This is a genomic window from Pseudomonas sp. L5B5, assembly GCF_020520285.1.
Lineage (GTDB): Bacteria > Pseudomonadota > Gammaproteobacteria > Pseudomonadales > Pseudomonadaceae > Aquipseudomonas.
Genome location: NZ_CP084742.1, coordinates 115,343 through 1,021,897, shown reverse-complemented (window position 1 = coordinate 1,021,897; position 906,555 = coordinate 115,343). Strand labels below are relative to the sequence as shown.

At 63.7% G+C, this 906,555-nt stretch carries 821 protein-coding genes, 3 tRNA genes, 19 pseudogenes and 1 riboswitch (2 of these 844 only partly in view); of the genes and pseudogenes, 408 read left to right on the top strand and 435 right to left on the bottom strand.

All coding sequences use genetic code 11. The features are described from left to right. The 6 genes in view from LGQ10_RS04595 to LGQ10_RS04570 are tightly spaced (at most 17 nt apart) and all read right to left on the bottom strand, a layout consistent with a single transcriptional unit that may run on beyond the window. On the bottom strand, window positions 1-574 hold the 5' portion of the coding sequence (locus tag LGQ10_RS04595; RefSeq protein WP_174395428.1) for a TIGR03749 family integrating conjugative element protein. 239 nt of this gene lie to the left of the window's left edge; the window shows 574 of its 813 coding nt (coding positions 1-574); it begins with the start codon at window positions 572-574; the stop codon falls past the left edge of the window. Continuing rightward, entirely contained in the window at window positions 571-1,212 is a 642-nt protein-coding gene (locus LGQ10_RS04590; RefSeq protein WP_174395429.1) for a PFL_4703 family integrating conjugative element protein, read from the bottom strand. The genes LGQ10_RS04595 and LGQ10_RS04590 overlap by 4 nt, the downstream gene beginning before the upstream one ends. After that, entirely contained in the window at window positions 1,209-1,622 is a 414-nt protein-coding gene (locus LGQ10_RS04585; protein WP_174395430.1) for a TIGR03750 family conjugal transfer protein, read from the bottom strand. Before LGQ10_RS04585 ends, LGQ10_RS04590 begins: the two co-directional genes overlap by 4 nt. A 7-nt stretch (window positions 1,623-1,629) precedes the next feature. Next, the gene (locus LGQ10_RS04580) at window positions 1,630-2,001 is read right to left on the bottom strand and encodes a TIGR03745 family integrating conjugative element membrane protein (RefSeq protein WP_174395431.1); all 372 of its coding nucleotides are present in this window, start codon (window positions 1,999-2,001) and stop codon (window positions 1,630-1,632) included. 17 nt (window positions 2,002-2,018) lie between these two features. Then, window positions 2,019-2,258 carry a TIGR03758 family integrating conjugative element protein gene (locus LGQ10_RS04575; protein ID WP_174395432.1) on the bottom strand — a complete coding sequence of 80 codons (240 nt, stop codon included), beginning with the start codon at window positions 2,256-2,258 and terminating at the stop codon, window positions 2,019-2,021. Continuing rightward, window positions 2,255-2,590: an RAQPRD family integrative conjugative element protein gene (locus LGQ10_RS04570; RefSeq protein ID WP_174395433.1), complete on the bottom strand. Its 336-nt coding sequence runs from the start codon at window positions 2,588-2,590 to the stop codon at window positions 2,255-2,257. The genes LGQ10_RS04575 and LGQ10_RS04570 overlap by 4 nt, the downstream gene beginning before the upstream one ends. A 302-nt stretch (window positions 2,591-2,892) precedes the next feature. On the opposite strand from LGQ10_RS04570, the gene LGQ10_RS04565 reads away from it, so the two are divergent. Beyond that, the gene (locus LGQ10_RS04565; protein WP_174395434.1) at window positions 2,893-3,264 is read left to right on the top strand and encodes a histone-like nucleoid-structuring protein, MvaT/MvaU family; all 372 of its coding nucleotides are present in this window, start codon (window positions 2,893-2,895) and stop codon (window positions 3,262-3,264) included. Window positions 3,265-3,540: 276 nt separating this feature from the next. Here LGQ10_RS04565 and LGQ10_RS04560 read toward each other — a convergent pair whose 3' ends face one another. From LGQ10_RS04560 to LGQ10_RS04495, 14 genes and pseudogenes are all read right to left on the bottom strand, one after another. Then, on the bottom strand, window positions 3,541-4,272 hold the full coding sequence (locus LGQ10_RS04560; RefSeq protein WP_174395435.1) for a TIGR03747 family integrating conjugative element membrane protein: 732 nt from the start codon (window positions 4,270-4,272) through the stop codon (window positions 3,541-3,543). A 90-nt stretch (window positions 4,273-4,362) separates the two neighbouring features. Next, window positions 4,363-6,468 (bottom strand): type IV conjugative transfer system coupling protein TraD, encoded by a 2,106-nt coding sequence (gene traD / locus LGQ10_RS04555; protein ID WP_174395436.1) that lies wholly within the window; start codon window positions 6,466-6,468, stop codon window positions 4,363-4,365. Between the two features lie 9 nt (window positions 6,469-6,477). After that, window positions 6,478-6,993 carry an integrating conjugative element protein gene (locus LGQ10_RS04550; RefSeq protein WP_174395437.1) on the bottom strand — a complete coding sequence of 172 codons (516 nt, stop codon included), beginning with the start codon at window positions 6,991-6,993 and terminating at the stop codon, window positions 6,478-6,480. Next, window positions 6,990-7,538 carry a lytic transglycosylase gene (locus tag LGQ10_RS04545; RefSeq protein ID WP_174395438.1) on the bottom strand — a complete coding sequence of 183 codons (549 nt, stop codon included), beginning with the start codon at window positions 7,536-7,538 and terminating at the stop codon, window positions 6,990-6,992. Before LGQ10_RS04545 ends, LGQ10_RS04550 begins: the two co-directional genes overlap by 4 nt. Further along, window positions 7,520-8,233, bottom strand: coding sequence for a TIGR03759 family integrating conjugative element protein (locus tag LGQ10_RS04540; protein ID WP_174395439.1), 714 nt, complete (start codon window positions 8,231-8,233; stop codon window positions 7,520-7,522). Before LGQ10_RS04540 ends, LGQ10_RS04545 begins: the two co-directional genes overlap by 19 nt. Window positions 8,234-8,242: 9 nt before the next feature. Next, window positions 8,243-8,920, bottom strand: coding sequence for a chemotaxis protein (locus LGQ10_RS04535; RefSeq protein WP_174395440.1), 678 nt, complete (start codon window positions 8,918-8,920; stop codon window positions 8,243-8,245). Continuing rightward, window positions 8,917-9,459 (bottom strand): PilL N-terminal domain-containing protein, encoded by a 543-nt coding sequence (locus LGQ10_RS04530; protein WP_174395441.1) that lies wholly within the window; start codon window positions 9,457-9,459, stop codon window positions 8,917-8,919. The genes LGQ10_RS04535 and LGQ10_RS04530 overlap by 4 nt, the downstream gene beginning before the upstream one ends. Before the next feature lie 106 nt (window positions 9,460-9,565). Further along, window positions 9,566-9,715: pseudogene (locus LGQ10_RS04525) on the bottom strand (ABC transporter substrate-binding protein); the annotation flags it as partial. Window positions 9,716-9,732: 17 nt separating this feature from the next. Further along, the gene (locus LGQ10_RS04520; protein ID WP_174395442.1) at window positions 9,733-10,674 is read right to left on the bottom strand and encodes an IS110 family transposase; all 942 of its coding nucleotides are present in this window, start codon (window positions 10,672-10,674) and stop codon (window positions 9,733-9,735) included. 96 nt (window positions 10,675-10,770) lie between these two features. After that, a complete protein-coding gene (locus LGQ10_RS04515; RefSeq protein ID WP_226524832.1) occupies window positions 10,771-11,424 on the bottom strand; it encodes an ABC transporter substrate-binding protein in 654 nt (217 codons plus the stop codon). Between the two features lie 52 nt (window positions 11,425-11,476). Continuing rightward, window positions 11,477-11,971: a RadC family protein gene (gene radC, locus LGQ10_RS04510; RefSeq protein ID WP_174395443.1), complete on the bottom strand. Its 495-nt coding sequence runs from the start codon at window positions 11,969-11,971 to the stop codon at window positions 11,477-11,479. Window positions 11,972-12,072: 101 nt separating this feature from the next. Further along, window positions 12,073-12,330 (bottom strand): hypothetical protein, encoded by a 258-nt coding sequence (locus LGQ10_RS04505; RefSeq protein WP_174395444.1) that lies wholly within the window; start codon window positions 12,328-12,330, stop codon window positions 12,073-12,075. Between the two features lie 69 nt (window positions 12,331-12,399). Beyond that, window positions 12,400-12,981, bottom strand: a complete 582-nt coding sequence (locus LGQ10_RS04500) for an STY4534 family ICE replication protein (protein ID WP_174395445.1) — start codon at window positions 12,979-12,981, stop codon at window positions 12,400-12,402. An 899-nt stretch (window positions 12,982-13,880) separates the two neighbouring features. Further along, a complete protein-coding gene (locus tag LGQ10_RS04495) occupies window positions 13,881-14,222 on the bottom strand; it encodes a helix-turn-helix domain-containing protein (protein WP_174395446.1) in 342 nt (113 codons plus the stop codon). A gap of 209 nt (window positions 14,223-14,431) precedes the next feature. On the opposite strand from LGQ10_RS04495, the gene LGQ10_RS04490 reads away from it, so the two are divergent. Next, window positions 14,432-14,689 carry a hypothetical protein gene (locus tag LGQ10_RS04490; RefSeq protein WP_174395447.1) on the top strand — a complete coding sequence of 86 codons (258 nt, stop codon included), beginning with the start codon at window positions 14,432-14,434 and terminating at the stop codon, window positions 14,687-14,689. A 266-nt stretch (window positions 14,690-14,955) separates the two neighbouring features. Here the strand turns inward: LGQ10_RS04490 and LGQ10_RS04485 are convergent, their stop codons facing one another. The 10 genes from LGQ10_RS04485 to LGQ10_RS04440 all read right to left on the bottom strand — a co-directional run bounded on the left by LGQ10_RS04485 (window position 14,956) and on the right by LGQ10_RS04440 (window position 22,410). Next, window positions 14,956-15,369 carry a single-stranded DNA-binding protein gene (locus LGQ10_RS04485; RefSeq protein ID WP_174395448.1) on the bottom strand — a complete coding sequence of 138 codons (414 nt, stop codon included), beginning with the start codon at window positions 15,367-15,369 and terminating at the stop codon, window positions 14,956-14,958. Window positions 15,370-15,371: 2 nt separating this feature from the next. Next, window positions 15,372-15,884 (bottom strand): DUF3158 family protein, encoded by a 513-nt coding sequence (locus LGQ10_RS04480; protein WP_174395449.1) that lies wholly within the window; start codon window positions 15,882-15,884, stop codon window positions 15,372-15,374. Continuing rightward, window positions 15,881-16,636: a PFL_4669 family integrating conjugative element protein gene (locus tag LGQ10_RS04475; RefSeq protein WP_174395450.1), complete on the bottom strand. Its 756-nt coding sequence runs from the start codon at window positions 16,634-16,636 to the stop codon at window positions 15,881-15,883. The genes LGQ10_RS04480 and LGQ10_RS04475 overlap by 4 nt, the downstream gene beginning before the upstream one ends. A 222-nt stretch (window positions 16,637-16,858) precedes the next feature. Then, window positions 16,859-18,049: an STY4528 family pathogenicity island replication protein gene (locus LGQ10_RS04470; protein WP_174395451.1), complete on the bottom strand. Its 1,191-nt coding sequence runs from the start codon at window positions 18,047-18,049 to the stop codon at window positions 16,859-16,861. Then, window positions 18,046-18,594, bottom strand: a complete 549-nt coding sequence (locus tag LGQ10_RS04465; RefSeq protein WP_174395452.1) for a DUF2857 domain-containing protein — start codon at window positions 18,592-18,594, stop codon at window positions 18,046-18,048. The genes LGQ10_RS04470 and LGQ10_RS04465 overlap by 4 nt, the downstream gene beginning before the upstream one ends. Next, complete coding sequence (locus tag LGQ10_RS04460) at window positions 18,591-20,159, bottom strand: ParB family protein (protein ID WP_174395453.1); 1,569 nt, start codon at window positions 20,157-20,159, stop codon at window positions 18,591-18,593. Before LGQ10_RS04460 ends, LGQ10_RS04465 begins: the two co-directional genes overlap by 4 nt. 14 nt (window positions 20,160-20,173) lie before the next feature. Beyond that, a complete protein-coding gene (locus tag LGQ10_RS04455) occupies window positions 20,174-20,383 on the bottom strand; it encodes a hypothetical protein (RefSeq protein ID WP_183000264.1) in 210 nt (69 codons plus the stop codon). 99 nt (window positions 20,384-20,482) lie between these two features. Beyond that, complete coding sequence (locus LGQ10_RS04450) at window positions 20,483-21,310, bottom strand: ParA family protein (protein ID WP_174395454.1); 828 nt, start codon at window positions 21,308-21,310, stop codon at window positions 20,483-20,485. A 4-nt stretch (window positions 21,311-21,314) separates the two neighbouring features. Beyond that, window positions 21,315-21,545 (bottom strand): AlpA family transcriptional regulator, encoded by a 231-nt coding sequence (locus LGQ10_RS04445; protein ID WP_174395455.1) that lies wholly within the window; start codon window positions 21,543-21,545, stop codon window positions 21,315-21,317. 115 nt (window positions 21,546-21,660) lie between these two features. Continuing rightward, the gene (locus LGQ10_RS04440) at window positions 21,661-22,410 is read right to left on the bottom strand and encodes a hypothetical protein (RefSeq protein ID WP_174395456.1); all 750 of its coding nucleotides are present in this window, start codon (window positions 22,408-22,410) and stop codon (window positions 21,661-21,663) included. Window positions 22,411-22,753: 343 nt separating this feature from the next. On the opposite strand from LGQ10_RS04440, the gene LGQ10_RS04435 reads away from it, so the two are divergent. Continuing rightward, window positions 22,754-23,086 carry a helix-turn-helix transcriptional regulator gene (locus LGQ10_RS04435; RefSeq protein WP_174395471.1) on the top strand — a complete coding sequence of 111 codons (333 nt, stop codon included), beginning with the start codon at window positions 22,754-22,756 and terminating at the stop codon, window positions 23,084-23,086. A gap of 33 nt (window positions 23,087-23,119) precedes the next feature. Here LGQ10_RS04435 and LGQ10_RS04430 read toward each other — a convergent pair whose 3' ends face one another. From LGQ10_RS04430 to LGQ10_RS04415, 4 genes are all read right to left on the bottom strand, one after another. Continuing rightward, entirely contained in the window at window positions 23,120-24,190 is a 1,071-nt protein-coding gene (locus LGQ10_RS04430; RefSeq protein WP_226524831.1) for an alkene reductase, read from the bottom strand. 70 nt (window positions 24,191-24,260) lie between these two features. Continuing rightward, on the bottom strand, window positions 24,261-25,100 hold the full coding sequence (locus tag LGQ10_RS04425) for a pirin family protein (protein WP_174395458.1): 840 nt from the start codon (window positions 25,098-25,100) through the stop codon (window positions 24,261-24,263). Beyond that, window positions 25,097-25,702, bottom strand: coding sequence for an NADPH-dependent FMN reductase (locus LGQ10_RS04420; protein WP_217438411.1), 606 nt, complete (start codon window positions 25,700-25,702; stop codon window positions 25,097-25,099). The genes LGQ10_RS04425 and LGQ10_RS04420 overlap by 4 nt, the downstream gene beginning before the upstream one ends. A 15-nt stretch (window positions 25,703-25,717) precedes the next feature. Then, window positions 25,718-26,101 carry a DoxX family protein gene (locus LGQ10_RS04415; RefSeq protein WP_174395459.1) on the bottom strand — a complete coding sequence of 128 codons (384 nt, stop codon included), beginning with the start codon at window positions 26,099-26,101 and terminating at the stop codon, window positions 25,718-25,720. A gap of 137 nt (window positions 26,102-26,238) precedes the next feature. On the opposite strand from LGQ10_RS04415, the gene LGQ10_RS04410 reads away from it, so the two are divergent. Further along, a complete protein-coding gene (locus tag LGQ10_RS04410) occupies window positions 26,239-27,150 on the top strand; it encodes a LysR family transcriptional regulator (protein ID WP_226524830.1) in 912 nt (303 codons plus the stop codon). Window positions 27,151-27,287: 137 nt separating this feature from the next. On the opposite strand, the gene LGQ10_RS04405 is transcribed toward LGQ10_RS04410, so the two are convergent. The 3 genes from LGQ10_RS04405 to LGQ10_RS04395 form a co-directional block, all read right to left on the bottom strand. Continuing rightward, on the bottom strand, window positions 27,288-27,491 hold the full coding sequence (locus LGQ10_RS04405; protein ID WP_217438412.1) for a hypothetical protein: 204 nt from the start codon (window positions 27,489-27,491) through the stop codon (window positions 27,288-27,290). Between the two features lie 434 nt (window positions 27,492-27,925). Next, window positions 27,926-29,194, bottom strand: coding sequence for a tyrosine-type recombinase/integrase (locus LGQ10_RS04400; RefSeq protein WP_174395461.1), 1,269 nt, complete (start codon window positions 29,192-29,194; stop codon window positions 27,926-27,928). Window positions 29,195-29,347: 153 nt separating this feature from the next. After that, on the bottom strand, window positions 29,348-30,262 hold the full coding sequence (locus tag LGQ10_RS04395; RefSeq protein WP_058438653.1) for a LysR family transcriptional regulator: 915 nt from the start codon (window positions 30,260-30,262) through the stop codon (window positions 29,348-29,350). Between the two features lie 258 nt (window positions 30,263-30,520). Between LGQ10_RS04395 and LGQ10_RS04390 the strand changes: the two genes are divergently transcribed. Beyond that, complete coding sequence (locus LGQ10_RS04390; protein ID WP_226524829.1) at window positions 30,521-31,543, top strand: zinc-dependent alcohol dehydrogenase family protein; 1,023 nt, start codon at window positions 30,521-30,523, stop codon at window positions 31,541-31,543. A 218-nt stretch (window positions 31,544-31,761) separates the two neighbouring features. Then, window positions 31,762-33,408, top strand: coding sequence for a phosphoglucomutase (alpha-D-glucose-1,6-bisphosphate-dependent) (gene pgm, locus LGQ10_RS04385; RefSeq protein ID WP_058438649.1), 1,647 nt, complete (start codon window positions 31,762-31,764; stop codon window positions 33,406-33,408). Between the two features lie 77 nt (window positions 33,409-33,485). On the opposite strand, the gene LGQ10_RS04380 is transcribed toward pgm, so the two are convergent. Continuing rightward, window positions 33,486-34,181: a pirin family protein gene (locus LGQ10_RS04380; protein ID WP_226524828.1), complete on the bottom strand. Its 696-nt coding sequence runs from the start codon at window positions 34,179-34,181 to the stop codon at window positions 33,486-33,488. 273 nt (window positions 34,182-34,454) lie between these two features. Here LGQ10_RS04380 and LGQ10_RS04375 point away from each other — a divergent pair, with 273 nt between their 5' ends. Further along, window positions 34,455-36,920 carry a UvrD-helicase domain-containing protein gene (locus tag LGQ10_RS04375; protein ID WP_226524827.1) on the top strand — a complete coding sequence of 822 codons (2,466 nt, stop codon included), beginning with the start codon at window positions 34,455-34,457 and terminating at the stop codon, window positions 36,918-36,920. A 38-nt stretch (window positions 36,921-36,958) separates the two neighbouring features. On the opposite strand, the gene LGQ10_RS04370 is transcribed toward LGQ10_RS04375, so the two are convergent. Then, window positions 36,959-37,228: a DUF1652 domain-containing protein gene (locus LGQ10_RS04370; RefSeq protein ID WP_058436561.1), complete on the bottom strand. Its 270-nt coding sequence runs from the start codon at window positions 37,226-37,228 to the stop codon at window positions 36,959-36,961. A 346-nt stretch (window positions 37,229-37,574) separates the two neighbouring features. Here LGQ10_RS04370 and LGQ10_RS04365 point away from each other — a divergent pair, with 346 nt between their 5' ends. Next, entirely contained in the window at window positions 37,575-38,981 is a 1,407-nt protein-coding gene (locus LGQ10_RS04365) for an NAD(P)/FAD-dependent oxidoreductase (protein WP_226524826.1), read from the top strand. A gap of 60 nt (window positions 38,982-39,041) precedes the next feature. On the opposite strand, the gene LGQ10_RS04360 is transcribed toward LGQ10_RS04365, so the two are convergent. From LGQ10_RS04360 to LGQ10_RS04340, 5 genes are all read right to left on the bottom strand, one after another. Further along, on the bottom strand, window positions 39,042-39,803 hold the full coding sequence (locus LGQ10_RS04360) for an SDR family oxidoreductase (protein WP_226524825.1): 762 nt from the start codon (window positions 39,801-39,803) through the stop codon (window positions 39,042-39,044). Beyond that, window positions 39,800-41,182, bottom strand: a complete 1,383-nt coding sequence (locus LGQ10_RS04355) for an aspartate aminotransferase family protein (RefSeq protein WP_226524824.1) — start codon at window positions 41,180-41,182, stop codon at window positions 39,800-39,802. Before LGQ10_RS04355 ends, LGQ10_RS04360 begins: the two co-directional genes overlap by 4 nt. A gap of 36 nt (window positions 41,183-41,218) precedes the next feature. Further along, a complete protein-coding gene (locus tag LGQ10_RS04350) occupies window positions 41,219-42,034 on the bottom strand; it encodes a molybdenum cofactor biosynthesis F family protein (RefSeq protein ID WP_226524823.1) in 816 nt (271 codons plus the stop codon). An 88-nt stretch (window positions 42,035-42,122) separates the two neighbouring features. Then, window positions 42,123-42,797, bottom strand: coding sequence for a helix-turn-helix transcriptional regulator (locus tag LGQ10_RS04345; protein ID WP_058435909.1), 675 nt, complete (start codon window positions 42,795-42,797; stop codon window positions 42,123-42,125). A gap of 146 nt (window positions 42,798-42,943) precedes the next feature. Next, complete coding sequence (locus tag LGQ10_RS04340) at window positions 42,944-44,278, bottom strand: aspartate aminotransferase family protein (RefSeq protein ID WP_058435910.1); 1,335 nt, start codon at window positions 44,276-44,278, stop codon at window positions 42,944-42,946. 225 nt (window positions 44,279-44,503) lie between these two features. Here LGQ10_RS04340 and LGQ10_RS04335 point away from each other — a divergent pair, with 225 nt between their 5' ends. The 4 genes from LGQ10_RS04335 to feaR all read left to right on the top strand — a co-directional run bounded on the left by LGQ10_RS04335 (window position 44,504) and on the right by feaR (window position 49,287). Further along, window positions 44,504-45,991 (top strand): aldehyde dehydrogenase family protein, encoded by a 1,488-nt coding sequence (locus LGQ10_RS04335; protein WP_226524822.1) that lies wholly within the window; start codon window positions 44,504-44,506, stop codon window positions 45,989-45,991. 141 nt (window positions 45,992-46,132) lie between these two features. Then, entirely contained in the window at window positions 46,133-47,653 is a 1,521-nt protein-coding gene (locus LGQ10_RS04330) for an APC family permease (protein WP_226524821.1), read from the top strand. Continuing rightward, on the top strand, window positions 47,619-48,212 hold the full coding sequence (locus LGQ10_RS04325) for a DUF3156 family protein (protein WP_226524820.1): 594 nt from the start codon (window positions 47,619-47,621) through the stop codon (window positions 48,210-48,212). The genes LGQ10_RS04330 and LGQ10_RS04325 overlap by 35 nt, the downstream gene beginning before the upstream one ends. 139 nt (window positions 48,213-48,351) lie before the next feature. Then, window positions 48,352-49,287 carry a transcriptional regulator FeaR gene (gene feaR / locus LGQ10_RS04320; RefSeq protein WP_226524819.1) on the top strand — a complete coding sequence of 312 codons (936 nt, stop codon included), beginning with the start codon at window positions 48,352-48,354 and terminating at the stop codon, window positions 49,285-49,287. A gap of 279 nt (window positions 49,288-49,566) precedes the next feature. On the opposite strand, the gene LGQ10_RS04315 is transcribed toward feaR, so the two are convergent. Beyond that, entirely contained in the window at window positions 49,567-50,370 is an 804-nt protein-coding gene (locus LGQ10_RS04315) for a helix-turn-helix transcriptional regulator (protein WP_226524818.1), read from the bottom strand. 206 nt (window positions 50,371-50,576) lie between these two features. Here LGQ10_RS04315 and LGQ10_RS04310 point away from each other — a divergent pair, with 206 nt between their 5' ends. From LGQ10_RS04310 to LGQ10_RS04255, 12 genes are all read left to right on the top strand, one after another. Further along, window positions 50,577-51,941, top strand: coding sequence for an APC family permease (locus tag LGQ10_RS04310; protein WP_058435915.1), 1,365 nt, complete (start codon window positions 50,577-50,579; stop codon window positions 51,939-51,941). Between the two features lie 9 nt (window positions 51,942-51,950). After that, entirely contained in the window at window positions 51,951-53,051 is a 1,101-nt protein-coding gene (locus LGQ10_RS04305; protein WP_226524817.1) for a P1 family peptidase, read from the top strand. A gap of 300 nt (window positions 53,052-53,351) precedes the next feature. Next, on the top strand, window positions 53,352-54,800 hold the full coding sequence (locus tag LGQ10_RS04300) for a serralysin family metalloprotease (RefSeq protein ID WP_226524816.1): 1,449 nt from the start codon (window positions 53,352-53,354) through the stop codon (window positions 54,798-54,800). Between the two features lie 93 nt (window positions 54,801-54,893). Further along, window positions 54,894-55,280, top strand: a complete 387-nt coding sequence (locus tag LGQ10_RS04295) for an AprI/Inh family metalloprotease inhibitor (protein ID WP_058433993.1) — start codon at window positions 54,894-54,896, stop codon at window positions 55,278-55,280. A gap of 209 nt (window positions 55,281-55,489) precedes the next feature. Beyond that, a complete protein-coding gene (locus LGQ10_RS04290; protein ID WP_226524815.1) occupies window positions 55,490-57,277 on the top strand; it encodes a type I secretion system permease/ATPase in 1,788 nt (595 codons plus the stop codon). 14 nt (window positions 57,278-57,291) lie between these two features. Then, window positions 57,292-58,608: an HlyD family type I secretion periplasmic adaptor subunit gene (locus LGQ10_RS04285; protein WP_413247584.1), complete on the top strand. Its 1,317-nt coding sequence runs from the start codon at window positions 57,292-57,294 to the stop codon at window positions 58,606-58,608. A gap of 2 nt (window positions 58,609-58,610) precedes the next feature. Beyond that, window positions 58,611-59,972 (top strand): TolC family outer membrane protein, encoded by a 1,362-nt coding sequence (locus tag LGQ10_RS04280; protein WP_058433996.1) that lies wholly within the window; start codon window positions 58,611-58,613, stop codon window positions 59,970-59,972. Window positions 59,973-60,019: 47 nt separating this feature from the next. Beyond that, window positions 60,020-61,705 (top strand): polyurethanase, encoded by a 1,686-nt coding sequence (locus LGQ10_RS04275; RefSeq protein ID WP_058433997.1) that lies wholly within the window; start codon window positions 60,020-60,022, stop codon window positions 61,703-61,705. Window positions 61,706-61,844: 139 nt separating this feature from the next. After that, window positions 61,845-64,844: an autotransporter serine protease gene (locus LGQ10_RS04270; protein WP_226524814.1), complete on the top strand. Its 3,000-nt coding sequence runs from the start codon at window positions 61,845-61,847 to the stop codon at window positions 64,842-64,844. Window positions 64,845-65,034: 190 nt separating this feature from the next. Next, a complete protein-coding gene (locus LGQ10_RS04265; protein ID WP_226526086.1) occupies window positions 65,035-68,034 on the top strand; it encodes an autotransporter domain-containing protein in 3,000 nt (999 codons plus the stop codon). Between the two features lie 108 nt (window positions 68,035-68,142). After that, window positions 68,143-69,996 carry a polyurethanase gene (locus LGQ10_RS04260; protein ID WP_058434408.1) on the top strand — a complete coding sequence of 618 codons (1,854 nt, stop codon included), beginning with the start codon at window positions 68,143-68,145 and terminating at the stop codon, window positions 69,994-69,996. Window positions 69,997-70,166: 170 nt separating this feature from the next. Further along, window positions 70,167-70,547 (top strand): hypothetical protein, encoded by a 381-nt coding sequence (locus tag LGQ10_RS04255; RefSeq protein WP_226524813.1) that lies wholly within the window; start codon window positions 70,167-70,169, stop codon window positions 70,545-70,547. A gap of 10 nt (window positions 70,548-70,557) precedes the next feature. On the opposite strand, the gene LGQ10_RS04250 is transcribed toward LGQ10_RS04255, so the two are convergent. Next, entirely contained in the window at window positions 70,558-70,782 is a 225-nt protein-coding gene (locus LGQ10_RS04250; protein ID WP_058434406.1) for a YgdI/YgdR family lipoprotein, read from the bottom strand. Between the two features lie 203 nt (window positions 70,783-70,985). On the opposite strand from LGQ10_RS04250, the gene LGQ10_RS04245 reads away from it, so the two are divergent. Together LGQ10_RS04245 and LGQ10_RS04240 are read left to right on the top strand one after the other, a co-directional pair. Beyond that, window positions 70,986-72,638, top strand: coding sequence for a VRR-NUC domain-containing protein (locus LGQ10_RS04245; protein ID WP_226524812.1), 1,653 nt, complete (start codon window positions 70,986-70,988; stop codon window positions 72,636-72,638). After that, the gene (locus LGQ10_RS04240) at window positions 72,635-74,920 is read left to right on the top strand and encodes an ATP-dependent DNA helicase (protein WP_226524811.1); all 2,286 of its coding nucleotides are present in this window, start codon (window positions 72,635-72,637) and stop codon (window positions 74,918-74,920) included. Before LGQ10_RS04245 ends, LGQ10_RS04240 begins: the two co-directional genes overlap by 4 nt. A 49-nt stretch (window positions 74,921-74,969) precedes the next feature. On the opposite strand, the gene LGQ10_RS04235 is transcribed toward LGQ10_RS04240, so the two are convergent. The 5 genes from LGQ10_RS04235 to LGQ10_RS04215 all read right to left on the bottom strand — a co-directional run bounded on the left by LGQ10_RS04235 (window position 74,970) and on the right by LGQ10_RS04215 (window position 83,366). Then, window positions 74,970-75,380, bottom strand: coding sequence for a TIGR03067 domain-containing protein (locus LGQ10_RS04235; RefSeq protein WP_226524810.1), 411 nt, complete (start codon window positions 75,378-75,380; stop codon window positions 74,970-74,972). 29 nt (window positions 75,381-75,409) lie between these two features. Beyond that, window positions 75,410-76,057 (bottom strand): response regulator, encoded by a 648-nt coding sequence (locus LGQ10_RS04230; RefSeq protein WP_226524809.1) that lies wholly within the window; start codon window positions 76,055-76,057, stop codon window positions 75,410-75,412. Window positions 76,058-76,134: 77 nt separating this feature from the next. Then, the gene (locus LGQ10_RS04225; protein WP_226524808.1) at window positions 76,135-79,338 is read right to left on the bottom strand and encodes a hybrid sensor histidine kinase/response regulator; all 3,204 of its coding nucleotides are present in this window, start codon (window positions 79,336-79,338) and stop codon (window positions 76,135-76,137) included. A gap of 156 nt (window positions 79,339-79,494) precedes the next feature. Further along, on the bottom strand, window positions 79,495-82,389 hold the full coding sequence (locus tag LGQ10_RS04220) for an ATP-binding protein (RefSeq protein WP_226524807.1): 2,895 nt from the start codon (window positions 82,387-82,389) through the stop codon (window positions 79,495-79,497). Window positions 82,390-82,544: 155 nt separating this feature from the next. Beyond that, on the bottom strand, window positions 82,545-83,366 hold the full coding sequence (locus LGQ10_RS04215; protein ID WP_226524806.1) for an aldo/keto reductase: 822 nt from the start codon (window positions 83,364-83,366) through the stop codon (window positions 82,545-82,547). Window positions 83,367-83,596: 230 nt separating this feature from the next. Here LGQ10_RS04215 and LGQ10_RS04210 point away from each other — a divergent pair, with 230 nt between their 5' ends. Beyond that, window positions 83,597-83,812, top strand: a complete 216-nt coding sequence (locus LGQ10_RS04210) for a TOBE domain-containing protein (protein WP_058436001.1) — start codon at window positions 83,597-83,599, stop codon at window positions 83,810-83,812. A 138-nt stretch (window positions 83,813-83,950) separates the two neighbouring features. Here the strand turns inward: LGQ10_RS04210 and LGQ10_RS04205 are convergent, their stop codons facing one another. Beyond that, window positions 83,951-84,865, bottom strand: a complete 915-nt coding sequence (locus tag LGQ10_RS04205) for a LysR family transcriptional regulator (RefSeq protein WP_226524805.1) — start codon at window positions 84,863-84,865, stop codon at window positions 83,951-83,953. 87 nt (window positions 84,866-84,952) lie between these two features. Between LGQ10_RS04205 and LGQ10_RS04200 the strand changes: the two genes are divergently transcribed. Next, window positions 84,953-86,479 carry an MFS transporter gene (locus LGQ10_RS04200; protein WP_226524804.1) on the top strand — a complete coding sequence of 509 codons (1,527 nt, stop codon included), beginning with the start codon at window positions 84,953-84,955 and terminating at the stop codon, window positions 86,477-86,479. Between the two features lie 8 nt (window positions 86,480-86,487). On the opposite strand, the gene LGQ10_RS04195 is transcribed toward LGQ10_RS04200, so the two are convergent. Next, the gene (locus LGQ10_RS04195; RefSeq protein ID WP_226524803.1) at window positions 86,488-87,399 is read right to left on the bottom strand and encodes an AraC family transcriptional regulator; all 912 of its coding nucleotides are present in this window, start codon (window positions 87,397-87,399) and stop codon (window positions 86,488-86,490) included. 104 nt (window positions 87,400-87,503) lie between these two features. Between LGQ10_RS04195 and LGQ10_RS04190 the strand changes: the two genes are divergently transcribed. The 8 genes from LGQ10_RS04190 (at window position 87,504) to LGQ10_RS04155 (ending at window position 94,906) form a co-directional block, all read left to right on the top strand. Continuing rightward, window positions 87,504-88,064: a carboxymuconolactone decarboxylase family protein gene (locus tag LGQ10_RS04190; RefSeq protein ID WP_226524802.1), complete on the top strand. Its 561-nt coding sequence runs from the start codon at window positions 87,504-87,506 to the stop codon at window positions 88,062-88,064. 49 nt (window positions 88,065-88,113) lie between these two features. After that, a complete protein-coding gene (locus tag LGQ10_RS04185; protein WP_226524801.1) occupies window positions 88,114-89,181 on the top strand; it encodes an acyl-CoA dehydrogenase family protein in 1,068 nt (355 codons plus the stop codon). After that, window positions 89,178-89,996, top strand: a complete 819-nt coding sequence (locus LGQ10_RS04180) for an ABC transporter ATP-binding protein (RefSeq protein ID WP_226524800.1) — start codon at window positions 89,178-89,180, stop codon at window positions 89,994-89,996. Before LGQ10_RS04185 ends, LGQ10_RS04180 begins: the two co-directional genes overlap by 4 nt. Beyond that, window positions 89,983-91,182, top strand: a complete 1,200-nt coding sequence (locus LGQ10_RS04175) for an ABC transporter substrate-binding protein (protein ID WP_226524799.1) — start codon at window positions 89,983-89,985, stop codon at window positions 91,180-91,182. The genes LGQ10_RS04180 and LGQ10_RS04175 overlap by 14 nt, the downstream gene beginning before the upstream one ends. Then, on the top strand, window positions 91,182-91,943 hold the full coding sequence (locus LGQ10_RS04170) for an ABC transporter permease (RefSeq protein ID WP_226524798.1): 762 nt from the start codon (window positions 91,182-91,184) through the stop codon (window positions 91,941-91,943). The genes LGQ10_RS04175 and LGQ10_RS04170 overlap by 1 nt, the downstream gene beginning before the upstream one ends. Window positions 91,944-92,043: 100 nt before the next feature. Further along, entirely contained in the window at window positions 92,044-92,628 is a 585-nt protein-coding gene (locus LGQ10_RS04165; RefSeq protein WP_226524797.1) for a TetR/AcrR family transcriptional regulator, read from the top strand. Window positions 92,629-92,758: 130 nt separating this feature from the next. Next, a complete protein-coding gene (locus tag LGQ10_RS04160; RefSeq protein ID WP_226524796.1) occupies window positions 92,759-93,619 on the top strand; it encodes an NAD(P)-dependent oxidoreductase in 861 nt (286 codons plus the stop codon). 84 nt (window positions 93,620-93,703) lie between these two features. After that, window positions 93,704-94,906, top strand: coding sequence for an MFS transporter (locus LGQ10_RS04155; protein WP_058435105.1), 1,203 nt, complete (start codon window positions 93,704-93,706; stop codon window positions 94,904-94,906). On the opposite strand, the gene LGQ10_RS04150 is transcribed toward LGQ10_RS04155, so the two are convergent. From LGQ10_RS04150 to LGQ10_RS04135, 4 genes are all read right to left on the bottom strand, one after another. Then, window positions 94,882-95,667 carry a type 1 glutamine amidotransferase domain-containing protein gene (locus tag LGQ10_RS04150; protein ID WP_226524795.1) on the bottom strand — a complete coding sequence of 262 codons (786 nt, stop codon included), beginning with the start codon at window positions 95,665-95,667 and terminating at the stop codon, window positions 94,882-94,884. The genes LGQ10_RS04155 and LGQ10_RS04150 overlap by 25 nt on opposite strands. A gap of 199 nt (window positions 95,668-95,866) precedes the next feature. Then, a complete protein-coding gene (locus LGQ10_RS04145) occupies window positions 95,867-96,706 on the bottom strand; it encodes a metal-dependent hydrolase (RefSeq protein ID WP_226524794.1) in 840 nt (279 codons plus the stop codon). 34 nt (window positions 96,707-96,740) lie between these two features. After that, window positions 96,741-97,640 (bottom strand): SDR family NAD(P)-dependent oxidoreductase, encoded by a 900-nt coding sequence (locus tag LGQ10_RS04140; RefSeq protein ID WP_226524793.1) that lies wholly within the window; start codon window positions 97,638-97,640, stop codon window positions 96,741-96,743. Continuing rightward, complete coding sequence (locus tag LGQ10_RS04135; RefSeq protein ID WP_226524792.1) at window positions 97,621-99,189, bottom strand: flavin-containing monooxygenase; 1,569 nt, start codon at window positions 99,187-99,189, stop codon at window positions 97,621-97,623. The genes LGQ10_RS04140 and LGQ10_RS04135 overlap by 20 nt, the downstream gene beginning before the upstream one ends. 260 nt (window positions 99,190-99,449) lie before the next feature. On the opposite strand from LGQ10_RS04135, the gene LGQ10_RS04130 reads away from it, so the two are divergent. From LGQ10_RS04130 to LGQ10_RS04085, 10 genes are all read left to right on the top strand, one after another. Further along, window positions 99,450-100,445 (top strand): alpha/beta fold hydrolase, encoded by a 996-nt coding sequence (locus tag LGQ10_RS04130; RefSeq protein WP_226524791.1) that lies wholly within the window; start codon window positions 99,450-99,452, stop codon window positions 100,443-100,445. 294 nt (window positions 100,446-100,739) lie between these two features. Continuing rightward, window positions 100,740-102,017 (top strand): alkane 1-monooxygenase, encoded by a 1,278-nt coding sequence (locus tag LGQ10_RS04125; RefSeq protein WP_226524790.1) that lies wholly within the window; start codon window positions 100,740-100,742, stop codon window positions 102,015-102,017. A gap of 156 nt (window positions 102,018-102,173) precedes the next feature. Next, window positions 102,174-102,665 carry an alkane oxidation protein activator PraA gene (gene praA, locus LGQ10_RS04120; protein WP_058434931.1) on the top strand — a complete coding sequence of 164 codons (492 nt, stop codon included), beginning with the start codon at window positions 102,174-102,176 and terminating at the stop codon, window positions 102,663-102,665. 134 nt (window positions 102,666-102,799) lie between these two features. Further along, complete coding sequence (gene praB / locus LGQ10_RS04115) at window positions 102,800-103,306, top strand: alkane oxidation protein activator PraB (protein WP_226524789.1); 507 nt, start codon at window positions 102,800-102,802, stop codon at window positions 103,304-103,306. A gap of 122 nt (window positions 103,307-103,428) precedes the next feature. Then, window positions 103,429-104,871, top strand: a complete 1,443-nt coding sequence (locus LGQ10_RS04110; RefSeq protein WP_226524788.1) for an outer membrane protein transport protein — start codon at window positions 103,429-103,431, stop codon at window positions 104,869-104,871. 268 nt (window positions 104,872-105,139) lie between these two features. Then, entirely contained in the window at window positions 105,140-107,689 is a 2,550-nt protein-coding gene (locus LGQ10_RS04105; protein ID WP_226524787.1) for an acyl-CoA dehydrogenase, read from the top strand. Window positions 107,690-107,719: 30 nt separating this feature from the next. After that, window positions 107,720-109,072, top strand: coding sequence for a 3-oxoacyl-ACP reductase (locus LGQ10_RS04100; RefSeq protein ID WP_226524786.1), 1,353 nt, complete (start codon window positions 107,720-107,722; stop codon window positions 109,070-109,072). 3 nt (window positions 109,073-109,075) lie between these two features. Next, window positions 109,076-109,969, top strand: coding sequence for a MaoC family dehydratase (locus tag LGQ10_RS04095; RefSeq protein WP_226524785.1), 894 nt, complete (start codon window positions 109,076-109,078; stop codon window positions 109,967-109,969). Continuing rightward, complete coding sequence (locus tag LGQ10_RS04090) at window positions 109,966-111,264, top strand: acetyl-CoA C-acetyltransferase (RefSeq protein WP_058437208.1); 1,299 nt, start codon at window positions 109,966-109,968, stop codon at window positions 111,262-111,264. Before LGQ10_RS04095 ends, LGQ10_RS04090 begins: the two co-directional genes overlap by 4 nt. A gap of 19 nt (window positions 111,265-111,283) precedes the next feature. Next, a complete protein-coding gene (locus tag LGQ10_RS04085) occupies window positions 111,284-112,987 on the top strand; it encodes an AMP-binding protein (protein WP_058437207.1) in 1,704 nt (567 codons plus the stop codon). 169 nt (window positions 112,988-113,156) lie between these two features. Here LGQ10_RS04085 and LGQ10_RS04080 read toward each other — a convergent pair whose 3' ends face one another. From LGQ10_RS04080 to LGQ10_RS04065, 4 genes are read right to left on the bottom strand one after another with little or no spacing between them, the layout of a single operon-like run. Next, window positions 113,157-114,449 carry an efflux RND transporter periplasmic adaptor subunit gene (locus LGQ10_RS04080; RefSeq protein WP_226524784.1) on the bottom strand — a complete coding sequence of 431 codons (1,293 nt, stop codon included), beginning with the start codon at window positions 114,447-114,449 and terminating at the stop codon, window positions 113,157-113,159. Further along, window positions 114,439-115,926: a TolC family protein gene (locus tag LGQ10_RS04075; RefSeq protein ID WP_058437205.1), complete on the bottom strand. Its 1,488-nt coding sequence runs from the start codon at window positions 115,924-115,926 to the stop codon at window positions 114,439-114,441. Before LGQ10_RS04075 ends, LGQ10_RS04080 begins: the two co-directional genes overlap by 11 nt. Further along, a complete protein-coding gene (locus tag LGQ10_RS04070) occupies window positions 115,919-117,118 on the bottom strand; it encodes an ABC transporter permease (RefSeq protein ID WP_226524783.1) in 1,200 nt (399 codons plus the stop codon). Before LGQ10_RS04070 ends, LGQ10_RS04075 begins: the two co-directional genes overlap by 8 nt. Then, window positions 117,115-117,792, bottom strand: a complete 678-nt coding sequence (locus LGQ10_RS04065; protein ID WP_226526085.1) for an ABC transporter ATP-binding protein — start codon at window positions 117,790-117,792, stop codon at window positions 117,115-117,117. The genes LGQ10_RS04070 and LGQ10_RS04065 overlap by 4 nt, the downstream gene beginning before the upstream one ends. Window positions 117,793-118,172: 380 nt before the next feature. On the opposite strand from LGQ10_RS04065, the gene LGQ10_RS04060 reads away from it, so the two are divergent. Together LGQ10_RS04060 and LGQ10_RS04055 are read left to right on the top strand one after the other, a co-directional pair. Further along, window positions 118,173-118,928 (top strand): TetR/AcrR family transcriptional regulator, encoded by a 756-nt coding sequence (locus tag LGQ10_RS04060; protein WP_226524782.1) that lies wholly within the window; start codon window positions 118,173-118,175, stop codon window positions 118,926-118,928. A gap of 255 nt (window positions 118,929-119,183) precedes the next feature. Then, window positions 119,184-120,131 (top strand): alpha/beta fold hydrolase, encoded by a 948-nt coding sequence (locus LGQ10_RS04055; protein ID WP_226524781.1) that lies wholly within the window; start codon window positions 119,184-119,186, stop codon window positions 120,129-120,131. A 44-nt stretch (window positions 120,132-120,175) separates the two neighbouring features. Here the strand turns inward: LGQ10_RS04055 and LGQ10_RS04050 are convergent, their stop codons facing one another. From LGQ10_RS04050 to LGQ10_RS04040, 3 genes are read right to left on the bottom strand one after another with little or no spacing between them, the layout of a single operon-like run. Next, window positions 120,176-121,489: an NAD(P)/FAD-dependent oxidoreductase gene (locus LGQ10_RS04050; protein ID WP_226524780.1), complete on the bottom strand. Its 1,314-nt coding sequence runs from the start codon at window positions 121,487-121,489 to the stop codon at window positions 120,176-120,178. Continuing rightward, complete coding sequence (locus tag LGQ10_RS04045; RefSeq protein WP_226524779.1) at window positions 121,486-122,574, bottom strand: polyamine ABC transporter substrate-binding protein; 1,089 nt, start codon at window positions 122,572-122,574, stop codon at window positions 121,486-121,488. The genes LGQ10_RS04050 and LGQ10_RS04045 overlap by 4 nt, the downstream gene beginning before the upstream one ends. 48 nt (window positions 122,575-122,622) lie before the next feature. Next, window positions 122,623-123,981, bottom strand: a complete 1,359-nt coding sequence (locus LGQ10_RS04040) for a glutamine synthetase family protein (protein WP_058436610.1) — start codon at window positions 123,979-123,981, stop codon at window positions 122,623-122,625. A 163-nt stretch (window positions 123,982-124,144) separates the two neighbouring features. Between LGQ10_RS04040 and LGQ10_RS04035 the strand changes: the two genes are divergently transcribed. Further along, window positions 124,145-125,077 (top strand): helix-turn-helix domain-containing protein, encoded by a 933-nt coding sequence (locus LGQ10_RS04035; RefSeq protein ID WP_226524778.1) that lies wholly within the window; start codon window positions 124,145-124,147, stop codon window positions 125,075-125,077. Here LGQ10_RS04035 and LGQ10_RS04030 read toward each other — a convergent pair. Further along, window positions 125,041-125,544, bottom strand: coding sequence for a hypothetical protein (locus LGQ10_RS04030; RefSeq protein ID WP_226524777.1), 504 nt, complete (start codon window positions 125,542-125,544; stop codon window positions 125,041-125,043). The genes LGQ10_RS04035 and LGQ10_RS04030 overlap by 37 nt on opposite strands. A gap of 327 nt (window positions 125,545-125,871) precedes the next feature. On the opposite strand from LGQ10_RS04030, the gene LGQ10_RS04025 reads away from it, so the two are divergent. Continuing rightward, window positions 125,872-127,065 (top strand): MFS transporter, encoded by a 1,194-nt coding sequence (locus tag LGQ10_RS04025; RefSeq protein WP_226524776.1) that lies wholly within the window; start codon window positions 125,872-125,874, stop codon window positions 127,063-127,065. Window positions 127,066-127,120: 55 nt separating this feature from the next. On the opposite strand, the gene LGQ10_RS04020 is transcribed toward LGQ10_RS04025, so the two are convergent. Further along, entirely contained in the window at window positions 127,121-127,810 is a 690-nt protein-coding gene (locus LGQ10_RS04020) for a peptidoglycan DD-metalloendopeptidase family protein (RefSeq protein ID WP_058436613.1), read from the bottom strand. A gap of 358 nt (window positions 127,811-128,168) precedes the next feature. On the opposite strand from LGQ10_RS04020, the gene LGQ10_RS04015 reads away from it, so the two are divergent. Together LGQ10_RS04015 and LGQ10_RS04010 are read left to right on the top strand one after the other, a co-directional pair. Next, a complete protein-coding gene (locus LGQ10_RS04015; RefSeq protein WP_226524775.1) occupies window positions 128,169-128,387 on the top strand; it encodes a PLDc N-terminal domain-containing protein in 219 nt (72 codons plus the stop codon). Window positions 128,388-128,424: 37 nt separating this feature from the next. Continuing rightward, window positions 128,425-128,961, top strand: a complete 537-nt coding sequence (locus LGQ10_RS04010) for a hypothetical protein (RefSeq protein ID WP_058436615.1) — start codon at window positions 128,425-128,427, stop codon at window positions 128,959-128,961. Window positions 128,962-129,081: 120 nt separating this feature from the next. Here LGQ10_RS04010 and LGQ10_RS04005 read toward each other — a convergent pair whose 3' ends face one another. The 3 genes from LGQ10_RS04005 to LGQ10_RS03995 all read right to left on the bottom strand — a co-directional run bounded on the left by LGQ10_RS04005 (window position 129,082) and on the right by LGQ10_RS03995 (window position 132,617). Next, complete coding sequence (locus LGQ10_RS04005) at window positions 129,082-131,082, bottom strand: peptidase U32 family protein (RefSeq protein WP_226524774.1); 2,001 nt, start codon at window positions 131,080-131,082, stop codon at window positions 129,082-129,084. A 111-nt stretch (window positions 131,083-131,193) separates the two neighbouring features. Continuing rightward, window positions 131,194-131,574 carry a RidA family protein gene (locus tag LGQ10_RS04000; RefSeq protein WP_058436617.1) on the bottom strand — a complete coding sequence of 127 codons (381 nt, stop codon included), beginning with the start codon at window positions 131,572-131,574 and terminating at the stop codon, window positions 131,194-131,196. A 92-nt stretch (window positions 131,575-131,666) separates the two neighbouring features. Further along, window positions 131,667-132,617 carry a LysR family transcriptional regulator gene (locus LGQ10_RS03995; protein WP_226524773.1) on the bottom strand — a complete coding sequence of 317 codons (951 nt, stop codon included), beginning with the start codon at window positions 132,615-132,617 and terminating at the stop codon, window positions 131,667-131,669. 144 nt (window positions 132,618-132,761) lie between these two features. Between LGQ10_RS03995 and LGQ10_RS03990 the strand changes: the two genes are divergently transcribed. Together LGQ10_RS03990 and LGQ10_RS03985 are read left to right on the top strand one after the other, a co-directional pair. Next, the gene (locus LGQ10_RS03990; RefSeq protein ID WP_226524772.1) at window positions 132,762-133,937 is read left to right on the top strand and encodes a M20 aminoacylase family protein; all 1,176 of its coding nucleotides are present in this window, start codon (window positions 132,762-132,764) and stop codon (window positions 133,935-133,937) included. Window positions 133,938-133,980: 43 nt separating this feature from the next. Then, window positions 133,981-135,285, top strand: coding sequence for an MFS transporter (locus LGQ10_RS03985; RefSeq protein ID WP_226524771.1), 1,305 nt, complete (start codon window positions 133,981-133,983; stop codon window positions 135,283-135,285). A 337-nt stretch (window positions 135,286-135,622) separates the two neighbouring features. Here the strand turns inward: LGQ10_RS03985 and LGQ10_RS03980 are convergent, their stop codons facing one another. Next, a complete protein-coding gene (locus LGQ10_RS03980) occupies window positions 135,623-136,189 on the bottom strand; it encodes a transcriptional regulator (protein ID WP_226524770.1) in 567 nt (188 codons plus the stop codon). Between the two features lie 127 nt (window positions 136,190-136,316). Continuing rightward, window positions 136,317-136,940: a TetR/AcrR family transcriptional regulator gene (locus tag LGQ10_RS03975; protein WP_058435949.1), complete on the bottom strand. Its 624-nt coding sequence runs from the start codon at window positions 136,938-136,940 to the stop codon at window positions 136,317-136,319. Window positions 136,941-137,065: 125 nt separating this feature from the next. Between LGQ10_RS03975 and LGQ10_RS03970 the strand changes: the two genes are divergently transcribed. Together LGQ10_RS03970 and LGQ10_RS03965 are read left to right on the top strand one after the other, a co-directional pair. Further along, window positions 137,066-137,785: an SGNH/GDSL hydrolase family protein gene (locus LGQ10_RS03970; RefSeq protein WP_226524769.1), complete on the top strand. Its 720-nt coding sequence runs from the start codon at window positions 137,066-137,068 to the stop codon at window positions 137,783-137,785. 74 nt (window positions 137,786-137,859) lie between these two features. Continuing rightward, window positions 137,860-138,294 (top strand): nuclear transport factor 2 family protein, encoded by a 435-nt coding sequence (locus LGQ10_RS03965; RefSeq protein WP_226524768.1) that lies wholly within the window; start codon window positions 137,860-137,862, stop codon window positions 138,292-138,294. 60 nt (window positions 138,295-138,354) lie between these two features. On the opposite strand, the gene LGQ10_RS03960 is transcribed toward LGQ10_RS03965, so the two are convergent. Further along, window positions 138,355-138,591: a hypothetical protein gene (locus LGQ10_RS03960; RefSeq protein WP_058435946.1), complete on the bottom strand. Its 237-nt coding sequence runs from the start codon at window positions 138,589-138,591 to the stop codon at window positions 138,355-138,357. Window positions 138,592-138,840: 249 nt separating this feature from the next. Between LGQ10_RS03960 and LGQ10_RS03955 the strand changes: the two genes are divergently transcribed. Beyond that, complete coding sequence (locus LGQ10_RS03955; protein WP_226524767.1) at window positions 138,841-139,182, top strand: hypothetical protein; 342 nt, start codon at window positions 138,841-138,843, stop codon at window positions 139,180-139,182. Between the two features lie 10 nt (window positions 139,183-139,192). On the opposite strand, the gene LGQ10_RS03950 is transcribed toward LGQ10_RS03955, so the two are convergent. Then, the gene (locus LGQ10_RS03950) at window positions 139,193-139,501 is read right to left on the bottom strand and encodes a hypothetical protein (protein WP_226524766.1); all 309 of its coding nucleotides are present in this window, start codon (window positions 139,499-139,501) and stop codon (window positions 139,193-139,195) included. Further along, on the bottom strand, window positions 139,498-139,698 hold the full coding sequence (locus LGQ10_RS31490; protein ID WP_413247605.1) for a transporter suffix domain-containing protein: 201 nt from the start codon (window positions 139,696-139,698) through the stop codon (window positions 139,498-139,500). The genes LGQ10_RS03950 and LGQ10_RS31490 overlap by 4 nt, the downstream gene beginning before the upstream one ends. 484 nt (window positions 139,699-140,182) lie before the next feature. Between LGQ10_RS31490 and LGQ10_RS03940 the strand changes: the two genes are divergently transcribed. Then, the gene (locus LGQ10_RS03940) at window positions 140,183-141,358 is read left to right on the top strand and encodes an efflux RND transporter periplasmic adaptor subunit (RefSeq protein ID WP_226524764.1); all 1,176 of its coding nucleotides are present in this window, start codon (window positions 140,183-140,185) and stop codon (window positions 141,356-141,358) included. Between the two features lie 11 nt (window positions 141,359-141,369). Beyond that, window positions 141,370-144,555 carry an efflux RND transporter permease subunit gene (locus tag LGQ10_RS03935; RefSeq protein ID WP_226524763.1) on the top strand — a complete coding sequence of 1,062 codons (3,186 nt, stop codon included), beginning with the start codon at window positions 141,370-141,372 and terminating at the stop codon, window positions 144,553-144,555. 107 nt (window positions 144,556-144,662) lie between these two features. Here LGQ10_RS03935 and LGQ10_RS03930 read toward each other — a convergent pair whose 3' ends face one another. The 3 genes from LGQ10_RS03930 to dkgB form a co-directional block, all read right to left on the bottom strand. After that, the gene (locus LGQ10_RS03930; RefSeq protein WP_226524762.1) at window positions 144,663-145,550 is read right to left on the bottom strand and encodes an AraC family transcriptional regulator; all 888 of its coding nucleotides are present in this window, start codon (window positions 145,548-145,550) and stop codon (window positions 144,663-144,665) included. 197 nt (window positions 145,551-145,747) lie between these two features. Next, window positions 145,748-146,917, bottom strand: a complete 1,170-nt coding sequence (locus tag LGQ10_RS03925; RefSeq protein ID WP_226524761.1) for an MFS transporter — start codon at window positions 146,915-146,917, stop codon at window positions 145,748-145,750. 99 nt (window positions 146,918-147,016) lie between these two features. After that, the gene (gene dkgB / locus LGQ10_RS03920) at window positions 147,017-147,820 is read right to left on the bottom strand and encodes a 2,5-didehydrogluconate reductase DkgB (protein ID WP_226524760.1); all 804 of its coding nucleotides are present in this window, start codon (window positions 147,818-147,820) and stop codon (window positions 147,017-147,019) included. Window positions 147,821-148,093: 273 nt separating this feature from the next. On the opposite strand from dkgB, the gene LGQ10_RS03915 reads away from it, so the two are divergent. Next, window positions 148,094-148,990: a LysR substrate-binding domain-containing protein gene (locus tag LGQ10_RS03915; protein ID WP_058435140.1), complete on the top strand. Its 897-nt coding sequence runs from the start codon at window positions 148,094-148,096 to the stop codon at window positions 148,988-148,990. Here the strand turns inward: LGQ10_RS03915 and LGQ10_RS03910 are convergent. Further along, a pseudogene (locus tag LGQ10_RS03910) lies at window positions 148,987-150,403 on the bottom strand (amino acid permease). The gene LGQ10_RS03915 and the pseudogene LGQ10_RS03910 overlap by 4 nt on opposite strands. Window positions 150,404-150,632: 229 nt before the next feature. Here LGQ10_RS03910 and LGQ10_RS03905 point away from each other — a divergent pair. The 4 genes from LGQ10_RS03905 (at window position 150,633) to LGQ10_RS03890 (ending at window position 156,668) form a co-directional block, all read left to right on the top strand. Further along, the gene (locus LGQ10_RS03905; protein ID WP_226524759.1) at window positions 150,633-151,436 is read left to right on the top strand and encodes a phytanoyl-CoA dioxygenase family protein; all 804 of its coding nucleotides are present in this window, start codon (window positions 150,633-150,635) and stop codon (window positions 151,434-151,436) included. Window positions 151,437-151,906: 470 nt separating this feature from the next. Then, window positions 151,907-152,737, top strand: a complete 831-nt coding sequence (locus tag LGQ10_RS03900; RefSeq protein ID WP_226524758.1) for a Ku protein — start codon at window positions 151,907-151,909, stop codon at window positions 152,735-152,737. Window positions 152,738-152,874: 137 nt separating this feature from the next. After that, window positions 152,875-155,367, top strand: coding sequence for a DNA ligase D (gene ligD / locus LGQ10_RS03895; protein ID WP_226524757.1), 2,493 nt, complete (start codon window positions 152,875-152,877; stop codon window positions 155,365-155,367). Between the two features lie 188 nt (window positions 155,368-155,555). Beyond that, on the top strand, window positions 155,556-156,668 hold the full coding sequence (locus LGQ10_RS03890) for a sensor histidine kinase (protein WP_226524756.1): 1,113 nt from the start codon (window positions 155,556-155,558) through the stop codon (window positions 156,666-156,668). 53 nt (window positions 156,669-156,721) lie between these two features. Here the strand turns inward: LGQ10_RS03890 and LGQ10_RS03885 are convergent, their stop codons facing one another. After that, entirely contained in the window at window positions 156,722-156,901 is a 180-nt protein-coding gene (locus tag LGQ10_RS03885) for a general stress protein (RefSeq protein ID WP_058433385.1), read from the bottom strand. Between the two features lie 325 nt (window positions 156,902-157,226). On the opposite strand from LGQ10_RS03885, the gene LGQ10_RS03880 reads away from it, so the two are divergent. The 3 genes from LGQ10_RS03880 to LGQ10_RS03870 are packed head-to-tail and all read left to right on the top strand — an operon-like array spanning window position 157,227 to window position 159,271. Then, the gene (locus tag LGQ10_RS03880; RefSeq protein WP_226524755.1) at window positions 157,227-157,376 is read left to right on the top strand and encodes a hypothetical protein; all 150 of its coding nucleotides are present in this window, start codon (window positions 157,227-157,229) and stop codon (window positions 157,374-157,376) included. Between the two features lie 52 nt (window positions 157,377-157,428). Next, the gene (locus LGQ10_RS03875; protein WP_226524754.1) at window positions 157,429-158,526 is read left to right on the top strand and encodes a DUF3182 family protein; all 1,098 of its coding nucleotides are present in this window, start codon (window positions 157,429-157,431) and stop codon (window positions 158,524-158,526) included. Then, a complete protein-coding gene (locus LGQ10_RS03870; protein WP_058433384.1) occupies window positions 158,516-159,271 on the top strand; it encodes an alpha/beta hydrolase family protein in 756 nt (251 codons plus the stop codon). The genes LGQ10_RS03875 and LGQ10_RS03870 overlap by 11 nt, the downstream gene beginning before the upstream one ends. Before the next feature lie 56 nt (window positions 159,272-159,327). On the opposite strand, the gene LGQ10_RS03865 is transcribed toward LGQ10_RS03870, so the two are convergent. The 19 genes from LGQ10_RS03865 to LGQ10_RS03775 all read right to left on the bottom strand — a co-directional run bounded on the left by LGQ10_RS03865 (window position 159,328) and on the right by LGQ10_RS03775 (window position 174,284). Beyond that, the gene (locus LGQ10_RS03865) at window positions 159,328-159,585 is read right to left on the bottom strand and encodes a DUF6555 family protein (RefSeq protein ID WP_226524753.1); all 258 of its coding nucleotides are present in this window, start codon (window positions 159,583-159,585) and stop codon (window positions 159,328-159,330) included. 271 nt (window positions 159,586-159,856) lie between these two features. Further along, on the bottom strand, window positions 159,857-160,816 hold the full coding sequence (locus LGQ10_RS03860; protein WP_226524752.1) for a lysylphosphatidylglycerol synthase domain-containing protein: 960 nt from the start codon (window positions 160,814-160,816) through the stop codon (window positions 159,857-159,859). Beyond that, window positions 160,813-162,024, bottom strand: coding sequence for a cardiolipin synthase ClsB (clsB, locus tag LGQ10_RS03855; protein WP_058433378.1), 1,212 nt, complete (start codon window positions 162,022-162,024; stop codon window positions 160,813-160,815). The genes LGQ10_RS03860 and clsB overlap by 4 nt, the downstream gene beginning before the upstream one ends. Beyond that, window positions 162,021-162,797, bottom strand: coding sequence for an endonuclease/exonuclease/phosphatase family protein (locus LGQ10_RS03850; RefSeq protein WP_226524751.1), 777 nt, complete (start codon window positions 162,795-162,797; stop codon window positions 162,021-162,023). The genes clsB and LGQ10_RS03850 overlap by 4 nt, the downstream gene beginning before the upstream one ends. Beyond that, window positions 162,794-163,726, bottom strand: coding sequence for a DUF72 domain-containing protein (locus LGQ10_RS03845; protein ID WP_226524750.1), 933 nt, complete (start codon window positions 163,724-163,726; stop codon window positions 162,794-162,796). The genes LGQ10_RS03850 and LGQ10_RS03845 overlap by 4 nt, the downstream gene beginning before the upstream one ends. Before the next feature lie 69 nt (window positions 163,727-163,795). Then, window positions 163,796-164,518, bottom strand: coding sequence for a glycosyltransferase (locus tag LGQ10_RS03840; protein ID WP_226524749.1), 723 nt, complete (start codon window positions 164,516-164,518; stop codon window positions 163,796-163,798). Continuing rightward, complete coding sequence (locus LGQ10_RS03835; protein ID WP_058433376.1) at window positions 164,515-165,114, bottom strand: class I SAM-dependent DNA methyltransferase; 600 nt, start codon at window positions 165,112-165,114, stop codon at window positions 164,515-164,517. The genes LGQ10_RS03840 and LGQ10_RS03835 overlap by 4 nt, the downstream gene beginning before the upstream one ends. Next, entirely contained in the window at window positions 165,111-165,869 is a 759-nt protein-coding gene (locus LGQ10_RS03830) for a PIG-L deacetylase family protein (protein WP_226524748.1), read from the bottom strand. Before LGQ10_RS03830 ends, LGQ10_RS03835 begins: the two co-directional genes overlap by 4 nt. Next, window positions 165,866-166,915, bottom strand: coding sequence for an acyl-CoA dehydrogenase (locus tag LGQ10_RS03825; protein ID WP_226524747.1), 1,050 nt, complete (start codon window positions 166,913-166,915; stop codon window positions 165,866-165,868). Before LGQ10_RS03825 ends, LGQ10_RS03830 begins: the two co-directional genes overlap by 4 nt. A gap of 162 nt (window positions 166,916-167,077) precedes the next feature. Beyond that, the gene (locus tag LGQ10_RS03820) at window positions 167,078-168,415 is read right to left on the bottom strand and encodes a cation:proton antiporter (RefSeq protein WP_058433374.1); all 1,338 of its coding nucleotides are present in this window, start codon (window positions 168,413-168,415) and stop codon (window positions 167,078-167,080) included. Window positions 168,416-168,425: 10 nt separating this feature from the next. Further along, window positions 168,426-168,599, bottom strand: coding sequence for a hypothetical protein (locus LGQ10_RS03815; protein ID WP_226524746.1), 174 nt, complete (start codon window positions 168,597-168,599; stop codon window positions 168,426-168,428). 103 nt (window positions 168,600-168,702) lie between these two features. Beyond that, window positions 168,703-169,260 (bottom strand): ATP-dependent Clp protease proteolytic subunit, encoded by a 558-nt coding sequence (locus LGQ10_RS03810; RefSeq protein WP_058433373.1) that lies wholly within the window; start codon window positions 169,258-169,260, stop codon window positions 168,703-168,705. 98 nt (window positions 169,261-169,358) lie between these two features. Beyond that, the gene (locus LGQ10_RS03805; protein ID WP_058433372.1) at window positions 169,359-169,691 is read right to left on the bottom strand and encodes a hypothetical protein; all 333 of its coding nucleotides are present in this window, start codon (window positions 169,689-169,691) and stop codon (window positions 169,359-169,361) included. A gap of 321 nt (window positions 169,692-170,012) precedes the next feature. Beyond that, window positions 170,013-170,516 (bottom strand): DUF4142 domain-containing protein, encoded by a 504-nt coding sequence (locus LGQ10_RS03800; RefSeq protein ID WP_058433371.1) that lies wholly within the window; start codon window positions 170,514-170,516, stop codon window positions 170,013-170,015. Between the two features lie 322 nt (window positions 170,517-170,838). Next, a complete protein-coding gene (locus tag LGQ10_RS03795) occupies window positions 170,839-171,696 on the bottom strand; it encodes an SDR family oxidoreductase (RefSeq protein WP_058433370.1) in 858 nt (285 codons plus the stop codon). Between the two features lie 60 nt (window positions 171,697-171,756). Next, on the bottom strand, window positions 171,757-171,912 hold the full coding sequence (locus tag LGQ10_RS03790) for a general stress protein (protein WP_226524745.1): 156 nt from the start codon (window positions 171,910-171,912) through the stop codon (window positions 171,757-171,759). A 353-nt stretch (window positions 171,913-172,265) separates the two neighbouring features. Next, window positions 172,266-172,511, bottom strand: a complete 246-nt coding sequence (locus LGQ10_RS03785; RefSeq protein WP_226524744.1) for a hypothetical protein — start codon at window positions 172,509-172,511, stop codon at window positions 172,266-172,268. A 103-nt stretch (window positions 172,512-172,614) separates the two neighbouring features. Then, window positions 172,615-173,643: an LLM class oxidoreductase gene (locus tag LGQ10_RS03780; RefSeq protein WP_226524743.1), complete on the bottom strand. Its 1,029-nt coding sequence runs from the start codon at window positions 173,641-173,643 to the stop codon at window positions 172,615-172,617. Between the two features lie 17 nt (window positions 173,644-173,660). Continuing rightward, window positions 173,661-174,284: a glutathione S-transferase family protein gene (locus LGQ10_RS03775; RefSeq protein WP_226524742.1), complete on the bottom strand. Its 624-nt coding sequence runs from the start codon at window positions 174,282-174,284 to the stop codon at window positions 173,661-173,663. Window positions 174,285-174,411: 127 nt separating this feature from the next. Here LGQ10_RS03775 and gcvA point away from each other — a divergent pair, with 127 nt between their 5' ends. After that, window positions 174,412-175,302 carry a transcriptional regulator GcvA gene (gcvA, locus tag LGQ10_RS03770; RefSeq protein ID WP_058433367.1) on the top strand — a complete coding sequence of 297 codons (891 nt, stop codon included), beginning with the start codon at window positions 174,412-174,414 and terminating at the stop codon, window positions 175,300-175,302. Window positions 175,303-175,543: 241 nt separating this feature from the next. Here the strand turns inward: gcvA and LGQ10_RS03765 are convergent, their stop codons facing one another. Then, window positions 175,544-176,113 carry a TetR/AcrR family transcriptional regulator gene (locus LGQ10_RS03765; protein WP_226524741.1) on the bottom strand — a complete coding sequence of 190 codons (570 nt, stop codon included), beginning with the start codon at window positions 176,111-176,113 and terminating at the stop codon, window positions 175,544-175,546. A gap of 160 nt (window positions 176,114-176,273) precedes the next feature. On the opposite strand from LGQ10_RS03765, the gene LGQ10_RS03760 reads away from it, so the two are divergent. From LGQ10_RS03760 to LGQ10_RS03750, 3 genes are read left to right on the top strand one after another with little or no spacing between them, the layout of a single operon-like run. Then, complete coding sequence (locus LGQ10_RS03760; protein WP_226524740.1) at window positions 176,274-177,419, top strand: MexC family multidrug efflux RND transporter periplasmic adaptor subunit; 1,146 nt, start codon at window positions 176,274-176,276, stop codon at window positions 177,417-177,419. A 27-nt stretch (window positions 177,420-177,446) separates the two neighbouring features. After that, window positions 177,447-180,578: an efflux RND transporter permease subunit gene (locus LGQ10_RS03755; RefSeq protein WP_226524739.1), complete on the top strand. Its 3,132-nt coding sequence runs from the start codon at window positions 177,447-177,449 to the stop codon at window positions 180,576-180,578. A gap of 5 nt (window positions 180,579-180,583) precedes the next feature. Further along, window positions 180,584-182,017, top strand: a complete 1,434-nt coding sequence (locus LGQ10_RS03750) for an efflux transporter outer membrane subunit (protein WP_226524738.1) — start codon at window positions 180,584-180,586, stop codon at window positions 182,015-182,017. Between the two features lie 265 nt (window positions 182,018-182,282). Here the strand turns inward: LGQ10_RS03750 and LGQ10_RS03745 are convergent, their stop codons facing one another. Further along, window positions 182,283-183,215 (bottom strand): MBL fold metallo-hydrolase, encoded by a 933-nt coding sequence (locus tag LGQ10_RS03745; RefSeq protein ID WP_226524737.1) that lies wholly within the window; start codon window positions 183,213-183,215, stop codon window positions 182,283-182,285. A gap of 517 nt (window positions 183,216-183,732) precedes the next feature. Here LGQ10_RS03745 and LGQ10_RS03740 point away from each other — a divergent pair. Both LGQ10_RS03740 and LGQ10_RS03735 read left to right on the top strand, forming a co-directional pair. Then, window positions 183,733-184,872, top strand: a complete 1,140-nt coding sequence (locus LGQ10_RS03740; protein ID WP_058436874.1) for a calcium:proton antiporter — start codon at window positions 183,733-183,735, stop codon at window positions 184,870-184,872. Window positions 184,873-184,984: 112 nt separating this feature from the next. Continuing rightward, window positions 184,985-186,064 carry a saccharopine dehydrogenase family protein gene (locus LGQ10_RS03735; protein WP_226524736.1) on the top strand — a complete coding sequence of 360 codons (1,080 nt, stop codon included), beginning with the start codon at window positions 184,985-184,987 and terminating at the stop codon, window positions 186,062-186,064. Between the two features lie 61 nt (window positions 186,065-186,125). Here the strand turns inward: LGQ10_RS03735 and LGQ10_RS03730 are convergent, their stop codons facing one another. Both LGQ10_RS03730 and LGQ10_RS03725 read right to left on the bottom strand, forming a co-directional pair. Next, a complete protein-coding gene (locus tag LGQ10_RS03730; RefSeq protein ID WP_413247604.1) occupies window positions 186,126-187,100 on the bottom strand; it encodes an acetoacetate decarboxylase (ADC) in 975 nt (324 codons plus the stop codon). 233 nt (window positions 187,101-187,333) lie between these two features. After that, window positions 187,334-188,185 (bottom strand): isocitrate lyase/PEP mutase family protein, encoded by an 852-nt coding sequence (locus tag LGQ10_RS03725; RefSeq protein WP_226524734.1) that lies wholly within the window; start codon window positions 188,183-188,185, stop codon window positions 187,334-187,336. Between the two features lie 110 nt (window positions 188,186-188,295). On the opposite strand from LGQ10_RS03725, the gene LGQ10_RS03720 reads away from it, so the two are divergent. The 4 genes from LGQ10_RS03720 to LGQ10_RS03705 all read left to right on the top strand — a co-directional run bounded on the left by LGQ10_RS03720 (window position 188,296) and on the right by LGQ10_RS03705 (window position 191,381). Then, window positions 188,296-189,189, top strand: a complete 894-nt coding sequence (locus LGQ10_RS03720; protein WP_226524733.1) for a LysR family transcriptional regulator — start codon at window positions 188,296-188,298, stop codon at window positions 189,187-189,189. A 134-nt stretch (window positions 189,190-189,323) separates the two neighbouring features. After that, on the top strand, window positions 189,324-189,986 hold the full coding sequence (locus LGQ10_RS03715; protein WP_226524732.1) for a LysE family translocator: 663 nt from the start codon (window positions 189,324-189,326) through the stop codon (window positions 189,984-189,986). Next, on the top strand, window positions 189,983-190,615 hold the full coding sequence (locus tag LGQ10_RS03710) for a hypothetical protein (protein WP_058435097.1): 633 nt from the start codon (window positions 189,983-189,985) through the stop codon (window positions 190,613-190,615). Before LGQ10_RS03715 ends, LGQ10_RS03710 begins: the two co-directional genes overlap by 4 nt. A 169-nt stretch (window positions 190,616-190,784) precedes the next feature. Beyond that, complete coding sequence (locus LGQ10_RS03705; protein WP_058435098.1) at window positions 190,785-191,381, top strand: hypothetical protein; 597 nt, start codon at window positions 190,785-190,787, stop codon at window positions 191,379-191,381. Window positions 191,382-191,480: 99 nt separating this feature from the next. Here the strand turns inward: LGQ10_RS03705 and LGQ10_RS03700 are convergent, their stop codons facing one another. The 15 genes from LGQ10_RS03700 to LGQ10_RS03630 form a co-directional block, all read right to left on the bottom strand. Continuing rightward, complete coding sequence (locus tag LGQ10_RS03700; protein ID WP_226524731.1) at window positions 191,481-192,752, bottom strand: TIGR02270 family protein; 1,272 nt, start codon at window positions 192,750-192,752, stop codon at window positions 191,481-191,483. Between the two features lie 6 nt (window positions 192,753-192,758). Further along, complete coding sequence (locus tag LGQ10_RS03695; RefSeq protein ID WP_226524730.1) at window positions 192,759-193,625, bottom strand: hypothetical protein; 867 nt, start codon at window positions 193,623-193,625, stop codon at window positions 192,759-192,761. Window positions 193,626-193,627: 2 nt separating this feature from the next. Next, window positions 193,628-194,539, bottom strand: coding sequence for a DUF4150 domain-containing protein (locus tag LGQ10_RS31395; RefSeq protein WP_319003942.1), 912 nt, complete (start codon window positions 194,537-194,539; stop codon window positions 193,628-193,630). Beyond that, on the bottom strand, window positions 194,536-195,591 hold the full coding sequence (locus LGQ10_RS03685; RefSeq protein ID WP_226524729.1) for a beta-ketoacyl synthase N-terminal-like domain-containing protein: 1,056 nt from the start codon (window positions 195,589-195,591) through the stop codon (window positions 194,536-194,538). The genes LGQ10_RS31395 and LGQ10_RS03685 overlap by 4 nt, the downstream gene beginning before the upstream one ends. Before the next feature lie 5 nt (window positions 195,592-195,596). After that, window positions 195,597-196,739, bottom strand: a complete 1,143-nt coding sequence (locus LGQ10_RS03680) for a DUF2169 domain-containing protein (RefSeq protein WP_226524728.1) — start codon at window positions 196,737-196,739, stop codon at window positions 195,597-195,599. Window positions 196,740-196,751: 12 nt separating this feature from the next. Beyond that, on the bottom strand, window positions 196,752-197,204 hold the full coding sequence (locus tag LGQ10_RS03675) for a DUF6484 domain-containing protein (protein WP_058433393.1): 453 nt from the start codon (window positions 197,202-197,204) through the stop codon (window positions 196,752-196,754). Between the two features lie 16 nt (window positions 197,205-197,220). Then, a complete protein-coding gene (locus LGQ10_RS03670) occupies window positions 197,221-199,398 on the bottom strand; it encodes a type VI secretion system Vgr family protein (protein WP_226524727.1) in 2,178 nt (725 codons plus the stop codon). A 461-nt stretch (window positions 199,399-199,859) separates the two neighbouring features. After that, window positions 199,860-201,692 (bottom strand): asparagine synthase (glutamine-hydrolyzing), encoded by a 1,833-nt coding sequence (gene asnB, locus LGQ10_RS03665; protein WP_058435878.1) that lies wholly within the window; start codon window positions 201,690-201,692, stop codon window positions 199,860-199,862. A 140-nt stretch (window positions 201,693-201,832) separates the two neighbouring features. Next, window positions 201,833-202,501, bottom strand: a complete 669-nt coding sequence (gene phzG, locus LGQ10_RS03660) for a phenazine biosynthesis FMN-dependent oxidase PhzG (RefSeq protein WP_226524726.1) — start codon at window positions 202,499-202,501, stop codon at window positions 201,833-201,835. After that, a complete protein-coding gene (locus LGQ10_RS03655) occupies window positions 202,498-203,334 on the bottom strand; it encodes a PhzF family phenazine biosynthesis protein (protein WP_226524725.1) in 837 nt (278 codons plus the stop codon). Before LGQ10_RS03655 ends, phzG begins: the two co-directional genes overlap by 4 nt. 3 nt (window positions 203,335-203,337) lie before the next feature. Next, on the bottom strand, window positions 203,338-205,251 hold the full coding sequence (locus LGQ10_RS03650) for an anthranilate synthase family protein (protein WP_226524724.1): 1,914 nt from the start codon (window positions 205,249-205,251) through the stop codon (window positions 203,338-203,340). Continuing rightward, window positions 205,248-205,871: an isochorismatase family protein gene (locus LGQ10_RS03645; RefSeq protein WP_058434343.1), complete on the bottom strand. Its 624-nt coding sequence runs from the start codon at window positions 205,869-205,871 to the stop codon at window positions 205,248-205,250. The genes LGQ10_RS03650 and LGQ10_RS03645 overlap by 4 nt, the downstream gene beginning before the upstream one ends. Window positions 205,872-205,885: 14 nt before the next feature. Continuing rightward, window positions 205,886-207,082, bottom strand: coding sequence for a 3-deoxy-7-phosphoheptulonate synthase (locus LGQ10_RS03640; protein ID WP_058434342.1), 1,197 nt, complete (start codon window positions 207,080-207,082; stop codon window positions 205,886-205,888). 24 nt (window positions 207,083-207,106) lie between these two features. Continuing rightward, on the bottom strand, window positions 207,107-207,598 hold the full coding sequence (locus LGQ10_RS03635; RefSeq protein ID WP_058434341.1) for a PhzA/PhzB family protein: 492 nt from the start codon (window positions 207,596-207,598) through the stop codon (window positions 207,107-207,109). Window positions 207,599-207,627: 29 nt separating this feature from the next. Beyond that, the gene (locus LGQ10_RS03630; protein ID WP_058434340.1) at window positions 207,628-208,119 is read right to left on the bottom strand and encodes a PhzA/PhzB family protein; all 492 of its coding nucleotides are present in this window, start codon (window positions 208,117-208,119) and stop codon (window positions 207,628-207,630) included. Between the two features lie 428 nt (window positions 208,120-208,547). Between LGQ10_RS03630 and LGQ10_RS03625 the strand changes: the two genes are divergently transcribed. Then, window positions 208,548-209,273: an autoinducer binding domain-containing protein gene (locus tag LGQ10_RS03625; protein WP_058434339.1), complete on the top strand. Its 726-nt coding sequence runs from the start codon at window positions 208,548-208,550 to the stop codon at window positions 209,271-209,273. Between the two features lie 42 nt (window positions 209,274-209,315). Here LGQ10_RS03625 and LGQ10_RS03620 read toward each other — a convergent pair whose 3' ends face one another. Both LGQ10_RS03620 and LGQ10_RS03615 read right to left on the bottom strand, forming a co-directional pair. Next, entirely contained in the window at window positions 209,316-209,906 is a 591-nt protein-coding gene (locus LGQ10_RS03620) for an acyl-homoserine-lactone synthase (RefSeq protein WP_226524723.1), read from the bottom strand. A 206-nt stretch (window positions 209,907-210,112) separates the two neighbouring features. Continuing rightward, window positions 210,113-211,489: a hypothetical protein gene (locus LGQ10_RS03615; protein WP_226524722.1), complete on the bottom strand. Its 1,377-nt coding sequence runs from the start codon at window positions 211,487-211,489 to the stop codon at window positions 210,113-210,115. Between the two features lie 446 nt (window positions 211,490-211,935). Between LGQ10_RS03615 and LGQ10_RS03610 the strand changes: the two genes are divergently transcribed. After that, window positions 211,936-213,651 carry a SulP family inorganic anion transporter gene (locus tag LGQ10_RS03610; RefSeq protein WP_226524721.1) on the top strand — a complete coding sequence of 572 codons (1,716 nt, stop codon included), beginning with the start codon at window positions 211,936-211,938 and terminating at the stop codon, window positions 213,649-213,651. A 102-nt stretch (window positions 213,652-213,753) separates the two neighbouring features. Here the strand turns inward: LGQ10_RS03610 and LGQ10_RS03605 are convergent, their stop codons facing one another. Continuing rightward, complete coding sequence (locus LGQ10_RS03605; protein ID WP_226524720.1) at window positions 213,754-214,413, bottom strand: hypothetical protein; 660 nt, start codon at window positions 214,411-214,413, stop codon at window positions 213,754-213,756. Window positions 214,414-214,705: 292 nt separating this feature from the next. Between LGQ10_RS03605 and LGQ10_RS03600 the strand changes: the two genes are divergently transcribed. From LGQ10_RS03600 to LGQ10_RS03590, 3 genes are all read left to right on the top strand, one after another. Then, complete coding sequence (locus tag LGQ10_RS03600; protein WP_058435887.1) at window positions 214,706-215,083, top strand: c-type cytochrome; 378 nt, start codon at window positions 214,706-214,708, stop codon at window positions 215,081-215,083. A gap of 371 nt (window positions 215,084-215,454) precedes the next feature. Then, window positions 215,455-216,315 (top strand): RNA ligase family protein, encoded by an 861-nt coding sequence (locus LGQ10_RS03595; RefSeq protein ID WP_058435888.1) that lies wholly within the window; start codon window positions 215,455-215,457, stop codon window positions 216,313-216,315. A gap of 14 nt (window positions 216,316-216,329) precedes the next feature. Next, a complete protein-coding gene (locus LGQ10_RS03590; protein ID WP_226524719.1) occupies window positions 216,330-217,472 on the top strand; it encodes an AAA family ATPase in 1,143 nt (380 codons plus the stop codon). 96 nt (window positions 217,473-217,568) lie between these two features. Here LGQ10_RS03590 and LGQ10_RS03585 read toward each other — a convergent pair whose 3' ends face one another. Then, window positions 217,569-218,195, bottom strand: coding sequence for a LysE family translocator (locus tag LGQ10_RS03585; protein WP_226524718.1), 627 nt, complete (start codon window positions 218,193-218,195; stop codon window positions 217,569-217,571). Between the two features lie 311 nt (window positions 218,196-218,506). On the opposite strand from LGQ10_RS03585, the gene LGQ10_RS03580 reads away from it, so the two are divergent. Beyond that, on the top strand, window positions 218,507-218,971 hold the full coding sequence (locus tag LGQ10_RS03580) for an SDR family oxidoreductase (protein WP_226524717.1): 465 nt from the start codon (window positions 218,507-218,509) through the stop codon (window positions 218,969-218,971). Here LGQ10_RS03580 and LGQ10_RS03575 read toward each other — a convergent pair. From LGQ10_RS03575 to LGQ10_RS03555, 5 genes are all read right to left on the bottom strand, one after another. Continuing rightward, window positions 218,968-219,891: an AraC family transcriptional regulator gene (locus tag LGQ10_RS03575; RefSeq protein ID WP_226524716.1), complete on the bottom strand. Its 924-nt coding sequence runs from the start codon at window positions 219,889-219,891 to the stop codon at window positions 218,968-218,970. The genes LGQ10_RS03580 and LGQ10_RS03575 overlap by 4 nt on opposite strands. 179 nt (window positions 219,892-220,070) lie before the next feature. Next, window positions 220,071-221,513, bottom strand: a complete 1,443-nt coding sequence (locus LGQ10_RS03570) for an efflux transporter outer membrane subunit (RefSeq protein ID WP_226524715.1) — start codon at window positions 221,511-221,513, stop codon at window positions 220,071-220,073. A 10-nt stretch (window positions 221,514-221,523) separates the two neighbouring features. Beyond that, window positions 221,524-224,625 (bottom strand): efflux RND transporter permease subunit, encoded by a 3,102-nt coding sequence (locus LGQ10_RS03565; protein WP_226524714.1) that lies wholly within the window; start codon window positions 224,623-224,625, stop codon window positions 221,524-221,526. Between the two features lie 15 nt (window positions 224,626-224,640). Next, window positions 224,641-225,765 carry an efflux RND transporter periplasmic adaptor subunit gene (locus LGQ10_RS03560; RefSeq protein WP_226524713.1) on the bottom strand — a complete coding sequence of 375 codons (1,125 nt, stop codon included), beginning with the start codon at window positions 225,763-225,765 and terminating at the stop codon, window positions 224,641-224,643. A gap of 73 nt (window positions 225,766-225,838) precedes the next feature. Then, window positions 225,839-227,056 (bottom strand): MFS transporter, encoded by a 1,218-nt coding sequence (locus LGQ10_RS03555; RefSeq protein WP_226524712.1) that lies wholly within the window; start codon window positions 227,054-227,056, stop codon window positions 225,839-225,841. Window positions 227,057-227,503: 447 nt separating this feature from the next. Here LGQ10_RS03555 and LGQ10_RS03550 point away from each other — a divergent pair, with 447 nt between their 5' ends. Together LGQ10_RS03550 and LGQ10_RS03545 are read left to right on the top strand one after the other, a co-directional pair. Continuing rightward, entirely contained in the window at window positions 227,504-228,466 is a 963-nt protein-coding gene (locus LGQ10_RS03550) for a bifunctional GNAT family N-acetyltransferase/nucleoside diphosphate kinase regulator (protein ID WP_226524711.1), read from the top strand. 412 nt (window positions 228,467-228,878) lie between these two features. Then, window positions 228,879-230,324 carry a tetratricopeptide repeat protein gene (locus LGQ10_RS03545; RefSeq protein ID WP_226524710.1) on the top strand — a complete coding sequence of 482 codons (1,446 nt, stop codon included), beginning with the start codon at window positions 228,879-228,881 and terminating at the stop codon, window positions 230,322-230,324. 64 nt (window positions 230,325-230,388) lie between these two features. Here LGQ10_RS03545 and LGQ10_RS03540 read toward each other — a convergent pair whose 3' ends face one another. The 20 genes and pseudogenes from LGQ10_RS03540 to LGQ10_RS03445 all read right to left on the bottom strand — a co-directional run. Further along, window positions 230,389-231,159, bottom strand: coding sequence for a hypothetical protein (locus tag LGQ10_RS03540; RefSeq protein WP_226524709.1), 771 nt, complete (start codon window positions 231,157-231,159; stop codon window positions 230,389-230,391). A gap of 43 nt (window positions 231,160-231,202) precedes the next feature. Next, entirely contained in the window at window positions 231,203-232,522 is a 1,320-nt protein-coding gene (locus LGQ10_RS03535; RefSeq protein WP_226524708.1) for a hypothetical protein, read from the bottom strand. Between the two features lie 15 nt (window positions 232,523-232,537). Continuing rightward, complete coding sequence (locus LGQ10_RS03530; protein ID WP_226524707.1) at window positions 232,538-236,749, bottom strand: hypothetical protein; 4,212 nt, start codon at window positions 236,747-236,749, stop codon at window positions 232,538-232,540. Between the two features lie 81 nt (window positions 236,750-236,830). Then, a complete protein-coding gene (locus tag LGQ10_RS03525; protein ID WP_058434648.1) occupies window positions 236,831-237,154 on the bottom strand; it encodes a hypothetical protein in 324 nt (107 codons plus the stop codon). Window positions 237,155-237,519: 365 nt separating this feature from the next. Beyond that, a complete protein-coding gene (gene gspD, locus LGQ10_RS03520; protein ID WP_413247583.1) occupies window positions 237,520-239,760 on the bottom strand; it encodes a type II secretion system secretin GspD in 2,241 nt (746 codons plus the stop codon). Beyond that, complete coding sequence (locus tag LGQ10_RS03515) at window positions 239,757-240,293, bottom strand: general secretion pathway protein GspN (protein ID WP_226524706.1); 537 nt, start codon at window positions 240,291-240,293, stop codon at window positions 239,757-239,759. The genes gspD and LGQ10_RS03515 overlap by 4 nt, the downstream gene beginning before the upstream one ends. After that, the gene (gene gspM / locus LGQ10_RS03510; protein WP_058434651.1) at window positions 240,290-240,889 is read right to left on the bottom strand and encodes a type II secretion system protein GspM; all 600 of its coding nucleotides are present in this window, start codon (window positions 240,887-240,889) and stop codon (window positions 240,290-240,292) included. The genes LGQ10_RS03515 and gspM overlap by 4 nt, the downstream gene beginning before the upstream one ends. Continuing rightward, window positions 240,864-241,961 (bottom strand): PilN domain-containing protein, encoded by a 1,098-nt coding sequence (locus tag LGQ10_RS03505; protein ID WP_226524705.1) that lies wholly within the window; start codon window positions 241,959-241,961, stop codon window positions 240,864-240,866. The genes gspM and LGQ10_RS03505 overlap by 26 nt, the downstream gene beginning before the upstream one ends. Next, on the bottom strand, window positions 241,958-242,671 hold the full coding sequence (locus LGQ10_RS03500) for a type II secretion system protein GspK (protein WP_226524704.1): 714 nt from the start codon (window positions 242,669-242,671) through the stop codon (window positions 241,958-241,960). Before LGQ10_RS03500 ends, LGQ10_RS03505 begins: the two co-directional genes overlap by 4 nt. After that, window positions 242,668-243,279, bottom strand: coding sequence for a prepilin-type N-terminal cleavage/methylation domain-containing protein (locus LGQ10_RS03495; protein ID WP_226524703.1), 612 nt, complete (start codon window positions 243,277-243,279; stop codon window positions 242,668-242,670). The genes LGQ10_RS03500 and LGQ10_RS03495 overlap by 4 nt, the downstream gene beginning before the upstream one ends. Continuing rightward, window positions 243,276-243,656 (bottom strand): type II secretion system protein, encoded by a 381-nt coding sequence (locus tag LGQ10_RS03490; protein WP_226524702.1) that lies wholly within the window; start codon window positions 243,654-243,656, stop codon window positions 243,276-243,278. Before LGQ10_RS03490 ends, LGQ10_RS03495 begins: the two co-directional genes overlap by 4 nt. Next, on the bottom strand, window positions 243,653-244,117 hold the full coding sequence (locus LGQ10_RS03485; protein WP_226524701.1) for a GspH/FimT family protein: 465 nt from the start codon (window positions 244,115-244,117) through the stop codon (window positions 243,653-243,655). The genes LGQ10_RS03490 and LGQ10_RS03485 overlap by 4 nt, the downstream gene beginning before the upstream one ends. A 2-nt stretch (window positions 244,118-244,119) precedes the next feature. Beyond that, window positions 244,120-244,542 carry a type II secretion system major pseudopilin GspG gene (gspG, locus tag LGQ10_RS03480; RefSeq protein ID WP_226524700.1) on the bottom strand — a complete coding sequence of 141 codons (423 nt, stop codon included), beginning with the start codon at window positions 244,540-244,542 and terminating at the stop codon, window positions 244,120-244,122. A 12-nt stretch (window positions 244,543-244,554) separates the two neighbouring features. After that, window positions 244,555-245,766, bottom strand: coding sequence for a type II secretion system inner membrane protein GspF (gene gspF / locus LGQ10_RS03475; RefSeq protein ID WP_226524699.1), 1,212 nt, complete (start codon window positions 245,764-245,766; stop codon window positions 244,555-244,557). A 2-nt stretch (window positions 245,767-245,768) separates the two neighbouring features. Beyond that, on the bottom strand, window positions 245,769-247,469 hold the full coding sequence (gene gspE, locus LGQ10_RS03470; RefSeq protein WP_226524698.1) for a type II secretion system ATPase GspE: 1,701 nt from the start codon (window positions 247,467-247,469) through the stop codon (window positions 245,769-245,771). 70 nt (window positions 247,470-247,539) lie between these two features. Beyond that, window positions 247,540-248,136: a phospholipase C accessory protein PlcR gene (gene plcR, locus LGQ10_RS03465; protein ID WP_226524697.1), complete on the bottom strand. Its 597-nt coding sequence runs from the start codon at window positions 248,134-248,136 to the stop codon at window positions 247,540-247,542. 17 nt (window positions 248,137-248,153) lie between these two features. Then, window positions 248,154-250,343, bottom strand: coding sequence for a phosphocholine-specific phospholipase C (locus tag LGQ10_RS03460; protein WP_226524696.1), 2,190 nt, complete (start codon window positions 250,341-250,343; stop codon window positions 248,154-248,156). A gap of 416 nt (window positions 250,344-250,759) precedes the next feature. Then, complete coding sequence (gene plcR, locus LGQ10_RS03455) at window positions 250,760-251,203, bottom strand: phospholipase C accessory protein PlcR (RefSeq protein WP_226524695.1); 444 nt, start codon at window positions 251,201-251,203, stop codon at window positions 250,760-250,762. Window positions 251,204-251,578: 375 nt separating this feature from the next. After that, the gene (locus LGQ10_RS03450) at window positions 251,579-253,585 is read right to left on the bottom strand and encodes a neutral/alkaline ceramidase (RefSeq protein ID WP_226524694.1); all 2,007 of its coding nucleotides are present in this window, start codon (window positions 253,583-253,585) and stop codon (window positions 251,579-251,581) included. A 225-nt stretch (window positions 253,586-253,810) separates the two neighbouring features. After that, a pseudogene (locus tag LGQ10_RS03445) lies at window positions 253,811-254,148 on the bottom strand (transposase); the annotation flags it as partial. Between the two features lie 38 nt (window positions 254,149-254,186). On the opposite strand from LGQ10_RS03445, the gene LGQ10_RS03440 reads away from it, so the two are divergent. Both LGQ10_RS03440 and LGQ10_RS03435 read left to right on the top strand, forming a co-directional pair. Next, entirely contained in the window at window positions 254,187-254,378 is a 192-nt protein-coding gene (locus LGQ10_RS03440) for a DUF4209 domain-containing protein (protein ID WP_226524693.1), read from the top strand. A 222-nt stretch (window positions 254,379-254,600) separates the two neighbouring features. After that, on the top strand, window positions 254,601-255,239 hold the full coding sequence (locus LGQ10_RS03435) for a hypothetical protein (protein ID WP_226524692.1): 639 nt from the start codon (window positions 254,601-254,603) through the stop codon (window positions 255,237-255,239). A 309-nt stretch (window positions 255,240-255,548) separates the two neighbouring features. On the opposite strand, the gene LGQ10_RS03430 is transcribed toward LGQ10_RS03435, so the two are convergent. From LGQ10_RS03430 to LGQ10_RS03415, 4 genes are all read right to left on the bottom strand, one after another. After that, window positions 255,549-256,478 carry a hypothetical protein gene (locus LGQ10_RS03430; protein WP_226524691.1) on the bottom strand — a complete coding sequence of 310 codons (930 nt, stop codon included), beginning with the start codon at window positions 256,476-256,478 and terminating at the stop codon, window positions 255,549-255,551. 277 nt (window positions 256,479-256,755) lie between these two features. Next, a protein-coding gene (locus tag LGQ10_RS03425; protein ID WP_226524690.1) for an IS3 family transposase occupies window positions 256,756-257,906 on the bottom strand; the annotation gives its coding sequence in 2 pieces (ribosomal slippage) (window positions 256,756-257,663 and window positions 257,663-257,906; 1,152 coding nt in all). Between the two features lie 583 nt (window positions 257,907-258,489). Continuing rightward, entirely contained in the window at window positions 258,490-258,744 is a 255-nt protein-coding gene (locus tag LGQ10_RS03420) for a bacteriocin immunity protein (protein WP_226524689.1), read from the bottom strand. 207 nt (window positions 258,745-258,951) lie between these two features. Continuing rightward, a complete protein-coding gene (locus LGQ10_RS03415) occupies window positions 258,952-259,533 on the bottom strand; it encodes a hypothetical protein (protein WP_226524688.1) in 582 nt (193 codons plus the stop codon). 316 nt (window positions 259,534-259,849) lie between these two features. Here LGQ10_RS03415 and LGQ10_RS03410 point away from each other — a divergent pair, with 316 nt between their 5' ends. The 5 genes from LGQ10_RS03410 (at window position 259,850) to LGQ10_RS03395 (ending at window position 263,338) form a co-directional block, all read left to right on the top strand. Further along, complete coding sequence (locus LGQ10_RS03410; protein ID WP_226524687.1) at window positions 259,850-260,119, top strand: hypothetical protein; 270 nt, start codon at window positions 259,850-259,852, stop codon at window positions 260,117-260,119. Between the two features lie 387 nt (window positions 260,120-260,506). Next, window positions 260,507-260,629 carry a hypothetical protein gene (locus tag LGQ10_RS31340; protein WP_264194089.1) on the top strand — a complete coding sequence of 41 codons (123 nt, stop codon included), beginning with the start codon at window positions 260,507-260,509 and terminating at the stop codon, window positions 260,627-260,629. A 93-nt stretch (window positions 260,630-260,722) separates the two neighbouring features. Then, window positions 260,723-261,802 carry a GNAT family N-acetyltransferase gene (locus LGQ10_RS03405; RefSeq protein WP_226524686.1) on the top strand — a complete coding sequence of 360 codons (1,080 nt, stop codon included), beginning with the start codon at window positions 260,723-260,725 and terminating at the stop codon, window positions 261,800-261,802. A 119-nt stretch (window positions 261,803-261,921) separates the two neighbouring features. Next, entirely contained in the window at window positions 261,922-262,836 is a 915-nt protein-coding gene (locus LGQ10_RS03400) for a fatty acid desaturase family protein (protein ID WP_226524685.1), read from the top strand. Window positions 262,837-262,891: 55 nt separating this feature from the next. Next, entirely contained in the window at window positions 262,892-263,338 is a 447-nt protein-coding gene (locus LGQ10_RS03395) for a GNAT family N-acetyltransferase (protein WP_226524684.1), read from the top strand. Between the two features lie 54 nt (window positions 263,339-263,392). On the opposite strand, the gene LGQ10_RS03390 is transcribed toward LGQ10_RS03395, so the two are convergent. The 7 genes from LGQ10_RS03390 to LGQ10_RS03360 form a co-directional block, all read right to left on the bottom strand. Continuing rightward, window positions 263,393-263,878: a MaoC/PaaZ C-terminal domain-containing protein gene (locus tag LGQ10_RS03390; RefSeq protein WP_226524683.1), complete on the bottom strand. Its 486-nt coding sequence runs from the start codon at window positions 263,876-263,878 to the stop codon at window positions 263,393-263,395. Then, the gene (locus LGQ10_RS03385; RefSeq protein WP_226524682.1) at window positions 263,860-264,690 is read right to left on the bottom strand and encodes a class I SAM-dependent methyltransferase; all 831 of its coding nucleotides are present in this window, start codon (window positions 264,688-264,690) and stop codon (window positions 263,860-263,862) included. The genes LGQ10_RS03390 and LGQ10_RS03385 overlap by 19 nt, the downstream gene beginning before the upstream one ends. 94 nt (window positions 264,691-264,784) lie before the next feature. After that, window positions 264,785-266,500, bottom strand: a complete 1,716-nt coding sequence (gene cmlS, locus LGQ10_RS03380; RefSeq protein ID WP_058435601.1) for a chloramphenicol-biosynthetic FADH2-dependent halogenase CmlS — start codon at window positions 266,498-266,500, stop codon at window positions 264,785-264,787. A gap of 23 nt (window positions 266,501-266,523) precedes the next feature. Next, a complete protein-coding gene (locus LGQ10_RS03375) occupies window positions 266,524-267,876 on the bottom strand; it encodes an ANL family adenylate-forming protein (RefSeq protein ID WP_226524681.1) in 1,353 nt (450 codons plus the stop codon). After that, the gene (locus LGQ10_RS03370) at window positions 267,876-268,574 is read right to left on the bottom strand and encodes an SDR family NAD(P)-dependent oxidoreductase (RefSeq protein ID WP_058435598.1); all 699 of its coding nucleotides are present in this window, start codon (window positions 268,572-268,574) and stop codon (window positions 267,876-267,878) included. The genes LGQ10_RS03375 and LGQ10_RS03370 overlap by 1 nt, the downstream gene beginning before the upstream one ends. Window positions 268,575-268,583: 9 nt before the next feature. Further along, window positions 268,584-268,892, bottom strand: a complete 309-nt coding sequence (locus LGQ10_RS03365; protein ID WP_226524680.1) for a hypothetical protein — start codon at window positions 268,890-268,892, stop codon at window positions 268,584-268,586. 109 nt (window positions 268,893-269,001) lie between these two features. Then, window positions 269,002-269,487, bottom strand: coding sequence for a MaoC family dehydratase (locus LGQ10_RS03360; protein WP_058435596.1), 486 nt, complete (start codon window positions 269,485-269,487; stop codon window positions 269,002-269,004). 610 nt (window positions 269,488-270,097) lie between these two features. Between LGQ10_RS03360 and LGQ10_RS03355 the strand changes: the two genes are divergently transcribed. The 8 genes from LGQ10_RS03355 to LGQ10_RS03320 all read left to right on the top strand — a co-directional run bounded on the left by LGQ10_RS03355 (window position 270,098) and on the right by LGQ10_RS03320 (window position 276,931). Then, window positions 270,098-270,553, top strand: a complete 456-nt coding sequence (locus LGQ10_RS03355) for a GNAT family N-acetyltransferase (RefSeq protein WP_226524679.1) — start codon at window positions 270,098-270,100, stop codon at window positions 270,551-270,553. 109 nt (window positions 270,554-270,662) lie between these two features. Further along, the gene (locus LGQ10_RS03350) at window positions 270,663-271,472 is read left to right on the top strand and encodes an AraC family transcriptional regulator (RefSeq protein ID WP_226524678.1); all 810 of its coding nucleotides are present in this window, start codon (window positions 270,663-270,665) and stop codon (window positions 271,470-271,472) included. An 82-nt stretch (window positions 271,473-271,554) separates the two neighbouring features. Then, window positions 271,555-272,178 (top strand): LysE family translocator, encoded by a 624-nt coding sequence (locus tag LGQ10_RS03345; RefSeq protein WP_226526083.1) that lies wholly within the window; start codon window positions 271,555-271,557, stop codon window positions 272,176-272,178. Between the two features lie 132 nt (window positions 272,179-272,310). After that, on the top strand, window positions 272,311-272,727 hold the full coding sequence (locus tag LGQ10_RS03340; RefSeq protein WP_226524677.1) for an NUDIX hydrolase: 417 nt from the start codon (window positions 272,311-272,313) through the stop codon (window positions 272,725-272,727). A gap of 284 nt (window positions 272,728-273,011) precedes the next feature. Beyond that, on the top strand, window positions 273,012-273,617 hold the full coding sequence (locus LGQ10_RS03335) for an SCO family protein (protein ID WP_058433444.1): 606 nt from the start codon (window positions 273,012-273,014) through the stop codon (window positions 273,615-273,617). Next, window positions 273,617-274,141, top strand: a complete 525-nt coding sequence (locus LGQ10_RS03330) for a copper chaperone PCu(A)C (protein WP_226524676.1) — start codon at window positions 273,617-273,619, stop codon at window positions 274,139-274,141. Before LGQ10_RS03335 ends, LGQ10_RS03330 begins: the two co-directional genes overlap by 1 nt. Before the next feature lie 218 nt (window positions 274,142-274,359). Further along, complete coding sequence (locus tag LGQ10_RS03325; RefSeq protein WP_226524675.1) at window positions 274,360-275,985, top strand: ATP-binding protein; 1,626 nt, start codon at window positions 274,360-274,362, stop codon at window positions 275,983-275,985. After that, window positions 275,972-276,931, top strand: a complete 960-nt coding sequence (locus tag LGQ10_RS03320) for a hypothetical protein (RefSeq protein WP_058433438.1) — start codon at window positions 275,972-275,974, stop codon at window positions 276,929-276,931. The genes LGQ10_RS03325 and LGQ10_RS03320 overlap by 14 nt, the downstream gene beginning before the upstream one ends. 3 nt (window positions 276,932-276,934) lie before the next feature. Here LGQ10_RS03320 and LGQ10_RS03315 read toward each other — a convergent pair whose 3' ends face one another. Continuing rightward, entirely contained in the window at window positions 276,935-277,555 is a 621-nt protein-coding gene (locus LGQ10_RS03315) for a class I SAM-dependent methyltransferase (protein ID WP_226524674.1), read from the bottom strand. Window positions 277,556-277,677: 122 nt separating this feature from the next. After that, window positions 277,678-279,087, bottom strand: coding sequence for an MFS transporter (locus tag LGQ10_RS03310; RefSeq protein ID WP_226524673.1), 1,410 nt, complete (start codon window positions 279,085-279,087; stop codon window positions 277,678-277,680). Window positions 279,088-279,310: 223 nt separating this feature from the next. On the opposite strand from LGQ10_RS03310, the gene LGQ10_RS03305 reads away from it, so the two are divergent. From LGQ10_RS03305 to LGQ10_RS03290, 4 genes are all read left to right on the top strand, one after another. After that, complete coding sequence (locus LGQ10_RS03305; protein WP_058433441.1) at window positions 279,311-279,973, top strand: helix-turn-helix transcriptional regulator; 663 nt, start codon at window positions 279,311-279,313, stop codon at window positions 279,971-279,973. Continuing rightward, on the top strand, window positions 279,970-281,415 hold the full coding sequence (locus LGQ10_RS03300) for an alpha/beta hydrolase (protein ID WP_226524672.1): 1,446 nt from the start codon (window positions 279,970-279,972) through the stop codon (window positions 281,413-281,415). Before LGQ10_RS03305 ends, LGQ10_RS03300 begins: the two co-directional genes overlap by 4 nt. A gap of 74 nt (window positions 281,416-281,489) precedes the next feature. Further along, a complete protein-coding gene (locus tag LGQ10_RS03295; RefSeq protein WP_226524671.1) occupies window positions 281,490-282,290 on the top strand; it encodes an AraC family transcriptional regulator in 801 nt (266 codons plus the stop codon). 136 nt (window positions 282,291-282,426) lie between these two features. Then, window positions 282,427-283,890, top strand: coding sequence for an aldehyde dehydrogenase family protein (locus LGQ10_RS03290; protein ID WP_226524670.1), 1,464 nt, complete (start codon window positions 282,427-282,429; stop codon window positions 283,888-283,890). Between the two features lie 117 nt (window positions 283,891-284,007). Here LGQ10_RS03290 and LGQ10_RS03285 read toward each other — a convergent pair whose 3' ends face one another. Continuing rightward, window positions 284,008-284,478: a hypothetical protein gene (locus tag LGQ10_RS03285; protein ID WP_226524669.1), complete on the bottom strand. Its 471-nt coding sequence runs from the start codon at window positions 284,476-284,478 to the stop codon at window positions 284,008-284,010. Continuing rightward, complete coding sequence (locus LGQ10_RS03280; protein WP_058437112.1) at window positions 284,472-284,927, bottom strand: glucosaminidase domain-containing protein; 456 nt, start codon at window positions 284,925-284,927, stop codon at window positions 284,472-284,474. The genes LGQ10_RS03285 and LGQ10_RS03280 overlap by 7 nt, the downstream gene beginning before the upstream one ends. A 359-nt stretch (window positions 284,928-285,286) precedes the next feature. Here LGQ10_RS03280 and LGQ10_RS03275 point away from each other — a divergent pair, with 359 nt between their 5' ends. The 11 genes from LGQ10_RS03275 to LGQ10_RS03225 all read left to right on the top strand — a co-directional run bounded on the left by LGQ10_RS03275 (window position 285,287) and on the right by LGQ10_RS03225 (window position 297,025). After that, window positions 285,287-285,499, top strand: coding sequence for a FecR/PupR family sigma factor regulator (locus tag LGQ10_RS03275; protein WP_058437111.1), 213 nt, complete (start codon window positions 285,287-285,289; stop codon window positions 285,497-285,499). A 533-nt stretch (window positions 285,500-286,032) separates the two neighbouring features. Continuing rightward, entirely contained in the window at window positions 286,033-287,172 is a 1,140-nt protein-coding gene (gene arnB / locus LGQ10_RS03270; RefSeq protein ID WP_226524668.1) for a UDP-4-amino-4-deoxy-L-arabinose aminotransferase, read from the top strand. Between the two features lie 4 nt (window positions 287,173-287,176). Beyond that, on the top strand, window positions 287,177-288,196 hold the full coding sequence (gene arnC / locus LGQ10_RS03265; protein WP_058434724.1) for an undecaprenyl-phosphate 4-deoxy-4-formamido-L-arabinose transferase: 1,020 nt from the start codon (window positions 287,177-287,179) through the stop codon (window positions 288,194-288,196). Beyond that, window positions 288,193-290,199 (top strand): bifunctional UDP-4-amino-4-deoxy-L-arabinose formyltransferase/UDP-glucuronic acid oxidase ArnA, encoded by a 2,007-nt coding sequence (gene arnA / locus LGQ10_RS03260; protein WP_226524667.1) that lies wholly within the window; start codon window positions 288,193-288,195, stop codon window positions 290,197-290,199. Before arnC ends, arnA begins: the two co-directional genes overlap by 4 nt. After that, entirely contained in the window at window positions 290,199-291,083 is an 885-nt protein-coding gene (gene arnD, locus LGQ10_RS03255) for a 4-deoxy-4-formamido-L-arabinose-phosphoundecaprenol deformylase (RefSeq protein ID WP_058434726.1), read from the top strand. Before arnA ends, arnD begins: the two co-directional genes overlap by 1 nt. Further along, the gene (arnT, locus tag LGQ10_RS03250) at window positions 291,080-292,729 is read left to right on the top strand and encodes a lipid IV(A) 4-amino-4-deoxy-L-arabinosyltransferase (RefSeq protein WP_226524666.1); all 1,650 of its coding nucleotides are present in this window, start codon (window positions 291,080-291,082) and stop codon (window positions 292,727-292,729) included. The genes arnD and arnT overlap by 4 nt, the downstream gene beginning before the upstream one ends. Then, on the top strand, window positions 292,726-293,070 hold the full coding sequence (gene arnE / locus LGQ10_RS03245) for a 4-amino-4-deoxy-L-arabinose-phosphoundecaprenol flippase subunit ArnE (RefSeq protein ID WP_226524665.1): 345 nt from the start codon (window positions 292,726-292,728) through the stop codon (window positions 293,068-293,070). The genes arnT and arnE overlap by 4 nt, the downstream gene beginning before the upstream one ends. Further along, window positions 293,067-293,480 carry a 4-amino-4-deoxy-L-arabinose-phosphoundecaprenol flippase subunit ArnF gene (arnF, locus tag LGQ10_RS03240; RefSeq protein ID WP_058434730.1) on the top strand — a complete coding sequence of 138 codons (414 nt, stop codon included), beginning with the start codon at window positions 293,067-293,069 and terminating at the stop codon, window positions 293,478-293,480. The genes arnE and arnF overlap by 4 nt, the downstream gene beginning before the upstream one ends. Next, window positions 293,477-294,841, top strand: coding sequence for a UDP-glucose dehydrogenase family protein (locus LGQ10_RS03235; protein ID WP_058434731.1), 1,365 nt, complete (start codon window positions 293,477-293,479; stop codon window positions 294,839-294,841). The genes arnF and LGQ10_RS03235 overlap by 4 nt, the downstream gene beginning before the upstream one ends. Then, the gene (locus tag LGQ10_RS03230) at window positions 294,842-296,467 is read left to right on the top strand and encodes an ArnT family glycosyltransferase (protein WP_226524664.1); all 1,626 of its coding nucleotides are present in this window, start codon (window positions 294,842-294,844) and stop codon (window positions 296,465-296,467) included. A gap of 42 nt (window positions 296,468-296,509) precedes the next feature. Beyond that, a complete protein-coding gene (locus LGQ10_RS03225; protein ID WP_058434733.1) occupies window positions 296,510-297,025 on the top strand; it encodes a GNAT family N-acetyltransferase in 516 nt (171 codons plus the stop codon). 69 nt (window positions 297,026-297,094) lie between these two features. Here the strand turns inward: LGQ10_RS03225 and LGQ10_RS03220 are convergent, their stop codons facing one another. Genes LGQ10_RS03220 through LGQ10_RS03210 form a run of 3 tightly spaced genes read right to left on the bottom strand, consistent with a single transcriptional unit; the run spans window position 297,095 to window position 300,512 of the window. Then, the gene (locus LGQ10_RS03220; RefSeq protein ID WP_226524663.1) at window positions 297,095-298,288 is read right to left on the bottom strand and encodes an MFS transporter; all 1,194 of its coding nucleotides are present in this window, start codon (window positions 298,286-298,288) and stop codon (window positions 297,095-297,097) included. A gap of 18 nt (window positions 298,289-298,306) precedes the next feature. After that, entirely contained in the window at window positions 298,307-299,719 is a 1,413-nt protein-coding gene (locus LGQ10_RS03215; protein ID WP_226524662.1) for a saccharopine dehydrogenase C-terminal domain-containing protein, read from the bottom strand. 1 nt (window position 299,720) lies between these two features. Then, on the bottom strand, window positions 299,721-300,512 hold the full coding sequence (locus LGQ10_RS03210; protein WP_058434736.1) for a hypothetical protein: 792 nt from the start codon (window positions 300,510-300,512) through the stop codon (window positions 299,721-299,723). A gap of 718 nt (window positions 300,513-301,230) precedes the next feature. On the opposite strand from LGQ10_RS03210, the gene LGQ10_RS03205 reads away from it, so the two are divergent. Then, window positions 301,231-301,947, top strand: a complete 717-nt coding sequence (locus LGQ10_RS03205) for an HPP family protein (protein ID WP_058434737.1) — start codon at window positions 301,231-301,233, stop codon at window positions 301,945-301,947. Window positions 301,948-301,980: 33 nt separating this feature from the next. On the opposite strand, the gene LGQ10_RS03200 is transcribed toward LGQ10_RS03205, so the two are convergent. Continuing rightward, complete coding sequence (locus LGQ10_RS03200; protein ID WP_058434738.1) at window positions 301,981-302,844, bottom strand: LysR family transcriptional regulator; 864 nt, start codon at window positions 302,842-302,844, stop codon at window positions 301,981-301,983. Window positions 302,845-303,173: 329 nt separating this feature from the next. Here LGQ10_RS03200 and LGQ10_RS03195 point away from each other — a divergent pair, with 329 nt between their 5' ends. The 3 genes from LGQ10_RS03195 to LGQ10_RS03185 are packed head-to-tail and all read left to right on the top strand — an operon-like array spanning window position 303,174 to window position 306,014. Next, entirely contained in the window at window positions 303,174-303,587 is a 414-nt protein-coding gene (locus LGQ10_RS03195; protein ID WP_226524661.1) for a GtrA family protein, read from the top strand. Then, entirely contained in the window at window positions 303,574-304,566 is a 993-nt protein-coding gene (locus tag LGQ10_RS03190) for a glycosyltransferase family 2 protein (RefSeq protein ID WP_226524660.1), read from the top strand. Before LGQ10_RS03195 ends, LGQ10_RS03190 begins: the two co-directional genes overlap by 14 nt. Beyond that, a complete protein-coding gene (locus tag LGQ10_RS03185; RefSeq protein WP_226524659.1) occupies window positions 304,563-306,014 on the top strand; it encodes an ArnT family glycosyltransferase in 1,452 nt (483 codons plus the stop codon). The genes LGQ10_RS03190 and LGQ10_RS03185 overlap by 4 nt, the downstream gene beginning before the upstream one ends. Here LGQ10_RS03185 and astA read toward each other — a convergent pair. Then, the gene (gene astA / locus LGQ10_RS03180; protein ID WP_058434855.1) at window positions 305,974-307,008 is read right to left on the bottom strand and encodes an arginine N-succinyltransferase; all 1,035 of its coding nucleotides are present in this window, start codon (window positions 307,006-307,008) and stop codon (window positions 305,974-305,976) included. The genes LGQ10_RS03185 and astA overlap by 41 nt on opposite strands. Window positions 307,009-307,355: 347 nt before the next feature. Here astA and LGQ10_RS03175 point away from each other — a divergent pair, with 347 nt between their 5' ends. Both LGQ10_RS03175 and LGQ10_RS03170 read left to right on the top strand, forming a co-directional pair. Then, entirely contained in the window at window positions 307,356-308,462 is a 1,107-nt protein-coding gene (locus tag LGQ10_RS03175) for an enoyl-CoA hydratase/isomerase family protein (protein ID WP_058434856.1), read from the top strand. Between the two features lie 4 nt (window positions 308,463-308,466). Next, window positions 308,467-309,618 (top strand): acyl-CoA dehydrogenase family protein, encoded by a 1,152-nt coding sequence (locus LGQ10_RS03170; RefSeq protein ID WP_226524658.1) that lies wholly within the window; start codon window positions 308,467-308,469, stop codon window positions 309,616-309,618. A gap of 142 nt (window positions 309,619-309,760) precedes the next feature. Here the strand turns inward: LGQ10_RS03170 and LGQ10_RS03165 are convergent, their stop codons facing one another. From LGQ10_RS03165 to LGQ10_RS03140, 6 genes are all read right to left on the bottom strand, one after another. Further along, window positions 309,761-310,534 carry an enoyl-CoA hydratase gene (locus tag LGQ10_RS03165; RefSeq protein ID WP_058434858.1) on the bottom strand — a complete coding sequence of 258 codons (774 nt, stop codon included), beginning with the start codon at window positions 310,532-310,534 and terminating at the stop codon, window positions 309,761-309,763. Window positions 310,535-310,554: 20 nt separating this feature from the next. Then, complete coding sequence (locus tag LGQ10_RS03160) at window positions 310,555-311,682, bottom strand: acyl-CoA dehydrogenase (RefSeq protein WP_226524657.1); 1,128 nt, start codon at window positions 311,680-311,682, stop codon at window positions 310,555-310,557. Between the two features lie 12 nt (window positions 311,683-311,694). Beyond that, window positions 311,695-312,885, bottom strand: coding sequence for an acetyl-CoA C-acyltransferase (locus tag LGQ10_RS03155; protein WP_226524656.1), 1,191 nt, complete (start codon window positions 312,883-312,885; stop codon window positions 311,695-311,697). 12 nt (window positions 312,886-312,897) lie between these two features. Then, the gene (locus tag LGQ10_RS03150) at window positions 312,898-313,659 is read right to left on the bottom strand and encodes an SDR family NAD(P)-dependent oxidoreductase (RefSeq protein WP_226524655.1); all 762 of its coding nucleotides are present in this window, start codon (window positions 313,657-313,659) and stop codon (window positions 312,898-312,900) included. 14 nt (window positions 313,660-313,673) lie between these two features. Then, on the bottom strand, window positions 313,674-315,338 hold the full coding sequence (locus LGQ10_RS03145) for an AMP-binding protein (protein ID WP_058433283.1): 1,665 nt from the start codon (window positions 315,336-315,338) through the stop codon (window positions 313,674-313,676). A 123-nt stretch (window positions 315,339-315,461) separates the two neighbouring features. After that, window positions 315,462-316,475, bottom strand: a complete 1,014-nt coding sequence (locus LGQ10_RS03140) for an AraC family transcriptional regulator (RefSeq protein WP_226524654.1) — start codon at window positions 316,473-316,475, stop codon at window positions 315,462-315,464. Between the two features lie 348 nt (window positions 316,476-316,823). On the opposite strand from LGQ10_RS03140, the gene LGQ10_RS03135 reads away from it, so the two are divergent. The 7 genes from LGQ10_RS03135 to LGQ10_RS03105 all read left to right on the top strand — a co-directional run bounded on the left by LGQ10_RS03135 (window position 316,824) and on the right by LGQ10_RS03105 (window position 325,350). Continuing rightward, window positions 316,824-318,134 carry an ABC transporter substrate-binding protein gene (locus LGQ10_RS03135; protein WP_413247582.1) on the top strand — a complete coding sequence of 437 codons (1,311 nt, stop codon included), beginning with the start codon at window positions 316,824-316,826 and terminating at the stop codon, window positions 318,132-318,134. A 128-nt stretch (window positions 318,135-318,262) separates the two neighbouring features. After that, a complete protein-coding gene (locus tag LGQ10_RS03130; protein WP_226524653.1) occupies window positions 318,263-319,189 on the top strand; it encodes a carbohydrate ABC transporter permease in 927 nt (308 codons plus the stop codon). Window positions 319,190-319,199: 10 nt separating this feature from the next. Next, entirely contained in the window at window positions 319,200-320,030 is an 831-nt protein-coding gene (locus LGQ10_RS03125) for a carbohydrate ABC transporter permease (RefSeq protein ID WP_058433287.1), read from the top strand. A gap of 23 nt (window positions 320,031-320,053) precedes the next feature. Beyond that, complete coding sequence (locus tag LGQ10_RS03120; protein WP_226524652.1) at window positions 320,054-321,157, top strand: ABC transporter ATP-binding protein; 1,104 nt, start codon at window positions 320,054-320,056, stop codon at window positions 321,155-321,157. 17 nt (window positions 321,158-321,174) lie between these two features. Further along, on the top strand, window positions 321,175-322,662 hold the full coding sequence (locus tag LGQ10_RS03115) for a mannitol dehydrogenase family protein (protein WP_226524651.1): 1,488 nt from the start codon (window positions 321,175-321,177) through the stop codon (window positions 322,660-322,662). Between the two features lie 239 nt (window positions 322,663-322,901). Beyond that, complete coding sequence (xylB, locus tag LGQ10_RS03110; protein ID WP_226524650.1) at window positions 322,902-324,398, top strand: xylulokinase; 1,497 nt, start codon at window positions 322,902-322,904, stop codon at window positions 324,396-324,398. Window positions 324,399-324,411: 13 nt separating this feature from the next. Continuing rightward, on the top strand, window positions 324,412-325,350 hold the full coding sequence (locus LGQ10_RS03105) for a carbohydrate kinase family protein (RefSeq protein ID WP_226526081.1): 939 nt from the start codon (window positions 324,412-324,414) through the stop codon (window positions 325,348-325,350). Between the two features lie 112 nt (window positions 325,351-325,462). Here the strand turns inward: LGQ10_RS03105 and LGQ10_RS03100 are convergent, their stop codons facing one another. Next, on the bottom strand, window positions 325,463-326,764 hold the full coding sequence (locus tag LGQ10_RS03100) for an OprD family porin (RefSeq protein ID WP_226524649.1): 1,302 nt from the start codon (window positions 326,762-326,764) through the stop codon (window positions 325,463-325,465). Window positions 326,765-327,417: 653 nt separating this feature from the next. Here LGQ10_RS03100 and LGQ10_RS03095 point away from each other — a divergent pair. The 16 genes from LGQ10_RS03095 to LGQ10_RS03020 all read left to right on the top strand — a co-directional run bounded on the left by LGQ10_RS03095 (window position 327,418) and on the right by LGQ10_RS03020 (window position 345,371). Then, a complete protein-coding gene (locus LGQ10_RS03095) occupies window positions 327,418-328,770 on the top strand; it encodes a UDP-glucose dehydrogenase family protein (protein ID WP_058436100.1) in 1,353 nt (450 codons plus the stop codon). After that, the gene (locus LGQ10_RS03090) at window positions 328,767-329,786 is read left to right on the top strand and encodes an NAD-dependent epimerase (protein ID WP_226524648.1); all 1,020 of its coding nucleotides are present in this window, start codon (window positions 328,767-328,769) and stop codon (window positions 329,784-329,786) included. Before LGQ10_RS03095 ends, LGQ10_RS03090 begins: the two co-directional genes overlap by 4 nt. A gap of 57 nt (window positions 329,787-329,843) precedes the next feature. Next, entirely contained in the window at window positions 329,844-330,590 is a 747-nt protein-coding gene (locus tag LGQ10_RS03085) for a sugar transferase (RefSeq protein WP_058436093.1), read from the top strand. A gap of 1 nt (window position 330,591) precedes the next feature. Next, window positions 330,592-331,236, top strand: coding sequence for a CpsD/CapB family tyrosine-protein kinase (locus LGQ10_RS03080; RefSeq protein WP_058436092.1), 645 nt, complete (start codon window positions 330,592-330,594; stop codon window positions 331,234-331,236). 22 nt (window positions 331,237-331,258) lie between these two features. Then, window positions 331,259-332,278 carry a polysaccharide biosynthesis/export family protein gene (locus LGQ10_RS03075; RefSeq protein ID WP_058436091.1) on the top strand — a complete coding sequence of 340 codons (1,020 nt, stop codon included), beginning with the start codon at window positions 331,259-331,261 and terminating at the stop codon, window positions 332,276-332,278. 10 nt (window positions 332,279-332,288) lie between these two features. Beyond that, window positions 332,289-333,881, top strand: a complete 1,593-nt coding sequence (locus LGQ10_RS03070) for a GumC family protein (protein WP_226524647.1) — start codon at window positions 332,289-332,291, stop codon at window positions 333,879-333,881. After that, window positions 333,878-334,993 (top strand): glycosyltransferase family 4 protein, encoded by a 1,116-nt coding sequence (locus tag LGQ10_RS03065; RefSeq protein ID WP_226524646.1) that lies wholly within the window; start codon window positions 333,878-333,880, stop codon window positions 334,991-334,993. The genes LGQ10_RS03070 and LGQ10_RS03065 overlap by 4 nt, the downstream gene beginning before the upstream one ends. Next, the gene (locus LGQ10_RS03060) at window positions 334,990-336,336 is read left to right on the top strand and encodes an O-antigen ligase family protein (RefSeq protein WP_226524645.1); all 1,347 of its coding nucleotides are present in this window, start codon (window positions 334,990-334,992) and stop codon (window positions 336,334-336,336) included. Before LGQ10_RS03065 ends, LGQ10_RS03060 begins: the two co-directional genes overlap by 4 nt. Window positions 336,337-336,455: 119 nt before the next feature. Next, entirely contained in the window at window positions 336,456-337,421 is a 966-nt protein-coding gene (locus LGQ10_RS03055; RefSeq protein WP_226526080.1) for a glycosyltransferase, read from the top strand. Further along, window positions 337,414-338,550 carry a glycosyltransferase family 2 protein gene (locus tag LGQ10_RS03050; protein ID WP_226524644.1) on the top strand — a complete coding sequence of 379 codons (1,137 nt, stop codon included), beginning with the start codon at window positions 337,414-337,416 and terminating at the stop codon, window positions 338,548-338,550. The genes LGQ10_RS03055 and LGQ10_RS03050 overlap by 8 nt, the downstream gene beginning before the upstream one ends. A gap of 1 nt (window position 338,551) precedes the next feature. Further along, complete coding sequence (locus LGQ10_RS03045) at window positions 338,552-339,550, top strand: polysaccharide deacetylase family protein (RefSeq protein WP_058438957.1); 999 nt, start codon at window positions 338,552-338,554, stop codon at window positions 339,548-339,550. Further along, window positions 339,547-340,854, top strand: coding sequence for an oligosaccharide flippase family protein (locus tag LGQ10_RS03040; protein ID WP_226524643.1), 1,308 nt, complete (start codon window positions 339,547-339,549; stop codon window positions 340,852-340,854). The genes LGQ10_RS03045 and LGQ10_RS03040 overlap by 4 nt, the downstream gene beginning before the upstream one ends. Then, window positions 340,854-342,779, top strand: coding sequence for a hypothetical protein (locus LGQ10_RS03035; protein ID WP_058434629.1), 1,926 nt, complete (start codon window positions 340,854-340,856; stop codon window positions 342,777-342,779). Before LGQ10_RS03040 ends, LGQ10_RS03035 begins: the two co-directional genes overlap by 1 nt. Further along, window positions 342,776-343,477 carry an N-acetyltransferase gene (locus LGQ10_RS03030; protein WP_058434630.1) on the top strand — a complete coding sequence of 234 codons (702 nt, stop codon included), beginning with the start codon at window positions 342,776-342,778 and terminating at the stop codon, window positions 343,475-343,477. The genes LGQ10_RS03035 and LGQ10_RS03030 overlap by 4 nt, the downstream gene beginning before the upstream one ends. Next, entirely contained in the window at window positions 343,474-344,601 is a 1,128-nt protein-coding gene (locus tag LGQ10_RS03025) for a GNAT family N-acetyltransferase (RefSeq protein WP_226524642.1), read from the top strand. The genes LGQ10_RS03030 and LGQ10_RS03025 overlap by 4 nt, the downstream gene beginning before the upstream one ends. Then, window positions 344,598-345,371: a carbohydrate deacetylase gene (locus LGQ10_RS03020; RefSeq protein ID WP_058434632.1), complete on the top strand. Its 774-nt coding sequence runs from the start codon at window positions 344,598-344,600 to the stop codon at window positions 345,369-345,371. Before LGQ10_RS03025 ends, LGQ10_RS03020 begins: the two co-directional genes overlap by 4 nt. Window positions 345,372-345,524: 153 nt before the next feature. Here LGQ10_RS03020 and LGQ10_RS03015 read toward each other — a convergent pair whose 3' ends face one another. Further along, window positions 345,525-345,791, bottom strand: coding sequence for a DUF1652 domain-containing protein (locus tag LGQ10_RS03015; protein WP_058434633.1), 267 nt, complete (start codon window positions 345,789-345,791; stop codon window positions 345,525-345,527). A 347-nt stretch (window positions 345,792-346,138) separates the two neighbouring features. On the opposite strand from LGQ10_RS03015, the gene LGQ10_RS03010 reads away from it, so the two are divergent. Further along, entirely contained in the window at window positions 346,139-346,444 is a 306-nt protein-coding gene (locus LGQ10_RS03010) for an NIPSNAP family protein (protein ID WP_058434634.1), read from the top strand. Between the two features lie 43 nt (window positions 346,445-346,487). On the opposite strand, the pseudogene ilvA reads toward LGQ10_RS03010, so the two are convergent. Continuing rightward, a pseudogene (gene ilvA, locus LGQ10_RS03005) lies at window positions 346,488-347,495 on the bottom strand (threonine ammonia-lyase, biosynthetic); the annotation flags it as partial. Window positions 347,496-347,771: 276 nt separating this feature from the next. On the opposite strand from ilvA, the gene LGQ10_RS03000 reads away from it, so the two are divergent. Then, window positions 347,772-347,972: a ParD-like family protein gene (locus tag LGQ10_RS03000; RefSeq protein ID WP_058434217.1), complete on the top strand. Its 201-nt coding sequence runs from the start codon at window positions 347,772-347,774 to the stop codon at window positions 347,970-347,972. Beyond that, window positions 347,969-348,733 carry a type I methionyl aminopeptidase gene (gene map / locus LGQ10_RS02995; RefSeq protein ID WP_226524641.1) on the top strand — a complete coding sequence of 255 codons (765 nt, stop codon included), beginning with the start codon at window positions 347,969-347,971 and terminating at the stop codon, window positions 348,731-348,733. The genes LGQ10_RS03000 and map overlap by 4 nt, the downstream gene beginning before the upstream one ends. A 172-nt stretch (window positions 348,734-348,905) precedes the next feature. Here map and LGQ10_RS02990 read toward each other — a convergent pair whose 3' ends face one another. After that, window positions 348,906-350,492 (bottom strand): RimK family protein, encoded by a 1,587-nt coding sequence (locus LGQ10_RS02990; RefSeq protein ID WP_226524640.1) that lies wholly within the window; start codon window positions 350,490-350,492, stop codon window positions 348,906-348,908. Between the two features lie 94 nt (window positions 350,493-350,586). On the opposite strand from LGQ10_RS02990, the gene LGQ10_RS02985 reads away from it, so the two are divergent. Continuing rightward, entirely contained in the window at window positions 350,587-351,690 is a 1,104-nt protein-coding gene (locus LGQ10_RS02985; protein WP_226524639.1) for a GNAT family N-acetyltransferase/peptidase C39 family protein, read from the top strand. Between the two features lie 13 nt (window positions 351,691-351,703). Here LGQ10_RS02985 and LGQ10_RS02980 read toward each other — a convergent pair whose 3' ends face one another. From LGQ10_RS02980 to lpxO, 3 genes are all read right to left on the bottom strand, one after another. After that, the gene (locus tag LGQ10_RS02980) at window positions 351,704-352,855 is read right to left on the bottom strand and encodes a PQQ-dependent sugar dehydrogenase (RefSeq protein WP_226524638.1); all 1,152 of its coding nucleotides are present in this window, start codon (window positions 352,853-352,855) and stop codon (window positions 351,704-351,706) included. Between the two features lie 76 nt (window positions 352,856-352,931). After that, a complete protein-coding gene (locus tag LGQ10_RS02975; protein ID WP_226524637.1) occupies window positions 352,932-353,306 on the bottom strand; it encodes a hypothetical protein in 375 nt (124 codons plus the stop codon). A gap of 189 nt (window positions 353,307-353,495) precedes the next feature. After that, a complete protein-coding gene (gene lpxO / locus LGQ10_RS02970; protein ID WP_058438709.1) occupies window positions 353,496-354,395 on the bottom strand; it encodes a lipid A hydroxylase LpxO in 900 nt (299 codons plus the stop codon). Between the two features lie 363 nt (window positions 354,396-354,758). Here lpxO and LGQ10_RS02965 point away from each other — a divergent pair, with 363 nt between their 5' ends. Next, window positions 354,759-355,478 carry an alpha/beta fold hydrolase gene (locus LGQ10_RS02965; protein WP_058438696.1) on the top strand — a complete coding sequence of 240 codons (720 nt, stop codon included), beginning with the start codon at window positions 354,759-354,761 and terminating at the stop codon, window positions 355,476-355,478. A gap of 16 nt (window positions 355,479-355,494) precedes the next feature. On the opposite strand, the gene LGQ10_RS02960 is transcribed toward LGQ10_RS02965, so the two are convergent. Further along, a complete protein-coding gene (locus LGQ10_RS02960; RefSeq protein ID WP_226524636.1) occupies window positions 355,495-356,682 on the bottom strand; it encodes an MFS transporter in 1,188 nt (395 codons plus the stop codon). Window positions 356,683-356,778: 96 nt separating this feature from the next. Here LGQ10_RS02960 and LGQ10_RS02955 point away from each other — a divergent pair, with 96 nt between their 5' ends. Then, a complete protein-coding gene (locus LGQ10_RS02955; RefSeq protein ID WP_058438698.1) occupies window positions 356,779-357,570 on the top strand; it encodes an AraC family transcriptional regulator in 792 nt (263 codons plus the stop codon). Window positions 357,571-357,738: 168 nt separating this feature from the next. Here the strand turns inward: LGQ10_RS02955 and LGQ10_RS02950 are convergent, their stop codons facing one another. After that, window positions 357,739-358,617 carry a helix-turn-helix domain-containing protein gene (locus LGQ10_RS02950; protein WP_226524635.1) on the bottom strand — a complete coding sequence of 293 codons (879 nt, stop codon included), beginning with the start codon at window positions 358,615-358,617 and terminating at the stop codon, window positions 357,739-357,741. Between the two features lie 73 nt (window positions 358,618-358,690). Between LGQ10_RS02950 and LGQ10_RS02945 the strand changes: the two genes are divergently transcribed. The 4 genes from LGQ10_RS02945 (at window position 358,691) to LGQ10_RS02930 (ending at window position 360,855) form a co-directional block, all read left to right on the top strand. Beyond that, window positions 358,691-359,239 carry a GNAT family N-acetyltransferase gene (locus tag LGQ10_RS02945; RefSeq protein ID WP_226524634.1) on the top strand — a complete coding sequence of 183 codons (549 nt, stop codon included), beginning with the start codon at window positions 358,691-358,693 and terminating at the stop codon, window positions 359,237-359,239. A 179-nt stretch (window positions 359,240-359,418) separates the two neighbouring features. Beyond that, complete coding sequence (locus tag LGQ10_RS02940; RefSeq protein WP_226524633.1) at window positions 359,419-359,730, top strand: hypothetical protein; 312 nt, start codon at window positions 359,419-359,421, stop codon at window positions 359,728-359,730. 92 nt (window positions 359,731-359,822) lie between these two features. Then, window positions 359,823-360,377 carry a GNAT family N-acetyltransferase gene (locus LGQ10_RS02935; RefSeq protein WP_226524632.1) on the top strand — a complete coding sequence of 185 codons (555 nt, stop codon included), beginning with the start codon at window positions 359,823-359,825 and terminating at the stop codon, window positions 360,375-360,377. Window positions 360,378-360,510: 133 nt separating this feature from the next. After that, complete coding sequence (locus LGQ10_RS02930) at window positions 360,511-360,855, top strand: hypothetical protein (RefSeq protein WP_226524631.1); 345 nt, start codon at window positions 360,511-360,513, stop codon at window positions 360,853-360,855. A 59-nt stretch (window positions 360,856-360,914) separates the two neighbouring features. Here LGQ10_RS02930 and LGQ10_RS02925 read toward each other — a convergent pair whose 3' ends face one another. From LGQ10_RS02925 to LGQ10_RS02915, 3 genes are all read right to left on the bottom strand, one after another. Then, window positions 360,915-361,121: a hypothetical protein gene (locus LGQ10_RS02925; RefSeq protein ID WP_226524630.1), complete on the bottom strand. Its 207-nt coding sequence runs from the start codon at window positions 361,119-361,121 to the stop codon at window positions 360,915-360,917. Window positions 361,122-361,556: 435 nt separating this feature from the next. Then, on the bottom strand, window positions 361,557-361,946 hold the full coding sequence (locus tag LGQ10_RS02920; RefSeq protein WP_226524629.1) for a hypothetical protein: 390 nt from the start codon (window positions 361,944-361,946) through the stop codon (window positions 361,557-361,559). Then, window positions 361,943-362,437 (bottom strand): hypothetical protein, encoded by a 495-nt coding sequence (locus LGQ10_RS02915; RefSeq protein WP_226524628.1) that lies wholly within the window; start codon window positions 362,435-362,437, stop codon window positions 361,943-361,945. The genes LGQ10_RS02920 and LGQ10_RS02915 overlap by 4 nt, the downstream gene beginning before the upstream one ends. Window positions 362,438-362,674: 237 nt before the next feature. Here LGQ10_RS02915 and LGQ10_RS31390 point away from each other — a divergent pair. From LGQ10_RS31390 to LGQ10_RS02905, 3 genes and pseudogenes are all read left to right on the top strand, one after another. After that, a pseudogene (locus tag LGQ10_RS31390) lies at window positions 362,675-363,026 on the top strand (integrase). Between the two features lie 32 nt (window positions 363,027-363,058). Next, window positions 363,059-364,645 (top strand): ABC-F family ATPase, encoded by a 1,587-nt coding sequence (locus LGQ10_RS02910; RefSeq protein ID WP_226524627.1) that lies wholly within the window; start codon window positions 363,059-363,061, stop codon window positions 364,643-364,645. Between the two features lie 145 nt (window positions 364,646-364,790). Beyond that, window positions 364,791-365,978 (top strand): MFS transporter, encoded by a 1,188-nt coding sequence (locus tag LGQ10_RS02905; RefSeq protein ID WP_226524626.1) that lies wholly within the window; start codon window positions 364,791-364,793, stop codon window positions 365,976-365,978. Between the two features lies 1 nt (window position 365,979). On the opposite strand, the gene LGQ10_RS02900 is transcribed toward LGQ10_RS02905, so the two are convergent. Together LGQ10_RS02900 and LGQ10_RS02895 are read right to left on the bottom strand one after the other, a co-directional pair. Further along, window positions 365,980-367,017 carry an alpha/beta hydrolase family protein gene (locus tag LGQ10_RS02900; RefSeq protein WP_226524625.1) on the bottom strand — a complete coding sequence of 346 codons (1,038 nt, stop codon included), beginning with the start codon at window positions 367,015-367,017 and terminating at the stop codon, window positions 365,980-365,982. Window positions 367,018-367,271: 254 nt separating this feature from the next. Then, window positions 367,272-367,883, bottom strand: coding sequence for an FMN-dependent NADH-azoreductase (locus LGQ10_RS02895; protein ID WP_058437063.1), 612 nt, complete (start codon window positions 367,881-367,883; stop codon window positions 367,272-367,274). A 129-nt stretch (window positions 367,884-368,012) separates the two neighbouring features. On the opposite strand from LGQ10_RS02895, the gene LGQ10_RS02890 reads away from it, so the two are divergent. Together LGQ10_RS02890 and LGQ10_RS02885 are read left to right on the top strand one after the other, a co-directional pair. Next, window positions 368,013-368,921, top strand: a complete 909-nt coding sequence (locus LGQ10_RS02890; RefSeq protein WP_226524624.1) for a LysR substrate-binding domain-containing protein — start codon at window positions 368,013-368,015, stop codon at window positions 368,919-368,921. Between the two features lie 14 nt (window positions 368,922-368,935). Further along, a complete protein-coding gene (locus tag LGQ10_RS02885; protein ID WP_226526079.1) occupies window positions 368,936-369,280 on the top strand; it encodes an MmcQ/YjbR family DNA-binding protein in 345 nt (114 codons plus the stop codon). Here the strand turns inward: LGQ10_RS02885 and LGQ10_RS02880 are convergent. Then, window positions 369,277-369,699, bottom strand: a complete 423-nt coding sequence (locus LGQ10_RS02880; protein ID WP_226524623.1) for a DUF1294 domain-containing protein — start codon at window positions 369,697-369,699, stop codon at window positions 369,277-369,279. The genes LGQ10_RS02885 and LGQ10_RS02880 overlap by 4 nt on opposite strands. Next, window positions 369,696-370,526: an undecaprenyl-diphosphate phosphatase gene (locus tag LGQ10_RS02875; protein ID WP_058438912.1), complete on the bottom strand. Its 831-nt coding sequence runs from the start codon at window positions 370,524-370,526 to the stop codon at window positions 369,696-369,698. The genes LGQ10_RS02880 and LGQ10_RS02875 overlap by 4 nt, the downstream gene beginning before the upstream one ends. 293 nt (window positions 370,527-370,819) lie before the next feature. Between LGQ10_RS02875 and LGQ10_RS02870 the strand changes: the two genes are divergently transcribed. From LGQ10_RS02870 to LGQ10_RS02830, 9 genes are all read left to right on the top strand, one after another. Beyond that, a complete protein-coding gene (locus tag LGQ10_RS02870) occupies window positions 370,820-372,454 on the top strand; it encodes a methyl-accepting chemotaxis protein (protein ID WP_226524622.1) in 1,635 nt (544 codons plus the stop codon). Between the two features lie 122 nt (window positions 372,455-372,576). Beyond that, a complete protein-coding gene (pnuC, locus tag LGQ10_RS02865) occupies window positions 372,577-373,140 on the top strand; it encodes a nicotinamide riboside transporter PnuC (protein WP_058436222.1) in 564 nt (187 codons plus the stop codon). Next, a complete protein-coding gene (locus LGQ10_RS02860) occupies window positions 373,137-373,661 on the top strand; it encodes an AAA family ATPase (protein WP_058436223.1) in 525 nt (174 codons plus the stop codon). Before pnuC ends, LGQ10_RS02860 begins: the two co-directional genes overlap by 4 nt. A gap of 320 nt (window positions 373,662-373,981) precedes the next feature. Then, complete coding sequence (locus LGQ10_RS02855) at window positions 373,982-374,425, top strand: hypothetical protein (RefSeq protein WP_058436224.1); 444 nt, start codon at window positions 373,982-373,984, stop codon at window positions 374,423-374,425. A gap of 1 nt (window position 374,426) precedes the next feature. Further along, window positions 374,427-375,005, top strand: coding sequence for an adhesin (locus LGQ10_RS02850; RefSeq protein ID WP_226524621.1), 579 nt, complete (start codon window positions 374,427-374,429; stop codon window positions 375,003-375,005). A gap of 63 nt (window positions 375,006-375,068) precedes the next feature. Further along, entirely contained in the window at window positions 375,069-376,040 is a 972-nt protein-coding gene (locus LGQ10_RS02845; RefSeq protein ID WP_226524620.1) for a heme utilization protein, read from the top strand. A gap of 63 nt (window positions 376,041-376,103) precedes the next feature. Beyond that, window positions 376,104-376,784: a C39 family peptidase gene (locus tag LGQ10_RS02840; RefSeq protein ID WP_226524619.1), complete on the top strand. Its 681-nt coding sequence runs from the start codon at window positions 376,104-376,106 to the stop codon at window positions 376,782-376,784. Window positions 376,785-376,830: 46 nt separating this feature from the next. After that, window positions 376,831-377,571: a hypothetical protein gene (locus tag LGQ10_RS02835; protein ID WP_226524618.1), complete on the top strand. Its 741-nt coding sequence runs from the start codon at window positions 376,831-376,833 to the stop codon at window positions 377,569-377,571. A gap of 47 nt (window positions 377,572-377,618) precedes the next feature. Beyond that, a complete protein-coding gene (locus tag LGQ10_RS02830) occupies window positions 377,619-378,914 on the top strand; it encodes a hypothetical protein (protein ID WP_226524617.1) in 1,296 nt (431 codons plus the stop codon). A 69-nt stretch (window positions 378,915-378,983) separates the two neighbouring features. On the opposite strand, the gene LGQ10_RS02825 is transcribed toward LGQ10_RS02830, so the two are convergent. Then, window positions 378,984-380,309, bottom strand: a complete 1,326-nt coding sequence (locus tag LGQ10_RS02825) for a sigma-54 dependent transcriptional regulator (RefSeq protein WP_058436138.1) — start codon at window positions 380,307-380,309, stop codon at window positions 378,984-378,986. 352 nt (window positions 380,310-380,661) lie between these two features. Here LGQ10_RS02825 and LGQ10_RS02820 point away from each other — a divergent pair, with 352 nt between their 5' ends. Beyond that, window positions 380,662-380,928, top strand: a complete 267-nt coding sequence (locus LGQ10_RS02820) for a hypothetical protein (protein WP_058436139.1) — start codon at window positions 380,662-380,664, stop codon at window positions 380,926-380,928. Window positions 380,929-381,135: 207 nt separating this feature from the next. Here LGQ10_RS02820 and LGQ10_RS02815 read toward each other — a convergent pair whose 3' ends face one another. Beyond that, window positions 381,136-383,283, bottom strand: coding sequence for a phosphocholine-specific phospholipase C (locus LGQ10_RS02815; protein WP_226524616.1), 2,148 nt, complete (start codon window positions 383,281-383,283; stop codon window positions 381,136-381,138). 328 nt (window positions 383,284-383,611) lie between these two features. Continuing rightward, window positions 383,612-384,622: an adenylate cyclase gene (locus tag LGQ10_RS02810; RefSeq protein WP_413247581.1), complete on the bottom strand. Its 1,011-nt coding sequence runs from the start codon at window positions 384,620-384,622 to the stop codon at window positions 383,612-383,614. Between the two features lie 317 nt (window positions 384,623-384,939). Between LGQ10_RS02810 and nhaB the strand changes: the two genes are divergently transcribed. Beyond that, window positions 384,940-386,442: a sodium/proton antiporter NhaB gene (gene nhaB, locus LGQ10_RS02805; RefSeq protein WP_226524615.1), complete on the top strand. Its 1,503-nt coding sequence runs from the start codon at window positions 384,940-384,942 to the stop codon at window positions 386,440-386,442. Window positions 386,443-386,497: 55 nt separating this feature from the next. Here the strand turns inward: nhaB and LGQ10_RS02800 are convergent, their stop codons facing one another. The 3 genes from LGQ10_RS02800 to gnd are packed head-to-tail and all read right to left on the bottom strand — an operon-like array spanning window position 386,498 to window position 389,810. After that, window positions 386,498-387,319, bottom strand: coding sequence for a Cof-type HAD-IIB family hydrolase (locus LGQ10_RS02800; RefSeq protein WP_058433519.1), 822 nt, complete (start codon window positions 387,317-387,319; stop codon window positions 386,498-386,500). Beyond that, complete coding sequence (gene zwf, locus LGQ10_RS02795) at window positions 387,316-388,833, bottom strand: glucose-6-phosphate dehydrogenase (protein ID WP_226524614.1); 1,518 nt, start codon at window positions 388,831-388,833, stop codon at window positions 387,316-387,318. The genes LGQ10_RS02800 and zwf overlap by 4 nt, the downstream gene beginning before the upstream one ends. Continuing rightward, entirely contained in the window at window positions 388,830-389,810 is a 981-nt protein-coding gene (gnd, locus tag LGQ10_RS02790) for a phosphogluconate dehydrogenase (NAD(+)-dependent, decarboxylating) (RefSeq protein ID WP_058433521.1), read from the bottom strand. Before gnd ends, zwf begins: the two co-directional genes overlap by 4 nt. Window positions 389,811-390,243: 433 nt before the next feature. On the opposite strand from gnd, the gene LGQ10_RS02785 reads away from it, so the two are divergent. From LGQ10_RS02785 to LGQ10_RS02765, 5 genes are all read left to right on the top strand, one after another. Continuing rightward, complete coding sequence (locus LGQ10_RS02785; protein ID WP_226524613.1) at window positions 390,244-390,426, top strand: DUF6026 family protein; 183 nt, start codon at window positions 390,244-390,246, stop codon at window positions 390,424-390,426. Window positions 390,427-390,673: 247 nt separating this feature from the next. Continuing rightward, window positions 390,674-392,416: a phosphoethanolamine transferase CptA gene (locus tag LGQ10_RS02780; RefSeq protein ID WP_058433523.1), complete on the top strand. Its 1,743-nt coding sequence runs from the start codon at window positions 390,674-390,676 to the stop codon at window positions 392,414-392,416. A gap of 262 nt (window positions 392,417-392,678) precedes the next feature. After that, window positions 392,679-392,918, top strand: coding sequence for a hypothetical protein (locus LGQ10_RS02775; RefSeq protein ID WP_226524612.1), 240 nt, complete (start codon window positions 392,679-392,681; stop codon window positions 392,916-392,918). 428 nt (window positions 392,919-393,346) lie between these two features. Continuing rightward, complete coding sequence (locus LGQ10_RS02770; protein WP_058436003.1) at window positions 393,347-394,021, top strand: heavy metal response regulator transcription factor; 675 nt, start codon at window positions 393,347-393,349, stop codon at window positions 394,019-394,021. Further along, window positions 394,018-395,436 carry a heavy metal sensor histidine kinase gene (locus LGQ10_RS02765; protein ID WP_226524611.1) on the top strand — a complete coding sequence of 473 codons (1,419 nt, stop codon included), beginning with the start codon at window positions 394,018-394,020 and terminating at the stop codon, window positions 395,434-395,436. The genes LGQ10_RS02770 and LGQ10_RS02765 overlap by 4 nt, the downstream gene beginning before the upstream one ends. Window positions 395,437-395,439: 3 nt before the next feature. Here LGQ10_RS02765 and chrA read toward each other — a convergent pair whose 3' ends face one another. From chrA to LGQ10_RS02725, 8 genes are all read right to left on the bottom strand, one after another. Beyond that, on the bottom strand, window positions 395,440-396,630 hold the full coding sequence (gene chrA / locus LGQ10_RS02760) for a chromate efflux transporter (protein WP_226524610.1): 1,191 nt from the start codon (window positions 396,628-396,630) through the stop codon (window positions 395,440-395,442). Further along, on the bottom strand, window positions 396,630-397,121 hold the full coding sequence (locus LGQ10_RS02755) for a GNAT family N-acetyltransferase (RefSeq protein ID WP_058436006.1): 492 nt from the start codon (window positions 397,119-397,121) through the stop codon (window positions 396,630-396,632). Before LGQ10_RS02755 ends, chrA begins: the two co-directional genes overlap by 1 nt. A 156-nt stretch (window positions 397,122-397,277) precedes the next feature. After that, the gene (zapE, locus tag LGQ10_RS02750; protein ID WP_226524609.1) at window positions 397,278-398,396 is read right to left on the bottom strand and encodes a cell division protein ZapE; all 1,119 of its coding nucleotides are present in this window, start codon (window positions 398,394-398,396) and stop codon (window positions 397,278-397,280) included. A 100-nt stretch (window positions 398,397-398,496) separates the two neighbouring features. Beyond that, window positions 398,497-398,871, bottom strand: coding sequence for a nuclear transport factor 2 family protein (locus LGQ10_RS02745; RefSeq protein ID WP_058436582.1), 375 nt, complete (start codon window positions 398,869-398,871; stop codon window positions 398,497-398,499). A 52-nt stretch (window positions 398,872-398,923) separates the two neighbouring features. After that, a complete protein-coding gene (locus LGQ10_RS02740; protein WP_226524608.1) occupies window positions 398,924-399,640 on the bottom strand; it encodes a helix-turn-helix transcriptional regulator in 717 nt (238 codons plus the stop codon). A gap of 177 nt (window positions 399,641-399,817) precedes the next feature. Further along, the gene (locus LGQ10_RS02735; protein WP_226526077.1) at window positions 399,818-402,259 is read right to left on the bottom strand and encodes a TonB-dependent siderophore receptor; all 2,442 of its coding nucleotides are present in this window, start codon (window positions 402,257-402,259) and stop codon (window positions 399,818-399,820) included. A 118-nt stretch (window positions 402,260-402,377) separates the two neighbouring features. Further along, window positions 402,378-403,340: a FecR family protein gene (locus LGQ10_RS02730; RefSeq protein WP_226524607.1), complete on the bottom strand. Its 963-nt coding sequence runs from the start codon at window positions 403,338-403,340 to the stop codon at window positions 402,378-402,380. Continuing rightward, window positions 403,333-403,845, bottom strand: a complete 513-nt coding sequence (locus tag LGQ10_RS02725; protein WP_226524606.1) for an RNA polymerase sigma factor — start codon at window positions 403,843-403,845, stop codon at window positions 403,333-403,335. Before LGQ10_RS02725 ends, LGQ10_RS02730 begins: the two co-directional genes overlap by 8 nt. Before the next feature lie 256 nt (window positions 403,846-404,101). On the opposite strand from LGQ10_RS02725, the gene LGQ10_RS02720 reads away from it, so the two are divergent. Beyond that, complete coding sequence (locus LGQ10_RS02720) at window positions 404,102-405,541, top strand: nucleobase:cation symporter-2 family protein (protein ID WP_226524605.1); 1,440 nt, start codon at window positions 404,102-404,104, stop codon at window positions 405,539-405,541. Between the two features lie 155 nt (window positions 405,542-405,696). Beyond that, window positions 405,697-406,161, top strand: coding sequence for an LEA type 2 family protein (locus tag LGQ10_RS02715; RefSeq protein WP_058435692.1), 465 nt, complete (start codon window positions 405,697-405,699; stop codon window positions 406,159-406,161). Between the two features lie 6 nt (window positions 406,162-406,167). On the opposite strand, the gene glsB is transcribed toward LGQ10_RS02715, so the two are convergent. Continuing rightward, complete coding sequence (glsB, locus tag LGQ10_RS02710; RefSeq protein WP_058435691.1) at window positions 406,168-407,076, bottom strand: glutaminase B; 909 nt, start codon at window positions 407,074-407,076, stop codon at window positions 406,168-406,170. Between the two features lie 330 nt (window positions 407,077-407,406). Between glsB and LGQ10_RS02705 the strand changes: the two genes are divergently transcribed. The 3 genes from LGQ10_RS02705 to LGQ10_RS02695 all read left to right on the top strand — a co-directional run bounded on the left by LGQ10_RS02705 (window position 407,407) and on the right by LGQ10_RS02695 (window position 411,935). Beyond that, entirely contained in the window at window positions 407,407-408,660 is a 1,254-nt protein-coding gene (locus LGQ10_RS02705) for a ferric reductase-like transmembrane domain-containing protein (protein ID WP_226524604.1), read from the top strand. 497 nt (window positions 408,661-409,157) lie between these two features. Continuing rightward, the gene (locus LGQ10_RS02700; RefSeq protein ID WP_226524603.1) at window positions 409,158-410,639 is read left to right on the top strand and encodes an APC family permease; all 1,482 of its coding nucleotides are present in this window, start codon (window positions 409,158-409,160) and stop codon (window positions 410,637-410,639) included. A gap of 99 nt (window positions 410,640-410,738) precedes the next feature. Continuing rightward, window positions 410,739-411,935: an iron-containing alcohol dehydrogenase gene (locus LGQ10_RS02695; RefSeq protein WP_058434646.1), complete on the top strand. Its 1,197-nt coding sequence runs from the start codon at window positions 410,739-410,741 to the stop codon at window positions 411,933-411,935. Window positions 411,936-412,099: 164 nt separating this feature from the next. Here the strand turns inward: LGQ10_RS02695 and LGQ10_RS02690 are convergent, their stop codons facing one another. Further along, complete coding sequence (locus LGQ10_RS02690; protein ID WP_058434645.1) at window positions 412,100-412,996, bottom strand: LysR family transcriptional regulator; 897 nt, start codon at window positions 412,994-412,996, stop codon at window positions 412,100-412,102. Between the two features lie 143 nt (window positions 412,997-413,139). Between LGQ10_RS02690 and LGQ10_RS02685 the strand changes: the two genes are divergently transcribed. Next, window positions 413,140-413,709 (top strand): GNAT family N-acetyltransferase, encoded by a 570-nt coding sequence (locus LGQ10_RS02685; RefSeq protein WP_058434647.1) that lies wholly within the window; start codon window positions 413,140-413,142, stop codon window positions 413,707-413,709. Here the strand turns inward: LGQ10_RS02685 and LGQ10_RS02680 are convergent. Then, window positions 413,702-414,622, bottom strand: a complete 921-nt coding sequence (locus LGQ10_RS02680; RefSeq protein WP_226524602.1) for a carbon-nitrogen hydrolase family protein — start codon at window positions 414,620-414,622, stop codon at window positions 413,702-413,704. The genes LGQ10_RS02685 and LGQ10_RS02680 overlap by 8 nt on opposite strands. An 84-nt stretch (window positions 414,623-414,706) precedes the next feature. On the opposite strand from LGQ10_RS02680, the gene LGQ10_RS02675 reads away from it, so the two are divergent. Continuing rightward, a complete protein-coding gene (locus LGQ10_RS02675) occupies window positions 414,707-415,642 on the top strand; it encodes a LysR family transcriptional regulator (RefSeq protein WP_058434643.1) in 936 nt (311 codons plus the stop codon). On the opposite strand, the gene LGQ10_RS02670 is transcribed toward LGQ10_RS02675, so the two are convergent. Then, window positions 415,614-415,868, bottom strand: a complete 255-nt coding sequence (locus LGQ10_RS02670) for a hypothetical protein (protein ID WP_226524601.1) — start codon at window positions 415,866-415,868, stop codon at window positions 415,614-415,616. The genes LGQ10_RS02675 and LGQ10_RS02670 overlap by 29 nt on opposite strands. Window positions 415,869-416,109: 241 nt before the next feature. Here LGQ10_RS02670 and LGQ10_RS02665 point away from each other — a divergent pair, with 241 nt between their 5' ends. Then, complete coding sequence (locus tag LGQ10_RS02665) at window positions 416,110-416,430, top strand: DUF883 family protein (protein ID WP_058434642.1); 321 nt, start codon at window positions 416,110-416,112, stop codon at window positions 416,428-416,430. 57 nt (window positions 416,431-416,487) lie between these two features. Here the strand turns inward: LGQ10_RS02665 and LGQ10_RS02660 are convergent, their stop codons facing one another. Together LGQ10_RS02660 and LGQ10_RS02655 are read right to left on the bottom strand one after the other, a co-directional pair. Then, a complete protein-coding gene (locus tag LGQ10_RS02660; protein WP_058434641.1) occupies window positions 416,488-417,522 on the bottom strand; it encodes an Ldh family oxidoreductase in 1,035 nt (344 codons plus the stop codon). Window positions 417,523-417,779: 257 nt separating this feature from the next. Then, window positions 417,780-418,049, bottom strand: coding sequence for a PepSY domain-containing protein (locus tag LGQ10_RS02655; RefSeq protein ID WP_022644282.1), 270 nt, complete (start codon window positions 418,047-418,049; stop codon window positions 417,780-417,782). A 151-nt stretch (window positions 418,050-418,200) separates the two neighbouring features. Here LGQ10_RS02655 and LGQ10_RS02650 point away from each other — a divergent pair, with 151 nt between their 5' ends. Beyond that, window positions 418,201-419,202, top strand: coding sequence for a FecR family protein (locus LGQ10_RS02650; RefSeq protein ID WP_226524600.1), 1,002 nt, complete (start codon window positions 418,201-418,203; stop codon window positions 419,200-419,202). A gap of 49 nt (window positions 419,203-419,251) precedes the next feature. Here LGQ10_RS02650 and LGQ10_RS02645 read toward each other — a convergent pair whose 3' ends face one another. Then, the gene (locus LGQ10_RS02645; protein WP_226524599.1) at window positions 419,252-421,585 is read right to left on the bottom strand and encodes an acylase; all 2,334 of its coding nucleotides are present in this window, start codon (window positions 421,583-421,585) and stop codon (window positions 419,252-419,254) included. A gap of 298 nt (window positions 421,586-421,883) precedes the next feature. Between LGQ10_RS02645 and LGQ10_RS02640 the strand changes: the two genes are divergently transcribed. Continuing rightward, window positions 421,884-422,264: a hypothetical protein gene (locus tag LGQ10_RS02640; protein ID WP_058437174.1), complete on the top strand. Its 381-nt coding sequence runs from the start codon at window positions 421,884-421,886 to the stop codon at window positions 422,262-422,264. A 13-nt stretch (window positions 422,265-422,277) separates the two neighbouring features. On the opposite strand, the gene LGQ10_RS02635 is transcribed toward LGQ10_RS02640, so the two are convergent. After that, window positions 422,278-422,466 carry a hypothetical protein gene (locus tag LGQ10_RS02635; protein ID WP_058437175.1) on the bottom strand — a complete coding sequence of 63 codons (189 nt, stop codon included), beginning with the start codon at window positions 422,464-422,466 and terminating at the stop codon, window positions 422,278-422,280. Between the two features lie 171 nt (window positions 422,467-422,637). On the opposite strand from LGQ10_RS02635, the gene LGQ10_RS31335 reads away from it, so the two are divergent. Further along, window positions 422,638-422,769: a hypothetical protein gene (locus LGQ10_RS31335; RefSeq protein WP_264194088.1), complete on the top strand. Its 132-nt coding sequence runs from the start codon at window positions 422,638-422,640 to the stop codon at window positions 422,767-422,769. 101 nt (window positions 422,770-422,870) lie between these two features. Here LGQ10_RS31335 and LGQ10_RS02630 read toward each other — a convergent pair whose 3' ends face one another. Continuing rightward, entirely contained in the window at window positions 422,871-423,785 is a 915-nt protein-coding gene (locus LGQ10_RS02630; RefSeq protein ID WP_226524598.1) for a LysR family transcriptional regulator, read from the bottom strand. A gap of 111 nt (window positions 423,786-423,896) precedes the next feature. Between LGQ10_RS02630 and LGQ10_RS02625 the strand changes: the two genes are divergently transcribed. Next, window positions 423,897-424,892, top strand: a complete 996-nt coding sequence (locus tag LGQ10_RS02625) for an aldo/keto reductase (RefSeq protein WP_226524597.1) — start codon at window positions 423,897-423,899, stop codon at window positions 424,890-424,892. A gap of 220 nt (window positions 424,893-425,112) precedes the next feature. Here LGQ10_RS02625 and LGQ10_RS02620 read toward each other — a convergent pair whose 3' ends face one another. Continuing rightward, window positions 425,113-425,646: a hypothetical protein gene (locus tag LGQ10_RS02620; protein ID WP_058437244.1), complete on the bottom strand. Its 534-nt coding sequence runs from the start codon at window positions 425,644-425,646 to the stop codon at window positions 425,113-425,115. Window positions 425,647-426,090: 444 nt separating this feature from the next. On the opposite strand from LGQ10_RS02620, the pseudogene LGQ10_RS31485 reads away from it, so the two are divergent. The 17 genes and pseudogenes from LGQ10_RS31485 to LGQ10_RS02540 all read left to right on the top strand — a co-directional run. Next, window positions 426,091-427,221, top strand: a pseudogene (locus tag LGQ10_RS31485) (cache domain-containing protein); the annotation flags it as partial. A 333-nt stretch (window positions 427,222-427,554) separates the two neighbouring features. Then, window positions 427,555-428,085, top strand: a pseudogene (locus tag LGQ10_RS31480) (methyl-accepting chemotaxis protein); the annotation flags it as partial. Window positions 428,086-428,162: 77 nt separating this feature from the next. Beyond that, the gene (locus LGQ10_RS02610; protein WP_058436651.1) at window positions 428,163-428,618 is read left to right on the top strand and encodes an SRPBCC family protein; all 456 of its coding nucleotides are present in this window, start codon (window positions 428,163-428,165) and stop codon (window positions 428,616-428,618) included. Between the two features lie 120 nt (window positions 428,619-428,738). Further along, a complete protein-coding gene (locus tag LGQ10_RS02605; RefSeq protein ID WP_058436650.1) occupies window positions 428,739-430,520 on the top strand; it encodes a copper resistance system multicopper oxidase in 1,782 nt (593 codons plus the stop codon). Further along, window positions 430,517-431,413 carry a copper resistance protein B gene (locus tag LGQ10_RS02600; protein ID WP_226524595.1) on the top strand — a complete coding sequence of 299 codons (897 nt, stop codon included), beginning with the start codon at window positions 430,517-430,519 and terminating at the stop codon, window positions 431,411-431,413. The genes LGQ10_RS02605 and LGQ10_RS02600 overlap by 4 nt, the downstream gene beginning before the upstream one ends. Window positions 431,414-431,472: 59 nt before the next feature. After that, window positions 431,473-431,856 carry a copper homeostasis periplasmic binding protein CopC gene (copC, locus tag LGQ10_RS02595; RefSeq protein WP_226524594.1) on the top strand — a complete coding sequence of 128 codons (384 nt, stop codon included), beginning with the start codon at window positions 431,473-431,475 and terminating at the stop codon, window positions 431,854-431,856. A 3-nt stretch (window positions 431,857-431,859) separates the two neighbouring features. After that, on the top strand, window positions 431,860-432,783 hold the full coding sequence (copD, locus tag LGQ10_RS02590) for a copper homeostasis membrane protein CopD (protein ID WP_226524593.1): 924 nt from the start codon (window positions 431,860-431,862) through the stop codon (window positions 432,781-432,783). A 114-nt stretch (window positions 432,784-432,897) separates the two neighbouring features. Continuing rightward, entirely contained in the window at window positions 432,898-433,347 is a 450-nt protein-coding gene (locus LGQ10_RS02585; RefSeq protein WP_226524592.1) for a DUF411 domain-containing protein, read from the top strand. Continuing rightward, window positions 433,344-433,778: a YqaA family protein gene (locus tag LGQ10_RS02580; RefSeq protein ID WP_058433892.1), complete on the top strand. Its 435-nt coding sequence runs from the start codon at window positions 433,344-433,346 to the stop codon at window positions 433,776-433,778. The genes LGQ10_RS02585 and LGQ10_RS02580 overlap by 4 nt, the downstream gene beginning before the upstream one ends. A 627-nt stretch (window positions 433,779-434,405) precedes the next feature. Further along, window positions 434,406-435,971: a glycogen synthase GlgA gene (gene glgA, locus LGQ10_RS02575; protein WP_226524591.1), complete on the top strand. Its 1,566-nt coding sequence runs from the start codon at window positions 434,406-434,408 to the stop codon at window positions 435,969-435,971. Between the two features lie 14 nt (window positions 435,972-435,985). Beyond that, window positions 435,986-437,773 (top strand): malto-oligosyltrehalose trehalohydrolase, encoded by a 1,788-nt coding sequence (treZ, locus tag LGQ10_RS02570; RefSeq protein WP_226524590.1) that lies wholly within the window; start codon window positions 435,986-435,988, stop codon window positions 437,771-437,773. After that, window positions 437,770-439,851, top strand: a complete 2,082-nt coding sequence (gene malQ, locus LGQ10_RS02565) for a 4-alpha-glucanotransferase (RefSeq protein ID WP_226524589.1) — start codon at window positions 437,770-437,772, stop codon at window positions 439,849-439,851. Before treZ ends, malQ begins: the two co-directional genes overlap by 4 nt. Further along, a complete protein-coding gene (locus LGQ10_RS02560) occupies window positions 439,848-442,634 on the top strand; it encodes a malto-oligosyltrehalose synthase (protein ID WP_226524588.1) in 2,787 nt (928 codons plus the stop codon). Before malQ ends, LGQ10_RS02560 begins: the two co-directional genes overlap by 4 nt. A gap of 21 nt (window positions 442,635-442,655) precedes the next feature. Beyond that, complete coding sequence (locus LGQ10_RS02555) at window positions 442,656-442,952, top strand: DUF2934 domain-containing protein (RefSeq protein ID WP_058437275.1); 297 nt, start codon at window positions 442,656-442,658, stop codon at window positions 442,950-442,952. A 98-nt stretch (window positions 442,953-443,050) separates the two neighbouring features. Beyond that, complete coding sequence (gene glgX / locus LGQ10_RS02550) at window positions 443,051-445,213, top strand: glycogen debranching protein GlgX (RefSeq protein ID WP_226524587.1); 2,163 nt, start codon at window positions 443,051-443,053, stop codon at window positions 445,211-445,213. 358 nt (window positions 445,214-445,571) lie between these two features. Further along, window positions 445,572-446,330: a PIG-L deacetylase family protein gene (locus LGQ10_RS02545; protein ID WP_058437281.1), complete on the top strand. Its 759-nt coding sequence runs from the start codon at window positions 445,572-445,574 to the stop codon at window positions 446,328-446,330. A gap of 175 nt (window positions 446,331-446,505) precedes the next feature. Continuing rightward, window positions 446,506-447,195 (top strand): alpha/beta hydrolase, encoded by a 690-nt coding sequence (locus LGQ10_RS02540; protein ID WP_058437277.1) that lies wholly within the window; start codon window positions 446,506-446,508, stop codon window positions 447,193-447,195. Window positions 447,196-447,365: 170 nt separating this feature from the next. Here the strand turns inward: LGQ10_RS02540 and glgB are convergent, their stop codons facing one another. The 3 genes from glgB to LGQ10_RS02525 all read right to left on the bottom strand — a co-directional run bounded on the left by glgB (window position 447,366) and on the right by LGQ10_RS02525 (window position 455,021). Beyond that, window positions 447,366-449,597, bottom strand: coding sequence for a 1,4-alpha-glucan branching protein GlgB (gene glgB, locus LGQ10_RS02535; RefSeq protein ID WP_226524586.1), 2,232 nt, complete (start codon window positions 449,595-449,597; stop codon window positions 447,366-447,368). After that, entirely contained in the window at window positions 449,594-452,938 is a 3,345-nt protein-coding gene (gene treS / locus LGQ10_RS02530; RefSeq protein WP_226524585.1) for a maltose alpha-D-glucosyltransferase, read from the bottom strand. Before treS ends, glgB begins: the two co-directional genes overlap by 4 nt. A gap of 88 nt (window positions 452,939-453,026) precedes the next feature. Further along, a complete protein-coding gene (locus tag LGQ10_RS02525) occupies window positions 453,027-455,021 on the bottom strand; it encodes an alpha-1,4-glucan--maltose-1-phosphate maltosyltransferase (RefSeq protein WP_226524584.1) in 1,995 nt (664 codons plus the stop codon). Between the two features lie 211 nt (window positions 455,022-455,232). On the opposite strand from LGQ10_RS02525, the gene LGQ10_RS02520 reads away from it, so the two are divergent. After that, window positions 455,233-455,397: a hypothetical protein gene (locus LGQ10_RS02520; protein WP_226524583.1), complete on the top strand. Its 165-nt coding sequence runs from the start codon at window positions 455,233-455,235 to the stop codon at window positions 455,395-455,397. Between the two features lie 48 nt (window positions 455,398-455,445). Here LGQ10_RS02520 and LGQ10_RS02515 read toward each other — a convergent pair whose 3' ends face one another. Next, a complete protein-coding gene (locus tag LGQ10_RS02515) occupies window positions 455,446-455,940 on the bottom strand; it encodes an MgtC/SapB family protein (RefSeq protein ID WP_226524582.1) in 495 nt (164 codons plus the stop codon). Window positions 455,941-456,134: 194 nt separating this feature from the next. Here LGQ10_RS02515 and LGQ10_RS02510 point away from each other — a divergent pair, with 194 nt between their 5' ends. The 6 genes from LGQ10_RS02510 (at window position 456,135) to LGQ10_RS02485 (ending at window position 462,231) form a co-directional block, all read left to right on the top strand. Further along, window positions 456,135-456,368 (top strand): DUF3203 family protein, encoded by a 234-nt coding sequence (locus LGQ10_RS02510; RefSeq protein WP_226524581.1) that lies wholly within the window; start codon window positions 456,135-456,137, stop codon window positions 456,366-456,368. 207 nt (window positions 456,369-456,575) lie between these two features. Continuing rightward, window positions 456,576-457,991 (top strand): cytochrome c oxidase accessory protein CcoG, encoded by a 1,416-nt coding sequence (ccoG, locus tag LGQ10_RS02505; RefSeq protein WP_226524580.1) that lies wholly within the window; start codon window positions 456,576-456,578, stop codon window positions 457,989-457,991. Between the two features lie 152 nt (window positions 457,992-458,143). Further along, a complete protein-coding gene (gene mapR / locus LGQ10_RS02500) occupies window positions 458,144-459,553 on the top strand; it encodes a GntR family transcriptional regulator MpaR (protein WP_226526076.1) in 1,410 nt (469 codons plus the stop codon). A 212-nt stretch (window positions 459,554-459,765) separates the two neighbouring features. Next, window positions 459,766-460,821, top strand: coding sequence for a hypothetical protein (locus tag LGQ10_RS02495; RefSeq protein WP_226524579.1), 1,056 nt, complete (start codon window positions 459,766-459,768; stop codon window positions 460,819-460,821). Between the two features lie 14 nt (window positions 460,822-460,835). After that, window positions 460,836-461,633 (top strand): PoNe immunity protein domain-containing protein, encoded by a 798-nt coding sequence (locus LGQ10_RS02490; protein ID WP_226524578.1) that lies wholly within the window; start codon window positions 460,836-460,838, stop codon window positions 461,631-461,633. A 43-nt stretch (window positions 461,634-461,676) separates the two neighbouring features. Beyond that, a complete protein-coding gene (locus LGQ10_RS02485) occupies window positions 461,677-462,231 on the top strand; it encodes a hypothetical protein (RefSeq protein WP_226524577.1) in 555 nt (184 codons plus the stop codon). 198 nt (window positions 462,232-462,429) lie between these two features. On the opposite strand, the gene LGQ10_RS02480 is transcribed toward LGQ10_RS02485, so the two are convergent. From LGQ10_RS02480 to tpx, 7 genes are all read right to left on the bottom strand, one after another. Next, window positions 462,430-463,176, bottom strand: coding sequence for an SDR family oxidoreductase (locus LGQ10_RS02480; protein ID WP_058436655.1), 747 nt, complete (start codon window positions 463,174-463,176; stop codon window positions 462,430-462,432). Between the two features lie 185 nt (window positions 463,177-463,361). Beyond that, window positions 463,362-465,428 carry a putative bifunctional diguanylate cyclase/phosphodiesterase gene (locus LGQ10_RS02475; RefSeq protein ID WP_226524576.1) on the bottom strand — a complete coding sequence of 689 codons (2,067 nt, stop codon included), beginning with the start codon at window positions 465,426-465,428 and terminating at the stop codon, window positions 463,362-463,364. A 316-nt stretch (window positions 465,429-465,744) separates the two neighbouring features. Further along, window positions 465,745-467,238: an efflux transporter outer membrane subunit gene (locus tag LGQ10_RS02470; protein WP_319003941.1), complete on the bottom strand. Its 1,494-nt coding sequence runs from the start codon at window positions 467,236-467,238 to the stop codon at window positions 465,745-465,747. Next, a complete protein-coding gene (locus LGQ10_RS02465) occupies window positions 467,235-470,342 on the bottom strand; it encodes an efflux RND transporter permease subunit (protein ID WP_058434461.1) in 3,108 nt (1,035 codons plus the stop codon). Before LGQ10_RS02465 ends, LGQ10_RS02470 begins: the two co-directional genes overlap by 4 nt. 109 nt (window positions 470,343-470,451) lie before the next feature. Next, entirely contained in the window at window positions 470,452-473,544 is a 3,093-nt protein-coding gene (locus tag LGQ10_RS02460; protein ID WP_226524575.1) for an MdtB/MuxB family multidrug efflux RND transporter permease subunit, read from the bottom strand. Continuing rightward, on the bottom strand, window positions 473,541-474,869 hold the full coding sequence (locus LGQ10_RS02455; RefSeq protein ID WP_226524574.1) for an MdtA/MuxA family multidrug efflux RND transporter periplasmic adaptor subunit: 1,329 nt from the start codon (window positions 474,867-474,869) through the stop codon (window positions 473,541-473,543). The genes LGQ10_RS02460 and LGQ10_RS02455 overlap by 4 nt, the downstream gene beginning before the upstream one ends. A 177-nt stretch (window positions 474,870-475,046) precedes the next feature. Continuing rightward, window positions 475,047-475,547: a thiol peroxidase gene (gene tpx / locus LGQ10_RS02450; protein WP_226524573.1), complete on the bottom strand. Its 501-nt coding sequence runs from the start codon at window positions 475,545-475,547 to the stop codon at window positions 475,047-475,049. A 530-nt stretch (window positions 475,548-476,077) separates the two neighbouring features. Here tpx and LGQ10_RS02445 point away from each other — a divergent pair. Continuing rightward, window positions 476,078-477,718 (top strand): J domain-containing protein, encoded by a 1,641-nt coding sequence (locus LGQ10_RS02445; RefSeq protein ID WP_226524572.1) that lies wholly within the window; start codon window positions 476,078-476,080, stop codon window positions 477,716-477,718. After that, window positions 477,715-478,692, top strand: coding sequence for a DUF3829 domain-containing protein (locus LGQ10_RS02440; protein ID WP_226524571.1), 978 nt, complete (start codon window positions 477,715-477,717; stop codon window positions 478,690-478,692). The genes LGQ10_RS02445 and LGQ10_RS02440 overlap by 4 nt, the downstream gene beginning before the upstream one ends. Window positions 478,693-478,729: 37 nt before the next feature. Here the strand turns inward: LGQ10_RS02440 and LGQ10_RS02435 are convergent, their stop codons facing one another. The 3 genes from LGQ10_RS02435 to LGQ10_RS02425 form a co-directional block, all read right to left on the bottom strand. Next, complete coding sequence (locus LGQ10_RS02435; RefSeq protein ID WP_226524570.1) at window positions 478,730-479,401, bottom strand: DUF3313 domain-containing protein; 672 nt, start codon at window positions 479,399-479,401, stop codon at window positions 478,730-478,732. A 111-nt stretch (window positions 479,402-479,512) separates the two neighbouring features. Beyond that, window positions 479,513-480,007: a DUF934 domain-containing protein gene (locus tag LGQ10_RS02430; protein ID WP_058434459.1), complete on the bottom strand. Its 495-nt coding sequence runs from the start codon at window positions 480,005-480,007 to the stop codon at window positions 479,513-479,515. After that, window positions 480,004-481,677 carry a nitrite/sulfite reductase gene (locus LGQ10_RS02425; protein ID WP_226524569.1) on the bottom strand — a complete coding sequence of 558 codons (1,674 nt, stop codon included), beginning with the start codon at window positions 481,675-481,677 and terminating at the stop codon, window positions 480,004-480,006. Before LGQ10_RS02425 ends, LGQ10_RS02430 begins: the two co-directional genes overlap by 4 nt. Before the next feature lie 439 nt (window positions 481,678-482,116). On the opposite strand from LGQ10_RS02425, the gene ccoN reads away from it, so the two are divergent. After that, window positions 482,117-483,544 carry a cytochrome-c oxidase, cbb3-type subunit I gene (ccoN, locus tag LGQ10_RS02420; protein ID WP_226524568.1) on the top strand — a complete coding sequence of 476 codons (1,428 nt, stop codon included), beginning with the start codon at window positions 482,117-482,119 and terminating at the stop codon, window positions 483,542-483,544. A gap of 57 nt (window positions 483,545-483,601) precedes the next feature. Continuing rightward, on the top strand, window positions 483,602-483,820 hold the full coding sequence (locus tag LGQ10_RS02415) for a cbb3-type cytochrome c oxidase subunit 3 (RefSeq protein ID WP_226524567.1): 219 nt from the start codon (window positions 483,602-483,604) through the stop codon (window positions 483,818-483,820). Between the two features lie 3 nt (window positions 483,821-483,823). Here the strand turns inward: LGQ10_RS02415 and LGQ10_RS02410 are convergent, their stop codons facing one another. After that, window positions 483,824-484,597, bottom strand: a complete 774-nt coding sequence (locus LGQ10_RS02410; RefSeq protein WP_226524566.1) for a helix-turn-helix domain-containing protein — start codon at window positions 484,595-484,597, stop codon at window positions 483,824-483,826. A gap of 75 nt (window positions 484,598-484,672) precedes the next feature. On the opposite strand from LGQ10_RS02410, the gene LGQ10_RS02405 reads away from it, so the two are divergent. Further along, on the top strand, window positions 484,673-485,362 hold the full coding sequence (locus LGQ10_RS02405) for an aspartate/glutamate racemase family protein (RefSeq protein ID WP_226524565.1): 690 nt from the start codon (window positions 484,673-484,675) through the stop codon (window positions 485,360-485,362). Window positions 485,363-485,587: 225 nt separating this feature from the next. Here the strand turns inward: LGQ10_RS02405 and LGQ10_RS31330 are convergent, their stop codons facing one another. The 12 genes from LGQ10_RS31330 to LGQ10_RS02350 form a co-directional block, all read right to left on the bottom strand. Beyond that, complete coding sequence (locus tag LGQ10_RS31330) at window positions 485,588-485,713, bottom strand: hypothetical protein (RefSeq protein WP_264194087.1); 126 nt, start codon at window positions 485,711-485,713, stop codon at window positions 485,588-485,590. A gap of 177 nt (window positions 485,714-485,890) precedes the next feature. After that, entirely contained in the window at window positions 485,891-486,070 is a 180-nt protein-coding gene (locus tag LGQ10_RS02400) for a hypothetical protein (RefSeq protein ID WP_058437262.1), read from the bottom strand. Window positions 486,071-486,225: 155 nt separating this feature from the next. Further along, window positions 486,226-487,401 (bottom strand): lactonase family protein, encoded by a 1,176-nt coding sequence (locus LGQ10_RS02395; RefSeq protein ID WP_226524564.1) that lies wholly within the window; start codon window positions 487,399-487,401, stop codon window positions 486,226-486,228. Next, window positions 487,388-487,681, bottom strand: coding sequence for a DUF5629 family protein (locus LGQ10_RS02390; protein ID WP_226524563.1), 294 nt, complete (start codon window positions 487,679-487,681; stop codon window positions 487,388-487,390). The genes LGQ10_RS02395 and LGQ10_RS02390 overlap by 14 nt, the downstream gene beginning before the upstream one ends. 146 nt (window positions 487,682-487,827) lie before the next feature. Next, window positions 487,828-490,203: an efflux RND transporter permease subunit gene (locus tag LGQ10_RS02385; protein WP_226524562.1), complete on the bottom strand. Its 2,376-nt coding sequence runs from the start codon at window positions 490,201-490,203 to the stop codon at window positions 487,828-487,830. Between the two features lie 32 nt (window positions 490,204-490,235). Continuing rightward, a complete protein-coding gene (locus tag LGQ10_RS02380) occupies window positions 490,236-491,291 on the bottom strand; it encodes a WD40/YVTN/BNR-like repeat-containing protein (RefSeq protein ID WP_058438861.1) in 1,056 nt (351 codons plus the stop codon). Window positions 491,292-491,687: 396 nt separating this feature from the next. Then, complete coding sequence (pepN, locus tag LGQ10_RS02375; RefSeq protein ID WP_226524561.1) at window positions 491,688-494,345, bottom strand: aminopeptidase N; 2,658 nt, start codon at window positions 494,343-494,345, stop codon at window positions 491,688-491,690. Window positions 494,346-494,357: 12 nt separating this feature from the next. Further along, entirely contained in the window at window positions 494,358-495,188 is an 831-nt protein-coding gene (locus tag LGQ10_RS02370) for a DUF2797 domain-containing protein (RefSeq protein WP_058434378.1), read from the bottom strand. After that, entirely contained in the window at window positions 495,185-495,445 is a 261-nt protein-coding gene (locus LGQ10_RS02365) for a YeaC family protein (protein ID WP_058434379.1), read from the bottom strand. The genes LGQ10_RS02370 and LGQ10_RS02365 overlap by 4 nt, the downstream gene beginning before the upstream one ends. 15 nt (window positions 495,446-495,460) lie before the next feature. Further along, window positions 495,461-496,327 carry a rhomboid family intramembrane serine protease gene (locus LGQ10_RS02360; protein WP_226524560.1) on the bottom strand — a complete coding sequence of 289 codons (867 nt, stop codon included), beginning with the start codon at window positions 496,325-496,327 and terminating at the stop codon, window positions 495,461-495,463. After that, window positions 496,324-497,298: a metallophosphoesterase gene (locus LGQ10_RS02355; protein ID WP_226526074.1), complete on the bottom strand. Its 975-nt coding sequence runs from the start codon at window positions 497,296-497,298 to the stop codon at window positions 496,324-496,326. Before LGQ10_RS02355 ends, LGQ10_RS02360 begins: the two co-directional genes overlap by 4 nt. After that, a complete protein-coding gene (locus LGQ10_RS02350; RefSeq protein WP_058434382.1) occupies window positions 497,295-498,185 on the bottom strand; it encodes an NAD(+) kinase in 891 nt (296 codons plus the stop codon). The genes LGQ10_RS02355 and LGQ10_RS02350 overlap by 4 nt, the downstream gene beginning before the upstream one ends. 151 nt (window positions 498,186-498,336) lie before the next feature. Here LGQ10_RS02350 and LGQ10_RS02345 point away from each other — a divergent pair, with 151 nt between their 5' ends. Next, window positions 498,337-499,293 (top strand): DUF1853 family protein, encoded by a 957-nt coding sequence (locus tag LGQ10_RS02345; RefSeq protein ID WP_226524559.1) that lies wholly within the window; start codon window positions 498,337-498,339, stop codon window positions 499,291-499,293. Window positions 499,294-499,312: 19 nt separating this feature from the next. Here LGQ10_RS02345 and LGQ10_RS02340 read toward each other — a convergent pair whose 3' ends face one another. Beyond that, window positions 499,313-500,596: an arsenic transporter gene (locus tag LGQ10_RS02340; protein ID WP_226524558.1), complete on the bottom strand. Its 1,284-nt coding sequence runs from the start codon at window positions 500,594-500,596 to the stop codon at window positions 499,313-499,315. 98 nt (window positions 500,597-500,694) lie between these two features. Next, window positions 500,695-501,252: an NADPH-dependent FMN reductase gene (locus tag LGQ10_RS02335; protein ID WP_226524557.1), complete on the bottom strand. Its 558-nt coding sequence runs from the start codon at window positions 501,250-501,252 to the stop codon at window positions 500,695-500,697. Window positions 501,253-501,426: 174 nt separating this feature from the next. On the opposite strand from LGQ10_RS02335, the gene LGQ10_RS02330 reads away from it, so the two are divergent. Both LGQ10_RS02330 and LGQ10_RS02325 read left to right on the top strand, forming a co-directional pair. Beyond that, the gene (locus LGQ10_RS02330; RefSeq protein WP_226524556.1) at window positions 501,427-501,663 is read left to right on the top strand and encodes a hypothetical protein; all 237 of its coding nucleotides are present in this window, start codon (window positions 501,427-501,429) and stop codon (window positions 501,661-501,663) included. A gap of 134 nt (window positions 501,664-501,797) precedes the next feature. Beyond that, on the top strand, window positions 501,798-502,691 hold the full coding sequence (locus LGQ10_RS02325) for a LysR family transcriptional regulator (protein ID WP_226524555.1): 894 nt from the start codon (window positions 501,798-501,800) through the stop codon (window positions 502,689-502,691). Here LGQ10_RS02325 and LGQ10_RS02320 read toward each other — a convergent pair. The 5 genes from LGQ10_RS02320 to LGQ10_RS02300 all read right to left on the bottom strand — a co-directional run bounded on the left by LGQ10_RS02320 (window position 502,688) and on the right by LGQ10_RS02300 (window position 507,984). Beyond that, window positions 502,688-503,275: a GNAT family N-acetyltransferase gene (locus LGQ10_RS02320; RefSeq protein WP_226524554.1), complete on the bottom strand. Its 588-nt coding sequence runs from the start codon at window positions 503,273-503,275 to the stop codon at window positions 502,688-502,690. The genes LGQ10_RS02325 and LGQ10_RS02320 overlap by 4 nt on opposite strands. A gap of 14 nt (window positions 503,276-503,289) precedes the next feature. Continuing rightward, window positions 503,290-505,545 carry an arginine/lysine/ornithine decarboxylase gene (locus LGQ10_RS02315; RefSeq protein ID WP_226524553.1) on the bottom strand — a complete coding sequence of 752 codons (2,256 nt, stop codon included), beginning with the start codon at window positions 505,543-505,545 and terminating at the stop codon, window positions 503,290-503,292. Between the two features lie 270 nt (window positions 505,546-505,815). Continuing rightward, window positions 505,816-506,565 (bottom strand): DNA polymerase III subunit epsilon, encoded by a 750-nt coding sequence (gene dnaQ / locus LGQ10_RS02310; RefSeq protein WP_058434863.1) that lies wholly within the window; start codon window positions 506,563-506,565, stop codon window positions 505,816-505,818. A 104-nt stretch (window positions 506,566-506,669) separates the two neighbouring features. After that, window positions 506,670-507,119 (bottom strand): ribonuclease HI, encoded by a 450-nt coding sequence (gene rnhA / locus LGQ10_RS02305; protein WP_058434862.1) that lies wholly within the window; start codon window positions 507,117-507,119, stop codon window positions 506,670-506,672. 106 nt (window positions 507,120-507,225) lie between these two features. After that, window positions 507,226-507,984 (bottom strand): methyltransferase domain-containing protein, encoded by a 759-nt coding sequence (locus tag LGQ10_RS02300; RefSeq protein ID WP_226524552.1) that lies wholly within the window; start codon window positions 507,982-507,984, stop codon window positions 507,226-507,228. A 65-nt stretch (window positions 507,985-508,049) separates the two neighbouring features. Here LGQ10_RS02300 and gloB point away from each other — a divergent pair, with 65 nt between their 5' ends. The 9 genes and pseudogenes from gloB to LGQ10_RS02255 all read left to right on the top strand — a co-directional run bounded on the left by gloB (window position 508,050) and on the right by LGQ10_RS02255 (window position 519,179). Next, window positions 508,050-508,817 carry a hydroxyacylglutathione hydrolase gene (gene gloB / locus LGQ10_RS02295; RefSeq protein ID WP_058434865.1) on the top strand — a complete coding sequence of 256 codons (768 nt, stop codon included), beginning with the start codon at window positions 508,050-508,052 and terminating at the stop codon, window positions 508,815-508,817. A 99-nt stretch (window positions 508,818-508,916) separates the two neighbouring features. Further along, window positions 508,917-510,344, top strand: coding sequence for a transglycosylase SLT domain-containing protein (locus tag LGQ10_RS02290; RefSeq protein ID WP_226524551.1), 1,428 nt, complete (start codon window positions 508,917-508,919; stop codon window positions 510,342-510,344). A gap of 204 nt (window positions 510,345-510,548) precedes the next feature. Further along, window positions 510,549-512,378 carry an extracellular solute-binding protein gene (locus LGQ10_RS02285; RefSeq protein ID WP_226524550.1) on the top strand — a complete coding sequence of 610 codons (1,830 nt, stop codon included), beginning with the start codon at window positions 510,549-510,551 and terminating at the stop codon, window positions 512,376-512,378. Next, window positions 512,375-514,225 (top strand): extracellular solute-binding protein, encoded by a 1,851-nt coding sequence (locus LGQ10_RS02280; RefSeq protein WP_226524549.1) that lies wholly within the window; start codon window positions 512,375-512,377, stop codon window positions 514,223-514,225. Before LGQ10_RS02285 ends, LGQ10_RS02280 begins: the two co-directional genes overlap by 4 nt. Before the next feature lies 1 nt (window position 514,226). Beyond that, complete coding sequence (locus LGQ10_RS02275) at window positions 514,227-515,300, top strand: microcin C ABC transporter permease YejB (RefSeq protein WP_226524548.1); 1,074 nt, start codon at window positions 514,227-514,229, stop codon at window positions 515,298-515,300. A gap of 1 nt (window position 515,301) precedes the next feature. Next, a complete protein-coding gene (locus LGQ10_RS02270; RefSeq protein ID WP_226524547.1) occupies window positions 515,302-516,321 on the top strand; it encodes an ABC transporter permease in 1,020 nt (339 codons plus the stop codon). 1 nt (window position 516,322) lies between these two features. Further along, window positions 516,323-517,933: an ABC transporter ATP-binding protein gene (locus LGQ10_RS02265; protein WP_226524546.1), complete on the top strand. Its 1,611-nt coding sequence runs from the start codon at window positions 516,323-516,325 to the stop codon at window positions 517,931-517,933. A gap of 130 nt (window positions 517,934-518,063) precedes the next feature. Further along, window positions 518,064-518,195, top strand: a pseudogene (locus LGQ10_RS02260) (SDR family oxidoreductase); the annotation flags it as partial. Window positions 518,196-518,291: 96 nt separating this feature from the next. Beyond that, on the top strand, window positions 518,292-519,179 hold the full coding sequence (locus LGQ10_RS02255) for a hypothetical protein (protein ID WP_226524545.1): 888 nt from the start codon (window positions 518,292-518,294) through the stop codon (window positions 519,177-519,179). A 35-nt stretch (window positions 519,180-519,214) separates the two neighbouring features. Here the strand turns inward: LGQ10_RS02255 and LGQ10_RS02250 are convergent, their stop codons facing one another. Then, complete coding sequence (locus LGQ10_RS02250) at window positions 519,215-520,183, bottom strand: sensor domain-containing diguanylate cyclase (RefSeq protein WP_226524544.1); 969 nt, start codon at window positions 520,181-520,183, stop codon at window positions 519,215-519,217. A 127-nt stretch (window positions 520,184-520,310) separates the two neighbouring features. Continuing rightward, window positions 520,311-522,398 carry an EAL domain-containing protein gene (locus LGQ10_RS02245; RefSeq protein ID WP_226524543.1) on the bottom strand — a complete coding sequence of 696 codons (2,088 nt, stop codon included), beginning with the start codon at window positions 522,396-522,398 and terminating at the stop codon, window positions 520,311-520,313. A 325-nt stretch (window positions 522,399-522,723) separates the two neighbouring features. Between LGQ10_RS02245 and LGQ10_RS02240 the strand changes: the two genes are divergently transcribed. The 5 genes from LGQ10_RS02240 (at window position 522,724) to LGQ10_RS02220 (ending at window position 528,293) form a co-directional block, all read left to right on the top strand. Beyond that, on the top strand, window positions 522,724-523,257 hold the full coding sequence (locus LGQ10_RS02240) for a sigma-70 family RNA polymerase sigma factor (protein ID WP_226524542.1): 534 nt from the start codon (window positions 522,724-522,726) through the stop codon (window positions 523,255-523,257). Between the two features lie 3 nt (window positions 523,258-523,260). After that, a complete protein-coding gene (locus tag LGQ10_RS02235) occupies window positions 523,261-524,238 on the top strand; it encodes a FecR domain-containing protein (protein WP_226524541.1) in 978 nt (325 codons plus the stop codon). A 98-nt stretch (window positions 524,239-524,336) separates the two neighbouring features. Then, complete coding sequence (locus LGQ10_RS02230) at window positions 524,337-526,805, top strand: TonB-dependent siderophore receptor (RefSeq protein WP_226524540.1); 2,469 nt, start codon at window positions 524,337-524,339, stop codon at window positions 526,803-526,805. 84 nt (window positions 526,806-526,889) lie between these two features. Next, complete coding sequence (locus LGQ10_RS02225; RefSeq protein ID WP_226524539.1) at window positions 526,890-527,393, top strand: VOC family protein; 504 nt, start codon at window positions 526,890-526,892, stop codon at window positions 527,391-527,393. A 48-nt stretch (window positions 527,394-527,441) separates the two neighbouring features. Beyond that, window positions 527,442-528,293, top strand: coding sequence for an AraC family transcriptional regulator (locus LGQ10_RS02220; RefSeq protein ID WP_226524538.1), 852 nt, complete (start codon window positions 527,442-527,444; stop codon window positions 528,291-528,293). On the opposite strand, the gene LGQ10_RS02215 is transcribed toward LGQ10_RS02220, so the two are convergent. From LGQ10_RS02215 to LGQ10_RS31475, 3 genes and pseudogenes are all read right to left on the bottom strand, one after another. Beyond that, window positions 528,268-528,852 (bottom strand): LysE family translocator, encoded by a 585-nt coding sequence (locus tag LGQ10_RS02215; RefSeq protein WP_058434594.1) that lies wholly within the window; start codon window positions 528,850-528,852, stop codon window positions 528,268-528,270. The two genes, LGQ10_RS02220 and LGQ10_RS02215, sit on opposite strands and share 26 nt — an antisense overlap. A gap of 94 nt (window positions 528,853-528,946) precedes the next feature. Then, on the bottom strand, window positions 528,947-530,044 hold the full coding sequence (locus tag LGQ10_RS02210) for a methyl-accepting chemotaxis protein (RefSeq protein ID WP_413247603.1): 1,098 nt from the start codon (window positions 530,042-530,044) through the stop codon (window positions 528,947-528,949). 147 nt (window positions 530,045-530,191) lie between these two features. After that, a pseudogene (locus LGQ10_RS31475) lies at window positions 530,192-530,551 on the bottom strand (PAS domain-containing protein); the annotation flags it as partial. Window positions 530,552-531,112: 561 nt separating this feature from the next. On the opposite strand from LGQ10_RS31475, the gene dapA reads away from it, so the two are divergent. Beyond that, the gene (gene dapA, locus LGQ10_RS02205; RefSeq protein WP_226524537.1) at window positions 531,113-531,973 is read left to right on the top strand and encodes a 4-hydroxy-tetrahydrodipicolinate synthase; all 861 of its coding nucleotides are present in this window, start codon (window positions 531,113-531,115) and stop codon (window positions 531,971-531,973) included. Between the two features lie 53 nt (window positions 531,974-532,026). On the opposite strand, the gene LGQ10_RS02200 is transcribed toward dapA, so the two are convergent. Continuing rightward, window positions 532,027-532,683 (bottom strand): ribonuclease T2, encoded by a 657-nt coding sequence (locus tag LGQ10_RS02200; protein WP_226524536.1) that lies wholly within the window; start codon window positions 532,681-532,683, stop codon window positions 532,027-532,029. 215 nt (window positions 532,684-532,898) lie between these two features. Further along, window positions 532,899-534,260: an HD domain-containing phosphohydrolase gene (locus LGQ10_RS02195; protein ID WP_226524535.1), complete on the bottom strand. Its 1,362-nt coding sequence runs from the start codon at window positions 534,258-534,260 to the stop codon at window positions 532,899-532,901. Window positions 534,261-534,507: 247 nt separating this feature from the next. Here LGQ10_RS02195 and LGQ10_RS02190 point away from each other — a divergent pair, with 247 nt between their 5' ends. Genes LGQ10_RS02190 through LGQ10_RS02170 form a run of 5 tightly spaced genes read left to right on the top strand, consistent with a single transcriptional unit; the run spans window position 534,508 to window position 542,842 of the window. After that, window positions 534,508-536,772 (top strand): EAL domain-containing protein, encoded by a 2,265-nt coding sequence (locus LGQ10_RS02190; protein ID WP_226524534.1) that lies wholly within the window; start codon window positions 534,508-534,510, stop codon window positions 536,770-536,772. Further along, the gene (locus LGQ10_RS02185; protein WP_058436331.1) at window positions 536,769-538,649 is read left to right on the top strand and encodes a putative bifunctional diguanylate cyclase/phosphodiesterase; all 1,881 of its coding nucleotides are present in this window, start codon (window positions 536,769-536,771) and stop codon (window positions 538,647-538,649) included. The genes LGQ10_RS02190 and LGQ10_RS02185 overlap by 4 nt, the downstream gene beginning before the upstream one ends. After that, window positions 538,639-539,625 carry a cytochrome-c peroxidase gene (locus LGQ10_RS02180; protein ID WP_226524533.1) on the top strand — a complete coding sequence of 329 codons (987 nt, stop codon included), beginning with the start codon at window positions 538,639-538,641 and terminating at the stop codon, window positions 539,623-539,625. Before LGQ10_RS02185 ends, LGQ10_RS02180 begins: the two co-directional genes overlap by 11 nt. After that, on the top strand, window positions 539,622-541,427 hold the full coding sequence (locus tag LGQ10_RS02175) for a DAHL domain-containing protein (protein WP_226524532.1): 1,806 nt from the start codon (window positions 539,622-539,624) through the stop codon (window positions 541,425-541,427). The genes LGQ10_RS02180 and LGQ10_RS02175 overlap by 4 nt, the downstream gene beginning before the upstream one ends. Then, window positions 541,427-542,842, top strand: coding sequence for an ATP-binding protein (locus LGQ10_RS02170; protein ID WP_226524531.1), 1,416 nt, complete (start codon window positions 541,427-541,429; stop codon window positions 542,840-542,842). Before LGQ10_RS02175 ends, LGQ10_RS02170 begins: the two co-directional genes overlap by 1 nt. Before the next feature lie 28 nt (window positions 542,843-542,870). On the opposite strand, the gene LGQ10_RS02165 is transcribed toward LGQ10_RS02170, so the two are convergent. The 6 genes from LGQ10_RS02165 to LGQ10_RS02140 form a co-directional block, all read right to left on the bottom strand. Next, window positions 542,871-545,441 carry an EAL domain-containing protein gene (locus LGQ10_RS02165; RefSeq protein WP_226524530.1) on the bottom strand — a complete coding sequence of 857 codons (2,571 nt, stop codon included), beginning with the start codon at window positions 545,439-545,441 and terminating at the stop codon, window positions 542,871-542,873. A 220-nt stretch (window positions 545,442-545,661) separates the two neighbouring features. Next, window positions 545,662-546,615 carry a GDP-mannose pyrophosphatase NudK gene (gene nudK / locus LGQ10_RS02160; RefSeq protein ID WP_226524529.1) on the bottom strand — a complete coding sequence of 318 codons (954 nt, stop codon included), beginning with the start codon at window positions 546,613-546,615 and terminating at the stop codon, window positions 545,662-545,664. Beyond that, the gene (locus LGQ10_RS02155; protein ID WP_226524528.1) at window positions 546,612-547,583 is read right to left on the bottom strand and encodes an SMI1/KNR4 family protein; all 972 of its coding nucleotides are present in this window, start codon (window positions 547,581-547,583) and stop codon (window positions 546,612-546,614) included. Before LGQ10_RS02155 ends, nudK begins: the two co-directional genes overlap by 4 nt. A 67-nt stretch (window positions 547,584-547,650) precedes the next feature. After that, window positions 547,651-547,962, bottom strand: coding sequence for an AzlD domain-containing protein (locus LGQ10_RS02150; RefSeq protein ID WP_226526073.1), 312 nt, complete (start codon window positions 547,960-547,962; stop codon window positions 547,651-547,653). After that, entirely contained in the window at window positions 547,962-548,660 is a 699-nt protein-coding gene (locus LGQ10_RS02145; protein WP_226524527.1) for an AzlC family ABC transporter permease, read from the bottom strand. The genes LGQ10_RS02150 and LGQ10_RS02145 overlap by 1 nt, the downstream gene beginning before the upstream one ends. Before the next feature lie 87 nt (window positions 548,661-548,747). After that, the gene (locus LGQ10_RS02140; RefSeq protein ID WP_058433645.1) at window positions 548,748-549,365 is read right to left on the bottom strand and encodes a TetR/AcrR family transcriptional regulator; all 618 of its coding nucleotides are present in this window, start codon (window positions 549,363-549,365) and stop codon (window positions 548,748-548,750) included. Window positions 549,366-549,567: 202 nt separating this feature from the next. Here LGQ10_RS02140 and LGQ10_RS02135 point away from each other — a divergent pair, with 202 nt between their 5' ends. Continuing rightward, window positions 549,568-550,008: a hotdog fold domain-containing protein gene (locus tag LGQ10_RS02135; RefSeq protein ID WP_226524526.1), complete on the top strand. Its 441-nt coding sequence runs from the start codon at window positions 549,568-549,570 to the stop codon at window positions 550,006-550,008. Window positions 550,009-550,066: 58 nt separating this feature from the next. Here LGQ10_RS02135 and fabV read toward each other — a convergent pair whose 3' ends face one another. Together fabV and LGQ10_RS02125 are read right to left on the bottom strand one after the other, a co-directional pair. Further along, window positions 550,067-551,263, bottom strand: coding sequence for an enoyl-ACP reductase FabV (gene fabV / locus LGQ10_RS02130; RefSeq protein ID WP_058433643.1), 1,197 nt, complete (start codon window positions 551,261-551,263; stop codon window positions 550,067-550,069). A 208-nt stretch (window positions 551,264-551,471) separates the two neighbouring features. Then, a complete protein-coding gene (locus LGQ10_RS02125) occupies window positions 551,472-552,503 on the bottom strand; it encodes a lysozyme inhibitor LprI family protein (RefSeq protein WP_226524525.1) in 1,032 nt (343 codons plus the stop codon). A gap of 184 nt (window positions 552,504-552,687) precedes the next feature. Between LGQ10_RS02125 and LGQ10_RS02120 the strand changes: the two genes are divergently transcribed. Together LGQ10_RS02120 and LGQ10_RS02115 are read left to right on the top strand one after the other, a co-directional pair. Beyond that, window positions 552,688-553,425: a substrate-binding periplasmic protein gene (locus LGQ10_RS02120; RefSeq protein ID WP_058433549.1), complete on the top strand. Its 738-nt coding sequence runs from the start codon at window positions 552,688-552,690 to the stop codon at window positions 553,423-553,425. Between the two features lie 7 nt (window positions 553,426-553,432). Then, window positions 553,433-554,026 carry a hypothetical protein gene (locus tag LGQ10_RS02115; RefSeq protein ID WP_226524524.1) on the top strand — a complete coding sequence of 198 codons (594 nt, stop codon included), beginning with the start codon at window positions 553,433-553,435 and terminating at the stop codon, window positions 554,024-554,026. A gap of 54 nt (window positions 554,027-554,080) precedes the next feature. Here the strand turns inward: LGQ10_RS02115 and otnI are convergent, their stop codons facing one another. Then, entirely contained in the window at window positions 554,081-554,863 is a 783-nt protein-coding gene (gene otnI, locus LGQ10_RS02110) for a 2-oxo-tetronate isomerase (RefSeq protein WP_226524523.1), read from the bottom strand. A 348-nt stretch (window positions 554,864-555,211) separates the two neighbouring features. On the opposite strand from otnI, the gene LGQ10_RS02105 reads away from it, so the two are divergent. From LGQ10_RS02105 to LGQ10_RS02075, 7 genes are all read left to right on the top strand, one after another. Then, window positions 555,212-555,562 (top strand): hypothetical protein, encoded by a 351-nt coding sequence (locus tag LGQ10_RS02105; RefSeq protein ID WP_058433552.1) that lies wholly within the window; start codon window positions 555,212-555,214, stop codon window positions 555,560-555,562. A gap of 409 nt (window positions 555,563-555,971) precedes the next feature. Then, on the top strand, window positions 555,972-556,256 hold the full coding sequence (locus tag LGQ10_RS02100; protein ID WP_226524522.1) for a hypothetical protein: 285 nt from the start codon (window positions 555,972-555,974) through the stop codon (window positions 556,254-556,256). A 291-nt stretch (window positions 556,257-556,547) separates the two neighbouring features. Next, window positions 556,548-559,259 carry a magnesium-translocating P-type ATPase gene (gene mgtA / locus LGQ10_RS02095; protein ID WP_226524521.1) on the top strand — a complete coding sequence of 904 codons (2,712 nt, stop codon included), beginning with the start codon at window positions 556,548-556,550 and terminating at the stop codon, window positions 559,257-559,259. 122 nt (window positions 559,260-559,381) lie between these two features. Then, window positions 559,382-559,582, top strand: coding sequence for a hypothetical protein (locus tag LGQ10_RS02090; RefSeq protein ID WP_058433555.1), 201 nt, complete (start codon window positions 559,382-559,384; stop codon window positions 559,580-559,582). Window positions 559,583-559,609: 27 nt separating this feature from the next. After that, entirely contained in the window at window positions 559,610-561,307 is a 1,698-nt protein-coding gene (locus LGQ10_RS02085) for a Na/Pi cotransporter family protein (protein ID WP_226524520.1), read from the top strand. Next, entirely contained in the window at window positions 561,295-561,660 is a 366-nt protein-coding gene (locus LGQ10_RS02080) for a DUF2493 domain-containing protein (RefSeq protein ID WP_226524519.1), read from the top strand. The genes LGQ10_RS02085 and LGQ10_RS02080 overlap by 13 nt, the downstream gene beginning before the upstream one ends. A 56-nt stretch (window positions 561,661-561,716) precedes the next feature. Beyond that, window positions 561,717-562,502 (top strand): hypothetical protein, encoded by a 786-nt coding sequence (locus tag LGQ10_RS02075; protein WP_226524518.1) that lies wholly within the window; start codon window positions 561,717-561,719, stop codon window positions 562,500-562,502. A 137-nt stretch (window positions 562,503-562,639) separates the two neighbouring features. On the opposite strand, the gene LGQ10_RS02070 is transcribed toward LGQ10_RS02075, so the two are convergent. After that, window positions 562,640-563,344, bottom strand: a complete 705-nt coding sequence (locus tag LGQ10_RS02070) for an NAD(P)H-dependent oxidoreductase (protein WP_226524517.1) — start codon at window positions 563,342-563,344, stop codon at window positions 562,640-562,642. Window positions 563,345-563,475: 131 nt separating this feature from the next. Between LGQ10_RS02070 and LGQ10_RS02065 the strand changes: the two genes are divergently transcribed. Beyond that, window positions 563,476-563,913 carry an RrF2 family transcriptional regulator gene (locus LGQ10_RS02065; protein ID WP_226524516.1) on the top strand — a complete coding sequence of 146 codons (438 nt, stop codon included), beginning with the start codon at window positions 563,476-563,478 and terminating at the stop codon, window positions 563,911-563,913. Window positions 563,914-564,059: 146 nt separating this feature from the next. On the opposite strand, the gene LGQ10_RS02060 is transcribed toward LGQ10_RS02065, so the two are convergent. From LGQ10_RS02060 to LGQ10_RS02005, 12 genes are all read right to left on the bottom strand, one after another. Next, the gene (locus tag LGQ10_RS02060) at window positions 564,060-565,235 is read right to left on the bottom strand and encodes a pyridoxal phosphate-dependent aminotransferase (RefSeq protein WP_226524515.1); all 1,176 of its coding nucleotides are present in this window, start codon (window positions 565,233-565,235) and stop codon (window positions 564,060-564,062) included. 28 nt (window positions 565,236-565,263) lie between these two features. Further along, complete coding sequence (locus LGQ10_RS02055) at window positions 565,264-566,874, bottom strand: 5-guanidino-2-oxopentanoate decarboxylase (protein ID WP_226524514.1); 1,611 nt, start codon at window positions 566,872-566,874, stop codon at window positions 565,264-565,266. A 10-nt stretch (window positions 566,875-566,884) separates the two neighbouring features. Beyond that, the gene (locus tag LGQ10_RS02050) at window positions 566,885-568,984 is read right to left on the bottom strand and encodes an acetate--CoA ligase family protein (RefSeq protein ID WP_226524513.1); all 2,100 of its coding nucleotides are present in this window, start codon (window positions 568,982-568,984) and stop codon (window positions 566,885-566,887) included. Between the two features lie 20 nt (window positions 568,985-569,004). Then, entirely contained in the window at window positions 569,005-570,165 is a 1,161-nt protein-coding gene (locus LGQ10_RS02045; protein ID WP_226524512.1) for an acyl-CoA dehydrogenase family protein, read from the bottom strand. Between the two features lie 52 nt (window positions 570,166-570,217). Continuing rightward, window positions 570,218-571,009 (bottom strand): enoyl-CoA hydratase/isomerase family protein, encoded by a 792-nt coding sequence (locus tag LGQ10_RS02040; protein ID WP_226524511.1) that lies wholly within the window; start codon window positions 571,007-571,009, stop codon window positions 570,218-570,220. Window positions 571,010-571,407: 398 nt separating this feature from the next. Next, entirely contained in the window at window positions 571,408-572,814 is a 1,407-nt protein-coding gene (locus LGQ10_RS02035; protein ID WP_226524510.1) for an amino acid permease, read from the bottom strand. Window positions 572,815-573,022: 208 nt separating this feature from the next. Continuing rightward, window positions 573,023-575,293 carry an ATP-binding protein gene (locus tag LGQ10_RS02030; protein ID WP_226524509.1) on the bottom strand — a complete coding sequence of 757 codons (2,271 nt, stop codon included), beginning with the start codon at window positions 575,291-575,293 and terminating at the stop codon, window positions 573,023-573,025. Further along, entirely contained in the window at window positions 575,290-576,045 is a 756-nt protein-coding gene (locus LGQ10_RS02025) for a substrate-binding periplasmic protein (protein WP_226526072.1), read from the bottom strand. The genes LGQ10_RS02030 and LGQ10_RS02025 overlap by 4 nt, the downstream gene beginning before the upstream one ends. A 31-nt stretch (window positions 576,046-576,076) precedes the next feature. Continuing rightward, a complete protein-coding gene (locus tag LGQ10_RS02020) occupies window positions 576,077-576,793 on the bottom strand; it encodes a response regulator (protein WP_058435965.1) in 717 nt (238 codons plus the stop codon). Window positions 576,794-576,867: 74 nt separating this feature from the next. Further along, a complete protein-coding gene (locus LGQ10_RS02015; protein ID WP_226524508.1) occupies window positions 576,868-577,515 on the bottom strand; it encodes a TetR family transcriptional regulator C-terminal domain-containing protein in 648 nt (215 codons plus the stop codon). A gap of 225 nt (window positions 577,516-577,740) precedes the next feature. Further along, a complete protein-coding gene (locus LGQ10_RS02010; RefSeq protein ID WP_226524507.1) occupies window positions 577,741-578,535 on the bottom strand; it encodes a class II aldolase/adducin family protein in 795 nt (264 codons plus the stop codon). A gap of 73 nt (window positions 578,536-578,608) precedes the next feature. Continuing rightward, window positions 578,609-579,664, bottom strand: a complete 1,056-nt coding sequence (locus tag LGQ10_RS02005) for an ABC transporter substrate-binding protein (protein WP_226524506.1) — start codon at window positions 579,662-579,664, stop codon at window positions 578,609-578,611. A 214-nt stretch (window positions 579,665-579,878) separates the two neighbouring features. Between LGQ10_RS02005 and LGQ10_RS02000 the strand changes: the two genes are divergently transcribed. Further along, on the top strand, window positions 579,879-581,831 hold the full coding sequence (locus LGQ10_RS02000; protein ID WP_226524505.1) for an FAD-dependent oxidoreductase: 1,953 nt from the start codon (window positions 579,879-579,881) through the stop codon (window positions 581,829-581,831). Between the two features lie 70 nt (window positions 581,832-581,901). After that, window positions 581,902-582,519, top strand: a complete 618-nt coding sequence (locus tag LGQ10_RS01995; RefSeq protein ID WP_226524504.1) for a cupin domain-containing protein — start codon at window positions 581,902-581,904, stop codon at window positions 582,517-582,519. A gap of 84 nt (window positions 582,520-582,603) precedes the next feature. Here the strand turns inward: LGQ10_RS01995 and LGQ10_RS01990 are convergent, their stop codons facing one another. From LGQ10_RS01990 to LGQ10_RS01980, 3 genes are all read right to left on the bottom strand, one after another. Further along, the gene (locus LGQ10_RS01990; protein WP_226524503.1) at window positions 582,604-582,873 is read right to left on the bottom strand and encodes a hypothetical protein; all 270 of its coding nucleotides are present in this window, start codon (window positions 582,871-582,873) and stop codon (window positions 582,604-582,606) included. A 403-nt stretch (window positions 582,874-583,276) separates the two neighbouring features. Continuing rightward, complete coding sequence (locus tag LGQ10_RS01985) at window positions 583,277-583,570, bottom strand: DUF3077 domain-containing protein (RefSeq protein ID WP_226524502.1); 294 nt, start codon at window positions 583,568-583,570, stop codon at window positions 583,277-583,279. 310 nt (window positions 583,571-583,880) lie between these two features. Further along, a complete protein-coding gene (locus LGQ10_RS01980) occupies window positions 583,881-584,144 on the bottom strand; it encodes a hypothetical protein (RefSeq protein ID WP_226524501.1) in 264 nt (87 codons plus the stop codon). Between the two features lie 341 nt (window positions 584,145-584,485). Here LGQ10_RS01980 and LGQ10_RS01975 point away from each other — a divergent pair, with 341 nt between their 5' ends. Further along, a complete protein-coding gene (locus LGQ10_RS01975) occupies window positions 584,486-584,914 on the top strand; it encodes a hypothetical protein (protein ID WP_226524500.1) in 429 nt (142 codons plus the stop codon). Window positions 584,915-585,115: 201 nt separating this feature from the next. Here LGQ10_RS01975 and LGQ10_RS01970 read toward each other — a convergent pair whose 3' ends face one another. Continuing rightward, window positions 585,116-586,123, bottom strand: a complete 1,008-nt coding sequence (locus LGQ10_RS01970; protein ID WP_226524499.1) for an NAD(P)-dependent oxidoreductase — start codon at window positions 586,121-586,123, stop codon at window positions 585,116-585,118. 107 nt (window positions 586,124-586,230) lie between these two features. Between LGQ10_RS01970 and LGQ10_RS01965 the strand changes: the two genes are divergently transcribed. From LGQ10_RS01965 to LGQ10_RS01955, 3 genes are all read left to right on the top strand, one after another. Beyond that, window positions 586,231-586,887: a TetR/AcrR family transcriptional regulator gene (locus LGQ10_RS01965; protein WP_226524498.1), complete on the top strand. Its 657-nt coding sequence runs from the start codon at window positions 586,231-586,233 to the stop codon at window positions 586,885-586,887. A 227-nt stretch (window positions 586,888-587,114) separates the two neighbouring features. Further along, the gene (locus LGQ10_RS01960) at window positions 587,115-587,414 is read left to right on the top strand and encodes a DUF2388 domain-containing protein (RefSeq protein WP_226524497.1); all 300 of its coding nucleotides are present in this window, start codon (window positions 587,115-587,117) and stop codon (window positions 587,412-587,414) included. An 11-nt stretch (window positions 587,415-587,425) separates the two neighbouring features. After that, window positions 587,426-588,091, top strand: coding sequence for a TIGR02466 family protein (locus tag LGQ10_RS01955; RefSeq protein WP_226524496.1), 666 nt, complete (start codon window positions 587,426-587,428; stop codon window positions 588,089-588,091). A gap of 46 nt (window positions 588,092-588,137) precedes the next feature. On the opposite strand, the gene LGQ10_RS01950 is transcribed toward LGQ10_RS01955, so the two are convergent. Further along, the gene (locus LGQ10_RS01950) at window positions 588,138-588,584 is read right to left on the bottom strand and encodes a hypothetical protein (RefSeq protein WP_226524495.1); all 447 of its coding nucleotides are present in this window, start codon (window positions 588,582-588,584) and stop codon (window positions 588,138-588,140) included. Window positions 588,585-588,817: 233 nt separating this feature from the next. Between LGQ10_RS01950 and LGQ10_RS01945 the strand changes: the two genes are divergently transcribed. Both LGQ10_RS01945 and LGQ10_RS01940 read left to right on the top strand, forming a co-directional pair. Beyond that, entirely contained in the window at window positions 588,818-590,881 is a 2,064-nt protein-coding gene (locus tag LGQ10_RS01945; protein WP_226524494.1) for a hypothetical protein, read from the top strand. A gap of 13 nt (window positions 590,882-590,894) precedes the next feature. Further along, window positions 590,895-591,494 carry a hypothetical protein gene (locus LGQ10_RS01940; RefSeq protein ID WP_226524493.1) on the top strand — a complete coding sequence of 200 codons (600 nt, stop codon included), beginning with the start codon at window positions 590,895-590,897 and terminating at the stop codon, window positions 591,492-591,494. A 78-nt stretch (window positions 591,495-591,572) separates the two neighbouring features. On the opposite strand, the gene LGQ10_RS01935 is transcribed toward LGQ10_RS01940, so the two are convergent. Beyond that, window positions 591,573-592,484: a LysR family transcriptional regulator gene (locus LGQ10_RS01935; RefSeq protein ID WP_226524492.1), complete on the bottom strand. Its 912-nt coding sequence runs from the start codon at window positions 592,482-592,484 to the stop codon at window positions 591,573-591,575. A 192-nt stretch (window positions 592,485-592,676) separates the two neighbouring features. Here LGQ10_RS01935 and LGQ10_RS01930 point away from each other — a divergent pair, with 192 nt between their 5' ends. The 4 genes from LGQ10_RS01930 to LGQ10_RS01915 all read left to right on the top strand — a co-directional run bounded on the left by LGQ10_RS01930 (window position 592,677) and on the right by LGQ10_RS01915 (window position 599,285). After that, window positions 592,677-593,045, top strand: a complete 369-nt coding sequence (locus LGQ10_RS01930) for a peptidoglycan-binding domain-containing protein (protein ID WP_226524491.1) — start codon at window positions 592,677-592,679, stop codon at window positions 593,043-593,045. Window positions 593,046-593,124: 79 nt separating this feature from the next. Next, complete coding sequence (locus LGQ10_RS01925; protein WP_226524490.1) at window positions 593,125-594,816, top strand: peptidoglycan D,D-transpeptidase FtsI family protein; 1,692 nt, start codon at window positions 593,125-593,127, stop codon at window positions 594,814-594,816. 156 nt (window positions 594,817-594,972) lie between these two features. Further along, on the top strand, window positions 594,973-596,895 hold the full coding sequence (gene mrdA / locus LGQ10_RS01920; RefSeq protein WP_226524489.1) for a penicillin-binding protein 2: 1,923 nt from the start codon (window positions 594,973-594,975) through the stop codon (window positions 596,893-596,895). 41 nt (window positions 596,896-596,936) lie between these two features. Continuing rightward, window positions 596,937-599,285 (top strand): penicillin-binding protein 1A, encoded by a 2,349-nt coding sequence (locus LGQ10_RS01915; protein ID WP_226524488.1) that lies wholly within the window; start codon window positions 596,937-596,939, stop codon window positions 599,283-599,285. Window positions 599,286-599,304: 19 nt separating this feature from the next. Here LGQ10_RS01915 and LGQ10_RS01910 read toward each other — a convergent pair whose 3' ends face one another. From LGQ10_RS01910 to LGQ10_RS01900, 3 genes are all read right to left on the bottom strand, one after another. After that, the gene (locus LGQ10_RS01910) at window positions 599,305-599,811 is read right to left on the bottom strand and encodes a GNAT family N-acetyltransferase (protein ID WP_058433905.1); all 507 of its coding nucleotides are present in this window, start codon (window positions 599,809-599,811) and stop codon (window positions 599,305-599,307) included. A 30-nt stretch (window positions 599,812-599,841) separates the two neighbouring features. Next, the gene (locus LGQ10_RS01905) at window positions 599,842-600,414 is read right to left on the bottom strand and encodes an HD domain-containing protein (RefSeq protein ID WP_058433904.1); all 573 of its coding nucleotides are present in this window, start codon (window positions 600,412-600,414) and stop codon (window positions 599,842-599,844) included. A gap of 114 nt (window positions 600,415-600,528) precedes the next feature. Next, the gene (locus LGQ10_RS01900; RefSeq protein ID WP_226524487.1) at window positions 600,529-601,074 is read right to left on the bottom strand and encodes a helix-turn-helix domain-containing protein; all 546 of its coding nucleotides are present in this window, start codon (window positions 601,072-601,074) and stop codon (window positions 600,529-600,531) included. A gap of 197 nt (window positions 601,075-601,271) precedes the next feature. Here LGQ10_RS01900 and LGQ10_RS01895 point away from each other — a divergent pair, with 197 nt between their 5' ends. After that, window positions 601,272-601,601: a low molecular weight protein tyrosine phosphatase family protein gene (locus tag LGQ10_RS01895; protein ID WP_058433902.1), complete on the top strand. Its 330-nt coding sequence runs from the start codon at window positions 601,272-601,274 to the stop codon at window positions 601,599-601,601. Between the two features lie 122 nt (window positions 601,602-601,723). Here LGQ10_RS01895 and LGQ10_RS01890 read toward each other — a convergent pair whose 3' ends face one another. Then, complete coding sequence (locus tag LGQ10_RS01890) at window positions 601,724-602,902, bottom strand: PrpF domain-containing protein (protein WP_226524486.1); 1,179 nt, start codon at window positions 602,900-602,902, stop codon at window positions 601,724-601,726. Between the two features lie 378 nt (window positions 602,903-603,280). Here LGQ10_RS01890 and LGQ10_RS01885 point away from each other — a divergent pair, with 378 nt between their 5' ends. Then, window positions 603,281-603,895, top strand: coding sequence for an AidA/PixA family protein (locus LGQ10_RS01885; RefSeq protein ID WP_226524485.1), 615 nt, complete (start codon window positions 603,281-603,283; stop codon window positions 603,893-603,895). Window positions 603,896-603,942: 47 nt separating this feature from the next. On the opposite strand, the gene LGQ10_RS01880 is transcribed toward LGQ10_RS01885, so the two are convergent. The 4 genes from LGQ10_RS01880 to LGQ10_RS01865 form a co-directional block, all read right to left on the bottom strand. Then, the gene (locus LGQ10_RS01880) at window positions 603,943-604,563 is read right to left on the bottom strand and encodes a LysE family translocator (protein ID WP_058433898.1); all 621 of its coding nucleotides are present in this window, start codon (window positions 604,561-604,563) and stop codon (window positions 603,943-603,945) included. A gap of 68 nt (window positions 604,564-604,631) precedes the next feature. Next, window positions 604,632-605,549, bottom strand: coding sequence for an alpha/beta fold hydrolase (locus LGQ10_RS01875; RefSeq protein ID WP_226524484.1), 918 nt, complete (start codon window positions 605,547-605,549; stop codon window positions 604,632-604,634). Continuing rightward, complete coding sequence (locus LGQ10_RS01870; RefSeq protein WP_058435951.1) at window positions 605,549-606,193, bottom strand: DUF2239 family protein; 645 nt, start codon at window positions 606,191-606,193, stop codon at window positions 605,549-605,551. Before LGQ10_RS01870 ends, LGQ10_RS01875 begins: the two co-directional genes overlap by 1 nt. A gap of 106 nt (window positions 606,194-606,299) precedes the next feature. Next, window positions 606,300-606,518, bottom strand: coding sequence for a DUF3079 domain-containing protein (locus LGQ10_RS01865; RefSeq protein ID WP_058435952.1), 219 nt, complete (start codon window positions 606,516-606,518; stop codon window positions 606,300-606,302). Window positions 606,519-606,889: 371 nt separating this feature from the next. On the opposite strand from LGQ10_RS01865, the gene LGQ10_RS01860 reads away from it, so the two are divergent. From LGQ10_RS01860 to LGQ10_RS01850, 3 genes are all read left to right on the top strand, one after another. After that, window positions 606,890-607,291 carry a hypothetical protein gene (locus LGQ10_RS01860; RefSeq protein ID WP_058435953.1) on the top strand — a complete coding sequence of 134 codons (402 nt, stop codon included), beginning with the start codon at window positions 606,890-606,892 and terminating at the stop codon, window positions 607,289-607,291. 71 nt (window positions 607,292-607,362) lie between these two features. Then, window positions 607,363-607,917, top strand: a complete 555-nt coding sequence (locus tag LGQ10_RS01855; protein ID WP_226524483.1) for a UPF0149 family protein — start codon at window positions 607,363-607,365, stop codon at window positions 607,915-607,917. Between the two features lie 76 nt (window positions 607,918-607,993). Continuing rightward, on the top strand, window positions 607,994-608,689 hold the full coding sequence (locus tag LGQ10_RS01850; RefSeq protein WP_226524482.1) for a hypothetical protein: 696 nt from the start codon (window positions 607,994-607,996) through the stop codon (window positions 608,687-608,689). A 36-nt stretch (window positions 608,690-608,725) separates the two neighbouring features. Here LGQ10_RS01850 and LGQ10_RS01845 read toward each other — a convergent pair whose 3' ends face one another. The 7 genes from LGQ10_RS01845 to LGQ10_RS01815 form a co-directional block, all read right to left on the bottom strand. Beyond that, window positions 608,726-610,333 carry an alpha/beta hydrolase gene (locus LGQ10_RS01845; RefSeq protein ID WP_058435955.1) on the bottom strand — a complete coding sequence of 536 codons (1,608 nt, stop codon included), beginning with the start codon at window positions 610,331-610,333 and terminating at the stop codon, window positions 608,726-608,728. A 324-nt stretch (window positions 610,334-610,657) separates the two neighbouring features. Then, window positions 610,658-611,002 (bottom strand): hypothetical protein, encoded by a 345-nt coding sequence (locus LGQ10_RS01840; RefSeq protein WP_058435957.1) that lies wholly within the window; start codon window positions 611,000-611,002, stop codon window positions 610,658-610,660. A 36-nt stretch (window positions 611,003-611,038) separates the two neighbouring features. Next, complete coding sequence (locus LGQ10_RS01835; RefSeq protein WP_022644035.1) at window positions 611,039-611,347, bottom strand: hypothetical protein; 309 nt, start codon at window positions 611,345-611,347, stop codon at window positions 611,039-611,041. A 10-nt stretch (window positions 611,348-611,357) separates the two neighbouring features. Continuing rightward, entirely contained in the window at window positions 611,358-611,837 is a 480-nt protein-coding gene (locus tag LGQ10_RS01830) for a surface-adhesin E family protein (protein WP_058433514.1), read from the bottom strand. Then, the gene (locus tag LGQ10_RS01825) at window positions 611,834-612,478 is read right to left on the bottom strand and encodes a hypothetical protein (protein ID WP_226524481.1); all 645 of its coding nucleotides are present in this window, start codon (window positions 612,476-612,478) and stop codon (window positions 611,834-611,836) included. The genes LGQ10_RS01830 and LGQ10_RS01825 overlap by 4 nt, the downstream gene beginning before the upstream one ends. A 98-nt stretch (window positions 612,479-612,576) precedes the next feature. Beyond that, window positions 612,577-613,362 carry a PhzF family phenazine biosynthesis protein gene (locus LGQ10_RS01820; RefSeq protein WP_058436152.1) on the bottom strand — a complete coding sequence of 262 codons (786 nt, stop codon included), beginning with the start codon at window positions 613,360-613,362 and terminating at the stop codon, window positions 612,577-612,579. Between the two features lie 5 nt (window positions 613,363-613,367). Then, complete coding sequence (locus LGQ10_RS01815) at window positions 613,368-614,063, bottom strand: transcriptional regulator (protein ID WP_226524480.1); 696 nt, start codon at window positions 614,061-614,063, stop codon at window positions 613,368-613,370. 210 nt (window positions 614,064-614,273) lie between these two features. Between LGQ10_RS01815 and LGQ10_RS01810 the strand changes: the two genes are divergently transcribed. The 10 genes from LGQ10_RS01810 to LGQ10_RS01765 all read left to right on the top strand — a co-directional run bounded on the left by LGQ10_RS01810 (window position 614,274) and on the right by LGQ10_RS01765 (window position 625,117). After that, entirely contained in the window at window positions 614,274-614,966 is a 693-nt protein-coding gene (locus LGQ10_RS01810) for a response regulator transcription factor (RefSeq protein WP_058436150.1), read from the top strand. Further along, entirely contained in the window at window positions 614,966-616,303 is a 1,338-nt protein-coding gene (locus LGQ10_RS01805; RefSeq protein ID WP_226524479.1) for a sensor histidine kinase, read from the top strand. The genes LGQ10_RS01810 and LGQ10_RS01805 overlap by 1 nt, the downstream gene beginning before the upstream one ends. Window positions 616,304-616,445: 142 nt before the next feature. Beyond that, window positions 616,446-618,683 (top strand): TonB-dependent siderophore receptor, encoded by a 2,238-nt coding sequence (locus LGQ10_RS01800; protein WP_413247602.1) that lies wholly within the window; start codon window positions 616,446-616,448, stop codon window positions 618,681-618,683. A 179-nt stretch (window positions 618,684-618,862) separates the two neighbouring features. Then, window positions 618,863-619,786 carry an alpha/beta hydrolase gene (locus tag LGQ10_RS01795; RefSeq protein ID WP_226524477.1) on the top strand — a complete coding sequence of 308 codons (924 nt, stop codon included), beginning with the start codon at window positions 618,863-618,865 and terminating at the stop codon, window positions 619,784-619,786. Window positions 619,787-619,873: 87 nt separating this feature from the next. Further along, on the top strand, window positions 619,874-620,491 hold the full coding sequence (locus LGQ10_RS01790; protein ID WP_226524476.1) for a DNA-3-methyladenine glycosylase family protein: 618 nt from the start codon (window positions 619,874-619,876) through the stop codon (window positions 620,489-620,491). Beyond that, the gene (locus tag LGQ10_RS01785; RefSeq protein ID WP_226524475.1) at window positions 620,488-620,763 is read left to right on the top strand and encodes an Ada metal-binding domain-containing protein; all 276 of its coding nucleotides are present in this window, start codon (window positions 620,488-620,490) and stop codon (window positions 620,761-620,763) included. The genes LGQ10_RS01790 and LGQ10_RS01785 overlap by 4 nt, the downstream gene beginning before the upstream one ends. A gap of 141 nt (window positions 620,764-620,904) precedes the next feature. After that, window positions 620,905-621,939, top strand: a complete 1,035-nt coding sequence (locus tag LGQ10_RS01780) for an AraC family transcriptional regulator (protein WP_058436219.1) — start codon at window positions 620,905-620,907, stop codon at window positions 621,937-621,939. 105 nt (window positions 621,940-622,044) lie between these two features. Then, the gene (locus LGQ10_RS01775; RefSeq protein ID WP_226524474.1) at window positions 622,045-623,154 is read left to right on the top strand and encodes a polyamine ABC transporter substrate-binding protein; all 1,110 of its coding nucleotides are present in this window, start codon (window positions 622,045-622,047) and stop codon (window positions 623,152-623,154) included. 105 nt (window positions 623,155-623,259) lie between these two features. Further along, on the top strand, window positions 623,260-624,723 hold the full coding sequence (locus tag LGQ10_RS01770) for an amidase (RefSeq protein WP_226524473.1): 1,464 nt from the start codon (window positions 623,260-623,262) through the stop codon (window positions 624,721-624,723). Window positions 624,724-624,787: 64 nt separating this feature from the next. Then, window positions 624,788-625,117 (top strand): hypothetical protein, encoded by a 330-nt coding sequence (locus LGQ10_RS01765; RefSeq protein ID WP_058434509.1) that lies wholly within the window; start codon window positions 624,788-624,790, stop codon window positions 625,115-625,117. 12 nt (window positions 625,118-625,129) lie between these two features. On the opposite strand, the gene LGQ10_RS01760 is transcribed toward LGQ10_RS01765, so the two are convergent. Further along, window positions 625,130-625,480, bottom strand: a complete 351-nt coding sequence (locus tag LGQ10_RS01760; protein WP_058433170.1) for a hypothetical protein — start codon at window positions 625,478-625,480, stop codon at window positions 625,130-625,132. 2 nt (window positions 625,481-625,482) lie between these two features. Next, entirely contained in the window at window positions 625,483-627,171 is a 1,689-nt protein-coding gene (locus LGQ10_RS01755) for a hypothetical protein (RefSeq protein ID WP_226524472.1), read from the bottom strand. Window positions 627,172-627,426: 255 nt separating this feature from the next. Between LGQ10_RS01755 and LGQ10_RS01750 the strand changes: the two genes are divergently transcribed. Continuing rightward, the gene (locus LGQ10_RS01750) at window positions 627,427-627,993 is read left to right on the top strand and encodes a GNAT family N-acetyltransferase (RefSeq protein WP_058433232.1); all 567 of its coding nucleotides are present in this window, start codon (window positions 627,427-627,429) and stop codon (window positions 627,991-627,993) included. A 16-nt stretch (window positions 627,994-628,009) separates the two neighbouring features. On the opposite strand, the gene LGQ10_RS01745 is transcribed toward LGQ10_RS01750, so the two are convergent. Both LGQ10_RS01745 and LGQ10_RS01740 read right to left on the bottom strand, forming a co-directional pair. Next, window positions 628,010-628,243: a double zinc ribbon domain-containing protein gene (locus LGQ10_RS01745; protein ID WP_226526071.1), complete on the bottom strand. Its 234-nt coding sequence runs from the start codon at window positions 628,241-628,243 to the stop codon at window positions 628,010-628,012. A gap of 80 nt (window positions 628,244-628,323) precedes the next feature. Further along, window positions 628,324-628,896 (bottom strand): manganese efflux pump MntP family protein, encoded by a 573-nt coding sequence (locus LGQ10_RS01740; protein WP_058433233.1) that lies wholly within the window; start codon window positions 628,894-628,896, stop codon window positions 628,324-628,326. Between the two features lie 5 nt (window positions 628,897-628,901). Then, a riboswitch (yybP-ykoY riboswitch) is annotated at window positions 628,902-629,067 on the bottom strand. Window positions 629,068-629,232: 165 nt separating this feature from the next. On the opposite strand from LGQ10_RS01740, the gene LGQ10_RS01735 reads away from it, so the two are divergent. Together LGQ10_RS01735 and LGQ10_RS01730 are read left to right on the top strand one after the other, a co-directional pair. Continuing rightward, window positions 629,233-631,056, top strand: a complete 1,824-nt coding sequence (locus LGQ10_RS01735) for a serine hydrolase domain-containing protein (RefSeq protein WP_226524471.1) — start codon at window positions 629,233-629,235, stop codon at window positions 631,054-631,056. A gap of 6 nt (window positions 631,057-631,062) precedes the next feature. After that, window positions 631,063-631,863 carry a MipA/OmpV family protein gene (locus LGQ10_RS01730; protein ID WP_058436896.1) on the top strand — a complete coding sequence of 267 codons (801 nt, stop codon included), beginning with the start codon at window positions 631,063-631,065 and terminating at the stop codon, window positions 631,861-631,863. Between the two features lie 64 nt (window positions 631,864-631,927). Here the strand turns inward: LGQ10_RS01730 and LGQ10_RS01725 are convergent, their stop codons facing one another. The 3 genes from LGQ10_RS01725 to LGQ10_RS01715 all read right to left on the bottom strand — a co-directional run bounded on the left by LGQ10_RS01725 (window position 631,928) and on the right by LGQ10_RS01715 (window position 634,703). After that, complete coding sequence (locus tag LGQ10_RS01725) at window positions 631,928-633,217, bottom strand: ATP-binding protein (protein WP_058436897.1); 1,290 nt, start codon at window positions 633,215-633,217, stop codon at window positions 631,928-631,930. Further along, window positions 633,218-633,928: a winged helix-turn-helix domain-containing protein gene (locus tag LGQ10_RS01720; RefSeq protein WP_058436898.1), complete on the bottom strand. Its 711-nt coding sequence runs from the start codon at window positions 633,926-633,928 to the stop codon at window positions 633,218-633,220. It lies immediately after the preceding gene. A gap of 169 nt (window positions 633,929-634,097) precedes the next feature. After that, complete coding sequence (locus tag LGQ10_RS01715) at window positions 634,098-634,703, bottom strand: tRNA-(ms[2]io[6]A)-hydroxylase (RefSeq protein ID WP_226524470.1); 606 nt, start codon at window positions 634,701-634,703, stop codon at window positions 634,098-634,100. A 232-nt stretch (window positions 634,704-634,935) separates the two neighbouring features. Between LGQ10_RS01715 and LGQ10_RS01710 the strand changes: the two genes are divergently transcribed. Then, the gene (locus LGQ10_RS01710; RefSeq protein ID WP_058436900.1) at window positions 634,936-635,799 is read left to right on the top strand and encodes a universal stress protein; all 864 of its coding nucleotides are present in this window, start codon (window positions 634,936-634,938) and stop codon (window positions 635,797-635,799) included. Between the two features lie 46 nt (window positions 635,800-635,845). Here the strand turns inward: LGQ10_RS01710 and LGQ10_RS01705 are convergent, their stop codons facing one another. After that, window positions 635,846-636,316: a DUF1289 domain-containing protein gene (locus tag LGQ10_RS01705; protein ID WP_022644007.1), complete on the bottom strand. Its 471-nt coding sequence runs from the start codon at window positions 636,314-636,316 to the stop codon at window positions 635,846-635,848. Window positions 636,317-636,724: 408 nt separating this feature from the next. Between LGQ10_RS01705 and acnB the strand changes: the two genes are divergently transcribed. Further along, window positions 636,725-639,334 carry a bifunctional aconitate hydratase 2/2-methylisocitrate dehydratase gene (gene acnB, locus LGQ10_RS01700; protein ID WP_058436901.1) on the top strand — a complete coding sequence of 870 codons (2,610 nt, stop codon included), beginning with the start codon at window positions 636,725-636,727 and terminating at the stop codon, window positions 639,332-639,334. An 86-nt stretch (window positions 639,335-639,420) separates the two neighbouring features. On the opposite strand, the gene LGQ10_RS01695 is transcribed toward acnB, so the two are convergent. Next, window positions 639,421-640,419, bottom strand: coding sequence for an AraC family transcriptional regulator (locus LGQ10_RS01695; RefSeq protein WP_226524469.1), 999 nt, complete (start codon window positions 640,417-640,419; stop codon window positions 639,421-639,423). 399 nt (window positions 640,420-640,818) lie between these two features. On the opposite strand from LGQ10_RS01695, the gene LGQ10_RS01690 reads away from it, so the two are divergent. Next, complete coding sequence (locus tag LGQ10_RS01690; protein ID WP_226524468.1) at window positions 640,819-641,958, top strand: tyramine oxidase subunit B; 1,140 nt, start codon at window positions 640,819-640,821, stop codon at window positions 641,956-641,958. 37 nt (window positions 641,959-641,995) lie between these two features. Then, the gene (locus LGQ10_RS01685) at window positions 641,996-643,288 is read left to right on the top strand and encodes an NAD(P)/FAD-dependent oxidoreductase (protein ID WP_226524467.1); all 1,293 of its coding nucleotides are present in this window, start codon (window positions 641,996-641,998) and stop codon (window positions 643,286-643,288) included. A gap of 120 nt (window positions 643,289-643,408) precedes the next feature. Here LGQ10_RS01685 and LGQ10_RS01680 read toward each other — a convergent pair whose 3' ends face one another. Further along, window positions 643,409-644,689, bottom strand: coding sequence for a serine/threonine transporter (locus LGQ10_RS01680; RefSeq protein ID WP_226524466.1), 1,281 nt, complete (start codon window positions 644,687-644,689; stop codon window positions 643,409-643,411). Between the two features lie 512 nt (window positions 644,690-645,201). Between LGQ10_RS01680 and LGQ10_RS01675 the strand changes: the two genes are divergently transcribed. The 6 genes from LGQ10_RS01675 to LGQ10_RS01650 all read left to right on the top strand — a co-directional run bounded on the left by LGQ10_RS01675 (window position 645,202) and on the right by LGQ10_RS01650 (window position 650,648). Then, the gene (locus LGQ10_RS01675; protein ID WP_226524465.1) at window positions 645,202-645,741 is read left to right on the top strand and encodes a cysteine hydrolase family protein; all 540 of its coding nucleotides are present in this window, start codon (window positions 645,202-645,204) and stop codon (window positions 645,739-645,741) included. Between the two features lie 130 nt (window positions 645,742-645,871). After that, window positions 645,872-646,258 (top strand): VOC family protein, encoded by a 387-nt coding sequence (locus LGQ10_RS01670; protein WP_226524464.1) that lies wholly within the window; start codon window positions 645,872-645,874, stop codon window positions 646,256-646,258. Between the two features lie 16 nt (window positions 646,259-646,274). After that, entirely contained in the window at window positions 646,275-647,231 is a 957-nt protein-coding gene (locus tag LGQ10_RS01665; protein WP_226524463.1) for an NAD(P)-dependent oxidoreductase, read from the top strand. A gap of 170 nt (window positions 647,232-647,401) precedes the next feature. Continuing rightward, window positions 647,402-648,469 (top strand): phosphotransferase family protein, encoded by a 1,068-nt coding sequence (locus LGQ10_RS01660; RefSeq protein ID WP_226524462.1) that lies wholly within the window; start codon window positions 647,402-647,404, stop codon window positions 648,467-648,469. A gap of 38 nt (window positions 648,470-648,507) precedes the next feature. Beyond that, window positions 648,508-649,275 carry an SDR family oxidoreductase gene (locus LGQ10_RS01655; RefSeq protein WP_226524461.1) on the top strand — a complete coding sequence of 256 codons (768 nt, stop codon included), beginning with the start codon at window positions 648,508-648,510 and terminating at the stop codon, window positions 649,273-649,275. A 266-nt stretch (window positions 649,276-649,541) separates the two neighbouring features. After that, window positions 649,542-650,648, top strand: a complete 1,107-nt coding sequence (locus LGQ10_RS01650; RefSeq protein ID WP_226524460.1) for a Gfo/Idh/MocA family protein — start codon at window positions 649,542-649,544, stop codon at window positions 650,646-650,648. Window positions 650,649-650,763: 115 nt separating this feature from the next. Here LGQ10_RS01650 and LGQ10_RS01645 read toward each other — a convergent pair whose 3' ends face one another. The 6 genes from LGQ10_RS01645 to LGQ10_RS01620 form a co-directional block, all read right to left on the bottom strand. Further along, the gene (locus LGQ10_RS01645) at window positions 650,764-652,200 is read right to left on the bottom strand and encodes an FAD/NAD(P)-binding protein (protein WP_226524459.1); all 1,437 of its coding nucleotides are present in this window, start codon (window positions 652,198-652,200) and stop codon (window positions 650,764-650,766) included. Between the two features lie 193 nt (window positions 652,201-652,393). Continuing rightward, the gene (locus tag LGQ10_RS01640; protein WP_226524458.1) at window positions 652,394-653,305 is read right to left on the bottom strand and encodes an AMP-binding protein; all 912 of its coding nucleotides are present in this window, start codon (window positions 653,303-653,305) and stop codon (window positions 652,394-652,396) included. A gap of 73 nt (window positions 653,306-653,378) precedes the next feature. Next, entirely contained in the window at window positions 653,379-654,809 is a 1,431-nt protein-coding gene (locus tag LGQ10_RS01635; RefSeq protein WP_226524457.1) for an LLM class flavin-dependent oxidoreductase, read from the bottom strand. After that, entirely contained in the window at window positions 654,809-655,273 is a 465-nt protein-coding gene (locus tag LGQ10_RS01630) for an acyl-CoA dehydrogenase (protein ID WP_226524456.1), read from the bottom strand. Before LGQ10_RS01630 ends, LGQ10_RS01635 begins: the two co-directional genes overlap by 1 nt. A gap of 11 nt (window positions 655,274-655,284) precedes the next feature. Beyond that, window positions 655,285-656,487, bottom strand: coding sequence for an SfnB family sulfur acquisition oxidoreductase (locus LGQ10_RS01625; protein ID WP_226524455.1), 1,203 nt, complete (start codon window positions 656,485-656,487; stop codon window positions 655,285-655,287). A 201-nt stretch (window positions 656,488-656,688) separates the two neighbouring features. After that, window positions 656,689-657,252, bottom strand: coding sequence for a helix-turn-helix domain-containing protein (locus tag LGQ10_RS01620; RefSeq protein ID WP_058434139.1), 564 nt, complete (start codon window positions 657,250-657,252; stop codon window positions 656,689-656,691). Between the two features lie 83 nt (window positions 657,253-657,335). Here LGQ10_RS01620 and LGQ10_RS01615 point away from each other — a divergent pair, with 83 nt between their 5' ends. Beyond that, a complete protein-coding gene (locus tag LGQ10_RS01615; RefSeq protein WP_226524454.1) occupies window positions 657,336-658,268 on the top strand; it encodes a DMT family transporter in 933 nt (310 codons plus the stop codon). 10 nt (window positions 658,269-658,278) lie between these two features. Here the strand turns inward: LGQ10_RS01615 and LGQ10_RS01610 are convergent, their stop codons facing one another. Continuing rightward, complete coding sequence (locus tag LGQ10_RS01610; RefSeq protein ID WP_226524453.1) at window positions 658,279-658,653, bottom strand: hypothetical protein; 375 nt, start codon at window positions 658,651-658,653, stop codon at window positions 658,279-658,281. Window positions 658,654-658,852: 199 nt separating this feature from the next. On the opposite strand from LGQ10_RS01610, the gene LGQ10_RS01605 reads away from it, so the two are divergent. Genes LGQ10_RS01605 through LGQ10_RS01580 form a run of 6 tightly spaced genes read left to right on the top strand, consistent with a single transcriptional unit; the run spans window position 658,853 to window position 664,922 of the window. Then, complete coding sequence (locus LGQ10_RS01605; protein WP_058434142.1) at window positions 658,853-661,771, top strand: monovalent cation/H+ antiporter subunit A; 2,919 nt, start codon at window positions 658,853-658,855, stop codon at window positions 661,769-661,771. Next, window positions 661,771-662,115 carry a Na+/H+ antiporter subunit C gene (locus LGQ10_RS01600; protein WP_011060906.1) on the top strand — a complete coding sequence of 115 codons (345 nt, stop codon included), beginning with the start codon at window positions 661,771-661,773 and terminating at the stop codon, window positions 662,113-662,115. Before LGQ10_RS01605 ends, LGQ10_RS01600 begins: the two co-directional genes overlap by 1 nt. Then, window positions 662,112-663,797 (top strand): monovalent cation/H+ antiporter subunit D, encoded by a 1,686-nt coding sequence (locus tag LGQ10_RS01595; protein ID WP_226524452.1) that lies wholly within the window; start codon window positions 662,112-662,114, stop codon window positions 663,795-663,797. The genes LGQ10_RS01600 and LGQ10_RS01595 overlap by 4 nt, the downstream gene beginning before the upstream one ends. Continuing rightward, window positions 663,794-664,282: a Na+/H+ antiporter subunit E gene (locus LGQ10_RS01590; protein WP_058434144.1), complete on the top strand. Its 489-nt coding sequence runs from the start codon at window positions 663,794-663,796 to the stop codon at window positions 664,280-664,282. The genes LGQ10_RS01595 and LGQ10_RS01590 overlap by 4 nt, the downstream gene beginning before the upstream one ends. Then, a complete protein-coding gene (locus tag LGQ10_RS01585) occupies window positions 664,279-664,557 on the top strand; it encodes a K+/H+ antiporter subunit F (protein ID WP_058434145.1) in 279 nt (92 codons plus the stop codon). The genes LGQ10_RS01590 and LGQ10_RS01585 overlap by 4 nt, the downstream gene beginning before the upstream one ends. Beyond that, on the top strand, window positions 664,554-664,922 hold the full coding sequence (locus LGQ10_RS01580; protein WP_058434146.1) for a Na+/H+ antiporter subunit G: 369 nt from the start codon (window positions 664,554-664,556) through the stop codon (window positions 664,920-664,922). The genes LGQ10_RS01585 and LGQ10_RS01580 overlap by 4 nt, the downstream gene beginning before the upstream one ends. Before the next feature lie 36 nt (window positions 664,923-664,958). Here the strand turns inward: LGQ10_RS01580 and LGQ10_RS01575 are convergent, their stop codons facing one another. Further along, a complete protein-coding gene (locus LGQ10_RS01575; protein ID WP_058434147.1) occupies window positions 664,959-665,396 on the bottom strand; it encodes a DUF3995 domain-containing protein in 438 nt (145 codons plus the stop codon). Window positions 665,397-665,489: 93 nt separating this feature from the next. Here LGQ10_RS01575 and LGQ10_RS01570 point away from each other — a divergent pair, with 93 nt between their 5' ends. Further along, window positions 665,490-665,876 (top strand): DUF2946 domain-containing protein, encoded by a 387-nt coding sequence (locus tag LGQ10_RS01570; RefSeq protein WP_226524451.1) that lies wholly within the window; start codon window positions 665,490-665,492, stop codon window positions 665,874-665,876. A gap of 87 nt (window positions 665,877-665,963) precedes the next feature. After that, window positions 665,964-668,099 carry a TonB-dependent receptor gene (locus tag LGQ10_RS01565; protein WP_226524450.1) on the top strand — a complete coding sequence of 712 codons (2,136 nt, stop codon included), beginning with the start codon at window positions 665,964-665,966 and terminating at the stop codon, window positions 668,097-668,099. Window positions 668,100-668,145: 46 nt separating this feature from the next. On the opposite strand, the gene LGQ10_RS01560 is transcribed toward LGQ10_RS01565, so the two are convergent. The 3 genes from LGQ10_RS01560 to LGQ10_RS01550 all read right to left on the bottom strand — a co-directional run bounded on the left by LGQ10_RS01560 (window position 668,146) and on the right by LGQ10_RS01550 (window position 669,949). Beyond that, window positions 668,146-669,159 carry an ABC transporter substrate-binding protein gene (locus tag LGQ10_RS01560; protein WP_226524449.1) on the bottom strand — a complete coding sequence of 338 codons (1,014 nt, stop codon included), beginning with the start codon at window positions 669,157-669,159 and terminating at the stop codon, window positions 668,146-668,148. A 116-nt stretch (window positions 669,160-669,275) separates the two neighbouring features. Beyond that, a complete protein-coding gene (locus LGQ10_RS01555) occupies window positions 669,276-669,479 on the bottom strand; it encodes a hypothetical protein (protein WP_058436683.1) in 204 nt (67 codons plus the stop codon). Continuing rightward, a complete protein-coding gene (locus LGQ10_RS01550) occupies window positions 669,479-669,949 on the bottom strand; it encodes a hypothetical protein (RefSeq protein WP_226524448.1) in 471 nt (156 codons plus the stop codon). Before LGQ10_RS01550 ends, LGQ10_RS01555 begins: the two co-directional genes overlap by 1 nt. 633 nt (window positions 669,950-670,582) lie before the next feature. On the opposite strand from LGQ10_RS01550, the gene LGQ10_RS01545 reads away from it, so the two are divergent. Next, complete coding sequence (locus tag LGQ10_RS01545; protein WP_226524447.1) at window positions 670,583-670,813, top strand: hypothetical protein; 231 nt, start codon at window positions 670,583-670,585, stop codon at window positions 670,811-670,813. Window positions 670,814-670,837: 24 nt separating this feature from the next. Here the strand turns inward: LGQ10_RS01545 and LGQ10_RS01540 are convergent, their stop codons facing one another. From LGQ10_RS01540 to LGQ10_RS01485, 12 genes and pseudogenes are all read right to left on the bottom strand, one after another. After that, entirely contained in the window at window positions 670,838-671,056 is a 219-nt protein-coding gene (locus LGQ10_RS01540) for a hypothetical protein (RefSeq protein WP_226524446.1), read from the bottom strand. 122 nt (window positions 671,057-671,178) lie between these two features. Beyond that, entirely contained in the window at window positions 671,179-672,414 is a 1,236-nt protein-coding gene (locus tag LGQ10_RS01535; protein WP_413247601.1) for a methyl-accepting chemotaxis protein, read from the bottom strand. Window positions 672,415-673,125: 711 nt separating this feature from the next. Further along, the gene (locus LGQ10_RS01530) at window positions 673,126-673,530 is read right to left on the bottom strand and encodes a TraR/DksA family transcriptional regulator (protein ID WP_058437925.1); all 405 of its coding nucleotides are present in this window, start codon (window positions 673,528-673,530) and stop codon (window positions 673,126-673,128) included. Between the two features lie 354 nt (window positions 673,531-673,884). Next, a complete protein-coding gene (locus LGQ10_RS01525) occupies window positions 673,885-674,907 on the bottom strand; it encodes an ABC transporter permease (RefSeq protein ID WP_226524445.1) in 1,023 nt (340 codons plus the stop codon). A gap of 68 nt (window positions 674,908-674,975) precedes the next feature. After that, window positions 674,976-676,523, bottom strand: a pseudogene (locus LGQ10_RS01520) (sugar ABC transporter ATP-binding protein); the annotation flags it as partial. A 68-nt stretch (window positions 676,524-676,591) separates the two neighbouring features. Beyond that, entirely contained in the window at window positions 676,592-677,530 is a 939-nt protein-coding gene (locus LGQ10_RS01515) for a sugar ABC transporter substrate-binding protein (RefSeq protein ID WP_226524444.1), read from the bottom strand. 50 nt (window positions 677,531-677,580) lie between these two features. Then, the gene (locus tag LGQ10_RS01510; protein WP_226524443.1) at window positions 677,581-677,763 is read right to left on the bottom strand and encodes a hypothetical protein; all 183 of its coding nucleotides are present in this window, start codon (window positions 677,761-677,763) and stop codon (window positions 677,581-677,583) included. Between the two features lie 188 nt (window positions 677,764-677,951). Beyond that, window positions 677,952-678,962: a Gfo/Idh/MocA family protein gene (locus LGQ10_RS01505; protein WP_058437929.1), complete on the bottom strand. Its 1,011-nt coding sequence runs from the start codon at window positions 678,960-678,962 to the stop codon at window positions 677,952-677,954. 34 nt (window positions 678,963-678,996) lie between these two features. Further along, complete coding sequence (gene iolD, locus LGQ10_RS01500; protein WP_226524442.1) at window positions 678,997-680,934, bottom strand: 3D-(3,5/4)-trihydroxycyclohexane-1,2-dione acylhydrolase (decyclizing); 1,938 nt, start codon at window positions 680,932-680,934, stop codon at window positions 678,997-678,999. Window positions 680,935-681,003: 69 nt separating this feature from the next. Next, the gene (gene iolB / locus LGQ10_RS01495; protein ID WP_226524441.1) at window positions 681,004-681,813 is read right to left on the bottom strand and encodes a 5-deoxy-glucuronate isomerase; all 810 of its coding nucleotides are present in this window, start codon (window positions 681,811-681,813) and stop codon (window positions 681,004-681,006) included. Further along, window positions 681,810-682,715: a myo-inosose-2 dehydratase gene (gene iolE / locus LGQ10_RS01490; RefSeq protein WP_226524440.1), complete on the bottom strand. Its 906-nt coding sequence runs from the start codon at window positions 682,713-682,715 to the stop codon at window positions 681,810-681,812. The genes iolB and iolE overlap by 4 nt, the downstream gene beginning before the upstream one ends. A 68-nt stretch (window positions 682,716-682,783) precedes the next feature. After that, on the bottom strand, window positions 682,784-684,721 hold the full coding sequence (locus LGQ10_RS01485; RefSeq protein WP_226524439.1) for a bifunctional 5-dehydro-2-deoxygluconokinase/5-dehydro-2-deoxyphosphogluconate aldolase: 1,938 nt from the start codon (window positions 684,719-684,721) through the stop codon (window positions 682,784-682,786). A 311-nt stretch (window positions 684,722-685,032) separates the two neighbouring features. On the opposite strand from LGQ10_RS01485, the gene LGQ10_RS01480 reads away from it, so the two are divergent. After that, entirely contained in the window at window positions 685,033-685,953 is a 921-nt protein-coding gene (locus LGQ10_RS01480) for a MurR/RpiR family transcriptional regulator (protein WP_058437939.1), read from the top strand. A gap of 16 nt (window positions 685,954-685,969) precedes the next feature. Here LGQ10_RS01480 and LGQ10_RS01475 read toward each other — a convergent pair whose 3' ends face one another. From LGQ10_RS01475 to LGQ10_RS01465, 3 genes are all read right to left on the bottom strand, one after another. After that, window positions 685,970-686,212 (bottom strand): hypothetical protein, encoded by a 243-nt coding sequence (locus LGQ10_RS01475; protein ID WP_058437941.1) that lies wholly within the window; start codon window positions 686,210-686,212, stop codon window positions 685,970-685,972. A 2-nt stretch (window positions 686,213-686,214) separates the two neighbouring features. Then, window positions 686,215-687,147 (bottom strand): DHH family phosphoesterase, encoded by a 933-nt coding sequence (locus LGQ10_RS01470; RefSeq protein WP_226524438.1) that lies wholly within the window; start codon window positions 687,145-687,147, stop codon window positions 686,215-686,217. 76 nt (window positions 687,148-687,223) lie between these two features. Next, the gene (locus tag LGQ10_RS01465; RefSeq protein ID WP_226524437.1) at window positions 687,224-688,693 is read right to left on the bottom strand and encodes a PLP-dependent aminotransferase family protein; all 1,470 of its coding nucleotides are present in this window, start codon (window positions 688,691-688,693) and stop codon (window positions 687,224-687,226) included. Between the two features lie 90 nt (window positions 688,694-688,783). On the opposite strand from LGQ10_RS01465, the gene LGQ10_RS01460 reads away from it, so the two are divergent. Next, window positions 688,784-690,004: a multidrug effflux MFS transporter gene (locus LGQ10_RS01460; RefSeq protein ID WP_226524436.1), complete on the top strand. Its 1,221-nt coding sequence runs from the start codon at window positions 688,784-688,786 to the stop codon at window positions 690,002-690,004. A gap of 19 nt (window positions 690,005-690,023) precedes the next feature. Here LGQ10_RS01460 and LGQ10_RS01455 read toward each other — a convergent pair whose 3' ends face one another. The 3 genes and pseudogenes from LGQ10_RS01455 to LGQ10_RS31465 form a co-directional block, all read right to left on the bottom strand. Then, window positions 690,024-691,223, bottom strand: a complete 1,200-nt coding sequence (locus LGQ10_RS01455; RefSeq protein WP_226524435.1) for a pyridoxal phosphate-dependent aminotransferase — start codon at window positions 691,221-691,223, stop codon at window positions 690,024-690,026. An 84-nt stretch (window positions 691,224-691,307) separates the two neighbouring features. Continuing rightward, entirely contained in the window at window positions 691,308-692,012 is a 705-nt protein-coding gene (locus tag LGQ10_RS31470) for a methyl-accepting chemotaxis protein (protein WP_413247600.1), read from the bottom strand. 201 nt (window positions 692,013-692,213) lie between these two features. Beyond that, window positions 692,214-692,933, bottom strand: a pseudogene (locus LGQ10_RS31465) (MCP four helix bundle domain-containing protein); the annotation flags it as partial. Window positions 692,934-693,283: 350 nt separating this feature from the next. Between LGQ10_RS31465 and hpaB the strand changes: the two are divergent. From hpaB to LGQ10_RS01420, 6 genes are all read left to right on the top strand, one after another. Beyond that, the gene (gene hpaB / locus LGQ10_RS01445; RefSeq protein WP_226524433.1) at window positions 693,284-694,846 is read left to right on the top strand and encodes a 4-hydroxyphenylacetate 3-monooxygenase, oxygenase component; all 1,563 of its coding nucleotides are present in this window, start codon (window positions 693,284-693,286) and stop codon (window positions 694,844-694,846) included. 57 nt (window positions 694,847-694,903) lie between these two features. Continuing rightward, window positions 694,904-695,416, top strand: a complete 513-nt coding sequence (hpaC, locus tag LGQ10_RS01440; protein ID WP_226524432.1) for a 4-hydroxyphenylacetate 3-monooxygenase, reductase component — start codon at window positions 694,904-694,906, stop codon at window positions 695,414-695,416. Window positions 695,417-695,586: 170 nt separating this feature from the next. Next, window positions 695,587-696,564, top strand: coding sequence for a helix-turn-helix transcriptional regulator (locus LGQ10_RS01435; protein WP_058436367.1), 978 nt, complete (start codon window positions 695,587-695,589; stop codon window positions 696,562-696,564). Window positions 696,565-696,701: 137 nt separating this feature from the next. Further along, the gene (locus LGQ10_RS01430) at window positions 696,702-697,574 is read left to right on the top strand and encodes a transporter (RefSeq protein ID WP_226524431.1); all 873 of its coding nucleotides are present in this window, start codon (window positions 696,702-696,704) and stop codon (window positions 697,572-697,574) included. Between the two features lie 25 nt (window positions 697,575-697,599). After that, a complete protein-coding gene (locus LGQ10_RS01425) occupies window positions 697,600-698,766 on the top strand; it encodes an MFS transporter (protein ID WP_226524430.1) in 1,167 nt (388 codons plus the stop codon). Window positions 698,767-698,793: 27 nt separating this feature from the next. Beyond that, window positions 698,794-699,915, top strand: coding sequence for a class II histone deacetylase (locus LGQ10_RS01420; RefSeq protein WP_226524429.1), 1,122 nt, complete (start codon window positions 698,794-698,796; stop codon window positions 699,913-699,915). A gap of 21 nt (window positions 699,916-699,936) precedes the next feature. Here LGQ10_RS01420 and LGQ10_RS01415 read toward each other — a convergent pair whose 3' ends face one another. Then, the gene (locus LGQ10_RS01415; protein ID WP_226524428.1) at window positions 699,937-700,911 is read right to left on the bottom strand and encodes a helix-turn-helix domain-containing protein; all 975 of its coding nucleotides are present in this window, start codon (window positions 700,909-700,911) and stop codon (window positions 699,937-699,939) included. Window positions 700,912-701,198: 287 nt separating this feature from the next. Between LGQ10_RS01415 and LGQ10_RS01410 the strand changes: the two genes are divergently transcribed. From LGQ10_RS01410 to LGQ10_RS01390, 5 genes are read left to right on the top strand one after another with little or no spacing between them, the layout of a single operon-like run. Beyond that, window positions 701,199-701,732, top strand: coding sequence for a 2,4'-dihydroxyacetophenone dioxygenase family protein (locus tag LGQ10_RS01410; protein ID WP_058438863.1), 534 nt, complete (start codon window positions 701,199-701,201; stop codon window positions 701,730-701,732). A 32-nt stretch (window positions 701,733-701,764) separates the two neighbouring features. Further along, on the top strand, window positions 701,765-703,030 hold the full coding sequence (locus LGQ10_RS01405) for an MFS transporter (protein WP_226524427.1): 1,266 nt from the start codon (window positions 701,765-701,767) through the stop codon (window positions 703,028-703,030). Continuing rightward, window positions 703,027-704,091 carry a 2,3-butanediol dehydrogenase gene (locus tag LGQ10_RS01400; protein WP_226524426.1) on the top strand — a complete coding sequence of 355 codons (1,065 nt, stop codon included), beginning with the start codon at window positions 703,027-703,029 and terminating at the stop codon, window positions 704,089-704,091. Before LGQ10_RS01405 ends, LGQ10_RS01400 begins: the two co-directional genes overlap by 4 nt. 53 nt (window positions 704,092-704,144) lie before the next feature. Beyond that, window positions 704,145-705,446 (top strand): carbohydrate porin, encoded by a 1,302-nt coding sequence (locus LGQ10_RS01395; RefSeq protein WP_226524425.1) that lies wholly within the window; start codon window positions 704,145-704,147, stop codon window positions 705,444-705,446. 35 nt (window positions 705,447-705,481) lie between these two features. Beyond that, window positions 705,482-707,143 carry a GMC family oxidoreductase gene (locus tag LGQ10_RS01390; RefSeq protein WP_226524424.1) on the top strand — a complete coding sequence of 554 codons (1,662 nt, stop codon included), beginning with the start codon at window positions 705,482-705,484 and terminating at the stop codon, window positions 707,141-707,143. 8 nt (window positions 707,144-707,151) lie between these two features. On the opposite strand, the gene LGQ10_RS01385 is transcribed toward LGQ10_RS01390, so the two are convergent. Further along, window positions 707,152-708,243, bottom strand: a complete 1,092-nt coding sequence (locus LGQ10_RS01385; RefSeq protein ID WP_226524423.1) for a DUF1176 domain-containing protein — start codon at window positions 708,241-708,243, stop codon at window positions 707,152-707,154. A 126-nt stretch (window positions 708,244-708,369) separates the two neighbouring features. Then, window positions 708,370-709,299, bottom strand: coding sequence for a 4-hydroxyphenylacetate catabolism regulatory protein HpaA (gene hpaA / locus LGQ10_RS01380; protein ID WP_058434449.1), 930 nt, complete (start codon window positions 709,297-709,299; stop codon window positions 708,370-708,372). Window positions 709,300-709,504: 205 nt separating this feature from the next. Between hpaA and LGQ10_RS01375 the strand changes: the two genes are divergently transcribed. From LGQ10_RS01375 to hpaI, 8 genes are all read left to right on the top strand, one after another. Continuing rightward, window positions 709,505-710,176 (top strand): fumarylacetoacetate hydrolase family protein, encoded by a 672-nt coding sequence (locus LGQ10_RS01375; RefSeq protein ID WP_226524422.1) that lies wholly within the window; start codon window positions 709,505-709,507, stop codon window positions 710,174-710,176. Then, window positions 710,173-710,952 (top strand): fumarylacetoacetate hydrolase family protein, encoded by a 780-nt coding sequence (locus tag LGQ10_RS01370; protein ID WP_058434451.1) that lies wholly within the window; start codon window positions 710,173-710,175, stop codon window positions 710,950-710,952. The genes LGQ10_RS01375 and LGQ10_RS01370 overlap by 4 nt, the downstream gene beginning before the upstream one ends. Beyond that, complete coding sequence (gene hpaE, locus LGQ10_RS01365) at window positions 710,949-712,409, top strand: 5-carboxymethyl-2-hydroxymuconate semialdehyde dehydrogenase (protein WP_226524421.1); 1,461 nt, start codon at window positions 710,949-710,951, stop codon at window positions 712,407-712,409. The genes LGQ10_RS01370 and hpaE overlap by 4 nt, the downstream gene beginning before the upstream one ends. Window positions 712,410-712,488: 79 nt before the next feature. Then, window positions 712,489-713,346, top strand: coding sequence for a 3,4-dihydroxyphenylacetate 2,3-dioxygenase (gene hpaD, locus LGQ10_RS01360; protein WP_226524420.1), 858 nt, complete (start codon window positions 712,489-712,491; stop codon window positions 713,344-713,346). A 133-nt stretch (window positions 713,347-713,479) separates the two neighbouring features. Next, window positions 713,480-713,866, top strand: a complete 387-nt coding sequence (locus LGQ10_RS01355) for a 5-carboxymethyl-2-hydroxymuconate Delta-isomerase (protein WP_068588180.1) — start codon at window positions 713,480-713,482, stop codon at window positions 713,864-713,866. A 54-nt stretch (window positions 713,867-713,920) separates the two neighbouring features. After that, complete coding sequence (locus LGQ10_RS01350) at window positions 713,921-715,228, top strand: MFS transporter (RefSeq protein WP_226524419.1); 1,308 nt, start codon at window positions 713,921-713,923, stop codon at window positions 715,226-715,228. A gap of 2 nt (window positions 715,229-715,230) precedes the next feature. Next, a complete protein-coding gene (hpaH, locus tag LGQ10_RS01345) occupies window positions 715,231-716,034 on the top strand; it encodes a 2-oxo-hept-4-ene-1,7-dioate hydratase (RefSeq protein ID WP_226524418.1) in 804 nt (267 codons plus the stop codon). Between the two features lie 10 nt (window positions 716,035-716,044). Beyond that, a complete protein-coding gene (gene hpaI / locus LGQ10_RS01340) occupies window positions 716,045-716,845 on the top strand; it encodes a 4-hydroxy-2-oxoheptanedioate aldolase (RefSeq protein ID WP_058433747.1) in 801 nt (266 codons plus the stop codon). On the opposite strand, the gene LGQ10_RS01335 is transcribed toward hpaI, so the two are convergent. Together LGQ10_RS01335 and LGQ10_RS01330 are read right to left on the bottom strand one after the other, a co-directional pair. Further along, entirely contained in the window at window positions 716,839-718,014 is a 1,176-nt protein-coding gene (locus LGQ10_RS01335) for a glycerate kinase (protein WP_226524417.1), read from the bottom strand. The genes hpaI and LGQ10_RS01335 overlap by 7 nt on opposite strands. A 290-nt stretch (window positions 718,015-718,304) precedes the next feature. Then, on the bottom strand, window positions 718,305-719,411 hold the full coding sequence (locus LGQ10_RS01330; protein ID WP_226524416.1) for a sugar diacid recognition domain-containing protein: 1,107 nt from the start codon (window positions 719,409-719,411) through the stop codon (window positions 718,305-718,307). 191 nt (window positions 719,412-719,602) lie between these two features. Here LGQ10_RS01330 and LGQ10_RS01325 point away from each other — a divergent pair, with 191 nt between their 5' ends. Then, window positions 719,603-720,913, top strand: a complete 1,311-nt coding sequence (locus tag LGQ10_RS01325; RefSeq protein WP_058433743.1) for an MFS transporter — start codon at window positions 719,603-719,605, stop codon at window positions 720,911-720,913. Window positions 720,914-720,976: 63 nt separating this feature from the next. Here the strand turns inward: LGQ10_RS01325 and LGQ10_RS01320 are convergent, their stop codons facing one another. Both LGQ10_RS01320 and LGQ10_RS01315 read right to left on the bottom strand, forming a co-directional pair. Beyond that, a complete protein-coding gene (locus LGQ10_RS01320) occupies window positions 720,977-721,387 on the bottom strand; it encodes a hypothetical protein (protein ID WP_058433742.1) in 411 nt (136 codons plus the stop codon). Then, window positions 721,384-722,115, bottom strand: a complete 732-nt coding sequence (locus LGQ10_RS01315) for an SDR family oxidoreductase (protein ID WP_058433741.1) — start codon at window positions 722,113-722,115, stop codon at window positions 721,384-721,386. Before LGQ10_RS01315 ends, LGQ10_RS01320 begins: the two co-directional genes overlap by 4 nt. A 100-nt stretch (window positions 722,116-722,215) precedes the next feature. On the opposite strand from LGQ10_RS01315, the gene LGQ10_RS01310 reads away from it, so the two are divergent. From LGQ10_RS01310 to rarD, 3 genes are all read left to right on the top strand, one after another. Beyond that, a complete protein-coding gene (locus LGQ10_RS01310; RefSeq protein WP_058433740.1) occupies window positions 722,216-723,115 on the top strand; it encodes a LysR family transcriptional regulator in 900 nt (299 codons plus the stop codon). A gap of 91 nt (window positions 723,116-723,206) precedes the next feature. Further along, window positions 723,207-724,220: an aldo/keto reductase gene (locus LGQ10_RS01305; protein WP_226524415.1), complete on the top strand. Its 1,014-nt coding sequence runs from the start codon at window positions 723,207-723,209 to the stop codon at window positions 724,218-724,220. Between the two features lie 187 nt (window positions 724,221-724,407). Continuing rightward, window positions 724,408-725,289 carry an EamA family transporter RarD gene (gene rarD, locus LGQ10_RS01300; RefSeq protein WP_226524414.1) on the top strand — a complete coding sequence of 294 codons (882 nt, stop codon included), beginning with the start codon at window positions 724,408-724,410 and terminating at the stop codon, window positions 725,287-725,289. An 84-nt stretch (window positions 725,290-725,373) separates the two neighbouring features. Here the strand turns inward: rarD and hpaR are convergent, their stop codons facing one another. The 3 genes from hpaR to LGQ10_RS01285 all read right to left on the bottom strand — a co-directional run bounded on the left by hpaR (window position 725,374) and on the right by LGQ10_RS01285 (window position 728,205). Then, entirely contained in the window at window positions 725,374-725,796 is a 423-nt protein-coding gene (gene hpaR / locus LGQ10_RS01295) for a homoprotocatechuate degradation operon regulator HpaR (protein WP_226524413.1), read from the bottom strand. A 128-nt stretch (window positions 725,797-725,924) separates the two neighbouring features. Beyond that, window positions 725,925-727,001, bottom strand: coding sequence for a 4-hydroxyphenylpyruvate dioxygenase (gene hppD / locus LGQ10_RS01290; RefSeq protein WP_058435995.1), 1,077 nt, complete (start codon window positions 726,999-727,001; stop codon window positions 725,925-725,927). A 247-nt stretch (window positions 727,002-727,248) separates the two neighbouring features. Next, window positions 727,249-728,205 carry a DMT family transporter gene (locus LGQ10_RS01285; protein WP_058435996.1) on the bottom strand — a complete coding sequence of 319 codons (957 nt, stop codon included), beginning with the start codon at window positions 728,203-728,205 and terminating at the stop codon, window positions 727,249-727,251. A gap of 86 nt (window positions 728,206-728,291) precedes the next feature. Between LGQ10_RS01285 and LGQ10_RS01280 the strand changes: the two genes are divergently transcribed. From LGQ10_RS01280 to LGQ10_RS01270, 3 genes are all read left to right on the top strand, one after another. Further along, window positions 728,292-729,185: a LysR family transcriptional regulator gene (locus tag LGQ10_RS01280; RefSeq protein WP_226524412.1), complete on the top strand. Its 894-nt coding sequence runs from the start codon at window positions 728,292-728,294 to the stop codon at window positions 729,183-729,185. A 59-nt stretch (window positions 729,186-729,244) separates the two neighbouring features. After that, window positions 729,245-730,783 carry an EAL domain-containing protein gene (locus tag LGQ10_RS01275; RefSeq protein WP_226524411.1) on the top strand — a complete coding sequence of 513 codons (1,539 nt, stop codon included), beginning with the start codon at window positions 729,245-729,247 and terminating at the stop codon, window positions 730,781-730,783. A gap of 243 nt (window positions 730,784-731,026) precedes the next feature. Continuing rightward, the gene (locus LGQ10_RS01270) at window positions 731,027-731,392 is read left to right on the top strand and encodes a histone-like nucleoid-structuring protein, MvaT/MvaU family (RefSeq protein ID WP_226524410.1); all 366 of its coding nucleotides are present in this window, start codon (window positions 731,027-731,029) and stop codon (window positions 731,390-731,392) included. Between the two features lie 248 nt (window positions 731,393-731,640). On the opposite strand, the gene LGQ10_RS01265 is transcribed toward LGQ10_RS01270, so the two are convergent. Continuing rightward, entirely contained in the window at window positions 731,641-732,168 is a 528-nt protein-coding gene (locus LGQ10_RS01265) for a DUF4946 domain-containing protein (RefSeq protein ID WP_226524409.1), read from the bottom strand. A 197-nt stretch (window positions 732,169-732,365) separates the two neighbouring features. Between LGQ10_RS01265 and gloA the strand changes: the two genes are divergently transcribed. Continuing rightward, the gene (gene gloA / locus LGQ10_RS01260) at window positions 732,366-732,887 is read left to right on the top strand and encodes a lactoylglutathione lyase (protein ID WP_226524408.1); all 522 of its coding nucleotides are present in this window, start codon (window positions 732,366-732,368) and stop codon (window positions 732,885-732,887) included. 86 nt (window positions 732,888-732,973) lie between these two features. Here the strand turns inward: gloA and ahpF are convergent, their stop codons facing one another. From ahpF to LGQ10_RS01245, 3 genes are all read right to left on the bottom strand, one after another. Continuing rightward, entirely contained in the window at window positions 732,974-734,539 is a 1,566-nt protein-coding gene (ahpF, locus tag LGQ10_RS01255; RefSeq protein ID WP_226524407.1) for an alkyl hydroperoxide reductase subunit F, read from the bottom strand. A 119-nt stretch (window positions 734,540-734,658) separates the two neighbouring features. Then, window positions 734,659-735,222: an alkyl hydroperoxide reductase subunit C gene (ahpC, locus tag LGQ10_RS01250; protein ID WP_226524406.1), complete on the bottom strand. Its 564-nt coding sequence runs from the start codon at window positions 735,220-735,222 to the stop codon at window positions 734,659-734,661. A gap of 151 nt (window positions 735,223-735,373) precedes the next feature. Beyond that, window positions 735,374-736,312: a site-specific integrase gene (locus LGQ10_RS01245; protein ID WP_226524405.1), complete on the bottom strand. Its 939-nt coding sequence runs from the start codon at window positions 736,310-736,312 to the stop codon at window positions 735,374-735,376. A gap of 180 nt (window positions 736,313-736,492) precedes the next feature. Here LGQ10_RS01245 and LGQ10_RS01240 point away from each other — a divergent pair, with 180 nt between their 5' ends. Next, the gene (locus LGQ10_RS01240; RefSeq protein WP_226524404.1) at window positions 736,493-737,497 is read left to right on the top strand and encodes a DNA-binding protein; all 1,005 of its coding nucleotides are present in this window, start codon (window positions 736,493-736,495) and stop codon (window positions 737,495-737,497) included. On the opposite strand, the gene gorA is transcribed toward LGQ10_RS01240, so the two are convergent. After that, the gene (gorA, locus tag LGQ10_RS01235) at window positions 737,498-738,856 is read right to left on the bottom strand and encodes a glutathione-disulfide reductase (protein WP_226524403.1); all 1,359 of its coding nucleotides are present in this window, start codon (window positions 738,854-738,856) and stop codon (window positions 737,498-737,500) included. A 131-nt stretch (window positions 738,857-738,987) separates the two neighbouring features. Further along, window positions 738,988-739,827 carry a UTP--glucose-1-phosphate uridylyltransferase GalU gene (galU, locus tag LGQ10_RS01230; RefSeq protein ID WP_011061681.1) on the bottom strand — a complete coding sequence of 280 codons (840 nt, stop codon included), beginning with the start codon at window positions 739,825-739,827 and terminating at the stop codon, window positions 738,988-738,990. Between the two features lie 440 nt (window positions 739,828-740,267). Between galU and LGQ10_RS01225 the strand changes: the two genes are divergently transcribed. Further along, complete coding sequence (locus LGQ10_RS01225; RefSeq protein ID WP_058434299.1) at window positions 740,268-740,549, top strand: hypothetical protein; 282 nt, start codon at window positions 740,268-740,270, stop codon at window positions 740,547-740,549. Between the two features lie 11 nt (window positions 740,550-740,560). Here LGQ10_RS01225 and LGQ10_RS01220 read toward each other — a convergent pair whose 3' ends face one another. From LGQ10_RS01220 to LGQ10_RS01205, 4 genes are all read right to left on the bottom strand, one after another. Further along, window positions 740,561-740,791 (bottom strand): hypothetical protein, encoded by a 231-nt coding sequence (locus LGQ10_RS01220; RefSeq protein ID WP_058434300.1) that lies wholly within the window; start codon window positions 740,789-740,791, stop codon window positions 740,561-740,563. Window positions 740,792-740,861: 70 nt separating this feature from the next. After that, window positions 740,862-741,713 (bottom strand): c-type cytochrome, encoded by an 852-nt coding sequence (locus LGQ10_RS01215; protein ID WP_226526070.1) that lies wholly within the window; start codon window positions 741,711-741,713, stop codon window positions 740,862-740,864. A gap of 65 nt (window positions 741,714-741,778) precedes the next feature. Then, complete coding sequence (locus LGQ10_RS01210) at window positions 741,779-742,429, bottom strand: c-type cytochrome (protein WP_226524402.1); 651 nt, start codon at window positions 742,427-742,429, stop codon at window positions 741,779-741,781. A 386-nt stretch (window positions 742,430-742,815) separates the two neighbouring features. Next, a complete protein-coding gene (locus tag LGQ10_RS01205; protein WP_058434303.1) occupies window positions 742,816-743,169 on the bottom strand; it encodes a hypothetical protein in 354 nt (117 codons plus the stop codon). A 208-nt stretch (window positions 743,170-743,377) separates the two neighbouring features. Here LGQ10_RS01205 and LGQ10_RS01200 point away from each other — a divergent pair, with 208 nt between their 5' ends. The 5 genes from LGQ10_RS01200 (at window position 743,378) to ada (ending at window position 746,523) form a co-directional block, all read left to right on the top strand. Further along, window positions 743,378-743,680: a DUF1883 domain-containing protein gene (locus tag LGQ10_RS01200; RefSeq protein WP_058434304.1), complete on the top strand. Its 303-nt coding sequence runs from the start codon at window positions 743,378-743,380 to the stop codon at window positions 743,678-743,680. A gap of 40 nt (window positions 743,681-743,720) precedes the next feature. Beyond that, window positions 743,721-743,888, top strand: coding sequence for a hypothetical protein (locus LGQ10_RS01195; RefSeq protein ID WP_226524401.1), 168 nt, complete (start codon window positions 743,721-743,723; stop codon window positions 743,886-743,888). A gap of 89 nt (window positions 743,889-743,977) precedes the next feature. Continuing rightward, complete coding sequence (locus LGQ10_RS01190) at window positions 743,978-744,694, top strand: 2OG-Fe(II) oxygenase (protein ID WP_226524400.1); 717 nt, start codon at window positions 743,978-743,980, stop codon at window positions 744,692-744,694. Next, window positions 744,684-745,418, top strand: a complete 735-nt coding sequence (alkB, locus tag LGQ10_RS01185) for a DNA oxidative demethylase AlkB (RefSeq protein ID WP_058437303.1) — start codon at window positions 744,684-744,686, stop codon at window positions 745,416-745,418. The genes LGQ10_RS01190 and alkB overlap by 11 nt, the downstream gene beginning before the upstream one ends. A 31-nt stretch (window positions 745,419-745,449) precedes the next feature. Then, entirely contained in the window at window positions 745,450-746,523 is a 1,074-nt protein-coding gene (ada, locus tag LGQ10_RS01180; protein ID WP_058437302.1) for a bifunctional DNA-binding transcriptional regulator/O6-methylguanine-DNA methyltransferase Ada, read from the top strand. Here the strand turns inward: ada and LGQ10_RS01175 are convergent. After that, complete coding sequence (locus LGQ10_RS01175; RefSeq protein ID WP_058437301.1) at window positions 746,487-746,975, bottom strand: GyrI-like domain-containing protein; 489 nt, start codon at window positions 746,973-746,975, stop codon at window positions 746,487-746,489. The genes ada and LGQ10_RS01175 overlap by 37 nt on opposite strands. 199 nt (window positions 746,976-747,174) lie before the next feature. Between LGQ10_RS01175 and LGQ10_RS01170 the strand changes: the two genes are divergently transcribed. The 7 genes from LGQ10_RS01170 to LGQ10_RS01140 all read left to right on the top strand — a co-directional run bounded on the left by LGQ10_RS01170 (window position 747,175) and on the right by LGQ10_RS01140 (window position 754,364). Further along, the gene (locus LGQ10_RS01170; protein ID WP_226524399.1) at window positions 747,175-748,239 is read left to right on the top strand and encodes an NAD(P)H-dependent flavin oxidoreductase; all 1,065 of its coding nucleotides are present in this window, start codon (window positions 747,175-747,177) and stop codon (window positions 748,237-748,239) included. A 178-nt stretch (window positions 748,240-748,417) separates the two neighbouring features. After that, complete coding sequence (gene modA / locus LGQ10_RS01165) at window positions 748,418-749,185, top strand: molybdate ABC transporter substrate-binding protein (protein WP_058433655.1); 768 nt, start codon at window positions 748,418-748,420, stop codon at window positions 749,183-749,185. Then, window positions 749,186-749,866, top strand: a complete 681-nt coding sequence (gene modB / locus LGQ10_RS01160) for a molybdate ABC transporter permease subunit (protein ID WP_226524398.1) — start codon at window positions 749,186-749,188, stop codon at window positions 749,864-749,866. Window positions 749,867-749,870: 4 nt separating this feature from the next. After that, window positions 749,871-750,953: a molybdenum ABC transporter ATP-binding protein gene (gene modC, locus LGQ10_RS01155; protein ID WP_058433229.1), complete on the top strand. Its 1,083-nt coding sequence runs from the start codon at window positions 749,871-749,873 to the stop codon at window positions 750,951-750,953. An 80-nt stretch (window positions 750,954-751,033) separates the two neighbouring features. Then, window positions 751,034-752,059, top strand: a complete 1,026-nt coding sequence (locus LGQ10_RS01150) for a DNA topoisomerase IB (protein ID WP_226524397.1) — start codon at window positions 751,034-751,036, stop codon at window positions 752,057-752,059. A gap of 187 nt (window positions 752,060-752,246) precedes the next feature. Next, window positions 752,247-753,887 (top strand): ABC-F family ATP-binding cassette domain-containing protein, encoded by a 1,641-nt coding sequence (locus tag LGQ10_RS01145; RefSeq protein ID WP_226524396.1) that lies wholly within the window; start codon window positions 752,247-752,249, stop codon window positions 753,885-753,887. Between the two features lie 84 nt (window positions 753,888-753,971). Continuing rightward, window positions 753,972-754,364 (top strand): VOC family protein, encoded by a 393-nt coding sequence (locus LGQ10_RS01140; RefSeq protein ID WP_226524395.1) that lies wholly within the window; start codon window positions 753,972-753,974, stop codon window positions 754,362-754,364. Window positions 754,365-754,374: 10 nt separating this feature from the next. Here LGQ10_RS01140 and LGQ10_RS01135 read toward each other — a convergent pair whose 3' ends face one another. From LGQ10_RS01135 to LGQ10_RS01115, 5 genes are all read right to left on the bottom strand, one after another. Continuing rightward, window positions 754,375-754,695 carry a YbjQ family protein gene (locus LGQ10_RS01135; RefSeq protein ID WP_058434762.1) on the bottom strand — a complete coding sequence of 107 codons (321 nt, stop codon included), beginning with the start codon at window positions 754,693-754,695 and terminating at the stop codon, window positions 754,375-754,377. Window positions 754,696-754,994: 299 nt separating this feature from the next. Next, entirely contained in the window at window positions 754,995-755,153 is a 159-nt protein-coding gene (locus LGQ10_RS01130) for a hypothetical protein (protein WP_226524394.1), read from the bottom strand. A gap of 225 nt (window positions 755,154-755,378) precedes the next feature. After that, on the bottom strand, window positions 755,379-755,771 hold the full coding sequence (locus LGQ10_RS01125; RefSeq protein WP_226524393.1) for an MliC family protein: 393 nt from the start codon (window positions 755,769-755,771) through the stop codon (window positions 755,379-755,381). An 80-nt stretch (window positions 755,772-755,851) separates the two neighbouring features. Next, window positions 755,852-756,646: an APH(3') family aminoglycoside O-phosphotransferase gene (locus tag LGQ10_RS01120; RefSeq protein WP_226524392.1), complete on the bottom strand. Its 795-nt coding sequence runs from the start codon at window positions 756,644-756,646 to the stop codon at window positions 755,852-755,854. Next, window positions 756,639-757,262, bottom strand: a complete 624-nt coding sequence (locus LGQ10_RS01115) for a GNAT family N-acetyltransferase (protein WP_226524391.1) — start codon at window positions 757,260-757,262, stop codon at window positions 756,639-756,641. The genes LGQ10_RS01120 and LGQ10_RS01115 overlap by 8 nt, the downstream gene beginning before the upstream one ends. Before the next feature lie 189 nt (window positions 757,263-757,451). On the opposite strand from LGQ10_RS01115, the gene LGQ10_RS01110 reads away from it, so the two are divergent. The 4 genes from LGQ10_RS01110 (at window position 757,452) to LGQ10_RS01095 (ending at window position 759,913) form a co-directional block, all read left to right on the top strand. After that, a complete protein-coding gene (locus LGQ10_RS01110; RefSeq protein WP_226524390.1) occupies window positions 757,452-758,387 on the top strand; it encodes a hypothetical protein in 936 nt (311 codons plus the stop codon). A gap of 195 nt (window positions 758,388-758,582) precedes the next feature. After that, window positions 758,583-758,669 (top strand) — tRNA-Leu (locus LGQ10_RS01105). 274 nt (window positions 758,670-758,943) lie between these two features. Beyond that, a complete protein-coding gene (locus LGQ10_RS01100) occupies window positions 758,944-759,270 on the top strand; it encodes a DUF2388 domain-containing protein (protein WP_226524389.1) in 327 nt (108 codons plus the stop codon). A 229-nt stretch (window positions 759,271-759,499) separates the two neighbouring features. Beyond that, window positions 759,500-759,913: a hypothetical protein gene (locus LGQ10_RS01095; protein WP_226524388.1), complete on the top strand. Its 414-nt coding sequence runs from the start codon at window positions 759,500-759,502 to the stop codon at window positions 759,911-759,913. Window positions 759,914-760,112: 199 nt separating this feature from the next. Here LGQ10_RS01095 and LGQ10_RS01090 read toward each other — a convergent pair. Continuing rightward, window positions 760,113-760,238: pseudogene (locus LGQ10_RS01090) on the bottom strand (asparagine synthase-related protein); the annotation flags it as partial. 162 nt (window positions 760,239-760,400) lie between these two features. Then, window positions 760,401-760,664, bottom strand: coding sequence for a DUF1652 domain-containing protein (locus LGQ10_RS01085; RefSeq protein ID WP_058434769.1), 264 nt, complete (start codon window positions 760,662-760,664; stop codon window positions 760,401-760,403). Window positions 760,665-761,021: 357 nt separating this feature from the next. Here LGQ10_RS01085 and LGQ10_RS01080 point away from each other — a divergent pair, with 357 nt between their 5' ends. From LGQ10_RS01080 to LGQ10_RS01070, 3 genes are all read left to right on the top strand, one after another. Continuing rightward, complete coding sequence (locus tag LGQ10_RS01080) at window positions 761,022-761,510, top strand: AAA family ATPase (protein WP_058434770.1); 489 nt, start codon at window positions 761,022-761,024, stop codon at window positions 761,508-761,510. A gap of 1,000 nt (window positions 761,511-762,510) precedes the next feature. Continuing rightward, entirely contained in the window at window positions 762,511-763,251 is a 741-nt protein-coding gene (locus LGQ10_RS01075; RefSeq protein WP_226524387.1) for an HAD family hydrolase, read from the top strand. 177 nt (window positions 763,252-763,428) lie between these two features. Continuing rightward, window positions 763,429-764,250, top strand: coding sequence for a hypothetical protein (locus LGQ10_RS01070; RefSeq protein WP_226524386.1), 822 nt, complete (start codon window positions 763,429-763,431; stop codon window positions 764,248-764,250). Between the two features lie 6 nt (window positions 764,251-764,256). Here the strand turns inward: LGQ10_RS01070 and LGQ10_RS01065 are convergent, their stop codons facing one another. Then, complete coding sequence (locus LGQ10_RS01065; RefSeq protein WP_226524385.1) at window positions 764,257-764,742, bottom strand: winged helix-turn-helix transcriptional regulator; 486 nt, start codon at window positions 764,740-764,742, stop codon at window positions 764,257-764,259. A gap of 116 nt (window positions 764,743-764,858) precedes the next feature. On the opposite strand from LGQ10_RS01065, the gene fabF reads away from it, so the two are divergent. Beyond that, window positions 764,859-766,127 (top strand): beta-ketoacyl-ACP synthase II, encoded by a 1,269-nt coding sequence (gene fabF, locus LGQ10_RS01060; RefSeq protein ID WP_226524384.1) that lies wholly within the window; start codon window positions 764,859-764,861, stop codon window positions 766,125-766,127. 51 nt (window positions 766,128-766,178) lie between these two features. Here the strand turns inward: fabF and LGQ10_RS01055 are convergent, their stop codons facing one another. Beyond that, window positions 766,179-766,700, bottom strand: coding sequence for a hypothetical protein (locus LGQ10_RS01055; RefSeq protein ID WP_226524383.1), 522 nt, complete (start codon window positions 766,698-766,700; stop codon window positions 766,179-766,181). Window positions 766,701-766,883: 183 nt separating this feature from the next. On the opposite strand from LGQ10_RS01055, the gene LGQ10_RS01050 reads away from it, so the two are divergent. Further along, entirely contained in the window at window positions 766,884-767,129 is a 246-nt protein-coding gene (locus LGQ10_RS01050; protein WP_058437656.1) for a hypothetical protein, read from the top strand. Between the two features lie 30 nt (window positions 767,130-767,159). Here LGQ10_RS01050 and LGQ10_RS01045 read toward each other — a convergent pair whose 3' ends face one another. After that, window positions 767,160-767,624, bottom strand: a complete 465-nt coding sequence (locus tag LGQ10_RS01045) for a MerR family transcriptional regulator (RefSeq protein ID WP_058437654.1) — start codon at window positions 767,622-767,624, stop codon at window positions 767,160-767,162. 109 nt (window positions 767,625-767,733) lie between these two features. Between LGQ10_RS01045 and LGQ10_RS01040 the strand changes: the two genes are divergently transcribed. Together LGQ10_RS01040 and LGQ10_RS01035 are read left to right on the top strand one after the other, a co-directional pair. Further along, window positions 767,734-768,990, top strand: coding sequence for an NADH:flavin oxidoreductase/NADH oxidase family protein (locus tag LGQ10_RS01040; RefSeq protein WP_226524382.1), 1,257 nt, complete (start codon window positions 767,734-767,736; stop codon window positions 768,988-768,990). Between the two features lie 579 nt (window positions 768,991-769,569). After that, window positions 769,570-771,210 carry a hypothetical protein gene (locus tag LGQ10_RS01035; RefSeq protein ID WP_226524381.1) on the top strand — a complete coding sequence of 547 codons (1,641 nt, stop codon included), beginning with the start codon at window positions 769,570-769,572 and terminating at the stop codon, window positions 771,208-771,210. 154 nt (window positions 771,211-771,364) lie between these two features. Here the strand turns inward: LGQ10_RS01035 and LGQ10_RS01030 are convergent, their stop codons facing one another. Further along, window positions 771,365-772,390, bottom strand: a complete 1,026-nt coding sequence (locus LGQ10_RS01030) for a sensor histidine kinase (RefSeq protein ID WP_226524380.1) — start codon at window positions 772,388-772,390, stop codon at window positions 771,365-771,367. A 213-nt stretch (window positions 772,391-772,603) separates the two neighbouring features. Between LGQ10_RS01030 and LGQ10_RS01025 the strand changes: the two genes are divergently transcribed. The 3 genes from LGQ10_RS01025 (at window position 772,604) to LGQ10_RS01015 (ending at window position 776,096) form a co-directional block, all read left to right on the top strand. After that, window positions 772,604-773,620: an AraC family transcriptional regulator gene (locus LGQ10_RS01025; RefSeq protein WP_226524379.1), complete on the top strand. Its 1,017-nt coding sequence runs from the start codon at window positions 772,604-772,606 to the stop codon at window positions 773,618-773,620. 195 nt (window positions 773,621-773,815) lie between these two features. Then, the gene (locus tag LGQ10_RS01020; RefSeq protein WP_226524378.1) at window positions 773,816-775,177 is read left to right on the top strand and encodes an APC family permease; all 1,362 of its coding nucleotides are present in this window, start codon (window positions 773,816-773,818) and stop codon (window positions 775,175-775,177) included. A gap of 49 nt (window positions 775,178-775,226) precedes the next feature. Next, window positions 775,227-776,096, top strand: coding sequence for a proline iminopeptidase-family hydrolase (locus tag LGQ10_RS01015; protein WP_226524377.1), 870 nt, complete (start codon window positions 775,227-775,229; stop codon window positions 776,094-776,096). 15 nt (window positions 776,097-776,111) lie between these two features. Here the strand turns inward: LGQ10_RS01015 and LGQ10_RS01010 are convergent, their stop codons facing one another. Then, a complete protein-coding gene (locus tag LGQ10_RS01010) occupies window positions 776,112-776,588 on the bottom strand; it encodes an anti-virulence regulator CigR family protein (RefSeq protein WP_226524376.1) in 477 nt (158 codons plus the stop codon). 169 nt (window positions 776,589-776,757) lie between these two features. Between LGQ10_RS01010 and LGQ10_RS01005 the strand changes: the two genes are divergently transcribed. Further along, window positions 776,758-777,141: a hypothetical protein gene (locus tag LGQ10_RS01005; protein ID WP_058437291.1), complete on the top strand. Its 384-nt coding sequence runs from the start codon at window positions 776,758-776,760 to the stop codon at window positions 777,139-777,141. 273 nt (window positions 777,142-777,414) lie between these two features. On the opposite strand, the gene LGQ10_RS01000 is transcribed toward LGQ10_RS01005, so the two are convergent. Then, window positions 777,415-777,849, bottom strand: a complete 435-nt coding sequence (locus tag LGQ10_RS01000) for a hypothetical protein (RefSeq protein WP_226524375.1) — start codon at window positions 777,847-777,849, stop codon at window positions 777,415-777,417. Window positions 777,850-778,405: 556 nt separating this feature from the next. Further along, window positions 778,406-778,783, bottom strand: coding sequence for a hypothetical protein (locus LGQ10_RS00995; RefSeq protein WP_226524374.1), 378 nt, complete (start codon window positions 778,781-778,783; stop codon window positions 778,406-778,408). 166 nt (window positions 778,784-778,949) lie between these two features. Between LGQ10_RS00995 and LGQ10_RS00990 the strand changes: the two genes are divergently transcribed. The 5 genes from LGQ10_RS00990 (at window position 778,950) to LGQ10_RS31455 (ending at window position 781,233) form a co-directional block, all read left to right on the top strand. After that, window positions 778,950-779,252 (top strand): DUF4156 domain-containing protein, encoded by a 303-nt coding sequence (locus LGQ10_RS00990; protein WP_226524373.1) that lies wholly within the window; start codon window positions 778,950-778,952, stop codon window positions 779,250-779,252. Window positions 779,253-779,339: 87 nt separating this feature from the next. Next, window positions 779,340-779,549, top strand: a complete 210-nt coding sequence (locus LGQ10_RS00985; RefSeq protein WP_058434171.1) for a hypothetical protein — start codon at window positions 779,340-779,342, stop codon at window positions 779,547-779,549. A 149-nt stretch (window positions 779,550-779,698) separates the two neighbouring features. After that, the gene (locus tag LGQ10_RS00980) at window positions 779,699-780,259 is read left to right on the top strand and encodes a hypothetical protein (protein WP_226524372.1); all 561 of its coding nucleotides are present in this window, start codon (window positions 779,699-779,701) and stop codon (window positions 780,257-780,259) included. 400 nt (window positions 780,260-780,659) lie between these two features. Further along, window positions 780,660-781,094 carry a DUF4156 domain-containing protein gene (locus LGQ10_RS31460; RefSeq protein WP_413247580.1) on the top strand — a complete coding sequence of 145 codons (435 nt, stop codon included), beginning with the start codon at window positions 780,660-780,662 and terminating at the stop codon, window positions 781,092-781,094. Between the two features lie 4 nt (window positions 781,095-781,098). Then, entirely contained in the window at window positions 781,099-781,233 is a 135-nt protein-coding gene (locus LGQ10_RS31455; protein WP_413247599.1) for a DUF4156 domain-containing protein, read from the top strand. Window positions 781,234-781,529: 296 nt separating this feature from the next. On the opposite strand, the gene LGQ10_RS00970 is transcribed toward LGQ10_RS31455, so the two are convergent. After that, on the bottom strand, window positions 781,530-782,429 hold the full coding sequence (locus LGQ10_RS00970; protein ID WP_226524371.1) for a DMT family transporter: 900 nt from the start codon (window positions 782,427-782,429) through the stop codon (window positions 781,530-781,532). A 174-nt stretch (window positions 782,430-782,603) separates the two neighbouring features. Then, window positions 782,604-783,674, bottom strand: a complete 1,071-nt coding sequence (locus tag LGQ10_RS00965) for an SDR family oxidoreductase (RefSeq protein WP_226524370.1) — start codon at window positions 783,672-783,674, stop codon at window positions 782,604-782,606. A 74-nt stretch (window positions 783,675-783,748) separates the two neighbouring features. Here LGQ10_RS00965 and LGQ10_RS00960 point away from each other — a divergent pair, with 74 nt between their 5' ends. Continuing rightward, entirely contained in the window at window positions 783,749-784,138 is a 390-nt protein-coding gene (locus LGQ10_RS00960; protein ID WP_226524369.1) for a MerR family transcriptional regulator, read from the top strand. A gap of 374 nt (window positions 784,139-784,512) precedes the next feature. On the opposite strand, the gene LGQ10_RS00955 is transcribed toward LGQ10_RS00960, so the two are convergent. From LGQ10_RS00955 to LGQ10_RS00930, 6 genes and pseudogenes are all read right to left on the bottom strand, one after another. Further along, entirely contained in the window at window positions 784,513-784,950 is a 438-nt protein-coding gene (locus LGQ10_RS00955; RefSeq protein WP_226524368.1) for a hypothetical protein, read from the bottom strand. Between the two features lie 92 nt (window positions 784,951-785,042). Next, window positions 785,043-785,159: pseudogene (locus tag LGQ10_RS00950) on the bottom strand (phage tail protein); the annotation flags it as partial. Window positions 785,160-785,373: 214 nt separating this feature from the next. Beyond that, entirely contained in the window at window positions 785,374-785,781 is a 408-nt protein-coding gene (locus LGQ10_RS00945; RefSeq protein WP_226524367.1) for an acyl-CoA thioesterase, read from the bottom strand. Between the two features lie 193 nt (window positions 785,782-785,974). Continuing rightward, a pseudogene (locus tag LGQ10_RS00940) lies at window positions 785,975-786,211 on the bottom strand (integrase core domain-containing protein); the annotation flags it as partial. Further along, complete coding sequence (locus LGQ10_RS00935) at window positions 786,193-786,357, bottom strand: hypothetical protein (protein ID WP_226524366.1); 165 nt, start codon at window positions 786,355-786,357, stop codon at window positions 786,193-786,195. The gene LGQ10_RS00935 and the pseudogene LGQ10_RS00940, both read right to left, overlap by 19 nt. Before the next feature lie 248 nt (window positions 786,358-786,605). Next, window positions 786,606-787,115, bottom strand: coding sequence for a ProQ/FinO family protein (locus LGQ10_RS00930; protein WP_226524365.1), 510 nt, complete (start codon window positions 787,113-787,115; stop codon window positions 786,606-786,608). 365 nt (window positions 787,116-787,480) lie between these two features. On the opposite strand from LGQ10_RS00930, the gene LGQ10_RS00925 reads away from it, so the two are divergent. Next, window positions 787,481-788,041 (top strand): imm11 family protein, encoded by a 561-nt coding sequence (locus tag LGQ10_RS00925; protein ID WP_226524364.1) that lies wholly within the window; start codon window positions 787,481-787,483, stop codon window positions 788,039-788,041. Between the two features lie 380 nt (window positions 788,042-788,421). On the opposite strand, the gene LGQ10_RS00920 is transcribed toward LGQ10_RS00925, so the two are convergent. Then, window positions 788,422-789,474, bottom strand: coding sequence for a linear amide C-N hydrolase (locus LGQ10_RS00920; RefSeq protein ID WP_226524363.1), 1,053 nt, complete (start codon window positions 789,472-789,474; stop codon window positions 788,422-788,424). A gap of 572 nt (window positions 789,475-790,046) precedes the next feature. Between LGQ10_RS00920 and LGQ10_RS00915 the strand changes: the two genes are divergently transcribed. Further along, a complete protein-coding gene (locus LGQ10_RS00915; RefSeq protein WP_226524362.1) occupies window positions 790,047-790,310 on the top strand; it encodes a hypothetical protein in 264 nt (87 codons plus the stop codon). A 420-nt stretch (window positions 790,311-790,730) separates the two neighbouring features. Here the strand turns inward: LGQ10_RS00915 and LGQ10_RS00905 are convergent, their stop codons facing one another. After that, window positions 790,731-791,090, bottom strand: a complete 360-nt coding sequence (locus tag LGQ10_RS00905) for a hypothetical protein (RefSeq protein WP_226524361.1) — start codon at window positions 791,088-791,090, stop codon at window positions 790,731-790,733. 1,104 nt (window positions 791,091-792,194) lie between these two features. Between LGQ10_RS00905 and LGQ10_RS00900 the strand changes: the two genes are divergently transcribed. After that, window positions 792,195-793,025: a hypothetical protein gene (locus LGQ10_RS00900; RefSeq protein WP_226524360.1), complete on the top strand. Its 831-nt coding sequence runs from the start codon at window positions 792,195-792,197 to the stop codon at window positions 793,023-793,025. Window positions 793,026-793,108: 83 nt separating this feature from the next. Here LGQ10_RS00900 and LGQ10_RS00895 read toward each other — a convergent pair. Next, a pseudogene (locus tag LGQ10_RS00895) lies at window positions 793,109-793,318 on the bottom strand (DNA polymerase V subunit UmuC); the annotation flags it as partial. On the opposite strand from LGQ10_RS00895, the gene LGQ10_RS31450 reads away from it, so the two are divergent. Together LGQ10_RS31450 and LGQ10_RS00885 are read left to right on the top strand one after the other, a co-directional pair. Then, the gene (locus LGQ10_RS31450; protein ID WP_226526068.1) at window positions 793,293-793,958 is read left to right on the top strand and encodes a DNA cytosine methyltransferase; all 666 of its coding nucleotides are present in this window, start codon (window positions 793,293-793,295) and stop codon (window positions 793,956-793,958) included. The pseudogene LGQ10_RS00895 and the gene LGQ10_RS31450 sit on opposite strands and share 26 nt — an antisense overlap. A gap of 9 nt (window positions 793,959-793,967) precedes the next feature. Beyond that, window positions 793,968-794,233: pseudogene (locus LGQ10_RS00885) on the top strand (DUF4224 domain-containing protein). 197 nt (window positions 794,234-794,430) lie between these two features. On the opposite strand, the pseudogene LGQ10_RS00880 reads toward LGQ10_RS00885, so the two are convergent. The 5 genes and pseudogenes from LGQ10_RS00880 to LGQ10_RS00860 form a co-directional block, all read right to left on the bottom strand. Continuing rightward, window positions 794,431-794,962 (bottom strand): annotated as a pseudogene (locus LGQ10_RS00880) (transposase); the annotation flags it as partial. A 1-nt stretch (window position 794,963) separates the two neighbouring features. After that, window positions 794,964-795,356, bottom strand: a pseudogene (locus tag LGQ10_RS00875) (transposase domain-containing protein); the annotation flags it as partial. A 110-nt stretch (window positions 795,357-795,466) separates the two neighbouring features. Next, the gene (locus LGQ10_RS00870) at window positions 795,467-796,006 is read right to left on the bottom strand and encodes a hypothetical protein (RefSeq protein ID WP_226524359.1); all 540 of its coding nucleotides are present in this window, start codon (window positions 796,004-796,006) and stop codon (window positions 795,467-795,469) included. Window positions 796,007-796,081: 75 nt separating this feature from the next. Continuing rightward, on the bottom strand, window positions 796,082-796,471 hold the full coding sequence (locus LGQ10_RS00865) for a hypothetical protein (RefSeq protein WP_226524358.1): 390 nt from the start codon (window positions 796,469-796,471) through the stop codon (window positions 796,082-796,084). Between the two features lie 359 nt (window positions 796,472-796,830). After that, window positions 796,831-796,904 (bottom strand) — tRNA-Cys (locus LGQ10_RS00860). Window positions 796,905-797,309: 405 nt separating this feature from the next. On the opposite strand from LGQ10_RS00860, the gene LGQ10_RS00855 reads away from it, so the two are divergent. The 5 genes from LGQ10_RS00855 to LGQ10_RS00835 all read left to right on the top strand — a co-directional run bounded on the left by LGQ10_RS00855 (window position 797,310) and on the right by LGQ10_RS00835 (window position 803,088). Beyond that, window positions 797,310-798,410, top strand: coding sequence for a polyamine ABC transporter substrate-binding protein (locus LGQ10_RS00855; protein WP_226524357.1), 1,101 nt, complete (start codon window positions 797,310-797,312; stop codon window positions 798,408-798,410). A gap of 56 nt (window positions 798,411-798,466) precedes the next feature. Further along, window positions 798,467-799,882, top strand: coding sequence for an aminotransferase (locus LGQ10_RS00850; protein ID WP_226524356.1), 1,416 nt, complete (start codon window positions 798,467-798,469; stop codon window positions 799,880-799,882). 80 nt (window positions 799,883-799,962) lie between these two features. Beyond that, window positions 799,963-800,832 carry a helix-turn-helix transcriptional regulator gene (locus LGQ10_RS00845; protein WP_226524355.1) on the top strand — a complete coding sequence of 290 codons (870 nt, stop codon included), beginning with the start codon at window positions 799,963-799,965 and terminating at the stop codon, window positions 800,830-800,832. A 75-nt stretch (window positions 800,833-800,907) separates the two neighbouring features. Further along, entirely contained in the window at window positions 800,908-801,819 is a 912-nt protein-coding gene (locus LGQ10_RS00840) for a LysR substrate-binding domain-containing protein (RefSeq protein ID WP_226524354.1), read from the top strand. Window positions 801,820-801,933: 114 nt separating this feature from the next. Beyond that, the gene (locus LGQ10_RS00835; protein WP_058436566.1) at window positions 801,934-803,088 is read left to right on the top strand and encodes an alpha-hydroxy acid oxidase; all 1,155 of its coding nucleotides are present in this window, start codon (window positions 801,934-801,936) and stop codon (window positions 803,086-803,088) included. 7 nt (window positions 803,089-803,095) lie between these two features. Here LGQ10_RS00835 and LGQ10_RS00830 read toward each other — a convergent pair whose 3' ends face one another. Next, on the bottom strand, window positions 803,096-804,136 hold the full coding sequence (locus tag LGQ10_RS00830; RefSeq protein WP_058436565.1) for an ABC transporter substrate-binding protein: 1,041 nt from the start codon (window positions 804,134-804,136) through the stop codon (window positions 803,096-803,098). A gap of 107 nt (window positions 804,137-804,243) precedes the next feature. After that, window positions 804,244-804,381, bottom strand: coding sequence for a hypothetical protein (locus LGQ10_RS00825; RefSeq protein ID WP_226524353.1), 138 nt, complete (start codon window positions 804,379-804,381; stop codon window positions 804,244-804,246). A 253-nt stretch (window positions 804,382-804,634) separates the two neighbouring features. Between LGQ10_RS00825 and LGQ10_RS00820 the strand changes: the two genes are divergently transcribed. Next, on the top strand, window positions 804,635-805,783 hold the full coding sequence (locus LGQ10_RS00820; protein WP_226524352.1) for a MalY/PatB family protein: 1,149 nt from the start codon (window positions 804,635-804,637) through the stop codon (window positions 805,781-805,783). 250 nt (window positions 805,784-806,033) lie between these two features. On the opposite strand, the gene LGQ10_RS00815 is transcribed toward LGQ10_RS00820, so the two are convergent. From LGQ10_RS00815 to mdlC, 5 genes are all read right to left on the bottom strand, one after another. After that, window positions 806,034-807,290 carry an OprD family porin gene (locus tag LGQ10_RS00815; RefSeq protein ID WP_226524351.1) on the bottom strand — a complete coding sequence of 419 codons (1,257 nt, stop codon included), beginning with the start codon at window positions 807,288-807,290 and terminating at the stop codon, window positions 806,034-806,036. A gap of 120 nt (window positions 807,291-807,410) precedes the next feature. After that, entirely contained in the window at window positions 807,411-808,886 is a 1,476-nt protein-coding gene (locus LGQ10_RS00810) for an aldehyde dehydrogenase family protein (protein ID WP_058433812.1), read from the bottom strand. A 61-nt stretch (window positions 808,887-808,947) separates the two neighbouring features. Beyond that, window positions 808,948-809,874: a ketopantoate reductase family protein gene (locus LGQ10_RS00805; RefSeq protein ID WP_226524350.1), complete on the bottom strand. Its 927-nt coding sequence runs from the start codon at window positions 809,872-809,874 to the stop codon at window positions 808,948-808,950. A 44-nt stretch (window positions 809,875-809,918) separates the two neighbouring features. Beyond that, window positions 809,919-811,310, bottom strand: a complete 1,392-nt coding sequence (locus LGQ10_RS00800; RefSeq protein ID WP_226524349.1) for an MFS transporter — start codon at window positions 811,308-811,310, stop codon at window positions 809,919-809,921. Between the two features lie 81 nt (window positions 811,311-811,391). After that, on the bottom strand, window positions 811,392-812,978 hold the full coding sequence (mdlC, locus tag LGQ10_RS00795; RefSeq protein WP_226524348.1) for a benzoylformate decarboxylase: 1,587 nt from the start codon (window positions 812,976-812,978) through the stop codon (window positions 811,392-811,394). A gap of 115 nt (window positions 812,979-813,093) precedes the next feature. Here mdlC and LGQ10_RS00790 point away from each other — a divergent pair, with 115 nt between their 5' ends. Together LGQ10_RS00790 and LGQ10_RS00785 are read left to right on the top strand one after the other, a co-directional pair. Then, a complete protein-coding gene (locus tag LGQ10_RS00790; protein ID WP_226524347.1) occupies window positions 813,094-813,990 on the top strand; it encodes a LysR family transcriptional regulator in 897 nt (298 codons plus the stop codon). 100 nt (window positions 813,991-814,090) lie between these two features. Beyond that, on the top strand, window positions 814,091-814,663 hold the full coding sequence (locus tag LGQ10_RS00785) for a hypothetical protein (protein WP_058433816.1): 573 nt from the start codon (window positions 814,091-814,093) through the stop codon (window positions 814,661-814,663). On the opposite strand, the pseudogene LGQ10_RS31445 reads toward LGQ10_RS00785, so the two are convergent. After that, window positions 814,632-814,877 (bottom strand): annotated as a pseudogene (locus LGQ10_RS31445) (MFS transporter); the annotation flags it as partial. The gene LGQ10_RS00785 and the pseudogene LGQ10_RS31445 overlap by 32 nt on opposite strands. A 350-nt stretch (window positions 814,878-815,227) precedes the next feature. Next, window positions 815,228-816,235, bottom strand: coding sequence for a zinc-dependent alcohol dehydrogenase family protein (locus LGQ10_RS00775; RefSeq protein WP_226524346.1), 1,008 nt, complete (start codon window positions 816,233-816,235; stop codon window positions 815,228-815,230). A gap of 420 nt (window positions 816,236-816,655) precedes the next feature. On the opposite strand from LGQ10_RS00775, the gene LGQ10_RS00770 reads away from it, so the two are divergent. The 4 genes from LGQ10_RS00770 to LGQ10_RS00755 all read left to right on the top strand — a co-directional run bounded on the left by LGQ10_RS00770 (window position 816,656) and on the right by LGQ10_RS00755 (window position 821,751). Further along, on the top strand, window positions 816,656-817,165 hold the full coding sequence (locus tag LGQ10_RS00770) for a sigma-70 family RNA polymerase sigma factor (protein WP_226524345.1): 510 nt from the start codon (window positions 816,656-816,658) through the stop codon (window positions 817,163-817,165). Continuing rightward, on the top strand, window positions 817,162-818,145 hold the full coding sequence (locus LGQ10_RS00765) for a DUF4880 domain-containing protein (RefSeq protein ID WP_226524344.1): 984 nt from the start codon (window positions 817,162-817,164) through the stop codon (window positions 818,143-818,145). The genes LGQ10_RS00770 and LGQ10_RS00765 overlap by 4 nt, the downstream gene beginning before the upstream one ends. Before the next feature lie 116 nt (window positions 818,146-818,261). Continuing rightward, window positions 818,262-820,682: a TonB-dependent siderophore receptor gene (locus LGQ10_RS00760; protein WP_226524343.1), complete on the top strand. Its 2,421-nt coding sequence runs from the start codon at window positions 818,262-818,264 to the stop codon at window positions 820,680-820,682. 166 nt (window positions 820,683-820,848) lie between these two features. Then, on the top strand, window positions 820,849-821,751 hold the full coding sequence (locus LGQ10_RS00755) for an alpha/beta hydrolase (protein WP_226524342.1): 903 nt from the start codon (window positions 820,849-820,851) through the stop codon (window positions 821,749-821,751). A gap of 114 nt (window positions 821,752-821,865) precedes the next feature. On the opposite strand, the gene LGQ10_RS00750 is transcribed toward LGQ10_RS00755, so the two are convergent. Genes LGQ10_RS00750 through LGQ10_RS00710 form a run of 9 tightly spaced genes read right to left on the bottom strand, consistent with a single transcriptional unit; the run spans window position 821,866 to window position 839,575 of the window. Beyond that, a complete protein-coding gene (locus LGQ10_RS00750; protein ID WP_226524341.1) occupies window positions 821,866-823,281 on the bottom strand; it encodes an isochorismate synthase in 1,416 nt (471 codons plus the stop codon). Then, on the bottom strand, window positions 823,274-823,597 hold the full coding sequence (locus LGQ10_RS00745; protein ID WP_058436409.1) for an isochorismate lyase: 324 nt from the start codon (window positions 823,595-823,597) through the stop codon (window positions 823,274-823,276). Before LGQ10_RS00745 ends, LGQ10_RS00750 begins: the two co-directional genes overlap by 8 nt. 23 nt (window positions 823,598-823,620) lie before the next feature. Then, a complete protein-coding gene (locus tag LGQ10_RS00740) occupies window positions 823,621-824,400 on the bottom strand; it encodes a thioesterase II family protein (RefSeq protein ID WP_226524340.1) in 780 nt (259 codons plus the stop codon). Continuing rightward, on the bottom strand, window positions 824,397-825,533 hold the full coding sequence (locus tag LGQ10_RS00735; protein ID WP_226524339.1) for a saccharopine dehydrogenase NADP-binding domain-containing protein: 1,137 nt from the start codon (window positions 825,531-825,533) through the stop codon (window positions 824,397-824,399). The genes LGQ10_RS00740 and LGQ10_RS00735 overlap by 4 nt, the downstream gene beginning before the upstream one ends. Then, window positions 825,530-830,953: a non-ribosomal peptide synthetase gene (locus LGQ10_RS00730; RefSeq protein WP_226524338.1), complete on the bottom strand. Its 5,424-nt coding sequence runs from the start codon at window positions 830,951-830,953 to the stop codon at window positions 825,530-825,532. Before LGQ10_RS00730 ends, LGQ10_RS00735 begins: the two co-directional genes overlap by 4 nt. After that, on the bottom strand, window positions 830,950-834,417 hold the full coding sequence (locus tag LGQ10_RS00725) for a non-ribosomal peptide synthetase (protein WP_226524337.1): 3,468 nt from the start codon (window positions 834,415-834,417) through the stop codon (window positions 830,950-830,952). The genes LGQ10_RS00730 and LGQ10_RS00725 overlap by 4 nt, the downstream gene beginning before the upstream one ends. Continuing rightward, a complete protein-coding gene (locus tag LGQ10_RS00720) occupies window positions 834,407-836,173 on the bottom strand; it encodes an ABC transporter ATP-binding protein (RefSeq protein ID WP_226524336.1) in 1,767 nt (588 codons plus the stop codon). Before LGQ10_RS00720 ends, LGQ10_RS00725 begins: the two co-directional genes overlap by 11 nt. Beyond that, complete coding sequence (locus tag LGQ10_RS00715; protein WP_226524335.1) at window positions 836,170-837,915, bottom strand: ABC transporter ATP-binding protein; 1,746 nt, start codon at window positions 837,913-837,915, stop codon at window positions 836,170-836,172. Before LGQ10_RS00715 ends, LGQ10_RS00720 begins: the two co-directional genes overlap by 4 nt. Then, window positions 837,908-839,575: a (2,3-dihydroxybenzoyl)adenylate synthase gene (locus LGQ10_RS00710; RefSeq protein ID WP_226524334.1), complete on the bottom strand. Its 1,668-nt coding sequence runs from the start codon at window positions 839,573-839,575 to the stop codon at window positions 837,908-837,910. Before LGQ10_RS00710 ends, LGQ10_RS00715 begins: the two co-directional genes overlap by 8 nt. Window positions 839,576-839,949: 374 nt before the next feature. On the opposite strand from LGQ10_RS00710, the gene LGQ10_RS00705 reads away from it, so the two are divergent. From LGQ10_RS00705 to LGQ10_RS00675, 7 genes are all read left to right on the top strand, one after another. Beyond that, window positions 839,950-840,852: an AraC family transcriptional regulator gene (locus LGQ10_RS00705; protein WP_058437726.1), complete on the top strand. Its 903-nt coding sequence runs from the start codon at window positions 839,950-839,952 to the stop codon at window positions 840,850-840,852. A 222-nt stretch (window positions 840,853-841,074) separates the two neighbouring features. Continuing rightward, window positions 841,075-843,306 carry a TonB-dependent siderophore receptor gene (locus LGQ10_RS00700; protein WP_226524333.1) on the top strand — a complete coding sequence of 744 codons (2,232 nt, stop codon included), beginning with the start codon at window positions 841,075-841,077 and terminating at the stop codon, window positions 843,304-843,306. Between the two features lie 6 nt (window positions 843,307-843,312). Further along, on the top strand, window positions 843,313-844,194 hold the full coding sequence (locus tag LGQ10_RS00695) for a PepSY-associated TM helix domain-containing protein (RefSeq protein ID WP_226524332.1): 882 nt from the start codon (window positions 843,313-843,315) through the stop codon (window positions 844,192-844,194). Next, complete coding sequence (locus LGQ10_RS00690) at window positions 844,181-845,314, top strand: ABC transporter substrate-binding protein (protein WP_226524331.1); 1,134 nt, start codon at window positions 844,181-844,183, stop codon at window positions 845,312-845,314. Before LGQ10_RS00695 ends, LGQ10_RS00690 begins: the two co-directional genes overlap by 14 nt. Beyond that, complete coding sequence (locus tag LGQ10_RS00685) at window positions 845,311-846,378, top strand: FecCD family ABC transporter permease (protein ID WP_058433401.1); 1,068 nt, start codon at window positions 845,311-845,313, stop codon at window positions 846,376-846,378. The genes LGQ10_RS00690 and LGQ10_RS00685 overlap by 4 nt, the downstream gene beginning before the upstream one ends. Then, the gene (locus LGQ10_RS00680) at window positions 846,375-847,205 is read left to right on the top strand and encodes an ABC transporter ATP-binding protein (RefSeq protein WP_226524330.1); all 831 of its coding nucleotides are present in this window, start codon (window positions 846,375-846,377) and stop codon (window positions 847,203-847,205) included. Before LGQ10_RS00685 ends, LGQ10_RS00680 begins: the two co-directional genes overlap by 4 nt. A 3-nt stretch (window positions 847,206-847,208) precedes the next feature. Beyond that, window positions 847,209-848,426, top strand: coding sequence for an MFS transporter (locus LGQ10_RS00675; protein ID WP_226524329.1), 1,218 nt, complete (start codon window positions 847,209-847,211; stop codon window positions 848,424-848,426). Between the two features lie 142 nt (window positions 848,427-848,568). On the opposite strand, the gene LGQ10_RS00670 is transcribed toward LGQ10_RS00675, so the two are convergent. The 5 genes from LGQ10_RS00670 to LGQ10_RS00650 all read right to left on the bottom strand — a co-directional run bounded on the left by LGQ10_RS00670 (window position 848,569) and on the right by LGQ10_RS00650 (window position 854,562). Continuing rightward, window positions 848,569-849,750, bottom strand: a complete 1,182-nt coding sequence (locus LGQ10_RS00670; RefSeq protein ID WP_058433399.1) for a sugar transporter — start codon at window positions 849,748-849,750, stop codon at window positions 848,569-848,571. Between the two features lie 127 nt (window positions 849,751-849,877). Further along, complete coding sequence (locus LGQ10_RS00665; RefSeq protein WP_058433398.1) at window positions 849,878-850,483, bottom strand: TetR/AcrR family transcriptional regulator; 606 nt, start codon at window positions 850,481-850,483, stop codon at window positions 849,878-849,880. A 139-nt stretch (window positions 850,484-850,622) separates the two neighbouring features. Beyond that, entirely contained in the window at window positions 850,623-851,510 is an 888-nt protein-coding gene (locus LGQ10_RS00660) for an alpha/beta fold hydrolase (RefSeq protein WP_058433397.1), read from the bottom strand. 25 nt (window positions 851,511-851,535) lie between these two features. Continuing rightward, the gene (locus LGQ10_RS00655) at window positions 851,536-852,591 is read right to left on the bottom strand and encodes a sugar phosphate isomerase/epimerase family protein (protein WP_226524328.1); all 1,056 of its coding nucleotides are present in this window, start codon (window positions 852,589-852,591) and stop codon (window positions 851,536-851,538) included. Window positions 852,592-852,816: 225 nt separating this feature from the next. Next, a complete protein-coding gene (locus LGQ10_RS00650; protein WP_226524327.1) occupies window positions 852,817-854,562 on the bottom strand; it encodes an amidohydrolase in 1,746 nt (581 codons plus the stop codon). 105 nt (window positions 854,563-854,667) lie between these two features. Between LGQ10_RS00650 and LGQ10_RS00645 the strand changes: the two genes are divergently transcribed. Then, a complete protein-coding gene (locus LGQ10_RS00645; RefSeq protein ID WP_058435764.1) occupies window positions 854,668-855,582 on the top strand; it encodes a LysR family transcriptional regulator in 915 nt (304 codons plus the stop codon). Between the two features lie 12 nt (window positions 855,583-855,594). Here LGQ10_RS00645 and LGQ10_RS00640 read toward each other — a convergent pair whose 3' ends face one another. Next, window positions 855,595-856,074, bottom strand: a complete 480-nt coding sequence (locus LGQ10_RS00640) for an Lrp/AsnC family transcriptional regulator (protein WP_058435763.1) — start codon at window positions 856,072-856,074, stop codon at window positions 855,595-855,597. 123 nt (window positions 856,075-856,197) lie between these two features. Between LGQ10_RS00640 and LGQ10_RS00635 the strand changes: the two genes are divergently transcribed. Continuing rightward, a complete protein-coding gene (locus LGQ10_RS00635; protein WP_058435762.1) occupies window positions 856,198-857,436 on the top strand; it encodes a methionine gamma-lyase in 1,239 nt (412 codons plus the stop codon). Between the two features lie 101 nt (window positions 857,437-857,537). Then, window positions 857,538-858,671 carry a branched-chain amino acid ABC transporter substrate-binding protein gene (locus LGQ10_RS00630; RefSeq protein ID WP_058435761.1) on the top strand — a complete coding sequence of 378 codons (1,134 nt, stop codon included), beginning with the start codon at window positions 857,538-857,540 and terminating at the stop codon, window positions 858,669-858,671. Between the two features lie 91 nt (window positions 858,672-858,762). Here LGQ10_RS00630 and LGQ10_RS00625 read toward each other — a convergent pair whose 3' ends face one another. From LGQ10_RS00625 to LGQ10_RS00590, 8 genes are all read right to left on the bottom strand, one after another. Continuing rightward, entirely contained in the window at window positions 858,763-860,163 is a 1,401-nt protein-coding gene (locus LGQ10_RS00625; protein WP_226524326.1) for an aspartate aminotransferase family protein, read from the bottom strand. Then, window positions 860,160-861,605 carry an APC family permease gene (locus LGQ10_RS00620; RefSeq protein ID WP_226524325.1) on the bottom strand — a complete coding sequence of 482 codons (1,446 nt, stop codon included), beginning with the start codon at window positions 861,603-861,605 and terminating at the stop codon, window positions 860,160-860,162. The genes LGQ10_RS00625 and LGQ10_RS00620 overlap by 4 nt, the downstream gene beginning before the upstream one ends. A 92-nt stretch (window positions 861,606-861,697) precedes the next feature. Then, window positions 861,698-863,188 carry an aldehyde dehydrogenase gene (locus tag LGQ10_RS00615; protein ID WP_226524324.1) on the bottom strand — a complete coding sequence of 497 codons (1,491 nt, stop codon included), beginning with the start codon at window positions 863,186-863,188 and terminating at the stop codon, window positions 861,698-861,700. Between the two features lie 228 nt (window positions 863,189-863,416). Continuing rightward, window positions 863,417-864,580 carry an acetylornithine deacetylase gene (gene argE, locus LGQ10_RS00610; protein WP_058436805.1) on the bottom strand — a complete coding sequence of 388 codons (1,164 nt, stop codon included), beginning with the start codon at window positions 864,578-864,580 and terminating at the stop codon, window positions 863,417-863,419. After that, entirely contained in the window at window positions 864,573-865,250 is a 678-nt protein-coding gene (locus tag LGQ10_RS00605) for a DUF1028 domain-containing protein (RefSeq protein WP_058436804.1), read from the bottom strand. Before LGQ10_RS00605 ends, argE begins: the two co-directional genes overlap by 8 nt. Before the next feature lie 70 nt (window positions 865,251-865,320). Then, window positions 865,321-865,731 carry a RidA family protein gene (locus LGQ10_RS00600; RefSeq protein ID WP_058436803.1) on the bottom strand — a complete coding sequence of 137 codons (411 nt, stop codon included), beginning with the start codon at window positions 865,729-865,731 and terminating at the stop codon, window positions 865,321-865,323. Beyond that, a complete protein-coding gene (locus tag LGQ10_RS00595) occupies window positions 865,731-867,044 on the bottom strand; it encodes a flavin-containing monooxygenase (RefSeq protein ID WP_226524323.1) in 1,314 nt (437 codons plus the stop codon). Before LGQ10_RS00595 ends, LGQ10_RS00600 begins: the two co-directional genes overlap by 1 nt. A 208-nt stretch (window positions 867,045-867,252) precedes the next feature. Next, window positions 867,253-869,196 (bottom strand): PAS domain-containing sensor histidine kinase, encoded by a 1,944-nt coding sequence (locus LGQ10_RS00590; protein WP_226524322.1) that lies wholly within the window; start codon window positions 869,194-869,196, stop codon window positions 867,253-867,255. A 245-nt stretch (window positions 869,197-869,441) separates the two neighbouring features. Between LGQ10_RS00590 and LGQ10_RS00585 the strand changes: the two genes are divergently transcribed. From LGQ10_RS00585 to LGQ10_RS00575, 3 genes are all read left to right on the top strand, one after another. Next, a complete protein-coding gene (locus LGQ10_RS00585; protein WP_058436801.1) occupies window positions 869,442-870,539 on the top strand; it encodes a carboxynorspermidine decarboxylase in 1,098 nt (365 codons plus the stop codon). A 31-nt stretch (window positions 870,540-870,570) separates the two neighbouring features. Beyond that, the gene (locus LGQ10_RS00580; protein ID WP_226524321.1) at window positions 870,571-871,815 is read left to right on the top strand and encodes a saccharopine dehydrogenase family protein; all 1,245 of its coding nucleotides are present in this window, start codon (window positions 870,571-870,573) and stop codon (window positions 871,813-871,815) included. 209 nt (window positions 871,816-872,024) lie between these two features. Then, complete coding sequence (locus LGQ10_RS00575; RefSeq protein WP_226524320.1) at window positions 872,025-873,764, top strand: dipeptidase; 1,740 nt, start codon at window positions 872,025-872,027, stop codon at window positions 873,762-873,764. A 47-nt stretch (window positions 873,765-873,811) separates the two neighbouring features. Here LGQ10_RS00575 and LGQ10_RS00570 read toward each other — a convergent pair whose 3' ends face one another. The 7 genes from LGQ10_RS00570 to LGQ10_RS00540 form a co-directional block, all read right to left on the bottom strand. Beyond that, window positions 873,812-874,777: a fatty acid desaturase family protein gene (locus tag LGQ10_RS00570; RefSeq protein WP_226524319.1), complete on the bottom strand. Its 966-nt coding sequence runs from the start codon at window positions 874,775-874,777 to the stop codon at window positions 873,812-873,814. Beyond that, window positions 874,764-875,387: a phosphatase PAP2 family protein gene (locus LGQ10_RS00565; protein ID WP_226524318.1), complete on the bottom strand. Its 624-nt coding sequence runs from the start codon at window positions 875,385-875,387 to the stop codon at window positions 874,764-874,766. Before LGQ10_RS00565 ends, LGQ10_RS00570 begins: the two co-directional genes overlap by 14 nt. Window positions 875,388-875,438: 51 nt before the next feature. Then, window positions 875,439-876,530 carry a hypothetical protein gene (locus LGQ10_RS00560; protein ID WP_226524317.1) on the bottom strand — a complete coding sequence of 364 codons (1,092 nt, stop codon included), beginning with the start codon at window positions 876,528-876,530 and terminating at the stop codon, window positions 875,439-875,441. Further along, window positions 876,527-877,261: a diiron oxygenase gene (locus tag LGQ10_RS00555; RefSeq protein WP_226524316.1), complete on the bottom strand. Its 735-nt coding sequence runs from the start codon at window positions 877,259-877,261 to the stop codon at window positions 876,527-876,529. Before LGQ10_RS00555 ends, LGQ10_RS00560 begins: the two co-directional genes overlap by 4 nt. Continuing rightward, a complete protein-coding gene (locus tag LGQ10_RS00550) occupies window positions 877,258-878,283 on the bottom strand; it encodes a hypothetical protein (RefSeq protein ID WP_226524315.1) in 1,026 nt (341 codons plus the stop codon). The genes LGQ10_RS00555 and LGQ10_RS00550 overlap by 4 nt, the downstream gene beginning before the upstream one ends. 43 nt (window positions 878,284-878,326) lie before the next feature. Further along, window positions 878,327-879,388, bottom strand: a complete 1,062-nt coding sequence (locus LGQ10_RS00545; protein ID WP_226524314.1) for a glycosyltransferase — start codon at window positions 879,386-879,388, stop codon at window positions 878,327-878,329. Between the two features lie 96 nt (window positions 879,389-879,484). Beyond that, window positions 879,485-880,381, bottom strand: coding sequence for a LysR family transcriptional regulator (locus tag LGQ10_RS00540; protein WP_226524313.1), 897 nt, complete (start codon window positions 880,379-880,381; stop codon window positions 879,485-879,487). Window positions 880,382-880,544: 163 nt separating this feature from the next. Between LGQ10_RS00540 and LGQ10_RS00535 the strand changes: the two genes are divergently transcribed. Continuing rightward, window positions 880,545-881,531 (top strand): NAD(P)H-quinone oxidoreductase, encoded by a 987-nt coding sequence (locus LGQ10_RS00535; protein ID WP_226526067.1) that lies wholly within the window; start codon window positions 880,545-880,547, stop codon window positions 881,529-881,531. A gap of 26 nt (window positions 881,532-881,557) precedes the next feature. On the opposite strand, the gene LGQ10_RS00530 is transcribed toward LGQ10_RS00535, so the two are convergent. The 7 genes from LGQ10_RS00530 to LGQ10_RS00500 all read right to left on the bottom strand — a co-directional run bounded on the left by LGQ10_RS00530 (window position 881,558) and on the right by LGQ10_RS00500 (window position 887,079). Then, the gene (locus tag LGQ10_RS00530) at window positions 881,558-882,286 is read right to left on the bottom strand and encodes a PA1136 family autoinducer-binding transcriptional regulator (protein WP_226524312.1); all 729 of its coding nucleotides are present in this window, start codon (window positions 882,284-882,286) and stop codon (window positions 881,558-881,560) included. After that, complete coding sequence (gene hchA / locus LGQ10_RS00525; protein WP_058436603.1) at window positions 882,283-883,161, bottom strand: glyoxalase III HchA; 879 nt, start codon at window positions 883,159-883,161, stop codon at window positions 882,283-882,285. The genes LGQ10_RS00530 and hchA overlap by 4 nt, the downstream gene beginning before the upstream one ends. A 203-nt stretch (window positions 883,162-883,364) precedes the next feature. Then, window positions 883,365-883,440 (bottom strand) — tRNA-Gly (locus LGQ10_RS00520). 65 nt (window positions 883,441-883,505) lie between these two features. Next, entirely contained in the window at window positions 883,506-884,066 is a 561-nt protein-coding gene (gene pgsA / locus LGQ10_RS00515; RefSeq protein ID WP_226524311.1) for a CDP-diacylglycerol--glycerol-3-phosphate 3-phosphatidyltransferase, read from the bottom strand. Window positions 884,067-884,098: 32 nt separating this feature from the next. Further along, a complete protein-coding gene (uvrC, locus tag LGQ10_RS00510) occupies window positions 884,099-885,922 on the bottom strand; it encodes an excinuclease ABC subunit UvrC (RefSeq protein ID WP_058434994.1) in 1,824 nt (607 codons plus the stop codon). 3 nt (window positions 885,923-885,925) lie between these two features. Further along, the gene (gene uvrY / locus LGQ10_RS00505) at window positions 885,926-886,567 is read right to left on the bottom strand and encodes a UvrY/SirA/GacA family response regulator transcription factor (protein WP_031320037.1); all 642 of its coding nucleotides are present in this window, start codon (window positions 886,565-886,567) and stop codon (window positions 885,926-885,928) included. Window positions 886,568-886,713: 146 nt separating this feature from the next. Then, complete coding sequence (locus LGQ10_RS00500; protein ID WP_226524310.1) at window positions 886,714-887,079, bottom strand: helix-turn-helix domain-containing protein; 366 nt, start codon at window positions 887,077-887,079, stop codon at window positions 886,714-886,716. Between the two features lie 82 nt (window positions 887,080-887,161). On the opposite strand from LGQ10_RS00500, the gene LGQ10_RS00495 reads away from it, so the two are divergent. Further along, the gene (locus tag LGQ10_RS00495; RefSeq protein WP_058434995.1) at window positions 887,162-887,392 is read left to right on the top strand and encodes a DNA-binding protein; all 231 of its coding nucleotides are present in this window, start codon (window positions 887,162-887,164) and stop codon (window positions 887,390-887,392) included. Window positions 887,393-887,404: 12 nt separating this feature from the next. Here LGQ10_RS00495 and LGQ10_RS00490 read toward each other — a convergent pair whose 3' ends face one another. Next, entirely contained in the window at window positions 887,405-887,869 is a 465-nt protein-coding gene (locus LGQ10_RS00490) for a GNAT family N-acetyltransferase (RefSeq protein ID WP_226524309.1), read from the bottom strand. Next, the gene (locus LGQ10_RS00485) at window positions 887,866-888,621 is read right to left on the bottom strand and encodes a carbon-nitrogen hydrolase family protein (protein WP_226524308.1); all 756 of its coding nucleotides are present in this window, start codon (window positions 888,619-888,621) and stop codon (window positions 887,866-887,868) included. Before LGQ10_RS00485 ends, LGQ10_RS00490 begins: the two co-directional genes overlap by 4 nt. Before the next feature lie 650 nt (window positions 888,622-889,271). On the opposite strand from LGQ10_RS00485, the gene LGQ10_RS00480 reads away from it, so the two are divergent. The 12 genes from LGQ10_RS00480 (at window position 889,272) to LGQ10_RS00425 (ending at window position 905,835) form a co-directional block, all read left to right on the top strand. Then, entirely contained in the window at window positions 889,272-890,351 is a 1,080-nt protein-coding gene (locus tag LGQ10_RS00480) for a 3-deoxy-7-phosphoheptulonate synthase (RefSeq protein ID WP_226524307.1), read from the top strand. A gap of 162 nt (window positions 890,352-890,513) precedes the next feature. After that, entirely contained in the window at window positions 890,514-890,795 is a 282-nt protein-coding gene (locus tag LGQ10_RS00475; RefSeq protein ID WP_226524306.1) for a peptidylprolyl isomerase, read from the top strand. A 151-nt stretch (window positions 890,796-890,946) separates the two neighbouring features. Continuing rightward, window positions 890,947-892,809 (top strand): extracellular solute-binding protein, encoded by a 1,863-nt coding sequence (locus LGQ10_RS00470; RefSeq protein WP_226524305.1) that lies wholly within the window; start codon window positions 890,947-890,949, stop codon window positions 892,807-892,809. After that, window positions 892,809-893,870 carry a microcin C ABC transporter permease YejB gene (locus tag LGQ10_RS00465; RefSeq protein ID WP_226524304.1) on the top strand — a complete coding sequence of 354 codons (1,062 nt, stop codon included), beginning with the start codon at window positions 892,809-892,811 and terminating at the stop codon, window positions 893,868-893,870. The genes LGQ10_RS00470 and LGQ10_RS00465 overlap by 1 nt, the downstream gene beginning before the upstream one ends. Further along, entirely contained in the window at window positions 893,870-894,892 is a 1,023-nt protein-coding gene (locus LGQ10_RS00460; RefSeq protein WP_058437665.1) for an ABC transporter permease, read from the top strand. The genes LGQ10_RS00465 and LGQ10_RS00460 overlap by 1 nt, the downstream gene beginning before the upstream one ends. A gap of 17 nt (window positions 894,893-894,909) precedes the next feature. Continuing rightward, complete coding sequence (locus tag LGQ10_RS00455) at window positions 894,910-896,484, top strand: ABC transporter ATP-binding protein (RefSeq protein ID WP_226524303.1); 1,575 nt, start codon at window positions 894,910-894,912, stop codon at window positions 896,482-896,484. A 217-nt stretch (window positions 896,485-896,701) separates the two neighbouring features. Beyond that, window positions 896,702-898,120 (top strand): sigma-54 interaction domain-containing protein, encoded by a 1,419-nt coding sequence (locus LGQ10_RS00450; RefSeq protein ID WP_058437015.1) that lies wholly within the window; start codon window positions 896,702-896,704, stop codon window positions 898,118-898,120. Between the two features lie 321 nt (window positions 898,121-898,441). Continuing rightward, window positions 898,442-899,833, top strand: coding sequence for a GntP family permease (locus LGQ10_RS00445; protein ID WP_226524302.1), 1,392 nt, complete (start codon window positions 898,442-898,444; stop codon window positions 899,831-899,833). 7 nt (window positions 899,834-899,840) lie between these two features. After that, on the top strand, window positions 899,841-900,614 hold the full coding sequence (hbdH, locus tag LGQ10_RS00440) for a 3-hydroxybutyrate dehydrogenase (protein ID WP_226524301.1): 774 nt from the start codon (window positions 899,841-899,843) through the stop codon (window positions 900,612-900,614). A 64-nt stretch (window positions 900,615-900,678) separates the two neighbouring features. Next, entirely contained in the window at window positions 900,679-902,634 is a 1,956-nt protein-coding gene (locus LGQ10_RS00435; protein WP_226524300.1) for an acetoacetate--CoA ligase, read from the top strand. A gap of 333 nt (window positions 902,635-902,967) precedes the next feature. Continuing rightward, the gene (locus LGQ10_RS00430; RefSeq protein WP_226524299.1) at window positions 902,968-905,520 is read left to right on the top strand and encodes a PAS domain-containing sensor histidine kinase; all 2,553 of its coding nucleotides are present in this window, start codon (window positions 902,968-902,970) and stop codon (window positions 905,518-905,520) included. Between the two features lie 39 nt (window positions 905,521-905,559). Further along, on the top strand, window positions 905,560-905,835 hold the full coding sequence (locus tag LGQ10_RS00425) for a peptidylprolyl isomerase (RefSeq protein WP_011061856.1): 276 nt from the start codon (window positions 905,560-905,562) through the stop codon (window positions 905,833-905,835). 106 nt (window positions 905,836-905,941) lie between these two features. On the opposite strand, the gene LGQ10_RS00420 is transcribed toward LGQ10_RS00425, so the two are convergent. Next, a protein-coding gene (locus LGQ10_RS00420) for a sugar kinase (protein ID WP_226524298.1) crosses the window boundary here: on the bottom strand, window positions 905,942-906,555 show its 3' portion. The gene runs 304 nt beyond the window's last position; the window shows 614 of its 918 coding nt (coding positions 305-918); its start codon lies beyond the right edge, outside the window; it ends in the stop codon at window positions 905,942-905,944.

Genomic DNA, 906,555 nt, shown 5'->3' with positions numbered 1-906,555 from the left:
GCCAGGCGGCGATAGGCGTACTGGACACGTTTTCGGTGGGCAGCAGGGTCGGCAGTTCAGTGCGCAGCTTGAGCGGGACGCGGCGTACACCGGGCAGGGACTCCACGGTGCGCAGCGGCGCGTACAGGCTTTGCGCGGCGTAGCGCGTCAAAGCGACTGGGATCGGTGTGCGTTCCGGAACAGGGACGGTGCTAGATTCTGCCTCGGTAGCTTGCATCTGAGCATTCTTAAGAATACGCACAGGCTCCAGCGGTTGATCACCGGGAGTGGCCGCGATGTCCAGGAGGATGATCTCGCCCGTCGCGACCGACTGCAGTTGCAGGCGGGTCGGGGCAATGGCTTCCGACGCGCGCAGGTACAGCGTGCCGCCAGTTGATTGCACGCGCAGCTTGCCCGTCAGGGTCGAGGGCACGCCGACGCGAACAGCCTCATCGACAAAGACCACTCGTTCATGATTGATCACCAGCGGGACCGCGAGGGGGAGGCGTTCCCAATGCATCAGCTCGACGGCCTGCGCAGCAACTCCCCATAGCATCAGTGCGATGGTGAGCCCCAGGGTAGAAATCCGCGTCATGGCTCACCTCCAGGCAGAGCGATTTTTTGCGGCGTGCCCTGATAGCAATCCAGTGCCAGCCCCCACTTGTTGCGCTCGGGATCCTGGTCGAAACGCACTACGCGTAATGGATAACGCACCACCACCCGTTTCACCGGTTCGGCGGCGTAATACTCATCGGCATTGAGGTCGAGCTTGACCAACCAGCTGTCGCGGTCGAGTTGCTTGACCCTGAGTTCCGGATCCTCGCTGTAACCTCGTCCCAGGATTTCGTAGACGCCACGCACCCGCTGGCGCAGTTCGCCAGCGGCCTTGCGGTACTCGTAATCGCCGTCGAAGAAGGCCTTGCAGGCGGGTGTCAGGTAGGGCTGCAAGCCATAGATGGCGCGGCGATAATCCTGCTCGCCATCCGAGGGCCAACGGTTGAGTTGGCCAAAGATATACAGGGCAAAGGCATAGACATTCTCCGAGGGGATATCCCACCACTTGCGCGTGCTGCCCGAGCGTAGGTCTGGGGGGACATGCACAGTCAGATCGGTCGGTGCCGAGCGCCAGCCGTACCAAAGTCCGGCACAGACTAGGGCACCGATCACTACCGCCAGACGCAGGCTGAAGATGTGGGCCTGTTGGGCATCGACCTTGTTCCGAAATCGGCTCATGGTAGCCACCGGGACAGGGCAGGACGGAGACGGCTTGAGCGGCGAACCGTCCAGGCACCGGAGTGCAGAATCAAACTTCCGCGACCCAGACGCCAACGGCTGGCAAGCATCCATTCGAGCTTGCGGTACAACCAGGTCTCGGGGCGAGCCCGTTTGGCCCGACGCAGTAGTGTGCCACCGGCAAATAACACCACCGCCATGCCTGCGATCATGCTGGTCGGCGCCACGGCAATGGAGGCGGTGGCGATCGCCAGCGGAACGCCTAGCAGCAGGCCAATGACCGCACCGGTGCCGAGCGCTACCCACATCTCATCATTGGTCAAGCCACGCAATACGGCGGGATCACGGTTGAGCCGCTCCGGCAGAAAAACCAAGGTGCCGTCGGAAAGGCGTTCGATAGTGTCGTTCATGCCTACCTCACAGAATCGCGGCAGCCTTGGTCAAAAACCAGATAATGATCACCACCAACAGGGCGCCGATACCGACCACAGCGCCGAGATCCTTCCAGGTCTTGCGTTGGTTCTGTACGTCGGCGTATACGGTCAACGAGTGCCACGCCACCCCCAAGAAAGCGAGTAGGGCAATCAGCAGACCGAGCAGGATGCCGCCGTCGTAGGCATAGTTTTTGATCGTCTCGATTAACCCAGATCCTTCGCCACGCGAAGGGGCCTCCATGGTGGGGAGTTCGGCAAAAGCCAGGCTTGGACCGAGCACCAGCAGCAGGCCGAACAGGCGCTGACTGGCACGATCACGCAAGTTGTTTTTCAGAGGGACAAGGCACTTAAGCATGATGGTGATCTCCGGTGTTAAGACAGGGTGAAGAACATCAGAACCAACAACGCGAGCAACACGCGTGCAGCACTACCGCCAAACGCGCCGAAGCGCACGCTGCCGGCGGCCCAGCCGCGGTAAGCCGTCCACATCACCCATGCGCACCACAGCAAGGTCAGAATCAGAACCAGGGATATCCAGAGCGTCGAACTGCTCTGCGATGAAAAACCGGAGGCGTTTTGAAACGCAGCGCTCTGAGTTTCAGTCATGCTCATGGCAAGGGCTCCGCAGGCGGAGTGTCGAGGCGGTAATCACCCACCAGCTCACCAGGGTCGCGAGGTTGTGCGCGGGAAGGGGATAGATAACCCTGTATGCCGTCCCGTATGTGTTGGATGTCCCTGGACAGGCGGGGATAGTCGAAGCGATAGCGATCGTCGGGAGCCGCCGTGTTGTCTGTCATAGCTCGCGCCGTAAGGCGCTCGATAATTTCGAGCTGCTGCTGGACTCGGCTGAGCTGATCCTGCTCATGAGCAGATGCGGCATAACTGCTGCCCTTGGCGATAGCCAGCGAGAAAAGCAACAAGAAGCGAAAGGCGGTAGTTGGCATGATACTGGCCCGTGAAGATATGGGAACAGAATCAAGTCAGAGGTCGAATGACTCAGCATTAAACGCGAGGTGGGACCTATCGCTTTTTTTGGGGAGAGCCGAATAGGTCTGCTCACATACATCAGTAGTCGATTTGGTTAGAAAAATGCTCAGAAGAAAATTTTGAGCTCAATCATAGTGTGTTGTTCATACGACAATGTGTGCGTAAGTTAATTCAGGGCCAGCATAGGTGACGAGGAGCTAATCATCGCCTAGCATTAGAATGTTCATTCTTAATTACGCTAACCTGAAGGAAATTTCAGATGTCTCGTTTGGCTGAATTTCGCAAGCTTGAGCAACAACTGGCTGAACAGCTCGCAGAGCTTGAGTCGATGAAAAGTGATTCCGGCCTGAAAAAAGAGATGGAGTTTGAGAGTAAATTGCGGACGTTGCTTGGTGAGTACGGCTTCAGCTTGAAGAACATCATTAGCATTCTGGATCCGGAAGCTGGCCGTCGTACCTCAGGCACGGCAGTTTTTCCCGTAAAAGCAGTCCGCAAGACTAGAGACGTGAAGATCTACAAGAATCCAAACTCGGGTGAGGTAATCGAAACCAAGGGCGGAAATCATCGGCAACTGAAAGAATGGAAAGTCGAGTTTGGCGCGGATGTTGTCGACTCCTGGCGTACTCAGTAAGATCGGTTTGATGACAAAGGGCCTGTAAAGGTCCTTTTTTCGGTGGGAATGATACATCTAGGGTGCAAGTCTTGAGCCCATCCTGCAACAGTTTCAATTGGTGTTTAGATCCTTGATGTTCCCGCAATCTTGGGCGACTGCATTTCACCTAATGTTCTAGCTCATAGTGGGAGTAGTGGATGATCTCTAGCAGTTTTTGCACTCATATGGAATATCAGTTTTCGGTCGTTGGATCGCTATCCTGGCATCAGAATGTTTAAAGGGATTTTTTCCGAATCAGAGATACTTCTTGAATGTGGTTGCCGTGATTGCCGTAGTGATGCCGAGCATCACAGCACAAGGAACAAACACAGCCATGGGATTGAGCGAAAAGGGCAAGGACAAGTAAATAACCCACGGCACGATCAGCAGTGGTATTACGGCTCGTTTCGCTCGATGGTAGACAAAGCTACTTTCTCGCCCTGCGCCAAATTTACGTAGATCCCGGCGCATCAGTCCATCAACAAAACCGGTCAACATGGCCAACAGAAACAGAGGGGCGGACAGGACCAGAATGGTCAGGCGCACCACGAAGGTGAAAGTGACACACACCGCCGACAGTACAAAGTCCTCGATATGTACGTAGAACTGGTTGATCCAGCTCCAGAAGCCGTTGCCCTGGCTCGAAACCCGCGCCTGCTGGGCAAAATCCGCAAAGCCTGTTTTGACCAGCACCCACTGATAGAGGAAATCCAGCCAGTGGGTAATTGTTTGCCCAGGCTGTTGGATAAGAAGTGAAGATTTAAAGTGCTCGCTAAGCCAACTTAATTCACTTCTCAGCATGGCCTGACTATGCCGCCAGCCCTGGTCTCCCCAGAAAAGCAGCAGGCCAGCGAACTCGATCAGGATCGAGAACAACAATGAGGCCATCAACAAGCCGATGACGCGTAGGACTAAGCGGATCGCCGAGATGATCAACCCTGGACGCTGGATCGGCTGTTGCACGGTGTGCTGAGCGGGTGTCGCCATTGTTCACCTCCATGCGCGCAGCGGAATTCGTGTGGTCACGACGTTTTCTGGATCGTGTACTACTGAATAAAAAAAATATCGCGGGGTGGGCTACCCCACCTGATCCAGATCGAAGTTTTCTGTTGGCCCGCCTCCGTTGACCGTCCACCACTGTCCCACCTGCGCGTTGTAGGTGGCGCGCATACGGTGTGCGAGCTCCTGCAGGTTTTTGGGCATGGCATCGTCGTTGGACGGCTTAGGCAAGGGCATGCGGACTTTCCAGAGCTGCCCACCGGACTGGAAGGAGAACATTTGCCCCTTGGGCAAGCTGACGATGTGAGCGGGCTCAATCAACGGCACGCTGGTGCTGCTGACGCGGTCCTGGGAGGAGGACGTGAAGTCTGTATTGGCTTCGGGGTCAGAGGTGTCAGTTGCGCCCGATACCAGGGTTCTGGTGAGCACGTTCACCTTCGGTAACTGCTGAGTGAGCAGCTCCGCGGTGGCGGTCTCGCGCACGCGGAGCATCTGCAGCGTGTTGAAATTACCGATCACCTGGCCGGCCTTGGCACGGCTACCAATGCGCGCTTCGATATCGCTAAGCGTCTGGGTGTAAGCCGTCACCTGGATGCCGACACCGCCACCTTTGTTGATCAATGGGATGAATTCATCACCCATCAACTCGTTGAACTCATCGGCATGCAGGTTGATCGGCACCTTGTCACTGTTGCTGCTTGATTGGGGCAGTCCATGGTCGACGCCATGTTTGTAGATATGGCCTGCGACGGAGACCAAGTCGGCGAACATGGAGTTGCCCACCGCGGCGGCTACCTCGGCATCGGTCAGCGCGTCCAGACCGACATACACAATGCCGCGTTTGCGGATGATCTGCATCCAGTCGAAGATCGGCCGCGGGTCATCCAGGTCGGTGTAGTTGGGGGCCAGCAACTGGGCGGTTTTGCCGGTGGTGAGTTTCTCCAGCAGTGGCAGCAGCGAGGCGACGATTTTGTCGAAGTAGGTGCGGTCATACCGTACCGCAGAGCGCAGCCCATCCAGCACTGGATCGAATACTCTTTTCGCCGCCAAGTATTGCTCGATGGCTACCACGCGCCGCTCACGGCCAACCATATGCCGGGGAATGTTCTTCTCGGTGAGCTTGCCCTCGAGTTGGACGATCACTTCCCAGGCCTTCGAGTCGTTCTTGGCGAAAAACTGTTGTGCGTATTCGATGAACAGCGCATCGATGTTGACCACATGACGTTGGATCTGCAGGTAGTCCGGACGTCGGCCCAGCTCGATCAGCGCTCGAGCGATGATGTTGACGAAGCGCCAGGCAAACTCGCGGAAGGCTGCGGAATTGCCTTCACCACTGAGCTGCCCGGCGATGCGCGATGCTACCTCCGAGATACGCCCGAAGCGTCCCACGGCGTTGTAGCGAGCGGAGATCTCCGGCCAGCCCAGATGGAAAACATAAAACTCCTTTTCCCGACCGGCGCGTTTGGCTTCGACGTACATCCGTTTGAGCAGGTCGGCATCGCCTTTCGGATCAAAGACGATCACGACCTCGTGTTCGACGCGGTGTATGTCTTGGGTGATGTACACCTCGGCGAGCCGCGTTTTGCCAACACGCGTCGTGCCCAGCACCAAGGTGTGTCCGACCCGTTCGCCCAGTGGCAGACTGACCACCGTTTCGTCGGGCTCAACCCCATGCAATAGCGTTGAGCCACCGACCGGTGGTAACGGTCGCAACGGGTTGAACGCGTTATCCCAGGCGGTGACGCGCGCCAATGTCGACAGGGGAAACGGCGCATGTTCCAGGCGTCTTTCGAGTCCACGGGCCAAGCGGTAGTGCGTCGGTTGGTCGACGTAGTGAGCGACAGCCGGATCCTGAGCCTCGACCAAGCGCTGGGTATGCAGGCGCGTCCAGCGAAAGCCGCGCCCCATGAATAGATATTTACGGCTGACCGGAATCTGCCGGCTGGTCAGTTCGTAGCGGGGCAGCCGCCGGATGTTGTGCCGATAGCGCACTACCTCCCAGCCTTGTCGCAGGCGTATGAAGCCAAACAGGGCATAAGCTAACGCGGCCACCAAACCGATTTCGGGTGACAGGGCCACGGCCCAGGGCGAGTACAGGCACAACACGGCGGCTGCAAGGCAGATCGCGACGGTGTACAGCTCCACTGCTGGCCGAAGCTTTGATTCCATCGCATGCTCGGCCATGACATGGACTCACTGTTCCAGCGAGGTACTGGTGATCAAGACGGGGTAGTGTTCAATCTGCAGGCGTGTGGCGATGTCGTTACCATTGACCGGGAGGATGGTAACGCCGGGGGCAAGTGCTCGAATCCGGGCTAAAGCCTCTGCGTCGGCCACTTCGACGGCGAAGCCTGCGGCACCCAGTTCGTGTAGTTCAGCTGCGCGTTCACGCAACCAAGTCAGTGACTGGCGATCGTCACCGACCAGAAAAAATGCTTGCAAGCCCGGCATGTTCAAGGCGCGAGATGTGATCTGGCCGGGGCTCAGGAGGGCGCTGTGAACAGGCAATACCCAAGTATCATCGGCATACTTGGACAGGTCCGCATTAGCGGGCAAATCAGCCGGAACTTTGTGAGCTGTCGGCAAAGCTGTTGCCGGAGTATTGCGTTGACTGAGGTGGCTAGCCGAATCCCCAGGCTCGATTGGCATCGCCTGGGCGAAAGGTGCCGATAGGAGGCTGAAGCAACAGGTTAGGAGGATTCTCTTCATGGCGGTGTGCCCTGTTTGCTGGAGACCAACAACCTTTGAAGTTGGCGGGAAAAACCAGCGCGGTAGCGCGCAGCTGGCGCTCCCCCTGCGGGTCGGTGATAGCGTCCTGCAGCGGATACCCAGTCACCGGTAGCGGCGTGATGCTCCTGCAGCAGGGCAGCGGTAACGGCGAGATTTTGGTAGGGGTCTAGGGCCTCACAAGGACTGGAAAAGCGGTGTCCGTGGTAGCCCAGGTTGGTTTGTCCAAGTCCGGCATCGACTCGCTTGGCGCCATACTGCGTGAGAGCCAGCAGCAGTGCATGACAGGCGGCTTGTTGCGTCGTAAAGCGATAGGGCATTCCAGCAATGTTCAGCGTCCACGGCCATGGCAGCAGTTGGTCACGGACCCGGGTACCGCTTTCCTGTAGGGTAATCGCGAACAGTACGGCCGAAGGTATACCGGCCTCATGTGCCGCCAGTTGGTAGGCCGGCGGCGGGAGCTCCTCTGCCTGAACCGCTAGCATCACTAACATCAGCGCAATCCCATTCAGTCGAGTCGTTGCCATTGGCCATTCACCTGTTGAAATGTGGCTGGCAAGGGCCCCGGGGCACCCAGGCTGAACCAACGTCCACGGTCATGGTTCAAGGTTATTTGCCGGCGCTGAACCTTGGCAGGATCAATGTCTGCTTGCCGAGCCCAGCTGAGAACGAGCTCATCCTCGCCTTGACTGCCCACCAGGTAGATGTCGAAAGCCGTGTTGCTGCTTTGCAAGCTCTGCGCTTTGGCAATGCACGCTGAACAGCGATCTTCCACAAACAGTGCTTGGCGTGGCACGACCGGCGAGCTGGTCGGGGATGCCATGCCCTGAATCGGCAGCAGTCCCGGAAACAGCTTGGCCCAGGCCGCGGTGTAAGCGTTCTGATAGGCAAACTCGCGCTCGGCGCGTTTGGCTTCTAACGCTACTTGCAACTCGGCATAGCGCTGGCGCTCTTGGTCAGTCTCGGCCTCGACTCCGAGTGTGGTCAGTGGATCGAGGTTTGGGCTCCAAAAACCGCGGGGGCCTGCTTGGATCTGTTCGAAGCGTGTCCATTCCTGCTCAGTTAGACCCCAGTTTGGGGCCTGCCTGGAGTCAGAGCGTCTCAGGGGGGCAGGCTGCGTGTCCTGGAACTGTGACCGTGTCGTGAGGGGACTCCCTACCGCAGCACCTGCACTCAACAACGACACGAGACAGACGATGGAGAGGAGTGGCGCTCTGTTCATGATCGCCTCTCAAGGCCAATACACGGTCTGGTCTGGCTGAGCGGCCACCGCGAAGACGGCTGAGTTCGGTTCCAGTGTTTTCAGTTGCCAGGTTCCGAGCTGTTCGCCGCTATGGAGCAGTCGAACATCCGTGAGCGAGCGAGAGTGATGAGGTGCAACTGCTAGAAAGCTCTCGCCACCGCGGGACTCGACACTCAACACTGAGAACGGAGGTGATAGAGGGACGGGCTTGGTGCGATCTGTTTTTCTGGGTTTGATCTCCGCAGGTAGCGGTGTTGGTGGTAGGGACGATGGCTGAGGCTTGATGTCGATGAGTTTTAGTTCGACGTGCTCAACGCGTGTGCTTAATGCCGCCAGGTCTGCCTCAGTCGCACGGGTTGTCAGACCGTCGCGCAGCTCCTGTATTTCCTGGACCCATTGATTCAGCATCGGATCGAGGGTGTTGGCCTGTTGCTCGCCGCTATCGACCATTTGTTTCAAGTCTTTCACCGCGTACTGCAGCTTCTCCTGGGCGTCTTTTAGGGTGTTTGAATCATGTTGCAGGGTGTCCAGGGTCTGTCGGTATTGCGTGGCGGTGCTCTGCAGCTCGGTCATGTGCCGATGCTGGTTGAACACGCCAGCGCTCAGGCTGGCGACTGCCAGGCAAAGCAATCCTACGATGAGGGTTTGAAAGGTTGAGGCCTTCATCGGCGAGCCTCCGACTGGTGAGTTGAAGCAGGGGCAGGCGATGCGATGCCGTGCTCAGGTTTCTGTTGTTCGAAGCAAACTGAGCGGCTGACGTCTTCGGTAGTGAGTTGCCAGGCGGGGCCTGCGAGTACTTGCAGCGCGCTGCGTAATGGGATTGGTCCAAGCCGGTAGTGAGCGGCAGGCAGGGGGCGAGTAAAAAGCGTTGTCACGGTCCCGGCGGCAGGACAGAGCGAATAACCTGAGCGCTGCAACACGTAGTGCATTGCATCCTGTACTGAAGAACTCAGGTTGGAGGGCACACTGACGTCGATAATTTGAGAGAGAAGGTCGCGTTGTTCCGGGGTGGCCTCGGTGCTGACTAACGTGTAGCGGCCATAGCGGAGTTCTGCCGGGTGATGTGCTTTGCCATTGTCTCCCGAGAGCCGGGCACCCTTGGCGCCAGTGTCGATTTGCGGATCGCTCGGCAATGGTGTGGGGATTTGCGCGGCGCAGGCGCTAAGCAAACTCAGCAGGCAGATAAGTGTGAAAAAACGCTCCATGGAACAAACCTCATGTCAGATTCAGTGCAGAACCTGACATGAGGTTATGGAGCGGATCAGTGAGAAAGTTGATTCAAGACGGGTCGTGTTTACGCCGAACACGTGACTACTCATCAAAAATGGCGAGTCCATCCAAGACAGCAGCATCAGGATCGAAGATCAACAATCGCACATCTGCCAGTGCCGCGAGATACAGTACGTTGACCAAGGCTTCTGGTGTGCCAGCGTCGAGTTGCTCTTGCCTCAGCCATGAGTAAGCAACCGTGTCGAACTTCAAGCCATTTCAGCGAAGTGTTTCTGATCGCGGATCATGGCATTCAGAATCGTCAGCAGCTTTCTCATGCAGGCAACCAAGGCCACTTTCTTGCTCTTCCCAGCAGCCAACAAATGGTTATAAAACTGTTCTATCACGGGGTTATGGAGCTTTGAGGACAGAGTTGCCATGTACAACACACTTCTTAGTTCGGCTCGACCACCCCAGATCCGCCTGCGGCCCTTAAAGATACCGCTATCGCAGTTGTAAGGAGCCACACCTACCAACGCAGCTACCTGCTTGCGATTGACCTTGCCTAGCTCAGGCAGCATCGCTAACAACGAAAGCGCGAGCACGTCACCGACACCTTTCACTTCACGCAATAAGTCATAGTTAGCCTTCCAGATCGGGGAAGCCTTGATTGCATCGTGTAAATCATCATCGGTATTTTTAAGTCGCTTCTGCAACCACACAACATGCGCCTTGATGTCCTGTTGAAGTGCTTTAAACACTGCTTGCTTCAAACGCGACTGTTCCGCCACCAGCATGTCGATGATTTGACGACGTCGTACCAGCAGATCTGCCAACTCACGAGCATGTTCATCCGCAAGTTCGCGAATAGCGGGCTTAACTGCTTGGGCAAACTCGGCAATGATCCGAGCATCCAGTGCATCAGTTTTTGCCAGTTGGCCTGTAGCCTTCGCAAAATCACGGACCTGCCGAGGGTTGACAATAACAACCGGTAAACCAGAAGCGGATAGCTCAGCGGCGGCTAGCCGCTCGAATCCGCCTGTTGCCTCCAGCACCACCAAAGCTGGTGTCTGTGCCTTGAGATATTTGGTTAAACGCTGAATATCGTCATGCGTGTTAAGAAACTGCTCGACCTGACCAGTCGTGCTGACAAATGAATCCAGCGTGCTCTTGGAAACATCAATTCCGACAAGTGCAGAGTCTTGGTTCATGGTGATTTCCCCTGTCCAACCTTGCAGAATCGGGCTTTAAGCCCAGGCAACCGTTCGGACTAATTTAGGAAGGAACCTGCCTCGACCCATGCTCACTCACGATCTCGAAATCCGAGGGCACCGCGATCTGAGGCAGGTAGAAATTAGCTTACAAGGGCGGCCCTCGATCGTTAACAGGTTATCGTCAGCCCAGGGTGTGCCGATCAACTTACACCCGACGCCATGGCAGTCGCTCAAGGTAAAGGGCTCGAACAGCAGGCCGGTTGGTCTGCTGCCCAAGCTGCCAGCCCGGCGTCCCAAGTAGCGCACCGTTTCTTCAGTGAGGTGTGCGGTGCTGATTTCCCAGGCTCGACTGTAGTGACCTGTTTCGAAGCGTAAGCGGTGGACCATGGCTTGGGCTTCTTCCAGGGAGTACAAGTCGCCGACGTGATGCCACTGGTTGAACATTTCGCCCCTCACGGCGTAGATCACCTGCCGTACCAGTCCCGTAGATTCGCACTGCTCATCCAACTCATCCGGAATGGATTGGCCTTCACTGATTAAGGCGAAATCGTCATTAAACAAGCACGTGTACTGTTGCAGGGCATCATCAGGCAGATGGGCTTGTGAGTCGTGTACGGGGCGAAAGCAGGGAGGGCAGTCGTTTTCATAGGTGATCAGTAACAGCTGTTCGATCTGAAAGTGGTCGTAACCGCGTGCAAATGGGTTTGAGCTTGGCTGCGGAGTTACTGCTTGCGGGAGAGGGTTCATGTGAAGTCTCCAGAATGAAAATGAACAAGGCGCCATTCGGCGCCTTTGAGGGTTAAAGCCAGCCATGTTCGGCCAGGGAGAACGGACGACCTTTGCCTACGATGAAGTGATCCAGCACCCGTACTTCGACCAAGGCCAAGGCGTCTTTCAGCCGTGCGGTTAAAGCACGATCTGCCAGGCTAGGCTCCGTACAACCGGAAGGGTGGTTGTGAACAAGAATGGCGGCCGCGGCGTTATGAACCAGGGAGCGTTTAACGACTTGGCGGGGGTAAACACTGGTGCTATCAATGCTGCCGTGAAAGAGGACTTCGAACGCCGAGACGCGGTGTTTGGCATCGAGGAAAATCACCGCGAACACTTCATGTTCCTGCGGTGCCAGTTGCAGTTTTAGATATGCAGCGACCGTGTCGGGTGACGTTAGGTCTGGGCCTTGGGCAAACAGTCGACGATCCAAAATATGCAGGGCTTCGTCGATCAGTCCATTTTCTTGGGTAATGCGATCAGCTTCGAAGTCCGAGGTCTCAATCTGTGGGTGTGAGGAGCTCATGGTGGTACCTCTGATGGGGGAAATCAGGGGTACACGCCCTGATGGGAGTGGTCCCCCCAGGGTGGGTGTGGAGTCGTGCGTGTTAGCCGATGACGTTCTGTTTACAGGCGAGTGAAACGGTGGCGTTGGCCATGTAGTAACGAACCACAGCTATCGCAGGGTAATGAGGAAAAGGCTTTTATGCCCCAGCCTGCGTCTAAGTTGAAGTCGGCGCTGATGGGCATTAACTGCATCAGGCCATGATGTATCGCGGCAATGCGCTGCTCGATTTCATGTTCCGAGTGATAGAGCGATAACGTGCTGTAATCCTCGTAAGCGGCACCGAACAGGCAGTCGTCGCAAAGCCAGAAGGATTCCATGAGGGGCCCCCAGTGTAGATTGGAAAAGGCGCTCTAAGGAGCGCCTTGCTGAGGAACATCGTGAACTGTTCAGGCGGACTGAACGGTACGTGTAGCGTCACCGCAAGTTGTACCTGCAACGGGTGGGGAGACGGACTCGAGTCGAGTCTGTGTTGGCGTTTCGATCTCCTCAGCGTCGGTGTTAGCCGACGATGAAGAGGACTCACTGATGGGCGCTGGCTCAGCAGGTGCTGTTGCCTCCTGCCTGGCGGGCGCTTTGTATTCGAAGGTGCCATTGACCTTGATCCAGTCGATGAACAGCAAACGGCCCTTCAGGCCGGCGCCCGGCTGACCTTGCTTATCGCCTTTCTCGTAGAGAAAGGGATCGATCCACAGATCGCCGATACGGAATGACAACAAGACTTTTTTCTCGGCGTTGACGGCGTCTTTGTAGAGTCGGATCAAGCGTTCAGCTTCACCCCCAGCGACTTTGCAATCGAAGCGGGTGTATTCCACGGCGTTGGAAGCGCCGTGTAGGGCTGAGATATCACAGGCCATGAACGGCTGGCCGCGGCGCACTTGTACCTCGCGAACGCGGTTGAGGTAGCCGATGCCGACGGTGTGCAGGTTGAAGTAAGTGGTCGCTTCTGGGGATTGGTTAGCGTGGGCCATGGTGGTTCTCCTGTTTCAAGGGAAAACGGTGACGCACGGTCCCTGGCGGGGAGGTGAGCCCCCGTCAGGGTGGGGAAGGTGAAGACGCGCAGTGAACTATTCACCACCGGTAAGCCGGTGATGATGAGCGTGATGCGTCTGGGGAATAGCAGCGCAGCAGAGGAGCGTCTGCGATGGATCCGAAGGTCTGGAGTAGGGGGCATTCATCACCGCCGAAGCAGCAATCGTACGAGCTTCCGAACGCTGGTCGTACTTGGGGTAAACCACCACATAAGTGGCGTAGCCTTGAAGGTTCAAGCTACCTGGGCTGGGCTGTCAACGACAGCGAACCATGCTCTTTGTATATGCCCGTCACAGGGGGGCGTCAAGGCGCTGTAACTCGATTTTTTATGGCCAGAATACAATGGCAGTTGGTGGACAGAAGAAAGTGAAGAGTGGGCCTGGCGGTGAGCCAGGCGAGGAAGATAACAGCCACCTTTGGTGGTCAGACGCAGTCGACAAGTGCCTCGTAAAACTTGGTTTAACTGCGCCATGAGTCACCAACCGACCCTTGTCGTGGCCTGGATCGAAAGCTGCTGGCACGCATCCGCGCACAAAGGGTGCCCAGTGTTTCCCCGGTGGGCGCCGGGACTGAAGGCGGTCGCCGCAGCGGATGACCGCTATTGCCTGTTAGAGGCAACAGGGGTCATCCGCCACCCCGACCTGGTCGAGCACAAATAGGAATAAAACTCTCTAGAGGAGAGGGCTCCGAACTCAGGGAGTCCGACCGAGCTACCCGGAGCGAGTCGGTCTTGGGCCGCCGTTGGCGATGATCCAAGGGTACTACAGCAAGGAAGGCGGGGCGACGTCAAGGTAAAGAAGCCCGTAGCACTCCCTGGATCAAATGGCAGTAAAAAGGGTTACTTGCTGCCGAGATGAGCGGCCAATTGCTCCACCGTGGCCAGGATAAAGGCACGGTCGTTTTCCTTCAGGTCACTCAACAGACCGGAGATCATGTTGGCTTGATCGATGGGGCGATTGCTTGACTCGGTGAGCAGCTCGTCCATTCGGCAGTCGAAAATTTCCGCCAGTTGCATCAGCTTGATAACGGACAACTCCACCACACCCCGCTCCAGTCGCGATATGGCTTCACTGCCGATTCCCATCCGCTCCGCAACTTCTTCCTGAGTCAGATTACGCTCGGTTCGGTGCTTCGCGATCATGCGTCCGATTTGGACTTGGGTTGGATGTCTATGTGCCAAAGGTTGAGTTCTCCAGTTCAACCCGAATGGTTGAGCAAAGACTCGCTGACATGAACATCCTTTAAGGTTGAGTATCGACTCTTTGGGTTGTTATCATGACTGAAATATCCGTTCATCGCGACGCTGCTTCGATTCCCCAGGGATTTAGTGGTCGGGATGGTCAGTGAGAATGGATGAGTTGATTAGGTGAATCAGAGGAAACGCTGCGCATGGAAGAGAAGAGTAAAAACGGTACGGATGAGATTTGGGACAGGACAATGGAGTTGTTCATCAGCATTCATGATTTCCCTGAAAATCCTGAGCACTTCAACAGCCTTGTCCATTGGCTCAACGAACATCCAGCCCACCTGCAGGCTTTCAATGAGTTGGGGCAAATCTGGATGGCGACGGGCGTTGCCTTGGCCCGAGAGGTCGGACAGCCCCTAACCGAGTTAGAGGGAGGTCTGTTGCCACTGATGGTGCACTGACCGAGGTTGAATGTTGTCTTTGGGCGCTGAAGCGGTGATTTGGCACGTCCTCCAGGCAGCGTACAGCTGCACTTTCATTGGAGAGATTGATTCGGAACCTAAAGTACCTAAATAGAGGTTGTTTTCGTTTCGGCATCGGCTAAAAACGCAATGAGCTGTTTGTTCTTCACGTTGTTGCTTGGGAGGCAGGACGGATCAACACGAAAGGTAAGTGACCACCGTCCTGAAGGTTCACGAAAGGCGGCATTTTTTATGCCGAAATTGCGTCAAGCTGTGCTTTGGTCATCGGTTTTTTCGGGGCTCGTTTGTTTAACAGGGCGTTCCTTCATGACCGTGCTGAGCACCCGGTGAGGCAGGATTCCAACTCGGCGCGCTTCGATCTTGAAGGTCACCCTTGTGTTTTCTTCACTGTCCTCCCACTCATCCCGCACCGTGCGGCCCTCGACCAGCACTCGCATGCCTTTCTGGTACAGCGTGCTCCAGTGTTCGGCGTCCCGGTGCCAGAGCTCGACCGGCGCCCAGTAACCACCTCGGTCTTCATAGCTACCATCACGCGGTACTGGGTTGTCGAAGTACACATTCAGCCTCAACAAGCATCGAGGTTCGTCATTGCCTGAGGCAAACTCCTGGAATTCTGGCGCACTGCCGATGTTGCCTTCGCCGACAAAAAAAGTGCTCATTGTCATACCTCCACTGCTGTTTTGAACTGGCGCAGTAGCTGCTCGGCACTGCCCATTTTGATCGCGCAGGTCGTGGCCTGGCGGTAAAGTGAATGCACCACACTCATCTGTAAGTTCAGAGCAATGCGGTCGCATTCGATTCGCTGCAATCCCTCGCGTACGGCCTGTGACAAGGCTTTGTGGGAGACTTGGCGCTCCCAGACCGTAACCCCCATGCGGGTAAAATCACGGGTGCGCCAACGCAAAAAACTGCTGCCTGCGCTGGTGTTCTGCAACACCAATCGAATGTTCAGCAGTGAGAAAGGGGGCTGGGCTGCCTGCCGCACGGAAACCTCCATCAGATGACGTAACTGCGCCTCGATCTCCTTCGCTATTTGCGCCAGGTACTCCAACTCCCCCTTACCCTTAAAGGGCCTTAAAAGGCCTTTTAGGGAGGCAGCGTGTTCGAGTTGTCGATAGGCATCCTGTGTCAGCACTTCGAAAGCGATGGGTTGAACTGGGAGCAGGGGATTCATGCATCGTCCTCCGGTACTTCCACTGTTACAAAGGACTCTCCCTGGTCTTCGGCTGAGTCGTTAGGGGCATCTACTGGTATCGCTCCCTGACGAATGATCGGCGGCGCAAACTGGGAGCGGTGATGTCCTTCAAGGATGTCCGTGGGGGGGAGTCCAAATTTCTCGATGGCCGCCAGGGCGCGTGCGTTGTTGGTCGCCATGTCATCGCGGGTGACGCCGGCATTTCGATAACGCTGCGCCTGGCCGAACAAGCTGCGCAGCAAGTGAGCACCGTCGTCGATCCAGGCTTCCATGTCCCTGCGACCGATCAACGCGGTGTGATGGGCCAATAGGGTCCGGCGTACCAGGGTGTCGTAGTCGGTCAGCAGGTAGACCGCCAGAAAACCCAGCTGGCTGCCGATGTACAACGGCAAAGTGACGGGGTGAATGTTGAGGTTGTCACTCATATCTATCTGGGTCGGCAGGTCCTGCCTGATTCGATCCAGCTGCTGGGTCAGTTCCAGCATCCCGTTCTTGGCCTGCGTCAGTTTTTCTTCGAGCTGTACGATGGCCCAATCGGCATAGGGATCGTCCTGGGCGGCGGTTTGTTTGATTAGGTTGGTGACACTGATGTAGCCCGCCATCCCCATGATTGAGTGAGCGCCTTCGCGTGCAGTTCGACCTTGCCAGATTCGGGCGGCGTGGTGCGTGTGCAGGGTCAGGCTGATGCTGCTGCGCAACGAGCCCAGGTTGAGTTGGTAGTGATCGGCCACGGTATTGTCCTCGCAAAAGCTTGGACGGGAACGTTGCGACAGAAGAGGGTTAGGGGCAGCCAAAAAGCTGAATGCGGCCTGTTCGGTTTGGTGAAAAGGGGCTAATAACTGACGTCTATCTTCATGGGAAGGATTCCCCTATTGTTCCCTAAAAATTTCATAGTTTGGTCCGACGTGTTCGTCGATTGGAACTCCATGGATTTGATGCCACTGGCATCAAATCTACTGACTTCCACCGCGCTTGCCGCGCAGTTGACGCAGCTCATTCAGGCAGGCTTGGGCAACGGCAGAAGCGGGTTCGCCCTGTTGTCGAGATGGTCGCGAGGGGGGAGGTGAGGGTGATTCTGCAATGGATACCGGTTCGGCCTGACCTGCCCAAGGATGAAAGTCGCCTTTCAGCGCCCGCTGGATCAGTCCCATCAGATAGGCCGCGGGCTTGCGGACACTTCCTGCTGTACAGCGTGCCCCCGCTTCGTTGAGCACCGCCTGCCGATCTGCAGATTTGAGCTTATTCAGCGCCACAGCGACGGCCTGACGCTCGCTTGGGCTCAGGTGCAGTTGAGTGGGCCAGAGCAGGTTATCCACCGCTGGGGTCGCGCGCGGTACAGTACAAATACTTTCTTTTAATACAGTACCGGCGGCGTTCGGATTCCGAACGGTGCCGGAAACATTGGTGTTCAGTCCCGGTTCGGAATCCGAACGAGGGCCTGCACGATTCCGAACGCAGTGATCCTCCCCCAGTTCGGAATCGTGCAGAGTGGTATGCGTGGCCTGATCCAATCCTTGCTGTGTCCAATGTTCGCCCCAACCGTCGAGCCGAGTCGGTAACCGATCCCGATCAATGTTCGTGTCCCGACGGATTTCTTCCACAGCGTGCTGAGCAACAATGCGCACGGCCTTGGTCGCATGACCGAGGGCATGTCCGACCAGCTCTAGGTAATCCTGATCCAGTTCCATGGCCTCGGCGGGAGTTAACGGCTCATCGTGCAGAACGTACAGAGAACCTTGAAGGCGTCCGCTGAGCTGATCGCGCCCGCGACTCACCAAACTGAGCCAACGCGTCAACCTGAGCATCGTCAACACCCGAGCAATGGTTTCACGAGAGGCTGATACGCTGTAGGGCACGCTCGACAGGTAAGGCTGTAAATCCTCGTAGCGTGGCGTGACCATGCCCTGGCCCTGGAGCATCAGTCGAAACACTTGCCAGGCATTACGCTCCAGCGGCGTCAGCCGATTATCCAAAAGCAACCGACGCGGCACGACTTCGTGTGACTGGCCGCTGAACAGAAAACCAGCTTGTAGTGCCTGGTTGGAGGGATGTTCAGTGGCGGGGCGTGCGGGCCAACGCTCACTCAGTTGCTGGGTACATTGCTGCAGGACACGTTGCCAGCGAGAGGAAGGGGCGGTGTTCATGTTCCATCGCTGTACTGGTCAACTTGCTGCCACACGATGGTCAAGCTGATCTGTTGTTCTTCGGCCAGCATCATCATGGCGTCGAGCTGATCCTCGGTACCGTCTTGAGCGCGTAGTTGGCACCATCGCTGCCAGAGTGCATGTTCCTGGGCTTCACTCAAGTTCTGAGGCCGACCCTTGCGGGTTTCTATCTTGAGCAGACGGCGACGCAAGGCGGTTTCCGAATGCGCCAAGCCGAAGCATTGATACATGATGGTGCTGCTGGCACCCAGTTTGAGCGCTCGGTTGATCAACCGTTCGTTCTGCTCGTCGCGTTCGGCTTGCTCGATCAGCCGATGTAGTACCGGCGAGTCGATCTTGATCTCGACCCAAGACACAGTGGCATGGGCCAGGTGTGACAGCGTGGTGGGCGGTAAGGATTGCAACAGATAGATGTCGTCCTCACTCAGTCCAAGTGCCTTGCAGCGTTGCAGGTTACCCAGGCGCAGCTCATGCAGCACCTGGGTCAGCATGGCCTGGTTGAGGACGTTAAAGGAGAGGCTCATGGCAGCTCCTCCGGTGAGTTGTCTTCAGGGGCAAGCGTTAAGTCGATCAAGCGGCGGGCCAAGCGGATGAGACGATACAGTTTGATTAACAAACTGTCGGGCAATCGTTCGAGACCTACATCGATGACGGGACGGTCTAGCAGGGGGACTTGGTAAACCCCCAGCAACAGTTGCCCGAACAGGGCTGAGGGTAGTTGCTTGCGATCGTCCCAATTCACGTCATCTTGAGCGCGCAACAGAGCCAGGAGCATTAGGTGAACGCCGGTCGCTCTTGGTGCAGCGAAATCAAGCCGTTCGATGTCCAGAGCGAAGCCCAGGCCAAGCGGCTGATCGATGATGCTCTCTGGATGTCCGGCATAGGCCGCCATTTCCCGCGCCAGTTTGGCGATGGCTAAACGCAGTTGTTCGGGGCTATCCAGTGCTGGTGCAATGACCCAGATGTCGTCGGTCGTGCAGGCTTCGATGAGCGATGCTGCTTCGGTGGCTGTCTCGCGATTGATCTGTTCGCGAATCTGTTGAATGCGTGACGGAGGACTGATTGCTGATACAGCATTCGCTTCGGGTGCTGTGAGCAGTTCCTCCCGCGCAGTTTCAGCCCGGGTTCTGGTCTCTGTGGGTTGGAGGCGGGGCTCGGAGGAAGGGGAGCCTGCCGCGGCTTCATCAACGCTTGGCGGATGGCTGTTCTCAACGCCAGGCGTCGAGATCACTCGTTGGGTATCGTTCAGTTCCAGGGCCAACATACGGTAGGACTGTCCGAGCAAGCGGCTCATGCGCTCGAGCAGTTCGTCTTGGATCTGCTCAAGATCTAAGGATTCAGGGTCAGCATCGAAGTTGCCCAGGGTCTCTACCCAAAACTCGGCGAACGCTAGGGTGTCGGTTGGATAGCGGTTCCAGGTTCGTTGCGCTTGGCTACGCAGAGCGATCAGGCGTTCGATCTGGGGCTTACCCAACCCGGCATACAGGACTTGTGGAATGGCGGGCAGTAGGTGTTCAAGGGTGTCGAGCATTCGGCTGATGTGCGTCTGCGAAATTGGATAGCCTCCGGCGGCAAGACGTCTTGCCAGCTCTCGTTGCGATAGGGCAGCTCCATCCGGTTCAAGCATCGTTTTGAGTTTGGCCACGGCCAGAGCTCGTTCGATAAAGGTGAGTTGGCCGTGCAGGTCGCTTTCGGCCAGATGGCCGAGCAGGGTGTTGACTTCATTGGTCCAGGGGCGGAACAGGCAATGAATGCGAAAGAAGCGCTCGTCGCGGGTTTCCTGCCACAGTTCGCCGAGAATCGCCAAGCGCGTGTTACCTCCATTGCGGATTATGAAATAGGTTTCGCCCGGGCGACGGGTAATCGGCGGTGGTTGATCCAGCCCGCGTTCACGGATCGATGCCTTGATATCGTCATAAAGCGGGTTACGAATGAAGCGTGGGTTGTGTTCGTAGGGCCGCAGCTCCTCCAGTGTGACCAACATAGGCGTGTCAGTAAGTGGATCTGACAACCGCTCCAGTTCTGGACCTCGAGGAAAGTGGTCCTGGTGCAGCTTGTCGGTGATCTGCTCCTGACTGAGCTTCTTCATCTGAACAACCCCCGTTAACGCCGATTGCGCAAATGGTCACCGACCTCGAACTGGATGGTCTCGGCAGTACCCGAGCTTTCGAAGTGTCGGGAAAGCTCCGCGAGGAACCACCCCATGGCTGAGCGCTCACCCTGCAGGCGAAAGACTACGGTGCAATACTCCTCGCAAGGCGGGTGGTGTGGTTGAGTAGAGCGTGGAGCGATGATGGGCAGTTGATCCAACATCAGAAGACTCCTAGCCAACGACTGTTGGCCTTAAGGTTGATCAAACCCAATGATTGAGTGAGAAATGCTGGCTGGTTGATTCGCTTCATCAAACCCCTCTCACCCGGTCACCTTAGAGATCGCTTCGCGCCATTCCGGAAACAACTCGATGGCCAGTGCCTGCATGGTTTCCAGCGCTGATGGTGAGCGTCGTTGACGTGTCTGGCGCGAATCAATCCGGTGAACGGGCAAGCTGAGCGTGGCTGCATTGAGGTAGGCCACCCGGTCGGGAATTACAGTGTCTAAAACCGAGGTGTTGGTAGCCTCAGCGAGGGTATTGCGAAGACCACAGATGATCATCCGTGTGTCCAATCGAATGGTATTCACCTGGTTCAGTAGCAATCGCAAAGAGGGTAGTGGAATGCCCAGGTGACGGAACGGCTCGAGTTCTCTCATCAGCTTCAAAGTACCGCGGTGCAGTTCGCGGGCGGCGAGCATTTCCGGAGTGATGGGAGAGAGGGCGAGGTCAGAAGCCAGTATGGCCATCTCCAGCAACACGCTGCGTGCGCCCTGAGTGTCGATTAAGAGCACGTCATAATTGAGACGGAAATTGTCGACCAGATTGCGCAGTCGTAAACGTCCGTCAGGGGCATGTAGCAGCAAGGTGCTCAGTCGGCCTTGATCGTCGTTGGAGATGATCAGGTCTAGCCTTGTAATTACAGTACGCGAAATAATCTGCGTAGGTGTTGTTTCATTGAATGCAATGAGCTCGTAGGCACCAGCGACTGCTCTCTGGCCAAAGGAGTAGTAGCTGGAGAGGGTGGGTTGGCTATCCATATCGAGCAGTAGAACGCGCAAGCCAGCATCTGCCAGCAGACCACCAAGATTAGCGGCTACAGTGGTTTTACCTACTCCACCTTTGGTGGAAACTACCGATACCACACGCATGGCATTAGGCCTGTTGACCTAGGCGCTCAACGATCCACCGCTCGATCTCCAGCGAGTCCCAGCCGACCGCGCGCATTCCGATGCGTTTGGCCTGAGGGAATTTGCCTTCCTTCATCAAATTGTAGATGTGTGCACGCTTAAAACCGGTTTTCCGCTCGACTTCATCGCGGCGCATGATATGGCGCTCGACCGTTGGTGGAGGGTTATCAGTGAGCTGAGCGGATGAGCTGGACATGCTGGTCACTCCTAGCGCCGCCTGGCGCGTGATGGGATGTGACCTGAAGTGAATAGCAGAAATGGGGTAGAGTCATTGCACCGCAATCGAGCGCATTGCAGTGCAATGATTGGGTTCAGATGTTTTTTTTGAGCGCGCGATTGGCTGCTGCGAACTTTTCATCCAGCGTTCGTTTGCTGAGGCCGGGAATATCATTGTAGTGCGCGGTCAAAGCATCGACGATTGCGGCTTGACTCTTGAAAACGGAAAGAGGCTTTCCAGCGGGCGATACGTCCAAAACTGTGTTAACCAAGGCTCCGATGATCTGCAGATAGGTGTGTTCACTGCGTTGGCTTAGTTGTCCCTGCGTTTTAACCAGCATTTTAAGGCTTTCCTGTTCAAGCCCCAGTGCCTGAAGGTCAGTTTCGACATCTTGGAGCTGACGTTGCAGAGCATCGCGCTCTCGAAGTAGGGCATCACGCTCGGCCTGAAGTGCAAAGTAAACACCTAGGCTGATTTTGTCTCGAGGGTCGTCGTTCGACTCGAACAGAAAGCTTGGCCTTTGATCGGGGTAGTAGATCTGCATCCAATGGCGTAGATCAGTGTGTCGTACCGTCAGCAGAGCGGGCTCTACGGGGGTGCCCAAGGGCACCGAAATACCGAAGCAGCCATAGGGTAATTCGCCATTGCGGATGGCGTCATAGATTTTTTCGGTATTGGTTTGAAGGCATGGCCACTGGGGAAATATAGCGCTGAGTCTTTCAAGGCCGGGCGCAGCAGTCTGCAGGATTTGCGTTTCGAAACAAACGAGATTACACCAACGCAATGCTGCGTCAATGGGCCTATAGAAGGTTTTAGCTTGCGGATTAAAGCTGTTCTGATGCATGTGCGAACGGACCTCCATTCCAGATGGATAGGCCTCTCGCGAAACATCTCTACATCGCCTACCTGCTAGAAAAATTGCTGGCAGTGGCTGTTTTATTCGGACTTTTTACTCGATGAGGTCATTCCATTTACTCTGCACTGAATAAATTGCATTTTTCTTTGTTGATGGCTTCGTCCCAGGCAGATGGGCGGGATCTCATCTCGGGTTGGTTTATCAGCAAACCGCGACAATGAATCTAACGTGAAGACCTTCGTTTTCGTAATGCGTTCACGTCCCAATGCGATTTAGCGAATGTCGCGCAGCAAGTTCTTATTTGGTTTGAAATCGATAACGCTTTGTAGCTATCTATGAATCGCCCGCTCAGCGCTGGACGCTACACGCGCTCGCCAAGTATGCCGGCCTGTCACGCTCGGTTTTTGCGCTCAAGTTCAAGGCGAAGGTCGGCGCCTCTCCGATGGATTACTTGGGTCAGTGGCGAATGCTGCTCGCGGCTGAAAAACTGGCCCACACCAACGACTCGATATCGGCTATCGTGCTGTCCGTCGGCTACGAATCGGACAGCGCTTTCAGCACTGCTTTCAAACGCCTCATGAAGTGCGCACCCCGTCATTACGTCGCTCGCTTGGCCGAGTCAGCCCAGGATCCACACGACGCGTTTATCCGAGGTGCTTCTTAGCCCGAGTTACGTTGCCCGTGGCAGCTACCGGGATTACGCCAGAGTTGGATAGTCGGTGTAACCGCGCTCTTCACCTTGGTAGAACGTCGCGGGGTCGGCTTCGTTCAGGGCTGAACCCTGTTTGAATCGCTCGACCAGATCCGGGTTGGCCAGGAACGCCGTGCCAAACGACACCAGATCTGCATCCCCTGAACTCAGTGCCTTTTCAGCGCGTTGCGCGGCGTAGCCACCATTGGCGATGTAACGGCCGCCGAAACGACGCTTAAGGTCTCTGAAATTGAACGCTCCTGCGCCAAGCTCCACCACGTGAACGTAGGCCAGCCCATAGCGCCTGAGCATATTCGCCACATAGTTGAAAGTCGCTTGGGGATCGCTGTCGCTCATGGAGAAGTAATTGAAGATTGGCGACAGGCGAACGCCCACGCGGCTGATCCCAAAGACTTCGATGACCGACTCCACGACCTCCTTGAGAAAACGCGCGCGGTTTTCTACAGAACCGCCGTAGACGTCCGTGCGGCTATTGGTGCCATCACGCAGGAACTGGTCGATCAAGTAACCGTTTGCCCCGTGGATTTCCGCACCGTCGAATCCAGCGCGTTTCGCGTTCTCAGCACCTTGGCGAAAGTCAGCGATCACGTCAGGAATTTCATCCAGAGTCAGAGCCCGTGGTAACTCGTAAGATTTCAGTCCGTCAGACGTGTAAATCTCGCCATCCGCCTTGATCGCTGAAGGGGCCACCGGCAGCTCGTTATTGAGCTGTACCAGGGAGTGGGACAGGCGCCCGACATGCCAGAGTTGCAGGAAAATCCGTCCACCTTCTGCATGAACAGCGTCGGTCACTTGTTTCCAACCCTCGATTTGCTCGGTAGTAAAGATGCCCGGCGTCCGTATATAGCCTTTGCCTTGCGCTGAGACCTGAGACCCCTCGGTGATGATAAGGCCGGCGCCCGCACGTTGCCGGTAATACTCGACCACGGTGGGCGTCGGAGCATCGCCTTCACCGGCCCGGCTTCGCGTTAAAGGGGCCATGACCATATGGTTTTTCAGGGAGAGGGTGCCGATTTGTGCAGGGGACGTGAGCAGGTTGAAATTGCTCGTGGTCATGATGTCTCTCGTAGGTCTGGAATGTGAGTCGTGATTGTCGAAAAGTGTCTCGCTCGGATTCGATCAGCCGCTATTTAAGTCGTCCTTGCTGCCGAAGGCGTGCGCCAATGCGCTGTATTTCGGATTCGCCTTGGGCCAACGCCTTCTCGCTTGTGTGCACCGAGTAGTACCCCGTCACCAGGTCGTGCGGGTGCTTCACCACTGAGCCCATCACGAATGAGCAGTCGCCTTGCGCCAAGAAGTCGATGTGTTGCTCGGTCTCCTCGAAAATGGCGAGTTCGCCGGCATTAATCTGGCCTCCCGCATCCAGGCGTCCTGTACTTACCGCAAGCCAGGCAACGTTGTGACCGGGCGGCGGGGAGTACCGCCAACGCTCGCCGTCTTTCAAATTAACGGCGAGATAGTTCATGTCACTCGGCGCTTCAATCAAGCTATGCGCGTCGCCGTATCGACCCAGGAGCACGCGTGCCGGGCCTGATTGCGGAACTTGGGAGGGCGCAAGATAGGTGCTCAGCGCAGGGGCGTTTTCCAACTCCGGCGGCAGCGCCACCCAGAGCTGGAACCCCTGCATCAAGGACGCGCTGGTCAGTGTCGCGCCATGCCAGACACCGTTGCCGGCGCGCATCCACTCCAGACCTCCGGCCAGCAATACACCTGTCGCGCCGGTGGTGTCTTCATAGGCCACTTCGCCTTGGGTCATGAAGGTCACCGTCGCGATCCCGGAGTGCGGGTGCATGCCGAAACTCGACTTTCCGCGTTTGCTGTTCATGCTGAAAATATCAAGGAAAATGAAAGGCTTAAGGTGTTCTCCCAGATCGCTAGGGCTCATGAGCCGGGTGATCGGGCCATGGGTGCTGCCCTGGGTGCGATGAACGATGGCGCGTGGCAGAACGACAGCTGTGGCGGTCATGTGTTATTCCTCGAGGTCTTGAGTGCATGGGCCCACCAGGCGATGTCATCGAGCAGCTCTTTGGCGGCCTGGGCCAGACGCGGGTAATCGTTGAAAGTTTTTCCCTGCTGCCAGATGCCGATGAATTCAGCGATGCCGATGTGCTTGGCATTGCGTACCGGGACCATCTGCAATTCAATGGCCGCCAGTTGCAGCTGTTCGATGGCGCGACCAGTACCGCCATAACCCACGAAGCCGATCGGCTTGCGGCCGAGCTTCTGGCCGGCGATGTCGAAGGCGATTTTCAGTTCGGCGCTTGTCCCTTGGTCGTACTCTGGAGTGACCACGATCAGCCCATCGATCGACGCGAGCCTGTCAGTCCAACGTTTTTCCGCGCGGCCGCGGTCGGCAGGGGTTACTGATTGCGGACCGTAGAAAAAAGACAGCGAGTGTTCACGCAGGTCAATTAATTCGATAGCGATATCGTTGCGCTGTTTTGCTACTTCATGGATCCAGAGTTCGTGCTTTTCACCAAAGCGAGCTTCACTGGCCGAACCTACGACAATGCCGATGAGGGGGAGGGGCGAGGTCATAGGTTGTGCTGAAAAACTGGGCAAGTTCATTAGAGACACCTCCGCCTAGCTTGCCGCACTGAGCCGTGAGAGAGGGCGCAACTGCCAGGCTACAAATGCAGACAACGCGGCCAGAATCATCGCGGGTACCGGGTTGCCGCCAATCAGCAGAAGGTGCGTAGCCGCCCCGCAGACCATCGTCATTGCCAATGCCAGCCCTCCGAGAAAGCCCGTGGCGGGTTTCAGTAATAACAAGGCGCCGATTACCTCGACGGCACCGGTCAGATACCGGAACCATTGTCCTATGCCGATTGCTTCGAATACTTGAATCATTTGCGGTGCTCCGGCCAGCTTGGCGACTCCAGCCACAGCGAATGCCAGAATCAAGAACGCACGAACGCCCCAAACGATTCGGCGATGAGTAGAAGAGCGAGAAGGGGATGTGGTCATGGATTGCGATGTCCTTTCTTCGGGGAGCAGTTGAGAGCTAACAGCAGCCATGCCGGTAAGATATGCGACTATTCATTGCCTGATTGGATGGCATAATTGGGGCGGACCAATCCATTTAACGAGGTGGTGCTGATAAGATGCTCGACCTGAACGACGTCGCCTTGTTTGTACATGTGGTGCGCAACGGCAGCTTTGCCGAGGCGGCACGGCAGCTTGGAATGCCGTCCAACACCCTGAGCCGGCGAGTTCAACAACTCGAGGCTCAGCTCGGCACACGGCTGCTACAGCGCTCGACGCGCAAACTCACACTGACCCATTCCGGGGAGCTGTTTCATGAACGGTGTTCTGGCGCAGTAGAAGGCCTTCTCGATGCCGGTCAGCAATTGATGACAGGTAGCCAGGAGCCCAGCGGCACCGTGCGCGTTGCGGCGATGGCAGATTTTTTCGACTTTTTCCCTATGGAGTGGGTGGCTGATTTTCTAGCCAAGCATCCACAAGTGCGGCTGGATTTCGTGCTGAGCGATGCGCGGGCCGATTTGATCGCCGAACGGATTGACATTGCATTTCGAGGCGGCGTTTTGCAGGACTCGGGATACGTCGGTCGTCAACTGCTTGGAGCAGGCAATGAAGGGTTGGTCGCCAGTTCTGATTACCTCAATAAACGCGGCGTGCCTGCCACGCTCCAGGATTTGGACAATCACGACTGCGTGAGTTTTGCTCACCCCAGCGGACTCACCACATGGCGTCTTATGGGGCCCGACGGTGTTGAGGAAGATATTCAGATTACCAGTCGTTTCAATGGCAACACTGCTCAAGCATTGCGTAAGGCTACGTTGGCTGGGTTAGGTATTGCGTTGCTGCCGCCCACCATAACTAATCTCGATCTTCAGGCTGGCCGATTGGTGTCTGTGCTCCCGCATTACTATCGCACTGGATTTGGTCTGCACTTGCTTTACCCCAGTCGCAAACATTTGCCCTTGGCAGTCTCGGCGTTCATCGAGTTGGTGATGGAGAAGCTGAAAGAGCAGACATTCCCGGCGAATGTGTAGCTGTGCAAGGGGGCGCACCTCTGGATCGTCGCTTAGCCAGCCAAACGCTGGCTGGAAAAATAGGAAGCCCCTGCCTCCCAGCCAGCGTTGAATTCACAGTTGCATGAGACTGACTCAAAGCACTGAGCGTCTGCGCTCTAGCCGAACTTGACCAAGTTTAAAATGGCCAGTGGGCCGCCCGGGAACTGCACGAGACGTCCTTCAGATTCGCCTCCCAGGTCTACAGCGGCAAAGCCCAACAGCTCAGCGAGATCGCTGACGGTTTTCTTCGCATCGGTATCTTCGCCCGAGACAAATAGCACGCGGCGCCCGCCCTCGGCTTCGGGATTGGCATCCAGCACAGGTGCTCCCAAATGGTTGAAGGCTTTGACGACGCGAGCCCCAGGTGCCCACTCAGCCAGTGCTCGGCTGGATGCGCGACCACCAAGGTCGACGGCCTGGTATGACGGTATTTCGACGGCATTGTTTGAATCACCCCGGGTTTCGTAGACACCTCTTTGCCTTACGGCAGTGGTGGGTGCTGGAAAACTCTTGCTCGGTCGGTGTGTTCTCGGGAGTCATGAGATTTCTTGTCGTCCAAGTTGGCTCTGGGTCGAATCAAACCTCATAGGCCGAAGCCACGCCTTCTTGGCCCTTGATACACTCCAAAAACAAGTCCAGAATTGAGTCTTTCCCTGCTTCGGCAAGAAAAGAAACCCCTTAGATTTTAATGGGTCGGACGCTAGATGCGAGTCTCGTTTCCCTCTCCAATTTTCTAATAGTTTTCTCTGTATCATCAATCGGTGGTGGTTCGCGCTGCGTTTTGCCGCAACTGGTCTAAGTAGTTCGCCCATTGCTGAGCCGCGTCCCTGCGTTGCACTAGCAGTTGAGCGCGCGCATACACAGCCCCCAGCGCACCTGGCATTCGGTGAGATAACGAAAGTTCGAGCACGATTGGATCGATACCCAAGTGCTCGTGGGCAATGGTTCTGTAGGTCGCGCGAAAGCCGTGAGCTGTGATGTCGTACTCCGGCCAGATGCGCTGAAAGGACTTGAGCATGGAGGTCGGGTTTATTGGACGTCCCGGATAAACCGGTGAGACGAACACCCAGCCTTTGCCTTCTTCATCCACCACGCGAGTTTTATGTAGTTTACGTAACAGAACCAAGGCTTGCTCAGGTAACGGCACGATGTGTTTGCTCTTGTCCAGGTGCTTGGTCTTGCTCACCACATAACGCCAATCGGCGCCCACCAAGTCGACATCTTCCCAGCGCATCTGCACCAGTTCGCCTGGTCGGACCGGCAACATGACCAGCAGGCGCATTGCGGCGGCAACGCTGCCGTCGTTGCAGTCATCAAGGCGTATAAGAAACCTGCCCAGGTCGGCTGGCCTTTCGATTGCCGGGTTGCTGATCACGACATGGCGGATCTTCAACTCCTCAATGTTGCTAAGCGCCACATTACGTTCCACCCATCCGCGCCCCTCGGCAAAGCCCAGGACGGCACGGATAATGGTACGCACGCGCCGGGCCATGGCCATGGTGCGCTGACGGCGCAACTCCGTAATGATTGTGGTGATGTGCTCTAGCTTGATCTCGCTGACCGGCTTATTACCGATGGCAGGCAAAATGTGGTTATTCAGCGCGCCACTAAACCCCGCGATGGATTTGGTCACCAGTTCGGCAGACTTAAATACCAACCATTGCTCGGCCACGTACGCGAAGGTGCGCTCTTCATTGAGCAACTGCGCCTCGATTTTGGCGGTCTTGGCCTTGAGCGGAGCGGTGTGGTTAGCCACGTCGCGGCGTGCGCCGCGGGCAATGTCGCGCGCCTCCTTGAGACCGATGTCGGGGTAAGCGCCGATGGAGAAGCGGTTTTCCTTGCCATGCAGCCGATACTTCAATCGCCAAACCTTGGAAGGGGATTTGCCGACCTTGCTCGACGCCCTTACCTCCAAGTAGAGGCCAGGGACTTCGCCATCGGCGTGTTTGCCGGGTTCGGTCAGTGAGCGGATCAAGGCATCGCTGAGTTTTCGTTTGAAGACAACCGCATTATCTGGGGGCATCGGTGGGGGCATCCTTTTTAAGGAACCGAAATTTGCCCCCAATTATGCCCCCATGAGCCGTGGAATCCATTGGATTTAGACAGACGGCAGTGGACTTAAATTGTCATTAACTTGTTGTTATAAAACGATTTTATGGAATTTGGTGGAATTCTATTACAGGCTATCGGGGTCGCCGAAGAACATCTGGATCCGCGAGCGCAGCCAGCGCTCGCCTGGGTCGTTGTCCTGGGAACCGCGCCAGGCCATGTGCATTTCGAAGCTGCGCACCGGCAGCGGTGGGTCCTCGGCGCGTACGCCGCCGGCGGCGGTGAGGGCCTCGGCGGTGTAGTCGGGGACGGTGGCGAGGATGTCGGTGCCGGCCAGCAGGGTGCTCAAACCGTTGAACTGCGGGACCGCCAGCACGACGTGGCGCTTGCGTCCGAGTTTTTCCAGTTCTTCATCGATGAAGCCGCTCAGGTCGCCGGCGAACGACACCAGGGCGTGAGGGCGGGCGCAGAAGTCATCCAGGCTCAGGGGGCCGGGCACGGTGTCGGCGCGCAATAGCTTGGGCATGCTGCGTCGCAGGACCTTGCGCTTGGCATTGGCCGGCAGGTCGGCGGTATAGCTGACGCCGATGGAAATCTCCCCCGAGGCCAGGAGCGAGGGCATCAGCAGGTAGTTGGCCCGGCGCACCACCAGCACGATGCCCGGGGCTTCGGCGCGCAGGCGCTTGAGCAGCATTGGCAGCAGGGCGAACTCGACGTCGTCGGACAGGCCGATGCGAAAGACTGCGGTGCTGGTGGCCGGGTCGAACTCGGCGGCACGGCTGACGGCGGTGGAGATCGAGTCCAGGGCCGGGGACAGCAGGGCGAAGATCTCCGCTGCCCGGGCGGTGGGCTCCATGCTGCGACCGGTGCGCACGAACAGCGGGTCGTCGAACAGATTGCGCAGGCGCGACAGGGCCGCACTGATGGCGGGCTGGCCGAGGAACAGTTTCTCGGCGGCACGGGTCACACTGCGTTCGTGCATGAGTGTTTCGAACACGATCAACAGATTCAGGTCGACACGACGCAGGTCATTACGATTCATCTGGAGTCCTGGCAGGGGCGGCGAGCTTGACGGGAGCGGCCATATCGAAACAATGGCCGGCGTGAATCTTACGGGTAAAGACTGCTACTCTGCACCGGCTAATTGCCTGGGAGGGGGCTTGCAGCGCGCCCAGCCCCGATTTTCAAGGGCACGGAATCGATGACAGGCATGTCGACTATTAATAGGCACTGATAGTCTTGCTTTCAAAGCCCGGATAAAGTCCGCGGCATTAGAGGTTATTTTTTGACGAGGTTTGCGATGTCCCGCACGATTCGTTTTCACAAGTTTGGACCGGCCGAAGTGCTCAAGTGCGAAGAGCATGCGGCCTCGCTGCCTGCGCCAGGCGAAGTGCAGGTACGAGTCGAAGCCATTGGTATCAGCTGGTACGACGTGCTCTGGCGGCAGAACCTGGCGTCCTCCCATGCCCGGTTGCCTTCTGGCCTGGGCCATGAAATGGCCGGTGTGGTCACCGCCGTGGGCGAGGGGGTCGAGGACCTGGCGGTGGGCGACAAGGTCGCGAGCTTTCCCGCCGAGAGTCCCAACGACTATCCGGTGTATGGCGAGCAGATCGTCCTGCCGCGCTCGGCCCTGACCCGTTATCCGGATGCCTTGAGCCCGATCGAGGCGGCGGTGCACTACACGCCGCTGTTGATCGCCTATTTCGCCTACGCCGACCTGGCCCGGGTCAAGCCCGGGCAGTTTGCCCTGGTCACCGACGCCAGCCACTGCGCCGGGCCAGCTTTCGTGCAACTGGGCAAGGCCCTGGGTGCAAGGGTGATCGCGGCCACCAAGAACGCCGAGGAACGTGAGTACCTGCTGTCCCTGGGGGCGGAAAAAGTGATCGCCACCGAGGAGCAGGACCTGCTGATGCAGGTCAACAAGCTCACCGACAACCGCGGTGTCGACGTGGTCTTCGACGGCCTGGGCGGGCCGCAGATGTCGATGCTCGGCGATGTCCTTGCGCCCCGTGGCAGCCTGGTGCTGTATGGCCTGCAAGGCGGCAACCAGACGCCATTCCCGGCCTGCGCGGCGTTCCAGAAGAACATCCAGTTCTTCGTGCACTGCATCGGCAATTTCACCGGCAAGCCGGAGCTGGGCATCAGCCAGGACCAGGTGGCGCTGCAACGAGCACTGCGCGACATCAACCAGTTGACCGCCGACCGGGTGCTGCTGCCACTCAAGACTCGAGTGTTCCCGTTCAGCGAGTTTGTCCAGGCCCACCGCTACATGGACGAATGCCCCTGCCGCGAGCGGGTCGCGCTGCAGATCGAGTCGGCCTGATCCACACGCCAGGCCCCGACCGTGGGCCTGGCGTTCTTCTTTCCGTATCCCTGTCCGACTGCTGGCCGACGATTCTGGCTGCGCCCAAGGCGTTGCGCCAGAGGATGTTGGCCGTCGTACAGGCTGCTGCTTGCCTCGGGATAGATTCCATCGCGCTGCGGTCAAACTGCCAGTAAACTGCGCGACATTTCCGAATCATCCTTTTCTTGAGGTTTTGCATGGCTCTCAGTCCTTTTGCGGGCAAACCGGCACCGGCCCAATTGTTGGTCGATATCCCGCGACTGGTGACGGCTTACTACACCGGTCAGCCCGATGCATCGATCCCTACCCAGCGCGTGGCCTTCGGCACCTCCGGGCACCGTGGCAGCTCCTTCGACCTGAGCTTCAATGAATGGCACGTCCTGGCCATCAGCCAGGCCATCTGCCTGTACCGTGAAGCACAGGGCATCGACGGCCCGCTGTTCCTCGGTATCGATACCCATGCCCTGTCCACACCGGCCGGGGCCAGCGCCCTGGAGGTCCTGGCGGCCAATGGCGTGACCGTGATGATCGCCGCCGACGACGAATACACGCCGACTCCGGCAGTGTCCCATGCCATCCTCTGCTACAACCGTGGCCGCACCTCGGGCCTGGCGGACGGGATCGTCATCACGCCATCGCACAATCCGCCGCACAGCGGCGGCTTCAAGTACAACCCCACCAATGGTGGCCCGGCCGATACCCACATCACCAAGTGGATCGAGACCAAGGCCAACGAACTGCTGGCGGCCCGGCTCGCCGGGGTCAAGCGCATCAGCCATGAGCAGGCGCTGAAGGCCGACACGACCCATCGCCATGACTACCTCAACACCTACGTCGCCGACCTGATCAACGTCATCGACCTGGACGCGATCCGCAACGCCAAGCTGCGCCTAGGCGTGGATCCGCTGGGCGGAGCAGGGGTGCGCTACTGGTCGGCGATTGCCGAGCACTACCAGCTGGACCTGGACGTGGTGAACCGCGAAGTCGACCCCACCTTCCGCTTCATGTCGGTGGACTGGGACGGGCAGATCCGCATGGACCCGTCCTCCACCCACGCCATGCAGGGCCTGATCGGCTTGAAGGAGCGTTTCGACGTGGCCTTCGCCTGCGACCCGGACCACGACCGCCACGGCATCGTCACCCCCAGCGGTGGCTTGCTGGCACCGAACAATTACCTGGCGGTGTCCATCGACTATCTGTTCCAGAACCGTCCGCAATGGCGCGCCGATGCTGCGGTGGGCAAGACCGTGGTCAGCAGCGGCCTGATCGACCGTGTGGCAGCCCGCCTGGGCCGGCGCCTGTACGAAGTGCCGGTGGGCTTCAAGTGGTTCGCCGACGGCCTGTTCGAGGGTTCCCTGGGCTTTGGCGGTGAAGAAAGCGCCGGGGCTTCGTTCCTGCGCAAGGACGGTGGTGTGTGGTGCACCGACAAGGACGGCCTGATTCCGGCATTGCTGGCGGCCGAGATGACCGCCCGTACCGGTCGCGATCCGAGCCAGGCCTATCGGGCCCTGTGCGATGAGCTGGGCGAGCCGTTCTCGGTGCGGGTCGATGCCAAGGCCAACCCGCAGCAGAAGGCATTGCTCAGCAAGCTGGCGCCGCAGCAGGTGACGTCCACCCAGTTGGCGGGCGAGCCGATCCGGCAGATCCTCAGCCATGCCCCTGGTAACGACCAGGCCATCGGTGGCCTGAAGGTCATGACCGAGAACGGCTGGTTCGCCGCACGCCCCTCGGGCACCGAGGACATCTACAAGATCTACGCTGAAAGCTTCATCGGCGACGATCACCTCAAGCAACTGGTGCAGGAAGCCCAGGCGCTGGTGGACGGCGCCATCAGCGGTAACTGACTCCGTAGCTTCGGGCGATAAAAAAGGGGCGACCATCACGGTCGCCCCTTTGCGTTCGCGCCTATGCGGCGGCCATCTCAGGCCAGGTCCACCAGCACTATCTCGCTGTCCTGCACTGCGGTTACCCGCAGTACCCGCTCATCCTGCACGGCCACGCCGTCCCGGGCTTCGGCGCGCAAGCCATTGATCTGGATGACCCCGGTGGCCGGCACCAGGTAGGCGCGGCGGCCGCTGTCCAGGTGGTACTCGGCCGTTTCACCGGCCTTGAGGTTGGCCGCCACCAGTCGTGCATCGGCACGGATCCGCAGGCTTTCGTCATCGCCATCCTTGCCACTGGCCAAGGTCACGAACCCCTCGCGCTGGCCCTTGGGAAACGGCTTGGCGCCCCAGGACGGCGCAGAGCCGGCCTGATTGGGGATGATCCAGATCTGGAAGATCTTGGTCGGGGTGTCTTCCAGGTTGTACTCGCTGTGGGCGATACCGGTGCCCGCGCTCATGACCTGGACGTCGCCGGCCTCGGTGCGGCCCTTGTTGCCCAGGTTGTCCTGGTGGCTGATGGCGCCTTCACGCACATAGGTGATGATCTCCATGTCCCGGTGCGGATGCTGCGGGAAGCCGGTGCCGGGTGCGATCACATCATCGTTCCAGACCCGCAGGTTGCCCCAGTGCATGCGTTCAGGGTCGTAGTACTCGGCAAAGGAAAAATGGTGATGGGCGTCCAGCCAGCCGTGGTGGGCGCCGCCCAGGGAGGTGAAGGGTCTGAGTTCAAGCATGATCGTCTCCTAGTCAGGGTTCGTCATGGCGCGATGCACGTGGCCAGGAACGATAACCGTGGGTTGATGGCGTGCATCTTCCACCAGTGATTGATCGATAAAAAGCGCAAAAAATGCTGAAATCCAATCGTAAAATTAGATATATTTTTCGTCGGATAGTTGGTGTCAAACCTTCGATTCATCGCTTAAGTTAATGACCTGCAAGCAATTCGCTGGATGCCTCGCGAAAATCCGGCGACCATAACCGCTCAAGCACCCCACCCTGGAGTCCGCGTGTCGCAACACACCCCCGATCTGCCCCCCGAGCTCATGCCCCTAGCCCAGATGTCGTTGTTCAAGCGCCTGGCAGCGCGCTTCTTCGGTCATGGTCTGACCCGCCTGCGGGCCCAGCATCGGGCTTCCTGGCTGCACGGGCAGGCTGACGGCTTTCGCAGTGGCCATACCGCAGGGGTGGAGTACGGTTATCGCGAGGGCCGCCTCGAGGGCCTGGAGGAAGGCCGCCAGGTGTTGCTGATCCGCGACAGTCGCAATACCGAGCACCAGCCACCGGGGGTGGATGACCGGCTGTTCGACGACTGGCGCCTGCCGTTGAGCGCAGAGCTGAAGAAGCGTTTCAAGGCTGATGTCGCTCGCCTGATGGCGCCAGGGGCGCAGCCCAGCGCGGCGCAATGGAAGATGATCTTCAGCGACACTCCGGCCACCGCGGTGATCGCCGGGGCCGGGGCCGGCAAATCGACCTCGCTGGTGCTGCGCCTGCTGCTGCTCCATCACTACCTGGGGTTCGAACTGAACTCCATGACCGTGGTGACCTTCACCCGCGAGTCGCGCAAGGACTTCATCGCCAAGTTGATGCAGGTGTTCGCCCTGTGGGGCCGGCCGATCGATGCCCGGCAGGCCCGGGACCTGGTGCGCACCTTCCATTCGCGCATCTTGCCCATGGTGCGCAGCCTGCCGGGATTCGAGCGACTGCAGGCGTTCGAGAACCTCAACGACCGACAACCAGGCGCCGACGCCGAGGTCGACAGCAATCCCTTTGACTTGCGCATCAATGATGCCCAGCGCAAGCACCTCAATGCCTGTTATCAGGCGCTTTACAGCAGTGACGAACGTTTTCGCCAGGCCTTGAAACCCCTGCTGCGCCACGCCCTGCAACTCAAGGAGTTGGAGCGCGATCATCCGGATGTGCAAAAGCGCATGGCGGTCACCGAGCTGGCGGCCAAGCGCGATGAGGAACTGTGCGACACCCTCGAGGACCTGTGGTTTCGGGCCGGAGCCTGGCCGATCAAGGGTATCGAGCCCAAGCGCCAGCGCTTCGAGATCAACGGCGCGCAGTTTCATTGCCATGGTTACTGCGCCGAGCTCGATGCCTGGGTGGTGCTGGGCTTCGACCCCCGGGAAAACCCCCAGGTCACCCGGCCCGGGGCCAAGCTGAGCGTGCGCGCGGAGTGGGCGGTCAAGCGCACCCTGTTTCAAGCTTTCTGTCGTAAGTCGTTGATTTGGCTAGACAGTTATGAAGATGCAAAACGTGCTCTAGGCGCTTTTTCGGCCCAGGCCAGTGCAGGGCCAGGCTTCGACTACCGGGTCAAGGGTGAGCTGGCGTCGGCACCCTTGCTGGACTGTTTCGTCGTGGCCGCCGGCTTCATCGAGAACCTGGGGCTGGACGTGGGCGACGCCGTGGGCCGCATGAGTTTCCCCCAGGACGATCCCGACCGTCATTTCTTCGAGGCCCTGAGCTTGTTCTGGCGCGCCCTGGAAGACCATCTGCTGGACCAGTCGCCGCCGATCATGACCTACAACCGGATGTTCGCCCTGTTCAGTGAACGCTCGCCCGAGAATTTCAAGCTATTGGGCGATGCCTGCCTGAGGCCGATGGCGCACCTGATGATCGATGAGTTCCAGGACGTTTCGCCGCAGATCGTCTCCTGGATCAAGGCCAGTCTTGGCGAGATCCGCCGTCGTGGTGCGGCCCTGCATGTGGGGCGCGGGGCCCAGCATTCCTCGCTGTTGTGCGTGGGCGACGACTGGCAGTCGATCTATGGCTGGCGTGGCAGCTCGCCGCATTACTTCATCGAGTTCAACAAGGAGTTCGTCTCGCCCGGCACTACCCGGGTCATGCTCAGCGAGAACTACCGCAGCCACCAGCATGTGATCGACGCTGCCGAGCATATTGTCCGGGCGGCCCCGGCGATTGCCGGGAAGAAGGCCAAGGCCAGCGGCGACGCCCGGGACCTTTGGCCGGTACAGGTGCTGGATCGGGATGACGAGGGGTTGGCCCGGCGCCTAGCGGAGCACTACGAGCAGGGTGACTCAATTCTTATGTTGTTTCGAAAAAGCAGCGATAAACTATTGATGGAAAACAATATTTCTCAAATAGTTAATGTTGATTCTAGTTTGCCGGTTGCGACTCGCCGGCTCAAGCAGCTGACGTTTCACAGCGCCAAGGGGCTGCAGGCGGATGTGGTGTTCCTGCTGGGCGACTGCCAGCACCTGAGCAGTTCGCCATACAAGAACCAGGTGTACCGCATGGCCGGACTGGGCAAGGACGGTGACGCCACGCCCTACGACAGTGCACAGAAAGACGAGATCCTGCGCCTGGCCTATGTGGGCATCACCCGGGCGGCCAGGCAGTGCTACTGGTATGTGGAGCGCTCGGAACCGGGCTCGGCGAATGCCCCCAGGGCCTCGGATCGGGTGGCGAAGGACAAGCCATATTTCCAGGACCTGCGACAGCGCCCATGAAAAAGCCCGCCGGTCAGGCGGGCTTCCATGAAGGGTCATCAGGCCTTGAAAGCCAATGACGGCGTGAAGGCTTCCAGTTCGTCCTCCACGGCCTCGATTATTCGTTCGACGTCCGCAGCGCTCATCACGGTCGCGCAGGGTATGCCGGCGATGGCGATCATGGTTTCACCGCTGGCGCGGTCGAAGAGCCGGGCGATCATGCTGCCAGGCGCATCCATGCTGGCTTCGAAACCCAAGGGATGAAAATGCCAGCGCATCAGCTGGCAGGCGTTTGGAAAGGTGACTTTGCTGGCCCAGGCTGTATTCATCGATGGCCCACCCTGATTCATTGAGCGCTTCCTTGTGCTCGCGGTAGGAACGAGTGGCTCGTCAATGAGCCGCTCGGTTGAGGTTGTAAAAATAGCACCGGGGCATGGCGGCCTGCAGTCTTTTTGGCCACCGTCCGGCGGTTCTTTCATGAAATTTTGATGCCAGTCACGTCGTTATTGGATGACAGCCTTCGCAGGATGTCCTGGTTATCCGGGGGGGGCGTTGCTGGTGGCCAGCCCCCAAGGCCCATGCCCGGCAGATTTCTTTGCGTGCACGCGCACAAGACAGCACTTGGAGCCGGCACTAGGATCGGCACATCGGAAATTCGGCTCGGGGAGTCTTTGCATGCCAGCGCGGCGAACGATCAGTTTGTGGATGGACCAGCTTGACGAGCCGCTGTTGCCACGGCCGTCCTTGGAGCGGGACCTGGACCTGGACGTGGCGATCATCGGTGCCGGCTACACCGGCCTGTGGGCCGCGTATTACCTCAAGCGCCTGGCGCCGCACCTGAAGATTGCCGTGCTCGAGGCGCAGGTCGCCGGTTTTGGCGCGTCCGGGCGCAACGGCGGCTGGCTGATGGGCAACCTGCTGGGCGAGGGGCGCCTGCTGGCGCCATTGCCGGCCGAACAGCGCCAAGCTTCCTACGAGCTGTTGCATGGCATCCCCGATGAAGTGGCCAACGTCATCGAACGCGAAGGCATCGACTGTGATTACCGCAAGGGCGGAGTGCTGTATTGCGCCGCCCGTTATCCCGAGCAGGAAACCAGCCTGCGCCAGCACCTGGAGCAGTTGCGCCGCCAGGGCCTGGGCGAGGCCGACTACCGGTGGCTGAACCCCGGGCAACTGGCGGAGCAGTTGCGCCTGGCCAATGCCTACGGGGCCATCCAGGCCACCCATTGCGCCACTGTCCAGCCGGCCAAGCTGGTGCGTGGCCTGGCCCTTGCGGTGGAGCGCCTGGGGGTGCGTCTCTACGAGAACAGCCCGGTCACCCAGTGGCAGTCCGGCAGCTTGCGCACGCCACGAGCGGCGGTGCGCAGCCGCTGGATAGTGCCGGCGGTGGAGGGCTATTCGATGTCCCTGGCCCCCCTGGGCCGCTACCAGCTGCCGGTGCAGAGCCTGCTGGTGGCCACCGAGCCGCTGGCCCAGTCCACCTGGGATGAAATCGGCCTGGACCGGGGGCAGGCCTTCAGCGAGAGCAGCCGTCAAGTCACCTATGGCCAGCGCACCCTGGACAATCGCCTGGTGTTCGGGGCACGGGGTGGCTATCAGTTCGCCGGCAAACTGCGTCACGACTTCAACCTGACCCGGGATGAAGTGCAGTTGCGCCGCTACCTGTTCGCCGAGCTGTTCCCCCAGCTCAAGGACGTGCGCATCAGCCATGCCTGGGGCGGCAATCTGGGCATGGCGCGCCAGTTCAATCCGCACATGCTCTGTGATCGGCGCAAGGGCATCGCCCTGTCCGGAGGCTACGGTGGCGAGGGTGTGGGAGCCAGCAACCTGGGTGGCCGGACCCTGGCCGACCTGATTCTCGAGCGCGACAGCCTGCTGGTACGCCAGCCCTGGGTGCTGCCTGACGGTGGCCTGGAGCAGCTGCGGGCCTGGGAGCCCGAACCCTGTCGCTGGCTGGGCTACAACGCGATCATTCGCAGCTTCGTCCATGAGGACCAGACCCTGGCCAATCCAGCCTCGGCCCCTTGGCGACGCAAGATGGCCAGCCGGGTCGCCGGGTTCATGGAAGGCTTCATGCACTGACCCGGCTCGGGCATTCGGCTGCGCTGGCCGTACCCCTGGGCGATTTCCAGGCGTGCAGTCCTACAGCTGAGTGTTTTCCGGGAGCAGGGCGCCACCGTCCACCACCAGGGTCTGCCCGGTGATGTAGCCGGCTTGCCTGGACGCCAGGAACGACATGGCCCAGGCAATATCCAGCGGGGAGCCCAGGCGCTGGAGCGGAATATGCCTGGCCAGGTTGCCGGCGTCGCCCAGGTTATCGGTGGCCTGGGTGGCGATCAGTCCCGGTTCGACGCCATTGACCGTGATCCCGTACTCCGCCAGTTCCAGCGCCGCGGCGCGGATGAAACCGTTGACCCCGGCCTTGGAGGCCGCGTAGTGGGCCAGCCCGGGGATCGCCGTGCGCGGCCCGGTGACCGAGGAGGTGATGACGATCCGCGGGTCCCGGGTGCGGCGCAGCGCCGGCAGCGCCGCCCGGGCCAGCCAGAAACAGCTCTTGAGGTTCACCGCCAGGGTGCTGTCCAGGGTCGCATCCTCCAGTTCGGCGAGCCGCTGCATGGGAAAGATCCCGGCGTTGTGCAGCAGCAGGTCGAGGCCGCCAAAGGCTTGCTCGGTGGCGGCCACCGCCTGTTCGGCGGCGGCCCGGCTACTGAGGTCGATGGTGAGCAGTTCGGCATTGCCCCCGGCTTCGCGGATCAGGCGCAGGGTCTCGGTGCCGGCGGCGGTGCTGCGGGTGGCCAGCATCACCTTGGCACCCTGGGCGGCGAACAGCTGCGCAATGGCCCGGCCGATGCCCTGTCCGGAACCGGTGACCAGGGCGATGCGCCCGGCCTGTTCGCGATTCATGGCCGTGCTCCCGGCAGGACCTGGGCCAGGCACTGGTCCAGCAGGCGGTTGTGCAGGTCCACCTGTTCCTCGCTGGCACTGGGGCACAGCAAGGCCATGTTGTGGAACGGTGTCAGCAGTACCCCGCGGTTGAGCAGGTACAGGTGCAGGTAAGCCTCGATCAGCCCGTGCCGGGCATGGTGGGCCTCGCCACCATTGCGTGGAGCATGGGGCATGAACAGGTACTCCACCCGGGCGCCGATGCGGGTCACGTGCCAGGGCAGGCGGTGGCGCTGGATGATCGCCTCGACCCCGGCCCGCAGGCGCTCGGCCAGCTGGAACATGCGCTGGTAGTTGGCGTGGTTCATCACCTCGCTGAACGTGGCACGCATGGCGGCCATTTGCAGGGCGTTGCCGGCCAGGGTACCGCCGAAGCCGAAGTGGTTGATCGCCTGGCCCGGCTGGAAGTGCGGCAGTACCTGCCAGATCCGCTCGGCCATGGCCTGGCTGGCGCCCCAGACGGCGGTGGGAATGCCGCCGGCGATGCACTTGCCGAGGACGAAGAAGTCCGGCTCCAGGCCATGTTCGGCGCAGTAGCCGCCAGGGCCGCAGGACAGGGTGTGGGTCTCGTCGATGATCAGCGGCACGTCGTAGCGTTGGGTCAGTTGTCGCAGGCCATCATGAAAACCCGCTGCCGGCGGCACCATGCCGACGTTGGTCATGAAGGGCTCGGTCAACACCGCGGCCACATCACCATGGGCCAGGGCCGCCTCCAGGGCCGGCAGGTCGTTGAATTCCACCAGGCGGGTAGTGGCCTCGTGATGCAAGCCGTTGGCGTGCACGCCTTCGCGGGGAATCATCTGGCCGCCGGCATCGAACTCCACTTGGGACTCGTCGACGCTGCCGTGGTAGTTGCAGTTGAACACCAGCACCTTGTGTCGGCCGGTGATCATCCGGCACAGGCGCAAGACGAAACGGTTGGCATCGGTGGCCGAGGTGGTGACTTGCCAATAGGGCAGGCCGAAACGCCGGGTCAGTTCCTGGCCCACCCACAGGCTGTCGGCGGTAGGCAGCATCAGCGTCGAGCCGTGCTGCACCTGTTCGGCGATGGCCGCGGCCACCGCCGGCTGGGCATGGCCGAACATCGCCCCGGTGTCGCCCAGGGCGAAGTCGACGTACTGGTGGCCGTCGCAGTCAGTCAGGGTCGCGCCCTGGGCATCGGCCACCATGATCGGGTAGGAGCCGGGCCATTGCTGCATCCAGTGCAACGGTGCGCCGTACAGCCAGTGTTTGAGGTTCTGGCGGTAGAAGGCGCCGGAGCGCGGATGGCGCTCGGCAAACAGTTGCAGTTCGCTCTGGTAGCAGTCGGCGACGCGTTGCAGGTCGAGTCCCAGGGTCATGGCAGTGTCCTGTGAAGAGTGGGCGGTAATCGCGGTTCAGGCGTAGGTCGTGCGGTTGAGCACCCGGGCCAGGGCGCCCACCGGGAAGTTGGCGAAGCTTGCGAAGTCCGCCCCCTGGTAGCCGAAGATCTTGCCGTCGCTGCGCCCGGCCGCGAGGTCGATCAGCACCACGCCCAGGGTCGGGACGATCTTTTCCCGCCAGACGAACAGGTACAACTGCTCGGCGATCTTGTAGTAGTGGCAGCGATCGGTGTCCGCCAGACCTTGCTCGACCCCCTCGAGGCACTGCCAACTGTAGAAGTCGGCATTGAGGTAGACGTGCTCGTAGGCCTCGCTGGCGCTGTAGACGTACTGGTTGCGCAGGCCGATCAGTTCCCGGGTGGGGGCGTGCCGTGGTGTATCGGCGGTGAATGGCTGGTCGAGGGCGCCGTGCAGGAACTGCGCCTTGACGCTGGTCAGCTCGCCACCGGCCAGGGCCCGGCTGAACAGGTCGGTGCGGCACTCGTCGCTGCTGGGCATTTGCCCGAGGACAGCGGTGAAACACCGGCGCTCCAGGTCCAGGATCAGGCTCACCGAGTGGGTGGCGCCCTGTTCCTGCTTGAGGAAATCCACCAGGTACAGGCCGTGGCGCAGGGAGGTGGCGCGGTACGCCAGTGCCTCGTTAGGGGCTTCACCGACGGTGTTCCAGCTCAGGGTGGTGGCGCGAAAGTGATGTTCGATCTGCCAGCCATTGTCGAAGTACAGGGTCAGGCTGCGCCCGGCCAGGTCGTCGAGTGCCGGCAGGATGTGGTTGTCGCCGGCAAAGCCGTCCGCGAGGGCGCCGACGGTGATCCATTCAGGTTGCGGGGTCATGGCAAGGCTCTTGTCTGGTTGGGATGAGCGCCATGTTCACCCTCGGTGCCGCGCTTGCCCATCAACCGGATGGTTGAGAGGGGCGGCTTCAGAGAAACAGCGTGCTCACCAGCTCGGTGCGGTTGCCCACGCCGACCTTGCGGAACAGGTTGATCAGGTGGGTCTTGACCGTGGGCAGCCCCAGGTCCAGGCGTCGGGCGATGCTCTTGTTGTCCGCGCCATCGCGCAGCAGCCAGGCGATTTCCCGCTCCCGGGGTGTCAGCCCGGCCAGGCGCTGGTCGGCCTGGGCACAGGGTGCCCGGGCGGCCATTTCCAGCAGCCCCTGCAAGGCCTGCAGGGTGACCAACTCCTGGGGGCTGAAGCGTCCCAGGTTGCTATTGCGCAGCAATGACAGGCCGGCGATGGGCCGTTGGCCATCGCCGGCCAGGATCTCCACCACGTCCAGCACCCCGTGGCGCTGCAGGAAACCCTGGTACACCAGGGTGTCGCGACGGTCCTGGCGGGCCATGCCCATGTGCAGCGACAGCACCGGATGCCCGGCGGCGGCGCACAGCTGCGGTTGCAATGGGTCGTAGCGCCGATAGCGTTGCAGGTAGGCCTGGTGCATCTGTTCGGGCATGCGGTAGAGCGAGAAGTCGCGAGCCTGCAGGTGCTGGTCGATCCGGTAGAAGGCGCAGAGGCTGGCGGGCACCACTTGGGTGAAGGCGGCGATGCAGCGCTGTCCCAGCTCATGGGCCCCGGGCAGGGCGGCGGGTGCGTTCATGACGAGGCTCCTGGCTGCCCGCTGGGCAGTGGCTCGGGACCGGGAAGGAGGACGGGCAGTGCCCGGCGAGGGCCGGGCAGGGGGTCCGGTCGATCAGGGGGCAGGCCGTGTCCGCCGCAAGCGACGGGCACGACCTGCCAGCGCGGTCAGCGCCGGGCCTGGCTCAGGCCCTGGGCCAGGGCCTCGACGATGACATCCACTTGCGCCGGCTGGATGACCAGTGGCGGCGAGAGAATGATCTTGGTGCCCACCGGGCGCACCATGACCCCGTGCTCCCGGGCGATCTGCGCCACCTGGTTGGCGTAGCCGCTGGTGGGGTCGATGGGCTCGCGAGTGGCCTTGTCGGCCACCAGGTCCAGGGCCAGCATCAGGCCCTGGCCACGCACCTCGCCGACGGTGTCGAAGCGTTCGGCGAACGGCTGCAGCTTGGCCAGCATGTAGTCGCCCATCTTCGCCGCGTTGGCCGGCAGGTCTTCCTTGACCACGATGTCCAGGCAGGCCAGGGCGGCGGCGCAGGCCACTGGGTGCCCGGCATAGGTGTAGCCGTGCATGATGGCGCCGGTGAAGTCGCTGTTTCTCTCGAACGCTTCCTCGATCCGTCGGTTGACCACGGTGGCGCCCAGGGGGATGTAGCCGGAGGTGATGCCCTTGGCCAGGCACATGATGTCGGGCTTGACCCCCCACAGGCGGCTGCCGAACATCGAGCCGCTGCGGCCGAAGCCGGTAACCACTTCATCGGCGATCAGCAGCACGCCGTACTTGTCGCAGACCTCGCGGATCAACGGCCAGTAGTTGGCCGGCGGCACGATGACCCCACCGGCGCCCTGGATCGGCTCGGCAATGAAGGCCGCCACGGTATCCGGGCTCTGGAACTGGATTTCCCGCTCCAGCAGGTCGGCGCAGATCTTGCCCAGCTCTTCCGGGTCCTGGCTGTAGGGGTTGCGGTACAGCCACGGGGTATCGATGTGGTAGCAGCCGGGCAGCAGGGGTTCGTAGTTGCGCCGGAATACCGTGTTGCCATTGACCGAGGCGCCACCGAAGTGGGTGCCGTGGTAACCCTGGCGCAGGGAAATGAACTTGGTGCGGTCGGCCTGGCCTTCGAGCTTCCAGTACTGGCGAGCCAGCTTCAGGGCGCTTTCGATGGCGTCCGAGCCGCCGGAGCTGAACGCCACGCGGCGCATGTCCTCGGGTTCGAGCAGGTTCATCAGGACCCGCGACAGCTCCTCGGCGCGGGGATGGCTGACCCCGTCGAACAGCTGGAAGTACTCCAGTTCGTCGAGCTGCGCGGTGATGGCCGCCTTCACTTCCTTGCGGTTGTGGCCGACGTTGACGTTCCACAACCCGGCGACGCCATCCACCAGCTGGTGGCCCTTGTCGTCATACACATAGCAGCCATCGCCGCGCACGATGCGGATCGGCTCGCGTTGCTTCATCTCGTTGGGGTGCAGCATGGGATGCCAGAAATGGCTTGCTTGGCTCACGTTGGATCTCCTGATGGGGCACGGACAGCGTGGAGCTATTAGGACGCGATTGGCCGGCGTGTTGCTTGCCTCTGTGTGCCAGGGCATTTGATCCAGGCTGCCAGGCGCTGGTCGAGCACCGGGTGTTGGCAGCCAGCGCCAAGTTTTGCGGCAGCCAGGATCAAGACGGCACCGGGCTTTGGGCTCAGAGTCTTGGTCAATCAGGTCCAACCATGAGGATTGAAGATGAGCGTTGCCATCGACCCACGTGTCGCCGCATTCATAGACAGCCAGCACGGCCTGCTGATCGACGGCCAGAGCCGGCCGGCGCTCTCCGGAGCGCGGATGCCGGTCTACAACCCAGCCACCGCAGAGCTGCTGACGGAAGTGGCCATGGCGGCCGAGGCCGACATCGACCTGGCGGTCAGCGCGGCGCGCCAGGCCTTCGAGGGCAGCTGGAAGGCCCAGCGCCCGGCGGATCGCGAACGCCTGCTGCTGAAACTGGCGGATTTGCTGGAAGCCAATGGCGAGGAGCTGGCGCAGCTGGAAACCCTCAACAACGGCCAGTCGATCCACCTGGCCCGGGCCCTGGAGGTAGGCGCGGCGGCGGAGTTCACCCGCTACATGGCCGGCTGGGCGACCAAGATCGAAGGCAAGAGCCTGGATGTATCGATCGCCGCCGTGCCCGGCGCGCAGTACCGCGCCTACACGGTGCCGGAGCCGGTGGGCGTGGTGGGGGCGATCGTGCCGTGGAACTTCCCGCTGCTGATGGCCATCTGGAAAATCGTCCCGGCCCTGGCCTGCGGTTGCACCGTGGTGCTCAAGCCAGCGGATGAGACCCCGCTCACTGCATTGCGCCTGGGGCAGTTGTGCCTGGAGGCGGGCATCGCCCCCGGGGTGGTCAACGTGGTCACTGGCAGCGGTGCCGGGGCCGGGGCGGCACTGGCGGCCCATCCGGGCATCGACAAGCTGGCGTTCACCGGCTCGACCCAGGTGGGCAAGCTGATCGGCCGTGCTGCGGTGGACAACATGACTCGATTTTCCCTGGAGCTAGGTGGTAAATCCCCGGTGATCGTGCTCGATGACTGCGATCCGGACGCGGCGGCGGCCGGCGCCAGTGCGGCGATCTTCTTCAATCAGGGGCAGGTCTGTACTGCGGGTTCGCGGCTGTATATCCAGCGCGGCATCTATCAGCAAGTGCTGGACCGGCTGGTGGCCATCGCCGGCTCCCTGAGCATCGGCCCGGGCCTGGATGAACAGGCGCAGATCAACCCGCTGATCTCGGCCAAGCAGCAGCGGCGGGTGCTGCAGATGATCGAGCGTGGTGTCGAGGAGGGCGCGCGGGTGCTGTGCGGCGGCGTGGCCTTCGGCGAACGTGGCTTCTACGTGCGGCCCACGGTGGTGGCCGACGTGGAGCCCGGCCAGCAGCTGGTGCGCGAGGAAATCTTCGGTCCGGTGGTGGTCGCCACCCCCTTCGACACGCTGGAGGAGGTGGTGGCGCTGGCCAACGACAACGCCTACGGGCTGGGGGCGAGCATCTGGTCCAACGACCTGGGGCAGGTCATGCAGCTGATCCCGCAGATCAAGGCCGGTACGGTCTGGGTCAATACCCACAACATGCTCGACCCGTCGATGCCCTTTGGTGGCTACAAGCAGTCCGGTATCGGTCGCGAGATGGGCCATGCGGCCATCGAGGCCTATACCGAGAACAAGTCGGTGTGCATCGCCTACTGAGTGGCGTCCGATCGCGTCCCGCAGGCCAGTTGCTGCGGGACGACTCCAGGCTGCGCCAGACAGCCAGTGCGCCCGTCACCACGCGTGCCCTTGAAATGCCTAGAACAATAATCATCAACCCATGCTTTCGAGGTTTACCCCATGTCGCTCAACGACAGACTCAACCAGCACCTGCACCAGGGTGTGGTCGGATTTCCCACGGCCCTGGCCAGCGCCGTGGGCCTGATCATGGCCAGCCCGGTGATCCTCACCGCCACCACCGGCTTCGGCATCGGCGGTGGCGCCTTCGCCGCAGCGATGGTGATCGCCCTGCTGATGATGCTGGCCCAGTCCACCACCTTCGCCGAAGCGGCCTGCCTGCTACCCACCAACGGCTCGGTCTATGACTACCTGGCCTGCGGCCTGGGACGCTTCTTCGCCATCACCGGCACCTTGTCCGCCTACCTGATCGTGCATGTGTTCGCCGGTACGGCGGAAACCATCCTCAGTGGCGTCATGGCCCTGGTCAATTTCGAATCCCTCAATACCCTGCTGGAGCAGAGTGGCAGCGCCTGGCTGGTGGGAGTGGGGCTGGTGCTGTTCTTCGGCCTGCTCAACGCCGTTGGCATCACGGCCTTCAGCCGCGCCGAGGTGATCCTGACCTTCGGCATGTGGAGCACCCTGATCATCTTCGGCGTACTGGGCGTGCTCAAGGCCCCGGCGGTGGAGCTCGATGGCTGGTTCGGTGCATCCACTGTCGGCACCGACCTGCCGACCATCCTGTCCCTGGTGGGGATGGCGATGTTCATGTTCGTCGGTTGCGAGTTCGTCACGCCCCTGACTCCGGACGTGCGCAAGGCTTCGCGCACCATTCCCCGGGCCATGGCGCTCGGGTTGGTGGGGGTAGCGGTGTGCATGTTCATCTATGGTGCGGCGATGAAGCGCCAGGTAGCCAACGTTGCCCTGAGCCAGGATGGCAGCGTGCACTTGCTGGAGACGCCCATGGCCATCCCGCACTTCGCCGAGCAGATCATGGGCCCGTTCGGTCGTATCTGGCTGGGGATCGGCCTGCTGTTCGCCGGCGCCGCCACCATCAACACACTGATGGCCGGCTTGCCGCGGATTCTCTACGGCATGGCCCAGGATGGTGCCTTGCCGAAGGTGTTCACCTACCTGCATCCGCGTTTCAAGACGCCGTTGCTGTGCATTGCCGTGGCCGTGCTGATTCCCTGCCTGCACGCGTGGTGGCTGGGGGGCAGCACCGACAGCATCATGCACCTGGTGCTGGCGGCGGTCTGTGCCTGGAGCACCGCCTACTTGCTGGTGACCCTGTCGGTGGTGATGCTGCGCATCCGTCGGCCGGACCTGCCACGGCCCTACAAGTCGCCCTGGTTCCCTTTGCCGCAGATCCTGTCTTCGGCGGGCATCCTGCTGGGCATGTGGTACATCACCCCGCCGGGCATGAACCCACGGGACATCTATGTACCGTTTGGCAGCATGCTGGGCCTGACCGCGCTCTATGCCCTGGTCTGGACATTGGCGGTACAGAAGGTCAATCCGTTTCGTCCGGTGCCGGTGGAAGAAGTGCTGGAACAGGCCCTGGGCCTGGCTGCGGATGATGTCCAGAAACCTCGGGAGGGCGTGGCCGATGAATCTTTCAAGCTGGCGACAAAACCTCTTTGAGCTGTGGCACCGCCCGCCCTCGGGTTACCGCCAGGGGTTGACCCTGAGCCAGTTGCGCCGGGATCTTGCGGGGCTGGACTGCCTCGGCCAGGGCGCCGCCGGGGTGACGTTCCATTGTCCCCGGCGCAATCTGGCGTTCGACGTCACGGAGTGCCCCCAGGCCCAGTTCCTGATGCATATCGTGGTGTGCCAGTGGCACTTGCGAATACCGGCTGCCGGTCCGGGGCGGGCGAGCATCGGCTTGCGCCATACCGGGGCAATCCGTCGCCAGGGGGTCGCCGCGAAGTTGCAGGCGGGCGAGCAGGCCGACTGGGCGCCCTTGATGCAGCGCCTGTGCCAAGACCCGCTGTTGCTGGCGCAGCTGCTGCCCCTGGATTTCAAGCGCCTGGAGCTACACCGCGATGACCAGGGCTGGCAGGTACGCCTGGAGCATTTTGGGGCCAGCGAGGTGGTCAATCGCTTGCCGGGCATGCGTCGCTACATCCGCTTGAATGCCGTGCAACGCGAGGCGCTGCTGGACACCTTCAGCCAGCTGCAAGGCTTGCTGGGAGCGTACTGAACCGCTTATTGGCACAACCTCTGCTTGAGTCGTGACAGGTTATTCCTGCTGCCAGGCGCCTTGCCTGGCAAATAGATAACATGTTAATGATAACGCCATAAAAACAATGGCGGCCCGAACCGGCTCCTGGAGGTGCACAGTGCTTGCTTCCCATAGTTTCAGTTCCTGGCTGGGTGCCCTGCAGGGCGTCTGCGGTCGCTTCGATGCCCGTCCGGCGCACAACCCCGCGCTGTTCATCGGCGAGGTGGGGCTGCAGGACTACGCCGGGCTCGAGGTGGCGCAGATCCGCACCAACGCCGGGCTGATCTCCCGGCAGGGCACCAGGGCTGATCATGACGATGATCGCCACTGCTTCCTGATCGTCCAGCGCAGCGGCCATGCGCGCTTGAGCCAGGGCGGCGAGAGCGTGGAGCTGGGCCCCGGGGACATGGCCCTGCTGGATTCGGCCGGTGCCTGTGAAATCGTGCCCCATGGCTTGATCGAACATGCGTCGCTCCACCTCTGCCGGGAAGACGTCTATCGCCACCTGCCGGCCCAGCAGCGCAAGTTCGGCAAGCTCTCGCAGAACTGCGCCAGTGGTCGGCTGATGCGCCTGCTGGTGGAGCAGATCTGTGCCGGCGACCTGCACGGCTGTGCAGCGCAGCAGGAGGGCCAGGCGTTGCAGGAGGCCTTGATCGCCTTGCTGGGGCCGACCCTGCGCCAGGCCGCCGATGGCCTTGCCGGCCACGACGACGCGCTGCATGGCCAGTGCCTGCGAGACCAGGCCCGGCACCTGATCCAGCAATCGCTCAATGAGCCGAGCCTGACCCCGGTGTCCCTTGCGGGCCAGTTGAATATCTCGGTGCGCCAGTTGTACCGATTGTTCGAAGAGCAGGGCGACAGCGTCTGTCGTTTCATCCAGCGTTCGCGGCTCAAGCGCAGCGCGGCGGACTTGAGCAACCCGCACCTGCGCAACGAATCGATCACCGATATCGCCTTCAAATGGGGCTTTACCGATTCGGCGCATTTCAGCCGCACCTTCAAGAAGCATTTTGAACAGTCGCCACGGGATTACCGGGCTCGCTCACTTATGTAGCAGCCCTGCAGGCACGTGCTTCGTGTAGCCGCTGCCGCAGGCTGCGCACGGGCGCGCAGCGACCGCGGGGTTTGCTGGGGCGGTGCAATTGTTGAAGGCCCTGCGGGCCTTGTCGCAGCTTCGCAGGCTCAGCAGCGGCTACAGGGCACGTGCTTCGTGTAGCCGCTGCCGTAGGCTGCGCACGGGCGCGCAGCGACCGCGGGGTTTGCTGGGGCGGCGCAATTGTTGAAGGCCCTGCGGGCCTTGTCGCAGCTTCGCAGGCTCAGCAGCGGCTACAGCTCAGGGGTTTTCCAGGTCGTGGCCCAGGGATTGGATGAACAACGAGAACAGCTCCGGCTGGCTGGAGATGTCCAGCTTGGCGTACAGGTGCCGGCGGTGGACCTTGACGGTGTCCGGGGAGATTTTCAGGCGCTCGGCCATCGCCTTGGAGGAAAACCCGCGCAGGATCAGCCGGGCAATTTCCAGCTCTCGCTCCGACAGCACGCCGCTGCCGAAATGGCTGAGGGCATCGCGGATCTGGCTGGCCATTTCCTCGGCGGCCGGCCCCTGGGGGCGTACCTGGCTGTGCTGCCAGTGCTGCTGCATGAGTGGCAGCACCCAGGCTGCGAAGGTGGTGAGCTGGCCGATTTCCTCGCTGCTGAACAGGCGCTGGCTGCCCAGTGACAGGGACAGGGTGCCGGCCTCGGGCAGTTGCAGGATGAACTGCACTTCGTCTTCCAGCACGTTGTCGTGGAAATAGCTGAGAAAGTATTCGCTCTGGCGAAAGTGGTCCGGGGCAACCTCTTCAAGACGATACAGGCCGCTGGGATAACCCTCGCGACATGCCTGGAAGAAGGGGTCCAGCAGGTACAGGCCGTTGAGGTAGGTGAGCATCGACGCCGGCTTGCTGCTGGGTTCGGCGTCATATTCCTCCAGTGCCCGGGGCGGGCCGTCCAGGGGATAGAAGATCGCCAGCGCATTGTCGAACGGCGTGGCCTGGTGCAGCAAAAGGATCAGCTGCTTCCACAGGCGCGGATGGCCGATCAGCGTAAGGGTGCGCCCCAGGCTGGCGTGCAGGCCGACTTCCCTGAACAGGTTACTCAAAAGTATCGCTCCACGGATCCGCTGAAAGTGTCCCGGCACGGTTTCGTCGATTTGCCGGCCGCCGTCAAGGGGGAGTACTCCAATAGGGGAATTGGTCCGTACCCCGTCCCTGCCTAGAGTAGACACGGTCAAGTGCGTCCCAGAATGCATTCGTCCGATGAATCTCGTTCCTGCCTCAGACCTACAATAAACACGAGGATAACGATATGAGCTCTCCCTCCGCGCCCGACGGCGCGCTGAAACCTACCTTGAGTGTGTTCGATGTGGTGGCGATCACCGTGTCCGGCGTGACCCCGGCCAGCTCCGTGTTCGTGATCGCCCCCTTTGCCATTCACCAGGCCGGCAGCGGGGTCTTCCTGGCGTTCGTAATGGCCGGCCTGCTGGCCCTGATGTTCGCGTTCTGCTACGCCGAACTGGGCCGGGCCCACAACAGTGCCGGTGGCGAGTACGTCTACGCCAAGCGAGTGTTCGGTGGCCTGGCCGGGTATGCCACGTTCCTCACGGTGCTGGTGATGCTGCTGTTCATCCCGCCCGTGCTGGCCACCGGGGCCGCCACCTACCTGAACAACGCCCTGGGCACCCAGTACGATTCCCAGACCGTGGCCCTGGCGATCGTCACCTGCAGCTATTTGCTGGGCATCCTCAATATCAAGCTCAATGCCTGGATCACCGGCACCTGCCTGTTGCTGGAGGTGGCAGCGTTGCTGGTGATCGTCTGGCTGGGTTTTGGCAACGCCACGCAACCGGTGAGCATCCTGCTGCAACCGCAGATGGTCGACCACGGCGTGCTGCAGCTGGCACCCTGGGCCCTGGTGATCGGGGCGGTGGGCATCGGCCTGTTTTCCTATAACGGCTACGGACCGGCGGTGTTGCTGGCCGAAGACATGAAGTGCAAGGGCCGCGGGGTGCACAAGGCGGTGCTCTGGTCCCTGGCGCTGGTGGTGATCATCGAGCTGGTGCCGCTGACCGCACTGTTGATTGGGGCGCCATCGCTCAGCGAGATGCTCGCCAGCCCCGATCCCATCGGCTACCTGCTCACCAGCCATGGCAACGAAACCCTGGCCCGGGTGGTCAGTGGCGGTATCTTCCTCTCGGTGTTCAACGCCATTGTCGCCATCGTCATCCAGATCGGTCGGGTGGTCTTCAGCAGTGGGCGCGATGCATTGTGGACGCCGGGCATCAACCGCCTGTTCACGCGGATCCATCCGCGCTGGGATTCGCCCTGGCTGGCCACGCTGTTCCTGGCGATTCCTTCGGCGGTGCTCAGTTTCAGCTCGAACCTGGCGGACCTCACATCCTTCAGCGTGCTGCTGATCATGCTGGTGTACCTGATCGTCGCCCTCAGCGCGCTGATGAGCCGGGTGCTGCTGCGCGATCGCGAGCACCCCTACCGCATGCCGTTATGGCCGCTGCCGGCACTGCTGGCGGTGGTCGGCGCCGGCTACCTGCTGGTCAATCTGTTCCTCGACGCGTCCCTGCGCGACATCATGGTGATTGTCGGCCTGCTGGCGCTGTCGGTGATTCTCTATGGCACCAATGGCCGGTACAGCCCGGCGTTTCAGAAATTGTAAGGAGTGGTTATGCGAGCACGTCAAGCGGGCATCAGCCTGGGGCTGGGAACACCCGGCCCGTTCAATGCGATCACCGATGTTCCCGGGGTACGGGTCGGCCACAGCACGCTCAAGACCGAGATCGGCGGCAAGCAGGTGCGCACCGGCGTCACGCTGGTCCAGCCGCGGGCCGGGCACGCCCGCCTGCAACCGTGTTTCGCCGGTTGCCATGTACTTAACGGCAACGGCGATGCCACGGGGCTGGAGTGGATCCGCGAAGCCGGGACCTTGACCACTCCGATCGCCATCACCAATACCCACAGCGTGGGCGTGGTGCGCGACACCCTGATTGCCCTGGAGCGCGAGGAACTGGCCGATCCTGCGGTGTACTGGTGCATGCCGGTGGTGATGGAGACCTACGACGGCCTGCTGAACGATATCTGGGGCCAGCACGTGGGGTCGCAACAGGTGCGCGAGGCCACCGCCAGGGCCGAATCCGGACCGGTGCTCGAAGGCGCGGTCGGGGGCGGTACGGGCATGATCTGCCACGAGTTCAAGGGGGGCATCGGCACCGCGTCCCGGCGCCTGCCGGCGGAGCAGGGCGGTTACACGGTCGGGGCGCTGGTCCAGGCCAACCATGGCAAGCGCGAGGAACTGCGGGTCGACGGTTACCCGGTGGGTCGCCACCTGGGGGGAATCAGCTCGCCCTTTGCCGAGCGTGGCACGCCGGGCATGGGTTCGATCGTGGTGATCCTGGCGACCGATGCGCCGCTGTTGCCCCATCAGTGCCAGCGCCTGGCCCAGCGAGCGTCGATTGGCATCGCCCGTACCGGCGGAGGCACCGAGGACTCCAGCGGCGATATCTTCCTGGCCTTTGCCACAGGAAACCGGGACCTGCCTGCCGCGGATTATGCCCGCAAGGACCTGGGCCTCACTTCGCCATTGGCGATGCTCAACAACGATCACATTTCGCCTTTGTTCAGCGCCGCCGCCGAAGCGGTGGAGGAAGCCATCATCAATGCGTTGCTCGCTGGCGAGCCGATGACCAGCGCCGAAGGCATCGAAGTGGCAGCGCTGACCCCGCAAACATTGATCCGGGCTCTGGAAACATCTGGATGGAGCAAAAGTTGATAGATCGGAAAGTGCGATGCAGTTGGCATAATCGTATATACGATTATTTAATTATTAAATTGTAGATTGTCCGACAATGACCGCCATTAATCAGCTGGAAATGGAATCTTTTGACTGGGCGGTCACTGTTTGCTGGAGTTTCCCGGAACAGTGGAATTTGACGTCAAAAAAGTAGTGGACGCCAGATTTCGAATTGTGTCAGTTTCCTTGCGCCTACTTAAGGCGAGTGATAGGACGATCTCGCCAGGGATTGTCGCTATCGGACAAAAACTGTTCCATTGATTACAAGGAAGTGTGTTTATGTCGAAAGTAAAATTGAATGCTATTGATGATGCCGAACAGCAACTGGTGCCTCTGGCCGCTGCAAGTTCGGCGTATAACCAGATCAATAGCTTCAGCCACCAGTACGATCGTGGCGGCAATCTCACGGTCAATGGCAAACCTTCGTTCTCGGTCGATCAGGCGGCTACGCAGATCCTGCGTGACGGTGCTTCCTACAAGGACCTGAACGGTAACGGCAAGATCGATCTGACCTATACCTTCCTGACCTCGGCTTCCCAGAGCACCATGAACAAGCATGGCATCTCCGGGTTCAGCCAGTTCAGTGCCCAGCAGAAAGCCCAGGCCGCGCTGGCCATGCAATCCTGGGCCGACGTGGCCAACGTGGTCTTCACCGAGAAGGCTTCCGGTGGTGATGGCCACATGACCTTCGGCAACTACAGCGGCGGCCAGGCTGGCGCAGCGGCATTTGCCTACCTGCCGGGTAGCGGGGCGGGTTATGACGGTACTTCGTGGTACCTGATCAACAGCAGCTACACCCCAAACAAGACCCCGGACCTCAACAACTACGGCCGTCAGACCCTGACCCACGAGATCGGCCATACCCTGGGGCTGGGCCATCCTGGCGACTACAACGCGGGGAGTGGCAACCCGACCTACAAGGACGCCACCTACGGGCAGGACACCCGCGGCTACAGCGTCATGAGCTACTGGAGTGAAAACAATACCAGTCAGAACTTCAGCAAGGCCGGGGTCGAAGCTTATGCTTCCGGTCCGCTGATCGACGATATTGCAGCCATCCAGAAGCTCTACGGTGCCAACTACAGCACCCGCGCGGATGACACCACCTACGGCTTCAACTCCAACACCGGGCGCGATTTCTACAGCGCGTCCTCGGCGGCCGACAAGGTTGTGTTCTCGGTGTGGGACGGTGGCGGCAACGACACCCTGGACTTCTCCGGGTTCACCCAGAACCAGAAGATCAACCTCAATGAGACCTCGTTCTCCGACGTTGGTGGCCTGGTAGGCAACGTTTCCATTGCCAAGGGCGTGACCGTGGAGAACGCCATCGGTGGTTCGGGCAACGACCTGCTGATCGGTAACAACGTCGCCAACGTGCTCAAGGGCGGTGCCGGCAACGACATCCTCTACGGCGGTGGCGGTGCCGATAAGCTGTGGGGCGGTTCCGGCGCGGACACCTTCGTGTTCGGTGCCAGCACCGACTCCAAGCCGGGTGCGGCCGACCAGATCATGGATTTTGTCAGCGGCCTGGACAAGATCGATCTGACCGGCATCACCAAGGGCGCGGGTGTGCACTTCGTCAACGCCTTCACCGGCGCGGCGGGTGATGCCATCCTCAGCACCTCCGGTGGTGTCAGCACCTTGTCGGTGGACTTCTCCGGGCACGGCGTGGCGGACTTCCTGGTCACCACCGTCGGCCAGGCAGCAGTCAGCGACATCATTGCCTGAGTGAAGTAGGCGGAAGGCGGCGCAGATGCGCTGCCTCCCGTTCTTGTATCGGCCCTGGAGCTGAGCGACTCTACTGCGCTGACGGAGTACCCTATGACCCCACACACCTTGTGTTGCAAGGCGGCCACCCGGCTGCTGGCGATGCTGATGATGTTTTACGGAGCAATGACCATGGCAAGCAGCCTGCGATTGGCAGACCCCTCGGAACTGGTTGGACACTGGCAGTTGCAGCAGGCGGCCCAGCCCGACGCTGGCTGCACCCTGGACCTGCTGCAGAATGCAGCCCTGGGCGATGGCGCCGAATGCCTGTCGAAATGGATCGGTGAAACCGCCGTGGGCTGGTTTCCGGAACCCGATGGCATTTCCATTACCGGGCGCGAAGGGTCGAGGGTGATCTTTTTCAGTCGCCAGCAGGAAGGGCTCTATGAAGCGCGCCTGAAAAGTGACGACCTGATTGTCTTGCAGCGCGCTGCTAACTAACAACTGATCATGTTCGTCCTATATTAGACGGCCATTATATTGTCTTTCGCTTGACCGACAGGAGTATGTTCGGGCTGCTGTTGAGAACAGCTGTCCGAATTGTCTGTGTCCGCAGGCTTTATGAACTAAGAGGAACACCTTGTTAGTTATGTACTACATTGTTTCCTCGCAATCGAACGCGGATTAACAGCTCAGGGAAATGGTTAAAAATGGTGAAGAACACTCATCCTGCACCACTGTTCAAGGCACTGGGCGAATATAAGGGCATCCTGATCAGCGTTGGCTGTTTTACCGGTCTGATCAACCTGCTGATGCTGGTGCCTTCCATTTACATGCTGCAGGTCTATGACCGGGTGCTGTCGTCGCAGAACGAAACCACCCTGGCGATGCTGTCGCTGATGGTGGTGGGCTTCTTCGTTTTCATCGGCCTGCTGGAAGTGCTGCGCAGTTTCATCGTCATCCGTATCGGCAGCCAACTGGAGCGGCGTTTCAACCTGCGGGTCTACCAGGCTGCGTTCGAGCGCAACCTGGCCCGGGGCAAGGGGCATGCCGGGCAATCCCTGGGCGACTTGACCCAGATTCGCCAGTTCCTCACCGGCCCTGCGCTGTTCGCGTTCTTCGATGCCCCCTGGTTTCCCATCTATCTGCTGGTGATCTTTGCCTTCGATGTCTGGCTCGGGGTCATGGCTACGGTGGGCGCGCTGTTGCTGATTGCCCTGGCGTGCCTGAACGAGGCGATGACCAGAAAACCCCTGACCGAGGCCAGCGGTTATTCGCAGCAGTCCACGCAATTGGCCTCCAGCCACCTGCACAACGCCGAGACCATCCAGGCCATGGGCATGCTCGGCGCACTGCGCAAGCGCTGGTTCAGCGTGCACTCGCGTTTTCTTGGCCGGCAGAACGAGGCCAGCGACACTGGCGCGGTGATCAGTTCCCTGAGCAAGACCCTGCGCCTGTGCCTGCAGTCCCTGGTACTGGGCCTGGGCGCCTGGCTGGTGATCAAGGGCGACATGACCGCGGGGATGATGATCGCCGGCTCCATCCTGATGGGGCGGGTGCTGAGCCCCATCGACCAGTTGATCGCGGTCTGGAAACAGTGGAGCGCGGCCAAGCTGGCCTATGGCCGGCTGGATGCGCTGCTACGCGAGTTCCCGCCCAGTGACAGCGCCATGTCGCTGCCTGCGCCCAAGGGTGATGTGAGCTTCGAGCAAGTCAGCGCCGGCCCGCCCGGGCGGCGCATGGCGACCTTGCAGCAGGTGAACTTCAGCATCAACGCCGGCGAAGTGCTGGGGGTGCTCGGTGCCTCCGGTTCCGGCAAGTCGACCCTGGCCCGGGTACTGGTGGGTGTCTGGCCGACCCTGGCCGGCACAGTGCGCCTGGACGGGGCGGATATCCATCGGTGGAACCGCGATGAACTGGGGCCTTACATCGGTTATCTGCCACAGGACATCGAGCTGTTCACCGGTAGCGTCGCCGAGAACATTGCGCGCTTTCGCCAGGCCGACCCGGAACAGGTGGTCCAGGCCGCGCAGCTGGCCGGGGTGCACGATCTGATCCTGCGCCTGCCCCAGGGCTACGACACGGTGCTGGGAGACGATGGCAGCGGCCTGTCCGGTGGCCAGAAGCAGCGAGTGGCCCTGGCCCGGGCGCTGTATGGCAATCCGAGCCTGGTGGTGCTCGACGAACCCAACTCCAACCTCGATACCGTGGGCGAGAGCGCCCTGGCGGCGGCGATAGCCCAGATCAAGGCCCGGGGCACCAGTGTGGTGCTAGTGACTCACCGCTCCTCGGTCCTGGCCCTGGCCGACAAGCTGCTGGTGCTCAATGAAGGGCGCTTGCAGGCTTTCGGCCCCAGCCAGGAGGTCCTCAAGGCCCTGTCCGGCGCGCAACAGGCCCAGGCCCAGGAAGCGCCTCGCGAACGACCCGCCGCAGCCGCTCCCGGTGGCTTGAGCATGAGCCGCCAGTATCAGGCCCCAACGCGCAATCAAGGCGCATGAGCAAGGACAGCAGCATGATGATCGAACAGGACTACGCGCCCGAGCGGGTCGAACGCGATGCCGGTTTCTTCGCCCGCATGGGCTGGTTCCTGGCGCTGGCCGGCGCCGGCAGCTTTTTCCTCTGGGCCGCCCTGGCCCCCCTGGACCAGGGGATCCCGGTACAAGGCACGGTGGTGGTCTCCGGCAAGCGCAAGGCCGTGCAATCGATGAGTAGCGGAGTGGTCAGCCGGATCCTGGTGCGTGAAGGCGAGAGTGTGAAGCAGGGCCAGCCGCTGTTCCGCCTGGACCAGACCCAGGTCGCGGCGGATGTGCAATCGCTGCAGGCCCAGTACCGCATGGCCATGGCCAGCCTGGCGCGCTGGCGCAGCGAACGCGACAACCTCAAGCAGGTGGATTTCCCGGCGCAGTTGACCGGTAGCGACGATCCGCGCCTGGCCCTGGTGCTCGAAGGCCAGCGCCAACTGTTCAGCAGCCGCCGCGAGGCGTTCATGCGCGAGCAAGCGGGGATCCGCGCCAGTATCGAAGGGGCCACTGCGCAACTGGCCGGCATGCGCCGTGCCCGCAGTGACCTGGGCAGCCAGGCCGATTCCCTGCGTCAGCAACTGGGCAACTTGCAGCCCCTGGCCGACAACGGCTACATCCCGCGCAACCGCCTCCTCGAGTACCAGCGCCAGCTGTCCCAGGTCCAGCAGGAGCTGGCGCAGAACACCGGGGAAAGCGGCCGGGTGGAGCAGGGCATCCTCGAATCGCGGCTCAAGCTGCAGCAGCACGGTGAGGAATACCAGAAGGAAGTGCGCAGCCAGTTGGCCGAGGCCCAGCTCAAGACCCAGACCCTGGAACAGCAACTGACGTCCGCCGGTTTCGACCTGCAGCACAGCGAGATCATCGCCACCGCCGATGGCGTGGCGGTCAACCTGGGGGTGCATACCGAAGGCGCGGTGGTGCGCCAGGGCGACACCCTGCTGGAGATCGTGCCCCAGGGCACCCACCTGGAAGTGGAAGGGCGGCTGCCGGTGAACCTGGTGGACAAGGTCGGCACGCACTTGCCGGTGGATATTCTGTTCACCGCCTTCAACCAGAGTCGCACGCCCCGGGTTCCCGGCGAGGTCAGCCTGGTGTCCGCCGACCAGATGATCGACGAGCGTACCGGCATGCCGTACTACGTGCTGCGCAGCAGCGTCAGCGACCAGGCCATGGAAAAACTCGATGGCCTGGTGATCAAGCCCGGGATGCCGGCGGAAATGTTCGTGCGCACCGGTGAGCGCTCGCTGCTCAACTACCTGTTCAAGCCCCTGATCGACCGGGCTGGCTCCGCCCTGACCGAAGAATAAGGATGTCGCGTCGCATGAGTAAGCTTTCCATCCTCGCAGCCACTCTGTCCGTGCTGGTATGCCAAGGGGCGCAGGCCATGAGCCCGTTCCAGGTCTATGAACGGGCACTGCGCAACGACCCGGTGTTCCTTGGTGCCATCAAGGAGCGCGACGCGGGTCTTGAGAATCGCATCATCGGCCGGGCCGGCCTGCTGCCCAAGCTGAGCTACAGCTACAACAAGGGCCACAACAACTCCAAGGCGACCTATCCCTCGCCACGGGGAGGCAGCCAGACCGACAAGCGCAACTACGACAGCTACGGCTCGTCCTTGACCCTGCAGCAACCCTTGCTGGACTACGAGGCCTATGCCAACTACCGCAAGGGCGTGGCCCAGGCACTGTTCGCCGACGAGAACTTTCGCAGCAAGAGCCAGGAACTGCTGGTACGGGTCCTGGACTACTACACCAAGGCGCTGTTCGCCCAGGACCAGATAGACATCGCCCTGGCCAAGAAAAAGGCCTTCGACCAGCAGTTCCAGCAAAACCGCCACATGTTCGAGCAGGGCGAGGGCACCCGTACCGACATCCTCGAAGCCGAATCGCGCTACGAGCTGGCCACCGCCGAAGAGATCGAGGCCCGGGACGAACAGGACGCCGCCTTGCGGGAGCTGGCGGCGCTGATCGGTGAACCGGCCATCGACGTGCGTGACCTGGACCCATTGCTTGAAGACTTCCAATCGTTCTCCCTGAGCCCGGCCAACTACGACAGCTGGCACGAAATGGCCCTGAGCAACAACCCGATGCTGGCGTCCCAGCGCCAGCGGGTGGAGGTGGCCCGCTACGAAGTCGAGCGCAACCGCGCCGGGCACTTGCCCCGGGTCAGCGCCTACGCCACCTCGCGGCAGAACGAATCGGAGAGCGGCAACACCTACAACCAGCGCTACGACACCAACACCATCGGCATCGAGATCAGCATGCCGTTGTATGCCGGTGGCGGGGTGTCGGCCTCGACGCGCCAGGCCAGCCGCAACATGGAACAGGCCGAATACGAGCTGGACGGCAGGACCCGGGAAACCCTGATTGAACTCCGTCGGCAATTCAGTGCCTGTCTATCGGGGGTGAACAAGTTGCGGGCCTACCACAAGGCCCTGGTATCGGCCGAAGCCCTGGTGGTCTCCACCAAGCAGAGCATCCTGGGGGGCGAGCGGGTCAACCTGGATGCGCTGAACGCCGAGCAGCAGCTCTACACCACCCGGCGCGACCTGGCCCAGGCCCGTTACGACTACCTGATGGCCTGGACCAAGCTGCACTATTACGCAGGAACGTTGCGCGAGACTGACCTGGCCAGGGTCGATGAGGCTTTTGGCCAGCGCACGGTGCCCTAGGTCCTTTGCGAAGGACTTGGGCATGGGGATAAAAAAGGAGAAAGCAGATGAGCATCTTCGATTACAAAAACGCCCTTGGCAGTGCCGGTAAAACCCAATACAGCGACGCCATCACCTTGGCCCTGTATGCCTCGAACCCCACCGGCGAGCCCTTGCCGGGAACCGCCTGGCGCACGATCAGCGCGGCTCAGCTGGACTACCAGGGCAACGTCGATGCCCACGGCACCATTTCCGGCGAGCAGGCTTCGGTCGGCGATGCCCAGGTGGAGATCCTTGGCAAGTACGACGCCAGCGGGCAGTTGCTGTCCATCGGTATCAGCTTTCGTGGCACCGACAGCCTGGCCGACGCGGTGAACGATCTGCAGGCGGCGTTCTCCCCGGGCTTTGCCGACAACTACAGCCGCCTGGCCTTCGACAACCTGCTGGGCAAGGTCGCCGCCTTCGCCGCCGCCCAGGGCCTGGACGGCAAGGATGTGCTGGTGACCGGGCACAGCCTGGGCGGCCTGGGGGTCAATAGCCTGGCGGCGATGAGCGGCGAGCACTGGGGCGGTTTTTTCCAGGACGCCAGCTACGTGGCGTTCGCCTCGCCGACCCAGAGCGCCGACAGCCAGCAGGTGCTGAACATCGGTTACGAAAACGACCCGGTGTTCCGGGTGCTCGATGGCACGCATTTCAACGGTTCGTCCCTGGGCACCCATGATCGGCCCCAGGAGTCGGCGACCAACAATATCGTCAGCTTCACCGATCATTACTCCTCGCTGCTGGGCAAGCTGTTGCCCCAGAGCATCCTCAATCCTTCGTCCTGGTCGGCCCACAGCGCAGTGGACTATGCCGCAGGCCTGAATCGCCTGATCGCCTCGGATTTCTACGACCTGACCAGCCGCGATTCCACGGTGGTGATCTCCAACTTGTCCGAGGGCAAGCGCGATCAGGTCTGGGTCAAGGACCTCAACCTCCATGCCGAGCAGCATACCGGCAGCACCTTCATCATCGGCTCCGAAGGCAACGATCTGTTGCACGGCGGCAAGGGCAACGACTACCTGGACGGCGGTGCCGGTGACGATCGGTTCCGCGATGACGGCGGCTACAACATCATCCATGGCGGCCAGGGCCACAACGTGCTGGAGCTGCGCCAGCCCTTGCAGAACTTTTCCATCGCCAACGATGGCGATGGCTCCCTGTATGTTCGCGATGCCTATGGTGGCATCAGCATGACGCGGGACATCGGGGCACTGGTCAGTCATGAGAAGGGCAGCTTCTGGCAATGGTTCGGCAAGGACGTGACTTACGATGTCACAGCCGATGGCCTGTTCGACGGCCAGCAGTGGACGGCCTACAACCACTCCCTCAACGGCGATGCCTATGGCAACTCGTTGGTGGCCAGCGTCGATGGCGACTGGCTGTTCGGCCAGGGTGGCGACGACTTGCTGAGCAGCGACAAGGCCAACGTGACATTCGTCGGCGGCAGCGGCAACGACGTCATGCACTCCGGCGGAGGAGGCATCAACACCTTCCTGTTCAGCGGCCATTTCGGCCTTGACCTGATCCACGGCTACCAGGCCAGCGACAAGCTGGTGTTCATGGGCGTACCAGGGGTCGACGCCCAGTACGACTACAGCCAGCACCTGTCCCAGAGCGGCAACGACACCTTGCTCAAGGTGGGTGACTACTCGGTGACCCTGGTGGGCGTCGGGATGGAGGGGCTGGACGGCTCGGGCATCATTTTCGCCTGAGGCCCGGGGCAAGCAGGTCGAGGGCGGGCGACCGCTCTCGGCGGGATGGGCCGCAAGCAGGCGGCCAAGCAACACCTAGCGACACACCGATCGACCCGGAATGGGCGATCCAACAACAAAAACAAGAGAAGTCATCGACATGGATGTGAGATGTGATCAGCTCAAGACGCTGACGGGCACCCTGTGCCTGGCGTTCGCTACAGGGTTGCCGCTGTCGGCTGCGGCGGCCTATCAGGAAGGTGGCCGCCAGGGCGACCCGGCCAGTTGGCGCTCAGCCGAATACCTGCAGGACTGGGGCCTGGAGCGCATGCAGGCGAGCCAGGCCTATGCTGCCGGGATTACCGGCGCCGGGGTCAGCATCGGCGCCCTGGACTCCGGTTTCGATGCCACCCACCCCGAGGCCAGCCCCGGCCGTTTTCACGCGGTCACCGCCAGCGGCCAGTACCTGGATGGCAGCCCGTTCAGTGTGTCCGGGGTGCTCAATGGCGCCAACGACAGCCACGGCACCCATGTCACCGGCACCATGGGCGCGGCCCGTGACGGCGTTGGCATGCATGGCGTGGTCTTCAATGCCCAGGTGTATGTGGGCAACACCAACAAGAACGACAAGTTCCTGTTCGGCACCGACCCCGATCCGCGGTATTTCAAGGCGGTCTACGATGCCCTGGTGGATGCCGGGGCACGGGCCATCAACAATAGCTGGGGCAGCCAGCCCAACGATGTCAGCTATCAGACCCTCGGCGACTTGCGCGCCGCCTACGCCCAGCACTTCCAGCAGGACACCTGGCTCGATGCCGCCAGCGACGTGGCGCGCCGCGGGGTGATCAACGTGTTCAGCGCCGGCAACAGCGGTTATGCCAATGCCAGCGTGCGTTCGGCGCTGCCGTACTTCCGGCCGGAACTGGAAGGCCACTGGCTGGCGGTCTCGGGCCTGGACAAGAACAACCAGCAGAAATACAACCACTGCGGCATCGCCAAGTACTGGTGCCTGGCGACCCCGGGTGCGGCGATCACCAGCACCGTGCCCGGCGGCGGTTATGCCACCTACAACGGCACGTCGATGGCGGCCCCCCATGCCACCGGTGCCCTGGCCCTGGTGATGGAGCGTTATCCCTACCTGAACAACCAGCAGGCCCTGCAAGTGCTGCTGACCACCTCGCGCCAGCTCGACGGCTCGCCAACCCAGGCTCCCAGCGATCTGGTGGGTTGGGGCGTGCCGGACCTGGGCCGAGCGCTGCATGGGCCGGGGCAGTTGCTGGGCGAGTTCGACGTCAACCTGGGCAGCGGACAGGGCGATGTCTGGAGCAATGGCATGTCCGACCAGGCCCTGGTCCAGCGCCAGGCCGAGGACGCCACGGAGCACCAGGCCTGGCAGCAGACCCTCAAGGACCGCGGCTGGGAGCAGGGCCTGGCACCTGGGGCCAGCCAGCAGGACCGCAGTGACTACGCCCTGGGCATGGCCCGGGATGCGGCCGCCGCGCAGCGGGTCTACCAGGGCAGTCTGGTCAAGTCCGGGGGCGGCTGGCTGGTGCTTGCAGGCGACAGCAGCTATCGCGGCCCGACCCGGGTCGACGGTGGCCTGCTGGCGGTCAACGGTAACCTGCAATCGGCGGTGACGGTCAACGCAGGCGGCACCCTGGGCGGCAATGGGCGGATCGGAGCCTTGACCGCCAATGCCGGTGGTGTGGTGGCCCCAGGCAACTCCATCGGTACCTTGAATGTTGCCGGCAACCTGGATTTGCAGCCGGGCTCGAGCTACGTGGTGGAACTGTCGCCCACGGCCAGTGACCGGATCGTTGCCGGTGGCCAGGCCAGCATTGGTGGCGCCAATCTCAGCCTGGTGCCCGAGAGCCGGCCCGGCCTGCTGGTGGGTGGCCCGGTGGCGAGCCTGGTGGGACGCCAGTTCGACATCTTGCAGGCGGCAGGCGGGATCAATGGGCGCTTCGCCCAGGTCCAGCCTGGCTACCTGTTCCTGGGAACCGTGCTCGATTATTCGGCCAATGGCGTGCAACTGGATGTGACCCGCAGCGCCGCGACCTTCGACAGTGTCGGTGCCACGGCCAACCAGCGTGCCAGCGGTGGCGCCGTGGAGCGGCTGGGGCCGGGTAACCCTGTGTATGAAAGCCTGTTGCTCTCGACCTCGGCGGACCAGGCCCGGGATGGCCTGCGGCAACTGGCGGGGGAGATCTACCCGGCGCTGGATTCGATGCTGCTCAGCCAGGGCGCGGTAGTGCGTGATGCCCTGGGCGAGCGTGCGCAAGGTGGGGCATTGCAGACCAACGTCGCTGGCCCCACCTCGGGCGAGCCCGGTTCGACCCAGCTCTGGCTCAAGGCCCTGGGCAGTTGGGGGCGGATCGAGGGTGTGCAGGGCACCGAGTCCTATACCAGTTCCCTGGGGGGCATGCTGCTGGGCCTGGACCGCGACCTCGATGAACAGACCCGGGCAGGGCTGGCGGCAGGTTACAGCGACAGTTCCCTGGGCATGGGCGGCAGTCACTCGCGGGCGACGGTCGACAGCTATCACCTGGGTGCCTATGCCCGCCACGACCTGGACGCGCTGCGCCTGAGCCTGGGCGGCAACTACAGCTGGCACCGTGCCGAGGTTCGGCGTGACCTGGCCTACGGCGAGGTGTCCGGGCGCCAGCGCGGACGAGTCGATGCTCGCAGCCAGCAACTGTTCGCAGAAGCGGCCTACCGTCTGGCGCTGCCAGCCGTGCAGCTGGAGCCCTTCGCCAACCTGACCTACCAGCACCTGGACCGTGACGCCTTCCATGAGAAGGGCGACGCCGCCGCGCTGCAGGCCGGCGACGAGCAGCGCGATGCCTGGCTCAGCACCCTGGGCGTGCGTGGGCGCCAGCAATGGCAACTGGCGGCGCAGCAGAACCTGGCGTTGGCCGCGAGCCTGGGCTGGCAGCACCGCTTGAGCGGGACCCAGGATCGCGAGCACCTGGCGTTTGCCGGCAGCGACCAGCCGTTTCAGGTGGAGACGGCGCCGGCCTTGCGCGATGCCGCGCTGGTCGGCCTCCAGGCCCGGGTGGGACTGACCCGCGACCTGGACCTGAGCCTGGACTACCAGGGGCGCCTCGCCAGTCGTGAGCAACAGCATGGCGCGGGACTCAACCTGCAGTGGCGTTTCTGACGCGCCATGGCGCTGGCGGGCCCATGGGCCGGCCGGCCAGGCGTTGCAATACGGAGTTTGACCAACGCAACTTTTATCAATGCAGCTAAGGAAGGTCGTAGTGAAGCAAGTCAGAAAGGATGACAGCGCGCTCGGGCAGGGCTGGTCCCTGGCCCCACTGGGGCGGGCACTGGTGGGCTGTGCGGCGCTGATGGGCACGGCCCAGGCCGCACCCTATGTGGAGAGTGGTCGGCTGGGCGATGCTGGCAGTTGGCGCAGCGCCGAGTTCAATGCCGACTGGGGGCTGGGGGCGATCCATGCCGACAGCGCCTATGCCGCCGGCTACAGCGGCAAGGACGTCAAGCTGGGGATCTTCGACCAGCCGGTGTATGCCAAGCACCCTGAGTTCGCCGGGCAGGACAAGATCGTGACCCTGGTCACCAGCGGCATCCGCCAGTACACCGACCCCTACATCCCGGTGAAAGCTGGCGATGCCTTTCGTTATGACGGCAGCCCGTCGGTGGGCTCGGACGGCAAGCTCGGCTCCCATGGCACCCATGTCGGCGGGATCGCCGCCGGCAACCGCGACGGTGTCTCGATGCACGGCGTGGCCTTCGGTGCCCAGATCATCAGCGCCGACAACGGCGACCCAGGTCCCGAGGACGGCATCGTCCTGGGCAACGACGGCGCGGTGTACAAGGCCGGCTGGGACAGCCTGGTGGCCAGTGGTGCGCGGATCATCAACAACAGCTGGGGCATCGGCATCACCGATCGCTTCGCCAAGGGCGGACGCGATCCGGCGTTCCCGCATTTCACCCTGGACGATGCCCGGGCGCAGTTCGCCCAGATCCAGCCGCTGCTGGGTACCTTGCCCGGGGGGGCCTATGACGGTGCCATCGCCGCAGCCCGCAGCGGGGTCCTGACCATCTTCGCCGCCGGCAACGACTACAACCTGAACAACCCCGACGCCATCGCCGGGCTGGGCTACTTCGTCCCGGAGATCGCGCCCAACTGGCTGACCGTGGCGGCATTGCAGCAGAACTCCGACACCAGCAGCGCCAACCCGTACCTGATCAGTACCTTTTCTTCGCGCTGCGGCTACACCGCAAGCTTCTGTGTGTCGGCGCCCGGCACCCGGATCTACAGCGCAGTGATCGGCGGCACCAACCTGGAGGACCTGACCCTGGGGTACGCCAACAAGAACGGCACGTCCATGGCCGCGCCCCATGCCGCCGGTGCGGCGGCGGTGCTGATGGAGCGCTTCCCCTACATGAGCGGTGCGCAGATCGCCAGCGTGCTGCGCACCACGGCTACCGACATGGGGGCACCGGGCATCGATGCCCTGTACGGCTGGGGCATGATCAACCTGGACAAGGGCATTCGAGGCCCGGGCATGCTGGTCACCGAACAGGACATTCCCGAGGAGTTTCGCATCGCCGGCGGCTACGGCCCGACGCAGTTCGTGGCGGACCTGCCGGGCATCGGCGCCCTGGTGGATGTCGGCAAGCCGACCCAGCGCCGCTGCAACGACCTGAGCTGCGTGCTGGACCTGTGGAGCAACGATATCTCCGGCCACGGCGGCCTGACCAAGCAGGGCATCGGCACCCTGGTGCTCTCCGGCAACAACAGCTACTCGGGGCCGACCCTGGTCAATCAGGGACGGCTGGCGGTCAATGGCTCGCTGCAATCGGCGGTGACGGTCAATGCCGGCGGCGTGCTGGGCGGCACTGGCCGTATCGGCGCGCTGGTGGCCAATGCCGGTGGCGTGGTGGCCCCGGGCAACTCCATCGGCACCTTGCACGTGAGTTCCGACGTGAGCTTCCTGCCGGGCTCGACCTATGCCGTTGAGGTGGCTAGCGCCGGCAGCGATCGCCTGGTCAGTGATGGCAAGGCGTCGCTGGGCGGTGCGAACCTGGCCCTGGATCTGCAGAACCCCGGGGTTTCGTTGCAGTCCCACCAAGCCACGAGCCTGGTCGGGCGCCAGTTCGACATCCTGGACGCAGCGGGCGGCGTACAGGGCAGCTTCGCCAATGTGCAGTCCAACTCGCTGTTTCTCGGCGGGGGCCTGGCCTATACCGGCACCGGGGTGCAACTGGCGGTACAGCGCAACGCCACCTCCTTCGCCAGTGTCGGCTTGACCGCCAACCAGCGTTCGGTGGCGGCAGCGGCTGATCGGTTGGGTGCAGGCAACCCGGTGTACGAGAGCCTGCTGCTGTCTGGCGACGCCGGCAGCGCCCAGCAGGCCTTCGACCAACTGTCCGGGGAGATCCACCCGGCGGTAGGCAACCTGTTGCTCAACGACAATCGCCAACTGCGTGACGCGGTGGGCGAGCGGACCCGCCAGCAAGGCGTGGCCGTGGCACCGACCGAGGAGGGCGCCGATACCGGCCTGTGGATCAAGGCCCTGGGGGCATGGGGCAAGGCTGATGGTGATTCCGGTCGGGCGCGCTACACCAGCTCCATCGGCGGCATGCTGCTGGGTGTCGACGGGCAGATGAGCGAAGACACTCGTGTCGGCGTGTTCACGGGCTACAGCGACAGCTCGTTGAGCATGGGCGATGGCCGTCATTCTTCGGCCTCGGTCGACAGCTACCACCTGGGCGCCTACGCCGGCAAGGAGTTGGAGCAGATGCGCTTGAGCCTCGGCGGTAGCCACAGCTGGCATCGGATCGAGACCAAGCGCGAGCTGCAGTACAACGAGGTCAGCGATCGCCAGAAGAGCAAGCGCGACGCCCAGAGCACCCAGGTGTTCGGTGAGGCAGCCTGGAAGATCGCGCTGCCGAGCATGGCGCTGGAGCCTTTCGCCAGCCTGGCCTATGTGCATGTGGACAGCGACAGCTTCAAGGAACATGGCGGCGCTGCCGCGCTCAAGGGCGGGCAGGACAATCGCGATGCCTGGCTCTCGACCCTGGGCATGCGGGCCGGCAAGCAATTGCAACTGTCCAGCGGCCAGGCGCTGGAGTTGTCCGCTACCCTGGGCTGGCAGCACAACCTGAGTTCCACCGGTTCCGACCAGCACTTGGCCTTCGCCGGCCAGGGCGACAGCTACAAGGTCCAGGCCCTGTCCCTGGACCGTGATGCCGCCGTGGTCGGGGCGCGGGCCGGGATCGCCCTGGGGCGCCAGGCCCGGGTCAATCTGGACTACAACGCACTGCTGGGCAGCCGCGACAAGAGCCATGGGGTCGGCCTGACCCTGGATTGGGCGTTCTGAGGCCCCGGCAACGGATATGCAAGGTGTTGTACCAGCCCCGCGAACCTGGCAACGGGTTCGCGGGGCACGAGCTTTCTCTGACAAATCCAACAAAAGAGAGGCAATACCATGGGTGTCTACGACTACAAAAACCTCAGTACGGCTGAATCCAAGGCGCTATTTTCCGATGCCATGGCCATCACGCTGTATTCCTACCACAACCTCGACAACGGCTTTGCCGTGGGCTACCAGCACAACGGTTTCGGCCTCGGCCTGCCGGCGACCCTGGTTACCGCGCTGATCGGCAGCAGTGATTCCCAGGGGGTGATTCCCGGCATCCCCTGGAACCCGGATTCGGAGAAGGCCGCCAAGGAGGCGCTGAACACGGCCGGCTGGTCCACCATCAGTGCCCAGCAACTGGGCTACACCGGCAAGGTGGATGGCCGCGGCACCTTCTTCGGGGAAAAAAACGGCTATGAGACGGCCCAGGTGGAGATCCTCGGCAAGTACGATGCCCAGGGCCACCTGAGCTCCCTGGGCATCGCCTTCCGGGGCACCAGCGGACCGCGTGAATCGCTGATCGGCGACACCATCGGCGACCTGATCAGCGACTTGCTGGCGGCCCTGGGGCCCAAGGACTACGCCAAGAACTACGCCGGCGAAGCCTTCGGCAAGTTGCTGGGTGATGTCGCAAGCTTTGCCCAGGCCAACGGCCTGTCCGGCAAGGACATCCTGGTCAGCGGCCACAGCCTGGGCGGGCTGGCGGTCAACAGCCTGGCAGACCTGAGCGGCGGGCGTTGGTCGGGCTTTTTCAAGGACGCCAACTACATCGCCTATGCCTCGCCGACCCAGAGTGCCAGCGACAAAGTGCTCAACATCGGCTACGAAAACGACCCGGTGTTCCGCGCCCTGGACGGCTCGAGCTTCAACCTGAATTCGCTGTATATCCACGATACCCAGCAGGCGTCGGCCACCAACAACATCGTCAACTTCAACGACCATTACGCCTCGACGCTGTGGAATGTACTGCCATTCTCGATCCTCAATATCCCGACCTGGATCTCCCACTTGCCCACCGGTTATGGCGATGGGTTGACCCGAGTCCTGGACTCCAAGTTCTACGAGTACACCAGCAAGGACTCCACCATCGTGGTGGCCAACCTGTCGGACCCGGCCCGGGCCACCACCTGGGTCCAGGACCTGAACCGCAACGCCGAGACCCACAAAGGCAGCACCTTCATCATCGGTACCGACGGCAACGACCTGATCCAGGGTGGCAGCGGCAACGACTACCTGGAAGGCCGCGATGGCAACGACACTTTCCGCGATGCGGGTGGCTACAACCTCATCCTGGGCGGCAAGGGCAGCAATGTCCTGGACCTGCAAACGTCGGTGAGCCACTACAGCTTCGCCAGCGACGGCGCCGGGACCCTGTATGTGCGTGATGCCAATGGCGGGATCAGCATCACCCGTGACATCGGTGCGATCCAGAGCAAGGAGCCGGGGTTCCTCTGGGGGCTGTTCAAGGACGATGTGGTGCATCAGGTCACCGATCAGGGCCTGAAGGCTGGCGATGACCTGACCCGCTACGCGTCGTCCGTGCGCGGCGATGGCGGCGACAATGTGCTCAAGGCCCATGCCGGCGGCGACTGGCTGTTCGGCCTGGAGGGCAACGATCATCTGATCGGGGGCCTGGGCAACGATGTGTTCGTCGGCGGGGCCGGCAACGACCTGATGGAGTCGGGAGGCGGCAACGATACCTTCCTGTTCACCGGGCACTTCGGCCAGGATCGCGTCGTGGGGTACCAGGGCGGCGACAAACTGGTGTTCATGGGGGTGAGCGGCGTGCTGCCTGACCAGGACTACCGGGCCCATGCCAGCAGCAGCGGCAACGATACGGTGCTGACCTTCGGCCAGGATTCGGTGACCCTGGTAGGGGTCAGCCTGGCGCAGCTCAACGGCTCCGGCATCACCATCGCCTGACAGGCGAGCAGCGCGGCTTCGGCAAGGAGTTCGCGCTGTTTTTTTGGCAAGAAAGTGACCAATAGGTCAACCAGTGACTCCAATGACCTTAAAGTGCCGGGGCGCGGATGCGTTATTACAGGCACACGAAAAGCAGTGCAATCGATTCAAGGTATTGGAGAGTTTTGACAGTGAGTAACAGCAAGAGGCATGCGAGCGTTCTGGTGCTGGCCCTGTGGGCCGTGGTGGCATCGGCCGAGGACCTGCCTCCGAGCTCGATCCTGAAACGCTATGGGGTCAGCCCGGACCAGTTGCCGGCTGGCCAACCGCTACCGGCCACCGAGCCATTGACCACTACCAGCCGTTTTCGCCTGGACCCCGATCTGCCCTCTGTGCAGTTGCGTCTGGGTGACGGCAAGGCACCGGACAGCACCGGCAACATCAGCATCGACAATGCCAATGCCCAGGAGCGTCAGCGCTGCCGGCAGGTGCGCGATGAACTGGTCAGGCGTGGCAAGGCCGCGGGGGTGTTCTGTGAACCGGGGCAGGGGGGCTTGCCCTGGTCGCCCTGAGCCGGGCGGGTCATTTTTCCTGGCGGACGGTGGCGACATCGTCGGCCTTGACCCGGATGGTCTTGCCGGAAATGTCCTGGAATTCATAGTAGCCGTCGACGGTCTTGGTCTTGGGCTGGTCGCGAGTCAGGTACTGGGTACCGTTCTGCAGCGTCACCACGGTGGGCGTGGAACAGCCAGCCAGGGCCAGGGTGGCGATGATGGCCAGGGGCAGGCCCAGGTTCTTCACGTTCATACAGACCTCGGTATCAATAGGGGTATACGCACTGCGCGGGCACTATAAGTCCTGGCCTTGGTGTAGTGAAGACGACGAAAGTTCGCTGGTCCACGGAAAAAAACTTCTCTCCACCATTTATCCAATAATGTTTGCCAGGCGAGGGCAGCGGCTGTTATCTGTACGCATAACCAGTATCGATCTAGCCGTGGCGCCTTCTTTCCGTGACTTCCAACCCCCTCGAGAACCCCCTTTACTACCTGCACAATTTCCAGCAGGTGCTGTGCTGGCTGGAGCAGCGCTATGCCGATGTGCTGAGTCCCGAGGAGCAGCGTTTCATCGCTGACTTCGCTTCGCTCGAGCAACCGGCGCAGGCCCTGCTGGTGCGCATGGTGATGCGCAAGGGGCGACATTTTCGCCTGTCCAGGTTGAACTACCCGGAGATCGGCGACAGTGCCGAGGCGCTGGCTCCGCTGCTGGCGCTGGGCTGGGTCGACGAACAGGCGCCGCTGACCCTGGAGGAGCTGTTCGGCCTGTTGCCCAAGCCCGAGCTCCAGCAGAGCTTCAGGGCCGCGGGCCTGTCGGCCAAGGCCAGGAAGGAGCAGTGGCTGCAGGCGCTGCAGGCGTTGGACCTGCAGCCCCGGGCATTCGGCCAATGGTGCCCGGAGCTGGACGACCGGCTTCTGAGCCTGACGGTCATGGACCTGTGCGATCGCCTGCGGTTGATGTTCTTTGGCAACCTCTACCAGGACTGGTCGGAGTTCGTCCTCGCGGACCTCGGGGTCTACAGCTACGAGACCGTGGAGATCAGCGCCGATGCCCGTGGCCTGCGCAGCCGCGCCGACGTCGACGGCTTCATCTACCTGCACCAGTGCCAGGAGGCGTTCGAGAGTGGCGAGGCACTGCCAGGGGTGCTGTCTCGCATCACCGCCTTCGACAGTACCAACCCCTGGCTGCACAAGCGTCGCGACAAGCTGCTGTTCCTGCTGGGCCAGCATTGCGAGCGCCTGGCCGACTGGCAGCAGGCCAGGCAGATCTACCTGCTCAGCCAGTATCCCGGGGCACGCCTGCGGTTGATCCGGGTTCTGGAACGCAACGCCGAGTACCCGGCCGCCCTGGCGTTGGCCGAGCAGGCCGCCGCCGCACCGCAAAGCGCTGCCGAGGCCCAGCAGTTGCTGCGCATGCTGCCGCGGTTGCGACGCAAGCTGGGTGGGCCCGCGGTAGCCCGGGGAGCGAGTCGTGAAGTGGCCCGCCTGGACCTATGCCTGCCGCGCGATATCGATGGCCTGGCGGTGGAGCAGGTGGTCCAGGCCCATTTGCACCAGCCGCTGGCGCCGGTGCACTACGTGGAGAACAGCCTGGTCAACTCACTGTTCGGGTTGCTGTGCTGGCCGGCGATCTTCGCGCCGTTGCCGGGCGCCTTCTTCCACCCGTTCCAGCTCGGGCCGGTGGACTTGCTCAGCGCGGACTTCCACGAGCGGCGCAGCGAACTGTTCCAGGCCTGCCTGGCCGAGCTGGACGACGGCCGATATCGCGACAGCATCCGCCAGCGCTTCGCGGCCAAGTGGGGGCTGCAATCACCGTTCGTGTTCTGGGGCGCCCTGACCGAGGAACTGCTGGAGCAGGCGCTGGCCTGCCTGCCGGCCGCGCATTTGAAGCACTGGTTCCAGCGCCTGCTGCTGGACATCAAGGCCAACCGGGCCGGCATGCCGGACCTGATCCAGTTCTGGCCCGAGCAGAACACCTACCGCATGATCGAGGTCAAGGGCCCGGGAGATCGGCTGCAGGACAACCAGTTGCGCTGGCTGGACTTCTGCGAGGAGCACGGCATGCCGGTGGCGGTGTGCTACGTGCAATGGCAGGAAACCCCGGCGTGAGTTATCGCATCGCGGTGCGCGCCTTGTGCGAGTTCACTGCCAGAAGTGGTGACCTGGACTTGCGGTTCACCCCGTCGCCCACCGCCGAGGAGGGCATGCAGGGGCACCGCACCGTGGCGGCCCGGCGCAATCCCGGTTACCAGAGCGAAGTATCGCTGGAGGGGCGTCATGGCCCGTTGCTGGTCAAGGGCCGGGCGGACGGCTATGACCCGCAACAGAACCTGCTGGAGGAAATCAAGACCTACCGCGGCGACCTGTCACGCATGCCCGACAACCATCGGCAGCTGCACTGGGCCCAGGCCAGGATCTATGGCTGGTTGCTGTGCCAGAGCCTGCAATTGCCTGCCATCCGGGTGTCGCTGGTGTATTTCGATATCCAGAGCGCCGAGGAAACCGCCCTGGTGCAGGAGCACAGTGCCGAACAGTTGCAGGCGTTCTTCGAGCAGCAATGCACGATCTTCCTTGAGTGGGCGCAACAGCAACTGCAGCACCGGGAGGCCCGGGACCGGGCTTGCCGCGAACTGGCGTTCCCCCATGGTCAGTTTCGCCCCGGCCAGCGACACCTGGCCGAGTCGGTGTACAAGGCGGCCAGCACCGGGCGCTGCCTGCTGGCCCAGGCCCCCACCGGGATTGGCAAGACCCTGGGCACGCTGTTTCCCATGCTCAAGGCCATGGCCCCGCAGCAGTTGGACAAGGTGCTGTTCCTCACCGCCAAGACTCCGGGCCGGCAACTGGCACTGGACGCTGCCGGTGTCCTGTTCGCCCAGAGCCCCCGGTTGCCGCTGCGGGTCCTGGAATTGGTGGCCCGGGACAAGGCCTGCGAGCATCCCGACAAGGCCTGTCACGGCGAGTCCTGCCCGCTGGCCAAGGGGTTCTACCAGCGTTTGCCGGCGGCGCGCCAGGCCGCCAGCCAGGTGGCTTTGCTGGATCGCCAGGCGTTGCGCCAGGTGGCTCTTGAGCATCAGGTCTGTCCTTATTACCTGAGCCAGGAGATGGCCCGCTGGAGCGATCTGGTCGTGGCCGACTACAACTATTACTTCGATTTCACGGCCCTGCTGTTCAGCCTGGCCCAGGCTGATCAATGGCGGCTGGCGGTGCTGGTGGACGAGGCCCACAACCTGGTGGAGCGCGGACGCGGCATGTTCAGCGCCAGCCTTGACCAGCAGCAACTGGCCTTGGCGCGCAAGAGTGCACCGCAGGCCCTGAAGCGTTCGCTGCAGCGCTTGAACCGTGAATGGAATGCCCTGCACAAGGATCAGATCACGCCGTACCAGGCCCACGAATGCCTGCCCCAGGCGTTGCTCAAGGCCCTGGACCTGTGCGTCGCCGCCATTGGCGACTACTTCAACGAGCACCCCCAGGGCCTGGATGCTGGCTTGCAGGGGTTGTATTTCGAGCTGCTGCAGTTCGCCCGGGTGGCAGCGCTGTTCGAGGAGCATCCGTTCCTCTTCGATGTCAGCAAGCGCACCTTGAGTGCCAGGCGCAGCCTGTCGCGCCTGGGCCTGCGCAACGTGGTGCCGGCGGCGCTGCTGCGTCCGCGGCTGGAGGCGGCCCACAGCGTGGTGCTGTTTTCCGCGACGCTCAATCCCCAGCATTACTACCGTGACTTGTTGGGTTTGCCCGAAAGCACCGTGTGGCTGGATGTCGAGTCGCCGTTCGCGGCCACGCAACTGGACGTGCAGATCGTCAACCGGATTTCCACCCGCTATGCCCATCGCCAGGCGTCGCTGACGCCTATCGTCGAGCTGATGGCTGACCAGTTCGCGGCGCGCCCCGGGAACTACCTGGCGTTTTTCAGCAGCTTCGACTATTTGCAGCAGGTGGCCGAACGACTGGCCCTGGAGCATCCGGCAATCCCCATCTGGTTGCAGTCCCGGGGCATGGACGAAGCTTCGCGAGGGGATTTTCTGCAGCGATTTCAGGCTGAGGGGCAAGGGATAGGTTTCGCCGTGCTGGGTGGCGCGTTCGGCGAGGGAATCGACCTGCCGGGCTCGCGCTTGATCGGGGCGTTTGTCGCCACCCTGGGCCTGCCCCAGCTCAATGCGGTGAACGAGCAGATGAAGCAGCGCATGGCCGGGCTGTTCGGTGCAGGTTATGACTACACCTACCTGTACCCCGGATTGCAGAAGGTGGTACAGGCAGCTGGCCGGGTCATTCGTAGCCAGGCCGATCGTGGTGTGCTGGTGTTGATCGACGATCGTTTCGCCGAGCCCCGGGTGCGCCAGCTGTTGCCGCGCTGGTGGGCGATTGGCTCCGGTGAAACGGCGCAGGACTGTCGGTAACAGTCGCTGCGCCGTCAATGAGTGTGGAGGCCGCTGCTGGCGGCGTTCCTCAGTGGCCCTGGCGGGCGCGAACGAAGCGGCGCAGGGTCTGGCCCGGGCCGGTGCGGAACTGCGTGGGTCGTGGCTGGCCGCTATCGGCGGCGATGAACACGAACTCTTCTTCTGTCAGTTGATAGCTGGCCGGCAGCGGTTGGCCGGCATCGGCGCCGATCGAGTCGATCCAGGTAATGGATTTGGGAGTGGTGGTGCTGTCGAGGGTGAAGCTTCCTGCGAGCAGCACTTGCCCCTCCATGGTCACCACGCGAAAGCGCTCCCCCTCGATCAGGGTCAGGGCGCCGGGGGCACTGTGCTCATCAGGCGGATTGACGATGCCGCTGTCTTCCATTTCGGTCTGCTCCCAGGCACCTTGCAGGCGCTCCAGGTCCTGCAGGTCGGTGGCCTTGTCCATTGAGAGGTTCATGCTGGGTCGATTCCTTTTTCAGGCGGGTTTCAGTTGAAGAGATTGCGACCAATGCAATAGGTCAGGAGGTCCAGGTCGCTCTGTACTTCCAGCTTGCGCATGGCGGAAATCTTCTGTGCGCTGATGGTCTTGGAACTGCGGTTCTGGCTGCGGGCGATATCGCTGACGCTCTTGCCGGACACGAACAGGCGCAGTATCTCGTACTCCTTGGGGGACAGGGTGGAAATCCTTTCGTTGAGTGCCACGTTCGACTCCACTACCGAGTGGGTAGAGGGACTGCGGCTGCGATAGACACTCTTCTGGGCAATGGCCTTGAGCGCCAGCTGGATTTCTTCGTGCAACTGGTTCTTCTGGATGACCCCCATGACTCCCAGCTCATGCAGCCGACCGAGGATCAGCGGGTTGGAGATCATGGTCAGGACCAGGATCTGCAAGTGGGCAAAGTTGCGGGTGAGGTATTCCATCAGTTTCAAGCCATCACCGTAGGGCGAGTCGCCGGGCATGTTGTAGTCGGTGATGACCACATCCACGGGCCGGCACTCGAGTAACTGGACCAGCTCCCTTGAGCACACTGCCTCGCCGATGATCTCGAAGCGCTCGTTGCGCTCCATCAGCTCGCGGATGCCGAGCAACACGATAGGGTGATCGTCGGCGATGATTACTTTGAGTTTTTCCATGAGAGAGACAATCCGTGTAATACGCCAATCAGCGCAGTGGGCTTGGTGCAGGCGGTACATGCAGTCACTGCCGGCGGTTATTCAATGAACAGCAGCAGTTCGGACAACTGCTGCATCAGTTGCCTGACTTCCTGCTCCAGCGAAGTGCTCGATGGTGCTTCCTGCAGTCGGTATTCCATCTCGGCGCAGGACCTGGCCAGGGTGCTGGCCTGTACCGCCCCCAGGGCGCCGGCGATGCTGTGCAGGCGCTCCGCCGCGCCCTGGGGATCGACGCGCTCGAGGGCCTGGTCGAGGCGCAGGAGGTCTTGCTTCATGGTCTCGAGGAACAGCGGTCGCATCCTCGGCGATAGCTGGAGGCGTTCGCCCGGCTGCCATTGGCGCTCGCGCTCGCGAGTCACCGGTGGCGCGAGCGAACGGGGGACGGCAGGCACCTGGCAGAGCTGCGTCAACTGTTGCCATAAGTGCTGCAGGTTCATCGGCTTGACGATCCAGGCACTCATCCCTGCGGCCAGGCAGCGGTTGCGCTCCTCGTCCAGGGCATTGGCCGTGATGCCGATGATTGGTAGCTGGGGATCGCGCTGGCGCAACTGACGGGCCAGTTCGTAGCCATTCATGACCGGCATGTTCAGGTCTGCCAGCACCAGGTCGAACAGCTGGGGTTGCCAGTGTTGCAGGGCTTGTTCGCCGTTGGTCGCCAGGGTCGCCCGGCAGCCCAGGGCGTGCAGTTGCTCCTGGATGAGCGCCTGGTTGATGGGATTGTCCTCGGCCACCAGGACATGCAGGTGCAGTGGGTACAGGCGAGTGTCCACCGGCTGCTGCAGGGGGGACGACTGTCCCTGGCGAGCCTGGGCAACCGCCTGGGCAATAGCGCGGATGTCGTGCACATCGACTATCCACTGGCGATCCTGGTGCTGTTGCCTGCGAGGCGGGTTGGGCAGTGCGCTGACGCGCGGCCCCGGCCAGGGGCGCAAGGTGTCCCGGGGCAGCAGGTCGACCAGGACCTGATCCTGGGCTTGCGGGTCCCAGGTGGTAATGGCCGGCAGGGCCTGGATACCCAGGCGGTTGAGCCAGTCACAGGTGTTTTTCACCAGCTCCGGAACGGGCCCCCGGACATGCACGGGCGGCCCATCGACCAAGGGTTGCAGGCCAGGCAGTAACCCCGGCAGACGCGATAGCTCCAGGCGCAGGGAAAAACTGCTGCCCAGCCCCGGCTCGCTGGTGACCAGCAGTTGTCCCTCCATCAGTGTGCACAGTCGCTGACAGAGTGGCAGGCCCAACCCGGCCCCGAACCGGGAGGTGGTGTCGGGCAATGACCGGTCGGGATCGAACAACCACTCCTGTTGCGAGGCAGGGATGCCGGTGCCGGTATCGGTGACCTGCCATTCGATGCTGGCCCGTTGTCCTGCATAGCCCAGCAGCCGGACCCGCAACACGACCTGGCCACTGTCGGTGAACTTGATGGCATTGCCCAGCAGGTTGTCGAGGATCTGCCGAATCCGCCCGGCATCTCCCGATACCAGGTCTGGCAGATGCGGATCGATGCAGGCGTAGAGCAGCAAGCCGCGCTGCTCGGCAATGGCCGCACAGTCCTTCAGGGCAGCTTCGGCCATGTCCAGCACAGAGAATTCTACCGAGGTGATGGCCAGCTTTCCGGACTCGATCCTGGAGACATCGAGGATGTCGCTGGTCAACTGGAGCAGGGCAGTGGAGCAGCGCTGCAGAGTTAGCAGATGGCCGGCCTGACGTGACGCCAGCGGCGTCAGCCCGAGCAGCTCCAGGGTGCCGAGTACGCCGTACAACGGAGTGCGGATCTTGTGGCTCATGGTGGCCAGGAGTCGGGCCTGGCTTTCTCCCGCCCGTTGCGCTGAATGTCTGGCCTGCTTCAACGCCCGACTACTCTCCACCTGCCGGGTGATGTCATTGAAGGCGCAGAGCACCGCGTCCTGGCCCTGATAACGGGTGGCGGCGAACTTCACCTGCAGGTGGCACCCGGCGACGACCAGGCAGGTCTCGCCACTGTCGAAATGCCGCGGATCCTGTTCCAGCAGTGACAATAGCCCTTTGGTACCGGCGCCCTGCCGGGCCTGGGGGTTTTCCAGCAGGACCGTGAAATCCTCGCGACGTACCACGCACAGCCCAGTGGGGGCCGTCTCGATGACGGTACGGCCAAAGGTCTCGCTCTCGTTCGCGTCTCGGTGGGTTGGGTGCCCCGGGGCCGGTGCCCGCTGGCGCTGCCAGCGGCTGGCGCTCCAGCCCCAGGCGGCCGCGCCCAGGATCAGGCCCAGCAGTCCGGCCACGGTCCACAGTGCCTGGCCGTAGAGGCTGCGGTAACTGATGCCGTAGAGCCCGGTCCACAGGGCAGGAGCCTGGCTGGTGAGTTTGAGTATCACCCCTTGCCAACCAAAGTTCAGACCTTCCTGCAGGGCCCTGGCAGAGCTTCTGGGACCTGCCAGCACCAAGCCTGTGGGGTCGATCAGGGTGAAGTCGTTATAGAGGGGCGTGGGCAGAGGGCGATCGAGCTTGCCGGTGTCGTCCAGTTCCAGCAACGAGCCGATGCTCATCCAGCCGCCGTCCCTGGCCACCTGCAATTGTGCTGGAGCCAGGTACAAGGAGATATGGGCCAGGAGCCGACGGCCGCTATCTACCGGGTGGGGTCGTGGATACTGCTGCCAGTGGACCTGGTCGACGGCGAATCGCCAGTGCTTTTGCAGAACCTGGCGTAGTTCCTGAACGGACAGGCTGTTGTCGCGTCGCGTGCGATCGTCGTACCCGGTACGCGCGCCCAGTGTGTCCAGGTCGAGGCCATCGCAGGCATTGAGCACCAGCACCCTGGGTGCCTGCAGGTGCGAGTCGGGCCATAACGCCCGGTAGAGCGTCAACAACTGCATGCCTGCGACAAGCAACCGTGAAAATTCCCGGCTGGACAGGTGGCGGTTCAGGGCCTGGGCCAGGGTGTGTGGCAGGTTCCGATCATCGCAGTTTCCCTGGGCCAGGAAGGGCGGGACAGTGCGCTGGCGCAATGGCAGGTGAATGCTGCTCGGGTACGAACTGACCGGGGCGATGGCTGTCACGCGCCCGAGGAACAGCTCCTGCTCCTGGACACTGTCCATCAACTGGCTGAAATGCGCCTTCAGGGTGACTGATTGCTGTTCGACCAGTCGTATCGCCGCCCAGTACAAGGTGGTGCAGAGGAGGCCCAGGCCCAGCAGGATCAACAGGCCCAGGCTCAGCCGTGCCTGGTAGCGAAGCAGACGGGCCGGGAAGGGGTTGCTGTACTTCATCACTGATCTACCAGACACATGGGTAAGGCCCGACGAGGGGCTGCTGCTTGAAACCGGGACGTCAGTGTCGCGGGGTAGTGATGCGGGCGAGCCGGAACTCAGTGCAGGCTGGTGCCCGGCAGCGGTTCGGGAGGGCGGTTGACAGCATCCCGCCGGTTAACCGGCACCTGGTCGCATGGCGGCGGGTGCTGCGGGTTTGCGGCAATCGAAATGCTGTGGCGGTTCATGGGGGGCTCTTTCATAAAGCATCAGATAGTTGAACAGCGCCCTCAATGCGAAGGGCTTGACCAGGCAGTGATTCATTCCGGCGTCGAAGCACAGTTGCTCCTCTCCGCGCATGGCGTTGGCCGTGGCGCCGATGATGGGGGTCGAGCAGCCTCGGCGGCGCAGTTCCCTGGCCAATTCATAACCGTTGAGCCTGGGCATGTTCACATCGGTCAGCACCAGGTCGAAGCCACCGTTCCTCCAGGTGCCGAGCGCTTCCTCGCCGTTGGAGGCCAGTTCGACGCTGCAGCCCAGTTCCTCCAGCTGGTCCTTGAGGATCAGCTGGTTGATCAGGTTGTCTTCGACGACCAGCACATGCAGGCTGAGCTTTTTCAGTTCGCGGCTGTCGGGGTGTTCCTGGTGGTGGTTCACCCAGACGCCGCGTGCCTGGTTCACGGCCTGGTGAATCGCCCGCAGATTGTTGCTGTTGACTTGCCAGATGCCGTCATGGGGCCGGGAGTCGTGGTGGCCCTCGCCACTGGCCAGCACCAGGGGGCCCTTCCAGCCGGGCTCCAGGCGTTGCTCCATTACGCCCGGGTGCAGCTCGATCAGTACATTGCCGGATTCTCGGCCACCCTGGCTCGGCAGGCAGGCCTGTGCCCGCATGCCCCAACGACGCAACCAGCCGGTGACCGATTCGGCCAGCTCGCGTACTGGCGATACCACGTAGATCATCTGCGCAGGCTGCGTGCCGGTGGGCATGGCGCGGGGTGGGGTAGTGCCCGTCTTCAGGGGCAGGGTCAGGGTGAAGCTGCTGCCCAGGCCCAGCTCGCTGACCATGCGGATGCTGCCGTTCATCAGCAGGGTCAAGCGTTGGCAGATCGGCAGGCCAAGGCCAGTGCCGGCGATGACATTGGTGTTGCCTTCAGTCTGGTAGAACGGCTCGAAGATCAGGGCCTGGTTGACCCGGGCGATGCCCCGACCGGTGTCGGATACCTGCCAACTGATGTGGCCGTCCTGACCATCGTGATGGTCGACCCTGACTCGCAGGACGATGCGTCCCGAATCGGTGAACTTGACCGCATTGTTCAGCAGGTTGCTGAGGATCTGACGGATCCGCGTGACATCGCCAAGCAGGGCCTCTGGCAGTTGCGGGTCCACGCAGGCATAGAACTGCAGCCCCTTGGCCCGGGCGGCAGCGGCATAGCTCTGGATAAGCTCGTGTACCAGGTCCAGGGCGCTGAACTCGCTGAGTTCCAGGGCCAGTTGCCCGGCCTCGATCTTGGAGACGTCGAGCACGTCGCAGATCAGTTGCAGCAGGGTGCCGGAGGAGCCCTCGATGGCCCGCAGGTAGTCGCGCTGCTGGTCGTCCAGCCGGGTACGTGCGAGCAGCTCCAGGGTGCCTAGTACCCCATACAGCGGTGTACGGATCTCGTGGCTCATGGTGGCCAGGAACAGGGTCTTGGCTTCATTGGCGGTGTCGGCCAGGCGCCGCGCTTCCTCGAGGGTGGCCTCGATCTGCTTGCGAGCGCTGATGTCGCTGAAGGCGCAGAACAGCACGTCCTCGCCCTTGTAGCGGGTCGGTGCCGAACTGAGGTAGAGGTGACGGCCATCGGCGGTTTCAAAGTAGTCGCAGCTGTCGGGGCGGCTGGTGTCGAATGCCCGGGCGATCCAGCCGGCACACAGTTGCTCGCGTTCGCTGCTGTTGCCCAGCCATTGCTGGGACAAGGCATTTTCCAGTACCACCCGGCCGTCGCTGCGGCGCAGCACGCACAGGGCCACAGGGGCGATCTGGATCACGTCACGGCTGAACGCCTCGCTTTCGATCATGGCCTGGATCCGATGGATGGCCGGTGCGATCAGGCGGACTTCGATCCAGTGGGTCAGCCAACCGATCAGGGCCACGCCGAACAGGCTGACCAGCAACGCCGCGAGCAATTGCGGGAGCAGGGTCCTGAGCAGGACGTACAAGTCGAAGGAGTACACCAGTTGCCAGTCCGAGCTGCTGAGCTGCTTGCGGATCACCACGTGATCGGGCCACCAGCGGCCACCGAGAAAACCGAAGAAGCTCTCGCCCTTGACCCGCTGCACGGCTTCGGCCAGCTGGAGGTTGGGGGTGCTGCTCAGGAGCACGCCGCCCAGGGAGTTGAACATCATGAATTCGCCGGCGTTCTGGTTCTGCAGCGCCTCGGAGACACTGCTGCCATCCATCTCCAGTGCCAGCCAGCCGGAGTCGGCGAAGCGTTCGTCGAGGCGAGTGAAGATGTACAGCCGGGCGGCGCCGGAGGAGTGGTCCATCAGCCATAGCTCCTCGCCCATGGGTACCTCATCGGGCGTCAGGACGGCTAGCCTGGCCAGCAGAGCCTGGGGCAGGTGGGAGGTTGCTGGCCGGGAGCTGAAGAGCTGCTGTACCTGGGGTTGGGGGCCCGCGTGGACATACAGGAGGGTCAGTTGCTTGTGCCCGAGGTAGCCGCGCATGCGCTGGGTGAGCCAGACGCTCCACTGGTGTTCACCCGGCGGGCCGAGCCGCAGATGGATTTCCTCGGTGGAGTCGCTGCCTGGCAGTGCGTTGCCGGCGGCTGCCACGGGCTTGTGCACGGCGGAAAGGCTGAGGCTGGCCAGCAGTGCTTCGCGAGTGGTGAAGAAGGCCTGTGCTTCGGCGATGGCACTGCTCATGTAGCTGCGTCGTTGTGACAGTTCGTTGTTGAGGGTCGAGCGCAGGAAGTTGTAGACAGTGCCGAGCAGGCCGATCAGGAGGATCAGTGCAACGACCCGAAGCAGCCGGCGGGCTGCTTCGGGGGAGGAAAAGACCGGATTGATCTGGGGTAGATAGCTTTTTAATCTCATGCGCCAACTGTAATTGCGGGCATGAAGGGCAGGGATCAGACAATTCTTAAATGGTCAGCGGCAACGTAGAATTGTCCGACCGAAAGCCACGGCCTGCCTGGCTCTGCGCCGGTACAACGGTTGCTCGCCTGGGCCGTTTCGGCGGTGCAGGTGGTTCAGACCATGCTCAGTCGCTGCTTGTGCCGTGGCGCCGCAAAGACCTGGTCCAGCTCCAGCAGGTCCTCGGGACCCAGCTGCAACTCGCCGGCCCGGGCGTTGAGCCGTACATGCTCCGGATGCACGGCCTTGGGAATGGCCAGCACCCCGTCCTGGCGCAGCAGCCAGGCCAGCGCCACCTGGGCCGGCGTGGCGTCGTGACGCTGCGCGACCCGCTGCAACACCGGCTCGGCGAGTAACGCGCCACCCTGGCCGATAGGGCAGTAGGCCATCAGTGGCATGCCTCGACGCTGGCAGGCCGGCAACAGGTCGAACTCGATGCCCCGGGATTCCAGGTTGTACAGCACCTGGTTGGTGGCGCAGGCCGGTGCCTGGAGCTCGTCCAGGTCCGCCACATCGAAATTGGAAACACCCCAGTGGCGAATCTTGCCGTCCTGGCGCAAGCGCTCGAAGGCCTCGAGCGTCTCTTCCAGCGGATACTGGCCGCGCCAGTGCAGCAGGTACAGGTCGATGACCTCGGTGCCCAAGCGTTTCAGGCTGCGTTCGCAGGCCAGTGGCAGCCCCTGGCGGCTGGCATTGTGTGGGTAGACCTTGCTCACCAGGAAGACTTCGTCGCGCCGCCCGGCGATGGCCTGGCCGACCACTTCCTCGGCGCCACCCTCGCCATACATTTCGGCGGTGTCGATCAGGCTCAAGCCCAGGTCGATACCGCTGCGCAATGCAGTGACCTCCCGCTCCCGCTGCCGCGGGTCCTCGCCCATGCGCCACGTGCCTTGGCCAATGACGGGCACTTGGGTACCTGCGAGTTGCAACTTGCGCATGAGAACCTCCTGGGATCCACGGAACGTCGAGGGAAAGAGCCAGGGAAACAAAGCCGCCGGCAGGGGTCAAGGACCGTTGGGGGCGGCTGGGGGAGAATGCCCTGGGCTTGGTTATTTCTTAAAAGAATAAATATCTAATTATTTATTCCTTTTAATGGTTTTGCCGAAAGCGCATGTTGATCACCAGCCCCTCAACTCCTGAGTCCGGTGCCAACAGAGGATGTTCCCGCATGACCATTCAAGCGATCAACGTGCGCAATCAGTTCAAGGGTGTGATCAAGGAGATCCACCAGGGCCAGGTGGTTTCGGAAATCGACGTGCAGACGGCCTCGGGTATCGTCACCTCGGTGATCACCACACGCTCGGTACGCGACCTTGAACTCAAGGTCGGCAGCGAAGTGATTGCCTTCGTCAAGTCCACCGAAGTATCCATCGCCAAGCTCTGAGGCACCGGCCTTCGGGCGTCGTCATTCACAGGGGAGTGAAACCTGCCGGATCCGCTGGGCATCACGACATCGCCTGTCCTGGGCCTGGTCCAGCTGGCCCATCGGCGTTGAAACCTCAAGCAGGGGCCCTGCAGGCATTCAGCAGGCATCCGGCAGTTGCTGCCAGCATTGCTCCAGCCAGTCGCACAGGGCAGTGACGCGCTGTGGAACGAAGCGACTGTGCAAACGCACCAAGTGCACCGGCAGGGTGGGCAACTGCCACTGAGGCAGGAGTTTCACCAGCTCTCCACGACGCACCGACGGCGCCAGCAGCCAGTCCGGCCCGGCGTGCAGCCCGGCGCCGGCCAGCAGCGCGCTGTGGATGGCGCCCAGGCTGTTGAGATGGAAGCTGGCATTGAGTTCAACCTTCACCACCTCGCCCTCGCGACTGAGCAGCAGCTGGGTCGGGCTCTGCTCGGTCATCCAGGAATAGACCAGAGCCCGATGCTCGGCCAGTTCCGCAGGCTGGCGTGGGGTGCCATGGGCTCGCAGGTAGTCGGGGCTGGCGTACAGTCCATGGGACAACTGCCCCAGGGGCCGGGCCACCAGAGACGAGGCCCGCAGGTGGCCCACCCGCAGCGCCACATCGATGCCTTCGGCCATCAGGTCCAGGGCCCGGTCGGACAGCACCAGGTCCATTACCAGGGCTGGATGCTGACGCTGGAAACCGGCGAGCCAGGCACTGACATGGCGCTCGCCCAGGGCGACCGGAGCACTGACCCGCAATCGCCCGCAGAGCTCGGGTGTGCCCTGGTCGAGGCTGGCCAGCAGGGCGTCCATCTCCTCCAGTAGCGGGCGCATCTGCTCATAAGCCCGGGTGCCGGCTGGGGTCAGGCTGACCTTGCGAGTACTGCGATTGAGCAACTGGGTATTGAGCCGGCGCTCCAGGGCGGTGAGCTGGCGGCTGACAGAGGAAGGCTCCAGGCTCAGGTCCTCGGCGGCCAAGGTCAGGCTGCCACGTTCCACCACCCGGAAAAAAACCCGCCATGGGGTGTTATCTGAATTCTTGCGCATTACGCAATTTGATTTTGATAGTGGGAGCATGTCAATGCAAAAAGTGCAGCAATAGTATCCAGGCTTCCTGAATCACGAGCCTGCCCCATGTCTTCAAGTACGCCCATCGCTCCTGCTGCCGACCGTTACTGGATGCTGTTCGCCGTTTGTGCGGCCGGCCTGATCCTGCCCCTGGAATATACCGGCCCGGCCATGGCCTTGCCGGCCATCGAGCAGGCCCTGGGCGGCGGCCCAATAGCCCTGGCCTGGGTGATCAACGCCTTTGCCCTGAGCTTTGGCAGCTCGGTGATGCTGGCCGGAACTCTGGCCGATCGCTATGGGCGCAAACGCATCTTCAGCCTGGGCATGGCCGGTTTCACCGGGCTGTCGCTATTGATCGGTTTCTCCCGGGATGTCTGGATGCTGGACCTGTTGCGTGGCTTGCAGGGAATCGCCGCGGCGCTGGCCATGGCCGCTGGCGCCGCCGCTCTGGCCCAGGCATTCGAGGGCCGGGCCCGGACCCGCGCCTTCAGCCTGCTGGGCAGCGCCTTTGGCCTGGGCCTGGCCTGCGGTCCGGTGATCGCCGGGGCGCTGGTGCAATGGGCGGGGTGGCAGGCGATCTTCCTGCTCGGTGCGGTGATTGGCGGCGCGGTACTGCTCCTGGGGGTGCCACGCATGCAGGAGAGTCGCGACCCCGAGGCCCAGTCCCTGGACAAACCGGGAATTTTCACCTTCAGCGCGTTCCTGGTGCTGCTGACCTTCGCCATCATGCAGATCCCCGAGGACGGCCTGGTCAGCTTGCGCGTGCTGAGCCTGCTGGGTGGCGCGGCGCTGTGCCTGGTGGCGTTCATCCGTGCGGAGCAACGGCAGCGACGGCCGATGCTGGACCTGAGTCTGTTTGGTGATCGGCGGTTCGTCGGGATCCAGTTGCTGCCTGTGGCGACGGCTGTCTGCTTCATCGTCCTGCTGATTCTCTTGCCCCTGCGCCTGATCGGGGTCGAAGGGCTGGGGCCATGGCGCGCCGGGGCGATGATGATTGCCTTGTCGGCGCCCATGGCTGTCGTACCGTTCACCGCGGGGCTGCTGACACGCTGGTGCAGTGCCGCCAGCCTGGCCTGTCTGGGGCTGGTGATCGCCGCGGGCGGCCTGCTCTGGTTGAGCCTGGTGCCGGTAGGGCAGCCCGCCGTGGCGATGCTCTGGCCGTTGCTGGTGATCGGCATCGGCACAGGCTTGCCCTGGGGCTTGATGGACGATCTGTCGATCAGCGTGGTGCCCGTGGAGCGGGCTGGCATGGCCACGGGCATCTTCACCACCCTGCGCGCCTGCGGTGAAGCCATCTGCGTGGCGGCCGGCCTGGCCCTGCTCAAGGCCTTGCTCGCCAACGAACTGGCGGTCGGCCTGGCACAAGGGGTCGATGGTTCGCTGGCCGGCCTGGCCAATGCCCTGGCCATGGGAGATGCGTCGGCGCTCCAGGGGTTGGCCGGCCGCTTGTCGCCCATGGCGCTGGAGCAGCTCTATAGCCAGGGTTTCGCCCACCTGCTGCAGACACTGGCCGGTATTACCCTGCTGGCGGCGTGTTGTTGCGTCCTGGCGTTGCGTGCGCCACGGCAGGCGGCTTGCCCGGCCAGCCACTGACGCCCGTTTCAGCGGCCCTCATGCTGCTTGCGATAGGCCCCTGGTTGCAGGCCCACGGCCTTGGTGAAGGCCCGGGTGAAGGCCGCAACCGACTGGTAACCCACGGCGGCGCCCACGTGCTCCACGGTCTGGTTGGCCTTGAGCAGCTGGCACGCATGGCGCATGCGCAGGGCCAGCAGTACCTGCCCCGGCGATTGCCCGGCCAGCTCGTTGAAGCGCTTGAAGAAGGCCGAGCGCGAGAGACCGGTCAGGGCCGCCATGCTTTCCAGGGGCCAGGGCTGGCCGGGTTGCCGGATCAACTGCTCGAGCAGGCGGGCAAACGCCGGATGCCGGGCCAGTGCCACAAGGCCGCCCAGGTCCTGGCGGTCGTTGACCTGCTGGCGCAGCACATACAGGAACAGCAAATGGCTCAGGCGTTCCAGCAGTGCAACCGACGGCGGCGCAGGTCGTTGGCATTCCTCGAGAATCAGCTGGAACAAGGCCCGGGCTGCCGTGAGGGACGGGTCACCCGCTCGCAGGACGATCCAGCCGGGCAGGCCGTCGATGATCAATGACGACAATCCCGACTTGAAATGAAAGAAACCACAGACCAGGCCGACGCCGTCCTGGGCGCCCAGGTCGAGCGCGGCCATGGGCATGCGCGGCAGGGCCTGCGCCTGGCAGGTCTGTTGTGCGCTGGACAGCCGGTAGTCCAGGTCCTGCAGCAGGAATACCGCGTCCCCGGCCTCCAGGCGCGCCGCCTGGGACTCGCCGTCGATGTGCAGCCAGCAATGCCCCTGCACGATCAGGTGGAAACTGGCCCTGGCCAGCCCCTGGGTGCTGGCATGCCAGCCACCGCAGTAGCGTCCGACATGGAACAGACTGGCATCCAGTTCCAGGCCTTCTAATAACCAATCAACCATTGGGTTCGACGAAATCATCTAAGGGAAATACTCAGAAGCAAGTAATCGCTACTTTAGAATATGGATCGGAATTCTTATAACCAACAGACTTGACGCACACCAACACAGCAGGAGTCCACTCCATGTCCCGCGTCACTCTACACACCTTGTCCAGCGCCCCAGAAGCGGCCCGGCCCTTTCTGGAGAACGCCCAGAAGAACTCAGGCTACATTCCCAACCTGCTCGGCATCCTGGCCAATTCCCCGGCGGCCCTGGAAACCTATGTCACGGTCTCCGGGCTCAATGCCAAGTCCGAACTGAGCCTGGCGGAGCGCGAAGTGGTGCAGTTGATCGCCGCGACCACCCACGGTTGCGACTTCTGTGTCGCAGGTCATACCGCCGTGGCGCTGAACAAGGCCAAACTTGCCGACCCGGTGGTCAGCGCCCTGCGCGAGCAGGGCACCTTGCCCGAGGCCCGGCTGGAAGCCCTGGCGGCTTTCGCCCGGGAAGTCATTGCCACCCGCGGCAAGGTGAGCGACGAGGGGTATGCGCAGTTCAAGGCCGCAGGATACAGCGAAGGCAATGCCCTGGAGGTGATCCTGGGCATCAGTCTTGCGACCCTGTGCAACTTCGCCAACGTGTTCGCCGGTACTGAACTGAATCCCGAGCTGGCCAGGTATCGCTGGTCCGCGCAAGGTCAATGAGCCAGGGCGCCGGCAGGCTGGCGGCGCCTTTTTTCAAGGAGAAAATCACATGCTCAATGCGCAATTGAGTCAATGGCTGGATGCCCAGGCCCAGGCGCTGGACCTGGGGCAATGCGACCCACAGTCGGTGCTGGCCCAGTTGGCAGCCGGCGGCGTGCTGCGAGTCGGCATCGACCCGCAGCAGGGCGGTAGCGGCGGCGATCTCGGCGACGCACTGGAGGCCATGGCCGAAGTGGCCAGCCACTCGCTGGCGGCAGCGTTCGTCTGCTGGGGTCAGCGGGCCTTCATCGAGTACCTGCTGTACAGCCCCAACCAGGGATTGCGCGAGCGCCTGCTGCCCGCGCTGCTCAGCGGTGAGCTGGCGGGCGCCACCGGGCTGTCCAATGCCATGAAGTTTCTTTCCGGGATCGAAGCCCTGCAGGTCAGGGCTCGCGACCAGGAACACGGCTGGAGCTTGAGCGGGCGCCTGCACTGGGTCACCAACCTGCGCAGAAGCGGTTTCGTGGTCGCCGCGGCGGTGGAGCGCGAGGAGGGCGGCGCGCCCCTGATCCTGGCCATACCCGACACGGTGCGGGGACTGGAGCGCTCCGACGACCTGCAACTGATGGGCCTGCAATCGAGCAATACCGCTGCCTTGGACCTGCAGCAGGTGCAACTGGCCCGCGACTGGTTGCTGCACGACGATGCCCGGGTGTTCCTGCCAGCGGTGCGTCCGGCGTTCCTCGGGCTGCAGTGCGCCCTGGCCATCGGCCTGGCACGCCGGGCCCTGGCCGAGGTCGAACAGCACTTGCAGAGTACCCGCTCGGTCCTCCAGGAGCCTTTGCAAGAGCAGCGCCAGGCGTTGGAGCAAAGCGTCGCCGAACTCAAGGCAGGCTTGCTCGAGGGACGTTTCCTCAGCCAGCCAGCGGCCCTGTTCCGGGTGCGCATCGCCCTGGCCGAAGCCACCGCCAACGCCGTGCAGCTGGAGTTGCAGGCCAGTGGCGGCAAGGCCTACCTGAGCGAGCACGGCAGCGGTTTTGCCCGGCGCTGGCGCGAGTCGGCCTTCGTGCCCATCGTCACCCCGAGCCTGGTGCAACTGCGCGCCGAATTGCAGCGCCAGGCGCGGAACGCCGCATGACTGGCCTGTTGAACGCGCGGCAGATCAGCCTGGGTTATCACGGCCCGGGCGGCTGGCACCTGGTGCTCGAGCACTTCGACCTGCAACTGCAGGCCGGCGAGGTGGTATCGGTGCTCGGCCCCAGCGGTGTCGGCAAGTCCAGCCTGCTGCGGGTCCTGGCCGGCTTGCAGGCCCCGTACAAGGGCCAGGTGAGCCTGGCCGGCGAGGTGCTGGAGGGGCCGCATCCCAGAGTTGCGGTGGCGTTCCAGGATCCCAGCCTGCTGCCCTGGCTGAACCTGGAGCACAACGTGGCCTTCGGCCTGGACTTCGCTCGCCAGCCACACCTGAGCGCCCGGCAGCGCAAGGAGCGTATCGACCAGGCCATTGCCGATGTCGGCCTGGAGCATGCCCGCCTGCGCTATCCGGCGCAGCTTTCGGGTGGCATGGCCCAGCGCACCGCGCTGGCCCGCTGCCTGGCCCGCCAGCCCCAGGTGCTGTTGCTGGACGAGCCCTTCGGGGCCCTGGACGAAGTGACCCGGGCCGACATGCAGCACTTGCTGCTCAAGGTGATCGGCCAGCACCGGACCGCGGCGCTGCTGATCACCCACGACATCGACGAAGCCCTGCTGCTGTCCGATCGGGTGCTGCTACTGGGGAACAGCCCGGCGCACATCCTCGGCCAGTGGCGCATCGACCTGCCGGCCCCGCGCGCCGAACGGATCGAGGAACTGGGCGCCTTGCGTATCGAGATTCTCAAGACCCTTCGGCGGGCGAGCCGCAATCCCCTCATTTCCCCTTTGCCTGCACCGTCGGAGATTGACCATGTGCCTGGATGACTTCACCCACACCCGTCGCGACTTCCTCAAGCTCAGCGCGCTGCTGACAGCCGGCGGCGCCTTGCCGCTGCTCAACAGCCTGCAGGCCCGCGCGGCCCAGGAACCGGATGCTCCCGTGCGCATTGGCTACCTGCCGATCACCGATGCCACCCCATTGCTGGTGGCCCACAACAACGGTTTGTTCGAAGCCGAGGGCATCAAGGCCGAACGCCCGGTGCTGCTGCGCAGCTGGGCCCAGGTGATCGAGGCGTTCATTTCCGGGCAGGTCAACGTCATCCACCTGCTGTCGCCGATGACCGTCTGGGCCCGTTATGGCAGCCAGGTACCGGCCAAGGTGGTGGCCTGGAACCACGTCGGCGGTTCCGGCCTGACCGTGGCACCCGGCATCAACGAGATCAGGCAACTGGCCGGACAGTCGCTGGCGATCCCGTTCTGGTACTCGATCCACAACGTGGTGCTGCAGCAACTGCTGCGGGACAACGGCCTGGTGCCGGTCAGCAAGGCCGCAGGCAGCGCCCTGGGAGGCAACGAGGTCAACCTGGTGGTGCTGCCGCCATCGGACATGCCGCCGGCCCTGGCCAGCAAGCGCATCGCTGGCTACATCGTCGCCGAGCCCTTCAATGCCCTGGCCGAGGAACTCAAGGTCGGCCGGGTGCAACGCTTCACTGGTGACGTCTGGCGCAACCACGCCTGCTGCGTGGTGTTCATGCACGAGCATGACCTGAACAACCGGCCCGAGTGGTCGCAGAAGGTGGTCAATGCCATCGTCAAGGCCCAGTTGTGGACCCGTGACCATCGCGCCGAAGCGGCCCGGCTGCTGTCCAAGGACGGCAGCAACCGCTACACCCCCCATGCGCCCCAGGTGCTGGGGCGGGTGCTGGCACCCTCGGCCACCGATCGCGAGGCCTACCTGGCCAGCGGTGCGATCCGCAATGGCCAGTGGGACGAGCAGCGCATCGACTTCCAGCCGTACCCGTTCCCCAGCTACACCGAGGAACTGGTCAAGCGCCTGAAGGACACCCTGATCGAAGGCGACAAGGGATTCCTCGCCGGGCTCGATCCGCAGCACACCGCCCGGGACCTGGTGGACGACCGCTTTGTGCGCAATGCCATCGCCAGTGTCGGCGGGCTCAAGGCCTTCGGCCTGGCCGAGAGCTTCGAGCGCAGCGAGGAGTTTGCCCCTTGATGGACAAGCGACCTTCCTCCCTGGGCCACTGGGGCCTGGGCCTGGCTGGGCTGGCGAGCCTGCTGCTGGGCTGGTGGCTGGGCGTGCACCTGGCTGGTGGCGATGGGCTGGCGGCGCGGTTTTCCCCCGAGGCGACGTTCGCCAGCCTGGTGGAACTGCTCGGCCAGCCGCAGGTGTACGAACACATCTGGGTGAGCCTCAAGCGGATTCTGGTGGGGCTGTTGCTGGCCCTGCTGATCGGCGTGCCCCTGGGCCTGCTGGTGGGCAGCTACCGGCACCTGGAGGCGGCCACCACCCCGGCGTTCCAGTTCCTGCGGATGATCTCGCCGCTGTCCTGGATGCCGGTGGTGGTGATGCTGATGGGCGTGGGCGATCAGCCGATCTACTTCCTGCTGGCCTTCGCCGCCCTGTGGCCAATCCTGCTCAACACCGCCGCTGGGGTTCGTCAGCTCGACCCGCGCTGGTTGCAACTGAGCCGCAGCCTGAGTGCCACGCGCTGGGAAACCCTGCGCAAGGTGATCCTGCCGGGGGTGCTGGGGCACGTGCTGACGGGCGTGCGCCTGGCCATCGGCATCCTGTGGATCGTCCTGGTGCCGTGCGAGATGCTCGGGGTCAGCGCCGGCCTGGGCTACTTCATCCTCGATACCCGCGATCGCCTGGCCTACTCGGAACTGATGGCCATGGTGCTGCTGATCGGCGTCCTCGGCTTTGCCCTCGATGCCCTGGCCCGAAGCCTGCACCGACGCTGGGTTCACGCCTGAGCCCAGCCCGCCATCCCCGAGAGTTTCCCTCGGGGATGGTTGACGATTGTTCCTTGTAGCTTTAGATTGTGGAACGATCATTCCAGTCAAGGTGCTTGCCGTGCGTCCCAAGGAGTTCGACCCCGACCAGATCGCCGATGCAGCCATGCAGGTGTTCTGGCAACGCGGATATGCCGCCACCTCCATCCAGGACCTGGTAGAGGGCACCGGCCTGAGCCGCAGCAGCCTGTACAACGCCTTCGATAGCAAGCACGGCTTGTACACCTGCGCGCTCAAGCGTTACCAGCAGATGACCACGGCCAATATCGAGCTGCTGGCCGGGGACGCCCCGGCGCCGGAGCGGGTGCGGCGCCTGCTGATGAAGATCGTTGACAACGAATTGCAGGACGGCCAGCGCCTGGGCTGCCTGGCGGCCAATGCCTCGCTGGAGATGGCCGGGCAGGACCCGGTAGTGGCGCAACTGGTCGCGCAGAATTTCCGGCGTATCGAGGCGGCCCTGGAGCAGGTGTTGCTCAAGGGCCAGGAACAGGGACACATCGCTGCGCACAAGAGCCCCCGGGCCCTGGCCAGCTTTGTCGTGTGTACCGTCCAGGGCCTGCGGGTGCTGGGCAAGGGCAGCCTGCCGGACGAACGCCGCCAGCGCCTGCTGGATGTCGTGGAGGTGGCGCTGGCCAGCCTGGCCTAGGTCCCGGGCGCGGTCCGCCCGCACCGTCGCCACCCAGGCAACACCCGATCAACCAGCCCCGTGGAGTGGCTGATTTTTTTGTTCTTTACTGGAATGATCATTCCAGTTTTATCAAGTCGGAGAATCGAAGATGTCCAAGCAATTTCGTTCCGTAGCTGTGTTGGGTATTGGCATCATGGGCGCCGCCGTCGCGCGCAACCTGCAACGCCAGGGCTTCGCGGTGTGGGCCTGGAACCGCACACCGCAAAAGGCCCGGGTGCTGGAGGCAGACGGGGTCCGGTTTTGCGAACAGGTGGCCGATGCCGTGCGCGGGGCCGAGGTGATCATCACCCTGCACAAGGACGGGCCGGCAGTGCTGGCCGCCATGGAGCAGGCGGCCAGTGCCCTGGAGCCGGGTACCCTGTGGCTGCAGATGGCCACGGTGGGCGTCCAGGCCTGTACCGAGCTTGAAGATTTTGCCCGGGCGCGGGAGCTGGTGTTCTACGACGCCCCAGTGTTGGGTACCCGGCAACCGGCGGAACAAGGCCAGTTGGTGGTGCTGGGGTCTGGCCCCGAGGTGCACCGAGCTGCGTTGCAGCGGTTGTTCGATGCCATTGCCAAGCGGGTGCTCTGGGTCAGCGAGCAGCCTGGTGGTGGCAGCCGCTTGAAACTGGCCCTCAACAGCTGGGTGCTGGCGTTGACCCATGGCGCCGCGGAAAGCCTGGCGCTGGCCAAGGGGCTGGGGGTAGACCCAGCGCTGGTGGTGGAGCTGGTGACGGGCGGTCCGCTGGACAGCGGTTACTTCCAGGCCAAGACCGCGGCCATGCTCAATGACGATTATCACCCCAGCTTCACGCTGGCCAATGCCCTGAAGGACGCCCAGCTGATGGTGGCCGCAGCGCAGCAGGCCGGGGTCCGGCTGGACTTGGCCGAAGCCGGTATCCAGCGGTTCCAGCGAGCCCTGGACAAGGGCCATGGCGACAAGGACATGGCCGCCTCCTACCTTGGCTGAACCACAGTTCGGCTGACCTCTCGCTGTGGTGGGCACCGCTGTGTCCGCCGCAGTCCCGTTCTTCTTTGCGTGAGTATTCCCGGAATGCATCTTCCCGACCCCTTGCCGGCCGCCGCCACGCGGTTGCCAGTGTGGCGCCTGCTGGCCCTGACCCTGGCCGGCTTCATCGCCATCGTTACCGAGACGCTGCCGGCCGGTTTGCTGCCCCAGATCAGCCATGGCCTTTCCATCGACCAGGCCATGGCCGGACAGCTGATCAGCGTCTATGCCCTGGGCTCGGTGGTGGCGGCCATCCCGCTGATTGCCGCGACCCGCAGCTGGCGGCGCCGACCGCTGCTGTTGCTGGCCATCGGTGGCTTGCTGTTGTGCAACAGCCTCACGGCGCTTTCGACGCATTACGGTGTGACCCTGGTCGTGCGGTTCGCCGCCGGCATGGCCGCGGGGCTGGTCTGGGGACTGCTGGCCGGTTATGCCCGGCGTCTAGTAGTCCCTGCGTTGCAGGGACGAGCCCTGGCGGTGATGGGGGTGGGCCAGCCGCTGGCCCTGTGCCTGGGCGTGCCCCTGGGCACTTGGCTGGGGACGTGGATGGACTGGCAATGGGTATTCTGGAGCCTGTCGCTGCTGGCTCTGGTGTTGTGGGGCTGGGTGCGCCTGGCGGTGCCCGATCATCCCGGGCAACAGGCCGGTGAGCGCCAGCCGGTGCTGGCGATTTTCCTGACCCCGGGGATTGCCCAGGCGCTGCTGGTGATCTTCGTCTGGATCCTGGCCCACAACATTCTCTATACCTACATCGCTCCGTTCCTCGAGTCCCTGGGGTTGGCCGCAGTCCTGGACCGCGCCTTGCTGCTGTTCGGCCTGGCCTCGCTGCTGGGGATCTGGGGGACCGGCCTGCTGGTGGATCGCTGGTTGCGCGGCCTGACCCTGTGCAGCCTGGCAGGCTTCGCCCTGGCCTCGCTGCTGCTGGGTATCGCGGGCCAGCAGCCGTGGCTGGTATGGCCGGCCATCGTCGCCTGGGGCCTGACCTTCGGTGGCGCGCCGACCCTGCTGCAGACCGCCGTGGCCGATGCTGCCGGGGAAGGGGCCGACGTCGCCCAGTCGATGCTGGTGACCATCTTCAACCTGGGGATCGCCGGTGGCGGGGTGGTGGGCGGCCTGTTGCTGCAGAGCCAGGGGGCGTTGTCATTCCCCTGGGTGATGGCGGCGCTGGCCGTCGTGGGCCTGGTACTGGTCTGGGGGGCCCGCAGCCACGCCTTCAAGCCGGGTCAGCGACTGGTCTGTGCCGGCTGAGAGTGGCTCGCCCGAGCTTGCTGCAGCAGGGTCACCCACTCGTTGGCGAAGCGGTGGCAGTCCCCGGGCCAGCGAGCGGTCAGCAGGTTGCGATCGCGGACCACGAAACCGCGTTCGGGATGCTGCGCCGAATCGCGCCTGGGCAACAACGGGCCGCGGATGAAGTCCCCCGGGCTGGCCAGCACCGCCTTGATCTCGTGTTCGACGCAGTGGTCGTAGGTGCGGTAATAGCGTCCCAGCCAGGGCGCGGTGGCGATCCAGGCCATCAGCTCCATGGGACCGGCCAGCAGTGCGGTGACCTTGCGCCCGTAGAGCACCGAGCGTCCGTGTTGCGGGTCGATGCAGCGCGCCAGGGCCAGAGGGCCATGGCACACCGCGGCCACCGGTTTGTCGGCCTGGAAGAAGGCCAGGATGATCCGCTGCACTTGTGCAGACTCCAGCAGGCTGCGCATGCCTCGGGCATGGCCGCCCGGGATCAGCAGGCCTTCGAACGCTGGCGGGTCGACCCCGACATAGCTCAGGGGGTAGCGAAAGGCCGGGTCGCGAGTCATGCCGTGGTAGCGCTCGAGGTCGGCGGCGCGGGTCATCAGCACGGGATTGAGCGGGCCGAAGCCAAGGCTGACCAGGCGTGCATCGGCGTAGGCCGGCATGCCTTGCGGCGTGGCAAAACAGGCTTCGAAGCCGGCCTCGCGGGCGGCCTGCCAGGGCAGGCTGCTTTCGGTCGGGTCGTAGTCGGCGTGGGGCAGCAGGATCAGGAACATGGTGCAGGCTCGCGACACACTGGGTCCGCTGCAGATTAGCAGCGCCCTGGCCAGGGCGTGAGCGGCCGGATCTGCGGCAGTGACTGGCGGGCATACTCGACCCGATGCCTTGCCTCAGGCGTTTCCCCTGGCCGTGGAGCAGTCACCGGCAGCCGTGCGCGCTGCCGGCGGATTGTCGCTGGCCGGTGGCCCCGGCCCGTCACTTGGCCGCTGTGGCACGGGTCTGCTCGATGTCCTGCACCAGGCCATCGATGCGTTGCAGCTGGTGACGGTTGTCATGGTCCCAGGGATGGAAGCCCGGCTTGAAGTACTGCAGCCAGGGCAGGGCGATCCTGGGGAACACGCCCTTGGGGCCGTACAGGTACTTCACCACCTGCCACATTCCGCGCCAGTGGCCGCCGCGCTTGCGGTCGGCGATCAGCATGCGCACATGGAAATCGAACACCACCAGCCAGAAGGTCAGGGTGGTGAACAGCATCGTCCCGGTGCGGATCAGGTAGCGCTTGGGGCCAGGCTCGAGCACGGTGTTCCAGACGTCGTAGGCCACGGCCTTGTGCTCGGTCTCCTCCAGCGCGTGCCATTGCCACATCTGCCGGTAGCCCTCGACCGAGTCACCGAACCGGCTGGGATCGCGCAGTAGCAGGTCGGCGAGGATCGCGGTGTAGTGTTCCAGGGCGATGGTCAGTGCCAGGTTGAAGGCCGGCGAGAAGTGTTTCTTCTGGAAGTCGAGGATCACCCGCAACCGGCGGTCCAGCAGATGGGCCGGCAAACCGGCGTCCTGCAACAGGTCGTTGTAATGCTGGTGTTCGCGGCTGTGCATGGCCTCCTGGCCGATGAAACCCTGGATCTGGCGCTTGAGCTCGGGGTCGTGGATGCGGTCGCGGTAGTGGCGCACGCTGTCCATGAAGAACAGCTCCCCGGAAGGAAACAGCAGGGACAGGGCATTGAAGAAATGGCTCACGTGACTGCCTTGTTCGTGCCAGTCGCAGATGCGCTCGGCGGGCAGTTCGACCTTGATGTCACGGCGGATGGGCAGCATGGCTGTCACTCCTCTAGACACGGCGAGAGCGGCCTCAGAGGCCACGCTCATCCTGGGGTTCGTAGGCGGGGGCAGGGTGCTTGCCCGGTTTGGGCGCCATGCGCCGGCTGATCCAGACCACCAGGCTCTGGTAGGCACTGGGCAGCAGGCGGATGAACAGATCGAGAAAGTGCGCGTCACGGCCGATCAGCACCCGTCGCTTGTTCTTGCGCACCCCCAGCAGGATCACCTTGGCCGCGGTTTCCGCCGAGGTGATGAACAGCTTCTCGAAGTCATCCCGAGCCTGTTGTTCGTTGTCGATCAGGAAGCCCTTGACGTTGTCGCTGATGCGGCTGGTGCGGGCGATCTCGGTGCGGATGCCACCCGGATGCACACAAGTGGCGGACACCCCGTTGCCCTGCAGGTCCAGCTCCTGGCGCAGGGATTCGGTAAAACCGCGCACGGCGAACTTGGTGGCGTTGTAGCCGCTCATGCCCGGTTGCGCGAACAGCCCGAACACGCTGGAAGTGTTGATGATGTGGCCTTCGCCGGCTTGCTTGAGGTACGGCAGGAAGGCCTGGGTACCGTGCACCACGCCCCAGAAATTGACGTCGACGATCCATTCCAGGTCCGCCAGGCTCGTACCTTCGACGGTGCTCGACAGGGCCACCCCGGCGTTGTTGAAAACCAGGTTGACCTGGCCGTGCTCGGCGGCGCTGGCGGCAGCCCAGGCGAACATGGCCTCGCGGTCGCCGACATCCAGCTCCTGGCTGCTGATGCGCAGCGGCAGCAAGGTGGCGGCCCGGGCCTGGGCCACGGTCTGCGCCAGGCCCTGGGCGTTCTTGTCGGCCAGGGCCAGATGGCAACCCTCGCGAGCCAGGGCCACGGCCAGGGCGCGGCCCATGCCGGAGGCGGCGCCAGTGATGGCGGCGACTTTACCGTTGAAGTTCTTCATGGGTAGCAGCCTCTTGCAGGTTCAGTGGGCGCGCGACGACCGGCGCGGTGGCGGCAGTGGGCAGGCGGCTGGCCAGGTAATCCTGCAGCTCAAAGTGCTGCACGGCCTTGCGAAAGCTCAGGGTGGAGCCGGGCCACAGTGTGGTGTTCTGCCCGCTGCGCGGGTCCAGGTACCAGCTGCGACAGCCGCCGGTGGACCAGATGGTGCCGGCCAGGCGTTGCTGCAGGCGCTGGTTGTACTGGCGCTCGACGTCGGCCTTGACCTCAAGGGTGCCGATGCCTGCCTGGCGCATCCGTTCCAGGGCCTTGAGGATGTAGTCCACCTGGGCCTCGATCATCAGGATCATCGAGTTGTGCCCCAGGCCGGTGTTGGGGCCGACGATCATGAACAGGTTGGGAAAACCCGGCAGGCAGGTGCCCAGGTAGGCATGGGCACCCCGTGACCAGTAGTCCATCAGGTCCCGCCCTTGGCGGCCGAAGAGCAGGCCGTGGGGCAGTGGGTCGGTGGCCTGGAAACCGGTGCCGAAGATGATGCAGTCCACGGGATGGCGGTTACCGTCGGCGGTGACTACGGCGTCGGCCTCGATGCGCTGGATCGCTTCGCCGATCACCCCGACGTTGCCCCGGGACAGGGCCGGGTAGTAGTCGTTGGAAATCAGGATGCGCTTGCAGCCGATGGTGTAGTCGGGGGTCAGGCGCTGGCGCAGCAGCGGGTCGGGCACTTGCTTGCGCAGGTGGCGCAGGGCGACACGCTGCACCACTTTCATCAGCTTCGGCCGTCGGGCGAAGGCGATCACCCGGCTTTCCAGGGCCCAGTACAGCGCCGAGCGCATCAGGCGCTGGGTGAAGGGCAGGTGCTTGAAGGCCCAGCGCTCCAGGCTGCCGAGCTCACGGTCGGGCTTGGGCATGATCCACGGTGGGGTGCGCTGGAACAGCTTGAGCTGGGCCACCCGCGGGGCGATCTTGGGCACGAACTGGATCGCGCTGGCACCGGTGCCGATCACCGCCACCCGCTTGCCTTGCAATGAATAGCGATGGTCCCACTGCTGGGAGTGAAAGCGCTTGCCGGTGAAGTCCTCCAGCCCCGGGATGTCCGGGATCGCCGGGCGCGACAGGCCGCCCATGCCGGAAACCAGGATCCGCGCACTGACCCTGCGGCCATTGCCGAACCGCAACTGCCAACGCTCGCGATCCTCATCGAAGACGGCCTGCTCCAGGCCCATGTTGAAGCGCAGGTAGGGGGCCAGGGCGAAGTCCCGGGCGCAGTTCTCCAGGTACTCGCGGATTTCCGCCTGGGGGGCGAATTGCCGGGTCCAGTTCGGATTGGGCGCGAAAGAAAAGGAATAGACATGGGATTGCACGTCGCAGGCGCAGCCGGGGTAGTGGTTGTCGCGCCAGGTGCCTCCGAGAGAGGCGGCTTGTTCGGCGACGAAGAAATCTTCGATGCCGGCCTGCTTGAGCTTGATCGCCATGCACAGCCCGGCGAAGCCGGCGCCGATGATGGCGATGTCGACGACCTCAGGGTCATCGGGTGGCGAGTACGCATTCATGGTGTGTACCTCGATTGTTATGACGCTTGGGGTGACTTTCGTCAGTGAATGAAAACTCAGGATTGCACAATTTAAAATAATGTTTTAAAAATTAATTTAAATAAATCACCTGAAAATGTCACCTGCGCTTGTCGCCTGTGGATTTGCGGGGCTCACTCGGACTCGGGGTGAAGCGCCATCGGCGATACCAGGCCAGGACGGCAAGCCAGCCGGATCATTCCGATCCGAGGGTGGCGCGGGGCAGTTCGAGGGGGCGGATCATGGATTGGCTGATAGCGGCGGCGATTTTCCTGGTAGTCAGTGCGGTGCTCTGGATGGTGAGCTTTCGCATCAACCGCCGAATCGAAAGCCAGGTGCCGATCAATGGGCGTTTCCTCGAGGTGGGTGGCGAACGCCTGCATTACACCGACGAGGGCAGGGGGCCTGCGCTGGTGATGATCCATGGCCTGTCCGGCTGTGGGCGCAACCTGACCCATTCCCTGGCGCCGCAGCTGCGTGACCGCTACCGGGTCATCACCCTGGACCGCCCCGGCTCCGGTTACTCCACTCGCGGTCGCGGGGCGCCGGCGGACCTGCCGGCCCAGGCCAGCCTGATTGCCAAATTCATCCGTGCCCTGGACTTGAACCAGCCCTTGGTGCTCGGGCATTCACTGGGAGGCGCCATTGCCTTGTCCCTGGCGCTGAATCATCCGCAGTCGGTGTCCGGCCTGATCCTGGTGGCGCCGTTGACCCATCCCCAGCGCATGCTGCCCCTGGTGTTCCTGTCCCTTGGTGTGCGCCCGGCCCTGCTGCGTCGCTGGATGGCGCTGACGCTGGCAGCACCCATGGCCATGCTGGGTCGGCACAAGCTGGTCAAGGCGGTGTTCGCCCCGGATCCGGTGCCCGAAGACTTCGAGGTGCGTGGCGGCGGTTTGCTGGGCATGCGCTCGAACAACTTCTACAACGCCTCGAGCGAGATCGCCGTGGTCAATCGGGCCTTGCCCGGCATGGTCAAGCTCTACCCCAGCCTGAGGCTGCCGGTGGGCCTGATCTATGGTTCCAGGGATCAGGTGCTCAACCATCGACGCCATGGTGAGTCGATGGCCGGCAAGGTGCCGGGGCTGTTGTTGAAGATCATTCAAGGTCGCGGGCACATGCTGCCCATCAGCGCGGTGGAACCGGTGGTGGCCATGATCGACCAGGTTGCGTCCCAGGCCACGCCACAACGCAGCGCCACGGTGCTGCACCCGCCGTTCGCGGCATCACGGGCAGGCTAGGGGCGTTGTGCGGGGCGCCTTCGGGGGCTTGGTGACGACTCTGGCAGCAGCTGTAACTGCTTTACGGGCGACATTCAAAACGAGCTGAAAAAATAGTTGACGAGCTATCGAATTCGCGCTATTTATTTTAAAAAAATGTTTTGAATGTTTTTTTTGAAAGTGCAATTGAGTGGTTAAAATAATGAAAATACCGCCATTTCACGCTTCTGCTTCTTCATTCATTCACGCTTTGGGCAGCGCCTTCGCGCTTTCCTTTATAGCATCCCTGCCGACTGCCATCCTGCGGAGGCTGCCATGAATGTTTCCGTGGCAGCACCTCAAGTCTGGACCGATGGCAAGCGTCACCTGTGGTGGCTCGGCACCCTGCCGATGATCACTCCTCTGCTGGCCGGGCTCTTCGCGCTCGCCACCGGTGTTCAGGTGTTCTGGTGGACCGGAGTGCTGGTGATCTTCGGCCTGATCCCCCTGATCGACGGCCTGATCGGCGAGGACACCAGCAACCCGCCCGAATCCGCCGTTCCGGATCTGGAAAAACAACCCTACTACCGCTTTATCGTCTACAGCTGTGCGGTGCTCTCGGTCGTGTCCCTGATCTTCACCGCCTGGATGGCAATCCACGGTGTGGACTGGATCATCGCGGGCGGCCTGGTCCAGCTGAGCGAACAATTGCACCTGCATGGCAGCCTGGCGAGTTTCGCCGCGTTCCTTACCGAGCGCTCGCAACTGCACGGCAGCGTGGGGTGGTTCACCTACATCGGCATGGCCATGTCTACGGGTGCGGCCACCGGCATCGCCATCAACATCGCCCATGAACTGGGACACAAGAACCGGCCGATGGCCAAGTTCCTGGCCAAGCTGTCATTGGCCTCGACCTTCTACGGACACTTCTTCGTCGAGCACAACCGTGGGCACCACGTTCGTGTGGCCACGCCGGAAGACCCTGCCAGTTCACGCCTGGGCGAGTCATTCTGGAGCTTCCTGCCACGCACCGTATGGCTCAGCCTGCGCTCGGCCTGGCACCTGGAAAGCGAGCGCCTGCACAAGCTGGGCTTGCCGACCCTGCACTGGAAGAACACCGTTCTCAGCTCCTGGGCCTACAGCCTGGTGTTGTGGGGGGTATTGATCGCCTGGCTCGGTGCCGCAGTGATTCCCTTCCTGTTGATCCAGGGCATCTACGGCTTCTCACTGCTGGAAGTGGTGAACTATGTCGAGCACTACGGCCTGCTGCGCCAGAAGCAAGCCAATGGTCGCTACGAGCGTTGCTCGCCACGCCACTCCTGGAACAGCAACCGGATCGTTACCAACATCTTCCTGTTCCAGCTGCAGCGGCATTCGGATCACCATGCCAACCCGACCCGGTCGTACCAGGCCCTGCGGCACTTCGACGAATCGCCACAGTTGCCCTACGGCTACGCCACCATGATCGTCTGGGCCTATGTGCCGTTCCTCTGGCGTCGGCTGATGGATCATCGGGTGCTGGCCCACTACTCGGGTGATGTGCGGCTGGCCAACATCCATCCGGCCAAGCGCGCCGAGCTGCTCAAGCAATACGGCTTCAACGCAACAGATTGAGAACCGCTCCACGGTTGTGCTGCTCACCACTTCAAGTGCTCGTGAACCGGTAGCGTTCGCCCGCGATTCGCCCTCTTGAACGGTGAGCAGAGCAAGACAGAAGTCCTTGAACATGTTGACCGACAACAACAATAAGCAACTGTAAGGAAGTCACGGATGCCTATCTCACCTCTATTCGCCGCTCGTCTGTTCATCGTCCTGGTGGGAGTGTCGTTGATGAATGCGGCAGAGGCCGCGCGCATCGAACCGGCCAATACCGAATTCACCGCCAAGGGCCCCATCAGCTTCGCCAAGAGCATCATCAATGCCGACTGCACCATCCAGGTCAGTGGCAAGGTCAGCCCCGACGGCAGCTACGCCAGCGTCGACAAAGTCGATTTCAGCGGCGGGCTCAAGTGTGGCCAGGTCGAGGCCACGCACTTGCCCTGGAAGCTGGTCGCCAAGAATGAAACCAGCGGCGCCATGTCAGGCATCCAGGTCACCGTGCACGCGCCCCTGGTGGGCGGCGACTGTGGCCCGACCACCGCCGAAGGCAGCTGGAACAACACCACCGGCAAGCTCGAAGCGACCCAGGTCAGCCTCGACGGTGGTTGCACCATCAAGACTGTGTCGATCCAGATGCCACCCACATTCCGGGTAGCGCCCTGAACTAGCGGTCTGCACATAAAGCGAATTTAAGATTTGGCTGGAAAGGGAAGCTCGGTCGTTGTTCTCCGTGTCATCTCGTTCAGGGCCATTAACCCCCGGCGAATAAATCGCCATACATGTGAGGAAAAACAACAATGAAAGGCATCAAAACTCTCGTGTCCGCTACTGCTCTTTTCACCTGCCTGGGCGCTGCCTCCATGGCGAACGCTGCCAGCATCGTTTTCGATAGCGGAGCCACGAGCGGCAACTTCACCACTCCGGGTGGCAGCCTCACCGTACGTTCGCCTTCGTCGTTTGGCGCAGCTGTAACCTGCGATATCAACTTCAGCGGCACCATCAACAACGGCGTGGCCAGCATCACGGGGGCGACTGTCAGTGGCAGCAATGCACTGTGCAACTTGCCCAAGATCACCGGCTTGCCATGGCTCCTGAGCGCCTCCTCGACTACCGCAGGTACCGTGACCAACGTCGGCTACAGCATCTCGTTCTTCCCGGCCACCAACTGCGGCCCGACCACTATCAACGTGGCCTGGAGCAACTCCACCAACGCCATCAGCCTGAGCTCGCCTCAGTCCCTGGCCGGTGGTTGCACCGTCGATGTCCTGAACGCCAAGCCGTCGCCAAAAGCGAAAGTGATTTAAGCATTGCCTGGAACCAAGGGCTGATCACCCGCTGAAGGACACCGCCTCGCAAGAGGCGGTGATCTGCAGACAAGGGCCGCCCTGCAGCGTCGGTTGCTATCGATAATAATAAGGAGTGGGGCATGGATAATAAGAAACAACAGCTGCGGGCCGCAGTAGCACTGGCCATATTGGGGAGTTTCGGCGCTATCGAGACCGTGCAGGCAGGTGGCTTCTCCACGCCCACCTATGGTGCTCCAGGGTGGGGCCGGGCTTTTGGTGGTGGTTCGCTGTTCAAGAATGATCCCAGCGCGGCGTTCAACAACCCGGCGGCGATGGCGTTCATCGATCAGAACGTGGCACAGATGACGGTCGACTATGCCCGCATCAAGATGAAGTACAAAGGCGATGCCTTCGATTACCAGGGCAATCCGGCAACCATCATGCCGGTGGATGGAAACGGTGTACCAAGTGCCCCGGCGCCCCTGGATGGCAACGGTGGCCAGGGTGGCTTCACCGCCTGGTTGCCAACAGGTTTCATGGTGATGCCGATCAATGATCGGTTCGCCTTCGGTCTCAGCCAGGTGGTGCCCATGGGCATGCGCAGCACCTGGGACCAGAACAACTCCAAGATCCGTGATTTCGCGGTCGATACCAAGATCGAAACCGTGGGCCTGACCGGCTCGGTGTCGTTCAAGGTTCGGGACGATTTCTCCCTGGGCGCCGGCGTTATTGTCCAGCACAGCAAGGGCTTCGTCAGCCAGAACCTCAACCTGACTGCCGCGGCTGCCGTGTCTCCAAATATTGGCTCGAATATTCCATCAGGGGTCGGTGCGAACCTGATGCGGGTCAAGGTGGATAACACCTCGGTTGGCTGGTTCACCGGCGTGGTCTGGAAACCCACGGACCGCGATACCCTGGGCCTGAACTATCACGCCAAGATCAAGAACAAGATGGAGGGCAAGTACAACATCTATGCCGATGCCGTGGGCATGCAGTACATGACCCAACCGGCCGGGCCCAATGGTGAGACCTTGGTGGAGCTGGCCTATCCCGGCCTGAAGCTCAATCCAGGTGGAGCCAACGCCACCGCCCAGCTGGATATCCCGGCGACTGTCGGCCTGGACTGGGTCCATGTGTTCGATGACCGTTTCACCCTGGGCGCCAGCATGCTCTGGACCCAATGGTCATCGTTCAAGGACCTGACCCTCAAGTCCGATGGCAACACCCTCGTGGCCATACCATATAAATATAAAGACTCCATGATGTACTCGCTGGGTGGTGACTACCGGTTCACCGACCAGTTGACACTGCGTGCCGGTGTTGCGTTCGACCAGACGCCTACTCGGAATTCGACCCGCGACCCGCGGATCCCGGACAACGATCGCTGGTTCACTTCGTTGGGTTTTGGTTACGACATCAAGGCCATCCCAGGCCTGACCATCGACGGCGCCTACTCACGGCAATTCGTCAAGGAAGCCAAGATCAAGACTCAGAACGTGGATCGTCTTGGTGCCTCGCGACTGGACGGCAAGGTCAATGCCAAGGGCGAGGTAGTGAGCCTGTCCGCGACCTATCACTTCTAAGGTCCACACGCTGCGAGAGCCAACGGCACTGCCCGAAGACTGGGTTGCTGCCGTTGGCTGAACAGGCCGCTACTGAGCCTGTTTCAAATCATGTTCCGACACTCCGGGCTGACTTTGTTCAGCCATTTTGTTTTGCTCGAACGCCTTAAATAAAAATTTCAAAATAAAATTTGAAACGCGATTGGTTCCTTTGTAGTGTGGTTTCCGAGGGGCCGGCACAACGCCCGGGCTCCAAGGAGTTGTCTCGTTAGAACAAGAGAGGTATTCCATGATTGTCTGGTTATTGTTGGGAGTTGCCGCGGCGTTGGCCCTGGCTTATCGACAGGCGACTGCAGCCCTGTGGCTGGGCACGGGCCTGGTCTGGCTGGCGGCCGGGTACCTGCTGGGCCTGGTGGGCACCCTGGGCTTGAGTCTGGGTGTGCTGCTGGTGGTGCTGCCGGCGGCGTTGTTGACGGTCAAGCCCCTGCGCCGCGCCTTGCTCACCCGCAAGGCCCTGGCGATGTTTCGCAAGATCATGCCGGCCATGTCCGATACCGAGCGCGCGGCCATCGAGTCGGGCACCGTGTGGTGGGATGCCGAGCTGTTCAGCGGCAAGCCTGACTGGAAGCGCCTGTTGGGCGCCGCGCCGGCCAGCCTGAGCCCCGAGGAACAGGCGTTCATGGACAACGAAGTGGAAACCCTGTGCGACATGGCCAACGACTGGGAAACCACCCAGGTCTGGCAGGACCTGTCGCCCAAGGCCTGGCAGTACACCAAGGACGCCGGTTTCCTGGGGATGATCATTCCCAGGCAGTACGGCGGCAAGGGCTTCTCGCACTACGCCCATTCCCAGGTGGTGATGAAACTCTCCACCCGCTGCTCGGCGGCGGCGATCTCGGTGATGGTGCCCAACTCCCTGGGCCCGGCCGAACTGTTGCTGCACTACGGCACCGAGGCCCAGCGCCAGCACTACCTGCCGCGCCTGGCCCGTGGCGAAGACATCCCGTGCTTTGCCTTGACCAGCCCCTATGCCGGCTCCGACGCCGGGGCCATTCCCGATACCGGCGTGGTCTGCAAGGGCCAGTTCGAAGGCGAGGAAGTCCTGGGCTTTCGTGTCACCTGGGACAAGCGCTATATCACCCTTGGGCCCATCGCCACGGTACTGGGCCTGGCATTTCGCGCCGAAGACCCGGACGGCCTGCTGGGCCAGAAAGGCAGCCTGGGCATCACCTGTGCACTGATCCCCACCACCCATCCCGGGGTGAACACCGGGCGCCGGCACTGGCCGCTGAACGCGGTGTTCCAGAACGGCCCCACCACCGGCAAGGATGTGTTCATTCCCCTGGAGTGGGTGATCGGCGGCGCGGCGCAGGTCGGCAATGGCTGGCGCATGCTGATGGAATGCCTGGCAGCCGGGCGGGCGATTTCCCTGCCGTCGTCCAACGTCGGCCTGGGCAAGGTCGCGGTCCGCGGCACCACCGCCTATGCGGCGATGCGCAAGCAGTTCGGCCTGCCCATCGGCAAGTTCGAAGGGGTCCAGGCACCCCTGGCACGCATGTCCGGGCATCTGTATGCCTGTGATGCCGTACGGCGGGTCTCGGTGGCCTCGCTGGATGCTGGCGAAAAACCGTCGGTGATCTCGGCCATCGCCAAGTACCACGTCACCGAGCGGGCGCGGATCATCGTCAACGACGGCATGGACATCGTCGCGGGCAAGGGCATCTGCATGGGACCCAACAACTTCCTGGCCCGCGCCTACCAGCAAAGCCCGATCGCCATTACCGTGGAAGGCGCGAACATCATGACTCGCTGCCTGATCATCTACGGCCAGGGGCTGATCCGTTGCCATCCCTATGTGTTCCGCGAGATGGAGGCGGCTCGCGACACCAGCCGCAAGGGCCTGGAAGACTTCGACAGCGCGATGTTCGGCCATGTCAGCTTCGTTTTCGCCAATACCGTGCGCGCCGCCGTGCACGCCGTTACCGGTGGGCGCCTGATCAAGGCTCCGGCCAACACGGACAAGGCCCTGGCGCCTTACTACCGGCAAGTCCAGCGCCTGTCGGTGGTGCTAGCCCTGGTCTCGGACATCTCCATGGGCGTACTGGGCGGAGCACTCAAGCGCAAGGAAAGCATCACCGGGCGCCTGGGCGACATCCTGTCCCAGCTGTACATCCTGTCCTGCGTGTTCAAGCGCTTCGAGGACGACGGGCGCCCCCAGGCCGATCTGCCCCTGGTGCACTGGGCGGCCCAGGATGCCTTGCTGCGGGCCCATGAGGCCTTGGCCGAGGTGCTGGACAACTATCCGTCCAAGGCGGCGGCTCGGATCATTCGTGGCCTGAGCTTCCCGTTCGGCATCCCCCAGCACAAACCCAGCGATCGTTTGCTGGCCGATGTCGCCGAACTGGTGCAGACCCCGGGTGCGACCCGCGATCGCCTGCTGGCCGACTCCTACATCCCGCAACCGGACATCGACAAGCTGGCCTACGGCGAACTGGCGTTCCGCCTGCAGCCACAGGTGGAGCTGATCGAGGCGCGGCTCAAGCCGGCGGTCAAGCAGGGCACCCTGGGGCCGCTGCCGATCTCCCGCGAGGCCTTCAACGTCTGGCGGGGCAAGGCCCTGGAACTGCAATTGATCAGCCAGGACGAGGACGAACTGCTCGACCGTTATGTGGAGTACGGCGACCACGCGATCCAGGTGGACGACTTCCCGCAGGACTTCGGCCTGCTCGAAGCCTTGCAGCAACGCCAGGCGCACTTCGAACAAGGCGCCAAGCCGGCCTCGCGCAAACGCACTGCCAGCAGCGAAGACGCCGTGGCAGCCAGCGATTCGGCCTATTGACCCTCTACTGGTTTTGATTGGGAACCTTATATGTCTGACGGTTATCTTTCGCTCGTCAATTCCGGGTGGGGGCGCTGGCTGGCCCAGCGCGTCGGCCTGCCACAACCGGTGCCGCTGCAACGGCATCGCGAGGGGCAGGGCGGCAACCTGATCAACCCGGTGATCCTCGCCGCGGCGCCCGAGGGGCGCCTGCTGGGCGAGCTGCAACGGATCTTCGCCGCCACCGACATCGTGGCGGCCCAGGCCGCAAGCATCAACGCGCCGTCCACCGTGAAGGTCCAGGGCGTGGTCTTCGATGCCACCGGGCTGGGCGACGTGGCCCAGCTCGATGAGCTGTATCGCTTTTTCCATGCCAACGTCCGGCGCCTGACTCTCCACGGTCGGGTGCTGATCCTGGGCACTGCCCCCGAACATTGCACGCAGCTGGCCCAGTCCGTGGCCCAGCGCTCCCTGGAAGGGTTCGTGCGCTCCCTGGGCAAGGAGCTGCGCCGGGCCATCACCGTACAGCTGCTGTATGTCGAGCCTGGTGCCGAGGCCGAGCTGGAAAGCAGCCTGCGCTTCTTCCTGTCCCGGCGCTCGGCCTATGTCTCGGGCCAGGTGGTGCGCATCGGCGAGCCGGTGGACGTGCTCCGGCAACTGGATTGGGACCGGCCCCTGGAAGGACGCCGGGCACTGGTCACCGGAGCTTGCCGCGGCATCGGCCTGGCCATCGCCAAGGTCCTGGCGCGCGAAGGGGCCCAGGTGGTGTGCCTGGACATCCCGCAGAGCGAGGCCGAGCTGCAGCAAGCCGCCGCCAGCCTGGGGGGCAGCGCCCTGGCCCTGGACATCACCGCGGCCGACGCAGGCCAGCGCCTGCTGGCGTTCGTGGGCGAGCAGGGGGCCTTCGATATCGTGGTGCACAACGCCGGCATCACCCTGGACAAGACCCTGGCGAAGATGACCGAGGCCGGCTGGCGCAAGGTCATGGCGGTCAACCTGGAGGCGCCGCTGCTACTCAGCCAGGCGCTGCTGGAGGGGCAGGGCCTGAACCCGGGCGGGCGGATCGTCTGCGTATCGTCCATTTCCGGAATCGCCGGCAACCTCGGGCAGAGCAACTACGCCACGTCCAAGGCCGGAGTCATCGGCCTGGTGCAGGCCCTGGCGCCCCTGGCTGCCCGCCAGCAGATCACGGTCAATGGCGTGGCCCCGGGGTTCATCGAAACCCAGATGACCGCCAAGATCCCGCTGATGATCCGCGAAGCGGGGCGGCGGATGAACTCCATGTCCCAGGGCGGGCAGGCAGTGGACGTGGCAGAAACCATCGCCTGGCTGGCCCATCCAGCCTCCGGTGGGATCAACGGGCAGGTGGTCCGCGTCTGCGGGCAAAGCCTGCTGGGAGCCTGAATCATGAATGCCGACTCCACGATCCGCATCATCGAACCGCCACCGTCCCGGGGCCAGTTGCTCTACGACGGCCTGCGCGGTTTGCGCAAGCCCAAGCTGGAGGCCGCGCCGCAGCTGCCCATCGAACGCCTGGTACGCCCGGCGGTGGAACTCGAGGCGGCGCAGGTCGCCCGGTATGCCCAGGCCTGCGGGTTCCGCCGCGAGCATGGGGTGCCGCTGTCGTTTCCCCATACCCTGGCCTTTCCCCTGCACCTGTTGCTGCTCACCAGCCGGACCTTTCCCTATCCGGCCAGCGGCATGGTCCACTTGGCCAACCGCATCCACCAGCATCAGCGCCTGGAGGAGGGCCAGGCCCTGCGCCTGGAGGTGTTCGCCGGGCGCTGGATAGCCCACCCCAAGGGCCAGGCCCTGTCCATTGCCACGCGAGCCTACAGTGGCGGCGCTTTGGCCTGGGAGGGCGACAGCCTGTACCTGCGCCGCGGTGTCTCCGGTCCTGTGGGCGAACCCTGGGCGGGCGCGCTGGAGCTGGACGAACAGGCCCTGGTGCGCACCCAGCGCTGGAGCCTGGCCGGGGACCTGGGGCGGCGTTTCGCCAAGGTCAGCGGCGACTTCAACCCGATCCACACTTCGTGGCTCGGTGCCCGGCTGTTCGGCTTTCGCCGGCCCATCGCCCACGGCATGTGGACCCTGGGCCGGGCCCTGGCAGCGCAGCAACCACCGCATCCGCTGGCGGCGGCGAAACTGGACTGCGAGTTCAAGCTGCCGATCTTCCTGCCGGCCTCGGTGACCCTCTGGAACCGCGTGCCCGACGGCCCGCACCATGAATTCGAAGTGCGCAACAACGCGGGCGACAAGCCCCACATGCGCGGCCTACTGACCTGGGGAGCTGGGCAATGACTGAGTACAGTTTCAATCCGGCGCCGGTGCGCCGGGTGGCAATCATCGGTGGCAACCGGATTCCGTTCGCCCGTTCCAACACGGTGTACGCCAACGACAGCAACCAGGACCTGCTGGTGGCGGCGCTGCAAGGCCTGGTGGACCGTTTCGGGCTGTCCGGACAGCGCCTGGGGGAGTTCGCCGCGGGAGCGGTGATCAAGCACTCGCGGGACTTCAACCTGGCTCGCGAGTGCGTGCTGTCAACCACCTTGTCGCCGCAGACCCCGGCCTACGATCTGCAGCAGGCGTGTGGCACCGGGCTCGAGGCGGCTCTGCTGGTGGCCAACAAGATCGCCCTGGGCCAGATCGAAGTGGGGATTGCCGGCGGCTCCGACACCACCTCCGATGCGCCCATCGGCATCAACGAGGGTTTGCGTCGGACCCTGCTCGCGGCCAACCGCGCCAAGGGCACCGGCAACAAGCTGCGCAGCCTGCTCAAGGTACGTCCGGGGATGTTCTTCAAGCCGCTGCTGCCACGTAATGGCGAGCCGCGCACCGGTCTGTCCATGGGCGAGCACTGCGAAGAAATGGCCAAGCGCTGGCAGATCAAGCGCCTGGCCCAGGACGAACTGACCCTGGCCAGCCACCAGCGCCTGGATGCGGCCTACCGACGGGGCTTTTTCGACGACCTGCTGACGCCCTATCGCGGCCTTGCGCGGGACAACAACCTGCGGGCCGATGCCAGCCTGGAAAAACTCGCCGGCCTGGGGCCAGCCTATGATCGCGACAACGGCACCCTGACTGCCGGCAACTCCACACCTTTGACCGATGGTGCCTCGGTGGTACTGCTGGCCAGCGAGGAATGGGCCGCCGCCAACAACCTGCCGGTGTTGGCCTACCTGCGGACCGGGGAAACCGCGGCAGTGAACTTCGTCGATGGTAGCGAAGGCCTGCTGATGGCACCGGCCTATGCCGTGCCGCGCATGCTGGCCCGGGAGGGGCTGGAGCTTGGCGACTTCGACTTCTACGAGATCCACGAGGCCTTCGCCGCCCAGGTGCTGTGCACCCTCAAGGCCTGGGAGGATGCCGACTACTGCCGGGACAAGCTCGAGCTGCAAGGACCGCTGGGCAGCATCGATCGCGCCAAGCTCAACGTCAACGGCGGCTCCCTGGGTTGCGGGCATCCCTTCGCCGCCACTGGTGGGCGCCTGCTGGCGGCCCTGGCCAAGGCGATCCACGAACGCGGTGGAGGCCGCGGACTGATATCCGTCTGTGCAGCAGGCGGCCTGGGCGTCACCGCTATCGTCGAAAAATAAAATAACAAGGAGACTGCCAATGAGCGTCGTAAGCCTGCAACCCGTCGAGCGTATCTGGCTCAGTGCCTATATGCAGGGTGTACCCAGCGATATCGAAGCCGACATCGACCGTTACCCGTCGTTGCGCGAAGTGTTTCTCGAACACGTGGACAAGTATCGACAACGGGTGGCCTATGTCAGCATCGGCACCGAGATGGGCTACGACCTGTGGGAGAAGCGGGTGTTCGCCTTCGCCGCCTGGTTGCAGTCCAAAGGGGTGAAGAAGGGCGACCGGGTGGCCTTGATGATGCCCAACAGCCTGCAATATCCGATCTGCCTGTTCGGCACCCTGCTGGTGGGGGCAGTGGTGGTCAACGTCAACCCGTTGTACACCGCTCACGAATTGCGCCATCTGCTCAAGGACAGCGGCGCCGAGACCGTGGTGATCTTCGAGAACTTCGCCCACACCCTGGAACAGGCCATGCCCGGGAGCAAGCTGAAGAACATCGTGGTGGCCTCCATCGGCGACCTGGTGGGCACCTTCAAGGGCGCGGCGCTGAATTTCGTCCTGCGCCATGTGCAGAAGCAGGTGCCCAAGTTCAACTTGCCGGGCTCGATCCGCTTCCCGGCGATGATGAAGCTGGCGGCGGTACTGGAACACCGGCCGGTGGACCTTGCGCAGGGCGACATTGCCTTCTTGCAGTACACCGGTGGCACCACCGGGGATGCCAAGGGAGCCATGCTCACCCACCGCAATATCCTGGCCAACCTGATGCAGGCCAAGGCCTGGGTCGGTGACCAGCTGGACGAAAACCAGCAGGAAACCAACGTCACCTTGCTGCCGCTGTACCACGTACTGTCGCTGACCGTGAACTGCCTGATGTTCATGTGCCTGGGCGGGCGCAATATCCTGATCGCCAACCCCCGGGACGTGAAACGGGTGCAGATGATCCTGCGCAAGGAGAAGTTCAGCGGCATCGTCGGCGTCAACACCCTGTTCAACGGCCTGCTGGAAAACGAAGAGTTTCGAGGGCGTGACTTCTCCGATCTGAAACTCTCGATCGCCGGTGGCATGGCCACCCATACCGCGGTGGCCCGGCGCTGGAAGGAGGTGACCGGGGTGCCGATCGTCGAGGGCTATGGCCTGACCGAATGCTCGCCGGTGGTGAGCATCAGCCCGATCGACATTTCCCGCATGCGCGAGAGCGACTTCAGCGGCACCATCGGGGTGCCGCTGCCATCGACCTGGGTGCGCTTCATGCGCGAGGACGGCCAATTGGCACAGATCGGCGAGGAGGGCGAGTTGCAGGTCCGCGGTCCGCAAGTGATGAAGGGCTACTGGCAGCGTCCCGAGGAAACCGCCAAGGTCCTAGATCGCCATGGCTGGCTCTCCACCGGCGATATCGGGGTGATGAACGAGCAGGGTTTCATCCGCCTGGTGGATCGCAAGAAGGACATGATCCTGGTCTCCGGCTTCAACGTGTATCCCAACGAAATCGAGGATGTGGTGGCCCTGCATCCGGGGGTGGCGGAAGTGGCGGCCATTGGCATCGAGGACGAGGTAACCGGGGAAAAGGTGAAGATCTTCGTGGTGCGCAAGGACCCGAGCCTGACCCAGGAGCAGATCCTGGCCCACTGTCGCGAGTACCTGACCGGTTACAAGCTGCCACGCTATGTCGAGTTCCGTACCGAAGAGCTGCCCAAGACCACCGTCGGCAAGGTCCTGCGCCGGGCCTTGCGCTGAACGGCTGAACACAACGGGCGCGGTGATCCCCTGTAGGAGCGAAGCTTGCTCGCGATGGTCGTTAACAGTAGCGCGTATCCACTGGATAAACGCAGCGCTCTGACGTCCATCGCGGGCAAGCCTCGCTCCTACCATTTCCTCAACTGATCGGCATGACCCCGCAGCGTGCTCACTGGCCCTCGGGCAGGTGCACCTGGCCCGATTGCAGGCCGAACACTTCCACGCCCTCGGCGGTCGACTGGCCCACGGTCACCGGTACGCGCCTGGCGGGCTGATCGGCCGAGGTGCGAAATTCCACGCTCATGCCGTCGGCGCCGCGCTGGATTGCAGTGGCTGGCACCACGATTGCCTGGTCGTTGCTGTAGGTGATGATGGTCAGCCGGGCGCTCATGCCCAGGCGCACCCGTTGCAGTTGTTCCTGGGTCAGCTTGGGCACCGACAGCGTCACCGGGAACTGGGCGCTGGCCCCGGGCGAATCGTTGGGTATGGCCAGGCTGCTGACGATATCCACCACGCCCTCCAGGCGTTCGCCGTCAAAGCCGTCGCCCAGGATCTCGACGCGCTGGCCCTGATGCAGCTGGTTGATATCCAGCTCCGAGACTTTGCTGACGATCTTCAGTTGTTCGATATTGGCCAGGCCGAACAGGACTTGGCCCAGACCCAGGTGGGCGCCGGTCTGTACTGGCCCGTTGGCCGTCGTTGCCGGATTGGTGCTTGTACCGCCAGGGGGCGGCACGACGATCCCGGCAAAGGGCGCGATCACATCCTTGGCCTCCAGCAGCTTGCGCAGGCTTTCATACTTGACCGTGGCATTGGTCAGTTCCATATCGGCAATCTGCCGGTATTCGCCCGAACCCTGGTTGAGTGCCTGTTGCAGTTCGCCCTGGGCGGCAGTCAGGTCCATGCGCTGCATCTGTGCCTGTTGTTCCAGGTCGGTCAGTTCGTTGCGCGGGATGATGCCGCGCTGGAACAGGCTCTGGCTTTCCCGGAGCTTGCGCTCGGTATTGGCCAGGGACATCTGCGAATTGCGCAGGGTCCGTCGTGCCCGGGCGACCGTCCCGCCATTGTTCCAGTCCATCAACTCCTGGACCGAACGACGGGCCTTGAGCTGGACGGCAAGCGCATCCCGCAACTGGATTTCCACCAGCCCGGGGTCCATCTGCAAAAGGACTTGCCCAGCTTCGACGCGCTGCCCCTGTTCCACCAGGCTGGCCTGTACATTGCCTTCGAAAGGCGCGGTCAGGGTGATGGTCTTCTGTGGCTCGATCTTGCCCACCAGGCCGATCTGGTGAGTCAGTGGCGCGCCCTGGACCGTCACCCAGCGGCCGCTGCCTGGTTGTTCGGCGGCGGGGGACTGGTAATTGACCAGGACCACCCCACCGATGGCGATGCCGACGGCCAGGGCGAGTGCCTGCAGGACATGGCGTCGGTGCTTGCCGGCCTGCGGCTTGTCAGAAGTCATTGAGCGCAATCTCCCAGCTTTCCAATGTCATGCCCAGGGTCAGGTCCATCTGTGTCTGGGCGTTGAGGTAGGCGATCAGTGCGTTGAGCCGGGCATTCTCGGCATTGCGCAGATCGCTCTCGAAACTCAGGACCTGGAAGTTGCTCGAGCGGCCGGCACTGAGCTTGTCGCGTTCGATGTCCAGCTTGCGTTTCGACAGCTCGCTGGCTCGCTGGGCGATCTCGTACTGGCGCCAGCGGGTGCCCAGGTCGCGTACCACGTTGTTGACGTCCCGCTCCAGCACCTGGCGCGCATCGGCCAGGCGGATCTCCTGGTCCTCGACATTGACCCGGGCTCGGACTTCGGCCTGGCGAGTGCTCAGGTCACCGATGGGAATGCGTACCTCCACGCCGGTATAGCCGTTCCATTTGCGCTCGGAGTCGTTGCGCGTGTCGTTGTCGTATCGATTGCGGGTCTGGTTGGCTCCTGCGACCAGGTTCACATCCCAGCGTCCCTGGTCCTTGGCGATCACCAGGTTCAAGTCCGCCAATTGGCTGCCTAGCAGGCTGGCCAGGTATTCGGGTTGCTGGACTTGGGCCAGCCGCAGGGCCTCGCTCTTGTCGATGGTGATCTTCGAGGCCTGCAGGGCCTCGCTGGCATGGATGGGCGAGGACAGGTCCAGCGCCAGCAGGCGCAGCAGCGACAGGCGATTGAGATCCATCTGGTTACGCGCTTCTTCCACCCCCAGTTCCTGGCTGGCGATATCGGCCTCGGTCTGCACGATCTCGAATTCGGCCATGCGTCCGGCGGCAATCAGTGCACGGTTGACATCCAGCAAGGCGTGGGCGCGCTTCAGGGCGTCCTGGGTGATGATCAATTGCTCCTGGGACCGCAACAGTTCTCGGTACGCAGTGATGATCGAGGTAATGGTCTGGGCGACCATGGCCTTGAGGTTGAGGCGATTGCTCTGTTCATTGATCCGCGCCATGCGCAGGGGGGCGGTGGTGACATCCTTGCCGGCACCCCGCAGCAAGGGCTGGATGATCGACAGGTCCAGGCCGTCGCTGCGGTTGCGGCCAGCCCGGTCGGCGCGGCTCATATCCTGGGTCCAGGCCATGCTCAGGCGCGTTCCGTACTCCCCCAGCAGGCTCGTCGTCGGAGTGATGTTGGCTTTCTGGCCGATGTCGTCACTGCTCCTGCTGCTGCGATAGTTACCCGTGATCAGCAGTTTGGGATTGAAGGTATCTTCGGAGACGCGCAGGTCGAATTTCTGCGCCACCCGCTGCAGGTAGGAGCTGCGGATGCTGCGGTTGTTGCGCAGCCCCAGGTAGACAGCATCCCCCAGGGTCAGGTTGGTGATCTGCTGGCTCAGCAAGGCGCTGCGTTCATGGCTGCTGCGCATGGTCGGCGCCGAAGGCGGATCGACCAGGTCCTTGGCCTGGGCGAAAGGGCTCGACAGGCACAGGCAGGCGAGGGTCCAGAGACGCCAGTCATTCATCGCGCAACGCCTCCACCGGTTGCAGCCTGGAGGCCGAGACGGCCGGATACAGGCCGAAGAACAGGCCCACCAGCAAGGTACTGCCGATGCCCAACGGCAATGAACTGGCCGCCAGGGAGAAGTGCCAGCCGGACATCCTGGCGTAGATGAAGGCTGACGCGACTCCCAGCACCGCGCCGGACAAGGCGCCGACTGCGGTCAGCGTTACCGCCTCCAGCAGGAACAGGTTGCGGATGTCACGCTGGCGTGCGCCGAGCGCCATGCGGATACCGATCTCCCGGCGTCGCTCGGAAACATTCATCAGCATCACGTTCATCACCCCGACACCACCCCCCACCAGGGAAATGCCTCCCAGGGCCATCAGCAGGTAACCGAAGGTCCGGCTTTGCCGAGTCATGCCGTCGATCATCTGCTGCGGCACCTGCACCTCAACGTCTTGGCCGCGCAAGATCGTTTTCAACGCCTGGGTCATGGCCGACGCCACTTGCTCCATGTCCTGGCCTGCCTGAACTCGAGTGATCACGTTGCTGATCTGTGGCGCGGCGAAAATGCGCCGCATGCCGTGCAGAGGCAGGAACACCGAGTCGTTGGCCTGGACCGGTACCAGGACCGCGCCAGGCTGGTTCTGGAGGATACCGATGACCAGGAACAGGTAATCGTTGATCCGTATCCGGTCACCCGGTTTCAACGGCTCATCCGCGGTCCCCAGGGTTTGGGCGATCTGGTGACCGACCACCGCATAGGTTTCGCCCTGGTCGAAGTCGGACAGGAAACGCCCGGCGGGCAGTTGCAGGCGCATGGCGGAAGCCAGCTCCGAGGTCGCTCCGACCAGGCTCGCATTGGCTGTGCGGCCATTGAAGACCACTGGGCCGCTGAGCAACACGATAGGGGCGATGCTGATGAGGCTGGGGACCGCGTGTTTCAGCGCCGGGGTGTCGAGGGTCTCCGGCATTGGCGTGCGAGCGTCGCCACTGGCGGGAAAGCGCGCTACCAGGGTGTCGGTGCCCATGTCCTTGAAAATCGCCGCGGCATCCTCGGCGGCGTTGTGGCCGATGTTGATCAGGGCCACCACCGACGAGCTGCCGATGACGATGCCCAGCAAGGCCAGGATCGAGCGCTTGCCCAGGGTGCGCAGGCTGACGAAGGCTTCGTGCAGCAGCTGGCTGGCGCTTTGCTCGACCTTCAGGCTCATGCCGGGCAGCCCTCCTGGATCACGCCGTTGTTGACCCGGATCTGCCGTTCCAGGCGCTGGGCGATGCCGGGATCGTGGGTGACGATGATCAGGGTCACCTGGCGCTCGCGGTTCAACGACAACAGCAGGTCCATGATGTCCCGGGCGGTGTGGCTGTCGAGGTTGCCGGTAGGCTCGTCGGCCAGGATCACCGACGGCTCGCCCACCAGTGCCCGGGCGATCGCTACCCGTTGCCGCTGGCCGCCGGAGAGGTCGGCCGGGCGATGGTCGGCGCGCTCGCCGAGGCCGACCTGGTCGAGCACGTGCCTGGCCCGCTCGAGGGATTCGCGACGGGCCACGCCGCGATAGCTCAGGGGCAGGGCGACGTTGTCCAGGGCACTGAGGCGCGGCAGCAGGTTGAAGCTCTGGAACACGAAGCCGATCTGCTGGTTGCGAATTGCCGCCAGCTGGTCGGGGCTGGCCCGGAAAATGTCGTGGCCGGCGAAGCGATAGTCGCCGCTGTCGGGCAGGTCCAGCAGGCCGAGGATGTTCAGCAGGGTGCTTTTGCCGGAACCGGAGGCACCGAGAATGGCGCAGCTTTCACCGGCTGCGATGGACAGGGAAACGTTCTTGAGAATGTGGAGCGGTTGCTCCGCCAGCCGATAGCTCTTGCCTATGCCCTGCAGGGAGATCAAACCTTGCTCGATTATCGTCTCTGTCATTGCTTACTGCGCCGGCTGGCTCGACGAGCTGTTTGAAAAAAACCACGCCTTGGGGGCATGGAGGTGATTTTTTTCGGGACTGCGTCAAGCTCTGGTTTTATTTATTATTTTTAAAACATTGTTTGAATAGTAACTGCGTTCATCCGCCTGCGCCAGCCGTCTGGAACGGGTAATCGAGGGCTTTTTTTGACAGGTTCGGGCCAGGAACCCGCTGGTCACAAAACGGCCTTCGAGCGCGCGGAGAGTCCCTTGGGCGCTTGCTTTTAGGGATTTTGGCAGGTATAAAAAATCAAATTTTTTTTTAAAACACTGTTCGAACGGTCAGTTTTTCATCCAGTAAAGGTTAGTCCTCCATGGTCGCCAAAAAACTCAGTGCCCCCAATGTCACCAAGACCCGACTGCTGGAAGCGACCGAGGCATTGTTCACCAAGTACGGCTACGACGCCGTGTTGCTGCGCCAGATCACCGAACGGGCCAAGGTCAACCTGGCGGCGGTGAACTATCACTTCGGCGACAAGGATTCGCTGATGAAGACGCTGCTGATGCAGCGCCTCGGACCGCTCAACGACCAGCGCCTGGAGCTGCTGGCCAAGTGCGAGGAGCAGGCTGACGGCCCGCTGGACTGCGAGACCCTGCTGGGGGTGCTGTTCGCCCCGGCCATGGGCCTGGAGCGCAGCGACGAAAATGGCGGACTGGAAGGCCGCTCGTTCGTTCGATTCCTCGGCAGGGTGTACAGCGACACATCGCCGTTCATCCAGGAATACCTCAAGGAGCACTACCAGCCGGTGTTCGAACGTTTTTTCAAGGCCTTCGCCCTGGCCCTGCCGGATCTGCCACGCAATGAGCTGGGGGTGCGCCTGCAATTCGCCCTCAAGGCGATTTCCGGGGTCATGGCTGGCACCGAGTTGCGCTTGCTGATGCAGGCCATGAGCCTGGGCCGCCCGGCCACCGATGCCGAGGTCATGGCCAAGCTGATCAGCCTGGTATCGGCGGCCATTCGTGCCCCGATGCAGGACCCGGACTCCGAGCAGGCACTGGACAAGGTCCTGACCACCCAGCGCCTGATCCGCCAGCAAAGCCAGTCCCTGGCCGGGCTGGTCGCCAGCTGACCACCACGGCCTGTAGAGCCAGCGAGGCTGCGACAAGGCCCCGCAGGGCCTTCACGCCCGCGCTCGGCGAACCCTCTTCTTGCGGCCGCTGCGCGCCCATGCGCAGCTGCGCCAGCGGCTACACGAAGCGCCAGCCCTCCAGTCATTCTCCTCGCCGCGCAGATTCGGTACCTGGATCATTCGGCTGATCGATGATGCTCAGCACGGCGCGGGGCATCTGCTAGGTTTTCCGGGCACTTGCCAGGAGCCTTTGCGATGACTTCCTTCCAGCAACACATTCTGGCCGTCAACGGCATCGAACTCAGTGTCCGGGTGGCTGGCCCTGAGCAGGGGCGGCCCGTCTGGTTGCTCCACGGTTTTCCCGAATGCTGGCATTCCTGGCGGCACCAGGTCGCGGCCTTGGTGGCTGCGGGTCTGCAGGTTTTCGTCCCGGAGATGCGGGGTTATGGCCGCAGTTCGGCTCCGGAGGCGATACAGGACTATGACCTGCTGACCCTGTGCGCCGATATCCAGCAGGCCATGGATGTCTTCGGCCATCAGCGAGTGTGCATGGTCGGCCACGACTGGGGTGCACCGGTGGCCTGGCACTTGGCGCTGCTGGAACCGCAGCGGGTGGCGGCGCTGGTGACCCTGTCGGTGCCCTTTGCCGGGCGACCCAAGCGCCCGGCCAGCGAAATCATGCGCCAGGTGCATGGCGGGCACTTCAACTACATCCTGTATTTCCAGCAGCCGGGGGTGGCCGAAGCCGAACTGGACGCTGATATCGACGCCAGCTTGCGGCTGTTCATGGGCAACATCGAGACCTTGCTGCAGCCCAAGCCGGCCAATGCCCGCTTGTTCGATGACGTGACCATCCCCGACCGCTTGCCCGCCTGGTGTTCGCAGGAGGACTTCCAGGCTTACCGACAGACCTTCGCCGGCCGTGGCTTTCGCGGTGCACTGAACTGGTACCGCAACTTCGAGCGCAGCTGGCAACGCACCGAGTTCCTTGCCGAGGCGCGGGTGGTCCAGCCCACCTTGTTCCTGCTGGGCGACCGCGACCCGGTTGGCGTGCTGGAGGCCCATACCCTCAAGCGCATGCCCGATCGCGTGGCCGACCTGGAACAGCATGTGCTGGAGGACTGCGGGCACTGGATCCAGAGCGAATGCCCGGAGCGGGTCAACCGGCTGCTGCTGGACTTCCTGCAACGGCGATTTGCCTGAACCAAAGCGATCTGCCCTGGATACCGCCAGGTCCGCGTCGAGCGTCAGCCCAGTACCTCCCGTACCCGATGCCAGAGCATGCCCAGGGCCAGCAGGGGTGCGCGCAGGGCTGGTCCACCAGGGAAAGTCATGTGCGGTACGGCGCTGAAGACATCCATGCCCTGGCTGTGTCCGGCGTGGATCGCCTCGGCCAGGAGCCGCGCCGTCCAATGGGTCACGTTCAGCCCGTGGCCTGAGTAGCCCTGGGCGTAGTACACGTTGGGGAACTGGCGCAGGCGTCCGACCTGGGGAAAGCGGTTGGCAGTGATGCCGATCTTGCCACCCCACTGGAAGTCGATGCCGATTTCCCGCAGTTGCGGGAACACCTTGAGCATCTTCGGACGCATGTAGCCGGCGATATCCGCCGGGTCGCGGCCCGAGTAGTGACACGCTCCCCCGAACAGCAACCGGCGCTCGGGGGTCAGCCGGTAGTAGTCCAGGCCGACTTTCTGGTCGCACAGTGCCAGGTTCTCCGGGATCAGTTGCCTGGCCAGGGCTTCGGGCAGTGGTTCAGTGGCGATGATATAGCTGCCGGCCGGCAGGACCTTGCCGCTCAGGCGGGGTTCCAGCTCGTCGAGGTGGGCGTTGCAGGCCAGCACCAGGCGCCCGGCGCGTACCGTGCCGGCAGCGCAGCGTAGCGTCACGCTGTCGCCGTGGCCCAGCTCCAGCACCGGGCTGAGCTCGAAGATGCGTACACCCAGGGCCGTGGCGACCCGGGCCTCGCCTGTCACCAGCTTGAGCGGGTGCAGGTGTGCGCTGCCCATGTCCACCAGCCCGCCGGCATAGACCCGCGAGGCCACCACCTGCTGCATGTCCGCGGGGCCTACCAGGCGAGTAGGGTGGCGATACCCCAGGCTCGCCAGGTGCTCCTGTTCGCCCTGGAATGCGCTGAACTGGGCCGGGGTGTTGGCCAATTCGCAGAAGCCCCAGCGCAGGTCGCAGTCGATGCCATGCTCGGCGATGCGCTGGCCCACCAACTCCACCGACTCGATGCCGGCGCGCTCCAGGTACCGGACCCCCTCCTGACCGACATGGCGGGCAAAACCGCTGACGTCATGACCGATACCGCGGATCAGTTGCCCACCGTTGCGCCCGCTGGCACCCCAGCCTATGCGCCGGGCTTCCAGAAGGATCACCGACAGGCCGCGCTGGGCCAGTTCGATGGCGGTGTTGACCCCGGTGAAACCACCGCCGACCACACAGACATCGGCTTGCAGGTCGCCGTTCAGGACCGGGTAGCCGGGCAGGGCGCCGACCGAGGCGGCGTAGTAGGAGCGGGCATGCTCGTTGGCATGGCCGGAGAATGTTGACCGGTTCATTTGCTGGACTTCACCTTGCTCCAGGAGCGTGTCATGAGGCGCATCATGGCGGGAGAGGGGGTGTTGGAGATGTACAGCTTGTCCAGCACTTCCTGGGGAGGGTAGATCTGCGGGTCGCTCACCAGCTTGGCGTCCATGTACTGCTTGGAGGTCGGGACCGGGTTGGCATAACCGACCTGGGCGCTGACCTGGGCGATCACTTGCGGGTCCAGCAGGTAGTTGATGAAGGCATGGGCCTGCTGGGGATTGGTGGTATCCGCGGGGATGGCCATCAGGTCGAACCACAGGTTGCTGCCTTCCTTGGGGATGGCGTACGCGATGTTCACGCCATTCTTGGCTTCCCTGGCCCGGTTGGCCGCCTGCAGGGCATCGCCGGAATAGGCGAACGCTACGCAGATATTGCCGTTGGCCAGGTCCGAGATGTACTTGGAGGAATGAAAGTAGGTGATGTAGGGGCGCAGGCTGAGCAGCTTGGCTTCGGCCTTCTGGTAGTCGGCCGCCGACTCGCTGTTGGGGTCCAGGCCCAGGTAATTGAGCATTGCCGGCATGACTTCATCGGGCGAGTCCATCAGCGAGACCCCGCACTGCTGCAGCTTCTTCAGGTTTTGCGGTTCGAACAGCACGGCCCAGGAGTCGATGCGATCGATGCCCAGCACCTGCTTGACCTTGTCGACGTTGTAGCCGATGCCGTTGGTGCCCCACAGGTAGGGCACCGAGAACTGGTTGCCGGGATCGTTCTGCTGCAACAGGGTCATCAGCCTGGGGTCCAGGTTCTTCCAGTTGGGCAGTTGCGCCCGGTCCAGCTTGAGGAAGGCCCCGGCCTTCACCTGGCGGGTGAGGAAGTGGTTGGAAGGCACCACCACGTCGTAGCCGGTACGTCCGGCCAGCAGCTTGCCTTCCAGGGTCTCGTTGGAGTCGAAGACGTCATAGATCACCCTGATCCCGGTCTGGGCCTGGAAGTCGGCCAGGGTCGTCTTGCCTATGTAGTCGCTCCAGTTGTACACGCTGACGCTGGACTCGGCCTGGACGGCGGTACTGCACAGGGCCGCCAGGGCGACCGGGATCACTGCTTTGAATAGACGCATGTTCGACACCTCTGTGGGATGTTTTTGTTGTTAGCCAAATTGCCGGGGTCAGACGCTGAGCAGCAGGAACTCGCGCTCCCAGGAGCTGATCACCCGCTTGAAGTTCTCGTTTTCGGCACGCTTGACCGCGACATAACCGCGGACGAACTTGCGTCCCAGGTACTGTTCGATGGTCGGGCACTCTTCCATGTGCGCCAGGGCATCCTCGATGGTGATCGGCAGGCGCAGGTTGCGCCGTTCATAGGCGCGGCCTTCCACTGCCGCGCTGGGGGCAATGCCCTCGACCATGCCCAGATAGCCGCACAGCAAGCTCGCGGCAATCGCCAGGTAGGGGTTGGCATCGGCACCGGGCAGGCGATTCTCCACGCGCGTGGCATCCGGGCTCGAGGTTGGCACTCGCAGGCCGGCGGTGCGGTTTTCCACGCCCCATTCGACGTTCACCGGGGCCGAGGTATCCGGTAGGAAGCGGCGGAACGAATTGACGTTGGGGGCGAGCATCGGCAGCACCTTGGGGATGTACTTCTGCAAGCCGCCGATGTGGTGCAGGAACAGTTCGCTCAGGCTGCCGTCGTCGTTGGTGAACACCGGCTTGCCGGTGGCGATGTCGACCACGCTCTGGTGCAGGTGCATGGCACTGCCGGGTTCATCGGTAATCGGCTTGGCCATGAAGGTGGCGGTGACGTTGTGCTTGAGCGCGGCCTCGCGCATCGTGCGCTTGAACACAGTGATCTGGTCCGCCAGGTCCAGGGCATCGCCGTGGCGGAAGTTGATCTCCATCTGCGCAGGGCCGTCTTCGTGGATCAGGGTGTCGAGGTCCAGGCCCTGGGCTTCGCACCAGTCGTAGACATCCTCGAACAGCGGGTCGAATTCGTTGGCGGCGTCGATGGAGAACGATTGCCGGCCGCTCTCGGCTCGGCCCGAGCGTCCCAGGGGCGCTTGCAGCGGCAGGTCCGGGTCTTCGCAGCGGCGCGTCAGGTAGAACTCCATCTCCGGTGCCACGATCGGTTGCCAGCCCTTGTCGGTGTAGAGCTGCAGGACTTTTTTCAGCACATTGCGTGGCGACAGTTCGATGGGGTTGCCGAATTTGTCGAAGGTGTCGTGGATGACGATGGCCGTGGGCTCGAGAGCCCAGGGCACGAGGTAGATCGACGACGGGTCTGGGCGGCAGAGCATGTCGATATCCGCCGGGTCCAGCAGTTCGTAGTAGAGATCGTCGTCGACGAAATCCCCGGTTACCGTTTGCAACAGGACACTTTCCGGCAGGCGCATGCCTCGCTCATGCAGGAACTTGTTGGTAGGTGCGATCTTGCCGCGGGCAATGCCGGTCAGGTCGCTGACCACGCACTCTACTTCGGTAATCTTGTGCTCTTTCAGCCATGAGGAAAGCTGATCGAATGGGGCGTTCATAAAGACCTCGATTATTGGTTTTGTCTGCTCCGAGGTGAGCGGGAGTATCCCGGCAAGGCTTCCCCTGCGGCGCATTGGCGACTATCTTGGGCAACCCTTGTGGTTCCATCTATCCACTTTAAGCAGAAGCAAAGCGCACCAAAAGAGTGCGCAGGGTCTTCCCATGACGATGTCCACTCCGCTTCAGGTCCAGGCTTTCAAGACCTTCGATGTGCTTGACCAGGTCCGTGCCACGCCAGGTTGGGTTCAGCAGTACCGGCAGATGTCCCCCGGGCATTTCAATGGCCTGGTGCGCTATCTGGACCTGCAGGGCGTGGAGATCTATGAAGAGTGCATGAACACTCGGGTCGAACAGAACTTCAACGCCCCCCAAGGCAGCCTGGCGTTCTGCTTCGATCGCAGCGACAACGCGCTGTACGTGCTCAATGGCGAAAGTCGCAACATCTGGATCACCCCCGAGAACTACCAGGAAGTGGCGGTGGTGTTCGGTCCCGAGTTCGTCCAGGGCCAAGGGCTTGGCGTCGAACGCCTCGATGGCCTGTTCATGGCGCCCCTGACCTGCCAGCAGAACGCGCTGTTCTGTCGCTGGCTCAGTGGCACCCTGACCCGCCTGTCACAGACCCTCGACCCGCCCAGTCGCGAAGTGCTGACCCAGCAGTTGCTGGACGATTGCCTGTACATCCTCGACAACGCCTGCGCGCGCCTGGATTCAGGCGGCCTGCAGCGGCGAGCCGAGGAGCGGGCGATCATGCAGCGGGTGGCGCAATGGGCTGCCGATGTCCCCGAGGAAACCCTCAACCTGCTGGAATTGTCCCAGGTCGCCGGGGTGTCCCTGCGCCAGTTGCAGAGCGCCTTCAAGGCGTTCACCGGCATGGCCCCCAGCCACTGGCTGCGCCTGCGCCGACTCAACAGCGCCCACCGTGAACTGCTCAGCCGCAGCCCGGCAGACACCACGGTGGCCGAGGTGGCGATGCACTGGTCGTTCTGGCACCTGGGGCGGTTTTCCAGCAGCTATCGCGCGCTGTTCCAGGAGTTGCCGAGCCAGACCCTCAAGCGCGACTACCGGAATGTTCCGCAGAGCGCGTTGCCCTGGTAGCCGTGCATGAGGGGGCCCAGGAACATGAAGGGCCCGCAGGCATGGAAGTCCGAGCTGATCTTGCGGCTCGAGCGCTGCAAGGGAACCTCAGTGCCGTTGATGTCGTTGCCGTAGGCGATGGCATTGCTGTAGGACTCGCACACCGGCAGCTTCAGCGGAATTGGCAGGATCACCACCAGGAGCGTGGCGCCACACCATTGTCGTTCGGGCGAGCTCTTCTCTGTGCGCGTGATGACCGGCGTCCTCGCGCTTTCGATCAATTGCTGGTGGGCTGCTGTCTTCGATACCTGTTCCTCAGGCATGTCCACCCAGGCGCCCACGCAGCCAAAGAGCCCGAACGTGGCCAGGGTCAATAGCGCGCCCTTGACGAGGGGGGCAAGCGAGCGGGGCGCGTGATGAAGCCGGGGAGTAGCTGGCAGTGGGTGCAGCGAGTCGCAGTGAACTGCGCAATTGAGTGGATCGTGCATCCTGCACCTGTCGTTGGAATGGGCACTTGCGTGGGGCGACGCATTAGAAATGCCTGTTCGATCCCAGTCAACCGATCCTTGAGCCGCCGAGGTCTTGCGCCAGGCTGGCGGCGGTAACGCTGGTCTCATCAAATACGCCCAGGGCCGGTAAGTGGCCTGCACCTGAGGCGCTCAAGGGGGGACTTGACCCGGACATCTGGGCAAACCTAGCATGGAGTATTCATTCAATAATTCAATTGAATGTATTTTTATGCCGGAGTCTCATCATGCTCGACCATTGGAAGGCGTCACTCGGTCTGACAATCCTCATCAAGGCGGACTGGCGCCATGCATGAGCCCACGGACGGCAGTCCGGCATCCATGCCCGCGGCGGTCTACTGGCTGGCCCTGACCATCTTCGTCCTCACCACTTCCGAGTTCATGGTGGCCGGCATGATGCCGTCCCTGGCGGCGGTGTTTGACGTGAGCACCGCACAGATCGGCTACTTGATTGCCCTGTATGCGCTGGGCATGGTGCTGGGGGGGCCGTTGCTGACGGCCTTGTTTCTCTGGCTAAAGGTGCCCAGCCGGCAGGCACTGCTCTGGCAGCTGGCGCTGTATTTGATTGGTGGCGTGCTTGCCGCGGGTGCCGGTGACTACGGGACCATGGCGGTGGCCAGGGTCATCACCGGCGTGGCGGGCTCCGCGTGCATTGGCGGGGCGCTGGCGATCTGTGGCGAGAGGGTCGTGGAGCAGGTCAGGGGCCGGGCTACCTCCGTCGTGCTCAGCGGGATGATGCTGGCCACCGTGCTCGGGGTTCCGGCCGCTACCCTGGTCGACGCGCAACTGGGGTGGCGGGCAAGCTTCTGGATAGTCGTGGCGTTGACGGCCTTGTGCCTGGTGATCGTGGCCATGCTGGTACCGTCCTCACCGCAGCCGAGCAGCGTCGGACTGGGCCAGCAATTCAGGGCCCTGGGCAGCGGCAAGTTATGGGCTGCCTACGCCAGCAGTGGCCTGGTGATTGCTGCAGCCTACGCAGCATTCACCTATATCACGGCGATCCTCACCGAGGTTTCCGGGGTGCCCGGCTCGCTGCTGCCAATCCTGCTGGGGCTGTACGGCGTGATGAACCTTGTTGGCAACACTCTGGTGGGACGGTTCGCCGATCGTTTTACCTTCGCCGTGCTGGGGGCGGGGTTATCGGTACTGGGCCTGACCCTGCTGGTCTTTGCGCTCTGCGCCGAACAGGCCCTGTTCAGCGTCGTGGCATTTCTGGTCATTGGCCTGGTGGGCGTTCCCATGAGCCCGGCGCTGATCGTGCGAGTGATGCGTACTGCCAATCCGGGGCCGCTGGTCAATAGCGTGCATGTGTCGGTGATCAATGCCGGCCTGGCCTTCATCGCCTGGGCCGGGGGCCTGGCGATCCAGGCCGGTCATGGGTTGAAGGCGCCGCTGTGGATCGGTGCGCTGACGGCGCTACTGGCCTTGTTGACGCTGTTGCCAGCGCAGGTCAGGGCTTCGCTGGCGCCTCGGGCCGCATGAGGTGCGGTGGGGCGCCTGAACACCCCCGGCCAGCAGGGTGTCGAGGGTGGCCCCCTCAACCCGGTGGCAGCAACCGCAGCGGGTCCACCGGCACGCCGTTGGCGCGGATCTCGAAGTACAACTGGGTGCGGTCGGCATCCTGGGAGCCGGCCTCGGCAATCTTCTGGCCCTTGATTACCATCTGGCCTTCCTTGACCACCAGCTTGCTGTTGTAGGCATAGGTGCTGGTGTAGGACGGGCCATGCTGGAGGATCATCAGGTTGCCGTAGCCGCGCATATAGCCGGCAAAGGCCACCTTGCCGCCGAGGCTGGCGTGGATCGGCTGGCCTTGGGAAGTAGCGATGCGAATGCCCTGGTTCAGCTTGCCGGTAGGCGAGAAGCGTCCGATCAGCACCCCGCGCAGTGGCCAGCTCCAGCCCTTCAAGGTGACCTTGGGGGCGGCTGGCACGGCCACCGCTGGCTGGCTCCGGCGAGCCGTGGTGGTGGTTTTCCTGGCGCTCGTGGTCTTGGTCCGCGTGGAGCCATTGACCCGCAGGACCTGGCCCACCTCCACGGTGTAGGGCGCCTTGAGGCCGTTGAGCCGCGCCACTTCCTTCCAGCTGGTGCCGTTGCGGCTGGCGATTGAATACAGGGTGTCGCCGCGCTTGACCCGATACTCACCGGCCTTGAGGGGGCCGGAGGAGGGGTTTGAGCTGCAGGCTGACAGGGTCAGGAGCAATGCGAGGAAAATCAATCTTGCGAACACGCGACGTCCACTATGTCTTGTCTGGGCCGGAAGGCGAAAGCCAGGCCGTTAAGGCCGGCAACTATACCTGTTTGCCGACAAACAGGTGGGCAATAGACCATCTTCGGTACCTTTGAACAGCTGGTCGCAAAAAAAATCCCGGTTCTGTCGGGCAGGCCTGGAATCGACCCGCCAGGGCGGGGATACAAGGCAGGATCTGGGGGCCGGGTCTGCACTGCCAACATTCTGCTGTCCATCGCCCTGGACATCATCCTTTCGCCATCACCGGGGGCAGCGCGATGCCGCTCCTGGCAGGGCAAACTTAATGAACCCTCGCCGCCGTACCCGAACTAAGGCAGTACAGAGCGGGAGGAACTTTATGCAATTTGAATATGTGTGGATCGTAGCCGCGGTGATTGTGCTGCTGGCCGAGATTTGGGCCATCCGGAGCCTGCTTCGCAGCGGGGCGCGGGCTGAAAACAAGGGCTTGTGGATCGTGGTGATCATCTTCGTGCCGCTGCTGGGGCTGTTGCTGTGGCTGATGGTCGGACCCAAGGCGCTGAACCGCCAGACGCCGGCCGAACGGGGCAGACAGTGAAGGCGAGGGGTAAACCAACTGAGCGATTGATCACGACATGCCGAGAATTCTGACATCCCATGTGGGTGAGGCCGACCTGACCGAGCACAGCGCCAAGATGTTCGGCTCGCCCAAGGAACGGCTGGATTTCTACCGCAGGGAAATCCAGTACGAAACCACCATCCTGGCTAACCGCACCGACGCCTACCTGACGGCCCAGGCGTTTCTGGTGATCGCCTTCGCGTCCTGCATGGCCAATCTCAATCCGGAGTGGGGCAAGCTGTTTACCCTGTCCGTCCCGCCATTCCTGGCCTTGCTGGGCATCCTCAGTTCCCTCAATGCCTGGCCGGGGATCAAGGCCGCCTACGAGATCATCGATCACTGGCACTTCAAGCAGAGCCACCTGCTGCACAGCGAACCGCTGATGGGCCTGGCCTATGACGAGTCGCCGCTATTCTGCGAAAGCGAATCCAGTCACAAGGGCTATCGCAAGTCGTTGCTGTTTTCCATGCGTTCGCCCTGGCTGTTCGCGGTGTTCTGGCTGCTGCTGGGAAGCTGGGCGGTATACATCCAGGTGACCAACCCCGGGTCGTGAACGGCGTCACGGACCGGGCGCCGGGGCGATCAGCAAGGGGCTTGGCAGGCGCCGGTGGTCAACGCGTGCATGAGCCCGGGCAAGTGAGCGCGGTACTGGGGTACCGCGCTCAGTCGTGGTTCAATGCGGTGCGCGATGAATGGTCTTGAGCAGGTCTTCGGGGCTGATGTGGCCGACCACGGCCTCGGCGGCGCTGCCTGGCAGCGGCAGGTCGAGGATATGGCCCTTGATCTTGCCCACCACGTGCATTTCGCACGGCTTGCAGTCGAACTTCAGGGTCAGCACTTCGTCACCGTGCACCAGCTGCATCGGTGCCACCTTGGTGCGCACGCCGGTCACGCCCTTGGCCTGCTTGGGGCACAGGTTGAAGGAGAAACGCAGGCAGTGCTTGGTGATCATCACCGGCACGTCGCCGTGTTCTTCGTGGGCCTCGAACGCCGCGTCGATCAGTTGCACCCCGTGACGGTGATAGAAGTCCCGGGCCTTCTGGTTGTAGACGTTGGCCAGGAACGACAGGTGCGACTCGGGGTAGACCGGTGGCGGAGAGCTCTCGGCCTTGCGCGAGCCACGTGGGTGGGCAGCGATGCGCGCGGCATCCAGGGCCTCGATGGCCTCCCGGCGCAGGGCCTTGAGCTGGGAATTGGGGATGAAGTACGCCTGGGGGGCGTCCAGCTTGATGTCGGTGGCGTGGTAATGGGTAGTGCCCAGCTGGCCCAGCAGGTCGTGCAGCTGTTCCAGGGCTTGTTCCGGCTTGTTGGCCACGCCGAAGGGACCGTCCAGGACAACACGGGTACTGATGCCTTCCTCGCTGGTGGCGGTCAGCTCCAGGCGTTCTTCACGCAATTGGGCCTTCCAGGCCAGGCCGATGCGTCGTTCGGCGGAGGTACGGGTCAGGGCTTGCTGCCAGTTGTGATCCAGGTTGCGGCTCAGCGGATGGTTGGGTCGCAGGCGGTCCAGGCCGTCGGGCATCTCGTTGGGCTCGACGCGATAGCGATAGCGTTTTTCACCGTCTTCCTCGAACTCGCCACGGGCTTCGGCGATGTTGGCGCGAAAGCCCACCACTTCGCGCTTGACCAGCAGGTTGAGGCCGTCACCGTTGGACAGCGGCTCGAAGGTCACCACTTGCAGGTCGCGCTTGCCGACCTTTTCCACCACGCCCACTGGCAGGCCGGTGAACGTCGGCGAATCGAAGGCACCGATGTCGATCTTGCGGTCGCTGACGAAGTAGTCGGTGCTGCCGCGGTGGAAGGTCTTGTCCGGGTCGGGCACGAAGAAGTGCGCGGTGCGGCCGCTGGAGGCACGGGCCAGGTCCGGGCGGTCTTCCAGCACATCGTCCAGGCGCTGGCGGTAGTAGGCCGTGATGTTCTTCACATAGGCCATGTCCTTGTAGCGCCCCTCGATCTTGAACGAGCGCACGCCGGCCTCGACCAGGGCGCGGATGTTGGCGCTCTGGTTGTTGTCCTTCATCGACAGCAGGTGCTTCTCGTAGGCGATCACGCCACCGTGCTCGTCCTTGAGGGTGTAGGGCAGGCGGCAGGCCTGGGAGCAGTCGCCGCGGTTGGCACTGCGGCCGGTCTGGGCGTGGGAAATGTTGCACTGGCCGGAGAAGGCCACGCACAGGGCGCCATGGATGAAGAACTCGATGGCCGCGTCGGTCTCGGCGGCGATGGCGCTGATTTCCTTGAGGTTCAGCTCGCGGGCCAGCACCAGCTGGGAAAACCCGGCCTGGTCGAGGAACCGGGCCCGGCCCAGGGTGCGGATATCGGTCTGGGTGCTGGCGTGCAATTCGATGGGCGGAATGTCCAGTTCCATCACCCCCAGGTCCTGGACGATCAGCGCGTCGACGCCAGCGTCGTACAACTGGTGGATCAGCTTGCGTGCCGGTTCCAGTTCGTTGTCGTGGAGGATGGTGTTGAGCGTAGTGAATACCCGGGCGTGATAGCGACGGGCGAACTCCACCAGCTGGGCGATATCGCTCACCTCGTTGCTGGCGTTGTGGCGGGCGCCGAAGCTCGGGCCGCCGATGTATACCGCATCGGCGCCATGCAGGATGGCTTCGCGGGCAATGCCGACATCGCGGGCAGGGCTGAGCAGTTCGAGGTGATGTTTGGGCAAGGACATTTTTTTAGTCAGGCTTATCAGGGTCAAGGCGCGCATTGTAGCGGTGAAACGCTTGCCCGGCACCCGTGTGCTGCCCGGTGGCGGCTCCGTACCGGACGGAGCCTTGGCGAATCAGGCCTTGGCGGCCATGGCCGTGACTTCGACACGCATGCCGGGGACGGCCAGTGCCGCCACGCCGACGGCGGCACGTACCGGCCAGGGCTTGGCGAAAAAGCGCTGGTAGACCTCGTTGAACGCCGCGCGATCAGCCATGTCGGTGAGGTAGATGGTCAGGTGCAGGACCCGGTCCATGGAGCTGCCGGCACGCTCCAGCGCGACTTTCAGGGCTTGCAGGGTGCACTCGCTTTGCCGGGTGATATCCCCCAGCTCCAGGCTGCCGTCGGCGTGGGTAGGGATCTGGGTGGAGACCAGCAGGCCGCCGAAACCGGCGACATCGGAGGAGATCGAATCGGTGTCCGGGTCGGGCAGGAAGGAAATATCGTGGTTTGCCATGTGGGCTTCTCTTGTCTTCGGGAAAAACGGCGCAGGGGCGAGGCCCGCGGGCTTCGCATCATGCCATCACTGCCGGCATTTACCAGTCGGGTTCAGAAGCGCAGCTCGAGCATCGCGGCCAATTGCCGGTGTTCGGCACTGCGCGAGCGCCCACAGGCCTTCAAGCTGTCTTGCAGGCACTGGATAAAACACAATGCTGCGGTATCCAGGGCCTGGTCGCGCAGGTGGATCACGCTCACTTCGGCGTCCGCCAGTGGCTCGACCAGGTCCAGGGCCTGGGTCCGGTCACGCAATGGAGCACACAGCAGCATCGGTTCCGGCGAGTAACCCAGCAGGCCGGCATCGACGATCAGGCTGCTGAGCATGGCGCTGGACTGGGCGCCGATGATGCGCTCGGCGGCGATGCTGAAACCGTGGCGCTCGAACAGCTCATGGACCACCGGGGCGTAGCCTGAGTGGCCGAAATTCATCACCCAGTCATCCTCCAGCAACTCACCCAGGGAGCGCGCCTGGCGTCGCGGATGTTCGTGGGACGCCAGGACCTTCATGCGGTAGCGGGCCAGGGGCAGGTGGATGAATTCCTGGGCTGGCAGGGTAGTGGCCGGCCCCAGGGCCAGGTGCATCAGCCCGCTGCGCAGCAACGGCAGGCTGACAGCCTGCAGGCCTTCATAGATTTCCAGCTGGACCGAGGGCAGCGCCTGGCGGAACGCGCGCACTGTCGCGGCAAGGAGCGTCTGGCCCAGCCAGGGCGTAACCCCCACGCACAGCCGCGCCGGGGTTTGCCCCCGCAGTTGCGCCAGTTCGCGCTGGGCCCGCTGCAACTGGCTGGCGATCTGGGTGGCGTAGGGCAGCAGGATCTTGCCCGCCGGGGTCAGCCTGGCGCCGCCGGCATGGCGCACCAGCAGGGCCAGGCCCTGTTCTTCCTCGAGCTCGCGCAATGCCCGGGTCACCGCGGCCTGGGATAGCCCAAGGATGCGTGCGGCGGCACGAATTCCGCCGCCGTCGGCGACGGCCATCAAGGCTTGCAGCTGATGTAGTTTCACGGTGGCTCCCCTGAACACCAACGGTTGTCATGACAACGTTTTTGCGGCTTATGCCCGGCTTTTTCCGGCGCTAGGTTAGCGACAGGACCACGCCCGGTCCAATCGCCGTTACAGGCTTTTCTTGACGATCAGGACACCCCCAGCATGAATGAAACCTGGATTTCCCCCGGCATCGCCGAAATCGCTCCGGCCATGGTCGAGCTGCGCCGGACGATCCATGCCCGACCGGAGTTGGGTTATGAAGAGTTCTTCACTCGCGAGCAGGTGGCCCACCATCTGCGCGAGTGGGGGTACGAGATTCACCCGACCATGGCGGGCACCGCCGTGGTGGCTACCCTGTGCAACGGCCCGGGGCCGCGACTGGGACTGCGCGCCGAACTCGATGCCTTGCCGATACAGGAGCAAAGTGACCGCCCCTGGCGCAGCCGCACCCCCGGCAAGATGCACGCCTGCGGGCACGACGGGCATATCGCGATGCTCCTGGCCGCAGCCTGGGAACTGGCCCGCAACCGTTCCTGGCACGGCACCCTGCAACTGTTCTTCCAGCCTGCCGAGGAGGGCCATGGCGGCTCCGGAGCCAAGCGCATGCTGGAGGAACGGGTGTTCGAGCGATTTCCCTGCGACGCCATCTTCGCGCTGCACAACTCGCCGGGCATGCCCCTGGGCAAATTCGGGGTGCTGGCCGGCCCCTGCATGGCCAGCACCGACAACGTGCTGATCCGGATTCACGGTACCGGTGGCCACGGCGCCATGCCGGACAAGAGCGTGGACCCGGTGGTGATCGGCGCCTCGCTGGTCATGGCCCTGCAGAGCCTGGTGTCGCGCAATATGGCGCCCGGCGAGACGGCCATCGTTACCGTCGGCGCCTTCCTGGCAGGCGATGCGGCCAACGTGATTCCCCAGCAGGCGGAGCTGCGCTTGAGTGTCAGGGCCTTGCAGCCGCAAGTCCGGCACATGCTCAGGCAGCGAATCAAGGACCTGGCCGAGCTGCATGCCAGCAGTTTCGGCGCCCGCGCCGAGGTGATCTTCGGTGAAGGTTATCCCGTGCTGGTCAACGACCGGGGCGCCAGCGAACTGGCTGCCCAGGTGATTCGCGACTGGCTGGGCGAGGAAGGCCTGGTGCAGGGCATGCGGCCTATCTGCGCCAGCGACGACTTCGCCTTCTGGCTGGAGCGGGTGCCTGGTTGCTACTTGCTGATCGGCAATGGCGAGGGGGCCGGCAGTTGCGAAGTGCACAACCCCGGATATGACTTCAACGATCAGGCCTTGCCCCTGGGAGCCAGTTTCTGGGTTCGCCTGGTGCAGCGTTTCCTGGCCTGAATCGAACACCCCAGAGGAACCGTCGATGACAACAACAAAAACAATGATCACCCCCTTAACCGAAGCCTCTCAGGTCTTGCCCCAGGCGAAACACCACCGGGCGATTGCCGCGATCTGCCTGGGCAACGCGCTGGAGTTCTACGATTTCCTGGTCTACAGCATGCTGGCGACCTTGATGGCACGGCTGTTCTTTCCCTTTGGCGATCACTCGATGATCCCGCTGATGCTGTCGCTGGCGGTGTTCGGCACTGGTTTCGTCATGCGCCCGCTAGGCGGTCTGGTCATTGGACTGTATGCCGACCGCGTGGGGCGCAAGGCCGCGCTGCGCCTGACCCTGTGGCTGATGGCCACGGGTTCGCTGCTGTTCACCGTGGCACCGACCTATGCCCAGGCCGGCCTGTTCGGACCGGCCATGATCATCGTCGCGCGACTGATCCAGGGCTTCGCCGTGGGCGGGCAGATCGGCAGTTCCACCACCTTGCTGATGGAATATGCCGACAAGCATTCGCGGGGTTACTACTGCAGCTGGCAGACCTTCAGCCAGAGCCTGGGGGTCGTCTTCGGTGGCGTGCTGGTGATGAGCCTGAGCAACCTGCTCAGCGCCGAGGCCATGGACAGTTGGGGCTGGAGGCTGGTGTTCGCCATTGGCATCCTGGCCATCCCGGTCAGCGAATACATCCGCCACCGGCTGCCGGAACCCCCGGCGCAGCGCCACCTCGAGCGCCAGGGCGACACGGCCGCCAGCTCGCTCAAGCAGTTGGCGCGCCATCCCCGGCAACTGGCCGCGGGTGTTCTGCTGGTGATCGGCGCCACCGTGCCGATCTACACCATCCAGTTCTACCTGGCGAACCATGCCATCAGCGTGTTGCAGATGCCCCTGGGCATCGCGACCTGGGCCGCCATCTTCGCGTGCCTGCCACCCTTGTTGCTGTCATCCCATGCCGGGCGCCTGAGCGATCGCATCGGTCGGCGCAAGTCGATCTTCTGGCCCTTGCCGATCCTCCTGGTGGCGATCTACCCGGCGTTCCTGCTGATCAACCTGCATCCGCACATTGGCGTCCTGCTCCTGATCGTGACGTTGCTCAGCATTCCGCTGACCTACACCATCGTTCCCAACATGGCGCTGTTGCCGGAACTGTTCCCGGCACAGATCCGCGCCAGTGGCATGTCTATCTGCTATTGCATTGGAGTGGCGCTGTTTGGCGGCTTCACCCAGCTCTTCGCTACCGGCCTGGTCAGCCTCACGGGTAGCCCGAACGCCCCGGCCTGGTACATGTTCGGTGCCATCGTGTTGTCGCTTTGGGGACTGAAACTGGCCCCGGAAACCGCGGGTCGAGATCTGGATTGAAAGGCCGGCGACGGGGGCAGTAAGAGCAAAATGTAAAACTTTGTTAGCTCAAATGAATCATTATTGACTCAGTTTTGAGCGAAAAGTATCTTGCCCGCACCCGGAAACGCTCCGGGCGTTTCATTGGCAATCCATGTGCAGGGAAGGGGCAGTCCCTTTCCCCAGGCTTGAGCCGCACGAAGTGCCCTGGGCTCGCTGGTGCGGGGCAGGCCGCGGATGGAGGTGCCAGTGCTGCTCCTTTGGTTGGCCGCAACCAGCCATTTTTGCCCCGCCACCCCTAGCTCTGGGGTGCGGGGCTTTTTTCTGCCTGGCTGGCAGCGAGGTGGCGGGCAGCCTGTCAGGCAGGCTTGGTAGCGGCGATGGCGCCGTGCAGGAACATCTGTTCCACCACGTTGGCCGAGTTGGCGCTGGCGGCGCGGCCACGGCGCTCGGCATCGACGATGCCGAAGATCAGGGTCAGGAACAGCTCGGTGAACACTTGGGCGGTGATGTCGATACGAAATACCCCCAGTTGCTGGCCACGCAGGAAAAAGGCATCCAGCGCGTCGGTATAGGACTGCCAGCGTTCGTCCTCGCCGTCGTTGAGCATGGTGTCCGGGCGGTACTGGAACAACAGGAACACCAGCATCTCGCGGTGGGTCAGGTGTTCGCTGATCAGCGAACGCAAGGCCGCAACAGGCTCCGCGTGTTGCAGGTCGGTGCTGTCGATGATGCGGTTGAGCACGCTTTCGCCGTGGTCTTCCATCACCTGCAGCAGCTTGTCGCGAGTGCCGCAGAAGCGATGCAGGGTGGCCTTGCTCACTCCGGCGAGTTCCGCCAGTTCCTTGAGGGTAGCCCGCGGACGGTCGACGATGGCCTGGGCCAGCGCCTTGATGAGTCGTTCGTCTTGAGGGGTCAAGAGCATCGGTGGACCTCGAGTCAGTTTTCAATTGCACGCATTGTGCAGAAATAGCCGCTGGCTTCAACGGAAATGACCGATTCGGTCGGGAAAAGACCGATTCGGGAGGGATGTGCGCGCCGATCGCTGGGGTTCAGCCGCGATTGCCGGCCTGGAGCAACTGCTGCAGACCCTGCAGGGTACTGTCGACGAACCGCTCGTCGGTGGTGCCCTGGGGGAAATCCAATACGCCATGGATGACCAGGGATGCCAGGCCATGGGTGTAGGACCAGCCGGCCAGGGCGGCCCGGCGGACCTCGGCACTCTGCACATCCTGCCCGAGCAGCCCGGCGATGATCCGCCGCAGTTCGCCGAAGGCCTGCTCGCGGGCGGCGCCGAGCTCGGGGGGCATGTCGCCGTTGGCGAACTCGGGTCCGAACATCAACTGGTACAACGCCGGGTTGCCCCGGGCAAAGCTGAAGTAGCTCAGGCAGGCATTGCGCAACCTCTGCAAGCCGCTGCTATCGCGATCCTTGAGCACCAGCACCGCCGCCAGCTCGTGAAAACCCTGGGCGGCCAGGCTGCCGATCAACTGCGCACGGTTGGCGTAGTGATGGTAGGCGGCCGTGGAACTGACGCCTACCCGCTCTGAAACCGCGCGCAGCGAGAGCCGGGTCGGCCCCACTTCCTCGAGCATGGATCGAGCGGCGTCCAGCAATTGCGGCGCCAGGTTGCCCACGTGGTAGGAATCGCGCGAACGCGGGGAATGCTTGGTCATGCACGGCTCGACAAGGCTGGACGGAGGGATGGCAACGGCGCGGATCTTAGCATGGCGAAGAATCTTGACGCTGATAAGATTGCGCCGTAGCCTGCGTTTCAAGATCTCCAACGGGTTCATGGATCATGATCGAAAGCCTGTCCAGGATTGTCCTGGGGCCGCTGCTCCTGGCCCAGGGCCTCTATGTGCGCCGGGTCACCCCCAGGTTGCCGGAGCCGTGCGGCGAACGTTCCGGAACCTGCGGAGAGGGGCCACCCCTGCGCTTGTTGATCATCGGTGACTCGGCCGCCGCCGGAGTGGGCGTGGCGCGCCAGGGTGATGCCCTCGCCGGTCAATTGGTGGCGAACCTGGCCGCCGACTTCCGCTTGTCCTGGCAACTGCTGGCCCAGACAGGCCTGGATACCCCGCAACTGCTGCGCAGACTCGAGGGCAGCGGGGGCCAAGGGTTCGACGCGGTACTGGTCTGCGTGGGGGTCAACGATGTCATCGGCGCCATCTCTGCCGACGACTGGTTGGTATGCCTGGCACGCCTGGTCCAGCGGCTGCAACAGCAATGCCAGGCGCGGCTGATCCTGCTTTCCTGCGTGCCGCCGCTGCATGCCTTTACCGCTTTACCGCAGCCGTTGCGCTGGTACCTGGGGAGCAGGGCCCGGCGTTTCAATCATCTGCTGGAACAATGGAGCCGCCACCATTGCCAAGTCACCCTGCTGGCAGACGCCATGGCGCTCGACACTGCGATGCTGGCCGCCGATGGCTTCCATCCCGGGGCGCCGGCCTACCGGATCTGGGCCGAGCAGGCCGCCAATAGCCTGCGTCAGCGCTTTGCCGCGCCGGCCGCCACCTGAAACGCCATCAATTCCCGGTGGACCGGGGCGGATGGCACCTGAGCCGTACCCTTGATGCTGAACAGGAGAGTCCGATGTCCGAATTGAAACTGCAGCCCCAGGCCGACGTTTCCCTGCAACGCTGGCACGCCATGATCGCGCAGCAGGACCTGGGAGGCCTGCCTGATTTGCTCGATGCCGCCGTGGTGTTTCGCTCGCCCATGGCCCATGCGGCCTATCCCGGGGCGCCGCTGGTGGCGACCATCCTGGGCACCGTGCTGGAGGTCTTCCAGGACTTCGCCTACCACCGGCAACTGGCCACGGCCGATGGCTTGGACGTGGTGCTGGAATTCAGTGCGCGGGTTGGCGACCGGCAGATCAAGGGGATCGACATGATCCGCTTCGATGAGCAGGGCAAGATCGTCGAGTTCGAGGTGATGGTGCGGCCCCTGAGCGGGTTGCAGGCCCTGGGCGAGGAGATGGGCCGGCGCCTGGGTGCCTACCTGGTCGCCAGCAAGGCCCAGGCCTAGTCGGCCTCCGGCCATGACGCAGCGGTGTGCAACCTGCGCCGCTGCGCTGGCGGCCCTTGGCTAGCTCAGCCAGGTGGACAGCACCCGCCGGTCCAGCTCTTCCCAATCGGCCATGCCCAGTACCCGCGTGGTGTTCAACCCGCGCAGATAGCCGCGCAACTGGTAGGCAACGGCGCGCCGAGCCTCGGGATCGGTGCTGCTGTCACCCAGCGCGGTTTCGTAATCGATCAGGTAGTCGGCCACACGCTCACGAAATTCGGGGAGGACGGCATCACGGATCAGGTCAAAAGTTCGCACGAGAGATTTCCTTTTCTAGTTGTAGTCGGGCTGCCAGGCAGTCTGCACGTGGCGCAACTATCGGTTCAAGTGATAGTGACAATCAAGAAACGCCTATTCTGCTTTGCCCGCTGACCAGCGAGAATCGCCGCCGTCGCAGATGCCACCCTCCCAAGCCCGGCATCTGGAGTCCATTGATGAACGCAGCGGCAGCGCCCGTGACGCCGAACCGCTGCGCAACGAACCCGACCTTTTTCCAGGATTTCACCGATGCGTGCTTCATCCGTTGCTGCCTTGACCCTTGCCTCCCTGTTGCTGGGCGCCTGCGCCTCGGCGCCGAACGACCCGAGCCTGGTCATGCAGACAAGCAAGACTCCCGCCGAATACGCCGATTGCGTGGTGCCCAAGCTGCGCGATCAATCGCTGACGCCGACGGTTTCCCAGACCCAGCGCAGCTACCGGATCGTGGTGTCCAGCAAAGTGGCGGCCAACAATGTGCTGGAGGCCTACAAGGCGCCCCATGGCGGCAAGGTCTTCCTGTATGAGCGCCATTTGCTGGCGTCGAGCTTTGCCCCCTCGAAATTCGAACAGGCCGCCCAGGAATGCCTCTAGCCTGCTGAGGTCAGCCTGCGATACCCAGCAGGTGTTCGATCTGGGCCAGTTCCCAGGTGCTGAGCAGGCTGACCGGATCGGTGCCGAAGCGTTGCCGGGTGTCCAGCTGCCAACGCTGCCCTTCGGGGGCTCGGCAGTTCTGGCAATGCAGCAAGCGGCCGTCATCGAATTCCAGTTCCAGGCGCCAACCGTCGATGTCCACCTTGACCGGCTCGCCAATGCGCTGCTGGCCGATCTTGCGTAGCCGGTGGATGCCCAGGGCGGCTTCCCGCAACCGTTGGCAAACCTCACGGGCATCGAGGGCTGGGGCATGGTTCATGACGTTCTCGTCTCATCCGTTGTCGTTGTGGTCGCTGCCCGGCCGGTGTAGCCACCGCCGGTCCCCGTGCTTGATCTTTCCCGGTGTTCCTTGCCGAGGATGGCGATGACCGCCAGGGTCAGCAGTTCCCCGAACAGCGCCAGGGCCGGAATGACCAGGGTCTTATGGGGGATCTCGAGGAACGGCAAGATAGGCAGTGCGATCCACTAAAGCAACACCAGCGCCAGCAGCGAAAAGCCAGGTTTTTTTTCGCAAACCCGTGGTTCTTTCATATCCAGCCTCTTGCCAGGCAGCGACGAACCCGCGCCATGCCCGGACTCGCCTCTCAATCAGGTTGGCCCCTCTCGCCCGGGAGCGACGCAGCCTGCTGTCCATGGCATCTCCGTGGCCAAGCCAGGCAGTAGGGTCGCTCCTGCATCCGCTCGCAGGATCGGGCACGGCTTTCGTGGAATCGATGTAACCCTCCCCAAGATCCGAATGGCATCGTGCACCTGCCGAAAGCCACGGCGGGCCTGCTGAAGCCAGCAGTCCGGCGTTTGAATTGTGCGAGTTGCGTCCTGCGCCGCTTGTTTTCATTCCCTCTTTCGATTTCGATTCCTGCCTGTGTCTTGCAGCAACGTTGCATCTACTGATGCCGACGCAGGGTCAGGCGTGCTCCGAAATCAGCCAAAGGAGATGGTTGTGCCTGACCTAAAGCGATATTGGACTTCATTGGGGCCGGGATCTTCCCTGGTTGTCATCGCCTCGATCGCAGCGGCGCTGACGGCGTGCGGCGACGACAGCGTTCCAGCAGTGGCCCCCACGGCGGCCCAGGTCAGCGCGGCCCAGGTGCTGGTCAAGCCGGTGCGCCAGTGGGACGAATTCAGCGGACGCGTTGCCGCCACCGATGCGGTCGAGGTGCGAGCGCGGGTCAGTGGCTACATAGAGCGCATCGCATTCAAGGAAGGTGACGAGGTCAAGCCCGGAGATCTGCTCTTCGGGATCGATCCGCGGCCGTACAAGGCCTCCTATGACAATGCACTGGCGCAGCTTGCCCGTGCCCGTGCGACGGCAGAGTTGGCACGGGTACAAGAGCAGCGGGCGCAGGTGCTGGTTGCGGTCAATGCGATTTCGCGCGAGCTGTTCGATACCCGTCGTGCCGCTTCGACCCAGGGCGCTGCGGATGTGCGTGCAGCAGAAGCGGCACTGGCCATTGCCCAGCTCGATCTGGGTTTCACCGAGGTGCGTGCGCCCATCGCCGGGCGGATCGGCCGTGCCATGCTGACGGTTGGCAACCTGGTCCAGGCCGACCAGAGCGTGTTGACCAGCGTGGTTTCCCAGGACCCGCTCTACATCTACTTCCAGCCGGACGAGCAGAGCTACCTGCGCTACATGGTCCTGGCCCGCGCCGGCCAGCGGAGCAACGCGGCCAACCCGGTGCGCATCGGCTTGGCCAGCGACAGCGGTTTTCCCCACCTAGGGGTGGTTGATTTCGTCAACAACCAGATCGACTCCGCCACTGGCACCATTGTCTTGCGCGCGGTGGTGGCCAACCCCCAGCGCCTGTTGATTCCCGGCCTGTACGCCCGGGTACAGCTTCAAGGAAGCGCCGAGTTCAGCGCCATGCTGATCGATGACAAGGCCATCCTCACCGATCAGGACCGCAAGTACGTCTATGTGGTGGGGGCGAAGAACGAGGCGCTGCGCAAGGACGTCACGCTCGGCGGTTTCGCCGACGGCCTGCGCATCGTGCAGGCTGGTCTCACGAAGGATGACCGGGTCATCGTTGGCGGCCTGCAGAAGATCTATTTCCCGGGCGCGCCGGTGGATGCCAGCGACGTGCCGATGGGCGCCGCCGCTTCGATCACGGCGAAGTGAGGAGGGCACCCATGAATTTCTCCAGATTCTTCATCGAGCGCCCGATCTTCGCCGCGGTGCTGTCCATCGTCATCTCCCTGGTGGGCCTCATCGCCATCCCGCTCTTGCCGGTCAGTGAATACCCCGAGGTGGTACCACCGACGGTGGTCGTCACCGCCACCTATCCCGGCGCCAACCCCAAGGTGATCGCCGAGACTGTCGCGGCACCGCTGGAAGAACAGATCAATGGCGTCGAGGACATGATGTACATGAAGTCGGTGGCCGGCTCCGATGGCGTCATGATGATGACGATCACCTTCGAGCCTGGTACCGATCCCAACAAGGCCCAAGTGGACGTACAGAACCGTGTCGCCCAGGCCCAATCGCGCTTGCCTGCGGCAGTGGTGGCACTGGGCGTGACCACGCAGAAGCAGTCACCGAGCTTCGCCTTGATGATCACACCGATCTCCCCGGACGGACGTTACGACGGCTTGTACCTGCGCAACTACGCCAACATCAAGATCAAGGATCAGCTGTCCCGTATCCCGGGCGTCGGCCAGGTGCGTTTCTTCGGCAGCGGCGATTACGCGATGCGTGTCTGGCTCGATCCAGCCAAGGTCGCCTCCCGTGCCCTGACCGCAGGTGATGTAGTACGTGCGATTCAGGATCAGAACCTGCAGGTTTCAGCGGGTCAGCTCGGTGCCGAGCCCGTGCGGGACGGCAGCGATTTCCTGATTGCGATCAACGCCCAGGGCCGTCTGCGCACACCCGCCGAGTTCGGCGATATCGTGCTCAAGACTGGTCCGAACGGTGAGGTCGTGCGCCTGGCCGATGTCTCGCGTATCGAGCTGGGGGCCAGTGATTACACGCTTCGCACCCGGCTTGACGGCAAGGAGGCGCCGGTCATCGGCGTGTTCCAGGCCCCGGGCGCCAACCTGCTGGATGTGCGCAGCGACGTGATCGCCAAGATGGATGAGCTGAAGAAAAGCTTTCCCCCCGGCATGGACTACCGGTCGGACTACGATGCGACGATTTTCGTGCGCGAAGCCATCGACGCGGTGGTCAAAACGCTGGTCGAGGCGATCGTGCTGGTGGTGCTGGTGGTGATCCTGTTCCTGCAGACCTGGCGCGCCTCGATCATCCCGTTGATAGCGGTGCCCGTGTCGGTGATCGGCACGTTCGCGGTGTTGCATGTACTGGGCTTCTCGATCAACACCTTGACCTTGTTCGGTCTGGTCTTGGCGATCGGCATCGTGGTGGACGATGCCATCGTGGTCGTCGAGAACGTCGAGCGCAACATTGGCGAGGGCCTTGCGCCCTTGGCTGCCGCGCATCAGGCGATGAAGGAAGTGTCCGGACCAATAGTCGCGATCGCCCTGGTGCTGTGCGCGGTATTCGTACCCATGGCCTTTTTAAGCGGGGTCACCGGCACGTTCTACAAGCAATTCGCCGTGACCATCGCCATTTCCACAGTGATCTCGGCGATCAACTCGCTGACGTTGTCGCCAGCGCTCGCGGCCATGCTCCTGCGTGGGCACGATGCGCCCAAGGATGCGCTGTCACGAGGGCTCGACCGTGCCTTCGGCTGGTTGTTCGCGCCATTCAATCGGTTTTTCGACGCCAGTTCCAACCGCTACCAAGGGGCCGTGTCACGCATCCTCAAGCGGCGCGGGGCGGCGTTTATGGTTTATGGGGTGCTGTTGGCGGGTACAGGCCTCTTGTTCGATAACGTACCCCGGGGCTTCATTCCGACCCAGGACAAGCTCTTCCTGGTGGGAGTGGTGAAGCTCCCGGAGGGCAGCTCCATCAGTCGCTCGGATGCGGTAGTCAACGAACTGGGCCGGGCTGCCCTGGCTATCGAGGGCGTCGACCATGTACTCACGTTCGCCGGCTTCAACCCGATCCAGCAGAACAACACCCCGAACTACGCGGTGGCTTATGTGATCCTCAAGCCGTTCAACGAGCGCCAACGCAGCGCCAAGCAAATCATGGGTGATATCCAGGCCAGGATGAATGGCCTACAGGAAGGCATGGCTTTCGTGATGAACCCGCCGCCGATCCTTGGCCTGGGTACCGGCGCCGGTTATTCGATGTTCGTCCAGGATCGCTCCGGCGCCGGTTATGGCGCCTTGCTGCAAGCCACCGCAGCGTTGCAGGGCGCACTGATGAAAGAGACGGGCATGGGCTTTCCGTTCTCGGGCTACCAGTCCAACGTGCCGCAGATCGATGTCGAGGTCGATCGCATCAAGGCCAAGGCCCAGGGCGTGGCACTGGCGGACCTGTTCCAGACGCTGCAGGTGTACCTGGGCTCCAGCTATGTCAACGACTTCAACCTGTTTGGCCGTACCTGGCGCGTATATGCCCAGGCCGAAGGCGACTTTCGTAAGCGCGTCGAGGACATCGGCAACCTGCAGACGCGCAACGAGCGGGGGGAGATGGTGCCGATCGCCTCGATGACCAGGATCAGCCAGACCTACGGTCCCGATCCAGTCCTGCGCTACAACGGCTATCCGGCGGCAGACTTCTCGGGCGAAGCCGATCCAGGGCGGCTGTCTTCGGCGCAGGCGATGGACAAGATCTCCGAGGTGGCCAAGCAAGTATTACCCAACGGCTTCGATTTCGAATGGAGCGACATGAGCTTCCAGGAGTCCACCCAGGGCAAGGCCGCATTGGTCGTGTTTCCGGTGGCGATTCTCCTGGCGTTTCTGGTGCTGGCAGCCCTGTACGAATCCTGGACCTTGCCACTGGCGGTGATCCTGATCGTGCCCATGTGCGTGCTCTCGGCTTTGTTCGGGGTGAAAGTGTTCGGCGGTGACAACAATACCTTCGTACAGGTGGGGCTCGTGGTGCTGATGGGACTGGCCTGCAAGAACGCGATCCTGATCGTCGAGTTCGCCCGGGAGTTGGAGTTCCAGGGGCGCGGAGTGGTCGAGGCCGCCCTGGAGGCGTGCCGCTTGCGCTTGCGTCCGATCGTCATGACTTCGATCGCCTTCATCGCCGGGACCATTCCCCTGGTGTTCTCCCATGGCGCCGGTGCAGAGGTGCGTTCAATCACCGGGGTGACGGTGCTTGCGGGGATGATCGGCGTGACGCTGTTCGGCCTGTTCCTGACGCCGGTGTTCTATGTCGGCCTGCGCAAACTGTCCGGGCGAAAATTGGTCCAGCATGGCCAGAGCAGCATGGGGCAAGCGCGAGATGCTGCCGATCAAGCCCTGTAGCAGGCATTGGCGGCCGGTTGATGCGGTGCGCGCTCAACCGGCCCCCGGGGCTGGCAATGCTCCGGCCGTTGCTGCGAAGCGATGGCTGTAGTGCTGGAAAGTGTCGATCACGCTTCGTTGTCCTTGAGGTGCTGCAATGGCGACACACCGTAGAACCGGCTGTATTCGCGGGTGAACTGCGAGCGGCTCTGGTAGCCGACCGCAAAACCCGCATTGCCGATGTTATGGCGCTCGATCTGGATCAGTCGACGCGCTTCGTGCAAGCGGAACTGCTTTTGATACTGCATGGGAGTGAGGCCGGTGATGGCCTTGAAGTGATGGTGCAGCGAGGACTCGCTCATTCCCACCTGGTCGGCCAGTTCCGGTATGCGCAGGGGTTGCATGTAGTGCTTGCGCAACCAGTCGATCGCCCGAGTGATGCCATTGGTCGAACTGTCCATCACAGCCAGCTGCAACAGGCGGCACCCATAGGGGCTGGATAACAGTCGATAGATGATCTCCTGCTCGATCAGGGGGGCCAGGGACTGGATATCGCCAGGAACATCCATAAGCCGCAGCAGGCGCAGCGTCGCGTCGAGCAGTTGCGGGTTCAGCCGATCGACCACCACGCTGCATGCCTCATGGGGGGACGATGGACGGGGCGCAATGTCCATCCGGGCGAGTACCTCATGCAGGCGTTCCGGGGTGATCGCCATGCCGAACCCGAGGCAGGGCTGGTCTTCGCTGGCCTCGACGATGTGGAAGGCCACCGGAACGCTGAATGACACGAACAGGTAGTCGCCCTGAGCGAAGTGCCGGACAGTTTCACCCAGCTGAATGCTCATGCGGCCTTGCACCACCATGCCGAAGAATGGGGATTGGGGGCAGCGGATCGCGGTCTGGCGCGTGCTATGACGTGCCACTTCCAGGCTGGGGTTGGCCGTGGAACTGGCTCCTTCGACGGCTGCATGGCGAGCGACGAGCTGGGTCATTTCTTCAAGCGCGCTGGCGTTCATGGCTGATCACTGGTCTGTTGAGGTGACCTGCGGATCTTATCCGTAGACCGATCTGCCTCGGTGCTCATTTGCAGGATCAGGCACAACTCTCGCGGGATTGGCGCGATCAGTCCCCGAGATCGGTTTGAGGCAGGGGGCCTGCCTCAAACCGGATCGCAGCCCCAGGGCAAAGCCCGGGATCTCACCTTGGCCAGGTGTCATGCCAGGTCAGCGGCGGCATCGCTTGCCTTGCGTCGTCCGCCCAACCACACCAGCGCCAGCCCCGACGCCGCCAGCAGGCCACCGGCCACGGGAACCGCGGCGTAGCCCAGGCCCTGGCTGATGACCGCACCACCGAGCGCGGCGCCCACCGCGTTGCCCAGGTTGAAGGCGCCGACGTTGATCGAGGAGGCCAGTCCTGGGGCTTCGGCCGCGGCGATCATCACCCGCATCTGCAGCGGCGGCACCACGGCGAAGGTGAACATGCCCCATACCAGCAGCGCCAGGGCGGCGGTGACATGGTTGCCCAGTACCAGGGGCATAGACACCATGATCAAGGCCAGCACGCCGAGGAAGATCCGTGCCGAGCCATCCAGCGACCAATCGGCCAGGCGCCCGCCGAGGCTGTTACCCAGGGTGAAGCCGACGCCGATCAGCACCAGGCCCAGGGTGACGAAGCTGTCCGAGGCGCCCGTCAGTTGCGCCAGCACCGGAGCCACGTAGGTGTAGAGAGTGAACATGGCGCCAGCGCCCAGCACCGTGGTGGCCATGGCCAGCAGTACGTTGGGCCGGGCGATTACCGCCAGCTCGCGGCGTACGTCCGGCACGCTGCCACGCTCGCCCTTGGGCAGGGCGTACCACAGTACGGCGATGGCCAGCAGGCCCAGCACCGCGGTACCGGCGAAGGCCATGCGCCAGCCGACCTGCTGGCCAAGCCAAGTGGCCGCCGGCACACCGCCGATGTTGGCGATGGTCAGGCCCATGAACATCGTGGCCACGGCACTGGCTTGCTTGTCCTTGGGCACTACGCTGGCTGCCACCACGGCACCGAGGCCGAAGAAGGCGCCATGGTTGAGGCTGGTGACCAGCCGCGAGGCGAGCAGGGTGTAGTAGTCCGGCGCCAGGGCCGAGAGCAGGTTGCCGACGGTGAAGATGCCCATCAGCATCATCAGTGCCGCGCGCTTGCCAAAGCGGCTGAACAGCAGGGTCATGATCGGCGCGCCGACCATCACGCCGATGGCATAGGCGGTGATCAGCATGCCGGTGCTGGGAATGCTCGCGCCGAGGCCTTCGGCGATCACCGGCAACAGGCCCATGGGGGTGAATTCGGTGGTGCCGATGCCAAAGGCCCCGATGGCCAGGGCGAAGAGAACGCGTCCGGGCTTCATGGGGCTGACTCCAGGCAGGTATGTCCGATCAAGGGGCCGTGCATGCGAGCGGCGCTCGGGCCATCGGCAGTGAGGTGTTCCAGAGGCGTGGTCATGGCATCAGTCCCAGATCGGCGCCAGGCCGTCAGGGCTGACTTCGCGACCGTTGCGCTCAAGGGTGGCGATGCGCGCCATGTCGTGCTCGTCCAGGTGCAGGCTGCGGGCGAGCAGGTTGCTGGCCAGGTTCTCGGGCTTGGTGGACGAGGGGATCACCGCGTAGCCCAGTTGCATGGCCCAGGCCAGAGCGACTTGGGCCACGGTGGCCTGGTGCTTGGCGGCGATATCGGCCAGCGCCGGGTCCTTGAGCACCTTGCCGTAGGCCAGGGTCATGTACGAAGTGACGCTGATTCCTTGTTCCTTGAGAAACGCGGTGAGCGTGTGGCCCTGCAGGTAGGGGCTGAGTTCGATCTGGTTGGTAGCGATCTGCTCTTTGCCGACCACGGCAATGGCTTGCCGGGTCAGTTCGATGTTGAAGTTGGAGACGCCAATCTGGCGGGTAAGGCCCCGCTTCTTGGCTTCCAGCAAAGCCTCCATGTACTCGGCCAGCTCGATGCCATTGCCCGGGGCCGGCCAGTGGATCAGCAGCAGGTCGACATACTCGGTGCGCAGCTTGGCCAGGCTGTCGCGCAGGCTGGAAATCAGCTTCTCGGCGGCGTAGTTGTCGACCCAGATCTTGGTGGTGATGAACAGTTCGCTGCGCGGCACGCCGCTTTCGGCGATGGCTTGGCCGACATCGGCTTCGTTGCCGTAGATCTGCGCGGTGTCGATCGTGCGGTAGCCCAGGGTCAGCGCCGACTTGACCGAGTCGATGACAGCCTGGCCAGTCAGGCGAAAGGTACCCAGGCCAAAGGAAGGAATGCTCATGGATCTGCTCCTGATGGTGGATGCGCGGCGCGCTCGAACCAGGCGGCCCGGAGCGGGTAGCCGCTTGGATGGGGCGTAGTATGTCCATCGGGCGCTGGCGGATTAAGCCCGCGGCGCGCCAAACACCTTTGACGTGCGCTCACGAATCCCCAGGTGGCTCGCCCAGCCCGAGCATGGATGCCTGGTCGCGAGCGGGCGACAGGTTGTTCAGCAAGATGCCCGGAAGGTGGTCGCGGTATGATCGGCGCAAACAATAAGCAAGGATCCAGGCCGATGATCGGGTTCACCTTTCGCCAGCTCGAGTATTTTGTCGCCGCCGCGGAGCAGGGCAGTGTCAGCGCCGCTGCCCGAGCCATGCACATTTCCCAGCCATCGGTGTCCCTGGCCATCGGCCAGTTGGAGACGGCGCTGGGCCACAAGCTGTTCCATCGCCAGGTCAGCCGTGGCCTTGAACTGAGTCCGGCCGGGCGCACGCTGCTGGAACAGGCCCGGGACATCCTGGGGCGGGCGGGCGTCATGGGCGGCGCCGAGGATCGTCAGGCCGGCCTGCACGGCAACTTGAGCCTGGTCTGCTTCCAGGACCTGGGCCCTTACTTTGCCCCGCGCCTGCTGGCAGGCTTTCGCCAGCAGCATCCGCAGGTCTCGATTACCCTGTTCGAGAGCGATCTGGCCGGGGTCAACCGGCGCTTGCTGGACGGCCAGGCCGAACTGGCGCTGACCTATGGCGTCGGCCTGAGTCCGAACATCGAGGCTCGGGTCCTGGCGCGGCTGCTGCCTTACGCGCTGTTGCCGGTGGATCATCCGCTGGCTGAACGGGAGCAGGTCTCGCTGGTGGACCTGGCTGGCGAGTGCCTGATCCTCGAGGACATCGCCCGTACCCGCGAGTATTTCCTGTCGCTGTTCTGGGCCCATGACCTGCAACCGGCGTCGCTGCAGTTGACCCAGACCTTCGAGATGCAGCGCGGCCTGGTAGCCCATGGGTACGGCGTGGCGCTGTCCTGCACACGGCCGGTGGGCGACCGCAGCTATGACGGCCAGCCCCTGGCCTGTCGGCCGCTGCTGGAGGCGGTCAGCCCGCAGTCGGTGGTGCTGGCCCAATCCAGTGCCATGCGCCCCTCGCCGGTGGCCCGGGCGTTTCAGGAGTGGGCCAGCCAGCAGTTCCCGGACTAGGGGGCAGGGTTGGCCTGAGGGGCCTTGCTTGCGACAGCGGCCTGCCTGGCGGATCGGCCGATGAACAGCCAGTAGCCGACGGACAATAGCGCCAGCCAGCCAAGACCGACGAACAACGATGTGCGGGTGTCGGGAAACCAGGCCAGGACGCCGAAGATGAACAGCATGAAGGCGATGCCCAGGGCTGGCCCAATGGGCCAGAACGGCACCGGGAAGGCCAGTGTGGCGACTTCGGCGGGCGTCATGTGCCGCCGCATCATCACCTGGGACAGCAGGATCATCAGCCAGACCCAGACGATGGAGAAGGTCACCACCGCCACCAGGATCAGGAACAGGTTCTCCAGCGCCAGGTAGTTGAGCAGCACCCCCCCCCAGCAATGCCAGGGACATCACCGCGACGGTCATCCACGGCACGCCGAAACGCGACAGGCTGGCGAAGCTCGCCGGTGCCTGGCCGTTGCGGGCCATGCCATACATCATGCGTCCGGCGGCGAAGATGTCGCTGTTGATGGCCGAGATCGCCGCAGAGATCACCACGATATTCAGCACTGCCGCTGCGGAGTCGATGCCCAAAGCACTGAATATCTGCACGAACGGGCTGCCTTCGCTGCCGACTCTGGACCAGGGGTAGATCGCCATCAGCACGAACAGGGTCAGCACGTAGAACAGCAGGATGCGCAACGGCACCGAATTGATCGCCTTGGGAATCGCCCGCTGGGGCTCCTTGGCCTCGCCAGCGGTGACACCGATCATCTCAACCCCGCCAAAGGCGAACATCACCACGGTGAACGAGGCGACCAACCCACCGATGCCATTGGCGAAGAAGCCGCCGTGGCTCCACAGGTTGCTGATGCCGGACTGCACCTGCGCCGAGCCGCCGGGCTGGATGCCCAGCAGCAGGATCGCGATTCCTCCGAGGATCATCGAGACGATCGCCGTCACCTTGAGCAACGACAGCCAGAACTCCATTTCCCCGAACACCTTGACGCTGCACAGGTTCAGCGCCCCGATCAGGCACACGATGCCCAGGACCCAGATCCAGCGGGGCGTATCGGGAAACCAGAAGCCCATGTAGATGCCGAACGCGGTGACATCGGCCAGGCACACCACCAGCATCGAGAACGCATAGCTCCAGCCCGTGAGAAAACCGGGAAAGCGTCCCAGGTATTGGCTGGTGTAGTGGCCGAAAGAGCCGGATACCGGATCGCGTACGGCCATTTCGCCCAGGGCGCGCATCATCATGTAGATGGCCGCGCCACCGATCAGGTAGGCCAGCAGCACCGAGGGGCCGGCCAGCTGGATCGCCGCGGCGGAGCCGTAGAACAATCCGGTGCCGATGGCCGAACCCAGGGCCATGAATCGAATATGACGGGTATTCAGGCCCCGCTGCATGGAAGGCTGTTTATCGTTCATCTCAAGTAACTCCCAATTGTTCTTATTATTTGGATGTCATCTGCCGGTGATTAACGAATGACCAGGCGCAAGGCAAGTTCAGGCATCGCTATTAACCGGTTAAACCCCGAGGCTGGCAACAAGCCGGCCATATAAACTACCTATATTGATGAATAAGTATTTTGTCGTTTACCTGCAAAGTTGACGCCCTCGATACTGCCGCCAATGACAACAACAAGAGGCGGAATCGATGAACACGCAGATCGAAGAGTTTCAGCAAAATGGTGCCCTGGTGTTGCGCGGTGTATTTGCCGACTGGATCGAGCGCCTGCGTGAAGGGTTCGAACAGAACCTGGCCGAGCCCAGCGCTTTTGCCATCGAGAACGTCGGTAATGGCGAGGGCGGGCGGTTCTTCGAGGACTACTGCAACTGGCAACGGATACCGGCGTTCGAGGATTTCGTCCTCAATTCACCAGCCGCCGCCATCGCCGGGCACCTGATGGGATCGCGCCAGGTCCAGGTGTTCCACGATCACATCCTGGTCAAGGAGCCTGGCACCTCCAAGCCCACGCCCTGGCACCAGGACCTGCCGTACTACTGCGTTGACGGCCTGCAGACCGCCAGCTACTGGATTCCCCTGGACCCGGTGACCCGCAGCAATACCCTGAGCGTGGTCCTGGGCTCCCATCGCTGGCCCAAGCCGGTGCGGCCCAAGAGCTGGGCCAGCAACCAGGATTTCTACGGCGCCACCGACGACGACACGGGTGAAAGCCTGTTCATGGACATGCCGGACGTGGACAACGGCGAGTACCGGATCCTGTCCCCGGAGCTGCAACCGGGGGACGCCATCGTCTTCGATTTTCGCACCGTCCACGGCGCCGCGGGCAACACCGGGAATGGCCGCCGCCGGGCCTTCTCCACCCGCTTCATGGGCGATGACGTGCGTTATGTCCAGCGTCCGGGGCGTACTTCGCCGCCTTTTCCCGGCATCGACCTGAACAACGGCGATCGCATGCGCGAAGACTGGTTTCCGGTGGTCTGGGAACAGGCCTGAGCATGTTTTTTTTGCCAGCGTATCGAACGTGTCGGAACCGCCTGCCTTGTGCATTGAATGATCTGAACAAGTATCGGAAGTTCAAGTTGTCAACTTGCTGGTTATTGCCTTGTGCAACTTTTGCGTGTGGCGGCCCTGCGGGTTAGTTCATGCCATACCTGTATTGACGTGCCGGAACTGGCAATGAAGTGTCATTGAATAACGGGCGACTGCCGAATGGGCAGTGTGTGGCGAACAGCGCTATCGGGAGGACGTCGGCGGATCGGTCGCTCAGGCGCCTGAAGGCCGGTTTTCTCCCGTCCAGGAGAACCGATTGGCACGCAGAGGACCTGGCGATTGGTGGGAACAGGGTTTTTCCGGCGGGGTCGAATGCTTCAGGTGCGCAGGGTGGCTGCGTCGCGGACCGTCCGTGACGCTGAGGGACGCAGCTGCCTTGTGCTTGTGCTTGCACAATCTTGCAGGAGGTCGCCATGGCCCGAGCCATCTGGAAAGGCGCCATCAGTTTCGCACTGGTGCACATCCCGGTGTCCCTCAACAGTGTCGTTGCCAGCCAGAGGCTGGACTTCGACTGGCTGGACAAGCGCAGCATGGAGCCGGTGGGGTATCGGCGGATCAACAAGGTCAGCGGCGAGGAACTGGACCCTAAGCAGATCGTCAAGGGAATCGAATACCAGAAAGGCCGCTACGTGGTGCTCAGCGATGATGAGATTCGCCAGGCCCGGCCCGAGGCGACCCAGACCATCGATATATTCGCCTTCATCGCCGCCGGGGAGATTCCCCTGCAGCACTTCGATACCCCTTATTACCTGAGTCCGGATCGGCGCGGCGGCAAGGTCTATGCCTTGCTGCGCGAAACCCTCAAGGCCACGGACAAGGTTGCCCTGGCGCGGCTGGTGCTGCATACCCGGCAACACCTGGCGCTGGTGCGGGCACTGGAGGATGCCCTGGTCCTGATCACCCTGCGCTGGCCCGATGAAGTGCGCAGCCTCGACGGCCTGGAACTGGACACCAGCGTGACTCGGCCCAAGCTCGACAAGCGCGAACTGCAGATGGCCAGGCGCCTGGTGGAGGACATGAGTGGCCACTGGGAACCCGAGCAGTACCACGATGATTTCAAGGACAGCATCCTGGCCCTGGTGGAGGAAAAGGCCAGCAAGGGCCGGATCGCCACGGTACCGGCCGCGGTGCAGGACAAGGGGGCGGACATCCTCGACCTCACCGAACTGCTCAAGCGCAGCCTCGCGGGCACCAAGGCCACGCCGGACAAGCCCGCCAAGCGTACCCGGCGGCGGGCGTCCTAGCCGCAGCGCCATCTGGCTAGGCAACCGCCGGTAGGCAAATCGGGCAAGTGCCTTGAACTTCTCCCGGGGCGCCGTTTCCACCGTCACAAGGGCCCCGGCCTTGTCGGCCGCGGGCACGCCACTCGTGGAGCAGCGCCATGGCCAGACCGCTTTCGGAATACCACAACAAACGCGACTTCCAGGCCACCCCCGAACCTGCGGGCCGACATGTGCGGGGCAGGCCAGTGCAAGCCTTGCAGTATTGCGTGCAAAAGCATGACGCCAGTCACCTGCACTACGACTTTCGCCTGGAGCTGGGCGGCACCCTGAAAAGCTGGGCCATCCCCAAGGGCCCCTCGCTGGACCCCGGCGTTCGGCGCCTGGCCGTGCACGTCGAGGACCACCCCCTGGATTACGCGGGCTTCGAAGGGCACATCCCCGAGGGGCACTATGGGGCCGGTGACGTGATCGTCTGGGACCGTGGCAGTTGGTTTCCCGAGGGCGACCCCCACGAGGGGTATGCCCGGGGCAAGCTGCGCTTTCGCTTGGAGGGTGAAAAGCTTGGCGGTGTGTGGAACCTGTTCCGCACTCGTCTTGCCGGCAAGAAGGAGCAATGGTTGCTGGTGAAGTCCGACGATGCCCAGGCTCGCCCCGAAACGGAATACGACATTCTTCAGGCGCAACCCCACAGTGTGCTCAGCGACCGCACCCTGGCGCCGCGCCAGAAGCCCCCCACCACCAGGCCCAAGGCCCGGGGCAGGGCGCATGCCATCTCCCATGAGGAGGCGCTACCGGGCTCGCTCAAGCCACAGCTGGCGACGCTGGTGGACACCCCGCCGGCGGGCGACTGGCGCTACGAGATCAAGTTCGACGGTTATCGCATGCTTGCCCGCATCGACGGTGGGCGGGTGCAGCTGCTGACCCGCAGCGGCCTGGACTGGACGGCCAGGATGCCCCACCAGGCTCGGGCCCTGGTTGGCCTGGGGCTGGAATCGGCGTGGCTGGATGGTGAGATGGTGGTCATGGGCGCGGACGGCGTGGCGGACTTCCAGGCCTTGCAGAACGCCTTCGATGCTGGCAACGACCAGGCCATTGTCTATTACCTGTTCGACGCGCCCTTTCTCAACGGCGTGGACCTGCGCGAGTGCCCGTTGCACGAGCGCCGGACGGCGCTGCAGGCCCTGCTGGTCAACAACCGTGCGGCGCAGCTGCGTTACTCCGAGACCTTCGACCAGCCGGTGCAACAGTTGCTGGACAGTGCCTGCGACATGCAGTTGGAGGGGCTGATCGGCAAGCGCCCCGATAGCCGTTATGTCAGCCGGCGCAGCAACGACTGGATCAAGCTCAAGTGCCAGCAGCGCCAGGAGTTCGTGATCCTCGGCTACACCGACCCCCAGGGTAGCCGCAGCGCCCTGGGCGCACTGTTGCTGGGCCTGCATGACCCGCAAGGCGCTGGCCTGCGCTACGCGGGCAAGGTCGGCACCGGCTTCAGCAGCGCCACGCTCGAGCACCTGCTCGAACGGCTGCAGCCCCTGGCGACCTCCCGGCCGACCCTGGCCAGCCTGCCTGCAGGCGTCTCGACCACCAGGGTGCACTGGGTCCAGCCGCGCTTGCTGGCGCAGGTGTCCTACAGCCAGATGACCCGGGATGGCGTGGTGCGCCACGGGGTCTTCCATGGCCTGCGCGATGACAAGCCGGCCGTCGCGGTGACCCTGGAGCGCTCTGCGCCGACTCCGGGGGGCAATCCAGGAGCCGGCACCGGCGCCAATGATCTGCGCATCACCCATGGCGATCGTCTGGTCGATGCCGCCAGCGGCGCCACCAAACTCCAGGTGGCCGAGTACTACGCCCGGGTGGCCCAGTGGATCCTGCCCCAGCTCCAGCAGCGTCCGGTGGCCCTGGTACGCGCGCCCCAGGGGCTGGGAGGTGAACTGTTCTTCCAGAAGCATGCTGCGCAACTGGCCATCCCCGGCGTGCGTACCTACAGCAAAACCGAAGCCGGCCAGGCAGCCATGGTCATCGACCGACTGCCGGCACTGCTCGGTGCGGTACAGATGAATGCCCTGGAGCTGCATACCTGGAACGCCACCAGCAAGGATTTCGATCGGCCCGACCGCCTGGTGCTCGACCTCGACCCGGACCCGACACTGCCCTGGAAGACCATGGTCGAGGCCTGCCAGCTGACCCTGACGCTGCTCGACGAACTGGGCCTGCGGGCCTTTATCAAGACCAGCGGCGGCAAGGGCCTGCACCTGGTGGTGCCGCTGGTGCGACGGGCCGGCTGGGACGAGGTCAAGGCCTTCAGCCAGGCAATGGTCCAGTACCTGGCAGGGCTGTTTCCACAGCGCCTGTCGGCAGTGTCCGGGCCGCGCAATAGGGTGGGGCGGATTTTCATCGACTACCTGCGCAACGCCCGTGGCGCGACCACCGTCTGTGCCTACTCGCTGCGTGCCCGGGAAGGCCTGCCGGTATCGGTTCCGGTGCATCGCGAGGAGCTGGCGCAGCTGCGCGGGGCGGGGCAATGGACCTTGGCGGACGTGGCGCGGCGCCTGGACGAAACCCAAGACCCCTGGGCCGGCTATGCCACGACGCGGCAGTCGATCACCGCCGCGATGCGCCGGCAGATGGGCCTGCACAAACCTGTGGCCTGAGCGCCGTGCCGGGTCCTGGAACCTGATGTGCTGATGACGGTCATTGCTTCTATGCTTTTAATCGCGCTGGCGCAACCTGATGGGCGCCGCCAGCCGGCATCGAACAATGTAGACGCCCGTGGTCATCGACAACCCCGTGGAGGCAGCCGCGGCGCACCGGATGGCTCGGGCAGCAATCAGGAGCATCCATGCGACTTGCCAATTTCATTCTCATCCACATGGAGTCGATCCTGCTGGAATGGGAGAGGTTCGCCAGATCCATCGAGACCCCTTACCCGACCCAGGACGCCGCAGGCTTGAGAACTCAGGCCGAACACATCCTCAGGTGCATCGCCCTGGACATGCTGACCCCGCAGACCGACAGGCAGCAGTTCGAAAAGTCCCAGGGCCGAGGACCCGCAATCGACGCCGGCACGGCGGCGCAGAACCACGCCCAGGAGCGCTGGCTGGCCGGCTTCACCTTGAACCAGATGGTTGCCGAATACCGTGCGTTGAGGGCCAGCGTGTTGCGCCTGTGGTTGTCCGATGAACTGGACGTGAAAGTCACCCGCACCGACGACATGCTGAGGTTCAACGAGGCCATCGATCAGGCGCTGACCGAGTCCATCGCCTCCTTCGAAGCAGCGCTGGAGCAAACCCGCAAGCTGTTCCTGGGCATTCTTGGCCATGATCTGCGAACACCACTGGGGGCGGTGCTGATGGGCGCCGAGTTGCTGGCGCGCTCGACGTCCGAAGGACGCCAGCAGACCCTCGCGACCCAGATCGGCGCCAGCGTGCGCCGGGCCAACCGTATCGTCGATGACCTGCTGGATCTGGCCCGGGGCAACTTGGGGGAGGGCATCCCCATGCGCAAGGAGCGCCTCGAACTGACAGCGCTCTGCGCCCAGGTCATCGAGGAGGTGCGCGTCTGCTATCCCAAGGTGCGAATCCTGTTCGAACAGGGCCCGCCACTGTGGGGGCTGTTCGATCCGGGACGCATGGGCCAGGTGTTCGCCAACCTGCTGGGCAATGCCGTGCAGCACGGTGATGTCCGGCAGCCCATCGAGGTGCGACTGGAGCGACATGCGACGGCCATCTGCCTGGTCGTGCACAACCAGGGCGAGCCTATCGCCGCCGAGGCGATGCCGCTGCTGTTCAGCGCTGGGAGCAGTGCTTACGAGCGAGGGGCTTCTTCAGGCCTGGGCCTGGGGTTGTTCATCGCCGCGCAGATCGTCGCGGGACATGGTGGACGGATCGACGTGCAATCCAATCGGGAGCAGGGCACGACATTCCGGGTGCAGCTTCCGACAAGGCTCGACTAGACGTTCGCCTGACAGGCGCAAGGGCCGGAGCCCTTGCGCAATCACCTCAGGTCTCAACCGCGACCGTGACCGCCGCCGCTGTGCTGACCACCTTTCTTGCCGGCCTCGGAGGCCTTTTGCCGGTCATTGGCTACGTTGCCACCGGAAGCGTGACCGCCTTTTTTCCCGGCTTCGGATGCTTTTTCGCGATCGTTGGCGAAGTTGCCCGGGTTGTTATTGCCTTTAGTCGTCATGATGATTTCCTCTTGGTGATGAAATATCAGCACCCACTGCACAGTGAGCATTAACTGGGAGTGCGGGAAAATTCCTCGGGTCGATAAATATTGTTGTTGGGGCGATGAGCGGTGGTTGATGGCCACTGGCTAGTTGGTTTTTCACCACGGCCATCATAAGTAAGCGGTATTGATAAAACCTGTTCATATAACGAACTATTCATCTGGGTGCAGGGCCACTCATATGGGTGAGCAAGTACGCAGGTGCGCAAAAAGTATTGTTCTTGAACTTGTGCGTCGCAGGTTTTTCTATTGGTTACTACCGTCTTATTGTCGCAGGTGCACCATGAAGAACGTCTTGGACCATTCCCCCATCACTTTATTGCTCGTTTGCCTGCTGGCCCTGCAAGGGTGTTTTGAAAACAGCGCAGACAAGGACAAGGACCGCTCGAAAGCGTCGGTGCAGATGAGCCAGCCCGAGTCACGGGAACAGTGAAACCATGGTGCCGGCGGGCAGCCCCGGCGGCGCTCGAACGGGAGACAGGACGATGCTCGAGCACTCGTCTAACAAAAGGGTCGTGGCCCACTGCCATGCCGATGCCCCCACGCATGAACGCCAGACCAACCTGAACCTGGCCCGCTGGCTGGCCGAGATCCTCGACTGGCCCTTTGACGGGGCCTGGCAGGAGCCGATGCCGCTGACCGGGATGTACCTGGTGCCCACCCGCACGCTGGTAGGCGAGCAGCGTCGCGAACTGGGGGTCGAAGGTGTCGAGGACTTGCTCGGAGGCCATGTGGAACAGGCCTTCATGGCCAGCAAGGCGATTTCCCACCCGTTGCCCCGGGGTGCCGGCTTTCGGCCTACCGGCTGGGTGCCGGAATTTTGCCGCCAGGTGCGCCAGGTGGTGTTGCCGGGGCTGACGGTGTTCGATATCACCGATGTGCGGCGCATCGCCCGCCAGTACCTGGGCCAGGCCGAGCTGCGGGTCAAGCAGGTCCAGGCCTGCGGCGGGACGGGCCAGGCGGTGCTGCGCAGTCTCCAGGACCTGGAGCACTGGCTGGAGCAACTGGACCCGGACACCTGCCGGCAGGGCGTCGTGCTCGAGGAAAACCTCCAGGAGGCCGTCACCTACAGCGTGGGCCAGGTGCTGGTCGACGGGTTGCTGATGAGCTACCACGGCCGCCAGCACCAACGGCCCAATCATCTCGGCGAGCCGGTGTATGCCGGTTCCGAGCTGTGGCTGGCGCGCGGCGATTACGCCCAGTTGCTCCAGGGTGACCTGCAGCCCCAGGTACGCCTGGCGGTGGAGTACGCCCGAACCTATGACGCAGCGGCCACGGCCTGCTTCCCGGGATTCTTCGCCTCCCGGCGCAACTACGATGTGGTCCAGGGCCTGGGCCATGATGGCCAGCCCAGGCTCGGGGTGCTGGAACAGTCTTGGCGCGTCGGCGGGGCGACCGGCGCGGAGCTGGCCGCGCTGCAGGTGTTCCGGCAACAACCCGAGGTTTGCCGGTTGCAGGCCTCGACCCACGAAACCGGCGAGCAACAACGGCTGCCGGCCGGTGCGGTAATGCTCTATCGAGGGGCGGACGAGGCCGGGGGCTTTCTTCTCAAATACGCCCAGGTACAGAACCATGACGGTTAGCAGCGAACAGATCTGGATCGATGTCGCCGATGAACGACTGGCGGGCAACGTGCTCAGCCCCAGGGCCCGGGTGCCCGGCGTGCTGTTTGTCCACGGCTGGGGCGGGAGCCAGGAGCGCGACCTCAATCGGGCCCGGGGGATCGCCGGGTTGGGCTGCCTGTGCCTGACCTTCGACCTGCGCGGCCATGGCGCGGCCAACCAGCGCCAGGCCCAGGTGACACGCGAAGACAGCCTGCAGGACGTGCTGGCAGCCTATGACCTGCTGGTGGCGCATCCGGCCATCGACCCCTCGGCGGTGGCAGTCGTGGGCACCAGCTACGGAGGCTACCTGGCCGCTCTGCTCAGCCAGGTGCGTCGGGTGCGCTGGCTGGCTCTGCGGGTTCCGGCCATCTACCGGGATCGCGACTGGCTGATGGCCAAGCGCGGGCTCGATCGCGAAGACCTCAAGCGCTACCGCTCCAGCCCGATCGATCCCCGCAGCAACCGGGCCCTCAAGGCTTGCAGCGAGTTTGCTGGCGATGTGCTGCTGGTCGAGTCCGAGCGCGACGAGCATGTGCCCCATGCCACCATCATGAGTTACCGGGCAGCGTTCCAGCGTACCCATTCGCTGACCCATCGCATCATCGATGGCGCCGACCACGCGCTCTCCAGCGAGGCCGCCCAGGAGGCCTACACCACGATCCTGGTGGATTGGGTCACGGAGATGGTGGTCGGCGAACGGTTGAGTATCAGCCCCCGGTACTGAGGGCGGTGCAGGGGCGCTTTACGGCCTGGCGCAGGGCGCTGTGCTGGCGCGGCGTTTCAATCCGGATGTTCCGTGGACCAGCACAACGGGGTCGGGTGCAGCCACCTGACGTCGGTGATCCCGTACCTTTGCGCCATGGGTTTGGAGACCCGCTTGACCGGATCACGATCGGACTTGGGAATGATGCCGACGCCGGCATCGCAACTGGCCCAGTGCCAGGCCTTGGCGTTATCCATGGCCTGGGCGCGAATAATGAAGAACCGCGGTTTCCCGTGGAGCAGATAGTGGATCTTGTAGATCGTTTCCTGGTTCATGAACATCTCCTTTAGTTACAAGTAGTCGATGTTCAGGAGGTGCGAGGAATTCAAACTAATTTCGATTGTTCGGTATTTTTCATTGTTTTGGCTGGCAAGAGCTGCTCGTTTGATCAAAAAACTATTTTCAATTTTTCTCATGTGACTAGTTAATGGGGTTTCCCAACTAAATGCTGTCAATGAGCCAGTTCTACAAACAGCTCAAGTTGCCATGTTGCAGGGCCTTGGAAGTGTGCGCTCGAACATTGCCGTTTATCCGGGCGGTGATCATTCACGGCTGCGGTCTGTTCTGGTTGCGCAAGGCCCTGGCGCGCTGTTCCAGCGCCAGATACACCAGGCTGGCCAAGGCCAGGGGCAGCAGCAGGTAGATCGCCCGATAGCCCAGCAGGGCCGCCAGTATGGCCCCCTTGCCCAGCTGGTGCTGGAGCATGGTGATGAACACCGCCTCCAGCACGCCGAGGCCGGCAGGGATATGGGTGATGATCCCGGCGATGCTGCTGATCAGCATGACGCCCAGTACCTGGGGGTAACCGACCCCGTCGGGCAGCAGCAGGAACACCACCAGCGCCGGCAGCGTCCAGTTGATCAGCGACAGCCCGAGTTGGGCCAGGGCCATCGGCGCCGTGGGCAATTGCAGGCGCTGCCCGCGCCAGTGCCAGGCCCTCCGCTTGGCGTAGCGGCAAGCCAGCAGGTAGGCGCCAGGCACCATCAGCAGGATGCCGCCGACTACCCGCAGGCCGCTGCTGCCCACGGCCCAGTTGCCCGGCAGTTGCACCATGCCCAGGGCAAACAGCGTACCGGCCAGCAGCAGGTAGCCCAGCCAGTTGGTGGCCAGGCTGAAACTCAGGATCCGGGTGATGGCCATCGACCCCAGACCCAAGCGCGAATACAGCCGGTAGCGCAGGGCGACGGCGCCGACCCAAGCGCCCAGATTGAGGTTGAAGGCATAGACCACGAACGCCAGCGCCAGCACCTGGCGCGCCGGTAACCGGTGTCTGGCATAGCGGCCGGCGAGCAGGTCGTAGCAGCTGTACAGGGCGAAGCTCAGGATCGTGATCGCCACCGCCAGCAACAGGATGGCGGCGCTGTAGCCGCGCACGGCCTGGCTGACTTCCTGCCATTGCAGGTTCCTGGCCAGCAGCCAGAGCAATAATGGCACCAGCACCAGGAACAGCAGGTTCAGGGCACGCCTGGCCCATGCCAGCCAGCGCCGGTGCCGGCTGCCGTTCATGGGTTTTTCTCTCCTTCCAGGGGCTGTGAGTGGCCGCTGTCCGGCGTCAGGCCTGTTACCGATTCAAGTCGTGGCCGGTGGGCCGGCAGCCAGCCGGCGATGGCGGGGAAATGCCGCAGGAAATGGAAGTACAGGAAGATCACCGGGCCGCGCCACCATTGGCCGCGCAACAGGCGCTGCGGGTTGACCTGTCGGCAATGCCGGGCCACCAGGGTGTCCAGGTGCTGGTGCAACAGCTGATTGAAGCCCGCGTCGCGGATGACCAGGTTGGCTTCCAGGTTCAGCGACAGGCTCAGGGGGTCGAGGTTGCTCGAACCCACGGTCGCCCAGTCGTCATCGGCCAGGGCCACCTTGCCGTGCAATGGCCGCTGCACGTACTCGTGGATGGTCACGCCATCGCGCAGCAGGTAGTTGTACAGCAGTCGTGAAAAACCCCGGGCCCAGGGCATGTCCGGTTGGCCCTGGAGGATCAGGCTGACCTCGACGCCACGGCGCGCGGCGTTACGCAGTTCGCGGATCAGCCGGTAGCCGGGGAAGAAGTACGCGTTGGCCAGGACCAGCCGCCGACGGGCGCCGCGAATGGCCAGCAGGTACTGGGCCTGGATGTCATCGCGATGCTGCTGGTTGTCGCGGATGGCCAGGCGGATAGACGCCGGTCCACAAGACGGGGGAACGGGCAATGGGCCGGGGTCTGCCACGGCCTGGGCCAGGATGCCCAGGGCGGCGTCACGAATATCGGCGACCACCGGGCCGCGCACGGCCACGGCGTAGTCCTGCTTGGCCATCGGCCCGAAGTCCTGCAGGTGATCGGCGGAAAAGTTCAGGCCACCGATGAAGGCCAGTTCGCCATCGATCACCAGCACCTTGCGATGCAGCCGGCGGAACAGGTGGGCGCGCAGGCCCAATACCCGTGGATGGGGATCGAACAGATGGACCCTGACCCCGGCGTCGACCATTTGCCCGACGAAACCCTCGCTGAGGTCGGCGCTGCCATAACCATCGACGGTGATCTCTACGCGGGGAATGCGCCGCGCGGCCTCGATCAGGGCTTGTTGCAGGGCGCAGCCGACCTTGTCTTCGAAGAGGATGAAGGTTTCCAGCAAGACCTCTCGGCGGGCAGCAGCGATGGCCGCCAGCACCCGCGGGTAGAACTGCTCGCCGTTGATCAGCAACTCGACAGCGTTGCCGTCGCGCCAACCGGGCTTCATAGCCAGACCTCCACCGCCAGCGGCACATGGTCGGACAGGTGCGACCAGGGCCGGCTGGAGAGCACCTGGGGATTGCAGGTCCGGCCATTGCGCACATAGATGCGGTCCAGGCACAGCAAGGGCCAGCGCGCCGGGAAACTGCGTGCGGGGCTGCCATGCTGGCGGACGAAGGCCTCATGCAACCCTTGCTCGGCCAGCAGGGCATCGGCCCGGCGGCGCCAGTCGTTGAAGTCGCCAGCGACGATCACCGTGGCCTCCGTCGGCAGGCCTGCCAGCAGCGCGCAAAGCAGTTGCAGTTGTTGGCGCCGATGCGCCTCGCGCAGGCCCAGGTGCACGCAGATGGCATGCACGTCGCGCCCGGGCACGGCCAGCACCGAATGCAACAGGCCGCGCTGTTCGTCGCCCTGTTGCGAGACGTCGAGGTTCTCGTGGCTGCGGATCGGGTACTTCGACAAGAGGGCGTTGCCGTGCTCGCCTTCGGGGTACACCGCGTTGCGTCCGTAGGCGAACTCACTCCACATGCTGTCGGCCAGGAACTCGTGGTGGGGCTGCTGCGGCCAGTTTTCGAAGCGCTGCGCGTGGTGACTGTGATCGCCCAGCACCTCTTGCAGGAACACCAGGTCGGTGCCGGTGCTGTGCACCGCATCGCGCAACTCGGGGAGCATGAAGCGCCGATTGAGGAAGCTGAACCCCTTGTGGATGTTGACCGTCAACACCTTGAGCGAAGCCACTGGCGATGGTCCATCCGTCCGGGGCAGGTCCATGCCCTTCATTTCCAGTCTCCCTGGGGCGCAAGCCCGGGCTGCACCGTGAGGGTGTCGGCCAGACCGAGTCGCTCCATGAGCTGGCGGGTGTCATAGGGCGCTCGAACCTTGATGTCGTTGTCGAAGTAGCAATACACATCCCGTGCGCCGCCCGGGCCGCGCTCTGGGCCCGGGGCTCCGGGAATACGCCGGGCATCGGCCGGTTGCCGGCCCTGGCGCCACAGTTCGATGCGCTGGCCCCAGCGCTCCAGCGCCTGGTCGCCATAGCCGCTGCTGTAGAGCTGTTGGTCGCCATGCAGGCGCAGGTAGACGAAGTCGCCACACAGCTCCTCGATCCAGGGCCACTTGCCGGCAGTGTCGGCGACCACCAGCGCGATGTTGTGGCGCTGCAGCAGCTCGACGAAGGCCGGGTCAATGAAGCTGGCATGGCGAATCTCCACGCAATGGCGCAACGGCGCATCGGCAGGAATGTCCAGGTAGTCGTCGCGCTGCAGGCGCTCGCTGCACTGGCGGGCCAACTGGCGGGCGGTACGGCCGTGGTGGGGCAGTTGCTGGAGAAATTGCTCGAACAGGGCCGGGTCGAACTTGAAGCTTGGCGGGAACTGCCAGAGGATCGGCCCCAGCTTGTGGCGCAGCTGGAACAGCCCCGAGGCAAGGAAGTTGGCCAGCGGCTCGTGGATGTCCCGCAGGCGCCGCACATGGGTGATGAAGCGTGGCGCCTTGACACTGAACACGAATCCCTCCGGCACCTGCGCAGCCCATCCCGCATAGCGTTCGGGCGTCTGCAAGGCATAGAACGAACCGTTGATCTCGATGCTGCCCACCGCTCGCGACGCGAAGGCCAGCTCATCTTTCTGGGCCAGCCCCCTGGGGTAGAAGTCGCCGCGCCAGGGAGCGTAGCGCCAGCCGGAAATGCCGATGCGAACCTTGCTGCTCATGCAGTTCCTCCCGTGCCGTTCAATGCAGCCTGGCGATGCCGGGGCTCCCATTGTTCCGACCCGGGCGCCTCAGGCGCCGTTCAAATTATCGCCGCAGGCCACGGATGACGGGTCCGCCAGGGGCGCGGTGCCCGCCGGTTCCTCCAGCGCCAGCGTGCGCAGGTAGTCGGCGAACCCGCCGCTGGCCCGTCCCAGCAGGCGGGCGCTGGTGATGACCTGGGGCAGCTGGCTCCAGCAGATGTGTGCACCCAGGCGCTCGAAGGTCCGCACCAGGTGCACGTCCTCGTTCACCGTGAGCGGGAGAAACCCCCCGGAGCGCCGGTAGGTCTTGGTGCAGAACCCCAGGTTGGCGCCGTGGATATGACGATGGCCATCCGCCTGGGTATAGGCCTGGGCGTAGCGTTGGCGAACCCCCTCGTGCAGCTCGCCCCAGTCGCGGACCTGCACCGTGCCGCAGACCATCTGCGCCCCCAGGGACAACTGGGCCACCAGCCAGTCGGGGGCCACTTCGCTGTCGGCGTCGGTGCAGGCGATCCAGCGCGCGCCCAGGGCGATCAGGTAGTCGCTGCCCGCCGCCCGGGCATACCCGACGCTGCGCGCGTTGACCTGCAGGCCCTGGATTCCGGCCGCCGCGACAATGGCCGCGCTGTCGTCCTCGCAGGCATCGAGCACCACCAGGACGCGCACCGCTTCACCCGCCAGCCCGGGATGGCGAGCCGCCTGTCCGACGGCGCGAATGCAGTGGGCGAGCAGGGCCTGCTCATTGTGCGCGGGGATCACCACGCCGATCATGCCAGCCCCTCGCGCTCGGCCACCGAGGTGGCGCAGGTGCCCCAGACCTCCAGGAGCAGGTCGGCCTCGACATGGCGCAGCAGCCGGGGCAGTTGCAGTTGCGTGGCCAATTGCTGGTGCACCCGGTCGCCGTCCAGTGGGCATTCGGCGATTGGATGGCGCCAGTGGCAGGCCAGCAGCGTGCCGTCCGTGGCCAGGGCGGCGCGGGCCTTGGCGATGAGCCGTTGCAGATCCTGCGGGTCGAGGTAGTAGCCCAGCTCGCTGATGACGATCAGGTCGAAGCGCCCGGCAGGCCATTGGTCGGGCAGGCGCGCCTGGTGTACCCGGGCCTGGGGGCAATGTTGCAGGCGCAGGCGGGCCTGCTGCACCGCCAGCGCCGAGGTGTCGCAGCACAGCAACTGGCTGCAGCGATCGGCCAGGCGCAGGGCCAGTTCACCGTTGGCGCAGCCAGCTTCCAGGCCGCGGTGGTAGTGGGACCGGGGCAGGGCTGCAAGGGTCAGGTCGCGCTTGCGCTGTTCATACCAGCGCGAGCGCATGGACCAGGGGTCGGGGTTGCCATCGAACAGCTGGTCGAAATAGTCGTCGGCAACGCTCATAGGAAGATCACCTCGAAATCGCGCACGAGGCGCTCCAGGGTTGCGGAACCGAGCACCGGGGCTTGTCCGGACAGGGGGTCGGGGGTGATCTGGCTGATGAAGGCGTGCACGGCGTGGCGCTTGCGGGCCTGGGTCGGTGGGTCCAGCAGCAGCTTGCGCGCCCGTTGCCAAGGCAGGCGCGGGTCTTCGGGCGATGCCCAGTGCCAGGCCCAGACCGGCAATTCATGGACCCGGGCGCCCACCTTGCGGGCCGCCGCCAGGCTGGCGCGGCCGACCGCATCGTGATCGCTGTGGCCATCCTCATGCCAGGTGGTGAAGACCACGTCGCCAGGTTGCAGATTGCGCTCGAGGAAGTCCTGCAGGTCTGTCTCGTGCCGGGCCACGGCGGTGTCCGGAAAGCCGCCGCGCAGCCACGTCAGGCGGTCTGGCAAGAGGCCCAGGCGGGCGAGGGCCACGGCGCTTTCCTGAGGGCGTACCCTGGCCAGGCGATGCGGGGTCCAGTAGCGCGAGCCCGGATGGCTGGCGCAGCCATCGGTGACCGAAATCAGCAGCAACGGACGCTGCGCCCGGGCCAGTCGCTGGAGCAGGCCGGCGCAGGCGAGTATTTCGTCATCGGGGTGGGGCGAGATGATCACCGCGCGGGCTCCGGCTGGCACCAGTTGTTCGGGCGTCACGACTTCGAGCGCGGCGAGTTGGCGCGAGGTGTTCCAGGCGTACGGCGAAGTGCCGTCGCCGACGATCGGATTGGCGTTCATGGCATCCAGTCTCCATCCGCATGATCCGCCTGCGCCGCCACCAGGCTGCCCAGGGCGGCCAGGTCGCGCTCGGCATGGCTCTGGCGCAGGTAGACGGGCAGGTCCGCCAGCAGCCGGGCCAGATGCGCATCGCGGCAATAGGGGGTGGCGCCCAGGGCGCGACCGACGTGTTCGATCACTTGGCTGGCGCTGGCTTCGCAGGCGGCGCGTAACCGCCTTGCGGGCAGTTCGGCTGCGGCCATGGGCTGCTCGTCGATCCACTGGGCGGTGCTGCGCAACAGGCTGGCGCTGGCTTGCAACGCGCATTCCACGGCACCGAGGTGGGCCAGGGCGTGGGGCTCCGGCCGCTGGGCGCACTGGCTGCGCAGGGCCTGGCCGATGGCCTGGGCCGCGCCGTGCCAGCAGGCGGCGATGCCGGCTCCGCCCTGCCAGAACCCGGGCCGCTGCAGATAACCGTCCGCCGGGCCGACCAACTGGCCGCGCGCGCCGTCAAACAGCACTTCGACGCTCTGGCTGGCGGCCATGCCCACCGCTTGCCAGCCGTGCTCGGTGACTTGTACGCCGGGCTGGTCCAGCGCCACGGCCACCAGTTGCTGGTGACCGTCGGCATCCCAGGCGGTCAGTAGCGCATGGCTGAGGATCGCGGCGCCGGAGCACCAGGCCTTGAGCCCCTGCAGGCGGACCTCGCTGGCATGGTTGGCGTGCGTGGGAGCGTGCAGCGTGACCTTGGCCTGGGGCGGCTCGGCGGCCCACATGCCCCAGGTGCTGCCCGTCGGGGCTGGCGGTGCCGACCAGTACTGCAGGATCGCCAGGGCGTCGGTATGGCCTTCGTAGAGCTTGCACAGGCTCAGGTCACAGGCCGCCACCCGGGCCAGGGCCCGCCAGCGCAGCAGGGTCTGGCCCTGGCCGGGCAGCGGCAGGCGGTCCAGGCCCTGGCGGCACAACTGCTCCATGAGCTGCGCCAGGAGCCGAGGCTGGAGCGGGTTGCTCGCTGACCATGCATGCAGGCAACTGTGCAGCCGGTGCAATGAAACGTTCTCGTGCATGTCCGCTCCTTGGTGCAGGGGGGCAATCGGTGAATCAGTCTTGTGTCTTGCGACAGGACCACGCTGGGGCACGCAGCGCTGTGGGCTCGAGCCGCGCAACGGCGGTGTCAGCATTTGGAGGAGGGGGGCGATCCGCAGGTTCAAGTTTTCTGCGCGCGCAGCTTACCGGCGGCTGCGCTGGTAATGCAGAAGCAGCGGCTGGGTGCTGAGCCCGTGGACCAGGATGCTCAGGGCGACCACCGACAGGGTGAGCTGGATGCTCATCGTCGCCTGTGCCGGCTCGAGCTGTTGGTTCAGCGCATAGAACAGGTAGTAGAGGCTGCCGATACCGCGAATCCCGAACCAGCCCAGCAGCAGGCGCTGGTGCCGGTCGAGCAGGGCGCCCCAGGGCATCGCCAGCACGCTCAGCGGACGCACCACCAGGAACAGCAACGCGGCCAGCAGCAGGGCTCGCCAATCCCAGTGGGCCGGTAGCACCACCCCCAGCAGGGTGACGATGAACACTTCCATGGCCCGTTCCACCAGGCTGCCGAACGAGAGCATGTCGCCGAGCATGATGCCGGCTGCCACCTGACGTTCTTCCAGGGCCTGGACATCGCCATGCACGGCCTGGCGCGGGTCGCCATGCTGGTGGCCCACCACCGGCTGCACCAGGTGTTCGGCGGGCGGGTGCTGGCTGCTGCTGGCATGGACTTCGGCCTGGCGCAGGCCCAGGCCGGCAGCGAACACCGAGAGGAAGCCGTAGCCGTGGATCAGCTCGGCGGCGACATAGGCCAGGGCAATCAGGGCAAAGCTCAGGTAGTCGTTGGGCGAGACACTGCTGTCCTCGTGGCGGATGCGCAGGCGCAGGGTCAGGCGCCCCAGGCCATGGCCCATGGCATAACCGCAGAGCAGTCCGGCCGGTATCGCCCACAGCAGGCTGTACAGCGCCCAGTCCGCCAGCCAGTGCTGGGGGGCGCTGTCCTGCTTGAGCAGCAGTACCCCGAGGATCACGAAGGCAAAGGCCACGCCGTCATTGAGCCCGGCTTCGCCGGACAGGCCGAAGCGCACCCGATCATGGTCCTGGGCGTCGTTGACCTGGACCATGGAGGCCAGCACCGGGTCGGTAGGCGCCAGGATGGCTCCCAGCAGCAGGGCAAACCCCCAGTCCAGGTCCAGCAAACCATGCAGCACCAGGGCGACCCCGCCGATGCCCAGCAGGAGCACTGGCCCGGCCAGGCCGAAGGCCACCCACCAGCTGCGGTGGCCCAGCGGCAAACGCAGCTTGAGGCCGCTGACGAACAGCGAGAACAGCAGTGCCACTTCGGTCAGGTTTTCCATCCAGTGCGCAGCCTGGCGGATATCCAGTTGCAGCAGGCCGACCCCGGCCGGCCCGATGGCCATGCCCAGTACCAGGCAGACCAGCGACGTGGTCACCGGCAGCCAGCGCAGGTAGTTGGATGTGAGGGCGAGGATCAGCAGCACTGCACCGAGCACCGCGACCCAGATCGTGAAACTCATGGCGTTCGGCTCAAGTCGGCGTGTGGCTGAAGTGCAATTCACCGAGGCGACGCATCGCACCGCCGTCGCCGTGGGCACGGTGGCAGCCACCGCCACGGACGTCGAAGATCCGGTGGTGGCAGCCGGGCTCCAGCGACCCTGCAACCGCAGGGATGATCATAAAGGGGAGGATGTTGACGGCCATGGGGAGTTCCTCGTCGGTGCGGGCAGCCTCTCGACCAGAGGCATTCAAAGGGGGGACGCTGCACGCACGGCGGCCTGCCAGCTGCCTGCCGGATGGTCGCGCCCTAGGCGCCACTGACCTTCCAGTGCTTGACGTCGTCGGCGAAGACCACTTGCCGCACTTCATGGGCGATGCCGTAGGCCAGGGATTCATGGGCGGCAATGACCTTTTCCTCGGCGGACAGGCATTTGAAGATATCCAGCTGGGTATCGGCGGCAGCGGTCTCGAGCTCGTAGATCTTCACGTAGCGCGCCAGGTCGTTGTCCAGGCTGGACAGGTACTCGCGCAGGCGCTGGTGATCCACCGAATTCTGGCTGAAGTACCAGTTCATCGGATGGATCAGGAAGCGCGAGTGCGGGGCGGTGATGCGCCGGTTGGCCGCCAGGAACATGATGATGCCCATGGACTCGATATTGCCTGCGTTGATCGCGCACAAGGGTACTGGCAGCGACTTGAGGAAGGTGTAGAGGGTGAAACCGAAGTTGGTGCTGCCACCGGTGGTCGACAGGTTGAGCAACAGCGAACTGGCGCCTTCCTCGATCGCTTGCAGGCACGCATCGCGAAAGCGCTCGGTGGTGTTCTGGTCGATCTGGCAGTGAAAATGAACGATGTGTTCGGTCACAAGGCAATCTCCCGTTGGCCGTTAGGCCGGTATCCACGTCCTGGCCACGGCGGTCGTGGCGAGCCAGGTGTGTTCGCGAATGTACCGGCCGCCCGCGGCTAGCGACCGGTGTGCAGCAGGATCGGCCTGGGCTGGGCGCGCTGGCGTGGCTGGGCCGGGGTGAAGGGCAGGAGCGCCGGCGCCTGGGGTTCGGGCTCGGCGAATTCCTGGTTGACCAGGGTCAAGTGTTCGCTGGCTTCCTGGAATTTCTCCTCGGCCTTGTTGCGCAGCAGGTGGTAGCGCTCAAAGGTATCGAGGTCGGGTTGCCCTTGCTCGAGCAATTCATAGGCTTGCTGGTTCAGATCGTGAGCCTGCTTGAACAGGCGCTGATTCTGTTCGAGGGCGAATGCGCGGCAGGCGCGCAGTTGCAAGCGTTGCTGAGTGGTGTACATGAGGTCATCCCCTTTCCTTGAGTTCATGGTGTGTGGCGTAGTCGCTGTGCAGGTTCGCGGCGTTCCGGACCCGGGCCCGGCAAGGCGCGCCGTCCTGCGCTGGTAATCATGTGACCGGGTGGTTGAGGGATGGACTGCAAAAATACGTATCTGAAAAATTGCTGGATCTCGCCGATGATCCCGGCGTTGTAAATCGACTTATTCAATGACTCGCTCCAGATAGGGCACCAGACTCGCAATACCCTGTGGGGTGTTCACGACCACCCGGCAGCATCACGAGGCCGTACGACGAGGCCTCGTGATGCACGGTGAGCATTGCGGTCATTTGGCGTGCTGGGTCTGCAAGCGCTTGGCCATGTCCAGGTGCATGCGCAACTGGGGCAGGGTGCTCTGGGCGAAGGCCTTGAGCTGGGCGTCGTCCTTGGAAGTCGCTTCCTTCTCGAACAGCGCCACGGTTTTCTCGTGGGCCTCGACCTGATTGTCGGCATAGGCCTTGTCGAAGGATTCGTCGCGCATTTCCAGGATCATCTTTTTCGCCCGGGCGGTGAGCGAGGCCTCGTCCGGCACCTGGATATCGAGCTTGCGAGCCAGGGTCATCAGTTGCTGGTTGACCTTGGTGTGGTCATCGACCATCTGCTGGGCAAAGGCCTTGACGTCGGCGGCACTGCTTTTCTCCAGCGCCAGCTTGGCGCTCTCGACCTCGTTGATGCCGCCCTGGGCGGCTTCCTCGACGAAGTCGCTGGTGGTCGCCGCCAGGGCCAGGCCGCAGGTGCCGGCCGTCAGTAGCAGGGACAGTCCCAATTGGTGCATGAGCTTGTGGTTCATAAGGTTCTCCTCGGATCACGGGCGACGAAGGCGTCGCCTTACTGTTGAGCGCGAGGCAAGGCCAATGGTTTAGTTTTTCTCACCCTGTGCTCAAAGCGGCACCGCCGGGCGCAGATGCTGCGCAGCCAGCACGTTGAACCCGAACAGCACCCTGCTATTGAACCGGGCTGCCACGGCCGCCCAGCCGTTGGGATACAGGGGGAGGTGAAACAAGGCCTGGCGGTGCAGGCGGCGAGACCGATGCATTGATTGAGCGTCGGCCGGGCTAGCGCGACCTCCAGCGGATGAATCCGCCCACTGGGGCCGCCAAGGACTGGGTTGCCTACAGGATCGGCTTGCCGCCAGTGACACCAAAGCGCGAGCCGGAAATGTAGCTGGCCTCGTCGCTTGCCAGCAGGACATAGATGGGGGCTACTTCCACCGGCTGGCCTGGGCGTCCCAGTGGCGTTTGCTCACCGAAATGAATGACGTCTTCCGGGGGCATGGTGGAGACGATCAGCGGCGTCCAGATCGGCCCCGGGGCGACGCTGTTGACCCGGATGCCGCTGGCGCCCAGCAGTTGCGCCAGGCCCGCGGTGAAGTTGGCGATGGCGCCCTTGGTGGTGGCGTAGGGCAGCAGGGTGGGCTTGGGCGCGTCGGAGTTGATGGAACTGGTGTTGATGATCGAACTGCCAGGCGCCATGTGCGCAACCGCAGCCTGGCAGATGCGAAACATCGCGGTGATGTTGATATCGAAGGTCCGCACCCACTCTTCGTCGGTGATGTCCGCCAACTCGTGGTGAGTCATCTGGTAGGCCGCATTGTTCACCAGGATATCGATGCGCCCGTACTTCTCCACGGTCTTGGCGACTGTCGCATGGCATTGCCGTTTTTCAGCCAGGTCGCCCGGCAGCAACAAGCACTGGCGGCCAGCCTGCTCCACCCAGCGTGCGGTTTCGTGGGCATCGTCATGTTCGTCCAGATAGGCCAGCGCCACATCGGCGCCTTCCCGGGCGAAGGCAATGGCCACCGCCCGGCCGATGCCGCTGTCGGCCCCGGTGATCAGGGCGGTCTTGCCGGCCAGGCGACCAGAACCCTGGTAGCTCTGTTCGCCACAGTCGGGGTAGGGCTCCATGGCGCTTTGCGTGCCAGGTACCGCTTGCTGCTGGGCGGGAAAAGGGGGGCGTGGATAGGCTTTCATGGGCACCTCCAGAGGGGGTACGGGCCACTGGACCCGTACAGGAAAGAGAACGCAGGGCAATCAGCTGCGGCCGCCCTGTTTGCCGGCCCCGGACGTCTTGTCGCGGTCGCCGGTGGTATGGCCACCTGAAGCGTGTCCGCCTTTCCTGCCTGCTTCGGCGGCTTTTTTCCGGTCGTTGGCAAAGTTTCCTGGATTGGGATGTCCGCTATTGGCCATGGTTGAAGACCTCTTGCTGATGGAAAGTTTTACTCGTCGTGGCACCGAGTATTTATTGGGAGGCCAGTGATTTTTAAAAAGTCGAAATGATTGAATGAGCGGCGACGAATGGTTCTGGGGCCCGTAGCGCCAACTTGGCGCGAGCGGCGAATCCGAATGCCATATATATGCAAGCGACACGCGGCGAAGTGATCCGTCCAACGCGAGATTGTTGGCTGGATAACTTTGAACATCAGGGGTGGGAGCCTTTCAAACGTGCAGGACAACTCTTTTCGAATAAGGCCATGTCGAGTCAGGCATTGCAGGAGGACGCCCATGCAAGGCGCCTCACGCCCTGATCGGTCCTGGCAGGTTCATGAAAGACGTGAGGATTGGCGTGATACCACCATCTCCTCGAGAATCTCGCGCACCAGCCGGTTGATGCCGGGCTCTCCGTGGTAGTGAGTGCGGTCGATGTTGGCGATGGTGAACTGGTTCGATCCTGGCGCCAGGATATCCAGTGAAAGACTGCCGTCGGGATTGATCACGCACCTCACACAACAGTGGGGCAAACGCTGGGCAAGGGCCGTCTCGATTTCGAGCTTGCTGAGGGTGTCCATGGAGTTTCCGGCTAGACGTCATTCGCCGTTCAAGACTAGTTGATGAACCTCGCCTGTAAATGCTGTCAGGCTGATGGCAACGTTGCTTCATTGGCTACCTCTGTTACCAGCCAGCATCCAGCATCGGGGGCCCGGGATGAGAAGGGAAGTGCGGCAGCACCTCCTCGGCCAGCTCCTGGATCACCTCTGCCACCGGTCGCTGGGAGAACTGGATACCCAGCGCGGCATGGTTGACGCCAGCCTCTTGCCATTGTTCCAGCAGATCCAGCAGACCCTTGCGCCCGGTACGCAACACGAAGCCACCGTTGAGTGGCGTCCGCGGATGGTCGGGGTCGTCCACCAGGTCCAGCCATTCATTGGTCATGTGCGGGCGGAAGCCGCCATCGGGAATCAGCTGGCGCCAGGCGCGGATCTTCTCGGCCAGTTGCCGCGGCCCGCGGGTGTCGTGGGTGGCGAAGGGATAGGTCAGCCAGCCATCGGCGTGCCGGGCGATCCATTCCAGCGATTGCCCCGAGGAACTGGTGACGATCAGTGGAATCGATCCAGCGCTGGGTTTGGGTAGCAGTTCGGCACCGGCGAAATGCCCCAGAGGCGAGTCGATGGCCAGCCGGCCGTCGGCCATGACCTGGCGAAAGTAGTCCACTGCCTGGGCGAAGCGCTGGCCTCTTTCGCCATGCTCCAGGCCATAGGCCGGGAACTCCATGGGCCGATCCCCCGAGGCGATGCCCAGTACCAGCCGGCCGCCGGACAGGCGATCGAGGCTGGCGGCCGACTTGGCCAGGTCCAGGGGATGGCGCAGGGAAAAGATCGCACTACCGGTGGCCAGGGCCACGCGTCGGGTGCGGGCGGCGAGAAACGACAGGTAGCTGAAGGGCTCGAACAGCTGCCCGGCATCGCCGAAGGCCGGATCGAACAACGGCACGTCGCGCACCCAGACGGCGGCAAAGCCGTGGCGGTCGATGGCCTCGACCCAGTCGGCTTGCCCGGCCAGCACTTGCATGACGCCCTGGTAGAAGCGCAGCGGCAAAAACAGGCCCAGGGTCAGGCGGTCGGGGGCGAACATGCGCCGGTAGCCGGGGTGTCCATCAAAGTTCGAGGTCGCTGGGGCGTCGTGTCCTGGGCGGGTCTGCATCGGTTGGCTCCTGGTGTTCATGGGCCGGTGGCCGGCGCGGGAATGGTCACGCCCAGGCGCACGGCGGGACGTTGGGCCACTCGTTCATGCCAGGCACTCAGATGACGGTACTGGCTGAAGTCGAACCCGATGATCCGGGCAATGTGGGTCCAGCCGAAGTGGGCGATGTCGGCGATCGAGTACTGGTCTGCGGCCAGGTAGGGGTGTTCGCTCAGGTGCGCGTCGAGCACCGCGAACAGTTCCTGGCTCAGTTGGCGGTAGCGGGCGATGGCCGCTGGCAGCTGCTGCTGGGCGAACAGTTCGAAATGCACCCGCTGGCCGAGGATCGGCCCGACACTGGAGGCGTGGAATTGCAGCCACTTGATGGTGTCCCAGCGGCCGGTCGGGTCCTGGGGCAACAGGCGGCCACTGCGCTCGGCAAGGTAGAGCAGGATGGCCGCCGACTCGAACAGGGTGATGCCGGTTTCATGGTCATGGATGACCGGGATCCGGCCATGGGGGTTGAGGGCGAGGAACTGCGGATGGTGCTGTTCGCCGGCGTCCAGGTCCACTGGGTGCAGGCGGTAGGGCAGATCCAGTTCGTGCAGGGCAATGGTCACCTTGAAGCCATTGGGTGAGCTGTCGGTGTATAGGTCGAGCATTGGCGAGCTATCTCCATTAGGTTAAGTCAGGCTAAATTAATGATTGCCGTTGCCAATGGATTTTCCTTTTGCGTCAGGTGAATAGGAAACGATTTAACCTGCCTGTCTTGTTTAGAAGAGCTAAACCATGAATCCAGTTCTGCCATTGCTGGCATTGCGTGCTTTTGCCGAAGTCGGCCGTCACGCCAGCATCAAGCACGCCGCCCAGGCCCTGGGTGTCACTTCGGGAGCGGTCAGCCAGCAGATCCGCCAGCTGGAAGAGCGGCTGGGTGTGCCGCTGTTCATCCGCCAGCACCAGCGCATGGAGCTGACCGAGGCGGGCAGCCGGGTCCACCCGCAATTGCTCGCGGCGTTCGAGCAGATCCAGAACGCCTTGTGGACCTTGGAAGCGGATCGCGCCCGGCGCACCGTGACCATCAGCACGGTGCCGTCCTTCGCCGCGTCCTGGCTGGTGCCGAGGCTGGGGCGCTTCACCTTGCGGCATCCGGAAATCGAGGTCCGGGTCGAGGCGTCTTCCGCGCTGGTGGACTTGCAGCGCGACCGCGTCGATATCGCCATTCGCCATGGCCTGGGCCAGTACCCGGGGCTGGTGGCGGAACCGTTGCTGGCGCCGGTGTTGCTGCCGGTCGCGGCCCCCGCGCTGCTGGCCACTGGCGCGCCCATTCGTGAGCCGGCCGATTGCCTGGCCTGGCCGTTGCTGCAAGATGCCGATCGCGCGGATTGGGCCCTGTGGCTGGCGGCCCATGGGGCGGGCGGGGACCCACGGGCCGAGCGCGGAACGGCATTCGAGGATGATTACCTGCTGATCCGTGCGGCGGCGGCTGGCCAGGGCCTGGCCCTGGTACCCCAGGAATATGCCCGCGAGGAGATCGCCGCGGGGCGCCTGGTGCAGGCCCTGGACAAGCCCTGGCCGGCGCGCTTTGCCTATTACCTGGTGGCCCGGCCAGAGGCTTGGCGACGGCCGGAGGTCGAGACGTTCATGGACTGGATTCGGCAAGAGGCCCAGGCTTCGGCTTGAAGCGCTGAGTGTGCAGGGGCGCAGAAAGTCCGCCCCTGACTGTCGCTTGCCAGGCCAGGGACTATGCTCAAGCGGCGATGGCTGCCGGTAATTTCAGCGAGGGTTCCGGAGCGTTCGGAGCTGTTTCGAGCAATCTGTATGGCTGGCATCCTTCATGGCAAGTGCCCGGTGCTTGAAACGGCAGGCCCGCCAAGTTGCCGGGCCTGGTAGGGAGCATCGCGCACGGCGCGGGGCATGTGGTCTAGGTTTCGATTCTGGCCTGGGGGCAGGCACCGTGGAGGAACATCTGTTCCAGGGTATGGACGGTGTTCGAACTCGCCGCACGCCCGCGGCGTTCGGCATCGACCATGCCATAGACCAGAGTGATGAACAGTTCGGTGAACACCGCCGCGCTGATGTCGATACGGAATGCCCCCTGGTGCTGGCCCCCCAGGAAAAAGGCATCCAGCGCATCCACGTAGGACTGCCAGCGTGCGCCATCGTCCTGAGGGTCGAGAAAGTCCGGGCGGTACTGGAATACCAGGAACATCAGCAACTCCCGATGGGCAAGATGCTCCCGGATGAGTTTGTGCAGTGCTTCCAATGGATCTGCGCTCTGCAGGCAGGAGGCTTCAATGATCTGGTGCAATACCTCTTCGCCATGGCGCTCGATCATTTCGAGCAGACGGTCACGCGTGCCGCAGAAGCGGTGCAGGGTGGCCCGGCTCATGCCGGCGGCTTCAGCCAATTCCTTCAATGTTGCGCGTGGGTGGTCGACGATGGCCACGGCCAGCGCCTTGATGAATCGTTCGTCATGGGGCGTCAGGGTCATTTGCACGTCCTGGGTTGAGTCCTCGAGGGCGCGCGTAATGCAAAAAAGCTCGCGGCGCTCCACAGAAATTGAGACAAAAAAGCTCATGTGAGTCGTTGTTGACTCATTTAGGGTTTGAAAGTAGCATTCTGGACATTCTCAATCAACAGTCAGGTGTGCCATGGTCGATTTGCGTGCAATTGGAAGGCTCAGTGCATTGGCAGTTGTCATTGCATTGGCAGGGTGTGGTCCCGCGGCTGAGCAGCAAAGCCAGGCGGAGATGGTGCTTCCAGTGGAGGTGTTTGCGGTCAAGCCGGAAACCCTGGCGCTGACCTCGGAGCTGCCGGGCCGGATCGAGCCGGTGCGCGTCGCCGAAGTACGGGCCCGGGTGGCGGGCATCGTGATGAAGAAGCGCTTTGAAGAGGGGGCCGACGTCAAGGCCGGTGATCTGTTGTTCCAGATCGATCCCGCCCCGCTCAAGGCGGCAGTGTCCCGCGCCGAGGGCGATCTGGCCCGGGCCCAGGCGGGGATGAAGGAAGCCCAGGCACGGGTCAAGCGTTATGAACCACTGGTGAAGATCGAGGCTGTGAGCCAGCAGGACTACGACAAGGCCAGTGCCGATTTGCACAGTGCCCAGGCGGCAACCCGTTCGGCCCAGGCCGACCTGGAAACCGCGCGCCTCAACCTGGGTTATGCCTCGGTCACGGCGCCGATTTCCGGCCGGGTAGGGCGTGCGCTGGTGACCGAAGGCGCGCTGGTGGGCCAGGGTGACGCCACCCTGATGGCACGCATCCAGCAATTGGACCCGATCTACGCCGACTTCACCCAGACCGCCGCTGATGCTCTGCGCCTGCGCGAAGCCCTGAAGACCGGCAGCCTGGCAGCGGGTGACAGCAAGGCCCTGACACTGCGTGTCGAGGGTACGCCCTACGAGCGCCAGGGTTCGCTGCAGTTCACCGACGTGGCGGTCGATCCGGGCACCGGCCAGATCACCCTGCGTGGCAAGTTCGACAACGCTGATGGGGTGCTGCTGCCGGGCATGTACGTGCGGGTCAAGACTCCGCAAGGGACCGATAATCAGGCCATCCTGGTGCCGCAGCGCGCAGTCAAGCGTGGCAGCGACGGCAGCTCCCATGTGATGGTGATTGGTGCCGAGGAGCGTGCCGAAGCTCGCAACGTGACCACCGGAGCCATGCAGGGTTCGCGCTGGCAGATCACCGAGGGCCTCAAGGCCGGGGACCAGGTCATCGTCGGTGGCCTGGCTGCCGTGCAGCCGGGCGTCAAGGTCACTCCCAAGCAGGCTCAGGAAACCGAGCAGAAACAATAAGCCCGGCTACGATACGAGGATTTTCTGATGTCTGATTTTTTCATCAAGCGCCCGAATTTTGCCTGGGTGGTGGCGCTGTTCATTTCCCTGGCCGGTCTGCTGATCATTTCCAAGTTGCCAGTGGCGCAGTACCCAAACGTCGCACCACCGCAGATTACCGTGACCGCGACCTATCCGGGTGCTTCGGCCAAGGTGCTGGTGGAGTCGGTTACCAGCGTGCTCGAAGAGTCGCTCAACGGTGCCAAGAACCTGCTGTATTTCGAGTCCACCAACAACTCCAACGGCAGCGCCGAAATCGTCGTGACCTTCCAGCCGGGCACCGACCCGGACCTGGCCCAGGTCGACGTGCAGAACCGCCTGAAGAAGGCCGAGGCACGCATGCCCCAGGCCGTGCTCACCCAGGGCCTGCAGGTCGAGCAGAGCAGCGCCGGGTTCCTGTTGATCTACGCCCTGAACTACAAGGAAGGTACAGAACGCACCGACACCACCGCCCTGGGCGACTATGCCGCGCGCAACATCAACAACGAGCTGCGCCGCCTGCCGGGTGTCGGCAAGCTGCAGTTCTTCTCCTCCGAAGCGGCAATGCGGGTCTGGATCGATCCGCAGAAGCTGGTGGGTTATGGCCTGTCCATCGATGACGTGAGCAGCGCCATCCGTGGGCAGAACGTCCAGGTTCCGGCGGGTGCCTTCGGCAGCGCCCCGGGTACCAGCGAACAGGAGCTGACCGCGACCCTGGCCGTCAAGGGCACCCTGGACAACCCGCAGGAATTCGGCCAGATCGTCCTGCGCTCCAATCCCGATGGCTCCACCGTCAAGCTGGCTGACGTCGCCCGCCTGGAAGTCGGCAGCGAAAGCTACAACATCTCCTCGCGCCTGAACGGCACCCCGGCAGTGGGCGGTGCGATCCAGTTGTCTCCAGGCGCCAACGCCATCCAGACCGCCACCCTGGTCAAGGAACGCCTGGCCGAACTGGCGCAGTTCCTGCCCAGCGACATGCAGTATTCCGTGCCCTACGACACCTCGCGTTTTGTCGACGTGGCCATCGAAAAGGTGATCCATACCCTGCTCGAAGCGATGGTCCTGGTGTTCCTGGTGATGTTCCTGTTCCTGCAGAACGTGCGCTACACCCTGATCCCGTCCATCGTGGTGCCGGTGTGCCTGCTGGGTACCCTGGCGGTGATGTACTTGCTGGGCTTCTCGGTGAACATGATGACGATGTTCGGCATGGTGCTGGCCATCGGCATCCTGGTGGACGACGCCATCGTGGTGGTGGAGAACGTCGAGCGGATCATGGCCGAAGAAGGCCTGTCCCCGACCGAGGCCACGATCAAGGCGATGAAACAGGTCTCCGGCGCCATCGTCGGTATCACCCTGGTGCTGTCGGCGGTGTTCATGCCGCTGGCCTTCATGAGCGGTTCGGTGGGCGTCATCTACCAGCAGTTCTCGGTATCGCTGGCCATCTCGATCCTGTTCTCCGGCTTCCTGGCCCTGACCTTCACCCCGGCCCTGTGCGCCACGCTGCTCAAGCCGGTCCCCGAAGGCCATCATGAGAAGCGCGGTTTCTTCGGTGCCTTCAACCGTGGTTTTGCCCGTGTCACCGAGCGCTACTCGCTGCTCAGTTCCGGGCTGGTCAAGCGCGCCGGTCGCTTCATGCTGGTGTACGCCGGTATCGTCGCGGTGCTCGGCTACACCTACCTGCGCCTGCCTGAGGCCTTCGTTCCCAGCGAAGACCTGGGCTACATGATCGTCGACGTGCAACTGCCTCCTGGCGCCAGCCGCATGCGGACCGATGCCACCGGCAAGGAGTTGGAGCAGTACCTCATGTCGCGCAATGCGGTGCAGGCCACGTTCCTGGTCTCCGGCTTCAGCTTCTCCGGCCAGGGCGACAACGCGGCGCTGGCATTCCCGGTTTTCAAGGATTGGTCGGAGCGCGGCAAGCAGGAGTCTGCTGCCGCGGAAGTGGCCGCTTTGAACGAGCATTTCGCCCTGCCTAGCGACGGCACCATCATGGGAGTCTCGCCACCACCGATCGATGGCCTGGGCAACTCCGGCGGTTTTGCCCTGCGCCTGATGGACCGTGGCGGCCTGGGTCGCGATGCCCTGCTGCAGGCACGGGATACGCTGCTGGGCCAGATCAACGGCAATCCCAAGTTTCTCTACGGCATGATGGAAGGCCTGGCCGAGGCCCCGCAATTGCGCCTGGTGATCGACCGTGAAAAAGCCCGGGCCCAGGGTGTCAACTTCGAAACCATCAGTTCCACCCTGTCTTCGGCCTTCGGTTCCGATGTGGTCAACGACTTCACCAACGCCGGTCGCCAGCAACGGGTGGTGATCCAGGCCGAGCAGGGGGCGCGCATGACGCCGGAAAGCGTGCTCAAGCTGTACGTGCCCAACAACAAGGGCGCCCAGGTGCCGCTCAGCGCCTTCGTGACCACAAAATGGGAAGAGGGCCCGGTACAGGTGGTGCGCTATAACGGCTATCCATCGATCCGGATCGTCGGTGACGCCGGCCCGGGCTACAGCACTGGCCAGGCCATGGCCGAGGTGGAACAACTGGCATCGCAACTGCCGGCGGGGATCGGTTACGAATGGACGGGCCTGTCCTATCAGGAGAAGGTCTCCGCGGGCCAGGCCTCGAGCCTGTTCGCCCTGGCGATCCTGGTGGTGTTCCTGCTGCTGGTAGCCCTCTACGAGAGCTGGTCGATCCCGCTGTCGGTGATGTTGATCGTACCGATCGGCGCCATTGGTGCGGTGCTGGCGGTCATGGTGATGGGCATGCCCAACGACGTGTATTTCAAGGTGGGCCTGATCACCATCATCGGCCTGTCCGCGAAGAACGCGATCCTCATCGTCGAGTTCGCCAAGGAGTTGTGGGAGAAGGGCTACAGCCTGCGTGACGCTGCCATCGAGGCTGCCCGCCTGCGCTTCCGGCCGATCATCATGACCTCCATGGCCTTCATCCTCGGCGTGGTGCCCCTGGCCATCGCCACCGGTGCCGGTGCAGCGAGCCAGCGTGCCATCGGTACCGGGGTGATCGGCGGCATGCTCAGCGCCACCTTGCTGGGCGTGCTGTTCGTGCCGATCTGCTTCGTCTGGCTGCTGTCGGTGCTGCGCACCAAGCGGCCTGTCACCGACCAACCCGCCCTGGCCCAGGAGTGATCAGCATGCGTACCCCCGCTTTTACCGTATCGGCGCTGCTGATCGCCCTGGCCTTGGGTGGCTGCTCCATGGCCCCGACCTACGAGCGCCCGACGGCGCCCGTAGCCGACAGCTGGAACGATTCGCCCGCCCAGCAGGGGCGCCAGGCCAGTGAACTGGACTGGCAAGCCTTCATCGTCGACCCACAACTGCGCCGTCTGGTTGGCACTGCGCTGGACAACAACCGTTCGTTGCGCCAGACCCTGCTGGACATCGAACAGGCCCGGGCGCAGTACCGCATCCAGCGGGCCGACCGGCTTCCAGGCCTGAACGCAGGAACCTCGGGCAACCGCCAGCGCCTGCCATCGGACCTGTCCAGCAGTGGCCGGGGTGGCGTGGCCAGCACCTATCAGGTCGGCCTGTCGCTGCCGGAGTACGAAGTGGACCTGTTCGGTCGGGTCAAGAGCCTCAGCGACGCCGCATTGCAGCAGTACCTGGCCACCGAGGAGGCCGGGCGCTCGGCGCGCATCGCGCTGATCGCCGAGGTCACCCAGGCCTACCTGGTCCATGATGGTGCCCAGCGCCGCCTGGTCCTGACCCAGCAGACCCTGGCCAGCCGCGAATACTCCTTCGCCCTGATCAGCCGCCACCGTGCGGTAGGTAATGCCACCGCGCTGGACTACCAGGAAGCGCTGGGGCTGGTGGAGCAGTCCCGGGCCGATGAGGAGGCCGCCTTGCGCCAGAAGCAGCAGGCGTTCAATGCCCTGGTGCTGTTGCTGGGCACCCCGGATGCGGCCAGGTCGATTCCCGAGAAACTGTCGGAGCAGCCGCTGCTGGTGCAGGACATCGCTGCCGGTTCGCCCTCGTCGCTGATCGAGCGCCGGCCGGACATCCTCGCTGCCGAACACCGCCTGCAAGCGCGCAATGCCGATATCGGCGCTGCGCGGGCAGCGTTCTTCCCGCGGATCACCTTGACCGGCAGCTTCGGCACCTCCAGTGCGCAGATGTCGGGGCTGTTCGATGGCGGCTCGCGCTCCTGGAGCTTCATCCCGACGCTGTCGCTGCCGATCTTCGATGGCGGGCGCAACCGCGCCGGCTTGAGCCTGGCCGAGGCGCGCAAGGATTCGGCGGTGGCGGCCTACGAGGGCACGATCCAGACCGCGTTCCGCGAAGTGGCGGACGCCCTGGCGGCCACCGACACCCTGCGCCGTGAAGAACAGGCGCGCAGAGCCCTGGCCAACACCAGCAGCGAATCGCTGAAGCTGGCCAAGGCGCGTTATGAAGGCGGCATCGACAGCCACCTGCGCTACCTGGACGCCCAGCGCAGCAATTTTGCCAACGAAACGGCGTTCATCGAGATCAGCACCCAGCGCCAGGTCGCCCTGGTGGATCTGTTCCGCTCCCTGGGCGGCGGCTGGCAGGACTCGCAACAGCGGCAACTGGCGCAACGCCAGGATTAGCCCTGAGTGAGTGTTCGACGCCCGCCGGAGCATGTCCGGCGGATGTCTCCAATGTCATCAACTCAAGCCTATCGACGAGCCGCAGCCTGCGGGCTTGCTGCCGTTGACGGACGTCAATCACTGCGCCATGGGGCCGGCTGGAGCGATCCAGCCGGCTTTTTTCATGGGTGCCTGCCCAGCTTGCCGTCCTGGGCGACGCTGCCATGCAGGAACATCTGTTCGAAGGTGTGGGCATCAGCGTTGGCCACTGGCAGCCCGAGCCGGTTCAGCCAGGACGGTAGTAGCCGCGCTCATCCAGTTGCACCCGCGCCGCCTGCTGCAGCTCGGCCAGGTGCTGGGAAATGGTGCGCCGCTCGGCATCGGCGACCCAGGGCGCGGCGTACCCCGGCGGGTACAACAACCCGCGTTGCACCAGTTGTTCAAGGCTCAGTGGCTGTTCGTCCAGCCAGGCCAGGAGCCGGTTTTCGCGCTCATCGAGCTTGCCGGCGAACGCGGCGAGGGCCTCAAGGAAGCGTTCACGGTCGGTGTAGACGCCACGGTGGTGGGACGTGACCCAGACCTTGGCCGGGATATCCGGCAAGCGCTGCAGGCTGCGGCGAAAGTCCCCGAGGTTGGAGCTGGCATCGCCGTAGTAGGGGCCGAAACCGGTCAGGTCGATATCGCCAATGAAGGCCACGCCCTCGGGCTCCACCAGCAACACCGTGTGACCGACGGTATGCCCGGGCATGTGGAAGGCCCGGACCCTGGAGCGGCCCAGCTCCCAGCAGGCACCGTCCTCATAACCCTGGGCGTCGGGGCGCGGGGCGTAGAAGAACTGTTGTTCTAAACGTTCGAGCATGACCCTGGCCTGCTCCTGGTCGCTGATGCCAAACGCGGCCGCCAGGCCCTGCCAGCTGCGTGCGGCGGGCAAGTCCGCCTGATGCACGTGGACGCTGGCGTCCGGCAGGCGGTGCAGGCCTGCGATGTGGTCTTCGTGGGCATGGCCCAGCACCACCAACTCGGTGGCATCGAACCGGGCGCCAATGAAATTGGAGACGATCGGGGTATCGAACGCCGCCAGGGTATCCGTTCCCTGGATCAGTACCTGGTTACCATCCGGATACTTGCCATGGCGATCGCCGAAAAATATCGAGACGCGACCGATATCCAGGTGCTCGATTCCTGAAGATGAAGCCTCGCCACCCTGGGTAGATCGCATGCTGTACCTCCCTTGTGTCACGTTCGGATAACCATCACCACTATAAACGGTACATCTGTGTCGGCCGACTTGCAGGAACAAGATTCGCTGGTTGAATGCCGCAGGATTCGCAGGACTCGAGCCTGGAATCGGCATGCACACTGGTGATAGAGTGCGTCGCAGCGCCACTTTGCAAGGCGCTTTCAACCCCCTGCCCGGGGACGACCCCGGGGCCAGGATCGACATGCGGGACGGCCCGAAGCTTCTGAGCACGCCCCATGGTCAACATCCCCGCGATACGTTCCCTGCCTGTTCCTTCCCCCGTGCTGCGCGCGAGCTTCCCGCTGCGCCTGGCGGTTCCTGCGCGCCTGCGTCAGGTCACTCGGGCGTACCTGCGCCACGGCCTCCACCGGCTTGCCAACGCAGGCGTCCCTGGAAAGGCGGACAAGGGCTGTGCCAGCCCGTGATTCACCGCGAGCCGGCGCTGGACCTGGCCCCGGCTATGTTTGTTGTGCAATGAACTGAAGATGAGACACACATGAGCGAACATTCTCGATTAGTGCCGCTGACAACCTGGTTGCGCCTTGCGGGCTCCTGGCTGGTGGTGGGCCTGTTCTTTTTCCTGGGGGACGACCTGTTGGGTGGGCCCCTCGATCCGCTGAACGCCAGCTGGATCTTCCTGCTGTTGTTCAGCACGATCCTGATCGCCTCCTTTGGCGTGGTGCACGAGGCGGACCATCTTGCCGGACAGCTGGGCGAACCCTACGGGACGCTGATCCTGACCCTGTCCATCGTTTCGATCGAGGTGATCCTGATTGCCTCCATGCTGCTGGGGCCCGGGGATCTGCCGACCATTGGCAGGGATTCGATCTTCGCGGTCATGATGATCATCATGAACCTGGTCATTGGCCTGTGCCTGATCGTGGGTTCGGCCAGAAACGGCGAGCAGGAGTACAACGCCCAGGGGGCCGGTTCGTATGTGTCGATGATCGTGCTGCTGACGGGGATTGCCCTGCTGTTGCCCAACTTCACCTCCCGCGCCGGTGAATTCAGCGCCACCCAGGCGGTGGGGATCTCGCTCATTACCTTGCTGTTGTACGCAGCCTTCCTGGGGATGCAGATGAAGAGCCATCGGCGGTTGTTCATCCAGCCGCCGGCAGGTTGCATGCAGGTCCCCCAGGTGCGCGAGGCCGGCCATGAGCCCCTCCAGGGCCCACTGAACAAGCGTGAGCTGATCCTGCGCACCCTGGTGCTGCTTGGCCTGATCCTGCCCATCGTCCTGCTGGCTCATTACCTGGCGGTGGTCACCGACTACGGCATCGAGAAGGCCGGGGCGCCAGTGGCAGTGGGCGGCGTGCTGATCGCGATCATCGTGTTCACCCCTGAATCGATCACGGCGGTGAAGGCCGCCCTCAACAATGAAATGCAGCGCGCCCTGAACCTGTGCCTGGGGGCCTTCGTCTCCACGGTGGGGCTGACGGTGCCCGCCGTCCTGGTGATCGGGCTGGTCACCCACAAGCAGGTGATCATGGGGTTGTCCGGCGCCGAGATGCTGCTGTTCGCCATCACTGCACTGCTGACCCTGGTGAGCTTCAACGGCCAGCGTACCTCTGCCATCCAGGGCTTCATGCACCTGGCCACCTTCATGGTCTTCGGGCTGCTGCTTTTCTATCCTTGATCAGGGCAGGGGGCCTGGGCCCCTTGACTCTAAAGCGGACTTGAAGGTTAGCGTCGGGTCCTGATCGAGGAGGGCAGTGTGCCGCCTCGCCCCACCATGCCAGGAGCAGCACATGAACCAGCAACCCCGCCAGGCCGAGCAGATGCAATGGATGATCTACGGCGCCTATGGCTACACCGGCGAGCTGATCGCCCGCGAGGCGGTCAAGCGTGGCTTGCGCCCGGTGCTGGCCGGACGCAGTCGCGACAAGGTCGAACCGCTGGCTCGGGAACTGGGGCTGGAGGCCAGGATCTTCGGGCTCGAGGACGGGGCGCAACTGGCGGCCCAGGTCCGTGGACAGGCCCTGGTGCTGCATTGCGCCGGGCCGTTCTCGGCCACCGCCGCGCCGATGATGCAGGCCTGCCTGGACGCCAAGGCCCATTACCTGGACATCACCGGTGAGATCGGGGTCTTCGAACATGCCCAGGCCCTGGACTTGCGCGCTCGGGAGGCCGGGGTGGTGATCTGCCCGGGCGTGGGCTTCGATGTGATCCCCACCGATTGCGTCGCCGCTGCGCTCAAGGCGGCGCTGCCCGACGCCACGCACCTGGCCCTGGGTTTCGACTCGCGTTCGAGCTTTTCGCCCGGTACTGCCAAGACCTCGGTCGAAGGCATGGCCCAGGGTGGCAAGGTGCGGCGCGACGGCAAGATCGTTTCGGTGCCGCTGGCCTATCAGGTACGGCGCATCGATTTCGGTGCCGGCGAGAAACTCGCCATGACCATTCCCTGGGGCGATGTGTCCACGGCCTATCACACCACCGGCATTGCCAATATCGAAGTCTTCCTCCCGGGTTCGGCCGGGATGATCCGCGGCGCCAGGCTGGCCAACCTGATTCGCCCGTTGCTGGGCCTGGCCTGGGTGCAAAAGCGCCTCAAGGCGCATATCGGCAAGACCGTGACCGGCCCGGACGATGCCAAGCGGGCCGACCAGGGCACCTATGTCTGGGGCGAGGCGCGTAATGCCCAAGGCCAACGCAAGGTGGCCCGGGTGCACACCGCCAATGTCTACAGCCTGACCGTCAGTGGCGCGCTGGCCGTGGTCGAGCACCTGGCAGGCGAGCGCCCCGAGGGTGGCGCCTACACTCCGGCGAAGCTGCTGGGGGCCGGGCTGGTCAGCAGCTTGCCGGGGTCCGGCCCATTACGCATCGAGTGATCGGTGGCCACCGAGGCCGACGGCTTGGCGATCGGCCCCGGTCACGTCAGGACACCTGGGGTCAGTGGCTATCGTTCAGGCTGGCCAGGGGCCTTGGGGCATAGAGCGCGCCCTGGAACTCGGGCACGTACTCGTATTTCACCAACTTGCCCAGCTGCAGCGAACGCAGGTAGTCGGACAGGCTGCCTTCGCCGAGGATCAGGCGCACGGCGTCAGCGCTGCTGCTGGAAGCATGGCGGGTCTGGCGCGAGGTGGCGTAGCCGTAGGCCAACTGGCCGTTGTGGTCCAGGTTGGTGAAGCTATTGGTCATCATGCCGACGTCATGGGACAGGTCCGCAAGCTTGCTGCCCTTGAAGATCACGTCGACGTTGCCGGTCTGGCTGTCGATGATGTCGTAGGACAGGCTCTGGGCGTCCTCGCGACGGCTGATGTCGGTCAGCCACTTGGGCAGGTTGTAGCCCACCACGCCGCGCACCCGGGCCAGCTCGCTATTCACCGGCAGCTTGAGCACGTAGCCCCAGAAGTCCTTGGAGATGGACTGGCCCACCAGGGTCAGGGGGCCGAGGTTGGATTTGCCTGGCTTGTTGGTGACGATCGACAGGGCGACCTCGTTGTAGCTGTCGTTGTCGCAGTAGTCGTAGGTGTAGGCGGTGAAGGCCACCAGGCCTCGCCCAGGCCAGACCTGCAACGGCTGGACCTGGGCCAGCACCTCGGCCGGGATCAGCTCGCGCAGGCGCGCCAGGTCAGCGGTATAGACGGCGGTGATACGGCTGTTCTGGTAGTAGAAGTTCGGCGAATAGGACTCGAAGCCCATGTCGACCCGGGTCTTGGCCAGTTGCTTGAACCAGCTCAGGTCCATCCCCGGCGCCTCGGCCGCGATCACCGACAGCGGCGGGTTGGAGCGATAGCGGTCGTACAGGCCGCCCTTGAGCACCGGCACCGGGTGGCCGGCGATATCGATCATCGTGGTTTCGGCCTGGCCCGGTGGGGCCGCGAGGGCGGAGTCGGCGAGGGGAGCCACGAGGGCTCCGGTCATTGCGGCGAGGGTGACAAGTTTCACGTTCCAGTTCTCCAGGGAGATGCATCACGCTGTTGGGATGACCCACGGCGTTGAGTGCCAGCCCGTGCTCGGGCGGCGTTTGTGGGGTCGGAGAAACCCTAACGTTTAACTTAACTTTAATGTCAAGCGATTGCGGATCGGTCTTTTTCAGGCAAGCACTGCGCACGGCCCTGCCTGTCGCCATGACAGGCTTGCGGGTGCTTGGGCCCTCAGCCTCGGTCCAGGTCCAGGTAACGGCGGGTGCGCACTATCTGCTCGCGCTCCTGGAAACTCGCCAGCTGGTTGGCCAGCGCCGAGCTGTCGCCGCTGCGCTTGATCTGCGCCAGGACTTGCTGCGTGGCATGGATGGCCGCGCGTTGCAGGTCGGAAGGAATGATCACCAGCTGATAACCCAGGGCCGCCAGTTCCTCGACCGGCATCATCGGGGTCTTGCCGCCATGGAACATGTTGATCAGCTTGGGCCCGGGGATACGGGCGGCGATTTCGCGGATCTGTTGGAGAGTCTCCGGGGCCTCGACGAAAATCATGTCCGCCCCGGCCTCGACATAACGCCGGGCCCGTTCCAGGGCAGCGTCGAAGCCCTCGACGGCAATGGCATCGGTGCGGGCGATCAACACCAGGTCGGGATCGTCCAGGGCTTGGCGGGCGACGCGCAGCTTGCGGCACATTTGCTCGGTATCGATCAGCGACTTGTCGTCCAGGTGCCCGCAGCGCTTGGGAAACGCCTGGTCTTCAAGGTGCAGTGCCGCCACCCCGGCACGTTCGAAGGCACGTACCGTACGTTCGACGTTGGCACTGCCGCCGAACCCGGTGTCGGCATCGGCGATCACCGGCAAAGCGCTGCCATCGACGATCTTCTCCACACGCTCCAGGACCTCGCTGAAGCTCAACAGGCCGATATCCGGCAGCGCGGCGGAACGGGCGATCGCTCCGCCGCTGGCGTAGACGGCCGAAAACCCGGCCAGCTCCACCAGGCGCGCCGAGAGCCCGTCGTAGACGCCGGGGGCTATCAGGCTTTCGCCGCTGGCCAACAGATCGCGTAGTTTCCTCGTATTTTTCATGGCGCCTCCCAGGGCTGGCGGGTGTCGTTGCTTGGATAGGCAAAGCTTGGTCCTGGGCATCTGTTATGTCTAATATTCTAATTATCCAAAATCAGAACGTAGAACATTCCATGGAGCTCAGGCACCTGCGTTACTTCGTGGCCACCGCCGAGGCCCAGAGCCTGACCAAGGCGGCCCTGGCCCTGCATATTGCCCAGCCGCCGCTGGGCCAGCAGATACGGGCACTGGAGGAGGAGATTGGCACGCCGTTGTTCCATCGCCAGGGGCGCGGCATCGTCCTCAGCGATGCCGGGAAGGCCTTCCTGGTCTGCGCCCGGGACATCCTGGCCCGGGCCGAGGAAGCCAAGGGCAGGGCGCTGAGGGCAGCGCGCGGCGAGATTGGCACCCTGACCCTGGGGTTCACCGAGTCGGCGTCGTTCAACGAAGGCATGACCGCGTTGCTGCATCTCTACCAGCAGCGCTATCGGCAAGTGCAGATCAACCTGGTGGAGGGCAACAGCGAAACCCTGGTCGGCCGCCTGCTGGAGCGACAGATTGATGCCGCCATCGTCCGTCCGCCTTTTGCCGGGGGCTGCGACCTGGCGTTCCAGATCCTCAGTGAAGAGCCGCTGATGGTGGTGCTGCCCGATGGTCATCCCTTGCTCGCCCGCGATCGCCTGGACCTTGCGGACCTGCGCGATGAGCGTTTCATTCTCTACTCGCGCAAGTCCGGCTACGGCCTGAGCGCCGAAATAGTCAGCGCTTGCCGGGCCCAGGGCTTCAGCCCGCGGATCCACCAACAGGCGCCCCAGGTCTCGTCGGCAGTCAACCTGGTGTCGGCCGGCATGGGCGTCGCCCTGGTGCCGGCATCGATGCAGCGAATGGCCCGCCCCGGGCTGAACTTTCGCCAGCTGGCCCTGGAGCATCCGCGCGCGACCCTGGGCTTGGCCACCCTGGCGCAGACGCCTTCCGCGGTGGTCGACGGCTTGTTGCAGTGCGCCCGGGAGGTTCTTGCCGGGGGCTGATGCCGTGTCCCCTGTGGTCCACGCGCCAGGACCGGTCATGAGTCCAGCGCCAGCACTGTAGTGGGCATTGCCCGAGTGGCCGTCACGATGCGAGTATCCAGGCCGACATGACAGTGACCTGGGAGATTTCGTCGATGAGCGTGACTGCTTCGATCTGGTTTTTCGCCGTGCCGTTCGCCATTGCCGCGGCCATTCCCGGCCCCGCCCAGGCCGCCATGCTGGGGCAGGTGGTATCCCGTGGAGCCCGCTCGACCTTGCCGTTCATTGGCGGCATGGTCCTGGGCAATGCCCTCTGGCTGCTGGTGGCCACCCTGGGCCTGGCGGCGCTGGCGCTGCGTTTCGAATACCTGTTCATCGGCGTCAAGTGGCTTGGCGTGGCCTTCATCCTGTTCATTGCCTGGAAGCTGTGGTTGAAGAACCCCACGCAACCCGAGGAGCCGCCGAAGCGTTCGGCCAGCCGCGGGCTGCTCGCCGGAGCGCTGCTGACCCTGAGCAACCCCAAGGCCGTGGTGTTCTTCGGTGCGGTGCTGCCCCATGCGTTCGACCTGACGGCGCTGTCCTGGCCGGAGGTGGCCTTCATCACCGCACTGGGCATGGGCATCGACCTGAGTATCCAACTGGCGTACCTGGTGACCGGGGCGCGGATCAAGCGGGCGATCCAGTCGCCCCGGGCCATGCAGCGCCTGAACCGCACCTCGGCCGGGATCATGACCGGTTGCGCCGGCTGGATGGCGATGTCCCGCTGCGGTCCAGCAGGCCAAGGATTCTTGCGCTCCAAGGATATCGATACGGCATGAACAGACACTCCCACCTGCTATTGGCCATCGCCTTGCTCGGCGCCGGCACGCCGCTGCTGGCCGCCGAAGGTTTCATCGGCCAGGGTTTTGCCCAGGATCGCGGCTACGAGCCCGACGGGCATGGCGGTTTCAAGGGTTCGGGCAAGAACCAGGGGTCCGATTACGAGTTGCAGAAAGACGGATCGCTCCGGGGCACCGGCAACAACTTTGGCCGTGGCTATGCTCCAGCCGACGATGGCGGGCTCAAGGGCACCGGGCTGAACAAGGGCGCCGGTTTCACCCCGGATGGTTCGGGTGGTTATACGGGTACCGGCACCAACTACGGCGAAGACTACAAGTCCGATGGCAAGGGTGCCTTTAGGGGGGAAGGCAGTGCCTCGGGTGGCTGGGTGTCCGATGGCAAGGGCGGATACGAGGGAACGGGCGAGAACCGCAAGCGTGGTTATGTCTCCGATGGGCGTGGCGGCTACACCGGTACTGGCAAGAACCAGGGCAGGGGGCTGGAGTCCGATGGCCGTGGCGGTTTCATCGGCACCGGGGACAATGCCGGCGGTGGCTGGGAACCGGATGGCTACGGCGGCTACAAGGGCACCGGCAACAATCGTGGAGAGCGCTGGCGCCCCGATTGACCGGCAGTGGGCCTGCTGGGTATTTGCCGGCAGGCCTGGCCTGGCCAGGCGCTGTTGCGAGTTGCAACACAGCTCTGGGCGCTGGTGTATCGCCGACTGCTGGCAAAATGTGTATAAAGCTTCGCCCGAAGGGCAGCCCCATGCCCGCGCCCAAGGAAACGTTCCCTCCATGCTTCGGCTCTTGCCCCCCGTCCTGCTCCTGGCCCTTGCCGGTTGCGCCACCAAGCCTCCGGCCAACCCCGAAAACCTCTGCGAGATATTTCGCGAGAAGCCGAAGTGGTACGAAGCGGCGCTGAAGATGAACCAGCGCTGGGGCGCACCGATCCAGGTGCCCATGGCGATGATGTACCAGGAGTCGTCCTTCAAGCACGACGCCTTGCCACCGCGCTACTACTTCCTTGGCTTCATCCCCTGGGGCCGGGTCAGCACCGCCTACGGCTATGCCCAGGCCAAGGACGAAACCTGGGCCGACTACAAGAAGGATGCCGGTGGCTGGGGGGCCAGCCGCGACAACTTCGCCGATGCCCTGGACTTCATGGGCTGGTACATGCAGAAGAGCTACAACGTCAACCGCACCTCCAAGTGGGATGCCTACGGCCAGTACCTGAACTACCACGAAGGCTGGGGCGGCTATCGCAACCGCAGCTACGACGCCAAGCCCTGGCTGAAGAACGTATCGCTCAAGGTCCAGGCCCGGGCCTCGCTGTTCGGCGCCCAGTACCGCAGTTGCGAACAGGAACTGGCCCGTGGTGGCTGGTTCTGGTGAGGTCGCAGGGACGGTGAACGGAGCCGATAACCGCTTGATGTGAGGCCAGGCCTGCTGTTCTGTGCCAGGGCATGCAAGCCAGTCGATAGCGTCTGCGGTTCAGGGTCGGTGCTCGTTGTCCGGGTCCTGCGCGGTGCGCAACCAGTTCCTTTGTCGCCAGGCCGGCGCACTGGTGGGAAACAGCGGCTGGTCCGGCCGCCAGCGGGCTATTGCACAAGCCGCGACGATGCGCTGGCGTTGCTGGCCCCGGGCAAGGGCGTGCAGGAAGCTGCTTTCGCTCTGCCGATGTCCCAGCATGTGGCCGATACCGCTCTGCAAGCCGGCTCCATGGTTGTGCCACCAGGCGGCGATTGCCGTCGGGTCCGGCCACGGCAGGTCTTCATCGGGGTCCATCAGCACGTTGGGGTCTTCGGGATCGTCGTTCGGCCCGGCATCGAAGTCCGGCAGCACCCGTAGTTCCAGGTCGAGCAGCGCCAGGTCGGCACCGGTTATCAGGCTGAAGGCCTCGCCGGCTACTCGGGCGAATGGCAGTTCGTGCATCTGCTGGATCAGCCAGGGCACGCTGACCGGATCACCCACCAGGCCAATGGCCTGGATGCCGGTGCGCAACTGCCCGGGGTTCTCTATCAGCTGGCAGATCCAGCTGATGCTGAGCTCGCGTCGTTGCCAGGCCAGCAGGACACACAGTGCACGGAACTGGAACGGGCCGGGGCGCTCGGCGAACTCGCGCAAGGGTTCCAGGGCCTGTTCATCCCCCATCTGCGCGGTGGCCCAATTGATCCAGAAGCGCGTAGCCACGTCCCCATGCTGGCGATGCTGATGAAGAGCCGGCAGCAGGTCACGCCGCCGCAGCTCGCCGGCCGTGCGGGCGGCACGTGCCAGCACGCCGGGGTCGACCTGGGCCAGGGCCAGTTGCAGGGGCGCGCCGGGGTCGCGCCTATGCATGCCGCAGGCCGCCAGGCCCAGGCGCTGGAACAGCGGCGTGGAGGAGGCGAGCATGGCGTTGATCCAGGGCGCCAGGCATTCCCAGTCGAGCCAGCCCAGGGCCATCAGGTAACCGCGCTCCGTGCCCGCCGCCCCCTTGAGGTACTCGTTCAGGCGCGACAGGCCCTGCCTATCCTGGGTCTGGAACGCCAGGACCACGCTGGCGAACATTTCACCGATGGCATCCGGGCCCAGCTGCGCCAGCAGGACCTGCAAACCCGCGGGGCCGGCGATCCGCAAGCCATCCAGATGAGCGTCGATGCGCTCGTCCAGCCGCCCCAGGTCATCCAGATCGTAATGGGGCCCATGCACCGCGTGATCGTGAAGCAGGATGAGAAAACCCGCTTCTTCGGCGTGTTGTTCGACCATCGAGGCAATGAGGGGCATGGCTGGCTATACCACCAGACGGCCGAAGAAGTGGCGCCTGCCGATCTCCAGTTCCAGGGGGGAGGCCAGGTACTGGTCCAGCACGGCGCCGGCATTCAGGGGTTGGAACTCGCCGTGGCGGCCATAGAAGCTGGAGCAGTCGATGCCCGAGTACACCTCGAACGTGCGTCTCCAGAGCAGGAAGCTGCTCCAGTCGAGCCAGGCGTCCGGGTCGTTGGGCACCAGGGCCTTTCTCATGAGCCAGGCCTGGCGGTTCACATCGACGACGGTGCCCGCGAGGATCGAGAGCCGGTCGCTGCCATGCAGCGCTTGCAGTTGCGCCAGCCGCGCATCCACGGCGTGCCGGTACTGCGCCTCGTCCAGGCCGCTGTCGTAGAATTCGGGCTCGCCCTCAAGGGGGTCGAGCAGGTTGGAGATATTGGCTTCCACGGCTTCCCGGTCGGCCTGGCGCTCGAGCGCGCAGCGGGCCTCGACCATGAACGGAACCAGCCACATCACCCCCGACCACTGGGCCGCGAGGCTGGCTTCGATACGCAGGTAGTCCGGCCCCTGGATCATCAGTTCGGCGAGGAAATCCAGGTCGGACTCCAGCCCCGCATCGGCGGTCAGGCCCAGGCAGGCGCTGACCAGGGTCGGCACGCTGGCTTCATCCAGGATGAACCCCCTGAGCCGGGAGACATGGCTGAAATCCCCGCGCTTGGCGCTTTCCAGGATCGCGGCCAGGGCCATCCACGGGTCGTCGTCCTGCCAGGCGTTCGGCGCCAGCAACTGGGCGGGGGCCGTAGCGGCGTAGTGATAGCCACGGCCTTTCCAGTAGAAGCAGCCGTCGAGGAAGCCGGGGCGGTCGGTGTACTTGTAGTGGTTGGTGTTCATTTTCAGGGCCTGCGCAAACTAGTGGCACGCGAATCTTGCAGCGTACTCAGTTGGGTTTCGAGCTTGGCACACTTGCGACCGGTGGGCGCCAGGTTTCCCTGTCCGGCAGGGCAGCCGCCGGCCGCCTTGGGAACCCGATGGGCGACGGGCTCTCCCGGCGGTACGCCTTGCCAGGCCATGTAGCCGGGCCTGTTCATCGCCCAGTCGTTCTCGATGTTCTTTTTCTCGCGAATGCTGGTCTTGTAATACTTGTTGCAGCCACTGGGCGCCTTCCCGGCAGGAGGCAGGAGGTGCCTGCACTTGGGATCGGCGCGGACCTTGGCCAAAAGGCTCGCGTTCTGCGGGCTTTGCGCGGTGTCGTAGAACTCGTCTTCGGAGAGGTATTCGCCTTTCGCCTGGGCTTCACTGTGGGCTGCGCCACCGCAACATTCACACTTGTGCTTGCCCGGCACCTTGGAGTCCTGTTGCACCGGGGCATATTTGGCCGTGTTGACCATGGGCACCGCGGCATTGGCGATCGGGCTGGCATGGTTCGACGTGGTGAGGTCGGTATGCCGGTCGATGTTCTGGCCTTCGAACAGCACATCCAGGGTCCACGAAACGAAATAGGTCTTGCCGGTGATCACATGGGTGATGATCCCGGCTCCCTGGCTGCGGGTCGCCGCCTCATCGCCCAGGGGCGAGGTCTTGTAGTAGGACAGATTCTTCAGCATCACCTCCTTGCGCTTGATCTTGACCGTCTTGCTGCCTTTCTTCATGTCCCGGGAATAGGAGGTATCGGGATAAGGCACCGGAATCGGCCCCGCCGGCGGTGCCGGGGGTGTCAGGCACACATCCGGGAACGCGGCGATGACCTTGCCGCCGCCTGCCTTGCAGGCAATCTCGTCGCCGTTGGCGTAGACCTCGCAGCTCATGGGCAACTCCCGGTTGGCCTGGCATCGCGTACCACGGCCACCGCCCGTGCACCGCCCAGCGCGCTGGTCATGCAGATTGCGTTCGTACCGGGGGCGTAGCCTTTGCGCAGCGCCTGGTCTGCGAGAACCAGCTGGATGATCCCGGCAATCGACCCGCTATCGCCGATGGCCTCGGACCAGTGCCAGAGCGGCTGGTCCTCCTTTCTCACGGTCCGTGCCAGCCGGGCCTGCACCAGGGGGATTTCCTTGAACCCGTATTGCTCCCCCGTGGCATCGGACAGGCGCAGGTCGATTTCATGGAAACCCAGCCGGGCCTGCGCCAGCGCCGTGCGCGCGGCGGCGCTCAGCCCGTCGCCTCGCAGTGGCTTGCCGGAGAGCAGGGGCGCCGGTTCCTGGCCGACGCCCAGGCCCGCCACCTGCAGGCAGGTGCCAGGCAGGCTGTGGGCCTGGACCAGGATTGCCGCGGCCCCCTCGCCGGGAAACAGGCCGTCCCGGTTGTTCGCCGTCTTCAGCCGGCGATCACGGTCCAGCCATTGCAAGGTCGAGGCCGTCAGCAGCGAGTCGACCCCGCCCACCAGGCAGGCCGGCGCGCGCGTCTCGCGAATCAGCCGGCCAGCTTCCTCCAGGGCGTGCATGGCCGCCACATGCCCGGCCGGGATGATCCTGGAGTGGCCCCGGTGGACCTGGATGCCCAGCGTGCCTGACAGCTCCTGGATGATCGCCTGGGCCAGGGCCTTGATGTTCACGCCAGGGCGTTCCGGCTCGGCCAGGCACAGCAGGAAGGGCACCGCCTGCCAGTCCAGTTGCGGTGCGCCTGCCAGCAACTCGCCCAGCGCCTGGAGCATGAGATGGCACAGGCGCGTGGGGGCGGGCAGGGCCAGGTCGAAACCGGGAACCTGGGCGCCGATGATGGGGTCGGCCGTGTTGTCCAGGAACGGCAGCTCCTGCAAGGCCGAGAGCCCGGCGCGCTTGGCGGCGCAGGCGCTGGCCACGCTGGTGCCGACGGGGCAGGTCAGGCCCATGCCGGTGACGAACAGGGAAGTGCCATGCATGGGCTTCAGCTCGGCTGCGTTTCAGGGGGCGACGCGGCCGTTGCCCAGCGGATCAGCAGGTCCAGCGACTTGAAGTGCTGCTTGCCCTGCATGCGTCGTTCATGGGCCCGGGCTTGTTCGAAGCGCTCGAGCCGTTGCCCGACGATCACCTTGGCGACTTCCCTGATGTTGCGCCCCAGGGGCGAGGACGCCCGCCAGGTCAGGGCCAGGCGCTGGGCATCGGGCTCGATCAGGATGGTGTCGACCACCGCTGCGGTTTCCCGGGCGTGGTCATCGTGGAAGACCACCAGCACCGCGAGCTGGAGGTGGGTCGGCAGCCTGAATGCACTCCTGCCTCGCGCATCGAGATTGAGCAGGGCCACTTCTTCCGCGCCTTGGGGGTAGTCGATCTGCTGGTCCTCGGGTGCGCACTGGAAGTAGCGCAGGTCGAAATCTTCCGGCAGGAAGGGGAACTGCTGGTCGAGCCACGCCTGGTCGTAGGTGCCGGCCCAGCGGATGCGCTGCTGCCAGGCCCGGCCGACCGGGCCGAATGCCATCGGCCGGTAGTCGCCCCCCGGGTCGGTGACGGGGGTGTCCAGCTCCTCGCTATTGGGCAGGGGCAAGCCGTGCAGTTGCGCCAGCTCGGCACCCGGGTGGAAGCCCACGCCGGTGTGATTCCACGGATACCAGGTGTGTCGGGTGGCGTCGGCAGGTGTCCTGTCCACGCCGCCAAAGGCCTGGGCATAGCTGACGGGGATCCGGGTGAACGGCGCGGGCTTGCCCACCGAGCACGTGTAGGCCCCGGCCTCGTAGACCCGCGGCCCGATGACATTGAAGGCCTTGACCAGGCTGCCGATCTTCAGCGCCACGCTCACCTGGGTGGCAGGCTGCCCATTGGGTGCATGACAGTGGCCGTTGAGCAGCACATCGCAACGTGGCTTGTGCAGGGCAAAGTCGTTTTCATACAACGCGGGCGACTCTGCGGGCTCACCAAGGAAAACATCCGCCGTGACCAGCGGCAGCTGTTGCTCCAGCAGCCGCGGTTCATGGTCGCGGTGATCGGGAATGCCATAGGTTCCCTTGGCAACCACCACCAGCCACTCGCGGCCGGTCTTGTCGGTGGAGGTGGTGTAGCTGGCTTCCAGGCGGGTCTTGTTGATCAGTTCCATGGCCCTGCTGCCTCAGTTGATCTGCACCGATCCACCCTTGATCCGATTGACCCCCGATGATCGACTCGACAGGTAGGCACCACGGATCAGCACCTTGCCTTCGCGGGTGAGGGTGATGCTGGCCTTGCCACAACGCAGGACGATTTCCCGTTCTGCACTGAACTCCAGGCGCTCGCCATCGAGGTGGGCGACAGCAGGCGTCGCGGTGTCCGGCAGGCGCTGGATGCGTCCGATCACCAGCGGCCGGGCCGGGTCGCCAGCTTCGAACATCAGGGCCACCTGGGCGCCGATGTCCTGGCGATCGAGCACCGTGGTGGTGCGGGCGACCAGCCCGGTGTCCACCGGGCAGCCGGGAAAGGCCACCACCGGTGCCTGGGCACTGGGCACATCCAGCAGTACGCCCAGCACGACCCCATCCACCCGGGTGGGGACGCAGATGGCAGGAGGAGGGCATTGAACGGTCATAACGCGGGCTCCATGGCTAGTTCTGCAGTATCTTCTGGCCCTTGACGACGACGTTCCGGCTGGCCTTGATGTTGATGGCGCCGGAACCGTCGAGGGTGATGTTCTTGCCGCTAATCGTGATCGTGCCGTCTTTTTTCAGGGTGATGCTGGCAGCGCCCGTGGTCAGGCTGATGGAATCGCCGGCGTCGAGGACGAAGTGCTTGCCCACGTTCAGGCGATCGTCCTGGCCGACGTCGGTACTGCGGTTGCGGGCCACGTCGCGGGATTCGTTCTGGCCGATCCGGCTGCTGCGGTTGCCATCGATCTCGATGCCTTCGTTGCCCTTGACCGTTTCATCGCGGTTGCCACCAATGGCGATGCTCTCGTTGCCGCCCACGTCTTCGGTCCGGTGGCTGGCGATGGTGATGTCTTCGTTGGCGCCGACCTTCTCCGTGCGGTTGGCGCCAATGGTGATGGTTTCGTTGCTGCCGACCCGTTCGGTGCGATTGACGCCGATGGTGATCTTTTCGTTGTTGCCCACCTCTTCGGTACGGTTCACGCCGATGGAGATGCTTTCGTGGTTGTCCACCCGTTCACTGCGGTCGTGCTTGACGCGCACGGTCTCGTCGTTGTCGATGGTCTTGCTGCGGTCGTGACCGACCCAATGGGTCTCGTCGTTCTCGACCTCGATGTCCTGGTTCTTTTCGGCGTGGATGAACAATTGCTCGGCGCCTTTCTTGTCCTCCATGCGGATTTCATTGAAGTTGGCCGATGAGCCTTCCTTGCTCGAGCGGCTTTTCACGCCGCTCTGGGTGGCATTGGCCGGCAGCTTGTAGGGCACAGCCTGTTCGGCGTTGTAGACGCGACCGGTGATGATCGGGCGGTCCGGATCGCCTTCGAGAAAGCTGACGATCACCTCCTGGCCAATCCGCGGGAGCTGGATGGCTCCCCAGTTCTTGCCGGCCCAGGCCTGGGACACGCGAATCCAGCAGGAGCTGTTTTCGTTGGACTGGTCATGGCGATCCCAGTGGAAGTGCACCTTGACCCGGCCGTACTGGTCGGTCCAGATTTCCTCGCCGTCGGGGCCGACTACCACGGCCGTCTGGGGCCCACGGACGATGGGCATCGGGGTCAGGGGCAGCGGGCGGAAGGCCTGGCTGGCGTCCATGCAGTCCAGTTCGCTGAGAAATGGCTCGGCCAGGTCCGCTTGCCCGCTTTCATAGGCTTCCTGGCGGATCTGGTAGCGCGCGACCACCACCAGGTATTCACGGTTCTGGTCGGCACGGTCGTAGCCCGTCAACTTGAACAGGTGACCTGCGCCCAGGCCACGGGCACGCCCGCGCAGTTGCACGCGTTCGAACTGACTGTGGATGGCCTCGATGCGGGTGCGAGCGTAATGCTCGCCATCGCTGCTTTGCAGGTACTCGCCGGGATAGTCGTAGAGCGGGTGGTCGCCGTTGCTGTGGTTGCGCGGCACACTCGAACGCACTTCGAGGCTGGCGCGAGGGCGCAGGAAGTCGTAGTCGTTCAGCGCCAGCGAGCCGGACTGTACCTCCCGCGCCAGTTGCCAGTCGTAGAAATGGTCACGCTCGCGCATCTGCTGGTCGGGCGGATAGAAGGGCACCGAGGCATAGTCCGGAGCGGTGCCATGGGCGCCGTAGGCATCGGCCAGCACCAGCACGTGGCGGTCCTTCTCGTGGCGAAAGTAGTAATAGATGCCTTCCTGCTCCATCAGCCGGCTGACGAAGTCGAAACTGGTCTCGCGGTACTGCACGCAGTACTCCCATTCGCGATAGCTGGCGCTCAGGCTGTCTTCGAAATCGGAGAAACCCAGGTCGCGCAACACCTGCTTGATGATGTCCGGCACGGTCTTGTTCTGGAAGATCCGGCAGTCCGAGGTCCGGGTGAGCAACCAGAGCCATGGCCGCAGGCTGACGCGGTAACCCGCGAACTGGCCATGCCCGGTCAGTTGCCGGCAACTGCAGGCAATGCCATGGAAGTAGCGCTTGCCGCCGCTCGGGAGCTCCAGGCCGAGGCTCATTGGCTTGCCCAGCAACTGGTCGAACCTGATCGCCCGGTCCTCGGAGGTGAGGTCCAGTTCGTAGTGGAACAGCCGCCCCAGTTCTTCACTGCCCTCCATGCCCTGCAACAGCAGGACATCCTCGCCAAGGGGGCTGTCGACGTGTACCAGGCGGGTGTTTTGCGTGATGGGCATGCACGGCTTCCTCTGGCGGGTGTCAGGACGTCAGTCGGCCGTCTGGGGCAGGGCAGGGACAAGAAGAGGAACCGCATCGGACATCGTTATCGTTATTCATCCACACAGGGGGATCTCCGTATCGGCCATGTCATCTGCCCCTGAAGTTTTAGCGCTATTGGCCGGCTGTCAAGAAACTGCCCTGTGCCAGGGGCGGTGACTGCCTCGGTGCAGGTCCGCCGGCCCTTGACCACCTGCTTAGTCTGTTTGGCTATTTATGTTATTCCCAATACCGATAAGTGGCCGCAGGCCCCGGTGTGCCAAGGGCGGCCGACCTGCGACGAGAGAGAGGGCCGGGAGCAGGGGCAGCTCCCGGCGAGGACTGGCACCAGGCCAGGTTGCCCGCGCAGGACGCGCAGGCGGCGAGAGGGTGAGGATTGCCAACCCGGGCGGGCTGGACGTGCGCGACTGGCCCGCGTCGATCAGGCCGCGAGGCCGTGCGAGCGCAGCCAGGCATCCAGCGCCAACGCTGTTTCCAGGTTGTGCCGGCTCATTTGCGTATTGAAGTAACCCTCGGGCTGGCTCAGCTCCTGGGCTACATGTGCGTGGGAGACGATGCCGAACACCGGGTTGCCGGTGTCCTGCAGCAGTTGCCCTGCACTGTGACGCAGGAAGCGTTCATAGCCCAGGTCGGCCGAGGTCGGATAGGGGCTTTTCCTGCGCTTGAGCACCGCCTGCGGGACATAGTCCGCACAGGCTTGCTTGAGCAGCCACTTCTCCTCGCCATCCTTGCTCTTGATCGACCACGGCACGTTGTAGATGTATTCCACCAGTTCGTGATCGGTGAACGGCACCCGTACTTCGAGGCTGTTGCACATGCTCAGGCGGTCCTTGCGATCGAGCAGGATCACCATCCAGCGTTTGAGGTGCATGTGGCAGAGCTCGCGCATCCGCCGTTCCTGCGGGCTGTCCTGGGCCAGGTGCTCGACCTGGCGCAGGGCGTCGTTGTAGCTCGCCTGCTGGTACTTGGCCAGGTCGCACTGGCGGTTGAAGTCCGGGTTGATGAAATCGACCGGCAACTGCACCCGCGACGCCCAGGGGAAGTTCGCGGTGGCCACGACCTTGGGGTCACGGAACCAGCCATAACCACCGAAGACCTCGTCGGCTCCCTCGCCCGAGATGGCCACCGTGGAGTGCTTGCGAATCTCCCTGAACAGCAGGTTCAACGAGGTGTCCATGTCGCCGAACGTGAACGGTACATCCTTGGCACGGAAAACCTCCCGGCGTGCCAGGTCGGAAACCAGTTCGGCGTTGTCGATCAGGACAGTCTGGTGCCGGCTACCGATGGACTTCGCGGCCAGCAGGGCAAAGGGCTGGTCCTGGTCGGGGCGCAGGTCGTCGCTCTTGAAGTGCTCGGATTGGCCGGTGAAATCCACCGAAAAGGAATTGATATCCCCGCCGGTCCTGGCCTTTTCCAGACGCTGGGCGATCGCCGTGAGGGCGGTGGAGTCGAGCCCGCCGGACAGCAGCGAACACACCGGCACATCGGCCTGCAACTGCGAGCCCAGCGCCCGGGTGACCAGCTCGCGGGTCTTGTCCACCGTGCCCTGCAGATCGTCCTGATGCTCCTGGCGGCGTACTTCCCAGTAGCTGTGGATCTTTATCTGGCCATTGGGACGCCAGGACAAGAGGTGACCGGGCAGCAATTCCTTCAGGTTCTTGAACGGCGTCTGGTCGGTGCCCTTCGACAGCGTGAGTACATCGACCAACCCCGTCACTTCCAGCGCCGTGGTGAACTCCGGATGGGCCAGGATGGCCTTGATCTCCGAGGCGAAGAGCAGGCCGTTGCGATGCTGGGCATAGAACAGCGGCTTGATCCCCAGGCGGTCGCGCACCAACAGCAGGTGGCCATCGCGTCCGTCGAACAGGGCGAAGGCGAACATGCCCAGGAAGTGGTCGCAGCAACGCTCGCCCCATTCCAGGTAGGCATGCAACACGACCTCGGTATCGCTGCGTGTCAGGAACTCATGCCCTAGTTCGCGCAGCTGGTTGCGCAACTGATCGTGGTTGTAGACCTCGCCGGTGTAGACCAGCGCGACCTCCTGGCCGTCCGCAAAACGATAGATCATCGGCTGGACACCACCGCTCAAGTCGATGACCGCCAGCCGCCGATGCCCCAGAAGGGCATGTGGATGCTTCCATATGCCCTCGGCATCGGGCCCGCGAAACGCGAGCGTATTGGTCATTGCGCGAATCGCAGGATTCTCTCCTTCGAGCCTGCGCGTATAGTCTACCCATCCTGTGAGACCACACATTTAGCAACTCCTGTCATTAATCGATGAGCCGCGTGAGGTTGGCTGGAAAGACTTCCATGACTCGTGCCGGGTGAACCGCATTGTCTTGCCCCCATTGCCAATCCTTCACGCGGTAGATCCCGGACACACACTTTCATTATTCAGGGTTGCAGACGTCGCACCCGCCAGCCCGTCTCGTTGCGGTCGTAGCGCAAGCGTTCGTGCAGTCGCTCCTGACCGTTACCCCAGAATTCCAGCGACTCGAGCCGCAGCTCGAATACGCAGTACCCCTCGGGACGTGGCAGCGGGCCCTGGACCTCGGCCAGTTTCCTGGCGGCCTCGCGCAGGGCCTGGACATCCTCGAGCTCTTCGCTCTGGTGCGCCACCGATGACATCGGGTGCGTGGCATAAGGCCGGTTCAACCAGGCCGCGTCGGCCTTGGCATCGGACAAGCGCGTGGCCTGGCCATTGACGATGATCTGCTGGCTGGTCTCGCGCCAATACAGGACGCCGGACGCCCATGGGTTCTGCGTCAGCTCGCGGCCTTTCTGGCTGCCGGCGTGGGTGCTGAACACCAGCCCGTTGTCGGTGACTTCGCTGATCACCACGATCCGGGTCGATGGTCGGCCCTGGCTGTCGGCAGTGGCCAGGGCCAGGGCCTTGGGTTCACGGATGCCCACGCGCCGGGCGCGCTCCAGCCAGTTGCGCAGCACGCCCATGGGGTCTTCGGGCAGGGTCTGGTACTCGGGGAAGGGCGCTTCCAGGGTTCCGGTGAGGGATTCCGACATGCCGGTGCCCAGCAGCGGCTTGCCTTGCAGTGGATTGTTCATAGCACGATGGTCCCCCGTCCAAAGGTCACGCCGTTACCGGACACTTCGACCCGCTTCAGATGATCGGCCTGGCCTTCAGCCCTGGCGAACATCAGCGATGGCCGACCGATCTCCACACCCTGGAGAATCTCGACCTGCTGGCCGAACGGCAACTGGCCGTGGCGGGCCAGGTGGATGGCCAGCGGTCCGGCGGCAGAGCCGGTGGCGGCATCTTCGACCACGCCATAGGCCGGCGAGAACATCCGGCTGCGCCAGCGCCGTCCCGAGCCGGCAAAACAGTTGATGGCCATGTCGTGGAAGTTCGACAAGGCGCGGTGGTCGGGGTGCAGGGCCGACAGGGCCTCGATGCTCGGCAGGCCGACGAACACGTGGCGCGGGCCGTTGTGGTAGATCTCGATGGGAAAGGTCGAGGACGCGATGCCCAGGGCCTTGAGCAATTCGGCGTCGCGGCCCAGCGCCGTCCAGGTCGGGATCGGCTGGTCCATGCTGGCGGCGATCACCTGGCCAGCCTGGCGCTCCAGTTCGAAGGCGATGGTGCCCATCTGGGTCTCCAGGTACAGCCGGTGATTCTCGGTGTGGGCGCCCAGCGCGATGGCGGTGCCCAGCAACGGGTGCCCGGCGAAGGGCAGTTCGTTGACCGGAGTGAAGATCCTGATCCGCCAGTCACCACCGTTGCGTGGCTTGAGCACGAAGGTGGTTTCCGACAGGTTCATTTCCCGGGCGATGCGTTGCATCTGTTCGGCCGACAGGTCGTCGGCCTTGAAGAACACCGCGACCGGATTGCCTTCCAGCGGGACGCTGGCAAAGGCGTCGATGATGACGTATTCGTGCATGGGTTATCTCCCGGTGGCCGAAGCGGTGCTGCCGGCGGCGGTATTGATGAGGGCATGGCGCAGCAGGTCGGCCATGATCCGTGGGCCTTCCTGGGTCAGCAGCGATTCGGCATGGAACTGCATCGAGGCGAACGAAGGCCCGCGCAGTGCATGCACTTCGCCGGTCTCGCTGTCGCGGCTGATCTCGACGGTGCCGACGCCATCGACATCCAGCCGGTCGCTGGCGCTCTGGGCGGCAAAGGTGTTGTAGAACCCCACCCGTTCGGCGTTGCCGAACAGGTCGATCTGTTTCTGCACGCCCTGGTTGGGAATGGCCTTGCGCTGCAACTCCAGGCCCAGGCACAGGCTCAGCACCTGGTGGCTCAGGCACACCGCAACGAAGGGCCGCTGTTCGTCGAGCAACGAACGGATGGCCAGGTGCAGGTGATTGATCTTCGTCTGCTGGACGTCGCTCGGGTTGCCAGGGCCGGGGCCCATGATCACCAGGTCGTAGCCGTCGAAGCTGTAGTCGTCGCTGTAGCTGCGTACCGTCACCACCAGCCCCAGGGAGCGCATCTGCTTGGCGATCATCGAGGTGAAGGTGTCCTCGGCATCGACGATCAGCACCTGGCGGCCGCTGAAGTCGCTCTGGGTCTGCTGCCGCTCCTGGCTGTCGGTCAACCAGAAGTCCGAAACATAGGCATTGCGGCTGGCCAGGGCGGCGCGCACCTGCAGGTGATTGCCGAAACGCGAAGGCGCCTGGTTCTTCAGCGCGGCGATCAGGCCGGCGGCCTTGGCCCGGCTCTCGGCGGCCTCGGTCATCGGGTCCGAGTGGCGGACGATGGTCGAGCCCACGCTGATCTTCACCTGCCCAGCGTGATCGATATCGGCGGTACGGATCAGGATCGCCGAGTCCAGCGAGCGCCCACCCTTGCCATCGCTGCCGATCAAGGCCGCCATGCCGCTGTAGTAGCCGCGGCCCTGGGGCTCGTGGCGCTGGATCACCCGGCAGGCGCTCTCCAGCGGGCTGCCGGTGACGGTCGGGGCGAACAGGGTTTCGCGCAGGATTTCCCGGACGTCGCGGCGGGTCTTGCCTTCGATGAAGTACTCGGTGTGGGCCAGGTGGGCCATTTCCTTCAGGTAAGGCCCGAGAACGTGGCCACCGTCTTCGCAGATGCGCGCCATCATCTTCAGTTCTTCATCGACCACCATGTACAGCTCGTCGGCCTCCTTGCGGTTGGCCAGGAATTCCATGACCTCGGTCAGGCTCGGGCCGGCAGGGGGATAACGGTAGGTGCCGCTGATCGGGTTCATCACCGCCACGCCGTCCTTGACGCTGATGTGGCGCTCGGGCGAGGCACCGACGAAGGTGCGCTCGCCGGTGTGGATGATGAAGGTCCAGTACACGCCTTTTTCCCGCTCCAGCAGGTGGCGGAAGAACGACAGGGCCTTGCTCGGGCCGTACTCGCTGATCTCGGCCAGGAAGGTGCGCTTGATCACGAAGTTGGCGCCTTCCCCGGAGCCGATTTCATTGGCGATCACCTGGCTGACAATCTCGGCGTAACGCTCGTCGCTAAGGTCGAAGCGTTCGCTGTTCAACTGGATCGGCTCATCGGGCAGCAACCCCAGCAGTTGCTCGATGCCGATGGATTGTTGCTCGGTAATCTTCATCGCCAGCAATGGCGACTGGTCGTCGACGGCCGCGAAGCCACGCTCGGCGATCTGTCGGTAGGGAATCAGCGTCAGCACATCCAGGTGCGGTGCGCCGATGGTGGTGGCGGGCAGCTCGATATCCGCCAGGCGTCCGGGCTCCGACATCTCTCCGACCAGCACGTCCAGCACGCCCGGGCCGTTGGACTCCGGGCGGTAGAGCAGGGCGAAAGGCCCCGGTGCCGGCTGCAGGACACGTTCGATGAGGTGGGCGGTGGTCTGGCTCATAGCACTACCTCGTCGGTGGTCACCACCATGGCGCAACGGCTGGCGGCATATTCGATGGCCATCCAGTGGTGTTCCTTGCTGAAGTCGGCGATCGCATCGGCGACCAGGAACGGCTGGATATCGTTGGAATAGGCATCCACGGTGGAAATCAGCACGCCGACATGGGCGTACACACCGCACAGCACCAACTGGTCGCGGCCGCTGGCACGCATGCGTTCGAGCAGGTCGGAGTTGAAGAACGCGCTGTAGCGCCACTTGGTCAGCAGCCAGTCGCCCGGGCGCGGCGCCAGGGCGTCGACCACCTCGCGGTCGCTGGGGCTGGCCTGCATGCCCGGGCCCCAGAAGTCCTTGAGCAAGCCCCGCTGCTCTTCGTTCATGCTGCCGGGTTGGGCGGTGTAGGCCACCGGCACCTGGTTGTCGGCGGCCCACTGTCGGATGCGCGCGGCATTGCCCACCACGCTCTCGCGCAGGGTCTCGGGCAATGGCCGCAGGAAGTAGCGCTGCATGTCATGCACCAGCAGCACGGCGCGCTCGGGGTCGATCTGCCATTGCGCGAGGTTGGCTGGCAAGTCGCGGGAAGTGGGCAGGTCGTAGGGGACGATCGATGGAATGCCGGTCATGGCACAAGCTCCAGTCAATAAATGGCGGGTGAGGGCGAGTTTTTCCAAGCCATGACCGCGGTGACGGCTTGCCAGGGCGTCAGGCGCGGATCGCACAGGCTCTTGTATTGGGTGGCGACCTGGGCCAACTCCAGGGTGTCGGACACGCACTCGCTGACCTCATCCGGGGTGGTTTCCAGGTGCAGGCCGGCAGCCACGCCACCGGCCGAGGTCACGGCGTGTTTGAACCCGATGATTTCTTCGGCGATGGTCTGCACCATGCGGGTCTTGTTGCCGCAGGGGGCGACGATGGTGTTGCCGTGCATCGGGTCGCTCAGCCAGATGATCTTGTGGCCGGCGCCGCGCACCGCTTCCACCAATGGCGGCAGGCGATCGCCGACCTTGTGCGCACCCATGCGGGCAATCAGGGTCAGCCGGCCGGGCTCGCGTCGTGGGTCCAGGCGTTCGCACAGGCTCAGCAATTGATCACGGGTGATGTCAGGGCCGACCTTGCAGGCCACCGGGTTGAGCACTTCGCTGAGCAGCGCCACATGGGCGCCGGTCAACTGCCGGGTGCGCTCGCCGATCCATGGCCAGTGGGTCGAGCCGAGAAACACTCGGCCCTGTTCATCCTGGCGGACCTGCGGCAATTCATAGTCGAGCACCAGCATTTCGTGGCTGGTCCAGGCCGGTGAGCCGCTGAGCGGCTCCTGGTCGGCCGGTTCGTTCCAGCCCAGGTGCTGCAGAATGTCCTGGGCCGCGTGATACCCGCGTACCAGGCGTTGGGCGTCATGCTGGCGATGACTGCCCAGGGCCTCGCGGCCATTGACCATGTCGCCGCGATACACCGGCAACTCGACGTCGCCGATGCGCTCGCTGTTGTTGGAGCGTGGTTTGGCGAATTGCCCGGCAATCCGTCCGACCCGCACCACCGGCTGCTGGGTCACCAGGCGCAGCGCACCGGCCAGGATATCCAGGACGGCGGCCTTGCGGGCAACATGGCTGGGAGAGCTTTCATTCATGTCTTCGGCGCAATCGCCGGACTGGATGATCATCGCCTCACCGGCGGCGACTCGGGCCAAGGTGGCACGTAGCACCAGGATGTCCTCGACGCGAATCAGTGACGCACTGTCCCTGAGATAGGCCTGGGCGTCGTGCAATTGTGAGGGTTCGCTCCATTGTGGTTGCTGGAGCGCTTCACAACTAAGAACTCGGTTCAGTAAGTCTTCCATGATGCGATCACTCTCCCTGGGGGATTAAGTAGGTATGCCTTCGCGCTTGATTTGCGGCACGGGAATACCCAGGGCGCGCAACTGCTGGAAGACATTCATGAACTCGCGGTTCTGTTTGATCTTGCCGTCCTGCAACTCGAAAGAATGCAGGAAGTGATTTTCGTAATAACCTTCGGGATATCCAGGAAACAGGATCTTGCCGTGGCCATCACATTCGACCCAGATATGATTAGGGTCGTCGGTCTCGAATATCTGGATGTTGTACCACTCCCAATCCGGGAAGCACTTGAGTGACCAGACCGCATGTTCTGCCAACTTGTCCTTGCCGTTGATGGCAATAGGAGCCCCGGTATCCGTGGTCCACAGGCCACCTGAGCCATCTTCGGTGAACAGTTCATGGCGACGCAGGCGATCCTGTCCCTTGGTATGCATGTATTGCTCTACCGTTGCACGATTTTTACGTCGAAGTTCGCTGGTGTCGTGCTCGTTTAGTTGTCGAGCTGCATTGTTCGGCATGATGAATCTCCTGTTAGAAAGGGCTGGTTTTATGAGGCTGGAATACCTTCACGCTTGATTTTCGGCACGGGAATGCCCAGGCCGCGAAGTTGGTCGAAGGGGTTCATGAACTCACGGCTCTTGCTGATCTTGCCGTTGTCCAGTTCGAACGAATGAATGTAATGATTCTCGCAATATCCTTCGGGATAACCGGGCACCCGAGTCTTGCCGCGAGCATCGCTTTCCACCCAGAACCGATTGGGATTGTCGGTGGCGAATATCCGCACATTGTGGAACTGCCAGTCGGGAAAACACTTTTCGACCCAGGCGCCGAGTGCTGCGAGCTTGGCCTGACCCTTGAACTCAAGCGGTTCTCCGGTCTCGGTATTGCAGGAAGCAAGGCTGCCATCCTGGGTGAACAGTTCATGCCGGCGCAGGCGATCCTTGCCGTTAGTGCGCATGTACTGCTCGACGGTGGCGCGATTCTTCTTGCGAAGTTCAAGTTGATCGTTAAAGCCGCTTAGAGCAATTGGAGCGGGCATGGGCAGCATCCTCACTTATTTAGAACCGGTGTTGTCTAAAATAAATTAAATATCTGGTTAACTATCTAGGGACGAGGTTAGTTGCAGCCTTCGACAGTTTCGCTGTTGTGGCAGTAGCGAGCGGATGATGTTTATACACTTGCGTTTCTTGGCGTTGGAACTACCAGATCTTGTAGTGAGGGGCTGAGCGAGCCCGTCAGGACGGACTGTTTCAGTATCATGAAGTGAGGTGGGCGTTCGTCGCTTGAATTGCAGTAATGGCCCGGTAACATCGAAAAAAAGTAGTGGCGCATGGCTACCGAGTTTAACTAGATAGTACAAATATAGAGTTAGCACGAAGCAGTCTATGGTGGTTCTGAATTACCGGTTGACATGAGTTCAGTTTGGTCTAGTCTCACGACCTCCTTCAAACTTTAGTGGTGTTCAAAATGGAATTAGGACAGCTGTTTGGATGGGACGCCTATTTTTACAGTATCTTTGCGCAAACCCTGAGTACTGAAGAATTCACGGTTGTCGCAATGAGAGCGCTGAATGAACTGGGCTTTGACTCTTTTGCCTATGGCATGTGTAGCGTGACGCCGTTCATGCGCCCCAAGACATATATATATAGCAACTATCCCGAGGAATGGGTGCAGCGCTACCAGGCGCAGAACTATGCCTTGATCGACCCGACGGTGAAGCACAGCAAGATTTCAGCGGCGCCGATCATGTGGGGTAACGAGTTGTTTCGGGAATGTCCGCAGCTGTGGTCCGAAGCTCGGGACTCGGGACTGTGCCATGGCCTGGCACAACCCTCGCTCAATGCCCAGGGGCGAGTGGGGCTGCTCAGCCTGGCGCGCCGGAACAAGGCCATCAGCCTTGAGGAGTTCGAAGCCTTGAGGCCGGTAACCAAGGCGTTTGCCGCCGCCGCCCATGAAAAGCTCTATGAACTGGAAATTGATGACAGCGTCTTCAATGCGGTCGTCGAGTTCAGTGGACGCGAATGTGATGTGCTGCGCTGGACTGCCGATGGCAAGACCTCGGAAGAGATCGGCGTGATCATGGGGGTCTGCACCGATACGGTGAACTACCACCACCGCAACATCCAGCGCAAGATTGGCGCCAGCAACCGGGTGCAAGCCGTGTCCTACGCCGTTGCCCTGGGCTACATCTGAGGGTGAGATGGCCGAGTCGCCTGATGGGCGACTCGGCCGCTGTCAGGCAGTTTCTTGCAGTGGTGCACTAGCGCTGAAGTGTGTGGAGGCGAGAACACCGCGATGGTGTTCGCGGTGAGCCGAGAGCTTGATGGCAATGATCTTTTCATCCTGGTGCAGGGTGGGCGGGCCCAGCCGTTCGAACTGCACGCCGTTGATCTTGTAGTAGCGCTCCATCGTCCTGTTGACCACCCCGACAATGGCATCGGCGCCGGCCTGGCTGGCGATCTTCAGGCTTCTCCAGAACAGCGGCATCGCCAGTTGTGGTTCGCGAGTGGTGAAACGGGTCATCTCCCAGATGGCCGGATGCCGGGGTGGCGCGCCCGTGCACGCCTGGCTGAACACACCTTCGAGCAGGTTCGGGCAGGTGGTGGGAATCAGGCGCGAGCAGCCCGCGACGGCACCCCGATTGTCGATAGCCAGGATGTAGCGGGCCTGATCGGTGTCGTACTGGTCCCATTCGCACTGGTCCGGATGGGGATGGGCCGGGAGGCGCCATCCCAGTCTTTCGACGAACTGTTCGTAGCGGAAGCGACCCAACAGAAATCGCAACTCACCGTTCATCTCGCTCAGCGTGTGCTCTTCCATGTGCATGGCTGGATGTCCTCGAGGGTAGGTAAAGCGGTTCCTTATAGAGGACTGGCAGCAGCTTGGCACCTACCAGATCTGGTAGTTTTCGGGAGCATTCATGAGGCCAGGCGGTTGGCGGTGGGGCCCTTGCCAATACCCCAAGACTTCACCGCCCCCTGGTTCTGGCCCTCGTGTGGTCAGCGATGGATCAAGGGCAGCAAGCCGTAGGTTCAATCACCGCGATGGAAGGCTTGCTCGGCAGGCAGCAAGGGAACCGTCATCGCCGCAGGGGCCGCGACGCTGAAACTCTTGAGCTTGAAGGTCATGCTGTTGGCCTTGAATACCGTTGGATAGTGCTTTTCGGTCCAGGCATTCCAACTGGCCACGCCCAGGGCCAGCTGCAGCGAGTAGTCCAGCGAGTTGAAGCCCGGGGTGAAGGGCTCGTTGGACTTGAGGTTGCGGTAGAACAAGGCGACCGTCGCTTCTTTGACCGTGCACTGGAGCAGGCGCTCATAGGTTTCATTACCGGTGCCCTGGACCTTTTTCGCTTTCAGGCAGTTGTCGTCGGGCCCGGGGTTGAAGTCCGGACCGGGCTTGCCCCGGGTATCCATGGCTCGGCTATGGCAGCTCATACAGCTGGAAAGCGGGCTGTCGACGGGGCCGTTCATGCGCGCCAGGTAGCCCATCTGGTCATCCGGGGCGCGGTTGGCGAACATCGCCTTGGCCTCGGGGTTGACCCAGCTTTCTGCGGGGCGCGTGCCGGCCTGGTAGTCGGCATAGGTGAAACCTGGCGAGTTGCCCCATTCCAGGCCCACGGGGATCAGGTTCTCCCAGTAGTGGGCGGCGCCGCGGGTACCGTTGAACACGAACGTGCCGAATACCCAGCCGCTGTGGGTGGCATCGCCCTGTTCCTTGACCGCGATGTCCATCTGCAGCAAGCGCAGGCTTCTTGGCTGGCCGTTGTCGTCGATGTCCGCCTGCCATTGCAGGTTGTTGCCCGCAAGGTAGGGCGCCTCGCTGTCGGTGGCATCGGTGAGCAGCAGCTTGGCGGTGACCGTGCCCACCGGGAATACCGCCTGGGTGGTGGTCGGGCGTACGGCGCCTTTCCATACCTTGCCGAAGGTGCTGGCGCCCAGGTCATTGTAGAAACCCACGGCCCAGTTGCTGGTGCGCCGTGTCTGGTTCGGCCCCAGTTCATGCACGCGACTGCCTCGTTCCATGGTCAGGCCATGGATCGGCTCGCGCTTGGCGTGCATCCACGGGGCGTGGTACCAGCTGCGCACGGTGTTCTTCTGCAGCTCCCAGTCGACGCTGGTGTTGCCTTCGACCACATAAGCCAGGACCTGGGCCATGTACTTCTGAGGCTCGGTCTTGTAGTCGATGCCGCTCCAGGGAAGTTTCGACGGTGTGGCTGGCAGGCTGGGCGGGTATTGATTGCTGACGGCAAAGCAGGGAAACCCGGTGATGCAGGGGGCCCTGGCGGAGGTGTTGAATTGCGCGATGGCAGCCTGATCGTAACCGTCGTCACTGGACAGCGCGTGGACATCGACGGTGTAGAGGGCGGGCAGGGTGAACAGGATGCAAAGCAGCAAGGATCTGGATGACATAGCACTCTCCTTGGCCATGAGTCATTGCGATCAAGCTTGACTGCACAGGACTGCTTGGACGCGCTACTCCAGGCACTGACAGCTGTAGGTGGGAAGCCACGTGCCGATTGCGAACGTCCATGCACACCAGAACAGTAGTTGAAAACTCTTCCAGGGGCGCCGATCAGGTGCAGAGGAGCAGAGCACGCGCCCCGTGATACTTTCGACGGTGTGCAGAGCCGCTGCCTTGCCATGCGTGGCCACGGACGCAGACCTGCATGCGACCTCGCCGTTCACCGGTCACTTCGAAAGGCGTTCATTTACTCCAATCGACGCAATAACTGCTCCAGCTCATGGCTATCCGACGCGCGATTCGCTTGAATATGGCCCCGCGTCGCCTTGTCTGCTCCATGGCTTGCAAGTGCATGGATGAATAACAAGAACGGAACACTTCGAAAGGACTCTGCATGCTGCTTTCCCGCTGGTTCTCAGGCCTGTCCAACTTGCTGCACTACCGCCGTGAATGGTTGCGCGCCGACCTGCGCGCCGGCCTGTCGGTTGCCGCGATCCAGATTCCCATTGCCATCGCCTATGCCCAGATCGTCGGCCTGCCGCCGCAGTACGGGCTCTATGCCTGTGTGCTGCCGATGATCGTCTATGCCCTGGTGGGCAGCTCGCGGCAGTTGATGGTCGGCCCCGATGCCGCCACCTGCGCGATGCTTGGCGGGGCCGTGGCGCCCCTGGCCATGGGCGACCTGCAGCGCACCGTCGAGTTGTCGATGATCGTCACCGTGCTGGTGGGCCTGATGCTGATCGCCGCCGGGATCGCCCGGGCGGGCTTCATCGCCAGCTTCTTCTCGCGGCCGATCCTCATCGGTTATCTCAACGGCATCGGCCTGAGCCTGATCGCCGGGCAAATGGGCAAGGTGGTGGGGTTCAAGATCGAAGGCGAAGGCTTCATCCTGGGATTGATGGACTTTCTCCAGCGCCTGGGCGAGATCCACTGGCTGACCCTGGCCATCGGCCTGGCCAGCCTGGGCCTGCTGATCTGGTTGCCGCGCCGCTATCCACGGCTGCCGGCGGCGCTGGTGACGGTGGCGGTGTTCACCCTGCTGGCCGGTCTGTTCGGCCTCGATCACTTCGGCGTCTCGATCCTCGGCCACGTGCCCGCCGGCATCCCTGAACTGTCCTGGCCCAGCACCACCCTGGAAGAAAGCAAGAGCCTGCTGCGCGACGCCCTGGGTATCGCCACGGTGAGTTTCTGCAGCGCCATGCTCACGGCCCGCAGCTTCGCCGCGCGCCACGGCTACGCAATCAACGCCAACCACGAATTCATCGCCCTGGGCATGAGCAACCTGGCTGCCGGCGCGTCCCAGGGCTTTGCCATCAGCGGCGCGGATTCGCGCACCGCGGTCAACGACATGGTCGGAGGCAAGAGCCAGCTGGTGGGCATCGTCGCCGCCGTGGCGATCGCCCTGATCCTGCTGTTCTTCACCGCACCCATGGCCTGGATCCCGCAGCCGGCTTTGGGCGCGGTCCTGCTGATGGCTGGCTGGGGCCTGATCGACATCAAGTCGCTGGGGCAAATCTACAAGCTCAGTCGCTTCGAGTTCTGGTTGTGCCTGCTGACCACTGTCAGTGTGCTGGGCCTGGGCGTGCTGCCGGGCATCATGTTCGCCGTGACGCTGGCCATCCTGCGCCTGCTGTACAGCATCTACCAGCCCACGGACGCGGTGCTGGGCTGGATGCCGGGTATCGAAGGCCAGGTCGATATCAGCAAGTACCCGCAGGCCCGGACCGTTCCCGGCCTGGTGGTGTATCGCTTCGACGACGCGATCCTGTTCTTCAATGCCGATTACTTCAAGATGCGCCTGCTCGAGAACATCGGGCGCGACGGCAAGCCCGAGGTGGTGCTGTTCGATGCGGAGGCGGTCACCGACATCGATGTCAGCGGCATCGCGGTGCTGCGTGAGATCCGCGACACCCTGGCCGCGCAGGGCATCCACTTCGCCATCGCGCGGGCCCGTGGCACGTTCCTGACGATGCTGGAGCGCTCGGGGATGAGCGCCGAAATGGACGAGCAACTGTTGTTCAGTTCGGTGCGTTCGGGGATCAGGAGCTACCGGGTATGGCGCAACAGCGTGCGTAAGAAGGACGCGGCGCCAGACCCGGCAGGAGAGTAGCCGGCGAGGGGCGGCCCTTGCCGGCAGGTCGATCGCGCGTTGTGGACCTGCCAGAACTTGCTCAGGGTCCACGCCGCACGCTCAGATGCGTCGGTCACCAGTTCACTGGGTGATGGTCATGCTGCTTGTGGCCTGGACCGAGCCATACCGAATGCGCGTATAGATCGGGTCGCTGTAGCTGAAGTCCATGACGGTACCCATGGAGCCAAGGTGTATGGCCTGGCAACTGAAGTTCACCGCCACTTGCCCGCCATAAGGCGTGACGCCGATGGCGACCTGGGTCGGTCCGGTCCATTCGATCTTGCAGCCGAGGGTGCTGCCCCCGGCACTGGTGTTGTAGCCACGGCAATTCAAGCTGGCATTGCCATTGCTGGTGGTGGGAAAGCCGGCCCATTTGGCGATGGCCAGGTTGGCCGAGCATGACGTGTTGACGCTGCTGGCCCCCGGGGCGAGCTTGTAGACCCCGGAAGGAGGCGAGAGGGTGGCTGTCACAGGGGTCAGCGGCAGGGCTGAAAGACTCGAGGCCGCCTGGTTTTCAACCACGGTCGTCGGCGAAGGCGGGAGCTTGCACACCACCACGGCGCCGACGTCGTCGGACTTTTTCAGCTCGCCCAGGGCGGTGATATCGGAGCCGCCCCTGGATTCACAGAACAGTTTTCTCAACTGGGCTTTTTCTTCAGCGTCGGCGGTGGACGCCGCCTGGGCCAGGGGCGCGAGTGCCAGGCCAATGACGCCTGCCATCAACAGACTGGAAACATTCATGATCGATTCCTTATCGAGGTGAGAACTTTCAGCACGATAGGATCGAGACGCCGGCTTTTTGATGACAAAAGCTCGGGTGCCCTGCCAACGCCCGGCAGGCCCCGGGGCATTGCTCGACGGATCGAAGTCGAAGACCTTGCGCAGCGAACCGCCTTCAGGTGGAATGCCGGCCAATCACGCCATGGCAGGCCCTGGAGAGCGCCCAAGCCGCTGGCTGCGGGAGCCGTGGAGCTGGCCAACCGCACGAGCATTGCACGCTGAATCCACTTATCGAGGGAAAGACAAAACAACAATGAAAATATTATTCATCGCTTCGCTAGGACTGTTTTCACTGATTCAGACACCGCTCTGCCTGGCGGACAATGCCAACGGCAAGAATCTCTATTTCCAGCGATGTGCCACCTGCCACGGAGCGGATATCAAGGGCACAGGGCCGCTGGCCAACAAGAGCAATCCACCCACGCCTGACCTCACCACGCCTGCTTTCAAGAAGCGCCTGCATGATTACCCCGGCGTTATCGTGTCATCGGTCATCCTTCGCCCCAATGGCGACTTGATTCCAAGAACCTTGCGAGAGAATGGGGTGAAGATACCGCCGCATGCGTGGAGCGTGACGGATTTTCGCGACTTGAATCAGTACATGATCGGGGTGATTTCAAAAAGCCGATGACCCGGGACGAGCGCTGGAAGTCTCAGCTATCCATTGCCCCGAACCTGGCCGCCAGGCCCCGCATTGCCGCCGGGGCATTGTCCCTTGAGCCCGCGGGCCAGGGTCGTGGCACAGGACAGGGCGCCACCCAACTATGGTTTCTGGTATCCGGGGCTTGACGAGTGTGGGGCCGTGCTGTTGAATGCGCGCCCTCAAGCCCCTGCAACCTTTCCCCCAAGTGGTGAAGCCAGTGCCCTGCCTCAGCCAACACGCCTGATACCGACGACGGTCCATCCTGCCTGATGGCTGCCCGCGCCTGCGCGCGGCGGCGCTTCATCGCTGCGCCTGACTGATCCTGTCGTCGGTTTTTCCCTATTTCCAAGGAGAAACCCATGAACATGGAATTGCGTGGCCACGCGCACGCCCTCGAACTGCTCAAGTATCCCCGCACCCCTCACCTGGAAGGCTCGCGCCTGCAGGATGGCGACACCGACGCTGGCCAGGTTCGTTATGCCTCCCTGGCCGGACAATGGCTGGTGGTGGAAGAAAAACTCGACGGTGCCAACGCCGGCATCAGCTTTACCCCAGGCGGTGAACTGCGCCTGCAGTCACGCGGCCATTACCTCACCGGGGGCGGCCGCGAGCGTCAGTTCAATCTGTTCAAGCAGTGGGCCGTGGCCCACGAACACTGGTTGCTGGAGCGCCTGGAAGACCGCTTCGTGCTCTATGGCGAGTGGTTGCACAAGAAACACTCGGTGTTCTACGACCACTTGCCGCATTACTTCTGCGAGTTCGACGTGTGGGACCGCGCCACGGGCCTGTTCCTGTCCACCGTGGCGCGTCGGCGCCTGCTCGAAGGCGGGCCGGTGCTGTCGGTGCCGGTGTTGTACGAAGGGCCGGCGCCACGCCGACATGCAGAGCTGATGGCGCTGGTCGACGATTCGCTGGCCAAGACCGCGCGCTGGCGCGAGGTGTTCGAGCAGGTGGTCAATCGCGAGGGCCTCGACCTGGCCCGAGCCTGGCGCCAGTGTGACCGCTCCAGCCGCATGGAGGGCTTGTACCTGAAGCTTGAGGACGAGCAGCAGACCCTGGGGCGGTTGAAATGGGTCCGCCAGGATTTCGTCCAGGCCATCCTCGATGCCGACCAGCACCATGCCAACCAGCCGTTCATTCCCAATCAACTGGCCGACGGTGTCGACCTCTATGCACCGCGCCTGTCCATGGACTGGCACGGTCCGCGCCACGGCTACTGAAGGAGCCTGCCGAAATGGATATTCATCAACTGCAACGACTGGTGCCCGAGCCCGGGCACGATATGGACGCCGCCGCCTGCCTGGCGGCCATCCCGGCCCTGGCCCGCCTGGCCGACACCCCCCAGGACCCGACCTACCACGCCGAGGGCGATGTATGGATTCATACCCGTCTCGTGGTCGAGGCACTGCTGGCTCAGCCAGCCTACCGACAGGCCACCACCGAGCAGCGCTTCGTGCTGTTCTTTGCCGCCTTGCTGCACGACATCGCCAAACCCGACACCACGGTGATCGACCCTGAAACCGGGCGCATCGGCCAGCCCGGCCATTCTCGCCGGGGCGCGGTGGATGCGCGGTTGCTGTTGTGGCGCGCCGGTGTGCCATTCGATCTGCGTGAACAGATCTGCCGCATCATCGCCGTGCACCAGCTACCGTTCTTTGCCCTGCAGGGTGATCGCAGTGGACGCAGCGCCGAGTTCCTGTTGCACAAGCTGTCGTGGGAGTTGCCGGTGTGGATGCTGTGTGCGGTGGCCGAAGCCGACATGCAAGGCCGTGACTACGCCGGCAAGGCCGATGTGATGACGGCCATCGAGTTGTGGCGCGAACTGGCGCACGAGGAGGGCTGCCTGCACGGGCCGCGGGCGTTTGCCGACGACTACACGCGCATTCAGTACCTGCGTGGTGCCCGGGTGCATCCCGACTATTCACTGCACCCGCCGCAAGGCTCGCAAGTGGTGATGCTCTCCGGCTTGCCGGCCAGTGGCAAGGACACCTGGACCGCAGACCACCATCCCGGGCTGCCGGTGGTGTCGTTCGACGATGCACGCCAGGCCCTTGGCCTGCGCCACGGGCAGAACGAAGGGGCGGCGGCGCACTACGCCATCGACCGGGCCAAGGTCCTGTTGCGCGAGCACCGGCCGTTCGTGTGGAACTCGACGCACCTGTCGGCGCAGATGCGCAGCCGCACCCTGGACTTGCTGTACGGTTACGGCGCAGAGGTGGAAATCGTCTACCTGGAAAGCCCCGAGCGCGAGATCATGCGGCGCAACCAGCAGCGCGACACCTCGCTGCGCAACGATGATATCCGTCGCATGCTGTTCAAATGGGAGGTACCGCTGCCGACCGAGGCGCACCGGGTGAGGTACCAGGCGGTGACGTGAGGCGGGCGCAAGTTTGCCGGGGCCACTAGAATCACCCGCCCCGTCAGCAGGTCGCAGCGGGGCAGTCAGCCGGGTTGGCGGTGAGCGCGAAGGGCTTCAGCGCTCGCTGCGTCGATACAGCGCCAGCCCTATGGCGAGTGCTGCCAGGGTCATGGCACAGCCCCTGTTGATGCATTGCATCACTTTGGCGGAAAAGCGCCGCATGGCGTGCCGGCCTCCAAGCGCATACAGGCTCATGAAGACGCAGTCGATCAAGGCGCTTATCACGGCCAGCGTCACGTACTGCTGGGCGATCGGACCTTCAGGGCTGATGAACTGCGGCAGGAAGGCTGAAAAGAACAGCAGGCCCTTGGGGTTGGACAGCCCGACCAATAGCGCCCGCATGAAGGCCGAACGCCCCCTGGTGGCGTGTTGCACGAGCGCGTCGGCCAACGGCCGAGTCGGTGCGTGCCACAGGTTCCAGGCCAAGTACAAGAGGTAGGCGGCACCTGCCCACTTGACCAGCGAGAACAACTGTTCCGAGGCTTCAAGCAGTGCACCCAGGCCACATCCGACTGCGCCGATCAGGATGATATCGGACAGTGCCGCGCCCGCCATGCCATACGACGCGACGCGCATGCCGTGGGCTGCGCCATTGTTGAGCGCCAGCAGCATCGATGGGCCAGGCGTCATCATGACCGCGCTGACAGAGACAATGAACAGGAGCAAGGTGGTGCTTTCCATCAGGTTGTGTCTCCAATGATGTTCGATTCGCAACTCGCTAAATAAACGATGCGCTCTTGATAAAATGCGTCATTTCCCCTGAGCGGATCAACAGAAAACCGTGCTGTGTTGGCGCTGGGATTTGGCAATCGGATCGCTCGCATCCCTTGAGCACGGCTGGCGTGTTCCACAGTCCCCAGGCAGCTGTCTCGTCGGGCCGGATGGCCAGCGGCGGCGGTGAAGTCCTGTACGCAAACATGCTGGACGCTGACGCATGTTTCCCGGGTTTTCAGTCATTAACACCTCAGGACCCGCGCCTTAAGCTCGTTTCAATGGTCACCGGCTCCTCCAAAGGCATTGGTGCCCAGATCGCCCGACAACTGGCTCGGGAGGGCGCCACGGTCATCGTCAACTACACGCGCAGCAAGACCGATGCCGACCAGGTCGTGACGCGGATTCTCGAGCAGGGGGGCAGTGCCTTCGCCATCCAGGCAGACGTGGCGAAGAGCCTTGAGGTCAAGACGCTTTTCAAGGCAGTCGCTCATCGTTATGGCCGCGTCGACATCCTAGTCAACAATACCGGGGTCTACTCCACTGGCGAGCTGGGCGAGGTGACCGAAGGGGTGCATGCCAGTGGTTTCTTCGAGGGTGGTTTTCGCAGCAAGATCGAATCCATCACGCCTCTGGGGCGCATCGGGCAGCCCCAGGACATCGCGCCGGCCGTGGCTTTCCTGGCCTCGGACGACGCGAGCTGGATCACCGGTGAAACGCTGATCATTGGTGGTGGTCTGCGCTAGGCGCTACATGCCTGCTGGGCACGCTGATAGTGGCGCGGCGCCTCGCTCATCACTCGCTTGAAGGCGTTGCTGAAGGCACTTTCCGATTCGTAGCCCAGTGAAAAGGCAATGCTGGAGATGCTGTCGGCAGAGTTGCGCAAGCGATCGCTGGCCAGCAGCATCCGCCAGCGGGTCAGGTACTCCATGGGCGCGACGCCGACGACATTCTTGAAGCGCTGGGCAAACGCCGAGCGCGACATGTTCGCCATCCCGGCCAGCTCCTCCACGGTCCAGCGGCGTGCCGGCTGGTCGTGGAGGGCACCGATCGCGCTGCTCAGGTAACGATCGGCCAGGCCGGCAAACCAGCCCGTGCCTTCGCCGTCGAGAGTGTCCAGGTGCACCCGCAGCACTTCGACGAGCATGATGTGCGCCAGGTGCTCGGTGACCAGCGAACGGCCCGGCTGGCGCTGCTGCAGTTCCGAGATGAAGCGCTCCAGGGCCCAGCGCAGCACCGATGCCTGGGCGGACACTCCGGTCAGGTGGACCACCGACGGCAGGGAACTAAGCAGGACCTGGGCGGGGACTGCGGTGAACTCGAAGCGACCGCCGACCAGTTGGGTGTCCTGGCCACCGTAGTCGAGGATGAGTTCGTCCTTGGCCAGGCGCTGGAAGTAGCGGTCGGAATCGATGGGAACCTGGGACATGTCGCTGTAGAGCGCGAAGCGGCGCCCCCGCGTCATCAGGTAACAGTCACCCTGCTGCAATCGCTGTGGTTGCTGCTCGCCCTCGACCACCAGCCAGCAACTGCCTTGCACCACGGTGGTGAACTTGATCCCGGCGATCTCGGGAAAATGGAACGCCCAGTCGCCCCCAAGATTCAACGCTGCGGAGTGATAGTTGCGGATCCGCAATAAAGACAGAACACCTGAGAGCGGGTCCATTGAGCAACCTTTTCAATCCTGAAATACACGTTTTTGACTGTAGCATCGGGATTATTTCATTGGATATATAAAAGACTTTTCGCGTAATACCGCCTGTTCCTTCGGGAGCAGGCGGTTTTTTTTGCCGAACGTTTGCGCTGCACGCGTGCCAGGAGCCGGACACGCGTCCAGCGCGGCGGTTAATCGCGATTGACCACGGTGACTCGAATCGGTGTCCGCCAGCCACCCCCCAGCGCCTTGTACAGCGCAACCACATTGATATAGGACGCAGTATCCGCCTGCGCCAGGGCATCTTCGGACTGCAGCCGGGTGCGCTGGGCTTGCAGCGCCAGCAAGTAAGGAGCCGCGCCCGCCTGATAGCGCACCTGCGCCAGGCTGGCGGCCCGGGCGCTGTGTCGGGCGGCTTGCAACAGGTCCCCCAGTCGCTGCTGCGATTGGCTGTAGGTGGTCAGCGCGCCTTCGGCTTCCGCCACCGCCTGCAGCACTACCTGCTCGTAATGGGCATGGGCGCCTTGCTGGCGAGCCTGGACCTGGCGTTGCCGGGCCTTGACGCTGGCCAGGTGCAGGGCAGGCCAGCTGACGCCGGGCAGCACGCTGAAGGCGCGACTGCTGCTGGAGCCCAGGTCCGAGCCTCGAATGGCCACGAACCCCAGGAAACCACCCAGGTCCAGGCGGGGATAGAGTTCGGCGGTCACCGCGCCGATATCCGCCGTGGAGGCGGCCAAGTCCCGCTCGGCGCTGGCAATGTCCGGGCGCTGGCGCAACAGGTCGGCGAGATTGCCGATCGGCAAGCGGGTGACCAGTGGCTCCAGGGCAACTGGGCGGATCAACGCCGGCAGCTCGCTGGGTTGAGCAGCCACCAGTACCGCCAGGCGGTAGCGGGCCAGTTGGACACGGGTCTCCAGGGGCGGCAAGGCGGCCTGCTGGCGGGCTTGCTCGGCTTCGGCGCTGGCCAGCTCATCGGCGGCGCCGCGCCCGACGCCGACCATGGCTGTCACCACCTGCACCATGTTCTGCTGGTTCTCCAGGGCCGCGCGGGCCACGTCCAACTGGCGCTGGGCGCCGCGCATCTCGAAGTAGTTGCGCGCCACTTCGGCCGCAACCACGATGCGCGCTTGCGCCACATCCGCCTCGGCCGCCTCGCCACGGGCGGCGGCGGCTTCGGACAGGCGCTGCAAGCGGCCGAACAGATCGATCTCCCATTGAGCGTCCAGCCCGGCCCGGTAGCTCTTGGCCAGATTGCGTTCCCCGGCAGGGCCGGGGTTGTCCTGGGCCTTGCTGCGTGAATATCCGCCCTCGGCGGTGACGGTCGGCAGACGGTCGAGCTGGCGCTCATCGAGCTCGGCCCGGGCTTCCAGCAGCCTGGCCTGGGCCTGGTGGATGTCGCGGTTGCGGCTCAGTGCCTGGTCCATCAACTGGTCCAGTTGCGGATCCTGGAACTGGCGCCACCAGTCCCGTTGCAGCTGTTCACTGGAGTACAGCGCCGTATCCAGGCGCTGGGGCAACGGCCGCGCAGTGTCGGTGCGGGGCTGGTAGTCGGGCCCCACCGCGCAACCGGCCAAACCGAGCGAGAGCAGCACCGCGCACAGCGGGCGCCGCGCAAAGAGTCCTGTGTTTGACATGATGTGTTCCTTACCCCCTGGGGGTCATTGCGGCGTCCGCGTCGTCGACGGATGCCAGTTCACGGTTACGCGGATGGTCGGCTGCAGCGCGATGGTCGACAGCGATGAGCGAATACATGGTGGGCAGTACCAGCAGGGTGAATACCGTGCCGACCAGCATGCCGACCACGATGACCAGGCCCAGGTCGTAACGGCTGTGGGCACCGGCCCCCGAGGCGAACAGTAGCGGGATCAGGCCGGTGACCATGGCCGCGGTGGTCATCAGGATCGGTCGCAGGCGCAGCCTGGCCGAGTGCAGGATGGCCGCACGCCGATCAAGGCCTACCTTGACCTGTACCTCATTGGCGAACTCGACCATCAGGATCCCGTGCTTGCTGATCAGGCCGATCAGCGTCACCAGTCCGATCTGCGTGTAGATGTTGATGGTCGCCATGCCCAGTGCCAGGGGAATCAAGGCACCGCATATCGACATCGGGACACTGATCAGGATGATCAGCGGGTCACGCAGGCTTTCGTACTGGGCCGCCAGGACCAGGTAGATCACGATGATGGCGAAGACGAAGGCCATGATCAGTGCCGCGCCTTCCTGCTGATACTGGCGCGAATCCGATAGCCAGTCGTAGCTGAACCCGGGCGGCAGATTGCCGGCCTGCGCCTCGAGGAACTGTACGGCCTCGCCCATGCTCACGCCGGGGTTGGGAATGGCCTGCAGGATCGCCGAGTTGAGCTGGTTGAACTGGGTCAGCTGGTTCGGTTCCACACCGGTCGAGACCGTGACCAGGTTGGACAGCGGCACCTGCGCACCCGAGGCACTGCTCACATAGAACCGCGCCAGGGCTTCGGGCGACAGCCGCTCGTTGCGCAGGCTCTGCGGAATGACGTCATAGGAGCGTCCGTCCATGGCAAAGCGGTTGACGTAGTTTTCACCGACCAGCACCGCCAGGGTGTCGCCGATGGCTTTCATGGTTACGCCCAGGCTGTTGGCCTTGGCGCGATCGACCTGGATGCGGATCACCGAGTTGTTGTAGTCCAGGTCGCTGTCCACCACCATGAACAGGCCACTGTGGCGCGCCGCGCTTTTCAGGATCTCCATGGCCTCGTAGACGACCTTGTAGTCGCCGGCGCTCTTGATCACCATCTGCACGGGCAGGCCGCCGGTGGAGCCGGGCAGCGATGGCAACTGGAAGGCGAACACGTTGTTGCCCTCGATGAGGTTGGCGCGGTTCTGCATGTCGACCTGGATCTGGTCGGCGTTACGCTGGCGTTTCTCCCATTCGACGAAGTTCACCCCGCCGATACTGTTGGACACTCCATTGATGCCGTTGATCAGCCACAGGTTGCTCTGCTCGGGCAGTTCGCCCATGACCGTGTTCCACTGTTCGGCGAACTTCTCGACGTAGGCGATATTGGCATTCTGCGGCGACTTGATCGCGGTCAGCACCGTCGCCTGGTCTTCCACCGGCGCCAGTTCGTTCTGGGCACGGCTGTACAGCAGCGGCACACTGAGCAGGACCAAGGCTGCGACAGCGCAGGTGACCCAGCGATGATGCAGGGACAGGTCCAGCACCCGGCCATAGGCCTCGCCCAGGTGATGGAAGAACCGCTCCGCCCGGCGCGCCATCCAGCCTTCGCTCATCGCGCTGTTGAGCAGGAACGAACTCATCACCGGCGACAGGGTCAGGGCGATGAGCCCCGAGACCATGACCGACCCGGCCAGGGTGAAGGCGAACTCCTTGAACAGCGAACCGGTCAGGCCACCCATCAGGCCGATCGGCGCATACACCGCGGCCAGGGTCAGGGTCATCGCGATCACCGGCGCGGCCACTTCGCGGGCGCCGATCAGCGCAGCGCGGGCCGGCGAATGACCCTCTTCGATATGCCGGTGGACGTTTTCCACCACAATGATGGCGTCATCCACCACCAGGCCGATGGCCAGCACCATGGCCAGCAGGGTCAGCAAGTTGATGCTGAAGCCGAACATCGCCATGAAGGCCGCGGCTCCGAGCATCGACAGGGGGATGGTGATCACCGGGATGATCACCGCGCGAGCCGAGCCCAGGCTGAGGAAAATCACCAGCACCACGATCACGATCGCCTCGCCCAGGGTGCCCAGCACTTCGTCGATCGACGCGCTGATGAACCGCGCCAGTTCGAAAGGTACGGCCACCTTGACGTCCGGTGGCAGGTTCTGACGGATGCCCGGCAGCAGCTCGTTGAGCTTCTTGACGATCACCAGCGGGTTGGCATTGGGGGCGGCGTTGAGCCCGAAGAACACCGCGTTGACCCCATCCATGGTGGCGCTGGTGTCGCTGGATGCCGCGCCAAGCTCGACGGTGGCAATGTCATTCAGGCGCACGATGCCGACCGGGGTCGACTTGACCACCAGGTCGCGGAATTCGGCCACGTCGACCAGGTCGGTATTGACCTGGATGTCGGAGACCACATACAGGCCCTTGGCTTGGCCGGGTGCAGCCTGCACGTTGTTGTCGCGCAGCGCTTGCGCCACGTCGCCGCCGGAAATGCCGTGTGCCGCCATGCGGTTGGCGTCTAGCCAGATGCGCATGGCCATTTTCTGCCCACCGTTGAGGTCGATGCTGCCGACTCCTTCGATGGACGACAGTTGCGGTTGCACCACGCGGGTCACGTAGTCCGACAGCGCGGCGGTGGACAGGCTAGGGCTGGAGAAACCGACGTAGGCGACCGCCGTGGCATCGCCGGAAGACTTGACGATCACCGGGTCATAGGCTTCGGCGGGCAACCGGTACTTGACCTCGTTGACCTTGGCCATGACCTGGGTCATGGCCTTGTTCGAGTCGGCGTTGAGCTTCATGCGCACGGCAATCATGCTGCGGCCCTGGGTCGAGGTCGACGTCATGTAGTCGACGTCCTCGACCGTTGCCACCGATTGCGCGATCGCCTGGGTCACGAAACCCTGCATCAACTGCGGCGAAGCCCCCGGGTACTGGGTGGTGATGGTCAGGGTGGAGCTTTCCGTGAGCGGGTACTGTCGCACCGGCAGTTGGTTGACCGCCAGCAGGCCCAGCAACAGCACCAGGGTACTGACCACCAGCGCCAGTACGGGGCGGCGGACAAACAGATCAGTGAACTTCATGGCAATTTTCGCCTGTTATGGGTTCGAGGCAGGATCACGCGGCGCCTTGAGCGCGACGTTGTCCCACGGAATGATTTCGATGTGCGCGCCATTGCTCAGGCGCAACTGGCCGGAAGTGACGACCCGGTCCTGGGCCTTGACCCCATCGAGCAGCACGACCCGGCCGGCGATGCGCGCCCCGGTCTTCACTTGCGCCAGGCGCACGCTCAGGGTGCGCGGGTCATCGCCTTGCACGGTGTACACGTAGTCGCCGTAGCTGTTGTAGCTGACCGCAGTTTCCGGAACGCTCAGGACCTGCTCCGAAGTCGGCAGGCTGACCTGGGCATTCACATACATGCCCGGGGCGAGCAGGTTGTCCGGGTTGGGCAGGGTGGCCTGGACCAGCAGCGTGCGTGTGCCCGGGTCGATGCGCGGCTCCAGCGTGCTGACCTTGCCGGTGAACTGGCGACCGGGGTAGGCATCCACCGACAGTTGCATGGCTTGCCCGGGCTTGAGCACCGACAGGGTGCGCTCCGGCAGGTTGACGTTGGCAAACAGCGTTTGCGCATCGGTCAGCGAGACCATCGGGTCGCCGGCCTGGACGAACTGGCCCAGGTTGACCTTGCGCACTCCCAGCACCCCGGAAAACGGTGCCTTGATGCGTTTCTGCTCGATCAGCGCCTGGACGCGGGCGATATCGCCCTGGACCTGCCGGAAGTCGGCTTGGGCCTCATCCAGCTGTTCCTGGGTAGCTGCTTGCTGGGGCAGCAACAGGCGAGTGCGTTGCAGCCGCGAGCGCGCATTGCTGGCCTGGGCCTGCAGGCGTGCCAGCTCGCCGCGCTCGGGAGCGTCGTTGAGTTGCACCAGGGTTTGCCCGGCACGCACGGCTTCTCCGGCGCGCAAGGCAATGACCGTGACCAGGCCGCCGGTTTCGGCGGTCACCATCACTTGGCGGGTGGCTTCCAACTCGCCGATACCGGTCAGCAGGTTTGGCAACGGGCCCTGGGCAACCTGGGCCACGGCCACCTTGATGGCCGGCAGGGAGGGCTCGGTATCACCGGCAGCGGTGGACGAGGTCACGCCCAGCAGGGCAATGGCGAGGGTACTGCCGGCCACCAGCAAGGCGGTGCCGCCGACCCATCGTTTGAGTGTCGTGTTCATATCTTCACTTACTGTGTGGAGTGTCTGGAGTGCCGTGCGCGGAGGCGCCATGGCACAAGGAAGGAGGAGGGCATCAGCGGGTAAAACGGCTGTGATGGGCGAAGGCGGACAACACCAGGCCAATGATCAGGAACACCGCCAGCGCGAGGGTGCTGGCGCTGGCGATGCCGTAGGCATCCACCAGTAACCCCATGGGCACCGGGGTTGCATTGAAGAGGTAGACGGTGGCGTAGAAATAGGAAATCAACTTGCCATGGCTGTGGCGCGGTGCCAGCTGGTTGACCAGGCGGGCGTTGCCGACGAACAGCGCGCCATAGGCATAACCACCGATGGCCAGCCCCAGCAGTGCGAGCCACAGCGCATGGGTGTAGCAGGCCAGGAGCAGGACAACGAAGGTCAGGCACTGGCACAGCCAGCCGCCGAGCAGTGCCTGGCGCGCCTCGAGCCGCTGGCAATACAGCTGGCTGATACCGGCGATCAGCAGGTACGCCGCAATCACATAACCGAAGAGCCCCGGCGCCGTCAGGCCGAAGATCTGCCGCGCCACGTGCGGGCCCAGTACGAACACGCAGGTGGCGAACGACCAGCTGAAAAACACGCTCCAGGCACAAAGGTGGAAGGGCAGGCCGATGCCCTGCAAGGCTTGCTTGAGGCTGGCCGGCCGATCCGCCTGGGCATGGTTGGTGCCGGCATGGACAGCGCCCCGGCCCGGCCACAGGATCAGGCTGGCAACGGCGGCGGCCAGGCCCAGCAGCGCGATCAGCCAGAAGGGTGAGGCCATGGGTTTTATATCCAGTTGCAGTGCTGCGCCGCTGAGCAGCGGTCCCAGGGCCAGGCCCGACACCATGGCCAGTGTGGCGACCAGGGCTGGGCGCTGGTCGTTGTGCCCGGGGTTGAAACGCACCAGGGCGATGTTCACCACGGCGGTCATCACCCCCGAGCCCAGGCCGCCCAGCAGGCGGGCGAAACACAGCGTGCCCAGGGACGTGCCATGGGCAAAGGCGCCAGCGCCGATGAACACCAGCACGCTGGCGGGCACGAACAGCCAGCGTAATTCGGCGACAGTCCCGGCCAGCCCAGCCATGGCTGCCAGGGCCGTCAGCACACCGATGCCATAGGCACCAAAGATCAAGGTCAGGTCCAGCGAGCTCAGGCCGAAGTGCTCTTTGTAAAGCGGGTAAAGCGGCGTCGGGGTGCTGCTGTTCATCAATGACACCATCAGGGACAGTGCCAGCAGGAACACAAAGATGCTCGAACGCCGTTCACCGGCAACAGGCGTGGATGTGGACATGGATTTCGGGTCCGCAGGAGGAACAGGAAGGCGCCGGTTCAAGGCAGGCAGGCTGTGGAAAGCCGGCCAGCAAATGATATCGAGCGACCTGAGCCACCCCCATGCGCGAAACACCGGACTTCATTGGCCAGCGTCCAGGCAGCCTGTGATGTTGGGCTGCGGGTATGCCGGGGAGGCGTTCCTAGACACGCCGGCAATCAGGCATGCGGGTCTTCAGAGCACTGGTTGTGTGGGGTGGATTGGAAATTCATGGCGGTGGCAAGGTGGGGCAGGGAGGGGATTGTTATCTTTGCGGCCGAACTTTGACCGATCAGTCCACATGCCGTTGGCGAGGATTATCTGGATTTCCGTTGCAGCGCTTCGAACCGCTTCTCAAGGAAAGGTGCACAGGCAATTCGGCATTGCTCACGGGATGCCTTAAGATAGCCGGTTGCCGAAAGAACCGTCATGGCCGTCGCCATGAAGGGCTTTCATCCTTTACAAATAAGTGTGGTGAAGATGAACAAGCCTTTCATTTCGCTGTGCCCTGAAATTACTCGGGCACATGCGCTGACGTTGAAAGATTGGTTGGAAGATGAGCGCGTCACCTGTTACCTGAGCGATTCACGTGATGTTTCCCGCACCATCGAGCACGTCATCGATCGAACTCAATTACCAATCCTGACCCATCTGTTCAACCGGGGTGGCCGATTCTTCATGGCCTATGACCGGCATGACGCGCCAGTGGGTTTTGTCCGTCTCGTCAAGACCGATTCCAATTGCGAGATCGTCCTGGTCATCGGGGACAGCGACAAATGGGGCCGAAACCTTGGCGCCCGCACCATCCGCGAGGGCATGAAGCTGGCCTTTCTCGATATGCGGGCCGAGAAGCTCATCGCCAAGATCCACCCGGACAACGCGCGCTCACTGAAGGCCTTTGTGCGCAGCGGCTTTGTGCTTGAGAGCGAAACGCCGACCTTGAAGTCATTCTCCATGACCGGGGGGCGCTACCTTGAGCTCTTGCGCGAAGGTGCCGTTGGCGACTCCACGGGGATCTACATCACTGAAGTCGACAAGGCCAGGCTCGAGAGCCTGATCGTCTTCGAGCAAGGCCCGGCCGTTGTAGAACTCGAACATGAGCTTGAGCGCGCCATTGTCGTCAAGCCGCAGCAGGTGGCGCGCAATGTGGTCACGATGAATTCCAGGGCCTTGCTGCACCTGGACGACGAAGAGATCGAAGTGGCCCTGGTCTACCCGGAAGACGCGGACAGCAGCGCCGGGAAGCACTCGGTGTGTTCCGACATCGGCGCCGCCATCCTGGGCTATCAGGAGGGAGACGCCATCGACTGGCGCATTTCTGATCGGACCCGCCGGATCGAGATCAGGAAGGTGCTTTACCAGCCAGAGGCCGCGGGGGATTTCCACCTGTAATTGCGCCTTTGGCTCAGTGTTCGGTCATCAGGCGCGAAGCCTTTCCAAAGGACGGGGTCGCGCTTTGCGCGCCTGAGGCGGAGCGTGCGCCACCGGTCATGCCGTTGAGCCGCTGCGCGTGCGCAGCAGCTCTGGCCGCTACTTTTGCTGCGGTCCCCTTGCAGGATTGCGCTCCCTGTCTATCGTTCACGCACTGCACTTGGCCCAACACACCAAGATTATCTAGAAACGACCCAAGGCGGTTTCTGCATACAACCCAAGGCCAGGAGCCTGGCTGGTCTGCGCTTGACGACACTCACCAGGCCGGGCAGCAGATCGATCCTGGGAATCCTGCGGTGGAAACAACCGTCAATCAGGCCATTATCGATGCCATGCAACTGAGCCAGAGACTGAAAAAATCCCGGGGGTTCGTTTGACGGCACCCGCATCGAGCCCGCGCTACGGAACGGCACAAGCCCCCTCGGGCTTGTGGGCCGCAAAACGCTTTTCGGAGCAGGTGCTGGCGCAGAACGACGAAGGTCATCGATTGTGCCTGCAAGGCTGTTTCGAGGCGGCCGAAGCCTGCTTTCGATACGCAGTGGAACACCAGCCGGACTGGTCCATTGCGCACAACAACCTGGGTTGGGTATCGCAAGCCCGTGGCCACAACGAAGACGCCATCAGCAGTTACAAGTCCGCCCTGCGCCTGGAACCCGGTTATGTGCTGGCCCGGGCCAATCTGGCCTATCTACTTGCCCACCTGTATGCGCATCTGGGGCAGTACGACGCCGCGCAGGGTATGTGGCAGGTGCTGGTCGAGCTGTATCCGCAGGATCCTGAAGTGCTGGACAACCTCACGAGCACGGCGCTGCGGGCCAATGACCTTGCCGCCGCGGGACATTGGGCCTTGCGTCATGCCGCGGTCACTCGCGGCAGTACCTGGCACTCGCTGCCAGGCGATATACCCGAAGTTCCCATGCCTGCGCCGAAGCTCAGCCGGGGCAAACTGGGCCATGACCTCGAACAGATGCGCTACCTGCGTGATCGGCAGTTGATAGGTCCGCAACTCGATGCCGTCATCGACGGCTATGAAACCGCGTTGCAGCGTTTCAACGAGAGCGACAGTCTCTTGCAACAGCAGTTGCTCGCGTCATGGCCACTGTCCTCCACCTACGGTCGAGTCATTCATCATCTGCCGGCCGCGCATCTGGACGAAGGTGCGTTGAACGATAGCGCGGCGCTGCGTGGAGCGGAGCGGGATTACCAGCAGAGCCCGCTGGGCATCGTGGTGATCGATGACTTCCTTACACCGCAAGCATTGCTGCAGTTGCAAGAGTTCTGCCTGCAATCCACGGTCTGGCATACCAACCGTTACGCCCATGGCCGCCTGGGGGCGTTCTTCAGGGAAGGTTTCAACTGTCCGTTGCTGCTGCAAGTTGCTGAGCAGATCCGCCAGTACTTTCCCGAGGAGATCGGTACGCGGCATCCGCTGTTGCAACTGTGGGGATTCAAATATGGACACGACCAGCCGGCGACCTATCCACATGCCGACTTCGCTGCGGTGAACGTGAATTTCTGGATCACCCCCGACGAAGCGAACCTGGACAAAAACTCGGGTGGGTTGGTGATCTACGACGTCGAGGCACCACTGGACTGGGACTTCGAAACGTACAACCGTCAGGGTGATCGGATCGACGCTTTCCTGCGGGCCTCGGACGCACAGCCGCTGGTGATTCCCTATCGCTGCAATCGTGCGGTCATCTTCAATTCGGACCTGTTTCATGCCACTGCGCCGCTGGCGTTCCGTCCTGGCTACGCCAGCGCGCGCATCAACATCACGCTGCTTTACGGTGAACGCGAGCGTGCAGGGCAGGGGTAGTACAGAGGGAGTACAGAGGGAGTGCAGGCATGCCCGGCATCTTGCGATACCGGGCTGGCGGGGCTTAGCTCCCCTTCGTTTGCAGGCTTACTTGCAGGGTGCCGATGTTGTCGCGCAAACCAGCGCCGTAGACCCCATCCAGGTCATCGTTGATACACAACTGCAGCGGCCCCGACTGACCCGCTGGCGCTTGCACGTAGGTTCCTATGAGAAATGGCGCATTGCTGCCGATCTTGCCGATCAGTGCGGCTTCCGGCGCACCCGGCAAGGTGTAGCGTGTGGGTGCTTTGAAGCGAGAGTCACCGGCGGGGCCAACCATGCCATTGGCGGGGTTGGCGGTCCACGACCCTTGGGCGCTGATCAGAGTGACTTGGCGGCCGGTCACGTTCAGCCCGCTGGCCTGCCAGGCCTGGTTGGCCTGTACGGTCAGGGTGATCGGGTACAGCACATTGACGGCATCGTTGGTGCTGTTGGCATCGAACCCCGCGCCAGCCAGGGCGCTGGCCATTTCGGGCGCTGGCGTGCCGGGCAAGACGTTGGGCGCGAGGATGATTCCACCTATCTCAAGGGCAGTCAGGTTCGGATAGGTCTCACGCAGGATGATCGCCAGTGTTGCTGCAGTGATGGGCGAGAATACGTTGTGTACCGCTTCGGCCACCACGGCGCCGTTGTGAACGAATTCCTGCTGCGGTAGCGCGAACGCCCTGGCGCCGATGCCGGTTGTAGCCGATGTCGTAGTCGATGCCAGCGCCACGCGTACGGCCTCACCGGGCCCCATGCCCTGCTCCTTGAGGGGTTGCAAAAGTTTGCTCAAGGTTGGTACGTCGATAGTCATGCGGGTATTCCTCTTGAGGGTTTGGGAGGGACAGGCAGACCGATCAGCCCCGCGGTGGTGGGCTGGTGCGCGTCCAGCCGGCCCAGTCACCACCCGGTGAGCCTTGGGCGATCTGCCACAGCTGATTATCGTTGTCGACAGCCCAGAGTAGTACGCAGCCATTGTTCTGCAAGGCTGTCGCCACTTTCTTCATGGGCGCTGGTTGGTGCTTGAAGCCGGGGCCTTCCCAATGGCTCCAGGGGCCGCCGGCAGTGGTCTGGTACAACGTCCACAGCTGGCCGCTGGCACCAATGCCCCATAGTTCCACTCCCCGGTTGCCGAGCTGTTCCGAGGCAGCGATAGCGGTGAAGGGTTCGGGCTGGCCGACAAAGCCTGGGCCTTGCCAAGCGCCCCAGTCGCCACCAGGCGATTGCTGGCTGATGCCCCACAACCGACCCTCGAGGTCCAGCCCCCAGAACATCACGTTGCCATTGTTCTGCTGCGCGGCTGCGAGCTCGAACAGGGGAGTGGGCTGGCCCTTGAAACCGGGGCCCTCCCAATGGCTCCATGCGCCGCCTGCGGTGAGTTGGTACAAGGTCCAGACTTGCCCGTCAGCACCGGCTGCCCAGAGCTCGACGCCCCTGTGGCCGCCCTGTTGCGAGGCCGCCAGTTGCTCGAAGGCACAAGGCTGGGCACCTACGTTGGGACCACTCCAGGCGTTCCAGTCGCCGCCGGGACTGCCCTGGCCACAGGTCCAGACGCTGCCTGCGCCGTCCAGCCCGGCAAACAGTACGTTTCCATTGTTCTGTAGCGCAGCTGCCAGCTGCACCAATGGTTTGGGCTGGTTCTTGAAGCCCGGACCTTCCCAGGCGCTCCAGTTTGCGCCTGGGGTTCGTTGGTACAGGGTCCATACCTGCCCGGGCGTGCCGGCTACCCACAACTCGATGCCTCGGTTGCCGCCTTGCATCGAGGTGGCGATCGTCGCGAAGGGCTCCTGAACGGGCGGAGCGGGGTAGAGCTCCTTGATGGCTTCAGCCACTGCGGCCGGTGAAAAGCCTGCCGAAACCAGTGCACTCTGCATTTGCACGGCGGTGGCCTGGGGGAACACACCCGGCGTCAGCAGGATCTTGCCGACCGCTACCGGCCCAAGGTCCGGATAGAGTTGGTGCAGGATGCTGGCCATCTGGCGGAGCGTGACAGGCGCATAGACCTGAACCAGCGCCAGGACCAGGGATGCGTGTTGTTCGAATGCATCGGCTAGGCGTGTGCCAGCGGTGCCGGTGTTGAGCTGTGCCAGCACGGTGTTCGCGGCTTGCACGGCAGTCATGCCTTGCTGGCGCAAGGGCTGCAGGAGCCGGATCAGGCTCGGGGCATCGGTTGTCATACAGGGCTCCTTGCTTCAGTGATAAGCGCTGACTAGCGCGGTGGACAGATCCAATGGCGACAAGCCAGGCAACACCGCCTTGAGCCCCGCGCCGGTATCCTCGGCGGGGTATCCGGCTTGCGCCATGGCGGCGGCCAAGTCCTTGGCGACCAGCTCGGGGAATGCCCCGTGCAGAGCGGTGGCACAGGCCACGCCAGTCGCGCCTTGGGCTCGTAGGGCACGCGCCGTTTGTACGGGGCCGGGGTATGCCTGGATCAGCGCCTCCGCCAAGGCTTGCGGTGGCGTCTGTGGCCAAGCCGCGAGCAAGCCCTTGCTGGTGTCGGCCACGGCGTAACCACCCCCGGCCATGGCACTGGCCAGGGTGTTGAGGGTCAGGGCGGGGAACGCGTGGACCAACTGAGGACCGCAGTCGACACCGGGCACGCCCTGGGCACGTAGGCGGCTGGCCATCTGCACCGGATCCGGGTAGGCCTGTGCCAGCGCCGCCGCCAGGTCCAGGGGCGAGGTTTGCGGCCAAACGGCCATGAGGCCCTTGCTGGTGTCGGCCATGGCGTAACCGCCCCCGGCCATGGCACTGGCCAGGGTGTTGAGGGCCAGGGCGGGGAACGCGTGGACCAACTGAGGACCGCAGTCGACACCGGGCACGCCCTGGGCACGCAGGCGGCTGGCCATCTGCACCGGATCCGGGTAGGCCTGTGCCAGCGCCGCCGCCAGGTCCAGGGGCGAGGTCTGCGGCCAAACGGCCATGAGGCCCTTGCTGGTGTCGGCCATGGCGTAACCGCCCCCGGCCATGGCACTGGCCAGGGTGTTGAGGGCCAGGGCGGGGAACGCGTGGACCAACTGAGGACCGCAGTCGACACCGGGCACGCCCTGGGCACGCAGGCGGCTGGCCATCTGCACCGGATCCGGGTAGGCCTGTGCCAGCGCCGCCGCCAGGTCCAGGGGCGAGGTCTGCGGCCAAACGGCCATGAGGCCCTTGCTGGTGTCGGCCATGGCGTAACCACCCCCGGCCATGGCACTGGCCAGGGTGTCGATGTTCAGGCTCGGGAAGGCGTCCAGCAATTGTTGGGCGCAACGGGCTCCATCGACCTTCTGGCTGTTAAGAGCCGTCGCCATCTCTACAGCGCTGGCGTACAGCGTGATGGTGATTTCGACCGTGGCCGAAGGCACACCGGGCACGATGTCGTTCTGGCCGTCGGCAGGGATGGCCTGGACCTGTAGTTGGTAGAGTCGTGGTGAGCCGGCGGCACCGATGAGGGTCAGTTTGGCAACCCGCTCTTGGCCCTGGGTACTTGCTTGCAACGGGGTCACCTGCAACGGGCTGCCGGCGTTGTGTATGACCGCCTGATAGCGTGTGGCATTGGCCACTGCTTGCCAGCGCAGGGTAACGCTGCTGCCGGCACTGCTGGCTTGCAGGTTCAACGGCTGGTCCAGGCGAACAAGGGTCAGCACATCGCTGGCCGGGCTAGCCACGGTGGTGTTGCTGCCGTGTGTCACCAGGCTGAAGCCAAAGTTGCCGGCAGGCGCCGCCGCCTCGAAGGTGACGACACACTGCGTAGGCGGTGCCTGTTGTGGTTGGGGCGGTGCAATGTTCCGGTCGGGGACCCAGGTGCTACCGGCATGCATGCTGGAGAGGACATAAGATTGTGCTTCGGGCACGGCCGCCCAGCTCAGCAACACGCCACAGTCGGGCGCGATGATGCTGCTCTCGTTGTGCGCCTGCAGGGCTGTCGGCGCGGCAAGACGCTGGAATGATGCACCGACCCATACAGTCTTGGCATCGCCATGAGTACCCTGCACCTGGGCCTTGTACGGACCGGGGAGCCATTGGGCGTCGAAATCGAAATGGGTGTCGCGCGCGGCGACGTCCAGGCCAGGTTGGTCGAGCAGGACTTTTGCTGCGCTGTCGAGCAGTTGCGCATGATAGCCGGCGTTCCCCTGGCCACCGCCCCAGGCGAGTGTCACTACCCGGTTGGCGACGCTGACGCTGGGGTGGTCGGGCGGGCTTTGAGTGCCAGTCCCCGTGCCGGTTCCGGTGCCCGTTCCAGTGCCTGTGCCCGTCCCGGTTCCAGTGCCGGTGCCAGTCCCTGTCCCCGTACCGGTTCCGCCGACAATCGCGATGATGCTCGCCACCGCACCTGCTACCGCCGCCGCTGCGCCCGCTGCTCCTGCGGCGGCCGCTTCGGATGCAGCCAGTGCCGACGCCGCGGTTGAAGCCACGGCGTCGGCGGCGGCGCCGTCTATCAGTTGCTGGCATGCCAGCGTGGCTGCGTAAGAGGCGGCAGCCTTGCCCGCCGTCAACGCAATCAATGTGGCGATGGCCTCGCTGTTCTTGAGCAGGCCCTGCACGAACGATTCCGCCGCGCTGGCCAGCGCGCGTTCGATATAGGCCCCGAGCTCCGACATCTTGATCGAGTTGGGCAAGGGAATCGAGACAATGCCAGGGAAGGGGATCGCTGCGGCGGTCAACGAAGTGTCGGCGATCGTCAGGGTGTACTTGCCGTCCAGTTGCAGGCTGACGCCGTTGTCCTGCGTGCTGAACGACACGCTGATTTTGAATGTCGATTTGAGCAAGGTCTTGAAGGCGAAATCCACCAACTTACCGCAGCCGGAACTGCCTTGTTCGGACAGCTTTTGCAGCGTCTTGATGAAGTCTATCGCCTGGGTCAGGTAGTCGAAGCTTGGCCAGTTGGTGACCTGGAAACCACCGTCCTTGCTGTAGCGCACACCCAGCGAGACATTTTTCGGCAGAAACGGCGAGTAATCGGAAAGAGAGGTGAGGGTGCCATCGATCTGCATGTTGCCCTTGCTGTTCTTGCTGGTCATCACGCTGACATCGACGCCGAACGATGCCTGCATGAACCACAAGCTGCCAGCAAACCCCATCGACTGCTTGCCCGAGACCGTGGAGATGGCGAGTGCCGGGCCACCAGTGGCGCTGGTCGCCTTGGGCGCGGCGATGGTCAGGATGTAGATGTCGATGGGATTGCCCAGGGCGATGGAAGCGGTGACACCGTCCTTGGCGATCTGGATGTTGCCAACCACCTCGAAGGTGGTAACCAGTGTCAGGTCAAACAACGCCTGGATATTGAAACCCGGTTGGTAGGCGATGCTGCTGGCCGGTGGCGCGGCAGGCAATGTGCCCGGCACGATGGGGCAGGCGAACGTATCCAGGCTCAATGGCTGGCTGCCTGCCGCCTTGCAGTAGTAGAGCTGGCTGCCGGCCTTGAAGACGATGTTGATCAGCGAGCTGGGCCACACCGCTTCACCGATGCACTGGTTGAATACATCACCGATCGAGAGGGTCTTGTCGACTTTGACACTGGCCACCTGAGGGGTGGTGTCCTGCAGGTAAATGTATCCGGTGAGCTGGGCCGACCCCACCTTGACGGTGCCCTGTACCTGGAAGTTCTTCTGCGCGCTGGGGCCGCCATAGCGAGCGAAGACGCCGAACATCAGGTTGCTGAACGAGATGCCGGTCATGGCCCCACCGAACAGCGTGGGGATGCTGGCGTCAGGCGCAGCAGACTGCAGGCAGGCGGCGAAGGTCTTGTTTACATCGTCGGAAACCAGCGCACCACTAAAGGCATAGTTGTTGTCGAACACCGAGACACTGAGATTGCCGATGACGCTCAGTTGCCTGGCCGTGGTGAACTGATAGTTGATTTTGATGTTCTCAAAACCGAACAGGCCAAACAGCTTGATGTTGGGAAGCGCCGCCGAGTAGAACGCCTGCTTGACTGCGGTACCAGCCGCGCTGCCGCTGGCCAGCACAGCGGACAAGGAGAGCGTGTCACCGGCGCCTGCCGAGGTGTCGTAACCGATCTGCAGCAGGCTGCCGAACAGTTCTATGTCTTTGAGGCTGACCGTCAGCCAGAACCCGCAGGTGTTGTCCATGGTCAGCGTGGTTTTCGCCACGCTCGTGGGGACCGGCGTTTGTGGAAAAACGCTGAACAGATTCGTGCCGCTGGGCGGCGTACCGTTGCCGAAATGGCTGAAGGTGAAGAAGCCTGCATCCTGTACCAGTAAGCGGCCGGTGGGCAGTTGCGTATTGAAGGCGTTGTTGATCAGCTCAAGAACATCCATCCCGCCAGAATTAGCAGCGGCCAAGTCCGCGTAGATCAGGCTGTATTGACGTGACAAGTCCAGTTGGCACTTGCTCTGGGTGGCGAACTTGCCACCGAAAATCTCTGACCAGGCAAAATGCGCCGATACGCGGATATCCATGGGCGAGCGGCCCTCCCGCAGGCAAGGTACTTCGAAGTAGCGGGGCAATGACTATTGCCCCTCCACGTAGGTGGACGTGATCTAGCTGAAGGTATGGGTCTTGGAGTTGTAGTTACCTTCCGAGACGACCACGTTCAGGTCCTTGACCACATCGCTGCCGATCGCGCCCGAGATCACGTCCATAGGTGGCGACACGGCGACATACACCTGATTGGTAGTGCCCACGGCGACTTCCAGCAGGGTTTCCGGGTCCGGCGTCTTGCCGCCAGCTTCGGGAGCCTGGGAAATGACACTGAACAGGAACGGTGCTGCCGCTGTGGGAGCGGAACTTGGGATGGCGAGCGAGGCAGTGTAGGTTTTGTTATCGATGTTGAAGACTGCGTTTACGACAGCGCTGATAGCCATTATGAGAACTCCATTCTGCATTGACTGGCGATTACGATGGGTGCCCAGCTTTCTGGTACCCGACGGTGACGCATGATGACTGTAGTAGGCATGGTTAATGGCTAATAGCCATGCGACGAACGGTCATCGCTGGACCGTCCAACACCCACTTCTATCTGGCAGGGAAGAAAGCTGAACCAGCCCAGCGATGCGCCCCGGGCTGCGTAATCCAGGGAAGTATCCGTAATCGGGTCCACCCGCACCCGTTCGACAATGGGATGTCCCCGGCCCAGTTCGAGAAAAGCTTGACGCCCTGTCCGGGATTAGTTGACCACAACGATTGAGCCTGGACAGCTGCTGTACAGGCTTTTCGGCGTCTTGAACGCTCAGAGTTTTTGCAGTGGCTGGATAAGCTGGAAGCGCTGGCGATACTCATCCGTAACCTGGCGCGCCTCGCTGTTACCGGTGATCACGCGAGGGGTGATGAGCACGATCAGCTCCGACCGGTCGTCATTGCGGATGGTCGTACCGAACAACCACTTCAGCCCTGGCACCTTGCCCAGGTACGGCACGCTGCGATCGGCCTCTGCCTGGTTTTGCTTGATCAGGCCTCCCAGCAGGACAGTCTGGCCGCTTTGCACGGCAACCTGGGTAGACACCGCGCGGGTCGAGATGGTCGGGTTGGCCGGTGGCGTCGCGGTTGTCCCGGTTCCGCCGCTGGCGGGAGTCGTGGCGTCGCTGACCTGTTGCTGAATGTCCATGTACACCAAGCCGCCGGGGTTGATGCGTGGCACCACATTGAGGATCACCCCCGTCTGCACGTATTGCACGGAGCTGGTCTGGATGGCGCCGACCCCGGTATTGATGGTGGTCTGGCTGATCGGGATGTTGTTGCCCACCTGGATCCGCGCTTGCTGGTTGTTCATTACCACCAGCGATGGCGCCGAGAGCACCTTGGTGTTGCCGCTGGTTTCCAGTGCTCGCAAGGCCACCTGGAAGTTGTTGCTGACAAAGGAGTAGAACAGCGAAGCCGATCTCACCTCGACGCCGCCTCCGCCCAATGCACCCTGGCTGCCCGTGGTGTTCTGTACGCCAGGAGTGGTCGAGTTGCCCGCCAGGTTCCCCAGGTACCATTGCACGCCCTGCTCCAGAGAGCCTGTCAGGCTGACTTCGAGAATGCGTGTTTCGATCTGCACTTGTAGTGGGGGATTGTCCAGGCGTTGTATCGCCGACTCGATTTCAGCCCATTGCGCCGGCCGGCTGCGCACCAACAGTTGGTTGCTGCTTTTCTGGGCCGTGATGCGCACTGAATTGTCGAATGTTTCGTTGCTCGTGGCGTTTTCGGCCTGCGCCTGATCCTCGCTGCTGGCCTCGAACTCTTCTTCCGGCTGTGCCGCTTCGGTGTCTTCAGCGTTGCCGTTACCACCGATCCCATTGATGCCCGATGGCACACCTGAAACATTGCCGCTGCTGTCATTGCCAGTCCCATAACCATTGCTCGACAGGGTGACCGTACGCAGGCCGGGCGCTACCTGGGCGGCAGGCTCATCGGTGATTTTTGCATTGCCGTAAATCTGCCGCAGATACCTGGCAAGGTCGGTGGCCTTCATGTTGCGCACGTCGTACACATACATTTGCGGTTCATTGCCGCCGCCCTGGTCAATGGCTTCGATCCAGCGCCCGACATCACTGAGGTACTGCGGCTGAGAAGAGATCACCACGATGGAGTTGGTGCGTTCAATCGGCAGGAAACGCAACATCCCGGCCAGCGGCGTCGCGCTTTGCGCGCCGAACAAATGGTCCAGCTCGGGCATCAGTTTGCCGACGTTGGCGTGCTTGAGCCCGAAGACGCTGACTGACATGCCCTTGAGCCAATTGACATCGAAGGTGTCGATGGTCTGCTGATAGTTGCTCAGCTCATCGGGAGTGCCTGCCATGATCAGCAGGTTGCGGGCGGCGTCGACCTGCACGAAGGCATTTTCGCGGGCCATGGGCTGCAAGAGCTTTTGCATTTGCGGTGCGGAAATATAGTTGAGCAGAAAGAATCGGGCCGTCATGCCACTGCCCGGTTGTGGCAATGCCAGCTGCGGCGCGAGCTGGCCGGCGAGTGCCATGTTCGCCGGCAGCACAACGTAACTGCCGTTCTGCCGGATGATGGCGTTCTTGGTCAGTGCCAACAGGGTTTCCAGGATCGAGAAGGCCTGGCTTTTGTCGACGGGCCTGGAAGTCGAGAAGGTAACGTCGCCCACCACACCGGGGGCGATGCTGTAGTTCTCCTTCAGCACATCACCGAGGATGGTGTTGGCCACGGCCTGGATCGAAACATTGGCGAAGTTGAAGGTTACGCCTGGCTCTTGCGACGCCGCAGCGGCACGAGACAGCGCTGGCGTTCTTTTATTGATGAACTGCTGGTTGCCCTGGACAACCCGAGTGGTGGTGGGCGGTGTGATGATCGCCAGTGGCGATGCTTTCGGCGCCGGGATCGGCAGCGGTGCGCGATCAGTACCGGTGCCGGACAAGGCTTCCTTGATCAAGCTATCGTCCCGTGCGCTGTCGGTGGCCGGTGTTGTACAACCACAGAGTGCTATCGCGCCAGCCAAGCCAGTGTAGATGAATCGTTTTCTCACAGTTCGCTGTCCTTGGAAGTGTCAGGCAAAGAGGGGAGAGGCGGTGTGTTCTGCGGCACTTTCAATAGCAGCAGCTTCAGCGTTTGGGTGTTGGTGCCCTGGGTCAACGAGACGTGTGTCGGTTCGATCCGCTCGACTCGCCAGCCATTGGGCAGTTGTTGCTGTTCGAGGGCCGCCAGCTGTTGCCCGTCGCTCGTCCTGAAGAAGGCCTTGCGCAGGGTTGCGGAAGCGATGACACCGGTCAGGCTCAGGCCATTGAGCGACGATGGCGCCTTGTCGGTGGCTTGGGAGGGGGGCGGATCAGGCTGCCTATGGGCGTTGAACAGTGGCTTTTTCCAGGTGTATTCATGCGCTGACAGCGCTACGGGCATGGGATCGGCAGTGACGGCCGCTTTCCCCGGGGCTACTGATGGATTGAGTGGAGGTAGCCACTGAACCTTTGCTCCAGCGCCGTTGAGCAAGATCAGGAATAACCCCAGCAGGCCCAGTACGGCAGCACTCAGCCAACGAAGCGAGGGTGGGAAGCGCGTCACGGCGTCGCTCCTTTTGGTGTTGGATTTTGCAGGTAGGCGCTGATCAGCAGTTGCGCGGTCAACCGGTTTGCGCTGGCAAGCTGGCCCCGTGTTTTGTCGATCCGCACGGACTCGACGAACAGCGAGACTTTGCCGTTTTCCAGGCGATGCAGCAGGCCGGCCAGTGGCTCGATGGCACATTCGAGGTTGATCCGCACACTGACTTGCCGATAAGGCCCTTGCTGGGTGACGGGCACCGGAATTCGATTGGTCAGCGTGCAGCCACCGCCCACCGTGGCAAATACCTGCAAATCGGCGGCGACCAACTGCATCAGTTGTGCGGTGGCCGCGCCCATGTCGGAATCGGCCAGCAGGTTTTCATTGCCCACTGATGAGCGCCTGATCTGAGCCAGCGAGTTCTCCAGTGCTGGCCGTTGGTTGGACAATGCCACGTAGCGTTGCTGGTTGTGGCGTAGCAGCGCCATCTCATCGGCAATGGCCAACAAAGGCTGGCTGAACCAAACATGCAGGGTCAGAAAGTACACCCCGACCAGGCTCAAAGCGGTCAAGGTCAAGGCCAGGGCTCGCTGGCTAGCGGGGGTTGGTCGCAGGCGCATGGCTGGCCTCCGCTTTGCGTAGGGTGGCGAGCATGCTGAAGCGGTCCAGGCCGGTGACGGGGTCTGGCTGGATGGCACCCTGGAAATTGATGCCTTCCAGGCTGCGGCAGGCTTTCATGGCGCTGATCAGGGCGCTGGCCTGGCTGCTTTGGCCGGTCAGGCTGACCTGGCCGTCCGGGTTGATGTCCAGCGACTCCAGGGTGGTGTTCAGCGGGATGCATTGGGTCAACTCATTGAGCAGCGCCGCCATTGAGCGGCTTTGTGCCCGCCGTTCCACGACATAGCGTTGGGCATTGAGGGTGTCGTCGATCTGCCGATTGAGCGCCTGGACCTGTTGCGTTTGTTGTTGCAGGGTCTTGACCTGCTGCTGCATGTCTTCAAGGGCCTGCTGGCGGTTGTGCAGCCAGAGTTGCAGGCTGGCCAGCGCCAGGATCAGGGCGACCAGCGCGAGGACCGGAAGTGGCTGGATCAGCGAGCGGCGAATCTGGGCGCGGCGATGGGGTGCCAGCAAGTCGACGTGCAAACGTGCGCCGTGCTCATCCAGCACATCAACCGCCATGATCGAATGACCGGCCTGTTGCGCCTGATCGAGCAGCGCATCCAGCCGTTCACGGCTGACCACGGCCAGGCGAATGCGGATCAGCGAGTCGTGGGCGGAGGGCAGGCGGACACAGTCGAAATAAACCTGGCTGGCCTTGAACGGGGTGTACTTGTCCATCTCGAACGACAGCATCGAGGTGAGGTCCTGGGCCACTGCCGCCGGCAGCGACACTTCATGGAGCAAGCGCTGATGCGGCAGCAGGACCAGGACCGGTGGACCAGATGTCGATGGGGCGAGGGCCGGTTGCAGTTGCCCAGCGTCTCCGGTCCAGAAACGCTCGTCCCGTGAAAACAGCAACGGCTGCCTTTTCTCGGGGTTGATCCTGGCTCGCCAGGAGGCGGGCAGGCAGGCCACGAGCTCTGCCCGCCACCAAGCAAGGAATCCAGGCAGCGGCGACCCTCGCCAGCGCAGCAGTAGCCAGCGAATCAGGGGCTGCAGCCGGTCTGCCAGGGGTTGGATCAGCAGGTTCATTCTTTCCAGCGCAGCACCCGATACGGTCGTTGACCGCTTCCTTGTGGTGAGAGAAAAACCACGGCCTCCAGAGAAGCCGAAACCTGATTGTCCAGCGTCGCCAGGACTCGCACGTTGACCACCGATTCGGGGCCCCGCTGGAGCGCGACCTTTGACCGTGACAATTTGAGCAAGGCCAGCAGTTCGGGGCTGGCCGCATCCACATCCGGCTCCGCAAGGCCGGACCATAACGTGAGGTGCGGTAGCAAGCGGTCATACAGGCGCGCCTCCATGCCCGGTAACTGCTGCAACTGTTCGAGCGCCTTGAGGAGGCCAGCACTGCGCTGTTGGCCCAGGCTTTCACTCCATTGCCGAGCCTGTTCGGAGGTTGCCCCGAGGCCATGGGCCAGGCGCGCGAAACTCTCCAGCGCGACGAAGTTCAGATCCAGTTTGCCGCGCTCGCTGCTGACTTGCAGGCTCAGCGTGGCCTGTTCAAAGGGCAATGAGTAAACACGCCCGTCAGGCACCGTGCGCGCCGGGTAGGCAAACAACCCTTCGACCGCCAACGCCAGGCCCGCTTGCGCGGCCAGCAGGGCGCGGCTGTGTTGCAGTTCAAAAACGCTCTGGCGGTTTTCCAGGCGCAGGATCTCGACCAGGCTGCCCATCATCAGTCCCAGCAGGGTGATGGCCCACAAGACCATGATCAATGCGGCGCCGCGCTGGCGACTCATGGGGTCACCTCGGAATCCAGGCGCAACGCCACGATTTGTGTGGGCCACAGGCCGGCTCCGCGAGTATCGACGTCGATACGCACGGCCTGGGGCAGCCGGTCCGGCCAGGGCCAGCGCTCCAGCCAGCCGGTCGGTTGCCAGTTGGGGTCCAGGCCTCTGTAGCTCAAGCGCAGATCGTGAACCTCCTGCACTAGGATCTGGGGATTGCCCCAGGGGTGCAGCCCATCCGTGCGGTCCTGGCTGAAACTTATTTGCAAGCGACTGACACCAGCCGTGCCGGGCACCGCTTCAAGGGTATGCACCTGGACGCCAGCAGCGAGTTGCCCGGGCATCGGAGAAACGAAACGCATGCGTTGCCGCTCTCCTTCGAACACCTGTTGTTGATCCGCAGCGTGGCCAAAATCTTCGGCCAGCGCCTGTTGGAGTGCGCTGCGCAGAAAGTTCTGCGCGGTCCTTACTTGGGTCAGGCGATCGGTCTGTTTTTCGCTGAGCAGTAGCAAGTGGCTGCCGGAGCCCAGGGCGGACCCGATCAACACCATCAGCAAGCCGAGGAAACTCAGGGCGAGCAGCACTTCCAGCAGCGTGAACCCGCGTTGGCCTTGCCTCATGGCATGCCCCCGGCTGGACGCTTGATGGCCTTGAGCGTGACAAAGCGTTCCTGCCGGCTGCCCTTGACCAGCATGAGTTCCAGCTGGGAAAGGACAATGGCTCCCTCACCCCGAAGTGGGGTGGCGCTCAGGCGCCATTGGATACCGTCGCGAGTACCTTCCAGGTGGGCACCGCTGCCCAGGCCTTCTCCGTACTCGGCCATCAGCGAAGTGGCCATCAGCGCCATTCGGGTTGTCTGCCCATCCCTCGCCAGTGCCTGGGTGGCGTAACCCAGGGTATTGAGTACGACCGCAAACCCAATGCTCAGGACGACAATCGCCGCGAGTAATTCGATCAGGGTAAAACCACGCTGCTGGCTGGGAGGCAAAGGCGTCATGGCTGTTGCCTATCCCGCCACTCGACCCGTCCGGTGAGCCAGTCGATATCAATGCGCGACGCTTGGCTGCCGCGCGCCAGATATAGGTGCCCGCCAGTGGAGCCGCCGTTGGGGTAGAAGGTGATCAGTCCGACTTGCCCTTCATCGCTATCGGAAGTGGCCGCCGTCGTCAGGCGCAGGGTCATGCCGTCCGGCAAGTGGCGCGGTGCCTTGCCTGGTAGCTGATAGTTGTTGCGCAGTACATCCAGGCGCAGGGAGGCCGGTTGTCCAGCGGTGATGGCCTGGCTTCGGACCTGGCGCAACGCCAGGCTCAGATCACGTTTGACCTGACGCTCCTGGGCACTCTTGAGCCCCTGGGAGATACCCGAGGCCAACAGGCCGAAACCCACGGCAACCAAGAGCAGCACCACCAGCATTTCCAGGAGGGTAAAGCCCTGTTGAGCCGGCCGGGTGGCAGGCATGGCTATTCCCAACTGCCCAGGTCCTTGTTGTAGCCATCACCGCCGGGCTGGCCATCCTGGCCGTAAAAGATCAGGTCGAACGAACCGTGCTGGCCGGGTGTGCGATAGCCGAATGCATGGCCGAACGGATCCTTGAGATCACTGGCCTTGGCGTACGGACCGCTCCAACTGGCGGCATTGGCGGGGCGGGCAAGCAGCGCAGCGAGGGTGGGCGGCGGCGACCCGGCGTCCAGCGCATAGCTTTCAATTTTCATCGACAGGCTGGCCAGTTGTGCCTTGCCGGCACCGTACTTGCCCTTGTCGACATTGCCGCCCACCTGGCGAACGACGATGGTGGCGACAATGCCGAGCAAGACAATGACCGCCAGCATCTCCAGCAAGGTGAAGCCGCGTTGGTGCTTGGGCAGTGAACGAGCTGTGTTCATTAACGTCTCCGGTCAAAGGTTACTGGTCAGGCTCATCAGCGGCAGCATGATGGCCAGCATGATCACCGCCACCAACGCCGCCATGACCACGGTCAGGCTGGGGACCAGCGCGGCCAACAGGCGGTCGATGCTGCGCTTGGCCTCTTCATCGAAAATGCTCGCCACTTTCAACAACATGGCATCGAGTTTCCCGGACTCTTCACCCACTTCGATCATCTGGATCGCGAGGTCAGGCAATCGTTGTTCGGTTTCCAATGCCGTCGACAGCCGCTGACCGTCCTTGACCTTGACCGTGGCGTTTGCCACGGCGGCGTTCATCGCCAGGTTACTGGCGACTTGCCGGCTGATGTCGAGGGCATTGATCAGGGGTACGCCTTGGGCCAGCAAGGTGCCCAGGGTACGGGCGAACCGTGCGGTTTCCAGGCGTTTCAACAAACCGCCGGCCAGGCGCGATCGCAGCAGGTGTCGATGCCATTTCAAGCGGTTTCCGGGCCGGCCCAGGTAGCTCAGCGCTGTCCACGCCAGCCCGAGAAGCAGCGCCAATGCATGCAGGCCATAGCTGGAAAGAAACTGCCCGAGGTCGAGGATCAGCTGGGTCAGCAGCGGAACAGGCACCCCCAGGCCGTCGAAAATCGGCACGAACTGGGGGACCACATAAGCCAGCAGCAACACCAGCGAGCCGAGCACACCCACCACCAGGAAGGCCGGGTAAATCAAGGCGTTGATGACTTCCGTGCGGATGGCCAGCATCCGTTCCAGGTAGCTCGCCAGTTGCCCCAGGCTTTGATCCAGCACCCCGGCGGCTTCACCGGCGTTAACCAGGCTCAAGTACAGCGGGGTAAAGGATTGCTGTTCGACGGCCATGGCCGCTGACAGCGTCTGCCCGGCCTTGACCCGGTCGCGAATGCGTTCGATCAATTGCCGGGCCGCTGGTTTGCCGGGCTGCCGGATCAGGATACCCAGCGCCCGTTCCAGCGGCTGATCAGCCCCGAGCAACGTCGCTAGCTGCTGGGTAAAACGGCTGAGTTCCTCGCGACTGAAATGGGGCGAACGCAACCAGGAGGGACGAGACAAACCCGAGGCGCCGCTGGCGCGTCGGACCCGCAGGACCAGCAGGCCACGCTCTTGTAACTGGCTCGCGGCGGCCTGCGGGTCGCTGGCTTCAAGATGGCCGTTCACGGTGTTGTGGTCGGCATCCAGTGCCTTGTATTGATACTGTTCCATGGTCAGTCATTGCGCGTGATGCGCAATACCTCTTCCAGTGAGGTGATACCCGCCAGGGCCTGACGCAAACCTTCCTCATGCAAGGTGCGCAAACCAGCAGCGCGAGCGGCCTGTTCCAGGGTAGCGGCGTCGGCGTGACGCATCAGCAGCGAGCGAATTTCTTCATTCATCACCAACAATTCGGTGACGGCACTGCGTCCGCTGTAACCGGTTCCCGGTGCATCGGCCCTGGGACGGTACAGCCGGATCGGACGCTCATCGGTGTAGCGATCCAGCTGGTGCTCGGCGATTAGTTCCGCCGGCGCCTCAAAGGTTTCGCGCCATTGCGGGTCCAGCCGCCGCACCAGGCGTTGGGCGAGGATCCCGGTGACGGTCGAGGCGATCAGGTAGCTCTCCACGCCCATGTCCAGCAGGCGGGTAATACTGGCGGCGGCGCTGTTGGTGTGCAAGGTCGACAACACCAGGTGGCCGGTCAATGACGACTGAATGGCGATCCGGCAGGTTTCCAGGTCGCGTATTTCACCGATCATGATCACGTCCGGGTCCTGGCGGACAATCGAGCGCAATGCACCGGCGAAGTCCAGGCCGATGGCCGGCTTTACCTGAATCTGATTGATCCCGGCCAATTGGTATTCGACAGGATCCTCGACGGTGATGATTTTCCGCTCGCTGGTATTGAGTCGGGTCAGGGCGGTGTACAGCGTAGTGGTCTTGCCCGAGCCGGTGGGGCCGGTCACCAGCAGAATGCCGTGGGGGCGCTCGAGCAAATCGAGGAGCTGCTGGAGCCGCTGGCCATCGAAGCCCAGGCTGGGAAAATCGAAGGTCACCTTCTCCCGGTCCAGTAGCCGCATGACCACTGATTCGCCGTGACGGGTCGGCACCGTCGAGACCCGCAGATCCAGCTCCTTGCCTTGAATCCTCAACATCATGCGACCGTCCTGGGGCAGGCGTCGCTCGGCAATGTCCAGGTGCGCCATGATCTTGATCCGGGAAATCACCGCTGCCGACGAACTGACCGGAGGCGCCTCGCCTTCCTGCAAGGTTCCATCGATGCGGTAACGCACCTTGAGCTGGTTTTCGAAGGGTTCGATATGAATGTCCGAGACGCCCAGATCGACCGCTCGTTGCAACAACAGATTGACGATCCGGATCACCGGGGCTTCGGAAGCCAGGTCCTTGAGGTGTTCGATATCGTCGGTCTTGTCGACGCTCTCGCCGAGGTTTTCGATCAGCGTGCCCATGGCCGAGCGGCCCTGGCCGTAATAGCGTTCGATCAATTGTTCAATTTCGCTGCGCAGGCCAATCGACAGGCGCGCCGTGAGCTGGCTGGCATATTCCAGCGCCAGGATCGGATAGCGCTGGGTCGGGTTGCTCACCAGTATGTGCAGTTGATGGTCGAAGGGCGGCAAGGGCACCACGCCGTAGTGTTTCAGAAACCGCGGCGATACCTGCGGCAGGCCCCCTTCCAGCGGTGCCGCGTCGCTGCCATGCAACAAGGGGATGTCGAGCAGGGTCGACCAGGCCGTTGCCAGGTCTTGTTCCGAGAGCCGGCCGAGTCGAATCAGCAACTCGGGCAGGTCGTGTTGTTGCGCATCGGCCTCCAGCAGCCTGGCTTGTGCAACCTCGGCCCCTTTCAAGTGCCCCTGTGTTACCAACCAATCGATAGCTTGGGTGGTCAGTGTGGGTGAGTCGGCTATGGCCATCAGCGGGTTCCGTTGGTAAACAGCCCTTGCCACTCCATGACGACCGTGCGTCACGGGGTGACAAGGTGCCTTAATGGCTCAGCGGCTGTGGGGCACTGGTGCCGAATATCTCCAGGCGCAGGGCCTTGAGTTTTTCCTCGATGGCGGCGCGCCGAGCTTCGTCGCCTTCGACAGTCTTCAGTACTTCGTCAATCGCTTGGTTCGCGGCCTGCTGGTAGGCATCCAGTTGCTGGCGCTGGGCAGGCGAGGGCAGGGCCGGTGGTGTGGCGTGGTCTTTCATGTCCATCCAGATGCTGTAGTTCAGGCTCTCCAGTGACTTGGGGTCGGACTCGATGTTTGGCGTCAGTCGTTCCACCTGGGCATAGGCGGTCTTCAAGTCCTCGCCGTTGCTGACCGACGTTTTCAGCTGGTTGATCAAGCGCTCGGCGGTCTGCCGGCGTTCAGCGGCCGGCAAGGCGTTGGCGGTTTGCGAAAACGCGGTGATTTCCTGCTCCAGCGACGCTGGCGCTTGGCTGGCGGCGGCTGGCGCAGGCGCTGCAGGCGTAGCTTCGCTCACCGGGCTCGAGGCGACGCTGGGCGTTTGTTCCACGACCGTGTCCGCTGGCTGGCGAAACAGCACCAGGTAGGCAACCAGCGCCGCACACACCACTAAAAGAATGGCTTTCATCTTGAAGGCTCCTTTAATCAGGACGGCATGATGTCCAAGAGTGGATCGGTGCGGCTTGGCAAACCGGTTTCAACGTGTCCAGCGAGCCGTCGCGAGAAGTTGCTTTCGGTGTTGGTGGCCGTAAGGGTCAGGTCATACCAGCCGGAACTGCTGCGCAGCAACCAGGGATCGGTCAGGCTTTCACCCGGCTTGAGCTCAAGGGTGTGCACCGTATCGCCCTTGTACGCAGGGTTGGATTTCACCGTCACCGTACAGGGCAGTACCCCGGTATTCTTGATCGTCAGGACAATCTGCGCCCCCTGGTAGCTGACTGAAACTTCAGGCCGGGCGAGGGTCTTGGCCAGCTGGTTATTGCCGGTAAATTCCCGATAGAAGCCATTCGGTGCACGTACTTCAAAGCCGTAGCGACCGTTCGCATCGATACGATCCTTCAGGTTTTCGATGAGGGTCTGGCCGCGGCTTCTAAGGTTTGTTGCCGCATGGATATCGTAGCTGGTCACCGTATAGAACGCCGGGGCGCCCCGTTCGTTGGAGTGCACCTGGAGGACCGCAGCCGAACGTGCGTACGGGTTTTCCGGCAAGACCATGCCGTCGTTTCTCAAGTTGAGCAGCAGGCTGCCATCGCTGGCGGCGACGCTGACCTCGGCATGCAACTGGTAGGGCACCGCCAACGCGTCACGCTGGCCGGTTTCCTGGCCCGGCAAGGTCGTGGGGTTGGTGTAATAAGGGTAGGAGCGATAGTACTGCTTGTAGTAGGCGTCATCCTGACGGGCCTTGGTTTCAGTCAGGTTGGTGAGGTTGGCGGGAACGCTGCTATCGGTTTTCCCGGTGAAGTCGAAAAGCGAGGTCAAGTCACCGCAAACCGCCCGGCGCCAGGGCGAAATATTGTCCGCGGTGGCGCCGAAGCGTTTTTCGAGGAATCTGAGCACAGAGGTGTGATCGAAGACTTCGGCACTGACCTTTCCACCTCGGGACCATGGCGAGATCGCCAGTACCGGCACGCGCGGACCCAAGCCAATGGGCAACTGGGTGGCGCTTTCGATTTCGCCTTGGGTATCGACGGCCGAAATGCCGGTGCCCGGTTTCCATGGTGGTACGGCAGCGGACACATGGTCGAAATAACCGTCGCCTTCATCGTAGTTGATGATGAATACGGTCCTGGCCCAGACCTTGGGGTTGCTGGTCAGGGCTTCGAGAATCGTCGACACGTAGTATTCACCGAAGGAGGGCCCCCACCAAGGGTGTTCCGAATAACAGTACGGCGGCACGATCCACGACACTTGCGGCAAGGTGTTGTTTTGCACGTCTTCGCGCAACTTGGCCACTCCGCGAGCGACCATGGCTCGTTGCCATAAATCGGAGTCGGGTTTTGATTCCTTGAAGCGTTTAAACCAGGCCAGGGCATTGCAGTCGTAATTGTTGTCGGCCTGTATAAGCCACTTCCATTTGAGGTCAAGGTATAGCCACCAGAGTGAAGACGACTGGTAGCCGCCTTCCTGGTAAATACGCCAATTGATTTTGGCTTCGCTCAGGCGTTCTGGGTAGGTTGTCCAGTCCACAGAACCACTCACACCGATGGTGCCGTCGCCCATGCTGTTGGTGTATTGAACATTCTTGCCATCGCCGGTGGGCGCGGTGCGGCCGGTCATGTGATACAGGCGATTGGGGTTGGTGGGCCCCATGATCGATTGGTGATAGGCCTCGCCCAAGGTAAAGGCGTCTGCCAGGGCATAGTAGTACGGGATGTCATCCCGCTTGAAATGGCCCATGGCGGTGTAGTCCTGGATCGCCGCCCACTGGTCGTTGCGGCCTTCGTTCCAGGTCCCGTGAAACGCCGACCATTCGTGGTTCTGCGAACCTAACCATTGGGCGTGCACGTTCCTCGTATCGAAGTGATAAGGCAGGTATTCGGTGGTCTTGTAGGTTTGATGCATCACCGACTTGCCATCGGCGCGCTTGAGAACCCGGGGGTCGTTGAATCCACGAACGCCATTGAGGTGGCCGAAGTAATGATCAAACGAGCGGTTTTCCTGCATCAGAATGACCACATGGTCGACATCCTGAAGGGTGCCGCTGCGCACATCCGGCTCAATCGCCAGTGCGCGTCGTATGGTTTCGGGAAAAAGTCCGGACATTCCGGCCAGCGCTGCAGCCTGTGCACTGCCTTTCAAAAAAGTACGACGGTGAAACTTTGGGGCGTCTGTCATCGATAAGCTTCCTGTAAGGTGCGTCGGGGAAACGCCCTCATAAAAGTTCGACTTTATTGTTTTTTCTTGATGTTTTTATTAAGTAGAGCGCTATTTTCTCGACGTTCTAGGCGCACGTGCCAGGCTATGCTCTGCTGCAAAGTTAAGTTCCGGCATTTCAGATGCGACAGTTACTGATAGTAAAGACGACACCCAGGCAGCTCTTTCAGGTATGAAATTCAGCAGAAAAAAAGATGCACATTTACGGTGCATGGTTATTTTTCACGGACCCAATAAGCGCCTTCCTTCAAGAGGCTCCCATCGTTTCTAATCTGAGGGCTACGCCTCAAGCACTACCAGGGCATTAAAGGACAAAAAGCGGACTTTGAAAGACAGATATTTGATTTTTAAATAGTCGACGCCACACTACCTGCCCTTTATTGCAACAGGAACTGAGGTTCTTCCATGCCAAAGATCTGCTTGCGCAGTGCGCTGAGCTTTTCTTCGATAAGGCTGTGCTGTTGTTCTTCGCCTTCAACGCTACTGAGCACCTCATCAATCACCTGTTCAGAGGCTTTCGCGTAGAGGCCGATCTGCTCGCGCTGAGCGGAGGAGGGGGCAGGCGGCGGGGTATGGCTGTCCTTGAGTTCCATCCAGAGCTTGTAGTTCAAGGCTTCCAGAGGCTTGGGCCGAGGCTCGATGTAGGGCGTCAGTTCCTGGAGGCAGGTGTAGGCCTGGTTCAGGCTCGCCCCTTTGGCGACGGCGCTTTTTATCTCGTCTATCAAGTCTTGCGCGCGTTGCTTGCGCTCCGACTCCGGCAGCGTGCTGGCAGATTGAGAAAACGTGGTGATGTTGGCGACTAGCACTTTGATTTCAACCATGGTCGGTTCCCTGAAGAAAAGAGTGCGGGTGTTATCGAACTCGAGCCGATAGAGCCCTTATACGCAGCGGCCGTTAGGGTAGGGTACAGATATTACAAAACAACTCATGAATACCCAGGAGCCTGGGTAAGACCGGCAGTCATTAATAATGACTGCCGGGTCAGGATGACAACGAGCCAAGAGAAGCCAGGTTCAGGTCATGCCTAATGTAGTGAGTAGACAGTTGCTTTCAAGTAGGGTGGCGCCATCTTGAGTGGCGATATTGAAGAGGGTCATCTTGAAAGCGACGCTTATTGACAGTAGATGCGACGAGAGTATCAAGTGCCGGCCAGGCGACCAGCACTTGAAGTATCCCAGATGAGTACCAATCGAAGGTCAATCAGCCACCACTTCAAACTTTCGGGTAGTTCCTGTAAAGGCGCTGATAGTGCCCCAGACATTTTTCTGATCACCGCCATGGCTGATGTAGTAGTAGCCGGGTTTGGCATCCTGCGGAATATCCCAGGAAATAGTCGCCTTCGATGCGGAAATACCGACCCGTTCCCAGCGGTATTTGGTTTCCCAGTCGTTGTCGGTCGCCACACGTATCGCCGGTTTCTCACGGGTGGGGTCGGCTGAGGTGTAGTACACGCTGAGGAAGGTGTCTTCGGTATGCAGGTTGTTCTTCGGGTGCCCAGTGACAAAGGCCACCGCCACGGTTTGCCCCCGGTGGTAGATCTTTTCCGGTTGCTGCAACACATCGCCAAACGAGGTGCCGATGTAGGGGGCATCGGTGACGACACCGGTCTGGAAGTTCAACAAGCAGCAGGACAGGTCAGGTGGCTGGGCGGTACTGGCGACCGGCTGATTGTCACGCATGGCGCTGGCCATGTCGGTGAACAGCTGTTGATAGGCGGCCTGGGTCCAGGGGCCGAAGATCGTCGAGCCGCCTTCATATTCCTGGACACCGTATTCTTCGCGAGTGGTGACGTAACTGGAGTAGGCGTTGGCATAGCCATTGAAGATCACATGGTTGATTCCCATGGGTGCGACGATGGCTTGTACCGCCCGGCGAATGCGCACACCGGACATCACCGTAAACTCGGCCGGTGCACCCAGCACCGCGAGCTGGCCAATGCGGAACATCTGGATCGGCAGCACATTGGGGGTCCAGGGGAAGGGTTTCTTGTCGCCCGTATCGGCCAGTATCTGTTTTTCAGCCTGGCACTTCTTCAGCTCCTTGGACGGCACACCGGTCAGCAAGCCGCCAAGGAAAGCCAGCAGCGGATTATTGCTTTCACTGATGCCCAGTGGGCCAGGGCCATCTTCCGTACTGCCGGCCGCCAGGCTGCTGCCCAAGGCGGCAATACACAGCGTCTTCGGTGTGCCATCCGTGTAGTCAGGGCGTACGGTCAGGCCGTGAAAGTCGACAAACTGAAAGCGGTTGTCGAGCCCCCCGGTCACTTCCTCGGTCGGCCCGGTAGCCAGTTCATAGGCTTTGTTGAACTGTCTCAGGCCGATTTCCTTGGTGTTGGCGAACTCGTCTTCGGTCGGCCCTGAGCCTGGGCGCAAGTTCAAGTTGGGCGACAAATTGCCGGCATTGGTCTGGGCAAAGGCGGCGATAAACCCTGGTTTTTTACTGATGTCATGTTCCCAGTGGTAAGACGCATAGCCTTTGTTATCAGCAGAAATCAGATGATTGTTGTTGGTCATGGATGTGGCGTGTACAGGGAACCAACTGATGACTCCGGCAACCTCGCCCTGTTGGTCGACGAACTTCAATACCGTCATTTCCGGGTCGATACCGTCTATGTAGCCGGCGACATCCGGGTTGCGCTGGTGGGAGAGCAGCGATCTGTTCTTGCTGGCATTTTTAAGATCACCCTTGGCATAGAACAACCGGCCAGGCTGCATCTGTTGATGGGCCTGGTCAATTGAACGCACGATGCCATCGACAATCACGTTAAAGGTCTTTTCCTGAAAGCCCAGCACCGACAAGTCGTAGATAGTGTAATGGGAAAAACCACCGGGGCCTGAGTGAGTGTGAGTGGCCGCCAGCATCACATTGTTTTCGTTATAGACCCCTGGATATTTCTTCTCCAACTTGCGCAACACACTTTGCTGCACCGCTTGAAAAATCATGCCCAGGTCGGTGTTGACGTACACCAGCCGCTTGCCCGTGGCCGCATCTTCAATGATGAAAGCCCTCGACCATTGCCGCGTATGAATACCGGCGGTCTTCTGGTCGGTGGAGGAGTACCCCATCATCCCGACTTCCGCTGCCTCGCCGGTAATATCGGCTTTGCCCAAGCCAAATCGATAAGGTTGTTCGCCAGCAAAGCTGGTTGAACATAACAAGCAGGTGATGACAACGAGAACAGAACGATACAGTCGGACACTCATTTGAATCTCCCTGTGTATTTTTGTATGCGAAAGATAACCCTGCATTGCCGGACGCGTTGGAAGCGGAGCCGACACTGAAGACCAAGCTGCTGATCAGGGGCTGGTAGAAACTAGAACAGTCCGGTTCAGAGGGATGGGGTATTTACGGACACAAACGGGACTCTCTCGGACAACGGTCATGGATGAGGCAAGGATCGCCAAGGGCATGTGCGCAAAGAGATCAGCGATAGGCTCTTCAGAACGAAGTTGATCAATTAACGCGAACGCTCGTGTTCCTCGGCCATCAAGAGCGCGGTGGCCTTTTTTAGGATCGTTTTTCCCCGCTCCAGCCGATTGATCCGGGCTTCCAATTCCTGGATTTTTTGCTGCTCGGGCGTCAACGCTTTGCTTTGCGGAGTCACACCATTGTGCTCTTGCTGAAGCTGGTTAACCCAGCGACGCAGCGCAGATTTGACTACCCCAAGTGAACGACAGGCTTCGATGTGGCTATAGCCTTGATCAAGCACAAGGCCTACAGCCTTGTGTTTGATTTCAGCGGAAAATGAACGACTTTGCTTAGTCATCAGAAACCTCTATCTGGCGAGTATTCTCGCCTAAATGGGTGTCCGGTTTCATTAGGCCACTACACACCGAACTGCTTGGCCTTGACGTAGCTTTTGAAATCAAAGCTGTGTTCTGCAGCCCATATGGCCCGAACCTCAGGAACACCTTTGCGCATGGGCTACTTGATGACGATCAGTTCTATTCAGAGTCGGTCGTTTACGCCTGGTGGTTCATGTTCAAATACATCTAAGGGCCATTTTGGGAGACGGTCCCCAGGGCGTAGCGCTGCCCAAATTGATAGCGCTGTCGCACACTGCAGGCACACCCGCGATGTGAATCAACAGCTACATATGTGGAGGAGCAAAACAATTTCGCTTCAACCTTTAATTCCTGTTCCAGGGGCACAATTGATCGGTACCGTGCCGATCAAACCCTCCTGCAGGGTTTGACTTTCAGATTAAAGAGGACACTGATGAAAGCTGCACTAAAAGCCCATTTGCAGTCGTGGATGAGCCGACTCGAAGCACAGCAGGATACAGAGCGCGACCGTTCTTCGGATTATGATCCCTATTCGGATTACGACTATTTCCTGGATTACAAGGTGATGGGGATAGCGACGTTCCTGAAGCAGGTAGCCTACCAAGAAGACGATCTCGATCTGCTTGCGTTCGCGTCGAAAGCCGAGATGCAAGTCGAGAGCATGATTAGCGCTAATGAAGCAGCAGAGGAGGAGGCTTACCACGAGCATAATGAGCAACAGCAGGCCTACTATGAGCAAGATGAGCGCATCAGGAAGGCATGTGCCTACCATTTCTACACTGTCCCCGCGTTTTCGGTAAATACGTCGAAATACGACATGATGGTTCAGGATGCGGCAGCTAGATTTACTGATCCTTACAAGCTTTCTAGCTTGAGAAGGTATCTGGCGAGCGACCAGGTGCTTAGCAGAGTCTACGAGAAGGTGAAATCCCGCCTAAGAAGCACGTTTGACCGACTGGGTGACTCTCCAACTCTGGAGGAGATAGCACACGCCTTTGACGCTGAACTTTTGAATATCTATCGGCTGGCCGATGCCCACGTCGAACGGACGATTGCTCAGTATGCCCCGTAAATGCGGCCCGGGCGGATTACGCGGGCCTTGTGGTGGGCTTGGCGGGGGCTCTGGCCACCGCCAAGCGCCAATCAGCTACCGAGTGACACAGTATCCACAAGAGACGTGCGCGCCTTGGGCGACGAGCAGTCTTAGAATTTGCGGGGGACGTCGTATGTTGTCTAGACATTGGACGTGCCGCTCTGCGGACGGCTGTCGTAAACCGAGCCACTCCGTGTCTCGGCCCGATGGGCTTCCATCCTCACGTCTACGGCCGGTGGCCTGCGCGCTCCGCTTGCTGTTTTATGCGCTGGACAGAATGACGCCTGTTCAGCACTCGACGAAATGATCCGCTTGGTCAATGTACATTTCGATGTTCTCGAAGAGCCAGGTCTGGTTAGAGTTTTCCCCTCGGCCGCTCGTTCGGCGGACACGGGCTTTCCACTGCCCAAAGAAGATGTATTCATGTTGGCGTTTGAGCAGGTCGGCGAGGGGGGACTGCTTTAAAATCACCTGAGGCACGGGCTTGCGGACGATGCCGTTCTTGTCGGGCTCAACATAGGGAGAGGTGAGCTCTGCCACGTGATATGGGAATCGATCGCTAGGTGGACGAATGTCTTGAACATACCCGGCAATAGCCAATGGAATTGTCAGGGTGCCCGTACCGTAGTGGCGAGTGAAGTCGCAAAGGTTGCTGTGATCGAAGTAGAACTTACTCCAGGGGATGGTGGTTTCCTTGGATTTCAGCGTAACGAGGCTTTTGAGCTCGTCATTGTCTTCACACAATGCCCTCAGCTCGAGTATCTGACCCAGGGTTTTCAGATAGTTGGAAAGGCGGCCCTTGTTTCCATAACTTTTGTTCTGCGATTCGGTGGATGCCCAGCCTCGCCCCCTAGCATCCACTTCTGCGTCATCAAGCTCCCATAGGGCTTTGATCAGTATGTGAAGACGAAACTCAAATTTTGACGCTGAGATGGCCGAAAACAAATCTGAAGATGATCCTTTTGCGATGATGCCGAGCTGTCCCCCAAGATTGTATTTGCAGTTAGCATCGTGGTTGAACCGCTTTTTCAGCCTGAAGCAAGGAGCCACCTCAATCGTTTTGGTGGCGTATCGTCTGTCATGTCGCTTGACGAAAGATAGCCGCGCTTCGCACCCGTTGGATGGGCAAGATAACTGTCCTACAGGGTTCCCTTCATATTGCAGTGCACTGACTTTTGCTCCAAGAGCGTTCCTAGCCTCAGGGATTTTGCTTCCCATTCATTCCTCCTTGGTCTATAGCTCCACAGAAATTAGGCAAATTTACCTCTTCCAAGCATGGAGCGAGCAGGTTTGGTGCCTCACCACATGGCTTACAAACTCGCCGTGTTGGCTCCGACGCTCGTCCCATCTCTTTTTTGAGCTTTTGGGACGAGGGCGTAGATCACAGCTGGTCATTACGAGCCTTTGCTTTGCTCTAGACACTCCTACAAAAAATACACATCGCTCCTCTGCGAGCTTGCCCCAGAACGCCTGTGTTTGAATCGCCCCGGATTCTCTAGACACCTTGCAAGCTCATTGCGTAACGCTTTTCAAACTCTACCGGTGACAGCTGATTGTTGAAACCATGGCGGCGTTTTACGTTGTAGAACATCTCGATGTAATCAAATACATCACTCCGAGCATCTTCCCGCGTGGTGTAGATTTTTCGCTTGATCCGTTCCCGTTTCAGAAGCTGGAAAAAACTCTCGGCCACGGCGTTGTCATGACAGTTGCCTCGGCGACTCATGCTGGCAGCCAAATTGTTAGCCTTCAAAAAGCTGCGCCAATCGGAGCTGCTGTACTGGCTGCCTTGGTCGGAATGAACCATCACCTCTTGCTTCGGTTTACGCCTCCAAACCGCCATCAACAACGCATCAATAGCTAAATCACTGGTCATCTGCGACTTCATTGACCAGCCAACGACCTGCCGAGAAAACAGATCCAGTACCACCACCAAATACAACCAGCCTTCATACGTACGAATGTACGTGATGTCGGTTACCCAAACCTTGTTGGGTTCCACAACATCGAACTGGCGCTTCAGCAAATTGGGTGAGACGACCGCTGGCTTACCGCCGTACTTTCCAGGGCGGCGTCGATAACCTGTCTGAGAACGCAGACCTTCAAGACGCATCAGCCTCGCCACACGATGACGACCACAATCCTCACCGACCTCGCGCAGATCGTCGTGGATTTTGCGATAGCCGTAAACGCCGCCGCTCTCCAGCCAGGAATGCTTGATCAAACCCAGCAGTCGCTGGTCGTCTTTGGCGCGTACAGATTGCGGCTCAGACAGCCAGACGTAATAACCGCTGGGATGGACTTTCAGCGTCAGGCAAAGCCGTCGAATCGAATAATCGCCCGCGCGCTGCTTGATAAAGGCGTACTTCAGCCGTACTCCTTGGCAAAGTACGCGGCGGCCTTTTTTAATATGTCTCGCTCTTCAGTGACGCGCTTGAGTTCCGCTCGCAGACGACGTAGCTCAGCGTGCTGATCATCATCCTGCTGCCGTTCTTCTTGAGGTTTGCTGTAACGCTTTATCCAGGCATAGAGGCTATGCGTCGACACGCCGAGACGGGCCGCTATCTCAGCGACAGGCAGCTTCTTTTCGGTCACTTGATTGACTGCTTGGATTTTGAATTCTTCGGGATAACGCGGGTTGCTCATGGCACCTCCTGATTGGTCTCATTTTAAGGCATGGAGGTGTCTACGAAACCCGGGGGCGATTCAGGTTGCAAAACTCGAACAGAACTTCTTAATGAGAGGTCAGGCTCGCGTCTTGACGCTGTCGCTGGCATTAGCTGGGAAGCCTGAAGACGGTGAAACCACTTGACCATACTGCTCAACAAATTCGCAAGGTGTCGCGTTGAAGGGAAGATCCAAAATGGGGCAAGAAATCTGAATTTCGATCTTTAGGTCTCAAATATTTCGATGTTCACTTCCGGGTACTGCAGATTCCTAGATTACGGTGATCGGCAAGTGCTACCTGCAAAGAGAACTAATTTTTTCGAGAAGTGCGAGCGATCAAATTTCGCGTTTTTACTTCTCGACATTTCACATGTTTAGTTCTGAGCGCCTCCAAAACGCCATCAACAACGCATCTCTAACAAGGCACGTGATTTAACATAATATACATTATGCGTAATTATCTATGCAGGATTGTGGGGCTCTGGTGACAAGATTTGAAGCCAGGCTGTCACCTCGGGATGTCTTGATCAGCACAGATTCAAGCCCACAAGATAAGCCGGCTTCAGATCTCCTTGAAACCCGTTAAACCATTGGCAGCACGCCAGGCCTTGACCGTCTGCGTGACACCTTCCGCAGAATTATCAGCCCCAGGCTCAGGATGGAAAATCAAATCGTAACCCTCTGGATGACCAGCCAGCCGGCTAAATTGTTCGAGCAACTCACCCAGTGCTGCATCTGTTCCGCCTTTGTTCATGACCCGTATGTTTCTGATAAACCCGATAAATTCCGCTTCCGTAAAATCAGAAATGTCTGTCATGTCGTGCCTGCTGTTTTCCATGATGGCCCATATGGTTTCGGGCGGTATTAACCCATAAGCGGTCAACGTCGTACACCGAACCAGCGTCTACGGTGGGCTTGACATGAGTTTCTCGAAAGCTGCTGGCCGAAACCCACCTGCACGTTGAAGCGTTGAAGGTGGGCTTTGGTCAATCTCAGACCAGGCGTGAGTCGGTCGCCAGGCTGGTCAAGTGTCTTTCCCACAGAGTTTTTTGAATTGATTCACGTTGGAAACTGCAGAGTCTAGTGCTGTGTTCTTGTATTTATAGTAGTGAATCTCTTCTGCCTTGGCGGATTTAACATGGCCGAAATACTCTACCCAAGCGCTATCGTTAGTTAGTAAATCAGAGAGCATGGTTTTTAGTTCGCTTGCGGTCCAGACTGTCTTGTAGGCTTTAGCCCCACTGGGGGCTGGGTTGGTATGCTTGACATACTTGTCCACCGAGTATGCTTTTTCGTAGGCCATGAATACTGTATACACGGTTCCGACTGACTGCTTGAACCAAGGAACAACCACAAAGTGATGAACCGCCGTCCCCGTAATTAGAAAGTGCCAAACAGCTGTTTGCGAGTGATCGCCACGAAATAGAATGGCCTGTTCGATTTGGTACTTCATGTTCTTATCATTTCTAATGACATCGTCTCCAACGTCATTTTGTACTTTCCCATAAACAGCACAACTCATTTGAGCTGATACAGCAGGACAATTGTCCAGGCTCATGAGTAGCGCGTTGCCTGTTATAGCTTTTATCAGATTTTCCCCTGTCATGTTTATTGGCTCCTGCCTAAATATTTAACATATGTTTTAGTCAATGAAGTTCACTTCCCTGATGAGAATAGCGTTGAATCACCCGTTATCAAGTTGGTCCGATCGCGGAATTCGAACGCTTGAGTAACGCTCGTTGAGAAAATCCACGCTTTCACCAGCGTGTCAATAGCTCCGTTGAGCGACTGTGTGGGAGGTGACGCGGTGGTAGTCTGTCATGGCGCCACTCTGCGCGAATGCCCGATCTGTTCAGATTACTGATAAAGGCAGGTCAGGCTAATGCATAAGCCTCATGTCAGATAACTGAAAGGAATCGAACATGAAAAAGTCCATGACTGTTCTGGCCATATCCGCAGCGCTTGCCTTCACCGCCACTGTCGCGAACGCTTCCGTGCATCCGACCACTATCAAGCCTCCTCCGGCCGTCCATCAGGTGACAGCGTCTACTGATACTCCGTTCGGAACCCAGAAAACAGCTGACGGAATCAAGTTGGCCAGCCTGGCCAGAAGTTGCTCCGATGAACGATATTCCTGGTGGGAGTACAGCGATTGGGAAATCGTCGGTTGCCTTATAAGCGGCCAGTGGTAGTTATCTAGGTGGGGCTCAGGGACCAGCCCAGCCCCGCCTTTTCACTCGGTATTAGCGGTGAGACTTGTTGCAACTTAAAAACAGGACTTAGGCAACACGACACCTGTTCATGCGGTGACTCCGAGTGCCCTGACTCAACATATTCCGAAGTTGTCTGCTTTCAGCCCGTTCATATATGACGACGTCATAAGTATTTCGTGCATCGAATACCTTCCGTCAGCGGTACGCCGAAACGGCAAGAACCAGCTCGACAGGCAGGGATTGCCGGGACAGCGACCGGTCGGTCACGTTTGCCGGCAAACGCCAAGGCCCTATAGTGCACGCGCAGCAGACTGGAAGGATTCCAGCTGCCCGGCAAAGTCATCGAGCCATGAACAGGAGTTGTAGATGTACCAGATCAAGGATGATGCACATTTCCAGCACAGCGGGCCTGATACTCCCCTGCCCTGGCTGCTGATCACCGCCCTCACCTCCTGCCTGCGTCTTTCACGACGCGACGGCGACCGCTAACCACCACGATTCGAGCATCCATCCACGAGCCTGTGACATGCCCAATGCAGTCACCGCTTTCGCGTGCCCCGAACAAAGTCAACCTGGTGTGCCATGACCACAACAAGCTATCTGGAAACAGCTGTTTCCAAGCCTTTGGGTATCGAGCCCAAAACCGATGCATTTGAGTTCCGCCCCGGTACCGTCGAAGACATCGATGGCCTCGCCGAACTGTTCCAGATCGTCTACGGGCACACGACCCATCCATGCCAGAGTCCGGCCTATATCCGTAACTCGATGAACTGTGCGCAGCAGCGCTGGTTCGTCGTCGCGAACAAGACTGCGCTGCAGGGTTGCGCCTGTATCACCAGCCGCCCATGGAATCAGTCCTGGGAAGTCGGTTACGGAGTGATTCATCCAGACGCCCGGCGCGGCGGCGCGATTTCCAACCTGATCAGGCTCAGCCTGGAAGACCACCGGCCAGAACCCATCGAACTGGGCTACTACACCCCTCGCAACATCGCCATCCACTCGGTGATGAAGAAGATCAAGCCAGCGGTGCTGGTTGGCCACGACGGAGGCCCAAACAAGGTCGATGGCATCCGGGAATACCACCTGACCGCCATCCACCCGCCGACCCAGGAGGGCTTCGTCCATATTGCCCCATGGTATGCCAGGGCCTGCGAGACCGATTTCATCAGCCAATACCTGTATGCCTCGTTGCAACTGGAGCCGGTGCTGGGCGCCTACCCACACACCTACCTGAGCGGTGCTCCGGGAACCGAGCGCCACGGTCAGTTGCTGTACACCCTGGACCCTGAGGCCAATGCGCTGATGGTGTCCGGGCACGTGGGTAGCTATCCCACCGAACGTGAAGTGCTGCAGGAGCTCGCGTCGCTCCTGCAAACCCACAAGGAAGTCGAATACGTGAGTGTCCAGGTGCTGGCCGACAAACTGGAATTGTTCGGTGGCCTGATGCAGCAGGGTTTTGCAATGACCGCCTACCTGCCGGCCTGGCACCTGCAAGGCGGCGCTCGCTACGACTGCATCACCCTGGTATGGCAGAAGTTTGCCCAGGCTCCGCGCAGCCATGGCTTCGATGAAGATGTCGCCTTTTTCGACCAGGCCTACGCAAGGCTCGGCGACACCCTGTGCGGTATCCGACCGGGCCTTGCCCCGCGTGTCGCCGTCTAATCCGTCGAGTACCCGCATCCCTTCGCGGATGACTATTGGAGAATCAAGAAGTGACAAAAGAACAATGGCTCAAGGTTCGAAAAGAAATTCCAGACGGCGCGAAGGAGCCCTGGACTGTCATGTTGTGGATCGCCGACCTGATGATCCTGGTGCTGGCCTGGAACCTCTGGATCAGCTCATCCACTGCGCTCCAGCTGTTGGGCCTGGTGCTGGCCGGGGTGGCCACCCTGCAGGTCTACCTGATCCTGCATGAGGCGCTGCACGGCGCGATTTCGGAAAACCGCAGCGTCAACAACTTCATCGGGCATTGCAGTGGCTGGATGATTGCCTTGCCCTTCCTGGTTCGGCGCCGTTTCCACACGGCCCACCATACCTGGACCTCGCACCCGCTCAACGATCCGGAGAACCGCGGCATGATCGAGAAGTTCTCGGTCATGACCAAGAAACAGGAACGGACCCTGGAGTTCATGTGGAAACACTGGATCCCGATGATCGCTGCCAACCATTTCCTGCTGAACTGGCGCGCGCCCTTCATCGCCCGGGCCAAGGGCGATCACTCGGCGCGCATCCTCAAGGAAATCCGTTTTGCTCGCCTGTACCTGGTGGCCTACCTGGCCATGGCCGGCGTGGCACTGTACTTCGGGCACCTGGCCGACCTGGTGCTGTTCTACCTGATCATCTGGCTGTTCCTGTTCTTCATGGTGGAGCTGCTGAACCTGCCACACCATGCCGAGGCGCCGCTGCAGTCCAAGGATGCCGATCGCTTGCAGTACTGGGAACAGGATCGTGTGTCCCATGACTGCAAGAACCTGCCGCTCTGGTCACGTTTCGTCATCCTCAACTTCAACCTGCATATCGTGCACCACGCCTTCCCTTCCGTGCCCTGGTACCGGCTGGCCGAAGCCCACAAGCTGCTGCACCAGCATGAACAGCACCCTGGGGATTCGCAGGTCAGCGAGTGGGATTTCGCCTGGACCAACCGCCGCCGGCCGCTGCTGAAGTTGATGGGGCACTTCTTCGATCGCCGGGCTTGACCTCCCGGGCGAAAGATCCTGAACATCCGGGATCTTTCGCCCGATATCGATTGCCATGAACCTCATGCGGCCCTTTGTCAGCAGCGACCTGAACGCCTGCCTGCAACTGTTCGACAGCAATACCCCGGCCTTCTTCGATCCACTGGAGCGGCCAGACTTCCTGAATTTTCTCGAACACTCGCCACGCAACCTGCTGGTCATCGAACGTGATGGGCGGATAGTTGCCTGCGGTGGCCATGCCCTGCGCGCAGGCACGTCAACCGCCAGTCTGTGCTGGGGCATGGTCGACCAGACTCTGCACGGACAAGGCCTGGGGCGCCTACTGACTGAAGCCCGGCTGCTGGCCATCCGTGAACAAGGCCTGGCCAGTACCGTACGCCTCAGCACCAGCCAGCACAGCCAGGGCTTTTATGCCGGCCTGGGATTCGTGCTGCTCGAGGTGACGCCTGACGGCCATGGCCCAGGCCTGGACTGCTGGGACATGCAGCTGTCCTTGTCGTAGTCGGGCGCCCTCACCCGCCAGGTACCATCGAGTTCCCTGGGCTGGGCGGGTTACTCAGGCCCCGCGCCCTTTCAGCACGATCGTCGCCAGGTAGGACAAGACCCGCTCATGGGCTTGGTTGATGATCTCGAAAGAAAACTGGGCCAGGCCTCGATTGCCAGGCAGCGGGATGTTGCGAACGTCGCGAACCGTGACCGAACCACTGATGAGGTCGTCCGGGCGAACAGCCTTCGTCCAACGCACATCGTTCAAGCTCGCGCCTCCCACGCTGCAGGCCCGCAGCAACCCCAGGTCGATGAACAACCGGAAGCTCAGGGCGAGTGTATGAAAACCGCTGGCAACCAGCCCTCCCATCGGTGAATCGATCGCCGCGACTGGGTCGATATGGAAGGACTGGGGATCGAACTCGCGGCCAAAATCGATGATCCCGGATTCGGTGACCACCGCGCTGCCCAGGGTGAAGACCTGCCCTTTGGCAAAGTCTTCGAAATACACATCATCATGATCACTCATCGCCTGCCTCATCTGGCCAGTTTGCATACGAGCTCAACAGGGCTGAGCACTCGGTTCTTGATCAGTGTCGAGATATTGACCATCTGCCGCATGGCCGTGGTACCGAATGAAATATGCAGCCCGAGTGGTGATACCCCCTGTTCCAGATTCAGGTTTCGCAAGTGGTCAAAATACGCCACGCCAAACTCCCAGCGGTCTGTTTCACTGACCACCGTGAACCCCGCGTTTTTCAGGTGCACCAGATAATCATCCAGGGGGGCCACAAAATCCGTACTCGGGTTCGACGCCCAGGGAACCGGATACAGGACCTTGCCCTCCCCGACACGCATCACGTCGTAGATCCCCAGCTTGCCGCCAGGCTTCAGTACCCGCCCGATTTCACTGAACAACAACGGCTTGTCCGCAATGTTCATCCCTACGTGCAACATCGTCACGACGTCGCAAAAATCATCGGGGAAAGGCAGCGCCAGTGCACTGGCCTGCTGGTAGCTGACCTTGAGTCCTCCATTTATCCGGGCGGCCAGTGTCGACGCCGCGTTGATGTAGTCGGGCGCCAGGTCTATGCCATGGACTTCACAACCGAAGGTGCTGGCGAAGTAGCGAGTGGCCCCGCCCAATCCGCAACCGACATCCAGTACTTTCATGTCGGCCTGTAGCCCCAGCCTGTCGGCCAGGTCGGCAGTCGCCTGGCGCCCGCCGATGTGGATCTCGTCCACCGGTGCCAGGTCCTCGAAACCCAGCCTGTCCGGATCCTTCCCACTGGCTCGCAGCGCCGTCAGGATCTTCTGCTCCAGATCAGGCCTGGCGTAGTGTCTTTCAAACTCTTCATCGATTTTCATTTGGATCTCCAGAAGATTGAGAATGCCAAAAACAAATCACGTGTCATCACTCGGGGAAACTGCGCTCGATAGCATCCAAGGTTGGCGGTATGAGTCAGACTTCGTACTCGATGCCTACACCATCGAACCGCAGGCGATCTTGTATATGAACTTTTTCCCCCATGGCGTTTTTCCCGGACAACAGACCGGCCTCGAAAAGACGTATCACCATTTGCAGGGCATGTTCGGAGTACCCGACCGCATTCAAGCGATTGATCAAGGTCTTGTAGTCAAACTTCTCCTTTAGCAAGTCGGCAAAGATGTCCCTGACCTTGGGACTTGCCGCGTACTTGGTCATGCGCTTCTCGCCGTTGGACAGTATTGCCTTGGGTTCAAGCTTGAAATCCATCGGGTTGACCTTGTAATAGTCCTGCAAGGTCACTGCCCCGCCATTCCAGCTGAATTCGGAAATGCTGGATAATTGCTTCAACAACTTGCCAATCCAGCCAACCCTCATCGGGGTCAACTCTGCGTCGGAAAAGGCATCCGAGAGCTCATTTCGCTTGTGTCGGCCCAGTGCAATCATGGTGGATGCTCGGTCCTTGAAGTCCGAAATTGCCCATTCATGTCCCTGGTCGGCCTTGTCCGAGAGTTGATCGAACCATTGGCGTCGGTTGAAACGATCATCTTCACTCTCCACGATCCTGCGCTTGTTCCAGAACTCGGAATCAGGCTCGGTGAAAGAGGCATAGGTATAAAAGGACGCTAGGAATTCGTGGTACTGCTCATAGGTTTCGCCATAAGTGCTTTTGTACCATTCATGGATTTTTGCCTGTTCATCAGGGTGCTGTGAGAGATAGTCGATCGCTGACGCCGCGCAAACAGCAGACTGCGAGGCAAGGTGCACGCCTTGCGAAAACAGCGGGTCGGTGAAACAGGCAGCGTCACCACAAAGGAAAAAACGGCCGCCGGAGAAAGTGCTGGTGTCGTATGACCAGTCACGCACGACCCTGACCCCATCGATCTGCTCGGCATCGCCCAGCAGTTCCTTGGCACGGATGCATTTGGCCAATGTGCGTTGGTAGAACGCCTCGGTGCCGAGTTCCTTTATCTCGGCCACCTTGCTGACATCGACGATCACGCCGACGCTGTAGATGTCTCCTTCCAGCGGAATCATCCACACCCAGCCGTCTTCAAAGGTGATCGAGAACGTGGTTCCACGCAGGTCTCCCTGGAAGGGATCGGGGCAGGAGAAATAAGACCATACAGCCAGGTTGCGATAAAACTCGTCATAGCGACGTATTTTCAGTTGTCGCGCAAGGATGCTGTTCGCGCCGGAGGCGTCGATCAAATAGTCTCCCGAGACCTTCGAGGATGAGTCGCCCTGGCGGACTTCCAGCGTCACCGTTTCGGGGTCGCTCAAATCGACATGGGTGACCGATGCCCCTTCATGAACCTTGCCCCCTCGGGCGATGACCTCCTTCAAGAGCAAGTGATCGAACACTTCTCGCTTGACCTGGATGGCATGATCGAACACCCATTCAGCCGTGCTCTTGGGGGTTGAAAAGGAAAAGGTCCAAGGTGGCTGGTTCTGCCCCCATAGAAAGGTTGCCGAAGGCTTTTTGACAAACTGGGCTTCATCAATCAGCGCCTGCAAGCCCAATCGATTGAATATCGACATGGTCCCCGGAAGAAATGACTCTCCTATCCGGTATCGGGGAAATGTCTCCTTTTCATACAGGGTGACCTGGTGTCCCAACTTAAGCAGAGTCAGTGCTGCCACGGATCCGGCCGGTCCACCACCAATGATCACTACATTGCTTGGTAACATACCTGTTCTCCTTCAGGTCGCGATTAGAGCTCAATATTGCGTTTCTTCTTCGATCTCTCCGACACAGCAATTTCATCAACTTTTCTGATCTTCACGGGCATCTTGTATCTCTCCAGCTTGCCCGCGAGAAAATCCATCACCGCCCTTCTCAGGCCATCACTGCTGATCGGGTAGGCAGGTTTTATGTTCACCCCGACAACTTGCCCCGTTATGGCGTTATTGACCCCGTAGGCGACACAGTCCAGGACCTGTGGGCAGGAAAGCAGCAACGCCTCGATTTCAAGTGGCAGGACCTTCTCCCCTCCGACATTGATCACGTCATTGATGCGCCCCAGGATCTGGATTTCGCCGTTGCCGGCCGACTCCGCCAGGTCTCCGGTGCGAAACCAGCCATCCGCCGTCAACGAAGTGTTTTCGACATTCAGATAACCGAGGAACTGACCGGGTGACTTCAACTGGAGCTCACCCTCGACAATGCGATATTCGAAACTGTCGTCGACTATCTTGAATCGCGTGCTTTGGGAAGACGTGCTTTGTGTCCCGGCTATCCCTGTTTCAGAGGTGCCAAAGGTCTGCAGTAACCGCACCCGCGGAAATATCTCTCGCAGATGGACCAGGAGCTGCAACGGCATGGCTTCGGTGCCGTAGGTAATGAGCCGCAATGCCGACAGGTCATGGCGCTGGTGAAAATCTCCAAGACGTATCAGGTTCAGAAAGGTCGGGTTGGCAGGCAAGACCTGCACTTTGTGGCGCTCCAGCTCCCGGCATACGCGCTCCGGTGTCCTCTCTCTCACCACGACCGCGCAGTTGCCGGAGAACAGCACGTTGACCAACGTATTCACACCGCCTATGTGGTCGAACATCAGAAACAAGATGACCACCAACTGCCGGCCTCTGGATTGCTTGTCCTTTTCAGCAATCAGGTTATCCAGGTTGTGCAGAATTGCCTTGGGTTTGCCGGTGCTGCCACTGGACAGCAGGATCAAGCCCGCGATGCCGCTTTGCTGCAGTGAACGATACAAAGGATGCCGTGACTGGCCAGCCAGGGGCACGACGGTCATGTCATCAAGGGCCGTGACCAGGAAGCTGGCGTCGCAGGCGACTTTCAGTGTTTCTTCGATGGAAGGCGTGAGGTTTGTAACCGGTGCGACTATCGCCTTGATGGCGGCCAGGGCCAGCAAGGCCAGGATGCTGTTGATCGAATAGTTTCCATGCACTATCACGACCTGCCCGGGGGTGATACCGGACTGCATGAAGGATCTGGCCAGGTCCCTGGCCTGCTGGGCCACCTGCTTGTACGACAGTGAGATTTCCCCGTCGATCAATGCTCGACGGTCACCTCTATCCTCCAGACTACCCAGCCAGCATGCATTCATCACCTGACCCCTCCCAAGTAAAGCGTTTCACCCGAGACGAAACTTGACGCGCCGGAGAGAAAAAACTCCACCGGCCCCACGACATCCGGAAACTCACAAGGCCGCTTGATTGCCTGGCGTGCGATGAGTGCTTCGACCTTGTCCTTGCCCAGGGTCCGGGTAAGAGCCGTTCTCAAAGGAGGCAGACCCAAGGTGTTTACCCGGATATTCAAGGGTGCAATCTCTCGGCTAAGAGAACGAGTGAACTGCTCTATCGCTGCCTTACTGGTTGCATAGGCCAGTTGCCCTTCCAGGGAAAACAACGTGGCCACCGACGAAATGTTCAATATCGACGCTGATCCACTACTGCTGTTCTTCAGCAACTTCACCGCTTCGCGACAGCATTGCATCACCGAAAATACATTCAGGTCGTAGAGCTTTTTCGTGTGTTCCATGTCGCTTAGCAAGAATGGCTCCATGATCGATGTGCCGGCATTATTGACAAGTGCATCGATAAAGCCGTAGCGCTTTCTTATTTCATGAAACATTGCCGTTACCGACTTTGGGTCGGTCAGGTCCAGATTAAAATGGATGTAGCCTGGAGGCATCCTGGCCCCTTCCCTGCGGCTACAACCAATGACTGTATGCCCCTCTCCGATCAAGTGCTTGACCAGCATCCGACCCAAACCGGTTCGTGTTCCCGTTACAAGGATCAGCATGAAGTTTTCCTAGTTGGCTTCCAGTGCGGGTATTTCTTCCATGATGAATTCGGCCAGGGTCGACGGACTTTGAAAGGGACTGACCTTTCGCGAAATGGCGCGATCGGATGTCAGGGAAACAGACAAGTCGAACGTGTCGGCAAGCAACTCCTCGATTCGCATCATCAGTGTTACGAGTTGCAGTGAATCGAACAGGCCATCCACTCCATATATGGTTATGTTCTTCATGTCTTCGGCTGACATGTTGTTGTTCTGGCTGGCGATGCTTTCGGCCAGGCATTGATTCACAATACTATCGATGTCTGCTCTGCTAGGCATGTTTCCACCTCACTATAGTGCATTAGTTGAAATGCTCAGGTTAGTAATGTCGAATCTGCAGCAAGGAACAATGTTCCCTGTCTTCAATAACAGGTCATGAATCCTGGTTCTATCGGGCGTCAGGATTGCGCAGGGCCAGAAAGTTCATCGGCTTGACGCTGGCCACGACTTCGTTGTCTTGATTGATACCTTCGAGCAACGAGATGACCATGCCCCGATCAGGCTTGGAGCGAGAACGCCGGGTTTCCAGGACCGAGACACGCAACCGCAGCTGGTCACCAGGGCGAACGGGCTTGAACCAACGTGTTTCATCGACACCAGGCGAAGCGCGGCTGGCGACAGAGGACAGATAGTGATCTACAAACAGGCGCATCATCAGGCCCAGGGTATGCCAACCGCTGGCAATCAGCCCTTGAAAGGGACCACTTGCAGCAGCCACCGGATCCAGATGCATGACTTGCGGGTCAAACTGCTTGGCGAATGCGATGATTTCAGACTCGCTGACATCAAGTGGGCCGTATTCGAATACTGACCCCTCTACATAGTCTTCGAAATATCGATCATTAATAGCAGTGGAAAATGTCGATAGCTTCATCTTGATATTCCCTTATCCATTGATAACCAGACCCTGGAGCAGATCAGGTTGAATCCTTTTTCAATGATGCTTTTAACTGGTTAGTTCATAAGCTTACTTCAACCTGGCTGACGAACCAGGGAGAATTGAATGCATCAATGGCTTATACCTTCCTCTTGGATTTATCGGCATGTCAAGAGAAAATTTCACAGAAACAAGATTTATCGTTTCAGTATAATCACGGGTGTTGAAGGTCCACTTTTGTTTAGATCAGTTCAATAGGCAACGACGGACTCTCGGCCCTCTGGTTCATCTTTATTCGATGAACGGTATGCTGGCTCAAGTATGGCCAAACCAATAGCCTTCCACCAAATCCTCAGGAACAGTTGCTCTATCAGGCACTTATATTCCATCTCGCCAATTTGGCCATATACGCTCTAGCTCGCACTGTTCACCGTTGCATATCGACGTGTATCGGTTTAGCAAGAATGGCCAGTCGAACCACTGCATTCACGCCGTTTATATGCGTGCAAAAGAACAATTAACCTACAAAAAACTGTCACATTGCAGGCGCAGGGCAAGTAGCCCTTTGTTATGTTGGCCGGCCCTGCAAGCCCAAGAGAATAGCAACGTGTCGAACGCCACACTCCGCGCAGTCGATCAACACAACTACGAGCAGATCTGCGATCTGGAGGTATTCGAGGAACAAGAGGACTACGTGGCCTCCAATCTCTGGTCGCTGGTCCAGGCCAGCTACAACCCTACCTGCACTGCACGCGCCATCTACGATCAGGAGCTGCCAGTGGGCCTGTTTTTGTGGAGCGCCGAGACCCCGCGAAAAGTCTCCATCTGGCGTTTCATGGTGGACAAGCAGCACCAGAACCGCGGCATCGGCCGCGAGGCGCTGGGCTTGCTGCTCCAGGAGTTGCGACAGATCGACGGTTTGGCCCGGATCGAGATCTGTTACCACCCCGCAAACCCGGTAGCCGGCGAGTTCTATGCCAGCTTCGGTTTTGCCGAAACCGGCATGGACGAGGACGGTGAAGACATGCTGGCGGTAATCGAGTTGCCACCGCGACACTCTTGAGACCGCGATGACCCGGCAAGGGCTGCACTGCACACCTGCGCGGCACTTCTGCTGGGCCCCCATCCTCGTTAACCTTGGTCGATCATCCACCTGCGAGGTCTTGCCGATCATGTCCTGCACTGCCCAGTTCTGGCGCGACCCCCTCCTGCCTCATGTCGAAAGCCGCCGGGCCTGTGACAGTCGCGCCAACTACAAGGCCCACAGCCATCCGACACTGTCCATTGGTGCAGTGGACCAGGGCACCAGCCTCTTCAGCGGGGCTGCCGCAGGGCCCACGCTGATTCGCGCGGGCAGCGTGGTGTGGGTCCCGGCCGACTGCGTGCATGCGTGCAATCCTTGCCCGGGCACGGCCTGGAGCTACCAGATGCTGCACCTGGACGCCGCCTGGGTAGAGGCCGTACGCCAGGTGCCCGCCCTGGCCAGCAGCGCATCCCGGCGTCAGGTACTGCTCAGCGATGATCCTGAGCTCTATCGACGTTTCTGCCAGCTCAACGACCTGCTGTTCTCAACCGCCAGTTGGCAGGACAAGGACGCGGCCCTGATCGAATTCATCGGTGATTTCTCGACCGCAGAACAGCCGGCGATTTCCCAGATCGTCGATCCGGCCCGGGCCAGCGAAGGGGTGCGCCGGGTCGTCGCGCTCCTGCGCCAGGCACCCCACGCCATCAGCCCCCTGGAACAATTGGCGCAACTGGCCGGCCTCAGTCGCTACCAGTTGATCCGGGCTTTTCGCACGGCCACCGGCATGACGCCCCATGCCTATCAGTTGGACCAGCGGATCATCCAGGCCCGCTCCTCGCTACGGGCTGGCGAGCCCCCGGCGGCGCTGGCCCAGCGCCTGGGTTTTGCCGACCAGGCTCACTTCCAGCGAGTGTTCAAGGCCCATGTCGGCGTCACGCCGGGGATGTACAAGGCCTGAGGTCGCGCAATTTTCTTCAATACCCGACCCTCGGCGCGCTCCAGACTTCCAGCCCTCTTGCTCCCTGGAAGCCCTGCCCATGATCGAACAGTTCCTGCTGGTTGCCGCTGCGCATTTTCTCGCCCTGCTCTCCCCCGGCCCCGACTTCTTCCTGGTGGCTCGCCTGTCCATGACTGCGGGCTGGAGGCGGGCCACGGGGGCCTGCCTGGGCATCGCCCTGGCCAATGGTGTGTTCATTGTCCTGGCATTTGCCGGCGTCTCGATTTTCCGTTCCGACGGGCTGCTGTTCCTGGTGATCCAGCTGGCTGGATGCGCGTACCTGTTGTACATGGGCGGGTTGTTCATCCGCCATGCCGGCAACAGCTCGCTGGCTGGCGTCGCCCCCCAAGGCCTGGGCCGGGATGGCTGGTGGCGCGGACTGGGCATGGGACTCCTCTCGGGCATCCTCAACCCCAAGAACGCCCTGTTCTACGTCAGCCTCGCGTCGCTGGTCGGGGCCGGGATCAGTACCGGCTGGAAGCTGTTCTACGGCCTGTGGATGTTCAGCGTGGTCTTGGCCTGGGACGTGCTGGTGGCCCTGGCCATTGGCAACAGCCGAGTCCGCCAGCGCTTCTCCCGGGCCCTGCCCTGGCTGGAGCGCTGTACCGGAGCGGTCCTCATGCTGCTGGCCCTGGTGGTCCTGGGCAGCGTCCTGGTTCGCCATTGAAGCGCCGCACCTGGCATTACAAATGAACAACAAAGGCCCCTACTGTTGTCATGTCCGTAACCGATATTGTCGTCCTGGGACGCCACGCGCCGCCGGCGTTCATCCTGTCCATCCGCGCCAAGGAGACCGACCATGCCTCAACAGCCCCGCCTGGGATGCGGCGCCGCCATCGTGCGCGACGGCCAGTTGCTGCTGGTCAAGCGCCTGCAGGACCCCGAGGCCGGACACTGGGGCCTGCCGGGGGGCAAGGTCGACTGGCTGGAGCCCGTGGAACAGGCCATGCGCCGGGAAATCTTCGAAGAACTGGGGCTGACACTGCAGGGCGTCAGCCTGTTGTGCGTGGTCGACCAGATCGACCCGACTCGCGAAGAACACTGGGTTGCTCCGGTGTACCTGGCCTCGGCGCCCGACATGGCGCCTTGCAACCTCGAGCCGCACAAGCACGGCGAAGTCGCCTGGTTCGAACTCGACCGCCTGCCCCAGCCCCTCACCCAGGCCACCCGCACCGCGGTACGGGCCCTGGTGCGGATCGCCGCGATGGAGTCGTGATGCCTGCGCACCATCGGCCCTGGATAGCCCTCCTGGGGCTTGCCGGCCTGGCCCAGGCCAGCAGTCGTGATCCAGGGCATGGCCGGCTCGTCGTTGCCGGCGGTGGTGGCCCTGATCGAGCAACTGCGCCAGGTTCGGCGCTCAGGCAATGAGCGCGGCTGCGCAGCCCGCCAGGTGCGACCGATGGCCGCAGGCGTTGGTCTAATTAGCCCGCCGTGGCCTTCGTCCGTTTGTTACCATGCGCTGGTTTTTTGCCTGTCTGGCTGTTCAAAGGGCGTTATTTCATGAGTGTTCTACTGACTCGCCGCACGCTGCTCACCAGCGCCGGAGTACTCGGCCTGGGCCTGCTGGCCGGTTGCGACAACAGTCCCCGGCTGTCCTTCAAATACGGCAAGGACCTGAGCAATCAGATTCTGGGCCGCACCTTCAAGCTCACCGATTCCCAGGGCGAAACCAAGTCGCTGTCCAGCTACCGCGGCCTGATGCCGATGATCTTCTTCGGTTTCACCCAATGCCCGGCGGTCTGCCCCACTACCCTGGCCCGCGCAGTCCAGGCCAAGAAACTGATGGGCCGCGATGGCGATCGGTTGAAAGTGGTGTTCATCACCCTGGATCCGGAACGCGACACCCCAGCCGTGCTGGATGCCTACGTCAAGGCCTTCGACCCCAGCTTCGAGGCGCTGTATGGCAGCCTGGAAGAAACCGCGGCCACGGCCAAGGAGTTCGGGGTGTTCTACGAGAAGATCCCCAGCGGCGACACCTATACCCTGTCGCACACTGCCACCAGCTTCGTCTTCGACTCCCGCGGTACCTTGCGCCTGGGCCTGTCCCAGTCCCTGACCGCCCAGGAATGCGCAGAAGACCTGCTCACCGTCATGGAGGTCTGTTAATGACCCTGCAACCTCGCCCTTCCCGTCTCAAATCCGTCCTGCTGCTGGCCTCCCTGCTGGGCCTGGCCAACGTTGCCAGCGCCGCGACCCAGGTCGACAACGCCTGGGTCCGGGCCACCGTCGCCGGCCAGCACGCCAGTGGCGCATTCATGGACATCACCGCCAGCAGCGACAGCAAGCTGGTCCAGGTGCAATCGCCTGTGGCCAAGAACGTGCAGATCCATCAGTCGAGCATGCACAACGACGTGATGAGCATGCAGCAGGTGGACGCCATTGCCCTGCCGGCTGGGCAGAAGGTCAGCCTGGACACCCAGGGCTACCACGTGATGCTCATGGAGCTGGTGGGCCAGATCAAGGCCGGCGACAAGGTGCCGCTGACCCTGATCGTGGAAAACGCCAAGGGCGTGAAGGAAACGATCAAGGTCGACGCCGAGGCCCGGGCCTTGAACGCGCCGGACCATGGCGCCATGGACCATGGCTCGATGGATCATGACTCGATGGACCACGGCACGATGAAACACTGAGTCGCTCCAGCTTGAAGCAAGCCGCTGCCCCGCCAGGGCCAGCGGCTTTTTTGTCTTTGCGTGCGCCAGCCCGGCGGCGAACCTATTCCCCCCGCCCTGCCCTTGTGCGAACCTGCGCACGCCGCGCGAACTGATAGCCCAATGCCACCCAGCAAGGCTGCCAGCGCTGTGCCGGGGATCGCCCCCTGGAGCGGCTCGACCATCATCAGGGATTGAACATGCCGTCAAATCGCCCCGTCATTCATGTGCTCTTCTTCGTTGGCAACTCGGGCTCATGTGCAGTTCTGCCATTGACCGATACCTACGAGGCCGTGATCCACCCGCCCTCTCCCTTGCTCGAGCAGGCCTCACCTAGATTGACCATCAGCCACTCAACGAGCGCTGGCCAAGTCCAGTCACCGTTGAAGGTGGCCTCGTTCACCACCCTCTATGGAGAGAACGGCAGCGGCAAGACGGCCCTGTTGCTGGAGCTGTGCCAGGAATTGGCCAATCGAAAGTCACGCAATCACCTCAGCCTGCTCTGGGAGGATGCGCAGGGGCTGCACCTTTCCCGGGGGAGTTCGCTCAAGGACGTCCAACTGGATTCGAAACTTGAGATTGACCAGGGACAGAGCGCATCGATACCGGATTTTTCTACGGTGTTCTACACCACCTCGCCGTTTGAAAAGCTGCGGCGCAATCGTCTGCGGCGCCTCGGGGTAAAAGACATCAGCCCGCGGTTTGGCAAGGATGTGGAGTCGGAGCTGGTGGCGGCCTTCACCGCCTATCCCTTCCTCAAGGAGCGAGTCACCTTTGTCGGCGAGGCCCAGGTCACGCTGAAGCTCAGGACGGTGTCACTGGTGGAGCTGATGACGCTCTATCGCAGCGAGCGCTCGACAAGCAAGCCCCTGGACCCGGAACTGAAGCAACGCCTGCTGGAGCTGGACCGCGGCGCCTCGCCCGAGGCGAAATTCATCTGGTCCTATGCGATCCTCGAGGGGGCTGAAAGCCTCACGGCGCAAACGCTTTACGAGGTAGTCGACGAGCTGCAGGAACTGGTCCGTGACCATAACCAATGGCTGAGCCGCGCACTCAGCGATCCGGACTTTGCCCTCGATCAGTTGTCCGAGCACCCGCCGTTGATCCGGCAATTGACCAAGGCCAGGTACGCACTGGAACGGGTCAAGCTGCTGTTCGCCGACGTTACGTCCTGGGGTCGCAAATCCGGGCTGGGCTACCTGGACGGGCAGGTCGGCCAGCACATCCGCCAGTATCCACAGGCCTATGCCGAGTTGAGCAACCTGGGGCTGCTGCAGTTCTCCTTCACCCAGCTCAGTTCCGGCCAGGCCAGCATGATGTCCCTCTACTGCGCGGTGGCCAGGGCCTTCGGTGAGTTCGAGCAGGCACCCTCGGAGCAATCGATGCTGCTGTGCATCGACGAGGGGGAGATGTTCATGCACCCCAAGTGGCAACGCATCTACATTTTCGACCTGCTGGAGTTCATCGGAAAGTTCGGCCGGCTCGCCAAGCGCACCCACGTGCTGATTTCCACCCATTCGCTGATCGTCGCGGCCGATACGCCCGCCGGAAGGCTCTTCGACCTGGATAACGCACGGTTGACCAGTGCCTTCGGCTACACGCCCAAGCAGACCTTGACCTCGGTCTTCGAGGTCGAGGACTTCACCGGGAAGTTCAACCACCAGCGCCTGGAACAACTCGCCGCAGTCCTGAACGGCGAGGCCCGGAGCGATAAAGCGATGCGACAGGCACGACACATCGCCGACGCCCTGGCCAACGACGAACTCAAGCGTCATGTACAGCACCAGCTGGATATCCTGGGGAGCCGTGCCAATGCTCAAGCTTGATACGTCCAACACCGTCCAAAGCCGCCACCTGACGACCCTGGGCCAGCGTTTTGACGAGGAAATGGCGAAATGGAAGGCGCCATTCAGCGGATATCCGAGCTTCACGGCCTCGCTGCACCAGCTGTTGCTAAACAACCGCCAGGCGATCCTGGTCGGCAGCGGCGCCCAGCTACAGGCGCTGATCCAGGCTGTCGACATCGCCACCCGCTCGACTGGCTCGACCTTGACTCGCTACATGCATGACCGTCAGCAAAAATCCTTCACCAAGCAAAAAGACATGGAGAAGCTGATCGAGACCCTTGGCAAGGTGTTCGATTACGACAAGTTCATCTACAAGAGCCAGGGCTGGAACGCCTACAAGCTGGTGGAAAGCCACGGATTGCGCATTTGCCCCTACTGCCACCTGAATCATGTGAACTACCACGGCCAGGTGACAGACAAGACCGCGCCCAAGAAGCTGGAGATGCGCCCGCCCCTGGATCACTTCCTGCCCAAGTCCATCTACCCCTACCTGGCGGTGTCGCTGCACAACCTGGTGCCCAGCTGCCACCAGTGCAACTCCTCGATCAAGGGCGACGAGGTTCCAGACTCGAGCATTCCCCATCCCTTCGACGCTGCCAGTGCCCTGGGCCTGAGTTTCGGTATCAAGGGCTCGGCCCTGGCTATCCACGGCGTTACCAATGGAGAGATCAGCCTGACTGTGACTGGCAACACCGCCTGGGACGAATTTGCCCGGTTCTTCTGTCTGGAGGAGCGCTACCAATGGTACACACCCGAGGTGAACGACATGCTCAAGCGCAAGCGCGACATGGACGACAGCGACAAGGTCGTGCAGTCGCTGGTCCGGCTCCCGGCATTCATCCTCGGCTTCGAGCCGGATGAGTTCGAAAAGCGCGCCCTGGGTATCTGCCTGCAAAGCATCGCCCGACAGCAAGGCATCCTCTGAGCCTCAATAGTCCAGGCTGCGGGCCATCCACACCGTGAAGCCGCAGCAGTCGGGGTCTTCGCTGACATGCCGGACCACCTCGAAACCATGGGTATCGAGCAGCGTGCAGTATTCACCGGGATCGAGGCTGGCGTGGTACAGCGCCTCGCCCTGGAACTGGCCGATGGCCTCGCCCGCCGCCGGGCCGCTGGTGAACATCAGCGCACAACCCGGCCGGGCGTGGCGCTCGAACACCGCGAACATCGCTCGCTGGTCGTCCGGCGACAGGTGAAACAGGCTGTTCCAGGCCAGGATGCCGTCGAAGTCCTCGTTCAGGGCCAGGTTGCGCATGTCGGCGTGGACCCAGCGCTGGTCGCCGTGCCGTTGCCGGCACAGGTCCACCAATGTCCTCGAGCTGTCGACCCCGGTCAGCTCGCAGCCATGCTCGATCAGGTCGCTCGCCATCGGCTCTGCACCGCCACAGCCCAGGTCCAGCACCTGCACCCCGCTCCCCATGAGTTGACGAAAGCGCTGCAGCCAGCGCAGCTCGGACTCAACCCCCTGGGTATTGCCCCGGCGCGCCTGATCCCAGGCTGAGGCATGGCGCTGGTACAGATCGATGATGTGGCGGGCGGAGTCATCCATGGCGAACCTGCAAGAACCAGAAAAGCCGTCGATTAAACCCCGATGATGCCTGCGCCACAATCGAAAACCCCCAGCCGTGCCCGGCCAGCGCTAGGCGCTGTGCGGATACCGGCTGAATGCCACTAGAGGCTCGGAACCACTGATTCCTGGCGCTGTACCTGGCGCACCGAGACGAACAGCAGCAACGACAAGCCGGCGTACAGGCCGAACAGCCAGCCGGCCGCGCGGGCTGTCCCGGCCAGCTCACCGCCGGAACCCAGGCCTGCGAGGTTGACGATCATCCCCGCCAGGGCTGCTCCCAAGGCAGTGGCCACCAACTGCACGGTGGTGATCGAGGCGCCGGCCAGTTCCTTCTGGTCGGCCGGCGCGCGCTCCAGCACTCGTGCCAGCAAGTGCGGCCAGGCCAGGCCAATGCCGCCCCCTACCAGCACCATGGCCAGGCAGATCGCCGCCAGGCTCGCCACGCCACTGGCGGCGGGCATGGCCAGGCACGCCAGGAGCAACCCGGCCACCACCAGCAGTGGGCCGCTGGCCACGGCCCGGGCAGCGCCTTGTGCGCCCAGGCCGGAGCTGAAGAGCGCTCCCAGGGTCCAGCCTGCGGCCATCAGTGCGGCGATGTAGCCGGCAATCAGCGGCGTCTGCTGGTGCAGGACCTGGAGAAACAGCGGCACGAAGACTTCGCTGGTCATGCCCACCACCAGCAACGCCATGGACAGGTACAACGGCAGCAGCACACTGCCGGACTTCAGGCTGCCGCGCGGCAGCAGGCGTTTTGCGGAGCGATTCTCCAGGGCACAGACCACCAGCAGCAAAACCAGGCCTATCACCAGGCCTAGGGCGTTGTACAACGCCGAGGTACTGATACTGCCGATGGAGATAGCCAGCACCATGACGATCAGCAACACCAGTTGCAGCCCGGGGATGGGAGTGCGAGGCGCCGGTTCGCGGCTTTTCCCGGGCAACAGGCCGATTGCCAGCAGCATGAACAGCAATGTGCAGGGTAGCAGCACCCAGAAAGCTGCACGCCAAGCACCAAGCTCGGCGAAAACCCCACCCACCGCCGGCCCGATCAGGGTCGCCGCGCCCCACATGGCCGAAATCAGCGCCATCGCCCGTGCCCACAAGGCCTCATCGAACACCAGCCGGATCATTGCGTAGGGCAAGGCGAACAGCAGGCCTCCGCCCAGGCCCTGGACGCTGCGCCCAACGACCAGCCAGGGCATGTCGGGAGCCAGGGCGCACACGCTGCAACCGAGCATGAACACCAGCCCCGCCAGGCCATAGGCGAGCTTGGGGCCCAGTCCTGCCAAGACCCGGGTCGAGAGCACGGAACCAACGATCGAGGCCACGACGAACAGCGTGGTGTTCCAGGCGTAGTAATCCAGGCCACCGATGTCCTGGACCACCGAGGGCAAGAGTGTCGTGACCAGGTAGATGTTGATTGCATGCAAGGCGACGCCGCCGGCCAGGGCTGCCGAGCGCAGCCCGTTCTTGCCCAGCAGCAGGGCCGACCAGCCCGTTGTCGATGCCATGGTGTATTCCTGTCTTGTTGTTCGAGAAGGCGGCACTGTATTACACAAGTAATGACTTTGATAATTGGTTTTTTTCGATCCGCTCACCCCCTGCTTGCCGGGGCAGGGACGGACAATCCCCGAGCCGGAACCGAGCAGCCTGTTATGCTTGTGCGGTTGCCGGCATCCTGCTGGTGTCTCGATTACCCGATAGTTTCCTGGTCAATGGTCCTGCATGCCTTCGATGTCTTCCCCGGCCGATAAGAAAAACCCCGGCGCCACCGCCGAGCGAATCCTGTTCCTGCTCAAGACCCGTGGGCCATTGAAAACCGCCGACCTGGCGCCACTGCTGGAGGTGTCGCTGGAGGCCACCCGCCAACAAGTGCAGAAGCTGGTGGACAGCCAGCTCATCAGTGGAGAACTGATGCCGGCCCAGGGGGCTGGCCGCCCTTCGCAGAAATGGGTGCTGACCGAACAGGCCCAGGCGCGTTTTCCCGATACCCACGCCAACCTCACGCTGCAGCTGATCGACTCGATCCGTGCGGTGTATGGCGCCGACGGCGTGGAACGCATCGTCAGCGACATGGAGCGGATCAACAGCGCCGAGTACCTGGCCACCTGCGCACCGCTGCCGACCCTGGAAGAGCGGGTTCGGGCCCTGGCGCAGATCCGCGACGTGGCGGGCTACATGGCCCATGTCCAGCGCGACGACGATGCCTGGCTGCTGATCGAGAGCCACTGCCCGATCTGTGTCGCTGCGAGGCAATGCCAAGGGTTCTGCCGCTCCGAGCTGCAACTGTTCCAGGCTGCCATAGGTGAACTGGGCCAGGTACGGCGGATGGAGCACTTGATCAGCGGTGATCGGCGTTGCGTGTATCGCATCAGCGCCCCGACCGGCACCTCATGACCAGCCTGTCGCGGTGGCTCAAGCAAGGGGCGCTGATCGCCTGCGTCGCGGCCCTGACCCTGCTGGCCTGGCGGATCTACGACAGCGAACGGGGCCCGGCACTGCAACCCTGGCACCTGCATGTGCCCCACGAACTCAGTGCCAAGCAGCTCGACCGGACAGACTGGGCCGGCTGGCTCAAGGCCGAGGACCAGGTGTTCGCCGAGGTGGAGCATGAAGTCAGCGCACCGCTGGATCTGGCCCAGGTGCCGTTGTTCAACCGCTACCGCCAGGACAGCCGCGTCTATCCTCCCGGGTTTGCCACCGACTGGAACCGCTCCTACCTGCTGCGTCCAGAGGGACCACCTCGGGGGGTGGTCGTGTTGGTGCATGGCCTGACCGATTCGCCCTATAGCCTGCGGCACATCGCACGACGGTATGTCGAGCTGGGCTACCTGGCCATCGGCCTGCGCCTGCCCGGGCACGGTACGGTGCCGGCAGCCTTGACCGAGGCTCGCTGGCAGGATTGGCTGGCGGCCACGCGCCTGGCCCTGCGCACCGCCCGGGCCGAGGTCCCGGCGCCTGCGCCGCTGCATCTGGTCGGTTACTCCAACGGTGGCGCCCTGGCGGTCAAGTACAGCCTGGATGCCCTGCTCGATCCGCAACTGCCCCAGGCCCAGCGCCTGGTGCTGGTCTCGCCGATGATCGGGGTCGCGGCGTCCGCGCGTTTTGCCGGGCTGGCGGGTTGGCCCGCAGTGTTCCCGGCGTTCAGCAAGGCCGCCTGGCTGAACCTGCGTCCTGAATACAACCCGTTCAAGTACAACTCGTTTCCGGTCAATGGCGCGCGCCAGTCCTGGTTGCTCACCGACGCCCTGCAAGGCCAGGTGCTGGCCCTGGCAGACGATCCGCGCCTGGCCCGGCTGCCGCCGATCCTGGCGTTCCAGTCGCTGGTCGACTCCACCGTCAGCACCCAGGCCCTGGTCAGCGGGCTGTACCGGCACTTGCCGGCCAATGGCAGCGAGCTGGTGATCTTCGACCTCAACCGCGCACGGGATTTCGAAGGCCTGCTGGATCCGGCCAGCGTCACCTCCCTGGCCGGCCTGCTGCCACCGCCTCCACGCAATTACACGACCCGGATCCTGACCAACCAGGGCACCGGCAGCAGCGCCATGGAACTGGTGAGCACCGTCGCCCAGAGCCAGCAGGACAGCCATGAGCCCCTGGACCTGGCCTATCCGCCGGAGGTGTTCTCGCTGTCCCATGTGGCCCTGCCCTTCCCTACGGACGATGCCCTTTACGGCACCCAACCGACCGGCGCCGAGGATTTCGGCGTGCACCTGGGCACACTGGCGGCCCGCGGCGAGCGTGGCGTGCTGGTGCTGCCCATGGACGAACTGATGCGCTTGACCGCCAACCCGTTCTATCCCTACCTGATCCGGCGTATCGAGGCGGGCATCGATTGAGTATCCGACAGGCTTTTAGTTGATACTGGCGATTTTCCGGGTATCAAAATCTCGACTGTTTCAGGGAGTTGGATATGCCCCTCAAGGATTGGGCAAAACGCGGTCACACACTGCGGCGTATCGAGCGATTCGAGGCCTTCTTCAGTGGCTACGGGTTCGAGCCGCATCGCCATGACACCTACGCGGTCGGCCGGACACTGAAAGGCGTGCACAACTTCAATTACCGCAAGAGCATGCGGCACAACCTGCCGGGGGGCACCATCGTGCTGCACCCCGACGAACTGCACGATGGCGAGGCCGGCACCGAAGACGGTTTCCAGTACCGCATCGTCTACATCGAGCCTGCCCTGCTGCAACAGGTCCTGGGTGGCAAGCCACTGCCGTTCGTCAATGATGGCCTGTCGCGTGACCCACGCCTCCAACAGGCGACCCAGGTACTGATGCAGGGCATGGACGCACTCATCGAGCCGCTGGAAGAAGACGATGCGCTGTACGACCTGGCCCAGGCCCTTTCGGCGGTGGCGGGCACACAACGCGGGCGCAAGGCCCTGGACTTCGTCGCCGCCGAGCGCGCCCGGGAATACATCCACAGTGCCCTGGACCGGTTGGTGACCCTCGATGAACTGGAAAACGCCAGCGGCCGTGACCGCTGGAGCCTGTCCCGGGACTTTCGCGCGCTCTACGGCACCAGCCCCTATCGCTACCTGACGATGCGTCGCCTGGATCACGTCCGGGCGTTGATATGTTCGGGTCACACCATTGCCGATGCGGCCCTGATCGCCGGTTTCAACGATCAAAGCCATATGACCCAGCATTTCACCCGCACCTACGGACTGTCTCCGGCGCGCTGGCTGAACATGATCCGTCCTCGCTGATAAACAGTGGGGGTTAGAAAGTGCGACTTGCACGATCTTACAAGACGCCCAGCATCCTCTCTTTCTAGGCTGTGCCCCTATCAGCGCGACGAGCAGACCGTCGTCATCCGTGGCACATCTGGAAAGGGACTTTCCAATGCACAGTTTTCAACCCTGGAACAACCAGTACTACATCAACCCCTTGTACCATCCAGCCAGCTGCAATCGATCGATCCAGGTAGTCGCGCCGGCGACTCTGGAGCCTCTTGGGAAAGTCGCGCTTTGTGAAAAACACGATATCCAGATCGCGGTCGATGCGGCCAATCTTGCCCAGCGTCATTGGCGCCAGTTGGACGGTCGGCAACGCAAGCGCCTGCTGCTCGAACTGGCGCACGGCATAGAGACCGCCGGCGAACGCAACCTGGAAATCGCGCGTTTGCTGAGCCTGGAATTGGGGCTTTCATTGGCAAATACCTCCTGTGAGCTGGCCAGCTGTGCGGCGGTATTCCGACATTACGCGCATGAGATAGAGAGCCCACCCGGTACTACGGCGACCTGGACGGGCGACCAGGAATCACCCCAGGTACATCACAAGCCTTACGGGGTCAGTGTGCACATCATGCCATTCGCACTGGGCCTGATCCTGATGTGCCGCACCGTGGCGGCCTCCTTGGCGGCAGGCAACAGCTGCATCGTCAAGCCTTCGCTGAACGCTACCTTGTCGACCCTGGCGTTCATGCAGCATTTTGCTCTGCTGCCAGCGGGATTGGTCTGCTGCATTCCTGGGGACGCATCTGCCGGGCAAGGCCTGCTGCAATCTTCGGGCACTCATACCGTGGTCTTTGCCGGCGGCGTCGCTGCCGCCAGCGCTGTGGCGGTCACCTGCGCGGAGTTACTCAAGCCTTGCACCGTGGAAAGCGCCGGTCGTGGTTCGATGATCGTTTCCAGGCATGCCCAGGTGCAACTGGCTGCAGTGCATGCAGCGGCTTCGGCATTCAATCGTAGCGGGCAGAGTTGTCTGTCGACCCAACGAATCTTCGTTGACGATGAAATCCATGATCATTTCGTCCAGCACTTCGTCGAACAGACCCGAATACGCTGCCTGGTCTCAGGTGCCCCCTGCCCTGTCGGCCCACTGGTCAGCGAGTCAGCGCAGCACAGGCTCATGCGCTTGATCAATGATGCCTTGGCCAAAGGTGCAAGACGGGTGAGCAGCGATGAGCAGGACATCGACGACCCGCTACTGGGCTGGTTTCATCAACCGGTGATCCTTACGGATATCAATGACAGCATGCTGATCTCTCGGGAGGAGTGCCTGGGACCGGTGGCGATCCTGCGACGAGTTGGCGACTTCGCCGAATCGGTGCAACTGGCCAACGAGTGCCCCTTTGCGTTGGGCGTCTCGGTGTTTTCCAATGATCTTGCAGAGGTCTTGCTAGCGACCGAGCAACTGCAGGCTAGCCGGGTGTGGTTCAACAGTCACGTCGCCACGGGACACCCCGACTCGTTCAGTGACTGGGAGATATTCCAGCTCGCCGGCGTGCCGGGTGGTGTGGCACTGGATGCCTTCAGGCATTCGCGAAAAGTGAGCATCCACCAACCGGCGACACTCAGGCGCTAGCCCTCAGAACCCGAATCGACCGCCCCTACTGCCGCCCCGTCCGAAACCTGCTCTGCGCGTGCTTACCGGGTAGAGGCAATCATTAGGGACAACGAGCGGTCGTGCTCAGTGGCCAGGCTACTTCTCATCCTCGCACCCCAGGCCCAGGCGCTGGGCCTGTTCATCCGCCAGGGACTTGCCGGTACGGTCCATGATCTGCCCCTGCAAGGCCCGCAGTTCACTGCCATCCAGGCGCTTGCAACTGTTGGTTTCCCAGACATCGCCGGTGGTCGTGCTGACGGAGAACAACCCCCAGTACTCGGTGGCGCCGGCCTTGGAATTCTCGTAGCCGAGGCTGAAGTCGAAGTATCCCGGGTGCGGTGGCTTGCCGTTCTCATCCAGCAGGTTGCCATCGACGAACACCCCGGGCTTGTCCATCTGGTAGTCCTGATGCTTGAGGGCCACCAGCAGCACCTGCTGGGCCTGTTCGCGGGTCAGGCCTGAATGCTCGATCTGGGCCGGTTGCAAGCCGGCAGCGGCGCAGGCGCTGAAGGCCGCGCAGGCCAGAAGCACGCCGAGCCCCCGGAAAACCAGGCGATTGTTCAGCATGCCAGGCGCCCTCTGACCGCAATGATGATGTCCGCCAGGTACTTGGCGAAGCCGTCGCGCCCGCCAGTGGCCGCATCGCCGCTGTTATAGCCGCTGCGCACCAGGGCCTGGGCGAATGCCAGGGGGTCGCGCTTGCCACGTATCGAGGCGCCATAGCTCTGGGCGAACGAGAGTGCCGATTGCTGGAAGGAGGCAAACCTGGCCACCTTGATGGCGGCGTTGCCCAGCGGCGCCTCGGCACCGATCTGCAAGGGGGCCGGGGCGTGCATGGAAAAATAGTTGTTCAGTTCGCGGGCGATCCGCCCGGTACCGTACTGGCTCTCCTGGGCAGCCAGGCCCAGGATGTTCTCCACCGGCAGGTCCAGTTGATCGGCGATCGGTTGGCATACCACCTTGTACTTGCTGACAAAGGTGACGGCATTGATGTTGTTGCACAGCCTGGCGCTCACGTTGCTTCCCTCGTTCTACCGGTCAATTCCATTTACTGGGGTTCTGCCGCGCCGAGTATAGAGCAACGCCAGGGCCTTGCCTGCGGCTTCGCGGGACTGAACCTGCAGGTTGTGGCGCCGGTCACAATGGGCGGGCAGCGAACGGCAAGGATCGCTCCAGACGGCCCCTGCCGGCACCTGCCTTGACGTTTTTTTCTCGTCCAGCGCTCTACATTGGCGTCTACCCGCACCACTGTTCGTACCGGGGTTGTCCAGGGAGCTGATCATCGGCCTTGGCCCGGGCGATATTCAGTCCGATACTGCTGGAGCGCCTGTGCGGCAAGGGCGCATCGAGCACCACCTGAACAGGGACCGAACCGATGACTGATTCTGCCAGTGAAGCAGACGACTACGTGATGATGCAGGCTGCGCACTGGTGCATGCGCCTGCGCGAGGCCGACTGCAGCGCCAGGGAGCGCCGGGATTTCGAGGACTGGTTGCTGGATGCGCCGGGCCATGCGCTGGAATACGCAAGGATGCTCGAGGTCTGGGACCTGACCGCCGAGCTGACGCCCACCTTGCCGAGCCCTTGAACCAGGCACTGATGCAGTCCCCTCCGGCCAGGGGATTTCACGTTCCTGCCTGCCCCGCCAGGCTCGTCTCGACCAGGGTTGGTTCGTTCGGCTTGTTGTCCTGATTGATACCATCGCCAGGGGTGTAAACCGCCTCTTAGCGGTTCGCTGCCCATCCTCGCAAAGCCCCTGAAACCGCTGGTTCCAGCCCCTTTCTTCAACACTTTTTCAAAAAACTGAACCCTAGCTGTCTGGCTCGCAGAAAAACGCCGTTTTGGCTTCTTTTTCATATTCGTTTCACATTTTTGCGCTTAATCTCAGCCACCAATGACCCAGGGGCCTGATGCAACGTTTCTCAGCTTGCACGGGTAACGCCTTGATCCACATTTACTTTCCTACAACATCGTCTTTACTCATTTGCTGCATGGAACGCCACGCTGGCTCAATCAACCGGATGTGCCTGATGACTGCTGCCTCCCGCGCTCCATGAACCGTTGTTCGCACGCTGTATCCCGTACCCCCCAGCTTTCGCATTGTGTAGACCCGAGGTAACCATGAACCAGGCTTTCATTCCTTTCTCGCGCCCGAGCATTGGCGATGAGGAGATTGCCGCTGTAGAGCAGGTTCTGCGCTCGGGCTGGATCACCACCGGCCCGAAAAACCAGGAACTCGAACAGCTTTTCGCCGAACGTGTCGATGCCCGCCATGCCGTGGCCTTGTCCTCGGCCACCGGCGCCATGCACATCACCCTGCTGGCCCTGGGCATAGGTCCCGGGGACGAGGTGATCACCCCCTCCCAGACCTGGGTTTCCACCGCCAACATGATCTGCCTGCTGGGGGCGACCCCGGTGTTCGTCGATGTCGATCCCGACACCCTGATGAGCGACGCGGCGACTATCGAGGCCGCGATCACCCCAAGGACCAAGGCCATCATCCCGGTGCACTATGCCGGCGCCGCCTTCGATCTGGACCCGCTCCATGCCCTGGCGGACAAGCACGGCATCGCGGTGATCGAAGATGCCGCCCATGCTGCCGGCACCACCTACCGCGGCCGCCAGATCGGCGCCCGGGGCACGGCGATCTTCTCCTTCCATGCGATCAAGAACATGACCTGCGCCGAGGGCGCGATGTTCGTCAGCGACGACGAAGCCCTGGCCAACCGCGTGCGCATGCTCAAGTTCCACGGCCTGGGAGTGGACGCCTACGATCGCCTGACCCACGGCCGCAAGCCCCAGGCCCAGGTGATCGAGCCGGGCTTCAAGTACAACCTGGCGGACATGAACGCCGCCATTGCCCTGGTGCAACTGCAGCGTCTGGAGTCGATCAACGCCAAGCGCGAAGTACTGGCCAAGGCCTACCTCGAGCGTTTGGCCGGCCTGCCCGTGCAACCGCTGCACCTGCCGCAGTATCCCCAGCAGCACAGCTGGCACCTGTTCATCCTGCGCATCGACGCCGAGCGTTGCGGCCTGAACCGCGAAGCCTTCATGAAAGGCCTGCAGGAGCAGAATATCGGTACTGGCATCCATTTCATCGCCACCCATATGCACACCTACTACCGCCAGCGCTTCCCCGATGTGCACCTGCCGCATACCGAGTGGAACTCCGAGCGGCTGTGCTCGATCCCACTGTTCCCGGACATGACCCTCGACGATGTCGAACGGGTAGCCGGCGCCATTGAAAACCTCCTGGACTGACCCCTTGAAACCTTATCCGATTCAGTTCGTGTCGATCGTCATCCCGGTCTACAACGAAGAACAGAGCCTGCCCGAACTGCTGCGGCGCACCGAGACGGCTTGCCGCCTGCTCAAGCACGAGTTTGAAATCGTCCTGGTGGACGATGGCAGCCGCGACGAGTCGGCCAGCATCCTTCAAGCTGCGGCCGAACGTGACGGCAGCCCGGTGGTGGCGGTGATCCTCAACCGCAACTACGGCCAGCACGCGGCGATCATGGCCGGTTTCGAGCAGTGCCGCGGCGATGTGGTGATCACCCTCGACGCCGACCTGCAGAACCCGCCGGAAGAAATCCCGCGCCTGGTGGCCCAGGCCGAGCTGGGCTACGACGTGGTCGGCACGGTGCGCAACAACCGCCAGGACTCGGCCTTCCGCCGCTGGCCATCGAAGCTGATCAACCTGGCAGTGCAGCGCTCCACTGGCGTGCTCATGAGTGACTACGGCTGCATGCTGCGTGCCTATCGCCGGACCATCATCGACGCGATGCTGGCCTGCACCGAGCGCAGCACCTTCATTCCGATCCTGGCCAACAGCTTTGCCCGGCACACCACCGAGGTACTGGTCGAACACGCCGAGCGCGAACACGGCGACTCCAAGTACAGCCCGATGCGCCTGATCAACCTGATGTTCGACCTGATCACCTGCATGACCACCACTCCGCTGCGGCTGTTGAGCATCATCGGTTTCGGCATGGCCGGTCTCGGTGCGGTGTTCGCCCTGATGCTGATCGTGCTGCGGTTGATCTTCGGCGCCACCTGGGCCGGCGACGGCACCTTCGTGCTGTTCGCGGTGCTCTTCGTGTTCACCGGGGGCCAGTTCATCGGCATGGGTCTTCTGGGTGAATACCTGGGACGCATGTACAGCGACGTGCGGGCTCGCCCGCGGTTCTTCATCGAAAAAGTCTTGCGCAGCCAGCCGGCGGCTCCGGCCCCCTCTGTGACTGTCGACGGTTTAACTTCCACCCATACTGATCAGGTTTCCCAATGAGCAATAAAGCTGTCGTCTTCGCCTACCACGATATTGGCTGCGCAGGCATCGAAGCCCTGCTCAACGCAGGTTACGAGATCGCTGCGGTGTTCACCCATGCCGACGACCCCAAGGAAAACACCTTCTACGGTTCCGTCGCCCAGCTGTGCGCACGCAAGGGCATTGCCGTGCACGCTCCGGAAGATGCCAACCATCCGCTGTGGATCGAGCGTATCGCCAAGCTCAACCCCGACTACCTGTTCTCCTTCTATTACCGCAACCTGCTGAGCGAGCCACTGCTGGCCACCGCCAGCAAGGGCGCGTTCAACCTGCATGGCTCGCTGCTGCCGCACTACCGTGGCCGCGCACCGGCCAACTGGGTGCTGGTCAAGGGCGAAACCGAAACCGGCGTGACCCTGCATCGCATGGTCAAGCGCGCCGATGCCGGCGCCATCATCGCCCAGGAACGCGTGGCCATCGAGCGCAGCGACACCGCGCTGACCCTGCACCATAAGCTGCGTGACGCCGCCGCCAGCCTGCTGCGCGACACCCTGCCGGCACTGGCCCAGGGCAAGATCACCGAAACCGCCCAGGACGAATCCAAGGCCAGCTACTTCGGTCGTCGTACCGCCGCAGACGGCAAGCTCGACTGGAAGCGCCCTGCCGAAGAGCTGTTCAACCTGGTGCGTGCCGTGACCCAGCCCTACCCGGGCGCCTTCTGCGCCGTGGGCGAGCACAAGCTGATCGTCTGGAGCGCCGAAGTCGCCAAGGGCAACGAAGGCCAGGCTCCGGGCCGAGTGATCAGCGTCGACCCGCTGCGCATCGCCTGTGGCCAGGACTCCCTGGTGATCACCTCCGGCCAGCGCAACGCCAACGGCTTGTTCCTGGGCGGTCCGCAGCTGGCCAACGAACTGGGCCTGGTGGATGGCTCGCTGCTGCGCGGCGCCGAATCCGGCCGCAAGCCACGCCGCACCCGGGTCCTGATCCTGGGCGTCAACGGCTTCATCGGCAACCACCTGTCCGAGCGCCTGCTGCGTGACGACAAGTACGACGTCTACGGACTGGACATCGGCTCCGACGCCATCGAGCGCCTGCGCAGCCATCCGAACTTCCACTTCGTCGAAGGTGATATCAGCATTCACTCCGAGTGGATCGAGTACCACATCAAGAAGTGCGACGTGGTCCTGCCGCTGGTGGCCATCGCCACCCCGATCGAATACACCCGTAATCCGCTGCGCGTGTTCGAGCTGGACTTCGAGGAAAACCTCAAGCTGGTCCGCTACTGCGTCAAGTACAACAAGCGCGTGATCTTCCCGTCGACCTCGGAAGTCTATGGCATGTGCCAGGACAAGAACTTCGACGAAGACAGCTCCAACCTGATCGTCGGCCCGATCAACAAGCAACGCTGGATCTACTCGGTGTCCAAGCAGCTGCTGGACCGGGTGATCTGGGCCTACGGCGCCAAGGGCCTGAATTTCACCCTGTTCCGCCCCTTCAACTGGATGGGCCCGCGCCTGGATCGCCTGGACTCGGCCCGTATCGGCAGCTCCCGGGCCATCACCCAGCTGATCCTCAACCTGGTGGAAGGCACCCCGATCCGTCTGTTCGACGGTGGCGAACAGAAGCGCTGCTTCACCGACATCGCCGACGGCATCGAAGCCCTGGCGCGCATCGTCGACAACGACAATGACAGCTGCAACGGCCAGATCATCAACATCGGCAACCCGGACAACGAAGCCAGCATTCGCCAGCTGGGCGAGGAGCTGCTGCGTCAGTTCGAGGCCCATCCGCTGCGCAGCAACTTCCCGCCGTTCGCCGGTTTCCGCGATGTGGAGAGCAAGGCGTTCTACGGTGCTGGCTACCAGGACGTGGAACACCGCAAGCCAAGCATCGACAACGCCAAGCGCCTGCTGAACTGGGAGCCGACTGTGGAAATGAGCGAAACCATCGGCAACACCCTGGACTTCTTCCTGCGTGAAGCGATGCTGGAAATCGCCGACCGCGCCAAGCAAGAAGCACGCTGATGCAGGCAGGTCTGCGCATTGATGTCGATACCTACCGCGGCACCCGGGAGGGGGTGCCGCGGCTGCTCGAAACGCTGGACGAAGCCGGGGTCAAGGCCACGTTCTTCTTCAGCGTCGGGCCGGACAACATGGGGCGCCACTTGTGGCGCCTGATCCGCCCGCAGTTCCTCTGGAAAATGCTGCGGTCCAATGCTGCCGGCCTGTATGGCTGGGACATTCTCCTGGCCGGCACTGCCTGGCCAGGCAAGCCCATCGGCCGGGACCTGGGGCACTTGATGCGCCAGGCCCTGGCCGCCGGCCATGAAGTCGGCCTGCACGCCTGGGATCACCACGGCTGGCAGGCCAATACCGGGCGCTGGAGCCAGGCACAGCTGATCGAACAGATCCGCCGTGGCGTGGACAGCCTCAACGATATTCTCGGGCAGGCGGTGAGCTGCTCGGCGTCCGCCGGTTGGCGCGCCGATGAACGCGTCATCGAAGCCAAGCAACAATTCGGCTTTCGCTACAACAGCGATTGTCGCGGGCAAAGTCTGTTCCAGCCTCGCCTGGCAGACGGCAGCCTGGGCGCGCCGCAGATCCCGGTGGACCTGCCGACCTTCGACGAAGTGGTCGGGCCGGTGGTGTCGAGCGCCGATTTCAATGAATTCATCCTCGACCGGTTCCGCCCGTCGAGCCTCAACGTCTATACCGTGCATGCCGAAGTAGAAGGGATTCTGATGGCCAACGATTTCCGCCAGCTGCTGGCCAGTGCCAAGCAGCGCGACATTCATTTCCAGCCCCTGGGAGACATGCTCCCGGCCGACGTGGGCACCTTGCCGATCGGCCAGGTACAGCGTGGCAGCCTGCAAGGCCGTGAAGGCTGGCTGGGAGTGCAAGGGGCATGAGCAGACGTTGGACCCTGTCGCTGCTGCTGATCGCCTTCGGCCTGTTCTACCTGTTGCCCATGGCGACCCATGGCTTGTGGATCCCCGATGAAACCCGCTACGCGCAGATCAGCCAGGAGGTACTCCATGGCGGTCAGTGGGCGTCGCCGCATTTCATGGGTATCCGCTACTTCGAAAAACCCGTGGCCGGCTACTGGATGATGGCCATCGGTCAAGCCGTATTCGGCGACAACCTGTTCGGCGTGCGCGTAGCCTCGGCCCTGAGCACGGGCCTGAGCGTGATCCTGGCCTATCTGCTGGCGATGCGCCTGTGGAACGATTCGCGCAAGGCCCTGGCTGCTGCCCTGCTGTACATGAGTTTCACCGTGGTGGCGCTGCTGGCCGGTTATGCCAACCTCGACCCGCAGTTCACCTTCTGGGTCAACCTGAGCCTGGTCGCGCTGTGGTTCACGTTCGATTGCCAGACCTCGCGCGGCCGGCTGCTGGCCTGGGTGGCGCTGGGCGTGGCCTGCGGCATGGGTTTCATGACCAAGGGTTTCCTGGCCTGGCTGCTGCCGGTGCTGGTAGCCCTGCCCTACGCCCTCTGGCAGAAACGCCTGCGCTCGCTGCTGGTCTTTGGTGGCATCGGCGTGCTGGTGGCAATCCTGATCAGCCTGCCCTGGGCCCTGGCGGTACATGCCCAGGAGCCGGACTACTGGCGTTTCTTCTTCTGGCATGAACACATCCGCCGCTTCGCCGGTGAAGATGCCCAGCATGCTGAGCCCTGGTGGTATTACCTGCCCTTGCTGGTGGCCTTCAGCGTGCCTTGGGTCATGCTGCTACCTTCCACCTTCATGCAGGCCTGGCAACAGCGGCGCTCGAGCAGCGGCGGTTTCCTGCTGCTGTGGCTGGTGCTGCCGCTGGCCTTCTTCAGCCTGAGCAACGGCAAGCTGCCGGCCTATATCCTGCCGTGCCTGCTGCCTCTGGCGCTGCTGATGGGCAACGCCCTGATCGACCGCCTGAACCTGCAACAGACCCGCCTGGTCAGCCTCAACGGCCTGCTCAACCTGGTGGCGGGTGTGCTGGGGTTGCTGACCCTGGTCTATTTCCAGATGAAAAAACCGGTGTACGTGGACGAGCCACAACACCTGGTGCTGGTGTACGTCCTGCTGTTGGGCTGGATCATCGCCAACCTGCTGCAGGCCATGCGTCCGTTGACCCTGTGGGCAGCACCGGCCCTGGGCAGCTTCCTGCTGGTGGCCCTGGCGCCGGCGGCCCTGCCCAATTCGGTGGTCTACAACAAGATTCCCGACCAGTTCATCATCGATCATGTCGGCGAGCTGAGCCAGGCCAAGTACCTGCTGAGCAACGACCTGGGGGCGGCTTCCGCGCTGGCCTGGCGCCTGCGTCGCAGCGACGTGACGCTCTACAACACCAAGGGCGAGCTCAAGTACGGCCTGGCCTATGAAGATTCGGTGCAGCGCCAGATCGAACTGGACCAGATCCAGGCCTGGTTTGCCGAGGTTCGCAAGCAAGGCTCGGTCGGCGTGGTCATGCGGGTCAAGGACGATGACGAAGACCACGAGGTCGATCGACTGCCCAAGGACGCCAAGCGCTACCAGCAAGGCAACATCGTGATCTTCATCATGCCCCAGAGCCAGCCATGAGCCTGTTGCTTCTACTGCTGGCCTGCGGGCTGACCTGCCTGGGCCAGGTGGCACAGAAATTCGCCGTGGAAAGCTGGCGCGAACAGCCTGCGGGCCTGCCGGCCAAGTTGCGCTCGGCCTGGTTGTGGCTGGCCTTGTTCAGCCTCGGCCTGGGCCTGCTGGTATGGCTGCTGGTGCTGCAGCGCATGGAAGTGGGCGTGGCCTACCCGATGCTCAGCCTGAACTTCGTGCTGGTGACCCTGGTTGCACGCTTCGTCTTCCATGAGCCCATCGATCGCCGGCACTGGCTGGGTGTCGCCCTGGTGATCGGCGGCGTGCTGTTGTTGAGTCGCCACGCATGAGCCGGGCCAAGGGATTCACTTTCGCCCTGGGTAGCGTGGCCCTGGTCAGCGGTGCCCAGTTGGGCATGCGCTGGAGCATGACTCGCCTGCCGGCCCCCGATCAGTGGTTGTCGGCCCTGGCCGCCGGCAGTATCGACCTGACGGCCCTGGGCGTAGTGGCGGCAGCCATCGCCGCCTACGGGCTGTCGATGCTCTGCTGGCTGCTGGCCCTGCGCGACCTGCCGCTGGGCCGGGCCTATTCGCTGCTGAGCATCAGCTATGCGCTGGTCTACCTGCTGGCTGCCAGCCTGCCGCTGTTCAACGAGCCGTTCACGCTTTCCAAAACCCTCGGGGTGGCCTTGGTCATCCTCGGGGTCATCACCATCAACTCTCGATCTGCACCCGCGACAAGTCCCAGGAATACCCCATGAAAATCAGCGTATTTGGAAGTGGTTACGTCGGCCTCGTACAGGCCGCCGTGTTGGCTGAAGTCGGCCACGATGTCATCTGCATGGACATCGACGAGCAAAAGGTCAAGCAGCTGCAACAGGGACACGTGAGCATCTTCGAGCCGGGCCTTGCCAGCCTGGTCAGGGAAAACCTCGAGGCCAAGCGCCTGCACTTCACCCACGATGAAAAGCTTGCGGTGCAGCATGGGCAGGTGCTGTTCATCGCCGTCGGCACGCCTTCGAGCGAAGACGGCTCGGCCGACCTGCGCTACGTGCTGTCGGTGGGCGACGCGGTGGCTCGTCATCGCGAAAAACCGCTGATCCTGGTGGAGAAATCCACCGTGCCGGTCGGCACCGGCGACACCCTCAAGGCCCACATCGAAAAGGTCCTGGATGGCCGCCCACTGCAGTTCGATATCGTCTCCAATCCGGAATTCCTCAAGGAAGGCTCGGCGGTCAGCGACTGCCGCCGTCCGGACCGGATCATCATCGGCTGCGAGCGCGAAGAAGTGCGCGATGTGATGCGCGACCTGTACGCGCCGTTCAACCGCAACCATGACCGCATCATGTTCATGGACCTGCGCAGCGCCGAGCTGACCAAGTACGCCGCCAACTGCATGCTGGCCACCAAGATCAGCTTCATCAACCAGATCGCCGAGCTGGCCGAACACCTGGGGGCCGACATCGAGTCGGTGCGCCTGGGGATCGGTGCCGACACCCGTATCGGCTACCACTTCATCTACCCGGGCTGCGGCTATGGCGGTTCGTGCTTTCCCAAGGACATGCGCGCCCTGATCCACAGTGCCGAGCAAGCCCATTGCTCCAGTGACCTGCTGCAGGCCGTGGAAGCCATCAACGAGCGGCAGAAACACAAGTTGTTCGAACGCATCAAGGCCTTCTACAAGGGCAACCTGGCGGGCAAGACCTTCGCCCTGTGGGGCCTGGCCTTCAAACCCAACACCGACGACATGCGCGATGCCCCGAGCCGGGTCCTGCTCGATGCCCTGTTCGCCGCCGGCGCCGAAGTCCGTGCCTTCGACCCGGAAGCCATGCAGGAAACCCAGCGCCTGTACCTGGACGAATCGCGCCTGATGCTCATGGGCACCCCCGAGTCGGTCCTCAATGGTGCCGATGCGCTGATCATCTGCACCGAATGGCAGCAGTTCAAGGCACCGGATTTCGACCTGATCCAGCAGCGCCTCAAGGCACCGGTGATCTTCGACGGTCGCAACCTGTACGACGCCGAGCGCCTGGCGCGCAACGGCTTCAGCTACTTCCCGATCGGTCGAGGCGAATCGCGCAACCTGCCGATCCCTCATCAGCAGTGGTCCACCGAGGCCTGAATGAGCACGCACTCCAGTTCCCCTTCGCACACATTACTTTGGCAATCGTTGGGGCTGGGGCTGTTGGCCTTGCTGCTGTTCTGCGCCGGCGCCGACCATCAATCGGCGATCGGCTTCGATTCCCGCTTCGTCCTGTTCGCCAAGGAAATGCTGCGCCATGGCCCGGGGTTCTTCCCCACCACCTATGGCCAGCCCTATGCCGACTACACCAGCGCCTCGACGCTGCTGGTGTGGTTGTTCTCGCTGCCCCTGGGGCAGGTCACCAGCTTCACCGCCTGGCTGCCCACGGCGATCGCCTCGGCGGTGATCGTCAGCCTGGTCTATCGCCTGCTGGCCCCCTACTCCCGCACCTGGGCCCTGCTCAGTGTCGCGCTGCTGTTGCTCAGCAACACCTTCATCAGCGAAACCCGCGCCGTGTCCCTGGACCAGATGCTCGCCGCGGTGTCCTTCAGCGTGTTCTACCTGGGGTACGCCCATGATCACTTCGCGGCGCGCCGGCACCTGGGCTGGATCTTCCTGCTGCTGGTGCTGGGTTTTGCCATTCGCGGCCCCATTGGCCTGGTGATTCCCACCGGCATGCTGTGCAGCTACTACCTGCTGGGCGGCCAATGGCGACGCCTGTTCGGCTTCGGGTTCAGTGCCCTATTGCTGCTGGTGGCCTGCGTCGGCCTGCTGCTGTGGCTGGCCAGGCTCAGTGGCGGCCAGGCCTTCGTCGACGATGTGATCCGCATGCAGTTCATGGGGCGCATGGACGGCAGCGAAGGCTCCAGCGATGTTTTCTATTACTTCACCAGTTCCCTGGGTAACTACGCCCTGGCCTACCCGTTGGCGATCCTCGCCTGGATCGTCGTGCTGCTGGAGCGCCAAGGCGAACCGGGACCGAGCCTGAAGCTGGTGCGACTGGCCAGCGCTGCGGCATTGGTAGTGATGATCGGCCTGTCGATTCCCCAGGCCAAGAAGGCTCGATACCTGTTGCCGATGCTGCCGATGGCGGCCATTGTCGCGGCCTATCCATTCCAGGCCGGCAGTGGCCGACTCATGACCTGGCTGCGGGGTCTGATCCAGGGGCTGTGGCTGCTCCTGCCGGCGCTGTTGATGGTGGGGCTGGTGGTCTTGCGGCGCAAATTCCCTGATCAGCTCGACTCGCTCACACCCCTGCTGCTGGTACTGGGCCTGCTGCAGCTGGTGGCCCTGGCCTTGCTGTTCAAGCGACGCTGGCGCGCGGTAGGCCTGGCCTACAGCGCGGTGCTGGCGGTGTGGGCCTGTTATATCGGCGTGTTCGAACCAGTGCAGCACCGGCTTTACGACACCCGGCAGTTCACCCAGGCCGCGCTACGGCTGATCGAGGCAGACCCGGCCCCAGTGGTGCTGCACCGCATGGGCAAGGATGCCAAGGCGATCAAGTTCATGGTCAACCTGGACCGCGACCTGCAACCGCAGTTCAGCGACCAGGCCGCCACCCTGGGCCAGATCTCCGGGCCGGCCTGGGTGATCCTCGACCAGAGCGACCTGGCCGACCTGCCAGGCAGCGCCCTGGCCGGGCTGGCACCCGTGCTCAGCGGGCGCTTCGACAAGAACGACTTCGTCCTCCTGCACCTGCCGAAGCCCGCCGCAGTGAATCCCTGAAACCGTTGCACGGTGCCCCATCGGCTTTTTAAACTCGCGCCCATGACCATCAATATCCGCCGGGCGCGAGTGCCCGATGCTGCTTTTCTACCCCCCATTGAGCGTTCCGCAGCGGCGCTGTTTCGCAGCGACCGGCAACTGGCGTGGCTGGCCGATGCCCCGGTGACCGAGGCTGCCTGCCATGAGCGCCATATCCAGGCCCATCCGGCTTGGGTAGCCATGGCCGAAGACGCTTGCCTCTGTGGTTTTCTCACGGCCCGGGTCTTTGGCACGCAGCTGCATGTGCTGGAAGTGTCGGTCGCCAGCGACTGCCAAGGCCGGGGCATCGGCAAGGGCCTGCTGCGAGCGGCGGTGGAGCACGCGCGGCAACAGGGGCTCGACGCGCTGACCTTGAGCACCTTTCGCCAGCTGCCGTGGAACGAACCCTTCTATCAGCGCCAGGGCTTCGTCACCCTGCAGGCGAGCGAGCTGTCGCCGCGCCTGCGCCAGGTCCTGGCCGATGAGGCTGAGCATGGGTTGCCGGCGCAGCGCCGCTGCGCCATGCACCTGCTGCTGTAGCACCGACAGCAGGCCTGGGCCTGGACCTGGACCTGACACGGCTGTTTGCGGCACGCAGGCAGGCTTGAGTCACTTCAGCTCCTGTTGCCCCTCGAACGCCGATGTTGCCGACCGGCGCAGCGCCAGGAGCGCGATGAAGAACGCCCCCGCAATGCCCACCGAAATCATCAGTCCATGGGGGCTGACATAGGACACCGTGGCACCGGTGATGATCGGCCCCAGCACGCTGCCCAGGGTGTAGAACATCGCAATGGCGGTCATGGCCGTGGAGACCTGGTGTTCGCCGACCCGATGCCCTGCCTCGATCACCGCCAGGGTGTTCATGCCCCCGATCGCCGCCCCCCAGAAAAACACCATCAGGGTGGCCAGCCAGGGCAAGGGCTGGCTGAACGGAATGGCGACCGTGCCCAATAGCAGGACCAGGCTGCAGATCAGTTGCCCAGTCTTGCAGGAGGTGCGATCGGCCATCCAGCCAATCGGCAGTTGCAGCACCGTACCGCCCACCCCGAACACCGAGATCAGCAGCGTTGCCGCGGTCAGCGCGTAGCCTGTCGACAGGCTGTAGCCGGCCAGGAAAGACACCGACGAGGTTTCGGCAAATCCGGCGATGAAAGCCCCGCACAACGCCAGCGGAATCAGGCCGAACAGCTTGCCATGATGCTTTTGTGTCGGAGTCTGCGGCTGCGTGTCGTGTTCTTTGAGGGTCAGGGCCAGGACGCCGGAGATCAGCACGATGGTTGCACAGGCGTAATAAGGCACCACGCTGCCGACGCCAAATACCACCAGCAGCAGCGGACCTACGGCGATACCCAGGCCCATGAGGGTTTCATGGACGCCGATCGCCCGGCCGCGCTCGTTCCTGGAGGCAACCGAGACGATCCAGGTATCGCAGGCAATCCAGCGCAGGATCAACCCGATACCCAGGACAAAGTTCAAGGCGAAGATCAGCGCCAGGTGGCTGGTCAGGGTCATGCCGATCAGCGCGGCGATGGTCAGGGCCGCGCTGAGCAGGTTGGCCTTGACCAGCCCCAGGTAACCCAGCAGCCGTGGGACGATCTTGTACAGCAGCAGGATCGCGATCCACGAGGCGCTGACGATCACCCCGATCCTTGCCGGCTCCACACCCTGCTGTTCCAGCGACAGCGACAGCAAGGGCGTGATGGTGCCGATCTGCACCACCTGGGACAGCACCGACAGCGTGTTGATCTTGGTCAGGGCGACCCAGCGCTGCTTGTCGGTGTACTCGATACCGGGGTTTTCCATAAGAGGTGCCGACCTTGTCTAGATAGCCGTGAAGTGCTCGAACTGCCAGGGGCAGAAATCGCCCTCGGGTTTGTGGAACAGGGCATTGGTGGTGTCCAGTGGCGTCCAGTCGGTCTGGATGCCCTCGAGTCTTCCCAGAAACGGCAAGGCAATCTCCAGCACCCGGCGGTGGTCCATCTGCTCCGGCTCGACGATCCCCCGTGCAGGATTCTCGATGGCCCAGAGGATGCCCGAGTACACCCCGGCGGCAACCTGCAGACTGGTGGCAGTGTTGAAAGGTGCGATCTGCCGAGCCTGGTCGATGCTCAGGATCGACCCGTACCAATAGGCGTTCAACCCATGCCCCATGAGCAGCACACCCAGGGCGTCGACACCCCCGGAGGCGATTTCGTCGGCCATGATTCGCTTGCTGTCCTGTGCCCGCCAGCCGCGACCGATGTATTCATGCACCGACAGCAGCGCATCGTCGCAAGGGTGGTAAGCGTAGTGCACGGTGGGCCGGTAGAGCAGGACATCATTGTCCTTGACCGCGAGAAAATCGGGAATCGAGATCGCTTCGTTGTGGGTGATCAGCAGGCCGGTGCAGGGACCGCCGTTGGGCGTCCAGGTCTTGACCGGCACCGAGGCGCCGGGGCGTTCGAGGTAGATCGCGTTGTTCGATCCGAACTGATGATGGCGGGCGAACGGCGGCCAGGTTCTTTCATGGGAGCCCCAGCCCAGTTCAGCTGGTTGGCCGGCCTCGCTGATGAAACCGTCGACCGACCAGGTGTTGACGAACTCGCCATCGGACTTGATTTGCGTGGAGCGCTGGGTATCGCGCTCGGCGATGTGGATCACCTTGACGTTCAAGGCCATTGCCAATTCGTTCCAGGCCACGTTGCCGTCGACCCTGGGCACCGGCACGGTCAGTTTCTCGGCCAACTCCAGCAGCGCTGCCTTGACGAAGTGCGAAACCAGCCCGGGATTGGCGCCGTGGGTGAGCACGGCGGTCGGCCCTTCACCGAGTTCCGCCCGCAGGGTCAACAACTGGTCGCGCAAGGCGTAGTTCGAGCGCTGCGAGGTGCTCAGGCTGGGGGAATCGTAGAGGCCTTCCCAGGGTTCGATGCAGGTATCCAGGTACAGCGCGCCTTGCTCGTGGGCGAGCCTGATCAACTCGGCGCTACTGACATTGACCGACAGGTTGACGATGAAATCCCCCGGCGCCAGCACATCGCGCAGCACACTGGCGAGGTTGTCCGGGGTCAGTGCCAAGTCGATGAAGTTCACCCCCCGCTCAACGAATGGCTGATGCTGCTGGAGATCCGGTGCGATCACCAGCACCTTCGACAGATCGAACTGACGGGTTTCGATGAACAGTCCCAGCGTGGCCCTGGCAATGGAACCGAAACCGATGAAAACCATCTTTGCGCAAAAATGGGCGTCCTGACTCATTTCAAACCACCTCAATGCTGGATACAGGCTCTTCCAGGTGCTGGCTTCCGGGCGTGGCCGTCTCGCTGAAGTCGGGAATGCGCCCGACGGCGAAGTACTGTTCCCATTCGCAGAAGATCTTCGGCACATAGATCAGCGGCATGTCATGCCGATACAACGCCTTCACGGATTCGGCGAAGGCCGGGTCCTGGTGATTGGCGAACCAGTACTGATTGTTGTCGTGCAGGTAGACCGGGCACTTGCTCACGTCGGTCATCTTGATGTAGTTGTCCAGGGTTCTTTGGGCGATGCTTTGCCAGCCATGCAACACCATCTTGTAGAGTTCGCCGCGTTCGGTCGCGGACAACTCGAAGACTTCCCGCTTGAACTTCTGCAGGCTCATGTCGCGGCAGAACATCGAGAACGCATAGACATCCGAATTGAAGTTGACCGCCGGGATAGGGGCTGCCATCAACGGATCATAGAGCTCATCGTCGATGTCATCGGACTGCGGACAGAACGCCACCGCATCGAAGTCTTCGAAGAGTACCTTGACGTTGGTCACCGGACAGGTCAGGTAGAGTTTCTTGTTGAGCGCCTGGCCGGTGGCCAGTTCTTCGGCGGAGAATTCGCCAAGAGGGCTGAACAGCGCCGATAGGCGCCGTACTTCCTGGGCCACGCTATAGGACTTCTGCTCCTCGCTGGTGGTCGGGCAGATGATCAGGCAGGCCACTGTCTCACGAGCTTCAAGGGCCCGCACGTAAGCATCGAAACTGTCGCGGGCATCTTGTGTGGTGCGGGCAACAGCCAGCATGTAACGGTTCTTGCTGAACTCCCTTCTTCCCGCTGCGCAACCTAAACAATTGAGAAACCAGCTTTTTACTTCATCCAGAATCGCTTCGTCATTCATGAGTTATCGTCCTGATAGCTTTCAAAAAGTCAAGGTAGCCAGCCTGAGTACTACTCGGCCCTCGAAGCGTCGATCCATATGACCCGGCAATTCTTACAATGAAACATTTTCATACGCAACTGGCGCTATTAAATATCGATATAACGCGAGTACTGATTGTTAGCGGGCGTTGGAACCGCGCAGATGAATAACATGCATGGGGTTGCACCGTTTTAGAGCAAGTAATTACAAGTGCCGCTATAACGATTTTGCAACTCCAATAGGGTTCGATATTCGTCGACTGGCTGGGAAACCGAAACTTCGGGACCACGCCGAAAGAACACTCAAGCAGCACCATGCCGCACCCAACCGAATACGGCGTCGAAGCGCGCCGCGAGCGGATTCATCTGAAGTCATCGGCCGCCGCCCTGCCCTGCGCCGAGCCAGCCCCGGCCTCCGGGCAAGCCCGCCTAACTGCAAAAAAAATGCACTAAAGCTGCATTATTATGAATTTGCCAGCCCGGGGTTTCCTCGGCAGACTGCGCCGGTTCCTCCCCCAAATGTTGGAACGTTCAAGGGCTTTCTGGTGATCCAGACAAGCCCTTCTTTTTGCCCGCCGTCTGGAAATGGATCGTTTTTGTCGATGTTCATCCGCTGGAAACCCGCCGCCATCAACACCCGCCCCCTGGAATGGAGCCGCGCCGCCATCGGCATGGCCCTGGGGACCCTGTTCAGTGTCTGGTTCTGCGCCCAAGTATTCGGCATGCCCGTGGCCGTGCACCTGATCGGCCCGCTCGGCGCCTCGGCAGTGCTGTTGTTCGCCGTCTCCTCCGGGGCGCTGGCCCAGCCGTGGTCGATCCTCGGCGGCTACCTGTGCGCGGCAGTGATGGCGCTGCTGGTGGGGCATGTTCTGGGACGCAGCCTAGGCAGCGCCTGCCTCGCAGCAGGCATGGCCCTGGTGCTGATGTGCTGGTTGCGCTGCCTGCATCCGCCGGCCGGTGCCCTGGCCCTGACGCTGGTCCTGGCCGACCCGGACAGCATCGCCCTGGGCTGGCGTGAGCTGGGACCGGTGATGCTGGCCGCCGCCAGCCTGCTGGCCAGTGCCCTGGCCTACAACAACCTGACCCGCACCCGCTACCCCAAGGGGCCGAGTGACACCCCAGCGGTCCTGGCACCGAATGGTTCCAGCGACAGCCTGGCGATCACCGCCGCCGACCTGAAGCTGGCCCTGGAGGAAATGGAGGAGTTCTTCGACGTCACGCCCGAGGACCTCGAGCAACTGATCCATGCCAGCGAGGCCCACGCCCGGCGCCGCAGCATCGGCCAGGTCCTGGCTTCGGCTCCCGAACCCCGTCCCTGACCCCCGCAGCCACCTGACGGGTGCAGCGGCACCTCAGATGAGCGGCGACCAGCGCTGGGACCAGTCGTTGTCATGCTCGATGACTTCGCGCAAGACCTCGAAGGCCTGTTGCAATGGCGCCGAGTCACGCTCCCGGGCATACAGCAGGTAAGTTGGGAAGCTGAACTCCGGGGCCTTCTCCACCCGCTCCAGGACGCCGCTGTCCAGATAGCTCTGCACCACCCGGGTTCGGAAGTAGCCGCTACCGCCAACATCGAGGATGAACTGCAGGGCCAGTGGCCCAAGGTTGAAGCCCACCGCAGCCTTGGCTTGTTCCGGTAGCGCCGCATCGTGCTGACGGCGGAAATCCTCACCCCAATCGATGTAGACATAGGGTTCCGGGCGCCCGGCCAGGCGTACCTGGATCAGCTTTTCCTCCAGCAGTTGCTCCACCTGCAGGCCAGGTGAATACAGCGGCTGGAACACCAGCGCCGCGTCCAGCACTCCCAGCTCCAGCTGGCGTTGCAGGCTTGCTCCCTCGCCGATCTGGGTGCGCACGGCATGGTTTGGCAACGCCTGGCGCAAGCGCCGCACCCAGTTGAGCATCAACGGGTTGCACAGGCTCAACTCACCACCGATGTGCAGTACGTTGCGATACCCCGCCAGTAACGGCAGGTCGCGCTGCGCCGCTTCCCAGGTCTGCACCAGTTGGTTGGCATAGGCGATGAACGCTTCGCCATCGGCCGTGGGTCGAGCGCCGGCGCGGTTGCGCACCAGCAGCTTGCAGTTGAGCTGGCCTTCCAGGTTCTGCACCCGAGCACTGATGGCCGTCTGGGTCAGGTGCAGGCGCTCGGCGGCAGCAATCAGGCTGCCGCTGCGGACGATTTCCAGGAAGGTGCGGGCCAGGTCGATGTCCATGCTGCCTCGAAAGAGTCAAAGTCGAGCGCCATTGTAACGGCCCGCCTGCTCTGGGCCAGCAATACCCATGTCCCGTGCTGCATCCATTGCGGTGGCATTGGCAATACTGACCGCAAACTAACAACCCGGATATCTTCTGATGCCTCAAGCAACTTGATGTTTAAGCAAAGCCGCAGGAACATTGGCTTTATTTAATAACTTACAACTTTGTCAGGTTACTTTGTGAAACATTCACCCATGACCGACAAATGAATTTTTCACACAACACCCACTACTTATCGACTTAAATATCCCAAGAATAAACCCGCCATCCACCTTGGGATTGATTCATGCCGGGACCATTGAAACTATCGTTCGACCCTCAACTAAAACAACTTTCTCGTTATCTGCTGGTGGGTGCCATCGCCACCCTTGGCCATTATATGGTGTTCCTGCTACTGCTCGGCTCGCTCCCTGCCCTGCTGGCCAGCCTGCTCGGTGCCGGCCTGGGCACCTGGCTCAGCTACCAGGGCAACAGGCGCTGGACTTTCCCCCAGGGCGACCAGTCGGCCCGCGCCGATCAAGCCCTGCGTTTCTGCGTGACGGCCTGTGCCTACAACCTCGGCAACGCTCTGCTGATGCTGTGCCTGCTGGCCCTGAGGCCAGACTCGCCACTGTCGATGCAACTGCTCAGCACGCTCTGCCTGACCCTGGGCAGTTACTGGATCAATCGAACCTGGACTTTCAACAATGAAACTGCCTAGTTGCGTGCAAACGGATTACCAGCAGCTGATCAGCGTGATTATCTGCTGCTATAACGAAGCCCATGTACTACCTGAATTCCACCATCGCCTGATGTTGGTATTGAGTGCATTACCCGTGGCCTACGAAGTGTTGTATGTCAACGACGGCAGTCATGATGGAAGTGATGAACTACTGGAGCAATTCTGCCGTGCGCCCCGGGTCCGTTGCCTGAACTTGAGCCGCAACTTCGGCAAGGAATCGGCGATGTCCGCGGGTATCGATCACGCAGCCGGAGATGCCGTGCTGTTCATCGATGCCGACTTGCAGGACCCACCAGAACTGATTCCGGCCATGGTTCGCCACTGGCTGGCCGGCAACGACATCGTCAACATGCAGCGCAGCGACCGGCGCAGCGACACGGCCGGCAAGCGCCTGAGCGCACGGCTCTACTACAAGCTGATGAACCTTTTGGTGGACAAGTACCCGGTGCCACCGGACGTCAGCGACTTCCGCCTGATCGGTCCCGCGCCGTTGAACGCCCTGCGCAACATGCCCGAACGCGCCACGTTGATGAAAGGCCTGGTCAACTGGCTCGGTTTCAAGACGGTCGAGATCCCCTACCAGAGAGCACGGCGCAAGGCTGGCGAATCGAAGTGGAGCCCGATGGCCCTGGTGGACCTGGCCATGGAGGGCGTCCTGGCGTTCTCTCGCAAGCCGCTGCGCTGGTTCAGCGTCGTGAGCCTGGCAACACTGCTGCTGACAGCCTCCTACTTGCTGCACCAATGGTTCGTCGACACCTTCAGCATCGACCATCTGATTCTCGGTGCCCTGGCCCTGGCCCTGGTCGGCATCGCCATGGTCGGTGAATACATCGGCGCCGCGCTGGTGGAGGTCAAGCGCCGGCCGCTGTACTTCCTGCGCAGCACCTTCGGAGGCTTCCCTCGCCAGTTGCCAGCACCGCCCACCTGCCACGTCGACGAACAAGAATCGAGCCGATGAACAACCTGTCCACTCGCCACCTGTGGTGGCTGCTGCTCTGCATTCTCGGCCTGCGCCTGGCCACCCTGGGCCTGTATCCCTTGATGGACACCTCGGAAGCGCGTTATGCCGAGATGGCCCGCAAGATGCTTGAACTCGATGACTGGGTAACGCCGATGTTCGACTACGGTGTGCCGTTCTGGGGCAAGCCGCCGCTGGCGTTCTGGAGCCAGGCCCTGGGCATGCAGTGGCTGGGTATCAATGAGTTCGCCGTGCGCCTGCCAGCCTGGCTGTTCCACCTCGCCAGTTGCCTGTTGCTGATCCGTTTCGCCCGCCAGGAGTACGACGAACGCACCGGGCTGCTGGCGGCCATCCTGTTTTCCAGTTCCGGTCTGGGCCTGTTGGCGGCAGGCGTGGTGTTGACCGATCCAGCCTTGAGCTTCGCCATTGTGCTGGCCAGCTACGGCTTCTGGCGCGGCACCGTGCATGGCGAACGCAATTGGGCGCTGGCCGGTTTTTTCGGGCTGGGCCTGGGGTTGCTGGCCAAGGGGCCGCTGGTACTGGTGCTGGTGGGGGCCCAGGCCGGGTTGTGGACGCTGTTCAACAGGCAGTGGCGTAGCGTGTGGCAGTTGCCCTGGCTCACTGGCCTGGGCCTGATGCTGCTGGTCGCCGTGCCCTGGTACGTGCTGGCCGAATGGCGTACCCCGGGGTTCCTCGATTACTTCCTGGTGGGCGAGCACTGGAAACGCTACGTCATCAGCGATTGGGCCGGCGACCTGTACGGCAGCGCCCATGAACGCCCCTACGCCAGCATCTGGCTGGAACTGCTGATGGCTCTGCTGCCCTGGAGCCTGCTGCTGCCTTTGCTGTACAAGGTCTACCGGCAGCCCGGGCAGATGGACCGGCGCCTGAGCTTCGTCACCTTGTGGGCGCTGGTCACGCCGCTGTTCTTTACTTTTTCCGGCAACATCCTGTGGACCTACGTGTTGCCCGCCCTGCCCGCCTGGTGCCTGTTGCTGGCGCTGGCCCTGAGCTCACCCCGGCATCGCGGCGCCAGGAAAACCTCGCTTCTGGTACTGGGCCTGGCCCTGCTGCTGCCGCTGGGGCTGCTGTTCACCGTGACCAACGACTCGGCCCTGCAACGCCCGCAGAACCAGCAAGCCATGGCCCTGGCCTGGAACAGCCTGCAGGCCAGCCAACCGGCACCTCTTTATTACTGGGGTCGACGGTCCTACTCGGCGCAGTTCTACACCGCAGGCCAGGCACGACGAGTCGAGAACCTGGAGCAACTGCCCAGCAACCAGGCGTTCTACCTGGTACGACGGCAGAAAGACCTGGCGCCGGTCAGCCGGCAACTGGCGGCCCTGGGTTGCCAGGAGCGACTGCGGGCCAGCCAGAGCGTGCTGTTCCAGTGCCCGGGGCAGCCGCCTAGGCCGCCTGGCATTGACGGACCGGCGCCGACAGGCTGACCGCTCGCACCGACGCTCCGGGCACCAGCCCCAGACCCCGGGCGGTGGTCGCCTCGACGATCAAGGTGCCCGCGGCGAGTCGGGCCGGCGCGGCGGTGATCCGGCAAGCGGCGAACTGGCGATTGTGGATCAGGTAAGGGCTGGCCCGGTCCCCCGGGGTGCCGATGGCCAACTGCAGGATTTGGCTGTCACGCACCGCACGGATGTCGCCGGTGGCGCATTCGATCAGTGGCCCGCCATCAAAGATGTCGATGTAGTCCTTGAAGCCGAAACCCTCGGCCCTGAGCATGCGCAGGGCGGGCTCGGTGTTGGGGTGCACCCTGCCGATCACGGCCCGGGCCGCCTCCGGCAGCAGGCAGGTGGGCAACGGGAACTTGGGCATCAGTTCGGCGATGAAAGTCTTGTTGCCCAGCCCGGTGAGATGATCGGCATCGGCGAAATCCATCTTGAAGAAATGCCGGCCCAACCCCTCCCAGAACGGCGAGACGCCATTGTCGTCGCAGTAACCACGCATCTCGGCGATCACCTTGTCACCGAAGCACTGGCGAAACTCGGCCAGGAACAGCAACCGCGCCTTGGACAGCAAGCGCCCGTTGAGCCCATCGCGGTAATCGGCATGCAGGAACAGCGAGCACAGCTCCGAGTGACCGGTCATGTCGTTGCCCAGAAACAGCGTGGGCAACTGCCGGTTGAGCCCCAGCTGCCGGGACGTGGCGGTAAACAGGCCCAGGCGGTAGTTGTACCAGGGCTCGCGCATGCCCACCGCGCCAGCCAGGGCGCAGATCCCCACCACCTGGCCTGGATCGCTCTCGAGCACGAACAGGTAGTCGGCGTCGGCCCGCTCGGCCTCTCCGGCGAAGGTTTTCTGCGCCCACTCCAGGCGCTGGCACAAGCGGTTGGCATCGACGGGCAAGGTGGTCAGGCCGGGGCCGGCGCTGCGGGCCAGGACCATGAGGGCCGGCAGGTCGGCCAGGGATGCAGGACGAACGATCATGACAAGGGCTCCAGCTGGGATCGGGCAGATCAGGCTCGGCACTACGCTGATGGCGCTCCAGCATAGTGCGGGTACGGGCCTGGAACCGGACTCAGGTCAAGAGCATCATCGGTTTGTCCGCCATTGGCCGATGCCTGTTGACGCACCTGTCACCAGTGCCCCGGCCATGGGCCGCCAAGCAGGATTCCAGAGCGTTCGCCAGCGGCTCACCGAACCTGTGTGTCCATGCAAAAATGCACAGCCAACCTGCAGCTTTTCCGGTTGTACTTGGCAAATTTGCACTGATACGATCCGCCGATGCTCGTCCGCGAGCCTCATATAAAGACAATAAAAGCAGGGAGTTAGTGATGACTGCTCAGGTTTCATCCCCCACGGCACGGGCATTCGATGCTCCTCAGGATGAGGTGCTGGTCGAGGTGCGTAACCACATCGGCCACCTGACCCTCAATCGCCCCGCCGGCCTCAATGCCATCACCCTGTCCATGGTGCGCACCTTGCAGCAGCAACTGGATGCCTGGGCCCAGGCTCCGGAGATCCATGCCGTGGTCCTGCGCGGCGCCGGCGAGAAGGCGTTCTGCGCCGGCGGCGATATCCGCTCGCTGTACGACAGCTACCAGAACGGCGACACCTTGCACGATGAGTTCTTCGTCGAGGAATACGCCCTGGACCTGACGCTCCATCATTACCGCAAGCCGGTGCTGGCCCTGATGGACGGTTTCGTCCTCGGCGGCGGCATGGGCCTGGTGCAAGGCGCCGACCTGCGTGTGGTCACCGAGCGCAGCCGCCTGGCGATGCCGGAGGTGGCCATCGGTTACTTCCCGGATGTCGGCGGTAGCTACTTCCTGTCGCGAGTGCCCGGCGAACTGGGTACTTACCTGGGGGTCAGCGGGGTGCAGATCCGTGCTGCCGACGCGCTGTACTGCGGCCTGGCCGACTGGCACCTGGAGAGCGACAAGCTGGGCCTGCTCGACCAGCGCCTGGACCGCCTGCAATGGACTCATTCGCCACTCAAGGACCTGCAGGGCCTGCTGGCCAAGCTCGGCGTGCAGAGCCTGCCCGATGCCCCCTTGGCCGCCCTGCGTCCGGCCATCGATCACTTCTTCGCCCAGCCGGACGTGCCCGGTATCGTCGAACAGCTGCGCAGCGTGAATGTGGCCGACAGCCATGAATGGGCACGCGCGACCGCCGACCTGCTGGAAACCCGCTCGCCGCTGGCCATGGCCGTGACCCTGGAGATGCTGCGCCAGGGCCGCCGCTTGAGCCTGGAGCAATGCTTCGCCCTGGAGCTGCACCTGGACCGGCAGTGGTTCGAGCGTGGCGACCTGATGGAGGGTGTGCGCGCCCTGATCATCGACAAAGACAAGACCCCGCACTGGAATCCGCCGACCCTGGCAGCCCTCGAGGCCAACCGGGTAGCGAGCTTCTTCAGCGGTTTTGACGGCAGCGGGAGCTGAACTCATGCACGACATCGAATTGACCGAAGAACAAGTGATGATCCGCGACATGGCCCGGGACTTTGCCCGCGGCGAGATCGCGCCCCACGCCCAGGCCTGGGAAAAGGCCGGCTGGATCGACGACGCCCTGGTGCGCAAGATGGGCGAACTGGGCCTGCTGGGCATGGTAGTGCCCGAGGAATGGGGCGGCAGCTACCTGGACTATGTGGCCTACGCCCTGGCCGTGGAGGAGATCGCCGCCGGTGACGGTGCAACCGGCGCCCTGATGAGCATCCACAACTCGGTCGGCTGCGGGCCGATCCTCAACTACGGCAGCGAAGAACAGAAGCAGGCCTGGCTGCCACGCCTGGCCAGCGGCCAGGCCATCGGCTGCTTCTGCCTGACCGAGCCCCAGGCCGGCTCCGAGGCACATAACCTCAAGACCCGCGCCGAACTGCGCGACGGCCAGTGGGTGATCAACGGCGCCAAGCAATTCGTCAGCAATGGCAAGCGCGCGCAGTTGGCCATCGTCTTTGCCGTCACCGACCCGGAGCTGGGCAAGAAAGGCTTGTCGGCGTTCCTGGTACCCACCGACACCCCGGGGTTCATCGTCGATCGTACCGAACACAAGATGGGCATTCGCGCCTCTGATACCTGCGCCGTGACCCTCAACCAATGCACCATCCCCGAGGCCAACCTGCTGGGTGAACGGGGCAAGGGCCTGGCCATCGCCCTGTCCAACCTCGAAGGCGGACGCATCGGCATCGCCGCCCAGGCCCTGGGGATCGCACGCGCTGCCTTCGAAGCCGCCCTGGCCTACTCCCGGGACCGGGTACAGTTCGGCAAGCCGATCATCGAGCACCAGAGCATTGCCAACCTGCTGGCGGACATGCACACCAGGATCAACGCTGCCCGCCTGCTGATCCTCCACGCCGCGCGCCTGCGCAGCGCCGGCCAGCCGTGTCTGTCCGAGGCTTCCCAGGCCAAGCTGTTCGCCTCGGAAATGGCCGAGAAGGTCTGCTCCTCGGCCATGCAGATCCATGGCGGCTACGGCTACCTGGAGGACTACCCGGTGGAGCGTTACTACCGTGACGCGCGGATCACCCAGATCTACGAAGGCTCCAGCGAGATCCAGCGCATGCTCATCGCTCGCGAGTTGAAGCACTACCTGGTGTGATTGCGTGAAAGCCTCGCGGGCAAGCCTCGCTCCTACAGGGACGCCATTTTCATGTAGGAGCGCGGCTTGCCCGCGATAGCGTTCTTGAAGACACAAAAAATCGCAGCCTTGGCTGCGATTTTTTTTGTAGCTGCGAACCGCGTTAGCAGTCCTTGAACTGCGGGTCGCGCTTGGCGATGAAGGCGGCCATGCCTTCCTTCTGGTCCTGGGTGGCGAAGGCTGCATGGAACACCCGGCGCTCGAAGCGCACGCCTTCGGACAGGCTGACCTCGAAGGCGCGGTTCACGCTCTCCTTGATCATCATGCTCACCGGGATCGATTTGCCGGCAATCACTGCCGCGACTTTCAGCGCTTCTTCCACCAACTCATCGGCCGGCACGATGCGCGCGACAATGCCACAGCGTTCGGCTTCGACGGCGTCGATAAAACGCCCGGTCAGGCACATTTCCATGGCCTTGGCCTTGCCCACGGCGCGGGTCAGGCGTTGGGTGCCGCCCATGCCCGGCAGGACGCCGAGGTTGATTTCCGGCTGGCCGAACTTGGCGTTGTCGCCGGCCAGGATGAAGTCGCACATCAGCGCCAGTTCGCAGCCACCGCCCAGGGCGAAGCCATTGACTGCAGCGATGATCGGCTTGCGCCGGTTGGCCACCCGATCACTGTCGCTGAACAGGTCGTCGAGGTAGATCTGCGGATAGCTCAGCTCGGCCATTTCCTTGATGTCGGCACCAGCGGCGAAAGCCTTCTTCGAACCGGTGATGACGATGCAGCCGATCTTCGGGTCGGCTTCCAGGCGATCCAGGGCCTGGTTCACCTCGCTGACGATCTGCGCATTGAGCGCGTTCAGCGCTTGCGGGCGGTTGAGGGTGATCAGGCCGACCCGGTCCTTGATGTCCAACAGAATGGTTTCGTAGCTCATGAATCAGCTCCTGCTAAAAGTCAGAGATTGCGCGAAATGACCATGCGCTGAATGTCGCTGGTGCCTTCGTAGATCTGGCAGATCCGCACGTCGCGGTAGATCCGCTCCAGCGGGAAGTCGCTCAAATAGCCATAGCCGCCCAGGGTTTGCAAGGCCGCGGAGCAGACCTTCTCGGCCATTTCCGAGGCGAACAGCTTGGCCATCGAGGCTTCCACCAGCGCAGGCTTGCCGCTGTCGCGCAGTGCGGCGGCGTAGTGCACCATCTGCCGCGCCACGGCGATCTGGGTGGCCATGTCCGCCAGGCGAAAAGCCACCGCCTGGTGCTCGATGATCGGCTTGCCGAAGGTCTCGCGCTCACGGGCGTAGTCGCGCGCCGCCTCGAACGCGGCCCGGGCCATGCCCACCGACTGCGAGGCAATGCCGACCCGGCCGCCTTCGAGGTTTGCCAGGGCGATCTTGTAGCCCTCGCCCTCCTCGCCCAGGCGGTTGGCCACCGGTACCTTCACGTCCTCGAACAGGATCTGGCAGGTGTCCGAGGCGTGCTGGCCGAGCTTGTCCTCGATCCGGGCGACCTGGTAGCCCGGCGAGTCGGTGGGCACGATAAAGGCACTGATGCCGCGCTTGCCGGCCGCCGGATCGGTGACCGCGAACACGATCACCACCCCGGCGTTCTGCCCGGACGTGATGAACTGCTTGCAGCCGTTGAGCACATAGTGGTCGCCGTCGCGGCGGGCCCGGGTCTTCAGGCTGCTGGCATCGGAGCCGGCCTGGGGCTCGGTCAGGGCGAAGGCGCCCAGCATGGACCCACTGGCCAGGGGCTTGAGGAAGCGCTCCTTCTGGTCATCGTTGCCAAACTTGAGGATCGGCACGCAGCCCACCGAGTTGTGCACGCTCATGATGGTGGAACAGGCGCCGTCACCGGCGGCGACTTCCTCCAGGGCCATGGCATAGGCCAGGTAGCCGGTGTCGCAACCGCCCCACTGCTCGGGCACCAGCATGCCGAAGAAACCCATCTCGGCCATCTCGCCAATGGCTTCCCTGGGGAACCGGTGTTCGCGGTCCCAGTCGGCGGCGAAGGGCTTGAGCCGCTCCTGGGCGAATTGCCGGGCCGCGTCGCTGATCTGCACTTGTTCGTCATTGGGCAACATCGGGATTCCTCGTTACAGGCATTCAACGGCGATGGCCGTGGCTTCGCCACCACCGATGCAGATCGCGGCGACACCGCGCTTGAGGCCCTTCTGGCGCAGGGCCGAGAGCAGGGTCACCAGAATGCGCGCACCGGAAGCCCCGATCGGATGGCCCAGGGCGCAGGCGCCGCCGTGCACGTTGACCTTGGCGTGGGGGATTTCCAGTTTGCTCATGGTCACCAGGCTGACCACGGCGAAGGCTTCGTTGATCTCGAACAGGTCGACCTCGTTCAGCGACCAGCCGGTCTTTTTCATCAGCCGCTCGATGGCACCCACCGGGGCCACCGGGAACAGCCCGGGGCTATCAGCGAAGGCCGCATGGCCGTGGATCACCGCCAGGGGCTTGAGGCCGCGCTTGGCGGCTTCGGAGCGGCGCATCAGCACCAGGGCCGCAGCGCCGTCGGAAATCGAACTGGAGTTGGCCGCAGTCACGGTGCCACCGTCGCGGAACGCAGGCTTGAGGGTGGGGATCTTGTCGAGCTTGGCCTTGGGCGGCTGCTCATCGTCACTGATCAGCCTCGATTCCTTGCCGACCATCACCTGCAGGGGCACGATCTCGTCCTTGAACAGGCCGTCCTTGATCGCTTGCTGGGCACGGGTCAGGGAGGCCACGGCGAAGTCGTCCTGGGCCTGGCGGGTGAAGCCGTTGGCCTCGGCGCAGTCCTCGGCAAAGGTGCCCATCAGGCGCCCCTTGTCGTAGGCGTCTTCCAGGCCGTCGAGGAACATGTGGTCCAGGACCTTGCCATGGCCCATGCGGTAGCCGCTGCGGGCGCGGTCCAGCAGGTACGGGGCGTTGGACATGCTTTCCATGCCCCCGGCGATCACCACCTCGGCGCTGCCGGCCAGCAGCATGTCGTGGGCCAGGAGAGTAGCCTCCATGCCCGAGCCGCACATCTTGTTCAGGGTGGTGCAACGGGTGCCCTTGTCCAGGCCGGCACCCAGGGCCGCCTGGCGCGCCGGAGCCTGGCCGAGACCTGCGGACAGTACGCAGCCGAACAGCACTTCTTCCACGCTGTCAGCGCCAATTCCGGCTCGCTGCACCGCGGCGCGAATGGCTTCGGCGCCCAGCTGCGGGGCGGTGAGGCCCTTGAGGTCACCCTGGAAACCGCCCATGGGGGTACGAACGGCGCTGACAATGACAATCGGATCTTGAGCAATAGACATGATGAATCCTCCTTACTTGGCGGCCATGCGCAAGGCACCGTCGAGACGGATCACCTCGCCGTTGAGCATGCTGTTTTCAATGATATGCCGGACCAGGGCGGCGTACTCGGCGGGTTTACCCAGGCGCGGCGGAAATGGCACCCCGGCGGCCAGGCCGGCCCGGACTTCGTTGCTCATGCCGGCCATCATCGGCGTCTCGAAGATCCCGGGGGCGATGGTCATCACCCGGATGCCGAAACGCGCCAGTTCGCGGGCCGCCGGCAGGGTCAGGCTGGCCACCGCGCCCTTGGAGGCGGCATAGGCGGCCTGGCCGATCTGCCCGTCGAAGGCAGCGACGGACGCCGTGTTGATGATCACTCCTCGCTCGCCATCGGCATCGGCCTGCCCTTCGGCGATGGCCGCAGCAGCCAGGCGCATCAGGTTGAAGGTGCCGATCAGGTTGACGTTGATCACCTGGGTGAAGCTGGCCAGGGCATGGGGGCCGTTCTTGCCGAGGATCTTCTCGCCCCGCACGATGCCGGCACAGCTGACCAGGCCATTGAGCCCACCGAAGGCCTGGACCGTCGCCTGCACCGCCGCTTCGGCCGCCGCCTCCTGGCTGATGTCGGCCACCACGCTCTGGCAACCCAGTTGCTGGGCCTTGGCCGCCACGGCCTCGGCGTTGAGATCCACCAGCATCACCTTGGCGCCGGCCGCCACGAGCATTTCAGCGCTGGCTGCACCGAGGCCCGAGGCCCCGCCACTGACGAGAAAAACCTTGTTCTGCATTTGCATCGTTCAAACCCTGTTCACGCGTTGACTGTTGCCGCCGCGGCCTCTTGAGCCTTGGCGATTTCCTGGTTGCGCAAGATAAAGCGCTGCAATTTGCCGCTGGGGGTCTTGGGCAATTCGCTGACAAACTCGATTTCCCTCGGGTAGGAGTGGGCCGCCAGGCGCTTGCGCACATGCTGGCGCAGCTCCTCGGCCAATTCCGGGGTGGCGCGGTAACGTTCACTGAGCACCACAAAAGCCTTGATCACTTCGGTGCGCTCCCGATCGGGCTTGCCCACCACCGCCGCCTCGACCAGCGCCGGGTGCTCCACCAGGGCGCTTTCCACATCGAACGGACCGACCCGGTAACCGGAGGTGGTAATGACATCGTCGCTGCGCCCGACAAAACTGATGCTGCCGTTCGGGTTCAGCTCGACGGTATCGCCGCTCAGATAGTAATCGCCGACAAAGGCCTTGGTCGGCGCCCCGGCATAACCGCCGAACCAGCACATCGGCGACTGGCGGCGGTCAATGGCCAGGATTCCGGGCTGGCCGACACCCAGCTCGCGGTATTCTTCGTCGAGCACCACGATGCGATGGCCTGGCGAGGCGAAACCAGCAGAACCTACGTGCACCGGATGCTCCAGGGCGTGGTGGTTGCACAGCACCATGCCCAGTTCGGTCTGGCCGTAATGATCGTGGATCACAACCTCAAGATGTTCGGCGAACCAGCGGATGACTTCCGGGTTCAGCGGCTCGCCGGCACTGCTGACAATGCGCAGGCGGCCCTTGATCGAACGGGCGAACCGGTCACCTCCGGCGATCAGCAGGCGGTAGGCCGTGGGGGATCCGGTGAGGTTGGTGATGCCGTACTTGTTGATCACCCGGCAGGTGCTTTCAAGCGTGAAGGGACCGTCGTAGAAGGTGATCGGGTGACCCAGGCCCAGGGGGCCGGTGATGCCGAAATAGATTCCGTAGGCCCAGCCCGGGTCGGCAACGTTCCAGAACGCATCTTCAGGCCGCAGGTCCACCGCATCCCGGGTATAGCTCTGGAAGGCGACCATGGCCTTGAGCGGCACCTGTAGTGCCTTGGACGGCCCGGTGGTGCCCGAGGTGAACATCAGCAGGAAGGGATCTTCGCCACTGAGCAGCACCGGTTCGCAACGGGCCGGATACTGTTCCAGCTCGGCCCAGAAACTGAAGTCGCCCCGCACGATCCCCTGCCCCTTGGTGCCCGCCACGGTGACCACCGTCGGGCAGCCTGCAACCTCGGCGAGCTTGGGACGGTTGACCGCGTCGGTCACCACCACCTTGGCCTCGGAACTATTGAGCCGATGCTCGATGGCCTTGGGTCCGAAGGCGGTGAACAAGGGCTGGTACACCGCGCCGATACGCCAGGTCGCGAACACCGTGATCAACAGCTCGACATTGCGCGGCAACAGGCCGGCGACCTTGTCGCCCTTGCCCACGCCCTGGGCCAGGAGGAAGTTGGCCAGGCGCCCGGCCTTGTCCTGCAGATCGCTGAAGGTGTAGCTGGCGCTACTGCCGTCCTGGCCCTCCCAGAACAGCGCAATGCGCCCGGGCAACGCATGCCGGTCACAGCATTCGACGCAGGCATTGAGCGCCTGGAGCGAGCCTGCCAGGGTGGTATCGACGGTGGTTTGGTAGTTGAAGCTTGCGGTGGCGGACAGGTAATCGCGCATTGCCGGAATGCCCTCGTTGTTCTTATTGGGGGAGCCTCATGGGAATCAACGAAATACTGGCGCCAGTGCCCTGCCCGGACAATGGTCAAAGCTGTCAAGTTGCGTGACCGGTTTGGCCAAGGCTCAGGCCGGGTCGTTGAGGATCAGGCTGCGGTAGTGCCCGGGGTTGGAACCGGACCACTTGCGAAACGCCTTGTAGAACGAGCTGGTATCGGCGAACCCCAGTCGCTCGGCGATCTGGGCGAAGCTGATCTGCGGCTCGGCCAGCCAGACGATCGCCAGTTCCTTGCGCACGCCATCCTTGAGCGCCTGGTAGCTCTGGCCTTCCTCGGCCAGGCGACGGCGCAGGGTCGAGGCGGAAATGCACAGGCTCTGGGCCAGGCTTTCGGTCTCCGGCCACTGCTCCCCGGGCAGTTGGCGCAGTTGCTGCTTGATGCGGCTGGCCAGGCTCTCGGGATCGCGGTACTTGACCAGGATATTGGCCGGGGCATGACCCAGGAACCGCTTGAGTTCCTCCTCGCTGCGCTTGATCGGCAGGTCCAGGCAATCGGCGGCGATGATCATCCTCGTACGCGGCCGATCAAAGCGCAGGTTGTCGGAAAACATCACCCGATAGTCGTCGCAGAAATCCGGCTGCGGGCACCGCAGTTCGATGGCCAGGATCGGGATGCGCCGCCCGGCCAGCCAGCAGGCCACGCCGTGGACGATCATCCAGTAGGTGAAGTAGGTGAAGGCCCGGCGCGGCGCCTGCTCCTCCAGCAGCACGATCTGCGCCAGGCTCTGCTGGCGCACCAGCTGCGCCGGCAGGTGCTCGAGCATCAGCGACAGGAACCCCAGTACCGAATCCAGGCCCGGCGCCAGGGTCGGCTGGGCCATGGCCGAGCGGCAGAGAAACGCCAGGCTGCCGGACTTGAGCTTACGCGGGTCCATGCCGAAGAACTCATCGTCCAGGCGCCGCGCCAACAGGCGCCAGAGCCGCGCATAGGCACTGGCCGGCACCCGCCCGCAGGCCTGCTGCAAACCGGCCGGGTCGATGCCGACCTTGTTCAGCACTTCTTCGGTGGCGATGCCCGGCGCGCAGCTTTGCAGTAGCGCCTCGCGCACCAGTTGCAGGGAGATGGTGTCTTTTTCCGACATCGTGACCAACGGTTTCCAACACAGGGGACCAGGACGGCCATCTTAGGCAGTGAACGGGAAAAAGCCAGTGGACCTTGGGCTGATACTCTTTTTTCAACGAGCGATCCGCTCCCCCATCGCCCGTGACAGACCGTTCGCCACGGGGGCCATGGCCGGCCACTGCAGTGGCTGGCAGGTAGCCTCCCGACCGAGCAGTGCAAAAAAGTATCGATTGCTGTGTCAGGGATGATTTGTCAGCCCATCGGCACAGGCGCTGTAATCGGCACACATTCTTCCTCGGCAGCAGGAAGGCATAACAACAATAAGCGTCCTTCCGGCGCCGGCGACGGCGCGGAAGAGGAGTGACCGATGAAATCTTGCACCACAGCCCTGCTCATCGCCGCCGGCATGACCCTCAGCAGCGTTGGCCTCGGCGCCCAGACCCTGACCATCGCCACCGTCAACAACAGCGACATGATCCGCATGCAGCGCCTGTCCAAGACCTTCGAGAGCCAGCACCCGGACATCCGGTTGAACTGGGTGGTACTGGAAGAGAACGTGCTGCGCCAACGCCTGACGACCGACATCGCCACCCAGGGCGGCCAGTTCGATGTGCTCACCATCGGCATGTACGAGGCCGCGCTGTGGGGCGCCAAGGGTTGGTTGCAACCGATGCAGGACCTGCCCGCCGCCTACGACCTGGATGATGTGTTCCCGGCGGTGCGCCAGGGCCTGTCGGCCAACGGCAGCCTGTACGCCTTGCCGTTCTATGCCGAGAGTTCGCTGACCTACTACCGTACCGACCTGTTCGCCAAGGCCGGCCTGAGCATGCCCGAGCGGCCGACCTGGGAGCAGATCGGCCAGTTCGCCGCCAAGCTCAACCAGCCCGGCCAGGAACAATATGGCCTGTGCCTGCGGGGCAAGGCCGGCTGGGGCGAGAACATGGCGCTGATCACGACCTTGGCCAACAGCTACGGCGCCCGCTGGTTCAACGAGCAGTGGCAGCCCGAGTTCACCGGGCCGCAGTGGAACAACGCCCTGGCCTTCTACGTCGACAACATGAAGCAGTACGGTCCGCCCGGAGCCTCCAGCAACGGTTTCAACGAAAACCTGGCGCTGTTCAACAGCGGCAAGTGCGCGATCTGGGTCGATGCCAGCGTCGCCGGCTCCTTCGTCACGGACAAGGGCCAGAGCAAGGTTGCCGAGCACGTGGGGTTCACCTATGCGCCGCACCAGGTCACCGACAAGGGTAGCGCCTGGCTGTACTCCTGGGCCCTGGCGATCCCCGCCAGCTCCAGGGCCAAGGACGCCGCCAGGACTTTCGCCACCTGGGCCACGTCCAGGGAATACGCAGCCCTGGTAGCCGAGAAGGACGGCATCGCCAACGTCCCGCCAGGCACCCGGGCCTCGACCTACAGCGAGGCCTACCTGAGCGCGGCGCCGTTCGCCAGGGTCACCCTCGAGTCACTGAAGGCTGCCGATCCGGCCAGGCCGACCGCCAGGCCCGTGCCCTATGTCGGTATCCAACTGGTGACCATCCCCGAGTTCCAGGCCATCGGCACCCAGGTCGGCAAGCTGTTCTCCGCCGCGCTGATCGGCCAGACCACGGTCGACCAGGCCCTGGCTGCGGCCCAGCAGAGCACCGAACGCGAAATGAAACGCGCCGGCTACCCCAAGTAGCTCCCATCTCGCAGGAGCGAGGCTTGCCCGCGATAAACGATAACGCGGTTATCGGACAGACCGCGGTGCGGCCCATCGCGGACAAGCCTCGCTCCTGCACAGAACCCATCTGAACGGTTGTGATCGTCATGAATACCTCGACTGCCAACGCTCATCTGGAAATCCCCCAGGCTGCCCGCAAGCGCCGCCTGGTCGGCCCCGGCGGGTTCCTCGTCAGCCCTTCGGTGGCGCTGTTGCTGCTGTGGATGATCGTCCCCCTGGGCATGACCCTGTACTTCTCGCTGATCCGCTACAACCTGCTGTACCCCGGCGAAAACCAGTTCGTCGGCCTGGACAATTTCAGCTATTTCCTCAGCGACCCGGCGTTCCTGCCCGGAGCCTTCAACACCCTGTTGCTGGTGGGCAGCGTGCTGTTGATCAGCGTGGTGTTCGGCGTGCTGATCAGTGCGCTGCTGGAGGCCGGGCCATTCTTCGGCCGCGGCCTGGTGCGGGTGCTGCTGATCTCGCCGTTCTTCATCATGCCCACGGTGGGCGCCCTGATCTGGAAGAACCTGCTCCTGCACCCGGTCTCGGGAGTCCTTGCCGCCCTCTGGAGGCTGTTCGGCGCCGAGCCGGTGGACTGGCTGGCCCACTACCCGCTGCTGTCGATCATCATCATCGTGTCCTGGCAGTGGCTGCCGTTCGCCATCCTGATCCTGATGACCGCCATGCAGTCCCTGGACCAGGAGCAGAAAGAGGCCGCGCGCCTGGACGGTGCCGGGCCCATCGCGATCTTCTGGCACTTGACCTTGCCGCATCTGGCCCGGCCCATCGCAGTGGTCATCATGATCGAAACCATCTTCCTGCTCTCGGTGTTCGCCGAAATCTTCACCACCACCAACGGCGGTCCCGGCTATGCCTCCACCAACCTGGCCTACCTGATCTACAACCAGGCGCTGGTGCAATTCGACGTGGGCATGGCCTCGGCCGGCGGGCTGATCGCAGTGCTCATCGCCAATATCGCCGCGATCATCCTCGTACGGATGATCGGCAAGAACCTGACTGACCCGCGCTGAGGTGCCTGCCATGACCCTGGAACAATCCCGACGCCTGCAAAGCCTGCTGCTGGGCACCCTGGCCTGGGCCATCGCGATCCTGATCTTCTTCCCGATCTTCTGGATGGTGCTGACCAGCTTCAAGAGTGAAATCGATGCCTTCGCCACACCGCCGCAGCTGTTCTTCAGCCCGACCCTGGAGAACTACCTGCACATTCAGGAGCGCAGCAACTACGGGGCGTTCGCCTGGAACTCGGTGCTGATTTCCTTCAGCGCCACCGCCCTGGCCCTGCTGATCGCGGTGCCGGCGGCCTACTCCATGGCGTTCTTCGAAACACGCAACACCAAACGCACCCTGCTGTGGATGCTCTCTACCAAGATGCTGCCACCGGTGGGCGTGCTGATGCCGGTGTACCTGCTGGCCAAGAGCTTCGGCCTGCTGGATACGCGCCTCGCGCTGATCCTGATCTACACCCTGATCAACCTGCCGATCGTGGTGTGGATGGTGTACACCTACTTCAAGGACATCCCCCGGGACATCCTCGAAGCCGCTCGCCTGGATGGCGCGACCCTGCCCCAGGAAATGCTCCGGGTACTGTTGCCCATCGCCAAGGGCGGCCTGGCCTCCACCGTGCTGCTGTCGCTGATCCTGTGCTGGAACGAAGCCTTCTGGTCGCTGAACCTGACCTCCTCCAGCGCAGCCCCCCTGACCGCACTGGTCGCCTCCTACTCCAGTCCCGAAGGACTGTTCTGGGCCAAGCTCTCGGCCGTCTCGACCCTGGCCTGCGCGCCGATCCTGGTCCTGGGCTGGGTGAGCCAGAAACAGCTGGTGCGCGGCCTGTCCTTTGGCGCGGTGAAGTAACTCTCGAATTGCGGAGACATCCCATGGCTCACCTGAAAATCAACAACCTGCAAAAAGGCTTCGAAGGCTTCGACATCATCAAGGGCATCGACCTTGAGGTGAACAACAAGGAGTTCGTGGTCTTCGTCGGCCCCTCGGGCTGCGGCAAGTCCACCCTGCTGCGGCTGATCGCCGGGCTGGAGGAAGTCAGCGGCGGCAGCATCGAGCTCGATGGCCGGGACATCACCCAGGTCAGCCCGGCCAAGCGCGACCTGGCCATGGTGTTCCAGACCTACGCCCTGTATCCGCACATGAGCGTGCGCAAGAACATGTCCTTCGCCCTGGACCTGGCCGGGGTCGACAAGGCCCTGGTGCAGCAGAAGGTAGACGAGGCGGCGCGCATCCTCGAACTGGGGCCGATGCTCGAACGCAAGCCCAAGCAGCTGTCCGGCGGCCAGCGCCAGCGGGTGGCCATCGGCCGGGCCATCGTGCGCAATCCGAAGATCTTCCTGTTCGACGAACCGCTGTCCAACCTCGACGCCGCGCTGCGAGTGCAGATGCGCCTGGAACTGGCGCGCCTGCACCAGGAATTGCAGGCCACCATGATCTACGTGACCCACGACCAGGTGGAGGCCATGACCCTGGCCGACAAGGTGGTGGTGCTCAACGGCGGCCGGGTGGAACAGGTCGGCTCGCCGCTGGAGCTGTACCACCACCCGGCCAACCTGTTCGTCGCCGGCTTCCTCGGTACGCCAAAGATGGGGTTCCTCAAGGGCCGGGTCAGCCAGGTGCTGGCCCAGGGCTGCGAGATTCGGCTCGACGCCGGCGCTTGCCTGCGCCTGGAGCAAGGCGGTCCGCAGCTCGAAGCCGGCGCTGCGGTAACCCTGGGCATCCGTCCCGAGCACCTGGAGCTGGGCAAGCCCGGCCCCGCAAGCCTGACGGTCATCGCCGACGTCGCCGAGCGCCTGGGCAGCGACACCTTCTGCCACGTCCGGGCCAGTTCCGGCGAAACCCTGACCCTGCGTATCCGTGGCGACCTGGCCAGCCGCCACGGCCAGGCCCTTGACCTGCACCTGGACCCAAGCCACTGCCACCTGTTCGATGCCCAGGGCATCGCCCTGCCCCGTCCATTGCGCGCCGCCGCCTGATTGCCGAGAACCTGCCGATGAAACTCAAACGCTCGAACCTCAGCCAGCTGCCCCCCCAGGTGCGACTGCCTGCCTACGCCAACAACCAGGCCCGCCAGGGCATCGTGCATATCGGGGTCGGTGGTTTTCACCGGGCCCACCAGGCGTACTACACCGATGCCCTGATGAACCAGGGCCGGGACCTGGACTGGAGCATCTGCGGGGTCGGCCTGCGCGCCGAGGACCGCCGCGCCCGGGATGACCTGGTCGAACAGGACTGCCTCTACACCCTGATGGAGCTGGGCGACGGCGACGACCATGAAGTGCGGGTGATCGGCGCCATCAGCCAGATGCTCCTGGCCGAGGACGGTGCCGAAGCGGTGATCGCCAAGCTGGCCAGCCCCGAGGTGCGAATCGTGTCGCTGACCATCACCGAAGGTGGCTACTGCATCGACGACAGCAACGGCGAGTTCATGCTCCACCTGCCGCAGATCCAGCACGACCTGGCCCATCCGCGGCAGCCGCGCACCGTGTTCGGTTTCCTCTGCGCCGCCCTGGAGCGCCGCCGGGCCGCCGACACCCCGGCCTTCACCCTCATGTCTTGCGATAACCTGCCGCACAACGGCGCGGTGACCCGCAAGGCACTGCTGGCTTTCGCCGCCCGGCGCGATGCCGAACTGCACGACTGGATCGCCAGCCACGTGGCCTTCCCCAATGCCATGGTCGATCGCATCACGCCCATGACCAGTACTGCCCACCGCCTGCAACTGCATGACGAGCACGGCATCGACGATGCCTGGCCAGTGGTCTGCGAACCGTTCGTGCAATGGGTGCTGGAAGACCGCTTCGTCAACGGTCGCCCGGCCTGGGAACAGGTAGGCGTGCAGTTCACCGACGACGTCACGCCTTACGAAGACATGAAGATCAAGCTGCTCAACGGCAGTCACCTGGCCCTGACCTACCTGGGATTTCTCAAGGGCTACCGCTTCGTCCACGAAACCATGAACGACCCGCTGTTCGTCGCCTATATGCGCGCCTACATGAACCTGGACGTGACCCCGCAACTGGCACCGGTGCCAGGTATCGACCTTGCGGCCTACAAGGACACCCTGGTCCAGCGCTTCGCCAACCAGGCGATTGCCGACCAGCTGGAGCGAGTGTGCAGCGACGGCTCGTCGAAGCTGCCCAAGTTCACCGTGCCCACCATCAACCGGCTGATCGCCGACGGCCGCGATACTGAGCGGGCGGCCCTGGTGGTGGCGGCCTGGGCCTTGTACCTCAAGGGCGTGGACGAGAACGGCGCGAGTTACCGGATTCCCGATCCGCGGGCCGAGTTCTGCCAGGCCCTGGTGGCCGACGATCGCTTGCTGACCCGGCGCTTGCTGGCGGTGGAAGAAATCTTCGGCTCGGCGATTCCCCATTCCCGGGAGTTTGTCGACGCTTTCGAGCGCTGCCTCAACAGCTTGCGCGAACACGGCGTGAGCGAGACTCTGGCGCGGCTACAAGATCCCCGGCGCCTTGGGTAGCCGCCGCGTATGGCTCGGCACGGGCTGCAAGGTTTGGCGCGGTGCCCGGTGTTGCGGGTGCTGCCTCGCAGGCTCGACAACGGCCACAGGACTTCGCTTTGTGTAGCCACTGCCGCAGGCTGCGTACGGCTCGGCACGAGCCGCCAGGACCTGTGCGCGACGCCGGTGTTGCGGGCGCTGCCTCGCAGGCTCGACAGCGGCTACAGGATTGCCATTAACCAACTGCACCCGGAGCGACGATGATCCAACCCGCACTGTTTCTCGGCATCGACTGCGGCACCCAGGGCACCAAGGCGCTGATTCTCGACAGCCAGAGCGGCACCGTCCTGGGCCGGGGCGCCGCGCTCCACAGCCTGATCAGCGACGCCAGCGGCCGCCGCGAACAGGACCCCGCGCAGTGGCTGCAAGCCTGCACCACTGCCATCCGGCAGGCGTTGCAGGCCGCCGGGGTGGATGGCCGGAACGTGCTCGGCATCGGTGTCTGCGCCCAGCAGCACGGCCTGGTGCTGCTGGACGACCAGGGCCGGGTGCTGCGCCCAGCCAAGCTGTGGTGCGACACCCAGAGCAGCGCTGAAAACCAGCGCCTGCTGGACTGGCTGGGGGGCGAACAAGGCTCTCTGGAACGCCTGGGGCTGGCCATTGCACCGGGCTACACGGTGTCCAAACTGCTCTGGACCCAAGAGCAGCACCCGGAGTTGTTCCAGCGCATCGCGCGGATCCTGCTGCCCCACGACTACCTCAATTTCTGGCTGACCGGACGCTGCGCCAGTGAGTATGGCGATGCCTCCGGCAGCGGCTATTTCGATGTGCGCAGGCGTGACTGGGACCGTGCCCTGCTGGCCCATATCGACCCCAGCGGGCGTCTGGAACAGGCCCTGCCGCCACTGCTCGAGGCGCACCAGCCGGTGGGCCAGATCCTCCCGGAGATCGCCCGGCAACTGGGGATCAACCCAGCTGCACAGGTGGCCAGCGGCGGTGGCGACAACATGCTGGGCGCCATTGGCACCGGCAATATCCAGCCGGGAATCATCACCATGAGCCTCGGCTCATCGGGCACCGTGTATGCCTATGCAAGCCAACCGCTGGTCAGCCCCGAGCCCGCGCTGGCAAGCTTCTGCTCGTCCAGCGGCGGCTGGCTGGCGTTGATCTGCACCATGAACCTGACCAATGCCACAACCCTGGTGCGCGAACTGCTGGGCCTGGACCTGGCCACGTTCAACCAGCGGCTGGCACAAGCGCCCATCGGTGCCGAAGGCCTGTGCCTGCTGCCATTTTTCAATGGCGAGCGGGTGCCCGCCCTGCCCCATGCCCAGGGCAGCCTGCAAGGCATGACCCTGGATAACCTGACCCAGGCCAACCTGTGTCGTGCAGTCGTGGAAGGCACCACGTTCGGCTTGCGCTACGGCCTCGATCTTTTGCGCTCGGCAGGCTTGCAGAGCCGCAACATCCGCCTGATCGGTGGTGGTTCGAAAAGTCCGCTGTGGCGCCAGGTCGTCGCCGATATCATGGACACCCCGGTGGTCTGTACCCGGGAAGCCGAGGCCGCTGCATTGGGCGCGGCCATCCAGGCGGCCTGGTGCCATGGTCGGCAGGAGCAGCCAGACCTGGCGCTCCAGCAAGTGTGCGATCGCTGCGTGCACCTCGACCCGGGGAGCGAAACCCGCCCTCGGGCCGAGGCCGTGGCGGCCTATGAACCGGTGTATGAACGCTATCGACAACACGTGGCAACCCTTTGAAGAGCGAATGACTATGTATCTGGTGTGTGGTGAGGCGCTGTTCGACTTCTTCAGCGCGGATGAGGCCGGTACTCCGGCGAACAAGGTGGCGTTCCAGGCGATTGCCGGCGGTTCGCCATTCAACGTGGCGGTGGGCTTACGTCGCCTGGGCATCGATGTGGCGCTGCTGGCCGGGCTGTCCCGGGACTACCTGGGCCAGCGCCTGCGGCAGGTGCTGGACAAGGAAGGCGTGGACACCCGTTACCTGCGTGAATTCGACGCCCCCACGACCCTGGCCATGGTCGCGGTCGGGGCGGACGGTTCGCCCCACTACAGCTTTCGTGGCGAAGGCGCTGCCGATCGCCAACTGCTGGAGGAGCACCTGCCGGTGCTTGGCGAGCAGGTGCGCGGGCTGCATGTCGGTTCGTTTTCCCTGGTGGTCGAGCCGATCGCCGGCGCCCTGCGGGCTTTGGTACGCCGCGAACGGGGTCGACGCCTGATCAGCCTCGATCCGAATGTACGACTCAACCCGCAGCCGGACATCCAGCTGTGGCGCCAGCGCATCGCGGAGCTGGCAGGCCACGCCGACCTGATCAAGGTCAGTGACGAGGACCTGGCCCTGTTGTATCCCGGGCAGGCGCCCGAAGTCCGGGTCCAGGGCTGGCTCGAGGACAATGCCAAGCTGGTGTTCCTGACCCGGGGCAGCCAGGGTGCAACGGTGTTCAGCCGTCGGCATGGCAGTTGGTCGGTGGCGACACCGCAGGTACAGGTGATCGATACCGTGGGCGCCGGTGACACCTTTCAGGCGGCGCTGATCGCCTGGCTGACAGAACAAGGACTGGACTCACCCCTGGGCCTGGAGCAATTGAGCCGCGAACAGATCGATGCCCTGCTGCGGTTTGCCGTCAACGCTGCTGCACTGACCTGCACCCGCACCGGCCCGGACCTGCCGTACCGGCATCAACTGACCTGACCCAGGTCGCCGCTGCTGCCTGCTGCGCGCGATGGCGCAGCAGGCGCGACGCCAGGCAAGGTCCTGCGGACCTTCGCACAGCCTCGCCAAAGGCTCGACAGGGGCTACAGGATCAGAGGATCGAGAAGTTATAGCTGACGATCAGGCGCGTTTCGTCCATGTCCCGGGCGATTTGTTGGTAGTTGCTGCGGTAGGTCGCATTGCGCAGGCGCAGGCTCACATCCTTGAAGGTGCCGCTCTGCACCACGTACTTGAGCTCGCTGTCGCGCTCCCACTCGCGGCCTTCGCGCAGGCTGCCCGGGACCTTGATGTTGTCGCCGCTGACATAACGGGTCAGGAAGCTCAGGCCATTGATGCCCACGGCCTTGAAGTCGTAGTCGTAGCGCAGTTGCCAGGAGCGCTCCTGGATCGCGGCGAAGTCGTTGACCTGCACGTAGTTCACCAGGTACGGGTTGCTGCCATCCAGGTACGGCATCGAGTTGTCGCCGTACATGCGCTGCCAGCCGGCACTGAACACATGGCCGCCCAGGCCATAGCTGAGCAAGGTGCTCAGGGCCCGGTGATCGATGCTGCCGGCATGGGCACTGCCACTGTCATCGCTCTTGATCAAGCGCAGGTCGCCCTTGAGCACACCCGGCCCCAGGGGCTGGTTGGCCACCAGGCCGACAAAATGCTGGCGATAGACATCTTCCAGCTCGGCGTAATGGTACTGGCCGCTGATACGGTCGCTGAACTTGTAGTCCAGGCCGTAGGTGTCGAAGTGATCCGCGGTGGTGTTGCAGGCATAGCGCTTGTTCTTGCAATGCACGCGGATGTCCTGGGAGTCGGTGGAGTCCCGGGCGGTGTAGCGATTCAGGCGGGCCGCGGTCAGGGTCAGGTCCTTGACCTCCCTGGAGGTCAGCACCGCTCCGTTGAACAAGGTCGGGAGCAGGCGTCCGTCGTTGTACTTGAGCAATGACAGGTCGGGCAGTTGTGCGCCGTACTTGAACACCGTCCGGGACATCCGCACCTTGGCGGTCAGGCCGAGCTTGGCGTACTGGTCGGCCGAGCCCCGTGGATCGTGCCCACTGGACGGCAGCAGGCCGCTGTTGCTGCGGTCCGGGCTGGAGTCGAGCTTGAGCCCGAGCATGCCCAGGGCGTCCAGGCCGAAACCCACGGTGCCTTCGGTGTAGCCCGACTGCAGGTTGAGAATGAACCCCTGGGCCGACTCTTCGCGCTTGGAGGCGCCCTGCGCGGTCTTGGTGTGGCCGTCACGAAAGTCCCGGTTGAAATAGACCGTGCGCGATTCGAGCTTGGCGCTGCTGTCCTCGAAAAAGCCGGCAGCTTGTGCCTGCTGGGCAAAACCCGAGCATAGGATGGCGGCTCCGAGGCCCAGCAGCGGGCACGGATTGAGTAGAGGAAAAGGGGGACGCATGAACAGGCTCCAGCAGAAAATCAGTGACGCGAGGTAAAGAAGACCCAGGGAAAATCCAGCCAGCGAATTAAGTCGCGCTGGGTGAATTGATTGAATCAATGAAGACCGAAAATGATGGCAGATAGCCCACCCCTGCCCCACCCGACTTTAGTCTGACGCCCGCCTCTGTCTCTTCCCGCTTACCCAGCGCCCGTACCGAGCGCTACGCACACCTGACCTGGCCAATTACTGATCATTTCCGAGATTTTTTTACAGACACAAACAGTGTCAAAAAATGCTGTTCGAACGATCAGGAATGTCCTCTTTTTCCGGTTCAAGTAGCAGGTAATGGCAAAAAAGCATCATTTATGTTGTCGAAAAAATTACCGTTCGTCTGTTTTTTAAGGTTATTTAAACCTGGCCACAACTATTTGACGGTTTCCATTATCACCCTAATCAAACACTTTAACAAATTGATTTATAACGATTTTTTAACACATTAAAAATCATTATTTCGCCTATGTCATTTATGTAACGCCCAAAAACGTCAATTAAACGTCTCAACCTTATGGTAGTGTCAAAAAAAGAGCGCAATGCAGGCCATGTGCCACACGCCTTTTTAAAGAAGGTGAGCCAAACCTCACCCAACACTCATCATGGACGAGGTCGTTCCCTTGGAAGTCAGCGTTTTTGGTACTGGCTACGTCGGTCTGGTGCAAGCCGTTGCCCTGGCCGATGTCGGGCATAACGTGGTCTGTGTCGATATAGACAGCCACAAGATCGCCCAACTGCAACGTTCCATTCCTCCGATTCACGAGCCGGGTCTGGCGACCCTGATCGAAGAGAATCAGAAGGCTGGCCGGCTGCACTTCACCACCCGCCCAGGCGACGCCGTGGGCCATGGCCAGGTGATTTTCATCGCGGTCGGCACCCCCTCCAACGAAGATGGCTCGGCCGACCTGGACCATGTCCTGGCGGTAGCCCGCGACATCGCCAGCCTGATGGCCAGTGACAAGACCCTGGTGGTCAAGTCCACGGTACCGGTAGGCACTGCCGACCTGGTGGTCGAAACCGTCGCTGAACAGTTGGCGGACCTGGGCAAGTCCCATCTGCAAGTGCATGTGGTGTCCAACCCGGAGTTCCTCAAGGAAGGCTCGGCGGTCGCCGACTGCATGCGCCCGGACCGGATCATCGTCGGCTGCGGCCACGACCTGCCGCGCCAGCAGTTGAGCGAACTCTACGCGCCGTTCAACCACAACCACGATCGCCTGATGTTCATGGACAACCGCAGTGCCGAGCTCGTCAAGTATGCGGCCAACGCGATGCTCGCCACCCGCATCAGCTTCATGAACGAAATGGCCAACCTGGCCGAGCGTCTCGGGGTGGACATCAACGCGGTGCGCAAGGGCATCGGTGCCGATCCGCGCATTGGCTATCACTTCATCTACCCCGGCGCCGGCTTCGGTGGCTCGTGCTTCCCCAAGGACCTGCGGGCACTGATCCACACGGCCCAGAGCCACGGGCTGGAGCCGCACATGCTCAAGACCGTGCGCGATGTCAACGAACAGCAGCGCCATGTGCTGTTCCGCAAGCTCAAGGCGCACCTGGGCGACAACCTCCAGGGCAAGGTCATCGCCTTGTGGGGCCTGGCCTTCAAGCCCAATACCGATGACATGCGCGAAGCCACCAGCCGCTACCTGATGGAGGCGTTGTGGCAAGCCGGGGCCAAGGTCCATGCCTTCGATCCCGAAGCCATGACCGAATGCCGGCGCCTGTATGGCTACCGCGACGACCTGCAGTTGTGCGCGACTCGCGACGACACGCTGCAGGGCGCCGACGCGCTGGTGATCTGCACCGAGTGGAAAGCCTTTCGCGTGGTGGACTTCAAGCTGTTGCGCGACACCCTCAAGGACCGCCTGGTCGTTGACGGACGCAATCTCTACAACCCGCAACAGGCAGCGGATGCCGGGCTGCACTACCTGAGCATTGGCCTGCCCTATCGTGTACCGGGGGCACTTTGCGCATGAATATCCTGATCACCGGGGCCGCCGGTTTCATCGGCGCCCATACCGCACTGCGTCTGCTCAAGGATGGGCACCAGGTCACCGGGCTGGATAATTTCAACGACTACTACGACCCCCAGCTCAAGCACGACCGAGTGCGCTGGGTGGAACGCCAGGTGGGGCACTTTCCCCTGCAACGCCTGGACCTGGCCGACAGCCAGGGCCTGGATCGGCTGTTCGCCGAGGTCCGGCCCCAGGCGGTGATCAACCTCGCCGCCCAGGCCGGGGTGCGTTACTCCCTGGAAAACCCCAAGGCCTACCTGGACAGCAACCTCGGCGGCTTTCTCAACCTGCTGGAAATGTGCCGGCGCTACCCGGTGCAGCACTTGATCTACGCCTCTTCCAGCTCGGTGTACGGCGCCAACCAGCAGACCCCGTACAAGGTCAGCGACAACGTCGACCACCCGCTGTCGCTGTACGCGGCCAGCAAGAAGGCCAACGAACTGATGGCCCACAGCTACAGCCACCTGTTCGGCGTGCCCGCCACCGGCCTGCGCTTCTTCACGGTCTACGGCCCATGGGGCCGGCCGGACATGTCGCCCATCCTGTTCGCCGACGCCATCAGCCAGGGTCATCCACTGAAGCTGTTCAACTACGGCATGCACCAGCGCGACTTCACCTACATCGACGACATCGTCGAGTCGCTGGCGCGCCTGCTGGCCAAGCCGCCGGCCCGCGATCCGCTGTGGGACCGTGAACAGCCGGACCCCTCCACCAGCATGGCGCCCTGGCGCCTGTTCAACATCGGCGGCCAGCGCCCGGTGCAGCTCAAGGACTATGTGACGACCCTGGAAAAGCTCCTCGGCCGCCAGGCCCAGGTGGAGTACCTGCCGCTGCAACCCGGTGACGTGCTCAACACCTGCGCCGATGTCAGTGCCCTGGAGAACCTCACCGGCTTCGGTCCCCAAGTACCCCTGGAGGATGGCCTGAGGAGTTTCGTCCAGTGGTACCTGGACTACTACCGCAGCGGCGCAGCCTGAACGGCCAGTCTCCTTCGTTTTTCTAAACCTTTTGCAATGGAAGTATTCCCGGTGGATATGGAAAGACCTTTACCGTCGCCCGCCAGCGCCGCCCCTTCGCCCGTCGATCGGCGCAATGACCCGTTCCGGCGCAAGGTCCAGGCCGCCATCGACCTGCAGCACCACGGCTGGCTCAGCGGCCGCAAGGGTGGGCGTCCCTGGACCCTGTCGCGGACCAAGCGCCTGACCTCGGCCCTGCTGGCCGCGCTGCTGCTGATCCTGCTGGCGCCGCTGCTGCTGGCGGTCGCCCTGGCGATCAAGCTCACCAGCCCTGGCCCAGTGTTCTTCGTGCAGTTGCGCACCGGTTTTCGCGGCCGGCGTTTCGGCATGTACAAGTTCCGCACCATGGTGGTCAACGCCGAAGCCCTAAAGGACTCGGTGCGCCACTTGAACAAGCACGGCCCGGACTCGGTGGACTTCAAGATCGACCGCGACCCGCGCATCACCGGGATCGGCGGTTTCCTGCGCCGCACCAGCCTCGACGAGCTGCCGAACCTGATCAACGTGGTGCTCGGCCAGATGCGCATCGTCGGCCCGCGTCCCACCTCGTTCCACGCCCAGACCTACAAGGAGCACCACCTGGGCCGGCTGAGCATCTACCCGGGGATCACCGGCCTGTGGCAGGTGTCCGGGCGCAGCGACGTGGACTTCGACGGCCGGGTGACCCTCGACATGACCTACATCTTCCAGCAGAGCCCGTGGCTCGACTTGAAGATCCTGATCAAAACCCCTTTCAAGGTCCTCAATGGCCATGGAGCAAGTTGAAATGGCGGCAGCAACCTTTGCCAGTCTGAAGATCCAGCGTCCCAGCGAAAGCAACCTGGCAGTCACCGTACTCGACCAGGAGCTGCGGGTGATCCTGCTCACCGCAGCCAACCGCAACAGCGGCGTGACCAGCAGCAGCCTGAGCATGGCCAGCGAGCTGGCGCGTACCAGTCGCGGCCGGGTGCTGCTGGTCGATACCAGCCTGTCCGACGACAGCCTGACCCGACGCCTGGGCCTGGAGCAGCGCCCGGGCTTTCTCGACCTGGCCCTGGCCGAGATCCCGCCGACCCTGGCCGAGTGCATCCAGAACAGCCAGGAACTGGATTTCGACCTCTTGCCCCTGGGGCGGCGCCAGCAGTACAGCGAGCGCCTGGCCCCGGAGCAACTGCGCGAACTGTTGCAGGCCCTGGGCGAGCAGTACCGCTTCGTGATCGTCGACGGCGATCCGGTGTACAGCAGTGGCGACATCCTCACCTTGAGTACCCAGGTGGATGGCGTGGTGCTGGTGGTACGCAGCGAGGAAACCCGCTGGGAAGTGGCCCAGGCCGCGGCGCAACGCCTGATCCAGGCCGAAGCGAAGCTGATCGGCAGCGTGTTCAACGCCCGCAAGTACTACATGCCCAAGTGGGTTTATGACCGTCTCTGATCGGCACAAGGACCGTGTAACCATGAACAAGCCAAGACTTTCCCTGCTGAGCCTGTCCCTGTTGCTGGCCCTGGCCGGTTGTGCCGGGCGTGAGCCACAGCAGATGCCGGTGCAGATCCTCAGCGCCCCCGCCGATCAGGCCCAACTCACCGAAGTGATGCCCATCGAGCAGGTGCTGCGCCCCCAGGACGTGCTGGACGTGATCTTCCATATCGGCACCACCAGCCAGCAGCGCTACCTGGTGCAGCCGGGCGACCAGGTGGACATCAGTTTCCTCTCCGCCCCGGAGCTGGATGGCAACAAGCTGGTGCTGCCCGATGGCAGCATCGACATGCCCTACATCGGCAACATCCAGATTGCCGGTTTGTCTGCGGAACAGGCGCGCCAGGCCCTGCAGGCGCAATACGCCAAGGTGCTGAAGAAACCGCAGATCACCTTCTCGATCTCCCATGCCATGGCCCAGCTGGACAACTTGCGCACCAGCCTGACCAATCCGGCCACCGGCCTGAGCCGGGAGATTGTCGTCGGCTCCGATGGCCGCGCCAGCTTCCCACTGCTGGGCAGCCTGTCGTTGCAAGGCAAGAGCCTGAGCGAGCTGCAGACCCTGATCAACCAGCGGTACGCCAAGGAAGTCGGCCAGGTCAGCGTCGATGTACTGCTCAAGACCACCGCCGCCAACGAAGTGTTCGTCATGGGTGAGGTCGGCCAACCGGGCGCCTACCCGGTGCGTCGACCCATCTCGGTGCTCGAGGCCCTGACCCTGGCCAAGGGCGCCGGCCCCACTGCCCGCCTCGATTCGGTGGTGATCATGCGCCGCAAGGGCAACCAGGTGGAGGCACGGGTCTATGACGCCGATGCCGCGCTGGATGGCAAGGCGTTGCAGTTCGCCTACCTGCAACCGGACGACATGCTCTACGTGCCCAAGACCCGCCTGGCCAAGGCCGGTGCGCTGAGCAAGCAACTGGCGGACGTGATCATGTTCCAGGGTGTCGGGTTCAGCTTCGGCTACCGCGTCGACAACAAAGAATCGAATAACAACTGAGTCTGCCTCGATGACCAAGATAGAAAACTACCTGCACGAGTTCCTGCTCGTGTTCTTCGTCAATCGGCGCCTGATCAAGCGGGTGTTCCTGGGCTTCGCCCTGCTCGCGCTGCTCCTGCCGCTGGTGCTCAAGCAGAGCTTCGAGATCACCGCCGAAGTCATCGTGCAGTCCAAGAAGCTGTCGCAGACAGACGCCAATACCGTGCTCACCCCGGACAATGACAAGTTCATCCCACCATCGCTGGCGGACATGGAGACCGAGAGCAACATCCTGCGCTCGCCGACCCTGATCCGCGACACCATCGACCAGTTGCGCGGCGAAGGCCTGTTCGGCGGCCGCGAAGGCCTGCTGGCCAGGTTGCTGTTCAACCCCCTGCGCGATGGCGTGGTCAATCCACTGCGCAACCACGTGATCAACCCGGTGCGCGGCTTCTTCGGCCTGGCGGTGGACCCGGTGCGCGACACCAGCCTGGATGCCTTCACCAACCAGGCAGTCAAGGACCTGAAGATCGGCACCCTGCCCGGCTCCAACGTGATCTCCATCGTCTACAGCAGCCCGTCCGCCGCCGAAGGCACGCGCTTCGTCGAACGCCTGCTGGCCAACTACCTCAAGAGTCGCCAGGACCTGCAATCGAGCGACCTGCCCGAAGCCTTCTATGAACAGAAGAAGGCCCAGTACCAGTCGCGCCTGGATGACCTGGAAGGCAAGCGCCAGGCCCTGCTGGAAGCGGCCCATGCCTCCGATCCCAAGGAAGAGATCACCTTCCGCCTGAACGCCATCAACACCGAGGAGCAATCGCTCAACGGCTACCGCGACCAGGCCCTGGAGAACCAGCGACGCCTCGACTACCTGCAGAAGAACCTCGCCGCGGCCCGCAAGGCCGGGCTGACCGACTACACCTTCCCCTTCGCCTTCGCCAATACCGTGGACAACGTTGCCTACGAAGACCGCGAGATCAAGCAGCTGGGCGAGCAGTTGACCAACCTGGTGGGCCAGTACGGCATCACTGCCGACACCTACCGAGCCGACAGCGTGCCCATGCAGCAGCAGCGCGAGCAGATCGTGCGGGCCCGCGCGCAGTTCCTCAAGGTGGTCGAGAACCGGGTGCGCGAGCGCAGCAGCGACTTGCAGATCACCCAATCGGTGATCGCCCAGAAGACCACCCGAATCAATGACTACAAGGCCCGGGTGCGCGACCTGCAGGAAGTATTGAGCAAGCTGCGCCAGCTGGATACCGAGATCGATGCCCTGCACAAGGCCTTCTTCACCTACACCCAGCGCTACGAAGAGAGCCGCGGCGAACGCCTGATCAGCGGCGAGTTGTCCAACGCCCGAGTCCTCAGCCAGCCCTACGAGCCCAGCGAAGCGGCCTTTCCCAAGCCGATGCTGATCATCCCCCTGGGCTTGCTCACCGGCCTGCTGCTGGCCATCGCCCTGGGTTATGTCTACGAGTTCTTCGACCATCGCTTCAAGCATCCGGCCCAGGTCAACGATCATCTTGGCCTGCCCGTACTGATGGTGCTCAACGCGATCGAAGCGCCCCAGATCAACCCCTACCCGCGCTGGACCTGGCGCTGGGCCTGGCATTGGGCCAAACAGTGAACGACTTGAGCACGGCCGCGCAGCCCATCGTGCACCTGATCCACAGCGGCGGCTTCTATGGTGCCGAGCGCATGCTGCTGGATCACTGCCTGGTCACCCCCGGACAGCACCGGGTGGTGTTCCTCGACGCCCCGCCCGCGCTGTTGCAGCGTTTCGTCCAGGCAGGCGTTGCCTGCCACAACTGCCAGGACCTCAAGGCCCTGCTGGCGCACCTGCGCCAGCAGCCGGGACTGCTCAACGCCCACAACTTCAAGGCCCAGGTCTTCGCCTGGATCTGTGCCCGGCGCCTGCGACTGCCGCTGGTGCTGACCCAGCACGGCTTCACCCCCAGGAGCCTGAAGCAGAAACTCTATACCTGGGCCAGCCTGCGCCTGTGTCGCAGCCGCCACGTACGTCGCGTGGTCTGCGTGGCCCAGAGCATCGCCGGTTTGCACCTGGCGGCCGGAGTCGCCGCGGACAAGCTGCAGGTGATTGCCAACGGCCTGCCGGAACCTGCCGCACTGTGCCCGGCTGGCAATGGCGGGCTGCCTGCGGATACACCTGTGGTATGCCGCGAGGCCCTGGAACCCCTGGTGGGTTTCGTCGGCCGGCTGAGCGAGGAAAAAGGACCGGACCTGTTTCTCGATGCCTTGATCGCGCTTTGCCAGCTGCGCCCGACACTCAAGGCCGTGCTGCTGGGCGATGGCGAGCAGAACCAGGCCTTGCGCGAGCGCATCGATGCCGCAGGCTTGTCCCTGCGCATTCTCCTGCCGGGCTACCAGCAGGACATGCAGCCCTGGCTGCAGCGCCTCAACGTGCTGGTGCTCAGCTCACGCACCGAAGGCACGCCGATGATCCTGCTCGAAGCCATGCAAGCCGGCACGCCGGTGGCGGCTTTCGCCGTGGGGGGAATTCCCGACGTCGTGCAACACCGGCACAACGGCCTCCTGGCCAAGCCCCTGGACAGCGCCGAGCTGGCCCGCTGCATCGCTGAACTGCTGGACGACCCGGCCCTGGCCCGGAACCTGGCCGAGACCGCTCGTGCCACCCAGCGCCAGCACTATCACCTGCCAACCCTGGCCCGTAGCTGGGACGAGCTGTACCGCCTCGTCCGGGAGACCAGCAATTCATGATCGCCGCACCTGTTCTCGGCCTGTTGCTGGGCCTGGCCGCCCTCGCCCTGCTGGCCAGTCCCTGGCCGTTCCTGGCGCCCCTGGTGGTGATCGGCCTGGCAGGCTGGGCCCTGCTCTATCGCCGTCCGGGCTGGGGCCTGCTGGGTATCTGTGCCCTGGTGCCCTTCGAAGGCCTGTTCAAGGACAGTGCCTTTTCCGGGGCCAAGCTGCTGGGCGCTTCGCTGATCCTGATCATGCTGTTCAAGCTGCTGTTGCGGCAGATCCCCGATACCCGCCTGGGCAGCAACCTGTGGCGCGCCCTGGGACCGTTCCTGCTGTGCCTGCTGCTGAGCCTGTTGTACAGCGAGAATATGATGGTGTCCCTGGACAGCTTGCGAGAGCTGGCGGTAGGCCTGGTGCTGTTTTTCGTGACCCTGCTGATCGCCCGGGAGACCCACTTGCTGATGCTCTGCCGCCTGCTGGCGGTGAGCGTGGCCATCACGTGCGTGATTGCCCTGGTTTCAGCCAAGTACCAGGTCGGTGGCCGAGCCATCGGCCTGTTGCAGGATGCCAACTACTTCGCCCTGCTGATCGCCATGGCGGTGCCGCCAGCGATTCTCCTGGCATTGCGCGCGCCCTGGTGGCCGCAGCGGCTGTTCTGGATCGGTATCGGCCTGACCCTGATGGCCGGCATGACCAAGACGGACTCGCGTTCCGGCCTGTTGGTGGTGCTGTTCACCGTGGCCATCGGGGCCTGGCACTACCGTGACCGGCTCAAGGGCCTACGGCCCAAGCACCTGGGGTTTGCCATGTTCGGCGTGGCGATCGTGGTGCCCTTGGGCATCGCGGCGCTGCCGGCGGACTACGTCGCCCGGATCAAGTCCCTGAGCATGCTCAAGTCCGGCGCCCACTCCGAGGACACCTCCCTGGGGCGGCGCACCTCCTACCTGGTGGTGGGCGGGCAGATGATCCGCGACAACCCGCTGCTGGGCTCGGGCCTGGGCACGTTCCCGATCCACTACGCGCAGACCGGCTTCGCCAGCGGTTTCTCGGAGAACCTGAACGAACCCGACCTGTATCGCCGGGCCCACAACACCTACCTGGAACTGTTCAGCGAGCTGGGCATTCCCGCCGGCCTGAGTTTCGTCGCACTGATGCTCATGGGGCTGCGCAACTTCGAACGGGCGCGCCAGGCGTTCCTCGCCCGGGGGGCCCGAGAGCAGGCCGACATCGCCACGCACCTGGGCTTGAGCCTGCTGGCCCTGGCGGTGTTCCTGCTGTTTCTCAGTGCACCGAACCACAAGTACCTGTGGATCTTCCTGGCCTTGTCCAGCGTGTTGCGCCGACAAGCCGAGGAAGCCTGATGAACAGCGGCTACAAGGGGCGCGAGCGACGCCAGCCACAACGCACCCGCCAATCGCACACGCTCTCGCACCGGCAAGGCGAGCGTGACGTCAACGTCATCTGGCCAAGGGAGGCAAAGATGCAAAGGATCAGCGTAATCGTGCCCATGTACAACGAGGCGCGACACATCGGCCGGACCCTGGTCAGCGTGCTGCGCGCAGCCCGGGCGGCGGCCGTCGACTGCGAGCTGATCGTGGTCGACAACGGCTCCACCGACCAGGGCCCGCACCTGGCCCAGGAACTGGGCGCTCGAGTGCTGCGGTGCCCGGGCTTGAGCATTGCGGCCTTGCGCAATCGCGGGGCTGGGATGGCCAGCGGCGACTGCCTGGCGTTCCTCGATGCCGACATCGAGGTGCCCGAGGACTGGCTGCAACTCTGGCAGCTGGCCCAGGATCAGCAGACAGCGGACGTCTTCGCCCTCGATTGCGCCGCTCCTGCCTGTGCCCCGTGGTTCGCCCGGGCCTGGCAACGACGCAGCCTGGCGGCCGGTACCCAGGCCCGCCTGCTGCACTGGATGCCCACCCCCAACCTGTGCCTGGCGCGGAGCTGGTTCGAGCGTATCGGCGGTTTCGATGAACAATTGCGCACGGGCGAGGACAAGGATTTCGGCTTGCGCTTGCACGCCGCCGGTGCCCGGCAACTGAGCCTGCCCCGCCCCCAGGTGCTGCATTGGGGCTACGAGGGCAGCTGGAGCGAATGGGCAGCCAAGGAACGCTGGCGCCAGGGCAGCCAGGTGCAATTGCTCAGGGCCGGCGGGGCGAACCTGCGCCTGCTGCGTTTTCCCCTGCTGTGCCTGGCTTGCACGCTGCTGAGCCTTACCGCGTTATGCGCCCTGCTGCTGGGTCGGCCGGACTGCGCCGCGCTCTGCCTGTTGGCGGGCGCCGTCGCACCGCTGGTCCTGGCATTGCGCCAGGGCCTGCGCCAGCGCGATCCGCTGTTCGTCCTGCAGCTCTGGCTGCTGCACTGGCTCCGCCTGCACCTGGGGGCCGTGGCCCTGGTGCAGGGTCTGTTCAACCGTTCTGCCGTGAGGCCCGACCGTGGCTAAGACACTTTTCTGGCTGTGCCTGCTGTTGCCCATCTACGCCTGGATCGGCTACCCGCTGCTGCTGGCCCTGCTCAGCCGTTTCGTGCGGCCCCGGCCAACCCTGCCCGGCGAGCCGCTGTCGGTCAGCGTGATCATCGCCGCCCACAATGAAGGCCCGCACATCGAGCACAAGCTGCGCACCCTGCTGGCGCAGGACTACCCGGCCACCGATCTGCAGATCATCCTGGCCAGCGACGGCTCCAGCGACGACACAGTGGCCATCGCGCTGGCCGTGCGCGACCCGCGAATCGTGGTCCTGGACCTGCCGCGAGTGGGCAAGGCCGGCGCCCTGAACGCCGCGCAGGAGCTGGCTCGCAACGACATCCTGGTGTTCACCGACGCCGACAACCAGTGGTCCACCGATACCCTGGGCAAGCTCCTGGCGCCCTTGGCCGACCCGCAGGTCGGCGCGTGCGGCGGGCACATGATCATTCCCCGGGCCGGGCACAACCTGAGCCTGGGCGACGCCCTGTACCGCCATTACGAGGCCTGGGTGCGCCAGGCGGAAAACCGCACTGGCTGCATGGTGTCTGCCGATGGTGCGTTGCTGGCCCTGCGTCGGGAGCTGTTCCAGCGCATTCCGGCCGAGGTCAATGATGACTTCTTCATCAGTACCTGCGCCCCGGTGGCAGGCAAGCGCATCGTTTATGTGGAAGAAGCCCAGGTCCTGGACCAGGGTGTGGACGAGGCCGGCAAGCAATACCGTCGGCGCCTGCGGGTCACGGTGGGGGGCTTGCAGAGCCTGGCCCAGCGCCGGGAGCTGATGAACCCCTGGCGCCATGGGGCCTACGCCATCGCCCTGATCAGCCACAAGCTGATCCGCCGCCTGGCCCCGGTGCTGCTGCTGCCCCTGCTGCTGGCCAACCTGCTGCTGTGGAATGCCGGGACCTTCTACAGCCTTTTCCTCATCGCCCAGTTGCTGGGCTACGGCGCCGGCGTGATGGGCCTGCTGGACCAGCGCGCACGCTTGCCCAAAGTGTTTCGCCTGGCCGCTTTCATCCTGGTGACCATGGCCGGCATGAGCATGGGCCTCTGGCAATTTCTCCGCGGGCAGCGCTATGCCCTGTGGAACCCACAACAGAACCGCTGACATGACCCTCAAATCGACCCTCAAGCGGCTGCTGGGCAGCGCCTACCTGCACAGCACCGGGCGCGCTCGCCTGGGCGAGGCTGGGGTAGTGTTGATGCTGCACCGGGTACTGGCCGATTCCACGGCCGCGGCCAGGCCCCATCGCGCGCCCCTGTGCGTCGGCCAGGCGCAGTTCGAACACCTGTTGCGCTGGCTACGCCGGCATTTCGACTGCGTGCCGCTGCAGCAACTGCTGGACCTGCCCGGCGGCGACCGCCCCCGAGTGGCGCTGACCTTCGACGACGGCTGGCGCGACAACGCCGAGGTGGCCTATCCAGTCCTGGAGCGCTACGAAGTGCCGGCCAGTATCTTCCTGTCCACGGACTTCGTCGGCAGTCGCCAGGGCTTCTGGTGGGAGTCCATTGGTGAAGCGCTGTGGCAACGTCCCGGCGACGTTGCCAGCCGGCCATTGCTGGAGCACCTGCGCGCCCTGCAGCTGACGCCCCCCCTGGCCTTGCTGCAGGCGGGTGACGACGACGCCCGCAGCCGCTTGCTCGGGGCTTACCTGCAACGCCTCAAGCAACTGCCAGCGACGACGTTGCAGGCCCTGGCCGATGGCTGTCCCGCCATGGCGACGCCGCAAGCCCTGGACTGGGCCCAGGTCAAGCACCTGGAACGCTCGGGGCTGGTGTCCTTCGGCCCGCACGGCGCCAGCCACGCCATTCTTACCCGACTCGAAGGAGCGGCCCTGCACACCGATCTGCAACGCTCCCACGACGCCCTGCACAAGTATTGCCAGGCTCCGCTGGAGATCTACTGCTACCCCAATGGCGACCACAATCCCCAGGTGCGTGCGGCCGTGGCCGGACTGGGTTATCGCTATGGCCTGGGCACTCGGCCGGGCCTGATTGAAGCGGCGGGCAATCCCTGGCTGGCCCTGCCACGCATCGACGTCAGCCATGCCAGCGCCGCCCATCCCGGGCTGCTGGCCTGGCGCCTGTGGCAGGGAGCCCGGGCATGAAGCGCGGAGGCTACCTCTGGCACCTGGCCCTGAGCATGGGCACTCGGCTGGCGATGATCGGCCTGCGCCTGTTGCGCAATGTGCTGCTGGCACGCCTGCTGGGGCCGGCCGATCGCGGCCTGTTCGCCTTGCTCAGCACCTTGCCGGACCTGATCGCCGCCCTCACCAGTGGCGGACTCAACACCGCGGTGGGCTACGAGGCGGCGCGCCAGCGCCCCATGGGCCTGCTGCTGACCCAGGTGCTGGTCTACGGCTGCTTGTTGGCCAGCTTGCTGACCCTGGCCGGCCTGGCCCTGATCAATACCCTGGGCAGCCAGTGGGAGTTGAGCCTGCAACTGGGGGACCTGGCCTGGCTGTTGCTGCTGGCAGTGCCGATCACCGTGCTCAAGAGCGGCCTGCTGACCCTGCACAACGCCGACGGTCGGGTCGAGGCGTTCAATGCCCTGCGGCTCCTGGAGTCCCTGGTCCCGCTGCTGCTGTTCGTCGGCCTGTGGTGGATCTGGCGCGACCAGCCCCTGTCGGCAGCACTGGTCAGCTGGCTGGGGGGCACGCTGCTGGTGGTCGTGGTGGGCTGGTGCTGGCTGGCACGTTTTCACCACCTGCGCCTGCGCTGGCAGTCCGGGGAACAGGGCAAGCTCCTGCGTTACAGCGCCCAGAGCCATCCCGGGGTGCTGGCCCAGCAACTGATGCTGCGTTCGGACTACCTGTTCATCGGCGCCCTGCTCGACCCGCAGGCCCTGGGCTGGTATGCCATGGCGAGCGCCGCTGCGGAGTTGCTGCTGATCATTCCCGAAGCGGTGACCACCCCGTTGATGAAGCGCCTGCTGCAGCAAGACAGCGGCATCGAACAGCTGACAGCCCTGGCCCTGCGCCTGACTGCCACGGTGATGCTCGCAGCCTGCCTGGGCATGGCGCTGATCGGCCAATGGTTGATCGTGACGCTGTTCGGCGCGGCCTACGCCCCCGCCTACAGTGCCCTGCTGGCCCTGCTGCCCGGCCTGTTCGGTCTCTGTTACGCGAGCATCCTGCGCCTGGACCTGCTGGGCAAGCAGCGCCCCGGCAGCCTCTCGCTGCTGCTCGGCGGTGGCGCCCTGTTGAACCTGGCGCTCAACGCGCTGCTGATTCCCCGACTGGGCATCGTCGGTGCCGGCCTGGCCTCCTCCATCGCCTACCTGGCGGTGAGCCTGGTGATGCTCGGCCTGTATTGCCGCCTCAGCGGCGTGGCCTGGTATCGCACCCTGATTCTGCTGCCCGCGGACGTGACTTACGTACGCCAGCTACTGCGCCCCAAGGAAAAGGCCTGATGAAACCCCGTTCCCTGTTTGTCCTGATGCTGCTCGCCGCGCCTCACCTGCAGGCGGCCCCCATGCAATGGGGCGATATCCGCGATGGCAGCCTGTACCTCCAGGCCAGCGCCGCCGACACCCTGCACCTGCGCTGGAGCCCGGCCTGGCAAAGCGACGCCAATCATGAGCAGCTGTACCTGGTCGCCCCTGATGGCCTGTTGCGCCAGCAGGTGGATATCGCGGCCAACCAGGCCTACGGCCAGGACAGCCTCCCGTTGCCCGCCGCCGACGGTGACTATCGCCTGCAAGTGCCCGGCTACAGTTTTCGCAACTTCAAGTTGGGTCATGACAGTGCTACCCGGGCGCAGTTCGAGCCGACCAAGGTGCACTTCAGCGCCGACGTGCCCGATGGGGTCGAGCTGTACTTTCGCGTTGCCGCCGGGGAACAAGCGGTGCTGGCGGGCAAGTATCACGGTGGCGTCAGCTTGTTGCAGGCCGTACGCCTGAGTGACGGGCAGAAGGTCCGGCTCAAGCTCGAGCGCCATGAGCAATATGCCCGGTTCGACCAGGCCGACCTGCCAGTGGCTGACCACGACGAGGTCTGGCGCCTGTCCATGGGCGGCTCGGGCAAGGTCGGGTTCTGGCTCGACGGCACCGCCAACCTGTTCGCCCAGGACCTGCACCAGTTGCATCCCTTGCAGTGGACCCCGGGCCGGGTGGAATTGAATCTGCGGCCGCAAATGGCCGGTCCCAGCCCGCACCTGGGCGTGGCCTTGCCCTATGCCCAACCGCCGCAGTCGACTTTCGAGCTGTTGCGGGCGCTGGGGCCGAGAGCGGCCAACTTCTACAGCTTCGTCGATGTGATCAAGGCCGAGCCCACCCGGGAAATCGCCTTCCGCCGGCTTTACCGCGAGACCTTCGGCATCGACCGCGACATCACCCTGCTGGCGGGCACCGGGCGCAGGCCGGTACTGGAAGCCGACCCGCAGACCCTCGCCGGCCTCGATGCCTGGCTGGCCGACAGTGCACAACTGGGCAACCAGGGCCTGCATTACCTGGCGTTCGCCGACGAGCCCAACCTCAACTACCCGAGCTACGCGGTATTCGCCGGCTATTTCAGCCAGATGCTGGAACGCACCAAGGCCCACCCCGAAGCTCGAGCGGCTGGCGTGCGCATCGCCATGCCGGTCAGCTCGCGGCTGCTGGACGGACCCTTCCGGGTCGGCGCCGGCCAACGTCGAGGGATCGACTGGGCCCGGCAACTGCTGGCCGAACACGGCCCGGACATCGATGCCCTGGCCTGGCACGAGTGGATGGTCCGCGATCTGCTGGCGACCCGGCGCTATCGGGCCAGCGTGCGCGCCGCCGCCGAACTGGTGGGCCTGGATGAGCAGGGTCGGCCACGCAAGGCGTTGTTGCTGAGCCAGACCAACATCTCCAGCGGCCCGGAACTGAGCCCCTACCAGCAGGACACGCATTACGCAGCCTTGTGGTGGGCCTCGGTGGTCTTCAACGCCTCCCAGGACGGCCTGCTGGACATGCTCAACTGGTTCCAGGCCGCTGACGAGCCGGAATATCCCAAGGGCATGCTGGCCCAGCGCAGCGCCCAGCACTTCAGCCTCAAGCCGGTGGCCGCGGCCCAGCAGTTCCTGCGCCAGCACTGGCTGGGCGAGGTGCAGGTGCTGGACAACCCGGCCTTTGAAGTCGATGCCCTGGCCCTGCGCGACGGGTCGCGCCACAGCCTGCTGGGCGTAGCCAAGACGCCGCGTCCGCAGACCATCGAACTCCGCGCCCCGTCTTCACTTTGTTCTTCGCGGCCGAACCTGGCCCTGCTGGGCCCCGACGGCCATGTGCGCTCTGCCAGCGTGCAGTGCAGCGCAGATCGGCTGGTATTCGAGCTACCCGGTGAAACCCTGTTTGCCTTGACCTGGAAAACCCTATGAGTCGCTTGACCGGCCTGCTGGCCAAAATTCGCCGTAAAGGCCTGCGGGGCAGCCTGCGGGTACTGAGCGAGCGCTTTTTCTACTACCACTGGGAGCTGTTGACCCTGGAGCGCTCACTGGCCTTGCCCGTACCCTGCCCCATCGACCCTGGGCGCTGGCCCCAGGTGCCCATCACCCGGGAGCTGCTGCCGGCCTTCGACAAGTATTTCACGGCCCAGCTGCCGGCCATTCGCGGACTGCTGGACAAGGGCAGCCGTGGCAGCGCGCACCTGGATCACCAGGGCAACGTGATGATGATGGTGTGGATCAGCGAGCGCGATTACTACGACGACCAGTTGTACCGCTGCTGGATGCGGGTGCCACCGGGCTGCCTGTACCAGTTCGCCGGTGAGTGCGCCGTGCCCTACCGTGGCTCGGGCGTGGTGATCCTGGCGCAGAAGCTGCTCTGGGATGAGTACCGCGAGCGGGGCTTCAAGGCCACCCGAGCGCTGGTCAACGTGCGCAACGAGCCGGCGCTGAAGATGCACATGCGCCTGGGTTTCCAGGAAGTCGGCGAGTCGCTGCATGTCTACTGCCTACTGCGCTGCCTGCACTTCCATCGCCGCCGTCCGTACCACCAGACTCGCCTGCACCATTTGCGTCGGGGTCGCTTGCTGGATCAACAGGCGGCTACGCAGATCGACCGGGAGCGCCCATGAACCTGCGCTGGCAATGGTGCAAGGGCCTGGCGGCCGACGAATTCCCCGTGACGGCCTACGAGCAATTGCGCACCGGCATCGACCGGGCCACCCCGTTCAATCGCCTGGGCTGGCTGCGAGGGGCCGCCCAGGCGCTGTCAGCCCGGCAATCACTGCATATCCTGCTGGGCTGGCAAGACCAGCGCCTGGTCCTGTGCCTGCCGCTGGTGGCTGCGCGTGAATCGCGCGGCGTCCTGCCGTTGCGGGTGGTGCGCCACCTTGGGCATCCGTTGAGCGATCGCCTGGCGTTGCTGGTGGCCGATACGGCCCGCAAGGCGATGCCCGAAGCTCTGCGACAGATCCGCCGTCACCTGCCCCACGACTTGCTGCAGTTGCATGAGCTGGTGGCGGTCGACCAACTACTGGCGCCCTGGTGCCGGGCCAGCAGCTACGCCGAACAAGCACTTACGTGCCGAGTGCCGGAACACCTGATAGTCCCCGCTGACCGGGAGGAAGCCAGCGGTACCCTGCGCTACGAACTGCGTCGGTCCCGCAAGCGCTGCGCCGAAGCCGATGCGCGGGTCCTGCGCGTGGTCCCCGAGGCAGAAGGCGTCGACCAGGTGCTGCAGATGCTTTGCGACGTGGAACAGGCCAGCTGGAAAGGCACCGACGGCCTGGGCATCTTCTCCGGCGGGCAGCGCCGCCAATGGATGTTCAGCGCCCTGCGCGAACTGGCCGCCGAAGGCTGCGTGCGGGTGGTGCTGCTCGAACACCAGGGCCGTTGCATCAGCTATCGCCTGGGGCTGTTGGAACAGGGCCGACTGTACGACTACAACATCGCCTTCCTGGCCGAACATGCCAACCTGGGCAGCGGTCGCCTGCTGCTGGACGAGTGGATTCGCTGGGGCCTGGAGGACGGCTGGCAATGGGTGGATGCCTCCCGGGTCAGCCTCAGCCGATCCAGCCACCAATTGCATGAGCGCCTCAGCGGCCTGGTCGAACAGCAACGCTGGAGCTTCTACAGCTGGCGTCCCCTGGGGCTGCTGGCAGGCCTGGGCGAACGCCTGTGGCAACGAGTCAAACCTCATTTCAAGGCCTGGCGCGAACGACGCCAGGCCACTACCGCAGCGAAGGTGCGCCCATGAAGCATTCCCAGGCCACTGCGCCACGGGTGATCGTCAACGCCGACGACTTCGGCCTCGATCCGGACTACAACCAGTTGACCCTGCGGGCCTTCCAGCGCGGGGTGATCAGCTCCGCCACCCTGATGGCCAACATGCCGGCTTTCGAGGATGCCTGTCGCCTGGCCCATCGACATGAACTGCTGGGACGCATCGGCCTGCACTTCAACCTGACCTATGGCCCGGCGCTGAGCCAGGACATCCGCCGACAGCCGCTGTTCTGCGACCCCCAGGGACAGTTCGACCTGAGCCTGCCTCGCTCGACCTTGCGCCTGCCCGCACTGGCCGCCGCCGCGGTGTTACAGGAGCTGGAGGCCCAATGGGAGCGCTGCCTCGCGCAGGGTTTGCGTCCGAGCCACATCGACTCCCACCAGCACGTGCACAACCTGTGGCCAGTGGCGGCGATCGTCGCCCGCTTCGCTGCCCGCCAAGGGGTGCCGGTGCGCCTGGCACGCAATGTCGGAGGCAATATCGGCATCGTCAAATGGCTGTTCAAGACCTCGTTGAACCGGCGTATTCGCTGGCTCTCGGGGGCAGGAGCCGATTCGGTGTGCACGCCGAAGGACCTGCTCGACGGCTTGCAACCCCAGGGCGTGGTGGAGGTGGTGGCGCACCCGACGCAACTGGCTGATGGCGACTTCGGAGACGACTACCTGCCGGCGCGGCAGTCACTGGAGCAATTGCTGGCCCAGGCCCTGCCCGGACACAGAAGGATCGCCTACAGCGAACTGTAAGGTCGCAGGCAGGGGTAACTGCCGCCTGGTGCGAGGCAACCGTAACTGGAAGCGCTGGAGTGGAGCAGCGGCATGGCTTTGCCAGTATGGCCACCGCTCCGGCAATCGATGGGGCACGCAGGCAGGATCTGCAATCGATGCAGGCCAGCGGGTTCAGTAGTGGGCGCGTTTCAGGGGCGCGCCATGCCCGATGTTGTGGGCCAGCTCATGGCGCAGCCCGGCGACCAGCTCGTTGATTTCGCGACAGCCATTGAGCTGGGCGGCGTCGATACCGCTGACCAGCAGATCGACGCGGTCGGGTTCATGGTCACCAAAGACCTTCACCGTCATCGACAAATCCGGGCTCAGGGTGCATTGGCAACGCTTGGGCAGGAAGCTGCTTTCAATGATATTGCGCAGTTCCAGGGCAGATAGAAACATGGCGACTCTCTCCTTGGTTCGAGGCGGCCAATCGACAGGCAACCTGCCTGCGGGCGACGTCCGTGTTCGGTAAGTTCCGGCCCTGTCCTGTTTGTCCTTGCAGACCGGGCCAAGTTACAGACTATGCGGCTTTGCCGAGTCTGTTAAATTCGATTTGGCTCTGAGCAACGACCTTTTTGGCCCCCGGCAGTTGAGGATCTTGTAGGAGCGAGGCTTGCCCGCGATGGGCGTCATCGCGCTGCGTCTATCCAGTCAATACGCGCTACCGTTAATGACCATCGCGGGCAGGCTTCGCTCCTATGGGAGATCCCTGCCCCCGCTTTCTTCTCTCGACAGGAGCAGCCTCCTTGATTACCTGCCACGTCAAGTATGTGATCGACCCCTATCAACTGGCCGAATTCGAGGCCTATGCCAAGGCCTGGATCGCCGTGGTCCGACGCCTGGGAGGCAGCCACCTGGGCTATTTCCTGCCGAGCGAGGGCGCCAGCAACATTGCCTACTGCCTGTTCAGCTTTCCCTCCCTGGCCGACTACGAGGCCTATCGCCAGAACGCCCTCAGCGACCCGCAAAGCGTGGCGCTGGTGGCCTCGGTGATGGAAAAGAGGTTCATCCTGAGCTACGAGCGCAGCTTCCTGCGCCCGGTATTGTCCTGACCACTTGTCCGGCTCAGGCCGGCTGCGGGAGGCTGCACACGGCGGCGCGCTCCGCCACGTGGCGCAGGCTGTCGAAGTTGATGTTGGCGCCCGAGTCGATCGCCACCAGGACCTGGCCGCGCGCACCGGTGGTCGCGACATAGGCCTTGATTCCGGCCACTGCCAGTGCCCCCGAGGGCTCGGTGATCGAGCGAGTGTCGTCGTAGATGTCCTTGATGGCCGCACACAGCTGGTCGTTGCTGACACTGATCACCTGGTCCACGTGCTGGCGGCAGATCTGGTAGCCGTGCTCGCCCACCTGCGCCACCGCGACACCGTCGGCGAAGGTGCCGACCGAGGCCAGGGTCACCCGCTCCCCGGCTGCCAGCGATTGCTGCAGGCAGTTGGAGTGCTCGGATTCGACACCGACGATACGGATTTCCGGGCGCAGGTACTTCACATAGGCGGCGATCCCGGCAATCAGCCCGCCACCGCCCACCGGCACGAAGATCGCGTCCAGCGGCCCCTGGTGCTGGCGCAGGATTTCCATGGCCACGGTGCCCTGCCCGGCGATCACATGGGGATCATCGAACGGTGGCACGAAGGTCCGGCCGCTGCGCTCGGCCAGCTCCAGGGCATGGGCCAGGGCGAACGGGAAGCTCGGGCCGTGGAGCAGCGCCTCGCCACCCCGGCTGCGCACTCCCAGGACCTTGAGCTCGGGGGTGGTCTCGGGCATGACGATGGTGGCCTTGATCCCCAGCTCCCGAGCCGCCAGGGCCACGCCCTGGGCATGATTGCCGGCCGAAGCGGTGATCACCCCGCGCTGCTTCTGCTCGGGGCCGAGCCGTGCAAGGCGGTTGTAGGCGCCGCGGATCTTGAAGGAAAAGGTCGGTTGCAGGTCCTCGCGCTTGAGCAGGATCTGGTTGTCCAGGCGCTGGGACAGTGCCGGCGCCGCCTGCAAGGGGGTGCAGATGGCCAGGTCATAGACCGGCGCGGCGAGAATCATCTTCACATAGCGCTCCAGCAAGGCCATGTCGGCGCTGGGAGTGGGCGTTCGGCTGGGGCGACTCATGATGGATCTCCTGGCTGTGTGCGAAGCCCGGGAGACAGAGAGAAAAAACCCGCCTCCAGGGCGGGTTGGGTGCAGTCGTCAGCAAGCCCGCCAATGAGTAATGGCGGTAATAATGCTTGGCTGGGAACGAACGGCGAGAAAAGTCATGAACGCGAAATTAGCGAATTAATGGCCCTGCCGCAAGCGCCGCGCGGTACGGCAGCAACGGCTTGCTTGAAGCGAAATATATGAAACGTATATGCTTCGTATATTCCCCCACAGAGAACATTCCACGACATGGGTATCGTCAAGATCTCCGATGACCTGCATGAACAGATCCGCGTGGCCAGCGCCGCCATGGATCGCTCGATCAACGCCCAGGCCGAATTCTGGATGAAGATCGGCCTGCTGGCCGAGCTCAATCCGCACCTGGCCTACAACGACCTGATCAACAAGCTGCTGTTGAACAAACCCGACTTGCTCAGGGGGCGGTCATGACCCAGGCCTTGATCAAGACGGCCGACCAGCTGGCGCTGATGCGCGAATCCGGACGCCTGCTGGCCCAGGTATTCACCTTCCTCGACGGTTTTGTCGGCCCGGGCCTGTCGACCATGGAACTGGACACGGCGGTGGAGCACTTCATCCGCCACGAGCTCAAGGCGCGTCCGGCCAGCAAGGGCCAGTACAACTACCCCTATTGCATCAACACGTCGATCAACGAGGTGGTGTGCCATGGCATGCCGCATACCGAGGCGGTGCTCAAGGACGGGGACATCGTCAATATCGACATCACCCTGGAGAAGAACGGCTACATCGCCGACTCCAGCAAGATGTACCTGATCGGCAACGTCGGCCCCCGGGCCCGGCACCTGGTGGACACCACCTTCCAGGCCATGTGGAATGCCATCCGCCTGGTGCGCCCCGGCGCCCGGCTGGGCGACATTGGCCATGCCATCCAGTCCCTGGCCCAGACCAATGGCTACAGCGTGGTCCGTGAGTACTGCGGACACGGCATTGGCCGGCAGATGCACGAAGAACCGCAGATCCTGCACTTCGGTCGTCCCGGCACCGGCCTGGAACTGCGCGAAGGCATGACCTTCACCATCGAGCCGATGCTCAACCAGGGCAGCGCCCGGGTTCGCAGCCTCAAGGATGGCTGGACCGTCGTCACTCGCGATCACGGTCTTTCCGCCCAGTGGGAACACACGGTGGCAGTGACCCGCGACGGCTTCGAAGTGCTGACCCTGCAACCGCACTGAGGCTCCACCGACTGCAACCGCTCCGGGGCGAACAACAGGCCGCAGGACGATAGCTCGAAGCCCAGGCCCTGCAACGCCGGGACAATGCCCCGGCCGCCTGACCTGGGCCGGCAGGTCAGGCATCGGGCACTTGCCGCCATGGCGCAGTCGGGCACCCTGGGTCAGCGCCACCTCACCAGGCCTGGCCCCGGCGCTTGAGTTCCAGACGGCGAACGAACTCCTCCAGTACCAGGCAATACAGGTCGTCCTGCAGGTAGGCATCCTCGATGCCGGCGTCGAGGTTCGGATTGTCATTGACCTCGATCACCACCACCTTGTCGCCGGACTGCTTGAGGTCGACCCCGTACAGCCCGTCGCCGATCAGGTTGGCGGTCTTCACCGCCAGCTCCACCACCGCTCGCGGGGCGTCGTGGATCGCCAGGGTGCGGCACTCGCCGTTGATGTCCTGGCCCTTGGCCTTGTGGTTGTAGATCTGCCAGTGGCCCTTGGACATGAAGTACTGACAGGCGAAGATCGGCTTGCGGTTGAGCACACCGATGCGCCAGTCGTACTCGGTGTAGAAGAACTCCTGGGCCAGCAGCAGCACCGAGTGCTCGAACAACTCGGCGGTGGCCTCCAGCAGTGCCTGCTGGCTCTCGACCTTGATCACCCCACGGGAAAAACAGCCATCGGGAATCTTCAGCACCAGCGGAAACCCCAGGCGCTCGCCTACTCGCTCGAAGTCCTGCGGTCGCTCCTTGTACAGGATCTCGGTGGCGGGCATGGCCAACTGATGGCCCTTGAGCAGGTCGCTGAGGTAGACCTTGTTGGTACAGCGCAGGATCGAGGTCGGATCATCCATCACGACCAGCCCTTCGCTCTCGGCCTTCTTGGCGAAACGATAGGTGTGGTTGTCGACGCTGGTGGTCTCGCGAATCAGCAGGGCATCGTATTCGGCCAACCGCCCATAGTCCCTCTTCTCGATCAGCTCCACGTCGATCCCCAAACCCTTGCCGACCCGGACGAAACTCTCCAGCGCCCGGGCGTTGGAGGGCGGCAAGGCTTCCTGGGGGTCGTGAAGGATCGCCAGGTCATAACGGGCCAGGCGCCGGGAACGAGGAGCACGCCAGACCTTGCGGCTGAAACTGTCCAGGGAGTTGGCGAACTGATCTTCCTGATCTTCTCGCAACTTGTGCAGCGCACCACACTTTACCCCGTCGATATGCCAACTGTTAGTTCGCTTGAATTCAACTAGTAGAATCGGACATGGGAATAAATCAAACAATTGACGAGCCAGTTCCTGCAAAGGCTCTATATGGGTTCGACCAAAATAGAGTGTCAGGGTGAAGCCTTCGGTATCACTGTAGAAATGATGGCTCAGGGCCTTTTCCAGGGTCTTGTCCAGATCATCCAGCGCCAGCCCGTAGAGCGCCTTGCGGGTCAGTTCGCTGATGGTGCGTACCGAGGGAATCACCTTGTGGCCACGGGCCTCGGCCAGTAGCGAGCAATAGTAGCCATGCCCCAGGTACTTGTAGCTGCGACACAGGTTGATGACCTGGACCCGCTTGCCCGGCTCGCTTTCCCGACTGTGTTCCAGGTACTCCTGGGCAGTGAGAATGTCTTCACTGGGAAAATAAGAGGCCCAATCTTCCTTGCGTTCGACAATGATGATGACCCGACTTGATGTTTTATCGAGTGTTGAAAAATAACCTGTCGAGGTGATTGTCGCCGGCAAACTTTGCCCGGATACTTCCCGCCAATGATTTTGTACCGCTGACATAAAGTTCGATCTCGCTGAAGAAACCTGACCCTTTCTATTAAGCACGAACTTTTTTTGAAGTCTCGTTTCATTACGCAACTTTTACGGCGGTTATATGGATCTTGTCTTTTGCACTGCAACCCCCGACGACCTGCCGGCCCTGCTGGACCTGGAACAGCAATGTTTCACCAGCGACCGCCTGACCCCGCGCAGCTTCCAATGGATGATCAGCCGCGCCCACGGGCAACTGCTGGTGGTCAGGCACGGGGAACGCCTGCTGGGTTATGCCCTGGTGCTCTTCCACCGCGGTACCTCGCTGGCCCGCCTGTACTCCATCGCCATCGCCACCGATGCCCGCGGGCTGGGCCTGGGCAAGCGCCTGCTGCAACGAAGCGAGGCTTGCGCCCTGGCCCATGACTGCGCCTACATGCGACTGGAGGTGCGCAGCGACAACCCCACGGCCATCGCCCTGTATGAGCGCCAGGGCTACCGGCGCTTCGCCCGGCTCCACGATTATTACGAAGACCATGCCGATGCCCTGCGCCTGGAAAAACGCATCCGCGAGCATCACCAGACCCGCAGTGTCCACGTGCCCTACTACCCGCAAACCACCGACTTCACCTGCGGCCCGGCCTGCCTGCTGATGGCCATGGCGGCCCTGCAACCGTCACGTGCGCTGCAACGCCGGGAGGAGTTGCAGATCTGGCGTGAAGCCACCACGGTGTTCATGACCGCCGGTCATGGCGGCTGCAGCCCCCAGGGCCTGGCCCTGGCCGCCTGGCGCCGAGGTTTTGGCGTGCGCTTGCAGGTCAACAGCGTCGGGCCGCTGTTCCTCAACGGTGTACGCGACGAGCATAAAAAGGACGTCATGCGCCTGGTGCACGACGAATTCTGCAAGGAACTGGATGCCAGCGATGTGCAGCAGGTGCTCGGCGGCCCGCTGAATCTGCCCCGCCTGCTGGATGAGGGGGGCCGGCCGCTGGTGCTGATCAGCAGCTACCGCCTGACCCACTCCAAGGCTCCGCATTGGGTGATGGTCACCGACTGCGACGAGGACTTCGTCTACCTGCACGACCCCGATGTCGACCACAGCCAGCATCGCCAGGCGATGGACTGCCAGCACCTGCCGGTGAGCCACCACGCGTTCGACAAGATGTGCAGCTTCGGCAGCAGCAAGCTGCGGGCCGCCGTGGTCCTTTATCCACGCTCGCCCGCCTAGGGGTGCCCGTCGACTAATCCAGGCCGAGCCTGTACAACCCGCCTCGGTCCTCGTCGGTGAGGAGGTAGAGATAACCATCGGGGCCCTGGCGCACATCGCGAATGCGCGCCTTGAGCTCGCCCAGCAAGCGTTCTTCGTGCACCACGCGATCACCGTCGAATTGCAGGCGGATCAGCTCGCGGCTGGCCAGGGTGCCGATAAAGGCGTTGTGCTGCCAGGACTTGAAGCGGTCAGCGTCGTAAAACGTCAAGCCGGTGATGCCCGGGGACTTTTCCCAGACGTGGTGCGGTGCCACGGTGCCCGGCGCGGTCTGGCCTCCGGCTTCGGGGATCGGCTGGCCGGAATAGTCGATGCCATGGGTCGCCAGGGGCCAGCCGTAGTTCTTGCCACGTTCGATGATATTGAGTTCGTCACCGCCTCTTGGGCCATGTTCATTTTCCCAGAGGGTGCCGCTCCAGGGATTGAGCGCCGCCCCCTGGGGATTGCGATGACCGTAGCTCCAGATTTCCGGGCGTACGCCGGCCTGGCCGACGAAGGGATTGTCCTCGGGAACCCGGCCATCGGGGTACAGGCGCACGATCTTGCCCTGGAGCTTGTCCAGGTCCTGGGCGGTAGGCCGTACGTTGTTTTCCCCCAGGGTGATGAACAGGTAGCCGTCGCGATCGAACACCAGGCGCGAACCGAAATGGTTGCCAGTGGACAGCTTCGGCGCCTGGCGGAAGATCACCTGGAAGTCCTTGAGCCCGCTGCCATCCTCGGCAAGCCGGCCACGTCCTACCGCGGTACCGGCGGTCCCGTCCTGGCCACCGCCTTCGGCGTAGGACAGGTAGACCATGCGGTCCTGGCGGAAGTCCGGCGACAATGCCACATCCAGCAGCCCTCCCTGGTCGTGGGCCCAAACCTGCGGCACACCGCCCAGCGGGGCTGACAGCTTGCCATCCGGGCTTACCAGACGCAGATTGCCAGGACGTTCGGTGACCAGCATGCCCTGGCGGTCCGGCAGGAACGCCAGGGCCCAGGGATGATCGAGCCCCTGCACGACCGGGACCAGGTTCAGGGTGCCCTGCTCGCTGGGGAACGTCTGGGTATCGGCGGCCGAGGCTGGCACGGCGCTGACCAGCAGCACGCTGGAGCACAAGGTGGCGATCAAGGTTCTACGCAACATGCTTGCTTCCTTCTATGGATCGAAAGATTCCCTGGCAGCCGCCGTGACACGGCCACCTGCAGCACAGCCGCGCGCCTCAGCGCCGGTTGCCATTGGCGTCGTAGCTGGGGCTGGGCGGCCGCGGATCGGGGTTGGAGCGCTGCACCCCACCCCGGGGATAACCGTTGCCGATTCCGCCGTTTTCCAGGCTGGGCGCAGGGTTTGAGGGGACGGTGCCGGGGCCGCGCATCGGCGGGGTGGCCGGCTGGGTACCCTGCATGCTGTTGGGATTGGCGCGGCGGATGGGGTTGCTGTAGGGGTCGTTGTTACCGCTGCCGGGCAGGTTCTGCGCCAGTTGCAGGGCGCTGGAAACCTGGCCGGACGCCTGTGGGACAGGGCCGGTGGCCCAGGCGGCGCCAGCGATCCAGGCCAGGGCGATGAAGGCGGCAAGGCCGTGAGCCGGACTGTTCATGACAAGTCTCCTCGGGAGCGACAGGTATCGAGTTCGATTCCACGCTACGCCCAGGGTTCGGCTTTGTTAATCAAATAATCGTGCAGGAGATGTAACGCCCGGTATCCGCAGAGGCGGCAGGCGCCGAAGTGGCGTCTCTTCACCGGAACCAGGTGGCCGGTCGATGAAGAGCGCCATCAGGCAGGAGGATCAGATATAGATGAACAGCAACAGCAGCGCGGCGAAGATTGCCCACTTCTCCAGGTAATAGCGCGTGCGATTGCGCTTTTTCAGTTCCTTGCCCCGCAGGCGGATCTTGTACAACCGGTTGAAGGCCCGGTTCAGGCCGCCGGTCTTGTCGCCTGCATCGTTGGGCGAACCGGCCGCCGACATCACGGTACGGCTGAACCAGCCATTGAACGCGGCCGCCCAGCGATACTTCATCGGCCGCTCGACGTCACAGAACAGGATGATGCGGTTCTGTTCGGTGGTGTTTTCCGCGTAATGGATGTAGGTCTCGTCGAACATCACCGCTTCGCCATCGCGCCAGTGATAACGCTCGCCGTCGACCTCGATGTAGCAGCCTTCGCTGTTGGGCGTGGCCAAGCCCAGGTGGTAACGATAGGAGCCCGCGTAAGGATCGCGGTGCCGCACCAGCTTCGAACCGGGTGGCAGCTCGGCGAACATTGCCGCCTTGATCGAGCCGATGCTCTGGACCAGTTCTGTGGTACGCGGGCACAGCTTCATCGCCGAAGGATGGCTGTCGCCGTACCACTTGAGATAGAAACGCTTCCAGCCAGTCTTGAAGAACGAGTTGAAACCCACGTCGTTGTACTGGTCGGAACGCTTGATCTCACCCGCCTGCAGCAGGTTCTGACCCTCGGCGCGGATCTCTTCCCAGTGTTCCTGGAGCTTTTGCATCTCCGGAAAGTCGGCTGGGTCCAGGTAAGGCCGGTTGGGGAACTTGGAGAACAGGTAGAGGAAACAGTTGATCGGTGCCAGGAAAGTGGAGTGGTCACTGAGTTGGCGACCCAGTTTGTGGCGCACTCGCCCCCGCAGGTGTACGTATGCAATGGATAGAACGTATACAGCGGCAATGATGAGTTTCACGGAAATCGTCACACGTCAGAAGGGAACATGCTGCGCCTCCACAAGCCCGAAGGGCCGGAGGCAAATGGCAGCGTCTGAATAAAAAAGGCGCGACTGGCGACACTTGTCGTTGCCAGGGCAGCCCTCGGCATCTGGCCGTCGGCAGGCATTTTAGCCACAGTTTGTAACCAAGGGTTAATCCAAATTTGTGAAAAGCTGCGGTCATTCTGTAGCCGTTCCACGGTATTGCGCCGGGTATTGACGCAACTCAAGGAAAATCCTCTGCAAGCCAGCGCGTCACTGCCTGGCTATGTCCCTGGGACCTGGCGGAGTATGCTGCGCGCCACCTAACGCCCCTATTACCTGGCAAGGATCGCCCGATCGATGGCCCCTTCACTTTCCCCGACCCTGGTCCTGCTGCCTGGAATGGACGGCACCGGCCGCCTGTTCGAACCGTTGCTCAAAGCCCTGGGCCCCGAAGTACCCGTGCAAGTGCTGGACTACCCCACAAGCCAGCCTCTGGACTACCCCACCTTGCAGGAGCGGGTCTGGCGACTGTTGCCCAAGGATCGGCCATTCATCCTGCTGGGGGAGTCCTTTTCCGGCCCGGTTGCGATCGGTATTGCAGCCCGTCGACCTGCCGGCCTGCTCGGCCTGGTGCTGTGCGCCAGCTTTGCCTGCAACCCTCGGCCGGCGTTGCGTCCCCTGCGAGGACTCCTCAGGTTCGCCTCCTTGCGGTATCTGCCGTTTTGGCCCCTGGATGCACTGATGCTGGGCAGGTTCTCCACTCCAGGGTTGCGTAGCGCCCTGGCCGGGGCGGTTGACCAGGTAGCACCGCCGGTGCTGCGCGCCCGGTTGCAGGCGGTGGCTGATGTCGACAGCCGCCAGGCGCTGGCCGCCTCCGACGTGCCGCTGTTGTACCTGCGGGCGCGCCAGGACCGGCTGGTGCCCGCGGCTGCCGCAGCCTTGATCCTGCAACTGCGCAAGGATGCCCGGCTGGTAGAGATCGAAGGCCCCCACTGCCTGCTCCAGGCGGCGCCGGCAGAGGCCGCGGGGGTTCTGCGGGACTTCATGCAAACGCTATCGTACCGCCTCGGGGACTGAACAGCGGTTCAGCGCCTCACGCCTGGCCACGCAAGGCCCGGGGGATGGCGAAGGCGGCCAGGACCACCAGGGCGCCGATGGCATAGAAGGACTGGACCAAGCCCACCGCGTGCGCGGCATAACCCACCAGGGCCGGGCCCAGCAGGACCCCGAGATAACCCAGCATGCTCGCTGCCGCGATGGCGTGGGACGCCGGCATCACCCGTTGCCGGCCGGCCAGCGAGAACAGCACCGGAACCACGTTCCCCGCTGCCAGGCCGGCGACGGCAATGCAGCTGAACACCAGCGACAGGTCGGTGGCCCAGGCCGCCAGGCCCAGGCCAGCCGCCGTGATCAGGAATCCCGCGATGAGCATCGAGCGCTCGCCGATGCGCGCGACGATCCGATCGCCAACCAGGCGGGCAAGTGTCATCGCACAGGCGAACAGCGAGTACCCAGCACCGGCAAGGCCGACATCCAGGCCCTTTTCCCGAGCGAGCAGCAGAGCGCTCCAATCGAGCATGGCGCCTTCGGCAAGGAAGATCACCATCGCCAGCAGCCCGACGATCAGTACCACGCCCCTGGGCATGACGAACAGCGGCGCCCTTTCGCCGGCCCGGGTCTCCAGGAACCCGGGGGCGGCCACCACCAGGCATAAGGCAATGATCAATGCCGAAGCACTGGCCGCCAGCACCGGGCTGGCGCCGGCAGCGATCCCCGCCGTCACCGCTACGGCGCCCAGCAGGCCGCCGATGCTGTAGAGCCCATGGAACAGCGACATCAGCGGCACGTTGGCGATCTTCTGCACCTGGGTGCCGTGAATGTTCGCCACCACGTCAATGGCCCCGACCGAAGCGCCGAACAGCAGCAGGCACAGGCCCAGGGCAAGGGGTGTAGAGACAATGGCCAGCAGTGGCAAGGCGATGACCAGGCCAACGCCCCCTGCAAGGACCAGCGTCCGGCAGCCCAGGCGGCCGGCCAAGGCACCTGCACCTGGCATGCCGATGATCGCCCCCAGCCCGAGGCACAGCAGCAATGCGCCCAGGGTTGCCGAGTCGGCCCCCAGGCGGGCCTGGGCAAAGGGCACCAGCGGGGCCCAGGATGACAGGGCGAACCCGGCCATGAAAAAGGACAAATGAGTGGAACGCTTGGGGGCCGACAGGACCGTGCGGTGGTCTGTTTGCCCTGAAAGCGGCGCGGTGGGATTTGCTGGAACGTGTGACACAACGACTCCTCGGAATGACGCAATGCATATCTGCTATTGAGAGTCATTCACATTACAAGGAATGGTAGCCGTGATTTATCTGTACTATGCCAAGTTATGTCGATAACCCGCCACGATACCGCCCCCCGCGATCCCGACCCGGACAACGCCCATGCCCCCGTGGTCGGGCGCCTGGAGCAATGGTTTCCGGAAGACCTGCCGCCTCATCGGCACAAGCGCCACCAGTTGATGTGCGCCGCCAATGGCGTCATCCACGTCACCACGGACCTGGGCGAATGGGTCCTGCCGGCCACCCGGGCGATCTGGATCAGTTCCGGCACCGAGCACTCGACCCTGGTCAAGCGCCCCACCCACACCCGGGTGCTGTACATCGATCCTGATGCCTACGATATGCCTCGCGAGGGCTACTGCCTGGTGGTTGGCATCACACCGCTGATGCGCGAGGTGATGACCGCCTGCGCGGGGTTCCCCTGGGACTATGCCGAGCACACGGCCGAGGCCCGGCTCGCCCGGGTACTGATTGATCAAGTGACGGCGCTGGACCGTTCCCCGGTGGACCTGCCCTTCCCTACGGATCCCCGGGCCATGCGCCTGGCGAGGATATTGCGCAGCGAACCGGCGAACCGCCAGTCACTGGAACACCTCGCCACCCGGGTCGGAGCCAGCCCGCGCACCATCGAACGATTGTTCAGCCATGAAGCAGGCATGTCCTTCGGCAGTTGGCGCCACCGGCAACGCTTGCTCACCGCCATGGAACACCTGGCGTACGGCGAAAGCGTGACGAATGTCGCGCTGGAAGTGGGGTACGAATCAGCCTCAAGTTTCGTCGCCGCCTTCAAGGGCCTGTTTGGCACCACGCCGGCCCGCTACTTCAAGCCCGTCTCCTAGACGCTCTGCGCCAACGCGCTGACGGTGAAACTCAGGCGGCTTCATGCAACACGCAGGCTCGGATCATTGCTGGGGCCGCCTCCCCCATTCAGAGCAGGTGGAGAATCAGGCCAGGAATCACGATCGGATGACGTCAGATGAACCTGTCCCAGAAAATCGCAAAGGCCCTCAGCGTTTGCGGTATTGGCTCAGGCCCAGGCCGGTATGGCGCTTGAAGTACTTGCCGAGGTAGGACGCATCGGCGAAATGCAGTTCGTCGGCGATCTGCTGCACGGGCTTTCGCGGTTGCAGCAACTGCTTCTTGATCTCCAGCACCACCTGCCGGTCGATCAGTGTCTTGGGCGCGTCGTTGAAATATTTACGGGACAGCTGGGCCAGGTAATAAGGGGTTACATGCAGCAGCCCGGCATAAAACGCTACCTCGCGATGCTGCCTGCAATGCACTGCGATCAACTCCCAGAACCTCCAGCACAGCGCTTGCGGCCTGCTGTAGTCGTTTTTCGTGATGCACTGCAAGTCGACTCTCTCGCAGATCCACAAGAACAGGTTCTGGAAATGATTTACCAGCATCCGGCGTCGATAGTTCGACCCGTGATCCTGAATGATGCCTGCCTGAAGTTCCCAAGCTTGCAGGAAGGCCAGGAACGGCGTGTCCACGGTAAAAAACGGCGAGTGATTGAGGAAGGCGAACAGACTATTGGGCAGAACTGCCGCCACCTCCGCGGCAATGGCTCGGTTGAGCAGATAGCAGCGACAGGAAAAGTCATGCGACTTGTGCCTGACCAACGCGATCGAGTCCTCGGCGAGTACCAGAACATCGTTTTTCGTCACTTTGTACGGCTGGAAATTCACCTCCAGCTCGGCATCGCCCTGCTCGCACACCAGCACGACGACGTAGGCCAATGCCAAGGGATGCCCTTGATGTTCGTCGAACCTGCAGCAGCCGATGAAAAAATCCTCGGTGCCGCTTCCCGCCAGATCACTCACCGAGATACTGACGGCGATGGGACTATTGTTTTGAAAATTACTTATTGTGCCCGGGTCCATGCGTTGTTCCTGCCCTCGTGGTTTTTCACAATGATGCTCGTCATTGTGCTGCAGAGCATTCAGGAAAACACCTATGTTGAATACCCAACGCCTTGTCCTACGGCCCTGGAGGGCCAGCGACGCCACCAGCCTGCACGAGTACGCCAGCGATCCGCGGGTGGGCCCGATTGCCGGCTGGCCCGTTCACACCAGCGAAGCGCAGAGTTTGGAAATCATCCAGACAGTCTTCTCCAACCCTGAGGTCTATGCCGTCACCCGCAGGCAGGACGACATCGCCATCGGCCTGGTGGGGCTGCTCATCGGCCAGGACAGCCACTTCGACATCGCCCAGGATGAGGCCGAGATCGCCTACTGGATCGGCGTACCGTTCTGGGGCCAGGGCCTGATTCCGGAGGCGGTCAGGGAACTGATGCGCCATGCCTTCGTCGACCTTGAGCTCGGCGCCCTGTGGTGTGGTTACTTCGCCGGCAATGAGCAGTCATTCCGTGCCCAGGCCAAATGCGGTTTCAAGCACCATCACACAAAGGCCAGCACACTCAACCCGTACATGAACGACTACCGCAGCGAACACATCAGCTACATCAGCAAGCAAGAGTGGCTGATGCTCCAGCAGCCCAACTGACCTGTTGCCCGGCGTCGTGGAACCCTCGACAGGTGACTGGGAACCGACGCAGCCCGAAACCACCAGGAAGGCAGGCACCCTCCAGAAAAGATGGCGCTCGACGGCAACCACCGCCCGGCATGAGTTCATTGGAGAGTGCTGGCATACTCGCAGCCGGACGACAGGACGGAATGAACACCATGGATGCACAACAATTCGTAGCACTTTGGAAAGCCGAGAAATGCCTGGTACTGCAAGAGCTTCGCCAGGGGACAGGAGCAGCTGCGCAGCAGTTCAGGGCACTCGGGCTGGACGCTGGGCAATCTCGCCAGCTATGGGACGCGATGGATATCGCGCTCACCGATGTCTTCTACACCCTGCTGCTGGGCCTCGACGGAGCAGCAAGCATCGGTGGCGAGCAGCATGACTACCAGCTGCGCGAAGAAGGTGGAACGCTCATTTCAGGAGCCGGTGAGATCGAGGCCGAGGCTTTCGAGCAGTTTCACTCCTGATCGGCAAGGCTTGGCTACCCTCTGGCAAGCGATCTGCAGATGCCGGGTTGTAGTAGTCTCTAGCGCTTGCCGCTCAACCCGTGGAACTGGTAATGACTGGATTTCCTACGCTGTATACCAAACGCCTGCGCTTGCGAGAACTGACAAAGGGCGATGCGCCAGCTCTGCTCGCAATCCATGGCGATGCTGATGCCATGAAATGGTTTGGCACAGACCCCATGACTCATATTGAACAGGCAGAGCAACTTGTCGAAGTGTTCAACAGTTGGCGTGCAGCTGCCAACCCTGGCATTCGCTGGGGCATGGAAGAGCTGGCTAGCGGGCAATTGATCGGTACTTGCGGTTTTTTTAAATGGAATCGTTCATGGAGGAGCTGCTCGATCGGCTTCGAACTGGCTCAAGCTGCACAACGCAACGGCTTCATGAGAGAGGCGCTTGTCTCTTGCATTGACTGGGGCATCACCCACATGGAGCTGAACAGGATCGAAGCATTGGTGCACCCTGAAAACACACGATCATTGCATCTACTTGAGCGCACAGGTTTCGTTCGCGAAGGAGTGCTGCGCAAAGCTGGATACTGGGGGCATGCCTACCACGATCTGGTGCAGTATTCGCTGCTGCGTGAAGACGCAATTTACTTGTCGTGACCGCCATGATCGAAGCACAGGAGGCTTGCCACAGCCGGGCTCCGCTTCTTTCTTGGCCGTTACCTGCAAGTGCGCAGTGGTAGATGTTGAGTCGATGCCTGTTCCACACCGTGGACGCAAAGGAGTTGCCGCCATGCCCTCATTGAACCAAGCAGCTCTTGCCCTCGCCTTTCTGCTGACGTCGACTTCTGGCACGGCCAGTGATGCCATATCCCAGGAATGGGCACGGCTGATAAAAGCTGATTTCCCACCCGGCTGCGTGATCCGGCTGGACCCGTATCTATCCAGCACTGGAGTCAACGGCGTCCGCGGCGGTGCATGGCTTGTGCAAACCTGCGAAGGCAGCTTTGAGTATGGCGCGAGTTACTTTGCGCCTGGCGTGTATCCCGAAAAGAAACGGATCGGCGTAAGCCGGACACAGAAACTTCGCCCACTGACGCCGGCGCAGTTGAAGAAAATGTACTCTTTGGATGGGTGATGCGACAGGAGTGAAGCTGAACTTGAGCGCCAAGCTTCACTCTCCGGCTCGGATTCAAGTCACTGACCTGACTCGCGATTGATGAACATCATGCCGAAGAACCAGCCACTGAGCATGGACAGGTAGATCGATGTATATCCGGGGACGTTAAAGGACAACCAGAAGTTGAGAGCGGTGGTAACGGTAAAAGCGCAGAAAAACTGCTTCCGGGAAAACCGGCTTAGATAACGAGTTGCGGCTGCATTCAGCGCCTTGAGCTTGTTCATCACATCCATCCTTGAAAAAACGCACTCATCCTACTCTATCCCCTGATCTAGACGCCATGCCGCTACCAGCACAGAACAGCGCCGCACAAAAGATCATCGAGGATGATACTGGTCACCCTCCTCCAGCCCGCTGATGTTCAAACCAGGCATGAGCCATGGCATTGATCTTTGCCTCCATCAGCCGCGGGAGAACTGTGCTGTGAGCGTCCACGACGCGCCTTCAGCCAGCCGAGCAAGCGCTCGATCAGGTTGCGTTTTCGCGACTGGGTTTGTCGAACAGCTTTGGCCTGGTGGCCGACGAGGATTCTGGCGCCCACGATATTTATGGGTGCATAGCGCAGACAAGGGCTGTACCGCCAGTGGTTGACCTATGACGTGCGCTGTCGTCACAAGGACCCGCTATCACGAGTCTTCGCCGGTTTTTCTGCTGGACTGCTACGGCGTCAGGTTCACGCCGTTACAGCGGCCCTTGAGGGAGAAGTCACTGATATGCCGCGCCTTGTCCACCGTCATCAGGATCGTGCAGCCACCAGGATGGGATACATCGTCCCAGTAGTTGGTCTGGACCATCACATTGCCTTGCATCTGCGCGCTGCTGCCGACCACCTCCTGGCGCACATAGGTGGTGTCGCGATACCAGCCCAACTGCACCCCACCTCCACCAGGCAACGGTTCCATGCGCAAGGGCGGACCGAAGAAGTCGATGGCCTGCTTGGCGTCGCGCCCCTGCCATTCGCGGCTGGCGAGCAACTCCGGCAGGGTCGGGATGCAGCCAGCCAGATTCGGCAACAGCAGGCTGAGAAGTAGCAAAGCCCGTGTGTTCATCGGGCATTGTTGCCCAGCATGTCATCCAGTTCTTGCACCGCCTGACTGTTGGCCTGGACACCGATCAATTGGATGAACATGGCCTGGACCGTGGCCACCATCTTTACCGCTGGCATCTTGCCCATCGGCAACATTTGGTTGCGCGCGCGGTTGTCGGGGGCGCAGACGAAGGCGAAGGTACGCTGCAACCAGTAGTCCTTCGGTGCGACCCAGCCTTGGACATTGGTCTTCACATCCTTCACGGCACCGTCAAAGCGACGTATCGCCCGGGCGCTGTCCAGGCGGATCTGGCGCTGCTTGCATTTGACCTGCACCTCATAGGCGGCGAGCGTCGGGAAGGCAGGGTCTTCGAACAGCTGCATGACCTGCGCCGATTGCACCCCACCCGGCTTTTGCACGATGCCGGCGGCATCGGCGACGTACACCTCGTTGTGCAGGCGCTCCCCTTTGCCATAGATGATCCAGTAGTCGCCCGGGGCTTGCTCGGCCATGGCCGAGGTACTGCAGGCCACGGCCAAGACAGCCAGCCATCTGCAGGAAAGTGGAAATCTGTAACCCATGGAGGTCCTTTCTCGATTTATGTAATCCAGGAGGAACTATACGAGTCGAGATTGGACAAGGTCGATTAGCACGCCTGTGCTAATGGCTAAACGCCTTTAGCCCTTGGGCTTTGTAAGAAAAGTGCCTGTGCCAGGATCATGCTGCGTTGAAACAGGTTCGGAATACTCATTTGCAACAAGCCAAGGCACGTAACTCCGACCGGCTCTTTCCAGTCGAGCAAAGGAGGGCTGTGGATCAAGGAGCCAAGTGTTACAATCCGCCACTTCAAATCAGCGCTCAAGGCGCTGGATATCCGTGAACGCCGGCAGTACGACACCCGCCACACCTACGCAACCATGTGCCTGATGGCCGGGATGAACCGAAGCGTTCATCGCGAACCAGCTCGGCCACGGCGTCGAGATGTTGCTCTCTACCTAAGCGAAATGGATCAGCTCCTCCTCGGACTGGAGGGAGCTGGAGAAGCTGCCGCCCCGAGTCGAATTGGCCCAAGATTGGCCCAAGATTGACGACAGGGACTAAATACACCTCTGGAACCCCCGCAGGACAAGCACTTGATTTCTACAGCCAACATCACCATGCAGTTCGGCGCCAAGCCGCTGTTCGAGAACGTCTCGGTCAAGTTCAACAACGGCAATCGCTACGGCCTGATCGGCGCCAACGGTTGCGGCAAGTCGACCTTCATGAAAATCCTCGGTAGCGACCTCGAGCCCTCCAGCGGCCAGGTCATGCTCGAGCCGAACGTCCGCCTGGGCAAGCTGCGCCAGGATCAGTTCGCCTATGAAGAATTCACCGTGATCGACACCGTGATCATGGGCCACGAGGAGCTGTGGCGGGTCAAGGCGGAGCGCGATCGCATCTACTCGCTGCCGGAAATGACCGAAGATGACGGCATGGCCGTGGCGGAACTGGAAACCGAATTCGCCGAAATGGACGGCTACACCGCCGAGTCCCGTGCCGGTGAACTGCTGCTGGGCCTGGGCATTCCCCTGGAACAGCATTTCGGACCGATGACCGAAGTCGCCCCGGGCTGGAAGCTGCGGGTGTTGTTGGCCCAGGCGCTGTTCTCCGATCCGGAAGTCCTGCTGCTGGACGAGCCGACCAACCACCTGGACATCAACACCATCCGCTGGCTGGAAAACATCCTCACGGCGCGTAACAGCACCATGATCATCATTTCCCACGACCGGCACTTCCTCAACAGTGTCTGCACCCACATGGCGGACCTGGACTACGGCGAGCTGCGCCTGTTCCCGGGCAACTACGACGAGTACATGATTGCCGCGACCCAATCCCGCGAGCAGCTGCTGTCGGACAACGCCAAGAAGAAAGCCCAGATCGCCGAGCTGCAGACCTTCGTCAGCCGCTTCTCGGCCAACGCCTCGAAAGCCAAGCAGGCGACTTCCCGGGCCAAGCAGATCGACAAGATCCAGCTGGCCGAAGTCAAGCCATCGAGCCGGGTCAGCCCGTTCATCCGCTTCGAACAGACCAAGAAGTTGCACCGCCAGGCGGTGACCCTGGAGCGCATGTCCAAGGGTTTCGACGGCAAGACCCTGTTCCAGAACTTCAGCTTCACCGTCGAAGCCGGCGAGCGCGTAGCGATCATCGGCCCCAACGGCATCGGCAAGACCACCCTGCTGCGCACCCTGGTGGGCGAACTGACCCCGGACGCCGGTACCGTGAAGTGGACTGAAAGCGCGGAGCTGGGCTACTACGCCCAGGACCATGCCCACGACTTCGAAGACGACGTCAGCCTGTTCGACTGGATGGGCCAGTGGACCCAGGGCGAGCAGATGATCCGTGGCACCCTGGGCCGCATGCTGTTCTCCAACGACGAGATCCTCAAGTCGGTGAAGGTGATTTCCGGTGGTGAGCAAGGCCGCATGCTGTTCGGCAAGCTGATCCTGCAAAAGCCCAACGTACTGGTGATGGACGAACCGACCAACCACTTGGACATGGAATCCATCGAGGCGCTGAACCTGGCCCTGGAGAACTACCCGGGCACCCTGATCTTCGTCAGCCACGACCGTGAGTTCGTATCGTCCCTGGCCACCCGCATCATCGAGTTGAGCCCAAGCGGCGTGACCGACTTCAGCGGCACCTACGACGACTACCTGCGCAGCCAGGGCGTGATGTTCTAAAAGCAGCGGCAAGCTACAAGCAGCAAGTAAAGAAGCCCCGTCCAGTGTGACGGGGCTTTTTTGTGCCAATCGTTAGCCTGCTTTCTTTTATGCTTCCGGCACGCGATGATGCAGGCCTCTAACCGCCGCCCGCGAACGAGACTTCATGCCCGAGTCACAAAGCCCCGCGCCAAGCTCCATGGCGATCACGCTGCAGATCGTCTCCATCGTCATCTATACCTTTATCGCCTTCCTGTGCATCGGCTTGCCGATTGCGGTGCTGCCGGGCTATGTGCACGAGCAGCTGGGTTTCAGCGCGGTGGTCGCCGGCTTGACCATTGGCTCGCAGTACCTGGCCACCCTGCTCAGCCGACCCATGGCCGGGCGCTTGTCGGACACCCTGGGCACCAAGCGCTCGATCATCTACGGCCTGATGGGGATTCTCTTCAGCGGGGTGCTGACCCTGGTTTCGGTGTGGCTGGAGCAATGGCCACTGCCGAGCCTCGTCGTGCTGCTGGGTGGGCGCTTGCTGCTTGGGGTAGCCCAGGGCCTGATCGGGGTCGGTACCATCAGTTGGTGCATGGGCCAGGTCGGTGCGGAACACACCGCGCGCTCGATCTCCTGGAATGGCATCGCCTCCTATGGCGCCATCGCCATTGGCGCGCCGCTGGGGGTGGTGATGGTCCAGCAGTACGGCTTCGCCAGCCTGGGCATCGCCCTCTGCGTCATGGCATTGCTGGCCTTGCTGCTGATCCGCAACAAACCTTCGGTACCGGTGGTACGGGGGGAACGCTTGCCGTTCTGGGCCGTGTTCGGCCGTATTGCCCCCTTTGGCATGGGCCTGAGCCTGGCCTCCATCGGCTATGGCACCCTGACCACGTTCATCACCCTGTTCTACCTCAGTCGCGGCTGGACCGGTGCAGCCTATTGCCTGACGGTGTTCGGCGTGTGCTTCATCTGCTCGCGCCTGTTGTTCATTTCCAGCATCAACCGATTTGGCGGTTTTCGTTCGGCGATTGCCTGCATGAGTGTCGAGACCCTGGGCCTTGGCCTGCTCTGGCTGGCCCCCTCGCCCGCCTGGGCGCTGGTGGGCGCCGGCCTCACCGGTTTCGGCCTGTCGCTGGTGTACCCGGCCCTGGGCGTGGAAGCGATCAAGCAGGTCCCCAATAGCAGTCGGGGCGCCGGGCTGAGTGCCTATGCGGTGTTCTTCGACCTGGCGCTGGCCGTTGCCGGCCCCCTGATGGGCGCGGTGGCGCTGAATCTGGGGTATGCCTGGATCTTCTTCTGCGCCGCCTGGCTGTCCCTCGCCGGCCTGGGCCTGACCCTGTGGCTCCAGCGCCGGGCCATCGGCTGAGTCACTGGTCGGCGGTCTGCATGCCTGCACGGCTCGGCTTGCCCAAGGTGTTGGCGAAGAACCGGCCAGCCTCGGAAATCAGGTTGCGGTGGATGTCCACCCGATCCACGCCATCGGCGTCGGTGCACAACACCGGCATGGCCGTCAGTTGCTCGGCGGTACAGGGCGCCATGAACACGAAATGCCCGGCCCCGGCCAGCAGCTTGAAGTCCGGGGCTACCGGCAGCTTGCGCGCCAGGGCCGCGGCGTTCTTGTCCAGCGCCACCAACTGGTCGCCGTCACCGCTGTATAAAAGCACCGGCACATGCACGCCGGACAGGGTCTGGCGGCCGAATTTGAGGCTCAGGGGCGCCATCAGCATCAAGGCATGTACCCGCGGGTCGGCCACTGGCTGCAAGTCGTCGCGATCGACGATCAGTTCGCCCTGGGTATTGCAGGCGTCTCGATCATCCGGCCGCTCCTGGCAGTAGCGCCGCAGGCGGTCCAGGTCGGGAGTCGCTCCGGACAGGATCAAGGCCGTCTCGCCACCCGCGGAGTAACCGATGACTCCCACCTGTTCGGCATTGACGAACGGCGCCAGCATCGGATCGCCCAGGATCGCGGTGATGGCTTCGGAAATCTGGATCGGCCGCCCATAGAGATTGCTCAAGGTTCCCAGGCGGCTGTGGTCCTTGGAGTTGTCCCCGGGATGAATCACCGCCACCACTACAAACCCCTTGCGCGCCAGGGAGGTAGCCAGGTCGTGCAACGCCAGGGGCGTACCGGTATTGCCGTGGGAGAGCATCAGCACCGGAAAGCGGCCGATGGCGATCTTGGCATCGCGGGAGGCCGCGATCTGGTAGCCCTCCAGGTGACTGGAGTGCTCGATACCGGTAGAGGGATAGAACGCGATGGCGCGCATTGGCTGCAGGTCCAGAGGGTCGAGAAAACTCAACTCATGGAAGCCGACACTCCAGTGCACGTGGGGGGCGGGAGCAGCGTGCACCGAAATCGGGCCGCAGAGCAGGCAGATCAGTAACAGCGCACAACGACCTTTCATCACACACCCACCTTCGCCGCTGGATCGAGAGTGCCGTTGACTCCTGCCATCCCTTGCCGCCAAGGCCCTGGAACACATCCGTCGCAGCATCGCAGTTGCCCGGCCAAGAAGTCCCTTTCCTCACAATGCATGATCCGCGCCAGAAACCCCGGAAGAACCAATGAAAAAACTCCGTACCCTGATCATTCGAAAAGATGACCAGAATACAGAGTCTAGTGGGGCTATATGCGCGTGAAAGCGTCTTTACACAAGCCTTACGCGGCGGCGAACAATTGCTCGCTGATATGCACCTGTGCGTCGGCCATTGCCTTGTTGCGCACCTCATCGCCATAACCCAGGCCATGGGCCCGGACGAACTCGATATCGGTGATCCCCATGAAACCGAACATCACCTTCAGGTAATCCTCATGTCCAACACCCGTTGGCATGCCGACATGCAGGCCGCCGGAGGTAGAAACCACGATCACCTTCTTGTCGCCGCACAGGCCTTGCGGGCCGGCTTCGGTGTAACGGAACGTCTTGCCGGAAACAGCGATGCGGTCGAACCAGGCCTTGAGCTGGCTGGGGATGGTGAAGTTGTACATCGGGGCTGCGACCACCAGCGTATCCGCAGCGAGGAACTCTTCCAGGGTCTGGGTGCTGAGTTGGGCTTCATGCTCTAGCGCGGCGTCGCGCAACTCGGCAACCGTCCCGGCCGCTACCAGGGTGGCGGCGCTGAAGTGGCTGATGGCATCGGCGGCCAGGTCACGGTAGGTCACCACTGCTTGTGGCTCGGCAGCTTTCCAGGCCTGGACCACGCTGTGGCTGAGCTGACGGGAGGCCGAATTGTCGCCGAGAATGCTGGAATCGATATGCAACAGTTTCATCTGGATTCTCCAAGTGAGGACCGCCACTTGGCGATCGAATGTTGGCAATCCTACCGATGAAACCAATGGATGATTAGTCAGCACAAATGCGATAGTTAGTCCCATCAGCAGGACAATAGAGCCAATCCCATGCAAGACCTCAATGATCTCTACTATTTCGCCAAGGTGGTGGAAGCCGGTAGTTTCACCGCAGCCGGGCGCCTCCTGGGCATTCCCAAGTCACGCCTGTCGCGACGCATCGCCGAACTGGAGGAGCGCCTCGACGTCCGCCTGCTGCAACGCACCACTCGGCAATTGAACCTGACCACCGTGGGCGAGCGTTACTTGCGACATTGCCAGGCCATGCTGCTGGAAGCGGAAATGGCTGACGAGGCCGTGGCCAGCATGGCCAGCGAACCTCGCGGGCGCCTGCGGGTCTCCAGCCCGGTGGGCCTGGCCCATGAATTGCTGACACCGCTGGTGAACGGTTTCCTGCACAAGTACCCCCAGGTCCAGCTGGAGATGCTGCTGGTCAACCGTCGCGTCGACCTGATCAACGAAGGCATCGATGTGGCCCTGCGGGTACGTGAACAAGGCGACGAAGACCCGTTGCTGGTGACCCGTCGCCTGCGCCCGGCGCAAACCGCGATGGTGGTATCGCCGGCGTTTCTGCGTGAACACCCGGTGGAGCATCCGGAAGACCTGCGGCACTTGCCGATCCTCGGCGCCCTGGAGGCCGACCGCCTGGTACACCTGCGCCTGCTGGACCAGCAGGGCAATGCCTGCGAACTGGCCCTGGAAGCACGCCTGGGCATCGACGACTTCATTGTGCGTCGGGCCTGTGCCCTTGCCGGCCTGGGCTGCACGGTGCTGCCGATGCTGTATTGCGAAGACGAACTGGCCAGCGGCCAACTGGTCCAGCTGTTGCCAGAGTGGTCGCTGCCTGGCGGTTGGCTGCAGGCGGTGTATCCTCACCGTCGCGGTGTGCTGCCGGCTGTCCGGGCATGGATCGAGCACTTGCGCGAAACCTTCGAAAACTGTGGAGAACGACTGCTGTGAAAGCCACGCCCCCGATGAGCGAAGCGCAAGTCGCCAGCTTCTGCCTGGACCTGCCAGGCGCGCAGGAGGACTACAAATGGGGGGGTGTCCGGGTATTTTCCATCGCCGGCAACAAGATGTTCGCCGTGCAGAACCTGCGCGGTGACTCGCTGGCGTTCAAGGTCGACCCGGAACTGTTCCTGGGTCACGTGGATCGCCCGGGCATCGCCCCGGCACCTTACCTGGCCCGGGCCCACTGGATCATCATGCAGGTGCCCTACCCCCTTGCCGCCGTCGAGCTGAAGCAGCTGCTGCAGCGCTCCCATCAACTGGTGGTAGCCAAGTTGCCCAAGCGGACGCAGGTTGGGTTGCTGCTCTAGAACAGCCTCGACCACCCGCTGTCCAGGAACAGCCGATCGATCCAGAACACCTGGTGCAGGGCCACGATCAGCCAGAACAGCACTTGATAGGACAACTTGCGGGTCTTGTGCCGCAGCAGCTGTTGCGCCAGCAAGGCCCCGGGCCAGCCACCGGCCAGCTCCAGGGCATGCAGGACATTCTCCGGCGTACGCTGGCCCTGCTCTTGCGCGCGACGCTTGTCGTGCCAATACAGCAGGAAGGTCAGCAGACTGACCGCCCCATACGCCACCAGTGCAATGATCGACCCACCCCGCCACCACAGGGACAGGGCCCCGAACAGCGGCAAGGCACACAACAGCAGGAACACCAGCAGCTTGGCCTGGGGGTGCTGGATCCGCCCACCATTGCCTGGACGCTGCTCACGCCGGGAAGTCTTCACGCCTTGGCCGCCGCCCAGTCAACCCAGCCGAACTGCCAGGTGGCCAGGATCAGCAGACCGAAGGCGATGCGGTACCAGGCGAACACTGCATAGCTGTGGCTGGCGATGAACTTCAACAGGCCCTTGACTGCGATCATCGCGAAGATGAAGGCGGTGACGAAACCGATGGCGAACACCGGCAGGTCATCGGGCTGGAACAGGTGCCGGTACTTGTAGCCGGAATACACCGCAGCGCCGACCATGGTCGGCATGGCCAGGAAGAACGAGAATTCGGTGGCCGTCTTGCGCGAAAGGCCGAACAGCAGCCCGCCGATGATGGTCGAACCGGATCGCGAAGTGCCCGGGATCATCGCCAGGCACTGGATGAACCCCACCTTGAGGGCATCTTGCCAGGTGATCTCGTCCACGGTCTGGGCATGCACCTGGTGCTCCCGGCGCTCGGCCCACAGCATGATGATACCGCCGACCACCAGGGCCGTGGCCACGGTGATGGGGTTGAACAGGTAGGCATGGATCAGGTCCGCGAAGATCACTCCCAGCACCACCGCCGGAAAGAAGGCGATCAGCAGGTTGGCCGTGAAGCGCCGGGCCGTGGGTTGGGTCGGCAGGCCGATCACCACGTCCAGGATCTTGCGCCGGAACTCCCAGACCACCGCCAGGATCGCCCCCAGCTGGATGATGATGTTGAAGGCCATTGCCCGCTCGCCCCCAAAGTCGAGCAGGTCGGCCACGATGATCTGGTGCCCGGTGCTGCTGATGGGCAAAAACTCCGTCAGGCCTTCGACGACCCCGAGTATCAATGCTTGTGCGGCGGTCCAAAAGTCCATCAATCCCCCAACGAGGCACGCTCATGGCATGCCTCTTTTTTAATAGTCATAACGTTCACTGCGTCGAGCTTAGCCGAGAACCCGGCGCTCTCAATATCAGCACAAACCCATGAAAATCCTGTGAAAAAGCCAGAAATCTTCAGGTTTTGCAGGAAGGCGCCGAAATCCTATCAGACAGGCGCAAAACGCGTCGCGGTGTTATTGGACTTCCGTAGGGTTGGCGCCCATGAACAAGCGTGCTTGGATGCTCGGAGTCGTTCATGACAAGAACAAGAAGCTGGAGTGACCGGATAATGAATAGCTTGCGAAAAATGTCCATCAGTCAGCGCCTGTGGCTGATCCTGGTCGTGGCGGTACTGACCCTGGTGATCCTGGGCGTGATGATGCTCCAGCAGATTCACGGGGACCTGTACCAGGCCAAGGCACAGAAAACCCAGCACGTAGTCCAGACCGCCGCCGGCGTGCTGAATTACTACCAGGGGCTGGAGGCCGCCGGCAGCCTGAGCCGCGAGCAGGCACAGCAGCAGGCGCTGCAGACGATCCGCGGGCTGCGCTACAACCAGAACGACTATTTCTGGATCAACGACCTGACACCCGTGATGATCATGCACCCGGCCAACCCCAAGCTGGATGGGCAGAACCTGGCCTCGATCAAGGACCCGGACGGCTTCGAGGTGTTCAACGAAATGGTGACCCTGGCCAAGAGCAAGGGCGCCGGCATGGTCGACTACCGCTGGCCCAAGCCTGGCGCCCAGGATCCGGTACAGAAGACTTCCTATATCCAGCTGTTCCAGCCCTGGGGCTGGATCATCGGCTCGGGGGTGTACATCGATGACCTGCAACAGGAGTTCCAGGCCCAGGTGCTGCGGGCCTCTTCCGTAGGCCTGGTGATCGCCCTGCTGATGGGCGCGCTGGTGGTACTGATCGTGCGCAGCATCGTGCGCCCGCTGCGCGAAACGGTGCACGCCATGGCCAACATCGCCAGCGGCGAGAGCGACCTGACCCGCAGCCTGGACACCCACGGCCAGGACGAAGTCACCGAACTGGCCCGGCACTTCAACGGCTTCACCGCCAAGTTGCGCGGGGTCGTGACCGAGCTGCAATCCAGCGCCGCCGCCCTGGCGCAATCGTCCAGTGACCTGGGCAGCAACGCTTCACGGGCCCAGGAACGCTGCCAGCAACAATCACTGCAGATGGACCAAGTGGCCGCCGCCATCAGCCAGGTCACCACCGGCGTACAGGACGTCGCGCGCAGCGCCGAACATGCCTCCGAAGAAGTCCGCGAAGCCGAGGTCCGGGCCCGGCAGGGCCAGGTCAACATCGACAGCAGCCTGCAGCAGATCGACCAGCTTTCCGGGACCATCGACCAGGCCGTGGAGGTAATCCGCACCCTGGCCGCCGAGAGCACCCAGATCGGCTCGGTGCTGGAAGTGATCCGCTCCATCGCCGAGCAGACCAACTTGCTGGCCTTGAACGCTGCCATCGAGGCCGCTCGCGCCGGTGAACAGGGACGCGGTTTTGCCGTGGTGGCCGACGAGGTACGCCTTCTGGCCCAGCGCACCCAGCAATCCACCGCGGAAATCCAGGGCATGATCGAACGCCTGCAAAATCATTCCGAGGCGGCAGTGCGGGTGATCGGCGACAGCAGCCGGGCCTCCCAGGCGACCATCGAGCAGGCCGGGCTGGCCGGGACCAGCCTCACTGCCATCGGCCAGGCCCTGCGTACCCTCAACGACCTGAACGCCTCGATTGCCAGTGCCACGCTGCAACAGGCCCATGTGGTCGAAGACATCAACCACAACGTCGGCCAGGCTGCCGGCCTGTCCCAGGGAACAGCCCAGGCGGCCCAGCACTCCAGCGCCGCGAGCCGTCATTTGAAGGAGCTGTCCGAACAGCTCAACAACCTGCTCCGGCAGTTCCGCGTCTGACCCCGCAGCCCGGTTCGAATCCGCCAGCGCTCGGTGCGCAGGCGGATTCAACCGACACCTGACGTCCGCTCCCCAGTCTGGGTACAATCCGCCCCCTCCTTCATTTCCCCAAGGAATACATCATGTCCGGGCTTGAACTGTTTGCCGCCGCGCTCGGCGTCATCGCCGTCTGGCTGACAGTCCGGCAGAACCCCTGGTGCTGGCCGGTCGGCCTGGTCATGGTGCTGCTCTACAGCTGGATCTTCTTCGAGGTCAAACTCTATTCCGACATGCTGCTGCAGGTGGTCTACGCCGTACTGCAGCTCTATGGCTGGTGGCAATGGACCCGTGGCGGTGAGCAGCATCGCGGACGCCCGGTCAGCCAGCTGAAATCTCAGGCCCTGCTCCAGGGCCTGGCCCTGGGTGCTCTCGGCAGCCTGCTGCTGGGAGCGGCCATGGCCCACTGGACCGACGCCGCGCAACCCTGGCTCGACGCAGCCTTGACCGCCTTCAGCCTGGTGGCGCAGTGGTGGATGGCCCAGAAGCGCGTGCAATGCTGGCCCCTGTGGATCGCGGTGGACGTGATCTTCGTCGGCCTGTTCGTCTACAAGCAGCTGTACCTGACCGCGGCGCTGTATGCCCTGTTCACCCTGCTGGCCATCCAGGGCTGGCGCACCTGGCGTGCCGATCCGGCCCTGCAATCGTGAAGGTACTGGTCCTGACTGGCCCGGAATCCAGCGGCAAGAGCTGGCTGGCGGCTGAACTGCAAGCCTGCTTCGGTGGCCTGCTGGTGGGCGAGTACGTGCGCCACTTCATCGAGCAGGAACGCCGTGACACCTGCCTGGCCGACATCCCCGAGATCGCCCGCGGCCAACTGGCCTGGGAGGATCAGGCCCGGGCTCGGCAGCCAGCGCTGCTGATCCTCGACACTCACCTGCTGAGCAACATCCTCTGGAGCCAGGCGCTGTTCAACGACTGTCCTCGCTGGCTCGAAGAACAACTGCTGGCCCGGCATTACGACCTGCACCTGCTGCTGTCGCCGGAACAGGTGCCCTGGAGCGCCGACGGCCTGCGCTGCCAGCCGCAACTGGAAGAGCGCCAGGCCTTCTTCGAGGACACGCGCCGCTGGCTGGACCAGCACCAACAACCCTATCGGGTCATCGGCGGCGATTGGTCGGCACGCCGCAAGCAGGCTTTCGAGTGGGTTGGCCAGTGCCTGCTGGATTGAAGCCCCAGCCACCCCAGTGTCCATTTCTGAAACACTCGCCCTGTGAGCAAGCCGCCATTTTCCGGGACCGGCGCCAGCCACCCGGCAAACTGTCACGCCAATGATACAGCCCCTCGACAACCCCCATGCCAGAGCACCGCACCGGTTATGGCCAATGGCCTTGCCTTGACCCTGTCTCGGATTTGAAACAGATGCGGTGGCCATTCGCTGTGAAATTTTCCAAGTCTTTGATTATCGGGAATAAATAAAAAGCGGCACGGCTTCTGCTCTCTCCTTCCCAACGCTGACTAGGGCCAGCACTGATAAGAAGGAATGCCGCCGTGGGGACTCTGCATAAAAGTTTCACCCGCCTCTTGCTGATCGGTTGTGCCATCAGCGCGGTACCCAGCATTCCGGCCCTCGCGGCAGGTAATGGCGAAATCGTCCTTGAGCGCCAGGTGCACACAACGGCCATCGGCCGCTCGCGCAATCTCGATACCCATCCCACGACCGTCAACAGCAATCCTTCGGCGGTGGTCACCAACATGACCAATGGCGAGATGAGCGACAGCGATTTCGCCGGCGTCAGCAGTGGAGCCCTGGTGCGCGGTGCGGTGCTACCCACCGGCAACGGCATGGCCGGCATGAATACCGTCACCAACCCCAATGGCCTGCCCGGCATGAGCGCGGGGCACGGCGGCGGTTCCGGCGCCTCGATCTCCAACTCGATCAACCGCTCCATCGGCTCCGCCATGGCGCCCCTGAACAACATCGGAGGCCGTTGAGATGAAGTCTTCACTGATCCTGCTGGCCCTTCTGGGCTGCGCCTCGGCCATGGCCGACGGCGGCAGCCAGGTCCAGGACACCGCAACCCTGAGCAATTCCGGCTCCAGCTACAAAGGCAATCTCAACATCAACCAGGCCGCCGGCGACCAGCAACAGCAGGCCAACGTGCGGGCCATCGCCATCGGCACCCAGGTCGGGGCCAGCACCAGCGTCAACCAGAAGATCACCACGCCAGCCGACCGCTCGGTCAATGCCAGCAGCACCATCGGCGGCAATTCCTTCAGCAATGGCAACGGCGCCCTGGGCGTGAACCAGTCGTCCGGCGCCAACAACCAGATGGTCAATGCCTTGCGGATCAGCATCAGTGCCAATCCGCAAGGCATGGACGACAGCGCGCTTTCTCAGCAGAACGTCGCGCTGTTACCAAGCTCGGGCGCACCTGATACCCATCAAGGCAGCCGCCAGGTCGTTACCAGCGACCAGGCCTTCACCGGCAGCCGGGGAGTCGTCCAGGTGAACCAGAGTGCCGGGGTGGGGAACCAGATGGCCAACACCCTGAGCATCCGGGTCGCAGATTGACCCTTCGTAGTGCGATTGGAAAGTACCAACACTTAACCAACTAATAAGCACCGGAGAAACACCATGAAACCAACAATGGCTCTCAAACCACTGGTTTTCGCACTGGCCGCCGTCATGGCAATGGCTGCCCAGGCAGGTGGGAACAATAACGGTCACCACGGTCATGACAATGGCCACGGCAATCAAGGTCCGGATCTCAACACGCTGCTGCAAATCACCGCCGGGGCCGGTGCTGCAGTGATCGACGTACAAGACAGCAACACCAACGTGGTGAAAAACCAGGGCACCAACAACAACGCCAAGATCGAGGGCTCGCTCAACGGCTCCAATGGCAACATGGGCGCCAACGTCGCCGCCGGCGATGGCAACCAACAAGACAACGCCGCCGCCCTGGCCACTGCCGATGAACGCTTCATCTTCGGTAGCGCTATCGCCGTGTCCAGCGCCACCCAGATGAACGACAACAACTACGTGAAAAACTCCTCGACCCAAAACAACGCCGTGCTCAACAACTCCGGCAACAACGGTTCCGGCAACCTGGGCATGAACGTCACCGCTGGCGACTTCAACCAACAGAAAAACAACCTGGCAATTGCCGTGTCCGGTGGCCGTGTAGCGACCGCTGCAACGTCGGCCAACCAGTCCTCGACCAACCTGGTCGTGGAAAACAAAGGTGTCCAGGCCTACAAGAAAGACACCCTCAGTGGCGGTTTCGTAGCCTCCGGAACCTACAAAGGCACCGGCAGCGGCAAGATCGAAAGCGACGATCATGGCCATGGCTATGGCAACAAAGGCCATGACAACGACGATCAGAAACTCACCTTCAAAGAACAAGGCACTGTCGAACTGGCTGGCTACTGGACCCAGCAAGTGCTGACCAAAGACGGCTGGAAAGCCCCAGTGGTCAACAACGCCAGCATGACCAACTCGATGAACGGCTTCTCCGGCAACGGTGGTGCCAACGTCTCGGCTGGCGTGGGCAACCAACAAAGCAACTCGCTGTCCATCGCCGCCGGCTGCAAAGCCTGCATGTAGTCGCGATCGTAACGAAAGCCCCGGAAACGGGGCTTTTCCACAGTCTTACCAGGCGTGACGATCATGCGTACTGCAATCCTTATTCTGGCGCTGAGCCTGTGTGGCCCGGTGCACGCAGCGCAAATGGCATTTGCCGGCCTCCCCGATGGAGGCTTGCTGTTCAAGAACGTACAAAGTGTGCGTGAACGCAAATTCAGCAACCTCGTCGAGCAGAAAACCGACTTCAGCTGCGGTGCCGCCGCCCTGGCGACCATCCTGCGCCAGGCCTACTGGCTGGATGTCGACGAGGAACATGTGATCAAGGGCATGTTGACCACCTCGGACCACCAACTGGTGCAGACCCAGGGTTTTTCCATGCTGGACATGAAGCGCTACGCCGAAAGCATCGGCATGCGCGCCCGGGGCTACCGGATTCCGCCCGACAAGCTCGAAGCCGTGAGCATCCCCGTGGTGGTGCTGATGGACATCCGTGGCTACAAGCACTTCGTGGTACTGCAGCGGACCCAGAAAGACTGGGTATACATCGGCGACCCGGTCCTGGGCCACAAACGCTATACCCGTGACGATTTCGTCAAAGGCTGGAACGGCATCGTGTTCGCCATCATCGGCCCGGGCTATGACAAGACCAACGCCTTGCTCGACCCACCCTCCCCGCTGACCGCCAAAAGCAAGCTCGACGGCTTCTACCCGGTCAAAGACGCGGAGCTGATGGATTTCGGTTTCATCCAGAGCGACTTCTTCTAGAAGCCCAGACCACTAAAAAAGGGGCAGGATGCTCCGGGAGCAGCAGATGAAGACTTCATACTGGCTGGCGGCGGCCTGCCTGGCAGCAGCGCTTCCGGCCCATGCGGGTTTCCGGCCCATCGAAGTGCAGGACCAGGAGTTGTCGCAATTGCGCGGCCGTTATGTCATGCCCGGACGGATCATCAGCTTCGGTGTCGTCATGAGCAGCACCTGGCGCAATGCCAGTGGCGATCTGATTGGCGCCAGCAGCACCCTGCAGATCCAGCAGTCCACTGTGCAACCACAATTTTATGTCACCACCATCAACCAGACCGGCAACGGCAGCACGCCCTCCCAGGGCACCGGCAACGTGATCGGCGGTGCCGGCCTGGGCTCCGGCCAGGGCGTGACGCAGGTAGTGCGGGCCGCGGGGGATGGCAACGGCGCCTACAACAACGTCAGCATCAACGTCAGCGAGGCCAACCAGGCACCTGCATTGGCCAGCAATGCGGGCCAGGCCCTGCTCAGCGGCCAGACCATCACCGGTAGCAATGCGGCAGGCAGCGTCTCGGTCTCCGCCCTCAACGGTGGCGTCCAGATGGCGATCCAGGCCAGCGCCAACCAGGGCAGCACCTTGCAGCAAGTGGCCCAGGGCAACGTGTTGCAGAACACCCGGCTGCTGGGCAACAGCAACCTGGTGAACAACCTCACCCAGCTCAATGTAGTGCTGCAGAACAACGGCCCCAGCACCGGTGCGCTGGACTGCAACCTGACCACGCTCAACGGCCTACGCAACTTGAAATTCTGAACTACGCTGCTCTCGACCATTGGGGTTTACAAAGGACGGTTTATTTCATGTATCGATCGGTTTCACTGCGCGCGGTGGTATGTCTGAGCACCCTCTTGCCGGTGGCGCTGCACGCAGCGCCTGAATCGGACGTCGAGGCCCTGAAACGCGAACTCCTGGAGCTCAAGCAGCGCTATGAAGTGCAGCAGAAGGCCCTGGCAGTGCTGGAGCAGCGGGTCCGCCAGGTCGAGGACCAGCCTGCCGCCCCACCGCCCAAACGCCTGGTGAAATCGCCTTCCGAACTCAAGGGCAACCAGCAAGTGGCGGGCACCGGGGCCAATGCAGCCTCCGGCGGCGCGGGTGGTGGGGCCAGTTACGGGCAGTCGCTCAAGGATGATTCGACTCCAGCCCAGAGTGTGACCAACCTCTATGACGAGGCCAGCGGCTTCTTCGGCGGCGGCAAGTTCAGCTTCGAGACCGGCCTGTCCTATGCCCGCTACGACACGCGCCAGCTGACCCTCAATGGCTTCCTGGCCCTGGATTCGATCTTTCTGGGCAGCATCAACCTGGACCGGATCAAGTCCGATACCTGGACCATGGACCTGACCGCCCGCTATAACCTGGACAACCGTTGGCAGTTCGATATCAACGCACCGGTGATCTACCGCGAATCGACGTACTCGTCCGCCGGTGCCAGTGGTGGTTCCGGGCGGCAGATCTCGGAAGATACGGTCACCCGCAACCCGACGCTGGGCGATGTCAACGTCGGGGTCGCCTACAAGTTCCTCGACGAATCCGACAGCCTGCCCGACGCCGTGGTCAGCCTGCGGGTCAAGGCGCCCACCGGCAAGGACCCTTTCGGCATCAAGTTTGTACCCAAAGAGGACAACAGCAACCTGGCGGTACCGGAAAGCCTGCCGACCGGCAACGGCGTCTGGGCCATCACCCCGGGGATTTCCCTGGTCAAGACCTTCGACCCGGCGGTGCTCTTCGGCAGCCTGTCCTACACCTACAACATGGAAGACTCGTTCAGCGACATCAGCCCGAACCCTTCCGACAAGGCGCCCGGCAAGGTCAAGCTGGGCGACAGCTTCCAGATCGGTGCCGGTGTGGCCTTCGCCCTCAACGAGAAGATGAGCATGGCCTTCTCGGTCTCCGACCAGATCCAGCGCAAGAGCAAGATCAAGTATGACGGCCAGGACTGGCAGTCCGTGCAGTCCAGCGATGCCAATGCCGCCTACTTCAACGTCGGCATGACCATCGCCGCCACCAACCACCTGACCATCGTGCCCAACCTGTCATTGGGCATGACCCAGGACGCCCCGGATTTCACCTTCAGCCTGAAATTCCCCTACTACTTCTGACCCCGCCCCCACCCGGACCAAGGCCCGCCGCGATTCCCCAATCGCGCCGGGCCTTGGTTTTTTTCCGCCCTAGCGGATCTGGTGCTTGTGCAGCAGGCGGTAGAAGGTCGGGCGCGAGATCCCCAGGACCCTGGCCGCGACACTGAGGTTGTCGCTGTGGCGGTTCAGCACGTCGCACAGGGCCTGGCGTTCGGCGCGGTGCTTATAGTCCTCGAGGGTGCCCATGGGCGCTTCCTGGGCTGACAGGCCCTGCAGGCCCAGATCACTGGCCTGGATCTGCCGTCCCTCGGCCAGGACCAGGCCCCGGCGTACCCGGTTGGCCAGTTCACGGACATTGCCCGGCCATTCGTGCTTGCCCATGGCCACCAGGGCATCCTCGCTGAAGCTGCGGGGCCGGCGCCCGGTTTCCTGGCTGTAGAAATGTGCAAAGTGGCTCGCCAGCATGCCCAGGTCACCATGGCGTTCACGTAACGGGGCGGTAATGACCTGCAGCACATTGAGCCGGTAGTACAGGTCCTCGCGAAAGCGACCGCTGGTGATCGCCTGTTCCAGGTCCACGTGGGTTGCCGCCAGCACCCGCACATCCACCGGAATCGGCTGGCTGCCGCCCACTCGCTCGATGTGTTTTTCCTGCAGGAAACGCAGCAGGTTGGCCTGCAATTCCAGGGGCAGGTCACCGATTTCGTCGAGGAACAGCGTTCCGCCGTTGGCTGCCTCGATACGTCCGACCTTGCGCTGATGGGCGCCCGTGAACGCACCTTTTTCATGGCCGAACAACTCGGACTGGATCAGGTGCTCGGGGATAGCTCCGCAATTGATGGCGACAAAGGGCTTGTCATGGCGTTGCGACTGCCGATGCAGGGTGCGCGCCACCAGTTCCTTGCCCGTGCCGCTCTCCCCCCGGATCAGCACCGGGGACTCGGTAGGCGCCAGTTTGCCGAGCAGTTTGCGCAGATCGCGGATCGAACGACTGTCGCCCAGCAGTTCGTGCTCGGGCTGGTCCACATGGACCGAACCCTGGCCCCTCAGGCGAGCCATGCCGAATGCCCGGCCCAGGGTCACCTGAACCCGCGACACATCGAACGGCAAGGTATGAAAATCGAAGAACCACTCGCAGACGAAGTCCCCGACCTTTTGCAGGCGCAGCACTTCCTGGCTCAGCACGGCGATCCACTCGGTGCCGCTGCGGCTGATCAGGTCCTTGACTGCTTCGGGACGTTCCAGGTGAAAGGGTTGCAGGCGCAGCAAGCCGACATCGCAGGAGCGTTCACGGGCGGACTCCAGGTCACAGCTGTCGACATCCCAGCCAATGGTGCGCAAACCGGGCAACAAGCGATGGCAATCATCACAGGGATCGACCACCAGCAACCGACGCTGCACAGGAGCTTCGAGCATGACTGTTCCTTGCTCCAGAGAGCGGAAAAGTTATTAGAAACAGTGGTTTGGCAAATCTGGCTGTAACATTAGCAAGAACTTGACGCGTGAATGTATCGATTGCTTATAGCGCTGATTGCCAAAGGAACTAAAGTGCCTTTCCAAGTCTGCATTCGAGCGACCGATTGTCGCAGTAGTTTTTTAAAAACCCCGTAACTAAGGGCTCTGCCCCGGGGCTTGCACACAGAAGATGTAAAAACTTGTTTTTCGGTGTGACCCGCCCCCTACCTCAGTGCATCAGTACCAATAACCAGCCGAACGGTAAGCCCAACCGACGGCACGTCATTTGATTGGGCACATAGAGAGAGACCCCATGAACGCCCCGCTCCGTATCAACGAAGCACTTTTGATCGCCGACCGCGCATTCCAGCCTTTCCAATGCGTGGCCTGGGCTCCACAGGACGGTAACGGCGAGTTGAGCCTGACCGTCATCGACCGTACCAGCACCCGTATCGGCCACGCCCAGATTCCTTGCAGCGCCTATTCCGATCCAGCCCAGCTGGAGCACCTGCTCAAACAGGCCCGTGCCGAACTGAGCGAGGACGGTTACACCCTGCAGTCCTGGGTCATGCCCAAGTAAGCATTACCAGCAGCGGATCACCCAACATGAGTGATCCGCTGTTTGACACTGCAACTAAGCTAGTGCTTCAGCCGCCCTCTCCTGCTACGCCTTTTGTTCCGGCGCTAGTTGCCCCTGCAGTTCTGGCAAGTTGCCCCTGCCAGTTTCTTCGCTGATCGAATCAGCATCTTTTCCAGCCGTTTTCCGGCAACTTTTCCAAGCTGTTGTTCAAGGCTGGCCCATCAGCGGATCGCTGATGCTGTGGTCGCCGGTTTCCAGGCGCCCGGCGACCCTGCGCAGCCAGCCGCCATCACTGTGCAAGGTCAGGTCATGCCAGCCGCCGCTGGATTCACAGGCGAAGACCTGGCGCACCTCGCCTCCCGCCGGGATCGACAGGGTCCAGGGGCCCTGCTGGGTGTAGGGGCAACGATCGACCGTGACCGACACGGCGTGCTCCCCCGGATTGCTCAGGGTCAGTTGCAACTGATGCTGGCTGGAAGTCACCAGCACTTGCGGCTGGCGCTGCTGTATCTGGCCGTGAAAGCTGCGATGGAAGCCATTGGGGCCCAGCACCCAGAGCTGATAGCGCTCCACCACGGTCCAGCTGTCCTGCAGCGATTTGCCTGCCTCCACGGTATAGCGCCGTGGCAGATCGCCCAGGTGCGGGGCGTCGTAGACATGGAACACGGCTCCCTGGGTCCCGGTGTTCTGCAGGCTCAGGGACACGGTCCGGGCCTTGTGGTCCACCTGGCTGTCGACATGCAATCGGTACGGCAAGGCCCGCGAAGGACGCGACAGGCGCTTCTGGTGTGGTGCCAGTTGCTGGCTAGTGGACGGTACCGGCACCGGCAGCAGTTTTTCCTGGCGCTGGCGCAGGCTGTCGGCCGCCTGGCGGGTGGTGGTCTGCAAGGCTGGCAGCGGTTCGTGGTTGGGATCGACGAAGTTGAACGCCGAGGTCAGGTCGCCACAGACCGCCCGGCGCCAGGCGCTGATATTCGGCTCGCGAACGCCGAACCGCGTTTCCAGAAATTGCAGGACCGAGGTGTGGTCGAACACCTGCGAGTTGACCCAGCCACCACGACTCCAGGGCGAAAGCACCAGCATCGGCACCCGAGGCCCTGGTCCGTAGACACCGCCGTCAGGCCGCGGCTGCTGAGTCGACCCGGGCGGAGCCGGATGCTTGAACAGCTCGCTGTCGAAGCCCAGGGTGGATTTGCCGGCGAAACTGCCGTCCTTGCGCTGGGAAGGTGCCGAAGGTGACGGGACATGGTCGAAAAAACCGTCGTTTTCGTCATAGGTCACCAGCAGCACGGTCTTGCTCCAGACCTCGGGGTTGTTGGTCAGGGCCTGCAGGATCTCCTGGGTGAACCAGCCGCCTTGCACCGGACTCGACGGCCCGGGGTGTTCGGAATAAGCCGCCGGGGCCACGATCCAGCTGACCTGGGGCAACTTGCCGGCCTGTATGTCGTTGCGAAAACCGCCAATGATCGCCTCCAGGTTGCTGCCGCTGCTGGCTGGCAGGGTATTGCCGTTGCCCTTGTACAGCGGTGCCACGGCATTGAGCGCATCGGTGTAGGGCACGAAGGCATTGAACCCGCTAGGCGGTTGGGCCGGGTTGCCCACCTGGACGCTGGCGGCGCGATACGGGCGAAAGCCCGCCAGGGGGTTGTCGCCGAAGTTGTCCGGCAGATGCTGGTAGACCTTCCAGCTGACGCCCTGCTGCTCCAGGCGCTCGGGGTAGGTCTTCCAGTTGTAGCCGACGTTGGCCGGCCCGGGGCCGTCCCATTCGTTGACCACCGCAGCCACCTGCCCGCCCGTTGGTCCGTTGGTGCCGGTCCAGAGGAACAGCCGGTTGGGGTTGGTGCCGGCGTGCACCGCGCAGTGGTAGGCATCGCACAGGGTGAAGGTGTTGGCCAGGGCGAACTGGAACGGCAACTCCTGCTCGCGGTAGTAACCCATGGAGGTGCTGGTCTTGTGGGTGGGCCAGGCGTTCATGCGCCCATCGCTCCAGGCCGAATGGGCATCGCTCCAGGTGTGGGGCGTTCCGCTGACGCGCTGGGCGTTGCCCCGGGTGCTGTCCAGGTGATACGGCATGACCACCCGGCCCTTGCCCTGCTGCTCCCAGACTTCGCGCTGGCCGGCCAGGGGAATGGTGAAGCGGTCGCTGAAACCGCGCACGCCGGGGAATGTGCCGAAGTAATGGTCGAAGGAGCGGTTTTCCTGCATCAGGATGACCACATGCTCGACATCCTTGATCGTTCCCGTGCGGTTGTTCGCCGGTATTGCAAGCGCCTGGCGGATCGAAAGCGGCAAAGATGAAAAGAACGAACCGATGGCGGCGGCTTGCAAGAGCTTCCTGCGTGAAATATTGGGCATGGAGAATTGAGTCCTTGTGATTGCAACGCGATAGATAACGCTGCCTGCAAAGTATTCATTTCAAATAACAATGCAGTGACACTGGCGTTGCAATAACTCCAGACCCTACCAACAACTTCATATCGCCACTTATTGCAGGCTTGCCAATACCTTATATGCGCAGGGTCCCGGAAGAATCTTTCATGAATAAAACACCCGAGTTTGCCCAATGTGATTAACCGTTCGATTGCCTGTGGGGCCGAACAGATAGAAGTGCATATGTGCCGGGAACAGTTCTGAACTTGTTCCCGGCGCAATCGGTCGATGGGAGTACGCGCCTAGTGCAACGCTATTGCAGTTCGTCGGCTACTTCGTTGCGCTGAACCCGCAGAGGATTGAAGGCCAGGCGGATGAACTGCGGGTCTCGCGCCAGCTTGTAGTCCTCGCCGACGAAGTAGGCCTTGGCCGCCGGATCGTTCTTGGCCAGGTACAGGATCCACGCCGTAGTGATCCCGGCGAACTCGTTTTCCCTGACGACTCTTACCGGGCTGAAATGCGTGGCGTTATGAGCGGTGGCACTCCAGCCAGGCACCGTCCTGATCAGCCCGCCCTGCCAGAGCCGTGGCCAGGCCCAGGCCGGCACCACCACATCGGCCGCCCCGGTGAGCACCAGCGTTGGCGTACGTACCGTGGACCCCAGCCCAATGGGGCCGGGCTCGATCGGCAGCGAGCCGATGAAGTCCAGTTGCGGGTCGATGGCCTTCAAGGTCTGCGGCATCAGGCTCGAGGAAAGAATCGAGGCCCCGCCTCCCGCCGAGTGTCCCGCCACGATGGTGCGCGACAGATCGACCTTGCCGAACAGCGGCGAGGTCGGGTCCTGGTTGAGCTTGCTCAGCTCCACCGCCCCCAGCACATGCATGCTCGGCGCGGTATTGATGAAGTCGGAAGACACCACCACGATGAACCCGTAGCTGGCCCACAACCTCAACATGTCGGTGTATTGCCCCTGGTTGGAAAGAATGCCACCGACGAAGTTGACCACCGGCAACTTGTCCAGACTTTTTATATTGGCCGGATAATAGACACTGGTTGAAACGGGACTGGCGAAACCATACGGAAAGGACTGGTTGCATTGGAGGTTGTTATCCAGCAACAGTATCCGTGCCAGCACACCCAGCAAACCACGACAATCACTCAATACCGCATTGGTTGCCACGGTGTAGGGTCCTGGTGACTTGGCGAACTGTTCATTGGCCAGTCCCAGCGCCGGAACCAGTTGCGAAGCCCCCGCCAAACTTGCTGAAACCAGGAACATACTGCCCACACAGAGTTTTACCGCCAGCTTGCGCATCGCTTTCATTGAAATTCCCTTTATTTGCCTGCTTTCCCTGCAAGGCCGAATACTGCCGCCTGGCCGTGCCCCCTTACTGTTGGTTGGATGGTCTTCGGGGGCAAACTGCAATACCCCTGAAACACTGCCGCGTGAGTCGAGCGACAGCCTGGCGCGACCCTAGAACAGGACAAATTCGAAGGTCAACGGTTATTTGCCGCCGGCCGCCTCGTGACGGCCGAACAGGCGCTGCTGGCCTGGCAGATTGTGGCAAAAGATTTCATAGTTTCTTGATTCTCCCTGGCGCTTGCGGCAACTTGCGCGCTTCTCACTACAAGGAGCAGCCCATGTCCGGCTCAATGGCCCAGGCGTTCGCGCATAATTTTCTCGGCCAATCTCCGCGCTGGTACAAGGCAAGCATTGTCGCGTTCCTGCTGCTCAATCCTCTGCTGTTCTTCAGCGTCAGCCCGGCGGCTGCCGGCTGGTGCCTGGTGATCGAGTTCATCTTCACCCTGGCCATGGCCCTCAAGTGTTATCCGCTGATGCCCGGTGGCCTGCTGCTGGTCCAGGCGATGTTGCTGGGCATGGCCACGCCCCAGGCGCTGTACGAGGAGTTGCAACACAACTTCCCGGTGATCCTGTTGTTGATGTTCATGGTCGCCGGCATCTATTTCATGAAGGAACTGTTGCTGTTCCTGTTCTCCCGCCTGTTGTTGGGGGTGCGCTCCAAGGCACTGCTGGCGTTGCTGTTCTGCTTCCTGTCGGCCTTTCTCTCGGCGTTTCTCGACGCCTTGACGGTCACGGCGGTGATCATCAGCGCCGCCGTCGGGTTCTATTCGGTGTATCACCGCGTGGCGTCGGGCAACGATCCGCGCCAGGACAGTGGCTACGGCGACGACCGCCACATGCCGGCCCTGCACCATGACGACCTGGAACAGTTCCGCGCCTTCCTGCGCAGCCTGCTGATGCATGGCGCCGTGGGCACGGCCCTGGGCGGCGTCTGTACCCTAGTGGGCGAACCGCAGAATCTACTGATCGGCCATGAGATGGGCTGGCACTTCGCCGATTTCTTCCTTCAGGTGGCGCCGGTGTCGCTGCCAGTATTGGCCGCTGGCCTGGTGACGTGCATGCTGCTGGAACAGCTGCGCTGGTTTGGCTACGGCACCCTGCTGCCGGACAACGTGCGCCAGGTCCTGGCCAACTACGCCGCCGAAGACGACGCCCAGCGCACTGCGCGCCAGCGTGCAGCATTGTTGGTACAAGGCCTGGCGGCGCTGATCCTGATCGTTGGCCTGGCCCTGCATGTGGCCGAAGTCGGGCTGATCGGCCTGCTGGTGATCGTACTGATCACCGCCTTCACCGGGATCACCGACGAGCACCGACTGGGTAACGCCTTCAAGGACGCCATGCCCTTCACCGCGCTGCTGGTGGTGTTCTTTGCCGTGGTGGCGGTGATCCACCAGCAGCAGCTGTTCACCCCGCTGATCCAGTGGGTGCTGGCGCTGCCGGCGGACAGCCAGCCTGGCATGCTGTTCATTGCCAACGGGCTGCTGTCGGCGATCAGCGATAACGTGTTCGTGGCCACCATCTATATCACCGAGGTCAAGCAGGCGTTCCTCAACGGCCAGATGAGCCGCGAGCATTTCGAGACCCTGGCCATCGCCATCAACACCGGTACCAATCTGCCCAGCGTCGCCACCCCCAACGGCCAGGCGGCCTTCCTGTTCCTGCTGACCTCGGCGATCGCCCCCCTGGTACGGCTGTCCTATGGACGCATGGTCTGGATGGCCCTGCCCTATACCCTGGTGATGGGAGCACTGGGCTGGTACGCGGTCAGTTACTGGCTATAGAAGGGGTTGTCAGGGGCTGCCTTGGGCCCGCGAGGACCCCAAGGCGGTTGCAGACTCAACGCAGCAGGATATAGCGCTCGATCGCCTGGGCAGCACCGTCTTGCAGATTGCTGCCGGTGATCACGTCGGCCTGACTCTTGACCTGGTCCTCGGCCTGCCCCATGGCGATCGACAACCCGGCCCGCTGGAACATGGCTGGATCGTTGCCACCATCACCAAGCGCCGCGGTGCGCTCCAGGGGCACCCCCAGGTATTCGGCCAGCGTGACCAATGCCTGGCCCTTGTCTGCCTGCACGGCGGTGATGTCCAGGAACCGCGGCTGTGAACGGGAAACCTGGGCCTGTCCCGCCGTCTGCTGTTGCAGCCGTACCTCCAGCTCCAGCAGCAAGCGCACATCGCTGCTGGCTGCCACGACCTTGTCGATGCAGTGCAGGTACGCCTCGAAACTGTCCACTACCTGCGGTGCATAGCCCAGGGCCTGTTGCTCCAGGGGCAGCAGTGGCCCGTCCGGGTCGCGCACCAGCCACTGGTTGTCGGCGAAGACCCAAGTCTCCACCTGCGGATAGGTCGCGAACAACAGCAATGCCGTCACCGCCGCCTCCACCGGCACATGATGGCGGACCAGGTAGCGACCATCGGGATGGACGATGCTGCCGCCATTGAATCCAGCGCTGGGGACATCGATCCCAAAGGCTTCGAGCTGTTGCCTCATGGCCCTTGGCGGACGCCCCGAAGCCAGGCTGAAGACGATGCCGGCCTCACGCAGGGCGCGCACGGTATCCAGGGTGCGAGGGCTGATGCTGTGATCCGGACGCAGCAGGGTGCCATCCACATCGCTGAGCACAAAGCCTATGGGGTAACGGTCCGGCTCGCTCATCCCAAGGGACGCCAGACCCGGCCGTCACGGGCCAGCAACTGATCGCCCGCCTCCGGACCATTGGTACCGGCCGGGTACAGCTGCACCGCCGCATCCTGCTTCCAGGCCTCGAGGAACGGCTGCACCGCACGCCAGCCGTTCTCGATATTGTCCGCCCGCTGGAACAGCGTCTGGTCGCCGATCAGGCAGTCGTAGATCAGGGTCTCGTAGCCGGTGGACGGTTGCATCTCGAAGAAGTCCTTGTAGGCGAAGCCCGACTCGATGTTCGCCATGTCCAGGGTCGGCCCCGGTTTCTTGGCCAGCAGGTCGAACCACATGCCCTCGTCGGGCTGGATCTGGATTCGCAGGTAGGTCGGCATCAGGCGCTCGACCTCGGTGTCTCGAAATTGCGCGTAGGGCGCCGGCTTGAAGCAGATGACGATCTCGGTGTCGCGCACACTCATGCGCTTGCCGGTCCGCAGGTAGAACGGCACCCCGACCCAGCGCCAGTTGTCGATCATCACCTTGAGCGCAACGTAAGTCTCGGTATTGCTGTCGGGCGCAACGTTGCTTTCCTCGCGGTAGCCCGCCAGGGTCTTGCCGTCTGTCTGGCCGGCGCTGTACTGGCCGCGCACCGAGTTGGCACGGGCCTCGTCCAGCGTCCAGGGGCGGATGGCACCGACCACCTTGGCCTTTTCGCCGCGCACGGCGTCAGCGCCAAAGGCCGCCGGTGGCTCCATGGCCACCATCGCTAGCAACTGGAACAGGTGATTGGGCACCATGTCTCGCAGGGCGCCAGTGTTTTCATAGAAGCTGCCACGGGTTTCCACCCCGACGGTTTCCGCCGCGGTGATCTGCACGTGGTCGATGTAGTGATTGTTCCAGAAGGCCTCGAACAGGCTGTTGGAGAAACGGCTGACCAGGATGTTCTGTACCGTTTCCTTGCCCAGGTAATGGTCGATGCGATAGATCTGCTTCTCGCCCATGACCTTGAGCAGGCAGGCGTTGAGGGCTTCGGCGGTCTGCAGGTCGGAACCGAAGGGTTTCTCGATCACCACCCGACGAAACGCCTCGGGCCCCTCCTGCAGCAAGCCCGCGGCGCCCAGGCGCTGCACCACTTCACTGAAGAAGCGCGGTGCAGTGGCCAGGTAGAACACCGCGTTGCCAGTGCCGCTGGCGGCAATCCGCGCCGCCAACTCGTCATACGTAGCATCGTCCAGGAAGTCACCCTGGACATAGCTGATGCCCTGGGTCAGGCGGGCCCATACCCCAGCGTCAACGCTGGCCCCCTGCCCCTGTTTCTTCAGTACCTCGTCGCGAAGGAAGTCTTCCAGCAGGGTGGCGAACTCGGTGTCGCTCACCGCATTGTGGTCGACGCCGACAATCCGCAGCCCCTCGTCCAGCAAACCGTCGCGACTGAGGTTGTACAGCGCCGGCATCAGCAGGCGCTTGACCAGGTCTCCACGGGCGCCGAACAGGAACAGGGTGGTCGCCGGCGCCGGCAACGCCTTGGACTTCCTTCGCTCGGTGGTCATTTCTTCCCGGTCTCCACATGGCCGCCAAAGCCGAAGCGCATGGCCGACAGGATCTTGTCGCCGTAGGTCCCCTGGCCGCGCGAGCGATAACGGGCAAACAGCGAGTTGGACAACACCGGAACCGGCACCGCCTGCTCCATGGCCGCCTCGATGGTCCAGCGACCTTCGCCGCTGTCGGCCACCGAACCGGAGAAGCCGTCAAGCTTGGGATCACCGGCCAGCGCGTCGGCCGTCAGGTCCAGCAACCAGGAAGAAACCACGCTGCCACGGCGCCAGACTTCGGCGATATCGGCAACATTCAGGTCAAAACGCTGGTCTTCCGGCAGGCTGTGCGAGCCCTTGGTCTGGAGGATGTCGAAGCCTTCGGCGAAGGCCTGCATCATGCCGTATTCGATACCGTTGTGGATCATCTTGACGAAGTGCCCGGCACCGGCAGGGCCGGCGTGGATGTAACCGCGCTCGGCGCGATCGTCGCTGGCGACCCGGTCCTTGGTCCGAGGGATCGAGCCCATGCCAGGAGCCAGGGCGGCGAACAGCGGATCGAGGCGCAGCACTTCATCGGCATCACCGCCGATCATCATGCAGTAGCCGCGCTCCAGGCCCCAGACGCCACCGGAGGTGCCGACGTCGATGTACTTCAGGCCCTTTTGCGCCAGGTCCCGACCGCGACGGATGTCGTCCTTGTAGTAGGTATTGCCACCGTCGATGATCACGTCGCCCGGCTCCAGCAACTGGCTCAGGGCCTCGATGGTCTCCTCGGTCGGCGCGCCGGCAGGCAGCATCACCCAGACCGCGCGCGGCTGCTGCAACCCTGCCACCAGGGCCGGCAGATCGGCGACACCCTTGGCGCCTTCGGCGACCAGGGCACTGACGAAATCGGTATTGCGGTCAAAGACTACGGTCTCATGCCCATTGAGCATCAGGCGCCGTGCAATGTTGCCGCCCATGCGGCCCAGTCCAATAATCCCCAGTTGCATGTGCTGATGCTCCTACTGCAAAAATCCAGATCAAAAATATATAGCCCAATGGGCCAGGTGAAATTTCAAGGGGCGCAACTATACAAGGCACGGCGCTCCAAGACAGCGCAATCTTTACCCTGATGGACGAGTTCGCACGTCCAACTGCGCTCCATCCCCCCCCGCGACGACCTCCGTCACCCTGGCCTGATGGAAGATTAGTCCGCTGCACCTGCGACGAAGTTTCGCAAATGTTGAGGCGATAACGATGCAAATCGCCAGGAAGACACAGCGACCTTCAGAAATAAAAAAGTTCCTTTCACTCGAAAAATAAATAAAATTGCCTCCATCAGGCGGTTTGGCAACTCTGTGCCAGGTGCCTGCAACGGTGCTTTGTGCAAGGGAATGCGGATCGCAAAGCATAGTTCAGACCCGCCATTTGCGAGGTGAAGCAATGGGCACAGTTCTACCGGCAAGGCCTGCACAAACCCTGTATGTCACCATTCGTCGTGACGAATTACGCCAACTCAAAGACGAGCGCGACCAGCTGAAAGACGAGCTCGCACAATTGCGCCAGTTGCTGCAAGACCAGGGGCAGCTGCCGGTAATGTCCCGGGCGCTTCGTTCCGCGAATTGAACCTCGCCCCGAGCACGGCCCGGCGCTGTGCTCCCCCCTTCCCGCTTTCGCGCCCTGCCCCTTCTCCCGGTGGCCAAGAGCCGTCCATCCCATCTGGACACGGGTACGAAATACCAACGTTCTGCTGACGAACTTTTCACACTTGACTCTCGATACTCCCGGCCATTGTGGCCGTCTTGTTACACAAGGCGGTCTTCATTGGTGCCGGACCGGCGGCCAATGATCATGGTTTCCTGGGGAGCGCTGAATGGCATTGTTCAAACGCGGCAACACGTCTGCGACAGGTTTCGACTGGATGGGGCTGCTCTGGCTGTTCCTGTTCTTCTGGTACTTCTCGGGCATCACCCAGCTGCTGATCCAGCTGACCGACACCTCCGGTTTCGCCGGTTTCCGCCAAGCCTTCCTGATGAGCGCCATCTGGCTGGCCCCAATGCTGCTCTTTCCGGCACGCACCCGGCTCATGGCCGCCGTCATCGGAATCGTGCTCTGGGCCTGCTCCATGGCCAGCCTCGGCTACTTCTTCATCTACCAGCAGGAATTCTCGCAAAGCGTCATCTTCATCATGTTCGAGTCCAACCCCTCGGAAGCCGGTGAATACCTGACCCAGTACTTTGCCTGGTGGATGCTGCCGGCGTTCCTTGCCCATACCGCCCTGGCCTTCTTCCTCTGGACCCGCCTGCGCCCGGTGTACCTGCCCAGGCTCCAGGGCCTGGCCGCCGCCGTGGCAATCCTGGTGGCCATCGTCGGCTACCCGCTGGTCAAGCAGATTTCTCGTACCGATACCCTGGCCCAGGGCCTGGAGAAATTCGAGACCCGCATCGAACCTGCAGTGCCCTGGCAGATGGTGGTCGCCTATCGGCGCTACCGCGAGCAACTGAACGGCATGCAGGGCATGCTCGACAGCGTCAGCAAGATCCCGCCCCTGACCAATCTCCAGGACAGCATGGCCAACCAGCCGGCAACCCTGGTACTGGTGATCGGCGAGTCCACCAACCGCCAGCGCATGAGCCTCTACGGCTACCCGCGCCAGACCACTCCTGAGCTGGACAAGCTCAAGGACCAGCTGGCGGTGTTCAACAACGTCATCACCCCGCGCCCCTACACCATCGAGGCCCTGCAGCAGGTACTGACGTTCGCCGACGAAGAGAATCCCGACCTGTACCTCAAGACCCCATCCCTGGTCAGCGTGATGAAGCAGGCGGGCTACAAGACCTACTGGATCACCAACCAGCAGACCATGACCAAGCGCAACACCATGCTCACCACGTTCTCCGAGCAGGCCGACGAGCAGGTGTACCTGAACAACAACCGCAACCAGAATGCCCGTCAGTACGATGGTGACGTCCTCGAGCCCTTTTCCAAGGCCCTGGCCGACAGCGCGCCGCGCAAGTTCATCGTGGTCCACCTGCTGGGCACCCACATGAGCTACCAGTACCGCTACCCACCGAGTTTCGACAAGTTCACCGACCGCCAGGGGGTGCCGGCCGGCGTGCGCGATGACCAGGTGGCGACCTACAACAGCTACGACAACGCCGTGCTGTACAACGACTTCGTGGTTTCCAGCCTGATCAAGGACTACGCCAAGACCGACCCCAATGGCTTCCTGCTGTACCTGTCGGACCACGGCGAAGACGTCTTCGACTCGGCCGGCCATGACACCCTGGGGCGCAACGAAGGCAAGCCCACCGCGCCGATGTACACCATTCCATTCATGGCCTGGGCATCGCCGAAGTGGCGGGCAACCCATGACTGGAACTTCGCCTCAGACCTCAGCCGGCCCTACATGAGTTCGCAACTGGTGCATACCTGGGCTGACCTTGCAGGCTTGAGTTTCGACCAGCTGGACCCTAGCCGCAGCCTGGTCAGCGACAGCTTCAAGCCACGGCCGTTGATGATCGGCGATCCCACTCAACGCCAGAACAGGCCCCTGATCGACTTCAGCCTGATGAAACCCAAGGCACCTGCCGACACCACCGTCGTCCAGAAGTAAGCCTGCTCTGCGCAAGGCCGCAACGGCTTTGCGCAGGCTTGCCTCCTGCCAATATACCCCGCCAGTCACCACTACCGGTCCACACTCGTGGGCCGGTGCAATCATCCGGGCCCAGCAGCCACGGACACATGATGTCGAAAATGTAATGATCGGCTCAGGCTGTCGTTAACCCTCACTTAATAGAATTCGGTTTAACTTCCCCCGTCACTTGCCATACAGGGACGAAGCAAGTAGCCGAATACTCTTGAGCAGGAAACACAGCATGAAACTTTCAACTATTGTACTCAGCGGCCTGATTCTCGCAGGCTCCAGCGCAGCCTTCGCCGAAGGTGGTTCCGAGCGCGTACAACAGTTCTACGAGAACTTCCGCGTCAACCAGCAGCAGATTCACGGGAACCAGACCGAGAATACTGCCAGGAACGACAAGCAGAAGCCCACCTCTTCATATTCCACTTCGGATGCCAAACAAGAAAAACAAGTAAGCCAGCAGCCCGACGCCTGATACAGCTTTTGTGCAGCCACTCTGGATAACTGCTCCTCAGCCAGAGCTGGATATTCTGGCGCCCCTCGTGGGCGCCTTTTTTATTGAGGTGCGTTTATTGAAATCAAAGTTTTCAAGTCAATGACCCAGGTATTACAAAACTGTCATGTGGCACATCGACGCGGACTCCTCGCTTAACATCCGCGCATCAATCGATCGGCCCACTGCTACCAGGAAACGAATTGAAACAACAAATCAACCACTGGCTCCAAGACACCCTCTTGCTGCGGAACCCTCAATAAACACGCCACTTCCGGCGCTCTGCCGACTCTCGATTGATTATCTAATCGATTGAATTTCCTGCCCTAATCGATTGACCCTGTAGTTACTTCAGGCTTCACCATCGACTCATTGGACAACATCCGACTATTTAGAGAGGACAACAGGCAATGCGTATTCTGGTGATTGAAGACGAGTCGAAAACCGCGGACTACTTGCATCAGGGGCTGAGCGAAAGTGGTTATATCGTCGATCGTGCCGACAATGGCGTGGACGGCCTGCACCTGATTGAACAACAACCCTACGAGTTGGTGATCCTGGATGTAAACCTGCCCGGCAAAGATGGCTGGCAAGTACTGCAACATATGCATCGACCCCATCCGGCGCGAGTCATGATGCTCAGCGCACGCGGGCGCCTGGAAGACAAGGTCAAGGGCTTTGACCTGGGCGCCGATGATTACCTGGTCAAGCCCTTTCAATTTCCCGAGTTGCTGGCCAGGGTCCGAAGCCTGATGCGCCGAAGCGAACCCGTGGCCCAGCCGGAAGTACTGCAAGTTGCCGACCTGCAACTTGACCCGCGGCGTCACCGGGCTTATCGCGGCGAGCGACGCATTGACCTGACCACTAAAGAGTTCACCCTGCTGCATGTATTGATGCGCCACTGCGGTGAAGTACTGACCCGCACGCAAATCATTTCCCTGGTTTGGGACATGAACTTCGATTGCGATACCAACGTCGTGGAAGTGTCCATCAGCCGCTTGCGAGCCAAGATCGACGACACCAGCGAAATCAAGTTGATCCACACCCTGCGCGGCGTGGGCTACGTACTGGAAGTGCGCCAATGATGGCTGGGCCTTCCAGCAACAGCAGTCTGTCGATGCGCCTGGGGCTGACCGTGAGCCTGATGGGCGCGGCCCTGGTCCTGCTGCTGGCCACCCTCGCCTACCTGGCCCTCAATCACGAACTCGAGACCCTGGCGCGCAAGAGTCTGCAGAGCAAGCTGGAGCAGATCCAGCACAGCCTCATCAGCGACCTCAAGAGCAGCGACCTGGCGGCCCAGCCCCATTCCCTGCTGGACTTGGTGATGGGCCACGACAACCTGCGCTTGTCGGTGCTGGGCAGCGACCCGCTGGCCCCACCGTTGCTGGACGTCGGCGGCAGCAGCCGGCAACCGCTGCCCGAGGCCCTCAGAGAAAGCTCGGGCGCCTATCTGGACTGGAACGACAGCCGCGGCAGCCAGTTGCTCAGCGCCTCGCAACCGATGCCCCTGCGCAATGGCGAGCGGGTGCACGTGGTGTTGAGCCTGGATCGCAGCAATGACCAGGCGCTGCTCAGCGCCTACCTGCGCTCGACGGTGATCGCCCTGCCGCTGCTGCTCGGTCTGATCGGCATCGGCGCCTGGTGGCTGGTGCAACGGGGCTTGCTGCCCCTGCAGCAGTTCACCCGGGTCGCCGCCAAGGTCACCACCCAGGACCTGACTCATCGCCTGAACCTCGACCGGCTGCCCCGGGAACTGGCGGAACTGGGCCAGGGCATCAACGTCATGCTGCAGCGCCTGGATGGCGGCGTGCAGCGCTTGTCGCAATTCTCCGACGACCTGGCCCACGAACTGCGCTCGCCCATCAGCAACCTGATGGGCAAGGCCCAGGTGACCCTGTCCCGGGAGCGGCCGCCGGAAGAATACAAGGCGGTGCTGGAGGCCAGTATCGAGGAGCTGGAACGGGTCACACGGATGGTCGCCGACATGCTGCTCCTGGCCCAGGTCAGCCAGCCCGCCTCCCAGGCCCGCTTCGTCCGGATCTCGCTACGGGTCGAAGCCCGCAAGGTCATGGAACTGTTCGCCCTTAATGCCGAGGACAAGCAACTGGAGCTCCAGCAGACCGGCGATGCCTGGGTGCTGGGCGACCGCCTGATGATCCAGCGCGCGATTTCCAACCTGTTGTCCAATGCCATTCGCCACAGTCCGGCCGGGGGGCACATCAGCCTGCGCGTCGAACAGCAGGTGCAGACCGTGAGCCTGACCGTGAGCAACCCCGGCCCGGGCATTGCAGCCTGCCACCTGCCCCACCTGTTCGAGCGTTTCTATCGGATAGACAGCAGCCGGACCCGCGCCGAAGGTGGCACGGGCCTGGGGTTGGCAATCGTGCGCTCGATCATGAGCCTGCATGAAGGCCAGGCCCAGGCCAGCAGCGTCCTGGACGGCCAGACCGAGTTCTGCCTGGTGTTTCCCAAGCTCGATCCCGCACAGCACGACCTCTAGGCGCTACAACCCCCAGCCGCCCAGCCCCGCCCCCAGCAGGACCAGGGCCCAGGGCGGCACCCGGCCACTGCGCAACAACAGCAGCGCCAACAACACTGCCAACAATTCCAGGGGGCCATGAACCGTGGACGTCCAAAGCGGCTGGTACAAGGCCGCCGCCAGCAAGCCCACCACCGCAGCATTGACCCCGGCCAGGGATGCCTGGACGTCCTGGCGCTGGCTCAGGACCTGCCAGAACGGCACCACGGCGAACACCAGCAACATGCCCGGCAGGAAGATCGCCAGCAGGCAGACCACTGCCCCGCTCCAGCCATCGATGGCCGCACCGACAAAGGCCGCCACGCTGAACAGCGGCCCTGGTACTGCCTGGGCGCTGGCATAACCGGCCAGGAACAGCGACTCGCTGATCCATCCCGACTCAACCACCTGGGCCTGCAAGAGCGGCAACACCACATGGCCGCCGCCGAATACCAGAGCGCCGACGCGATAGAAACCGTCGAACAGCTCCAGCAAGCGACTCGGCCACAGCAGCGTCATGGCCGGCAGCAACAGCAACAACGCCAGCGCCAGGCCCAGGGACACGACTGCCAGGCGACGGCCGGCCGGGACGGTCGGCACCTCGAACCACAAGGCCCATGCCGGCTTGATCCACAGGCCGCCCGCCAGCGCCGCCAGCACCATGACCACCAGCTGTGTCTCCAGCCCCGGCCAACGCAGCATCAAGAGCGCTGCGATCCCCCCGATGGCGATCCGCAATGGTCCGCGACACAGGCTGCGGGCCATGCCCCACAGGGCTTGAGCCACCACGGCCACGGCTACCAGTTGCAAGCCTTTCAAGACACCAGGGGGAACCCCGGCTCCCAGTCCCATGGCCAGCAGGGCCAGGGCCAGCGCGGAGGGCAAGGTGAAACCGGCCCAGGCGCACAAGGCTCCGCGCACCCCGGCCCGGGACAACCCCAGGGCCATGCCTACCTGGCTGCTGGCCGGGCCGGGGAGGAACTGGCACACCGCAACCAGCTCGGCATAGGCAGCCTCCCCCAGCCAGCACCGGCGCTGGACGAACTCCTGGCGAAAATACCCCAGGTGCGCGACCGGCCCACCGAAGGAGGTCAGCCCCAGGCGCAGGAACACCAGGAAGATGCTCCAGGGCGTATCCGTGCGGTGCGGGCTGCCCGCGGCGGTGGCAGGCAGCATTACAAGGGTTTGTTCCAGAACAGCATGCGGCCGTGGACCGGGTCGAGCATGGCATCGGCAAACCCGCAGGCCCGATAGGCTGCCTGGGCCCGGGCATTGCCTTCCAGTACCTCCAGGGTGATCTTGCAGCAGCCGCGCTGGCGAGCGATGTCCTCGACCTTCTGCAGCAGGCGCCTGCTCAGGCCCTGACCGCGAAAACTGTCGAGCACCACCACATCATGGACATTCACCAGGGGCCGGCAGGCAAAGGTGGAGAAACCTTCGAAGCAGTTCACCAGGCCCACTGGCTGCCCGCCGGCGAAGGCCAGCACGCTGAAGGCTTGGGGCCGCTTGGCCAACTCCTCCGGCAATTGCTGGAGCTGGTCCGCCGACAGGGACTGGCCACCGCCCATGACGTCTTCGGCATAGTGATTGAGCAACACGCCTATGGCTTCGGCATGCACCGGGTTGCTGTAACTGGCTTGCAGCACCACGACATCGGCAACGTCCATGTTCATCCTCGATCAATGCGTTGAAAATGAGCGCTCAAGGCTCGGGCAGCTCGGATTGTAGGCCGAGGGATTTGACCAAACGAAGATTTTTGCCCACCTGCGACAGAAAATCCTAGTCAATGGCCGGGATGCACCGCAGTCGGAACCCCTTCCCCTTCAAGGATTGCCGAAACGCTCCAGCTGCATCTCCTGCAGGCGACTCAGGGTGCGACGGAACGCGAACTCCAGGTAACCCTCGGTATACAACTGCTGCATCGGCACCTGCGCTTCCAGGTACAAGGGCACCTTGCGGTCGTAGCACTCATCCACCAGGGCGATGAAACGCCGCACCGCATCGTCATGGGCCGACAACTGCGGCAGCTCGCGATCCCCGGCAACCACGCGTTCGGCAGCGTCTTCAGTGCCCCGGGCAATGCGTCCCGGGCGCTGCTGGGCACTCAGGCCAGGCACTTCACTGAGCAGGATGGCGCCATAGCGATCACACAGGGCCATGAAATCCATGGCCGAAAACGGCTGTTCGCACAGATCGGCGAACCGACACCAGATCACCGTCCGGGCAGCCTTGACCACAGTCACCGGCCGATAACCGAGCAGCACCGGTGCATCGGACACCGGCTGCCCGACACTCAGCCGTTCGAACAAGGGCCCCAGGGCGCTGGCCTGCCCTTGGGCACACACCCAGTAGCGCTGCGTAGCCGCACCGGGGTGCAGGCGATGGTCCTGCCCACCGTCCACCGCCACCACCTGCATATGGCGGCTGATGGCCTCGATGGCCGGAAGGAAACGATCGCGGTTGAAACCGTCGGCATACAGTTGCTCGGGGGGCTGGTTGGAGGTGCACACCATCACCACGCCCTGGTCGAACATCACCTGGAACAGGCGGCCGAGGATAATTGCATCGCCGATGTCATTGACGAACAGTTCATCGAAGCACAGCACCCGCACCTCCTCGGCCAGCTCCCGGGCCAGGGCCTGCAAGGGGTCGGCGATACCGGACAACTGGAAGGAGCGCTGGTGCACCCAGCCCATGAAATGATGAAAGTGCTGGCGGCGCGCCGGTACCTTGAGGCTCTGGTGGAACTGATCCATCAACCAGGTCTTGCCCCGCCCCACCGCCCCCCACAGATAGACGCCCTGGACTGCCCCGCGCCCCTGGTGCAACGCTTCATGGCAGCGCTGCAAGGCCTGCACCGCCCGAGCCTGGGCCGGGTCGGCAACGAACCCCTGCTGCTCCAGGGCGTGTTGGTAGGCACTCAAGGGGGAATCGAACGACATGGGCCCATGGCCTCCCGGCAAAAAGCCGCAGTATGCCATCGCCGGGCACCGCCTGTGATCGTTCTCGGGCCCACCAGGCGAGCCAGCGCGACCTTCAGCTTCACGCACCTCCGCGGGAGATATCCAGGCGCGCGATGCGGCCCTGCTCATCCAGGCGAAAGACATGGCGCAATGATTGGGGGCTACCGGCAAAGTCGCCGCGGGCGAGGCTGTCCAGCAGCACCTTGCCGGTGCGTTGCTGCACCCCGACGATTTCCAGCCGGCAACCCTGGCGACCACCGTGATCGGCCATCCAGCGGGCGATCTCCCGGGCCCCGACCCGATGCTCGCATTCATCGAACACCTGGGCCTGGGGTGCAAAGATCGCTGCCGCCTGCGAACCGTCTCCCGCATTGGTGGCCGCTACATAGGCCTGGATCGCCGGAGCCAGTGCTCCGGCGCTTCCACCTTGCCCAAATCGATTGATGACTGACATGAAAGAGGCTCCCTGCAAGTGAATGAGGCCGGCATGTTAAGAGCCCATCGCGTCATTTCTTGTCAGGAGTGAAGCGCTGGCCGTCCTCGCTTTGCAGACTCTTGCGCCAGGTCCGCAACCAGTCGCTGCGGCGGCCCGGATACGCCTCTCCGTGCTCCCGAGCCGTCGCGACCCGGTCGGTGCGAAAGGTCCGGTAATCCCCACGCAGCTCGCACCAGGCAACAACCACCCGCGCCTCGTTGAGGAACCCCAGGGCCAGGGGCCAGATCAGTCGTTGGCTGGGCGTGCGGTTGACGTCGGCATAGTCGATCGCCAGCTTGGCCTGATGACGGATCGCCTGGCGAAACACGTTCAGTGACACCGGGTTGTCAGGAAATCCGTAGCCCGCCGGTCCCGGCAACAGCGTCGGATTGCGCAAGGCATCCTGGGCCGCCGGTGCCAGCACCGCCGCAATCTTGGCCATGGCATCGGTAGCGGCCTTGCTCAGTTCCTCGTCGCCGCGCTGATCGACGTAACGCAAGCCGAGCACCACCGCCTCGGTCTCATCGGCGTTGAGCATCAGCGGTGGCAGGAACAACCCGCTGCGCAGCACGTAACCGACCCCCGCCTCGCCATAGATCGGCGCGCCCAGGGCCGTGAGCTCGGCGATATCGCGATACAGGGTGCGCTCGGACACCTCCAGTTGCGCTGCCAGGGTCGCGGCGGTGACCGGACGGCTTTTGCCCCGCAGCATTTGCAGCAGGGTGAGTAATCGACTGGCTCGCGACACCTGGCGGGACTCCCGGAAAAATTCCGGCGCAGGATAGCAGAGCCTCCTGACAGACACTGTCAGGAGACACGGACCCTGCCGCCGCAGCCTCGCACGCTCGGCAGTGGCTACAACAGCTCCGTGTAGCCGCTGCCCCAGGCTGCGCATGACCGCGCAGCGGGCACCGGATGAATCGGGTCAATAGGCCATGGACCAGCTCAGGGTGTAGGTTCGGCCGCGGCCCTGGTAGTCGTAGAGGTACTCGGGGCCGTAGGTCGGCGAATAGAACAGCTTGGCGCGCTGGCCCCAGACCGTGCTGTATTGCTTGTCCAGCAGGTTCTGGATGCCGCCGCTGAAGGTGCCGAAACCGGTGTCCTGGCTACCCAGCAGGTCGAAGGTGGTGTAACCGTCGATGGTGTGATCGGCGTCGTCCTTGAGGGTGAAGGCACGGTTGCCTTGCAGCCGTACGCTGCTGCTGTCGCCCTTCCAGCCGACGAACGCAGTGGACTTGGACAGCGAGGCATACCGTGCATCGCGCTTGATCCAGCCACCGTTCTTGCCTTCCTCTTCGGAACGCACCAGGTGCAGGGTGCCACCGGCCTCCCAGCCGTTCTGGAAATGCCGGGTCAGGGCACTTTCGAAACCATAGTCGCGGCTCTTCTGATCCTTGACGTCGATGGTCAGGGTCGCGTTGTCGGTGGTGATGACCTTGTCCGACCAGATGTAGTACAGCGCCGCCTGGGCGTCCCAGTCGCTATCGGAGAAGCGCCAGCCGGTTTCCACCTGGCGGCTCTTGATCCCGGCCAGGGGGTTGTCGTCGACGCTCAAGCCCGGCTTGCCGTAGAACTTGGCCGGGTCCGGCAGATCGAAGCCTTCGCCGTAGTTGATCCACACCTGGTGGCCATTCTTGAAATCATAGATCGTGCCCAGGTTGAACAGGTTGACCTGGTAGTCGTTTTTGCCCCCCGGCACGTTCTTGAAGCGCCCGACGTCCACGTCCATCTGCTGGCGCCGGTAGCCACCGGATACCGTCAGGTTGTCCGTGGCATGCCAGTCCACCTGGGTGTAGGCGGACAGGCCGTCGACCCGGTAGCTGGGGTAGCGTGCAGCCTTGCTCTGGGTCACCAGGTCCAGGCCACCGCTGCCCGAGGAAATGCCTTGGTCGAAGGTGCTCTGCTCGGCGTTGAAACGCTCGCGATCCAGGTCCACCCCATAGGTCAGCTTGACGGTCTCGAACTCCTTGGCGAACAGCGCCTTGAGGCTGCTGACCTCGAAGTTCTGCTGCGAAGCGGCGAAGTACACGCCCTTGGAGCCTGTCGGCTTGCCCGTGTTGTAGTAGGGAAACGGATAGAAGTTGTCGTTTTCCTTGCGGTACGAGGCCTGCAGGTAGAAGTCCTGGCCCAGCACGTCGGCATGGTGATAGTTGGCATTGAGCAACAGGCGCCGGGTGCGCGGTTCCAGGTCGGTGGAGTAGCCTCCGCGCAACTTGGCGTCCTCCAGGTCCGAAGGCGCCTGGTACTTGAGGTTGGGGAAGTAGATCCCGGTGCTGCCGCGATTGCCCGAATCATAGTACTGGGCCAGCAGATCCAGGCTCTGCTCTTCGTTGAAGTTCAGGGCCAGGCTGCCCATCAGGTCGAGGGTGCGGTTGTACTGCAGGTCGGTCTGGGTGTTGTCGATGAAGATCTGTTTGCCGGCGCCGTCGTAGAAGGCCTGGTTCTGCTCCCCTGCCACGGACAGGCGGCCGCTGATGGCATCGTTGCCGCCACTGACCGACTGGGCGATGCGAGTGGTCAGATCATCGCTGTTGTTGAAACCGCTGCTGGCCCCCAGCTGGGTCTCGAAACGCGCCGGCCCCGGCTCGCCTTTCTTGGTGACGATATTGATGATGCCGCCGGTGGCGCCGCCACCATAGATCGCGCTGGCCCCGGAGAGCACTTCCACACGTTCGACGTTGAATGGCGAGATGCTGTCGAACTGGCGCGACAAGCCCCGGGAGCTGTTCTGGCTGACCCCGTCGATCATCACCAGCACATTGCGCCCGCGCATGTTCTGGCCATAGTTGGTGCGACCTTCCGGCGCCAGGTCCAGGCCCGGCACCAGCTTGCCGATAGCTTCCTTGAGGCTGACGCCCGTCTCCAGCTGTTCGCGCAACTGGCTTTGCTCCACCACCCAGACCGTGCCGGGAATCTCGCTGATGGCCGTGCTGGTACGCGATGCCACCGTGACCTGGGTCGGCTTGAGGTTGAGGCTGGCAGCGGCAGGTTCGGCACGGCGCAGGATCACCGTGCGTTCATCGCTGAACGACCAGCTCATGCCGCTGCCGGCCAGCAAGGCCTGCAGGGCCTGGGCGATGCTGACTTCACCGGCGAGGGCCGGCGCCTGCAAGCCCGTCACATCAGCGGTGGTGTACAGCAGGCGCAGGTCGGCCTGGTCGGCAAAGCGGGTCAGGGCCTGGTCCAGGGGCTGGGCCGGCAATTGCAGCGACACCCGCCGCTCCTGGGCCACGCTGGCCTGGCTGGCGGGCAGTGGCGGCTGCGCCTGGGCCAGGATCGGTACCAGCCCACCAACGAGTACGGCCTGGGCCAGTAATGTATGGCGCATGAGGTGTTGACCGCGCTCGCGTATCGACAGCTTGAACATAGCTTTCACGTGTTCCTTCCCAGCCCGTTGAAATGACGTCAATGAGAACGATTTTCTTCTCAGTCTCACTACGACGATTGGCCGGAAAGGAACTTGCAGTGCCCGGAGCAAAAAAAATTCAGTGCAGGACGGCGAGCCAGGGCAAGTAGGTGATCTGCAGCGGATAGCGTTGCTGCAAGGTGCGCAGCGAGCCCTGGGGATCGTTGAGATCGAACACGCCGCTGATGGCCAGCCTGGCCAGTTGGTCATCGGATACCAGGATGCGGCCCTGCTGGTAGCGTTCCAGTTCGCCGATCACCTCGCCCAGTGGCCGGCCGTTGAAGATCAGCTTGCCACGCTGCCAGGCGGTGAGGCTGGCAGCATCCACGCTCTGCTGGGCCAGCAGCGGCTGGCCAGCCTGGTACTGCAGGCGCTGGTCGGCCTGCAGCAGCACCGGTGCATGCTCGCCGGTGAATTGCACCTGGCCCTCGCGCACCACCACTGTCAACCGGTCGCCCTCCCGACGCACGCTGAACGCCCCGGCAGCGCTGTGCAACTGCTCGGCCCGGGCCTGGACCACGAATGGCCGCTGCCCATCGGCTGCGGGTTCGAACAGCGCCTCGCCACGCTCCAGGATCACCCGTCGTTCATTCGCCGAATACGCCACCGACAGCGCACTGGCGCTGTTGAGGGTTACCCGCGAGCCATCGGCCAGGGTCAGGCTCTGCTGCTGCCCCACGGCGGTGTAGTAGTCCGAGGTCCAGGCCGGCCACTGCTGCCAGCCAATCACGCTGCCCAGGGCCAGCAGCACCGATGCAGCCACCGCCGGCCACCAGCGACGGGGCCTGGCAGCCGGGCTGGCATCCTGCCGGTGCTGCTGCGCGGAGCGAGTCTGGCCCAGATCGCCCCACAAGCGCTGCGCCTCATCCGCCGCGCGGGCATGGGCCGGGCTGCTCTGGCGCCAGCGCTGGAACGCCAGGCGCTGGGCCGCCGTGGCCTGGCCGGAATGCAGCAGTACCAGCCAGTCGATGGCGGTGTCTTCGAGGTTCTCGGGGTGTTCGGTCATGGCAGCGTCGGCGGCGGGCAGGAAGGGATCATTCATGGTGCTGTTGCAACCAGTCGCGGCAGTGGCGCAGGGCCTGGCCGATGTATTTTGCCACCATGCTTTCGGAAACGCCCAGTCGCACGGCGATCTGGGCCTGGGTCAGGCCCTCCAGGCGATTGAGCAACAAGGCCTGGCGAGCGTTGTCCGACAGTTGCTGCAGGGCCTGGTCGAGCACCGCCAGGCGCTCCTTGGCCAGCAGCACCGCCTCGGGGGCCGGAGCCGGGTCCACCGCCTCGTCGTGTTCCAGGCTATCGGCCGAGTTGCCGGCCTGGCGCTGCTCGCGGCGCAGGGTGTCGATGGCCAGGTTGCCGGCTACGCGAAAGATGAAGCTGCGGTCGTTGTGCACCTGCAGCGCCTGCTGGTCGACCTTGAGCAGCTTCAGGTAAGTGTCCTGAGCCACATCCGCCGCCCGCTGGCGGTCGTTCATGCGCCGGGTGAGAAACTTCAGCAGGTCGTCGTAGTGCTCTTGAAAGCTGCGCAGCAGGCTGGGTATCGGCAGCATCGAGGGGCGGTCCGCAGATCGGGGAGACGGATTATTCCACAAAGGCAAATGAGAAACAGTACCTTTCGCATCCCTTGGAAGTTGGCTTTTTGTGCCCTTGTGCCCTTCTGGCGGCCGGCCCTTTCTGGCATCCTGCGCCTCCTTTTTTCCGACCGGGTCCGCAGATGCCGCCTGATGGCCGCGTCCTGCACCCAAGTCCCGTCCACTTTCCGGCGCGTATCCGCTGTACCTACGCGCCACTGGCAGGCCTTCTTCGATGAGCGCATCCGAACACTCCCCTCCCCGCTACAAGTCAGACCTGATCTACGGCCTCAACGACCGGCCACACTTCAGCGCGGCGATTTTCGCCGCCTTGCAGCACGTGCTGGCCAGCTTCGTCGGGATCATCAGCCCGACCCTGATCTTCGGCGGGGTGCTGGGTCTTGAAAGCGAGCTGCCCTACCTGATCAGCATGGCGCTGTTCGTCTCCGGCCTGGGCACCTTTGTCCAGGCCCGGCGCCTGGGGCCCATCGGCTCCGGCCTGCTGTGCGTGCAGGGCACCAGCTTTTCCTTCATCAGTGTGCTGCTCAGTGCCGGTTTCATGGTCAAGGGCCGGGGCGGCAGCACCGATGACATTCTCTCGACCATCTTCGGCATCTGCTTTGTCGCGGCCTTCATCGAGATGTTCCTCAGCCAGTTCATCGGCAAGCTGCGCAAGCTGATCACCCCGGTGGTCACCGGCACCATCATCACCCTGATGGGCCTCTCGCTGATCAAGGTCGCGGTCACCGACATGGCTGGCGGCTACGGCGCCAGCGACCTGGGCGCGGCGAGCAACCTGGGGCTGGCGGCACTGGTGCTGCTGACCATCGTGCTGCTCAATCGCTTCAATCACCCGATGCTGCGCCTGGGCTCCATCGTCATCGGCCTGACCCTGGGCTTTGTGGTGGCCTGGCTGCTGGGCCGGGTGGACATGGCCGCCATGCCGGAGGTGCCCCTGTTCAGCGTGCCGGTGCCATTCAAGTACGGTTTCTCCTTCGACCTGATTGCCTTCATTCCCCTGGCGGTGATCTTCCTGATTTCACCGCTGGAAGCGGCTGGTGACCTGACGGCCAACTCGATGATTTCCCAGCAGCCGGTCAAGGGCCCGCTGTACATCAAGCGGATCAAGTCCGGCCTGCTGGCCGATGGTTTCAACTCGGCCGTGGCGGCGGTGTTCAACAGTCTGCCGATGGTGACTTTCGCCCAGAACAACGGGGTGATCCAGCTGACCGGCGTGGCCAGCCGCTACGTCGCCTACTTCATCGCCGGGCTGCTGGTGCTGCTGGGACTGTTCCCGGTGATCGGCGCGGTGCTGCAACTGATGCCCAAGCCGGTGCTGGGCGGCGCGACCCTGATCATGTTCGGCACCGTGGCGGTGGCCGGGATCAAGATCCTCGCCGAGGCCGGCCTGCATCGGCGCAACGTGCTGATCGTGGCCATTTCCCTGGGGATGGGCCTGGGCGTGGCGGCAGTGCCGGAAGTGCTGCGCGAGCTGCCCAAGGCCTTGCACAACATCTTCGAATCGCCGATCACCGTGGGCGCCTTCTGCGCGATCTTCCTGAACATCTTCCTGCCGGAGGAGTTCCTTGATCTGGAAGAGGATGAGTTCGATCCGGAAGCGGCGACCCTCAAGGTCATGCAGGACCCGGACATGGGCGGCAAGGCGAACTCCTGAGGATCAGCGGCGTCTATGCTGCGTGCGCTGATGATGGGCCCCGGGTCTTCAAGGTTGGCCGGGGCCGGTCAGGCAAGGCCCCGCGGCCTTGTCGCAGGCTCGGTAGCGGCCACGAAGCGGGCCAGCCATTCACTCCCATTGCCGACAGGTATTCCATGCGTAGATTGATCGCCTTGACCCTGGTACTGCTCAGCCTGAGCGCTTGTGCGCTGTTGCCCCAGCGCGATCCTCTGGCGATCAACGTGGTGGGTATCGAGCCGCTGCCGAGCCAGGAGCTGGAGATGCGCTTCGCGATCAAGCTGCGCCTGCAGAACCCCAACGAGACGGCCATCGACTACAACGGCGTGGCCCTGGACCTGGAAGTCAATGGCCGGCCACTGGCGTCCGGGGTCAGCGACCAGCAGGGCCATATCGGCCGCTACGCCGAGGACATCCTGGTGATCCCGGTGAGTGTCTCGGCCTTCTCCGTGCTGCGTCAGACCCTGGGCCTGAGCCAGACCCAGAGCCTGGACAACCTGCCCTACGTGCTGCGTGGCAAGCTGGCCGGCGGCCTGTTCGGCACCCAGCGTTTCATCGAGCGCGGGCAGATCAGCCTGACAAGCCCGGCAGGCGCCTGGTAGACGCAGCTAGAACACCGACCAGCCGATACGCTGGCTGAGCAGTTCCAGGGCCGCCATGCCCACCAGGGAATTGCCGGCGCCGTTGAGCTCAGGCGACCACACGCACACCGTGAATTGCCCCGGCACCACCGCGACGATCCCGCCTCCCACCCCGCTCTTGCCCGGTAGACCGACTCGATAGGCAAAGTTGCCCGCCTCGTCATACAAACCACTGGTGGCCATGATCGAATTGACTTGCTGGGTCTGCCGGCGGCTCAGGACCTGATCGCCGCTGTGCTTGCAGAAACCGTCGTTGGCCAGGAAGCAGAACGCCCGGGCCAGGTCGACGCAGCTCATGCGCAAGGCGCAATGGCTGAAGTAACTGCGCAGCACCGCCTCCACATCGTTGTGGAAATTGCCGAAGGACTGCATCAGGTAGGCCATGGCGGCGTTGCGCGCACGATGCTGGTATTCCGACTCGGCCACGCGGCCATCCACCATTACCTGGGCATTGCCGGACAAGCGTCGGACAAAGTCACGCATGGACAAGGCCGGCGCGGCAAAGCGCGACTGGTTGATGTCGCAGATCACCAGGGCCCCGGCATTGATGAACGGATTGCGTGGCCGCCCCCGTTCGAACTCCAGTTGCACCAGGGAATTGAACGGCTGTCCGGAGGGCTCGTGCCCCAACCGCTCCCAGATCGCCTCGCCGGAATGGCCGATGGCCTGCACCAGGCTGAAGACCTTGGAAATACTCTGGACCGAAAACGCCGTGTCGGCGTCACCGGCGCTGAACACCTGGCCATCGTTGCCATAGACGGCAATCCCCAGCTGGTTGGCCGGCACGTCTGCCAGGGCCGGAATGTAGCTGGCAACACGGCCTTGGCCGATCAAGGGGCGGACTTCATCGAGAATCTGGTTCAACAGCGCTTGCATGGTCTGGCTCATCGTCACGGGCCCCGATACGGCTGCGGGGCCAAGGTCTGCTAGACGCACGCTGAGGCCTGCGCAGCACAGTGGCGTGAACGAATGAATGAAAATGCGATTGATATGCGATCATTTTCAACAATTTAGCTCCCGCAACGCATGATCAAGATCAGCATGAAAACCTTGCCAAACGCTATAATTGCGTCCGCTTGCGCGGCAAAACACTGTCATATTCAACTGCCGCCACTGCCCATTGATCAATGCATCGCCACCTGCGCGCGCCCTGTCGGGACGATGCTTTCGCCATGGCGGCATTTCCTCGACTGGAGTCATGCACCCTTGAAAACCTGGCCCACGATCGTCGGCGTCCTGCTGATCACCACATTCACCCTGCTTTTGCAAATCCCCAGCCAGACCTGGCTGACTTCCGCGACCCTGAGCCTGGTCCTGGGCAGTACTGCCCTGGCGTACATGGCACTGTCCTGCCTGCTGTCCAGCCGCTGGCGCTGGGTCGAGCGCCTGTTCGGTGGCCTCGACCGGGTGTACGAGACCCACAAGTGGCTGGGCATCTGGGCCCTGGCGTTCGCCAGTTATCACCTGGTGTTCAAGGCCAACCTGGACGAATGGGGCAGCGTGCCGATCCTCGAGCTGTCCAAGTACTGGACGCGCATGGTGCGCCAGTTGAGCTACGTGGCCCTGGGGCTGATCGTCCTGCTCGCACTGAACCGCAACATCCCCTACAGCCAGTGGCGCTGGTGGCACAAGCTGTCCGGCCCGCTGTTTTTGATCGTTATCCTGCACTGGCTGAGCTTCAAGTCGCCAATTGCCCTCGACACCCCATCGGGCATCTGGCTGGGCGTGCTGTGCCTGCTCGGAGTCCTGGGAGCCCTGTACAAGTTGCTGCTCTACCCGTTCCTGGCCAAGGCCGGCGAGTATCGGGTGACGGCGGTCGGGGTCGAACGCAACTCACTGCACCTGGAGCTGATTCCCCAGGGTCGGGGCTTTCCCTTCAAGGCAGGGCAGTTCGCTTTCCTGGCGATGCAGGAAAAGGGCCTGCGCGAGCCTCATCCGTTCACCATCGCCAGCGCCCAGGCCCATGACGGGCGCATCGAGTTCGTGATTCGCGCACTGGGCGACTACACCCAGCGGCTGCACAAGCAGGTCAAGGTCGGCATGCTGGCGGACATCTACGCCCCCTACGGCCGCTTCAAGCGCCCGCAACAGGCCAGCCGGGAAATCTGGATCGGCGGCGGGGTCGGCATCTCGCCATTCATTGCCTGGCTGCAGGACCAGGCCGCCGGGCAACTCGACCGGGCGACCCTGGTGTACTGCTACAACCCCTCTCGGGCCTTCCCCAGCGTCGATGCCCTGCAAGGCATGGCCCAGGCCCGCGGCGTCGGCTTCGTCGCCAACAGCGCTGGCGTCGAGCCCCTGACCCAGACGCTCAGGCGCGCGGCGGCGGAAACCGACCCGGCGCAGATCCAGGTCAGCTTCTGCGGGCCCAAGGGCTTGCTGGGACGCGTCCGGGAATTGATGCGCGAATGTCGGATTCCCGAGAGCAACCTGCATTACGAGTTCTTCGAATTTCGCTGATCAACCCGGGTGGCGCGGCTCGTGCAGCGCCACCCGAACCACCATGGCCGCCGCCAGGGTGATGATCATCAGTACCTGCAACAACTGATTGAACGCCCCGGCATACAACACCAGCAACCCGTCACGCGCGCCCTGCGGCAACGCCGACAGGCTGGCCGCCAGGTCGCCCCAGCCAACTGTCGCGCAATCAGCATCAATGACGCCTCAGGTGCCTGGAGCGACCCCAGGGCGTGCTGCAGCAGGCCCCTGCAAAACATCAGCAAATTCAGATACCAGCTTACCAATCCATATATTCATCTTGATGCTTGCCCACCGTAAGCTCGTCCTGGCCTGCCCCAGCAGGCCAGGCAATGTCGGTACGCCAAAAAACAACAGCTAATGGCCATCCCAATAACAATCTGATCTGCCGACTCCAGGAATCTCTATGTCAACTACCCCATCACGCCGCCCTTGCGTCGGCCTGCATCGTGCCCCGCGATCCTTGAACGAGGTGCGCCATGACTGATTTCCTGCCCACTCCGGGCACCGATGAACACTTGCTGCACCACCAGGGCTACCGCCAGGAACTGCATCGCGGCCTGTCCCTGTGGTCGTCGTTCTCCGTAGGCTTCGCCACGGTTTCGCCAGTGGTAGGGATCTATTCGGTGATGGCCCTCGGTGCCATGAGCACCGGCCCATCCTGGGTGTGGATCGTGCCTCTGTGCCTGGCCCTGCAGATGCTGGTGGCGCTGATCTATGCCGAACTCGCCTCGCAGTACCCCCTGGCCGGTGGCTGCTATCAGTGGGTCAAGCGCCTGGCGGGAGACCGCTGGGCCTGGTTCACCGGATTCATGTACCTGGCCTCGGCCCTGGCGTCCCTGACCACCGTGGCCTATCTGGGCGGGTTCTGGCTGTGGCTGTTTGTCACCGGCACGCCACCTTCGGCCAATGCCCAGGTGTTCAGCGGCGCCGTGCTGCTGGCACTGGGGCTGGGGGTCAACCTGCTGGGGATCAACCCGCTGAAGTACTTCGTCAACGCCGGGATCATCGCCGAAGCCATCGCCTCCATCGGGATCGGCGTGCTGTTGCTGCTGTTCTTTCGCAACCACGACTGGTCGCTGCTGCTGGAAGGCCTGAACGACCCCGCCAGCGGCGACGGCTCCAGCCTGGGTGGCTTCGTCACTGCCATGGCAGTGGGCGGCTGGGCGTTCCTGGGCTTCGACGCCTGCTCCCAGGTGTCCGAGGAAACCGCCGACGCCCGCACCTCCACGCCGCGGGCCATCCTGCGCTCGATGCTGCTGGTGGGGCTGACGGTAATGCTCACCGCCTTTGCCGTGACCCTGTCCTTTACCGACACCGCGGGCCTGGTGGCCGGCCAAGTGGTGGACCCGGTCACCCCGGCGGTAGTCGCAGCCTTTGGCGCCTGGGCCGAGCGACCCTTTGTCGGCGTGGTGCTGGTGGCCTTCATTGCCTGCGTGGTCTCGGTGCAGACCTATATCGGCCGCGCGGTGTTCGGCATGGCCCGGGACTCGATCCTGCCCGCCTCGGCGTTCCTGCGCCGGGTGGATGGGCGCAAGGTGCCCTTCGCCGCCATGCTCCTGAGCACCCTGCTTGCCAGTTTCGGCCTGGCCCTGGGCCTGAACGCCACTGCCGTAGGCACCCTGATCGCCTTCGGTAGTGGTGGCTTCTTCATGGTGTTCCTGATCGTGATCGGTTGTGCCCTGGTTCATCGCCTGCGTGGTCGCTGGCGGCCCGACGCCGGGGTGTTCAACCTCGGCCGCTGGGGTCTGCCGGTGAATCTCGCGGCCTTTGCCTGGCTGCTGTTCGAGAGCATCAACGTGGCCTGGCCCCGGGAATCCCTGGCACCGCCCGGAGCGCCCTGGTTCCAGGTCTGGGCGGTGGTGCTGGTGTTCTCGACCCTGGCCGCGCTGGGCCTGATCTACATGGTCCTGGCCAAGCCCTACCTGCGCCGCGACCGCAACGTATCCAACCGCGGCTGAATCCCCATGCGCTGACAGCGACAGCGCATTCCCACCCAGTCATTCGCCCGGCGCCTGCCGCGCCGGCCGCTTCACGCCTGATGTTTCTGGAGACCATCGATGCCCCCGTCCATCCACTACTGGAATTACCCCACCGAGATCTTCTGCGGCGTCGAGGCCCTGCACGGCCTGGCCCAGCGTTGCGCCCTGCTGGGCATGGCCAGGCCCTTGCTGGTCACCGACCCGGGCATGCTCGAACTGGAACCCTTTCGCCTGTTGACAGCGCACCTGGAGCAAAGCCGCCAGGACTTTGCGGTATTTGCCGAGCTGGCCAGCAACCCGAGCCTGGACGATGTACAGCGCGGCGTCCAAGCCTTCAGGGCCGGCGGCCACGACTCGCTGATCGCCCTGGGCGGCGGCAGCGCCATGGATGCCGCCAAGGGCATCGCCCTGGCCGCCGTGGACCCGCAAGGGCTGCAGCGTTTCCAATGGTCCCGGGTGATCGAGCACTACCCGAGCCTCAGTGACTTTCCGCGCCTGGGCCTGCCGCCCCTGATCGCCCTGCCCACCACTGCCGGCACCGGTTCCGAGCTGGGCCGCGAAGCGGTACTGACCGACAGCCAGCAGCAGGTCAAACGGGTGATCAGCCATCCGGAACTGCTGCCCGCCTGCGTGATCCTCGACCCGCTGCTGACCCGCAGCCTGCCGCCGACGCTGACCGCCGCCACCGGCATGGATGCCCTGACCCACCATATCGAGGCGTTCTGCTCGCCGCTGTACCACCCGATGTCCAGCGCGATTGCCGTGGAAGGCATGCGCCTGGTGCAGCAGCACCTGCCCCGGGCAGTGAGCCATGGCCAGGACCTGCAGGCCCGGGAAGGCATGCTGGTGGCCTCGGCGATGGCCGCTGTGGCCTTCCAGAAGGGCCTGGGCGGGGTCCACGCCCTGGCTCATCCCCTGGGCGCCCGCTATCACCGCCACCATGGCCTGCTCAATGCCATCCTCCTGCCCTATGTGCTGGTGGCCAACCAGCCGGTGATTGCCGCAGAGATCGGGCGCCTGGCCCGCTACCTGGACTTGCCCGGGGGAGATTTCCAGGGGTTCCTGGACTGGATCCTGGCCCTGCGCGCCGAACTGGGCATCCCCCACTGCCTGGCGGATATCGGCCTGGATAGCCATGACGCCGAATGGGTCGGGACCCAGGCCCTGGCGGATACCTCGTCCTCGGACACCAATGCCCGGCCGCTGAGCGCCGCCGACTACAGCCAGATTTTTCGCAACGCCGTGCACGGTGTACTGCCCGGGGCACGCCCATGAGACCTGCCTTGAACATCGATGGGCACCGGCGTGGCGGCGGCGCACCGATGCCGGCCGCCAGCGCACCAGTGGCAGCGGTATCGGGCGCGAACTGGGGCCCTGGGGGGCTGGCCGTCTGTCAGTCGATCAAGTCCGTGACCCGCTGCCTGGCTTGAAGCGCGGGATCAGCCGCCATGTTCGGCCAGCAGGTCGGCGATAAACGCCTTCAATGCTTCGCCAGGGACATGTCCGGCATGGGTGATCATGCTGTGGTGCACCTCGTAGCGCAGTGTTTCGGGGTGCAGCACACGCATCTGCCCCGCCGTGACCCAGGGCTGGGCATAGTGGCTGGGCAGGTAGCCCAGGTGGGTGCCCGCCAGCACTCCATGGACTACCGCCTCCATGTGGTAGGCGGTGGCCGAGGCGCGCTGGGGCGTCACCGGCAGCACCTGGCTGGCCGGCAGGAAGCCGTGCTTGATCCAATCACAGGCCTTGATGTGCGCAAGTTCTGGCTGAGGGACAGTGAACAGCGGGTGCGAGACACCGCAGAACAGGGCGATCTCCTCGGCGTACAGCGGCTGATAGTCGAGGGTCGGCAGGGTGCGGCTGAAATAGGAAATGGCCAGGTCCAACTGACCGTCGATCACCGCCCGCTCAAGCTCCGTAGGCGAGTTGATGAACACATGCAGGTGCAGGTCATGCTCGCGGCGATAGAAGCGGGCGATGGCCGCATCGATGCGGGCAGCAGGCAAGGTGGCGATGTTGTCCGCCAGCCCCAGGTACAGATCCCCCACCAGGCGCCCGGACAGTTCCTGGGCCTCGTCCTTGAACACCTCCACCGCGCCGAACAGGGCCTGGGCCGCCGCCAGGATCCGCTGGCCCTTCTCGGTCAGGCGAAAGCCGCCCTTGCCGCGCTCGCAAAGCCGGTAGCCGAGGCGTTTTTCCAGGCTGGAAATATGCATGCTGATATTCGACTGACTCATGTTCAGCTCGGCCTGGGCCGCGGTGAACCCGCCGCACTTGACCACCACGGAGAAAATCCGCAGCAGGCGCAGGTCCATGTCGGTGACGTTTCTAAGCACAGGGGATTCCAGAAGTCGCGGGGCTGAACCAGAGCGCTATTCAACGGCAGCGCCGGGGCCGCGTCAAACTCATCGCGGCTTGATTCATCGGCAGTATTGCGGGGACTATGCAAGGCTTCCCTGCCACTTTGGACCGCTTGCCAATGGACCCGCGCCCGACTCCCCCCCTGAGCACCAAGCGCCTGCTGCTGCGCCCCCTGGAGCTGGCCGACGCCGCCGCCATCCAGGGCCTGTTTCCGCAATGGGAAGTGGTGCGCTACCTCAATGCCAACGTGCCCTGGCCCTACCCGGCCGATGGCGCCCTGAGCTTCGTGCGTGACATGGCCTTGCCGGCGACGGCCCGTGGCGAGGAATGGCACTGGACCATCCGCCTGCGCGAGGCACCCGAGCAAATGATCGGCAGCATCAGCCTGATGCACGAGACCGACAACAACCGCGGCTTCTGGCTGGCCCCGCAGTGGCAGGGCCAGGGCTACATGAGCGAGGCGTGCCAGGTGGTGGATCACTACTGGTTCGAAGTGCTGGAGCAACCGCTGATGCGGGTGCCCAAGGCGGCCCCCAACCAAGGGTCGCGGCGGATTTCCGAACGCGGCGGGATGCGCCTGGTGCGTTCCGACGCCGGCCAGTTCGTCAGTGGCAGCTTCCCTCTGGACATATGGGAAATCACCCGCGAAGAATGGCGGCGCCTGGCGCCACTGACGCCCCTCAGGTAAAACGCACGCCAGGACGCGGACGCTGGTCCACGGTCAGCTCGAACACGTCCGGGCGCGCGTAGTGCCCCACCACGTCATAGTCATAGCGGGCCTTCACCAGATCGTCGGTATCGATGACCGCGCTGATCAGCCCGGCACGGCCCACCAGTGGTCCGGCCAGCACATCGCCCATGGGGCCGATGATGACACTACCGCCGGCGATCAATGGCCGTTGCGCCGGCCAGTTGGCCACCTCCACGCCCAGCGCCTCGGGCGAATCCTGCACCTGGCAGGCACTGACCACGAAGCAGCGTCCCTCGTGGGCCACATGCCGCATGCTCACTTGCCACATCTCGCGCTCGTCCACCGTGGGCGCGCACCAGACTTCGATGCCCTGGGCGTACATGGCCGTACGCAGCAACGGCATCATGTTTTCCCAGCAGATCACCGCACCGATCCGGCCGACCTGAGTATCCAGGACCGGCAAGGTGGAGCCGTCGCCCTTGCCCCAGATCAGCCGCTCGGTCCCGGTGGGCATCAGCTTGCGGTGCTTGCCCACCAGCCCTTGCTGCGGATCGAAATACAGCGCGGTGCAATACAAGCTGCTGCCGCTGCGCTCGATCACCCCCAGCACCAGGTTGGCGCCGGTACGGGCCGAGAGCCCCGCCAGGGCCTCGGTTTCCACGCCCGGCACATCGATCGCATTGGCGAAGTAGCGCGCGAAGGCCTCACGTCCCTCGGGCAGGCGGTAGCCCAGTTGGGTGCCGAACCCCTCGCCCTTGGGATACCCGCCGAGCAGGGCTTCGGGCATCACCACCAGCTTGGCACCGGCTTCGATGATGGCGTCCTCGTAGGACAGGATCTGCTCCAGGGTTTCGGCCTTGCCGCCTGGCAAGGCACCGATCTGCAGGGCTGCGACTATGGATGTGGGCATGGCTGGACTCCTTCGACGATCAAGTGTTGCGCATTTTCATGCCGCCACCGATCATCGATAAACCCCAACTCACTGCTTAATGATATGAACCAGATGAATATCGCCAGCATCGACCTCAATCTGCTCAAGGCGTTCGAAGCCTTGCATGATGAGTCCAGCGCCAGCCGCGCAGCCCTGCGCCTGGGCGTGACCCAGTCGGCCATGAGTGCCGCCTTGCGTCGGCTGCGGGAAATGTACGGCGATCAGTTGTTCGTGCGTACCGGTCGCGGGCTGGCGCCGACCCTCAAGGCCAACCAGCTAAAACCGGTGGTCAGCGAGGCTTTGAACAAGTGCCGGCAGAGCCTGGCGATGGTGGCGCCGGACAGCGCCGACTATCAGGGCCGGGCAGTCACCGTGGGGCTCTCGGATGACTTCGAGATCGCCTATGGCCGGCGCCTGATCGAGGCCGTCGCCCGGCGTGCGCCCAAGCTGCGCCTGATCTTTCGCCAGACCCACAGCCAGATCGTCGCCGAGGCGCTGTTGCAGCGCAGCGTCGACCTGGCGATCAGCGCCGGCGGGTTCGCCCAGCGCATGCTCAGCCGCCAGGTCCTGGGGGAAGGTGGCTACCTGTGCCTGGCGGACCCGGCCAGCCTCGCCGCGGGGCAGGAGCAGATCGATATCGAGGAGTTCGTCGAGCGCGAACACCTGCTGGTATCGTCACAGGGTTTCATCGGCATCACCGACGAGGGGCTGGCGACGCTGGGGCTGAGTCGCCAGGTATGCGCCTCGACCACGCATTTTGCAGCGTTGCCGTTTCTGCTCAAGGGCAGCCAGGCGGTGGCCACCATCCCCGCCCATGCTGCCCGATGCATTGCCGAGTTCACCGGCTTGCGAGTACTGCCCTGCCCCCTGGCGCTGCCACGCTACCCCATCGAGCTGGGCTGGCGTACCAGCGCGCAGATCGACCCGCTGCTGGTGAAGGTGCGCGAAGCGATCGTCGAGAGCTTTGCCGTTACTTGCTCGCCGCCATCAGGCGATTGACCTCGCTGCGCACCATGTTGGAGAACTCCGGTGGCGACATGCCGTCGAGTTCCGCGCGGACCCATTCGGCCCACTTGCCCTTGCGCTTGCTGCGCTCGCCGAACAAGCGCGCGGCCTCGCTCTTGGCCTTGCCCAGGTTGCTCTGCCACAGCTCGAACAGGCGGGACTTTTCGTCCTCGATGGCGGCGCGCTCGGCCAGGGTCTTGTTAGCCAGGTTGAAGCTCATGGGAAATTCCTGCTGCGTAAAATAGGCGACATCTTACACTGTAGGGGCCGGCGGTTTATCCCGGGATGGCGAATGGAAGGCAAAACAGCTGCAACTTTTGCCCCTGCCCCAGACTCCATTGCTTGCCACCCCGACTACCCCGTAGCCGCCGCAGGTTGCGAGCGTCAGCGAAGTACCAGCGTTCTTCGCAGGCTCGCAGGGCACACTGCACCAGAAGGCCACATCGACAAGGAACCACTTCATGGCTCGTAAAACTGCCGCGCAAGCGGAAAACGATCAAATCAAGGACCAGGCATTCAGCGAGTTGCAGGCGCTGATCGAAGAATCGGAAAAACTGCTCAAGGGCAGCGCTGCCCTGGTCGGCGAGGAAGGTGAAAGCCTGCGCCGCCAGGTGAGCCTCAAGCTCAAGCAGGCGCTGGACTCGGTAACCAATGTGCGTGAGCGCAGCAAGCCGGTGGTGGACGCCACCGAACAGTACATCGGTGGTCATCCCTGGCAGACCGTGGCCATCTCCGCAGGCGTCGGCCTGGTAGTCGGCCTGTTGCTCGGCCGCCGCTCCTGAGCGCGCCCCCGTCCAAGGCCAGGCCCCGGATGCCTGGCCCTTACCTTCCCCGGCTGGTCACGCCAGCGCCAATGCCTGAAGCTGCTCCAACCGCTCGCAGGGAATGGCGATACCCGTTTCCCGAGAGCGCTCGCGCTGCCAGTGACGGCGATCCCCCGGCAAGCGTTTCAGGCCTGCCGCATGCATCTGCCGCACCAGCTCCTGGCTGCGCTCGGCAAAGTTCTGGCCGGCGCCCTTGCCCGGATCGATGACGATCAGCAACTGACCGGTCCAGGGGGTCTTGGCTCCCGGATGATTGGACCAGTCGAACTCGAACGAGAAGTTGCCCCCGGTCAGCCCGGCGCAGAGCAGCTCCACCATCATCGACAACGCCGATCCCTTGTGACCGCCGAAGGGCAACAAGGCGCCGCCCTCGAGGATCGCCCCCGGGTCCTGGGTCGGTTGGCCCAGGCTGTCGACCCCGATCCCGGGAGGCAGGCGCTCACCCTTGGCTGCGGCTATCTGCACGTCGCCATGGGCGATGGTGCTGGTGGCCAGGTCGAAGACGATCGGATGCCCGTGGGCCTGGGGTGCGGCGAACGCAATCGGGTTGGTGCCGAACAGCGGTCGGTCGGCGCCATGGGGGACCACGCAAGTCATGCTGTTGACCACGCTCAGGGCCACCAGCCCTTCTTCGGCAAAGGGCTCGACATCCGGCCAGAGTGCAGCGAAATGGTGCGAATTGCGGATCGCCAGCAGGGCGATTCCGGCGTGGCGGGCCTTGCTCACCAGCAGTTCGCGTCCAGCGGCCAAGGCCGGCTGGGCAAAACCGTTGGCGGCATCGACTCGCGCGAACGCCGCAGCCACATCTTCCACCACCGGCACGGCACGGCCGTCGACCCAGCCACTGTCCAGGGTCGAGAGATAACCGGGGATACGAAACACGCCGTGGCTGTGAGCGCCATCACGCTCGGCCATGGCACAGTTCTCGGCCAGGCTGCGGGCGACCTCGGCGCTGCAACCGTGGCGCAGGAGAATCGTCTCCAGCAACTGCACCAAGGCTGGCATGGACAGGTATTGGCAGGGAGTTTCAACCAGGGACGATGCAGACATCTGAAGCTCCAGTGTAATTATTGGAGGGGGCTACAGCGTGTGACCTGGCGATTAAACAACGGCGCAGCCCGGACCTGTCAACCGTCGACAGGAGCGTGGCGTGTCGCCGCTACCGGTGGCTGCACAAGGCTCGTCACTAAGTACAAGACACAGCTGCCGCGGGCGCCATGCGCCCTTGGGCAGTCTCGCGAGATCGGCAGCGGCGACAGAGGTGGGCGGGAAGCGGTATCGCCTCCCTGGGTCATGTCAAGCGGGCGTCAATCCTTCTGGTCGCGCAGGATGTTTCCCGAGGTTCCGTCGATCCGGAACTCGTAGACACTGCCATCGGACTTGCGCCCCTCACCTTCCCAGTAGCCGTCGTTGTCCGCTTCGATCTTGTAGATAGCCACGTAGCCGGCCTTGGTCTTTGCCGTTTCAATGGCTTTCTCGATGGTGATCCAGCCCGCCTGCGGGTGATCGGCCAGCGCGGCGGAAGCGCCAAACAGGGTGGCGCAGGCAAACAGTGCGGCAAAAGTGTGCTTCAGCATGGTCCATCTCCATTTGTAGTTGCTTTCGATACACAACGTGGTTTTAGGGCGTGGCGGATGAAAATAAGTTCACTTTGATACTCAATCGCCATGCCGACTGTTCTACAAGGGTTGTCCTGGAGGGTAGAATGCGCGAAATCAGGAAGAGTCAATGAGCGAACAGATCCTCTCGGAAGCCGAATACGACGCCATCACCCAAGCTGCCGCCCAATGGTGCATGCGCCTGCATGAACCGGACTGCAGCGAGGCCGAACGCCTGGCTTTCCAGCAATGGCATGATGCCGACCCCCTCCACGCCTTCGAATACGAGGCCATGCGCGAGATATGGGAGGTGGCGGATCAACTGCCGTCCTCGACCCTCGCCCCTGCTGCATCCCTGCGTTCCCCACGGCGAACCTGGCAGCACTACGGCGCGGCGGCAGCGATCGCCCTTTGCGTTCTGCCCCTGGCCGCCTACAGCGGCTGGGAGATGGGCTGGCTGCCCTCCTCCTACGAGCGTTTCGAGGCTGGCGACAGCCTGCGCAGCGTCACCCTGGCCGACGGCAGCCAAGTGGAACTGAACCTGGGCAGTAGCTTGGTCTACAGCAACTACAAGGACCAGCGCCGAGTCACCCTGAAAAAAGGCGAGGCCTTCTTCAAGGTCAGCCACGACAGCAGCCATCCGTTCGTGGTCAAGGCTGCCAACGGTCAGGTCAAGGTCACCGGTACCCAATTCAATGTGTGGCTGTACGAGGACCAGGTGCGGGTCACCCTGCTCCAGGGGTCGGTCCTGGTGAGCAGCAACACCGCCTTGCCCGGCGAGGGTTTCCGTCTCGAGCCAGGCATGCAGGCCCGCTACAAGGGCGGCGACTACGAGCCGCAGATCAGCCAGACCTACAGCCATGACAGCTCCCTGGCCTGGCGCAACGGCAAGCTGGTACTGGACAACCTGTCGCTCAACGATGCGTTGCCGCTGATCAACCGCTACCTCGACACCCCGGCGCAGGTCGCCGATAGCAACACCGGCAAGATCCGCGTCGGTGGCATCTACAACACCCGCGAGATCAAGAGCCTGCTGACCTCTTTGCCCAAGGTGCTGCCGGTCTACCTGACCCGTAACCGCGACGGCAATCCGGTGATCAACTCGCTGCCGCAGTCCCCGCCAAAAAGCTGAAGGCCGCCCCGTTGCCGGGGCGGCCTTCATCGTTTTCCCGCGCTTGAACTCAGCGGTGAACCAAGGCCACCGGTTCCTTGCGAGCCTCCTCGATCACCTGCACCTGGTACTGGCCATCGGCGCGGATCTGCGCCTCGGTAAAGGGCAGTTCACTCCACTGATTGCGGGCGAAGGCCTCGGTCTGGTCGCGAAAATGCGCCGAGGCCGGATCGCTGGACAGGGAAAAGGCCAGCAATCCCCTGGCCCGTGGCCCCTGCTCATCGAAACTGACGATGTTCAAGTAACTGGTGCCACTGACCACCTCGCGCTTGCCAGCCGCACCGGGCACGCTTTGCATGGCGTTGTAGATCCCCAGGCTCTCCGGCCCGCCGGGCACCGGGGTCGGCTGGCCACCCTGGCTGACCTGCTGGATATCGCCCCAGCGGACATCCTCGGCCAGGCCGGCCTCCTGCACCTGCTGCGCCGAAGCCAGCATCGCCTCGCGCAGGGCCCGGGCCACGGGTTCACGACTGATGGCCAGGCCGCGCGGCGTGTGTTGCGGGTCCCGAGGATCGAAGGCCACGCGCCAGACATCCGGATCCTGCAACAACGCCTGCATGATGCCCTGGAAATGCACGAACCCAAGGCCCGCCTGCAAGCCGGCGGTGCGATCCCAGGACTTCAGGCTCAGGCACAACGGCCCCAGTCGCTGGGCATCCGCGCCCAGGTCCTGCTCGCAGAATTGCAGCAGGTCAGGCATCACCTGGCCAGCCAGGTACACCTGCTCGTCGGTGACCAGGTGCTGCAAATCGCTGGCGCGGGCCTGGTGCAGGCGGCTCAGCCGATCCAGGGCAAAACGTGCACGCATCTTCAACGGCACGTCCTGCTGGCTGATCACCGGTGAGAAGCCTTGCAGCGGCGCCGCCGGGTTGACCATCCAGGCCGAGTCGTTGGAGTGCTGCAGGTAATCGTTTCGCGCCAGTTGCGGCAGCTGGCTGGCGGCAAAGATGCCCGGCTGGGCCGCTGCCGGATCGATGTCCCAGGCACAAGCCTTGCGCGAGCCGTCGAGCACGACGACCTGGGTGCCGGCCCGCGGATCACTGCATTGCGCCAGCTTGGCCTGGGTGACGTTGGGCACCACCGACTGATTCATGTACAGCGCCCGGCCCTGGTCATCCACTGCCAGGGTATTGACCCACGGAATGCCCTGCACTCGGTGCACGCTGTCCTCCAGGCCGGCCACACTGCTCGCCTGGTTCATCGCCGCCCACTGGGCCAGCACCCGGGTGTTGTCGAGGTTGGCGTCTCGCAGGCTATAGGCGTGCTTGCGATCCCAATCCAGTTCGCCGGGCCATTGCACCACCGGCCCGAACACCGAGCTGTACAGGGTGCGCGAATGCGCCTGCATCTGACCGTCCGCCCCCTTGCTCTGCACCGTGACGAGCTGGCGCTCCAGGGGTACCGAGCGGCCATCGAGCAGGTAGCGGGTCGGATCCTTCGGGTCCAGTTCCAGGCGATACAGGGTGAAGTGCTTGGAGGCATCCACCGTGTGGGTCCAGGCCAGGTGCTGGTTGAAGCCGATGTTGATCACCGGCAGGCCGGGCAAGGCGGCGCCCATCACATCCAGCTGGCCAGGAATCGTCAGGTGCATCTGGTAGAAGCGCATCCCGCCCACCCAGGGAAAGTGCGGGTTGGCCAATAGCAGGCCACGCCCGTTGAACGAGCGTTCGCTGCCGATGGCCACGGCGTTGCTGCCGCGGTCCAGGGCAAAACGCTGCTGGCGCGCGGATGCCAGCTGCCAGGCCTGGGCCGACAACCCGGCCTGCGTAGCCCCCGGTGGCACGGCTGTGGCCAGGGCCTCGGCGAACTGACCCGCCCCGCCCTCGACCAGCAGGCGCCGGGTCAGCTTCACCAGGTCTGCGGTGGTCAGGGGGCGCACCCACTCGCCGCTGCATTGCTCCGGCAGGCCCTGGGCCCGGCGTTCGGCCAATTGCCGATTGTAGCCGTCGACATAACCCTGCATGCGCTCGCGCATCGGCGCAGGTTGCGCCTGCCAGAATCCTTCGACCGCCTGTGGCGTGTTCAGCCAGCTGAAGAACAGGTCGCTGCTGAGGTTGTCGCGCTGCTCCAGGGTCTGGCCCTCGGCACCGAAATAACGTGAACGCTGGGCATTGACCGTCAGTACCTCATTGGCCAGCAGGCACAGGTTGTCCTGGGCATAGGCATAACCGATGCCGTAGCCCAGGCCACGCTCATCGGCCGCCCTGATATGCGGCACGCCGAAGCTGGTGCGGCGAATCTCGGCAAGGGTCTGCTCCGGCTGGGCCAGCGCCTGGGCGCCGCCGCTGAAGCTCAGAAACAAGGCTGCAAGGCAAACGTTGGATAACTGCCTGGAAATGATCACGCCGACTCCTGATACAGAAAGACAGAACCAGGGCTGGACTGCCGCAAGAATTGGGCAAGGCCACCAGCCTGGGATCCGGCCGCGCACGGTTGAACCGGCGCCTGCCTGCCTTACAGACGAAGTCGATGAAAAAAAATTAACCGGTTGCGGCCCGCAGGTGCGGGCCATCACGTGTCAGTGACTTGATACTGACAAATTTTCTACATCCGGGGACTCATGATTTGGCGTGCTCGTTCGTCTAGTTACTAGAGCACCCATCATTCTTTTCCTGATCAGGCTCTGATTAAGGAGTTTTTGCATGTACAACCCGCAACTGCCAATGGACGGCAACACCGTGAACAGAACGCCCTCCCTCAACGCCGGCGCCGGTGTCTTCAGCAAGCAGGCCGAACGCCACAGCAACGATCGGATCAAGCAGATGCTCAAGAGCTTCGGCCTGCGCACCAGCCTGATTCGCCTGAAAGTCATCGATGCCCTGCTGGTGGCGGCCCATAGCGAACGTTCCCTGGGGGTACGTGGCATCCATAGCCAACTGCTGGAGCTGGACATTCCACTGTCGTTTCTCAGTGTGCGAGAAGTCTTGAAGCGCTTGTGCAGCGAAGGGGTCATCACCCTCAACGCAGACAAGAGCTACAGCCTGCACCAGCAGGCAGCAGCAGTACTGGACGGCCTGGGCTGAGGCCGCCCAGGGCTCAGGGCTTGACCTTGCGCCGCATCACGCCATTGAGCACCACGACGATGACTGCCACGGCGATGGCGACGTACTGGAAGGTCTTTTCACTGATGACGCCGCTGTTCTGCAGGTAGGAAAGGCCAAGCATGATTCCCAGAACCGCGAGGGAAATCAGAATCGAATATTTCAAGCGTTGTGACTGAGTCATTGCGGGAATCCTGAAGCTGAAATTGTATCCGCTGTGTATCGAGGTCGATGCCAAGCACATACCCTGATTCGGGGATGCGCGCGGCAAATCGGGGTCATATGGTACAGGCGCGAAGGAGTTTTTTCTCCCTTGTCGCCCTGTCGTGTTCACCGAGCCCTTGAGGATTGAGAAATGTTCCGTCGAATCACACTGCTGATTCCCCTTCTGGCCATGCTGACCCTGTCGGGCTGCATCATCATGCCCCACGATGGCTGGCATCACCGCTACTACGAAGGCGGCCACGGCTACTACTATCACCGTTGAAGCAACCGGCCAGTCCACCGGCCAAACCTGTCAACCAGCCTCCCGCACCATCACAATCCACGCCCGCCCTGCCGCGGGCGTTTTGCTGTCCGGGCCGCCCCTCAAGAACCCGTGGTGAAGCTGCCCGGCCGCGCGAACAGCTCCAGCAACCAATCGACGAACACCCGTACCCGGGTGGACAGGTGTCGCTGGGGCGGATAAAGCGCGGTCAGCGGCAACGGCGGCGGCGCCTGGTCCGCCAGCACCTGCACCAGCGTGCCCGCCTGCAATTGCCGGGCAACATGGTAGTAGGGAGTCTGCACCAGCCCGTAGCCGGCCTCGCAGGCAGCCAGGTAGCCATCGGCGCTGTTGACCGCCACCCGCTTGGGCAACTCGATCTCGTGCAACTGCCCGTCAATGAGGAACTCCAGGCCGTAGCGCTTGCCGGAGACGCTGGAAAAGTATTCGACCATCCGATGCCCCTGCAACTGCGCGGCAGAGGTCGGGATGCCATGCTGGAACAGATAACCGGGGCTGGCACAGGTCACCTGGGACAGCTGGACCAACGGCCGCGCCACCAGGCTCTCGTCCAGGACCGGGCCACCCCGCAGAGCACAGTCCACCCCTTCGCGGACCAGGTCCACCGGGCGGTCGTTGAGACCGATCTCCAGCTCGATCAGCGGATAGCATGCGGAGAACTCCGGCAACGCCGGCATCACGATCAACCGACCGATGCCCGCCGGCATATCGATGCGCAAGATCCCCCGGGGATTGTGCCGAGCCTGGGAGAACACCGCCTCGGTTTCCTCCAGGTCCGCCAGCAAGCGCACGCAACGCTGGTAATAGGCCGCGCCATCCAGGGTGGGGCTGACCTGGCGCGTGGTGCGGTGCAGCAACTGCACGCCCAGGTGGGCCTCCAGCTGCTTGATCAGGATCGTGACCGACGCCCGGGGCAGTTGCAGGCTGTCGGCTGCCCGGGTGAACCCGCCAAGCTCGACGATCCGGGTGAACACACGCATGGCGTTGAAACGGTCCATGGGAAAGGCGCTCAAGATTGTTTGGAAAATCAAAATAGTGATAGCGCTTTTAGCCGGTTTATCGGCGTTTTGTCGAGTATCACAATGGCCTCCCCCTACAGGAGCAATCAGATGCACACTCGACAACTGGGCCACAACGGTCCGCAGGTCAGCGCCATTGGCCTGGGCTGCATGGGCATGAGCGACTTCTACACCACCGGCAGCGACTCCCGCGAATCCATCGCCACCCTGCACCGCGCCCTGGAACTGGGCATCACCCTGCTCGATACCGCCGACATGTACGGCCCCCACAGCAATGAGGAACTGATCGGCCAGGCCATTCGTGGCAAACGTGAGCAGGTGGTCCTGGCCAGCAAGTTCGGGATCGTCCGCGACCCGGCAAGCCCTTCGGCCCGCGGAGTCGACGGCCGTCCGGAGTACGTTCGCGCCGCCATCGACGGCAGCCTGCGGCGCCTGGGCGTGGAGACCCTGGACCTCTACTACCAGCACCGGGTCGATCCGGACGTGGCCATCGAGGAAACCGTCGGCGCCATGGCCGAACTGGTCCAGGCCGGCAAGGTGCGTTACCTGGGTTTGAGCGAAGCGTCGGCAGCGACCCTGGAGCGGGCCCACAAGGTCCACCCCATCAGCGCCCTGCAAAGTGAATACTCGTTGTGGAGTCGCGATCCCGAAATCAACGGTTGCCTTGCCACCTGCCAGCGCCTGGGTATCGCGTTCGTACCCTACAGCCCCCTGGGCCGGGGGTTTCTGACCGGCGCCCTGCAAAGCCCGGACGACTTCGCCGCCGATGACTACCGGCGTTTCAATCCGCGTTTCCAGGGGGAGAATTTCCAGCACAACCTGCGCCTGGTCGAGCAGGTCCAGCGCCTGGCGGCAGAGAAAGCCGTCAGCGCCGGGCAACTGGCCCTGGCCTGGGTACTAGCCCAGGGCGACCACTTGATACCGATTCCCGGCACCAAGCAACGGCGTTATCTGGAGGAAAATGTAGCGGCGCTCGAGGTCCGGCTAAGCGCTGGCGAACTGGCGTCGCTGGGGGCGATCTTCAACCCGCAGGCCACCGCCGGCACCCGCTACAGCGAAGACGTGATGGCGATGCTGGACCGTTGAAACGACAAGGCCGGGGCAAATGCCAGTCAGTTAAGGAAGTTGTAGGAGCGAGGCTTGCCCGCGATGGCGTTGAGAGCACTGAGTTTATCCAGTAAACACGCGCTACCGTTAACGACCCTCGCGAGCAAGCCTCGCTCCTACGGCGGATCACCTCGCTTAACTGACTGGCATTTGGGCCGGGGCTGCTGGTGAGCGCCCCGGCCCTGGGCCAGGTCCTGGGTCAGGCCTTGGCGGAGGTGACGCCATCCTTGTTGGGCACCGTGGTGCCGTTGCCCTTGCCGTAGTTCTGCAGGCTTTGAAGAACGTAGATGGCCTTCTTGTACTCGGGAATCAAGTAGTTGGCGTACTTGTTGCCCTTGAGGTTGTTGCTCTGGATGTCGTCGATCTTCATCGCGAAGTATTCCAGGGCGTTGAAGGACTCATCGGGGTTCTTCGGAATGCCGAAACGGTCGAATTTGTCACCGGCATTGAGCAGGTTCAGCGCAGTGATATCGGAGATCAAGCCGTTGTTCTTGAGGAAGGTGCTCATGCCACCCAAGGACTTGATGGTGACATTCGTCGGATCGAACCCCTTGATCTGCTTGTGCACTTTCAACTGGTCCATCTTGCGCACGTCGAGCACGGTAGCGTTCTGACCCACCATGGTCAGGATCTGACGAACCTTGGCGCTCTGCGGAACCTTGCGGGCGCCGTCGCTCGTCTGGCTCAACAGGCCTGCCCTGCTGCCCGCGCTTCCAACGTATCCGATTGCCATAGTGACACTCCTGTAGTCCGGCTTGCCGATCCCCCCTGTGCTGCCCTTGCGAAAGATCTGGACAGACATCTGAAACAGGGCACAAGCCGCGATGAATCATCTGAATGGGCGCAAGTATCAACGCCACGGCAGCCCCCAACAATGATTTATTTTCAGAATTTACAAATTTCGTACATTCTCGACACATTCGCTTGAAGGCCTTGTTTTAAAGGACTTCATCGCTGTCCTTGGCAGTTTTGAGGATCTGTTTTGCTGTTTTTGCGCAGCCCGTGCGGCAAATTTCCAGGGCCTCTGGGGCATTCCGGCAGACTCCTTGCACACAAGATCGTTTTTTTCTGTACGAACGTCCTAAAGAGCGAGGAATTCGCGCCGACATCCTATGAATGCCCCTCATAAGGTGCAGCCTCCCCAGATAATAAGAAACGCTCGGTAAGGACAGGTCCCATGCCCGCTTTGCGCACGATTCAAGCTCGCTACACGCTTTTTCTGGCCCTGTTCATTGTCCTGATGCTGGTACTCACCGTGGTGGGTATCGGCCAACTGGTGGCGCCCAAGCTGCGCCAGACCGAGGAACAGGTGGCCCTGGACCGCATCGCCGAAGTGGCGCAGCGCATCCAGGGCGAGTTGAACAAGGTCCAGGCCCAGCAGCGCAGCATCACCCAGACCGTTGCACTGCTCGACAGCGACAGCATCGACCGGGTTCTGCCAGGGCTGGTAGACCAGTACGGTGAGCAGAAGGTCTTCGGCGGCGGCATCTGGCCCCTGCCTGGCCAGCGCACCCCGGGGCGCGCCAAGCACAGCACCTTCTGGCACCGAGATGCCTCGGGCAAGCTCAAGGTCAACACCTTCTGGAACAGCGACGCCGCACCCAACTACTACGACCAGGCCTGGTACAAGGGCGGCATGCAAACGGCCCAGGGCCAGTGCGCGTGGGCCGCAGCCTACAAGGATGACGCCAGCGCCGAGCCACGCACCAACTGCGCCATGGCCATCAACCGTGACGGCGTGCCCTATGGCGTGGCCACCATCGACGTGACCCTGGGCTTCTTCAACGACCTGGTGGCGGCCCGGGAAAAATCCCTCGGCGCCCAGATGCTGATCGTCGAGGCGGACGGCAAGATCATCAGCAACAGCTCGCGAATCAACGGCCCCATCGTTCTCAAGAACATCACCGAGCTGGCCACCAGCTCGCCCTTTGCCGCCCAGGTGAGCAAGGCCCTCGAGCATCGCAACAATGGCTTGCAGCGCCTGGAGTTCGACAACGCCGGGGAGCCCAGCACCTTTTTCATGCAGCCCATCGACGGCACGCCCTGGTTCCTCGCCAGCGCCCTGCCCACCCGCCTGATCACCGCCCAGCGCGATGATGTGCTGAGCACCCTGAGCCTGCTGCAACTGCCCATGGTGATCCTGCTGGTGCTGCTGCAGGTCTATGCCATTGGCCAGTTGGTGCAACGGATGAAGACCCTCAAGGCCAATATCGATGCCTTGGCTACCGGCGATGCCGACCTGACCCGGCGCATCACCATCCGGGCCGAGGACGAACTGGGAGCCATCGGCCATTCGGTGAACCGCTTCATCATCTACCTGCAGAACATGATCGGCGAGGTGACCGAGGCCAACGAGGCCATGGCCGGCAGCCTGCAGCAGTTGCAGCGTACCTCCGAGCAGACCGGACAGATCCTGGCCCGACACGCCTCGGAGACCGACCAGACCGTCACCGCCATCACCCAGATGAGCTCCACCGCCGACAGCGTGGCGGCCAACGCCGCCGAAACCGCGGCCTTTACCCAGCGCGCCAACGAACATGCCGAGCACTCGCGCGTGGTGGTGGGCGAAGCGTCCGGCAGCGTGATCGCGCTGATCGATGAAGTGGCCAGCGCCACCCGCAAGGTCGAGGCCATGCAGGAGGATGCCCAGCGCATTACCGAGGTTCTCGGGGTGATCGGCGCCATAGCCGGGCAAACCAACCTGCTGGCCCTCAACGCAGCCATCGAGGCAGCCCGGGCAGGCGAACAGGGCCGCGGCTTTGCCGTGGTAGCCGACGAAGTCCGTGCCCTGGCCGCCCGCACCCAGGCCAGCACCTCGCAAATCAACGAAATGCTCAGTCGCTTGACCCAGGGCGTGAGCTCCTCGGTCACGGCCATGGAGAACACCCAGGCCAGTTGCCAGTCGGCGGCGGATGCCACGGCCCGGGTCAATTCGGGCCTGGACGAAATGGCCGGTTCGGTCAGCCAGATCAACAGCCTCAGTACCCAGATCGCCACCGCCGCCGAACAGCAGAGCGCGGTCACCGAGGAGATCAACCGCAGCATGGTCAGCATCCGACATATGGTCGAGGAGCTGGTGTCCGGTGGCCAGGCCAGTGAAAGCAACGCCCGAAGCCTGATGCAGGCCAACCAGAGGGTCAGTGCCCTGATGGGCCGCTTCAAAGTCCGCTGAACGGTCGGTCGCACTCCCGCCCCCGGGCGCGAGTGCGACTATATTTGCAGCTCCGGTCACAAGGAGGTGCAACCATCATGGGCCAGCGCCAGCCCCACCTGATGGGCGAATACATCAGCCAGCAGCGATACATCGCGGCGGGCATCGATACGGTCTACTACTACCTTTCCCAACCCGATCGCTGGTACGAATGGCATCCCGGCTCCCTGCATGCCGACACCGGCCGGGGCGGCTCGCTGCCAGCCGGCCATCGATTCAGCGAAACCATCAACCTGCTGGGGGTGCAAGTGCACTTGAGCTGCCGGGTCCTGAGCGCGGTGCTGCCCAGGGAGTTCAAGATAGTATTCAGCTCCGCGCCCCTGGATGGCAGCATCGACTACCAGTTGCGCAAGCAGGGTAATGGCACTCTGCTCAAGCACATCCTGCACTACTCCACCGACCTCAATCTCGGCGGCCTGCGCTCACGCATGGAGCGCTCATCCGGCCAGGCCCTGGACAACCTCAAGCACATACTGGAAGCGCCGCCCGGCTGACGGCGCCGCGCCCCTGAACCACGCTGACAAATCAGTAATCTGTACCTCAGCTGGCTGACAGCCATGGCCGATTAGTCTCTGCCTCAACCTGAAACCCAGGGCAGACAGGACCTTATCGGCATGCATGGCAATCCCTCTCGACGCAGCTTCATCAAAGGCCTGGCCGCCGCCAGTGTGCTGGCCGGCAGTGATCTCTGGCGCTCACCGGCCTGGGCGCTGGGTACCAGCGGCCACCCCCTGGAACTGAGCGGCCAGCAGTTCGATCTGTTCATCGGTGAGTCACCCGTCAACTTCAGCGGCCAGCCATGCACCGCCATGACCATCAACGGCAGCCTGCCGGGCCCGCTGCTGCGTTGGCGCGAAGGCGACACCGTCACCATCCGCGTGCGCAACCGACTTGCACAAGACACCTCGATCCATTGGCACGGGATCCTCCTGCCGGCCAACATGGACGGGGTTCCCGGCCTGAGCTTCCACGGCATCGCGCCCGGAGGGCTCTACGAGTACCGCTTCCAGGTCCGGCAGAACGGCACCTACTGGTACCATAGCCACTCCGGACTGCAGGAACAGGCCGGAGTCTACGGCCCCTTGGTGATCGACGCCCGCGACCCCGAACCGTTCCAGTACGACCGCGAGCATGTACTGCTGCTCAGCGACTGGAGCGACCTGGCACCGCAACACCTGATGCACATCCTGAAAAAGCAGTCCGGCTACTTCAACTACCACAAGCGCACCGTGGGCGACTTCATCGAGGACGTCAGCCGCGATGGCTGGGCCGCCACCCTGGCGGACCGCAAGATGTGGGCCGAAATGAAGATGAGCCCCACGGACCTGGCCGACGTCAGTGCGGCCACTTACCGCTACCTGCTCAACGGCCAGACCCCGGGCAGCAACTGGACCGGACTGTTCAAGCCAGGAGAACGGCTGCGCCTGCGGCTGATCAACGGTTCGGCCATGACCTACTTCGACGTGCGCATCCCAGGCTTGAAGATGACCGTGGTCGCCGCCGACGGCCAATACGTGCAGCCGGTCAGCGTCGACGAGTTGCGCATCGCAGTAGCCGAGACCTACGACGTGCTGGTCGAGCCGGGTCCTGAACAGGCCTATACCCTGTTCGCCCAATCCATGGACCGCACGGGTTACGCCCGCGGCACCCTGGCATCGAGCCCGGGCCTGAGTGCGGCGATCCCGGCTCTGGACCCGCGCCCATTGATCAGCATGGCCGACATGGGCATGGACCACGGCAACATGGCCGGCATGGCCGATGTGCAAGGCGATCACGACCCGATGGCTGCGATGGACCACGGTTCCATGCAAGGCATGCCGGGAATGGACCATGGGCAAATGACCGGCATGGGCCAGATGCAGCGCCACCCGGCCTCGGAGACCGGCAACCCGCTGGTGGACATGCAGACCATGAACCCGACACCGAAACTCGACGATCCGGGTATCGGCCTGCGCGGCAACGGCCGCCGGGTGCTGACCTACGCCGACCTGCGCAGCACCTTCGAAGATCCCGACGGCCGCGAGCCCGGCCGCACCATCGAACTGCACCTGACCGGGCACATGGAGAAATTCGCCTGGTCCTTCGACGGCATCAAGTTCAGCGACGCACAACCCTTGCGCCTGAACTATGGCGAGCGCGTGCGCATCACCCTGGTCAACGACACGATGATGACCCACCCCATCCACCTGCATGGCGTGTGGAGCGACCTGGAAGACGAACAGGGTCGGTTCCTGGTACGCAAGCACACCATCGACATGCCACCGGGCACCCGGCGCAGCTATCGGGTCACCGCAGACGCCCTGGGCCGCTGGGCCTATCACTGCCACCTGCTGTATCACATGGAGATGGGCATGTTCCGGGAAGTGCGAATCGAGGAACAGGGGGCTGCGACATGACATTTTTCTCTTGCCGATTGCTGTCCGTGTCCCTGTTCGGTCTAGGCCTGGTCACGCTTCAGGCCGCCGGGGCCGCCGTCCCGGCCAGCGCCCCGCAGCCAATGCCAGCCATGGACCACAGCCAGATGAGCACCATGGATGATGGCATGCAGACGATGGACAGCGCCTCGGCGCCTGCCACCAGCCGCACTCCGATCCCGCTTCCGAGCGATGCCGACCGTCGGGCCGCTTTTCCCGACGTCGGCGGTCATGGCGTGCACGACAAGGCCATCAACTCGTTCTGGCTGCTCAATCAACTGGAGTATCAGGATGCCGAGCGCGGTAGCGCCCTGGCGTGGGAGATGAACGGCTGGGTCGGCGGCGACATCGATCGCCTCTGGCTGCGCAGCGAAGGCGAGCGCAGCAACGGCATCACCGAGAAGGCCGAACTCGAAGCGCTGTGGGGCCACGCCATCGGTCCCTGGTGGGACCTGGTCGGCGGGGTACGCCAGGATTTCAAGCCTGGCTCGCCACAGACCTGGGCTGCCGTCGGCCTGCAAGGCATGGCCTTGTACAACTTCGAAAGCCAGGCCACCGCCTACCTGGGTGAAGGTGGCCAGGCAGCCCTGCGCCTCAAGGGCGACTACGACATCCTGCTGACCAACCGGCTGATCCTGCAGCCCACCGCAGAGGTCAATCTGTACAGTCGCAACGATCCTCGCCGGGGCCTCGGCTCAGGCCTGGCGGACAGTGAAGTCGGCCTGCGCCTGCGCTACGAACTGCATCGTCAGTTCGCCCCCTACATCGGCGTGACCTGGAACCGCAGCTACGGCAAAAGTGCCGACTACAGCCGCGACGAAGGTGGCGAGCGCAGCGAAACGCGCCTGGTGCTGGGCGTGCGCCTGTGGTTCTGAAATCGAACAACACCCACCCTCACCTCAATCATGGGCGGCCACGCCGTCGGGAGCCTTGCATGTCACCCCTGAATACCCTTGCCCGCAGCCTTGTCCTGGGCAGTGCCCTGCTGTTTGCCACCCTCGCCCAGGCGCATCCGAAACTGCTGTCTTCGCTGCCAGCCGAAGGCGCACGGGGACCGGCGCCGGAACGCATCGAACTGATCTTTTCGGAAACCCTGACACCGCAGTTTTCTGCCGCCAAGCTACTGATGACCGCCATGCCGGGCATGGTCCACCCCGAGATGCCGATCAAGGCCAGGATCAGCGCCGGCAACGACCCCAGGACCCTGCTCGTCACCCCATCCAGCCGCCTGTCTGCCGGTAGCTACAAGGTGCAGTGGCGTGCGGTGTCCGCCGATACGCACCCGATCACCGGCGCCCTCACCTTCACCGTCGAATAAGCCATGGACCACGCCTTTACCGTTGGTTTGCGCCTTGCCCTGTACATCGACTTGATGCTGCTGGCAGGACTGCCGCTGTTCCTGCTCCAGGCGCCTGGGCAACTGCGTGCCCACTGGAACCTGCGTCAATTGAACCGGCTGCTGATGCCCTGCGTGCTGCTAGGCGTGCTGCTGTCGCTGGTCGCCCTGGCACGCCTGGCGCTGGAACTCGACGGCGAGAACCAGCTCGGCCAACTGCGAGCGGCAACCCTGCACATGCTGTGGACCCAGACCGCCGTCGGCCAGAGCTGGATCCTGCGCATGGCGATGCTGCTCGGCGTCCTCCTGGCCCTGGCCCTGACCACCCGGGCCGTGCACGGCGGCCTGTGGCTGCTGGCCGGTTGCTCCGCCACGGCCCTGGCGACCCTGGCGTGGAACGGACACGGCGCCATGAGCGAAGGCCCGCGCCACTATCTGCACCTGGCCAGCGACATCCTCCACCTGTGGGCGGCAAGCGCCTGGTTCGGCGCCCTGCTGGCCTTTGTCCTGCTGCTCAGGGGCGGCTGCCTGACCACGGAGGACCAGCCGCATCTGCTGGCCAGCGCCTTGAAGGGCTTTGAACGAACCGGAGGCTTGATCGTACTGGCCCTGCTACTGAGCGGCGTGGCCAACCACCTGATGACCAGCGGCCCGGTAGTCGCGACACTGACGGAGAGCCTCTATGGCCGCCTGTTGCTGCTCAAGTTGCTGCTATTGGCCGCAATGCTGGGTTTCGCCGCACTCAATCGTTTTCACCTGACACCCCTGCTGGAGCGCTCGATCCAGACGGGCGACCCTGCTCCGGTCCTCGTGGCCCTGCGTCGCAGCCTGCGCATGGAAGCATCGATAGCCCTGGCCATCTTCGCCTTGGTGGCCTGGCTGGGCACCCTGAATCCGGAAGGCAACTGAGCGGTATAACCTTGATACACAAGTCTCGCCCCTGGCCGTGCAAACATCGCAAAATGCACCGCGATCCGCCCGGGCCAGCCCGGGCGCTCCCTTTTGTTCAACACGAGACACTGCATGAAACATTTCCTGCGTCTGGCGGCCCTGTCCGCGCTGTTTTTCACCACGCTGGCCCAGGCGGCAGCGCCTATCGAGATCGACGTTCACCGGGACGCCAACTGCGGTTGCTGCAAAAAGTGGATCGAGCATCTGCAAGCCAACGGCTTCAAGGTCAAGGACCATGTCGAGAGCGACATGAGCGCCGTCAAGCAACGCCTGGGCGTCGCGCCGCGCCTGGCGTCCTGCCACACCGCAGTGATCGACGGCAAGTTCGTCGAAGGCCACGTGCCGGCGGATCAGGTCCTGGCCCTGAGCAAGCGCGATGACCTGCTGGGCATCGCCGCCCCGGGCATGCCCATGGGCTCGCCGGGCATGGAGATGGACGGCATGGGCGCCGACGCCTACCAGGTCATCGGCCTGACCCGCGATGGCCGTGACGTGCTGGTCGCGGACTATCCGGCCCGTTGATCCACGCCTATTTCGGCCTGTTCCTGGCGGCCTTCGGCGCCGCCACCCTGCTGCCACTGCAATCGGAAGCCTTGCTGGTGGGCCTGCTGCTCAATGGCCAATGGGCGGTGCTCGGCCTGTGGCTGGTGGCGACGCTGGGCAATGTGCTCGGCTCATTGGTCAACTGGTGGCTGGGGCGACGCCTGGAGCGCTACCAGGACCGCCGCTGGTTCCCCATCGCTCCACGCCAGTTACAACGCGCCCGGAAGCACTACCAGCGCTACGGCCACTGGTCGCTGCTGTTGAGCTGGCTACCGGTGGTCGGCGACCCGCTGACCCTGGTCGCCGGGGTCATGGGCGAGCCGCTCAAGCGCTTCCTGCTGATCGTCACCCTGGCCAAGGGCGCGCGCTACGCGGTGCTGGCCTGGCTGACCCTGGGCTGGATCGGCTGATCCGGGCTCGACGACGACTGCAGCTGCTTCATGTCGCCACTGCCAAAAGCTGCCTACGACTTGCGCAGCGGCCGCAGATGCTCAATGCAAGGCCCACGCTGCCTCGCCCCAGGCTCGATAGCGGCTAAAGCCGCTTCGTGTAGCCGCTGCCCCAGGCTGCGCACGGGCGCGCAGCGGTCGCAATCGCGCAGATACGGGCAAGCAGCGAAAGTCCTGCGTGCCCCAGCATGGACCGACCGCGATCCAACGCACCCATTGCGGGCATTCCGACACGTTCCACGGGTCGACCTTTCGTCGGCGCCAGCCACTCCCGGGCCCTTACACCATCGCCAGACACCGCCCCTGCCCGGCACCGCTGCAGGTTCTGTCCTAGACTGGCCCTCGCATCGTGACCGACCGGTCACGGTCGTGAGAAAAAAGTCGAAACTTTTGGTTCCGGCCCAGGGTCAGGTTAAAGGTAGGGCCACTGCCGCTGGTGCATTCCTTGCAGAGGCTCCTCCATCCTTTCTGCTTCAGCACTCGGGCAGCGCGGGCTGATCGATGTGCGGCACGCTTGCGCCCGGCCACAGGAACCGGCCGGCACAGCGTGCAAAACGCCAGAACAGATCAACAACACGGGAGAGACACATGATCAGCGCCGTACTGGATACCCAGGGAGAACCCCTTCCACAGCAGACAGGCGGACGCAGCCATCCTCCGGTTGCGCTTCCCGGGAGCAAGACGGTACTGCCGCTGGCCCGCCAGAACCCCAATCGCAAGCGGGTGCTGTTCGTCACCTCGGAGCTGGCCGACCTGGTCAAGACCGGCGGCCTGGGCGACGTCTCCGCCGCCCTGCCCCGGGCCATGGCCCACCTGCACGACGTGCGGGTGCTGATCCCCGGTTACCCCCAGGTGCTGCACAGCGAGAACCCGATCCACATCATCGGCGAGCTGGGCGGCCACGCGGCATTGCCGGCCTGCAAGATCGGCCGCATGGACATGCCCGACGGCCTGGTGATCTACGTGCTGATCTGCCCCGAGCTCTATGAGCGCGAAGGCACTCCCTATGGCGCCAACAACGGTCGCGACTGGCCGGACAACCATATCCGCTTCGCCCGCCTGGGCCTGGCCGCCGCCGATATCGCCGCCAACCTGGCACAGATCCACTGGTGCCCCGACCTGGTGCATGCCCACGACTGGCCCGCCGGCCTGACCCCGGCCTACATGCACTGGCGTGGCCAGCGCACCCCCACCCTGTTCACCATCCACAACCTGGCCTATCAGGGCGTGGTCAGCCTGGCTTCCTGCCCGGAGCTGGGGATCCCCGAGCACGCCCTGCAACAAGAAGGCATGGAGTTCTACGGCAAGCTGTCGTTTCTCAAGGCAGGCATGGCCTATGCCAGCCACATCACTACGGTGAGCGCCACCTATGCCCGGGAAATCACCACCCCGGACTTCGGCTGCGGGCTCGACGGCTTCCTCGCCAGCAAGACCCAGCAAGGGCTGCTCAGCGGCATCCCCAACGGCATCGACGAAAGCTGGGATGCCGCCACCGATCCGCACCTGCTCTGCCCCTTCGGCATTGGCGACTGGAAGGGCAAGGCCACCAACGCCGCCCATGTGCGCCAGCGGTTCGCCCTGGAGCCGAGCGACGGGCCACTGTTTGCCGTGGTATCGCGGCTGGTCTACCAGAAAGGCCTGGACCTCACCGAGGCAGTGGCCGAGTTCATCGTCGAGGCTGGCGGCCAGATCGCTATCATCGGCCGAGGCGAACCGGAGGAAGAACACGCCATGCGCGAGCTGGCCCGACGCTTCCCCGGCCGCATCGCAGTGCACATCGGCTTCAACGAGACCGATGCCCGGCGGATGTTCGCCGGCAGCGACTTCCTGCTGATGCCTTCGCGCTACGAGCCCTGTGGCCTGAGCCAGATGTATGCCCAGCGCTTCGGTTCGCTGCCGGTGGCACGCAATACCGGCGGCCTGGCAGACACCATCGACAACGGCGTCACCGGTTTCCTGTTCGACGAGTCCAGCGTGGCCAGCTACCAGGAAGCCCTGGAGCGGGCGTTTCGGGTGTTCGCCCGTCCCGCCCTGCTGCATGCGATGCGTTGCCGGGCCATGGCCGCCCCCTTCAACTGGTGCCAGGCAGTGGAACCCTACGCCGAACTCTACGAACAGCTGGTGGCCCAGACCCTGGGGCACGCCGTCAGGTAAAGGAGGCCGGGCAGATGCCTTCAAGTACCCCATCCACCCTGCGCCACGGCGCAGTGCTGCTTGACGCCGAACACACCCGCTTCGCCCTCTGGGCCCCGGATGCGCGCCAGGTCAGCGTCGAGTTGGGCAACGGCCAGTCCGTGCCGATGCTGCCCCAGCCCGAAGGCTGGTTCATGATCCAGACAAACTGCCCGGCGGGCAGCCAGTACCGGTTCAATATCGACGGCCAGATCCAGGTGCCGGACCCGGCCTCGCGCGCCCAGGGCGGCGACGTGCATGGCCCGAGCCTGGTGGTCGACCCGCACGCCTACCGCTGGCAGCACCGGCAATGGTGCGGCCGGCCCTGGCACGAAGCGGTGATCTACGAGATGCATGTTGGCGTTCTGGGCGGCTACCAGGCCGTGCAACAGAAACTGCCGGCGCTGGTGGAACTGGGTGTGACGGCCATCGAGCTGATGCCCCTGGCGGAGTTTCCCGGTGCTCGCAACTGGGGCTACGACGGCGTCCTGCCCTACGCCCCGGAGGCTTCCTACGGTACCCCGGAGCAGCTCAAGGCCCTGGTTGACACCGCCCATGGCCTGGGCCTGGCGGTGATCCTGGACGTGGTCTACAACCACTTCGGCCCCGACGGCAACTACCTGCAACGTTATGCCAGTTCGTTCTTTCGCGAAGATCGGCATACCCCCTGGGGCGCCGCCATCGACTTCCGCCGCCGCCCCGTGCGGGACTTTTTCATCGACAACGCCCTGATGTGGCTGCTCGACTATCGCTTCGACGGCCTGCGCCTGGACGCGGTGCACGCCATCGACGACCCGGACTTCCTTGAGGATCTGGCCCGGCGGGTGCGCCAGGCCATTCCCGCCGGGCGCCACGTCTGGCTCAACCTGGAGAACGAAGCGAACCAGGCCAGCCTGCTGCAGCGCGGTTTCGACGCCCAGTGGAACGACGACGGCCACAATGCCCTGCATGTCCTGCTGACCGGTGAGACGGAGGCCTATTACGCCGACTTCGCCGAACAGCCCACCCGGCAACTGGCCCGCTGCCTGGAGCAGGGCTTCGCCTTTCAGGGCCATATCAACCGCCATGGGCAACGCCGTGGCGAACCCAGCGCGCACCTGCCACCCAGTGCATTCGTGCTGTTCCTGCAGAACCACGATCAGATCGGCAATCGTGCCTTCGGCGAGCGCCTCACCCAATTGGCCCCTTCCCAGGCCCTGCAGGCCGCGACGGTGCTGTTGCTGCTGGGGCCGATGATTCCGCTGCTGTTCATGGGCGACGAAGTGGCGGCGCAGGAACCGTTCCTGTTTTTCACCAGCCACCAGGGCGAACTGGCTGAAGCGGTGCGCCAGGGTCGACGCGACGAGTTCGCCGCGTTCAGTGCCTTTGCCGATGCCACGCAGCGCCAGCGCATCCCCGACCCCAACGCCCTGGCGACATTCCAGGCCTCCTGCCCACGGCCCAGCCCCGATCAGGCCGACACCACCCGGGCGCTGTACCGCGAACTGTTGCAGATTCGCCATCGCGAACTGGTGCCGCGCCTGCCGGGCACTCGCGCCCTGGGTGCCGAGGTGTTGGCCGAAGGCGCCCTCACCGCCCGCTGGCGCCTGGGCGACGGCAGCCTGCTGCGGATCGATCTGAACCTCAGCGCACATCGGGTCGAGCTGCAACCCGCTGGCGACCCGCAGCTGTGGTTCCAGCACCCGCCGCAGGCCCTGGAGCACTGGCGCCAAGGCTGGCTGCCAGCCTTCAGCGCAGTGGTGCAGGTGGAACAGCCGACAGCCCCAGACGGAGAGCGCCCATGAGCGATGCGCAACTGGAAATACTCGCCAGCCGCGCCGGCCTGGCAGTGGACTGGATCGATGCCAACGGCCGGCCACAGAAGGTCGAGCCGCGGGTGCTGCGGGCAGTGTTGGCCGGGTTGGGCCACGCGGCCGATGACGACCAGCAGATCGAACACAGCCTGCGGCAACTGCAGCGACAGCAAGACAGCCGGCATCTGCCGCCGCTGCTCACGGTGGATGTCGGCCGGGGCCTGGACCTGGCGCGTTATTTCCCGGCACACACCCCGTGCCGGGTCCAGCTGGAGGACGGCACCTGCCTGGCGTTGCAGCTGGACGAGGCCAGCGTCCTGCCCGGGGCAATGCCGGTGGGTTACCACAGCGCGAACATCGAGGACGAACACTTTACCCTCGCCGTGGCTCCCGAGCGCTGCTACAGCGTGGCCGATGCGGTGGGCTCCCACGCCCCCAGGGCCTGGGGGCTGGGGGTGCAGCTGTACGCATTGCGCCGTAGTGGCGACGGAGGTTTTGGTGACACCCAAGCCCTCGAGGAACTGGCCCGCCAGGCCGCCGAGCGTGGTGCCGACGCCCTGGCCATCAGCCCGCTGCATGCGATGTTCAGCAGTGACCCGCAACGCTACAGCCCCTACTCGCCCTCCAGCCGGCTGTTTCTCAACAGCCTGTATGCCGCCCCGGGCACCATCCTTGGCGAGCGGGCCTGGCGCACCGCCATCGAGGCCTGCGACCTGGCCGGGGCGTTGCAGGCGCTGGAGCAGCAACCGCTGATCGACTGGCCCAAGGCCGCCCAGGCCAAGCAACAAGCCTTGCGCGAGCTGTACGAAGGTTTCTGCCACGGCGAACATCCGCTGCACCAGGATTTCGCCAGCTACCGCCTGGCTGCAGGCGAAGCCCTGGAAAACCACTGTCGGTTCGAGGCGATCCAGGCCCTGCGCGTTGCCCGTGGCGAAGACCCGGACTGGCGCCACTGGCCCGAGCACTGGCGTGATCCAGCCAGCCCTGAATTGGCCCGGTTCGCCGAGGAGCAGGCCCATGAAATCAGCTTCCATGCCTTCTGCCAGTGGCTGATCGCACGCAATCTGGAGCGGGTGCAGAGCGCGGCCCGCAGCAGCGGCATGGGCATCGGCCTGATCGCGGACCTGGCCGTAGGGGCTGACGGTGGCGGCAGCCAGGCCTGGAGCCGCCAGGACCAGTTGCTGGCCGAACTCACCGTGGGCGCACCGCCGGACATCCTCAATCGCCAGGGCCAGGGCTGGGGCATCTCGGCGTTCTCTCCAGAAGGCCTGCAACGCAACGGCTTTCGTGCCTTCATCGAAATGCTGCGGGCCAATTTCGCCCACGCCGGCGGCTTGCGTATCGACCATGTGATGGGCTTGCAGCGCCTGTGGGTAATTCCCCTGGGGGCTGCACCCTGCGACGGCGCCTACCTCTACTACCCGGTGGACGACCTGCTGCGCCTGCTGGCCCTGGAGTCCCACCGCCACCAGGCCATCGTGCTCGGCGAGGACCTGGGCACCGTGCCCGACGGCCTGCGGGAAAAACTCGCCGCCCGGGCCATGCTCGGCATGCGCGTGCTGCTGTTCGAACAGGACCACGGCTGCCGCTTCAAGCCGATCCTGGACTGGCCCGACAACGCCCTGGCCACCACCAGCACCCATGACCTGCCCACCCTCAATGGCTGGTGGCACGGCCGCGACATCGACTGGAACCAGCGGCTGGAGCTGGTGGACGAAGCCGGCGCGCGACAGTGGCGCGAGCATCGCCAGCGCGAACGGGACGGCCTGCGCCAGGCCCTGGCCGCAGATCCGCAGAACTTTCGCGAGCCCCTGGAGGAAACCGACCAGCTGCTGGACGCGAGTGTGCGTTTTCTCGGCCACACCCGCGCCCCCCTGGTGCTGTTGCCCCTGGAAGATGCCCTGGGGATCGACGAACAGGCCAACCTGCCCGGCACCGTCGAGGGCCACCCCAACTGGCGACGGCGCCTGGCCGGCAGTGCCAGGCACCTGCTGGACGACACCGATGCTGCCCGGCGCCTGGAGCAACTGGCCTGTGCGCGGCAGCAAGCCCACGAGCGTGACCGATGAACAAACCTGCCAACCCTATCCTGCGGGCCAGCGTGCGCCTGCAGTTCCACCAGGGCTTCACCCTGGACGACGCGGTGCCGCTGGTGCCCTACTTCGAACAACTGGGCATCAGTCATCTGTATGCCTCACCGCTGCTGTGCGCCCGGGCTGGCTCCATCCATGGCTATGACGTAGTGGACCCGACCCGGGTCAACCCGGAACTGGGGGGTGAAGCCGCCTTGCAGCGCCTGGTGGCCACCCTGCGCCAGCACGGCATGGGGTTGATCCTGGATATCGTGTCCAACCACATGGCGGTAGGTGGCGGCGACAACCCCTGGTGGCTTGACCTGCTGCGCTGGGGACGCCTGAGCCCCTATGGCGAGTTCTTCGACATCCAGTGGCACTCCCCCGACCCCCTGCTGGCCGGCCAGTTGCTGCTGCCGTTCCTGGGCAGCGACTACGGCGTGGCCTTGCAAGAAGGCAACCTGCAGTTGCACCTGGACGATGACCGGCTGGGTTTCCATGTGCGCCACCACGAGCATCGCTTTCCCATCTGCCCGGGCGACTACGCGCCGTTGCTGCATATGGACGAGCCCCGGCACGCTGCAGCGGCTACGGCCCTCAAGCCCCTGGCCGACGGTTTTGCCGCCCTGCGCTTCAACAACGATGCCCACCACCAGGCCCAGGCACTGCAACAAGCCCTGGCCCAGGCGCTGCAACAACCGGCCTTGTACCAGGCGGTGCAGGAGCGGCTGCTCGCCTACGACGCTCGACACACCCAAGGCTTCGAGCGCCTGCACCAGCTTCTGGAGCAGCAGAGCTATCGCCTGGCCAGCTGGCGCACCGCCGCCGACGACATCAACTGGCGACGCTTCTTCGATATCAACGAACTGGGCGGCCTGCGGGTCGAGCGCCCAGCGGTGTTCGAGGCCACCCATGGCAAGATCTTCGAGTTGATCCAGCAGGGCCTGGTGGACGGCCTGCGCATCGACCATGTGGACGGCCTGGCGGACCCTCGGGGCTACTGCCGCAAGCTGCGACGCCGAGTCGACCGCCTGCGCCCCGGCGAGCACCTGCCGATCTATGTCGAGAAAATCCTCGGCGCCGGCGAAACCCTGCACCGCGACTGGGGCGTGGATGGCACCACCGGCTACGAATTCATGAACCAGCTGTCGCTGCTGCAGCAGGAGCCCGCCGGCCAGGCACCCCTGGCCGAACTCTGGAGCCAGCACACCCAGCGCCCACTACAGTTCGCCGAAGAGGCGCTGCTGGCCCGTCAGCAGATTCTCAACGGCTCCCTGGCCGGGGATTTCGAGAGCGTGGCCCAGGCCCTGCTGCAAGTGGCAAGGCTCGACCTGATGAGCCGCGACCTGACCCTGGGCGCCATTCGCCGGGCCTTGCAGGAACTGATCGTGCATTTTCCCGTGTATCGCACCTACATCGGCGGCTGCGGTCGTGGCCCCCAGGACCAGCGCTTCTTCCAGCAGGCCCTGGAAGGTGCCCGGGCCAGCTTGAGCGAGGCCGACTGGCCGGTACTGGACTACCTCGACCGCTGGCTCGGTGGCCAGGGCTGGCGTCATCAGCCACCGGGGCCGGGGCGCCAGTTGCTGCGCCATGCCGGCGTGCGGTTCCAGCAGCTGACCTCGCCGGCGGCGGCCAAGGCCGTGGAGGACACCGCGTTCTATCGTTCGGCAGTGTTGCTGGCACGCAACGACGTCGGCTTTGACACCGAGACCTTCAGCGCTGCGCCAGCGACCTTCCATCAAGCCTGTGCCGAGCGCCTGGCGAGCTTCCCCGACAACCTGCTGGCCACGGCCACCCATGACCACAAGCGTGGCGAAGACAGCCGTGCGCGGCTGGCGGTGCTCAGCGAACGCGCGACCTGGTATGCCCGCCAGGTGGCCGACTGGCGGGCGCTGGCTGCTCCTCTGCGCCCAGCGGCCGACGCACCTTCGGCGGCAGACGAGCTGATCCTCTACCAGAGCCTGCTGGGCAGTTGGCCCCTGGACCTGCAAGCCGACGATCAATCAGCCATCGAGGACTACCGCGCACGGATCTGGCAATGGCAGCTCAAGGCTCTGCGCGAAGCCAAGCTGCACAGCAGCTGGGCTGCACCGAATCCCCATTACGAAGAGGCGATGCAGGCTTTTGTCGACAACCTGCTGCTGGCCCCCCAGGGTCTGGCGCTACGCCGTTCGATCGCTGCGGCGGCCCAGGCCATCGCTCCGGCCGGTGCCCTCAACAGTCTGGTACAGACCCTGCTGCGCCTGAGCGTGCCGGGAGTCCCGGACCTGTACCAGGGCAACGAGTTCTGGGACTTCAGCCTGGTGGACCCGGACAACCGCAGGCCAGTGGACTACCCGGCCCGGCGCCAGGCCCTGCAGCAGCCCGTCGAGCCGGCCCGCTGGCTGGCCCAGTGGCGCGATGGCTCCATCAAGCAGGCCCTGATCGCCCGTGTCCTGGGCCTGCGTCGGGAGTATCCGCAGTTGTTCCGGCGCGGCCGCTACCAACCCCTGGAAGTCCATGGGCAGCACGCCGGCCGGGTGCTGGCCTTCCTGCGTGAATACCACGGGCAACGAGCCGTGGTGATCGTGCCGATCAGGGTGGCGAGCCTGCTTGTGGGCAGCGCCATCCCGCAGGTGGACGCCGCACGCTGGGGCGATACCCGGGTGCAACTACCGTTCGCCACCCCGGGGTGCACATTGAATGGACTTTTTTCCACGGTGACAGTCACACCCCACAAGGAGCTGATGCTCAGTGACGTCCTGCAGGACTTTGCGTTGAACCTCTTGATCGAACCTTGAATCCAGCCCAGGAGCATTGCGATGAGTACCGACGACAAACGCATTCGTGAGTTCGCCTATCAGATCTGGGAGTCGGAAGGTCAGCCCCAGGGACAGGAACAACGTCACTGGGAGATGGCCTGCAAGCTTGCCGAAGCCGAGGCCCTGGCCCCGAGCCAGCCGCCCAAGGCCGTGCGCGCCAAACCTGCGGGCGCCAAGCCCGGCAGCAAGGCGGCGGTCAAGCCCGAGGCCAAGTCGGCCACGGCGGTGGTGCCGCCAGGCGAGAAACCGACTGCCACGAAGAAACCCCGGGCACCGCGCAAGCCGCCCGCCAACTGACGCCCGTCCAGCCCACGCGCCAACGTCGATCCGTGGCACACCCCGTGCCACGACGATCGTGCCTGGCCGACCCCGCCACCGTCATTGCAGGAGCAACCATGAGCAAAAACCAGCACAGTTCGCCGCCCGGTCCCGACAGCGAGCCTTCGCGCATCCGTGAGGGCCTGCCCTTCCCCCTCGGCGCCACATGGGACGGCCTGGGGGTCAACTTCGCCCTGTTCTCGGCCAACGCCACCAAGGTCGAGCTCTGCGTATTCGACGCCAGCGGCGAGGTGGAACTCGAGCGTATCGAACTGCCGGAGTACACCGACGAAATCTTCCACGGCTACCTGCCCGACGCCCACCCCGGGCTGGTCTACGGCTACCGCGTGCACGGCCCCTACGATCCGGCCAACGGCCATCGCTTCAACCCCAACAAGCTGCTGATCGATCCTTATGCCAAGCAACTGGTGGGTGAGCTCAAGTGGTCCGAGGCCCTGTTCGGCTACACCATTGGCCACCCCGATGCCGACTTGAGCTTCGATGAACGCGACAGCGCGCCCTTCGTGCCCAAGTGCAAGGTCATCGACCCGGCCCATACCTGGGGCCACGACCAGCGGGTCAGCGTGCCCTGGGACAAGACCATCCTCTACGAGACCCACGTGCGCGGGTTCACCATGCGCCACCCCGCGGTCCCCGAGGCGCTGCGCGGCAGCTTCGCCGGGCTGATGGTGGAAGACGTGTTGAAGCACATCCGCAGCCTGGGGGTGTCGTCGGTGGAGCTGCTGCCGATCCATGCCTTCGTCAACGACCAGCATCTGCTGCACAAGGGCATGACCAACTACTGGGGCTACAACAGCATCGCCTTTTTCGCCCCGGACCCGCGCTACCTGGCCAGCGGCAAGATCGCCGAGTTCAAGGAGATGGTCGCGCACCTGCACGAGGCCGGCCTGGAGGTGCTGCTGGACGTGGTCTACAACCACACCGCCGAAGGCAACGAACAGGGCCCGACCCTGTCCATGCGGGGCATCGACAACGCCTCCTACTATCGGCTGATGCCCGAGGACAAACGCTTCTACATCAACGATTCCGGCACCGGCAACACCCTCGACCTGAGCCACCCCTGCGTCTTGCAGATGGTCACCGACTCGCTGCGCTACTGGGCCACCGAGATGCACGTCGACGGCTTTCGCTTCGACCTGGCGACGATCCTCGGGCGTTATCACGACGGCTTCGACGAGCGCCACAGCTTCCTCGTGGCCTGCCGCCAGGACCCGCTGCTGCGTCAGGTGAAGATGATCGCCGAACCCTGGGACTGCGGCCCGGGTGGCTACCAGGTCGGCGGCTTCCCACCGGGCTGGATGGAGTGGAACGACCGCTTTCGCGACACCGTGCGTGCTTTCTGGAAAGGCGATGACGGCCAACTGGCGGATTTCGCCGGACGCCTGACCGCCTCCGGCGAGATGTTCAACCAGCGGGGCCGGCGCCCTTACGCCTCGGTCAACTTCGTCACCGCCCACGACGGTTTCACGCTGCACGACCTGGTGTCCTACAACGACAAGCACAACGAGGCCAACGACGAGAACAACCAGGACGGCAGCAACAACAACCTGTCCTGGAATCACGGGACAGAAGGCCCTACCGACGATCCCGAGATCAATGCGCTGCGCTTGCGCCAGATGCGCAATTTCTTCGCCACCCTGCTGCTGGCCCAGGGCACGCCGATGATGGTGGCCGGTGACGAGTTCGCCCGTACCCAGCACGGCAACAACAACGCCTATTGCCAGGACAGCGAGATCGGTTGGGTCAACTGGGACCTGGACGAGGATGGCAAGTCGCTGCTCAAGTTCGTCAAGCGCCTGGTCAAGCTGCGCCTGAACTACCCGATCCTGCGACGCGGGCGTTTCCTGGTGGGCAACTACAACGAGGACATCGGGGTCAAGGACGTCACCTGGCTGGCACCGGATGGCAGTGAGATGACCACCGAACACTGGCAGGACCCGCAGGGCCGCTGCCTGGGCATGCTGCTCGATGGCCGGGCCCAGGAAACCGGCATTCGCCGTCCGGGGGCCGACGCCACGGTACTGCTGGTGGTCAACGCACACCACGACATCGTCAATTTCCGCCTGCCGCAGGTGCCGGCCGGGGAATTCTGGACATGCATGATCGACACCAACCAGCCGGCGGTGCATGGCCAGGAACGCCTGGCCTTTGGCCATGAATACTCGGTAACCGGTCGTTCGCTGCTGTTCTTCGAGCTCAAGCGCGAGCACCAGGACTAGCCCCCCAGCCCATGCCGGCCGGGCCTGTCGTGCCGGCCCCGGCCGGGTGCTGGACCGAGTCTTCAGGGACGCTCGAGCCCGGGTCGGCAAAACAATCGACGGGACGACACACCCCGTAACGAAATACGGCTAACCTATCAAGCGAAACGCAATCGGCACATTTACCGGACGCCCCCTGTGTGGACGGCACCGGGCTGAGTATGATTGCGCAGCTATCACGGCATTCCAAAGGGATGGGACGCCGGTACTTCACGCTGAGGCAGGCGCCATGGAATCAGCGTGCGTGCAAACCCAGGGCCGTCACTGAACAGTCGTTCACCGCTTTGCCCGCGGCCCGGAAACAGGGATGTATCAGGTCATGAAAGCCATATCCGCAATAGATAACAGCTGGCCCAGCCAGATCTGGAACAGTGCCCGCAACCTGGCCGACGTCCCGGCCATCAACCTCGCCAACCTGGTACCGCCCGGCTCGCGGGCCGTGATGGTCGCCCCGCACCCCGGTGACGAAGTGATCGCCAGCGGCGGCCTGCTGCAAGTACTGGCCCACCACGGCCATCCCCTGGAGCTGATTTCGGTCAGCGATGGCAGTGCCAGTCATCCCGGCTCCGAGGTCTGGCCGGAACGCCGCCTGAGCGTGTTCCGCCCCCAGGAAAGCGCCGAGGCCCTGCGCCGCCTGGGCCTGCCCCTGCACAGCCTGAAGTGGATACGCGGCGGATTTGCCGACAGCGCCCTGAGTGAGCGCGAGCAGTCGCTGGTGTCGTTCATCAGCCGCTACCTGCGGCCCGGGGACGTGGTGTTCAGCACCTGGCGCGAAGACGGCAACCTGGACCACGAAGCCGTGGGCCGGGCTGCGGCCAAGGCCGCGGCACAAGTCGGCGCACGCTTCTGCGAGATCCCCGTCTGGGCCTGGCACAACTCATGCCGCGAGGAACACCAGATTCCCTGGCAACGGGCGCGCAAGCTGCGCCTGGACACCTGGACCGTAGCCCGCAAGCGCCACGCCGCCCATGCCTACGCCAGCCAGTTGCAGGGTGAACCGGAGATCGGCCTGGAGCCGTCGTTGTCGCCCATCATGCTCGAACGCATGCGCCTGCCCTACGAGATCATCTTTCTCTAGCGCGATCAGCGCCGGCGCCAGCCGTGCCCACCGGGTCATGCTGGTGGAAGCCCACTTATCCGGATTCTCGAACCGGTGCTGGCGCCGTCGCGGTAGTGATGCATGCTCTGTATCGGGCAAGCCCCGGGACATCCGCCCCGGGACCGCACCTGCCCCCGAGATGAGGAGCGATACCATGAGCGAAAAACCCACGATCGTCCTGGTCCACGGCTTCTGGGGCGGTGCCGCCCACTGGAACCGGGTCATCGAGCAACTGCTGGACCAGGGTCATCACAAGATCCGTGCCGTGGAACTGCCCCTGACCTCTCTGGCCGACGATGTCGAGCGCACCCGCAAGCTGGTGGCCCAGCAAGCCGGGCCGGTGCTGCTGGTGGGGCATTCCTACGGTGGCGCGGTGATCACCCAGGCCGGGCATGCGGCCAATGTCGTCGGCCTGGTCTACATCGCCGCCTTCGCCCCTGACGCAGGCGAGAGCCCCGGCAGCCTGAGCCAGGCATTTCCTCCCGAGGCGGCGGCCAACCTGGAACCCGACAGCGACGGCTACCTCTGGGTACGCCCGGAACGCTTCGGGCAGAGTTTCTGCCAGGACCTGCCCGCCCAGGAGGGGCTGGTCATGGGCCTGACCCAGAAGGCCCCGCTGGCCAGCACGTTCGGCGATACCCTGGGAGCCCCGGCCTGGCGCGACAAACCCTCGTGGTACCAGGTCTCCAGCGCTGATCGCATGATCGCCCCGCAAAACCAGGAACACATGGCCGCACGCCTGAATGCGCGCAAGGTGATCCGCCTGGACGCCAGCCATGCCTCCTTGGCCTCGCAACCCGATGCCGTGGCAGCCTTGATTGCCGAGGCCGCCGCCAGCCTCTGACCACCCCACCGAGGAATGCAGCCACTCGACACCACCCGGCAGGCGCGTCGCCACGCCTGCCTCCACGGCCGCTGCGCGCCCGTGCGCAGCCTGCGGCAGCGGCTACATGAAACCCTGTAGCCGCTGTCGAGCCAGGGCGAGGCTGCGACAAGGCCCGCAGGGCCTTAGGCTCAGTGGCCAGGACGCAGGATCAGCACCGCCAGAGGCGGCAGGTTGAGCACCAGGGACAGGGCCTGGCCGTGGCTCTCCTGCTCTTCGCTGAAAGCCTCGCCGCCGTTGCCGTAGTTGGACCCGGCGTACAGCTGCGAATCGCTGTTGAGGACCTCGCTCCAGCGCCCCGCCAAGGGCACGCCCACCCGGTAGCCCTGGCGCGGCACCGGAGTGAAGTTGGCCACCACCAGCAATGGCTCGCCACTGCGGCTCCAGCGCAACCAGGCATACACGCTGTTGATCGCATCATCGCCAATCAGCCACTGGAAGCCCTGGGGCAGATGATCCTGCTCATGCAACGCCGGGTATTGCCGGTACAGGCGGTTGAGGTCGCCGACCAACTGCTGCACGCCGCGGTGCTCGGGATACTGCAACAGGTACCAGTCCAGCTGCTGGTCATGATTCCACTCGCGCCACTGGCCGAACTCGCACCCCATGAACAACAGCTTCTTGCCCGGATGGGTCCACATGAAGCTCAGGTAGGCCCGCAGGTTGGCGAACTTCTGCCAGCGGTCGCCGGGCATCTTGTCGATCAGCGAATGCTTGCCGTGCACCACCTCGTCATGGGAGATCGGCAGGATGAAACGCTCGGACCAGGCGTACACCAGGCCAAAGCTCAGCTCGTTGTGATGGTGGGCCCGATAGACCGGGTCTTGCTGGATGTAGTGCAGGGAGTCGTGCATCCAGCCCATGTTCCATTTGTAGGCGAACCCCAGCCCGCCATGGTCGGTGCCCTGGCTGACCCCGGGCCAGGCGGTGGACTCCTCGGCAATCACCAGGGCACCCGGGGCCTCCAGGGCCACCACATCGTTGAGATGACGCAGGAACTCGATGGCCTCGAGGTTTTCCCGGCCGCCGTGACGGTTCGGCACCCACTCCCCGGCCTTGCGTGAATAATCGCGGTAGAGCATCGAGGCCACCGCGTCCACCCGCAAGCCATCCACATGGAAATGCTTGAGCCAGTGCAGGGCCGAGGCCAGCATGAAGCCGTGAACCTCGGTACGCCCCAGGTTGTAGATCAGGGTGTCCCAGTCCTGGTGGAATCCTTCCAGGGGGTTGCCGTACTCGTAAAGCGCGGTGCCGTCGAACTGTGCCAGCCCATGGGCGTCCGTGGGAAAATGCGCCGGCACCCAGTCCAGGATCACCCCGATCTGCGCCAGGTGGCAGGCGTTGACGAAGGCGGCGAAGTCTTCGGGAGTGCCATAGCGCGCGCTCGGGGCGAACTGCGCCAGGGGCTGGTAGCCCCAGGAGCCACCGAAGGGGTGTTCCATGATCGGCATCAGCTCGATATGGGTGAACCCCAGGTCCCTGACGTAGGGAATCAGCCGCTCGGCCAACTCGGCCCAACTGTAGTAGCGAGCCACCTCCCCCAGGTCGTCGACCTCGCATTGCCAGGAACCGGCGTGCAGCTCATAGATCGCCAGTGGTGCGTCGACCCGCTGGCGCTCGCCGCGGGCCAGCATCCAGTCATGGTCCTGCCAGTCCAGCGCCAGCGGCGCCGCGACTTTCGAGGCGGTGTCCGGTGGCAACTGGGTGGCCAGGGCCATCGGGTCGGCCTTGAGCGGCAGGATGCCGTCGGGGCCAAGGATCTCGTACTTGTACGACTCGCCAGCGTGCAGGCGCGGGATGAACAACTCCCAGACCCCGGACGGATGGCGCAGGCGCATCGGATGGCGGCGCCCGTCCCAGACGTTGAAATCGCCCACCACCGAGACCCGCCGGGCATTGGGCGCCCAGACCGCGAAGCGCACACCGTCGATACCTTCCACCGTGGCCAGCTGGGCCCCCAGGCAACTGCCCAGGTCACGATGATTGCCTTCGGCGAACAGGTACAGGTCCATTTCGCCCAGCAGCGGCCCGAAGCTGTAGGGGTCCTCGCTGACCTGCTCGCCACCGGCCCACTGGACACGCAGCAGGTAGGGCCGAACCTCTGGAAAATGCCCGACGAACAGCCCTGGCACCTCGCCGGCGTCCAGGTTGCCCAGCACTTGCTGCTGGTCGCGGTCCAGCACCTGGACACTCAAGGCACCGGGCAGGAAAGCCCGGATCACCTGTCCGCCGGCACCGTCGTCATGGGGGCCGAGGATGGCGAACGGATCGTTGTACTCGGCCCGCACCAGGGCCTCGATGGCCCCCGCCGAAGGGAGCACCGTCCCGCGCTGCCGCTCCTGCTCCCGGTTCGAGAAACTCATGGCTGTTCTCCATCAATGTCGGAAAGATCCGTTGGTTCACTCACCAGGCCAGCCAGGCCGCGCAGCGGCACGTGCAGCCAGGCGGGCCGGTTCTGCGCTTCGTAGGCCAGCTCATAGGCGGCCTTCTCCAGGCTGAACAGCACCAGGGCCGCATCGGCCGCCGACGCCTGCCAGCCATGGGCAAGGTTAGCCGTCGCCAGCCGGTACGCTGTAACGAAGGCCTGCCGGGACTCGGCCAGGTAGCGCTGTACCACGGCGTGCCGAGCCGCCTGGGCGCCTGCGGCGCCATCCACCGCAGGTGCTTCCAGGGCCAAGGCCGCTGCATAGTCGAAGGAGCGCAACACGCCACTGACATCCTTATAGGGATTGTGCTTGGCTCGCCGCTCAGCCAGGGGCCGAGCCGGCTCGCCTTCGAAATCGATCAGGTAGGCATCCCCCTTGATCACCAGTACCTGGCCCAAGTGCAAGTCGCCATGCACCCGGATGCGCAAACCACCCAGCAGTTGTGCGGCCAGTGGCCCGACCTGCGCGAGAATCCGCGCCTTGTGCCGCAACAGGCGCCTGCACAGGTGGCGATCGGCCTCGGCCAGGCCGTCCTGATGCTCTTCGAGCAACTGCAAGCCGCGTTCCAATTGCCCGGTGATCTGCCGCTGGCAGGCCTGGACGTCCTTCTCGGTGTAGGCCTGGGGCGCAAAGTCCGGGGCACTGCCGGGCGCTGCCAGCAACAGGTGCATTTCACCCAGGCGCTGGCCCAGCAGCCCGGCAAAATCCCGGAGCTCGGCCAGGGCGTTGTAGTGCTGCTCCTGTTCGGAGACGGCGCTGGCCAATTCGTCACGGATCGCCCGTTCCAGGTTGTTCTGGGTCCATTCCCAGGCATCGCCCTGATTGCTCAGGTAACCCTGGGCGATCATCAGCAAGTGATCCTCGCCTTGCTCGTCGCGCCGGACCACCGAGCCCAGGAGCGGCGAAATATGGGCAAACCCCGCTTGCGTGAGGAACGCGCCCATTTCGAGTTCCGGGTGGATGCCCCCCGCCACCTTGCGGATCAGTTTCAGCACCAGGCTACCGCCCACCACCACCGAACTGTTGGATTGCTCGGCGGACAGGTAGCGCACGTCGGCGTCGGCCTCCAACCCCAGTGCCTGCAGCTGCGGGCTGCCCTCGAAGCGGATCTGCCCGGCGTCGGTGTCCAGCCGGACCCGGGATTGCAGGGCCTGCAGCACGCTGCGCACGAAACTGTCGAGGGCAAAGGCATCGGTGATCAGCCCCACCTGGCGTCCACGCCGTACCCGGGACATGGCCAGTTGCTGGGGCAAGGCGCTGCTGATCTGGTCTTCGGCCAGCAGGCCGAAGGGCAACTGGTAGCGCTGGCTGCGCCCCTGGCTGGTGACTTCGATCTCGCCCAGCAGCACCGGATGCTGCGGATCGCCAAAGCGCACGCCATAGACCAGGCGCACCTGGCCCACGGCGCTGTCCTTCTCGGCGAACCAGCGGCGCTTGGGCAGCCAGCTGGGCAGCACTTCCTGTTCCAGGGTGGTGCGCGACGGCGTCTCCAGCAGCTCTTCGAGGCGTTTTTTCAAGACCAGGGTGGTGAAGTCCGGCAGGCCCTGGGCCGGCTCCACATGCCAGCTGGGCATCTGGTGCTCGCTCGCCAGGACGAACCAGTAGAAACCGTAGGGTGCCAGGGTCAGCAGGAAGTTCAGCTGGCCAATGGGCGGGAAGGCGCTGCCGCCAAGCATCTCCACCGGTACCCGGCCGGCGAAGGTCGACAGGTCCAGCTCCGCCGCCTGGGCGCTGCGCGAGACGTTGGCCACGCACAGGATCACCTCCTGCCGGCCATCGGGCGCAGTGTATTCACGGGTATAGGCGAGGATCCGCCGGTTGCTCGGCGACAGCATCTTCAGGGTGCCGCGGCCAAAGGCCTTGGACTGCTTGCGCACCGCCAGCAGGCGGCGGGTCCAGTTGAGCAGCGAGTGGGGATCACCGGACTGGGTCTCGACATTCACCGACTGGTAGCCGTAGAGCGGGTCCATGATCGGCGGCAGCACCAGGCTCGCCGGATCGGCCCGGGAAAAACCGCCGTTGCGGTCGATCGACCACTGCATCGGCGTGCGCACGCCGTCACGGTCGCCCAGATAGATGTTGTCGCCCATGCCGATTTCATCGCCGTAGTACAAGGTCGGGGTACCGGGCATCGACAGCAGCAGGCTGTTGAGCAACTCGATGCGCCGGCGATCGCGCTCCATCAGCGGTGCCAGGCGCCGACGGATGCCGAGGTTGATCCGCGCCCGGCGGTCAGCGGCATAGTAGTTCCACAGGTAGTCGCGCTCCTTGTCGGTGACCATCTCCAGGGTCAGCTCATCGTGGTTGCGCAGGAAGATCGCCCACTGGCAATTGGCCGGGATTTCCGGGGTCTGGCGCAGGATGTCGGTGATCGGGAAGCGGTCCTCCTGGGCCAGGGCCATGTACATGCGCGGCATCAGCGGAAAGTGGAAGGCCATGTGGCATTCGTCGCCGTCAGCGCCGTTGCCGCTGGTCTGGCCGAAATACAGCTGGGTGTCTTCGGGCCACTGGTTGGCCTCGGCCAGGAGCATGCGATCCGGATAGTGGGCATCGATCTCGGCACGAATGCGCTTGAGCACATCGTGGGTCTCGGCCAGGTTCTCGTTGTTGGTGCCATCGCGCTCGATCAGGTAGGGAATGGCGTCCAGGCGCAGGCCGTCGATGCCCATGTCCAGCCAGTGGTGCATCACCGAGAGCACGGCCTTCATCACTTGCGGGTTGTCGAAGTTCAGGTCGGGCTGGTGGGAATAGAAGCGGTGCCAGAAGTACTGGCCGGCCACCGGGTCCCAGGTCCAGTTGGATTTCTCGGTGTCGAGGAAGATGATCCGCGTGCCGGCGTACTTCTGATCGTCATCGGACCACACGTAGAAGTTGCGCGCGGCCGAACCCGGCTTGGCCTTGCGCGCCCGCTGGAACCAGGGGTGCTGGTCGGACGTGTGGTTGATGACCAGCTCGGCGATCACCCGCAGCTCGCGCTTGTGGGCCTCGGCGATGAAGCGCCGGACATCCGCCAGGGTGCCGTAGTCGGGACTGACACCCCGGTATTCGGCGATGTCGTAGCCGTCGTCGCGCCGTGGCGAGGGATAGAACGGCAACAGCCAGATGGTGTTGACCCCCAGCTCCTTGATGTAGTCCAGCTTGGCGATCAACCCGGGAAAGTCACCGACCCCATCGTTGTTGGCGTCGAAATAGGACTTCACGTGCACCTGGTAGATCACCGCGTCCTTGTACCAGAGCGGGTCCTTGATGAAGGTTGCGGGTCGGGTTCTCTTGGCCATTGCTCACTCCTGAAATTGTCCAGAGGGCTGCGCCCGACTGTCGCCGCCGAGACGAGGGCTGGCGAAGACGGCCTGGGGCGTTGCCGGGTCAATCGATGCTGATGCGCCAGATGCCGAACGGCTGCGCCGGCTCCAGGCGCATGAACTGGACCTTGCCGTACCAGGTCCAGCGGTGGCCGTTCATCAAGTCCTCGCCCTGGGTAGCGGCATCGTCGGCCAGGCCCAGTTCCCACAGGGGCAACTCGAAATGCGCCTCCTGAGGGTTGAAAGGGTCGAGACTGACGGCCACCAGCACGAAATTGCCGCCGTCGGCGCTGCGCTTGCCGAAGTACAGGATCCGGTCGTTCCAGGCGTTGTACAGCTTGAGGCCCAGGTGCGAGTGCAGCGCCGGGTTCTGCCGGCGGATGCGGTTGAGCTGGGCGATCTCGGCGATGATGTTGCCCGGGGCCGAGAAGTCCCGCGGGCGGATCTCGTACTTCTCGGAGTCCAGGTACTCTTCCTTGCCCGGCAGTGGCGCCGACTCGCACAGCTCGAACCCCGAGTACATGCCCCACAGGCCCGAGCCCATGGTGGCCAGCACCGCGCGGATGAGAAAACCAGGGCGGCCCGAGTCGTGCAGGAACCCGGGGTTGATGTCCGGGGTGTTGACGAAGAAGTTCGGCCGGTAGCACTCGCGCCACGGCGAGCGGTTGAGTTCGCTGAAATAGCTGGCCAGCTCGCTCTTGGTGTTGCGCCAGGTGAAGTAGGTGTAGCTCTGGGAGTAACCGATCTTGCCCAGGCGCGCCATCATCGCCGGCGTGGTGAAGGCCTCGGCGAGGAAGATCACCTGCGGATGACGGCTGCGCACATCGTCGATCAACCACTGCCAGAACGGCAGCGGCTTGGTATGGGGGTTGTCGACCCTGAAGATCGCCACGCCCTCCTCGACCCAGCCGAGCACTATGTCGCGCAGTTCCAGCCACAGGCCGGGAATCGCGTCGGCAGCGTAGAAGTCGACGTTGACGATGTCCTGGTACTTCTTCGGCGGGTTCTCGGCGTACTTGATGGTCCCGTCGGGGCGCCAGTTGAACCAGCCCGGGTGCTGGCTCAGCCAGGGATGGTCCTGGGAACACTGGATGGCGAAGTCCAGGGCGATTTCCAGGCCGTGGTCGGCGGCGGCGGCGACCAGCCGGCGAAAATCCTCGCGGCTGCCCAGTTGCGGATGGATCGCCTCGTGCCCGCCCTCTTCGCTGCCGATGGCATAGGGGCTGCCAGGATCATCCGCAGCGGCGACCAGGGCGTTGTTGCGGCCCTTGCGATGGCGCCGGCCAATGGGGTGAATCGGCGGGAAATACAGCACGTCAAACCCCATGTCGTGGATCATCGACAAGCGCGAATGCACATCGTTGAAGGTACCGTGGCGACTGGGGTCGTCGGTGATCGAACGGGGAAACAGCTCATACCAGCTGGCGAATTGCGCCCGCTCGCGCTCCACGTCCACTGGGTACTCGGGGCTCAGGCTGAGGTAGGGACGCAGGTCGGCCTCGGCCATCAATCGCGCGCTCTGTGCACTGAGAAACAGCGCCACCTGCTCGGCCTCAAGCAATCCGGCCAGTTGCTGGTGCAGGCTGTGCAATTGCTCACCCAACGCACCCTCGCTGCGCTCCGCGGCCTGCAGGACCAGGGTCCGGCCCTCCTGCAGCTCCAGGCTCAGGGGCAGCGCGGCCAGGTGTTTTTTCTCCAGCTCGTAGCAGAAGCTGGCGAAGCCATCGATCCAGGCTTCGATGCAGTAGCGGTAACGGCCCACCTGCTGCACCGGGAAGTGCCCCAGCCAGCCGTCGTTGCCCTGGTCCTCCAGGACTCGACTGTCCCAGTCGGCCTGCTGTTCGGCGCGCCAGCGCACCCGCACGGCCAGCTTGTCATGGCCATCGGCAAAGACCTTGCACGCCACCTCGACCTGCTGGCCGGCCGTTGCCTTGACCGCGAACTGTCCGCCATCGAGCACCGGGCTGACGTCCTCGATGGCGATGCGCGGCAGCAGCAACGCCTGGGACAAGGGCAGGTGCGGCTGGTACTGCTGTTCGGTCGGTTTTTCTGCTGTCATCGAGCATTACCCCTTTCACGCGTCTTCGACGCTCCTTTGGCAGGGCCGGCAATGCCCCGGTGAAACGCCGAATCGACATACCTAGGTTCCGAGCCACCCCCGTCGCCGAAAGTTCAGCGCAATTGATCGCAGAAGCGGCGGGAATCAAATGCATCGACCCGCGGTCCACCGGACGAGCCCGTGCATCTGCAAGCACAAAGGAGGCCAGACCATGAGTATCCCGATTCCGGCAGAACCCCCTGATCCGAACATCGACCAGCCACCCCTGCCGCCCAGCGAGCCGCCGGCGGTGCCCGAACAGGAACCGCCCGACAGCATTCCGCCGCCCCAGGTCGAGCCGCCGGTGCCACACCAGCCCGTGGTGGCCCGTAACTGACCGATGCACGGCCGGCGCGCAGCAAGCATAGATTGCAGCCGGCCCTGCTCAGGGTTTTTCCAGGCGTCGCACGATCACTGGCATGAGGCTGAACACCATCAGCGCCAGCAACGTGCTGAGCAGTGCCGTGGATTCACGGCCCATGCCGGCAGCGACGCCGATGGCCGCAGTCATCCACAGCCCGGCGGCCGTGGTCAGGCCCTTGACGTGCTGGCCCTGGTCTTCTTCGCGCCCCTTGAGAATCGTGCCGGCCCCCAGGAACCCGATCCCGGCGATGACCCCCTGGAGCACCCGGCTCATGGCATCGGACTGGGCCCCGGACAAGCTCGGCACCAGCACGAACAGCGCAGCCCCCATGGCCACCAGCATGTGGGTGCGCACCCCGGCGGCCTTGCCCTTCTGTTCTCGTTCGAACCCCAGGACTGCGCCCAGCACTGCCGCCAGCAGCAGGCGCAGGACGATCCGGGTCAGTTGCCGGGCATCGCCGATATCGGCGAATTCGGCTTGCAGGGTCAGCCAGACTTCATACCACCAGGCGTCCATCGATCGCTCCTCCAGGAACCCGTGCCGGCCATCGGCGCAACACGAGGGCGTGTGAGCGGTGGACCGCAGCGCCCGGCAAAAGGTGCCAGGCCTCTGAACCGCAATCACTGCCGGGCACCGTTGATCGCCAGCAGCGAACCCTGGCCGCGCCCCGGAGACCTAAGGAATATGCCCATTGCCTGGAGGTACCCGACATGAGCCTGCGCATCGACCAGCAAGACTGCTATTTCGACACCCAGACCCTGCACGAACGCCTGCCCGCCAGTGCCGTGACCATCATCACCGACAGCGCCAAGTCGATGTCGGCAGTGGAGATCAAGGGCGAGCGGATCTACATCACCGAAGCAGAAGCCGACGCCTTGACCGTAGCAGGTGCCACTGACAGCCGCCGCCACCTCAAGGCCACCGACGGTGATTCGGTGATTTGACTGACCTGGATCACAGCCCGCCCCGTAGCCCTGTGCCATCAGGCTGCGGGGCCAGGTCCCGGGGAACTTGCCGGGGTGCAGCAAGTTGTCGCAGGTCTCCTCAAGGGGCCATCTGATCCGCTTTTTTATCAAATAGCTGAGTCTGTTATGCAAACAGATCCGTGGTCATAGTTGCGCGGCCTGATGGAGGCTGATGAGCGAACGACCATGAGCGAAAGAATCCCCGTCCGATTAGTAGAGACCTTCGAACCTTCACGCCCTAAACAGATGAAGACGAAGAGCACCGACAAGCACGTCTATACCCGTAGTTTCAGCGGCCTGTTCCGCACCCTGCGCATGAGTGGCGCGGGTTTCCTGTTCCTGATGTTCTTCGGTACCGTCTGGCTGAACTGGGGCGGACGCCAGGCGGTCCTGTGGGACCTGGCCGAAAGCAAGTTCCACATCTTCGGCGCCACGTTCTGGCCCCAGGACTTCATCCTCCTCTCGGCGCTGCTGATCATCTGCGCGTTCGGCCTGTTCTCCATCACGGTGTTCGCGGGCCGGGTGTGGTGCGGCTACACCTGTCCGCAGAGCTCATGGACCTGGCTGTTCATGTGGTGCGAGAAGGTCACGGAAGGCGACCGCAACCAGCGAATCAAGCTGCAGGCGGCTCCATGGGGAGCCAACAAGCTCGTGCGCCGGGCCCTGAAGCACACCTTGTGGCTGGGTATCAGCGTGCTGACCGGCCTGACCTTCGTCGGCTACTTCACCCCGATCCGGCCCCTGGCCCAGGAACTGCTGACCCTGCAGATCGGTGGCCTGAGCCTGTTCTGGGTGCTGTTTTTCGCCGCCGCCACCTATATCAATGCCGGCTGGATGCGCGAGGCGGTGTGCATGCACATGTGCCCATACGCACGCTTCCAGAGTGTGATGTTCGACAAGGACACCCTGACCATTTCCTACAACCCGGCCCGGGGCGAGAGCCGCGGCCCGCGCAAGCGCGATGTCAAGCCGGCCGACGTCGGGCTGGGCGACTGCATCGATTGCCAGGTGTGCGTGCAGGTCTGCCCGACCGGCATCGACATCCGCGACGGCCTGCAGATGGAATGCATTGGCTGTGCGGCCTGCATCGACGCCTGCGACTCGATCATGGACAAGATGGGCTATGCCCGCGGCCTGATCTCCTATACCTCCGAACATGAACTGCAAGGAGGCAAGACCCACCTGCTGCGCCCACGCTTGGTGGGGTATAGCGTGGTGATGCTGGTCATGATCGGCGCCCTGGCCCTGGCCCTGGTGCAACGGCCGATGGTCTCCCTGGACGTGACCAAGGACCGTGGCCTGTTCCGCGAGAACGCCCTGGGGCAGATCGAGAACATCTATAGCCTGAAGATCATCAACAAGACCCAGGAACGCCAGCAGTACAAGGTGGCCCTGGTCGATGGCGAAGGTTTCGAGCTGCAAGGCAAGACCGAACTGAGCCTGGCCCCGGGGGAAATCATCGACCTGCCGGTCTCGGTGGCGTTGCTCCAGGAACGCGCACAAAGCAGTTCCCAGGGCATCAGCTTCAAGGTCAGCGACAGCGACGAGCCGAGCATCCAGGCCGTGGCGGCCAGTCGTTTTGTCGCGCCGCTGAACCGCTGAACCTCTAGAATGGCGTGGCGAGGGATATCCCAGGCCACGTAACGAGCACCCGCAGGCGCCCTGCTCCACCCTGGCGCCCGCGGGTCGCGGCCCTTTTCTCTCGCTACCCTACGCATGTCGCACCGATGACCAGACTGGATCTTGCACCGCAGATGAAACGCTACGAAAAATTCGCCGACGACATCGCCGAGCTGATCCGATCCGGGGTCCTGGGCCCGGGTCAGCGCGTACCCTCGGTGCGCTATGCCAGCCAGACCTACGGGGTCAGCCCGTCGACGGTGTTCCAGGCCTACTACCTGCTCGAACGCCGCGGCCTGATCCGGGCCCGGCCGCGCTCGGGCTACTTCGTCAATGCCCACGCACCGAGCCCGTTCTGCGAGCCGGTGATCAGCAGCGAAGTCAATGAATCCACCGAGGTCGATGTCAGCGAGCTGGTGTTCTCGGTGCTCGACTCGATCAAGGACCCGAGCACCGTGCCCTTTGGCTCGGCGTTCCCCAGCCCGACCCTGTTCCCCCTCCAGCGCCTGTCCCGCTCCATGGCCAGCGCCAGCCGGGAGATGGACCCGCGGGTGGTGGTCACCGACATGTCGCCGGGCAATCCGCAGCTACGCCGACAGATCGCCCTGCGCTACATGGTGGCGGGGCTGATGCTGCCCATGGAGGAGTTGCTGATCACCAACGGCGCCCTGGAGGCATTGAACCTGTGCCTGCAGGCGGTGACCGAACCCGGCGACCTGGTGGCCATCGAGGCGCCGGCGTTCTACGCCAGCCTGCAGGTACTGGAACGGCTCAAGCTCAAGGCGGTGGAAATTCCCGTGCACCCACGGGACGGCATCGACCTGGGGGTACTGGCCCAGACCCTGGAGCGCCACCCCATCAAGGCCTGCTGGTGCATGACCAACTTCCAGAACCCCATGGGCGCCAGCATGCCCGAGGCCAAGAAACAGGAGCTGGTGGAGCTGCTGCGCCAGCACCAGGTGCCGCTGATCGAGGACGATGTCTACGCCGAGCTGTACTACGGCCAGCAGGCGCCGAAACCAGCCAAGGCCTTCGACACCGAGGGGCTGGTGATGCACTGCGGCTCCTTCGCCAAGAGCCTGGCCCCGGGCTACCGCATCGGCTGGGTGGCCGCCGGACGCTACGCGCAGAAGATCGAACGGCTGAAGCTGATGACGTCCTTGTGCGCCTCGATGCCGGCCCAGGCGGCAATCGCCGACTACCTGCAGCACGGCGGCTATGATCGTCACCTGCGCAAGCTGCGTTATGCGCTGGAAGAACAGCAGAGCGCCATGCTGGCGGCGATCGCCCGGCACTTTCCGGCCCAGACCCGGGTCAGCCAGCCGGCCGGCGGCTACTTCCTGTGGCTGGAATTGCCGCCGCAGATGGACTCGCTGAAACTGTTCCAGATGGCCCTGGCCCAGGGCATCAGCATTGCCCCCGGGCCGATCTTTTCCCCGACCCAGCGCTTTCGCAACTGCATTCGCCTGAACTACGGCAGCCCCTGGAACGAGGCGGCGGAAAAGGCCATGGAAACCCTGGGGCGGATCATCCGCTCGTTCTAGATAAACCCAGCAAACGCTTCATGTAGCCACTGCCGCAGGCTGCGCACGAGCGCGCAGCGGTCGCCATCACACCAGGCTGATCGAACGCTGAAGGCCCTGCGGGCCTTGGCGCAGCCTCGCCCGCTCGGCAGCGGCTCGGGTGTAAACAGCTTGCCCCCAGCCGGGCATTGGTGCAGCATCCGCGCTCCATTTTCCAGGGAAAGGAACACGTCATGGTCGAAGACCTGTATTACGACGACTATCCAGAGGCCAAGGCCGAACTGCTCAAGGCCATCGAACGCGGCCGCCTGCCGCTGCTGACCCAGGAACTCAACGCCTACGACTGTATCCAGGCAATATTTGAACTGGATGCCATCAACAACCCCAAGGATGAAGAAGACGCCTTCTTCGACCTGGCCCTGGCCCTGATCGGCTGGATCCCCGGCCCGGGACAAGGCCTGAAGACCCTTCTGCGCCTGATCAACCGCGCACCCCAGCGCCACGCCGAAAAGCTCTTCGACATGATCCGCTACACCCTGCTGGCCTGCCGCCTCAAGACCAGCCCCGAACAGTTGCTGGACAAGTGCCTTGACCCACAGCGCCTGGCCGAGGAACTACCGCAGATCATCAGCGGCGTGAGCGCCTCCAGCACCTTCAACGGCCTGACGCCCCAGCAGCAGCGCCTGGTGCTGCACAACCTCAACGAAGCCTGCGAACACACCGAGTTCCTCATGGTGTCGGTGCAAGAGCGCATCGCCCCGTGGATCGCCGAGCAGCGCAACAACTCGGCCGCCGCCCACAGCCGCGGCCCGGCCCTGGTATCCAAGCCTCAGTCCACCCTGGAACCGCGCCCAACGACCATCACCGCCGCGCCACAACCCGGAACCCACGACGCCGCGAGCATCGCCCAGGACATCAACCAGGGCATGGAACATCTCACTGGCGAGGGGCACTGGCTGGAGCTGAACCTGCACTACCCCAACCTGGAGCCGGTGCCCGGCGCTGCCTATCGAGCTGTTTTCAGCGACGGCTCGCAAGCCGAGGGCAACCTCGACGAAGAAGGTTTTGCCCGCCTGGAAGGCATTCCTGAGGGCCCGGTGAAGATCTACTACGGGGAAGACCCACGGCCCTACCTGCGCCTGCCGATCGTTGCCCTGGCGGCCGATGCGCAGCAGCTGGAAGAAGAGCTGCAGGAGCTGGAGCTGGAACCGGCCGAGGTCGATCTGCCGACCCTGCTGCTGGAAGCCTCGCACCGCAAGGCGCCCTTCACCCTGATTCCCGTGTACTGAGACAAGGCACCGACATGAACCGCAGACAAGTGTTTCTCAGCCACAAGCAGTACCACAGCTACCTGGAAAGCCTGGCCGGCGAAGAGGCCCACTGGCAGACCCACTCGATGATGGCCGACAGCCCCGAGCAGGAAGCCTCCCTAAAGGCCTCCACGGTGCGAAGCGCGCGCCTGCACCATTTGATCCTGGGCTACACCGGCGGTGCTCCCATGGAGCAACTGGCCCGGGAACTGGACGGGGTGATCGAAGGCTACGAAGACTACCAGCGCAAGATGGAGGTTTATGAAGAACGGCCGGATATCGCGCCGCTGAACATCGAAGACTATCCCGACGAGTACGAGGAATATGTCCAGGTCATCAGCCTGTGCATCCTGCTGCAGCGCAGCGACCTGCTGCCCCGCATGGCACTGTTGCAGGACCGCGCCGGCTTTGGCGGCCAGGACACCCTGGTCGAGGATCTGCTCAAGGCCTACCTGCCGGATCGTGAAGACCTCGATGAGTGGTACCACACCCTCTACTCGCCCCTGATCTGGGCGATCTACAGTGAAGACCCGGACGAGCCTCGGGAGCTGCTGGTGGAGTACTGCAACCAGTGGTACGAGGCGTTCGAACAGGCCCCCTGGCACGACAGCCACCTGAACGGTGACGACGGTTCCTACTTCGGCTACTGGGCCTTTGAAGCCGCGGCGGTGGTCTACCTCTACGGCCTGGACGACAGCGCGGTCAAGCACATGATCTTCCCCCGGGACCTGCTCGACTATGCCCGGCGCTTCACCCCGCCGCCGATTCCCGAACTGGCCACGCAGGACTGATGCGCGGCCTTTGCCTCTCCCTCATTCCAACGATGAAGTCGCCATGAAATCCTGGATCAAGACTCTAGTGGTCACGCTGCTCGCGGCCGCCTTGTGCCTGCTGTTTGCCCGCGTTGTCCTGCCCCCGCTGCTGATGTACCTGATACCGCCCAGCTGGGAAAGCGGCCCCTGGTACTGGGTCAATCTGCTGCTGGCCGGCTTCCTCGCAGGGCTGCTGGTGGCGCCCCTGCTGCGCACCCGGCGTTACTACCCGGTGCCTCTGCTGCTGTTGTTGACCACCCTGGTGGTGGTCGGAAGTTGGGCGCAGAACCGCTGCAACGACGCCCAGTTGCAGGCCATCGAACAGCTGGAAAGGCGCAGCGCGAGCCATTCGAACCTGGGGTTCTCCGATGAGCAACCCGCGCCTTCGGCGCCAGTGGACCTGAGCGCCACACCGGGCGTCTGGGCGCATGAACAAGGCTACGGATATGGCTACAGCTGCACCCTCCCGGGGGAAACCCTGGGGTACCTGGTGCCGCTGTTGATGAGCTTTTGGCTCAGCGTGCTGGGGCTGTTGCTGGCGTTGCTGATCGGCCCCGGCCGCCGCCGCGCCAGCTGAAGGAAACCGCCGTCGCTGGCGTGCCAGCGACGGCGTCCGCAAGGTCGTATGCTCGAAGCATTTCGCAGGCGTGAGGCTTGTTGTGGTGACAAGGTCCGTTGTGGCGAGGGAGCAAGCTCCCTCGCCATAGGGCAATGCTGCGCACTTGAGCGACCAATTGCCACAAGGCCGGCTCAAGTGAGGAGGCCGGATCAGGGCTCAGCGACCGCCGCCCAGGTCGACGAAGGTGCCGGTGGCGTAGGAAGCCTTGTCCGAGAGCAACCAGACAATCGCTTCGGCCACTTCATCGGGGCGCCCGCCACGACCCATGGGGATCGCCGACTCCAGCTTGCTGACCCGGTCGGCATCGCCGCTCAGGGCATGGAAGTCGGTGTAGATGTAGCCCGGGCGCACTGCATTGACCCGGATGCCCTCGCCCGCCACTTCCTTGGACAGGCCAATGGTGAAGGTGTCCAGCGCGCCCTTGGAGGCGGCGTAGTCCACGTACTCGCCGGGCGAACCCAGGCGCGCCGCCACCGATGAGACATTGACGATGCTGCCGCCCTGCCCGCCATGGCGCGGGGACATGCGCAACACCGCATGCTTGGCGCAGAGGATCGGCCCCATGACATTGGTCTTCATGATCTTCTGGATACGGAACTCGGACATGTCCTCGAGGCGCGACTTCTGCCCCACAGTGCCGGCGTTGTTGACCAGGGCGGTGACCCGGCCCAGTTCGCTGTCGACCCGCTGGAACAGACCGATGACCTCGTCCTCGATGCTGACATCGGCCCGTACGGCGATCGCCTGGACGCCCAGGCCACGAACCTGCTCCAGGACCTGCTGGGCGGCCTGTTCGTCGGCCTGGTAGTTGATGCACACCTTGAACCCCTGTTGCGCGGCCAGCAGTGCCGTGGCTGCGCCAATACCTCGCCCGCCACCGGTGATGACGATGACTTTGTCCATGCTGCCAACTCCCCCACTGATCATTTCGACGCGAGCCATTAAACACCGCGTGGCCGGTGATGGAAACCGTCAGCACCCGCCGACCTGCTCCTGTAGCCGCTGACCCAGGCTGCGCATGCCTGAACAGTGGGCGCGGGGCCTGGCAAACGGGGGGTGTCAGGAAGATCGAGGGGTCGGGGCAGCGGCTACGCCTTCTGGCGCAGACCCTGCAAGAAGTGCTCGGGGGGCATCGGGTGGCCGAGGTAGTACCCCTGCAACGAATCGCACCCCAACTGGGTGAGGAAGGTTCGCTGCACACCGGTCTCCACGCCTTCGGCGACAATCCGCAGCCCCAGGGCCTGGCCCAGGGCGACAATCGCCGAAACGATGGCGGCGTCGTCGCTGTCATGCTCCAGGTCGCGGACGAAACCACGATCGATCTTCAGTTCGTTGGCCGGCAGGCGCTTGAGGTACATCAGGCTCGAGTAACCGGTACCGAAATCGTCGATGGACAAGTCCACGCCCATGTCCGCCAGTTGCTGCAGGACGATCATGCTGACATCGGCATCGTGCATCGCCGTGGTCTCGGTAATCTCCAGTGTCAGGTTGTTGGCAGACAGGTTGTAGCGCTGCAAGGTGCTGGAGACGCTGTTGACCAGCCCCCCATGGCAGAACTGCACGGCCGACAGGTTCACCGCAATGCGCCAGTCGGTGTACCCCTGGGCGTACCACTCCTGCATCTGCCGACAGGCCTCGTCCAGCACCCACTCGCCGATGGGGATGATCAGGCCGGTCTTTTCCGCCAACTCGATGAACTTGTCCGGCATCAACAGCCCATGCTGCGGGTGCTCCCAGCGCAACAGCGCCTCGGCGCCCACCGGCTGGCCATTGGTGGCGTCGAACTTGGGCTGGTAGTGCAGGCGGAACTGCTGATGTTTCAGGGCGTTGCGCAAGTCCTGGAGCAGCTGCAGCTGGCGCCGGGCATTGTTGTTCATCGAGACATCGAAAAAGCTGTAGCCGTTCTTGCCGGTGCCTTTGGCGTGATACATGGCGGCATCGGCATTCATCAGCAGCTCCTGGGCACTGTGTCCGTTGCCCGGATACACCGCGATGCCGATGCTGGCGGAAATCTGCAGGTCATGCTCGACCACCCGGAACGAACGGGACACCAGGCCCACCTGGCGCGACGCCAGGCGCAAGGCATCGTCTGGTTCGGCAAGCTGCACCAGCAGGACGAACTCGTCGCCACCGATGCGGGCCAGGGTATCTTCGCTGCGCAAATCCTCGCGCAGGCGCTGGGCCACCTCGCGCAGCAACTGATCGCCCATGTGGTGGCCAAAGGCATCGTTGACCGGCTTGAAGCCGTCCAGGTCGATGAACATCAACGCAAAGCAGCCACCGTGGGCAGTGACCCGGTGCATGGCCTGGTCGATGCGGTCGGCCAGCAGGATGCGGTTGGGCAACCCGGTCAGGGTGTCATGCAGGGCCAGCTGGGTGAGTTCCTTGTTGGCCTCGGTCAGGGACTGGGCCAGCACTGCGGTGCGCGCCTCCAGCCGGGCATCGAGCACCGAGGTCAGCAAGGCGATGATCAGCACCGCCAGGGTGGTGATCAGCACCAGGTTGTCCAGGCCCTTGCCGCTCAAACCATCGACCAGGGCACCGCAGAAGCTGCCACCGCCAAACCGTGCCGCGGCCATGCCGGTGTAGTGCATGCCGACGATGGCGAAACCCATGATGATGGCCGCGCCCGTGCGTGCAAGGCGCACATAGGGGGTGTTCTGGCGCAGGCGAAAGGCAATCCACAGCGCCGCCAGGGATGCACCGAAGGCGATCAGCAGCGAGGCACCGAACAGCTGCGGGTCGTAGTCGATCCCCGGCTGCATGCGCAGGGCCGCCATGCCGGTGTAGTGCATGCCGCTGATCCCTGCCCCCATGATCAGCGCCCCAAATAGCAACTGCATCAGCGGCAGGCTCGGCTGACTCACCAGCCACAGGGCGAACCCACAGGACAGGAAGGAAATCAGCAGCGACAGGGCCGTCAGGCCGATGTCGTAGCCCAGGTCAATGGGCAGGGAAAACGCCAGCATGCCGATAAAGTGCATGGACCATACGCCGACTCCCATGGCCAGGGCTCCGCCGCCCATCCACAGATACACGGCACGCCCCTGGGCAGTGGCGATGCGTCCGGTGAGGTCCAGAGCGGTATAGGAGGCGAGAATCGCCACGAAAATGGAGATCAGGACCAGTGCGGAGGAGTAGCTACCGATGAGCATTAAGCGTCTCTTGGCCGTTGTGCCGACATGCCTGCGCGGCGGGCAAAACCGCAGATTGTACTGATTGCGTGAAATAACGCATCCAGAAAGTTAGCAAAAGGCCATTAGTCTGACAGAGGGTCCGCAAGCCCCTACAAGCCCCATGGACATGGCCTTCATGCGCTCAAGGTAGCGGCCTGCAGGCCATCGCCAGGTATTTACCGGGTACATCCCGGTTTTCGGCCATGGCACAGGATACTGTCGCTTGCGGGTCATCCTCGTTCAGGCGGACGCGCCACCAGCCACATCGCCGGGTGGCTGGTGGCCGCGCTTTGCACTACTTCTGCTCGCTGGCCTGCAACTGGCCATCCCAGCCGCCCCCCATGGCCGCGACCAACTGCACGCTGGCGATCAGCCGGCTCTGCAACAGGTTCAGGACACTGCGCTCGTTGCTCAGGGCCGTGGTCTGGCTGGTGACCACGTCGAGGTAGCCGATCAGCCCGGCCTTGTACTGGTTCTCGCTCAGGCGCAGGGCCTCGCGGGCCGAGCCCAGGGCTTCCTGGCGAATCCCCGCCTCGTCCTCCATGACCTTGAGCTGGGCCATGTAGTTCTCCACCTCGCGGAAGCCGTCGAGCACCGTCTGCCGGTACTTGGCCACGGTCTGGTCATAGGCCGCCTCGGTGCGATCCACTTCAGCCGAGCGCTTGCCGCCATCGAACAGGGTCATGGCCAGCTTCGGTCCCACCGACCAGAAGCGATTCGGCAGGCTGATCCAGTCGGCGTAGGTGCTGCTGCTGTAGCCACCGGCCAGGCTCAGGGTCAGGTCCGGGTAGTAGGCGGCCTTGGCCACGCCGATATTGGCGTTGGCGGCCATCATCGCGCGCTCCGCCGAGGCGATGTCCGGGCGGCGCTCGAGCAATTGCGACGGCACGCCCAGGGGAATCTGGGGCAACACCGGGACACTGCGGGCCTCGGCCAGCTCGAACTGTGCCGGCGGTACGCCAATGAGCACGGCAATGGCGTTCTCGAACTGCGCCCGCTGCCAGATCAGGTCGACCAGGTCGGCCTGGGTGCTTTTGAGCTGGGTCTGGGCCTGGGCCACCGCGTCCTTGCCGGCCAGCCCGGCCTGGTACTGGTTCTGGGTCATGGTCAGTGACCGCTGGTAGGCCGCGACGGTGGCTTCCAACAGGCGTTTCTGCTCATCGATCACCCGCAGTTGCAGGTAGTTCTGTACCAGTTCGGACTGCTGGCTCAAGCGCATGGCCGCAAGGTCGGCGAAGCTCGCCTCGGCGCTGGCTTCATTGGCTTCCAGCCCTCGGCGCAGCTTGCCCCAGACATCGGCCTCCCAGCTCACGCCCAACTGGGCGTTGTAGGTATCGCGGATGCCGCTGCTGGAGCTGCTCAGGGCCGAACTGCTGCTGCCGGTTCCCTGGCTGGCGCGGGTCTTGCCGGCACTCAGGTCGACACTGGGAAAGAACGCCCCGCGAGAGCTGCGCACCAGCGCCTGGGCCTGGCGGTATTGCGCCTCGGACTGGGCAACGCTCTGGTTGGAGCTGTTGAGCCTGGCCACCAGGTCGTTGAGCTGGGTATCCCCATACAACTCCCACCAGGCGCCGCGAGCCAGGGCATCGCTGGGGTTGGCCTGGCGCCAGCCCTGGGCCTGCTTGTACTGGGCCGGCTCGGCCACCTGCAGGCGCTGGTAGTCGGGGCCAATGGCGCAGGCACTGAGCAGCACGGCGCACAGGCCCAGGCTCAAGACCCGCGAGCCCCGGGCCATGGCCAGGCACTGGGCGGACAGCGGCGAAACGGGACGGGACGGATGTTGGGTCATAACGGCGTTTCCAGAGCAGCATCGGTACGGACCCCACGCCAGTGGTTGAACTTGTGGCGCAGGCGGTCGAGATAGAGGTAGACCACCGGGGTGGTATAGAGGGTCAGGATCTGGCTGAAGACCAGGCCGCCGATGATGGTCAGGCCCAGGGGCTGGCGCATTTCCGAGCCCTCGGCAGTGCCCAGCAGCAGCGGCAAGGCGCCGAGGATCGCCGCCAGGGTAGTCATCAGGATCGGCCGCAGGCGCTGCAGGCAGGCGCTGCGGATCGACTGCAACGGGTCGAGCTTGTCGTGCCGCTCAAGTTGCAACGCCAGGTCGATCATCAGGATCGCGTTCTTTTTCACCACCCCGATCAACAGGAACAGCCCCAGCAGCGAGATCAGGCTGAACTCGCCACCCAGCAGGTAGATCGAGAGCAAGGCGCCGACCCCGGCCGAGGGCAAGGTGGAGAGAATAGTCAGCGGGTGGATGTAGCTCTCGTAGAGCACACCCAGCACCAGGTACACCGCCAGCAGCGCCCCGAGGATCATGAACGGCTGGCTCTTCTGGGTCGCGGCGAAGGCATCGGCGGTGCCGGCCATCTTGATGATCACGTCCTCGGGCATGCCCAGCTTGGCGATCGCCCGCTCGATGGCGGCGGTGCCCTGCTCCACCGTGACGCCCTCGGCCATATCGAAGGAGATGCTTTCCGAGGCGAACTGCCCCTCATGGCTGACCCGGTCGTCCTCCAGGCTGTTTTCGTAATGGGCGATGGTGGACAGCGGGATCCGCGCACCGTCGGCGGTGATCACCTGCACCTGGTTCAGGGTGATCGGGTCCTGGGCGTACTTGGGATTGACCTCCATCACCACCTGGTACTGGTTGAGGCTGTCGTAGATGGTGGATATCTGCCGCTGGCTGTAGGCGTTGTTGAGCACCGCGGTGACCATGTCCATGTCCACCCCCAGGCGCTTGGCCTGGTCGCGGTCGACCATCAGGGTCACTTGCTGGGCACCGTGGCCGTCCCGGGCATCGATCGCGGTCAGTTCGGGCAAGGCCCGCAGCGCCGCGACCACCTTCGGATACCACTCGCGCAACTCGCTCAGGTTGCCGCTCTGCAGGATATAGGAGTACTGCGAGGTGGTCTGTTCGCGGCCGCCGCCGAACTGCAGGTCCTGGTCGGCCATCAGCATCAGCTGGGCACCGGGCACCTTGGGCATTTCCTTGCGCAAGCGCTCGATGACTTTCTGCGCCGAGATGCTGCGCTCCTTGATGGGCTTCAAGCGCACCAGCATGAAGGCGTTATTGGTGCCGTTGGAGCCGCCGATGAAACCGGCCACGCTCTCCACCGCCTCGTCCTTGAGCACGGCACGGCGGAAGATCTCCATCTTCGGCTGCATCACACTGAAGGACAGGCCGTCGTCACCCCGGACGAAACCGATCAACTGGCCGGTGTCCTGCTGGGGCATGAAGGTCTTGGGCACCACCACGTACAGGGCGACGTTGACGCCGATGGTCAGCAGCAGGCTGAGCAGGGTCAGGCGCCTGTGCCGCAGCACCCAGTCCAGGCTGGTGGCGTACTTGCCCACCATCCACTCGTTGCTGCGCCGGCTCCAGCGCTGCAGCGCGTTCTCCTGGCCCGGAACATGGGGCTTGAGCCAGCGGGCGCAGAGCATCGGCGTCAGAGTCAGGGACACCACCAGCGAAACCACGATGGCCGCCGCCAGGGTGATGGAGAACTCGCGGAACAGGCTCTCGATGATCCCGCCCATGAACAGGATCGACAGGAACACCGCCACCAGCGAGACGTTCATCGACAACAGGGTGAAGCCCACCTCCTTGGCCCCCAGGTAGGCCGCCTGCAAGGGTTTAACGCCCTCGTCGATATGCCGGGAGATGTTCTCCAGGACCACGATGGCATCGTCCACCACCAATCCCGTGGCCAGGATCAGCGCCATCAGCGACAGGTTGTTCAGGGAAAAACCATACAGGTACATCACCGCGAAGGTTCCGACCAGCGAGACCGGCACCGCCAGCGTCGGGATCACCGAGGCGCGGAAATTGCCCAGGAACAGGAACACCACCAGGATCACCAGGGCCACGGCAATCAGCAGGGTCATCTCGGCCTCGTGCAAAGTGGCCTTGATCACCGGCGAACGGTCCATCGCCAGGTTGAGCTTGACGCTGGCCGGCAGCACGGCCTGCAACGCCGGCAACTGGGCCTTGATCTCCTTCACCGTCTCGATGATGTTGGCCCCGGCCTGGCGGTTGATCACCAGCAACACCGCCGCATCGTCGTTGAAGAAACCGCTGTTGTAGCGATCCTCGACCCCATCGGTGACCCTGGCCACATCCTTCAGGCGCAGGGCCGCGCCGTTGCTGTAGTGGATGATCAGCGGCTCGTAGTCGCGGGCCTTCTCCAACTGGTCGTTGGCCTGGATCTGCCACAGGCGCTGGCCATCTTCCACCGAGCCCTTGGGCCGGCGCTGGTTGGCATTGGCGATGGCATTGCGCACATCATCCAGGGCCACCCCGTACTGGTTGAGCAACTGCGGTTCCAGCTCGATGCGCACCGCCGGCAGGGAACTGCCGCCGACCTGCACCTCGCCCACGCCCTGCACCTGGGACAGGCTCTGGGACAGGATGGTCGAGGCCAGGTCGTAGAGCTGGCCCTTCTCCAGCACGTCGGATGTCAGCGACAGCACCATGATCGGCGCCTGGGACGGGTTGACCTTCTTGTAGGTGGGCATGCTGCGCATGCCGCTGGGCAACAGGTTGCGCGAAGCGTTGATCGCCGCCTGCACCTCCCGCGCCGCGCCATCGATATCGCGATCCAGGTCGAACTGCAGGATCACCCGGGTCGAGCCCTGGCTGGAGCGGCTGCTCATGGTGTCGATCCCGGCGATGGCGCCGAAGGAACGCTCCAGGGGCGTCGCCACGGTGGATGCCATGACTTCGGGGCTGGCCCCGGGCAGGCTGGCCTGGACTACGATCACCGGGAAATCCATCTGTGGCAGCGGCGCCACCGGCAGCAGGCCGAAGCTGACGCCCCCCAGCAGCATGATCGCCACTGACAGCAGCATGGTCGCCACCGGGCGCTTGATGAAAGGACCGGAAAGATTCATGGGCAGCAGCTCCAAGCTTCAAGCCTCAAGCTGCAAGAGAAAGGCAGGAGCAGCGCAGGCCCTTGATCCAGATTGCAGCTTGCGGCTTGCAGCTTGCCGCTGACGCCCCTCACACCACTTCTCCTACGGCGGGCTTGGCAAACCGGCGCCCCAACCGATCGAAATACAGATAGATAACAGGCGTGGTGAAGAGCGTCAGGACCTGGCTGACCAGCAGGCCGCCCACCATCACCAGGCCCAGGGGCTGGCGCAGCTCTGCGCCGGAACCGGTGGCCAGCATCAGGGGCACGGCGCCAAACAGCGCCGCCAGGGTGGTCATCAGGATCGGCCGGAAGCGCAACAGCGCCGCCTGGTAGATGGCCTGCTCCGGGGCCATGCCCTGGTGGCGTTCGGCGTCGAGGGCGAAGTCGATCATCATGATCGCGTTCTTCTTGACGATGCCGATCAGCAGGATGATACCGATGATCGCGATCATGCCCAGGTCGTTGCCGCTGAGGATCAGCGCCAGCAAGGCCCCCACCGCCGCGGAGGGCAAGGTGGAGAGGATGGTGATCGGGTGGATGTAGCTCTCGTAGAGCACGCCGAGCACGATGTACATGGTCACCACCGCCGCCAGGATCAGCAGCAAGGTACTGGACAGCGAGGCCTGGAAGGCTTCGGCTGCCCCCTGGAAGCGGGTCTGCACCCCGACCGGCATGCCGATGTCGTGCTGCACCTGCTCAATGACATTGACGGCCTCGCCCAGGGCCACCCCGGGCGCCAGGTTGAAGGACATCATCACTGCCGGGAACTGGCCAATATGGGCAATCGCCAGTTGCGCCTGGCGCTCCTCGACATGGGCCAGGCTGGACAGGCGGACCTGGCCGCCGTCGGTGGTCTTGACGTGGATCTGGTCCAGGGCCTGGGGGCCGATACGCTCCCCGGCCTGGGCCTGGAGCACCACCCGGTACTGGCTGGCCTGGGTGTAGATGGTGGAGATCTGCCGCTGGCCGAAGGCGTCGTACAGGGCATCGGTGATGTTCGACACCGAGACCCCGAGCCGCGAGGCCGCGTCGCGGTCGATCACCAGGTACACCTGCAGGCCCTTGTCCTGCAGGTCGCTGGCCACGTCGGTGAGTTCCGGGCGCTGGACCAGGGCCTCGACCAGCCGGCCGCTCCACAGGCTCAGCAGCTCGGCATCCGGTGAAGACAGGCTGAACTGGTACTGGGTCCGGCTGACCCGGTCCTCGATGGTCAGGTCCTGCACCGGCTGCATGAACAGGCGGATGCCCAGCAACTGGTCCACATGCGGCTGCAATCGCGCGATCACCTGGGTCGCGCTCAGGTCCCGCTCGCTGTGGGGCTTGAGGTTGATCAGCAGGCGGCCGCTGTTGAGGGTGGCGTTGTCACCGTCCACACCGATGTAAGACGACAGGCTCTGCACTGCCGGGTCCTGCAGGATGATCTTGGCCAGGTCCTGCTGACGCTGGCTCATGGCCGCGAAGGACACCGATTGCGGTGCCTCGGAAATGCCCTGGATGACCCCGGTGTCCTGCACCGGGAAGAACCCCTTGGGCACCATCAGGTAGAGGAACACGGTCAGGGCCAACGTGCCGATGGCCACCAGCAGGGTCAGGAACTGGTGCTTGAGTACCCATTGCAGCTGGCGCCCATAGGCCTCGATCAACCAGTCGATCCAGGCCCCGCTGGCGCGATAGAAGCGTCCCTGCTCATGCTCCTTGGGCTCGGGCTTGAGCAAGCGGGCGCACATCATCGGGGTCAGGGTCAGGGACACCACCAGGGAAATCAGGATGGCCACCGCCAGGGTGATGGCGAACTCGCGGAACAGCCGGCCGACCACGTCGGCCATGAACAGCAGCGGGATCAGCACCGCGATCAGCGACAGGGTCAGGGAAATCAGGGTGAAACCGATCTGCTTGGCGCCCTTGAGCGCCGCCTGCAGCGGGCTGTCGCCCTCCTCGATGAAACGCGAGATGTTCTCCAGCATGACGATGGCGTCATCCACCACGAAGCCGGTGGCGATGGTCAATGCCATCAGGGTCAGGTTGTTCACCGAGAACCCGGCCAGGTACATCACGCCGAAGGTGCCGATCAGCGACAGTGGCACGGCGATCGATGGAATCAGCGTGGCGCTGGCCCGCCGCAGGAACAGGAACGTCACCATCACCACCAGGGCAATGGCGATGAACAACTCGTGCTGCACGTCGGTGACCGAGGCCCGGATGGTCTGCGTGCGGTCGGTGAGCACGGTGACGTCCAGCCCGGCCGGCAGGTTATCGGTGATGCTCGGCAACATGGCCTTGATCCGGTCTACCACTTCAATCACGTTGGCCCCGGGCTGGCGCTGGATGTTCAGCAACACCGCCTGGTTCTCGTTGGCCCAGGCCGCCAGGCGCTCGTTCTCGGCACCGTCGACGATCTGTGCCACGTCCTTCAGGCGCAACGGAGCACCATTCTTGTAGGCCAGGATCAGCTCGGCGTAGTCCTTGGGCGAGGTCAGCTGGTCATTGGCATCGAGCATCGACACTCGGGTCGGGCCATCGAAGTTGCCCTTGGGCTGGTTGACGTTGGACGCGGCGATCAAGGTGCGCACGTCGGCCAGGTTCAAGCCGTTGGCCGCCAGGGCCTCGGGGTTGACCTTGATCCGCACGGCCTGGCGCTGGCCGCCGGCGATGCTGACCATGCCGACACCATTGATCTGGGCGATCTTCTGCGCCATGCGCGTGTCCACCAGGTCATTGAGCTTGGGCAGCAGCATGGTCTTGGAAGTAATGGCCAGGGTCAGCACCGGGGTATCCGCCGGGTTGACCTTGTTGTACACCGGCGGTGCCGGCAGATCCTTGGGCAGCAAGTTGGTAGCGGCGTTGATCGCTGCCTGCACCTGCTGCTCGGCCACGTCCATGTTGATGTCGAGGCTAAAGCGCAGGGTCAGCACCGACGCGCCACCGGAACTGGTGGAGGCCATCTGGGTCAGGCCGGGCATCTGCCCGAACTGGCGCTCCAGGGGAGCGGTGACCGCACTGGTCATCACATCGGGACTGGCCCCGGGGTACAGGGTCATGACCCGGATGGTCGGGTAGTCCACCTGGGGCAAGGCCGAGACCGGCAGCAGGCGATAGGCGATCAGGCCGGCCAGGACAATCGCCAGCATGCTCAGCGTAGTGGCTACCGGACGCAGGATGAACAGTCGCGAGAAGTTCATGCGCCGGCCTTTTGTGCCTTGCCATCGGCCGGCTTGCCATTGGCCGGGGCACTGGTCGAGCCGGCGGGCTGGCCCTGCAGGTGCTCGGTCGGCGTGGTCGGCACGTCGATGGCGTCGTTGACCACTTCCACCTCGCTGCCGTCCTTGAGACGGTCGGTGCCTTCCATCACCACCCGATCGCCAGCCTTGAGGCCCTCGCTGATCACGGTCGAATCACCGTTGCTGGCGCCGACCTTGAGCTGGCGGATCTTGACCTTGTTGTCCCCGTCCATGGCGTAGACGAAGGTGCCGTTGGTGCCGAACTGGATGGCTGCCGAAGGTGCCAGCACCACGTTCTTCAGGGTGTCGGCCAAAAGGTGCACGTTGACGAACTGGTTGGGGAACAGGCCCTGGTCGCGGTTATCGAAGCGCGCCTTGAACTTCAGGGTGCCGGTTGCGGTGTCGATCTGGTTGTCCAGGCTCTGCAGCACACCGCTGGCCTGCAGCTTGAGGTCGCCCCGGTCCCAAGCCTCCACTGGCAACCGCGCCCCACCGTGATAGCGAGCGAGTACGGTTTCCAGGCTGTTTTCCGGCAGCGTGAAGGCCACGCTGATGGGTTGGGTCTGGGTAATGATCACCAGCGCCGTGGTGTCGTTGGCCGCCACCAGGTTGCCCACGTCCAGCTGGCGCAAGCCCAGGCGCCCGGCGATGGGGGCGCGGATGTTGGTGAATTCGAGATTGAGCCGGGCGTCGTTGACCGCCGCCTGGTTGGTCTTGACCGTGCCCTGGTACTGGCCCACCAGTGCCACGGCATTATCCAGGGTCTGCTTGGCGACACTGTCCTGGGCAAAAAGCCCCCGATAGCGCTCGAGGTCGATCTGGGCGTTCTTCAACTGCGCCTGGTTCTGCAACAACGTGCCCTCGGCCTGGAGCAGCGCATTCTGGTAGGGCCTCGGGTCGATCTGCGCCAGCAGGTCGCCGGCCTTGACCATCTGCCCTTCTTCGAAGCTGACCTTGACCAGCTCCCCCGCCACCCGGCTGCGCACATTGATGGTATTGAGCGCTGTCACCGTGCCCAGGGCCTTGTAGTACAGCGGGAAGTCCCCCTGGGTCACCGGCAGCACGCGCACCGGGATCGGCCCACCGGCCCCGCCGAAACCAGGACGCACGCTGCCGCTGCGGCCGGTATGCCCGGTGGCAGCCTTCTGCTGCGCAGCCTCGTTGTGGCCGCTGCCGGCTGGCCAGAACTTCCAGCACAGGCCGGCGACCAGCAGCAGGACAAACAGGCCGAACAGCCAGCGACGGGAGTTGCGGGTAGCAGAGGATTGCATGGAGTGATCAACCATTGGGCGCGTGGGAGTGTTCTTTCAAGATGGCTGAAAGATAAGCACTAGAGCGGTTTTAGCAAAGGGCCTTTACCGGCAATTTACCTTTGCCTGACATTTCAAAAGGCGAAGCTAACTTACTGAAGCACAAATAAAAACGGCCTGGGCAAGCCAGGCCGTGAATAATTGTAAAAGCGCTTATTTAAGGACGGCCAACGCGGCCTCGTAGTTCGGCTCCTCGGCGATTTCCTTGACCAGTTCGCTATGCAGCACCTTGTCGTTTTCGTCCAGCACCACCACGGCGCGGGCCGTCAGGCCGGCCAATGGACCGTCGGCAATGGCCACGCCATAGTTTTCGATGAACTCACGGCCACGCAGCGTCGACAGGTTCTGCACGTTTTCCAGGCCTTCGGCACCACAGAAGCGCGCCTGGGCAAACGGCAGGTCAGCAGAGATGCACAACACCACAGTGTTGGCCACATCGTTGGCCTGGGCGTTGAACTTGCGTACCGAGGTCGCGCAGGTCGGGGTGTCGACGCTTGGGAAGATGTTCAGCACCTTGCGCTTGCCGGCCAGGCTGGCGAGGGAAACATCGGCCAGGCCGGCGCCCACCAGGGAGAACGCAGGCGCCTGGGAGCCGACTTGTGGCAGCTGACCATTGACCTGAACCGGATTGCCTTTGAGGGTGACTTGAGCCATGAGCGGAGTCCTTTGCGGGAGTGATGGAGACAGAAATCGTCGAGAGGCCGAAGTTAAGCATGAAACGGCGCGGGCACCTATTGCCCGCCGGAGAAATTGTCCAACAACAGTCCGAACGAGCACCCAGGGCAAACACTTGATGGCACGAGGCCAGACGCCGGGCAGACAACGAAGAAACACCTGGCCAGAATCAGCAACGACCTGAACGACACTTGACGGCCAGGCCTGGAAGACCAGCCAGTATGCGCGCAAAAAAGCTCACCAAAACCAGATAAATCATGACAATAAACATGATAAATACGCTGTAACTATATTATTTATATGCATTTTTTATATTCTATAAATCACATTAAATTAACCATCTTATTTTTATGGAAATAATTATAAAACACATTAATCAGGGGCATCGCCACTGAGCTTTCCAGCAGCGTGCGGTCGTATGGTTTTTCTCGTGAAGGCCACATACCGCGTAGTATCATCACGCCATCACCGAGTCTTGCCGCGGTTTTTCCATGGAGTCGTACCGCCCAATGAGTTGCTGGACCCTGCTCGGCCTGCCGGCCACCCCTGACACCCGCACCATCAAGCGTCACTACGCCCAGCTGCTGAAACAGACCCGCCCGGACGAAGACCCCGAGGCGTTCCAGCGCCTGCGCGAGGCCTATGAACAGGCGCTGGAACAGGCGCACTGGCTGAACGAAGAGCACGATGATGCCCAGGCTTGCGCCGTGGACGATCTGCGCCATGACCTCACTGCCCAGCAGGCACCCGCACAACTGAGCCCGGCGCAACGGGTCGCCCCTTTGCTGGAAGGCATTCGCATCGAACAACTTGACCTGCGCCATGAGCAGGCGATCGAGGCTGATTGCGCACTGGAGTTCGAACTGGGCCTGTTGCGCCATTGCGTGGAACGACCCGGACAATCGCCGCAGTTGCTGGCCTGGGGCTTTGAAACCTTCAATTGGCTGAGTGCCTGGCAACGCCTGGATCTGCCGGACTACCTGACTGACGCCCTGCTCCAGCAATGTCGCCAAACCCTCGAGCAGTCCCTGCGCAACGCCCTGGAGCAACAGGACGACGACGCCTTCATCCAGGCTTATGCCCGGCGTCCGGTGCACGGCTGGCTGCATGACCTGGACCAGCGTCACTGGTTCAACCAGTGCCTGGCGCAGATGCTGCTGCAGAGCCCCTACTGGTCCAGCACCGTATTTCAAGCCGTCTGTGCCGGCCAGGGCTGGAAGGCCGGAAAAGACAACCTCTGCCCGGACATTGAATGGAACCGCATGCTGGTGCGCGAGCAAGGCCCGGCCTTCATCGCCAGCCAGCGGGCCCTGGCCATGCAAGCGCCGTCGTCGCCAGAGCAGCGAGCGGCCTACCTGTTGCTGGCCCCCATCAGCCTGCACCGCCGCCGGGCCTTTGCCCGACGCCTGAACGAAGAAGACTGGGCCCGCTGTCGCACACTCAGTTCACACTTGCATGCCTATTACCCGCAGGTAGCGGCCGAGATGCCCGGTGGCACGCCGTTCTTCTGGCGCGAGTGGGAGTTCGCCTTCAATGCCTGGCCGATGTACCTGGCGATCCTCATCGCCTGCCTGGCCGGTGCGCTGGTCCGCTATGCCCCGCAAGGCAACGGGCCGGGGGAAATCCTCGGGGTCACGTTGTTCTGGGGCGCCTGCTTCGCCGCGTCCGCGGCACTCATGCACTGGCTGTGGCAGCCGCTGGCCCATCGAGCCTGGGTACGCGACCACGCACTCAGCGCCCGCCTGCTGCACCGGTTCGACCCGGGCCGCAACCTGTTGCTGCTACGGGATCTGCTGCCGGCCGCAGTGCTGGGTTCGGCGCTGGGATTTGTGTGCGGCCCGACCAGCACCATCGTCTACCTGGGAATGCTTCTGGGCATCGCTGGCGTACGCCACTCAGGGTTCAGCACGCGGATTTCCTGGCGCCACAGCGCCCCCTGGCAACGACGCTTGCTGATCGGGCTGGGTTGCGTGCTGGTGGCCGCCGGCCTCGTGGCGCTCAAGCTGGCAAGCAATTACGCCACGGTAACGGCCAACCAGGGCCTGCAACAATGGAGCGAACGCCTGTGCGCGCAGATGCCAGCCAGCGCACGAGAGTGCGCCGCGCCCGCCACCACCGACCAGTGGTACGGCCGGGAGGACACCCCATGAATCCCAACTGGTTGCTACCTATCGGCCTGGGCCTGATGCTGACGCTGTTCGGTTTGGCCGGTTCCAGCAAGCAACTGGGCCAGCTCGACCTCTGGCTCGATAGCCGGGACAGCCCCTACACCGCCCGGGCCAACGCCCTGAACCCGATCATCGACTGCATGAACCAGATGGATGTGCCCTGGCGCGTGGCCCATCAGGCGTATCTGGCCCTGGGCAAACCACGGGCCTCAGCTCCCGCCGCCTATGACATCAATCCCCAGGGCGGCCAGGACATCGACACGGTGTACCGAGCCGCCTGCAGTGGAGACATCAGCGCAAGGCTCAAGATCCTCGATCCGAGCAGCCCGCTACCGGCCGCCATTGAACGCTACCAGCAAGTACTTGCACGCTTCGTCGCCCTGACCCAGGACGCTCGGATGCAACGCATGGGGTTCGGTCGAGCGCTGGACGAGGCACAGCTCGATGAGCGGGTGCGTCAACTTGAGATCCAGTCCGAGGAGTACCTGGCCGCTTCCAATACCGTGCGCCAGCTGCTTGCGCCCCTGGATATCGAGCATCGCCCCGAACAGTTGCAACGCCTGGAACAACGCCTGGGCCGCAACGTGCACTGGGCCCTGCTGCACTACATGATCCAGGCCAGGACCACGATGGACCTGATCGAGGACGGCATCCGCCACCAGACCCTGACCCCGGCACAGCTGGCACAGAGCACCCAGGAACTGCGCCAGGCCTGGGATGCCCGGCAACAGTTCACCCGTACCGGGCAGCCGGACAAGGACACCCGGGAAGCGCTGTACCTCTGGCAACTGATCGCTGCTCCTGGCCAGCAATACCTGCAAGCCCTGGACACCCTGCACCGGGACTGGCAGCAGCATGCCGCGCCCCAGCGCCTGAGCGACGATTTCCATGCTGTGGCCCAGGGCTACGACCAGATGCTTTACCACTACAACAAGCTGGCGCGCAGCCAGTATTGAATCCGCTGCCCGGGAGAGCGCCCGGGCAGCGTCCGGTTCATTTCTTCTTCAGTTGCAGGTAGGACTGGTGCAGGTCCGAAGCCCAGCTGTCGATGACACTCTTCACATCGCTGGCCTGCATCACCTGGGTGTCGTTCGCCAGGGGCTTGCCAGTGCCCTTGCGCACCACTTCGGCGATCACCCGACCGTCGCTGCCATCGAGGAACACCGCCTCGGTGGCCAGGGTGGTCTCCTGGTCGCGAATACCACTGGCCGTGCTCACGGCGGCGGCCACCAGGGCGACCGGGATGATTTCATAGGCCTTGAGGCCCTCGGTCTTGCTGCTCACCGCGGTGATCGCTGCCCGTACCACCACCACGCCCGGCCCGGGACCGGTAGCCAGCGGCATGGACTTGCCCAGTTCGCGCTTGAGCGCTTCATCGTAGTAACGGGTGATGCCGGTCAGCGTGTCCTGGGGAATCTTCACCGTTGGCTGCGGCTGCGGATAGAACTGGGTCGGCTCGATATAGGCGCTGGTGTAGCGATCCGGCTTGAGCTTGGGGTCGATCCAGCGCATCACCTGCACCCCGGACGGCGACTTGGCCTCCTTGAGCAGGCTGTAATCGCTGAGAAACCCCGAGTAGTCCTCGGGCTGGGTCACATTGCTGGAGCAGCCCGCCACCCCGAGAGTGGCGAGGCACAGGGTGCTGAGGGTCAGTGCAAGCTTCATGGGTCACTCCTGTAGGTGAAGCAGCCATGGACTGGCTAGGGGAACTACAGGTATAGCCAAAAGCCTGCACTTGCGCCGTCAGCCTCAAGCACAAACCACACTCCCTGCGGCTTAACGTCGCCGAAACAGCGGCCGCGGCTCGATGACCGAGCGTCCGTACAGCACGCTCATGCCTGCCAGGCCCTTGAGGGCGTCCTGGACACATTTGTCTTCACGTATGGCGAAACTGTCGAAGCCGCATTGGCGCATATGGCTCAGCTGGTCGCGCAGCACATCGCCCACCGCGCGCAACTCGCCCATCCAGCCCAGGCGGGTACGCAACAGGTAGGCCTGGCTGTAGCCGCGACCGTCGCGAAAGCTGGGAAAGTCCACCGCCACCAGCGGGATCAGGCGCAACCACGGCTTGAGGCTTTCCACCTCGTCATCCGGCCCCAGCCAGACACCATCCCGGGCCGGCTGGTGCTCGATGCGGCGCATCAGCCAACGAGCCAGCGGCAGGATCAACGGCCCTTCGGGCAAGGGATCGTCGACCCCGCGCACCAGGCTCCAGGCATCGTCCGGCACCCACTGCGCTTCTCCTTCGCACAAGCTCAGCAGATTGTTCATGCCGACAACTCCTCTGCCTTGGGATAGACCCGTTCCTTGAAAGGCTCCAGGCCGATGCGGTGCAGGGTGTCGAGAAACGGCTCATCGCTCTCGCGATAACGCACGAAGGTGCCAATGATGTGCTCGATCACCTGGGGAATCTCCCCGGCACTGAAAGACGGCCCAATGACCTTGCCCAGGGCGCTGTCCCTGCCCTGGGCACCGCCCAGGGTCACCTGGAACCACTCCTGGCCGTTCTTGTCGACCCCCAGGATGCCGATATTGCCAATGTGATGATGGCCGCAGGCATTCATGCAGCCGGAGATGTTCAAGCTGATGCCCCCCAGGTCATGGACATAGTCCAGGTCGTCGAAGCGCTGCTGGATCGCCTGGGCGATGGGAATCGAGCGGGCATTGGCCAGGGCGCAGAAGTCGCCGCCGGGACAGGCGATGATGTCGGTCAGCAAGCCGGCATTGGCGGTGCCCAGGCCCTTGTCGCAAGCCAGTTGCCACAGCTCGTGCAACTGCGACTTGGGCACATCCGGCAAGACGATGTTCTGCTCATGGGCGATGCGGATCTCGCCGAAGCCGAAACACTCGGACCACTCGGCCACCGCCTCCATCTGCAGCGCGGTGACGTCACCTGGCGGCGCGGCCATGCCCGGCTTGGTCGACAGCACCACGCTGGCATAGCCAGGCACCTTGTGCGGTTGTACGTTGTGCGCCACCCAGCGGGCGAACGCCGGTTCCTCGGCCAGTCGGCTGCCGTACTCCAGGCACGCGTCCCCGAGATGTTCATAGCGCGGCGGCACGAAGGCGCTGGCCACCCGCCCGTACTCGGCCTCGGTAAGCTGCGCCGGGCCATCCTTGAGGTGCTGCCACTCCTCCTCCACCTCACGGGCGAAAGCCTCGATGCCCAGGGCCTTGACCAGGATCTTGATCCGCGCCTTGTACTTGTTGTCACGCCGGCCGTAACGGTTGTAGACCCGCAGGACCGCCTCGACATAGGACAGCAGGTGCTGCCACGGCAGGCCCTCGCGGATCTGCTGACTGAGGATCGGGGTACGCCCCAGGCCGCCGCCGACCATCACCCGCAACAGCATCTGGCCGTCGTCGGCGCGATACAGATAGAGACCGATGTCGTGCATCATGATCGCCGCACGGTCCTGCTCCGCCGAGCAGATGGCGATCTTGAACTTGCGTGGCAGAAACAGGAATTCCGGGTTGATGGTCGACCACTGTCGCAGGATCTCCGCCAGCGGGCGCGGGTCCAGCAATTCGTCGGCGGCAACCCCGGCAAAGGCCTCGGTGGTGATGTTGCGCACACAGTTGCCCGAGGTCTGGATGGCATGCATCTCCACCGCCGCCAGGCGCTCGAGAATGTCCGGCACCTGAGCCAGCTCGATCCAGTTGAACTGCAGGTTCTGGCGCGTGGTGAAGTGTCCGTAGCCGCGATCGTAGTCCCGGGCGATGCCCGCCAGGGTGCGCATCTGCCGGGCGCTGAGGGTGCCATAGGGAATCGCCACCCGCAGCATGTAGGCGTGCCGTTGCAGGTACAAGCCGTTCTGCAGCCGCAGGGGCAGGAACTCCTCCTCGCTCAACTGGCCCTCCATGAATCGTTCCACCTGGTCGCGAAACTGCGCCACCCGCTCAAAGACCAGGGCCCGGTCATAGTCGTCGTACTGATACATGTGCCTACCTCGTCCTCATCGGTGCTGGCCGCGCCCCAGGTTGTGCTCGAAAACGCTCGTGCTTGGACCATGGACATGCGGAGTGCCTACAGCACTCCAGGAAAACAGGCCGGGAGTGCTCATGCAGGTCTCTGCCGCCGAGCCGCTCCCGGACTGCCCTTGTCTTGCCTGATCGTTGCTGGACGAGCTTTCGCTACAGAACCCGGCGACGCGTGGGGTGAGGCGGCGACTATGCGCTTGCGGCGCAGATCGTTACAGATCCAGGTAAAAACTAAAAAACCATATCAGTAGCTGCCATCGCTTTATGGGATTGAGCTAAATCTGATCCGTATTATTGCTGTTTTTCTGAGCCTGTTTTGTTTTGCCCATGGTTCCTACAGTGCACCCCGTGCCAGACCGGGTGGCCTGGCAAGACTTTGCAACCGTGGAAGCATTGACCATGAACTCAGCAACAATCGGACAGGCCTACAACTACAAGGTGGTTCGCCAATTCGTCGTCGCAACAGTGGTATGGGGTGTGATCGGCATGGCCATGGGGGTGTGGATCGCCTCGCAACTGGTGTGGCCGGAACTGAACCTCGACCTGCCCTGGACCACCTTCGGCCGCCTGCGGCCGCTGCACACCAGCCTGGTGATCTTCGGTTTCGCCGGCAGCGCACAGTTCGCCGCTAGCTACTACGCGGTCCAGCGCACCTGCCAGGTACGGCTGTACTCCGACACCCTGGCCGCCTTCACCTTCTGGGGCTGGCAATCGGTGATCGTGATCATGCTGGTCACCCTGCCCCTGGGCTACACCACCACCAAGGAATACGCCGAGATCGAATTCGCCGGCGCGGTGTGGATGGCGGTGGTCTGGGTGGTCTACGGGATCGTGTTCTTCACCACCGTGGTGCAGCGCAAGAGCCAGCACATCTATGTCGGCAACTGGTTCTTCGGCGCCTTCATCCTGGTGATCGCCATGCTCCACGTGGTCAACCACCTGTCGATCCCGGTGGACTGGTTCAAGTCCTACCCGGTGTATTCCGGAGCCACCGATGCCATGGTCCAGTGGTGGTACGGCCACAACGCCGTGGGCTTCTTCCTGACTACCGGTTTCCTGGGGATGATGTACTACTTCGTGCCCAAGCAAGTGGGACGCCCGGTCTACTCCTATCGCCTGTCCATCGTGCACTTCTGGGCGCTGATCACCCTGTACATCTGGGCCGGCCCGCACCACCTTCACTACACCGCACTGCCGGACTGGGCGCAGTCGCTGGGCATGGCCATGTCGCTGATCCTCCTGGCGCCAAGCTGGGGCGGCATGATCAACGGCATGATGACGCTCTCGGGTGCCTGGCATAAATTGCGCACCGACCCGATCCTGCGCTTCCTGGTGCTGTCCCTGGCGTTCTACGGCATGTCGACCTTCGAAGGCCCGATGATGGCGATCAAGACCGTCAACGCCCTATCCCACTACACCGACTGGACAATCGGCCACGTGCATGCCGGCGCTCTGGGCTGGGTGGCCATGATCACCTTCGGCGCCATCTACCACATGGTGCCCAAGGTTTTTGGCCGCGAGCAGATGCACAGCGTGCCGTTGATCAACCTGCACTTCTGGCTGGCTACCATCGGCACCGTGCTGTACATCGCCTCGATGTGGGTCAACGGCATCACCCAGGGCCTGATGTGGCGTGCAGTCAACGAGGACGGCACCCTCACCTACTCCTTCGTCGAGGGCCTGGTGGCCAGTCATCCAGGCTTCGTGGTGCGTTTCGCTGGTGGCGTGTTCTTCCTCAGCGGCATGCTGCTGATGGCCTACAACACCTGGCGCACCGTGCGCGTGGCTGATACCCGGCTGGCGCTGAGTGAAGCCCGGATCGCCTGATCCGCCTCCAGACGCCGGCCCCGAGCCGGCGTTTTCATTCCAGGGAGCAAGACCGTCATGGACATTCTGTTCAACCTGCTGGGGGTGGTGTTTCTCTACCTCTGCATCGAGTACTGCCTACGTCATCAAAGCGCCAAGAGCCTGGACGAGGCCAGCCTGATCCCCTTTGCCGACGATCCGGAAGTCGCGCGCCGGGTGGAAGCCGCCACCGGCAAGAAAGTCAATGCCGTGGCCCCGGAGGAAGCCAAGCCGGGGTGGATCAACCTGGAGATGTAGGCATCACCGCCCGCGCCGCTGGAACCTTTGGCGATATTCACGCGGGGTCAGCCCCAGATGCTTGCGCAAGGCACTCCCCAGGTGCGACTGGTGGGCAAAACCGCACTCCAGGGCGATGACGGCCAGGGCCAGGTCGCTGTGTTCCAGCAGACGCCGGGCGGCCTGCAGGCGGATCTCGGTGAGCCAGGCATGGGGAGTCATGCCCACGGCGCGACGAAAATCGCGCAGCAAGCGCAATTCGTGATGGCCATAGGTCGCGGCCAGTTGCATCAGGGACAACGGCCTGGCGTATTCATCGGCCATCTGTTGCAGCACCCGCCCCAGATCCCCGGCGGGCGGTGTGGTGGCCGGCCCCCAGGGCAAACCGATAAAGGCCAGGGCACATTGCTCCAGGGCCAACTCGTCGGTCTGCGGGGCCAGCAGCAACCGCCGGGCTTCCCTTCCCAGGGCCAGGGCCTGGGCATGCCCCAGGCTTTGCAGGCGACGCTGGCAGGCCAGTGGCGCCAATGAGTCCTGCCAACGGGCGAGCAGGTACTCGCCACCTTCGCCAGATTCGGAAAACACCTCGATACCCTTGGGCGTCAGGGCCAGGGTTCCGGGCCAGGTGTCGAAATCCTCGCGCCGGTCGGAGTCGATGGCATGCACGCCGCGCTGACGCTCCAGGGCCACCCCCAGGGTTTGCCACTGCACCGGGTCGCGAGCGCTGTAGGCTGCGGCGGGCAGCAATTGCAGCACCAATCGCCCGCCCAGCAAGCGATGTTCGAACAATTGGGGCATGTGAAATTTCCTGATAGATCACCAGTGGTGGCGACGCCAGACTCAGCAGCATCCAACACGACCAAGGAGTTGCAGATGCGCACCATCGGCCTGATCGGCGGCATGAGCTGGGAATCCAGCGCCGAATACTATCGCCTGATCAACCAGCAGGTTCGTGACCACCTGGGCGCCCTGCGTTCGGCCCGGTTGCTAATGTACAGCGTCGACTTCGGGCCTGTCGAACAGGCCCAGCACGCCGGCGACTGGGACGCGGCAGCGGCGATCCTGGTGGATGCCGCCCGGCGCCTGGAGGCCGGCGGCGCCGAATGCCTGGTGCTCTGCACCAACACCATGCACAAGGTGGCCGCACCGATCCAGGCGGCGACGGTCCTGCCCTTCCTGCACATTGCCGACCCCACTGCCCAGGCGGCATTGGCAGCAGGCCACCTGAAGGTCGGCTTGCTGGGCACCGCCTTCACCATGGAACAGGATTTTCTCAAGCAACGCCTGGTCGACCAGGGCCTGCAAGTGCTGGTTCCGGATGCCGAGGAACGCCAGGCGGTGCATCGCATCATCTATGAGGAGTTGTGCGTGGGGATTATTCGCGACGATTCACGCCGGCTGTACCAGCGCGTCATCCAGTCGCTTAAGGCCCGTGGCGCGCAGGCGGTGATCCTGGGCTGCACCGAAATCGGCCTGCTGCTAAAACCCGAGCACAGTCCAGTACCCCTGCTCGACACCACGGTGCTGCACGCCCAGGCGGCGGTGGCGTTCGCCCTGGGCTGATGACTACGTGACGGGCATCGGAACCTGCGGCTGCGGCCGTAATGCTGTTCAGTTAAGCGAGGTGATCCCCTGTAGGAGCAGCCGGTCGACGCTCGATTGCTCGCGATGGTCGTTAACGTTAGCGCGTGTCTACTGGATAAACGTAGCGCTCTGAAGTCCATCGCGGGCAAGCCTCGCTCCTACCATTTCCTTAACTGAACGGCATTACGGCCACGGCCGAGGCTTTCAGTCTTGCAGCAGGCTGCTCAGGCGTTCGCGGGAGGTTTCGGGCTCGCCTTCCACCGGCTGAGCGGAAGACAGGATGGGACTGGAATAGAGCAACAGCAGAACCACGGTCAGACGCATCACCATGCTATCGATCCTTGCTCGGGAAAGAGTCAATAATTCAGCGTCAAATTTAAACACATGGCCATATGACACTACCAAGCAAAATTTGCCGGGCCAAGGATCTGGTCGCAAACAGGTATGCAGGAGCGACATCACTGCATCAGTGATGTCGCTCCTGCATACGGGGAGTCTGGGGGCGTTTCAGCTGTGGGTCTTGTGATCCAGCGCGGCATAGAAGTTGGCGCTTTGCTGCAGGTACTTCTGTGTGTAGGTAGTAGTGCCGGATTGCTTGCGGCTGATTTCCACACTGGCACCAGCAGGCAGTACCACGCTGGCGGAAATGGCGGAGGCTGCGATCACGGAAAAGAGATTGAAATTCATGCGGGTAACCCTCGTATTCGGTTGGCTTGCCTGCCCGTGTGGGCTGTGGAGCAAACTTACTCTCGAGGGTTGGCGGGAAAAAATTCTTTGCGGCAGTAGCCACTATCAGCGTCATTAATAGAAAGCGTCAGGCCCCGGATGCCGGGGCCTGCGGCTTATTGACGCACCAGGAACTTGATATCGCTCGGCGCATCGAACGGCAGTTTCTGCACGGTCTTGCCCAGGAAACCGGTCTTGGCGTCACGCTCGATCACCACGATCTGGTTGCTCTTCTGGTTGCCGATCAACACGTAACGATTGCTCGGGTCGAGGCTGAACTCCCGTGGATGGTCACCCTCCACGGAGCGGCGCTGGATTTCCTTGAGCTGGCCGTTGGCCGGGTCGATGGCGAACACCAGCAACTGGTTGGCGGTGCCACGATTGCTCACGTACAGGTACTGGCCATCCTTGGAGGCATGCAGGGCCCCGGCGGCCTTCTTCTCCTTGCCGGCGTTGGCCGCCAGGTCGAGGATCTGGCGTTGAGTCAGCTTGCCGTCCTGGTAATCGAACACCGCCACCTGGGCGCTCATTTCCAGGGTCAGGTAGGCATGCTTGCCATCAGCGCTGAACAGCAAGTGACGCGGCCCGCTGCCCGGTGGCAACTGGACGAAGGCCGGGTCGGCTGCACGCAGCGGATGTTCCGGATTGGCCTTGGGGTCGTAGTGGTAGACGAAGATCTTGTCCGCCCCCAGGTCGTTGGCGAACAGGAACTTGCCGTCCGGCGACGACACCGAGGAATGCACGTGGGCCGACTGTTGGCGCTCCGGATCGACCCGGCTGGCCGGATGGCTGCTCAGTTGCACCACGGGCGAAAGATGGCCATCGGCGCTGACCGGAACCACTGCCAGGCTGCCGCCCGGGTCCACATCCACCGAATAGTTGCTGACGAACAGGTAGCTGCCATCGGCGCTCAGGCTGGAGTGGGTCGGCTCGTTGCCCTGGCTCTGCACCTGGTTGATCAGGTTCAGCTGGCGGGTCTTGGGGGCCAGGCTATAGCTGCTGACCCGGCCGATGGGGTCGGCCTGCCCCGGGCTATTCTCGTTCACCGCAAAGACGAACTTCTGATCCTTGGACAGGGTCAGCCAGGACGGGTTGGAGCTCTTGACCACCTGCAGCGGCTTGGAATCGATCTGCCCGGTGCGCTCGTTGAAACGCAGGCGGTACAACCCCTGGCTCTGGCCCTGGGTGTAGGACCCCACCAGCAGTTCCTGGGTCTCCACGGGCGCGGCCTGCACCGCCATGGCACCGACGCTGCCGGCAATCAGCAGCGGCCAGACATTACGCATCTTCATGGTCATCTTCCTCTTCGTCACGGGCACTGAACGCGCTCATGCACACCAGGCGGTGCTCGCCGCCGTCCCCTTGCAGGACCCAGCTCTGCAATTGCGGATCGAAAGTCGCGGCCTGCACCTGGGCCAGGGTGAAACTCCAGCGCTTGGCGGCGCGCCCGTCCATGCATTCGATCAGCAACTGCTGGTCGTCGAGGCTGAAATCGAAGGCATGCAGGCCGTCGATTTCCAGCATGTCGCAGGCCTGGAGGGCGTTGAGCAAGGTGTCGGTAGCAGCGGTCATAGCGATCAATCATCAGTTGGAAAGGCGCAATGATAGCCGATTGGCGTGGGCCGGTCGGGCCAGTATTACGCCTGCCCTAAACCTGATTGTGCACCCATGAAAAAGCCGCGCCCCCAAAGGGGCGCGGCTGCGGGACTGGCCGACGATCAGTGGGCGAACAGCGAGTTGCCCTTCTGCCCTGCCAGCTTTTCGGGACGGATCAGGAATCGTGCCAGCGCCGGCAGGAGCCACAACGCGCCGAACATGTTCCACAACAGCATGAAGGTCAGCATCAGGCCCATGTCGGCCTGGAACTTGATGGCCGAGAAGATCCACGTGCACACACCGATCGCCAGGCACAAACCGGTGAACAGCACCGCCTTGCCGGTGGAACGCAGGGTCTGGTAGTAGGCCTCCTGCAATGGCAAGCCGGCGCGCAGGAAACTCTCCAGGCGACTGTAGATGTAGATACCGTAGTCCACGCCGATACCCACCCCCAACGCCACCACCGGCAGCGTGGCCACCTTGACGCCAATGCCCATGAAGGCCATCAGTGCGTTGCCCAGTACCGAGGTCAGCACCAGCGGCAGAACGATGCACAAGGTCGCCGCCCAGGAACGGAAGGTGATCATGCACATGGCCGCCACGCAGATGTACACCAGGATCAGGATGGTCAGTTCCGAAGTCTTGATCACCTCGTTGGTGGCCGCCTCGATCCCGGCGTTACCTGCGGCGAGGATGAACTCCAGGCCATCGTGGTTGTTTTCCCTGGCGAACTCCTGCACCGCATGCACCGCGCGATCGAGGGTCTCGGCCTTGTGGTCGTTGAGGAACACCAGCACCGGCGCCAGGGAGCAGTTGTTGTTGTAGAGGCCATCGGCGCGGGCGATGGAGTTGTTCAGCACATCAGGGTTGCGTGACAGGGTTTCCCATTTCAGGTTGCCCTCGTTCATGCCCTTGATCATCTGCTTGGACACAGTCACCAGGGAAATCGCCGACTGCACGCCCTCGGTGTTCTGCATCTTCCACATCAGCTCGTCGATCGGGGCCATGGCTTCGTAGCGCGAGCAGCCTTCGGCAGCGGTCTTGACCATTACCACCAGCACATCGGAACTGGTGGAGTAGTTGCTGATGATGAAGTTGTTGTCCTTGTTGTAACGCGAGTCGGGACGCAGCTCCGGAGCGCCCTGGTCAAGGTCGCCGATCTTCAGGTTCTGGCTGTACCAGAGGCCACCGCCAAAGGCCACCAAGGCCAGGGCGATAGAGATAGGAGCCACCTTAGGGCTGGCAAAGTTGGACAGCAGGCGCCAGAACGGATGCTCGCGGCTGGCGTCCTTCTTGCTGCGCTCGACCGCGCGCTTGCTGATACCGACATAGGAAATCGCCACCGGTAGCAGGATCAGGTTGGTGAACACGATCACCGCCACGCCGATGGAAGCGCCGATGGCCAGTTCGCGGATCACTCCGATATCGATGATCAACAGCGTTATGAAACCCACGGCATCGGCCAGGATCGCGATCATGCCCGGCAGGAACAGCTGGCGGAAGGTGCGTCGCGCCGCGGTCAGCGCGTTGTCGGCATCACTGGACTGCAGGGCGATGCCGTTGATCTTCTGCACGCCATGGGAAATGCCGATGGCGAAGATCAGGAACGGCACCAGCATCGAGTACGGGTCCAGGCCAAAACCGATGGCGTGCATCAGCCCCAGTTGCCAGACCACCGCCACCAGGGTGGTGACCAGCACGGCGATGGTGCTGCGGATGCACCAGGTGAACCAGTACAGCAGCACCAGGGTGATGACGAAGGCCACGCCAAAGAACAGCACCACCATGATCAGGCCATCGATCAGGTCGCCGACCTTCTTGGCGAAACCGACGATGTGGATCTTCACATTGGGGTTCTGCGCCTCGAACTTGTCGCGGATCTTCTCTTCCAGCTGGTGGGAAAACTTCTGGTAGTCCAGGGCCAGCAGCTTGCCCTGGTCCTGCGGGTCCGGGTAGGACTCCAGCAAGGGGATGTCGACGATGCTGGACTTGAAATCGTTGGCTACCAGGCGCCCGACCTGGCCGGACTTGAGCACGTTGTTGCGCAGCTTGTCGAGGCTCGCGGCCGAGCCGTTGTAGCTCTGCGGGATCACTTCGCCGCCGGCGAAGCCTTCCTCGGTGACCTCGGTCCAGCGCACGCTGGGGCTCCACAGGGACTTGAGCCCGGAGCGGTCGACGCCCGGGATGTAGAACACCTCGTCGTTGATCTGCCTGAGGGTCTCCATGTATTCCTGGGTGAAGATATCGCCGTCCTTGGCCTCCACCGAGATCCGCACGGTGTTGCCCAGGTTGGCCAGGTCATTGCGGTGCTCCATCATCCGCTCGATGAACGGGTGCTTGAGCGGGATCATCTTTTCGAAACTGGTGGATGGCCGGATCAGGGTCGCCTGCCAGAACAGGAAGACGCTGACCAGCAAGCAGATGAAGATCACTGCCGGGCGGTTGTTGAAAATCAGGCGCTCGAGAAAGTTCGCCTTGTCCTGGTGATGACTGCTCATGGAATTCCCCACCTTCTTATTATGTGCCCGGCCTACTTGCTGCCGAGTTCAGCGCCCGTTGTCGCAGCGACCCGTACACCACCCTGCCCGGCAAGGATCAGGTTGCCGTTGCCGGCACCGCTCACCGACGACAGTGAGATCCGGTCCGCACGATTGAACACGCTGAAGCTCTGGCCCTGGTCGGTACTGCGGATCACGCTGCCACCGTTACCGACGATCACCAGCGAACCGTCGTCGAGCACCGTGGCCCCGGACAAGCCGAACTCCAGTGCGCCACGCGCAGCATTGAGCTGCACCTGCTCCCAGGTGCTGCCAAAGTCCGTGGAGCGATAGAGATTGCCGCGCAGGCCATAGACCAGCAGGGTCGCGGGCTGGCCGGTACCGATCACGCCGAACAGCGAACCCTCGTAAGGGCCTTCGAGACGCTCCCAGGTCTGCCCATCATCGGCAGAGCGGAACATGCTGCCCTGCTCGCCCACGATGAACAGCCCGGAGTCCTTGACCTGGGCAATTGCGTTGAGGTGGAACTGGTCTTCATTGTCCAGGCGATCGCTGGCGTCTTCCCAGTGCTGGCCACCGTCGGTGGTCTCCAGCAGGGCCCCATAGGCTCCTACCGCATAACCGGTCTGGGTGTCCTTGAACCACACGTCCAGCAGCGGCGCCTCACGCTTGAGGTCCTCGAACTGTTTGCTCCAGGTGGCGCCGCCGTCCTGGCTGGCAAGGATCTGGGCATCGTGGCCGACGGCCCAGCCGTGCTTGTCATCGACGAAATACACCGAAGTCAGCAGTTGCCGGCTAGGCACCTTGGCCTGGGCCCAGGTCGCGCCCTGGTCGTCGGAATAGAGGATATGCCCGCGATCCCCCACCGCCACCAGGCGCTTGCCGGCATGGGCCACATCGAGCATCAGGTTTTTCGCCGCCTTGGGCGATTCGATGGAATAGACCACAGTATCTGCTGCAGCGGCAGCAGCCAGGACCGGGGTCGCCAGTGTCGCGACACCCAACAGCGAGAGCGCTGCAGCCAACGATGCGACTGCACGCACCACCGGCGGGCGGCCAGCAACCACACCCATGACAGGCTCACTCATAGACCATTCCCCCATTATTATTGTCAGGTCATTCAACCTCTCAGGGCGCCTGCGGGGCATCGCGGGTCCATGTCCGATCACGTCGACCGTCCTGAAACCTGCAATCTAGAGCCCCTTGGGCTGCGGGCTATCCTATCGGGCTTTGGAATCGTCTGACAATCGACGCCACGTTATCTTTTGTTAACCACCGCCCCGCACACCAGGCTTGCCGGGACGGGCATTCGTCAAAATGATCGATAGAGGGCAACAGGCAGGCGCCTGGCCGTCGTGGCCGGCGGATGCCGAGGGCATGAGGGGGGATAGGCAGGGAGTAAAGGCAGAGCCGGCGCTTGCCCGCAGGCAAGACCGGCCTTGAGGTGATGCAGGCCCGAGGACCTGCCCGCCTCTGGTGCAGAATCAGGCCAGACTCTTGCTGACCACCTCGAACACGTCACTGGACAGCTCGCCAGAGGCGCGGATGCGCTCCAGCTCGGTCTTCATCAGCGCCTGGCGGGCGCTGTCGTACTTGCGCCAGCGGGTCAGCGGCGCCAGTTGCCGGGAGGCGATCTGCGGGTTGAAACCGTTGAGCTGGATCACCAGGTCCGCCAGGAAGCGGTAGCCCGAGCCATCGGCGGCATGGAAGTTGATCAGGTTCTGGCCGGCGAAGGCTCCGATCAATGCCCGTACCTTGTTCGGATTCTTGATATTGAACGCCGGATGCTGCATCAACGCCTTGACCCGCTCCAGGCCACCGGGCAACGGACTGCCGGCCTGGACGCTGAACCACTGGTCCATGACCAGGGCATTGTCCTTGAAGTTCTCGGCGAACACCGCCAGGGCATGTGCCTTCTCGGCCTCGAACGGCGAGTTGACCAGCACTGCCAGGGCCGTCAGGCGCTCGGTCATGTTGTCGGCGCTGTCGAACTGCTCGATAGCGGCCGCCAGGACCTCCGGCTTGCGGGTGAGCATCAGGTAGGACAAGGCGATGTTCTGCAGCGCACGGCGGGCGAAGTGCTCGGACTCGGCCACATAGGCGGTGGCACGGGAAACCTCGCGGTTGGCCTGGTAACGCTTGAGCAAGGCATCGAACAGGTGCTCGGCCAGTTGCCGGCGAGCGAATTCGCGGGCGGCATGGATGGCGTCGACATCAGCCACTTCGCTGATCTCGGTCAGGTAGGCCTCGCCCGGCAACGACAGCATTTCGGCGACCATGGCCTGGTCCAGGCTTTCGTCCGCCAGCACGGTGCCCAGGGCGGTCACCAGCCGCGGATCCATCGCCAGGGCCTGGCCCTGCTGGTGCTGGCCAATCAATTCCTGCAACACCTGCACCGCCAGCTGCTGGCCGGCATCCCAACGGTTGAAGCCGTCGCTGTCGTGTTGCATCAGGAACATCAGCTGGTCGCGATTGTAGGGGAAGCTCAGCTTCACCGGCGCCGAGAAACCGCGCAGCAGCGATGGCAGCGGCTGTTCGGCAACGTCGACGAAGGTGAAGGTCTGCTCGGCTGCGGTCACCGAGATCACCCGCGAAGTCCCTTGCGCGGTGGCTTCGCCGGAAAGACGCAAGGCGATGGCCGCACCCTTGCTGTCCAGCAGGCCCAGCTCCACCGGAATCACGAACGGCTGCTTTTCCACCTTGTCCGGCGTCTGCGGGCAGCTCTGGCGGAAGGTCAGGCTGTAGATCTTGGCTGCCGCGTCGTAGGACTCGCTCACCGCCAGCCGTGGAGTGCCAGCCTGGCTGTACCAGCGCTTGAACTGGGTCAGGTCGACGCCATTGGCGTCTTCCATGGCCTTGACGAAATCGTCGCAGGTCACGGCCTGGCCATCATGGCGTTCGAAGTACAGGTCGCTGCCCTTGCGGAAGCCTTCGGCGCCCAGCAGGGTGTGGATCATGCCTACCACTTCCGAGCCCTTCTCATACACCGTCAGGGTGTAGAAGTTGGAAATCTCGATGAAGCTCTCCGGGCGCACGGCATGGGCCATGGGGCCGGCGTCTTCGGCAAACTGGTGGGTGCGCAGGTAGGCCACGTCCTGGATGCGCTTGACCGTGCGCGAGTTCATGTCCGAGGAGAACCCGGCATCGCGGAACACCGTGAAACCTTCCTTGAGCGACAGCTGGAACCAGTCGCGGCAGGTCACGCGGTTGCCCGACCAGTTGTGGAAGTATTCGTGGGCGACAATGGCCTCGACCCGCTGGTGGGCGGCGTCGGTGGCGGTTTCGGCACGGGCCAGCACGGCGCTGGAGTTGAAGATGTTCAGCCCCTTGTTTTCCATGGCGCCCATGTTGAAATCGTTGACCGCGACGATCATGAAGATGTCCAGGTCGTATTCACGGCCGTAGGTTTCTTCGTCCCAGCGCATGGATTTCTTCAGGCTGGTCATGGCGTGCTGGCACTTGTCGATGTTCTCCGGCTCGACATAGATACGCAGTGCAACGTCACGGCCGCTCATGGTGCTGAAGGTGTCCTCGACGCACCACAGGTCCCCCGCCACCAGGGCGAACAGGTAGGCCGGCTTCATGAACGGGTCTTCCCAGGTCGCCCAATGCCAGCCGTCTTCCCCCGGGCCACTGGCGATCGGGTTGCCGTTGGAGAGCAGTACCGGGTAGCTGTGCTGCTCGGCCACCACGGTGGTGGTGAACTTGCTCATCACGTCTGGGCGGTCCAGGTAGTAGGTGATCTTGCGAAAACCCTCGGCCTCGCACTGGGTGCAGAACATGCCGCTGGACTTGTACAGGCCTTCCAGGGCGGTATTGCTTTCGGGGTGGATCCGCACGCTGGTGTCCACGGTGAAGCTGGCGCTGCCCGGGTGCAGGGTCAGGTGGCTGTCGTCCAGCTGATAGTCCGCCGCACCCAGGAGCTGGTCGGACAGGCTCACCGACAGCAGCTCCAGTTGCTGGCCATCGAGCACCAGGGGCGGCAGCCCGGCACCACGGGCCGGATTTCGGCGCATCACCAGTTGCGCATGGACCAGGCTGTGGTCCTCGAACAACTCGAAGGTCAGGTGTGTCTCGTCGATCAGGTACTCGGGGGCCTGATAGTCCTTCAGGTAGATCATCTTCGGCTGTTCGGTGCGCATGGCAAATTCCTTCTACTGATGCACGGCCAGCTGGTAGGCCGTGTACTTGCGAATGTTGATCACGCCGGTGTCGAAGATCAGGTACTGGCCCTTGATCCCCAGCAGGGTGCCTTCGGCGATTGGATTCTTGTCCAGGTTGAAACTGACGATCTTGGCCGGGTACTGCTCGACCGGGTAGCGGATGTCCAGGGGTTCGATATCCCGTACCGGCTGGATCGCCTGTAGGCCGAAACGCTGCTGCAGGACCTCCAGGCCCTCGGCGCAGGATTCGAACAACTGCTCGCGCACCTGCACCAGGTCCACCGGCTGCGCATCACCCTTGAGCAAGGCACGCCAGTTGGTCTTGTCGGCCACCTGGGAACGGAACAGGTCTTCGACGAAGCCGGACTGCTGGCGGGTCGACACACGCATGATTGGCAACGCCTGGCTGGCCCCCTGGTCGAGCCAGCGGGTCGGCAACTGGGTTGCCCGGGTGATACCGACCTTGATCCCCGAGGAATTGGCCAGGTAGACCACATGGTCGGTCATGCAGAACTGCTCGCCCCAGGACGGCTCGCGGCAGGTGCCGGCGTCATAGTGGCAGCGCTCCGGGCTCATGATGCAGATATCGCACTGCGCCAGCTTGGTCATGCATGGATAGCAGTAGCCCTGGCTGAAACTGGTCTTGGTCTTGCGCCCGCAATGGCTGCAATGGATCGCACCCAGGTACTCCAGGCGCAGCGGGCTGCCGATCAACGGATTGACCGGCACCTCGCTGTCGCCCAGGCGGAAGGCGTATTGCACGTTCGGCCCGTCAAGGCGTGCCGACATCTTGCTGATGGAACCGCGGCCGATCTCGATCAATGGATGGCATCCGACTTGAACAGGATGTTCGGCACGGTTTCAGACTTGGACGCGCACTCCTGCGGGCCCATGTAGCCGGTGCGCTCTTCCTCGGGCAGGTTCTGCATCTCCCAGGCGATCATCGCCTGCAGGGACAGTTCGCGCTGCTCGGCGGTGAGTTTACGGCCATCGGACCATTTACCGATTTCCACTGCCAGCTTCAGGCTGCGATAGATATCGGGGGTGATGTTTTCGATCATTTCGATAAAGGACGACATACAGGACTCCAGCATTTAAAGGGCTGCTTTACGGCGGCTGTAGAGGCCGCCCAACAAGCCAGTGAGACAACCGACCAGCAAGCCGCCGACATGGGCGGCATTGGCGATTTCGCCGAAACCGATCATCGATACCAGCCCGGACAGGCACAGCAGCAGCCACACCAGCATCATCACCAGCACACCCCGCGGCAGGCGATAGATCGGGTTGGGCGACAGCCATTGATAGATCCAGCAATGCCCGAGCAGGCCGTAGAGCACTCCGGACAAACCGCCGAACAGGGTCGGACCGCTGACGTAATATTGGGCGTAGTTGGACACCAGGCTGAACAGCAGGGTCAGGCCCAGCAGGTTGATGCTGCCCTGGCGCAACTCGATGCGCCGCCCCAACTCCCAGTACCACATGCCGTTCATGGCGATGTGCAGGATGCCGAAGTGGATCAGCATCGGCGTCACCAGGCGCCACCACTGCCCCGCCGCCAGGCTATCGGCCAGGGAACGGAACTGGATGTAGTCGCCGGCCACGCGAAAATCGAGGAAGGTGAACCAGCTCAGCGCCTGCAGGTTGTCCCCCAGCAAGGTGATGCCACACACCGCCAGGCTCAGCGCCAGCACCAGCGCGGTAACCGGACTGCGCCGCAGTTGCTGGACCAGGCCCGGACCCGCGGGGACAGCCTGGGGAATGTCCAGTTGCTGTTCGGGATCGCCCTGGGGAAAGCGCTGGTAAAGCCCCAGCACATCCTCGCTGATGGACTCGGGCACCCACAACACCTGCTCCCCTGCTTCCTCGCTGACCCGATGGGGCACCTGCATGCGCTGCAGGAGCTTGACGAAACCGCTGAGGTCCGTGGCCAGGGGCAGGCGCAGGACGGCTTTCACACTCATCGCACTACCTCGGGCCGCTCGACGTCGACCCAGACAAATTTATTCGGGTCCAGGCGGGTTTCCTGATCCAGCCGGTAGGCCGCGAGCTTGCCGTAGAGCACCGCGCTGTAGTCCAGGCAGGCCAGGTTGGGACGCAACGGCGCCGGCGTACCGCTGCGCCAATAGTGACCGACGAACAGCATCGGTTCCTCGACGCCGTAGCGCAGCAGGCTGTTCTTCTCGGCGGTGGACAACGGCGTGCGGGCTACCGGCTCGGGCAAGGCGTCGGGCTGGAAGACGATATCGCCATACGTCTGCGGGTCGTCTTCCCAGAACTTGGTGCGGAAGAACGAGCGGGTCAAGCCGTCTCCGCTGGTCATGGTCAGGCCATGGGGCAGGCGCATGTCGGTGCCCCTCAACAGGCGGTCGAATGCGTTGCTGGCGAAGCTGTCAGGCATGGCCGAAGCCTGCAGGAACTGGCGATCGATGCAGCCGTTCGGATAACGCTGGCGCAACTGCGCAATCAGCGCCGAGTCCCAGCAGGCATGGACCACCCGGAAGCGGCCGGCGTCGACGAACAGCGGCAGCTGGTAGAACCAGTCGAGAAAATCGTGCCAGTCGCCCGGATGTTGCTCGAACTGATGCAGGGTCTCGTGGATCAGCCGGGCATGGCGCGGGGTGTGTTCGCGCACGAACTGCTTGCCGCTGCCCTCGGCCGCCGGCGTGCTCCAGCCCAGGGCGTTGAACTCATGGTTGCCCATGATGCACAGCGCCTGGCCGGCCTCGACCATGTCGTGGACGATATGCAGGGCCTCGCGGATACGCGGGCCGCGATCGATGATGTCGCCGAGGAACACCGCCATGCGCGACGGATGCCGCCAGACACCTCCCTGCTTGTGGTAACCGAGCCGGTCCAGCAGGTGTTCGAGGGTCAGGGCGCAACCGTGCACGTCACCGACCAGGTCGTAGCTACGCGCGGGATCGAGCATCAGTCGCCTCCACCGCCCAGCCGGCTGCCCCAGCCGAGTTTGGTCCGGCAGACCTCGTAGTAGTTGTGGTCCAGCGGATGGATCAGGCGCAGTTTCTGGGCCTTCTTGCTGACCGTGATGGTGTCGCCCGGCGCGCAGGTGAAGTGGTTCTGCCCATCACAGGAGACTTGCGGATAGATCTGCATATCTTTGGACACGACGATTTTCAGCTCACTGTTGCCGTCGACCACGATCGGCCTTCCCGACAAGGTATGGGGGTACATCGGCACGATCACAATGGCATCGAGCTTGGGATGCATGATCGGACCACCGGCAGACAGTGCATAGGCCGTGGAGCCGGTGGGCGTGGCGACGATCAGGCCGTCGGCCTTCTGGCTGCAGACGAACTGGCCGTCGATGTAGATTTCGAACTCGATCATCCGGGTCGACTTGCCCGGGTGCAGCACCACGTCGTTGAGCGCATCGCCCTGGCCGATGGCCTCGGCATGCCGACGGACCTCGGCCTGCAGCAGGAAACGATTTTCCACCAGGTAGTGGCCGTCAAGCACCTCGGCGACCTTCACCTCCAGCTCGTCGGGGCGGATATCGGTCAGGAACCCCAGGCTGCCACGGTTGATGCCGAGCACTGGAGTGTTGTGCCGCGCCAGGGCCCGCGCAGCGCCGAGCAGGCTGCCGTCGCCACCGACCACGATGACCAGGTCGCAGACCTCGCCCAGCAGCTTGCGCGAGGACGTCTGCAGGCCGTGGCCGGGCAGCACCTCGGCAATGGTGTCCTCGAGGATCACGTGCAGGTGGCGTTCGAGCAGAAACTTTTTCAGTCGGCGAATGGTGTCCAGCACCTGGGAACTGCCCAGGCGACCGATAATGCCGATATTGCGAAATTGCTCCATGGGGCTCCTGCGGGGTTTGGGTTCAGGCGAAACCGAGGATTATGGGCGAAACCCGGCGCCAGACAAAATCCTTTCAGCCACACAGGCTGGGCAAGCCCCGGACGGCACGCATTTATCGCAGGCCGTGGCGGTTTGCGTCTATGCTCGCAACATGCTCCTGTTCCCGGATTTGCTCAACCTTCCCCGCCAGTTGCGCCAGCCTGAAGTCCGCGATCTCGCCTGGGTGATCCTCGCGCCGCCGATGCTCAGTGACACGCCCTGGCCCCAGCGCCACCCCCTGGCCGGCAGCGACTGGGCACTGGCGCCGCAGTCGCTGGCCCAGTGGCTGCACCGCCAGGACCAGGACAGCCACGCGCTGCGCCAGTGGCTGAGCCGCAGCCCGACCCGACGCCTGGGCCTGTACTACGAACACCTCTGGCAGTTCGCCGTGCAACATGCCCCGGGCGTGGAGCTGCTGGCGGCCAACCTGCCGATCCGCCGTGCCGGCCAGACCCTGGGCGAACTGGACATGCTGCTGCGCGACCGCGACGGCGTGCATCATCTGGAACTGGCGATCAAGCTCTACCTCGGCCCGCAGCAAGGCGACGGCAATGACAGCGCACAATGGCTGGGGCCTGGTTGCCATGATCGACTGGATCGCAAGCTGGCTCACCTGGCGGCGCACCAGCTGCCGCTCTCGGCCCGCGAAGAAAGCCGCGAAGCGCTGGCGGCACTGGACGTCTGTCCCTCCAATGCCTACCTGTGGCTCGGCGGCTACCTGCTCTATCCCTGGCCGGGCCACGCCGAACCGCCCCGAGGTGCCCATCCGCAACATCTGCGCGGGCGCTGGCTGCACCAGCGCGACTGGCCGGCCTTCATTGCCCAACGCCCGGCGGGACGCTGGCAGCCCCTACCCCGTCATGCCTGGCTGGCGCCGGCCCGTTACCCCGATGAACACACCTGGAGCGCTGCACAGTTGCAACAATGGCTGGCCGAACTCGACCCGCTGGCCCCGGCGCAACTGCTGGTGCGCCTGGAGGCCAGCACCGAAGGCGACTGGGTCGAGGCGGAGCGCCTGTTCCTGGTTGCCGATCTCTGGCCCGACCTGCCGGGCACGACACCGCCCTAGCCAGTCGCGACGCGAAATATCAGAACATCAGGCGCAACGCCAGGGCCGCCAGGGTCACCAGCAGCACCGGCAGCGTCAGCACTATCCCGACCCGCAAGTAGTACCCCCAACCGACATGGATACCCTTGCGCTCCAGCACATGCAGCCAGAGCAGGGTCGCCAGGCTGCCGATGGGGGTGATTTTCGGCCCCAGGTCGCTGCCGATGACATTGGCATAGATCATCGCTTCCCTGACTACTCCCGTGGCCTGGCTGGCCTCGATCGACAAGGCGCCGACCAGCACCGCCGGCAGGTTGTTCATCACTGAAGACAACCCCGCTGCCAGCAGCCCCGTGCCCAGCGCCGCGCCCCAGACCCCGCCGGAGGCAAAGCCGTCGAGCCAGCCGGCCAGTTGGGTGGTGAGCCCGGCGTTGCGCAGGCCGTACACCACCAGGTACATGCCCAGGGAAAACAGCACGATCTGCCACGGCGCTTCCTTGAGCACCTTGCGCGTGGAAATCCTGTGGCCTTGAGCGGCGACCATCAGCAGCAGGGCCGCACACCCCGCCGAAATGGCACTGATGGGAATGCCCAGGGGCTCCAGGGCGAAGCAGCCCAGCAAGAGGACCAGCAGCACCCACCAGCCGGCCAGGAAGGTCGCTCGGTCATGGATGGCGCTCGCCGGCTCGGCCAGTTGCCGCGGGTCGTAATCCTCGGGGAGATCCCGGCGAAAGAACCACAGCAACACCACCAGGGTCGCAGCGACGCTGACCAGGTTGACCGGCAGCATCACCGCGGCATAGCGGTTGAATCCGATGCCGAAGAAATCGGCAGAGACGATGTTCACCAGGTTCGACACCACCAGTGGCAGGCTCGCCGTATCGGCGATGAACCCGGCCCCCATGACAAAGGCCAGGGTGGCCGCCGGGGAAAAGCGCAGGGCCAGCAGCATGGAGATGACGATCGGGGTCAGGATCAGTGCTGCCCCATCGTTGGCGAACAAGGCCGAGACCAGGGCCCCGAGCAATACCATCCAGGCGAACAGCCAGCGGCCCCGCCCCCGCCCCCAGCGCGCCACATGCAGCGCCGCCCAGGCGAAGAACCCCGCCTCGTCCAGCAACAGGCTGATGATGATCAGGGCCACGAAAGTGCCGGTGGCATTCCAGATGATCTGCCACACCACCGGGATGTCGGCGAGTTGCACCGTCCCGCAGAGCAAGGCCAGCAGCGCACCGCCCAGGGCGCTCCAGCCCACGCCCAACCCTGCGGGCTGCCAGATCACCAGGATGATGGTCAGCAGGAAAATCGCCAGGGCAATCAGCATGGGCTGCACATTGTCGACAACTCGAAGGGTGCCCCGTCAGGGCGTGACACGCGGCAGCCGCGCCCTCGGGGCGCAAGACTGCCGGCCTGGCAGAAAGCTCAGGTGCGTTTCTGTTGCTCGACCCACTGGCCGAAGGCGTTGATGAAACCCTGCAGGAACGGTCGCGTGGCGTCCGACAGCTTGCCGGCTTCGTCGAATGCCGAACCGGCGCCCCCCAGATAGGCTTCCGGCTGCTGCATGCAGGGCACGTTGAGGAACACCAGGGACTGGCGCAGATGATGGTTGGCACCGAAGCCGCCAAGGGCGCCCGGGGACACGCTGATCACCGCTCCGGGCTTGCCGCTCCAGCAGCTCTTGCCATAGGGGCGCGAACCGACGTCGATGGCATTTTTCAGGGCTGCCGGTACCGAGCGGTTGTACTCGGGGGTCACGAACAGCACGGCGTCAGCCTCGACGATCTGCTGGCGGAACGCGACATAGCTGGCCGGAGGAGTGGCCTCGATGTCTTCGTTGTAGAACGGCAGGTCGCCGATCTCGACAATGCTCAACTGGAGATTGGCCGGCGCCAGCTCGGCCAGGGCCAAGGCAACCTGGCGATTCAGGGACTGCTTTCTCAAACTGCCAACCAGTACTGCAACCTTGTAGACATTGCTCATTGGAGTTTCCAACCATTGGCTTGGGAAGTTGCTAGTTATAGATGAGCCGGGGTGGACTCTGCTACCCCGCCACCGGGCGACCCCGATTATTTTTTTACCGGGGCAAAACTTCCTCGCTGCCCTTTGGGTCTACAGCACCGAATTTGCGTGTTCTATCTCCAGAGGCTCTAAAAGATGGCAGAAGTACTTGTTGGACAATTCCATGCAAGGGATGCCGAGGGACGGGTGTATTCCGTCCACGAATTCCAGGAATCCATGCCCTCGCAGGACGGCGTGGAAGGCACGGAACCCGTGACCACCTACCGTCTGGCCATCGGCGACCGGGTACGCAAGCTCGACGATGACAAGTTCCTGCTGGTCCAGCTGGACGTGACCCTGGTGCGCGAACCCGAGTTCCCCATGACCCCCTGACCTACGCCCCTCCTCCTCTGCGCCGGGTGCTGCGTACCGGCCCGCCCCTGTGACAATGGCTACAGATTCCGGGCACGGACTTGGGGTAGGATTCGATGCTTGTGTCCCGAACCGGCTGGATATGGATTTCAAGCATGCGTTTACGTCATATCGAAGTGATCCAGGCGCTCCTGCAAACTGCTCATCTGGGCACCGCCGCCGAGTTGCTGCAACTCTCGGTAGCCGAAGTCGAGACCCTGCTGCGCGATGCCGAAGGCCAGTTGGGCTTCATGCTGTTTGCCAGCGTACGCGGGCGCCTGCAAGCCACCCGCGAAGCGCGGGAGCTGCAGGGCGCGATCAATCGTCTGTATGACGCCTTTGAGCCGGTGCAGCGCCTGGCCGACAGCTTGAGGTTCCACCATGCACCGCCTTTGCGCATCGTCGGCACCGCCCCCCTGGTCCAGCAACTCCTGCCCCAATGCATTGCCGCCTTGCGCCGGCGTTTTGCCGACACCCCCTGCAGCCTCTTGTGCCAGGGCACCCGGGAGATGGTCGACAGCCTGCTGTTGCGCCACTGCGACCTGGGCATCAGCCTGCATGACCCTGAACATCCGGACATCCACAGCCAGGCCCTGGCCCAGGGCAAGCTGTTCTTGCTGGCTCCCCACGGCTGGCTGCCGGCCAAGCACAAATACGTATCCCTGCAGGACCTGGCCGGCCAGGCCATGGTCGGCCTGGAAGGCCAGGACCCAGTGAGTGCCGCCCTGGCCAGCAAGCTGCAGAACCTGCGACCCAGCCCGGTGATCCAGACACGGGTGCAGACCTACCAGATGATGCGCAGCCTGGTGGAAGCCGGCGAAGGCCTGGCCATCGTCGACCCGTTCACCGCTGCGGGGGCCCGGGGCTCGGGGCTCGACATCAGCCCCCTGTCACCGCCCATCGGCGTCACCCTCTACGCCCTGCGTCGCCAGGGCAGCGACACCTCGCCCCTGCTCAACGCCCTCCTGGAGCTACTGGCCGAGCAGGCCACGGCATTGCTGGCCGGCTAGGCCAGCCGATCGGCCGGCGCCTGGGCAAACAGCAGATACCAGAAGATCGCCACCTCGCTGGTCTGCGGATCGATACCGCGATACCGCAGGTGATCCACCCCGCCCACCACATAACCGCAGCGTTCGTACAGGCGGCAGGCGCCGAGGTTGTTGTTCTGGGTTTCCAGCATCATCCCCGGCAGCCCTTTCTTGCGACTCCAGAACTGCGCCACGTCCAGCAAGCTCCTGGCCACTCCGTGACGCCGCGCCGAGGCATGTACCGCCAGTTCATCGATGTGCCCATAGCCGTTCCAGTTGGTGCTGACCACCACATGGCCTACCGGCTGGCCATCGAGATAGGCCATGAAGATCTCGCTGTCCGGCGCGTTGCGATAGCTGCTGAACTCCTCCGGGTCGATGCCGTAGCACTTGCGATAGGGCGTGACCTGGCGCACCGGCCAATGCGCCACCGGCACTCCGGGCGCGGCCTCGGCATAGGCGCGGACCTGAAAGCTGAAATCGCTGTCGTTGATGTAGGGCGCGAACCCCGCGTCGGCGACGCGAATCTCCAGCCCCGGATGGGGCGGGCTAACAGCTGGTTGCATGGGCGGTAGGCTCCTCAGTCCTTGATGCAATCGACGGTGTAGTGCCGTCCATTGCCCTGGTCTTCATGTTGCAGGCCGTGCACATCGGCAACGAACCCCGGGAAACTGCTGTCGAAGGCCCGGGCGAATGCCAGGTAGTCGATGATCGACCGGGTCGACTCGGTGAAACGTTCACCAGGCATGATCAGTGGAATACCCGGTGGGTAAGGCACCAGCATCACCGCGGCGATACGGCCCTGCAACCGATCGATGGAAACCGCCTCGACATCACCGCGCACCAGGTGATCGTAGGCATCGGCAGGTTTCATCGCCACCTCCGGCAATACGGTGTACATGCGCTTGAGGTGCCTGGCGGTGGCATTGCTGCGGTAACAAGCATGCAGCTGGTCGCACAGGTCCTGCAGGCCCATGCCCTGATAGCGCTGCGGGTCCTGGCTGGCAACGCTGGGCAGGCAGCTGGCCAGGCTCGCATTGGCATCGTAGCTGCGCTTGAACTCCAGCAGCTCAGTGAGCAACGTGCTCCACTTGCCCTTGGTGATCCCCATGGAGAACAGCACCAGGAATGAATACAGGCCCGTCTTCTCCACTACCAGCCCACGCTCCCAGAGGAACTTGCTGACCACCGCCGCCGGGATTCCGTGCTCGCTCAAGGCGCCACCGGCGGTCAGGCCAGGCATCACCAGAGTCACCTTGATCGGGTCCAGCAGCACGTAGTCGTCAGTGACTCCGGCGAAGCCATGCCATTCGCCCTCGGGCTCCAGCAGCCAATCAACGGTACGCACCTGATCGATGCCCTCCACCCGCTCCGGCTGCCAGACCGAAAACCACCAGTCATCGACAGCGATGTGCTGCCGCAGATTGGCCAGGGCACGGCGAAAGCTCAGGGCCTCGTCGAACATTTCCTGCAGCAGCGAACGGCCCGCCGGTCCTTCCATCATCGCCGAGGCCACGTCCAGCGAGGCGATGATGCTGTACTGCGGCGAGGTGGAGATATGCATCATGAAGGCTTCGTTGAAGCGGTCACGGTCCAGCTGCCGCGCGCCGCCATCCTGCACGTGGATCATCGAGGCCTGGCTGAAGGCCGCAAGCAATTTATGGGTGGAGTGAGTGGTGAACACCAGCGGGCTATCGGCTGAACGCGAGGTCCCCATGCCATAACGGCCGGCGAAGAACTCGTGGAAGGCAGCATAGGCATACCAGGCCTCGTCGAAGTGCAACACCTCGACACTGTTGCCCAGGCTCAGCTTGATCAACTCGGCGTTGTAGCACAGGCCGTCGTAGGTGGAGTTGGTGACCACCGCCAACTTGACCTTCGGCACCCGGCCACGGGCCAACGGGTTGGCCTCAATCTTGGCCTGGATCGATTCGGGACTGAACTCGCTCAGCGGGATCGGCCCGATGATTCCCAGCTCATTGCGCTCGGGGCACAGGTACAAGGGAATCGCCCCGGTCATGATGATCGAGTGCAGCACCGACTTGTGGCAGTTGCGGTCCACCAGCACCAGGTCGTCGCGACCGACCATGGAGTGCCACACGATCTTGTTGGCCGTGGAAGTGCCGTTGATCACGAAGAAGGTATGGTCGGCGCCAAAATTTCGTGCTGCCCGGGCCTCGGCCTCCGCCAGGGGGCCGGTATGGTCCAGCAGCGAACCCAGTTCCGGAACCGACACGGACAAGTCCGAGCGCAGGGTGTTCTCGCCGAAGAACTGGTGGAACGCCTGCCCCACCGGACTCTTGCGATAGGCCACGCCACCGCCGTGGCCCGGGGTATGCCAGGAATAGTTGGAGTCCGCGGTGTGTTGCACCAGGGCCTTGAAAAAAGGGGGCAGCAGGCCGTCCAGGTAGTTGCGTGCAGCCCGGGCCACCTGCCGGGCCAGGAACGGCACGGTGTCTTCGAACAGGTAGAGGATGCCCCGCAGCTGGTTGAGTTCGCTCATGGCGTCCGCGGGAGCGTTTTCCAGAGTCACCTGTTCACCCAGGGCGAAGATCGGCAACAGCGGCGCCCGTACCCGGGCCAGGCGGATCAACTCCACCATGTTCTGCAGCAGGTGGGTGTTTTCCCCGGCGCCTTCGGCAGCGATCAGCATGCAGGCCAGGCCGTGATGGGTGGAAGCCACCAGTCGCCCCTCGGCATAGTCCACCGCGGAAAAGATGCTGAAGCCATCCTGCTCCAGCTCCCGGGCGATGCCCCGCACCCGGTCCCCGGCGACCGTATCGGCCTTGATGTCACGGTGCACGATCAGGATTGGAAACTGCAGGTCTTTATACATGGGGGCGACAAGTCCTGAGGCGACGGGTGAGCCCCGCCAATGAACTCAGGGTAGAAGCTGCACGGCTTGCGTGTCACCCCGGGCAGGGACACCCTGTAACAAAACGTCGCACTGGAACAATTGCCGCTCCCCAACCACACCAATAGCCGCTGCCGAGCCGTGGCGAAGCTGCGAAAAGGACCACAGGAGCTTGCCTGGCGTTCTCCCGACAACCCCTCCCATCCTCAAACCGCCACGTCTCCCGCGCCAGCGGCCACGGGCCATAAAGGCTTACTGCCGGGCTTCGAGCAATTGGGTCCAGAGTGCCGGGCCGCCGGCTGACTTGGCGATGGCTTCCAGCCGCGCCTGGTGCTCGGCCAGTTCCGCTTCGCTGGCCAGGATGACTCGCCCTCGCTGGCGATCGCTCGCCAAGCGTCGAATTTCCGAGGCACGATTGCCCGAACCATCGCCTGCCCCGCCATCCGATCCATTGCCTGCCAGGGACAGGCTGGTCTGGCCACCCGTCATCGTCAGGTAGACGTCGGCCAGGATCTCCGAGTCGAGCAAGGCGCCGTGCAGTTCACGGCCAGAGTTGTCGACGCCATAGCGCTTGCAGAGTGCGTCGAGGCTGTTGCGCTGGCCGGGGTGCCGCTCGCGGGCCATCAACAGGGTATCGAGGATGCTGCAGTGCTGGGTGATGTCGGCCCGCTCGTGCTGGCCGATCAAGGCAAACTCGTTGTTGATGAAGCCAACGTCGAACGCCGCGTTGTGGATGATCAGCTGCGCGCCCTGGATGAACTCGAAGAACTCGTCGGCCACCTCGGGAAACCGTGGCTTGCCCACCAGGAATTCGTTGGTGATGCCGTGGACGCCGATGGCGCCCTCGTCACTCTCGCGATCAGGCTGCAGGTAAACGTGGAAGTGTCGCCCGGTCAGGCGCCGACCGATCAACTCGACGCAACCGATTTCAATGATCCGGTGACCGTCGGTCACCGGCATACCGGTGGTTTCGGTATCGAGTACAACAGATCTGTTGGCCATCAGTGGTCCGTTCTCAATCTGGCAGAGGGCGCGATTTTAGCACGCCCGACCCATGGACTGCGCACTGGGGCGCCGACGTCGGTCGGCGCGTTCAAGCGCAGCATTCAACCCTTGTAGCCACGGACCTCGTCCACGCCGCGGTTGGCCAACTGGTCGGCGCGCTCATTGCCGTGGTGGCCCGTATGGCCACGCACCCATTTCCAGGTGACGTTGTGGCGGTTGACCTGCTCATCGAGCTGCTGCCACAGGTCGGCATTCTTCACCGGCTCCTTGGCGGCGGTTTTCCAGCCACGCTTCTTCCAGTTGGCCATCCACTCGTTGATGCCCTTCATCACGTACTGCGAGTCGGTGACCAGCTGTACATCGCACTGGCGCTTGAGCTCTTCCAGGCCGCGAATCGCCGCCATCAGCTCCATGCGATTGTTGGTGGTGTTGGCCTCACCGCCCCAGAGCTCCTTCTCGACCCCCTTGCACACCAGCAACGCACCCCAGCCGCCCGGGCCGGGATTGCCCTTGCAGGCACCGTCGGTAAAGATTTCTACGCTATCGCTCATCCACGCCTTCCATCAGAAATTGCCATTGGCCCGCCGGCGACCGCCGACAGCACCAGAGCCGGGCAAGCCCGGCCGGTCTATATAAAGAGAGAGTTTCAACAGAGGTTCAGGGCTCGCTGTTCCGGCGATTGACCTTGGCCATGGGCAGCGGCACCAGCTTGCCCACTGGCTCACGCCTGACCTGGCGTACCGGACGCAGGCCCACGGCGATCTTGCGTGCCACCAGCAAGTAGAAGCCACCACCGGACAGTTGCCAGCGCCCGGCCCGACGCTCCCAGCCGGCCAGTCGCGCCTGCCATGCCGCTGAAGCAAGCGGCGGACGATAGCACCCGAAGCGGCGTTTCTCCAGCGCGAAGCCCAGCAGGTTGAGCCAGTCGCCAACCCGTGACGGCGCGATGCAGCGGGCCAGGCGCAAGGCATCATGGGCGAACACATGACGCAAGCCCCAGGTACTCCAGGGGTTGATACCGACAATCAGCAGATGACCGCCAGGACGTACACTGCTGGCCGCCTCGCGCAGCAGGCCGTGGGGCGACAGGCAGAAATCCAGTCCATGTTGCAGCACCACCACATCGGCGGCGTGCTCGCTCAGGGGCCAGGCCTGTTCCTCGCAGACGATTTCCACCCCTGGCAGCGGCGCGCCCAGGCGCACGTTGCGCTGGACCTGGGGCGCTGCCGGCGGAGTCTGCGCCGAGGGTCCGTAATGCACCAGGTAGCCGCCAAAGAAACGCCCCAGCTCCTCTTCGAGCATGCGTCGCTCTTCATCCAGCAGGAATTGCCCCAGGGGGCCGGACAACCACTCCCGGGCGGTACTGATCAGGGCCAGCCAGTCGGGATCTGCCTGAGCGAAGGCTTTATCGGTCATTGCATTCTCCAACACGCCAGGAAGTTCTAAGATGCGCCATTGTTTTCCGCTTGGCGAATCCGAAGATGATACAGATCAGTGCCCTGCCCGCCTTCACAGACAACTACATCTGGTTGTTACAAGACCATCGCAGCCAGCGTTGCGCCGTCGTCGATCCCGGGGATGCCGCACCGGTGCTGGCCTGGCTGGAGCAGCACCCGGACTGGCGCCTGAGCGACATCCTGGTCACCCATCATCATCACGACCACGTCGGCGGCATCGAGCGCCTGAAACAGCATAGCGGCGCCACGGTGTACGGGCCGGCCCGGGAAAAGATCCCGGCTCGCGACGTGGCCTTGGATGACAATGACCAGGTCACCCTCCTGGGCTGGGACTTCCAGGTGCTGGCGGTGCCCGGCCATACCCTGGGGCATATCGCCTACTACCATCGGGGCCTGCTGTTCTGTGGCGACACCCTGTTCGCCGCCGGTTGCGGCCGACTGTTCGAAGGCACCGCCGAACAGATGCACCAGTCCCTGGGCCGCCTCGCGGCGCTGCCGGACGACACCCTGATCTACTGCACTCATGAATACACCCTCGGCAACCTGCGCTTTGCCCAGGCGGTGGAACCGGTCAATCCGGACATTGCCCAGCGCCTGGAAAAGGTCATGCAGATGCGCGAGCAAGGCATCATGACCCTGCCCTCGACTCTCGCCCTGGAGAAACTGACCAACCCTTTCCTGCGTACGGATGAAACATCCGTTAAACAAAAAGTAGACGAACGGAATGGCCTGGATAACCCGTCCCGGAGTGCGGTTTTTGCGGCGTTGAGGGCCTGGAAAGATAAATTCTAAGAGGCCGCGAAACTGGCATAGAAATTCTGAATGGTTGACCGCACTCCGGTCGCTTTCTAGAATCGCCCGACATTTTTGCCCGGAACTTACTTCCAGCCAATGTCGTCATATATTCGTTATTCCATCAGTTCAGACGCATTGACGCGCTTGGCCCAGGCCATCGCGGTAGCTGTGTCAGCGACTCTTGCGGGCTGCCAAAGCACCGGCCACGTCCCGCAAGCCGACGCGACACACACTCCCAATCTCAACGTCCGCATCAAGCAGAAACCCATCTTTCTCGGCCAGCAGCCAACCCCACAAGCGCCCCAGGATGTCTGGGGGCGCATGCGCCAGGGGTTCCAGCTGCAGGAGAACCTGGGCGTCAACCCACGAATCGAACAACAGCGCCTGTGGTTCGCCAGCAACCCTTCCTTCCTCGAGAACGCCAGCGAGCGCGGCAGCCTCTATATCCACTACATCGTCGAGCGCCTCGAAGAGCGCAACATGCCGCTGGAACTGGCCCTGCTGCCAGTGATCGAGAGTGCTTACAACCCGCTCGCCTATTCGCGCGCCAATGCCGTGGGCCTGTGGCAATTCGTCCCGGCCACCGGTCGCTCCTTCAATCTGCGCCAGACCCGCTTCTACGATGGCCGACGCGACATCACCGCCTCGACCACCGCAGCCATGGACTACCTGACCCGCCTGCACGACATGTTCAATGGCGACTGGCTGCTGGCCCTGGCGGCCTACAACGCCGGTGAAGGCACCGTCAGCCGGGCCATCGAGCGCAACGAAAAACTCGGCTTGCCCACCGACTACTGGAACCTGCCGCTGCCGTCGGAAACCCAGGCCTACGTGCCCAAGCTGCTGGCCCTGTCCCAGGTGGTCATGGCCCCCGAGGCCTACGGCGTCAACCTCAACCCCATCGCCAACGAGCCCTACTTCCAGGTGGTGGAGATCAACCAGCGCATGGACCTGTCCAAGGTCGCCGCGGTGGCCAATATCGACGAGGACGAGCTGTTCCAGCTCAACCCGGCGTTCAAGCAGCGCACCACCATCGACGGTCCGCAACACCTGCTGGTACCGACCTCCAAGGCGCAGCTGCTGACCACCAGCCTGTCGACCATGAAACCCGAGGAGCTGATCAGCAAGCGCTCGCTCCAGGCGGCGTTCGCCAGCGACGACGGCCGCGACTCGTTGCGCAAGCGGGTCTACAAGGTCAAGCGTGGCGACAACCTGGCGCTGATCGCCAAGGCCAACAAGGTCGGGGTCAAGGAACTGCAACGCTGGAACAAGCTCAGCGGCAAGAGCCTCAAGGTCGGCCAGACCCTGGTTCTGCAAGATTCTCGCAAGGCCTCCGGCAAGAAAACCGCCGTGGCCGGCATCCAGAAAAAGAAGTCGACCCAGTACAAGGTCAAGCAAGGCGACTCGCTGTACATGGTGGCCAAGCGCTTCAACGTCGAGATGCAGCACCTCAAGCGCTGGAACCCACGGGCCGCCCAGGCGCTCAAACCGGGCCAGATGCTGACCGTCTACCTGTCGCACTGAGTGCTGGCAACCTGGCCGGCGCGCGATACCGGCCAGGTTGCGTAGCGACACCTCATCGCGCCCCGTTGCAGTGGCGCGCAGCCCCGGGCCAACACCTGCCGCCTGCCATCCGAACGCCCGCCAGAACGAGCTTTTTCCTGCCGATACAAGCTGTTACTGTACCGGACACATAGCCCAAGCCGCCTGGATCGGATCTCTGACTCGATGCGTCCCCTGCTCCTGCTCCTCATCAGCCTGGCCTTGAGCTTTCCCGCAAGCGCGACGCTCACCGAGAGTCACGGCTATGCGCAGTTCGGCACGCTCAAGTACCCGGCCCGCTTTACCCACTTCGACTGGGTCAATCCCGCTGCGCCCAAGGGCGGCACCCTGCGGGTCATGGCCTTCGGCACCTTCGACACGCTCAATCCCTACACCTTCAAGGGCACCAGCCCGGTGGCCACGCCGAACTTCCTGCAATACGGGGTCAATGAACTCAACGAGCCCTTGATGGTGGGCACAGGCCTCTACGCCCCGTCCGGCGACGAACCCACCTCCAGCTATGGCCTGATCGCCCGTTCGGTGGAGTACAGCGAAGATCGCAGCTGGGTGGTGTTCAACCTGCGCCCCGAGGCACGTTTTCACGATGGCAAGCCGATCACCGCCTACGACGTGGCGTTCTCCTACCGCCTGCTGCTCAAGGAAGGTCATCCGCAGTACCGCACCAACCTGCAGGAAGTGCAGCGAGTGGACATCCTCGGCCCCCAGCGCATCCGCTTCGTGTTCAAGCGCGCCAGTAATCCGCTGCTGATCCTGCGCCTGGGGGAAATGCCGGTGCTGCCCCAGCACTACTGGAAGGATCGCGACTTCAAGGCCACCACCTTCACCCCGCCCCTGGGCAGCGGCCCCTATCGCATCTCCCAGGTCCAACCGGGCCGCCAGCTGGTGTTCGAACGGGTCAAGGACTACTGGGGCAAGGACCTGCCGGTCAACCGAGGCTTCAACAACTTCGACCGGGTCGAGGTGGAGTTCTACCGTGACAGCGACGTGGCCTTCGAAGCCTTCAAGGCGGGTGAGTTCGACATCTATATCGAGCACCAGGCCAAGAACTGGGCCAACGGCTACGACTTTCCCGCCGTGCGCCGTGGCGAGGTGATCAAGGCCCAGGTGGCGCACCAGATCCCCACCCAGACGCAAGGCCTGTTCATGAATACCCGCCGCGCCACCTTTGCCGATGTGCGGGTGCGCGAGGCGCTGGGCATGATGTTCGATTTCGAGTGGACCAACCGCGCGCTGTTCAGCAGCGCCTACCAGCGCGCCCTGAGCTACTACCCCAACAGCGAGTTCTCCGCCACCGGCGTGCCCCAGGGTCATGAATGGCTGCTGCTCTCGCCCTATCGCGAGCAGCTGCCCGCCAACCTGTTCAGCCAGGCCTTCAGCCTGCCACGTACCGAAGGCCGCGGTATCCCTCGCCAGACCCTGCGCCGTGCCCTGGGGCTGCTGGCCGAGGCCGGCTGGAAGCTCAACGGCCAGCGCCTGCAGAACAGTGCCGGGCAACCCCTGCGGTTCGAACTGATGCTGGTCAACCCCAACCTGGAACGCATCCTCCAGCCCTACATGGAGAACCTGGCGAGCATCGGCATCGAGGCCCACCTGCGTACTGTCGATCGCGCGCAATACAAGCAGCGCCTGGACCAGTTCGACTACGACATGATCCTCATGACCCTCAACCAGACCCTGAGTCCTGGCCTGGAGCAGTGGCAGTACTTCCATTCCAGCCAGGTCGCGGTCAAGGGCAGCAAGAACTATGCGGGCATCAGCAATCCGGTGGTCGACCATCTGCTGGAGCAACTGCTGGCCGCCGCGACTCGCGACGACCAACTGGCTGCCGGCCGTGCCCTGGACCGGGTGCTACTGTGGCAGCACTACATGATTCCCAACTGGTACCTCAACTATCACCGCCTGGCCTACCGTAACCGGTTCGCCTTCGTCACCACGCCGCCCTATACCCTGGGGCTCAGTGCCTGGTGGCTGAAGTCCATGGAGAATGCCCAATGATGCCCCTGCGTGCCCTGCTCCTGCGCACCAGCGGCTTGTTGCTTGGTGTCATCGCCTGCTGTGCCCAGGCCGCGCCGCAACATGCCCTGACCCTCTACGGCGAAGCGCCGAAGTACCCGGCAAACTTCCAGCACTTCGACTTCGTCAAGCCCGACGCGCCCAAGGGCGGAACCTTCCGCATGGCCGGTTTCGGCAGCTTCGACAGCCTCAACCCCTTCATCAGCAAGGGCGTGCCGGAGCTGAACATCGGCCTGGTCTACGACACCCTGATGGCCCAGAGCCTCGACGAACCCTTTACCGAATACGGCCTGGTGGCCGGGCGCATCGAGAAAGCCCCGGACAACACCTGGGTACGCTTCTACCTGCGGCCCGAGGCGCGTTTCAACGACGGCCGGCCGATCCATGCCGAAGACGTAGTGTTCAGCTTCCAGACCCTGATGAGCGCCGGCTCGCCGCTGTACCGTGGCTACTATGCCGACGTCGACCAGGTGATCGCCGAAGACCCGCAACGGGTGCTGTTCAAGTTCAAGCACGGCAACAACCGCGAATTGCCACTGATCCTCGGCCAGCTGACGATCCTGCCCAAGCACTGGTGGGAACACCGTGACTTCGCCAAGAGCAACCTGGAAGTACCGCTGGGCAGCGGCCCCTACCGGGTAACCGAGGTCAAGGCCGGACGCTCGATCCGCTATGAGCGGGTCAAGGACTACTGGGCCCGGGACCTGCCGGTCAACCGCGGTTTCTACAACTTCGACACCATCACCAGCGATTACTACCGCGACAATACCGTGGCCCTGGAGGCACTCAAGGCCGGGCAGTTCGACTACTGGCTGGAAATGAGCGCGAAGAACTGGGCCAACGCCTACAACATCCCCGCCGTGGCCCAGGGCCGGTTGGTCAAGGAACAGATCCCCAATGGCAATCCCACCGGGATGCAGGGTTTTGTCTTCAACACCCGCCGTCCGGTGTTCCAGGATGTACGAGTGCGGCATGCCCTGAGCCTGCTGCTGGACTTCGAGTGGAGCAACAAACAGCTGTTCAACGGCGCCTACACCCGCACCCGCAGCTATTTCGAGAACTCGGAAATGGCCGCCACCGGCCTGCCGGGGGCAGACGAACTGGCGATCCTCGAACCCTTGCGCGGCAAGATTCCCGAGCAGGTGTTCACCCAGGCATTCGCCCCGGCACTGTGCGACGGCAGCGGCATGATCCGCGCCCAGCAGCGCCAGGCCTACCAACTGCTGCAGGAGGCCGGCTGGCGCATCGTCGACGACAAGATGGTGGACGCCCAGGGCAAGCCCGTGGTGATCGAATTCCTGCTGGCCCAGACCGAGTTCGAGCGAGTGCTGCTGCCGTTCAAGCGCAACCTCAGCGACCTGGGGATCGACCTGGTGATTCGCCGGGTCGATGTGTCCCAGTACATCACCCGGGTGCGCTCGCGGGATTTCGACCTGATCGTCGGCAGCTTCCCCCAGTCCAACTCCCCGGGTAACGAACAGCGTGAATTCTGGATGTCTTCCAGTGCCGACAAGCCTGGCAGCCGCAACTACATCGGCCTCAAGGACCCGGCCATCGACAGCCTGGTGGAAAGCCTGATCAACGCCGACTCCCGGACCAGCCTGGTGGCCCACGCCAAGGCGCTGGACCGCGTCCTGCAATGGGGCTACTACGTGATCCCCAACTGGCACATCAAGACCTGGCGCGTGGCCTACTGGGACCATATCGGCCACCCGAACGTCGCCCCCAAATACGACATCGGCATCAACACCTGGTGGATCAAGCCCGATGCCAAGCCCGCCGTAGAACCGGCCCCGGACCAGGCGGCCCCGGCCGACAGGGTGCAATGAGATGCTCGCCTATATCGTTCGTCGCCTGTTGCTGATCATCCCGACCCTGCTGGGCATCCTCTTGATCAACTTCGTGATCATCCAGGCGGCTCCCGGTGGCCCGGTCGAACAAATGATCGCCAAGCTCGAAGGCTTCGAGGGCGCCACCAGCCGCATCGCCGGCGGCGGCGCCGAAGTCTCGGTGGCCGGCTCCAGCTACCGTGGCGCCCAGGGCCTGGACCCGGCCCTGATCAAGGAAATCGAGCACATGTACGGTTTCGACAAGTCGGCGCCGGAACGCTTGTGGATCATGATCAAGAACTACGCCACCCTGGATTTCGGCGACAGTTTCTTCCGCGATGCCAAGGTAGTGGACCTGATCAAGGAGAAGATGCCCGTGTCCATCTCCCTCGGGCTGTGGAGCACGCTGATCATGTACCTGGTATCGATCCCCCTGGGGATCGCCAAGGCCACTCGCCACGGCAGCCACTTCGATGTCTGGACCAGCTCGGCGATCATCGTCGGCTACGCGATCCCGGCGTTCCTGTTCGCCATCCTGCTGATCGTGGTTTTCGCCGGCGGCAGCTACCTCAACTGGTTTCCCCTGCGCGGCCTGACATCCAGCGACTTCGAGCAACTGAGCCTGGGGCGCAAGATCCTCGACTACTTCTGGCACCTGGCACTGCCGGTCACGGCCCTGGTGATCGGCCACTTCGCCACCATGACCCTGCTGACCAAGAACAGCTTCCTCGACGAGATCAACAAGCAATACGTGATCACCGCCAAGGCCAAGGGTCTGACCCAGCACCGAGTGCTCTACGGCCACGTCTTTCGCAATGCAATGCTGCTGGTGATCGCCGGCTTCCCCGCCGCCTTCATCGGCATCTTCTTCACCGGTTCCTTGTTGGTGGAGGTGATCTTTTCCCTGGACGGCCTGGGCCTGATGAGCTTCGAGGCAGCGATCAACCGCGACTATCCGGTGGTGTTCGGCACCTTGTTCATCTTCACCCTGCTGGGCCTGGTGGTGAAGCTGATCGGCGACCTGACCTACACCCTGGTGGACCCACGCATCGACTTCGACAGCCGGGAGCATTGAGATGAACCTGTCCCCCCTCAATCGTCGACGTTTCGAGCGTTTCAAGGCCAACAAGCGCGGCTGGTGGTCGCTGTGGCTGTTCCTGGTGCTGTTCATCCTGAGCCTGGGCGCCGAGCTGATCGCCAACGACAAGCCGCTGGTGGTGCACTACGACGACGGCTGGTACTTCCCGGCGCTCAAGCGCTATCCGGAGACCACCTTCGGCGGTGAATTCCCCCTGGAAGCCAACTACAAGAGCCCCTATATCCGCGAGCTGCTGGCCCAGAAGAACGCCTGGGTGCTCTGGGCGCCGATCCCCTTCAGCTACCAGAGCATCAACTACGACCTGCGGGTACCGGCCCCGGCGCCCCCATCAGCAGACAACCTGCTGGGCACCGACGACCAGGGCCGCGACGTCCTGGCCCGGGTCATCTACGGTTTTCGAGTGTCGGTGCTGTTCGCCCTGACCCTGACCATCCTCAGCTCGATCATCGGGGTCATCGCCGGAGCCCTGCAAGGCTTCTACGGCGGCTGGGTGGACCTGGCAGGCCAGCGTTTCCTGGAGATGTGGTCCGGGTTGCCAGTGCTCTACCTGCTGATCATCCTCGCCAGCTTCGTGCAGCCCAACTTCTGGTGGCTACTGGGGATCATGTTGCTGTTCTCCTGGATGAGCCTGGTGGACGTGGTGCGTGCCGAGTTCCTGCGGGGGCGCAACCTGGAGTACGTGCGCGCCGCCCGCGCCCTGGGCATGAAGAACGGCGCCATCATGTTCCGCCACATCCTGCCCAACGCCATGGTCTCCACCATGACCTTCATGCCATTCATCCTCACCGGCGCCATCGGCACCCTCACCGCCCTGGACTTCCTCGGCTTCGGCCTGCCACCCGGCGCGCCGTCCCTGGGCGAACTGGTGGCCCAGGGCAAATCCAACCTGCAGGCGCCCTGGCTGGGCATCAGCGCCTTCGCCGTGCTGGCGCTGATGCTGAGCCTGCTGGTGTTCATCGGCGAGTCCGCCCGCGATGCCTTCGACCCGAGGAAATGACATGACCCAGGACAACCTGATCGAAGTCCGCGACCTGGCCGTCGAATTCGTCGCCGGCGAGCACCGGCAACGGGTGGTGGAAGGCATCAGCTTCGACATCAAGCGGGGCGAGACCCTGGCCCTGGTGGGCGAAAGCGGCTCGGGCAAATCGGTCACCGCCCATTCCATCCTGCGGCTGCTGCCCTACCCGCTGGCGCGACACCCCTCGGGCACCATCAACTACTCGGGGCACGACCTGCTGACCCTGAAGGAAAAGAGCATCCGGCATATCCGTGGCAACCGCATCGCCATGATCTTCCAGGAGCCCATGACCTCGCTGAACCCGCTGCACAACATCGAGAAGCAGATCAACGAAGTGCTGGGCATCCACAAGGGCTTGAGCGGCAAGGTCGCCACCCGGCGCACCCTGGAGCTGCTGGATCTGGTGGGCATCCCCGAGCCGCGCAAGCGCCTCAAGGCCCTGCCCCATGAACTGTCCGGGGGCCAGCGCCAGCGCGTGATGATCGCCATGGCCCTGGCCTGCGAACCGGAGCTGCTGATCGCCGACGAGCCCACTACGGCCCTGGACGTCACCGTGCAACTGAAGATCCTCGAGTTGCTCAAGCAGTTGCAGGCGCGCCTGGGCATGGCCCTGTTGCTGATCAGCCATGACCTGAACCTGGTGCGCCGGATCGCCCACAGGGTCTGCGTGATGCAAAAGGGCCGGATCGTCGAACAGGCCCCCTGCGAGGAGCTGTTCCGCGCCCCGCAGCACCCCTACACCCGTGAACTGCTGGCCGCCGAGCCCAGCGGCCTGCCCGCGGGCAACCCGGTCGGCGCGCCCTTGCTGGAAGTGGACAACCTCAAGGTCTGGTTCCCCATCAGGAAAGGCCTGCTGCGCCGCACCGTGGACCACGTCAAGGCGGTGGACGGCATCCACTTCAGCCTGCCCCAGGGCCAGACCCTGGGCATCGTCGGTGAGAGCGGTTCGGGCAAGTCGACCCTGGGCCTGGCGATCCTGCGGTTGATCGCCAGCAAGGGCGGCATTCGTTTCGAAGGCCGGCAGCTGGACAGCCTGACCCAGCAACAGGTACGGCCGCTGCGCCGGGAAATGCAGGTGGTGTTCCAGGACCCCTTCGGCAGCCTCAGCCCACGCATGAGCGTGAGCCAGATCGTTGGCGAAGGCTTGCGCATCCACGGAATCGGCGATGAGCAGGAGCAGGAGCTGGCCATCATCGAGGCGCTCAGGGAGGTTGGCCTGGACCCGGAGACACGGCACCGCTATCCCCATGAGTTCTCCGGCGGCCAGCGCCAGCGCATCGCCATTGCCCGAGCCCTGGTGCTCAAGCCGCGGCTGATCCTCCTGGACGAACCGACCTCGGCCCTGGACCGTACCGTCCAGCGCCAGGTGGTGGAACTGCTGCGCAAGCTGCAGAGCAAGTACAACCTGACCTACCTGTTCATCAGCCATGACCTGGCGGTGGTCAAGGCCCTGAGCCACCAGCTGATGGTGATCAAGCACGGCCAGGTGGTTGAACAGGGCGACGCGCGGGCCATCTTCGACGCGCCGCAACACCCTTACACACGACAACTGCTGGAAGCCGCCTTCCTGGTTCCGGCAAGCGCCGAATAAACTGAAACAGGAATCGCAACATATGGGTTTTCTCGCAAGCAAGCGTGTCCTGATCGGCGGTGTCGCTGCCGCCACGCACGGTGAAGGCGCCGAGCCGGCACTCACCTATCAGAACGAAAAACTCAAGGGCCGGGCCGTATCCGCCGGCCCGCCCCGCACCCTGGCGGCCTCGGGAATCAAGAACTTACGCAAGGTGCTGGCAGCCAACGAAGCCCAGCCCCCACTGAGACGCAACGTCACCATCGAAGAAGTCGGCAACTCCACCACCATGGCCAACCTCGACAAGTGATTTCCGGTGCTGGCGAGGGTGCTCGCGCCGTCGCCCCACCCGCCCCCCTGTTCATTGGAAAAGTAGAGCATGAAGCTGTGCTATCTGTTGCTCCCGCTGATTCTGGCCGGCTGCGACACCCCTCAAGATACAGCCCCGAACAAGACCCAGAGCAACAGCACCAACCTTCACATCCCTTTAGGGGCGCCGGTTGTCGAGTTCCTTGAAAAGAGCCCGGTGAGTTTTACCGCCGACTGCCTGGATGCGGTCAACCTGTGCTGGTATGAGGCCGATCGCCAGGGAGCGCTCCTCGACCTGAGCCTCTCCCAGCCCGAGGGCACTCTTGAACTGGATCGGGTGGCCGGCCTGCAGATTGCCGTTGACGGCAATACCTCAACGCACATCCAGGCCCTGAACATCGACCTTCGCGGCCTGCCGGACAACAGCACCCACAAGGCCAACAAGGAGTTGATCTATAGCCTGCTCGGGAAGTTGAAGCGCGCGGGATGGCAAAGGTACTACTTCCCCAGCGATCCACGAATATCCGCTGTCGAGCTGAACAAACTGGACTGGAAAGAAAGCCTCCTGGGTACCCATCCCCTGAGCCACCCGCTGTTCGACGCCAACCATGAAATGAGCCTTGAAGAGTGGCTGGGCGTTCGTATGTTTTATGACTGGTATCTCTATCACGGCGACTATATTGCGCACGTCCGAGTCTTGCGCAGAGACTCGAAGGACACCCCACGGGAAACCGGCGTCTACCTGCTAAACCTGAACCTCATCGCCCTGGACACGTTCTGGACAACCGATTTTCCAGAGGCACAAAGAGCTCAATGGAAAACCTTGTTCCCTGCGCATTTGAGACAACTGCTGCAACGTCGTTCAGAGGCTGAAACCCGAGCCAGGGCCGTCGGGGTGAACATCGAGGAAGGCTATTGCCCACCACTCATGGAGCGTGGCGCAGTTAGCTGCAACTGACTCGCACCATGGTGGGGGCTGGCCTGTCGCAACGCTCAACGAGCCCGCTTGCCCGCCTGCTTTTGCAGGTACATGGCCTTGTCGGCGTCAGCCAGCAAGGCCTCCACCTCCGGATGACGCTCGGGGTTGTATTCGATCTGGCCGACACTGAAGCGAATATCGTAGCCGCGCTTCAAGGTGGCATTGCGTTCGTCGAGGATCTCGCGCAATCGGCCCATGATGTTCGACGTTTCCACATGATCGGCAGCCGTCAGCAGGGCAACGAATTCATCGCCGCCCAGGCGGCCGATCACATCACTCTCGCGAAACGCGATGCGCAGCACATCGGCAAAGGTCTTCAGCGCACCGTCACCTTCGGCATGGCCATAGGTGTCGTTGATCTGCTTGAAATCATTGAGGTCGAAAAACAGCAGGGTCGCCGGTTTCTCCAGGCGCCTGCAGACACCCAGTGCGTGGCGGGCGAGGGCCTCGAACCCGCGGCGATTGGACAGCAGGGTCAGCTCGTCCATGCTGGCCATCTGCACCGCCGCCAGTTCCTGCTCGGCCATGCGCGCCAGATCGCGCAACAGCGCCCGCTCCTCGTCGTCCAGGTCCCGGGGCTTGACGTCGATCAGGCACAAGGTGCCCAGCGTGCTGCCGTTGGCCACGGTCAGCGGGCAGCCGGCGTAGAAGCGGATACCCGGATCACCCACCACCAGCGGATTGTCATGGAAGCGCTCGTCCTGCACGGCATCGCACACCGTGAGGATCTGGTCACCGAGGATCGCATGCCCGCAAAACGAGATGTCCCGCGCCGTCTCGCTGGCCTCCAGGCCCATGCAGGACTTGAACCACTGGCGGTCGCCATCCACCAGGCTGACCAGGGCGATCGGCACGTTGAACAGGCGCTTGGCGAGGCGGGTCAGGCGGTCGAAACGCTCCTCCGGTGGAGTGTCGAGGACATTGAGCGCCCGCAGGGTCTGGATCCTCAGGGCCTCATTGTTGGGTTTGCTTGGGTACAACATCGCTGACTCCATTCGCGGCTAAGACATCAAGCGTAGTCCAAAATACCCTCTGCCTGGACACACCGCGCCGGCCGTTGCCCCCAGGGGCCGGGGCATGGGACTCCAGGCCCGGGATCGCCGCGCCGGTTCAGCCGTTGTCGGCCATCGAGCTGGCCTGGGCCCGCTGGCTGACGAACCCGGGCATCTGCTCGCCAGGCAGCGACTTGCTGTAGTACCAGCCCTGGATCACCAGTTCCGAACTCGACTGCAGGAACTCCAGTTGCTCGCGGGTCTCCACTCCCTCCACCACGACCTTGAGCCCCAGGGTCTCGCAAAAACGCAGCAGGCCACTGAGCACCAACGCTCCCCTGGGGTCATGCTGGGCGAGCACGAAACTGCGATCGATCTTGATCCCATCCACCGAGAACTGGTGCAGGTAGCTCAAGGCCGAAAACCCGGTACCGAAATCATCGATGTAGATCTGCGCCCCGAGGGCGTGCAGTTGCTCGATCCAGCGCTGGGTCAGCAGCGCATCCCCCACGAGCGCATCCTCGGTGATCTCCACCGACACTGCGCCATTGGCGCGGGCCAGGATGTCCAGCAAGCGCCGGCCATGCTCCGCCGAGGCAAGGGTGGCGCTGGAGATGTTGATGGTGATCGGCAGTTCGAAACCGCCTTGGCGCCATGCCTGGTACTGGCGTACCGCCTGGGAGGCAACCCAGAAATCCACCTCGGGCATCAATCCGGCCTGGCCCAGCCACTGCAGCAGCTCCCAGGGCAGACGTACCTGGCCATCGCGGTCGCGGGCCCGTATCAAGGCCTCGCAACCGATGCAGCGGCCACTGTCCTTGGCCACCTGGGGCTGGTATTCCAGATGAAAGTCGTACTCGCTCAGTTGCTGGATCCGTGCCAGTTGCAGCGACTGCTGAGCCGCCTGTTTGTAGGAGGCCACCATCGGGTCCAGTTCGAACAGTCGGCCACGCTCCTCCAGGCCGCGAAAAGTGGTGTCGAAAGTCTTCAAGTAAACCTCTGCGTCACCCTCGCCCTGGCCGTGGAAGTTGCGGATGTAGGGCACGTAGATCAAGGTGCCGACGCCCAGCAGCACCAGTTGCAGGAGCACCGCGCCCCAGTCGCCCTGGGTGCTGAGATAGGCGTTGAGCAACACCGGCGAGGTAAAGGGCACTTCCACCAGCGCCGCGCTCACCCAGCCCAGTTGCACCACCAGCAACGCCAGGCTGACATTGACCACGGGCACCAGCATGAAGGGCACCAACAGTCTCGGGTTGAGGATGATCGGCAGGCCGAACAGCAGCAGTTCGTTGACGTTGAACAGCGACAGCGCCAGGCTCGCCAGGGCCAGTAGGCGCATCGAGCGATTGCGCGTGCCCCCCAGGATCGCCAGCACCAGCGCCAGGGAGCCGCCGGACCCGCCGATGAAGGCGAAACAGCCCAGCAGGCCACTGTTGAGGGCATAACGCAGTGGTCGCCCGGCAGCCTGATCGGCGGCATTGAGTTCAACCGCGCGGTCCATCACTTCCATGAACGGCTGCATGGCATGGGTGCCATGGATGCCGAAGAACCACAGCAGCGAGTTGCTCAGGGTCAGCGCCAGCGCATTGACATAGGGATTGCCCAGGTTCTCCAGATCCATCGGATACTGGACATAGGCGAAATCCTGGACCTGCAACAGCAGTTGCAGGATCGCTATCAGCAGCAGCGATGTGAGGATCCCCGGCACCACCATGTTGATGGTGCCCTTGAGATTGTGCCCCACCAGGTCTTCGTCCAGCAGTCGGGTCCAGCGCCGGCGGTGCAGCCAGGCCATGATCGGTACATTGACCAGGGGCGAGGCGATGGCGATGAACAGCACGAAGGTGGCCGCCGCCAGGGGGTAGTCGCGCAGGAGGAAAGTGGCGATCACCACATAGGACAAGCACAGGAAGGCCACCGGCAACTGCGGCAGACGGTATTGAATCGCCAGCATGTAACCGATGGAGGCTGCCACCAGCAGCGGGATGATCGAGCTGATCCGGTCGTGCAGGCCGGTCAGCAGCTGCACCAGGCCCACCGGCGCACCCAGCGCCTGGGCACATTGCGCGAGCATCAGCAGCAAGGCCGACAGCAGCAGGCATGGCAATAGCCAGAGCAGGCCTTCACGGATCGAACGCAGGGATTCGGCACCCGCCAGGAGCGCCAGACGGTGGGTGAAAAACAGCTTGAATCGCGGCTGGCGCATCAGCTTCTCCCCCCTTGCAGTCACTGCCTGCCTGATACCACCAGGCGCATCCTGCCCCTTCCGACCCGGCGCTGCGGCGCTTCGTCGCGGCCAGGACTGACAGCGAAGATACCACTTAAGAAACCCCTTCCAGCAAGCACTGAATGGCCAGCCCCGCGAACTTTTATCGCCCGGGTCGCGCCAGGCTTGGCTGCCATTTCGGCCAGGCGCTCACACAGCGCCCATGGTGGCGCGGCGGCTCGATATCGTTTGCAGGGGCCAGGGGCTTTTGTTTTAATCGCGATCAATTCCCATTTACACCCAGCTCGCCACCGGATGCCGCCCCTTGTCCTCCACCCCTCCCGCCAGCCCTGTCTCGGTTCACAGCCTCTATGACGCCCATCACCACTGGCTCTACGAGATGTTGCGACGACGCCTGAACCACGCCTGGGATGCCGCTGACCTGGCCCACGACATTTTTGTCCGGGTGCTCAAGCGTCCGCCCGAACTGCACGACGAGGTGCACCAGCGTTCCTACCTGGCCACCGTGGCCCGCGGCCTGTGCATCGACCACTGGCGGCGCCGGCAACTGGAACAGGCCTGGCAACAGGCTTTGGCGGCGCATCCCCAGGCAGTGCAACCGTCCCCGGAACAACGGGCGATCATTGTCGAGACCCTGCACGAAGTGGACGCCATGCTCAGCCGCCTGCCGGCCAAGGTGCGCGCGGCCTTCCTCCTGGCGCAACTGCACGGCCGGCCCTACAAGGCGATTGCCGAGGAACTGGGGGTGTCGGAGCGCATGGTCAAGAAATACCTGGCCCAGGCGCTGCTGCATTGCGCGCTCCTGGAAGCCGAGCTCGACGGCCTGCTGGTGGAGTGAGCCATGGACCAGCAACCCGGCGGCCGCCTCAGCCACGCCAGCCTGCAACAGGCCGCGCACTGGTACGTGCAATTGCAGGACCAGGCCAGCAGCGACGAACAACGTCACCAATGGCAGGCCTGGATCGAGCAAAGCGCGGAACACCGCCAGGCCTGGAGTTATGTCGAGCGGGTCAGCCAGCGCCTGCTGCCATTGCAGGAGGCCAGCACGCGCCCATGCGCCAGCCGTGCCTTGAACAGCACTCGGCGCCCGACCCTGGCACGGCGCCAGGTACTCGGTGCGCTGCTGCTGGCCGGCCTGGGCTGGGGCGCCTGGCGCAGCACCCCACTGCCCCAGGCCCTGAACCGCTGGCGCGCGGACTACGCCACCGGCACCGGAGAAGTTCGCGACACCCTGCTCAGCGACGGCACACGCCTGTGGCTCAATGCCCTGAGCGCCGTGGATGTGCGCTACGGCGCCGAGCAGCGACTGCTGGCGTTGCGCCTGGGCGAAATCCTCATCGACACCGCCAAGGACCCTCGGCGGCCATTCCTGGTAGAGACCGAGCACGGTCGCCTGCGCGCCCTGGGCACCCGCTTCAGCGTGCGCTGCGACGCCAGCGACAGCCAGCTCAATGTGTATGCCGGCGCGGTGGAAGTACGCAGCGCCGATGGCCTGCAGGTACAGGTGGTGAATGCCGGCCAGCAACTGCGTTTCGACCGCCAATCCCTGGGCCTGCTGCAGACCGCCAGCGCCGCTCGCGAAGCCTGGAGCCGTGGCCTGCTGCTGGCCGACAACCTGCCCCTGGCGCAACTGCTGGAGGACCTGGGGCGCTATCGCAGCGGCCACCTGGGTTGCGACCCGGCCATCGCCCACCTGCCGGTGATGGGCTCCTTCCCCCTGCACGACTCCGACCAGGCCCTGGCCCTGCTGGAAGCGGCGCTGCCGGTCCGGGTCAAGCGCCTGGCGTCCTGGTGGGTGACCCTGGAACCGCGCACCTGAGCCTGGCAACTTTTTTTCACCCGGCAGGTTCCCTTTTGGCGTTGGCGTTCGGTCAACCCGGTAACAGTCCTCACATTGCCGACCCCCAAGGGAACCCCATGCCATCACCCAGCCGTTCGCGCCTGCCCTTCCATACCCTGCCCCTGTGCACCGCGCTGCTGTGCATCGCCGCACCCTGGACCCACGCCGCGCCGGGTGCTGGCCAGAGCGAAGCCGTGCGCCATCACTACAGCATCGGACCCGGGTCGCTGGTCACGGTGCTCAACCGCTTCGCCGAGCAGAGCGCGGTATTCATTGCCGGGCACAACGACCTGGCGGCCGGCAAGCAGAGCCCAGGCCTGAACGGCAGCTACAGCGTCGCCGAGGCCCTGCAGCTGCTGCTGGCGAACTCCGGACTGCAGGCCCAGGCCGTCAGCGGCGGTTATGTGCTCAAGGCGCTTGTCGTCAACAGCGGCCCGCTGCAACTGGGCACCACACAGATTTCCACCCAGGGCCTGGGCAACGTCACCGAAGGCAGCCACAGCTACACCACCGGGGCCAGTGCCTCGGCCACCGGCCTCAACCTGTCGCTGCGCGAAACCCCGCAGACAGTGACGGTGATCACCCGTCAGCAAATGGACGACCAGGGCGCCACCAGCATCGCCGATACCCTGCGCCGAGCCCCCGGGGTCAGCGTGCAGAACTACGACAGCGAGCGCTGGGAGTTCTCCAGCCGTGGCCTGCCCATCACCAACTTCCAGTACGACGGGGTGAACGCCACCTACGATGGGGTCTACGACTACGGCACCACCAGCACCGACATGGCGACCTTCGACCGGGTGGAAATCATCAAGGGCGCCACCGGCCTGATGACCGGCTCCGGCGACCCGTCGGCCACCGTCAACCTGATCCGCAAGCGGCCGACCAAGGAGTTCAAGGCTTCGGTCACCGGCACCGTCGGCTCCTGGGACAACTACCGCAGCGAAGGGGACATTTCCGGCCCGCTGACCGAAACGGGCAGCCTGCGCGGCCGTTTTGTCGGGGTCTACCAGGACCGCAGCGCCCACCTCGACCATTACCAGAACACCAAGGACATCGCCTACGGCGTGCTGGAGGCGGACCTGACCCCGGACACCCTGCTGACCATCGGCCTGGACCAGCAGAACACGCGCTCGCGCGGCGCCACCTGGACCGGCTTCCCGATGTACTTCAGCAACGGTTCGCGGACCCACTTCTCCCGCTCGTTCAACCCGGCCACCGACTGGAGCCGCCGCGACTTCAAGAACCAGACCCTGTTCACCTCCGTGGAACAGCAACTGGCCCACGACTGGACCTTGAAGGTCAGCTACGACCACCTGCGCCGCCAGCATGACACCCTGCTGGGCTCGGCCAGCGGCGGCAACCCGGACCAGGCCGGCGGCAACGGCATGTTCATGTACATGGGCAAGTTCAAGGGCGAGCAGGTGCAGGACAACCTCGACATCAACCTGCACGGTCCCTTCAGCCTGTTCGGCCGCGAGCACGAGTTGATCGCCGGCTTCATGCTGATGAACGCCAAGCAGGACATCCCGGTCCACGGCTCGGTGTACCCGCCGGTGGGCGGCAGCATCTACGACTGGCGAGGCGAGTTCGCCAAGCCGGACATCCCGAAGATCGGCGACAACGACATCCTCCAGCGCCAGACCGGCGCCTACCTGGCCACCCGGCTCAAGCCCACCGACGACCTGGCGGTGATCCTCGGCACTCGGGTCAGCGACTTCAAGGGCATCGACAACACCCGCTACTTCGAACCCGGCCGCGCCGACGCCCGCCAGCGCTACCAGCAGACCGGGGTCGTCACCCCCTACGCCGGCCTGGTCTACGACCTCAACGGCAACTACTCGCTGTACACCAGCTACACCAGCATCTACCAGCCGCAGATGAGCAAGGACGTCGACGGCAAGATCCTCGACCCGGTGCAGGGCGACAGCTACGAAGCCGGGGTCAAGGCCGAATACCTGGACGGTCGGGTCAACGCCAGCCTCGCGGTGTTCCACACCGAACAGGACAACGTCGCGCAATTGGTGGACGGCTGGGGCATCGATGCGGTCTACCGTCCGACCAAGGGCGCGACCACCAAGGGCTTCGAAGTCGAGGTGGCTGGCGAACTGCTCGAAGGTTGGAACCTGTCTGCCGGCTACAGCTACAACCACACCCGCGACGCCAACCACGACTACGTCTACGGCTCGGTGCTGCAGACCACCGAACCGCAGCAAGTGGCACGGCTGTTCAGCACCTACCGCCTGCGCGGCGCGTGGGAGCGCCTGACGGTGGGCGGCGGGGTCAACTGGCAGAGCCAGTTCTTCGGCAAGGTGTACCGGCCCGACCCGAACGACACGGTCAATGGCGGGCATGACTCGCGCATCACCCAGGACGGTTACTTCCTGGTGGATGCCATGGCCCGCTATCAGTTCAGCCAGCACCTGAGTTCGACCCTGAACATCAAGAACCTCTTCGACAAGAAGTACTACACCGGCATCGGCAACTTCAGCACCGGCTTCTACGGCGAGCCACGCAGCCTGCAACTGGCCACCCGCTGGGACTTCTAGCCCGGGCCGATCCACGGTAGCCCGCCTCGGCAACGGGTTGACTACGCTTGTGCAAGCGTGATCAACCCGCAGAGGACCGACACCATGCAACGCATCCAGACCATCACCCCGTGCCTGTGGTTCGACCACCAGGCCCACGAGGCCGCGCAGTTCTACTGCTCGATCTTCGAGCACTCGCGCATCACCCACATCAGCCATTACGGCAAGGCCGGTTTTGAATTCCACGGCCGCGCCGAGGGATCGGTGATGAGCGTGGTGTTCGAGCTCGACGGCCAGGCTTTCACCGCCCTCAACGGCGGGCCGGCGTTCACCTTCAACGAGGCGATCTCCCTGCAGGTGCACTGCCGCACCCAGGCCGAGCTGGACCACTACTGGAATGCCCTGGGGTTCGGCGGGCCACCCGAGGCCCGGCAATGCGGCTGGCTCAAGGACCGCTTCGGCGTGTCCTGGCAGATCGTGCCCCAGGCCCTGGCACAGATGATGTGCGACCCCGACCCGAGTCGCTCGCAACGGGTGATGCAAGCCCTTTTGGGAATGCAGAAACTGGATATCCAGCGCCTGCAGCGCGCCTTCGATGGCCAGCCCTGAGCGATACCCCATACAATCGGCGACACCTTCGGCGACGGACTACCCCTGATGAAACCCGCCCTGCACAGCGACGCAGCTCCACGCTTCTGGCGCGACCCTGCCTTGCCGTTCATCGAGGCCCGCGCCATCGCCGATGGGCGCAAGATCTGTTATAGCCGCCATGCCCACCAGCAGTTCTCCATCGGCTGCATTACCGCAGGCCAGAGCACCTACCTGGGCGAACATGGGCAATCGCAGGTCGGCGTCGGCACCGTGGTCTTGATGAACCCCGGCGTCGTGCACGCCTGCAATCCCATCGACGACCAGCCCTGGTCCTACCTCATGCTGTATGTCGATACCCCCTGGCTGAGCGCCTTGCAGCACGAGCTGGGCTTCGATCCACAACAACCCTTTCGCCCCTTCGCGGCCACCTACTGCGACGACCCACAGCTGTTTGCCCAGCTCCAGGCGCTGTACCAGGTGCTGGTGGACCCGCAGGCCGACACCCTGCACAAGCACAGCAGCACCGTGGCGTTCTTTTGTGACCTGCACCAGCGCCTGAACCCGGCGGATCACCCGCCCCGGGGCAGCAACGCCAAGCTCGAACGAGCCGCCCACTACATCCGCGAGCACTGCACAGAACCCCTGGGGCTGGACGACATCTGCCAGGCCGCACAACTGTCGGCCTCCTACCTGATCCGGGCCTTCGGCCAGCAGTTCGGCATGCCACCCCATGCCTACCTGGTCAACCAGCGGGTGCAGTTCGCCCAGGCCCGCCTGCGTACAGGCGCACCGATCGCCGAGGTGGCCCTGGAAGCCGGCTTTGCCGACCAGGCGCATTTCCAGCGCGCCTTCAAGCAGCACCTGGCCGCCACCCCGGGGCAATACCAGGGTCTCAGGCAAGCAAGTACGCCGCGCTGAGCACCAGCAATGTCGCCATGCCACGGTTGAACAGGCGCATGCTCGAAGGGTTCTCCAGGTAGTGGCGCAGGCAGCTGCCGGCATAAGCCCAACAGGCGATGGACAGGTAGCAGATAACCAAATACACCGCGGCGAACAGCCACACCTGCCGCGTTTCGCCATCGCTGGCAAACACCCCCATGCCCGCCACGCACGCCAGCCACGCCTTGGGGTTGAGCCACTGCATCAACGCGCCGTACCAGGCAGAGGGCGCCCTGGCCTGGTCGTCGGCAGACACCTGGCCATCATCGCGGGCCAGCTTCCAGGCCATGTACAACAGGAACGCCACACCGAACAGGCGGATGCCCTGGGTCAGCACTGGCCATTGGCGCAGCAGCTCGTGCAGCCCAAGGCCGGTCAGCACCAGCAGCACGGTAAAACCCAGGGTCGCGCCACCGACGTGGCGCAGGCTGGCCCTGAAACCGAAACGGGCCCCGCTGCCCAGTGCCAGGATATTCACCGGCCCCGGGGTAATGGAGGCGGCCAGGGCAAAGGCCACCATGGAAAACACTACGCTCATCGCTTGCCTCTCAAGTCTGGGTCGGATCGACCGCACACAGGCTAAGGGGCAAGGACCGCGGCGTATTGAACAAAACAACCCTGCTTCGGCCGGTTCAGCTGTTGAAACGGGTCACCAGGGCATTGAGCTCATGGGCCGTGGACTCCAGGTCGCCACCGATGCTGCAGGAATGCACGGCGATGTCGGCATTCTGGTCCGAGACCCGGGCGATATTGGTGATCTGCCCGGAGATTTCCTCGGCCACATGGGCCTGCTGCTCGGAGGCGGCGGCCATCTGCTGGCTCATCTGCTGGATGCGCTCCATCGCCAGGTTGATGCCATCCAGGGCCTGCTCCGTGCTGATCACCTGGGCCACCCCGGAGCGCGCCTCGACACTGCCCTGGCGGGCTACTTCCACCGCCTGGCTGGCCACCTCCTGCAAGGTGGCGATGATCTGCTGGATGCTCTGGGTCGATTCGCGGGTCTTGGACGCCAGCGCCCGCACCTCGTCGGCCACCACCGCAAAACCCCTGCCCTGCTCCCCGGCACGCGCCGCCTCGATGGCGGCGTTGAGTGCCAGCAGGTTGGTCTGCTCGGCGATGGAATGGATCATGTTGGCCGCCAGCTGGATCGATTGGGTTTCGTCGGCCAGGCCCTGTACCGACTGGCTGACCGCCTCGACGGTGCCGGCCAGCTTCTCGATCATCACCCGGGTCCGCCGGGCCTCCTGGGAACCGACGTGGGTCAGCTCGTTGACCTGGTCGGCCGCCGAGGCGGTGTCTTGCACATGCACCGAGACCTGGGCGATGGAGGCGGCCATCTGGTTCATCGCCGTGGCCGCCATGTCCGCCTCGTCGCGCTGCTTGCCCAGGGCCGACTCCGCCTGGCGCGACAGGCTCTGGCTATTGGACGCCAGCGCCGCCGCCTGGTTGGCGTAGTCTCCCAGCCGACTGAGGGCGGTGCGGATCTTCGCCGCTTCGCTGATCAGGATCATCTGCAAACGCGCCACCGGGCCTCGTTCGTCGGTATAGGTGCGAGCGATGAGCTCACTGTCGAAGCTGCCCAGGGACACCGCACTGATGCGCGTCAGCAAGCGTCGAGTGCGATAGGTGCCATGGGCCTGCACGGCGAACAGCCCGACCACGGCCGTGGCCAAGCCGCTCCAGGGGCCGCCCAGCCAACTGGCCAGGGCGCTGGCGGCCAGGGCCAGCATCGGCGGTAGCATGGCCTCGCCAGCCACCAGCAGCCGCTGGCTCCAGGGCAAGGCCAGGTTGGCGCCACGCATGCGCTGGTAAAGGGCCCCGGCCCGCTCGACCTGTTCGCGCTCGGGCTTGACCCGCACCGACTCGTAGCCGGTGACCACGCCTTCGCTGAAGATCGGCGTGACATAGGCGTTGACCCAGTAGTGGTCGCCGTTCTCGCAGCGGTTCTTGACGATGCCCATCCAGCTCTTGCCGTCCTTGAGGTAGGACCACATATGGGCGAACACCGCCGCAGGCATGTCCGGGTGGCGCACGATGTTGTGCGGGCTGCCGATCAACTGCTCGCGGGCAAAACCGCTGACCGCCACGAACTCGTCGTTGCAGTAGGTCAGCTTGCCATGGGTGTCGGTGGCGGAGATGAGGCGCTGCTCGGCAGGAAACACCCGCTCGCGCTGAGTCACTGGGAGATTGTTTTTCACCGGAAAAACCTCGCAGGAAGTCTGATGATTGTCCGTCATGATCAAACAGCAACGTGCGCATCCTGCGATGACCCGAAGACAGCTCCTGCACCCCGGCAAGACTTCCCCGGCAGTCGGCGCCGGTGGAGTCGAGTGTAGATAGCGCCCTGGCAAGCGCTATGGAATGTGGGACGTGAACGCTGGCTACCCGTCGACAATCTGCAACATCATTGACCTGGATCAATGCATAGCCTGGCAACCGAATACCTGCCTGAGCACACTGGCCGACGGTTTGGCACCACCGGTCCCCCGAGACCCTGGGCCGCACCCGGCGAGGATTGACAACACGCCGGGCGGTTATTGAAACTGGGCCCCTTGTTTGCGAGCTGCCAGCCACCATGCCCTACGCTTCCTCCCACGATCCGCGCGCCATTGGCCAGAATGCCAAGGCCCCGGCATGCGTGGCCTGCAGCAGCAAATCGAAGAAACAGCCGCTCATGTGACCGGGGCGCTGTGTCCCGTCAGATGAGCTGACAGGACCTCGCTACGGACACCCCCCTTGCCGACCGCCCTTCCACTCCTCTGACGACGACCCGACGGTCAAGTATCAGGAGAACATGCATGTCATCGTTTCAAGGTATCTGGGTTCCCATCGTTACCCCCTTTCGCAACGGCGCCATCGATTTCGCCGCCCTGCGCCACCTGGCGGCCCACCTGCTGGAAAGCGGAGTCGCCGGCCTGGTGGCCTGCGGCACCACCGGCGAAGCGGCCGCCCTGGACAAGGACGAGCAACTGGCCGTGCTCGATACGCTGCTGGAGCTGGCGCCTGCCGGGCACGTGCTCATGGGGCTGGCAGGCAACAACCTGCAGGCGCTACTGGACATGCAGCGCCAGGTGCTGGAGCGTCCGGTGGCCGGCCTGCTGGTACCCGCACCCTATTACATCCGCCCCTCCCAGGCCGCCCTGGAGACTTTCTTCCACCACGTGGCCGACGCCTCCAGCGTGCCGCTGATCGTCTACGACATCCCCTACCGCACCGGCGTGACCCTGAATCAGCAGACGTTGCTGAACATCGTCCGCCATCCGCGGATCGCGGCGGTCAAGGACTGTGGCGGCAACCTGGAAAAGACCCTGGCGCTGCTGGCCAGTGGCGAGGTGCAGGTATTGTGCGGCGAAGACCTGCAGCTGTTCAGCGCCCTCTGCCTGGGCGCCAGCGGCGCGATCACCGCCTCGGCGCATATCCGCCCCGACCTGTTCGTGCAATTGCAGCGCCAGGTCGTGGACCAGCAACTGCACGCCGCCAGGGCCACCTTCATGCAACTGGCGCCGTTGATCCAGGGGTTGTTCAGTGAACCCAACCCGGCACCGGTCAAGGCGCTGCTGGCCCGGCAGGGCTTGATCGAACCCCATCTGCGGGCGCCGATGGAGGATTGCACTGCGGCCACCGTCGAGCACCTGCAGCACCTGCTCGCCGCCCTGTAGCCAGGAACCGGCCCCCGCCCGTGTGGGTGGGCGCCGGCAGGCCGGGCGGGTCTTCAACGAATCGGCGGTACGCGAATCTGCCCGGAGCGGCACTGGGTCTTCACGCCCTTGCCGCAATCGGCGAATTCCAGGTCCTTGCCCAGGCACACCCGCACTTCCGACAACTCGGGGCCGCTGCACAGGACCGCCACACCGTTGGCCGTGATCCCCGGGTTGCTCTGGCGTATCTGCTGGGCAATTTCTGCTGCCTCGTAGTAGCGCACGCTGGTCGAGGGTTGCAGGGTCTCGGGGATCTGTACCTTGGCCAGGGCCTTGTCAGCCGCGTCCAGGTAACCCATGGCCCCCAGTCCACTGCACGTGCCGTGCTTGCTCCACTCGTGCTTGAGCAGCTTCTCGGTGGGGAACAGGGTCAGGCCCCTGGCGCGTTCCTCCTGGTTCAACTGGGTCAACGGCGGGCAGGACTCCGGCCAGCCGCCACGGGCGTACTGCGGCCACAAGCCATGCAGGACAAACCCGTAGCCCTTGCCCGAGCACTGCTCGTTGTCCGGGTGCATCAGGCAGAAGGTCGGTGACCAGGACAGGCTCAGCAGGTAATAGTCGAAAGTGCCGGCCACCGAATCGCGTTGCTGCCTGGGCGAACGCGCATCGCTGATACCCACCATCCCCAGGGTCAGCACCAGGGCCGCCGTCAGGGCAAAAAGCTTTCTCATCGTGACCTCTCCTTGGAAAACGGACGCGTCCGGGCCCCGGTATCGAGGCGGCGCTGATCAAACATAGCGGATCCTTATTGGCATGCAGGCGTTGCAGGAACATGACAGGTACGCCGCAGCGTCCCGGGATGACCGGCCAGCGCCGGCGCGCCAAGATACCAGCGAAACCGGCCCGACGCAGGGCTGTAACCTCATGGTGACCGCAAGCTGCGCCGCTACCCGGGTAAAGGCGCGCCGGTCGCCGCCGGCACGTCCGGCTCCTCGACGAATACGCTGTACCTGGCACCTTCCATGGCCTCGAAGGCGATCAGCTTCTGCACCAGCGGTTCGCTGAGGACCTTGCCGGCGTTGAGCAGCAACATGCCGTTGTCGGCATTCAGGTTGCGCCGCAGGATCATCCCGGCCTTCAACTCCCGGGTTCCCAGGACCTTGACCTTTGGATCGTCGACGGTCACGTCGCTGAGATAGGCGGCGCAGAGCCGCACGAAATCCTCCACCAGGCCGGGGTCATACAGCCGGCCCGCGTATTTGCGGATGAACAGCAGGGCTTCGTCGCTATTGAGGTGCCGCTCCAGGATCAGGCCACATTGCAACTCGATGAAATCCACCGCCAGCTTCAGCAACCGTGAACCCCAGGGAATCGCCTCGCCCTTGAGGTGCAGGGGAAAACCGCTGCCATCCCAGCGCTCCTGATGATGCAGGATCAGCCGCGCCGCATCCTGCATCGGCTCCAGGGTCATCAGCAGCGATTCGCTCTGTCCCGGGTAGGCTCGGTAACGCTCTCGATCGCTATGGCGCAGCAGGTCTGCCGGCGCTGTCAGCATCGCATCGCTCCACCCCAGCTTGCCGATGTTGTAGAGCGCCGCGGCCATGGTCAGGTCGCGACTCGAAGCCTCGTCCAGGCCGCGATCCCGGCAGCAGGCCCGGACCAGCTCGATGAGCTTGCGGTTGGTCTGCTTGTCTGCCGGCAGGCGCAGGTTGGCCAACAACGAGAACACCTCGGTGGCAGTCACATAGCTGTGCTTGAGCTCTTCGTAGGCCAGGTCCAGCATGTCCGCAGTCTGTTGCAACTCTGCAGTCCGCGCCGCAACCCGCTGCTCCAGGGTGACGTTGTTCGCCTTGAGCTGGCGGTTCTGTTCCAGCACCCGTTGCTGCAAGCGCTTGAGCTCACGTTCGGCCTGTTGGTACTCGAGGTTCTGACGCAGCACCAGCAACAGTTCTTGGTCGTTCCAGGGCTTGCTCAAGTACTGGTGGATCTGCCCGTCGTTGACGGCCTTGACGATGGTGTCCAGGTCGGCATAGCCGGTCAGCAGGACCCGCCGGGTGGCCGGATACCCCTCCCGAACTTTCGCCAGCAAGGTGGCGCCATCCATGCCTGGCATGCGTGCATCGCTCATCACCAGGTCCACCGGTCGCTGCGCCAGGATGTCCAGCGCCTGGGCTCCACCATTGGCCAGCAGCACCTCATAAGGCTGGCCGCGCAACAGGCGCCGCAGGCTGTTGAGGATCGACTCTTCGTCATCGACCAACAGCACTTTCGGCCGTTCAGCCGGCGTCAACTCAGATTGTTCATCCATGTTTGGCCTCGAGCAAATGGGGTGGCAACCGTCAACCGGGCCACCACTGGCGCCCCTACTCGATTCAAAGGCTAGATGATTTTTCAGTTGCGGCCACACGAAGCCGCAGCGTCGATGCGGCAGGCAAAAACCCGGCCCACTAACTATGCTCCATACGCCGCGTGTGACACGGCCAGTGAGCAGGTACATGGAGGGGGCAAAGGATGATCCCGATGGCAAGCCTGTGTGCCTCGACGAGCGTTGCAGCATGAGCACGCCATCGGCCCGAATCAATCGCCGCGTGCTCATCGTCGACGACACCCTGTCGATCCACGACGATTTCACCAAGATCCTGTGTCCCGGTACAGGGCAAGGCAATGATCTGGATGAAACGGAAAACCTGTTGTTTGGCACCTCGCCCGGCAACCAGACGATCGACTTCGACGTGGACTCGGCCTTCCAGGGTCGCCAGGCCCTGGAAATGCTCGAAGCAGCGCTCGCTGCCGGGCGCCCCTACGCCATGGCCTTCATCGACATGCGCATGCCGCCGGGCTGGGATGGCCTGCAGACCATTGAACGGTTGTGGCAGGCCGACCCGAAACTCCAGGTGGCGTTATGCACTGCTTACTCGGATTACTCCTGGGAGGACATCGACCAGCGGTTGGTGGTGAACGATCGCCTGCTGATCCTGAAAAAACCCTTCGACGCCATCGAGATCCGGCAAATGGCCAGCGCCCTCACGGTCAAGTGGCAGATGACCGAGGACGCCGCGCTCAAGATGGAAGAACTGGAACAGGCGGTGCAGGAGCGCACCAGGGAGCTGTCCGACGCCAATATCATCGTGCAGAACAGCCCGACGATTCTCTACCGACTGCGCGGCGAGCCCTCGTTCCCGCTGATGTACATCTCCCACAACATCACCCGCTACGGCCATCGGGCAAACGACCTGGTGAGCGCGACCAACTGGGCCCAGCAACTGATCCATCCGGATGACCAGGCCAATGTCGATGCCGCCATGGCCCGAGTCCTCGACCGCCATGCACTGGGCGCCTCGATCGAATTTCGTCTGCGCACCGGCCAAGGAGACTGGCGCTGGGTAGAAAACCGCTATGTCCCTGTACGCGACGAGGATGGGCGGCTCCTGGAAATCGAAGGCATCATCCTCGACATCACCGAACGCCGGTTGGCCGAAGAAAAGATGGCGCTGCTGGCCCGGACCGATGCGCTCACCGGCCTGGCCAACCGCGCCACGCTGATCGAGCGCCTGCACCAGACGTTCGCCGCAGCCCGCCGGGGCGCGGCAGCCTTCGCGGTGTTCTACCTGGACCTGGACCATTTCAAGCGGATCAACGACACCCTGGGCCACCCGGTGGGCGACCTGCTGCTGCTGGAGGTTGCCCGGCGCATCAGGTTCACGGTGCGGGAAAACGATGTGGTGGCGCGCCTGGGTGGCGACGAGTTCGCCATCCTGCAACTGGACGTCAGCGACCCGACCCAATCGGCTGCCATGGCCGCCAACATCCGCGATGCGCTGGTGGCTGCGTACAGCTTGTCCGGCAATGCCGTGCACATCTCGGTCAGCATCGGCATCAGCAGCTACAGCGCCACCACCCTCGACGCCGACGACCTGCTGAGCCAGGCCGACATGGCGCTGTACCGCGCCAAGGAACTGGGCCGCAACCAGTATCACTTCCACTCGCAAGCCATCACCCAGGAAGTGGCCGAACGCATGGCCATCGCCAGTGAGCTGCTATTGGCCCTCGAAGGCGACGAGCTGGAACTGCAGTACGCACCGGAACTGGACATGCAAAGCGGCAAGGTCCTGGGCATGGAGGCACAGATCAACTGGCATCACCCGCGGCGCGGCCTGCTGCGGGCCGGCGATTTCGTACCCGCCGCCGAAACGACCGGAGCCATCATCGCGCTGGGGCGCTGGATACTCGACCACGCCTGCCGGCAGATGCACCTGTGGTCTGTCGAAGGGGTTGCGCCACCGGTAATGGCGCTCAAGATTTCCCTGGCCCAGCTCAAAAGCGGGCCCGAACTCATCTACGAGGTATTGCGCGCCACCGCGCGGTGGGAGCTTGCCCCCTGGGACCTGCGTTTCGATGTCACCGAGGCGACCCTGGCCCAGACTACGTGGTCCCGTAATGATGTATTGCCACGACTGCGCGAGCTGGGCGTCAGGATCGCCATCGCCGACTTCGGCACCGAGTATTCCTCATTCGATTACCTGAAGACCTACCGGGTCAATCATCTCAAGCTCGGCCATGGTTTCATCAGGGGGGCAGCCGAAGACGCAGGCAATGCCAACACCCTGCGGGCCATCGTCAACTTTGCCCGGGACCTGGATATCGGCATCATCGCCGAAGGGGCTCCTCCTTCTTCCCACCCTCCTGCCGAGCCCTCCTGCAGCACGCTGCCGAGCGTGCAGAGCCTGTATTTCAGCGAAGCGGTCAGCTCCCGGCAAGCGGCCCAGCTACTCAAGGAAAGACGCCAGGGAGCGCCACTTTCCAGGGAGGATGAGGCATGAAGCTAACGGTCCCCCAGACCAACCGACGCATCCTGATCATCGACGATACACCGCAAATCCATGATGATTTCAGGAAGATTCTCTGCCCGGACGCCAGCCAGCAGACGCCCATGGCCAGCCTCGAGCAGGAACTGTTCGGTACCCGCCCCCCCACCCTTCCGACGTTCGAACTCGACTCGGCCTATCAGGGCCAGGAGGCCCTGGACCGGGTCGAACAAGCGGTCGCGGATGGGCGGCCGTACGCCATGGCATTCACCGACATGCGCATGCCCCCCGGCTGGGACGGCCTGGAAACCATCGAGCGTCTCTGGAAAGCCGACCCGGCCCTGCAGATCGCGTTGTGCACGGCCTACTCCGACTACTCCTGGGAAGCCATGGCCGAGCGGCTGGCATTCAGCGACCAGTTGCTGATCCTGAAGAAACCCTTCGACAGCCTGGAGATCCGCCAGATGGCCAGCGCCCTGACCTGGAAGTGGCAGATGGCGCAGGATGCCCGGCAGAAGCTCGACGACCTGCAGCGCACCATCGAAGAACGGGTCGCGGAATTGCTTCGGGTGTCCCATCTGTTGCACTACGACCTGCTCACCGGACTGCCTTCCAGCGCCCTGCTGGGCGACCGCCTGGGCCAGGCCATGGCCCGTGCCCGGCGCTACGAACAGGAACTGGCGGTGATGTTCCTTGGCCTGGACCGTTTCAAGCGGATCAACAATGCCCTGGGTTATCCGGCGGGCGATGAGCTGCTGCAGAAAATCGCCCAGGGCCTGCAAGAGGGCATGCGCGGATCGGACTCGGTCTTTCGCTATGGTTCCGACGAGTTCGTGGTGTTGATCCCCGACCTGCAACCGGCCCATGCCCGAGGCATCGCCCAGAAAATCCTGGCCCTGGTCAACCAGGCCCACGACATCGCCGGGCACGAACTGCGGGTCACTACCAGCCTGGGTATCAGCCTGTATCCAGGCGACGGCCAGGAAGCCCTGGCCCTGATCAAGAACGCCGAGATGGCCATGCGCAGCAGCAAGGACCAGGCACCGGGCAGCTACGCTTTCTTCACCGAGGACATGACTCACCGGGCCCGGGAGCAGCAGCACCTGGAATCGGGTATTCGCCTGGCGCTGGAGCAGGGTGAGTTCCAGCTGCATTATCAACCCAAGGTTCATCTGGCCTCCGGCAAGATCGTCGGGGCCGAGGCCCTGATTCGCTGGTACAACCCGCGGGAAGGCTGGATCAGCCCCGCGCAGTTCATTCCGGTGGCCGAGGATACCGGGCTGATCAACCGCATCAGCCACTGGGTGCTGCGCGAGGCCATCGCCCAGGCCCGTGCCTGGCAACGGGCAGGACTGGACCGCATGCGCCTGTCGGTGAACCTCTCGGCCAGCGATTTCAGGCAGCCACACCTGCTCCAGCAGCTCCAGCAACTGCTGGACGACAGCGGGCTGGACCCGACATGGCTGGAGCTGGAAATCACCGAAGGCGTGCTGATGCAGAATGTCGATGCGACCCTGGCCACGCTGCAGGCCATCAAGACTCTGGGGGTGCGCCTGGCCATCGATGACTTCGGCACCGGCTACTCGAGCCTGAGCTACCTGCGCAAGTTTGCGGTGGATGTCCTGAAGATCGACCAGTCCTTCATCCATGGCCTGGAGCACGAGCCCCGTGACGCGGCCCTGGTCGCAGCCATCATCAACCTGGGACGCAGCCTGCACCTGAACGTCATCGCCGAAGGAGTGGAAACCGCTCAACAGCTGACGTACCTCAATCTGCAAGGCTGCGAAGAAGGCCAGGGCTACTATTTCAGCAAGGCCTTGCCGGCCGAAGACTTCGCCCGCCTGCTCGACAACCAGGCGTTGCACCCATGGATGGCCGATCATGATCACTGAGTGCCTGCCGGCCAAGCGCCAACGCCTTGTCCACGTCACGTTCGGCCTGCTGCTGGCCTGCATAGGCCTGCCTGCCCAGGCCGCGCCACTGGACGAACCGCTCAAGCCCCTGCCCCCGCCTCCCATCCTCGACCCTCAGCGAGTCGAACTGGGGCGCCAGTTGTTCAATGATCCCCGCCTGTCCGTGGACAACAGCCGCTCCTGCGCCAGCTGCCATCGCCTGGACCTGGGAGGTGCCGACGGGCAACCCAAGTCATCGGGCATCAAGGGCCAGGTCACCCGGGTCAATGCCCCGAGCATATTCAACGCAGCGCTGAATTTTCGTCAGTTCTGGGATGGCCGCGCCGAAACCCTCGAGGAGCAGATCGACGCCGTGGTGCAAAGCCCCATCGAGATGGGCGGCAACTGGGAAGACGTGGTTCGCGTGCTGGGCCAGGACCCGGGGTATCGCCAGGCGTTCGGCGAGCTGTACCCGGATGCCCTCACCGCAGCCAACGTACATGATGCCCTGGCCACCTACGAGCGAACGCTGTTGAGCAGCAACTCTCGGTTCGACCAGTACCTGCTGGGCAATACCGACATCCTCACCCTGGAGGAGAAATACGGCTACCAGCGCTTCAAGGACTACGGCTGCATCGCCTGCCATCAGGGGGTCAATATCGGCGGCAACATGTTCCAGAAGTTCGGCGTGATGGGCGACTATTTCGCTGCCCGGGGTTCGCCCACCGATGCCGACCTGGGTCGCTTTTTGATCACTGGCGACGAGCAGGACCGCAATGTCTTCAAGGTCCCCAGCCTGCGCAACGTGGCGGTCACCGCCCCGTACTTCCACGATGGCTCGGCCCAGACCCTGGAACAAGCGGTGGACGTGATGTTCAAGTACCAGTTGGGTCGCCCGCCGAATCCCCTGGATACCAGCCTGATCGTCAAGTTTCTCAAGACCCTGACCGGTGAATGGGAAGGCAAGCCACTATGAAATTGACTCGCCGCTTGCCCACGACATTGCTGGGCCTCCTGGCTGCGGGACTGGTCATGGCCCTGGGTTTCTTCTACCTCAAGATGGTGACGGGACCCTCGTCCAGCTATGCGCTGTCCCGGGACCTGATCGGGCATATCAAGCAGTTGAACGCCCAATGGGAAACCGAAGTGCTCAAGGCCAGGATCGCCATCACCCACAACTACGATCCACTGGTGTCCCCGGTGCAGCAGATCAACATGCTGTGGAACCAATTCGACCAGCTCTCGAAGCAGCAGCACAGCAACCAGCAAGCGTGGCAAGCCAGCCAGGCTGCATTTCTCGAGGCCTTCAAGGAAAAGGCCGGGCTGGTGGAACGCTTCAAATCGCACAATTCGGTATTGCGCAACTCCCTGGCCTTCCTGCCCAGCGCCGAGGATGACATCCAGCACCAACTGTCCGATCTCGACGACCAGCAGCGAATGTCCCAGCAGAATATCGCGATCGACACCTATGACCTGCTGCTCAGCAGCCTGGAGTTCGCCCAGGTTTCCAGCGAGGACAAGGCAGCGGACATCCTGGTGGGGCTGAACAAGCTGGCGGTGAACCAGGAGCGCTTGCCCCAGGCCATGCATGATCCGGTGGAAATACTCAGTAGCCACGTCTCGGTGATCCTGCGCGAACAGCCGATCGTCAACGACTTGCTGGATCGGATCACCTCGATCCCCATAGCCGAACGCCTGGACGACATCACCGTACTGCTCAACAGCGACCAATTGCAGGCGGACCTGCAAGACCAGAAGGCTCATCAGTACCTGCTGGTGTTCTCGGTGCTGCTGGTGCTGCTGATCCTGTATCTGGCCCTGCGCCTCATGCGCAGCTATGCGGTGATCCGCAAGGTGAACACCGACTTGCAGAGCGTCAACGAACACCTTGAGCAACGGGTCGAGGAACGCACCCGGGAACTCAAGGAAACCCAGAGCGAACTGCTGGATACCGCGCGTCAGGCCGGCATGGCAGAGATCGCCACCAATGTGCTGCACAACGTCGGCAACGTGCTCAACAGCGTGAATATCTCCAGCGAGATCCTCAGCCGCAAGCTGCGCTCCAGCAAGGCCCTGGGCCTGGGCAAGGCCATGCAGCTGGTCAACCAGCACAGCGATGACCTGGGGCGTTTTTTTTCCGAAGACGAAAAGGGCAAGATGCTTCCCGGCTATCTCAACCAACTGGTGGAGGCCATTGCCGACGAACAGCAGGGCATGGGCGAGGAACTGACCCAGCTCGGCCGCAGTGTCGACCACATCAAGGAAATCGTCGCGACCCAGCAATCCTATGCCGGCGCTTCTCGCCTGATCGAGCCCCTGCGCGTAGCCGACTTGATGGACGACGCCCTGCGCATGAACTCCGGTGCGCTGACCCGACACCAGGTCACGGTGATCCGCGACTACACCGATGTGCCACCGATCATGGGCGACAAGCACCGCCTGCTGCTGATCCTGATCAACCTGATCAGCAACGCCAAGTACGCCATGTCCAGCCTGGATGAGCACTCGCGCAACCTGACCCTCGGCGCCCATGTGGTCGATGGCCAGACGTTGCGTATCAGCGTCAAGGACCAGGGCGAAGGGATTGCCCCGGAAAACCTGACCCGGATCTTTGTCCACGGCTTCACCACCCGCAAGGAGGGCCATGGCTTCGGCCTGCACAGCTGTGCCCTGGCGGCGGTCGAGATGAACGGGCAATTGAGCGTGCACAGCGATGGTCCGGGGACAGGCGCCACCTTCACCCTGGATATCCCCCTGATCAGTGCCGAGGGCCAATGATGGACGAGCTGACCAACCGCCGTATCCTGCTGATCGACGACACCCCATCGATCCACGAGGATTTTCGCAAGATCCTGAGTCCGGCCCAGGCCGAGAACGAGGTTCTGGACGACCTGGAAAGCCGGTTGTTCGGCGACCCGGGCAAGACACACCAGCAGGCTTTCGAACTGGACTCGGCCTACGGCGGCCAGGAAGGCCTGGACAAGCTCTGCCGGGCCCTGGAACAGCAGCGACCCTATGCCCTGGCCTTCGTTGACATGCGCATGCCCCAGGGCTGGGACGGGGCGCAAACCATCGAACAGCTCTGGCAGCATGACCAGCGCCTGCAAGTGGTGGTCTGCACCGCCTATTCCGACTATTCCTGGGAAGAGTTGCTGGAACGCCTGCAGGGGTACGACCGACTGCTGATCCTGAAGAAGCCGTTCGACAACATCGAAGTCCAGCAACTGGCCAGCACCCTGACCAGCAAATGGGAAATGACCGCTCGGGCGCAACTGCAAATGGATCACCTGGAGCATTTGGTGGAACAGCGCACCACGGACCTGGAGCAGGCCGGAGCGGCCCTGCGACAGGAAATCGATGAACGCAAGCAGCTGGAAAACCAGCTGGTGCAATCCGAGAAGCTGGCCTCCCTGGGCCAGCTCGCCGCTGGCGTCGCCCATGAAATCAACAACCCCATTGGCTTCGTCTCCTCCAACCTGGGCAGCCTGGCCGGGTACCTCGGACAAATCGACCAGATGCTCAACGCCTATCGGCAAAGCGAGGAAGCCATTGCCGACGAGACGGTGCGCCAGCATCTGCGCAGCTTGCGCGAAAGCATCGAGCTGGATTACCTCCAGGAGGACATCCCGCTGCTGATCAGGGAATCCAAGGAGGGCATCGGGCGGGTGGAACAGATCGTCAAGGACCTGAAGAATTTCTCCCGGGTCGATACCGACCAGCAATGGCAGCTGGCGAGCCTGCAACAGGGCATTGACTCGACCTTGAACATCGTCGCCAACGAGATCAAGTACAAGGCCGACGTGATCAAGCAATACCAGCCGTTGCCGGATATCGAATGCCTGCCTTCGCAGCTCAACCAGGTGGTGATGAACCTGGTGGTCAACGCCGCCCAGGCCATCGGCCCGGAACGCGGCACCATCACCTTGCGCACGGGTGTGGAGGGGCAATGGGTCTGGCTGGAGGTGAGCGACAGCGGCTCGGGTATCGACGAACAGCACCTGAAGAAGATCTTCGACCCCTTCTTCACCACCAAGCCCATCGGCCAGGGCACCGGGCTGGGGCTGTCGCTGTCCTATGGCATCGTCAAGAAACACGGCGGGCGGATCAGCGTCCGCAGCAAGGTGGGCAGCGGCAGTACCTTTCGCGTGGAGCTGCCGCTGCGCCAGGGCGAACCGGTTTCGAGCCTGGCTTGATGCCCCGCGGCGGGCCCGTGGCGGTGCCTTAGCGCATTGACCGCCAGCCGCCAGCCAACTCGGCAAGTTGGCGGCCCAGCACTTCGCCCGTCAGCGGCTCGGCCAGGGAAAGCCCCTGTACCTCATCGCAGCCCATGTCCCGCAGGGCTTCGAACTGTTCCAGGCTCTGTGCGCCTTCGGCGACCACCCGCAATGACAGGGCATGCCCCAGGTCGATGATGGCCTGGATGATCGAGCGACCGGCAGTGTCGCCTGTCAGGCCGGCCACGAAGCTGCGATCGATCTTCAAGCCGTCCAGGGGCAGGCTCTGCAAATGCTGCAGGCCCCAGTAGCCGGTCCCGAAATCATCCATCAACAGGCGCACGCCCAGGCTCTTGAGCCCCCGCATGATGTCCAGCACCTGGCGGCGATCGTCCAGCAGCAGCTTGTCGGTCAGCTCCAGTTCCAGGCGCTCCGGCGCCAGGCCGCTGCGGTCCAGCGCCGCCTTGACCCGTGCCACCAGCTTGGCCCGCTGGAACTCCGCGGACGAGACCTTGACCGCCACCGGCAGGGCTTGCGGCCAGTCCAGCGCCGCCTGGCAGGCGGCCTGCAACACCCAGTTGCTCAGCGGCAGGATCAACCCGCTGTCCTCGGCGATCGGCACGAACACTTCAGGCCCCAGCAGTCCGTGCCGGGGATGCTGCCAACGCACCAGCGCCTCGGCGCCCACCAGTCGCCGGTCGGCCAGGCGGTAGCGTGGCAGGAACTGCAGCTGCAACTGGCCCTGGTCGATGGCCTGGCGCAGGTCCTGTTCCAGGCGTCGACGCTCGACGATCCGGGCATTCATCTGCACCGCATAAAAACGCCAGGTGCTGCGCCCTGCGGCCTTGGCCTCGTAGAGGGCGATATCGGCCAGGCGCAGCAACTCATCGGCCTGGATCGCATCCGCCGGGGCCCGGGCGATGCCGATGCTGGCGCTGATGAACACCTCATGGCCGGCCACGTAGAACGGCGCGTCAATGTGCTCGATCACCCGCCGGCACAGGCCCTCGATCTCCACCTGGGTCACATGCCCTGGTACCACCAGCACGAATTCGTCGCCACCGACCCGGGCCACCAGGTCCTGACTGCGCAGGCATCGGCACAGGCGCTGGGACACCTCATGCAGCACCTGGTCGCCAGCACCATGGCCCAGCAGGTCGTTCACCGGTTTGAAACGGTCAAGGTCGATGCTGAGCATCAACAGCGGTTCCTGCAGGGGCGGCGACACCAGCAGCTTGCCCTCCAGGAACTCCTGCATCCGCGTACGGTTGGCCAGCCCGGTGAGGGTGTCGTGCTGAGACAGGTACTCGATGCGTCGACGGGCCATGACCTCCTCGGTTATGTCGCTGGCGGTGCCACGCAATCCGCCCTCCGGCAAGGCGCGCATGGCCAGGCGGCAAATCCGCGGTTGCCGGCTGCCATCCTGGTAAGTGCATTGCAGCACCGCCCGGGCGGGCCGATCAGGGGCCGCCAGCCACTGCGACAAGGTTCCCTGTTCACTGCTCAGCAAGGCGTCCAGCGGCTGGCCAAGGGTTGCATCGCGCGACAGCCCGGTGACCACCTGGAAGCGTTCGGACAGGTAGGTCAGGCGCAGTTTCGCATCCACTTCCCAGATCCAGTCGGAGGCCACTTCGGCCACATCGCGAAAGCGCGCCTCGCTGGCCGCCAATGCCGCGCGACCGCTCTGCAAGGCTTGCATCTGCTGGTCCATGACCTGGGCCGCGAGCGCTGTGCGGCGCAGCAGGAAGGCCGCCAGTACGCCCACCAGCAATCCGACCAGCAACAGCAGCGGCATCACCAGCACCAACAGCTGGTGACCCGGCTGGGCCGGCTGCCACTGCAAGAAGCCGGCGCCGTCGGGCAAGGCCAGTCGTGGCAGATCCGTGGCCGGGCCCGCAGGGGCCACCTGCAATTGCTGAATCTCCAACCCCTGCCCCATCGCCAGCAGGCGTGGCGGATTGAGCCGGGCAACGAAGATCACCACCGACTGCGGCCCCGTATCGGCCCGCACCTGGGGGTCGTTGCCCGGGCTCAGCACATCGGCGGCCACCAGGGCCGGGGTGCCACCGATGGATACGTATCGACTGACCGGGTTGCCCGCCGGGGTCTGGCGCGCTTGCTCCACCAGGGCATCGAGGCGCTGGCCCAGCCAGGCACGGGCATCCACCGCGGCGAGTTGGCCGGCCACCAGCGCATAGGTCGTGGCTCCCTGGGCATCGATCACGAACACGGCATCGAAACCCAGGTCGCGGTACAGGGTCGGGCCGAAATTCTGCCGGGTGAAGGCCCAGTCGAGGTCGACCTTCAAGTGCAGGTTCTGGTAGGCGTCGCCCCACAGGGCGTAGTCCTTGATGGTGGTACCGGTGGAGCTGGCGAGGGTTTGCAGGGCTTTGTCGATGTCCAGCCGATGGTGCTGTTCGGCGCTGAGGTTCTGTTCCTGGGCGATGAAGACCAGCAGCGTCGCGGTGAACAGGAACAGCGCCAGTAGCAACCCGCAGCAACCGAGCAACGTGACCCGGGTCAGCGCCTGGTTGGAGGGGCTGAGCCCATGAGGCAGAACAGGACCGTGGTTTTCCATAGTGCTCCAGGTGCCATGACGACAGATCGACCGGCGCGTCCCTGCGGCTCCCGCGTGGCGTTCGACGAAGCTCCCGCTTGCCTATAGACGATAGACAGTATTTTCCCGCAGGGCCCTGGCAAGCACTGCGTACCTGGTAATGCACGAATGGGCGGCGGCCTGCGGTGCCCGGGATGAACCCGGGCGCCGCCAGCATGGTGGTGGGAAAACTCGGTGCGCTTCAGGTGCCCTCGACGGCGACTACCGGCAATTGCTCGACCCCGTGATAGATGACCAGGCCCTGGCGCCGGGCCTGCTCGAGCATGGCGTCGCATCCGGCCGAGGGCCCGCCGATGCGCAGGACCGCATCGCAGCGCTGCAGCAGGCGTTCGGCGTAGGCCTGGAACCGCGCCTGGTAGACCTCGTCGCCCACCGCCAGGGAACCGGCCAGGCGCGTCATGGGCAACGCCACCCATTCGCCCAGCAGCGGAAAGTGCCCGGCCGCCAGCACCTGCGCGGCGCACTGCTCCATGGCCTGCACGTTGCGCGCCAGCAGCGCAGGATCGTCACCGGTACCGGAGCGATAAGGGCCGGCCACCAGCACCATCAGGCTGCGGGGCTTGAGCACCTGCAGCTGCAGGTATTGCAGGAGCATGATGGTCTTGCCGTCGACGATGTCCCCACTGTCGATCATGCCCAGGGCCTGGTCGATATCCAGTTCCAGGACCTCGATGTCCTCGCCTTCGTGCTCCAGGCCGCCGCCTTCGTCGATCCGGTCCTCGGCCTGGTAGCGGGCAATGAAGAAGTGCACCCGCTCGGTCACTGAACCCGGGCTCATGAAGGCCTCGAAGACCTTCTGCACCTCGCCGACCCGGTAGCCGGTTTCTTCCTCGGCTTCCTGGCGAATACGCACCTCGGGACTGGCGTTGTCCAGCAGTCCGGCAGCGGTCTCGATCAGGTAGCCGCTGTGATCGTTGACATAGGCCGGCATGCGAAACTGCCGGGTCAGCAGCACCGTGCGCCGCTCCAGGTTGTACAGCAAGATGGTGGCGCCATTGCCCCGGTCATAGACTTCGCGGGTCTGGGCCTGCCAGCTGCCGTCGCGCCGGCGCAGCTCGAAGCTGTACTTTTTCAGCAGGTACCAGTTGTCGGAGAGGGTCTGCTCGCCGGTGATGCGGATCGACGCCTCGGTCATGGCTGCTCCTGGATCGCAGGGGGCTCGGGAGGGAAAGACGCCAGTTGCTCGAGCAGTTGCTGGCGATGACCGGCGCTGAAGGCAAACCCGCCATCCCCCTGGCACAACTGGCCGCCGGCCACCCGTGCACGCCACCAGTCGCTGATGAAGCCCGGGGCATAACCGCCGGTGCCGAACCCCCTGGCGAAGGCGATCATCTCGCTGTAGACCTGCAGGTACTGCTCCTCGCTCGTCACCGGATGCTGGTTCTGGTACAGCCAGAACTGCAGGTCGTACAGCAACTGCGACAGCGGGTCGGCATGCAGGGCGAAGTAACGCTTGTCCTCGACGATGCCCAGGGCGATGTGGCGGATGCGCGGGCCCAGGTCCGGCACCAGGGCGAAGTGCTCCAGCAGCTCGGCCAGCATCGGCGAGAACTCGGCATTGGCCACCTTGTCCAGGTCATCCAGGTAGTCCTGCTCGGAAGTGTCGTAGACCTCCCAGGACACCAGGCCACGGACGAAGGTCTCGAAGTCCGGTGCCAGGACGGTCACCTCGTAGTCGCCTTCCTGATCCACATGCACCACCCGGGGTTCACCCTCGGGGCCGCACGCGCGGTAGTCCAGCGCGATCATGTCATGGCCGGCGGACGGGCAATCGCAGATGTACACGCCGAGGTCCGGGTAACCCCACTCCTCGATGCTGAAACGGCTGCCCAGTTGCCCTCCCAGGGAACGGCCCGGGGTGATGCCGACGCTGATGAAGCTGTCGATATCGCAGTGATCGTCCCCCATGGGGAAACACGTAAGGTTCGGGTAACCGCCGTTGTAACGGCGCATGAAGGCCACATAGGACGCCGGCAAGCGGTAGCCCAGGAGTTGCTGCACCTGGGCGATCAGTTCATCGCTGGGCGCAGGCTGCCTGATCTTGGCACTGAGGTCGTGATCCCAGAACGCGTCCAGGTCGATATCGTGGGGAAAGTCGCTCATCCGTTGCTTCCATTGCGGTTGAAGGTCGGCCTGGGCCGAAAGTCGCCCAGGCTACCGCAATCGGCCTTTACAGCCACCAGCGCAGGAGAAAAAAGAACCCCATGCTCAACAGCATGCTGAGCAAGGTATTGCGGGTGTAGATCACCAGCGCGATGGCCACCAGGGAGCTCAGCAGGTAGGGGTTGTCCCAGTGCAGGTTCAACTGGTGGTCGGGCATGAACACGATCGGCCCGCAGATCGCGGTGAGCATGCCCGGCACCGCAAAACCGAGGAACTGCCGGGCATTGCTGCTCAGGCGCAGCGGCAGGCGTGGCTCGAGGAACACGTAGCGGTTGAGAAAGACCAGCAGGCCCATGCCGAAAATCACTGCCCAGACCATCATGCGCGCCCCCGATACAGCTTGTTGCAGACAAAGCCTGCAGTCATCCCCGCAAGACCCGAGATCACCAGGGCCGAACCCCACTGCCAGTAGCTCAGCAGCACCGAGCAGAACAGCGACACCGCGACACACACCACGGTCGGCACGTTGCGTACCAGGGGCGTGATCAGAGCGATGAAGGTGGCGGCGATGGAGAAATCCAGGCCCAGGTGTTCCAGCCCCGGAATGCTCTTGCCGAGCACGATGCCCAGCAGGGTAAACAGGTTCCAGGCCACGTAGAAGGTCAGGCCCACGCCCAGGGCATACCAGCGATCGAACTGCTGCTTGTCATGGGCGCTGGTGAGGGCGAACAGCTCGTCGGTGAGCAGAAATCCCAAACCCAGGCGCCAGCGCCCAGGCAAGGGGGCGATCACCGACCGCATGCTCATGCCATACAGCAAGTGCTGGGAGGTGAGCAGCAAGGTGGTCAGCAGGATCGAGAAGATCCCTGCCCCGCCCTTGAGCATGCCGATGGCCACCAGTTGCGCGGCCCCGGCGAAGACGATGCTCGACAGGCCCTGGGCCTGCAACGGCGTGAGATTGGCCTCGATGGCCATGGAACCTGCCAGCAAGCCCCAGGGCGCGGTAGCCAGGGACAACGGCATGATGGCGATGGCGCCGCGGATGAAGGCGGTGCGCGGAAGAAGAACGCTGGACATGGAACCCTGCACGCAAATGAAGAAACCTGACTGTGCCAGCCCAGCTCGACTCTGGCTTGAACAATCTTGCGCACTTGCCCCTGACCGCTACTGGCCGCTGATGGAGCGCCAGGCCGCGGCGGCCAGGTATTGACGGTACTCGCGGGGGCGACCCTGGACCCGTCCCGACAGCCAGGCCCGGCAATAACTTTCGGCCTGGCCAATGATCAACGACGGTAGCAGCTCCGCTGGGAAGGCTGGCAATGCGTCCGATGCCGAGCGGGCCTTGAGCCACTCCAGCAAGCCGCGGTTGCGCGTGCGGTTGCGCTCGGCCAACGCCTCGCTGAAGGGTCCGCGGGTCACGGCAAACCGCGCATGGAACTGGAACCGCGCCCACTCCGGCTGGGCGTCGACCCAGTCCACATAGCTGTGCACCAGGGCCTGGACGCCCTGCTCCAGGGTCTGCGCCTGGTCCAGGTAGCTGTCGCGCAATTGAGCCTGGTCGTCCAGGGCCGCGAAGAACAGCGCGGCGACAAGGCCTTCCTTGTTAGTGAAATGGTGATAGATCGCGCCGACGCTGGTATCGCATTCGGCACGGATCATCTCGATGGTGGTGGCCTCCAGGCCCAGCCGGTTAAAGCAGCCCAGGGCCTGCTGGAGGATGGTGCGCTTGAGTTCGGCGCGACGGCCCGGGTAGCAGCGTTCCAGCAGATCGGTATCCGGCATGGGGGGATCTGGCTCCTTGCAGGGTCAATGGATGGGGCAGGCACGAGCCTAACAGGCCGTTTAAAAACCACCTGCGTTGCCATGTTTTTCAACGGCCTGCCAAGGCCCGTAGCTTGACAGGTTTTCTTTTTACAGAATATTGTTCTTTTACAGAATATTATTCTGTAAACCTTCTCCCCCCTAACACACCGAGGCAATTCTCATGAGTCAGGTTCTCAGCATGTTCAACGCCGCCGGGGCGGAAAAATTCACCCAGATGGCCTGCCAGATGGCGCCCTACTTCTCCAGCATCGCGCCCTTGATCGATGAGTTGCGGGCCGGCCATTGCCAGGTGCGGGTACCGTTTCGCCGGGAAATCACCAACCATCTGGGCACCGTGCACGCCATCGCCCTGTGCAATGCCGCCGAGCTGGCGGCCGGGGTCATGACCGATGTGTCGATTCCCGTGGGCGCACGGTGGATTCCCAAGGGCATGACCGTCGCCTACCTGGCCAAGGCCAAGGGCGATATCCGGGCAGTGGCCGACGGCAGCGCGGTGGACTGGTCCAGCGCCGGGGACAAGGTGGTGGCGGTAACGGCCTTCGATGGCGAGCAACAGGCGATGTTCACGGCGCAGATCACCATGAACGTGAAGCTGGCCTGAGCCATGAACGACAACGCCCCTCACGATGGAGGGGCGTTGGGTCACGCGGGCAGTGCGGTTACAGCTGGACCAGCTTGTCGATCTTCACGTCCGGATCGACATCGGCTTCGTAATCGACGCCGTCGATCTCGAAACCGAACAGGCGCAGGAACTCCTGCTTGTAGCCGGCGAAGTCGGTCAACTGGTACAGGTTTTCGCTGGTGACTTCGTCCCACAGCTGCTTCACGCGGTCCTGGACCTCAGGCTGCAGTTCCTTGTAGTCGGCGCGCAGGCGGCCTTCTTCGTCGATGATCGGGTTCGGGTTGTACAGGCTGTCCTTGTACAGGCCGTAGACCTGCTCGATGCAACCTTCGTGGCTGCCCTGCTCCTTCATCACCTTGAACAGCAGCGACAGGTACAGCGGCATGATCGGGATCGCCGAGCTGGCCTGGGTCACCACGGCCTTGAGCACCGATACCCGGGCATCGCCGCCCAGGTCCGAAAGTTCCTTGCGAATGCCGATGACCTTCTGGTCCAGGTCCTTCTTGGCTTCGCCGATGGAACCGTTCCAGTAGATGTCGTGGGTCAGCTTCTCGCCCAGGTAGGTGAAGGCGGTGGTCTTGGCGCCTTCGGCCAGGACGCCTGCCTCGTGCAGGGCGTCGATCCACATCTGCCAGTCTTCACCACCCATGACCGCCACGGTGCCGTCGATCTCTTCCTGGGTCGCAGGTTGCAGGGTGGTTTCCTTGACGATTTCCTTGTCGGTATCGACACCGCGCAGGGTCACGGACTTGCCCAGGGGCTTGAGGGTCGAGCTCAGCACTTCACCGGTCTTGGGGTGGGTGCGGCGCGGGGCGGCCAGGCTGTAGACCACCAGGTCGATCTTGCCCAGGTCGCGCTTGATGGTCTCGATGGTTTCGGCCTTGACCGCATCGGAGAAGGCGTCGCCATTGATGCTCTTGGCGTACAGGCCCTTTTGCTCGGCGAACTTGTGGAAGGCCGCGCTGTTGTACCAGCCGGCGGTACCCAGCTTGCCGTCGGCACTGCCGCGCTCGAAGAACACGCCCAGGGTATTGGCGTCACAACCGAAGGCTGCTGTGATCCGCGCCGCCAGGCCGTAGCCGGTGGACGCACCAAGGACCAGCACGTTCTTCGGCCCTGCGTCGATGGCGCCCTGCCGGGTGACGTAATCGATCTGTTGCTTGACGTTGGCCTCGCAGCCGACCGGGTGGGTCGTCACGCAGATAAAGCCGCGAACGCGGGGTTTGATGACCATACAGATTCTCCCAATTTCAAAGTGCCAGGCGCCGATAACGGCGGCGGCAGTGTCACTTGCACTAGTCGTAGACGCTCTCGCGGGCTTCGCGTCACCAACCGCTGGAATTTGTCCGGCAGGTCCGGGCATCCGGCTGCCAGGGGCGAGACTCTAGCAGCTGCGCAGGCAGGCTTCAGCATCCGTGCGAGGAAATCCCCCGGCGCCGGGTTCAGGGCATCATGTCCAGCGCCAGGCGCTTGCCCTTGGTACGCGCCTCGTACCAGGTCTGGACCACGTCCGGCAGGCTGTGCTTCCACTCGGGCTCGGTGGTGTAGTAGCGCACCCGCACTTCATCCTTGGGCCCCACCACCGCCAGCAGCGCGACCCACAGTTGCCCCTGGGCTCCCCGCACGAAAATCGCCGCATTGGTATTGGCCAGCCCCCGCAGCCACATATCGGTGACCTCGGCGCCCTTGAGCTCGGCCGAGGTGTCCTGGGAGAACGCCGAGCCGCTGTCGAGCAGGGTCTGGTAGTCCTTTTTCAACAGCTTCCGGGCTCGCTGGTCTTCCTCCTCGGTGCGCACCAGCGCGGTGGACAGCAAATCGTACTGATTCTCCAGGATCTGCCGGGAGGCCACGTAAAGCCCGTCGTAATACACCCCCGAACCGGCGCCGCAGGCATAGGAGTCGCCCTCCTGGGTCACTTGCAACAGGCCGTTGCGCGGGGTGAAGCGCAACGCGCAGCCATCGACGCCGTAGCGCGCTTCACCGTCCTTGAGCTCCAGCTTGCCTGCGAGCGCACCGGAATTGGCGCCCCCCATGGCCGACAGATCGAAGCTCAGACTCTCTTCGCCGGCGTGCCGGATCACCAGCTCACCGCCGTAGAACGGACTGACCGAGACCCGCTGCCAGGTGCCTTGCCAGTTGAACGGAATATTCACATGGCGCAGCACCATCAGGCGGCTCAGGTATTGGCTGCGCAGGCAGCCCAGATCAGCCTGGCACTGGTCGCGCTGCTTGAGCCATTCACGCTGGCCCAGGCGCAGCGCCTTGGGGTCCTTGGCCTCGCCCAGAGTCGCCGTCCAGGCCTTGCCCAGCCGGCTGTCCAGCTTGGCGGTGTAAGCGTCGGCGCAGATGGCCTTTTCACTGGCACTGGCGGCCTTGGCGCAGTCGAAACTGCTGGCTTGCACGCCCTGGGAACAGGCCAGGACCGCGAACAGCAAGCCAGAGGCTCGCAAGGGACGAACAAGGGGAGCGAACATGGGTCGATTCCATTCTGAAAAGGCGGCGCAAGAATAACTGCAGTGGCGTGTTTTCAGCGATATCCCGACGAAAAAAGCCCAGGGAATCGCCCTCTGAAGCCTGGCACAGAGCCGGCAGCTTTTATCGCGACAGGCGGCAACCAGTCGTACTAAGCTCTGCGTTTTGAAACTCCAAGGGCACTGCATGAAATGGATGCTGCAGGCACTGTTGCCGCTATTGAGCCTTGCGGCCCACGCGGGCGAACTGCGCATGCTGACCGACAACCATCCGCCGCTGCACTTCCAGCAAGGCGAGCGCATGGCAGGCTTTGGCGTCGATGTGGTGCAGGCCCTGGCCCAGCGCAGCGGTGATCGCATCCAGGTGCAGCAAAGGCCGATGCTGCGGGCGCTGCGCGATGCCAGCGAGGACGCCGACACCGCCGTGTTCACCATTTTGCGCACGGCCGAGCGTGAAACCCGCTACCAGTGGGTCGGCCCGCTGATGCAGACCGAAACCGCCCTCTACACCCGCAGCAGCGATGACACCCCGGTCAGCGACCTGCGCCAGACCCGGGGCCAGATTGCGGTGCCGCGCAAATGGCTGGTCTACAGCGTCCTGCGCCAGCAGGGCCTGGACAACCTGTGGGGCGTGGACAGCCCGGAGATCATGATGCGCCTGCTGCAGATCGGCCGTGTGCAGTACGTGGTCGCCGATACCATGAGCGTCGGCACCTTCGCCGCCGAGCAGGGCATGGCGCTGGAACAGCTGCGTTACCAGATCCCCCTGATGCAGCAGGATGCCTATATCGCCTTTTCGCCCAAGGTCGATCCCGCCCAGGTCGCCCGCTGGCAACAGGCCCTGCAAGCGATGGAGCAAGATGGCAGCCTGCAGCAGCTCAAGCAGCGCTGGAACATCGACCGGCCACGCTTGCAGGCAGATTGAGACGCACATGACTCGTCTCTATCCATGGACCCCCATGCCCCATCAGCTGGCGCTCACCTGTCCGCACTGCGCGGCCCGGGCCAGCTTCGAATTCCCGGTGGCGGCGACCATCGAACGCAAGGCCGATGTAGCGGGGTTCCAGGCCCACCCGCTGCTCGAGTACTGGCAGGAGCAAGACAGCTGCGGACACTACCGCCACTACGCCCTGTACTTTCCCGGCCTGCATGGCGACCCATTGCAGAGCCTGCAACAACTGCCCGAGGGCTACCGTGCCGAACAATGGCAACAGCCACGCTACTGGTACCGCAACCACGGCCTGGACCTGGGCTCGATCCATTGCGAACACTGCGACTACCAGGGCCGGCACGCATTGAACTGGCCGACCGAGGCCTATTATGCCGTGCCGTACAAAGGCCAGCTGCTGTGGGCCTACAACCGCGAGTCGGCCCTGGCGCTGCACGACTACCTGCTGTCCACCCACCGCACCCCCGGCGGCTATCCCTGGCAGCACTTCCTGCGACATATCCCCTCGTTGTTCAAGAGCCGCAAGGCCCGGGAACCCCTGACCCGCCTGCTCAAGCGCCTGCTCAGAGCCGCCTGAGGTCCTGGAGGGGGAATCGCGGCTGCAGGCGTTCAGCGCTGCGCCACCAGCCCCTCAACGCGCCCGCCAGTCCCGCAGCCATTGCAGGCCGGCGCTGGTGTCGCCACGGGGCCGGTACTCGCAGCCGACCCAGCCGGCATACCCCAGCTCATCCAGCAACTGGAACAGGTAGGGATAGTTCAGCTCCCCCAGGTCCGGCTCATGCCGGTCCGGCACCCCGGCGATCTGGATGTGGCCGATGCCGGCCAGGTCCCGGCGCAACTTGGTGGCCACATCGCCTTCGACGATCTGGCAGTGGTAGCAATCGAACTGCACCTTGAGATTGCTGGCCCCCAGTTCCCGACGGATGGCCTGGGCCTGGTCCTGGCGGTTGAGGAAGAACCCCGGCATGTCCCGGGTATTGATCGGCTCCAGCAGCACCGTGATGCCCAACTCGGCGGCCTGGGCACAGGCGTGGGCCAGGTTCTCCAGGTAGACCTCGTGGTGCCGGGTTCGCTGGCGTTCGTCGGCCAGCAACCCGGCCATCACGTGGATGCGTGGGCTGCCCAGCACCGCGGCGTACTCCAGGGCCCGGGCGAAACCTGCACGAAACTCCTGCTCGCGCCCGGGCAGCGAAACCGTGCCGCGCTCCCCTGCCGTCCAGTCACCCGGCGGTGCGTTGAACAGCACCTGCTGCAGCCCGTGATCGTCCAGGTGCTGCTTGAGCACCTCGGGACGATGGTCGTACGGAAACAGGTATTCCACACCACTGAAACCATCGGCCGCGGCTGCGGCAAAACGATCGAGGAAGGCATGTTGCGGATACAGCAGGCTGAGGTTGGCGGCGAAGCGAGGCATGGCGGCTCCAGGAACCCGAGGAAGAACGACGGTCAGAGGCGCAGGGTAATACAGGCACCGTGGGTGACGGCAAGGTGATGGCCGGCCACTGGCTATTCACACCGCTCGTCCCCTTCCCCTGCCGCCAGCCCCGCCACTGGTCGGAAGCCCCAGGGCACTGGTCGCCTGGCTGCTACAAACATTCACAGCCCTGATCTGGATCAGCATCGCCAGCGGAGTACTGGCCGAGGCTGGATTCACGAGGGCTGCTGACTGATGGTAGTGCCCTTCATCGCAACCCCGTTGACGCTCTCCATGGCGACGAGCTCAATGGCCTGTCTGGTTATGCTTGGATAAGGATGATTCAACATGGCAAAGATCGAGGTTTTATCGGGTGATTTCCTGCAAGGCACCGGTGAGTACCGGCACGGTACCTTCAGGCTCAAGACGGTATTCAACAGCTCCGGGGTCGACGTCAAGGCATCGGCGTTCCAGTCCCTGGAAATCGCCAGCGAAAGCCCCGTGACCAACCGGGACGCCCTGGGCTATGGGCTGGCCGGCGCCATGCTGCTGGGTCCGGTGGGCGCACTTGCGGGCTACCTGATGGCCGGTACCGAAAACGAAGTGACGTTCATCGGCACCTTCAAGGACGGCCGGCAACTGATGGCCGCCACCGATAGTGCAACTTACAAGGACATTTCCCAGCATCTGCTGAACTGATGCCTTGGCGGTCATACTGTATTCAAGTGCTCATGATGCTTTCAGCCATGGGCACTTTTTATTTATCCGCCGTACATATAACCAACCCTACAAGTTACTTCCCTCCTGGCTGAACCTCAGCTGAAAACTTCATCATCAATCATCCACTTCCGGGCAATTTGAACTTGACTCATGCAGGCGCCCTGAGTAAATTGCGCGGGCCGGTCAAACCGGCCCTTTTTTCAACTCACCAAAGAAGCCAATGGACACAGTATCTAGACGCTGTCTGGTCGCGGCCCCAGGGCACCGCCAGGCACTTAACCCTGAACAAGACGGGACTCGACTCCACGGTCGGGTAAGCTGCGCTAGAGCTTGACGCTCCAACGTAACTTGCCTCCTCCGGAGCCAGTCCGGTCGCGAGGCAAACGTTATGATCTTCACCTCCTCTGTAATGCCCGGGGTCCGCGCCTTCGCCGCGACCATGCGGGTCAAGCTGCGCCCTGAGCCCAAGGCCCGGGCCCATTCGCCCTTTTCCTGCGCCATGCCTGCCCACGCGGCCTCCCTGCGGGCCAACTGGCGCGTGTGCCCGGCTACCGGCCAGCTGCAACAGCGCTGGAGCTTCGACGATAGCCAGGACCCGCAGAGTCGGAGCGCGGCCCTGTTCCTGCAGCAGGCCGGTCTGATCTTCGGCCTGTATCTCGGGGCGCGCACCTAAGTTCCAGAAAACGATAACCATTGGTTATCCAGAGACAACTTCCTTACATAGGAACTTGTCGGAACCCTGCCGCCTTAAAGTTAATAAAGATACCGGAGAAAGTTATGGAAGAGGCCAGTAGTAGGTTCGCTGCCCCTGCAACTTCATTGCGCGGGCAGCGAACATCAAATCCTGAAAGACGCCCAGATCAAAATCGATCGCCAACCTGCGGTTCGACATACTTTCGCTCGCCTTTGATTAGTTGAGTGGCTCGTGTGTCGCGCCGTCAGCAAGCGGCAGGAGCACACACCCATGACTGTAAAGATCACAACTTCCCGCAACACCAGCGCCACCAGCGATAGCCACAAACTGTCGATGCGTGCCGCCCGCGAAGCCCAGAACGGCTTGGCCGTGACCCTGGCCAACGTCAACTCCACCACCGCCGGCCTCACCGAACTGGATGCCGAGGGCCGCCTGCAACGGGACGGCCACAACGAGGTCGCCCACGACCGTCCACCGCACGCCCTGGTGCAATTGCTGCAAGCCTTCAACAACCCCTTCATCTATGTGCTGATGACCCTGACCGGTATCAGTTTCTTCACCGACTTCTGGCTGCCGCTGCAGGCCGGCGAAGAAACCGATCTCACCGGGGTCATCATCGTCCTGGTGATGGTCCTGGCCAGCGGCCTGATGCGTTTCTGGCAGGAGCACCGCTCGGCCAAGGCCGCCGAGGCCCTCAAGGCCATGGTCCGCACCACCGCCGCGGTCCTGCGCCGCGAGCAGATGGGCATGCAGGCCCGGGTCCGCGAAGTGCCGATGCGCGACCTGGTGGTGGGCGACATCATCCAGCTCTCGGCCGGCGACATGATCCCCGCCGACATCCGCCTGATCGAATCCCGCGACCTGTTCATCAGCCAGGCAGTGCTCACCGGCGAAGCCTTGCCGGTGGAGAAATACGACACCCTGGGCGCCGTCCAGGAGAAATCCGCCAACGCCCAGGCCGCCGACCAGCAAGACCTGCTGGACCTGCCCAACATCTGCTTCATGGGCACCAACGTGGTCAGCGGCACTGCCACCGCCGTGGTGGTGGCCACGGGTGCGCGTACCTACTTCGGCTCCCTGGCCCGCTCCATCGTCGGCTCGCGCTCGCAGACCGCCTTCGATCGCGGGGTCAACAGCGTCAGCTGGCTGCTGATTCGCTTCATGCTGGTGATGGTACCCATCGTCCTGTTGATCAACGGTTTCACCAAGGGCGACTGGGCCGATGCCTTCATGTTCGCCCTGGCGGTGGCCGTCGGCTTGACCCCGGAAATGCTGCCGATGATCGTCAGCGCCAACCTGGCCAAGGGCGCCGCGGCCATGGCCAAGCGCAAGGTAGTGGTCAAGCGCCTCAACGCGATCCAGAACTTCGGCGCCATGGACGTACTGTGCACCGACAAGACCGGCACCCTGACCCAGGACCGGATCATCCTCGAGCACCATGTAGGCATCGATGGCCAGCGCTGCGACCAGGTGCTGCAACTGGCCTGGCTCAACAGCTACCACCAGAGCGGCATGAAGAACCTCATGGACCGTGCGGTAGTGGCCTTCGCCCAGGACAACCGGCATTTCACCCCGCCCGCTGCCTGGCGCAAGGTCGATGAGCTGCCGTTCGACTTCGTGCGCCGGCGCCTGTCGGTGATCGTCGCCGATGCCCAGGGCCAGCACCTGCTGGTGTGCAAGGGCGCCGTCGAGGAAATGCTCGAGACCGCCACCCAGGTACGCCAGGACGGCATCACCGTGGCGCTGGACGCCGAGCGCCGGGCGCAGTTGCTGCACCTGGCCGAAGGCTATAACCGCGATGGTTTCCGCGTGCTGCTGGTGGGCACCCGGGAACTGCCCAAGGGCCAGGCGAAAACCCAGTACAGCGCCAGCGATGAACGCGAACTGGTGATCGAGGGTTTCCTGACCTTCCTCGATCCGCCCAAGGAAACCGCCGGCCCGGCCATCGCCGCCCTGCGTGACAACGGCGTGGCAGTCAAGGTGCTGACCGGCGACAACCCCATCGTCACTGCCAAGATCTGCCGCGAGGTCGGCCTGGAAGTGGGCGAGCCGCTGCTGGGCCGCGAGATCGAGCACATGGACGATGACGTCCTGGGCCGGCTGGTGGAAGAACGCACGGTGTTCGCCAAGCTGACCCCGCTGCAGAAGTCGCGCGTGCTCAAGACCCTGCAAGCCAACGGCCACACCGTGGGGTTCCTCGGCGACGGGATCAACGACGCCCCGGCCCTGCGCGATGCCGACGTCGGCATCTCGGTCGACAGCGGCACCGACATCGCCAAGGAATCGGCGGACATCATCCTCCTGGAAAAGAGCCTGATGGTGCTCGAAGAAGGGGTGATCAAGGGCCGCGAGACCTTCGGCAACATCATGAAGTACCTGAACATGACCGCCAGCTCGAACTTCGGCAACGTGTTCTCGGTGCTGGTAGCCAGTGCCTTCATCCCCTTCCTGCCGATGCTGGCGATCCACCTGCTGCTGCAGAACCTGATGTACGACTTCTCTCAGCTGGCCCTGCCCTGGGACAAGATGGACAAGGAATACCTGGCCAAACCACGCAAGTGGGATGCCAACAACATCGGGCGCTTCATGATCTGGATCGGGCCGACCTCGTCGATCTTCGACATCACCACCTTTGCCCTGATGTGGTACGTGTTCGCCGCCAACAGCGTGGAAATGGCCGCGCTGTTCCAGTCCGGCTGGTTCATCGAGGGGCTGCTGTCCCAGACCCTGGTGGTGCACATGCTGCGCACCCGCAAGATCCCGTTCATCCAGAGCACCGCGGCCTTGCCGGTGATGCTGGCCACGGGGCTGGTGATGGCGCTGGGGATCTACGTGCCCTTCTCGCCGCTGGGCAGCATGGTCGGCCTGGTGCCGCTGCCCTGGGAATACTTCCCTTGGCTGGTGGGCACCCTGCTCAGCTACTGCGTGGTCGCCCAAGCCATGAAGACCCTGTACATCCGCCGCTTCAAGCAGTGGTTCTAACAGCCTGAAACGTGGCGCGGCCGCCCGTGGCGGTCGCTTGTGATCGAGACCCTTGACGCCACCGTCGGCGCGGCCAGCGCCGTGCCGACGGCGACACGGCTCGCCCGAAAAGGAGCATCGCCATGTACCTCAAGCCATTTTCGTCGTTGCAACGCGGCCTCCAGGCCCTGCTGGTCTGCGGCCTGTGCGCCTGCGCCCGGGTCCTCGCCCGGCTGGGCTGCCGCCTTTATGCACGGGGCCTGTTGAGCGCCGTTGAAATGCGTTTCGTGCTGGATTTGAGCGCCGCCCTCAGTCGCGCCTCGCTGCGCCTGGCGATCGCCTGAACCTGCACCCGTCCCGGGAGAACACTCATGTCGGGAACCACTCTTCTGATCAACCTGGCTGGGGCCATCGCCCTGCTGCTGTGGGGCTCGCAGATGATCTGCGGCTCGCTGTTGCGCGGGTTCGGCAGCCCGCTGCGCCATTGGCTCGGGCAACACCTGAACAACCGCTGGCTGGCGCTGCTGTGCGGCGTCGGCATCACCGGCGTGCTGCAAAGCAGTACGGCGGTGAGCCTGATGGCCAGTTCCTTCACGGCCGCCGGCACCCTGGGCCTGGCCCCGGCGCTGGCGGTGATGCTGGGGGCCAACATCGGCTCGACCCTGGTGGTCCAGCTGCTCAGCCTCGACCTTTCGCTGGCGGCCCCGGTAGCGCTGCTGGCGGGCTTCCTATGCTTTCGCCTGCGGGACGACTCACGCTTTGAAAGCATTGGCTGCGCGCTGATCGGCCTGGGGTTGATGCTCCTGGCCCTGGGCATGCTCGGCGCCACCCTGGGCGCAGTGGAAAGCACCCCGGTGTTTCGCCTGGTGATGGAAAGCCTCGATGGCGACCTGCTGCTGGCCCTGCTGGTGGCGGTCGTGCTGACCTGGATGTGCCACTCCAGCGTGGCCGTGGTGTTACTGATCGCCTCGCTGGCGGGCACCGGCCTGCTATCGCCGGCCACCAGCATGGCCCTGGTGCTGGGGGTCAATCTCGGCGGCGGCCTGCCATCGCTGTTCAGCGCCAGCGGCAACGTGGCCCGGCGCCTGCCCCTGGGCAACCTGCTGGTGCGCCTGGCCGGGGTGGCGCTGCTCCTGCCGTGGGTCGGCACCCTGGCTCAAGTCGATGGCGTGCGCCAGTTGCCCGGGGCACTGCTGGTGGTCTACCTGCACAGCGCCTTCAGCCTGGTCCTGGCGCTGCTGTTCATCGGTTGCACCGAGCCCATGGCCAAGTTGCTGGCCCGGCTGCTACCGGCCCCCGCGCCGGTGACCGACCCCGGCATGCCGCTGTACCTGGACGAGGCCGGGCTGGAAGTGGCCAACATCGGCCTGGCCAATGCCGCCCGCGAGGCCCTGCGCATGGCCGACATGCTTTCGGGCATGCTCGACCGGGTGCTGCACTTGCTGCGGACCTCGCAACCGGCCAGCGCCGACCAGGTACGCCGGATCGATCAGTCCCTGGACCTGCTCAGCGCCGCCATCCGCGCCTACCTGGCCGACATCGGCAAGGAAGGCATCAGCGACCAGGATGCCGACCGCTCCCAGGAGATCCTGCTGCTGGTGATCAACCTGGAACATGCCGGCGACATTCTCAGCAGCAGCCTGGCGCAACTGGCGCTGCGCCGCCTGCGTCGTGGCGAACCGTTCTCCGCCTTCGAGCTGGGCACCCTGGTGCCGCTGCACCAGGAACTGCTGGCCAGCCTGAGCCTGGCGGTCACGGTATTCCTGCGCGAAGACCTGCCCACCGCCCATCAACTGGTGGCGCGCAAGGAGAACGTACGCCGGCTGGAGGCCGCCGCCGGCCGCGAGCACTTTCGCCTGCTGCGCGAGAACAAGAGTGCCTGGGCCGAATCCGGCGACATCTTCCAGCGCCTGCTGCGCGACTATCGCCGGGTCCACCACCATATTGCAGCCCTGGCCTACCCGGCCCTGGAGCGGGCCGGCGAACGCGAGCTGGAGCACGGCTACCTCAACGAGCCGCTGCCCGACCAACCCAGCGAAGCCCGGGAGGACAGCCAATGCGTGTCCTGATCTGCGCCGGCCGCCACTGCGCCGACAGCCGCCTGTGCCGCCAGGCCCTCGACGCCTTCCAGCGCCTGCACCCGGTCCGCGTGGTGATCCACGGCGGCAGCCAGTTCCTCGGCGCGCACATCGAGGACTGGGCCCGGGAGGCCGGGGCCGACATCGTCCGCTACCCGCCCAACTGGCAGTTGCACGGCAAACACGCCGAGCGCCTGCGCAACCGCTTCATGCTGGCCGACAGCCGTCCCGACATCGTCCTCGCCCTGCCCGGTGGCGGCGATACCGAAGAACTGCTGGCCCAGGCCCGGGCCCAGGGCATCCGGACCCTGAGCCTGGGCCCGCAATGCCCTGCCCATCCATGACCCCAAGCATCGTCAAGCGCGCCACCGAACCGGCGCCCAATCCTGCGAGATCCGCCATGACCCAGCACCGCCCGCATCGCTCCTCCCGTTCCCACGCCTGGGGCCACGCCCTGCCCGCCGCGAAAAGCCGCATGCTCAAGCGCAATCTGCTGTTCCTCGCCATCACCGCCAGCGCCACCGCGGCCCTGGCCCTGTGCTCCAAGGCCCAGGCCGCCGGGGGCGCCTATGTGGTGGACAACGGCGGGATCAACGCCCCCGGTGAATGCAACGTCGACCTCTGGTATCGGAGCAATCGCCAGCAAGGTTCCGAACACGGCACCGTACTGGTCCCGGCCTGCACCTTCAGGCAACTGCCCGGGATCCAGTTGGGCGCCGCCCTGCAGCGTCAGTACGCCGACGATCACGGTGAAACCCAGGTCAGCCCACAGGTCAAGCTGGCCCTGCTGGACCGCGAAGACCTGGGCCTGCAACTGGCCCTGGCCGGTTCCGTCCACTGGGCGCTGAACCGCAACCACAGCTTCGACGGCGGCGATCTCAACCTGCCGCTGACTTTCAGCCCCAGCGACCGCTTGCACCTGAACCTCAATGCCGGCTGGAGCCATGCCTATGACGACGGCCAGCAGCACCATCGCTGGACCTGGGGCACCGGGGTGGAATACGACCTGCTGCAAAACCTCACCCTGATCGCCGAACGCTACGGCCAGCGCGGCGGCGAGCAGGCCTGGCAAGCCGGCCCGCGCCTGCATATCGGCCACGACCTGGACCTGGACCTGTTGCTGGGCCAGCACCTGACCGATCAGCGCGACCGCTGGCTGACCACCGGCGCCACCCTGCGCTTCTGACCCGGCCACACCAAGCCCTGTAGCCGCTGCTGAGCCCGCGAAGCTGCGCCAAGGCCCCCAGGGCCTTCCAACAATCGCCAGCCCCGTGGCCGCTCCGCGCCCGTGCGCAGCCTGCGGCAGCGGCTACACGAAGCCCATCACGCCGGTAACGGATACAGGGCGTCGTCGAACTGCTCCAGGCACGGGAACACCAGTGGCTGCTCATCGGCCACACGCTCCAGGCGCTGGCGGTACTGGGCCAGGAACCCTTCGCGCGCGTCCTGGCTGATATAGGGCACATGCCAGGCCACGAACGGCTCCAGCACCTGGCAACCGACGTAGGCCAGGGTGCCGCGCAGCAACGGACGCAGCATGTCCTCCAGCGGACCGTGGATCGCCCCCTCGCCGAACATGTGCTCGCGCCCGCCCAGGGTCAGGCTCAGCAGGGCCTTCTTGCCCACCAGGCCGCCCTGGTCGTAGAAACGCTTGCCGCCGTAGCACACCCCGGACACCAGCACCCGGTCGATCCAGCCCTTGAGCATGGCCGGCACCGAGAACCAGAACACCGGGAAATTGAGGATCAGCAGATCGGCCCACAGCAACTTGTCCAGCTCGCCCTGGATGTCGGCGGCGAGCCCGCCGTTCTTCACCCCCACCCGCTGCTCCAGGGCATAGACCAGGTACTCGGGGTTGTCCCGCTGGGCAAAGTCGGCGGCGCTGGCCACCGGGTTCCAGTCCATGGCGTACAGGTCGCTGACCCGCACCTGGTGCCCCTGGGACTCCAAGGTGCTGCGAGCCTGGTCACGCAGCGCGGCGGTGAAGGATTGCGGCTCGGGGTGAGCGTGGACGATCAGCACATTCATGGTGGTTCCTCGGGGTTTATTTATAATTGTTACCGTAACAAATACATTATTTTCCAGACAGCAGCCATCGCCACGCCGTTGAACAGCCGGCACTGGCATACTGGCGCCCTCCCAGGGATCTGCAGACACCCATGAGCCAGTCGACCCGCCTGATCACCGCTTCCTACATCCTGTCCTTCGTGGCCGCCAACGCGCCGCAGAAGCTGCGCACCGAGACCATCGCCAAATGGGTCAAGATCCACCCGGCGCGGGTGCGCAACCTGGTGTCGCAGATGGTCAAGGCCGATATCCTCGCCTCCTGCCGTGGTCCCAAGGGCGGCCTGACCCTGGCTCGCCCGGCGGCGCAGATCACCCTGCAGGACGTCTACGACGCGGTGCAGGAAAGCTCGCTGATCGCCGAGAAGATCGACAACCCCTTCTCCGGCATGGAAGAGCACTGCAAGGTGTTCGACGTCTTCACCCGGCTGTTCAGCCTGCTGGAGCGCAACATGCGCCAGGACCTGGCCAACATCACCGCCGACCAGCTGTTCGTGGCCTTCGACCCGCCCCTGGAAACAGACCGCCCATAACCCCACAGGACCTTCCAACGATCCCCAATTTTGCGGCCGCTGCGCGCCCGTGCGCAGCCTGCGGCAGCGGCTACACCAAGCCTGTAGCCGCTGCTGAGCCCGCGAAGCTGCGCCAAGGCCCGCAGGGCCTTCCGACGATCCTCCGCCTAGGCGAGGCAATCGCTGGCGCAGCGAGCGATGCGCCGGCAGGCTTCGCGCAGGGCCTCGGGCTCCAGCACCAGGCCCAGGCGGATATGCCCGGCGGCGCTGGGACCGAAGGCTTCGCCGGCCAATACCGACACCCCCTGCTCATCCAGCAGCCGTTCGCTGAAAGCCTGGGCACTGAGGCCCGTGGCACGGATGTCGACCATCACGAACATGCCGCCGTCAGGCTTCAGCGGCCGGGCGCCCGGGCAGTCGGCCAGGCAATCGCAGACCAGGTCGCGCCGCTGGCGGTAGGCCTCGGTCATCGCCGCCAGCTGCGGCAAGGGCTGCTCCAGGGCGACGATGGCGGCGTCCTGGATGAACTCCGGCGAGCCATAGAGCATGCACAGCGCCAGGTTCTCCAGGTGCGCGGCCAGGGACGCCGGGGCCACCACCCAGCCCAGGCGCCAGCCGGTCATGGCATGGGACTTGGACAAACTGTTGAGGGTCGCGGTGCGCTCGGCCATGCCCGGCAGGCTGGCCGGGCTGACGTGCTCGCCCTCGTACAGCAGTTCGCTGTAGACCTCATCGCAGATCAGCCACAGGTCATGCTCGATGCACAGCGCCGCCAGGGCCTCCCAGGTGGCCCGGGAAATGCTCGCCCCCGTGGGGTTGTGCGGGCTGTTGAGCACCAGCGCCCGAGTCTTGCCGGTGATGCGCGCGGCCACGTCTTCCGGACGCACCTGGAAGCGCTCCTCGGCGCGTACCGGCAGCGGCACCACCTGGGCATTGCAGGCGCCGAACACCGCCTCGTAGGTGACGTACATCGGCTCGGCGACGATCACCTCGTCGCCCGGGTCCAGCAGGCATTGGGCGACGCTGTACAGCGCGCACTGGGCGCCGGCCAGCACCACCACTTCATCGGCCTGCACCACCTGCCCGCAGCGCAACTGGTGACGGCGGGCGATGGCCTCGCGCAGGGCCCGCTTGCCGCGCACATCGGCGTAATGGGTGTGGCCAGCGCGCAGGCTGTCGATGGCCGCCTGGACGATGGGCTGCGGGGTGTCGAAGTCCGGGTCGCCCACCGACAGCAGCCACACCGGCTCGCCCCGCTCGCGCTTGGCCAGGGCCCGGTAGTGGATGTCCCAGGCCGCAGCGCCATCGCCGGCGATACGTTGGGTCAGCTTGGAAAAACGCATGGCGAAACTCCTGGCAAGGAAATGAAGGTCAGGCCTGGGCGCAGGCGTGCTTGAGTTCGATCAGCGTCACCCCGGGCTGGGCGAACCCGCGGCGCAGCGCTTGTTGCAGCTCGTCGAGGCTGGCCGGCTGGCTCACCGGGCAACCGAAGGCCCGGGCCAGGGCGATGAAGTCCGGGTTGCGTGGCAAGACCCCGATGGGCTCGATGTCCAGGGCCTGCATGTCATCGCGGATCTGGCCCAGGGCGTCGTTGTTCCACAGCAGCACCACCAGCGGGCTGTCCAGCTCCTCCACCGCCGTGGCCAGCTCCTGCACGGTGTAGAGAAAACCACCGTCGCCCACCAGCACCAGGCCCGGGCGGCCGGGCGCGCCGAGCTTGGCGCCGATGGCCGCCGGCAGGCCGTAGCCCAGGGTGCCGTAGCCAGTGGGGTGCAACCAGCTGCGCGGCCCCTGGCTGGGGTACAGGTAGTTGCCGCTGTAGGCCAGCTGGGTCATGTCGCTGCTGATGAAACCGCGCTCGGGCAGCTCGGCCGCCACCCGCTTGAGAATCTGCTGGTGAATGCGCTGCAAGGGCCCCTGCCCTTCGTCCACGGTACGACGCAACCGAGCCACCGCATCGACCGCCCAGCTGGAGTCCGCTGGTGGCTGTTCCAGGTCGTCGAGCAAGGCTTCCAGGGTCTGCCGGGCATCGCCGTGCAACGCCACGGCGCAGGGGTAGAAGTCGTTGAACTTGCGTGGGTCGAGGTCCAGCCGCACTAGCTGCCCGTTGAGCGGCAGGCGCTCGCGCCAGTAGTCGGTGTCGGCCATCTCGGTGCCCACCGCCAGCACCACATCGGCCTGGCTGATCAACTGCCAACCGGGCTCCACGCACAGGGTCGCGCCGGCATTGAGCGGCGCCTGGTCCGCCAGCAGGCCCTTGCCGGCGACGCTGCTGAAACACACCGCGCCCAGGCGGGTCGCCAGTTCCTGCAAGGCCGCGCCGGCGTGCAAGGCGCCACCGCCGGCGATGATCATCGGCCGCCTGGCCAGGCGCAGCAGGTCCGCCGCCTGGTGCACATCCGCCGCTGCGGCGGGACCACGGGCCGGGCGTCGCCGCACCTCGCCAGTCCAGTCCCGGGCCACCGGGGCCGCCAGCACATCCAACGGCACCGAGAGATGCACCGGCCGCGGGCGCTCGCTGTCGAACACGGCGAAGGCCCGGGCCAGCAGCTCGGGCAGGTCCTCGGGGCTCAGGGCCAGCGCCGAGAAGGCGGTGATCGGCGCGGTGATGGCGCGCTGGTCCTGGGTTTCGTGCAGCGAGCCCCAGCCCTTGCCGAGGCTGGCGCTGTGGTTGACGCTGGAAATCACCAGCAGCGGGATCGAATCGGCATAGGCCTGGCCAATGGGCGTGGCGACGTTGGTCACCCCCGGGCCGCTGATGACGAAGCACACCCCGGGCTTGCCGCTGACCCGCGCATAACCGTCGGCCATGAAGCCTGCGCCCTGTTCGTGGCGGGTCAATACATGGCGGATGCCGCTGCCGGGCAGGCCGCGATACAGCTCCAGGGTGTGCACCCCGGGGATGCCGAATACCGTGTCGACGCCGTAGCCGGCCAGCAGCCGCACCAGGGCCTGGCCACCGGTCAAGGTCTGTTCGTGCATGTCTCTCTCCTCATACCCGGCCAAGGCGAATCAACGCATCGACCGCGACGGTGCCGCGGGCACCGACCAACAATGGGTTCACATCCAGTTCCAGCAGGGTTGCCGCGTGTTCGCAGGCGTAATCGGCCACCGCGCCGATGGCCGCCACCAACGCCTCCAGGTCGGCCGCGGGGCGCCCGCGAAAGCCTTGCAGCAAGGCGGCGCTGCGCAGTTGCAGCACGGCCTGGCGGATCGCTGCCGGATTGGTCGGCAGCAGCAGGCTGCGACTGTCCTTGAGCAGCTCCACCAGCACCCCGCCGGCGCCGATCACCAGCGCCAGGCCGAAATGCTCCTCGCGCTTGATGCCGACGATCAGCTCGGCCAAGGGCGGCGCGGCCATGGGCTCCAGCAGCACCCGGTCGAAGGCCACCCCCGGGGCATGTTCGGCGATCCGCGCGCGCATCTGCCGCAGCGCCGCCCCTAGCGCCTCGGGGTCCTTGAGGTTGAGGGCCACCGCGCCGGCTTCGGTCTTGTGCGGCAGCTCGACGCTGACCGCCTTGAGCACCAGCGGGTAGCCCACCGCCGCCGCTGCGCTCAGGGCCTGCTCGGGGGTGCTCAGCAGGCCCTCGGGAATGCGCAGGCCAAATTCCCCCAAGGCCTGCTTGGATTGCCATTCATCCAGCAGTTGGCCTGCGCCCTCCAGGGCCTCGGGACACAGCGGCACCAGGGCCGCCTCGCCCAGCTCCAGCAAGGCCTGGCGCCGGCCCTGGTAGGCGGCGATCCGGCCCCAGGCCGCCAGGCCGTCCTCGACCCCTTGCAAGGCCGGGATGCCCAGGGTGTGCAGGCGCTCCCGGGCCGCCGCCGGCAGCAGTTCGGGGAAGGCCGAGGTGACGAAACCGCGCTTGCCATGGCGTTGCAACGCGGTGCAGAACAGCTCCAGCAGCAGGTCGCATTCCTTGCGCTCGCCGGTGAACTCGGCCGGGTAATCCAGCACCAGCATGGCGCTGTCGGCTGCGCTGCCCAGGACGGTATCGAGCATCTGCTGCAAGGCCTGGGCATCGCCCCAGATAGCGGTGGTGAAATCCAGCGGATTGACCAGGTTGGCGTACCCCGGCAGCACCTGGGCCAGCACCTGGCATTGCTCGCTCGCAAGCTTGGGCAGCTCCAGGCCATTGCGCTCGGCATAGTCGGCGATCAACCCGGCATCGCCCCCGGAACAGGCCAGGGCCATCAACCCTGGGCCCACGGGCAACTGGCCGCAGGACGCGGCCTTCAAGGTCTCGACAAAACTCACCGGGCCGCTGACGCGGATCACCCCCAGGCGCTGGAACAACGCGTCGTACAGCGCATCGGAACCGGACAGCGAACTGGTGTGGCTCAGCGCCAACTCGGCGCCGATCTGCGACACCCCGGTCTTCAGGGCGATGACCGGAATGCCCTTTTCCAGGGCCTTGTACGCGGCCCGGGCGAACCCCGGCACGTTCTTCAGGCCTTCCAGGTGCAAGCCGATGGCGGTGACGCGGGGTTCGTCCAGCAGCACGTCCATCAATTCGGCGATGCCCAGTTGCGCCTGGTTGCCCACCGAGGCCATGTAGGCCACCGGCAGCGAACGGTCGCTCATGGACAGGTTGTAGGCGAAGTTGCCGCTCTGGGTCAGCACCGCCACGCCCCGCTCCACCTGCTGGCCGCCGTGGGCCACCGGCCACAGCGCTGCGCCGTGCAGGTAATCCAGCAGGCCGTAGCTGTTGGGCCCGAGCAGGGCCATGTCGCCGGCGGCCTGCAGCAGTCGCTGCTGCAGGGCCTGGCCCTCGGCGCCGATCTCGGCGAACCCCGAGGCGTAGCAGATAGTCCCGCCCGCGCCCTTGGCCGCCAGCTGGGCAACGCAATCCAGGGTCAACTCGCGGTGGGTGGCGACGAACACCGCATCCGGGCCGCAAGGCAGTTGATCGATGCTGGCCACGCAGGGCACGCCGTCGATCTGCGCGTGCTGCGGGTTGACCAGCCACAGGTCGCCGGCAAAACCGCCCTCGGCGCAGCGCTTGAGGGCCCGGGCCATGCTGCGGCCGCCGACGAAGGCCAGGTGCCGGGGCGCCAGCAGGCGCTTGAGGTTGTCACGTAGGGTCTGGGACATGGTTCGGTTCTCCAGGTCATTCAGCGCAGCAACGGCCGCAGCAGTTCACGGGAAATGATGTGCCGCTGGATCTCCGAAGTGCCCTCCCAGATCCGCTCGATCCGCGCATTGCGCCAGATGCGCTCCACCGGGCCTTCGTCCATCAGGCCCATGCCGCCGTAGATCTGCACCGCCTCGTCGGCCACCTTGCCCAGCACTTCGCTGGCGAACAGCTTGGCCATGCCAGCCTCGCCGTCGGTCATGCTGCCCTGGTCCATCTTCCAGGCGGTGTGCAGGGTCAAGAGCTCGGCGGCGCGGATCTGCGTGGCCATGTCCGCCAACTTGAACGACACGCCCTGGTAGCTGCCGATGGCCTGGCCGAACTGCTTGCGGTCCGCCGCCCATTGCAGGGAGGCGTCCAGCGCTCGCTGCGCCTGGCCCACGCAGTTGGCCGCGACCATCACCCGCCCGGCGGTGAGCCAGGCGTTGGCCACCTCCCAGCCCTTGCCCACCTCCCCCAGCACCTGGTTGGCCGGCACCCGGCAGTCGTCGAAGAACATCTCGAAGGTGTGGTAGCCGCGGTTGCTCACGCACCTGGGGCCACGGCGAATGGTCAGGCCCGGGGTGTCGCGATCCACCAGGAACGCAGTCACGGCATTGCGCTGGCGGCCGTTGTGCTCGTAGGTGCCGGTGACGGAGAAGACGATGGCGAAATCCGCATGCCCGGCGTGGCTGATGAAGTGCTTGGCGCCGTTGATCACGTAGTCGCCGCCTTCACGCACGGCACGGGTCTTGATCGCATTGGCATCGGAGCCGGCGCCGGGCTCGGTGAGGGCGAAGCAGTCGATCTTCCTGCCTTGCACGCAAGGCAGCAGGTAGTCGCCGATCTGCGAGCCGGTGCAGGCCATGAGGATCTTCGACGGCCGGGCGACGAACACATGCAAGGCCCAGGAACACTTGGCCAGTTCGCGCTCGATCAGCGCCTGGGACAGGTAGTCGAGGCCGCCGCCACCGACCTCCTCGGGCATGTTGAAGGCGTAGAAGCCGGCGGCGACGGCCTTGTTGCGGATCTCTGCCGCCAGCTCGACCGGGACCTCGTCAGCGCGGTCCACGGCTTCTTCGTGGGGCAGTAACTCCTTGCTGACAAAACTGCGGACTGCATCGACCAACATTTCTTGTTCTTGGCTGAGTTGGAAGTTCATGGCGCTACCTGTGGCGGGTTGACGGTGCGAAATAAGTGGATTGGGGCGCGGCTCAGCGACCGATGAAGCGTGGCGGGCGTTTTTCCGTGGCCGCGCGCAGGGCCTCGGCGCCGTCGGCACTGCGCCCGCACAGCAGGCCAGCGGCCAGTTCGGCGGCCAGTTGCTCGGGCAGGTCGCGCTCGGCGCCTTCGCGCAGCAGGCGCTTGGTCTGGGCGAAGGCGAAGGTCGGGCCATTGGCCAGACGGCCGGCCAGCTCGCTGACGGTGGCGTGCAGTTGCTCGTCGGCGCAGACCTCGCCCACCAGCCCGGCAGCCAGGGCGCGTTCGGCGCTCCAGAGCTCATCGAGGAAGAGCAGGCGCTTGGCCTGTTCGCTGCCGATCAACCGAGGCAAGTGCCAGCTGGCACCGGCATCCGGCGCATAGGCCATGCCGGTGTAGCCGGCCTTGAACCGCGCCGACTGCCCCGCTACCCGCAGGTCGCAGCACAGTGCCAGGTCCATGCCGGCGCCCACGGCCGTGCCGTTGATGGCGGCGATGGTGGGCTTGTCCAGGCTGTGCAGGCAGCTCATCAGGGCGTGGGCGGTTTCGGTCCAGCCGTAGCTTTCCAGGGCGCCCCGGGCCTCGGCCTCGGCCCATTCGGCCAGGTCGGCGCCGGCGCAAAAACTGCGGCCGCTACCGCCCAGCACCACCACCCGCACCGCCGGGTCGTCCTGGCAACGCTCGAGCAAGGCATGCAATTGGCGCAGGCCGGGGATGTCCAGGGCATTGCGTTGGTCCGGGCGGTTGAGGGTGATCCAGGCGATACCCGCCTCGGTCTGGCAAAGCAGCGACGATGAAGTGCTCATGGGCGTCCTCGAATGATTGTATTTGGCATGAGGGAGGTGACTTGCGGACCATACTAAACGAGTGTTCAACAAGCCGGCAATTGCTCGACCGGAGCTCCGACCAAAGCCGGATTATCTTTATATCTTGTTGTTTTTATTGAATAAATCACAAATATAGCGGCCCATGAGCGAGCCGCCGTTACAACTTCGAACAAGCCACTACAACCCCGTTGCGGCCGCTGCGCGTCCGTGCGCAGCCTGCGGCAGCGGCTACACCAAACCCTGTAGCCGCTGTCGAGCCAGGGCGAGGCTGCGCAAAGGCCCGCAGGGCCTTCAGGCATGGGGGGTGACAGGCAGACCTTGCGGCCGCTACGCATTCGTACCCAACCTACGCCAGCGACCACACGAAACGCGGGCCTTCAGGTGGCGGCGGCCAATGGCTGGGCCTGGCGCTTGCGGTTCATCAGGTAATAGGCGCCATAGCACAGAGCGATAAACCCCGACCCCCAGTACAGCGAGGGGCGCTGGGTTTCATCCAGGGCCAGGAACACGAACAGCGAGCTGCACAGGACGATGCACAACAACGGCACCAGGGGGAACCAGGGCGCGCGGTACTTGAGTTGTTCCAGCTGCCCGCCCTCGCGCAGGAACTGGCGGCGGAAGCGGTACTGGGCCAGGGCGATGACGATCCAGGTCACGGTGCCGGCCATGCCGCTCACTGCCATCAGCACCATGAACAGGGTGTCGGCGGCGATGAAGCTGGTCATCAGCGAAATCAGGGCAAAGCACAGGGTGATCGCCAGGGCCCGCAGCGGTACGCCCTGCTTGCTCAGGGGCGACAGCGCCTTGGGCGCCATGCCGCTCTTGGACATGGCCCAGAGAATGCGGGTCGAGGCATAGAGCCCGGAGTTGCCCACCGAGAGAATCGCCGTGAGGATCACGAAGTTCATCAGGTCCGCGGCATAGGGAATGCCCACCATGTCGAACACCTGCACGAAGGGGCTTTCCACCAGCCCGGCCTGCTGCCAGGGGATGATCGCCGCCAGCACCATCACCGCCAGCACGTAGAAGATCAACACCCGGAACACCACGTTGCGCACCGCCCGAGGAATGCTCTTTTCCGGCTGGTCGGTCTCTCCCGCCGCCACGCCCATGATCTCGCAGCCCTGGAAGGCATAGACCACGGTCATCATCACCGCGAACACCGCCGGCAAGCCATTGGGAAACAGCGAATCGCCGGTGAGGTTGTCGAACATCGGCGCCGGGGCGCCATTGGGCAGGTCGATGACGCCGAAGATCACCAGGGCGCCCACCACGATGAAGCTGAGGATCGCCAGCACCTTGATCCCGGCGAACCAGTATTCGGCCTCGCCGAAGGCGCGGGTGGCCAGCGCATTGATGCCGAACAGCAAGGCGACGAAGAACGCCGACCAGTACCAGATCGGCACCCCGGGGAACCAGCGCTGCATGAGCATGCCCGCCGCGGTGAACTCCAGGCCCACGGTGGTGGCCCAGCTCATCCAGTAGACCCAGCCGATCATGAAGCCGGTGGCCGGGCCGATGTACTTCGTGGCATGGGCCTGGAACGAGCCGGACACCGGCATCTGCACCGACAGCTCACCCAGGCAGACCATTACCAGGTACATCAGGAAACCCGCCACCAGGTAGGACAGGATCGCCCCCCAGGGACCACCCTGGTTGATGGTGACCCCGGAGCCCATGAACAGCCCGGTGCCGATCACCCCGCCCAGGGACAGCATGAAGATGTGCCGGCTCTTCAATGAGCGCGTCAGTTGGATGCCTTTGCGTTCAGTCGTGGTCGTCATGGCGCACCTCAGCAGTCGGTGAGGCGCAGGGCGCGGTTCGAGGGGATATGGCGAGACAGGGAAGCAGCTTGCAGGCGGTTCATTATTATTATCTCCAATAAGCTTCGAAGACCGCGCCGGGCGCGGCTCAAGCGATTATTGGAAAGCCATGTAAGTTCGGGTTGAAGCAAAAGATCGAAGATGTAAAAAGTCGTAAGTTTTTTGTACCTCAGGCCGCCAGCAGTTGTTCCAGGGCCATGCGCGCCCGCTGCCAGGCCTGCTGCAGATGTGGCACCTGGGCCGCCATTGCCGCGACGCCGGACTGCCCGGCCGCATCCTCCAGCGCCCGCAGCACCCGGGCCAGTTCGCAAAAGCCCAAGGAGTCGGCACTGCCGGCCAGGCGGTGGGCCAGGTGCTGCACCTGGGTACTGTCGGCCGCCGCCAGGGCCTCATCGAGCAACGGCCGTTGCTGGTCCAGGGTGCTCGCCAGGACCTTGAACAGCCCCTGCAACTTCTGCTCCCCCAGCAGGCTGCGGTGGGTGTCCAGCAGTTCCTGGTCGAGCACGCCCTCGGCGCTCCGGGCTGGCGGCGCCAGTGCCTCGCTGGCCTGCTCCGCGATGGCCAGGACCTGGCGAAGGCTGTCCATCTGCAAAGGCTTGCCGAGGATGCCCTGCATCCCCGCCTCCAGGTAGCTGCGCACCAGGGTTGGCTGGACGCTGGCGGTCAGGGCGAAGATCCGCGCCTGGCGATTGGGGCCCGGGCGCCGGCGCAGCTCGCGACACAGCTCGATGCCACTGATGCCGGGCAGTTGCACATCCAGCAGCAACAGGTCGAAGCCCTGGTGCCGACACAGCTCCAGCGCCGCCTCGCCGTCCTCGGCCAGCCACACCTGGTGTCCGTCGCGCTCCAGCAGGCCCTGGGCCACCTCGCGGTTGAGCGCCACATCCTCCACCACCAGGATCTCCAGCCCCGGCACCGGCGCCGCGACAGGCCGAGGCGCCGGCAGCCCCTGCCCCACGCCCAGGGCCAGTTCGAACCAGAAGCGACTGCCCTGCCCCAGCTCGCTGTACACCCCGATGCGCCCGTCCAGTTGCTGCACCAGGTGCTTGCAGATCGCCAGGCCCAGGCCGGTGCCGCCATAGCGCCGGCTCACCGCATCGCTGGCCTGGACGAAGCGCTCGAAGATTTTGTCGCGCATCGAGGCCGCGATGCCGATGCCGTTGTCGGCCACCGAGCAACGCAGCCGTTGCTGCTGTGGTCCATCGTCCAGCACCTGGACCTCGACCCGCACCCAGCCGCCCTCGGTAAAGCGGATGGCGTTGGCCAGCAGGTTGCTCAGCACCTGGCGCAGGTACTGCTCGGCGCCATGCTGCCCCGACGCCAAGCGTGGATCGACCTGCACCTGCAGCCGTGTGCCGTGCTCCCGGGCGCGGGGCTCAAGCAGTGTGGTGACTTCCTCCAGCAGCTGGCGCAGGGAAAAGTCCCGGGCCTCCGGGCGGCTTTGCCCTTCCTCCAGGCGGGCGAAGGACAGGACTTCATTGAGGATCGTCAGCAAGCCTTCGCCGGCCTTGTGCAAGGCCTGCAAGCGCTGGCGGTCCTGGTGCTCGAGCGGCGCGCCGCGCAGCAACTCGGCCATGCCGAGGATGCCGTTCAGTGGCGTGCGCAGTTCGTGGCTCATGGTGGCCAAGAAGCGCGACTTGGCCAGGTTGGCCGCCTCGGCCTCGTCCTTGGCGTGCATCAGGCTGGCGGTACGGCGCTGGACCATTTTCTGCAATTCGTCGCGCTTGTCCTGCAAGGCCAGGCGGTCCTGCTCACGGCGCAGGGTGTCGTCGAGAATTGCCCGGCGCATGTCGTCCAGGGCCCCGGCCACGGTGTCGATCTCGTCGCCGCCCGGGCGCTGGCGCTTGTCCAGGCGCAGGGGCTGGTGCAGGTCGCCGCCGGCCACACGGCGGGCGAATTCGGCCATGACTTGCAGGTGCCGGGTGACCAGGCGATAGAACAGCCCGGACAGCGCCACCGCCAGGCCGCAGAGGAACACGCTCATCCACAGCAGGCTGGCCAGGCCGGTGGTGTACAGGCGCCGATACACCGCCCCCAGGTCGGTGCTGACCTGCAATTCGCCCAGCTCGCGACGGGGCCCGGACGGCGGCTGGTAGCTCAGGGCGAAGCGCTCCACCCGCAGCGGCCCGATCAGCTCGGCACTGCCCTGCTGCAGGTCGAAATCACTGCTGAGCAGGTGCACCCGGGCCACGTCGGAGAAATCCACCAGGCCCTGCAGTTGCACCGTCAGCTGTTCCTGGTTGAGGTCCCACAGATTGCGTTCCAGGCTGCCCAGGTAACCGGCGCGGATCAGCTCCATGCGGCTGTCGATGTCGCGCATCTCGCGCCGGTACTCGAAGTACAGCTGCACGGCGCTGGCCAGCACGGTGAAGCACAGGCTGAACAGCAGGATGAACAGCAGCAAGCGCCGCAGCAGGCCCCCGGGCCGCGGGCCGATCATCGCGCAGCACCGGCTTGGGCCTTGAGCATGGCGCGGTAGTCGTCCTGGCTCTGGTCCAGCCAGCGCTGGATCGCGCCGCTGTCGACCTGGCGCTGCAACTGCACGTCGATCTCGTCCAGGCGCGCCGCCAGCGGCGAATGCCGCGACACCGCCAGGCGCAGGTAGTCGACGCTGATCGCCTGGGGCAAGGCGACGATGTCCTCGGCGCCCGGCAAGCGTTCGATGAACAGTTGCCCGGTGCGCCGCTCGTGGGGGATGAAATCGATGCGCTGGCGGATCAGCTTGCCGAAGTTCTGCTGGCTGCTGGAGACCCATTCGATGTTGCCGTGCTGCACCACCTCGCGGTCGAAATCCTGGCCGTAGCTCTCGCCGAACAGCAAACCGCCGCGGTAGGCCGTCAGGTCTTGCAGGTGCTGGAAACGCGGCAGATGCCGGCGATTGACGAACAGCGCCACCTCCTCGCGCAGCACCGGCACCCGGGAAAACACCAGGTCCTGCTGGCGCTGGCCGGTGCGGTAGGCCAGCACCACGTCCACCCGGCCGGCGGCGGCATCGAGCAGGCAGCGCTTCCAGTTGCCCAGCACCACCACCTGTACCTGGTAACCCAGCTCCCCCAGCACCTGGCGCACCAGGTTCGGGGCCAGGCCGCGCATCTGGCCCGCGTCGCTCCAGGAAATCGGCGGGTACACCGGGTAATCGCAATATTTCAGGGTCGGCCTGGGCTCGGCCAGCGCCGCGCCGGCCAGCAGCATCAGGCCCAGGCCCCAGGCGCGGTGCAGCACGTCAGGCGGCCACGCTGGCGGTGAACAGGTAGCCGGCGCCGTGGATGGTGATGATCAGCTCCGGCTCGGCCGGATCATCGTGCAGCTTGCGTCGCAGGCGGCCCACCAGCACGTCGATGGAGCGGTCGCTGGGCACCCACTCACGGTTGCGGATCTGGTCCATCAACTGGTCGCGGCTGAGGGTGTGGCCGCTGTTGCGCAGGAACACGCTGAGCAACTGGTATTCGCCATGGGTCAGCAGGGTCTCGCCACCACGGGCGTCGATCAGCCGGCGGCGGTCGGTGTCCAGGGCCCAGTCGGCGAACTGCTTGACCGGGCTGGGTTGGCTGGCCGGCGCTGGCGGCTGGCGGGCATGGCGCACGCGGCGGATCAGGTTCTTGGCCCGGGACACCAGCTCGCGGGGGTTGAGGGGCTTGATCACGTAGTCGTCGGCGCCGCATTCCAGGCCGACGATGCGGTCGATGTCGTCGTTGCGCCCGGTGATCAGGATGATCCCCACCTCCGAGCGCACCCGCAGCTCGCGGGTCAGGGTCAGGCCGTCCTTGCCGGGCAGGCGGATATCGAGCATCAACAGATCGACCGTGTGCTGGTCGAGGAAGCTCTCGGCCTGTTCCGCCGTGGCGGCGCAATGCACGTCGTAGCCTTCCTGGGACAGATAGGCCTGGAGCAGTTCGCGAATCAACGGATCGTCGTCGACGATCAATACCCGAGGAGTCATCGCCTGTGTTCCTGATTATTTTTATTAGAGGTGTCGCCTTGTGCGCAGCAGCCTAGCCATTACTGAACAATCGATCAACAGCCCTGTGTCGGCTGGCGAAAGCCCCGTCCCTGGCTGGCGAGCAGGCCCTCGACCCAGGCTTCGCAGATCTGCACGCCCTGCTGCGGACTGAAGGTCCCGGGGTTGAGCCCGGACTCCAGCCACAGGCCGTCGAGCAAGGCGCTGAGGCTGATGGCCGCCAGGTCCGCGTCGAAGGCGGCCCAGGCCTGGTCCCCGGCCAGGCTGGCCAGGAGCCCCGCCAGTTCGTTGCGGTACTCGGCGTAGGAATGGTCGTGGGCCTGGTTGATCGCCTCGGCGGTCTTCACCGCGCCCCAGAACGCCAGCCAGGCGTCCAGCAGTTGCGGGTCCAGCAGCTCGGCGCAGAACGAGGCCCGGAAGAACGCCGACAAACGCTCCCGAGGCGCCGGCGCGGCCTGGTCCATGGCTTCGCGCAGCAGGTTCATGACCCGCCCGGTGATCGAGCGATAGGCCTCGGCCACCAGTTCGTCCTTGCCGGAATAGTGATGGCTGATCAGCCCCACCGAGACCCCGGCCTCGGCGCTGATCTTGCGGATCGACGCGCCCTGGAAACCGTGGAGCTTGAGGCAGGTCAGGGTCGCCTCGATCAGCTCGGCCTTGCGCAACCCGGGTTCCAGGCGGGAGAAGCGCGCTTCCTGATTCATGGGGCATGACTCCTTGGCAATGACGGGAAATGACAGTTGAACGACTGTACAACAAGCCTTTGTGGAGTGGCCAGATTCCCAGTGGCCGCCAGGACGGTGTTGGCCGAGTGTTCGCTGAAGGCCCTACGGGCCTTGTCGCAGCCTCGCTGCGCTCGACAGCGGCTACAGGGCTTCGTGTAGCCGCTGCCGCAGGCTGCGCACGGGCGCGCAGCGGCCGCCGAGGGATCAGTCGCGGTAGTCGGGGGCGATGCGTTCGAGCAGGCGCAGCAGCGCCGCCCAGGCCAGCTGCATCGCATCCGGATCGCTCAGCTCGCCTTCTTGCAACGGCCGGCCCGGGTCGTTGAACTGGCGCTCGGTGTGGGCGCAGACCGCGTCCGGCGGCAGCACGATCTCCCCTGCGGCCTGGGCCGCCAACTGGATCTCGCAGGCCTTCTCCAGGTAATACATGCGCAGGAACGCCTGGCTGACGGTTTCACCCACGGTGAGCAGGCCGTGGTTACGCAGCATCAGCACGCTCTTGTCGCCGAGGTCAGCCACCAGCCGCTGTTGCTCGGCCAGGTCCAGGGCCACGCCTTCGTAGTCGTGGTAGGCCACCCGGCCATAGAACTCCATGGAAATCTGGTTCACCGGCAGCAGGCCGCACTTGAGCGCCGCCACCGCGCAACCGGCCTTGGTGTGGGTGTGCAGCACGCACTGGGCATCATCGCGGGCGCCATGGATGGCGCTGTGGATCACGAACCCCGCCGGGTTCACCGGGTACGGCGAAGGCTCCACGGCCTGGCCATCGAGGTCGATCTTCACCAGGTTGGAGGCGGTGATTTCCTCGAACATCAGCCCGTAGGGGTTGATCAGGAAGTGATGCTCGGGCCCGGGCAGGCGCACCGAGATATGGGTGAAGATCAGGTCGGTCATGCGAAAGTGCGCGATCAGGCGGTAGCAGGCCGCCAGCTCTTCGCGCAGGCGCTGCTCGGTGGCGCTGCGCGCGGTCAGGGCGTGGGGGCTGGGCACGATCTTGTTCATTGTTGGAGTCCTCCAGGCGGTTGGGCTGGGAAACGATAGGGCCGCACATCCGCAGACGTCCAGCCCGTTGGGATTACTTGCTGGCCCAAGCGTTGAAGCGCTCTTCCAGCTCCTCGCCATGATCGACCCAGAACTCCACGTTCATCGCCAGGGCGCCCTTGAGGTTCTGTTCCGAGGTCGGCACCCATTGGGCCAGCGCCGGGTCGAGCCGGGCCGCGGCCAGGGTGTTGGTGGGGCCATAGGGAATGGCGCGCACGTAGTCGACCTGGGCTTCGGGGCGATTGGCGTAGGCGATGAAGCGCTTGGCCTGGGCCACGTGCCTGGAGCCCTTGATGATCGCCCAGTAATCCATGCCATACAGGCTGCCGGGCCAGACCACGGCCAGGGGCGCGCCGTCCTGGGCGGCCGCGGCGATGCGGCCGCTGTAGGTCGAAGTCATCACCACATCGCCGGCGCTGAGCCACTGCGCCGGCTGGGCACCGGCCTCCCACCACTGGATGTACGGCTTGAGCTGGCTGAGCTTGGCGAAGGCCCGATCCACCCCTTCTGGCGTGGCCAGGACCTTGTACACGTCCTCGACCTTGACCCCATCGGCCAGCAGCGCGAACTCCAGGTTGTACACCGCGCGCTTGCGCAGGCCGCGCTTGCCGGGGAACTGCTTGACGTCCCAGAAATCGGCCCAGGAGGCCGGGGCCCTGGCCAGCTTGTTGCGGTCGTAGGCGATGGCCACGCTCCACACCAGCACAGCCGAGCCACAGGGCTGGGCGGCATCGGCGATCAGTTCGTCGGCGTGGCCCAGGGCCTTCCAGTCCAGGGGTTCGTACATGCCTTCGTCGCAGCCGCGCATCAGGTCCGGGCCTTCGATCTGCACCACGTCCCAATCGACGTTGCCGGTGTCGACCATGACCTTGATCCGCGCCATCTCGCCGTTGTACTCGCTCTGGATCAGCTTGCTGCTATCGGCCTTGGCAAAGGGTTGGAACAACGCCACATCCTGGGCTTTCTGGCCGGCTCCGCCGTACCCCACCACGACCATGTCGGGGGCTGCCCGGGCACTGTCCAGGCCCAATGTCAGGGCGAGGCTCAGGGCCAGGAACGAACAACCATGCTTGCGGGTGAGCGCTTTCATCAGTGATTCCTCGTGACGGTGCCCTGCCGGAAAACGCCGGCACGGCCCTTTTTTATTGTTGTGAGGGGCGCCCCGCAGGTTGGGGCGCCAATCGAAGCTACTGCAAGGATTAGTAAAAAAACAAGTTGATTTTTTACTACCGGTAAATTTTTATAGACAAACAATAACAACGCCGAGGCATCGTCCTGCCCTTGGCCAGCCTGGAGCCCGCGCCATGACCACCGCCTTCCCGCACCTCTTCGCGCCGTTGCAGATCCGTGGCAAGCGCCTGAAGAACCGCATCATGTCCAGCGGCCACGACACCTCGATGCCCACCGACAACCTGGTCAACGAGCAGTTGATCGCCTACCACCGGGCCCGGGCCGAAGGCGGGGTCGGGCTGATCGTGTTGCAGGTGGCCGGGGTCCACGACAGTGCGCGCTACACCAGCCATGTGCTGATGGCCACCGACGATGCCTGCATCGACGGCTACCGGCGCCTGGCCGAGACCTGCCATGCCCACGGCACGCTGGTGCTGTCCCAGGTGTTCCATCCGGGGCGCGAGATCATGGAGTCCGCCGACGGCCTGCTGGCGGTGGCCTACGCCCCCTCGGGCGTGCCCAACGAGCGCTTCCGGGTCATGCCCCGGGCCCTGGACCAGGAAATGATCGACGCGATCATCCAGGGTTACGCCGACGCCGCCCGGCGCCTGCACCAGGCCGGCCTGGATGGCGTGGAACTGGTGGCCAGCCACGGCTACCTACCGGCACAGTTCCTCAACCCGCGGGTCAATCGCCGCAGCGACGGCTACAACGGCGAGCTGGAGCAACGCCTGCGCTTTATTCGCGAGGTGCTGGCGGCCATGCGCGCCAGCACCGCCGACGACTTCATCATCGGCCTGCGCATCAGCGCCGACGAGCGCGACCCCGAGGGCCTGACCGAGGACGAGTCCCTGGCCGCCGCCCGACAGTTGCAAGACCAGCTGGACTACCTGCATATCGTCGCCGGCACCTCGGCCTCCCTCGGCGGCGCCGTGCACATCGTCCCGCCCATGGCGGTGGAAGCGGCTTACCTGGCCCGCGAAGCCGGGACCTTCAAGGCCGCGCTGCAAATCCCGCTGTTCGTCACCGGGCGCATCAACCAGCCCCAGGAAGCCGAGGCCATCCTCGCCAAGGGCCAGGCCGACGTGTGCGGCATGACCCGGGCGCTGATCTGCGACCCGCAAATGCCCAACAAGAGCGACAGTGGCCGGGTCGATGACGTGCGCGCCTGCATCGCCTGCAACCAGGCGTGCATCGGCCACTTTCACAAGGGCCTGCCGATTTCCTGCATCCAGCACCCGGAAACCGGCCGCGAACTGCTGTACGCCCAGGCTCGGCCGGCCCGACAGCGCAAACGCATCCTGGTGGTGGGCGGTGGCCCGGCGGGCATGAAGGCCGCCGCCGTCGCCGCCCAGCGCGGCCACCAGGTGACCCTCTACGAAGCCGGCTCCCAGCTCGGTGGCCAGGTGCTGCTGGCGCAACTGCTGCCCCGGCGCAGCGAATTCGGCGGCGCCAGCACCAACCTGCAACGGGAAATGCAACTGGCCGGGGTCGAGGTGGTGCGCAACACCCGGGTCGACCGCGCCCTGGTGGAGCGCGAACAGCCCGACCACGTGATCATCGCCACCGGCGCCCGCCCCTACTGGCCCCATTTCGAGCGCGCCGGCGAGCTGCAAGTGGTGGACGCCTGGCAAGTGCTGCGCGATGAAGTCCAGCTCGGGCGCTCGGTGGTGGTGGCCGACTGGCGCTGCGACTGGATCGGCCCGGGCATCGCCGAGCGCCTGCTGCGCGCCGGGCACCAGGTGCAACTGGCGGTCAACGGCACCCACTGCGGCGAAAGCCTGCCGCTGTACGTGCGCGACCAACTGGCCGGCGAACTGCACAAGCTGGGGCTGCCGATCATCCCCTACGCCCGCCTCTACGGCTGCGACGACAACACCGTGTACCTGCAGCACACCGCCAGCGGCGAGCCGATGCTGCTGGAAAACGTCGACAGCCTGGTGCTGTGCCAGGGTCACCAGCCGGTGGACGACCTGGGGGAGCAGCTCAAGGGCCTGGTGACCTTCCAGCGCATCGGCGACTGCCTGGCCCCGCGCACCGTCGAAGAAGCCATCCACGAGGGCTTGAAAGTCGCCTGGGAGATTTGACCCTGCTTTATACTCCAGGGCTTTTGCAGGACGGGCGCCGGACGCGCCCCTACCCGGTTCGGAGCCCGCCATGAACAACCGCAGCAACACGCCGCCCGCCGCCCTGGCGCCCGAGGCCCTGGGCTCCCCCGGCGGCCCGCAGTTTCTCGGCACGCGCATCCGCGGCCTGCGCAAACGCCGCGGCCTGACCCTGAGCGAACTGGCCCGGCAGAGCGAACTCACCGCCGGCTACATCAGCCAGCTGGAACGCAACCTCGCCTACCCCTCCATCCCCGCCCTGTTCAACATCGCCCGCAGCCTGGGCGTGACCATCCAATGGTTCTTCGCCAGCGAAACCCAGACCGCCCCCGAAGACCAGGGCTACGTGGTGCGCAAGAAACAGCGGCTGCAGGTGAACTACGAAAACGGCATCGTCGACCAACTGCTGACCCCGCAACCGACCCAGCAACTGGAATTCTTGCACTCACGCTTTCCCCCGGGCACCTACAGCAAGGAAAGCTACAGCCATGAGGGCGAGGAAGCCGGGTATGTGCTGACGGGGAGCTTCGAGCTGTGGGTGGGGGAACGGTATTTCCAACTGAGCGAGGGGGACAGCTTCAGGTTCTCCAGCCAGGAGCCGCATAAGTATGGGAACCCCGGGGAGGAGGATGCGGTGGTGTTGTGGGTGATCACGCCGCCGACGTTTTGAGGGTTGGGTTGAGGTGGAGTTATGCCCCACCCTCTCACTTAGTGAGTCTGGATACTTCCAGGTCGGGAAATACGCCGCTCCGCTTCAGATACGCTCCAGATACTCCATGGAAACCTCCCCGCCAAGGTAAGGGCCGTCATCACTGCAATCCATGGTGGGCTTCTCAAATTCCACCCATACACTGGTAATAATTCTGTCTTTTCCAGCAATAGTTCGCTGAGTACCAGTGAGCTCCAGCTCCCCCGCCAAGGCTTCCCTTACAAACTCTGAAGGTAACGAAACCACCCCAACTCCGCCATTCGGCCACCACAAGTGGGGCTTGATTTTTACCCTGTCACCCTCATTAAATTTCATTTATTTTCCTCCATATTATCGACTTTAATTTGCTCTTTAACGCTCGACCAGAGGGAGAGCCTGAGCTAGTTCAAGTGATCAAAGCGAACGAGTTGATCGAACTTTATCCCTTACTGTAAAGGGCAATAAGCACATCCCAGAATCCGTACAGAATCTGGCGAGCAATGTGCGCATCTCATCATTAAAGGGAATCACCTCGCTTTGCTAGGCACCGTTGAGTGTCCACTTCTGGCCGGATTGCTGCCTGTCGTGAGGGGCAGCAAGCAGCCAAAAGCGGACAGTCTCACTGGGACTGGGCTGGTATCCCTGAGGCTCGAAAGCAGCTATGAAACTCGGGGCGATTCAAACGCCGCTTATCAACCAACAACAAGCGGCGTTTCCATCAACTCCCTACCATGCGGCACTAACTCAGAATCACGCCCTCACTTTCTCCATTCCCCAACCCCAAACACACATCATCAATCACCGCCTTCCCCATCTCAGCCAAAAAATGCGAAGCCCAGGCATAACGCTCGCCCTGCTCTTCCATAGCGGCATCCAGCGCGAGTTTCTTGGCGTAGTACAGCAATGTCGAAGCCTGCTCCAGCGCCTGTTGCAGAGGTACTCCGGCGTTGACGCAAAACAGGCTGTGGTCGGTTTCGGGGCAGCTGCCGAAGGTGACAAATCCTTGGGTCTGGGTCGGCTTGCTTGAGTTCATTGGACACCTCCGGCCATGGGCTGGCGGAGATTGCGCTTGAGCGCTGGGAAGATAAACGAATGGCAGAATATATCGGGCAGATGACCGGCAAACATGATTGAAACTCCCTGATCAACAATGTGCCTGTATCTGATCGGGTTCTCAGGCCCGGTCGCTGATTTTGCAGCGACCGCAGCAGGCTAGGCGGCTGTGCCTACCAGGGCAATGCTCAAAACGTCGCGGGTTATGTCCATTGTGCAAAGCCCCACGCGAACATAGGCCCGATCCACGACTCAAGCCGTCGAGCAAATGTCGTGCGGTCAACCGCCCCTCACTCTCCGCGCCCATGGGCCACGGCCAGTGCCAACAAGCGGGTGAAGTTGGCGATGGCGAAATACAGGTCATCCAGGGTGTCGCCATCCCACTCCTCCACCGCTTCGCGCTGGGCGGTCAGCGAGGCGATACGCGCCTTGATCTCGACGATTTCCGCCTCGTCGCACTGCAGGGCGATGGCCTCCCAGGCGGCCTGGGGGATGTTCTGCTGCACGCTGAGCCCGGCCTTGGCCTCGGCAATCAACGCAGTCAATTTACTCATGAGGTGTCCTCAGGGTTGCCGCACTCCGCCCCTGGCGGATGGTCGCAGATGCGCCGTGCATCATGCGGCAAGCGGTGGGTTCAAACACCCCGGTACGGGCCGGGGCGCCAGCCCGGTCGGAGCGCAATGGGGGGGCGAGACAAGGGTTCCAGCATTGCATCGCCAAAGCGTATCCATGACTGCCTGGCGTGCGGTGGCGCATGGTAACCCACTCACTCATTGCGCACCGCCACCTGTGAGCGAGAGCCCATTTGAGTGTGCGTGGTGGTCAAAGTACTTGGCAGCGCAGCAAGCGCCGGCTTCAATAGCGGCTTCTTTTCAATGTCGCAGGAGCGTGAAGGATGCAGCTGTATAGCCGATGGACGGCCGCATGGGCCATGGCGTTGGCCCTGGTAGCCGGGATGGCCCAGGCCGAGGAACGTCCGCAAGTGGCGGACAAGATGGTGGCCTACAACGGCCCGCACGGGGTGAAGGTCTGGACCCTGCGCATTGGCGAGCGCAACGCCAACCAGGCCCTGGTACAAGTGGAAGACGTCGACCACGACTGGAACATGCGCATCCAGAAAATGACCGTGGAACAAACCTCCCGCGACACCCGTTATTCCACCCAGATCGACGGCCAGAAGTTCGTAGTGCTGGTGCTCCAGGAAGGCTATGGCGAGCTGCACCTGCCGGGCCAGGCCAAGCCGCTGAAGGTGGGTTATGACGACAACCTGTCCAGCTATGGCAATGCCCAGGCCTTCCTCAACGACTACCTCAAGGCGCAATGACCCTCACGCGGGCGAGCGCTCCTTGCGCCGCCCGCGCTGCTCCCCTTCCCTGATCCAGGCCCCGCCATGAGCGATGCCCTGCCCTTCGCACAAGGCAGGTAACCCCAGGCCGCCAAGCGCCTGCGGGGAATCGTCGATGTGCGTATGGACCCATCGCCGAGCGCCAGATCGCTGGCAGCACACTGCGTTGTCATCGGCAGTTCATGACAGCGGCAATTCGCGCAGCTCTCCTCCTTCTTGCGCCAGGCGCTGCAGGAACTCGCTTGCGTCCAGCAGTTGGTAAGGAAAGTACAGACCTGGCGCGGTGGGCGCTTGATCGCCCAACCCCAGCAAACGCTCCAGGAGCAGGGCCACGCAAAGACCGGTGAGGGTTGCCGCGCCCTGGGGGTGAATCACCGCGTGACGCGTGCGCAGCGCTGCACCGTGGCGGTCTTCACCCGCCAGTTCGATGATGATTTCGGTGGACATGGCCCCGCCCTGGCGCCGGCTCGAACTCACCCCGGCAGCCAGGTTGAACTGCACATTGGGCGCCCCGGTCGCCGTGGCCAGGCCCACCACGTCGATGGACGAAAAGCCGCGGGCCTCGATGGCCGTGCCGTCCACCGCGCGAAAACGGATCTCGGCCTGCTCCGCCTGGCGCCAGAGGTAGACGCCGTCGCGCCGGGTCAGGGCCGCGGGCAACAAGCTGTTCAAGTGCTCGAAATCCGTGGCCACCGTCGGGCCTCCGGAGTCTTGCTCATCGACCAGGGCATGGATGCGGATGTCGTGCACCCGGCCAAAGGCCCTGGCCAGGTGCAGCGTCGAGACCGTGGTTGCGCCGACCATCCATTCGTAACCCAGGACAATGGGCGCGGCATCGGGCCGGTGCATGTAGCTGGCGATCTGCGGTGCAATCTCGAACACTCCGGAAGAGATACTCAGGTGGGGCACGCCCTGCTGCTGGGCGTAACGCAACCCCGCCAGGGCATGGTCCATGTAGAACAGCGCCACGGCGCTGACCCGACGTGTGCCGAGCCCCAGGTCATCGGCGGCGGGGTCGATCAGCACCCCTTGCGCCCCGCCCATGTGTTTGGCGGCGCGCTGTGCCTTGGTAAGGTCGCGGCCACCGATCAGCAGCGGAATATCGGGATGGGCGGCACGCAGGGCCCGGGCAGCGTGATGGCCGATGGCGCCAGAGCCGCCCATCAACAAGACAGGATCAAGTGACATGGTGTGTTCTCCTGGTTTGCGGATGAACCTACTATGGGTAGGAAACCTAGCACGAACATTCCACCCACAACCTACCATTGGTAGGTTTTTGCCCTGGAGCCGACAGAATGCAACAAGACGCCCCCGCCACACCTGCAGCCAGCCGTCGGCTGGCCAAGGCTGATCGGCGCCAGCAGTTGCTCGACAGCGCGTTGCAGGTGGTGCGCGAAGAAGGCGCAGACCGCCTGACCCTGGGGCACCTGGCCATTTGCGCCGGGGTATCCAAACCGGTGGTCTACGATCACTTCGGCACTCGCTCGGACCTGCTGATCGCGCTCTACAAATGGATCGACACCGAGCGGGTCAGCGCGTTTACCGAGGCCATGTCCCGCGCCACGCACAGCCTGGAGGAGACGGCTCAGGTCCTGGCCAGCGCCTACATCCGGTGTGCGGCAGACAAGACCGACGAGTTCTATGCCATCGGCGCAGCGCTGGCAGGCAGCAACGACAAGGCTGCGGTATTCCAGGAGTTGCTGGAAAATTGCGTGCAGATGTTCGTGACCGTGCTCAAGCCGCACTCCGCCCTGCCCACCGCCGAACTGGAACGCCGCTGCACCGGCCTGGTGGGCGCTGGGGAAGCGCTTTCCGGCGCCGTGGTTCGCGCACGGCAGACGCTGGATGAAGTGACCGGCACATTCGCCGCGCTGATCCATGGCGCGTTGCAGGAGGCCAACCAAGACTCGGGGCAGCAGACTGCCCAAGACATGAAAAATACCGAAACCTAACTGAAAACCGCCAATCAAGGGCGAAATCAGGCATATCTGCCAAGCAACTAATTAAAGTCTTTAGCTGCAACTTCGAAGTTTCCGGGAGCCCTCAAAACATCTGCCTATCGCACTTTTTAACAATCTTTAGCAAAAGCCCTGAAGCACCCGAAGGTTACCCGTTGGTAGGGTTCACCCCCGAATTTAACCCCACCTTAACCTTCGTAGATCCAATGAAACTTCCACACTTGTCCTACTTGCTATTTGTTGTTTTGGGCCTGATGAGCATGCATGCCCAAGCCACCAGTTTCGTCATGACCACCGACATCTCGGTCAGCCTCACCATGAGTGCCTCCAAAGGCACTAGCGGCTCGTTCAAGGACGACAAGATTGTTCTGGCAGCCAAGGATGACGCAGCGGCATTCGTCGCCAGTGACGGCGATATTCGCGGCGTCCGCATTGAAGCGGCATTTGCCAGGATTCGCCAAGTAACGGGGGACTCGCAGCTCTCGGACCAGCAACTAGCCAGAGCCATCCTGGCGCTTTAAATGGAATTTACATGCCTTTCGCCAACACCCTCGTGGACCCGCAACTGATCAACATCCGCCATCTGTTCGCCACGCCGGTAGCGAGCCTGCGCCACCCCGATGCCCAAGCGCTGAATGTGCAACTCAAGGCCCTGATCGACAGCCGCATGGCCCAGGACCTGCGCGGCGCACAGCACAGCAACGACGGCGGCTGGCAATCGCCGAGCGATTTCAACCTCTGGGGAGGAACGGCTTGCGAGTCCCTGGTGCAATTCGCCAAGGACTTCGCCAGCCAACTCACTGCGGTGCACAGCGAACAATACGGCCTGGTCGAACCCAACTTCGAGTGGAATATCAATGCCTGGGTCAACGTCAATCAGGCAGGCCATGCCAATGCATTGCATGGCCATCCGGGTGCATTCTGGTCCGGGGTCTACTGGGTCGACACCGGCGGTCGTGAAGAACAATTGCAAGTAGGTGGCGATCTGGAGTTCATCGACCCCAGAGGAATGATCGCCTCGACTTACAACCCGGCACTGCGCATGCGCATCAAGGACTGTTTGGCAGCGGGTTTCGGCATGACCCAAACGCCGGAAAGTGGCACCTTCCTGATGTTTCCCTCATGGTTATTGCATTCGGTGCAACGCTATTCAGGCAACCGGCCAAGAATATCCATCGCTTTCAACTTCGGTGTTTGAAACAACGTGCGATTTAACCGCGTTGATAGGCAGGCAGGTGCAACTTTCAGGCATTAGATCGCCCGATATTCAAACGATAAAAAGAATCGTCCAGCGTCCGCAGAAGATTCGCCGGCGCTGCCGCAAAAAGCACCCGTAGCGCTTCGGTAACACGGTCATCGCGTTGCCCGCAGGCCGCAAGTGCCTCGACTGCGGCGCGAGGCACCAGGGTGGCATGCGTCGCATCGCACAGAATCGCCCACGGCCCTGAGCGGTACCAGACAGCGGCAAGCAAGGCTACCCCGCGATCCTTGTGGTTGCGGGCATTGCGGTTGCCGTCCACATCCTGCAGCAGTTTCGGCAACGAATCGGCGCCGATAAAGGCGTGTTCCAGGCTGGCAAACTTGTGCGAGTGGTTCACGTGCCGACGCCAGGCACAACGCACATGGGCGGCGCCGAACTCCAATGGTTCGCCGGATTGTTCACTGACCTGGGTCCAGGATAAAGCAGTCATCTGCGCTTCCCTGCGGTACATGCAATGCCTGCCCCGAATGAAGGGTGGCAGCGCGTGACGAGCCCTTGCTCGTTTTTGCTCGAAGCCTAGTCGTTTTTAGCGAATCCAACCTGGCCATCAGGGACAGTCCTCAGGATTGGACTCTGGTCCAAGGTCGCCCTCTACAAAAGAGACTTGTAGAAAGTCAGCAGTCCCTGGATGCGCTGCTAAGCTGCACGATATGGCCAGAAGCCATGTCCCTTTCTCCTCGCGTTATCTCGTATTTCAAGTACGAGATAAGACCGAACAAGGAGCTACCCATGGACAAGGATTGTTATGCGCCCCACCTAGTACAGGGTGCTCAAGGGCGTAAGAAGTTTGCGCTACCAATGGGTGTCCTGCTTATCCTTTTGTTCTTCGCTTCAATAGCGCAGGGCGGCCCGCCTGTATTCATTCCCGGTCCCGTACCCAGTCCAGTGACACCAGGCTATTACGGCATGAAACCGATTGGTATGCAGGTCGGCAATGACCCTACCTTCGGGCCGATGTGTGAAGGTCCGGTCGGCCCGGCGATGTGTGAGTCAGTGAATCGCTACATCGGACTACAGCAGCGTGCGGCCATGATTCATATGGCGCCCCCAATAAACTTCCATCCACAAGTAGGACCAATCTGCTCCGGCCCTTTAGGTCCAGGTCCGTGCTATGACGTAGCGATGTGGATCGCCATGGCCAGCGAAGCCGAGAACACCATCCTTCTACCAGTTCTGACCACTACACCTATGGGGCCGATCTGTGCGGGCCCGCTTGGACCAGGACCATGTACCCAGGTGAAGGTCTTCATTCTTCAACAATCGATGAATCTAGCTCCACCAGCGGCGCCAAATCTGCAACAGCTAAATGTCGTCGGCAATGTAAATACCCCGTTCGGACGATCTCCCGTCTGCCAGGGGCCGATGGGCCCCATGCCCTGCACCCTGCTTCCACAGATGGGACTCGACGCTTGGTCAGGCCCGGTTCCAGGACCGCAACAGTTTGGCTTACCGGCAGCGCTTCAGAGTGAACCAATGCACCTGGCCAGGGAATGCGCAAGACTAGTAGGTGCTGACGTTAGTCGCTTCGCAGGTTGTGCAGGTCAGAAAATCATCTTGCCCCAGCGCGACCAGGCACTTCTGGACTGCGCCGTCAGCAATCGCACTGCTCTGGACTTCAGCAAATGCGCCGCACCAAACTTCGGGCTCACCCTCCCCGAGAGTCAACGCAAAGCTGTCCAGTGTTCCCTCAGTGCCAAGGGCAACCCAGAAGCTTTCATCAGTTGTACGGGCCTGACGATACCTGCCATTGAGCTTAGTTCCGAGCAGCGAGCCATCATTCAATGCGGCACGACTGCCGGCGATCCCGAGTCTTTTGCCAACTGCGCTGCGCCAAGTGTCATGGGGCAGTCGGAGCAGGCGGTCCTACGATGCGCTGTAGAGTCAAAAGACAGTGGCGCATTTGCCTCTTGCGCCGCCGGCCAATTGTCGATCAAAGCGTCAGAGGACCAGCGAGTCGTCGCTCAGTGCGCCATGCAGTCAAAAGGCGACACCAACGACTTTTTCAGCTGCGCTGGCAACGCTTTTGCCGGGAAGAACCTGTCGAATGATCAAAAGGCCGTGCTTAAGTGCGCCCATGACTCAGAGGGCGATACCAGTGCCTTTGCCGCTTGCGCAGCTGGCGACCTAGTGACCAAGAATCTCAGTCGCGAACAACAAATCGCCATACGATGCGCCGCCGAAAGTGGTGGTGATCCCACGGCTACCGCAGTCTGTGCCGGTACCAACCTGATGGCCTTGAATCTCAATCCCGAACAGCAAATAGCAGTTCAGTGCGTCGCCGCCACAGGCGGTGAACCGTATTCCGCTGCTGGCTGCATGGCTAGCCGCCTCACCATGCGCGAGCTTACAAAATGCTTCAATGAGGGCATTGGCGGCAGCGGATGTTTTGGTGACAGCAACGATCTGATTGGTAAAAACGGTTGGGTAGCACGAAGCCTCGGGGAGATTGCTGGCGGGCCTAACTCAGTCATTCACAATCCCGACCAGATATGGGGCGGCGACAACTCTTTCGCTCGCAACCCTGGTCAGATATGGGGTGGGCCAAATTCAGTCTTCAATAATCCCAATCAGGTGCTGGGCGGGCCCAATTCGTTTTTCAACAATCCCCAGCAAGTCTTCGGTGGGCCAAATTCAGTCTTCAACAACCCGGGCCAGATTCTGCCCCAGCCACGACCAATGGTACTGGGCAAAATCGGTGGCAAGCGTGTTTGTTTACCCTGGTGTTAACGGAGCTCTTACTATGCCGTTCAAGCCGATACTGACCCGTACCCTCGGAGTCCTTGCACTGCTGGCCTCTGCAGCCGCACAGGCCGGTCCACACAAGGAACTGGATCTGCGGGTGAAATCAGATGCCGACGGGCTTGAGCGCGAGATACTCATCTGTGCTCGTCCATCGGGAACAGCTAGTGTTCCCGGCCATATGTTCCTCGCCTTCAGCACTCGCTCCGCCGTCTCCGGGCACCGTACCTACTACACCATCGGCCACACCACGAGCGCCCCATTGGCGCAAACCCTGTTGACCTACACCGGCCTGATCCCGAATGTTTCGGGATACCTTACCGAGGAACGCTATACGCATGCTCAAGAGCAGTGCCTGGTTCTCGCCGTCAACCAAGGGGATTACGACAGGGCTTTCACGCTCGCTCGTCCCTCGATGGAGCAAATCGCCGGAAACATGACTTCCGCCGGTCCGTTGCTCCTAGGCTATAGCTTAGGTTCCAACGACTGTATGACCTTGGCCATAGGCGTGGCCAAGATCTTTCCGGGTATCAAGGTACCGGAACGCAAAGCGACTGAACTTCCAATGGATTATGTCCGCCGATTAATCGACTCAAATTAAAGCCAAGCTGGAAGGTGGGGCCGCTGATAGCTGGTCGACTCCGGCTTTCTAACATCCGTCCGAGTAAATAGGTCCCCCTCACTGCAAAAAGAAATGCTCCTTGATGCAATCCAGGATCAGCGCCTTGACCACCTGCATCGCTTCATCGTGCTTGCTGCCCACGCGCATGCCGATCTCCAGCTCGTAGGACGGCATCGGCACGGGACAGGGAAAGGTCTTGAGCGAGGTGATCCTTTCCATCGCCCGGGCGGCGTGGGTCGGCACGGTGGTGATCAGGCTGGAGCCCACCAGCAGGAACGGCACGGCGGCAAAGTGCGAGGTCGAGACCTTGACCGTGCGCTTGTAGCCGGCGGCGTTCAGCCCTTCGTCGACGATGCCTACATAGCCGGCCGAGGACACCAGCAGGTGCGGGCGCTGCGCGTAGTCTGCGGCGCTCTGGGGGATCGAGTTGTGGGCATCGGCGATGCACAGGTAGTTGCCCCGGCCCAGGCGGGTGCGGGTCACCAGTTGGGATGAGAAGCCGCCGGCGCTGATGGCGATATCGATCTTGTGGCCCATCAGCATGTCCTGCACCACGCCGCTGTGGGTCTGCCGGAAGATGATCCGCAGCCCGGGCAGGCGCTGCTCCACCGCCGCCAGGATCTGTTGCCCGAGGGCGATCTCGCTGTCGTCGGAAAGGCCGATGGTGATGGTCCGGCCGCGGGTCTCCCGGCCGCCCACCGACAGGCTGAGGGCCAGGCGGCAACGATCGATGGCCTCGCTGATCAGCGGCGCCAGCTCGTTGGCCCGGGTGGTCGGGCGCAGGCCTCGCCCGGTGCGCTCGAACAGCGGATCGCCGTAGATTTCCCGCAGGCGCCCGAGCGCGGCGCTGACCGCCGGCTGGGTGACGCCGAGGCGGATGGCCGCTCGGCTGGCACCGCCCTCCTCGATCAGCGCGATGAAGACCCGAAGCAGGTTGAGGTCTACCGCCTCGATATCAATTGAATTCATATCAGATAGCCCAGCTAGTGCGTTGCTCTATATTTTACCCTTCTTAAAATATCCCTTCATAACCATTTATTGCCCACTAACAGACTGAGCGATAAGGCTTTTCAGGCAAGGCAGGCGTATCCGCAGGACTTGTTTTCAAGTGCAGGCCAAGCGAGTGCCTGGTGGAACACTTCGGATATCAGGGGTTGAAACATGAAACAGCACGTCAAGCGCTTCGCAGCCATGGTGCTTCTGGGCGTCACGCTTGAAGCAATGGCCGGCTTGCCGGAGGCGGCGCCCCGCAACTCCCCCGTCCAGGCGGGGCCTTGCGAGCCGGCCGAGCCTCTGTGCCTGGCGCAGCCTGCAGGTTCGGCTGCCGGCCAGCAGGTCATCAGCCGGCTGCAGCAAGCGCTGGCCGAAAGGGACTACTACCAGGGCCTGGTCGATGGCGTGGCGGGTGAACAGACCGCCCTGGCGATCTTCCTGTTCCAGATGGACTGCGAGCTGCCACTGACTGGCAGTGTCAATGCGCGAATCCTCCAGGTACTGAACATCCCCAGCCCGGCCTGGCTCACCGAGTGACTGCGCGGCGAGAGCCAGGCGCAGCTCCATGCGTTTCCCCCATCGACTGCCCGTCAGCGGGCCCACGAAGTACTGGATCATGACCCCAGCACCCTCAACTCGACAGCCCTGGCGCTTCAGCCTGGCGGTGGCCATCGTGGCGCTCCTGGCGCTGGCGATCTGCGCGCGGATCATCCAGCTGCAAGTGTCCGACAAGGCCTTCCTGATCAAGCAAGGCGATGCCCGCAGCCTGCGACACCTTGGCATTCCCGCGTACCGCGGCTTGATCACCGACCGATACGGCGAACCGCTGTCGGTGAGTACACCGGTCACCACCCTCTGGGCCGACCCCCGGCAACTGCTCGGCCAACAAACTCATTGGCCGGCCCTGGCAAGCGCCCTGCAGATGCCGGCTTCCCAGCTGGAGGCCTTGCTGCTGGGCAATCGCCGCAAGGCCTTTGTCTACCTGCATCGACGCCTGGCGCCCGAGGTGGCCGAGCACATGCTGCAGCAGGTGCAGGCACTCGGGCTTGGCGGCATCTACGCGCAGGAGGAGTCGCGACGCTTCTACCCTGCCGGTTCAATGGCCGCCCACGCGGTGGGATTCACCAATATCGACAACCAGGGCAGCGAGGGCATCGAGCTGGCCTATGACGAGGTCTTGCGTGGGCGCAACGGCCAGCAACGGGTGTTGAAGGACCGGCGCGGACAACTGATCCAGGACCTGGGCGTCACCCGCCTGGCCAGCCCAGGCCAGAGCCTGGCGCTGTCCCTGGACCTGCGCTTGCAATATGTCGCCCACCGCGAGTTGCACCAGGGCATCGAGGATAACGGCGCGGACGCCGGCAGCGTGGTGATCCTGGACGTCAGGACCGGAGAAATCCTCGCCCTGGCCAACCAGCCCAGCTACAACCCCAACAATCGCTCGCGGCTCAACCCGTCGCTGATGCGCAACCGCGCCGTGGTGGATGTGTTCGAACCCGCCTCGACCCTCAAGCCCTTCTCGGTGGCGGCAGCCCTGGAAAGCGGGCGCTGGAAAGCCAGCGATACCGTGCACGTCGACACCGGCACCTTGAAAGTCGGCCGTTACACCATTCGCGATGCATCCCGGACCGCAGGCGAGACCCTGGACATGACCGGCATCCTGGTCAGGTCGAGCAACGTGGCGATCAGCAAGGTGGCGTTCGACATCGGTGCCGAGAAGATCCACGACCTGCTGCAACGGGTCGGCCTGGGCCAGCCCACAGGCCTGCAGTTTCCCGGCGAACAGCTGGGCGTGCTGCCCTCACGCCAGGTGTGGCGCCCCAGCGAAACCGCGACCCTGGCCTACGGTTATGGCGTCTCGGTCACCGCCGTCCAACTGGCCAGGGCCTACGCCACCCTGGCCAATGGCGGTGTGAGCCTGCCGGTTTCGCTGCTGCGGCGCTCTACGGCGCCTCAAGGCGTCCAGGTCATCGCGGCCGACGTGGCCAACAGCGTCAAGGACATGCTGGTCCAGGTGGTCGAAGGACCGAGGGGCATCTATCGCGCCCAGGTCCGGGGTTACCGGGTGGGGGGCAAGAGTGGCACGGCCAGGAAGACCGGCGCGCGAACCCGGGGCTACCTGGACAAATCCTACCGAGCGATGTTCGCAGGTTTCGCTCCCGCCAACGAACCGCGCTACGTGGTGGTGGTGGTCATGGACAACCCGCGCAAGCGCGGATTCTTTGGTGGCCTGGTGTCCGCACCGGTGTTCAGCCGGATCATGGCCGAGACCCTGCGCCTGAACACTGTCGCCCCGGACCGCAGCTGACGCCGGCCTGCGCACGATGCCTGCACCCGTAACCCACCACCGCCCGGATAGACCGGGGTCTCGACGCCACGGGACGAGCCACCGACCACAACCAACCTTCCCATCGACGACCGCGCACTGCGGTACCCGGACATTTGCGAGCAACCAGGTTTTTTAATGCCAGAGCTGAACACATTCCACGACCGGGACGACAATCACCGGATTGTCAGGACAAGAATCATCGCCAGCGCCGTGCTGGTGATCGTCCTGACCTGCGCGCTGGTGGGCCGGCTGTATGTCCTGCAGGTGACGCAACACGACTACCAGGTGGCGGTGTCCGAGAAAAACCGTATCCACCTGCGCCCGATCCCGCCGCCCCGGGGCCTGGTGTATGACCGCAACAAGGTGCTGCTGGCGGGCAACGTGCCGACCTTCAACCTGTTCCTCACCCGCGAGCGGGCCGGCGACGTGGCGCCGGTCATCGCCCGCCTGAGCCGGGTCCTCAGCCTGGATGCCGGGCAGCAGGCGCGGATCGCCAAGCTGCTGCGACGCCCGGGGCGGGCCTTCGAGCCGTTGTTGCTGCTGCCGGACCTGAGCGAACGGCAGATCGCCTTGATCGCGGTGAACCAGTTCCATCTGCCGGGGTTGGACGTCCAGGCACAGTTCTCCCGGGTCTATCCCTTGGGGGAACATTTCGCCCACTCGGTGGGTTATGTCGGGCGGATCAACGAACAGGAATACAAGAAACTCGATCCGGGCACCTACCTGCGCAGCCAACTGATTGGCAAGACCGGTATCGAGCGATTCTATGAGGACGCCCTGCATGGCCGGATGGGCTACGAAGAAGTGGAGACCAACGCCCAGGGCCGGGTCATGCGGGTGCTGCGCCGGCACCCGCCCGTGCCTGGCCGGGATATCGTGCTGAGCCTCGATGTACGGCTGCAGGACGCCGCCGAAGCCGCCCTTGGCGAGCGCCGGGGCGCGGTGGTGGCCCTGGACCCGGCCACCGGCCAGGTGCTGGCCATGGTCAGCCGCCCGAGCTTCGACCCCAATTCCTTCGTCAAGGGCATCGCCGCCGGGGCCTATGCCGCCCTGCGCGACTCCGCCGACATGCCGCTGTTCAACCGGGTGCTGCGCGGGCTCTACCCGCCCGGCTCGACCATCAAGCCCATGGTGGTGGTCGCCGGGCTCGACAGCGGCGTGACCACTCCGAGCCAGCGGGTGTTCGATCGCGGCTACTACGAACTGCCCAACTACCAGCACAAGTACCGCAACTGGAATCGCGGCGGCGATGGCTGGGTGGACATGTACGACGCGATCATGCGGTCCAATGACACCTACTTCTACGACCTGGCGCACAAGCTGGGTATCCGCCGGCTGCACGACTACCTCAGCGAGTTCGGCCTGGGGCAGCGGGTGTCCATCGATATGTTCGAGGAGTCGCCGGGGCTGATGCCGTCCCCGGAGTGGAAACGCGCGACCCGCCGCCAGGACTGGTACCCCGGGGAAACCCTGATCCTGGGGATCGGCCAGGGCTACATGCAGGTCACCCCACTGCAACTGGCCCAGGCCACCAGTCTTATCGCCAGCCGGGGCATCTGGCACCGGCCGCACCTGGCGCTATCGGTCGGCGGCCAGGCCCTGGTCGACCCGCAACCGCTGCCGGACATCCGCCTCAAGGACCCGCAGACCTGGGACCAGGTCACCCAGGGCATGCAGATGGTCATGCACCACCCGCGCGGGGTCGGGCGCCGGGCGGCCCGTGGCGCGCAGTACCGGATCGCCGGCAAGAGCGGCACCGCCCAGGTCGTCGCGATCAAGCAGGGCGAACGCTACAACCGCGCCAAGACCCATGAACGCCACCGCGACAACGCCTTGTTCGTCGGCTTCGCCCCAGCCCAGCGTCCGGCCATCGTGGTCGCCGTGATGATCGAGAACGGCGAGGCCGGCGCGCGGGTGGCGGGCCCGGTGGTGCGCCAGGTGATGGACGCCTGGCTGTTGGATGACAGCGGCCGGCTCAAGGCCGAGTACGCCGTGCCGGCCGCCGGGGAACAGGCAGCGCTCGGCGAACCACGGCGCGCCGCCAGCGCAACCCTTTGAGGCCCATGCCGGGCCAATCGCCAACCGCAGTCGAGGAACCTTTGATGCGACTACTGAAGAACCTGGGCTGGTGCGCCCTGGCCATCGCCAGCCTGCTGGTGCTCGGCGCCAGCGGCACCTACCTGTACCTGCAACCGCAACTGCCCGATGTGGCGACGCTCAAGGACGTGCAGTTGCAAGAGCCGCTGCAGATCCTCAGCCACGAGGGCAAGCTGATCGCCGAGTTCGGCGAGATCCGCCGGATTCCCATCGCCAACGCCGATATCCCCGAAGACTTCCTCGCGGCCTTCATGGCCGCCGAGGATGGCAACTTCCGCCAGCACGCCGGCGTCGATCCCTCGGGGCTGCTGCGCGCGGCCCTGGAACTGGCCAGGAGCGGGCATGTGCGTTCCGGGGGCAGCACCATCACCATGCAGGTGGCGAAGAATTTCTTTCTCAGCCAGGAGCGCACTTTCTCGCGCAAGCTGACCGAGATCCTGCTGGCCTTGCAGATCGAACGCAGCCTGTCCAAGGACGAGATCTTCAACCTGTACGTCAACAAGATCTACCTGGGCAAGCGCGCCTACGGTATCGCCGCCGCCGCGCAGGTCTACTACGGCAAGCCGGTGGCGCACCTGACCCTGGCCCAGATGGCGATGATCGCCGGCCTGCCCAAGGCGCCGTCGCGCTTCAACCCGATCAACAATCCAGCCCGGGCCAAGCAGCGCCGGGACTGGATCCTTGGGCGCATGCACGAGCTGGGTAGCCTCGATGCCGCCCGCTACCAGGCAGCCCTGGCCGAGCCGCTCACGGCCCGCTACCACGCGCCCGAACCCGAGGTGGACGCGCCCTACGTGGCGGAGATGGCCCGGGCGCAGATGGTCGAGCGTTTCGGCGAGCAGGCCTACACCCGTGGCCTGCGAGTGGTGACGTCGGTCACCGTACCATTGCAGGAGGCGGCCAACAGCGCGCTGCAAAAAGGCTTGAAGGTGTATGACCGGCGCCACGGCTATCGCGGCCCCGAGGCCCGCCTGCGCAGTACACCGAGGCCGGACTGGCCACAAGCGCTGCAAGCCTACCCGACCTTGGGCGGCCTCAGGGCGGTGGCGGTGACCCAGGTCCTGGACCAGAGCCTGGTGATCGTCGATGGCAGTGGCCAGGAACACGCCGTGCCCTGGTCGACCATGGCCTGGGCCCGGCCCTTCATCAGCCACAATGCACTGGGCCGCGCACCCGCGCGACCGGCCGATCTGGTCAAGGTGGGCGATGTGATCCGCGTCGAACAACAAGATGCACGGCGGCTGGCCTTCAGCCAGGTGCCCAAGGCCCAGGGCGCGCTAGTGTCGGTGGCACCGGAAGATGGCGCGATCCGCGCCCTGGTGGGCGGCTTCGACTTCCAGCAGAGCCACTTCAACCGCGTCTTGCAGGCCAGGCGGCAGCCAGGTTCGAGCTTCAAGCCCTTCATCTACGCCGCAGCGCTGGACAACGGCTTTACCCCGGCGAGCATCGTCAACGACGCGCCCATCGTCCTGGGCCCCGACTACGCCGGCCCCGCCTGGCGCCCACAAAACGAGAACCGCACCTTCCTCGGTCCGATCCGCTTGCGCGAGGCCCTGTACCGCTCGCGGAACATGATCGCGATCCGCCTGGTGCAGGCCATGGGCATCGATCCGACCATCGACTACATCAGCCGTTTCGGTTTCGCCGCCAGCGATCTGCCGCGCAACCTGTCCCTGGCCCTGGGCACGGCCTCGGTGACGCCCATGGAAGTGGTCGCGGGCTGGAGCGTGTTCGCCAACGGCGGCTACCGGGTCACGCCCTACCTCATTGAGAGTATCGAGGACCGCAATGGCCAGCTGCTCTTCGCGGCCAAACCGCGCTGCGCCCCCAGCACCCGCAACCCTGCCCCTGCGGCCGTGGCCGAACAGGTGATGGATGGCCGCACCACCTACCTGCTGACCAGCATGCTCCAGGACGTGATCAAGCGCGGCACCGGGCGCGCTGCCGCCGCCATGGGGCGGCCGGACATCGCCGGCAAGACCGGCACCACCAACGAGGCCAAGGACTCCTGGTTCACCGGCTACAACGGTGACTACGTGACCAGCGTCTGGGCCGGTTTCGACCAGCCGCAAAGCCTGGGCCGCCGGGAATGGGGAGTGACCATCGCCCTGCCAATCTGGATGGACTACATGGGCCGGGCCCTGGCGGGCAAGGCACCCTATTCCCAGCCCGAACCGGCGGGCATCGTCACCCGGCGCATCCGCCTGCAGGATGGCACTGCCACCACTGCGGACGCGCCTAACACGGCCCTGGAAGTGTTCAAGAGCGACAATGCACCGGCCGCAGGCGCTCAGGACGGCGCTCCAGTCTCGAACACGAGCATCGAGCGAACGCTGCAGGAGCTGTTCTGATCAGCTCCCCGTGCGGCCATTAGCCCTGGGCATCGAACCCCGGGTGGAAGCTGACCTCGCCGACCGGACACGGCCCCATGAACGACAACGCCTGGAAGTACTCGGCAGGCACGCCGGCCAGCACTGGCCCCTGCCCGGCCTCGAAGCCGAACCGCGAGTAATAGCCAGGGTCGCCCAGGACCACGCAACCCGCCGCGCCCTGACCTTGCAATTGCTCCAGCAATTGGCGAATCAGGCGCGAACCGATTCCCTGGCCCTGGCGCGCCGGCACCACGGACACCGGCGCCAAGCCATACCAGCGAGTCTGGCCATTGTTGAACGTCACCGGGGAGATCGACGCGTGGCCGATCACCACGCCGTTGTCTTCGGCCACCAGCGACAAGGTCAGCACGCCGGCGTTGCGCAGGGCGTTGACGATGTACTGCTCGGTATGGCTGGAGTGGGCTTCGCTGAGGAAGGCTTCACGGGTCACTTGTTCGATGGCCGGGATGTCGTTCGGCTGTTCGTTTCTGATGATCAGGGTCATAAGGCTCTCGATAAACAATAATTTCAGGTATCACTTGCGTGCAGCGAGGTGGCGCTGGGTGTCGCGGTCGATCTGTTCGCGCAGGGCCTCGAACAATGGACTGGCACTGGTGTAGCGACGACCGTAGTCGAGGTTGAACCCATAGTCGAAATCCGCGGGGTTGCGTCCCTGGTTGTGCTGCAACAGGGTCTCCAGCTTGTCCAGCGCCTTGACGGTACGAGCCTCGGCCGAGCTGGCAGCCTCGTACTCGTCCCACAGGCCCAGCAGGCGCTGGCGGGCCGGAGCGTCGAGGCAGCTGGCGAGGGTCTGCAAGTCTTCGCGCTCCTGCTGGCCCTTGTCCGGATGGGCCGCTTGCTCCACCGCCGGGATGTCGCCATGGAGCGCTTCCCCCAGGTCATGCACGATGCACATTTTCAGGACCTGCAGCAGGTCCACATCCTCCAGCTGGTCCTCCAGCAACAGCGCCATCAGGCACAGGCGCCAACTGTGTTCGGCGGTGCTTTCCTGGCGACCGCTGGAGGTGTGGGCACTGCGCAACACATCCTTGAGCCGTTCCGCTTCACGGAGAAACTCGAGGCGGCCGGTGAGAAGTTCGCTGTTCATGAAGGAGCCTGCTGCAAGGGATGGACGCCCGTAGCACAAGCCAGTGGGCGATGGGCAGCAAGACTAGTCGGCAGCAGGAGCACGGTCCACGGATAAAATATCCGTGGCCCAGCTTCAGAGAGTTTCGACCAGGCGTACCGCGCTGCCATCGGACAGGTTCAGGCGGGTCCAGCGACATTGGCTTGGGGCGATGGGCACGATGGCCGACCCGTTGTGCCCGCTGAAGAACTCCAGCGCCGCTGGCGCCAGCACTTCGCGCCAGCCCAGGTCATCGAGAGCCGCTTCCTTGCGCACGATTTCCTCGGTGCAGAAGCCCCACAGCGACTGCCCCAGCAGCTCGCTCAGTGGTACGCCGAACTGCCCGGCGCGGGTCGGCGAACTGGCCAGCAGGCGATGAGTCAGGTCGCACACCAGGTGCACCGCGCGCGGGCTGTCGTTCACCAGCCGGGCCAGGGCCTGGTCGGCGGCAGCGCTGAGGTTGGCCGCCAGCAACTGCTCCAGCTTCGCCCGCTCGGCCGGTTCCATGGCCTGCTGGCCGTTTTCCCAGCGGGAAATGCTCGACTGCGCCACTCCGAACAGTTCGGCGGCGTGCTGTTGCTTGACCCGGTGCAGCAGGCGCCAGCGGCGCAGGGCCAGGCCCAGGTGGGGGGAAGTGAACATGGCAGCAGTCATGGAGTAGGCGCAGCGGTAGAAGGGCCGACAGTTTCGCAGCCCGGGCACCGGGCGAGCAACTTGCGCTGACCAGCGCAAACTTTGCGGCGAGCCACAAGTTGCTGGACAGCAGGGCAAAAGCCCCGAAAAATTGCGCTTTTGCCCCGCCCCTGATGGCGGGGCGCAGGTGCCATGGAGTTCGGCAAATGCTCAATGTGTTGTTCGTCTGCAGCCAGAACAAGCTGCGCAGTCCCACCGCCGAACAGATGTTCGCCGACTGGCCGGGAATCACCACCGCCTCCGCCGGTCTCAACCACGACGCCGAAGTGCCCCTGGGCCCGGAGCTGGTGCAATGGGCCGGATTGATCCTGGTGATGGAAACCCGGCACCGGGAAAAGCTGCGCAAGCGCTTCAAGGCCCAGCTGCACGCGCAGCAGGTGGTGTGCCTGAACATTCCCGATGACTACGAGTTCATGGACCCGCAGCTGATCCAGCTATTGCAGCAGCGGGTACCACCCTTCCTGCCGGAGCGTTGAACCCAGCGTGTAGCCGCTGCTGAGCCTGCGAAGCTGCGACAAGGCCCGCAGGGCCTTCAGCGACCCGCCGAACCATCTCATGGGGCGGCCGCTGCGCGCCCGTGCGCAGCCTGCGGCAGCGGCTACAGGAGTGCCCGGGCCAATTCCGGGGAGGCGTTGTAGAGCGGGGTCAGACCCTGCAGCAGAATCTGCGCGCTGCGTCGGTAGGCGGCGCCGTCGATCAGCAACTGCCCCTCATGCAAGCGCGCACTGATCAGGGTCTCGAGGGTGCCGGCGGGGTTTTCGATGGCCAGCGGGTACTCACGTCCCGTCACGCTCAGTTGCCGGGGCTGGGCCAGCAGTTGCTGGGCCACGGTGCCCTCGGCCAGGCAGGCCGCCGCCAGGCAGCAGCCGCCGGATACCGCCAGGGACGGATGGGCATTCTGCGGGGTGAAGTAGCGGGTGGCGATATCGCCGCCGTCACAGGCCGGGCTGACGATGCAGATCTTGGGAATGGTTTCGCTGCGCCGCAGTTCCTCGGCCGTCAACAGGTGACCATCGCGTCCACGCAGTCCCATGCGCAGGCCGCCCTCGACCATCAGCCCCAGCAGGCGCTCCTTGAACAGCGGGTCGGCGTCCAGCTGTGCCGGGGTTTCCTGGCCGGTCTTGCCCAGGTCCGCGGCCCGCACGATCACCATGGGCACCGCCACGTCGATGCAGGTGGCCGGGACGCCGTGGAGCAGGTCGACCCGCTGCCCGGTGGGAAACAGCGCCCCGGTCTTGGCGCCTACCGGGTCATCGAGGAACAGGTCGACCCCGGGGAACTGGCCGTTGACCCCGGGAATCCGCGTGTCGCTGAGCAAGCGGCCGGCGTGGAAGCCCAGGCGCGCGCGCATCGTGGTCTGGGTGTTGCTGTTGAAGATCTCGATCCGGCCGTCATCGACTTCCGGTGATAGCCAGCCCCGTTGCCAGGCGTACAGCGGCAGGGCCGCCGACATGTTGCCGCAGTTAACGCTCCAGTCGATGGCGCTCTTGCCCGCCGCCAACTGCGCCAGGGTGCTGATCATCCGCGTCTCGCCGGGGCGACGCTCGACGATGAACACCTTGTTGCTGGTGGGGCCGCCCCGCCCCAGGCCGGTGATCTGGTTATTGCCCGGCCACTCGCCTGCCAGGGGCACGCCCATCAGGTGGCGCAGCAGCTCCTCCACCAGGGCCTCGTCCTCGGGCAAATCTTCCCGGGCCAGGATCAGCCCGGTGGAGGTGCCGCCACGGGCGTGGCACACGGGAAATTCGGCGATGGGCATGGCAGAGGAATCGGGCATGGCGGGCGCCTCCGGGCTGGGCGAGAGAGAGGCCGCCGACCCGGGCTCGGGGTTGACGACAGCGCATGATAAACCGCCAACGCGCGGCTGTGGCGGCCTGCGGCGCGATGCGGGACAACGGCACAGGACTCCCTGTGCGATGAGGCACTGCAGGCTGGCGAAGCGATACCACTCGTCCAGCGTCGTCGTTTTTCCCGCCTGCTGATTTGACTCTGGATACCGGCGATCTAGATTCCACTCGCGACTTCATGGAAGTGCATCCAGCCCGTTGTCGGAATACCGGGCCAGAGACCCGATGCTCGGTGGTCGCACCCCGGAAAGGTGATTACCCATGCGCCTGGACAACCGGGCGCCCAACCTGACAGCAGGGAGCTGGATATGAGCTACGAAAACGAAAAAGTCGTCGACATCATGATCGTCATCGATGTCCTCACCATCTTGCAGTGCAACGAACAGGGCGTATTCAAAAAAGGCCTGAGCCAGGACCCCAACCAGCCGACTCAACTGTACAGCTTCACCATGCCCGACTCGTCTACCCGGGTTTCCGACCAGGTGGTCTGCATGTACACCACCCGCAACTACGTCAGCGGCGGCAGCAACAGTGAAGGCACTGCCGAGCTCTCGGTGGATCTGAACCAGGACGACTACGTTCACTGGCGCACCACCACCCTGACCAAGGACATGAAGTACGCGGCAATCCTGTACCAGTACACCCAGACCAATCCCGACCCCACCACAGACAGGAATGTCTACCTGGATCAACTCACCGCCAATGTCTCGCCGAACACCCCGATGCCCATCATCAACAACAGCAACCCTCCGGGCAGCTACTGCGAGCAGCCATTCCAGCAAATGGTCACGGCCTACTACTGGAGCGCGCGTGCCGCCAAGGCCTGCAGCAACCTGAGGTACAACTGGTCGTTCATGATCGTGGACCAGCACAACAAGATTCTCGGCTACTGCGCCTGGGACCCCTACTTCATCATCAGCTAGCTCTCGAGGCCCCAGCCCCTCTCTGCATCTGGGAGAGGGGCTGGCTCTCAGGTTCGCCGTGCCAGTAGCAACAATGACGCTGCCCCCGAAAGCAAGACCGCGCAACCACGGTTGAACACACGGCGCCCGGCAGGTTTGCCGAACCAGCGGCGCATGTGCAGGCCCATGCCGGCATAAGCGGCGATCGCCACGCACTCCAGCGCCAGGAACAAGCCCCCAAGCACCAGGAACTGCCCGGTCACCGGCGCTGCGGGATCGACGAACTGCGGCAGGAATGCGGTGAAGATCAGGATGGCCTTGGGATTGCCGCTAGCGATCAGGAACTCTTGTCGGGCCAGGCCCCGGAGCCCGATTGCAGTGCTCGGCCCATCGGTCACGGTGCGGGTATCGGCCGTCCACAGTTGATACGCCAGGTACAGCAGGTACCCCGCGCCAAGCATCTTGATCCCGTGGAACAGCAGCTCCGAGGCCTGCAGCACCGCCGCCAGCCCCAGCGAAGCCAGGCCGATCATCAGCATGAAGGCCAGCAGCCGCCCCGCTCCGGCCAGGCAGGAAACCCGGAAGCCATAGGTGGTGGCGTTCTTCACCGACAGCAGGTTGTTGGGGCCGGGCGCCATGTTCAGGGCGAAACAGGCAGGCAGGAATAAAACCAGGGTCGTGAGGTTCATGGGCGATGTCCCTTGGACTGGGCTTGGGGGGGGCGGATCAGCCGGGAATATAAAAGGGCGCCAGGGCTTCACACAACCTGCCGCCCCTGGCACCGCCGCGCTGTACGCTCGATGGCCGCCAGCACCTGAGGCTGGCAGGCCGGTGGCAGATCATGGCCCATGCCAGGAATCAGCAACCACTCGGCATCGGGGATCGAGCGCGCGGTGTCTTCCCCACAAGCGGCGGGCACCAGCGGGTCGTCGCTGCCATGGACCACCAGGGTCGGTAGCTGGATGCTGGCCAGCCGAGCCCGGCGATCCCCGGCACAGGCCAGGGCCGCCAGCTGGCGCATGAAACCTGCGGGGTTCCAGCCCCGTTGCAGTTCCTTGAGCACCAGTTCGCGCTGGGCCGCTTCGTCGAAGGCCTGGGCGCTGCCGGCGATGCAGCGGGCCAGGGCCAGGCGCTGGGCCACATGGCCCTCCAGGTCGAGCGCCGGGTCTGCCGCCGGCGCCGTCAGCAACGCCATGACCTGCGGCGCGGGTGGCGGCAAGGCCGGGTTGCCGCTGCTGGCCATGATCGAGGTCAACGAGCGCACCCGCTGCGGATGTTCGCTGGCCAGGACCTGGGCGATCATCCCGCCCATGGAGCGCCCCACCACATGGGCGCGATCGATGCCCAGGTGATCCAGCAGCCCCAGGGCATCGGCGGCCATGTCTTGCAGACTGTAGGGCAGCGTCAACGGCCGACCGGCCATCAGTGCCGCAAGATCCGGCACACCGGCCTCGACCAGATGCGTCGAAGCACCGACGTCGCGATTGTCGAAGCGAATCACCCGGAACCCACGGGCCGCCAGGTCCCGGCAGAACGCCGGGGTCCAGCGGACCATCTGGGTACCCAGGCCGGCGATCAACAGGATCGCCTCGGCGGTCTCGTCGCCATGACTGTCCCAGGCCAGTTCGATGCCATTGACCGGTGAGCGCTGCAGGCCGGCATCCAGCCGGGACATCACTGCCCTGCCCCCGCGAGCTGGGCCCCGGTGGCCAGGCGCAGGGCATGGGCCCGGATGTCTTCGGGCCAAGGCTGCAACTGCTGGCCCAGGCGCTCGAGATCGCCAGCGAACAAGGCCCGGGTGGCCTCTTCGTAACCCGGCAGGTCCCCGGCCATCGCCAGCATGAATTGATAGGCAGCCTCCTGCGCCATGCGCCGTTGCTGTGCCGGGTCCGGGTTGCGCCGGGCTTCGTCCACCAGCCGGCGCAGCACCGCCGAGGCGCCTCCGGGCTGGCTGGCCAGCCAGTCCCACTGGCGTGGCAGCAGGGTCACCTCGCGAGCGATCACCCCCAGCTTGGGCCGCCCACGGCCACGGGGCGAATCGGCCGGAGCGTCCACCTCGGGTTCGGCGGGCGCGGCCGGCCGGTAACGCCCGCGACCCGGTGCGGGCGCGGCCGACAAGCGCTGTGCCACTTCGGCGTTGCTGCCCCGCAGGTCGAGGTCGATGACCCGCCCCGTGGCATCGTCGAATACCAGCAGGCTGGTGCAAGCCGGGTCCCGGGACGCGTCGCGCACCGCCAGGGCCACGTCCAGCAACGGGCCACGGGCCAGCAAGCGCTGGGCCTGGAAGGCAGTGACGGGTTTGGTGAGGATGTCGGACATGGCAGCAGTCTCATGAAGATGAAGCCAAATAATATCCGGGTAATAAACCATCAATCAATATACCCGGGTAAAAATATTCAACCTGCCGTCTCCGCCCCTTCCCGATTCAGTGGGTATCGCGCTCCGGCGGGGCTGGCTCGGCGCCGGCCGGGATGTCGAAACCCCAGTCGCCATGCAGGTACCAGTCTTCACCGAGCATTTCGGAAGGATGCATGGTGCGATCCGAGCCGTTGCCGCAAGACAAGGCATTGGCCGCGCAGTAACGGTCGCAGCCCCAGCAGATGCGCTCGGGATGCTTGGGAGAAAGGGGAAAGGGCTTGGCCATGGGGACTCCCGGTGCCGGGGAAAGGAGTTTCACGTTAGAACGTCCCAGGCGCCGCGACCTTGATCCCGATCAAGCCCGGCCACCAGCGTGGCAAGCCCGGCGAGGTTGTCGGGGTTTCCCGGGGCACACCAGCCCTGGCACTGGGCATATCGGCAGAACCGGGGGGCGAACTAGTCCATCTGTACTAATGACGAGCCGTTTTCGGCATCGTTATAGTCCTGTCCGCACCCCTTCCTTGTGTTCCACCTCCCTCTCACCGCAGTCCTGCGGTGGGAGGGTTCCCTTCCCCCTTTCCAAGACTGCCAAACCGTTGCCGGCCCGATGCAGATTTAGCTGCGAAAGCCCGAACGCCGCCGCTATGATGGATTCCCATGAATCCAAGCACCGCGATCCGCCAACCCTGTCCGCCCGGCGCCTGCGTCTGCCAGCGCGAGCAACTGCTGGACACTCCCGGAGCCGACCTGCGCATCCTCAACCTCACGCGCCAGGAAGAAAAGCGCCTGGTCGAACGCCTGGAAAACCTCCAGGACCTGGCCGACCTGGAGCACATGCAGCGTCGGATGTACCAGCAGCTGGGGATTCGCCTGCAGATCACCCCCAGCGACAATGAGGTGCGCAGCATGCGCGGCATCGCCATTGTCCTGGCGGAGCATCCCGGGCTGTGCCGCAAGACCCGGCAGAACATTCCTGCGGCAATCCGCCGGGCCATGGAAAACCGTCCGGAAATCGCCTACCGCCTGCTCGACGCCCAGGACCTGCTCCGGGATGCTTGAGACGGAACCGACGCTTGCAGCACACGAGCCGAAGCCTGAAAATCGCCGCTGATTTTTCCGGGACCTCCATCATGCAAAACACCCCTCTGAACGCCGCCGACTTCGACGCGATCGAAGACACCCTGCTCAAGTACGGCGACGACCACTCGGTACTCAACCCCTGCGAGCTGGACGGCTACTTCACCGCCCTGGTGTCGGGCCCAGCCCAGGTGGATATCGCCGAGTGGTTCCCGGGGATCTGGGGCGGCGAGAACCCGGCCTGGGAAACCCCGCAGGAATGCCGGCAGTTCATCGACCTGTGCGTGCGCCACATCAACAGCCTGGCGGTGCAACTGGACAGCGACGCCGCAGTGTTCAAGGCGCGCCTGGAAGCCACCGAGCACCAGGGCCAGCCGTTGCTGCTGGCCGAGGAATGGTGCTTCGGCTACCTGCGCGGGGTCGCGGTGGGCAACTGGCCGCAGATGCCTGCACCGCAGACCGCCTTGCTGCAAGCCATCACCGACTGCGCCGAACAGGACAATTTCGAGTTGCCGGCAGACCTGGATATCGCCCGGCACCAGCAGCAGGTGGCGAGCATCGAGCCGGCCGCCCGCCAGTTGCACCAGTACTGGTCGAGCCAGCGCTGACCCCACCGCCGCCTCTGTGGCCTGCACACCCACCGGGCTCCTCTGGCGAGCCCGGCTCTTCAAGGATGAATGCCCGATGATCGAATGGATCAAGCGTCTGTTTGGCCGTAATGCCTCGGCAACGCCCCTTTCACTGCCAGCGGCAATACCCGAGCCCGCCCCACCGACGCTCACGGATTTGCTGGCAACCATGCAGACCTGCGCTCACGAACCAGCGGGCGACTTCTACTACAGGACCGAGGCCGCCAATGGGTGGGGAGATTTTTTTACCACCGAGTTTCGCGTGACCTGTCGCAACCCGAAAGGGCTGCCGTCCCAGGACCTGGTGAGGAATCTTCCTCTTCAACAGGCCGCCGCAGGCGGCGCCCTGGTGTATGCCTTCTATTACTACGACTCGTTCAACGACGGGCGAGCCAAGATCAACAGTTTTCATCGCCAGGTCGTCCGTACCGATAACGGCATGCCAGTGGCTTGTGCCGACAAGATGTTGCTGTGTTTGCTGACCCGCTACAGGAAGACCACTGCAGCCTTGGTTGGCCGACAGAACCATCTCGACCAGACCCAGGCCAATCAGGGGAGTCGATACATCATCTGCAATGACGACAACCTGCACATTCCCCAGCAAGACATCCAGCTGTACCTGGAGGGCCAGTGGTACCCATTGCCCGCCATCGACGACCTGACCCTGAGCACCATCATGACGACCTGGAAGAACGAGGCCCATCTGCGCAAGACAGCCTTCGCAACGCTGCTCAAGGCGCTGAAGGTCTGAACACTCGCCCTCCCTCAGCGCCTCGTTGCCGCCGCCTCAACGAGCAGGCGCGTACTGCTCCACCAGCTTCCACAGCAGGCGCCCCATGGGCAGGCGGTAGATGTCGCTGTGGGCACCGCCACCCGATCCGGGCGAGTTGAACTGGGTGATGCCGTTCGAAGCGTCGATATAGGCCACCTTGTGCCCCTGGCCGGCACCCTCGAACGGGTCGACACAACCTGGTTGGCCATACTTGCAAACCTCGAACCGGCCCCCCGTCGTGGCGGAAGTGTCGGACGCGGTCATGCAGTCGAATATCGGCCGGTACACCGAGCCGGCCTGCTCACAGGCCTTGCGGTAGGAGCCGATGGAGCCGGCAGGATCGGTCCAGACCACAAAGGGCGCGCCCGTGGCCGAGTCCTCGGTGGCGGCCGTCAGGACGATCTTGGTCTTGCCCAGCCGCGCGAAGTCACGGTAGGGAGCACCTTCACTGCCCAGCTGCGCCGCAAACCGGTTGATGCTCATGGCTCCCTGCAGGCCCACCGCCAGGTCCACCGGGCTGGTCACCATGGACTGGTCGGGAAAGCCACCTTGCAAAGGCACCAGTGCCGGCGAACTGAACACCGCCCGGGTCATGGCGCGAGCACCGAAGCTGTGCCCCAGGGCCACCACCCGGGCGTGGCTGCCGGAAGCTTCGAGGCTGCGCGGGATGGTTTCGTTGAGCAGCTTGTTCAACCAAGACAAACCGATCTCGTCGGCGTCGTTGGCCTTGTTGGAATAACTGAACACGTTGCCGAACGAGTTGGACCAGTAGGAAGGCCAGGTGACGCCGATCACCAGGGGCCGGAAACTGCCGGCAGGACGGTCCTTGGCCAAGGGCTGGATCGCCCTGGTGCGGTCGATGGGACTTTCCTGCTGGCCATTGGCAGCCTCCAGCGAAGCCGCCATCAAGTTGCCGGTCAGATCGTTGAAGTTGCGAATGGCTTCCTGTTGCGCGGTGTTCCAGCCCATCACTATTACCAGCACATGGGTGTAATCCCCCTGTTTCAGATCACCGATCAAGTTATCTTGTAGCGATACCAGCGCATACTTTCCATAGTCATAAAGTTGATACTTCTTCGCATCCACCTTGTCCAGGTTGGTAGAAACCTTACAGGCATGCCAATCACTTATCTTGGCAAGATCGTAATCCTTGCGAATCAAGGCCAGGGGTTTGGCGGCATAAGCGTTATATACAAAGCAGTGGTTCTTGGAGAAGTAAGGAACATGACCGTCATGATCATCCCTGGCTATCGAGTTCTTGATGATATGCGACACGAACATGGCCTTGGAGTCGCTATTCTGGAAGCGATCGATCTGGCTGGGCGTTCCCCAGCGACTTGGTTGCTCGGCCTGGATGTACTGCCCGCTCTTGACGAAGCTGACCTGGGGATAGGGCCTGGGCCCGCCCACTGTGTCCTGCGAGCTCTTTTCCAGCGCTACCACGTAGCCCGGGTAATGCAAGGCCGTGCCTGAGGGAAAGTACAGGCTGGAATGAAAACTCTGGGCATTGGAGCTCTCCACGCCCAACGCCGACTCATAGGGTTCCATGACTGTGCCAGGCCCGGAACAACCGGCGCTACTTACGCCCAGAATCCAGATACCTGCCCATTTCAGACTCACCATGACTGACTCCCTGGGTCATGTTTGACCCGACTATTGACCGTTGTCATTTTATTCTTGATGACATTCAGCAACTGCATGCATCAATTGACTACAGCCTGAATATAGCCAGCGAATATCAAATAGCCATTAACCCGGGAAGATCCGCAGGAAATAATTTAAAGTCTCGCCACCATCCTTGGCAGGCACAGGAATTAGTTGACAAATTAATGCGTTAAAGTTAAACAGATCAAACTTCAATATAAATAAATAGCCAACTTATAATTAGTTGGCGATCAACTTACCCACACTTGAAACAGAGGGACTGCGTGTTGCTGGCAGACGGCATCATTCGTAACAGCCATCGCAGGCCTCCAGCAGGTTGAGCAGCAGTTGCTCATCGATCTGCTCGTCGTCCAGGCCAACGGGGCCGGCCTGGTCAGGGTCCGAGATGCACTCCAGCACCCGCAAGGGCAACTGGGCGGCGCCGAAGAACGCCAGGATGTCGCGCACTTCCTGTTCCCGTTGCACATGGTCGTTATGGAACAGCCAGGCGCTGTAGAACACCCCCTGGGGCCCCTGCCCCAAGTGCTCGCGGGCGATGCGCAGCGACATGCCCAGGCGCTGGTGGAGAAATTTCACCAGCGCCAGGTCGGTGCTGGGGGCCATCAAGGCGATGCTGATTCTGGACATGTCCTGATCCTGCAAAAAAGTCGGTGGGGGCCTGCCCTAGTCCGGGCGCCAGGGCTTGACACCTTGCAGATGCCGCTCGATGTCATCCATGTCGTCCTCGCCCAGGGTCAGGTCGAAGGGCTCGGTGAGGATCCTGCGCACCTGCGCCAGACGCCCGGTGACGCGCTCGTTGTCGATGAAGTCGGTGGTCGCGCGCTGGTAGTCCGCCACAGGCTTGTCCACGTAATGGCTGCCCATGCGGTGCAGCGACAGCACGATGAACTCCAGCTGCGCCAGGGCTTGCAACGCCTGGTCTGCGGTGAGCGTGATCTTGCGGTTGTTCTCGCGTATCGGTCCTGCTGCCATCGCCCTGCCCTCAATCGCCCTGGGGGCCCTTGAACGGCGGCGCGCCCAAGCGTGCCGCATCGATGCCACAGGCCATGTTGCGCAGCTCGCCGATCACCGACTGACGGGGAAAGGCCGCCCATTGCGCATGGGCCTCCTTGCGCATGACCTCCGCGCCCTGGGCGAAGGGTTCGGAGAAATACACCCGGCCCATTTGCGCCGACTCGTCGCGCTCGCAGTTGATGATCCGCACCACCCGCGAGCTGTGGATCAGGGGTTTGGAATCGCCCGGATCGGTGGGCTTGCTGTAGTTGTTGATCAGGTAGAACTGCCGCAGATGCGGGTTGTTCTGATACAAGGCCAGGGAGTTGGCCGCGAAGTAAGTCACCGACTCCGGAGTGTCCAGCACTTTGAACATGGCCTCGGGACGTGCCGAGCCAGCATCGCGGGCCTGGTCATGGGCGCAGCCCGCCAGCAGGAGCAAGCCACCCAGCCACCACAGGCGCTTCATTGGCCGGCTCCCTGGGCCATATCTGGCCGCTCCTGGCGCAACAACTTGGCGTCGACGCTGCCTTGCAACGAGCAGAGCATGCGGGTCTTGCCGGCTTCCACGCTGAGCATGAGAATCTTCTCCGCGGAGCCCGGAGCCGGGGCGATCTCGGAGACCGCCGCGGGGTTGTCCTGCCAGGGCGCCTGGGCGCTGGCCTTGATCTGCGGCCGGGAGATGAAGTACTCGCCTGCCTCCTGCCAGCCGGCCTGGGGCATGGCGGCCATCACCGCTTCCCGGCTGGCATCGATCTCCAGGCCCCAGAAGTAGTAGATGCCCTCGCTACCAAGGTCGAACACGCTGTCGTAGTAGCCGGTCAGCTTCAGGCCCTTGTCTTGCAGCGGGCGGGAGAAGGTGGCGGTGGAGGTCGAGTCGTCGCGCCGATCGGCCACCGGTATCCAGGCGATACCCTGTTTGTCGTCGCTCGCAAGAGTCACCACCCGGCCGAGCTCGGCACGCTGCTGGTACAGATCCTTGAAGAATGACGGCTGGCATTGCAGCAGGCTGTCGCTCAGGCTGCCCGCCAGCGAACTACCGGCCCACAGGCTCAACACGAGTGCCAGGGGCTTGGCTGAATGGCGGGAGAAGGCGCGGATCAAATCCATTGTCAGAAGCTTCCGGGTCAGGCGAAAAAGACGCGACTCTAAACCTCGCCAGGCCCTGACACAAATAATCCCGGGAGCCTGAACTCCCGGGAGCCGCCTCAGAGGAAAATGCTGCCGCGCAGGTACAGGGCGCCATGGCCGCTGATGATCACTCGCCCGTTGTCCAGCACCTGGCACTGCAGCTGGCCCTTGCGCGCCCCGCCCTGCTGCGCCCGCAGCAAGTTCTTGCCCAGGCGCTCGGCCCAGTACGGCGCCAGCGAGGTGTGGGCGGAACCGGTGACCGGGTCTTCGTTGACCCCCACGCTGGGGCCGAACCAGCGGGAAACGAAATCGAACTCCCGGGACGGCGCAGTCACGGCGATGCCGCGCACGCCGAACTGGGCCAGGGCCACGAAGTCCGGCTTGAGCTCATCCAGCAGGCGCTCGTCGTCCACCACCAGCAGGTAGTCGTCGGTGCGGTACAGCGCCTCGGCCCGGGTCAGGCCCAGGGCCTGCAGCAAGGCCGAGGGCATGGCTACCGCCTCGGGCTGCTTGGCCGGGAAGTCCATGGACAGCAAGCCTCCATCTCGGCTGACCCGCAACTCGCCGCTGCGGGTGGCGAAGCGCAGCACATCGCGCTGCTCGCCCAGTTGCTCGAACAACACCCAGGCCGCTGCCAGGGTCGCATGGCCGCACAGGTCGACCTCGACCGTCGGGGTGAACCAGCGCAGCTCGAAGCCATCGCCGCTGGGCACGAAGTAGGCGGTCTCGGACAGGTTGTTCTCCTCGGCGATGCGCTGCAGTACCGCGTCCGGCAGCCAGGCCTGCAGCGGGCAGACCGCCGCCGGGTTGCCGCCGAAGACACTGGAGGTAAAGGCATCCACTTGAAAGATATCGATCTGCATCGCGGTCATTCCTCAGCGCCTTCGGCGCGGATCTGGTCCAGGTAGTTGTAGATGGTGTAGCGAGTCACGCCGAGGGCCGCGGCGGCCTTCTCGATGCCGCCCTTGACGATGAACAGGCCGCGCTCCTGCATCTGGCGCACGGCTTCGAGCTTGTGTTGCTTGGTCAAGCGGGCGCCGGGCTCCGGGCAGGCGCCCTGGATGATCTGGGCCAGCAGGTGTTCCATGTCCTGGGGCTCGTCGCCTCGCGGTTCGGGTGCACTGCCCAGGCCCAGCATCTGCCCCAGGCAGGCATGGGCCGCGGCGATCCCGCTCAGGTCGCTGTTGCTGCACAGGCTGGCGAAGGGTTGCCCGCCGCTGTCGCGGAAGATCACCGTGGAGCTGCGCAACTCGCGGCCATCCGGGGCCAGGGTCGGGTAGTTCTCCAGCACCAGCGGCGTGCTGCCGGAACGATCCTGCAACGCCCGGATCACTGCGGCGAACCCCAGGTCCTGGCGCGGGCCGCCCAGCACCGGGCCACCGACCCGGCGCCCGGTGACATGGCCGTTGGCGATGGCAACGATCGAACGTTCGGGCCGGTCGAGATCGTGCAGGACGACTTCCACATGGGGACCGACCACCCCGGCCAGCATCTGCAAAGTGCTGTGCAGCACTTGCAGGACCAGTTGGCGCTCGGCCAGGACGGCGGGAGACGGTTGGCTCATGAGAACTCCGAAAACATGGGAACTCCGAAAAAACGATCGACGAAAAATATCAACACCATGTTGAATATTCAACTTTTTGTTTATTTGATCTCGATCAGCCCTGGCCATCATGGCAATTGCATCACCCGGAGCATTGCTTCACTATTCGCGGATGCTAAACATTCTCATTTAAATCCTCTCTCCAGCCGCTTGCACAAAGTACCCCACCCCATGACCCCCAATCTGCTTCTCGTGGAAGACGACGCCCGGCTGCGCCAGGACCTGGAACGCCACTTTCATCAGCGCGGCTTTGCCGTCACCACGTGCTCCGACGGCCGCCAGGGGCTGGCAGCACTGCGCAGCGCCCAATTCGACCTGGTGCTGCTGGACATCATGCTGCCGGGCCTGGACGGCCTGGCCCTGCTCGACACCCTGCGCCATGAACAAGGCATCCCGGTGATGCTGATGTCGGCCCTGGGTGCCGAGCAGGACCGCATCACCGGGTTCACCCGGGGCGCCGACGACTACCTGCCCAAGCCCTTCAGCCTCGCCGAGCTGGATGCCCGGGTCGATGCGCTGCTGCGGCGCATGGCCCGGGTACAGTTGCAATCGGAGAATCCCCAGGACCCGCTGCTCGCCTTCGACGACCAGGCCCAGGACGTGCTGAGCCAAGGCCGCGCCGCCGGCCTCACCGGCTCCGAATACCGCCTGCTGGTGACCCTGCGCGAGCATCCGGGGCAGACCCTGAGCAAACCCTTCCTCTACCAGCAGGTGCTGCATCGCATCTACACCCGCCTGGACCGTGGCCTGGACGTGCACGTGTGCAACCTGCGGCGCAAGCTGGCCGAGCTCGGCGTGCAGCACCTGCAGATCCAGGCCGTGCGGGGCGCTGGCTATCTCCTGGTAGAAGCGGACCGGCACTGATGCGCCGGCACCCCTTGCTGTGGAAACTGGCCCTGTTGCAGATCGGCTTCTGCCTGCTGCTGACCTGGATCATCTGGACCTGGGGCCTGTCGGCCGAGCGCAGCACCTACTTTCTCGACCCGGCCGACCGCCAGTACCTGGCCGGCTACGCGCAGCAGGCCGAGGCCGCCTGGCGCCAGGGAGGAACCAGCGGCGTCGATGCGTTCCAGCGCCAGCTGACAGACCGGGAACACACCTGGGTGGCGGTGATCGGCGAGCGCCTGCAAAGCCTCGGCAGCACCCCGTTGAGCGCCGAGGAAGCCAGCCACCTGACCTTCATGCGCAAGCTGGACTGGCCCATGAGCCGGCGCCTGCAGGATGAGTTGCCCTACGTCAGCATCCAGTTCCCGGAGCACCCCGAACAGGGCCGGCTGGTCATGCAGTTGCCCGAGCGCCTGCTGCCCGGCGGCCTCACCCCCTGGACCCACGTGCTCAGCCACGGGGTGGTGCCAACCCTGCTGGCCGCCCTGCTCGGCCTGCTGCTCTACCGGCACCTGGTGCTGCCGCTGAACCGCTTGCGCGACCGCGCCGATGCCTTGCGCGCCGACGACCTGGAGAATCCGGGCCTGGCCGCGCCCCTGGCCCGGCGCAGCGACGAACTGGGGGAGCTGGCCCTGGCCTTCGAGCACATGGCCGAGCGCCTGCGCCAGAGCCTGGCCCAGCAGCGCCTGCTGCTGCGAATCCTGTCCCACGAGCTGCGCACGCCCCTGGCGCGCCTGCGCATCGCCCATGACAGCGGGCTGGCGCCGGAGCAACTGCGCCAGCGCCTGGACCGCGAGATCCTCGACATGCAGCGCCTGCTGGAAGACACCCTGGACCTGGCCTGGCTCGACACCGAGCGCCCGCAGTTGCCCACCGAACCGGTGCAGGTGCTGTCGATCTGGGAAGCGCTGCGCGAGGACGCCTGCTTCGAGAGCGGCTGGAGCCTCGAGCGCCTGCCCTGCCTGCTGGACGCCGATTGCCGGGTCCGCGTGCACCTGGACAGCATCGCCCAGGCCCTGGAGAACCTGTTGCGCAACGCCATCCGTTATTCCCCCGAGGGCGGCCGGGTCAGCCTGCGTGGCTGGCGCGAGGGCACTCACTGGCACCTGTGCCTGGAAGACCAGGGCCCCGGCGTCGCCGAACAGGACCTGCACCGCATCTTCGAGCCCTACCAGCGCCTGGACTCGGCCCAGGGCGAAGGTTTCGGCCTGGGCCTGGCCATTGCCCGACGCGCGGTGGAGCTGCACCAGGGGCAGATCTGGGCCAGCAACGGCCATCCCGGGTTGACCCTGCACCTGCTGCTGCCGGCGGCCTGACCAGGGCCGGTAGCGGCTTGCCGGCTCCGTGCATCCCACAGCAGAAGTGTTTAGAAAGTTAATGCGCTTTACTCGCAAATAGCAGTCATTATCATTCGTGATCTTCCTGTTTCAGCTTCCATCCCGGAGATCACCGATGTCCATGCGCTCGATGCGTTCTTTCGCTCCCTTCCTGCTGTCCAGCTGCTGCCTGCTCAGCCACGCCGTCCAGGCCGCCAATGCCGAGACGCCGCAGCCGGCGCTGGCGCTCGAACCCCAGAGCATCGTCGCCACCGCCAAGGAAGAGACCAAGCAGGCTCCGGGGGTGTCGGTGATCACCGCCGAGGACATCCAGAAACGCCCACCGGCCAACGACCTGTCGCAGATCATCCGCACCATGCCCGGGGTCAACCTCACCGGTAACTCCACCAGTGGCCAGCGCGGCAACAACCGGCAGATCGATATTCGCGGCATGGGTCCGGAAAACACCCTGATCCTGGTGGACGGCAAACCGGTGGGCAGCCGCAACTCGGTGCGTTATGGCTGGCGCGGCGAGCGCGATACCCGGGGCGACACCAACTGGGTGCCGGCCGACCAGGTCGAGCGCATCGAGGTGATCCGCGGCCCGGCGGCGGCCCGCTATGGCAACGGCGCTGCCGGTGGGGTGATCAACATCATCACCAAGCAGGCAGGCCGCCAGACCCACGGCAACGCCACCCTCTACAGCTCCTTTCCCACTCACAAGGACGAAGGCGCGACCCAGCGCCTGAGCTTCGGTCTCAACGGCCCGCTGACCGACACCCTCAGCTACCGGGTCTATGGCAACGTGGCCCGCACCGACTCCGATGACGCCGACATCAACCAGGGCCATGAGTCCTTGCGCACCGGCAAGCAGGCCGGCACCCTGCCCGCCGGCCGCGAAGGCGTGCGCAACAAGGACCTCAACGGTCTCTTGAGCTGGCAGCTGACCCCGGACCAGAGCCTGGACTTCGAGGCCGGCTTCAGCCGCCAGGGCAATATCTATACCGGCGATACCCAGAACACCAACAGCAACAAGAACGTGAAAAGCCTCCTGGGCCACGAGACCAACCGCACCTACCGCGAGACCTACTCGCTGACCCATCGCGGCGAGTGGGACTTCGGCAGCTCCATGGCCTACCTGCAATACGAGAAGACCCGCAACAGCCGGATCAACGAAGGCCTGGCCGGCGGCACCGAAGGCATTTTCAGCGACGCCAACTTCTACACCTCGGTGCTGCGCGACCTGACCGCCCATGGCGAGCTCAACCTGCCGCTGCACGCAGGCTTCGAGCAGACCCTGACCCTGGGCAGCGAATGGTCGCAGCAAAAACTCGACGACCCCAGCTCCAATACCCAGGACACCAAGGAAGCCGGGGCCATCCCCGGGCTGGCCTCGGGCAATCGCAGCAGCCAGAGCAGCGCGCAGATCTTCTCGCTGTTCGCCGAAGACAACATCGAGCTGGCGCCCGGCACCATGCTCACCCCCGGCTTGCGCTTCGACCACCACAGCATCGTCGGCGACAACTGGAGCCCATCGCTAAACCTGTCCCATGCGCTGAGCGACAGCCTGACCCTCAAGGCCGGTATCGCCCGGGCCTACAAGGCGCCGAACCTATACCAGCTCAACCCCGACTACCTGCTCTACAGCCGCGGCCAGGGCTGCTATGGCCAGACCACCAGCTGCTACTTGCGGGGCAACGACAAGCTCGAGGCAGAAACCAGCATCAACAAGGAACTGGGCCTGGAATACAAGGCCGAAGGCTGGGTGGCCGGCCTGACCTACTTCCGCAACGACTACAAGAACAAGGTCGAGTCGGGCCTCGCGCCCTCCGGTCGCGCCAGCGGTGGCAGCTCGGCGCTGTACAAGAACGCCGCCGTCTATGAGTGGGAAAACGTGCCCAAGGCCGTGGTCGAAGGCCTGGAAGGCACCTTGACCGTGCCCCTGGCCAGCCAGCTGACCTGGAACAACAACTTCACCTACATGCTGCAATCGAAGAACAAGCAGACCGGCGACTACCTCTCGGTGACCCCGCGCTTCACCCTCAACTCGATGCTCGACTGGCAGGCCACCCAGGACCTGTCGTTGCAGATGAACGTGGCCTGGTACGGCAAGCAGACACCGAAGAAATTCGACTACCACGGCGACCGCGTCACCGGCAGCGCCACCCAGCAACTGGCCCCCTACGCCATCGCCGGCATCAGCGGCACCTACGCCCTGACCCGCCACCTGAGCCTGACCGCCGGGGTCGACAACCTGTTCGACAAGCGCCTGTACCGCGAAGGCAATGCCCAGGGCGTGGTGGACATCGCCGGGGCCGGCGCCGCCACCTACAACGAACCGGGGCGCACCCTGTACACCAGCCTGAGTGCGTCGTTCTAACAGGCCGTTGAAAACTGCCTGCGTTGCCATCGCTGCGTTAAAAACAGGCTGGTGCGCCAGCCCGGTCAAAATGCTCATTTACCACGCGTAAACTGCGCTTTTTCGCCTGTTTTTGCCTTGCACTGACTGCCTCGCCGACGTTTTTCAATGGCCTGCCAAGCCCATAACGAGAAAGCCTGATGATAACCACGACCTTGCGCCTGGCCCTGGGCTGGGCGCTGGCCGCCGCCAGTTGCCTGGCGGCGGCCCAACCGGCTCCCGAGCAGCGGATGGACAGCAGCTTGCTGCAACGCCAGGACCTGCCCTACCGCTTCAGCAGCCTGCAACTGGATTCCGCCGACGGCCAGCGGCACTACCAGATATGGATCGGCCAGCCACTCAAGGCCGCACCCGAGCGCGGTTATCCGGTGTTGTGGATGCTCGATGGCAACGCCGCCATCGGCGCCCTCGACCCGCAGCAGCTCAAGCAACTGGGCCAGGGCCAGGCGCCGCTGCTGGTGGCGGTGGGTTACCAGACTCCGCTACGCATCGAGCGCACGGCCAGGACCTATGACTACACCCCGCTGCAACCTGGCCTGGCGGTGCAACAAGACCCGTTGACCGGCCTGCCCAGTGGAGGTGGCGAGCAGTTCCTGCAATGGTTGCGCGAAAAACTGCGCCCGGCGGTGGCCGCCCGGGCACCGATCGATGCTGCGCAGCAGACCCTGTGGGGCCACTCCTATGGCGGCCTGCTGGTGCTGCAGGCGTTGTTCGACCATACACGGGAGTTTCGCCACTACGCCGCCGCGAGCCCCTCGCTGTGGTGGGGCGACGGCCTGATCCTCGGCCAGGCCCCGGGCCTGGCTGCACGTCTGGGCACGCACCGGGCCCAGTTGCTGCTGATGCGTGGCAGCGCCGAGCCAGGCGACCCGCGCCAGACCACCACGTCACCCCCCGACCCCGACGCGGACCGGCGCGCCCGGCAACTGCGCACGCAACTGGCCCAGGTGCCCGGGCTGGCCCTGGAGTACCACAGTTTCGAGAAACTCAACCACGGCCAGACGCTGGGCGCTTCCCTGCACTACCTGCTGGAACGCCTGTACCTGTCCCCGGGCAAGGACTGAAGCCCAGTTCCAGCGCAAGAGACGGAGTGCGAGGACAGGTTGCAGCGGCTAACCTGCCAGGCATCCCGACTCTTGCCCGGACCACCAATGCCCGCCAGCCCCGATGTTGCCCGTACCTTCCTCACCGCCCTGGATGCCGACTGGGCCCGGCACATCGCAGCCATCGGCCCCTGCCTGCACCAACCCCGCCCGGAACGCGAGCCCTACCAGGCCCTGGTGCGTGCGGTGGCCTACCAGCAACTGCATGCCAAGGCCGGCGATGCGATCCTCGCCCGACTGCGGGCGCTGTTCCCGGATCAGGCCTTCCCCAGCCCCCAGCAGCTCTGTGCCACCCGCGTGGAACAGCTGCGCGAGTGCGGATTTTCCGCACGCAAGGCTGCAACCCTGCTGGGCATCGCCCAAGCCACCCTGGAGGGCCACGTGCCCTCGGCGGACGCCGCCCGCGAGCTGGACGATGAACAGCTGGTCGAACGCCTGACCCAACTGCCCGGGATCGGCCGCTGGACCGTGGAGATGCTGCTGATCTACAGCCTGGAGCGCCAGGACGTGCTGCCCGTGGACGACTTTGGCGTCCGCGAGGGTTATCGGCGCCTCAAGGGCCTCGAACAGCAACCCAGCCCGCGCCAGATGCGCGAGCTGGGCCTGGCCTGGAGCCCCTGGCGCACCACCGCCGCCTGGTACCTGTGGCGGGTACCGGCGCCATGAGCGACCAGACCACGCGGCACTGGACCCTGCTGGACCGCCACGGTCGGCCCTGGTCTAGTCCCTGCCCCGGCACCCTGGGCGGCCATCGACGCAGCCGCATCTATGGCCGCCTGGATTGCCCTTGTGCCCTGGCGGCCATCGCTCGTGGCGGTTATGTGCGCCACCGGGTGTTCTTTCTTGATGCCGCCACGGCCATCGCCGCCGGCTACCGCCCTTGTGCCCGCTGCCTGGCGCAGGACTACCAGGCCTGGCGCCGCTCCCGCAAAATCTGAAACGGCTGGCTTCCGAGCCCCTCAAGGCGCAATACACACAGAATTGGCCGGTATCGGTCGACAAAGGTCGCGTGGCCGATTGAACCCCCGCGACGTAACCCCTAAAGTCACGCCTTTCCGATTCCTGCTTCGAGATTGCCGATGGCTGCTGCCCTTCGCCTGACCACCCTGCACACCACCCAAGCGGTGCTGGACGCTTTTCGCGACAGCGATGTTCCGACCCAGGTGTTGCTGGAGGGGAGCGGCATTCAGCTGGCGGACCTGGAACTGCCCAACAGCCTGATCAATATCAGCCAGGAAATGCGCGTGTTCAGCAATGCCGTGGCCCTGCGTCAGGACCTGGGGCTGGTGCTGGGACGCAACCTGCACATCTGCGCCTATGGCATGTTCGGCCTGACCCTGCTGACCAGCGCCACCCTGCGCGAGGGCTGGTCCCTGGCCCTGCGCTACCCGCTGCTGCTGGGCACCTTCTTCCGCCTCGACCTGGAACTGCGCGATGGCCTGGCGTGGCTGGTTGCCGACCAGTACAGCGAGAGCGAACTGGAGGTGTTCAACACCGACTTCTGCATGTCGTCCTATCGGGTCACCTGCCAGGACCTGCTGGGCTGCACGTTGCCACTGCGCGAAGTGCACCTCAAGCACCCGCCCCAGCCTTACCTGGACAGCTACGAGCAGGCCTTCAACTGCCCGGTGCACTTCAATGCCGGGCGCAACGCCATCGGCTTCGACCCGGAGTGGCTGGACCGGCGCCTGCCCCTGGCGGACCTGGTGACCCAGAACGACATGCTGCAGCGCTGCATTCGCCTGAACGAGGAACTCAGCGCCCGCCCGACCTGGATCGACCAGGTACGGCGCATCCTCAACGAGCAACTGCACGCGGTACCGGACTTCGACAGCCTGGCGCGCCAGGTGCACTGCTCGCCCAGCACCCTGCGCCGACGCTTGCGGGCCCAGGACACCAGCTACCAGCAACTGCTGGACGAACTGCGTTATGCCCGGGCCCGGCAACTGCTGGGGCAGCACAGCCTGCCGATCTATCGCATCGCCGAGGCCCTGGGTTTCAAGGAAACCGCCAGCTTCCGCCATGCCTTCCAACGCTGGAGCGGTGTCGCTCCGGGTCGCTTCCGACAATTGGCCGGCCAGCTCGGTCCTTTGTCAGACCATTCGCAAGAATGACGTCAAATATCCCCTATTGACCGTTGCCAACATTCTCTGTGGGACACTTCCGGCGAAAAATGACGTCCGGAATGTTCCGCTTTCTTAAAGACATGGAGTTGTCGCATGAAATCGCTGCACACCGCCCTCTCCGGCCTGGCCTTGAGCCTGGGCCTGGCCCTCACCACTTCCAGCGCCCTGGCCGCTCCCGAGCGCACGGTGAACATCTTCAACTGGTCGGAATACATCGCGCCCAACACCATCAAGGACTTCCAGGCCAGCAGCGGCATCAAGGTCAAATACGACATCTTCGAAAGCAATGAAGTGCTCGAGGCCAAACTGTTCACCGGCAACAGCGGCTACGACGTGGTGGTGCCTTCCAGCGGTTTCGTCAGCAAGCAGATCAAGGCCGGCGCCTTCCAGCCCCTGGATCGCAGCCAGCTGCCGAACTGGAAGAATCTCGACCCGGCCGTCATGAAGCTGCTGGAGCAGAACGACCCGGGCAACCGCTATGTGATCCCCTACATGTGGGGCACCAACCTGATCGGCTACAACCGTGACAAGGTCCAGGAACTGCTGGGCAGCGACGCACCGGTCAACAGCTGGGACCTGGTGTTCAAGGAAGAAAACCTGAAGAAACTCGGCCAGTGCGGCGTGACCTTCCTCGACTCGCCAGCCGAAATGCTGCCCCTGGCCCTGCACTACCTGGGCCTGGACCCCAACAGCCAGAACCCTGCGGACTACCGCAAGGCCGAGGCCCTGTTGCTCAAGCTGCGTCCTTATGTGCGCTACTTCCACAGTGCCAAGTGGATGGGCGATATCGCCAACGGCAACATCTGCGTGGCGGTGGGTTACTCCGGCGGTTTCCTGCAGGCGGCCAACCGCGCCAACGAAGCCAAGAACGGCGTGCATATCGAGATGCGCATTCCCAAGGAAGGCACCCTGGCCTGGATCGACACGGTGGCCATCCCCACCGGGGCCAAGCATGTGGACACCGCCCATGCCTTCCTCAATTACCTGATGGAACCGCAAGTCATCGCCTCCATCAGCAACTTCGTCGGTTACCCCAACGGTGTCACCGATTCCAAGGCATTCATCCAGCAGTCGCTGCTGGACAACCCGGACCTGTTCCCGAACGCCGAGACCATGACCCGCCTGTTCCCCCTGGCGCCCCTGCCGGCCAAGGCCGAGCGCACCCGCACCCGGACCTGGATCAAGGTCACCAGTGGGCGCTGAACCATTGAACCCACAGGCCTTGCAGGACGTGGTGTCGAACCCGTCCGCAGGCCTGCGGCGCCACTTCGCGAACCGAGGTCGGCGCCCTTGAAAGAAGAGCTGTCCATGTCGTTAGCCACCTCCAGCCATCTCCCCTTGCACCAGCTGTCGATCGAGGCCTTGCTGCAGGGTTTCGCCTCCTTGCAGTTCACCCCGGTGGACCTGTTGCAGGCTCTGCTGGAGCGCATCGAGCAGCATGAGCCTGGGCTCAACGCCCTGTGCGAACGCCAGGATGCGGCCGCGTTGCTGGCGGCCCGAGCCAGTGCCGCGCGCTGGGCTGCTGGTCAACCCATGGGCCGGCTGGACGGTATCGCGGTGCTGGTCAAGGACAACCACGACATCCAGGGCTGGCAAACCCGCAACGGTTCCAGGGCCCTGGCCAACCGTCCGGCGCAGGAACGTGATTGCGCCCTGGTGGCACGGCTGCGCGAAGCCGGAGCGATCTTCATCGGCAAGACCACCCTGCCGGAACTGGCCACCACGCCCTTGACCGACAGCCCGCTGACGGGAGTCACCCGCAATCCGTGGAACCTTGCCCTGCATGCCGCTGGCAGCAGCGGTGGCAGTACGGCCGGGGTAGCGGCCGGTTTTGCCCCGGCCGCTACCGCCAACGATGCGGCAGGTTCGATCCGCACGCCGGCAAGCTTCTGCGGCGTGATCGGCCTCAAGCCCAGCCATGGACTGGTATCCGCCAGCCCGGCCATCGACCCCGGGGGCTTGTCCGCCGAGGGCCCGGTCGCCCGTCACGTGCGCGACATCGCCCTGCTGCTGGAACACCTGAGCGCCTACGAACCCGGCGAACCCTTTGCCTGGCCCCATGCCCCCAAGGGTTTCCTGGAACACATCGAGGACGGTGTGCAGGGGTTGCGCATCGCGTTCAGTGCCGACCTGGGTTATGCCGCCCATGTCGACCCGCAGATCGCCGCCAGTTGCCTGGACGCGGCCCGGCGCCTGCAAGAGGCCGGGGCGACCCTGGTCCAGGCTTCGCCGGACATCGGCAACCCGGCCCCGGGTTTCGTGCGGTCCTGGCCCGTGGAAGCCGCCTGTGCGGTGGCCCTGGAGATTCCCGAGGAGCACCAGCACCTGATGGGCGACTTTCTCCAGCAGGCCCAGTTGCGGGCCCGCCAGCTCAACGCCCTGGACTACGCCAATGCCGTGCAGGAGCGCCATCAGGTGGCCCAGGCACTGCATGAATTTCTTTGCGATTACGACCTGCTGCTGACCCCGACGGCGGTGGTCGAACCCTTTGCCGTGGAGCTGTCGAGCCCGCCCGACTGGCCGCAACAGGCCAGCAGCATGTGGCAGCCGACCACGTTCCCGTTCAACTTCAGCCGCCAGCCAGCGCTGAGCATGCCCTGCGGCCTGAGCGCCGCCGGCCTGCCCATCGGCTTGCAGATCGTCGCGCGTTTCGGTCGCGACGACCTGGTGCTGCGGGCCGCACGCGCCCTGGAGAAACTCCAGCCAATGGCGCTGTTCGCCCATCCCCACGGCCTGGCCGACGCCCCCGGCGCACCAGGCATCGATCACTGAGCAACCTGCACAGCACGACCCGGCGTTTCTCGCCAGCGACAGAATACGGACAAGGAGGTGGACCATGGATTCTTCAAGCAGTTGGTACCAAGACACCCAATTCGAGCATGACATCTACGTGATGATCATCCGCGAGCCGAGCTCGCCGAGCCTTGATCCGCACCAATCCGGTGCCAGCTACAGCTACGTCGGGCGCCTGACCGGCCAGGGCCAGCACCCGTGCTTCTCCCTGCACTTCGCCTGCCCGCCCTACGGCAATGACTACGCCAGCACCGATGCCGCCCTGCAGGCCGGCATGGCCCACGGTCGGGCATTGATCGAGCATTGGCGCACCCGTGGCCGCAAGCCCCTGGCGCAAGGGACCGAAATGGCCCTGGCCAGCTACAGCAACTAAGACCCCCTGCCCTTACGGCGGGCAGCCCTTGCTGATCCAGGCACTGAGCTCATCGAGCTGGGCCTGGGCCAGGTAGGGGCCGCCCGGGGGCATCTGGCCGAATGCTCCGTCCGGCCCCCAGAAGGTGCCCTGGGTGCCACTCAAGGCATAGATGATGTTCGAATGCGCACCATCACCCTTGACCAGGATCGGGAGCGCCTGCCCTGTCGACGGGTTCTGCACCCCTGGCACACTGCCCGTCACGAAGGCCTGGTAGGAGGTCTGCCAGAACGCGCCGTGGGGCGCCCCGGAAATGTCCAGGTTGTTCTGCGCGACAAAGGTGTCGAGAAGGTTCTGCACATCCTTGAAGCTATTGAGCGCCATGACTATTGCCCTTCGATATGGGGGTTGAACAGCTCCAGGTAACGCGCACTGGCTTCGGCCGCCGCATTGCCACCCGGGGCTTCGGGCAGCCTGACCTGGCCGCCCTTGAGGATGAAGCTGAAGTCGTAGCCGGCGACCTGGGCGTTGCCATGGCACCCCATGCATCCGCCCATGTTCACGCCCTGGGCCACGGGTGGGCGGTTGGTCAGTGAATACACATTGGGCGGGGGCGGCGCCCCTGCGGCCTGGTAGGACGTCGGCGCGCCATTGGCGGCAATCCGACCTTTGAACTGCTGCAGGGTGTAGTCGGTCTCGACCATGATGTTGGCCTGGTAGAACACTGTCGGGCCGTGGCTGACGTCGCTCCTGGAGATCTGGCTGACGTCGAAGGGCTGGGCCTGGACCGAGACCAGCTTGTAGTACTGCCAGGGCGAACCCGCGATCCTGCGGCTCTGGGTGTAGGCCTGGATGGCCTGGTGCGCATTGCGATTGGCCTGGATCACCTCGGAGGTGATCGACTCATAGCGCTGGTTGACGCAGATCGAGCCCCCACCGGGTTTGCCGCTGCCGGGTGTCTCCTGGAAATACAACTGCTTGCCGGGCCGGCAGAACGGGCCATTGGCCTTGACCTGGGGATTGCTCGGCGAGTCCTGGTAGGTCAGGGGCGGAGTAGTCGGGGACGAGACCGGTGGACGCCGGACGATGACGCCGTCCTGATCCTCGACCCGCGAGCCGTCGGCGAGCAGGATATTGTCGCTCTGCTCGAAGGTGGCGTAGATGAAGTTGGGGGCCGACGGCGTCTTCTGGATGATGTGCAGCGCGACCATGGCCCACTGGTCCTCGAAGTAGCAGAGGCTGTTATTCGCGCCCTTGCGCTCATAGAAACGCACGGCCTGGCGGTGAAAGCGCGCCGGGGCCTCGCCGGGTGCCAGCTTGCGCCAGGCCGACTTGACCTCGATCGTGCCCTTGGGAAACGCCACCCTGCTGCCCGGAAACGTCGGGGGCGTCTGCCGGACCGCGTTGAAGAAGTTCTGCGCCGCCTGGCGCAACGCGGCATTGCTGTACCAGTACTGGTTGGCCGCGACATAGGCGTATTGCGCCTGGTTGGCCTTGGCCAGGAAACGCACCAGCTGCGGTTGCGAATTGCCATTGACCGGGGCACTGGGCGAGGTTCCGGCGAACATCTGGTTCAGCCCGATCTGGGTGATCTCGTCGAGGTTGATCCAGGCCGGCTGGGGCACCGCGGCCTGACCCGGGCAAGCGGGCACCGGGATCGCATAGTTGTAGCTCGGCGCCGTGTTATAGCCATAGCTGGGGGCACCGGAGGGGGAATAACCCGGCGGCCCGACACTGGCACTGCCGTTGCCCGGGAAGATCTCCACCTTGCTGCGGTAGGTCTGCCACACCAGCGGCCCGCCGGGGGAACCGAAAGGCCGATTGAGGTCGGGCACATCGCGCTGTCCGGCGCGGGCCGGCCAGTTCAGGGCAATGAATTCCTGCCAGGCGAAGGCTGCGGCGGCGGCCAGCGATGCCTGGGGTGCGCCCCCGGGGATATCGGTCGGCACATTGGGCGACACCGTGATCGCCACCGGTTCGGCATGGGCCGAGGCGCCCAGCAGCATCAGGCCACTGGCCAGGGCCCTGGAAAACAACGTGCACAACGAACCCATCCTGCGGCTCTGACGGTCCATGTCATGACTCCTGTCTGTCCTGCTCGAGAGCGTAGATCAGCCAATGCGGGGGCTGGCCCGGCCCACGCAGAACATTAGGCGATAAACCCAATAGCCAATTGCCTGCACGGTGCTACCGATGACCGATGATCAGCCGGTTGCGCACTCGGCAGCAGATATTGATGCCGATCAAGCCCCCAGATCGCCACAGGGGTAAACCTGGGGGCAATCAGGGCCGTGATTGCAGCCCCTTACTTGCTCCCAGGAGACTTGACCATGTCCAGCAGCGCTCTCGATAGGCTTCCTCACCCACCGTTCCCGGCACAGCAAGGCCAGTACTGGATCGACGCCTTGAGCGACGACAGCCATGTCTTGATCCGTCCATTGCGACCCCAGGACCGCCAGCGGGAAAAGGCCTTCATCGAAAACCTCTCCCCCGCCACGCGGCACCAGCGCTTTCTGGGCGAGGTCAAGGAGGTGGGCGATCAATTGCTGGATCAACTGATGGATGTGGGTACGCCGCAGCGGGTGGCCTACGTGGCCCTGGTGCACGACAACGGCGAGTTGCGCGAGGTGGGCATCAGCCGTTATGCCCAGGTGGACGACCAGCCCTGGCGTTGCGAATTCGCCGTGACCATCGCCGATGAGTGGCAGGGCAAGGGCCTGGGTGCGCTGCTGATGCAACACCTGATCGACGAAGCCCGCCACAACGGCTTCCAGCAGATGTACTCGGTGGACTCGGCCACCCACTACGGCATGCGCCGGCTGGCCAAGGTCCTGGGCATGCGCAGCGCCATCGACCCTGATGACGCCACCCAGGTGATCCACAGCCTGGCGTTGTAAACCCGGTGGCCGCGCCTCAACCCGAGGCGCGGCCGCACTGCCCGCAGAATCGCGCGCCGGGCGGCATCGACGCCCCGCATTGGCCACAGGCGAGCGGAACCAGTGCCGCCGCGCATTGCTGGCAGAACCGTGCACCCGGTGCATTCATAGCCCGGCATTGTGCGCAGGCGCTGGCGGCGGCGCCCGAAGAGCCATGGGAACCCTGATGTCCGCCCCGGGAACCGCCGTGTCCACTGCCGTGATGCCCCATCAGCAAACGTTTGAAAAAGCTCATGTCGATCACTCCGTATTGAGGTGATCGCCAGTAAAAACCCTATAGCAACTATAGGGTCAAGCCACCGCCGACAAGTGTTCGTAGAGAATCGCACTGCCGACGATGATCAACACCACGCCACCCAGCGCTTCGGCTCGCTGCCCCATGACCGTACCAATGGCCCGGCCCAGCATCACACCCAGGGTGACCATCGTCATGGTGGCCAGGCCAATTGCGCTGGCCGCCACCCAGATATTGACGTTGACGAAGGCCAGCCCGACCCCTACCGCCAAGGCATCGATACTGGTGGCAAAACCGGTGACCGCCAGCAACCAGAACCCGTGTGCCCTGGGGGGCTGTGGCTCGGCCTCGGCTTCCAGGCGTACCCCGTTGTAGATCATGTGCAGGCCCAACGCCGACAGCAGAGTGAAAGCGATCCAGTGGTCCCAGGCGGCCGCCCACTGCGCCGCAGCCTGGCCGATGAACCAGCCGACTATTGGGGTGATGGCTTCGATGACGCCGAATATCAGGCCGATGCGCAAGGCTTCGAGCAAGCGCGGCTTGAACATGGCAGACCCCTTGCCGACCGCGGCCGCGAAGGCGTCGGTGGACATGGCGAAGGCGAGGAAAATGATCGAGGCTGGGTTCATCTTGGGTCTTCCGGTCGGGCTTGAGTCCACGACATGCCCACGCGCCCGACTTCAGCGCAGGTATGTCGATGGTCTCACCAACCGCAACGGCGCCCGCACCACGGCAAGTTGCCGAGAATGTTGATACGGGCTCCACCGCAACAAACGGTGGCAGGCTACTCCCCAAAGAGGCGCGCAGCTTAACCTGCCACTTGTGAAAATTTCATCAGCGCCACGGCAGCCCTGGTTAACTGCCGGTTTAACACTCTTTGACATTTTCCTGACAAAGCTGCCAAAGACTGGCCGCACGCCCTTCCCTAGCATTCCCGGCATCCAATCCTTGTGCCCGGGTGTTTCATGTCCGCCAAACTCTTTGGCCTGCCGCTGCTGGGCATCGTGCTCAGCAACCTGGGCTGCAATGGCCAGCCGTCGACCCCGCCGGCCATCGCCCAGGGTGACTACGCCAGCATCATCCGCTACCTGAAACAGCACATCCCGCAGCAGATGGCCGAGCACCAGGTGCCCGGTCTGTCCATCGCCTTGGTAGACGGCCAGGAGTTGATATGGGCCCGGGGCTTTGGTTTCGCCGACAGGGACCGAGGCCTGCAAGTGACCGAGAACACCGCGTTTCGCGCCGGCGCGCTGTCGCAACTGCTGACCGCCACGGCAGTGATGCAACTGGTGGAACAGCAGCGCTTGCAACTGGACGCCCCTCTGCAGTCCACGCTCAAGGAGTTCTACGTCCGTTCGCGCTTCCACGATGACCAGAGCGCCGCCGACCAGGCAGTGACCCTGCGCCGCCTGCTCAGCCACCAGGCCGGCATGCCCGCCGAATACCTGCATGACCTGCGTACCCCCCATGTCCTGAGCCAGCTACCGCAAAAGGTCAGCGGCGTATGGCTGAACAATACCCCCGGCACCCGGACCGCCTATTCCAATCTCGGCTACGCCTTGCTGGGCGCGGCCATCGAGCGCAGCACCGGCCAGGATTTCGAGCAGCACCTGCAAACCAGCCTGTTGCGGCCCCTGGGCATGCGCCAGTCGAGCTTCATCGGTGACAGCCGCCAGGAGCCCTATCGCGCCCGCGGTTACCAGGACGGTGCCGCCAGCGCCCACAGCCCGGACCGCGACATTGCTGCCGGCGGCCTGTGGACCAGCCCACGGGATCTGAGCCAGTTCATCCGGATGCTGTTCGCCCAGGGTCACTACAAGCAGCGCCAACTGCTGTCGGCCAACTCGATCCAGGAGATGACCCGCCCGCAGAACATTGGCAATGCCCTGGATTTCGACTGTGAAGTGGGCCTGGGCTGGTTCCTCTCACCCTGCGGCGACGAGTGGGTACGCCCCGGCATTCGTACCTGGCAGCACAGCGGCATCGGCAACAACTTCCATGCTCAGGTCAGCGTGCTGGCGGAACAACAGCTGGCAGTGATCGTGATGAGCAACTCCGACACGGGCGAAACCCTCGTCCCGAATCTGGTGACCCAGGCCCTGCGCATGCTGCTGCAGGCCCATGGTGCTCCCGAGGAACAATACGCGGGTACTGGCCAGCCACACCTGGAGCCGGCGGTACGGCGCCGGGTGCCGGAAGCCGCCGACCGCCAGCAACTGGCCGGCTTCTATGCCACGGCCTTTGGGGTGCTGCGGATCAAGGACCAGGGCCAGCGCTTGTTCGGCGAGGTGGCCGACATCCGCTTCGAACTCCTGCGTGACGAACATGGCTGGCTGCGGGCGCAGAAAAAAATCCTCGGCCTCTGGCTCCAGGACCTGGGTGACCTGGGCCGGGTGCAACTGGATGTAGTCAGCATCCAGGGACACCGGGTGTTCACCGCCAAGAGCCACGGCCAGTTGCTGGCGGTGGGCGAGCGCATCGATCCGGTGCCGCTGCCCGACAACTGGCTGGCCACGGTGGGCACCTACGAAGCCCTTGGCGACAGCGAGGAAAGCACTCCCGTGAGCGGAGTCAGCATCGCCCTGGAAGAGGGTTTCCTGATGATCCGCAGCCTGCAGCAGGGCCGCACCCTGACTGACTACATCCTGGCCCCGGTGGACAACGCGCATGCGGTGATCGCCGGTCATGGTCCCGGCCTGGGCGGCACCGTGCGACGCCAGATCAACGGGGTCAACGTCCTGGGCTACTCGTTCAAACGCTCCTATAACTCCAACTACTTGAGGTTCTAAACCGATATGAAAACCCTGAAACGCTCCGCCACCACCGCCCTGTGGCTCGGCACCCTGGGCCTGACCACGGCCTCGACCGTGGCGAATGCCGAGGACTGGAAATTCGGCGTCAATGCCGGGGTGGCCAGCGTTCCACGCTACAGCGGCAGCGACGAGCGTACCGTGGTGCCGATCCTCGGCGCCGAGGTCGTCAGCCCCTACGGCATCTTCCTCAACACCGAACAGGGCCTGGGCTGGGGCAACAAGTGGGGCGACCTGTCGTTCAGCACCTGGGTCGGCCCAAGCGAATCGCGTCGCGACAAGAACCATGTGGGCCAGGGCTCCAAGCGCCTGCGAGGCATGGGCGACATCAAGTCCCGCGCACAGTACGGCGCCCACCTGGGCTACGACCTGGGCCCGTTCGAGCTGGGCGCTACCGTGACCCACGCGGTGAAGAAGAACAGCAACCGCGATACCGGCCGCGCCTACAGCCAGCTGGAGCTGAGCATCGGCACCAACCTGTATGAAGGCAACTACGGCAGCCTCGATGCCAGCGTCAACACCCTGTTCGGCAACGCCGACTACATGCAGACCTGGTACGGCGTCAGCAGCAACCAGGCGGCCAACAGCCGCTTCGGCGCCTACAACGCCAAGGGCGGGCTGGTCAGCAGCGGTGCCGACCTGACCTGGAGCTTGCCGCTCAACGAGCAGACCAAGCTGTCCACCCAACTGTCGATGGACTACCTGGGCAAGAAAGCCGCCGACAGCCCGATCGTCGACCGGCGCCTGCAGACGGTCCTTTCCACCCAGATCGAATACAGCTTCTAGAGCAGCAAAAAAAACGGCCCGTGATCACGGGCCGTTCTGTTTTCCCCCTCAGGCCTGGCGCGGCTCAGTCGGGATGGGTCCAGGTCATGCGGAACGAAGCGCCGCCCCACTCCGAATCCATGACCTGCACTTTGCCACCGTGCCATTGCGAGACCCTGCGCACCAGCGCCAGGCCCAGACCGAACCCGCCGGTGCGCCGGTCGCGGCTGGCATCGAGCCGGGAGAACGGCTCGAAGATCTTCTCCCGACCTTCCACCGGCACACCCGGGCCATCGTCGTTGACCCGCACCTCGTAGCCGTTATCCAGGCGCACCAGGGAAACCTCCACCCGCCGTTCGGCGTAGCGGATGGCATTGCGCAGCAGGTTGATCACCGCCCGCGCCATGAAACGTGGCTCGATGCTCACGTATTCCACCTGGCAGGAACGGATCAGCAACTGCACCCCGGCTGCCTCGGCTTCCAGGGTCACGCTGCCGACCACGCTGTCGAGCCAGCTCTGGGCCTGGATATTCTCGCGATTGATCGTCGCCGCGCCGTGTTCCAGGCTGGCGTAGCTCAAGAGTTCGGAAACCATCTCTTCCAGCTCGCCAAGATCGGCGTACATGTCGCAGATCAGCTCCTGGCTTTCCTGCGGGTCCGGGTTCTGCTTGAGCTGGTCGAGTTCGAAGGACAACCGGGCAATGGGCGTGCGCAGTTCATGGGATACGGCATTGGTCAGTTCACGCTGGTTGGCGATCAGGCCTTCGATACGGCCCGCCATGCGGTTGAAATGCTGGGCCAGGTCACGGATGTTGGAGCGCCGCGACAGATGCAGGCGGGTGCCCAGGTCGTTGTTGCCGAACCGCTCGGCCGCCAAGCGCAGGCGCTCCAGGTCACGCCAGTGCGGCCGCACCCAGAAGTACAGGACGATCCCCACCAGGGCGCCGAGCAATGCATAGGCGGCAATGTTGTAGAGCGGGGTCAAGGGCTGCTCTTCCGGCAACATGATGCTCAACAGCTGCGGACCGCCATCGATGCTGGAGATGAACTCCTCGAAGTCGCCGCGCACCACCAACTGGCTGGAGTCCAGCAGGGCTTGCTCACGGGAGGTCAGGTTCAGATCGCCGGCCTTCACCAGCTTCAGCAGCAGCCCATAGTGGGGCTTGAGCTCCTCCAGCTGACGCTGGCGCCCTGCCTCGTCGAGCGGCCGTAACTGCTCGCTCAGGCTGTAGGCCGGCCCCCTCACCGCCTCGCGGTTGTAGGACTCGATCAGGTCGGCCGCCATGTAGTTGATGAAGATGTGCTGCACCGCCGCCATCGACCCGGCGAACCCCAGCACCAGGAACAGGTAGAGCCCCAGAAACAGCCGCAGCATTCAGATCTCCCAGGCGAACGGATTGAACAGGTAGCCCTTGCCCCACACGGTCTTGATGCAGACCGGCTCGCGAGGATTGTCCTTGAGTTTGTGGCGCAGCTTGCTGATGTAGACATCGACGCTGCGGTTCAGGCCGTCGAACTCGATGCCGCGCATGCGGTTGAGAATGTCGTCCCGCGACAGGGTATTGCCCGCCGAGCCGGCCAGCAGCCACAACAGTTCGAACTCCATGGTGGTCAGCTCGATCGGCTCGCCGCCCAGGCGCACCTCGCGGCTGCTGCGATCGATGCTCAGCACCCCGAACTGCAGGGCGCCACGCTGGGCAGCGGGTTCGGTCACCTGGCGCCGCTGCAGGGCCCGCAGGCGGGCGAGCAGCACCGCCGGCTTGATCGGCTTGATCACATAGTCGTCGGCGCCGGACTCCAGGCCGAGGATATGGTCCAGGTCGTCTTCCTTGGCGGTGAGGATGACAATCGGGGTGTCCGACACCGCACGGATCTCGCGGCACACATGCAGACCGCTCTGGCCCGGCAACATCAGATCGAGCACCACCAGCTTCGGTTTGAACTCGAGAAAAGCCGACAGGGCCACGTCGCCCCGATGAACAGTCAGCACTTCAAAGCCATGCTGGGACAAAAAATTGGCGATCAGCCCGGCGAGCTTCTCGTCATCCTCCACCAGCAACACTTTGCCAAGACCCAGGTTATCCATAAATACCAGTCTGCGAACGCACAATTTGAGTGCGCGCATTATAAGCGGCATCGGATTAAAGAAAGGCTAACGCCCCTGCACAAAACACGAAAGCGACAGGGCTTTATGCAAGATTTCATCTTTTTAAGAGTTTTTAACAATTTGCCCCCGGCGTGGCGGGGGCCGTTGTTCACCAGGCTGGCACGCCGCTGTGGAAGCGGAACTCCTGGTCAGGGGATTCGATCAGTTCCTGCTCGGCGGCGCGCACTCTGTCGATCACCCGGGCGATGTCATCGGCGTCGCCGTACTGGTAGGCCAGCTTCAGGTAGCCCTGGTAGTGCCGGGCTTCGCTCTTGAGCAGGCCGAAGTAGAAGGTGCCCAACTCCTCGTCCAGATGCGGGACCAGGGCCTCGAAACGCTCGCAACTGCGAGCCTCGATGAAGGCGCCCACCACCAGGGTATCCACCAGTTTCACCGGCTCGTGGTTGCGTACCACCTTGCGCAAGCCCGAGGCATAACGCCCGGCCGACAGCTGGCGCAGCTCGACCTTGCGCTTCTTCATCAGGCGCAGGACCTGTTCATGGTGCACCAGCTCCTCGCGGGCCAGGCGCGACATCATGTTGATCAGGTCGAGGTGCGAGTGGTACTTGGCGATCAGGCTCAGGGCCGTGCTGGCTGCCTTGAACTCGCAGTTCTTGTGGTCGATCAGCAGGTTTTCCTGGTCGGCCAGGGCCGCCTGGACCCAGGCATCGGGAGTTCGGCAGCCGAGGAATTGATCAATGGGCAGGAAGTTCATCGGCAAGTTTCCGGGCGATCCGCCCCAGCTCGGGGCTGGCAGGCGGTTTGAGCAGTGGTCGATAACATGAGGCTCACGGGACAGACAGGGCTTCACAGGCAAGGGCGGCGATTATACCGGCCACGCCGCAGACCACCAGCGACCGCGATTGATATGCATCAACGTCCGGCCCAGGCACCAGCAACTATAGTTGTGCACAGCGTCCCTTCACCCTTTGCCGGAGATCCCGATCATGCAAGACATCCGCAGCATTCTGGTGGTCATCGATCCCACGCCCGGCGAAAGCCTGGCCCTCAAGCGCGCCAAGCTGATTGCCGGGGTGACCCAGGCCCACCTGCACCTGCTGGTCTGCGACAAGAAGCATGAGCATTCGGCGCTGTTGAGCGTGCTCAAGAGCAGCCTGGTCGGCGAAGGCTACAGCGTCACCACCGAGCAGGCATGGAACGAAAGCCTGCACGAGACCATCATCGATGTGCAGCAGGCCGAAGGCTGCGGCCTGGTGATCAAGCAGCACCTGCCTGACGCCCCGTTGAAAAAGGCCCTGCTGACGCCTGCCGACTGGAAGCTGCTGCGGTATTGCCCCACCCCGGTACTGCTGGTCAAGACGGCTACGCCCTGGACAGGCGGCGTAGTCATGGCGGCCATCGATGTCGGCAACCTGGACGGTGAACACCGGGCCCTGCATGCCAGCATCGTCGACCACGGCTTCGATATCGCGAGCCTGGCCAAGGCCCAGTTGCACGTGATCAGCGCCCATCCGTCGCCGATGCTGTCGGCGGCCGACCCGGTGTTCCAACTCAAGGAAACCATCGAGAAGCGCTATCGCGAGGCGTGCCAGGCATTCCAGTCCGAGTTCGACATCGACGATGGCCACCTGCATATCGAGGAAGGCCCGGCGGACGTGCTGATCCCCCATCTGGCCCACAAGCTGGAAGCGGTCCTGACCATCATCGGTACCGTGGCCCGCACCGGCCTGTCCGGGGCGCTGATCGGCAACACCGCCGAGGTGGTGCTCGATGCCCTGGACAGCGACGTGCTGGTGCTCAAGCCGGCACAGATCATGGGGCACCTGGAAGAGTTGGCCGCCAAGGCCTGAGGCAGAGGGGTCGTGACAGGGCAACCGGTCCTGCCACGACCTTCAGTCAGGAACCCAGCGCATCCTTGAGGAAGCCCGGGGCGATGTAACGCTGGTAGTGGGCCTCGGACAGCAGGAAGAACTCCCGATCGATGGCATCACGCAACTCCGGCAGGCCCCAGTCGCGAAACTCCGGCAACAACACCATCCCATAGGCATCCAGCTGGTTGATCACCCGTGCTCCACGGGCAATCAGCTGGTAGGCCCAGCAGTATTCCGACTGATGGGGCACGAAACGGATCTTGCGCTGCTCCAGCTGAGCGCGCAGCCGCGCCGGATCGAAGACTTCGAGCTTGGCCGTCATCACCTGGACCAGCAGCTGTTCCAGGCGTAGCCAGACCGCGCGCTTCTCGTCCTCGTTGTAGCCATTCCAGTTGACTACCTCATGGTGGAAACGCTTGCAGCCTCGACACACCAGGTCGCCGTAGACAGTGGAGCAAAGGCCGACGCAGGGGGTCTTGATGGTCTGGTTGGGCATAGGTGGACAACACGCGGAAAAACAAAACAGGCCGGCATGTTAGCCCTTTGTCTAACATTGATCACCCCTCAAACTTCAATACGCCAACTTACGTTTAGATTTTTTTTGCCGTAGAATCAGCCAGCCTTTTTAGGCGCCAATGTCCGTTTGAAGCTGTTTTCAAAGCGTCACGAGCACAGTCGTTCCTTCAGAGCGGTGTTGGCGAGGGGTTTTTCCAGCGGGGAAAAGCCCAACGCCAGCCCTCATCAGCTCCCGTTCTGCAGGCGTAAAACTTTGAAAGCAGCTTCTGTAAGGAATTGTCGGTAATTCTGGCTAAGTGGCCCACAACGCCACGCAGCGCATGAGTACGGCAATTTCGGGATGAGCGTCCCGGACACCCATTTGGGACCACTGATGAGGGTAATAACTGTGCTTGAAGCCTACCGCAAACATATCGAAGAGCGCGCAGCACTGGGTATCGTTCCCCAGCCGCTTAACGCCGAACAAACTGCAGGCCTGGTCGAGCTGCTGAAGAATCCTCCGGCTGGCGAAGAAGCCGTTCTCCTCGACCTGATCACCAACCGTATTCCACCAGGCGTGGACGAAGCCGCTTATGTAAAAGCCGGTTTCCTGTCTGCACTGGCCAAGGGCGAAGTCTCCTCCCCTCTGCTGGACAAGAAGCGCGCTGTAGAACTGCTCGGCACCATGCAAGGCGGCTACAACATCGTCACTCTGGTTGAACTGCTGGACGACGCCGAACTGGCTCCTGTGGCCGCCGAAGAACTCAAGCACACGCTGCTGATGTTCGATGCCTTCCACGACGTGGCTGAAAAAGCCAAGAACGGCAACGTTCACGCCAAGGCCGTGCTGCAATCCTGGGCTGAAGGCGAGTGGTTCAAGAAGCGCCCGGTACTGGCCGACAAGATCAGCCTGCGGGTGTTCAAGGTCACCGGCGAAACCAACACCGACGACCTGTCCCCTGCTCCAGATGCCTGGTCGCGTCCCGACATCCCGCTGCACGCCCTGGCCATGCTGAAAATGGCCCGTGACGGCATCGTTCCGGACGAGCAAGGCAAGACCGGCCCAATGAAGCAGATCGAAGCCATGCGCAACGACGGCTTCCCGATCGCCTACGTCGGTGACGTGGTCGGTACGGGTTCCTCGCGTAAATCGGCGACCAACTCGGTGCTGTGGTTCTTCGGCGACGACATCCCTTACGTGCCGAACAAGCGCGGCGGCGGTTTCTGCTTCGGCAGCAAGATCGCTCCGATCTTCTACAACACCATGGAAGATGCCGGCGCCCTGCCGATCGAGTTCGACGTTTCCAACATGCACATGGGCGACGTGATCGACCTGTACCCGCATGCTGGCAAAGTCTGCAAGCACGGCACCGACGAAGTCCTGACCACCTTCGAGATGAAGACTCCGGTGCTGTTGGACGAAGTACGTGCCGGCGGTCGTATCCCGCTGATCATCGGCCGTGGCCTGACCGAGAAGGCTCGCGCCGAGCTGGGTCTGCCTGCGTTCGACCTGTTCAAGAAGCCTGAAGCCCCGGCTGAAAGCACCAAGGGTTTCACCCTGGCGCAGAAGATGGTCGGCAAGGCTTGCGGCCTGGCAGAAGGCAAAGGCATTCGTCCTGGCACCTACTGCGAACCGAAAATGACCACCGTGGGTTCCCAGGACACCACCGGCCCCATGACCCGTGACGAACTCAAGGACCTGGCGTGCCTGGGCTTCTCGGCTGACCTGGTGATGCAGTCCTTCTGCCACACCGCGGCGTATCCAAAGCCGATCGACGTGACCACCCACCACACCCTGCCTGACTTCATCATGACCCGCGGCGGCGTTTCCCTGCGTCCGGGCGACGGCATCATCCACTCGTGGCTGAACCGCATGCTGCTGCCAGACACCGTCGGCACCGGTGGCGACTCCCACACCCGCTTCCCGATGGGCATCTCGTTCCCGGCCGGTTCCGGCCTGGTAGCCTTCGCTGCCGCCACTGGCGTCATGCCACTGGACATGCCGGAATCGATCCTGGTGCGCTTCAAGGGCAAGATGAAGCCTGGCATCACCCTGCGTGACCTAGTGCATGCCATTCCTTACTTCGCCATCCAGAACGGCCTGCTGACCGTCGAGAAGAAAGGCAAGAAAAACGCCTTCTCCGGCCGCATCCTGGAAATCGAAGGCCTGGAAGGCCTGACCCTGGAGCAGGCGTTCGAACTGTCCGACGCCTCGGCCGAACGTTCGGCTGCCGGTTGCACCATCAAGCTGTCCAAAGAGTCGATCACCGAGTACCTGCAGTCCAACATCACCCTGCTGCGCTGGATGATCGGCGAAGGCTACGGCGATGCACGTACCCTGGAACGTCGCGCTCAAGCGATGGAAGCCTGGATCGCCAACCCTGAGTTGATGGAAGCCGATGCCGACGCCGAATACGCCGAAGTCATCGAAATCGACCTGGCCGACATCAGCGAGCCGGTACTGTGCGCGCCGAACGACCCGGACGACGCCCGTCTGCTGTCCAGCGTTGCCGGCCAGAAGATCGACGAAGTGTTCATCGGTTCCTGCATGACCAACATTGGTCACTTCCGCGCAGCCGGCAAGCTGCTGGATCAGGTCAAGGGCCAACTGCCAACCCGCCTGTGGCTGTCGCCGCCGACCAAGATGGATGCTCACCAGCTGACCGAGGAAGGCTACTACGGCATCTACGGCAAGGCTGGCGCGCGCATGGAAATGCCGGGCTGCTCGCTGTGCATGGGTAACCAGGCACGTGTAGAGCCGAACTCGACCGTGGTGTCGACTTCGACCCGTAACTTCCCGAACCGTCTGGGCGATGGCGCCAACGTCTACCTGGCTTCGGCCGAGCTGGCGTCGGTGGCCTCGATCCTGGGTCGCCTGCCGACCGTCGAGGAGTACATGGAATACGCCGGCAAGATCGACAGCATGGCAGCGGACGTATACCGCTACCTGAGCTTCGACCAGATCGCCGAGTTCCGTGAAGCAGCCGCCAACGCCAAGATCCCGGTGGTGCAAGCCTAAGGTTCCAGCGTTGTAAAAAGAACGCCGCGTATTCCACGATACGCGGCGTTTTTTATTGCCCGGATGGCGCCATGGCGTGCTGAACGCTAGCCCTGGCTTTTCGAGTAGCGCCGCGGCGACACCGCCGTCCACTCCTTGAACGCCCGGGAAAACGTCGCCTGGTCGGAATACCCCAGGCCCTGGGCTACCGCCGACAACGGCAGGTCCAGCGACTGGAGCAAGGCCTGCGCCCTGGCTTGCCGCGCCTCCTGCAACAGGTTGCGAAAGCAGGTGCCCTCCTCTGCCAACCGCCTGCGCAGAGAGCGTGAGGAAAGATCGAGCGCGGCGGCAATCGAGTCGCAATCGACCGCCCCCCGCCCCAGGCGACGGGCAATGATCTCGTTGGCCTGAGTGGCAATATCCTGGCTGGCGGCACCTTCAGGCCCCAGCAGAGCCAGCAGGTGACACTCCAGCACACTGTGCAAGCGCTGGTCTTGCCCGCCGGTAGCGCAGTAGAACGGGCGCTCCAGATCCTGATTGAACATCACCACCTGATTGGCCGCCTGGTTACCCAGCACTGGCGCGCCGAAGAAGCGTGCGAGGCTTTTTTCCCTGCCAACGATCGAGTGTTCGAAATGTACTTGCACAGGTGACCATCGCGGCCGTGCCAGTTGCTTGGTCAGCAACACGAAACCGGCCATCGTGAACTCCGCGTCCTGGCGCCGCGGCCAGATCCCGGGGTCCTGGATCCGATAGCTCAAGGTCGAGGTCTCAGGGCCACGGGCAAGCTCCAGCAAGGTGTGGGTCTGCCAGCGCCGCTGGAACTTCAGGAAGCAGTCCAGCACCTCGCGCAAGTTGCCAGCAGCCCTGAACAGGGCATGGAACGGTCCCAGCTCCTCCAGGCCAAACCGCGCGCCCATGTCCAGGCCCAGAAAGGGTCGATCGAATCGCTCGGCCGCCTGTTCGAGCAGCGCTACATAACGCCCCAGGGCCACCCGTTCATAAGGTGTCGTTGCCTGCATCCTGTGGAAGCCGAACTCACGCAGCAGTGGATCGACCCGACTGCCAACCTCCGCCAGCACGTTGAGCAAGGTGATCAGATACAACGTGCGGATCGTCGCAGGCCCCTCGGCATCCGCGCTGCACCCACACACTGGGGGAACCGGTTCCTTCATGCGCATTACCAACCCAATGGGCCATCCTGGCGTTAGTCGAACTGCAGCACTCCTACCCTCCAGCGGCCAGGTCCGCACCCGCCGGTCCTGGCCAGCTCACCAGGCATGGCCATCAAGGTCCATGCCGGTGCAGTCGCCTGGAGTGTCCGCTCTTTTCCGGCGACCGCCAAAGCGAAATTCCAGGTTGGCCGATTCTGCAAAATTCGCATCCGCTTTTGCAATTTACCGCCTTGGAGGTGCGCGGCAAGATCCGCCCAACAACAACAACAACAACAACAACAACAACAACAACAACAACAACAACAACAACGACCGCGAGGAACCTCAGAAATGAACGCCTCAACGAGGATCGACTTCATTTACCTGTCCGAAACGGACATGGTCCGTGCCGGTGTGACTGACATGGCCAGTTGCGTGGACACCATCGAAGAAACATTCAACCTGCTGCATCACAACGATTACCGCATGGCAGGCGTCAACAACAGTTCGCACGGGGCGCTGATGGTGTTCCCCGATAACTCGCCCTTTCCCGACATGCCCAAGCCCACCGCCGACCGCCGCTACATGGCAATGCCGGCCTACCTGGGAGGGCGCTTTCGCATGGTCGGCATGAAGTGCTACGGCTCCAACGCCGAAAACCGCGACAAGGGGCTGCCCCGTTCGATCCTGATGTTCATGCTCCACGACGCCGACACTGCCGCCCCTCTGGCCGTGATGTCGGCCAACCTGCTGTCGGCCTACCGCACGGGCGCCGTGGCCGGCGTCGGTGCGCGCTACCTGGCGCGCAAGGACTCCAGGGTGGTGGGAATCCTCGGCCCGGGCGTCATGGCCCGAACCTCCCTGGCCGCCTTCATGGCCGTGTGCCCTGGTATCGACACCGTCAAGATCAAGGGCCGTGGCGAGGAGAACTTGCAAGCTTTCCTCGCCTGGCTGGCCGAGACGTTCCCGCAGATCACCCAGGTCCAGGTGGTCCAGAGCCTGGAAGCCCTCGTGCGTGACAGCGACATCGTGACCTTTTGCGCTTCTGGCGTGGTCAGCGACCCATCGACCTACCCTACGGTCCGGCGCGAATGGGTGCGGCCCGGGGCTTTCCTGTCGATGCCCGCCACCTGCAACATGGATCAGGGCATGGAGGCTCCCGAGATCCGCAAGGTGCTGGACCACACCGGCCTCTACCAGGCCTGGTACGACGAGGTGCCAAAACCCTCCCACGCCACTGTCCCGATGATCGGGATGCGCTTCCTGGACTTGATCGCTGCCGGTGCAATGGATCGCGAACAACTCGAAGACCTGTGCGTGATGGTCGCCGGCCAGGCTCCTGGCCGACGCACCGATGACGAAATCATCATCCTGTCCGTGGGCGGTCTGCCCGTGGAGGACGTGGCCTGGGGCACCGTGGTCTACCGCAATGCGCTGGAGCGAGGAATCGGCGTCAGGTTGAACCTGTGGGAACAGCCGCTCCTGCGTTGAAACCACCGCCCATTCACTGCAAGCCAGGAGACGCACCTTGGCCCCCTTGATCCCCTCGATCCAGACATGCCTGGACCAGCCCCAGGCGACCACTGTGGTCATCATCGGCGCAGGCATCATTGGCCTTACCGCCGCCCTGGTCCTGGCAGAGCGCGGCATTCCCGTGGTCGTGCTGGAAAAAGGCCGGATCGCCGGCGAGCAGTCCTCGCGCAACCAGGGCTGGATTCGCAAGATGAATCGCTCGGCGCCGGACGTGCCGCTGGCCCAGGCCAGCGATCGGTTGTGGGCTGACCTGCCGGCACGCGTCGGTGCCGAGGTTGGCTACTGTCCTTGCGGCATCCTGTACGTAGCCTCCAGCGACTCCGAAATGGCCACGTACCAGGGCTGGCTCGACTCCGTGGGCGATCTGGAGCTGGACTCGCGCCTGGTCACGGCCACGCATATCCAGAACCTGGTGCCAGGCGGCACCGGCACCTGGGCAGGCGGCCTCTACACCCCGTCGGACGGCCGCGCCGAACCGACCCTGGCCGCCAGCGCCATCGCCCGCGCCGCCATGGCCAAGGGCGCGGTGATCGTCGAGCACTGTGCAGTACGGACCTTGTCGCTGTCGGCGGGCAAGGTCTCGGGGGTGGTCACCGAACGCGGCGAGATCCGCTGCGAGCAGGTGCTGCTGGCCGGCGGCGTATGGTCGCGGCGATTTCTCGGCAACCAGAGCATTGACCTGCCGACACTGCCACTGGTGGCTTCGATCCTGCGCACGGCCCCCTTGCAAGGCCCGGGTGAGATCACCGTGGGCGCCCCGGACTGCTCGTTTCGCAAACGCCGAGACGGTGGCTATACCATCAGCCACCGCGGTGTCCTGGCTGCCCCCCTGACGCTAGACAGCCTGCTGCTGGGCCTGCGTTACCTGCCAGTGCTGCGTGGGCAATGGAAAAACATACGGCTGTCCGTCGGCCGCGAGCTGTTGGGTGATCTCGCCCTGGGGCGGCGCTGGCAAGCGAAGCAGCTGTCACCGTTCGAACGTGTACGCACCCTGGACCCGCCCGCCGACCCGCAGGTCAACGCCGAGGCATTGCGCAACCTCGCGGCAGCCTGGCCGGTGTTCAAGGGTGCAGTGGTGAAACAGGCCTGGAGCGGCATGCTCGACGTCACTCCGGATTCCCTGCCGGTGATCGGCCCCGTGGCAGAGGTTCCCGGGCTGACCCTGGCCACAGGCTTCTCGGGCCACGGTTTCGGCACCGCACCGGCAGCAGGGCAACTCGCTGCCGACCTGGTCTGCGCCAGCGAGCCCATCGTCGATCCCGCGCCCTACCGTCTCGATCGGTTCTGAGTCCCGACAGGCCGGGCACCGTGACGCATCACCAGCGCCCCTCCCCATGAACGACAACGCCGCCGATGCTGGAAAGCACCGACGGCGTCGTGGACAGGCATTCGGGCCGCAGCCCCGGCCTCAGGAGGCCAGCGAGTAGACCAGCGCGGTGATCGCCACCAGGCCCACCAGGGTCACGAACACGTTGGATGCCTGGCCGCGATAGCGGGCCATGGCCGGCACCTTGCGAATGGCGTACATCGGCATCAGGAACAGGATGGCCGCGATCACCGGGCCACCCAGGGTCTCGATCATGCCCAGGATGCTCGGGTTCAGGGTCGCCACGGCCCAGCAGATCACCAGCATGAACGCCGCGGTCACCCGGTCCAGGGTCTTGGCGCCAGGGCGCCGACCACTCTTGATGATCAGGCCCTTGAGACCTTCGCTGGCACCGATGTAGTGGCCCAGGAAAGACTTGGCAATGGCCACGAAGGCGATCAACGGCGCCGCGAAGGCGATGGTCGGGTTGCTGAAGTGGTTGGCCAGGTAGGACAGGATCGACAGGTTCTGCGCCTTGGCTTCGGCCAGCTGTGCTGGCGACAGGGTCAGCACGCAGCTGAAGACGAAGAACAGCACCATGACCACCATCAGCAGGTGGGCGCGGGACAGGATCTGCGAGCTGCGCTGCTCGGCGTGGAGGCCATAGCGGCGTTTCTGGTCAACGGCGAAGGCCGAGATGATCGGCGAATGGTTGAACGAGAACACCATCACCGGGATCGCCAGCCACAAGGTGTGCAGGAAGGCCGATGGTGCCGGGACGTCAGCGACGGTGGCGAGGATGCCGCCGTTCCAGTGGGGCACCAGGAATACCGCCAGGAACAGCAAGGCGACGATGAACGGGTAGACCATCAGGCTCATGGCCTTGACGATCACCTGTTCACCACAGCGTACGACCGCCAGCAAGCCGAGGATCAGCACCAGGGACAGGATCGCCCGCGGAGGGGGGACGATATGCAGTTGGTGCTCCATGAAGCTGCCGACCGTGTTGGTCAGGGCCACGCTGTAGATCAGCAGGATGGGGAAGATCGCGAAGAAATAGAGCAAGGTGATCAGGGCCCCGGCCTTGATCCCGAAATGCTCTTCCACGACGTCGGTGATGTCCGCGCCATCACGCCCGGAGAGCACGAAGCGGGTCAGGCCACGGTGCGCGTAGAAGGTCATCGGGAAGGCCAGCAGCGCCAGGATCAGCAGCGGCCAGAAGCCACCGAGGCCAGCGTTGATGGGCAGAAACAGGGTACCGGCACCAATGGCGGTGCCAAACAGGCCCAGCATCCAGGTGGTGTCTTGGCGGTTCCAGCTGGCCAGGGTCGCTGGGGCAGCCGTTTCAAAGCGTTGATCAACGCTGTTGGCCTGATCATTCATCCGGTGGGATCTCCACATTCCGGTCGTTTGCCATTGGCTCGAGGCGCGTCGGAATACCCGACAGACAAAACCCCGAGCGAACAGAGGGGGCGCGATTGTCCGGGATTCCACGGACGCTGCATAGACTCGGCAGAGGAACGGCGGGTGCAGTGCGGCAATATTGTCCATTTTTGTCGCAACGTGTCTGTTCCGGCCCTTTCCCTGGTCCGGTGGCTTTTTTCGCAGCTGCCGGCCGGGCCGTCAAAGCGGCTTTTTGTCTCATCCCCCTTCCTCGCCCGGTGGCCGCGGGAAAATCCCGCCAGGCGCCGCGTTGACAGGGCGCGACGACGAACGGCATGATCAGGCCCATGAATGCCTACCCGCTCATCTCGACCACTAGTACCACGACTGCCTTCGGCGGGTCGTGTGGTGGCTGTGCAGGATGATGCGAGCACAGTGACAACCAAGGCCCCGCCAGCAATGGACGGGGCCTTTTGTTTCTCCGTCCGGCTGGCACAACAAGGAGAGACAAGATGCCTTTATCCAACGCCCCGCGTGCCCTGCTGGTCATCGACATGCAGGTTGGACTGTTCAACGGACCGGACAAGCCCTACCAGCGCGAACAGGTCCTGGATCATGTCAACCAGCTGATCCGTCGCGCCCGCCAGAACTCAGCGCCAATCTTCGCCATGCGCCATACCGGGCCGGCCGAATCCCCCCTGGCCGTCGGCAGTCCGTTCTGGCAATTGCTGCCCACCCTGGAAGTGGACGAGCAGCAGGATTGCGTGCTGGACAAGGCCCGCCCCAGTTGCTTCACCGGCACCGACCTGGCCGAGCGCCTGCACCAGGCCGGAGCCAGCGAACTGGTGATCGTCGGCATGAAGACCCAATACTGTGTCGACGCCACCTGCCGCGCCGCCGCCGACCTTGGGTTCACTGCATTGCTGGTGGAGGATGCCCATACCTGCATGGACACCCCGCACCTGGGAGCCCGGAAGATCATCGATCATCACAACGCCACCTTGAGCGGTGCGTTCGTCACCCTGGCCAGGACTGCCGACGTCCGCTTCTGACCCTGCCCCGCCACTGCCCGGAACGCGCCGACCACGGCGCAACTTCCCGGCGATGGTCGCCTGAGGCATTGCCAAACCTGCGACCAATGCGCACCCTTGAGCCTTCGCCATCGCTTTGCTGGAGTTGCCCATGAGTGTCGCCGGCTTCGTGCTCTACAGCCTTGACCCACACACCCTGGCGCGCTTCTACGCCCAGGTCCTGAGCTGGCCCATCGGCGAACAGCAGCCCGATTACCTGCAACTGGAACACCAGGGGATGGAACTGACCCTGATCCAGGTGCCGGCGGCTATCGCCGCGCGCATTGTCCTGCAGGACCCGCCCCTGCCCCGCAGCGACTCAGCCTGCAAACCGGTGTTCTGGATCGCCGACCTGGACCTGGCCCGGCAGCACGCAGCCCAGGCTGGCGGCCGACTCCACGAGGCCGAGCGGGAATGGCTGTTCAAGGGTGCCCGGGTCTGCGACGGCATCGATCCGGAAGGCAATGTCTTCCAACTACGGCAAACCCTGCCTCGCTAAGCCATAGGAACCCGCCATGCTCGCTACCGTCCTGGTCCTGGTTGAAAACGTCAACGCCTACCTGCCGCACCTCGAACAACTGGGCCTGCGCCTGATCCTGGCGCAGACGCCCAGCGCACGAGCCCAGGCCATCAAGACCCATGCCGCAGAGATCGACGCGGTGCTGACCCGCGGCCCCCTGGGCCTGACAGCGCAGGAGATCGAAGCCCTGCCCCGCTTGCAGATCATCTGCGTGATCGGCGCCGGCTACGAACAGGTGGACCTGCAAGCCGCCAGCAACCGCGGGATCGCCGTGACCACCGGGGCCGGGGTCAATGCGTCGTCGGTGGCCGATCACGCCCTGGCCCTGCTGCTGGCCGTGGTCCGGGGCATTCCCCAGGCCGACGCCGCGGTACGCCAGGGGCACTGGCCAAAAGTCACCCGCCCGTCAGTGGCCGGCCTGCGCCTGGGCATCCTTGGCCTGGGCGCAGTGGGCCAGGCCATTGCCCGGCGCTGCGCCCAGGGCCTGGACATGCCAGTGAGCTACCACAGCCGCCAGCCCAGGCCGGAACACCCCTACCGCTTCTACCCAACCCTGCTGGAAATGGCCCGGGACATCGACCTGCTGGTGATCGCCACGCCCGGTGGCGCCGACACCCGGCACCTGGTGGACCACAAGGTACTGCAGGCCCTGGGGCCCGAAGGCTTCCTGGTGAACGTGGCCCGGGCCAGCGTGGTGGACAGCGAAGCCCTGCTGCAAGCCCTCGAGCAACGACAGATCGCCGGCGCCGCGCTGGATGTGTTCGATGACGAACCGCAAGTCCCGCAACGCCTCAAGTGCCTGGACAACGTGGTGCTCACGCCCCATGTCGCCGGACTGTCGCCCCAGGCCAGCCGGGACACGGTGGAGAAGGTCGGCCAGAACCTGCTGGCCCACTTCAGCGGCCAGCCACTGCTGACGCCGCTGGCCCTGCCATTGCCGGATCACCCTTGAAACCCGGCTGACGGCTATGCTCCCGAGGGTGATTCAAACGGCTGTATCAAAAACACTGATTGCCCGGCAACACCCGTGTCTATAAAGGCCCGTCGCGATTGTCGGGGGCCAGCGGGCACATTAGATTAGTCAATGATCTCTGGCCTCCAGAATAAGCAGAAGGGATAAGCATGGCGCTTACAGACCAGTCCACCCGCACCCGCTCGGGTGAAGAACTCGATGCCGCTCTGATCGACCCATACCTCAAGGCGCACATTCCCGGCCTGACCGGCACGCCGCGCATCAGCCAGTTTCCCGGTGGCGCCTCGAACCTCACCTACCTGCTGGAATACCCCGACCAGGAGTTCGTCCTGCGCCGTCCGCCGTTCGGCCACAAGGCCAAGTCGGCCCACGACATGGGCCGCGAGTTCCGCATCCTCAACCAGCTCAAGGACGGTTTCCCCTACTGCCCCAAGGCCTACGTGCACTGCACCGATGAAGCGGTGATCGGGGCCGAGTTCTACGTCATGGAACGGGTCAAGGGCATCATCCTGCGCTCCGACCTGCCGCCGGAGTTGAACCTGGATGCCAGCCACACCCAGGCACTGTGCAAGAGCTTCATCGATCGCCTCGTCGAACTGCACCAGGTTGACTACACCGCCTGCGGCCTGGGCGACCTGGGCAAGCCCGAAGGTTATGTGCAACGCCAGATCAAGGGCTGGAGCGATCGCTACGAGAAGGCCCTGACCCCCGATGCGCCGCAGTGGGAGGCGGTCAAGGCCTGGCTCAACGACAAGATGCCGGCCGACCACCCGACCTCGAGCATCGTGCATAACGACTACCGCTTCGACAACGTGATCCTCGACCCACAGAACCCGATGCAGATCATCGGCGTGCTGGACTGGGAACTGACCACCCTGGGCGACCCGCTGATGGACCTTGGCAACACCCTGGCCTACTGGATCGAGGCCAGCGACCCGGCGCCGGTGCAACTGATGCGCCGCCAGCCAAGCAACGCCCCGGGGATGCTCAGCCGCCAGCAGTTCGTCGACTACTACGCCGAGCGCTCCGGCATCGAAATCGGCAACTTCGACTTCTACTACACCTATGGCCTGTTCCGCCTGGCCGGCATCGTGCAGCAGATCTACTACCGCTTCTACCACGGCCAGACCCAGGACAAACGCTTCGCGCAGTTCATTCACATGAACACGCTGCTGGAGCAGATGAGCCTGCAAGTCATCGGCAAATCCAGCCTCTGAGTGCGCCCCGGCGCGCGACCGACCAACAAGGAAAAACCATGTCCAAGACTCAGTTGTTCGACCTCGACGGCAAGATCGCATTCGTCTCCGGCGCCAGCCGTGGCATCGGTGAGGCCATTGCCAAGCTGCTGGCCCAGCAAGGCGCTCACGTGATCGTCTCGAGCCGCAAGCTCGACGGTTGCCAGCAGGTGGCCGATGCCATTGTCGCCGCTGGCGGCAAGGCCACCGCCATTGCCTGCCACATCGGTGAAATGGAGCAGATCCAGCAGGTGTTCGCCACCATCCGCGAGCAGTTCGGGCGCCTGGATATCCTGGTCAACAACGCTGCCACCAACCCTCAGTTCTGCAACGTCCTGGACACCGACCTGGGGGCGTTCCAGAAGACCGTCGACGTCAACATCCGTGGCTACTTCTTCATGTCGGTGGAAGCCGGCAAGCTGATGCGCGAACACGGCGGCGGCAGCATCATCAACGTGGCCTCGATCAACGGCGTCTCGCCAGGGCTGTTCCAGGGCATCTACTCGGTGACCAAGGCCGCGGTGATCAACATGACCAAGGTCTTCGCCAAGGAATGCGCGCAGTTCGGCATCCGCTGCAATGCCCTGCTGCCGGGCCTGACCGATACCAAGTTCGCCTCGGCACTGGTCAAGAACGACAGCATTCGCAACGCCGCCCTGGCGCAGATCCCGCTCAAGCGCGTGGCCGACCCGAGCGAGATGGCCGGCACGGTGCTCTACCTGGCCAGCGATGCTTCCAGCTACACCACCGGCACCGCCCTGAACGTGGACGGCGGTTTCCTGTCCTGAGCGAACTGCGCCGTACAAGAAAGGCAGCCTGCGGGCTGCCTTTTTCATGCCTGGCACAAACCTGCAGGAGCACAGTTTGCTCGCGATGGTCGTTAACGATGACGTGGATTACCTGACGGAACACGACGTCCTCGGGTTCATCGCGAGCAAGCTTCGCTCCTACAGGGCGCCGCCCAGTAAATGAATATTTATTCCGACAATTGCAATTAGAGAATATTTATTCCATAACTGACTTTCCCTACGACAATGATTCTGCAGGTGCGGTTATGGATGAATATGGCATTGGCTTGATCGGTACCGGATTCATGGGGCGTGCCCATGCCCTGGCATTTCGCAGTGTCGGCGCAGTCTTCGAACTGCCGGCGCGCCTGCACCTGGCAGCCGTGGCGGATGCCGATGCCCAGCGTGCCGAACAGTGCGCGGGCGCCTGGGGTTTCGCCCGGGCCCACGCCGACTGGCGACAGCTGATCAGCGATCCCGGAGTTGATCTGGTGGCCATCACCACCCCCAATCACCTGCACTTTCCCATGGCCATGGCCGCCCTGGCGGCGAGCAAGGCGGTGTATTGCGAAAAACCCCTGGCCGTGAACGTCGAGCAGGCCAGGCAGATGTACCAGGCCGCGCAGGCAGCCGGGGTGGTCACACGGGTCGGCTACAACTACCAGCACAACCCGTTGATCGTAATGGCCCGGGAATTGATCACCAGCGGCGAACTGGGGCAACTGGTGAGTTTCCAGGGCGAATTCAGCGAGGATTTCATGGCCGACCCCGATTCGCCCTGGTCCTGGCGCTGCGAGCCGCAGCAGGCCGGCGGCGCCCTGGCGGACCTGGGCAGCCACCTGCTGGCCATGGCGCGTTTTCTCATGGGACCGGTACAGGCGGTGTGCGCCGATACCCAGACCGTGCACCTGCAGCGACCCATCCAGGCCGGCAGCCAGGAACGCCGCTCCATCGCCGTGGACGACCAGGCCCATGCGCTGCTGCGCTTCACCAATGGTGCCCGCGGCACCGTGAGCAGCAGCTGGATCAAGCACGGCTACAAGAACCACCTGAGTGTCGAGATCAGCGGCACCCTTGGCACCCTGGCTTTCGACCAGGAACGCCTCAACGAACTGCGCCTGTACCGGGTCGGGCAGAAGGGTTTCCAGCGCCTGTTGTCCGGCCCGGCCCTGCCCGGCTACGCGGCCTTCAGCCCGGCGCCGGGGCACCAGTTGGGCTACAACGAGCTCAAGACCCTGGAAGTGCACGAGTTGATCATGGCGCTGTGTGACCAGGGCCGGAACGGCACCGATTTTCGCGAAGCCTGGGAAGTGGAACGGCTGGCTGCGGCGATCCGCCTGGCCGCCCAGGAGGAGCGCTGGATCACCCTGTAGCCGCTGTCGAGCCAGGGCGAGGCTGCGCCAAGGCCCGCAGGGCCTTCATCACCTCATCCAACCACCTGAGTAACGCCGCGACCGCCGCGCGCCCGCACGCAGCCCGCGACAGCGGCTACAAGGACAATCCGGCCAGGCATGCGGCCAGGGCCTTGGCCTGCAGGGCGACGTCGGTGACCGCGGTGCTTTCCCACCACAGGCCACGCAGCGGCGGGCCCAGGGCAAACAGCCGCGGGGCAGCCTGTCCCTGGGCATCGTGCACCGCACCACGCGGATCGGCACTGATGCCCAGCGCCAGCGGACCCGGCCGCACCAGGCCCCGGGCCAGCAGTTGCCGAGGCAAGGGCCGATCCACCCGGCGCCAGTCGTACTCGATGCCACTGGAGTTGATCAGCGCATCCCCCTGGACCCGGGCGGTCTCCCAGTGGCCGCGATAACGCAGGCTGATCGCCAGGCGTCCATCGATGCCCGGCTCCAGCCCCTGGTAGCTGGCGGCGTGGATTCGCAGGCGACCCTGGGCCTGCAGGCGCCGCACCAGCTCATCGCTCAAGGGTGGCGAGCGATGGTGATGGCTCTCCCACCAGGGCCGCACGTGACGCACAAACTGCCGGCGCTGCAGGTCGCTGGCCTGGCTCCACAGCCGAGGAATATGCACCCGCACCGTATCCAGCGGAGCCTGCCAGTCGATGCCCCGGGACTGAGCCTCACGGCATTGGCGCCGCAGCGCATGCAGCAACTGGCGAGGGCTGCGGATCTCCGGGGCCTGGCCCAGGAAATCGACCCAGGCCGGCGGTTGGCGGCGCACGTGAGGCAGTAGCCCATGGCGGGAGAACACTTCGATGGGACCTCGATGCCCCGCCTGCTCCAGCGACACCACGGCATCGACCATGGTCAGCCCGGAGCCGATGATCAGCACCGTGGACAAGGGGTCCAGGCGAGCCATCGCGCTTACGTCCCAAGGGTCCAGGGCCGCGGCGTTGAGGCCACTGGATTGGGTTTGCCGGGTACGGGCGGCGGGAAACATGCCGGTGGCCAACACTGCCACCGCCCCTCGCAGCCGGCGGCCATCGGCCAGGGTCAGCAAGACGCCATCGTGGGCGCTTTCCAGGTCCACCACCTCGGCTTGCACATGACCCAGCGTCGAGCCCTGATCCAGGCCGGCCGCCCGGGCCTCGGCCAGGCGTTGCTGGACATAGACCCCGAACAGCCCCCGGGGCGGGAACAGTTCGCTGATGGGCACCGGCTGGCGACGCGATTCGGGCCAGCCCCCCTCGGCAATGTGCCCGGCAAGCCACTGGGTCAGGTCATCGGCGTTGTCCGGATCGATGCTCATGCGCGCCGCGTTGCCATTGAGCGTGTGGCCCAGTTCGGTGGCGCTGTAGGCCTCGCCACGCCCCAGCTCGGCGCGGGGCTCGATCACCAGGATTCGGCGCTGGCCCGGCAGGCGCAGCAGTTGTGCAGCCAGCGAGGCACCACTCAAGCCGCCGCCGACGATCAGGATCTCGGCGTCGCGGTTGGCAGGGCCCGGCTGCCCGGTAGGGATCTGGTTCATGCAATGCTCGCGGTCAAGGTTGGCCCGGGGCAACGGCCCCGGGTCGGCGCGGAAGGCGTCCCCGGGCAGCAGGTTAATGCTTTGCCCGGCCTGAGGTGAATCCCCCGCCAGGATGATAGGCGCCCTTCAGGGGCTGGTTCAGCGAGCAGTACCAAAGTAGCAGCTGGCCGGCGCCTGAACGGCCCGAGGACGCCTACCCGGGCTCGCGTTCAAATCGCGTGATCCAGGCCGGCGCTGGCCGTCGGGACTGCACGGGCTGCCAGACGAAACGCAGGCGGCCAAACCCCAGGTGCCACCGCATCGGGTGTTCAAGAAGCCGTGCCCGGGCGCTGTGCGGATGGCTGGCCGCCCACGCCCACAACCGCTGGCGCCAGCTGTCCCGGGGCGCCAGGTAACCCTCGATCTCCTCTGCCAGGCGCTGCAAGCGTGGTGGCGACAACAGCAGGCCACTGGGCGCCACTTGACGCCGGTCGCGGGCAGCCGAACGGCGGCTCTCGGGAAAGGCCAGGCTGTGGCCGCTGCCCAGCCATTGCCCGAGCAGCACCTCCAGGCCGCCCTGCCAGTGCGTGCCCTCCTCGCTCCAGAGCTGGACAGCGTTGGCCAGCCGGCACCAATGGACATGGCACCGAGACCCGCCACGGCTTCCCGCCAGCTCGCTGAAGGCCAGCCAGGACCGCCGCAGGCCCACCGGCCCAAGCCCGGGATGGCGGACGATCAGCAAACGCGGGGCCACACCGTTGTCGCTGGCAGCCAACCAGTCCTGCAACTGCTGGCTAGTATCGACCAGTACATGACTGGGCCGCAGGCGCCACAAGCATTGGCGCAACCCATCGGGCGGCAGCTGATCGTCGATGCTCGCCACCTCGGCCCCAAGGCTTTGAGCCGCCAGGGCCAGGAGCAGCAGGTCTGGCTCGAACGGCCCGCTCAGAACCAGTCGAGACCGGTGGTCCAGGCCATGCTGGCGCAGGCTGTCGGCCAGGCGTTCGACATCGCGCAGCACATCGATCCAGCGCCAGCCGTACCAGTGGCCCTGGCGCTTGTGCCGCAGGGCATTGTGCAGCGGCCGCACCCGGGCCCAATGGCGTAGCGACTCGTACCTGTGCATGGCCTCTCCCTGGCTGCCTTGTGTAACCGCTACCGCAGGCGGCCATGACCGCACAGCGGGCAACGGGTGACGACTAGGGCTGCTGCGCGACCGGTCGCAGCCTCGCAGGTTCGGCAGCGGCTACCACCTGGCGTTGGCCTCCGAGGGTGCGCCAGGCGCTGCCCGGATGGCCTTCGGGTAACCGGGGGCCGGCGCCGAACAGCTTCTCGCGCAGGGTGCCCGGGGCGTAGTCGGTCTTGTACGCGCCGCGTTTCTGCAACTCCGGCACCAACAGTTCCACCGCTTCGACAAAGGTTTCATGGGTCAAGGCATAGGCCAGGTTGAAACCGTCCACGTCGGTTTCCTCGACCCACTCCTGAAGCAGGTCGGCCACCGTCTCGGGCCCACCGACGAACAACGGGCCGAATCCACCGATGCCGACCCAGTCTGCCAGCTCGTGGGGCGTCCAGACCTTGTTCGGGTCCGCCGTGGAAAACGCCTCCACCGCCGACTGGATGGCATTGGTGTGCACATGCTGGAGCGGCTCGTCGGGGCGGAACCGACTGAAGTCGATGCCGGTCCACCCGGAAATCAGCGCCATGGCTCCCTCATAGCTGACCCAGGTCTTGTATTCCTCGAACTTGGCCTTGGCCCGCGCGTCGGTCTCGCCGAGGATCACCGTCTGCAAATTGAAGATCAGCACCTTGGACGGATCACGCCCGGCCTCGGCAGCCCGACGGCGGATGTCGGCCACGGTTTTCTTGAGCAGCACCTTGGACGGCGCGGCAACGAACACGCATTCGGCCTGCTCGGCCGCGAACTGCTTGCCCCGGCTGGAAGCACCGGCCTGGTAGAGCACCGGGGTACGCTGCGGCGACGGCTCGCACAGGTGGATGCCCGGGACCTGGAAGTGTTTGCCGACGTGGCGGATCTCGTGGATCTTGCTCGGGTCGCTGAAGATCCGCCGCTCGCGGTCACGCAGGACCGCGCCCTCCTCCCAACTGCCCTCCCAGAGCTTGTAGCAAACCTCCAGGTACTCCTCGGCGTAGTCGTAGCGCGCATCGTGCTCGGTCTGGGCCTGCTGCCCGATGTTGCGCGCGCCGCTCTCCAGGTAGGAGGTGACGATGTTCCAGCCGGCGCGGCCCTTGGTCAGGTGATCGAGGGTGGACAGGCGCCGGGCGAAGGGATACGGGTGCTCGAAGGACAGCGACGCGGTGAGGCCGAATCCCAGGTGCTCGGTGACCACGGCCATCGGCGGAATCAGCTGCAACGGATCGTTCACCGGTACCTGGGTGGCCTGGCGGATCGCCGCCTCGCCATTGCCGTGATAGACGTCGTAGATGCCCAGCACATCGGCAATGAACAGGCCATCGAACTTGCCCTTCTCGAGGATCTTCGCCAGGTCGGTCCAGTACTCCAGGTCCTTGTATTGCCAGGAGCGGTCGCGGGGATGGGCCCAGAGCCCGGGAGACTGATGGCCGACACAGTTCATGTCAAAGGCGTTGAGGCGGATTTCCCGGGGCATCACACCACACTCCCGGCATCGTCGGGCAGCACGCCATTGAGCCGGTAGTTGCCGATCAGTCGGTACTTCCAGCGCAGCGGGTCATCCAGCGTCGACGGTTGCGGACTGCGCTGGCCGGTAAGCTCGAACTCGGCGTTGCCGGCGGCCAGCAGCGCATGACCGGCGGCAATCGCCGCCTCGGCCAGGGCCACCCGGATCTCGGCCGGGTCCTGGCCTGCGTGCAATTGGCGCCGGGCACGGTCCTGCAAGGCGGCGGCGACTTCGATGCGGATCTGCAGATCGCCAAAACGGCTGATCACATAGGGGTCGTCGCTGGCCCGCTCCAGGCCGCTGCCTGGCCAGGGTCGCGCCTGCTGGCGGATGAACGCCAGGGTCTGCTGCAACAGCTCGCGAGCCCGTTGCACCTGGACGGCATTGCGGGCCAGGGCATCCTCGGGGCTGTCGGGTAGGGTCAGTGCATTCATGGGGCTGTCCTTCAGTTCCAGGCGTGGCGGGCCGGCTTGACGCCGTTGAGCAGGAAATTGCCGATCAGGTGGTATTTCCAGCGAACGGGATCATGCAGGGTATGGGTCCGGGCATTGCGCCAGTGGCGGTCGAGGTTGTACCTGGCCGACACCGAACGAGTGCCCGCCAGTTCGAACAGCTTGCTGGCCGCCAGCAAGGCAATTTCCGTCGACAGGACCTTGGCCTGGGCCACCACCAGCGAGGCCTGGGCCACACTGTCTTCATCCGGCCGGACCAGGGCCTGGTCGATGGCCTGGGCGGCGCGAGCGAGGATCTCCTCGGCAGCGTGCACCTGCCATTCCAGGTCGCCAATCGCAGCCAGGGTGTAGGGGTCCTGCCAGCCGTGGTCCAGGCCACTATCGATCCAGGGCCGGGACTGCCGGGCATGATGCTTGGCGTCTTCCAGGGCGGCGACGGCGATGCCGGTGTCCACCGCGGCCTGGATCACCTGGGAAATCGGACCGTCGGCGGTGGGCTGGTCGAAGGCCCGATGGGCCGGGATCACCGCGCTGCGCGGCACCCGTACCGCCTCGAGGCTGACCCCGCCACTGGCGGTGGTGCGCTGGCCAAAGCCATCCCAGCTGTCGATCACCGTCAACCCGGGGTTGTCGCGCTCGATGAAAGCGATATGGGCCTGGTGGTGCTCGTCCACCGCCACTGCCGGGACGATATGGGCAAACAGCGCCCCGGTGCAGTAGAACTTCTGGCCGTCGATCCGCGCCTGATCGCCGTCGAAGCGAATCTGGCTCTGGAACGCACCGACATGCTTGCTGCCGGCCTCGGAAAACGCATTGCCGAAGCGGTAGCCCCGCAGCACCTTGGCGAAGTAGTGATGCTTCTGCTCCTCGCTGCCGGTCTGCAACAGGATGTCCACCACCCCCAGGTGGTTCTGCGGCAACTGGCCCAGGGAGGGGTCAGCCGCAGAGATCAGCTTGATCACCTCCACCAGGGTCACATAGGACACCCCGGCACCGCCGTACTCCCGGGGAATGGTGATCCCCCACAGGCCACTGGCAGAAAATTCATCCAGTTCCGCCAGCGGCAGGCGCCGCTCACGGTCACGTACTGCCGCGTCCACGGCGAAACGCCGGGCCAGATCCCGGGCGATGCTGATGGCCTCGGCATCGCTGCGGATGATATGGGCACTGCGAGGGGGTTGGGCTGGGGCTGTCATGGGCCGGTTCCGCTTCCTGAAGGTCAAGGTCGGCACCCGTCGGGTGCTTGCTGCCAGGACCATTGCAGGAGTCATGCCCGGATTGAACATGTTCATTTTCAATGAGTTGCGAAAACAAACAGCAAAGCGACGCCCTTGAAAGCAGGCAAACTGTGCAACCACTGTTGGCAGGCGGACAGTTGGCGGCGAGGCAGGCCGGCGTCAGATCACCACGTTGCGCACGAAACGCGTGGGCCCCGGGCCATCGTTGCGATAACCGTGGGGCACGTGGCTTGCGAACATCAAGAAGTCTCCGCTCTCCAGGCGCCGCTCGGTGTCGCCGAAGAACACCGTCAGGCAGCCCTCGAAGACGTACAACTGCTCGCTCCAGCCCGGGGCATCGCACTCGGAACGGTACTCCTCGCCCGGTTCCAGGTGCCATTCCCACAGTTCCACTTCACGACTGGCCTCGGCCTTCGCCAGCAGCAGCGCCTTGCTGCCGGGGATGACACCCGCCCAGGCGAGTTCGTTGATGCGGCTGGAGTCCCGGGAATCCGGGGCCTGGATCAGGTCGCTGAAGGCCACGCCCAGGGCTTCGGCGACTCGGTCCAGGGTGCCAAGGCTGACGTTCTTCTCCCCCGCCTCGATGGCCACCAGCATCCGCCGGCTGACTGTGGACTTCTGCGCCAGGGCGCTCTGGCTCAAGCCCGCGGCATGGCGCAGGCGGCGGACATTGAGACTGACGTGTTGCAGGACCGAAGCCCGCTGACCGTTTTCCTTGTGCACTGTGCTCACTCACTTGCCGGGCTGCGCAGTATACTGCCCACATTTCGGCGCATTGTGCGTCTCCCTTCAGGTAGCGCGCAAGAATGACCTCCAAGGCCTCCAACGCTTTTTCTTTCAAACTCAGCAAGGCCGAAATCGTACTGGTACTGATCACCATGATCTGGGGCGCCACCTTCCTGCTGGTGCAACAGGCCATGAGCGTCAGCGGCCCGATGTTTTTCGTCGGCCTGCGTTTCGCGGCGGCGGCGGGCATCGTCGCGCTGTTTTCCTGGTCACGCTTGCGTGGACTGACCCTGTTCGAGTTGCGCGCCGGCAGCTTCATCGGATTCGCCATCATGCTTGGCTATGGCTTGCAGACCGTGGGCCTGCAAACCATTCCCAGCAGCCAGTCGGCCTTCATCACAGCCTTGTACGTGCCCTTTGTGCCCCTGCTGCAATGGCTGTTCATGGGCAAGCGCCCGGGCTTGCTGCCCAGCCTGGGCATTATGCTGGCCTTCACCGGGCTGATGCTGCTGTCCGGGCCCACCGGTGCCTCCCTGGATTTCAGCCCTGGCGAGATCGCGACCCTGATCAGTACCGTGGCGATCGCGGCGGAGATCATTCTCATCAGCAGCTTCGCCGGCCGCGTGGATGTACGCCGAGTCACGGTGGTGCAATTGGTTGTGACCTCGGTCCTGGCCTTTGCCATGGTGGTGCCGACCGCAGAGGCGTTGCCGGGTTTCTCCTGGTTGCTGCTGGCCAGCGCCCTGGGCCTCGGAGCTTCCAGCGCGGTGATCCAGCTGGCGATGAACTGGGCGCAGAAGAGCGTCTCGCCAACCCGCGCCACCCTGATCTATGCCGGGGAACCGGTGTGGGCCGGGATCATCGGGCGCATTGCCGGAGAGCGGCTGCCGGCCCTGGCATTGCTGGGCGGCGCGATGATCGTGCTGGCAGTGATCGTCAGCGAGCTGAAGATCAGGGGCAAGTCGGCGGACAGGCCAGCAGCCCCCTTGAGCGGCGAGCCGACACAGTCCTGACACCGGCTGACTACAGGGCGGGCTCGTCGGGTTCGGGGCTGGAAAGCCAGGTCGGGGCGATCAGCGAACCTCGGTGCTTGGGTTCGAGCGGCACCGGATCACCGTCCGGCATGCCCCTGTAATAGAAATAGGCCCGATATCGGACATGCCCCTCCGGCATCGCCGCGTCGTAGTACAGCACCGTGCCGGGCGGCAACAGGTAGGCCTGGTCATCGCCCATGGGCCCATCGATGACCAGGGCCTTGCGGGTGCTGATCATGTCCTGGGCCTTGGGGTACAGGCGCTCCAGGGCAATCCCCAGTACGGCGCCCAGGCACATGAACAGCAAGGCAAGACAGGCGCGCCGCAGAAATCGGCCTCGGGTTCTGGTTGGGGGGGTATGCATCGGTGTCGATCCTTGTCCGAAAAAATCTGTGCAGGATAAACCCCCGGGCATCGCCCAACGAACGGGCGAAGCGGGCATTTGTCTCCTACCTTTGAAAGCACATGTAACATTTCTGATGGCTGCCTGGCCGCGCTTGGCGGTTGGTGATCCAGGGCCTGGCACGTATTATGCGTCATACTTTTCCGCAGATTAGAAGCCTATGTCCCTGATAGTTCTACTGCTTCTGCCATTCATGGGCAGCTGTCTGGCGGCCCTGTTGCCGCACAACGCACGCAACACTGAATCCTTGCTGGCCGGCCTGGTCGCCCTTGTCGGCACCCTCCAGGTGGCCCTGCTGTATCCGCAGATCGCCGATGGCGGCGTGATTCGCGAGGAATACGCCTGGTTGCCAAGCCTGGGGCTGAACTTCGTGTTGCGCCTGGACGGTTTCGCCTGGCTGTTTTCCCTGCTGGTGCTGGGCATCGGCAGCCTGGTAGCGCTCTACGCCCGTTACTACATGTCGCCCCAGGACCCGGTGCCGCGCTTTTTCGCCTTCTTCCTGGCCTTCATGGGCGCCATGCTGGGCCTGGTGATTTCCGGCAACCTGATCCAGATCGTGTTCTTCTGGGAGCTGACCAGCCTCTTCTCGTTCCTGCTGATCGGCTACTGGCACCACCGCTCCGATGCCCGCCGTGGCGCCTACATGGCGCTGATGGTCACCGGTGCCGGAGGATTATGCCTGCTGGCGGGGGTCATGCTCCTCGGCCATGTGGTGGGCAGCTATGACCTGGACCAGGTACTGGCTGCCGGCGACCAGATCAGGGCCCACGCTCTCTACCCTGTCCTGCTTCCCCTGATCCTGCTCGGTGCATTGAGCAAGAGCGCACAATTCCCCTTCCACTTCTGGCTTCCCCACGCCATGGCCGCGCCGACACCGGTCTCGGCCTACCTGCACTCGGCGACCATGGTCAAGGCCGGGGTGTTTCTCCTGGCTCGCCTGTGGCCGTCGTTGTCGGGCAGTGAAGAGTGGTTCTGGATCGTCGGCGGCGCCGGGGCCTGTACCCTGGTGCTGGGCGCCTATTGCGCCATGTTCCAGAACGACCTCAAGGGCCTGCTGGCCTACTCCACCATCAGCCACCTTGGCCTGATCACCCTGCTGCTGGGTTTGAACAGCCCACTGGCGGCCGTGGCCGCCGTGTTCCACATCCTCAACCACGCCACCTTCAAGGCCTCGCTGTTCATGGCCGCCGGCATCATCGACCACGAAAGCGGCAGTCGCGACATCCGCAAGCTCAACGGCCTGATCAAGCTGATGCCCTATACCGCGACCCTGGCCATGGTGGCCAGTGCCTCCATGGCCGGAGTGCCGCTGCTCAACGGGTTCCTGTCCAAGGAAATGTTCTTCGCCGAGACGGTGTTCATCAATTCCAGCGCCTGGGTCGAGATCGCCCTGCCCGTAATCGCCACCATCGCCGGGACCTTCAGCGTCGCCTATGCCCTGCGCTTCACCGTCGATGTGTTCTTCGGCAAGCCGGCCACCGACCTGCCCCACACGCCCCACGAGCCGCCACGCTGGATGCGGGCACCGGTGGAACTGCTGGTATTCACCTGCCTGCTGGTGGGGATCTTCCCGGCCCAGATCATCGGGCCGCTGCTGGCCGCCGCGGCACTGCCGGTGGTAGGCGGGACCCTGCCCGAATACAGCCTGGCGATCTGGCACGGCCTCAACGCACCGATGATCATGAGCCTGATCGCCATGTCCTGTGGCATCGTCCTCTACCTGTTGCTGCGCAAGCCACTGGTGCGTGGCCGCTTCGCCTACCCGCCGGGCGTGGGCCGTTTCAACGGCAAGCGCCTGTTCGAGCGCTGCCTGGTCGCCCTGACTCGCCAGGCACGCAGCCTGGAGCGTCGACTGAGCACCCGGCGCCTGCAGACCCAGCTGTTCCTGCTGGTGCTGGCAGCGGTGATCGCCGGGCTGATCCCGATGCTCTACAGCCACCTGACCTGGGGCGACCGGCCGAAGATCCCCGGCTCCATCGTCTTCGTCACCTTCTGGCTGCTGGCCATCGCCTGCGCCCTGGGCGCCGCCTGGCAGGCCAAGTACCATCGCCTGGCCGCCCTGACCATGGTCAGCGTGTGCGGGCTGATGACCTGCGTGACCTTCGTCTGGTTCTCCGCCCCGGACCTGGCCCTGACCCAACTGGTGGTGGAGGTGGTGACCACGGTGCTGATCCTGCTGGGCCTGCGCTGGCTGCCACGGCGGATCGAGGACGTCTCGCCGTTGCCCAGCAGCGTGCCCAAGGCGCGGATCCGCCGCCTGCGCGACCTGAGCCTGTCGATCGCCGTGGGCCTGGGCATGGCCGTGCTGTCCTACGCCATGCTGACCCGACCGACCCCCAACGACATTTCCTCGTTCTACCTCAGCCGCGCCCTGCCCGAAGGCGGCGGCACCAATGTGGTCAACGTGACATTGGTGGACTTTCGCAGCTTCGACACCCTGGGCGAGATCACCGTGCTGGTGGCGGTGGCGCTAACTGTGTTCGCCCTGCTGCGCCGCTTCCGCCCTCCCAAGGAAAGCATGCAGTTGCCGGCCCAGCAGCGCCTGCTGGCACCGGACGTGGTCACTGACCTGGTCAACCCGCGACAGGCCAGCGACACCGCCTTGGGCTTCATGATGGTGCCCGCTGTACTGGTGCGCCTGCTGCTGCCGATCGCCCTGGTGGTGTCCTTCTACCTGTTCATGCGCGGGCACAACTTGCCGGGCGGCGGTTTTGTCGCCGGGCTGGTGATGTCGGTGGCCTTCATCCTCCAGTACATGGTGGCCGGCACCCAATGGGTGGAGGCGCAGATGAGCCTGCGACCACTGCGCTGGATGGGCACCGGCCTGCTGTTCGCCCTGGCCACCGGCCTCGGCGCCCTGGCCTGGGGCTACCCGTTCCTGACCACCCACACCCTGCACCTGGACCTGCCGCTGTTCGGTGATATCCATATTGCCAGCGCGCTGTTCTTCGATATCGGCGTGTACGCGGTGGTGGTTGGTGCGACGTTGTTGATCCTCACCGCCCTGGCGCACCAGTCGGTGCGGGCCCACAAGCCTGCCAGCCAGTCCAAATCCCTGATCAAGAGCGGAGCTGCCTGATGGAAGAAGTCATCGCAATCGCCATTGGCGTCCTCGCTGCCTCGGGGGTGTGGCTGGTGCTGCGCCCCCGGACCTTCCAGGTGGTGATGGGCCTGTGCCTGCTGTCCTACGCCGTCAACCTGTTCATCTTCAGCATGGGCAGCCTGTTCATCGGCAAGGAGCCGATCGTCAAGGACGGTGTGCCCCAGGACCTGCTGCACTACACCGATCCGCTACCCCAGGCGCTGGTGCTCACGGCCATCGTCATCAGCTTCGCCATGACCGCGCTGTTCCTGGTGGTGCTCCTGGCCTCTCGGGGCCTGACCGGCACTGACCATGTCGACGGTCGGGAGCCCAAGGAATGAACCTGTTGTCACACCTGATCGTTGCACCGATCCTGCTGCCGCTGCTGACCGCGGCCCTGCTCCTGCTGCTGGGGGAACGGCACCGCCCGCTCAAGGCGCGGATCAACCTGTTCTCCAGCCTGCTGGGCCTGGCGCTGGCGCTGTATCTTCTGTACTGGACCCAGGCCGAAGGGGCCACCGGTTCCTTCGGCGTGTACTTGCCCAGCAACTGGCAGGTGCCGTTCGGCATCGTGCTGGTGGTCGATCGCCTGTCGGCACTGATGCTGGTGCTGACCGGGATCATCGGGGTCAGCGCGCTGCTGTTCGCCATGGCTCGCTGGGGCGCCGCCGGCGCCAGCTTCCACGCCCTGTTCCAGATCCAGTTGATGGGCCTGTACGGCGCGTTCCTCACGGCCGACCTGTTCAACCTGTTCGTGTTCTTCGAAGTGCTGCTGGCGGCCTCCTACGGCCTGATGCTGCATGGCTCGGGGCGCGCGCGGGTGTCCTCGGGGCTGCACTACATCACCATCAACCTGCTGGCCTCGTCGCTGTTCCTGATCGGCACGGCGATGATCTACGGGGTCACCGGCACCCTGAACATGGCCGACCTGGCGATGAAGATCCCGCTGGTGCCCGAGGCCGACCGTGGCCTGCTGCACGCAGGCACGGCGATCCTGGCCATCGCCTTCCTGGCCAAGGCCGGGATGTGGCCGCTGAACTTCTGGCTGGTGCCGGCCTATTCCTCGGCCAGTGCCCCGGTGGCGGCCTTGTTCGCCATCATGACCAAGGTCGGGATCTATACCGTACTGCGCCTGTGGACCCTGCTGTTCTCGGGCCAGGCCGGCGCCTCGGCCTATTTCGGCAGCCAGTGGCTGGTGTACGGCGGCCTGGCGACGATCTTCTGCGCGGCCCTGGGGATCCTCGCCGCGCAACGCCTGGAGCGCATGGCCAGCCTGAGCATCCTGGTCTCGGCGGGCATCCTGCTGTCGGTGATCGGCTTCGCCCAGCCGGCCCTGACCGGGGCGGCGCTGTTCTACCTGTTCAGCTCGACCCTGGCCATGTGCGCGCTGTTCCTGCTGGCCGACCTGATCGAGCGCTCACGCTCGGCCACCGAGGCGCCCCTGGAGGACGAAGGCGAGATCCTGCCGCAGCCCCTTGGGGCATCACCGCCACGGGGCAGCAACCTGGACGATGAACAGCAGGTGGTGGTCGGCCAGGTGATTCCCTGGACCATGGCCTTCCTTGGCCTGAGCTTCATCGCCTGCGCCCTGCTGATCATCGGCATGCCACCGCTGTCGGGGTTCATCGGCAAGCTCAACCTGATCGCCGCGCTGCTCAATCCCCAGGGCCTGGGGAGCAGCCCCGAGATCCGGATCCCGGTGGCGGGCTGGTGCTTCCTCGCACTGTTGATCCTGTCCGGCCTGGCCTCGCTGATCGCTTTCGCCCGCCTGGGCATCCGCCGTTTCTGGACACCCGAGGAGCGCCCCTCACCGCTGCTGCGGCGCCTGGAGTGCGTGCCCATCGTGGCTCTGCTGGGGTTGTGCGTACTGCTGAGCATCAAGGCCGAACCGCTGCTGCGCTTCACCCAGGACACTGCCGACAACCTCAACCATCCCGAGCACTATGTGATGGCGGTACTGGGCACCCGTACGATACTCAGCCCCGAATCCAAGGCCGCTCTGTCGGTGGAGGGGCAACCATGAAGCGCCTGTTCCCCTCCCCCTTCCTGTCCCTGGCCCTGTGGCTGCTGTGGTTGCTGCTGAACCTGTCGGTCAGCCCGGGCAACCTGCTGCTGGGTGCCGTACTGGGGTTTCTCGCACCGCTGCTGATGCGCCCGCTGCGTCCGCAACCGATCCGCATCCGCCGTCCCTGGACCATCCTGCGCCTGTTCCTGCTGGTGGGTCGCGATGTGCTGGTGTCGAACCTGCTGGTGGCCTGGGGCGTGCTCAACAATGGCCGGCGCCCGGTGCGCTCGGCCTTCGTCAAGGTGCCCCTGGACCTGCGCGATGCCAACGGCCTGGCGGCGCTCTCCACCATCACCACCGTAGTGCCGGGCACGGTCTGGTCCGAGCTGTCGCTGGATCGCAGCATCCTCTTGCTGCACGTGTTCGATCTGGAGGATGAGGCGCAATTCATCCGGCACTTCAAGACGACCTACGAGCGTCCGTTGATGGAGATTTTCGAATGAGCATCCTGTTGGACAACGCGATCCTGCTGAGCCTGTTCATCTTTTCCCTGGCCATGGTCCTGACCCTGGTGCGCCTGTTCAAGGGTCCCTCGGCCCAGGACCGGGTCCTGGCGCTGGACTACCTGTACATCCTGGCGATGCTGATGATGCTGGTGCTGGGCATCCGCTATTCCAGCGACACCTACTTCGAGGCGGCGTTGCTGATTGCCCTGTTCGGTTTCGTCGGCTCCTTCGCCCTGGCCAAATTCCTCCTGCGCGGCGAGGTGATCGAATGAACGAGCTGCAACAACTGCCCCTGTGGGTGGAAATCCTGGTGGCCCTGCTGTTGCTGGTCAGCAGCCTGTTCGCGCTGATCGGCGCAGTGGGCATCCTGCGCATGAAGAGCTATTTCCAGCGCATGCACCCCCCGGCCCTGGCCTCGACCCTGGGCTCATGGAGCGTGGCCCTGGCCTCGATCCTGTACTTCTCGTCACTCAAGTCGGGGCCGGTGCTGCATGCCTGGCTGATCCCGATCCTGCTGTCGATCACCGTACCGGTCACCACCTTGCTGCTGGCCCGTGCGGCGTTGTTCCGCAAGCGCATGGCCGGCGACGACGTGCCGGCGGAAATCAGCAGCAAGCGCAACGAAGTCGGCAACTAGGCGGACGCGGGCCCGGGGCCCGCGTTGCACCACGATTCAAACCCAGGCCAGCACCAGCAGCCCTGTCCCCAGTACCAGGCACAGCGGGCAATAGAACAGCGTGTCGAGCCGGGCGAAGCGCGAGCCACGCTCCTGCTTGAAGAACCCCATCAGTTCCGAATCGCCGATGGCCCGGGCGAACATCAGCAAGGCGATGGCGCTGATGACCCACTGCAGCGCCGGATGGCTGACGCTCGGCAGGTAAAGGCCGACCCGCAGGCATACCAGCAGTGCCACCAGCAGCAGAGCCAGCGACACCAGCAGAGTCACCAGGGTGGGTATCTGGAAGGCCGGCCGGCTCTGCCCGGGCACCGGCCCCGGCACCCGTGGAATCACTGCATCGCTGCCGCGTTTACCGCCAGCGGCCCAGTACAGATGCAAAAGACTGATCGACAAGAAAGTGCCGACTACTCCCTGTGCAAGCAGATGAGTCATGTTGGACGTCCCTGAAAAATTTCGCTGAAGAATGGACCCGATTGCGCGTTTTTGTAAGTACGTTCGTCGCCTTGAATGCTAAAGTGCCGGCCCATGAAATTTGCCCGTTCCGATCGCTCGCTCGTTGCCTGGATGCTGTATTGCTGCGTCCTGTTCAACGTGTTCGCCTGCAGCATCGGCCATGGCCAGATGCTCGGCATGCAGCTCAACGGCATCGGCGGGCAGTTCTGTAGCGTCGACCCGGCCACACAGGCCCCCGTGCAGGCCCCCAGCGACCAGGACTCGTTGCCGACCCTGGCCAAGGCCTTCGGGTGCCCCTTGTGCTCCACCGGCGGCATGGGCCCGGCGCTGAACTCCAGCCTCGACCTGGCATTCTTGCCGCAGCCCCAGGCTCCCCCGCTGGCGAGCCCGACCCGCTTCGATCTTCCAGCCCAGCAGTGCTGGCCCACCGCCCATCCCCGGGCACCGCCCTTCGCCTGATTTCTGCCCGTACCCGATCCGCCCACCGCGCCCCGTGCGTGGCGCGTACCCGTGGGCCTTTTCTTAGTCAAGAATTCAGGATTTTCCATGAAACACCTTCCTTTTCTGGCGAGCCTGTTGGCCTGCCTGTCTGCCAGCGCCTGGGCCCAGCCGGGGCTGCAACTGGCCCCGACCACCATCGGTGCCGAACAATCCGACGCCGAACCCGGCCTGTCCCTGGACCAATCCAGCGGCATGGCCTCGCGCCTGGGCCTGAGCCTGCGCGAGACTCCAGCCTCGGTGGCGGTGAGCACCCGCCAGGACATCGAACGCCGGGGCGATCGTACCTTCCAGGACGCTGCCAATGCCCTGCCCGGGATCAATGCCAGCGCTCCTCCGGGGTTCGGCGGGTTCATCTCCTATCGCGGATTCACCAGCAGCCAGATCACCCAGATGTTCAACGGCATCAATGTCGCCACCGGCCTGGCCCGCCCAGTGGATGCCTGGATCTACGACCGGGTGGAACTGGTGGGCGGCCCCTCGTCGCTGATCAATGGCGCAGGCTCGGTGGGCGGCTCGCTGAACTATGTGACCAAGCTTGCGGAGCGGCGTGAACAGGCCGCCGAGGGCTTGCTCGGCTATGGCAGCTTCGACACCACCCAGACCGCCTTCGGGGTCAACCACGCCCTCAGCCCGGCCGGCGCCGACGTGCAGCACTACGCGCGCTTCGACGTCAGCCACAACACCAGCAACGGCTACATCGATCGCCAGGAGCGGGATGCCTGGAGCCTGGCGTTCTCGCTGCTCAGCGACCTGACTCCGGACCTGTCCCATACCCTGGCCGTGGAGTACCAGGACGAGCACGAGGACAGCCCCTACTGGGGTACGCCGGTGCTCAATCCCAAGGCCGGCGAGCTGAAGATCGACAAGCACAACCGCTCCGCCAACTACAACGTCGCCGATGGTCTGTATGAGCAGCGCACCGTGTGGCTGCGCTCGATCATCGACTACCGGATCAATGACAGCACCAGCCTGCGCAACACCCTCTACCACCTGGACAGCCAGCGCGACTATCGCAACCTGGAGACCTACCAGTACAACGCCGACAACAGCCGGGTGAACCGCTCCACCGCCTACCTGGTACGGCACCAGGGCCAGCAGGACGGCAACCAGTTCGAGCTGCGCCACGACGACCAATGGCTGGGCCTGGACACCACCTGGGCCGCAGGCTTCGAGTACAAGGTCAACAGCACCACCAGCTCACCGTGGAACGTGCCGGCCAACAACAGCGTGGCCCCGGGCAATTTCCAGCCGGGACACTTCTATGACCTGAAGGACACCCGTCAGAGCTGGGTCAAGGACAAGACCAACCAGGTCACCACCCGCGCCCTGTTCGTCGAGAACCGCCTGGCCCTGACCGACGAACTGTCCCTGCTCAGCGGCCTGCGCTACGACGCGATCGACCTGGACGTGACCAACCACCGGACGATCACGGCCAGCAACCCGCGGCACCTCAAGCGCAGCTGGGAGCCGGTCACCGGGCGCCTGGGGCTGACCTGGCAGTTCCTGCCCAGTGCCAATGTCTACGTGCAATACAGCACCGCTGCCGAGCAGCCCAGCGGCACCCAAAACTTCGAGGTGTCCACGGGCAAGCAATGGGAAGTGGGGAGCAAGTTCGATTACCTGGAGGGCCGTGGCTCGGCGACCGTCGCCGCCTATCGCATCGAGCGCAAGGACTTTGCCGTGACCGATCCCCTGGACCCGACCAACAGCATCCCGGTGGGCCAGCAGACGTCAAAAGGCATCGAACTGGCCAGCTCCCTGCACATCACCCCCAAGCTGCTGGCGCAAGCCAATGTGGCCTGGGTGGATGCCGAGTACGATGAGTTCAACGAGAAGATCGCCAGCGGCGCGGTGGTCTCGCGCAAGGGCAACACCCCGACCAACGTGCCGGACAAGCTGGCCAACCTGTGGCTGACCTACGACCTGTCGCCCAGCTGGCAGACCGGGGTCGATGCACGCTACGTGGCCTCGGTGTACGCCGACAACGCCAACACCCTGCGGATGCCGGCCTACACCCTGTACGGCAGTTTCCTGCGCTACAAGGTCGACAGTCACACTACGGTGACCGGCCGGGTGCGCAACCTGACCAACGAGGTCTATGGCCAGTTCGCCCATGTGTCGCCGGCGTATTACCTGGGCCAGCCGCGAACCTTCGAGGTGGCGCTACAGACGCGCTTCTGAGCCGGTGACAGGCAAGGCCCCGGTGGCCTTGCCCCGGGCTCGGCGACTACAGGGCGGCGGCGACCTTGTCTGCCACGTCCTTGGGCACCCAGGCGCGCCAGACGTCGGGGTGCTGCTTGAGGAACGTCCTGGCCACTTCCCGCGGAGCGCTGTGGTTCTCGCTCATCTGCGCCAGGGCCTGGTTCAGTGGCTCGATAGGCAGGTCGACCTTGGCGAAGAAGTCCGCCAGTTGCGGGTACTGCTTCTGGAACGGTGCAGACACGCCAATCGACAGCTTGGAGGCCAGGGAGCGGCTCGGCTGCGGGTTGGGATTGTCGGCGTCGGTCAGGGTCTTCCAGGCTTGTGCGTCAAAGGGTGGTTCCTCCAGTTGCACCAGCTTGAAACGGCCGAGCAAGGGCGTGGGCGACCAGTAGTAGAACAGGATGGGCTTGCCCCGACGGATCGATGAGCTGATCTCGGCATCCAGGGCCGCCCCTGAGCCGCTGCGAAAGTTCACGTAGCTGTCTTCCAGGCCATAGGCCCGGAGCTTCTGCTTGTTGACGATCTCCGAGGTCCAGCCGATGGGGCTGTTGAGAAAGCGTCCCTTGCCAGGGCTTTCCGGGTCCTTGAACACCTCTTTGTAGCGCTTGAGATCGGTGACGCTGCGCAACTCCGGTGCCAGGGGCTTGATGCCCCTCTGCGGATCACCCTTGATCACGTATTCGGGGACCCACCAGCCTTCGGTAGCGCCCTTGACCGTATCGCCCAGCGCTACCACCTTGCCCTCGGCCTCGGCCTTGACCCATACCGGACTGCGGCCTGCCCATTCCTCGCCGATCACCTGGATGTCGTTATTGGCCAGGGCGGTCTCCAGGGTAATGGTGGTGCCGGGCAAGGTATCGGTGGGCAAGCCGTAGCCGCTCTCGACCACCGTGCGCAGGATCTCGGTGATCAGGCTGCCGCTCTCCCAGTTCAGGTCGGCGAAGTGGATCGGCTGCGCGGCCGCCGCCACAGGCAGTGGCGCACCAAGGGCGGCCAGGGTCAACAGGCTGCTGGCCAGCAGCGCACGGAATCCGTTCATGGAGTGGACCTCTGCAATCGTTGTCTGGACAAGAGGGACAACGGCGCATCAGCGCAAGGCCCCTGAAGCATTAAGTCAACTGACTGTAGTAGAGGTTCCGTGTTTTCAACCGCGCATCACGGGTCCGTCGAAGCCTGCAGGCGTTGCAGCTCGCGGCGCACCATGCTGGCGTAGGCCGCCGGCCGCAGGTCATAGATCCGGGCGGCCACCCAGTTCAGCCACGCGCCTTGCAGGACGGCCTTCTGCGCGAACAGGCGCTGGGCCTCGTCCTGGGCCTCTGGCAGATGCTGCTGATGGAATTGGGCGCGACTCTGGCTCATCACTCGCTGGCCTTGAAGCTCACCAGTTCGCCCTTGCGCCACTTGGCAGCCTTGGCCGATACGGCCTTGAGCGTCTTGGCCAGGCCTTCCTGCAGCTGTTCGTTGGCGGCAAAGACCATCACCACCGACTGCCCTTCCCTGAACACGATGCCCTGCCCCAGGGGGCTGCTGACGAAGGCGTAGTCGCCCAGGCCATAGACAGTCAGCTTGATGTCACGAAAGCGGATTTCCATCTTGCCGCCCTCGCGGCTGGGCAGTACCGCGGCGCGAAAATGATCGCCCACCTTGAGTTCCAGGCGGGGCTTGTCGTCCACCACCATGGCCGTCTCGGTATCGACCTCGGCGATATAGATGCCTTCGGCGGACTGTTCGGTGACATAGACAAAACGAGATTGGAACTGCTTGACCAACTTTGCGCGCAAATCACCCAAGACAAACAATGCGTGCATTTCAAGATTACTTACTGCCAAGGAAGGCTCCCCGATACTCAAAATGATGCTGTCCTTGAAAAATGGACAGCACAAAAAAAACGCCAGGACGGCGTGTTCACCCCAATCGTTCAACCAGAAAGTCATGCAAATGAACCTGCTGCTCCTGCGGCCACGGGCGCTGCGCAAGGGGCATTCCACCGTTGCATCAGGCACATGTCGAAGGCTGGAGAATAGGCTCTGAACCCGAAAAAACCTGGTAATACTCAATCAGAACCGGGACTGGAGCAGGCCGGCCGGATAACCCCTGATCAATCCCCGGGACCGGCAATCACTTCGGGCGGCAGGGGCAATTCTAGAGCAACTTCGTGTGATTCGACTATGCAAAGCGAGCAGCCAGCGTACTGCGGGTCAGTCAAGCAAACACCGCAGTTGCACGCCAACCGGTAACGCTGCCCCGGGGCCACCACCGGTGGGGGGCCATTCTAGTCCGATGTCTCAATCATGTCTTCGTCGTCCTGCATCAGACATTTCAGCCTTGCACGACAGAATAATACTCACACACTGATCTGACTCAGGCCCTGTCTCCCCTATCCGCGCCATACTCGGCACCGGCTCGAATGACCGCATCCTGCGGACGCCCGACACTCATCGAGCCAAAGGAGCAGAGGCGAAATGAAAGAGCTGGATATTGGCGAGTTCTTCATCCGTGGCCAGTGCCGGGAAGTCAGGGGCGAGTACCAGGCCGTGATCGCCCTGCGGACCAAGGTGCCAAAGAGCCGGATTCACTTCTACCAGGTGGAGCGCGACCGCTGGTTCAAGACCTCCGAGGAAGCCGCCATCGCGGCCCGGGAATCGGCCAGGGCCCTCAAGCAGGCCGTCGACCAGGGCGCGCTGGCCCCTTGAACCAACGCATGGGAGGGTGAGCGTTCAAGCCGAATGCTTGAGAGGCCGCTGGCCGGGCTGGAGCACAGCCAGTTGTTCCTGCCAGGCCAGCCGACACTCCTCGGCTTCGGCACGGCTGGCGAAGGCGGTACCACGTTGCTCGCCATTGACCAGCACCACCCAGCACACCTTGCGCCCCACGGCCCGCAACGAATCGGGGACGCCACTGCCTATCATCACTGCCACATCGACCCTGTTGTGCATGGTTATTCTCGCAAAAATAGTTAGCCACCTAACGATTTCGCCATGCTAAATGATTTCCGCCCGCCTGCAACAGCCCGTTATTGCACAGCAGCATTACGCTGCCCGTAACAATCACCGCGCCATCAGGCCCGCCGCGACGGCACCTGCTGGGGTTTGTAGCCCAGGCGCAAACCTCCCCAGTGGCGTCCCTGCACCATGATCGGTACCGACAGGTCGTGCATCAGCTCGCCGGTATCGCGGGTGTAGGTTTGCAGCAACAGTGGCTGCTGGTGGCTGCCGCAACGGATGCCGGTGCGGTCGGCGAACTTGCGTTTGCTGCGGTTGTGCAGGTTGTCCACCTGGGCATCGCCGGTCAGTGGCTGGGAAAACGCCTGGTTGTGGGTCGGCACATAGCCTTCCTGGGTACAGGCGATGGCGAACACCAGGCCATCATGGCGTGGCAGCAAGGACTCCTGGATCGCGGGCAGCACCTGGTCGGTGTAGCGATCGAAGCGCGTGTGGTACCTGGCCGGCTCGGTGTTGGCGATCAACTGGTAGTGACGGTCGAACAAATCGTCGAGGCTGATGCGCTGGCCTGCCAGGTCCGCCTCGAACTGCTCGGCAATGCGCCGTGCGCCCTCGCGAGCCAGGTCGTAGACCCGCTGGTGATACTCGTCCAGGCCGACCACCGCCAGGCGCTCGCTGATGGTTTCCGCCTGCCCTTCCATCTGCACCGCCGCCTGGGCCAGGCGGCGGGTCTGCTGATCGCTGACCGCCAGGTCGCTGCGCATCTGCTCCACCGCGTTGAACAGGCTGTCGAGCTGCTCGCGATTGGTCTCGGCGCCCCGGGCGATCTCGCTGACCTGCTCCTCGACCCCGGCCGCCAGGCGGGCGATGTTGTCCAGGTGACGCCCGGTGTGCTCCACCTGCTCGACTCCCAGGTTCAGGTCATCGGACAACTGGCGGATCTGCTCCACCACGTCGCGAGTGCGTTGCTGGATGTCGGCCACCATCACCCCGACTTCATCGGTGGCAGTGGCCGTACGCCCCGCCAACCCGCGGACCTCGTCGGCAACCACGGCGAATCCGCGGCCATGCTCGCCGGCCCTGGCCGCCTCGATGGCCGCATTGAGGGCCAGCAGGTTGGTCTGGCTGGCGATGGACTGGATCACCAGGGCGACGCGCTGGATCTCTTCGCTGCGCTGGCTCAAGGCCTCGATCAGTTCGCGGCTGTCATTGGCGCGCTGGCTCAGCAGGTGCATGCGGCTGATGGACTCGCCCAGCACCGTACGCCCTTCGGCGCTGCTGGCATGGGCCTCGCTGGCGGCGCCCAGGGCCTGGCGGCTGAGCTGCGAGGTGACCTGCTCGGTCTTGATCATCACTTCGGCGTTACCGACGATTCGCCCCGCCGCATCCAGCTGGGACTGCAGCTTGTCGGCCAGCTGGGTCACCGAATAGGCCACCCCTGCGGCGGACAACGCGTTGTGGGACGTGCTGTAGGACAGGTCGCGGGTCAGCGCCGACAGTTCGCCATCCACTGGCGCTGCCGGGACGGCTGAAGCCTTGCGCGCGCGCAGCCGGGGCAGCCAGATCACCAGTACCGCCAGTGGCAGGCACAGGTACAGTGGCCAGTCGGCCAGTGCCTGACCAGCCAGCAGGCCCAACAGGGCCGTGCTCTGTAGCGCTGGGGTCCACCAGCCGGCAGGTTCGGGAGTTGCCAGCGCCTGCTCGACAGGCACCGCGAGAGATCCATCTCTTGACATGTTGGTCACCCCATATCGTTCTAATTGTTTTGCAGCATTAGACGCCACTATAAGGCCATGATCCATGGTCCCTTAGTAGGAACACGAGCAGCGACAAGCTTCAAGCCATCAGCGGCAAGCGGCGCGTGCGGGGCATTATTCAGGGTCTTGCGCAGGGGGTGTTGCAGTAGATCAAGGGAAATGGCGGCCGTGGAACGGATACCGAAGTGAGGGGAGTTGCAGCGAAGAGTTTGCACTCCAGTGCGCAGCGCTGGCTAGGCTGCGCCCCTGGAGGCAAGGATGCACTTGAAACGCTGGCGGCTTGAAGCTGCAGGCTTGCAGCGGCCTTCAGGCCTGGCGCTGGTGCTTGTCGATCTGCTCGTGACGCTCTTGAGCTTCGATGCAGTACTTGGTGGTCGGGCTGATCAGCAGGCGCTTGAGGCCGATAGGCTCGCCGCTGTCGTCGCACCAGCCGAAGCTGTCATCACCGATCCGGCCCAGGGCCTGCTCCAGCTGCGGCAACATGCGCTGGTCGCGATCGATGGCATTGACCAACCAGGTGCGCTCTTCTTCGACGGAAGCGGCATCGGCCGGGTCAGCCGGGGTGTCCAGGCTTTCAATGGCGATCCGGTTCTGCTCGATACGCTCGTGGGTTTCCACCTTCATGGCTTGCAACAGCTCAGTGAAAAAAGCGTGTTGCTCGGCATTCATGTAGTCATCCGCCGGCATGGCCAGCAACTTTTCCTTGGTCATTGATTTCTCTATAAAAAATACGTGCATTAAGGCGAATTCAAGCTGTTTCCGGTTGACCTTTCAGGCCATCGGGAAGGTGCCATACCTTCCAAGCGCCACCCGGCACTCAATTTACGAGGGGCGGCAGTCTACGGCCGGTTTGAGGGCTCAGCAACTGAAATGACAGCGAATCTGTCCGACAAACCGCACAAAGCCCGCAATTGCGGGCTTTGGGGGTGCTGATCAGAGTGCTTTTATAACAAAAAATTCCATACCAGCTGGTCTTTTAGAAGACAAACGGCAGTACCGAACAGCGGATTCGGCCCATTTTTCAGCAGATTGCCCGCTCTTTCCCCCACCTCGGTCCCACCGAAATCAGCGCTTGAGCTTGCGCTTGTTGCGGTACTGATCGATCACCACCGCCACCACGATGATCAATCCCTTGATGATGTCCTGGATATAGGCATCGACACCGACAAAGGTAAAACCGCTGGCCATCACCCCCAGGATCAGCGCGCCGATCACCGTGCCGGTGATCCGCCCTACTCCGCCGGCCAGGCTGGTGCCACCGATCACTGCGGCGGCGATGGCATCCAGCTCATAGGACATGCCCATTCCGGCCTGCCCGGTGGCGGCCCGTGCCGAGGCCACCACGCCGGCCAGTCCGGCCAGCAGCCCGGCGATGCTGTAGACGATCACCAGGTGGCGCTTGACGTTGATGCCCGAGGTACGCGCCGCCTGCATGTTGCCGCCGATGGCATAGGTGTACTTGCCGTAGCGCGTGTAACGCAGCGCGACATGAAAGATCACCGCCACCACCAGGAAGATCACCACCGGCATCGCCCCATGGCCGATGGCGGTATAGGAATCCGACAGCATGCTCACCGGCTGGCCCTGGGTGTAGTAACGCGCCAGGCCCCGGGCCGAGACCATCATCCCCAGGGTGGCGATGAAGGGCGGGATCCCGGTGAGGGCAATCACGCTGCCGTTGATCGCCCCCGCCAGCAGGCCGACCCCCAGCCCCGCCAGCACCGGGATCCATACCGGCAGGTCGGTCAGCCCGGGAAACACCGCGCGACTGAAGTCGGAGGTCTGGGCCAGGCTGGCGGCGATCATCGCCGACAACGCCAGCACCGAGCCCGAGGACAGGTCGATGCCGGTGGTAATGATCACCTGGGTCACGCCGATCGCCAGCAGGCCGATGACCGACACCTGGAGGATCATCAGCACCAGGCGCTGGGAGTTGAGCAGGAAGCTCTGGTCGCGAACGATCCAGCCGGACAGCTCGAACACCAGGGCGATGCCGATCAGCACCAGGAAGATGCTCAGTTCGGTCGGCAGGCGCCGGCGTTGCTTGGCCGGTGCCAGGGCCGGCTTGTTTTCCAGTATTGCGTTCATCCGCGTCCACCTCGATCTGGGGCAGCGCCTGAGCAGGCGGCCGGCCCGGGTTGAATATCGCGCTCTGGCGCCAGGCCCGAGGCCAGTTGCATCACCCGTTCCTGGGTCGCCTCGCTGCGGTCCAGGGTGCCCATCAGCTGACCTTCATGCATCACCATCACCCGGTCGCTCATGCCCAGCACCTCGGGCAACTCCGAGGAAATCATCAGCACCGCCATGCCTTCGCCGGCGAGCGTGGCGATCAGCCGATAGATCTCGGCCTTGGCCCCCACGTCGATACCACGGGTCGGCTCGTCGAGGATCAGGATCCGCGGCCGAGTCATCAGCCAACGCGCCAACAGGGCTTTCTGCTGATTGCCGCCAGACAGGGTATCGATGCACTGCTCCAGCGACGGCGTCTTGACCCGCAGCTGGCGGCACATGTCCTCGCACAGGGCACGCAAGGCCTTCTGCTTGACGAATCCCGCCCCGGCGTAGCGGTTGAGCACCGCCACTTCCATGTTCTCCAGTACTGACAGGCAGGGAAACAGACCGCTGAGCTTGCGATCCTCGGTCAGCAGCGCCAGGCCCTGGCTGATAGCCACGTGAGGCTCGCCGATGCGCAACACCTGGCCGTCGAGGGTGATCTGCCCGCCATCGGCCGGGGTGATGCCGAACAGGGTCTCGGCCACATTGGTGCGTCCCGAACCCATGAGCCCAGCGATGCCGAGGATCTCGCCGGCATGCAGGTCGAACGACACGCCCTCGAACACGCCTTCCAGGCACAGGTCGCGGACCTGCAGCAGCAATGGGCCGATGGGCTGCTCACGCGTGGGGAACAACTGGCTCAGCTCGCGCCCGACCATCATCGAGATCAGGCTGTCGCCATCCAGGCTCTGGGCCCGTTGCAGGCCGATGTAGGCACCATCGCGAAACACCGCCACCTCATCGGCAATGGCGAACACTTCGTTCATCTTGTGGGTGATATAGATGATGCCCTTACCCTGGGCCTTGAGGTCGGCGATGATCGAGAACAGATGCGCCACTTCCTTGTCGGTAATGGCCGAGGTCGGCTCGTCCATGATCAGCACATCGGAGTCGTAGGACACCGCCTTGGCGATCTCCACCATCTGGCGCTCGGCAATGCTCAACTGGCCCACTTGCTCATGGGGATCCAGCGCGATGCGCAGGCGCTCCAGCAGCGCGCCAGTGGCGCGGTGCATGGCTCGGTGGTCCACCAGGCCCAGCCGGGTGAGCGGCTCGCGGCCGATCCAGATGTTCTCGGCCACGCTCATGTGCGGCATCAGGTTGAGCTCCTGGTGGATCATCGCGATCCCCGCCTCCAGGGCCGCCAGCGGCGAAGCGAAGCTCACCGGCCGGCCCTTGAGGCGTAACTGGCCGGCGTCGGGCTGATAGATCCCGGCGATGATCTTCATCAGGGTCGACTTGCCGGCCCCGTTCTCCCCCATCAGCGCCAGTACCGTGCCAGGCCGCACCCGCAACTGGACCTCGGACAGGGCCACCACCCCGGGAAACCCCTTGCTGACGTTGATCACTTCCAGCAGATAGGGCTCGTCGACAGACGTGGCTGCCAGCGGCAATGGCGATTGATTCGAAACGGACGCACAGGCATTCATGCTCGGCTACTCCGGTCACCAGATGCCGTGGGACACCCGGTGGACTCGATGGGTGAATGAGACGACGGCTACTTGAACTGGGCGACGTTTTCCGGGGTGATCAACCGGTACGGGATCCATACTGCGGCCTCCACCGGCTGCTTGCTGATCATTTTCACAGCCGTCTCCACCGACCCGTCGGCCTGGCCCCTGGCGTCCTGGAACACCGATACCGCCAGTTCGCCACGCTGCACTGCACGCAGTCCGTCAGGCGTGCCATCGACCCCGCCGATCAGCACCTTGCCCTTGTCGACGCCTGCCTGGTTCAGGGCCATGGCGGCGCCGATGGCCATCTCGTCGTTATTGGCCAGCACCGCGTTGAACTCGCGCCCCTGGGTCAGCCAGTCATTGACCAGGGTCATGCCCCGGTCACGCAGCCAGACACCGGTCTGCTCCTGGTCGATGCGAATCCCCGGGTACTTGGCCAGCACCTCCTTGATTCCCTTGGTGCGGTTGGCCGTGGAGTTGTTGGCCAGGTCCCCCAGCAGGATCACCACGCTGCCCTTGCCGCCCATCTTGTCCGCCAGGTACTGCATCTGCAGCCGCCCGGCCTCCAGGTCGTCGGACGCCACGGTGACCACGCCCTTGGGCAGGTTCAGGTCATCGGGCCGACGGTTGACATAGACCAGTGGAATCCCGGCGTTGACCGCCGCCTCGGTGATCTTGCGGGTGGCGGCGGTATCCACCGGATTGACCACAATGGCGTCGACCTTCTGACTGACGAAACTCTCGACCTGGCTCAACTGCCTGACCACGTCGCTGCGGGCGTCCTCGAACTGCAATTGCACGCCCTCGGGCATGGACTTGGCCTTCTGGTCCATCGACTCGCGCAGGTAGGTCAGCCAGGTGTCATCGAACTGCGACATGCTCACGCCAATCCGCACCTGGGCCAGCGCTGCGCCGCTGGACAGCATCAGGGCCAGGGCCAGGGCCAGGGCCAGGGAAACCATTCGGGTCTGGATGTTCATCAACGATTCTCCACGTTGTTGTCGGTTTGCGACTCGGCCGCAGCCGTGCCTCAAGCAGGCGAATACAGGACCGGGGCACCGGGCATGCAACCCAGCAGCGAGCCTTGGTGTTCGACACACAGGCAGCCCAGCAGCGACAACAAGCGGGAGGACCAGGGAATGCGAGGCAACTCGCGATTGGAAGTGGCACCTGCCGGGGACGGCAGTGGCGTGGCAGAGCGGGAGTTCTTCATCGACGGCACCTGTCTTGTTCTTGTTGGTTGGCTGTCCGGCGTTTCAGGCAGAACCTGGAACCCGGCAGCCTCGGTAGTCGGCAACCTGGAAACGACTTTATTGGAAAATATTTTCCATATCAACTTATTTTAGAATTTTACTGCGCAACCGTTGCAGGGCCGCATCCCGGGCCCCTGCCCCAGGATGGTCAACCATAGAATGCCGGGCGCGGCGCCAGTGTCACCGGTACGATGGCCCCGCTCTGCTGGGCCTGGATACAGGCATCGGCGGCCACCGCTGCCGCCAGCCCATCCCAGGCCGAAGGGCCGCCCACCTGCCCGGCGGCCACTGCATCGATGAAAGCCTGCAACTCGACGTCATAGGCGTCGATGAAACGCTCTTTCCAGTCCATGAGGATGGCGCTGGACAAACTGGCCGCGCTGCGCAGCTGCACCTGGGGCGGTTCGGGCAGGCGCGCGATGCCGCTCTCGCCCACCACTTCGCACTGGATGTCGTAGCCGTACTGGCAATTGACGAAGATTTCCACATCGATCCGCGTGCCCCGGGCAGTTTCCAGCAGCACGATCTGCGGGTCGCGCAGTTGGGCATGGGCCTTGCTCGAGGTGCGCGGGAACAGCACCTGCACCGAGACGTAGTCGTCGTCCAGCAACCAGCGCAGCACGTCCAGCTCGTGGATCAGGGTGTCGGTGATGGCCATGTCGGTCTTGTAGTTCGTCCCCACCCGCGGGTTGCGGTGGGCACAGTGCAACATCAGCGGCTCGCCGATGCGGCCGCTGTCGAGCACCGCCTTGAGTGCCTGGTAACCGGCATCGTAGGGACGCATGAACCCCACCTGGACCAGGCGCTTGCCGAAGGCCAGCTCGGCCTCGACGATGCGCCGGCAACCCTCGGCGGTCACGGCCAGGGGCTTTTCGCAGAACACCGGCTTGCCGGCGGCAATGGCCGCCAGCACGAACGCCTCGTGGCTGGGGCCCCAGGACGTGACCAGCACGGCCTGCACCTCGGGAGAGCGGATCAGGGCCTGGCCGTCCGGGTAGACCTCGGCCTGCAGTTGCAGGTCGCTGACCACCCGCGCCGCCTGGTCCAGATCGATGTCGGTCACCGCCACGACCCGGCTGCCCTGCAAGGTCTGGCTGCAACGCCGGATGTGATCCTGGCCGATGGCCCCGGTACCGATAACGCCTAGCTGCAAAGACATGGAAATACTCCTTGGGTTGTTCGCTGCACACAGTTCAATACGCACGGGCCCGGGCCAGCTCTGCGGCAATGGCCCGGGACGCGGCCGCGATCCGTTCGCTGGTGGACACCTCGGCCACCCCCACATGCCACCAGGACTGGTAGCCATGGAGCATGGTCTTGGGCAGCACCTTGATGTCGATCAGGGTCGATACCGTCTGGCTACGGGCATCCGCCAGGGCGGCATGCAACTGCTCGAGGCTGGCCACCCGGTAGGTCTTGCAGCCATAGGCCGCGGCGCTCATGGCGTAGTCCACCGGAATCAGGCCGCCATCGAGCCGGCCACTGGCGGGGTCGCGGTAGCGGAACTCGGTGGCGAAACTGTCCTGGCCCTGGCCCAGCTGCAGGTTGTTGATGCAACCGAAGGCCATGTTGTCCAGCAGCACCAGGTTGATCTTGCGCCGCTCCTGGATCGAGGTGAGCAGCTCCGAATGCAGCATCAGGTAGGAGCCGTCCCCCAGCAGCGCGTACACCTCGCGATCGGGCTCGGCGAGCTTGACCCCCAGGGCGGCGCCGACCTCGTAGCCCATGCACGAATAGCCGTATTCCACGTGATAGGTGTTGAGGCCCCTGCTGAGCCAGCTGCGTTGCAAATCACCGGGCAGGCTGCCGGCGGCGGCGACGATCACCGCGTCTTCGTCCAGCACCTGGTTGAGCACGCCGAGCACCTGGCTCTGGGTCAGGCAGGAGCCGGTCAGCTCGATGAACTCGCGCAGCACCGCCCGGTCCAGGCGGTCGTCGACCTCGGGCACGAAGGCGTCGCCCGAATACTGCACCCCATGCAAGCGCTGCACCTCCGCCGCCAACTGGGTCCTGGCTGCCGCCACCTGCTCGCCCCATCCGGCACGGTAGTCACTGTCGGCCAGGGCCCGGGACAGCCCCGCCAAGCCGCTCCGGGCATCGGCCAGCAGCTGCACGCCATCGAGTTTCAGGGCATCGCCGGGATTGACGTTGAGATTGAGAAACTGCACCTGCGGATGCTGGAACAGCCATTTCGACGAGGTGGTGAAATCGCTGTAGCGCGTCCCCACCCCAATGATCAGGTCCGCCTCCCGCGCCAGCAGGTTGGCGGCCAGGCAACCGGTCTCGCCGATGCCGCCGACATTCAGCGGATGGCTGGAGAGCAAGGCGCTCTTGCCTGCCTGGGTCTCGGCCACGGGAATCGCGAAACGCTCGGCGAAGGCCTGCAGCGCCTCGCCAGCGGCGGAATACTTGACCCCGCCGCCACAGATGATCAGTGGCCGGCGCTTGCCCAGTAGCAGCGCCACGGCATCCGCCAGCATGGCCTCGGTGGCCGGCCGGCGGTCGATGCGGTGGACCCTGCGGGCGAAGAACGCCGCAGGGTAGTCGTAGGCTTCGGCCTGCACGTCCTGGGGCAGTGCCAGCGTCACCGCACCGGTTTCCGCCGGATCGGTCAGCACGCGCATGGCCTGCAGCGCGGCGCTCATCAGTTGCTCCGGGCGGTTGATCCGGTCCCAGTACTTGCTCACGGCCTTGAACGCATCGTTGGTGCTGATGCCCAGGTCATGGAACTGCTCGATCTGCTGCAACACCGGGTCCGGCTGGCGACTGGCGAACACGTCGCCGGGCAACAGCAGCAAGGGAATGCGATTGGCCGTGGCGGTGGCCGCGGCGGTCAGCATGTTCGCCGCGCCCGGGCCCACCGAGGCGGTACAGGCATAGATCTGCCGGCGCAGGCGCTGCTTGGCGAAGCCGATGGCGGCGTGGGCCATGCCTTGTTCATTGCGCCCCTGATGCACCTGCAGGCCGCCCGGGTCCTGCTGCAGGGCCTGGCCAAGGCCCAGCACGTTGCCGTGGCCGAAGATCGTGAAGACCCCGGCGACGAAGCGGCTCTGGACTCCATCCACCTCGACGAACTGGTTGTCCAGGAACTTCACCAGGGCCTGGGCCATGGTCAAACGTAGCGTGTTCATTTCAGCTCCTTGCAAAGAGAGGGAGGCCTGGCGAACTCGAGCAGGCCATGGACGCAAGCGGCAAAGGGCTCACCGATCCAGCAGCCAGCTGTGACGTGGATCGTTATGGAACTGCCAGACCCGTTTCGGCCCGGCCATGACATTCAGGTAGTAGGACTCATAGCCATAAGGCACGGTGACCGGGTGGTAACCCTCGGGCACGACCACCAGGTCATGGTTCTCCACGGCCATGGCCTGGTCGATGCGCCGATCATCGGTGTACACCCGCTGGAACACGAAGCCCTGGGGCGGGTCGACCTGGTGGTAGTAGGTTTCCTCGAGGAAACTCTGGTGCGGCAGGTCGTCGGTGTCGTGCTTGTGCGGCGGATAACTGGAGGAATGCCCCGAGGGCGTGCGCACCTCCACCACCAGCAGCGAATGCGCCGGCTCGCTGGCCGGCAGGATGTCGCAGACATAACGGGTATTGGCGCCCTTGCCACGCACGCTGCGCTGGCACTGCCCTGGCCGGATCAGCCGCGGCGCCAGCCCCGTCGCCGGGCAACCGGGGGCGGCGCAAACGGCCAGTTGCACCTGATCCAGGGCAGTGATCCAGGCCTGGCTGCCCGGCGGCAGGTACACGGCGAAGGGAGCCTGATCCTCGAACACCGATTGCCGCTCGCCAATGGCCTCCCACAGGAACCCGCCATGCCCCGGCGCCTGCCCCTCGACCCGAGCATGCCCGGCCAGCAGCACCAGGCACAATTCGCGCTCACCCGCCTCGACCGGCAGGCTCTCCCCCTGCTCCAGGCGGTAGGCCGCGAACCCCACGTACTGCAAGCGGCCGTCCGCGAGCCGGACCAGGTCCCGGCCCGTGCCCGCCCCCTTGACCAGCAGGCTCATGGGGCGGCCCTCCCGTGCCCGGCGCTGGCCAGCAAGGCGCGCAAGGTGTCGTAGCCCTTCCTGGCATAGACCTCGCTGGGGGCTACCGCCGGGTCCTGCTCGGCCTCCACCACCAGCCAGCCCTGGTAGCCGGCGTCCAGCAGCACCTGCAGCAACGCGGCAAAATCGATATCGCCGTCGCCGGGCACCGTGAAAGTGCCGTTGACGATGCAGTCGGGAAAACTCCACAGCTGGTTGCGCGCCAGTTGCACCACCGGCTTGCGCACGTCCTTGAAGTGCACGTGGCAGACCCGTCCGACATGCCGGCGCAGCACCTCCAGCGGCTCGCCACCGCCCATGTAGCAATGCCCGGCGTCGAACAGCAGGCCCACTTCCGGGCCGCTGCGGCGCATCAACTGGTCGATGTCCTGGGGCGACTCGACATAGGCCCCCATATGGTGGTGATAGGCCAGGCGTACCCCTTGGGACAAAGTGAAGCGGGCCAGTTCGGTGAGCTTGTCGGCGTATTCCTGCCAGGCCTGCTCGGCCTGGAAACGCGGGCGCTCCACCAACGCGACGGGTTGGCCCTGGATCGAGTCGGCGACCTCGCCGTAGACCAGTACCGTGGCGCCATTTTGCGCCAGCAGCTGCACGTGGGAGCCGATGGCCTCGATCTCCTCGGCCACCGAGCGCCGCGCCAGATGGCCGCTGTACCAACCGGACACCAGCGCCAGCCCATAGGGTCGCAGGACATCGGCGACGCCCTGGGCATCCTTGGGAAACTTGCCATTGAGCTCGAACCCTTCGTAACCGATGGCCTGGCCTTCGGCCAGGGCCGTGTCCAGGGGCGTCTCGCCCCCCAGGGCCGGCAGGTCGTCGTTGCTCCAGGAAATCGGGTTGATGCCAATTCGGATCGCGGGCATGGCTGCACCTATTATTGTTGTTCGGATCGCACTCTAAAAAACCGTTTCGCCGCCAGGACCAGGGGCGTTTACGGGCGGGCGCTGCGCCAAGCCTGGATCAACTGGACGAACGTACCCTGGACTTGCTCGATCAGCCGCTGGTCATCGATCTCCCCTGCCAGCCAGGCACGGCTGGGCTCCTGGAAGATCGTGCGACCCACGGCGAACCCTCGGCAAGTGCTGCTGCCGGCGGCCTGGCGAAAGCCTTCGGCCAGGGCCTGGGGCGAGGCGTTGAGGCCCAGCAGGACCACCCCGCGGCAATAGGGATCACGCTCCTGGATCAACTGGTCCAGGCGTTGCCACTGCTCGGCGCTCTGGGCCTCGATCTTCCACCAGGCCGGATAGATGCCCAGGTTGTAGAGGCGCTTGATGGCCCGGTACAGCACCTCGGGATGGGCGCCGGGCAAATCCCTGGGCGGAATCACTTCCAGCAGCAACTCATGGCCGCTGGCCTGGGAGGCCTGGTAGAGCCCCTTGATCTGCGCCTCCTGCTCCAGGCGCAGCAAGGGTTCGTCATCAGGATGGAATTGCACCAGACACTTGATGATCTGTTCCTGGGGCCAGGCGATCAGGTTGCTGCCGATGGCCCGCCCCTGCTCGAACGCCAACGGCCGCGAGCCCTGCAACTCCACCGGTCGCGCCACCCACCAGCCGCGGCCGGTGGCCGCGTTCAAGGCATCCTGGCCGAAGCGCTGGTCCGCCAGCAGGCCGACATCGGCGTCGACCCCCTGGCGTTGCAGGTCGGCCTCGACCCGCTGCACGGCCTCGACGAACAGCAGCTTGAGCTGGCCGATGGCCTCGAGTCCACGACCGCCCTGGCGGGCCAGTTCCACCAACTGCCCACGATGATCGAAGGCGAAGATGAACAACGGCCGCCAGGCCTTGCGCGGCACGCTGACCTGGTGCAGGCGTTGCAGGGTCGCATCCTGGTCTGGACGGGTGATGGGCCGTGGGCTGCCGAACAGGTAATCCAGTTCCGCCCGGGTCGGCATTGCCGGGGCGCAGGCATGGCGCGACACCACCAGGGCGCCGCAGGCATTGGCCAACCGGCAGCAGTGTTGATCGTCCGCCCCTTCGAGCCAGCCACTGAGGAAACCGGCCATGAACGCATCACCCGCCCCCAGCACATTCAGTACCTCGACCTGTACTCCGCGGTGAATGTCCAGGTCGGCAAGGCTGGCGGGAATGGCGCCGTGGATCACCGCGCAGCCCTGGGGGCCGAGCTTGACCACCAGGGTCGCGGCGGTCAGCTCGCGAACCCGGCGCAGGGCCGTCAGCAGTTCTTGATGCCCCCCGGCGATCAGGAATTCCTCCTCGGTGCCGACGATCAGTTCGAAGCGCGGCAAGATGCCTTGCACGTGCTGGCTGACCTGCCGGTCGGCGACGAAACGAGTCTGGCCATCGGCCTTGGCCGCCAGGCCCCAGAGCACCGGCCGATAATCGATGTCCAGCACCCGTCGCACGCCGTGGCGCTCGGCGTAGTCGAGGGCCTGGATGCTGCTGCGGTAGACCTGCTCGCTGGAGAAATGAGTGCCGGTGATCAGCAGCGCCTTGCTCGAGGCGATAAAGGCTTCGTCGATGTCTTCGGCGGCCAGGGCCATGTCGGCGCAGTTTTCGCGGTAGAACACCAGGGGAAAGGTCTCGCGATCCTTGAGCCCCAGCAAGACCAGGGCCGTCAGGCGCTCGGCGTCGACTCGCACAGCGCTGACATCGCAGCCCTCGCGCTGCAGCGACTCGAGCAGGAAACGCCCCATGTGGTCGTCGCCGACCCGGCTCAGCATCGCCGACTTCAGGCCCAGTCGCGCGGTGCCAAAGGCGATGTTGGCGGACGAGCCACCCAGGTACTTGGCAAAACTGCCGACATCTTCCAGGCGGGCCCCCACTTGCTGCGCGTAGAGGTCGACGCCCAGGCGTCCGAGGCAGATCAGATCCAATTGACGCCCACTGGCAAAGCGAGTCTGGCCCATGCTGGCTCCTGTTATTGTTATCAGCCGCTGCCTGGCGCTAGTACGCTCGGCAAGCACTCTTGGTGGAAGGAGACTAGAACGGCTTTCACTGCAATATCAATATTTATTCCAAATTTTTTTACATGGAATATTTTTTCCACTAAAGTGACCTGCATGCCAGGATTTGGGCGTGCATCGTTTCAGCAAGGCGCCGCCACCCCCGACCTGCATGATTTTCCCGACGCCGACCCTGTAGACTGCCCGCACTCCAGCTATTGTCAGGGGCCGATACACGCGGTCGTCCTCACCAGCCCCCGTAAGAAGGATCAACCATGTCCCATACCGATCAGCCGGCCTCGTCCGAGGGCACGCAGGACAGCGACCTTGCCAGCCGCCCGCTCAATGCCGAGCGCCTGCTGCAGCTGATCACCCAGGAATACGAGAGCCTGCCGCGCCAGCTCAAGCGCATCGCCAGCTACATGAGCCAGCAGAGCGAACGGATCATGGTCGACCGCATCAGCGACATTGCCCGCGAATGCGAGGTACATCCTTCGGCCATCGTGCGGTTCTCCCAGCGCTTCGGTTTCAGCGGCTTCAGTGAAATGCAGGCCCTGTTCCGCGAGGCCTACACCCACAAGGCCACACCGGTGCAGAACTACCAGCAGCGCATCCGCAGCCTGATCGCCAACAAGTCACAGAAGGCCAGCAGCGGCGACCTGGCCCGGGACTGCATCGGCGCCACCCTGTCGGGTATCGAACGCCTGGAGCGGGAACTGGACGATACCGCCCTGGACAGTGCCGTGGACCTGGTGGTCAATGCCGACAATATCTATGTGGTCGGGGTGCGTCGCTCCTTCGCCGTCGCCGACTACCTGGTGTACAACCTGCAGCACACCAACAAGCGCATCCACCTGGTGTCGGGCCTGGGCGGCAGCTATCGCGAGCAGATGCGCAGCATCCGCCCCGACGACCTGGTGATCGCCATCAGCTTCACCCCGTACGCCAAGGAAACCCAGCATTGCCTGCGCATTGCCCAGCACCACCAGGCCAAGACCCTGATCATCACCGACAGCACCCTCTCGCCCCTGGCCAAGCGCGCCAATAGCGTGCTTCTGGTCAACGAGGGCAGCTCGTTCGCCTTCCGTTCGCTGAGCGCCACCCTGTGCCTGTGCCAGGCACTGTTCATCGCCGTGGCCTATCGCCTGGAACTGAAGATGGACGAGATTCACGAACAGAGCGGTTTCGACGACTAGCCGCGAGGCGGGCCCCTCACTCGTAGATCTTGCCGCAGTACAGGAACACCGCGAAGCGCTTCCACGGCGAAGCGTCGGCCAGCCCCTGGCTGGCGCCCATGGCACTGGCCTCGGCCCAGGCATGGGCGCTGTCGAGGAAATCCTCGATGCAATCGTTCTGCCAGTCGGTGGCCTGGCGCCGGTCGGCACTCAAGGCCTGGACGAATGCCAGGAAACTGCGCTCATCCACCACGCGTTGCAATGCTTGATCCAGGTCCATGGTTACTCCAGGTTTGAGGGTGCCCGCCAGGCCAGGCCCAGGCGCAGCAGTTCCTTGCGCAGGATCGGCCGCTCCAGGCAGCGCAATCCATTGACGGCGCGGCACTCTAGCAGCCGATCCAGTTGCTGCGCACTGCCCACGCCACCGCTGAGCAAGTAGCTGCGACCCTCGCCGAGGCTGATCAGGTTCAGCAGCCAGTCCTCGCCCCACTGCCCCAGCACCTCTTCGATCAGCGGCCGGCGCTGTTCCAGCAGCTCGGCGGCATTCCATAGCGTCAGCTGGGCGAAGCGTCGCGGCAGGTTGCTGTCGGGCTCAAGTACTTTCAGGTCCTTGAGCAAGGCCTGCTCCAGCTGCGCCTCGATCTGCCGCTGGCACTGCGCGAAGTAGCGGCCGGGCCACTGCCGGTCCAGCCCGGCATGGCGGGCCAGTGCGGCATAGGCCAGGCGGTCGGCCTCGGTACAGATGTCGGCCGTGAAATTCAGGGTGTTGTCGAGGATGCCCGCCGCCAGCAGTTGCGCGCTGTCGCGGCTCATCTGCGCCAGCAGCCCCGAGTCGCGCCAGCGCTCGTAGACCTGGGTGCAGGCGGCGCCGATCCGCCGGATGTCCGCACGCGGACCCAGGCGCTCGTCCCAGAAGGCTTCGAAGCCGGGATGGTGATCGATGACCTCCACCACCCGCGCAAGCTCCACCAGCGGGTCCAGGTGCAGGTGATTGGAAACGTCCACCAGCACGAATACGGCGTCGCTGCCGACAGGTCCGGGCGCCTCCAGCCCCTTGAGGCCCTGGCGCAGTGGCTGCGGGATGCTTTCATTCAGCGGGGCGCTGCTCATGGCCCGGGCCGGCTGGCCGCACAGATTGAGCCACTCGGCGTAGGCGATACAGCCGGCGTAGGCATCCATGTCCAGGTAGGCCGCGCCGGAGGTGACAATGATCATGACGTCCTTGTGGGGTACGAAGGCCCTCGGGCCGGGGTGCCGAGCATGGCGGGCGAATATGACGCAAACATGACAATCAGTGCCCTGCCTCGCGCCGCCCGGCCTCGGCCACCAGCAGCGCCGCCAGGCGCGCGCCGCTGAAGCGGATCTGCGCCAGGCTCAGGGCCGCGTAGCCGATGATCACCGCCGGGCCCTGGCGTACTTGCTGGCAGTGCTCGGCCAGCCCTTGCAGGACGATCCCGGCCGCGGCGGCACGCTGGCGAAAACCGGCCTCGTCAGTGCCTGGCGGCAACCGCAGGAGCACATGCAGGCCGGCCTGCTGCCCGCTGACGCTGTAGCAGCCCGGGGCCTCCCGGGCCAGGATGGCCAGCAGCACGTCACGGCGTTCCTGGTAGGCCTGGCGCGCAGCCCGCAAGTAACGCAGGAAGGCGCCACTGGCGATGTAGTCGGCCAGGGCCAGCTGCTCGATGATCCCCACCGAGCGCCCAGTGCTCTGCAAGGTGGCCAGCAAGCGTCCCCGCAGGACCTCGGGTACCAGCATGAAGCCCACCCGCAGGCCGGCGAACAAGGTCTTGTTGAAGCTGCCGCAGTAGATCACCCGGTCGTCGCGGTCCAGGGACTTGAGCGCCGCCAGGGGCGCGTTCTGGTAGTTGAATTCACTGTCGTAGTCATCCTCCACGACCCAGGCATCGCTGCGCCGCGCCCACTCCAGCAGCGCCAGGCGCCGCGACACCGGCATGGTGATGCCCAGCGGCGCCTGGTGCGCCGGGGTCACGTAGACCATCCGTGCCGCGCCATGCTCATGCAGGCGGTCCACGTCGATGCCCTCCTCCAGCACCGGCACCGGAATCGCCTGTGCCCCGGCCAGGGCGAACAGCTCCCTGGCCGACAGGTAGCCAGGGTCTTCCAGGCAGACCTTGTCACCGGGTCGCAGCAGGCTGCGAGCCAGCAGGTCGAGACCATGGCGAATGCCGGTGGTGACCATCACCTGGCCCGGTTCACAGGCGATACCGCGATGCTGCCCCAGGTATTCGGCGATCTGCTGGCGCAACTGCGGCAGGCCAGCGGGGTCGTGGTCGCACAGCAGCTGTGCCGGGGCGCCGGCCAAGGCCCGGGTCAGGGAACGGGTCCAGCGCGCCAGGGGAAACAGCGCCGGGTCGGCCAGCCGCGCGACAAAGGGCTGGCCGGCTCGCACCCCCTGGGGTTGCGGCCGTGGGCCGGGCTCTTCAAGGGTGGGCCGCGCGGGAGCCGGCGCACTCAGGTAGAGGTCGGGCACCACCGCGCAGACCCGGGTCCCGGAGCCGGAGACCCGGCTGACGTACCCCTCGCTGCGCAAGCGGTCGAATACCACCTCCAGGGTGCCCCGGGACATCCCCCAGCGCTGGGCCAGGGTCCGGGTCGAGGGCAGGCGGCAACCGGCAGGCAGGCGCTTTTCCAGGATCGCCTGGCGCAAGGCGCCATAGGCGCTGTCCTGTTTGCCCAGGCCATCGCCAAGGGCTGGGGGCAGCGGCAGGTCCAGGGGTACGGGGTGTTTGCCACGGCTCATAGCGGTCCACTCGAGATGACGGTAAATGGCACTGCGCATTAAACCATAAAGACTTTAACGTCCCGGCCATGCCTGACCTGCGAGCCGATCATGAAACCGACCACCGACACCCCATCCCTCTCTTCTGCTGCCCCCCAAGACCTGGCCCCCTGGCTGTGGACCCTGTTGTTGCTGATCGTGGTCTGCCTGCCACGGATCAGCATCGACCTGTACCTGCCCGCTCTGCCGGCCATGGCCGATGAACTGGGCGCCACCGATGCCCAATTGCAGCTGACCCTGAGCCTGTACATGCTGGGCTACGCGCTGTCGATGTTGCTGGGAGGACCGCTCTGCGACCGTTTTGGCCGGCGCCCGGTACTGCTCTGGGGCATGGCGCTGTATCTGCTGGCCAGCCTGGCCTGCCTGTTCGCCAGCCGGGTCGAGGTGCTGATGGGCGCACGCCTGCTGCAAGCGCTGGGGGGATGCTGCGGCACCCTGGTGGGCCGGGTCATGGTCCGCGACCGCTGCCCACCGGCGCAGCAGGCGCGGCTGCTGGGCCTGCTGTCCATGGGCATCGCCTTGTCGCCCATGATCGCCCCGCTGCTGGGCAGCCTGCTGGAACAATGGCTGGGCTGGCGCGGCCTGTTCCTGTGCCTGAGCCTGGTAGCAGCCGCGATGTGGCTGCTGATGCTCGCCAGGCTGGCCGAAACCCGCGTGCCACAAGCGCCCGGATGCACGCCGCAAAGCCTGCCACGGCTGTACCTGGGCTTGTTGCGTACGCCCTACTTCATGCGTTACTCCCTGGCCATCGGCTGCCTGTACTGCACCTACTTCCCTTTTATCCTGCAATCGCCGGCCCTGCTCCAGCGCAGCCTGGGCCTGTCCTCGGGCAGCTATGCCCTGGTGTTCGCCGCCACCGTGGCCGGTTACCTGCTGGGCTCGCGGCTGTTCCAGCAGCTGGCACCCAGGCACGGCGCAGACCGCCTGATCGCCCGGGCCACGTTGCTGAACCTGATCGCTGCAGGCCTGCTGCTGGTCGCCCGCGGCCTGTGGCCCGACAGCCTGCTGGCGATCGTATTGCCGATGCTGGCGATCATGCTGTCGGTGGGCCTGGCGATTCCCGCCTGCCAACTGGCGGTCCTGCAACCCTACGCCGCCATGGCGGGCAGTGCCTCGGGGCTGTTCTTCTTTATCCAGATGGTCATGAGCGCCCTCTGCGGCCTGCTGGCCAACGCCCTGGTCGACAGTGCTGCCGGCTCCTTGCAAGCCCTGACCGGCCTGTTCAGCCTGGCCCTGGGTCTGACCTGGTACGCCCTGCGCCCCAAGCCATAGATTGCCGCCGCGAAGCCGATCACCCCTGCGACGCCTCGACATGCTGTGCTGGCAATTGCGCGGTGAAGCGGGCGATACGCCGACAGGCATCGGCCAGGTGCTGGCAGTCCAGCACCAGGGCGATCCGCACATGCCCGACGACGCTGGGGCCGAAGGCGTCCCCGGCCAGCACCGACACGCCATGGCCCTCTAGCAGGCCATCGGCATAGGCCTGGGCACCCAGGCCGGTCTTGCGGATGTCGACCATGACGAACATCCCGCCATCGGGTCGTACCGGCTGCAACCCGGGACACTGCTCCAGCATCGAGCACGCCAGGTCCCGGCGCCGCCGGTACTCCTCGCGCATCGACACCAGTTCCGGCAAGTCGCTGGACAGCGCCACCACGGCGGCGTTCTGGATGAAGTCCGGCAGGCCATAGAGCATGCACAGGGCCAGGTTCCCCAGGTGCCCGGCCAGCACCGTGGGGGCAATCACCCAGCCGATCCGCCAGCCGCTCATGGCATGGGACTTGGACAGGCTGTTGATGGTCGCGGTGCGCTCGCCCATGCGCGGCAGGCTCGCCGGGCTCAGGTGCTGCCCTTCGTACAGCAGGTCGCTGTAGACCTCATCGGAAATCAGCCACAGGTCATGCTCCAGGCACAACCGCGCCAGGGCCTGCCAGTCATCGAGGGACAAGCTCGCGCCGGATGGGTTGTTCGGACTGTTGAGCAGCATGGCCCGGGTACGCGGGCCGATTCGGGCCGCGACATCCAGCGGATCGACGCAGAAGCCGCGCTCGGCCCGCACCGGCACCGGCACCACCGTCGCGCCGCAAGCGCCGATCACCCCTTCGTAGGTGACGTACATCGGCTCGGCCACCAGCACTTCGTCACCGGGGCCCAACAGGCACTGGGCCACCGAGAACACCGCGCACTGCGCGCCCGGCAGCACCACCACGTGCTCGGCATCCACCACCTGGCCGCTGCGCTGGTGATGGCAGCGGGCAATGCAACTGCGCAGCGCCAGGTTGCCGCGCACTTCCGAATAATGGGTATCGCCGGCCAGCAGGCTGTCGATGGCCGCCTGGACCACCGGCCCCGGGGTATCGAAATCCGGATCGCCCACGGTCAGCAGCAGCACATCACGCCCTTGATCGCGCAGGGCCAGGGCCCGGTAGTGGATGTTCCAGGCCGCGGAGCCTTCGCCGGCAATCCGTTGGGTCAGGGCTGAGTAGCGCATGGCTTTCTCCTTGAAAGACGCCTCAGCCCAAACCCTAGGTGCTGCAACCCTACTCGTCGAGCGCCGTACGCCGGCGCCGACCAGTCAGATGACGAAGCGCGCGACCATCGCGTTCAGATCCACCGCCAGGCGCGACAGCTCATGGCTGGCCGCGCTGGTCTGGTTGGCCCCGGCCGCCGACTGGGTAGCCAGGTCGCGAATGTTCACCAGGTTGCGGTCCACCTCGCGGGACACCTGCGCCTGCTCTTCCGAAGCGCTGGCGATCACCAGGTTGCGCTCATTGATCTGGTTGATCGATTCGGCGATCTGCTCCAGGGCTTCGCCGGCGGCACGGGCCAGTTCCAGGGTGCTCTGGGTGCGCTGGTTGCTCTGTTGCATGGACTCCACGGCCTGGCCGGTGCCGTTCTGGATGCCGGCGACCATCTTCTCGATCTCCTGGGTCGACTGGGCGGTACGGTGGGCCAGGGCCCGCACTTCATCGGCCACCACCGCGAACCCGCGTCCGGCTTCACCCGCCCGGGCCGCCTCGATGGCCGCGTTGAGCGCCAGCAGGTTGGTCTGCTCGGCAATGGCACGGATCACGTCCAGCACCTGGCCGATGTCCCGGCCCTGGGTCGCCAGGCCCTCGATCATCACCGAGGTGTTCTGCACGTCGTGGGCCATGGTCTGGATCGCATCGACGGTCTGTACCACGCGGTCGCGGCCATTGCGGGCGGCCTGGGTCGACTGCTGCGAAGCCTCGGACGTGGACACGGCGTTGCGGGCCACCTCCTCCACGGCAGCGGTCATTTCGTTGACGGCGGTAGCGGCCTGCTCGATCTCGGTGTTCTGCTGCTGTACCCCACGGGAGGCCTCTTCGGTCACCGCGCTGAGCTCCTCCGATGCCGAGGCCAGCTGGGTCGCCGAGCCGGCGATCTGCTCGATGGTCCGGCGCAGGCTGGCCTGCATCTCGGCCAGGGCCCGCAACAGGCGCGCCGGTTCGTCCTTGCCATCGACCTCGATGGTCTGGCGCAGGTTGCCGCCGGCAATCACCTCGGCCGCATTCAATGCCCGGGTCAGCGGACTGACGATGCTGCGGGTCAGCAACAGCGCCAGGATGATGGTCAGCGCCGCGGCAATCAGCGCGACGATGACGATCCCGGTGATCGCACTGTTGTAGTGCTCGCCAGCCGCCTTGGACGCGGCGGTGGCATCGGCACTGTTGATGGCGATCAGCTGGTTCAGCTGTTCGCCCATCTGGTCGGTGCCTTCCTTGATCCGGGTATTGATCAACTGGCGCATCTCATCGAGCTTGTCCTGGCGCGACAACTCGAGCATTTCCTTCTGGGCCTGCAGGTAATTATCCAGGGTGCCGGAGAAGGTCTTGTACAGCGCGGCCTCCTGCGGGCCCGCCGGCAGCGCCGCGTAGCTGGCCTGCGCCTGGCGCACCTTGTCCACCAACGCCCCAATGCGGGTCTGGGCCTCGGCCAGGCCCGCCGGCTCGCGATTGACCAGCACGCGGAACGACAGGATCCGCAGGCGCAGCACGTTCTCCGTGAGGTTGCCCAGGTAGCCGACGCTGGGCAGTTGGTTGCTTTCCATGTCGATGGAAGCTTCACGGATGATCGACATGCGATTGACCGCAAACACCCCCAGCACGACGACCAGCAAGGCAATGAAGGCAAAACCGAGGAAAGCTCGAGGGGCGATATTCAGGTTACGCAGGGTCATAGGGCGACTCTCGCAGGAGAACATGACGATGAGCATCCATGCCATTGAATCGCCGGCGCATCAGAGGGGCGCCAGCGTGGCACCACGATCCTTGGTGCCTGTCCTGGATATCGGCCGACGTTGCGCTTTCATCTGGCTGATTCGCAAAAAAAAACCCGAAAAACCCCACGGATTCGGGCCTCGAACACCACAACGCGAAGTGAATCGATAAAGCACGCCTGCTGCCCTCTACAAGACGGCACCGAGGTGGCCTGTGGAAAGTGCAAGCCAATCGCCGAAAAAGCCATTTCTCCCCTGCCCGTCGCTGCCCATCATGATCCCGGTCAATAAAAACAACGCCGAGACTGGATATGAAACCCGAAGACTTTCGTGCCTCCTCCCACCGCCCGCTGACCGGCGCCGAATACCTGGCCAGCCTGCGCGACGACCGTGAAATCTACATCTATGGCGACCGGGTCAAGGACGTCACCACCCACCCGGCCTTTCGCAACTCTGCCGCCTCCATGGCCCGCCTGTACGACGCCCTGCACGACCCGGCGACCCACGAGCAGCTGTGCTGGGCCACCGACACCGGCAACGGCGGCTACACCCACAAGTTCTTTCGTTCGGCCAAGAGCCCGGACGAGCTGCGCCAGCAACGCGATGCCATCGCCGACTGGTCGCGCCTGACCTACGGCTGGATGGGCCGCAGCCCCGACTACAAGGCTGCCTTCGGCAGCGTCCTGGGAGCCAACGCCGAGTTCTACGGGCCCTTCGCCGACAACGCCCGGACCTGGTACAAGCGCATCCAGGAGGCCTGCCTCTACCTCAACCACGCCATCGTCAACCCGCCCATCGACCGCGACAAACCGGTGGACCAGGTCAAGGATGTGTTCATCTCGGTGGACGAGGAAGTCGAGGGCGGGATCATCGTCAGCGGCGCCAAGGTGGTGGCCACCAACTCGGCGCTGACCCACTACAACTTCGTCGGCCAGGGTTCGGCGCAGCTGCTGGGGGACAACACCGATTTCGCCCTGATGTTCATCGCGCCGATGAACACCCGGGGCATGAAGCTGATCTGCCGGCCCTCCTACGAACTGCAGGCCGGCATGACCGGTTCGCCCTTCGACTACCCGCTGTCCAGCCGCTTCGACGAGAACGACGCGATCCTGATCATGGACAAGGTGTTCATCCCCTGGGAGAACGTGCTGATCTACCGCGACTTCGAGCGCTGCCGCCAGTGGTTCCCCCAGGGCGGGTTCGGCCGGCTGTTCCCGATGCAGGGCTGCACCCGCCTGGCGGTCAAGCTGGACTTCATCAGCGGCCTGCTGGTCAAGGCCCTGCAGTGCACCGGTTCCCTGGAGTTTCGCGGGGTCCAGGCCCAGGTGGGCGAAGTGGTGGCCTGGCGCAACCTGTTCTGGTCCCTCACCGATGCCATGCACGGCAACGCCAGCGAATGGCTGAACGGCGCCTACCTGCCCAGCGCCCAGGCGTTGCAGGCCTATCGGGTGCTGGCGCCCCAGGCCTATACCGAGATCAAGAAGATCATCGAGCAAGTGGTGGCCAGCGGCCTGATCTACCTGCCTTCCGGCTCCCGCGACCTCAAGGACCCGCTGCTCAACCAGTACCTGGGCACCTATTGCCGAGGCTCGGGGGGCATGGGCCACGAGGAGCGGATCAAGATCCTCAAGCTGTTGTGGGATGCCATCGGCACCGAATTCGGCGGCCGCCATGAGCTGTACGAGATCAACTACGCCGGCAGCCAGGACGAGATCCGCATGCAGTGCCTGCGCCACGCCCAGGCCAGTGGTTCGATGCAGGCCATGACCGCCCTGGTGGACAAGTGCCTGAGCGACTACGACCTCGACGGCTGGACCGTGCCGCACCTGGCCAACCCCGACGACATCAACATGCTCGATCGCATCCGCCAATAGCCCTGCATGGCGAGGGGCCTGCTCCCTCGCCACCGGTCATGCCTTCGGAGAACGCCCATGTCCGTACTCGATCCCAAGCAACTTGCCTTTCGCAATGCCATGGCGCACATGACCGCAGCGGTCAACGTCATCACCAGCAACGGCCCGGCCGGGCGCTGCGGCATCACCGCCACCGCCGTGTGCTCGATCACCGACAGCCCGCCGACGCTGATGGTCTGCGTCAACCGCAACAGCGCCCTGAACCCGGTGTTCAAGGGCAATGGCCGGCTGTGCGTGAACATCCTCAGCGGCGAACACGAGGAACTGGCCCGGCACTTCGCCGGCATGACCGGCGTGGCCATGGACCAGCGCTTCGGCCTGCACCCCTGGCGCGACGGCCTGCAAGCCCTGCCGGTACTGGAAAGTGCCCTGGCCAGCCTGCAGGGGCGGATCACCGAGGTCCAGGAGATCGGCACCCACTCGCTGATGCTGGTGGAGCTCGACGAGATCAGCGTGCAGGAGCGCGGCGATTCGCTGGTGTACTTCAGCCGCAGCTTCCACCGCCTGCCCCGGCCCTGCCAGGCTGCCTGACCCCCGCCTCCCGGCCCGGACCCCGCGCCACCTCCTGCATCTGTAGGATGGCGGCCAGCGGTCCGGGCGCCGATACTCGACCCAGGCCCTGCCCACGCCTACCCGGGCGTACCGGCCGTTCATCCTTCAGTGACGAAAACAATAACAACGTCGCCCCGAGGTACAACGCCATGAGTCGATCCCAAGCCCCTTCGTCGGGCCGCCTGCAAGCCTTCAGCGAGCTGGTCCTGGCCTTGCAGCAACTGGCCCAGAACAAGGACATCGAGCACCTGCACCCGCATGCCCTGGCCCGCATCGCCCGGTTGCTGCCCTTCGACAGTGCCTGGTGGGGGCGTTCGGCCCTGGTGGACGGCATACCGGACGAGCACAGCTGCTACCTGTACCGCCTGCCCCCCAGCTACCTGCCGGACTGGCAATCGATCCGCCACGTCGATGTCACGGTGCGCCGGGTCCACCAGGTCCCGGGGCGGGCGGTGATCGTCGACATGGCCGACCCGGACAATGGCGCCGGCCTCAACTGGCTGGGGCGCCTGTACAACATCGGCGAGCTGTTGTGCGTGGTGCACACCGATCCCCATACCCACCTGAGCAGCCACCTGGCCCTGTACCGCCAGCCCGGCGCGCCGCGCTTCAACGACGACGACCGCGAGCTGCTGGACAACCTGATGCTGCACCTGGTGGCAGCGGTCTCGGCCAACCAGATCCGCACCCTGGTCGCCACTCGCGAGCAGCTCACCCGACCGCGCAACCTGGCCCTGGCCGTGTGCGATCGACGGGGTGTGCTGCAATGCGCCGAAAGCGGCTTCGTCGAACTGCTGCTCAACCAATGGCCGCACTGGAACGGCCCGCAACTGCCGCAGCCGCTGGAGCTGGGTGGCTACGAAGGCAAATGCCTGCAGGTGGAATCCACGGCGGTGGGCGACCTGTTCCTGCTGGCCGCCCGCAGCCGCACCCTGCTGCCCCAGCTCAGTCCCCGGGAAAACGAAGTCGCCCAGGGTTTCGGCGACGGCAAGACCTACAAGGAAGTGGCGCGCGAGCTGGGCATGTCGCCCAACACCGTGCGCCATCACATCCGCGCCATCTACAGCAAGCTCGGGGTCAAGGACAAGGCCCGCATCGCCCAGTTGCTGCACGCCCCGCCCGACTGACAACCAACACCCTCTGCCGTTGCAACTCGCGCTGTCGCCTTTGACGGCCCCGGGCAGCCTTTGCCCTTTTCCAAGCCACTGCCGTGTGCCGGCGAGCACTTCGCCGAACAACAATTCCAACAAGAGACGCACCGCTCATGACCCGCAATCTCACCCGTACCACCCTGGCCCTGGCCAGCGCCCTGGCCAGCCTGGCGTCCCAGGCCGCGGACCTCAACGCCCGGGACTTCTTCGGCGCCCCGGTGGGCACCAGCCTCGGCGTGCTGTACCTGCCCGCCACCCGCGCCGACAGTTTCCACGGCCCGGCCGACACCACCGGCAAGGCCGACCTGCGGGTCAATGCCATGGCCTACCGCCAGGTGTTCTTCAGCGACCTGTGCGCAACCCTCTGCACCCCGCAGTTCATCGTGCCCTTCGTCGACACCGAGGCACACCTGCCCGGCGCCGCGCACCACAGCCAGGAGAGCGGGTTCGGCGACCCGCAGGTGGGCGGCACGCTGTTCTTCATCAACCAACCGCAAAGTCGCACCTACAGCGGCTTGCTGACCCTGATCACGCTGCCGGTAGGCGAGTACCACAGCCGCGATCCGGGAGTGTCGCCAGGGGCCAATCGCTGGGGCGCCACCTTCGTCTACAACTACACCCAGGGCCTGGGCGAGAAGTGGGTCCTGGAGGCCAATCTCGAGGCCCAGTTCTACGGCACCAACAACGACTACCTGGGCAGCGACCTCAAGCAAGACCCGCTGTACCGCCTGCAAGCCTTCGCCTCCTACGACTTCACTCCCAGCACCTTTGGCGCCCTGCGGCTGATTCACGCCGACGGCGGCGAACTGCGCATCGACGACCGGCGCATCGACGACACCCACCGACGCTACACCCAGGCCGGTTTCGAGCTCGGCCACTGGCTGGACTCGCGCAACCAGCTGATGTTCAGCCTGTCGCGCAATGTCGCCACCGACAACGGTTTCGCCGGCACCGACGCGCTGTTGCGCCTGGTCCATGTGTTCTGACCCCCTTGCCACAGGAAACCTGTCCATGAACACCCGCACCCCTGCCCTGAGCGACACCGCCCTCTTGGCCCACCAGCCCCTGGGGCGACTGGCGGCCATCGTCCTGTTCGCCGCCATCACGCCTGCGGTACTGCTGATGGCCCCGGCCATCGCCGCGCAGCTGGCCAGCCAATGGCAGCTGAGCCCGAGCCAGATCGGCGACCTGTTCAGCACCGAACTGGGCGCCATGAGCCTGGCCACCTTGCCCGCCATCTGGTGGCTCAAGCACCTGGACTGGCGCCGCACGGCCCTGTGCAGCGCCCTGCTGTTCATCGGCGCCAACCTGCTGTCGATGCAGGTCCACGACTATTCACTGCTGCTGGTGGCGCGCTTTTGCAGCGCCCTGGCGGGTGGCTCGCTGATGATCATCTGCCTGGCCAGTGCCGCTGCCAGCCCCAACCCCAGTCGTGCCTACGGTTTCTGGGTGATGGGCCAACTGGTACTGGGCGCCGTTGGCCTGAGCCTGCTGCCGCCGCTGTTCGAGCATTTCGGCCTGGGCGCCTGCTACCTGATCCTGGCGCTGCTGATGGTGGGCTGCCTGCCCCTGGCGCGCTGCTTTCCCGCCGGCGCCGAACCGCCGCTGGAGGCCGCCACGCCCACCCCGCCGATCTCCTGGCTCAAGGCCGGCCTGGGCATCCTCGGCATCCTGACCTTCTACATCAGCCTGAGCGGAGTCTGGACGTTCATCGGCGCCATCGGCAGCCAGGCCGGGCTTTCAGCCCAGGCCAGCGGCGACATCCTGGCCATCGCCACCTTGATGGGCATCATCGGCGCCCTGTGCGCCACCCTGTTCGGTGATCGCCTGCCCGGTAGCCGCCTGCTGTGGCTGGGCTATGGCCTGATGGCCGGCTCGGTGCTGTTGCTGTACGGGCAACCGCAACTGGCACGCTTCGCCCTGGCGGCGCTGGTATTCAAGTTCACCTGGACCTTCATCCTGCCGCTGGTCCTGGCGCGCATGGCGCAGATGGATCGCAGCGGGCGGCTGATGAATGCCTCCAACCTGGTGATCAGCGTTGGCCTGGCCATCGGCCCCGCCCTGGCCGGGCGCCTGATCGAAAGCAGCGGCGGCTTCCAGGGCCTGCTGCTGGCCGGCGCCACCTTCACCCTGCTGTCCCTGGCCCTGGTCCTGGGCTGCCGACCGACCCGCTCGTAACCGTTTTCTTGAACGATGGATGTCACCATGACCTGCAAAACCGCGTTTTTCTTCGATGAACTGTGCCTGTGGCACAGCGCCAGCCCCCACAGCCTGACCCTGCCGGTAGGCGGTTGGGTGCAGCCACCGGCCGCGGCCGGGCATGCCGAGTCGCCGGAAACCAAGCGCCGGCTGAAAAGCCTGATGGATGTCAGCGGGCTGACCCGGCAACTGCAACTGCGCAGCGCCGAACCGGCCAGCGACCAGGACCTGCTGCGGGTCCACGGCGCCGCCTACCTGGAGCGCTTCAAGGCCCTGAGCGATGCCGGCGGCGGCGACCTGGGCGACCAGGCGCCGGTGGGGCCCGGCAGTTATGAAATCGCCAAGTTGTCCGCCGGGCTGGCCATCGCCGCGGTGGATGCGGTGCTCAGCGGCGAGGCCGACAACGCCTACGCCCTGTCCCGGCCACCGGGGCACCACTGCCTGGCCGACCAGGCCATGGGGTTCTGCTTCCTGGCCAACATCGCCATCGCCATCGAGGTCGCCAAGGCCCGCCACGGCCTGGGCAAGGTAGCGGTGGTCGACTGGGACGTGCACCACGGCAATGGCACCCAGGCGATCTTCGAGGAACGGGCCGATGTACTGACCCTGTCCCTGCACCAGGACGGCTGCTTCCCGCCCAGTTATGGCGGTGATCAGGACCGTGGGCGCGGCCCGGGCCTGGGCTACAACATCAACATCCCCCTGCTGCCCGGCGGCGGCCACGATGCCTACCTGCAGGCCATGCAGCGCATCGTGGTGCCGGCGCTGGAGCGCTTCGGGCCACAGTTGATCATCGTCGCCTGCGGCTACGACGCCAACGCCGTGGACCCGCTAGCGCGGATGCTGCTGCACAGCGAGTCGTTTCGCGAAATGACCCAGTGCCTGCGCGATACCGCCGAACGCCTGTGCGGCGGGCGCCTGGTGCTGGTGCACGAGGGCGGTTACTCGGAAGCCTATGTGCCGTTCTGCGGCCTGGCCACCCTGGAGGCATTGTCGGGGATTCGCACCGAGGTCACCGACCCGATGCTGGAGTTCGTGCGCCTGCAACAACCCAAGGAACCGGCCCTGGCCCTGCAACGCCAGTTGCTGGACCAGCAGGCCCGGGCACTGCAGACCGCCGCCGGCTGAATCGCTCGGCGGCCCGGCCCCTCAGGCGTCCGAGGGGCCGTAGCGCCTAGCTTCGCTGGCCGTGCGCTGGTAGCGCGCCTTGAAGGCCCGGGCAAAGTGGGCCTGGCTGGCAAAGCCATGACGATAGGCGATCTCGCTGATATCCAGGCCTGCCCCCTGGGGGCTGCACAACAGTTGGTGGGCCTGCTGCAGGCGTTTCTCCAGGATGAAGCGGCTGGGCACCTGGTCTTCCAGGGCGAACAGCCGGGCCAGGTGACGCACGGAAACACCGGTCTGCGCCGCTACCCGCTCGCAACTCAGTTGCGGGTCGGCCAGGTGCTCCTGAATGTACTGCTTGGCCGCCAACAGGTAGGAAGCGCTCAAAGCATTGATCGGCCGCTGCTCCACCTGCCCGGCGATCAGGCTGGCCAGCAACTCGAAGGCCTGTTCCTGGTAGTCCTCGGCCTGGCCGCACAAGGGCTGCTGGAAGAACCCCCGGGTACGCTCGGCCAGGGTCCGCAACAGCAGGCGCTGGGCGCCGCCCTCCACGCCGATCTTCAATGGCTGGTCGAAACGGCGCAGGCAGCGCCGGGCGAACTGTTCCTGGGAAATGTCGAAGATGAACTGGCGCATGGCCCCGGAGAAACCGAACAGGTAGGGCTTGTCGGTGCGATAGACCATCAGCTCCCCCGGCGCCAGCACCTGGCAGGCACCGCCCTGGTAGAAGAACGAGCCGCTGCCGGTGACCAGGGAGACGAAGATCGATTCCTTGGGCACCCCGCGGATCATCGAGCTGTCACGCTCCACCACATGTTCGTTGCCGACGATGCGGGCCAGGCGCATGGCGCTCAATTGCAGGTTGTCCTGGCGGGCGGTGAAGCCGCTCTCGGCGTAGGAGTTGCACTTGAGCCCCACCAGGGTGCTGGCGTTGTAGTCCTCCCAGAACGCCAGGCGCAGGTCCTGGTCGACGGCCTGGGTGCTGGCGTGGCGGGTTTCGAGCAAGGCGCATGGAGACATTGTTGTTCTTCTCATGGCGGCGAGATGTTCCCTGGACGGCAAGGCTCCGCCCAGGCACCGCACGCCACGAAACTCGCGGCTTGCGGGCATTCATTAACATCTGAAGCATCTGCCCTGTCAACTGCCTCCGCCCACCGGACGTGGCCCGGGCGCAACCGTCCGAAATCGACAACAAAGCGGTCCGATACGGACAAACCGCCCTCCCTGCGCAGGCCTAGAGTCGTGCTGTCAGCCCCGCTGTCGCTGTCGCTGCCTCAGCGACACCACCATCACAAGAGAGCCCGAGCATGCCTGAAGCCGCCACCCGAGAGTTCTGGAAAGACCTGCTGCCCATCGCCAACTGCTTCAAGCCCGACGCCAAGCCCGAGGTCTACCTGCCCAACGCCGCCAGCGACGACCTGAGCCTGTACGTGCCCTTCACCGAGACCGTGTCCTCGCGGCCGCTGTGGATCTCCCCCAGCGAGAACCGCTGGTGCGACATCCTCATGGCCCGCAGCGCCGGGCTGGTCAATCGCCACTACCACCCCCACGAAGTCTTCGCCTACACGCTGTCCGGCAAGTGGGGCTACCTGGAACACGACTGGACGGCCACCGCCGGCGACTTCGTCTACGAGACCCCGGGCGAGGGTCACACCCTGGTGGCCTACGAACATGAGCAGCCGATGCGCGTGTTCTTCATCGTCAAGGGCCCGCTGATCTGGCTCGACGAACAGGGCGAGCCCGACGGTTACTTCGACGTGCATTCCTACATCGCCCTGTGCCGCGCGCACTACGAAAAGATCGGCCTGGGCGCGGCCCATATCGACACCCTGTTTCGCTGATCCCTGTCCCGACCTGCGTGCGGAGAATCCTAATGGCTTATAAAAACAACAAGGCCAGCTACGAGAACACTTTGCTGGGGGTGCTGTTCCTGACCTTCGGTTTCGTGTTTTTCGACCGCCTGGCGCTGTCCTTCCTGTTCCCTTTCATGGCCGACGAGTTGCAACTGAGCAATCGCCACCTGGGCCTGCTGTCGTCGGTGCTGGCCCTGGCCTGGGCGGTTTCCGGGGCGCTGGTGGGGGCCTGGTCCGACCGGCGCGGGCGGCGCAAGCCGCTTTTGATCGTCGCGGTGCTGCTGTTCTCGCTGTGCTCGGCGCTGTCGGGGCTGGTCACCGGTTTTCTCAGCCTGCTGCTGTTTCGCGCCATCATGGGGCTGGCCGAAGGGCCGATCCTGCCGCTGTCGCAATCGCTGATGGTAGAAGCTTCCTCGCCCCACCGCCGGGGCCTGAACATGGGCCTGCTGCAAGGCTCGGCCGCCGGCCTGCTGGGTGCGGTGATCGGTCCGCCGGTGCTGGTGGCCCTGGCCGAGGCCTACGGCTGGCGCCATGCGTTCATCATCTCGCTGGTGCCCGGCTTGCTGATCGCCCTGCTGATCTGGCGCTACGTCCAGCCGGATGCGCCCAGCCGCACAACACCTGCACCGGGCCCGAGCGGCAACGGCGTCAGTCGGCTGGCGTTGCTCAAGAGCCGCAACATCCTGCTGTGCACCTTGATCAGTTGTTTCTTCCTGACCTGGTTCATCGTGCTGATTTCCTTCACCCCGACCTTCCTGGTCAAGGTCCGCGGCTACAGTCCGGCCAGCATGGGCACGGTGATGAGCTGCCTGGGCGGCGCCTGGGTGCTGTGGGGCTTCGGCGTACCGGCCATTTCCGACCGCATCGGCCGGCGCCCGACCCTGGTGCTGTTCTCGCTGGTCTCGGCCTGTTGTCCGCTGGCCCTGCTGTTCGCGCCCACGCCGTGGATGCTCGGGGTGCTGATGCTGCTGACCTACACCGGGCTGGGCTGCTTCACCCTGTTCATGGCCACCATTCCGGCGGAAACGGTGCCACGAGAAGTCATGGCCACCGCCCTGGGCCTGATCATGGGCATCGGCGAGCTGGTGGGTGGATTCGTCGCCCCGACCCTCGCCGGTTTCGCCGCCGACCGCTTCGGTTTGTCGATCGTCATGTGGATGTCCTGCGCCGGCGCCGTACTGGCCGCCGCATTGGCGCTGCTGCTCAAGGAAACCGCGCCAGCGGTGCTGGCCCGGCGCCAGACCACCATGGCCCCGCAACCGTCCCTGCAAGGAGAACGACCATGAACGCACTGCGTTGGCATGCCGCCCGCGACCTGCGCCTGAGCCAGGTACAGACCCGCAAGCCCGGCCTCGGCGAGGTGCTGCTGCAGGTCGCCTATTGCGGCATCTGCGGCAGTGACCTGCACGAATACGCCGACGGCCCGCACTCCATCCCCCAGCAGCAGGCGCATCCGCTGTCCGGTTGCCGGGCACCATTGACCCTGGGCCACGAGTTTTGCGGCCAGGTACTGGCCCTGGGCCCCGGGGTCGATCCCGGGTTGCTGGGGCAGCGGGTAGCCGTGGAGCCGGAATACCGTTGCGGCCAGTGCCGGTATTGCCAGGAGGGCCAGTACAACCTCTGTGACTCCATGGGCTTCATCGGCCTGATGGGCGACGGCGGTTTTGCCGAACAGGCGCTGGTGCCCGCCTACATGCTGCACCGGCTGCCCGATAGCGTCGGCTTCCGCCAGGCGGCGTTGCTGGAGCCGGCGGCCGTGGCCTGCCACGCCTTGAACCAGAGCAGCCTGCAACCTGGCGCCAGCTGCGCGGTGTTCGGCCTGGGGCCGATCGGCCTGCTGCTGGTACTGCTGGCCCGGCTCCGGGGGGTGGAGCGCATCTACGCCGTGGACCTGGACCCCGCACGCCGGCAACTGGCCCTGGAGCTGGGGGCCACCCAAGCCCTGGATGGCGCCGCACCCGACCTGCGCCAGCGCCTGCGGCAACTGAGCGACGGCGGGCTGGACAGCATCTTCGAAGCGGCCGGTAGCCAGCAGACCCTGGACCATGCCCTGCACAGCCTGCGCAAGGGCGGCGAAGTGGTGCTGGTGGGACTGATGGGCCAGGTGCAGTTCGATGCCTTCCACCTGGTCAACAACGAGCTGCGGCTGCTCAGCAGCGTTGGCTATCGCGACGTCTATCCGCAGTTGCTGGAGCTGCTGGCCAGTAAACGCCTGGACCTGTCCCGGCTGGTCAGCCGCTGCCTGCCCCTGGAGCAGGCGGTGCAACACGGCTTCGAGGTCCTGCTGCAGGACAAGCGCCAGATCAAGGTGCTGGTCAACCCGACACCCGCCCTGGCCGAGGCCTGATCGAGCCGGCCTTCGACACTCATCACAAGAACAACAAGAAACGAGTACCCGACATGAACGCATTCCCTGCGCTATGCCCGCTGCTGGCTGCCTTGCTGCTGCCCCTGCCCTGCCTAGCCCAAACCCCGCCCGAGCCGCGCAGCGGGCCACTGGCCGGGTTGGGCGACGACCTGGCCGGGCATGGCATCACCCCGCATATCCAGTTCCTCAGCCTGTCGATGAAAAACCTCGACACCGGCCCCCGGCCCCACAGTTTCGGCAACAGCGGCGACCTGTTCGTCGGGGCCGATATCGACCTTGCAACCTTCGCCGGCCTGGACGGGGCGGCCCTGCATGTCGAACAGACGCTGTTCATCCTCGATCATGAAACCGGCGTGCCCACCTCGCGCAATTGGCAAGGGGCCGCCGGCAGCTACTTCGGCGGCGCGCCGATCCACAACGACCTGACCAGCAACCAGTTGAGCCTGCTGACCTACCAGCAGACCTGGCTCGACGGCCAGGTCGACCTGAGCCTGGGGCGCACCAATGCCCGGCGCTACTTCTACATCTACAACTGCGAAAGCACGGTGACCTGCAACGACCCGATCATCGACGCCTCCACCGGCATCCTGCCGCCGCCCTACGGCGCCTGGGGTAGCTACTTGAAGTACCAACTGGCACCCCAGTGGTACGTGCATGGCGGCGCCTTCGAATCCAACCCGGTGGACTATCTCAAGCACCGCAAGGGCCTGGACTTCAGTACCGACGATGCCAGCGGCACCAGCCTGTTGCTCGGGCTCGGCAGCCAGCAGCGCGATGGCTATGGTTTTCATTACGAGCTAAATGGCTACTACAACACCTCCAAGCAGGTGGACCCGCTGACGGGGGCCAAGACCTTCGGCACCGGCGGCGCCTTCTTCAAGTTCCAGCAAGCGCTGTGGCGCGCCGACGCCGGCTCGGGCAGCGCCCCACAAGCCTTGCTGCTGTTCGGCTCGCTGTCGGCGGCGGCCGATGCCAAGCAACCCTTCAGCCGCTTCGCCGAGGCCGGGTTGACCTACCTCGCGCCCTTCGACCGGCCCCGGGACAAGCTCAACCTCAAGGCCAGCTACCTGCGCCTGAACGATCACCAGCTGCGCTTCCAGCAGCAGGCACGCATCGCCAGCGGCGGCGATGCGCACCTGGGCGAGCGCAATGTCTATGCCCTGGAAGCCAATGCCCACATCGCCCTGACCCGGCAACTGGCCCTGGAGCCCAGCCTCCAGTACCTGATCAATCCGGACAATTTCTACAACCCGCAAGCCCGCGAGCTGAGCGGCAACGGTTTTGTCGTCGGCCTGCAAGTGACCCTCGACGTCGGCTCGCTGCTGGGGCTCTGAGATGGATTTTCGTGACTGCCCAAGAGGTATTCCCCATGAGTGAAAACGCCGCACAAACCTTCGACTACATCGTGGTCGGCGCCGGCTCCGCCGGTTGCGTGCTGGCCAACCGGCTGTCCGCCGACCCCAAGGTCCAGGTATGCCTGATCGAGGCCGGGCCCAGCGACCGCACGCTGCTACCCGGTGCCTACATACGCACCCCGGCGGGGATCATCCGCCTGATCGCCAACCCGCGCTGGAACTGGATGCACCAGTTCAGCCCCCAGGCCAGCAGCGGCGACGTACCGATCCCCTGCCCCCGGGGCCGGGTCTGGGGCGGTTCCAGTGCGATCAACGGCATGATCTATATCCGCGGCCATCGCCGTGACTATGACCAGTGGGCCGCTGCCGGCAACCAGGGCTGGAGCCACGACGAGCTGCTGCCCTACTTCAAGCGCTCGGAACATTTCGAGCCTGGTGCCTCGCCCTGGCACGGCCAGCACGGCGAGCTCAATGTCGCCGAGCAGCGCAGCCCGAGCCCGGTCAACGGGGTGTTCTTCGAGGCGGCCACGGAGTTGGGCTGGAGCTACAACCCGGACTTCAACGGGCCGGAGCAGGAAGGTTTCGGGCCCTTTCATGTCACCCAGATCAATGGCGAGCGTTGCAGCGCGGCCCGGGCCTTCCTGCACCCGGCGCTGCAGCGGCAGAACCTGAAGGTGCTGAGCAGCACCCTGACCCATCGAGTGTTGCTGCAAGGCAACCGCGCCTGTGGCGTGGAGGTCAGCCAGGACGGCCAGGTGCGCCAACTGCTGGCCCGGCGAGAGGTGATCCTCAGCGCCGGGGCGATCAATTCGCCACAGCTGTTGCTGCTGTCGGGCATCGGCCCCGCCGAGGAACTGCAGCGCCATGGCATAAACCAGCGCCATGCCCTGCCCGGGGTCGGCCAGAACTTGCAGGATCACCCGGATATCGTGCTGATGTACCGCAGCGACCCCCGGCTGAGCTACGGCCTGTCGGCCAAGGGCCTGCTGCCGCTGGCCCGCTCGCCCTGGCAGTACCTGACCCGGCGCCAGGGGCCCCTGACCTCCAACACCGTGGAGTCCGGAGCCTTCTTGCGCCTGGACCCGGATTCGCCAGTGCCGGAGCTGGGCCTGATCGTTGCCCCGGCCCTGAAGAACCAGCCCCAGCGCCTGGTGCCCGTGGGTCATGGCATCAGCCTGCATGTGGCGGTGATGCACCCGCAAAGCCGTGGTCGCGTGCGCCTCAACTCCGCCGACCCGCATGACAAGCCGCGGGTCGAGGCCAACTTCCTCAGCCATCCGGAGGATATGCGCAAGCTGGTGGCCGGGTTGCGCCTGGTGCGCCAGCTCGCGGCGACCCGGGCCTTCGCCCTGCGCTTGCAAGGCGAGCTGGTGCCCGGCCCGCAGGTGCAGAGCCAGGACCAGGTCGAACAGTGGATCCGCCAGCACCTGGGCACGGTGTTCCACCCAGTGGGCAGCTGCAAGATGGGCCACGACGAACAGGCAGTGGTGGACGACCAGTTGCGGGTCCATGGCCTGCAGGGGCTGCGGGTGGCGGATGCCTCGATCATGCCGAGCCTGATCACCGGCAACACCAACGCCGCGGCGATCATGATCGGGGAAAAAGCCGCGGACCTGTTGCTGGAAGCGGCGCAGGCGCAACCTTGCGCGCCTCCCCAGCACGAGGCCTGTGCCTGATGCAGGGCTCAAGGACGCTTGGGCACCTCGGTGCTCCACAGCACCGGCCAGTTGTCGTAGCCCAGGCCACTGCAGTTGGGCATGCGCCGGTAGTCGGTGAGCTGGAAGGCCTGGCCGTCGAAGTGCCAGCTGGCCATTTCACCGCAGTCACCTATCCCGCGTCCCATCAGGAAGCTGCTGAGCTCGCCGGTCTCGGGGTAATAGTTGATGCCGCCCACATGATCGACGCTGCCGGCTGGCAGCGCCTGCATCTGCAGGGTTTGAAGCCCATGGGGCGCGGTGCGCGAGCGACTGCTGATATCGAACTGGCAGATGTAGGCGCCACAGTCGGAGAACTCGAACACCAGCGCCTGCTGCTCGGTCAAGGGATAGACCTCGATCCTCGGCGGCATGACGTAGTCGTCATCTTCCTCGGCCTTCGGCGGCGGCAATGTTGCCTGCACCGCCGCCAGCAGCCCGGCGCGCTCCAGCTCGCCAAGGGGCCTGACCCCCGGGTAGGGGCGCAGTACCCGGGGTGGCCGGACCCTGGGCACCGAACTCACGGGCTGCTCGCCGGGTTCCGCCAGGGCACTGACCGTGTCCCGGCGGTGCTGGACCTGGTCCACCCGGTGCAGCAAGTGCGGCAGAGCCGCCAGGAGCACCTGGGCCGGTTCCTCGCCCGGCAGCTCCAGCACGTGGCCGGCCTGCAGCCGCGCCAGCCACTGACGGGCCAGGGCCTGATCGTCAACCCGGTAGTACTGCTGCTCGCGGGTGCTGTCGGGGGCTTCCGGCTCCTGGACCAGGGCTGCCAGCAAGCCGGGTTCCAGCGGCTGGCCGTCGAGACGCAGCGCCTGCAGCTCGAATGGCGCGCCCTGGTGCTCCAGTTGCAGTTGCACCCGCCCCTCGGGGCCAGCCTGGCTGCGGATGATCAGCGTCAGGTGATTGACCTGCTCGGCAAACTGGATGTTCGGCGTGTAGAGCAGCTGGCAGTCGCGGCGGTTGTCGCATGCACTGATCCAGCCCTTCTGCTGCTGCCACAGCGGCGTGAGCTCCGGCAGCTCCCCGGCCTGGCAGGCCATGGCGCCAAGCACCAACAGGGACAACACAACGGGACGCAGCATGACGACGCTCCTTGCCAGGCAAAGGCGCGGATTCTGCCACGCCCGCAAGGCTTCGAATACCGTCACGATCCGTTGCCTGCGGGAGGCCGGCGCACAGCAGCGACCCAGCGCGTCCGGTGGCGCCCCTCAGGGGCCCGGCGGCCCTGGCAACGGCGCGGGCGCCAGCCCCTGGCGCGCCCGATACTCCCCCGGCGCGGTCTTGGCATGGCGCTGGAAGAATCGGCTGAAGTACGCCGGGTCCTTGAAACCCAGCTGGTAGCAGATTTCGTTGATCGAGCTACCCGTGAACAGCAGCAGGCGCTTGGATTCCTGCATCAGGCGCTCGTACACCAGGTGCTTGGATGGCAGGTCGGCGATGCGCCGGCACACATCATTGAGCCGCGCCTCGGTCACCCCGAGCTGGTCCGCGTAACGGCCCAGGGGCCAGTGCTCCAGGTAGTGAAGTTCGATCACTTCGTTGAAGCGATGAAAGATCTGCAAGTCTTCATGGCGAGCCGGACGGGACTCCAGGGAGTTCGCCGAGAGCCGCAGCAGGCTGATCATCAGCAACCGGGTCAGGGCTTCCAGCGCCGGCTCACGCCCTGCCCCCTGCCCGTCGATCTCCTGCTGCAACTCATGGAACAGGCACTCCAGGCGCCGTACTTCACCTGCGAACCCGGGGCCCAGTCGGCCCAGGGCCACGCAAGCCGCCGGCACCTGGGGCGCTGGCACCAACGCCGGGGCAGTGCCGAGCAACTCCCATACCAGTTGCTGGCGCACCGTGAGCACGTGCCCCTCGGCGTCGGCTTCGGTGACGAAGGCATGGGCAATGGTCGGCGGCGTGAGGAAGAACATCGGCCCGGACTCCAGGTATTGCTGGTCGTCGAGGTAGACCCGCACCGCGCCACTTTGCACGTAGTGCACCTGGAAGAATCGATCATGGCGATGCACCGGCATGTTGCGCCCGAAGAAGCCGGCCAGGTTGCTCAGCTTGTCGTAGTGCACCTGGGCATCGGCGTAGCGCTGGTCGTAGACCTGGCCGATGTTGATGTTGGGGATCGGTTGGCGTGGGTTCATGGCGCCCCTCTGTTGTTGTTTTTTGCACGCGGGCCCTGGCCATCCTGCGTGATCCGCGGCTTGCCCGCCAGGGCGCAACACAACATGCAAGACAGCTGCTTGACGATCGTTAACATATTAAATATAACGTTAACACATTAACGAATTAATCCCGCGACCGGCAAGCGCCGCACGGGCCCCGAGACCCGCAACCAGGAGACGCTCGATGAGCCGAGCCTTGAACGACCACGCTGGCGGCACCCTGTTCGGGGTGGCGCTGAACTACCAGGGGTTGCTGCACGAGCACCTAGAGAGCTTCAGCCAGCCGCCCTACCAGAAACCGCCAGTCAAGCCGGTGCTGTTCATCAAGACCCCCAACACCCGCAACCAGCACGACGGTGTTGTCGAGCATCCGGCCGGCGAACGCCTGCAACCGGGGCCGGCCCTGGCCGTGGTGATCGGCAAGCGCGCCAGCCGGGTCAGCGAGGCCCAGGCCCTGGAGCATGTGGCCGGCTACACCATCGCCAACGAATTCAGCCTGCCGGAAGACAGCTACTACCGCCCCGCGGTCAAGGCCAAGTGCCGCGACGGCTTCTGTGCCCTGGGCCCGGTATTGGTACCGGCCGCCGAGATCGCCGACCCGCAGGCGCTGACGATCAAGCTGCTGGTCAACGGCCAGGTCGTGCAGGAAAACACCACCGCCAACCAGGTGCGCAGCGTGGCCCGGTTGATCGCCGAGCTGAGCGAGTTCATGACCCTGGATGTCGGCGACGTGCTGCTCACCGGCACCCCCGAGGGCCGGGTCGATGTGCAACCCGGCGACCGGGTCGACATCGAGATCAGCGGCCTGGGCCGCCTCACCAACCACATCGTCGCGCCACAGGAGGCTCGTCCATGAAACACGCCCGCATCCTGTTCGAAGGTGAGGTACACGCAGTCCAGGTCGACGACCGGAACAGCGTGCGCCTGGCCGATGGTCGCGTGCTCGCCGAGCAGCACGTCACCTGGCTGCCGCCCGCCACCGGCAACATGTTCGCCCTGGGCCTGAACTATGCCGACCATGCCCGCGAGCTGGCCTTCACCCCGCCCACCGAACCCCTGGCGTTCATCAAGTCGCCGGGCACCTACACCGGCCACAACCAGCGGACCTGGCGCCCGGACGGCGTCGCCTACATGCACTACGAGTGCGAGCTGGTGGCCGTCATCGGCAAGCCGGCGAAGAACGTCAAGCGCGAGGACGCCCTGGACTACCTGGCCGGCTACACGGTGTGCAACGACTACGCCATCCGCGACTACCTGGAGAACTACTACCGGCCCAACCTGCGGGTGAAGAACCGTGATGCCACCACCCCGGTGGGCCCGTGGATCGTCGATGTCAGCGACGTGCCCGACCCCGGCAACCTGACACTGCGCACCTGGATCAACGGCGAGCTGAAGCAGGAGGGCACCACCGCGGACATGATCTTCGACATCCCCTACCTGATCGAATACTTCTCCAGTTTCATGACCCTGCAGCCCGGCGACATGATCGCCACCGGCACTCCCGAGGGCCTGGCCGACGTGCTGCCGGGCGATGAAGTGGTGGTGGAAGTGCAAGGCGTGGGGCGCCTGGTCAACCGAATCGTCAGCGAAGCCGAGTTCTTCGCCCAACCAGCACAAGGGGCAACAGCATGATCAAGCACTGGATCGATGGACGCGAAGTCGAAAGCCGCGACACCTTCGTCAACTACAACCCGGCCACCGGCGAGGCCATCGGCGAAGTCGCCAGCGGCGGCGCCGAGGAAGTGGCCCGTGCGGTGGCCGCGGCCAAGGAGGCCTTTCCGAAATGGGCCAACACCCCGGCCAAGGAGCGTGCGCGCCTGATGCGGCGCCTGGGTGAACTGATCGACCAGAACGTGCCGCAACTGGCGGAGCTGGAGACCCTGGACACCGGCCTGCCGATCCACCAGACGCGCAACGTGCTGATCCCCCGGGCGTCGCACAACTTCGATTTCTTCGCCGAGGTCTGCACCCGCATGGACGGCCACAGCTACCCGGTGGACGACCAGATGCTCAACTACACCCTGTACCAGCCGGTGGGCGTCTGCGCCCTGGTGTCGCCATGGAACGTACCGTTCATGACCGCCACCTGGAAAACCGCGCCCTGCCTGGCGCTGGGCAACACCGCCGTGCTGAAGATGAGCGAACTGTCACCGCTGACCGCCAACGAGCTGGGGCGCCTGGCCGTGGAGGCCGGCATTCCCAACGGTGTGCTCAACGTGATCCAGGGCTACGGCGCCACCGCTGGCGATGCCCTGGTGCGCCACCCGGACGTGCGTGCCATCTCCTTCACCGGCGGCACCGCCACCGGCAAGAAGATCATGCAGACCGCGGGCCTCAAGAAGTACTCCATGGAACTGGGCGGCAAGTCGCCGGTGCTGATCTTCGAGGACGCCGACCTGGAGCGGGCCCTGGACGCCGCGCTGTTCACCATCTTCTCGCTCAATGGCGAGCGCTGCACCGCCGGCAGCCGGGTCTTCATCCAGGAAAGCGTGTACCCCCAGTTCGTCAAGGAGTTCGCGGCCCGGGCCAAGCGCCTGATCGTCGGTGACCCGACGGACCCGAAGACCCAGGTCGGCTCCATGATCACCCAGCAGCACTACGACAAGGTCACCGGCTACATCCGCATCGGCATCGAGGAAGGCGCGACCCTGCTGGCCGGTGGCCTGGAGCGCCCGGCCAACCTGCCGGCGCACCTGGCCAAAGGGCAGTTCATTCAGCCCACCGTGTTCGCCGACGTGGACAACAAGATGCGCATCGCCCAGGAAGAGATCTTCGGCCCGGTGGTGTGCCTGATCCCGTTCAAGGACGAAGCCGAGGCGCTGCAACTGGCCAACGACACCGAGTACGGCCTGGCCTCGTACATCTGGACCCAGGACATCGGCAAGGCCCACCGCCTGGCCCGTGGTATCGAGGCCGGCATGGTGTTCATCAATAGCCAGAACGTACGCGACCTGCGCCAGCCATTCGGCGGCGTCAAGGGCTCGGGCACCGGCCGCGAGGGCGGCGAATACAGCTTCGAGGTGTTCGCCGAGATCAAGAACGTCTGCCTCTCCATGGGCAGCCACCACATCCCGCGCTGGGGCGTGTAACAGTCCGTTGAAAACTACCTGGTAAGGTTCAGGACTGTCCCGGATCCCCCCGACAATAAGATGTTTCAGGAGAAGCACCATGGGCGAAGTCGTCATGGCCGCCAAGGTCTGCCACGTTCCATCGATGTACCTGTCCGAACTGCCGGGCAAGCACCACGGCTGCCGCGAGGCGGCCATCGCCGGGCACAAGGAAATCGCCCGCCGGGCCCGGGCCCTGGGCGCCGACACCGCAGTGGTGTTCGATGTGCACTGGCTGGTCAACAGCGGCTACCACATCAATTGCGGCGAGGCGTTCAACGGCACCTACACCAGCAACGAGCTGCCGCATTTCATCAAGAACATGACCTACGACTACCAGGGCTGCCCGGCGCTGGGGGAGCTGATCGCTGCCGAGGCCAACGCCGCCGACGTGCGCACCCTGGCCCACAACATCCCCAGCCTGGAGCTGGAGTACGGGACCCTGGTACCCATGCGCTACATGCACATGGACGTGCCCGCCGCCGAGCACTTCCAGGTGGTGTCCATTGCCGCCTGGTGCGCCTGGCACACGCTGGCCGACAGCTTCACCTTTGGGGCCGCGGTGCGCCGGGCCATCGAGAAGAGCGACCGCAAGGTCCTGGTACTGGCCTCCGGCTCCTTGTCCCACCGGTTTTCCAATGACCGCGAGGCCGAGGCCAACATCCACAACTGGACGCGGGAGTTCGACAAACAGGTCGACCAACGCGTGGTGGAACTGTGGCAGCAAGGCCGCTTTCGCGAGTTCTGCGCGATGCTGCCCGACTACGCCGAGCACTGCTATGGCGAGGGCAAGATGCATGACACGGCAATGCTCCTCGGACTGCTCGGCGGCGCCGAGTACAACCGCCCGGCCGAGATCGTCACGCCGCTGTTCGGCAGCTCCGGCACCGGCCAGATCAACGCCATCTTTGCGTTGTGAACGCAGCGTCAAGCATCTAGCTACACGCTGCAGGAAAACATCAAGAGCAGCGGTGAGCCGCGAGCCACAGCCACAGGAGATCCCTCTTGCAGCTTGTAGCTTGCAGCTTGCAGCTGCCTTCAAAGGAGGTCCCATGCCGCATTTCATCGCTGAATACACCGACAACATCGAAGCCCAGGCCGACCTGCCGGGGCTGTTCGAAAAGGTCCACGACTACCTGGGCGCCAGCGGCGTCTTTCCCCTGGGTGGCATCCGCAGCCGCGGCGTACGCCTGGACACCTGGCGCATGGCCGATGGCAAGCACGACTACGCCTTCGTCCACATGCGCCTGCAAGTGGGCGCCGGACGCGACCTCGAGACCCGGCGCCAGGTGGCCGAGGGTCTGTTCGAGATTATCAAGGCGCACTTTGCCCAGTTGCAGGCCCAGCGTTTGCTGGCCCTGTCGTTCGAGATGAGCGAGCTGGAGGCAGAGCTGAACTTCAAGCACAACAACGTCCACGCCTTCCTCAAGTCCCTGTAGCGACCGCAACAGGCGGCTGCCGCAAGCAACAAGAACAACAACGAGGCCACGCCCATGTCCCGCCCTGCCATTGCCCAGGCCCCGCTGGCCGAGGCCAACGACTGTTATCGCAAGATCACCTGGCGCCTGATGCCACTGCTGTTCGTCTGCTACATCTTCGCCCACCTGGACCGGATCAACATCGGCTTCGCCAAGTTGCAGATGACCCAGGACCTGGGCTTCAGCGACAGTGTCTACGGGCTGGGAGCCGGGCTGTTCTTCATCGCCTACGCCCTGTTCGGCGTGCCCAGCAACCTGGCCCTGGAGCGGGTCGGGCCACGGCGCTGGATCGCCTTGCTGATGCTGGTCTGGGGCCTGTTGTCCAGCGCCCTGATGCTGGTGCAGGACGCCTGGGGTTTCTATGTGCTGCGTTTCCTGCTGGGCGTGGCCGAGGCCGGTTTTTTCCCCGGTATCCTGGTGCTGCTCAACCGCTGGTTCCCGGCCAGCCGACGCGGCCAGGCCACCGCGCTGTTCGCCATCGCCGTGCCCATGGCCGGGGTCGTGGGCGGCCCCCTCTCGGGCTGGATCCTCGAAAGCTTCCATGACCTGGGCGGCCTGCGCGGCTGGCAGTGGATGTTCCTGATCGAGGGCCTGCCCGTGGTGCTGCTCGGGCTTGTGGTACTCAAGGCGCTGCCGGACAGCATCGAGCAGGCCCACTGGCTCAGTGCCGCGCAGAAGGCTTGGCTGCTCGAGGCCCAGCGCCAGGAAGAACGGCACAAGTCCATCAACCGCTTCAGTGACATCCTCAAGGATCGCCACGTCTGGCTGCTGGTGGGCATCTACTTCGCGGTGATGCTGGCGGTCAACACCATCGCCTTCTGGATGCCAACCCTGATCCACCACGCCGGCATCGCCCGCGATAGCCGCGTCGGCCTGCTCAGTGCCCTGCCCTACCTGGCCGGCTGCCTGTTCATGCTGGCTGTGGGCCGCTCCTCGGACCGCTTGCGCGAACGGCGCTGGCACCTGGGGGTGCCGCTGCTGATGGCCAGCCTGGGCCTGGTGCTGACCGCCCTGGTTCCACAAAACCCCTGGTGGGTGATGTTCGGCCTGCTGATAGCCGGCATGGGGGCCAGCGCCGCGCTGCCCATGTTCTGGCAACTGCCACCGGCCTTTCTCGCCAGCAGCACCCAGGCGGCGGGCATCGCCCTGATCAGTTCCTTCGGCAGCATCGCCGCCTTCCTTGCTCCCTACCTGATCGGTGTGGTGCGCGACGCCACCCAGAGCGCCAGCCTGGCGCTCTACGCCCTCGCCCTGCTGATCGCCCTCGGCGCCTGCCTGGTGCTGCGGGTGCCGGCCCATATCGTCAACCCACGAGAGAAATGAACATGCTCAGCCCCTCTGAAATCCAACAGGCCGCCCAACGCCTGGACGCCGCCGAACGCAGCCGCGAACAGATCGGCCAGTTGTCCCTCGAGTACCCGGATATCCGCATCGAGGATGCCTACGCCATCCAGCGCAGTTGGGTGGAGCACAAGATCCGCGACGGCCGCCGGCTGGTGGGCCACAAGATCGGCCTCACCTCCCGGGCCATGCAGGTGTCGTCGAACATCAGCGAGCCGGATTTCGGCGCCCTGCTGGACGACATGCTGTTCGAGGAAGGCAGCGACATTCCCTTCCAGCGCTTCATCGTGCCGCGGGTCGAGGTCGAACTGGCGTTCATTCTCGGCAAGCCTCTCAAAGGCCCGGGCTGCACCCTGTTCGATGTGCTGGAGGCCACCGACTGGGTGATTCCGGCGCTGGAGATCATCGACGCGCGCATCCAGCAGCTGGACCCGCAGACCCAGGCCACGCGCAAGGTCTTCGATACCATCTCCGACAACGCCGCCAATGCCGGCGTGGTGATGGGCGGCCGGGCCGTGCGCCCCGGCGACGTGGACCTGCGCAAAGTGCCGGCGGTGCTGTACCGCAACGGTGTGATCGAGGAGTCCGGGGTCTCGGCCGCGGTGCTCAACCATCCGGCCAAGGGCGTGGCCTGGCTGGCCAACAAGCTGGCGGCCTACGACGTCGGCCTGGAAGCCGGGCAGATCATCCTGGGCGGCTCGTTCACCCGACCGGTGGCGGCGCGCCCTGGGGATGTGTTCCACGTCGACTACGACCATCTGGGCAGCATCGCCTGCCGCTTCGTCTGAGGAGAACGTCATGGACATGCCGCAAAACCTGTTCAAGCAACGCCTGCAAGACAGCGAGCCACAGATCGGCCTGTGGCTGGGCCTGGCCAACGCCTACTGCGCCGAACTGGCGGCCAATGCCGGTTTCGACTGGCTGTTGCTGGACGGCGAGCACGCGCCCAACGACCTGCGCAGCCTCCTGGCGCAATTGCAGGCCATCGCCCCCTATGGCGCCCACGGCATCGTCCGGCCGCCGATCGGCGATACCGCACTGATCAAGCAACTGCTGGATATCGGCGCCCAGACCCTGCTGATTCCCATGGTGGAAAGCGCCGGACAGGCGCGCCAGCTGGTCAGCGCCATGCGTTATCCGCCCCAGGGCATACGCGGGGTGGGCAGCGCCCTGGCCCGGGCCTCGCGCTGGAACAGCATCGCTGGCTACCTGGACCAGGCCGACGGGCAAATGTGCCTGCTGGTGCAGATCGAGAACCTGGAGGGCTTGCGCAACCTGGACGAGATTGTCCGGGTCGAGGGGGTCGACGGGGTATTCATCGGCCCGGCCGACCTGTCGGCGGCCATGGGCCATCGTGGCAACCCCGGGCACCCGCAGGTGGTGGCGGCGATCGAGGACGCCATCCTGCGGGTGCGCCAAGCAGGCAAGGCCGCGGGCATCCTCAGTGCCGACCAGGGCCTGGCCCGGCGCTGCATCGAACTGGGGGCCAACTTCGTCGCGGTGGGGGTCGATACCACGGTGCTGATGAAAGGCCTGCAGAACCTGGCCGGGCAGTACAAGGCCCTGGAAACACCCACCAGCGAGGGTGGGGTTTACTGATCCGGGCAGGTGGCGGGGGCCGGTGCCTGGCGGGGCCCGGCAGCCAGGCGCCAGAGCCGGGCAATGTCCGCCGCTCGCTCGCGCAGCAGCCGGGGGGCCTCGGTACAGGCCTGCTCCAGGCTCATGGGCCCGGCGGTCAGGGCGAAGGCCGCTGCCACACCATGGGCGTACATCTGCTGGTAACCCTCGCCGAGGGTGCCGGCAATCACGATCACCGGCACCCCTTGTGTGCCAGCGATCCGTGCGACGCCAAAGGGCGTCTTGCCCCGCAGGGTCTGGGCATCGAAGCGTCCTTCGCCAGTGATCACCAGGTCGGCGCCGCGTACCGCCTGCTCCAGGCCCACCAGATCGGCCACCACTTCCACCCCGGGACGGAACCGGGCGCCCAGGAAGGCCTTGGCAGCGAAGCCCAGGCCGCCGGCGGCGCCACTGCCGGGCTCGTCACGCACGTCCTTGGGCAACACATGGGCACACAGGTCGGCAAAGTGTCCCAGGGCCTGGTCCAGGGCCCGGACCTGTTGCGCCGATGCGCCCTTCTGCGGGCCGAAGATGGCCGAGGCGCCGTGCTCGCCACACAGCGGGTTGTTGACGTCGGCGGCGATCTCGAAGCGCACCTGGGCCAGGCGCGGGTCCATGGCCTCGAGTTCGATGCTGGCCAGCTCGGCCAGGGCCAGGCCGCCCCGGGGCAGCACCTGGCCCTGGCGGTCCAGCAGCTTGAGGCCCAGGGCTTGCAGGGCTCCGGCCCCGCCGTCGTTGGTGGCGCTGCCGCCGATGGCCAGGATGATGCGCCGGGCCCCGGCGTCCAGGGCCGCCAGGATCAGCTCGCCGGTGCCGAAAGTGCTGCTGTGGCAGGCATCGCGCTGGCCTGGCGGCACCCGTTGCAGACCACTGGCCTCGGCCATTTCGATGATCGCCGTGTGACTGGCCGCCAGCCAGCCCCAGCGGGCCTGCACCTCGATGCCCAGCGGGCCCTGGACCCGGGTCGTGCGCAGTTGTCCCTGACAGGCGGCAAGCACCGACTCCACCGTGCCTTCGCCACCATCGGCCATCGGGCACAGCTGCACCTGGGCTTCGGGCCAGGCGTCTGCCAGCCCCTGGGCGATGGCCTGGGCCACGCCTTCGGCACTCAGGCTGTCCTTGAACGAGTCGGGGGCGACGATGATTTTCATGGGGTTTCTCCAGTTCTCATGGCGCCATGCTGCCACTTGCCGCAGCGGCTGACGCCAGTCCGCTGCACAAGGACGAGGGCACTTTATTGTTCATTGCTACAACTTGCGCAGTCGGGATGATGGGGCGCCTGGGGGATCGCTGGAAGGCCCTGCGGGCCTTGTCGCAGCCTCGCAGGCTCGGCAGCGGCTACAGGTCGATGTTCATGGGGTAGCCGCTGTCGAGCGCCAGCGAGGCTGCGACCGGGGGCGCAGCCCCCGTAACACCGCCACCGCCGTTATTCAGGAGGGAATTAGGAGGCGGGTTCGTGGGGCAGCAGTTGCACGGCCAGGTACAGTGAGAGCATGCCGTCCAGGCGCAAAGGGTCGACGCCGCTGAGTTCGGCGATGCGTTCCATGCGATAGCGCAGGCTGTTGCGATGGATGCCCAGGGCGTCGGCGCAGGCCTGGCTCTGGCCGTCGTGGTCGCACCAGCAGCGCAACGTCGCGATCAGTTGCCCGTTACTGTCCTTGGCCAGGACCTTGCGCAAGGGGCTGAGCAACTCATCCAGGGCATCGTCGTTGCGGTGGCGCCAAAGCATGACGGGCAGGCGGTAGCGGTCCAGGGTCAGCAGTCGGGTTTCAGGCAGGATGTCACGGCCGTAGGCCAGCAGGTCGCCGACCCTGCGGTAGCAGCGACGCAGCCCTGCCAGGCCATCGGCCTGACCGCCGACGGCCAGCCGCAAGATGTTCCAGCCCTGGCTGGCGAGCTTGTCCAGCAGGCGCAGGTTGTCCAGGTTCAGGCTCGCCGGACGGCACCAGAGCAATGAGGTCTGCGCCGCGCTGACGCACCAGCTGTCCGGATACCGCGACAACAACCAACTGCTCAGGCCCTCGACGTTCTGTGCCGGAGCCAGCTCGAACAGATACGGCGTACGCGCCAGTTGCGGCTTGAGGCCCATCTGCCGGGCTTCGTCCACCAGGCGCGGGGAATCGCCCCGCTCCCCCAGCAGCAACGCCAGCAGGTCGTCGCACCGCTGGCGCCGCCATTGCTGCTCGGCCTGCTGATGGCGCTGGCCCACCAGCATCTCGGCGGTCATGCGCACCAGCTCGGCATAGGTACGCAACAGCGCCGGATCGCCCGTGATGCCCAGCACGCCGATCAGCCGCTGGTCATGCAGCAATGGCAGGTTGATCCCCGGTTGCACCCCCTTGAGCCGGCAAGCGGTAGGTTCGTCGATCTCCACCACGCGACCGTTGGCCAGCACCAGTTGTGCCCCTTCGTGACGGGTGTTGATGCGCTCCGGCTCGCCGCTGCCGAGGATCAGGCCTTGGCTGTCCATGACATTGATGTTGTAGGGCAGGATGGCCATCGTGCGGTCGACGATGTCCTGGGCCAGGTCATGATCGAGTTCGAACATAGGGGGATGATCCTTGAGGCTGAAGCGGCTGAGACGGGACTGCACGCTGCGCGGCGTTGTTCGCTGGCACAGGCCCTGGAACCATTCGCTGTGCGCCGGCACAAAGACAGCGACGCCAGGGTGGCCGAGACTCTCGGGGCGGTCAACGTTACCCTCGCACCGTGAAAAATCATAATAAAGAGAGACACACCATGTCACACAGAGCCGCTGCGGCACTGGCCCAGGCTGACGACAAGAACGCCGTCTACAAGCGCATCACCCTGCGCCTGATCCCCTTCATCTTCATCTGCTATCTGTTCAACTACCTGGACCGGGTCAACGTCGGCTTTGCCAAGTTGCAGATGCTCGATGCCTTGAAATTCAGTGAAACGGTCTACGGCCTGGGGGCCGGGATCTTTTTCATCGGCTACGTGCTGTGCGGCGTGCCAAGCAACCTGGCGCTGACCCGCTTCGGCCCACGGCGCTGGATCGCCCTGATGATGATCACCTGGGGCACGCTGTCCACCTGCCTCCTGTTCGTCACCACGCCCACCCAGTTCTACACCCTGCGCCTGTTCACCGGGGCCGCTGAAGCCGGCTTCTTTCCCGGGGTGGTGCTGTACTTGTCGCAGTGGTTCCCGACCTTCCGCCGTGGCCGGATCATGGCCCTGTTCATGTCGGCGATCCCGGTCTCGGGCCTGTTGGGCAGCCCGTTCTCCGGGTGGATTCTCAACCACTTCGCCGCGGGCCAGGGCGGCCTTGCCGGTTGGCAGTGGATGTTCCTGCTGCAAGGCATTCCGACGGTGATGCTCGGCGCCCTGGCGTATTTCCTGCTCAACGACAACTTCGCCCACGCCAAGTGGCTGAGCCCCGCCGAGCGTGCAGTACTGGAGGCCGACCAGGCCGCAGACGCCGCCAACCAGCCCAAGACCGCCAGCGACTCCCTGACCCAGGTGTTCAAGAACCCGGCGATCTGGGCCTTCGGCCTGATCTACTTCTGCATCCAGAGCGGGGTCTATGCCATCAACTTCTGGCTGCCGTCGATCATCAAGAGCCTGGGTTTTGCCGATAACCTGGTGATCGGCTGGCTCAGCGCGATCCCCTACCTGCTGGCCGCTGTGTTCATGCTCCTGGTGGGCCGCTCGGCGGACCTGCACAAGGAACGCCGCTGGCACCTCGTGGTGCCGATGCTGATGGGTGCCGCCGGCCTGCTGATCGCGGTGAACTTTGCCGCCAACCCGGCCATCGCCATTGTCGGCCTGAGCATCGCCACCATGGGCGCCCTCACCGGCCTGCCGATGTTCTGGCCAGTGCCCACCGCTCTGCTCAGTGCCGGGGCCGCTGCTGGCGGCCTGGCGCTGATCAACTCCATGGGCCAGATGGCTGGCTTCCTCAGCCCGTATATCGTCGGCTGGGTCAAGGACACCACCGGCTCCACCGACGCGGCGCTGTACCTGTTGGCGGCAGTGATCGTCGCCGGCAGCCTACTGGCCCTGCGCATGACCCGTACCTTGCATCGCTGAGCCACGGCCACGGCAAAAGCCCGTTCGAGCATCGGCTGGAACGGGCTTTTTTCGTGGTGGGCGTCAGTCCGGCGCGCCAGCGTGCCGGGCGTAATCATGGCTGACAGCCAACTCCCCCGCCGCTGGAGCGTCCAGCTCCAGTACCAGCCCGCCGGGCAGGCGGACGAAGATTTGCCAGATGCCATCTTCCGGCACCTGCGCCACCTGGTACTCAAGACCGCTGGCCTGCACCCGCAGCAAGACCGTGGCGGCGGCCTCCAGGGTGCTGAAGGCAATGTGGCTCAATTGCGGCTCGGGGCAAGCGTCCTGCTCGATGACATGGACCAGCGCCTGCCCGTCCTGGTACAGCCAGCGCCCCGGGAAGGGAAACGGTGGACGGCGTCCCGCTTGCAGCCCCAGCAGCTCGGCAAGCGCCTGGGGCAAGGCCGGGCCGCCGTCGGTGTTGAACGCCAGGTGGTCGAAGCGCCAGCTCACAACAGGCCACCGCCGTCGACATCGATCAGGCTGCCGCTGATGAAGCCGTTCTCCATGGCCAGGATGAAGGCTGCCGCCACCTCCCCGGGAAGACCGACCCGACCGACCGGCAGGCTCGCTGCGGTCTTGGCGAACATCGTCGCCCGGGCCTCGGCGGTCATCCCGGCATAGGCCTCGGTATCGGTGACGCCCGGGCTGATGACGTTCACCCGCCGTGGTGCCAGTTCCTTGGCCAGGTGCTTGCCCAGGGCTTCCAGGGCGGCATTGAGGGTGGTCTTGAGCACTTGCCCGGGGACCAACTTGCGCGACAGCAGACCCGAGGTGAGGCTGATACTGCCGTGGGCCGCCAGGTAAGGCAGCGCGGCCTGCACAGCGCGCCAGACGCCCCAGAACTTGACCTCGAAGGCCCGCTGGGCGTCCTGCAGGTCGGTGTCGGCCAGGGGCTTGGCGACAACGGCCGGGCCGGCGCTGATCACCAGGTGATCGAAGCCGCCCACGGCCTGGAACAAGGCGTTGAGGCTGGCAGCGTCAGTCATGTCCACGACGATGCTGCGGGCGCTGTCCGGCAAGCGGGCCTGCAGGCGCTGCAAGGCTTGGAGATCACGCCCGGCCAGCACTACCTGGGCTCCGCGGGCTGCGGCCTGGTGTGCCACCGCGGCACCGATGCCGCTGCCGGCACCGATCACGACGATGGTCTGCTGGTGCAAGCCTGGATTGGAAAGAGTCATTGCAATCACCTGTCATGTTTCAAGGGAATTACATCTTCCTTACTTGCCAATCGAAGAAAAATCCGCTTAAAACGCAAGGATCTTTAAAGGATTTTTATCAATGAGCTCGATCCTCGACCTGGAAATCTTCGCCCGCATCGCCGATGACGGAAGCATTTCCGCTGCGGCACGCAGCCTTGGCATCACCCCGGCAGCGGCCAGCATCGCCCTCAAGCGCCTGGAAACCCGCCTGGGCAGCCGCCTGTTGGCCCGCTCCACCCGCAGCCTGCGCCTGACCGAAGAGGGCCGGCGCTACCTGGACAGCGTGCGCCTGGCGCTGGCGGCCCTGGAAGATGGCGAACAGGCGCTCAAGCAGCAGGGACAGGGCCTGGCCGGCGTATTGCAACTGTCGGCCCCTTCGGATTTCGGGCGCAATGCGCTGCTGCCCTGGCTCGATGACTTCAAGCACCAGCATCCGCAGTTGCGCTTGCAGCTGCGGCTCGACGACCGTCATGCCGACTTGTTCCGCGACAGCGTCGATGTGGCCCTGCGTTTCGGCGTGCCTGGTGATTCCAGCCTGGTGGCGCTGCCGATCCTGGCCGGGCATCGCCGGGTGGTGTGTGCCAGCCCGCAGTACCTGGCGCGCCACGGCACGCCGCAGACACCGGCGGATCTCGCCCGGCACAGTGCCCTGCTCTACCTGCGCAACGGTCAGCCCTTTGACCTCTGGCGTTTCAGCCGAGACAACCAGGGCTGCGAAATACAGGTGCACGGCGACTACCTGTGCGACGACGGCGAGGTGGCCCGGCGCTGGGCCCTGGCTGGCCATGGCCTGGTCTACAAGGCAAGGCTGGATGTGGCCCAGGACATTCGCGCCGGCCGCCTGGTGCCGCTGCTCACCGATTGGGCGGGCGAGCCGACGCCCTTCAACCTGCTGTGCCCGCATCGCCTGCAGGTGTCCGAGCGGGTGCGCCTGCTGCACGCCTTCCTGGTGCAGCGCTGTGGTGACCTGTGCCCCTGACAGGCATTGCCCCGGCCTGCGGTTCTGGTATTTGATGGTCGGCCCCGATGGCCGGCCTCCGGCCACCTCTCCAACACAAGGATCCCGCCCCATGAGCTATCGCATCCTCGGCCACTCCGGCCTCAAGGTTTCCAGCCTGACCCTGGGCACCATGATGTTCGGCGAGCAGACCAGCACCGAAGACTCGTTGCGCATCATCGACAAGGCCTGGGACCAGGGCATCAACTTCATCGACACGGCCGACGTCTACAACCAGGGCCGTTCCGAGGAGATCGTCGGCGAGGCCATCGCCCGCCATCGCCACGAATGGGTGCTGGCCTCCAAGGTCGGCTTCGGCCCCTCGGACGGCGTGCCCAACCGCAGCGGCCTGAACCGCAAGCACATCTTCAACGCCATCGAGGCCAGCCTGACTCGGCTGGGCACCGATTACCTGGACATCTACTACCTGCATCGCGAGGACCACGACACACCGCTGGAGGTGAGTATCGCGGCCATCGGCGACCTGTTGCGCCAAGGCAAGATCCGTTACTGGGGGCTGTCCAACTACCGGGGCTGGCGGATCGCCGAGGCGGTACGCATTGCCGACCAACTGGGCGTGGCGCGTCCGGTGATCAGCCAGCCGTTGTACAACCTGGTCAATCGCCAGGCCGAAGGCGAGCAGATCACCGCCGCCAAGGCCTACGGACTGGGGGTGGTGCCCTACAGCCCCCTGGCCCGCGGTGTGCTCAGCGGCAAGTACGCACCCGACGTCGCCCCGGACAGTGGCAGCCGTGCCGGGCGCCAGGACAAGCGCATCCTGGAGACCGAGTGGCGTGTGGAGTCCCTGCATATCGCCCAACAGGTCCAGCAATATGCCCAGGGTCGCGGGGTCGGCATCGTCGAGTTCGCCATTGCCTGGGTGCTGAACAACCAGGCCGTCAGCTCGGCCATCGTCGGCCCCCGCACCGAGGCCCAGTGGGACGCCTATGCCCGGGCACTGGCCGTGCGCATCAGCGCCGAGGACGAAGCCTTCATCGACGCCCTGGTCACTCCGGGGCATGCCTCGACTCCGGGCTTCAACGATGTCAGCCATTTCGTCCCGGGACGTTTTGCCCGCCTCGACTGAGAGGTGCCGGTGGCGGCCCTAGGGCCGCCGCCAGCGGCGCCTGGACGCGACCTGGGGTACAAATGAAAAAATATCCCGCCGGCATGTCGCAAACAGAGCAAAAATCTCGCGCCAAACCCTCTATATTGCCCACGCTTGTTTCCCCCCACTCCATGCGCCCTGCGCATCCGGGTCTTATGAGGACAGTGTGTCTAAAGGTATTGCGTTATCGGTCCTGGCGTCGGTGCTGTTCGCCGTCATGTATTTCTACACTTCGCTGCTGGCGCCCCTTACCGGGGTGGAGATCTTCGGCTGGCGAATGCTCCTCACCCTGCCCTGCATGACCCTGTTCATGCTGTTCACCGGTGAGTGGCAGCGGGTCGGCGAAGTCTTGCGCCGGGTGCGAGCCCGGCCGGCCATGGGCCTGGCCCTGCTGCTGTCCTCGGCCCTGGTGGGCGTGCAGCTGTGGCTGTTCATGTGGGCGCCACTCAACGGCTACAGCCTGGATGTGTCCCAGGGCTACTTCCTGCTGCCGCTGACCATGATCCTCACGGGACGCATCGTCTACGGCGAACGCCTGTCGCGGCTGCAAAAGGTGGCCGCAACGCTGGCCTGCATCGGGGTGCTCAACGAGCTGTACCAGGCGGGCAGTTTTTCCTGGGCGACCCTGGTGGTGGCCGTGGGCTACCCGCTGTATTTCGTGCTGCGCCGGCGCTTGCAGAGTGACCACCTGGGTGGCTTGTGGCTGGACATGGCGCTGTTGATACCGGTGGCGCTGTGGGTCGTGCAAGGCGGTGAGCAGGGGTTCGCCGTACTGGATGCACACCCCAGGCTGTACTTGCTGATCCCGCTGCTGGGCCTGATCAGCGCCTCGGCGCTGGTGTGCTACATCATCGCCAGCCGCCAGTTGGCCTTCAGCCTGTTCGGCCTGCTCAGCTACGTGGAACCGGTGTTGCTGCTGCTGGTAGCCCTGTTGCTGGGAGAAAGCATCAACGGCGGCCAATGGCTGACCTACGTGCCGATCTGGCTGGCGGTACTGGTGCTGATCACCGAGGGTGCGCGCCACCTGCTGCGCCAGCGGCGAGGGTAATGGGCTCGAGGGGCCGGCCAGCAAGCTGCTGGCCTTCGCGCAGCCTCGCCCTGGCGGGGCTGTCGCTACAGTTGCAGGGTTTCGTCAGGGCTTGATCTGCTTCAGCTCGTTGAGCAGTGCCAGCAGGGCCTGCAGCTTGTCTTCGCCAAATTGCTGCTGGATCTTCTGGTAGTTGATTTCCATGTCGTCGCTCATGGAGTCGAAGCAGGCGTGGCCCTTCTCGGTCAGGGTGATGAACAGGCGGCGCTGGTCTTCCGGGGACTTGCGCCGGCTGACGTATTCATCGCGCTCCAGCCGGGTCAGCACGCCGGTCATGCTCGGCGGCAGGATGCAGGCCATCTTCGCCAGCTGGTGGCTCTCCAGTTCGCCGTTCTGGCGCAGGATGCGGATCACCCGCCACTGCTGCTCGGTCAGGTCGTGCTGGTTCAGGGAGGGACGGAAAAACGCCATGGCGGCCTCGCGGGCCTGCAACAGGGTCAAGGTCAGGGAAGGTCTGGGTGTCTTCATCAAGGAGTCGGTCAGGGCCTGGAAACAAGGGCGAGAACATTAACACATTCACAATCGCCAACCGACAGGCAAAACAAAGCCCGACCAGGAACAACCTGGCCGGGCTCTGGATTCACGCGTTGCGCAGGTTATTCGGTGGCGAGTACACCACGACGTACCTGGTCGCGCTCGATCGATTCGAACAACGCCTTGAAGTTGCCCTCGCCGAAACCATCATCGCCTTTGCGCTGGATGAACTCGAAGAATACCGGGCCCATCAGGGTTTCCGAGAAGATCTGCAGCAGCAGGCGCTTGTCATCCGGGTTGGACGAGCCATCCAGGAGAATACCGCGCGATTGCAGCTCGCCAGTCGGCTCGCCGTGGCCCGGCAGGCGGCCTTCAAGCATTTCGTAGTAGGTATCCGGCGGCGCGGTCATGAAACGCATGCCGATCTTCTTCAGCGCATCCCAGGTCTTGACCAGGTCGTCGGTGAGGAAGGCCACGTGCTGGATGCCCTCGCCGTTGAACTGCATCAGGAACTCTTCGATCTGGCCTGCGCCCTTGGACGATTCCTCGTTCAGCGGGATGCGGATCATGCCATCCGGGGCGCTCATGGCCTTGGAGGTCAGGCCGGTGTACTCGCCCTTGATGTCGAAGTAGCGGATCTCGCGGAAGTTGAACAGTTTCTCGTAGAAACCGGCCCAGTAGGCCATGCGCCCGCGATACACGTTGTGGGTCAGGTGGTCGATGACCTTGAGGCCGGCACCCGCTGGGTTGCGCTCCACGCCTTCGAGGAACACGAAGTCGATGTCATAGATCGAGCTGCCTTCGCCGTAACGGTCGATGAGGTACAGCGGCGCACCGCCGATGCCCTTGATCGCCGGCAGGTTCAGTTCCATCGGGCCGGTGGCGACGTGGATCGGCTGCGCCCCCAACTCCAAAGCACGGGCATAGGCCTGCTGGGCGTTCTTGACGCGAAATGCCATGCCGCAGACCGACGGACCGTGTTCCGCGGCGAAGTAGGAAGCGATGCTGTTGGGTTCGTTGTTGAGGATCAGGTTGATCGCGCCTTGGCGATACAGGTGCACGTCTTTTGAACGATGGGTCGCGACTTTGGTGAAACCCATGATCTCGAAGATCGGTTCGAGGGTATTGGGGGTAGGCGATGCGAATTCGATGAATTCAAAGCCCATCAGGCCCATCGGGTTTTCAAAGATATCTGCCATGGTTGGCGCCTCATCATATTTTTAGAATTAACGGATCGTTAGTTGCTATCAATACTGAGGAAGGAAGGCGGTGCGCAGGAAATGCCCCGCACGCTGCGCGCGAGGAAGTCACCATAGATGAGTTGGAATCCGAGAATCTTCATATCGGTCCTGTCTTGCCGGCTGGCGAGGCTTCTGCTGCCAGAAGACTTTATTATTGTATGCGTAACCAGATTCTACACAGCGTAAAAGCCTTTGTCCGCACTCTTTATGAAATCGTCTTTGCTGTCCCCCGCGCAAGGGGCCGGTTGCACTGGTAGATGCCGCCCAGGATCAACACACCGCCCAGCACCATCACCAGGCTCAATTGCTCGGCCAGCAACAACGCTCCAAGCATCACTGCCGTCAGTGGATTGAGGGCGATGAACACACCCGAACGGGTGGCACCGATTCGGCGCAGGCCGTCGTAGTACCAGATGTAGGCCAGCGCCGAGCCCAGCACGCCCAGGTACATCAGGCTCAGGCCCTGGGCCAGGTCCAGGTGCAGCAACGCCTGCAGCTCGAATTCGCCTCGCAGCCAGGTCGCGGTACACAACATCAAAGTGCCGAGCACCACTGAGTAGGTCACCGTCTGCAAGGGTCCCAGGCTCTGGTTCAGGCCCTTGGAAAACAGCGAATACACGCCCCAGCCCAGGACACAGCCGAGGATCAGCACGTCACCACGCCAACTCCCCGCCTGGCTGACCAGGGCCGAGGGGTCGCGACTGCAGATCACCAGCGCCGCGCCTCCCAGGCATAGGCCGATACCCAGCAACTGATGGCGCTCCAGGCGCTCCTTGAACAGCGCCCAGGAAGCCAGGGCGATCACCGCCGGATTCAATGCAACGATCAACGAGGCCCGCGACGCATTGATCTGTTGCAGGCCAAGAAAAAAGCACAGGTTGTAGAAAAAGATCCCGAAGAAGCCGAGCAACGCCAGTTGTCCGAGCTGCCTGAAACTCGGGCGGGCCAGGGGGATGCGCGCCAGGGCCATGAAACCTAGCAGGGCCAGGCTGGCCAGGAGAAAACGCAAGCTGGCCGCCAGTAATGGCGACAGCCCCGAAGCCAGGAAACGCCCGGCAACGAAGGTACCGCCCCAGATCATCGTGACCGCAGCCAGCTTGCAGTAGACCGACAGGTCGCCAGGTGAGGTGTCCGGCGGGGTTTGGAAACGGCGCTCGCTCATGTTGATCGCACTCGAAGAAGATCGGATTTGTCTTACCGGGATATTCTTTGTCTAATGCTTGATCATCGTAAAATGAGCATTTACTCATGACCCTGACTCAACTGGAGATATTCTCCCGAGTGGCCGAGCTCCAGGGCTTCACCAGCGCGGCGACGCGCCTGGGCATTACCCAGTCGGCGGTCTCCCATGCGATCAGGTCCCTGGAGCAGGAGCTGGGCGTCGAGCTGTTCCGCCGGCACCAGGCCCAGGTCGAACTCACCGATATCGGCCAGCAACTGCTGGTGCGGGCCCGGGCCATGCTCGGGCTGGCAACGACCCTGGAACAGGAGGCTGCCGATGCCCGGGGCATGAAGCGTGGCACCCTGCGCATCGGTTCATTCGGGCCCACCTCCTCCATCCGCCTGCTGCCACCGATCCTCGCGCAGTACCGCAGCGACTATCCAGGCATCGAAGTGCACGTCGATGAAGGACCGGATCGGCAGGTCCTGCAATGGCTGGAAGAGCGGCGTATCGACCTGGGCTTCGTGGTGCTGCCCCAGGAACGCTTCGACAGTTTCCCTCTGGTGGAAGACCAATTGCTGGCGCTGGTTCCGGCAGGCCATGCCCTGGCGCGGGAGTCACAGTTGCGCCTGGACCAACTGTGCCGGGAGCCGTTCGTCCTCACCGAGGCCGGTTCCTCGGAACTGGTTTCGCGACTGTTCATCGGCGCCGGCCTGACCCCCAATATCCGCTATCGCTGCTCACAATTGCTCAGTACTCTGGAAACCGTGGCCCGGGGCGATGCCCTGAGCATCGTCGCCGAGTTGTCGTTGCCCCAGGGCGTGGACAGAGGTTATGCAAGCCGCCCGCTGGCTCCAGTGGTACAGCGCCGGATCGGTCTTGCCGTGCTGGACCGGCGCCAGTCATCGCCGGCGGCCCTGGCATTCATCCACCTTGCTCAGCAGCTGTGCGGCCAGGCAAAGGCGGCTATCCTGCGATGATCCAGGCAATGCCGCGCACGTGACCGGCACCACGCCCTCCCCTTGCCACAGGTCGATCCATGCCGCTGACCGCCAAAGGTCCACTCAAACGCTCCACCCGCACCTTCTGGACCTTGCTGGCGATACTGCTGCCGATCGTGCTCGGCACTGTCATCCTTTATCTCCAGGCACAGCGCACACTGCTGCGCAGCAGCCTGGAGACCGCCGAGGAGGCCATCGAGCAGTTCGACCAGATGCTGGATCATTCCGACAGCGCCGCCCGGGCCTTGCTGCCCCTGGCCGGGCAGGATTGCGATGATGCCCGCCAACTGACCCTGCGCGAACAGGTAACCCGCCGGCCGCTGGTACGCTCGACCAACCTGGTGTGGCGCAACAACAACTATTGCAGCTCATACCTGGGCAGTTATGCAGCAGTCCTCAACCCCCAGGACTACGTAGACGGCCGGTTGCGGCTGATGGATGGCAACCACCTCACTCCCGATACCCCGTTGCTGGTCTATCGCTTGACCGACGGCGAAGGCGCAGCCCTGGCGGCCATCAATGGTTACCACCCGACCAATATCCTGCGCATGCTCAGCCGTTTTGCCCAGTTGCAATTGCAGGTGGGCCAGCACTGGCTATCGAGCGATGGGCAGGTGCGCGACGGCAACGCGCCCCTGGCGGCCGTCGCCAGCCAGCAACTGACGTCATCGCGCTATCCCTACAGCGTCAATGCCGGCTTTGCCCAGGGGAGCCTCTGGCAGCACATGAAGAACCAGTATCCGGCGCTGTTCGGCCTGCTGATCTTTCTTGGGGCTACGGCCGGCGCCCTCGCCCACTGGCTGCAAAAGCGCGCCATCTCCCCCAGGCATGAACTGCAACGGGCGCTGGAAGCCCGGGAATTCATCCCGTACTTCCAGCCGGTGGTGCGTGGAGATACCTTGCAATGGGCCGGCATCGAAGTGCTGATGCGCTGGCAACACCCAAGGGAAGGCCTGGTACGCCCGGACCTGTTCATACCTTTCGCCGAGCATACGGGGCTCATAGTGCCCATGACCCGCTCGCTGCTGGAGCAGACCCGCGAAGCACTGGCGCCCTGCGCCAAGGACTTCATCGACGGCTTTCATATCGCCATCAACATCACCGCCCGTCATTGCCAGGACCTGCAATTGCTGCAGGACTGCCGGGAGTTCCTCGCCGGGTTCGAGCCGGGCAAGGTGACCCTGGTGCTGGAGCTGACCGAGCGCCAGTTGATCGAACCCACTGAAATCACCCAGCAACTGTTCAGCGCGCTGCACGAACTGGGGGTGATGATCGCCATCGACGACTTCGGCACCGGGCATTCCAGCCTCGGCTACCTGCGCAAGTTCAATGTCGACTACTTGAAAATCGACCAGAGCTTCGTGGCCATGATCGGTGCCGACGCACTGTCGCTGCATATACTCGACAGCATTATCGAACTCTCGCTCAAACTCGATCTGCGAATAGTCGCCGAAGGTATTGAAACAGCCGAACAGCGGGATTACCTGACAGCCAAGGGCGTGCAGTTTCTCCAGGGTTACTTGTTTGGGCGGCCCATGCCCAGTGCGGAGTTTGTTGCTGCGGTTGTGCGCCATTAAATAGCCATGTCAGAACAAATAGTGCTCGACACTCAACTCCAGGCATGCGCAATTTTCATAAATTGTGTCCATATCGCCTTGAACAAGAACAACATGATTTACTCGGGGCGCGTTAACTACTACAATTTTTACCGCCTGTACAAGATTCACAGGTAGGCCACTTAATCGAACCTTAACCGGCTCATGGCTTATAGCTTTGTTTGTGGTGCGTATTAGCCAAAATAGACTATTGGAGTGAAGATATTGTCCAGACTTGCTGAATTCCGTGCTGCTGAGAAAGCACTTCAAGAACAGCTCGCCCAGCTTGAATCCCTGAAGAACGACGCCGGACTCAAGAAGGAAATCGAGTTCGAGGAGAAGCTCCAGGCTTTGATGAAGTCCTACGACAAGAACCTGCGTGACATCATCGCGATTCTCGACCCGAACCCGAGCAAGGCCGGCGTGCCCCAGGCCAACGCCCCGAAACAGCGCCGGGCCCGCGTGGTAAAGATCTACCAGAACCCGCACACCGGTGAGCTGATCGAAACCAAAGGCGGCAACCATCGAGGCCTGAAGGCCTGGAAGGAGCAATACGGAGCCGCTACCGTGGATTCCTGGCTGCGCGCTTGAACAACGCCGCAACCTGAAAAAGACCCTGCATGTGCAGGGTTTTTTATTGAACAGAATATCCTTACTGGGATCTGAATCTAAGGAAAGATCTGACACGCACTACGGGTAGTTCCCGGCATTGCTACCGCCAGCCCCTGTGCCTGTACCCACGCGCAATAAGGGGGCACAGATGATCAACTTCATGCTTAATGATTTTCGATAACGAACCTGCAACACGCAGAAATCAAACCCCACCCTCGAAAACCCACTTAAAGTTTCAGGTTATTTCGAAAGGCGAGTATTTCATCTCGACTATCGGCATAAGCCGCCGCCTGACCAGCGTATGAAAGTACATAAGCCTTATCGCCATCCAGCGCAGCGACCAATGTTTGCGACAACACATGCCGGCCATTCTGGGTAATGGTACAAGTGGTTTCCAATGCCTCGAGACGACTCAACTGCGCGGCATGGATCTTGTTGCACACACTCTGATAACCGCCTTGGGCAAAGTCCTTTTGCAGCGACTTGCGCATCTCCAGCAATACGCCCTGGAGATTGACTACATGCCCGCTCGCGACTTGGCTCATGGTCAACTCCATGACCAACTGCGGGTTGCCCGCAGCGTCGCTCTTCACCGCCCGCTGGCGAAACACCTGGGCAGCCTGGTCGGTCTCCCGGGAGGGCACCGTTTCCTCGGTCCAGCCCTGGGGCCAGCTGATTTCAGGGGCGGCCTGCACAGCACCGGCAAAGGTCACCAACAGCAGGATTGCGATGCACGCTCTAAACGACTCGATCATGTTCGGCACATTGAAGGACGGAGTTCGAAGTCTGAGCCTGGCGCCAGGAATGGGCAATAGATCAGGAGCTTTGGGTTTGGTCCATCACGGGCACTTGCGTATCATTGGCCAATCCAAGGATGTCCGAACCATTGCCCCGGCAAGCAGCTGCCCGAGCCTTCGAGCCGCCCTTGTCGCTTTATTTCCCCGGAGGGCCCATGAGCCTCAACGAACTCGATACTTTCCCCGGTGTGACCGCGCAGCCCGACGCCGCCACCGCCCGCTTCGTCTTCAACCACACCATGCTGCGCGTCAAGGACATCACCCGTTCCCTGGACTTCTACACCCGGATCCTGGGTTTCTCCCTGGTGGAGAAACGTGACTTTCCCGAGGCTGAGTTCAGCCTGTACTTCCTGGCCCTGGTGGACAAGGCACAGATCCCGGCAGACGCCGCGGCGCGTACCGAATGGATGAAGTCGATTCCCGGCATTCTCGAGCTGACCCACAACCATGGCACCGAGAACGACCCGCAGTTCGCCTATCACAACGGCAATACCGATCCGCGCGGTTTCGGCCACATCTGCATCTCGGTACCGGACATCGTCGCCGCCTGCGAGCGCTTCGAAGCACTGGGCTGTGATTTCCAGAAACGCCTGAACGACGGTCGCATGAAGAGCCTGGCCTTCATCAAGGATCCGGACGGCTACTGGGTCGAGATCATCCAGCCTGCGCCACTGTAAACCGCGACGAACCGGCCCTCGACCACAGGGCCAATAAAAAACCCCATGAGCCTGGCTCATGGGGTTTTGTTTTTTCAAGGCACGGATCAGGCCGGCGCGGAACTGCGGATCAAGTGGTCGAAAGCACTCAGGGATGCCTTGGCCCCCTCGCCCACCGCGATCACGATCTGCTTGTATGGCACCGTGGTGACATCACCGGCAGCGAACACACCCGGCAGTGATGTCTCGCCGCGCGCGTCGACGATGATCTCGCCACGCGGCGTCAGCTCCACCGTACCCTTGAGCCAGTCGGTGTTGGGCAGCAAGCCGATCTGAACGAAAATGCCTTCCAGGTCGACGCTGTTGAACTCACCCGAATCGCGATCCTTGTAGACCAGGCCGGTGACCTTCTGGCCATCGCCCTTGACCTCGCTGGTCAGGGCGCTGGTGATGACCTTGACGTTGGGCAGGCTGAACAGCTTGCGCTGCAACACAGCGTCGGCACGCAGTTGGCTGTCGAATTCCAGCAGGGTCACATGGCTGACGATGCCGGCCAGGTCGATGGCTGCTTCTACACCGGAGTTGCCGCCACCGATCACCGCCACGCGCTTGCCCTTGAACAGCGGGCCGTCGCAGTGGGGGCAGAAGCACACGCCCCTGGCCTTGTATTCCTGCTCACCCGGCACGCCCATTTCACGCCAGCGGGCACCGGTGGCCAGGATCACTGATTTGGCCTTGAGGCTGGCACCACTGGCGAACTGCACCTCATGCAAGCCTCCGACTTCCTTGGCCGGCAGCAAGGCACTGGCTCGCTGCAGATTCATGATGTCGACGTCGTACTGCTTGACGTGTTCTTCCAGGGCTGCGGCGAGTTTCGGGCCTTCAGTTTCCTGCACCGAAATGAAGTTCTCGATGGCCATGGTGTCCAGCACTTGCCCACCGAAGCGCTCGGCGGCCACGCCGGTGCGGATACCTTTACGAGCGGCATAGATGGCTGCCGCAGCGCCGGCTGGCCCACCACCGACCACCAGCACGTCGAAGGCTTCCTTGGCGCTGAGTTTCTGTGCCTGCTTCTCGATAGCGCCGGTGTCGAGCTTGGCCAGGATTTCCTCCAGCCCCATGCGTCCTTGCCCGAAGTTCACCCCATTGAGGTAGATGCTGGGCACGGCCATGACTTTGCGCTCGTCGACTTCGGCCTGGAACAATGCGCCATCAATGGCCACATGGCGAATATTGGGGTTGAGCACCGCCATCAGGTTCAGAGCCTGGACCACATCCGGGCAGTTCTGGCATGACAGCGAGAAATAGGTTTCGAAGTTGAACTCGCCCTTCAGCGAACGAACCTGTTCGATCACTTCAGCGCTGGCCTTGGAGGGATGGCCGCCGACTTGCAGCAGTGCCAGCACCAGGGAGGTGAATTCATGCCCCATGGGAATGCCGGCGAAACGCAGGCTGATATCGCTCCCCGGGCGATTCAACGAGAACGACGGCTTGCGCGCATCGGTACCGTTGTCGAGCAGGGTAATCTGATTGGAAAGACTGACGATGTCTTTGAGCAACGCGAGCATTTCCTGGGATTTCGCACCGTCGTCGAGGGAGGCGACGATCTCGATCGGCTGTGTGACCCGCTCCAGGTATGACTTCAACTGAGATTTAAGATTGGCGTCCAACATACGGGCGATTTCCTTTGATTCGGTAAAAAACAACGCCCGGGCGAATCTCGCCCGGGCGTTATTTGAGGGCGGTGCAGCTTGCTTAAGTGCGGATGACCGCCTCTGGATGACGCATGGACTTAGATCTTGCCGACCAGGTCCAGGGACGGAGCCAGGGTGGCTTCGCCTTCTTTCCATTTGGCTGGGCAGACTTCTCCTGGGTGGGCAGCAACGTACTGAGCGGCCTTGATCTTGCGCAGCAGCTCGGAAGCGTCACGACCTACGCCGCCATCGTTGATTTCAACGATCTTGATCTGGCCTTCCGGGTTGATCACGAAGGTGCCGCGATCAGCCAGACCAGCTTCTTCGATCAGCACGTCGAAGTTGCGGGAGATGGCCAGGGTCGGGTCGCCGATCATGGTGTACTTGATCTTGCCGATGGCTGGCGAAGTGTTGTGCCAGGCAGCGTGGGCGAAGTGGGTGTCGGTGGAAACGCTGTAGATTTCAACGCCCAGCTTCTGGAATTCGGCGTAGTTGTCGGCCAGGTCTTCCAGCTCGGTCGGGCAAACGAAGGTGAAGTCAGCCGGGTAGAAGAACACGACAGACCACTTGCCCTTCAGGTTGGCATCCGAGACTTCGACGAATTCGCCGTTTTTGAATGCGGTAGCTTTGAACGGTTTAACTTGGCTGTTGATGATAGGCATCGTTGACTCTCCATCAGTGGTTGAAGACATTGGGTGAAAACTTGATGGGGAGAATCCTAGCCAATGAGTCGCCATCTGGCTCATTGGCAAACCTCATGCTGTCGATTGGTTTTGGCTATGACCGCACACTATTAATAGAAGGAACCTTTAGCTACTGGCCAAGGGCCTTTTCCTGCAGCCGCGCCATGCCCACGAACGGCTCGGCCTCGACGTAGCGCATGGCCGACTTCATGTCCTTCCAGCCGACATAGGCCATCAGCGATTTCAAGTCCCAGCCGCTGCGATGGGCCCAGGTGGCGAACCCACGGCGCAACGAGTGGCTGGTGTAGTGCTCGGCCGCGATGCCTGCACGCTCCAGAGCCTGGCGCAACAGGGGAATCACGCTGCTGGCATGCAACCCCTGCTCCCCCAGGTTCCCCCAGCGGTCAATGCTGCGAAACACCGGTCCACGCACCAGCGCCGCGCTGTTGATCCACTCGATATAGGCCTGCACCGGACACAGGCGCTGCAGCGCAGGGGTGTGATAAGTCCGGCCCAGGTTGTCGCGATCACCCTTGCTGCGCGGCAAATAAAGGCTGATGCCGGAACCTGCGCTGGCCTGTACGTGCTTGATCTGCAACCGGCAGAGTTCGTCACTGCGAAATCCCCGCCAGAACCCCAGCAGGATCAACGCTCGATCGCGTCGGACCCGCAGTAGCTCGGCACGGTGCTGCTCGGCACTGGCGATTGCCGCCTGAGCATCGAGCCAGGCGATAACCCGCTCAAGATCCTGCAACTGCAAGGGTTCGGCCTGTTTTTCCTGGGTCGGATGCAGGGCACGGATGCCCTTGAGGACCTGGCGCACCACCGGCGCCTTGGTCGGGTCGGCAAAACCCTGGCTGTTATGCCACTGGGCCAATGCCGACAACCGCAGCTTCAACGTATTGATCGACAGCTCGCCGGCGTAGGCGACGAGGTAACGAGCAACGCCATCGGCCGTCGCCGGCAGGAACCCTCGCCACTGCACCTCGAAGTGTTCGATGGCCGCTCGGTAGCTGCGACGGGTGTTGTCACGGGTAGCCGCTTGTAGATAACGATCCAGATCACTCATGGCGTCTCGACTCCGGCAGGTACAGGGCAAAAAAGACAGGGAAACTCGTTGCAGACCACTGACATTGGATAATACCAATATATCCATTGTCAGATTATTGCTATGTGAAAGAAAAAATCGCCTGTACAATTATCGATAATTACATACCACGTAACACAGTACTAAATCGTTGGAGGAAACATGGCTCGCGGCGGCATAAATAAAGCGGTAGTGAAAAAAGCACGACAGGCTATCCTCGCCCGCGGCGGCCACCCCAGCATCGATGCAGTACGCATCGAAATGGGCAATACCGGCTCGAAAACCACCATCCACCGCTACCTCAAGGAGCTGGATGACGGGACCGGCCGTCGAGATTCCGGCCCTGCGCCACTGGATGAAGAGCTTGGAGAATTGGTTGGCCGGCTGGCCCAGCGCCTCCAGGAGCAGGCCCAGGAACCCCTGGAACACGCCCTCGCCCACTTCGAGGAACAGAAGCAGGTCCTGACACAGCAGCTGGACGAGATGCACCGCCAGCACGAGCAATTGCAACAGCAGCTAGGAGCCCAGGCCACGGCCCTGGCCCACGAAAGCGCCGCACTGCTTGACGCCCGCGCCCTGCTGCAAAGCGAACAGACGCGCACCGCCGAGCTCAACCAGGTATTGAAAGGCCATGAGCTGCGCCTGGAAGACAAGGAGCAGCAGATCCGCTCCCTGGAAGAAAAGCACCTGCATGCCCGGGACGCCCTGGAGCACTACCGCGCCGCCAGCAAGGAGCAGCGCGAACAGGAGCAGCGCCGCTACGAAGGGCAGCTGCAACAGGTCCAGATGGAGTTGCGCCAGGCCCAGCAGAGCGCGCTGGTACGCCAGGACGAGATCACCCAATTGCATCGTGACAACGAGCGCCTGATCAGCGAACAGCGAGCCACCCATAACGAGCTCAAGCAAGCCCGGGATGCTGCCAGCAAAAGCGCAGCGCAGCAGATCCATCTGAACGAGCAACTAGCCCGCCAGGACAGCAAGAGCACTTTGTTGCAGGAACGCTTGCGCGTGGCGCTGGAGGACGCTCAGGCACTCAAGGAACAGGCCAAGCAGCAGGCCCGAGCAAGCAAGGAGATGGAATTGCGCGCCACCAAGGCCGAGGCCGGCCTGGAGGCGCTGCGCCTGGCTAGCCCCAAGGACCAGCCAGACGCAACGAAGGGGGCTTGATCAGCTCCCGGCAGGGGTGCGCATGGTGACGAACTCTTCGGCAGCCGTCGGGTGCACGCCGATGGTTTCGTCGAAGTCGCGCTTGGTCGCCCCGGCCTTCAAGGCAATCGCCAGGCCCTGAACGATTTCACCGGCATCCGGGCCAACCATGTGGCAACCCAGGACCTTTTCACTGTCGGCGTCCACCACCAGCTTCATCAGGGTGCGCTCCTGGCAGTCGGTCAGGGTCAGCTTCATCGGCCGGAACCGGCTTTCGAAAATCTGCACCTTGTGCCCTGCTTCCCGCGCCTGCTCTTCGGTGAGACCGACGGTACCGATGTTCGGCAGGCTGAACACCGCCGTAGGAATCATCTGGTAATCCACCGGACGATACTGCTCGGGCTTGAACAGGCGTCGAGCCACGGCCATGCCTTCGGCCAGGGCCACGGGCGTCAGCTGCACGCGACCGATGACATCGCCAATGGCCAGGATCGACGGTTCGCTGCTCTGGTACTGCTCGTCCACCTCGACGAAGCCGCGCTTGTCGAGCTTCACGCCGGTATTCTCCAGCCCCAGGTTGTCCAGCATCGGCCGGCGCCCAGTGGCGTAGAACACACAATCGGCAGTCAGCTTGCGCCCGTCCTTGAGGGTGACCTCAAGACTGCCGTCAGCCTGCTTGTCGATGCGCTCGATGTCCGCATTGAACTGCAGACCCAAGCCCCGCTTGGTCAGTTCTTCCTGCAAATGCTTGCGCACTGCGCCATCAAAACCGCGCAGGAACAGCTCGCCGCGGTACAGCAGCTGGGTGTCGGCACCCAGGCCATGGAAGATCCCGGCAAATTCCACCGCGATGTAGCCACCACCTACCACCAGCACGCGCTTGGGCAGCTCCTTGAGGAAAAAGGCCTCGTTGGAGCTGATGGCATGCTCACGCCCAGGAATGTCCGGGATCTGTGGCCAGCCGCCGGTGGCGATGAGGATGTGCTTGGCAGTGTAGCGCTGGCCGTTGACCTCTACCTGATGCGGGTCGATCAGCTTGGCGTGGCCTTCATGCAGGGTCACGCCACTGTTGACCAGCAGGTTGCGGTAGATGCCGTTGAGACGATGGATCTCGCGATCCTTGTTGGCGATCAGGGTCGCCCAATCGAAATTCGCCTCGCCCAGGGACCAGCCAAAACCCGAGGCCTGCTCGAAGTCTTCGGCGAAATGCGCGCCGTACACCAGCAGCTTTTTCGGCACGCAACCGACGTTGACGCAGGTGCCCCCCAGATAGCGGCTTTCTGCGACCGCGACTTTAGCGCCGAAACCCGCTGCGAATCGCGCGCAACGCACACCGCCGGAACCGGCGCCAATTACATAAAGATCAAAATCGTAGGCCATTTCACTCTCCCAGGCAGGCTGACAAGCATAACCGCAGATGGCGATCGGGTCAGCGCAGAGGATTTACATAAGGGCGACAAATGAAAAAGCCACCCGAAGGTGGCTTTTCCGACAAACCCGTACAGCAGCTATCAATAAGCCTTGCCGGTCTTGTAGAAGTTCTCGAAGCAGAAGTTGGTCGCATCGATGTAGCCTTCGGCGCCACCGCAGTCGAAACGCTTGCCCTTGAACTTGTAGGCCATCACGCAGCCGTTCTGTGCCTGCTTCATCAGGGCGTCGGTGATCTGGATCTCACCGCCCTTGCCCGGCTCGGTCTGCTCGATCAGGTCGAAGATGTCCGGAGTCAGGATGTAACGACCAATGATCGCCAGGTTCGATGGCGCATCTTCCGGCTTTGGCTTCTCGACCATGCTGTGGACGCGGTAGATATCGTCACGGATCATCTCGCCAGCAATCACGCCGTACTTGTTGGTTTCCTGCGGATCGACTTCCTGGATGGCCACGATCGAGCAGCGGAACTGCTTGTACAGCTTGACCATCTGGGTCAGAACGCCGTCGCCTTCGAGGTTGACGCACAGGTCGTCCGCCAGCACCACAGCGAAAGGTTCGTCACCGATCAGCGGACGGCCGGTCAGGATGGCGTGGCCCAGGCCCTTCATCTCGGTTTGACGGGTGTAGGAGAAGGAGCACTCGTCCAGCAGCTTGCGGATACCGACCAGGTATTTCTCTTTGTCAGTGCCCTTGATCTGGTTTTCCAACTCGTAACTGATGTCGAAGTGGTCTTCGAGGGCACGCTTGCCGCGACCGGTCACGATGGAGATTTCATTCAATCCGGCATCCAGCGCTTCTTCTACGCCGTACTGGATCAGTGGCTTGTTCACCACCGGCAGCATTTCTTTGGGCATGGCTTTAGTCGCTGGCAGGAAGCGAGTACCGTAACCGGCTGCTGGGAACAAGCATTTCTTGATCATAAAAGTCCTTAAAAAGGCTGTGCGTACGAGTTTCGGCGCAGTCTAATCAGGCGGCGAGCACCTTACAATGCCCCTCGCTGGCTAACCGCTGCCATCATAGAGAAATAAAGCATCAGATAGTTCCGCAGCATCCATCAGATCCCTCGCGAGAAAAGCCTTCATTGTGCCGCAAGGCTTGTAGACCGGTACTTCCAGCACTGGCGAGAAGGATATCGGGCAGCCCTTCGCTTAACGCGTTTGCTCCATGTTCAGGCCTTCTCTCTGCATCCAGTGATGGCACCCGGCAAGAGGTCTGAACCGACCTCTCACCCCCGCATTGCATGCCTTTCCAAGCGTTTCCGAGGGACAACCAGAGGCGCAACTGTGCCCCTGTACCCTTGTGGCCAATAGCTATAGCATCGCCATCAACCTCTCCCCTCTCCAAGACGACGAAATCCCTCATGAACAGACTGTTTGCGATCTGCGCGGTACTGGCCCTCGGCGGCTGTGCCACGGCCTCCGACACTTACCTGGCCAATGGCGAACAGGCCTTGAGCATAGACTGCTCCGGGGAAGCCGGATCCTGGACCAGCTGTTATGAAAAGGCCGAGGCCTCCTGTGCGGGAACCGGCTATCGGATTGTCAGCACCAAAGGCACCCCGGCTCTCAGTGCAGACGACAAGACCCTGGGAGCCGACGTGGGCAACTACAAAAGCCGCAGCGTAGTGGTGGTTTGCAAGTAGCGGAGCACTTGCTACATGTGGATCTCGGCAAACTTGATCCCCAGGCCGCGGAGGGTGTCGATCACGTCATCGAGACGAGCGAAGGACTCGACCTCATCGCTGTCATCCACCAGGAAGTAGCTGCGCCCGGCGCTTTTCTTGAAAAACACGATCCACTCCCCGGAATTGGCCGGGTTCTGGATCACATGGGTGGCAGAGATCAAGCCCTCTGCATGCTTTTCCCTGACGTGTTCCCGCTTCATGCCTTCTCCCAAAAAAGACGATGCCGCCAAGGCGGGAGCCCGGGCGGCATCGTTGACGATGGACAATAGTTTATCGGATACCTTGGCCGATCAGCACGCCATCCACCGTCTGCCCGTACAGATTCACTCCATCATTGGCGTGAAACTTGACGCGGGTCTTCTCGATCGAGCCATCCACCAGGCGCGGATCCTGGGGCCGCTCGTGACTGTTGACGAAGGCCGCGACGTCCCACGCCTGCTCGTCGCTCAAGCTGCCACCCTTGCCAAGGGGCATGTTGTGCTTGATGAAGGAGGCCGCGGTATTGATCCGATGCATCCCCGCTCCCCAGTTGTAGGAGTCCTTGCCCCAGAGTGGCGGCATGACGTAGTCCGCACCGGCCTTCTGTCCCTGGCCCTGCTCCCCGTGACAGACCGCACATTGCGCCTGGTACACCGCAGCGCCGCGCTTGAGGTCATAGCCCTTGGCCGGCTGTGCCACATCAGGGTAGCCACGCCCTGGCAGCTCCACCCCCAAGGGCGCCTTGCTCGCCAACCAGTAGGCATACACCGACAGCGCAGTGATTTGCGGACTGTCCGCTGCCGGAGGCTTGCCGCCGTTCATGCTGAACTGGAAACAGCCCTGCAAGCGTTCGGCAAAGGTGTTGACCTTGTCGTTTTTCTTGCGATAAGCGGGGTACATCGGATAAGCGCCCCACAGCGGGGCTGAGTTGGCCAGGCGCCCCTGGTCGAGGTGGCAGTTGCTGCAATTGAGGCCGTTGCCCACATATTGCGGCGCCAGGCGCTTGGTATCGACGAACAGCGCATACCCCTCGCGCACCAGCTTGCCGTAGGCGTTGTCTGGCAGTTCGCTCTCGGCAGGCGGCTGGAAATACTCGGCGTGAGCAGCCGCACTCGGCGCCTGGATCTGCGACTGGTCTTCCATGGCAATGCCGGCCGCTTGCACCTGGCTCGCCAGCGCCGTCAGCAACGCCCCTGCAATCAATGGCTTCATGGGCGTGTCTCCTTCTGGCTCAGACTGGCGAAGTAGTCCGCCACTGCGGTCACTTCTTCGGCGCTCAGGGATTTGGCGATATGCCCCATCAGGTCATTGGGGTCATTGTGCCGTGTACCTTCACGCCAGGCGTTCAACTGCGCCACCAGATAAGTGGCAGGCTGTCCGGCCAGCGGCGGAAATGCCTGGCCGACCCCCACCCCGCCAGGGCCGTGACAACTGACGCACTCGGGCACCTGCCGATCCCAGGCGCCTCGCAAGGCCAGGCGCTCACCAACACCAACGGCCGACTGGCTGCGACTGGCCGGGAGGGTTTTCGGAACAGGCATGGCGGCCAGCGTGGCGGTCACCGCGGTGATTTCGTCTTCGGTCAGTGCCTTGGCCAGCGGCTGCATGACCGGACTGGTGCGAGCACCACTGCGAAAATCATGCAGCTGCTTGCTCAGATAACCTGCCGGCAGCCCGGCAAGGCGTGGGAAACCGGCGGGCGCCAAGCCCATCCCGTCCGCGCCATGACAGGCCAGGCAGGCTGCCGCTCCCGGCTGGGAACCGCCCTGGGTGAAGACTTTCTGCCCGTCCACGGCATGGGCAGATTGCACAAAAAGCAGCATCAGGCCACTCAATAGCATTCGATCCAGTGGGATCATATGAACTCCATTATTCTAGTTATATGCTTAGACTTACTTGATATAAGCAGACGAATAGTAGGTCAATAGATCCACACCGACAACGCCCAATTGCCCGCCAACACTGGAATACTCGGGGCCTGGGGCCATTTCTGCAGCCAATAAAAAACCCCGCCAGTGCCCCTAATGCCGATCAGTTAAGGAAATTGTAGGAGCGAGGCTTGCCCGCGATGGACTTCAGAGCGCTGTGTTTATCCAGTGAACACGCGCTAACGTTACCGACCATCGCGAGCAATCGAGCGTCGACCGGCTGCTCCTACGGTGATCACCTTGCTTAACTGACAGGCATTAGCCAGTGCCCCTACCAATTAGATGCAGGACACCGCGCAGGCTTGTCGCCAACTTTTTCAGCCGGAGATGCAGCGCTCCCCGGCCTTGAGCACATCCTGGGGACGCAATGGATTGTTGGACATCTGCTCGTGCAGCTTGATGCTGCTACCACCGGAACGTTCGTCGATATAGAAGATGGCCGCCGGTGCCGATGACAAGCTTTGCGGGATGATCACCCGGTATCCCCCGGCCTTGTTCGGCTCGAGCTGCAAGGCACCACGGCTGTCGGCCAGCCTGGCGGCCAGGCACTTGGCGTAATCCTCGGGCTTCTTGCCGGAAATCACGTTCAAGGTCGGTGGCGTCTGGTTGATATCCGAGACGGTGGAACAACCACCGATTGCCAATGCCAGTACCCACACCCACCGCTTCATAGAAAATCTCCAGTAAAGTCCCTCCGACACTCAGTTCGCCGTTTTTCTCCGGAGGCCCGGCTTTATCGCCGATAAAAATCCAAATAACTGTTTTAAATTGTCAAAGCTCGACGGCGAGGCCGAATAATAAACCCTTGGGCCTGATAAACTGCAGCACCGCCCACGCAAACGTTTTTGCTTTAGCCGCAATTGGCTTTCTGGAGTCCCGATGAAATTCATCCACCAGCGCGAGCACCTGAACGAAGACGACATCGTCGTCATCGAGTGCTCCCAGGCCTGCAACATCCGCCTGATGAACGACGCTAACTTTCGCAGTTTCAAGAACGGCGGCCGACATACCTACCACGGTGGCGCTTTCGACAAGTTCCCGGCGAAGATCGTCGCACCCAGTACTGGCTTCTGGAACATCACCATCGACACCGTCAGCCGCCGTGCCATCAGCGTGACCCGCAAGCCGAACCTGACCCACTCGATTCGCATCGTCCGCCGCTCCACCTCGAAACTGCGCTAGGTTGCGCGCGCCCTCCTCCTTGCGACAAACAGGTAGCCCCGTGTCCAAGACCACCAAGTACGTCATCAAATACAAGCTCAACGGCGAGCGCCGCTTCGAATTCGCCCAACTCGAGAGCGGCACGGCACAAGAAGCCCTGGCCGCGTTGCAGGCCTTGCACGGCCAGGCCGACGTGATCAGCGAAGTCAGTGTGAGCAAGGCCTTGTAACCGGATTCAAGCGCAAGTAGCGGAGTGCCCGCCATGCTGACGGGCCGCAGACTGACTGGAATCCGTTCCCTGCCCAGGATACCCGTGTCATGACCACTCCCTCTCTGCCACAACGCCTGCAAGAACTGGACTGGGCCTGTATCGAGCAGGCCCTCGACCAGGACGGTTGTGCCCGCCTTGATGGCCTGCTGAGCGTCGATGAGTGCCAGGCCCTGGCCCGGCTCTACCCACAGGACGAGTTGTTCCGTTCCCGCGTGCTGATGGCCCGCCATGGTTTCGGCCTGGGCCAGTACCAGTATTTTCGTTATCCGCTGCCCGAGCTCGTCGCCCGGTTGCGCCACCAGCTATACCCGCGCCTGGTGGCGATCGCCAACCGCTGGAACCAGACCATGGACATCGACATCCGCTACCCCGAGCAGCACACCGACTTTCTCGAGCGCTGCCATGGCGCCGGCCAGGAACGGCCCACCCCCCTGTTGCTGCAATACGGGGCCGGGGACTACAACTGCCTGCACCAGGACCTCTACGGTGAGCATGTATTTCCCTTGCAGGCCGTCTTCCTGCTGTCGCAGCCCGAGATGGACTTCACCGGCGGCGAACTGGTGCTCACCGAACAGCGCCCACGCATGCAATCGCGGCCGCAGGTCGTTGGCCTGAAGCAAGGTGATGGGTTGCTGTTCGCCGTGCATCATCGGCCGGTAAAAGGCTCCCGCGGCCATTACCGAGTGACCATGCGCCACGGCGTCAGCCGTGTCCACAGTGGCCAGCGCCATACCCTCGGAGTGATTTTCCACGATGCACTGTAGTGATGAAGCCCCGGCCAGCCTCGGACTGTTCAGCGAGGAGCAACTGCAACAGCCAGCGCGTACCGAGCGGCTAGGCCCACAATCGCGAGCGCTGCATGGGTTCGCCCTGCCCTGGATCGAACGCCTGCTGCCGGCGCTGGAGCAGGTGCTGGCCGAGGCGCCCTTTCGGCACATGCTCACCCCGGGCGGCTTCACCATGTCGGTAGGGCTGAGCAGTTGCGGGCACCTGGGCTGGACCACCGACCGCAGCGGCTATCGCTACAGCCCGATCGATCCGCAGAGCGGCCGTCCCTGGCCGGCCATGCCCGAGGTATTCCGGCAACTGGCCGAGGCCGCGGCAGACGCTGCAGGTTTCGCCGGATTCGCCCCCGACTCGTGCCTGATCAATTGCTATCGCCCCGGAGCGAAGATGTCCCTGCACCAGGACAAGAACGAGCGCGACTACAGCGCGCCCATCGTGTCCCTGTCCCTGGGCTTGCCGGCAGTATTCCTGTTCGGCGGCCCGCAACGCAGCGACAGGAGCCTGCGAATCCCGTTGCTGCACGGCGACGTGGTGGTCTGGGGTGGCGTGGATCGCTTGCGCTATCACGGGGTCCTGCCAGTCAAGGACGGGGCCCACCCCCTGCTTGGCCGGCAACGCATCAACCTGACGTTTCGCCAGGCCGGAGCGCCCGCGGAGTTTGACCGCAAGCGCCGGAGTGCCGATCAGGCGGCAGGCGGGTAATCTGGCAACCATCTCCCGTCGAGTACCGACCATGAATGCTCCGTCGCGCAAACAGTGTATTGAACAGGACCCTCGCTGGCAGGCTGTGCTCAAGCGCGACGCCAGCGCCGATCAAGACTTCGTGTATGCCGTCAGGACCACCGGCGTGTATTGCCGGCCCAGCAGCCTGTCGCGCCTGCCGAAGGCGGAAAACGTCGAGTTCTTCGACAATGCCGAGCAAGCCGAGGCCGCAGGTTATCGCCCGAGCAAGCGCCAGGCCGGCGACCAGACCCAGCTCGCGGCGCACCACGGCGCGCTGGTGGCTGCCGCCTGCCGGCAGATCGAGAACGCCGAGTCGCCTCCCAGCCTGGAGCAGCTGGCACAGCAGGCTGGGATGAGCAGCTACCACTTCCACCGGGTATTCAAGGCGGTCACCGGCTTGACCCCACGGGGCTATGCCAATGCGCAGCGCTCGCGCAAGGTCCGTTCGCATTTGCAGCAGGGTCAATCAGTGACCGATGCGCTGTACGACGCCGGCTTCAATTCCAACAGCCGCTTCTACGAGGCTGCGGACCAGGTCCTGGGCATGAAGCCCAGCGACTATCGTGCAGGTGGCTCCAACCGCGATATCCGCTTCGCCGTGGGCCAGTGCTCGCTGGGAGCGATCCTGGTGGCCCAAAGCGAGCGCGGGGTCTGCGCCATTCTCCTGGGAGACGATCCCGAGCGGTTGGTGCAGGAACTGCAGGACAAATTTCCCCGGGCCAACCTGATCGGCGCCGACCAGCAGTTCGAGCAACTGGTGGCCCAGGTGGTGGGTTTCATCGAGGAGCCGGCCATCGGCCTGAACCTGCCCCTGGACCTGCGCGGCACGGCTTTCCAGGAGCGGGTCTGGCAGGCCCTGAGGACCATCCCGGCCGGCAGCACCGCCAGTTATTCCGAGATTGCCCAGCGCATCGGTGCCCCGCGTTCGTACCGGGCAGTGGCCCAGGCTTGTGGTGCCAACAGCCTGGCGGTGGCGATTCCCTGCCACCGCGTGGTGCGCAGCGACGGCGACCTCTCGGGCTATCGCTGGGGCGTGGAACGCAAGCGTCAGTTGCTGGAACGAGAAAGCTCGCCCGAGGCATGAACGCCGATATAGATCGCCACCGCGTCGACGCTGGCATAGACCTCGAAATCGGTGGCATAGGCGCGACGCACCTGGGGATTGTCCTGGAAATAGGCCCAGATGAATCCCCAGGCCTGGATCACGCACTCCGGCATCTCCCCCTTGGCGCTGAACACCAGGTAATCCCCACCCTGGATTTCCACCGTCGGGTATTCAGCGCAGGCACCCTCCAGCGCCACGCCGGCGGTCACATCAAAGTGTCCCGAGGCATCGGATTCGTAGTTGGAATAGACCCCGTAAACGAATGAGTCCGTCTGCCGGGGCGCGATCTTGTCGAACAGGTTTTCAACGTAGAAACGCTGCCACATCGGGCCAATCCGGGCCGTATCAGCCTGTTGCTCCAGGGTGTTGAGGGTACGCACCTGCAATCCCGCCACACTGAAGGGCTGTACGTGGCGCAGCTTTACATCCATGGTCGACCTTCCTTAATGATGCGATGGGTGAAAAAAACCGCCGCAGTCTAGCGCCTGAAGGCGGCCGCGTGTCACCTCGCCGCGCCGTTCTGCCGCACCTGCGTGCCTGCCAGGCAAAACTCAGCTGGCCTCAGGCCGTTGTCTCCTGTTAAAAAACGCCGCAGCATCGTCTGAATCCGCCGCTGGAGAACCACTTCAAATGAGCCCATGGACCGATACTCGCCTGCTGGACCTGCTGGGAATCGCACTGCCGATCATTCAAGCCCCCATGGCCGGACCTGCCGGTTCAGCCATGGTCATTGGCGCTTCCCGGGCAGGAGCCCTCGGTTCGCTGCCCTGCGCCATGCTCAGCCCCGAGCAGATCCGCCAGGAAGTGCAGGTGATTCGTTCGGCCACCCGCACTCCGCTGAACCTCAACTTCTTCTGCCACCCGGTGCAAGCCATCGATAGCGAGCGGGAAATCCGCTGGAAGAACGCCCTCGAGCCTTACTACCGCGAACTGGGCATCGACTTCGATGCCCCCACGCCGGTCAGTGACCGTGCCCCCTTCGATGAAACCAGCTGCCAGTTGGTGGAGGAACTGCGACCGGAAGTGGTGAGCTTCCACTTCGGCCTGCCGCAGCCAGCGCTGCTGGAACGGGTCAAGGCCACCGGCGCGAAGATCCTGTCTTCGGCCAGCACGGTCGACGAGGCCCTGTGGCTGGAGGCCCGCGGTTGCGATGCGATCATCGCCATGGGGTACGAAGCCGGTGGGCACCGGGCGATCTTCCTCAGTGACAACCTCGACACACAGGTGGGCACCATGGCCCTGGTGCCGCAGGTCGTCGATGCCGTGAAAGTGCCGGTGATAGCCGCCGGAGGCATCGGTGATGCCCGGGGGATCGTCGCGGCACTGGCCCTGGGGGCGTGCGCCGTGCAGATTGGCACCGCCTACCTGTTCACCCCGGAAGCCAAGATCAGCGCCGCCCACCACAAGGCCCTGCGCACCGCCAAGGAAAGCCAGACCGCAGTGACCAACCTGTTCACCGGACGCCCCGCGCGGGGTATCGTCAACCGCATCATGCGTGAAATCGGCCCGATCAGCCCCCTGGCTCCAGCCTTCCCGCGAGCCGGTGGCGCGTTGCTGCCGCTGCGGGCCAAGGACGAATCGGAATTCGCCAACCTCTGGGCCGGACAAGCCTTGCGTCTGGGCCTGGAGTTGCCCACCTACGAACTGACCCTGCGCCTGGCCGAACAGGCCCTGGCGCGCCTGCGCAGGTCCTGAGCCAACCGCGCGGTGCCTCTTGCCGCAGCCACCGCCTACTGCGGCAAGAGGCACAGTTCCGTTCGTCGACAATTCGCTATATATTTCGCTACATAGCGAGTTCTCCTCGCCTTGGTGCAGCCCTTCTCTTCCTGTTTCCCGCTGCCCAACGCTTCTCTTCCCCCAATGGAGCTGTTCGATGAACCTTCGCGCCTCAGGTTTTGCCCCGACTTGCCTCGCCACCCTGCTTGCCCTGTTCGCCTTCGGTTCGGCCCAGGCCGCTGAAGTCCAGGTAGCGGTCGCTGCCAACTTCACCGCGCCGATCCAGGCCATCGCCACGGATTTCGAGAAAGACACCGGGCACAAGCTGGTCGCGGCCTATGGCGCCACCGGCCAGTTCTACACCCAGATCAAGAACGGCGCTCCGTTCGAGGTATTCCTGTCGGCCGACGACAGCACCCCGCAAAAGCTCGAGAGCGAAGGTGACATCGTCAAGGGGTCACGCTTCACCTATGCCGTCGGTACCCTGGCCCTGTGGTCCGCCAAGGAAGGTTACGTCGATAGCAAAGGGCAGGTACTCAAGGACAACCAGTACCAGCACCTGTCCATCGCCAATCCCAAGGCAGCTCCCTACGGCCTGGCTGCCACCCAGGTCCTGGCCAAGCTGGGCCTGGCCGACCAGGTCAAGGGCAAGATCGTCGAGGGGCAGAACATCACCCAGGCCTATCAATTCGTTTCCACCGGCAACGCCGAACTGGGTTTCGTCGCCCTGTCGCAGATCTACAAGGACGGCAAGGTCACCGGCGGCTCTGCGTGGATCGTACCGGGCGACATGCATGACCCGATCAAGCAGGATGCAGTGATCCTCAACAAGGGCAAGGACAACCCCGCGGCCAAGGCCCTGGTGGACTACCTCAAGGGCCCCAAGGCCGCGGCGATCATCAAGTCCTATGGCTACCAGCTGTAAATGAACCTCTCGAGTGCCGATTTCTCCGCGATCTGGCTGACCCTGAAACTGGCGTCCCTGACCACCCTGATCCTGCTGGTCGTCGGCACTCCGATTGCCCTGTGGCTATCGCGCACCCACTCCTGGCTGCGCGGCCCAATCGGCGCCGTGGTGGCCCTGCCCCTGGTGCTGCCGCCCACGGTCATCGGTTTCTACCTGCTGCTGGCCCTGGGACCCAACGGGTTCTTCGGCCAGCTCACCCAATCCCTCGGGCTGGGCACCCTGACCTTCAGCTTCAGTGGCCTGGTGCTGGGCTCGGTGATCTACTCCATGCCTTTCGTGGTGCAACCCTTGCAGAACGCTTTCTCGGCCATCGGCAGCCGCCCCCTGGAAGTGGCCGCGACCTTGCGCGCCAACCCCTGGGATACCTTTTTCACGGTGATCCTGCCTCTAGCCCGCCCAGGCTTCATCACCGCCTCGATCCTGGGTTTTGCCCACACCGTTGGCGAGTTCGGCGTGGTGCTGATGATCGGTGGCAACATTCCCGAGAAGACCCGGGTGGTCTCGGTGCAGATCTACGATCACGTCGAGGCCATGGAGTACGCCCAGGCCCACTGGCTGGCCGGGGCCATGCTGGTATTCTCGTTCCTGGTCCTGCTGGCGCTGTATTCGAGCCGCAAGACCAGAGCCGGTTGGAGCTGATTCCATGAGCATCCAACTCCAGTTGCAACTGGACTACCGCGATTTCGTCCTGGACCTGGACCTGCAATTGCCGGGACGCGGCGTGACCGCACTCTTTGGCCACTCAGGCTCGGGCAAGACCACTTGCCTGCGCTGCATCGCCGGCCTGGAAAAGGCCGGGCGCGGGCGCATCCAGATCAACGATGAACTCTGGCAGGACAGCCAGCGCAAACTGTTCGTCCCGCCCCACAAGCGCTCCCTGGGCTACGTCTTCCAGGAGGCCAGCCTGTTTCCCCACCTGTCGGTGCAAGCCAACCTGGAGTTCGGCCTGCGGCGTATCCCCAAGCAGCAGCGCCGGGTCGACATGACCCACGCCACCGAGCTCCTGGGCATCGGGCATTTGCTGCAACGTCACCCGCAGCACCTGTCGGGTGGCGAACGCCAGCGCGTCGGCATCGCCCGGGCCCTGCTCACCAGCCCAAGGCTGCTGCTGATGGACGAACCCCTGGCGGCCCTGGACGCCAAGCGCAAGGGTGAAATCCTGCCCTACCTGGAACGCCTGCATGACGAACTGGACATCCCGGTGCTCTACGTCAGCCACTCCCAGGATGAAGTCGCGCGCCTGGCCGACCATATCGTCCTGCTCAGTGAAGGCCGGGCCCTGGCCAGCGGCCCCGTCGGCACCACCCTGGCCCGCCTGGACCTGCCACTGGCCCTGGGCGACGATGCCGGCGTGGTGGTGCAGGGCCAGGTCAGCGCCTATGACCCGGACTATCAGCTGCTGAGCCTGCGCCTGCCCGGCAGCGACCTTCTGGTGCGCGTGGCCCATGAACCCGTCGCCCCAGGCAGGAGCGTGCGCTTCAAGGTCCAGGCCCGCGATGTCAGCCTGAGCCTGCAGGCCAGCGAGCACAGCAGCATCCTCAATCGCCTGCCGGTCACCGTCAGCGAGGAAATTCCGGCCGACAATGCCGCCCATGTACTGGTACGCCTGGACGCCATGGGCACCCCCTTGCTCGCGCGCATTACCCGCTATTCCCGGGACCAGCTCGGCCTGCACCCCGGCCAATCACTCTGGGCCCAGATCAAGGCGGTGGCGGTCCTGGCATAGGGGGCGCAGAAAACCGGCACCCCGGCGCGACGGCGCGGTCCACTCTCTATCGTCCCGCCGCTCGCCCAGGATCTGCTGCCATGTCCGATACTCCGGCCACCCCCGACCTGCCCCCTGACCTGCACTACACCGATGACCGCCAGCCCGGGATCAGCCGACGCAAGCTGCGGGGCAAGTTCGCCTACTACGATGCCCAGGGCCAGCGCATCGCCGATGCCGCTGAAATCCAGCGCATCAACGCTCTGGCGATCCCCCCGGCTTATGTCCAGGTATGGATCTGCGCCGATCCCAGAGGCCATCTGCAGGCGACCGGGCGCGACGCCAGGGGCCGCAAGCAGTACCGTTATCACCCACGCTGGCGCGAGGTCCGCGACAGCGACAAGTACTCCCGGCTGTTGCAGTTCGGCCAGGCCCTGCCCCGCCTACGCAAGCAATTGCAGGCGCAACTGGCAGCGCCGGGGTTCAGTCGCGAGAAAGTCCTGGCCACGATCATCACCTTGCTGGATGAAAGCCTGATCCGGGTCGGCAACAGCCAGTACGCCCGGGACAATCGCTCCTATGGCCTGACCACCCTGCGCAACCGCCATGTGCAGGTCAACGGCAATGCCATTCACTTCCAGTTTCGCGGCAAGAGCGGCATCGAACACCAGATCACGGTCAGGGACCCGCGCCTGGCCCGAGTGGTCAAGCGCTGCCGGGAACTGCCCGGGCAGCAACTGTTCCAGTACCTGGATGAAGACGGCCAGCGTCACTCGGTGAGCTCCTCGGACATCAATCTCCATCTGCAGCAACTGACCGGTGCAACATTCACCGCCAAGGACTACCGCACCTGGGCCGGCAGTGCGCTGGCCCTGGCGCTGCTGCGTCGCCAGCCCTGGCAGCCGGAAACCGAAGCCAGGAAGCACCTGGTGGACACCATCAAGCAGGTGGCCCGCGAACTGGGCAATACACCGGCGGTCTGCCGCAAGTGCTACATCCACCCGGCGCTGCTGGAGCACTTTGCCCTGGGGGCACTGGCACGCTTGCCACGATCGCGCAAACGCCTGTGGTTGAAGGCCGAGGAAGCCGCCCTGGCCCGTTTTCTCCAGGATCTGTCCCAACCCTGAGCAGTTGGCCTGAATACAAAGTCGGTACATTCTGGCGCTTGCCAGGCAAATTATTCCGGCATTAGTCTACGCACCTTCTTTCCCGTCCCAGGACGATTGCCGACGTGAACCACTAAGCCTTCCAAAAATGTATCCGCGACGAGCCCAGGCGCTCGTTGGCCTGTCTCCACATTTTCCGGAGGTGCTGATGACTCACGTCACCCGGCTGCCCGTGCTGGTTTCACTGAACCAGCTGACTTACCAGTTCGCCAATGGCGAAACCCTGCTCGACGCCCTGAACCTGACATTCGATCGCCAGCCCACGGCTGTCGTCGGACGCAACGGCATGGGCAAGTCCCTGCTGCTGCGCTTGATTGCCGGCGAGCTGCAACCCACTTCCGGCAGCATCCAGCGCAACGCCCGCCTGGCCTATGTCCCTCAGGATCCACGACCGACACCGCAACAGAGCGTCGCCCAGATGGCGGGGCTCGCCGAGGCCCTGGGTGCCCTGGCGCGACTGGCAGCGGGCACCGCCCGCCTGGAGGACCTGCAGCAAGTGGACGAACGCTGGGACCTGGCCGAGCGCCTGCGCCAAGCCCTGGATGATGCCGGCCTGCAGGAGGTCGAGCCGGACGATCCGGCATCGATCCTGAGCGGCGGGCAGTTGGCCAGGGTGGTGCTGATCGGTGCCCTGCTCAGTGGTGCCGACCTGTTATTGCTCGACGAACCCAGCAACCACCTGGACCGCGACGGGCGCCGCTGGCTCACCGAGCAACTGCGGCAATGGCGTGGCGGGCTGATCCTGGTCAGCCACGACCGCCAATTGCTGATGCAGGTGCAGCGCATCGTCGAACTCACGCCCCTGGGGGTACAGGTCTACGGCGGCAACTACGAGCTGTTCCAGGCCCAGCGTGAGGCTCACCTGGAGGCTGCCCAGGCTGCCCTGGAGCATGCCCGGACCCAGCGCGGTCGCGAGCAGAAGCGCTTGCAACGCGAGCACGACACCATCCAGCGCCATGCCGCGGCATCGCGTCGTTACGCCAAGACCGCCAATGTCTCCGGCTTCGAGCGGGCCAAGATCCTCGGCGCCGCCAGGGACATCATGGGCAAGGTGCGCCACGCCCATCAGGGCCACAAGGACACGCTCGACGATCAGGTCCGCGAGGCCTTCGCCCGGGTCGGCACGGAACAGCCGACGCTGTTGACCCTGCCCTCCACCACTCTGCAGGCCGGCCAGGCCGTGTTCAACCTGCAACAGGCCCGGTTGCCCTGGCTGGACCGCGACGCGCCATCGTCCTATGTGACCTGTAACGTCAGCGGGCCGGCACGCATCGCCCTGGTCGGCCCCAACGGCTGTGGCAAGTCCACCTTGCTGAAGATGCTTGCCGGCCAGTTGCAGCCCCTGGGCGGCGAGTGCCGGGTGGCGGTGGCCAGCGCCTACCTGGACCAGCACCTGGCCCAACTGGACCCCGGGCGCTCGCTGCTGGAACAGCTGCACAGCGCCGATACGCCCCTGGAAGAAAGTGCCGTGCGCACGCGCCTGGCACGCTTGCAACTGGATGCCCAGCGGGTGCTGCAACCCTGCGCGCTGCTCAGTGGTGGAGAGCGCCTGAAGGCAGCCCTGGCGCTGGCCTTGTGGGGAGGCAGACCGGCACGCCTGCTGCTGCTCGACGAGCCCACCAACCACCTGGACCTGGAATCCGTGCAAGCCTTCGAACAGGCCCTGCGGGACTTTCCCGGGGCCATGGTCGTCGCCTCCCATGACCAGGACTTTCTCCAGGCGCTGGCCGCCACCCATACCCTGCGATGGTCGGCCCGTGGCTGGCAGCTCGAGGAGTTCCATCCATGATTGCGGGCCTTGCAGGCGGGGGCTCGCCAGGCAACTTCGTGCTAGATTCGCCACTTCTCATTCAGCGACAGGGAGCGTCAGCCCATGCAGTTCGGTTACACCATCATCTATGTACCCAATGTGGAAGCATCCTTGCGGTTCTTCGAACAGGCCTTCGGTTTCAAGCGCCGCTTCCTTCATGAGTCCGGCACCTACGGTGAACTGGATACCGGCAGCACCGCCCTGGCCTTTGCCGACCACCAGTTGGCGCAGATGAACTTCAAGGACGGGCACATCGCCGCGCACAGCTCGCCACAACCGCTGGGCATGGAGTTGGGACTGGTTACCGAGGACGTCCAAGGGGCCCACACCAGGGCGCTGGAACATGGCGCCCGGGAACTGGCCGCCCCCGCGACCAAGCCCTGGGGGCAGACCGTGTCCTATGTGCGTTGTCCGGATGGCACGCTGGTGGAGTTGTGTACCCCGATCGGGGCTTGAGCAACGAAGGCTACTTGAGCTTGACCGCCGTGCCAGTGGCGAAGACCACCACCATGCCGCCGCGTCCTGAAGGCATGCTGATCTCGAAGTCCAGGCCGACCACCGCATCGGCATCGAGCCTGCGGGCACGATCCTTGATCTCGTCGGTAGCCTGGACCCGGGCCTCCCTCAAGGCGCGCTCCAAGGTCTGGGACCGTCCACCGAAGAAATCGCGCATGCCGGCGAACAGGTCGCGCACCACGTTGATGCCCTGGACAGACTCGGAGCTGACGATATCCAGGTAGGCGGCAATCTGGCGGCCTTCGATCTGGGCGGTGGTGGTGACAATCATGGGTTTCTCCCTTGGACAGACAACCCGTCCCGATACCCCGGGACGGCAACGCCGGCGATGGTACCAGAGCGGGCAACAGGCACCACCAACGACAGCCCCGCTCGGTGGCGCAATGCCGATCAGTCAAGGAAATGGTAGGAGCGAGGCTTGCCCGCATGGATTTCAGAGCGCTGCGTTTATCCAGCCAATACGCGCTACCGTTAACGACCATCGCGAGCAATCGAGCGTCGACCGGCTGCTCCTACAGAGGATCACCTCGCTTGACTGACTGGCATTACGCTCGGTGGCGGGGCTTTGGCTCATGGCCTCAAGGGGCGTTCTTCATCCAGTTCCGACAGGCTCTTGCCGTCATCCGGATGCTTCCAGGTCTGCGGTGGCGGCTCCTGATGCTCGACTTCGAGTTCCTCCGTTTTATCGCTGCGCTCATGCTCGCTGGGGCGTTGCTGTTGCAGTGCCATGCCCACCTCTCTTCCTGAAGGGGATTTTTGATTTACCCCTTGAGGTTAGAACAGATCCACCTGCGGCTCGTCGGGTGCCGACCAAATACGCAACCGGGGCCTGGATGAAACTTCTTTCATCCAGGCCCCGGTTGCGCCTCGGTATAGTCGCCCTGCTCATTCAAGCAACTAAGGTATTGGCCCGCGCGCTCCCGCGGGCCCTTTTTTTGCCGCCAGGAATGGGCGTTATTGAGGATCCAGTTCCTTGCAGTCCTTGAGCAGGATTTGCTCCTTGGCCGTGTGATCGGCCTCCAGGAACGACAGCACGGCGCCCTTGCCCTTGGTGTGCCAACGGAAGCTGTTCTGCTCGTCGTCCGCCACATACAGGGCCCCCGAGGCCGAGCGCGCGATGTGCATCGGGATCAGTTGCTCCTTGTAATACAGGGTCGCGAAGGACGCGCCATTGTCGATGTTCAGGTACGCCGCATCGATGCGTACCTTGCCTTCGCACTGGTAGCGCGCCACCTGGCTCTGGTAGGAGGGTTGCTCGACCTGAGCCTGTGGCTGTGCGGCGTGCGCCAGCACCGGCAGGCTCAGGGCCAGGACAGCGGCGCAGAGCGGTGCGAGACGGTTGTTCATGGTGTTTCCCCCTGGACGGATAAAGACGCCCCATGGGACTGGCAGGGGCATTTTTAGTTCAGCCAGGCCGTTGCCGCGCCCTAGAAAAGCTCATCGAGTTGTTCGAAGTATTCGCGCCTGGCGGGCTGGTCGGGAAAAGCCAGATCGCGCACGAACTGATCGGCGATCTCCAGGCCGATCTGTTCGCGCAAGTCGCGATGGACGAACGCGATGTCCAGCCAGCGATCAGCCAGGCCGCCACGCCCGAGATCGATGAAATGCAACTCATCGCGTCCGTCGACGAAGATATTGCTGTCTCCCAGGTCGCCATGGGAAAACAGCCGTTCCTCGCTGGGCCAGGTAGCCTGCAAACGGCCCCGCAGATCTTCAGCCGTGCTCAGCCCCGGCCATTGCCCCAGGTCATGTTCGGCAGCACACAGCCCGTTTGCCAGCAGGTAGTCGAGCTCCGCAAGACGCGCCGCAATCCCCGAATCGAACGGACAGTCCTGCTCCGGCACTGCCTGTACTTGCCGCAAGGCCAGCTGGAACAATTCCAGGGCCAACCGTGGCTCGCCGAGCCGCTCTGACAGCGGCGCTCCCGGCACGCGGCGGGTGATCATGAACTCATGTTTCCGGTCCTGCGCCACCAACACCAGCTCGGGCACGTTCAGCCGCCCGGCCAGCCACTCCAGGACCCGGGCCTCGCGCAGCACGCTGTAGGTGGTAGACGCGAGAATGGCGGGCGATGACTTGAGGAAAAAAACTTCGCCGGCGCGCCGAAAACTGTAGACCTGACAGGGCGACTCGCCAACCGTGTCGCGCACCAGGGGCTCCTCGCCAATGAAGCGGGCGATGCTGGCTGGCAGCTTCATCGACAGGCCACGCCACTCATTCATGGCACACCGGGTGCGAGGACGGCGCCGCGGACTCGACCCGGTCATGGGGCATCCGCTCCAGATAGTCCGAGAGATCGGCCGGAACCAGCGCCTTGACCATGATCAGTACGCGGTGGCGCAGCCGCCCCAACTCGATATCGTCGCGGGTGCGCACCAGGACGTAACCACAGCCTCTCCAGAAACCCTGGGCCCGCAGGTTGTCCTGCACCACCACCAGCCGCAGCCAGCACGCGCCTTGCCAGCCAGCCCAGGTTTCGAGTTCTCGATGCAGTTGTCGAGCGACGCCACTGCCCTGGCGGGTACTGTCCACCATGAACAAGCCGATGTGCCATACCCCCGCTGCCAGCAGGTCACTGACGACACTGGCAAACGCCACCAGCTCACCGCGACCGTCGAAAAAACCGATCTTCCATTTGCGCGTAAAACTCCAGCCAGCGGGCAAGGTGTCCAGGATCTCGCTGCGGGCTTCGTCCGGCTGAGGCTCACAGCCATGCACCACCTGGAAGTAATCCGGATTGGCGATGAAAAACCGCTGCAATACGGGCTCATCAGCCAGGGCCATTTCCCTGGCGGTCAGGGCCATCGATGCTACCTGGGGCAATACGGTTTGCGACATGTTCTGGCTCCGTCCCGAACGTTCAAGGCATGGTTTCAGGGGGGCGATCCTAGCCTGCAGCGAAAGCCTGGCAACAGGCATTATTTGTTGTAAAACTGTGCTGGCGCCCCTCGATGACTTCGTCCCGGTTTGTCATCGTTCGACCGTCATGTAAGCCCCGCCGTCCTCTTTCACTTGTGGATTCGCTCGATGTCCAACCCTCTGTCTTCCCCAGGTTACCTGCGCCTGCTGGCGCTGCAGCAACGCATTCACCAGTTCACCCGGGCCCAGGCCGCCGATCGGGACGACGACCCCGATGACCTCAGCGCGCCACTGTGGGTCGACGACTACAACTACCTGGCCCTGGCGCCCATCCGTGGTGGCTTGCACGTGGAGTTTCATGGTGAACTGTGGGACGACCCTTTCGCCTGGACCCTGGCGTGCCTGGCCGAGCAGCCCGTGGCCAATGCCATCAGCTCGTTGCGGTTCTCCGGCCCCGACACAGGGGCCAACGGCACCCGCGAATGGGAGTTCACCCCGCTGCTGGACAGTGCCGTGACCTTTGGCCAGCTCAGGTCACTGGCGATCAGCCCCACCGAACCCCAGCACCACAACATCTCGCTGGTACAGAAGGCCGGCACCATCATGGAGGAAGCCGGAGAAATCGCCCGCTTCGTCGCCAAGGCGCCCTACCTCAGTGAACTGATCCTGCCCAATGCTCCCGACGCGAGCGTGTTCCAGGTCGACTTGCCGCACCTGGAGCTGCTGCACATAGGCGCCGGCTGCGACACCCAGGGATTCGTCGACAACCTGGCGGCCTCAAGCAACCTTCCAAGGCTGCGCACCCTCGACTTCAGCGAGTCCACCGAGCTCCAGCACACCTGGTCCCATCAACGCCAGGACGACGCGGTCACCTCCTTTGCCAGTTATGAAAAACTGTTCGCCAGCCCGGCCTTCGATTCACTGAAGGTTCTGCGCCTGCGCAACACCTGCCTGAGCCTTGCGCAACTGCAGGCCTTGCAGCAGATCCGACCCAATTTGCAGTTCATGGTGATCCAGGCAACGGGCGGCGGCTACGTGAAAAATTTTGCGCGGCAGGTGTTCCCCTGGCACCACCTGGTGCAATCGGACCCGGGGCAACGCTGAGGTGATTCCTGCTCAGATCACCCGTAGCCCCATGATTTAACGTGAATTTTTCTTTGGATGTGGAACCGCAAGGCTGGTTTTTTTGGCGGTTTCGACCTTGCTTCACGGGGAGTGGATGTATATATTCCACACCCTGTTTCAAGCACTGGACGACTAAATGCCAATTCAGGTCCAGTGTCGTGTTATCGCGCTACCGCCCGAATGGCGAAACTGGTAGACGCATGGGACTTAAAATCCCCCGCTCGTAAGGGCGTGCCGGTTCGATTCCGGCTTCGGGCACCATATAAATCAAGGGCTTGCATGATTTCTTCATGCAGGCCCTTGTCGTTTTTGTTCCGCAATTCTCATACCTGTTCCGCAATTCTCATTTCTCCGGCGTCCTGCCGACCGCACATCAAGCTCCCGAACGAGGTGATCCTCTGTAGGAGCACGCGAGGTTCGTCAACTGTCGCGCGTGTTGACTGGATAAACGCCGCGCTCTGAAGTCCATCGCGGGCAAGCGTCCTGCTTTGCTATGGTAGCGCCCCTCAAACAGACAGCAGGGAAGCGGTTAGGAATGGATTCGTGGAAAGCGCTGGCCATGGCGCTCTTGGCGTCGCTCAGTGCTCAAGTAGTGGCCTATGAGATCGACGACCCGGTGGAAAGAACTCTGGTCGTCACGACACTGGCTCCGAGCTTCCTGATCGCTGGAACCACAGGGCTCACTTCACTCGCCTCAAATGGCTTTAAATCTGCCAAGACTGATGCTCTTGCTTTCATAGGTTCAGATGGAGAGATCCGTGGGGCTCAATTCGAGCAAGCTGTTCGCTACTATCACTCGGCCTATGCTCAGCCGTATGTGACCGATAAGCAGCTGGCCCTGGCAATCGCGGCTTCCTTCTGACGCCCCGGCACAAACGTGGACTTGAGGCGTGGTCCGATGAATGGAATTGGGAGGGTTTCACCCTTGACGACTACCCGGCGATTTACCGCAAGGTCAGCTCCAGACAGCCCTGTGCGGGTGAAAGTCAGGTGAACACAATCACGATGCGTTCATGGCTTCGCTGCAGTGCAACACATGCCGAACATCAAGGATGTCCGGCGAAGTGCAAATCAGCTGGTGGGACTGTCAAATGAAGCCTTCCATCCTCACGCTCATCACACTTTATTGCCTCGGAACCTGCTCAGCGTTCGCCGATGGCCCGCAGGTGACAAATGACAAGCGCGGGCCGGCCGGCATCGCCGTTGCAGAGCCTTGGGTCACGGCCAGGACCAAACTGCTCGAACACGGTTGGAAGCCGACACGGATGCACGGCACCGATGGTTATGAATACAGTGGCGTGGAGCGGGTGCTGGCTGCGCACCGGTATTTCGAGGTCGATACCTGCTCTGTCGATAGTTCGCGCTGCATCCTGTTCTACTCAAGAAAAGGCGCTTGCCTACGAGTCGATACCATCGGCGAGCAACTCAATGACATGACGGTTACGCGATGGACTCATGAGTGTCCTGACGCACCTGGAAGACCAGGCAAGGATGGCGCAGGATAACCACGACAAAGATGTCCTGTTGATCACTCGGCCCGTTTGGACAACCCACCCGCTGGCTTTTCCAACAGATCAGGCATCAGAGACCATCGCCAGGGCAATCACCAGGCTGGCCGACAGCATCGCCCCCTTGACCCGACCACACCCGGCGTTTCGGCGCCAATGATCACATCCACTCCGATCACGCTGTTCAGCAACTGGTGGACTGGGGCATCGGGGTTCTTGATCCGCGCTGTACGATGGACTCGGGCAACAGGCCCCTGGCGGCGGCGCGCAGGATGCTCTTCTCGCGGCCATCGAAGGTCTTCATTTCCCAGGGGATGTTGAAAAGGACTCCGTTGCGGAGCGCAATCAGGCGGGAGGAGTTCGCCCAGTACAGATGACCTCGCCATCCATGAACCGGTAAAGAGCCACAGATACTGGGCGAACGGCTAAACGCTATGCCGTTGCCATTGGATGTTCAACTGTCAACAATGATCGGTCTTACGAATCAGCCACCATAGCTGCTGAAACCGCCGGCAAAGGCTCGGCGCCCGGCCCTGAGCTCGGTGCGCAATTCGCCGATCAGGTTGGAGATATCCCGCACGCTGGTGAGTTGCGCAGTGGACACGCCCGGGAGCAGCAAATCCACCCGGCCGGACGCTGCATCGTAGATCTTGATGGTCAGCGACCCGCTGGGATTGAGGCTGCAAGCGCAGGAAAGCGGAAGAAAACCGGATTCCAATATGCGACAGAGCTCGTGGGTAGAGAGCATGGCATCCTAGCCTGTATGGGATTTCGGGAATTTTTCCCATTGAGCATAGGCAAACATTGTTCTTGTGCATCGCAAAGAACACACAGCAATGATAGATGCGTCACAGTTCCTGAAAGTAGGGGGCCGTGAGGCTATCTGTTGCTCCCGTCCCCTCGGACACCTTGGCAATGACCCTTGGTTTTTTGCCCCAAGCTGTATAAGTTCGCTCCATGGACCGACCGCTTCAATCTCGCCATCGCGCAATCATTACCCCCCTCGACCAGAGGGTGGGCTAGCGGCTGTCCAAACCGCAATCAACCCGCCTCGAAGGCGGGGTTCATCACCGCTCTCGCGAGGCCTCACGCAAGGAGACGCAGCATGAATCCCCCACCTACCGCAGTCCTGCATCTGTTGTGCGGCAAGATCGCTTCAGGCAAATCGACACTCGCCCGGCAACTGGCACAGGCGCCCGGCTGCGTACTGATCTGCGAGGACCAGTGGCTGGCGCAGTTGTATCCGCAAATGATCCATTCGATCGCCGACTACCTGCTCCATGCCCGACGCTTGGGCGAAACCCTGGGGCCGCTGGTGGTGGCCATGCTGCAGGCGGGCACCAGCGTGGTGCTGGATTTTCCCGCCAATACGCTGGCCCAACGCGCCTGGTTGCGCAGCCTGGCGGACCAGGCGCAAGTGCCCCACCGCCTGCATTGGCTGAACGTTAACGAGGATATCTGCCGCGATAGATTGCACGTGCGCAATAACCAGGGCGAGCACCCCTTCACCACCAGCGACGAACAGTTCGAACTGATCTGCAGTCACTTCGTACCGCCCCAAACGGATGAGCAGTTGAACATCGTCGAGGCCTGAACCCGCAAGGGCTCGCAGCGACTGCAACGGTCGCTGCGGCGGCCCTCCCCACCTCGAGCCTCAGCGGGGAGGACCGAAACGCCTGACATAGTGCTCCTCCAGATAGCGGCACTCGCCTGCGAGCAAAGGGCGATCCACACCAGAACGCCTCGCGTGCAGGCTCTGTCGTCGGCAGTGAAGAATGACTTCCTGAGCCCGAGCATGCTCCCTGTCGGTTTCGATGTTGAAGCGCACGATGCATTCCCACGACCACGGCGATGCCCAGCAGGGGCGATGACAGGATAATCCAGCGACTCTCGGCCCCGACGGAGGATTCAAAAGAGTGTGCGCTGAAAAAAGAAATGGCCTGGTCAAATTTCAGGCAAAAAAAAGCCCAAGTAGCTGATGGACACTTGGGACTAAAAATGCATAAACCGTGGTGGTGAACGCGGAACTATAGTAACGGGTTGGTACATTCTGTAACAAGTATTTTTTTGAAAAAAAAGGTAAATAAAAGCACTGAACCAATTAAATATCCACAATTTTTTTAAGTCATTGGATTTCAAAGGTAAATTTCTTCCAGGCTTGCCATCCCTTCTTCCACCCATGCGCCGTCACGCCGGCAGCCCTGTAACCCGTTAAACGAAAGTGAGCTGAAAATTCACACAATCGCAACAGACAGGCACCTGGAGCGCCCTTACATTGCCGGCACCCGCCTGAACGGAACGTGTTGGCATGAACGATTTTCTCGATACCCTGCCCCTGCTGCTCTGCCTGACCACCTTCGCCTGGTGCTGCTGGGGCTAGTCCCTGGAAACCCCGGCAGGCAGCCTCCCACCTGCACTCCTCCCAACTGACCAGCCCCATCATTTGATGACAAGCGAAGGCTCGCGCCTCGTCCGGCCCGATGTCGCCGCGCCGGACAACCGGCAGTGAACCCCGGAGAAGCAGAACGCGTAGACTGCACGGACGACTACAGCAACGGCCGCCCACCCGGCGAGCGCATTGATCGAGAGCCTCCATGCCGTCCCCCACTCATCCCGCCCCAACGTCCGTCGTCAGTACCACTACCCCATCCCAGGTATCCGACCAACTCGCGCCAGCACTCACCCCGGACACCCTGGTGCTCGACCCCAAGGCCAGCCGCGTGCTTTCGGTCTTCGACTTCGACGGCACCCTGACTCGGCATGACAGCTTCGTCCCCTTCCTGCGATTCGCCTTCGGCCCCCGCAGGTTCCACCAGCGCATGCTCAGGCTGGCTATGCCGAGCCTGGGTTTCCTGGCGCGCCGGGTCGATCGCGACCAGCTCAAGGCACGGCTGATCAACACCTTCCTCAAGGGCGTCGAGGCCGCCTGGGTGCAGCAGCAGGCCGAGGCCTTCTGCCAACGCTCCTGGCAGCGACTGATGCGTCCGGCAGGCTTGCTGGCGGTGGCCGAGGAGATCCATTCGGGAGCCCAGGTGACCCTGTGCTCAGCCTCGCCATCCTTGGTCCTGCAACCTTTCGCCAGACGCCTGGGCATTGCCCTGATCGGTACCGAGCTGGAAGTTGTCAACGGCGTGTTGACCGGCCACATCGTCGGTAACAACTGCCGTTGCGAAAACAAGGTGCTGCGCCTGGAAGGTGTTTATGGCCCACTGGACCAGTACCGCCTGCGAGCCTGGGGTGACACCCGGGGCGACCACGAATTGCTGACTGCGGCCCAGGACGCCCACTGGCGCCACTTTCACCCCCAGTGGCGTCGCGGACAACGTCCGGTCTGAGCAGCGAGGAGTCCCGACCAGCGGCAAGGTGGTCGGACAAAACTTCGCTATACCCAACATCAGGAGCCTGTCCCCGGGGGCTCCTGCAAGAGCTAGTCCTTTTCTCGGACATCCGGGCAACAGCGGCCCACGCAGTTCCTGGAATCGGCCGCCTGTACAGGGAAAGTACCGGCCATCATGAAGTCCCCTGCCTACCTGCTGCGTACCCTGGCCATACTGCTGGCAGTAGCAGCCCCCGCCGCCATTATCCTGAAACATCCGGTCGCCCCGGTTCCGCCGGACTTCGACGGCACGCGACTGTATGCCTGGGCCTGTTGCCTGCTGGGCATGCTGGCGCTGTTCGTCCTGGCCGGCCTGAAGATCCGCGGTCGGGTGCTCGGAGTGCTGATCGACGAGCGCAACCGCTACTCGCTGTCACGCCTGCAGATGACCCTCTGGACCCTGCTGGTACTGGCCACCCTGTACACGGTGTACGTGGCCAACATCGTCCGCGGCAACGCGACCCAGGCGCTGATGGTCAACCTGGACTTCAACTTGATCGCCTTGATGGGGTTCAGCCTGGCCAGCTTCGTCAGTGCTCCCATGGCCCTGAATCGCAAGGCCGAGCAACCGACCAACCAGCAGAACCTGGACAGCACTGGCCAGCAGTTGCTTCAGACCCAGGATCTGGACGCGTTGCCTACGGCCAAGGGTCAGGTGCTGGTCAAGAGCGACCCGAAGGATGCCCGCCTGGCTGACCTGATCCGCGGTGAGGATGTCAACAATGGCACCATCGTCGACCTGCCGCGCCTGCAAATGCTGTTGATCACCCTGGTGGTGGTCTTCGTCTATGGCGCTGCGGTCGCGCGCACCCTGGTCACCGGCGGCTGGCTGTTGCTGGAACTGCCCAAACTGCACGAGACCCTGTTGTTGCTGGTACTGATCAGCCACGGCGGTTATGTCGCCGGCAAACTGATCCCGAACAATCCGACGCCGTCCTCGACCACGCCCGCCCCCTAGCGCCGCTCAACCGGTCCGATCACCAAAGCGCTGGCGCATGCTGGCGCTGGCTGCGGGCCCGACCTGCACCGTGCAGGCCTCCAGGGGCACCAGTTGACCATCGGCAACGGCCATCATGGCCGGTCGCACCGGTCGGCCGGTTGCGCGCTCGACGATCTGCACGCTTTCGCCGTCGGGGGCGAAATGGCGATTGCCCCAGGCCACGAAGGCCATCAGCACGACACGAAAATCCTCCCCCTTGGGCGTGGGCACGTACTGGTAGCGCAAGGGGCGCTGGCTATAGGCCTGGCGTTCGAGCAACCCCTCCTCGACCAGCGTGTTGAGGCGCCGGGTCAGCATGTTCGGGGCAATGTCCAGGCTGCGGGAGAACTCATCGAAACGCCGCAGGCCATGCAAGGCGTCGCGCATGATCAGGATGCTCCACCACTCCCCTACCCGGTCCAGCCCTCGGGCGATGGGACATTCGGCATCCACCAGACTTTTTCGTTGCATCACCAGCTCCTGCGGTACAGCTCGGTTTTTGTCGATTAGGATGTTACTTTCATAATGATAGTATCGTCCACGCTTCGTTATCCCCCACCCAAACACACTGAAGGAGCAGGACCTGCATGAGCAAACGCATCGTAGTCACGGGCATGGGCGCAATCACTCCGCTGGGCTGCGGGGTCGAACAGGTATGGCAGCGCCTGCTGGCCGGGCAATCAGGCATCCGGCAGTTGCCCGAAGAGTTCATCGCCGGACTGTCCACCACCGTGGGCGGCCAGGTTCCCGACCTGGCGCAGGACCCGCAGGCCGGCTTCGACCCGGATCGCCTGCTGCCACCCAAGGAGCAGCGCAAGATGGACCGCTTCATCCTGTTCGCCCTGGCGGCGGCAGAAGAAGCCCTGGCCCAGGCCAACTGGCGGCCCGACAGTGCCCAGGCCCAGGAACGCACCGCCACCATCATCGCCTCGGGGGTCGGCGGGTTCCCCGCCATCGTCGATGCCGTACACACTAGCGACAACAAAGGACCGCGCCGCCTGTCGCCCTTCACCATACCTTCGTTCCTGTGCAACCTGGCCGCCGGCCACGTTTCGATCCGCCATGGCCTCAAGGGGCCGCTGGGAACCCCGGTCACTGCCTGCGCTGCCGGGGTCCAGGCCATTGGCGATGCGGCACGGATGATCCGCGCAGGCGAGATCGACATCGCCGTCTGCGGTGGCGCGGAAGCGACGATTCACCAGGTCAGCCTGGGTGGCTTCGCTGCGGCGCGAGCGCTGTCCAGCGATTACAACGACACCCCGGAGCGCGCTTCGCGCCCCTTCGACCAGGGCCGCGACGGTTTTGTCATGGGTGAAGGCGCCGGCCTGCTGGTAATCGAAGAGCTGGAGCACGCCCTGGCCCGCGGCGCCCGACCCATCGCCGAGCTGGTGGGGTATGGCACCAGTGCCGACGCCTATCACATGACCTCGGGGCCGGAGGATGGCAGCGGCGCCCGCCGCGCCATGGAACAGGCCTTGCGCCAGGCAGGGGTGGCGCCGACGCAGGTCCAGCACCTCAACGCCCATGCCACATCCACCCCAGTAGGCGACAAGGGCGAGCTGGCAGCGATCAGGAGCCTGTTCGGCACCGGTAGCGGCCCGGCCATCAGCGCGACCAAGTCCGCCACTGGCCACTTGCTGGGCGCTGCCGGCGGGATCGAGGCGATCTTCACCATCCTCGCCCTGCGGGACCAGGTCGCGCCGGCGACACTCAACCTGGACAACCCCGACAGCGCCGCTGAAGGCCTGGACCTGGTGCGCGGCCAAGCGCGCAAAATGGCCATGCAGTTTGCCTTGTCCAACGGCTTCGGTTTCGGCGGGGTCAATGCCAGCGTGCTGTTCAAGCGCTGGGATTGACCCCTGGCTCGTCATCGAACCAGGAATGCCTGCCAGGCTTGCTGCACCGGATCAGTGTCCGGCCAGAAAGCCTGGGCGGTAGTCGCAGTGAATCTGCAGGCTTTCCGTGTGATTGCGATGGATCTGGAAACCGCAATGCACCAGCGCAGCCTTGACCTCATCCACCAGCGCCCCATGCCGCGCCTTCAGCAGGCCCTGGCGTGACGGCGGGGTGAACACTCCCAGGGGCAGAAAACGCAGGCGCCTGGCGTTGAAGATGATCGACACGTCGACATGGGTACCGTCCACGTCGTGGCCGTTGGAACCGAAGATATCCTCCACCTCGTCCTGGCGCCCCGGATAGCACCAGACAAACAACTTGATGCCCAGCCAGCGCGACAAGGTTCGGAACACCCCCAGCCTGCTGCCTTTGTCTTCATAACCCCGCGTCACCAGCAAACGCACGGAATCCGGCAAGCTCGACTGGACCTCGAGCAGTTGCTGGAACACCTGCCTGTCCAGCAGCACGTTCGACGAAGGCCAGCGCGGCCCTACTTGCAAACCCTGGTGGTTGCCCCTGGCAAGAATCAGCATGGAAACGCTCCTGATGGTTGATGCGGGCCAATCCTACACACCCTTGCACCCTGCGAACTGAAAACCCTTGGCTTGTTCAGCAACCTTCCCGTCATCTTCCCCGGTGACAGGCCATGGGCGGTTTCGGTATCCTGATAATGGCTGATAGCCATTACCCATGAGAACAGTGACCACAGGTGCTGTATGTACGATTTAACGAATCTGGTCATTGTCGATAAAAGCTACGGCTTGACTGTGCTGCAGGTCACTGCGGACCTGGTGGCCGGCGCCCTGGAGGAACTGCTGGCCAATTGCGCGGGCAGCGCCGATATCACCCAGAAACTGGACTACTCGATACTCAGCCTCTATCAGGACAAGCTCGAAGCGGCCATGCGTAACATGAGCCTGCCGGCCCTGCCGATGAAATCGCCGGCCGAGAGTCTTTGCTGATACCCCTGGGGCCGAGTCGCCAATGGCGGCTCAGTGCCCCTGCTTCTGTCGGCGCCGACCAGGGACGGCATCTGGCGCATTGCCTTCGCTTCCTCGCCACTGCGCCAACAGGCGCTGGGCGTTTTCCTCGCAGCCCAGGCCTTCGGGCTTGCCTTCGATCCCTGCGATCAGGGTCAGCAGGTGCATGCGGTTTTGCGCCAGGCGCTCCTGCAGGGCTTCGATTTCCGCCACCTTGCTGCGCAGGCTGACCAGCAACCGATCATGCTGGAAGCTGCCATCGCCTCGGCTGGATTCGAGGGTCAGGGTCCGCATTTCGTCCAGGCTGAAGCCCGCCTGCTGCCCACAGGTAATGATTTCCAGGCGCTGAACCACCTCCTCGGGATAGTCGCGATAACCGTTGCCCAGGCGCTGCGCCTCGATCAGACCGCTGGCCTCGTAGAACCGCAAGCGTGACGCACTCAAGCCCGTACGTCGGGCAAGTTCACCAATTTTCATCGGGTTGAAAACCTCCTATTGACCTTAAGGATAACTTTAACCTTAGCCTTCTCCACGACACAGCCCTTCTGCACCTGAACCGACGCACGGGCTTCATCTGGAGAACACCATGACCGCGTTTCAATCCCTGCGTTTACCTAACGGCACGTCGCTGCCCAACCGCATCGCCAAGGCGGCGATGGAAGAAAACCTGGCCAACCTCGACCAGACCCCATCCGACCACCTGCTGCGCCTCTACAAGGCCTGGGCCGAAGGGGGGGCCGGCCTGCTGCTGAGCGGCAATGTGATGATTGATCCCCAGGCAATGACCGGCCCGGGTGGCGTGATGCTCGACGACAGCCAGCAACTGCGCCGGTTCCAGGAGTGGGCACGGATTGGCCGAGCCCACGGCGCGCAGTTCTGGATGCAGATCAACCACCCCGGCCGGCAGATGCAGGCCAGCCTCGGCCAGACGACTGTCGCGCCCTCGGCGGTGTCCCTGGACATGGGCCGCCTGTCGAAGATGTTCCCCATGCCCAAGGCCCTGGAGGAAACCGAGATCAACGCCCTGATCCAGCGTTTCGCCCGCACCGCCGCCCTGGCCGAACAAACCGGTTTCAGCGGCGTACAGATTCATGCCGCCCATGGCTACCTACTGAGCCAGTTTCTTTCGCCCCTGAGCAACCAGCGCCAGGACCGCTGGGGCGGCAGCCTGGAAAATCGCGCACGATTGCTGCTGGAAGTGGTGAAGGCCGTACGGGCCACCGTCTCTGCCCAATTCAGCGTGGCGGTCAAGCTCAACTCCGCGGACTTCCAGCGCGGAGGTTTCGAACCCGCCGATGCGCGCCAGGTCGTGCTGTGGCTCAACGACCTGCCAGTGGACCTGGTGGAATTGTCTGGCGGCAGCTACGAGGCTCCGGCCATGCAAGGCGATGCCCGCGACGGTCGCACCCTGGCCCGCGAGGCCTACTTTCTCGAGTTCGCCCGCGAGATTGCCGCCATCGCCCGGATGCCGGTGATGGTCACCGGCGGTATTCGGCGCTTGCCGGTGGTGGAGCAAGTGCTGGACAGCGGAGTGGCCATGGCCGGCATCGCCACCGCACTGGCCGTGGACCCGACCCTGCCCCGGCGCTGGAAGAACGGCGATAGCGAGGCTAGCGCCGAATTGCCGCCGATCCGCTGGAAACGCAAGGCCCTGGCAGCCCTGGCCTATATGTCGCTGGTGAAATTGCAGATGCGCCAACTGGCCGATGGCAACCCGACCAGGCCGGGCGCCTCGCCACTGCGGGCGTTGCTGATGGAGCAGTGGAGCACCCTGCGCCGTACCCGCCAATATCGGCGCATGATGCAAAACCGCTCCCACACCAGGCGCACTGCCGAACACTGACCTGTCTGGTTGATCGCAAGCACCAGATCCGGCTCTGTGGCTGTCCGCCCACCAGGCGTGGAGTGATCGGCCACATCGGGCCTTGGCATTGTCGGCCGGGCCTCTTGCCCATACAGCGTGCAAGCCGTCGATCTGCTGGCCAGGTGCTGGGCTACACGCTGGTCAGGCTCAGCCTCGGGCGGATGCCGGGGCGCTATCACTGCGCCCCTGATAATGGCGGGTGTATTACCGTTGCATTCCCTCTAAAGACGCCCCCTTCACAAAGAGGCAGACGCCTGGCAATGCCAGGCCGCACTTCGCCTCAATCGACAACAGCGCGACGCTCTGTAGTCCGGAACGATTTCCCTTGCACGTGTTGAATCCCAAGACTGCGCCCAAGATAGACATAACGGACGCTTCGATCAGGATTTCCCTGGCTTTCCAGAGTGTTTGAGACTAAATTAGCGCCCTTTTTTTAAAAAATGATGTTTCAGAACAATCATTTCTCCATTCGATTAGTTGACTCTCAAGTGATTCAGTCATTTGCAGAATAGATAACACTCCAGTTGATCCATTAACACTAACCAGGAACAGGGAAGGATGAAGGCAGCACTCACCATCAGAAGCACAACCTGCAAAAGTATCAATGCCGCGTCAAACCTACTTGCAAGAGAAAAAACACTCAAGACGGTTCTGTACATCATCTTCCCAATCCTACTTGCACTCGCAACGGGTCTATCCAGCAGTGTAATCGACCCCTTTCATGAAGGAGAATATTTAGGGAACTATCTGTACATCAGAGACTACTACCGTGGACTGGCCGAGTTCCCTATCCTGATACATGGTGCAATGGACTACCTTCCTGCGCTGGTAGCGGGCGAGATAAAAGATGGAAAAAGTATTATTTTTTATACCCGCTTATTCAACACAATGGCGATCTGCATTTGCTGGATAGCCTGGATGGACATGGCCAGGATCATACTGAAGAGAAGTGACTCAAGGTACATTCTCGGACTGTTGTTCATTCTGATGTTTATTGTCATGTCGACGGCAGTAGGAAATACGCCTGTCAATCGCCAGCAGGCATTCCTCGGTACTCGAGACCTCTTCCTGATAGTGGGCCTGTGGTGCTCGGTCAAAACAATTGACTACAAGAACGGCATCATGCCTGGCCTCCTTGTCGCCCTCACCGGTTTTTTCTCGGCGGCATCCTTCTACTGGAGCTATGACCGCGGCATCATGTCTGCCGTGCTGGTTATCTCACTTTCGATCGTGTATGTGCTGGGTAAAGGTCGGCGAAATGCGCTACTGCTCGTAACGTCCTATGGCGCTTCGATCCTGGCCATCTCCGCAACCGGAATAGCGGGCACCCTCGTTGAAAACATCAGCAACGTCAAATACTGGATTTTCAATACCGGTGACGTATGGTTTCTTGCACAGAAGCTGAAGCGTGATACTCACCTCGGTAGCCTGGCTACCTTGATCTTTGCTGCGACAGTCATCTGGTATTCTGCCAGGAGAACCCTTCGGACAGGTATCGACGAACTAACACCGGTACGTTTCGGGCTCGTAGTGATACAACTGCTCTTCCTGCTCAAGATGAAGTCTCTCCCGGCGTTCCCGGTCAATTATTATTTCGTCTGGCCCTCCATCCTGTTATTGATCCTTCTCTTCCCCAAGTCCAGCGTATTGAGCACGTTGAACCTGGCCGTGAAAGAAACAGTAGAGCGCGTCACTCAGCAGAAAGATCAGCGATCGACAGCGGAAATTTTCAAGACTGCCTGCCTCTTATCTATCGTAATACTGTTTTCATCGAATCTTTTCATCAGCAGCATGAAAAATATCGTACAGAGCATCAAACCAGTTCCAGATGAACTCCTGCTTAGCCGAAAACAATACGGCCTGGACAATTTTTCTTCTTACACGGCCCCTTGCATTTTCCAATGGTCAAATGAAGGGATTTTTTCTTTTGCAGCCAGGAAACCATATTGCAGTAAATATGCGTACGCGGTGTATATAGCAAGCAACCAGGAACAACATGCACTTCAGGAACTCAAGGCGAAGCCTCCTGAACTGGTGGTCTACAACTCCCCTTACTGGTCCATGAGAATCTACGAACGGACAATGAAGGATCGTTTACCGAAGATCGACGCATTCATACAGGAAAACTACTCGATGCATGCCGACCCCAGTGGGTATGTGTTTGCCACGCTCAAAGGAGAGGTTGTCGAAGGAAAATAACCATTCAGAGCAGGGTAACCAACCTACTGCATGACGCCCCGGGACCTAAGACCTCGCACTTGTCCAGCATCACCGGGCTCAAGGCCCTGTCGAAACGCAGCAGGACTGCCTGTTGCCGGGGATGGCGGGTGCGGTACTGGAACGAATGCAGCCTCTACTCGTGCTGCAGCGGGATCGCCAGCAGCACCTGCAGACCGTGGGGATGCCAGGTGCGCTTGATCGTTCCTCTGGCGGCCCCGGCCAGTTGATCGATCATCTCGGTGCCATAACCGCGGCGCGCTGGCGGCGCGACAATGGCCGGTCCGTCGCTTTCCTGCCACTCGATTGCCAGCCTCTCGTCTTGGGTACTCCAGTTGATGCGCACCTGGCCTTCAGGAACGCTGAGCGCACCGTGCTTCACGGAATTGGTGGCCAGTTCATGGAGAAACAGCGCCAGCAAGTTGGCCAGCTGGCCAGGAACCAGGTGCCTGTCGCCACTGAAATGGCACTGCGCGCCGAAGGGATACAGCACCGAGTCCATGAAGGTGCAGATCTCCACACTGGAGACATCGTCTGCGGCCAGCACCCGGTCATAGACCCGGGCCAAGGCCTTGAACTTGCTCGCGGCGATCACCGCCAGCTGGTCGGCAGTGCCACAAGCCCGGGCTTCCCTGTCGGCCATCATCATGACCGCGGATGCCACGGTGAACAGGTTCTTGATCCGGTGCACCATCTCCCCCGACAACAACTGCTCACTGGCCAGCAACTGGTCCAGCTTGCGCTGCAGCAGCACTTGCTCGGTGACATCCCGGGAGACACAGACGATGGAATGCACGCGGCCGGCTGGATCGACAGCCGGGGTCAGCAGGTTGTCCCAGTGGACCGTATGGCCACAGCCGTCGCTGTAGCCCGCAAACCGGGCGGTCTCGCCGGTGGCGGCCACGGCCAGGGCGTCACGGGCGGCGGCATGGGTCGCAGGGGGCAGCAAGGGTATCCAGGAAGTGCCCCTGACCTGGTCTTCCGCAATTCCCAGGGCAATGCATCCGGCCTCGCTCATGGCCAGGAGAATGCCCTCGGGAGTCAGGACCTTGATGCAGTCGGGGGTAGCATTGAGCATTGCGCGCTGCGCGTCGAAAACAGGTGGCTGTTCCTCTCGCGCAGGTCCGGCAGGACTGCCGGCTTCGTTATCGTCCTTTTCCATGATTTCAACTACCCAAAGGCCGAGTCAGCGACGCCAAAGATAGAGCAATCAACTGCTCACGACAATCGCTCAAGCCCCACGCCAACCGGGCCTTGCAGCAGCCTCTGGCGAGCCTTGTCAGCGCCCGGCGCCCACCCCCCGGTACTGGCGGTTCCTCGACTCGCCGCGCATGATGGATAGCCACGTCCGCAGCAGGATCACAGGAGTGTTTCAATGTATGAAGTTCGCCCGGTATCACTGCATGGCGTGCTGGCGACCCTGGCCGTGACGCGGGACCTGGGCGTACCGGACACCGTGATCCTGCAGGGCGCAGGGAAGCTGCCGGACACCCTAACCGATCCCGACGCGGCCATCACCATGGAGCAGGAACTGGTGGTGTTCGACAACGCCCGCCGAGCCATCCCCGAGCCGCACCTGGGCCTGCTCATCGGCAGTTCCATGCCGATCTCCACCCTGGGCCTGCTCGGTTATGCCCTGCTGGTGGCACCGACCCTCGCAGAGGCGCTGGATGCAGGCCTGCGATTCCCCATCCAGCTGGCCAGCCAGTTCGCCCCGGCCATGGTCCGGCAAGGCAGCGAACTGCATTTCGTCGGCCACGACTGCCATGGATTCTTCGAAGGCTACGGTTTTTTCAGCGACGTGTTCCTCAGCGCCAGCCTGCGGGTCATCCGCGACTGCCTGCAATCGAGCACCGAGCCTTTTACCGCTCACTTCAAGCACCCCGCCCCTATCGAACAAGCGCCCTATCGCCAGCTGTTCGGTGGTGACATCCACTTCTCCAGCCCCTGCGACTCACTGCAATTGCCCGCAGCCCTGCTGACCCGGCGGTTACCCCTGGCGGACCCGATCAGCTACCAGGCCATGCTCAGGTTGACCCACTCGCGGGAGCAGGCCCTGCAGGCCATCGGCGGCAGCGGTGTTGCCCGCGAGGTGGCGGCCTTGCTCAAGTCGGACCTCCAGCACTACAGCGACCTGCACACCGTCGCCCAGGCCCTGAATGTCTCCGAGCGCACCCTTCGTCGCCGGCTGGCCGAGCACAAGGTCAGCTTCAAGCACCTGCACAACAACGCACGCCACCAGTTGGCCAACCAGCTGCTGAGTGCCACCCACTTGCCACTGGACGCCATCAGCCAGCAGCTGGGATTCGCCACCTCCTCCTCGTTCGTGCATGCCTACCGCAAATGGGCCGGCGTCTCGCCCGGGCGCTTTCGCAGGTCGCTGCGCGACTGAGCAGCGGCCATGCCCGGGTTCGACTGCCACGCCATCGAATTGGCCGAAAAAGACAAAAAGCTGGCCGGCTTGATCACCTCGACCCTGCGCGCGGGCCAGATACTGGAACCCGCTTCATTGCCTGTCCAATTCCAATAATACGGTCGCCCCGGCAAGCCACTCGCTGCACGGGAGCGGCTGACAGGAGCCCATCGAATGCGCACCACTGCCGCAGCGCCCTGCACGCCCACCACCGCCGCCGAATCGCGCCTGATACGGCGGCTCTCCTTCACCGATGTGCTGGTCTACGGGTTGCTGTACTTCTGCCCGCTGGCGCCCACGGCGGTGTTCGGCATCGTCTACGGGATATCGGGCGGCATGGCGGCCCTGGTCTACGCCGTCGCCGCCCTGGCCATGACCTTCAGTGCCATCAGCTACAGCGAAATGGCCAAGTCGGTGAATGTCAGCGGCTCGGTGTATCGCTACGTCAGCCTGAGCACCCACGCCTTCATCGGGTTCGTTACCGGCTGGTTGATCCTGCTGGACTACTTCCTGCTGCCAGCCCTGTTGTCGATCCTCACCGCCATCGGCATGGTCCTGCAGTTTCCGCAAAGCTCGCGGGGGTTCTGGATCCTGGTGTTCATCTGGCTGCCGGCGCTGCTGAACATCATCGGCCTCAAGCTGACTGTCCGGGTCAACACGCTGTTTCTGCTGGTACAGCTGGTGACCCTGGCGGTGTTCTTCGCCTGGTCACTGTGGGGCGTGCTTCAGCACCACCACGCCACTGCCCTGCTTGCGCCGATCTGGGATGAGCAGCGCTTCGAACTGCTGGCGGTGCTCTCGGCGATTCCAATCGCAGCCCTGAGCTTTGTCGGGTTCGACGCGATCTCGGCACTCAACGAAGAAGCCCATGGCGGTGGGCGAACCGTCTCCCGTGCCACGTTGATGCTGCTGTTGCTGGTGTCCCTGCTGTTCTTCGCCCAGGTGTACCTTGCCAACCTGTTCGTTGCCCCAGGTACCCGGTATGACACGGAGCAGGCCGAAACCGCCTTCTACACCCTGAGCAGCGAGATCGTCGGTGCCTGGTTCCAGCCGATCATGATCGTCGTCGCCGGGACCGTTTCGGGGGTCGCCAATGCCATCGTCTCGCAGATGACGACCTCCCGGCTGATCTTCAGCATGGCCCGCGACGGGCGCTTTCCGGCCGGGCTGGCACGCCTGGACCGACGGGGCAATCCGCTGACGGCCGTGCTGTGCGTGGCCCTGGTCTCCACCGTGATCGGCCTGGTGGCGGCCAACGAAGTGGAACTGCTGGTGACACTGGTCACCTTCGGCGCCCTGTTCGCCTACATCACCTTGCACATCAGCCTTTACTACCGCTTTCGCAAGCACCCCGAGCGGCATTGGTTCAAACATGTGGTTTCGCCGCTGGCCGGCATCCTGATCCTGGTCGCCGCCCTTGCCAGCATGAGCGACAACGCGCGCTGGCTCGGCGGCAGCTGGTTGTGCATCGGCCTGCTGCTGGCGCTCATCCTGTATCGCAAAGGTCGGCTAGGCAGTATCCCGCTCAACGAATGACACCTGGCGCACCCTCGCCGCAACCTTCACCAGACCAAGGCAGCAAGGCATGTACTTCGATCAGCAACAGCACATTCGCGCACCCGGTGGACAGATCTGGACCGCCATCCGGCACGGCCTGGCCCACCGCCTGCCCCTGGTGGTGGTGCATGGTGGCCCCGGTTCCAACCACCTCTACCTGTCGAATTTCAGCGAGCACCTCAAGGACCGTGCGCTGGTCTACTACGACCAGCTCGACAGCGGCTATTCGGCCCGCCCCCACGACCCGGCCCACTGGACCCTGGAACGGGCCTGCGACGAGCTCGCCGCTGTCGTCGAGTGCCATGGGCTGGAGCGCTTCCACCTGCTGGGCAGTTCCTGGGGCGGCTCCATCGTCACGGCCTACGCCAGCCGCGGGGACCAGCGCCTGGCCAGCCTGATCCTGGCCGGGCCACTGATCAGCGCCGCCGACTGGAATGCCGACAACCACCTGCACCTGCAGCGCCTGCCCAGCCCCTGGCGCGAGGTGCTGCTGGCGGGTGACAGCCAACACCCGCACTTCGACGCGGCCCTGCAAGTCTTCAACCGCAGGCACATGCTCAGGCTCGATGCAGAGCCGCCGTTCATCAAGGAATCCGATCGCCTGCACAACGCCGCGCTGTTCCGGCACATGTGGGGAGTCGTGGACTTTTTCGGCGACGGCGCCCTCGCGCAACTGGACCTGTGCCACCTGCTGCCACAGATCCGGTGCCCCACCTATTTGGTGGTGGGTGAACACGACGAGTGCACTCCGGCGGCCATGCGCCGTTATGCCGGGCACCTGCGCCAGGGCGAAGGCCATGTGGTGCCCGGGGCGTCCCACCTCGCCCATGTCGAGCAACCGGCGCGGTTCTTCGGCTGGCTCGAGAACGTCCTCGGACGCCATGACGCTTCGGCTTGAAAGGCGCCTGCGCAGTCAGTCCAGGGCGCCACTGAGCACTTCGTAGATCAGCCCGGTAGCGACCGTCACCAGGATCAGGTCAGCGCCGGCCTGCATCCACTCATACCCGTCGTAGCGTGGCAACTGGCCAAGCAGGCGACCGTCAAGCTTCCTGGCGATTCCGGGCGGCAGCGGCTTGCCCCGGGCGAGGTTCTTCTGGATACCGGGCGGGAGCGCCGGACCCGGGCGCCAATAATCGCGATGCCCGCCCAGGATACCCAGCACGTCGCCACGGTCGATGGCCGGGCCGCCGGACCGGTTACCCTGCTTGCCCCCTGAATTGCCGTGCCCCTGGCCATGCTGGACCGATCCCTTGCCATGGCCGTTGCCGTTGCCGTTGCCGTTGCCGTTGCCGTTGCCGTTGCCGTTGCCAGGATCGGCTGCGGCCTCCAGAGGCTCCCCAACCAGGGCCGCACAGGCCAGGGCGACCATCAGGATTCGTGGACCGTTCATGCTGGATTTCCCGTTTTTAGGAGATGCTCTGAACTATAGACATTCTTCGGTAACGCCAAACTGTCTGTTCACTCAGGCAGCCGCACGCCTCTACAATGAAGGCCTCATGGACCGAAGCCAGGCCCCTGGCGGCATGCCGTCCAAGGCTCCCGGCACTCAGAGAAAGACAATGAAAAATACCCCTGCCCTGCTGTTGCTGCTGCCGGTGCTATTGGTCGGATGCGGCCCCGACAAGCTCGTTTCCGACCTGCCATCGCCAAGCGGGAAGTATCACGTCGAGATCCGCAAGTGCCCCGAAAAGGGCACCCTCACCTGGGGCGAGAGCCTGCAGGTCTCCGTCCTGGAGTCCGGTCGATCGGAAAAGTGCAACACCTTCATCAGCGCCCTGGCGCAGTTCGATGGGCTGGAATCCGCAGACCAGCTGCAACTGGAGTGGACATCCGATACCGAACTTCGAGCCTGGCTGCCCAGCTTCAATGCCGAATACGGCCCCCAGGCCTGGAGCCATCAACCGCAGTTGCCGATCACACTGGTCTTCAAGCCCAAACCCTGAGCTTGCCACGGACTGCGCGCCCTGGCGCAGGCGTGGAGTGAGGTAGCCGGCTCGTCACTCCACGCCACCGAACAGTTCCAACAGGTGTTGGGGGGCCTAGGCATCAAGGATGCCTCTCCGGGCCTGGTCGCCGCCCCATTGCTGCGCCATGCGCCGCAAGATCACCTGTCGACCCCAGCTGCACCTTGGCCAGTTGGGCCAGGTCCGCGGCGCCATTGATCCCTTGCAACGGGTGCCGCCCTGCCCGGCGCCCACTCCGACAGGACCTTGCACTCAATCCCAGTAGACGGTGTAGACGTGGTAGCCGTCCTTTGGCTCGGGTGCGCCGGCATGCTTGCCATAGGGCCAGCCCGCTTCGATACCATCGGCCTCCAGCCCCTCGATCCACTGCTGCGCGACCTCTTGTGGCGCGCTGGAATAGACATGGATGTTCTCCGCGGCCGGCCAGTCGTCGCACTCCAGTGCCTCGACCCAATCCTGGTGCAGGCCCACATAGACGCCCTGCACATCGGGACGCAGTTCCAGCGCCTTGAACCGTGCATGGATATCACCAATGGACGGACGCCCAAACTCCCACTGATTGGGGGCAATGGACTGTTCCTGGTCATTGCCCTGGAAATATTCATCCAGGGTAACGACCGGCAAATGCTCCTCATCCAGTGCATCCAGCGCTTCGAGTTTTCCCAGCAAGATCTGTCGGTGGTTCATGATTTACCTATCAGTCCATTTCCTGTTCGCCAGCATCATCGATGCCGCACGGCTGCCTGAGCGAAGCCACGCCGGGCCATACGCTCGATTGTCTAGATCGGCCCAGGCGACAGATTCTGTACAGGCATCTGCACCCGGGGGTGTCTCCTCCTGCCAAGCAGCCCTGCTATCGTGGCAGCATCCAGCGCCGAGAATGCGCTGGCCAAGTGAGCAGGAAAACACATCCCATGATCGATCGTGAACACCTGCACCGGGAAGGTTATGAACTGTTGCGTGGAGCGATTGCTCGACCCTGCGAACTTCACCGAAGGCCTCGGCCCGTTAAACTGAAGGCGCTTGCCGGCGCACCAGGGCCTGGCCCGCGCCGGCGTATCCACTGCTGCGTGGAGGTCGCCGGGCCAGTAAGGCCGTTCTTGTCGACGGGCACCAGCCGGCCAATTCCCCACCTGCCCCAGGCCATTTCCATATCACCATCGACCTCGGCCAGCACGTCTGCCCTGCCTACTGCCGAGTACCTCGATGAGTTGCGGAAAATCCACTGCACCGTCATGCAGATTCATGTTTCAACTCCCTGTTGTGGATGACCTGCGCTGAACTGGCGCTCGTACGCCTGCACATGCTCGGGAAAGAGTTCGTCATAGGCCGGGTACTCGATGCCCAGCACATGCACCTCCATGGCATCGGCTCCGGCATCGTCCGAGTAGTCGTAGAGGCACACGCCGGCAGCACGAATCTGCCGAGCGCCAGCGTCCTGCACGGTCAGCTTGAGAGACGCCTGGTCTTCCTGGGCCAAGGCACGGACCTGGCCCTGGATACACGGGTAGCCAGGGCCTGCAACAAAGAGCCCGAAAGCCACGCCCATCGGTGGGTCGCCCCACTCCAGATCGGACCAACCGATAGACTGCCCATCACTGAAGACCTCGAATCGCCCCATGCCGATACCCTGGAAAAACCCCAACAAATGGCTGGCAAGCGTAACCCATCGCCGTTTGCCATGGCACAGAGGCCCCGTCTGGCAAAGCCTGGGCGTGGCAGTCGATGTATGCATCAAGAGCGTTTAATGAGATAAAGCCACAGCCCAGCCGATAGGAACCTTTTCAATGATGCGTCACCTGAGTACCGCCCTCCTGGGTCTCTTCACGGCAACCATGATCTGCGCATGCACCACGCAACTGACCGACGCCGGTCGACAGGTGAACCTGGTCACGGCAGCCTCGGCCCAGGCCTGCAAGGTGCTCAAGGCCTTCACCGTCAAGGGCTCATCCAATGGCGATGCGTTGAACATGGCATTCAACCGGGCCGCCGAGCTGGGTGGCGACAGCGTGAGCGTCATCGATGTCGGCGATGATGCCAGCCTTCAGGCCGCGGCCTTGCAATGCCGCAGTGACGGCCCACGCGGATGAAACTTTCGCCGTGAACGGCCGTTCCTGCGTTGCCCCCTTACTGCCGATCCCCTTGGCCGTAAACACGCCCCATAGAGATGCCAGCCCATGTCCAGGAAAGCACCCGCAGAGGCCAATGCAGCCACTGCCACCGAGATCGAACGCTCGATCCAGGCCCTCAACAAGCTGGCGGAGCGCCTGTGGGGAGATGGCCGCGAAGCCGAGGCCCAGGCACTGATCAATGCGCTGGACGCCCTTAACCGGGCGCTCGACCGCATCCGGATCGGTGAAAGCCGCAGGACCGTCACCCTCCATTAGCGAGTCCTCATGCCCCATGGGCCAGCCATGGCGGCAGTGCGCCATTAGCACATCAGCCCAATCGACCCTCTTCTCCCGGCACGCCTATAGTCCCCGCCCCCGCTGACCCGATGCGACCACCCTCGACAGCTACCAAGGAAGGACACCCCGTGGCGAACTCTCTCCTGCGCGCCAGGCTCTCACTGCTGGCGCTCCCTCTGTTGTGCCCCAGCGTCGTGGCCGACACCTCGGGCGACTACTGGATCATTCACGGCAAGAGCAAGCGCTACCACAACGAAATCTTCATCGCCGATGCCGCCGGCATCCTGCACAAACCCCAAGAGGTGCAGTCGGCGATGATCATGCGGATCTTCGAGGACCCGGACATGCCCCTGCTGGCGGCCTACGAGGTCCAGTACAAGTGCAAGGAACGCAAGCTGCGCCTGGACAGCACCCGGACCATGCGGCGCCTCGACTATGCCTTCAAGGATGCCGCCACCGTGCGCGACTGGATCGATCCACAGCACAGCACCTACTGGCTGCAGCGCACCTATGCATTCGTCTGCGCCCCGGACAATCGCGAGCACAACCAGATGCTGCCGATGGGCAGGATGTCGAACGCGCAGATGGTCCAGGCCGCCCAGGCCCTATTCCTCCAATTGCCTGGCGCCCAGGCCAGTAGCCCGGCGATTCGGGATCTGGATGCAATGCTCGGCAACGCCCCGCCGTGACCCCTGCTCACCTCGTGCCCTGCACCGCTGGAGGGCTTGCAGGCATGACGTCAAGCGGTCGTCTCTCGGGTCGAACGACGCCCATGAGCCCTTCACTCTCCAGGAAGTTCCTGATTGCCAGCGAGTAGGCACCTGGGCGCGAGAACCCGAACATGTGGCCGGTGCGCGGCATCACCACTTCCTGCGACCGCTTGATGCCCTTGAGCAGGATTGCTGCGGCATCTGCGCCGCTTGTCTTCTTCTGGCGTCAGGATCAGCGTGGTCACCTCGATCTGCTTCAACAGGCTCGTGTAGTCCGCCTGTTCGATCGAGCGCAGCCGATTGAATAAGCACTGTTGAAAACAGCAACTTGACGAGTGCTGGCTCGACAGGAAATCAATGAGCGAGGACCGAAGGAGAAATGGCCTCTTCTTTAACGATTATTCGATTGTGGCTAATGCCCTTACTTCATGGCCACGGGTATTTCCACCCATCATCCCTTACAAAAAAGCACCCATTAATACAGTTCCTGCTCCAGCAAGATCTGATACTGCCCGGGCTTAAAGCCCTGGCAGGTTATCCAAAAGGGCAATGTCATTTTGGTAAGAAAGGAATCATATACATGCGTCTCCCTCGCCTCTTTACTTGCATCAGCTTATCAACCGCATTGTTGGGTCTGATAGGCTGTGCACCTACATCTATTGTGAGCCCCGTGGCCAATACCGTGCGTATCACTCATAACGAGCCAGGCGCCGAATGTCAGTTCCTGGGAGATGTTACGGGTAGTCAGGGCGACTTTCTGATGGGCAGTATCACCGGCAACGCCGACCTGGAGACCGGAGCCCGGAGCCCGTAACGATCTGAAAAACAAGGCAACCGCGTTGGGGGGCAATCGGGTTTATTTGTTAACTCAACGAGCGGGTCAAACCGGTTCGGACAAACGACTGGAACAGACCAACGTCACCCTTTCAGGGAATGTTTATCGCTGCCCTTGACGCTGAACTTGATCAACTCAAGCCTGGATCCTGAATAATGTTCAACAGGTACGACGTTCTTGTGGTACGGAACGTCCACTTCAAGTTGATTGCGGAACTGATTTCACCGACGCCCCTGGCGGGCAAGTTGAACGACACTGACTGAAATGGCAACTACCGTTGGTTACAGCCGATCGCAACAGGTGTAAACGGCCCCTTGGCTGCCCTTCGCAAAAGGCAGCTATCGGCCAGAAGCGATCAACCGCTCAAACTACTTAAAAGCCACTGGTTGCTAACGTCATGGATCCGAAAATAGCTCACTCGGTCGAAGGGACGGAGGCTTTGCTGCCTAGTCGAATCAGTTCATTGGAGAAACACAAGCCGACGATGATCAGTGCCGCTCCTGCGTACAGACTTTCACGCGGTACTTCATTAAGCGCCACAAACGCCAGGAGCGCGGCGAACAGTGGCTCAGTCAGCTCCAGCGCTTGCACTTGGGATGGCTTGAGATACTCGATGGCCTTGGTGGTGCAGAAGAAGCCCAGGATTGTCGGCAGCGTGGCCAGCGCCAGAAGTGCGGCAATCGCCAGTGGCGACAACTCACCGATCGCGAAACCATCCGCCGCAGCCGGCATCAGCAGATACAGGCTGCCAAAGAACAGCAATTGTCGTGTGAAGTGCAGCCCGCCCGACACTCCCATACGTTTCATGGCAACCGAAAAGGCCCCATAGCCGGTGCCAGCGATGGAGGCGAGCGCAGAACCTTGCAGGGTAAAACCCTGCTGCAGGTCGCCACCGAAGATCACCGAAATCCCTGCGATAGCCAGTGCGGCGCCCACGGTAGCGTTCGCCGTGATGGGGTCCTTGAGGAAAATGCGCCCCAGAATGATCGAGGAAAGTGAAGCACTGGCCATCAGTATCACAACCACACCGGCAGCAGTGTAGTGTCGATAGGCGGAGGTTTCGAAATGGAACAGCACAAAGATGCCAAGAAATGCGCAGATAGCCGCCTGGGTCCATTTGGTCGTAGACGCCGGGCGCTTGAGGAAAAACAACAAGATCGAAAGAAGCACGCAACCCAATGCGGTCTTGATGACGGCGACACTGCTAGCGGTGAAACCATTGCTCATGAGTATTTTGCTGAGCACACCGATCGTTGCGTTCAGTGCCGCAGCGGAAACTGCAAATATGACGCCTTTGCTGAAAGTAGATTGCATGGATGACGATCCCTGTCGCTGAGTTGTCGCTCGATAGAATGCCGCCCTGTATCGACGGCGCAAAGTATTAGGAGTACGAGACCCTCCAGCCCCAGGATTTATTCTGGCATAAGCTGAATTGCCTAGTAGGAGGCTATTCGCCTTCTTGTCACCGCAAGGCAGAAGTCAAAAAGCCTAGCCTTTGGCTATGCAATATGAGTTGACGAACATTGCAGTGTGCTGCAACGACTGACGTATATCCGGCTTGGCTATTCCATGCCTGTTGGCAAATTGCTCGACCGCTGCTGTATCAAAACGGGTGGTCTGGATAAAGTCCAAGGCTTCGGGTTTTGTATTCAAAAACCATGCGACGGGAGGAATGCTCAGTAGCAACTTCAGCAAGCGCAGAGAAATGTAATGCTTGGGCGACTTCAAGCCCAAAGGTTGTGCCACCTGTGCCAGGAGCTCTCGCAAGTTGGGAGTCTGGTCATCGAGCGCCAGCAATTCCTGGCCCACCATCGCAGGATCAAAAGCACACACCGCCACCAACTCCGCCAGGTAATCCACGGTGACCAGTGGCAGCCAATGCTCGGCGGTACCGGGCACTGCAGTCAGCTTTCTCTGTACAAGGTTGCGAATCAACTCCACCAGTGGCTGACCGTCAAGGATATGCCCCGTGCGGCTGTGGCCACAGACCGTCGCAGGGTGGACAATGGTGATCTCCCCACCCTTGGCGGACATCACTTCCAGGGTCGCAAAATGCGACTCCAGCTTGCTCCCCTCGTAACCACCGACATGTTGGTAGACGGCAGGCCAATTCGTCAGCTCCGGATGGCGAGGATCGATTCCGATGCGCTGCAGATATTCATGATTTTTCACCATGTAACCGCCGATCATCACCAAACGGCTTTTTTGCTCAGCCGCCAACAGCGCCACGCGCTTTGCCCCTTCCACATTCACCGCACGTGAATGCTCCACTGAAAGCCCCCATGCGAAGTGGGCGCCCAGGTGGAATATGACTCTGGCGTGCCTTAACACTTCTCGATCAGCAAGACTAAGCCCGAGGTTGTCCCGTTCCAAATCGCCAGCTACTGCAAATACCCGGGTTGCATCCCCGCCCAAATGATCGACTTGCTCCCGCAGGGCAGCGAGTCGCTCTGGTCGACGCATCAACACCCGAATGGTGTGACCTTTTGTACTCAGATTCGCCACCAGATGTTGACCGACGAAACCTGTCCCGCCGGTGACAAAGCACTCCACACTCATTTCCCTGTTCCTTGTTCAAGGTGAGAAATCGAGCGTAAACTATCGACCCAACTCTATAGTCAAGCGGTGTTTTCATGAAGATCGGCGAACTCGAGGCTCGCAGCGGCGCCAGCCGCCATACGCTGCGTTACTACGAACAAATCGGCCTGATCTCATCGCTGCGGCAAACTAACAACTATCGCGTTTACACAACGCAAACCCTGCAGGATCTGGACTTTATCCAGCGCGCGCAAAGCATGGGGTTTTCCCTGGGAGAGATAAGCGAGATTCTGGATGCGCAGCGCAACAAGCTGATCGATTGTGCTGAGGGCGCCAAGCTAATTGAAAAGAAGATGGGAGAAATCAAACAGAAAATCGCCAACCTTCAAGGCATCTATCGCTATCTCGACGAAGAGCGTGCAACCCTCGAAGCCAGTGCGGCCAAGCAACTTGAGCTTCAGCAGCTAAACGGTTCTGCCAACTGAACCGTCATGATCTGGGAAACGCAAGCCGCAGGCTTCTTGCAGTTTCAAGCCCGGGATCCCATTGCGGATTTTATTTGCCCGCCAGTACTTCCCTCAGGGTTCCAAACTGAAGACGGGGCTCGCCTGGCAGAGACAAGGCATGCACGGTGCAACTCTTTGCTGGGTGACTTCATGGAAGTCATACATGGACCTGTGCCTACTGCCGATCAGTTAAGGAAGTTGTAGGAGCGAGGCTTGCCCGCGATGAACTTCAGAGCACTGCGTTTATCCAGCCAACACGCGCTACGTTAACGATCCTTACGAGCAATCGAGCGTCGACCGGCTTCTCCTACGGCGGATCACCTCGCTTAACTGACGGGCATTTCCTGCGCCGTTTACGGCTGGAATCGAGTGCCGCAAGCGTGGCATAGCCAGGTGCGGCGCCACTCTTCGTACTCATCATATTGCTTGACGTTGTGTCGCCAGTGCCGGACGAACCCGATCACACCGATGGCGATAAACGTCACGCCGATGAAGAACCTGGTCCAATCCACTTCCCATGACAGTTTCAGGCCGTCGTACAAGATGATGGCGCCCACCCCAGTAAGAATTACCGGACCAAGCAGGCGCTTGGCACCTGGAGGAGCGACGCTTGCGGCCAAAGCGGTCTGATGCCGACCTGTAGTTTCGACGGTGACACTGGGGCCGAATCCGGATTGGGATTGCGCTTGATGGGTTGCTTGTATGTGGGTAGTGCCAGCAGCATGGATGACGGACAGAAGCTGGACGCTTTGGCCTTGGCATTGCGGGCAGCAGATGGCGTTGTTGCTCACCACGTAATCATTCCTTTGAAGGGCGGGAAAAGGCCATTCTAAAGCAATCTAAAGCCTCTGCACATCTGAGCACCTTGTCTGATCAGGCCGTGTCATGTTGCTGGACATGCATTTCGATGCCTGAACACCAGGCGTGTTCGCTCCAGCCATGGGTCGCCAAAAGCAAGGAACTTACTCGGCCCGCCGTACAGGTGATGCAGCAGGAAAGGCATCAGGAGCACGTAGAGTCACCCACGCGTTAGATCCATCGAACCCTGCCGATCCGTAGGCCTGCTCCCACCAACCTCACCTCGCCCACTCCCGCCCCCAGCCCTGAACATCCGGGACCAGATTCGGACAGCGGAGCCGACGACAATCTTTGCTGGCCGTAGAACGTCAGGCTGGCGACAGACCCACTCTGTTTCGTCCAGGCAACTACAACGCTCAAGGCTGAAGCAGCGCCCTCAGTTGCAAAGGAACCTCAATGACTTCTCTGGTAACCGGTGAGACGCAAACATGTGTAAGGCTAGAAGTGAATGCCAGAACATCTGGAGTGACACTGCCGTTGACTAGAAACGTGAACGAATGAAGCCCAACATTGGAAACACTGACATTGATAGACAGTTCATCATCCCATGTGACCGGATGAAGAAACTCTAGCGAGAAGGCCCTTGCTGGAGGCAGTAAGTCGAAACCGAGGAGCGTTCTCAAACCGGGACCGGACAGCCAGACTGTAAGTGCCTCATGAACGGCCTCAACAACAAAGTACGAAAACCTGGGTGTATAGACAATCCCCTCAGGATCACAGTCCCCGAACAATACCTTTCTCTTGATAATCACTGGGTTCGGCACAAGTTCAATCCTTACTATCGAGTGACGGAGCGATAACCACCAAGCCACAGCTCCTGCTTGTTCAAGGATACGATACTTTCTCTTATCTCCACTGCATGGCCGCTATAGCGGCCAAGGACGAGTCCCCTATGCACAACAATAGGCGCCGGGAGGTGCAGCTAGACTTGCCCCTATCAAACTGGACACCACCCCGTTAAGTTGCTGTCTCAGCCAGGCACCTGAACTCCCGAGGTGGGCGGTAGTTCAGTGAGCTGTGCGGGTGTTCGTCGTTGTAATGCTGGAAGGCGATGGCCAGCTTATGCAGGGCCGTCGCTCGATGGGGCTTGGGCATGTGACGGATGTAGTCACGCTTCATAGTCTTCAGGAAGCTCTCCGCCATGCCGTTGCTCTACGGGCTGCACACCGGAGTTGTCAGGGAACGCACGCCGATGCGCCGACGGCCTGCTTGATCTGCTCGACCAAGGCCGCATCGTTGAGCGTCCGGCGTGGATGCGGCTGCTTCGCCGGAGTGGGTTGTTTGAGCCGAACCGTCAATTGCGAGCGCGCCACACCGAGACTCTCACTGAACGCTTTCACTGGTCGTCCCCGGCAACAAAGGTGAGTGCGCACTCCATTTTCGCAAGCGGGCGAGCGCCGCAGCATGGTGCAACCAGAGGCCCGGTACTGCACATTTGAGCGAGCATGACCAGATGATCAAAGCGGGGTTGCCCATGACCGGCAGCTTGGTCACTGGCACCACACTGCCCGTCGCGGGCAGCATGCTGACCAGTCGATGCCATAGCCAAAGGACACAACCGCGCTTTCGATGCCCAGTGAAAGAGACTTCAACCCACGACTTGTTCCGTGCCGCTCTCGGCCCCTTGCTTCTGGGGAGCGTCCTTGGGCTTCGACTGCTTGCGTCGCGCTTGCCCACGCTGCCGTGAAACCTGCTGCCTGGCATGCAACGCCTGCGAAACGGTCACGGTGCCAACGGCCTGGCCATTCAGGTCGAGCCGTGGTGCGTCCTGCACCATGCAGGCCCAGTAGCGGCTGCCCTTGCACCAGGTAGCAATACCTAGCTTGAGCTGCTCGCTGGTCAGCCCGAGCAGTTCCAGATGCTGCTCGGCATCCTTGAAGATGCCCTCCTTGAGCGGAACCTTGGGGGCTGGATTGACCGGAAAAGCCAATGGAAAGTGCTTCTGCAATCGCCAGATAGCCTCTACCGCGGGATCTTGCTCACGCGGCTTGGTCTGCGCGGAGGACTTGCGCTTGCCCTGTTGGGCGCTATCAGTTTTTACCTGCTGTTGTTCAGCCCGCAGGCGGTCACGTAGCTCAGCTAGTTGCTCAAAACCCATTGTTCATTTCAGCTTCATGGTTGATCGTGGCGCGAGGTTACCCCAAGCAGACGTTTGGAGCAGCCTAATCGAACAACGAAATCAACCTAGCATTCCGAGCGGTAACAGGCTTTGGCCCTCATTCGCCGATTTTCCGTGTAGTGATCTACCAACCTTTTGGGCTGGCGTGTCGCAATGGTGATTGACAAGGCCGCACCATAGGCGCCGCCTACCCGCACATGACTCTGCAGGCCCTGCAGGTGATCCATGATGAAGTTGGCCTGGGTTTCCAACCCGTACACCTCATCCGGTAAACGAAGGCTGCGCATGGGGCTTTGCCAACAGCAGACAGGCATGCAGACTGAAAAATTGTTCTGGATAAAATGATGAAAATTTTCAGGTTGAAATCGAATTCACGTGACTTTGCGTCATTCATTGAGGACTACCCTGATGGGCAACAGAGCATCATCGGTCGAGCCATGGCACAGCAATGGAAGCCATTTGAGGCGGATTTCCAGCCAATTGCATTGATCCAACGTGCAAGCGACAAAGGAAAAAAGAACTATCAGTTCGACGTCAGCGGGGCCTTGGGACCCTTTTTTGTATTCAGCGAGAATGGCATACAAGCGCTCTCGGAGGGCTTCCTTGCCAAGCACGGGCAATTCCTCCCCGTTAACACGCCAAGCAAACGGAAAACCTTCCTGGGTTACTACCCCATCAATCCAGCACCAAACTGCCTGGACATGGAGCGATCGAAATACCGGATTTACGAAAACGGATTAGTGATCGATAAAGTCGTCCTGGTTGGCAATAACCTGCCACAACGGGATGTGTTTGTGATCGAAGAAGACATCATGCGCATTTTTGTGACCGAGCGGTTCAAAAGACATGTCGAGGTCGCGGGGCTCAATGGATTTGATTTCTCGGATGGGATCGAGGTGTATTGAGATATCAATCCCATACGCCGATGGACAACGGTTTCTACCTCCCCTGCTCCTGGGCCAAATTGATCCCCTGGTTGACCGGCGAGCATCAATCTACCTCAAGGCTCCTCAACGCGGCGCTAACAGCAGGCGAATGCAAAGCGATCCAGAAGTGACGCACGCGACTGGCCGCACTTCAGGCAATAAAAACCCCGTAGACGTTAATCCACGGGGTTCAAGGATGGGGCCAAGGTTGGTATCGCACCCGCACAGGCAGATTGTTAATCCAGATAAATCCTCAACAACTTCAAATAAATTCGCGAAGAAAATTCAGAATCCCTGGCTCCATCCTTGGCCATCCTAGATCAACCCCAGATTGGAAAACCGAGGGATTTCAAGAACGACTAAATCCCTTCAAACTTGAAGGGTGGAGATTCCTCGAAGCTAGCGGACACCTCGCCCGAGTAAACTTTCCGTTGGTCTTTTCCGAGATCCAGTTTTTTAACCTTTCCAGTAACCTCGCTGAAATCCAGCTTGTTCAGGTCGACCCAGAAAGTATTAGGCGTAACAGTGGATTCGAAAAAATACTGCTTCTGCTTATGATCCGCTACTGTGCGCCAGCGCGTTGATGAAATATTAGGCTGATCTGGAGTTGTAATACCGTACGGCACAGAAACGTTACGTATCACACTGAATACGCTTGCAGCCGAGAACCGCGCATCTTGATTCTTGGGAATGGCTTTCACATAGAAAGACGCCCGGGCAAAACGATCAGGTGAGCGGTTAGTGCCGGGTAGCATTTGCGTACCGTCGACACCTTCCCAATACTTGTTCATTTCCAACTGTTCATCAAACACCGGAGAGTTTGTCATGACCTGATAAGAACGGTTGTGATGGATCACTTGTTTCCCTGCGATATACTCGATAATCGCACTGTCTCCCGAGGCATCGGAGATTGAGAGGTGCAGCGTCGCTAATCGAGTTTCTTCGGGAACTGGAGCTGTCACAACATAGAAAGGCTCAGCCTTGAGGACCTCTACTGCTTCAGCCACCGTCTTGAAATTATCCAGAACATATTGAGCCCAGGCAGCGATACTGAGACCTGCTTTACGCTGATCGACCTTGGGATACTCGGATTCCACTAGCCATAGTAGATTTGCCACCAGACCCACTTCATTCATACCGTCCGTTGTAGAAATATCATAACCCGATGCAATAACACTTCCATACTTCGAAGTCCATGTCACCGAGCTTGGACCTGCTTCACCATGGCGTTTCATTCCTTGCGGGAATATCCACAGATTGGTTTCCACATCCTTTGCCCAGTCCATCGAGCGCGCAGTAAAGATCTGCTGGTTATCCCCCAGAAATACCAAGCGCGTACAGGAATAAGCCATTGGTAGAAATGAAAAAAAACTCACCACGGCGGTCAAAATCCATTTTATTGCATGCGGCATCTTTCTCCTCCTTGAACCTCTAATCACAAAACAGATCATCTGAACATCCATTACACCCCTGAAAACTAGTTAAAAAACCGGCAAAGTCAAGAACACCAACTTTCTTGACTCCCAAGACATCCTCGCCAAGCCGAAAACAACTGAAACCCTATTAACTCGCCATCTGCACCCTACTTTTATTTAGAAACTGAACCTAGAAAACACAGGCAAACTGATAGCAAAAAAACCTTGGTTATTCATCAGCCGAATCACAGACCAAAGGCAAGAACTGCGCTTGACATAAAAAATATCGGACCTACATTCAATCACTCCAACCAATTAAACAAAATAATCTCAATATCAATAGCCAAGATATTAATCTTATTAGCGAGAAAGCACCTGTATTGATGAATCACTGTTCGGGCCGTTGAAAAATTCTTGCCAGTTGCAACACTACAGCTACGCTTATGGACGTGTTGCCTTTTCCAGTTGGCAACTCTGGCGACGTTGTATACGGCTACATACTGCCTGCAATGATTGGAGAACATCAGGTAACCAGACCCTATAACTCTCAGTCTAAAAGGAATATAGACATGGGCATTAATGTTAAAAACAACTCATCAAACAAAATTGAAGTTGCCATCAACCAATGGGGCAATGACGGCCAAACGGGTTACTTTTCGCTTGGCGTAGCACAAGCAGACAACTGGAGCAGGAGCGACAGCCGTGGCTTTGTGCTTTCGTTGAGAAAAGGAGGAACAGAAAAGCCATACTACGTCCAGTCTGACAGTTCAATTGTGGTTGAAAATACAGACGTGAAAGATAACGGTCGCGTTATTTCTCCAATCAGCCATTAATTCGAAAACATCATTCAAGGTGCCTGCCAGGCACCTTGTCTTTAATAAACTAGGGCAGATAAATAGTTAACAAGCGACGCTATCGTTGATACCTCTCACGTACATGCGCCTGACACACCCACAAAGCGATCAGGCCTTGATCGTCCTCGCCGATGATGGTGACAATTCGTTGAGCCGCCGCTGGGGCGAGTTCATAGCCTGAAAACGGAGTGGGTGCCGACGGAGGGCTACTTGAACGACGGAATTGGTCGAGCAGGACATAGGTCGATTCTCATGCAGCCTTACAACTGGCCATAGCCGCATCAGCACAATGCTTTCTTGCCGCCGGCGGTTGCGGAAGAAAAACTCAATTCTGTGTCCGGTATGAGTTGATCACTACAAACCGAAACGCCTGCGGTGTCCACGCTGTTGAAAAAAGACTCAGTTGCCCAAGCACTTCAACAACAGGGTCAACACCCTGTCTTCTTGCGAGGCCAATGCCGCGGTGATCCCCTCGCATCTCCCATTCAGAGATAGCAGATCACCAGCCAGTACCTCTCCACTGGACATGCACATATCCAAAGCAATGCTAAAAACCCCATTACCTACCTGCCTACTCTCAAAAACAAGCTCAACCTCTTCAGGAAAGATCGTCAAGTAGACGCAGAGCATTTCATCCGCGTATGTGTAGTGGCCATGATTTCTTTTGAGTAAACCATTTTGGCTTTTCGAAGCCCTCTCATAAACATTATCTAAGAATTCTTGAAGGATGAACAAAAACTCTGGCTTTTCAGTGCTCATTGGGTTCCCTTGCGAGCAATAGACTTCAACACGCTATTCTAACCAACAACGACAGTGCGCGAGCTTCACGATACGCAGGGGCAGCCATCTGCGGGTCCTTACCATCGGTGATGAGTAGTTGTTCTTAGCTATCTGCTTACCAACCCTGAGACGCATCGCCTCTGCTAATCGAGAGAATTATTGACAGGTCGAAGAAATTCAACTCTGGCTATCTGATCGTGAACAAGTCGGTGGAAGAAGGTCTTCCGAGCGCATGCTATGCCAGAGATGGGACGACGCGAGATCGAAAGCTTTGGCCAAGGCTATCGAGCAAGGCGATCGTGGGTTGACTTAGAAAATAGCCAGGTTTCAACTCCGGGATATTTTCAAGGATGGAAGCCAATGTCGGAATCGAACCGACGTAGACGGATTCGAAATCCAGATAAAATTTCAATTTTTTCAACCAGTTATTGATAAATCTGCTCCGTAAGAGCCATTTTCAAGAAAGGATGAAACCCACGACCTACGCGGATCATGAACTTGATTGCGGCACTGATTTTGTAGTGCTTCTCCACCATGCAAAACCCAACAACTGCTGCATTCTAAAGTCGACAGATTTATGCGTTAACGGCTGAAAATCGGATAGGTATTCGCCCCCCTTCCTTAATAGGCGCATGCCGGTTTAGGCCATACAAATACGGGAAAATCGCCTATGTTCAGTAGCCTATAACAGCCCTTAACGGCTCAAGCTTTGTCCTAAATTTGCCCTGAACATCCCAGCGATTTTCAGTTATGTAACTCATGGAGTTAATCACCACCTAAGTGGCTTTGATCGATGAAAATCGACGCTCGCAATAGACTATTTTCAGCCGGTTTCTGCCCTTCGCGATAGACAGTAATCGGCCAGTACCGGACGCTTGACAAAGGGCTACACTTGGCCAAAATCAGACCAAGAGCTTGTTGGTGCCTAGACAGTAATGTGTCCCCTAACAATGTCGTTTTTGCTCCTTTATACGAAAAGCACAAGGAATTAATATAAGAAATTGAATTTCTAAAAATAGAAACACACAAGAATGAAATAAAAACAATAACTCTAAATTAAATCTAATCAAAGAGCGGACAAACATGAAAAAAGAACAAAAGTTAATTTTGATTTTTTCCATAATTAGCACTCTCGCAGGATGCGGTTTTTTTCCACTCGCACCGACTCCTCCAGCAGAGCCCCCGATAGGAAAAAACAACTCTAGAATTGATTTACCAGATGTCCAACTAATTTCAGAACTTCCTCAATTTACAAAAGAACTGAATGAAATTCAAATCGCAGACAGCTTTAACTCGGTAGATCCTAGTTGGGTTATAGGTGCGCTGATTGAAAAAAATACTGGAAATGTTTACCCACTAGATAATTTCTTAAAAGCAGGTGCAAAACCAAAAATAACCCCACTATCAGAAATAGTTTTCAAAAATCTTATTGAGAACTCTGCAACTGCAAAAGCCAACTGGTTAGATTTCACCAAAGCATCTGTAAATTCAAACACAAAGGCGGAAGTCACCGTCGCAAAAATTTCCAATGTATCAATAAACAGTAACAATATTGACAAAGCAGTAATAATTAGCCATTTCAAAGACATACCAAAAAGTGAACGAGATAAATATGGCGTAATCATTGGTTACTCCGACTTTGTTTTATCCGCCACCTACTTTCGAAATTCTGGCGCTGAAGCAATAGCTTCAGGATTTGGAGCTAAAATAGAAGGTAATTGGTACAGCAAGTCTGAGAATTCGTCTCTTCAGCATCGAATAATAGCAGTATGGTCACCTCTCCCTTATGTCATCGACGCCATACAGTCTCCGGCAAAGAAAGACCTCACCGATTCGACAAGCGAAGCAATAAAAGACGGAAAAATTGAGATACAAGAAATACAGGAAATCAACTACATCCCATCGGAATTTTGAATTTAGACACCGACCTATACAGCTATTAATTACTTAATGCTCCTCACTTAAAATAACGCTGACAGCAAGGAGTGCGCTTCTCACCAGCGATTATTGATTTGTTCCAGAACCTTCATCACCTTATCAGTTTCCGATGGTTGAGCCATCGCGAAGAGATCGTCGGTGTAATCGCCCGACTGACACAAATTCAACAGTAAGACCTCGGCCTTACTGTATTTGAAGCCCGGACTGAAAACGCGGTCCAGCGCTTCCACAGCCATTTTCGTCATGAGGCGGACGTCGTTGGTTGGATACGCCGCACAAATTCTGGCGCAACGACAAAACGATGGAGCCCTCCCAGCTTTCCCGATTTGGTGTGAGGTGTGCAGTTTTGACGGAAGATCTTGGAAAGGCCTTTTTGACGTGGTTTCGGGGGGATTCCCCTGCACCAACATATCCATCGGCGGGGACGCCTCTGACCTGGACGGTGAAGCAAGCGGATTGTGGGTGGAGCAGCGCCGAATCATCGATGAAGTACGATCCCGCCTCGCGTACATGGAGAACTCGCCAATGTTCACTTCTAGGGGGCTTGGACGCATTCTCGAGGACCTGGCCGAGCTGGGGTTCGATGCACGATGGGGAGTGCTCAGCGTATACGACGCCGGCCTGGATCACAGAAGGGGCCGTGTCTGGATTGTGGCCGACGCCAACGGCTTCGGACGGGAAAAGCAGCGTTCTACCAGAGACCGCCAGGAAGAGAGCCGAAAAGTCCTCGCGGGGTGTACGCCTGCCCGAGCACTTAACCCTTCTGGACTTGCTGACTGGAGGGCGGCACAACCCCGAGTTCAGCGAGTGGTTGATGGGCTGGCCATTGCAATGGACAGACATCGCGCCATTGGTAATGGCCAAGTTCCGCGAGTGGTAGCAACAGCATTTTATGCACTTTCCAGGTGAGGTGGCCGCATGACCACTAACAACGCCCCAAATACAGATAACTCACAGCAGAGTGAAACACTTGACCAGGACGAACTGCACACCATTCTGGGTATCAGCTCCCATCCAAACAGATCCAATGGCTGACAAACAACCATTGGGAGCTTGTTTTGACCGGTGTCCGACGCCCCATCGTCGGCCGGGTTTACGCCAGGATGAAGTTAGCCGGCGTCAAATCCTCTGCAGCTAGTGCCGTGACTGAAGTCTGGTCTCTCAACCTTGCGAATGTGAGCTGACCCGTGCGCAAGAGAACCACAGCCAACCGCGACCTACCGCCACGCGCGGTGCGCCGTATCAGAAAGGACAAGAACGGCCAGATCTGGACCGCGTACTACTACGACGGCAGTGACGCTGCCGGCAAACGCAAGGAAACCCCACTAAACAGTAAAGTTTTGGTACGCCGACATTTCCTGCAGGCAATAAAAAATGTTCTTCACGGATTACCGGGAAACACACTCTTGATCTTCATGAAAAAGAATTCGCTATCCCGGTAGCCATAGGCCATTCGTTTGATGACCTTAATCCGATTATTGAATCCCTTCCAGTTGCCCGGTATGCATGGGCCATCGCACCCGGCTCAGGATGCCGCGCCAATAGCCCTTCAAACGTTTGGCATATTGCTTCAGAGCGGGTATCGCGATTTCATCAGCCAGACACAGCCACTGTTTCCACGCTGATCACCAGCCCCAAGCGGTTGTGGGCGACCACAGCGCTTCGAGCTCTGCCTTCATCAGATAAACCGTCATCAACGATTGATTGGCAGCCAGCAGATCCTGTAAGTGCACCTGTTGATCTGCACTCTTGAGATTCTCCGAGTTTCGCAACAGCAGCCACCGCGCTTGCTTGATGACCTTGCGCGCAGGCTTGTCATGACGCAGGCGGTTGGCTTCATCGACCCGTACTCGATCAATCACTTCTCGCCCATATTTGGCCACCACATGAAACAGGTCGTAGACCACCCGTGCCTACCTGAAGGCCCTGCCAGGTATCGCCGTCATATCGCTCCGCTCCCCACTGGATGCCCGTTTTGCGAAACAACCACCCAACGCGATCGGCGCCGAGTCGTTTATGCGCTTCGGTCAGGCCGCTGCGGGCCAGCAGGTGGTCGCAGGCCAAGCCTTGGGCGCAGATGTTCAAGCGTCTGGCCACCTCATGAACCGGCTCGTCACAAAACAGCGCCATGCCGAGCACCAGCCACAGTACCTGGTCGGTGGGCAGGCGACGTCGGCGAATAGTGGCCTGACTGGATAGCGCCAGTGCAGACGCTATCCACTCAATGGGAATGTTTTGAGTGAAGGTGCTCAGGTCGCAGAAGTTGAAAAGGTCACCGAGATCGAGCAAGTCCTGCTGAACAGACATAAAAAATCCGATGCCTGAAGTCTGGCATCTGATTTTCTAGGAAGCCCTGTACCAGCTCAAATGCTTAAGTGATCAGCATTACGCTTGGGCGAAGTTCTTTTAGAAAATTTTTATCTGTGCCCTGAAGAATCTGAAACCTCTCCCAAAACATTCTCAGGACTGCTTACAGACTGAACTTCAACAGTCTGCGATGTTTTTTGGGTCTGTAATAATTCCTTTTCTCCCAGTTGCCGGTCACTTTCTCGTAGCCGTTTGGAATCAGCCCGATATGAAAGAAGTGCCATAAAAATCTTCATTGACTCCAGTCCTGCCATCCCCCCGGCCAGCTCGACAGGCTGTGTTTCAACATTTGGCGACTCCGGTTTTGGCTGTAAGCGCTCTTGAGCTTCCAACTGCCGAACGCTCTCGCGGTAAGCCTTGTAATCAACTACAAAATTTGCCGCCATCATAAAAGCCAGTGTAGCTGCCACACCTGCAACCCCGCCAGCCAACTGACTGGCCCAAAAGATAGAAATGCGGCCACGGAAACGAAGGACCAGCATTGTGACCAAAGCCCCAACCCAGACAAATAGCAGAAACGGGATAAAAGCTATTACGAGTGACTCCCCCCAGGCTTCCCAATTCAGCAAGACCCACAACGTCTGTAACACAGATAAATCTCCAGAATCTAAACATCAAAGAACCCTAAAGCCCTCTGGACTCCCTTCTCAACCAAGCAGCAAACTTCAGTAGATGATCATCTCAAAGGGCACGTACTGGGTTTTGACTTTGTTGAAATAGAAGGCCATTTCAAATGGCTTTTGCTTTGACAAGGTCCACGCACGGGAGGATTTTTTCAGCGCAACGTCAGACGATTCTAGATCAGGCTGCAAAGTACGCATAACGGCGTAGGTCGAGCACATCATAAGACGAAGTTCGGGATCGTTCTTTGCTCCCTTGATACCCAGGAACTTGACCTTACCTACCTTTCCAGCACTGTTGATTTCAACAAACATTTCCAGTTGTCCCCCCTTCAAGCTCAGAGTTTGATAAATCACCTCACCATTCTTCACGGCTTGAGCCTTACCAAACGCAGCGTCTGAACACTGCGGAACCTCCTTGAATCTCTTCTTCATTCCAGACCCAAGTTCCTTCGAAGTCAGTGGCAGGCTTAGCCTCGTCCTTTTTCGAGTTCCAGTCCTCCGGGATCAGATACTCGACTTCATCCTTTGCCGCAAATGCAGGCACCACTTGTGCAGCCAAAAGAGCACACACAGCTAAACGACCGATCATTCCTTTTGACCTCCGTCCAATGGACCGCGGATCGTAGCGCATCTTCAGAACAAACATCGCCCGCTTTCAGCGCAAACCACAAAGAAGATTTATGTAGCGTCGGGGCCATCGAACCCCACTAAACAGTAAAGTTTTGGTACGCCGACATTTCCTGCAGGCAATAAAAAACCCCGTAGACCTTAATCTACGGGGTTTTCAAGGGTGGAGGCCGAGGTCGGAATCGAACCGGCGTAGGCGGATTTGCAATCCGCTGCATAACCATTTTGCTACTCGGCCCCAAATGTCCAATGCCTGAAAAACAACACTGAGCACGTACAAACTGGAACGGTTTTCGAGATTTTCTATCTCGCAACTCTTTACGTAACCTTTTGATTTATAAAGAGTTTTTCCGTTTCCTCGCTGAGGAATGGTCGCAATTATGGACGTGTTTTCCACTTCTGGCAACTCTTATTCGATATTTTTTCTAGCGGGCCGTTTCTACAGCTTTTATGGCTGAAACACGCCCCAGCGCTATCACTTGCCACGCCGGGCTGGCCCCAGGACGTCCGTCCATGGCTGCCTCTTGCTGCGCCTTCGTTCCTACCTACCCGTTCGGGTTATGGCCTGTGCTCCAGTGCTCGCGGACAGTAAGCCATCGGCTCGACCCGGGTTCTTCCATCAGGTTCAAGGCGGAGTTGAAGCATGCATAGAACATTGGCTGCGGTGTTTGGCGTGGTGCTGGTGGTGGCTGCCAGCGGGGTGCGGGCCGATGAGTCGGCGGGCAAGACCCTGCGTCTGTACAACTGGGCGGACTATATCGGCGAGCACACCCTGGCCGGGTTCGAGAAAGCCACCGGAATCAAGGTCATCTACGACACCTTCGACTCCTACGAGACGGTCCAGGGCAAGCTGTTGCCCGGGCGCTCCGGGTATGACCTGGTGCTGCTCAATGCCGCGCTGGTACCGCCACTGCTCAAGGCGCAGGTGTTCCAGCCGCTGGACAAGCAGCAACTGCCCGGCTGGCAGAACCTCGACCCCCAGGTGCTCGAGAGCCTGGAGCGTTATGATCCGGGCGTGCGGTACTCGGCGCCCTACACCTGGGGCAGCAACGGCGTGACCTACAACATCGACAAGATCCGCGAGCGGATGCCCGACGCGCCCATCGGCTCGCTGGCGATGCTGTTCGATCCGAAGGTGGTGTCGCGCTTCGCCGATTGCGGGGTGACCCTGCAGGATTCCCCCACCGACATCCTGCCGCTGGTGCTGGCCTACCTGGGGCGCAATCCCGACAGCGTCGAGCCCCGGGACCTGGAGGCCGCGCAGCAGGTGTTGATGGCGGTGCGGCCCTATATCCGCAAGTTCGATTCCAGCGGTTACCTCAACGGCCTGGCCAACGGCGAACTGTGCCTGAGCGCTACCTGGTCAGGTGACTACGCCACGGCCCAGGCGCGGGCCAGCGAGGCCGGAGCACCGGTGCGGCTCGACTACTTCATTCCCAAGGAAGGCTCGCTGATCTGGTTCGACAGCTTCTATATCCCCGCCGATGCGCCGAACGTGGACAACGCCCATGCCTTCATCGAGTACCTGCTGCAGCCACGGGTGATGGCCGAGATCAGCAACTACATCCGCTACGCCAACGCCAATCGCCAGGCCACCGCGCTGCTCGATGCCCAGGTGCGGGACAACCCGGCGATCTACCCCGACGTCCCGGTCCGCCAGCGGCTGTTCACCCAGAAGATCCAGTCACCGGCCAGCATCCGCCTGGTCACCCGCACCTGGAACAGGGTGAAGATCGGCAAATGAATCGTCCGCCGTTTTCCACAGACTTTCCATGCCCCATCGCTTGAAAGGTGAACCCCATGACCAATCGCTGCGCAAGCTTCTTCCAGCAGTTCGATGAACAGCAACTGGTGGCCGCCGACAAGGCGCACTACATGCACGGCTTCCACATGTTCGACGAACACCGCGAGCAAGGCTCGCTGAACATCGCCGCCGGTGAGGGTGCCTACATCTATGACACCGCCGGCAATCGCTACCTGGATGCCGTCGGCGGCATGTGGTGCACCAACATCGGCCTGGGCCGCGAGGAAATGGCCGAGGCCATCGCCGATCAGGTACGCCAGCTGGCCTACTCCAATCCCTTCTGCGACATGGCCAATGTCAGTGCCATCCGCCTGTGTGAAAAGCTCGCCAGCCTGGCCCCCGGGGACCTGGACCACGTGTTCCTCACCACCGGCGGCTCCACTGCCGTGGACACGGCCTATCGCCTGGTGCAGTTCTATCAGAACAGTCGCGGCAAACAGGCGAAGAAGCATGTGATCTCGCGGCTCAACGCCTACCACGGCTCCACGTACCTGACCATGTCCATCGGCAACAAGGCCGCCGACCGCGCGCCCGAGTTCGACTTCATGGGCGACCTGTTCCACCACATTTCCTGCCCCAACTACTACCGCGCACCGGCCGGCATGAGCGAGGCGCAGTTCCTCGAGTTCCTGGTGGCGGAGTTCGAGGACAAGATCCTCACCATCGGCCCGGACAAGGTGGCGGCGTTCTTCGCCGAGCCGGTGATGGGCTCGGGCGGAGTGATCATTGCGCCGGACGGTTATCACCGACGCATGTGGGAGGTCTGCCAGCGCCATGACGTGTTGTATGTTGCCGACGAGGTAGTGACGTCCTTCGGCCGACTGGGGGCCTTCTTCGCCTCGGAACAGGTATTCGGCATCCAGCCGGACATCATCACCACCGCCAAGGGCCTGACCTCCGGCTACCTGCCCCTGGGCGCCTGCATCTTCTCCGAGCGCATCTGGCAGGTCATCGGCGAGCCGGGCAAAGGCCGCTGCTTCACCCATGGTTTCACCTACAGCGGCCATCCGGTGAGCTGCGTGGCGGCGCTGAAGAACATCGAGATCATCGAACGGGAAAACCTGCTGGACCATGTCGAGCGCGTCGGTACCTACATGGAGCAGCGTCTGCAAACCCTCGCCGAGCTGCCGCTGGTGGGCAACGTGCGCTGCAAGCGCCTGATGGCCTGCGTCGAGTTCGTCGCCGACAAACAGAGCAAGGCGTTGCTGCCCGACACCCTGAACATCGCCGAGCGCATCCACCTGCGGGCCCAGGCCAAGGGCTTGCTGGTGCGCCCCATCGGCCACCTCAATGTCATGTCGCCGCCCTTGATCATCACCCGTGCGCAGGTGGACGAGATCGTCGAGACGTTGCGTCAGTGCATCCTCGAGGCCGCCGCCGAACTGCATCGCGACGGGCTCTGGCAGGGATGATGGATACCCTGGCGATGCGCGATGCGCGAACGCAGGCCGCGGTTTTACCCAACCTGCACCGGCTGGTTACACTGCCCGGCATGAGCGCATCCCCCGACATCACCGCCCCGCTTTCCCTCCACGGCCTGCTGGCCTGGCATGCCAGCCTGGCCCAGGCCTTGAGCGCCGTGGACCAGGCGACTTTCCTCGATCACCTGGCAGCGGCGCTGAGCGCCCTCACGCCCATCGAGTCGATGATGATCAGCCTGGAACGCAAAGGCCTGCCACCGCAGTTGCTGCATGAACAAGGGATTGTCGGGGCGTACCGCGACGAGATCATCAACCGCTACTTCTCCCGGGGTTATCTGCTCGACCCTTTCTGCCTCGCGGTGGAAAGCGGCCTGGCCGAGGGTTTCTACCACCTCTCGGACATCGCCCCGGATGACTTCTTCAGCAGCGAGTACTACAAGACCTATTACCTCAAGACGGGTGGCGCCGAGGACAGCTACTACATCGTCGACCTCGATCCCCAGAGCAAGATCTCGCTCTGCATGTTCCAGGGCCTGAGCGGCGAACGCTTCACCGGCCAGGCGCTCCAGTTGCTGCGGGCCGTGGAACCCCTGGTGCTCGAGCTGCTGCGTCGCTTCGCCAGCACCGGCGGCTTGCAGCAACGGGTCCATCAGGCCACCCCCGGCGCAGTGCTTGCCCCGGCCGAATTCAACTTGCGGATCGAAGCCGCCTTCATGAGTTTCGGAACCCCGCTGCTGACGGTGCGCGAACGCGAGATCGCCCACCTGATCCTGCGGGGCCACTCGGTGAAGTCCACTGCCAAGGTGCTGCAGATCTCGCCGGAGACAGTGCGCATGCACCGCAAGAACCTCTACGGCAAGCTGGCCATCAACTCCCAGGCCGAACTGTTCGCCCAGTTCATCGACTGGCTGACCCAGGGTCGCCCGGCTTTGGCAGACTGACCGCCCGTAGCGGCCTCGCCCTGCGCCGCCCTACCCCGTAAGATGCCGCACTGGGTCACCCTCAGAAGAGTCTCTATGAAGGCGTTCAACGACTATCGCTTGCCATCCCTGGACGCCCTGCTGGCCTTCGATACCGCCGCCCGCCTGAAGAACATCGAACAGGCGGCCGAGGCCCTGGCGCTTACCGGCAGTGCCCTGCGCAAGCGCATCAGCGGCCTTGAGCAACTGCTGGGGCTAAGCCTGTTCGAGCGCCAGGCTGGCAGCCTGCGGCTCACGCCAGATGGCCAGCTGTACCTGGAACAGGTGGCCCCGGTGCTGCAACAGCTGCTGGACATCCCCCAGCACCGGCGCACCCTGCAGCGCAAACAGCGGCTAATCCTGTGCAGCCCTCCGACCTTCGCCCGGCAGGTGCTGATCCCGCGCCTGGACGAACATAGCCGGACCCATCCGCAGATCGATCTGCAGATCCAGCTCTCGGCGCCCTTGTCCAACACCAGCAATGGCCAGTGCGACCTCGAAGTCCGTGGCGACAGTCTCGACGCGCCGCCGGCCAAGCGCCTGCTGGACGAGCAACTGCTGCCCATGGCCGCTCCCGCACTGCTTGCCCGTTTCGCCCCCCTGCACCAGCCCGCCGACTTCAGCCGCCTGCCGCTGCTGCGTTCGCCCCTGGAGCCGTGGCGCCCCTGGCTGCAGGCCGCCCGCCTGGACCTGCCGGAGCCCGACCAGGGGCCGACCCTGCTGGACCTGGGCATGCTCCTGGAAGCCGCAGCCAACGCCCAGGGCGTGGTGCTGGCGCGCCCATCCCTGGCTCGCAGCTGGCTGGCCCAGGGACGCCTGGTGATCCTTGGCCAGGTCAGCAGCCCGCCGTCCTATCACTACACCCTGCACATGCCGGCGCCCTCGCCTGCCGCCCAGGACCTGGCCCACTGGCTGCAGCGAATCTGCCGCGACGCCGTGGCCCAGGGCAACGCCCACGCCCAGGCCTGACGCCACCCCTCACCGGGGGCCGGGAAAAAAACGCCCACGCGCCAGGAATTGTTTTCCGCATCACCCTGCGCCCAAGACACTAGTCTGCTGTGCTCCACCCCACAGGAGTGCCCCATGCCCATCATCACTTGCATCGAAGACCTGCGCCGGCTGGCCCGACGCCGGGTGCCACGGATGTTCTACGACTACGTCGACGGCGGCTCCTGGAGCGAAAGCACCTACCACGCCAACCAGGCCGACTTCGCCCGGATCAAGCTGCGCCAGCGGGTGGCACGCAATATCGACAACCGCTCGCTGCAAGTACGTCGGCTGGGCATCGACATGGCCATGCCCCTGGCCATCGCGCCCACCGGCCTGGCGGGCATGGTCCACGCCGATGGCGAGATCCTCGCCGCCCGGGCCGCGGCGGCAGCCGGCATCCGCTACACCCTGTCCACGGTGAGCATCTGCTCGCTGGAAGACGTCGCCCAAGCCACTGCGGCGCCGTTCTGGTTCCAGCTGTACGTGATGCGTGATCGGGATTTCGTCGGCCGCCTGATCGACCGGGCCAAGGCCGCCGGTTGCGACGCCCTGGTGCTGACCCTCGACCTGCAACTCAGTGGCCAACGGCACAAGGACCTGAAGAACGGCCTCAGCACCCCGCCCCGGCCGACCCTGGCCAACCTGCTGAACCTGCTCGGCAAGCCGCGCTGGGTCGCCGGCATGCTGGGCACCCGGCACCGGCATTTCGGCAACATCATGGGTCACGTGCAGGGCGTGCACGACATGCGCCAGCTGGCGGAGTGGACCTACCAGCAGTTCGACCCCTGCCTGAGCTGGGACGACATCCAGTGGATCAAGCGGCGCTGGGGCGGCACCCTGATCCTCAAGGGCATTCTCGACGTCGAGGATGCGCGCCTGGCCGTGGCCAGCGGCGCCGACGCACTGATCGTCAGCAACCACGGCGGGCGCCAGCTCGATGGCGCGCCGTCGAGCATCAGCATGCTGCCGGCCATCGTCGACGCCGTCGGCGGCCAGGCCGAAGTCTGGATCGACAGCGGCATCCGCAGCGGCCAGGACGTGCTCAAGTCCCTGGCCCTGGGCGCCCAGGGCGCGCTGATCGGCCGGGCGCACCTGTATGGCCTGGGTGCCCTGGGCCAGGCCGGGGTCAGCCAGGCCTTGCAGATCATCGCCCGGGAAATGGACCTGACCCTGGCCCTGTGTGGCCACACCCGCATCGAGCAAGTCGACCGGCAACTGCTGGTGCCCGGCAGCTACCCCTTGCCCTGATTGGCGTTCAGCGGGCTGCCCAGGCGTTGAAGCGCTGCTCCAGGTCTTCGCCGTGGTCGACCCAGAACCCGGCATCCACCGCCCGCGCGCCTTCGAGGTTGGCCTCGAAGGTGGGCAGCTGCTGCTGCACCGCTGGCGGCAGCAGCGCCAGGGCCTGGCGATGCACCGGTCCGTAGGGAATGTGCTGCGAGAACACCTTCTGCGCCTGGGGCTGGCTGGCGAACCGGATGAAGTCCTCGGCCAGGGCCTTGTTCGGCGACCCCTTGACCACTGCCCAGTACTCCGGATCGTAGAGGCTCTGGGACCAGAGGATGCTCAACGGCATACCTTCCTTCTGCGCCATGGCAATCCGGCCGTTGTACGCCGCACTCATCACCACATCGCCGGCCACCAGCCACTGCGGCGGCTGGGCCCCGGCCTCCCACCACTGGATCTGGGGCTTGATCTGGTCGAGCTTGGCGAAGGCCCGGCTGACACCTTCCGGGGTGCCCAGTACCTGGTACAGCTGGGCCGCTGGCACGCCATCGGCGAGCAAGGCGATTTCCAGCGTGTACTTGGCGCTCTTGCGCAAGCCGCGCTTGCCCGGAAAGTCCTTGAGGTTCCAGAAATCGGCCCAGGACCCGGGAGCCCTGGCCAGCTTCTGCGGATCGAAGGCCATCACCATCGACCACACATACGTGGCGACGCCGCACTCGGTCAGGGTTCCGGGCACGAACTGCCCGGGATCGCCGAACTTGCCCAGGTCCAGGGGTTCGAACAACCCCTCGTCACAGCCGCGCAACAGCTCCGGGCTCTCTACTTCGACCACGTCCCAGCTGGTCTTGCCGACCTCGACCATGGCCTTGATCTTCGACAGTTCACCATTGTATTCGCCGGCCACCACCCGGGCCGCGCCACTCTGGTTGAACGGTTGGAAATACGCCTGTTCCTGGGCCTGCTTGGTGGCGCCCCCAAAGGAGATCACCGTGAGATTGCGCGGCTGGGCCGCAGCCCCGGTACACAGCACCAGCACAGACAACACAACGCCACAACGCAAGATATTGGACATGTAACCCATCCTCGAGAAAGCCGGCTCGCCCGCACGAGCCCGCACAGCATCAACCTGGCAGCGACCGTAGCCACGGGCGGCGCCGCACCAGGCACAACGAGCCTCGTTCAGCGCAGTACCGGCAGACGCGGCACGGACCACTGCACCCGGCAAGCATTGCCGGGGGGCCAATGGCCCGGTGTGTTGGATGTGTCCTGGACCCATTGCGCAAGAGGCGGCCAGGTGATGTTCGAATGGCGGTTCATCGCTTGCTCCCTGTTGTTTTTGTAGGAAGAACAAATCGATCGGCAGTGCATTGCCACCGCGCCCGAACAGTCGGGGCGGCGCATGCAGGGAGGTCATTGTTCGCCCAATCCGGAGCATTGCGAAACGAGGTTTTTGTGAGGCACAGGCAAGGGAAAAGCTGCCTTGCAAAGAAGGCCGCACTGTTCATGACCAACCCTGCGCAAGCCGGCTAGAATCTCTGCACCTTTGCCCTACCAGCCGACGAGATTCGCCATGAGCTACGACTTCGATACCCTGCACCCGCGCCACGGCACCGGTAGTACCAAGTGGAGTCGCTACCCCGAGGACGTGCTGCCCATGTGGGTGGCGGACATGGACTTCGCCGCGGCACCGGAGATCCTCGACGCCCTGCGCCAGCGCCTGGAGCACCCGTTGCTGGGCTACAGCGTGGCCCGTGACGAACTGCGCGAGGCGGTGGTCGCCGACCTGTGGCACAAGTACGCCTGGCGCGTGCAACCCGATGAGTTGATCTTCCTGCCCGGGGTCGAACCGGGTTTCAACATGGCCCTGCACGCCTTCGTCCGGCCGGAGCAACCGGTGGTGGTGCAGACCCCCAACTACCGGCCACTGCGCCTGGCCCCCGGCAACTGGCAACTGCGCAAGATCGAGGTGCCGTTCCAGGTCACCGCCGAAGGCACCTACAGCACGCCCATGGCCGAATTGCGCCAGGCCCTGCACGGCGCCGGCGCGCTGCTGCTGAGCAACCCGCACAATCCCCTGGGCAAGGTGTTCCCCCGGGAAGAACTGCAAGCAGTGGCCCAGGCCTGCCTGGACCAGGGCGCGCTGATCGTGTCCGACGAGATCCATGCCGAGCTGTGCTTCGACGGTCACCGGCATATTCCCACCGCCACCCTCGGGCCGGAGATCGCCCGGCGCACCATCACCCTGATGTCGGCCAGCAAGGCCTACAACGTCGCCGGGATGAAGACCTGCTTTGCCATCGTCCAGGACCCGGCCACTCGCCTGGCCTTCAACAACGCCCGCGCCGGCATGGTGGACAGCGTCAGCCCCCTGGGCCTGGAGGCCACCCACGCCGCCCTGACCCTGGGGGGCTCCTGGCTACAGGAGTTGCTCGCCTACCTGCAGGCCAACCGTGACTACCTGCTCGAGGCCGTGCGCACCCGCTTGCCGGGCATCCGCATGCACGCGCCACAAGGCACTTACCTGGCCTGGCTCGATTGCAGCGGCCTGGGCCTGGAGGATCCCCACGCCTTCTTCCTCGAACAGGCCAAGGTCGGTCTCAGCGCCGGGCTGGAGTTCGGTGACAACTGCAAACAGTTCGTGCGCCTGAACTTCGGCTGCCCGAGAGCCCTGCTGGAGGAAGGCATCCGCCGCCTGGAGCAGAGCCTGGGCCGACGCTGAAGCAACCCAGCCCCCACACCGACGCCGCAGCAGCCTGCAGACACCCGCGCCGGCAGCTGCGGCCCACCCCATGAGCTACCTGCCGCCGGTCTCCGGCTCTTACGCATCCCCGCATCACCTGTAGCCGCTGCTGAGCCCGCGAAGCTGCGCAAAGGCCCGCAGGGCCTTGCTTGGCGATCCTCCCGCCGGACCTCCAGCGCCCGTGAAATCGCTGCGTCTGCTGCGCAGCCTTCGACAGCGACTACAGGGTTCACAGCGACAGCGGGTAGCTGACGATCAACCGGGTCTGGTCGAAGTCGCTGTTGAAGCTGCGTCGGTTGGTGGCGTTGTTCAGCCGCAGGCTGAGGTTCTTCAAGGTGCCGCTCTGCAGGGTGTAGCCGATCTCGGTATCGCGCTCCCACTCGTGACCGCCATTGCCGGCCTTGGTGGTGGCGTGGTCGCCACGGCCGTAGCGCACCATGGCCAGCAGCCCGGGAACTCCCGAGGCCGCGAAGTCATAGTCGTAGCGCACCTGCCACGAACGCTCGCCGGCATTGCTGAAGTTGCCGTTGAACATGTCGTTGCCCAGGGTCCGCCCGCTGCTGCCGTAGACCGACATCCAGGGGCTGTCGCCGCTGACTTTCTGCAACCCCAGGTACAGCGTGTGCCCGGCCCGGGAGGCGGAGAACAGCCCATAGGCGGTGCGGCTGTCGACCCGGCCGATACGCGCGCGGCCGTCGTCGCGGTCGATGAAGTAGCCGAGGTTGGCTCCCAGGGTCCAGTCGCCCAGCGGTTGCTTGTGCAACAGGTTGAAGTAGCTCTGGCGGTAGATGTCTTCCAGTTGCGAATGCCAGGCCCCGAGCAAGGTGCGCTGCTGGTTGAAGCGGTATTCGGCACCAGCGTAGGTGAAGCCATCGGACTTGACCCCGGGCGCGGCCCAGGCCGAAAGATCCTGCATGTCCGAGGAATTGCGCAGGCTGACAGCGCGGTACTGTCCGGCCTGCAGGCCCAGGCCGCTGATCTCCCGGGATACCAGCATGGCCCCGCGAAAGGTCTGCGGCAGCAGGCGGCCGTCGTCATAACGCAGCAGTGGAGTGTCCGGCAGCAGCTCACCAAGCTTGACCTCGGTGGCGGAAACCCGCGCCTTGAGGGCCGCTCCGACACGACCGAAATTGTCCGCGGCGCGCCCATCGTCGTGCACCGGCAACAACTCCGAACCGCTGACCGCGCGGCTGCTGTCGAGCTTGAGGCCGAACAGGCCGATGGCGTCCAGACCGAAACCGACAGCGCCCGGGGTGTAGCCGGAACTGAACTTGAGAATGAAACCCTGGGCCCACTCCTCCACCTGCCCCTTGGGTGCATCATGATCGCGAAAATCCCGGTTGAAATAGTAGTTGCGCAACAGCAGGTCGGTCTTGCTCCCCTCGAAGAAACCGCTGTCGTCGGCAGCCCATGAAGGCGCGCACAGGCCCACGGACAAGGACGCCCCAACCAGGGAACGGCAGAGCATCGGATAACGGGTGTTCATTATTATTGTTCTCCGCTTTTCATAGGCGCAGCCGTGCCCCGACAGGCCGACCACAGCCCGTCCGCTCATGGATGCTCAAAAGCCCGGCCAGGGTGGCCGGGCGTTAATCAGGGTGCCGGGTCAGAAGGGATATTGACGTGGCCGATGTTGCAGGCTGATCCAGTGGTCCCGGGTGAACTCATCGATCGCCCAGTCGCCGTTGAAGCGCCCCAGCCCGGAGTTCTTCTCGCCCCCAAAGGGTGCGTTGGCCTCGTCGTTCACCGGCACATCGTTGATGTGGGTCATGCCGGCGCGCACCTGCCGGGCGAAGTTCACCCCGCGCTCCAGGTTGCCGGTGAACACTGCGCTGGCCAGGCCGAACTCGCTGTCGTTGGCCAGCTCCAGGGCATGGGCTTCGTCCCGGGCGCGCAGCAGCCCCACCAGCGGGCCGAAGATTTCATTGCGCGCCAGGTCCATGTCGGCACGCACCTCGCCGTACACATGGGGCGCCAGCAGGTTGCCGTTCTGCCCGCCCTCATACAGCGGCTCGGCGCCCTGCTCGCGGGCCAAGGCGATCTTGTCATGCAGACCCTGCAACTGGCGGGTGTTGATCACCGGGCCAATCACCGTGTCCAGCGATTGCGGATCACCCACCTTGAGCTGCTTGACCCGGGCCACGAAGCGCTGGGCGAAAGCGTCATAGAGCTGCTCATCGACGATGATGCGGTTGATCGCCATGCAGATCTGCCCCTGGTGCAGGAACTTGCCGAACACTGCGGCGTTCACCGCCTGCTCCAGGTCGGCATCGTCCAGTACCACGAACGGGCTGTTGCCCCCCAACTCCAGAGCCACATGCTTGAGGTGTTCCCCGCCACTGGCGATACGGCCGATGCCGCGCCCCACCGGGGTCGAGCCGGTGAAGGTGATCAACGCCGGCACCGGGTGCTCGACAAAGGCGTCGCCAATCTCGCTACCGGCCCCCACCACAACGCTGAACACCCCGGCGGGTAGCCCCGCTTCCTCGAAAATCCTGGCCAGCAGCAGGCCGCCGCACACCGGGGTATCGCTGGCCGGCTTGACCACCACCGCATTGCCAAGGGCCAGGGCCGGGGCGATGGAGCGCTGGGTCAGGTGCAGCGGGAAGTTCCACGGGCTGATCACTCCGACCACCCCAAGGGCGCTGCGGTAGACCCGGCTTTCCTTGCCCGGCACATCGGATTCGACAATCCGCCCGTGGACCCGCGCCGGGAAGGACGCCGCCTCCAGGGTGATGGCCCGCGCCGCGCCCCACTCGGCCAGGGCCTTGATCCGCGTACTGCCGGACTCGCGGATGATCCAGTCGACGATTTCCTCCTGGCGTCGGTCGAATATCGCCACCGCCCGGTGCAGCACCGCGGCGCGCTGCGATGGCCCCAGGGCTGCCCATTGCGGCTGCACCTGGGCGGCCTTGGCGTAGGCTGCATCCAGGTCGCTGCGGTTGGCCTGGGCCACTTCCAGCAGCAGAGCGCCGTCGAACGGATTGGTCACCGCCAGGATCTTGCCGGCGGCACCGGCGCGCCACTGTCCGGCGATGGGTTGCAGATGCAGGTCGCAATAAACCGCGTTGCAATCATTCATGGAAAATCTCCTCAAGGAACAGCATTCATAAACCAATGTGTCACCCGCAACGGGCTGGGTTCTACTGTGCGGTGGCGCGTTTTTCGATCAGCCGCAGCAGGCCGAGCAGGGTTTCGGTGTGGGGCACGGCCACACCCGCCTCCCGCGCCCGGGCCAGCACCTGGCCGTTGATCGCACCGATTTCCGTAAGCCTTCCGGCCAGCACGTCCTGCAGCATCGATGGCTTGTGCGTGCGGTGGTTGGCCATGGCAAAGGCCACGCTGTCCAGGCATCGCTGAGCATCCAGCACTATCCCCTGGGAGCGGGCCACGGCCACCACTTCCATGACGATGGCCCGGGCCAGTGCCACGCCTTCCGGCGCCGCGTCCAGCTGGCCGACGGTGCAGCCGGTGGCCGCGCACAGGCTGTTCAGCGCCGCATTGAAGGCGACCTTTTCCCAGATCGACGTCCACACCTCGGGGTCCACCGCGCAGTTCAACCCCGCCGCGTCCAGTACCGCCGCCACTTCACGGCTGGCCTGTTGCTCGCCCTCGTCGAGGGCTAGCACCCGGACCACGCCCTGGCCGTGGGACTGCACCTGCCCCGGCCCGACCATGTCGGCGGGCCAGTTGGTCATGCCGATCACCGCCTGCCCCGGGGCCACATGCCGGGACAGCGCCTCGGCATTGCCCAGGCCGTTCTGCAGCGTCAGCACCCGGGTGTGCCCGGCGATATGCCCGGCAACACTGCGCAAGGCGCTGTTGGTGTGCAGGGTCTTGGTGAAGACCAGCAACAGGTCGGGGTGCCCCGCGGCCTGTTCCGGGCGACAGGCGTTCAAGCCCGTGATGTGCCGCTCGCCGCGGTCGGTAGTCAGCAGCAGGCCGTCGTTGCGGATCGCCGCCAGGTGCGCGTCGTTGATGTCCAGCAGGGTCACCTGCTGGCCGCTTTCCGCCAGCAGGCCGCCAAACAGCGAACCCATGGCACCCGCGCCGAGAATGGTGATGTTCATCGAACCTCCTGATGTGAGTGGCCGGTTCAAGCACCGGGCCGCGGTCATGACTGGCCCGGCAGGCGCCGGGGAATGTGCCGGCCCACGATCAGCAGCGCCAGCAGCGCCATGACCATCACCGAGCCCAACAGCATGAGGTAGCCCTGGGCCCCGCCCTGAGTGATCACCAAGGCTCCGGCGAAGGCACTGAGAATCGCTCCCAGGCGCCCGAAGGCCAGGGCCGATGCGGTACCGGTGGCGCGCACGCCGGTGGGATAGATAAAGGCACACAGCGCGTACATGGTGGACTGCACGGCGTTGACGAACAGGCCATGCACACCGAAGCCGAAGATCAGCAGGCCGGTATTCTGGTGGATGTCCACCCCCTGCAACACAAAGGCGCTGGCCGCGCCCCCGGCGCAGCAGATCAGCAGCGGCCAGAAGGAACCCCAGCGGGTAATGGCCACCGCGCACGCCAGCGCGCCGATCACCCCGCCCAGGTTGTAGGCGGTCAGTCCGGAACCGGCCACCGACAGCTCCAGTCCTTCGGACAGCAGCATGGTGGGCAACCAGCTGAAGGCGCTGTAGACCGCGGTCAGGCACATGAAGAAGGCCACCCAGAGGGCCAGGGTGTCACGCCCGTACCCCAGGGCGAACAAGGCGCGGAAACCGCCCTGCTTCTCGCTCTTCTGCTCCAGGGCATCGGTGTAGACCACCCCCGCCGCCATCGGCCGGCCCATGCGCCCGAGCAAGGTGCCCAGCTCGTTCCAGCGTTGGGGTCGACGCGCCAGGAAGCGCGGCGATTCCGGCAGCGTCGCCAGCAGGGCAAAACCCAGGACGATGGGCAAGCTGCCACCGATGAAGAACAGGGTGCGCCAACCGTACAGCGGCAACACATGGGAGGCGAACAGCCCCGCCAGCATCCCGCCCAGGGGCACGCAGACAATGGTGGCGGTCACCGCCAGGGTGCGCTGCCGCGCCGGGGTGAATTCGGCCGTCACCGTGGTCGCGCTGGGCAACGCACCACCGATGCCCAGCCCGGCGATAAAGCGCAGCGCCGCCACCGCCACCGCGTTCGGCGCCAGGCCAATGGCGCAGGTGGCCACGCCAAACACGAACACACTGGCGATGATCGCCATGCGCCGGCCGAAACGGTCGGCGAACAGCCCGGCACAAGCACTGCCAATACCCATGCCGATCAGCCCGGCCGCCACCGCAGGGGCGAACGCCTCGCGGGTGATGCCCCATTCCTTGATCATCAGCGGAATGGCAAAACCGATCAGCTGGCCGTCGAAACCGTCCATGACAATGGACAGCGCCGCCAGCAGCACCACCAGTTTCTGCATACCGGTGAAGGGCCCCTGGTCGAGCAAGGTGCCGATATCGGCATGGGGGGAACCGGAGCGCGCCGGCTGGGTCGCGTCGTCTATCACAGCGGTGACCGAAGTCGTGTTCATAACCACCTCTTTTTATTCTTCTGGTGAGTCCGCAGTTAAGGTTGGCAAGGCCGGGCTTGCACCCGGCGCCAAGGCAAGTCCTCAGGGTTCGATGGTCAGTGTCGGCACCTCGATCAGCACCGGGCGGTTGCCCGCCAGGGCCTCAGTCAGAGCCAGGGCAAATTCCTCCCGAGTGCTGGCCTGCACCGAATGCACGCCATAGCCGCGACCGATGGCGCAGAAGTCCAGGCCGGGCACGTCCAGCCCCGGAGCGTCGCTGACCTGCAGCACGCCGGCGAACCAGCGCAGGGCGCCATAGGTGCCGTTCTTCAGAATGATGAACACCACCGGAATCTGGTACTGGGCGGCGGTCCACAGCGCGGTGATGCCGTAGTTGGCCGAGCCGTCGCCAATCACTCCGATCACCCGCCGCTCCGGCCGGGCCAGTTGCACGCCCACCGCTGCCGGCAGGCCGAAGCCCAGCCCGCCGGCTGCCGGGAAGTAATAGCTGCCGGGCTCACGCATCTCCACTCGCTGCCAGAACGCGCCTACGGTGGAGGTGGATTCCTTGACGTAGATCGCATCCTTGGGAGCCAGCTCATCGAGCACGTCGAACACGGTTTCCGGGCGCAGCAGGCCGCCCAGCTCCTCTACCGGAGTGGCCAGCGGCAAGGCTTGGGGCTGCGGCCGGTCGCAGTCCGGCAGCGCCCAGACCAGTGCCTGCAAGGTCTCGGCGATATCCCCCACCAGCGCATCGCCCATGGGCGCACGCGCCGCTTCGCCGGGATCGCAGGTGATGTGCAGCAGCTCGGTTCCCTCGGGCAGGTAGTCCCCCGGCGCAAACTGGTGATAACGGAACACCGGGGCCCCCACCACCAGGATCAGGTCATGGTCCGCCAGGCAGCGGCTGATGCCAGCAATGGCAGCCGGCAGCACCCCGCGAAAGCTCCGGTGACGGGTGGGAAACGGGCAGCGGGAAGCGGACGGCGCGACCCAGGCCGGCATGCGCAGTTTTTCCGCCAGTTGCACGGCCAGGTGGTTGCTCTGGCTGCCATCCACATCAGGCCCCAGCACCAGCACCGGACTGCGCGCCGCCGCCAGGCGCTGCACCAGCGAACGCAGTTGCGCCGCCGAGGGCAACCCGGCACTGGCCACCTGGCGCCGGGCCAGGTGCTCGACCCCGGCCGGCGCCGGACGGGCCCAGTCATCGTAGGGAATCGACAGATAGACCGGGCCCTTGGGCGCCTGGTTGGCCATGTGGATCGCCTGGCTCAGGGCCCGCGGCACGTCCTCGGCGCAGGCCGGTTCATGGCTCCACTTGACCAGGGGCCGGGGCAGTTGCGGGGCGTCGACGTTGGCGAGCATCGCCTCGACGCCGATCATCGAGCGCACCTGCTGGCCGGCGGTAATCACCAGCGGACTGTGGGAGTACCAGGCATTGGTCAGGGCGCCCATGCCATTGCCGGTGCCGGCCGCGGCATGCAGGTTGACGAATGCCGGCTGACCGCTGGCCAGGGCGAAGCCGTCGGCCATGCCCACCACCGCGCCTTCATGCAGACCGAGGATGTAGCGGAAGTCTTCGGGGAAACCCTTGAGAAAGGGCAGCTCATTGGAACCCGGGTTGCCGAACACGGTGGTCAGGCCTTGTTGTCGCAGGATGTCGTAGGAAGCGCTATGGACGGTTTTCATAGGGGCCTTTGCCGCTGCTTTTTAGAATTTGAGTTACTCTTGCAGCCGCCAAGAAATTGATCAAATCGATACTATCTCTATTAAAAATAAGACCCGTCTATATCAATGAGGCAACATGAGCCACATCGATCTGAACCTGATCCGCACCTTCGTCACCCTCTATGAAGCCCGCAGCGTGACCCTGGCCGCCGAGCGCCTGTTCGTCACCCAACCCTCGGTCAGCTACGGCCTGGCGCGGCTGCGCGAGCTGTTCGACGACGGCCTGTTCAGCCGCACCCGGGACGGTATCCAGCCCAGCCAACTGGCCGATGAGCTGTATCCGGCCTTGCGCGAATCCCTGACGCGGATCGAGAACACCGTGCACAGCACCCGGCGCTTCGACCCGGCGACCACCGAACGGCGCTTTCGCATCGCCCTGTCCGACCTTGGCGAAATGGGCTTCCTGCCGCTGATCCTGGCGCGCCTGAACCAGCAGGCCCCCGAGGCCGAAGTCGAAGTCCTGCCGCTGCAGGTGGACCAGGCCGGTGAGTGGCTCAGCAGCGCCAAGGTCGACGCGCTGATCTGTCGCAAACCCTTGACCGGTACCCGCAGCCAGGTGCTGATCCGCGAGCGCTACGTGTGCCTGCTCAGCGACCGCCACCCGCGCATAGGCACCCAGCTGAGCCTGGAGCAGTTCCTCGCCGAACGTCACATCGCCGTGACCCGCACCACCGGCCACGGCAGCGTCGAGGACGTGCTCAAGCAGATGAATGCCAAGCGCCGCATCAGCCTGCAGGTGCCGCACTTCTCGGTGCTGCCCAAGGTGTTGCCCGGCACCGACCTGCTGGCGGTGCTGCCGGCGCAGATCGCCCGCCTGTTCACCCTCGAAGGCGGCCTGCGGCAACTGGAACTGCCGTTCTCCGTGGGGGAGTTCGAAGTCTCGCTGCACTGGCACCCCAACAGCGACAGCAGCGCCGCCCTGACCTGGTTCCGCCAGACCGTGGCCGCGGCCATCATCGACGGCCAGTCTTGAAGAGGGGTGAATTGGCGGGGCCAGGCTGACAAGCGTCCACCCTTTGCGCGACCATGGCCGGCCTGCGCCACGCCATGGCGCCTTGTTTGAAAGGACTCTCATGCGCCCCCGTTTCCTGCCTGCCTTGCTTCTGCTCACCTTGCTGCTGGGCGCCTGTGGCCCCAACGTGCGCTGGATGCACCCGGACCCGTCGAAGGAACTGCTGCTGCGCGCCATGACCGAACTCAACGGATTTCATGCCTACGACTTCAGCCATGAAGACAACAACCTGATCAGCGCTGCCGAAGCCAGGGCGCTGCTCGCGGACAGCAGCCGGATCACCGAGCGCACGCCGACCTTCATGTTCGTCGAGATCAAGGGCCGTACCCTGAGCATCGTCGGTTATTCCTCGACTTACCGCCCGCGTACCCAGGACTACACCACGCCAATGATCTTCAGCTACGTCGGCGAACTGAAAAACGCCCGCTACGCCCTGCCCCACATGGCGCCGAACATCGCCGACCTGAAGTTCACCTCGACCCCCGTGGAAAAGCTCAAGGTGACGCTGCTGCCGCTGTCCAGCGGGCGCGTGAGCTTTCCCGACTTCGATGGCGACCTGAGCATCGAATCGGTCAACGGGCGCTACACCCGTATCAGTGCCTTTACCCGCAATGGCCGGGACTCGATCTTCTGACCCGCGACGTGCCGCACAACCTGGCGGGCTGAACCTCAAGCCGCTCCCGCTCCAGGCCAGGGCCGGCCGCGCCTGCTGCAGCGTCGGGCGCAGCCGACAGCAGCAGGCAGAACAGGATCAGCACCCGACGCCCGAAGCGATCGGCCCAGGACGCGATGAACAGCGAGCCGGCGGCCATGCCGAAAAGACCGGCGCTGAGCAACAAGCCGATCTGCCAGGCACTGGAACAAACCCATCGGGCCCTGATCGACCCGCTATTTCAGATCGCGGTTCATGGGCGCCCTCCCGTGCTCGGATGGAAATGGAAAGCAGCGGCACGGACAGGCCCACAAGCAGGCGGCACACAGGACCTAACGACCCATGCCCTTGGGAGGAGGCGAATGACGCAACCCTTTTCGTGTAATTGTTGGGGGCGGTCTCAAGCATGAACAGTAGAAGGAAAGCCGAGGCCATGGCTGCCGGCGTTGGAAGGCACTGCGTGCCTTGTCGCAGCCTTCGGCAGCGGCAGAGATCGGACCTGTAGGAGATCCGATCGATAAGCTGGGCCTGGGCTGCGGCGATGCGTCAGAGACTCAGACAGATTTTCCCCAGGTGCGCGCCGGACGCTTCATGGGCAAAGGCCTTGGCGATGTCCGCCAGGGCGAAGGTGCTGTCGATGATCGGCTTGATCCCAGTGGCCTCCAGGCCCCGGACCATCTCGACCTGCTGCTGGCGGCTGCCGACGATCAGCCCCTGCAGGCGCTGTTGCCTGGCCATCAGCGCCGCCGTCGGCACCGGGCCGGCCCAGCCGGTGAGGACACCGATCAGGGCGATATGCCCGCCAATACGACACGCGTTGATGGACTGCGGCAAGGTGCCCGGGCCACCCACTTCCACCACGTGATCGACGCCGCGACCGCCGGTGAGCTTGAGCACTTCGGCGCCCCACTCGGGGTGGGTGCGGTAATTGATGGTGTGATCGGCCCCCAGCTCGCGAACCCGCGCCAGCTTGGCATCCGACGACGAGGTGGCGATCACCGTGGCGCCCATGGCCTTGGCCAGTTGCAGGGCGAAGATCGAGACCCCGCCAGTGCCCAGCACCAGCACGGTTTCGCCGGCCTTGAGTGCACCATCCACCACCAGTGCGCGCCAGGCGGTCAGGCCGGCGGTGGTCAGGGTCGCCGCCTCGGCATGGCTGTAGCCCTTGGGTGCATGGGTGAACCAGTGGCTGGGCTGGACCACCACTTCACGGGCGTAACCGTCGACACCATCCCCCGGGGTGGTGCTGAAATCGGCAATCGCCGGGCCGCCATCGTGCCAATGCGGGAAGAAGCAGGACACCACCGCATCCCCCACCTTGAACTCGCTGACGCCCTCGCCCACGGCTTCCACTACCCCGGCGCCATCGGCCATGGGAATACGTCCGTCGGCGGTAGGCAGGCCACCGGTCACGACCGCGTAGTCGTGATAGTTCAGGGAGCAGGCATGGATGCGCACCCGGATCTGCCCCGCGGCAGGCTGCCCCGGGTCGGGAAGTTCCACTACCTTCAGGTTGTCCAGGGATGCCGGCAGGCTGAGCGTGATGGCTTGCATGGGATGCTTCTCCACAGATCGATAATCTTCAGGGGGCTAACCCTACCACCGAACGCCTGGCTGCAGCCGCTGCCGCAAGCTGCGAACACTGCGTCGCAGGGATACAGGTTGTCAGGGCCGCTAGGGGTTCGACACAGGATCGCCAGGCAAGGCCCTGCGGGCCTTGGCGCAGCTTCGCAGGCTCAGCAGCGGCTACAAGGCTCCACTGCTGATCGCACAAAACACTGCTCGGTCACGGTCGCGCCCCATTGCTCGCCCACTTGTTCTTCATACAGCGCGCGTGCCGCATCCAAACCCTGGCACGTCCACAGGCGGATGACGACAAGCGCTGGCGAGCCACGATAAAAATTCAAGCACCCACTAATGAGAAGCATTACCATAAACGCCCTTTTGCCCGCCTCGGCCCTGGAACCCTTATCGATGGAGCCCAACCCTTCGCTACAGCACGCCGTGGGCGAGCTCTACGTCCAGCATCACAACTGGGTGGTGCAACTGTTGCGACGCAAGCTCGGCAACCAGGATCAGGCCATGGACCTGGCCCAGGACACCTTTGTGCGCATTCTGCGCAGCGAGCAACTGCCCGTGCTGCGCGAACCCCGGGCCTACCTCAACACCGTGGCCAGCCGCCTGTGCGGGCAATATTTCCGTCGCCAGGCCCTGGAGCGCGCGTACCTGGAATCCCTGGCGCAGCTGGAGCCGCAGCACCAGTCCTCGCCGGAAACCCGCCTGTTGGTGCTCGAAGCCCTGGATGCCGTGGGCCAGGTGCTGGACGGGCTGGGCAGCCGGGTGCGCGAGGTGTTCCTGCTGTCCCAGCTCGAAGGCCTGACCTACCCGCAGATTGCCGAACGCCTGCAGCTCTCGGTCAACGTGGTGCAGAAAGCCATGCTCAAGGCCTACCGCCACTGCTACGCGGCGGTGTACCCGGGATGAACGCCTTTCAGCCGGTGGACGATCAGGGCGCGGTGGAACAGCGAGTGCTGGACCAGGCCCTGGAGTGGCTGGTGCTGTTGCAATCGGGCCTCAGCAACCCCGAGCAGCAGGCCGCCTGCCTGGCCTGGCGCCGGGCCGACCCGCAGCATGAACTGGCCTGGCAGCGCCTGGCCGGGATCGGCCAGGACCTGCGCGCCAGCACCAGCAGCCTGTCCGCGCCCCACGCCCGGCAACTGCTGCAGGCCCGCAGCCACCCAGGGCGGCGCACCCTGCTCAAGGGGTTCGTCGGCCTTGGCGTGGTGGCCGCCAGCAGTTGGGGCGTGCGTGAACGGCTGCTGTTGCCACAGTTGTTCAGCGACTACCACACCGCTACCGGCGAGCGCCGCCAATTGCAACTGGCCGCGGGCGCCAGCCTGCAACTGGACACCCGCACCAGCCTCGACCAGCAGGCCAGCCCCCAGGGCCTGCAACTGCGGCTCAACAGCGGCCGCCTGCTGCTGACCCTGGGCAACGCCGCGCCACTGCGCATTGCCACCCTCGATGGGCGCATCCACCTGGCCCCCCGCTCCCGGCTGATCCTCAGCGTTGGCTTGCCGGGCATCGACGGCACCCGGGTGCAACTGCTGGCCGGCAGCGGCTCGGTGAGCACCGCCCACGCGCCCCTGCTGGAACTGGGTCCGGGCCAGCAAGTGGATATCGGCCAACAACGGATCGGCGCGGTGCTCGCCGTGCCCGCCTCGGCCAGCGCCTGGACCCAGGGCCTGCTGATTGCCGAACGCCAGCCTCTGGGGGAGGTGATCGCCGAACTCGACCGCTATCGCCCCGGTCTGCTGCGCTGCGCCGCCGAGGTCGCCGGGTTGCGGGTCTCCGGCTCGTTCTCCCTGGACCAGCCGGACGCCAGCCTAGACCTGCTGGCCAAGACCCTGCCCATTCGCATCCGGCGGGTGATGGGTTACTGGGCCTCCGTGGACGCTGCCTGATCTTTTGCGGTTTTTTTTCAGGACGGCGGCAGTTTTTTCAATCTCGTGCATCAAGACCAGGGAAGAAGCTGGAAAACAGCTCAGCGCCAACCCTTCTCAACCCACGGATTTTCCCTATGCACATTCGCCTCACGCCCCTTGCCGCGGCCTTGCGCCCGGTCATCATCGGCCTGTCCATCGCCAGCACCAGCCTACCGCTGCTGGCCGCCGAACCCAGCGCCGCCATGACCGACCGCCAGCAGCGCGACTACGCCATTGCCCCGGGCAACCTGGACCAGGTGCTGGGCGCCTTCGGGCAGCAGTCGGCAAGCATGATCGCCATCGACGCCAGCCTCAGTGCCGGCAAGCGCAGCACCGGCCTGAATGGCCGTTTCAGCGTGGACGAAGGCCTGCAGCGCCTGCTGAAACCCCTGGGCCTGCAAGCCGTGGCCGAGGGCACAGGCTATCGGGTAGTACAGGCCAGCGGCGGTGAACGGGTCGAACTGGGACCAACCACGGTCACCACCAACCAGCTGGGCACCGTCACCGAAGGCAGCGGTTCCTACACTCCGGGCACCATCGCCACCGCCACCCGGCTGGTGCTGACACCGAGGGAAACCCCGCAGTCGATCTCGGTGGTCACCCGCCAGGCCATGGACGATTTCGGCCTCAACTCCATCGACGACGTGATGCGCCATACCCCGGGCATCACCGTGGCCACCTACGACAGTGACCGCACCAGTTACTTCTCCCGCGGCTTTGCCATTCAGAACTTCCAGTACGACGGGATTCCGATCCTGCAGGACGCGCAGTACTCCTCGGGCCATACCCTCACCGACACGGTGATCTATGACCGCGTGGAAATCCTCAAGGGCGCCACCGGCCTGCTCACCGGTGCCGGGGGCCCCGGCGGCACCATCAACATGGTGCGCAAGAAACCCACCGCCGAATTCGCCGGGCACATCGACCTGGGGGCCGGTTCCTGGGACAACTACCGCTCGCAGGTCGATGTCAGTGGTCCCCTGACCGACAGCGGCAATGTCCGCGGACGGATGGTCGCCGCCTATCAGGACAAGAAGTCCTTCCTTGACCACTACCAGCGCCAGACCAGCGTCTACTACGGCATCCTCGAGTTCGACCTGTCACCGGACACCCTGCTCACCGTCGGCGCCGACTATCAGGACAACGACCCCAAGGGTTCCAGCTGGTCGGGCAGCAGCTCGCTGTACGACTCCAAGGGCAACGCCATCAGCACCTCGCGCTCCTACAACAACGGCGCGAGCTGGAGTCGCTGGTCGCAATACACCCGCACGGTGTTCAGCACCCTGGAGCACAGCTTCGCTAACGGCTGGGTGGCCAAGGCCCAGTACAACCACCAGATCAATGGCTACAACGCGCCCCTGGGTTCGTTGATGTCGCCAAACGCCGAGACCGGCATCGCCTCGCTGCTGACCCGCAAGTACACCGGTGAAACCGTCAGCGACAGCGGGGATCTCTATGCCACGGGCCCCTTTGACCTGCTGGGACGCGAGCATCAGCTGGTGGTGGGAGCGTCGATCTCCAACTCTCACTGGAAAGGCCGGGATTTCACCAGCGCCACCAATCACAACAACTTCTACGACTACTTCAACTGGAACGGGCACAGCCCCAAGCCAGATTGGGGCAGCATGACCAAGAAGAACGACGAGACCACCCGCCAGAGCGCCGGCTACATGACTGCGCGCTTCAGCCTCAACGACGACCTTTCGTTGCTGCTGGGCAGCCGGGTCAACAACTACGAGGTCAGCGGCACCAGCCAGACCAAGGACACCGGCAAGATCATTCCCTACGCCGGGGTGGTCTACGACCTCAACCAGAACTTCTCCGTCTATGCCAGCTACACCGAGATCTACCTGCCCCAGGACGACTACCGCGACCGCAACGACAAGGTGCTCAAGCCCGACGAAGGCACCAACTACGAGGTGGGCCTCAAGGGCGAGTTCTTCGACGGCCGCCTGAACTCCAGCCTGGCCTATTTCGAAGTGCATGAAGAAAACCGCCCGGTGGATGACCTGGCCTACAACGCCAACCCCACCACCCCCGGCCTGGACTATGCGTCCAAGGGCATCAAGTCCAAGGCCAAGGGGTATGAAGCGGAAATCTCCGGCGAGCTCGCTCCCGGCTGGCAACTGCAGGCCGGCTACACCCACAAGATCATTCGCGACCAGAGCGGGGCCAAGGTCTCCACCTGGGAACCGGAAGACCAGGTCAACCTCTACACCAGCTACAAGCTGACCGGCAGCCTCGACAAGCTGACCCTGGGCAGCGGCGTGCGCTGGCAGGGCACTGGCTGGAAGATCCTCAGCAACTACGGCAAGGGCACCGAGGAAAAATTCGCCCAGGACCCGTACTGGTTGGTGGACCTGATGGCCCGCTACCAGATCACCGAGAACGTCTCTGCCACCCTCAACGTCAACAACCTGCTCGACAAGAAGTATTTCACCAACATCGGCTTCTACAACTCGTCGTACTACGGCGACCCGCGGAACCTGATGCTCAGCACCCGCTGGAACTTCTAAAGCCCCGACCTCGTCGTGGCCACGCCGACAGCGGGTGGCCACGGCGCTTGCCACCCTTGCGTAACATTTGCCAACCCTTGTCACCGACCGCTGCGCAGAAACTCCCACAGTCCTCCCGGCACATCTGGTAAAACGCGTCTTCGACTGTTGTCTAGTGAAGCCTTCCATGTCCCCGCCCCTGCTCCAGCGCCTGCGCCGTCGCTGGTTTCCCCTGCTGTGCATGACCGCGCTGGTCGTTGGCCTGCCGGTGAGCTGCGCCGTGCTCGAACACAAGGAACGCCAGCTGGTGTTTCGCATCGAGCCGGGCACCGCCGGCTGGTACCGCGGCCTGCCAAGCACGGTGCAGGAGTTCGAGCTCAAGCCGAAAAGCTTCAAGGCCGGACAGAACATCCACGCCTGGTGGTGGCCGGCACAACGTGCCGATGCACCAGCGATCCTCTATCTGCACGGGGTGCGCTGGAACCTCACCGGCCAGCTGTTTCGCATCGAGCAACTGCACGCCCTGGGCTACTCGGTGCTGGCCATCGACTACCGGGGTTTTGGCCAGAGCCATGGCGAGCTGCCCTCCGAGACCAGTGTCTATGAAGACGCCCGCGTTGCCTGGGAGCGCCTCATGGTGCTGCAGCCAGATGCGGGCAAGCGCCTGATCTACGGCCACTCCCTGGGTGGCGCGGTGGCCATCGACCTGGCCGCCGAGCTCGGCCGCCAGGCCACTAGCGAGCAACGCCCGGCGGCGGCGCGAGGGCTGATCGTCGAGTCCACCTTCACCACCCTGGGCGACGCCGCAAGGGCCGTTACCAAGACTTCCCTGCCGGTGCGCTGGCTGATGTCGCAGAAGTTCGACTCCATCGACAAGATCCGCGAAATCGGCATGCCGTTGCTGGTGGTTCACGGCCTGAAAGACGATTACGTACCGCCGCGCCTGAGCCAGGAACTGTTCAAGACTGCCCTGGAACCGAAGCAATTGCTGCTGGTGCCCGGCGGCACCCACAACAACAGCATGAGCCTGGCCGGCAAGGACTACGCCACGGCGATCAAGGCCCTGCTGCGCACCAGGCAAAACCTGTAGCCGCCGAGCCCGCGAGGCTGCGACAAGGCCCGCAGGGCCTTCAGCAAGCGCCAGACCACCACCCTCGCGAGCGCTGCGCGCCCGTACGCAGCCTGCGGCAGCGGCTACAGCGGGTCACACGGCCTGGACATCCGGCGAAGCCGGTTGCGGGCGCAGGGCTTCGCCGATGGTCCGCAGCTTCAGGCAAGTCTCCCGATACTCACTCTGCGGGTCCGACTCGGCGACGATGCCGCAGCCGGCGAACAGGTGCGCCTGGTTGCCATGGATCAGCGCCGAGCGCAGGGCCACGGCAAAATCGCCATCACCCTCGGCATTGAGCCAGCCCACCGGGGCCGCATACCAGCCCCGGTCCAGGCCCTCATGCTCGCGGATATAGTCCAGGGCCCCGGCCCGGGGCAAACCGCCCACCGCCGGCGTCGGATGCAGGACCTTGACCAGCTGCAGCACGTCCACCTGGGGCCGCAAGCGACCGAGCACCGGCGTCAGCAAATGCTGGACATGGGCCAGGCGATGCAACTGCGGCTGGGGGGGGATTTCCAGCATCGCACAGTAGGGTTGCAAGGCTTCCCGCACGGTCTGTACCACCAGGGCATGCTCGTAGCGGTCCTTGGCACTGTCCATCAACGTCTGGCCCAGCTCGGCATCCTGCTGCTCGTGCAGGCCCCGGGCACACGTGCCGGCCAGGGCCACGGTGTTCAAGGTGCCGCGCGCGACTCGTACCAGGCGCTCGGGGGTGGCCCCCAGGAAGCACCGATCACCGCGGCTGAAGGCAAACAGGAAGGCCTGGGGATAGGCCGCCTCGAGATTCTCCAGCAACGGACCACAAGGGATGTTGTGCTCGGCCTGCAAGCAGACCTCCCGGGCCAGCACCACCTTGTTCAACTCGCCGGCCCCGATCCGCCCGATCGCCCCGGCAACCGTGGCCTGCCACTGCGCGGCATCCTCGGTGTCGTCCTGCTGCTCGATACAGGACGGCAGTTGCCGGCGCGGCGCATGGGCGTAGCGGGTCAACAGCAGGGTCCACTCGGCGACCAGGCTGGCGGCGCAATGGGCGACATCGGCCCCCGGCTCCAGCCACAGGCTGAACAGCCAGTGCTGTTGATCATCCTCTTGCAACAGCAGGATTCGCGGCAACACCAGGGAAGTCTCGGCGAACGATTGCCACTTGGCGCTGCGCGCACCCTGGGGATCGAAGCAGAAACCACCGCACAGGTAGGCCTTGCGGGGCCCCACCTGATGCGCCTCGGCCAGCAACTGGCGCCAGGCCTGGCTGCTGGCAGAAAAACGCTCACCGGCCACCGGGCTGATTTCTTCAGTGCAACCGAACCCCGCCAGGGCCAGCCCTCCCTGGCCACCGGACCAGAACAGGCTCTGGCCGAAGACCTGGCGGTTGGCCGCGAACAACCGCAACGGCTCCAGGCGTTCAGCCGCCAGGCTGAACACCACCAGCACCACCCGGCCCTCACGGCGGGCCTGGGCCTCGCCATCCTGCAGCGCCCGGGTCAGCCCGGACCGGCATGTTTCATTCATCTTGCGCTCCTTGCTCCAGCCCCTGGCCGATACGCCAATGGCGCACTTGCTGGGCGATGTTCCAGTGGATGATCTGGGCGAACAGCGGCACCACGAACATCGGGTCCAGCCCCGCTTGCTGCGCCCATTGCTGACGCTGCGGCAACATCGCCGCGACCCGCTCCGGAGCGGCGATGCTCTGCTGCGTGGGCTTGAACTGCGCCGCCGCCTTGACGTAGGCCAGGCGCCGGCCAAGGGCCTGGATGATCTGTTCGTCCATCGCGTCGATCCCGCAGCGCACGTCGTCCAGGCTGCTGCATTGCTCGGGTGTCTTCATATCGGTGTCCATCAAGGAAAGGTTCATGGGGTCGAGGGCCAGCACTGCCACGCCGGCTCGCCATGGCTGGCCAGCAGCCGCGTCAGGTGGCGCAGCACCTCACCCTGCTGGTCACGCAGGTAGAAATGCCCGCCGGGGAAGGTCTGGAAGTCAGTGACCTGGCGGCTGGTCTCGGCCCAGGCATACGCCTCGTCCTGATCCACTTCGCGATCCTCGGCGCCCAGGCAGACGCTAATCGGCAGGTCCAGGGTCCGGCTCGAATCGCCCCGATAGGACTCGATCAGTCGATAGTCGTTACGCAGCGCCGGCAGATACAGCTCACGCAGGGCGGGGTCATCCAGGAGCGAAGGCTGGCCGTCGGAAAGCCGCTGCACATCGGCCAGCAACCCGGCATCGGGCCCCAGGTGCAACTCGCTGCGGCGCTGGCGGTGGGGCGCCGGATGCGCCGAAACGATCAGCCGCTGCGGGGCCGCGCCCTGCTGTTGCAGACGCGCGGCGACTTCGAAGGCCACGGCGGCCCCCATGCTGTGGCCGAACAGCACCAGCGGCCGCTCTGCCAGGTCCGACAGGGCGCGAGTGATGGTACCGGCCATCCACTCCAGGCTACCGGGCCAGGTTTCCCCAAGACGCTCTTCGCGCCCCGGGTACTGCACGCTGACCAACTCGACATCCGCTGGCAGCTGGCCGCGCCAGTCGTTGAAGAAACTGGCGCTGCCACCGGCGTGGGGCAGGCATACCAGCCGGCATCGCGGCGGTCGAGACTGCGGGTAGCGGCGCAGCCAGGCACTGGGGACCTTTCTCACAGCACACCCTCCTCTGTTTCCAGGGAAATGCAGTGCCCTGCCGAGCCCGTGCGAAGGTGCTCGCCAGGCAAGCTGCAGCGGGTATCCGGCAGCCAGTGGCGGATCTGTTCCAGGCAGGCGCCGGCGTCCAGCACCTGGGCCGCGTAATGCAGGCCCAGGGGCAAGCGTTCCCAATGCAAGGCACAGAAGGCCGCGACACTGCCGGTCAAGCGCGAGCCATCACTGGCCCGCAGCCAGGCACTGGCCTGCTGCTGGCGGCCGTCACGCAAGCCTTCGATCTCCACTGCCAACACTTGATAGGGCTGGCGGCCCGCCACATCCAGGGCGCTGGCCTGGACCAGCGCGGCGACGTTCTGCGCCGAGTGCCGCGACTCCGGGGCCGAGCCCTGGATGCGCCGCAACGCGCCCGCCAGCTGGCCACCTTCGAACAGGTTGAAACCCTGGCCATGCCCGACCTGCAAATCGGCGAACAAGCGCTGCTGCTCGCAAGTCAGGTAGGGATAGGCCTGCACGCCGGCCACCGGCAGCCATTCGCGCTCCAGCAGTTGCTCGGCGGGCGCGCCGCTGCGCAGCACCTGGCCTGCGGACCAGGCCATCTGCGCCTGGCCGAACCCGTTGCCCAGGCTCAACAGGAAGTCCTCGGCCGCAGTACCGGACAAACGCCCCAGGCCACCGGCATAGCACCGCATGGCATCGATGCGCTGAAACGCCCGCGCCGGCAGTTGGGCGAACAACCCGGAGAGCCCCGGCAGCATGCCCGCCGACAAGACCGCCCGGCGTGCGTGCGACAGCTGACCACGAAGCCGTTCATGGAGCGGATCGTCACCACCGACGTCCAGGTAATCGGCCCCGGCAGCCAGTGCCGCCCGGGCCACTCGATCGAGGATCCGGTAGCTGGGGCCGGCACAGTTGATCACCAGCGTGCAGCCTGCACAGAACGCCGCCAGGCTGTGCTCGTCCCACAGGTCCAGGGGGCGGACCTCGGCCTGCCCGCCCAGTTGCCGGTTCAGTTGCTCCGCCTGCTGCCGGTCACGACCGCCGAGGCGCAAGCGCCCGCTGCCGGCCAACAGCAGGGCGACCTGGCGGCCGACGCTGCCGTAGGCGCCCACCAGGCCAATGCTCGCACCACTCATGCCGCCACCTCGGTGCCTGCATCGAAGGCGCGGGCCACGGCCTGTACCTGGGGACTCTGCATGCAGCTGAAGTGGTCGCCCGGTACATCCACCACCCGCAGTTGCCCCTGGCACAGGGCCTGCCAGTAGGCGCTCATGTCCCGGTGCATGCCCGGCAGCACCTGGACCTCGCCGCTCTGGCGGATGAACAGCATGTCGCCCTGATACGGCGTGGCTTCATGCAGGGCCACCGCCGCCAGGCTATGGCGCAACACCTGCAATTGCTCACCCAGCCACGCCAGGTCGCTCAGTTGCGAACCGGCATGCCGCATGGCCTCGGCAATCGCCTGCAAGCGCTGCTCGGGGGTTTTCTGCGCCAGGCGCCGCAGGCAGGCCAGGGCCGGTGCGCACTGGGCATCGTCCTCCAGGGCCAGCAGCGACCCCTCGGGCACCCGGCCCGGGGTCTGGGCCAGTACCCGGGCAATGGTCCGCTCCATGGCCTGTTCGTCCGCGGGGTAACCCAGCGCCAGCGGATCGGCCTGCATCACCCGGGCGAACACGTACTCGGCCAACAGGTCATCCTCGATCATGAACGGCACCCGATAACTGCTGATCACGCTCAGTTGCAGCACCTCGATCGAGCGCGCCGCCAGGCACGCCGCCAACTCGGTGGCCAGCAACCCACCGAGGCAGTAACCGACGATGCTCACCTGACGCCGGCCTTCGGCCTGCAGGGTGTCGGCATAACGCTCCGCCAGCTGGCGGATGGCCGTGGCCGGCTCCAGTGCCAGGTACCCCGGTACATCGTTGAGCACCAGGCCCTCCAGAGGTGCCTCTTCGCCCAGGGCGGCGAACAGCGCGCGATACGGCGCCAGGGTGCCGCTACCGTCGTGGACGAAGATCCGCGCCGGGCCCTGGGCCTTGTCGCTGATCCGCACCAGCGGCGAGTCGCCGGCAAGGTCCTGTCCGCGCAGGTAGTCGGCCAGGGCGGCCACGGTGGGCTGGTTGATCAACTGGCGCAGCAGGTCACCCCAGGGTAACTGCCGCGCCTGGGGCAAGGCTTCACGCAGGCGCCCCACCACCTGGGCCACCAGCAGCGAGTCGCCACCGAGTTCGAAGAACCCCTGCTCGCGCCCCACTGCCGGCACTCGCAGCAGCACCTGCCAGACCTCGGCGATGCTGCGTTCCAGGTCATCGAGCGGCGCAGCACCGCTGTTGACCTGCTGTTCGGGGCCCGCGGCGCCGATGCGCGCCAGGGCCTGGCGATCGACCTTGCCGTTGGCGGTCAGGGGCATCTCGTCGAGAATCTGCCAGTCCGCCGGGATCATGTAGTCCGGCAGGCGCCGGGCCAGATGCGCGCGCAATAGCTCGGGCTCAAGGGTCTGGCGCTCGCTCTTGAAGCGGGTGATGAACAGGTGCTGGCCGATCTCCGACATCGCATCCCCGGGCGTGGGCAGGCACAGCGGCGTCTCGCCGCCGGCCTCCAGCAGCAGTTGCTGCCACTGCTCGCGGCGGATGAAGGTGGTGTCCAGCTCGGCGCGAAAATCCTCGAAGGCGGTCAGGCCTTCCTTGAATTCCATGGACGCCATGATCTGGTAAGTGTCGCGAGTGGCCTCGATGAAGATCAGCCAGCCACCGGGGGCCAGCATCTCGCGCAAGCGGGCGAGTACCCGACTGGCATGCCGCGAGTTATGCAGCACGTTGGCACACAGGATCACGTCCAGCGAGTTGGACGCTACGCCCTGTGTCCAATGGTCCTGGTTGAGATCGAACAGGCCGTAGCTGACCCAGGGATACGCCGCGAAATGCTCCCGGGCCTCGTTGAGGAAGAACTGCGACAGGTCGGTGAACTGGTAGTCCACCGGCAAGCCATCCAGGGCCGGGATCAGGTCGGCACTGGTGCCTCCGACCCCGGCGCCGATCTCCAGCAGACGCAGGCGGTGGCCGGCGGGCTGCTGGCGGATGATGTCCTGCACCGCCGCGCACACCGCCTGGTTCAGATACTGGCTGATGAGGTTCTTGCGGTAGGCGCCCTCGGCGGTGTCGGTGCGACCCTCGGGGAACAGCAAGTGCAGCGGATCGAGCTGATCGCTCATCAACGCCGGCAGTTGCTCCTGGCTTTCGCGCAGGTAGCGCAGGACCTCGCCACCCCAGCCCACCGAGGGCTCCAGGGCCTCGATGCGCTGCCACTGGCGCCGGTACTCCTCGCGCTCGACCAGCAAGTTCGAATAACGGCCGGATGAAAGGTCATGGCTGACCAGTCCCTCCCGGGCCAGGGCCTGCAACCAGCGGCGGATCAGCCGCTGGTTGCGCGGCGCAACCTCGCAGACTCGCAGCACCTCATCCAGGTCATGGCTGTGCCCCGGCTGCTCGAACAGTCCCGGGCGCTGCAGCGCCAGGCCCATGGACAACAGCGCGGCGCGCTCGACACAGGCCGACATCTCGCTGACCAGGGCATCGCTCAGGTGCCCACGCACCGCCTGGGCCGCCGCAGCGGTCCGCGCCTCCAACTGCTGCGGCCAGGCCAGCGGCATGTCTCGCAAGCTGGCGCGCAGGCAGGCTTGCAGGCGCCGGTCGAAGGCCCCTTCGCCAGCAGCCACCACCACCGCCGATTCCACATGGGGATGGCTCAGCAATGCGCTCTCCACCTCAGCCAGCTCAATACGGTGGCCACGCACCTTGACCTGGAAGTCCTCGCGACCCAGGAACTCGATCAGGCCGTCATCCAGGTAGCGACCCAGGTCACCGGTGCGGTACAGCCGCTCGCCACTGCGCGGATGCTCGACGAAGCGCTCGGCGGTCTTTTCTGCATCTCCCAGGTAGCCCATGGCCAAGCCATCACCGGCGATGTAAAGCTCGCCGGCCACCCCTTGCGGCCGATCACGACCCTGCTCGTCCAGGACCATGAAGCGCTGGTTGGCCAACGGTGTGCCATAGGGAATGCTGCGCCACTGCGGGTTGACCTGGGTGATCGGGTAGTAGATCGACCAGATCGCCGCTTCCGTGGCGCCCCCCAGGCTGACCAGGCGCAGGTCCGGCAGCAGCTGGGCGGTTTCGGCCGGCAGGTTCAGGGCGATCCAGTCCCCCGACAGCAACGCCAGGCGCAGCGAGTGCGGGGCCATGGCCGGCACGGCCTGCAAGTAATGGGTGAGCATCTGCAATTGGGCCGGCACCGAGTTCCATAAGGTCACACCGTGCTCGCGGGCACACTCGGCCCAGTGCGAAGGGTCGGCCCGGCGTTGCGGGTCCGGCAGCACCAGGGCGCCGCCCACCGCCAGCAGGCCGAAAATGTCGTAGACCGACAGGTCGAAGCCCAGGCTCGCCAGGGCCAGTACCCGGTCATCGGCACCGATGGCAAAGCGCTGGTTGATGTCGACGATGGTGTTGAGCGCCGCCTGGTGGCTGATCATCACGCCCTTGGGCACCCCTGTGGAACCCGAGGTGTAGATCACATAGGCCAGTTGCTGCGGATCGACCGCCAGAGGCGGCAACGGCCGCCGCGCCGCCAGCGGCCCCTGGTCCACCTGGATCACCTGGGTCACTCGTGCCGGCCAGCACAGCACATCGCTGAGCCAGGACTGGCTGAGCACACGGGTGACCTGGGCATTGTCCAGGATCAGCTCGCGCCGAGCCTCGGGCTGGTTGGTGTCCAGGGGCAGATAGGCCGCTCCGGCCCGCAGGATCCCCAGCACGGCGATCACTTGCTCAAGGCCCTTGTCCATGCACACCGCCACCCGCTCACCGGGTTGGCAGCCAGCCTCCAGCAGGGCCTCGGCCACCGCCTCGGCGCGCCCGGCCAGTTCGCCGTAGCTCAATTGCCCGGCGCCCTGGATCAGCGCCACCCGCTGCGGCGTCGCCGCGGCCTGGCGCCAAAAGGGTTCGTGCAGCAAGCCGGCCGGCAACGGCTGGGCGGTCTGGTTCACCAGCTCCCGTTGCAGGCGCTGGGCGGCCGGCAGCTCCAGGCAGTCCTCCAGGGTCCAGGCCGAAGGTTCCCGGGCCAGGCGCTTGAGCGAACGCTCGAAGGTGTCGAACAGCGCCTCGAGCAATTGGGCGCTGAACACCCCTTCGCGGATGTCCCAGTTGATTGCCAGGCCGTTGTCGCGTTCACTGACCTGGCAATCGATCAGCACCTGTGGCGTCTGGCTGATACCGAACACCAACTCGGCGCCAGGCATGAACGCCCCGCCGCCACTCTCGCCACCGGCCCCCAGGGTACTGGTGAAGGCATACGGCATCAGCGCCGCATCCTGGCCCTTGCGCCGCGCCAGTTCGCGCAAGACCTCGATACCCGAGCACAGGCGATGGTCCATGTCCTGCCACAGGCGCTCCTGCAGTTGCTGGCTGCGCTGGCCGAAGCTGCCCCCTTGCAGGGTCTGCACTTCCAGCAGTTCCACCGAGCTGAAGTCGCCGACCAGGCGATCCACCTGGGGATGCAGCGACAAGCGATTGAGCAGGGTCAGGCTCAGGCAGAAATGCCCGCGCCGACTCCAGCGCCCCAGAGTCTCGGCGTAGGCACTGAGGATCGCCGCCGACACCCCGACCCCGGCCGCCGCCGCATTCAGGCGCAAGGCATTGCAGTCGCGCTGTTCCAGGGTCATGGCCCGGCGCTGGAAGCGTGGTCCGCTGGGCGCACCCAGCAACGGCAACTCCGGGGCCCCCGGCAAGCCGTCGACCCGCGCCCACCAGTACTCGCGGTCACGCTGGTAGCGCGGCTGTTCGCGCAGGCGGCGTTCGCCCAGCACGTAGTCGCGAAAGCTGATCGACGCCGGGGCCGGCAGGGCCTCGCCACGGTACAGCTGCTGCAACTCGGCCAGCAGCATGCGCACGCTCTGGTAATCGCAGACCAGGAGGTCCACCGACAGGTGCAGGCGTGCGGTGTCGCGGCCCTGGCTGACGCACAGCTCGATCAGCGGCCATTGATCAGGGGTGGCCCGGCGCAGTTCCATGCGCTCGCGCAGGGCCTGCAAGGCGCTGCCGTCGTCCTCGCGCAAGTCATGCCGCACGATGCTGTAGTGCGGCACCTGGGGCAGGATGCGCTGATAGCCCTCCTGCGCCACCACCGCACGCAGCATCTCGTGGCGGGCGATCAACTGGTTCCAGGCCTGTTCCAGGCGCACCGGGTCCAGTGCCTGCTGGGCAAACTCCAGGTAGCCGTGGCACGCCACGCCGCCATAGCTGAAGGCCGTGGTGCGCCCCAGCAGGTAGGCGGCCTGCACATCGGTCAATGGAAAAGGTTCTTCCCGGGACGCCAGGTCAGCCTCCAGGGTCGGCATCTGCGCCGCCTGCAATCGTTGCAGCAGTGCGTCCTTGTGTTCGCGCAGGCGCCCCAGGCGCGCTTCGTCCATGACACCGGCCGGGGCCCGATAACGCAGGCGGCCCTGTTCTTCCCACAGTTCCACACCCTGTTGTTGCAGGTCCTGTTGCAGTTGTTCCAGCGTCATAACACGCCCTCCACCATTACGTTCTGATTGACGGGCCGCTGTTCCCGGCGCGAGGCGAGCAACTGCCCCTGCAGGGCCACGGTGGCCGCGTTGAAAAAGTCCTTGAGCGACAGCTCCACCTGGAACTGCCGCGCAATGCGTTCGATCAAGCGGGCGGCCAGCAAGCTGTTGCCGCCCAGGGCAAAGAAACCCTGGTGCCGGCCCACCTGCGGCACCTCGAGAATCTGCTGCCAGAGCGCCGCCAGCGCCTGCTCCCACTCCCCTTGCGGGGCCTCGTCGCTCTGCGGCTGGACCCCACGCCGGTGCTCTTGCAGCAACCACAGCAGGGCGGCGCGATCGACCTTGCCGTTGCTGCTCAGCGGCAGCTCGTCCAGGGGCAACCAGCAATCGGGCAGCATGTGTTCGGGCAACCACTGCCCCAGCCACTGGCGCAGGGCCTGGGCATCCGGCAGCAGCGATTCGCCTACCAGCGCTGCTGCCAGCTGCGGCTCGGACCCGGGCAATACCAGGCTCACCGCCCGGCTGATGGCCGGGTGGCGCTCCAGGGCCACGTCGATTTCCGCGAGCTCGATGCGAAAGCCCCGGACCTTGACCTGATGGTCCATGCGCCCGAGAAACTCCAGGGTGCCGTCGGCCCAGTAGCGCCCCTGGTCGCCGGTGCGGTACCAGCGCCCGCCGGCATGCTCGACGAACCGCTGGGCAGTGAGGCTGGCCAGGCCTCGGTAGCCGTCGGCCACCCCGGCACCGCCGATCCACAGCTCGCCGGGCACCCAGTCGGGGCAGTCCCGCCCCTGCTGGTCCACCACCCGGAAACCCTGGTTCTCCAGGGGCCGGCCATAGGGAATCGACCGCCAGTGCGCAGGCACCTCGTCCACCTCTTGCAGGTTCGACCAGATCGCCGCCTCGGTGGCCCCGCCCAGCGCGGCGAAGCGCGCCGCCGGCCCTGCCGCCTCGCGCAGGCGCCGAGGCAGGTCGAGGCCGACCCAGTCGCCGGAGACCATGGCCAGGCGCAAGCCGGCCAGTTCGCCGGGGATGCGCACTTGCAGGGTCAGCATGTCCAGCAGGGCCGGGACCGAGTTCCACAGGCTCACCTGATGCTCGCGAACCAACCGCAGCCATTCCCGGGGCTCCTTGCGCAGGGAGTCGGCCGGCAGTACCAGGGCGCCCCCGACACTCAGCAGGCCGAACAGGTCGTATACCGACAGGTCGAAATCCAGGGCCGAGACCCCGAGCACCCGATCCTCGGGACCCACCTGGTAGCGACGATTGATCGCCTGCACGGTGTTCATCGCCGCCTGATGACTGAGCTCGACGCCCTTGGGTTCACCCGTGGTGCCCGAGGTGAAGATCACATAGGCCACTGCCTGCGGCGCCACGGCCAGCGGCTGCGCCAGGGCACTCGCCACCAGGGCCTGGGCCAGGGTCACCACGCGCAACTCGGCCAGCCAGATGCCGCCGTCACGGTGGGCGTCGTCGGTGATCACCACCCGGGCCTGGGCCCGCTGGTAGATCACGTCCCGACGCGCTGGCGGTTGTTCGATGCCCACGGGCACATAGACCGCACCGGCCGCGAGGATGCCCAGCACGGCGACCACCTGTTCGCGGCCCTTGGGCAGGGTGATGGCCACCGCATCCCCCGGCTGCACGCCCCAGGCCACCAGCGCCCCAGCCAATTGCAGGGCCTGGCGGGCCAGCTCGGCGTAGCTCGGGCTGCCCTGCTCGCAGACCAGTGCCAGGCGCCCTGGATGTTCCAGCGCCTGCTCGAAGAACCCCTGGTGCAGCAACCGCGCCGGGGTAGCGTGCGCGCAATCGTTGACGGCCTGGCGCACCTGGTGCTGGGCCGCCGGCAGCGGCAAAGGCGCCACTTGCTGCCAATCATTGGCGCACAGCCATAGCAGCAGGCTGCGATAGGCCTCGAACATCTGCTCCAGCAGATCTTCGGGAAACAGCTCTTGCACCGCGTCCCAGTTCAGCAGTAGGCCGTCGGCTTGCGGATAACTCTGGTGATCCAGCCAGACCTGGGGCGTCTGCGACACTGCCCAGCCTGGCTCGCCCAACTGCTCGCGGCAGGTCTGGTCGACGAACGCCGGCCCCAGGTTGCAGGCGAACACCACCGGGGCCCCCTGGCCACCGCCCTGGCGCAAGCGCGCCCGTTCGCGCAGGACCTCGACCCCGGGCCAGGCACTGTGGGCGATATCCCGATGCAACTGGGCCTGCAAGGCCAGGGCCTGGCGGCAAAAGTCCTCGGGCTGGCGCAGGTCCACTTCCAGCAGCACCAGGTTGGAGAAATCCGCCAGCAAGTGCGGCACGCTGGGGTGCAACTCCTGGCGATTGAACAGCGGGACGTTGAGCACGAAATGCTGGCTGGCACTAAAGCGGCCCAGCACCTGGGCGTAGGCACAGGCCAGCACGCTGGCCAGGGTCAGGCCATGCTGCCGTGCACGCTGCTCCAGGCTCTGCAGCTGGCCATGGTCCAGGCGCATCGCCAGGCGCCGGAAGCGCGGCCGGCCCAGTTGCTGGGGCTCACGCGCCAGGGGCAACTGCGGGCCGTCCGGCAATTGTTCAAGACGTGGTAGCCAGTAGTCCCGGGCAGCGGCCAATTGCGGCGCGCGCACCGCGTGTTCGGCGCGCAGGTAATGGGCAAAATCCCAGTCCAGGGTCGGTAGCTGCTGCGCCCGGCCGGCATGGATCAGGGCCAGGTCACGCAACAGGATGCCGATGCTCAGGACGTCGGCCACCAGCAGGTCGATGTTCAAGTGCAGGCGGCTGCGGCCTTCAGGCAGCAGGCTCAACTGTACGTCGAACACCTCGCCACGGCTGACTTCCAGGCAGCGGTGGGACAGGCGCTGGCGAATCTGTTCCAGGCCCTGGGCGGCCGCCACGCAAGTGGCGTCGCGCAGGTCGTGGACGGTCAATCCCGGCCAGGGGCTGCGCGGGAGGATGCGTTGGCAGGTGTCGCTGACAAAGCACGCGCGCAGCATCGGGTGGCGCTGGCACAAGTGCCGCAGGGCCTGTTCCAGGCGCTGGGGTTCGAGTCCCTGGCCGTCCAGTTCCTGGTACAGGTGGCAGCCGACACCGCCCAGGGGCATCGCCGGATCGCGACCGAACCAGTAGGCCTGCTGCAAGGGTGTCAGGCCGAAATCACTGCCGGCCTCGGTGCTTGGCACCTGCGGACGTGGAGCTGCGGCGCCGCGGCGGGCCTCGATCAGTGCCCACCAGGCAATCAGCGTCGGTTGTTCGATCAGTTCGGCGAAACCCAGGGTCACGCCCTCGGCGGCCAGCAGCGCCGGCAGACGCATGATGCTCACCGAATCCAGGCCCTGCTCGATCAGCGACACCTGCGCTTCGAGATCCTCGGGTTCGTAGTTCAACAGTCGGGCAATGCCTGCGCAAAGTCCTTGGGGTGAATGACTCAGGCCGGCATCCGCTGGCTGAGCACGGGCCAGTACAGGGTTATCGGTCATGGGGGACGGTCCTTTGGGGTACGGAAGGAATAGGCCGCAAGCGCCAGCGATTGATCGCCTCGCGCTCGTGGAACAAGTCGCGATAGCGGCCGGGAACCGCCATCAATTGGGTATGGCTGCCGCGCTGGGCCAGGCGCCCCTGCTCCAGCAGCAGGACCTGCCCGGCGCTGGGCGCCAGGGTCGGCTTGTGGGTCACCAGCACCACGCTGTGCTTGCGCGCCAGTTGCAGCAGGGTGTGGTTGACCCGTGCCTCGCTGATGGCGTCCAGGGCCGCGGTGGGTTCGTCCAGCAGGATCAGCGACGCGTCCTTGAGCAGCACCCGGGCCAGGGCCAGGCACTGGCGCTCGCCACCGGAAAGGCTGACGCCGCCCTCGCCCACCAGGGTCTGCCAACCCTGGGGCAGGCGCAGGGCCACGCGGTCCAGGCCGGTGGCGTGGGCCGCGGCCATCAGTTCATCGTCGCGGGCCTCGGGCCGGCCCAGGCGCAGGTTGTCCAGCAGGCTGGCGGTCAGTGGCGGGCAGTCCTGGAACATCAGGGCAATGGAGGTATCGCGCTGGGCTGCCGACAAGTGCCGGACATCGACGCCGCCCAGCAGGATCGCGCCGCTGCTGACATCGCTGAAACGGGCCAGCAACCGCAACAGGCTGGACTTGCCGGAACCCGAGGGGCCAACCACCAGGGTCAGCGAGCCGGGTGCCAGCTCGAAGCTGATGTCCTGCAGCAGGGTGCGGCCCTGGCGCACCAGCCCCAGCTCACGCACCTCCAGGTGCGCATCGGCGGGAACCTGGGGCCGCTCGGGCTCGGGCAATGCCGGCAGTTCCAGCAGGTCACGCAGACGATTCACCCCGTGGCGAGTCTGGCGCAAGGTGGTGCCCAGGTTGACCAGGGCTCCCAGGGGCTCCACCAGGCACGTCGCGAGGATCGCCAGGGCCAGGTATTGCGCAGCACCGAGGCTGCCACCGAGCACCGCGTACAAGCCGCACAGCAAGACAGCGGTGTAGCCGGCCTGCAACGCCACCGCCAGCCCCAGGGCGGCCGGGAAGGTTCGCCAGTGGGCCCGGCGCTGGGCCGTACGCTGCTGGTGCAAAGCCTCGGCAAGCAAGCTGAAACCTTCGCCATTGCGACCGCTGGCCCGCAACAAGGGCTGCTGGCGCAGAAACTCCAGGACCCGTGCCGCGGCCTCGTTGGCCGCCGCTTCGCTCAAGCGCTCGGCCTGCCCGCCCCAGCGCACGCCCCAGTGGTAGAACACCCAGAGCAAGGGCACGCTGGCCAAGGCCGCCAGGGCCATGCTGCGATCATAGAAGAACAGCGCCACCAGCAACGCCAGGGGAGTGAGCAAGGCATTGGCCATGGGCTGCAGCAGGTGTGCCGGGGTGCTCATGATCTGCAGCACAGTGTGGGTGACCAGGCGATTGAGCTCGGCGCTGCGGCGTTCGACGAACCACTCCAGGGGCAAGCGTGCCAGTTGCTGGCCGATGCGCAGGTTCAACGACTGCGCCGCAGCCGCACCGGCGCGGTAGCCGGCCAGTTGCGCGTGCCGACGCAGGACCAGGCACAGCCCGGCAAGCCCGGCGAAGACACCGGCCCAGCGCCAGGATGCGCTGCCGGAGGCGGCATCGAAGACACTGGCAAAGGCCATGGGCAACAGCACCAGGGCCGCGCCCTGGGCCAGGGCACTGGCGGCCACCGTCACCAGGGCTCGGCGCAGCAGGCTGGCTTCCCGGGGCTGCAAGCTGCGTAACAGGGCACGGATCATGGCTGGCCTCCGTTCATCGACGCAGCGCCCAGCTGCTCGGCAGCCCATAGCCCGGCATACACCCCTGGGCGCTCGAGGAGGACGGGGTGGCGACCGGAATCCACCACGCGCCCCTCCTGCAGCACGATGATCTGGTCAGCGTCCTGGATGCTGCTCAGGCGATGGGCGATCACCAGCACGGTGCGCCCCGCCGCCAGTTGCGACAGGGCCTGCTGGATCGCCGCCTCGGACTCCGGATCGCTGGCCGCGGTCGCTTCGTCGAGCACCAGGATCGGGGCCTGGCTGAGCATGGCCCGGGCGATGCCCAGGCGCTGGACCTCGCCACCGGACAATTGCACGTTGCCATCGAGCACGGTGTGATACCCCTCGGCCAGGGCACTGATGCGCTCATGGATCTGCGCGGCCCGGGCCGCCGCCTCGACCTGCGCCGGACTGGCGTCGGGGCGCCCCAGGCGCAGGTTGTCGATGACACTGGCACGCAGCAGGCGCACGTCCTGGAAGACAAAGGCCACCTGGCGATACAGCGTCGCGCTGTCCATGTCCCGCAGGTCGACACCACCGATACGGATCGCCCCGCCACTGACGTCGGCAAAACGGGCGAGCAAGGTGGCCAGGGTGGACTTGCCGGCTCCGGAGTCGCCCACCAGGGCGGTGAGGGTGCCGGGTTGCAAGCACAGGTCGACTCCCCGCAGGACCCGGGTGCCATCGGGATAGCTGAAATCCACGGCATCGAAGAGCACCTGGTGCCCCTTGGGCTCCAGGGAAAAAGCCGGCTGGGCCAGCACGGGCGTGGCCAGTACGGCGGCGATCCGCTGCGCTGCGGTCCGGCCTTGAACCAGCGAGTCGGCGCCATGCCCCAGGGCCGCCACGGGCGCCGCCAGGGCGGGACCCAGCAGGGCGAACGGCAGCAACTGCACCGGCGACAGCCAACCGGCAGCCACCAGCGGCACCCCGGCGACCAGCACCAGGGCCAGTACCAGCAATGGCGACAACAGCACTTCGACACTGGCCCCCAGGCCCGCCCAACGCTCGACCCAGCGGGAGAAGAACTGCCCGAAGCGCTGTACCGCGCTGATGAACTCATCCTGCACCCGCTCCACCCGGCCGAAGGACTTGACCATGGCGATGCTCTGGACAAAGTTCAGGGTCGCGGTGGACAGCGCTCCCAGGGTAGCGCCCAGGCGTTGGCGCTCCTCGCGGTAATCCGGGCTGCGCATGGCGCGCAGGCGCCACAGGGCCAGCAACGGCGGCAGCAACACGACCAGGGTCATGGGCAGGCTCACGCTCAGCAGGTAACCGAGGCTCACCAGGGGCACCACCAGTGCGGCCACCAGGTTGTTGGGCAAGTGCGCCACCAACTGGTGCAGGGCGCCCACGTCGTCCAGCAGCACCCGCTCGGCGGTTTCGCGCTGGCGGCCGAACCAGGCCAGGGGCACTCGCGCAAGGTGCGCGGCGATGCGCTGGCGCAGCTGGCGTTGCAGGTCGCTGTCGGCCAGGTGGGTGATCTGCAGCGCCGCCGCCAGTCCCAAAAGACGCAGGAGCAAGGCCCCGGCACCGGCCAACAGCCAGAACTGCGCCCGCTCCACGTCCAGGTCACCGGCCAGCAGCAGTGGCGCCAGTTCCGCCAGCGCAATCAAGGGCAACAGGCCCACCAGCGCGGCCAGCACCTGCAGCACCATCGCCGCCAGCAGGCGCCCGCGCACCGGACGCAGCAGGTCGGACAATCCTTGTCGTTCAACCACGGCGGCCACTTCCCTCCAGCAGCTCGGCCCCGTCGCCGAAATACAGGGCCTGGATCGCCTCGCGCAGGTGCTTGCGGCTGACCTTGCCGACCCCGGTCTGGGGAAATTCGGCAATGAACTCGAAACGATCCGGGAGCTTGAACGCGGCCAGCCCCTGGGCGCGCAAATGACGCAACAGGACTGGCGCGCGAGGCGCAGGACCACGGGGAATGACGAAGGCGCAGGTACGCTCGCCCAGGAAGGCGTCAGGCATGGCCACCAGGGCCACGTCAGCCACCGCCGGATGGCTGAGCAAGAGGTTCTCCACTTCCTCGGCAGCGATCTTTTCACCGCCGCGGTTGATCAGGTCCTTGTCCCGCCCCTCCACCACCAGGTAACCGTCGTCGGTCAGCAGCACCCGGTCGCCGGTGCGGTAGAAACCATCGGCGGTGAAGGCCTGGGCGTTGTGCTCGGGATAACGGTAGTAGCCCCGAATGGTATAGGGCCCGCGGGTCAGCAACTGGCCCACCTGCCCCGGTGCCACGGGCTGGTCCTGGTCGTCCACCACGCGGATCTCATCGGCTGGCGACAACGGCCGGCCCTGGGTGTGCAGCACACGCTGCGGCGGGTCCTGGGGGTCGGTGTAGCAGATCAGCCCTTCGGCCATGCCGAACACCTGCTGCAAGCGACATCCCAGCACCGGTTCGATACGCCGCGCGGCCTCGAAACTGAGCTTGGCCCCGCCCACTTGCAGCAGCTGCAATTGTGGCACTCCCCGACCACGGGCCTGGGCCGCCTCCAGCCAGACCAGCGCCAGGGGCGGCACCAGGGCGGTATGGGTCACGGCTTCGCGCTCGATCAGCTCGAAGCAGACCTCCGGGCTCGGCGAGGTACTCAGCACCACCCGGCCACCCACCGACAAGGTGCCGATGAACCCCGGGCAGCACATGGGAAAATTGTGCGCCATGGGCAAGACCACCAGGTACACGCTGGCGCTGTCCAGCCCGCAACGCTCGACGCTGGCCCGCAGGTTGTAGACATATTCCTGGTGCCGACGGGGGATCAGCTTGGGAATCCCGGTGGAACCGCCGGACAACTGGAAGCAGGCCACGGCCTCGGCACTGGGAGACGGCAAGGCCGCTGTGGGCGCCAGGTCGTAGAGCCCCTGCAAGGCCGTGAACTCCTCGGCGTCGCCGGCGACGATCACCCACGCCAGCTCCGGATGCGCGGCCTTGAGCTCACGGGCCATGGTCCGGTAGTCGAAGCCGCCGTCCTGGTCCGCGCACAAGTAGGCCCGGGCCTGGGCGAACTCGCAGAAACGGCCGATTTCCAGTTGGCGGTGGGCCGGCAAGGCAAAGATCGGCCGCACGCCAAGGCGATACAGGGCAAAGCAGACCTCGACGAAGGCCGTGCTGTTGGGCAATTGCAGGACCACGTTGTCACCGGCCCGCAGGCCCAGGCGATAGAGCCCGCTGGCCAGTTGGTCGACTCGCTGGTCCAGCTGGCGATAGCTCAGGCGCCGTTGGCCATCGGTCAGCGCCTCGCGCTCGGCGAAGGTCCGGGCGGCATGGCGCAGCAAGTCACCGAAGGTTTCATCACGCCAGTAACCAGCCTGGCGATAACGTTCGGCAAAGGCTTCGGGCCACGCAGGGCAATCCTGCTGATCATCGAAAGTGGACATGCTGTCTCCTGGTTTTTTCAAGACAAAAGGCGGCCATGGACCTGAAACCCCAGGCCCGTGGAAAAGTACGAAAGGCACCGTCAGTGCTGGCGCGAACCCGGCCTCGCCGGCTGGGTTGCAGTGATGTCGCGCAGGGGTTCGTCCATGGGGTGCGGCCATGCCTGGAAATGAGAGTGATTATTAGTAAGCAATTTGCAGGGGCGGGCAATTGCCAGGACATTCGTTTGCGCGGCTTTTTCTTTTGATTGCGCAACGCCCAACCGGCAAACCGTTGCAGGATGGGCTACAGAAGCTAAAGGATAATCATTCTTAATTACAGGTCAGAAATTTCCTGCTAGCTTATGGCCTCTTTTCTGGTCCACAGGGAGTTCGCCATGCTCAGCCGAAATGCTGCGCCGCAGCCTGTCAAAAAGGATTTCACTCTGCATTTTCCCAACCCGCAGCAGGACGGCGCAGCCGCTGTCGTGCCGGAGATCACGCTGTCCACCGGGACCGTGCTGATGGAAAGCCAGATGTGGATGCAGGAGTCGCTCTGGCAGGGCCTGAAGATCATCCTGGTGCTCAGCGGCCAGCTCAATTGCCGGGTCGAGGGCCAGCCCGAGGTGGAGATCCGCGGACCGACCCTGTGCGCCGTGGCCAACCAGGGCGAGCATTGCGGCGACCATCTGTTCGCCAGGGGCGTGCCGGTTCGCTACACCACGGTGCAACTGGACTTCCCTTCGATCCGCAATGTCGGCCTGGAACCCGAGCGCCTGCTGGACCAGCGCGGTGGCGGGCCGATGCTGTTCTGCCAGCCAGCCAGCAAGCCGTTGCTGGCCCTGGCCCAGCAGATCGTCACCTGCCCACTGCAAGGCCCCACCCGCTCGTTCTACCTGGGCGGCAAGGCCCTGGAGCTGACGGCCCTGGGGGTCGAGGGCATCCTTGCCCATGCTGAATCCCGACCTCTGCAGGACAGCCCCTGCAACTCGGCGGACATCGAACGCATCCACGCCGCCCGCGACCTGTTGCTCAATTCGCTGCCGGCCTCGCCGTCGCTGTCCGAACTGTCACGCCAGGTGGGCCTCAACCCGCGCAAGCTCACGGCCGGTTTTCGCCAGGTGTTCGGCACCAGCGTCTATGCCTACTTGCAGGAACAGCGCCTGGGCGAGGCCTACCGCCTGCTGGCCAGCGGCGAAACCAACGTGTCCAGCGCAGCCTATCGGGTTGGCTACAGCCCCGCACACTTCTCCACGGCCTTTCGCAAGCGCTTCGGGGTTTCGCCCAAATCCCTGCGCTGACCCCGGCGCCCGCACCACCGGGCGCCGCGCTGCCGATCTTCGCTCAGCCACTCCCACCCTCTGCACTCGCCACCGCTTGCGAACGCCACGCCCGTATCCGTTGGGCCTGGCGGTACCGCAAACGAAAGAAATGGTCGCTGCAGCCAAAGTTTTAGCGCCCGGGTCACATTCATTAATGAGATACGTTTGCATTCTCATTTAATCCCCATCACGGAGTGAAGCATGGGCACCCGCGTTGCGCACCGAAACATCCCCGGTTGGCCAGCCGATTGCACGATCGCGCGGCCAGCGTCTGGCCGCAGTCCGCTGTCCTGCCTGGTCCATGGCCTGGCCCTGGGCCTGTCGCTGACCCAGGCCACCAGTGCCCTGGCGGCACCCGCCAAGCAGGACCAGGAACATCCGCTGGTCCTGGATACCAGCGTGATCAGCGCCACCGCCGCCGACTCGCCGACTGGCCAGCAGAGCGGCTACGTGGCCAAGCGCAGCCTCAGCGGAACCAAGACCGATGCCTCGCTCAGCGAAATCCCCCAGTCGATCTCGGTGATCACCCGGGACCAGATGGATGCCCTCAAGGCGCAGTCGGTGAACGAAGCCCTGCGCTACACCGCCGGAGTCCAGGCCAACACCACGGCGGCCAGCCAGCGCTTCGATACCATCGCGATCCGTGGTTTCGACGTCACCACCGGCATGCTCCGCGATGGCCTCAAGGGCAACACCGCCCAGGCCTGGCCCAAGGTCGAAGCCTATGGCCTGGAGCGCATCGACGTGCTCAAGGGCCCGGCCTCGGTGCTGTTCGGCCAGAACTCCCCGGGAGGCGTGGTCAACCAGATCAGCAAGCGACCGCTGGATACCCCCTACCACGAGGTGGAGATCCAGGGTGGCAGCTTCGGCCGGGCCCAGGGCCAGTTCGATTTCAGCGGGCCACTGGATGACCAGGGCCAGTTCCTCTATCGCCTGGTGGGCCTGCAACGGGACAGCGGCACCCAGTTCGACCACATCCCCGACGACAAGCAGTTCATCGCCCCGTCCTTCACCTGGAAACCCAACGAAGACACCAGCCTGACCCTGTTGGCCGACTACACCAAGGACAGGTTCGGTGCCCCGCGAGTCTTCCTGCCGGCCCGCGGCACGCTGCTGGGCAACCCCAACGGCAAGGTCAAGCACAACGTGTTCCTCGACGAACCGGGCCTGGACAACGGTCGCAACCAGTACAGCCTCGGCTACTTGCTGGAGCATCGCTTCAACGAGGTCTGGAGCCTGAACTCCAGCGCCCGTTATGGCCACGTCAACCTGCTGACCAATACCGCCAGTGGCATGTCCCTGGCGTCCGACCTGCGGACCCTGAACCGCTCTGCCTATCGCTTTCGCATCGTCGGCGACACCTACTCGCTGGACAACAACGTCCAGGCCCGCTGGAACCTGGGCAGCACGCAGATGGTGTCGCTGGTGGGCCTGGACTACCGGCGCACTCGCGAGGACTACTACCTGCGAGCCGGCACGGCATCACCCATCGACATCTACCGCCCGGTGCACGGTGGAGTCTTCGACCCCAGCCGGCCGTTCGCCAGCACCCTGCAGCGCGCCGACCAGGTCGGGGTCTATGCCCAGCAGCAATTCACCTTCGACGATCACTGGGTACTCACCGTCGGGGGCCGCCAGGATCGCTCCAGCGCGCGCACCGACAACCGCCTGGAAAACACCGGCAACAAGCAGAAGGACGAGAAGTTCACCTACCGCACCGGCCTGGTGTACCTGGCGGACAACGGCCTGGCGCCCTACATCAGCTATTCCACCTCGTTCGACCCGGTGCTGGGTACCAACTTCTACGGAGCGCCGTACAAGCCCACCAGTGCCAAGCAGTCGGAAGTGGGGGTCAAGTACCAGCCACCGGGCATCGACAGCTACATCACCCTGTCGCTGTTCGACCTGACCCAGGAAAACGTGCAGACCAGCGACCCGGCACAACCGCTCAATCGGCTGCAGACTGGCGAAGTGAACGTGCGCGGCGTCGAGCTCGAAGGCAAGGCCAGCCTGGCCAAGGGCCTGGACCTGCTGGCGGCGCTGACCTGGAACGACGCCGAGGTGAGCAAGAGCAACAACCCACTGGAAAAGGGCAAGCGGCCCACCGACACCCCGGAAAAGATGGCCTCGCTGTGGGCCGACTACAGCCTGCCCGACGGGCCGCTGGGGGGACTGGGTTTCGGTGCCGGGGTGCGCTACATCGGCAGCACCAAGGGCGATCCCGCCAACACCCTCAACGTGCCCTCCTACACCCTGCTCGATGCCGAGGTGCACTACGACTTCGACAAGCTGATCCCGGCGGCCAAGGGCGTGCGCCTGGCGGTCAATGCCAACAACCTCACCGACAAGCGCTATTACGAAGGCTGTTCGGTGACCAGTTGCAGTGCCGGTTATGACCGCAGCGTCATCGCCAGCCTGCGCTACCGCTGGTAGGCCGGCATGCGGCGCCTGCGTGAAATCTGGCTTGGGGTCCACCGCTGGGTGGCCCTGGGCCTGGGCTTGTTCCTGGCGCTGCTGGGCCTCAGTGGCGCGTTGCTCGAACTCAAGGGACCGATCCTGCGCTGGGAGGTGGGTGCACAGATGCTGCAACTGGCTCCCGGCAAACACGACGCCCCCCTGCAGCAGGGCGCCTGGATCGAGGCGGCCAGCACGGCCTACCCGCAACTGCAGAAGGTGTTCGGCGCCGCGGCGCCCCGCCAGGGCTTTCTCGAATCGGACAACGCCATCGTCTTCGGCGCGCTCGGGGAACGCCCCGGAACCGGCATCGCCATGATCGACCCCTACAGCGCCCAGCCCAGGGGTTTCTTCGTCTTCGAGGACCTGTGGCTGGCACGCCTGGTGGCCCTGCACCGCAGCCTGCTGTTGCCGCCGGCAGTGGGGTCGCTGCTGGTGCTGGTCTGTGGCCTGGCGCTGCTGGTCTCGGTGGGCAGCGGCCTGTACCTGTGGTGGCCGGGCCGGCGCAGTTGGTGGAAAGCTGCCAGCCTGCGTCCCGGCAGCACCGGCAACCGACGCCTGCGCGAATGGCACAACGTCGCCGCTGCATGGTTGTGCCTGCCCCTGGCGCTGATCGCCGGCAGCGGTGCCTGGTTGGCGCGCCCCGAACTGTTCACCTGGCTGACGGCCACGCCGATGGCCGCCAAGCCGCTGTTTTCCGCCGCCCACGGGCATTTGCTGCTGGGCACACCCGGCGCCTGGCTGGCTTTTCTCTGCGGAATTTCGTTACCCCTGCTGTACATCACCGGCCTGCTGTTGTGGTGGCGCAAGCGCGCCTCTCGCCGGGCCGTCCAATCGTTCAAGGAAACCTCCAATGACACACCGTGATCTGTTGCGCCGGGCCCGCCGTGGGCTCCTGTCGAGCCTGTTGCCGCTGGGGCTGCTGTACGCCGCGACGACCAGCGCCGCGACCCTCACCGACCTGGCCGGGCGCCAGGTCCAGGTGCCGGACAAGGTCGAACACATCCTGCTCGGTGAAGGGCGGATGATCTATTCCCTGTCGCTGCTCGAAGGCAAGAATCCCTTCACCCGCCTCGCCGGTTGGCAAGGGGACTTTCGCGGTCTCGATGTGCAGGGATACGAGGCCTATCACCGGGCCTTTCCCGACGCGGAAAAAGTGCCACTGGTGGGCGGCACTTCGGCCGAGACCTTCAGCGTCGAGAAGGCCCTGGCCGTGCACCCGGACCTGGCGATCATGGCCTTGAGCGGCGGCCACGGGCCGAGCCCGGACAGCGAGGCGGTCAAGCAGCTGGAAGCCGCCGGGGTCGCGGTGATCTTCGTCGACTTCAGCGACCATCCCCTGAGCAACACCGTGCCCAGCATGCGCCTCTTGGGCCAGGCCCTCGGACGTGAGCAGCAGGCCGAGGCGTTCATCGCGTTCTACCAGCAGTCCCTGGCCCGGGTCACCGAGCCCCTGGCCCGTGCCGGCAACCTCAAGCAGCCGACGATTTTCATCGACATGCTCGCCGGCCTGCAGGATTGCTGCGGTTCGCCGGGCACGGGCAACTTCGGCGAGATGATCAAGCTGGCCGGCGGCCACAATATCGCCGACGGGCGCATCCCCGGCCCCATAGGCACCTTGAACGTGGAGTACATCCTCTCCAGCGACCCGGATGTGTACGTGGCCACCGGTGTCTTCGCCGCTGGCCAGGGCGGCGTCACCCTGGGCTATTCGGCGACCGTGCAGCAAGCCCGGGACAGCCTGCGCCAAGCCGCCCAGCGACCACCGCTGAACGAGCTGCGGGCGGTACGCCAGGGCAACGTGCATGGCCTGTGGCACATCTTCTACGACTCGCCGGAGCACCTGGTGGCGATCCAGGCCCTGGCCAAGTGGCTGCATCCGCAACTGTTCAAGGACCTGGACCCTGACCAGACCCGCCGCGAGCTGTACCAGCGCTTCATGCCGATCCCCGCCAGCGGCGTGTTCACCGCGGACCTGGCGCAATGACCCAGGCGGCGACCGACGTGCAAGAACCCGTTGCTTCGAGTCACTACCGCCGGCGCCATGGCCGGCGGGTCCTGTTGTTGTCCGGCCTGGCGCTGGCCTTGCTGCTGTCCCTGGCCCTGGATATCACCACCGGGCCTTCGGGCATGAGCCTTGGGCGCCTGCTGCAGGTGCTGTGGGACCCGGCCTCGATGCCGCGAGTCGAGGCGGTGATCGTGTGGAATGTACGCCTGCCCTACGCCCTGATGGCGGTTCTGGTGGGTGCTGCCCTGGCACTGGCCGGGGCCGAGATGCAGACCGTGCTCGACAACCCCCTGGCCAGCCCCTTCACCCTTGGCGTATCCGCCGCCGCGGCCTTCGGTGCAGCGCTGGCCATTGTCCTCGGCCTGGGCCTGCCCGGTGTGCCGGCGCAGTACCTGATCTCGGCCAATGCCTTCGTGTTTGCCCTGGCCTCGGTGGCCCTGCTGTACCTGCTGGCGCGCTGGCGCGGTTTCGGCGTGGAGAGCCTGGTGCTGTTCGGCATCGCCCTGGTGTTCGCCTTCAACGCGCTGGTGGCCCTGCTGCAGTTCGTCGCCAGCCAGGACAGCCTGCAGCAACTGGTGTTCTGGACCCTGGGCAGCCTGGCTCGCGCCTCCTGGGAAAAGCTGGCGATCCTGGCGGTGGCGCTGCTGTTGTGCCTGCCGTTTTCCCTGCGCCAGAGCTGGGCCCTGACCGCCCTGACCCTGGGCGAGGAGCGGGCCCGCAGCTTCGGTATCGATGTCGGCCGCCTGCGCCTGCTATCACTGCTGCGCATCAGTCTGCTGTCGGCGCTGGCGGTGTCCTTCGTCGGCACCATCGGCTTCATCGGCCTGATCGCCCCCCACATCGCCCGGCTGCTGGTGGGCGAGGACCACCGGCTGTTCCTGCCGGCCAGCGTGCTCAGCGGCGGGTTGATCCTGTCCATGGCCTCGGTGGCCAGCAAGGCGCTGATCCCCGGGGTGCTGATCCCGGTGGGCATCGTCACCGCCCTGGTGGGCATTCCGTTCTTCATGGCCATTGTCATGCGCAACCGTCGAGGTGCCCTGTGAGCCAGCCTTCATCCTCCTCCCCGGGCCTGAGCACCGCTGGCCTGAGCATGCACTACGGCAGCCGCCAGGTGCTCGCTGCAGTGAACTTGCCGGCCCTGCAAGCCGGCAGCGTGACCGCGTTGATCGGCCCCAACGCAGCTGGCAAGTCGACCCTGTTGCGGGGCATCGCCGGGCTGCACAAGACCTCGGGCCAGGTGCTGCTCGATGGCACCGACCTCGCCCGGCTGCCCCAGGTGGAGCGTGCGCAACACATCGTCTACCTGCCCCAGAGCCTGCCCGAGCGGACCCGTTTGTGCGCCTTCGAAGCCGTGCTCAGCGCGGCCATGGCCGGGCACCGCAGTCCCGGATTCATTCCTGGAAGACCAAGCCCTGCCGTGCTGCAGGGGGTCGAACAGGTGCTGGCCGACCTGGACCTGACCGCCCTGGCCGACCGCCCCATCGATGCCCTGTCCGGCGGCCAGCGCCAACTGGTGGGGCTGGCCCAGGCACTGGTGCGCCAGCCCAGGGTGCTGCTGCTGGATGAGCCCACCAGCGCCCTGGACCTGTATCACCAGTGCCAGGTGGTGGAAGCCATCACCCGTGCCACCCGCGAGCGTCAGCTGATCACCCTGGTGGTGGTCCACGACATCAACCTGGCCCTGGGTTTCAGCCAGCAGGTGGTGGTGTTGCACAACGGCCGGCTAGCCGCTGCCGGCCCGGCCCTGGAAGTGATCAACCAACAGCTGCTGCGCAACGTCTATGGCGTCGACGGCAGCCTGGAACAGGTGCGTGGCCGACCGCTGGTAATGGTCGACGGCCGCCTGCCCTCTCACTCAGCCCTGGGATAGACCATGAGCAACGTTCAACCACTGCCCCTCGATACCGAACAGACATCCGCGGCCACCCCGGCCTTCGACCTGCGTCCGCTGCTGGTGGCCAACCTGGCTTGCACCATGGCGATGATGGCCTTCGTCGCGCTGATCGGCCCCATCGCCCGGATCCTTGGCCTGGCCACCTGGCAGGCCGGCATGGCGGTCACCGTGTCCGGAGTGATCTGGATGCTCCTGGCCCGCCCCTGGGGCCGGGCCAGCGACCGGCTTGGCCGACGCCGCATCCTGCTGCTGGGTACCGGCGGTTTCACCCTGGCCTTCCTGGCCCTGAGCCTGTTCATCGACCTTGCGCTGCATGCCTTGCCCAGCGCGCTGCTGGCCTTCGCCGGGTTGCTGCTGGGGCGTGGGCTGATCGGGGTGTTCTACGCGGCGATCCCGGTGGGCGGCTATGCGCTGATCGCCGACAACATCGAACCGCAGCACCGCGCCCGGGCCATGGCCTCGCTGGGCGCGGCCAATGCCTGCGCCCTGGTGCTGGGGCCGGCCATCGCCGCCTTGCTGGCACGCTACAGCCTGAGCCTGCCGTTCTATGCCATGGCGCTGTTGCCGTTGCTCGGCTTCCTGTTCCTGCGCGCCCGCCTGCCACGCCAGGAGCTGCACCTCAAGCAGCCGCCCAAGTCGGTGAGCCTGGGTGACCGGCGTCTGCGCCGGCCACTGCTGGTGGCGTTCGTGTCCATGCTGTGCGTGGCCATGGCGCAGATCACCGTCGGTTTCTTCGCCCTTGACCGCCTGGGCATGGCCCCGGCCGCAGCGGCACAGACAGCCGGCATCGCCCTGACCCTGGTGGGCGTGGCGCTGATCGCCTCGCAGTTGCTGGTACGTAAGCTGGAATGGCCGCCCCTGCGGATGATCCGCATCGGTGCCCTGGTGGCCGCCGTGGGGTTCGCCGCGAGCATCGCTGCGGCCCACGCCTGGGTGCTGTGGCTGGGCTTCTTCGTGTCGGCGGCGGGCATGGGCTGGATCTTCCCGTCCTTCGCCGCCCTGGCCAGCAACTCGGTGGACGCCGCCGAGCAAGGTGCCACCGCCGGCTCCATCGGCGCAGCCCAGGGCCTGGGGGTGGTGGTCGGACCATTGGCCGGCACCCTGGTCTACGCCGTGGAACCGCGCCTGCCCTACCTGCTGGCGGCGGTGCTGTTGCTACTGGTCGCCGCCTGGCCACAAACCCGGGGCCAGTCCTGACCTGCCTCTGTACGCAACCTGCGCAAAATCCTGTGGCCGCTGCGACAAGGCCCGCAGGGCCTTCAGCGAACGATCGGCCGACACCGCCCTGCGGCCGCTGCGCGCCCGTGCGCAGCCTGCGGCAGCGGCTGCACGAAGCGGTTCATTGCGGGGTGGCGCGCGCCATGCGCCAGATCGACCAGGCATAGAGCACCAGCGCCAGGACCGCCAGGGCGCCGCCGGCGGTGCCGACGTAGGCAAACCCCAGTCGCCCGCCAACCCAGCTACCCAGCAGCGCACCACCACCGATGCCGATGTTGTAGATCCCGGAGAACATCGCCATCGCCACGTCGGTGGCGTCCGGCGCCAGGGTCAGCACCCTGGATTGCAGCGCCAGGCCAAACCCCATGATCGCCATGCCCCAGACCACGCTCAGCGCCACCAGCGACCAGACGTGTCCATTGAGTGGCAGCAAGAGGCTCAGGCACAGCGCCAGCAAGGTCACCGCGATCAACAGGAAGCCCTGGGGGCTGTGGCGATGCAGGCGGCTGAACAGCAGAGAGCCGATGATTCCCGAACCACCGAACACCAGCAGCACCAGGGTCACGACCTCGCCACCCAGGCCCGAAGCGACCTTGATGAAGGGCTCGACGTAGCTGTAGGCCGTGAACTGCGCCGTCACCACCATGGCCGTCAGCACGTAGATCGCCACCAGCGCCGGGCGCTTGAACAACAGCGGCAGGCTGCGCAGCGAACCGGAGTTCTGGCTGGGCAACAGGGGCAAGGTGCGGATCAGCCAGAGCACCAGCACGGCTGCCAGGCCCGCGATCACGCTGAAGGTGGTGCGCCAGCCCAGGGCCTCGCCCAGCAGGCGCCCCAGGGGAATGCCCAGGACCATCGCCAGGGAGGTGCCGGTGGCCAGCAAGCCAAGGGCCTGCACCTGTTTGCCTGGCGGTGCCAGGCGCACGGCCAGGGAAGCGGTGATCGACCAGAACAGCGCGTGGGCCAGGGCGATGCCGATCCGACTGAGCATCAGCAGGCCGAAGCTGGTGGCCAGGCTGGACAGCACGTGGCTGACGATGAACAGCCCGAACAGCAGCGTCAGCAAGCGGCGGCGCTCGACGTTGCGGGTCAGCAGCATCACCGGCAGCGAGGTCAGGGACACCACCCACGCATAGATGGTCAGCATCAGCCCCACTTGCTCGCTGGCCAGCTCGAAGCTCGCGCCGATGGCGCTCAGGAGCCCTACCGGCACGAACTCGGTGGTATTGAAGACAAAGGCGGCCAGGGCCAACGCGATGACCGGCTGCCAGTTACCTTGGGGTGTCGCCTGGGGATTGCTCATGGAGGGGTCGCACTACTCGTTCGGTGGGCCGGATCGCGGATCCGGCGAAAACTGGGGCCCCTGTCCGGCTGGTAGCGCTGTCTGGCGGCCACGGCAATCGGGTCAAGGATGATGAATCGCAGGTTAGCTAGGAATGCTCGGTGCGTGCGACATCCAGGATGCCCATGGCCAGGGCCACCACCTTGCGCAATTGTTCGGCGCTGGCGCCGTCCCGGGCCTGGACCGACAGCCCGTGCAGCACCGTAGAGTAGTAATGCCCCAGAGAAGTTGCATCACTGTGACCCGCCAATTCTCCCGAGCCTACTGCAGCTTGCAGCCGCTCGACGAGGCTGGCCGTGCGTGCGCGTCGGTGCTCGGCCAACCACTGGCGCACGCCGTCGTTGTCGCTGGAGCAATTCACCGCCGACGACACCACCATGCAGCCCAGGGGTTGGCCGGGCCGGGTATAGAGTTGCACGGCCTCGTCGAGCAGGCGGGCGATGGCGGCGCGGGCGCTGGGCTCTTCGGCCAGGGCCCGATCGGCGAAACCGCCTTCATCCTGTTCGTAGAGTTCGATGGCTTCGCGAAACAGCGCTTCCTTGGAGCCGAAGGCGGCATAGATGCGCGCCGAGGCAATACCCAGCGCGGCCACCAGGTCGGTCATGGAGGTGGTTTCGAAACCACGGGCCCAGAACAGTTCGAGCGCCTGGCGCAACGCCTGGTTGCGGTCGAATTCGCGGGGTCTTCCAGCCATGGGGGTCGGGGATCTCGTCAGGATGAGCAGGCGACCGGTACAGCCCGATCGGCGGTCGGCACAGGGCGCCGCGACGAAATGATATTAGATTTGAGCCGTCCCCGGGCCATTTTCCCTGCCCGGGGACGGCAGCCGCGGCTCAGCCTGCCTGCTCTTCGAGGAAGGGCAGCAAGTGCGCGAGGAAAGCCTCTGGCGCCTCTTCCATGATGAAGTGCCCGCAGTCCGGCACGATCGCGCCCCGCAGATTGCTGGCCCGGCCCTGCAAGGTCAGCAGCGGTGCATCGTTGGTGGCGTGCTCGGCGCCGATGGCAAGCACCGGCATGTCGAGCATCCGTTCGGCGCGCTGCTGGTTCTGGCGCACGGTCTCGGGAATCGCCCGGTAGTAGGCGAAGCCCGCCCGCAGGCCACCCGGCGCGGCATAGGCCTGGATGTACTCCTCGGTGGCGACCGCTTCGCGGCGATGGGACCACTTGTCGAAGATGTAGTTGAGATAGACCCGTTCGCGCCCGGCGATCAGCGCCTCCGGCAGGTCGCGCAGCTGGTTGAACATGAAGTGCCAGAGAAAGATGTTCTGCCCCGGTTCGACGAAGATCGGCGGCGCCTCGGCCAGCCCCGGGATTACCGCCTCGGTCAGTGCCAGGCGTTCCACGGCCTCGGGCCGGTCGCTGGCCAGGGCATAGGCGACCCACATGCCCACGTCATGGCCGACCACGCTGTAGCGTTCGAACCCCAGTTGTTCCATCACCCGGTGCAGCACATCGGCCACGGCGCCGGTGTCGTAGCCCTGCTCCGGACGGTCGGACTGCCCGGTGCCCGGCGGGTCCACGGCAATGGCCTGGAAACCCCTGGCGGCCAGGGCCTGGATCACCTCGCGCCAGGCGTACCAGGTTTGCGGCCAGCCGGGAATCAGCAGTACTGGCCGGCCACTGCCGGCGCTGACGCAGTGGATGCGCTGGCCGTCGATGCGCACGTAGCGGTGGGTCAGCTCATTGGCCTGGGCCTGGGTGTTGTCGGTGAATGCATTCATCAGTATCGGTCTCTGTGGGAAAGGGTCAGGCGATGCCCAGCATGGCGTTGATCTGCTGGCGATCGATGCGGGCGCCGGCGAAGTCGTCGAAGATCCGCTCGGTGACGCGAATCATGTGGCGGTTGATGAACTCCACGCCTTCCCGGGCGCCGTCCTCCTGGTCCTTGAGGCAGCACTCCCATTCCAGGGTCGCCCAGCCGCCGTAGTCGTATTGCGCCAGCTTGGAAAAGATCGCCTTGAAATCCACCTGGCCATCGCCGAGCGAACGGAACCGCCCGGCCCGCTCGACCCAGGAGCTGTAGCCGCCGTAGATGCCCTGGCGCCCGCTGGGATTGAACTCGGCATCCTTGACGTGAAACATGCGGATGCGCTCGTGGTAGATATCCAGGTACGCCAGGTAGTCCAGTTGCTGCAGCACGAAGTGGCTGGGATCGAAGAGGATGTGGCAACGCGGATGCCGATCCACCAGATCGAAGAAGCGCTCGAAGCTGGTGCCGTCGTGCAGGTCCTCGCTGGGGTGGATCTCGTAGCACAGGTTGACGCCCTGCTCGTCGCAGGCATCGAGGATCGGCCGCCAGCGCCGCGCCAGCTCGGCGAACGCGGTCTCGATCAGCCCATCGGGGCGCTGGGGAAAGGGAAACAGGTAGGGCCACGCCAGCGACCCGGAGAAGGTGCCCATGTCATCCAGCCCCAGGCGCCGCGAGGCGCGGGCCGCCAGTTGCATGCGGTCCATGGCCCAGGCCGTGCGCGCCTTGGGGTTGCCGCGCAGGGCCTCGGGGGCGAAGTTGTCGCACATCGCATCGTAGGCCGGATGTACCGCCACCAGCTGGCCGAAGATATGGGTGGTCAGCTCGCTGATCACCAGGCCGTGTTCCGCCAGTCGACCCTTGAGCTCATCGCAGTAGTCCTGGCTGTGCGCCGCCGTGGCGACATCGAACAGCCGCTCGTCCCATGCCGGAATCTGCAACGCCTTGAAGCCCAGGTCGGCAGCCCAGCGAGCGATGCCCGGCAGGTCGTTGAACGGCGGGGTGTCGGCACTGAACTGCGCCAGGTGCAGGCTGGGACCCTTGAGGGTTTTCATCGAATGCTTCCTATTGTTTGTTGATTGACAAAGAATAGGGACAACCAGCTGCCAACGTCAATCACCGGATGCACAAATGGGCTTGCCAGGGGCCCGGCCACTCTTCCCAAAAAAACCTGAAGTCCATAAGAAACAAGGCTCGCAGCCTGATCGCAGAGCAGTGCCAGCCGGGCAAAAAAAACCCGCGATCGACGTCGCGGGTTGGCTTGGGCAATGGGACGAGGGTTACTCGGGCGGACGGCTGTAGACCTCGCGCCCGGCGAAATAGGTGCTCAGCACCCGGGTGCCGGCAAGCTGGTCCTCGGGCACCTGGAACACATCGCGGTCCAGCACGATCAAATCGGCCTGCTTGCCCGGGGCCAGGCTGCCGATCTGCCGTTCCAGGCCGATGGCCCGGGCGGCGTCGCGGGTGTAGGCGTAGAACATTGTTTCACGGTCGATGCCCTCCTCCTTGTTCAGCACACCCTTGGGGCCTTTGCGACTGATTGCCTGGGCGATGGCCTTCCACGGCTCGGGCGTGCTCACCGGCCAATCGCTGGCACCGGCGATGGTGGCGCCGTTCTTGAACAGCGAACGCGCCGGGTACATGAACTGGAACTGCATCGCGGTGATGTAGGGCTTGAGCAGGTCGATGCTCAGCTCATCGGCCGACGCCCAGTACAGTTGCATGGAGGCGATCACGTCCAGCGGCTTGAAACGGGCGAATTCCCTGGGATTGACCATCTGCAGGTGGGTGATCGAGTGCACCACGCCACTGTGGCGCTCGCGCCGGGCTTGCTCGATGCCGTTGAGGGATTCACGCACGGCGCGATCACCGATGGCGTGCACATGCACCAGCCAGCCACGGGCGTCGGCGGCACTGACCAGCTCGCCGAAATGCGCCGGGTCGATCAGCAGTTCTCCGCCCTTCTGCGAGTTCTTGTAGGGCGTGAGCAAGGACGCGGTCTGCGCCGGGAATTCGGCGACACCGTCGGCGAAGATCTTGATGCCCGGCATGCTCAGGTTGGGCACGTCGAGGAACTGCTGGCGCACCTGGTCCAGCACCTCGAGATCCGCAGGCCGGCTCTTGGGGTTGGCGACCATCAGCGCGGCAACCCGCAAGTCCAGCTCGCCGTTGTCGGCCAGTGCCTTGTACACCGGGAGCACCCCAACGGTCTGGGCGGTGGGGTGCATGGCGAACATCGCCTCGCCCGGTGCGGCGTTGGCTGCCGGGTCCATCAGGGCGGTGATGCCCAGGCTGTGGTTGAGGTCCCGGGCGGCACGGCCGGCGTCGACCATCTGCTCGAAGCTCGGCGATGGTACCAGGGACGTCAGCGCCGAGAGCCCGGCATCGGCCACGAAGCCATTGGGCGTGCCGTCGGGATGATGACCGATGGTGGCCACCGCCTCGCCCGTGAGCGACTTGACCCGCTGGGCATCGATACCGGCACGCTTGAGCATGGCGCGGTTGGCCCATCCGGTGTGGTAGTCCCAACCGACGAACAGGATCGGCGTATTCGCCCACTCGCCCTGGTTGAAGCGTTGTTCCAGTGCGTCCACCTGGCTCCAGTAGGTGGAAGGAAACCCGCTGACGCTCAGGGTGTCGCCATGGCGTGCCCTGCCGTCGTCGCGCCAGCCCCGCAAGCGCTGTTCCAGTTCGTCCACGGGCAGTTGCCGGCTGTCCAGGTCCGCGGCCTTGAGCTTGAGCCCCCCAAAGATCGCGTGGCTGTGGCTATCGATGAATCCCGGCATCAGCACCTTGCCCTGCAGATCGACGACCCGGGTGTCCGCCTGCTTGAGCGCCAGCACCTCGGCGTCGCTGCCGACGCGGACGATCCTGCCCTGCTCCACCGCCACCGCCTGTTGCAGGGGCTGGCCCCGCTCGGCGGTGAACACCTTGCCGTTGTGCAGCAGCAGGTCCACCGCCGCCAGGCTTGGCAGCGAGGCAAAAGCCAGCGTCGAGGCCAGCGTGATCTTCAGAGCGTTGTTCATTGTTGTGGGCTCCCAGGGTCAGAATGGGCCAGAGACTAGCCAACCCGAGGGGGTTTTAAGAATACTGCGCCGAGCAACTCATTCTTTCCAAAGAGGCAAGACTCCATGGATCAGCTGGGCGCCATCACCATGTTCGTCACCACCGCCGACCAGGGCAGCTTCACCCGCGCCGCCGCCTGCATGGGCAAGACCACCTCGGCCCTGACCAAGGCTGTGACGCACCTGGAGACCCAGCTGGGCACCCGTCTGTTCGAACGCTCCACGCGGCGGATCGCCCTGACCGAAGCCGGACTGATCTACCTGGCCAGTGCCCGCCAGGTGCTGGGCCAACTGCAACAGGCCCAGGAGGACATCGACCAGTTGCAGCAGCAGATGTGCGGCACCTTGCGCCTGGTGGCGCCGCCCTCCTTCGCCCCGGCCTTTCTCAATGCGGTGTGCTATCGCTTCCTTGAGCAATACCCGCTGATGCACCTGGACGTGGAGCTGACCGATGCGTTCGTCGACCTGCTCGGGGGCGGCTACGACCTGGCCGTGCGCGACGGCCCGGTGGACCTGCCGGACCTGATCGCCCGGCCGCTGACCGCCAATCGCATCCTGTTGTGCGCCAGCCCGCGCTACCTGCAGCGCAACCCCCTGCCCGTGACCCCGCAGACCTTTGCCGAGCATGACTGGCTGATCTTCCGTCATCCGGCACTGAACCCGCATTTCTGGCGTTTTTCCCTCGATGGACAGCAGCACCGGGTGCCCCAGCCGGCGCCGCGGCTGGCCAGCGACAATTACGATTTCCTGTTCGGCGCATTGCTGGCGGGCCTGGGCCTGCAACTTTGCCCACAGTGGAGCGCGGCGCCCTATCTGCAACGTGGCGAACTGGTGCAATTGCTGCCCGAAGCCGTGCTCGATCCCGAGCAGTTCGGGCCGCGAATCCATGCGATCTACCCAGCCCATCGGCGCCATACCCGCAAGCATCGGGCGTTCATCGAATGCCTGAAACACTACCTGGACCAGCACCAGCTGCATTGAGGCGGGCAGTCGTCAGGCGCCAGGGTGCAACACCGGGATCAACCGCGCCGGCTTCACCGACTTGAACGAGAAACTGGAGTAGATCTCCTTCACCGCCGGCAGGGTCTGCAGCACTTCGCGGGCGAACTCGCCGAAGGACTCCAGGTCCTTGGCCAGCACTTCCAGGAGAAAGTCATAACGCCCGGAAACGTTATGGCAGGCGATGATTTCCGGGATGTCCAGCAGCCGTTGCTCGAAGGCCCGGGCCGTCTCCCGGGAGTGGGATTCCATCATCACGCTGACGAAGGCGGTGACCCCGTAGCCCAGGGCCTTGGGCGAGAGGATCGCCTGGTAGCCGGTGATTACCCCGCTCTCTTCCAGGAGCTTGACCCGGCGCCAGCAGGGCGAGGTGGTGAGCGCCACACTGTCGGCCAGCTCGGCGGTGGTCAGTCGCGCGTTGTCTTGCAGGGCGACAAGCAGGGCTTTGTCGGTACGATCCAGGCCAGCGGGCATATTTTGCCTCTTTCTCTTGTTTTTATGGTTTTTTATTCCAATCCACGCGCTTTTAAGGGGCCAGATTAGAAAATATTGCGCCGGATTTGAGCATAGCATTAGAGCAAATCCGGAGCGTCCACCATGAACAATAAAAACAGTGACCTTGGTTTTTCCACCCGTGCCATTCACCACGGCTACGACCCGCAGCAGCACCAGGGCGCGTTGATCCCACCGATCTACCTGACGTCCACGTTCACCTTCGCCACCGCCGAATATGGCGCCGGCTGCTTTGCCGGCGAGGAACCCGGCTACTTCTACACCCGCATCAGCAACCCGACCCTCGCCCTGCTGGAATCACGCATGGCCGACCTGGAGAACGGCGAGGCCGGCGTGGCCTTCGGCTCCGGCATGGGCGCCATCGCCGCGACCTTGTGGACCCTGCTGCGCCCGGGGGACGAGATCCTGGTCAACCGCACCCTCTACGGCTGCACCTTCGCCCTGCTGCACCATGGCCTGGGCGAGTTCGGGGTCAAGGTGCGCCACGTGGACATGGCCCGGCCGGATGAGCTGCAGGCCGCCATCGGCCCCGCCACACGGGTGATCTACTTCGAGTCGCCGGCCAACCCCAACATGCAACTGGTGGACATCGCCGCCGTGGCCCGCATCGCCCGCCAGCACTCGAACATCACCCTGGTGGTGGACAACACCTACTGCACGCCCTACCTGCAACGCCCGCTGGAGCTGGGCGCCGACCTGGTGCTGCATTCGGCCACCAAGTACCTGAGCGGCCATGGCGACATCACCGCCGGCATCGTCGTCACCCGCCAGGAGCTGGCGCAGAAGATCCGCCTGCAAGGCCTGAAGGACCTGACCGGGGCCGTGATGTCGCCCCAGGATGCCTTCCTGCTGATGCGCGGCCTCAAGACCCTGACCCTGCGCATGGACCGCCACTGCGCCAACGCCCTGGCCGTGGCGCGCTACCTGGAGTCGCATCCACTGGTGCAGTGGGTGGCCTACCCTGGCCTGCCCTCCTTCGCCCAGTACGCCCTGGCCAGGCAGCAAATGAAACTGCCCGGCGGCATGATCGCCTTCGAGCTCAAGGGCGGCCTGGCCACCGGCACCCGTTTCATGAATGCCCTGCAACTGTTCAGCCGTGCGGTGAGCCTGGGGGATGCCGAATCACTGGCCCAGCACCCGGCGAGCATGACCCATTCCACCTACAGCCCCGAGGAGCGCGCAGAGCACGGCATCGCCGAGGGCCTGGTGCGCCTCTCGGTAGGCCTGGAGGACATCGACGACCTGCTGAGCGACCTTGCCCAGGCCCTGGAGGCCTGCGCTGCGACGCAACCGGCGGTGGCCTTCGGCAAGGCGCTGCCCTGACCCGACCCCGACAACTGATCCTCCGGATGGCCACAGAACCGGCCATCCACGCAGTACCTGCAACACCCTTAGAACCGTTACCCACAGGAGTGGAACAATCCATGAGTCGTATCAATAACAAAGCCACCCAACTGCTCAGCGCCATGATCCTCGCCGGCCTCGCCTGCCATTCCCTGGCCGCCGACACCATCCGGATCGGCATCGCCGGGGCCAAGACCGGCCCGGTGGCGCAATACGGTGACATGCAGTTCAGCGGCGCGCGCATGGCCATCGAGCAGATCAACGCCAAGGGCGGCGTCGACGGAAAGAAGCTCGAAGCCGTTGAATACGACGATGCCTGCGACCCCAAGCAAGCGGTGGCCGTGGCCAACAAGGTGGTCAATGACGGTGTCAAGTACGTGGTCGGGCACCTGTGCTCCAGCTCCACCCAGCCAGCCTCGGACATCTATGAAGACGAAGGCATCGTGATGATCACCCCGGCCGCGACCAGCCCCGAACTGACCTCGCGCGGCTACAAGATGGTGTTTCGCACCATCGGCCTGGACAACGCCCAGGGCCCGGCTGCGGCACGCTACATCGCCCAGCTGAAACCGGCCAATGTCGCGGTCCTGCACGACAAGCAGCAATACGGTGAAGGCATCGCCAGTTCGGTCAAGGACATCCTTGGCAAGGAAGGCATCAAGGTGGCGATGTTCGAAGGCATCAACGTCGGCGAGCGCGACTACTCCTCGATCCTGGCCAAGCTCAAGCAGGCCAATGTCGACTTCGTCTACTTCGGTGGCTACCACCCGGAAATGGGCCTGCTGCTGCGCCAGGCCAAGGAAAAGGGCCTGACCGCCCGCTTCATGGGGCCTGAGGGCGTGGGCAACGACTCGATCTCGCAGATCGCCAAGGATGCGTCCGAAGGCATGCTGGTGACCCTGCCCAAGTCCTTCGACCAGGACCCGGCCAACAAGGCCCTCGTGGAAGCCTTCCAGGCCAAGCAGGAAAACCCCAGCGGCCCGTTCGTGCTGCCGTCCTACTCGGCGGTGCAAGTGATTGCCGGGGCGATTGCCGCAGCCAAGAGCGAAGACCCGGAGAAAGTCGCCGAAGCGATCCACAAGGGCACCTTCAGCACCCCGACCGGCGACCTGAGCTTCGATGAAAAAGGCGACCTGAAAGACTTCAAGTTCGTGGTCTACGAATGGCACTACGGCAAGCCGAAGACGGCCGCCGTGGAAAGCGCCGGCCTCTGACCGCGCCAGGCTGGCCGGGTGATGCCAGGCTTGCGCATCACCGGTCAACAGCGGGTGCCGGCCGTCCTGGCCGGCACCTTTCACCTGGGTCCTAGGCCCGGGGCAACGCTGCGGATTCAAGCTCCTGCGCCGTGCGCTCTACCGCGCGCCGGGTCTTGTCCACCAGCTCGTCGATATCCGCCCGGGTCGCCACCAGCGCCGGCGCCATGATCATCCGGCCCAGGGTCGAACGAATGATCACCCCCTCTTCGAAACCCAGGGTGCGACAGCGCCAGGCGATGTCGTTCTCGTTGGCAAAACGCTTGCGAGTGGCCTTGTCCTCGGCGAACTGCAAGGCTGCCACCAGGCCGGTGCCCTGGATCTCGCCAATCAACGGATGGTTGCCGAACACCTCCCGCAGGCAGTGCTGCAGGTAGGGGCCGGTGTCGTCACGAACCTGGTCGACCACGCCTTCGTCACGCAGCGCCTTGAGGTTGGCGATGGCTACGGCGGCCGCCACCGGGTGCCCGGAATAGGTCAGGCCGTGGGCGAACACTCCGCCCTGGTCCACCAGCACCTGGGCTATGCGTTTGCCCAGCACCAGGCCGCCCATGGGCACGTAACCGCTGGTCAGGCCCTTGGCGATGGACAGGGTGTCGGGCTGGAACCCGAAATGCTCATGGGCGAACCAGTGGCCGGTACGACCGAAACCGCCGATCACTTCGTCGGCGCACAGCAGCACGTCGTACTGGCGGCAAATGCGCTGGATTTCCGGCCAGTAGCTTTCCGGAGGGAAGATCATGCCACCCGCTCCCTGGAAGGGTTCGGCGATGAACCCGGCAACGTTCTCGGCTCCCAGTTCGAGGATCTTCTGCTCCAGTTGGCGAGCGCAACGCAGGCCGAATTCGGCCGGGCTCAAGTTGCCTTCGTGGGCAAACCAGTAGGGTTCGTCGATATGCGCCACATCCGGGATCAGCCCGCCCATCTCGTGCATGAACTTCATGCCGCCCAGTGCGGTGGCCGCGAGCGTCGAGCCGTGATAACCGTTCCAGCGGCCGATCATCACCTTCTTCTGTGGCTGGCCGAGAATCTGCCAGTAGCGACGCACGGTGCGGATCAGCACCTCGTTGGCCTCGGAGCCGGAGTTGGTATAGATGGCGTGGCTGTAGTGCGCCGGCAACAGGCTGAACAGCAGTTCGGACAGTTCCACCACCGCCGGGTGGGTGGTGTGGAAGAACATGTTGTAGTACGGCAATTGCTCGAGCTGGGCCGTGGCCGCGGCGGCCAGGTCCTTGCGCCCGTAACCCAGGTTGGTGCACCACAGGCCGGACATGCCGTCCAGGTAGCGCTTGCCGTCGTTGTCCCAGAGCTGCAGGCCCTCGCCGCGGACGATCACCCGCGGGCCTTCGGCGTTCAGTTCCTTCTGGTCCAGGAAGGCATGGATGTGGTGCGCCGCATCCAGCTCCTGATAGTCCCGTGTGCTGCGTTGCGGGCGGGGGGTGGAAGCACTCATGGTCGTTCTCCTGCACGGTAGGTGGATTCATCGGTAGAGGTTGCCGGTACGGCGGATACCAGGGGTTCGGGGACGAACAGCGGCTTGTGCATCACCAGCTTGACCCAGAGCAAGGCGATCAACGCGATGATCCCCAGTACCACGCCGGCACTGCCAAAGATTCGCGCGGTCATCTCCGGCGCCGGCGAAGCGTGATAGATCGCAAACAGCATGCCGCCGATGCCCACCACCTGGGGCCAGGGATAGAACGGCGAGCGGAATGGCCGGGGCGCATCGGGGTAGCGCCGGCGCAGGGCGATCACGTCGATGTGCACGATGATGTAGGCCAAAAGCCAGGCCAGGGCTGCCGACAGCAACAGCAGGCTGACGGAATCCGGGTCCTGGCCCATCACCAGGACCGGCAGGCCGGTGATGGCGGCGATGAACAGCACCGCGACCCAGGGCGTACGGGTCCGTGCGCTCAGCCGCTTGAACTGGGGAAAGGCCTGGCCGTTCTGGGCCATGCCGTAGAGCATCCGGGGCAATGCGGCCAGCGACGAGTTGATGGTGCTGCAGGTGGCGGTGACCACCGCCCCCACCAGGAACGCCTTGCCGGCTTCACCGAACACCGTGGTGGCGAACAGGAAGTGCGGCAGCGGGTTACCCGCCAGTTGCTCACGCGGGACACAGAGCAACGCGCCGAGGCAATACAGGCTGATCACCAGGAAGATCAGGCTCAGGCCAATGATCATCGAACGCGGGATATTGCGTTCCGGACGCCGGGTTTCCTCCACCAGCGGGCAGACGAACTCGGCCCCGACGAACCCCCAGATGGCCATCGCCACCAGGGCCAGTGCCCCGAGCTGCATGGGGTTCCACCCCTGTTCCAGGGGCAGCTGCCAGTCCGCCTGGGGACTGCTGACGGCGCCCAGGCCGAGGATCAGCAGGATCACCACCATCACCACCGCGAGCACCGACTGCAGCTTGGCGAACACGTCGATGCCCAGCAGGTTGAGCAAGGTGAAGGTGCCGAGCACGCCATAGGCCACCACCATGGGCGGCAACACGCCGGGATAGACCTTGCCAATGATCAGGTCCAGGAGCAGCAATTCGGCGGACAAGGCGAACATCGCCACCACCATGTAGCCGGAGAACGTCGCCAAGATCGCCGGAAAATGCCCGATGGCCACCTCGGTGTAGCTGCTGAGACTGCCCGCGCGGGGCACCAGCAACGCCAGTTCGGAAAACGACAAGGCATAGGTCAGGGCCAGCAGGTAGCCCAGCAGCAACGGGATGAAGAAGCCCAGCCCGGCCATCCCCGCCCCTTGCAGCATCAGCACCATCACCCCCTGGGACACCACCAGGCCCACGGCCACCGAGACCAGCGAACCCAGGCCCAGGACCCGGCGCAAGCCACCCTGGGCGACGGGACCTGCGGCCCCGTCCAAGACTTTTGCAGTCATGCCACGTACTCCTCTTCTTATTGTTGTGAACCTGCCACCCGAGCGGCAGGCGCGGCGGCACCGGCGAGGCACCGCAAGGCATCGAGCGCTGTTCAGCGCAGCTGGAACCAGGTGGTCTTCAGCTGGGTGTACTTGTCGAAGGCGTGCAGCGACAGGTCACGACCGAATCCCGACTGGCGGCCACCGCCAAAAGGCACGGTGACGTCCAGGGCATCCACGGTATTGACCGACACCGTGCCGACCCGCAGTTGCCGGGCCACTCGATGGGCACGGTTCAGGTCATCGCTCCACAACGAGGCGGCCAGGCCGTAGGGGCTGTCGTTGGCCAGGGCAATGGCCTGCTCCTCGCCGTCGAACGGGGTCACCGCCAGTACCGGGCCGAATACCTCTTCGCGAGCGATGGCCATGTGTGGCTCAACGCCGCTGAAGATGGTCGGCTCGATGTAGTTGTCGCTGCCGTCGATCTGCAAACGCCGGCCGCCACAGACCCACTGCGCCCCCTGCTCCCGGGCGCCCTCGATATGCGCCATGACACTGGCGGTCTGGCGTGCATCGACCATGGCTCCGGCGCGGCTGGCCGGGTCCAGGGGGTTGCCCGGCTGCCAGCCCCGGGCCTTGGCTTGCAAGCGCTCGACGAACTCGTCATGGATGCTGCGCTGCACCAGCAACCGCGAGTTGGCCGAGCACACCTCGCCCTGGTTGTAGAAGATGCCGAACGCCGCCTTCTCGGCGGCCAGGTCCAGGTCCTGGCAATCGGCGAATACCAGGTTCGGACTCTTGCCGCCGCACTCCAGCCAGACCTGCTTGAGGTTCGATTGCGCCGAGTACTGCATGAAGTACTTGCCCACTTCGGTGGACCCGGTGAACACCAGGCAGTCCACGTCCGGATGCAGGCCCAGGGCGCGCCCGGCCTCGGTGCCCAGGCCCGGCACCACGTTGAGCACGCCCTCCGGCACACCGGCTTCCAGGGCCAGCTCGGCCAGGCGCAGGGCCGAGAACGGCGACTGCTCGGCGGGCTTGAGCACCACCGAATTGCCTGCCGCCAGGGCCGGCGCCAGCTTCCAGGCGGCCATGTCCAGCGGGTAGTTCCAGGGCACCACCGCGCCAATCACCCCCAGGGCTTCACGGCGGATGCTCACGTGGCGGTCGGCAGCCCCCGGAGCGACCTGGTCGTAGAGCTTGTCGATGCTTTCGGCGTACCAGGCAAAGACGTTGGCCGCACCGGGCACATCGACACTCCAGGCCTCCATCACCGGCTTGCCCATGTTCAGCGAATCCAGGAGGGCCAGCTCCTCGCGATGCTCGAGCAGCAGCTCGGCCAGGCGCAACAGCACCTGCTTGCGCTGCACGGGTGCCATGCGGGCCCAGGGGCCGGACTCAAAAGCCTGGCGGGCGCTGGCCACCGCCAGGTCCACTTCATGAACGCCGCAGGCGCTGACCCGGGCCAGGACGTGACAGGTGGCGGGATTGATGGCGTCGAACGTGGCGCCGGAACTCGCCGACAAGCGACGCCCCCCAATCAGCGCCTGGTCAATGAATGTCTGTTGGGCAGCTCGCTGCTGCCAGTAACCGAGATCGAACACGCTGCATGCCCTCGTCGGCCGTTGCGACGGCCTGGTTGTTATAGGGATTCAAGGCGATGGTGCGTTACTCGGGGCCGGAGGAAAAATACTAAAAATATGCTCCAGACCCATGAAAAAACTCTGTAGCCAGGCGAGCGCCAATGGCCTGTTCCAGAGCCCCTGCGGGCAGCCGAAAGCCCCCAGCGGCAGGCAGCCGGGGGCTTGTCAGATGCACCGGCACGGGCGGGTTCAGGCCGCGTGTGTCAACCAGTTGGCCAGGCGCAGCAACAGCGCATCACAGGCCGCCAGTTGCTCCAGGCTGATGAACTCATCGGGCTTGTGGCCCTGGTCCATGCTGCCGGGCCCGCAGACCACCGTGGGGATGCCCGCTTCATGGAACAGCCCGCCCTCGGTGCCAAAGGCCACGGTGCCGAATTCCTGCGAGCCGCTGAGCAACGCCAGCACCTGCGCAGCCTCGCTGTCGGGTGCAGTGGCCAGCCCCGGATAGGCGCTCAAGGGCTGCAGGCCGATGGAGGTATCGGCCTGCACGGCCTGCATCCCGGGCAGCAACTGCTCCCGGGCATAACGGTGCAGCTCATCCACCACCTCCTGGGCGTCGTAACCCGGCAGGGTGCGGATCTCGAAATCGAACTCGCAGTCCTGCGGCACGATGTTCAGCGCCCGACCGCCCTTGATGGTGCCGGTCTGCACCGTGGTGAAGGGCGGGTCGAAACGTCGGTCATGCCACTGTGGTTGCGCCAAGCGCGTGCCGATGTCCCCCAGCTTGCCGATCAGCCGCGCCGCATACTCGATCGCATTCACCCCATAGGGTGCATAGGCCGAGTGGCAGGCAGCCCCGCGCACCTGGCAGCGCATGGCCAGCTTGCCCTTGTGCCCCAGCACCGGACGCAACTCGGTGGGCTCGCCGATCAGGCACAACACCGGCTTGTGCGCTCGTGCCTGCAACCGCTCGAGCATGGGCCGCACGCCCAGGCACCCCACTTCCTCGTCATAGGAAAAGGCCAGGTGCACCGGCAGCCGCAACCGGCACCGGAGCAACGTCGGAACCGCCGCCAGCACGGCGGCGATAAAACCCTTCATGTCCGCCGTGCCCCGGCCGTACAAGCGCCCTTCACTCTCGCTCAACACGAACGGATCGACCGTCCAGGCCTGGCCCTCCACCGGCACCACGTCGGTGTGGCCGGAGAGCACGATGCCGCCGCGGTCGGTCGGCCCGATGCTGGCGAACAGGTTGGCCTTGGTGCGCTGGTCGTTGTAGATCAGCTCGCTGTCCACCCCCAGGCCCGCCAGGTAGTCGCGGATGAAGGTGATCAGTTCCAGGTTGGAATCACGGCTAACCGTGGCGAACCCCACCAGCCGCGCCAGCAACTCACGGCTCGACACGTCACTCATTGCCCGGCACTCCGTAGCTGGGCGCCGTCGTCGGGTCCAGGGCCCGGGTCACGTAATCCTGCATCTGCGGACGATAGGCTTGCCACAGGCCGCTCAGTTGGCCGATGGGGTCCTCCTCGGCCCAGTCCACCCGCAGGTCGACAATGGGCCAGGTCAGGTCATCCACCACCGTCAGTGCCGCCGAATGCACCGGCCCGGCCTCGCCCCCGGCGTCCATGGCTGCTTGCATCGCCGCCAGCAGGCGCTCGGCGAGAAGCCCAGCGGTCCCTTCGAAGGCCCGGACCATGGCCTCGATGACGTTCGTGCCGGCCAGCAGGTTGCCGGCCGCCACACACTGCTCGCCGGCCAGGGCATGGTGAGTGCCCAGGGCTTGCTGGCCACTGAACAATGCGGTGCGGCCCTGGCCGTCGATGACCGCGACCTGGCGGTACTGGCTCCAGCCATTGCTGCCCAGGGCCCGTTCCAGGGCCACGGCCGGTTCGAGCCTGTGGCTCTCCAGCAAATCGAGGATCTGCGGGCCGAGGGCCGGCAACGTGACGTTCTGGGTCGCCACCGCCCCCACGCCCGCCCGGACCCAGGGACAGCGAGCGCCCACGGCGATGCTCGACGAACTGATGGCGATACCCAGCTGGCCGGTTTCGGCGCAACGCCCAACGATGGAAAAAGTCATGGCAACTCCTTGGCCCACAGGGGCCTGCGGGGCGGGCCGGCAGGCACCGCCACTAACCAAAGCACATCGGTCACTCGGGAATGACCGCAATCACGTCGATCTCCATTAGCCACTGGGGCTGGCCCAGGGCCGAGACCACCAGGCCGGTGGAGATCGGGAACACACCCTTGAGCCACTTGCCCACTTCCTGATAGACCGGTTCGCGATAGCGCGGGTCGGTGAGGTAGGTGGTGGTCTTGACGATATGGGCCAGCTCGCTGCCAGCCTCTTCCAGTAGTTGCTTGACGTTCTTCATTGCCTGCTCGGCCTGGGCTCGCGGGTCGCCGAGCCCCACGAGCTGGCCGTCGAAGTCGGTGCCCACCTGGCCCCGGACGTACACCGTGTTGCCGGCGCGCACCGCCTGGCACAGGTCGTTGTCCAGGGACTGGTTGGGGTAGGTGTCCTTGGTGTTGAACATGCGGATACGGGTATGGACTGGCATCAACGGGCTCCCACGGAATTCAGGGTATGGACGGGCGGTTCGGCCTGCACCGGGCTGGCCGGGACAGCACCATAGGCTTGGTACTTGCGCTGGGTGGCGATGTGGTCGGCGACATGCTTGGCGTCGTGCCAGACGCCCCAGATGAACGACGAGCCGCGCCGGGCCAGCCAGGGCAGGCCGAGGAAATAGATCCCCGGCTCGCGGGACACCCCACGCTGGTGCAACGGTTTGCCCTGCTCGCTGAAGGTGTCGACCTGCAGCCAGGAAAAGTCCACGGCATAACCGGTGGCCCAGATGATCGAGCCGATGCCGGCGGCCTGCAGGTCCAGCTCGAGGATCGGCTGCTTGACGCAGTCCGGGTCCGGCAGGCGTCGCCGGGCTTCGGGCTCGAGCGGCAGGTCCAGGCCGTTGCGGGCAATGTAGGCATCTGCCGCATCCAGCAGGGCCAGGTAGTTCTCGTCGCCCCGGGCCAGGTTGTCCACCAGGTCGGCCTGGAAGCTGACCCGCTCGCCGTCGAAGGCCTTGGTCAGGCCCACCAGGGTGATGCCCTGCTGCGCCAGTGCGCGAAAGTCGATGGTCTGGCCGCCGCGGGCGCCACTGACGGCGATGGTCACATGCTCGCGGCCGGGCTTGGCGATCTCCGCCTCCCACTCTCCCAGCACCCCGAGCCACCAGCAGAAGTCGCGATTGCGGTAGGCGCGCGGCGGCCGGTCATGGGCGCCGACCGACAGGTAGACCTGGCGTCCCGAACGTTGCAGTTCGTCGGCGATCTGCACCCCGGAAGACCCCGCCCCGACCACCAGCACCGCCCCCTCGGGCAACTGCCCGGGATTGCGATAATCGGCGGAGTGCATCTGCATGACCCGCCCCTGGGCCGGTGCGATCGCCGGAATCACCGGGCGCTGGAATGGCCCGGTGGCCGCCACCACTCGATTGGCCTGGATCGAGCCCGCGGAGGTCTCGACCGTGAAGCCCGGGCGGCCAACGTTGCGCTGGACTTTGCGCACCTCAACGCCCGTGCGGATCGGCGCGTCGATCTGGCGGGCGTAGGCTTCGAAATAGTCCGCGACCTGGTCCTTGGCGGCAAAGGCGTCCGGGTGCAGGTCGAATTCCAGGCCCGGGAAACGGTCGTGCCAGGCCGGCCCGTTGGCCACCAGGGAATCCCAGCGACCGGTGCGCCAGGCCTCGGCGATACGATTGCGCTCCAGCACCAGGTGCGGCACGCCGAGCCTGCCCAGGTGTTCGCTCATGGCCACGCCGGCCTGGCCGGCACCCACCACCAGGGTGTCCACGTGTAGTTGTTCAACGCTCATGTCTGTGTCCTTCTGCGAGACGACGGGCACCAGCGGAAGGCTTGGCGCCCTGTTTCAGAACCCGGGTGTAAGTCGGATGCGCAGATGGTGCGACAGGTATTGGCGAAGGAAAATTACTAAATATGTGCTCCCTGGCTAGCAAAAAACGAGGCAGCACCGCCGTGCGGTGCCAGGCCCTGCACGGGGGGCGCCACGGCGCCGGAGCGCCTCAATTGCCCGCGTCGGGAACCTGCGAGGCATCGGCGGCCATTGCCTGGGCCAGGGCCGCCACCAGTTGCCCCTGGGTGTAGGGCTTGAGCAGCCGCGGCAGCCCGCTCACTGTCTCTGCCAGGTGCCGGGCATATCCGGTGGCCAGCACGACGGGAATGTCCGGTCGCAGCCGGCGAACGGCTTCCACCAGCTGCGCACCATCCATGCGTGGCATGGCCACATCGGTCACCATCAACTCGATCTCCGGATGCACGGAAAAAGCCTCCAGGGCCTGGTCGCCGGTAGCCGCACGGATCACCCGGTGGCCCAGGTCCTCCAGCAGCAGCGTGGTGCTGTTGAGCACCAGCGCGTCATCGTCCACCAGCAACACGCACAGGGGCCTGGAGACCGGCCTTGAATCGTGCACCGGCTCCTCGCCCACGCTCAGTTCGTCCTGGGTGGCCAGGGGCAGCCAGAGCTCGGCGGTGGTGCCCTGCCCCTTGCAGCTTGTGAGTACCAACCGCCCTCCCAGTTGCTCGGCCAGGCCATGGACCATCGACAACCCCAGCCCGGTGCCCTTGCCCAGGCCCTTGGTGGTGAAGAAAGGGTCCGTGGCGCAGGCCAGGGTCTGCTCGTCCATGCCTTCGCCGCTGTCGATCACCGCCAGGCACACGTAGGCTGGCTGGCTCTGCTCGGTGGCGCCGTGGACCCGGGCCTTCACATGGATCCCGCCGCCAGCGGGCATCGCGTCGCGCGCGTTGGCCACCAGGTTGAGCAACGCCAGTTCCAGCTGGTTGACATCCACCAGCACGGCCGGCAACCCCTGCGGCACATCGAACCGTATCGCCACCTGGGGTCCCACCGAGCTGCGCAGCAGGCCCTCGAGGCCGCCGACCAGCTGGCACAGGTCCACGGCCTCGGTCTTGAGCTCCTGGCGCCGGGCGAAGGCCAGCATGCGCTGGGTCAGGGTGACGCCGCGCTCGGTGCCCAGCAGTGCGTTGTCCACCAGGCGTGAAAGCCTGGGGTCATCACCGATGCGCTTGTGCAGCAATTCGAGGTTGCCGCGGATCACCGTCAGCAGGTTGTTGAAGTCATGGGCAATGCCGCCGCTGAGCTGGCCGATGGCTTGCAGCTTCTGGGACTGGAACAGGGCTTCGCGAGCTGTCTCCAGCTCCTTCTGGGCGGCGACCACCTCGCTGATGTCCCGGGTGATCTTGGCGAAACCCAGGAGCTCGCCGTTGTCGGCGCGGATCGGGTCGACCACCACATGGGCCAGGAATTGCGTGCCGTCCTTGCGCATGCGCCAGCCCTGCTTCTCGAAGCGTCCTTCGCGCACGGCGATGTCCAGGGTGTTGCACGGTTCGCCAGCGGCCCGGTCCTGGGGTGTATAGAACAGCGAGAAATGCTGGCCGATGATGTCCTCGGGCGCGTAGCCCTTGATCCGCTGGGCCCCCGGGTTCCAGCTGCTGACGTGGCCCTCGGGGTCGAGCATGTAGATCGCATAGTCGGTCACGCTCTGCACCAGCAGGCGAAATTGCTGCTCGCTCTGCTTCAGCGTCTGTTCGGCATGCCGCTGCTCGGTCATGTCGCGGGTGATCTTGGCAAACCCCAGCAACTGGCCGTCGGGGTCGCGAATCGGATCGATCACCACATGGCACCAGAAACGCGAGCCGTCCTTGCGCAACCGCCAGCCTTCCCCCTCGAAACGCCCCTGGTCGACAGCGATGGCCAGCGCCCGTCCGGGCAGCCCGGCCTGGCGATCCTCGGGGGTATAGAAACAGGAGAAGTGCGCACCGAGGATCTCCGCTTCCTGGTAGCCCTTGAAGCGCCTGGCGCCGCTGTTCCAGCTGACGACCCGGCCCTCTGGATCGAGCATGTAGATCGCGTAGTCCACCACCGCCTCGACCAGCAGGCGAAACCGGTCGTCGTTCAGGGGATTGCGAGGCGCTGGCTGATCACTCATGGCGGTTTCCGTTATTGAGGGTGTGATGAACGCGTGCACGTCCGGCCGCCATTTCGGCGCCACCCCGCACGCCCGGGGCTGACAGGCTCGCCCACGGTCTGCAGCCAGTCCCTCTTCGCATGCATTGGCCTGCGACGCAATAGCGCAGGCGGCCGTCCGGCGAAAATACATTTCCGAGCTTTCGATCTGTGGGCACTGTAGGCACAATGCGTACCTTTTTGGCTGGCCCTGCCGGAGATCGCCCAATGATCAAGACGCCTTATTACCTCATCGACAAACAGAAGCTGCTGACCAACCTGCAGAAGATCGCCTATGTGCGCGAGCAGTCCGGGGCCAAGGCACTGCTGGCGCTCAAGTGCTTCGCCACCTGGTCGGTGTTCGACCTGATGCAGCAGTACATGGACGGCACCACCTCCTCGTCGCTGTACGAGCTCAAGCTGGGCCGCCAGAAGTTCGCCGGCGAGACCCATGCCTACAGCGTGGCCTGGGCTGACGATGAAATCGAGGAAATGCTCGAAAATTGCGACAAGATCATCTTCAACTCCATCGGCCAGCTGCAGCGTTTCGCCGAACAGTCCGAAGGCAAGGTCCGCGGCCTGCGGGTCAACCCCCAGGTGAGCAGCTCGGACTACCTGCTGGCTGACCCGGCGCGTCCGTTCAGCCGCCTGGGCGAGTGGGACCCGGCCAAGATCGAACAGGTGATCGGGCAGATCACAGGTTTCATGTTCCACAACAACTGCGAGAACGGCGACTTCGGCCTGTTCGACCAGATGCTCGGCACCATCGAGGAGCGTTTCGGCCACCTGCTGCACCAGGTGCAGTGGGTCAGCCTCGGCGGCGGCATCCATTTCACCGGTGAAGACTATGCCCTGGACGCCTTCTGCGCGCGCCTGAAGGCCTTCTCCGAACAATACGGCGTACAGGTGTACCTGGAGCCGGGCGAAGCGGCCATCACCCAGAGCGCCTCGCTGGAAGTGACCGTGCTCGACACCCTGTACAACGGCAAGCATCTGGCGGTGGTCGACAGCTCCATCGAAGCGCACATGCTCGACCTGCTGATCTACCGCCTCGACGCCAAGATGGCCCCAAACGATGGCGAGCACACCTACATGGTCTGCGGCAAGTCGTGCCTGGCGGGCGACATCTTCGGCGAGTATCAATTCGAGCGTCCGCTGGCCATCGGCGATCGACTGTCGTTCGTTGACGCGGCGGGTTACACCATGGTCAAGAAAAACTGGTTCAACGGTCTGAAAATGCCGTCCATCGTCGTGAAACAACTCGATGGTAACGTCGAAGTGGTTCGCGAGTTTGGTTTCGAAGACTACCTGTCCAGCCTTTCCTGAACGGGCAGGTAATTAAGGAGAAGTAAGTAAATTGAAGAAGAATGTTCTTATCATTGGTGCAGGAGGTGTCGCCAAGGTGGTGGCCCACAAGTGCGCGCAGCACAACGACGAACTTGGTCGTATTGCTATCGCGTCGCGCAACATCTCCAAATGCCAGGCCATCATCGACAGCGTAAAGGCCAAGGGCAGCCTCAAGGTGCCCGCCGACATCCAGGCCTTCTCGCTTGACGCTCTGGATGTGCAAGCAACCAAGGCGCTGATCCGCGAGACCGGATCGCAGATCGTCATCAACGTCGGTTCCGCGTTCCTCAACATGTCGGTGCTGCGCGCCTGCATCGACACCGGCGTGGCCTACCTGGACACCGCGATCCACGAAGAGCCGGGCAAGGTCTGCGAGACCCCGCCGTGGTATGGCAACTACGAGTGGAAGCACCTCGAGGAATGCCAGCAGAAGAACGTCACCGCCATCCTGGGCGTGGGCTTCGATCCGGGCGTGGTCAATGCCTATGCCGCCCTGGCCAAGCAACAGCATTTCGACCGCATTGATTCGATCGACATCCTCGACGTCAATGCCGGTTCCCACGGCAAGTATTTCGCCACCAATTTCGACCCGGAAATCAACTTCCGCGAATTCACCGGACAGGTATGGAGCTGGCAGGACAACCAGTGGACCAGCAACACCATGTTCGAAGTCAAGCGTACCGACGACCTGCCAGTGGTGGGCTCGCAGAACCTGTACCTGACCGGTCACGATGAAGTGCACTCGCTGTCCAAGAACCTGCAAGTGCCCAACGTGCGCTTCTGGATGAGCTTCGGCGAGCACTACATCAACGTGTTCACCGTGTTGAAGAACCTGGGCCTGCTCTCCGAGCAGCCGGTCAAGACCGCCGAAGGCCTGGAAGTGGTGCCACTGAAAGTGGTCAAGGCCGTGCTGCCCGATCCAGCCTCCCTGGCCCCGGGCTACACCGGCAAGACCTGCATCGGCGACCTGGTCAAGGGCACCAAGGACGGACAGCCTCGCGAGGTGTTCATCTACAACGTGGCCGATCACGAAGAGGCCTATGCCGAGACCGATAGCCAGGGCATTTCCTACACCGCAGGCGTACCGCCAGTCGCTGCCGCCCTGCTGGTAGCCCGTGGCGAGTGGGACGTGCAACGCATGGTCAACGTCGAGGAGCTGGCTGCCGAGCCGTTCCTCAAGGCGCTGGACGTGATGGGCCTGCCGACCCGCATCAAGGACGAGCACGGCGACCGTGCATGGGACGCCGTCATCTGACGCAGTCCCGGTAGCAGGGGGCGCCCGGCGCGGCGCCCCCTGCCCTCCATCCCCGTATCTTTCGTTTGTGCGCCGCTTTTGCATTTCTGTGCGACAGTTCCGCTTTCCGGGGCTCCCGCAGTCCTCCTGTGCAGTGTTAGCTTGGCAAGGTTCATGTCTGATCGATCAGACACTTCCTCCCCACCTTCTGCAAAGGAATGCCCTGCGTCATGGACTTTTCCCTCAAGCACCTGGCTACCGCCACTCTGATGCTCGCCAGTCTCTCGACGTTTGCCAACGTCGCCCAGGCCAACATCACCCCGCAGCAGAGCGCAGCCATCCTCAAGAGCTTCAATGACGCCTCGGTGAAGGATTTCCAGCAGTTCCTCGGCGACGTTGCCAAGAGCGAACCGGGCAAGAGCGCCCACCTGGCCCCGGCCATCGACGGCTTCCTGGCCGGCAAGACGCTTTCAGCCGAACAGCAAAATGAGATCCATCGCCTGCTGGGCCTCTATGCCCGGGTGAAATACGGCAAGGCCGCCACCCAGACCCTGCGTGAACTGGTGGAGATCCCGACCTTCAACATCGATGGCCTGCCCCAGTACAAGAACCCCGAGTTCCTCAAGATCGCCGACAAGATCAAGGGCCTGGCCCAAGGCTTCGGCCTGGACTTTCGCAATGTCGACAACCGCGTCTACGAGATCTCCCTCCCCGGCAGCGGCGATGAGGTAGTAGGTATCCATGCCCATGCCGACGTCGTGCCGGTCACCCCGGAAAACTGGGTGCTGCAGGACGGCACCCGCCTCGATCCATTCAAGGTCACGCTGATCGGCGATCGCATGTACGGTCGCGGCACCGAGGATGACAAGAACGGCATCGTGGTGGCGCTCTACGCCATGAAGATCATCAAGGAAGAGAAGCTGCCCCTGGCCCGGCACTTCAAGCTGCTGGTGGACACCACCGAGGAAACCAGTGGCGATGCCATCCCCTACTACTTCGAGCGCAATCCGGTGCCCAATTACAACCTGGCGCTCGACGGCGGCTACCCGGTGGTGATCGCCGAGAAAGGCTACGGCACCGTGATGGCGACCTTCGCCCAGCGCGCCGCCGAGGGCAAGGGCGCGCAGATCACCGGACTGACCGGCGGCCTGGCCACCAACCAGATCCCTTCCACCTCGGTCGCGACCCTGGTGACCGACCAGCCGGCCGAGCTGGTGGCAAGCCTGCAGAAGGCCGGGGCCGAATACGTCAAGCGCAACGGCGGCAACTTCAAGATCGACGCCCGGGTGGAAGGCAAGGACGTCCTGCTGACCGTCACCGGGGTGTCCGCCCACTCCTCCGAGCCCGAGTCCGGGGTCAACCCAGTGGCGCGGATGCTCGACTTCATCAACGGCCTGGAGGGCCAGGTCGCGCTCAAGCACAACCAGTTCACCGATGCCGCGCGCTACGGCGCCGACAACTGGGGCCTGGACTACCTGGGCAAGAAGCTGGGCGTGGACTTCTCGGATGACTTCATGGGCCCCCTGACCACCTCACCGACCCTGGTCGGGCTGGATGACAAGGCCCTGAAGATCGCCGTGAACCTGCGAGTGCCCAAGGGCAAGGCTCCAGAATTGCTGAAGACGCAGATCACCGACAAGCTGCAAGCCTGGAGCAAGAAGAACCAGGTGGCGGTGCAGTTCACGACCTCGGTCGCCGCGCCGATGTACCGCAACCCCGAAGGTGAATGGGTCAAGGCCCTGCTCGACGTGGCCAGCGAGAACCTGGGCATGGCGCACAAGTTCGGGACATCCGCCGGCGCCACCTCGGTGCATGAACTGCCCAACGGCGTGCAATTCGGCCTGGCGCGGCCCGAGGTCAAGTACACCGGCCACACCGACAACGAGTTCAAGACCGTGGACCAGTTCTTGCTGGACCTGCAGATCGTCACCGAAATGATGGGGCGCATCGGCCAGCTGCCCAAGCTCTGATCGTCCTTGCTGGCCCGCCGTGCACGGCGGGCCACACCCTCCTTGCCTCAGTGCGCCGGCGACTTCCAGTCCGGGTCGCTGATATCCCGCAGTACTCCGACATACCCCCGGTAGAGGTTGCCCTGCGCCAGCAACTGCGCGGCGGCGAGTTGCCGGTGCAGCCCACCCAACTGGTAGAACGGCACGCGCACATAGAGGTGATGCTCGATGTGATAGTGGATGGCGTGGGGGCCGAACAGGAACGTCTGCCAGTTCGGGCGCACGATGCTGCGGGCGTTACGGCTCTGATCGGCATCAACCGGCAGGCCGGCATGCTCCATGATGGCCCGCACCCGCCCCAGCAAGGGCAGCAGGGTAATCGCCGGCAGCAACCACAACCCGAGGTACAGCCAGGGATGGCCGCTCCAGGCCAGCAGGCCGAACAGCGCGCCGTTGCTGACCAGCATTGAGCACAACTCCTCCAGCACCTGCCTGCGCGACTTGTCGACCCTGGGCATGATCGCCCGGTAGTCGCCCCGGGCGAACCTCGCGGCGCTGATGAAGTAGCCGACCCCGCACAGGTCCGCCAGCAGGCGCAGGGCCAACTTGCCCCGGGGCAAGGGGTAGTCCCCCAGGCCGAAGACCGCCACCACCGGGTCGTCATGCTCCATCGGCTGCAGATGATGCTTGAGATGGCCGGCGCGGTACGTCCTCAGGGACAGGAACAGCGGACCGGCGGCCAGCCACTGGCCGAGCAGGTCGTTGGCTTTCTGCCCGCGCAGCAGCAGGCCGTGGGCACTCTCGTGCATCAGCACCGCCAGCGCCAACTGGCTGCGGGCAACCAGCAGTGCCGCCAGCACGTAGGTGATGGGGTGCGGCCAGATTGCGGCGCAGGCGAACGCCACGGCGATCAGTCCCCAGTCGGCCAGCAGTGCCAGGCAACCGATCCAGGGCTTGAGCACGAACAGCCCGGCGTCGGGCGCAAAGGCATGCAGGGCCCGATTCTTGCCGGCACGGGGTTCAGGCTGGGACACGAGCATTGCTTCCTTGTCGTTGGGTGGCCAGGGCACACGCCAGGGCCAGCAGCAGGCCGCCGGCCACATCCGCCAGCGAGTGCTGCTTAAGGGTCAGGGTCGAGAGGCCAATCAGCAGGCCGATGACAGCGGTCAGCACTTTGCAGGGACGCCACCAGAGCGCGCGACAGGCCAGGCAGGTCACGACCACATGCAGACTGGGGAAGCCGTTGCAGGCCAGGTCCAGCTGCCACATCCGACCCAGCCGCTGCTGCAGGAAGCCATGGTCGAGGGCGGCGATATCCGGCCTCGGCACATATTCGGGGAACAACCAGAAGCACAGCAGCCCAACGGTGAAGGCCATGCCTGTGGCATTGCGCAAGGCCCTGAAGCCCTCTTGGCTGGCATAGGCTGCCGCCAGCAGCACAAAGGGAAAGAACAGCACATAGACGAACCAGGACTGGGCGATGAAGGGAATCAGCTCATCCAGTGGCGTGACCCAGTTGTAGCGCGGCGTGACCAGGCGCTGCAGGCCAATGAACGCGCCCAGCCCCAGCAGCAGAGCGAGCGCCGCAACCAGTGCCTGGCGAAGGTTGGCGGCAGCGATCAGGCGCTGCAAGGAGGCGCTCATGGCTGTTGGCCTGACGCCGGCATGGAGGTGTGACGACTCAAGGCGGCGCCCTCACAAGCCGAGCAAGCGGCTGACCCAGGCATCGATCCGTGCCTGGGCCCGCTGGTTGCCCAATGTCGCGTCGGGCGCTGGCGCCGCCGCGCTCAATTGCTGCGCCGCCTCGGCCACCTGCCGGCGGAAGTCGGCAACATCACCGCGCCAGGTCACCACCCGGTGCAGCAACTGCAACTGACGGGCCCGGGCGGCATTGCTGGCCTGCTCCGGCTGGTCGCTCACCACCAGGATGATCGGCCGCTGGTAGACCCGGGCGATGGACAGCGCCGCCATGCCCGGTGCCGACACCAGCAACTGCGCCCGGGCAGCGCGGCTGGCCCAGTGCGGGTCCACCCCGAGCCAGCCGTTGCGCCCGGCATAGCCCTCGCCCACCAGGTGTCGATCCAGGCCCGCATCATCCAGGCCGGCCTCCAGGGCATCGGCCAGCCCGGGCTCGCTGAAGTGCGGATTGAGGTACACCGCGGCGCCCACCGCGAGCGCTCCCGGCAACGCCTCGGCCAGGGCCACCGGGGTCGGCAGGCGGTACAGCGCCGGGGCCTGGGTGTCGTCGACTTCGTAGGCAAAATCGTGTTCGATGCGGGCCCGCGCGGCATCGATCTGGCGCCCGACGATCCAGCCGAACAAGCGTCCGAACTGCCGAGGCCACATGCCGGCGAAATTGTTCAGCAGCGCCACCTTGAGGCTCGCCCCGTACACGTGCACCACCTTGCGCCGCCAGCCCGGCAACATGCCCATGTAGAGCAAGGCCGGGTGGAAGGAGTCGTTGATCACCAGGTCCGCGCTGCGCAGCCGGCGCCGCAGTTGGAGGATATCGCGCAGCATCCGCCCGGGGCGGAACAGGTAGTGGGCGACATTGCGATTGGTGGCCTGGCGCAGCATGTTCTGCTGGCTGTCGAACTGCACCGCATAGTGCCGTGAAAGAATCGGCGCCGTGATGCCGAAGCGTTGCAGAAAGTCCTGCCCCTGCTCTGACGTGGTCAGCACCTCGACGTGGGCTCCGGCTGCGCGCAGGGCATGCACCAGCAGCTGTGCGCGCATCAGGTGGCCGCGAGCGTCGGCGGTCGCCAGGTAGAGAATCCGTGCACTCATCGACCCGCGTTGCCCCAGCTACCCAGCCACCAGCCGGCGCCATACATCGCCAGCGCGCCAGTCACGCCAAAACTCGCATCGACACGGCGAATATCCTTGAGCAAGCGTGCCAGGTGGCCCGCTTCATGGGGCGCCACGAGGCGTCGCAGGGTGTTTTCGCACAGGCGTACATGGGCTCTTTCGTCGGCCAGCACCCGCGACAGCAGCGGGTACAACCCATGCCCGGCATCCAGCACCGAACAGTGCCGGCTCAGCACCCGCTCGGCCATCTGCTCGGCGCACAGTCCGGTGGCATAGGCCGGCACCAGCAGGCCATGCTCGAAATGAGCCGCGTAGCGATGGGCCAGGCGTTGCCAGCGCAGGATCTTGCGCCGGCTGAGCCAGTCCGGCTCCAGACGTGTCACGCCCTCGTCACCCAGCTCGCGCAAGGCCTCGGCAAACAGCGTCACATGACGCTGCTCATCGGCCAGGTGCTGCTCGACCTGGCGCTCGAGCCAGGGCGGCGATTGCGGCAGCAGCTCGTCCAGCAATGCACGTTCGGTGGCATCTTCCCCGGCCAGGTACATGCGCAACAGCAAGCGCTCCCCGCGCGCACTGCGGTGCAGGCGCAGCAGCGCGACACGCTTGATGCGATCCACCAACCGCGCCTGCACGGCTGCCAGCCCCCGGGGCTGGGCCATGCTCAGGCAACTGAAATCCGGCGCGCCGGCAACCGCTTGCCCTGCACTCATTGCGCGGACTGCACGGCGGTGGCGCTCGGGGCCGAAACCACTGGCGAAGTACGGTGCCAGGCCAGGATCAGGCCGATAAAACTGTCGCGCATGAAGGCCGTACCGCTGGCAGCCGCACCGGGAAAGCTCTGCTCCTGGCCGTTGTAGCGCAGGTAACCTTTGCCATTGACCGCGCCCAGCTCCAGGCTGTCGCGCTTGTTCAAGCCACGCTGGCGCACGTCCTTGAGCAACGGGCTGTCCTCAAGGCCGAAGACGAACAGTTGGCGCTGGACCACCCACAGTGGAATCTGGCCGCTCAGGGCCTGCAAGTCGAGGTTCCAGGTGCCCTGCTCCAGCACCTGGTCCAGCGGCATGCTGGCCGGTTGCTTGGAACTGAATCGGGCGCGCATCAGCGACTTCGACACCCGCCCCACCCCCAGGCCAATGGTGATGTCGTCGGCGGCCGGGTTTTGCGCGTCACTGGGGCGCACCACCACCAAATAACTGGCGACCCGTGCGGCAATCGATGGCCGCGCCAGTACCTTGCGCGCCTGCTCGGCATTGAACAGCACGTGCTCGTCAGCGCCTTGGCGAACGCTGATCTTGTAAGTGTCCAGAGCGATGTCACGGAAGGTGCCGCGCACCGGTGCATGCACATAGGTGTCGGACTTCCAGGTCTTGCCCGAACGCCGCACCAGTACCTGCAGGCTCAGGGGCACCCGCTGACCGTCGCTGGCAATGCCGCTGCCGTGCAGCAGCACGTCACCGATCACATGCTTGCCCGCGAAATTGGCATCGACGCCAAACACGATGGTGCGGGCCTGGGGGTCGATGCTCGCGCGCGCGTCCGCCACGTCCAGGGCCAGGCGATTGCAGTCCTGCTCGGGGCCATCCGGAACGGTAGCGCAGCCACTGTCGGAGACGAAATGGAACACGGCACGCCCGTTCACTTCGGTGGGGGCGGCGCTGGCCGGGCCGACGCACGTAAGCCATGCCAGGCACACCACGCAGTAGCCGAATGCGGCCAGGGGATTCTTGTTCATGGGAACTTCCTGTAGGGGCGCCCGGGAAGAGGCGCGACGCGGATCAATCCAGGTGGCGATGATAGGACAGTGCTTCGCTCTGTCGTGCACTGGCACGGCCAATGTTCAATCCAAGGCCCCGCACCAGCGCACCGGCAGTGTCGAGGGACGAGATGCCGAGTATCGCCAGCATCGCGCCAAGCCGCCGCAGGCCATGCAGCCTTGGCAGGTCCTGATGGTTGAGCGCGCGCAGGCTGTAGCCCAGGCGCCCGAACATCACGCACAGTGGGCCGATCGGTCCGCTGCGCCCGAGCCATTGCAACCAGCCCGGCATGTAGGCACGTACCAGGTAGGGGGTCAGGTCGACACTGTCACCGCCGCGCAACCAGCGCAGCTTGAGGACTTCGCCATGGCTGTCGGGCAGCCGATGCTCGGTGTGGGCCGCAGGCACATAGTGCACCGTCACCCCCGCCGCCTGCAGGCGCAGGCCCATGACCTGGCAATGCGCCCGGTAGACACCGTCGAGCGGTTCGTAGCGATATTGCTCGAAAGTGTCACAGCGAAAGGCCACGTTGTTCGCATAGAAGTTGCGGGTTGCACCGGTACCAAGCGGGCTGGGGAAATACATGAAATCGATGGTGGTCAGCGCGCTGCCAACGACACCCGGTGCGTAGCTGGTGCGCCCGGCGACGGCCAGCGGTGCATCCGGCCGGGTGAAGGGCACAAGCAGTTGCTCCAGCCAGTGGCTGGCGGGAATGCAATCGGCGTCGGCGAAGACCACATACCGACAGCGCGCCTGGTCGACCCCGTCGAAACCGGCATTCTTGGCGTCGTAGTAACCGGCGCGGCTATCGATCAGCACGAAGTCCAGTGCCCGCCCGGCCAGTGCGCACAGCGCTTCCCGAGCCTGCTGATCGAGGCCGTCATGGGTGATGACCCACTGGGCAAGCGACTGCGGCGAGACGCTCTGGCGGGCAAGCCGGGCCACCAGGTGCTTGAGGCTGTCCAGTGCCTGCGCGGCATCCTTGCCACCGCGCAGATTGTTGGTCTCCAGCACCAGCGCGGTATCGCCTGCGACCGTTTGCAGGTCCGGGCCCAGGCCTGCGCCGAGGGGCAGTGGCGACATCCGGGTTGTCGTTTGTTGGCTGTCCATTTCGATCAATCTCTAAAAAACGCAGGCTCGCAGAGCGTCAGGGGCGCAATCACAGCATTATTCCCGGCATTATTCAAACGCCGGATTCGCTGGCCCAGAGGTCTCGGCAAAGGACGTCGCCAAGTGATCCATCACCCGGCGCAGCCGCGCGGTGTGCCGCAGGTCCTTGTGAGTGACCATCCACACTTCATAAGGCTTGCTGGCGGTGCGCGACGGCCAGATTCGCTCGAGGCCGTCGCGCAGCCCCATCTCGATGGGTATCTCGCTGATGCCCAGGCCCTGGGCGATCGAGCGTCGGACCATCAGGCTGGAATTCACGGCCATCACCACCCGCGCCTGGTCCATCGGCTCATCCAGCAAGGTCGGCTGCGGCCGATCCCGCCAGTACGGCTCGTACATGACCAGGTCATGGCCCTTGAAGCCGGTGCCCGGCTCGGGCACGCCATGGCGCTCCAGGTACTCCCGGGCGGCGAACAGGCCCATCGGCCATTGCGCCAGCTTGCGCAGGATCAGGTCCGGGTTGTCCGGACGCTGGTTCCTGATGGCGACATCGGTTTCGCGCCGCGACAAGTTGACCACTTCGGAGGTGCTGTTGAGGACGATGCTGATATCGGGATGTGCAAGGTGCAGTGCCTTGAGCGCCGGAATCACGAAGTCACAGGCCAGGGAGTCGGTGGTGGAGATCCGCACCTCACCGGCCAGCTCGTTATCCATCCCCCGCGTACGCCGGGTCAGCTCCAGCGCTGCCTGCTCCATTTTCCCGGCCATTTCGAAGGCCATCTCACCGACGCTGGTCAGTTGATAGCCGGCTGGCGTGCGCAGGAACAGCGTCGATCCCAGGTCCGTCTCCATGGCCGCGATACGTCGCCCTACCGTGGCCTGGTCCACCCGCAGCACCCGCGCGGCACGGCGCAAGGTCAGCTCACGCCCAAGGGCCAGCAGTACCCGCGCATCATCCCAGTTCATTCAGATTTCCCCATGAAGAATCGTTGCAACACAGCTTCGCAAAATCGCCGCGCGCCGGCACCAGCCCGCTTGCGTAACCTTTGCCCACCCCAGCCCGAACGGCTGGCACCCACTTTCTCAGGACCTATCCATGAACCATTCCCCTGGTGCGCCAGACGCGCAAATGACTGTCATCGAGATTACCCGGCCGGGTGATCCACACGTATTGCAACCCACACCCAGGCCCGTACCCGAACCGGGTCCACGGGACGTGCTGATCCGGGTTCACGCCGCCGGCGTCAACGGCCCCGACCTGCTGCAGCGCAAGGGACTCTACGACCCGCCCGCGGGCGCTTCGGACATTCCGGGCCTGGAGATTGCCGGGCAAATCGCCGCCCTGGGCAGCGAAGTGACGCGCTTCGCGGTGGGCGATCCGGTGATCGCACTGGTCACCGGTGGCGGTTATGCGCAATACGCCGTCGCCGATGAGCGCACGACTATACCGCTGCCCAGCGGCCTGTCGATGGTCGAAGCGGCCGCACTGCCCGAGACCTTCATGACCGTCTGGGTCAACCTGTTCCAGCGTGGTCAGTTCAAGGCCGGCGAGTCGTTGCTGATCCATGGCGGCGCTTCCGGCATCGGCACCACGGCGACCATGCTGGCCAGGGCCCTTGGCGCCTCGAAGATCTTCACCACGGTCGGTAACCCGCAGCAGCAGGCGGCGAGCCTGGCACTGGGAGCCGACGTCGCCATCAATTACCACCAGCAGGACTTCGTCGAACAGGTCATGCTCGGAACCGACCAGCGTGGGGTGGACGTCATCGTCGACATCATTGCCGGGGACTATGTGGCGCGCAATTTCCAGGCCGCGGCGATGAACGCCAGGATCGTGCAGATCGGCGTAGCCAAGGGCCCGGCGACCCAGGTCGACCTGTTCCCGATGCTGGTCAAGCGTCTCACCCACATGGGTTCGACCCTGCGTTCGCGCAGCCCTGACGACAAGGCCGGGATCATCGCCGACCTTGAGTCCCGGGTCTGGCCGCATGTCCAGAGCGGCGCCGTCAAGCCACTGATCTTCAGGACCTTCGACCTGGAAGACGCCGCCCAGGCCCACGCCCTGATGGAGTCCGGCCAGCACATCGGCAAGGTGGTGCTGACCGTGGCCCACTAGGCCCGGTGCCCTGGCCGGCAACCTGGCTACGGCTCCTGGAGTCCGGGCACGGCGTCCAATTCGCCGTTGCGCACCGCCACCTTGATGGCTTGCGCGGTGGTGCTGGCGCCCAGGCGCCGACGCGCCGCCCGCAGGTGGTTTTCCACGGTGCGCCCGGATAATCCCAGCGTCACGGCGATATCGGCCTGGCGCTTGCCCGCGGCGGTCCAGGCCAGCACTTCGCGTTCACGCTCGGACAGCTGCCTGGGCTGGTCGCTGGCAGCCACGTCCAGTAACCGGCGCGCCGCAAGAAACGCCGCGCTGGCAACACTTCCCAGCATCAGCCGTGCCCTGGGGCTGCTGTCGATCCGCTCGCCTCCCAGGCTCATGGCGCCCTCCAGGCCCAGGGGCCCGAACACCGGCACCTGCAAACCGTGGGGGCCATTGCCCTGGGGCCGGCGAACCACACGGTAGCGGTCTGCGATCTTGGTCCAGAAGAACGGCTCGCGCGCCTCGAGGATATGCCGGGTGACCGGGCAGCGTTGCACGTAGGTGGCGGCATCGACCGCCTGGCCCTCGCCCAGCCAGTCGCCTTCGACCCAGTAGATGCGCTCGACCACTTCGTCCCTGGCCGACGAGGCGGAAAACAGCACGAAACGGTCATACCCCAAAGGCCCGGCCAGGCCCCGCACGACCGCCTGGATCGAGGGCAGCGCCGTGGCGCGCTCCAGCTCCAGGACAGCGTGCAGGGCGGCTTCAGCGGGGGTCGGCGTCACCCGGCCGTCACCGCTTGCAGCAACGCCGTGGCGGCCAGCTTGCCCAGGGCGTTGCCGGCCAGCGGACTGTCGCCCGTGAGCAGCTTGCGATCCTGGTGCACCGCGCCGGAAATGTCCTGATTGAGGATCTCGATGCCCAGGGCGGTCAACTGCTCGCCGAACTTCCAGGTCAGGTGGCCGGGCATGTAGCCAATGTCGGGCGTCTTGGCATCCAGAGCATCGGGGAATGCGCAGATCCGGTAGCCGTTGAACAGGCAGCTGTCCCTGGTTTCACCGAGCCCGGCCGCCAGCAGTGCCGCGGGGCCATGACACAAGGAGATGACGAACTTGTCGTTGGCCATGGCCCATTGCAGCAGCTTTTTCACCTCGGCACTTTCGGGCAGGCCAATCAGCGCGCCATGGCCACCGGGGATGAACACCCCGATGTAGTCCGAATCCTCGCCCAGCGCCTTGTCGAGGACCTCGGCCAGCTTCAGCGGCTGCTTGAACTGATCGCGGTACTTGGCATACAGGCCTTTGACTTCCACATCCTCAGAGGGCATGGCCCAGAACTCGAACTTGACCGGGTTGCCCGACAAGGTGGCGATGTCAAAACCGAACCCGGCCTTGTCCAGGTGGTACATGGGCAGCAGGGTTTCCACCGGATGATTGCCGGTGGAGAACATACTGCCGTTGTCGGTCAGCAGGTAACGCTCGTCCGCACCGATCACCAGCACCTTCCAGCGGCCACCGGTGTAGGGCCGCTGGTAGTCGGCACCACTGAGGTCGGAATGGGCGGAGGTGAATTGGCTCAACGAATAGGGCGAGGGGAAAAACGCGTTATCCTCGGCGGGATCCGGCGTCGGGCGTTTGTCGTCAGTGGGGGTATGGCTCATGGCTTGCTCCATTGTGCTGGACGATTTCCATCATCATTGTAGGAAAACGCAACAGCAGCAATGAGGGTTTTCCCTCAATCGGAGTGGTTCAGCCGGCTGGAACCCAGGGCGCACCGCCCAGCTCGATGGCTCCCTGCCCCTTCGACGCGAGCACAAATCTCAGGCATAAAAAAAGCCACTCGATTGAGTGGCTTTTTCGAATTTGGAGCGGGAAACGAGACTCGAACTCGCGACCCCGACCTTGGCAAGGTCGTGCTCTACCAACTGAGCTATTCCCGCATCGTCTTGGTGTTGCGCATTCTATAGAAATCAGAATGCACGTCAACCCCTTGATTCAAAAATACTTATTTTTTTTCACCATCGATTTTCAGGTGCGGCCAGGCAGCTCGCAGGTACTGCAGCATCGACCACAGGGTCAGGCCGGCCGCCACCAGCAGCAAGGCGTAGCCCAGCAGCACCCAGAAGCTGAAGTCCGAGGGGTTGGCCAGCAGGATCACCAGCGCGAGCATCTGCGCTGCGGTTTTCCATTTGCCCATGTTGGACACGGCCACCTGCGCCCGGGCGCCGATTTCGGCCATCCACTCGCGCAAGGCCGAGACCACGATCTCGCGCCCGATGATCACCGCCGCCGGCAGGGTCAGCCACAGGTTGCCGTGCTCCTGGACCAGCAGCACCAGGGCTACCGCCACCATCAGCTTGTCGGCCACGGGATCGAGAAACGCGCCGAACGGCGTGCTCTGTTGCAGACGTCGTGCAAGATACCCATCCAGCCAATCGGTAGCGGCCGCAAAGGCAAATACCGAGCTGGCCGCCATGTAGCTCCAGCTGTAAGGCATGTAGAACAGCAATATGAAGATCGGGATGAGCAGGACGCGTAGAACGGTGATCAGATTAGGGATATTCATCGGCACAACTGGCTACGAGGTGATTGGGCATTCTACTCGCTGTGCAGGTTTGCATAAATCAACTCTGCGAGCTTTTTACTGATTCCCGGTGCCTTGGCGATCTCATCGATGCTGGCACGGGACAATTCCTGCAATCCACCAAAGTGCTTGAGCAGGTCTCGCCGGCGCGTCGGACCGACCCCCGCAACCCCTTCCAGGGTCGAGGTACGCCGGGTCTTGCCGCGCCGGGCACGGTGGCCGGTGATCGCGAAGCGGTGGGCCTCATCGCGAATCTGCTGGATCAGGTGCAATGCGGGCGAGTCCCCCTTGAGGGTGAATTCGTGGGCCGCGTCATTGAGGTACAGCGTTTCGAAACCGGCCTTGCGGGTCGTGCCCTTGGCCACGCCGAGGAGAATCAGGTCCGGCACCGCCAGTTCATTGAGCACATCGCGAGCCATGGACAACTGGCCCTTGCCGCCGTCCACCAGGAGGATATCCGGCAGCTTGCCCTCGCCGTCCTTGAGCTTGCTGAAGCGTCGGGTCAGGGCCTGGTGCATGGCCGCGTAATCATCGCCGGCGGTGACGCCCTCGATATTGTAGCGGCGGTAGTCGGACTTCAGCGGCCCTTCGGGCCCGAACACCACGCAGGAAGCCACGGTGGCCTCGCCGCTGGAATGGCTGATGTCGTAGCACTCGAGGCGCTGCGGAGGTTCGTCCAGGTTCAGGACCTCGGCCAGGGCCTCGAAACGCGCGGCCACATGCTGACGATTCGCCAGGCGCGCACTCAGGGCCTGCTCGGCATTGGTCACCGCCAGTTGCTGCCAACGCGCCCGGGTGCCTCGGACCCTGTGGCTGATGGTCAGTTCACGACCGCGCAACTCGTCGATGGCGGCGATCAGGATCGGGAAGTCTTCGTGGGTCACGTTGACGATCAACTCGGTCGGCAGGTCGCGTTCCGGGCTGCTGACGAAATACTGCCCCAGGAACGCCAGCATGACTTGCGCCACGTCTTCCTCGATGCCCACCTGGGGGAAAAAGTTCTTGCTGCCCAGCACGCGCCCGCCACGTACGCTGATCAGGTGCACGCAGGCGCCGCCCGGGTTGACGAAAGCCGCCAGCACATCGACGTCGCCAGTCCCGCCTTCCATGCTCTGCTGGTCCTGGACCCGGCGCAGCAGGCTGATCTGGTCGCGCAGTTCGGCGGCCTTCTCGAAGTCCAGGGTACTGGCGGCGGCTTCCATGGCGCTGGACAGCTCGTCGGTCAGGGCATTGCTGCGCCCCTCCAGGAACATCACCGAGTGGCGCACGTCCTCGGCGTAGACCTCGGGCTCCACCAACCCCACACAGGGCCCCTTGCAGCGCTTGATCTGGTACTGCAGGCAAGGTCGGGTGCGGTTCTTGTAATAGCTGTCCTCGCACTGGCGGACCAGGAAGGTCTTCTGCAACAGGCTCAGGCTTTCGCGAATGGCACCGGCACTGGGATAGGGGCCGAAATACTTGCCCTTCTGCTTCTTCGCGCCGCGATGGATGCTGAAGCGTGGAAAGGCGCCATCGGACAGGAAGACATAAGGGTAGGACTTGTCGTCGCGCAGGAGGATGTTGTACGGCGGCCGCCACTCCTTGATCAGGGTCTGCTCCAGCAGCAGCGCCTCGGTCTCGTTGGCGGTGATGGTGGTCTCGATCTGGGCGATCCGCGCCACCAGGGCAGCGGTCTTGGGTGCCTGGCCGGTCTTGCGGAAGTAGCTGGACAGGCGGTTCTTCAGGTTCTTGGCTTTACCGACGTAGAGCAGGCGCGCATCGCTGTCGAACATGCGATACACACCGGGGCGGCCACTGCAGGTAGAAAGAAAGGCGCTGGGATCAAACAGGTCGGTCATTGTTCAGAGGCTGGCATCGACCATGCCGTGGCGAACCGCCAACAGCGTCAACTCGACATCGCTGCTGATCGAGAGCTTCTCGAAAATCCGATAACGGTAGGTGTTCACGGTTTTCGGCGACAGGCACAGCTTGTCGGAGATGATCTGTACCTTCTGGCAGCCGACAATCATCAGCGCAATCTGGATCTCCCGTTCCGACAAGGCGTCGAACGGCGATTCACTGGAGGGCTGGAACGATTTGAATACCAACTGCTGGGCGATCTGCGGGCTGATGTAGCGCTGGCCGGCGAAGACCAGGCGAATGGCCTGGACCATTTCGTTGAGGCCCGCGCCCTTGGTGAGATAACCCGCCGCACCCGCTTGCAGCAATCGGGTAGGAAAGGGATCTTCCTCGCAGACAGTCACCGCCACGACCTTGATGTCCGGATGACTGCGCAGCAACTTGCGTGTGGCTTCAAGCCCACCGATCCCTGGCATCTTGACGTCCATCAGGACCACGTCGGGTTTCAACTCCCGCGCCTTGAGCAGGGATTCCTCTCCCGACTCCGCCTGCCCGACTACTTGCAGGCCATCGATGTCAGCCAGCATTCGTGTAATGCCCGTACGAACGAGATCGTGGTCATCGACTACTAGCACCCTAATCAAGCAGACACCTCGCGAAATGGTCTTTACAGGTTGCCGGACACCTTAGCAAAAAAGCGCCGTACAAACCTAATCACAAGCGCTATTAAAAACACTTCGCCACAGAATCAGAGTGGCGGCAGGGCTCGCCTCGACGTAGCCCTCTGGCCTCAGGGCTCGGCGGCCTGGGGCTTTTTCCTGGGGGCCTGGGCCTGCGACAACTCGGCCAGGGTGGCCGTCAACCGGCAGATTGCATCCTGATCTCCCTTGAACAGCGCCCGATAGCAGTCAAGCACCTTTTCCTCGGTTCGGCTCAACTGACCGACCTGGATCGGCGTCCGGCTGCCGGTCAGCACATACAGTACGTCCACTCCCCTGGCGGCCACCCGGGACAGGTAGTCCGCCTTGGGTGCCCGATCGCCATTTTCGTATTTACCCTGGGCGTTGGCTTCCACCCCGCCGATTTCACCAAAAACTTTTTGCGACAGTCCAAGGCGTTCTCGCTCCTGCCTCAACCGCGAACCGATTCCACTCATTTGGATGTATGATCCCATCAGATACACCCCAAGAGGGTGTTATACTCTTCAAGCTTTGAACAAAATTGAACGGTTTTGAACTATGCCCGGTATCCGCACTGCCGCACAAGCCAAGGCCTGGCTGGAACACCAAGGAAAATCGGTTCAACAGTTCGCACGCGAACACGGCGTTGATCCGGCCACCACCTATCAGGTATTGGCGGGCCGCAAGAAAGGCAAGCGAGGGGAAGCACACAAGGTTGCGGTGTTGCTGGGAATGAAGGACGGCATCATCCTCGATGAAATGCCCGCAGCAGATCCCGCCCTGGGCTGACCCCTTCCCTTTCTATTCGCCCCTGGCCGACGCGCCATTTCCTGCCGCCGTCGTGCGTTCCATTCGCCAGAAGCATTCATCGGCCCCTACCACCTGCAGCCCCACACGTTCATACAAGCGCTGTGCCGGGTTGCCCTTGAACACGGTCAAGCGCAACAGCCCCCGACGTTCCTGCCGCGCCATCTCCAGCACCTGCCCCAAGGCCCAGGTTCCGGCACCCTGCCCGCGCCAGGCTTGCAGTACATGCAACTCGCGGATGTAGAGCGCCCGCAGATCACGGCTCAGGCTGACGAAGCCCAGCACCTCGCCACCCTGGCAGATCAGCAGGTTTTCACGTCCCGCCCAGGCCACATCGAAGGCCTCGTCGAGCCATAACAGATCATGGCGAATGTAATAACGCAGCATGGTGGAACGGGTCAGCTCCCGGGCAAACGCCAGGTCCGACTCGGTGGCCGGACGCAACTGGAACCCGCTCATCGCCCGACCGACAGCACTTCAGCCTGCCAATGCGCGGCATCACCGCGAACCACCAGCAGCGCTTCACCGGGCCCCTCTACCGCCGCCAGCAACTCCCCTCCAGGGCCCCAGGCCGCACTGCGCCCGGCACAGGTCCAACCGCCACTGGGCCCGCCATGGTTGGCCATCAGCACCAGCAGCCCATGCTCGCGGGCGTATCCCTGCAGCAGCGCGCTATCGGCGGCGTATCCGCCTTCGCTGATCAGTACGCCAGCGGCATAGATGCCAGCTCCTGCATCTGCCGCTGCCTGTACATGACTGGCGTGACAGAAGTCCGCACAGACCGCCAGCGCGACTGTGTGCTCTGCACAGGACCAGGGTGCACCCCCATTGCCTGCGACAAAATAGTGCTCCTCCCCAGGATGCAGGTGCTGTTTGCTGTAGACCGCCAACGAACCGTCGGCTCCCAGCACCAGCGCACCGATCGACACGGGGCCCGCTTCATTCAGGCGCATCGGCACTCCAACCACGGCCGTAATCCCCAGCTCACGAGCCAGATCACGCAAGGGTTGCAGCACGGGCGAATCCGGAGCCAGCGCCAGCTTGGCCGCCAGCTGTGGTTCGTAGCCGGTCAGCGACAGCTCTGGAAACACCAGCAACTGCACACCTTGGGCCGCCGCCAGCTGCATCAGGCGCTGGTGCCCGGCGAGGTTGGCCGGCAAATCGCCAGCAATGGCCACCGACTGGGCGGCGGCAAGGGTCAGCAGGGTCATGGGTGGTCCTTCCTGGGCAGGGCATGGAGGCAGGCAAGCGAGTATGGCGAGTGTCGCACAAAACCCTGCGCGGCTTTATCCATGGTCCAGGCTCCCAAGCGTCATTGAAATTACTGATTGAATCGCCGCCCCAGCCTCTAGTAAGCTCGCTGCACTTCACGGAGAAACCCCATGCTGTCCCAGACCCTTTCCCTGCATCCCCACACCGCCAGCGCACTGCGTTCGGTTGCGGCTGCCCGGGTCAACGGCGGCGCTGTGGCGAACTTTTATTTTGGGTATTGGTTTAGCCACTGGCGCGCCTGATACCCAACCGGCGCCCATGTAAACGGGTCGCCCACCAGAGAAATCTAAACCCCCGGTCGGCCTCCCGACCGGGGGTTTTGTTTTTTCCGGCACTGCGTTTTCAACCACAACTTTCAGCGACACACCGAACTTACCGAGGATTGCACCATGAACTACGCCACCTATTACCGTCACGACATGTTTTGCGCCTGGCGATTTAGCAGCCTCCGCTCGGGACAGCCTGCCGCCTCCGATCGGTCACCTACTGGTGGCAATTGCACACTCATGGCCAGTACGGCCAATTGTCGAACACCCCAGTAGGGCCGCGCGCGGGGCACAAACCCGCCGCCCGCCCAGGAAGACCGCACATGAACTCGTCCGTATCCGCTCTGCCCCTGTCCGCCCACGTCAGCGCCAATGAAACCCTGACCCAGCGCCTGCCCAGCTCCCTGGAACTCAAGCAGCACCTGCCCCTGTCCACGGCCCTGAGCAAGCAAGTCATCGCCCACCGCCAGGCGGTGCGCGCCATCCTCGAAGGTCGCGACCAGCGCTTGCTGGTAGTAGTCGGCCCCTGCTCCATCCACGACCCGCAATCAGCCCTGGAATACGCCGCCAACCTGGCGCGCCTGTCCGCTGAAGTGAGCGACCAGATGTTGCTGGTGATGCGCGCCTACGTGGAAAAGCCCCGCACCACCGTCGGCTGGAAAGGCCTGGCCTACGATCCGCACCTGGATGGCAGCGACGACATGGCCGGTGGCCTGGCCCTGTCCCGGGAACTGATGCGCGAGATGCTGCGCCTGGGCCTGCCGATCGCCACCGAGCTACTGCAACCCATGGCCGCCGGCTACTTCGACGATCTCTTGAGCTGGGTCGCCATCGGTGCACGTACCACCGAATCGCAGATCCACCGGGAGATGGCCAGTGGCCTGGAGATGCCCGTAGGCTTCAAGAACGGCACCGACGGCGGTGTCGCCATCGCCTGCGACGCCATGCGCTCCGCGGCCCACCCGCACCGCCACTTCGGCGTCGACAGCCAGGGCCATCCGGCGATCATCCAGACTCCGGGCAATCCCGACACCCACCTGGTGCTGCGCGGCGGCCACCGCGGACCGAACTACGACCGCCAGAGCGTGGCCCAGGTCCAGCACGACCTGCATAAACTGAATATCCCGGCACGCATCATGGTCGACTGCAGCCACGCCAACAGCGGCAAGGACCCGGCGCGCCAGCCGGCCGTGTTCAACGAGGTGCTGGAGCAACGCCTGCAGGGTGACACCTCGCTGATCGGCGTGATGCTCGAAAGCCATCTGTTCGAAGGCTGCCAACCCCTGAGCGCCAACCTGCGCTACGGCGTGTCGGTAACCGACGGTTGCCTGGGCTGGGACACCACCGAGCAGCTGCTGGGCAACGCCGCCCGGCAACTGCGAGCACAGGCCGCCAGTGCCTGAGTACCGCCCGCCGCCACTGTCGCACACTGTGCCAGCGGCGGCGGGCGGGTGCCCGGCAGCACCACGCCGACAGTCGCAACAGCAACGGCTTGAAGGAACTTTGACGAGAAATGGCCACCTGAATCCGGTAGGCTCTGCACTTTCTTGAAAGGAGCAATTCCCATGGCCAAAGCCACTGCCCGTCACATCCTGGTTGCCAGCGAAGCCAAGTGCAACGAACTCAAAGCCGAAATCGAAGCCGGCGCCGACTTCGCCGAAGTCGCAAAAAACAACTCCACCTGCCCGTCCAGCCGCGACGGCGGCAACCTGGGTTCTTTCGGACCAGGCCAGATGGTCAAGGAATTCGATACCGTGGTCTTCAGCGCCCCGGTCAACGTGGTCCAGGGCCCGGTGAAGACCCAGTTCGGCTACCACCTGCTGGAAGTCACCAGCCGCCAGGACTGATCCTCTCGCGATCGAGTCTCTCCAACGGCCCGCCTCTCGGTGGGCCGTTGCCTTTATGAAAGTTGTACGTGCACTACGAGCGTGGCTGGCCAGTCACGCAGCGCTAGCGTACAAATCGTGGTCATCGTTCCCCCGGCTCGTAAGGCTGACAATGCGACTGCTTTTCCCCTCCGTACTGCTCACCACCCTTCTGCTGGGCGCCATGGGTGCCCAGGCCGCACCGCAACACGCCATGACGGTCTACGGCGAACCGGCCCGGTATTCCCAGGGCTTCAGCCACTTCGACTACGTCGACCCCCTGGCCCCCAAAGGCGGGACCCTGCGCCGCTCGGCCATCGAGATCGGCCGCTTCGACCATGTACTGCCCTATATCGACAAGGGCATCGGCGTATCCCAGCTCGATGGCCTGGTGTACGCCCCCCTGGCCCAGCGCTCGCTGGACGAACCCTATACCGTCTACGGCCTGGTGGCCGAGAAGATGGAACGCGCCGACGACGGCCTGTGGCTGCGCTTCTACCTCAATCCCAAGGCGCGCTTCGCCGACGGCACGCCCATCACCGCCGAAGACGTGCGCTACAGCTACGACCTGCTGATGACCCAGGGCAGCATTCGCTACCGCACCCAGTTCGCCGATGTCAGCGGCGTCACCGTGGAATCGCCACGGATCATTCGCTTCGACTTCAAGAGCAACGAGAACCGTACCCTGCCCCTGGATATCGCGACCCTGCCGGTGTTTCCCGAGCACTGGTGGAAGAGTCGCGACTTCGCCAACGGCGGCGGCTATGAAGCGCCCCTGGGCAGCGGCCCCTATCGCGTGGGCAAGGTGGATTCGGGCAACAGCATCACCTTCATCCGCAACCCCGACTGGTGGGGCAAGGACCTGCCAGTCAGTCGCGGCCTGTACAACTTCGATCACTTCAGTGTCGAGTACTTCGGCGACATCGACGTTGCCCGACAGGTGCTGCGCGGCGGGGCTTACGACTACAACCGCGAATTCTCCGCCACCGGCTACTCCATCGGCTACGACAGCCCGGCGCTGAACGACGGCCGCCTGCAAAAGGCCCACCTGGCGCAATCGGCACCACAACCGGCCCAGGGCTATGTGTTCAACCTCGACCGCCCGATGTTCCAGGACCGCCGCACCCGGCAGGCCCTGGCCATGCTCTGGGACTTCGAATGGAGCAACCGGCAGATGATGCGCAACCTTTACATCCGCCAGCAGAGCTTCTTCTCCAATACGCCGCTGGCGGCCCGCAGCCTGCCGGACGCCGAGGAACTGACGATCCTCGAACCCCTGCGCGGGCAGATTCCCGATGAAGTCTTCACCCAGGTGTTCGAAGCGCCGAAGACCGATGGCAGCGGCGTCCTGCGCGACAAGCAGCTGCAGGCCCTGGCCCTGCTGGAACAGGCCGGCTGGAAGCCCGAGGGCGACAAGCTGGTGAATGCCCAGGGCGAGCCCCTGGCGTTCACTTTCCTGATCACCCAGGGCTCCATCGAACGCCTGCTGCTGCCCTACAAGCGCAACCTGGCGCAGATCGGCATCACCCTGAACATCCGCCGCATCGACTCCGCGCAGTACGTCAATCGCCTGATGGCCCGGGACTACGACATGATCGTCACCGGCTACCCGGTGACCACTTCGCCGGGGCTGGAGCTGTACAACTACTTCGGCTCGGCCGCAGCCAACGACCCGGGCTCGAACAACCTCATGGTGCTCAAGAACCCGGCGGTGGACACCCTGGTCAACGGCCTGGTCAGGGCCACCAGCCAGCCGGAGATGCTGCGCTACGCCCATGCCCTGGACCGGGTGCTGCAATGGAACTACTACTGGATCGCCAACTACTACCCGCCCGGCACCTCCACCGTCTGGTGGAACCGCTTCGGCCGGCCCAAGGTGGCAGCCAGCAACGACGAGGCCATCGAGACCTGGTGGGAAGTCAGCCCCAGCCCCCTGACCAATGAACAGATGGCCGCCGAGCTGGCGCGCCGTGGCAAACCCGGAGGGCGTCGCTGATGCCGGCCTATATCCTGCGGCGCCTGCTGCTGATCATCCCGACCCTGCTGATCATCCTCCTGGTGAACTTCGTCATCGTCCAGGCCGCCCCCGGAGGACCGGTGGAACAGGCCATCGCCCGCCTGCAAGGCATCGGTGGCGCAGGCGTCGGCGGGTCTGCCGATGCCATGAGCAGCAGCGGCTCGCGAGCCAGCCGCGGCCTGGACCCCAAGCTGATCCAGGACATCGAGAAGCAGTACGGTTTCGACAAGCCGGCCCATGAACGCCTGTGGCTGATGCTCAAGAGCTACGCCCAACTGGACTTCGGCAAGAGCTTCTTCCGCGGCGCCACGGTCACCGACCTGATCCTGGAAAAGATGCCGGTGACCATCTCCCTGGGCCTGTGGGCGACCCTGATCACCTACCTTGTGTCGATCCCCTTAGGGATTCGCAAGGCGGTGCGCCATGGCAGCCATTTCGACATCTGGAGCAGCACCGCGATCATCATCGGCTACGCCATGCCCGCCTTCCTGTTCGCCATGTTCCTGATCGTGCTGTTCGCCGGCGGCACCTCGCTGAACTGGTTCCCGGTGCGCGGCCTGGTCTCCGACGATTTCGACCAGCTGAGCACCCTGGGCAAGGTCGCCGACTACTTCTGGCACCTGGTGCTGCCGGTGACCTCCCTGGTGATCGGCGGGTTCGCCACCCTGACCATCCTGACCAAGAACTCCTTTCTCAACGAGATCACCCGCCAGTACGTGGTCACCGCCCGGGCCAAGGGCCTGAGCGAACGCCGGGTCCTGTATGGCCATGTGTTTCGCAACGCCATGCTGCTGGTGGTCTCGGGGATTCCCCAAGCCTTCATCAGCGTGTTCTTCGCCGGCTCCCTGCTGATCGAGGTGATCTTCTCCCTCGACGGCCTGGGGCGCATGAGCTACGAAGCCGCCGTATCCCGTGACTACCCGGTGGTGTTCGGCTCGCTGTTCATCTTCACCCTGTTCGGCCTCTTGATAAAACTCATCGGCGACCTGTGCTACACCCTGGTCGACCCGCGCATCGACTTCGCCGCGAGGAACGCCTGATGTTCAAGCTCTCCCCGCTGGGACGCCGACGCCTGGACCGTTTCAAGCAGAACCGCCGCGGCTGGTGGTCGCTGTGGCTGTTCATCGGCCTGTTCATCCTGACCCTGGGCGGCGAGCTGATCGCCAATGACAAGCCGCTGGTGGTCAGCTACCAAAGCTCCTTGTACTTCCCGGTGTTCAAGCGCTACACCGAGCAGCAGTTCGGTGGCCAGCTGCCGTTCCAAGCCGACTATCGCAGCGACTACGTGCAACAGCTGATCCGCAAGGACGGCGGCTGGCTGCTGTTCCCGCCGATCCCCTTCAGCGAGGACACCCCCAACTACGACCTGAGCCGCCCTGCCCCCAGCCCGCCCACTGCAGTCAACTGGCTGGGCACCGACGACCAGGCGCGCGATGTCCTGGCGCGGGTCATCTATGGTGCCCGGGTGTCGATCCTGTTCGCCCTGGCCTTGACCGCCATCAGCGCCCTGGTCGGCATCGGCGCCGGGGCCTTGCAAGGCTACTACGGCGGCTGGGTCGACCTCTTGGGCCAACGGCTGCTGGAAGTCTGGTCGGGGCTGCCGGTGCTGTACCTGCTGATCATCCTGTCGGGGTTCGTCGAGCCAAACTTCTGGTGGCTGCTGGGAATCATGGCGCTGTTTTCCTGGCTGGCCCTGGTGGACGTGGTCCGCGCCGAGTTCCTGCGCGGGCGCAACCTGGAGTACGTCAAGGCCGCCCGGGCCCTGGGCTTGAGCGACCGCAAGGTGATCCTGCGGCACATCCTGCCCAATGCGATGAACGCCACCCTGAGCTACCTGCCGTTCATCCTCACCGGCGCCATCTCGACCCTCACCGCCCTGGACTTCCTCGGCTTCGGCATGCCCGCCGGCAGCGCCTCCCTGGGCGAGCTGATCGGCCAGGGCAAGCAGAACCTGCAGGCGCCCTGGCTGGGGCTGACGGCCTTTTTCACCCTGGCGCTGATCCTCTCGCTGCTGGTGTTCATCGGCGAGGCCCTGCGCGATGCCTTTGATCCACGATCCTGATGAAGCGGACGCCGGAAATGACTGAAAACCTGATCGAAATCCGCCAACTCAATGTCGCCTTCGGTGGCCACTCGGTGGTTCGCGACCTGAGCCTGGACATCCGTCCCGGCGAGTGCCTGGCGCTGGTGGGCGAGTCCGGCTCGGGCAAGTCGGTGACGGCCCACTCGATCCTGCAGCTACTGCCCCAGACCGGCTGCAGCAGTCGCGGCAGCGTGCGCTACCGTGGCCAGGAACTGATCGGGGCCGACAGCGCCACCCTGCAAAAACTGCGGGGCAATCGCATCGCCATGATCTTCCAGGAGCCCATGACCTCCCTCAACCCGCTGCACAGCATCGAGAAGCAGATCGGCGAAACCCTGCTGCTGCACCGGGGGCTGGGGGGCAAGGAAGCCCAGGCGCGGATCCTCGAACTGCTGGAACTGGTGGGCATCCAGAAGCCCCGGGAACGGCTCAAGGCGTATCCGCACCAGCTCTCCGGTGGCCAACGCCAGCGGGTGATGATCGCCATGGCCCTGGCCTGCGAGCCGGAACTGCTGATCGCCGACGAACCCACCACGGCCCTGGACGTGACCGTGCAGCGCAAGATCCTGCTGCTGCTCAAATCCCTGCAACAGCGCCTGGGCATGTCATTGCTGCTGATCAGCCACGACCTCAACCTGGTGCGGCGCATCGCCCAGCGGGTATGCGTGATGCAGGCCGGGGAAATCGTCGAGCAGGCCGACTGCGAAACCCTGTTCAACGCCCCGCAGCACCCGTACAGCTGCGAACTGCTGCACGCCGAGCCCGAGGGCCTGGCGCTGTGTCGCGACACCCGCGACACCGTACTGGAGGTGGACAACCTCTGCGTCGAGTTCCAGGTCGGCGGCGGCCTGCTGCGGCGCAAGCAGTACCTGCGCGCGGTGGACGGCATCAGCCTCAGCGTGCAGCAAGGCAAGACCCTGGGCATCGTCGGCGAATCCGGCTCGGGCAAGTCGACCCTGGGCCAGGCGATCCTGCGGCTGCTGGACTCCCGGGGTGGCATCCGCTTCCAGGGCCAGGCCCTGGACGGGCTCAACCAGAAACAGCTGCGGCCCTGGCGCAAACAGATGCAGGTGGTGTTCCAGGACCCCTTCGGAAGCCTCAGCCCGCGCATGTCAGTGGCGCAGATCATCAGCGAGGGGCTGGAAGTGCACAGCCAGTACGATGCCCGCCAGTGCGACGAACAAGTGATCCGTGCCCTGGAGGAAGTCGGCCTTGACCCGGGCAGTCGCCATCGTTATCCCCACGAGTTCTCCGGTGGCCAGCGCCAGCGCATCGCCATCGCCCGGGCCCTGGTGCTCAAGCCGGCGCTGATCCTGTTGGACGAACCCACCTCGGCGCTGGACCGTACCGTGCAGAAACAGGTAGTGACCCTGCTGCGCCAGCTCCAGGAAAAGTACGGCCTGACCTACCTGTTCATCAGCCACGACCTGGCGGTGGTCCGTGCCCTGGCCCACGACATGATCGTGATCAAGGACGGCCAGGTGGTGGAAAGCGGCGTCAGCCACCAGGTATTCGAAGCCCCACAGCACCCCTACACCCGGGAACTGCTGGCCGCCGCCCAACCCGGCTGAACCTCCGGCGTTCCTGGCCGCTACGCGCCCATGCGCAGCCTGCGGCAGCGGCTACACGAGGCCATGGACCGCCGCAATCCTGTCGCCGCTGCCGAGGCTGCGAGGCTGCGCCAAGGTCCGCAGGACCTTCCGGCAATCCCCAGCCACCCCTTCCCTGGTCGCGCCCGGGAGGGGATTGTCGGCATAATCGGCGCCGCCAGCCCCAGGACTCCAGCCAATGAACGACAGCGAAAACCTCAAGGACTACCAGCGCGTGCGCCAACTGGCGATCCGCTCGCTGTTCGAGATCATCGAGCAGTCCAGCGAAGGCACGGTGATCGTCGATCGTGACGCCAATATCGTCTGGATGAACGAGCGTTATGCCCGGCGCTTTGGCCTGGAATCGGCCTCGTTCGCCATCGGCAAACCCTGCGAAAGCGTGATCCCCGGCAGCCTGCTGCGCGAGGTGGTGCGCACCGGCCGACCGATCCTGCTGGACATGCAGGACACCCCCAAGGAGCCGCTGGTGGTGATGCGCCTGCCCATCCACGACGCCGCGGGCCTGGTGATCGGCGCCATTGGTTTCGCCCTGTTCGACGAGTTGCGCAGCCTTTCGCCCATGCTCAAGCGCTACCTGAGCATGCAGGAAGAACTGGCCTCCACCCGCTCGTTGCTGCGGGCCCGGCAAACCAAGTACAACTTCGCCCATTTCATCGGCACCAGTACCGCCAGCCTGGAGGTCAAGCGTCGTGCCCGGCGCGGCGCCAGCGCCGAGTCACCGGTGTTGCTGCAAGGCGAGACCGGCACCGGCAAGGAACTGCTGGCCCAGGCCATCCACGCCGCCTCGCCCCGGGCCCACAAACCGTTCGTCAGCATCAACAGCGCGGCAATCCCCGACGCCCTGCTGGAAGCGGAGTTCTTCGGCACCGCCCCCGGGGCCTTCACCGGTGCCGACCGCAAGGGCCGCGCCGGCAAGTTGCAGATCGCCCAGGGCGGCACCTTGTTCCTCGACGAGATCGGCGACATGCCGTTGCCGCTGCAGAGCAAGCTGCTGCGGGTGCTGCAGGAAAAGGAATTCGAGCCGGTGGGCTCCAACGAGGTGATCCACAGCGACGTACGGATCATCGCCGCTACCTCCACCGACCTGGAGGCGGCGATCAAGCGCGGCGAATTCCGCGCCGACCTGTATTACCGCCTCAATGTGCTGCCGATCCAGGTGCCGGCCCTGCGCGAACGCCTGGACGACCTGCCAGCCCTGAGCGAGGGGATTCTCGAAGAGCTGCGCAGCCAGCATGAGCTGGCACCCGAGGCCCTGGCGCTGCTGGGCCGCCACGCCTGGCCAGGGAATATCCGCGAACTGCGCAATGTGCTGGAGCGCGCGGCGTTGCTCAGCGACGACCTGCTGCTCGGCGCCGAGGATATTCGTGCGGCTATCGGCAACTTCAGCCCGCTGTCGCGGGATGCGGCCCCTGCTCTGGTCGAACAGCAACCGGCCCAGACCTTCGCCGCCGCCCGTGAGCAGTTCGACCGGCAATTGATCAACGCCACCCTGGCGCAATGCGCCGGCAAGGTGGACGAAGCGGCCCGGCGCCTGGGGCTGGGGCGTTCGACTTTGTACAAGAAGATGGCGGCGCTGGGCATTGCAGAGTCTCAATAAAGAGACATGCATCCCGATCTAGAGACAGCTGCTTTTGTGGCGAGGGAGCTTGCTCCCGCTGGGCCGCCCCGCGGCCCAAAACCCTGACATCGTGGTACTTCTGATACAACCCGGTGACCGAACCGGGGGAGCGCTACGCACTCCAGCGGGAGCAAGCTCCCTCGCCACACCGTCTCCGATCAGAGACTTTTTCCTGCGCCGTCACCGGAAAGCATAAAAATACTATTATATTTCAATAACTTATATAGATGGCACAGTTCTCGCTATAACCCCCTCTACACGCAACACCCGACAAAAATAACAATCCTGGAGAGACACACCATGAGTGTGATCATTGCCCTGGCAGCCCTGGCGCTGCTGATGCTGGCCGCCTATCGTGGCTACAGCGTCATCCTGTTTGCCCCCATTGCCGCCCTCGGCGCCGTCTTGCTCACCGACCCGTCCGCCGTAGCGCCTGCCTTCACCGGGGTGTTCATGGAAAAGATGGTCGGTTTCATCAAGCTGTACTTTCCCGTGTTCCTGCTGGGCGCGGTATTCGGCAAGCTGATCGAGCTGTCGGGGTTCTCGCGCTCCATCGTCGCCGCCGCCATTCGCCTGCTGGGCACCCGCCAGGCCATGCTGGTGATCGTGCTGGTCTGCGCCCTGCTGACCTACGGCGGCGTGTCGCTGTTCGTCGTGGTGTTCGCGGTCTACCCGTTCGCCGCCGAGATGTTTCGCCAGAGCCAGATTCCCAAGCGGCTGATCCCGGCGACCATCGCCCTGGGCGCGTTCTCCTTCACCATGGACGCCCTGCCCGGTACCCCGCAGATCCAGAACATCATTCCCAGCACCTTCTTCAACACCACCGCCTGGGCCGCGCCCTGGCTGGGACTGATCGGCACCCTGTTCGTGTTCTGCGCCGGCATGCTGTTCCTCCAGCGTCAGCGCAGCAAGGCACAGAAGGCCGGTGAAGGCTACGGCAGCGACCTGCGCAACGAACCGGAAACCGCCGCCGACCTCAAGCTGCCCAACCCCTGGGTGGCCCTGTCGCCCCTGTTGTTGGTGGGGGTCATGAACCTGCTGTTCACCCACTGGATCCCCCAGTGGTATGGCAAGACCCACAGCCTGGCCCTGCCAGGCATGGCCGCACCGGTGACCACCGAGATCGCCAAGCTCACCGCCATCTGGGCGGTGCAGGCCGCCTTGCTGGTGGGCATCCTGATGGTCCTGGTGTGTGGCTTCGGCGCCATACGCAGCAAGCTCGCCGAAGGCAGCAAGAGCGCGGTCGGCGGCGCCCTGCTGGCGGCCATGAACACGGCCTCGGAATACGGTTTCGGCGCGGTGATCGCCTCCCTGCCCGGGTTCCTGGTACTGGCGGACTGGCTCAAGAGCATCCCCAACCCGCTGGTCAACGAAGCCATTACCGTGACCCTGCTGGCAGGCATCACCGGCTCGGCCTCCGGCGGCATGAGCATCGCCCTGGCCGCCATGTCCGAGAGTTTCATCAGTGCGGCCAACGCTGCCAACATTCCCCTGGAAGTGCTGCATCGGGTCGCCGCCATGGCCAGCGGCGGCATGGACACCCTGCCCCACAACGGCGCGGTGATCACCCTGCTGGCGGTCACCGGGCTGACCCATCGCGAAGCCTACAAGGACATTTTCTGCATTACCCTGATCAAGACCCTGGCGGTCTTCGTCGTCATCGCCACTTTCTACGCCACCGGCATCGTGTGAGGTATTCATGACCACTCTTTCTGGCAAGACCGCCCTGGTCACCGGCTCAACCAGCGGCATCGGCCTGGGGATCGCCCAGGTCCTGGCCCGGGCCGGGGCCAACCTGATCCTCAATGGCTTCGGCGACGCCTCAGCCGTCATCGCCGAGCTGAAGCAACTGGGGGTCAAGGTCGGCCACCACCCGGCGGACGTCAGTGACCCTGCACAGATCGTCGAGATGTTCGCCTACGCCGAGCGCGAGTTCGGCGGCGTCGATATCCTGGTGAACAATGCCGGTATCCAGCACGTGGCCACCGTCGAGGCGTTTCCGGTGGAGCGCTGGGACTCGATCATCGCCATCAACCTGTCGGCGGTGTTCCACAGCACCCGCCTGGGCCTGCCCGGGATGCGCGCCAAGGGCTGGGGACGGATCGTCAACATCGCCTCGGTGCACGGCCAGGTGGGGTCGGTGGGCAAGGCCGCCTATGTCGCGGCCAAGCACGGAGTGATCGGGCTGACCAAGGTGGTGGGCCTGGAGACTGCCACCAGCAACGTGACCTGCAATGCCATCTGCCCGGGCTGGGTCCTGACCCCGCTGGTGCAGAAGCAGATCGACGACCGCATCGCAGGCGGTGTCGACCCGCAACAGGCACGCCACGACCTGCTGGCGGAAAAACAACCTTCCCTGGAGTTCGTCACCCCGTCGCAGCTGGGGGAGCTGGTGCTGTTTCTGTGCAGCGAGGCCGGGGCCCAGGTCCGCGGCGCGGCGTGGAACATCGACGGTGGGTGGCTGGCGCAATAACGGCAACGGCAAGCTGTAAGCCGCAAGCAACAGCAGATCAGAAGAACAACAAGAGAGGCCTTGCATGTCCGACATACTCTGGCAACCCAGCGCCGAGCGCATTGGCAAGACGCGCATCGACGCCTTTCGCCGCTTGATCAATCAGCGGCACGGCCTGGATATCAGCGACTACCCCAGTCTGCACCAGTGGAGCATCGACCAGCGCGAAGACTTCTGGCAGGCGATCGTCGATTTCTTCGAAGTCAGTTTCCACCACAGCGCCGAGTGCGTGCTGCGCGAAGGCCCGCAGATGCCCAGTGCCCAGTGGTTTCCCGGGGCTACCCTGAACTTCGCCGAACACCTGCTCAAGCGCCGCGACAACGACGTGGCAGTGGTGGCGATCAACGAAGACGGCCAGCGCGAACAGCTGACCTGGGCCGAACTGGCGGCCCAGGTCGCCGGCCTGCAAGCCAGCCTGCGGGCCATCGGGGTCGGCCTCGGCGACCGGGTGGCGGCCTGCATGCCCAATACCTGGCAGACCCTGGTGGGCATGCTCGCCACCACCAGCCTGGGCGCCGTGTGGTCCAGTTGCTCGCCGGACTTCGGCACCCAGGGCGTGATCGACCGCTTTGGCCAGATCGAGCCCAAGGTGCTGATCACCTGTGCCGGCTACCGCTACGCGGGCAAGGATGTGGACCAGCGCAACAAGATCAATGAGATCCTCGAGCGCCTGCCATCCCTGGAACAACTGCTGATCGTGCCCGGCACCCGGCCCCAGGCCCGTGCCGAGGACTACCGGACCCCAGCCCGGGTCAGCCTCTGGCAGGACTTCTACCAGAGTGGCGGCAAGCCCGAGTTCATTGCGGTGCCCTTCGCCCATCCGCTGTACATCCTCTACTCCAGCGGCACCACCGGGGTGCCCAAGTGCATCATCCACGGCACCGGCGGGGTGCTGTTGCAGCACCTCAAGGAACATGGCCTGCACGCCGACCTCGGCCCCGGCCAGCGGTTGTTCTACTACACCACCTGCGGCTGGATGATGTGGAACTGGCTGGTCTCGACCCTGGCCACCGGTGCCAGCCTGGTGCTCTACGACGGCTCTCCTTTCCACCCGCATAACGAGCGCCTGATCGACCTGATCGACAGCGAGGCGATCAACGCCTTCGGCACCAGCCCCAAATACCTCGCCGCCCTGGAGAAAGCCGGTAGCCAGCCGCGCCTGAGCCACCACCTGGACAGCCTCAAGACCCTGCTGTGCACCGGCTCGCCGCTGTCCCCCCAGAGCTACGACTACGTGTACCGGGACATCAAGGCCGACCTGTGCCTGGCCTCGATGTCCGGCGGCACCGATATTGTCGCCTGCTTCGTCGCCGGCAACCCGGTGCAGCCGGTACGCCGGGGCGAAATGCAGGGCAAGGGCCTGGGCATGGCCATCGAGGTGTGGAACGACCAGGGCCAGCCGGTGATTGGCGAGAAAGGCGAACTGGTCTGCACCCGGCACTTCCCGAGCATCCCGGTCGGCCTGTGGAACGACCCGGACCAGCGCCGGTTGCGAGATTCCTACTTCAAGCTGTTCCCCGGGGCCTGGGCCCAGGGCGATTACGCCGAACAGCTGGCCGAAGGCGGCTGGCTGATCCATGGCCGCTCGGACGCGGTACTCAACCCCGGCGGCGTGCGCATCGGTACTGCGGAGATCTACCGCCAGGTGGAGAAGCTGGAGCAAGTGCTGGAGAGCCTGGCCATCGGCCAGAGCTGGGAGCATGACGTGCGCGTGGTGCTGTTCGTCCGCCTGCAGGATGGCGTGCAACTTGACGAGGCCCTGCAGGAACGGATCCGGCAGGTGATCCGCAGCAACACCACGCCCCGCCATGTGCCGGCCAGGATCCTTGCGGTAACCGACATTCCACGAACCATCAGCGGCAAGATCGTCGAGCTGGCAGTGCGCAACGTGGTCCACGGCCTGCCGGTGAAGAACACCGACGCCCTGGCCAACCCCGAGGCCCTGGAGCAGTTCCGCGGCCGCGAGGAACTGCGCAGCTGATACATCGCGCCAACGGCTCCTGCGGCCGCTGCGCGCCCGTGCGCAGCCTCGCAGGCTCGGCAGCGGCTACAGGAACCGCACGGATATGGCTCTGTTTCGTGTAGCCGCTGCCGCAGGCTGCGCACGGCCCGGCACGGGCCGCCACACTACACCTGGCACACCGCGCCGGCCGGTACTGCGACCGCTGCGCGATGCCCGGCGCTAGTCATCCACCGCCAAAGCGGGTGAAAATACCCCGCCAGAAACGCCTACACTCCACCCGTTTGCATAGGCTGCGCGGTTGCAAGCGCTGCCCGTCATTGCGCAATACCGCTGCACCCAGGACTCCCCGACATGAATGGCTCCCACCACGGCAGCGAAGCCGCCACCCTGATTGCCCGCCTGGACTGGACCACCACGGCCCTGGGCGATTCCGGGCAATGGCCGCAGAGCCTGCGCACCGCCGTGGACATCGTGATCCATTCGCCCATGCCGATGCTGCTGCTCTGGGGTGGCGAGCTGACGCAGATCTACAACGACGGCTTCGCCCTGCTGGCGGGCAACAAGCACCCCCAGGCCTTCGGCCAGCCGGCACACCTGATCTGGCCGGAACTGATGGACTTCACCGATCCCATCTACCGCGCCGTACTCAACGGCCAGGTACGCACCTTCAGCGAGCAGCGCTTTAGCCTGCAACGCACCAATGGCAGCGCCTACGAGCTGTGGCTGGACCTGACCTACAGCCCGATCCGCAACGAACACGGCGATGTCGCCGGGATCCTGGTCACTGCCATCGAAACCAACGAACGCCGACGCACTGCCCTGGAACTCAAGCAGCGCTCCGACGATAGCCTGCGGGCCCAGCACGAAACCGAAGAGCGCCTGCAACTGGCCCTGGCCGCCACCGACGCCGTGGGCACCTGGGACTGGGACATCGGCGAGGATCGCTTCATCGCCGACGCGCATTTCGCCCAGTTGCACGGCATCGACCCCCAGCGCTCGCGGCAACTGCCCATCAGCGAGTACCTCAAGGGTGTACACCCCGAAGACCGCGGCATGGTGGCCCGCAGCATCAAGCACTGCATCACCCACGGTAGCGAATACGCCGAGGAGTACCGCCTGCAAATGGCTGACGGCCAGGTACGCTGGGTCTTTGCCCGGGGCCGCTGCTACAAGGATCATCACGGCCGGCCAACGCGCTTTCTCGGGGCCGCCCTGGACCTCACCGAACGCAAGCAGATGGAACAAGCACTGCGCCAGGGCCAGACCGAGCTGCAGTTGATCATCAACGCCATGCCGGCGCTGATCGGCTACGTCGACCACGAGGAACGCTTTCGCCTGAACAACAGCGCCTACCTGGACTGGTACGGCCTGACGCCCCAGGAGCTGTACGGCAAGACCATCCGCGAAGTGGTGGGTGAAGAGATCTACGCCGCACGCGCCGACAAGATCGCCGCCGCGCTGTCGGGCAGGCCGTGCAGCTTCGAAGCCAACTCACCGGATCGCGAAGGTCGCCCGCGCCATGCCCTGACCCGTTATCTGCCGCGCTACGGCGCCGACGGGGCGATCAACGGCTTTTACATCTTCGTCAACGACGAGACCGAGCGCCGGCAGACCGAGGAAGCCTTGCGCAACCTCAATGAAACCCTGGAAGAGCGGGTCAATCGCCGCACCGAGGCACTGGCTACCGCCAACCAGCGCCTGCAGAACGAGATGTTCGAGCGCGAACGCGCCGAAGATGCCCTGCGCCATGCGCAGAAAATGGAAGCCGTGGGCCAGCTGACGGGCGGCATCGCCCACGACTTCAACAACATGCTCACCGGCATCATCGGCAGCCTGGACCTGATGCAGCGCTACATCGACAACGGCCGCAGCAGCGAGATAGGACGCTTCACCGACGCCGCCATGTCCTCGGCCAAGCGCGCCGCTTCACTGACCCATCGCCTGCTGGCCTTTTCCCGCCGCCAGTCGCTGGACCGCCAGCCACTGGACCCCAACCAGCTGGTACGTTCGCTGCAGGACCTGTTCAACCACACCAAGGGCGAACACATCGAACTGCAGTTGCAACTGGCCGACGGCATCTGGCCGGTGAGCACCGATGCCAGCCAGCTGGAAAACGCCCTGCTCAACCTGGTGATCAACGCCCGCGACGCCATGCCCGACGGTGGCCGGCTGCTGATCGAAACCGCCAACAGCTACCTGGACGGCAGCGACATCAGCACCCTGGAGCCGGTCAAGGCCGGCGACTACGTGATGCTCGGCGTCAGCGACAACGGCGCCGGCATGAGCCCGCGGATCCTGGCCAAGGCCTTCGACCCGTTCTTCACCACCAAGCCCATCGGCCAGGGCACGGGCCTGGGCCTGTCGATGATCTACGGCTTCGCCCAGCAGTCCGGCGGCCACGTGACCATCAACAGCGAACCGGACCAGGGCACCAGCGTGCGCCTGTACCTGCCGCGCCTGCACACCGCGCCGCTGGCGCCCGAGCAACCACAGAGCAGCGGCGAGCCGCCCCAGGCCGTCGCCGGGGAATGCGTGGTGGTGGTCGAGGACGATCCGGCGGTGCGCATGCTGGTGCTCAATGTGCTGAACGAACTGGGTTATCGCGCCTTCGAGGCCGAAGACGCCCGCTGCGCCCTGCCCTTCCTGGAATCGTCGATGCGTGTCGACCTGCTGGTAACCGACGTTGGCCTGCCGGGGATGAACGGCCGGCAACTGGCGGAAATCGCCCGCCAGCATCGTCCTGGGCTCAAGGTGCTGTTCATGACCGGTTATGCAGAAAAGGCCGCCGAGCGCCAGGGGTTCCTGGAACCGGGCATGGACCTGATGGCCAAGCCGTTTTCCATCGAGGAACTGGCGCAGAAGATTCGTCGGATGATCGGCCGCGAGCCTGCGAATCAGGCATAATCCGCGGCCGCCGATTTCCCGCTACAAGGTTACCCGCCCATGAAAGCCCAAGCCCGTCACATCCTGGTGAAAACCGCCGAAGAAGCCGAACAGCTCAAGCAGCGCATCGCCAAGGGCGAAGCCTTCGACGTGCTGGCCAAGAAATACTCCACCTGCCCGTCCGGCAAGCGCGGCGGCGACCTGGGTGAAGTGCGCCCGGGGCAGATGGTCGGCGCCATCGACCAGGTGATTTTCAAGAAACCCCTGCGCACCGTGCACGGCCCGATCAAGAGCAAGTTCGGCTACCACCTGGTGCAAGTATTCTTCCGCGACTGACCTGTAGCCGCTGCTGAGCCCGCGAAGCTGCGACAAGGCCCGCAGGGCCTTCAGCGCCCTCAAGACCGCCACGGCCCTGCAGCCCGTACGCAGCCTGCGGCAGCGGCTACACCAGGTGGCGAGGAATCAGGGCACCTGGGTGCTGGATCACCCGGGCCGCCAGGCGGTGGCCGGCTTCGGCGGCTGACACCGGCTCCTGCCCTGACAAACGCGCGGCCAGGTAGGCGGCGCTGAACGAATCACCCGCCGCCGTGGTATCCACCACTGTCTCCACCCGCTGCGCCGGCACCTGGTACAGATCCTCGCCACAGCGCACCCGGCACGGCTCGGCCCCGCACTTGACCACCACCTCGCCCAGCCCCGGATAGGCGGCCAGTACCACTTCGGCGGTGGCATGGCCAAACAGCGCCTGCTCGTCGTCCAGGGTCAGCAACGCCAGGTCAACCTGCTCGAGCACCTGCCGGTAGGCCTGGCGCGCGTGTTCCACGGACGCCCAGAGCCTGGGCCGATAGTTGTTGTCGAAGACCACCTGCGCCCCTCGTCGACGCGCCTCGCGCAGCAGTTCCAGCAAGCGGCCACGACCTGCCTCGCCCAGCACCGCCAGGGTGATGCCGCTGAAATACAGCACGTCGTAATCGCGCAGCTGCTCCAGGATCACCCCGGCCGCCGGGGTATTGAAGCAATCGCGCACCGCGGCTTCGTTGCGCCAGTACAAGAAAC

What these genes read in the sequence shown, in the direction of transcription:
- LGQ10_RS04010 (WP_058436615.1), top strand. Translation starts at nt 128,425, where the DNA reads ATGCCGAGAATTCTGACATCCCATGTGGGTGAGGCCGACCTGACCGAG.
- LGQ10_RS01080 (WP_058434770.1), top strand. Translation starts at nt 761,022, where the DNA reads ATGAATCCCCCACCTACCGCAGTCCTGCATCTGTTGTGCGGCAAGATC.
- LGQ10_RS02280 (WP_226524549.1), top strand. Translation starts at nt 512,375, where the DNA reads ATGATGCCCCTGCGTGCCCTGCTCCTGCGCACCAGCGGCTTGTTGCTT.
- LGQ10_RS01985 (WP_226524502.1), bottom strand. Translation starts at nt 583,570, where the DNA reads ATGAACTCAAGCAAGCCGACCCAGACCCAAGGATTTGTCACCTTCGGC.
- iolD (WP_226524442.1), bottom strand. Translation starts at nt 680,934, where the DNA reads ATGAACACGCTACGTTTGACCATGGCCCAGGCCCTGGTGAAGTTCCTG.
- LGQ10_RS03205 (WP_058434737.1), top strand. Translation starts at nt 301,231, where the DNA reads ATGTTCATCCGCTGGAAACCCGCCGCCATCAACACCCGCCCCCTGGAA.
- LGQ10_RS01890 (WP_226524486.1), bottom strand. Translation starts at nt 602,902, where the DNA reads ATGCCCGATTCCTCTGCCATGCCCATCGCCGAATTTCCCGTGTGCCAC.
- LGQ10_RS02905 (WP_226524626.1), top strand. Translation starts at nt 364,791, where the DNA reads ATGCCCGAGTCACAAAGCCCCGCGCCAAGCTCCATGGCGATCACGCTG.
- LGQ10_RS02155 (WP_226524528.1), bottom strand. Translation starts at nt 547,583, where the DNA reads ATGAGCGACTTTCCCCACGATATCGACCTGGACGCGTTCTGGGATCAC.
- LGQ10_RS02270 (WP_226524547.1), top strand. Translation starts at nt 515,302, where the DNA reads ATGAACCTGTCCCCCCTCAATCGTCGACGTTTCGAGCGTTTCAAGGCC.
- LGQ10_RS02845 (WP_226524620.1), top strand. Translation starts at nt 375,069, where the DNA reads ATGAAACCAACAATGGCTCTCAAACCACTGGTTTTCGCACTGGCCGCC.
- LGQ10_RS02010 (WP_226524507.1), bottom strand. Translation starts at nt 578,535, where the DNA reads ATGAACAAGATCGTGCCCAGCCCCCACGCCCTGACCGCGCGCAGCGCC.
- LGQ10_RS02100 (WP_226524522.1), top strand. Translation starts at nt 555,972, where the DNA reads ATGATCTTCACCTCCTCTGTAATGCCCGGGGTCCGCGCCTTCGCCGCG.
- LGQ10_RS00805 (WP_226524350.1), bottom strand. Translation starts at nt 809,874, where the DNA reads ATGAACATCACCATTCTCGGCGCGGGTGCCATGGGTTCGCTGTTTGGC.
- LGQ10_RS04270 (WP_226524814.1), top strand. Translation starts at nt 61,845, where the DNA reads ATGGATGTGAGATGTGATCAGCTCAAGACGCTGACGGGCACCCTGTGC.
- hpaB (WP_226524433.1), top strand. Translation starts at nt 693,284, where the DNA reads ATGAAACCCGAAGACTTTCGTGCCTCCTCCCACCGCCCGCTGACCGGC.
- LGQ10_RS03650 (WP_226524724.1), bottom strand. Translation starts at nt 205,251, where the DNA reads ATGAGCCAGACCACCGCCCACCTCATCGAACGTGTCCTGCAGCCGGCA.
- LGQ10_RS03775 (WP_226524742.1), bottom strand. Translation starts at nt 174,284, where the DNA reads ATGCTCGACCTATACACCGACAGCTCACCCAATGGCTTCAAGGTGACC.
- LGQ10_RS00645 (WP_058435764.1), top strand. Translation starts at nt 854,668, where the DNA reads ATGGATCAGCTGGGCGCCATCACCATGTTCGTCACCACCGCCGACCAG.
- LGQ10_RS03825 (WP_226524747.1), bottom strand. Translation starts at nt 166,915, where the DNA reads ATGCACGAGAACGTTTCATTGCACCGGCTGCACAGTTGCCTGCATGCA.
- LGQ10_RS04550 (WP_174395437.1), bottom strand. Translation starts at nt 6,993, where the DNA reads ATGAAGAGAATCCTCCTAACCTGTTGCTTCAGCCTCCTATCGGCACCT.
- map (WP_226524641.1), top strand. Translation starts at nt 347,969, where the DNA reads ATGACCCAGGCCTTGATCAAGACGGCCGACCAGCTGGCGCTGATGCGC.
- LGQ10_RS00750 (WP_226524341.1), bottom strand. Translation starts at nt 823,281, where the DNA reads ATGAATGAAACATGCCGGTCCGGGCTGACCCGGGCGCTGCAGGATGGC.
- LGQ10_RS01030 (WP_226524380.1), bottom strand. Translation starts at nt 772,390, where the DNA reads ATGGAAAAGGACGATAACGAAGCCGGCAGTCCTGCCGGACCTGCGCGA.
- LGQ10_RS04535 (WP_174395440.1), bottom strand. Translation starts at nt 8,920, where the DNA reads ATGAAGGCCTCAACCTTTCAAACCCTCATCGTAGGATTGCTTTGCCTG.
- LGQ10_RS01815 (WP_226524480.1), bottom strand. Translation starts at nt 614,063, where the DNA reads ATGAGCCAACCGTCTCCCGCCGTCCTGGCCGAGCGCCAACTGGTCCTG.
- LGQ10_RS03105 (WP_226526081.1), top strand. Translation starts at nt 324,412, where the DNA reads ATGTATCTGGTGTGTGGTGAGGCGCTGTTCGACTTCTTCAGCGCGGAT.
- LGQ10_RS01875 (WP_226524484.1), bottom strand. Translation starts at nt 605,549, where the DNA reads ATGTCCCGGCTGGATGCCGGCCTGCAGCGCTCACCGGTCAATGGCATC.
- LGQ10_RS01730 (WP_058436896.1), top strand. Translation starts at nt 631,063, where the DNA reads ATGAAAACCCTGAAACGCTCCGCCACCACCGCCCTGTGGCTCGGCACC.
- LGQ10_RS01410 (WP_058438863.1), top strand. Translation starts at nt 701,199, where the DNA reads ATGCCTGAAGCCGCCACCCGAGAGTTCTGGAAAGACCTGCTGCCCATC.
- LGQ10_RS01600 (WP_011060906.1), top strand. Translation starts at nt 661,771, where the DNA reads ATGGAAGAAGTCATCGCAATCGCCATTGGCGTCCTCGCTGCCTCGGGG.
- LGQ10_RS04425 (WP_174395458.1), bottom strand. Translation starts at nt 25,100, where the DNA reads ATGACCGCCACAGCTGTCGTTCTGCCACGCGCCATCGTTCATCGCACC.
- LGQ10_RS01735 (WP_226524471.1), top strand. Translation starts at nt 629,233, where the DNA reads ATGTCCGCCAAACTCTTTGGCCTGCCGCTGCTGGGCATCGTGCTCAGC.
- LGQ10_RS03795 (WP_058433370.1), bottom strand. Translation starts at nt 171,696, where the DNA reads ATGAAAGCCTATCCACGCCCCCCTTTTCCCGCCCAGCAGCAAGCGGTA.
- LGQ10_RS02390 (WP_226524563.1), bottom strand. Translation starts at nt 487,681, where the DNA reads ATGACCGCTGCTACCGACACCTTGCTCAACGCCCTCCAGGCCTGCGAC.
- LGQ10_RS01850 (WP_226524482.1), top strand. Translation starts at nt 607,994, where the DNA reads ATGATCGAATGGATCAAGCGTCTGTTTGGCCGTAATGCCTCGGCAACG.
- LGQ10_RS02765 (WP_226524611.1), top strand. Translation starts at nt 394,018, where the DNA reads ATGATGGCTGGGCCTTCCAGCAACAGCAGTCTGTCGATGCGCCTGGGG.
- LGQ10_RS04575 (WP_174395432.1), bottom strand. Translation starts at nt 2,258, where the DNA reads ATGAGCATGACTGAAACTCAGAGCGCTGCGTTTCAAAACGCCTCCGGT.
- LGQ10_RS02225 (WP_226524539.1), top strand. Translation starts at nt 526,890, where the DNA reads ATGCAACGCATCCAGACCATCACCCCGTGCCTGTGGTTCGACCACCAG.
- LGQ10_RS02215 (WP_058434594.1), bottom strand. Translation starts at nt 528,852, where the DNA reads ATGAGCGTAGTGTTTTCCATGGTGGCCTTTGCCCTGGCCGCCTCCATT.
- gorA (WP_226524403.1), bottom strand. Translation starts at nt 738,856, where the DNA reads ATGGCCTACGATTTTGATCTTTATGTAATTGGCGCCGGTTCCGGCGGT.
- LGQ10_RS02675 (WP_058434643.1), top strand. Translation starts at nt 414,707, where the DNA reads ATGAACCAGATGAATATCGCCAGCATCGACCTCAATCTGCTCAAGGCG.
- LGQ10_RS01855 (WP_226524483.1), top strand. Translation starts at nt 607,363, where the DNA reads ATGCAAAACACCCCTCTGAACGCCGCCGACTTCGACGCGATCGAAGAC.
- hpaH (WP_226524418.1), top strand. Translation starts at nt 715,231, where the DNA reads ATGCTCAGCCCCTCTGAAATCCAACAGGCCGCCCAACGCCTGGACGCC.
- LGQ10_RS03120 (WP_226524652.1), top strand. Translation starts at nt 320,054, where the DNA reads ATGGCTCACCTGAAAATCAACAACCTGCAAAAAGGCTTCGAAGGCTTC.
- LGQ10_RS04325 (WP_226524820.1), top strand. Translation starts at nt 47,619, where the DNA reads ATGAATCTTTCAAGCTGGCGACAAAACCTCTTTGAGCTGTGGCACCGC.
- hpaA (WP_058434449.1), bottom strand. Translation starts at nt 709,299, where the DNA reads ATGAACCCACGCCAACCGATCCCCAACATCAACATCGGCCAGGTCTAC.
- LGQ10_RS04145 (WP_226524794.1), bottom strand. Translation starts at nt 96,706, where the DNA reads ATGCTGCCCATCCGCCGTGACATCAAGGTCGAACTGCCCGCCGAGCGC.
- hpaD (WP_226524420.1), top strand. Translation starts at nt 712,489, where the DNA reads ATGGGCGAAGTCGTCATGGCCGCCAAGGTCTGCCACGTTCCATCGATG.
- pgm (WP_058438649.1), top strand. Translation starts at nt 31,762, where the DNA reads ATGGCTCTCAGTCCTTTTGCGGGCAAACCGGCACCGGCCCAATTGTTG.
- LGQ10_RS04415 (WP_174395459.1), bottom strand. Translation starts at nt 26,101, where the DNA reads ATGACCACATCCCCTTCTCGCTCTTCTACTCATCGCCGAATCGTTTGG.
- LGQ10_RS02640 (WP_058437174.1), top strand. Translation starts at nt 421,884, where the DNA reads ATGTACAACCCGCAACTGCCAATGGACGGCAACACCGTGAACAGAACG.
- LGQ10_RS01370 (WP_058434451.1), top strand. Translation starts at nt 710,173, where the DNA reads ATGAAACACGCCCGCATCCTGTTCGAAGGTGAGGTACACGCAGTCCAG.
- LGQ10_RS02495 (WP_226524579.1), top strand. Translation starts at nt 459,766, where the DNA reads ATGGTCGAAGACCTGTATTACGACGACTATCCAGAGGCCAAGGCCGAA.
- LGQ10_RS04370 (WP_058436561.1), bottom strand. Translation starts at nt 37,228, where the DNA reads ATGAATACAGCCTGGGCCAGCAAAGTCACCTTTCCAAACGCCTGCCAG.
- LGQ10_RS01530 (WP_058437925.1), bottom strand. Translation starts at nt 673,530, where the DNA reads ATGACCAAGGAAAAGTTGCTGGCCATGCCGGCGGATGACTACATGAAT.
- LGQ10_RS01750 (WP_058433232.1), top strand. Translation starts at nt 627,427, where the DNA reads ATGTCCAGCAGCGCTCTCGATAGGCTTCCTCACCCACCGTTCCCGGCA.
- LGQ10_RS04280 (WP_058433996.1), top strand. Translation starts at nt 58,611, where the DNA reads ATGTCGCGTCGCATGAGTAAGCTTTCCATCCTCGCAGCCACTCTGTCC.
- LGQ10_RS02025 (WP_226526072.1), bottom strand. Translation starts at nt 576,045, where the DNA reads ATGCTGCTGGCCGGCGCGGCGCTGGCCGAGCCCAGGCCGACCCTGAAA.
- LGQ10_RS03680 (WP_226524728.1), bottom strand. Translation starts at nt 196,739, where the DNA reads ATGGAACTGATCAACAAGACCCGCCTGGAAGCCAGCTACACCACCTCC.
- LGQ10_RS03800 (WP_058433371.1), bottom strand. Translation starts at nt 170,516, where the DNA reads ATGAACCACAAGCTCATGCACCAATTGGGACTGTCCCTGCTACTGACG.
- LGQ10_RS02735 (WP_226526077.1), bottom strand. Translation starts at nt 402,259, where the DNA reads ATGTTCAAGCTGTCGATACGCGAGCGCGGTCAACACCTCATGCGCCAT.
- LGQ10_RS04110 (WP_226524788.1), top strand. Translation starts at nt 103,429, where the DNA reads ATGGATAATAAGAAACAACAGCTGCGGGCCGCAGTAGCACTGGCCATA.
- fabV (WP_058433643.1), bottom strand. Translation starts at nt 551,263, where the DNA reads ATGGTCATCAAACCCCGCGTTCGCGGCTTTATCTGCGTGACGACCCAC.
- LGQ10_RS01655 (WP_226524461.1), top strand. Translation starts at nt 648,508, where the DNA reads ATGTCCAAGACTCAGTTGTTCGACCTCGACGGCAAGATCGCATTCGTC.
- LGQ10_RS03300 (WP_226524672.1), top strand. Translation starts at nt 279,970, where the DNA reads ATGACCAGCCTGTCGCGGTGGCTCAAGCAAGGGGCGCTGATCGCCTGC.
- LGQ10_RS04445 (WP_174395455.1), bottom strand. Translation starts at nt 21,545, where the DNA reads ATGTCCAGCTCATCCGCTCAGCTCACTGATAACCCTCCACCAACGGTC.
- chrA (WP_226524610.1), bottom strand. Translation starts at nt 396,630, where the DNA reads ATGCTGCCTGCCACCGCCGCGGGCAGCCCGCACCGCACGGATACGCCC.
- LGQ10_RS00900 (WP_226524360.1), top strand. Translation starts at nt 792,195, where the DNA reads ATGAAAAAAGAACAAAAGTTAATTTTGATTTTTTCCATAATTAGCACT.
- LGQ10_RS00995 (WP_226524374.1), bottom strand. Translation starts at nt 778,783, where the DNA reads ATGGGGCGATTCGAGGTCTTCAGTGATGGGCAGTCTATCGGTTGGTCC.
- LGQ10_RS01100 (WP_226524389.1), top strand. Translation starts at nt 758,944, where the DNA reads ATGGATTCGTGGAAAGCGCTGGCCATGGCGCTCTTGGCGTCGCTCAGT.
- LGQ10_RS02785 (WP_226524613.1), top strand. Translation starts at nt 390,244, where the DNA reads ATGGGCACAGTTCTACCGGCAAGGCCTGCACAAACCCTGTATGTCACC.
- LGQ10_RS01930 (WP_226524491.1), top strand. Translation starts at nt 592,677, where the DNA reads ATGAAACAGCACGTCAAGCGCTTCGCAGCCATGGTGCTTCTGGGCGTC.
- LGQ10_RS01670 (WP_226524464.1), top strand. Translation starts at nt 645,872, where the DNA reads ATGAGTGTCGCCGGCTTCGTGCTCTACAGCCTTGACCCACACACCCTG.
- LGQ10_RS01905 (WP_058433904.1), bottom strand. Translation starts at nt 600,414, where the DNA reads ATGAACAGCGAACTTCTCACCGGCCGCCTCGAGTTTCTCCGTGAAGCG.
- LGQ10_RS01455 (WP_226524435.1), bottom strand. Translation starts at nt 691,223, where the DNA reads ATGCGCTACTCAGCCCTGACCCAACGGATTGCCGGCGAAGGCTCCGCG.
- hpaI (WP_058433747.1), top strand. Translation starts at nt 716,045, where the DNA reads ATGGACATGCCGCAAAACCTGTTCAAGCAACGCCTGCAAGACAGCGAG.
- dkgB (WP_226524760.1), bottom strand. Translation starts at nt 147,820, where the DNA reads ATGAGCATTCCTTCCTTTGGCCTGGGTACCTTTCGCCTGACTGGCCAG.
- LGQ10_RS02625 (WP_226524597.1), top strand. Translation starts at nt 423,897, where the DNA reads ATGCACACTCGACAACTGGGCCACAACGGTCCGCAGGTCAGCGCCATT.
- LGQ10_RS03390 (WP_226524683.1), bottom strand. Translation starts at nt 263,878, where the DNA reads ATGCAAACTGGCCAGATGAGGCAGGCGATGAGTGATCATGATGATGTG.
- LGQ10_RS02955 (WP_058438698.1), top strand. Translation starts at nt 356,779, where the DNA reads ATGTCGATAACCCGCCACGATACCGCCCCCCGCGATCCCGACCCGGAC.
- LGQ10_RS01555 (WP_058436683.1), bottom strand. Translation starts at nt 669,479, where the DNA reads ATGAGCCAGAGTCGCGCCCAATTCCATCAGCAGCATCTGCCAGAGGCC.
- LGQ10_RS02175 (WP_226524532.1), top strand. Translation starts at nt 539,622, where the DNA reads ATGAAATTGACTCGCCGCTTGCCCACGACATTGCTGGGCCTCCTGGCT.
- LGQ10_RS02900 (WP_226524625.1), bottom strand. Translation starts at nt 367,017, where the DNA reads ATGAAAGGTCGTTGTGCGCTGTTACTGATCTGCCTGCTCTGCGGCCCG.
- LGQ10_RS02870 (WP_226524622.1), top strand. Translation starts at nt 370,820, where the DNA reads ATGAATAGCTTGCGAAAAATGTCCATCAGTCAGCGCCTGTGGCTGATC.
- LGQ10_RS00770 (WP_226524345.1), top strand. Translation starts at nt 816,656, where the DNA reads ATGGAGCCCAACCCTTCGCTACAGCACGCCGTGGGCGAGCTCTACGTC.
- LGQ10_RS01005 (WP_058437291.1), top strand. Translation starts at nt 776,758, where the DNA reads ATGAAAAATACCCCTGCCCTGCTGTTGCTGCTGCCGGTGCTATTGGTC.
- LGQ10_RS01215 (WP_226526070.1), bottom strand. Translation starts at nt 741,713, where the DNA reads ATGGAAGACCAGTCGCAGATCCAGGCGCCGAGTGCGGCTGCTCACGCC.
- LGQ10_RS03495 (WP_226524703.1), bottom strand. Translation starts at nt 243,279, where the DNA reads ATGAGGCAAGGCCAACGCGGGTTCACGCTGCTGGAAGTGCTGCTCGCC.
- LGQ10_RS03605 (WP_226524720.1), bottom strand. Translation starts at nt 214,413, where the DNA reads ATGAATGTTTCCAGTCTGTTGATGGCAGGCGTCATTGGCCTGGCACTC.
- LGQ10_RS03555 (WP_226524712.1), bottom strand. Translation starts at nt 227,056, where the DNA reads ATGTCCACATCCACGCCTGTTGCCGGTGAACGGCGTTCGAGCATCTTT.
- LGQ10_RS01355 (WP_068588180.1), top strand. Translation starts at nt 713,480, where the DNA reads ATGCCGCATTTCATCGCTGAATACACCGACAACATCGAAGCCCAGGCC.
- LGQ10_RS02170 (WP_226524531.1), top strand. Translation starts at nt 541,427, where the DNA reads ATGGACGAGCTGACCAACCGCCGTATCCTGCTGATCGACGACACCCCA.
- LGQ10_RS02120 (WP_058433549.1), top strand. Translation starts at nt 552,688, where the DNA reads ATGAAATGGATGCTGCAGGCACTGTTGCCGCTATTGAGCCTTGCGGCC.
- LGQ10_RS02895 (WP_058437063.1), bottom strand. Translation starts at nt 367,883, where the DNA reads ATGAAACTGTTGCATATCGATTCCAGCATTCTCGGCGACAATTCGGCC.
- LGQ10_RS02250 (WP_226524544.1), bottom strand. Translation starts at nt 520,183, where the DNA reads ATGTTGTACCCAAGCAAACCCAACAATGAGGCCCTGAGGATCCAGACC.
- LGQ10_RS02935 (WP_226524632.1), top strand. Translation starts at nt 359,823, where the DNA reads ATGACTGGATTTCCTACGCTGTATACCAAACGCCTGCGCTTGCGAGAA.
- LGQ10_RS03160 (WP_226524657.1), bottom strand. Translation starts at nt 311,682, where the DNA reads ATGTTGCCCAATGACGAACAAGTGCAGATCAGCGACGCGGCCCGGCAA.
- LGQ10_RS03235 (WP_058434731.1), top strand. Translation starts at nt 293,477, where the DNA reads ATGAAAATCAGCGTATTTGGAAGTGGTTACGTCGGCCTCGTACAGGCC.
- LGQ10_RS00595 (WP_226524323.1), bottom strand. Translation starts at nt 867,044, where the DNA reads ATGAGCGTTGAACAACTACACGTGGACACCCTGGTGGTGGGTGCCGGC.
- LGQ10_RS04355 (WP_226524824.1), bottom strand. Translation starts at nt 41,182, where the DNA reads ATGACCCTGGGACTCGACCTGCAACGCGTCGCCGACTGCTACCAGAGC.
- LGQ10_RS00785 (WP_058433816.1), top strand. Translation starts at nt 814,091, where the DNA reads ATGCGCCCCCGTTTCCTGCCTGCCTTGCTTCTGCTCACCTTGCTGCTG.
- zapE (WP_226524609.1), bottom strand. Translation starts at nt 398,396, where the DNA reads ATGTCGTTCGATTCCCCCTTGAGTGCCTACCAACACGCCCTGGAGCAG.
- LGQ10_RS31450 (WP_226526068.1), top strand. Translation starts at nt 793,293, where the DNA reads ATGAGGCGGACGTCGTTGGTTGGATACGCCGCACAAATTCTGGCGCAA.
- LGQ10_RS02410 (WP_226524566.1), bottom strand. Translation starts at nt 484,597, where the DNA reads ATGCCCCAATTGTTCGAACATCGCTTGCTGGGCGGGCGATTGGTGCTG.
- LGQ10_RS02815 (WP_226524616.1), bottom strand. Translation starts at nt 383,283, where the DNA reads ATGCCCAATATTTCACGCAGGAAGCTCTTGCAAGCCGCCGCCATCGGT.
- LGQ10_RS03360 (WP_058435596.1), bottom strand. Translation starts at nt 269,487, where the DNA reads ATGAAGCTATCGACATTTTCCACTGCTATTAATGATCGATATTTCGAA.
- LGQ10_RS04365 (WP_226524826.1), top strand. Translation starts at nt 37,575, where the DNA reads ATGCCAGCGCGGCGAACGATCAGTTTGTGGATGGACCAGCTTGACGAG.
- LGQ10_RS01325 (WP_058433743.1), top strand. Translation starts at nt 719,603, where the DNA reads ATGTCACACAGAGCCGCTGCGGCACTGGCCCAGGCTGACGACAAGAAC.
- LGQ10_RS00460 (WP_058437665.1), top strand. Translation starts at nt 893,870, where the DNA reads ATGTTCAAGCTCTCCCCGCTGGGACGCCGACGCCTGGACCGTTTCAAG.
- LGQ10_RS02415 (WP_226524567.1), top strand. Translation starts at nt 483,602, where the DNA reads ATGGACATTCTGTTCAACCTGCTGGGGGTGGTGTTTCTCTACCTCTGC.
- galU (WP_011061681.1), bottom strand. Translation starts at nt 739,827, where the DNA reads ATGATCAAGAAATGCTTGTTCCCAGCAGCCGGTTACGGTACTCGCTTC.
- LGQ10_RS02055 (WP_226524514.1), bottom strand. Translation starts at nt 566,874, where the DNA reads ATGCACGAACAGACCTTGACCGGTGGCCAGGCCCTGGTGCGGCTGCTG.
- LGQ10_RS00425 (WP_011061856.1), top strand. Translation starts at nt 905,560, where the DNA reads ATGAAAGCCCAAGCCCGTCACATCCTGGTGAAAACCGCCGAAGAAGCC.
- LGQ10_RS03865 (WP_226524753.1), bottom strand. Translation starts at nt 159,585, where the DNA reads ATGAACCAGGAAACGATCTACAAGATCCACTATCTGCTCCACGGGAAA.
- LGQ10_RS02125 (WP_226524525.1), bottom strand. Translation starts at nt 552,503, where the DNA reads ATGTTCGCTCCCCTTGTTCGTCCCTTGCGAGCCTCTGGCTTGCTGTTC.
- LGQ10_RS03845 (WP_226524750.1), bottom strand. Translation starts at nt 163,726, where the DNA reads ATGAGCAGCAAGGTTCGCATCGGCATTTCCGGCTGGCGCTACGCTCCC.
- LGQ10_RS01385 (WP_226524423.1), bottom strand. Translation starts at nt 708,243, where the DNA reads ATGCTGCGTCCCGTTGTGTTGTCCCTGTTGGTGCTTGGCGCCATGGCC.
- LGQ10_RS04210 (WP_058436001.1), top strand. Translation starts at nt 83,597, where the DNA reads ATGACCATTCAAGCGATCAACGTGCGCAATCAGTTCAAGGGTGTGATC.
- treZ (WP_226524590.1), top strand. Translation starts at nt 435,986, where the DNA reads ATGCCTTCAAGTACCCCATCCACCCTGCGCCACGGCGCAGTGCTGCTT.
- fabF (WP_226524384.1), top strand. Translation starts at nt 764,859, where the DNA reads ATGAGCAAACGCATCGTAGTCACGGGCATGGGCGCAATCACTCCGCTG.
- LGQ10_RS02230 (WP_226524540.1), top strand. Translation starts at nt 524,337, where the DNA reads ATGCCATCACCCAGCCGTTCGCGCCTGCCCTTCCATACCCTGCCCCTG.
- dnaQ (WP_058434863.1), bottom strand. Translation starts at nt 506,565, where the DNA reads ATGGCCAACAGATCTGTTGTACTCGATACCGAAACCACCGGTATGCCG.
- LGQ10_RS04430 (WP_226524831.1), bottom strand. Translation starts at nt 24,190, where the DNA reads ATGACCACGAGCAATTTCAACCTGCTCACGTCCCCTGCACAAATCGGC.
- LGQ10_RS01885 (WP_226524485.1), top strand. Translation starts at nt 603,281, where the DNA reads ATGAGCTACGAAAACGAAAAAGTCGTCGACATCATGATCGTCATCGAT.
- LGQ10_RS03560 (WP_226524713.1), bottom strand. Translation starts at nt 225,765, where the DNA reads ATGAACACGACACTCAAACGATGGGTCGGCGGCACCGCCTTGCTGGTG.
- LGQ10_RS03705 (WP_058435098.1), top strand. Translation starts at nt 190,785, where the DNA reads ATGCTTCGGCTCTTGCCCCCCGTCCTGCTCCTGGCCCTTGCCGGTTGC.
- LGQ10_RS00640 (WP_058435763.1), bottom strand. Translation starts at nt 856,074, where the DNA reads ATGCCCGCTGGCCTGGATCGTACCGACAAAGCCCTGCTTGTCGCCCTG.
- LGQ10_RS04560 (WP_174395435.1), bottom strand. Translation starts at nt 4,272, where the DNA reads ATGGCGACACCCGCTCAGCACACCGTGCAACAGCCGATCCAGCGTCCA.
- LGQ10_RS01995 (WP_226524504.1), top strand. Translation starts at nt 581,902, where the DNA reads ATGAACAACCGCAGCAACACGCCGCCCGCCGCCCTGGCGCCCGAGGCC.
- LGQ10_RS03100 (WP_226524649.1), bottom strand. Translation starts at nt 326,764, where the DNA reads ATGCGTCCCCCTTTTCCTCTACTCAATCCGTGCCCGCTGCTGGGCCTC.
- LGQ10_RS03430 (WP_226524691.1), bottom strand. Translation starts at nt 256,478, where the DNA reads ATGGGAAGCAAAATCCCTGAGGCTAGGAACGCTCTTGGAGCAAAAGTC.
- LGQ10_RS01175 (WP_058437301.1), bottom strand. Translation starts at nt 746,975, where the DNA reads ATGGATGTAAAGCTGCGCCACGTACAGCCCTTCAGTGTGGCGGGATTG.
- treS (WP_226524585.1), bottom strand. Translation starts at nt 452,938, where the DNA reads ATGGCCAAGAGAACCCGACCCGCAACCTTCATCAAGGACCCGCTCTGG.
- mdlC (WP_226524348.1), bottom strand. Translation starts at nt 812,978, where the DNA reads ATGAAAACCGTCCATAGCGCTTCCTACGACATCCTGCGACAACAAGGC.
- modB (WP_226524398.1), top strand. Translation starts at nt 749,186, where the DNA reads ATGAACCTCTCGAGTGCCGATTTCTCCGCGATCTGGCTGACCCTGAAA.
- LGQ10_RS00650 (WP_226524327.1), bottom strand. Translation starts at nt 854,562, where the DNA reads ATGAACAACGCTCTGAAGATCACGCTGGCCTCGACGCTGGCTTTTGCC.
- LGQ10_RS02605 (WP_058436650.1), top strand. Translation starts at nt 428,739, where the DNA reads ATGCATGGCAATCCCTCTCGACGCAGCTTCATCAAAGGCCTGGCCGCC.
- LGQ10_RS03715 (WP_226524732.1), top strand. Translation starts at nt 189,324, where the DNA reads ATGAGCGTGACTGCTTCGATCTGGTTTTTCGCCGTGCCGTTCGCCATT.
- LGQ10_RS03730 (WP_413247604.1), bottom strand. Translation starts at nt 187,100, where the DNA reads ATGACCGGAGCCCTCGTGGCTCCCCTCGCCGACTCCGCCCTCGCGGCC.
- LGQ10_RS03590 (WP_226524719.1), top strand. Translation starts at nt 216,330, where the DNA reads ATGGATATTCATCAACTGCAACGACTGGTGCCCGAGCCCGGGCACGAT.
- LGQ10_RS00925 (WP_226524364.1), top strand. Translation starts at nt 787,481, where the DNA reads ATGAAAATTTTCAGGTTGAAATCGAATTCACGTGACTTTGCGTCATTC.
- LGQ10_RS03595 (WP_058435888.1), top strand. Translation starts at nt 215,455, where the DNA reads ATGAACATGGAATTGCGTGGCCACGCGCACGCCCTCGAACTGCTCAAG.
- nhaB (WP_226524615.1), top strand. Translation starts at nt 384,940, where the DNA reads ATGTCCGGCTCAATGGCCCAGGCGTTCGCGCATAATTTTCTCGGCCAA.
- LGQ10_RS03735 (WP_226524736.1), top strand. Translation starts at nt 184,985, where the DNA reads ATGAACCAGCAACCCCGCCAGGCCGAGCAGATGCAATGGATGATCTAC.
- LGQ10_RS01820 (WP_058436152.1), bottom strand. Translation starts at nt 613,362, where the DNA reads ATGCAGATCGATATCTTTCAAGTGGATGCCTTTACCTCCAGTGTCTTC.
- LGQ10_RS03195 (WP_226524661.1), top strand. Translation starts at nt 303,174, where the DNA reads ATGCCGGGACCATTGAAACTATCGTTCGACCCTCAACTAAAACAACTT.
- LGQ10_RS04135 (WP_226524792.1), bottom strand. Translation starts at nt 99,189, where the DNA reads ATGAATGCGTACTCGCCACCCGATGACCCTGAGGTCGTCGACATCGCC.
- LGQ10_RS03710 (WP_058435097.1), top strand. Translation starts at nt 189,983, where the DNA reads ATGAACAGACACTCCCACCTGCTATTGGCCATCGCCTTGCTCGGCGCC.
- LGQ10_RS03540 (WP_226524709.1), bottom strand. Translation starts at nt 231,159, where the DNA reads ATGACTATCGACGTACCAACCTTGAGCAAACTTTTGCAACCCCTCAAG.
- asnB (WP_058435878.1), bottom strand. Translation starts at nt 201,692, where the DNA reads ATGTGTGGTCTCACAGGATGGGTAGACTATACGCGCAGGCTCGAAGGA.
- LGQ10_RS02630 (WP_226524598.1), bottom strand. Translation starts at nt 423,785, where the DNA reads ATGGACCGTTTCAACGCCATGCGTGTGTTCACCCGGATCGTCGAGCTT.
- LGQ10_RS02235 (WP_226524541.1), top strand. Translation starts at nt 523,261, where the DNA reads ATGGACCAGCAACCCGGCGGCCGCCTCAGCCACGCCAGCCTGCAACAG.
- LGQ10_RS02835 (WP_226524618.1), top strand. Translation starts at nt 376,831, where the DNA reads ATGAAGACTTCATACTGGCTGGCGGCGGCCTGCCTGGCAGCAGCGCTT.
- LGQ10_RS02585 (WP_226524592.1), top strand. Translation starts at nt 432,898, where the DNA reads ATGAAACATTTCCTGCGTCTGGCGGCCCTGTCCGCGCTGTTTTTCACC.
- LGQ10_RS04455 (WP_183000264.1), bottom strand. Translation starts at nt 20,383, where the DNA reads ATGTTGGATCAACTGCCCATCATCGCTCCACGCTCTACTCAACCACAC.
- LGQ10_RS01760 (WP_058433170.1), bottom strand. Translation starts at nt 625,480, where the DNA reads ATGGCGCTCAATAGCTTCAAGGATGTGCAGAACCTTCTCGACACCTTT.
- LGQ10_RS02665 (WP_058434642.1), top strand. Translation starts at nt 416,110, where the DNA reads ATGGCTCGTAAAACTGCCGCGCAAGCGGAAAACGATCAAATCAAGGAC.
- LGQ10_RS01660 (WP_226524462.1), top strand. Translation starts at nt 647,402, where the DNA reads ATGGCGCTTACAGACCAGTCCACCCGCACCCGCTCGGGTGAAGAACTC.
- LGQ10_RS04190 (WP_226524802.1), top strand. Translation starts at nt 87,504, where the DNA reads ATGTCCCGCGTCACTCTACACACCTTGTCCAGCGCCCCAGAAGCGGCC.
- LGQ10_RS00675 (WP_226524329.1), top strand. Translation starts at nt 847,209, where the DNA reads ATGAGCAACGTTCAACCACTGCCCCTCGATACCGAACAGACATCCGCG.
- LGQ10_RS03085 (WP_058436093.1), top strand. Translation starts at nt 329,844, where the DNA reads ATGGAAAGACCTTTACCGTCGCCCGCCAGCGCCGCCCCTTCGCCCGTC.
- LGQ10_RS02035 (WP_226524510.1), bottom strand. Translation starts at nt 572,814, where the DNA reads ATGACGACCACGACTGAACGCAAAGGCATCCAACTGACGCGCTCATTG.
- LGQ10_RS01210 (WP_226524402.1), bottom strand. Translation starts at nt 742,429, where the DNA reads ATGATCCCACTGGATCGAATGCTATTGAGTGGCCTGATGCTGCTTTTT.
- LGQ10_RS03655 (WP_226524725.1), bottom strand. Translation starts at nt 203,334, where the DNA reads ATGCACGAATACGTCATCATCGACGCCTTTGCCAGCGTCCCGCTGGAA.
- LGQ10_RS04345 (WP_058435909.1), bottom strand. Translation starts at nt 42,797, where the DNA reads ATGAACGCACCCGCCGCCCTGCCCGGGGCCCATGAGCTGGGACAGCGC.
- LGQ10_RS04460 (WP_174395453.1), bottom strand. Translation starts at nt 20,159, where the DNA reads ATGAAGAAGCTCAGTCAGGAGCAGATCACCGACAAGCTGCACCAGGAC.
- LGQ10_RS03915 (WP_058435140.1), top strand. Translation starts at nt 148,094, where the DNA reads ATGATCGGGTTCACCTTTCGCCAGCTCGAGTATTTTGTCGCCGCCGCG.
- LGQ10_RS01545 (WP_226524447.1), top strand. Translation starts at nt 670,583, where the DNA reads ATGAAAGAGCTGGATATTGGCGAGTTCTTCATCCGTGGCCAGTGCCGG.
- LGQ10_RS03200 (WP_058434738.1), bottom strand. Translation starts at nt 302,844, where the DNA reads ATGGACATCGACCTGGCCCGCACCTTCCTGGAAATCGTCCGCAGCGGC.
- LGQ10_RS04480 (WP_174395449.1), bottom strand. Translation starts at nt 15,884, where the DNA reads ATGAATCCCCTGCTCCCAGTTCAACCCATCGCTTTCGAAGTGCTGACA.
- LGQ10_RS03045 (WP_058438957.1), top strand. Translation starts at nt 338,552, where the DNA reads ATGACCCTCAAATCGACCCTCAAGCGGCTGCTGGGCAGCGCCTACCTG.
- LGQ10_RS02335 (WP_226524557.1), bottom strand. Translation starts at nt 501,252, where the DNA reads ATGAGCAATGTCTACAAGGTTGCAGTACTGGTTGGCAGTTTGAGAAAG.
- LGQ10_RS01870 (WP_058435951.1), bottom strand. Translation starts at nt 606,193, where the DNA reads ATGTCCGACATCCTCACCAAACCCGTCACTGCCTTCCAGGCCCAGCGC.
- LGQ10_RS01280 (WP_226524412.1), top strand. Translation starts at nt 728,292, where the DNA reads ATGACCCTGACTCAACTGGAGATATTCTCCCGAGTGGCCGAGCTCCAG.
- LGQ10_RS02325 (WP_226524555.1), top strand. Translation starts at nt 501,798, where the DNA reads ATGCGTTTACGTCATATCGAAGTGATCCAGGCGCTCCTGCAAACTGCT.
- gloA (WP_226524408.1), top strand. Translation starts at nt 732,366, where the DNA reads ATGAGCCTCAACGAACTCGATACTTTCCCCGGTGTGACCGCGCAGCCC.
- LGQ10_RS01140 (WP_226524395.1), top strand. Translation starts at nt 753,972, where the DNA reads ATGCAGTTCGGTTACACCATCATCTATGTACCCAATGTGGAAGCATCC.
- LGQ10_RS02245 (WP_226524543.1), bottom strand. Translation starts at nt 522,398, where the DNA reads ATGCGCCAGCCGCGATTCAAGCTGTTTTTCACCCACCGTCTGGCGCTC.
- LGQ10_RS01575 (WP_058434147.1), bottom strand. Translation starts at nt 665,396, where the DNA reads ATGACTCATCTGCTTGCACAGGGAGTAGTCGGCACTTTCTTGTCGATC.
- LGQ10_RS03320 (WP_058433438.1), top strand. Translation starts at nt 275,972, where the DNA reads ATGCTCAAGCTTGATACGTCCAACACCGTCCAAAGCCGCCACCTGACG.
- LGQ10_RS02680 (WP_226524602.1), bottom strand. Translation starts at nt 414,622, where the DNA reads ATGCCCACATCCATAGTCGCAGCCCTGCAGATCGGTGCCTTGCCAGGC.
- LGQ10_RS02950 (WP_226524635.1), bottom strand. Translation starts at nt 358,617, where the DNA reads ATGGACCCGGGCACAATAAGTAATTTTCAAAACAATAGTCCCATCGCC.
- LGQ10_RS01640 (WP_226524458.1), bottom strand. Translation starts at nt 653,305, where the DNA reads ATGCACAGGTACGAGTCGCTACGCCATTGGGCCCGGGTGCGGCCGCTG.
- LGQ10_RS03675 (WP_058433393.1), bottom strand. Translation starts at nt 197,204, where the DNA reads ATGACCGTTCAATGCCCTCCTCCTGCCATCTGCGTCCCCACCCGGGTG.
- LGQ10_RS02140 (WP_058433645.1), bottom strand. Translation starts at nt 549,365, where the DNA reads ATGCCGGATACCGATCTGCTGGAACGCTGCTACCCGGGCCGTCGCGCC.
- LGQ10_RS04150 (WP_226524795.1), bottom strand. Translation starts at nt 95,667, where the DNA reads ATGTTCCTGATCCTGCTGCCCCACGCCGACTACGACCCGACCGAAAGC.
- LGQ10_RS03400 (WP_226524685.1), top strand. Translation starts at nt 261,922, where the DNA reads ATGTTGTGGATCGCCGACCTGATGATCCTGGTGCTGGCCTGGAACCTC.
- LGQ10_RS00775 (WP_226524346.1), bottom strand. Translation starts at nt 816,235, where the DNA reads ATGCAAGCCATCACGCTCAGCCTGCCGGCATCCCTGGACAACCTGAAG.
- LGQ10_RS02470 (WP_319003941.1), bottom strand. Translation starts at nt 467,238, where the DNA reads ATGACCCAACATCCGTCCCGTCCCGTTTCGCCGCTGTCCGCCCAGTGC.
- radC (WP_174395443.1), bottom strand. Translation starts at nt 11,971, where the DNA reads ATGAGCTCCTCACACCCACAGATTGAGACCTCGGACTTCGAAGCTGAT.
- LGQ10_RS03030 (WP_058434630.1), top strand. Translation starts at nt 342,776, where the DNA reads ATGAGTCGCTTGACCGGCCTGCTGGCCAAAATTCGCCGTAAAGGCCTG.
- arnA (WP_226524667.1), top strand. Translation starts at nt 288,193, where the DNA reads ATGAGCAATAAAGCTGTCGTCTTCGCCTACCACGATATTGGCTGCGCA.
- LGQ10_RS01895 (WP_058433902.1), top strand. Translation starts at nt 601,272, where the DNA reads ATGCTCAATGTGTTGTTCGTCTGCAGCCAGAACAAGCTGCGCAGTCCC.
- LGQ10_RS03015 (WP_058434633.1), bottom strand. Translation starts at nt 345,791, where the DNA reads ATGTTTCTATCTGCCCTGGAACTGCGCAATATCATTGAAAGCAGCTTC.
- LGQ10_RS02610 (WP_058436651.1), top strand. Translation starts at nt 428,163, where the DNA reads ATGGGCCAGCGCCAGCCCCACCTGATGGGCGAATACATCAGCCAGCAG.
- LGQ10_RS01000 (WP_226524375.1), bottom strand. Translation starts at nt 777,849, where the DNA reads ATGAACCACCGACAGATCTTGCTGGGAAAACTCGAAGCGCTGGATGCA.
- LGQ10_RS01810 (WP_058436150.1), top strand. Translation starts at nt 614,274, where the DNA reads ATGACCCCCAATCTGCTTCTCGTGGAAGACGACGCCCGGCTGCGCCAG.
- LGQ10_RS02715 (WP_058435692.1), top strand. Translation starts at nt 405,697, where the DNA reads ATGCGTAGATTGATCGCCTTGACCCTGGTACTGCTCAGCCTGAGCGCT.
- LGQ10_RS01020 (WP_226524378.1), top strand. Translation starts at nt 773,816, where the DNA reads ATGCGCACCACTGCCGCAGCGCCCTGCACGCCCACCACCGCCGCCGAA.
- LGQ10_RS01945 (WP_226524494.1), top strand. Translation starts at nt 588,818, where the DNA reads ATGTCCCTTTCTCCTCGCGTTATCTCGTATTTCAAGTACGAGATAAGA.
- LGQ10_RS03225 (WP_058434733.1), top strand. Translation starts at nt 296,510, where the DNA reads ATGACCATCAATATCCGCCGGGCGCGAGTGCCCGATGCTGCTTTTCTA.
- LGQ10_RS02350 (WP_058434382.1), bottom strand. Translation starts at nt 498,185, where the DNA reads ATGGAGCAATTTCGCAATATCGGCATTATCGGTCGCCTGGGCAGTTCC.
- arnB (WP_226524668.1), top strand. Translation starts at nt 286,033, where the DNA reads ATGAACCAGGCTTTCATTCCTTTCTCGCGCCCGAGCATTGGCGATGAG.
- LGQ10_RS02365 (WP_058434379.1), bottom strand. Translation starts at nt 495,445, where the DNA reads ATGTCGTCCTTTATCGAAATGATCGAAAACATCACCCCCGATATCTAT.
- LGQ10_RS02180 (WP_226524533.1), top strand. Translation starts at nt 538,639, where the DNA reads ATGATCACTGAGTGCCTGCCGGCCAAGCGCCAACGCCTTGTCCACGTC.
- LGQ10_RS01400 (WP_226524426.1), top strand. Translation starts at nt 703,027, where the DNA reads ATGAACGCACTGCGTTGGCATGCCGCCCGCGACCTGCGCCTGAGCCAG.
- LGQ10_RS01315 (WP_058433741.1), bottom strand. Translation starts at nt 722,115, where the DNA reads ATGACTCTTTCCAATCCAGGCTTGCACCAGCAGACCATCGTCGTGATC.
- LGQ10_RS04105 (WP_226524787.1), top strand. Translation starts at nt 105,140, where the DNA reads ATGATTGTCTGGTTATTGTTGGGAGTTGCCGCGGCGTTGGCCCTGGCT.
- LGQ10_RS02065 (WP_226524516.1), top strand. Translation starts at nt 563,476, where the DNA reads ATGAGCCAGTCGACCCGCCTGATCACCGCTTCCTACATCCTGTCCTTC.
- LGQ10_RS01015 (WP_226524377.1), top strand. Translation starts at nt 775,227, where the DNA reads ATGTACTTCGATCAGCAACAGCACATTCGCGCACCCGGTGGACAGATC.
- LGQ10_RS01975 (WP_226524500.1), top strand. Translation starts at nt 584,486, where the DNA reads ATGCAGCTGTATAGCCGATGGACGGCCGCATGGGCCATGGCGTTGGCC.
- LGQ10_RS01240 (WP_226524404.1), top strand. Translation starts at nt 736,493, where the DNA reads ATGGCTCGCGGCGGCATAAATAAAGCGGTAGTGAAAAAAGCACGACAG.
- LGQ10_RS03145 (WP_058433283.1), bottom strand. Translation starts at nt 315,338, where the DNA reads ATGCGCGATTACCTGTCCGCCACCGCAAGCTTCAACTACCAAACCACC.
- LGQ10_RS03620 (WP_226524723.1), bottom strand. Translation starts at nt 209,906, where the DNA reads ATGCACATGGAAGAGCACACGCTGAGCGAGATGAACGGTGAGTTGCGA.
- LGQ10_RS00850 (WP_226524356.1), top strand. Translation starts at nt 798,467, where the DNA reads ATGACCAATCGCTGCGCAAGCTTCTTCCAGCAGTTCGATGAACAGCAA.
- LGQ10_RS00965 (WP_226524370.1), bottom strand. Translation starts at nt 783,674, where the DNA reads ATGAGTGTGGAGTGCTTTGTCACCGGCGGGACAGGTTTCGTCGGTCAA.
- LGQ10_RS02070 (WP_226524517.1), bottom strand. Translation starts at nt 563,344, where the DNA reads ATGAATGTGCTGATCGTCCACGCTCACCCCGAGCCGCAATCCTTCACC.
- zwf (WP_226524614.1), bottom strand. Translation starts at nt 388,833, where the DNA reads ATGACCACCGAGCGAAGGAAGTCCAAGGCGTTGCCGGCGCCGGCGACC.
- LGQ10_RS04080 (WP_226524784.1), bottom strand. Translation starts at nt 114,449, where the DNA reads ATGACTTCTGACAAGCCGCAGGCCGGCAAGCACCGACGCCATGTCCTG.
- LGQ10_RS00485 (WP_226524308.1), bottom strand. Translation starts at nt 888,621, where the DNA reads ATGACCCTGCTGACCCTTGCCGCCGCCCAGTCGGTGGCCATTGCTGGC.
- LGQ10_RS03285 (WP_226524669.1), bottom strand. Translation starts at nt 284,478, where the DNA reads ATGCTGAACAATCGCCTGGTTTTCCGGGGGCTCGGCGTGCTTCTGGCC.
- LGQ10_RS03450 (WP_226524694.1), bottom strand. Translation starts at nt 253,585, where the DNA reads ATGAGTGTCCGACTGTATCGTTCTGTTCTCGTTGTCATCACCTGCTTG.
- LGQ10_RS03700 (WP_226524731.1), bottom strand. Translation starts at nt 192,752, where the DNA reads ATGCCCCTCATTGCCTCGATGGTCGAACAACACGCCGAAGAAGCGGGT.
- LGQ10_RS04030 (WP_226524777.1), bottom strand. Translation starts at nt 125,544, where the DNA reads ATGCACGATCCACTCAATTGCGCAGTTCACTGCGACTCGCTGCACCCA.
- LGQ10_RS00970 (WP_226524371.1), bottom strand. Translation starts at nt 782,429, where the DNA reads ATGCAATCTACTTTCAGCAAAGGCGTCATATTTGCAGTTTCCGCTGCG.
- LGQ10_RS02060 (WP_226524515.1), bottom strand. Translation starts at nt 565,235, where the DNA reads ATGCGTTTTTCCAAGCTGACCCAACGTATCGCCGGCGATGGCGCTGCG.
- LGQ10_RS04585 (WP_174395430.1), bottom strand. Translation starts at nt 1,622, where the DNA reads ATGAACGACACTATCGAACGCCTTTCCGACGGCACCTTGGTTTTTCTG.
- LGQ10_RS02005 (WP_226524506.1), bottom strand. Translation starts at nt 579,664, where the DNA reads ATGAAAGCGCTCACCCGCAAGCATGGTTGTTCGTTCCTGGCCCTGAGC.
- LGQ10_RS02490 (WP_226524578.1), top strand. Translation starts at nt 460,836, where the DNA reads ATGAACCGCAGACAAGTGTTTCTCAGCCACAAGCAGTACCACAGCTAC.
- LGQ10_RS03955 (WP_226524767.1), top strand. Translation starts at nt 138,841, where the DNA reads ATGCGTGCTTCATCCGTTGCTGCCTTGACCCTTGCCTCCCTGTTGCTG.
- LGQ10_RS03165 (WP_058434858.1), bottom strand. Translation starts at nt 310,534, where the DNA reads ATGAGCTACGAAACCATTCTGTTGGACATCAAGGACCGGGTCGGCCTG.
- LGQ10_RS01710 (WP_058436900.1), top strand. Translation starts at nt 634,936, where the DNA reads ATGCAAGACATCCGCAGCATTCTGGTGGTCATCGATCCCACGCCCGGC.
- LGQ10_RS01055 (WP_226524383.1), bottom strand. Translation starts at nt 766,700, where the DNA reads ATGCTGATTCTTGCCAGGGGCAACCACCAGGGTTTGCAAGTAGGGCCG.
- traD (WP_174395436.1), bottom strand. Translation starts at nt 6,468, where the DNA reads ATGGCCGAGCATGCGATGGAATCAAAGCTTCGGCCAGCAGTGGAGCTG.
- LGQ10_RS01375 (WP_226524422.1), top strand. Translation starts at nt 709,505, where the DNA reads ATGAGCCGAGCCTTGAACGACCACGCTGGCGGCACCCTGTTCGGGGTG.
- LGQ10_RS04130 (WP_226524791.1), top strand. Translation starts at nt 99,450, where the DNA reads ATGGATTGGCTGATAGCGGCGGCGATTTTCCTGGTAGTCAGTGCGGTG.
- LGQ10_RS01110 (WP_226524390.1), top strand. Translation starts at nt 757,452, where the DNA reads ATGTCCAACCCTCTGTCTTCCCCAGGTTACCTGCGCCTGCTGGCGCTG.
- LGQ10_RS02460 (WP_226524575.1), bottom strand. Translation starts at nt 473,544, where the DNA reads ATGAACTTCTCGCGACTGTTCATCCTGCGTCCGGTAGCCACTACGCTG.
- LGQ10_RS03185 (WP_226524659.1), top strand. Translation starts at nt 304,563, where the DNA reads ATGAACAACCTGTCCACTCGCCACCTGTGGTGGCTGCTGCTCTGCATT.
- LGQ10_RS03485 (WP_226524701.1), bottom strand. Translation starts at nt 244,117, where the DNA reads ATGCCTGCCACCCGGCCGGCTCAACAGGGCTTTACCCTCCTGGAAATG.
- LGQ10_RS03760 (WP_226524740.1), top strand. Translation starts at nt 176,274, where the DNA reads ATGGTCGATTTGCGTGCAATTGGAAGGCTCAGTGCATTGGCAGTTGTC.
- LGQ10_RS03535 (WP_226524708.1), bottom strand. Translation starts at nt 232,522, where the DNA reads ATGACAACCGATGCCCCGAGCCTGATCCGGCTCCTGCAGCCCTTGCGC.
- gspM (WP_058434651.1), bottom strand. Translation starts at nt 240,889, where the DNA reads ATGCGCCTGCGACCAACCCCCGCTAGCCAGCGAGCCCTGGCCTTGACC.
- LGQ10_RS31470 (WP_413247600.1), bottom strand. Translation starts at nt 692,012, where the DNA reads ATGACCGCTGCCGTGGAGGAGGTGGCCCGCAACGCCGTGTCCACGTCC.
- LGQ10_RS00765 (WP_226524344.1), top strand. Translation starts at nt 817,162, where the DNA reads ATGAACGCCTTTCAGCCGGTGGACGATCAGGGCGCGGTGGAACAGCGA.
- LGQ10_RS01415 (WP_226524428.1), bottom strand. Translation starts at nt 700,911, where the DNA reads ATGTCTCCATGCGCCTTGCTCGAAACCCGCCACGCCAGCACCCAGGCC.
- LGQ10_RS00960 (WP_226524369.1), top strand. Translation starts at nt 783,749, where the DNA reads ATGAAGATCGGCGAACTCGAGGCTCGCAGCGGCGCCAGCCGCCATACG.
- LGQ10_RS01865 (WP_058435952.1), bottom strand. Translation starts at nt 606,518, where the DNA reads ATGGCCAAGCCCTTTCCCCTTTCTCCCAAGCATCCCGAGCGCATCTGC.
- LGQ10_RS00835 (WP_058436566.1), top strand. Translation starts at nt 801,934, where the DNA reads ATGCCCATCATCACTTGCATCGAAGACCTGCGCCGGCTGGCCCGACGC.
- LGQ10_RS00490 (WP_226524309.1), bottom strand. Translation starts at nt 887,869, where the DNA reads ATGAGCGGGTTCCAGTTGCGTCCGGCCACCGAGTCGGACCTGGCGTTT.
- LGQ10_RS31395 (WP_319003942.1), bottom strand. Translation starts at nt 194,539, where the DNA reads ATGAGCTGCGAGGTCTACGCCAACGGCGACGAGATTGCCTGCAAGGCA.
- LGQ10_RS04565 (WP_174395434.1), top strand. Translation starts at nt 2,893, where the DNA reads ATGTCTCGTTTGGCTGAATTTCGCAAGCTTGAGCAACAACTGGCTGAA.
- LGQ10_RS02560 (WP_226524588.1), top strand. Translation starts at nt 439,848, where the DNA reads ATGAACAAACCTGCCAACCCTATCCTGCGGGCCAGCGTGCGCCTGCAG.
- LGQ10_RS01115 (WP_226524391.1), bottom strand. Translation starts at nt 757,262, where the DNA reads ATGTCGCAAACCGTATTGCCCCAGGTAGCATCGATGGCCCTGACCGCC.
- LGQ10_RS00670 (WP_058433399.1), bottom strand. Translation starts at nt 849,750, where the DNA reads ATGAGCAATCCCCAGGCGACACCCCAAGGTAACTGGCAGCCGGTCATC.
- LGQ10_RS02435 (WP_226524570.1), bottom strand. Translation starts at nt 479,401, where the DNA reads ATGAAGCTTGCACTGACCCTCAGCACCCTGTGCCTCGCCACTCTCGGG.
- LGQ10_RS02635 (WP_058437175.1), bottom strand. Translation starts at nt 422,466, where the DNA reads ATGACTCAGTCACAACGCTTGAAATATTCGATTCTGATTTCCCTCGCG.
- LGQ10_RS00545 (WP_226524314.1), bottom strand. Translation starts at nt 879,388, where the DNA reads ATGTCGCCACTGCCCCTCGGCGCAGGCCTGGGCCCGGACCTGCAAACG.
- LGQ10_RS03925 (WP_226524761.1), bottom strand. Translation starts at nt 146,917, where the DNA reads ATGAAGCCCGGACGCGTTCTCTTCGCCCTGGCCATCGGGGCCTTTGGC.
- LGQ10_RS03220 (WP_226524663.1), bottom strand. Translation starts at nt 298,288, where the DNA reads ATGGAAAACCCCGGTATCGAGTACACCGACAAGCAGCGCTGGGTCGCC.
- LGQ10_RS03900 (WP_226524758.1), top strand. Translation starts at nt 151,907, where the DNA reads ATGGCCCGAGCCATCTGGAAAGGCGCCATCAGTTTCGCACTGGTGCAC.
- ahpF (WP_226524407.1), bottom strand. Translation starts at nt 734,539, where the DNA reads ATGTTGGACGCCAATCTTAAATCTCAGTTGAAGTCATACCTGGAGCGG.
- LGQ10_RS02320 (WP_226524554.1), bottom strand. Translation starts at nt 503,275, where the DNA reads ATGCAACCAGCTGTTAGCCCGCCCCATCCGGGGCTGGAGATTCGCGTC.
- LGQ10_RS04230 (WP_226524809.1), bottom strand. Translation starts at nt 76,057, where the DNA reads ATGGAAAAACTCAAAGTAATCATCGCCGACGATCACCCTATCGTGTTG.
- LGQ10_RS03500 (WP_226524704.1), bottom strand. Translation starts at nt 242,671, where the DNA reads ATGAGTCGCCAGCGCGGCGCCGCATTGATCATGGTCTTGTGGGCCATC.
- LGQ10_RS04185 (WP_226524801.1), top strand. Translation starts at nt 88,114, where the DNA reads ATGCTCAATGCGCAATTGAGTCAATGGCTGGATGCCCAGGCCCAGGCG.
- LGQ10_RS03295 (WP_226524671.1), top strand. Translation starts at nt 281,490, where the DNA reads ATGCCCCTCAAGGATTGGGCAAAACGCGGTCACACACTGCGGCGTATC.
- LGQ10_RS02430 (WP_058434459.1), bottom strand. Translation starts at nt 480,007, where the DNA reads ATGAACAATCTGCTGAGCTTGTGCGAAGGAGAAGCGCAGTGGGTGCCG.
- LGQ10_RS01770 (WP_226524473.1), top strand. Translation starts at nt 623,260, where the DNA reads ATGTCGTTAGCCACCTCCAGCCATCTCCCCTTGCACCAGCTGTCGATC.
- LGQ10_RS01150 (WP_226524397.1), top strand. Translation starts at nt 751,034, where the DNA reads ATGTCCGATACTCCGGCCACCCCCGACCTGCCCCCTGACCTGCACTAC.
- praA (WP_058434931.1), top strand. Translation starts at nt 102,174, where the DNA reads ATGCCTATCTCACCTCTATTCGCCGCTCGTCTGTTCATCGTCCTGGTG.
- LGQ10_RS02775 (WP_226524612.1), top strand. Translation starts at nt 392,679, where the DNA reads ATGAAACTTTCAACTATTGTACTCAGCGGCCTGATTCTCGCAGGCTCC.
- LGQ10_RS00590 (WP_226524322.1), bottom strand. Translation starts at nt 869,196, where the DNA reads ATGAGTGATCAGCCAGCGCCTCGCAATCCCCTGAACGACGACCGGTTT.
- LGQ10_RS02780 (WP_058433523.1), top strand. Translation starts at nt 390,674, where the DNA reads ATGGCATTGTTCAAACGCGGCAACACGTCTGCGACAGGTTTCGACTGG.
- LGQ10_RS00495 (WP_058434995.1), top strand. Translation starts at nt 887,162, where the DNA reads ATGCCCGGTATCCGCACTGCCGCACAAGCCAAGGCCTGGCTGGAACAC.
- LGQ10_RS03790 (WP_226524745.1), bottom strand. Translation starts at nt 171,912, where the DNA reads ATGGCCAATAGCGGACATCCCAATCCAGGAAACTTTGCCAACGACCGG.
- LGQ10_RS03135 (WP_413247582.1), top strand. Translation starts at nt 316,824, where the DNA reads ATGAAATCTTGCACCACAGCCCTGCTCATCGCCGCCGGCATGACCCTC.
- LGQ10_RS03850 (WP_226524751.1), bottom strand. Translation starts at nt 162,797, where the DNA reads ATGAAGGGCATGGACCTGCCCCGGACGGATGGACCATCGCCAGTGGCT.
- LGQ10_RS01405 (WP_226524427.1), top strand. Translation starts at nt 701,765, where the DNA reads ATGGCTTATAAAAACAACAAGGCCAGCTACGAGAACACTTTGCTGGGG.
- LGQ10_RS04220 (WP_226524807.1), bottom strand. Translation starts at nt 82,389, where the DNA reads ATGAGATTAAAAAGCTATCTACCCCAGATCAATCCGGTCTTTTCCTCC.
- LGQ10_RS03880 (WP_226524755.1), top strand. Translation starts at nt 157,227, where the DNA reads ATGAAGAACGTCTTGGACCATTCCCCCATCACTTTATTGCTCGTTTGC.
- LGQ10_RS03585 (WP_226524718.1), bottom strand. Translation starts at nt 218,195, where the DNA reads ATGGAAAGCACCACCTTGCTCCTGTTCATTGTCTCTGTCAGCGCGGTC.
- LGQ10_RS03055 (WP_226526080.1), top strand. Translation starts at nt 336,456, where the DNA reads ATGCAAAGGATCAGCGTAATCGTGCCCATGTACAACGAGGCGCGACAC.
- LGQ10_RS01460 (WP_226524436.1), top strand. Translation starts at nt 688,784, where the DNA reads ATGAAACCGACCACCGACACCCCATCCCTCTCTTCTGCTGCCCCCCAA.
- LGQ10_RS04300 (WP_226524816.1), top strand. Translation starts at nt 53,352, where the DNA reads ATGTCGAAAGTAAAATTGAATGCTATTGATGATGCCGAACAGCAACTG.
- LGQ10_RS02385 (WP_226524562.1), bottom strand. Translation starts at nt 490,203, where the DNA reads ATGAGCAGTCATCACCAGGACAAGGCGAACTTTCTCGAGCGCCTGATT.
- LGQ10_RS03155 (WP_226524656.1), bottom strand. Translation starts at nt 312,885, where the DNA reads ATGTCTATTGCTCAAGATCCGATTGTCATTGTCAGCGCCGTTCGTACC.
- pnuC (WP_058436222.1), top strand. Translation starts at nt 372,577, where the DNA reads ATGTCCGGGCTTGAACTGTTTGCCGCCGCGCTCGGCGTCATCGCCGTC.
- LGQ10_RS01675 (WP_226524465.1), top strand. Translation starts at nt 645,202, where the DNA reads ATGCCTTTATCCAACGCCCCGCGTGCCCTGCTGGTCATCGACATGCAG.
- LGQ10_RS03375 (WP_226524681.1), bottom strand. Translation starts at nt 267,876, where the DNA reads ATGAATGCATGCTGGCTGGGTAGTCTGGAGGATAGAGGTGACCGTCGA.
- LGQ10_RS02195 (WP_226524535.1), bottom strand. Translation starts at nt 534,260, where the DNA reads ATGGATGAACAATCTGAGTTGACGCCGGCTGAACGGCCGAAAGTGCTG.
- LGQ10_RS03170 (WP_226524658.1), top strand. Translation starts at nt 308,467, where the DNA reads ATGCACGACATCGAATTGACCGAAGAACAAGTGATGATCCGCGACATG.
- LGQ10_RS04070 (WP_226524783.1), bottom strand. Translation starts at nt 117,118, where the DNA reads ATGAGCCTGAAGGTCGAGCAAAGCGCCAGCCAGCTGCTGCACGAAGCC.
- LGQ10_RS01805 (WP_226524479.1), top strand. Translation starts at nt 614,966, where the DNA reads ATGCGCCGGCACCCCTTGCTGTGGAAACTGGCCCTGTTGCAGATCGGC.
- pepN (WP_226524561.1), bottom strand. Translation starts at nt 494,345, where the DNA reads ATGCGCACCGAACAGCCGAAGATGATCTACCTGAAGGACTATCAGGCC.
- LGQ10_RS02290 (WP_226524551.1), top strand. Translation starts at nt 508,917, where the DNA reads ATGTCGTCATATATTCGTTATTCCATCAGTTCAGACGCATTGACGCGC.
- LGQ10_RS03990 (WP_226524772.1), top strand. Translation starts at nt 132,762, where the DNA reads ATGAATGAAACCTGGATTTCCCCCGGCATCGCCGAAATCGCTCCGGCC.
- LGQ10_RS04285 (WP_413247584.1), top strand. Translation starts at nt 57,292, where the DNA reads ATGATGATCGAACAGGACTACGCGCCCGAGCGGGTCGAACGCGATGCC.
- LGQ10_RS02080 (WP_226524519.1), top strand. Translation starts at nt 561,295, where the DNA reads ATGCGTGTCCTGATCTGCGCCGGCCGCCACTGCGCCGACAGCCGCCTG.
- gnd (WP_058433521.1), bottom strand. Translation starts at nt 389,810, where the DNA reads ATGCAACTGGGGATTATTGGACTGGGCCGCATGGGCGGCAACATTGCA.
- LGQ10_RS01265 (WP_226524409.1), bottom strand. Translation starts at nt 732,168, where the DNA reads ATGATCGAGTCGTTTAGAGCGTGCATCGCAATCCTGCTGTTGGTGACC.
- LGQ10_RS01435 (WP_058436367.1), top strand. Translation starts at nt 695,587, where the DNA reads ATGAGTCGATCCCAAGCCCCTTCGTCGGGCCGCCTGCAAGCCTTCAGC.
- LGQ10_RS00560 (WP_226524317.1), bottom strand. Translation starts at nt 876,530, where the DNA reads ATGAGTGCACGGATTCTCTACCTGGCGACCGCCGACGCTCGCGGCCAC.
- LGQ10_RS04470 (WP_174395451.1), bottom strand. Translation starts at nt 18,049, where the DNA reads ATGAACACCGCCCCTTCCTCTCGCTGGCAACGTGTCCTGCAGCAATGT.
- LGQ10_RS01585 (WP_058434145.1), top strand. Translation starts at nt 664,279, where the DNA reads ATGAGCATCCTGTTGGACAACGCGATCCTGCTGAGCCTGTTCATCTTT.
- astA (WP_058434855.1), bottom strand. Translation starts at nt 307,008, where the DNA reads ATGATCGTTCGTCCTGCATCCCTGGCCGACCTGCCGGCCCTCATGGTC.
- LGQ10_RS04040 (WP_058436610.1), bottom strand. Translation starts at nt 123,981, where the DNA reads ATGAACGCCCCATTCGATCAGCTTTCCTCATGGCTGAAAGAGCACAAG.
- LGQ10_RS01425 (WP_226524430.1), top strand. Translation starts at nt 697,600, where the DNA reads ATGAACACCCGCACCCCTGCCCTGAGCGACACCGCCCTCTTGGCCCAC.
- dapA (WP_226524537.1), top strand. Translation starts at nt 531,113, where the DNA reads ATGTCATCGTTTCAAGGTATCTGGGTTCCCATCGTTACCCCCTTTCGC.
- LGQ10_RS03190 (WP_226524660.1), top strand. Translation starts at nt 303,574, where the DNA reads ATGAAACTGCCTAGTTGCGTGCAAACGGATTACCAGCAGCTGATCAGC.
- LGQ10_RS03615 (WP_226524722.1), bottom strand. Translation starts at nt 211,489, where the DNA reads ATGTCATCCAGATCCTTGCTGCTTTGCATCCTGTTCACCCTGCCCGCC.
- LGQ10_RS02165 (WP_226524530.1), bottom strand. Translation starts at nt 545,441, where the DNA reads ATGGAAAACCACGGTCCTGTTCTGCCTCATGGGCTCAGCCCCTCCAAC.
- mapR (WP_226526076.1), top strand. Translation starts at nt 458,144, where the DNA reads ATGAAACGCTACGAAAAATTCGCCGACGACATCGCCGAGCTGATCCGA.
- LGQ10_RS03975 (WP_058435949.1), bottom strand. Translation starts at nt 136,940, where the DNA reads ATGACCAAGCATTCCCCGCGTTCGCGCGATTCCTACCACGTGGGCAAC.
- LGQ10_RS04440 (WP_174395456.1), bottom strand. Translation starts at nt 22,410, where the DNA reads ATGCATCAGAACAGCTTTAATCCGCAAGCTAAAACCTTCTATAGGCCC.
- LGQ10_RS00500 (WP_226524310.1), bottom strand. Translation starts at nt 887,079, where the DNA reads ATGAGTGGAATCGGTTCGCGGTTGAGGCAGGAGCGAGAACGCCTTGGA.
- LGQ10_RS01190 (WP_226524400.1), top strand. Translation starts at nt 743,978, where the DNA reads ATGACCACTCCCTCTCTGCCACAACGCCTGCAAGAACTGGACTGGGCC.
- LGQ10_RS31330 (WP_264194087.1), bottom strand. Translation starts at nt 485,713, where the DNA reads ATGGTGATGCGTCTGACCGTGGTTCTGCTGTTGCTCTATTCCAGTCCC.
- LGQ10_RS02380 (WP_058438861.1), bottom strand. Translation starts at nt 491,291, where the DNA reads ATGAGTGAGCCTGTCATGGGTGTGGTTGCTGGCCGCCCGCCGGTGGTG.
- LGQ10_RS03740 (WP_058436874.1), top strand. Translation starts at nt 183,733, where the DNA reads ATGAGCGAACATTCTCGATTAGTGCCGCTGACAACCTGGTTGCGCCTT.
- LGQ10_RS03685 (WP_226524729.1), bottom strand. Translation starts at nt 195,591, where the DNA reads ATGCATGGCACTTCCCTGTTCGTCACCGGCATGGGCCTGACCTGCCCC.
- LGQ10_RS02135 (WP_226524526.1), top strand. Translation starts at nt 549,568, where the DNA reads ATGAGTCAGGTTCTCAGCATGTTCAACGCCGCCGGGGCGGAAAAATTC.
- modC (WP_058433229.1), top strand. Translation starts at nt 749,871, where the DNA reads ATGAGCATCCAACTCCAGTTGCAACTGGACTACCGCGATTTCGTCCTG.
- LGQ10_RS01910 (WP_058433905.1), bottom strand. Translation starts at nt 599,811, where the DNA reads ATGACCCTGATCATCAGAAACGAACAGCCGAACGACATCCCGGCCATC.
- LGQ10_RS03340 (WP_226524677.1), top strand. Translation starts at nt 272,311, where the DNA reads ATGCCTCAACAGCCCCGCCTGGGATGCGGCGCCGCCATCGTGCGCGAC.
- iolE (WP_226524440.1), bottom strand. Translation starts at nt 682,715, where the DNA reads ATGCCCGCGATCCGAATTGGCATCAACCCGATTTCCTGGAGCAACGAC.
- LGQ10_RS00745 (WP_058436409.1), bottom strand. Translation starts at nt 823,597, where the DNA reads ATGAAGACACCCGAGCAATGCAGCAGCCTGGACGACGTGCGCTGCGGG.
- LGQ10_RS01935 (WP_226524492.1), bottom strand. Translation starts at nt 592,484, where the DNA reads ATGAATTCAATTGATATCGAGGCGGTAGACCTCAACCTGCTTCGGGTC.
- LGQ10_RS02150 (WP_226526073.1), bottom strand. Translation starts at nt 547,962, where the DNA reads ATGGTCTGGGCAGTGATTTTCGGCATGGGCCTGCTGGTCTTTCTCAAC.
- LGQ10_RS02030 (WP_226524509.1), bottom strand. Translation starts at nt 575,293, where the DNA reads ATGATCGGCCCGCGGCCCGGGGGCCTGCTGCGGCGCTTGCTGCTGTTC.
- LGQ10_RS01085 (WP_058434769.1), bottom strand. Translation starts at nt 760,664, where the DNA reads ATGCTCTCTACCCACGAGCTCTGTCGCATATTGGAATCCGGTTTTCTT.
- LGQ10_RS00710 (WP_226524334.1), bottom strand. Translation starts at nt 839,575, where the DNA reads ATGTCCACTTTCGATGATCAGCAGGATTGCCCTGCGTGGCCCGAAGCC.
- ahpC (WP_226524406.1), bottom strand. Translation starts at nt 735,222, where the DNA reads ATGCCTATCATCAACAGCCAAGTTAAACCGTTCAAAGCTACCGCATTC.
- LGQ10_RS02220 (WP_226524538.1), top strand. Translation starts at nt 527,442, where the DNA reads ATGAAACCCGCCCTGCACAGCGACGCAGCTCCACGCTTCTGGCGCGAC.
- LGQ10_RS01225 (WP_058434299.1), top strand. Translation starts at nt 740,268, where the DNA reads ATGAACAGACTGTTTGCGATCTGCGCGGTACTGGCCCTCGGCGGCTGT.
- LGQ10_RS03860 (WP_226524752.1), bottom strand. Translation starts at nt 160,816, where the DNA reads ATGAACGGCAGCCGGCACCGGCGCTGGCTGGCATGGGCCAGGCGTGCC.
- LGQ10_RS00445 (WP_226524302.1), top strand. Translation starts at nt 898,442, where the DNA reads ATGAGTGTGATCATTGCCCTGGCAGCCCTGGCGCTGCTGATGCTGGCC.
- LGQ10_RS04170 (WP_226524798.1), top strand. Translation starts at nt 91,182, where the DNA reads ATGGACAAGCGACCTTCCTCCCTGGGCCACTGGGGCCTGGGCCTGGCT.
- hpaE (WP_226524421.1), top strand. Translation starts at nt 710,949, where the DNA reads ATGATCAAGCACTGGATCGATGGACGCGAAGTCGAAAGCCGCGACACC.
- gspE (WP_226524698.1), bottom strand. Translation starts at nt 247,469, where the DNA reads ATGGCCATAGCCGACTCACCCACACTGACCACCCAAGCTATCGATTGG.
- LGQ10_RS00985 (WP_058434171.1), top strand. Translation starts at nt 779,340, where the DNA reads ATGTCCAGGAAAGCACCCGCAGAGGCCAATGCAGCCACTGCCACCGAG.
- LGQ10_RS01615 (WP_226524454.1), top strand. Translation starts at nt 657,336, where the DNA reads ATGACCTCCAAGGCCTCCAACGCTTTTTCTTTCAAACTCAGCAAGGCC.
- LGQ10_RS01330 (WP_226524416.1), bottom strand. Translation starts at nt 719,411, where the DNA reads ATGTTCGAACTCGATCATGACCTGGCCCAGGACATCGTCGACCGCACG.
- LGQ10_RS04050 (WP_226524780.1), bottom strand. Translation starts at nt 121,489, where the DNA reads ATGAACCGGTCAACATTCTCCGGCCATGCCAACGAGCATGCCCGCTCC.
- LGQ10_RS03905 (WP_226524759.1), top strand. Translation starts at nt 150,633, where the DNA reads ATGAACACGCAGATCGAAGAGTTTCAGCAAAATGGTGCCCTGGTGTTG.
- LGQ10_RS01980 (WP_226524501.1), bottom strand. Translation starts at nt 584,144, where the DNA reads ATGAGTAAATTGACTGCGTTGATTGCCGAGGCCAAGGCCGGGCTCAGC.
- LGQ10_RS00760 (WP_226524343.1), top strand. Translation starts at nt 818,262, where the DNA reads ATGCACATTCGCCTCACGCCCCTTGCCGCGGCCTTGCGCCCGGTCATC.
- LGQ10_RS00655 (WP_226524328.1), bottom strand. Translation starts at nt 852,591, where the DNA reads ATGAAAACCCTCAAGGGTCCCAGCCTGCACCTGGCGCAGTTCAGTGCC.
- LGQ10_RS02890 (WP_226524624.1), top strand. Translation starts at nt 368,013, where the DNA reads ATGCAAGACCTCAATGATCTCTACTATTTCGCCAAGGTGGTGGAAGCC.
- tpx (WP_226524573.1), bottom strand. Translation starts at nt 475,547, where the DNA reads ATGGCTCAAGTCACCCTCAAAGGCAATCCGGTTCAGGTCAATGGTCAG.
- LGQ10_RS01590 (WP_058434144.1), top strand. Translation starts at nt 663,794, where the DNA reads ATGAAGCGCCTGTTCCCCTCCCCCTTCCTGTCCCTGGCCCTGTGGCTG.
- LGQ10_RS00855 (WP_226524357.1), top strand. Translation starts at nt 797,310, where the DNA reads ATGCATAGAACATTGGCTGCGGTGTTTGGCGTGGTGCTGGTGGTGGCT.
- LGQ10_RS00755 (WP_226524342.1), top strand. Translation starts at nt 820,849, where the DNA reads ATGTCCCCGCCCCTGCTCCAGCGCCTGCGCCGTCGCTGGTTTCCCCTG.
- LGQ10_RS02265 (WP_226524546.1), top strand. Translation starts at nt 516,323, where the DNA reads ATGACCCAGGACAACCTGATCGAAGTCCGCGACCTGGCCGTCGAATTC.
- LGQ10_RS00455 (WP_226524303.1), top strand. Translation starts at nt 894,910, where the DNA reads ATGACTGAAAACCTGATCGAAATCCGCCAACTCAATGTCGCCTTCGGT.
- LGQ10_RS01275 (WP_226524411.1), top strand. Translation starts at nt 729,245, where the DNA reads ATGCCGCTGACCGCCAAAGGTCCACTCAAACGCTCCACCCGCACCTTC.
- LGQ10_RS02925 (WP_226524630.1), bottom strand. Translation starts at nt 361,121, where the DNA reads ATGAACAAGCTCAAGGCGCTGAATGCAGCCGCAACTCGTTATCTAAGC.
- ccoG (WP_226524580.1), top strand. Translation starts at nt 456,576, where the DNA reads ATGAGCGAAAGAATCCCCGTCCGATTAGTAGAGACCTTCGAACCTTCA.
- LGQ10_RS02980 (WP_226524638.1), bottom strand. Translation starts at nt 352,855, where the DNA reads ATGTTGCGTAGAACCTTGATCGCCACCTTGTGCTCCAGCGTGCTGCTG.
- LGQ10_RS03600 (WP_058435887.1), top strand. Translation starts at nt 214,706, where the DNA reads ATGAAAATATTATTCATCGCTTCGCTAGGACTGTTTTCACTGATTCAG.
- LGQ10_RS02485 (WP_226524577.1), top strand. Translation starts at nt 461,677, where the DNA reads ATGAAATCCTGGATCAAGACTCTAGTGGTCACGCTGCTCGCGGCCGCC.
- hpaR (WP_226524413.1), bottom strand. Translation starts at nt 725,796, where the DNA reads ATGAAGACACCCAGACCTTCCCTGACCTTGACCCTGTTGCAGGCCCGC.
- LGQ10_RS03815 (WP_226524746.1), bottom strand. Translation starts at nt 168,599, where the DNA reads ATGGCCGTCAACATCCTCCCCTTTATGATCATCCCTGCGGTTGCAGGG.
- LGQ10_RS03000 (WP_058434217.1), top strand. Translation starts at nt 347,772, where the DNA reads ATGGGTATCGTCAAGATCTCCGATGACCTGCATGAACAGATCCGCGTG.
- LGQ10_RS02210 (WP_413247603.1), bottom strand. Translation starts at nt 530,044, where the DNA reads ATGCTGGCCCTGGCCGCCAGCGCCCTGGCCAGTTGGCTGGGCGGCCCC.
- LGQ10_RS02085 (WP_226524520.1), top strand. Translation starts at nt 559,610, where the DNA reads ATGTCGGGAACCACTCTTCTGATCAACCTGGCTGGGGCCATCGCCCTG.
- LGQ10_RS01860 (WP_058435953.1), top strand. Translation starts at nt 606,890, where the DNA reads ATGAATCCAAGCACCGCGATCCGCCAACCCTGTCCGCCCGGCGCCTGC.
- LGQ10_RS01010 (WP_226524376.1), bottom strand. Translation starts at nt 776,588, where the DNA reads ATGAACGGTCCACGAATCCTGATGGTCGCCCTGGCCTGTGCGGCCCTG.
- LGQ10_RS02745 (WP_058436582.1), bottom strand. Translation starts at nt 398,871, where the DNA reads ATGTCAGTCATCAATCGATTTGGGCAAGGTGGAAGCGCCGGAGCACTG.
- LGQ10_RS01475 (WP_058437941.1), bottom strand. Translation starts at nt 686,212, where the DNA reads ATGGACCTGGATCAAGCATTGCAACGCGTGGTGGATGAGCGCAGTTTC.
- hbdH (WP_226524301.1), top strand. Translation starts at nt 899,841, where the DNA reads ATGACCACTCTTTCTGGCAAGACCGCCCTGGTCACCGGCTCAACCAGC.
- LGQ10_RS04180 (WP_226524800.1), top strand. Translation starts at nt 89,178, where the DNA reads ATGACTGGCCTGTTGAACGCGCGGCAGATCAGCCTGGGTTATCACGGC.
- LGQ10_RS00825 (WP_226524353.1), bottom strand. Translation starts at nt 804,381, where the DNA reads ATGAACCGCCATTCGAACATCACCTGGCCGCCTCTTGCGCAATGGGTC.
- LGQ10_RS02200 (WP_226524536.1), bottom strand. Translation starts at nt 532,683, where the DNA reads ATGAGAAAGCTTTTTGCCCTGACGGCGGCCCTGGTGCTGACCCTGGGG.
- LGQ10_RS00800 (WP_226524349.1), bottom strand. Translation starts at nt 811,310, where the DNA reads ATGAACACGACTTCGGTCACCGCTGTGATAGACGACGCGACCCAGCCG.
- LGQ10_RS03035 (WP_058434629.1), top strand. Translation starts at nt 340,854, where the DNA reads ATGAAACCCCGTTCCCTGTTTGTCCTGATGCTGCTCGCCGCGCCTCAC.
- LGQ10_RS03325 (WP_226524675.1), top strand. Translation starts at nt 274,360, where the DNA reads ATGCCGTCAAATCGCCCCGTCATTCATGTGCTCTTCTTCGTTGGCAAC.
- LGQ10_RS03405 (WP_226524686.1), top strand. Translation starts at nt 260,723, where the DNA reads ATGACCACAACAAGCTATCTGGAAACAGCTGTTTCCAAGCCTTTGGGT.
- LGQ10_RS00735 (WP_226524339.1), bottom strand. Translation starts at nt 825,533, where the DNA reads ATGAGTGGTGCGAGCATTGGCCTGGTGGGCGCCTACGGCAGCGTCGGC.
- mgtA (WP_226524521.1), top strand. Translation starts at nt 556,548, where the DNA reads ATGACTGTAAAGATCACAACTTCCCGCAACACCAGCGCCACCAGCGAT.
- LGQ10_RS02965 (WP_058438696.1), top strand. Translation starts at nt 354,759, where the DNA reads ATGGCCCCTTCACTTTCCCCGACCCTGGTCCTGCTGCCTGGAATGGAC.
- LGQ10_RS02315 (WP_226524553.1), bottom strand. Translation starts at nt 505,545, where the DNA reads ATGTATAAAGACCTGCAGTTTCCAATCCTGATCGTGCACCGTGACATC.
- LGQ10_RS04330 (WP_226524821.1), top strand. Translation starts at nt 46,133, where the DNA reads ATGTCGCTCAACGACAGACTCAACCAGCACCTGCACCAGGGTGTGGTC.
- LGQ10_RS00605 (WP_058436804.1), bottom strand. Translation starts at nt 865,250, where the DNA reads ATGACTTTTTCCATCGTTGGGCGTTGCGCCGAAACCGGCCAGCTGGGT.
- LGQ10_RS01170 (WP_226524399.1), top strand. Translation starts at nt 747,175, where the DNA reads ATGAGCCCATGGACCGATACTCGCCTGCTGGACCTGCTGGGAATCGCA.
- LGQ10_RS03890 (WP_226524756.1), top strand. Translation starts at nt 155,556, where the DNA reads ATGCGACTTGCCAATTTCATTCTCATCCACATGGAGTCGATCCTGCTG.
- LGQ10_RS01065 (WP_226524385.1), bottom strand. Translation starts at nt 764,742, where the DNA reads ATGCAACGAAAAAGTCTGGTGGATGCCGAATGTCCCATCGCCCGAGGG.
- LGQ10_RS04580 (WP_174395431.1), bottom strand. Translation starts at nt 2,001, where the DNA reads ATGCTTAAGTGCCTTGTCCCTCTGAAAAACAACTTGCGTGATCGTGCC.
- malQ (WP_226524589.1), top strand. Translation starts at nt 437,770, where the DNA reads ATGAGCGATGCGCAACTGGAAATACTCGCCAGCCGCGCCGGCCTGGCA.
- LGQ10_RS04520 (WP_174395442.1), bottom strand. Translation starts at nt 10,674, where the DNA reads ATGAACCAAGACTCTGCACTTGTCGGAATTGATGTTTCCAAGAGCACG.
- LGQ10_RS04505 (WP_174395444.1), bottom strand. Translation starts at nt 12,330, where the DNA reads ATGGAATCCTTCTGGCTTTGCGACGACTGCCTGTTCGGTGCCGCTTAC.
- pgsA (WP_226524311.1), bottom strand. Translation starts at nt 884,066, where the DNA reads ATGAATATCCCTAATCTGATCACCGTTCTACGCGTCCTGCTCATCCCG.
- LGQ10_RS03415 (WP_226524688.1), bottom strand. Translation starts at nt 259,533, where the DNA reads ATGACAGGGGAAAATCTGATAAAAGCTATAACAGGCAACGCGCTACTC.
- LGQ10_RS04290 (WP_226524815.1), top strand. Translation starts at nt 55,490, where the DNA reads ATGGTGAAGAACACTCATCCTGCACCACTGTTCAAGGCACTGGGCGAA.
- LGQ10_RS03395 (WP_226524684.1), top strand. Translation starts at nt 262,892, where the DNA reads ATGAACCTCATGCGGCCCTTTGTCAGCAGCGACCTGAACGCCTGCCTG.
- LGQ10_RS03350 (WP_226524678.1), top strand. Translation starts at nt 270,663, where the DNA reads ATGTCCTGCACTGCCCAGTTCTGGCGCGACCCCCTCCTGCCTCATGTC.
- LGQ10_RS00690 (WP_226524331.1), top strand. Translation starts at nt 844,181, where the DNA reads ATGACACACCGTGATCTGTTGCGCCGGGCCCGCCGTGGGCTCCTGTCG.
- LGQ10_RS02190 (WP_226524534.1), top strand. Translation starts at nt 534,508, where the DNA reads ATGAGCACGCCATCGGCCCGAATCAATCGCCGCGTGCTCATCGTCGAC.
- LGQ10_RS01650 (WP_226524460.1), top strand. Translation starts at nt 649,542, where the DNA reads ATGGATGAATATGGCATTGGCTTGATCGGTACCGGATTCATGGGGCGT.
- LGQ10_RS01740 (WP_058433233.1), bottom strand. Translation starts at nt 628,896, where the DNA reads ATGAACCCAGCCTCGATCATTTTCCTCGCCTTCGCCATGTCCACCGAC.
- LGQ10_RS02075 (WP_226524518.1), top strand. Translation starts at nt 561,717, where the DNA reads ATGACCCAGCACCGCCCGCATCGCTCCTCCCGTTCCCACGCCTGGGGC.
- LGQ10_RS01690 (WP_226524468.1), top strand. Translation starts at nt 640,819, where the DNA reads ATGAACGCCTCAACGAGGATCGACTTCATTTACCTGTCCGAAACGGAC.
- LGQ10_RS03140 (WP_226524654.1), bottom strand. Translation starts at nt 316,475, where the DNA reads ATGTCGGAAAAAGACACCATCTCCCTGCAACTGGTGCGCGAGGCGCTA.
- LGQ10_RS03785 (WP_226524744.1), bottom strand. Translation starts at nt 172,511, where the DNA reads ATGGACACCCTCAGCAAGCTCGAAATCGAGACGGCCCTTGCCCAGCGT.
- LGQ10_RS03115 (WP_226524651.1), top strand. Translation starts at nt 321,175, where the DNA reads ATGAAACTCAAACGCTCGAACCTCAGCCAGCTGCCCCCCCAGGTGCGA.
- LGQ10_RS00815 (WP_226524351.1), bottom strand. Translation starts at nt 807,290, where the DNA reads ATGAACACCCGTTATCCGATGCTCTGCCGTTCCCTGGTTGGGGCGTCC.
- LGQ10_RS01680 (WP_226524466.1), bottom strand. Translation starts at nt 644,689, where the DNA reads ATGAATGATCAGGCCAACAGCGTTGATCAACGCTTTGAAACGGCTGCC.
- LGQ10_RS03830 (WP_226524748.1), bottom strand. Translation starts at nt 165,869, where the DNA reads ATGAACGCCAATCCGATCGTCGGCGACGGCACTTCGCCGTACGCCTGG.
- LGQ10_RS02555 (WP_058437275.1), top strand. Translation starts at nt 442,656, where the DNA reads ATGAGTACCGACGACAAACGCATTCGTGAGTTCGCCTATCAGATCTGG.
- LGQ10_RS01775 (WP_226524474.1), top strand. Translation starts at nt 622,045, where the DNA reads ATGAAATCGCTGCACACCGCCCTCTCCGGCCTGGCCTTGAGCCTGGGC.
- LGQ10_RS02480 (WP_058436655.1), bottom strand. Translation starts at nt 463,176, where the DNA reads ATGGACAAAGTCATCGTCATCACCGGTGGCGGGCGAGGTATTGGCGCA.
- LGQ10_RS03315 (WP_226524674.1), bottom strand. Translation starts at nt 277,555, where the DNA reads ATGGATGACTCCGCCCGCCACATCATCGATCTGTACCAGCGCCATGCC.
- LGQ10_RS01245 (WP_226524405.1), bottom strand. Translation starts at nt 736,312, where the DNA reads ATGAGTGATCTGGATCGTTATCTACAAGCGGCTACCCGTGACAACACC.
- LGQ10_RS01025 (WP_226524379.1), top strand. Translation starts at nt 772,604, where the DNA reads ATGTATGAAGTTCGCCCGGTATCACTGCATGGCGTGCTGGCGACCCTG.
- LGQ10_RS00475 (WP_226524306.1), top strand. Translation starts at nt 890,514, where the DNA reads ATGGCCAAAGCCACTGCCCGTCACATCCTGGTTGCCAGCGAAGCCAAG.
- gloB (WP_058434865.1), top strand. Translation starts at nt 508,050, where the DNA reads ATGATACAGATCAGTGCCCTGCCCGCCTTCACAGACAACTACATCTGG.
- LGQ10_RS03070 (WP_226524647.1), top strand. Translation starts at nt 332,289, where the DNA reads ATGACCAAGATAGAAAACTACCTGCACGAGTTCCTGCTCGTGTTCTTC.
- LGQ10_RS01070 (WP_226524386.1), top strand. Translation starts at nt 763,429, where the DNA reads ATGAAGTCCCCTGCCTACCTGCTGCGTACCCTGGCCATACTGCTGGCA.
- LGQ10_RS03150 (WP_226524655.1), bottom strand. Translation starts at nt 313,659, where the DNA reads ATGCAAATGCAGAACAAGGTTTTTCTCGTCAGTGGCGGGGCCTCGGGC.
- argE (WP_058436805.1), bottom strand. Translation starts at nt 864,580, where the DNA reads ATGAGTGACGTGTCGAGCCGTGAGTTGCTGGCGCGGCTGGTGGGGTTC.
- LGQ10_RS00575 (WP_226524320.1), top strand. Translation starts at nt 872,025, where the DNA reads ATGGACTTTTCCCTCAAGCACCTGGCTACCGCCACTCTGATGCTCGCC.
- LGQ10_RS04450 (WP_174395454.1), bottom strand. Translation starts at nt 21,310, where the DNA reads ATGCGTGTGGTATCGGTAGTTTCCACCAAAGGTGGAGTAGGTAAAACC.
- LGQ10_RS03335 (WP_058433444.1), top strand. Translation starts at nt 273,012, where the DNA reads ATGAGTGTTCTACTGACTCGCCGCACGCTGCTCACCAGCGCCGGAGTA.
- ligD (WP_226524757.1), top strand. Translation starts at nt 152,875, where the DNA reads ATGGCCAGACCGCTTTCGGAATACCACAACAAACGCGACTTCCAGGCC.
- LGQ10_RS01570 (WP_226524451.1), top strand. Translation starts at nt 665,490, where the DNA reads ATGAAATTTGCCCGTTCCGATCGCTCGCTCGTTGCCTGGATGCTGTAT.
- LGQ10_RS03060 (WP_226524645.1), top strand. Translation starts at nt 334,990, where the DNA reads ATGATCGCCGCACCTGTTCTCGGCCTGTTGCTGGGCCTGGCCGCCCTC.
- LGQ10_RS03645 (WP_058434343.1), bottom strand. Translation starts at nt 205,871, where the DNA reads ATGACCGGCATTCCATCGATCGTCCCCTACGACCTGCCCACTTCCCGC.
- LGQ10_RS04055 (WP_226524781.1), top strand. Translation starts at nt 119,184, where the DNA reads ATGACTTCCTTCCAGCAACACATTCTGGCCGTCAACGGCATCGAACTC.
- otnI (WP_226524523.1), bottom strand. Translation starts at nt 554,863, where the DNA reads ATGCCTCGCTTCGCCGCCAACCTCAGCCTGCTGTATCCGCAACATGCC.
- LGQ10_RS04235 (WP_226524810.1), bottom strand. Translation starts at nt 75,380, where the DNA reads ATGAACCTCTCAATGGACAAGGCCACCGACCTGCAGGACCTGGAGCGC.
- plcR (WP_226524695.1), bottom strand. Translation starts at nt 251,203, where the DNA reads ATGGTTGAAATCAAAGTGCTAGTCGCCAACATCACCACGTTTTCTCAA.
- LGQ10_RS01990 (WP_226524503.1), bottom strand. Translation starts at nt 582,873, where the DNA reads ATGAAATTTAATGAGGGTGACAGGGTAAAAATCAAGCCCCACTTGTGG.
- LGQ10_RS03040 (WP_226524643.1), top strand. Translation starts at nt 339,547, where the DNA reads ATGAAGCGCGGAGGCTACCTCTGGCACCTGGCCCTGAGCATGGGCACT.
- LGQ10_RS02045 (WP_226524512.1), bottom strand. Translation starts at nt 570,165, where the DNA reads ATGAACTTCCAACTCAGCCAAGAACAAGAAATGTTGGTCGATGCAGTC.
- glgA (WP_226524591.1), top strand. Translation starts at nt 434,406, where the DNA reads ATGATCAGCGCCGTACTGGATACCCAGGGAGAACCCCTTCCACAGCAG.
- LGQ10_RS03870 (WP_058433384.1), top strand. Translation starts at nt 158,516, where the DNA reads ATGACGGTTAGCAGCGAACAGATCTGGATCGATGTCGCCGATGAACGA.
- LGQ10_RS00625 (WP_226524326.1), bottom strand. Translation starts at nt 860,163, where the DNA reads ATGAGTGCTTCCACCCCCCGCCCGCAACGCAGCACACGGGACTATCAG.
- gspF (WP_226524699.1), bottom strand. Translation starts at nt 245,766, where the DNA reads ATGGAACAGTATCAATACAAGGCACTGGATGCCGACCACAACACCGTG.
- iolB (WP_226524441.1), bottom strand. Translation starts at nt 681,813, where the DNA reads ATGAGCCTGCTGGTCAAGGGGGCGGGCACGGGCCGGGACCTGGTCCGG.
- LGQ10_RS03575 (WP_226524716.1), bottom strand. Translation starts at nt 219,891, where the DNA reads ATGGACCCGCTCTCAGGTGTTCTGTCTTTATTGCGGATCCGCAACTAT.
- LGQ10_RS04225 (WP_226524808.1), bottom strand. Translation starts at nt 79,338, where the DNA reads ATGAAGTACAGCAACCCCTTCCCGGCCCGTCTGCTTCGCTACCAGGCA.
- LGQ10_RS03525 (WP_058434648.1), bottom strand. Translation starts at nt 237,154, where the DNA reads ATGGCTATCAGCGCTGTCGTAAACGCAGTCTTCAACATCGATAACAAA.
- gspG (WP_226524700.1), bottom strand. Translation starts at nt 244,542, where the DNA reads ATGAACACAGCTCGTTCACTGCCCAAGCACCAACGCGGCTTCACCTTG.
- LGQ10_RS04465 (WP_174395452.1), bottom strand. Translation starts at nt 18,594, where the DNA reads ATGAGCCTCTCCTTTAACGTCCTCAACCAGGCCATGCTGACCCAGGTG.
- LGQ10_RS00480 (WP_226524307.1), top strand. Translation starts at nt 889,272, where the DNA reads ATGAACTCGTCCGTATCCGCTCTGCCCCTGTCCGCCCACGTCAGCGCC.
- LGQ10_RS03630 (WP_058434340.1), bottom strand. Translation starts at nt 208,119, where the DNA reads ATGCCCGCTCCAATTGCTCTAAGCGGCTTTAACGATCAACTTGAACTT.
- LGQ10_RS01045 (WP_058437654.1), bottom strand. Translation starts at nt 767,624, where the DNA reads ATGAAAATTGGTGAACTTGCCCGACGTACGGGCTTGAGTGCGTCACGC.
- LGQ10_RS01480 (WP_058437939.1), top strand. Translation starts at nt 685,033, where the DNA reads ATGTCCCATACCGATCAGCCGGCCTCGTCCGAGGGCACGCAGGACAGC.
- LGQ10_RS04200 (WP_226524804.1), top strand. Translation starts at nt 84,953, where the DNA reads ATGTCTTCAAGTACGCCCATCGCTCCTGCTGCCGACCGTTACTGGATG.
- LGQ10_RS00685 (WP_058433401.1), top strand. Translation starts at nt 845,311, where the DNA reads ATGACCCAGGCGGCGACCGACGTGCAAGAACCCGTTGCTTCGAGTCAC.
- LGQ10_RS03365 (WP_226524680.1), bottom strand. Translation starts at nt 268,892, where the DNA reads ATGCCTAGCAGAGCAGACATCGATAGTATTGTGAATCAATGCCTGGCC.
- LGQ10_RS01535 (WP_413247601.1), bottom strand. Translation starts at nt 672,414, where the DNA reads ATGATCAAGACCGAGCAGGTCACCTCGCAGCTCAGCCGCCAGGCCCTG.
- LGQ10_RS02945 (WP_226524634.1), top strand. Translation starts at nt 358,691, where the DNA reads ATGTTGAATACCCAACGCCTTGTCCTACGGCCCTGGAGGGCCAGCGAC.
- LGQ10_RS04390 (WP_226524829.1), top strand. Translation starts at nt 30,521, where the DNA reads ATGTCCCGCACGATTCGTTTTCACAAGTTTGGACCGGCCGAAGTGCTC.
- LGQ10_RS01840 (WP_058435957.1), bottom strand. Translation starts at nt 611,002, where the DNA reads ATGTCCAGAATCAGCATCGCCTTGATGGCCCCCAGCACCGACCTGGCG.
- LGQ10_RS01795 (WP_226524477.1), top strand. Translation starts at nt 618,863, where the DNA reads ATGATAACCACGACCTTGCGCCTGGCCCTGGGCTGGGCGCTGGCCGCC.
- LGQ10_RS04005 (WP_226524774.1), bottom strand. Translation starts at nt 131,082, where the DNA reads ATGTCCTTGCCCAAACATCACCTCGAACTGCTCAGCCCTGCCCGCGAT.
- LGQ10_RS02620 (WP_058437244.1), bottom strand. Translation starts at nt 425,646, where the DNA reads ATGGCAATCGGATACGTTGGAAGCGCGGGCAGCAGGGCAGGCCTGTTG.
- LGQ10_RS00725 (WP_226524337.1), bottom strand. Translation starts at nt 834,417, where the DNA reads ATGACCGATAACCCTGTACTGGCCCGTGCTCAGCCAGCGGATGCCGGC.
- LGQ10_RS00470 (WP_226524305.1), top strand. Translation starts at nt 890,947, where the DNA reads ATGCGACTGCTTTTCCCCTCCGTACTGCTCACCACCCTTCTGCTGGGC.
- LGQ10_RS04090 (WP_058437208.1), top strand. Translation starts at nt 109,966, where the DNA reads ATGACTGAGTACAGTTTCAATCCGGCGCCGGTGCGCCGGGTGGCAATC.
- LGQ10_RS01565 (WP_226524450.1), top strand. Translation starts at nt 665,964, where the DNA reads ATGAAACACCTTCCTTTTCTGGCGAGCCTGTTGGCCTGCCTGTCTGCC.
- LGQ10_RS03530 (WP_226524707.1), bottom strand. Translation starts at nt 236,749, where the DNA reads ATGGATATCCGCGTATCGGCGCATTTTGCCTGGTCAGAGATTTTCGGT.
- LGQ10_RS03625 (WP_058434339.1), top strand. Translation starts at nt 208,548, where the DNA reads ATGGAATTAGGACAGCTGTTTGGATGGGACGCCTATTTTTACAGTATC.
- LGQ10_RS02000 (WP_226524505.1), top strand. Translation starts at nt 579,879, where the DNA reads ATGACCACCGCCTTCCCGCACCTCTTCGCGCCGTTGCAGATCCGTGGC.
- LGQ10_RS01800 (WP_413247602.1), top strand. Translation starts at nt 616,446, where the DNA reads ATGCGCTCGATGCGTTCTTTCGCTCCCTTCCTGCTGTCCAGCTGCTGC.
- LGQ10_RS01940 (WP_226524493.1), top strand. Translation starts at nt 590,895, where the DNA reads ATGCCGTTCAAGCCGATACTGACCCGTACCCTCGGAGTCCTTGCACTG.
- LGQ10_RS02520 (WP_226524583.1), top strand. Translation starts at nt 455,233, where the DNA reads ATGAGTATCCCGATTCCGGCAGAACCCCCTGATCCGAACATCGACCAG.
- LGQ10_RS02670 (WP_226524601.1), bottom strand. Translation starts at nt 415,868, where the DNA reads ATGAGCTTCAACCTGGCTAACAAGACCCTGGCCGAGCGCGCCGCCATC.
- LGQ10_RS00600 (WP_058436803.1), bottom strand. Translation starts at nt 865,731, where the DNA reads ATGCCAGTCCATACCCGTATCCGCATGTTCAACACCAAGGACACCTAC.
- LGQ10_RS04045 (WP_226524779.1), bottom strand. Translation starts at nt 122,574, where the DNA reads ATGCGTCTATTCAAAGCAGTGATCCCGGTCGCCCTGGCGGCCCTGTGC.
- LGQ10_RS03310 (WP_226524673.1), bottom strand. Translation starts at nt 279,087, where the DNA reads ATGGCATCGACAACGGGCTGGTCGGCCCTGCTGCTGGGCAAGAACGGG.
- phzG (WP_226524726.1), bottom strand. Translation starts at nt 202,501, where the DNA reads ATGAACAATCCACTGCAAGGCAAGCCGCTGCTGGGCACCGGCATGTCG.
- LGQ10_RS04400 (WP_174395461.1), bottom strand. Translation starts at nt 29,194, where the DNA reads ATGCCCCCAGATAATGCGGTTGTCTTCAAACGAAAACTCAGCGATGCC.
- LGQ10_RS04295 (WP_058433993.1), top strand. Translation starts at nt 54,894, where the DNA reads ATGACCCCACACACCTTGTGTTGCAAGGCGGCCACCCGGCTGCTGGCG.
- LGQ10_RS03780 (WP_226524743.1), bottom strand. Translation starts at nt 173,643, where the DNA reads ATGCAGACCCGCCCAGGACACGACGCCCCAGCGACCTCGAACTTTGAT.
- LGQ10_RS01785 (WP_226524475.1), top strand. Translation starts at nt 620,488, where the DNA reads ATGAGCGACCAGACCACGCGGCACTGGACCCTGCTGGACCGCCACGGT.
- LGQ10_RS04380 (WP_226524828.1), bottom strand. Translation starts at nt 34,181, where the DNA reads ATGCTTGAACTCAGACCCTTCACCTCCCTGGGCGGCGCCCACCACGGC.
- LGQ10_RS04360 (WP_226524825.1), bottom strand. Translation starts at nt 39,803, where the DNA reads ATGAATCGCGAACAGGCCGGGCGCATCGCCCTGGTCACCGGTTCCGGA.
- LGQ10_RS01050 (WP_058437656.1), top strand. Translation starts at nt 766,884, where the DNA reads ATGTACGATTTAACGAATCTGGTCATTGTCGATAAAAGCTACGGCTTG.
- xylB (WP_226524650.1), top strand. Translation starts at nt 322,902, where the DNA reads ATGATCCAACCCGCACTGTTTCTCGGCATCGACTGCGGCACCCAGGGC.
- nudK (WP_226524529.1), bottom strand. Translation starts at nt 546,615, where the DNA reads ATGACCGAGGCGTCGATCCGCATCACCGGCGAGCAGACCCTCTCCGAC.
- LGQ10_RS02145 (WP_226524527.1), bottom strand. Translation starts at nt 548,660, where the DNA reads ATGTCCAGCGTTCTTCTTCCGCGCACCGCCTTCATCCGCGGCGCCATC.
- LGQ10_RS01465 (WP_226524437.1), bottom strand. Translation starts at nt 688,693, where the DNA reads ATGAGCCGTGGCAAACACCCCGTACCCCTGGACCTGCCGCTGCCCCCA.
- LGQ10_RS02770 (WP_058436003.1), top strand. Translation starts at nt 393,347, where the DNA reads ATGCGTATTCTGGTGATTGAAGACGAGTCGAAAACCGCGGACTACTTG.
- LGQ10_RS02920 (WP_226524629.1), bottom strand. Translation starts at nt 361,946, where the DNA reads ATGAACACACGGGCTTTGCTACTTCTCAGCCTGCTGTTGCCGAATCTG.
- LGQ10_RS02800 (WP_058433519.1), bottom strand. Translation starts at nt 387,319, where the DNA reads ATGAGCGAGCCGGACCGTTACCCCATAGGCTTTGTGCTCAGCGATGTG.
- LGQ10_RS00450 (WP_058437015.1), top strand. Translation starts at nt 896,702, where the DNA reads ATGAACGACAGCGAAAACCTCAAGGACTACCAGCGCGTGCGCCAACTG.
- arnE (WP_226524665.1), top strand. Translation starts at nt 292,726, where the DNA reads ATGAGCCTGTTGCTTCTACTGCTGGCCTGCGGGCTGACCTGCCTGGGC.
- LGQ10_RS03695 (WP_226524730.1), bottom strand. Translation starts at nt 193,625, where the DNA reads ATGAACACCAACCACTACAAGTACACCGACCGCCCCGGCTTCCTCGAC.
- LGQ10_RS01135 (WP_058434762.1), bottom strand. Translation starts at nt 754,695, where the DNA reads ATGATTGTCACCACCACCGCCCAGATCGAAGGCCGCCAGATTGCCGCC.
- LGQ10_RS03930 (WP_226524762.1), bottom strand. Translation starts at nt 145,550, where the DNA reads ATGAACGCCAGCGCGCTTGAAGAAATGACCCAGCTCGTCGCTCGCCAT.
- LGQ10_RS03635 (WP_058434341.1), bottom strand. Translation starts at nt 207,598, where the DNA reads ATGCCGAACAATGCAGCTCGACAACTAAACGAGCACGACACCAGCGAA.
- hpaC (WP_226524432.1), top strand. Translation starts at nt 694,904, where the DNA reads ATGTCCGTACTCGATCCCAAGCAACTTGCCTTTCGCAATGCCATGGCG.
- LGQ10_RS02720 (WP_226524605.1), top strand. Translation starts at nt 404,102, where the DNA reads ATGAGCGCATCCGAACACTCCCCTCCCCGCTACAAGTCAGACCTGATC.
- LGQ10_RS01765 (WP_058434509.1), top strand. Translation starts at nt 624,788, where the DNA reads ATGGATTCTTCAAGCAGTTGGTACCAAGACACCCAATTCGAGCATGAC.
- LGQ10_RS01950 (WP_226524495.1), bottom strand. Translation starts at nt 588,584, where the DNA reads ATGACTGCTTTATCCTGGACCCAGGTCAGTGAACAATCCGGCGAACCA.
- LGQ10_RS02660 (WP_058434641.1), bottom strand. Translation starts at nt 417,522, where the DNA reads ATGTCTGCATCGTCCCTGGTTGAAACTCCCTGCCAATACCTGTCCATG.
- LGQ10_RS02940 (WP_226524633.1), top strand. Translation starts at nt 359,419, where the DNA reads ATGGATGCACAACAATTCGTAGCACTTTGGAAAGCCGAGAAATGCCTG.
- cmlS (WP_058435601.1), bottom strand. Translation starts at nt 266,500, where the DNA reads ATGTTACCAAGCAATGTAGTGATCATTGGTGGTGGACCGGCCGGATCC.
- LGQ10_RS03130 (WP_226524653.1), top strand. Translation starts at nt 318,263, where the DNA reads ATGAATACCTCGACTGCCAACGCTCATCTGGAAATCCCCCAGGCTGCC.
- LGQ10_RS02395 (WP_226524564.1), bottom strand. Translation starts at nt 487,401, where the DNA reads ATGAAGATGCGTAATGTCTGGCCGCTGCTGATTGCCGGCAGCGTCGGT.
- LGQ10_RS01540 (WP_226524446.1), bottom strand. Translation starts at nt 671,056, where the DNA reads ATGCACAACAGGGTCGATGTGGCAGTGATGATAGGCAGTGGCGTCCCC.
- LGQ10_RS01715 (WP_226524470.1), bottom strand. Translation starts at nt 634,703, where the DNA reads ATGAACTTCCTGCCCATTGATCAATTCCTCGGCTGCCGAACTCCCGAT.
- arnD (WP_058434726.1), top strand. Translation starts at nt 290,199, where the DNA reads ATGCAGGCAGGTCTGCGCATTGATGTCGATACCTACCGCGGCACCCGG.
- LGQ10_RS00915 (WP_226524362.1), top strand. Translation starts at nt 790,047, where the DNA reads ATGGGCATTAATGTTAAAAACAACTCATCAAACAAAATTGAAGTTGCC.
- LGQ10_RS03175 (WP_058434856.1), top strand. Translation starts at nt 307,356, where the DNA reads ATGACTGCTCAGGTTTCATCCCCCACGGCACGGGCATTCGATGCTCCT.
- LGQ10_RS01630 (WP_226524456.1), bottom strand. Translation starts at nt 655,273, where the DNA reads ATGAATGCACTGACCCTACCCGACAGCCCCGAGGATGCCCTGGCCCGC.
- LGQ10_RS03230 (WP_226524664.1), top strand. Translation starts at nt 294,842, where the DNA reads ATGAGCACGCACTCCAGTTCCCCTTCGCACACATTACTTTGGCAATCG.
- LGQ10_RS01485 (WP_226524439.1), bottom strand. Translation starts at nt 684,721, where the DNA reads ATGGGCCAGACTCGCTTTGCCAGTGGGCGTCAATTGGATCTGATCTGC.
- LGQ10_RS00555 (WP_226524316.1), bottom strand. Translation starts at nt 877,261, where the DNA reads ATGAGTGCAGGGCAAGCGGTTGCCGGCGCGCCGGATTTCAGTTGCCTG.
- LGQ10_RS03670 (WP_226524727.1), bottom strand. Translation starts at nt 199,398, where the DNA reads ATGCCCATCACGCAAAACACCCGCCTGGTACACGTCGACAGCCCCCTT.
- LGQ10_RS04350 (WP_226524823.1), bottom strand. Translation starts at nt 42,034, where the DNA reads ATGACCCCGCAACCTGAATGGATCACCGTCGGCGCCCTCGCGGACGGC.
- LGQ10_RS01200 (WP_058434304.1), top strand. Translation starts at nt 743,378, where the DNA reads ATGAAATTCATCCACCAGCGCGAGCACCTGAACGAAGACGACATCGTC.
- LGQ10_RS03215 (WP_226524662.1), bottom strand. Translation starts at nt 299,719, where the DNA reads ATGAGTCAGGACGCCCATTTTTGCGCAAAGATGGTTTTCATCGGTTTC.
- LGQ10_RS02445 (WP_226524572.1), top strand. Translation starts at nt 476,078, where the DNA reads ATGAGTTGCTGGACCCTGCTCGGCCTGCCGGCCACCCCTGACACCCGC.
- LGQ10_RS02115 (WP_226524524.1), top strand. Translation starts at nt 553,433, where the DNA reads ATGACTCGTCTCTATCCATGGACCCCCATGCCCCATCAGCTGGCGCTC.
- LGQ10_RS01830 (WP_058433514.1), bottom strand. Translation starts at nt 611,837, where the DNA reads ATGAAGCGCCTGTGGTGGCTGGGTGGCTTGCTCCTGCTGGCGGGCTGC.
- LGQ10_RS02825 (WP_058436138.1), bottom strand. Translation starts at nt 380,309, where the DNA reads ATGCTCGAAGCTCCTGTGCAGCGTCGGTTGCTGGTGGTCGATCCCTGT.
- LGQ10_RS00540 (WP_226524313.1), bottom strand. Translation starts at nt 880,381, where the DNA reads ATGAACTGGGATGATGCGCGGGTACTGCTGGCCCTTGGGCGTGAGCTG.
- arnF (WP_058434730.1), top strand. Translation starts at nt 293,067, where the DNA reads ATGAGCCGGGCCAAGGGATTCACTTTCGCCCTGGGTAGCGTGGCCCTG.
- ada (WP_058437302.1), top strand. Translation starts at nt 745,450, where the DNA reads ATGAATGCTCCGTCGCGCAAACAGTGTATTGAACAGGACCCTCGCTGG.
- LGQ10_RS04310 (WP_058435915.1), top strand. Translation starts at nt 50,577, where the DNA reads ATGAGCTCTCCCTCCGCGCCCGACGGCGCGCTGAAACCTACCTTGAGT.
- LGQ10_RS03875 (WP_226524754.1), top strand. Translation starts at nt 157,429, where the DNA reads ATGCTCGAGCACTCGTCTAACAAAAGGGTCGTGGCCCACTGCCATGCC.
- LGQ10_RS04410 (WP_226524830.1), top strand. Translation starts at nt 26,239, where the DNA reads ATGCTCGACCTGAACGACGTCGCCTTGTTTGTACATGTGGTGCGCAAC.
- LGQ10_RS03745 (WP_226524737.1), bottom strand. Translation starts at nt 183,215, where the DNA reads ATGCGATCTACCCAGGGTGGCGAGGCTTCATCTTCAGGAATCGAGCAC.
- LGQ10_RS00830 (WP_058436565.1), bottom strand. Translation starts at nt 804,136, where the DNA reads ATGTCCAATATCTTGCGTTGTGGCGTTGTGTTGTCTGTGCTGGTGCTG.
- LGQ10_RS04540 (WP_174395439.1), bottom strand. Translation starts at nt 8,233, where the DNA reads ATGAACAGAGCGCCACTCCTCTCCATCGTCTGTCTCGTGTCGTTGTTG.
- LGQ10_RS02285 (WP_226524550.1), top strand. Translation starts at nt 510,549, where the DNA reads ATGCGTCCCCTGCTCCTGCTCCTCATCAGCCTGGCCTTGAGCTTTCCC.
- LGQ10_RS04305 (WP_226524817.1), top strand. Translation starts at nt 51,951, where the DNA reads ATGCGAGCACGTCAAGCGGGCATCAGCCTGGGGCTGGGAACACCCGGC.
- LGQ10_RS03935 (WP_226524763.1), top strand. Translation starts at nt 141,370, where the DNA reads ATGAATTTCTCCAGATTCTTCATCGAGCGCCCGATCTTCGCCGCGGTG.
- LGQ10_RS01390 (WP_226524424.1), top strand. Translation starts at nt 705,482, where the DNA reads ATGAGTGAAAACGCCGCACAAACCTTCGACTACATCGTGGTCGGCGCC.
- LGQ10_RS03305 (WP_058433441.1), top strand. Translation starts at nt 279,311, where the DNA reads ATGTCTTCCCCGGCCGATAAGAAAAACCCCGGCGCCACCGCCGAGCGA.
- LGQ10_RS03410 (WP_226524687.1), top strand. Translation starts at nt 259,850, where the DNA reads ATGAAAAAGTCCATGACTGTTCTGGCCATATCCGCAGCGCTTGCCTTC.
- LGQ10_RS02930 (WP_226524631.1), top strand. Translation starts at nt 360,511, where the DNA reads ATGCCCTCATTGAACCAAGCAGCTCTTGCCCTCGCCTTTCTGCTGACG.
- LGQ10_RS02015 (WP_226524508.1), bottom strand. Translation starts at nt 577,515, where the DNA reads ATGAATCAGGAAGCGCGCTTCTCCCGCCTGGAACCCGGGTTGCGCAAG.
- LGQ10_RS01965 (WP_226524498.1), top strand. Translation starts at nt 586,231, where the DNA reads ATGCAACAAGACGCCCCCGCCACACCTGCAGCCAGCCGTCGGCTGGCC.
- LGQ10_RS03640 (WP_058434342.1), bottom strand. Translation starts at nt 207,082, where the DNA reads ATGGAAGACTTACTGAACCGAGTTCTTAGTTGTGAAGCGCTCCAGCAA.
- LGQ10_RS01095 (WP_226524388.1), top strand. Translation starts at nt 759,500, where the DNA reads ATGAAGCCTTCCATCCTCACGCTCATCACACTTTATTGCCTCGGAACC.
- LGQ10_RS01395 (WP_226524425.1), top strand. Translation starts at nt 704,145, where the DNA reads ATGAACGCATTCCCTGCGCTATGCCCGCTGCTGGCTGCCTTGCTGCTG.
- LGQ10_RS02990 (WP_226524640.1), bottom strand. Translation starts at nt 350,492, where the DNA reads ATGTCAGCGGTACAAAATCATTGGCGGGAAGTATCCGGGCAAAGTTTG.
- LGQ10_RS03570 (WP_226524715.1), bottom strand. Translation starts at nt 221,513, where the DNA reads ATGTCAAACACAGGACTCTTTGCGCGGCGCCCGCTGTGCGCGGTGCTG.
- LGQ10_RS03290 (WP_226524670.1), top strand. Translation starts at nt 282,427, where the DNA reads ATGCACAGTTTTCAACCCTGGAACAACCAGTACTACATCAACCCCTTG.
- LGQ10_RS03970 (WP_226524769.1), top strand. Translation starts at nt 137,066, where the DNA reads ATGATCGAAAGCCTGTCCAGGATTGTCCTGGGGCCGCTGCTCCTGGCC.
- LGQ10_RS00430 (WP_226524299.1), top strand. Translation starts at nt 902,968, where the DNA reads ATGAATGGCTCCCACCACGGCAGCGAAGCCGCCACCCTGATTGCCCGC.
- plcR (WP_226524697.1), bottom strand. Translation starts at nt 248,136, where the DNA reads ATGAAAGCCATTCTTTTAGTGGTGTGTGCGGCGCTGGTTGCCTACCTG.
- LGQ10_RS00630 (WP_058435761.1), top strand. Translation starts at nt 857,538, where the DNA reads ATGAGTCGTATCAATAACAAAGCCACCCAACTGCTCAGCGCCATGATC.
- LGQ10_RS01925 (WP_226524490.1), top strand. Translation starts at nt 593,125, where the DNA reads ATGACCCCAGCACCCTCAACTCGACAGCCCTGGCGCTTCAGCCTGGCG.
- LGQ10_RS04205 (WP_226524805.1), bottom strand. Translation starts at nt 84,865, where the DNA reads ATGCGCAAGAATTCAGATAACACCCCATGGCGGGTTTTTTTCCGGGTG.
- LGQ10_RS00695 (WP_226524332.1), top strand. Translation starts at nt 843,313, where the DNA reads ATGCGGCGCCTGCGTGAAATCTGGCTTGGGGTCCACCGCTGGGTGGCC.
- LGQ10_RS00720 (WP_226524336.1), bottom strand. Translation starts at nt 836,173, where the DNA reads ATGATCCGTGCCCTGTTACGCAGCTTGCAGCCCCGGGAAGCCAGCCTG.
- LGQ10_RS03025 (WP_226524642.1), top strand. Translation starts at nt 343,474, where the DNA reads ATGAACCTGCGCTGGCAATGGTGCAAGGGCCTGGCGGCCGACGAATTC.
- LGQ10_RS04250 (WP_058434406.1), bottom strand. Translation starts at nt 70,782, where the DNA reads ATGAACGTGAAGAACCTGGGCCTGCCCCTGGCCATCATCGCCACCCTG.
- LGQ10_RS04335 (WP_226524822.1), top strand. Translation starts at nt 44,504, where the DNA reads ATGAGCGTTGCCATCGACCCACGTGTCGCCGCATTCATAGACAGCCAG.
- LGQ10_RS02300 (WP_226524552.1), bottom strand. Translation starts at nt 507,984, where the DNA reads ATGACCGATAAAGCCTTCGCTCAGGCAGATCCCGACTGGCTGGCCCTG.
- LGQ10_RS02540 (WP_058437277.1), top strand. Translation starts at nt 446,506, where the DNA reads ATGAGCGAAAAACCCACGATCGTCCTGGTCCACGGCTTCTGGGGCGGT.
- LGQ10_RS03610 (WP_226524721.1), top strand. Translation starts at nt 211,936, where the DNA reads ATGCTGCTTTCCCGCTGGTTCTCAGGCCTGTCCAACTTGCTGCACTAC.
- LGQ10_RS04125 (WP_226524790.1), top strand. Translation starts at nt 100,740, where the DNA reads ATGAATGTTTCCGTGGCAGCACCTCAAGTCTGGACCGATGGCAAGCGT.
- LGQ10_RS02455 (WP_226524574.1), bottom strand. Translation starts at nt 474,869, where the DNA reads ATGGTTGATCACTCCATGCAATCCTCTGCTACCCGCAACTCCCGTCGC.
- LGQ10_RS02725 (WP_226524606.1), bottom strand. Translation starts at nt 403,845, where the DNA reads ATGCTGCCGATACCCAGCCTGCTGCGCAGCTTTCAAGAGCACTACGAC.
- LGQ10_RS00845 (WP_226524355.1), top strand. Translation starts at nt 799,963, where the DNA reads ATGAGCGCATCCCCCGACATCACCGCCCCGCTTTCCCTCCACGGCCTG.
- LGQ10_RS04000 (WP_058436617.1), bottom strand. Translation starts at nt 131,574, where the DNA reads ATGGCAAACCACGATATTTCCTTCCTGCCCGACCCGGACACCGATTCG.
- LGQ10_RS01825 (WP_226524481.1), bottom strand. Translation starts at nt 612,478, where the DNA reads ATGGATTTGATCCGCGCCTTCTCCCGCCATTCAGCCAAGCCCCTGGCA.
- LGQ10_RS01515 (WP_226524444.1), bottom strand. Translation starts at nt 677,530, where the DNA reads ATGAACATCCAGACCCGAATGGTTTCCCTGGCCCTGGCCCTGGCCCTG.
- LGQ10_RS01525 (WP_226524445.1), bottom strand. Translation starts at nt 674,907, where the DNA reads ATGAACGCAATACTGGAAAACAAGCCGGCCCTGGCACCGGCCAAGCAA.
- LGQ10_RS01880 (WP_058433898.1), bottom strand. Translation starts at nt 604,563, where the DNA reads ATGAACCTCACGACCCTGGTTTTATTCCTGCCTGCCTGTTTCGCCCTG.
- LGQ10_RS03885 (WP_058433385.1), bottom strand. Translation starts at nt 156,901, where the DNA reads ATGACGACTAAAGGCAATAACAACCCGGGCAACTTCGCCAACGATCGC.
- LGQ10_RS01845 (WP_058435955.1), bottom strand. Translation starts at nt 610,333, where the DNA reads ATGGTGAGTCTGAAATGGGCAGGTATCTGGATTCTGGGCGTAAGTAGC.
- LGQ10_RS01470 (WP_226524438.1), bottom strand. Translation starts at nt 687,147, where the DNA reads ATGATCATTGTCACCTCCGGCGCGGCCTACCTGGACATGGATGCCTAC.
- LGQ10_RS03125 (WP_058433287.1), top strand. Translation starts at nt 319,200, where the DNA reads ATGACCCTGGAACAATCCCGACGCCTGCAAAGCCTGCTGCTGGGCACC.
- LGQ10_RS00820 (WP_226524352.1), top strand. Translation starts at nt 804,635, where the DNA reads ATGAGCTACGACTTCGATACCCTGCACCCGCGCCACGGCACCGGTAGT.
- LGQ10_RS00435 (WP_226524300.1), top strand. Translation starts at nt 900,679, where the DNA reads ATGTCCGACATACTCTGGCAACCCAGCGCCGAGCGCATTGGCAAGACG.
- LGQ10_RS03835 (WP_058433376.1), bottom strand. Translation starts at nt 165,114, where the DNA reads ATGAGCGTTGCCGACGACTATTTCGACCAGCTGTTCGATGGCAACCCC.
- LGQ10_RS00865 (WP_226524358.1), bottom strand. Translation starts at nt 796,471, where the DNA reads ATGAAGAAGAGATTCAAGGAGGTTCCGCAGTGTTCAGACGCTGCGTTT.
- LGQ10_RS04095 (WP_226524785.1), top strand. Translation starts at nt 109,076, where the DNA reads ATGAATGCCGACTCCACGATCCGCATCATCGAACCGCCACCGTCCCGG.
- uvrC (WP_058434994.1), bottom strand. Translation starts at nt 885,922, where the DNA reads ATGACCGACCTGTTTGATCCCAGCGCCTTTCTTTCTACCTGCAGTGGC.
- LGQ10_RS03505 (WP_226524705.1), bottom strand. Translation starts at nt 241,961, where the DNA reads ATGAACCTGCTGATCCAACCCCTGGCAGACCGGCTGCAGCCCCTGATT.
- LGQ10_RS02875 (WP_058438912.1), bottom strand. Translation starts at nt 370,526, where the DNA reads ATGGACTTTTGGACCGCCGCACAAGCATTGATACTCGGGGTCGTCGAA.
- copD (WP_226524593.1), top strand. Translation starts at nt 431,860, where the DNA reads ATGGACCACGCCTTTACCGTTGGTTTGCGCCTTGCCCTGTACATCGAC.
- LGQ10_RS04060 (WP_226524782.1), top strand. Translation starts at nt 118,173, where the DNA reads ATGGTCGCCAAAAAACTCAGTGCCCCCAATGTCACCAAGACCCGACTG.
- LGQ10_RS03090 (WP_226524648.1), top strand. Translation starts at nt 328,767, where the DNA reads ATGAATATCCTGATCACCGGGGCCGCCGGTTTCATCGGCGCCCATACC.
- LGQ10_RS04175 (WP_226524799.1), top strand. Translation starts at nt 89,983, where the DNA reads ATGTGCCTGGATGACTTCACCCACACCCGTCGCGACTTCCTCAAGCTC.
- LGQ10_RS03275 (WP_058437111.1), top strand. Translation starts at nt 285,287, where the DNA reads ATGACTGATTCTGCCAGTGAAGCAGACGACTACGTGATGATGCAGGCT.
- LGQ10_RS00920 (WP_226524363.1), bottom strand. Translation starts at nt 789,474, where the DNA reads ATGCCGCATGCAATAAAATGGATTTTGACCGCCGTGGTGAGTTTTTTT.
- LGQ10_RS00730 (WP_226524338.1), bottom strand. Translation starts at nt 830,953, where the DNA reads ATGACGCTGGAACAACTGCAACAGGACCTGCAACAACAGGGTGTGGAA.
- LGQ10_RS00840 (WP_226524354.1), top strand. Translation starts at nt 800,908, where the DNA reads ATGAAGGCGTTCAACGACTATCGCTTGCCATCCCTGGACGCCCTGCTG.
- LGQ10_RS01220 (WP_058434300.1), bottom strand. Translation starts at nt 740,791, where the DNA reads ATGAAGCGGGAACACGTCAGGGAAAAGCATGCAGAGGGCTTGATCTCT.
- LGQ10_RS00635 (WP_058435762.1), top strand. Translation starts at nt 856,198, where the DNA reads ATGAACAATAAAAACAGTGACCTTGGTTTTTCCACCCGTGCCATTCAC.
- LGQ10_RS01120 (WP_226524392.1), bottom strand. Translation starts at nt 756,646, where the DNA reads ATGAATGAGTGGCGTGGCCTGTCGATGAAGCTGCCAGCCAGCATCGCC.
- ccoN (WP_226524568.1), top strand. Translation starts at nt 482,117, where the DNA reads ATGAACTCAGCAACAATCGGACAGGCCTACAACTACAAGGTGGTTCGC.
- LGQ10_RS03075 (WP_058436091.1), top strand. Translation starts at nt 331,259, where the DNA reads ATGAACAAGCCAAGACTTTCCCTGCTGAGCCTGTCCCTGTTGCTGGCC.
- LGQ10_RS01040 (WP_226524382.1), top strand. Translation starts at nt 767,734, where the DNA reads ATGACCGCGTTTCAATCCCTGCGTTTACCTAACGGCACGTCGCTGCCC.
- LGQ10_RS00705 (WP_058437726.1), top strand. Translation starts at nt 839,950, where the DNA reads ATGCTCAGCCGAAATGCTGCGCCGCAGCCTGTCAAAAAGGATTTCACT.
- LGQ10_RS00620 (WP_226524325.1), bottom strand. Translation starts at nt 861,605, where the DNA reads ATGACTGCAAAAGTCTTGGACGGGGCCGCAGGTCCCGTCGCCCAGGGT.
- LGQ10_RS03820 (WP_058433374.1), bottom strand. Translation starts at nt 168,415, where the DNA reads ATGAGTTTCACGATCTGGGTCGCGGTGCTCGGTGCAGTGCTGCTGATC.
- LGQ10_RS01335 (WP_226524417.1), bottom strand. Translation starts at nt 718,014, where the DNA reads ATGAAAATCATCGTCGCCCCCGACTCGTTCAAGGACAGCCTGAGTGCC.
- praB (WP_226524789.1), top strand. Translation starts at nt 102,800, where the DNA reads ATGAAAGGCATCAAAACTCTCGTGTCCGCTACTGCTCTTTTCACCTGC.
- LGQ10_RS02020 (WP_058435965.1), bottom strand. Translation starts at nt 576,793, where the DNA reads ATGACTCCTCGGGTATTGATCGTCGACGACGATCCGTTGATTCGCGAA.
- LGQ10_RS03750 (WP_226524738.1), top strand. Translation starts at nt 180,584, where the DNA reads ATGCGTACCCCCGCTTTTACCGTATCGGCGCTGCTGATCGCCCTGGCC.
- LGQ10_RS03565 (WP_226524714.1), bottom strand. Translation starts at nt 224,625, where the DNA reads ATGAAGTTCACTGATCTGTTTGTCCGCCGCCCCGTACTGGCGCTGGTG.
- LGQ10_RS01130 (WP_226524394.1), bottom strand. Translation starts at nt 755,153, where the DNA reads ATGGCACTGCAACAGCAACGCCCCAGCGAGCATGAGCGCAGCGATAAA.
- LGQ10_RS04485 (WP_174395448.1), bottom strand. Translation starts at nt 15,369, where the DNA reads ATGAGCACTTTTTTTGTCGGCGAAGGCAACATCGGCAGTGCGCCAGAA.
- LGQ10_RS02685 (WP_058434647.1), top strand. Translation starts at nt 413,140, where the DNA reads ATGGACCCGCGCCCGACTCCCCCCCTGAGCACCAAGCGCCTGCTGCTG.
- LGQ10_RS02915 (WP_226524628.1), bottom strand. Translation starts at nt 362,437, where the DNA reads ATGGCCGAGCAAGCCCCGGGCGACTACTGGATCATCTATGGCAAAGGG.
- LGQ10_RS01205 (WP_058434303.1), bottom strand. Translation starts at nt 743,169, where the DNA reads ATGAAGCGGTGGGTGTGGGTACTGGCATTGGCAATCGGTGGTTGTTCC.
- LGQ10_RS01725 (WP_058436897.1), bottom strand. Translation starts at nt 633,217, where the DNA reads ATGCTGCGGCTGTTTCTGGGGCTCTACCTGTTCCTGGTGCTGGGGTTC.
- LGQ10_RS01720 (WP_058436898.1), bottom strand. Translation starts at nt 633,928, where the DNA reads ATGGATAACCTGGGTCTTGGCAAAGTGTTGCTGGTGGAGGATGACGAG.
- LGQ10_RS01745 (WP_226526071.1), bottom strand. Translation starts at nt 628,243, where the DNA reads ATGGGGCATCACGGCAGTGGACACGGCGGTTCCCGGGGCGGACATCAG.
- LGQ10_RS02345 (WP_226524559.1), top strand. Translation starts at nt 498,337, where the DNA reads ATGCTCCTGTTCCCGGATTTGCTCAACCTTCCCCGCCAGTTGCGCCAG.
- LGQ10_RS04160 (WP_226524796.1), top strand. Translation starts at nt 92,759, where the DNA reads ATGTCCAAGCAATTTCGTTCCGTAGCTGTGTTGGGTATTGGCATCATG.
- LGQ10_RS01430 (WP_226524431.1), top strand. Translation starts at nt 696,702, where the DNA reads ATGACCCGCAATCTCACCCGTACCACCCTGGCCCTGGCCAGCGCCCTG.
- LGQ10_RS01970 (WP_226524499.1), bottom strand. Translation starts at nt 586,123, where the DNA reads ATGTCACTTGATCCTGTCTTGTTGATGGGCGGCTCTGGCGCCATCGGC.
- LGQ10_RS02695 (WP_058434646.1), top strand. Translation starts at nt 410,739, where the DNA reads ATGCCCCCGTCCATCCACTACTGGAATTACCCCACCGAGATCTTCTGC.
- LGQ10_RS02850 (WP_226524621.1), top strand. Translation starts at nt 374,427, where the DNA reads ATGAAGTCTTCACTGATCCTGCTGGCCCTTCTGGGCTGCGCCTCGGCC.
- LGQ10_RS01705 (WP_022644007.1), bottom strand. Translation starts at nt 636,316, where the DNA reads ATGCCCAACCAGACCATCAAGACCCCCTGCGTCGGCCTTTGCTCCACT.
- LGQ10_RS03420 (WP_226524689.1), bottom strand. Translation starts at nt 258,744, where the DNA reads ATGACAGACATTTCTGATTTTACGGAAGCGGAATTTATCGGGTTTATC.
- LGQ10_RS02425 (WP_226524569.1), bottom strand. Translation starts at nt 481,677, where the DNA reads ATGTATCAGTACGACGACTATGACCGGGCCCTGGTCTTTGAGCGGGTG.
- LGQ10_RS00565 (WP_226524318.1), bottom strand. Translation starts at nt 875,387, where the DNA reads ATGAGCGCCTCCTTGCAGCGCCTGATCGCTGCCGCCAACCTTCGCCAG.
- LGQ10_RS03580 (WP_226524717.1), top strand. Translation starts at nt 218,507, where the DNA reads ATGGTCACCGGCTCCTCCAAAGGCATTGGTGCCCAGATCGCCCGACAA.
- LGQ10_RS02840 (WP_226524619.1), top strand. Translation starts at nt 376,104, where the DNA reads ATGCGTACTGCAATCCTTATTCTGGCGCTGAGCCTGTGTGGCCCGGTG.
- LGQ10_RS04570 (WP_174395433.1), bottom strand. Translation starts at nt 2,590, where the DNA reads ATGCCAACTACCGCCTTTCGCTTCTTGTTGCTTTTCTCGCTGGCTATC.
- LGQ10_RS02510 (WP_226524581.1), top strand. Translation starts at nt 456,135, where the DNA reads ATGAGCCTGCGCATCGACCAGCAAGACTGCTATTTCGACACCCAGACC.
- LGQ10_RS00465 (WP_226524304.1), top strand. Translation starts at nt 892,809, where the DNA reads ATGCCGGCCTATATCCTGCGGCGCCTGCTGCTGATCATCCCGACCCTG.
- LGQ10_RS02515 (WP_226524582.1), bottom strand. Translation starts at nt 455,940, where the DNA reads ATGGACGCCTGGTGGTATGAAGTCTGGCTGACCCTGCAAGCCGAATTC.
- LGQ10_RS03330 (WP_226524676.1), top strand. Translation starts at nt 273,617, where the DNA reads ATGACCCTGCAACCTCGCCCTTCCCGTCTCAAATCCGTCCTGCTGCTG.
- LGQ10_RS02830 (WP_226524617.1), top strand. Translation starts at nt 377,619, where the DNA reads ATGTATCGATCGGTTTCACTGCGCGCGGTGGTATGTCTGAGCACCCTC.
- LGQ10_RS04590 (WP_174395429.1), bottom strand. Translation starts at nt 1,212, where the DNA reads ATGAGCCGATTTCGGAACAAGGTCGATGCCCAACAGGCCCACATCTTC.
- LGQ10_RS02440 (WP_226524571.1), top strand. Translation starts at nt 477,715, where the DNA reads ATGAATCCCAACTGGTTGCTACCTATCGGCCTGGGCCTGATGCTGACG.
- LGQ10_RS01285 (WP_058435996.1), bottom strand. Translation starts at nt 728,205, where the DNA reads ATGAGCGAGCGCCGTTTCCAAACCCCGCCGGACACCTCACCTGGCGAC.
- LGQ10_RS01510 (WP_226524443.1), bottom strand. Translation starts at nt 677,763, where the DNA reads ATGAAGAACTCCCGCTCTGCCACGCCACTGCCGTCCCCGGCAGGTGCC.
- LGQ10_RS01665 (WP_226524463.1), top strand. Translation starts at nt 646,275, where the DNA reads ATGCTCGCTACCGTCCTGGTCCTGGTTGAAAACGTCAACGCCTACCTG.
- LGQ10_RS03460 (WP_226524696.1), bottom strand. Translation starts at nt 250,343, where the DNA reads ATGACAGACGCCCCAAAGTTTCACCGTCGTACTTTTTTGAAAGGCAGT.
- LGQ10_RS04545 (WP_174395438.1), bottom strand. Translation starts at nt 7,538, where the DNA reads ATGGCAACGACTCGACTGAATGGGATTGCGCTGATGTTAGTGATGCTA.
- LGQ10_RS04260 (WP_058434408.1), top strand. Translation starts at nt 68,143, where the DNA reads ATGGGTGTCTACGACTACAAAAACCTCAGTACGGCTGAATCCAAGGCG.
- LGQ10_RS04530 (WP_174395441.1), bottom strand. Translation starts at nt 9,459, where the DNA reads ATGGAGCGTTTTTTCACACTTATCTGCCTGCTGAGTTTGCTTAGCGCC.
- LGQ10_RS04035 (WP_226524778.1), top strand. Translation starts at nt 124,145, where the DNA reads ATGACGATGTCCACTCCGCTTCAGGTCCAGGCTTTCAAGACCTTCGAT.
- LGQ10_RS04195 (WP_226524803.1), bottom strand. Translation starts at nt 87,399, where the DNA reads ATGATTTCGTCGAACCCAATGGTTGATTGGTTATTAGAAGGCCTGGAA.
- LGQ10_RS01595 (WP_226524452.1), top strand. Translation starts at nt 662,112, where the DNA reads ATGAACCTGTTGTCACACCTGATCGTTGCACCGATCCTGCTGCCGCTG.
- LGQ10_RS31335 (WP_264194088.1), top strand. Translation starts at nt 422,638, where the DNA reads ATGTTCCGTCGAATCACACTGCTGATTCCCCTTCTGGCCATGCTGACC.
- LGQ10_RS02975 (WP_226524637.1), bottom strand. Translation starts at nt 353,306, where the DNA reads ATGAACAGTCCGGCTCACGGCCTTGCCGCCTTCATCGCCCTGGCCTGG.
- LGQ10_RS01125 (WP_226524393.1), bottom strand. Translation starts at nt 755,771, where the DNA reads ATGAACAACCGTCTCGCACCGCTCTGCGCCGCTGTCCTGGCCCTGAGC.
- LGQ10_RS00930 (WP_226524365.1), bottom strand. Translation starts at nt 787,115, where the DNA reads ATGGGTTTTGAGCAACTAGCTGAGCTACGTGACCGCCTGCGGGCTGAA.
- LGQ10_RS04140 (WP_226524793.1), bottom strand. Translation starts at nt 97,640, where the DNA reads ATGAAGAACTTCAACGGTAAAGTCGCCGCCATCACTGGCGCCGCCTCC.
- modA (WP_058433655.1), top strand. Translation starts at nt 748,418, where the DNA reads ATGAACCTTCGCGCCTCAGGTTTTGCCCCGACTTGCCTCGCCACCCTG.
- LGQ10_RS02040 (WP_226524511.1), bottom strand. Translation starts at nt 571,009, where the DNA reads ATGAGCACTTCATCGTCGCTGCTTTGCCAGACCGAGGCGGGTATCGCC.
- LGQ10_RS01145 (WP_226524396.1), top strand. Translation starts at nt 752,247, where the DNA reads ATGACTCACGTCACCCGGCTGCCCGTGCTGGTTTCACTGAACCAGCTG.
- LGQ10_RS02600 (WP_226524595.1), top strand. Translation starts at nt 430,517, where the DNA reads ATGACATTTTTCTCTTGCCGATTGCTGTCCGTGTCCCTGTTCGGTCTA.
- LGQ10_RS01645 (WP_226524459.1), bottom strand. Translation starts at nt 652,200, where the DNA reads ATGAACCAGATCCCTACCGGGCAGCCGGGCCCTGCCAACCGCGACGCC.
- LGQ10_RS01420 (WP_226524429.1), top strand. Translation starts at nt 698,794, where the DNA reads ATGACCTGCAAAACCGCGTTTTTCTTCGATGAACTGTGCCTGTGGCAC.
- LGQ10_RS03755 (WP_226524739.1), top strand. Translation starts at nt 177,447, where the DNA reads ATGTCTGATTTTTTCATCAAGCGCCCGAATTTTGCCTGGGTGGTGGCG.
- LGQ10_RS04085 (WP_058437207.1), top strand. Translation starts at nt 111,284, where the DNA reads ATGAGCGTCGTAAGCCTGCAACCCGTCGAGCGTATCTGGCTCAGTGCC.
- LGQ10_RS01035 (WP_226524381.1), top strand. Translation starts at nt 769,570, where the DNA reads ATGAAGGCAGCACTCACCATCAGAAGCACAACCTGCAAAAGTATCAAT.
- LGQ10_RS04500 (WP_174395445.1), bottom strand. Translation starts at nt 12,981, where the DNA reads ATGGCCCACGCTAACCAATCCCCAGAAGCGACCACTTACTTCAACCTG.
- LGQ10_RS00535 (WP_226526067.1), top strand. Translation starts at nt 880,545, where the DNA reads ATGACTGTCATCGAGATTACCCGGCCGGGTGATCCACACGTATTGCAA.
- LGQ10_RS03550 (WP_226524711.1), top strand. Translation starts at nt 227,504, where the DNA reads ATGGCCGTCGCCATGAAGGGCTTTCATCCTTTACAAATAAGTGTGGTG.
- LGQ10_RS02985 (WP_226524639.1), top strand. Translation starts at nt 350,587, where the DNA reads ATGGATCTTGTCTTTTGCACTGCAACCCCCGACGACCTGCCGGCCCTG.
- LGQ10_RS04100 (WP_226524786.1), top strand. Translation starts at nt 107,720, where the DNA reads ATGTCTGACGGTTATCTTTCGCTCGTCAATTCCGGGTGGGGGCGCTGG.
- rnhA (WP_058434862.1), bottom strand. Translation starts at nt 507,119, where the DNA reads ATGAGCGATAGCGTAGAAATCTTTACCGACGGTGCCTGCAAGGGCAAT.
- LGQ10_RS03840 (WP_226524749.1), bottom strand. Translation starts at nt 164,518, where the DNA reads ATGATCGGCGTGGTGATCCCCGCGCACAATGAGCAGGCCCTGCTCGCC.
- LGQ10_RS04155 (WP_058435105.1), top strand. Translation starts at nt 93,704, where the DNA reads ATGCATCTTCCCGACCCCTTGCCGGCCGCCGCCACGCGGTTGCCAGTG.
- LGQ10_RS04490 (WP_174395447.1), top strand. Translation starts at nt 14,432, where the DNA reads ATGGAAGAGAAGAGTAAAAACGGTACGGATGAGATTTGGGACAGGACA.
- LGQ10_RS02360 (WP_226524560.1), bottom strand. Translation starts at nt 496,327, where the DNA reads ATGAGTGTGAAAGCCGTCCTGCGCCTGCCCCTGGCCACGGACCTCAGC.
- LGQ10_RS02275 (WP_226524548.1), top strand. Translation starts at nt 514,227, where the DNA reads ATGCTCGCCTATATCGTTCGTCGCCTGTTGCTGATCATCCCGACCCTG.
- LGQ10_RS31460 (WP_413247580.1), top strand. Translation starts at nt 780,660, where the DNA reads ATGGCCTCTTCTTTAACGATTATTCGATTGTGGCTAATGCCCTTACTT.
- LGQ10_RS00810 (WP_058433812.1), bottom strand. Translation starts at nt 808,886, where the DNA reads ATGAATGATTGCAACGCGGTTTATTGCGACCTGCATCTGCAACCCATC.
- LGQ10_RS04265 (WP_226526086.1), top strand. Translation starts at nt 65,035, where the DNA reads ATGGGCACGGCCCAGGCCGCACCCTATGTGGAGAGTGGTCGGCTGGGC.
- LGQ10_RS01350 (WP_226524419.1), top strand. Translation starts at nt 713,921, where the DNA reads ATGTCCCGCCCTGCCATTGCCCAGGCCCCGCTGGCCGAGGCCAACGAC.
- LGQ10_RS01900 (WP_226524487.1), bottom strand. Translation starts at nt 601,074, where the DNA reads ATGTTCACTTCCCCCCACCTGGGCCTGGCCCTGCGCCGCTGGCGCCTG.
- clsB (WP_058433378.1), bottom strand. Translation starts at nt 162,024, where the DNA reads ATGAAGCCCGGTTGGCGCGACGGCAACGCTGTCGAGTTGCTGATCAAC.
- LGQ10_RS02730 (WP_226524607.1), bottom strand. Translation starts at nt 403,340, where the DNA reads ATGAATGATCCCTTCCTGCCCGCCGCCGACGCTGCCATGACCGAACAC.
- LGQ10_RS03985 (WP_226524771.1), top strand. Translation starts at nt 133,981, where the DNA reads ATGATCACCCCCTTAACCGAAGCCTCTCAGGTCTTGCCCCAGGCGAAA.
- LGQ10_RS01075 (WP_226524387.1), top strand. Translation starts at nt 762,511, where the DNA reads ATGCCGTCCCCCACTCATCCCGCCCCAACGTCCGTCGTCAGTACCACT.
- LGQ10_RS02655 (WP_022644282.1), bottom strand. Translation starts at nt 418,049, where the DNA reads ATGCTGAAGCACACTTTTGCCGCACTGTTTGCCTGCGCCACCCTGTTT.
- LGQ10_RS03020 (WP_058434632.1), top strand. Translation starts at nt 344,598, where the DNA reads ATGAAGCATTCCCAGGCCACTGCGCCACGGGTGATCGTCAACGCCGAC.
- LGQ10_RS02400 (WP_058437262.1), bottom strand. Translation starts at nt 486,070, where the DNA reads ATGAATTTCAATCTCTTTTCCGTGATCGCAGCCTCCGCCATTTCCGCC.
- LGQ10_RS04015 (WP_226524775.1), top strand. Translation starts at nt 128,169, where the DNA reads ATGCAATTTGAATATGTGTGGATCGTAGCCGCGGTGATTGTGCTGCTG.
- LGQ10_RS00550 (WP_226524315.1), bottom strand. Translation starts at nt 878,283, where the DNA reads ATGAACAAGAATCCCCTGGCCGCATTCGGCTACTGCGTGGTGTGCCTG.
- LGQ10_RS03370 (WP_058435598.1), bottom strand. Translation starts at nt 268,574, where the DNA reads ATGCTGATCCTTGTAACGGGAACACGAACCGGTTTGGGTCGGATGCTG.
- LGQ10_RS00905 (WP_226524361.1), bottom strand. Translation starts at nt 791,090, where the DNA reads ATGAGCACTGAAAAGCCAGAGTTTTTGTTCATCCTTCAAGAATTCTTA.
- LGQ10_RS03965 (WP_226524768.1), top strand. Translation starts at nt 137,860, where the DNA reads ATGTCCGAATTGAAACTGCAGCCCCAGGCCGACGTTTCCCTGCAACGC.
- LGQ10_RS03725 (WP_226524734.1), bottom strand. Translation starts at nt 188,185, where the DNA reads ATGAAAAATACGAGGAAACTACGCGATCTGTTGGCCAGCGGCGAAAGC.
- LGQ10_RS01305 (WP_226524415.1), top strand. Translation starts at nt 723,207, where the DNA reads ATGAGCTATCGCATCCTCGGCCACTCCGGCCTCAAGGTTTCCAGCCTG.
- LGQ10_RS03950 (WP_226524766.1), bottom strand. Translation starts at nt 139,501, where the DNA reads ATGAACCATGCCCCAGCCCTCGATGCCCGTGAGGTTTGCCAACGGTTG.
- LGQ10_RS03765 (WP_226524741.1), bottom strand. Translation starts at nt 176,113, where the DNA reads ATGACCCTGACGCCCCATGACGAACGATTCATCAAGGCGCTGGCCGTG.
- LGQ10_RS00585 (WP_058436801.1), top strand. Translation starts at nt 869,442, where the DNA reads ATGATCAAGACGCCTTATTACCTCATCGACAAACAGAAGCTGCTGACC.
- LGQ10_RS01955 (WP_226524496.1), top strand. Translation starts at nt 587,426, where the DNA reads ATGCCTTTCGCCAACACCCTCGTGGACCCGCAACTGATCAACATCCGC.
- LGQ10_RS02090 (WP_058433555.1), top strand. Translation starts at nt 559,382, where the DNA reads ATGTACCTCAAGCCATTTTCGTCGTTGCAACGCGGCCTCCAGGCCCTG.
- glsB (WP_058435691.1), bottom strand. Translation starts at nt 407,076, where the DNA reads ATGCAAGCGCTGTTGAACCAGATTCTCGATGAAGTCCGCCCCTTGATC.
- LGQ10_RS03720 (WP_226524733.1), top strand. Translation starts at nt 188,296, where the DNA reads ATGGAGCTCAGGCACCTGCGTTACTTCGTGGCCACCGCCGAGGCCCAG.
- copC (WP_226524594.1), top strand. Translation starts at nt 431,473, where the DNA reads ATGTCACCCCTGAATACCCTTGCCCGCAGCCTTGTCCTGGGCAGTGCC.
- LGQ10_RS02885 (WP_226526079.1), top strand. Translation starts at nt 368,936, where the DNA reads ATGAGCGAAGCGCAAGTCGCCAGCTTCTGCCTGGACCTGCCAGGCGCG.
- LGQ10_RS01625 (WP_226524455.1), bottom strand. Translation starts at nt 656,487, where the DNA reads ATGACAGCCCCAGCCCAACCCCCTCGCAGTGCCCATATCATCCGCAGC.
- LGQ10_RS02255 (WP_226524545.1), top strand. Translation starts at nt 518,292, where the DNA reads ATGAAGCTGTGCTATCTGTTGCTCCCGCTGATTCTGGCCGGCTGCGAC.
- LGQ10_RS02755 (WP_058436006.1), bottom strand. Translation starts at nt 397,121, where the DNA reads ATGGACGTTGCCGATGTCGTGGTGCTGCAAGCCAGTTACAGCAACCCG.
- LGQ10_RS01560 (WP_226524449.1), bottom strand. Translation starts at nt 669,159, where the DNA reads ATGAACGGATTCCGTGCGCTGCTGGCCAGCAGCCTGTTGACCCTGGCC.
- arnT (WP_226524666.1), top strand. Translation starts at nt 291,080, where the DNA reads ATGAGCAGACGTTGGACCCTGTCGCTGCTGCTGATCGCCTTCGGCCTG.
- LGQ10_RS04515 (WP_226524832.1), bottom strand. Translation starts at nt 11,424, where the DNA reads ATGAACCCTCTCCCGCAAGCAGTAACTCCGCAGCCAAGCTCAAACCCA.
- LGQ10_RS01580 (WP_058434146.1), top strand. Translation starts at nt 664,554, where the DNA reads ATGAACGAGCTGCAACAACTGCCCCTGTGGGTGGAAATCCTGGTGGCC.
- LGQ10_RS04025 (WP_226524776.1), top strand. Translation starts at nt 125,872, where the DNA reads ATGCATGAGCCCACGGACGGCAGTCCGGCATCCATGCCCGCGGCGGTC.
- LGQ10_RS03080 (WP_058436092.1), top strand. Translation starts at nt 330,592, where the DNA reads ATGGCGGCAGCAACCTTTGCCAGTCTGAAGATCCAGCGTCCCAGCGAA.
- LGQ10_RS01780 (WP_058436219.1), top strand. Translation starts at nt 620,905, where the DNA reads ATGGCTGCTGCCCTTCGCCTGACCACCCTGCACACCACCCAAGCGGTG.
- LGQ10_RS02340 (WP_226524558.1), bottom strand. Translation starts at nt 500,596, where the DNA reads ATGCTGATTGCCCTGGCGATTTTCCTGCTGACCATCATCCTGGTGATC.
- LGQ10_RS04215 (WP_226524806.1), bottom strand. Translation starts at nt 83,366, where the DNA reads ATGCGCAAGTTGCAACTCGCAGGTACCCAAGTGCCCGTCATTGGCCAA.
- LGQ10_RS01790 (WP_226524476.1), top strand. Translation starts at nt 619,874, where the DNA reads ATGCCCGCCAGCCCCGATGTTGCCCGTACCTTCCTCACCGCCCTGGAT.
- hppD (WP_058435995.1), bottom strand. Translation starts at nt 727,001, where the DNA reads ATGGCAGATATCTTTGAAAACCCGATGGGCCTGATGGGCTTTGAATTC.
- LGQ10_RS01310 (WP_058433740.1), top strand. Translation starts at nt 722,216, where the DNA reads ATGAGCTCGATCCTCGACCTGGAAATCTTCGCCCGCATCGCCGATGAC.
- LGQ10_RS02185 (WP_058436331.1), top strand. Translation starts at nt 536,769, where the DNA reads ATGAAGCTAACGGTCCCCCAGACCAACCGACGCATCCTGATCATCGAC.
- alkB (WP_058437303.1), top strand. Translation starts at nt 744,684, where the DNA reads ATGCACTGTAGTGATGAAGCCCCGGCCAGCCTCGGACTGTTCAGCGAG.
- LGQ10_RS01755 (WP_226524472.1), bottom strand. Translation starts at nt 627,171, where the DNA reads ATGGACCGTCAGAGCCGCAGGATGGGTTCGTTGTGCACGTTGTTTTCC.
- LGQ10_RS02525 (WP_226524584.1), bottom strand. Translation starts at nt 455,021, where the DNA reads ATGACAGCAGAAAAACCGACCGAACAGCAGTACCAGCCGCACCTGCCC.
- LGQ10_RS00790 (WP_226524347.1), top strand. Translation starts at nt 813,094, where the DNA reads ATGAGCCACATCGATCTGAACCTGATCCGCACCTTCGTCACCCTCTAT.
- LGQ10_RS00665 (WP_058433398.1), bottom strand. Translation starts at nt 850,483, where the DNA reads ATGGCTGGAAGACCCCGCGAATTCGACCGCAACCAGGCGTTGCGCCAG.
- LGQ10_RS02545 (WP_058437281.1), top strand. Translation starts at nt 445,572, where the DNA reads ATGAAAGCCATATCCGCAATAGATAACAGCTGGCCCAGCCAGATCTGG.
- LGQ10_RS02810 (WP_413247581.1), bottom strand. Translation starts at nt 384,622, where the DNA reads ATGAAAGCGATGCGCAAGCTGGCGGTAAAACTCTGTGTGGGCAGTATG.
- LGQ10_RS01605 (WP_058434142.1), top strand. Translation starts at nt 658,853, where the DNA reads ATGTCCCTGATAGTTCTACTGCTTCTGCCATTCATGGGCAGCTGTCTG.
- LGQ10_RS02330 (WP_226524556.1), top strand. Translation starts at nt 501,427, where the DNA reads ATGGCAGAAGTACTTGTTGGACAATTCCATGCAAGGGATGCCGAGGGA.
- gcvA (WP_058433367.1), top strand. Translation starts at nt 174,412, where the DNA reads ATGAATCCAGTTCTGCCATTGCTGGCATTGCGTGCTTTTGCCGAAGTC.
- LGQ10_RS02700 (WP_226524603.1), top strand. Translation starts at nt 409,158, where the DNA reads ATGACTGATTTCCTGCCCACTCCGGGCACCGATGAACACTTGCTGCAC.
- LGQ10_RS01835 (WP_022644035.1), bottom strand. Translation starts at nt 611,347, where the DNA reads ATGGCAGCAGGACCGATACGCGAGAACAACCGCAAGATCACGCTCACC.
- LGQ10_RS01635 (WP_226524457.1), bottom strand. Translation starts at nt 654,809, where the DNA reads ATGCCCCGGGAAATCCGCCTCAACGCCTTTGACATGAACTGTGTCGGC.
- LGQ10_RS02105 (WP_058433552.1), top strand. Translation starts at nt 555,212, where the DNA reads ATGGCAAAGATCGAGGTTTTATCGGGTGATTTCCTGCAAGGCACCGGT.
- LGQ10_RS02465 (WP_058434461.1), bottom strand. Translation starts at nt 470,342, where the DNA reads ATGAATCTTTCCGGTCCTTTCATCAAGCGCCCGGTGGCGACCATGCTG.
- LGQ10_RS02475 (WP_226524576.1), bottom strand. Translation starts at nt 465,428, where the DNA reads ATGCTCATCGGTAGCTACTCCTCCGCACTGGTCCTGATCTCCATTTTC.
- LGQ10_RS04075 (WP_058437205.1), bottom strand. Translation starts at nt 115,926, where the DNA reads ATGAATGACTGGCGTCTCTGGACCCTCGCCTGCCTGTGCCTGTCGAGC.
- LGQ10_RS00700 (WP_226524333.1), top strand. Translation starts at nt 841,075, where the DNA reads ATGGGCACCCGCGTTGCGCACCGAAACATCCCCGGTTGGCCAGCCGAT.
- hchA (WP_058436603.1), bottom strand. Translation starts at nt 883,161, where the DNA reads ATGAGCCATACCCCCACTGACGACAAACGCCCGACGCCGGATCCCGCC.
- LGQ10_RS03980 (WP_226524770.1), bottom strand. Translation starts at nt 136,189, where the DNA reads ATGCTCTTGACCCCTCAAGACGAACGACTCATCAAGGCGCTGGCCCAG.
- LGQ10_RS02650 (WP_226524600.1), top strand. Translation starts at nt 418,201, where the DNA reads ATGAGCGAACAGATCCTCTCGGAAGCCGAATACGACGCCATCACCCAA.
- LGQ10_RS02405 (WP_226524565.1), top strand. Translation starts at nt 484,673, where the DNA reads ATGCGCACCATCGGCCTGATCGGCGGCATGAGCTGGGAATCCAGCGCC.
- LGQ10_RS04395 (WP_058438653.1), bottom strand. Translation starts at nt 30,262, where the DNA reads ATGAATCGTAATGACCTGCGTCGTGTCGACCTGAATCTGTTGATCGTG.
- LGQ10_RS03805 (WP_058433372.1), bottom strand. Translation starts at nt 169,691, where the DNA reads ATGTACACCACTCAGCAACGCTTGCAACTGCGCGCCTGCCGCGCATTC.
- LGQ10_RS03435 (WP_226524692.1), top strand. Translation starts at nt 254,601, where the DNA reads ATGAAAGCTGCACTAAAAGCCCATTTGCAGTCGTGGATGAGCCGACTC.
- LGQ10_RS02050 (WP_226524513.1), bottom strand. Translation starts at nt 568,984, where the DNA reads ATGTCCCAGACCCTACGTGACAACCTCAAGCGCCTGCTGGCGCCCCGG.
- LGQ10_RS02820 (WP_058436139.1), top strand. Translation starts at nt 380,662, where the DNA reads ATGAACGCCCCGCTCCGTATCAACGAAGCACTTTTGATCGCCGACCGC.
- LGQ10_RS04420 (WP_217438411.1), bottom strand. Translation starts at nt 25,702, where the DNA reads ATGAACTTGCCCAGTTTTTCAGCACAACCTATGACCTCGCCCCTCCCC.
- LGQ10_RS04275 (WP_058433997.1), top strand. Translation starts at nt 60,020, where the DNA reads ATGAGCATCTTCGATTACAAAAACGCCCTTGGCAGTGCCGGTAAAACC.
- mrdA (WP_226524489.1), top strand. Translation starts at nt 594,973, where the DNA reads ATGCCAGAGCTGAACACATTCCACGACCGGGACGACAATCACCGGATT.
- LGQ10_RS03210 (WP_058434736.1), bottom strand. Translation starts at nt 300,512, where the DNA reads ATGCTGGCTGTTGCCCGCACCACACAAGATGCCCGCGACAGTTTCGAT.
- LGQ10_RS03385 (WP_226524682.1), bottom strand. Translation starts at nt 264,690, where the DNA reads ATGAAAATCGATGAAGAGTTTGAAAGACACTACGCCAGGCCTGATCTG.
- LGQ10_RS03490 (WP_226524702.1), bottom strand. Translation starts at nt 243,656, where the DNA reads ATGACGCCTTTGCCTCCCAGCCAGCAGCGTGGTTTTACCCTGATCGAA.
- LGQ10_RS01610 (WP_226524453.1), bottom strand. Translation starts at nt 658,653, where the DNA reads ATGCATACCCCCCCAACCAGAACCCGAGGCCGATTTCTGCGGCGCGCC.
- LGQ10_RS00990 (WP_226524373.1), top strand. Translation starts at nt 778,950, where the DNA reads ATGATGCGTCACCTGAGTACCGCCCTCCTGGGTCTCTTCACGGCAACC.
- glgX (WP_226524587.1), top strand. Translation starts at nt 443,051, where the DNA reads ATGAGCAAAAACCAGCACAGTTCGCCGCCCGGTCCCGACAGCGAGCCT.
- LGQ10_RS00660 (WP_058433397.1), bottom strand. Translation starts at nt 851,510, where the DNA reads ATGAATGCATTCACCGACAACACCCAGGCCCAGGCCAATGAGCTGACC.
- LGQ10_RS31340 (WP_264194089.1), top strand. Translation starts at nt 260,507, where the DNA reads ATGTACCAGATCAAGGATGATGCACATTTCCAGCACAGCGGGCCTGAT.
- LGQ10_RS01505 (WP_058437929.1), bottom strand. Translation starts at nt 678,962, where the DNA reads ATGTCTTTGCAGCTAGGCGTTATCGGTACCGGGGCCATCGGCCAGGAT.
- glgB (WP_226524586.1), bottom strand. Translation starts at nt 449,597, where the DNA reads ATGAGTTTCTCGAACCGGGAGCAGGAGCGGCAGCGCGGGACGGTGCTC.